Below are 922,746 nucleotides of genomic sequence, written 5' to 3'. Positions count from 1 at the left end.
CAGGGCATATTATACATACTCTTTTGTTGGACATTAATCCCTTCCATATTAGCCTTTTTTGAATTTTTCGGATTGTTATTCATGTCTGACAATTCATTTAATATGAAATATAATAATGTTTTTTAAAAGAACTTAAGATATGGAAATCAATACACAACTAAAATCTTTAGGTGATAAAATTAATTTATTAAAAAACAAAATAGAAACCGAGGAGTCGACTAAACATGCATTTGTTTTACCTTTTATAAATATATTAGGCTATGACGCATTTAATCCTCTAGAAGTAGTCCCTGAATTTACTGCAGATATAGGAATGAAAAAAGGCGAAAAAGTAGATTATGCAATTTATCAAAATGATGAACCTATATTAATTGTAGAGTACAAAAGTTGGAAACAGGACTTAACGACTCATAGTTCTCAACTATTTAGATATTTTCATGTTACCAAAACACGTTTTGCTCTTTTAACAAATGGAATTCAATATCAATTTTTTACTGATCTTGATGAAAAAAATAAAATGGATCAAAAACCATTTTTTGAATTTGACATTACTAATCTTAAAGAAAATACAATTCTAGAAATTTCAAAATTTCATAAATCAAATTTCAATGTCGAAAATATTGTAATTAACGCTAGTGGATTAAAATATACAAAAGAGATTAAAAGACAAATAAATGATGAGCTAGGAAATCCTTCAAATGAATTCGTGAAACTTTTTGCAAATAAAGTATATACTGGCAGACTTACTGAGAAAGTTATGGAGGAGTTTAAAGATTTGGTCCAAAAAGCTTTTAGCCAATTCGTAAGTGAAAAGATTAATGACAGATTAAACGCTGCTCTTAACAAAGAAACAATCAAACAAAAAGAAGAACAAAACGAAATCATTGAAGATAGTAAAATTGTTACTAGTGAAGAAGAATTAGAAGGTCACAAAATTGTAGTCGCCATCTTAAGGCGCATACTACCTACAAATAGAATTATTTTTCGAGATACTCAATCTTACTTTGGGATTTTATTAGACGATAATAATAGAAAACCTTTATGTAGGCTCCATTTAAATAATGGAAAAAAATACATCGGTCTTTTTAATGAGAACAAGAACGAAATAAAACAACCTATAGAGTCCATTGATGACATTTATCTATTTGAAAAAGAATTATTGGAAACTGTTGGATTGTACGAGAAAGAAAATAACTAATCTGAAAAAATTATGAAGACGAAACATTTTATATTAATAGGAATCTCAATCCTTTTATTAGTTGCTATTATTACAAATCCTGACACAAATCATCATAAAGAAGAAGTTAAATTAAAAATACATGAGTATTTGCAAAAATCATTAGCTGGTAATATTAATGAAACGGATGATCAATGGTCTAAAGCAGGGAAACTATTTGGTAACTTATTTGGTGAGGCTATGATTAACAATATGGTAAATACAATGATTACCTCTAATAATTATATCCTTTTTTCTACTACTAGCGCTACATTTGAAGGTAAGTCAAAAATAATTGGGCTGGGTATTTTCGGGAATGTCTATTTATCAGAAAAAGTAAATGAAGCATTTAAAAATCCATCCAAACAAGACAATGCAGCTATTTAAAATTATAATTTGCAGTCTTTCTTTAGCGTTTTTGGGATGTAAAAATGGACATTCTAATGGGCAACCTAGGGTAGAAAAAAACGAACCTCAAGCGTTTTACAAAGAAGTAATTACTCCTGATGATGTAAAATCCATCACTCCCGAAGAGGCCAAAACGTACCATAAAGATATGAATTACCAGTACGAATATCGTACTGGTATATCTGGTAATTATGAATATACTTATGACGTAAATGGTTATGACCAAGATGGTAATTTAGTCACTGGAATTATAAATATTGAAAATAAATATGGGGCTGGGATAATCATAAATAATAATGACGAAGAAATTGATATAAAAGCAGAATGGATTGGCTATGGAAGATTAAAAGCTACTGACAAAAACGGAAATGAATACAATCTGGTTGCAGATTAATTTGAGATAATACTAAACAAAAAAATATGAAGGTCATTACATTAATCTTATTTATTACTCTTACCTCTTTTAGTCTGGTACAAACCAGTGTATATGTATGTGGTGCGAGTGGTGCTAAAAAATATCACTACAAAGAATCTTGTCGTGGTTTAAGTTCTTGTAAACAAGAAATCACAAAGCTTACTTTAAAGCAAGCACAAGGATATGGTTTAACACTTTGCGGTTGGGAAGACTAGATAACTCTAGGATAATCTTTATATTTGAAAATTAATCCTTACGAATGAAAATCCCATTTACTGCCCTATTTATTCTATTCACAACATTACTTTTTTCTCAAACCAAAATACTTTCCTGGAACATCCAAAACTTTGGTAAATCAAAATCTGACCAAGAAATTAGTTTTATCGCCAATACAATCAAGAATCACGATATCATTGCAATTCAAGAAGTTGTTGCTGGTTATGGAGGTTCTCAAGCTGTGGCGAGATTAGCCGATGAACTTAATCGAAAAGGTGCTAAATGGGATTACTCTATTAGTGATCCAACAAGCAGTAGTGCATACAAAACAGAACGGTATGCTTTTATTTGGAAAACAAGTAAAGTAAAATTAAAAGGAAAACCTTGGCTTGAAAAGCAATACGAGCGACAAATTGACCGTGAACCTTATTATGCTACTTTTGAAAAAGATGGCAAAAGTTTTACTCTAGTTAGCTTTCACGCTATTACAAAAAGCAAACAACCTGAAACGGAAATTAAATATTTCAAGTTTTTACCTCAACAATATCCAAATCTAAACTTGATTTTTGTGGGTGATTTTAATTGTCCACAATCACATACTGTTTTTAATCCTTTGAAAAAAATGGATTATCAACCAATTTTAGAAAACCAAAAAACATCCTTGAAACAAAAATGTTTTAATACCCAATGTTTAGCTTCTGAGTTTGATAATATATTCTATCAAACATCAAAGATTATAGTAAAAAGCAAAGGAATAATTCATTTTTACAAAGATTTTAATTCCATGAAAGAAGCTCGAAAAATATCCGATCATATCCCAATATGGATGGAATTTTCTTTAAATTAAAATTATGTTTTTAACTTTTTCTTTTTGGCAGCTGGAAATAATACGTTGTTAAGAATTAAACGGTACCCTGGGGAGTTTGGATGTAAATCTAAAACAGTTGGTGGATCACCTACTTTATGTTGGAAATCTTCTGGGTCATGTCCCCCAAAAAAAGTAAACATACCTTTTCCTTTTTCGCCATGTAAATATCGTACTTCACCATTAATCTCACATGTCCCCATAACTAAAGCACTTGATTTTACAAATTCTGCATCAAATGAAGTTGTTTGTCCCATAAATCCTTTTACTAATTGTGTATGATTTTGACATAACATACTTGGTATTGGATCCCATTTTGCAGAAAACTCCATTAAAGTAAAATAATCCTTCTCCATAGGCACTCTTCTTTTTGGTGTCATATCAATATCCGAGAATTCATATATCTCTGGTTTACGTTCTAAAGTAAAGTCTCTAAAAGCAAATGAATTAGCATAATTTAACTTAGATTGATAATTTGGTTCGCTCGCATCTCCATCAAACATTGCTTCACAAATATCTACTCCATCTGCAGCTAGAGCTATATCAAAACTATCTGTTGCCGAACACATTGCAAACATAAACCCTCCTCCTATTACAAAATCTCTAATTTTTTTTGCGACTGCTCCTTTTTCTTTAGATACTTTATCATATCCTAATTTAGTTGCTAATGCTTCGGCATCTTTCTTTTGTTCTATATACCAAGGTGCATTTTTATAGGCTGAATAAAACTTTCCATATTGTCCTGTAAAATCCTCATGATGCAAATGCAACCAATCGTACAATAATAATTGATCGCTTAGAACCTCTTCATCATATATTGGGGTAAAAGGAATTTCAGCATATGTTAATACTAAGGTAACTGCATCATCCCAAGGCTGTTTTCCTTTGGGTGTATAAACTGCTATTTTTGGAGCTTTCTCAAGAATTACTGTTTCCATATTCTGAGAAGGACTTGAAATTTCATTTAAAATAGAATTCTCTTCGCTATCTGAAAGTACTTCAAAACTAACTCCTCTAATTTTACATTCTTTACGAATTTCTTCTGTATCGGGTAGCAAGAAGGAACCTCCACGATAATTAAGCAGCCAGCTCGCTTTATAATTTTTGTTTAAACACCAATACGTTATTCCATACGCTTTTAGATGGTTTTGCTGTGTTGTTTCGTCCATCGGAAGTAAAATAAACGAAGCTCTTCCATTAAATGATAATAAAAAGAAGAGAACATAAGCAATATAATATTTCATTTTAAATCTATTTTTATTTTAGTCTATTCTAATACAAGACTAAACAATTATTGGTTTTCTATAAAAACACGTATAAACACGCATAAATGTAAGGATAACTCTAGCTAAATTTGTTTTTATTAAATTATTAACAATTGACCATGAAAACCCACACAATGAAACTTAATGAAGCAAATAACAAACCTAGGTTTACAAATTTAATTCGAAAAATAGGAGCTTGTTTATTGATACTAACCATTATTTTATATTATGTTTTATCTATCCAGTTCTTAGCTAGTAGCGGAAGTAATTAAAAAAGTTAATTTGTAAGTACTGCAATGTCATTTTGAATAGCATAAACTACTAATCCAGCTGTATTTCTAGACTCTGTTTTAAGTAATAAATTATTTCGATGCCCTTCTACCGTTCTGGGACTAATAAAAAGTTCTTCTGCAATTTCGGCTGTACTTTTTTGCAAACAGATTAATCGTAGCACTTCTATTTCGCGAGAAGAAAGAAAATTTGTATCTAAATTACATCTGGTACTTTTAGCTGCTTTTCCTATTTCATGTATAATTTTAAGTACTTTATCATTATAATAGTACCCTATTTTACTCACTTCATTAATTGTAAAAATTAAATCCTTTGGAGTAGCATTCTTTATTAAATAAGATACTGCTCCAACTTGTATCATATTTGCAACAAAAGATTTAGTATCATAACTCGTTAAAGCAATGACTTTAATTTCCGGAAATTTTCTATGAATAATTTTAGTAGACTCAACTCCATTTAAAATAGGCATTTTTAAGTCTATAATGACAATGTCGGGTTGGTCACTTGATCTTTCTAAAAATGAAATTAGTTCGGTTCCATCTGAAGCCTCAAAAATGACTTCTAAATTTTCTTCTCTCTCCAATAAAAATACTATTCCTTTGCGAAATAAAATTTCGTCATCAACTAATATTATTTTTACTGTAGTTTTCATTTTGTTTATCAGGAATATCAATAATTAGCTTACTACTTTAATGAATTAAAAACAGACAATTGCAAAACAAGTAATTTATCTTACGAAAATACAAAAAATGTAAACTTAAATAGCCATTAATCTGGTTTAAAAAGTAAAAACTACTGAAATTCCTCTATTAATAGCTGATTCTACATTCAAATTTCCATTTAGAAAAGAAACTCTACTTTCGATATTCTTCATCCCAAGTCCTTTTTGATTTTCTGAATTTTTAGAATCAAATCCAATTCCATTATCAGAATATATTCCTTTTTTGATTCCGTTTTCTTCTTCAAAAGCAATCGAAATCTTGGTAGCCTTACCGTGTCGTAATGAATTATTCATGAGTTCTTGCAAAATTCTAAAAATATGCAAGTGCCTATCTTTATCATTTTCATCAAACTCAATATCATTTTGATAATCTATTGATATGGTCTTGCTACTTTCAAACTCCAGACATAATTCTTCTATACCAGCATGCAATCCAAATTTTTCTAATACGGGTGGAAATAATCCATGGGCAATTTTTCTGGAACTATCTAAAGCTTTAGCAGTTAGATTAATAATATTTCCTGTAATTTCGGCTATCTCGTTTTCTGTTAAATTTGGTGTATTTAATAAGTGGCTATTTAATGAAACAACATTCAGTTTCGAACTAATATCATCATGTAAGTCTTGTGCTATTCGCTTGCGCTCTTCTTCTTGAATAATAATTACTGCCTGTACTTGCTCTTTTTGGTACTGAATTTCTAAATCCTTTTTTTCTAATTTCTCTTTTATTATTTTTTTTCTCGAAAAATAAAAAAACATAACAAGAACAACTCCCATTAGTACAAAAGCCAAACAACTAAATATAATTGTAGCAACAATTTCACTTTCAGAAATCGGATTAGAATTCATAGGTATTTTTGGGGTTTTTGCTTATTAAATATATACAAATTTAACAATTCAAATATATCTTATTTTATCTGGATAATTTTAAAGAGTAATTAAATATGTTGTAAAATAAAAAATCTTCATCAAAACTTAAGTCCTGACGAAGATCATTTATTTATAATGGCTATCCCTTATAATAAGAATCACACTTATCTAAATGTAAAATCTTGTATAATTTACAAAGTTAGTTTACAAGATTATTTTTTTTAGAAAAACTCTTCTTCCATTCAATTAAAATAAATAATTGAAAGATAATGTACAATATATAATTTATACGCGAAGGTAATTTATAATATTTTGAACTTAGCGTTATTGATAAATTGCCCACTAAAAATAAAATAGTACTCCCTAACAAATAAAACAAAATCCCTACGTTGATATAATAAAATACTCTTTTATCATTCAACATATTATATAAATGAAATGTTGCATAAATTATTAATAAAAAAGAAGTGATAAATATTTCATATAAATTGAATTTAAAAAACAAATCGGGTCTTACGCTATATTGTATAGCCAAACTTAATAGTGTCAAAACACAAGTAATTCTGATTATTCTTTTTTGAAAACTGTCTTTTATTAGATTATAATAAAAAAGAGCCAGCATTAGAAATTGTCCGATAAAATAAAAATGTGATAAAAACAGATTATTCATACCTAATTTACTTAAAACTAACGTACTAATCTGAACGCATACAATAAAGAAAAGATAAGATGTAAATATCACATACGTTTTTTGTTGCTTAGAAAGACCTATTGCGAATACAATAAAATTAATCAGCAAAAGAAGATATCCAAAGTTAACAAGAAATGAATACATAAATCATATTAAGATTAAAGAGGACTAGATGGATCTCCTCCTGGAGGACAAGGCTGGCTAAAATCGTATATTGCTGGTGCTATAGCATTTACATGATTTTCAGTATCTCCCTCTTTATGGTTGCTTTCAGGTAGCATATCTACATAAATACCCGTTTTTTCGTCATATCTGGTTCCTACAATCAGTAAAGTTTGCTCTCCATCATCGTTGATTCCCATGTAAGCTCTTACTGCATCTATTTCTTGCTTTAAAACTAATTCTAAATTTATTTTTGGAATTAAAAAGGCACGAACTTTATTTTTAAGGTCGATTTCAGTTTTTGGATCGCTCCATTTTTTTGTCCATTTTTCAGCAGTCGCCAATGGAATTTCCGTGTCTTTTTCTCTTAATCTGTAGTTTTCTTTCATAATTCAGGTTTATAATTAATTTAAAATTTAACTCAGGTTTATTAATAGTTGTGCTAAACTACTGTTTTTTATTTTCTTAACAAAAAAATAAAATCAGTAAAAGACTAGTAAAAAAATAAAAAGCTTTATTTTTTATTTAGTAAATTTTTAACAATAATAATCCTAAAACAATAATTATAATTAAAAAATAACAACCCAAAAACCTCACATAACCCCTATTTATTAAGTAAAAACCTATTCAAATTTAAAATGTAAAAACAGGTATAAATACGCTTATCCAGAATTCCTTTATGATTTAATTTTGATTGTAAACTATTTAAACCTAAAAACTATGTCTACAGAACCATTTATTGGAGAAATTAAAATCCTAGCATTCAATTTTGCTCCTAGAGGATACATGACCTGCCAAGGTCAAACTTTAAGCATCGCACAAAACACCGCATTGTTCTCTCTTATAGGCACTTATTATGGAGGAAATGGGCAAACAACATTTCAGCTTCCTAATTTACAAGGTCGTATGCCAATAGGACAAGGGCAGAGTTCTTTAGGAGCTGGCTTTGTGATGGGACAAGCTGGAGGAGTAACAGCTGTTTCAATATTGACTTCAAATATGCCTGCACACGTTCACTCTCTGAATAGTGTATCGGTAAAAATTAAGGCATCGACTGCAAATGCAGACGAAACATCTCCAAATGGTAATTTCCCTGCTGTTTCTCAATCACCTAGCTATTCAGGAAATGGAGCAACAAATAACGTTTTTAGTGGTGGAACTGCAATTTCTGGTAATACTGATATAGCTGGTTCAAGTATACCAATTGACATAACAAATCCATACTTAACAATAAATTATTCTATTGCTACTGAAGGGATATTTCCAAGTAGAAATTAATTATAAATAAAATCAAAGGAGAGCTTCATATATAAAGCTCTCCTTTTTATTACATAAAATATATGCAAGTAATCGGAATTCTATTGTCGCGCTCTACATATTATCAAACAATTGGTTTTGATTTATATGAAGGTCTCCGTTCGGGGTTAAAACAACTAGGGAGAAGCGATATCAAAATAGTCACAGAAAACATAGGTTTTGGTACCGATAAGCAACAATGTTATCGCAGCGCCGAAAAACTTCTGCTCGAAGAAAATGCATCTATCGTAATTGCCTACATAGGACATCGTACTGCTCAATTACTTCGACCACTTTTTCTGGCGGCAAATAAAATACTGATTGTTTTAGATGCAGGTGCAAATATGCCTCATGAATGGCCAACCTGTCCAAATATTTTTTATCATTCTCTTCATAACTCTTTAGGTGCTTCACTCGCCGCTAAAGAAGCAACAAAAGATGGATATAAGAATGCTGGCATGGTAACAGGTTATTATGATGCTGGCTACCTACATACATATAGTATATCTAAAACATTTCAAGATAATGGAGGGACGATAGCTTTTAATCATGCTACTGGTTATAAAACAGATGATTTTACGATGGAACCTTTAAAAGAACACTTAACAAATTTTCCTGAGAGTGCTCTATTAAGCATTTTTAGTGGTGATTATGTTGAATGGTATTTTGAACAAATTAAAAACACATTCGAAGGAAAAAATTTACCGATTTATCTACCTCCATTTGGCTTAGAAGAAACAATGTTAGGTAATTCAATTTATCCAGGTAAAAATATAAAAGGGATTGCTGCTTGGTCTAAAAAAATCAAATCAACAGAGAATCAAATTTTTATTGAAACAATAACCGAATTAGGTAAAATACCTAATCTTTTTTCTTTACTAAGCTGGGAAAGCGCAACTATTGCGTTAAGAGCATTAGAACTTTCTGATGAGCATAAAAATAATGTATCAAATATTGCCCAAGATCTCCAATCGCTTTCATTCATAAGCCCAAGAGGTGAGATTTATTTTGATCCAAAAACGAATACATCAATTTCCCCATTATATAAAGTAGCCGTCATTTCTGATAATGAAGGCAAATGTGAATTACAATTAGAAGGCGAGGCAACAGAAGTAAACGAACAGTATAAAAAACTAACTAACCAAGACTTAGATCAAACGACATCAGCTTGGTTTAATAGTTACGTATGCATCTAATTTATGGAAGAACAGAAAAAAATAATGATCCTATGTGGCGGAAAGTTCGCCTTTAAAACATTGCAATTATTAGCATATGAAAAATTCATGTGTGCAATTGGTATCGGGAAAAGTAATGATACAATAATAGATGCTTTAGAAAGAGAAGCTGAAGACAATAACTTAGGATTCAAATCATTCCCTTCTAAAAAAAGTATGGAAGAAATGAGAGGCTGGATTGATACTATTAAACCCGATTATATATTTAGTATCTCTTTTCCATTTCTCCTTCCTGAATCTGTTCTGTCTTATGGAAATAATAAATTCATCAATTTCCATCCAGGACCATTACCACAATATCGTGGCGTAATGCCAATTTTCGAAGTGCTCAAAAATCAAGAGAAAGAGACTGCTATTTGCGCGCATTTTATGAATAAAAAATTTGATCAGGGGAATATTATTTTCAATGACCCTATAAGAATACAAGAAAATGACACTTACGGAAAATTAACAGTAAAGTTAAGTGATCGTATGTCACAAGTTGCTTTAAACATGGCAAATATGCTACAATATGCTAGTAACATTCCTAATCAATCTCAAGATGAATCATTAGCGTATTATTATGAAAAACCGGAACTAACGGATACTTACATTAATTGGAAACGTATGAGTGCCGATGAAATCATTGCACTAATAAACGCCTGTAATCCTTGGAATTCTGGTGCCGATGCAACTTTAATGAACGAACAGGTTAAGATAATAGTAGCAACACTATTAGATGAACCTCATGAAGACAAACCAGGAACAATTATTTCTATAAACAATACGGTAAATGTAGCTTGTGAGGACAACAAACAAATTGCAATCGAAATACTTAGTACAGACGAAGGTATAATGACGGCTAAGAAATACGCCTTATTAAAGCCATTAATGGCAAACCCCATATCTAACTAATATACTTAACTATCAATTTAAAACTATCAGATTATGAAAAAGAACTTTACTATTATTTTTGCGATGTTGCTATGCCTCTTTTACACAAGAGGTAATGCTCAAACGCAATTTTGGTCCGATACATTTGAAGATACTGGAGCACCAAGTTCCGGTCTCAGAGTACCTTCAGTTCCAGAATTTACTTTTGGAGGGCCACCTCCAACTGCCTATTTTTTTAGAACGATCCCAACTGGAATAGCCCTTCAAAGCGGGACTTATACAGCTTTTCAAGGCGCAAAAATATGGGCTGCTGAAGACATTGACAAAGGGTCAGCAGGGGTCAATGGTACATTAAGCCCTAATCAGCAAGTTACTTGGTCAGCAATTAGTATTGCGGGAAAAAGTGGTTTGTCCTTTAAGGGTACTTTTGCAGCAAATAATTTAAATGCTGGCTGGAATGGTTCAAACTTTGCTCCACTTCAAGATTTTATTGCTATTGAATATCGAATTGATGGAGGTTCTTGGACAAAAATCATTGCATTCTATGCTGGTGCTATAACAACTACCAATGCTTTATCTCTTGATACAAATGGAGATTTAATAGGAGATGGAGCTGCTTTAGGATATGCTTTTAGTGAATTTACTGCTAACATTCCTGGTACTGGAACACTATTGGAAATTAGATTAAATTGTTCTGCAAATGGTTCAGATTCGCAAGAATTTGCAGTAGATAATTTCCGTCTTTTCGAAACACCTGCGTGTACAGCACCCGTTATTACAGCCAATCCACCTAATAGAAGTCTGTGTCCAGGAAGCAATACTACATTTTCTGCTGGTGCAACTGGAGCTACAACTTACAAATGGCAAGTTGACCAAACAGGCGCAGGAACTTATACAGACCTGGCAAATGCCGCTCCATATTCTGGAGTTACAACTAACACATTAACTATAACTGGTGTAACCACAGCAATGAGTACTTATAGATATAGAGCTGTTGCAATTAATGGAGTCGCTACTTGTTTTGCAAATACTAATTACGGCACATTATCAGTTTCTAACATAACCCTTGCGGGCGCGCAAGATAATATCGTTTGTGTAGGTACCGCTACAGGTAGTGCATCCGTTATTCCAAGTGGAGGTATTGGTACTTATACATATTCATGGTTCCCATCTGGTGGTTCTGGAAGTATAGCTACAGGCTTAAGTGCAGGAACCTATACAGTAACTGTAACAGATGGTATACTATGCCAAGCAACTAAAACTTTTACTATTATCGAAACAGGTACACCAATAAACATAGTACCTACACAAACTAATGTAAGCTGTAACGGTGGTTCTAATGGATCTGCAACTGCAACCGCAACAGGTGGATCTGGTACTCTTACTTATTCTTGGTCGCCATCTGGTGGAACTGCAGCAACAGCCTCTGGTCTTACTGCAGGAGCATATACTGTGACTGTAACAGATGCTAACGGATGTAGTAAACCACAAGCCTTCAATATCATACAACCTAGTCTAATTGTAACATCTGGTACTCAGGTTAATGTAAGCTGTAATGGTGGTTCTAACGGTTCGGCAACTGTAATTGCAACTGGTGGAGCTGGTTCATATACTTACTCTTGGTCGCCTTCTGGTGGAACTGCAGCAACAGCCTCTGGTCTTACTGCAGGAGCATATACAGTGACTGTAACAGATGCTAACGGATGTAGTAAACCACAAGCCTTCAATATCATACAACCTAGTCTAATTGTAACATCTGGTACTCAGATTAATGTAAGCTGTAATGGTGGATCTAATGGATCTGCAACTGTAACTGCAACTGGTGGAGCTGGTTCATATACTTACTCTTGGTCACCTTCAGGTGGAACAGCAGCAACTGCATCTGGGCTAACTGCTGGAGCATATACTGTGACTGTAACGGATGCTAACGGATGTACCAAACCTCAAGCCTTCAATATCATACAGCCAAGTCTAATTGTAACATCTGGTACCCAGGTTAATGTAAGCTGTAATGGTGGATCTAACGCTTCTGCAACTGTAACTGCAACTGGTGGAGCTGGTTCATATACTTATTCTTGGTCACCTTCTGGTGGAACTGCAGCAACTGCATCTGGACTTACTGCTGGAGCATATACTGTGACTGTAACGGATGCTAACGGATGTACTAAACCACAAGCTTTCAATATTATAGAACCTAGTCTAATTGTAACATCTGGCACTCAGGTTAATGTAAGTTGTAATGGTGGATCTAACGCTTCGGCAACTGTAACTGCAACTGGTGGAGCTGGATCGTATACTTATTCTTGGTCGCCTTCTGGTGGAACTGCAGCAACTGCATCTGGACTTACTGCTGGAGCATATACTGTGACTGTAACGGATGCTAACGGATGTACAACTACCGAAGACTTCGATATTATAGAACCTAGTCTAATTGTAACATCTGGCACTCAAGTTAATGTAAGCTGTAATGGTGGAGCTAACGCTTCGGCAACAGTAACTGCAACTGGTGGAGCTGGTTCATATACTTATTCTTGGTCACCTTCTGGTGGAACTGCAGCTACTGCTTCTGGACTTACTGCTGGAGCATATACTGTGACTGTAACGGATGCTAACGGATGTACAACTACCGAAGACTTTGATATTACTGAGCCTGTCGCACATAATTTAGCGGTAACTTTTGGCGGAAATAATGTCTTAAGTGCTAGCCAATCTGGTGCAACTTATCAATGGTATCAGTGTTCAGATAATTCACCAATAGTTGGAGAAGTAGGTCAATCGTTTACTCCAACAGCAAATGGGTCTTATAAAGTTGCTATAACATTAAATGGATGTACTGTTTCTTCGCAATGTGTCGTTGTAAGTACTTTGGCAACCCCTGAATTTGAGAAAAAAGCTCAATTTATCATGTATCCAAATCCGAGCAAAGGTGTAGTAAACATCAATACAGATCATGATAGCGATTTAAACATTGTTAATCAATGGGGACAAACAATTAAAAAGGTTAAAGTTTCTGCTGATACTACTAACTCAATTAACATCGAAAGTCTGACGGATGGAATTTATTTTATTTGCGAAGTAAACGGAAATAAAGTAATTACCCATAAATTAATTCTAAAAAAATAAACATAAATGGGAGATATTAAAAAAACATCTCCCATTTTTTTTTTAGTTTAATAAACATCCTTATAAATTTTATACGATAACCGCCTCCAAAATATACAACTTATGGAAAGAAGATCCTTTGTAAAAAAAACAAGCTTATTAACTTCAGGTCTTTTCTTTTTCTCTACAAAAAATCTATTCGCAATACCTGAGAAAAGCAACATCAATATTAATAATCTAGATTTAACACCAATACTTATCAGTAGTAAAAAAATTATGATAAAAGGTAAAATTTTAGATTCTAAAACACATTTTCCCATAAATGCTGATATGTATGTAAAAACTAAAAGAAATAGATTTTTTTCAAAAAAACATTCTGTTAATGCACTAAATGGATCCTATTCAATTTTTTCGGGATTTGCAAATTCAGAAAAAATATCCGAAAAATTAGTTATCGAAATTAAAGTAGATGGATACAAACCTTATGAAGGAAATCTATATTTAACTCCAAAAGGCTGCAATATCCATAGTGATCAATGGCAATATAATCCTGACTTTAAACCAGAATATTGTCCAGTTAATTATGAAGAATCTAATTTATTGTTTTCTAACTTTAATTTTTATTTAGTAAAAGCATAGGTTTAAAATAAATTAAAAAAAAGGGGAAATTGTAAAAACAATTTCCCCTTTTTTAGTTATCAATACTACTTTAGCAATATCGCAAATAGTAATTTAAACATTAAAATGGAACATCACTATCATCATCATCGTCATCATTAAAGTTACTTCCAAAAGCTTCGTTTGCAGAAGGAAGATTTTTAGTAACAAACGGATTATCGTCATGATTCATTTTAGATGGTAAATCATCGTAACTACCTGAAAAATCATCCAGGTTATCAAATTTTCCAAGGTGTCCTATAAATTTCAATCGAACGTTTTCGATACCACCATTACGGTGTTTAGCAATCATTATTTCTGCCTGACCTGCGGTTGGTGAAGCCTCATCATCATCCCATTCTTCAATTTTGTAATATTCTGGTCTATATAAAAACGAAACGATATCGGCATCCTGCTCAATCGCTCCAGATTCACGAAGATCCGATAGTAACGGACGCTTACTTGATCCACGCGTTTCAACAGCACGCGATAACTGCGACAGTGCAATTACCGGAACGTTTAGCTCTTTTGCCAAAGCCTTTAAGTTTCGGGAAATTGTAGAAATTTCCTGCTCACGATTTCCTCCACCTTTACTATTTCCTCCAGCAGTCATCAATTGCAAATAATCAACAATAATAATTTTAATACCATGCTGTGAAACTAAACGACGACATTTTGCTCTTAAATCAAAAATAGAAAGTGATGGTGTATCATCAATAAACAAAGGAGCTTTTTCTAAGTTCTTCACTTTTGTACTCAACATTTCCCATTCATGAGGTTCTAACTTACCAGTACGTAATTTCTCAGATGACAATCCAGTTTCCGATGAAATTAACCTCGTAATTAACTGTACTGATGCCATCTCCAGTGAAAACAAAGCTACAGGATGCCCAAACTGAATAGAAATATTTCTAGCCATCGAAAGTACGAACGCCGTTTTTCCCATCGCTGGCCTAGCCGCAATAATAATTAAATCACTCGGTTGCCATCCAGAAGTCAGTTTGTCCAAATTAGTAAAACCAGTTTCAACACCACTTAAACCTTCTTGCTTAGCAATTTCTTCAATACGCTTTTTTGCCTGAAGTACTAAACTCTGAGCAGTTTCAGAACTTCGTTTAATATTTCCTTGCGTTACTTCGTATAGTTTAGATTCTGCCTGATCAAGCAAATTAAACACGTCTGTTGTTTCATCATAAGACGCTTCGATAATTTCCGAAGAAATTCGAATCAAACTTCTTTGAATGAATTTTTGAAGAATGATACGAGAGTGAAATTCGATGTGCGCAGAAGAAGCTACTTTTTGCGTAAGCTGAATTAAATAAAAATCACCACCTGATATATCTAATTTTCCATTCTTTTTTAGTTGTGCCGAAACTGTCAGTAAATCGATTGGTTGAGTTTCAGTAAAAAGCTGAACAATCGCTTCAAAAATATACTTATGTGCATCCTTATAAAAAGCATCAGGCTGCAAAATATCAATCACATCATCTACACCTTTTTTATCAATCATCATCGCACCTAGTACAGCCTCTTCTAAGTCCAGTACTTGCGGGGGAAGTTTCCCTTTTTCTAAATTAATAATTGCGGTTTTATCGACCTTAATTGGGTTTATATTTTTGAAGTTTTCCATATAGCGAATGTAACAAAATTTAGAAGAGATATAACTATCTAGTTGTTACGAATAATTGTTTATAAGTTAATGTATATTGTTTAAAACCAAAAAAAAATCCGAAACGATAAGGCTTCGGATTTTTTATAAATTTGTAAGAATTTATTCTTTGTATTCGCCCATTTTACTGTATTTGTCCATTCTCTGGGCAACTAAATCGGCTGTTGATAAGTCTTTCAATTCATTATATCCTTTAGTGATATATTGTATAACTGTTGTAAAAGTAGTTTCTCTGTCATAATGAGCTCCACCTAATGGTTCTGGAATAACATCATCAACTAATTTTTGCTTTTTCATGTCAGAAGAAGTCAATTTTAATGCTTCAGCTGCTTTCTCTTTATACTCCCAGCTTTTCCATAAAATAGAAGAACAAGATTCAGGAGAAATCACAGAATACCAAGTATTCTCAAGCATATATACTTTATCTCCTACACCTATTCCTAAAGCTCCACCTGAAGCACCTTCACCAACAATAATCGTGATAATTGGCACTTTTAAACGTACCATTTCAAAGATGTTTCTTGCAATAGCTTCACCTTGTCCTCTTTCTTCAGCTTCAAGCCCTGGATATGCACCTGGAGTATCTACTAAAGTTAAAACAGGAATACCAAACTTCTCCGCCATTTTCATCAATCGTAATGCTTTACGATATCCTTCTGGATTTGCCATACCAAAATTTCGGTATTGACGTGTCTTAGTATTGTATCCTTTTTGTTGACCAACAATCATGTACGACTGCCCATCAATTTTTCCTAAACCACCAACCATTGCTTTGTCATCTTTAAAACCTCTGTCTCCATGAAGTTCTAAGAAAGTATCTCCGCACATAGCCTTAATATAATCTAAGGTATAAGGTCTGTTTGGGTGTCTTGACAATTGTACACGTTGCCAAGCTGTTAGATTTTTATATATACTCCTTTTAGTTTCTTCTAATTTCTTATTAATTTGCTTGCACGTTGGCGTTACATCAACATCTGATTCTTTTCCAATGATAACACACTTTTCTAACTGCTCTTCTAATTCTTTGATAGGAAGTTCAAAATCTAAATATTCCATAGGATCTTTTGAATTTTTGTTTTTAAATCGAACCGCAAATATAAAAATATTATATTGTTTGGCGTGTTTATTTAGTATTAAAGTATAAAAAAATAAAGTCAAAAAGAGTTAAAACATTATACTTTATCATCTTTTTTATAGTGTTTAAAAACACCATTTAATATAACTGTAATTACAATTATAATAGCACCAATATAAAATTCGGTACTCATTTTCTCTTTTCCTCCTAATATAAAATACGCTAAAATAATTCCATAAACAGGCTCTAAATTAGTCGTAAGCATAACAGTATAAGGAGTAAGTTTTCTCATTACTTTTACCGAAGCAGTAAATGCATAAGCAGTACATACCGAAGCCAAAAGCATCAATAACAACCAGTTGTTTACAGAAAGCACAAAGAAATCGGCAGTAAACTTACCTTGAAATAAAAAGTAAATAGTAATAAAAAAAACACCTGCTCCAAATTCATAAAAAGTAATAACCGAAGGCTCATGATCAGCAATTAATTTACCATTCATTAAAGTAAATAAAACTCCTAGAATTATAGAAGCTAAGGCATAATACATTCCGTTTAAGTACTGAATTTCAACCTGCATTATCAGAGCCAAACCAGCAATGATAATAAGCCCGAAAAAAACTTCATACCATAGCACTTTTCTTCCAAAAAAAATTGGTTCCAATAAAGACGCAAAAAAAGCACCTAAAGAGAATATAGAAAGTGTTATCGAAACATTAGAAACATGAATTGCTCTGAAAAAAAATATCCAGTGCAAGGCAATTAGCAATCCCACAAAAATTAACTTAAAAAAAGCTTTTACAGGAACATGAAATGATTCTTTCTTAAAAATAATAAAGCCCCCTAAAAAAATCCCTGCCAAAAGCATTCTGTACCAAACCAAAGCTTCTGCATTTATAGTAATTAATGCGCCCAGAATAGCAGTAAATCCCCAAATAAAAACAATTAAATGAAGACTTAGGTAACTTTTTAGTTTATCGTTTTGCATTGCGTAATAAGAAAACTGCCAAAATTCCAAAAGCAATATTAGGGAACCAAACGGCAAATAAAGGTGAGAAAGTTGATTTTTCGGCTAGTGTACCAAATATTTTGTCAAAAAATACAAAAGCAAAAGCAAGTGCAATTCCTATTGCCAAATTGGTACCCATTCCCCCACGTCTTTTCATCGAGGAAACAGCAACAGCAATAATCGTTAAAATAAATGCCGAGATAGGAACACTTATTTTTTTATACAAAACAACAAGATATACATTGATATCACCAGAGCCTCGTTTTTTTTCTTTTTCTATAAAATCGTATAACTTACCAATACTCAAGGTTTCGGCAATATAAACCACAGGAGTCAAATCTTCTAAATCAAAAGTAAATACAGCTTTCTTCTCAGCAGCTTTCTCAATTTTATCGTCTAATTCTCCCAAAGTCCTTTTAGTGTAATCATACATAGTATAAGTACTATCTTTTGGATTCCACTGGATACGACTTGCAGTAATTTTAGAAACAAGTTCTTCTCCTTTAAACTTTTCTAAAGTAAAATTAAAAGCAGTTTTAGAAACATCATTAAAGCTATTTACATAAATAAACTCATTGTCATTTATTTGTCTATATACATTTGTATTATTCCCATGCATAGCTTCCTTTCCACCACCTTTAAGATATGTGTACCTAAAATTATTAAAGCCTTCACTTGCTGCAGGAACAATATAAAACCCCATCAACAATACAAAAACCGAAACAATCGAAGCACCTATAATATAAGGTCGTAAAAAACGTGAAAAAGATATTCCCGAACTTAATATAGCAATAACCTCAGTATTATTCGCCAATTTAGATGTAAACCAAATCACCGATAAAAATAAAAATATCGGAAATAAAGAGTTGGCAAAATAAATAGTAAAATTATAGTAGTAAATAACAATATCCAAAAACGGAATCTTGTTCTCTAACATCTTGTTAATCTTCTCCGAAACATCAATTACAATCCCAATCGGTATAAATAGCAACAACATCACTGTAAAAGTGGCTAAATATCTCTTTAAGATGTATTTGTCTATTATTGTCAGCATAGATAAGTATAATCGTTTTTTTGCTAATATTTAACCGAATAAACGATTAAACAGTAAATACATTTACAGTCTTTGGCTCATATTCTTAACCATCATTTCTTTCCATGGCATAAAATCTCCTGCTAAGATATGTTTTCTAGCCTCACGAACCAACCACATATAAAAGCCAAGATTATGAATCGTAGCGATTTGTTTTCCTAAATACTCATTAGCAGCAAATAAATGTCTTAAATACGCTTTAGTATATTCAGTATCTACAAATGTAATTCCCATCTCATCAATTGGAGAGAAATCAGCTTCCCATTTTTTATTTTTAATATTGATTGACCCATTTGCAGTAAACAACATTCCGTTTCTTGCATTACGAGTAGGCATTACACAATCAAACATATCAACACCCAAAGCAATATTTTCCAAGATATTAATTGGTGTACCAACACCCATTAAATAACGAGGTTTATCTTCTGGCAAAATTTCGCAAACAATTTCAGTCATAGCATACATTTCTTCAGCTGGTTCACCAACCGATAATCCACCTATAGCATTACCTTGTTGACCTGCATTAGCAATATATTCAGCCGACTGACGACGTAAATCCTTATAAGTACTACCTTGAACAATAGGAAAAAACGTTTGCTCATATCCATATTTAAAAGGCACTTTATCCAGATGATTAATACAACGATCCAACCAACGGTGAGTCATATGCATCGAACGTTGTGCATAACGGTAATCACAAGGATACGGCGTACACTCATCAAAAGCCATAATAATATCAGCCCCAATAGTACGCTGAATTTCCATTACATTCTCAGGAGTAAAGAAATGATAAGATCCATCAATATGCGATTTAAACTTTACACCTTCCTCTTTAATTTTTCTGTTTGCAGACAATGAATACACTTGGTATCCACCAGAATCTGTCAATATATTTCTATCCCAGTTCATAAACTTATGCAAACCACCTGCTTTCTCAAGAATTTCTGTTTGCGGACGCAAATACAAATGGTATGTATTTCCAAGAATAATATCAGGGTTTATATCGTTTTTCAACTCCCTTTGGTGCACACCTTTAACCGATGCAACAGTACCAACAGGCATAAAAATTGGAGTTTCAATAACTCCATGATCAGTAGTAATACTTCCCGCTCTCGCTTTCGATTGCAGATCTTTTTGTAATAAATCAAACTTCATATACACGTTTTTCAGTCGGCAAAGATAGGCTAATTTGAAAATTAGATAATTAGATAAATCAAAAAATTAAAGATGTTTTATGAATTAATTTGGGCATGTCCCTTCGGGTCGGGCTATTCGCTATATCTTTTGTTCCATTTCATTACACAAAAGGATGCCGCTATTATCCCTCATGCAAAAAAAATCCACTAAATTTGGATATAAAATATCGAATATAACATTGACCTAATGAATTTATCACAAAAACTAGGATACCCCGAAGACAGCAAACTATTAATCATCCACGCCGATGATGCAGGATTATCCCATTCAGAAAACAGAGCAACAATACAAGCACTACAAAACGGAATGATTAATTCTTATAGTATTATGGTACCTTGTCCATGGTTTTATGAGATGGCAAACTTCGCAAAAGACAATCCACAATTTGATAACGGAATTCATTTAACACTTACCTGCGAGTGGGAGAACTATAAATTTGGTCCAATATTACCCATTAATGAAGTACCATCATTAGTAGATAAAAATGGCTATTTCCATAAAACCAGAGTAGACTTTATAAATAATGCAAAACCAGAAGAAGTAAAAAAAGAACTTCGAACTCAAATTGAGAAAGCATTACATTTCGGATTAAAACCCACCCATCTCGATTCCCATATGTGCAGTATTGGTGTATGCCCTGAATTCTTAGAAATATACAAAGCTCTAGGAAAAGAATATAACCTACCCGTTTTCATCAATAAACAATTTGTAGAATCGATAAGCTTATCCAACGAAAAGTATAACTACGAGAACACTCTTGTAGCCGACAATCTCCTAATTGGAAATTTTACAGACTTCGAAAAAGGTGAACTTAAAAAATCTTACGAGAAAGCTTTAGATAATATAAACCCAGGTTTCAACGTTTTCTTGCTTCACCCATCATTCGATGATAATGAAATGCAAGGCATTACAAAAAACCATCCTAACTTTGGTTCTGAGTGGAGACAAATAGACTTTGACTATTTCACAAGTAACGAATGCAAACAAAAATTAAAAGAGAACAACATACGATTAATCACCTGGAGAGAAATTCAGAAAATTAGATAAATATGCCAATTAAAAATAAAGAGACAAAAGATTAACACTTCTTAGTAGCTACAATTTTAGATAATTATAGATTTCAGAGCCTTAAATTAAATTATCTAATCGTCAAATTATCCAATAATCTAAATGCTACATTTCCTTTAAAATCATTTGTCTTACGGCAAAATAAAAATTACTTTTGCAACAGTTTAACTTTTACACATAAAATGAAGCCTAACACACAACAATTAAGCGATTTAACTATCCAAGTAAGAAGAGATATTCTTCGAATGGTACATGCTGTCAACTCAGGTCACCCAGGTGGCTCACTAGGTTGTACTGAATTTTTGGTGTCTTTATACCAAAATATTATGGACCGCAAAGAAGGTTTTGATATGGACGGAATCGGAGAAGATCTTTTCTTCCTTTCAAATGGTCATATTTCTCCAGTATTTTATAGCGTTCTAGCAAGAAGCGGTTATTTTCCAGTTTCAGAATTAGCAACTTTTAGATTGCTTAACTCTCGTTTACAAGGACACCCTACAACTCATGAAGGATTGCCAGGAGTTCGTATTGCTTCAGGTTCATTAGGACAAGGATTATCTGTAGGAATTGGAGCTGCACAAGCTAAAAAACTAAACAAAGACAACCATATTGTATACACATTACATGGAGATGGAGAATTACAAGAAGGACAAAACTGGGAAGCTATCATGTATGCTTCTGCTAAAAAAGTAGACAACCTAATTGCAACTATCGATCTTAACGGAAAACAAATTGACGGAACTACAGACGAAGTTTTAGCAATGGGAAGCATTCGTGCTAAATTTGAAGCTTTTGATTGGGATGTTATAGATATCAAAGAAGGAAACAATATCGATGCTATATTAGCAGGTATGGCAGATGCAAAATCAAGAACTGGAAAAGGAAAACCAGTTTGTATTTTACTACATACTGAAATGGGTAACGGTGTAGATTTTATGATGCATACACATGCTTGGCATGGTAAAGCACCAAACAACGACCAATTAGCTAATGCATTAGCTCAAAACATTTCAACTTTAGCAGATTATTAAAAAAGCATTATACTTTTCATAATAAGCTTTATGCCTATTATTTACAAAGTATACTACTTATAGCAACAAAAAAATGAAAAAATATACAAATACAGGAAGTAAAGATACTCGTTCAGGTTTCGGAGCGGGAATGACTGAATTAGGTCAGAAAAACGAAAATGTTGTTGCATTATGCGCTGATTTAATTGGTTCATTAAAATTTGATGATTTCAAAAAAAATCACCCAGAGCGTTTTTTCCAAATCGGAATTGCTGAAGCAAACATGATTGGAATCGCAGCAGGTTTAACAATTGGAGGTAAAATTCCTTTTACAGGAACTTTTGCTAACTTTTCTACAGGAAGAGTTTATGACCAAATTCGTCAATCTGTAGCTTACTCAGATAAAAACGTAAAAATTTGTGCATCTCACGCAGGTTTAACACTTGGAGAAGATGGAGCAACACACCAAATATTAGAAGATATTGGTTTAATGAAAATGCTGCCGGGAATGACCGTAATCAATACTTGCGATTACAATCAAACTAAAGCAGCTACACTAGCATTAGCAGATCACCATGGACCAGCTTATTTACGTTTCGGACGTCCCGTTGTACCTAACTTTACACCTGCAGATGAGCCATTCGTAATTGGAAAAGCAATTTTATTAAACGAAGGTACAGATGTAACTATTGTTGCTACAGGACATTTAGTTTGGGAGGCACTTATTGCTGCTGAAGCATTAGAAGCAAAAGGAATCTCTGCCGAAGTAATCAATATCCATACAATCAAACCACTTGACGAAGAAGCTATATTAAAATCTTTAGCAAAAACAAAATGTATTGTTACTGCCGAAGAGCACAATATACTTGGAGGTCTTGGAGAAAGTGTTTCTAGAGTATTAGCATTAAACAATCCAGCTCCACAAGAGTTTGTAGCTGTTAATGATAGTTTCGGAGAATCTGGTACTCCAGAACAATTAATGGAAAAATATAAGCTAAACAATCAAGCAATTGTTGAAGCTGTAGAAAGAGTTATCAAAAGAAAATAATTCTTTTCATACTATAAAATTAAAAACCTGCTCAATCGAGCAGGTTTTTTTATGTCTGGACACAAAATAATACTTCATTATATACATTATAACACATTTTTATCGCTTGGAACTGTTAGACACTATTCACAAACGATTTCGCTCCATAAACATGCTGAAATTATACCGCAAAGCTTCTCAAAGTTTACACAGAGTCTCGCAAAGAATTTTTACTTGTAAAGCTTAAGATAGTTTATTGCGAAGGTGCTAGACACTAAGCTCTTTTTAGCATAAATAATACTTCCTGTTTTAACCGCAGAGGGAGGAAAGAAAAAAAAACACAAAGGTTCGCAAAGCTATTGATTAAACTTTACGAACCTCTGTGTAATCCTTTATGCTCTTTTAGTATCGGATCAATACAAAAAGTTGTGGAGAAATATTAAAATGCAGATTTTTGTATTTTAATATTATATCGCAATGCAAGATTCTTTTCTCGAACTTCTTAAGTTGTTATTACCAGAGATCATAGTTGATTATTTTGAACTTACTTCTTATGAGAAGGGAGATGAGATACTTCATCTATATCTCAAAGAAATCAATTCAATTCCTAAAGAATACGGAAGCTTTAAATTAAGTTCAAAAGGATTTTTCGAGCAGATAACTGTTCAGGATTTCCCCATTCGTGGACATCAGGTATATCTTCACATTACTCGCAGAAGATGGCTTAATGAGGATACTGGAAAAATAGTTTTCAGGGATTGGAATTTAGTAGCAGACGGAACTCGTGTAACTCAGGAGTTTGCGTCTTTTTTAAAAGAGATCAATAGATTCCAGTCCAAGTGATTGTACTACCATTGCTTCTTTTTACGGAGTTTCCGGCAGGAATTTGCAATGTCAATACAAAGATTTCTTAAGTGATTTCAAAGTTTGGGATCAAATCTCACATGCAAAAAAATGGCTTCTTTTTCCAAAAAATATTGGGAAGCGCTTATCAATAGATGAAACTTCTCTTTCTAATGGTGAGCTCTATACTATTTTAACCAACAAATCCGGTAAAGGGAGAAAAGGAACTATAGTAGCAATAGTGGCAGGAACTAAAGCGGAAACAGTTATTTCGGTTATTGAAAAAATCCCGCTTAAAGAACGAAATCTAGTCAAAGAAATTACTTTGGATATGGCTGGTAATATGGGATTAATTGCAAAGAAATGTTTTACTAATGCAACCCGCGTCACAGATCGCTTTCATGTTCAAAAGTTAGCGACAGAAGCACTGCAGGAAATCAGAATCAAATACCGATGGAAAGCTATAGATCTGGAAAATGAAGCAACGGAAAAAGCCAAAAAGTCAAATGTGAATTTTGAACCTAAAACACTCTCTAACGGAGACACCCTTAAACAGTTACTAGCCAGAAGTCGATACTTCTTATACAAAACCAAGTCAAAATGGACTAAAAACCAATTAGAACGTGCTACGTTATTATTTGAATTGTATCCTGATATTCAAAAAGGATACAGTCTAACTCAAGAGCTTCGCGAAATCTTCGACAATACAAAAGATAAAATCATAGGCTTTGCCAAACTAGCCAAATGGCACGAAAAAGTAAATCAATCTGGATTTAAATCTTTTGGTACAATATCCCGAACAATTATAAATCACTATCAAACGATATTAAATTATTTTGATAATAGAAGTACTAATGCTTCGGCTGAATCTTTTAATGCAAAAATTAAAGCATTTAGATCAAAATTCAGAGGTGTTAGAAATGTAGAATTGGATCAGGTTCAAAAGTTGGGGATTAAGCAAAAAGATTAGATAATCTGAACAAGAAGAAATCTATATTTCTTACACCTCTGAATTTTGATCTAAATGCTTTAATTTTTGCATTAAAAGATTCAGCCGAAGCATTTGTACTTCTATTATCAAAATAGTTTAAGATTGACTGGTAATTAAAAGTTATGGTATTGAGCAGAATATTGAAGTTTTTAAAACCTGATTCCTCTACATTTCTATACCAATGTGCTAGTTTGGTCATAGCAATATGTTTATCGTTGTGATTATTGTAAATCCCTCGAAGTTGTTGATTTAGATTATAGGCTGTTTTTATATCTGGATATAGATCAAAGAGCATTTGAGCTCTTTCTTTTTGGCTCTGTGTCCATTTTTCTCGAGATTTATAAAGTAAATATCTGCTTCTGGCCAATAACTGTTTTACAGAATCTCCATTAGGCAATAGCTCGGGAATATATGCTCTGTTTTCTCTTTTTGCCTGTAATATCAATTGATTTTCAAAATCCATAGCTTCCCATCGATGTTTGATTCTGATTTCTTGTAATGCTTCCAATGCCAATTTTTGAACATGGAACCTATCGGTTACTTGTATGGCTTTTGGAAAGGCTCTCTTTGATATTAATTTCATGGAATTAGCCATATCAAGTGTTATTTCTTTTACACAAGATCTCTTTTTGTAATCAATTTTACAGAGGTGTTCTATGACCTGATCAGCTTTGGTTCCTGCAATAATAGCCACTAAGCAGCCTTTTTTGCCTTTGAATTTCTTGTTGGTCACAATTGTATATAGTTCACCCTGAGATAAAGCTACTTCATCAATGGATAAATGAGTACCCATATTTTCGGGGTAAACAATCCACTGGTGTGCATGTTCGCGCGGAGTCCATGTACTAAAAGAGCTTAGATGTTTTTTATATTGTCTTTGAAGTTTTTTTCCATTGACTCCGAAGAAGCCTCCAATAGTATGACAATCGGTAGCACTTTTATCGATTAATTTCTTTTAAAAAAGCTGCAAACTCCTGCGTCATGCGAGTTCCTTTAGTTACTAATGCCCAATCTCTTTTTATAATTTGACCATTGGTTTTATTGGTCCAGCGGCGTCTTTTGATATGTAAATACACAAATTTGCCTCTTAATGGAAAATCCTGAATGGTAATCTCATCTTGAAAACCCTTTGATACTAATTCAAACATATCAAACTCTTGTGGAGGCTTAGCGCTCTCTTCAAAATAAAGGTGTAGTACTTCTTCTGTGTTAGTGCTAGAAATTATTTCAAAGTGTTCTACTAAAAAATCAGGCAGCATAAATTTTAAAAGGTCTATAGGAGTCATCTCAAATTCTTAAGATTGCAAATTTCTCATTTTATTTTGACATTCCTCCCCAGGTTTTGTTCTTGATCCGTAGAATTCTTCCTCTTTAGACTAACCAATATTTATGCTTAATTTTTACTACTCCACAGGTTTTCGTGTTGATCCCAATTACTCTGATCCCTACAAATCCCAAAAAGTAAAGCACAAAAAAAAATCCCCATCAATTACTTGATGAGGATTTAAAAGAAAGGCGACGACATACTCTCCCACATAACTGCAGTACCATCTGCGCAGGCGGGCTTAACTACTCTGTTCGGGATGGGAAGAGGTGAGCCCCGCCGCAATAACCACCTTAAGGTCGTTGTTACTTGAGGTAACTTTTTTAATTAATAATTAACAATTGATAATTCATAATTAAAAATAATATCTTAACACACTGAGATAAAGAAAAAAGTATTTTTTAGAAAGTTTCTCCCAGCCCCTTTGTTCCCCCTTTGGGGGTTAGGGGGCTGGAAAAGCGTACATAAGCTTACGGATTATTAGTACTACTCGACTATGACATTACTGCCTTTACATCTATAGCCTATCAACGTGGTCATCTCCCACGATCCTTAAAAGAAATCTCATCTTGTGGTGGGTTTCGCGCTTATATGCTTTCAGCGCTTATCCCTTCCAAACGTAGCTACTCTGCGGTGCTCCTGGCGGAACAACAGATACACTAGAGGTTTGTCCAATTCGGTCCTCTCGTACTAGAATCAGATCCACTCAAATTTCTTGCGCCCACAGTAGATAGAGACCGAACTGTCTCACGACGTTCTGAACCCAGCTCGCGTGCCACTTTAATGGGCGAACAGCCCAACCCTTGGGACCTTCTCCAGCCCCAGGATGTGACGAGCCGACATCGAGGTGCCAAACCCCCCCGTCGATATGAGCTCTTGGGGGAGATCAGCCTGTTATCCCCGGCGTACCTTTTATCCTTTGAGCGATGGCCCTTCCATGCGGAACCACCGGATCACTATGCTCTACTTTCGTACCTGATCGACCTGTATGTCTCTCAGTCAAGCTCCCTTATGCCATTGCACTCTACGCACGGTTACCAAGCGTACTGAGGGAACCTTTAGAAGCCTCCGTTACTCTTTTGGAGGCGACCACCCCAGTCAAACTACCCACCAAGCAATGTCCCCCGCTTGAGCGGGGTTAGGCCTCAGATAAACAAAGGGTTGTATTTCAACAATGACTCCACAACGCCTAGCGACGCCACTTCACAGTCTCCAACCTATCCTACACATCATTTATCCAAGGTCAATACTAAGCTATAGTAAAGGTGCACAGGGTCTTTTCGTCCCACTGCGGGTAAGCGGCATCTTCACCGCTACTACAATTTCACCGAGCTCATGGCTGAGACAGTGTCCAGATCGTTACACCATTCGTGCAGGTCGGAACTTACCCGACAAGGAATTTCGCTACCTTAGGACCGTTATAGTTACGGCCGCCGTTTACTGGGGCTTCAATTCAATGCTTCTCCGAAGATAACATCTCCTCTTAACCTTCCAGCACCGGGCAGGTGTCAGGCCCTATACTTCATCTTACGATTTTGCAGAGCCCTGTGTTTTTGATAAACAGTCGCCTGGACCTCTTCACTGCGGCCAGCATTGCTGCTGGCGACCTTTCTCCCGAAGTTACAGGTCTATTTTGCCTAATTCCTTAGCCATGAATCTCTCGAGCACCTTAGGATTCTCTCCTCGACTACCTGTGTCGGTTTGCGGTACGGGTACTTATTACCTGAAGTTTAGAGGTTTTTCTTGGAAGCCCTTAGGCGCACTATCTCTTTGACCGAAGTCTCCGAGTACTATCGTATTTCCCCAAGCCGCGTGGATTTGCCTGCGCAGCTTATAGGTAGGTACTTCAACGAACTATTCCGTCAGTTCGCGGCGCTTTCATCACTCCGTCACCCCATCACAGTAATAAGTAGTACGGGAATATTAACCCGTGGTCCATCGACTGTCCCTTTCGGGTTCGCCTTAGGTCCCGACTAACCCACAGCTGATTAGCATAGCTGTGGAAACCTTAGTCTTTCGGTGTGCGGGTTTCTCGCCCGCATTATCGTTACTTATGCCTACATTTTCTTTTCTAACCAGTCCAGCATGCCTTACGACACACCTTCAACCCTGTTAGAATGCTCCCCTACCACTTTGACCTAAGTCAAAATCCATAGCTTCGGTAATATGTTTATGCCCGATTATTATCCATGCTCGTCCGCTCGACTAGTGAGCTGTTACGCACTCTTTAAATGAATGGCTGCTTCCAAGCCAACATCCTAGCTGTCTGGGCAGACAAACCTCGTTCTTTCAACTTAACATATATTTGGGGACCTTAGCTGATGGTCTGGGTTCTTTCCCTCTCGGACTTGGACCTTAGCACCCAAGCCCTCACTGTTGTGAAACATTATATAGCATTCGGAGTTTGTCAGGAATTGGTAGGCGGTGAAGCCCCCGCATCCAATCAGTAGCTCTACCTCTATATAACTTTATGCACAACGCTGCACCTAAATGCATTTCGGGGAGTACGAGCTATTTCCGAGTTTGATTGGCCTTTCACCCCTACCCACAGGTCATCCGAAGACTTTTCAACGTCAACCGGTTCGGTCCTCCACTGTGTGTTACCACAGCTTCAACCTGCCCATGGGTAGATCACACGGTTTCGCGTCTAACACTACTGACTAAAGCGCCCTATTCAGACTCGCTTTCGCTACGGATCCGTGGCTTAACCACTTATCCTTGCCAGCAACGTTAACTCGTAGGCTCATTATGCAAAAGGCACGCCGTCACCCCACGAAAGGGCTCCGACCGCTTGTAAGCGTATGGTTTCAGGATCTATTTCACTCCGTTATTCACGGTTCTTTTCACCTTTCCCTCACGGTACTGGTTCACTATCGGTCTCTCAGGAGTATTTAGCCTTAGCGGATGGTCCCGCCAAATTCAGACAGGGTTTCACGTGCCCCGCCCTACTCAGGATACCACTATCCTTTACACTCATTACCTATACGGGACTATCACCCTCTATGGTTCTACTTTCCAGTAGATTCTAATTCTTTGTGCAAGAAATGTCGTGGTCCTACAACCCCAATCTTGCCGTAACAACATTGGTTTGGGCTAATCCGCGTTCGCTCGCCACTACTTACGGAATCACTTTTGTTTTCTTCTCCTCCGCCTACTTAGATGTTTCAGTTCAGCGGGTTTGCCCACCTATCGGTGTACTATGTCTTCAACATAGTGGGTTGCCCCATTCAGGTATTTACGGATCAATTCGTGTGTGCCGATCCCCGTAACTTTTCGCAGCTTATCACGCCTTTCATCGCCTCTGAGAGCCAAGGCATCCCCCATACGCCCTTATTTTGCTTATTGTACCAGTCTTGATAAATCAAGACCGTTTTCTTTATCGTCTGTATCACTACTTTCAATAAAAAATGCTTTCTACTTTTTATTATTTTCTTATCTCAATATGTCAATGAACTTTATTATGCTTTAGGCTTTACGCTTTAGGCATTAAGCTTTTAGCCGATGGCTTATAGCTTTTTGTGGAGAATAACGGAGTCGAACCGTTGACCTCCTGCGTGCAAGGCAGGCGCTCTAGCCAGCTGAGCTAATCCCCCATTTTTCAATCTTAGATTGTAGAATTCAGATTTTAGACTTCTTAATTCTTATCTAATTTCTTTTGGTGAATTCCAACTTCTAGAATTTCCTTTTTTAAGCTTACAGTCTTTCTAATTAGAAATTGTCAATTATTAATTGTCAATTACTTTTTAAAAAGTAGTCCCGGGCAGACTCGAACTGCCGACCCCTACATTATCAGTGTAGTACTCTAACCAGCTGAGCTACGAGACTCTGTTTTACTTAATTGTATTATTTGAACTAACAGCAGAGTAATATAATCTTCAATTTAACCTATAGGTCAATTCGTCTTCTTTCCCTAACGTGCATTGCTGCTAACATATAGGGCTCTAGAAAGGAGGTGTTCCAGCCGCACCTTCCGGTACGGCTACCTTGTTACGACTTAGCCCTAGTTACCAGTTTTACCCTAGGCAGCTCCTTGCGGTCACCGACTTCAGGCACCCCCAGCTTCCATGGCTTGACGGGCGGTGTGTACAAGGCCCGGGAACGTATTCACCGGATCATGGCTGATATCCGATTACTAGCGATTCCAGCTTCACGGAGTCGAGTTGCAGACTCCGATCCGAACTGTGACCGGTTTTATAGATTCGCTCCTGGTCGCCCAGTGGCTGCTCTCTGTACCGGCCATTGTAGCACGTGTGTAGCCCAAGGCGTAAGGGCCGTGATGATTTGACGTCATCCCCACCTTCCTCACAGTTTGCACTGGCAGTCTTGTTAGAGTTCCCGACATGACTCGCTGGCAACTAACAACAGGGGTTGCGCTCGTTATAGGACTTAACCTGACACCTCACGGCACGAGCTGACGACAACCATGCAGCACCTTGTAAATTGTCTTGCGAAAGATCTGTTTCCAAATCGGTCAATCTACATTTAAGCCTTGGTAAGGTTCCTCGCGTATCATCGAATTAAACCACATGCTCCACCGCTTGTGCGGGCCCCCGTCAATTCCTTTGAGTTTCATTCTTGCGAACGTACTCCCCAGGTGGGATACTTATCACTTTCGCTTAGCCACTGAAATTGCTCCCAACAGCTAGTATCCATCGTTTACGGCGTGGACTACCAGGGTATCTAATCCTGTTCGCTACCCACGCTTTCGTCCATCAGCGTCAATCAATTAGTAGTAACCTGCCTTCGCAATTGGTATTCCATGTAATCTCTAAGCATTTCACCGCTACACTACATATTCTAGTTACTTCCTAATAATTCAAGTTTAACAGTATCAATGGCCGTTCCACCGTTGAGCGATGGGCTTTCACCACTGACTTATTAAACCGCCTACGGACCCTTTAAACCCAATGATTCCGGATAACGCTTGGATCCTCCGTATTACCGCGGCTGCTGGCACGGAGTTAGCCGATCCTTATTCTTACAGTACCGTCAAGGCTCTACACGTAGAACTGTTTCTTCCTGTACAAAAGCAGTTTACAATCCATAGGACCGTCATCCTGCACGCGGCATGGCTGGATCAGGCTTGCGCCCATTGTCCAATATTCCTCACTGCTGCCTCCCGTAGGAGTCTGGTCCGTGTCTCAGTACCAGTGTGGGGGATCTCCCTCTCAGGACCCCTACCCATCGTAGCCTTGGTAAGCCGTTACCTTACCAACTAGCTAATGGGACGCATGCTCATCTTTTACCGTTGTGACTTTAATAATTGCTCGATGCCGAGCTATTATACTATGAGGTATTAATCCAAATTTCTCTGGGCTATCCCTCTGTAAAAGGTAGATTGCATACGCGTTACGCACCCGTGCGCCGGTCTCTGCTCCCGAAGAAGCATACCCCTCGACTTGCATGTGTTAAGCCTGCCGCTAGCGTTCATCCTGAGCCAGGATCAAACTCTTCATCGTATATTTTAATATTATATTGCGACTAATGATTCTATCGGTTTTTTCAAATCTCTCGATTCTATTACTCTTATTTTGTTGTTCTAAGATCTCTCTTAAAACGGCTGTCAATTCAATATGTCTAGGAACGTATTCTTCTTTTTTAATGTCGCTTGTTTCTCAAAGCGGGTGCAAAAGTAGAAAAGTCTTTTCTAACTGGCAAGAAATTTGTGAAGTTTTTTTTTGGAAAATTTTCGTTTCCGTTTTCTTCTTTCTTATCAATCTTTCAAGGAACTTTCCGTTGTTTTGCGGGGTGCAAATGTAACATCCGATTTCCATTCTCACAAGCTTTTCTAAATCTTTTTTTTTAGAATTTTATTTCTATTTTGATTCGTCTTGCTTGCCAGTATTTAAAGGAACGTTTGTCGTTGTTGCGGGTGCAAAACTACCACCTTTATATAGATAATCAATACTTTTTATGGAGTATTTTTGGTTTATTTTTTATTCTTTTCTTAATACTCTGATAACACACCCCTTACGGGCTGTTATTTTTTCTTTATCTCTGGCTTTTTTGGGATTTTTTCCTGTTTTTGCTGGGTTTTACTGGGTTTCGCGCAAAGGCGCTAAGGCGCAAAGTCTCTATTATTGCCTTTCCTAAGCAGCTTTTGTTATGTTTTATCTCCCCTAGCCCTGATAGTAGCGAAAATCCTTGGCCTTTTTTCTTTAAAAAGGTCAAGATTGTAGCGGATAGCAGGAAATAGCTCCTATATATTATAGTACAATCTTACTCCTATATATAAGGCCATAAAAAAAACGGCTACTATATATAGCAGCCGCTTAAGGATAACTTGATTTTATAATCTATTTATTCTACAATAAGTTTTTGAGTTGATGTATTACCATCTTGCTCTACTTTTATAATATAAACTCCTGTAGGTAGATTATGAATATTTAATTCTTTGTTTTCGGTTTGTACTGTGAAAACAATTTTTCCAGACATATCGGATATTCTGATATTCTTTTTACTTGTAGATGCTGTTTGTACATATACTTTCCCGTCTTTAACCGGATTTGGATAAATAACAAATCCTTCGATTGTATTTGTAGGTACTCCTAGAGTACAAACTGTACTTGATACATTTATTGTACGTGTTACAACAAATTCATTTAGCAATGCATCTTTTACAGTATAAGTCAGTATATATTGCCCTGGTGTGTTTACATCGACAGTTCCTGTAACTATTACTCCTGGAGTAAGGTCTACATCTAGATTATCTTTGGCAGTGAAACCAGCTTCTACATATGGACAACCTTTATCTAGAGAAACTATTACATTTCCTAAAAGTGTAATTATTGGTTTAGCTCTTTCAATTGTTATTGTCCAATTCTCGATAGTTCCGTCTTGAGCTGTTACATTATATACAATAGGTAAAGTATAATTTAATGTTGTTACTCCGCTATTTTGGAAATAAGTTCCAATACGTAATGTAGCAAAATCGGATATTTGGAAAACAGGAACTAATACACTTAAATTGGCATTATTATTAACCAGAACTTTTACCGTTTTTAAAACTGGATCTATTACACTTGCTCCTATTTGGTTTGCTACTGAATATGCAATTATACTTGCTTCTGAATTCTTTGCATTTAAAGTAACGGTGTAGTTTGTTTGTGAAAGCTTATTCTCTGAAACTACTGAAACCAAAAAGCTGTTTGTATAGTCTGAAACAACCGCTTTGGAATTTAATTGTTTTACTCCGTCTATATATAACTCTGCTCCTGATGAAACTGTAAAATCTGCAATTAAATTAGACACATCAATTCCATAAGTCAATGTTTTAGTAGCATTGCTTCCTACGATATCTGTATTGATTTCCTGTGCTAATCCTGGATTGGATGCTGTTTTAAAGTCGTACGAAAGTAATTTGCTTTCATTGCTTAAACCTGTTAACACTTTAATAGTATATGTTTCTATAATTCCTGTGTTAAAACCTACTCCTTCTACATTTAAAGTAACTGGATTTGTATAGTCATTTGTAGTAACTCCACTTACTTGTGTTACCCCATTTATTTTTGCAATACTTTTCATTGCCAATGAATAATTAGCTACTGCCGTTGTTATATCTGTTCCATCGTTTAATAACACCGAATAAGTTTTAGTAGCTGCATCATAAGAAGCTGAAAGTTGATTTACAAAATCTACTTTTTGTAATAAAACCGGAACATTCCAGAATTTACCTTCGCCCTGTCCATTTGTATCGGCATTTGTTACTACAGCTGTATTATCATTTAGAGTACTATCAAAAACAAATTGTTTATTTCCCTCTGAAAATGAATAATACGCTATTAATCCTGGTTCATTACCAAAATACTTTGTCATCGTGTTTGCAGCTATTGTTGCCTGATTACGTACTCCTGACCAAATACGAACCTCATCTATATTCCCGTTTATACCACGAGCCAAGCCTGCATTATTACCTATGTAGACTGCAGAAGATGCATTTGAAGATGCAGCCGCCGCAGTACCTGTACTAGTAAATGGAACTGAAACCCCATCTATATAAACCGTATACACATTGGCAGCACTTACAGTAAAAGCAATATGTTGCCAAGTGTTTTGTTTAATAGTATTTAATCCTGTATTTACAACATAAGAGCCTCCTGGTGTAGTTATAGAAAGTACTAAACTGTTTTCTTTATAAAGAGTTAGATTAGCTGTATTGTGTATAAAGGCTAATACTGAACTTTTATCTAAAAGTCTTCCGAAAACTGATGGTTGTTTTTGGTTAAGCCAAGCTTCGAATGTATAGTTATTAGTAAGATTTAAAGCTGGAGTAATATCTGTTTTTACAAAATCATTTATCCCATCAAAAGTTCCTGTAACATTCGTAGCATAATTTGCAACATGCGAAAGTGTTACTGATTTTGAATTATTTGTAGCATCTGTATCTCCTACTAATTGAGTATAAACTTCAATTGTATAATCTCCAGGAGCGCCTAAATTAGCTTTTGTTGTAAATGTAAAGTTAGCTGTTCCGGCTGCTGGAATTATCCCTGTAAAATTCTGAATAACTTCACCTCCTCCATTAATTTTGTATGCTACTGGAAAATTCGTAATAGGTGTATTTGAATAATTACCTATAACAGCAGTAACTGAAACTGGTGCATTACCAGGTTTAACCGGAGCAACAATTTTTTCTACACTTGCATCGGCAGCTGTAAATGGCAATACATTAATGGTATATTCTTCTACCTCAAAATCTGATCTTGAACTTGTAAGTCCATCAATTGTTGGTCCTAGATTTACATTATAATATTCATTAGGAGCACGGAACATGTGAATAACTCGCATTAATTTTTCGCCTGCTGTTGTTCCCGCAGGAATGGTTATGCCCCCTATAGTAACTTGTCTGTTCGTAAAATAATGCTTACTTATTGTAGATGCAATGGCTGGTGCAGTCACAGGACTTGTCGTGTTTACCCAATAATTACCAGCATAAAATTCATCGGTTAAATTGCCATCTCCGTTTAAATCAATAACAATCATCGTAAATACCCCTACAGCCGATCCGGTTTGGTTCCCTATAAGTGGTACTTCTGTTTTGGTTATTGTAACTTCTGGCTGATAGTTAAATCCTGCGTATACAGGGATTTTTATATTCTTAAAATCTGAATAAGCTGTAGTTCCTGAAGTATTTACAACATCATTCCATTTTAATCTAGAAATTGCATATCCATCTGTATTGGTATGAGCTGGCAAATCGTTTTTATTAAATACAATTTTTTCAATTACATCATTAGCAGCATTATCATCTGCTACATCAACACCACTTATAATTTTATATTCAGCATTAACAGTAGACAAATCTGCTTTGGTAGCAAACGTAAAACTAACTGTTGAATATGGTGCAATAGCAGGAACAGCTTCGATCACTTTCGCTCCTGTTGTACCTATCTGATAAAACACAGGATAATTTGTTACTGCAACAGGTCCTAAATTACTAACTCTAATAGTTATGTCATGTGTACTTGTTTTTTTTCCCAGAACTTCTGGTGTTACTATAGAAACGATACTTACATCATTTACAAGTGGTTTAGTTACACAAGTAATATCTGCAATCCATCCACTTCCGTTTTCAATTTCATCTGAAATAAATCTGAAAGTTAATTCTCCTCCAACGGCTGTAGAAGTTAATGATGAAGGTAAAGTATTACCAGTAAATCTGCCTAATAAAGTAGCTGCAGTGGTTGGCCCATTGTAAACGTATAAAAAATCATACCCCAATTCTAAATCAAAGTCAGTAAAATTTACATTAATACTACTTCCTACGTTTTCTGGTATAAAAGTAATTGTTTGCGTAAGCTTATCTGCATAATTTCCGTAACGCGTCCCACTATCTGTAAATGTCGCTGCACAGGTCGTCTTATTAGCAACTGATCCCATTGTTATATCAGACCCTATATTATTAACATTTTTTGTTATTGTATTATTCTCTGAAACTGCATCGCCCGGATAATTTACATTACCTACTACAGTATATACTCCTGGCGCAGAAAAATCAGCTTTTTGAGTAAAATCATAAGTCACCTCACTCAATGGGTTAACCGGCCCAGGAATTGTTTCTGCAATTACTGCTCCATTATTAATTTTATATGAAACTGGAATATTGCTAATTGCTACTGGAGAGTTATTAAAAACTTTTACTTGTACAGTTTCTGTAGCAGTAACTCCTGCGTTAGGCTTAAATGAGCTTAAAGCTAAATCGGTTGCAGTAGCTTCAAAAATTTCAACATTATCAATATAAGTCGCACTATATATATTTACGTTGTTTACTGTAACAAAATCATTATCGCTTACTGTTTCAAAAGCTATACTAAACGTAGTCCCTGCATAAGCCGATAAATCATAGGTTAATTCTTTATCACTGTAAGAAGGAGTTTCACCATATACATCCAGACCTTCATGACTCATTAATGGAACTCCATTTACCGAAACTCTAAAAAGGTTTTTATCCATCCCAACCGGAGTAACATTAGCCCATTCTAAAAAGAACTTCAGTCTTAATACTTTCCCTGCCAGACTAGTTGCATCTATATCGCAAAAAGTTACTTTTTTTATATAATCTGGATTATTAGTAAATGCCAGATTGTTTTTTGGGCTGACTACCCAAGGGGCCGAAGCTGTACCTGCTGATCCAGCCATTTTTACTCCATCTAAAAACTCAGAATTCACATACTCATATTTCACCTCTCCTGTTCTTCCTTTAGAAAAAACATAATTTGTTGCTTTTCTATTGGTAAATTCTTCAACAAATGGCAAACTAGCTGCATTTAAAACCGGTTGAGAAACAGGTTCTACATTTACCGCACGAACTCTTTCTGAAACAATTTGGGTTGCAATATCTACAGTACGAACTGAAAACCAGTTGTCCTCTCCTACTGTTACATTTGCAAATGTATATGTAGGATCTGTAACGGTTGCTACAACATCAAACTTATAACCATTCATTTTCAATACCTCATATTTTGCTCCTGCAATAGGATCCCAATCCATTTTATAGGACGAAACTCCACATGCTGCTGGTGCAATAACTAGATTTTTAGGTTCGGCTATAATATTAAAAACTTCTTTGGAAGCATCAGTTTTTGTACCTGCACTAATTCTTATTTTAGCATTAGCAACTATTCCTGCAGGAACTTTCCAAGCAAAATTTCTTGCTGCCGATGGAACATCTGCTGCAATTATTGAATAATTTACTCCTCCATCAACGGAATATTCTATTGTAAAGTTTTTTGGCTCTCCTTCATAATCCCAACGAATATATTCTGTAGATTCAGTATTGAATTTTTCGCCACCTATCGGATAAGTCAAAATCAATTCTGGAGCTACATAATCATATACTACAGAAAACTCCTGAGCAGCAATAAGAGGAATTTTTGTACCAGTAATAATAATTTTATAGATTCCTGGAGCTGGGTTATCTAATGTTACCTGTTCGATATTATTCATATTATCGACTCCTCGTGTTGCATTTACATTAGGCGTTGTTGCATTTAAAATCCATGGCAAAGTAGTAACACCATCTTTAACGATTTTAATATCTAAATCATTAACCTGAGTAGAACTAGAACCTGGTTCAGCACCAATATCTGAATATGCTAGCATTACTTTTAATGTAACCAATCCTGCCGGAACTACAATATCCTTTTCATAAGTTGCTCCATTGGCTACAGTTGCCGTATAGAACATCCCTTTATCAATAACTTTAACAGCCCTTAATCCGTTAAGATTACCAAATCCGTATTTATAATCTGGACCAGGATTACCTACATCTTTAGCCGTGTTTGCCACCAAAGCTTTCATTAAGGATGCCAATGGTCTTGCTCCATAAATATTTTTATATCTCTCATAAAGTAAAGCTACTGTACCTGTTGTTCCTGGTGTTGCCATTGAGGTTCCACTCATAACCTGATACGAGTTACTATAATCTAATGAATACACATCGGTACCAACCGCAGCAATTTGTGGCACTAAACGCCCATCGAGTGTAGGTCCAAAGCTACTATAACTACTAATTAAATCATTAGGGTCGTTTGCAGCTACATGTAATGCATTTTTTGAATTTTTTGTTGATGTATTAAATCCTCCTGGATATGCTGTTTGCGCATTTCCATTAGAATAAATATTTAAAAGATAAGGATATGCCACTGTTACATTATCATCTCCTCTATCTCCAGCATTATATCTGAACGTATTGAACCCTGAACTAAGATTAATTCCATAAGAATTTGATGTAATCTCTATATCATCTTGCTGAACAGACAATACTCTTTCTTGGTAAACTGCTAATCCGTTAGACTGAGTATTAAAATTCCAGCCATACATTAGCACTTCTGGAGCCATTCCTTTTGCTCTTGGGTCTAATAAACCTGCACCTCCAATAGTTCCTGAAACATGCTCTCCGTGAGATGAATTCGATTCATATTCTTTACGGGTTACTCTGCCTGTATGATCTTTGTGTTCTTCGAGATTTCCATCCCAAACACCAACTTTTACTCCTTTTCCAGTTAATCCGTATCCTAAGCCAGCAATGCCTGAGCTTAAAACATTTGCTTTATGCGAAGTAACTCCAGGAAGATTATCACTTTCTACTGGTGCTGGAACTAACTCAATATTTTGAACCCAATTTAATTTTGCAATTTCTTCTAATTTATCTTTAGAAGCTTCTAGATAAACTGTGTTAAATACCTCATCAATTTTACTGCTTTTTACAAACAAGCTTGATAAATCTTGTGAAATAACTTTAGCATCAACTCCTTTAAAATAACTCACCACTACTTTAATAGTACTTCCTTGCTGTGCATAATCAGGAATAACCTCATTTACAATCTCCTGATCTAATTTATACTTAGAATCTATTGTAATAACTGTTCTTATATTATCAGGAACAGTTCCTTTACTATAAAATTCTGGGCTGATTGCTACATAATAAGCATTATTAGATAAATAACTAAGTAAAGTTATCCCCTGCCTTTTTAATTTTTGTTGCTCATCTGCTGATGGAATTTTTGTAAACTGTAACAAAGTATATTCCGTCTTCGGACTTTGCTTACTTGTTGTTCTCTTAAGTTCTTTAACCTGCTGTTTAAAATTAGCAGAAGTACTTATTTTATTCCCATTTACGGAAATAGAATAATCATTTTCAGAAATGCTTTGCGACCATGATGTAATAACGAAAAACATCATAATCAGGCTGAGTAATTTTTTCTTCATTTCACTAAATTAATTGATTAATAAACGGTTAACAAATAGTCACTAAAGAGTAAACCTACAAATAAAATCATAAATAACAAATTATAACTAAATCTAATTTGTTAAATAAAAAAAGAAAGAACAGCTTGCAAGGAAGAATTATAACAAAACTGCATGTTCAAGCCTTGATTAAAAAAATAACCAATTACTTCCGGAAGAAAATTAAAATAAATAAATTCTTAAAAAAAAGAACTTCACGTTACTAATAAAAATAACAGCTACAAAAAAAAAAGACTTACCATACTAATATGATAAGTCTTGTATAATTTTTAATTAAATATTCGGTCTATTTTGCAGCCTTCAACTCTTTGGCTTTTTCTTGCCATCGATTACTAAGGTCGTCATAATCGACTGGTTTTGCAGGTGTCTGATATTGTAATCTACCAGATTCAAAAGCCCGTACTAAGATTGTTTCTATGAGATAATCTTCGTTAACCTCATAAGGTGCATATTCTGTCTTTAAACTTATATCAAAAACATTCGCCGTAGTATTTGCCCAAAATGCTTTCCATCCACTTTTCAATGTCTTTACTAACTCGTATGTAGTAGTTCCTGTTTGACGATGAATTAATTTTACTAATATTTGGCCTTGTTTTCGAGATAATTTTTTAAGCTTCCCTTCGAATTCATTGTTAAGATAATCTTCAACGATTTTAAAATATTTCTTCTTTTCTCTGTTTGAAGATAATCGAGCCATCCCTTTATTAAGTGCCACTAACCTATCAGATGCTAATCTTGCAAATGGATACGTTTTGTAAACTCTATTCTGGAGAATTAAAAATTGTTTTTGAGCCTCGGGATCAAGCTTTTCCTTTGATATAATAATTTCGGGTAATTCAATCGTATCATTTAATATTGAATCCTTTTCAGTTAAAATATATCCCATTTGTTCGGGATCTTTTTTATCGACTTGCGCATGACCAACAAATGACATGAATAGAAAGCAGAATAAGTAGGTTATAAACTTCATTGAGTTATTAATTTAAGTGTAAAATTATACATTATATATACAACTGTAATACCAAATTTATAATTTAGCAAAAAAATAATTTTATGAGTACAAAATCAATCTTAAACGATACTTCAATTGCTTTTTTAGAAAGCTATCTAAATAACGCTTCTCCTACTGGATACGAAAGCAGCGGACAAAAAATCTGGATGGATTATTTAAAACCATACGTTGATACTTTTATTACCGATACCTACGGAACTGCTGTAGGAGTTATAAATCCTGATGCTCCTTATAAAGTAGTGATCGAAGGTCATGCTGATGAAATCTCATGGTATGTAAATTATATTACTGATGACGGATTAATATATGTAATAAGAAATGGTGGTTCTGATCACCAGATTGCTCCATCAAAAAGAGTTAACATTCATACTAAAAAAGGAATTGTTAAAGGTGTTTTTGGATGGCCAGCAATTCATACCCGAAATAGAGATAAAGAAGAGAACCCGAAAATTAGTAATATCTTCATCGATTTAGGTTGCGAGACTAAAGAGCAAGTAGAGAAAATGGGGGTTCATGTAGGTTGTGTCATTACATATCCTGATGAATTTATGATTTTAAACGAAAACAAATTTGTTTGTCGTGCACTTGATAATCGTATGGGAGGTTTTATGATTGCCGAAGTAGCTCGTTTATTACACGAAAACAAAGTAAAACTTCCGTTTGGATTATACATTACAAATTCTGTTCAAGAAGAAGTTGGGTTACGTGGTGCCGAAATGATTACCAAAACAATCAAACCAAACGTAGCGATTGTTACCGATGTTTGCCACGACTCGACAACTCCTATGATTGAAAAGAAAATAGAAGGTGATACTAAAATTGGTTTAGGACCAGTTATTACGTATGCACCTGCTGTACAAAATAATCTACGTGAGTTAATTATTAATACTGCCGAAGCTAATAAAATTCCATTTCAGCGTTTAGCATCATCAAGAGTTACAGGAACAGATACTGATGCTTTTGCTTATAGTAATGGTGGTGTAGCTTCAGCATTAATTTCTCTTCCTTTACGATATATGCATACAACTGTAGAAATGGTTCATCGTGATGATGTCGAGAATGTAATAAAATTGATTTACGAATCTTTATTAAAAATTGAAAACGAAGAAACTTTTTCTTATTTCAAATAAAATTTAAATAGATTTAAAAAAAAAGACCGCAAATCTAAAATTTAGATTTGCGGTCTTTCTATTAATAAAACTAAACAACAGTTAATGTTATTATGTTATGCGTGTTTTAAAATTGCTACAGCATCTTTAGCATTAGATAATTCTGCATATTTTAAAGCTGTATACCCTTTTTCATCTTTAGCATCAACATTAGCTCCTTTTTCGATTAAAATTTTTAAAATTTCAACTTTATTGTAACGAGCTGCTGTCATTAACGGAGACATTCCATCTGCCGTTTCATTTACATTTGCACCGTATTCTATAAACTTTTTAACAGTTTCGATGTCACCTTTGCTGATAGCAACATTTAATGGTGTAGAATCGTAAGTTGAAACGATAATTTTGTCATTAGCAAATGAATGCTGAACTGAATTTGAAGCTAAAGAAACATTAACAAAAGCTACTAAAGCTACTCCTAAATAAACGATTGACTTTTTCATGATGATTGATTTTTTGATTGATTGTGATTGATAATTAATTTTGATTGATGATTTTAAATGCTTTGTAATTCTTATACAAATATATATTTATTTTTGGTATTATGCTTTGCAAGGTACTTTGTTTTAACTAACAATTAACATTCTCTTAAAATTAGAACCTCAACATTAAATTATTGTTTTTAAAAAGAACCTACTTATTATAAAGACGCATAAACAAACTAAATGTTACACAATTATTTAAAAAAATAAATATCTATATATCAACACCTTAAAAACAAACAAATTAAAAAAAAGAATTTAAAGAAACCTGCTACCTAAACTCAGGCTTAAAGGTTTTACTTACTAAAACGTATAAGGCTAATATTGCTTTAAAAAGGCTACTGCATCTACAGCTTTAGAGACTTCGGCAAATTTTAAAGCATTATATCCATTTTCGGCAGTGGTATAAGGATTAGCCCCTTTTTCAAGTAAAAGTTTAATAATTTCAACTTTATTATAACGAGCTGCTGTCATTAGCGGAGTTAATCCTCCCGATACTTTATTTACATTAGCTCCGTATTCTATAAGTCTTTTAACAGTTTCAATATCTCCCTTACAAATTGCAACATTTAAAGGACTAATATCATAATTGATATGTGTAGCACTTGTAAATATTTTGTAGTTAGAGTTTGAAGCTTGTACACCATTGGTTAAAGCTAATAAAGCTACTCCTAAATAAACGATTGATTTTTTCATGATGATTGATTTGATTGATGATTGATTTGATTGATGATTTTAGAATTCTTCCAAATTCTAAGATAAATACTAATTATTAAGACATCCAAAAAATCTAAATGTTACAGAACTAAATAGTTTTTTTTGCATTTGTTTTTATTTTTAAATGAATCAATAAAAGCCTAAATCCTTTCTAAACAAAAAAGACCGCAAATTTAAATTTGTGTCTTTTATAGTAGGATAGGATTCCAATAACAGTTATTTTTTTATGATAGTTTTTAAAAAAGCTGCAGCATCTTTTGCTTTAGAAACTTCTGCGTATTTTAAAGCAGTATAGCCATTCTCATTTTCCGTATCAAGTTCAGCTCCTTTAGATACAAGAAATTTCATAATTTCAACTCGATTATAACGAGCTGCGGCCATTAATGGAGACATTTTGTCTATTACTTTATTTACATCAGCACCATATTCAATGAATTTCTTCACAGTATCGATATCACCCTTGCTAATAGCAACATTAAGAGGGCTTCTATCATATCCCTGAACGATATGTTTCTCATTACTGAATACTTTGATAGTTGAACTAGTGCTTGATGCTGACGCTGAATTTGCAAAAGCGACTAAAGCAACTCCTAAATAAACGATTGACTTTTTCATGATTGATTGATTGATTGATTGATTATTATTCTCTTCAGTAAAATATACAGTTAATAAATGATACACAAATAAGCAAAATGTTACACTACTTAGATAAATTGCATAAAAACTTATCTCATATATTAGTAAGACGACAAAAAGAGTCAAAAGGTTGCATTATATTTAAAAACAAATAAAACTTACTGATTTTATTTTATAAACAATTAAAATTCAGAATACTAAAATTTATTTAACTTTACATTAAAAACTTAAAATGCAATCATCAGCAACAACAATAGAAGAATATTTAACATCACTTCCTGAAAAAAGAAAAGCTACTTTTCTTAAACTTCGAGAAACTATACTTAATAATCTTCCTAAAGGTTTTACTGAAGAATTGAGCTACGGAATGTTAGGCTATCTTGTACCACATTCTATTTATCCTGCAGGTTATCATTGCAATCCAAAATTGCCTTTGCCATTTATAAACATTGCTTCTCAAAAAAACTTTGTGGCATTATACCATATGGGAATTTATGCAAAACCAGAATTACTAGAATGGTTTGTTTCAGAATATCCTAAATATAGCAAACAAAAACTGGACATGGGAAAAAGCTGCATTCGGTTTAAAAAAATGGATGGCATCCCGTTTGAACTAATAGCGCAACTGGTACAAAAAATGTCTGTAGAAGATTGGATTAATTGTTATGAATCAGAGTTTAAGTATAAACAATCAAAATAATTATAAACCACTTAATTTTAAATTTATGAAAGTTATAAAAAAAATTCTTCTCGCAATTTTAAGTATTGTAATACTAGCATTAATAGTCGCTCTATTTTTACCAAATGAATATCATGTAGAAAGAGAAGTCACTATAAATAAGCCAAAAGATAGTATCTTTAATTATGTGAAGTATTTAAAAAATCAAGATAATTTTAGTGTTTGGGCCAAGTTAGATCCTGCAATGAAGAAAACTTTTACTGGAACCGATGGTACCGTTGGCGCAATAGCTGGTTGGGAAAGCAAGGATAAAAACGTAGGTAAAGGAGAACAAGAAATAAAAAAAATTATTCCAGGTGAACGATTGGAATTTGAACTTCGTTTTAAAATTCCATTTGAATCTACTGATATGGCTTATATGACAACAGAAGCCATTTCTCCAACACAAACTAAAGTAAAGTGGGGATTTGATGGTAGATCTCCGTATCCTATGAATTTAATGTTAGCATTTATGAATATGGATCAGATGCTTGGAGAACAACTCGAAACTGGCCTTCAAAATTTAAAAGTAATTCAAGAAGGCAAACAGTAGCGCAAAAAACAACCCCGCAACTTTAAATTGCGGGGTTTCTTTTAATATATTTTAAAGTAAAATATTATTTACTCAAATAAGCTATTACGTTTTTCTCAATACGTTCGTCGATATTATTAATATCGGCTTTAACGAATTTTTCTCCAAGAATGTTTTCATATAATTCGATATAACGCTCAGATACAGATTCTATATAAGCATCAGTCATATCAGGAATTTGTTGTCCTTCTTGTCCTTGAAACCCATTTTCGATTAACCAACGACGAACAAACTCTTTAGATAATTGTTTTTGTTCTTCGTCTTTATCTTGTCTTTCCTGATATCCTTCTGCATAAAAATAACGAGAAGAATCTGGAGTATGAATTTCATCTATTAAAACAATTACACCATCTTTAGTTTTTCCAAACTCATATTTAGTATCTACCAAAATTAATCCGCGACTTGCAGCAATCTCTGTTCCTCTCTGGAATAAAGCTCTCGTATATTTTTCTAAAACCAAATAATCTTCTTCAGAAACAATTCCTTTAGCCAAAATATCTTCGCGAGAAATATCTTCGTCATGCGATCCATTATCAGCTTTTGTAGTTGGTGTAATAATAGGCTCAGGAAATTTATCATTTTCCTTTAAGCCTTCCGCCATTGTTACTCCACATATTTGTCTTTTTCCAGCAGCATATTCACGAGCAGCATGACCAGAAACATAACCACGAATAACCATTTCTACTTTAAATGGATCACATAAATGACCTACAGCTACGTTTGGATCTGGTGTTGCAATTAACCAATTAGGAACAATATCTTGAGTAAGTTCCATAAATTTAGTCGCAATCTGGTTTAAGATTTGTCCCTTATAAGGAATCCCTTTTGGTAAAACTACATCAAAAGCCGAAAGCCTGTCTGTAGCAACCATAACCAAAAGTTCATCGTTGATATTATAAACTTCTCTAACTTTTCCGCGGTAAACCGATTTCTGATTTGGAAAATTAAAATTAGTAGTTGTAATTGTATTGCTCATTATTATTTGTTGTGTTGTGTTGTTTCGTGTTTTATGAATGCAAATTTAAAACTATTTAAAAGAGCAAGCAAGAAAGTATTCAGTTTTCAGTCACAGTTTACATACTGCAACTGAATACTGGAACTGCGACTGAATAACTAGAACTCTAAACTTATTTTTTTAAAAGTGTTGTATTAAATAAATTCAAGATTCTATCGTATTCATCAATCCAGGAATAGGTTTCTTTAAATCCATGTGCTTCTACAGGAAATGACGAAAGACTCCAATTCTTTTTACCTAATTCTATAAAACGTTGAGACATACGTACAATATCTTTATATTCTACATTATCATCAACCATACCATGTAGCATCAATAAATTTCCTTTTAAGTTATCTGCAAAATAAATCGGTGAGCTTTTTTTGTAAGCATCAGGATCAGTTTCAGGAAAATTAAGGATATTACCTGTATAACCATGATTGTAATGAGCCCAATCGGTAACAGATCGCAATGCAGCTCCCGAAGCAAATTCTCCTGGCGTTGTAAGCATTCCCATCAAAGTGATAAAACCTCCATAAGAACCACCATATATTCCAACTCTATTCGCATCGATTCCGTAATTATCAACTAGATATTTCTTTCCATCTATTTGATCAGATAAATCTTTTCCACCCATAAAACGGTATATACCAGTTCTTACATCACGACCATAACCATCACTACCTCTATAATCAATATCCAAAACAGTATAACCCAAATCCGTCAGCATATTATGAAACATATATTCTCTGTGGTAGTTGCTCCAATAGTTGTGGGCATTTTGCAAATACCCCGCTCCATGAACAAATAATACAGCTGCTTTATTAGACTTCTCTGCTTTTGGAGTATATATTCTCGCATAAACAGTGGTACCATCTTGAGCCTTAAACGTAATTACCTCAGGTTCTCTCCACGGGTATTTTTTAAACTCCTCAGTAGTCGAAGACGTTATTTGCTGTAATGTTGCGTTCTTCTTATTCTCGGCAATGTATAAATCCCAAGGCTTGTTTTTATAAGAATAACGTACTAATAATGTTTTTTCATCTGGAGATAAACTTACTTCATGAGCACCATCTTTGGTTAAAATCGGTTCAAGAACACCATTGGCAGCAGCCAGTTTATAGAAGTTTCTATTACCTGGATGAGTTGTGTTTGTGGTTAAATAAAAAGTCTTTTTATCTTTTGATAAACTCACATCTCTTACTTCCCAATTACCATTAGTAAGTTGTGTTTTCTTTTTAGTTTTTAAATTATAAGTATATAAATGCGAATATCCTGTAACTTCTGATTGAAAGTAAATAGTTTCATTATCTGAAAGGAATCCCAAAGTTCCCGAATCGAAAGCATAAGAAGGAATTCCAGGTCCACCAATCCAAGCTTCGTCATGCTGATGCTCTATTTCCTGAAAAGTTCCTTTGTCTAAATCAAGACTAATTAGCCATCTGTCTTTATTATCCTGACTTCTTATTTCGGCTATAGCCAATGAACCACTGGCATTATAAACTGGAGCCTGAACAGTAATTAGCTTATCTGATTTTTCTTTGTTCTTAAGCTTTTCATACGAATCATAATATTTAGGAACGTCCTGAATATGACTTAAAGTAGAAAAATTGACAAAATAAACGGAATCTTTAGTAACTGAATAAATTCCGAATTTGGTCTTTACAAAATTATCTACCGAAACTTTTTCTTTCGTTTCTGGCGATTGATTATAACCATCGGCTGTTATAAAAACTTCCATTGTTTCTTTTTTAACATCCAATTTTTCTATTAAACTAAATGTTGCAAAATTTCCATTTGGATTTACTTTAAGACTTTGTAATTCATCTTTTTTTCCATAGTAATATCCTTTAGGGAAATCAGATTTAACGCTATTCTTTTTAGCTTTATTCCATTCTTTCTTAGCTTCTTTGTCTCTAATAAATTGGAATAATTCTTTTTGTTGTGTTTTCAGAAAAGAATCTTTATTTGATTCCTTCTCCGCTTTGTCTCCGCTATTAAAATTTGAAATTTGTACAATCGTACCTTCCTTGGTATTGTACTTAAACAAATTATCATTTTGCTGAAAAAACAAAATTCCAGCTTCAAAGCCTAGTTCTAAATTAGAAATCGGATTCGATTGCTGGAATATTTTTTTTGAAATTTTATTATTTATAGAGTAAGAATATAAACCGCCATTATCGATGTAATAAACTATATCGGATGTTCCATTTCTTTTAAAATCCAATTGCGAAAAAGCTGCCTCTTTTGGCTGAGCCAATGCAGGTTTGGTCATTCCTTTTTCCCAATAGTAAGTACTTAAACCTAAATCATTATTTGGATTCCAATCGAAGTAAATCTTTTTTCCATCCAAACTCCAATGCTGATTGGTCGGTTGGACACCTGTAAAAGAATCCCCTTTCATGATTTCTTCAAGCTTCAGGCTTTGACTTTTCCCAGATATTGAAAAAGCTAAGAAAGCAAGTACAAAGATATTTTTAGTCATTTTTATGTTATTTGATTAACACAAAAATACACTTTGAAAGCAATTAAAAAAATCTTTCTAATTTGTAATAAAAAAATTAACCGCAAAGTTCGCAAAGAGTTACGCAAAGGTTAGGAATCCTTTTAATCTTGATAATCTGTGGCTAAAAAATAACCGCAGAGATCGCAAAGGATTACGCAAAGTTTGCAAAGTTCCTCCAATCTTGTCACCCTGAGGAACGAAGGGTCTCCACAAGAAACTAACATAAACTTATCCTAAATTGTCGAGTTACTCGCTGAGATTCTTCCTACGTCAGAAAGACAAGTTTGTGGTTACTTTGTGAATAAACCTATATTACGTAGACGCACTGCGATGCGTCTCTACAGAACAAACTTAAATCTATTTAATCCTTTTAATCTGTGGCAGAAAAAAAAGAGACATACCCTTTTAAGAAAAAATATGTCTCTAAATTATATTTTAAATCGTAACCGAAACTTTACCCAAAACATTCTCTGTTAAATATTTTGCTACACCATCTTCTCTATTTGTTTCAATAACTTCAATATGTGGTAACTCATTTTTTAAATTCTGAGGGGCATTACCCATAATCAAAGCTTTTCCTGTAGAAGACAACATTTTTAAATCGTTAAAACCGTCACCAAAAGAAATAGCCTCATCAAAAGTAACATTCTCTAATTCTAGAACTTTTGCAATTGCTACACTTTTATCTACAGATTTATCCATAAACTCAAGACAGTTTGGTAAACTAAAAGCATGATGCAAAACATCAGAATTTTTACTTAAAATAACATCTTTTAATGCAACCAATTTTTCATGGTTATCATGTGTGAAAAATATTTTTATGGCTTTGAAGTCTTCTAACTTTGAGTAATCGACTAATTCCGGGTGATAAACTAAATCAGCCTGAAAAGCATTCAGTTTTTCGCTCATTCTATTGGTGAGCCAAACGTTTTCTTTAAATAAAACTGTTGTGATTTCTGGGTCAATATCTACGTTTAAAGCTGATTTTACAACATCGCTTGCAATATCAAAAGCAAAAAGTTCTTTCTTTTCTGGCGAGTGTATACGTGCTCCATTAGAACTTACCAGATAAACAGGTATTCCTAAGCTATCAATAATTCCCATTGCATCAAGATGATGGCGCCCTGTAGCAACTATAATAAGATATTTTTGGTTGTAAAGTTCTTGAAAAACTGATTTTGTATAAGGAGAAATCTTGTGATCTGGATTAAGTAATGTACCATCTAAATCGGTAATGATTACTTTTATTTTTTTAGATTCTGAATTCATATTGAGTATCAAATATTTATTAATTACAAATTTATCGCTTTGTAAAATGGGAAGCAAAGAAAACCGATAAATACGGAAGAAATAAGTTAAACTTTACTATTTCCTTAACATAAATTAACTAAGTCATTCAAAAAAAATATTCGTTTTATGCATTTCTATAAATAGAGATGTATAAAACGAATATCATTAAATATCAAAACACATTTTACGATTTACATTTGACATTTTTCAAGAACCATTCCATGGGATTAATCGTTGTTTTCGATTTGTTTGTAAGCATCAATTACTTTTTTCACCAATCGATGGCGTACAATATCTTTATCATCAAGATAGATAATACCAATGCCTTCTACATCTTTAAGAACCAATATAGCTTCTTTAAGTCCAGAAATAGTTCGGCGTGGTAAATCGACCTGACCAGGATCTCCTGTAATCATGAATTTAGCATTTTTCCCCATACGGGTCAGGAACATTTTCATTTGAGAATGTGTTGTGTTTTGTGCTTCATCCAAAATTACAAATGCATTATCTAGTGTACGACCACGCATAAAGGCAAGTGGAGCAATCTGGATAATTCCTTTTAAAATGTAATCCTCTAGTTTTTCATTTGGCAACATATCGCGCAAAGCATCATAAAGAGGTTGCATGTATGGATCTAGTTTTTCTTTCATATCGCCAGGTAAAAATCCGAGGTTCTCCCCTGCTTCTACTGCTGGTCGCGTAAGTATGATCCTTTTCACTTCTTTATCTTTAAGTGCTTTAACAGCCATTGCAACACCCGTATACGTTTTTCCTGTTCCAGCTGGTCCAACTGCAAATACCATATCATTTTTTTTAATGGTATCGACCAATAATTGTTGGTTAGGCGTCATGGCCTTGATAATTTTACCAGCAACTCCATGAACTAATATTTTGTCATGATCGTATGCCTTTTTTTCATCCTGACCATCGCTCATAATCACACGTTCAATTACATTATCATCAATGTTGTTGTATCGGGTAAAATGAAGCATCAATCTTTGAAATCTTTTCTCGAATTCATCTAAGACTTCTTTTTCGCCAAACGCCTTTAAAGTCGTCCCTCTCGCTACTATTTTAAGCTTTGGGTAGTACTTTTTAATTATTTCAAGATGAGTGTCTTGAGCGCCCCAAAAGTCTTTTGGAGCGATGTCTATTAGCTCGATTATTCTTTCGTTCAAATGAGGTAGTTTTAAATTAAAATTAATTTTTTATAAATCAAATGGCTGTCGGGTTCTTTTTTAGTTTTCAGTCCCAGTGTTCAGTTTCAGTTACCATTTATATTTTCAACGAAATCTCACTTCTTTAAAAAAATGCTATTTCGTTTATAAACTGAATACTGTAACTGTAAACTAAGACTACTATAATTTTACTTATTTTTAAAATACAATTTATCTTTTCTTTCCTTCCATTTTGCGTTTACTATTATTAGCTTTGCATTTCTCAAATTTAATGAAAATTAGATTTAAATACTATCAATAGTTATAAACAAAATGATGTCAATAATTACCCTTACTACCGATTACGGCTTAAAAGACCACTTTGTAGGCGCGCTGAAAGGGAAAATATTATCCGAATATTCCGAAGCTACAATTGTAGACATTTCACATGACATCGATCCATTTAATACAACCGAAGCAAGTTATATTATTGGTGCATCTTATTTTAGTTTTCCTAAAGGAACCGTACACCTTATTGGTGTCGATATAGAGCGCAATAAAGAGAACCAACATATAGCCATGCAATGGAACGATCATTACTTTATTTGTGCCGATAATGGTATCTTAAGTATGCTTACGCAAAAGATTGTTCCGCAAAAAATAGTTTTCATTAATATACACGACCGATTACCAGGCGATGCCAGCGACTTAGATGTTTTTATAAAAGTTGCCTGTCATATCGCCAAAGGTGGTTTGCTAAATGTTATTGGTAAAGAAACACAAAACATCAAGCAAATAACCGAACTACAGTCGATAGTAGGAAACGATGGAAATTCGCTAAAAGGATATGTATCCTATATTGACCATTTTGGTAACGTAGTAACTAATATTTCCAAAAGACAATTTCTGGAAGTCGCACGAGGACGTCCTTATGAGATTGTGATGAAACCCAAAAGCATCAAAACTATTTTACCAAATTACTCGGCAATAGCCAGTTCTGAAAAATATCCTATCAAAACCTATGAAGGAGAAAAACTAGCTATTTTTAACGAAGCTGGTTTTCTCGAAATTGCTATTTTCAGAAGTAATCCATCAAAAGTTGGTTCAGCAAATAGTTTACTAGGTCTTAATTATCGTGATACAATTTTAATTCAGTTTAAGAATTAACCAACAAAATTTAGAGTTTAATCCCAATAACTTTTAGATTCTTAAAAATAGTTTCTCATAACAAGAAAAATATTAATAGAAAGAATAATCTATTTTGGTATTTTTGCGCGCATATAAGCCATTTCTCAATCTAAAATTATAAAAATGTTTGTTCGAATAGTAAAAATGAGTTTTCACGAAGAGAAAATTCCTGCTTTCATGGAAAATTTTAATAGTGTAAAAGACAAAATACGAAATGCTCCCGGAAATCGTTTTTTAGAATTGTATCAAGACAAAGACAATAAAAATATATTTTTCACATATAGTTATTGGGAAACCGAAGCCGACTTGGAAAATTACAGACAATCGGAACTTTTTAATACGGTTTGGACATTTACCAAAACCTTATTCAATGCAAAACCCGAAGCCTGGAGTGTAGACAAATTAGTTTCATTGGCTTAAGATATAGACAACATTAAAATAAAAAATTGAACCATTAAGAGATTAAGGAAAATGAAGAGTTTATAAGTTTTTATGCCACATATTATCAAGATTAAAAAGATTTCATCCCGAAGCATTAGGATTGCAACCTTTGCGAAATCTTTGCGGCCTTTACGGTTAATTTTTCTACCACAGATTAGAAAACTTTAAACATTAAACTTTTAAACAAAATATAACGAATACCCGAATAAACAAATTAACGTTAAAATATGAAATCAATCGTTTTACGAGAAATAAAATCCTTTTTTGGATCTCCCATTGGCTATTTGGTCATTGCAATCTTCCTGATTAGTAATGGCTTATTTTTATGGGTTTTTCAAGGAGAATACAACATCCTTAATACTGGTTTTGCCGACCTTACTCCTTTCTTTACTTTGGCACCATGGATTTTAACATTCCTGATTCCGGCAGTAACCATGCGTAGTTTTTCTGATGAGAAAAAACAAGGCACAATCGAATTATTACTTACAAAACCATTGAGCATTTGGCAAATTGTAAACGGAAAATTTATTGGTTCACTACTTTTAATCATAATGGCTATAATTCCAACATTTATATATGTAAAAGTAGTTTCTAGTTTAGGATTACCAGAAGGAAACATAGATATGGGAAGTACAATTGGTTCGTATTTTGGATTATTATTCCTGATTGCAGCTTATACCGCTATCGGAATTTTTACTTCTACATTATCCGAAAATCAAATCGTAGCTTTTATTATAGCAGTATTTTTATGCTTCTTCTTTTATTTTGGTTTCGAAGGTCTATCGACTATAGTTCCTGGATTCATGAATGTGATTTCATCATTAGGAATGCAAAATCATTTTAAGAGTATGAGCCGAGGCGTTATCGATACACGCGATGTAATTTATTTTTTAAGTATAACGGTGCTTTTCCTTTCGTTTACTGTATATCAACTAAAATCTTTTAAATCGTAATGAAAATTTCTTCTCAAAAAAATATTAAAACGTTACTCATTACGGTTATAATTTTAATTGTCTTAAATATTGCGGGTACATTTGTATTTCACCGTTTTGATTTAACAAAAGACAAAAGATATACTTTATCACCAACTTCATTAAGTATTATCAAACAGGTTCATAATCCGTTGTCTATAAAAATTTATATGCAAGGCGATTTACCTGCCGAGTTTAAACGTTTGGAACAAGAAACTCAGCAATTATTAGAAGAGTTTCAGGCTTATAATAAAAATATTGTTTTTGAATTCGTTAATCCTCTGGAAAACGAAGACGAAAGCATGGATATGGTTAAAGAGTTATATCGCAAAGGACTTACTCCTATAAACATAACTGTAGATGATAAAGGAAAACAATCGCAAGCAATGGTTTTTCCTTGGGCAATTGCAGTCTATAATAACAAAGAGGTAAATATCCCTTTATTAAAAAACCAAATGGGAGCTTCGACTACTCAAAAAGTAATTGGTTCTGTACAGCATTTGGAATATTCTATTGCCGATGCATTGAATAAAATTACCAAAGAGAAACAAAAAAAGGTTGCAATAATAAGAGGAAATGGCGAAATGAAAGAGATTTTCATGGCAAAATTCCTGATGCAAATTCGCGAAAGCTATCACATTGGTCCATTTACTTTAGATTCTGTTGCAAAAAATCCAATTGGAACTTTAGATGCTTTACAAAAATATGATTTGGCTATTATTGCTAAACCTACAGAAGCATTTACAGATGGCGAAAAACAAGTTCTTGATCAGTTTATCATAAACGGAGGAAAAACTTTATGGCTTGTAGATCAGGTAAACGCCGAAATGGATAGTTTATACAATCAATCTGGAGCTACGCTGGCTTATCCGAGAGATTTAAATCTTAATGATATGTTCTTTAAATACGGATTCAGAATTAACCCTGATTTGGTAAAAGACGAACAAGGAAGTCCAATTAAACTGGCTACGGGCGAACAAGGAAGCGCAACTCAATATCAGGATTTCATTTGGAAATTTGCTCCTCAAGTTAAACCTGAAAGCAGACATCCGATTGTAAAAAATCTTGGCGGGATAAAATTTGATTTTGCCAACCCAATTGATACCCTAAAAAATGGTATTAAAAAAACGGTTCTTTTGCAATCATCACCTTATTCTAAAAAAATTGGAACTCCTGCCGAAATCAATTTGAATATAGTAACCGAAGAAGCTTCGCCAAAAGATTATATAAACAAAGGAAATATCCCACTATCAGTTTTATTAGAAGGTGATTTCCATTCGATGTACGAAAATCGTGTTTTACCATTTGAACAAAAAACATTTCAAACAAAAGGAAAAGCAACCAAAATGATTGTAATTTCTGATGGAGATTTAGTGCGCAATCAGCTGGATAAAAATTTAACTCCTGTAGAATTAGGTTACGACCAACGTTCAGGAAATTTATACGACAACAAAGATTTCTTAATGAATTGTGTTAATTATTTGCTAGACGACACAGGACTTATTAACATTAGAAGCAAGGATCTTAATTTACCTTTATTAGACAAAGAAAAGGTTTATCAAGAGTATACCATTACGCAATTCATAACTATCGGACTACCAATTCTAATATTATTGGTCTTTGGGCTTGTATTTACTTTCCTTCGTAAAAGAAAATACAGCAAATAGATGTTAATAAAAAATTTGGGATACTAGGATTGTTTACGATATATTTGTAAAAATGTATTCTAGTCATTTTCCAAGCTAAAATATATACCAAAAAATAAAACAAAAGAGATGAAATTTATAGTATCGAGTTCGTACTTATTAAAGCAATTACAAGTTTTAGGTAGTGTAATCAATAGTAACAATACGTTACCTATTTTAGACAACTTTCTATTTGAATTAGACAATAATGAATTAACAGTTTCTTCATCGGATCTTGAAACGACGATGTCTGCAACTTTAGCGATTGATTCTACGAGCAAAGGAAGTGTTGCAATACCTGCAAAATTATTACTAGAAATTCTTAAAACATTTCCAGAACAACCTTTAACATTTACTGTTGAAGATAATAATACTGTAGAAATTAGTTCTAACTCAGGAAAATATGCATTAGCATATGCAGCTGGAGAAGAATTTCCTAAATCAGTAAACCTAGAAGAGCCTTCGGTTACTCTAGTTCCATCAGATGTTTTGGCTACAGCTATTAGCAAAACAATATTTGCTGCTGGTAATGACGATTTACGTCCGGTAATGTCTGGAGTTTTCTTCCAGTTTTCGCCAGAAGGATTAATATTTGTTGCTACAGATGCTCACAAATTAGTAAAGTATGCTCGTACAGATGTAAAAGCATCACAAGTTGCTGATTTTATTATGCCAAAGAAACCTTTAAATATCTTAAAAAGTATCTTAGGAGCTTCTGATGCTGAAGTAAAAATCGAATACAACGATTCTAATGCTACTTTCTCATTCGATAACTACATTTTGATGTGTCGTTTAATCGATGGAAAATATCCAAACTACGAAGCAGTAATTCCAAAAGAGAATCCAAATAAATTAATGATTGACCGTTCTTTATTTTTAAGTTCAGTACGTCGTGTGGCTATTTTCTCTAATAAAACTACACACCAAATTCGTTTGAAAATCGCTGGAGCAGAATTAAATGTTTCTGCCGAAGATATTGATTACTCAAACAAAGCCGAAGAAAGATTGACTTGTGATTACCAAGGTGATGACTTACAAATCGGATTCAACTCACGTTTCCTTACAGAAATGTTGACAAACTTACAATCAGATATGATTATGTTGGAAATGTCTTTACCAAACAGAGCAGGAATCCTAACTCCTGTAGATGGTTTAGAAGATGGAGAAACAGTAACCATGTTGGTTATGCCGGTAATGCTAAATAGTTAACATTTAATTATGTTTTTGTTATATTAGATTTTTGATATTCAAATATAATACTTATTATTGCATAACAATTACGCTATTAACCAACCATTTTTATACTTAAAAAACCGCAACTTCTTTTAGAAATTGCGGTTTTTTTATTTTGTTGAAGTTCCTTTCCTTCGTTAAGTATAGCTAAGAAAAATAAAGCTCCCAAAACAGTTCAACAAAGATTATGGAGTTACTCGTGGGGATTCCTCCTGCATCGGAAGGACAAGTTTGCGTAAAAAAAATGCGTTATTCAAGTCTGTTCAGGATAATAAAACAAATATAGCCTTTACTCTACATGTAGTCTTTACTCTATTATTTAATATCTTTTTTCTTAACTCTACTCTCTTGCATCTATCATCTTTCTTCTCACATCTTTCCTCTCACATCTCACATCCCTATATCACGCCCATTTTTTGCATCAAGAAAGTAGCGCTTTTATTTTTGCAGATACCTTCACGGAGTTTATAATCAAAATGCAGATCATTGTTTTTTATCTCAACCTCAAAACATTGATTCGTTAAGATATCAGGATACTCATTTGTAGTTAAGCAAACTTCGATATCGTGAGTTGCGATTGCACCAATTGCTTTTTTTGCAATTACCTTTTTTACAACCTCGATAGTTCCGTTACGTTTATCATCAGAATTTGTCCCTCTTAAAATCTCATCTAAGAGTACAAAAGCAGGTTTATCCTCCAGTGCATCCATAATTTGTTTTAAACGCTTAATTTCGGCAAAAAAGTACGATTCACTATCAGATAAGGAATCTGATAGACGCATCGAAACCAAAACTGGTAACGGATGCATTGTAGCTTTATTTGCGCATACTACAGAACCTATTCCTCCCAAAACCATATTAATACCCAAGCTACGCAAAAAGGTGCTTTTTCCAGACATATTCGACCCCGTAAGTATCATAAACGATTCTGGGAAAAATTGCACTTCATTCCCTACTCTAGTTTCTGGATTTAATAATGGATGATTTAGATTAGAAAAACCAATTTTAAAATCTGTATTCAGTTCAGGAAACACAAAATCTTGATTGTTATGAGAAAAATTGGCTAAGCTATTTAGCATTTCAAATTCACCAATTACATTTAGCCATTCTTCCAGAACAGATGCGTGATTTGTTTTCCAATTTAAAAGATTTTTTAAAACATGAAGATTGAACAAAAAAGTACCATTAAACAACAAAGCAGATACAAAATTATTGATTGTATCCATGTTAGAAAACAACTCCGACAATTGTTTTAAATGAATACTTGCTTTAGCATTCTTATAAACTAACTTATTTTGTAGTTTAATTAATTTATCTGATTTAAAAGTTTCGTTTTCAATCTCCTTAACCAATAAACCATATTGTTTAATAATTGTATCAATATTCTCGGCTTTGGCAATTTCAGTTTGAATTCTTTTAAAGAACATACCTAAAATTGTCGTGTTCAGAATAAATGCAAAAGTAATGTAAGATAAAAAAGTAACATTTGAAGTTACAAAATAAGCAATTAATAACGCTCCAAAAGTAGCTGGCAGAACATACATTAATATAGACATCATTTTTGAAATAGGAACACTTTTACCATTCTTCCAATTCAGTAATGCCTGATAAGCTTCTTTAGTATCTCGTCCTAATATTGCAAGCGCTAAAAACTTCTGACGCCAATCTAGCTTAGATTCAAGTTCATGTATCGCATCTTGGTTTTTGGTAATTTCGTCATTAGTTAAATTATGTAATAACTGATTTGCCAATGTTTTCTTTCCAACAAAAGTTCCTGTTCTATTAAGACTTTGAAATAAAGAATGTTCTCCAAAAATATCTAAATCATAAGCATATGGATGATGAAAATCGATAAACTCTTGTCCGTTTTCAAAAGGAAGTTTTTCTCTTTTTAAGAAAGTAATTTCATTTTTATTAATCTTTAAAAGCGTTACTGTAAGTTTCTTTTTAAAAGACAACTTCGCATGAATACGCATTAAAACAATAAAACCAATGAATAATAAAGCTGCAGAAACAAGATATACTGTAGCATCTGTTTTGATATAATAATAACCTAAAACCAAACAGAAAACAATACTCAAAAGTCGTAATAAACTAATGCTGTTGTATTTTTTATTAATCGCACTTAAAGCATCTGAATAACTGCCAACATTCTTTTTATATTCTTCCATTGATTTAAAGTAATTATCCCTTTTTTAGAAATTATATTGAAATACAAATATAAGTTTACAGTGACGAAATAACTACTTTAAACACTAGGAAATAATTAATAATTTCTCATCGCAATGAAAGCTTTGTACTTATTTATGCAAAGTAGCAGAGACGCAAAGGAAATTATTTTCTTTGCGTCTCTGCTATAGAATTTAGAAATCAACTCAAAACTATTGTTCGTGCATAATCAAAACCGGAATCGCTATATCCTTTGTTAATTTCTTAGTAAAACTAGGATGAAACAAACTTTCGAAAAAATTACGTTTATAAGCAATCATCGCTAAAACATCAATGTCTTTATATAAAACAAAATCCAGAATCGTTTCTTTAACCTCTTCACATGGAAGTACCAAAAACTGAATAGGCTCATCTTTAAAGTCAGCTTCCCATTCTTTAATCGTAGCATCAGACACATCAGTACTCTGAGTTCTTACATACAGACATTTAACTTTGGCATTCATTTTTTTGGCTATGGTCAAAACTTTATGAAGTTCTTTTTTATCTTTCTCACGGTAACGTGTAGTAAATCCGATAGTTTTTACTTTCTTAAATTCAGACTCTCCAGGAACACATAAAATAGGCACTTCTACCCCAGATATTACAGCATCTGTATTAGTCCCTAAGAAAAAGTTTTCCCAGCCCGAAATACCAGAAGTTCCCATTACCACAAAATCTATACTATCCTCTTTAATGGCTTTTTTCATGTTGTAAACCAAATCACCATCCATCAAGCGGTGATTCATTACAATATCATCCAGATTACGTCCTTCGGCAATTTCGCGAAGTTTTGGAATCTGATCTTTAAACATTTCGAATTTAGACAACTCTAATGAATTATATATTATTGCAAAATTTTCTGGAAAAAACTGACTGTCGTAAACCGGAATCTCAAAAGTGTGCAACAAAACGAGTTCTCCTTTAACTTGTTTTGCAAATTCTAAAGCATGTACAAAAGCATTTGTAGCTACTTCAGAAAAATCGGTGGGGAATAATATTCTTTTCATCGTACAGTTGGATTATATGTTAGTTTCTCAAATTTAACCATAAAACAGCCTCGTCGATATGACAATTATCAGTTATTTAACATTTTACAATTTCTTAATATAAGTGTTCAGTTGCAGTGCTCAGTCTCAGTTGAAGCTCTCATCTTACCTCTCACTATTCAACTTTCACCGCTTTACAAGCTTTGTGCAAACGTTAACACTCTTTGCGGTTAATTTAAAAAACCAAGTATAATATTCTATATAGAAGAATCCATTTTACACAATCCTTCTCTTTCGGAACTTCAAGCCTTTTTTCATACCTTTGCACCATGATAAATCAAGATTCTATAGTAGCTCTAGCAACACCTTCTGGAGCTGGAGCAATAGCCATAATCCGTATTTCGGGTAGCGACGCCATTACAATTGGTAGCGGTGTTTTTCAATCTATTAAAAATAAAGATTTAACTAAACAGAAAACACATACCTTACATTTAGGTCATATCATAGATGGTTCAAAAACCCTTGATGAAGTTTTGGTTTCTGTATTTAAAGGACCAAATTCCTATACAGGAGAGAATACTATCGAAATATCATGTCACGGATCTACTTATATCCAACAACAAATAATTCAACTATTACTTCGTAAAGGTTGTCGAATGGCAGATCCTGGAGAATTTACACTTCGTGCATTCTTAAACGGAAAACTGGATTTATCACAAGCCGAAGCTGTAGCCGATTTAATCACATCTGATAATGAAGCATCACATCAAATCGCTATGCAACAAATGCGCGGTGGTTTTAGTAACGAAATAGCCAAACTACGTGAGGAATTATTAAATTTTGCTTCGCTTATAGAACTAGAATTAGACTTTGCCGAAGAAGATGTAGAATTTGCTGACAGAACACAATTTCATGAATTACTAAATCGTATCGAGTTTGTATTAAAACGTTTAATCGATTCATTTGCCGTTGGAAATGTAATTAAAAACGGAATTCCCGTTGCTATTGTTGGTGAACCAAATGTTGGAAAATCGACTTTATTAAATGCTTTACTAAACGAAGAACGCGCCATAGTTTCAGAAATTGCCGGAACAACTCGTGATACTATCGAAGATGAACTAGTTATTGGCGGAATCGGTTTCCGTTTTATAGACACAGCAGGAATTCGTGAAACTGTCGATTATGTAGAAAGCATCGGAATCAAGAAAACCTTCGAAAAAATAGAACAGGCACAAGTTGTTCTTTATTTATTTGATAGCTTAAAATTTAAAGCTCAAAGTTCTGAGTACATCATCGAAATAGAAAAAGTAAAAAACAAATATCCTTTAAAACCTCTACTTGTTGTAATTAACAAAGTAGATTTACTTACTAAAGAGGAAATTCAAAACATTCATAATCAACTTGAACCGTTAAACGTTACTCTTGAAACTATCTCGGCAAAAGAAAATATAGGTCTAGATGAATTAAAAAATCGCTTGCTTTCCTTTGTAAATACTGGAGCATTACGAAATAACGAAACTATTGTAACCAACACCAGACATTACGATTCTTTACTTAAAGCACTAGACGAAATACAAAAGGTAAAATACGGTCTCGAAACTAATCTCTCTAGCGACCTAATGGCTTTAGATATTCGTGAAGCTTTATACCAATTTGGGCTCATAACTGGTCAAGTATCAAATGATGAATTGCTTGGAAATATCTTTGCTAATTTTTGCATTGGGAAGTAATTTCTTACAAAAAAACATTTAATTAAGCCTCAATATCATGTATTGAGGCTTAACTATTTTTGATACATCCCCTTAACCTGTATCCAATGAAAGTAAATCATTTAAGTAAGAGAGGCAAAAAGTACAAAATTTCGATAAGTCTAAAAAAGAACAACAAAGCAAAATAAATCACAACATCGAATAATACAATTAGCTTAAGCTCTAATTAGGTTTTATAATCTTAGTGATACGTTTAATCCCCTTACATAGCCACCTAAACATTACCTAATTAAAAAAATAAGTAATTACTATAGGTATATAGTACTACATTTATCTATTTCTAAATCTATCTATAGCTTTTTGTTTTATACTACTCCAAAAACATATGAGTAATATGTGCTCACTAATTACTGTTTTGCTAATTTATAATGTATATACCCTAGAAGAGTACATGATTCCAAAAAATGGACACAGAGCCAAAAAGAAAGAGCTCAAATGCTCTTTGAGCTATATCCAGATATAAAAACAGCCTATAATCTAAATCAACAACTTCGAGGGATTTACAATAATCACAACGATAAACATATTGCTATGACCAAACTAGCACATTGGTATAGAAATGTAGAGGAATCAGGTTTTAAAAACTTCAATATTCTGCTCAATACCATAACTTCTAATTACCAGTCAATCTTAAACTATTTTGACAATAGAAGTACCAATGCTTCTGCCGAATCTTTTAATGCAAAAATAAAAGCATTTAGAAGCCAATTTAGAGGTGTAAGAAATATTGATTTCTTCTTATTCAGATTATCTAATCTTTTTGCTTAATCCCCAACTTTTGCACCTGATCCAGAAAAACGCAAAGGTTCGCAAAGCTATTGATTAAACTTTGTGAACCTTTGTGTAAGCCTTTGCGCTCTTTGCGGTATTTATTTTACCTAATTACTCTGATCTCTACAAATCCCAAAAAAATAAGCACAAAAAAAAATCCTCATCAAATAAATGATGAGGATTCTAAAGAAAGGCGACGACATACTCTCCCACATAACTGCAGTACCATCTGCGCAGGCGGGCTTAACTACTCTGTTCGGGATGGGAAGAGGTGAGCCCCGCCGCAATAACCACCTTAAGGTCGTTGTTACTTGAGGTAACTTTTTTAATTAATAATTAACAATTGATAATTCATAATTAAAAATAATATCTTAACACACTGAGATAAAGAAAAAAGTATTTTTTAGAAAGTTTCTCCCAGCCCCTTTGTTCCCCCTTCGGGGGTTAGGGGCTGGGAAAGCGTACATAAGCTTACGGATTATTAGTACTACTCGACTATGACATTACTGCCTTTACATCTATAGCCTATCAACGTGGTCATCTCCCACGATCCTTAAAAGAAATCTCATCTTGTGGTGGGTTTCGCGCTTATATGCTTTCAGCGCTTATCCCTTCCAAACGTAGCTACTCTGCGGTGCTCCTGGCGGAACAACAGATACACTAGAGGTTTGTCCAATTCGGTCCTCTCGTACTAGAATCAGATCCACTCAAATTTCTTGCGCCCACAGTAGATAGAGACCGAACTGTCTCACGACGTTCTGAACCCAGCTCGCGTGCCACTTTAATGGGCGAACAGCCCAACCCTTGGGACCTTCTCCAGCCCCAGGATGTGACGAGCCGACATCGAGGTGCCAAACCCCCCCGTCGATATGAGCTCTTGGGGGAGATCAGCCTGTTATCCCCGGCGTACCTTTTATCCTTTGAGCGATGGCCCTTCCATGCGGAACCACCGGATCACTATGCTCTACTTTCGTACCTGATCGACCTGTATGTCTCTCAGTCAAGCTCCCTTATGCCATTGCACTCTACGCACGGTTACCAAGCGTACTGAGGGAACCTTTAGAAGCCTCCGTTACTCTTTTGGAGGCGACCACCCCAGTCAAACTACCCACCAAGCAATGTCCCCCGCTTGAGCGGGGTTAGGCCTCAGATAAACAAAGGGTTGTATTTCAACAATGACTCCACAACGCCTAGCGACGCCACTTCACAGTCTCCAACCTATCCTACACATCATTTATCCAAGGTCAATACTAAGCTATAGTAAAGGTGCACAGGGTCTTTTCGTCCCACTGCGGGTAAGCGGCATCTTCACCGCTACTACAATTTCACCGAGCTCATGGCTGAGACAGTGTCCAGATCGTTACACCATTCGTGCAGGTCGGAACTTACCCGACAAGGAATTTCGCTACCTTAGGACCGTTATAGTTACGGCCGCCGTTTACTGGGGCTTCAATTCAATGCTTCTCCGAAGATAACATCTCCTCTTAACCTTCCAGCACCGGGCAGGTGTCAGGCCCTATACTTCATCTTACGATTTTGCAGAGCCCTGTGTTTTTGATAAACAGTCGCCTGGACCTCTTCACTGCGGCCAGCATTGCTGCTGGCGACCTTTCTCCCGAAGTTACAGGTCTATTTTGCCTAATTCCTTAGCCATGAATCTCTCGAGCACCTTAGGATTCTCTCCTCGACTACCTGTGTCGGTTTGCGGTACGGGTACTTATTACCTGAAGTTTAGAGGTTTTTCTTGGAAGCCCTTAGGCGCACTATCTCTTTGACCGAAGTCTCCGAGTACTATCGTATTTCCCCAAGCCGCGTGGATTTGCCTGCGCAGCTTATAGGTAGGTACTTCAACGAACTATTCCGTCAGTTCGCGGCGCTTTCATCACTCCGTCACCCCATCACAGTAATAAGTAGTACGGGAATATTAACCCGTGGTCCATCGACTGTCCCTTTCGGGTTCGCCTTAGGTCCCGACTAACCCACAGCTGATTAGCATAGCTGTGGAAACCTTAGTCTTTCGGTGTGCGGGTTTCTCGCCCGCATTATCGTTACTTATGCCTACATTTTCTTTTCTAACCAGTCCAGCATGCCTTACGACACACCTTCAACCCTGTTAGAATGCTCCCCTACCACTTTGACCTAAGTCAAAATCCATAGCTTCGGTAATATGTTTATGCCCGATTATTATCCATGCTCGTCCGCTCGACTAGTGAGCTGTTACGCACTCTTTAAATGAATGGCTGCTTCCAAGCCAACATCCTAGCTGTCTGGGCAGACAAACCTCGTTCTTTCAACTTAACATATATTTGGGGACCTTAGCTGATGGTCTGGGTTCTTTCCCTCTCGGACTTGGACCTTAGCACCCAAGCCCTCACTGTTGTGAAACATTATATAGCATTCGGAGTTTGTCAGGAATTGGTAGGCGGTGAAGCCCCCGCATCCAATCAGTAGCTCTACCTCTATATAACTTTATGCACAACGCTGCACCTAAATGCATTTCGGGGAGTACGAGCTATTTCCGAGTTTGATTGGCCTTTCACCCCTACCCACAGGTCATCCGAAGACTTTTCAACGTCAACCGGTTCGGTCCTCCACTGTGTGTTACCACAGCTTCAACCTGCCCATGGGTAGATCACACGGTTTCGCGTCTAACACTACTGACTAAAGCGCCCTATTCAGACTCGCTTTCGCTACGGATCCGTGGCTTAACCACTTATCCTTGCCAGCAACGTTAACTCGTAGGCTCATTATGCAAAAGGCACGCCGTCACCCCACGAAAGGGCTCCGACCGCTTGTAAGCGTATGGTTTCAGGATCTATTTCACTCCGTTATTCACGGTTCTTTTCACCTTTCCCTCACGGTACTGGTTCACTATCGGTCTCTCAGGAGTATTTAGCCTTAGCGGATGGTCCCGCCAAATTCAGACAGGGTTTCACGTGCCCCGCCCTACTCAGGATACCACTATCCTTTACACTCATTACCTATACGGGACTATCACCCTCTATGGTTCTACTTTCCAGTAGATTCTAATTCTTTGTGCAAGAAATGTCGTGGTCCTACAACCCCAATCTTGCCGTAACAACATTGGTTTGGGCTAATCCGCGTTCGCTCGCCACTACTTACGGAATCACTTTTGTTTTCTTCTCCTCCGCCTACTTAGATGTTTCAGTTCAGCGGGTTTGCCCACCTATCGGTGTACTATGTCTTCAACATAGTGGGTTGCCCCATTCAGGTATTTACGGATCAATTCGTGTGTGCCGATCCCCGTAACTTTTCGCAGCTTATCACGCCTTTCATCGCCTCTGAGAGCCAAGGCATCCCCCATACGCCCTTATTTTGCTTATTGTACCAGTCTTGATAAATCAAGACCGTTTTCTTTATCGTCTGTATCACTACTTTCAATAAAAAATGCTTTCTACTTTTTATTATTTTCTTATCTCAATATGTCAATGAACTTTATTATGCTTTAGGCTTTACGCTTTAGGCATTAAGCTTTTAGCCGATGGCTTATAGCTTTTTGTGGAGAATAACGGAGTCGAACCGTTGACCTCCTGCGTGCAAGGCAGGCGCTCTAGCCAGCTGAGCTAATCCCCCATTTTTCAATCTTAGATTGTAGAATTCAGATTTTAGACTTCTTAATTCTTATCTAATTTCTTTTGGTGAATTCCAACTTCTAGAATTTCCTTTTTTAAGCTTACAGTCTTTCTAATTAGAAATTGTCAATTATTAATTGTCAATTACTTTTTAAAAAGTAGTCCCGGGCAGACTCGAACTGCCGACCCCTACATTATCAGTGTAGTACTCTAACCAGCTGAGCTACGAGACTCTGTTTTACTTAATTGTATTATTTGAACTAACAGCAGAGTAATATAATCTTCAATTTAACCTATAGGTCAATTCGTCTTCTTTCCCTAACGTGCATTGCTGCTAACATATAGGGCTCTAGAAAGGAGGTGTTCCAGCCGCACCTTCCGGTACGGCTACCTTGTTACGACTTAGCCCTAGTTACCAGTTTTACCCTAGGCAGCTCCTTGCGGTCACCGACTTCAGGCACCCCCAGCTTCCATGGCTTGACGGGCGGTGTGTACAAGGCCCGGGAACGTATTCACCGGATCATGGCTGATATCCGATTACTAGCGATTCCAGCTTCACGGAGTCGAGTTGCAGACTCCGATCCGAACTGTGACCGGTTTTATAGATTCGCTCCTGGTCGCCCAGTGGCTGCTCTCTGTACCGGCCATTGTAGCACGTGTGTAGCCCAAGGCGTAAGGGCCGTGATGATTTGACGTCATCCCCACCTTCCTCACAGTTTGCACTGGCAGTCTTGTTAGAGTTCCCGACATGACTCGCTGGCAACTAACAACAGGGGTTGCGCTCGTTATAGGACTTAACCTGACACCTCACGGCACGAGCTGACGACAACCATGCAGCACCTTGTAAATTGTCTTGCGAAAGATCTGTTTCCAAATCGGTCAATCTACATTTAAGCCTTGGTAAGGTTCCTCGCGTATCATCGAATTAAACCACATGCTCCACCGCTTGTGCGGGCCCCCGTCAATTCCTTTGAGTTTCATTCTTGCGAACGTACTCCCCAGGTGGGATACTTATCACTTTCGCTTAGCCACTGAAATTGCTCCCAACAGCTAGTATCCATCGTTTACGGCGTGGACTACCAGGGTATCTAATCCTGTTCGCTACCCACGCTTTCGTCCATCAGCGTCAATCAATTAGTAGTAACCTGCCTTCGCAATTGGTATTCCATGTAATCTCTAAGCATTTCACCGCTACACTACATATTCTAGTTACTTCCTAATAATTCAAGTTTAACAGTATCAATGGCCGTTCCACCGTTGAGCGATGGGCTTTCACCACTGACTTATTAAACCGCCTACGGACCCTTTAAACCCAATGATTCCGGATAACGCTTGGATCCTCCGTATTACCGCGGCTGCTGGCACGGAGTTAGCCGATCCTTATTCTTACAGTACCGTCAAGGCTCTACACGTAGAACTGTTTCTTCCTGTACAAAAGCAGTTTACAATCCATAGGACCGTCATCCTGCACGCGGCATGGCTGGATCAGGCTTGCGCCCATTGTCCAATATTCCTCACTGCTGCCTCCCGTAGGAGTCTGGTCCGTGTCTCAGTACCAGTGTGGGGGATCTCCCTCTCAGGACCCCTACCCATCGTAGCCTTGGTAAGCCGTTACCTTACCAACTAGCTAATGGGACGCATGCTCATCTTTTACCGTTGTGACTTTAATAATTGCTCGATGCCGAGCTATTATACTATGAGGTATTAATCCAAATTTCTCTGGGCTATCCCTCTGTAAAAGGTAGATTGCATACGCGTTACGCACCCGTGCGCCGGTCTCTGCTCCCGAAGAAGCATACCCCTCGACTTGCATGTGTTAAGCCTGCCGCTAGCGTTCATCCTGAGCCAGGATCAAACTCTTCATCGTATATTTTAATATTATATTCGACTAATGATTCTATCGGTTTTATTCAAATCTCTCGATTCTATTACTCTTATTTTGTTGTTTTAAGATCTCTCTTAAAACGGCTGTCAATTCAATATGTCTAGGAACGTGTTCTTCTTTTTTTAATGTCGCTTGTTTCTCAAAGCGGGTGCAAAAGTAGAAAAGTCTTTTCTAACTGGCAAGAAATTTGTGAAGTTTTTTTTTAGAAAATTTTCGTTTCCGTTTTCTTCTTTCTTATCAATCTTTCAAGGAACTTTCCGTTGTTTTGCGGGGTGCAAATGTAACATCCGTTTTCCATTCTCACAAGCTTTTCGAAATCTTTTTTTTTTAGAATTTTATTTCTAATTCGATTCGTAATGCTTGCCAGTATTTAAAGGAACGTTTGTCGTTGTTGCGGGTGCAAAACTACCACCTTTATTCAGTTAAACAATACTTTTTATAGAGTATTTTTTGTTTATTTTTTAACACTCTGATAACAGTGTGTTTACAGGTGTTCTTTTTTCTTTATCTCTGTCTTTTTAAGACTCTCCCTCTAGGTTTTCCTTGTTTTTGCTGGGTTTTGCTAGGTTTCGCGCAAAGTCGCCAAGGCGCAAAGTCTCTTTCATTTTCTTTCTTATGGGGTTTTTGTTGTGTTCTGTATCTCCTAGCCCTGATAATAGCGGAAATCCTTAGCCTTTTTTCTTTAAAAAGGACAAGATTGAAGCGGATAGCAGGAAATAGCTCCTATATATTATAGCACAATCTTACTCCTATATATAAGGCCATAAAAAAACGGCTACTATATATAGTAGCCGCTTAAATATTTAAAACCCGAATTAACGAATCCTTTTTTTTTACTTCTTTAAAGGATAAGTATTATCAAGATGCACTCTTATTCTAGTTGGCGAAGTATAATCAAATGTTTTCGTAGCCGGTATATATGCTGGTATACCATGCGTTTCATTAATAAATTCCGTAGCAGGATCATCTACAGCCGCACCATTAAATGGATAATATCCATTACTTATAGTTTTATCCCCTATAACAGTATCTGGTCTTTTAGTTTCAAATTTAGTTGTATAACCATCCCCATCATCATCAACATCTAAGAAATCAGGAATCCCGTCTTTATCTGTATCATCTGGATTATCCCCTAGTTTCTGATTAGGATATTCTGTCGCATTACGCATATCTCTCATATACCCATCACCATCATCTTCTAGATATGACAAAATTCCATCCCCATCATGATCCAAACGCTGTAATGCATATAGCTTAAAGCTAAAAACTAAAGGAGAATAAGAAGGAATAGAACCACTACCACCAGCATAATACCCCAATCCTGAAGGCAAAAACATTACTCCTGCTCCAAAATCATTATACACTATAGCACCATTATTACCTGACCCCGAAGTACCAACTTTAAATTCTGGAAAAGTTTCCCCCCAGCCTTTAATCATTTGATACAAGTCATAAAAAGTTTGAGGAAACACTACTTCTTCAAACTGAGTAGCCGTAACAACCGAAGGATCTGTCGCTGTCGCACCAGCTTTTCTAAACAAATAAGTACCATTATAAGATGTCAAAACTCCATCTACATTACTTGGCGACTCACCAGTTCCTTCACGTAACACCAAATAATATAATTTATAATCTACATTATGCAAATTTACTGTCTTAACTTTTAAAGTCGGAAATGTTGGACTATTCAAATAAGACTTGATAGATTTTTGCTCATTTGGCTTTGTAATTAACTCAATTTTCACGTTTTGATCATCTGTCTGACCAGGATTATTGGTTACCGTAATAGTATTAGCTTCTAAATAATCCTCAATAACAGCAATGTCCGCATCATACTGTACTTGAAAATCTCTTAAGGGCTCTACGTCTGCAGAATCACTTTTTGAACATGAGAATATAACCAGTGTTGCAAATGTTAAAATAAAATAATACTTAAATTTATTCATTAATGTTGATTTTTAGGTGCGCAAGATACAATATTGATTTATTTTTGTAAAGAATTTAACTCTGAATTTAGAAAATTTATGCGAATAGATAAATACTTATGGTGTGTGCGTTACTACAAGACCCGAAATATGGTTACTGAGGCATGCAAGAAGAACCATATTACAGTGAACGGCCAAGTTGCAAAACCCTCTAAGGAAGTTTTTCCGACTGACAAAATTACGTTTCGTAAAGACCAGATTACTCAAATTATAACCGTCCTTGATATTCCTGAGAATAGAGTTGGCGCAAAACTTGTCGATATATATAGAAAAAACGAAACTCCCGCTGAAGCATATGCTCATTTGGAACTATTAAAACTATCCAAAGAACATTATCGAAAAAACGGAACTGGTAGACCTACTAAAAAGGATCGTAGGGATATTGACGAATTTGGAAATGACATTTCAGATGACGAGGGCGAGACCGAATAACATTCTAACCAGATTTCATATCTTACACACTTTACATTATTTTAAAAAACAACTACAATGAGCAAAAACATCATCTTAACAAATCAAGAGATTGAACATAAAATAAAACGAATTGCCTACCAGATATACGAAACCTTTGTAGACGATGAAGAAATCGTAATTGCAGGTATTACAGCCAACGGCTTCATCTTTGCTAAAAAAGTAGCAGTAGCCCTTGAAGCCATCTCCCCTATTAAAGTATCTCTTTGTGAAGTACAGATAAACAAACAGAAACCTGAATCTCCTATAAGCACTTCTCTAACCAAAGAACAATACGCCAACAAAGGCTTAGTACTTGTAGATGATGTATTGAATTCTGGCACTACTTTAATATATGCCGTTCGTCATTTTCTAGATGTTCCTTTAAAGAAATTCAAAACTGCCGTTCTAGTCGATAGAAATCACAAGAAATATCCCGTAAAAGCAGATTTTAAAGGAATATCTCTTTCGACTTCTTTATTAGAGCACGTACAAGTTGTATTTGATGACAATAATAATGATTATGCTTTCTTAAGCTAGAATCTCAAGTATATCCGAAACCGTTTCATCAATGGTCTTCTCATCTACACTTACTTTATACCTTGCCTGGTTGTAGTAAAAACTTCTTTCGAAAAGATGTGTAGCTATAAACTCCCTCATCTCTTCCTCATTTTTATCAGCAATAAGTGGGCGTTTACTTTTATTATGAAGTAAACGTCCATATAATGTATCGATAGACGCTTTTAAATAAATAGAATCTACCCCTTCTTTATTCAATAATTCATGGTTATTAGCATAACACGGAGTCCCTCCTCCTAAACCTATGATCATTTCTTCGGGTGATTGAAGCAATTCCTTGAATGTTTCATGCTCTAATTTTCTAAAATATATCTCTCCATTCTTATCAAAAATCTCATTTATGGTTAAATTAACCTTATTTTCGATGCATTTATCTAAATCTAGAAAAGGAATTTCTGTGGTTTTTGACAATTTTTGAGCAATTGTTGACTTGCCGCAACCCATATACCCTAATAACACTATTTTTTTCATACTAATAAAAGCTTATAAACTAAGACGTTGTAAATTTTTCTAAAAAAAAGACAAATTTATAATAAAAATGCTTGGAAACTTCAATAATAACTCCTTATATTTGCACCCGCATTCAAGGAAAGAATATGACTCGATAGCTCAGTTGGTAGAGCACATCACTTTTAATGATGGGGTCCTGGGTTCGAGCCCCAGTCGGGTCACAAAATTTGTGATTAAAAAAAATACTTTCCTTGATAGCAAGACTCGATAGCTCAGTTGGTAGAGCACATCACTTTTAATGATGGGGTCCTGGGTTCGAGCCCCAGTCGGGTCACAAATGGTCGAGTATTAACTTACTTGACCTTTTTTTTTGGCCACGTGGAGAAACGGTAGACTTGCCATCTTGAGGGGGTGGTGCTCGAAAGGGCGTGTGGGTTCAAATCCCACCGTGGTCACGACACAGTAAAGAAATTATAGACTCGATAGCTCAGTTGGTAGAGCACATCACTTTTAATGATGGGGTCCTGGGTTCGAGCCCCAGTCGGGTCACAAAAAGTCAGGTAATTATTTACTTAACTTTATTTACCACGTAGAGAGATGATAGACTAGTCATCTTGAGGAGTAATACTCAGAAAAGCGTGTGGGCGCAAATCCCACGATAGTCAGAATAAAAAAGAATGACTCGATAGCTCAGTTGGTAGAGCACATCACTTTTAATGATGGGGTCCTGGGTTCGAGCCCCAGTCGGGTCACAAAAGGTTAAGTAATTATTTTACTTATTTTTTACCACGCAGAGAGATGACAGACTAATCATCTTGAGGAGTAATACTCAGAAAAGCGTGTGGGTGCAAATCCCACGATAGTCAGAATAGGAAAAGAATGACTCGATAGCTCAGTTGGTAGAGCACATCACTTTTAATGATGGGGTCCTGGGTTCGAGCCCCAGTCGGGTCACAAAAGGTCGAGTAATTAATTTACTTGACCTTTTTTTTAGCCACGTAGAGAATTATTGACTTTTCATATTGAAAAGATGATGCTCGCAAGAGCATACAGGTTTAAATCTTACCGTGGTTACAATGAAAAGCGAAATATTATTTTTTTAGTATTTCGCTTTTTCTTTATAAAGTTATATACTAAAAGTCAAAATACAATAATCCTACTATTGTCATAAAATAAACAATCCCAAAACACGTTAAACATTTTAAAACCTACTAATTTATTTTTATATGAAACGATTATTACTTATTCTGTTATTTACTACTACAACTGCAAGCTGGTGTCAATCTGGAACTGATTACTTTGATCAGGCATTACGAAAAGCCGAAAGCGGTAATACTAAAGGCGCAATAGCCGATTACACTAAAGCAATTAAGCTGAGAGCCAACTTTGCCGAGGCTTACCAAAACAGAGGTGTTGCAAAACTAAAACTCAACGACACTAAAGGTGCTCTAGCCGATTTTAATAAAACAATCGAAATAGACAATATGAATGCAGATGCTTTTACTGGCAGAGCAAACGTAAACTACAAGTTAAACAACTTTAAAGCCGCTATTGAGGATTGTACTTCTGCTATTAATTTGAATCCTAAAGACTATGTTGCCTACAACCTCAGAGGCACCTTATACACACAGATTCAAGATAAAAAAAGTGCATGCAAGGATTTCTCTAAAGCAATAGAATTAGGAAGTAAAAGCGCCATTAAAAACAAAGCTACTTTCTGTAAATAAAAAACATTAAAAAAAGCCCCAACTATTCTTCCTTATAAAGTAATAGTTGGGGCTTTTTTGTATTCTAACTTATACTTACATTTGAGAAAATATCCGTCTAATCAATTTAATTTAATCTAAAACTTATTCGATATAACACCTATGTCAATTCTCAAAAAAATAAACGCACAGGCAGAAACCGACAAAAACTCAGGTTTTGGAACCAACTCTAATAGTTACGGAGGACGCTTTGTAAATAAAAATGGAACTCCTAATGTTGAAAAAACAGGAATGCACTTATTACGTCGCATTAGCTGGTATCACACAATGATTGATATGCCTACCTGGAAATTCATGCTTGTTCTATTCTCCTTTTATATCGCCATCAATTTCATTTTTGCCATTCTTTATTTCGGTATTGGTATTGAGCATCTAGATGGAATAGTAGCTTCTCAAAGCGAATGGTCAAAATTTGGTCAGGCTTATTTCTTTAGCGCTCAAACTTTCACAACCGTAGGTTACGGACATATTAGCCCCACCGGTTTCCTAACAAGTGCTTTATCTGCAGCCGAAGCTTTAATAGGATTACTAAGTTTTGCTATTGCAACTGGTTTATTCTTCGGGAGATTTAGCCGTCCAACGGCATTTCTTAAATTCTCTCATAATGCATTAATTAGTCCTTACCAAAATGACAAGGCTTTAATGATTCGTCTTGTTCCTTTTAAAAACACAAATTTCACCGATGCTGAAGCAAAAATCACTTTAGGAATGAGTATTGAAGAAAATGGTGTAATGACAAATAAGTTCTATTCGTTAGACTTAGAGCTACACAAAATTAATGCACTTACATTAAGCTGGACATTAGTACATCCTATAACCGACAAAAGTCCGCTGTATAAATTCACTAAAGAAGACTTCGCCTCTATTCATGGAGAAATTCTGGTATTCATTAAAACCTTTGATGATATGTACAGTAATACTGTTGCAGCAAGAACTTCTTACACCTTCAAAGAGGTATTATACGGTGCGAAATTTGAACCAATGTACAACAGAAGTAAAGATGCCTCTAAAACTGTACTACATTTAGATAAGCTAAACTCTCATCAAGCTGTCAATTTTAAACAAAGCTAAATCGATAAATTCCTTGTTTTTACAATTTTTCTAGAAATTAAGTTACATTTGTTTATCAAATATTAATAAATGATAAACAATATAAAAAGTGTTTTTAGCATAAAAGACCTTGAAAATCTTTCTGGCATTAAAGCACACACCATTCGTATTTGGGAAAAGAGATACAATATCCTTGAGCCAATGCGTACTGACACCAACATTCGAACCTATGATTTAGCTAGTTTACAAAAACTATTAAACATTACGCTACTACATGAATATGGTTATAAGATTTCGAAAATAGCTACTTATCCACAAGAAAAGATTCCACAATTAGTCAGGGAAATCATTTCTAGTAAAAACGCAAAAAATCACGCCATCAGTTCTTTTAAAATGGCAATGATGAATTTTGATCAGGAATTATTCTTCAACACTTTTAATTGGCTTACCGCCGAAAAGTCTTTTAAGGAAGTCTTTCACCAAGTGTTTATTCCTTTATTGAATGAATTGGGTTTATTATGGCAATCTGAAACCATAACTCCTGCCCACGAACATTTTGTAAGTTATCTAATTAAGCAGAAACTTTACATTAATACGGAGAAGCTTCAGGTTCTGAAACCAACAAAAACAGATAAAATTTTTGTTCTTTCTTTACCAATGAATGAAATTCATGAACTTGGATTAATGTACATTCAATACGAAATATTACTGCAAGGTTATAAAACTATTTATTTAGGCGAAAGCATGCCTATTGAAAACCTAAAAGAACTCAACAATCATTTTGACAATATTACTTATGTTTCTTATCTCACTATTCAGCCGGACCGCAGTATAGTTAATCAATATGTAGCCAATATGAGTTCTGAGCTTTTAAACAATTCTAATGAAATATGGCTAATTGGAAAATTGGTTGAGCACATTGAAACTGAAAATCTAGACCCAAAAGTACACATTTTTAACTCCATCGAAGAATTAGTGAGTCAGATATAATTATTTTGTTTAATTATTTTGTAGTTTTGTTAAACAAATGAAAAAAACAATCTCAATTATAGGTTCTGGCTTTTCGGCTTTATCAGCTTCATGCTATTTAGCCAAGGAAGGTCATGACGTAACTATCTACGAAAAAAATGCAACTATTGGTGGCAGAGCCAGACAATTAAAAAGTAATGGTTTTACATTCGATATGGGACCGAGCTGGTATTGGATGCCTGATGTATTCGAAAATTTCTTCAAGGATTTTGATAAAAAGACTACGGATTACTATGAGTTAATTAAACTTAATCCTGCTTATCGTGTGTATTTTGGGATTAATGAATTCATAACCATCACCGATAATCTAGAAGAAATTGCCAAAACTTTTGACGCTATCGAAAAAGGTAGCGGTAAAAAACTTGTTGATTATATCTCTCAAGCTAAAAGCAATTATGATATTGCCATAAAAAAATTAGTATATCGTCCAGGGGTTTCTGCTTTAGAATTGATTACTCTTGAAACTACTCAAAAATTAAATCAGTTTTTTGGAACGGTAAGTAAAGATATACGCAAGAAGTTTAAAGACGAAAGGTTAATTCAGATTCTAGAATTTCCTGTTTTGTTCCTTGGTGCAAAACCATCTAAAACGCCTTCTTTTTATAATTTCATGAATTATGCCGATTTCGGAATGGGAACTTGGCATCCTAAAACAGGGATGTTTGATGTTGTTCGTGGCATCGAAAGTCTAGCAAAAGAACTTGGTGTTACTTTTAAAACCAACTCTAGTATTGATAAAATCATTGTTCAAAACAATATTGCCACTTCATTAATCATAAATGATGAAATTATTACTTCGGATATAGTTTTAAGTGGTGCCGATTATCAACATACCGAAACCTTATTATCTAAAGAATATCGGGTTTACTCTGACGAATATTGGGAAAGTCGCATTTTTGCTCCTTCCTCTCTCCTTTTTTATGTGGGGTTCGACAAAAAAATACAATCCATTTCTCATCATGCTTTATTCTTTGATGTAGATTTCGAACAACATGCAATGGATATTTATGATGACCCTAAGTGGCCTGAAGCTCCTTTGTTCTATGCAAACTTTCCATCGGTAACTGATAAAACAACTGCTCCTGAAGGAATGGAAACTGGTTTTTTCCTAATTCCTCTAGCTCCGGGAATAGAAGATACTGAAGTTCTTCGCGAAGAATATTTTGATAAGATAATTTCCCGTTTTGAAAGTGTCACGCAACAATCGATTAAAAATAATATTATATTTAAGAAGTCTTTTTGCAAAAATGACTTTATAGAAGATTACAATGCGTATAAAGGTAATGCATACGGAATGGCAAATACTTTATTACAAACTGCATTTTTAAGGCCTAAATTAAAAAGTAAGAAAGTAAAAAACTTATACTTCACGGGACAGTTAACTGTTCCTGGTCCTGGCGTTCCTCCTGCTTTAATTTCAGGAAAATTAGTATCTGAATTAATAAACAAATCCTTTTCATAATAAAAAACATGAAACAGTTATTTGATAATGTCTCGTTTAAATGTAGTAAGCTTGTTACTCAAAGCTATAGTACTTCTTTTTCTTTGGCTGTATATATGCTTGCCCCAAGTATAAGGGATGCAATTTATAGTATCTATGGTTTTGTACGTTTTGCCGATGAAATTGTAGATTCTTTTCATGGTTTTGATAAAAACTATCTAATTGATGATTTTGAAAAAGAATATTATAAAGCTATAGAAGCTGGCATAAGCCTTAATCCTATTATAAACTCTTTTCAGCAAACTGTAAAACAATACAACATTACAGATGATTTAGTCCAGTCTTTTTTAAAAAGTATGAAACTAGATTTAATCAAATCCGACTATCATAATAAGGAAGAAATTGAGGATTACATCTATGGTTCTGCAGATGTTGTGGGTTTAATGTGTCTTAAAGTTTTTGTTGCAGGTAATGATTCTAAATACGAAAAGCTAAAAATGGAAGCAATGCGATTGGGCTCTGCTTTCCAAAAGGTGAATTTTTTACGTGATTTAAAAGATGATAATCTAATCTTAAACCGAAACTATTTTCCTGGAATTGATTTAAGCTCTTTTGATGAAAATGCTAAAAACAAAATCATCAAAGAAATCGAAGATGATTTTAAAGTTGCGTATCAAGGAATTATAAAACTTCCTGTCGAAGCTAAGTTTGGGGTTTATACCGCCTACATCTATTATAAAAAACTTTTAAAGAAACTAGAAAATACTCCTTGTCATGAAATAGGCAACGAAAGAATTCGGGTTTCTAATTATTCTAAAGCTGGATTACTGGCCAAATCTTTTGTTTCTTATAAACTGAGAATCGTCTAATTTTTAATAAAAACAAAACAATGATTTTCTTTTTAATTTTTATAGGTACGTTTCTTTTTATGGAATGTGTTACTTGGTGTACTCATAAATTTGTCATGCACGGCTTTATGTGGTATTTTCACTCTGATCATCACCAGCCTAAATACACTAATGTGTTTGAACGAAATGATATTTTCTTTGTGATTTTTGCAATTCCAAGTATTCTACTTTTCTATTTTGGAACAATCGACGGCATAAATTACTTATTTTTTATCGGGTCGGGATTAACTTTTTATGGCTTTTGCTACTTCATGGTTCACGATGTATTAATTCATCAACGTTTTAAATGGTTTAAAAACACCAAAAACAAATATCTTATCGGGTTAAGAAAAGCCCATAAAGTACATCATAAACATTTAGGCAAAGAACATGGTGAATGCTTCGGAATGTTGTTTGTTCCTTTTAAGTACTACAAAATATAATAAGTCACTTATGAAAGTATATAAAAAAGAATCAGTTCAGCACATCAATGCAAGTCTGGAAGAATGCTGGACTTTTTTTTCTAATCCTAATAACCTGCAAATAATTACTCCTACAAACATGGGGTTTAAGGTTACCGATTATGATAATAAATTGGTTTATGCGGGACAAATCATTCAATATAAAATAGCTCCGCTTTTGGGAATTAAGCTAAACTGGATGACTGAAATTACTGTAGTAAAAGATAATAGCTATTTTGTAGATGAGCAACGCTTTGGTCCTTATGCATTATGGCATCATAAACATTTTTTTGAAGCTACTGCAAATGGCACTCAAATGACCGACATTGTACATTATGCTCTTCCGTTTGGTTTTATTGGGCGTATTGTAAATGCTCTTATTGTAAAGAACGAACTGAAAACAATTTTCGAATACCGCCATAAAAAGGTCGAAGAAATTTTTAATACTAAATAATGAGTAAACAAAAAGTTAGTCTTTTTTGGTTTCGACGTGATTTACGTTTAGATGATAATCGCGGATTATTTCATGCACTAGAATCTGATTTTCCAGTTATTCCTTTGTTTATTTTTGATGAGGCTATTCTGGATAGTTTACCAAAAGACGATTCCAGAGTTAGTTTTATATATGATTCTCTGGAGAAAATCAATACTGAATTAAATACTATAGGAACTTCTCTCTTGATAAAAAAGGGCAAAACTACTGAAATTTGGAAATCGCTTATCGAAGAATTCGATATTCAGGAAGTATTTTTCAATAAAGATTATGAACCATTTGCTATAAAAAGAGATTCTTCTATCTCTGATTTATTAACCCAAAATAACATTACGACACTTTCTTATAAAGACCATGTTATATTTGAAGAAAAAGAAATCACAAAATCTGATGGTTTACCTTATACTATATATACTCCTTATAAAAATAAATGGTTAGAAAAATATAAAATTTTAGGTCAAGCCAAAGAATATAATACCGCTGATCTTTTTTCTAATTTTTATAAAAGTCAATTTCTATTCCCAACAATAAACCAGATTGGGTTTGAAAAAAGCACTATAAAAGTTCAACCACATAATTTAAAAAGCATTTCTAATTATCAAGAAACAAGAGATTTCCCTGCTTTAGATTCAACTTCTTATCTTTCGCCTCATTTACGTTTTGGCACTGTTAGTATTCGTAAATTAGTAAATTGGGCGGCACATACAAATCAAGTTTTCTTGAGTGAATTAATATGGAGGGAGTTTTTTATCCAGATCTTATTTAGTTTTCCGAATGTTGTTAATCACAATTTTAAATCGGCTTATGATGGGATTCAATGGTTAAATAACGAGAAAGATTTCCAACGTTGGTGTTCTGGAACTACTGGTTACCCTATGGTCGATGCCGGAATGCGCCAACTTAATGAAACTGGATATATGCATAATCGGGTTCGAATGGTTGTTGCTAGTTTTTTATGCAAGCATTTATTAATTAGCTGGCAATGGGGTGAAGCTTATTTTGCAGAGAAATTACTTGATTACGAGTTGGCATCAAATGTTGGCAATTGGCAATGGGCTGCAGGAACGGGCTGTGATGCTGCTCCGTATTTTAGAGTTTTTAATCCCGAAATTCAACTTAAGAAGTTTGATGAGAAAGGTGTTTATATCCGAAAATGGATTCCTGAATTTGATTTGGGCTACAATGAACCTATGATTGAGCATGCTTTTGCCAGAGATCGTGCTATCGCAACTTATAAAGCGGGGATTCTGAGATAGATAAAAAAAAATATAAGTATCTACTAAAAAGAGCTTTGTCAAAGTTTAAACTTTGACAAAGCTCTTTTTCTTTTGCATCTTCTAGCCCAGATAGGAACGGCATCCTCTTGTGGTGGTGTTCACCACAAGAGATATAGTGTCCCGATAGCTATCGGGAAGCGGGATTAAGCTCCTAATATTTCTGATAATTATTTACTTGAATCTTAGCTTTTAAATCGAACATTAAATTATATAATCCGAAGAATGTTCTATTCATATATATAAAATGTTTCGAACCGCGATTTCCATTCATCTTTTTGAGATTTGTATCTTTTGAGAAACGTTCGCCAAGCTTGCCTATATTATCAAAAAAGGCTTCATCGGAAAAATCAAATGTATCTGACTGGAATGGTTTTGTGAATAATGATAACAAATCATGAAACATTCCTGTAAAATATTCTATTTCTTCTTTAGTATCATCTGTTCTAAGAATTTCTAATTCGAATAATTTTTGATTAAAAAGCTCTTTATCGGTTATAACTTCTTTGTTGATTAACTCAAAATAGGGAACGTAAAAGTCATTTGGAATTTGCTTCATACATCCAAAATCTAAAGCTACTAACTGGTTTTTATCATTTACTAAGAAATTTCCAGGATGTGGATCGGCATGAACTTTACGCAAAATATGAATTTGGTACATATAAAAATCCCAAAGTGCTTGCCCTATAAGATTAGATTCTTCCTGATTAGGTTTCTTGGCTGTATATTCTGAAAGGTGAATTCCAGTCATCCAATTCATTGTAATGATTTTCTCAGAAGAGAACTCTGGATAATAGTTAGGAAAAACCAGATTATCAATCTTTTTACAAGCTTCAACAACTTCTTGGCTTTGCTGTAATTCTAATAAATAGTTAGTTTCTTCAATTAATTTATCTTCTACCTCTTTAAAATATTTATCAGAATCTTTTCCTTGCAGGTTAAACATTCGTATCGCCATGGGTTTTACCAATGCTAAGTCTGACGAAATACTGTTGGCAACTCCTGGATACTGAATTTTTACGGCTAGTTTTTTTCCATCTTTTACAGCTAGATGTACCTGACCAATACTTGCTGCATTTACAGAATTAGGATTAAACTCATCAAAAATTTCGTAAGGTGTTTTACCAAAATTTGTTTTAAACGTTTTTAATACTAAAGGTGCAGATAGTGGCGGAACAGAAAATTGTGATAAAGAAAATTTTTCGACATAGGCTTGTGGCAAGAAATTCTTGTCCATGCTTAGCATTTGTGCAACTTTAAGCGCACTTCCTTTTAAGCTTTTGAGTCCGTCGTAAATATCCTCGGCATTATTCTCGTTGAGTTTATCACGAGTTACATCTGGATTTACAATTTTTTCTCCGTAGTACTTTAAATAATTTACTCCAATTTTTGCTCCAGTTTGAACAAGTTTGCTCGCCCTTTCTATTTTGGAAGTTGGGATATAGTCGATGGTTTTCATTGTTTGCTATATATTTTTTCTTTAAAAAGGAATTTACCAAAATCAAGCAAATGATTCATCGGTGCTACATTCATTAATTCGAAAGATACATTTACAGCTTTTTCGATAAAAATATCTGTTTTCTCAAATGCTGGTGATGCATCATCTATCCAAAACTTAAGCGTAAGCAATAATTGCATCCATGCTGTTTCCTGAATTGCTTTTTCCTGAAAATTCTGAAGCTTTTCTTGTTGGATTCGATGGTCATCGGTTATAATTAAACTAATATATTTTTTAAAACTATCTCGAAGTTTTGTTAGTTTCACCAAGTTTTTAATCGGGTTGGAATCCGTTTTTAATGCCTGAACAACATAACTACGATTTGCAGTTAATAATTCGAAGAATGTAAAGTAAAAACCAAGCATTTTGTTTTTCATATCATACTCTTGGTACTCTGGATTTTTATCTAATAATTCGAGTGTGTTTTCGAAAAATAGATTAAATATTTCTTTTTCTAGTCCTTCAAATGTTCCAAAAAAAGTATAAAACTCGGCCTCTTCAAAATCATTTGATTTTGCAAAATGAAAAACTGTTTTGGGATTTTGTCCGTGTTCCAAAACGTAATCCATATACAGAGAAACAATTTTATCTTTTGTCAATATTTCTTTTTTAGTTTCCATACAACCTACTTTTTAATTTAGCATAAAGGTAAGCAACGTTTAACTATATTTACGTAATGCTAAACAATACAAGGTGTTAAATATATTATAAACTATCATGACTAAAAACATTTTACTAACTGGTGGCTCAGGTTTTATAGGAACAAAACTTACTGCTTTATTGATTGCCAATGGGTATTCGGTTTCTATATTAACTCGTAGTGATAGAAAAGTGAGCATGGGCGTAACCTATTACAAATGGAATTTAGAGAATAATTATATAGATGAAGATGCTGTTTTAAAAGCAGACTATATTATTCATCTTGCGGGAGAAGGTATTGCTGCAAAAAAATGGACTGATAAACGAAAAAAAGAAATTTTAGATAGTAGGGAAAAACCTATTGAACTCATTTTTTCTGTTTTAAAAAACAACAATAAAACCTTAGATGCATTTATATCGGCTTCGGCAGTTGGAATTTATGGTGCCTTTACAAGTGAAACTATTTGTACTGAAGAAACTCCTGCTGCAAATGATTTTCTTGGAGAAACTTGCCAGAAATGGGAAGCTGCTACAAATTGTATCGAATCGTTAGGCATTAGAACGGTTAAAATACGAACTGGATTGGTTCTGGGTAAAAATGAAGGTTTTCTAAAAAAACTGGTTCCAATTTTTAAATATGGTTTCGGTTCTATTGTAGGCACAGGAAAGCAATACATGCCTTGGATTCATATTGATGATTTATGCGCTATTTATTTACAGGCAATCATTAATCCTAATATAAAAGGTTCTTATAATGCTGCTGTTAGTGATGATACAACCAATGCTATTTTCTCTAAAACTATGGCAAATGTGTATGGGTATTCTATCTGGTTGCCTAAAATACCAACTTTTGTAGTACGATTAATCACGGGAGAAATGGGTGAAATTATATTAACTGGACAACGTGTTTCTTCTAATAAAATAGAAAATGCTGGTTTTAAATTTAAATATTCAAATTTAAAACCAGCACTCTTAGTCTGTTTAAAATAATTTTTATTTCATCACTCCTACCAAACTTGTGTTTACAGTTTTGGATATTTTGTTTTCTATCATAGATGGTATTTTAATATTAAAATCGTCTGTATTAAGCGGAAAAAACGAAGTTATTTCAATGCCTTGGGGTACTTTTTTAAGTATAGCACTTACGACTATTTCTTTTGTTTTACCGTGAATTTGAAGTTTCCCTTTAATGGTATATTCTTTTGGGGTTTCATCAATATCTTTCATGTCGAATTTTCCAATTTTGCCTTTAAAAACAGCTTTCGGATATCGATCACTTTCGATATAATTTTCATTAAAATGGGTTTCCATTAAATCCATTTTAAATCGAAAATCTTTCATCACAGCCACGCAAACAAAACTACTTGTTTCTGGCTCTATAACCACAATTACCGATTTATTGACTGCGTTTACCTCTTCAAAAAAAGGAACTGAAGCTTCAAAATTAAGAACACCAATTGCAGTTCTTATTCTATTTTGTGCTACAATAAAGTTAACGGTAAGTAATAGAATTAAAAAAGTACTTTTTTTCATAATCTTCAGCAATTAGGATTAAACATATTGCAAGATATTTTTTTGAAAAAAGCCTATTGACAAAAACAAACCAACAACAGACATGAATCAAAAAGGAACTGTTCAGGAAAGGCATTCGAGCATAAAAAATACTTAAATCCTCTTTCTTAAAGTTACGTATTTTAATTCTTTTTGGTTCTTAAAACATTCCCAAAAATTGCATAAAGAACTACTTTAATTTAACTCTAGTAAAACATTGTATTTGTTTAAAGATGCTAATGTTTCTATAGAACTATAATTGTATTCTTCTGCGTGGTTTTCTACTTCTTTTTTAACCTCAATGTGTTTCAGAGCTTTACAAAAACGTCTTACTTCTTCAAGATTTGATAATATAAGTCCTGGTACCAGAACGCTCTTTCCTTCTTTGTCTTTAGCAACCATTGTAAAATAAGAGGAGTTACAATGTTTTATTGCTCCTGTTTGTATATTTTCGGCCTCAACACGAATACCAACAATCATAGAACTTTTACCTACATAATTTACTGAGGCTTTCATGGTTACCAATTCCCCTACTTCAATAGGTTTTAAAAAATTTACTGTGTCAACTGAAGCTGTTACACAATAATGTCCTGAAAACTTAGAGGCGCAAGCAAAAGCTATCTGATCTAGCAATGATAATATATATCCTCCGTGTATTTTACCACTAAAATTAGTGTGCGAAGGAAGCATTAATTCGGATATGCTTATTCTTGAACAGGCTACTGTTTTAAAGTTTGTATTTGTACTCATATTCTATATTATTTTACATTAAATGGAGAATTTTCTTTTTCTACAGCTTTTACAAAAAAACGCGTTTCTCCCCACCAAGGAAATGTTTTATATTTTTCGACATACTCCAGTTTTACATAACCTCCCTGAAGTACTTTTAAATCTTCGATAACTTTTTTATCACCATCTAAAACAGAGAAAGAGAATATTTGTGCTCCCGAGATTCCTTGACTTAGTTCTCCTTCCCAAGTTTTCATCATAACTCCTTTATGACTCAGTCTTATTAATTCGCCTGAACGGATTCCTGTACTATAAGGTACATAATAAATAAAACTAAAATACCCAATTAGAGCTATAGCTGCAATACCAATGATAATTCCCAGAAATCGTTTCATCTAAATATTTATTAAAATTTTAATTTTCGTTATTATTTGCTCTTGTCAATATATTCTCTGGAAGTGACTTCTTGGCCTTTGCTCCCATTTTCTTTAACTTCTCTACACTTGTAATTAAATTTCCTCGACCATCAACTAGTTTGCTCATTGCATTTTCGTATTCCGTTTTAGAGTCATTTATTTTATTTCCAATTTTAATTAAATCTGCAATAAAACCTTCAAACTTATCGTATAATGCTCCGGCTTGTCGGGCAATTTCAAAAGCATTTTCTTGTTGTTTTTGGTTTGTCCACATACTATCGATTGTTCGCAAAGTAGCTAATAGTGTAGTTGGCGTAACAATTACAATATTTTTTTCGAAAGCTTTATTATATAAGGTAGTATCTTCATTTAATGCTATCGCAAAAGCGGGCTCTATCGGAATAAAAAGCAAAACAAAATCCGGACTTTCTATTTGATATAAATCATGGTAGTTTTTATTCCCAAGTTGCTCAACATGTCTTTTTATCGACTGGACATGCTCTTTTAAGTAATCTGATTTTAAATTATCATTTTCTTCATTAATCCATCTTTCATAAGCCGTTAAGGAAACTTTAGAATCTACAATCATTTTTTTACCATCGGGCAAATGAATCACAACGTCGGGAAGCACGCGAAGACCAATCTCATTGGTAAAACTTTGTTGCACTTCATATTCTCTTCCTTTTTCTAAACCTGATTTTTCGAGAACTCGTTCTAATACTAATTCTCCCCAATTCCCTTGCATCTTGCTATCTCCTTTTAGGGCTTTGGTTAAGTTGAGTGTTTCTTTACTCATTTGAGCATTCATCTCACTTAATCCTAATATTTGTTGACGCAATGCTGCATGATAATCAATACTTTCTTTGTGTGTATCCTCTACTTTCTTTTCAAAACCAATGATTTTATCTTGTAGTGGCAACAAGATATTTTTCATGTTCTCATTATTCTGAGCAGTAAATTTTGTCGATTTTTCTTCGAGTATTTTATTGGCTAGATTTTCAAATTCTTTTGTGAATTTTTCCTGAAGTTGTTCTACTTCATTTTTTTGTTCTTTATGACGTTCCCATAAGTTTTCGAAATCTACTTCTTTTTTAGAAAGCTGAATCGCCAGACTATCTTTTTCGGTACGGATAACTTCTTTATCAGAATTTGTTATTTGAAGTTGTTTCTCTAAGCTATTTTTTTCTGATAAAAAATGTTCTTTTTGCTGCTGAAACTGGTTTGTTAAAGCAATTAATTTTTCATTTAAACTTACTTTTTCTGATTGAAATCTAGCCGAGAAAATAAGTTTCCCTACAAAAATCCCAATAACCAAAGCAACAATAAAAATCAATAAAAAGGGAACCAGATTCGACATAAAGGATTTTTAAAAAAGTAAAAGTACACAATAATATGTAGTTCTAGAGAGGAGAAAATATTTTTTTGTCTTTAAAATGAGCACCTATTTTATACTATTTATCACTAGAAATTGGAATCCAAAAATTATTTTTAAAAATAATGATATTATTGACGCAACCTTTTTGTCATTATATCATCTATAAGGTATAATCTTTTAAAATATAAAAAATGAAAAAAATTATTTTAGGTCTAATTGTCGCTTTAGGCATTAGTTCTTGTTCTATGAATAATGACAATGATTATCAAAACTGCGGTGATTTTAGTAACGTTGCTTTTTCAGGTTTCCCGATAGAATGTAACTATACAATAAAAGAAATCCCTACAAAGCCAACAGCTATAGCAATAAGATCACAAGAAAAAATGGATTCTTTTTTTACTAAAAATCCTAATCCTTGCCCAACTCCTATAAATCCTAATATCGATTTTACTAAAAATAATTTAATTGGAATTTTTGCTGGACCGAAACCAAGTGGTGGATATGAAATAAAAATTACTTCTATAGTTGAGAATTCTTGTGAAGTAATTGTACAATATTATGAGAAAGAACCTCTAGCAAATGAAGTAGTTACTAGTGAAGTAACAAATCCTTATGATTTGGTTTTAATCCCGAAAACAGACAAGCCTGTTTATTTAAATAAAATAAGCCAGAATAAAAACTTTGCAATTATAGGAAGTTATAGTGGTCAATGTACTGGCGCTAGCTGTCAATTGTTTTTCAATATTAACAATTTAAACGTACTGCATTATCTTAATGTTACTTCTGGGAATTATGATTTTACCAAATATAATTATGAAGCATTAACTAAAAAAGGTGATTATACTGAATTTGTAAAATTAGTTCCTGCTGAAATTTTAAACTTAGCTGGAGGTACTACGAAGACCTATGGCACCCCAGATTCAGCTAATCAAGGCGGGATTTATTTTGAACTAAACCAAGGGGATAAAGTAATTAAAGTATTCATAGACAATAATAACACTTCAGACCAAGGATCTGAAATAATTGCATTTAAGAAAGTAATAAAGGATAAAATTGCAGTATTGAGAAAGTAAAGTAACTTTGCAGCAAAAAAATTAACAAAAATTTATTATTTCCTTAAAATGAAAAAAACAATTTTAGCTCTTCTAGTTATTATTTCTGTTTCAACTTATTCATCAAATGTAATTTTCAAGTCAGATAAAGCCACTATACTTGCTGGAAGTTGGGTTTGGCAAAAATCAACTGGAGGCCAAAATGGTAGTTATACCTCAACTCCTAAAACTCTTGGGAGTACAAAAAAGCTTGTTTTTACAACCGATGGTAAAGTTATTACATATAAGAACAATGTTGAGATAAGAAATAGCAACTATCAACTTACTAAGGGTATTAGTGTATTTGATAATTTAGAACATGATTTAATCACTTTTGAAGGAATAACATATGTTATCGAAAAATTAGATTCCCGTAATCTAGTTATTGTAAACAATTTCCCTGACGGCTACAGTTCTACTTTCAAAAAGTAGCATCCTGAAACACAAACACTATTGCAATCTAATATACTTTAAAATTATTTTTTGGAAGACAATTTAGACTTACTTATAAAAAAGTGCATTGACAATGACAGAGGAGGGCAATTGAGAATTTATCAATTGTTCTCGCCTGTATTGTATGGAATTTGTCTAAAATACATGAAGAATGAAGATGATGCTAAAGATGTTTTTCAGGAATCTTTTATAATCGTTTTTCAAAAAATAAAACAATATAAATTTGAGGGTAGTTTTGAGGGATGGATGAAACGAATTTTTATCAATAAACTCATCGAAACCTTAAAGAAGAAAAAAAGAGATTACCATTTTCTCGATGTCTTTGATCCAGAAACAGAAATTATCGAAGAAGAAGAGCTTGAAACTATTCCGATAACACAAGAAAAACTAATCGAATATATTCAGGATTTACCCGATCAATACCGAATGGTTTTTAATCTTTTTGTTTTTGAAAAGATGAAACACAAAGAAATTGCAGAAATGCTCCAGATTACAGAAGGAACTTCTAAATCAAACTTAAATAGGGCTAAGAAAATATTACAAACAAAAATTTTGGCCGTATTAAATTTTAAAACAGCATGAAAAAGAAAAAAATAGAAGATATTTTTTCTTCAATAGAAAATTTTTCTAGTGTACCACCACCAGAATTATGGGCTAAAATTGAAGAAGAACTAGATAAACCTAAAAAGAAAAAGGTAGTAGCCATTTGGTGGTCGCTAGCGGCTAGTCTTTTAATAGGTTTAGCTATCACGTCTGGTCTATATTTTAACTCGAATGAAAATGATATTTTATTAAAGGATAACAATGTTGTCATAGATTCTCAAGAAAGTAATTCAAAATCGAATCCTACTACTCCATCTACAATTAATACTACTCCTTTAAATAATAAAGCTACAATAACAGTTGCTGAATCTGATAATTCGGTAGCTAATGAAACATCAAACAACAATCAAGAATCGACTAAAACTGTAACAAGTTCAATCAACAAAAAAGATAAGCCTTCATTACAATTAACCAATGAAACTATCTCAATAGCTGAATCATCATCTAAAAACAAAGCTAAAACCTCATCACCTAAAGTAAATGGTAACGAAATTAATAGCATTTTTAATGAGGCTAAAAACGAAGAAATTGTTTTAAATAACAATACTCAATCATCATCAAAAAACGACACAAATACTTCTTCAGCTAAACAGAATAATACTGAAGTTAATAACACTCTAAGCAAGAATAAAACTGAAGCAATTGCTTTAAACAACAATGTTCAATCATCAAAAAACGACACAAACACTTCTTCAGCTAAACAGAATAATACTGAAGTTAATCACACTATAAGCAAGAATAAAACTGATGCAATTGCTTTAAACAACAATGTTCAATCATCAAAAAACGACACAAACACTTCTTCAGCTAAACAAAATAATACTGAAGTTGATAATACTATAAACAAAAATAAAACTGAAGCAATTGTTTTAAATAATAGTTCTGAAAAAAGTCTAGTATCTTATAACGATTCATTGAATAAAGTTCAAATTGCACTTGAACTACAACAATTAGAGAACCGATTAAATAATAAAGAAGACAACGAAGGGGTAAAAACTGAAAAAGAAATTCTGAAAGAAAAATGGTCTGTTGGTCTTTATGCTGGTTTAGTAAATTCTGAGAATTATGGCAATAAGAAAGCGTTGGGTAATGATATTGAGTCTAAACAGAATACTGGATATGGCGTAAAAACAAATTACAAGCTTAATAAAAAATGGGCTGTAAGTTCTGGTTTAAAAATTAATGAATTAGGACAATCTGTAGCCAATGTATCTTATTATAACAAACAACAAAATGTATTATCTGCAGGAATTATAAATGATTTTTTCATTTCAAATCCTAGTGTTGAATATATTTCGACAAATAGAAATTATGTTTTTTCATCAGACAATAGCAGTCAAAAAATTCAAAGTAGTAATGCGGGGAATCAAACGGGGAATCTTGATCAACAATTGCAATACCTAGAAATGCCTCTTGAAGTTTCTTACTCTGTCTTAAATACAGGCAAGGCCGATATTAGACTTAATACTGGTGGTTTTATAGGAAAGTTAATTTCCAACGAAGTTTTTTTAGATGGTAACTCGATAGGAGGAAATCTAGATGTAAACAACTTTGTATATGGCTCTAAATTTAGCAGTACTTTACAGTATGAAGTCTTCAAAAAAACTCATTTTTTTGTAGAACCTGGTGTGAATTATTATATCAATCCGTTAAAAACACAATCGTTTAACCAATTTCAGTGGGGTCTGAATTTTGGGGTTAATTTTGGGTTTTAATTAGTTTGTTTTAATTCTCTCTTTATTATAATACGTTTACACCAATCATATTATACTGTAAAAAAAATGCTAGATTCTTAAAGTAGAATCTAGCATTTTTAATTTATAAAACCTTTCGCTTATTTTTTTATGATCTTATCTTTAAAAACAACTTTATTATTTTCTGTTAAGGTATAAATATAAATTCCGGTTTTTAAATCACTTATCTGGATTACCGAAGTACTATTTTCCTGTCCTCCATTTACATCAATAGGTTTTCCTATCATACGACCCGTAATATCATAAAGTCTTAATTTAAGCTTCTTGTCTTCATTAGTTTTCACAAGAACATTAACAACATCTGTTGCTGGATTAGGATATGCTTTAACTGCAAAACCATTCTTAGTTTCAAAATCTATTGTACCTAAAGTAGATCCTTTTAATTCAAAACGAGCAATTACTGGTCCGTGATCAGATGTTGTATTTACATAATTATTTATATCAGAACGTGGATCATAAACTGCAATTGAATTAGGAATATATTCACTATTTAATTCATTTGATATCATAATGTGATCTAAAAATCCACCTGAACTTAGGAAACTAAAAGCTCCTGCTTTACTAATTTCTAAAGTAAGTGCAGTATAATTTGCTGTATCATCTACAAACATTTTATATGAAGAAGGATTTGGCGCAACAACAGATGCTTTTACGTCATCATTATAATCTCCTAAAATAATTAAATTAGATTTTGAATAATAACGATCTAAACTATCCTTTAATACTTGAGCATCATATTTACGCATATTGTATTTAGTAATATCTGTTCCACTATTGGCACGTGCATGAAGATCTACTAAATTAATTAATTTTTTTACTCCTCCGATATTTGTTTCTATTTGTACCATATAAGGTAAACGCCCCGATGAGAAAAAGTTGGCATTGGTACCTGGATAATTTACCAAAGTTTCAGTTCCATTACGAAGTCCATCGTAAAAATCCTTAAACATTACACGTTCATCTGTAACCGTTGCTGTTTTAGTATTATAAATCACAACTAATTTTTGTGGAGGAAAATTTGGATCTGCAGGATTAAATGAATAAGACCAACTAGGCGAAGTTACTTTACTAAATGTTTTATCTCCTACACTTATTTGTCTAATTAATTCATCCATTGCTGCGTCATCAGACACTTCTTGTACAGCGTAAACATCTGCATCTAATTTAATCATTGCTTTTGCAACATTAGCAATTTGTAATACATTATCTGTTGGACCAAATTCTTTCCCAGAAGTATCTTTTACAGCAGTACCAAAAAATTCAAGATTATATGTTACAACATCAAATGTATCTTCTTTTGGTAAAGAAGAACCTTTTAATGTACCAATATTTTTATTCAATGAAGTTCCTGTTAATGTCAATGTACCTGTTATAGACAATTCTTTTGTAGAAGGTGTAAATCTTGCATAAATTGTTTTCCCAAGCAATGCATCAACTTCGCTTACAGTAACACTTGATAAAAAGTTAGAATCATTAAGAGATAATTGATAATCTAATGGAGCAGCGATAGTAACATCACCGTAACCACCGGCTTTAAAAATAAAAGACTTACTGGTAGAAACTGTGTTAGGGCTCACATCTCCAAAATCCAAATTAGGATTTGAAGCTACAAATCCCAGCTCATTTGTTATAGCTACATCATCAATTGTCCATTCAGCAGCATTACCAGTTCCTCCACCTATTGTAGTTTCGTAAACCCAAGCAACATAAGTGTGATCTGTTTTATATGCTCCTAAATCAATATATTGTGACTGTACATAAGCTCCCGTAGTTACAGGAAAGTTACCATCTATTTCTGTCCAACTAGCACTGTTAGGGCTACTTTTACCATCATAATTTGTAGAAACCATTAATTTTAAACTTGGTCCAGCAAAATATTTACGAGCGTAAAATGATAATAAAGGATATTTATTAAAGCTATTTAAGCGTAATTTTGGCGAAATCAACCAATCTTCACTTGCTCCTCTATCTGTGTATCCATTCATCACTACAGCCCTTGGAGCTGAATTAGCATTTGTAACTGTACTTATCCATTTATTAGTAGAACCAGCTACATTATAAGATGTCCAACCACTATTGGTAAAAACATTAGCATCATTAAAATCCTGAATGTACGGATTAACTCCAAAACCTGATACAGTCACTATTTTAGTAGCTGCACCTGCAGATTGATGAGTAATTTGCCCTGTAAAACTGCCAAGTGCATTTGGTGTAAAACGTACATAAACTGTTGGCGTAGCATTTCCTGCAAAATCCACTAAATCATATACAACAGAAGATCCAAAAATAACATTGTCCTTAGATACTGCAAAATTAGTTGGTGCCGTAACTGTTACTGGATTATTAAGATTATCTCCTCCTATTTGGTAACTCAGAACCGATGAAGTAAAATTTGGTTCTTCGACACCCAAATTAATTACTGTAGTTGTTGTAGTTATTTTTGGTGACACAACTGCCGGAGTGGTCGCGTCTATTTTGTTTACACTTGCTTGTATATTTCCAAATGAATCTTCAGAAATAGAGTAAACACTATATGCTGTATTTAGTGTTAAACCAGTAATTGTTTTTGAATAAACCAATGATTTATCTGTGATATCTAATACACCAGATTGTAAAGCGGCTGTTCCACTTGCGTTGAAACCACTTTTTACTTGCGCGCCTGTAGGTGCTGCATCAGTAGCTAGTACTAATACATAATATGTTTTCCCTACCTCATCAATTTTATTATGGAAATCAAATTCATCTGATAATACATTATCTATTTTTGGATAACCTACTGCGTTTACTGGAGCATATATATCTTTTCTGACATCTATATTATCTATCGCAAAAGAAGGACGTGAACCACCACCAGATACTAATCTAGATATCCATCTAATCTGAACTAGAGGTTGATTATCACACTCAGCTGGCAAAATCACTTTTATTTTCTGCGAATTTTGCGGATCAGTAACTGACCCTGTTTGTTTTACAGTATTATTAGCGTAAACAGTTGATAATAAAGAAACGAAAGGAGTGTTATTACCAACACGATATTGCAAAACCATTTCATTAATACGTGTATTACTTGTCGCTGGTGGAATATCATAAGGGTTACGAATTGTCATTGCATCGTATTGAACCTGAATTCCCGTTACATTACTAGTATTAAGAGCTAAACCAATTGCTTGATCCAAACTTCCTGTATTAAGGAAACCAATTTTTTGATCATAGTTATAAATAGCACCTGTTCCTATACTTGCTGTACCAACAACTAAAGGTTTATCTGAAGCTATAACAGCAGTAGTATTAAAAGCTCCTCCTGGTGTAGTACTTACATTCCATCCCTGTAATCCTAATGGATATGTATTAGGCTTAGCCGTTAACTCAAAAAAATCTTGTGTATAAGGAAGATCTTGAGGTGCAAGATTACTTCCTACTTGCGCAAAAAGATTTGCTGAAAAGCAATAAAAAAAACTTAAAAAAGCCATTAAATGGCGGAAAGAGTAGTGGTTTTTCATACGTTAAAAATTAGTGTTTTTAGAGTTCAAATTTATTGTCTTTAAAGTTAAGCGAATATTATAAAACTTTAAAGTTATTGTTTAAACCTTTATAAATATTTAGCACCAAACTACATAATAAATATTAATTATTTCAGATATCCATAAAAATTATGCAGCTTAAACGAATAATTCTTATTGAATTACACTTTAAGCTTTAGACACAAACTACTCAATAAACCCAGTAATCATAAGGCTTTTCAATCAAAAACAACACTAAATTAAATCTTCTAAAACAAACCTTTTACATTCATAAAATAATAAACACAAAAGTAATTTTCAAAAATTGTATTTTTATTAATAATTCCTAAAACAACATATCATGAACTTCTTCAAAATCAAAACTTGTTGGTCTAATGCCGAATTTATAGTATTAAAACTTTGTATCGCCTCGGCATATATTTTAATCGGTAGTTATTTTCATGATTTTTTTAGCAACTATTATGTTCCGCTAATCCTCTTATTTAGTATTACTGTAATCTGGTCTGTTTATTTATGGCTGAATAAAATGAAAAACAATAAACAGTAATATCTATAAATTGGAATTACTTGTGAAACAAAACTATCTTTGCACAAAAATTCCAGCATGTCGCATCAACATTTTATTCTTTTTAAACCATACGGTTATTTAAGTCAGTTTATATATGAGCTAAAAAGAAAGAAGAAACTTCTGGGTGAATTACATAATTTCCCAGAAGGTACCATGGCTATTGGCAGACTTGATGAAGATTCAGAAGGTTTGCTTTTACTAACTACAGATGGAAAAGTAAGTGAACAGGTAAGAAGCAAGAAAGTCGACAAAGAATACTATGTTCAAGTAGATGGAATTATTACTCCTGAAGCAATCGAAGAATTACAAAAAGGAGTTGAAATTGGTTTTGATGGTGGAAAATATAAAACCAAACCTTGTTCTGCTTTCATCGTTACCGAAATTCCTGATTTTGGCCCGAGAGCAAAAAAAATCAGAGACGAACGACATGGACCAACTTCATGGGCCTCGATAACTGTAAATGAAGGTAAGTTTCGTCAAGTGCGAAAAATGACTGCTGCTGTTGGTTTTCCTACTTTACGATTGGTACGTGTTCGTATAGGAAATGTATATTTGCAGGGCTTAAAAGCTGGAGAAGTTTTAGAAGTGCCCGATTTTAAATTAGAAAATTAATTAGAGAATATGCCAATATAAAAATTAGGTAATTCCCAAATTAACGATTAACCGAATAAACAAATTAAATAATGCTGAATATAGTTCTCGTAGAACCCGAAATACCTAATAATACTGGAAACATTGGTCGCTTGTGCGTTGGTACAGAAAGCCGATTACATTTAGTGCATCCTTTTGGATTTGTTATAAATGATAAAAACTTAAAACGTTCCGGATTGGATTATTGGGTTCATCTTGATGTAACCGAATATCAAAATGTAGCCGAATGGAAATCTCAAATTCCAGATTTATCTCGTGTTTTCCTCATGAGTTCTAATGCCGAAAAATCATATCTTGAAACTGATTTCCAAGATGGAGATTGGTTGGTTTTTGGTAAAGAAAGCGTAGGATTGAGCAAAGAAGTTTTAGAACAATTCGAAAATCATCTTACGATTCCGATGTCATCCCTAATCAGAAGTTTTAATATCGCAAATTCGGTTGCGTTTGTGGTGGGTGAAGCTAAGAGACAGATTGGGCTGAAGGTTTAAGCGATTATTTGTTTAATCGTTTAATCGGATCTGACATCGATTTCCTTCCTGCAAATAGGTGTTAAATTATTTTAACTATAGATTAAAAGATTGCAATGATTATTTTAAATACGGTATTTATATTTATACCTACAAGGTTGAAAAAAACCTTGCATGATAGTTCTCATGATTTCTAGCCCTGATAGTAGCGGCATCCTTTTATTTTTTTCCTTTAAAAAAATAAAAGATATAGCAGATAGCAGGATTAGCTCCAGAAAAAAACATGAATTCTAGGTAATCACAAACTTCCCTTTTTCGGCATCAAATTTAATATGGTCGTCTTTAAATAAAGTTGCAAAACTTCCTGTTGCAATTAAGTTACAAGGTTCGTCTTGTATAAAGGCTTCGGGTGTCATAATAATCATTTCGTCGCTTAATTGTATTGCTAAATCAATATCATGTGTAGAGAACAAAATGCATTTCCCTGTTTCGTGAGTTAGTTTCTTAAGCAACTTAAACAAAGCTACTTTATGCAATAAATCGAGATGTGTAGTTGGTTCATCTAGAATAATAAGTGGCGTGTCTTGCGCTAAAGCTCGTGCAATTAATACTTTTTGCAATTGCCCGTCGCTTATTTCGTAATGTTTTTTGTGTGATAAATGACTTATTTGCGTGAGCTCTAATGCCTCGTTTACTTTAGTAATATCATACTGCGTCAAAGTCCCAATCCAGTTGGTGTAAGGTTGGCGCCCTAAAGCCACTAATTCGAAAACGGATAGATTGCTGGGTGGTAATTTTTCGGTTAAAACAATGCTTAAGTTCTGAGCTAAATCAAGTGGTTTATATTCGAATACGTTCTTATCATTTAGCAAAACTATTCCTGATAATGGATGTTGAATTCCTGTTATTGTTCGTAACAATGTCGATTTACCGATTCCGTTTGCACCAATTAAAGCAATAAGTTTTCCAGGTTCTAAATTCAGATTTAAATTTTGAGCAATAGTCACAGTTGCTTTCTTGGACTTATAGCCAATATTTAAGTTTGAAGTTGATAGGATGCTTTTCATTTTCTTTAAGGTGCTAAGGTGCAAAGTAACTAAGGTTTAAAAATCTTTTTAATTCTATCTAACTCTTTGCGAAAGGAACGCGGATTATGCGGATTCGCTAAGGCGAAAACACGGATTAAAACGGATTTTATTTTTGATTGTTTTAAATCAGTATTAATCCGCGGCTTTACTTTTTGTAAATCCGTATCATCCGCGTTCCTTTATAGGCAATTTAAGTTCGCAAAGCTGTTGCAAAAACGTTTACTCAAAATTTCTCTTTCGAATTAATAACCAAATTACTACTGGCGCTCCAATTATAGATGTTATCGCATTAATAGGCAATGTAGTTTCTAATCCTGGTAATTGTGATGCGATGTCGCAAAACAACATAATTATTCCTCCATAAAAAAGGGTACTCCAATATAAAACAGCATGATTACTGGTTCTAAATGTAAGCTTTGCTATATGTGGAACGGCTAGTCCTATAAAAGCAATTGGCCCAGCAAAAGCAGTAACACTTCCTGCCAAAATACTTGTGGCAAAAATAATTACAAGTCTTGTTCTCTTAAAATTAAGTCCCATGCTTTTGGCATAATTCTCTCCAAGTAACAATGCATTTAATGGTTTAATACTACTCGCACTTAAAAGTAAACCAATACTAACACTCACTGTTAAAACTATAATCGATGACCAGGAAAGATTTCCTAGACTTCCTAGTGACCAAAAAGTGAATTTCTGTAATTGTTCAGCTGAACTAAAATAGGTTAAAACCCCAACAATGGCACTGGTAAAACTACCAAACATAAGCCCGACTATTAAAATAGCCATTGTATTTCGTAATCGTTGTGATACTAATAAAACCAGTAATAAAACCGAAATACTCCCTAATGTCGATGCAATTACAATCCCGTAGCTTGATAGCAAAATTGTATTTAAGAATGAAGGCAGTAAACCTGCTCCCAAAATCACAATTGCTACTGCTAATATCGCTCCGGAGCTTAATCCTAAAACATCGGGACCAGCCAATGGATTTCTGAATAATGTTTGCATCAACAAACCACTTATCGATAATCCTACACCAACTAATACTGCGGTAATTGCTTTAGGCAAACGATAATTAATTATGATATATTCCCATGTCGATTTACTTGCTTCTCCTCCTGTTAAACTGGTATAAACTTCTTTAAAAGGAATTGTGATAGACCCGAAACTAATGTCCAGAAAGAATAATAACAAAAGTGCTAAACCGAGTATAAAGAACAAGATTGTATTTCGCTTTTGATTCGCCAATTGGATTTAGTTTAATTTAGATGCAAAAGTAAATTCATAACTTGGCAATAACTCAGGATGAAATATCTTAATGTAATCTTTCAGCACTAAATCTGGTCGGCTTGGTGCTAATTCATAATAAATTGTTCCTCCAGTTGCTCCAAATTTATTCTCGAAAGTATATATGTTTTTTGTTTTAAAAGCATCAAACTGGCTGTAATGTGGATTACTTTTTTCTAATTCTGTTAATGATTTAAAAGAACCTGTCGCAATCCAGACTGAAGCTGTTTTGGCTTTGTCTAATATTTTTTCGAATGATAATCCCAGACTTCCTGTTCCTTCTAGATTTGCCCATAAATAATCGGCTTTGGCATCGGCCATAAATTGTGCTACCCAACTATTTCCTTTGGCAACATACCATTGATCCATGTACATAGAACCATATAAAACAGTTGAAGTTGCTTTCTTAGAGGCTACTAATTTCTTAGCTTCGTTATAACTGGTTACAATTTTATCAAAAAGCTCTTTGGCTTGTGCTTCTTTTCCAAATAATGCACCGTAAAGTTTTATCCATTCGGCTTTTCCTAGTGGAGATTGCTCCATCCAATCGGCCTGAATTAGTACTTTTAAACCGCTTTTTTGTAAGTTATCTAACATTGGATTGTTATTATCAACTCCGAAAGTGACAATTAAATTTGGTGCTAATTCGATAAGTTGCTCGATATTTAATTTTTCGTTTTGACCAACATTCTTAACAGAACCTTTATCTATTAATTTTCTTGTTTTCTCTGAAGAAACATAATCGGTATGCGGGAAACCTACCAAATTATTCTCGACATCAAGCATTTCTAAAAACGGAATATTGGTTGTTGATGTTACTACAATTGTTTGTAACGGGATCTGGATTGTAGTATAACTTTTTAAACTATCTGGCACAACTCCATCCTTTTCTTTTAATACATAAGTATAATCCTTTCCTGCATCTGGCCAAGGATTTGTAACTTTTACAACTGAATATCCAGTGAATTTTTTTATAGAAAGTCCCGAAGCATATTCTATACTGTTTTGTCCTATTTCGGATTTTATTTCTGGTGTACTTTCGTTTTTCTTACATCCTATTAATACTAAAAATGAGAAAAGAAAAACAGCTTTATGTAATGATGACTTCATAGGTAGTTACTATTTGTTTTTAAAGAAATTATGGAATTGTTATTCTATATCATATCTGATTTTGAATCATACAATTTCATATTTTACAATTTGGATAGCGACAAAGGTAGCGCAATTTCTAAATTTCTTGTTTACTTTTAAACGTAAAAAATTGAACAAATAGTATCTTTGCAGTATGAATGGTCTTAAAGTAAAAAACTGCTCAAGCTGCGGAACTGCATTTAATTGCGGTGATTCTCCCGACGGAAATAAATGTTGGTGCAACAACTTCCCTCCTATTTTTGTACCTTCGGATGTTGTGGATTGTTTGTGCCCGAATTGTTTTAAAAATGCCTGTGCGGTAAAAATAGATGATTTTGTAAATACAATCACTCCCGAAATTGCAACTGACAATAAAGCTTCGGCTTTGCCAAAAAACAATACACTTATTGAAGGAATCGATTATTATCTGGAAAACGGAAATTATGTTTTTAAGGAATGGTTTCATCTGAAAAGAGGAAGCTGTTGCGGAAACAAATGTCGACATTGCCCTTACTGATTTAAAATAATAAACACGAATTTCACCAATTAACACGAAAGAAATAGTTGGTGCAATTGCGTTAGGGATAGTAGTGGTATCCTTTTATTTTTTTCTTTAAAAAATAAAAGATATAGCGAATAGCCCGCCCGAAGGGAACGCCCTTCTAAAATTTACAATTAACAACTAACAATTAAAAAAAGATGGTTTACTTGATTACTGGTGGTGAGCGTTCGGGGAAAAGTGGTTATGCACAAGAACTGGCTTTGCAACTTACAAATGCACCAATGTATGTGGCAACGGCTCGAAAATGGGATGAAGATTTCCAGAATCGAATAGATCGTCACCAACAAGAACGCGACGAACGCTGGACAAATATTGAGGAGGAAAAACATTTGAGCGAAATTGATTTTTCGGGTAAAGTAGCTTTGATTGATTGTGTAACGCTTTGGTTAACTAACTTTTTTGTAGATACAAAAAATGATGTTGCATTATCTCTTGAAGAAGCTAAAGCTGAGTTTCTAAAAATAGTCAATCAGCCAGATTCTACTTTGATAATTGTTACCAACGAAATAGGAATGGGACTTCATGCTGATACGCACGTAGGAAGAAAATTCACGGAATTACAAGGTTGGATGAATCAGTTTTTGGCTAAAAATGCCGATACTGTTGTACTTATGGTTTCGGGAATTCCCGTTACAATAAAAGGAAAGTAAAAGCCGAGAGCTTTCGGCTTTGGGCTATCAGCCTAGACCTTTGTTCCTTTTGAACCTCTTAAAAAGAAAAAACATGAGCTATTTAGATGATATATTAAAATCACGCCGCGATACACGCCACTTTACTAATGACGAAGTTCCTGATGAAGTTATTCAAAATGCTTTACAAGCTGGACATTGGGCGCCTTCGGTGGGTTTAACAGATGCAACTAAGTATTACATCATAAAATCGGATGAAGTTAAAAAAGCTATCAAAGATTTATTTTTGGATTATAATAAAAAAGCGGAGTTATTAACCGATGACGAGGAGCAAAAAGAACGCTATAAATCCTTGAAGCTGGAAGCTATAGAAGAGGCTCCTATCGGGATGATAATTGCTTATGACCGCTCGGTGCTAAACAATTTTACTATAGGAACTGTTGGTAGTAATGAAGCTGTAAAATTTAGTTCGGTTTGTGCTGCCCAAAATATCTGGTTATCACTTACGGAGCAAGGTTATGGTATGGGTTGGGTTTCTATTTTAAATTATTATCAGTTTAAGAAAATAATTGATTTACCTGAAAATATTGAACCGCTTGGTTATTTCTGTATTGGTAAACCTGCGACAAACTACAACAATCAGCCGATGTTGCAGCAATTAAACTGGAAGCAAAAATCGGAAACCTTTGATTGTACCGAAATCAAAACTATAAATGAGAGTCTTATTCCGAAATTAGATTTTGATAATAAACCTAAAGTCGAAGTTAAAAGCTCTTTTAAAGAAGCACTACAGCATAAAATCGATTCAAAAACTAAGCCTATTGGAGCTTTAGGTATTTTAGAAAAGCTGGCATTCCAAATAGGAACAGTTTTTCAAACTCTGGAGCCTGAGATTATAAAACCAAACATTGTTGTTTTTGCAGCAGACCACGGTATTGCCAATCATGGTGTGAGCGCTTATCCGCAAGATGTTACCCGCCAAATGGTTGGTAATTTCCTTGAAGGTGGTGCGGCAATAAATGTTTTTTGTAAACAAAATAAAATTGAACTTTCTATCGTAGATGCTGGTGTAAATTATGATTTCCCTACAAATGCGAATTTAATTAATGCCAAAATTGCCAAAGGAACTCAATCCTTTTTACACGCTCCCGCAATGAGCGAAACTGAATTACAATTGTGTTTCTTGAAAGGTTCAGAAATTGTAGATTCTGTTGCAAAAACAGGAAGTAATTGCATTGGTTTTGGCGAAATGGGTATTGGTAACACATCTACAGCTTCGGTTTTAATGAGTGTTTTAACAGGTTTTTCTATAGAAGAATGTGTTGGAAAAGGAACTGGAGTTGATGAAGAAAAATTATTTCAGAAGCAGGAAATTCTAAAAAAAGCTATTGAAAATTATTCCGGTCAAGCCGAATTAAAAGTACAACTCGCCTATTTTGGTGGTTTTGAAATCATGCAAATGGCTGGCGGAATGTTAGCCGCTTATAAAAACAATATGCTAATTCTGGTAGATGGTTTTATTTGTACTGTAGCATTTTTAATTGCTTATAAAATAAATCCTGAAATCAAGAAAAATGCTATTTTCTGTCATTCTTCAGCCGAACAAGCACATCAGAAATTATTAGATTATCTAGAAGCACAATCGGTTTTACAACTAGATTTACGCTTAGGCGAAGGAACGGGCTGTGCAATTGCTTTACCTATATTACAATCGGCAATTACTTTCCTGAACGAAATGGCTACTTTTGAAAATGCTGGAGTTAGTAAGAAGTAAAACAGTATTCAGTCGCAGTTTTTAGTTTCAGTAACAGTTCTTAAATAAATAGAAATGGCATTTATAAAAGTATACATACATTTAGTTTGGAGTACTAAAAATAGAATTCCTTACTTGAATTCCATCGAATTGCGTCAAAAAGTATGGCAACATATAAGAGATAATGCAAAGGAGAAGGGAATTTATATTGATTTTATAAATGGATATTCAGATCATTGTCATTGTCTTATTTCATTAGGCGTTGATCAAAACATCCAAAAAATAATACAACTACTAAAAGGAGAATCATCATTTTGGATTAATAAAAATCAATTGACTAAAGAAAAGTTTGAATGGCAAGATGAGTATTTTGCTGTTTCCGTTTCTGAATCAATTGTTGATAAAGTAAGAGATTATATTAAAAATCAAGAAATTCATCATACCAAAAAAACATTTCAGGAAGAATATGATGATTTTATTCTCAAGTATGGATTCCAGAAAATAAATAATAAATAAGAATTTGGCTAAAGCCAATAACATAACAAATTTCATATCCTCCAGATAAATCTGGAGGCAATTCAACTTCTAAGATTGTCTACAAAATAAAGTATATCGACAATCTAAATTTTGAATTGCCAACATCTTTAGATGTTGGTTAATAATTATGATAATCAAATTGGCTTTAGCCGAATACTAAACAATTAATATTTAAATGAAAAAACAACTCCATATTTTTTTTACTGCATTAATGTTCTACACAAGGATTCCTTGTCCCAAAAATATTGACCACAATCCTGAGTATCTGAATAAAGCTAGTCGCTATTTCCCTTTGATCGGGTGGATTGTTGGAGGTATATCTTTTCTTGCATTTTATGGTGCTTCATTTCTAGTTTCAACATCCGCAGCAGTAATTATAGGAATGATTGCTGGGATTTTAACTACTGGAGCCTTTCATGAAGATGGTTTTGCCGATGTTTGTGACGGTTTTGGTGGGGGTTGGACCAAAGAAAAAATCTTACTCATCATGAAAGATAGTGCCATTGGCGCTTATGGAGCTATTGGTGTTGTATTATTATTTTTATTGAAATTTCAATTGCTATCTGAATTAGTAACTATAGAAACAATTACAACTCAGCAATCAATGCTTACTGTTTTATTGTTGCTTATTGCAGGACACTCTATTAGTCGTTTAGCGGCTATAAGCATCGTATTTACACATGAATATTCTCGTGAAGATGCTACAAGCAAAAGCAAACCAATTGCAAAAAGCTTTAGTTGGAAAGAAGTTTTAGGTTCTTTCTTTTTTGGTTTATTACCTCTCTTGGTTCTTTCTTATTTTCAATATCAATTACTTTTAGTATTAATTCCAGTTTTCCTAACACGTTATTTTTTGGCACGTTATTTCCAAAAATGGATTGATGGTTATACTGGAGATTGTTTGGGCGCAACACAACAAGTTTGCGAAGTTATTTTTTACTTAAGTGTTATAGCAATATGGAAATTTATTTAGTTCGTCATACTGAAACTGTTTGCGAAAAAGGAATTTGCTACGGTCAAACTGATGTAAATATTGCCGAACCTTATGATTTGATTTTTGAAAACATTGTAAAGCAATTACCTCAAAATGCATTGTTATATTCGAGTCCATTAAAACGTTGTGTGTTACTTGCCAAACATATCCAACAAGAAGCCAAAATTTTAAATTACCACGAAGACAAACGTTTGATGGAAATGGATTTTGGTGATTGGGAAATGAAAAATTGGAATGAAATTTCTTCAAATGATTTAAATCCGTGGATGGAAGATTTCGTAAACATTCGAGTTCCAAACGGAGAATCTTTCATCGATTTACATGAAAGAGTCACTCATTTTATAGAAAACGAAATACTTGCTAAAAAACCGTCAAAGGCAATTATTGTTGCACATGCCGGAGTAATAAGAAGCATATTATGTCTTTTAAACTCTCTTCCTCTTAAAGATGCTTTCCAAAACAAAGTCGATTTTGGACAAGTAATTAAAGTCGAAATCTAAATAAAATCAACTTTTGTTTTGTTCATGAATAGTATTAAATAATCAAACAGAATTGATTTATAAGCTTTTTTAACTTTATATTTGCACTTTCATTAAGGTTGTGCTATATTTTTTGAGACACATTAAAAGGGAATCAAGTAATTGAAGATTGAAAATATCAAAATCAACATTCGAAAATCTTGAGCTGTACCCGCAACTGTAAGCTTAGTCCTGTAAGGGATGCTCGTTGTTAACTACAAAACCACTGTTTTAGAACGGGAAGGGAAACAACAAGACGCGAAGCCAGGAGACCTGCCTTTGTTAACAAATATCGAACTCTCGGGAAAAAGAGTTTAGAAATTATGACATTACAAAAGTTTTACATCTGTTTTTCGCTCTTAGTTTGCCAATTCATTTTGGCACAAAATGATTCTATAACAAAATTAAAAGAAGTTATAGTTTCCGACACTAACCTCAAAAAATACTCAGACTCACAATCGGTTCAGGTACTTAATGACTCTATTATTAATAAAAATGAAGCATTACTTACCGATTTATTAAACTTTAACTCTACTATTTATTTTAAAGAATACGGTCGTGGTATGCTTTCGACAGTTGCTTTTAGAGGAACAACGGCTTCCCAAGCTGCTGTAATATGGAACGGTATCAATATCAATTCTCAGATGAACGGAAGTACCGATTTTAATACTATAGCCGGATCTGACTACAATTCGGTAAGTGTAAAAGCTGGTGGAGGAAGTGTTATTTACGGAAGTGGTGCTGTGGGAGGAACAGTACATTTAAACAATGATTTAAGTTTTTACAAAAGGTTTGAAAATAATTTAAAGCTAGATTACGGAAGCTTTAATACCATTGGAATCAACTACAAAACAAATATTTCAAACGAAAAGTGGAGCGCACAAATTGGATTTTCTAAAAATAGCTCAGCCAATGATTACAAATACTTAAACCGATACAACTGGAAAGGAGAACAACGCTGGAACCAAAACGGGCAATATGATATCATTACGATGAACGCAAATCTAGGTTATAAATTTGACGCAAAGAACAGCCTTAAATTATACAGCCAAACATCTAATACTGACCGAAATACTTCAATTATTTCTGAATCGGAAACCAAGTCAAAATACATTAATAGTTTCAGTCGTAATTTAATAGAATATGATGGTGATTTTGGCAGATTCACAACCAACTTTAAAACTGCTTTTATTACTGAGAAATATCAATATTTTGAAGATAATTCAAAAAACAACTATAGCCACGGAAAAACAGAAAGCCTAATTACTAAAGCTGATTTAGGATACACTCTTTTTAAATCAACTCAAGTAAACGCCATCCTAGATTATAATAGAACCAAAGGTTACGGAACTGGTTTTGGAGATCATGTGAGAGAAATTAGCTCAGCTGCCTTAATGATAAAACAAGATTTTTTTGCAAATTGGAAAAACGAGTTAGGCATCCGAAAAGAATTTACAAATAATTACAAATCTCCTGTTTTATTCTCTTTAGGGTCATCTTATCAATTTAGTAAATTATATAATCTGAAATTAAATTTATCTCGAAATTTCAGAATTCCAACGTTTAATGATTTGTATTGGGAAGAAGGAGGGAATCCTGATTTAAAACCAGAGAACTCCTATCAAGCCGAAATTGGAAATGTTTTTACATACAAAAATATCTCACTGACCCAAACTTTTTATTACATGAAAATAAAAGACTTATTACGATGGGTGCCTAGTGATAATGGCATCTGGATGCCTCAGAACACCGACAAAGTAAATAGTTACGGAGCTGAAACCTTATTAAGTTGGAAAAAACATTTTGGTAAAAATTATTTTAATGTCAATGCGACTTATGCTTATACCGTTTCAGAAAATGACGAAACCAAAAAGCAATTGTTCTTTGTTCCTTTTAATAAAATTACAGGAGCAATTTCATATTACAGAAATAAGTTCTCAGCCAATTATCAATTTTTATACAATGATTTTGTTTATACACAATCCGATAATGACCCAAAAAACATTATTCCTGCTTACACCGTTTCAAACATAGGTATAGACTATGACTTCAAACTTTTATCCTCTTTTAAAATAGGTTTTCAAATTTTAAACGTTTGGAATAAAGAATATGAAAGTCTAGAATTCAGACCAATGCCTGGGAGAAATTATAATTTGTACATAAACCTTAAATTTTAATATAATGAAACTAACTAGATTATTTTTATTAGCATTAAGCATTTCGCTTCTTGCTTCTTGCTCTAATGATGATAATGACAACAATGACGATGGTCCAAAAGGAGCTTATGAGGATGGTATTTTTATCTTAAATGAAGGAAATGATATCAGTGGTGGTTCTGTGTCTTTTATCAATGAAGACTTAAATACAAACACTTTTGTTAAAGATGTTTACGGACCAACAAATGGAAATGACTATATCGGAAAATATCTTCAAAATATCTTTTTTGATAATGACAAAGCCTACATTATTTCTGGAGGTACAAATGTGATTAACGTAGTAAATCGTTACACTTTTAAATTAGTAGCTAAAATTGAGACTGGACTTATCAAACCTAGATATGGTGTTGTAAAAGATGGGAAAGCATATGTTACTAATGCAAACACATACTGGAGCAAAACAAACCCAGTAGGAAATACTGATGATTTTGTCGCTGTAATTAATTTATCTACAAATAAGGTAGAAAGTACAATTCCTTTAGACGGAACTGCCAACCGTATTGAACTTACAAACAATAAACTTTACATAACTGAGCCTTATAACAGTGATAAATTAGTTATCATTAATCCAAGTACAAACAAAATAGAAACTAAAGTGACTATTGGCTTAGGTGGAGATTCAATGGAAACCAAAGATGGTACATTATATATTATCAGAACTCCATATGGAGATAGAAGCGAAATTGCAAAAGTAAAATTGTCAGATAATACCATCACTAAAATTACTTTTCCAGAATCACTTGATGGAGCTAAAAACTTAGACATTTACAATAACAAAATATATTATACAGCAAATACAGCTGTTTACGCAATAGATTACACTGCTACAACAGCATCTACTACACCTGTTTTTGAATATTCTTCAACTTCAGAATATGGAAAAATGTATGGTTTTGCTGTAAAGAATGACAAAATTTATGTTTCAGACGGAGGTGATTTTGCTTCAAATAGTAAGGCTTATATCTATAATTTAAATGGTACTCTTATAAAGGAATTAACAGTTGGCTTAGGACCAAACGGATTTTACTTCAATGACTAATTAAAATCATTTATTTACATTTTACTTTATTAAAAAAGGCTTTCTAACGAAAGCCTTTTTTATTTCTCTATCTAATCTTGTAATGCTCTCAAAAGTCCTTCAGGAGCTTTATCTACATACATTTGGTTTCGAATACCATCTATTGATTTAGAATCGGTAAAGTATTCAAACTCTTTACCATCTTTAGGAAAAATTACTTTACCTGTACCTGTAATTTTAGAAATTGCAGTACTTAATAATGGTTCCGTTTCATCTCCTAAAACTCCCAACGAATTTATACTTTCTATTACGCTATAAGTAGGCGTTAATCCATTAGTATATTCTCCAAAACCTATTGAGTTAACAATCTTTAAAACAATTGGCTGCATAGCATATTTATGACTTGGATTTCGATTAGTTTTACCAAAAGTAGGTGAATCATACAAAGTAACCGAACCTACATTTTTACCTATAGTTACATCACCTATTTGTATTACATCAATGTATGGTTTTAATCCATTAATAACCAATTCACTTGCCGAAGCTGTACTTTTAGAAGTTAATATATATACTTTGGTCAAGTTCAAACTATTTAAAGCAACTCCATTAAATTTATCTATAAAATTATTATTAAGCAATTCTGAGTCTTCGCTTTCAAAGTATTTATTGAGTTTACTATTCCATTTTTGTTTAGAAAAAACCTTATCTGTAAACTGTCCAGTAATCATACTTGCTAATCGGGTTGCCGTTTGCACAGAACCTCCCCCATTATATCTCAAATCAAGAACTAAATCTGTAATACCTTTCCCTTTTAATTCTCCAAATGCAGCATTTAATTGATCATCATAGTTACCATAAAAACCATTATACATTAAGTAACCTATTTTACGACCATTCTTCTCTATCACTTTATTTATGAAAATTGGATTTTCATCCAAAACTGATTTAGTAAGTGTAACCGATTTGCCATTTGGCACAAATGTCGTTCCATCATAATCAGTTAAATTTAGCGTATAACTATCAGGTGCGAGCAAGGTTTTATAATTATCATAAGTAATTTGCGTACCATTAATACCATAAAATAAATCTCCACGCTTCACTCCTTTGCTTGCAGCATCCGAGTTAGGAAGAATATAACGCACAAAACCAATCAAATCATTAGAACCTTTAGATTTTGGGCTTAATTTAAAATCAATTCCATTATTTTTAGATGTTCCTTGAAGTTCTTGTTCCAATACAGTATAATCATCTACAATCCAACTAAATCTGTCTATTGAAGAATCAACACGTAAAGAATTAAATAATGTTTCAGGATCTGAATACCCTCTTAAAAAAGAATTTAGTTGTTCTTGGTTTCCAAAACGATCATCAGCTAAATTAGGAACATCAGCTTGCCATAAGTAATATTGATTTAATCCTTTCCAAATAAAATCCTGAACCTGTAAGCTTCTAGGAGCAGCCACATCATCTTGATCCTGACAGGCTTGAAAGCAGAATACTGCTAAAAATAATAATATTGCCGTTCTTAATATTGTCTTCATATAGTAGGTATCAATATAGTATTAACGTAAAAATACTATCTTTAGTTTTATTTCACACACTTTTGTAACAAAAATAATTCTGTTTCGTCTTGATACTATAAGCGAACCTATAATTTGTAATTTTTATGAACCAAATCGTTTTCCTTCAGTTAGTAAATCCTTTTAAAGACAAAGTATTTCGTCTGGCAAAACGATTACTCATAAGTACAGAAGAAGCAGAAGATGCCTCGCAAGAGATTTTAGTTAAACTATGGAGTAAGAAAGAAACATTAAACACTTATAATAATGTTGAAGCTCTTGCCATGACAATGACAAAAAATTATTGTCTGGATCAATTAAAATCAAAACGAGCCAGTAATCTTACCCTTGTACATTCTAATTACACCGATAGAGAGCCGCGATTAGATCAAAAAGTAGAAGATAATAATAGTTTAGAATGGGTAGAAAAAATAATGAGTCAATTGCCAGAGCAGCAACAAATTTTAATTCAGTTACGAGATGTCGAACAATATGAGTTTGACGAAATCTCCAAAATAGTTAATATGAATGAAACCGCTATTCGCGTGGCGCTTTCAAGAGCTAGAAAAAAAATAAGAGAATCTATGCTTAATACACATCAATATGGAATCAGATAAAATAGAAATAATACTAGAAAAATACTTTCAGGGAGAAAGCACTATTGCCGAAGAAAATGAATTAAAAAATTACTTTTCTTCTCCGAATGTTGCGCAGCATTTAGAGCAATACAAACCACTTTTTGGTTATTTCTCTCAAGTAAAAGAACAACGTTTAACGCAAGAAATTCCACTACAAACTAAGAAACGTAATGTGGCGTGGTTATCAATTGCTGCTTCGGCTGTCCTTTTACTAGGAATAGGTTCTTATTTTTACCTCAACAACACAAATAACACAACTCCTGTTGTTGCAAAATCAGACTTAGGAACTTATGACTCCCCAGAAGAAGCTTTGGCGGCGACGCAAAAAGCCTTGGCTATGGTGTCACACAATGTTAATACTGGTATAGAAAGTGTCCAGTATATTAAAGAATACGAACAATCAAAAAACTTAATTTTCAAACAAAATAAAACTCGATAAAATGAAATCAACGATTCACGAAAACAGAAAAAACAATAGAAGAAGCTTGAGTAAAAATTTCATAATAACACTAGTTTTCGCATTTGTAAGCCATGCATTTTATGCACAAGGAGCTTTTGACAAATATGATGGTCAGGATGATGTAACATCTGTAATCGTAAACAAAAAAATGTTCGATTTAATGAGTAAGGTAAAAGTTGATGCTTCTGATAAAGAAACACAACAATACTTAAGCCTTATCAAAAAACTAGACAACCTAAAGGTGTTTACAACACAAAGTACCAGAGTTGAAGCCGACATGAAACTTACCGCAGATAAATACATAAAATCTGCAGGTTTAGAAGAGTTAATGCGAGTAAATGATAACGGCAGAAATGTGAAAATTTATGTAAAATCTGGAGCAAGCGACACTCAAATAAAAGAGTTATTCATGTTTATTGATTCAGGTAAAAATGAAGATACTGTTTTACTATCACTTACTGGTAATTTTGATTTAAACGAAATCTCGGTACTTACTGATAAAATGAAATTACCTGGAGGTTCTGATTTGAAAAAAGCATCTAAAGGAAAAAAATAACATGAAACGAATCACCAACATTTTCGCCTTTTTAGGATTATTACTTCTAGTAAGTTGCAATTCTGAACCTTCATTACAGAAATATTTTGTAGAAAATACCGAAAATAAAAACTTCATTGCTCTCGATGTTTCACCAAGTATTCTCAATGTAAACAAAGAAAAACTATCTGCTGAACAAAGCGAAGCATTAAACTCTTTCGACAAAATGAACATCTTGGCTTTTAAACGAAATGATAAAAACCAAACTGAATATGAAGCTGAGAGAACTAAGCTAAATACTATTTTAAAGAACCCAAAATACCAACAATTAATGAAATTTGGTTCTGGAAAAGATGGCGCTTCTGTAAGCTATGTAGGAACAGACGAGAATATTGAAGAATTCATAATTTATGCCAACAGAAATGAAAATGGTTTTGCAGTAGTTCGTGTTTTAGGAAAAAATATGAACCCAAACAATATCATGACATTAATGACCGTTCTTAAAGAATCTAATATAGATATGGAACAACTTAAACCGCTACAACAACTGATTAAATAATTCTTACTTTAAAAACAAAAAAAGCCTCTTAATTTGAACATGCCCCAAAAAGTTAGACACTATTTGGGGCATTTTTTATGGAAAGAAAAGCAAGGTATGACTATGCATTTAAGTTAGAATGTGTAGAATTGGTTTTAAAGAAGCATTATTCAGATGGATATGTTTCAAAATTAAAAAAGACTGCAAGATGGAATATTCGTAAGTGGGTCAGTTTTTATAAGGCATATGGTAAAATTGGTTTATTGTCACGAATGAATCAAAGCTATTCAGCCGAATTTAAGCTAAAAGTGCTCAATATCATAGAAAAGGAATCCCTTACCTTAATGCAGACTGGTATAAGATTTAATATTCCCGATATTTCCATAGTTTTAAAATGGAAAAAAGATTTTGCTAACTTTGGACTAGTAGGATTACAACCAAAACAAAGAGGCAGACCCGTATCGATGAGTAATAATAAAGGCAAAAAAAGTAAATCAGAGAAACCCCTGACAAGAGAGCAAGAACTGCTAAAAGAAAACGAAAGACTTCGCTGTGAGAATGAATTGCTAAAAAAGCTGCAAGCCTTAATTCAAGCCAGGAAAAATCCAAAGCCATAAACGAATTAAGGCATAAATTTGGTTTGGAATTACTTTTGAACCTTGCAAATATGGCACGCAGCAGTTTTTATTATCATCAAAAACAAAGTAAGTCACCTGATAAATATAAAGAAATTAAAGAGTTGATTAAAGTCATTTATCACAGACATAAAGGGCGTTATGGTTACAGAAGAATAACCGATGAATTACAAAACAGAGGACTGGTTATCAATCATAAAACAGTTCTTAGATTGATGAATCTATTAGGGTTAAAAAGTGTTATTAGAGTAAAAAAGTATAAGTCTTATAAAGGTGAAAATGGTAAAATAGCTCCAAATATACTAGAACGAAATTTTAAAGCAAAAGCTCCAAATCAAAAATGGGCAACTGATATAACAGAGTTCAATGTAGCTGGAAACAAATTATATTTATCACCAATAATTGACTTATTTAATCAGGAAATAATCAGCTATGAACTCACAGAGAGACCAGTGTTTAATCAAGTGGTTATGATGCTGAAAAAGGCCTTTAGAAAAATACCAGATAATACAAATTTAATACTTCATTCAGACCAAGGCTGGCAATATCAAATGAATCATTACCAACTTTTATTAAAACAAAAAGGAATCAAACAAAGCATGTCAAGAAAAGGAAACTGCCTAGATAATGCAATTATTGAAAACTTCTTTGGAATATTAAAATCTGAAATGTTTTATACCCAAAAATTCAAATCAATAGAACAATTAAAAAAAGAAATTAATAAGTATATAATATATTACAATAACGAAAGAATTAAATCAAATTTAAACAAAATGAGCCCGATAAAATATCGAGCTCATTATTATCAAACTTAATTATAAATTTGTCCAAACTTTTGGGTGCAGTCTAATTGAGGCTTTTTTTATATCAGGACTTGAGTTTATTTAACTTAATCTTTCATACTTATACTAAAGAAAGAATTTTCTTTATTTTTCCACACTACAAAGTGTAACTTAATCAGAAAAAAACATACTAATTAAGTAAAAAAGCCATGAAAAATAAAAATAAATCAAGTCTTTTAAAAAAAATGTGGAGAAATTTAGACTTTACAAATATAAATATTGAGCGTTCAGAATTGTTTAATATAATACACCTACGCTCTTATTCTATTGTAAAAAAGATTCTAATAATAAGTATTTTAGAATTTTTAGCCTCATTATTAGCGTCTTATATTGCAAATCAACTAGAGTATTCAAAAGAAATATTAGCAGTAGAACAGAATAATATAATCATATTTTTAGACTATTTGTATTATTTCATATTTATCTATTTTTTTGTGCAATTTTTTATCAATTACAAAAGAATTGACACAAGTTCAAACTTAAACGAATTATCCAAAAGCATCATAAAAACAAGAAAATCAGTATATTACTACATATTTTCAAGCTTAATATTGTTTAATCTAAATGCAATTATTTTCTCCTCTATATATCTTAAAAACAATGATATATCTCTAATTTTCTTGAATCCAAATCAATCAAATAACAATATACTTATTCCTCAAATTTGTTTTTATTTCATACTTGCATTGTTCTTAATAATTCTTTCCTCATTTATTTGGTTCATTTATAAAACCCTTTATTTAAAACTAATAAATAAATTAAATAAAAATTTTGAAGAATTAAATAATACAGACGTTTAAAAAATCACAATCACCTTTTTATTACAAAATATTCAAACAAAAAAAGCCTCTCTTTGTGAGGCTTCTTTATTTATTTTTATTCTTTTTTAACTGCTCTATAATTTCATCTTTATCTTTCAATCGCTCCTCAAATAAAATTTCTACTTTTTTTACTTTTTTCTTATATTCCGTAAAAAAATATTCAAAAGAAGCACTATCCCCAAAAGAATCTTTCTTATATCTAATATTATTCTTCATCCCTATTCCTTTAAAAAAGCACTCAGGTGAAAGATCAAAAAATATTAAAATATCTTCCAAATATTTTCCCCAAGTAAATGTTCTTCCTGACTCTAAACGAGAATATGCAGAAAGGTCAATATTTAACTTTTCTGCCATTTCATTTGGTGAAAAACCTTTTTCAATACGAATTTTCTTTATTTTAACTACAATCTCCGCTTGCATAAAATGTATGATTTTAAACAAATATAGCATATAAAATCATATTATCCAGATAAATCAAAGGTTTTTTACTACAAATTTAGCTTTAATTTTTGCGATTTTTATTACAAAATAACATAAATATCTCATCAAATTTACTAATATCAAAAGGGTATTTAACGACTTTTTGAAATTCATTATAAATGATAAAATATCTACATTATGAACCACGGAATCGCAAAATTTGTAATTTGGTTATTAGAGCAACTATAAATTTAGATGCTGACCTAACCAACAATCAATACTATTTTTAACTAAATAATATTGATTGTTGGTTTTTATCTATTATGTTACTTATTAGATATAAAAAAAGCTCCATAATTGGAGCTTTTTTTATATCAGGATTTGAGATTATTTACTCAAATACATTTTTCTTCTTGAGTACAATTCATAGAACTGATCATCTTTTAAGTCGTCGATAAACAAGATACTTTCACCTGTTGATTTCATCTCTGGTCCTAATGCTTTGTTTACATTATGGAATTTACTAAAAGAGAATACAGGTTGTTTAATTGCAAATCCTTTTAATTGCGGGTTGAATTTAAAGTCAGTTACTTTATTATGTCCCAACATTACTTTTGTAGCATAGTTCACATAAGGTTCTCCATAAGCTTTTGCTATAAATGGTACTGTTCTCGATGCTCTAGGATTAGCTTCGATAATGTAAACTGTATCATCTTTTATCGCAAACTGTATATTTATTAAACCAACTGTTTTAAGAGCTCTCGCAATTTTTATAGTATGATCTTTTATTTGTTGCATTACAAACTCTCCCAAGTTAAAAGGAGGCAATGTTGCATTACTATCACCCGAGTGAACCCCACAAGGCTCGATGTGCTCCATTATTCCTATGATATAAACATTTCCATCGGCATCACAAATTGCATCCGCTTCAGCTTCGATTGCTCCAGCTAAGTAATGATCCAGAAGTAATTTATTCCCAGGAATTGTTTTCAATAAATTAATAACGTGCTCTTCAAGTTCTTTCTTGTTGATTACAATTTTCATTCCCTGACCACCTAATACATAAGAAGGACGAATCAATAATGGAAAATCTAGAGTATCTGCAAGAGCAGAAGCTTCATCCGCAGTTTCAGCGATTCCAAATTGAGGGAAAGGAATATGTAGTTCCGTTAATAACTCAGAGAAACGTCCTCTATCTTCGGCTAAATCTAAGGCATCAAAACTTGTTCCTATAATTTTTACACCGTATTTAGATAATTTATCTGCTAGTTTTAATGCTGTCTGACCACCTAACTGTACAATTACACCTTCAGGTTTTTCATGCTGAATGATATCGTAGATATGCTCCCAGAAAACTGGCTCAAAATACAATTTATCAGCAGTATCAAAATCTGTCGAAACAGTTTCTGGATTACAGTTAATCATGATAGTTTCATAACCACACTCTTTAGCTGCAAGTACACCGTGAACGCAAGAATAATCAAATTCAATTCCTTGTCCAATTCGGTTTGGTCCAGAACCTAAAACTATTATTTTCTTTTTATCGGTAACAATACTTTCGTTATCTACATAACGTTCCCCATTTGCTTTTTCTATTTCAGCTTCAAAAGTTGAATAGTAATAAGGAGTTTTCGCCTTAAATTCGGCAGCACAAGTATCTACTAATTTAAACACACGGTTAATATTCTTATCCATACGCAAAGTATGCACTTCACTTTCCAGACAATTCATCATGTGAGCAATTTGTCTGTCGGCAAAACCTTTTTGTTTCGCTTCAAGCAAAAGTTCTTTTGGCAAAGTAGCTACTTTATAGTTTGAAATTTCTTTCTCAAGAGTATAAAGTTCTTCATATTGTTTCAAGAACCACATATCTATTTTAGTAATCTCATGAATACGGCTCAACGGAATTCCCATTGCAATTGCATCATAAATTACAAAAACACGATCCCAACTTGCAAAAGTTAGTTTCTCGATAATTTGTTCGTAATTTTTATATCCTTTTCCATCAGCACCTAAACCATTACGTTTAATTTCTAATGATTGTGTTGCTTTATGTAAAGCTTCTTGAAATGAACGTCCGATACCCATAACCTCACCTACAGATTTCATCTGAAGACCAAGAGTTCTGTCAGCACCTTCAAATTTATCAAAGTTCCAACGAGGTATTTTTACAATCACATAATCTAAAGTCGGTTCAAAAAGAGCCGAAGTCGATTTTGTAATTTGGTTTTGCAATTCATCAAGATTGTATCCTAAAGCTAGTTTAGAAGCAATTTTTGCAATTGGATAACCAGTTGCTTTCGATGCCAATGCAGATGAACGAGATACACGAGGGTTGATTTCAATCGCAACGATATCTTCTTTTTCGTCTGGCGAAACCGCAAATTGTACATTACAACCTCCTGCAAAGTTTCCGATACTACGCATCATTAATATAGCGTAATCACGTAATTTTTGGAATGTTGTATCCGATAAAGTCATTGCTGGTGCAACTGTAATCGAATCTCCAGTATGAATTCCCATTGGATCCATATTTTCGATAGAACAAATAATTACAACATTATCATTCTTATCTCTTAAAAGTTCCAACTCATATTCTTTCCAACCCATTAAAGCTTTATCAATTAAAACCTCATGTATTGGCGAAGCTTCAAGACCTCTTGTTAAAAGCTCATCAAAATCTTCTTTTTTATAAACAATCGCAGCTCCAGTTCCTCCAAGTGTAAATGAAGGACGAATTACAAGTGGGAAACCAAATTCCTGTGCAATTTCTTTTCCTTCTAAGTACGAAGTAGCCGTTTTTGCAGGTGCAGTTGGTACATTAATTTTTTCAAGAAGTTGTTTAAACTGCTCTCTATCTTCAGTAATATTAATGGCGTTCACATCAACACCAATTAATTTTACTCCAAAATCAGCCCAAATTCCCTTTTCATCAGCTTCCAAACATAAATTTAATGCAGTTTGTCCTCCCATTGTAGGTAAAACAGCATCAATTTGTGGATGAGCTTTCAGAATTTCAATAATCGATTTTGTAGTTAGTGGTTTTAAATATACATGATCCGCCATTGATGGGTCGGTCATAATAGTCGCTGGATTTGAGTTTATCAAGATAACTTCAATTCCTTCTTCACGAATAGAACGTGCTGATTGTGATCCTGCATAATCAAATTCGCAAGCTTGACCAATAACAATAGGCCCCGAACCTATTATTAAAACTGATTTTATTGATGTGTCTTTTGGCATTTTAATTGTATTGTGTAGTTATATTTTCTTTTAATGTTTAATCCTACTGCATTAGAAATTAAAACATTACTCATTTTTTAATGACAAGGTATAAAAAAAGGCGATACTAAAAAAAGTAACGCCTTATTTATGTTTATAGAAACATTATTTTTTGTGTCTAGGTTCGCTAGAAACAGTCAGTTTATGTCTTCCTTTAGCTCTTCTACGTGCAAGAACTTTTCTTCCATTCGCAGAAGCCATTCTGTCCATAAATCCGTGCTTATTTCTTCTTTTTCTTTTCGATGGTTGAAACGTTCTTTTGCTCATTGCTTTGTATCTTTAAATATGGTGTCTAATATCTTCTTTTTGTTCTTCGAATATTGTTACTCTAAAACCGAGTGCAAATATACAAAGACTTTTTTTCCTTGCAAGTAGTTTTATAAAAATATTTTTAATTCATTTTACTATCTTTGCAATCACAAAAATACACCTATTATGTTTCACAGAAATATTAAAATTATTTTAGCCGGACTATTAGTAGTTGCTGGCGTTTGGCAATTTACAGAAAGTAATATCGGAAACGGAATCTTTCTTATATTATTAGCTGGAATACCTATTTTCCTTTACTTTAAAAATGAATTCATCTTATTAGCCTTCCTGAAATTAAGAAAACAAGATTTTGAAGGTGCTAAAAAATGGCTGGCATACATCAAAAATCCTGAAACTGCTTTAGTAAGAAAACAACAAGGTTACTTTAATTACCTACATGGTATTATGGTTTCTCAAACTAATATTAATCAAGCTGAGAAATATTTCAAAAAAGCAATTGAACTTGGTTTATCTATGGATATGGATTTAGCTGTTGCAAAATTAAACCTTGCTGGTGTTGCTATGTCACGCCGAAGAAAGCTTGAAGCGACTAATTTATTGAATGAAGCTAAGAAATTAGACAAACAAGGAATGCTGAAAGAGCAAATCACAATGATGAAAGATCAAATGAAGAAAATCTAAATTTCTTTAAATTACAATATCTAAAATCCCAAATTCTAAAAAGAGTTTGGGATTTTTTTTTGACTAGCGCCGATACCTTTGTCAAAGTTTTAAAAACTTTGACAAAGGTATCGAACCATAAAACAATTGGAATTTTAGATATTGAAATTTTAATTAGAAGCTATTTCCTGCTATCCGCTTGTATCTTTTCCTGCCTAAAGAAGCCAGAAAAAGGATACCGCTTCTATCAGGGCTAGGCTCTAGATTTCATAAGAACATTTTCTCTTTAGTTAGTCTTAACGTTTCGTTTGTCATCCCGAGGAACGAGGGATCTCCACTAGTAGCTCGCCAAACTAAATAAACTTTGTGTTAGTCTCTTGTGAAGATCCCTCGTTCCTCAGGATGACAAGATTGTATGAAATAACTTTGCGACAAAAATTGCACGTAAAACTTTGACAAAGATCCCATCCGTAAAGCATTTCAAATTTGGGCCCGAGCGTTAGGAACAGGCGAAGCAATTTCAAAAATTGGAATTTTAAGATTTCTAATCTTCCAAAATTATCGAAGGTAAATTTTCATTCAACCATTTAAATTTATTCAAAATCATAATATGCGTTCCGCCTTTTACCACTTTACAGTTGGCAATATATTTTATCGGGAAAACCTCATCTTCATCACCATGAATATGAATTACACTTTCGTCGATTTTAGTTCTATCCCAAAGAATTACCTGCTCGATAGCCCAATCTAAATAACGAATATCACGCACAGATAAGAATTTCTCATATAGCTTTAACCTCTTGTTTATCTTTTCTCCAAAAGAAAACTTAGCCAAATTCTCTACATTTAATATCAGTCGCATTGGTATCAGCTTATATGCTTTGGTAGTTTTGGCAATTTTCATTCTTCGAGGAAATTCCGCATTACACTTTACGCTCGAAATAATAATTACTTTTCTAGCCTCAATATGCTTTGCCATTTCCTGAACCAGGATTCCTCCAAAAGATACTCCTACTAAAACAGGATTCGAATGTTTTATGTTTTGCGCTATCCTTTTAGCATAATCTTGCAAAGACTCATGCTCAAGCGGAATTTCCCATTCTAATAAATGTATCTCAAAAGTATTTTCGGGCAATGCGATTCGTTCAAAAATAGTAGTACTTGCCGCAAGACCCGGCATAAAGTAAACAGGAATTTTATTCATAATTGTATTTCAGGCATTAACAACAAACTAAATATCATTATCGACATAAAATTATCGCTTTTTAACGACTCTGCTCTATTTTTTAGATAATATTATTATTAAAAAACACAGCAAATACGAGTGCTAACAACATTTTTAAAAACGTAAAGCATATCTCACTCACAAAATCATTTGATATTGAATATCAAATGATTACCTTTGTTATAGAAATAATTTGTTTCTGATAATATATTACAAGAAGTTTTCTGAACCTCTTAATATGGTTCATTTCTTCTATTTTTTTTTAAATACCACATAAAAAACAAATAATATGGAACCCATTTCATTAATGGAGATCAAAGACAATGCCTTTGCAAGACAATTTGAAACCTCAACCCCTACAGGATTAGTTACAATCGAATACTCTTTTCAAGAAAAAAAGATATTTCTAACAAAAATCAACACTCCAGATTCATTCGAAGATCAAGAATTTCTATATAGCATGCTTAGAAGCATCATGGAAATTTCGATTGAACGAAAATTAAAAGTAGTCCCTATTCACCCTAAAATTGTAGTTTTCTTTAAGAAAAACCCAACTTATAAAGAACTACTTCCTCCTGGTATCCGAATTTAATAGTACCCTATTACATTCATCCACAATCCTCCTATCACCATATATATGAGTAATAGGACAAGACCTGTTACAAGTCCTTTTACCCACCAGCTCTTTAAATCAACATAACCACTACCAAAAAATACAGGAGCTGGTCCATGACCGTAATGCGTTAATGTTCCATAAAGCGAACCTACAAATCCAAGCATAAACGCTAATAACAATCCCGGAATACCAAGAGAAACTCCTACTCCTAATAACGCAGCATACATTGCTGCAACGTGAGCTGTTGCACTTGCAAAAAGATAGTGACTAAAAAAGTATACCAAAATTATTATAGGAAAAGCCATTTGCCAGCTCAATCCTCCTATTTGTTGCTTAACTAAATCGCTAAACCAACCAATAAATCCTAATTCATTGAGCGAACTCGCCATCATTACCAAAACCGAAAACCAAACAATAGTATCCCAAGCTCCTTTTTCGGATTTTACATCTTCCCATGTTAATACTGAAGTTAACAATAAAATCACCAATCCTATAAAAGCCGTTGTAGTAGCATCGATAGAAAATAAATCGCCTGTCATCCAAAGAAACAATAAAATAAAAAATGTTAACAACATCAACCATTCATTTCTAGAGATTGGTCCCATTTCTTTTAGCTTTTGCTTAGCAATTCCCGGAGCGTCTTTTGTCGATTTTAATTCAGGCGGATAAATTTTATATAAAACAAAAGGAATTACAAAAAAAGCAACTAATCCTGGTACAATTGCAGCAAGAGCCCAAGACATCCAGGTAATTTTAATTCCTAAATTTAGAGCAAACTTCTGGCACATCGGGTTACTTGCCGTTCCTGTTAAAAACATCGAGGATGAAATAAGATTCATATTATAACTATTTAAAGTTAAAAAAGAACCTAATTTTCTATGTGTTTCAGGCTTATCTGGCTCAGAGCCAAAGCTTATTGCCATCGATTTCATAATAGGATAAATAATACCTCCACCTCTTGCCGTATTACTAGGAACTGCAGGAGCAAGACATAAATCAGCAAGTCCTAATCCGTAGGCTAATCCTAACGAACTTTTCCCAAATATCCTTATGAATATAAAAGCAATTCTATTTCCTAATCCTGTTTTAATAAATCCACGTGCTATAAAAAAGGATATTCCGATAAGCCATATTACTTTATCCCCAAAACCTCTTAATGCAAGCGTAATTGATTTTCCTGCTTCACCCGGAGCTAAAACTTGTGAAAATGCGGTTACTGCAATTGCAATCATACACATTGTACCCATTGGAGCAGCCTTTAAAATAATCCCAAGAATGGTAGCTACAAAAATGGCAAATAAATGCCACGCTTCTTGTTTCACTCCTTCGGGAGCTGGAATAATCCAAAGAACAATACCTACTGCAAGCGTAATTAATGTTTGAGGAATTTTTACTTCTTTCATAAAAAATAGAGATTAATTTAAACTAAAGCCTGCATTGAAATTGTATAATAAATAGTTCTTTATCATAATAGCTTGTATTAGGAATATTCTTGGTGTACCTATCAATTTCAACTCCCATTTCGATTCGTCCTGTATAGGCTTTTCCAAATTCTAAACTTAACATTGGCGTAAGTGTTTGCCTTACGTTTGAATCTACTTTAAAACTCGAATCAAAATATTCATATCTGGCAGAAAATTCCAGAGATGTAAGTTTCTTATAATTGATTACATATCTAAAATTAGGTAAAAAATAAAAACCTCGCATTTGGTAATCATTCACATTGGCAGTACGGGCATCCACAGGAAGTGAATAATATAAATTATGATTGGTTCCTTGCTTGATTTCGAATTGAGTATCCAGAGAAAGTTTATCTGTTAATTTAAAGTCGGCAGCAATATCTGCTCCTAAAGCAAATACATCACTGGTATAAACCTTTCCGGTTCCTCCATTAAGTCCCAAATTAAGATGGTGTTTTTTCGATAATCCAAAAACAACACGGGTAGAATATTGCTTCCCACTGTCTTTATCCATATTTTGATTTCTCCCATTTCCATTTAAAACCGAAACAGCATAATTTACAGGGATATTCCCAAGATCTGCAGATCCTGTCATCGAAGCTCCAATCTGAAAACTTGTCCATCCATTCTTTCCAAACTCATAATATTGATTCGAGAAATCAAATGACTTTATGATATCTACAGGAACACTTTCTTCTATACCAAAACCTGGTCGAAACTGACCACCTGTAAAAGCAATATATTTATTAAAAGTATATTTTGCGTAAGCATTCTCTAACACTTTGTTCTGGGGATCCGATTTAAAATCGGCTAAATTCACCAATACAACAACTTCGGTATGCTCACTTAAATTTGCAGCAACACTTACACGCATTCTTTTTATATCAAAAGAACTCCTTGTTACTTCTCCGGTAGTATGCTGAACTCCTAAAACATCAACATTATCTGTAATCGACCCCAGAAAACGTACTTGCAAAAGCCCTTTAAATTTAAATTTTGGGTATACCACTTCTTTTTCTTTCTCCTTTTCTTTCAGTTCAACCTTCACTGTATCCTTCACAGATTGAGCTATCAAAAAAAATGGCATTATCAGAAATATAAAAACAACTCTAGCTAGCATAGTTTTCCCCATAAGCTTCTTAAATATAAAATTAGGCGTGTATATATTATCTGAGTTTAAAACTCAGTCTCGTTTTTTTAGATCTATCTTCGATTTGTACCATTATTTGCAGGTCTCGGTGTCGCTGGCCTTGGTGTCGTCGTTGGTCTTGTTACAGGACGCGTTGTTGGTCTAGTCGTTGGAGTTACAGGACGGGTTGTTGGTCGCGTAGTTCCTGGATTAGTTGGCCTAACAACTGGTCTTGTAGTTGGGTTTGTAGGAGTAACAGGACGTGTGACTGGTCTTGTTGTACCTGTTCCCGGTCTAGTCGATGGATTTGTAGGACGTGTTACTGGCCTAGTTGTACCTCCTGGTCTAGTAGTTGGATTTGTAGGTCGAGTAGTACCTGGTCTGGTTGTTCCTCCCGGTCTATTTGGTCTAGTAGTTGTAACTGGCGCTGGTCTTTTATAATCCCTACCATTATAGGTCGTATTATATCGTCCGTTAACTCGGTTGTCTCTAACAACTACAGATGTATTTCTTCTAGAAACATAATTATTATAGTATCTAGGGTTTCTTATAACGGCTGTTCTACGATAATAAGGATTTCTGTAATAATGTCCGTGATATCCCCAATAATCATGATAATAAACTGGACGCCAAGGACGCCAGTACGGAGGATAATACCCCCAATGCCAAGGAGATCTATACGCTACATATATAGGAGAAAACAAAAACAAAATTACTGGCCATGCACTTACACTTGTACTTACATAACTTGGGCTAGTTGTAGTATTGTAATTATTGGTTGTGTTATTATTTACAATTACCGTAGGTTCTCCTTTATAACCAGGGTTAGGTGTTCCCGAAGCTGTATCTGCAGGCTCAACTATATAGTTTTTACCATATAAATCTTCGTCTCCAATAGCCTGAACATGTATATTTCCTTTCTTATCTTTATCAACCTCAATAACAGCAATATCTTGTGTTTCTTTGCTACTTACCGCAACCTGAAGCACAATAACATGGGTATTCCCTTCTTTATGTCCTTCTACCTCGAGGTAGTCGATTTCTCCATCATTATTTAAATCTAAATTATTAACCTTATTATCAGGATCATTCAATGCTTTTTCAAAATCTTCCAAAGTTTTAGACTTTTGAAAAATATCTAATACTGCATATAAATTAAGGTTATCTCCTGGCAAACCTAAAGCAACAGGCTCATTATCTGTTTGAGATAATATAGGAAGACTAAAAAAACTAGTCAACACAATAGCTAGATATAATATACTTTTTTTCATGTTAATAATTAGTTAATTTATAAATACGCTTACTAAGGTATAAAAAAACAGACAAAGTTTAGCAACATCCTACAACTTTCTATTTTCAATAAAACTTACGGAAAAGTTTTCAATTAAGCTCCCTATTTTACTATAGATAAAACATAAAATGTAAGACTTATATCCTTAACTTTGTAAATAACCGTATTTCGCATACGCTTATTCTACTTGTAATACCTTACAAAAATCCGTTTACAATTTATCATATAATTATAGAAACAAAATTATGATGAGAAAACATTTACCTATTTTCTTTTTTTTCCTTTCCCTAACTTATGGATATGCCCAGATAGAAGTTTCACCAACTCTTGAAGATGCTATTTATAAAGCCATAGAAAAAAGCACCTCTTTAAAAAATAAAGATTTAGATATTGAAAAATTGAATCTTCAGGAAAAAGGAGTCTGGAATAAATACATCCCTACAGTCGAAGCAAGTGCTTTATATACTTATTTTGATAACAAACTAACCGTAGATCTTCCTACAGCTACTGTACCTATTGTAAACTATCCGCTTTTTGATGGTAAAACGGCTTTTAAAAATTACGGAAACATTTTTAATGGGAGCGTTATGGCAAAAACGGTATTGTTTAGCGGTATGCAAATTCCTAATGGCGCAAAAGCCATACAAGAAAAATCCAAAGGAACAGTATTCTTAAAAGAATCCGAGAAAGACGGAATCATCAAAGATGTCATTAACACCTTTGATCAATTAGAACTATTAAAGGAAATAGACAAACTGATAAAAGAGAGCGAAAAACGATTAGATACCGAAACTAAACGCGTTACAAAAGCAATAGAACAAGGTCTGGCAATTCCATACGACAGAGATAAAATTAAATTAGCTTCACTAGAATTGGCATCCAAAAAAATTGAGCTGGATGGAAAACGAAGATTAATTTATAAAAAAATTCAGTACTTAACTGGCTATTCTATTACCGAAATAGACAATGTTCAATACAATTTAGTTCCTTATTTAATTACCGATGAAAAATTAAGCACTCAAAACAAACAGGAAATTAAAGCCTTAGAATCGTTTAAAACAGCTTACGAGTATTTATTAAAAAAAGAAAAAGGCACCTATTTACCAACTTTAGGAGCGTTTGGAGGAGTTTCTTACTCCAGTTTATTTAATGCCAATGCAACAACCCCAATAGTTACAGGAATAAATCAAGCTTTATATTTAGGGCTAAACGAAGCCACCATAAGTAACAACTGGGTTGTCGGAGCTGCAATGAAATGGGAAGTTTTTTCGGGTTTTGAAAGAAAACACAAAGTACATGAGGCCAAAATAAACATCGAGCAGATGCAAAATCAAATTGATGACACTAAAGAAAAACTAGAATTACTCCTCGAAAAAAACTTTGTTGATTACAGCGTTCTAACACAAAAAATTGATATTACCCAACAACAAGAAAAAGTAGCAGGCAATAATTTAAATCTAGCTATAAAACAATACAAGGAAGGTCTTATCAATATATCGGAACGTCTTGAAGCCGAAAACGATTCTTATAAAGCATCTGTAAATAAAACTACTACTTTAATCGAGCAACGATTATCGGCTATTGAAACAATAATTGCCACTGGCGATTTATCAAAAAAATTATCTAAATAAAAGTTCTATTCTATGAAAAAAGCAATTATAATAGTCATTTTAATCTTCATTTTTACAAGTTGTGAAAAAGCAAAAAAAGAAGATTTAATTCAAGGGAAAATAGAAAAAGAACAAATTGCAGTTGTAAGCAAAATCCCTGGTAAGATTTTAAAAATCTATGTCAAAGAAGGAGATATTGTCCAAAAAGGAGATACGCTGGCTATACTTGATATCCCAGAAGTAGATGCTAAAAAAAATCAAGCTGAAGGAGCTGTGATATCTGCGAAAGCGCAATATAAAATGGCTGTAAAAGGCGCAACAGAAAATCAGATTAAGCAGCTTGAAGCTAAAAAAATGGGATTAAAGGAACAATATGAGTTTGCACAAAAATCGATTAAACGATTAACAAACATGCTCAAAGACTCCTTAATATCACAACAAACTTATGACGAAACTTTTGCTAAATATCAAGGAGCTCAAGCGCAATACAATGCTGTTATTGCCGAACTAGATGATGCAAAAAAAGGAGCTCGCATAGAACAACAAACCATGGCGCTGGGACAACAAGACAGAGCGCTGGGTGCATTGCAAGAAGTAGAAACTGCCGACCAGGAACGTTATATTATTGCGCCACAAAATATGAGCATTGAAACCATTACATTAACTATTGGTGAACTGGCTTTACCTGGCTACACTTTATTTAATGGTTATGTTGCCAACAGTACTTACTTTCGTTTTACAATACCCGAAAATCAATTAGGAAAACTCAAAAAAGGACAAGAAGTAACTGTACATGTTCCTTATAAAAAAACAGATATAAAAGGAAGCATTAGTACTATAAAACAACTGGGAGCATACGGAAACATAGCAACTGCATACCCAGATTATGAAATGCAGGAAAGTTTATTCGAAATAAAAATAACGCCTTCCAATCATGACGAAACAAAAGATTTAATTACAAAAACAACCGTTACTTTATCTCTTTAACTATGCAAAATTTCTTTTCATTGCTTAAACGGGAATTCCGATTATTTTGGAGCAATAAAGTGCTTCGATTGCTCTTTATTGGTGCGCCAATACTTTATGGAGTCTTGCTGGGTTATGTTTACGGCAAAGGTAAAGTAACCGATTTACCCATACTTGTTGTTGATCAGGACAGAACGGAATTAAGTTCAAAAGCAATTCAGATGTTTCAGGATAATGAGGTTTTATCTATAGCTTCCGTTCTATACGACCAGAATAATCTTTCCAAGATTGCTATCGAAAAAGGCGCGACTTGTGTTGTTATTATTCCGAAAGATTTCGAGAAAATGACTCTCACAAAAAAGTATCCTGAAATTACTACTATAGTAAATGCATCTAATGTTCTAACCGCCAATTATGCATCGACGGCCATACAAATTTGCCTTGGAACATTAAAAGCCGGTATTCAAATTGAAACTTTAAGAAAACAAGGTGTTCCCGAAAATTTACTGATGTCGCAATATGAACCGTTCAAAACTACTTTTATCAAAAAATATAATCGAAGCACCAACTATATGTATTTTCTTTGGCCAGGAGTTTTAGCAACTGTTTTACAGCAAGTTTTATTATTAGGATTAGCCCTTTCTTTTGCTTCCGAATTTGAAAATGGAACATTTAAAGATCTTGTAAAAAGATGTCCTTCAATTTTAAATTTACTAGCTGTAAAAATCATTCCTTATATGCTAATGAGTTTTGGTATTTGGTTTATATATTGGCTTTTTACATTATGGTTCAGATTACCTTTTTACGACAACCTGCTTCCTCTCACATTTATAGCAGGAATATTTGTACTCTCCGTTTCCTTTATTGGGATTCTCGTGAGTATTTTAGTTCCGAATCAATTAAAAGCTACTGAGATTTTAATGGTAATTGCAACACCCAGTTTTATCCTAAGCGGTTTTACTTGGCCTTTAAGCCAAATGCCACAAGCAGTTCAGGCAATTGCCAATGTAATTCCGTTAACACATTTCTTAAAAGCTTTTAGAATATTAATTATTGAGGACGGAACTTTTTCTCAAACTACAAGACCTATCTGGAACATGATAATTATAGGTGTAGTATGTTCTATTGCTGCCTATATTGCTTTATACTTTAAAAAGAAAAATGTTTTAAAAGAAGCTTAAACTCTTTTATTTACTCTATAAAAAACGGCATAAGAATTAATTCTTATGCCGTTTTAAGTTCCGACTCATATCCTATTAATTTATCCAAGACAAATAGATTACAACATTGCAATTACTCATTAAAAAAATCGCCCTTGAAACTGTATGACAAACAAGTTATTATCATATGTCGTAGTATTAGGCACATTGCGTTTATAATTATCAAATTGAATTCCCATTTCTATACGTCCTATATATCCTTTCCCAAATTCTAAACCTGCCATTGGTGTATACGTTTGTCTTGCGTTTGAATTAATTTTAAAACTTCTGTCAAAATACTCATATCGACAAGAAAATTCTATAGCCGTTAGTTTTTGATATTGAATTTCATATCGCAAATTTGGTAAAAAATATCCTCCTCGCATTTCATAATCATTAACATTTCCTGTTCTCGAATCTTCCGCTAGCGAATAATACAAATAATGATTTGTTCCTTGTTTTGCTTCAAGCTGAGTTTCTAATTTTAATTTATCCGTTAATTTAAAATCAATCGTGAAATCTAATCCTACAGCAAAGATTTTGGTATTAAAAACTTCTCCAATACCTCCATTAATTCCAAAATTGATATTATGCTTTTTATTTAATTCTAAGGCAAGACGAGAAGAATATTGCTTACCATCATCTTTATCCGATACTTGATCTCTACCATTACCATTTACAGCAGAAAAAGTATAACTAATAGGGATTTTCCCCAAATCAAACCCTCCAAACACAGAAGCTCCGATTTGAAAACTTGTCCAACCATTGTTTCCAAATTCGGTATATTGGTTAGAATAATCAAATGATTTTAGAATATCGGCAGGATTTAATTCCTCGATTCCGAAAGCTGGCCTAAACTGCCCCAAAATAAAACCTATTTCATTATTAAAGATATACCTTGCAAAAGCATTCTCTAAAACTTTTCCTTTAGGATCCGATTTAAAGTCTGCAAAATTAGCCAGAACAACAATATCAAACCCTTCTCCCAATTTAGTGGTTAACCCTAAACGCATCCTTTTAATGTCGAATGTGTTTTCTACTGCATTACCATCTGCATGTTGTAAACCAGTTGTCGCGTCTATACCTTGAGTTAAATCACTTAAATAACGCCCCTGAAAAAGTCCTTGAAATTTAAATTGTGGATACTTAACTTCATTTTGAGAACCAGGTTCTGCAATTTGTCCATTCGAGAAAAAAGGCAATAAAAAGATTAGAAACATAACCTTTTTTGAAAAAAAATTATTTAAAAAATCCATGAATAAAAATTTAGATATATTTTTCTTTAATAAAACTAAAGCCATAAAACAGCTTTTTTCTTACAACAAAATTATCTAATCTAAGTAGTCTTTAATCTGACTTATATCATGTACTTATATTTATTTAACAATTATTTTCTTAAAAATATCAAACAAAAAAAAGCGCTAGAATTAACTTGCGCTCTTTTTATTATTATGTTATAACTAGATTATTTTTCGATTTCTCTCATAGAGTCCATCTTTTTATGTGCCAGGAATCCAGCAACATCTTCAAAATGCTCTTTAACACGTTTGTTTCCAAATTCGAAAACTTTAGTCGCTAATCCGTCAAGGAAATCACGATCGTGAGATACTAAGATTAAAGTACCATCAAAATCACGTAATGCATCTTTAATAATATCTTTAGTTTTCATATCTAAGTGATTCGAAGGCTCATCCAGAATTAATAAGTTAACTGGTTCCAGCAATAATTTTATCATTGCCAAACGTGTTTTCTCTCCTCCTGAAAGCACTTTTACCTTCTTAGTAATATCATCTCCCTGAAACATAAAAGCTCCAAGAATATTCTTAATTTGTGTACGAACATCTCCAACTGCAATAGCATCGATAGTTTCAAAAATTGTTGCATTTTCATCTAATAAAGAAGCTTGGTTTTGTGCAAAATACCCAATTTGTGAGTTATGTCCAATATCAACACTTCCTTCATCAATACCAATTTCTTTCATGATGGCTTTAATCATAGTCGATTTTCCTTCACCATTTTTACCTACGAAAGCTACTTTCTGTCCTCTTTCGATAACAATATTAGCATCTTTAAAAACCACGTGATCACCATAAGATTTTGATAAATCTTTCACCACTACAGGATATTGCCCTGATCGTGCTGCTGGCGGGAATTTTAATTTTAATGCCGAATTATCAACTTCATCAACTTGTACGATAACTAATTTCTCTAACATTTTAACACGAGATTGAACCGCATCTGTTTTAGAAAATGTTCCTTTAAAACGATCAATAAATGCTCTATTATCAGCAATCATTCTTTGTTGCTCATCGTAAGCTTTTTGTTGGTGTATACGACGATCTTTTCTTAACTCTAAATAATGAGAATACTTTGCTTTATAATCATAGATTCTTCCCATTGTAACCTCAATAGTACGATTGGTAATATTATCTACAAACGCTCTATCGTGTGAAATTACCACAACTGCTTTTGCTGAATTTATCAAAAACTCCTCTAACCATTGAATACTCTCAATATCCATGTGGTTGGTAGGCTCATCTAGCAAAATTAAGTCTGGCTTACGCAAAAGAATTTTAGCCAACTCTATTCGCATTCTCCATCCTCCAGAAAACTCTGAAGTCTGGCGTGTAAAATCTTCACGTTCGAAACCTAAACCAACTAAAATTTTCTCCACTTCAGCCTCATAATTTACTTCTTCAATAGCATAAAACTTCTCGCTTAAGTCCGAAACTCTTTCGATTAATTTCATGTAAGCATCACTTTCGTAATCAGTACGAACGGTTAATTGCTCATTGATTTCATCAATTTCAGCTTTCATTTGAAAAATCTCGCCAAAAGCTTTTGAAGCTTCTTCCATTACAGTTGATCCATCTTTGGTCAATAAATGCTGAGGCAAATAAGCCACAACAGCATCTTTTGGAGCCGAGATACTTCCAGTAGAAGGCTTGCTTTGTCCTGCTATTATTTTTAAAAGTGTCGATTTTCCCGCACCATTTTTACCCATAAGGGCAATTTTATCATTTTCATTTATAGCAAAAGAAACATCGCTAAAAAGTGTAGTTCCACCAAACTGAACTGAGATATCATTAACTGTAATCATTTTGACTTGTAGATTTTTAGACTGCTTAGATTTTTAACTTCTTAGCAAGTATTTTTTTAAAAGCGCAAAGATAGATTAATTAGAGTATTAGACAATACAATTACATCTCCGACATCTTCGTTTTTTTTAAGTTTTACAATTATTCCTACATCTTTTAAAATTTTAGTTATATCTTGTATAAGAATTTAAAAATCAGAAAATTATGAGAACGAAATTAAACTTGGCAGCTTGCCTAATTGCAGGATTAATATTTGGACTTTCTGCAAATGCTCAAAAAACGGTAATTAAAAAAGCTGCATTACCGGCAAATGCACAAACTTTTTTGAAAACTCACTTCGCTGGACAAGAACCAACTTATATTCTTGAGGATAAAGAAATCTTATCTAAAGAGTACAAAGTTCAATTTGCAAATAATCTTCAAATTGAATTTGATGGAAAAGGAAACTGGAAAGAAGTTGATGGAAAAAACACAGCTATTCCCACAGCTATTGTTCCTGCAAAGATTACTACTTACGTAAAAACTAATTTTGCTAAAGACAAAATAACAAAAATAGAGAAAGAAACTTTGGGCTATGAAGCAAAACTGAGCAGTGGTTTAGAATTAAAATTTAATCCGAAAGGGGAATTTATCAAGATTGCTAATTAGTGAAATTTGAAAAGTATTATTCTTGTACAACTGACAAATTATATTTGTCTAAAAAAGTGATACAAAAATTAAAAGCACAGTGAGAACTGTGCTTTTAATTTTTAACAAACTCTGTTTTTTCATCTCTCTTAATCCTCACTTTCAGCTACAACAGCAATATGCGTTACAATATAATCAGCAAATTTTTGTGCATCATTTGGTGTCCAATTCAATTCAGTACCTTTAGCCCTCTCATCCCAATTCCAAGGAATGTATTCTTTTACAAAAACTAAAAGTGTCACACGGTCTACAATAGCCCCTTCATTTTTTCTTTGTTGAGCTAAAGTTGTAAATTTAAAACCAAAAAGAGATGAAGCCTCCTTATTAAATACAGTAGCAGTCTTTATTTCTGGTTTTATTTCCTTGAGTAAATCTTTCAAAGGTTTATTAATAAACCGTTCTTTATTTTGTTCTAATAAATAAACCTGACTAGTATTGTGTACTAATTGTTGTGCAATACTACTATTACAGAATAGTAGTATTGCGAAAAATATTAAGCTTTTTTTCATCTCTCTTAATCTTGACTAAAGGGAACAACTTCAATATCAAATATAATATAATCAGCAAATTTTTGTGCGTCGTTTGGTGTCCAATTCAATTCAGCTCCTTTAGGCCTTTCTTTCCAATTCCAATTTACAATCTCATTTACAAATACGATAAGTGATAATCGGTCTTCAATAGCACCTTCTCTTTTTCTTTGCTTATCTAAAGTTGTAAACTTAAAAATAAAAAGAGAAGAATTTTCGTTATTGAATACTGTAGCAGTCTTTATTTCTGGTTTTATCTCTTTTAGCAAATTTTTTAACGATTTATTAATAAACTGTTCTTCATTTTGTTCTAATAAATAAACCTGACTGGTATTGTATACCAATTGTTGTGCAATACTATTATTATAGAATAGTAGTATTGCAAAAAAAATTAAAATATTTTTCATGTTTTTACATTAATGATAATAATCCTGAGGGAAATTTAATTTTGTAGCTAATTTTTAAGTTAGCTGCAAAAAAATCATTTTTATCTGTTATTCATGAAGTAAGAATTAATCCTCAGTTTCAGGTACAACACCAATGCGGACAACAATATAATCAGCAAATTTATTTGCGTCATTTGTTGTCCAATTCAATTCAGTTCCTTTAGTCCTTTCATCCCAATTCCAGGGAATAAATTCCTTAACTTGTACAATCAACGAAACACGATCTTCAATAGCTCCTTCATTTTTTCTTTGCTGTTCTAAAGTTGCAAAAGAAAAGACAAAAACAAAAGAATTCTCACTATTAAATACAACAGCTGTTTTTATTTCTGGTTTTATTTCCTTCAGTAAATCTTTTAACGGTTTATTGATAAACAATTCTTCATTTTGTTCTAATCTGTAAACCTGACTAGTACTAGATATAAATTGTTGTGCATAACTATTGTTTTGCAATAAGAAACATACTATTACGAAAATCTTTAAAATATTTTTCATTTTTTTTTATTTTAGTATTAAGTACAAGGGATTAAAGTATATTTTTTAGACCCGTTTGCTTGTTTAACTTCTTTTGTAGTGAGCGGATAGAATACCCCTTTATTATCCTGTTTGAAAAAGGTAATTCCTCCATTGTATTTATTAACAACAAAAGCTTTGGCCTTTGCTTGTGCTTCAAAATTATATGAATCCATATTATAGAAAAATTTACTCATTTCCTTCAACATAAAATCAGGATATTCACCATCAATACCAGGTCTCAAATTAGCCAGATATTTAGCAGAAAAAATTTGGGCTGCCTCTAAATTAGTTACTGCTATAACATACATTTCCTTTTGTGTAATGGCATAAATCGTGTTAAAATTGTTATTTTTAATATTGTATTCAGTGAGCGTTAATATATCACCACTAGATGGTGCAGTATCACTTGGGTGATTGTGCAGTACGGTAAAAGATCGCTCCCAAGTATCATTTACTTTTACACTATTGGCTGTGCCATTATTCATAGGTGCGGCTGTAACTTCTCCAGCTGCATTTTTTCCTAACGTAATACTGTGTTCTAATTTATCAGCAGCAGCTAGTTTAATATCTTGTACCGCTTTTTTATACGTTTGATTATTTGATAAAGCAGTCAGTTCTTTGGCAACTACACAAGGATCTTTAGTTTCTGAATGTCTGTTTGTAGATGTTGTTCCTGTAATAACTAAATCTTCATCTTCATTAAAAGGAACATAAAACTCAACTACTCCTATATCTTTAAAATTACTTAAATCTGCCATTACAACCTGGTTAACATTAGATGTGTTGCCTTTTGAGATTTTATCATAATCTCTATTACCATCATTTTGTATAGATGTTATACTAGTGACACCTATTGGCGAATTAGAATAAATTTCGACAGTTAATCTAGTATAGAGATGTGCTCCATTCTCTACTTGCGGATTAGAAAAAGTTACCGTTCCTATTACTACACCATTTATTACTATTTGCGAAACAAAAACTTCAATTTTGCTTTGTGAATCTCTTAAAACTTTTATTTTTTGAGTATGATTTTCTCCCGGCTGAACCTTTTTTGTCAAAACAATTTCTGAAGTTGTTACCCTGTTTGAGCCACCACCACTAGAGCCACCAGAACCCTTATCATTATTCCCACTATTAGAATTGCTTCCACCAGAATCAAAATCATTATGACCATTACCAGTATATCCATTATAGTCTCCCCAATTACCAAAATCAGCAAATGCGTAATAATCAGAATCTCCTGGATTATAGCCAGGGACACCTAGTTCATCTAACTCATTAAGTCCATTAAAATCAAAGTTATCGTCAAACTCGCTCCCTTGTGCGTTCCCAGCAATACTACCCAATAATAGTAAAAATAGTACAACCCATTTACTATTTATTTTTATTAAAATATTTCTCATAGCTTATTGTTTTATTACGATTCGAGTGTGTGTTTTTTCATTTTCCTGCACCTGTACCACATAAAATCCATTGGGTAAATTGGTCGTATTTACAGTATAAGATTGTCTTCCTGAGCCTAAGCTTGTTGCAGCCACTTGCATTGTTTGCGCATTAGCCACACTTATAAGTTTTACTTGTACTTTGGCTGGTTCTTGTAGCTCAAAACCAACATACAATTGCTCGTTAAACGGTACAGGATACACTTTTATAAATTCGTTTTTTTGTGAAGCCAATGCCAGTAACAATGCTTCATCTTCTGCCAATACTATATTATTTTTTGGTCGTAACACTAATGATATTGGTGGTCCAGGTTCTTTCCAATACTCAATAAAACTATCTACATTTACTAATAAATAAGGAATATCATTATAGTTTTTTTGACTTAAATTCATTCCTAAAACAGCATATTCTAGTTTATCATTTTTAAAATTATGAAGGTATAATTGGTCTAGTGTAAATTTAAAATCATTAACAAAAAGATTATTATCCTTAAATAAAGCTAAGTCTTCAAAAGTTTTGCCTTCAAAATTTATTTTAGTCTGCAAATCTCCTTGCTTACTTTTACTAAAACTTACGGCTATTGGCAAAACTCGTAAAGGTGTAGTTCCAGACCAGTCATATTCTATCAATCGCCCTGTCCACTCCCCAAGAATATTTTTTATTTTTATGTTTTGGTTTTCTGCTTCATCAGAACTTATTATTTCCCTACTTTCAGCGATTATATCAGGATTAATTCTTTTATCTCCCTTATTGGCTTCGTTTATAGCATTGTCTGCCTGATTTAAAACCTGATTCCTTTTTTCAATTTTTAAATTACTCAAAAAAGCTCTGCTGTTAAGCGTTGTATTACCATACAAATATTCCAGCGCTTTATCTGTATCCTGCGGTACACCATAACCTAAATAGTAACACACACCCAACCAGTGTTTTGCCATAGCATAATCACTTTTTTTAAACCATGAAATGGCTTCGTCATAATCCTGATGTACACCAAAACCTTTTAAATGCATATAACCCAGTATATAAGTTGCTCTAGCGTATTTTTGGTCGGCTGATTTTTGATACCACTCTACCGCTTTATCCATATCAAGCGCACAACCTTGCCCTTTTCTATACAATTCCCCAAGATTATACTGCCCAATAGCATTACCACTTTTGGCTGCTTGCTCTATATAAGCAAATCCTTTGGATTCATCTTTTTCAATGCCTAATCCATTTGCATACATGAGTCCTATATTATTTTGAGTAACTGGGTCTCCTAATTCAGCACAGGGCAATATCTCATAAAAAATAGAGCCGTAATCTTTATAAAGATTCTTGCTATTTAAAATCTCTGTGGCTTGTTGCGTCCTAACTTTGCAATCAACTTGTGCAATAGCTCCCAGAGCTACAAACAAAAGAATAAGTGTGTACTTCTTTTTCATAATTACATTGATTATTAATTAATATTCATTCAATACTGGAACCATTTTAATTCCACTCAAAACCGTTATTTTTAGTAGTATTAATTTCTGATGTTTTGATATTATACTCTTTGCAAAATTTCGCGAATTCTTTTTCAAAATTGAATCTTAGCATTCCTAACTTGGGTTTTTGTATCGTTTTATCAAAACTATAATAAGCAGTCGTTAAATAATGATTTAGATGATAATCGTAAATTAAACTGTATAATTTGGTTTGCTGATCCTTAGTTAAATTAGGATTTCCATTAAACAATCGCGTGTATTCTAAATCAACTTTTTCTTTTGTTTCAACTTTATAATCAGACATTGCAAAATAGCAGTATTGCTTATAAGTAAGTGAACCATTAATTTTTTTGGCATAATAGTTTCTAGCTTCATTAATTTTAAAATTGTAAAGTGTCCCTGGATCCTGAATACTGAATGGAGCATACGCTTGTTTCTTTTTTGCATCCAAATCTTTTAAGACCTGATTTCTTTCATCTATTATTTTGAGCAATTCCTTTGTTTTTTCTTCGTTAAGACCAGCTTGTTTAGCATTTTGATAAAAATTCTGTTTAATGGCAGACTCCGTTAAACTTTCTTTTTCATTTGGCATATAAACTTCTTTATTGGTAACGCTCGTTTTTTCAGATTCTTTAATATTTTGCGCACGAATTCCCATTGTAAACAAGAGAATTACTAAAACTAGATGTGTGTGTTTATTCATATTATAGTTTTTAAATTGGTTAGAAATTAGTACCATTCTATTTGCTTTGTCTTGCTATTAATTCGAAAAATGCGTTCATAACCATTACTTTTTGGGCATAACACTAAAAACAACCCATTATCAGGCATTTTAGAAAAACTAATAAAATCACTTTGAGCCTTAGCCTCTTCTATTTTTTTCCAGCCTTTGTCCCATACATAAAGGCTAAAAATTTCATTTTCGAATACTTCAAATGAATTAAAATCAAGTGTTGGTCCTTTTTTAGTCTTATCTCGGCTTATATTGTATGAAAAAGTTTTAGAATAATCAGGTTGCAACAATTGTTGGTTTTTATCAGTATCTAAAAGAATTGGATAAGGGGCATAATTCATTTTTTTTGTATCTGGATTATATAAACTTGGCAAATAGACAATATCAGTTCCTAAATTTTGATATTCAATACCGCTACCCAATCTCTTCCCCCAATCGGTAGTACTCCATTTTCCTAGATTAAAAACATTGAGATAACCAATTTTTTCCTTGTTAGTAGCAGCAATTGGATAAATTATCGTTCCAGTAGTTACGTATTCTGAAGTCACATCCAGAATATTTTTCTCTCTCAAAAATCCATTTGGTATTAAAAGACTATCCCGTACTGTAGCCAAAGCATTTTTCTGAATAGAATAGGTTTTTCTGAAAACTTTACCAAGACGTTTTTCTGTCGCATTGTAAGCATAAGGTAGACCTTGAGGATTACCAAAACAGTTTCCATTAAATGGAATATGTTTCCCGCTTTCATCAATAATAGTATCCCAAAAATGCCTTTTGGAAGAAGCTGCATAATAAGGAGTAAAATCAAAAGTCACTGCCAATCCCATTGCTCTACAAGCTAACAAAGTTAGATTAGCGAGATCTGCACAGGCACCCTCACGTCTAAAAAGTAATTGTTTTGGACTTAAATAAGGAATCGGATCATGTCGCTTATCCAAAAACCTAAAATCCTTAAGGGCTAAAATCGTTTGAGTAGCAACATCAACCGGATCTTGCTTATTCTCAACTGTATTAATAGCACCAGATACCAAAAGAGTATAGTCTACTCGCCAGTCTTCCAGTGGCTCTATTAAACTTCGATAAGGCAAAATATATTCACAAAATGTATTAAAATCATATGATTTTGACCAAGGATTATTTCTCCATACATTAAAAGCTAAATCAATATTCTTAATCAGGAACTCTGGAGTTATCACTTCTATGTCTTTTAATTTATAAGACTTTGGCGTGATTTTGATACTGTCTTTTAATTTTTCGAATGCTTTAACTGCAATTTCAATATTAGGATAATCAAGCTCGTTAAAAGGTACTTTGTTATAATTTTCGTCTATCCAATTATAATCCTGCCCATACTGAATATCCATATTTGATATTAAAAATCGTGTAGCTTCTTGTTTTTGAGAATCGAATTGATAATGATCAGTGACAATTTCCTCTAACTTATTTTTAGTCAAAATATTTTTCGCAATCGATTGCGAAAAAATTGTTTTAGAAAACAATAAACAACTAAATACAATTACCCTTACCATAATAGATAAGTTATAGGCTACAATTCTATAGCTTATAAGTAAGAAAAACAATAATAAATTGTTAAATTTGCTTTTATATGTTGTAAATAGAATAAATCTTCAATTATTTTAAAATGAGAACTCAAAAAATTAATTTATACTTGACTGTTATTCTAATTCTATCATTCATTAGATGTGGACTCGATTGTTTGCCTTTCTCAAAAGGAAAATATATTTACTGGTTAATTACAGCTATTATAGGAGGTCTATTCTTTATAAAAAAATCAAAACATAAATACATACTAAACTACTTTGATCTATATATACTAATTCTATCCTGTATATTTTTTTGGAATTTCATTTATATGTCAAAATCAACATTTTATAATCTAAATATCTGGTACTATTTAGGCTATTTAATTCTATATGTAATATTAAGGCAGGAATTGAATACTAAAAATATCATTAATAAAAATCTGAACTTCATTCTGTATTTTATAAGTATAACAGCTATTTTAAATACTGTTATAGCTATTTTACAAAACATGAATATTCTTCAATCGGCAAATGAATATTTTAAATCAACCGGATTATTTTTTTCACCAAATCACTTAGGCATCTATCTTGCTCTTGGCTTTTTGACTAACATAGAAATACTCAGAAAATCCAAGATAATGAGTATAAAAACAATCTTTTATATTGGACTTGTTATTTTACTTTATGGTTTATATTTATCCGAATGTCGGGGCGCTTATCTAGGATTAAGTATTGCACTTTTATTTCGTCTGTATAATTTAAATCAAAAATTTAAAGCCTATCCAAAATGGAAAATACTTCTTTGTAGTTTAACTATGTTAACGGGATTGTTCTTAATAGTTAAGGGTAATAACTCCGTAAAATCAGAATCAGCCTTGGGTAGACTATTCATTATAAAACAATCTCTTGAACAAATTAAGGAACATCCTTTATCTGGTCATGGTATCAATTCATTTTCACTAAAATATAATTCAGCCAAAGCTCAATATTTTGCAATCGAAAGATCTTGGGAAGATATCAAGAATGCGAGTTACATCTATAGTGCTAACAATGACTTTTTAGAATTGACTTTTGAATTAGGTATTACATGGATATTGATATTTATTTTTTTTGTCATGAAACTAAGGACATATTCAACTCAAAACACAGAAACACAAATCTGCAGTTCTATCTTAATATGCCTTCTCATTTTTACACTAACAAATAGTATATTATCAACACCTCTTTTTACAATTATAGCATGTTATTGTGTTGTTATTATTATTAATTCAAGCGAAATAAAACCTATTTACACCTTCAATAATAATATTTTTTTGCAAATAAGCTTTGCAATCATAGGGTTTATATTTTTAGTAATTATATTTTTAAGACTAAATGCCGAATACAGGTTATTGAGTTACTATAACGAAACTAAACACCTTACCAGTTTAAAAAATATTGAAAATTATGTCTCCAAAATTGATGCAAATGGTGAAGCATTATTTATGGCTGGTGGAGTTTTATTAAAAAATAAATACGCTCAAGAGGGAACAAGCTATTTAGCCCAAGGTTTTAAACATTCTGGTAAACCGAGTTTAGGAAGGATTTTAGCTGGATTATATCAAAAACAAGGTAAATACAGTGAGGCTGAACAAATCTATAAATATAATATAAATATTGAACCTTTTAGATATGAAGCACGAATGGATTTATTTAGATTGTATATTACAACAAATGAAATGAGAAAAGCTAAAGAAGAAGCTCGCAAAATCATTAATTTACCAATTAAAATCTCATCAGAAAAAATAACTAAATATAAAAATGAAGCTGAAAAATACATAAATGAAAACTAGATATTTTGAATTGCCCCTCTAAAAACTCATTTTTATTAACTTGTTTTAATGTTGATTCAACCGAATTCATTTAAAAAAACAGGTTACTAAAAACAAAAAACCTCGATTTCTAGAAATCGAGGTTTTTTGTTTTTAGTCTTTACGCCATTTTTTTGTTTCTTCAAAAATGTGCTCCAAAATTGCAGCCTCAGTTTCATCAAAATCAATATTTCTGCGCCCCATAACCAATTTTGCAGTTTCAAAAGCTTTCTTAGTTACATAGGTAGTAAAACCTGCTGCTCCACCCCAAGAAAAACTTGGTACAAAGTTGCGAGGAAAACCCGAACCAAAAATATTAGCACTTACTCCCACTACAGTTCCTGTATTAAACATGGTGTTGATTCCGCATTTACTATGATCTCCCATCATTAAACCACAAAACTGAAGTCCGGTTTTAGCAAATCCTTCGGTTTCATAACTCCATAATTTCACTTCTTCGTAATTATTTTTTAGATTCGAATTATTGGTATCTGCGCCAATATTACACCATTCTCCTAAAACTGAATCTCCTAAAAATCCGTCATGTCCTTTGTTTGAGTTAGCAAAAAGAACTGAATTCTTAACCTCACCACCTATTCTAGATCCTACACCTACTGTTGTAGCTCCATAAACTTTGGCATTCATTTTTACTTGTGCATTTTCGCATAAAGCAAAAGGCCCACGAATTACAGAACCTTCCATAATCTCGGCATTCTTACCTATATATATAGGTCCTGTAGAAGCATTTAAAGTAACAAACTCTAATTTTGCTCCTTCTTCTATAAATATATCGTCGGGATTAATCGTATTTACGCTTTTTGGTATTGGCTGTGATTTTCTGTCTTCGGTCAAAAAGTCAAAATCTTCACGAATTGCTGCAGCATTTTTAGAAAAAATATCCCAAGTATTCTCTACTGTTATACAATCACCTGTATACTGTATGATTTCATAAGAGTCAAAATCGACTTCTTCCTGATTTTCATTTGTATAAAAAGCAATAACTTCTTCTCCTTTAAAAATAGCCTGGTTCGTTTTTAAATCCGAAACAAGTTCTGCTAAATCATTATTAGGCAAAAAAGAAGCATTGATCATTACGTTTTCCTCCAACTCGACCATTGGATATTTTTCCGATAAATATTCTTCGGTTATTGTAGTTGTAGTTGAACCTAAATGCATTTCCCATTTTTGACGTATAGTCATAATTCCGATTAAGATATCGGCAACAGGTCGGGTAAATGTAAAAGGCAATAAGGCATTCCGGACGGGCCCGTCAAATAGAATGTAATTCATAAATTAATTTAATTTGGCAATATATTAAAATCCTGATTTGGTTATCGAGACCAAAGTTACAAATATTTTATTTCTTACAATTATAACGATAAGACTTCTTAGTCAAGCGTTAAGACAAAATAATCATACAAAAAAAGCCTTCCAAAAAGGAAGGCTTTGATTTATTTAAAAACAAACTAAAATTATTTAGCGTGTTTAGCGTATTTAGTTTTGAATTTATCAATACGTCCTGCAGTATCGATAAGTTTAGATTTACCTGTGTAAAAAGGGTGAGATGTTCTAGAGATCTCCATTTTTACAACTGGATATTCAACTCCATCAACTGTTATTGTTTCTTTTGTATCTGCAGTAGATTTAGTGATAAACACATCTTCATTTGACATGTCTTTGAATGCAACTAATCTGTAATTTTCTGGGTGAATTCCTTTTTTCATCTTTACTTTTTATTTATTGTTTGGAGCGTTTTAATTTTGAAGCTTCTTCGTGGTTAGAAAAAGGTGTAAATACAACTACTCTTTTTGTTTTAAAACTTTTAATTATTTCAGTTTGCAAATTTACATTTATTTTTTAATAAACAAACATTTACTCTCTGTTTTTTTATATAAAATCGAAAAGCATTTTTTATCCACGAATATATTGGGAATTGCTATATTTGTGGATTAATTTTAAAACATATAAATTATGATTAATGAAGTTATAAAAAAGAACGGAATTACTTACGGCGTAATAATTGGAATTGTTTTAGCTCTAATTACTGCAATAATGTATTCAATAGACCTTAAACTATTTGTTTCTGGGTGGATTGGAGGCTTAACATTTGTTATTTTCCTAGCTATAACTATTGCATTATTAGTAAAAACTAAAAAGGATTTAAACAATATTTTTTCTTTTAAAGACGCTTTTACTACCTATTTTGTAGCTATACTTATAGGTATATTAATTTCTACTTTTTTCAACATTATCTTATTTAACTTCATTGATCCTAGCGCAAAAGAGACTTTGGGTGAATTAATTAGAAAATATATGGCCGAAACATTGCAAAAATTCGGAACTCCGGCATCGGTAATAAATGAAACTCTGGCAAAAATGAAAGAAAGCAATCCTTACGCTACTGCTGAGCTATTAAAAGCTCTAGTGTTTAGTATTGTTGGCTACTCTATATTAGGATTAATTTTGGCAGCCTTTTTTAAAAGCAAAACTACATATCAAGAATAAAATAAATGAATTTATCTATACTTATACCGCTTCTTAACGAAGAGGAATCACTTAAAGAGCTATACACATGGGTCATTAAAGTGATGCAATCTAACAATTACTCATATGAAATCATTTTTGTGGATGATGGAAGTACAGATAATTCTTGGAATATTATTGAAGGGTTTTCATTAGAAAATCCAAATGTAAAAGGTATTCGGTTCATGAAGAACTTTGGTAAATCACAGGCTTTACACGCTGGTTTTGCCAAGGCTAATGGTGATGTTATTATTACTATGGATGCCGACTTACAAGATAGTCCAGACGAGATTCCTGGATTATACGAAATGATTACCAAAGAGAAATTTGATTTAGTTTCTGGCTGGAAAAAGAAACGTTATGACTCTGTTGTAGCAAAAAATTTACCATCAAAATTATTTAATTGGGCTGCCAGAAAAACTTCTGGTGTTGAATTAAATGATTTTAATTGTGGATTAAAAGCATATAAAAACACTGTTGTTAAGAACATTGAAGTTTCGGGCGAGATGCATCGATATATTCCTGTTTTGGCAAAAAATGCAGGTTTTAATAAAATTGGAGAGAAAGTAGTAATACACCAGGCACGTAAATATGGCGAAACCAAATTTGGTATGGATCGCTTTATTAATGGTTTCCTGGATTTGATTACAATTTGGTTTTTATCAAGATTCGGAAAAAGACCTATGCACTTATTTGGTTTATTAGGTTCTATTATGTTTATAATTGGTTTTTTACTGGCTTTATACTTAGGAATCGACAAATTATTTATTCATAAAACTAGTAGATTAATTACTGAAAGACCTCATTTTTATTTATCAATAACATCAATGATAATAGGAACTCAGTTATTTTTAGCAGGATTTTTGGGAGAGATTATTTTACGAACTAAAAACAATGAAGCGCGTTATAAAATAGCAAATCAGGTTAATTTTTAGTATATACCTAGCCCTGATGGCAGCGGCATCCTTTATGTTTTTTCTTTAAAAACATAAAGATATAGCGAACAGCAGGAGATTGCTTCGAGAAATCGAAATATTAACTCCTGAAATCGCATTAATTTTTTTGACTTACAATTTAAATAATATACAAATGAATATAGCACCTAACATTTTAACTGCTGTAAACGAATGGCTGACGCCAGCATTTGACAATGAAACACAATCGGCGATTAAAGAGATGATGACAACATCGCCAAAAGACCTTGAAGAAAGTTTTTATAAAAATTTAGAATTCGGAACTGGAGGAATGCGTGGCGTAATGGGTGTGGGAAGCAACCGCATTAACAAATATACGCTTGGAAAAAACACGCAAGGACTTTCTGATTACATGCACAAAGTTTTCCCTAACCAAACTCTAAAAGTGGCAATTGCTTACGATTGTCGCCACAACAGTAATACACTTGCAAAAGTTGTTGCTGATGTTTTCTCGGCAAATGGAATACATGTGTATTTATTTTCGGATATGCGTCCTACTCCTGAGTTATCTTTTGCTCTTAAGTATTTAGGTTGTCAATGTGGTATTGTACTTACTGCATCGCATAACCCACCAGAATATAATGGTTACAAAGTATACTGGGAAGATGGCGGACAAATTGTTCCTCCGCAAGATGCAGAAATCATTGCTACGATTGAAAGCTTAGAATATGATAAAATTAAATTTCACCCTAACGAGAAATTAATTGAATATATAGATACTGAGATTGATAATGCTTTTATCAATTCATCTATCGAAAATGCTAGTTTTAATACTCCAGCTAAAACTAAAGAGGATTTACAAATCGTATTTACTTCTTTACACGGAACTTCGATAAAATCGATCCCTCCTACTTTATCACAAGCAGGTTATACTAATGTGCATATTGTACCAGAGCAAGCTGTCCCTAATGGGGATTTCCCAACTGTAAAATCTCCAAATCCTGAGGAACCTGAGGCTTTAACAATGGCTCTTGCTCTAGCAGTTAAAACAAACTCAGATATTGTTGTTGGTACAGATCCTGACTGTGATCGTCTTGGAGTTGCTGTTCGTAACAACGAAGGAAAAATGATTTTACTAAATGGTAACCAAACCATGATCTTAATGACTTCTTTCTTATTGAAAGAATGGAAAAAAGCGGGCAAAATTAACGGAAAACAATTTATAGGTTCTACTATTGTTTCAACTCCTATGATGATGGAACTTGCGACAAGTTATGATGTAGAGTGCAAAATAGGCTTGACAGGTTTTAAATGGATTGCCAAAATGATTAAAGATTTTCCTGAGCTTGAATTTATTGGTGGTGGAGAAGAAAGTTTTGGTTTTATGGTTGGTGATGCTGTACGTGATAAAGATGCCGTTGCTGCAACTTTATTAATTTGCGAAATGGCAGCTCAGGCAAAAGCTAGTGGAAGCTCTGTTTATAAAGAACTTTTAAAACTTTATGTTGAGCACGGATTTTATAAAGAACATCTAGTTGCATTGACCAAAAAAGGGATAGAGGGATTACAGGAAATCAATCAGATGATGATTAATTTACGTGAGAATCCCGTAAAAGAAATAGACGGACAACGCGTAATAATGGTAGAGGATTACCAATCATCGACTGCGTTAAACTTATTGACTGATGAAGTTTCTGAAATGAGTATTCCAAAATCGAATGTATTAATTTATTATACTGAAGATGGCTCTAAAATTTGCGCAAGACCAAGTGGAACTGAGCCAAAAATTAAATTCTACATTAGTGTAAATGCTCAACTTGACTCAGTAGAAGATTTTGATGCAACTGAAGCTGTTCTAGACAATAAAATAAAAAACATTATTGCAGCAATGCAATTAACTTAGTTTAAGGATGAATGTGCTTGCAACAAATGATGCTCCGCAACTATTAAATTCGATTATCGATTTAATAGACAAGACACGTCATGTTGTTGCCAAAACCGTTAATCAGGAACTTACCTTATTGTATTGGAATATTGGAAAAAGTATAAATGATGAAATTCTAAACAACGACAGAGCCGATTACGGGAAAAAACTTATTCTGAATTTAAGTACAGACCTTTCCAATAGATACGGAAGTGGGTTTAACAAAAGAAACCTTCATAGTTTTATAAAACTTAACACTGTATTACAGGATATTACAATTGTGCACACAGTGTGTGCACAATTGAGTTGGTCACATATTAGAACTCTAATTTACATTGAAAACACTATAAAACGAGAATTCTACATTCAGATGGCTATTCATGAAAGATGGAGTGTAAGAACTTTACAAGAACGAATAGACAGTATGCTTTTTGAACGAACAGCTATCAGTAAAAAACCAGAACAAACCATTATCAATGAACTTGAGCAATTAAAAACGGATAAAAAAATAAGTCCTGATTTAGCTTTTCGAGATCCTTACTTTTTGGATTTTCTAGGATTACATGATAGTTACTCAGAGAAAGATTTAGAGAGTTCTATTTTGGCGCAGCTTCAATATTTTATCACCGAAATGGGAAGTGAATTTGCTTTTTTGGCGCGTCAGAAAAGAATAACAATTGATAATGAAGATTTCTATATCGACTTGCTTTTTTATCATAGAGGCTTACGAAGTTTAGTAGCAATAGACTTGAAACTCGGAAAGTTCAAAGCTGGTTACAAAGGTCAAATGGAGTTATATCTTCGTTGGCTAGAGAAAAACGAGCAAAAAGAAGGAGAAAACAAACCTATTGGATTAATTCTTTGTAGTGAGAAATCTCCCGAACAAATTAACTATTTGATGCTCGACAATGATGAACACATTAAAGTAGCAGAATATTTAACTCTATTACCTGAAAAAAAATTATTACTAGAAAAACTGGAAAGAGCCATAGCTATAGCAGAAAATAACACCCAAAAATAAATGAACAATTTTAAAAAAATATTTCCTTTTATATTTCCGTATAAAAGATATGCTTACATGAATATTTTATTCAATATTCTGTATGCTTTATTCAGTACACTTTCTTTTATGGCGTTGATACCTATGATGCAAGTATTATTTGACCAAACGAAACGTAATACCACAATACCTGTTTATGAAGGCATTTGGGAACTGAAAAGTTACGCAGAAAACTACCTAAGCTACTACATTACCCAAGCAACAGATAATTATGGTGTAGGCTATACGCTATCGGTAATGGTATCAATCATTATTTCTATATTTTTATTGAAAAACCTATGCGATTATCTTGCTATGTTTTTTATTAACTTTTTAAGAAATGGTGTTTTAAGAGACATGCGAAATGCCATGTATAAAAAAACTCTTGAATTACCTCTATCCTTTTTCTCCGAAAAAAGAAAAGGGGATGTTATCGCTCGTATTGCAGGTGATGTAAATGAGGTTCAAACTTCATTTCTGGCAATTCTTGAACTTATTGTAAAAGAACCTCTTACTATTGTATTTACAATTATTGCAATGCTTGCTATAAGCCCGCAATTAACTCTTTTTGTTTTTATTTTCATCCCTGTTTCTGGATATATCATATCATTGATAGGAAAACAATTAAAGAAACAATCGACTAAGGCGCAACAAGAACAAGGAACATTTTTATCTACTATCGAAGAAACTTTAGGCGGATTAAAAGTGGTAAAAGGGTATAACTCTGAAAATTATTTCAATGGAGTTTTTCAAAACTCAACTCAACGTTTCTTTAAATTATCAAACAGTATTGGTAACCGTCAGAACTTAGCTTCGCCTGCGAGTGAGTTTATGGGGATTATGGTTATCGCTATATTACTTTGGTACGGTGGCCAGATGGTTCTAATAGAAAAAACATTAAACGGGGCTTCGTTCATCGCTTATATGGGATTGGCCTATAACATCCTTACTCCTGCAAAAGCCATCTCTAAAGCTTCTTATGGTGTAAAAAGAGGTAATGCTGCTGCTGAACGTGTATTGGAAATTCTTGACCAGGAAAACCCTATCACAAGTAAAGTTGACGCTATCGAAAAAACAACTTTTGATTCGAATATAAGCATCCAAAACATCAACTTTAAATATGAAAATGAAAATGTATTAAAAGACTTTTCTCTTGATATTAAAAAAGGACAAACTGTTGCTCTTGTTGGGCAATCTGGTAGCGGAAAAAGTACTATTGCTAATCTTCTTACTCGTTTTTATGATGTAAACGAAGGTTCTATCTCAATTGATAATATCAACATTAAAGATATGTCTTTACATTCTCTTCGTGGTTTGATGGGATTAGTAACTCAAGACAGTATCTTATTTAATGATACTATAAAAGCTAATATTTCATTAGGAAAACTAGACGCTACTGACGAAGAAATCATTGCAGCACTAAAAATTGCTAATGCTTTTGAATTTGTAAATGAATTACCTCTTGGTATTTATACTAATATTGGTGATAGCGGAAACAAACTTTCTGGCGGACAAAAACAACGTTTATCGATTGCTCGTGCTGTCTTAAAGAATCCTCCAATTATGATTCTTGATGAGGCAACTTCTGCTCTTGATACCGAAAGTGAAAAATTTGTACAAGTAGCTCTTGAAAACATGATGCAAAACCGTACTTCGATTGTTATTGCTCACCGTTTATCTACTATACAAAAAGCTGACCTAATTGTTGTTATGCAAAAAGGTGAAATTGTTGAGCAAGGTACTCACGAAAAATTGATTGCTTTAAACGGAACCTATAATAAATTGGTTACCATGCAGTCGTTTGAATAATTTTTCATAAATTAGAGATACATTAAGAAAATACTTATGTATCGCCACAATTCAAACATAACTCTTCCCGAAGACCCAAATACAATAGTCTGGAAATACTTGGATTTATCCAAGTTTCTAGACTTATTGATGTCTAAAAAACTATTCATGTCTCGTTCTGATAAATTTGAAGATCAGTACGAGGGCACGTTTAGCGAACCTACTTACGAAGAGATTAAAAAACTCGCTATAGACAATCCCGAGTTTATAGATTATTACAAAACACATCGCGAGAAAGTAGCCATAAGTAGTTGGCACATTAATGAATATGAATCGTTTGCTATGTGGCAAATTTTCACTCAAAACAACGAAGGATTAGCGCTTCAATCGACCATTGGGAGATTACAAAAAGCCCTGAAACCTGAGAATAATTTTGACCAATATATCGGTGAAGTAAATTATATTGATTACAAGAAAGAATACATTCCGTTTGATGATTTGTTTTTCCCTTTTTTATTCAAAAGAAAAAGTTTTCAATATGAACGTGAAGTGCGCATAATCACTGATTCTTCTAAAAGTGACATCAAAATCAACGACGGATTAAGAGTTGATGTTGACCTAAAATATCTTATCGAAAAAATATACATTCATCCAAAATCAGAGAACTGGTATAAAAAACTTGTGATTGATTTAGTTCATAAACTAGGTTACGATTTTGATATCGAAAAATCAGATCTTGAAAGTGATATTTTAATCTAATTTTTTTTCCACAGATTAAAATGATTCTTACTCTAATCTAAAAAAAAAAAAAGCCATTAAAATTTAAATTTTAATGGCTTTTTTTTTTACGAAATTTTTAAGTCTAAACGCTTAAATAGGTTTATAGCTGATTACTTTCCAATCTTTAACCGCTAGATTAATGTAGTTATAATGTAAAACGTCATTTTTATCAAACTGACCATTTTTGTTGGTGTCTTCGATTGTTCTAAAATACAAACGATTTTTAGACTCTATAATATTCCAATCTATCAGTTCCTGGAAATCATCAGAAACCTTAGTAAATCTTTCTCCGCTGATATCACTTAAATACAATGCTTTTATATCACTTGTATCTAATTTCCCATCTTTATTAGTATCCATATCTACCATGGTATATACCATAACATGATTGTGCGTTTTATCGGCAATTGCTTTTAAGTAAGTAGCCGTCTGAATTAATACCGCTTTATCTGTTAATGGTCTTATAGAATCTGAATCTATTTTCTGAAATTTTAAATTTTGCAAATATCCCGTAATTTCATATTCTCCAATATTCGAAATTGTAAAACTTATATCATTCACACTCGATGAACCATAACGTGCTTTAGCTCCTCTTTCATATACTCTTACGTCTCCAACTGGGTGAATCAAATAATTTGTTCCTTCCATCTGGATTGGCAAATCGGCAATTGCAACTTGAGTAGAATCTACCTTGGCAATTACTTTTGAACCTGTAGATGCATCGTAAGTAACCTTTGGTTTTTCGACTTCATTCTTGCAACTCACTAAAAGTAAAACAGAAAGACTTATGATGGATATATGTAATTTTCTCATGTTGTTTTATTAAAAAATAATTTCAAATGTAATCAATTTTAAAAATGGTTAGCCTATTTACAGTCAATTTATACGTTCTAAACTAGCTTTTCCATTGGTTTTTATAACCTTGCGGTTAATTTTATATTAAAAACTCTCGATGTCATATAATTAGGAATTGCATATTGATTTTTAGAATACACATCACGAACCCAAGTATTTGTTATCGCATTTTGATTGTCAAAAAGATTGAAAATTTCGAACCCTAATGACAATTCTTTAAACTCTTTAAAAAACTTACTTTTTGCAACTTTATTATTATCAATAAAAACTTTAGAGAACCCAACATCTACTCGGCGGTAATCTTTTAACCTGTTTTGATATAAATACGGATCTGAATACGAAGGCGAACCTCCAGGCAATCCTGTATTGTAAACTAGATTTAAATATATTTTTACACTCGGAATATTAGGCATATAATCCTGAAACAAAAGAGCAAATTTTAATCGTTGATCTGTTGGTCTGGCTATATATCCTTTATCTTCATAATTCTCTTGTGTTTTTAAATATCCAAAACTAAACCACGATTCAGTTCCCGGCACAAACTCTCCATTTAATCTAAGATCTAGACCTTGAGCATAAGCCGTAGCATTATTATTGGCAATATATCTAATTCGAACATTATCGATAGTATAAATATTTACATCTGTTAATGATTTATAATACAACTCCGAAATAAGTTTAAATGGTCGATTCCACATTTTAAAATTATAGTCATTACTCAAAACTACATGTACAGATTGTTGTGCCTTTGTATTTGGTAATACTTCCCCACTTGCATCACGCAATTCTCTATAGAAAGGTGGCTGATGATATAACCCTCCCGAAAGTCTAAAAACCATATCCATGTTCCAATCTGGTTTTATAGAAAATTGAGCACGCGGACTAAATACTATCTGATTTTTTCCTTCGACAATTCCTCCTGAAACTTTCCAATCCTGAAAACGAACTCCTGCATTGTACCAAACTTCACTAGAACCTAAAGCTCCTTTTCGGCTCCATTGTGCATAACCCGAAAATCTATTTATAGTATTAAAATTTGTTGCTCTAACATTTTGATACGGTAACAATGGCCCAGTATAAGGTTCGTATGGCTGATCGTTTTTAGGCAAAACCACAAGAGGTGGATTTACCGAAAAACCTGCAGAATCAATCATCTCCCACTCTGCTACACGATCACGTATAGATTCACGAGTATATTTTACTCCAAATTCGATAAGGTTTTCTTCCCAATTATAAATTCCTTTTAATTCGGCATTTACTATTAAAGCATCTAAATCATTACGGGCATGATTTAATTGCGTACCAATTCCCTTAGTATAATCTACCTCTTGCAAAACAACCGAACCTTCACTATCTACTTCTCCTAAACGATATTGCGCCAAGATATCATAATGTTCTTGTTCTTGTGTATGAAATATAGAACCTATAAATTTTAACGTAAAATCTGAAGAAACATTATATGTTGATTTGATTGCCCCAAAATACGTATCATATTTATCTCTTTCTTGCCCTTCATAATATACCGCAAGCGCCATTGGTTTATCGATAGTTCCAAATTTGGTTTCACGAGTTAATGGCTGGTACAAATATTTATTTTGAGAAAGAGCTCCCAGAAAACTCCATTGCCATTTTGCCGAAGCGATGTAATTTACATTCGTCTGGATATCTGTATACGAAGGCGTATAATTAGTTTGAGTATCCTGGCTATTTACAAGCATACTATTATTACGATAACGAACTCCTGTAATTGCCGACCATTTTTTGTTTTTAGAAACCGCATCGACTGCAATACTTCCGCCAAGAAAACTAGCTTCAAAAGCTGCCGCAAATTTTGTTGGTTTTCTATAAGTAATATCTAGTACTGACGAAAGTTTATCTCCAAACTTAGATTGAAATCCTCCTGCCGAAAAATCTACATTCTGAACTAAATCTGTATTCGTAAAACTTAAACCTTCCTGTTGTCCTGAACGAATTAAGAAAGGACGATATACTTCGATCTCGTTTACATAAACCAGATTTTCATCATAATTTCCTCCACGAACAGCATATTGTGTACTAAGTTCATTATTACTATTTACACCTGGTAATGTTTTTAATATATTCTCAATTCCAGGATTAGCACCCGGAATTTTCTTTATCGTTACTGGATCTACAACTGTAATTCCCTGAACACGTTTTTTATTTGCCATAACAACAATTTCTCCCATTTGTTCGGCATAACTATTCATTACAGGATTAAAAACAAAAATTTCATTCGGTTTTAAATTCACTGTTATCGTCATCATTTTCTGTGAAACGTGAGTAAAAACAATAATCACTTTTTTATTAGACGGAACCAAAATATCAAAAAATCCATCCGAGTCGGATTGTGTAACATTTCCCGAATGGGAAACATTTACATCAACAACTGGAAGGTTACTTTCGTCCAAAATCACTCCTTTTACTCTAGCATTTTGAGCAAGTGAAACAAAACCAATACCTAAAAAAAGGAAAACAAATAGCAGATTCTTATTCAAAAGTTATATTTTTATTTTGTTTGACTTCTAAAAAAACGAGTCTCAAAGATAGCAGAATTCCCCACATTATCAACAACTTCTATTTTTAAATCATTCGCTCCTTCGGCTACAATACCATCATTAAAATCATGAGTTATCTTTTTGGTTTTATTATCATACTCAAACAAAATCCAATTTCCGTTTAAATACCCGTTGTAAGATTTAATCCCCGACATACTATCACTAATAGTAAACTGAATTTTCTTTACATCGCTAATCCATTTATCCTGAATTGTTTTTGCAATACTAATTGTTGGCTTAATTGTATCAAGAACTAACCCAAATTGCCCTAAGGTTTTTGACTTAGCTGTATAAACATTGTCTTTACGAGATGTAGCATTATAACTACCACTCTTTCCAGTAATTCTGCCTATATAAACTTTATCCTTAAGATTTTCGGGATATTTACCATCTTCTATAGTAATTGTAAAATTAGAATGAACCGGAACTGTATCGTCATGAATATAAATGCGATCATTTTTTACATCAAAATTCAAATTAAAATCATCATAAAATGTTCCCGCAGGAAAAAACACCGACATATTGTTCTTAGAGAAATTAGCATCCTTATTGTATTTTACCGAATAATTTGAAGCTTCAGGTGTCGGATTTACAATTGCAGGCAAAGAATCATACTGAACAGGAATATTAACTGTATTTATATTTCCATAAAAATCCGAAACTTCTACACGATACGCCGAAGCTAAATTTGGCACAACCGGAAGCACTCCGTTCAGAGCATCCGTTTTTATAATGCTCAAGGCAAAAGGCGTTTTCATAAACAATTTTTGCACTCTCTGCCCTGTTTTTTTATATCTAGGATAATCAATTAATGCGTTTATGTATCGCATTTCATCAAATGAATAAGTATTAAATTGATATCCGAAATTAGAATTTCCATTATAAAAAGACTCTACTTTATAAACTCCATTTTTATTAAACGAAACATCGTCATAATCTACAGCAGTAATTCCAAAACCAATTTTTCCGTTTGTAGCAACCCTATCAGACAAATAAGTTCCATCTTTTTGCAATGTCAAATTAAGCATTAAAGGTACTTTCGATTGATTGACAGTTGTATTATCGTCAAGCGGATAAACATATAAATTAGAAATTACTGGCTTTTTTGTATCTCTAACATATTTATCAAAACCAAAAAGCATTGGATTAATAACAAACTCCGTTTTAGAATCACGGAATTCAAAATGCAAATGCGGTCCCTCTGAAGAACCTGTATTTCCAGACAATCCTATCAATTGTCCTTTGGTAACAACCATTTCCCCAGGTTTCAAGAACATTTCGATTTCAAATGATTTCTCCTGATAATGCGTTTTCTTGATGTATTCCTGAATTGTCCCAACCATACTTTGCAAATGTCCATATACAGATGTGTAACCATTTGGATGTGTTACATACAAAGTTTTACCATTTCCGAAAGTCGAAATTTTAATTCTCGAGATATATCCATCGGCAACAGCATACACATTCAGCCCTTCTCTTTGATTTGTTTTTAAGTCAAAACCAGCATGAAAATGGTTTGGTCTTAACTCTCCAAAGTTCCCAGAAAGCTGCATTGGTATATCAAGAGGCGGTCTAAAATAGTCTTTCGGATAATCTGTCTGAGCAGAAATAAGATTACAAAATAGCAGAAAAAGTACAGAATATCTCATGATTTACATTTTTGCTAAGATAAAAAAAAGTTAGTAAAATAATTACTAAAATCACAAAATACAATACCTTGAATTCCATTAATTTGCTATTTTTAATGCAAAAAAATCGATAAAATATTGCATTAATAAAAAGGAATACTAACTTTGTATGATTAAGTAATGAATAGGATTTATAATGAGTGTAATTGCCGAAATAATTGATACTCTTGAATATAAAGTAGAAAAACTTTTTGCGAAGCTAAAAGGTTTAGAAAAAAACAATCAAGAACTAAAGTCAGAATTAACAGAGGCTAAGCACACCATACACAAACAATCGGAAGAGATTGAGGCCCTGAAAAAGCAGTATGAAACACTCAAAATCGCCAATTCTTTACTTGGCAGTAACGATAATAAGAGAGATACAAAGCTTAAAATAAATTCATTAATTCGCGAAATAGACCACTGTATAGCACAACTATCAGACTAGTAACAACATGGACGAAAAGCTTAAAATAAAAATATCAATCGCTGACAGAGTTTACCCACTAACGGTCGAACTATCACAGGAAGAAGGACTTAGAAGTGCTTCTAAAAAAATTGATGTTATGATTAAGCAATTTGAAGAAAACTATGCTGTTCGCGACAAACAAGACGTTTTAGCCATGTGTGCATTACAATTTGCATCGCAAGTAGAGCAAAAACAAATTGACAAAGCAACTGATAGTGATGAAACTATCGAAAGAATTAAAAGATTAAATACCCTTTTAGATCAATATCTCGAAAATTAAACGTTCTTTACAGAAACTAAGATACTGCCTACATTAGTTCATATTTGGTAAACTCAACACTAACAAATTAGAATGAGCAAATCATCACTACTAAAGCATGCCACGCTCCGGCGAGGAAACTTGAACAGTGAGTTAGCTCAAAACTTGTCTTTTCGAGTTTATACAAGCAACCTAATGTAGGCTTTTTTATATATAAATTTTAACAAACATGGACAGCATAATAACGATCATTATTTCAGGAATTATAGGTGTTGCTGGGGGTTTTGGGATAGCCAAAATCATAGAAAAAAGCAATATTTCCAATTTAATCAAGAACTCAAAAAAAGAAGCTGCATCGATTTTAAAAGATGCTAATCTGGAAGCCGAAAACATTAAGAAAGATAAAATTCTTCAAGCAAAAGAAAAGTTTATTGAATTAAAATCAGAGCACGAACAAGTAATTCTTGCAAGAGATAAAAAAGTAGCAGAAGTAGAAAAAAGAGTACGCGACAAAGAATCTCAAGTTTCTAATGAATTATCAAAAGCCAAAAAGACTAATGATGATTACGAAGCTAAAACTCAGGAATACACTAATAAAATTGAAGTTTTAGATAAAAAACAAGCTGAAGTTGATAAATTACACAAAAGTCAATTACAACAATTAGAAGTAATTTCAGGTCTTTCTGCAGAAGAAGCTAAAAACCAATTAATGGAAGGCTTAAAAGCAGAAGCAAGAAGCAATGCAATGTCTCATATTCAAGATACTATTGAAGAGGCAAAACTTACTGCACAACAAGAAGCCAAGAAAATCATCATTAACACAATCCAAAGAGTTGGAACAGAAGAAGCAGTAGAAAACTGTGTATCTGTATTCAATATCGAATCGGATGATGTAAAAGGAAGAATCATTGGTCGTGAAGGTAGAAACATCCGTGCGCTAGAAGCTGCTACAGGTGTTGAGATTATTGTAGATGATACTCCAGAAGCAATTATCCTTTCTTGTTTTGACCCTGTACGTAGAGAAATTGCTCGTTTAGCATTACACAAATTAGTTACAGACGGTCGTATTCACCCAGCACGTATCGAAGAAGTTGTTGCTAAAACTGCAAAACAAATTGATGACGAAATCATTGAAGTTGGAAAACGTACAGTAATAGATTTAGGAATTCACGGTTTACACCCAGAATTAATAAAAGTTGTTGGACGTATGAAATACCGTTCTTCTTACGGTCAGAACTTATTACAACACTCTAGAGAAGTATCTAAATTGTGTGGTATTATGGCTGCCGAATTAGGACTGAACGTAAAATTAGCCAAAAGAGCTGGTTTACTTCACGATATTGGTAAAGTTCCAGATACTGAAAGTGATTTACCTCACGCATTATTAGGAATGCAATGGGCTGAGAAATACGGTGAGAAAGAAGAAGTTTGTAATGCAATTGGAGCGCATCACGATGAAATCGAAATGAAATCACTATTATCGCCAATCGTTCAGGTTTGTGATGCTATTTCTGGTGCAAGACCTGGTGCAAGAAGACAAGTACTAGATTCTTATATCCAACGTTTAAAAGATCTTGAAGAAGTAGCTTACGGATTTAATGGAGTTAAAAACGCCTACGCTATTCAAGCTGGTAGAGAACTTCGTGTAATTGTAGAAAGCGAAAAAGTATCTGATGATAATGCTGCAAGTTTATCATTTGATATCTCACAAAAAATACAAACCGAGATGACTTACCCAGGTCAGGTTAAAGTAACAGTAATACGAGAAACAAGAGCAGTAAATATTGCAAAATAAGCTCTCTTTATATCATAAAAAAACTCCTCAATTGAGGAGTTTTTTTATTTATAATACTTTTCCTTTTTTTTACCATTAAAGGGTTAAGAAAAATTAATCTATGTATCTTATTTAACCGCAAAGGACGCAAGGATTTACGCAAAGTTCGCAAAGTTTTTGTTAGAGTAAATTCAAAGTTAATAGAGTATATACTCAATCTATTATATTTTACAATTGCACTAGCTAAAACCTTTGAATATTTTCTCTGTCTTGTCCCCTTTTCAGAAACCAACCCAAACTTACTCTAAAACTGTCAAGTTATTGATGGAGATTCTTCTATTCCGCTCAGAAAGGCAAGTTTGCGGGTATTACGCACGTTTTGAATCTTAGCACCTTAGAGCCTTTGCAACTCTGAACCTTTGCAACTCTGGACCTCAGAACCTACAAATCATCATTAAAAATAATCTTAAAAACGGTTCCTTCACCAACGACACTTTCTACAGAAACCTCCCCTTTCATAGATTCTATTTGGTTTTTTGTAATATACAATCCAATACCGCGAGCTTCTTTATGTTTATGAAAGGTTTTATACATCCCGAATATCAAATCACCATAGCGCTCTAAATCAATTCCGATACCGTTATCTTTAATTTTTAAAGCTTTGCGACCATCTGGCTCAATTGCAAAAATAAACTCGACTACAGGCGCTCTATCAGGATGAGCATATTTAATTGCATTCGTAGTAAAATTCAACAAAACACTTTCCAGATAGGCAGGATTAAAATTAATCGTTACATAATCTGGTACATTATTATGTATTATTATTTTGGTTTTTGCGCTAAATGCCTTGATTATAGAAACTGTCTTATCAATACTATACCCCAACTTAAGAGGTTTTATAACAATATTGAGATTACTCTGTATTTGAACAATCTGAGTTAAATTAGAAATAGTATCATTTAAATCATTAGAAACCGTCCTCAAATGCACCAACATCTCATCAATCGTTTCTTTACTATGATCTTCATCGATAAAATCAAGAATACTCTTAATATTACCTGCTTGAGTATTTAAATTATGAGAAACGATATGAGAAAAATTAAGCAATCGACTATTTTGATCACTAAATAGTTTCATCGTTTTAATGAGTTCCAACTCTTTCTCTTTTTGATAAGAAACATCTGTATGCGTACCCAAAACACGCAATGGCTTTCCGTTTGAATCTCTTTCGATAACTTTTCCCCGATCGAGAATCCATTTGTATTTACCACTAGAAGTTAATACACGATGATAATTTTCATAATAAGGTATTTTATTATCAAAATGCTCTTGAATATCCGAATAATACTTAGGTAAATCATCTGGATGCACGATTTTATCCCAACGTTCTGGATCATCAAAAATATCATTAGATTCTAATTCTAAAATTTTCAAGGATAAAGACGAATAAAATACTCTGTTTGTTACCATATCCCAATCCCAAACACCGACTGTAGAGGCGTCTAAAGCAAACTGAAACCTTTCTTCTGAAATTTTAAGTTTAAGCTCCTGATCTTTTATATCCGTTACATCCGAAATCCGTCCGTAGAAACTAACCTGACCACCTGGAGAACCTTCGGATTTTGCGCAAACTTTTAGCCACCGAATCCCTTTTTTTGGCAAAACTACCCTAAACTCAACTTCCCAGGGCGTTAGTGTTTTTCGGGCTTTAGATAGTGAAGTAATAAACATATGTCGATCTTCGGGATGCACTCTTTCATACATCGCAAATTTACTTCGATTTGTAAATTCTGTTGTTGGTAACTCAAAAATCTCTTCCATGGCTTTACTAACCAAAGGAAAAGAATAAGTATTATCGACATCGATAATAAATTGAAAGATTAAATCGGGAATTTCGGCAAATAGTTTTTTGTAAAAGTTATTCAACTTCTGACAATTTTCATCTTCATATAAATCAAAAACCATAATTGTGTCTGTGTAAGTTGACCATTTTATCCAGAATAAGACAAAATTGATACTATTATTTAAGGCTTAAAAAAACATAAAAGTTTCGTTTTTTATTGCTTATTATAAGTATGAGAACAAATTCTCTTTTTTACAAACAATACACCTCCAAGATATTAATTTTTTTTAAGATAAAAATAATATCATCTAAAATATTTTTGCCAAAAGTTTACTTTCTTGGATGAAAACTATGAATTACCTGTGTTAAATATGTTCTGTCTAAATGAACATATATTTCGGTTGTAGTGATAGATTCATGTCCTAGCATTAATTGTATTGATCGCAAATCGGCTCCATTCTCAAGCAAATGAGTAGCAAAAGAATGTCTTAAAGTATGTGGACTTATATTTTTATTTAAACCAATCTTAAAAGCCAGATCTTTGGTAATTGTAAAAATCATAGCTCTGGTTAGCTGACTTCCTCTTCGATTTAAAAACAAAGTATCTTCAAAACCTTTCTTAATGTTTAAATGCGACCGTACTAAATTAACATATAGCAAAATATATTTTTGAGTCGATTCTCCGATAGGAACAAAACGTTCTTTATTTCCTTTTCCAGTAATTTTAATAAATCCTTCTTCAAAAAATAAATCAGATATTTTTAATGCAACTAATTCTGAAACCCGAAGTCCACAGCCATATAAGGTTTCTAACATGGCACGATTTCTTTCTCCTTCATTAGAGCTTAAATCGATAGCAGCAATGAGTCTATCAATATCATCTACCGATAAAGTGTCTGGCAATTTTCTTCCTGTCTTAGGAGATTCTATAAGTTCTAAAGGGCTATTATTGCGATAATCTTCGAATATCAAATAATTGAAAAAACTTTTTAAACCCGAAATAATTCGAGCCTGAGAACGAGGGTTAACTTCTTTGGAAACTGAATAAATAAAATCCTGAACTGTTTCTTCATTAATTTGCACTGGAGAAACTTCAATTTCATTTTGAGTAAGAAAAAGACATAATCGCTCAATATCAAAAACATAGTTCTCGATTGTATTTTTAGATAAACCACGTTCTATCTTAAGATAGGATTGATATTCTTTTATATAACGAGTCCAGTTCATAAAACAAAGGAAAGCATTTTTTAATCATAAAAAAACCTTCTACTATCGCAGAAGGTTTTAACGTATATTTTAAAAAATAAAATTAGAATTTATATCCTAGAGATAAAGCCAAAACACTGTTTTTAGCACTATCATAATAATCATCTAAATCTTCATAATCTCCTCTATCAGCAACACCAGATAAACCAATAGTATAACGAATACCCACTGATAAATTTTCAGTAAAATTATATCCAGCTCCTAAATTAAAACCTATATCTGTAGATTTATAGAAATCTTTAGCATCTTCGCCATCAGCTTTAGCCGACAATAAGAAACCTATTTGTGGACCAGCCTCAACTGAGAATTCTTTTGTTACATAATATTTAGCTAGAACAGGGATATTCAAATAATTTAATTTAGTATCAAAATCGCCATCAAAAAAATCAAATTTCGCTCCTTGCGCAGAATACAAAAGTTCTGGCTGAATAAAAAATTTGTCCATAACTTTAATTTCTGCAAAACCTCCAACATGGAAACCAACTAAAGATTTAGTATCATAACCACCAGTGAAATTTGTGAGGTTAAGACCTCCTTTTACTCCAAATCTTGTTTCTTGAGCATTTGCAAATCCAAATGCTAAAATCGCAACCATAGATAAAATAATTTTTTTCATTTTTTATGTTTTGTTAAAATTTAGGAGACAAACCTAGAAAACAGCGCTTTAAATTCCAAAATTTCAGATTAAAAAAAAATATCTTATAAAACCAATCCTCATACCTTTCCAACTTCACAACACTGACTTAGAGCTTATTATTACTGTTTTTCTCACTAAATTTAGTGAGAGCAAATTTCTTTTAAACACAATAATAATTAACCATAAAAAACCTATAAATTAGATTTAAAGTCTTAAAAACTAAATCTAAAACTCTATTTAAATCATACATAAAAAAAACAACCCGTAAATATTTCTACTTAAGGGTTGCTAAATTGTAAAAAGTCAAACTAAGAATATCTTAAAAATAATATTCTAAAAGTTATTAAAATTTATATCCCACTGATAAAGAGAATACACTGTTATGAATTTTATTAGTAGAATCTTTTTCATTATTAATATCAGAAAGACCTACATTATATCTAAGCCCAGCAGAAAAATTTTCAGTAAAGTCGTAACCTGCCCCAAAATTTAGACCAAAATCAATAGACTTTACAGCATCTTCCATGTCAACTTCTTTTGAAAAACCTAAAATCTTAGCTTCAACTTTTGAACTAGTAAGAAATCCTATCTGAGGTCCTGCTTCTAAACTAAATTTTGGAGCTACATAATATTTTGCCATGATAGGCACATTTATATATCCTAATTTATAAATCACCTCAGCAGATTGCATATCACCATTTACATCAACGCCCCCTTTTTCTTTAGCTCCTTGTGCAGAATATAAAAGCTCAGGTTGAACAGAAAATTTATCTGTTACTTTAATTTCTGCAAAACCACCCACCTGAAAACCAACTCTGGTAGATGTGGATCCAACATCACCTGTGAAAGTAGAAAGGTTAATCCCTCCTTTTAAACCAAATTTAACTTCTTGTGCATTTGCGAATCCAAATGCTAAAACAGCAACAATTGATAAAGTAATTTTTTTCATTTTTTTGTATTTTAATAATTATGCAGTAAACGTAAATAAATATAGTTAAAATTCCTGCAAAAATAGAATGACAATAAACTAAAATTGATATTAGATTATACATAAAAAACAACCCTTAAATATTTCTACTTAAGGGTTGCTAAATTGTAAAAAGTCAAACTAAGAATATCTTAAAAATAATATTCTAAAAGTTATTAGAATTTATATCCTACTGATAAAGAGAATACGCTATTTTTAATTTTAGTATTGTCACCTTCTTCGAAATCAGCGATATTAGATAAACCTAAATTATATCTGATACCTGCAGAAAGATTTTCTGTGAAGTCATATCCAGCACCAAAATTTACTCCAAAGTCAATTGATTTGTAAGAATCTTTAACATCTTCATCACCAGAAGTAGTTCCAAAAAAGTCATCAGTTTCTGTAAAATCAGATTTAGCACTTAATAAAAATCCAATTTGAGGACCTGCTTCTAAACTAAATTTCTCAGCAACATAATATTTTGCCATTACTGGAATATTCAAATACGAAAATTTATTAGTGCTTTCATATCTATATCCTTCTTCTGATTGATCAATTTTTGCTCCTTGTAAAGAGTATAAAAGCTCAGGTTGAATAGAGAATTTCTCAGTTAATTTAATTTCTGCAAAACCACCAACTTGGAAACCAACTTTTGAAGAAACGTTTTCAACATCTCCTGTAAAAGTAGAAAGGTTAATCCCTCCTTTTACACCAAATTTAACTTCTTGTGCATTTGCGAATCCAAATGCTAAAACAGCAACAATTGATAAAGTAATTTTTTTCATTTTTTTGTATTATGTTAAGGTTTAAGCGGCAAACGTAAAAAAGTGCAAACGAAATTCCAATAAAATCATAAAAAAAACAAAAAATTAATAAAAACACGAAACCCTATTTTTATTCTTTATCTCTCTGAAAAGAAGAATGTTATTACTGTTTTTCTCACTAAATTTAGTGATGCCAAATTTGTTTTAAGTCTATTAAAAATTATTACTAAAAAACTTATAAATAAAAAAAAGCCTCTCATAAATTGATTATGAGAGGCTTTTAAAACGTAATTAAAATAGTTTAGAATTTATATCCTACTGATAAAGAAAATACGCTATTTTTAAATTTAGTATTATCTCCATCTCCGAAGTCAGTAATGTTAGATAAACCTAAATTATATCTAACTCCAGCAGAAATGTTTTCAGTAAAATCATATCCAGCACCAAAGTTTACTCCAAAATCAATTGATTTAAATTGATCTTTAACATCTACCTTTTCAGACTCATCTTCTCCAAATCCAGTAGATGAATACTCAGATTTAGCGCTTACTAAAAATCCGATTTGAGGTCCTGCTTCTAAACTAAGTTTTTCAATAACATAATACTTAGCCATTACTGGTACATTTAAGTATCCAAATTTTAATTTATTTTCTTCAGAATATCCAAACCCAGATACTTTATTCTTCGCTCCCTGAGTTGAATATAAAAGTTCAGGTTGAACAAAGAATTTATCTGATAATTTTATCTCTGCGAAACCTCCAACCTGGAAACCAACTTTTGAAGAGGCATCATAAATATCTCCTGTTAAAGTAGAAAGATTAATTCCTCCTTTTACACCAAATTTAACTTCTTGTGCATTTGAAAATCCAAATGCTAAAACTGCAATGATTGATAAAGTAATCTTTTTCATGATTTTATATTTTATAATATTAATACTACAAATATATAATAATATTAACATAAAATACTATTAATTAAAAAATGGGATGTAAATTCTATAAAACAATCTTTTATAAGTATAATTGAGTACCAGCCAATAGCAAGTATTTTTGCCCTTGAACAATCAAATTTGCTAGTAATTATTTAATGTAGAAAATTGGAATCTTTCTAATATTTAAACAATATTTGCAAATTATAAGAGTTTTAACTTACAGAAAAATCAATCAAACTTTTAAAAAGAATTTTATGAAAAGAATAATTTTAGTAGCTGTACTGTTCATAGCAACATCAGCAACAATGCAAGCACAATTATTACGTTTTGGTGTAAAGGCAGGGGTTAACTTTGCAAATCAAACTGGGGATAGTGCTTTTGACGGAATTGAAGTAGACAAAGAAGGAATCACTAGTTACCATGCGGGTGTAGTAGCGGAAATTAAATTACTTGAAAAATTCTCTATTCAACCTGAGCTTTTATACTCTACTCAAGGAGCAACTTATAAAACTGCTGTTGATGAATTTAAAAATGAATTAGGATATTTATCTATTCCTGTAATGGCTAAGTTTTATTTAACTAAATCATTTAGTTTAGAATTAGGACCTCAAGCATCTTTCTTATTAAGTGAGAAAAATGATTTTGATGTGAAAAATGGTGAAACTTTTGAGTTCGGTCTTAATGCAGGATTAGGATTTAAACTTACTGAAAACATTTTTGTTCAAGGTCGTTACGGAATAGGATTAACTGAAGCTTCAAAAAATGCAGATGTTAAAAACTCTGTTTTCCAACTTTCAGCTGGATTCATGTTCTAAGAAATAATATCACATACTTTTATAAAAACCGTTCTATTTATTGGAACGGTTTTTTTATTTTTACACCGCTACTAATGAAATGTTTTGAGTGAAATGTAAAATGGATTCAAAAACAAATCAGAATTGCTTAAAATTATAATACATGAAAATTATCATTATAAACGGACCAAATTTGAATCTTTTAGGAAAAAGAGAACCTGAAGTTTACGGATCTCAAACTTTTGAAGATTACTTTGAAACATTACAAACATCTTTCTCATCTATTGAACTAAGCTATTATCAAAGTAATATCGAAGGCGAATTAATTGGAAAAATACAAGAATTTGGTTTTAACTATGATGGTATTATTCTAAATGCGGGTGCTTATACACATACCTCAATAGGTATTGGCGATGCTATAAAAGCCGTTACGACTCCAGTTATCGAAGTACACATTTCTAATACTTATGCACGCGAAAGTTTCCGCCACCAATCGTATGTTTCTGGAAATGCCAAAGGCGTTATTCTAGGTTTTGGTCTAAAAAGTTACGAGCTTGCCATACGCTCTTTTTTATAGTTAAAGCGCTATAAATCATTTAACATAGTTTTAATAGGTTCATTTCTAACTTCTTTTATTTTTGAAATAAGAAATATACCTATATGAAAAACTTTATTTTATTTGCCTTTTTACTACTTTCATTTTCAAATTACGCACAGATTAAAGGAACAATTTCGGATGAAAAAGGAAATCCTCTACCGTTTGTTTCTATCTTCGAAGAGAATACTTATAACAGTACTACATCCAACGAACAAGGAAAATACCAGCTCAATATAAAAGAGATTGGAAAGAACAAAATCATATTTCAATATTTAGGGTTTAAAGCTCAAAAACTAACTGTTCCCTCTTCTGCATCACTATACACACTGGACGTAAAACTACTGGAAGAAAACTTCACTCTTAACGAAGTAATAATTAATCCTAAGGATAATCCCGCCAATGACATTATAAGAAGTGCGATTGCCAATAAAAAAGACAATTCGGAAAAAACAGGACGATACACAGCCGATTTTTATTCTAAAGGAATGTTCAAAATTAAAGATTTACCTAAAAAGATAATGGGTCTTAAAGTAGATATTGGTGATGAAATGGCCTCTAATCTCGACTCTACAGGAACAGGCGTTTTGTATCTATCGGAAACTATTTCTAAAATTACATTTGAGAAACCTGATAATCTTAAGGAGAAAATTATAGCTTCTAAAATTTCGGGTAACAATAAAGGGTATAGCTATAATACGGCAAGTTTATCTACTTATGATTTTTATAATAACACATTAAAGTTTGGTGTAAGAATGATTTCTCCTATTGCCGATAATGCCTTTAATTACTACAAATACAAACTAGAAGGAACTTTCTTTGATGAGAACAACCAGCAAATAAATAAAATAAAGGTTATCCCTAAACGTGATAAAGAACCAGTTTTTGAAGGATATATCTATATTATCGATGATAGTTTTGCCATTTATGCCATTGATCTCGATATAAAAGGGTATCGAATCAAGAATGAGCTAACGCAAATAATGAATCTTAAACAAAGCTTTAGTTATAATTCTAAAAATAAATTGTGGGCAAAAAATGCTCAAAGTTTATCTTTTACTGCTGGAGCATTTGGGGTTCAATTTACAGGAAAGTTTAATTATGTATATACCAATTATGAATTTCCTGATTCTTTTGAAAAGAAAACTTTCACTAATGAAATCGTAAGTTTTGAAACTAATGCTAATAAAAAAGATGATTCTTATTGGAATTCTATCCGCCCAATTCCTTTAACCATAGAAGAAAGTACAGATTATATCAAGAAAGATAGTTTACAAACTATTCGAACATCAAGAAAATACACCGATTCTATTGATGCCAAGAATAACAAGTTTAATTTTTTTGACATATTACTCGGTCATGAACACAAAAATACTTTCGAGAAATATTCATTTAAGTATAACGGACTATTAGATTTAAGCGCTCTTAGTTTTAATACTGTTCAGGGTGTTAATATTGGAACTGGTTTTTCTTATAAAAATTGGAATGAGGAAAAAGGGAAAGAAACCTCAATAAGTACCGCAATAAATTATGGGTTCTCGGATGAGCGCCTGCGTGTTACTGGCGAATTTAAGCATACCTTTAATCATCAAAATTATGCTACAATCTTTGCTTCTGGAGGTACAAAAGTAAGCCAGTTTAATAATAGTGAACCTATAAATAATTTTATTAATTCGGTAAGTTCTTTATTCTTTAAGGATAACTATATGAAAGTTTACAATCTGGAATTTGCTCAACTAGCCTATACTCAAAATGTAGCCAACGGCATTATTATAGGTGCAAAAGTTGCGTATGAGCAACGTAAACCTCTTTTTAATACTACCGATTACTCTTTCTTTAATAAGGATGATTTTTACTCTTCTAACAATCCGCTTGCGCCAAATGACTTTGTAAATTCACCTTTTGAGAAACATCATTTGGTAAAAGCTAATTTGAACACTAGAATTAGTTTTGGTAACAAATATATTTCCAGACCAGACGGAAAATATAATATTAAGAATGAGAAATACCCAACCTTATCTTTAGGCTATGAAAAAGGTTTAGCTGCCAGCGAGAAAAAATATGAATTTGATCTTATAAGTGCAGCAGTACGATATGATTTAACTTTAGGAAATAAAGGGCTTTTGGGAATAAATCTAAAAGCAGGTAAATTTTTTAATGCCGAGAACATCGCTTTTATGGATTACAAACATTTTAACGGAAACCAAACTCATATTGGTCAAGCCGATAGATATCTGAATGTATTTAATCTGTTACCATATTACACAAATAGTACAAACGATAGCTATTTTGAGGTTCATATGGAGCATAATGACAATGGATATATTATGAACAAGATTCCTTTATTGAATAAATTAAAATCAACTTTAAATATAGGATTCCATTCTCTTGAAATTCCAAATACTAAGCCCTATTCTGAATTTACAGTTGGATTAGACAATCTTGGTTTCGGAAAATTCAGAATGTTTCGTGTAGATTATGTTCACTCTTACCAAAACGGAATACAACAAAACGGAGTAGTTTTTGGATTGAAGTTTCTTAATATTCTGGAGTAGTTTAGTGATGATTTCACGCAGATTCCTTCCAAACTTGTCACTTCGACAAAGGAGAAATCACATTAGTAAGTAGAAATTTGAGAATGAATCTTTGTCAAAGTAAAAAAACTTTGACAAAGTTACCTTAGTCCTCAGAACCTTTGTTCCTTTGTTCCTTTGTTCCTTTGAACCTTAAAAAAAACTTTAAACCTTAAAAAAAAATCCGTTTACTCTATATAAAAGAATAAACGGATTTCGTTTTTTGTCTTGCTAAAAGAAATCTTAGCTCCTCAGAACCTTTGTTCCTTTGAACCTTTAAAAAAAACCTTTGAACCTTAAAAATCAATGATAATCATCTGGCTCAATATGAATTAAAACATTCCCTAATTGGGGTATTTTTTCTTTTAGTGTATCTTGTAATTTATGTGAAAGTTCATGTCCTTCTTTTACCGAAATTTTAGCAGATACGATGGCATGAAGATCTACATGATACTTCATTCCTGCTTTACGAATAAAACATTTCTCGGTTCCCAGAATACCTACTACGGTTAAAGATTTTATTCTGATTTCTTCGACTAAATCATCATTCAAATTTTCGTCCATTATTTCGCCAAGCGCTGGTCTGAAAATTTTATAACTGTTGTATAAAATAAAGAAAGCTGCAAAAAGTGCTGCCCAATCATCAGCCGATTCGTAACCTTTCCCCATGATTAGCGCAATCGAAATTCCGATAAAAGCTGCTACAGATGTAATTGCATCACTACGATGGTGCCAGGCATCTGCTGCTAATGATGAACTATTGGTTTGTTTGCTACGTTTCATTACCAATCGAAAAGAATATTCTTTCCAAACAATAATTGCTCCTAATACATACAAAGTCCAGGATTTTGGCAAATCATGCGAGGTTTGGATATTGGCAATACTTTCGTAACCAATAATTGTTGCTGAAGTAATTAAAAATCCAACGACCAAAAATGTGATTAAAGGTTCTGCACGACCATGTCCGTAAGGATGATTTTCATCTGCTGGTTTGTTAGAATATTTAATTCCAAATAGTACCAAACAGGACGAAAATATATCGGTAGTCGATTCAATCGCGTCTGCAATTAAGGCATAAGAATTGCCAAAAAAACCTGCCAAGCCTTTTATAACGGCTAAGCAGGTGTTTCCAACTATACTAAAGTATGTAGCTTTTATAGCTTTTTGTTCATTCGTCATTTGAGGATTTTATCTACGCTCTCACGATTTTTGCTCCAATTGCTCTTAAACGCTCGTCGATACGTTCGTATCCACGGTCGATTTGTTCTATATTTTGTATTGTACTTGTTCCTTTTGCTGATAGAGCTGCAATTAATAATGAAATTCCAGCACGAATATCTGGAGATGACATTGTCGTTGCTTTTAATTGTGACTCGAAGTTATGTCCCATAACAACGGCTCTATGCGGATCACATAACATAATTTTTGCTCCCATGTCGATTAGTTTGTCTACGAAAAACAAACGGCTTTCGAACATTTTTTGGTGAATTAAAACATCTCCTTTTGCTTGTGTTGCCACAACCAAAACGATACTTAATAAATCTGGTGTAAATCCTGGCCATGGCGCATCGGCAATGGTTAAGATTGATCCATCGATATCTGTTTTAACTTCATATCCATTTACGTGAGCAGGGATATAAATATCATCACCACGTTTTTCTATTGTGATTCCTAATTTTCTGAATGTATTAGGGATAAGCCCTAGGTTTTCCCAACTTACATTCTTGATTGTGATTTCGCTTTTTGTCATTGCTGCCAACCCTATCCAAGATCCGATTTCGATCATATCTGGAAGAATTCTGTGCTCGCAACCACCTAAACTTTCTACTCCTTCGATTGTTAATAAGTTTGAACCTACTCCTGAGATTTTTGCTCCCATAGAGTTCAACATCTTACACAATTGTTGTAAGTAAGGCTCGCAAGCTGCGTTGTAAACTGTTGTTTGTCCTTTGGCTAAAACTGCTGCCATTACAATATTTGCAGTTCCTGTTACTGATGCTTCGTCAAGCAACATATCGGTTCCGATTAATCCTTCTGGAGCTTCAACACCATAAAAGTGATCTTCTCTATTATATCTAAATTTCGCTCCTAGATTAATGAATCCCTCAAAGTGAGTATCTAATCTACGACGACCTATTTTATCTCCTCCTGGTTTAGGAATATATCCTTTTCCGAAACGTGCCAAAAGCGGCCCAACAATCATGATTGAACCACGAAGTGCTCCACCTTCTTTCTTGAAAGCTTCAGTTTCCAGGTAGTTTACATTTACCTCATCGGCTTGAAATGTAATTGAACCTGGTTCGTTTTTTTGAATTTTTACGCCTAAATTTCCTAAAAGCGTAATTAATTTATTGATATCAATAATATCAGGAATGTTATTAATCTTTACTTTTTCTGAGGTTAAAAGTACCGCGCATAAAATTTGTAACGCTTCATTTTTTGCACCTTGTGGAGTGATTTCTCCTTTTAAAGGAATTCCACCTTCGATTTTAAAAATTCCCATATTCTTTTTTGATAAGTTGCTAAGGTTCTGAGATTCTGAGGTTCTGAGCTAAGAAATCTTAGCAACTTAGTCCCTTAGGATCTTAGTAACTTTATTAAACATTTTTTTGATTATTATTCTCTTTGTAAGTTTCTAAGGTTCTGAAATTCTAAGGTACTGAGCTAAAAATCTTAGCGCCTTAGTCACTTAGCATCTTAGCGACTTTTTTATTTTTGATTATTATTCTTTTGAAACGGCTTTGATTTCCCTGGTCCTTTTATATTCTTATTGTTCTGAATTTTAGGCTGTCCAGCTGGTGTGATTTTATTAGATATACGTTTGTTAGTACGTAATAAATCTGTTGTGTTTAGGAGTTCTTCTGTGCTTTGTAGAAGATTTATTTTACCATCTGACAGTTCGTACAAATGTTCAAAAATAACATCATCTTTTACGGTATCCTTGTTCCAGCTCAGGTAAGATTTTTTCATGTGATTGGCAATTACCAATACTAATGCATTTTTCATCTCACCATCTTCCCATTTGTTGGCAACATCTATCATGTATTTGATGTTGTTACCATAATACCTGTATTTTGGGTAATTTTGAGGGTATTTTAATACATCTGGTTTTAGCTGTAATACTTCGCGAGAAGGGATTGGGTAAGGAGATTCAACATCTAATTTAAAATCAGACATGATAAAAAGCTGATCCCAAAGTTTGTGTTGAAAATCGGGTACATCACGCAAATGCGGATTCAAGCTTCCCATTACCTGAATAATATATTTGGCTGCTTTGTTACGTTGTTCAACGTCTTCAATAGCAGTAGCCTGATCTATCAATTTTTGCAAATGACGACCATACTCTGGAATGATTAAATGTTGTCTTTCAGAATTGTATTCTAAATTAAAAACAACATCATTCGCATTTTCTTTTTTATATTTTTCGATCATATTTATAGTGAAACTATACCTTCAATTGTAGAAACTTCTTGGTATTTACTGATTACTTCATCTGAGCTTTTCATAGTAACATCTACCGAAACACTGGTAAACTTACCCGTTTTGGATTTTGTAGTTTTAATTACTGCTCCCATACTATCAAAAGCTTTCTCTACGCGCTCAACATTATCTGCTACTGAAGGCACAATAAATTTATACAAATATTCTGCTGGCCAAGTGTTACTGTTGTCTAACTCAACCTTTAATCTTTCGTAAAATTCGGCGGTGGTTTTTTCTTTATCTTCGTCCATTCTTTCATTAAAATAGACGCAAATATACGGTTTTGATTTGAGATTTTATATTTAGCATTTATGATTTTTTTATAATGCGAAACATTAGCCCAAATTAACCTTATTTTACTCTTTTACAAGACCAAACACACTTCTTAAAATTTGTTAAAACTCGGGATTTTAGCCTATCCTGTTTTATTATTTTATCTTTGGGTAATTGAACACGCATTATAATAAAAATACCACCACAATGAGAATGCCTTTTTTACATTTATTACTTTTTATCTTTTTTACTTCATTTTCTATTACCGCACAAGAAATCAAAACGTTAACTTATTTCGAGAATGATTCCATTAAACTAGATCTTGATTTATACTTGCCCCTAAAAAAATCAGACAAGAAAATACCGCTTGTGATTTTTGCTCACGGTGGCGGCTTTTCGGGTGGAGATCGTTTTGGTGAAAAAAATTTCGCCATGAGTCTTGCTCAAAACGGAACCGCAGTTGCTAGTATTTCGTACACTTTATATATGAAGAATAAAGATTTTGGATGCAACTCAACTTTACCTGAAAAAATTAAAACCATTCAAATTGGTGTTAGCGATATGTGGCAAGCAACTTCTTTTATGATTAAAAATAAAGACTCCTATAATATCGATACTTCAAAGATTTTTATTGCCGGAATTAGCGCTGGTGCTGAAATTGCATTTCATGCTACTTTTTGGGATTACTCTATAATGAATTTATACTCGAATAACTTGCCAAGTGATTTTAAATATGCAGGTCTTATCGGCGGATCTGGCGCGATTATGAATGTAGATTTTATTAATGCTAAAAATGCAATTCCAATGTTACTTTCTCACGGCAGTGAAGACTCCACCGTTCCTTACGCAACTGGCTCGCATCGTTCCTGCCCAAATGATTCTATGGGATTCATGACTCTTTCGGGTTCTTATTCGGTTTACAATAAAATGACTTCTCTTAAAAAAAATATCGTACTTATTACCTCTTGCGGTGGCGGACATGAATTTTGCGGTTATCTATTTGGCAAAGAACCTGATTATGTTCTTGACTTTATAAACAATATAATCGCAAAAAGGAAATTTGAATCGCATATTATTATTCCGAATACGAAGAAATCGGAAGGTTTATCGGAATACTCTTTTTGCAATTAAAAAAAAACTTTACGCTTAAAGCTTTACGCCTTATGCTTTTTACCAAATTAATCCTAGTACAAAAAATTATAACCTCAATAGCCCTGATGGAAGTGCAAATCCTTTTTCTTTTTTTCTTTAAAAAAGGAAAAGATTGAAGCGAACAGCAGGAACTTTACCTACAAAAAAACTCTAAATCATTCGCTTCAAGAAAATAATCTTGTATTATACCAATAAGTTTAGGTAAATTTGCACTTTATTTTTAGAAAGTGCAGAAAGAAATTATTGTTATTATTGGTGGCCCGGGTACGGGAAAGTCTACTATTATTGATGGTTTGGTAGCCGATGGATATTGCTGTTATCCCGAAATTTCGAGACAAGTAACGCTGGAGGCCCAAAAAGAAGGAATCGAACAATTGTTTCTTGAAAAGCCCTTGTTGTTTAGTGAAAAGTTACTCGAAGGACGGATTAAACAATTCGAGAATGCACAACAAGAACCTTCGGAAGTTGTGTTTATTGACCGCGGAATTCCTGATGTTGTAGCCTATATGGATTATATAGGTGATGATTATCCGGAACATTTTAAAGCTGCGTGCGAGGACTGCAAATATTCTAAAATTTTTCTGCTTCCACCCTGGGAAGAAATTTACATGAGTGACGGTGAACGTTACGAAAATTTTGAACAAGCCAAAACTATTTACAGCCATCTGGTAGAAACGTATAAAAAATACGGTTACGAACTTATTGAGGTTCCTAAAGATACTGTATCTAACCGAATTCTTTATATCTTAGATAAAATTTAGTCGGAGTTTTTAAGGTTGGTAAAACTAGAAACTGTTTTCTAAATTGTTAACTTTAATCCTGACAAATGCAAGAAGCATTATCGATTCTTCAAAAATACTGGAAACATGATAGTTTCCGACCTTTGCAAAACGAAATCATTGATTCGGTTTTAAATGGTCAGGATACTTTTGCCTTATTGCCAACTGGCGGCGGAAAATCTATTTGTTTTCAGGTTCCATCGATGATGAAGGAAGGAATCTGCCTGGTAGTTTCACCTTTGGTAGCATTAATGAAGGATCAGGTTGCTAATTTGCAAAAAAGAAACATAAAGGCAATTGCTCTTACTGGCGGAATCGCTACTGAAGAAATTATTAATCTTCTTGACAATTGCCAATTTGGGAATTATAAATTTTTATACCTGTCACCAGAACGATTACAATCGGACTGGATTCTTGACCGCATAAAAAACTTACCTATAAATTTTATTGCCATAGATGAGGCACATTGTGTCTCGCAATGGGGACACGATTTCCGTCCTGCATATTTAAAGATTTCGGAATTAAAGAAACATTTCCCTAAGATTCCGTTTCTTGCTCTGACTGCAACGGCGACTCCAAGGGTTATTGAAGACATCAAAACTGAATTAGGATTAAAAGACCCAAAACTTTTCCAGCAATCTTTTGCCAGAGAAAATATCGCCTACATGGTTTTTGAGGTCGAAGATAAATTATACAGAACGGAGCAGATTCTTAAAAAAAATCCGCAACCATCTATTATATATGTACGTAATAGAAAATCCTGTTTGAGTATTTCGGCTCAATTACAATCTTTAGGTTTTAAAGCTACCTATTATCATGGTGGTCTTACTACTAAAGAAAAAGACAAGAACATGCAATTATGGATGAGCGAAGAAGCTCAGGTTATTGTTGCCACAAATGCTTTTGGGATGGGGATTGATAAACCCAATGTAAAAACTGTAATTCATACCCAATTACCCGAAAACATCGAAAACTATTATCAGGAATCTGGACGTGCGGGACGTAATGGCGAAAAATCTTTTTCGGTTTTACTCACTAGCGCATCAGACACTGCTAATGCCGAAAATCAGTTTATTCAAAATTTAGCCGATAAAAGTTTCCTTAAAAAGATGTACGTTAAGCTTTGTAATTATTTTCAGATTGCCTACGGCGAAGGAATTAATGAAGAGTTTGCTTTTAATCTGAATCGGTTTTGCCATAAATACGACTTCCCTACTTTAAAAACATACAATGCTTTACAGTTTTTAGACCGTCAAGGAATTATTACTTTATCTCAAAGTTTTTCGGAAAAAATCACAATGCAATTTCTTATCGAATCGAGAGAAGTAATACGTTATACGAGTTTAAACTCTAATGACGAGGAAATTATTCTGGCAATTTTACGTACTTACCCTGGTATTTACGAAATGAAAACTCCGTTTAACCTGCAATTGATTGCTAAAAAATCAAATAGCTCTGAAGCTGAAGTTCATACCGTTTTAGAAAAATTAAAAGAAAAAGAAATCATTGAGTATAATAGCAAAAACAATGATGCCTCTATATTATTTAATGAAGTACGAGAAGATGACCTTACTATTAATAGGGTCTCAAAATATCTTGAAAAACAGAATAATTTAAAGAAAGACCAATTACAATCGGTTCTAGACTATGTAAACGAGAAAAAAACTTGCAAAAGCAAATTGATTCTGGATTATTTTGGAGAAAAAACAACTACCGATTGTGGTATTTGTTCTTATTGTATTACCAAAAAAGTCAAAAAGACAAACAACTCTGTCGCACAAACTATTCTTGATTTATTAAAAACTGAAGATTTGAGCTCTAGAGATATCCAAACACGCACTAACAATAGTGCCGATGATGTTGTTCATACTTTACAAGAATTACTAGAGGACAATCGCATCATAATAAAACCGAATAATAAATATACATTAAAATCATAATGGAAAAATTAAGAATCATATTTATGGGAACTCCTGAATTTGCAGTAGGAATTCTAGATACCATAATAAAGAACAATTATAATGTTGTAGGTGTTATTACCGCAGCAGACAAACCAGCAGGACGTGGTCAGAAAATAAAATATTCGGCTGTAAAAGAATACGCGTTAGCAAATAACCTTCCTTTATTACAACCTACCAATTTAAAAGACGAAGATTTTTTATCGGAGTTAAAATCTTTAAATGCTAATTTGCAAATTGTTGTTGCTTTTAGAATGTTACCTAAAGTTGTTTGGGAAATGCCTTTGTTAGGAACATTTAATCTTCATGCTTCTCTCCTTCCTAATTATCGCGGTGCTGCTCCTATAAACTGGGCTATAATAAATGGTGAAACCAAAACTGGTGTTACTACCTTTTTTATAGATGATAAAATTGATACCGGAGCAATGATTCTTAGTTCTGAAACAGAAATAGAACCAACAGAAAATGCAGGTCAATTACATGATCGCTTAATGCAGTTAGGAAGCGAAACAGTTATTGAGACTTTACAAGCTATTGAATCAGGTAACTCAACCACTATAATTCAAGAAGACAATGCCGATATTAAAACGGCATACAAACTAAATAAAGAAAACTGCAAAATCGACTGGACAAAACCTGCAGCTGTAATTAATGATTTAATAAGAGGTTTAAGCCCTTATCCTGCAGCCTGGACTTTTCTTAAAGATAAAGAGGAAGAATTAAGCGTAAAAATCTATGAAGCTAAACCTATTTTGGAAGCGCATAATCTAGAAATAGGCACTTTAATTAGCACCAAAAAAGAGATTAAAATTGCAGTTACTGATGGCTATATTCAATTATTAAGCTTACAATTGCCCGGAAAAAAACGAATGGCGGTTGCAGAATTACTAAATGGGATTACTTTTTCTGACAACACAAAGGTCTACTAACATCAACAAAATAAGGCTACTCACTAAATTTAGTGATGCTTTTAGGTTGCTTTATGAACAAAAAAAGCAAGTTATTAACAATTCAAACTAAAATTAAACAAAACGCTTGCAAGGAACGTATTTCCTATTAAATTTGTGTATTGACAATTTTTTTTAACCAACAATTAATAACTAATTATTATGAACAAATCAGAATTAATCGATGCTATTGCTGCTGATGCAGGAATTACAAAAGCTGCGGCAAAATTAGCTTTAGAATCATTTTTAGGAAACGTAGGTGCTACTTTGAAAAAAGGTGGGAGAGTATCATTGGTAGGTTTTGGATCTTGGTCAGTATCAGCAAGAGCTGCGAGAGACGGTAGAAACCCTCAAACTGGAAAAACTATTCAAATCGCTGCTAAAAATGTTGTGAAATTCAAAGCAGGTGCTGAATTAGAAGGTGCAGTTAACTAAGAACAAGTTACATACGCTTTTAATATAATTAAAACCTTCCATATGGAAGGTTTTTTTTTGCTGTTTAACGATTTTATTTACGATTTTAAAAATTTTATTCTTAAATTTAATAAAAATTGTAACGATATGATTTCAGAAAAATTAAAAAAAGGACACCTGCTTATTGCCGAGCCTTCTATAATTGGAGACTTATCATTTAACAGGTCAGTGATTCTATTAGCAGATCACAATGAACAAGGTTCAATAGGTTTCATCATAAATAAGCCACTTAAATATACTATTAATGACTTAATTCCCGAAATCCAAGCCACGTTCAAGATTTATAATGGAGGTCCAGTTGAGCAGGATAATCTCTACTTTATCCATAATATACCCGATTTGATTCCGAATAGTGTCGAAATTTCAAATGGTATATATTGGGGAGGAGATTTTGAGTCTACAAAAGACTTAATTAATAGTGGAGCAATCAATAAGAACAACATACGTTTCTTTTTGGGCTACACTGGTTGGGACGAAAACCAACTCGAAACAGAAATGCAGGGCAACTCCTGGATTATAGCCGATAATAATTATAAAAATAAAATTATCGGAAAATCACCTACCCATTTCTGGAAAGAACAAATTATCGAACTGGGAGGCGATTATCTTATTTGGTCTAATGCACCAGAGAATCCGTATCTCAATTAATTAAGCAATACTTTCATTAAGTTTTTGCGTTAAGATAACTGATATCTTAGTAGTAAAACCTTTCTTTCTGTATTTGGTTATTGGTTGAATCCCTTTTATAACATTAGTAAGAAACAATTCGTCGGCTTTTTGAAGATCAAACGGCGATATTGGTTCTTCTACAACCTCTATGTCAGTTAGTTTTTTTGCTAAAGCCAAAATTTGTTTACGCATTACACCATTCAGACATCCCTCAGAAACTGGTGGTGTAATCAACTTATTCCCCAACAACATAAACAAGTTTCCTTGTAATGCTTCGATTGCATTCTTACTATCATTTAATAAGATACAATTATCCAGTCCGTTTTCATTTGCAAAAATACTTCCTGTGATATTTATTACTTTATTTGTCGTTTTTATTGATGACAATAATTGCTTGGTAACATAAAAATCCTTGTACAAATCGACTTCGTATGGATTCTCATTTACTTCGTATGCTTTATTATCCAAAGCTGTCGCATGGATTAAAAAAGATACTGTGTTGTTTTGAGGTAAATAATATCCGCCGTCATTACGATATACTGTAATTCTTGCTCTTGCCGAATCGGCAATAGAATTATGATTAAGTAATGAAAGGATTTGCTCCTCTAGATATTCCATTGTAAAGTTCATAGGAATCTCCATTCGAACTACACGCATTGAAGCCATTAGCCTAAAATAGTGATCCTCAAGAAAGAGGATTTTATTATTTACTATTTTAAGTGTTTCAAAAACACCATCTCCATACAAAAAAGCGCGATTTTGAATCAATAAATTATCGTCCTGCGCTACTATGTTCCCGTTAAAATTAATCATAAAAAAACCCTGAATTTTTGTTCAGGGCAAATATAAGTTATAAAATAGACTTTTACTAAACTGATCCGATAAGATGTTTTAGATCTGATATTTGATTTTCCCATAATTGTTTCGCTTCTCCAAGCTCATCTTTTTCGGCAAAATCGACTACCATAAGCGAAACATCTTTCGTTATTTCGTCTACGAGAATATGCAGTTCAAAGAAATACTCTGTGTCTTTGCTGCTTTCGTCAACCCATTTAAACTTAACTTTTTCGCCCGTTTTTTTGGATGCTAAACGTGCTTTTTCCTGAGAATCATTCCAGATGAATGTAAAAAACTCTCCACGTGAATTTACATTATCAGCAAACCATTCAGACAATCCTGATGGTGTAGATATATACTGATACAACAACTGCGGAGATGAATTTATAGGAAACTCGATTTCGTAACGTACTTTTAGATCCATGTGCCAGATTTAATTTTTTGGAAATATAAGAATATATCTCTGAAAAAAAGAGTTTTTTAAAAATATTTTTTTTTCTTTCATTTCTGCTTGCTAACTCTAAATTTATTTCTATATTTGCACCCGCAATGAGGGACATACTCTTACTGCAAATATGGCGAGATAGCTCAGTTGGTTAGAGCGCAGGATTCATAACCCTGAGGTCCCGAGTTCAAATCTCGGTCTCGCTACCAAAACAAACCCTTAAACAACAATTGTTTAAGGGTTTTTTATTGAAATTATGCTTAGAAAATACTGCCCTAATCCTTTAGGACTGACGATAAAATCATAAATTTGAAGTGATAAAATTAACCTTAACTAAATATTTTAGCCGCAAAGATGCTACTTCAATCTCGCCTAATATCGCTGAATCTACATGAAGCCTCTCTTAAACTTCATGTTCAGAAGGTAAATTAAAGCTCCTCATCTTTTGCATGACTGCAAAAAAACCAAGAAAAACAGCATTTTGCAAACTAAGTAATTTACAAACAACATGGATATAGTTAAATTTAAAATCACGTCTAAGACGATAAAAGTAGAAGTACGCAACTCTAATAATTATATTTTTAATTTCAATACTGCTTTAGAGATTGAAAAAGAAGACAAAGAAGTTTTATTAAGACTTTACAATGCATTAGATCTTCTTTTTAAGAAAGAAATCGCTAGCGAGACAAAAAATTACATTGCACCCAATCAAACTAATATACTTGATCAGATTTCTGCCGCTGCTAATTTAGAACAGGAGAAATAAAATAGTATCGAATAAAGCTTAGCAGAAAGAATTATCAAAATACTCCTTAAACAATTATTGTTTAAGGTTCTTTTTCTTTTGATAATGCTTCAAAAGCTACAATCATACCTACATACCTTAAATACTATATATCTACTTACCAAAAATTTTAAGAGATACAATCAGGGATATAATTATTACTTTTGTAGTAACAAAATTAATCCCACCCAATGATTATAAAGAAAAAAGGCAATTGGTTTAAAATGTTGTTCGAATGGAATGGTTCCGTTTTACCTCAACTTATGCCGAGATTAATACTATTGTTATTGTTTTCGATATTGGTGGTGTATTTCAAACCTTTTTTATTAGAACATAATCTACATATTAATCCTGCTATATTTACTTTATTTGGAATTGCGCTGGCTATCTTTTTAGGTTTTCGTAATAACGTTAGCTACGACAGATTCTGGGAAGGCAGAAAACTTTGGGGAGCATTACTTAACGACACCAGATCATTGGCTCGTCAAAGTCATTCATTAATAGACAATGACTATAATGAGAAACGTGACCAATTTATCAATTTACTTATTGCTTTCGTTTACGCATTAAAACACCAACTCAGACATACTGATTCTAGCGACGACATGAGTCGTCTTCTTTCTAAAGAATTTGCAAATACCTTAAAAGAAGTTCATTTTAAACCCATCATTATTTTAAGGGAATTAGGGAACTGGGTTAAGGATGCAAAAAAAGAAGGCAAACTAAATAGTATAACCCAATTGGCATTTGAAGAAAACCTGAACAAACTTTCGGATATCGTAGGTGGTTGCGAAAGAATTGCCAGTACTCCTATTCCTTATACTTATAGTGTATTACTACATCGAACAGTTTATATATACTGCTTTATATTGCCTTTTGGCTTTGTAGAAACATTAGGCTGGATTACTCCATTTGCAATCGTGTTTATTGCCTATACTTTTGTAGCCCTAGAAGCAATCGCAGATGAACTAGAAGATCCTTTTGGTCTACAACCTAACGATTTGGCTCTGGATACCATGTCGCAAATGATAGAAAACACGCTTTTGGAATTAAATAACAAAAAGATAACTCCACCAAATAATTCCAACGATTATTACATTACCTAAAAACTGGTATCTATCCCTCAATTAAAAAAAAATTCCGATTAGTAATCTAGGATGTAGCAAAATCCTATCAGGCATCATACTACCTTGTGTTTTCTGTATATTTTTACCACAAAAAATACGAATCACTTTAAAAAACAACCAATATATTAACACCTAAACATATTTTTTAACATTAAACCAGATAATATACCATTATTTAATGTTAATATAATATAAATGTGCCACAACTCACTACTGTACTTTTATCAAAAAAAATATTTAGCTCAAGATTAAGACCACGACATTAGATCAATTTTTAATTTAAAAAATAGAAATTGACACTACAGGATCTAAGCTAATTACAAATTAACCTAAATTTTTATGAAAAAAAATTACTTAGTATTTGTGTTTTTACTGCTCTTCGCATTAAACACTTCTGCACAAACAATTATGGGATGCGGAACCAATTTATCTCAAAAAGAGCAAGATCTATTTAGACAATCTTTGCCAAAAATTGAAACTGCAAAAAAAGCTGGATTAACCAAGAAAAAGGACGCTGCTCCTTATATTATACCAGTAGTATTTCATATCCTAAATGACGGATCTAATATTGGGAAAACATTTACCAAAGCCCAAATGCAAAGCCGAATTAATGATGCAATCGATGTTTGCAACAAAGATTTTAATGGTTTATACCCTGCTTACAATACTGTAGACCCACGTTTTGAAGCTATAAAAAGCAAAATGAACATCCAATTTGTTCTTGCTACAGTTGACCCAGATGGTAATTTATTAGAAACTCCCGGAATGAACTGGCATCCTGAAGCACATATTGTTGATGGATACGATTCGAAGATTTATAATTATATGTACTACGGTAAAAACGGAAAGTATTACTTAGACATAGTTGTTGTAGATGAACCTAACCCAGCTGATGGGGTTTATGGTTCTGGACATGCTTTTTTGCCTGTACAAGATGTTGTTCCTCACGTAACTTATAATCATAGATATATAGGTACTACGGGTGGATCTGATGCTAATTTCCAATTTGCTAAAGAAATGTCTCATGAGTTTGGACATTATTTTGGTTTGCAACATACTTTTCAGAATGGTTGTGATCCAATTAACGATGGTATGGCAGATACTCCACCAACAACGCAGGGATTTGGTTGTAATTTATCGGCTGTAAATAGCTGCGGAGTTATTGCAAACTATCAAAATTTAATGGATTATAATGTAGATTGTCAATCTATGTTTACCAAAGACCAGACTAATGCAATGACTTATTGGCTAGATGATATGACTGTAGCCAAATATCCCAGAGGCTTTTTATGGCAAAATAGTAATTTAGCTTCTGTCGGAGTTATTAGTACAGCGCCAATAGCACAACTTACAGCAAGTACAACTGCTATTTGTTCCAACAAAAGTATAACTTTTAAAGATGTTTCTCTTGGATTACCTACTTCCAGATCCTGGACTTTTATCGGAGGGTCACCAGCTACATCTACAGCGGTTAACCCAACAGTTACTTATACAACACCAGGAATTTATCCTGTTTCACTTACTGCTACTAACGCATTAGGAAACGATACCAAAACAATTACCAGCTATATAAAAGTTGATCAAAGATCTACAGTAAACTTAACTGAGAATTTTTCGGGAGCTTTTCCTCCAGACGGATGGGCTATTACAAATCCAGATGCAGGTTTAGCGTGGGAAAAACGTAAAGATGTTGGCAATGGAGATTCAGCATGTATGATTATGAATAATGCTGATAATGCTGTCGTTGGCGAACTAGATTACATACAACTTCCTTATTATAATTTTACAAATGGAGTAAATAGTCAACTCTATTTTGATGTTGCTTACACAAAATTTGATGATATAAGTCCAGACGTTCTTGAGGTAGAAGTTTCTACCGATTGTGGCACAAATTGGACATCTGTATATTCTAAAACTCATACCGATCTTCAAACTACAACTACTCCTATAACGCTTCCGAATAACTGGATTCCGAGTACACCTGAAAACTGGAGAAAAGAAATCGTTAATCTTAGTGCTTATATAGGAAATCCAAATGTTACAATTCGTTTTAAAAACAAATCAGGTTATGGAACCCGCATTTGGATAGACAATGTAAATGTAGCTATTACTCAAAGTCTTACTCCTATATCTGATTTTTCTGCTGCTGTTACCAAAACAAATTGCGCAAGTTTAGTTGTTCCATTTAAAGATACCTCAACAGGAAACCCTACAAGTTGGTCATGGTCTTTCCCAGGTGGGATTCCTGCAACCTCAACAGCACAAAATCCAATAGTAACATATACTACAAATGGTTCTTATAATGTTACTTTAACAACTACAAATCCATCTGGTACAGGAACTTCAGTTACCAAATTAAACTTTATTACAGTAACTACTCCTGTAAGCGCTTCGTTTACAGAAACCTTCGAAGGAACTTTTCCTCCAGCTGGATGGGAAGTCACTAACCTAAATAACAATCTAACATGGGAAAAAAGTACTACTGCTGGCAGAAATTCTTCCTCTTGTATGATTATAAACAATGCCGATAATGCTGCAGGAGATGTAGATGAAATTACATTGAAACCATTAAACTTAGCAGTTGGTGCAACTGATTTCTCTTTTGACGTTGCTTATGCAAAATTTGATGCAGATAGTCCTGATCTTCTAAATATTTTAATTTCCAAAGATTGTGGAACCACTTGGACACCTTTATACTCTAAAACTCATACGGTATTAGAAACTGCCACAAGTACAAATCCGAATAATTGGGTTCCAACATCCGATTCTGATTGGAGAACTGAAAGAATTTCATTAACAGCTTTTAAAGGAAACCCTAACGTTCTGATTAAATTTGTGAACACATCTGGTTATGGTGCGAGAATTTGGATTGATAATTTGAAATTTACTTTTGATAGTAAAGAAAAACCATATACTGATTTTAAAATTACAAGTTCAATGATTTGTAGTGATTTACCAGTTCAATTTTCAGATACTTCTTTTGGTGAGCCAACTTCATGGTTATGGTCTTTTCCAGGAGGAACACCAGCAACTTCTACAAGCAAGAATCCAGCTGTAGTATATAATACTCCAGGTGATTATAATGTTACTTTAGTTGCTACTAATACTTACGGACAAGGTACAACCATGCTAAAAACAAGCGCAGTAACAATAAAAGGTAAAAATACTTTACCTGTTACTGAGAATTTTAATGATGCTTTCCCTCAGCAAGACTGGCAAGTTCTAAATTTAAATGCAGATCCTATTACTTGGGAACAACGCACCGATGTAGGTAAAGGAGATTTGACTTGTTTAGTTATCAATAATGCTGATGCTCCAACAGGAATGGTCGATGAGTTAATTTTAAAATCAATGGATTTCACCACGGCTGATAAACCTCATTTACATTTTGATCTTGGATACACACAATATTTAAGTGTTTTTGACCCTGCTCCTGCCCCAGATCAGATCGATATTTTAGTTTCATCAGATTGTGGCGTTAATTGGACAAATGTATATTCTAAGAATCAATTGCAATTGCAAACAGTATTGCCTCCTATTCAGGATGACCCTGCTACTACACAAGCAAATGAAACTAATGACTGGAAGCCAACCCAAGATTCTGATTGGAGAAGCGAAACTGTAGATTTAAGTGTTGTAAAAAACCAATCGAGTGTTCTAGTTAAAATAAGAAACACATCGGGTTATGGTACCAGAGTTTGGTTTGACAATTTCAAAATCAACAACAGTCCAACATTAAATGTAAAAGAAAATAAAATCGAGGGAGTTGTGGTATATCCTAATCCATCAAAAGATTTATTTACTGTATATATTCCTTCATTAGATCAAGAAGAATACGAAGCTTCTGTTTATAGCGTTACGGGACAATTAATCTTAAGTACAACATCGTCAAAAATTAAATCAAATGATATAACAATTGATTTATCTGGAAAAGTAAATGGTGTTTACATTTTAAAAATTAAATCGTCAAGCGGAAAAACAATAATCCGTAAATTAATAAAGGAATAGCAAAAATGTGAATCAAGGGGTCAAACAACACAACTACAAATTAAGATTAAACCTAACAGATTTAAAAACCCGTTAGGTTTATATAAAAATTCAACTCTTGATTCGCATTAATCATTAATTTTATAGCGCTATAACCATAGCGCTATTATTAATCTAAAATTACATAAGTATAATGAAAAAGCATTTTCTACTATTATTATTAATCTGCTCGAGTGTTTTTGCTCAGGAAAGTATTGATATTAATCAGTTAAATTGGTTGCCAAACTCCCATTCTTTTTGGGTTAACTCCCAAGGAAACGTAGTTGTTTACGATGTTGATAAACTAAACCAAAACACTACTATTTTAACTCAGGATCAGTTACAAAAATCTGGCTTTACGGGTGAAATAGAACAATTGGTTTGGAACCAAAACAAAACAAAAGTATTGGTTTATACTAATTCTAAGAAAGTTTGGAGAGCTAATACCAAAGGAGATTATTGGTTTTTTGATCTTGCAACTGGTAAAGGGAAGCAACTTGGTACTAGCTTAGAAAAGTCATCCTTAATGTTTGCTAAGTTTTCTAATGATAATGAGAACGTAGCCTATGTTTCGCAACATAACATTTATTTGGAAAATCTAGTTACTGGAAAAATAACTCCGCTAACAACCGATGGAACTGATAAAATCATCAACGGAACTTTTGATTGGGTTTATGAAGAAGAACTTGCTGCTCGAGATGGTTTTAGATGGAGTCCTGATGGAAAAAGCATTTCGTTTTGGCGTGTAGATGCATCCCAAACAAAATTCCATTTAATGATAAACAATACCGATGCCTTATACCCTTTTACAGTGCCGGTAGAATATCCTAAAGCTGGTGAAAAACCATCATCTGTAAAAATTGGGGTAATCGATATTACTTCATTAAAAACAAATTGGTTAAATATTCCTGGCGAACCAGACAACAACTATTTGGTTAGAATGGAATGGATCAACAATCAAAATGTGATGGTTGTACAATTAAACAGACTTCAAAACCAAGCTTCTATCTATACTTGTGATGCAAAGTCTGGAACAGCTAATTTAATCTATCAAGAAAAATCAGAATCATGGATTGATGTTTTTGACATCTCTTCCGGAGAATACGATGTTTTTCCTTGTCAGTTTGTAGATAACGGAAAAGCTTTTTTATGGAGCTCAGATGCTGATGGTTGGATGCATATTTATAAAATTAGTGCCGATGGTAAAAAGAAAGAATTAATTACCACCGAAAATTTCGACGCTTATTATAAAGCATATAATCAGGAAACAAAATCTATCTATTATATTGCCAGTCCTACAGATGCAACACAACGCTATTTGTATGAAACCAATTTGAATACCAAGAAAACAAAACGCATTACTCCTAAAGAATTTGAAGGAACAAATGAATACCGTTTTTCTACTGATGGTAAATATGCCAAACATACCAATTCTAACATTAATCGTGATTACAACACACGCTTAGTCGCTTTACCTAGTCACAAAAAAATATTACCACAAACAGCTGATTCTTTTGTAGCTCCGGATCGTAATTATTCTTTAGAAAAATTTAAAGTTACTACTGTAGATGGTATCGAAATGGACGGAATAATGGCTAAACCATTAAACTTTGATCCTAATAAAAAATACCCTGTGTTCTTTTATGTTTATGGAGAACCAATGGCTTCTGTAGCAAATGACGAACCATATTTTTATCCGTACATCGCCTATTTAATTCCAGAAGGATATATAGGAATTGCTATGGATAACCGAGGAACTCCTGTAATGAAAGGTACAAAATGGAGAAAATCGATTTATAAAAACATCGGAATCGTAAATACTCGTGATCAAGCCATGGCTGCCAAAGAGGTTTTAAAATGGAAATTCATTGATACCGATAGAGTTGCTATTCACGGATGGAGCGGCGGTGGAGCTGTAACATTAAATTTAATGTTTCAATATCCTGAAATTTACAAAACAGGAATTGCAGTTGCTGCTGTAACCGATCAGCATTTTTATGACAACATTTATACGGAAAGATATATGGGATTGCCAAGCGAAAACGAAGCAACTTATGTTAAAGCATCACCTGTAACTCACGCCAAAAACCTAAAAGGAAACTTATTATACATTCATGGAACAGGCGATGATAACGTACATTATAAAAACGCCGAAGTTTTAATTAACGAATTAGTCAAATACGATAAAATGTTCGACTTGATGATTTATCCTAATCGTTCGCACAGTATATCCGAAGGTGAAGGAACAAGAAAACATCTTTTAGATACCTTTATGAAATACATAAGAGAAAATTCTCCTCCAGGAGCAAAATAATTCAAAGACATTTTAACTTGTCATCTTTCTCAGTCTTGTCATTCTTAGGAATGGTGAGGCTGAGTTTTTTTTTAGAAAAGGTTCAAAGGTTCAGAGAAGCAAAGGTACAAAGGTTTTAAGCCACAGAGGTGCTACGATTCTATCGTATTTTGCATAGCCCACGGTTTCAACCGTGGGATACGGATTGTGATAATGCATTGCGCTCCAACGGTTGAAACCGTTGGCAATGTTTATATTCGCCAGTTCGCTATCGCTCGTGTATTCCTGTGTCAGATAGACACATTTGAAGAAATTCTTGATAAATATTTATATATTAGCTGAAGAAATAGATTCCTCGAATATAAGACTATTATCATGATCAAAAGAGAAAAAGCAATTCAGAATTACATTGACGGTTATAACCAATTTGATATTGACAAAATGGTTTCAGATTTTGACGAAGCTATAATCTTTGAGAATATTCAAGGTAGCGAAACAAATATGTCTTTAACTGGCTTAACCTCTTTTAAACAGCAAGCGGAACAGGCAAAAGCTTATTTCTCGAGCCGAACACAAACCATAACATCTTTTAAACATTTAGAAAACGAAACCGAAATAGAGATTAACTACTTTGCTATTTTAGGAATGGACTTTCCTAATGGACTCAAAAAAGGACAAGAATTGAATTTAAAAGGGAAATCAATCTTTGAATTTTCAGGTGACAAAATTTCTAAATTAACCGATATAAGCTAACATTCTATAAACAACAAAAAGTAATCAACTCATGAGTATTTACAAAAAAATAGGAATTGGTTTTATTATAAATGGTATAATAATGTTTCTTATAACTGGAGCATTGTTTAGCTATATGGGAACAATAACTCCATTAATAAAACTGATTGCCGAAATATCTTTTATATGTTGGGTTCCTTCAATAATTTTAGGAATATCTATGATAGTAATAAAAAGAAATAAATAAAATAATACTTCACCCCATCAATCATGACCATAAACATAGACCAAAACCTAAAACTCGAGTTAATTCACGAGAATCATGCGCAACCAATCTTTGATCTTGTTGATGCTAACAGAACTCATTTAAGAGAATGGTTGCCTTTTGTTGATAGAATGCAAACTGTAGATTTCGCAGATAATTTTGTAAAAGGTACGATGCAACGAAACAAAGACGAAAATGAATATGCTTTTGTTATTGTTGATAATGAAAAAGTCATAGGAAGAATTGGCGTTTATAAAATTGATGGTCAGAACAAAATTGGAGAAATCGGATATTGGCTTGCCGAAAACCTACAAGGAAAAGGGATTATAACTAAATCTTGCAAAGCGATTATTGACTTTGGTTTTTCGGGTCTGCAATTAAACCGAATCGAAATAAAATGCGGAACCGAGAACTTTAAAAGCAAAACAATCCCAGAAAAACTTAACTTTACCAAGGAAGGCATTATTCGCCAAGGAGAATTGCTTTACGATAAATTTATCGACTTGAATTTATATTCACTTCTTAAATCTGATGTCGAGTAAAAGATCTTAGTCCATCCAAAAACTAAACTCATAAAATGAAAAATATAAAATTCACAAAACTCATCCTTCTTTTTAGCCTCATCACATTAGTTTCATGTAGTGAACCGGTAACTATTGATGAATTTGCCATAGAAATTACAAATAGCATTAAAGATAAAGATGCAGAAGACTTGTATTCTTTGTTTATATCTCCCAAAGAAAATGCTGCCTATGGTTTTGTAAATGGTACAATAACTCCTGAGGAATCTTCTAGACTAAAATCTAATGAGGATTTGATAAAGTTAATTGTTAGAAAAGGAAAACAAAGAAAACCGGAAGATATCAAACGTATAAATCAGTTTATTTCGGAGGCGCATTCTTTATTTAATTGGGAAAACATCAAATTGGTAAAAACAGAATCTACTTTAGTAGAAACTAAAAAAGTTAATACCATAAGAAATAAAGTAACTATTGAGGCCGCTACTTATGACTTAAAAATCATAATCGAATTAAATGATAATAAAGTATATCGTCTAAAAGTAAACAAAGCAATGAAAGTAAATGATCGTTGGGTAATCTTCCCTACGAATGGTTTTGGGATTGAAATTGAGAAATAAGTAAACAAGAAACCTATTTTTAATTCCTATTTTCGCTGAGTAAATTTTACTACGAATACCAAACAGGAAAATGAAAGCGAAAAAAGAGGAAGATATAAAAACCTATGGTGCAAAAGATTTTCGAGATAAGTTCCTTGAATCTGAAAATACTGTAGAACATCTTTTTAAATCAAACTCCGAACATTTTTTTTGCTTGAGGATTGAAGATGTAAATCAACTAAAATATCCTGTACCTCCATCCAAACACATTTGTCATACGCTGCTTTTTATCACTTCTGGAATTCATAAACTAAAAGTTGGGTTCGAAGAATATACAACCAAGGCAAATGAAATGATACTAGTTCCTGCTGGACAGATTTACTCGATAGATTTTATGAGTAAAAAGATAACAGGTATCATATGTCAGTTTCATCAGGATATTCTAATAGGGAAATATGGCAATCGAGAAATGCTAAATGATTTTAATTTTTTGAAAGTCTGGGGAAATCCTAATGTAAATTTTCAAAAACAAGAAGCTGGATTTATTTCGAATCTATTAAATCGTCTGCTCATAGAATATACCGAAACTGGCGGTACAAATCTGGATATTATACAGCCTTACCTTATTGCGTTACTTTTTGAAATAAACAAGAATGCTGTAAAAACCAATAAAACCCTCACGGCAGCAACTACACTCACAACAAAGTTTAAAGAGCTTATATATTTGCATATAAAAACCCAACATCAGGTGAGTTATTATGCTTCGGTACTTAATGTCACTCCAAATCATTTAAACAAATCGGTTAAATCAGTCACAGGAAAATCGCCTACAAAATGGATAGACGAAACAATCCTACTAGAAGCCAAATACTTATTATACCAAACCAATCTTACCATTAACGAAATTGCAATACAGGTAGGGCATTATGATCAATCGTACTTTAGTCGTATCTTCAAAAAACACGAAGGCGTCACTCCTATTGAGTACCGGAAAATGATTGATAAATCCTAACTCCTGCTTATTGAATCCTAATAGAATTGTCTCTTTATTATTGACATTTGCAAACTAAAAAAAGCAAATAATGATTTACGTTTTCAAAACTTCGGTAAACACAGAATCGAAATTAGAATCGGCAACAACAATCCTTAACGAATTATTACCAAACGCAAAGTGGAATTTTGACCTTGAAGATTGGGACAATATTTTAAGAATTGATAGTGAAGCCGATATAGTCGAAATGATACTAAATAACCATGTTTTTGATTGTATCGAACTAGAATAAATATCGCATTTGCAACAATTAACTTTCATCATCAATTTATTATGGACACATTACTTCAACAAGGCAAGACATTTGAAAACATCGATTACTCAGAAAAGAAATTAGTTGATTTCGAATTTTTCAATTGCGATTTTATAAACTGTAACTTTTCAAAAAGCGATTTAAGTAATAACGACTTTATAGACTGCAACTTTAAGAACTGTAATTTCTCTTTGGCAACGCTAAGAAACACAGGATTGAAAAACATTAAATTTACTGATTGCAAATTAATGGGATTAGACTTTAGTGACAGTAATGCCTTTTTATTCTCCATGAACTTTCAGGGTTGTATCCTGGACTACTCTACTTTTTTACAAAGAAAATTAAAGAAAACAAACTTCTTCGATTGTTCTCTAAAAGATGTAGATTTCTCCGAAGCCGATTTGACTCAAGCGGTATTTAAAAACTGCGACCTTTCGAACGCAACATTTGTACGAAGTATTCTTGAGAAAGCAGATTTTCGTACTGCAAAAAACTATTCTTTCGACCCAGAAGAAAACAGAGTCAAAAAGGCTAAATTCTCCCGTTTGGAACTTGCGGGATTATTAGAGAAATTTAATCTTGATATTGAGTAAATCTAAGAGAAAGACTGGATTATGGTAGAATTTTTATTTGTATTTTCGTTCTATTAAAACAATAAAACGCTAATATGAAGAAATACTACTTATTACTAATCTTAACAATTATAAGCTGCAACAATTCAACGAAAGTTATTCCAAAAGAAGATATTGCTTCAAAAAAAGAATTGAAAAAATTCTATGACTCTGATAAAATTGATCATTACTATTTGGACATTTCAGAGAATGTTTTTTTTACCCTCATGAGAATAGAAAATAAAACTGAAGACGAAAAAAATCTAGCTCAAATATTAGCAAGCCATTATCCAAATTCTATTTCAGAACCTAACTTTGAATCAAACTTAAAAAAGTATCATTTTGTAAAGCATGAATTAAACGGAGAAAAGAAAAAAGAAGTCGAAAATATTTTTAGTCAAAAAGATTCATTACGATATGAATATTCTTCCTGTATTCCTGAATATCGCGATATCTTTATTTTCAAAAGAAAAGATTCTATAATCGGAATAGCAAAAGTTTGTTTTGGATGTGGTATTTCTCAATTCATAGGAACTAAAGTAGATACCGAAGGATTCGGATTAAATACTGAATTAGATAAACTCGAGAAAATCATTCGAAATTAGAAGTAAATAAAAAATGATTTTTATAATTAATTCTCAAACCACAAATCTTATAACACGTGAAGAACTTTCCGTTACCGAATGGGCTGAAAAATTGGATAAATTTGTTAAATATACAGCTTTTATAGATGACAACGAACTCATAAAACAGCTTACTTATGAGTACAATCTTAATCATACCCAGATTGAAGAAATTGAGAAATATCTTGAAAACGAAAAGATAAAATCTCATCGTTATTCATGTACCAAATACGAGCATTTTAAAATTGAGCCTGTTTATTTGGAGATTAAAAAGGTAAAAGGAAAACTAATTTATTGGAAAGATTGGGATTATATTTTTGAGAAACGAGATAACGATTACTTTCTTTGGTGTTTTCTAGGAGGATTTGCCGATGCACAACGAGAAATAAAACTGAGTGAAGAACACATCAAAAAGTACAAAGAAATAGGTCTTGCGCAAATAGATTATTTAATAGACAATCTAAGAAAGCTACACAACTCCGAAGAATATGAACTTGCAATAACCGAGAATAGAAAGATAATGTAAATCGTTCTTTCTGATATTTTCCTTATATTTCAAGTTCTATTTTACAACTTCATGAAACAATTACTTTTAACTCTTTATTTACTTGTCGGAATGTCTAACTCTCAATATGCTCAAAATGTTATCCCTTTATATAATGGAAAAGTCCCTAACGCAAAAGAAATTGCTGACTTAACAGATTCCGTTATGGTTTATGACACTGGTGCAAAAAAAATTACTGTAATTACAAGAGTCGCTACTCCAGACCTCACTGTTTTTCTTCCCGAAAAAAATAAAGCTACAGGAATTGCTGTTATTATTTGTCCTGGTGGTGGCTATTCGGGCGTGGCAATTGATCATGAAGGTTATGCTATTGCAAAAAAACTAAACGAAAGCGGAATTGCAGCATTTGTACTAAAATACCGTTTACCAATTGCAAAATATGTCGAAAACAAAGAAATAGTTCCTTTGCAAGATGCACAACGTGCTATTGAGTTGGTAAGAGAAAATGCCAAAAAATGGGGAATAAATCCAAACAAAATTGGAATTCAGGGTAGTTCTGCCGGAGGACATTTGGCAGCAACTGCGGGAACACATTATACCAAATCATATATCGACAATCCGTTAAAAACCAATTTGCGTCCCGACTTTATGATTCTTACTTATCCTGTTATTAGTATGACAGATAGTTTAACACATATGGGATCCAGAAATAATTTGCTTGGCAAAGACGCATCTCCCGAGGAAATTAAAGAATACTCGAATGAATTGCATGTAACACCAAATACTCCTCCCTCATTTATTACTCATGCCATAGATGATCCTGATGTTATAGTACAAAACTCGCTTGTATTTATTGCTGCTTTGCAAAAAAACAAAGTCCCAGTAGAATCTTTCTTTTATGCCAAAGGAGGTCATGGTTTCGGGATGGATAATCCTACCAGCGATGTACAATGGATTGATAACTGTATTGATTGGATTTTGAAAACCAATAAAAAATAACCCCTCCAATAATTTAAACGAAAATAAAAACTAAACGGCTTAGGTAGTTTAAATTTTATATAATCCTCAGAAATCTAATAACAAAGCATGGAAACCTCAACCATTTGGTCTACAAATACCATTCATAAAGATTTGCTTGAAGCAAAAGAACAACTATACGATACGTGTAACTTAGAATGTACGCAACCAATTGCAGAAGCCGAAAGTGCCGATTATGGCGCTTATACTTTTAAAATAAACAATCAGGCTGTTACATACCGTGTAGCAAAAATTACCCCAACAAAAGTGGGACAATTTGTTACGTTATGGAAAAGAAGCCTAAAAGGTCCTATTGCCCCTTTTGAGATTACAGATGATATCGATTTATTTATTGTAAGCACTAGAAATGGTTCTCACTTTGGACAATTTATTTTTCCGAAATCGATACTACACCAAAAAGGAATTTTATCTGATGATAAGAAAGAAGGCAAACGTGCCATTCGTGTATATCCGCCTTGGGACAGTACAACAAGTAAACAAGCACAGAAAACACAACAATGGCAATTAGATTATTTTGTTGCCCTACCGAGCGATAAACCTGTAGATTTGGATTTAATAAAAAAATTAATTTCGTGATAAATAAATTCATATTTTAGCTAATGCTTAAAACTTAAGCAGATAACAAAACCAATTATTAATACTAAAAACGATAGCCATGACAGGAATAGAAAGCTTAGGAACATTTATAATAGCAGCAACAATTGTAGTTATTACTCCAGGAATTGACACTATCATGGTATTAACAAGAAGTATTTCTCTAGGCAAAAAAGCAGGATTATATTCGGCATTAGGAGTTAGCTTAGGACTAATCGTTCATACACTTGCAGCTACATTTGGGCTTTCGCTCATTCTGGCACAATCGGCACTGGCATTTAGCATAGTTAAATATTTAGGAGCTGCCTATTTATTTTATCTAGGCTATAAATCGCTTACCGCAAAAGCAGATCAAACGGAAATAAAATCTATTGAAGTTAAAAATACCGCTAACAGAAAGTTATTTTTCACAGCACTTTTAAGCGATGTTCTAAATCCTAAAATTGCAATTTTCTTCTTAGCATTTTTACCACAATTTGTAAAAAGTTCAGAGATAAACAATCCTGTTCCATACTTATTACTAGGATTCATCATCTTTATCATAACCATAATATGGTGTTCATTTTTGGCATTAATGGGAAGTAACGTTGCAACACTTTTTAATAAAAACAAAAATGCCGAAAGTCGATTAAACAAAATGACTGGAATTGTTTTTATCTTACTTGGCCTAAAAGTCGCACTTACAAAAAGATGATTTTAACGAATAATTACCTTTCTAAGTAAAATCATTTAAAATCAATTTAAAGAACACGTTATGAAAAAGTTTTCCAGATTACTCTTGTTTTTAGCAGCTGTAGGTTTAGTTACCGGAGCAGTGATTAAGCTTCAAGGTTTTAAAAACATTGGAGATGCATTTCTTGGTGTATCAACTCTTATTTGGTTCTATATTATTGGTTCTTTTATTTATGAAAGAGCAAAGAAAGATAAACTAAAGACAAACTAAATATTCAGAAACATCTATTCAATCTTTAGGCAAAAGCATACAATAATAAACGCTCGAAGTAATTCTGGCAATACCAAACATATGAATACCGATTATACAAAATTAGACAATCCCGCTTGGTATTCTTTATCTGAAACGCACCAGGAATTTTCAATAAATTACAATAACATCAAATTTTATAATCCTGATTATTGCCCTTTTGGAGGATTTATAATCCTTGAAAACATTTCAGAATCTATTGATGAATATTCGGAATTAACAAATGGCTTTTTTATAGTTGGTGAGAAACCTCAACTTTCAGATCAACTTGAATTGAAAAAAGAATTGGTTTGTTTGCAAATGATTACCCATGACCGAATAGATGTTGAAATAAAAGAAAACATCGTTGCTCTTACAACCAGCGAACATATTGAAGCTTTATTTGAATTGGTTAGTTTGGTTCAACCTGGTTATTTTAAAAGAAAAACTGCTTTACTAGGCAATTATTTCGGAATATTTAAACACGATAAACTTATTGCAGTTACAGGCGAACGCATGAAAATGGATGATTTCACTGAGGTAAGCGCTATCGTTACGCATCCCGAATATACAGGTCAAGGGTATGCTAAACAACTAATTGCCCACGCTGTAAACAATATTTTTGACCAGAATAAAACACCATATTTACATGTAGTCGAAAGTAATATTGGCGCTATAAAACTATACGAAAAATTAGGATTCTCAACCAGACGAAAAATGAGCCTTTGGCATATTTCAAAATAAATAATTTATAATATGACAAAAACTTATAGACAAGGGGCTAGTGGCGCATTACTTGATGAATATGAACGGACAATCATAGATTTGCAAAATACAATTTCGGACATTTCAGATGCTGAACTTATAACTATTGTAGACAACCAAACAACAGACGATAGCTGCAAATCAATCCAGACGATTTTATCTCACGTTGTTTGCTCAGGTTATGCTTATGCTATTTATATTCGAAGATTTAAAGGTGAATCGATAGATTTTCGAGATGAAATATTTCATACTTCTATACATGATTATACCAATCATTTAAATGATTCCTTTGTTTTTATGGTGGATTCCTTTAAAGACATAAACGACAATCAGCTTGAAGAATCAGATAACGCTAAAAAACTAAAAACTTCTTGGGGGCAAATTTACGATATCGAACAAATCATGGAACATGCCATTGTGCATGTCTTGAGACACCGCCGCCAAATCGAAAAATATAAAATAATCGTACGCCAATAATCCACCCTTTCATGAAAAAAATATTCTACCTCTTTACCTTCCTTATAGTATCAAGTCAGAATTTTGCTCAAACTAAAAACAAACAAGATACAGACGAAAGTCAGCCGATAGTTCTTGGAATTACAGATAAATTAAAATCGGCAGAGCTTGGCGAGACAAGAACAATAAACATATACTTACCCGAAGGATACGATAAAAAAGACAACACAAAATATCCTGTTATATACATTCTGGATGGTGGTGTCGAGGAAGATTTTATTCATATTACAGGAATCGTACGATTTAATACCCAATCATGGATTGCCAGATTCCCTAAATCTATTGTTGTAGGTATCGAGAATTCAAACCGAAGACGCGATTTTACATTTGCCGTTCCCAATTTGGACTTTGTTGAAAAAATGGGATTCAAGAAAAAAAGCTTCCCTCAATATGGTGGTTCTGATAAATACATTGCTTTTCTAGAAAAAGAACTCCAACCTTATATCGATAAAAAGTTCAATACAAGTAATCACAAAACTATTATCGGAGAATCATTGGCAGGACTTCTGGCAACAGAAATTTTATTAAAACACCGAAATTTATTTGACAACTATATAATCATCGCTCCAAGTTTATGGTGGGGAGATCAATCATTATTAGCAGAAGCTCCTAAATTGCTTAAAGCAAAAGATAACAAACCTGTACTAGTATATATTGCAGCTTGTAATAAAGAAGAAGATAAAACAATGTATGATGATGCCGTTTCATTAAGCGAAATGCTAAAGCAAAATGACGAAAAGAATACTAAAGTCTATTATGATTATATCCAAAACGAAATTCACTCGACAGTAATACATCAAGGTGTTTACAATGCTTTTAAAGCTTTTTATCCTAAAACTATTTACGAGAAATAAAACCAAAAGATATTAATTGCACAGAATACACTAACAACCTTATATGAATATTAATAAAAAAAGGACTCTAAGTAAGAAGAATATCTTTCTTATTATTCTGTTTGCGTTCCCTACTGTTTTATTCTTCACGCCTCTTTTAGGAAATATATTTTCTTTAGTTATCGAGAAAGAATACTTTATCCCGAAGCAATCTTCTATTTTCACTTTTAATGAAACTGTGCATAATGATGGTTCTAGTGACGTGTGGAGGTATGGAGAAGATTCTAATAATTATTACTTTAACTTAAGTGATACTAATAATAATGTGCTTGTTTTCCCAAAAGCCAATATCAGTAACTGCCCAGGATTTAATCCTGAAGATGTAACTACTTGGTGTGGATTGAAAGGGCCAAAGACTGAGCTTTAATATTAGCTCCATAACACATAGACTATTTACAAGAAATAAAACTAATTAATCCAATCCTACAATTAATCCTAAAGACCTAAATGAAACATATTACTCTTTTCTTTTTATTATTTCTAAGCTCAAATGTATTTTCACAATCAACCGAAGACTTATTAAAATTTAGCTATGAAATGTACAAAGACTATAAAAAACCTAGTCTCGAAAAAGTAAAATCAGTTACATATAATCCTGACATAACTTTCATTAAATCAAAATACAGTAAAGATAACTTGGTTACTTATATCGATTTTTTTATTACAAACGCAAAAATCGCATTAGAACAAAAAGATAAAAACCATCTCAATGTTTTATTAAATTCTGATTTCCCAACCTATTATCAGGAAGAATTGTTTGGCATCGTTAGCTTAAAGAGCACGAATAGTGAACTAAAAGACTCCAAAAACAAAGAAATTAAAATGGGAAATTCCAATGCTAATAGCATGGGAGGAAAAATAAAAGAAAATTCTAATTCTGAATTTGAATATAGAAGTATCGAAAACCAAACTGTTGCTTTTACTAATAATGTAAATCTAAAAGGTACTATTACTTATGAGTTATCAATTCTTACTGATTATTCTACTCAGAAATTAACGAAACAAGATACTGGAAAAACTATCGTCTTAAACCATCTAAAATATGAAGTCGTAGAAATAATTGGCAACAAGGTTATTCTAAAAAAACTTTATGATTTTAAATATGATGGAAATATTAAAATACTATTATTTGACAAAAATAAAAACCTAATAGTATCTGATGATGGGAACAGAGCTCAGAATTCACTTCTTTGGACAGGAAAGATAGATAGTACTTATTATAATTTTATATCAAAAAACCCAAATGCTACTTTTGATGAATTTAAGAAACATATCAAACTTGAAAATATGATGTCCAAAAATCCAGAATACATTATAATTACAGCAGTTTCAAACTTAGATAATGAATTTGTTATTTACGAGCCTGAATATAATGCCTCTAAAGAATTTAAAGTAAAATTATAATTTACTCCATCATAAAATAAATTATCCCAAACGATAAATTAAAAATCATGACCGAAGATCAAGAATACATATACGATTCATTAGTGAGCCAAATAAAAATGGGATTTTTTCCTGTTGATGAGATTAAAGAAATGACTTGGGAACAAGTTGAAGATGAAGAGATGGAAGATGACGTCTCAGAAAAATGGGTTAATACAACTATTGATGCCGAATTTAAAAAACATCTAGAAGCGAGTAAAACGTGGAAATCACCAACTGATACCGAAAGACTTGTAAAAGCTTTTAATGAACTGAGTGAGGCAAATATCATTGCGCTACATAATGCAGGTTACACCACCAGCGAAGGCGAATACGAAGTTGTTGAGGTAGAAATAGAATTAAGAAAACAACAAGTACAATCGGATGGGTATTGTTTTTATCACGGACAGGATTTAGAAAGAGCTATTGACCCTGATACTAGAAACTTGATGATTGCTTTTCAGAAAATAGATAATTCGGATGATACGGTTACAATAGAAGTGGGTAAAAAAGTAGCCGAAAAACTAAAAGATAATGGCTTCGAAATAATTTGGGACGGAACTGCTCTGACCAAAATAGAGATTCCAAATTTTGATTGGCAAAAAGTTTATAATGACTCTGAAGAGGATTTGTTGAATCATAATAGGGTATTACAGTTTATGGTAAAGTAGTGATTTAGGTTTATTATGGGGTTGTGAGATTATGGAGTGCTTTTATTCAATCTTTCGTTTCTCGCAAACTTGTCTTTCTGAGGAACGAAGACACGAGCGATAGTGAACTGGCGAAGCAATCTTCACAAGAAACTCCATAATCTTTGTCGAGCTACTAGCGGAGATTCTTCGTTCCTCAGAAAGACAAGTTTGTGGTTAGTTTATGTCTAAACCTATATTATGTAGACGCACTGCTGTGCGTCTCTACAGAAAACCTTTGAACCTTTGTTCCTCTGAACCTTTTAAACCTTTACTAAGAACCTTTGCTTCTTAGAACCTCAGAACCTTAAAAGATTTTATAAAAACATTAACGTTACTCTTATTCTTACAAAGAGTAAATCATATTATATTTGATTCATATTTTTAGAACTATCTAAAAATGAAATCATCAACATTCAAAAAAACCTAACAAAATGACAAAAGTAATCACTGTTCTAACTATTGCCTTATTCTCTATGGGTGTTAGCGCTCAAGAAGCTAAACCAACTGCTAAAAAAGAAACTTGTTCGAAAACAATGAGCAAAGCTGATATCGAAAAATGTAAAGCTAAATGCAAAGCTGAAGGAAAAAAATGTGATAAAGATATGGCTGGTAAAGATGCCAAAAAATGTTGCGCTAAGAAATAATACTTCTTTGTATTCCATAAAAAATGCCTCAATTACTTGAGGCATTTTTTTTTAAGTTTATGTGCTTAGTACGCGGATGAAACGGATTCGCTATCGCGAAAACGCAGATGAAAACAGATTTTCTTTCCCAAACTTTAAATCTGTTTGATGATTCTTTTAAAAGATCCGTTTCATCAGCGTTCCTTTCCTTATATAGACAATTGTAACTCTTTATCTATGGCTAAATAGTTATTTTACACGTACGCTCCACTCAAAATCCATTTCGGATACTTGAATTCCTTTTTCATCGGTTCCTATAGATTTCATCCAGAAGGTTTGCCCCTCTCCTGTTTCGATTGTTCTTTGGATGGCTTCGGCTATTAAATGACCGTCATTACAAACAAATGTAATACGACCTGTTGCTTTCTTGGTAAAGTTTCCTTTGTTATTTGCCACTAGCATTGAAATCTTGCGTCCGCTTTTTTGGATTTCGGATATTACTAATGCTCCTGTTGTAAGTTCGGCTGCCATGGCTTGTACTGCAAAGTACATTGAATTGAAAGGATTCTGGTTTATCCAACGGTGTTTTACCGTTACAACACATTTATTATCGTTGATTTCTTTTACTCGTACTCCACAAATGAAGGCCGATGGTAATTTGAATAATACAAATTTATTGAGTTTAGAAACTGAAACTGCCATACCGTTTTGATTTTTATGTAAAAATACAAAAAAACTATGCACGCACAATAAATTGCTATTTTTTTCCTAAAACCTCAATAAAACAATACTTAGCACTGGTTTTCAGTGCCTTTTTTATAGAAAATAAATTTCAACTTTGTTAAAATTTTGTTAATAATTAGTACTATGCAAAACAAGATACTGTCTTTTAGCCATATATTTGTATAAGAAATTACTATATACTTTTAATCATGGAAACATCAACACCACTAATCATGGAAACATCATCAGAAAGAAACATGGCAACGTTTACTCATTTGAGTACATTAACTCAATATTTTATCCCTTTTGGGAATTACATCTTCCCGATATTATTATGGTCGAGTAAAAAAGACAAGTCAGAATTTGTGAATCATCATGGTAAACAAGCTTTAAATTTTCAGTTAAGCTTATTATTATACACTTTGATTCTTGCATTAATTGCTATTCCAATTTTTGTTTTTGTAATCTTCAAGAACATTCCGATGGATGTAATTATTAATGACAACGATTTTACAATGAATAATTTTAATCTTGGGGACAATATCGGAATCTTAAGTATTGGAGTTTTAGCAATCTTAATTTTTGGAATGCTTAAAGTAGTTGAGTTCTTCTTGGTTATTTATGCTTCGATAAAAGCTTCGAACGGAGAATTATACAAATACCCGCTTACGATTCCTTTTATTAAGTAATTGTAAAAATTAAAAGTTATATACAATATATGAGCCTAGCCCTGATAGAAGCGGCATCCTTTTTCTGGCTCTTTTTGCCAGAAAAAGATATAGCGGAGAGCAGGAGATTGCTTCTAAAAATCGCAATGACGGCTTCAAAAAAAATCATCAATCAATCACCAATCATCGATCAAAAAACGAAACGTCAATCTAAACAAAACAAAATGAAATTATGAACATTGAAAACACAAAAGCACAGATGCGCAAAGGTGTTCTTGAGTTTTGTATCTTATCTGTACTGAAAGAAAAAGATGCTTATACATCGGAAATATTAGACACTTTGAAAAACGCAAAATTACTGGTTGTAGAGGGAACTATTTATCCATTATTAACCAGATTAAAAAACGACGGTTTACTTAATTATCGCTGGGAAGAATCGACTTCTGGACCACCACGAAAATATTATGGATTAACTGAAATAGGTCAGACATTTTTAAACGAACTAAATGGCACCTGGAATGAACTTTCGGATGCTGTAACACTAATCACCAATCAAAAACAATAGTCATGAACAAAACTGTAAATATTAACTTAGGAGGCATGTTCTTTCATATAGATGAAGATGCATACTTGAAACTGACGCGCTATTTTGACGCTATAAAACGTTCTTTAGGTAACTCTTCTGGTAAAGATGAAATCATTAAAGACATTGAAATGCGTGTATCGGAATTATTAACCGAGAAACAAAAAAGTGAAAAACATGTTGTGGGATTAAAAGATGTGGATGAGGTTATTGCAGTAATGGGACAACCTGAGGACTACATTATCGAGGAAGAATCTAATGCATCTCATCAATCATTTAGCAATTCTGGAACTCGTAAATCTAAAAAATTATACCGTGATAAAGAAAAAGGTATGATTGGTGGTGTAGCAACTGGTTTGGGTCACTATTTTGGAATAGATTCTGTTTGGTTAAAAATCATGTTCTTGATATTTGTTTTTGCTGGATTTGGAACTGGAATACTTGCTTATATCGTATTATGGATTGTAACTCCCGAAGCTGTAACAACTTCGGAAAAACTAGAAATGACTGGTGAACCGGTTACAATTTCGAATATCGAAAAAAAGGTACGTGAGGAAATTGAGTCTTTTTCGGATAAATTTAAAAATGCCGATTATGATAAAATGGGAAACCAGGTAAAATCGGGTGCTGAAAGACTAGGAAGTGGTTTTAGTGATTTTATCATGACTGTTTTTAAAATCTTTGCTAAGTTTTTAGGGATTATTTTAATCATGTCGGGTATCTCTACCTTAATCTTATTACTTATTGGGGTTTTTACTCTAGGAACTAATCTTTTTGTTGAGTTCCCTTGGCAAAACTTTGTAGATGCTGGAAACTTTACTGATTATCCTATCTGGATGTTTGGTTTATTAATGTTCTTTGCGGTTGGAATTCCGTTCTTCTTCTTGACGCTTTTAGGATTTAAATTATTAGCGCCAAACATGAAATCTATAGGAAACATAGCAAAATATACGCTTCTTGCTGTATGGATTATCGCAATGGCATTGGCAATAAGTATTGGAATAAAACAAGCTACAGAGATTTCATATGACAATAAAACGGTACAAAAGCAACCTATAAACATTAAAACTACTGATACTCTTTTTGTAAAGTTTAAATACAATGATTATTTCTCTAAAGATTTTGATCATCACAGAGATTTTGAATTTGTACAGGATTCGGCAAACCATCAATTAATCTATTCAACTAATGTTAACCTGCGAGTATTGCACACTGATGAAAAAACAGCTTACATTCAGATAGAAAAGACTGCAAGAGGAAAATCATACATTGATGCTAAGGAAAGAGCTGAAAAAATAAACTATAAATTTGAAATAAAAGGAAACCAGCTTATACTAGACAATTACCTTCTTACTGATATTAAAAATAAATTTAGAGACCAAGAAGTAAAAATATATTTATACTTACCAGAAGGTCAATTACTAAAACCAGATGCTTCGGTAGAAGATTATGATGAGTCTGATGACAATTTCTTTAATTTGCATTTCAGTTCTGATAATTACGTTTATAAAGTAGAAAGTTCTAAAGTTAAATGTTTGAACTGCCCTATCTCTGAAAATGAATTTGATGATGTTGAAGATATTGAAGATATCGATTCAAATGATACTATAAATGAAGTATCGGTTAAAATAAACGGAAAAGAAGTCTTGAACGGAAAGAAAACTTCAGGACACTTAACAACAGACAAAAACGGAGTTATAATTAAAATTAATTAATCATGATCAAGATAATTATGTGGATTACCAAGTTTATAGTTGTTGCCTTAACAGCTTTATTATTTGCTTCTTGTAACTACTCGAATAATTTTAAATCGATAGTAGGAAGCGGAAAAGTTATTACTGAAAAAAGAACGGTTCAGGGAGATTTTAGAAATGTATCTGTTAGCAATGCTATAGATCTTGTAATTGAACAATCAGACAAAACTGAAATTACTGTAGAAGCTGATGATAATTTAATAAACGGAATTACCACAAGAGTGGAAGGAAATACTTTGGTTATTAAATCTGACTACAACTCTTTTAAAAATATAAAATCTAAAAGGGTTATCGTAAAAATGCCTTTCATTGATAAGATTAAAGCTTCGAGTGGATCATCTGTAAAAAGTCAGAATGTTTTAAGAGGCGAAGATATTAGTCTGGATGCCTCAAGCTCTGGAAACATGAGTCTAAACATAGAATCGGATGCTATTACTTGCGAGACAAGTAGCGGTAGCTCAATAGTTATTGAGGGAAAAGCATTAAAACTAAATGTGTCTGCATCTAGCGGAAGTGATATTAGTGCAAAAAGATTGCTAGCAAACGAAATTGAAGCACAAGCTTCTAGTGGAGCTACTGTATATGTACACCCAATAGTAAGTTTAAAAGCTGATGCTAGCAGCGGAGGAAATATTAATTACAACTCTGTCCCAAAATCTATCGAGAAAAAATCTAGTTCTGGCGGAAGCATCGATCAGGACTAATACTTAAATAGTACTTAAAATTATATTAATCATCCACCGCAAGTGGATGATTTTTTTATATTTGTAAAAAACAAAATTTAATGAAAAATTACACACTAGCGCTCCTGCTTTTAGTTGTTACTACAGCAACTTTTGCACAAAAAAGAGAAAAGATAAAAGGTTCAAAAACAGTAACTATAGCAACCAAAGAAGTAGGTGAATTTAATAGTCTTGAAGTTAATGACAACCTTGAAGTTTACTTAGAACGTGGAGAAAAAAACGAAATAAAGATTGAAGCCGACGATAATCTTCATGAAATTATTGGCATGGATTTAAACGGACAATTGCTTCGTCTTTACACATCTAAAGATGCTAGTATCTTTAAAAAGCTAATTGTAAGAGTAACTTATACTAAAGATTTAATTAAAGTTATTGCAAAAAATGCGACTGTAGTAAATGCTATTCAGGAAGTTCAACTTGATGATATCACTTTTAACTCTGTAGATTACTCGAAATTATTTTTGAATGTAAATTCTAAGAAATTTGCTTTGATTGCTGATGATAAATCGAAAACAGAACTAAATTTAAAATCAGAAAATGGAAGTGTGCAATTAAGTAAAAATGCTGGTTTAAAAGCATTGGTTGTTGCAACAGATTTTAAATGTGATTTATATCAAAAAGCCAATGCAGCTATTGAAGGTTCTGCTACTAATGGAACTTTTAGACTGGATAACAACTCTGTACTAACAGGAAATAAATTTACTGTAAAAAATGCTAATCTTACTGCTGAGAGTTATTCTACTTGTAGCTTACTTGCAGAAACTACCATTACTATTGCAGCTGGAGATAAAGCCGAAGTTCAGCTTTTGGGAACACCTAAAATTGAACTTACCCGTTTTTCTGAGGAAGCTAAACTGATAAAAAGATTGAAATAAATAAATCTCGTCTTAAGTTAATTTGACAATATAAGATAACATAGCATTGTCAGGTTGAGCGGAGTCGAAACCTTATCTATAAGTATAAAAACAAAAAAGTCCCATTCGCCTCGGCGAGGGCACTGAAAAAGTCCTTTTCACGAATAAATTGTTAATTAAAAGGAGTAGAAGCTAAAAGTTTCTGCTCCTTTTTTTTGTATCTTTTGAGTGTAATCATAAGGCTTTTTAGATGTTAATTCAACAGCAACAAATTCAGTTTAGTCCCTATTCCTCATTATATGATTTAATTGTTCCTCAGGATAATCTCCTTAGAAAAATCAACGAACTCATAGACTTCTCATTCATCTACGATGAGTTGCTAAATAAATATTGCATCACTAATGGTCGCACAGCAGAAAGCCCAGTGCGTATGTTTAAGTATTTACTTCTAAAAACAATTTATGATGTCTCGGATGTTGATGTAGTAGAACGTTCACGTTTTGATATGTCTTTTAAGTATTTCTTAGAAATGACACCAGAGGAGAGTGTTATTAATCCAAGTTCTTTAACGAAATTTCGTAAACTTCGCCTGAAGGATACGGACTTATTAAATCTACTCATTGGTAAAACAGTATCTATAGCCGTCGAAAAGGGAATCATCAGATCCAGGTCTATTATAGTTGATGCTACACACACTTTATCAAGATCAAATCCATTTGCAGCAATTGATGTATTAAGAGAGCGCTCTAAACTTCTACGAAGAACAGTATATTTATTTGATGACCAATTCAAAGAGCATATGCCCGAGAAGAACAATACCAATGAATTGGAAAAAGAATTAGCCTATTGTAAAGAACTGGAGCAGCGCATAGAAAAAGAAGAATCTTTGAGTTCTATACCTGCTGTAAAAGAAAAGCTAAATCTGCTTAAAGAAACTATAGAAGATACTCAGGAAAATTTTATCTTATCAAAAGATATAGATGCTAAAACAGGTCATAAATCCGCAGATAGCTCTTTCTTTGGATACAAGACTCATTTAGCGATGACCGAAGAGCGAATCATCACAGCGGCTGTAGTTACCTCAGGAGAGAAAGCAGATGGTCCAGAGTTACCAAAACTCTTAGAGATTAGTCAGCAAAACGGAATTGATGTAAATACCATTATTGGTGATGGAGCTTATTCAGGAACAGAAAATCTCAAGCGAGCAAACGGGAAAAATATTAGAGTTGTAGCTAAGTTAAATGTTTCAGTAGCAAATGGGACAAGAAAAGAGGAAGATAAATTTCAATATAATAAAGATGCCGATAGAATGGTTTGTCCTGCAGGACATATGGCTATACGAAAAGCTAGACAGGGCAAAAAAAATGTTGGGAAAAATCAAACATATACCTACTATTTCGATGTCGAAAAATGCAAATCTTGTTCTTTAAAACAGGGGTGTTATAAAGGGGCAAAAACAAAAACCTACTGTGTAAGGATAAAATCAGACTTACACCAAGAACAAATCGCCTTTCAAGAAACGGATTATTTCAAAGAAAAAGCAAAACATCGATACAAAATAGAGGCTAAAAATAGTGAGTTAAAAAACGTACATGGCTATGATAGAGCAATATCGTACGGCATTGCCAATATGCAAATGCAAGGAGCAATGGCTATTTTTACAGTCAACTTAAAAAGAATACTGAAATTAATGTAAGAAATTTATAAAATAAGTATGCCTACACAAAATGCCCCCTATAAATCAAAAATCGATTCATATAGCTGCAAATAAAAAACAGATATAAAACGAAAAACGCTTACAACGGATATTTTTAAATCCTGTTATAAGCGTTTTTTCATTGTCTAAAAACAATCCCAATCAAAATAAGGGATGTTTTTCAGTGCCCTCGCCTCGGCGAATGGGACTTTTTTTATAGATTGTAAAGAACTAATTAGTCTTTTGAAGCCAAATATCTTTCAGCATCTAATGCGGCCATACATCCTGTACCTGCAGCAGTAATTGCCTGACGATATACATGATCAGCAGCATCTCCAGCTACAAAAACACCTGGTACATTTGTTAATGATGTTCCTGGAGTATTAATGATATATCCTGTCTCGTCTAGAGTCAAGAAATCTTTAAATATATCTGTGTTTGGTTTATGACCAATTGCAACGAAGAATCCTGTTGCTGGAATATCAAAAATTTCACCAGTAGTTTTATTTTTTGCTTTTACAGCAGTAACTACTTGTTCGTCTCCAACTACCTCTACAGTATCGTGATTCATTAATATCTCGATATTTTCGGTTTTACGAACACGATCTTCCATAATTTTTGAAGCTCTAAATTTTTCGCTTCTTACCAACATCGTCACTTTTTTACAAAGTTTAGATAAGTAATGTGCTTCTTCGCAAGCTGAATCTCCTGCTCCTACGATTACAACTTCTTGGTTTCTGTAAAAGAATCCGTCGCAAACAGCACAAGCTGAAACTCCACCACCCATTTTTAAATAATGTTGCTCAGATGGCAATCCAAGGTATTTAGCAGATGCTCCGGTAGAAATAATTACCGTTTCGCAATGTAATTCGATAGTATCGTTGATCCAAACTTTATGGATATCTCCAGAAAAGTCAACTTTGGTAGCCCAACCATCTCTTATATCAGCACCAAAACGTTGTGCTTGGCTTTGTAATTGTATCATCATTTCTGGTCCAGTAACTCCATCAACATAACCAGGGAAATTTTCAACTTCGTTTGTAGTTGTTAATTGTCCTCCAGGTTGCATTCCTTGATATAAAACTGGATTCATATTAGCTCTGGCAGCATAAATAGCCGCAGTATAACCTGCTGGTCCAGAACCTATAATTAGGCATTTAATTTTTTCGATTGTATCTGACATAATTTTAATTTTACTGAGATGCAAATGTAATCTATATTATAAAAATTAGAGCCTTAAATAAATCCTAAATAACTATATAGAAATAAATAAAATTTATTTTCAAAAAATGTTTTGACAACTGAAATAAATGTCTATCTTTGCAGCCGCTTTCGGGGTGTAGCGTAGCTCGGTTATCGCGCCTGCTTTGGGAGCAGGAGGCCGCAGGTTCGAATCCTGCCACCCCGACAAAAGTCTTTTCATTTATTTGAAAAGACTTTTTTTTTGCAATAAACTAAAGTAAAAGCTATTTCTACTTTAAGCTAAAATATAGACAAACAGAGAAGAGAATGGTTATCGCGTCCCGATTTAAAATCGGGAAGACAGCAGGTTCGAATCCTGCCACCCCGACAAAAGTCTTTTCATTTATTTGAAAAGACTTTTTTTTTGCAATAAATCCAATATTAAATCCATTATAACATCCCGAAGGAAAAGCAGAAACTTGGCAGGTCATATTAGCTCAAATGAAACAAGGGCTCCTCAAAAAATTTGAAGAACCCTCGTTCAGTTTAAAATCAATTATTTATTCTTTATACTTTGCATCAACATCGGCTGTCAACGTTTTCAGGAAGGCAACCATATCATCGGCTTCTTTATCCGTAATATCTTTATCCAGCTGCAATTTCCCCATCATCTTTACAGCTTCTTTCAGTGAAGCAACTGAACCATCGTGAAAATAAGGTCCTGTTTTTTCAACGTTTCTCAAACTCGGAACCTTAAATAAGAACTGATCACCTTCTTTTTTAGTTAAATCATAAAGTCCTTTATCCATTTTTTTGCTACGAGTCAGTTTAGCGTAATCTCCATAAACTCCAAATTTCTGGAACATCTGTCCACCAAGAGCTACACCACCATGACACGTTATACAACCATTGTCTATAAAAGAATTTAGTCCTTTTTTTTCCTGATCATTTAATGCAGATTCATTTCCGTCTAAATAATCATCAAATTTACTTTTAGGAATCAATTTACGTTCAAAAGCACCTATTGCATTAGCAAGATTATCAAAAGTAATAGGTTCTTTATCATTTGGGAATACTTTCTTAAAAAGAGCTTGATACTCTAGAATCCCTCTTAATTTTTTCTCCAAAAATTCCGCATTCGGGATTCCGTGTTCAACAGGATTTAGCAAAGGTCCTTTGGCTTGCTCTTCTACATCTTTAGCTCGGCCATCCCAAAACTGCATAGAATGAAGTGAGGAATAAATTACCGTAGGAGAGTTACGTCCTCCTAATTCCTTCGTATCTCCTACTGAAAGGGATTTATTATCTACACCAAAAGTGGCAAGATTATGACAGGAATTACAACTAATGGTTCCGTTTTTAGACAATGCTTTATCATAGAATAACTTCTTACCCAGATCGATTTTCTCTTGTGGAATATCTTCTCCTGTTATTGTTGAAACAGATTTAAAGAAATTAGATGCTTTGGTTAATAATTCAGATTTCTCGACTACTGGAGCTTTTGAGAAATCATATTCACTCGATTCTTTCTTGCAGGCTACAAAAGCAAGTCCCGCCATAATTAAGACAACTTTTTTCATTTGAGTATTGATTTAGTTTTGCAAAAGTCAATGTAGAACTCAAGGTGAAATAATTACTAATCCTTTTTATGTTTCTCCTCTTAATTAATAAAGTAGTCTTTACTAAATTTTAAATTCTATTTTCATTAAACTGTTGCATTAAATTAATCCTCGAATTTAAAAAAACATTATCGCGATAAAGCTGATTATTATCATAAAGTAGGTTTTATTTTACAATACATGCAGTTGTAATAAAAATCAAAAGCAGTAATTCATTCAAAAGTGAATAAAGAATCTCTAAACCAAAAAAATGATGAAAGCCATTTATTTTAAAATTAATTCTAGATTTTTTATTTATATCACAAAACACTTTATACAGATAAAAACTACCAAAATACTTTAACACTATTAAAATGTTATTATATTTACCGCTTACAATATTTTATTTATTTGTTTATGGAGATATTTCTGTTTTTACTAATATTTGTTTTTCTGATCTATATACTCAACACTCTTAATAAGCGATTTGACCAAATTGAGAATGATATTTCATCTCTTAATAAAAAATTAGATCAGCAAAAAACGATAGAGAAACCAGCAGAAACTATTTCTGTTGCTCCCATTCCTGTTATAAAGAAAGAAGAAATCAATATAACTCCCGAGGAAATAAAACCTCCTACTCTTGAAATAGCCAAGGAAGAAATCATCGAAGAAAAGATTCAAGAAAAAGAGTTGGAAAAAATTGCTCTTTCATACAATTCCGAAAACACACCTAAGCCAGTAGAGCCTAAAGAAGCTCCTAAACCTTATGTTCCGCTTCCGCCAAAGAAATCTTTCTGGGAGAACTTTAAAGAACAAAATCCTGATTTAGAAAAATTCATTGGTGAAAACTTAATCAACAAAATCGGAATTCTGATTCTTGTTTTAGGAATTAGCTATTTTGTAAAATATGCCATTGATAAAGATTGGATAAATGAACCTGCTCGAGTAGGAATTGGAATCCTTGCTGGTGCATTGGTAATGGGAGTTGCTCATAAATTGCGTAAAAACTACGCCGCCTTTAGTTCGGTTATCGTAGCTGGTGCAATTGCAATATTTTATTTTACGATTGGAATCGCTTTTCATAGCTATCATTTATTTAGCCAGAGCGTTGCATTTGGTATAATGGTCGTAATTACAGCTTTTAGTGCACTTATATCCTTATCTTATAATAGGATTGAACTTGCCGTGCTCTCCTTAATAGGTGGATTTGCCGTTCCTTTTATGGTAAGTACTGGCGAAGGAAATTATGTTGTATTATTTACTTATATCATTATCCTGAATATCGGAATTTTAGCTTTGGCTTATCATAAAAAGTGGAATCTGGTAAATATTCTTGCCTATGTATTCACCATTATATTATACGGTGGCTGGTTGGTTAATGACTTAACTAGCGAGAAACCTCATTATCTAGGTGCATTCGCATTTGGGTTTGCTTTCTATTCTATTTTTATTTTAATGAATATCATTAACAACATAAGAACAAAAGGAGAATTCTCTACCCCACAATTAGTCATTTTAGCCAGTAACACTTTCTTATTCTATGCTGCAGGAATGGCAATCCTAACAGATTATCATCCTGAATTAAGAGGATTATTTACAACCATAATTGCATTACTTAATTTAGTTTACGCTTGGTTTTTATACAAAAAATTCGGACTGGATAAAAAAGCTGTTTATTTACTCATCGGCTTAACATTAACCTTTGTTACACTAGCAATCCCAATTCAGTTTAAAGGCAACTACATCACTTTATTTTGGGCAGCCGAGGCGGTTTTATTATTATGGCTTTCGCAAAAATCAAAAATTGTCAGTTATCGATTTGGTTCAGTAATTATTCATGCCTTAATGATAATAAGTTTGATAATGGATTGGGCTAAATTCTACGAGTACACAGCCGTTTTAAACATAATTATCAATCCTATATTCATTACAGGATTAGTCGCAATAGCATCATTATTCACTGTTTCTTATCTATTAAAACCTGAAACCAACAATACCGAAATGCTTGGCTTTAGTTTTAATCCAGAAAAATATGGAAAATTCATTTTTGGATTAGGACTTGTAATCAGTTATTTTGTTGGATTACTCGAAGTGATTTATCAATCTAATTATTATTTCGAAAACACATATTCTGCTGCAGCATTTACTGTAGTATATCATTTATTATTCTTTGCAATTGTAGCTGGTTATTTAGCACGAAAGAAAACAGATTCCGGTTATCAAGGTGCAACATTAATTGCGCTTATCAATATTATCTTATTTACTTTTTGGTTCTCGAATTACGCCTTTGGAGAACACGAAGAAATCATAAGTTCAGGAACTGGAAGTCCTTATGCATTTTACCTGCATTACATTTCTTTATTAATAATTATCTATTTCGGTTATCTATTATATCAAATCAATTCTAAGAAACTTGTTTTCTCAATATTGAGTAATAAAATTTATATCTGGGCAGCAGCATTTATTTTAATCTACATTGCAAGCACTGAGCTAATGCTTCATGGTTTAATATTGATGAATTCCCCAATAACAACAGACCAAATTCAGGCAAGCAACTTGTATGCAACTTACAAAACTGATTTAGGATATATAAGAGAGATGCTGACCGAAGACGCAATAGATTTGGCCAGAACCAAAATAATCAAAACTGGTTTTCCTATCCTTTGGGGAATCTTAGCTTTTGTTTTCCTTATCGTAGGGATAAAAAAACAAACCAAAACCATTCGTATTATTGCTTTGGCATTATTAGGATTAACAATCGTAAAATTATTTTTATACGATATTAGCAACATTTCCGAAACAGGAAAAATTATATCGTTTATACTATTAGGTATCTTAATTTTGATAATCTCATTTGTCTATCAAAAAATTAAAGTACTAGTAATAGATGAAAACAAACCCAATGAAACTGATGAAACCAAATAATTTTTTATTTCTATTATTCTTAGTAAACTTTTCGTTTGCACAATATAATACTACTGCAAAAATAAAAGCAGTAACATCAACTGGATTAAACAAGATCGTTTTGCCACCAGCAATTCGTTCCGCGTCTAAAGAAGATTTAAGTGATTTCAGGATATTTGATTCAAAAGGAATTGAAGTTCCTTACTTTGTTGTGCGAAATGAAAAAGAGACACTTTCTAATTCTTTTGAAGAATACAGCATTGTGTCCAAAACTGTTGTTCCAAACAAGAGCAGTTCTATTATTATTGCCAATCCATCAACGCAAAGTATCAATCAAATTTCGCTTTTTATTGCCAACTCCGATGTGGTAAAAACATATAATATTTCAGGAAGTAACGACCAAAAAGAATGGTTTGGTTTATCTAATGCACAAAAACTATACGACCTAAATAGCACTGATAAAACAAATGTTATTAAGACTATATCATTTCCTCTATCTTCTTATCAATTTTTGAAAATAGATTTTGATGATAAAAAAACATTACCAATAAATATCCTAAAGGCAGGAAATTATAACCATCAGGTAAAAACCAATTCGCTACAAGAAATAGTTCCAAAGAGTAGTTCGGTAACTCAACTTACATCTGAGAAGAAAACAAAAATTCATATAGTTTTTGATGCACCACAGATTATAGATCAAATTGCATTCGATATTTCGAAACCAGCATTCTACAAACGAGATGCAACTATTTATAAAAATGCTACTCGAAAAGTAAAACGTAAAACAGAAACGTATGAAGAAAACATTACCTATTTCGAATTAAATTCGGATACAAAAAACACGTTCAATGTTCCACAAATATTCGAGAAAGAAATTTATATCTCTATCGACAATCAGGATAATCCTGCATTAAATATTGCTGAAATAAAATTTTACCAAATCCCCGTTTCAATAGTTACCAGTTTAAATGCAAATGAAAACTATACTATCAAAACAGGAAACAATAATTTGAACGAACCTCAATATGACCTTTCCAATTTCAAGAATAGCATTTCGGCTAATTTACCCGAGGCTTCTATTTCCGAAATAAAACAAATTGCTTCTACAGATACTACAATTCAAAACAAATCTTTTTGGCAACAATCATGGTTTATGTGGATGTGTATAATAATTGGCGGAATTGCAATTTTATATTTTACTGCGAGTTTAGTAAAAGACATGAAAAAAGAGTAATTAATTAATCCGAATCTTTATTTAAACAACATTATTTAGTTTGTACCCGAAATACTAATTTTCAGACTATTAGCCAACAATCAGTTGATATTCAATAGTCTCTAAGAAAGTTATTATTCTAAATCGCACATAAATAGAAAAAGCTAAGCCTGATACAAACAAATTGAAATCGTCTTTAGAAATAATACCTATTTTAAAAACAGCAGGCTGTCAAACGACGATTAATCAAGGTTTAACAAATGTTAACAAAATAGATTTTCAAAAACCATAAATAATCGTATTTTTACGGTTCAAAATTCAGAAAATAAATGGGCAAAATCATTGCGATTGCTAATCAAAAAGGAGGCGTTGGAAAGACTACAACATCTGTAAATCTTGCGGCCTCATTAGGTGTTTTAGAAAAAAAAGTATTACTAATAGATGCTGACCCTCAAGCAAATGCTACTTCAGGACTTGGTATTGATGTAGAAGTTGTTGAAATTGGTACCTATCAAATACTAGAACACAGTCATACGCCAAAAGAAGCTATTATTCAATGTACAGCTCCAAACGTAGATGTGATTCCGGCTCACATTGACCTTGTTGCTATCGAAATCGAATTGGTCGATAAAGAAAACAGAGAATACATGCTAAAAAAAGCATTAGAAAGTGTTAAAGATGAGTACGATTATATCATTATCGATTGTGCGCCTTCATTAGGACTTTTAACTTTGAATGCTTTAACAGCGGCCGACTCTGTAGTTATCCCTATTCAATGCGAATATTTTGCACTTGAAGGTTTAGGAAAATTACTAAACACGATTAAAAGCATCCAAAAAATTCATAACCCAGACTTGGATATTGAAGGATTGTTACTAACCATGTACGATTCTAGATTACGTTTATCAAATCAAGTTGTTGAAGAAGTTCAAAAACACTTTAATGACATGGTTTTTGATACCGTTATCCAACGAAATGTAAAATTAAGTGAAGCTCCTAGTTTTGGCGAAAGCATTATAAACTATGACGCTACAAGTAAAGGAGCTGTTAATTACATAAACTTGGCTCAAGAAATTATAAAGAAAAACAGTAAATAGTTTTTATGACAAAAGCGATTAAAAAACAAGCCTTAGGAAGAGGATTATCTGCATTATTAAAAGATCCGGAAAATGATATAAAATCCGTTGACGATAAAAATGCTGATAAGGTTGTAGGAAGTATTATAGAGCTTGAAATTAGTGCTATCGAAATAAATCCGTTTCAACCCCGAAGCAATTTTAACGAAGAATCATTACGTGAACTAGCCACTTCTATCAAGGAACTTGGTGTGATTCAGCCTATAACTGTTCGAAAATTAGACTTCAATAAATACCAATTAATTTCTGGAGAGCGTCGTTTACGTGCTTCAACATTAATCGGCTTAACACATGTTCCTGCATACATCAGAATTGCAAATGACAACGAATCATTGGTTATGGCATTGGTTGAAAATATTCAACGTCATGATTTAGATCCGATAGAGATTGCACTTTCTTACCAACGTTTGATTGATGAAATCCAGTTAACTCAAGAACAAATGAGTGACCGTGTTGGTAAAAAACGTTCTACAATTGCAAACTACTTACGTCTTTTAAAACTAGATCCAATTATCCAAACTGGTATTCGTGATGGTTTTATAAGTATGGGTCATGGTCGTGCAATTATAAACGTTGACGATTTAGATGTTCAAACCGATATTTACCAAAAAATTGTTAGCCGTAATTTATCTGTACGTGAAACAGAAGCTTTGGTAAAAAACTACCACGAAAGTTTAAAACCTAAACCTGCTGGAAAACCAAAAGCCTCTTCATTTGACATCGAAGAAGATCAAAAAAGCACATTTACAAATTATTTTGGCGCAAAAGTTGACATAAAAGTAGCTGGAAATGGAAAAGGAAAAATTACAATTCCGTTCCATTCAGAAGAAGACTTTGCCAGAATTATCAAATTAATAAACGGGTAGTGAATAAAATAGTTCCCATAGGTCTATTCTTTTTTCTATTAGGAAGTACTGCTGTTTTTGCTCAGTCAAAAAAAGGAGATGCTGCCTTGGTAGCAAAAGACACCCTAAAATCGACTGAGATAGACCCACTTACTCCTGCAAAAGCAGCTTTTTACTCTGCTATTTTACCAGGATTAGGACAGGCATACAATAAAAAGTATTGGAAAATCCCTCTAGTTTACGGAGCCATAGGTACAAGTTTGTATTTCTATATTGATAATAATAAAAAATACCATCAATATAGAGATGCATACAAACGTAGACTTGAAGGCTACAACAATGACGAACTTCAATATCTGGACGATAGCAGACTTATTGCAGGTCAAAAATTTTATCAACGTAATCGAGATTTATCTGCCCTAGTAACCTTGGGCTTTTATGTTTTAAATATAATAGATGCAAATGTTGATGCTGCATTGATTCAGTTTAACGTAAATGAAAGATTATCTTTACGTCCAGAAATATACCCCGACGATGTAACATTAAGACCCAACGTTGGACTAACATTTAATTACCACTTTTAAATTGCAGTGATAAACTGCAATTTTTGAATTTAAAATAAACATACAAATGAAAATTGCGCTTTTAGGATACGGAAAAATGGGGCAAGTAATCGAAAGAATTGCTTTAGAAAGAGGTCATGAAATTGTCTTAAAAAAAGACGAATTCAATACTTATGAAGGACTTGAGACTGCTAATGTAGCCATCGATTTTAGCGTTCCATCTGCTGCAGTTGCAAATATTTCTAATGCTTTTAACGCTAATGTTCCTGTAGTTTCCGGAACAACAGGCTGGTTAGAACATTATGACGAAATGGTTGCTCTTTGCAATGAAAAAAAGGGAGGATTTATCTCTAGCTCAAATTTTAGTTTGGGTGTAAATATCTTCTTTGAGCTTAACGAACACTTAGCTAAAATAATGGCTAAATTCGATAACTACAAAGTTGATATGGAAGAGATTCACCATACTCAAAAACTAGATGCTCCAAGTGGTACAGCTATTTCATTGGCCAAAGGCGTAATCGAAAATAGCGCTTACAAAAACTGGACTCTTGACGAAGCCAAACCTACAGAAATTCATATCGAAGCCAAAAGAATTGGAGATGTCCCAGGTACACATACTGTAACGTACAATTCTGGAATTGATAGTATCGAAATAAAACATACAGCACATAATCGTGAAGGTTTTGCTCTTGGAGCTGTAATAGCTGCTGAGTGGCTTGCAGGAAAGCAAGGTATCTTTACAATGAAAGATGTTCTGGAATTTTAAATAAAAAACAATTTAAAAATATAAAAATTCGTTTACCGAAAGACTATATTTTAAACTTTAAAACAAATTAGTATGACACTATATTTATGGTTTGTATTCTTTTTAGCAGTGCAAGTTATTCACTTTATAGGAACTTGGAAATTATATGAAGCTGCAGGAAGAAAAAGTTGGGAAGCAGCAATTCCTGTATATAATGCTATTGTACTAATGAAAATTATTGGTCGACCAACTTGGTGGACAATATTGCTTTTTATTCCAATCATTAACTTGATTATGTTTCCAGTAATCTGGATTGAAACCTTAAGAACTTTCGGAAAAAAATCTACATTAGATACTATTCTTAGTCTTGTAACTTTAGGTTTTTATATCTATTACGTTAATTACACTCAAAAATTAGTTTACAATGCTAATAGAAGTCTAACTCCAGAAAGCAAAACTGCCGATACTGTTAGTTCTCTTCTTTTTGCTATAATTGTAGCTACTTTGGTTCATACTTACATCGTTCAGCCATACACAATTCCTACTTCTTCATTAGAAAAATCATTACTTATTGGTGACTTTTTATTTGTAAGTAAAGTTAACTATGGTCCTAGAGTTCCTATGACAACTATTGCCTTGCCAATGGTACATGACTCTATCCCGATGACTAAACAAAAATCATATCTAAAATGGCCTCAATTACCTTATTTTAGACTTCCTGCTTATGAACAAATAAAACGAACAGATATTGTCGTTTTTAACTGGCCAATGGATACCGTATATAAGTTTTTTGACACTTCTAAAAGAAGAGCCGACAAACCAATTGATAAAAAATCAAATTACGTAAAAAGATGTGTTGGTGTTCCAGGTGATAGTTTAGCGATAAAAGACGGAATCGTTTACATTAATAACAAAGTTTTAGTTTTACCAGAAAGAGCTAAGCCTCAATACTCTTATGCAGTAGCTTTAGACGGGAAAACTCCTATTGATTTTGAAGTATTACTAAGAGAATTAGATATTACAGACGGTGCCGGATTTAAAGATGATGTAAAAAAAGACACTTTATATTTTAGAGCTCTAACAGAAGCTAGTGCTGCAAGATTAAGAAATGTTCCTGGAATAACTAATGTAAGAAGAGAAATTGCAAAAGGATCAGATCCAGGTATTTTTCCACAGTTAGACAAATGGAATGCCGATAATTTTGGTCCAATTTATATTCCTCAAAAAGGAAAAACAGTTGCATTAACAACCGAATCTTTACCATTTTACAAAGCAATTATAAAAGAATACGAAGGGAATGATTTACAAGTAAATGGTTCAGAAATTCGTATTAACGGTAAAGTCGCTACAACATATACTTTCAAGCAAGATTATTATTGGATGATGGGAGACAACCGTCACAACTCCGAAGATAGTCGTTATTGGGGATACGTTCCAGAAAATCATATTGTTGGAAAACCAGTATTCATCTGGATGAGCTGGGACACAAATGGTAAAGGAATGAGCAAAGTTCGTTGGGACAGAGTTTTCACTACTGTAAATGGTGAAGGTCAACCACAATCGTACTTTAAATATTTCTTATTTGCTCTTGCAGCGTTTTTTATCGGTGAATATTTCTGGAAAAAAAGAAAAGAGAAAAAGAATATCTAATCACAAATTCTTAGTTTAATAATCTTAACTTAAAAAAACTGATATGTCATTTTATTCATGGTTTGTATTCTTCTTAGTAATTCAAGTAGTTCATTTTATAGGAACATGGAAATTATATGAGGCAGCTGGAAGAAAAAAATGGGAAGCTGCAATCCCTATTTACAATGCCATTGTATTAATGAAAATTATCAGTCGACCAACTTGGTGGACATTATTACTTTTTATTCCGATTATCAACTTGATTATGTTCCCAATAGTTTGGATTGAAACCCTACGAACTTTTGGAAAAAAATCTACATTAGATACCGTTCTCGGACTTGTTACTTTCGGTTTTTACATCTATTATGTAAACTATACTCAAAAATTAGAGTACAATGCAAACAGAAGTTTAAGACCCGAAAACAAAACCGCAGATACACTTAGCTCGCTTCTTTTTGCAATAATTGTTGCAACTATAGTTCATACCTATTTTATCCAGCCATTTACAATACCAAGTTCATCACTAGAAAAAACATTACTAGTTGGTGATTTTCTATTTGTAAGCAAGGTAAATTACGGCGCAAGAATACCAATGACTACAGTGGCCTTGCCTATGGTGCATGACACTATTCCTGGGTTAAAAAAGAAATCGTACTTATTTAATGATGATGTAAATCAAAAAAAGACTTCCCTTTTAAACAAACTACAATTACCTTATCTAAGATTACCTGGTTTTGAAGAAATAAAACGCAATGATATTGTTGTTTTTAATCAGCCTGCTGATACCCTTTTGGACATGAATAATTTTTCGCCAGATAGAAATTATTACAAACCAATAGATAAAAAAACTAACCTAGTTAAAAGATGCGTTGGTGTTCCTGGAGATTCCCTAGAGATAAGAAACGGACTTGTCTTTATTAACGGAAAAGAAATGAAACAAACTGAAAGAGTAAGACTTCAGTTTTCTTATAACATTAAATTTAAGGTTAAGTTCTCTTCTTATGAAGAAATTTCAAATCTTTTAAGACAATATGATATTACCGATGATTTAGGTTACGATCCTACAACTGAGACTTATTATGTACAAGCTACTCCAGAAGCAGCTAATAAGGCTAAAAGCAATCCTTATGTAGAGAGCCTTGAACTAAGGAAAGCAAACAAAGGAGACAGAGATCCTAAAATATTCCCTCACAACAAAGATTACAACTGGAACAATGATTTTTTTGGCCCAATTTATATTCCTCAAAAAGGAAAGACAATCAACATTAACCTAAAAGTTCTTCCTATTTACAAACGTCTAATATCAGAATACGAACGTAATGATTTAGAAATAAAAGGAAATCAAATTTTTATTAACGGTAAAGTTGCTAGTACTTACACATTTAAACAAGATTACTACTGGATGATGGGTGACAATAGAGACAACTCTATCGATGCCAGATATTGGGGATTTGTACCTTTTGATCACGTAATTGGGAAACCTGTATTTATATGGATGAGCTGGGATACTCATGGCAAAGGACTAAATAAAGTTCGCTGGGACAGAGTTTTCTCAACTGTAGATGGAGAAGGGCAACCGCAATCATACTTTAAACATTTCTTATTTCTATTGGCAGCCTACTTTATTGGCGAATATTTCTGGAGAAAAAGAAAAGAGAAAAAAGCATAACACGTTTATTCGTTGAACTGTTTAATCGTTTACTTGTGCTTTCAACAAGTAAACGATTAAACAATCAAACAAAAATAGCACATGAATTCATTATTACTTCCAACCTACTTTCCTTCAATTAGTCATTGTGCTGTAATGGCGCAATCTGAAAGTATTACGTTTGAGATAGAAGATAATTTCCAGAAACAAACCAACAGGAACCGTACGTATATTTATAGCCCAAATGGACTACAATTATTAAACATCCCTGTTAAGCACTCTAAAAATGCACATCAGAAAACCAAAGAAATTCAGGTAGAAAATGAATTTGACTGGCAAAAACAACATTTTAAATCGCTAGAAGCTGCTTATAGAAGTTCCCCTTTTTTCGAGTTTTTTGAAGATGATATACGTCCATTTTTCGAAAAGAAACATCAATTCTTAATGGATTTGAATTTTGAAGCTTTAGATATCGTTTCTAAATGTCTACGAATGAAATTAGAGTACACTAAGACCTCAGAATACTTTCATGAGGTTGATGCTAGCATTTCGGATTTTAGAGTCTTAGCAAACGGAAAAAAAGATACTAATGCATTCGAAACCTACACGCAAGTCTTTGATGACAAACATGGCTTTATAAATAACCTAAGTGTATTGGATTTGCTTTTTAATGAAGGGAAATATGCTATGGACTATTTAAAGAATCAAAAGCTGTTATAATACTTTTATTATTCCATCGAAAGAGTAGCCAAAATAGGAAAATGGTCAGAGTTTTCAAAATCTGAGAAGCTTTCAAATTTCTTTACTTTCATCTTACTATCGGCAAAAATATAATCGATTCTTGCAGGATAGTAGCGGAACTTATAAGTAGCCCCAAATCCTACTCCAGCTTCTTCAAAACTATCTTTTAGTTTTCCTTTTATATTACGATATACGTATGAAAAAGGGCTATTATTCATATCCCCACAGATTATAAGTGGATATGTGCATTCTTTTTTATTTTCTCTAAATATCTCAGCTTGTTCTTGCTGCTGCTTAAATGCTTTACTAATTCTGGAAAGAATAAGTTGCGACTTTTCCTGATTCATCACATCGATATTATCAGAAATCTCATTTACATCGGGCGAAATCTTAATTGACTGCAAGTGCATGTTATAAACTCTAATAATATCTTTACCACGCTTTATATCAGCATAAATTACATTATTATTAGAATTAGGAAAAACAATATTACCCTGATATAATATAGGAAACTTAGAAAAAATTGCCTGACCTGTTTTAATCTTATTTCCTTCCATAAATATATACCGATGCGGATAAACCTTTAAATCGATATTAGCAGAATTTGAGAACTCCTGAATACATAAAATATCCGGATTTTTTTCGTTTATAAACGTTTCTATATCAAGCGGAACATCTTCCCTATCTATCCATTTAAATACATTAAACAAACGTACGTTATAACTCATTACTGTAAAATCCTTACTACTCTCAACATATTCTTTAGTCGAAAATTTATAGAATTTATTTATAAAAGTAATCCCCATCAAGAGCACTAATCCTGATAAAATCATTCGTTTTTTAAACTGAATTGCCCAATAGAAAAAGAACAATCCATTGAACACAAAAAACAACGGCATAAACAAAGTAAATACCGATAAAAGAGGGAAAATTTTAGGTGCTAAAAATGGCAAAACATAAGCGCTAAATGTCAATACAGTGAGCACTATATTCAGAAAAAACATTATCTTATTAAACCATGAAAGGTTTTTCATTTTCTTTTAATTAATGATTTTACTTTCCCGCTTTAAACAAAAATTCTTTTTCTTCTTTTGTCAAACAATCGTAACCCGACTGACTAATTTTATCTAAGATTTCATCAATTTGTTGTTGCGTTTTGTCTTTGGTAACAATTTTAGAAGTTGTAGTTCTTTGCGTTGGTTTATTGTTGTAATTTTTATGCACTTTCTTAAAAGGCGTAGATGGTGATTTCTTAAATAAATTAGTAAAGAAATCCAAAACGCGAGTAACAATCTTACTCAAATCTACTCCACTTTGCAATAGTTTTATAAACACAAATCCGAAAACAGCACCTGCAAGATGAGAGATATGCCCTCCCATATTACCAGATTTAAACTGCATAAGATCCAAAACCAAAATAACAAGTGTAATATGCCACAACTTAACACTACCGATAAGCAACAAACGAACTGGCATTAATGGTTGATATGTAGTCGTAGCAACCAAAATAGCCATAATTGCAGCCGAAGCACCAACAACCGAAGCACTAAGATTTAAAAAATAAAAACTAAGCGCAAATGCTACTCCAGCAAAAATCGCGCTTAATATATACAAACCCAAATACTGCTTTTCGGTAAAAAAAGTCAAGAACAAAGAACTTGCAAAATTTAAAACCAACATATTAAATAACAAATGCAGAAATCCATCATGAAAAAAAGCATAGGTTAAAAATGTCCACGGTTTAAACAAAAAATCAGATGGTTCTGATGATAATGCCAGCCAACTTGGTAAAGCAAATTGTCCTGTTGAAAATTGATAAAAAAACACCAATGAAATTAAAAAACAAGCAATATTCCAATAGATTACTCGCTGAGCAATTCCGCCCATTTTATATTGCAACTTTAAATCGTCTAAAATATTCATATGTGTTTTTTGTGTTTAAAATTTAGATAATAAAGCTAAAAAATTAATTCCAACGATTATTATTAAACTGCGTCTTTTTCCAATACCACATCATTAAATATCCTACGAGTGCTCCACCAACGTGAGCAAAATGAGCAATTCCCGTACCACCACCACCAAACAATGAATTTCCTTGGAAACCTAAAAACAAATCGACAGCAATAATTCCTGGTACAAAATACTTCGCTTTTATAGGCACCGGAATAAACATAAGAGCCAACTCAGCATTAGGAAACATGAAAGCAAAAGCTACCAAAAGTCCATAAATTGCTCCAGATGCTCCAACCATAGGGGTCTGATTAATTATAGATGCATCAAATAAACTTTTAAAACTAACCTCGTTTAATAGATTAATTTTTCCAGCTTCAGCTAAAATTGGCTTAATACCATCCATAAACAAATCTCCTCGATAACTTGTTCCATCAGTAAAATTAACATTCATTATATGGTGCAATGAAGCATCTGATAAACCTAAACTAGACGCTCCTTCTAAAGCACTCTGTATTTCATAATAATTAAAACCTAATTGTAGTAAAGCAGCACCTAATCCGCATGAAATATAAAAGAATATAAACTTTTTACCTCCCCAAAAATGTTCTAATGCCGAACCAAAAGAAACTAATGCAAACATATTAAATGCAATATGCATAAATCCTCCATGCATAAACATATGCGTGATAGGCTGCCAAAGTTTAAAATGGTAGTTCTCAGGAAAGTATAATGAAAAGTATTCATAAGAAACCGGCACTAATTGTGAGCCAAGGAAAAAGATAATATTAATTATCAATAATTGTTTTACAACAGGAGTCATGTTCATCATAATGCAAATTTTTTATCTATATCTTCCACACGCATGGTGATGAAAGTTGGTTTTTGAAATGGAGAAATATTTGGATCTTTACAAGCAAAGAGTCCATTTACCAAATTATCTTGTTCTTTTTCTGTTAAGTATGTCCCTGTTTTTACAGCCATACTCTTTGCCATCGATTTGGCAATCGTATCATTTTGCGAAAAGCTACTTTCTGGAATTCCATCCTGCAAATCACTTAACAATTGTTCTATAACCAGCGAGACTTCACTTTCGGTACTGTTTATTGGTATTCCCGAAATAACAATATGTTCTTCGGTTGTAGATTCAAAAACGAAACCAGTATTTACAAGCGATAATTGCAATTCTCTTATAATTTCCATATCCGTAGAGGAATAAAACAAATTAAGAGGGAACAATAATTGCTGGCTTGAAGCCTGATTAACCGTCATATTATGTAAAAATTGCTCATATAAAATACGTTGGTGTGCTCGTTGCTGATCAACAATCACCATTCCGGATTTTATAGGCGAAACAATATATTTTTTATGTATTTGATATGTTTTATGAACCGTTTGTTCAACCTCGTCATCATTAAATAAAGACGAAGTTACTTCTTCATTCTCAAAAGACATCATCCCTACTTCTTCCGTATCCTGCTTTAAACCTACATACAAACTTTCCCAACTAGCTGTTGTCTCAGGTTTTTTGTAACTAGAATAAGAGTTAGAACCTGATGAACTGGCACCAGAACTATAACTAGATCCCGAATTTGTATTTGCATAATGTTTATTTGGTGTATCATCTGCAAATGGGTTAAAGTTACTATTAACCTGAATCGTTGGAGTTTCTCCTTCTAAATCTTTATAATGATAAGGCGTATCAAGATTAGCATCACGATCAAAATCTAAAACAGGCGCCACATTAAATTGTCCTAAACTATGTTTTATAGACGCTCTTAAAATTGCATATAAAGCCTGTTCATCATCAAACTTAATTTCTGTTTTTGTAGGATGAATATTGATATCGATTGTATTTGGCGGCACAGATAAATACAAGAAATAACTTGGTTGCGCACCATCTTTTAAAATTCCATCATAAGCAGCCATAACAGCATGATGCAAATAGCTACTTTTAATAAAACGATCATTAACAAAGAAAAACTGTTCTCCCCTGCTCTTTTTAGCAAACTCAGGTTTACTAACAAATCCTTTTATAGCAACTATTTCTGTTTCTTCATTTACCGGAACCAACTTTTCATTGGTTTTACCAGCAAAAATTCCAACGATACGTTGTCTAAAACTAGAAGGAGGTAAATTATACATCTCACTTCCGTTATGATAAAAAGTAAAATGAATATTGGCATGCGCCAAAGCTACACGCTGAAACTCATCCATAACATGGCGAAATTCAACTATATCCGACTTTAAAAAGTTTCTACGGGCAGGAATATTAAAAAATAAGTTTTTAACCGCAAATGAAGTCCCTTTAGGTAAAACAGCTACTTCTTGCGAAACAAATTTACTTCCTTCAATAATAATATGAGTTCCTAACTCTTCCTGATCCTGTTTGGTCTTCATTTCCATATGAGCAATCGCAGCGATAGAAGCAAGTGCTTCTCCACGAAAACCTTTTGTATGCAATGAAAATAAATCTTCGGCTTGGCGAATTTTAGAAGTCGCATGACGCTCAAAACATAAACGCGAATCGGTAACACTCATTCCAGAACCATTATCGATTACTTGTACCAATGACTTTCCTGCATCTTTGATGATTAATTTAATATCCGTTGCTTTAGCATCAACTGCGTTTTCTAAAAGCTCTTTCACCACCGAAGCAGGTCTTTGAACGACTTCTCCAGCAGCAATTTGATTGGCAACGTGATCAGGAAGTAATTGTATAATACTCGACATTAAGAAAAAATAGATTAAAGGTTAAGGTTTAAAGTTTCAAAACCAAGAAGCACAAATTTAATGAATTTTAGCTGGTTTTTTTGACTTGGGGACTCATAAAAAAAACAAAAAACCTATACTATTTTTACACAGTATAGGTTTAAGTATTCTTACAAATGTGTTTTTATTTTTCTAGTTCCAATGGTTTGTCTTCTATTTGAAGCGCACCAGCTGATAACAACTGTTGGTTTTGAAACTGATTTAAAGAAGCTTGCTGACGGATGTATGCCATTTTTATTGCAGCAATAGCAGCCTCGGTACCTTTGTTACCGTGAATACCACCACTTCTATCAATAGATTGTTGCATATTATTATCTGTTAACACACAGAAAATAACTGGAATATCAGTTTGAACATTCAAATCTTTAATTCCTTGAGTTACACCCTCGCATACAAAATCAAAATGCTTTGTTTGTCCCTGGATTACACATCCAATTACAATTACAGCATCAACATTTTGAGTTTGTAACATTTTTTTTGCTCCATATATCAACTCAAAACTCCCAGGTACATTCCATCGGATAATTTGTTGTGCAGGAACTTGATTTTCAATAAGTGTTTCAAAAGCGCCATTATAAAGCCCTTCTGTTATAGTGTCATTCCACTCAGAAACAACAATCCCAAATCGAAAATCTTTCGCATTTGGGACTGTGTTTTTATCGTAATCGGATAAATTTTTATTTTCGGTAGCCATCTTTATATTTAAGATTTTAAAATTTGAGATTGTAAGTTACGAATCTAAAATTAAAAAAAGGAAATCTAACTATTAATTATTGTGCTAAACCAATCAAAACATCAACAGAAGCTGCTTCTGGAGTTGCCTCGAAGTTCTCTTTAACATTTGTAAAATACTTAAGAGCATCTGCTTTTTGACCTAAAGCCAAAGCAGTTTTACCAGCTTTTAGTAAGAAACGTGGCGTAGTAAAATCATTTTTATTTAATTCAGCAGCTTTTACATAATAGTCTAAAGCTTCTTTTTGTTGATTTTTTTGAGAATAAGCATCACCAATTGCTCCTTTAGCTAAAGCTCCTAAAATTAAATCTTTAGAGCTAAATTTACCTAAGTAAGAAATTGCCTCATCATATTTACCAATGTTTAAGTATGCAACACCAGCATAATAGTTTGCTAAATTTCCAGCATCAGTTCCTGAATACTCATCAGCGATTTTTACAAATCCAAATTTACCTTCAGAACCATTTAATGATAGTTTATACAAAGAATCACTAGCTACACCATTAGTTGCTTTTTCAAAGTTTTGTTGAGCAACAAACATTTCATTAGCAGCTTCATCTTGTTTAGGAGCAGTAATAAATTTTTGGTAAGCCAAATAACCTACAGTTCCCAGAGCAATTGCAGCAACTAATCCAATAATGATTTTCTGGTTTCTAGCAACCCAATCCTCTGTCTTAGAAGCAGTTTCATCTAATTTAGAAAAAACTCCAGCAGTAGTACTGTTTTTTCCATCAAGAATTACTTGTTGTTCTTCATTGACAACTTCATCTTTAACTTCCTTTTCTTTAGGTGCTTTATATCCTCTTTTATTGTAAGTAGCCATTTAAAATTAATTTAGTGAACGGCAAAAATAAAATTTTTATTGAAACTTACATGAAAAAAATCAATTTTATATTTATTTTTAAAAAAAATCCTTCAAAAATGGACTTTTATACGCCGTAAAATCAAAAAAAAACACACTCAACGTCCCAAAAAACGGTTTATATCGATATTTTTCAATAATTTGCACACGCTTAAAAATTGTCATCTAAAAACAATAAAAAGCTTTATTTCAGCAACTTACAAATGTATCTAAAAAAGATTTCTTTATTCAACTATAAAAACTTTTCCGAAGCCAATTTCGAATTTGACAAAAAAATAAATTGTTTTGTTGGAAAAAACGGTATTGGAAAAACCAATGTACTCGATGCTATTTATCATTTAGCCTACGGAAAAAGCTATTTCAATCCTTTGGCAGTGCAAAATATCAAGCACGGAGAAGAGTTTTTTGTAATAGATGCCGAGATAGAAAAAAATGAACGAAACGAACAAATAGTTTGTAGTTTAAAAAAAGGACAGAAAAAAATTCTAAAAAGAAACGGCAAAGCCTACGATAAATTCTCAGACCATATTGGTTTTATTCCTTTAGTAATAATTTCTCCTGCCGACAGGGATTTAATTGTGGAAGGAAGTGAAACCCGTCGTAAATTTATGGACACTGTGATTTCGCAACTAGACTCCCATTACCTGCAACAACTTATTCAATACCAAAAAGTAATTAGCCAGCGTAACGCGCTACTTAAATATTTTGCATTGAATCATGTTTTTGATAACGACACCTTATCTATATATAATGAACAATTGGATAGCTACGGAAAAACCATTTTCGATAAAAGAAAACAATTCATCGAAGCTTTTATTCCAATTTTCAATACACATCATCAGGCGATAACTGGCTCCGAAGAAACTGTTCAGTTAGTCTACGAAAGTCATTTGTTCGAAAAAGACCTATTAACTCTTTTACGAGAAAACATTAATAAAGACCGCGCCTTGCATTATACAAGCGTCGGAATACATAAGGATGATTTGTCTTTTGAAATCGACCATCATCCTATTAAAAAATTCGGATCACAAGGACAGCAAAAATCTTTCTTGATCGCACTAAAACTGGCTCAATTTGAATTCTTAAAAAAACAAAGCGGTGTAAAACCCCTGCTTCTTTTTGATGATATCTTTGATAAATTAGACGAAAGTCGGGTTGCCAAAATTATCGAAATGGTAAATAAAGATACTTTCGGGCAACTTTTTATTTCAGACACGCATCCTGAACGAACTGAAACTATCGTAAAATCGACACATCAGACTTATAAAATATTTAATTTATGATTTTGTGCTGTTTCCAAAATTAAAAAAACCCTTAAATTAGCCTACACATTTAAATTCAAGATTATGAAATTCCCACAAACATTCCTTATTATAATTACATTCGTACTAGCATCTTGCAACGGACAATCTAGCAAAAATGTATCAGTTATTGAGCCAGCCGCTTTCGCAGAAAAAATAAAATCTACTGAAAACCCTCAGATTTTAGACGTAAGAACTCCTGATGAATTTGCATCTGAACATATTGACAATGCCGTAAACGTAAACTGGAACGGCGATGATTTTGCTACAAAAGCGGCAACCTACGACAAATCAAAACCTGTTTTTGTTTATTGTTTAAGTGGTGGAAGAAGCAAAAAAGCATCTCAAAAATTACAAGAATTAGGTTTTACAACTATATATGAGCTTGATGGCGGAATCATGAAATGGAACGCCGAAGGACATTCTAAACCAAGTACCAAAACTACAGGAATGACAAGCGACGAATATGCTGCTTTATTAAATACTGATAAAAAAGTCCTGATTGATTTTTATGCTGAATGGTGTGGTCCTTGCAAACAAATGACTCCGTACCTTACGAAGATGCAAAAAGAATTAGCCGATAAAGTGGTTATTATTCGTATCGACGTTGACCAAAATAAAACCTTGGTAAAAGACATGAAAATCGACCAACTTCCTACTCTATTATTATATGAGAACAAAGAAGTAAAATGGAAAAATACAGGATTTATCAGTGAAGCCGATTTAAAAAAACAACTATAATAAAACTAAAAATATGCTTACCAAAGAAAGTTTACAATTTTTAGATGATTTAAAAGCCAACAACAATAGAGATTGGTTTTTGGAAAATAAAAAACGTTATGAAATCTTCAAAAAAGATTATCACCAACTAGTTGCCGATTTCCTGGACGCCATGAAACCTATGGATCCTTCATTAGAGTTATTGGAAGTTAAGAATTGTACATTCCGAATTAATCGTGATATCCGTTTCTCTAAAGATAAATCTCCTTATAAAGCACATCTTGGCGTTTGGCTTTCTACTGGTGTAAAAGGACAAAACCGTGCTGGATATTATGTACACATCGAGAAAGGCGCTAGTTTTATAGCTGGAGGTTTTTATTCGCCAGAAGCCGAAGATTTAAAAAAGGTACGTAAAGAAATTGCATTCTTCCATGATGATTTAGAAGCTATCATTGCCGATAAAAATTTCAAGAAAGAATTCGGAAGTCTTGACGTAACCGAAACTAATTCGCTTAAAAACCCACCACGCGGATACGAGAAAGATCATCCTGCAATTGAGTTTTTAAAATTAAAAAGTTTTACTGCTACGCAAAAATACGACATCAAAGAAGTTACTCAGAAAGATTTTGTTGCTAAAATGAGTCAGAAACTTATTGCGTTAAAACCATTAAATGAATTCATTAATCGTGCTTTAACGACTGACGAATTTTAAAAAATCAGATATTTTTTTTTGCCACAGATTAAAAGGCTCCCTTATCTGTGGCAAAAAAACAAAAGACAAATCACTGAATGAAAAAAAGAAAAATACTTTTTCTTGGCGAATCCTACCGAGCCGATGCTATTACATGGATTAAAGGCTTACAGGAATTTGGTGATTTTGACATTTGCACTTGGGAACTCAAAACTCCAAACAATACTAAACTTAATCGTTTCAAGCGAATAACCGAATATCTCTTTGCTCCTTTCACGATAAAAAAAATCATTCGATTAGAAAAACCAGATATGGTTATTGCCGAAAGAACGACCAGTTATGGTTTTCTTGCTGCGATATCAGGCGCAAATACAATTGCAATTGCACAACAAGGCCGAACCGATTTATGGCCTGAAGGCTCTGTATTATTACCTCTTAAAAAAATCATTCAGAAACACGCATTCAAAAAAGCGCATTTAATACATGCTTGGGGACCTGTTATGACAATCTCTATGAAAGATATTGGTGTGGATATGAATAAAGTTTTGGTCTTGCCAAAAGGAATAGATTTATCACTTTTTGAAGCATCCCAAAACAAATCAAATAGAATTGATGCAATCGTAACACGCTCCTTGCAACCCGAATACAGACACGATTGCATCCTGAAAGCTTTTGCAATTTTAGACAAACAAAACATTGATTTCTATTTGACAATTGTTGGCGACGGAACCAGATTAGAATATCTTAAAAACCTAGCTATAGAATTAGGTATTCAAAACAAAGTAATCTTTACTGGAAGAATCCCAAATACCGAACTTCCTAAACTATTACAACAAGCCAATTTTTATATTAGCATGCCAAGTACCGAAGGGGTTTCTGCCTCATTATTTGAAGCTATGGCGTGTAATTGTTACCCTGTTGTATCTGATATTCCTGGAAATCAAAGCTGGATAAACCATCGTGAAAACGGACAATTAATCCCGATTGATGATTATACAAATCTTGCCGAAGAACTAATCTGGTCATATAAAAATCCTGATTCACGAAATAAAGCGATTATACAAAACAGCAAGTTTGTAGAGGAAAATGCAAACTATAAAATCAACATGAAAGTTATTGCCGATAAATATCATGACTTACTGGATTTTCGTAAAAAGTAACCGCAAAGCACGCAAGGTTTTTATATAGATGGCTCTACAAAAACACAAAGTTCGCAAAGCTGGATCAACACCTAGCTTTGCGAACTTTGTGTTTTCTATACATAGTGAGATAATAATCTTTGCGCACTTTGCGGTAAAAAATCTTATTTTATTCAACGCGTAACATTTCTTCAATCCTAACGTCATACTGTTTTACAGAATAGTTTAATTTAATTCTTAAATAAATATGAATAACAGAAGAAACTGGCTGAAACAAATAGGATTAGGCACAATAGGATTAGGCTTTTGCCAATTTGATGGATTTGCAAATACTCCATCAGATTACATCTTACCCAATTTAGATAACTCTCCTATACTATTAAGATCAAATGAAAATCCTTACGGCCCTTCTCCGCTTGCTCGTGCTGCAATGACAAAAAGCGTAAACAGCAGTAATAGATATAACTGGAAGCTTTGGTCAGAATTAATTTCTCTTATCGCAAAAAAGAATAACGTTTCAGATAACAATATTTTATTAGGTGCAGGTTCGACCGAAATTTTAGATTTAGTCCTTCAATACGCAGCTTTAAACAAAGGTAATTTTATAATTGCTGGAACTACATTCGATTACTGGATAGCGCCTTCTGATAAATTAGGCTTAAAAAAAATCACCATTCCATTAACTGATGACAAAAAACATGATTTAACAGCGATGTTAAAAGCTATTGATTCAGACACAAAAATGGTCTACATCTGCAATCCCAACAATCCGACGGGGACAATTTGTGACAGAGAAAAATTGGTATCCTTTATTAACGAAGCAACCAAAAAAACAATGGTTTTTGTAGACGAGGCTTATATCAATTTTACTACAGAACAATCATTAAGCAGCCTTGTTACTGAAAACAAAAACCTGATAATAACCAAGACTTTTTCAAAACTTTACGGATTAGCTGGTGCTCGTATCGGCTATGCAATTGCACATTCTGCCATTATTGAGCAATTAGGCAATTTAAAATCATCAACAAATATGTCAGTTAGCGTTATCTCAGCTTCTGCTGCCATAGCATCTCTAAATGATGAGAATTTTACTAAACAAGTATATTCCTCAAACGAAGAAGCAAAAAAATATACTATTGATCAGCTTACTCAATTAAACATAACTTGTATTCCGTCCTATTCAAATTTTATTTATTTCTCTTTAGCCAATTATAAAAAAGATTATTTCAAGCAATTAGAAGATCATAATATATTAGGAACGAAAATTTATGAAGAAAATGGAAAATGGACGAGAATCACGATAGGCACCATGAAAGAGATGCAACAATTTATTGAAGCTTTAAAATAAATCTTTATCAAAAAAAGCTATCTAAAGCTTTTGCAAGATATTATAACATCAATTTATTTTTTAACGAATTTAATCGTCTGTTATTTTATAGAAACTCAACTCAAAATAGATTAAAATCCTTACTTTTGAGCTCTCGATTAATTCTACAAAAAAGTTTCGCATTTATGGAAATTCTATCTCAATTTTCTTTAAAAAATCATAATACTTTTGGCATTGAAGCCAAAGCAAAACAATTTATTGCCGTACATTCAATTGATGAATTGAGAAAGGTTTTAGAAGAAAATAAAAGCCAAGCAAAATTTATTTTAGGTGGCGGAAGTAATATGCTTTTAACTAAAGATATTGATGCCTTGGTAATTCATATTGATTTAAAAGGAAAAAAGATAGTTGACGAAAATGATGATTTTGTTTGGGTTGAAAGTCAAGCTGGAGAAACATGGCATGATTTTGTGCTCTGGACAATCGAGCAAGATTTTGGCGGATTAGAAAACATGTCGCTTATTCCTGGTAATGTAGGAACTACTCCTGTACAAAACATTGGTGCTTATGGAACCGAAATAAAAGATACGTTTGTTTCTTGCCAGGCAATGAATATCGAAACTCAGGAAATAAAAACTTTTACTCATGCGGAATGTAATTTCGGATATCGCGAAAGCATTTTTAAACACGAAGTAAAAGACCAATATATTATTACGTCTGTAACTTACAAACTAACGAAGCGCAATCATAAAATCAACACTTCGTATGGGGATATTACTGCCGAACTAGCCAAAAACAACATTACAAACCCTAATTTAAAAGACGTTAGTAATGCTGTAATTGCGATTAGACAAAGTAAATTACCAGACCCAAAAGAACTAGGAAATAGCGGAAGCTTCTTTAAAAATCCTATTCTATTAAAATCAGACTTCGAAAAGATACATCAGAAATTCCCAGAAATGAAATATTATGATGTTTCCGAAACTGAAGTTAAAGTTCCTGCTGGCTGGCTTATAGAACAAGCTGGTTTTAAAGGAAAACGTTTTGGCGATGCCGGAATTCACAAGAATCAAGCTTTGGTTCTGGTTAATTACGGAAATGCTACTGGACAAGAAATTCTGGCAATCTCTAAAGACATCCAAAAAACAGTTTTCGAAAAATTCGGAATACATATAGAAGCAGAAGTAAATGTAATCTAAATCTAAAAAATATGAGTATAACTCTATCTATCAAAACAATAAACCCTGATAACAAAAATATAGCTCCTATTATTAATGAGTTATGCAGGAACCTTCAGGAACGTTTTGGCAGCGACGGGAAAAACTCATTTACAGATTGGAACAACAATAACTCTAAATATTTATTTATTGCCGCCGAACTCGATAACGAAATCGTAGGTTGTGGCGCAATACGACCTATTACAGAAACTACAGGCGAAGTAAAACGGATGTATGCCAAATATCCTCGAAAGAGAATCGGTCAATCTATTTTATCTTTCTTAGAAACGAAAGCTAAAGAGATTGGTTACAATGAATTAATTCTGGAAACTCGGGTTAAAAATCTGGAAGCAACACAATTCTATCAAAAATCAGGTTATAAAATCATTCCAAACTACGGCAAATATGTAAATAACTCCGAAGCAATTTGTTTTGGAAAAAACTTAATATAATATGCACACACCAAGTATATTCAAAAATGAAGATCCTGAAGCAATTAGAGCTTTTCTTAAAGAAAATAGCTTCGGTATATTAATCAATCAGACGAATGGAAAATTGTGGGCAACACATATTCCGCTAGAAATAGAGACCAATGCCGATGGCAAAGAAATATTGTGCGGTCACATCTCTAAACTAAATCCGCAAGGAGAAGGCTTTACACAGAATGATCAAATTCTTGCTGTTTTTTCTGGTCCGCATAGTTATATTTCGTCTTCATGGTATGATCATGAAAATGTACCTACCTGGAACTATATTGCAGTACATATCTATGGTAGAATAAAAATTGTAGATCACGAAGCTGCAGTAGAATCGCTAAAAAAACTAGTCGATAAATATGAAGCCAGTTCAGAAAAACCTGTTCGAGTAGAAGATTTATCTGCAAAAACAATGCGACAAGCACACGGAATAATCGCTTTCGAGATTGAAATAGATGAAATTCAGGCTACTAAAAAAATGTCTCAAAACAGAGACGATGTTAATTACAAAAACATAATCACAGCCTTAGAAAAAACAGAAAACCCTCAGTCTATTGCGGTTGCAAAAGAAATGGAAAAATGCAGAAAGTAATTACAAATTAAGGGTTGAAAATCGGGAATTCATAATTACATTTGCACTCGCAAGATTTAAAATTAAAAGACATTAAAATCAGATGCTTACAATTATTTTATACTTTTTTATTGCTATCGTTGTTGTACAACTTTCTTACTATCTGGGTATATTTAGTAAATTTTCTTTTGCTAAAACACAGAATATCACTCCAAAAAGAATTCCAATTTCAGTTATTGTCTGTGCAAAAAACGAAGCCGAAAATGCAGTTAAGTATATTCCGCTTTTAATAGAGCAAGATTATCCTGATTTTGAAATTGTTTTAATAGACGATGCTTCAAGTGATGAAACTTTAGAAATTTTTGAACTTTTCGAAAGCCAATACCCAAATTTAGTACGTTTAGTTAAAGTAAAAAATAACGAAGCCTTTTGGGGAAATAAAAAGTATGCTCTAACTTTAGGGATTAAAGCTGCCAAAAAAGAGTACCTATTATTTACTGATGCTGATTGTTATCCTACTTCTAAAAATTGGATTACTGCAATGAGTTCACAGTTTACAATGAACAAAACAATCGTTTTAGGATATGGCGCTTACGAAAGAATAGAAAAATCATTCCTAAATAAAATCATTCGTTACGAAACCTTACTCACTGCCTTACAATATTTTTCTTGGGCAAAAGCAGGTCACCCATATATGGGAGTTGGTCGTAATTTAGCCTATAAAAAAGAAGAGTTTTTTAACGTAAACGGATTCATCGGACATATTCAGGTTCGTTCTGGCGATGATGATTTATTTATTAATGAAGCTGCAAATAGCAACAACACAACTCTATCATACTCTCCTGAGAGTTTTACTTATTCTAAACCTAAGGAAACTTATAGAGACTGGTTTATTCAAAAAAGAAGACATATAGCTACAGCTAATTATTATAAGTTTTTTGATAAAATTCAATTGGGTGTTTTTTATAGCTCACAATTATTATTCTTTATACTTGCCATTATTTTACTTGCATTTCAATTTCAATGGATAATTGTATTAAGCTTATTCTTGGTACGTTATATTGCTGCGTGGCTTGTTGTAGGTTTCTCAGCAGGGAAATTAAAAGAAAATGATTTAAAATTTTGGTTTCCTATTGTAGAAATTGTGCTTATATTCACTCAAATTAATATCTTTATAACTAATATCTTTTCAAAACCGGTACATTGGAAATAAATTCTAAAATAGAGAAAGCAAAAAATGGAGATCAAATTGCCTTCACTTTTTTGTTGGACCATTATTGGAACGAAGTTTATGGCTTCATGCTTAAACGCACCGAAAACGAAACCATTGCTGAAGATATTACCATCGAAACTTTCTCTAAAGCTTTTGATAAAATAAAAACGTACAATTCCGAATTTCAATTCAACACATGGCTTATTGCTATTGCAAAGAATGTACATATAGATTTATTACGTAAAAAGAGAACTAATCTTTTTATAGAAATCACCGATCAGGAAAACCAACAAGCTTATAATATTGCCGACACTACTCCGTCGGTAGAGGATGAATTAATCACTGAACAGAATTTATCCCGATTATTACATTGCATTAAAGAATTAAAGCCACATTATCAGGAAGTAATTCAGCTACGCTATTTTCAGGAAATGAGTTACCAAGAAATTGCACTCAAAATAAACGAGCCTTTAAGCAATGTAAAAATAAAATTACTTCGCGCTAAAAAATTATTAGCAGAAGTGATTAAAAACAAAAGATAATTTATTATCTTTAAGCAAAGGATAAAACATCTACACCTTTATTCTTAAATAAACAATAATCCCGCATACCAAAGTTCTTATTATTAACGTTATCAGGTAAAACAATTTTTTGCTTATGATTTAACCACTACTTAACCTTAAAAAACCGTGAATTATGTCAACATCAAGCATCTACGAAAACAAATGGATTGACCTTGTATTCGAAAACAGAAACAAAGAGTATGGCGCGTACCAGTTACGCCATGAAAGTTCAAAAAACTCAATTAAGGCACTTTTCATGGGATTGTTTTTTACCACAGCCATTGTGTGCGCTTCAATGTTTATTACTAAACTGAACAAAGTCGATGTAATAACCACTATCCCCGATAGTTTACCGACAATTGTACAAGTGAGTGAAGTTCACATTAATGAGAAATCTGCAGAAATGCCTGCTGTAAAATCTCAGCCTGTTGAAACTGCTATTGAAAAAAGCCAACTTGTAAACCCTACAATTGTAGAAGCAAGCCAAGTTACACAAGAAGTAGCAAAGGCTACCGAGAACGTTGTGGCGGTAAAAGCAACAGGTGGCGAAAGTAACGGAATACTAACAAATGCCATACAAAGTGGAGGTGGTGGACCAGAAGTTGTAACAGCACCAATTATTAATGATCCAATGCCTACTGGTTCTCTAGACAAATTACCAGAATTCCCTGGAGGGATGAATAAGTTTTATACTTATGTAGGTAACAATTTTAATCGTCCGGAATTAGATAGTGAAAGAACGATTCGTATTTATGTATCATTTGTAATTGAGAGAGACGGAAGCATGACCGATATCCTTGTAAGAAATGATCCAGGATACGGCTTAGGCAAAGAAGCTATTAGAGTTTTAAAATCTTTAAGAACTAAATGGAGCCCAGGAATGGTTGATTCTAAACCAGTTCGTACTGCATACAACCTACCTATTACAATAAAAACTGAATAAATATAAAATTAAAAAGCAGAATTTAGGTTCTGCTTTTTTTATGCCCTTTTGTTTTAAAAAAGCAATTCTTATCTAATTATCTAAAGTAAGTTTTTTATAAAAAAATGTATCTTTACTGATGAAAATTGCTTTTTTAAAATCATCAAAACAAACAATAAATTATGGGAATATTTTCGGCAATGCTTGGTAATGCAGGTACAGTAAGTCAGGACGAATTAATTAAAAAATACGGTTTACTTTTAACCGATAATGAAGAAATAGAATTAGGCTTTAAACTTATTCGCGATACTTTTATTTTTACTACAAAACGATTAATTCTGGTTGATAAACAAGGATTAACTGGTAGTAAAACCGAATACAAATCGATTTCATACAAAAGCATCACAAGATTTAGTGTAGAAACTGCAGGAACTTTTGACCTTGACGCTGAATTAAAAATTTGGGTTTCGAGCGAATTGCATCCGAGTATTATTAAACAATTTAATAAATCGGTAAATGTATATGAAGTTCAAAAAGTATTAGCACACCACGTATTAAAATAAAAAAAAGCAGAACCTAGGTTCTGCTTTTTTTATCTTCAATTCTAAAAATAGACTTAATTATTTTTTAGTCGTTTTTTTAACTGTTTTTTTAGTTGTCGTTTTCTTTGCAGCTACTGGCACAGTGTTAACAATTTTTTGCTGAACATATGGTTTGTATACTCCGTCTTTTTCAGCTCTTTTTTTAGCATTATCTGCTCTTTCCTTAGAATCAGGATGTGAACTCATCATTTTATCCAAGAAAGATCCTTCGGCACCTTCGCTCATTTTAGCAAGAATTCTAAATGCAGATTCTTCGGCATTTACATTATAGCCATTCTTTTTCATGAAGTTATAAGAAAACAAATCAGCCTCTGATTCCTGAGTTCTGCTGTGTTTACTATCTATCATTGCATTTCCAATTTTTACCAATTGCGTATCTGTAAGAGCAGAAATTTTTGCTGATTGTGAAGCCGCAGCATCAATTAAAGCTTCTTTTTTGTAAGCAGCTTTCATCGCATCTCTTGAATCATGATTGGCAACGTGACCAATTTCGTGACCAATAACTGCAAGTAATTCGTTATCATCCATAATATCCATTAAACCAGAATATACACGTACGCTACCATCGGCAGTTGCAAAAGCATTCACTTCTTTTAGCATATATACTTTGTAGTTTAATGTATATCCTTCTCCAGCAGTATGTTTTCCAAACAATCTGTTTAGCCTAATTGCATAACCATCTGTAGCTGGAGCAATCTGATTTTTAGCATCCATTTCTGCAACTGCTTCTTTTGATAAAGCTGCTGCATCGGCATCGCTAAATGTAAATCCCGCAACTCCTTTTTGAACAGCTCCTAAAGCTTTTTCTCCTAAATTTATTTGCGCATTGGCTTGTGTAAAACCAAAAGTTGCAAGCAAAACAACTAACGCTATAGTTTTTCTTTTCATCTTTTTAATTATTAAATTAACTGTAGCAAATATACTACATCTTTAAAATACCCGTATCTCGGAAACCAATTAATTTTAGAAGAAAAAATTATCTTGTAATTTCATAAATTCCGACTATTTATTGCGATTTTCATCAAAAAAACTTTCATTCATCTTGAATTATTAATAATTCGCAAAAAAGAATTTAACACTCATTTTGTTATCCTTTTATAAATTAAAGCATAAACAAATAAACAAATAAACAACATTGCTTATCTTTGTACTTTGAATAATGAATATGGAAAGCGTTATAGATAATAATTTACCTATCGGAAAACCAAAATGGTTGAAGGTAAAACTCCCAATCGGACAAAAATATACTGAACTACGTGGTTTAGTAGATAAATATAGTTTAAATACAATTTGTACTTCCGGAAGCTGCCCAAATATGGGTGAATGCTGGGGAGAAGGAACAGCTACTTTTATGATCTTAGGTAACGTTTGTACACGTTCTTGTGGTTTTTGTGGTGTAAAAACTGGAAGGCCTGAGACTGTAGATTGGGACGAACCTGAAAAAGTAGCCCGTTCTATTAAAATCATGAATATCAAACACGCCGTTATAACGAGTGTAGATAGAGATGATTTAAAAGATGGTGGTTCGATTATTTGGATTGAAACCGTGAAAGCAATTCGACGTATGAATCCAAATACGACTTTAGAGACATTAATTCCTGATTTTCAAGGAATCGAAAGAAACATTGACAGAATTGTAGAAGCTAATCCAGAAGTTGTTTCTCATAACGTAGAAACTGTTCGTCGATTAACTCGTGAAGTACGTATACAAGCCAAATACGATCGTAGCTTAGAAGTTTTACGCTACCTAAAAGAAAAAGGAATCAACAGAACTAAGTCTGGAATCATGCTTGGGCTTGGAGAAACTGAGGAAGAAGTATTTCAAACTATGACTGATTTGCGCAATGCAAATGTAGATGTAGTAACGATTGGTCAATATTTACAACCGAGTAAAAAACATTTACCTGTAAAAGAATTTATCACTCCAGATCAATTTGCTAAGTATGAAAAATTCGGACTAGAATTAGGCTTCCGCCACGTCGAAAGCGGTCCGTTAGTGCGTTCTTCCTACAAAGCGCAAAAACATATTCTTTAGTTTTAAATGTTTGAATATTTTATCTTAAATGAATAAAAAAATACGAATTGCTATTAATGGTTTCGGAAGAATTGGTCGAAACTTGTTTCGATTACTTTTAAATCATCCCGAAATTGAAGTTGTTGCCATAAATGATATTGCCGACACAAAAACTATGGCTCACCTTATTAAATACGACAGTATTCATGGTGTGCTACCGTTTGTGGTAAGCAGTGATGAAGATGGAATAATCGTTGATGGAAAACATTATTTGTTTTTTCATGAAAAAAACATTTCAAACCTAAATTGGAAAGACTGTAACATAGACTATGTTATAGAATCGACCGGTAAATATAAAACGCATGAAGAAATAAATGCACATATTATTGCCGGAGCAAAAAAAGTTATTCTATCTGCACCTTCTGAAGTTGATACTATCAAAACAGTAGTTTTAGGTGTAAACGAAGGAATACTGGACGGAACTGAAACAATAATTTCTAATGCGAGTTGCACCACAAACAATGCAGCTCCTATGATTAAGATAATCGATGATCTTTGTGGTATTGAGCAAGCCTACATTACAACAATACATTCATTCACAACAGATCAGAGTCTGCATGATCAACCCCATAAAGATTTGCGCAGAGCCAGAGGTGCAAGCCAATCTATTGTTCCTACAACAACGGGTGCAGCAAAGGCATTAACTAAAATTTTCCCCAAATTACAAAACAAAATTGGTGGTTGCGGTATACGCGTTCCTGTTCCTGATGGATCATTAACCGATATTACATTTAATGTAAAACGTGCCGTTACTATTGAAGAGATTAATGAAGCATTTCAGAATGCAGCGAAAACTAGTTTAAAAGGAATTTTAGATTATACCGAAGACCCTATTGTATCTGTTGATATTATTGGAAATCCGAATTCGTGTTTATTTGATGCACAGCTTACATCTGTAATCGATAAAATGGTAAAAGTTGTAGGTTGGTACGATAATGAAGTTGGGTATTCATCAAGATTAATTGATTTGATATTGCTAACGAAGGAAGTATAAACTACTAATAAAAAGTATTACAATACATGAAATATCTTTTTATCCTAATCAGTTTTTTCAGTTCATTTTTGTATTCCCAATTCAATCGGAATACAGATAGTGCTGTCTATTATGACCAAAAAGCAAATTCTAGCCTTAAAGAAAATAAGTATAGCCAAGCGCAATTTTTTACCGAAAAATCAATTCTATTTTGCCAAGCAACTCATAAAATAGAAAACCAAGCCAGCCAAACTTTTAAGCTTGGTAAAATTTACTACAATCAAAAAAAATATGATGAGGCTTTAATCAACTTCAATAAAAGTGTTGATTTATTAAAAGACAAACCTTTATCTATCACCAAAGCGCTTGCACTACATTATATTGGAATAACCAATACCGAAAGAGGAAAGCATAATCTTGCTCAGGCGTATTTCGACAAATCAAAATCGGTATTTAAGCAGTTAAATATCGTTGACTCAACTCAGGCGTTAAATCTTCAGAAAGGAATTGCTTTAAAAACCAATCGTGAATATAATTTAGCCATTTCTACTTTCAAAAAAATAATTGAATTACCTGACAGCCAAAATACTATAAAGACAAAAACTGATGCTTATTATCAACTTGGTCTTATAGAGAGTGATTTAAAAAGAAATGATTCTGCCATATACTATCTGGATAAAGCATTAGAATTAACTACAAAAAGTAATGACCTTAACCAGAAGGCAACTATTTTATTAGCCATTAGTAAATATTATAAAAATCATCAGGATTATGACAGAGCTTATACTTATCTAGATGAACATTATCAATTAAAAAACTATATTTATAAATTAAAAAATTCAAAATCTGATTTTGATGATTTTAAAAAATTCAAGACTAAAGAGGTAATAAACAGCGCTATCCAAAAAGAGAAGAAAGACCTTGAAGATAAAAAAACATACAAATACTCTAAATTAATAAGTATTCTTGCTATTGCTTTAATCTCTATTTTATCTCTTTTGAGTTTATCTCTTTACAAAAACAATATTATTCGAAATCAGAATAATATGCTTTTGAGAGAAAAAAATAATGAGTTAATTATTGCAAAGAATAAGGCAGAAAAAGCATCAAAGGCCAGATCTGAGTTTTTATCGACGGTGAGTCATGAATTGCGAACTCCTCTTAATGCAATTAACGGTATTACGCATTTATTAATAGAGGATAACCCAAAAAAATCACAGAAAAAATACTTAGAATCATTAAAGTTTTCCGGGAATTATTTGACTACATTTATTAATGAAATCCTAGAAATCAATAAAATAGATTCTAATAAACTTGAAACAGAGAATATAAGTTTTAATCTAAAGGAATTATTAATAAACATACAAAGCTCTTTGAAGGAATTGGCTACTGCCAATAAAAATTATTTTAATCTAGACATTGACAAAAGCATTCCAGACAATTTAATTGGTGACCCAACAAAATTGTCTCAGATTATAATGAACCTGATTAATAACGCCTTAAAGTTTACAGCAAACGGACGTGTAAATGTAATTGTAAAACTACATTCATTAAAAGAAGAAGCAGCAACTGTTTATTTTGAAATAGTTGATACTGGAATAGGAATTCCAGAGGACAAACTACAAACTGTTTTCGAAAGTTTTTCGCAAGGCTCTATAGAAGTCAACCGAAAATATGGAGGAACTGGTTTGGGACTTACGATTGTAAAAAAATTAACCGAAATGCTAGGTGGAGAAATCAATCTTAAAAGCGAAGTTGGTAAAGGTTCTACCTTTACTTTTAAACTTAAGTTTTTAATAGACAGCGAACCATTAGCTATTAAAGAAGAAACCAAATTGTACAACGACTACGAACTAAAAGACAAAAATATTCTATTGATAGAAGACAATAGAATTAATCAAATGATTACTCGTAAAATGCTCGAGAATAAAGGCATTACTTGCGAGGTAATCGATAATGGAGAAGATGCGATTGAGTTATTAAAAATCAAACGATTTGATATGATTTTAATGGATGTACATTTACCTGGAATAAATGGAACCACAGCTACTAAATATATTAGAGAATTTGACAAAATAACGCCAATTATAGCTTTGACTGCTATTTCGCTAGATGAGAACAGGGAAATGTTATTATCATTCGGGATGAACGACGTAATAACAAAACCCTTTGTTCCTGATGAATTTTACAGCATTATCGCTAAATGTTTTAACGTAAGCGCTTAATACTCTAAAATCAAGTTTTTTATCAAAGCTCTTACTTTAGGCTCGGCCATTTTTGCCGCCTCAAGAACTTCATCATGCGAGATTGTATCTATACTTTCTTCGTTACCCATATCGGTAATTACAGAGATTCCAAAAGTTTCTACATCCATATGGCGTGCTACAATAACTTCTGGTACTGTTGACATTCCTACGCAATCTGCTCCAAGAATTTTAACCATTTTATATTCAGCCAAAGTTTCAAAAGTTGGCCCTTGTAAACCAAAATAAATCCCATCATGAATTTCAACATTCAATCTTGATGCAATTTCTTTGGCTTTAATGATCATCTTTCTAGAATATGGTTCACTCATATTTACAAATCGAGGTCCAAAACGCTCATCATTTTTACCACGCAAAGGATGTTCGGGTGCAAAATTAATATGGTCCTTAATAATTACTATCGAACCTACTTTGTAAGCTGCATTAACTCCTCCTGAAGCATTAGAAACCATTAATTTAGTAACTCCTAAAAACTTCATTACTCTAACCGGAAAAGTAACTTCTTCCATAGAATATCCTTCATAAAAGTGAAAACGACCTTGCATCGCAACCACTTTTTTATCTCCAATAGTTCCAAAAACTAAAGCTCCTTTATGACCTTGAACTGTAGATACCGGAAAATTAGGGATTTCATTATAAGGTAATGTGTACTCTATTTCGATATCATTTGTAAAACCTCCTAAACCTGAACCTAAAATCACTCCATATTCTGGTGTGAACTGTGTTTTTGATTTTATATAACTAACTGTTTCCTGAACTTTTTCCCACATAATTTAAAATTGTTGTATCAAAATTGCTTTGATAATTAATAAAAGTGCTTTTAATAGGCAAATAAAATAATTGCGGCGCAATATTAGTGCCTTTTAAGCGAACATAATCCTTTTCGGTTGTAATAATTTTATGTTTTTTTGCTTTATTCGCAATCGTTGTAATATCCGTTTCTGTAAAGTGATGATGATCAGGGAATGTAAGACATTCATCATCGTTAGATTTTAAAAACTCAAAAAATGGTGTTGGCTTTGCAATTCCAGCTAAAAGCAATTTTCGCTCATTTTTAATTTCTTCGATTGCTAATTTCCCCGTTTGAGAATAAATACAATCATCATAATCGATATAAGTAAAGTATAATTCTTGTGTTGGCTCTAGTTTTAGCTTTCTACGAATATTTTCCTGTTCGGATTCCTGAAGTCCAGAAGGACATTTGGTTACAATAACAATATTCGCTCTTTTTGCTCCACTCCTGCTCTCTCGTAAATTTCCAGTTGGCAACATCCAATCATCCGCATATAAATCGCCATACGAAGTAAGTAAAATATAAAACCCAGCTTTTACTTTTCGGTGCTGAAATGCATCATCGAGCAAAATAACCTGAGGCTTTTTAGGTTGAGAAAGTAATTTTTGAATTCCGTTTGTTCGGTTAGCATCTACTGCAACCTGAATATTTTTGAATTTTTGAAAAAACTGAAAAGGTTCATCTCCTAATATAACAGCATTAGAAGTTTCATCGGCAAGCACAAAACCCTCAGATTGTCGCTTATATCCACGACTAAGTGTTGCAACCTGATATTTATCTGATAACAATCGGATTAAATATTCTATTTGTGGCGTTTTGCCAGTTCCCCCAACACTAAGATTACCAACGGCTATAATCGGAATATCAAATGATGTTGATTTTAAAACTCCCTTATCAAAAAGGAAATTCCGTATACTAGTGATGATTCCATATAAAATGGCAAATGGGAAGAGTAATTTTCGAAGTAAATTCATAATTTATTTATCAGAATAATGTCCCATGGCTGAAACTATAATAACAGTTACAATTTCATCTTCTACCCGATAAATCATACGATCTTTTTGATTAATACGTCTAGACCAATATCCTTTAAGATTATACTTCAATTCTTCAGGGTTTCCTTCACCTGAAAAAGGGTCTTCAGTTAACTCTAAAAGTATTTTTTCAATCTTTTTTATAGTTGCTTTATTTCCTGATTTATAGTGATTTTTGAAATCTTTACGAGCAATGTCGTCAAATTCTACAAAATACTTCCCCATATATCATCAGGATTTAATCTTGTAGTTTTTCCTTTTTTAATATTTGCTTCTGCTTTTTTAATTTTAGCAATAAACTCAGGACTATATATACTTTCTGTTTTTTTAATTTTTTTTGAATCTGTTTCAATAATTTCGATTCCTTCGACATCTTTAAAAAAGGATTCAGACATAGCGATAAAAGCTTTCCCCGCTTTAGTGCGTTCGTTAATTTTTATTGTTATTGTAGTCATGACTATAAATTTTGAATAAACAAAGATACAACATTCGTAATTATTTAGTGCGAATTAGTATTACCATTAGTATGAATAAGTATTACCAGATATAATTATTATTCGTTAATTTGTTTCAGGTTTCCTGCTACTTTATAAAACATGAAACCTGAATCAAAAAAATAAAAAATGAAAATCAAAGAAATATTAGCAGTCCTCGAAGAAATGGCTCCTTTGGCTTACGCCGAAGATTTTGATAATGTCGGGCTTTTAGTTGGTGATTCATCTACAGAAGCTACAGGGGTTTTAGTTTGTCACGATGCGCTTGAAAACGTGATTAACGAAGCTATTACCAAAAATTGTAATCTGGTTGTTTGTTTTCATCCGATTCTATTTTCTGGGATAAAAAAAATAACGGGTAAGAACTATGTAGAACGTACTATCCTTAAAGCTATAAAAAATGATATTGCTATTTATGCCGTTCACACTGCATTAGACAATCACTCGCAAGGAGTAAACAAAATATTCTGTGATGCTTTGGGCTTGATAAATACAAGTGTTTTGATTCCGAAACAAAATTACATTCAAAAATTAATCACTTATACTACTCCTGATAATGCTGACAAGGTTCGAAATGCAATGTTTGCCGCTGGCGCAGGAACTATTGGTAATTATGATAATTGCAGTTTTAATACCGAAGGTTTTTTTACTTTTCAGGGAAATGAAGACAGTAATCCTGTAATTGGCGAAAGAGGAAAACTACATACGGGAACTGAAATAAAAATTGAAGTTATCTTTGAAAAACATTTGCAATCAAAAATTCTGAAAACACTGTTTGCCAATCATATTTATGAAGAGGTAGCTTATGAAATTTACGATTTACAAAATGCACATCAAAACATTGGTTTAGGTATGATTGGAGAATTTGAAACTCCGATGAACGAAACTGATTTTTTACCTTATGTAAAAGAAAAAATGTTAGCAGATGGTATTAGACATTCTGCTTTAATTGGCAAAAAAATTCATAAAGTAGCTGTTCTTGGCGGATCTGGAAGTTTTGCTATAAAAAACGCAATTCAGGCTGGAGCCGATGCTTTTTTGACAGCCGATTTAAAATACCATCAGTTTTATGAAGCCGAAAATCGATTACTATTAGCCGATATTGGACATTTTGAAAGCGAACGCTATACAAAAAATTATATTGTTGATTATCTTCGGAAAAAAATCCTTAATTTTGCAATCATTTTATCAGAAGAAAATACAAATCCAGTTAAGTACTTATAGAATATGGCGAATACGAAAGAATTAAGTGTTGAGGACAAGTTAAGAGCAATTTACGATTTACAGCTAATTGACTCTAGAATTGACGAAATCAGAAACGTAAGAGGAGAACTTCCATTAGAAGTGGAAGATTTAGAAGATGAAGTTGCAGGTTTAGGCACACGTTCAGAAAAATTGAAAAGCGAACTAGAAATAGTTGAAGAGCAAATCAAGACTAGAAAAAATGCTATTGATGATCACAAAGAAGCCATCAAAAAGTACACAAAACAACAAGAATCAGTTCGTAACAATAGAGAATTTAACTCTTTGACTAAAGAAGTTGAATTTCAAGAATTAGAAATTCAATTAGCTGAAAAGCAAATCAAAGAAATGAAAGTTTCTATTGAGCATAAAAAAGAAGTAATCTCTGGTTTAAAAGAAAGACTAGAGTCTAAATCTTCTCATCTAAAACACAAAAAATCTGAATTGGATGCGATTATGGCCGAAACTCAAAAAGAAGAAATCTTCTTATCTGAGAAATCAGCTGAGTACGAAGTTTTAATCGAAGACCGTTTATTAGCGGCTTACAAACGAATCAGAACTAGTGTTCGTAATGGTTTGGCTGTAGTATCTATTGAAAGAGGTGCATCTGCAGGTTCTTTCTTTACTATTCCACCACAAACACAAGTAGAGATTGCCTCTAGAAAAAAAATCATCACTGATGAGCATTCTGGAAGAATCTTAGTTGATAGTGCATTAGCAGAAGAAGAAAAAGAGAAAATGGATTTATTATTTTCTAAATTCTAAAGAATATAAAGCCTCGAAGTTCGGGGCTTTTTTTATATTAAAAATTACAATTTTGGGACTTAAAGAAGGTATTCGTTTCATAACATTAAAATCCGTTGGGCAATATATTAACTTTTTAAGTTATGTACGTCCAGAAAAAGCTGCGCAGATTTCATACGCCCTTTTTAGCCAACCAAGAGAAGGAAGATTAAGCAAAGAAAACTTACCAGAAATATTACAAGACACCAAAACTGAAACGTTTCATCATAACGAGCACCATTTTCAGACTTATACTTGGGAAGGAAATGACACCAAAATATTACTCGTTCACGGATGGGAAAGTAACGCTTCGCGCTGGCAAAAAACACTCCCACACTTACAACAATCAGGAAGTACCATTATTGCGATAGATGCGCCTGCGCACGGACAAAGTAGCGGTAAAGAATTCAACGTACCTCTTTATGCAGAGTTCATTAACAAAGCTGTACAAAAATACCAGCCTACAATTATAATTGGTCATTCTATAGGCGGAGCCGCTTGTGTATATCACCAGCATTTATATCCAGAAACCAGTATTCAAAAAATGGTTATTCTAGGTGCTCCATCAGATTTACAAACTCTTATCAATAATTATATTTCCATGTTAAGCCTAAACGAGAAAATGGTTCCGCTTTTAGAGAATCGTTTTGTAAATCGTTTCAACTTAAAACTGGAAGACTTCTCTGGAAAAAAATTCGCTTCAAATTTCACTGTCAAAGGATTAATTGCACACGATATCGAAGATAACGTAGTCGCTTTTGAAGAAGGAGAAAAAATAGCCAGCACTTGGAAAAATAGCCAATTTATAGCTACAAATGGTTTAGGCCACGGCATGCATGATGATGAGCTGTACCAAAAAGTAGTTGCTTTTTTATTTCCTTAAAAGAGGTTTTCTAAGGTTCTAAGGTTCTAAGGTTCTAAGGTTCTAAGGTTCTAAGGTTCTAAGGTTCTAAGGTTCTAAGGTTCTAAAAAAAAGCATTCTGCTTTTTTTTAATTCACTAAAAATCTAAGAAGTCTAAACTACTATTTTAAATTGTTTGTATAATTCTTTTTCTCCTTTTCCTGTAATAATTATTGCTCTTGAATTTTCAGTTTTTCGCAACCAATCATTGACTATCATTTTATTCAATAATGACGTAGCTAGAGATCCTGCCATGTGATTTTTTCTTTCGCTCCAATCAAGACAAGGCTTCAAGAATAAACGTCTTTGTTTCCTGACCTCATCTACATTTATTCCAAAATCCGAAAACCATTTTATCCCTTCAGGACTAATTTCAAAATCATTATTAGTATCAATAATTATATTTTGCTCTAATAAACTATTCGTTAAAGCCACACCTATTTTCCCTGCTAAATGATCATAACATGTTCTGCAATGTTTTATTGGCGGAAGCTTTTCTGTATTCATTTTTTGAGAAATTTCTTGTGGCGGAATAAGGCTTGCCATCCCTTCGATAGCATAAGCAATTTCTTTACTTGAAAATCGATAATATTTATGACGTCCTTGTTTTTCTACACAAAGCAAATCTGCATCTAACAACTTTCCTAAATGCATGCTTATATTTTGCGGCGATGTATTCCCCACAATTGCCAGTTCTGTAGCTGTAAACGCTTTTCCGTCGAGCAACGCCCACATAATTGATGCTCGGGTTGGATCACCGATTAATGTTGCGATTTTTATAAACTGTTCTTCCATTTTATACAATCATAGTTAAATCTAAACTGAAGTATCTACGTGTAAAGTTAAATAACTTTGTTAAAAATCATAATCTATGTCACCTACTTTATTCTTTCAATCGGATATTAAAGACCCGTATGCTATATATAAAACAATGCTTAATGAGCATCCTATTTTTTGGGATGAGGCAAACCAAATTTGGGCAATTTATTCTCATGAATACTGCACAGAAATTCTAAATAGTCTCAACGTAAATATCCCAACTATTAATCCTAATAACGAACAGAAACTTAATGAATATGCTTTAAAAATCATCAATCATTTATCCCGATTATCAAACGGAACCCAACATGTCATTGCAAAAGAAACTGCAATGCTTTTATTTGCTAACATGAAATCAATTGACATTAATCAAATCATTGCCGAATTATTAGATAATGATTTAATCGAAAACAAAATAGATTGGGTTGATTCTGTTTGCAAAAAACTTCCTGTTTTGGTTATTTTAAAAAGCTTTGGCTTTGGGCAAAATGATTGCAAATTCATTTCTGAAAAAATAGACCTTCTTGTAAAAATAATGCTGCCAAATAAATCTGCAGAACAGGTTCAGGCAATTAATGAAATTTCAGAAAATAGTTATTCAATGGTAAAAAAGCACTTATCAAGTCTTAGTTTTTATAAGCCTTTACTAGATAAAATATCCGAATCGCATACTATTTCTTTGGAGGAAACGATAACAATATCTGTAAGCAATTTAATTGGATTGTTGATTCAAAGTTACGATGCTTGCAGAGGTCTTTTAAGTAACTCTTTATTACAAATTATTAATACTCATAATCTAATACCCAAAAACAATATTAATAAAACACAGATACAAAAATTAGTTATTGAAACCCTGCGCTTTGATCCACCAATTCATAATACAAGAAGAGTTGCAATTACGGGTATTGTATTAGATAAAACTATAATTAAAAAAAATGAAACCCTATTATTGGTTCTTGCTGCTGCAAATCGTGACCAAAAAAAATTCGACAATCCTTTAAGTTTTGATATCGAAAGAATCAATAATGATGAGAATCTTACCTTTGGGATTGGAGGGCATATGTGTCTGGCTAAATACTTTTCGATTCATCTTACAACTGAGACTTTATTTCATTTATTTAATAATTATAATACAATTGCAATTCTAGAAAGTAACATTCTGTATGAACCTATGATAAATGCCAGATTACCTAAAAACATCTGGATTTCGATTCAATAATTTAAATTAAACAACATGATAGCAGTAATTTTTGAAGTAATTCCTAACGAAGAAAAAAAACAAGAATACCTTGACATCGCCGCAAGCTTACGTCCTGAGTTAGATAAAATCTCTGGTTTTATATCTATAGAACGATTTCAGAGTTTTAATGACCCTGGAAAAGTTTTGTCTTTGTCATTTTGGAAAGATGAAGAAAGCATCCAACAATGGAGAAATCTCGAAATGCATCGTAATGCTCAGTCTAAAGGGCGACAAGAAATTTTTAAAGATTATCATTTAAGAATTGCCGATGTAAAAAGAGATTACGGAATGTTTGACAGAAAAGAAACGCCAAAGGATAGTCCTTTTTAGGAGGTTCAAAGGGACAAAGTTGCAAAGGAACAAAGGTTCTGATCCCGAGGCTTCGGGACTGAGGTTCTGAGGTTCTGAGGTTAAAAAAAAAGCAAAATGCTTTTTTTAAAGATTTCGAAAAATCTAAAATCTAAAATCTAAAATCTAAGAAGTCTAAAAGGTCTAACAATCTAAGATGTCTAAAATTAAAGATGTCTATTTTTTGACTACTTTTGCACTATGGAAGAAAATCTAAAACGCCTCAACAAATTCATTGGAGAAACTGGATATTGTTCTCGTCGTGAAGCTGATAAACTAATCGAAGAAGGACGTGTAACCATAAACGGAATTGTACCTGAAATGGGAACGAAAGTTTCACCTGATGACGAAGTACGCATAGACGGAAAGTTAATCGTAGAAAAACACGAAAAACCAGTTTATTTAGCTTTTAATAAACCTGCTGGAATCGAATGTACCACTAATCTGGAGGTTCGTAACAATATTGTAGATTACATTAATTATCCTAAACGTATTTTCCCAATTGGTAGATTGGATAAAGCCAGTGAAGGTTTAATTTTTATGACCAATGATGGTGATATTGTAAACAAAATTCTGCGCGCAAGAAATAATCACGAAAAGGAATATACTGTAACTGTAAGTAAACCTATAACGGATCGCTTTATTGAGCGAATGGGAAATGGTGTCCCTATTCTTGATACGGTAACCAAAAAATGTAAAGTAGAGCAAATAAGCAAATATATCTTTAAGATTATCCTGACTCAGGGTTTAAACCGTCAGATTCGAAGAATGGCGGAATATTTAGGTTATGAAGTTACTGCCTTAAAGCGTATTCGTATTATTAATATTTCTCTTGATGTTCCCGTAGGTCGCTACCGTGATTTAACAGATGCTGAAATTAAAGAATTGAATGAGCTTATTGAACCTTCGAGTAAAACTGAGGAAGCAAGTTTACCTAAGATTGAAACTCCAAGAAGAAAAACTGAATTTATAAAAAGAGACGATCCTCGATTTAAGAAAAGAGGAGACTATTAAACTCTTGTACTTACAAATCTATATAACAAAGAAAGCCTGGAACTGAAATTCCAGGCTTTTCTTTTTCTACAATCTTATTTTTTACCAACAAGTAATGCTATTTTATGATAATTGAATATTTAATTCCAATTACCTTAATAAACATTTTTAAAAATTATTTATTTACTTTTCAGATCCGCTTCTTTTTAAATAGTTTCAAAATTTCACTTTTCCAAAAAAATATTAAATTGGTGTTATTCCTGTAAGAACAGGATTTCCAGACAATGGGTCATAAATCTCAACGAGAGCTTCATAAGGAAGTCCGGATGAAACAACTGTTGCATTACATTTAAGACGATAATTTGTTCCTGCCACAACCTGCGTTGAAACTGCAGTTGGATTATATTTCACTCCAAGCAAACCATTCATTGCTTTTCTGAATATTTGTAAATCTTCTGGGGTTGGAGTATGATAAAGTGTCCATCCTCCCAGTAGTGTCTCCGTATTATTTATTAGGGCATTATTTGACATAATTTCTATAGTTTAAATTACTTTAATTACTCTTAGAATCTTCAGAAATCACTTTTTAAAAAATTGATACTGAACTTTTTTTGAGTATTAAATCCTTGTTATTTTCACAACATGCGGGTCACCAACTAGTGGTTTAAAAATCTTCACTATAGCTTCATAAGCAATCTCTGAAGGCGGAATTGACGCAGTACATCTAAAACGATAGTTTATTCCTGCTACCACCTGTGTCGCAACTGCCGTAGGGATATATTTTACTCCAACATAACCTTCTAAGGCTTGTTTAAATAATAATAAATCTGCAGCTGTAGGTTTGCGAAAATCTGTCCATCCACCTAATATAGGCTCATGGTTTTCTAAGACTTGGGTTTGACTTGACATAATGTTATAATTTAATTGTTCTTGGTCCTACTCATAAGGCTTTTCGGAAACGCCACGTTTCTAAATAGAGCACGAAAACCCTATTTAATGAATTACTTGCCAGATAAATTATCAGGCAAATAAAAAGTCATGGAGAATTAAATTATGCTAGCTTTAATCAATTCCCTATAGTAAAACTATAGCACAATTAAATCTGTAAATAAGAAAATGTCATGAGAACGGAAATCATTGTCATGAAAAGTAAAAAAAGTAGTATGGGATTTTTCCCTAAAGTAAATAAGCAAAAAAACCTCCTTCATATAATATGAATGAGGTTTTAGTTGTAGAGAATTATATAAAGTAAGATTATCTCAATACGCGAAACTTTTTAACGAAATCTCTGTATTTCTCGCTTAGGACAACTTTGTGGTTTCCTTTTAAAACAACGAGATTATCATTGACAATTATCTCTTCTATCTTGCTTAAATTTACAATATAGTTACGGTGTGTTTGACTAAATTTAGCCGGGTCCAAAAACTGAATGATTTTGGTAAGAGATATTAAGATTACAAATTTTTCGACGTCTGTTATTATATTGCAATATCTGTCTTCAACTTCTATATAGACTATATCCTCAATTCTAACTTTTTTTAAAGCTTTATTTTTTTTGATAAAAAGATAGTCGTCACTTATAACGGTATCTTGTTCTTCGCCAACAAAAACATTGGTCTGACCATAAAACTTCTCGACTGCCATTTCTAAGGCATACAAGATTTCTAGTTCGTTAAATGGTTTTAATAAAAAACTAAATGGTTTGGTAAGTTTAGCTCTTTCAAAAATCTGACGATCTTTGGAACTTGTCAGGAAAACAAAAGGTTTTAAGCCATTAGGAACAATATTAATTGTTTCTGCAAAAGTAACTCCGTCTGGTTTTCCGTCTAAAAAAACATCTATTACTACAACATCTATCGCATTGTTATAAAACAACGCTAACGCTTCGTTATAAGTAGGTGCAATGCCCACAATATTATAATTATTAGCGGTAAGCACTTTTACAAGCGCATCGCTTTCTGCTGGAGTATCTTCGATAATAAGTACATTTATATTATCCATGATTTTTAAACTTTTGTAATACGATAATTATTTTAGTTCCAACATTTTCTTCACTCTCAATTTCTAATCTACCACCATTTTTATAGATCATACTTTTGCATAATTGCATTCCTAATCCAGTTCCTATTGTATCATCATTTTTCTTTTTAGAAAGTAATGCTGTTTTTTTCAATAGCTCTTCTTGTGTAGAAGCACTCATCCCTAATCCGGTATCTTCGACAACTAGATAACAAAAATCATCATCTGAATCTCGGGTGTAAATCGAAATATTGCCATTGTCTTTCGTAAACTTAATCGCATTATCTAATATATTACGGATAATTATTTTAAGTGAATCCATATCGGCAAATACATAATCTGTAGTAGAAACTCTATTTTCAAAACTGATGTTTCTATTTATCATTAATGGCTTATAATTATATTCTACATGTTGTACAATTGTCGCCAAATGCAGCGATTCCTGAAAAAAATAGGTTTGTTTCGTTTGCAACAAAGCCCAATTGAGTAAATTATCTAACAAATTATAAGCTCCGTTAGCAATTGCACTATTATTATGTAACTGTGTATCTAGCTCGGTATAATTCTTGGTCTCCAGATTCTCAATTAACTTGCTATTACTTGTTTTTAAAGCATTAACCGAAGATCGTAAATCATGACTTACTATAGAGAATAACTTATCTTTTGTAGCATTTAATTTGTCTAACTCTTCTTTTTGAGCCAGGATAATTTTATTATTTTTTATTTTTTGTCTGTAAAAATATACCCCTGTCCCAAACAAGATTAGCAATAAGACTGAAGAAAACAACAAGCTGTTTCTTTCAGCAATTTTTATTTTATTCTCGGCTTCAAGTATATTTACTTCTTTTTGCTTTTGCTTTACTGCAAATTTCTTTTCTAAATCAGCAATTGCCCAAACTTTATTCTGATCGTTTAAAGAATCTTTCCAAGTCTCGTATTCTTTACGATAAGCTAGAGCAAGCGGGAAATTTTTTCTATTCTCCTCAACTACTGCCATATTTAATGTCGCAGTTTTTTTAAATGCAAAAGATTTTACTTTTTTAGAAAGGTGATACCCCTTTTCAAAATAAGGAATTGCCTGATTGTCCTTATATTGTTCATAATATAAAGTAGCAATATCCATATAGGATCCAATTAAGGATAAAGTATCTTTTTCAACCTCATGTAATTTCGCACCTTTAAACAAATACTCTTCTGCTTTATCAAATTCTTTAAGATGTAAATAACACAATCCTATATTATGTAAAACATTGCTCCTTTTATAATCATAACTAACAGTATTAGGAAATTTCTCTATTTCTTGAAAATACTGCAAAGCATTTTTAAATTCATTTTGCCCTAATGCAATTTCACCCAATTTCATTTTTACTTTATAAAAAAACTGAAAATCATTAGAAATTTCATTAAACTCTTTTTTGGATTCATTAAGTAATTTTTTTTCCTTAAAACTAATCCCTCTAAAATAATGACAATAATCTGTAAGCTCCTTATTTGTTGTATTACTTATTTCTTTCATAGAATAAACAAGGGTCGAATCCCAATTACCTTGTTTAAAAAACATTTGAGCTTTATTAAAATTGACATTCTCTTTAAACTTTTTGACTTTTGCTTTAATTGCTAAATCCATTAAACTACCAACATCTTGTCGCTCCTGTGAAAAAAGAAGGAAGGAAAGAAAAAACAATATTGAAGTAGCAAATAATTTAATTTTAGTCATTATACTCTTATACTTTATATTTTACATATTGATATTTATATAAAAGCGTTATAGAAATTTATTTATCTATCCCGCTTTTATTATAGACTTAACAATAATTTTTATCCAGGTAGAACAGTAGTTTCTGTTCCTCTAGAAGCTATTGGATCTATATCCCAAAGAAAAGTCTGAATTGTTTTTATTTTTGAAAAATCACCTATGAATGCATATGGATTTGCCTTAAATTTAAGCTCATGAACAGAGAATGTGCACGCATCCTGTTCAGGCATATTATAGGCTATAAAAAATTGCAATTGAGGATTTCCATCAATATCTATATAAGTATTTTGGAAAATATCATATTGAAAAACCTCATTCCTTCTATCTAAATCAACATAAGCAACAATATTTATAGAGAGCGTATCATTCTCTGCATTATAATATGCTTCTACAAGTGGAGACAAAAGCCCTTTAGATTTTCTTTCAGGAAAAGTTACTTTTCCTATCTCAGGATTATTATTTTCAGAGAAAATTTTGGTTCCTGGAGGCATGGTAATTACTTCATTACCTTCAACATTTAAATTTGTTGTACTCATAATTTTTAAAGTTAGTTAGTTTATAGGTTTGGGACCTATCAATGGTTAATAAATAAGGTTCACAGAAATAAAATATTTGCCTAAAAATGCGGGATGAGCAACACTTTATTTCTATTTCAAATATAACAAACATTTTCTTAATAACTTTTAATCATTAACAAATAACTAGTTAAAAACCTGCAGTTTATCTGATTTATTTACCTTTAATCAAAAAAGGTACGCTACTATCAATTAATTCTTACAAATTATATAACCAAAAGCAAAGCATAAAAAAAGCCTTAAACAAAAGTTTAAGGCTTACTCATATCAATGAGTGAAATATATTATTTTTCAGCTCTCATTTTTCTTGCTAATAATGTATTTTTAAGCAACATAGCAATTGTCATAGGTCCTACTCCACCAGGAACTGGAGTTATAAAAGATGATTTCTTACTTACTTCAGCAAAATCAACATCTCCAGTAATTACATATCCTTTTGGGTTTGTAGCATCTTCAACTCTAGTAATTCCTACGTCGATTACCACAACGCCATCTTTTACCATATGAGCTTTTAGGTAATTTGGAACTCCTAAAGCTGTAATAATGATATCAGCATTTTTAGTATATTCTTCGATATTCTTTGTTCTGCTGTGTGTTAATGTCACTGTCGAATCTCCCGGATTTCCTTTACGACTCATTAAGATACTCATTGGTCGCCCTACAATATGGCTACGCCCGATAACAACAGTATGTTTCCCTGCAGTTTCTACTTTGTAACGCTCTAATAATTGCATAATCCCGAATGGTGTCGCTGGAATAAAAGTATCCATCTCTAAAGCCATTTTTCCGAAGTTGGTAGGATGGAAACCATCTACATCCTTATCTGGATCTATTGCCATTAAAATCTTTTGTTCGCTGATATGTTTTGGCAAAGGCAACTGAACAATATATCCGTCTAGATTATCATCTTCGTTTAGTTCTTTAATTTTTGCCAATAACTCTACCTCTGTAATTGTTTCTGGTAAACTTACCAAAGTAGAATCAAAACCTATTTGCTGGCAAGATCTTACTTTACTACCTACGTAAGTTAAACTAGCCCCATCGTTACCCACAATCACAGCTGCCAAATGAGGTACTTTTCCTCCTGCATCTTTAATTGCTTGCACTTCTATTGCAATTTCGTTTTTAATATCCTCAGCTGTTTTTTTACCGTCTAGTAGTTGCATTTTTTTTAAAGGGTTTTTAAAGTTTAAGATTTAAAGTTTTTTCGGTTCTAAAACCTTAAATCAATTTAGTTGTGTTTATATTAAAAAGTTTAAGGTTTAAAATTTCAATTATCTTGAAACTTTAAACCTTACTTATTTTTTTTATTATCTCGGCATTCCGCCTGGCATTCCTTTCATGCCTCCCATCATTTTCATTAAATTCTTTCCGCCTGGGCCTTGCATCATTTTCATCATTTTGCTCATTTGGTCGAACTGCTTCATCAGTTGATTTACTTGCTCGATTTTTGTTCCCGAACCTTTTGCGATTCTGGCTTTCCTTTTTACATCGATAACTGCTGGCTTGCTTCTTTCAAGTGGAGTCATCGAGTGTATGATTGCTTCAATATGCTTGAAGGCATCATCTTCGATCTCTACATCTTTCATAGCTTTAGAAGCACCTGGTATCATTCCTACCAAGTCTTTCATATTACCCATTTTCTTTACTTGCTGAATTTGTGACAAGAAATCATCAAAACCAAACTCGTTTTTAGCAATTTTCTTTTGGATTTTTCTTGCTTCTTCTTCATCAAATTGCTCTTGCGCTCTTTCTACCAACGACACAACATCACCCATACCAAGTATACGCTCTGCCATACGAATAGGATAGAACACATCGATTGCATCCATTTTCTCTCCTGTACCTACAAACTTAATTGGTTTGTTTACTACCGATTTAATAGAAATCGCAGCTCCTCCACGTGTATCACCATCTAATTTAGTAAGGATAACTCCGTCGAAGTTTAATATATCATTAAATGCTTTTGCAGTATTTACAGCATCCTGACCTGTCATGGCATCCACAACAAATAAAGTTTCTTGTGGTTGGATTGCTTTGTGAACACGTGCAATCTCATCCATCATTTCCTGATCTACGGCTAAACGTCCTGCTGTATCGACAATAACAACATTAAACCCATTAGCTTTAGCATGTTTAATTGCATTTTGTGCAATCTCTACAGGATTTTTATTTTCTGGTTCTGAGTAAACCTCAACACCTATTTGGTCTCCTACAACATGTAATTGGTTTATCGCCGCTGGACGGTAAATATCACACGCTACTAAAAGTGGTTTTTTATTCTTTTTTGTTTTTAAATAATTAGCAAGTTTACCAGAGAATGTAGTTTTCCCTGAACCTTGTAATCCCGACATTAAAATAACGCTTGGAGTACCAGACAAGTTTATCCCTGCTACATCACCACCCATTAATTCAGTAAGTTCATCTTTTACTAACTTCACCAATAATTGTCCTGGCTGAAGTGTAGTTAAAACGTCTTGTCCAATTGCTTTTTCTTTTACTTTAGTTGTAAAATCTTTAGCAATTTTAAAGTTAACATCGGCATCAAGTAAGGCACGACGAACTTCTTTTAAGGTTTCGGCAACGTTTACTTCTGTAATCTTACCGTGTCCTTTTAATATATGGAAGGCTTTATCTAACTTATCACTTAAATTATCAAACATACTATTTTCTTTATTTGAAGTGCAAAGATAATCTAATTAGACATTTCAGGCAATTTTTATTTAACTGCATTTAACCCCAAAGTTCGCAAGGTTTTACGCAAAGATCGCAAGGCTTTTTTTTTCGCACAATCCGGATAGTTATCAGGAGCGAAACAGCAAAGTTTTTTGTTTCACGCAGATTAAAAAAGATTTAAGCCGATTTTTATAAACGTTTTAATCTTTGGCTTTAAATATTAACCGCAATGTGCGCAAAGTTTTTCGCAAAGTCCGCGAATTTTTTTGTTTGCAATGTCGCAAAATCGTAAGGTTCATTGTTTCTCGCAGATTCCGCAGATTAGGCAGATTATTTTTTACATTAAGTAGAAGAAAAATCTGCAAAATGTGCGTGAAAGAAAAAAGCGCAAAAGAATAAACCTTTGCGCCTTTTTAACTTTGCTTCTTTGAACCTTAAAAACTAAAACTGGAAATAAATAAAAGGTTGTGAACCTGCAACTGCTGTTGCATAAACAATCCAGTACACAAATCCTAAAACAATTGCTTTACCGATTAATGGTGTTTTATCAAAAACTAATTTCATTTTGGCTGTAACCACTTCTGGTAAAAAGTGCCATACATAACCAAAAAGCATTAATAAAAAGACATTCTTATATCCTAATACAATCGTTTGCCAATGGTCTGGTTCGAATGTTAATTGTCCAATATTGTTGATTACTTGTATTGCTGTATCAAAATCTTTTGCACGGAAGAATATCCAACAGAAAACCACAAAATGGAATGTTAGTACAATTGAGAAGAATTTCCAGATTGCACTAAATCCGTTACTTTCTTTTTTTGAAGGGAAAAGTTCTACAAATATTTTGTGAACTGCTAATGCCAACCCGTGTAATGCTCCCCAAATAATAAACTGTGCTCCCGCTCCATGCCACAATCCTCCTAAAAGCATTGTTGTAAACAGGTTAAAATTAGTTACCATGGTTTGCTTTAATTTGTTTGAAAGCAAAAATGACAAACAAAAAACAGCGATTCCTCCAACAGCAATTACTAACGGAATTATACTTTCGGAAGAATTTGTGATTCCCCAAAGCAACAATCCGAAAAAGAATAAACTCGGGAATAAAAATCCTGCGAATGTTCCCTCTCTATTCCCTCCGATAGATATATACAAAAAGTCTTTTAACCAAGTTGATAATGAAATATGCCATCTTCTCCAGAAATCAGTAATCGATACCGATTTATATGGTGTTCTAAAGTTGGCTGGTAATTTAAACCCAAGCAATAATGCAATACCAATTGCCATATCTGAGTATCCTGAGAAATCGCAATAAATTTGGATTGCATATCCATAAGATGCCATTAAATTCTCAAATGAGGTATAACTCATCGGTGAATCGAAAACACGATCTACAAAGTTTACCGAGATATAATTAGAGATTACCGTTTTCTTAATTAAACCACCAATGATAAGAAACAACGCATTATTTACGTCTGCCTTTGTAAGGTTTAATTTTTGATAAATCTGTGGTAAGAAATCCTTAGCTCTTACAATCGGCCCAGCAACTAATTGTGGGAAGAATGAAACGAAGAATAAATATTCGATATAATTTTTTGTTGGTTTAATCTCTTCACGATATATCTCGATAATATAACTCATCGATTGAAACGTGTAAAATGAAATCCCGACTGGAAGGAAAATATCATGAAGCTCAAAATTACCATGAAACATATCATTGTAGGTAACTATCATAAAGTTCATGTACTTAAAATACCCAAGTAATCCTAGGTTTAGGATAACACTTATTATCAAGTATATTTTCTTTCGGCTTTTTACACTTTCATTATATATTATCTGACTCAAGCCATAGTCTACAACCGAAGAAAGTAGTAATAACAAGAAATATATTCCGCTTGACTTGTAATAAAAGAAAAGCGAGAATAGAATAACGTATGTTAATCTTAGATAAAATGTCTTGCGCAAAAAGGCATACACAAAATAAAAAACCAGAAATAATCCTAAGAATAATCCTGTGTTGAATAATAATTTTTCTTCTGGGTTATATATAAACCAACCCTTAACCTGTTCTAATGTAAGTGCACCAAAATTTTGAACGAACCAATCATTAATGCTATCAACTGTTATCAACTTATTTTTTTAATTTAAAATTATCGTATTCGTTTAATAATGCTTTCGAAAACAAGCTTCCTTGTTTTTCATATCCGTTTTTAGAATAATGTACCCAATCTGGACCAATTAATCCTTGAGCTTTTAATTTCCCAATACCACTCATTCCTCCAAACTCGTTATACAAATCCCAAACTGCCAGACCATCTGTTTGAGCCGCTTCATAAATATGTTTTGTATAATCGGCTACAAACGTATTTGGTTTTCTTCCTTTTAACAGCGATGGCGGTGGCGTCATAACCAGTACAGGAACATGAATATTTTGTTCTTTTAACTTACTTATAAACTCGCGTAGTTGCTTTATGTAACCTGAAGCTTCTAATCGGTCATAACTTTCGTTTGTTCCTAATGACAACACTATCATATCTGGATGTAACGATTTTACTTGCTCAAAGAAAACAGGGTATTTATTATAATCCGAAAATTTAGCTCCGTTTACCCCAATACTGCTATAAATTACTCCTGGAGAATTCTTCTCAAGAATTAACCCATTAAGCTCATATTTCTTAGCATCCTTATTTGGAATAAGATAGATTTTATCTAATGCTTTTTCGGTATTGTAATAATGAGTAAACGTATCTGATTCTATATCCAAAGGAACATACTCTGATTGTGAGATTGTTTTAGGACGTGTTTCATTTGTTACAATCTTAAGGGTTCTACCCGCTCTAATTGCATTCGATTTTAAATGATTTGCTCTTTTAATTTCTGCAATCGAAACATTGTATTTATCTGCAATAACCGAGATTGCCTCTCCTTTTTTTATTTTATGTGTAATTACTTTTTTCTCCGAAGATTGAATCATATTAGTTTGAATGCGAGTTGCTAAATCAAACATATGCTGGTTTTGCGGTGTAATTATCTTTATTGTATTAAAGTTGTACGCAGGATCTTTTACGTTAACCTCAATTACAAAACCATCTGTATTTCTCCAAAGTGCGATTCCGCTTAACCCCATTGGGCAGTTTTTCTCCGGAAGTATGTTTCGGTAACTTTCCCAACTTTTATTAGAACGAAAGCGTTCATTATAAGAACCGTTGGTTTTTGCTAATGAATACGGAAAAATAAAACCTCTTCCTGCATTTCCTAATTCTTTCTGGAGATCTTTACGAATCTCGTTTGTCATCAAATCACTCTGAATGTGTGAATCTCCGATATGAACAATGTTTATTTTATGATTCCCTTGATTCTCATTGCTTTTTAATTTCTTAAAGAAATCCTCTAAAACCTTTGCATTATAAATTTGACTCCCAGATATAGGCTCAACAGTTGTTGTATCGATTTTGTCAGTCATCTTTTTAGTTATTAAAATTGGCTCGGTTTTTTGCGCTTTGTTATTAGACGCAAAAAGAAGACAACAAAAGAAAATAATAAGTTTATTCATCTACACTATCGTTTATTACAGATACGGAATCTGTATTCGTTTTCCTGACTGTTTTGCCTTTTCTTATGTCCGCTTCCCTTTTTTCGCGCAAAACTTTATATTGTTCGTAACCTTGATTCAATTGCTCATAAAGTAACCCGCCAATTGCTTTGGCTCCACGCTGATTAAAATGTGTATAATCTTTATTGGCTTTTGCTGGTGCTTCATCTACCCATTTTACCATAGAACCATCTCCACCCATCAACGTATATAAATTAACAAATCCAGATTCAGTTTCTAAAGCATAACGCTTTTGAGCTTTCATTAAAGGAACAACTGCCGAATCGGTTTTCATTTGCATATCATATTTTGTCGATTTATCTGCAGTAGAAATAATCAAAATAGAAACTCCTGGAAAAGATGCTTTTATTTTATTAACAGCTTTAGTCATTCCTTTTCCATACCAAGAATAATTTTTTGTACCATAATTTAAAACGTTGGTTCCGTAATGAAGAATGATTAAATCATATTTTAAATTGGCATTGAAACTTTGCATTACATTGGCATCAAAAATAGAAATTGGCATTCCCGAATTTCCTCTTTGCGAAAAGTTATCTACATGAACTCCGCTACCATTATCAAAATTGAAGCCATAAATAGGAATAGAATCTGCGTGGACAAAATTAGCTTTAAATGCTTTAATGCTTTTAGAAGTTACTTTTATAGTGTTGACCAAATTATTTGGAGCAAGACTTTTGGATATAGTGTCTTTTCCGATTATAAAATTCACTTTTCCAGTTTTTGATGATCTTCCGTAATATAAGGTTGGATTATCTAGACTAGTCGCAAATTTATTTAAACCTGCCTCATAAGAAACCCATGTAGAATTTGACTTATCATTTGCAAAAAACACATGTCCGTTTACACCAAAAGGACTTGTTGGTCTCTTTACATTAAGATACGATTGCATTTTCCAGTTTTTGGAATATAGCGCTTTTACTGAAGCTCTTGATGCAGCTGACTCTGAAGTTATAGAAACAAATCCAACTCCTGTACCTCCAAATCTTTCTTGATATTTGTTTCGAACATCTTGTACAATTAAATCACCATCGGTCATAGAATCGCCATAATACGCAATCCTTACTTTTGCCTCAGGATGTTTTTCTAATTGATATAATTTATCGTAAAAAGATATCAGGTATTGATATCCTTTATAATTATCGAAAGTTTCAGAAGGGAATTCGATTCCTTCATTAGCATTAAAAACGATATTCTCCCCTGCTTCATCATCAGCATCGGTGCTATCATTTTTTTTAGATACGCCTTCTTTTTCAAACGATTCCAGAAGCATACTATCTACAAGTACGTTTTTGGAGTCGACTTTACTTTCAGGAAAAATTTTATCTGGTAATATTTGTTTAAAACCAATGAAAGCTACAAATGCTAATGCTACAATTGCAAAAGACTGAAAAAAATAAGATTTTGTATTCACTTGTAATTATAAATTTTGAAGAATAAAATCAATAAGAGCTCCATTATCCAAATTTCCTATTAATTTAATTAAAACGTTTGCAAAGATAGAATAAACAATAAATCTATTATTCCTTTTTTACGATTAAATAAAAATAAAAAAGAGGCTAGATAAATCCAGCCTCTTTCCAAAAAAAAATAAAAAAAAAACAAGTTACTATCTAAATTGAATTTAAACATAGTCTTATTATTAAGATTGATAAGTTATAACCCTACCACATGAAATAACTTACCAATCTTTTTATTTCCATAAAAACGGAATCGTTTTTTGTTTGATTATTTTAATAATGCATATTCAAATGATACATTACCTCTTTCTCCCGCTGCATTTGTCATAGTAAGGAATTTTACTTTATAGTAATTTCCTTCAGAGTCTTTAACTACATAAAAACGGTCTGTTTTGATACTTGGTAACATACCCGGTCCTCCACCGACTCTCCAACTAGCACCAATAATTCTTTGATCAGTTACTGATATTGTAAAATTAGTTTCAACAACTTTTGCTTTAGTAAAATCAGCATAAGCTCCTCCATCTGCAACTAAGACCTGATATACTTGAGCTCCACCTTTCATATTAGAAACGATAAAATCTGAAAACCCATAAGTTACTTCAATTGGTTTCTCATCTGCATCTTTACCTTGTGTATAATTTGTGAAAGTTGTAAAACCTAAATCCCATTTAGCTTTTTGCGGCTCTACAGATACTGGATTTCCTGAAGTCAAACTAAAAAATGTAAAATTAAAAGCTGCATCTTTAGAAATTATCTTTTCTGTGAAAGTTGCAGAAGCTAAATCTGCGTATTGAATTTTATAGCCGTTTCCACTTCTTAAAATTCTAATTTTTTTCCATCCTCTAGCTGCTCCATCAACCTCAACACTACCTACATTTGGTTTTACCGCACTCACAGCAAATCCAAGATTCACTAAATACACTTTGTTATCAGTATCTGTTGCCGAAATTTCAGCAATAGCTGTCCCTACTCCAGCTCCAGCTCCAGCTAATACTCCTGTTGGATTATCCGCAAACCCTTTAGTTGCGGGTATAGAATTCATTCCTGCACTAATAATTACACCAATATCACTTTGTTGTGGCAAAGTAATATCTGAAGTTTCTAACTTTTTCACTGCCATTTTAAGAGATCCATTAATAACAACTCTAAAATCTGAGCCGCTAGAAAATCCTAAGTCCCATGTTGCTCTGTTTACAGACTCTATCTTTCCTGTACTTAAATCTACAAAAACCTGATTAGGTTGATTTGGTCCACCAACGCTTGGCTGTAAAACTTGCCCAACAGAAGGACCTACTGGTGTAGTTGTATCGTTGTTGTCATCGCTTGAACAAGACCCAAGTGTCAATAATGCGAATGATAGTAATAAAAATGTCTTTTTCATTGTATTTGATTTTATATTAAAGATTAAGGTTATATGTAAGTTTTATAAAATAAGAGCGACCATAAGCCAACATTATTTGTGATGGTCCTGCATGAGCAACTCCTTGACTTGTATTTGTTTGATTTATATTAAGTACATTTAGTATGTTTCTTGCTCCTATTGTAGCTTCTAGTTTATCACCAAAGAAATTTTTTCTAATTGAAGCATCAAGCCAATTACTTGGATCAACTTCTGATATCACGTAGGCTGAAGTCGTTTCTATAAATTGTTGTGATTTCCCATTGTATTTGTAATATGCTGAAATTGTAGTTTGCCAACTTGGAATAACATATGAAACACTACTATTAAGATTAAAAGAATAAAGAAACTTATCATCTGAAGAAAAAATCTGATTTTCTATTTTTTGAGAAATTCCAACTAAAGAAGCCCCTAAATTAAATGTCCAATTATCTTTTTTAAATTGGTTGGTAGTCGAGAAATTCCACATTTTATATTTACTAATATTAATGTATTCATACTCTGGATTTCCAGTATCCGGATTGAATCTTGCAAGTGCCATATCAATTCGGTCATCTACATTTAAATAACTTCCTGCTAGAGTGTTCGAGATTTGTAATCCTGAAACAAGAGTTGACATTTTTTTAAGACTGGCTTCGTAAGATGTACTTGTTTCTGGAATAAGATTTTCGTTACCAGTAAAAAAATGTCCATCAAAAATTTGTTTTGAATATAACTCTTCAAAGGTTGGTGTACGGAAAGAATTACCGTAAGAACCTCTAAGCTCAACTCCTTTATCAAATAAATATCTTAAACCAAGTGATGAGGCGTATTGATTTTCAAATTTCGATTGAGCAGAAAAACGTAACCCTGGACGAATAGAGAATTTTTCGGTTGCTCTGATTTCTGAGGAAGCGAAAAAATCATAATTTTCAAGTCTTTTTCTAACTGGAGATAACTTATTGCTTGCTTCCTGAACCAATGAATATCCTTGATTGTTTACGAACTCATAACCTAATTGTAAATCAACTCGACTATCAGAGAAAAAATTACTTAATGTACCTGTAGAGTAAAGTGCTTCCATAGACTGATCTTTTACAGTAACATTATTTGCTTCGCTTTTAGTAAATAAATAATATCTAAAATCCTCAACATCGCGTTGTTGTTTTTGATGCGAAAATGAAACATTATAATTTAACTTTGAAAACATCTTACCAGTCGCATTTAAATTATGAAAATATCTATTGGTAAAATATCGTTTATCTTCTGCGTATCGGTACGACCCTAATTCTGAAGTGTAACCAGATTGCACTGTACTATTGTAATAGTCTACATCTTCATCTAAATATTCGAATTTATAGAAAAAACGAAAACTACCTTTATGATATGCTATTAATGCTGTTGCATTTAATTGGTCTTTTGGAAGCCATTTAAATCCGCGAGACTGATCATTTTCTATATAATCTATTCCGTTTTTATCATCCAGAAAACCTTGAAAAGCGTTACGATTTGCACCAATACTCACAAACCAGTTTTCATTAAAAGTATGCGATCCCTTTATTGACTGAATATGTCGTCCTTGATCAAAAAGCGCAAATTCATTCTTAACAGTTTCTTCTTGTCCTGAGACAGAGAAACTCCATTTATATTTTGATGTTTTTTTAGTAATAATATTCAAAACTCCACTTACGGCATTTGCTCCATAACTAACTCCCATTGAACCCTCAACTATTTCTATTTGCTCAACATCATTCAGGTTTATTTGAGATAAATCGGTATTATTTCCTAAACCTGCTTCATTAATCAAAGGCACATTATCAACCAAAATTTTAAAGTACTGAGCATCTAATCCAAATAAAGATACAGTTGAACGTCCGCTTGTCCCGCTTGGTCTAACTGTAATATTTAAGTACTGATTTAATACATCCGATAAATTTGTTGCTGCTAAATTCTGAATATCCTTACTTGTTATTACACGCACATTAAACACTGACTTCTTTATAGATTGTGGTTCAAATTGTCCAGTAACTACAACTTCTGATAATTCATTTGCACGAATACTGTCTTTCTGTTTTTCCTGTGCAGAAAGTGTTTCACAAAATACAAGGGCAATAAATAGGATAATTTTAATTTTCATTATTTTTAATTGGTCTTAATAATCTTGGCAAATATATAATTATTTTAATTCATTCTAAATAAAATTTATATATTTGCTAAAAATTTTAAATCAAAAAAAACAAGTTATGATTACAAAAAGCCTCTGTTTATCAGCCGTTATGGTGTTATCTGTAAATTTTGGATTTAGCCAGGAATCTAAAAAACAACAAGATATTAAATCGATAAAATCGATGTGTGGTTGTTATGAAGTGAAATTTAATTTTACTGAAACATTTAAGTATTCTAAAGATTCAATTAATTACAAGCCTTCACCAACTAAACATGAATCTGCTTTAGAGTGGGTAGAATTATTAGAAGACACCCCTAACAAAATTGTAATGCAACACTTATTGATAGTAAGTGATGATATGATTATTAAACACTGGAGACAAGATTGGTTGTATGAGAACACTGACTTGTATTTATTTGATAAAGGAACTTCTTGGAAATATAAAAAGTTAGACAAAAAAAACGTAAAAGGTCAATGGAGTCAAAAAGTATATCAGGTAGATGATAGTCCAAGATATGAAGGATCTTCAACATGGGTACATGTAGATGGGCAAGATTACTGGGCAAATGTTACAGATGCTCCACTACCTCGTAGAGAACATACAATACGTAATGATTATAATGTTTTAAAAAGAAGAAACATTCATGAAATTACTGCTACAGGATGGAATCATGAGCAAGATAATGACAAATTAGTTCGCGATGATAGCGGAAAAGATGTTTTGTTAGCTCAAGAAAAAGGAATGGATGTGTACACTAAAGTTGCAGACATTAAATGTATCGCTGGTCAAAAATGGTGGAAGGAAAACAACGCACTTTGGAAAAATGTTCGTGATAAATGGCAAACTCTTTTTGACAGACATCAAGATTTAAATCTAGAAGCCAAAGTAGATAGAAAAGCACTTTATTCTCTTTTGTTTGATTTAAAACCTACTGCTACAAAAGCAGAAACGGATGCAATCATCAACAAATTTGTAAAATAAATATTTTTAGTTAGTTATAAAAAGAGCCGTTAGTATTAAACTAACGGCTCTTTTTTATTTTACATTCTTTCAGGAACTTCTATTCCTAATAAGCTGAAACTAGATTTTATAATCTCTCCTACTTTTTGAGAGAATTGAACTCTGAATATTTTTTTGGTCAAATCCTCTTCTCCTAATATATGTACTGATTGATAAAATGAGTTGTATTCTTTTACCAAATCATACGTATAATTAGCAATTAATGCCGGACTATGATTATGAGCTGCATTTTGGATTACTTCTGGGAAAAGTTCGATTTGTTTTACCAATTCTTTTTCTTTCTCATGAAGCTCTTCGATTCCAGTTAATGTAACAGAAAAATCAAAATCGGCTTTACGAATAATCGATTGTATCCTTGCATAAGTATATTGAATAAACGGCCCTGTGTTTCCAGCAAAATCTACAGACTCTTCTGGATTAAATAAGATACGTTTTTTAGGATCTACTTTTAAAATGTAATATTTAAGAGCACCAAGTCCTATTGTACTATATAGTTTTGCTTTTTCATCGACAGAGAAACTATCTAATTTCCCTAAACCTTCTGAAATTTCCTGAGCTGTATCGGTCATCTCCTGCATTAAATCATCGGCATCAACAACAGTTCCTTCACGACTTTTCATTTTACCAGAAGGTAAATCTACCATTCCATATGATAAATGATATAAACTTGAAGCCCAATCAAAACCTAATTTTTGAAGAATTAAGAACAACACTTTAAAATGGTAATCTTGCTCATTCCCTACAGTATAAACCATTCCTCCTACATCTGGATGATCTTTTACTCGCTGGATTGCTGTACCAATATCTTGTGTCATATAAACTGCTGTCCCATCTGAACGAAGTACAATTTTACGATCTAAACCTTCATCGGTTAAATCAATCCAAACAGAACCATCTGGATCTTTTTCAAAAATTCCTTTATCCAAACCGATCTGTACAACATCTTTTCCTAATAAATAAGTATTGCTTTCATAGTAGTAACTATCAAAATTAACACCTAAGTTTTTATATGTAATAGCAAAACCATCATAAACCCATTGGTTCATTTTTGCCCAAAGTTCTTTGACAGCTTTATCTCCTGCTTCCCATTTTAAAAGCATTTCTTGTGCTTCTAATATTATCGGCGCTTGCTTTTTAGCTTCATCTTCGGTTTTACCAGCTTGCATTAATTCGTTAATCTGCTCTTTATAAACCTTGTCAAATTTTACATAATAGTTTCCTACCAGTTTATCGCCTTTTAAACCTGTACTTTGGGGAGTTTCTCCATTTCCAAATTTTTCCCAAGCCAACATCGATTTACAAATATGGATTCCTCTATCATTTATAATTTGAGTTTTATATACTTTTTTACCTGCAGCTTTAATAATCTCGGCAACTGAGTATCCTAACAAATTGTTACGAACGTGACCTAAGTGCAATGGTTTATTTGTATTTGGCGAAGAATATTCTACGATAATTGCTTTATCAGAAGGATTCGGTTCTACAAAACCATATTTTTTTCCATCTTTTATACCATTAAAGAAATTTACATAATAGGTATCGGCAATTACAATATTTAAGAAACCAGAAACCACATTAAAACGGGCAACCTCTGGAAGATTTTCTACAAGATAATTCCCTATTTTATTTCCTAACTCAACAGGATTACTTTTAATCACTTTTAGTAAAGGAAAAATAACCATTGTAATATCGCCTTCAAACTCTTTTCGGGTAGTTTGATATTCGATTTTATCTACGGTTACTTCAAATAAGGCTTGTATTGCTTTTTGTATAGAAGGCGTAAGAATTTGTGATAATGACATGTAAACTTAGTTTTAAAGTGTGCAAATATACTGCTTATTCATCAATTACAGAAAATGTGAAAGGTTTAAAATCTATGATAAGAAGTTCTCTTATTTTAAAAAATAATTAAGACTCATTACAAATAACAGTCTTAAATACCTGAAAAACAAAGAAAAAACAATAATTCAACTATTTTTTTTCGCAAATCCTGTAACATAAAATTAATATAATAGTCTTAATAGAGTCTTTAAATAAATTTTCAGCAAGAATAATCAACTTGTATTTTAAAGACAAAATCATCAATCAAATAATCAATTAATCAACCTTAACTAAATCAAATCTTATGAAACTTAAAATTATCATGTTATTACTTATTGGAGTGATAACATCGGTACAAGCTCAAAATTCCGGAAGTGTTTCTGGAAAAGTACTAGAAAAAGCCACTAATTCTCCAATCTCTTATGCAACAGTTGCCGTAAAAGAAGAAGGAAAAACAATCGCAAGTGGTGTGACAGATGATAAAGGAGACTTTATTTTAAAAAATATTCCTTTAAAAAATTATATCTTAGAAATACAATACATCGGATTTAGACCATACAAAACCAACTTATACTTTAGTGATTCAAAAAAAGAATACACTTTTAAAGTAGCTCTTGAAGAAGAAGCTACTCAACTTAAAGGTGTAAACATTGTTAGTGAACGCTCGACTATTGAACAAAAAATTGACCGAAAAGTAATTACTGTTGGTAAGGATCTTACAACTGCTGGAGCTTCTGCATCAGACATCATGAATAACATTCCTTCGGTAAATGTTGATCAGGACGGAAAACTTTCTCTTCGTGGAAACGATAATGTACGTGTGTTAATTGACGGAAGACCATCAAATATTGACCCTGCACAATTACTGAAACAAATTCCATCAACTTCTATCAAAAAAATTGAGTTGATTACAAACCCAAGTGCTAAGTATAATCCAGAAGGAATGTCTGGAATCATCAACATTATTCTGCACAAAAACTCCAACGCTGGTTTCAACGGAAGTTATAGTGCTGGTATTACTTTTGGGGAAACAGCTAAATACAATCAATCATTAGATTTGAATTATAAAACTGGAAAAGTAAATTTATTTGGAAACGTAGGTCAGAATTTTGGAACTTATCACAACAGTGGTTTCATCAAAAGAATTGATCCGGAAATCATTCAGGATATTAATGTCCTAAACGATAATGATTCTTACTTGTATAAAATTGGAATGGATTATTTAATTGACGATCATAACACATTGTCTGTCTATACCAACCAAAATAAATCAAACGGAAAAGGATTTGTAGACACAAACATTGATTATAATAATCTAACAGATTCTGATGTTTCTAATATTTTTCAGAAATCAAAATACTCAGGTCCAAACAAAATTGGTACTTATAATTTAGCCTACAAACATATCTTTAAAAAAGAAGGCCATACTTTAGATTTTGAAGGAAACTATAGTGATAATGAAGGAACACAATATGCTGCTTTTGATACTCAATCTACAAAAACGGATAATACTGTAGAAAGCGTAATTTACGATGATCAAATTAAAGCTACTCGTAAATTAAGCACTTTTAATATTGATTATGTGAATCCTTTAAACGAGAAAACTACCCTTGAAGCTGGTGCCGAAGCTAGAATTACTAAAACAAATAATGATTATATTACCGGAAATCCGCTTGCTGAATTTCCAGTTACTAATTATACTTACGACACTAATATCTATTCAGCTTATGTAACATTTGGTCAGAAATACAAAAAATTCAGTTACCAATTAGGAGCTCGTTTTGAAAGTTATAAAGTAGTAGCTAATTTAAATCATGGTCTTGAAAAATTTAATGATGACTATATCACTTTATATCCATCAGCTTATCTTACATATAAACTGGATGAGAAAAATACTTTGCAATTAAGCTATAGCCGTCGTGTAGACCGTCCGAGTTTAGAACAAACAAAACCTATTCGTGAGTTTTCTACTCCGTTAGTAACCTCTTTAGGAAATCCTGAATTAACACCACAGTTTACTAATTCGGTAGAAATAAATTATACTAAAACTCTTGAAAAAGGAAGTTTTACAACTAGTGTTTTCTACAGAAGTATTAATGACCAAATTAGCAGAATTTTATATCCTGATGAGACAGACCCAAGCGGTAACAAACAAATTATGACTTACACTAACTATGATCATAATACTTCTTACGGTTTTGAAGTTTCGTTAAATTACAAAATCACAAAGTGGTGGGATATCCAACCTTCTATTGATTTTTCTAGTATCAACCAACAAGGTGTTGTGTTTTTATACGATCCTGTAACAAAAATGAGTAATCCAATTGAAAGGAAAGTTACTGTTGCTGCATTTAATGGTCGTATGAACTCAAACTTTAAAGTAAACAAACGTATCAGTTTCTTATTATTCGGTTTTTACAGAGGCGGTGTAGACGGACTTCAAAATAATAGTCATGAAATGTACAAAATGGACATAGGTACACGTTATACATTATTAGACAACAAGATGAATATTAGTGTACGTTTTAATGACGTATTTGACACCATGAAATATGCTTTTGATTCTAATTATCCTTACCCGCATACAGGAGAATTTACATGGGAAAGTCAAACAGTTTATTTAGGTTTAACCTATAATTTTGGTGGAGCAAAAATTAAAAACTTGCAACGTAAACAAAGAGAAGATAACACGAGTAAAGGCGGTGGAGGAATGTTTTAATCCATCACACTTATTCGAATTTTATTGTCAGGTTGAGTCGTTCGTCTCCGTTTAGGATAAACTTAAGTCGAAACCTTTTTGAATATTTTTTGTAGTAAAGAAAGCCCAGAGTATGCCACTCTGGGCTTTTTTGATATATCTAAATTACATAGATTGTCTAAAGATGGAACGCGGATGACGCAGATTCACCAAGGCGAAAACGCTGATAAAAACGGATTTTAAAAAATAAAGGAATCGGGCTCTATCTCTGTCATATAAGCACAAATATTATAAAAAAATTGAACACGAATTTCACGAATTGACACGAATTAGTTTGTGAAATTAATTTCACAAACTAAGTTAGCCATATAAATTCGTGTCAATTCGTGAAATTCGTGTTTGTTTTTTACCACATCATACTAAAACTACAACTTAGCTTTTAGAGCATTAATCTCTGCTGCGCTCGCAGTTTCGCCAGAGTCGGTAATTGCTGATGAATGGAAAAAAGTATTTCCTAGTTTTTCCTTTAGCAATCCAATATTCGTAGATCTAAGTCCTCCACCGGGCATAATTACTATTCTGTTATTTGCTTTTTGGACAACATCGATAAGTACATCAATTCCTTCTTCTACATTTTTTCCTTGTCCCGATGTCAGGATTGTTTTAAAACCACAATTAATTACATCTTCGAGAGATTTAGATACATCCGAAACAACATCAAAAGCACGATGAAAAGTACAAGGTAGCGGATTTGCTAAATTAACTAACTCCTTATTTTGTTTCATATTTAGGCTTCCATCAGGATTAAGATTTCCAAATACAAACCCATCAACATTATATTTTTTGTATTCGATTATATTCTCTTTCATTTCCTCAAACTCAGCTTCTGTATAAACAAAATCTCCTCCTCGAGGTCGGATAATAACATTTAAATCTATTGTAGCTTTTTCTCTCGCTGCCCGAACTAAATTTAAATCCGGAGTTGTTCCTCCTTCTTTCATATTTACACACAACTCAATTCTGTTTACTCCATTTGCCTGAGCAATCTCGACAGAATCAAGATTAAAACATGCAATCTCTAATTGACTTTTTTCCATTTCTTATTATACTTAAACAATTGCAACAGACTTCAATTCCATTGAATCTGGCAATAAAATTTTATAAAATTATCCTGATCCGAAATTAAACAAAAAAACCTGCTCCAAAAGGAACAGGTTTTAAAATATAATGTAAAAATTAAATTACCATTTGATAATTGCACTTCCCCATGTAAATCCACTACCAAATGCAGCTAAAACAACTGTATCTCCAGATTTGATTTTTCCTTTTTCCCAAGCTTCTGTCAATGCAATCGGAATAGATGCTGCGGTTGTATTACCATATTTTTGAATATTGTTATATACCTGATCATCATTCAAGCCAAATTTCTTTTGGATAAATTGTGATATTCTCAAGTTTGCTTGGTGTGGTATCAACATATCGATATCCGAAACCTGTAGATTATTAGCTACCAAACCTTCATTAATTACTTCGGCAAAACGTACTACTGCATTTTTAAATACAAATTGTCCGTTCATATAAGGAAAATAACTTTCGTCGTTCGGGTCATTATCTGCTAAGATATCAGTTACCCAACGAGCTCCCATTCCTGGTGCTGTTAGAGATAATTCTTCAGCATGTTGCCCTTCTGAGTGTAAGTGTGTAGAAAGAATTCCTTTTGTAGTATCTTCTTCTCTACTCAAAACTGCTGCTCCAGCTCCATCTCCAAAAATTACCGAAACCCCTCTTCCTCTGGTTGTCATATCCAAACCTGTAGAGTGAACCTCAGAACCAATCACCAAAACATTCTTATACATTCCTGTTTTAATATATTGATCTGCTACAGAAATAGCGTAAATAAAACCAGAACATTGGTTTCTTACGTCTAATGCTCCAACAGTTTTTAATCCTAAATCACGTTGTACCAAAACTCCTGGACCTGGAAAATAGTAATCTGGGCTTAATGTTGCAAAAACAACAAAATCGATATCTTCTTTTGCTACACCAGAACGTTGGATAGCTATTTCGGCAGCTTTTACACCCATCGAAGTTGTAGTATCTTCTCCTCTTATAATGTGTCTGCGTTCCTCAATCCCTGTTCGTTCTTGTATCCACTCGTCGTTGGTATCCATTATTTTTGACAAATCGTCATTGGTTACCACATTTGAAGGGACATAATATCCTAATCCCGCTATTTTTGAATGATACATATTTTTTTATTATTCGTTAAAAAATTGGACTGCAAATCTAAACATCTTTTAAAAATCATGTACACAATTTAGTGATTTTTTAGTAATTAACAATTCTATATATTATTCCCATTAATTACTTTTCACAAGCACATTCTGATTTGTAAGAAAAACATATTAAATTTAAAGCTTTTTTTTATAACAATCACTTTTCATTATTAAAATGTAACAAGATTGGACTACTTTAGACAAATCATAACAATCTTTAATCATAAAAGTTTCAACTATGAAATTAAAAGTTACCTTATTTCTGTTTTTAAATCTTGGCTTAGTGGCTTTTGCTCAAGAAAACCTGACGTACCAGAAACCTTCAAAATCTATTTTGGATTTAGCCGATTACGAAAGAGCTCCTTCAGTATCAATGGATACAAAAAAAGAGTTCATGTTATTAACTTACAGAAATACCTATAAAACATTAGAAGATTTAAATCAGGAAGAACTTCGTTTAGCAGGTTTAAGAATCAATCCTGTAACAAATATTTCGAGCACGGTTACGTATGTAAAAAATCTTAAATTAAGAAAAATCAGCGATACCAAAGAAGTTCAAGTATCAGGTTTACCAACAGCTCCTCAAATCAGTAATATTGTATGGTCGCCTAACGATAAGAAAATCTTATTTACTCATACTACAAAAACCGGAGTAGAACTTTGGATTGTAGATGTTACATCTGCAAAAGCAACAAAACTTACCGAAGCAAATTTAAATGCTAATCTGGGAACTCCATTTAGTTGGTTCAACGACAACGAAACAATTCTTGTAAAGATGTTGCCTAAAAACAGACCTGCATTATTAGATTCTAAAAAAGATTTACCAACAGGTCCAATTGTTTCTACTGCCGATGGATCTAAATCGCAAAATAGAACCTATGCAGACATGTTGAAAAACAAAAATGATGAAGCTAATTTTGAAAACATCATCACATCTGAAATCTACAAAGTAAACATTAACGGTACAGCTACTTTATTTAAAAATGCTGATATGTACTCTTCTGAGAGAATTTCACCAGATGGTAATTATGTGATGTTAACTACAATCCAAAAACCATTCTCCTATATTGTTCCGTTAGGAAGATTTCCATCAAAAGCGATAGTTTATGATAAAAACGGTACAGAAGTAAAAACCGTAAACGAAGTTCCTCTTTATGAAATTATGCCAAAAGGTTTTATGGCTGTTCGTAAAGGAAAAAGAGAAATGTCATGGAGAAACGACAAACCAGCAACGCTTTCTTATGTTGTAGCTTTAGATGGTGGAGATCCTGCAAATAAAGTTGATTTTAGAGACGAAGTATTTCTTTGGAATGCTCCATTTAATACCGAAGCAACTGCATTGGTAAAAACACCTCAACGTTTTAATGAAATTATTTGGGGGAATGACAATACTGCAATCCTTATGGACGAATGGTATGATACACGTAACATTAAAACCTATTTAATTAATCCATCTGACGCAACTCAGAAACCAAAAGTAATCTTCGATAGAAACTCACAAGATATCTATGCAGATCCAGGTGCTTTTGAATTTAAAAAGAACCAATACAATAAATATGTTCTTGCTATAGAAAACGACAATGCTTTTCTTCTTGGCGAAGGTTTTACCAAAGATGGTCAATTCCCTTTTATTAGCGAACTTAATCTTAAAACATTAAAAACAAAACGTCTGTATACTTCTACATTTAAAGATAAAAAAGAAGATATAGTAGAGATTGAAGATTTTAAAACTGGAAAAGTTTTGGTACAAATTCAATCTAAAAATGACTATCCTAATTATTATTTCAGAAACATAAAAAAACAAAATAGCTTAACTCAGGTTACTTTTTTCAAAAACCCATTTGAAAGTATTAAGAATGTAAGCAAAGAGGTTATTAAGTACAAAAGAAAAGATGGTGTAGAATTATCTGGAACTTTATACTTACCTGAAGGATATGACAAAGTCAAAAAAGAAAAATTACCATTGTTAATCTGGGCATATCCAGCAGAATACAAGGATAAAAATAGTGCAGGACAAAGTAGCCAAAACCCAAATGAATTTACGTTTCCATACTATGGTTCATTTATATATTGGGTAACCAAAGGATATGTAGTTCTAGATGATGCTTCGTTCCCAATTATTGGTGAAGGAACTACAGAACCTAATGATAATTTTATTACACAATTAGTAGATGATGCCGAAGCTGCAATAGACGCTGTAGATGCACTAGGATATATAAACAGAAAGAAAGTTGCTGTAGGAGGACATTCATACGGAGCGTTTATGACTGCTAACTTATTAACACATTCTAATCTTTTTGCTTGCGGTATTGCCAGAAGTGGTGCTTACAACAGAACCTTAACTCCTTTTGGTTTCCAAACAGAACAACGTAATTACTGGGAAGTTCCAGATGTTTACAACACAATGTCACCATTTATGCATGCCGACAAAATGAAAACGCCACTACTATTAGTACATGGTGAAGCCGATAATAACCCTGGGACTTTTACATTACAAACAGAGCGTTATTTCCAAGCTTTAAAAGGATTGGGCGCTCCTGCAAGAATGGTAATTTTACCTAAAGAATCTCATGGATATGTAGCTAAAGAAAATATCTTGCATTTGCTTTGGGAACAAGATCAGTTCTTAGAGAAATATTTGAAAAATTAATTACTGAGAAACTTCTCAATTAATACACCAAGAATCCCCTAAACTCATCATTTAGGGGATTTTTTCGTTTCATACTATACTTAATTTATTAAGGAGCTAATCCTGCTGTACACTATATCTTTTATGGCAAACCCCGCCATAAAAGGATGCCGTTCCCATCAGGGCTAGAAAACCAGAAACTCACACGTATTTAAATCCCCTTTTAAGTATTCGGTTCACGCTTTTATCTTATAAAAAAAGTCTTATTCTAGCGCTTATATAACTTATTTCTCCCAATAAAATAGTCTCATCACGCTTACTTTACGAAAGCACTTTTTGTAAAACATAAATAATAATTACACCTACAACAAAAAAGGTATAGCATTAATTAAGTAAAAACCAATTTAAAAAAAACAAGCAGATGAGTTTTTTAGCAAAATTAGAATTAGACAACGAGATATTTAATGTTTTAGAATTTGACATAAACCTAGATCAAAACACCGACAACAATGGCAAACCATCCAATAAAACCAAAGGAGGTCAAATAAGGCTAGTTGTAGAAAGTACTCAAACCGATTTATTTTCGGATTGGATGGTATCACACACAAGCAACAAAGACGGCAAAATTATTTTTTATCGCAGAGACGCAATGAGCACTATGAAAAATGTGACTTTCAAGAAAGCGTTCTGTATTTCTTTCCGCAAAAGCTTTCGTAGTGAAGGTAATGTTCCTATGACAACCGAAATACTTATTAGTTCCAACGAAGTAAAAATTGGCAATACTCTATTTGAGAATAACTGGAAAAATTCTTAATAACCAAAACTAGCTATAAAACAATTTAACCATCTACAACTATGGCATTACAAACACATACCACAATAAAAATAGGAGAAAAAACAATCCGGAATTTCAGCGGTTTAAAAATTGTGCAGAAAATCCATGACCATCATACTTTTAGCCTACAAATAAGACAAGACTCATTGGTAGATGAGTTTAAAAGTGTTATGCCTGTTTCGCAACAATTAATAGGCGAAAGAATAAGCATAGAGATAAAACCGATCCCAGATCTCGATGACCTCATGATTATAACTAACCCAAAGGACTATATCATGCAGTTTTATGGGATAGTTACTAAGGTAAAATTGCAAAAATCTACTAGTAAAGATATGGAAGAAACCATATTGATAAAAGGATATAGTACATCAATAATTCTAGATAATGGACCAGACTCAAACTCATTTACAAGAATGCCACTAAGCGATATTGTAAACAAGATTAAATCGGGTTATGAAATCGATATGAATGTATCCCCTTATTATAAAGACAATCTAGCTTACACGGTTCAATACAACGAGAGCGATTTTAATTTCCTTAACCGCGTAGCAATGCGTCACGGGCAATGGTTTTACGACACAGGACGCACGATAGTTTTTGGTAGTCCCGGAAGCTCAGGAACAGAACCTAATCTGGTTTATGGAGTTAATATGCAAGATTTCAGCTATGAGATAAAATTAGCCCCAACTTTGTTTAAGACCATCGAGAATGATAATCGCCAAGGCAACCATTTTGCTACAAATACTGCTACATACAGAAAAGAAGCTGATGGATTTCATCAAAACTTCATCAACAAATCTAATACCGTATTTAATAAAGAAACAATAATACAAGTTAACCAAAATGCCGTAGGAGGAAATGGACGAAATGCTTCTGAAGAATATGCCAAGAATAAAATGCGAGCTATAACAAGTGGACTAATGCATATAAAAGCCACGAGCGAAGTCCCAGGAGTTACCTTAGGGAATACAGTTAGAATAACAGGCGTCGATGTGCAACTAGAAAGTACCTATAGAGTAACCCAAATTACCCATACGTGTGATGATGGCGGAGGGTACGAAAACCATTTTAAAGCAGTAAATTTTAATGGAGCCGTATTCTCGCCAAAAACTAATCCCGATTTAGTACCACGTTGCGAGAGCCAGTCGGCAATAGTAATGGCTAATAATGACCCCGACGGACTTAGTGCCATAACCATACAAATGCCGTGGCAAGAAGCCAAAGGCGAAACCACTCCATATATCCCAGTGACACAACAACACGGCGGAGATGGCAGAGGAACACATTGGGTTCCTGAAATAGGCGATAAAGTATTTGTAGATTTTCAAGGAGGCAATGCCGAAATGCCAATAGTAACAGGAACAATATCCAGCACAAAAGAAAAAAGCGGCTACGCCACACCCAATAATGATCTAAAAGTAATGCGTACCCGTTCTGGAATCATGATTGTGTATAACGATGCCGAAGGTAGCATTTTAATAGAAGACCCAAGCGGGAACACATATTTTATGGATGGAAAAGGAAGCATAAAACTTCTCGCTCCAAAAAATATAGAAATTGAAGCTGGGGAAGATATCATCATGAACGCAGGAAAGAATATTAAAGAAAGTGCCGGAGGCCATAAAGAAACCAAGATTAATTTACACCATAACCTATCCGTAGGTACCGATTACATCTTAAATGTTATAGGGAATATGCTCGAATGGGTAAGTGGGAAAAAAGAAACTGAAAGCGATGATATTAAAGAAATGGCTCAGGAAGTACTTTTAAACAGCACCGAGAAAAGCATAAATGTGCGAGGAGCAAAAAATGTGAATAACCACAGTGCAGAAACTTCTAAAAACGCATAATTATGGGAATTACAAGAATTATAGGCAGCACACTAACCAAAACGGCTAAGGGCAATATAGATATACGAGCAACTAAAGGAGATGTGAATTTTATTGCAGCAGAACAGAATAACTGGCATGGCGAAGAAGAAGGTATTATGTACCATGATTATGAACCATTACACCCTGACGACTCTATGAACAACAGACTTGATCTTACTCTGAATCTTTTCTTTGATGGTACAACCAATAATAAAACCAATACCGCAGCCAGAGAAAAAAACAAAGAGGAATACCTAGAGAATTCGAATAAAATAGATGATAGCTACGAAAATGATTACACCAACATTGCAAGAGCTTATGAGGCAATATCTGTGGAAGAGTCAACACATAAATCAGTTTATGTTGAAGGTGTGGGTACTACCGATAAAGAAACAGACGATATGCTCCCTGTGGGTATTGCGCAAAGTGCCGGTTTCTGGAATACAGGCATAAAAGACAAGGTAAAAAAGGGGTGCGAATTGGGCGCGATAGAAGTTCAAAAAGCAGCTGACGGAAAACCAATTGATTCGTTAACAATAAATGTATTTGGTTTTAGTCGTGGGGCGGCTACGGCAAGGCATTTTTTGGATATTACCAATGTTTCCTATACTGTAAAAGTTTCTAAAGAAGGAAATTTTATTCTTCCTGGAGATATGATTTCAGAAAAATACCCGAAAAATGAAGATAAAACAAAGCCTCCTTATCCCGAAAGTTTTGAAATTAAATTAGGATATTTTGGCAGATGTCTTATTAATGAGGGCGTTTTTGAGCTGAGGGAGGTTATTTTTAACTTTGTTGGTTTATATGATACTGTTTCTTCCCACGGTTTGATTCATAATAACGACGTAAAAGATTTAGGTCTTAAGGCGATAAAAAAAGCCAAAATGATTTTCCAAATTTCAGCTGCCGATGAATATCGGGAAAATTTTGACTTAACCAATATTCGCAGCGCCGGTTTAAAAGGGTTGGAATTAACCCTACCCGGAGTGCATTCGGATATTGGAGGGTCTTATTTAGAAAAAGATAAAGAACGCTCTGTTGTACATACAGAACCCATTCATTTCGGGACTCGTGATGAGAATTATAAGTTTATTCCAAATACAAAAAAAGCGAATGCTTTTAAAGAAATATTAGAAAACGAAGGTTGGTACAAAGACAGTGAGCTTATGCTTGAATTTCATGATGATAAAAGAGTTGCCTATTTGGTAGGAACGCGCACGCTCGAAAACACCTATGATAAAATAGCGCTGAATAAAATGATTATGGTTTCGAAACAATTTAAAGTTCTTTATAATGAAATTATCGAAGAACAAAAAACTAATATTTCTGATCCTTTTATTGCCAAAGTGTTTAAACAGCTAACAATTTATTGTCAAGCAGTTATGATGCACAGAAATACAGCTATAAGGGAAAAAAAACCTGTATTACAATACTGGGAAGAATCGGAAAAAATAAGTTATCTCGACTATATAAATCCAACAGATTTAAAAGAATTGCGCAACAAATACTTACATTGGTCGGTAAAAGCAGATAAATTTGGGCTAGAGCCCCGATTTACAGAAATTTTACCTATAGAAAAACGTAAAAGAAAAATACACAATGGCTAAAATTAATAAACTTTCGATTTTATTATTAATACTCACTTTAAATGTCAGTTGTCAAATGAAAAATAAATATGAATGGCAGAGTTATACTTGCCAACCACAACAACAACAAGGAAGGAATAAAAACATATACCGGGTAGAATTTGTACAAGGTGATATCTTAACACTTGAAGGAAATAATGCCACTCTACCTTTTGGCGGATCCTCTGGACGCTGGGGAGAATCTGGAAAAAGCTGGACTTCACAACATGGTACGCCTATAGGGGCTGATGTAATTTATTATGCGGGTTACGAAGATAAGTTTTACCATCTTAAAGTTGATTTCTCTGTAGAGGAAATGAAAAAAGCAGTAGATACTACCTATCGCTATAATGATTATAGAAACGAAAAATTTTCGGGTTTGATATTCGGTTTTGCGCCACAAGGTATGGTGGTGGTTTGGAAAGAATATCGAGTTATGAGAATTGAACTCGGGCGATATCAGGCTCTGGTAATACCTGACGATAAAGAACTCGAGCAAAAACTCTTTAAAGGCTGGTCGATGAACAGGCAAGAAGTAGCAGAAAGAGATTTTCTGCCTGATGCTTCATGCGAAAAATGGGATATGTACCGCAAGCGTTATACCTTTAGGATAAAGATGGAGAATGAAAATCCTGCTTTACGCTTATTTAGGTACTGCTTTACCAATTACAATGGCGAAAAGAATATCATTTTTACACCTCCACTCCCCGTGACAAGTTATGCCAATCATGCTTTACCACAAATCCTTGAACTCGACTGGGAAACTAGTCCTGATGAGCGCTTTCGAGGGAATATTTTTCTAAATGAAAAAGTTATATTCGAAAAATTTAAAAATTTTAAAACAGAGGACAAACAGGAGTTTGAAGTAAAAATAAGTAAAGACAATCAAAAACTAGAACTTTTTTTAAATCATGAACCTGTAGAAGTTGATAGTGTACGCATTTATAAAGGTTCAGTGATGTATGAGGGATCTTATTAATCATTTTTAAGGCAATTGTGGGTGGTAATTAAAAAGCAAAAGAGAAATACACAATGGATAAAATTAATAAACTTTCGATTTTATTATTAATACTCACTTTAAACGTCAGTTGTCAAATGAAAAATAAATACGAATGGCAGAGTTATGCGTGTCAGCCAATATTATCTGTTAGCCAAAATGAAAATGCATACGGTGTCGAATTTGTACAAGGTGATATCTTAACGCTCGAGGGAGCTTCTGCCAGTTTACCCTTTGGTGGTTCGTCGGGACGCTGGGGAGAATCTGGAAAAAGCTGGACTTCACAACATGGTACGCCTATAGGGGCTGATGTAATTTATTATGCTGGTTACGAAGATAAGTTTTACCATCTTAAAGTTGATTTCTCTGTAGAGGAAATGAAAAAAGCAGTAGATACCACCCGTCGCTATAATGATTATGTTACCGAAAAGTTTTCGGGCTTGATATTTGGTTTTGCTCCACAGGGCATGGTTGTGGTCTGGAAAGAATACGGAGTTATGAGAATCGAACTCGGGCGTTATCAGGCTCAGGTAATTCCTGACGATAAAGAGCTCGAACAAAGACTTTTTAAGGGATGGTCTATGAACAGACAAGAAGTAAAAGAAAGAGATTTTTTACCCAATACCTCTTCCGAAAAATGGGATATGTACCGCAAGCGCTACACCTTTAGGGTAAAAATGGAGAACGAAAACCCAGCTTTGCGTTTGTTTAGATACTGCTTTACTAATTATAATGGTGAAAAAGACATCATTTTTATGCCACAACTTCCCGCCACCAGTTACGATAATCGTGCCTTACCGCAAATACTGGAACTTGATTGGGAAACTGCTGCTGGCGAAAGCTTTAGAGGTAATATTTTCCTCAATGAGAAAGTAATATTCGAAAAATTTAAAAAATTTAAAACCGAGGATCAACAAGAATTTGAGGTAAAAATAAGCAAAGACAATCGGAAATTGGAATTGTTTTTAAATCACAAACCTATAGAAGTCGATAGCGTACGTATTTATGAAGGGTCGGTGAGTTATAAAGGGTCATACCATTTTTAATTGGCATTTTAAGGTAATTAGTTAAAACATAAAAGAGAAATACACAATGGATAAAACAACTAAAACCACTTTTCTATTGATATTAATAGCAATATCAATACAGACCTACTTATTAAATGGTGAAAGGCATTCTGATGAATTTATATTTTTTGCAGTTCCTATAACTATTAATATACTATTAGTAGCGATTTATGCTAGCCCCCAAGAGAATAAATCATACAAAGACTCTATAAAGAATATATTAAGGTTTTCCCTAATTATTTCAGTAATCTATTTTGTGATTTTTGGATATATATTTCAATTGGGCAAAAATTTTAAAAACTAATTATGGAAAAGGAAAGTAAACATAATGATCTAACGAATAGGTTACTTACAATAATACTGATAGTAACCTTAATTGCAAATGGCATCCAGTTTTATTTTTTCAAAGGAAGCAGCCGATTTGATTGGACCACCGGTGTAATTAGCAGTAAAGGAAATATAGTACAGGTTTCAAATTATAATTTTGATAGAAGGAGCTTTTATGATCTAGGTAAAAATAAGATACTTGATAGTGGTTGGGATGAAATAAATGTCTCTGAACATGATGTGAAGGATACTTTTTTTCCTGACAGTTTATATATAGGATGGTTTTCTTATAATGAGCGAAAATTTTATGATGGCAGTTTTGTCTTACCCACAGAAATAATTGAGACAAAAGCAATTCAATTGGGTATGTACCCCAGCTATAACGGTTTCAATTCAGTTCTTCAAATTATTTCTGAAGTTAAACCAAAAGGGAAGGTTGTAGTATGGATACGAAAGTTTGACAAAAACGTTATTGGTGAAAAATTTAAAATTGGAGAATATCAAGCAAAAGAAACGAAAGCAACCTGGCATGTTTTTGATGATCGTTCAGAAACCGACAAAACTTCAGATATCGATATCTCTAGAAAAGTGGCCTTGGTAATGGAGGAACACCCTTATAAATTAGAAATTAAATTACCGAGCGGATTTACTTTAGACGATTCTTATTTTAAATTATTTAATCAAAAGATTTGGCATTTTAATGGAAGAGAGTCAAAAACAGATTCTATTCTTAATTTCCTCCCAAAAAAGTTTAGTTTAGCATGGGGAAATGGGCGTAAAAATTTCAGGATGCAATTTTGTTTTGATGAAGATGAAGTACTAGATGCTTTTAGAAAAGAAAGTAATACATTAGAACCACTCGTTCTTGAATTAATTTTAAGTGATCGTTATGATGTTGTAAAAGCCATCCTAAGAAATACAAAAACAAACTCAAAATTTGTATTTAAAGACAAATATTAATTTAAAAATGAAAACAGCATAATCGAACTAAGGTAACCATGAACCAATAGAAGTAGACAGCGTGCGTATTTATAAAGGTTCGGTGGGTTATAAAGGATCATATCATTTTTAACAACAATTGTAGGTGCTAATTAAAACGCAAAAGAGAAATACACAATGGAAAAAAAAACAATATAGTAGTTCTTTTAATCATCGCATTAAATACAAACTATCAAAATAGTTACGTGCTTATGTAGTCCAATAAACATCTTGCATTTGCTTTGGGAACAAGATCAGTTTTTAGAGAAATATTTAAAAAACTAAATTTTTCATTAGACTATTTATTAAAACAAACCCCGACAGATTTTAAAAAACCTGTAGGGGTTGCTATTTTTTAGCATCAAAAAGAATTATCTAATTTACAGATAATTTAAACTTAAAAATATTTCCTGCTCAACAGGTAAATCTATTTCACTTTCAAAGAAGATTAACTGTCTTTTATGAACCGTTTCTATCAGATAATGATTTCCTCTAAAATAGGTTCTTCTAATTTTTACTAATAAGTTAGATTCTGGAACCATTTTAAATTGATGTGGATATACCAGCGTTTTATGTGTTTCATCTTCGTAAGGAAGTAATAAATGAGTAGCAATTTCATTTACTTCTCCAAAAAGTGAAGCCACATATTTCGTTTCTGGATCTTCGTATATTTTTGTTGGGTTATCCTTAGCAAGAACTTCTCCATTTCGCATTACAATTACTTCATCTGCAAACGACAAAGCATCCGTGCTATCATGTGTTGCTATAATGCAAGTAATCCCTTTTTGTTTTAAATATCTAAATAAATTTCGGCGCAAAGCATTTTTACGAAAAGCATCTATTTGGCTAAAAGGTTCGTCTAGTAAAATTACTTCTGGCTCTAAAGCCAAAACTCTTACTAAAGCTACTCTTTGCTGTTGCCCTCCACTTAATAATTTTGCTTTTACATTCGAGAATTGTTCCATTTCGACCATTTCCAGTAATTCCTGAACACGAAGTTTTTTCATGTTAGCAAAACCATTCGAAAGAAACTTTCCGACATTTTCGGCAACGGTTTCAAAAGGAGACAAATCAAAATCCTGCGCCAGATATTTCATATAAGGCATTCCGGGAACCAAATTGTATTTAGGTCCTAAAACAGGTTTTTCATTATAAGAAATAGTACCTCCATTTAAATCGTATAAACCGTACATTAGTTTAAGTAATGTACTTTTTCCGCAGCCGCTTTCGCCAATAATAGCAATATTTTCGCCTTTATTTATGGTAAAAGAAACATTTTTTATAACAGGTTTTTCGGTATACGAAAAAGAAATATCTTGAACTTGAAGCATTAGTTGGCATTGAAAAATTGAGGATACAAAGATAGTTGCTTTGATAAAAATAACTTAGAGAAAGTTATTAAATTATCTACAAAAAAAAGCTGCTTCAAAAGAAACAGCTTTTAATTTATTCGCTAAGAAGCAATGCCTTATTTACCAGCTTTTGCATCGTTTACCATTTTGTCATTTGCAGTAATAGCAAACTCTACACGACGGTTTTGCGCTCTTCCTTCTGGAGAATCATTTGTAGCAATTGGATCAGCAATTCCTAAACCTGAAGTTTTGAAACGAGTAGATTTTAATCCTTTAGAAACTAAATATGCTTGCACAGAAGCAGCTCTTTGTCCTGAAAGTGTTAAGTTATATTCTGGTTTACCAGTATTATCTGTATAACCAAAAATTTGAATATCAGTATCTCCGTACTCATTAAATACGGGAACTAATTTATCTAAATTTGCTTTTGCTTGAGTCGTTAATGTTGATTTATTAGTATCAAAACGAACAGAATTTTCATTTAAAGTTAAATGAATTCCTTCTCCTACTCTTTCTACAGTAGCACCTGGTAAAGCCTGATCAATTTCACGAGCTTGTTTATCCATTTTGTTTCCAATAAGAGCACCAGTTCCACCACCTACAGCAGCACCAATAGCAGCACCTAAAGCAGCGTTTCCACCACGTCCTAAATTGTTTCCAAGAATACCCCCGATAAGAGCACCTGCAGCAACACCTATTCCTGCACCTTTTTGAGTATTATTTGCATTCTTAACTGAATCGCAACTTGTAAAAAAACTTGTCAATACAAGTAAAGTACTCAAACCTAAAACTGTTATCTTTTTCATATATTTATCTTTTTATGTATTCTTTAATATTAATTAGCTCTCTGAAATTGGTATACTACATCTTTAACTTGTCCTCCAACATTGATATTATCAATTAATTGAAATGAATTTTCAGTTAAACCTCCAATTTTCAATAAATATCCGTCTCTCACTTTTTTTGCTTTTATACCAGCATCAAGAATCTTAAGAACAAACATACCCTGACTATTAATACTCCATACAATTGGAGAAGAAAAATCAGTACAACCAGATGATGCTAAAGCCATCGACCCTTTGTTGTTGTTTGAAATAAAGTTCCAAGTACTACCAATAAAACACTTAGAATCAGCAAGATCAAATGAATTTACTTTAATATACTCTGAACCCGGATAAGAAACATTGGTTAAAACCCAATTCCCTTTAATTGCTACTTGAGTCGACTTATCAAGTTTTGTAGAAAGCGGTTCAGCTCCATTAGAAGATGTCGTTGCTGTAGAAGCTGATTTGCATGCAAAAACCGTTACGGCTAATATGCATATTAAAATAATTTTTCTCATCGTTTTAGCAAATTTAAAATTAATACTCCTACAAAGATACAATGCAAAAAAATTAAATTTGTTTAAAAATTATTTTTTTTTCTTTCACAATTAACACCTGCGCCAATTTGTCACCCTATTAGCAATTGGTATCTTATTTGAAGAATCTGAAAAGCATAACGTTAAACTTAAATTTTAAAAAATATGACAACAGGTAAAATTAATGTTTCGGTAGAAAACATATTTCCCTTAATCAAGAAATTCTTATACAGCGATCACGAAATTTTCTTGCGTGAGTTGATTTCTAACGGAACCGATGCTACTCTAAAATTAAAACACCTAACAAGTATTGGTGAAGCCAAAGTAGAATATGGCAATCCAATTATTGAAATTAAAATTGACAAAGAAGGTAAAAAAATCCACATTATTGACCAAGGTCTAGGAATGACTGCCGACGAAGTTGAAAAATACATCAACCAAGTCGCTTTTTCTGGAGCTGAGGAATTTTTGGATAAATATAAAGACTCTGCAAAAGATTCAGGAATTATAGGTCATTTTGGTCTAGGTTTTTACTCAGCCTTTATGGTTGCTGAGAAAGTAGAGATCTTTACTAAATCATATAAAGACGAACCAGCTGCACATTGGACATGTGATGGTAGCCCAGAATTTACTTTGGAGCCAACTGACAAAACTACACGTGGAACTGAAATCGTATTACATATTGCCGAAGATTCTCTTGAGTTTTTAGAAGATTCTAAAATTTACGAGTTATTGAATAAGTATAACAAGTTTATGCCTATTCCTATTAAATTCGGAACTAGAACAGAAACTCTTCCTAAGCCAGAAGATGCTCCTGAAGATTATGTAAACGAAACTATTGAAGTTGACAATATCATCAATAATCCAAATCCAGCTTGGACTAAACAACCAACTGAATTATCTGATGAAGATTATAAGAGTTTCTACAGAGAGTTGTATCCAATGCAATTCGAAGATCCGTTATTCAACATTCACTTAAATGTGGATTATCCGTTTAACCTAACAGGAATTTTATATTTCCCTAAATTAGGTTCGGATATGCAAATTCAGAAAGACAAAATTCAATTGTACCAAAATCAGGTTTATGTAACTGATAACGTAGAAGGAATTGTTCCTGAATTTTTAACAATGTTAAAAGGAGTTATCGATTCTCCAGACATTCCGTTAAACGTTTCTCGTTCAGGTTTACAAGCTGATGGCGCTGTTAAGAAAATATCAAACTACATTACTCGTAAAGTAGCTGATAAATTAAAAGCATTATTCACTGAAAACCGTGCTGATTTTGAAGCAAAATGGAACGACATTAAAATCGTTTTAGAGTACGGAATGCTTTCTGAAGATAAATTCTATGAAAAAGCTGGTGCATTTGTATTATATCCAACAGTAGATGGTACTTACTTTACTCTTGAAGAATTAAAAGAGAAATTAAAAGATAACCAAACCGATAAAGACGGAAAATTGGTAGTTCTTTATGCTGGAAATAAAGACGCACAACATTCTTATATTGAAACAGCAAAAGAAAAAGGATACGAAGTATTACTTTTAGATTCTCCTATTATCTCACATTTAATTCAGAAAATAGAAGGTGACAATAAAGATGTAACTTTCGTACGTGTCGATTCTGATCATATTGATAACTTAATCAAGAAAGACGAAAACACGATTTCTAAATTATCTGAAGAAGAAAAAGAAGCTTTAAAAACATCTTTAGAATCTTATATTCCAAAAGCATATAGTGTACAACTAGAAGCTATGGATAGCCAAGCTGCTCCATTTATCATTACGCAACCAGAATTTATGCGTAGAATGAAAGAAATGAGTCAATCAGGTGGTTCTGGAATGTTTGGTATGGGTAATATGCCAGAGATGTACAACTTGGTAGTAAACACAAATTCTGATTTAGCTACTAACATCTTGAATACCGAAGATAAAACACATCAAGAACATTTGGTTAAACAAGCATTAGATTTAGCCAAATTATCTCAAAACTTATTAAAAGGAGAAGCATTAACTGCTTTTGTAAAAAGAAGTTTTGAAATGATAAAATAATATTTGGCTATAAAAGCCATACTATTACTAAGCCTCTCAAGTTATACTTGAGAGGCTTTTTGTTTAAAAAACATAATATTCTTAACTATCCAATCTAATAATCTTAAAAAAAAGTACTTATTCCTGTTTTTTAACATAAGCTATTTACATAACTTTAACCCACTTTTAAAAAAAGTTATTTATAAAAAACAGAACTCTATGAGAAAAATTTACCGTTATGAAAAATTGTCATTCTCGGCTCCAGTCGATGAAGATATTAATTTTGAAATCAAGTTTATATCCGACGGTAATATAGGGCATACCGTGATCAATATACCCGGAGATAATGATTCTGAAATTGCTAATTCTGGTAAATCTTCCTTAGGAAAAATACAAACGCTCACAGCCGAAAAAACAATTTGCGTTTCGGATATTGCAAATCCAATACCTCACGAAGACACAATTGCTATTGAATACTATATCAATAAAAAGCTACTTGCAAAACATTCTAATCTAAAAAGCGATACTGATCGTCCTTATGTAATTTTAACCATCAAATTTTCAGTAAAATGAAAAACTGGATTATAATTAGCACGGTTTTTTATTTCGGAACAATTCAAGCCCAAAAAAAAATAGATATCCTTACAACGCCTACTTCTCCCGCTGCAGCTGTTTTAGGTATGCAACCAAGTGCTATATTACAACCCAAATCTTATCGTGCCCTAGAAACTGCTCTTTATTCAAACTTTAGTGATGAAAATGGAAATAGTATAATCCCAAATGATTTTGGTCTCGAATTTATGCCCTATTGGGCAAACGATCATGGCATGAGTCTGGAGGAATATCTTTATCCAAAGGCCAACCTTGATCAACTTTTGCGAAACTCATCATTTTCTTTGGCTTCTACTCAAAATTTCATGCTACAAGACAGCACAAATACAAGAAGTCTTTCTTTTGGCTATCGCACCTCTATCTATTTTGGAAATAAAAGAGATAAAGAAATCATCCAGAAACATATAGAAACTTTAAGCAATAACCAACGTATCGGTTCTAAAATCTTAGCAGAACTTAGTGAGCTTGCAGAGAAATTTAAATTTAAAACAAAAAGAGAATACCTAACAGCCGTACGAGATAAACTTACCAATCGGATTTACGAAGTACTCGATAAAAAATCGATGAATGAAGCCGAAGAAATAACCAAAAATATTTACGACGCTACTGATGCACTCCCTTTTGATGAAAATGATATCGATTCGTTTTTCATTTCATTTTCTGAATTGATAGAAGACAAAACAATGGGAAGTTATGACGAATTCAAATCTTATATTCTGTCGCGTCAAGGATTAAGTATAGACTTGGCTTATGCATTAGCATTAAATTTTCCTACTAATGATTTTAAATACTCCAATGTACCCAGACAATCATTTTGGATTACTCCTTCTTATAAATTCTCAGATAAAATAAGTTTTCTAAAAGCTACTGGTGTATTACGATATGAATGGTACAATAAGGAGTATTTTGAGAATTATTTTCCTGATACCAAAGTATATAAAAACAATTTCGATTACGGATTAGCATTACAAAGCCAGTTCAAGAAATTTTCGTTAGAATTTGAAGCTACCGGCCGACAGAGCAGTTCTCTTTTAGTTGCTGGCACAGATGCTTCGGGAAACACATTATACACCAAAGAAAACGCATCCGATTTTCAATACATAGGAACTTTTAGTTATAGACTTACAGAACAAATTGCCCTATCCTATCAAATCGGAAGTGCTTTTAAACCCGTTTTTAACCACAACGGAACATTGATTTCGATGCTGTCATTAAACTTTGGTTTTGGCGGACCCAATATAACAGATTTAACTTCAAAATAAACCTCAAAAATCATACTCAAACCTACATTCGATGATTTTAAATCATCATAAATAATATGGCAACTAAAATAGGAATTTATATTACCGGACTCGGACAATCTATACACAACGAAACTGTAGAGAAATATACTGAAAGACTTAGAAACGAATTGAACTTTACCACAACAGGTTTTAATTACTTTATTAAAACAGAAAAAATTTCTTATCAACCCGAGAAAAATAGCACTGTTGTAAGTCTCTTTAAAAAAGACAAAAATGACATCGAAGAATTAATTTATAAAATATATGATTTTCAGTACCACAAAATCTTAACCGAAAAATTTGAGCATTACAATATCTTCATAAAAAATCTAATCCTATTTAGTTTAATAATAAAAAAGACACCCCAAATTACTTTAAGGTTTTTCAGAAAAAAAGAATTTAGCAGCCCTTATCAAACAACTTATGCTTTTTCTATTCTTCTGATAATCTCTTTATGTGTTCTTTTTTTAATTCCGGCTTGTATCGATTTAATGACTAATGAAAGTATTATAAAAAATATCTCAAAACTACTTTACCACATCGGTTATGACATTGACGTAGAAAGGATACATAATTATGGAAAATATGTTCTTTCGATAACGACATTAATTTTAATTTTTGCACCTCAATCTAAAACTATTATCACATCGCTGGCAACCGAATTCTCTTGTGTTGACAGTTATATAGCCAATGGGGAACAAAGCCAAATTGTATTAGGAAATCTTGATTCGCTTGTAGAATATATCGCCGAGAATGAACCAGATCCTGAAATTCATTTTCATTGTTACAGTTTTGGAAGCATCTTAGCAGTTGACCTTCTTTTTCCGGTAGCAGAAATTCCACCATCAGATAACGTTCAGAAATTAACCAAACTTCTTATTACAACTGGAAATCCTTATGAATTTATAAATGCTTATTATCCTTCTTTTTACAAAAGAAGAAGTCCGATAATGGAAAACACTATAAAATGGATGAATGTTTATTCTGTTTCTGATGTTTTTGCTACAAATTACAGAAAAGATGATTCCCGTGGTGAAGCCGAGTTTGGAATAAAAAATATAGCGATTCTACCAGAAAACATTAACTATGAAATCACATCTGACAAATCTGGTATAATTGCCTTTTTCTCGTTAAATAGTATTAAAATGCATAAATGTTACTGGGATCCATCTACTATAGGTCAGAGTTGTATGAAAGTATTACTACCAAAATTAACGAGCAAAGGTTTCATATAAAAACATGTATCTCAATTAATTACCAAAATAAGTATTAATTTAGATAACAAAAACAGCCCCATGAAACCTATCATCTTTATTCCCGGAATTCAAGCCACGAGTCTTGTTAATAGTAATACTTTCGATTTTAATTATATCTGGAACGCCTACGACACATTGGGTTCATCTATCGGTTCATCAATTTTTGGAGCTTATATTAACGAAAACTTACAATTTAATCCTTTATACGACCAAGGAATTGAAACGATAATAGAACGCAATCATATTGCTAAATTTCCATATGAGAATTCTATTTCTAAATTAAAAAACAAACTAAACGAGACCAGAGCATACAAAAATACTCCTGTATTTTTATTTGGTTACGATTGGCGAATGTCGAATATGGAAAGCGCCAAACGTTTAAAAATTTATATCGAATACCTCAAGCACAAACTTCAGGATCAAAACATCGAAGGATTCCGGTTTATTACTCATAGCATGGGAGGATTGGTTTTAAACTGCTACCTAAGTTTATTAAAAGATGATTTTTCCGGAATCGATAAAATAGTCATGAATGCTCCTCCATTTTTAGGATCTCCTTATGCATTAGTACATATGGTAAAAGGAGACGGTGGTTTAAGAAGTATCCTAAACTGGGTTATAGGAAGAAATGAAGATATGCGTAAAGTTATTCGAACTTATCCTGGAGTCTATGAGTTATTACCCATTTACAAAGACGCTTTAACCTATGCAGATAATAATGAACCACTGGATCTTTTGAAAAAAGAATATTGGCAAGACAACTTATATAGAGATATCGAACCACTTTTTGATTCTAGATTAGCACTTTTAAAAGAATTTCGTTCTCCTACGGGTTTAAAAAACTTATCCGATTTACCTCAGGCTCTAAAAGACAGAATGATAATTATTGTAGGTGAAGATGATAAAACATTTACAAAGGTAAAAGTCCTAAAAAAAGGAAATAACAACATTCAAAATTTAGTCGACTTAGGCTCTCTTAATGACGGAAGAGAATCTGGCGATGGAACTGTTCCTTTTAAAAGTTCTTCTATTTATGCAAAAGACATTAAAACATTTGCTGTAAAGAAAGAAAACTTCTTTGATGAAATAAGTAACAATCTTGATTTTCATGGTTTATTCTTAAATGATAGTCGAGTACAGAATATTATACAGCGCTATTTTTTAACCGAAAGCGCCAACCCAAAACTCAGTGGGCTTAAAAATTGGTGGGACACTCCTAACGGAAGTGTTAGAAAAGTGGATTGATTAAACTATTATGAATAATCTATAAATAAAACGATTTCGAGAGGTTTTCTGTAAAATCATCTATAGAAACAATCCTCTAAATACAATATCCAAATTAAATGCATTTTTTTAATTACTTACTAAAGCCTATCTTTGCAGGCTTTATTTTTAAAAACAAAAAGCAGTAAATTATATAAAATGACAAAAAATAACGTTTTAAAAGGAGTATTTCTAGTAGCATTTGGCGCAACAAGTTATGGTATGTTGGCCACTTTTGTAAAAATGGCATACGACGAAGGATTCACAACAGCAGAAGTAACTACTTCTCAATTTATATTAGGAATCATTGGAATCCTAATCATCAATGCTTTTCAAAAAGCAAAGCATAAAAATACAGTTGTTAACGCAACACCAAAAAACATTGCTCAATTAATGACGGCTGGAACTTCATTAGGAATGACAAGTTTATTTTATTATCTGGCTGTAAAATATATTCCAGTTTCTATCGGAATCGTTTTATTGATGCAAACCGTATGGATGGGAGTTTTATTAGAAATGATTTTAGAGAAAAAACTTCCTTCTAAACAAAAAATAGTTGCTGTAATTATTGTTTTAGGAGGTACTGTATTAGCCACTAATATTACTCAAAACGAGATTCAATTAGATTGGCGTGGTCTAGCGTGGGGTTGCCTAGCTGCTGCATCATTTACTACAACTATGTTTACTGCAAACCGAGTTGCTACCGAAATTTCGTCAGCACAACGTAGTTTATATATGCTTTTAGGAGGAGCAGTTATTGTCTTTTCATTTGGAATAGCGACACAAGTAACACCTTTTAACTTCGAAATTTTTACAAAATGGGGTATCATTCTTGCACTTTTTGGTACAATTATACCTCCTATGCTTATGAACGCAGGTTTCCCTCTTACAGGAATTGGGCTAGGAAGTATCGTTTCGGCACTAGAACTTCCTGTGTCTGTAATGATGGCTTACGTATTGTTAAATGAGCAAGTTATATTCCTACAATGGGTCGGAATAATTTTAATCATATTAGCTATCATTATCATGAACTTAAACTTCCAAAAGGAAAAATAAGTATTAAAAAATACTTGTTAAAAAATAATTAAGATATTGTCCTAAAATCCCAATTATTTTTATAAATTCGTAATAAAATTACTATTATGAATTTACCTTGGCATCTTTACGTAATGGCTTTGCTCTACATTCTGGCTGGGATAAATCATTTTAGAACCCCAGGAATGTACCTAAAAATCATTCCTTCTTACTTTTCAAATCCAAAATTATTAAATATTTTAAGCGGTGTCGCTGAGATTATATTAGGGTCGCTCCTATTAATCTCAGCGACATCTCATTTTGCTGCATGGGGAATTATTGCGTTATTGGTCGCAGTTTTCCCAGCTAACGTATACATGTATCAAAACAAAAAAGCAAGTTTTGGGTTACCTCGATGGGTTTTAATATTACGCATGCCTCTTCAACTCGTTTTGATTTTGTGGGCATATCAATATACTTTTTAACATTTATACATTAATTAAACACTTTTTATTATGAAAAAACTTTTTGCTGAATTTTTTGGAACGTACTGGCTTGTATTTGGAGGTTGTGGAAGTGCTATTTTCGCAGCAGGAATCCCAGAATTAGGAATTGGATTTGCTGGTGTAGCACTAGCTTTTGGTTTAACCGTTTTAACGATGGCTTATGCCGTAGGACATATATCAGGAGGTCACTTTAATCCCGCAGTTTCTTTTGGTCTTTGGGCTGGTGGAAGATTCCCTACAAAAGACTTAGTACCATACATTATTGCACAATGTGTTGGAGCAATTGCTGCTGCCGGAACTTTATATACAATTGCATCTGGTAAAGCTGGATTTGTGATTGATAATACTAAAGCCGGAGCTTTTGCATCAAATGGTTTTGGAGCTTTTTCTCCAGAAGGATATTCCTTACAATCGGCTTTTATAGCTGAATTTGTTCTGACTTTGTTTTTCTTATTAATCATCCTTGGAGCAACAGATAAATTTGCCAATGGAAGATTTGCTGGAATAGCAATTGGTTTAGGGTTAACATTAATTCACTTAATAAGTATTCCTATCACAAACACATCAGTAAACCCTGCGAGATCATTATCTCAAGCAGTATTCGTTGGTGGAGAACCATTATCTCAAGTTTGGTTGTTTTGGGTTGCACCAATTCTAGGAGCAATTGTAGCAGGTTTTATATATAAATCATTGTTGCAAAATCATGATGCTGCATAAATTATCATTTTCTAAAATCGATTATTAATCCTTAAAACTTTAAAATATGGAATTTTTATATTTCTTACTTATTGGAGCCGTTTCAGGTTGGCTAGCAGGTCAAATATGGAAAGGTGCAGGTTTTGGAATCCTTGGCAACATCGTTGTTGGAATAATAGGTGGTCTTGTAGGCGGATGGATTGCTGGAAAACTAGGTATTGGCGGCGGCGGTTTGCTTTGGCAAATTATAATTGCTGTTGGTGGCGCCTGGGTACTTTTATTTATCATTAGCTTGATAAAAAAAGCATAACCACTCTTATACACTTGCTATAAATTAGACAAGCAATAATCATTTTATACTAAGAGAAGAAAGAAGTTTAATAACTTTATTTCTTCTCTTTTTTTTTATTAAATAGTTACACAAAAACAACATTCAATCTAAAAATCAGACCTTTAAGAAAATCGTATTACTAAAATTATTAAATTTGAGTAAATACTTCTGCCATGAATGAAATTATTTCTTACTTCGGTACCATTCCATCTTTACACAGAAGTCTGATTCTTGTTGGCGGAATAACCATCTTCTGGATGATAGAAAATACTTTTCCACTTTTTAAATTCAATTATAAAAAATGGAATCACGCTGGAATTAACTTCTTTCTGACATTCACCACAATTTTAATCAATTTTGTATTAGCATTTATCCTATTGCAAACTGCAGATTGGACTATTAAAAACAATTTCGGTATCTTACAGTGGATTCCAGTAATCCCTTTATGGTTATACACAGTTATTGGATTATTGTTATTAGATTTAATTGGTGCATATCTAGCCCATTTTACCGAACATAAAGTAAAATTTTTATGGCGTTTTCATCTTATTCACCATACCGACACTTGGATCGATACAACAAGTGGCAACCGTCATCATCCTGGAGAAAGTATAATCCGGTTTATTTTTACAACTTTCGGCGTTTTAATTGTAGGAAGTCCGATGTGGATGGTTTTCTTATACCAAACGCTCTCCGTAATATCTACTCAATTTACTCATGCAAATATTTCGTTACCAGACAAAGTTGATTCTTTTTTAAGCTACTTTATTGTTTCTCCAAATATGCACAAAGTACATCATCATTATATATTACCTTATACAGATAGTAATTATGGAAATATTTTTTCAATCTGGGATCGTCTTTTTGGAACTTTTATGACACTACCAAAAGAAAAAATCATCTACGGCGTAGATACGCACATGAACCCAAATGAACATAACAATTTGAAAAATTTACTGCAAATTCCGTTTCAAAAACATCGTTCACCAAAAAACCGTTAAAATCCACAAAAAAAAAGCGACCATAAGCGACGAAGTAATTATTTTTTTTACTAATATTGATATGTAAATTGAATATCAATATATTATTAATCATTAACCCCTATTTGAATTAATTTTCACGTGATGAAAAAGAGTAACCGTAAAGAATTGAACTGGGAACAAACAGAAAAACTTGTTACATTAGCCCTAGAAGAAAAGAATCCTTTTGAAATTATCAAAAAAGAATTTGGATTGGCTGAAAAAGAGGTTTTAGAGATAATGAAAAAGAAAATGCCCGCTGAGAAATTTGAAATGTGGAAAAAGAAAGCTATTGCTAATAAGCCTAAGCCAAAACCTGTTAAGATAGATGATTTTGATGAAGACCTAGATGGAAAATATTACATAAAGAATAAATTAGACTAATCATAAAACTCCTGAAACAGGAGTTTTTTTTTACTCCAATAAATAAAACTGGAATGTTTTTGTAACTTTTTTCAGCTTATAAAGACCAATAATAAAACTAACTCAATAGAATAATGAAAAAAATAATAGTTACACTAGCATTAGCAGCTGTTTTTTTGGGATGTAAAACAGGTAGTTCTACTACTGCATCTGCAAAACCAGAAGTTGCAGTTAACATCAATCTTAACGATGTAAAAGACGACAAAGTTCTCGTTACAGTTACTGCTCCAAAAATAAATACAGATGAAGTAACCTATAGTATTCCTAAAACTGTTCCTGGAACATACTCTGAGGATAACTACGGTAAGTATATCGATGATTTAAAAGCTTATGATTCTAAAGGAGCACTCCTTACCGTAAAAAAGCTAGACGACAATACTTGGTCAATAGCAAATGCAAAAACACTAAAGACGATTACTTATTTAGTAAACGATACTTTTGATACCGAAAAAGGAACAGGTTTTGGCAATGACGATGTTTTCTCACCTGCAGGAACAAATATCGATGCCGGAGTTAACTTCATGATAAACACACATGGTTTTGTTGGTTATTTTCAAGACAAGCTAGACATTCCTTATAAAGTCACAATTGCACATCCTGCAACACTTTGGGGAGCAACATCTATGACTGATGAAGATGCAAGCAATACAAGCGATGTATTCACAACGTCTCACTATGCAGTTTTGGTAGAAAACCCAATTATGTACTCTAAACCAGATTACACATCATTTGATGTAAACGGAATGGAAATACAAATAGCAGTATATTCTCCAACTGGAAAATTCACAGCCGAAAGTATCACGCCAGAAATGAAAACGATAATGACTGCTCAGAAAAACTTTTTGGGTAAAATAAATTCGACTAAAAAATATACTGTTTTATTGTATTTATCGTCTATGAAGCCAACCGATGCTCATGGATTTGGAGCATTAGAACATCCTACAGCAACAACGGTTGTTTTGCCTGAAATGATGCCAAAAGAAGAATTGGTAAAATCAATGAAAGATGTAGTATCTCACGAATTCTTTCATATCGTAACTCCATTGACAATTCACTCAAAAGAAATTCAATACTTTGACTACAATGCACCAAAAATGTCTGAACATTTATGGATGTACGAAGGTGTTACCGAATATTTTGCAAACCTTTTCCAAATTAATCAAGGTTTAATCGATGAATCTGAATTCTACTCTCGTATTGCTGAGAAAATAGAACACGCAAAAGCATTGAATGATACAATGTCATTTACAAAAATGAGTGCCAATGTATTAGAACAACCATACAAAGACCAGTACTTAAACGTATACGAAAAAGGAGCGCTTATTGGTATGTGTATCGATATCATCATTAGAGAAAAAAGCAATGGCGAAAGAGGAATCTTGGACTTAATGCATAAATTATCAGATGAATATGGTGTTACAAAACCATTTAATGATAATGAGCTTTTCGCAAAAATCACTCAATTAACTTATCCAGAAGTTGGAGCTTTCCTAAACACTTATGTTGCAGGAACAACACCAATTCCTTATGATACTTATTTAGCAAAAGTTGGCGTAACAAACGCTGCCGAAAAAGTTCCCGGAACAATTTTCCTAAAAGGCCAAACTCCATATATCACTATAAATCCTGAAACTAAGCAAATCATGGTTATACCTGAAATGGAATTGAACACTTTTTTCAAAAGTCTAGACTTAAGAGGAGGAGATTACATCCTTTCTATAAATGAAAAACCATATTCATTGGTAAACATATACGAATTGATCACAGAAAGTCAGACATGGAAAGAAGATGCACCAATAACTGTTAAGATAAAACGCGATGGTAAAGAATTAACTTTAAAAGGCGCTGTTAAACTTCCATACGAAGAAAAGAACACTTTTAAAGCGACAGACAATTCTAAACAAGCACTTAGAAATGCTTGGTTAAAAGGATAATAAGAAATTAAAACAAGAAAATCCCAATTTAGAAATAGATTGGGATTTTTTTATAAATTAAAAGTTGAGCATCGTTTTTTTAAAACTATTTTCTTTATTTTGCAGCAAAATCTATAAACAATGAAAAAAACTATTATTGCATTCGTTACACTTGTTCTTTTAGCTTCATGTAACAAAAACGAATCAAAAACCAACTTGCATATTACCGGAAATATAAAAGGATTAAAAAACGGAACCTTATACATACAAAGAGTAGTCGATACTTCTCTAGTAGCTATAGATAGTATTAAAATCGATGGTAATTCTGCTTTTGAAGCTAACATCGAATTAAAATCGCCAGAGATGTTATATCTATCTGTAGATCGTGGCGTAACCAACTCTTTAGATAATAATATATTATTTTTTGCCGAACCAGGCAGCATTAATATTGATACAAATCTAGATAATTACCTTTCTAGCGCTAAAATTACAGGATCGAAAAACCAAGAATTATACGAAGATTACCGTAAAATAAATTCTCGTTTTAATGATGAAAATCTTAGCCTAATCGAATTACGATTTAAAGCAATAAAAAACAATAACCAGAAAACATTAGACAGCATAGACGAGAAACAAGAGTCTAATATTAAGAGAAAATATTTATACGCTACAAACTTTGCCATCAACAATAAAGATTACGAAATAGCTCCTTACATCGCCTTATCAGAGATATACGATATCAATATTAAATATTTAGATACAATACAAAAATCGATGACTCCAAAAGTAGCACAATCCCTTTATGGAAAAAAATTAACGGAGTACATTGCTAAAATCAAAAAGCAACAATAAAAACAAATTTAAAACATTAAAAATCAATACTTTAGCACTTAAAACATTTTTTTATTACATCCATACTAATCCTGTTTTTTATAAGAACAGGATTTTTTTGTGCCTTTTTTTAAATTATTATCCTTTAAATCTTAAACACTTGATAATTAGATAATTCCACGAAAATAAATCGCGTTTTGCGACTTCATATTACTGATTTATAATAACTTAGCTTCATAATTTTAAAAAACAATCTTATGAAAAATCCCCCAAGTAACATCAGTCGCGCAAAGTATGATTTTATTGATTCATCGGTTATTGAAAAACTAGAATCTTATAATCCTCATCTAAGCCAGGAATTAGAAAAAGTACCTACTCAAGATCCCTACACCTTAAATGGTCAAAAATTACGCTTAAATTTTATCCGTAAGCAACTAAATACAAATGTTGACTATCTATCTGGAGAAAAAGTATTCAATGATAATGAAAGCCTAAAAGGCAACATCGAAAACTACATAGGAATGAGCCAAATTCCCACTGGACTTATTGGTCCATTAGTAATAAATGGAAGTTCAGCTCAAGGAAGTTTTTATGTTCCCCTTGCTACTACCGAAGGAACGCTACTTGCATCCTATAACAGAGGCGCAAAGGCCTGTAGAGAATCTGGAGCAATTACAGCCATTACATTACAAGAAGGAGTACAAAGAACACCGACTTTTAAATTTAAAAATTTAATTGATTTAGGAAAATTTGTAGAATGGATATTAGAACACAAAGAAACATTTTCTGTATTAACCCGAGAAACCAGTAATTACGCCATTCTAAATGACATAGGAATTACCATAGAAGGAAATATTCTAATTCTTAGATTCGAATATACATCTGACGACGCATCGGGTCAAAATATGGTTACTATATGCACAGATAAAATCTGTAGGTACATCTTAAAAAATTGCCCAATACCTCCTGTTTATTGGACAATCGAAGGCAATACCTCTGGAGATAAAAAAGCGACCTCGCTACTCACTAGAGTTCGTGGAAAGAAAATAACCGCTGAAATCATATTAAAAAGAGATATTATAGAAGCCACACTAAAGACTACTCCTGAAAAAATGTATCAACAATGGAAAACATGTCTTTTAGGAAGTGTAAAAACAGGTACTATCGGCATTGGCATGCATACCTCTAACGCTCTTACTGCATTGTTTATTGCTTGCGGACAAGATGTGGCTTGCTCCGGTGAAGCTTCAACAGCAATTACAAGAATGGAAATCGAAGAAAATGGAGATTTATATTACTCCATTACAATGCCCAACATAATCGTAGGAACTGTAGGTGGCGGAACTTCTTTTCCCACTCAAAAAGAATGTCTAGAATTAATAGGCTGTTATGGTGCTGGAAAAAGTAGAAAACTTGCCGAAATTGCTATTGCTTTATGTTTAACAGGAGAAATTTCTATTACAGCTGCTATGTCAGCAGGTCAATTTGCGGCGGCTCATCAAAAATTTGGAAGATAATTTTACTCCACAATTGAGTATGGCATAAAAAAAACCATCATATTTCTATGATGGTTTTAACTCTGAGCCGGCGGAGGGACTCGAACCCACGACCTGCTGATTACAAATCAGCTGCTCTAGCCAACTGAGCTACGCTGGCGACTCATTACGGGTGCAAATATATAACTGTTTTTTGATTTCACAAAATAAATTTACACAATTATTAAAAATTTTTTTTAAATAAAAAAACCATCCTTAAAAGGATGGTTTTATGTTGAGCCGGCGGAGGGACTCGAACCCACGACCTGCTGATTACAAATCAGCTGCTCTAGCCAACTGAGCTACGCTGGCGACTCATTACGGGTGCAAATATAAAGCGGTTTTTCGTTTTACCAAAATAAATTTGCACTTTTTTATCGTTTTTTTTACTACAATTCGTTGATTTTAGCAATCAATTGATTAGCAGTTTCTTCCAATTCAACATTGATTTGTTTGAAGTGTGCTTTTTTATTTTCTACGTTCTTTGCGTTCACTTTTGTGATCAAAGTATCAAAAGCAGCAATAGCTTCATCGATTAAATTGTTAGTTTCTGTAGTTGGTTTTCCTGTAGTAGAAATTTCAAATAAGTAAACTGCTTCAATAATATCTCCTAAAACGTAGTTGATGTCTTTCTTTAAATTCTTAACGTTTGCCATTTTATTTTAATTTTAATTTGCGTTTGCAAAAGTACACATAATCTTTCTATTACCTGCTATGAAATGTAAATTTCTAAAATAGAAGCTTTTCCGTTAAGGATGAACTCATTCAAAGCAGCTGGAACTAATACTGTATCTCCTTTTTTGTATGTCAATTTATTTCCGTCGTATTCTATTTCAAAAGAACCTTCAATACACATATAGACTGTAAAAGTTTCTCCGCTTTTACTTACCTCAACCTGACCATCTAACGGAATAAAATTTGTGGTGAAATAAGGACAATCAACCACTACATTAGATTCATTTGTTTTTTTCTGATACTCTTTATAAGTATCTACCTTATTATAATTAATAGCATCTAGCGCTAAATCTACATGCAATTCTCTTTTATTTCCTTGCGCATCTACCCTATCAAAATCATACAAACGATACGTAATATCTGATGTTTGCTGAATTTCTGCAACAACTAATCCTGCTCCTATTGCATGAACCGTCCCAGTTTCAAGAAAGAAAACATCTCCTGGTTTAGCTTTTACATCGTCAAGAATAGAAACTAGCGTATTATTATTTAAATTCTCCAGATACTCTTCTTTACTAGAATCTTCTTTAAAGCCTACAATAATCCTGGCATTTTCATCTGCTTGCATAACATACCACATTTCGGTCTTACCAAAAGAGTTATGACGTTCTTTAGCCAATTTATCATTAGGATGTACTTGTATCGAAAGATCTTCCCGAGCATCAAGATATTTAAAAAGCAACGGAAACTGTTTCCCAAATTGCTCATGTACTTTTGTTCCCAAAATTTCGTTTGGAAATTCTTCTATAATATCGGTAAGTGATTTTCCTTTCAAACTTCCGTTTGCAACAATACTTACATCACCTTCAACAGTAGATAACTCCCAGCTTTCGCCAGTAATCTTAGAAGTGATTGGTTTATTTAATACAGTTTTTAATTTTTCGCCTCCCCATATTCTGTCTTTCAAGATTGGTTCGAACTGTAATGGATATAATTTTGGGGTCATCTGTATTATATATTTCTACACAAGTTTCATTTCCATGAATACTGTATACTATTGTTCTTTTAATTTATGATACTAATTCTTTAATCGCTTCCAACGCCTTAGGAATATGTTTGGCTGCTACCATACTATCAAATATCAGGATTATAACTCCATTTTTATCTACAACGTAAGTTACTCTTCCTGGTAATAATCCAAGTAATCCAGATGGAACACCAAAAAGTGTTCTTATCCTTTTATCTTCATCTGAAAGAAGAACAAAAGGCAAATGATGTTTATGAGAAAATTTTTGATGAGAATCGACACTATCACTACTAATACCAATTACCTCTGCTCCTAAAGCTACAAAATCTTCATATTGATCCCTAAAACTACAAGCCTCTGTAGTACAACCTGGTGTATTATCTTTAGGATAAAAATAAATAACCAAAGGTTTACGACCTAGTACATCCTTACTCTCAAACACCTCTCCATTAGCATCTTTAGCTGTAAAATTCGGGATAACATCCCCTACTTTTAATGACATTTTACTCTCCTTTATAGGTTACAAAATTACGTGCAGTTTCATATAACACGATTTCTAAATCAAAATCGGGATTTATCTTTTTTCTAATTTTATTCCAAATCACTACTGCAATATGTTCTGCAGTTGGATTTAAATCTTTAAATTCTGGTACGTCAAGATTAAGATTTTTATGATCAAATGGTAATTCTACTTCTTGATATATAATATCCGCCAATATTTTTACATCTATCACAAAACCTGTTTCAGGGTCAACTTCTCCAGTAACACTTACTGTTAAGTCATAATTATGTCCATGAAAATTGGGATTATTACATTTCCCAAAAACGGCATCATTTTTCTCCAACGTCCAATCTTTTCTGTACAGCCGATGGGCAGCATTAAAATGTGCTTTTCTTGATATCGTTACTCTCATGTAGGTTTTGGTTTAAATTTTATGGTCTTCTAGAAAATGATAAAACTCGTCAAAAATTATTTTGAACCAAACGGTGTAAATCTCTGGATGTAATTGCATATCAGTTTTTACATCTTCTATTTTCATCCATTTCCAGGCTTCAGCCTCTTCTGTATTTATAATAGGTTCGTCATTATAACGCCCAATCATAACGTGATCCAGTTCATGTTCTGTTAATCCGTTATCAAAAGGAGCTTTGTATATAAAATGAAAAAGTTCTTTAAGTGGCGTTTTAAAACCCATTTCTTCAAACAATCTTCGACTTCCCGCCTCGATATTAGTTTCTCCTTCTCGCTGATGACTACAACAAGTATTGGTCCAAAGTAACGGAGAATGATATTTATGATGCGCACGTTGCTGTAACATGATTTCATTATTATCATTTAAAACAAAAACTGAAAATGCACGATGTAAAACAGCTTTTTCATGCGCTTCCATTTTAGGCATTAGCCCTATTTGCTCATCATTTAGATTAACTAATATTACGTTTTCTTCTATCATAATTGGTATTAAACACACAAAAATACGAAAAAAGAAATTGCTTTAAAGCCTAGAAAAAGTTTGTGAAAAGTTTAACGAGCCCTGCATTCGCTAAAATTTTAATTTTATATCGTGATTATGAGTGTATTAAAGACATGAAAGCAATAATCTCTTATTTTAAATCTGAAACTGCATTTTTTTCGTAAATAGTAATAGTTAAAACTCACTTAAATAAGCATCTATTTGTAAAGTGCACGACAGTTTACTAACAAGAACCATCTTAACTTTACAACACAAAATCAATTAATTATGAAAACAAAAGCCCGTTTTTTAAGCTTATTATTTTTGCTCCCACTATTTATATTTCAAGCCTGTGGACAAAACACTAAAGAACAATACACCGATACAAAAAACAATCCTATGGAAAATAAAATTAGCAAACCCGATAATCCATATTACTCTAATACCGATACAAAAAAACTAAATCTTACAGATGCGCAATGGAAAAAAGTATTACCTGAAGATGTATATGAGGTAATGAGACATGCTGATACCGAAAGACCTTTTACTGGAAAATACTGGAATACCGACGAAAAAGGGACTTATTATTGCGCAGCATGCGGAAACAAACTCTTTAGATCCGGAGCAAAATTTGCAAGTAGTTGTGGCTGGCCAAGCTTTTTTGAGCAAGAAAATAAAAACAGCGTAACGTACAAACAAGATAACTCTCTGGGCATGGAAAGAACCGAAGTTCTTTGTGGTAGATGCGACGGACATTTAGGTCACTTATTTGATGATGGCCCTGCACCAACTGGAAAAAGATATTGCATGAACTCTATCGCTCTTGATTTTATACCCGATAATAAATAATAGTATGAAAAACACCATTTTAATCTGTCTTTTAATCCTATCAATTAATGGATTTGGACAAGCAAAAAAACAACCCAATTACGATACCATCACTCTTGGCGGAGGCTGTTATTGGTGTGTAGAAGCAGTTTACGAAAATTTAAACGGAGTAAAATCTGTAGTATCGGGTTTCTCTGGAGGAAAAACCATTAATCCGAGTTACGAAGAAGTATCAACCGGAAAAACTGGTTTTGCCGAAGTAGTTCAGATTACATACGACAAAAACGTAACAAACCTAGACGAGATATTTAAAGTATTTTTTACCGTACACGACCCAACAACCTTAAACAGACAAGGTGCCGATGTAGGAACACAATATCGTTCGGTTATTTTTTATAAAAATGAAGAACAAAAAAATGCAGCTAATAACATTATAAATGCATTAAAAAAAGCAAAAGTATATAACGACCCGATAGTAACCGCCGTAGAACCATTTACAAAATTCTACAAAGCCGAGGATTATCATCAAAATTATTATGACAATAACAAAAACCAACCCTATTGTAAAATGGTAATACAACCAAAAATAGAAAAGTTTGAAAAGGTATTTAAAGACAAATTAAAAAAGAAATAATTATTAATTCACTAACCCGCTTATGAAAATGAGCGGTTTTTTTATTTTAATAATCAATGTCAAAATTTCGTAATTTGCATCAATCTATTAAGAACCAGAACCCTTTAACCAAACCACAAAAAAATGAAGCGTATAATCTTATCCCTTTTATTCCTACTGCTTTTTAATTACAATCATGCTCAGGAAAACTTACCTACAGATTATCTTTCTAAAGAATTTCATAAAGGGCGAAGAGAAGCTTTTAGGAGCTTAATGCCTGCAAATTCTGTAGCAGTAATCTTTTCTTATCCCGAAAGAAAATTCTCTAGAGATATAAACTATAATTTCCATCAAAATCCTGATTTGTATTATTTAAGCGGTTATAAAGAACCCGATGCTGTTTTATTACTATTTAAAGAACCTCAGGGAACTGGTGAAACAGCTTATAACGAAATCCTTTTTGTTAGAGAAAGAAATGCAGCTCATGAAATGTGGACAGGTAGACGCTTAGGTACCGATGGAGCAAAATCGAAATTAGGTTTTGCAACAGTTTATAACGGAAAAGATTTCAAGGACTTTCCTATAGACTTTAAAAAATTCGACAAAATAATTTACGATAAAATCCCAACTGACATTGGTAAAGACACAAGCGGTTTTGATCTTTTTGGATTACTACAAACATTTAAAACAAAAGCAGCAATTACAAATGACGATACAGCTTCTTTACTATTATTCGAAAATATTACAGCAACGCTTCGAGAAATAAAAACCCCAGAAGAAATTGATTTAATGCGCAAATCAGTTAAACTTTCTTGCATTGCCCATAACGAAGTCATGAAAGCAATTAATATTGATATGAGCGAAAATGAAGCCGATGGAATTCATGCTTATATTCACCGAAAATATGGAGCTGAAGGAGAAGGTTATCCTCCAATTGTTGGCGCAGGAGCTAATGGTTGTATTTTGCATTATGGCGAAAACAATAGCACTAAAATAGACAACCAATTATTATTAATGGATGTAGGATCTGAATATCATGGCTATTCTGCCGATGTTACCCGAACTATTCCTGCAAACGGAAAATTTACCGAAGAACAAAAAGCTATCTATCAACTAGTTTACGATGCTCAAGAAGAAATTTTTAAAATTTGCAAAGAAGGAACTCCTCTCGCAGACCTAAACATCAAAGCCAGAGAAGTTCTAGCCAAAGGATTACTGAAATTAGGAATCATTAAAGACTTAAAAGAAGTAAACATTTATTACCCACACGGATGTTCACATTTTCTTGGTTTAGATGTTCACGACAAAGGAAATTACAGCGGCCCGAAAAGCTTACTAAAAGAGAACATGATTATTACTGTCGAACCAGGAATTTATATTCCAGCAAATAGTAAATGTGATAAAAAATGGTGGAATATCGGCGTTCGTATCGAAGATGATATTCTCATAAAAAAAGATTCATACGAAAACCTATCTGTTGATTCTCCTAGAAAATGGCAAGATATTGAGAAACTAGCTTCCCAAAAAAGCAAGTTCAATGAATTTAACTTACCCAAAATTTAACCTATAATTATTTCCTTTATAAATATTTCACTGTTATAATTAGACAAAATGAAAGCATTAACTTTTTCTACTTTTGGAAACTCAGATGTACTTGAATACATCGACATTCCAAATCCACAATTAAAATCCGACGAAATCTTGGTCGAAATGAAAGCCATCGGATTAAATTTCGCCGACGTATATCGCCGAAAAGGAAACTATCATCTTAAAGGAAATCCGCCTTTTATCGCTGGTTATGAAGGTTCAGGAATCGTAGTAAACACAAATAACCACTCAGAGTTTAAAATTGGAGACAGAGTTGCATTTGCCGATGTTCCTTTTGCAAATGCCGAACTCGTTGCCGTTAATATAAATCATGTAATTCCGTTACCAGAAGCAATCGATTTTGAAACTGGAGCTTCGATTTTATTACAAGGATTAACAGCCCATTACCTCGCCACCGATAGTCACAAAACACTAAAAGGAGAAACAGTTATTATTCATGCTGTTGCTGGAGGTGTTGGACAATTCCTTACACAAATAAGCAAACTTCTAGGCGCAACCGTAATTGGCTTAACCTCCTCTTCCGACAAAGCAAAAATCGCTATCGAGCAAGGAGCCGACCATGTATTCTTATACAATGACAATTGGAAGGCTGAAGTTTTTAAAGTAGTTCCAAACGGTGCCGATGTCGTTTATGATAGTATTGGTAGCACCTTAAATGATAGCTTCGAAGTAACCAAAGATTGTGGACAGGTTGTGTTTTTCGGAATGGCGGGCGGAGATCCTGCTTTAGTTGACCCAAGAATGCTCATGGATACTTCCAAAACATTAACTGGTGGAGATTTATGGAGTTACTTAACAACCAGGGAAGAAAGAATAAAAAGAGCTAATCAGTTATTCACATGGATTATCGAAGGGAAAGTTTCACTTGCAACACCTACTTCTTTTAAACTATCAGAAGGAAAACAAGCTCACGATTACTTAGAAAGTCGAAAAAGCACAGGGAAAATAATTTTGATTCCTTAAAAATAGTCTATAAGTAAAAAAAACAAACACGAATTTCACAAATTACCACTAATTCATAGTTGGGTTAGTTTCGCTATAAAAATTTGTGGTAATTTGTGAAATTCGTGTTTAAATTTATTTATAATGCTTGTAACCAAATAGTAGTTATAATAAAAGGTTTTCTTTTATATCAACTTATCAATTCCTATTTCGGTTATTTCTGCTAATTCTAATATTCTGTTTACATCATTTTTATTTGCTACAAAAAACAAATAACTATCTCCCATTGTATCATAACTCATTAATTCCAGATCTAGTTTTCCTAATGCAGTCTGAATATACGGAAACAAGTCATGACTATATGTTTCTTCTGGATATTCAAAATTAAACTCCTGATCAATCATTTCAGATATAAAATACTCTGCATCCTCAGGATCAAATTTCCAGTCGCTATGCCATGTATTTATTCCGTCGAAAAAATCAAATTCATAATCATAATCTTCATCTCCCTCATTTTTTCCAAAATTATCATAAAGAATCTGTGATTGCTCTTCCAGCAATTCTTCTTCAATATCTCCTCTCGAAATTAATTGCAAAAATTCTTTAAAATGTGCTATCGAAACTTCATCTGCCAGTAAACTTTCAGCAGAAGGAAGAATGACTGTTGATGGTATTTCGATTTCCATATACTCACAAATTCCTTGTAAAACCCTTTCAAATTCTTTGAATCCTATTTTCTGAATTTCATTTTTAGGATTATTGATGTCGATATATTCGGTATCTAAAATCCCTTTTACATAATCAAAAAAATAACTGTTATTGTACAGAATCCTAAAATCATTTGTTTCTAAACTATTCGTACAACAAAAGAAAATGACAAAATTATGCAAGACATGTTTTAGATGTTTTTTTGATTCTGGAGTTGGCTCAGAATAAAACTGAATATGAACATAATCGTATTCTAATTCTGTTTGTATAACCTCTTCAGAAAGTACTCCGATATCAATCTTTTTATACAATTCGTTTAAAACCTCGTACGCATTCTTGAATCCGTTTCCCTCAATCTCTTTTCTTCCCTCCTCATGATTTAATGAACTTGGAAATGAATAAAAATTTACAGAAACAGTATCATGAACTCCTTTCATTTTAAAATCAACACTACTTACCTCATTATACAAATAAGAGTAAATTGAATATATAACATCAAAAGAAACAATTGATTTTGGATCATTATTTCGTCCAAAGAAATTAGAAAAAAAATCTTTCATAGAGTTTATTTAGTGATTTATTTTATTAGACTCGTATAATTATGATTCGCTTGAATATTCAAAACTAGAATCCATTTTATCAAATGGGATAACTTCTGTTAATGTCTTTTTTAACTCAACATCAGTTAGCAACCCTCGCTTTGCTTCTTTCATTTTAGGCAATAGAATTTCATAATCTATGATTTCCCTATTAAACACCGTTTGCAAAACATCATTTTGTTTATCTGTTAGATATTTTTTATGAGTTTTAAGAACCCTCTCTAGATTATCCTTAAATTCTTCGTCACTTACATCATTGTAAACATCTTGATCAGACATATCAGTTAACAGCATTCTAAAAACAAAATCCTGCATATTCTTCGCTAGATAATTTACTTCATTCATATCATGCCAAACAAAAACTATAGGATTCTCTCCATTATTTTCTTCACTTACAAAAAAACAATAATGATCTCCAGCTCCGCTTTGCCCGAATGGTATAAATTTTAATTCTTCTTTTATTTCACGGTAACCTTCAGGATCCGAAAGTTCGTCTATTGCTTCATTTACACCCTTAAGATTAAGCAATTCAAAATCATAAGAATGTAAAAGCAATGTAGGGTTTTCTTTTAATTTAGGATAAACTGTAGTGTACCAATCAGGTCCATATTCTCCAACATTAAGCATTCCGTCTAGAAAGAATTCCTTATAAATAATTGGATATGTAAATCCGTTTTTAGTTTCAATATCTAATAATGGCATAAAATATATTTAAAAAAGTTCATTAAGATTTAATCACATTCTAAATTTTAGAATTGTAACCAATCTCTTAAAGCAACTAAAATAATATTATTTTTACTCCAAACTAAATAATTTAGCAGATTATTTTAAAGCTTCTGCAATCATCAAGGCGCATTTTTCTCCATCTATAGCCGCAGATATAATTCCACCAGCATAACCTGCTCCTTCTCCGCAAGGATACAATCCTTTTATTTGCAAATGCTCATACGTATCTGCATTTCTAGGGATACGAACTGGCGATGATGTTCTACTTTCTGGTGCATGAAGAATAGCTTCATTGGTCAAATACCCACGCATTGATTTTCCAAATTCCGAAAAACCTTCACGTAATATTTGAGATAAGAAACCAGGAAATACCTGTCCCATTTCTACCGAAGTCGTTCCGGGAACATAAGATGTTTTAGGAATATCCGATGAAACTTTATTTTGAGTAAAATCTACCATTCGTTGTGCTGGAACTTTTTGAGTTTCTCCTGCCAAATGCCATGCTTTTTGTTCGATACTTTTCTGAAATTCCATTCCAGCCAAAGCTCCGAATTTAGCAAACGGTTTAAAATCTTCTAATTTTAATTCGATTACTATTCCAGAATTGGCTGTAGCCTGATCTCTTTTAGATGGAGACCAACCATTAGTAACTACTTCGCCAGGACTTGTTGCACATGGCGCAATTACACCACCAGGACACATACAAAAAGAATACATTCCTCTTCCTCCTACTTGTTTCACTATAGAATATGGCGCTGGAGGCAAATGCTCCCCACGATAATCACAACTATATTGAATACTATCTATTAAAGATTGTGGATGTTCGGCTCTTACGCCCAAGGCAAAAGGCTTGGCTTCGATAAAAATTTTCTTTCTATCTAATAATTCAAAGATATCACGAGCTGAATGTCCCGTTGCCAATATTAATTTATTAGCATTAATTGTATCTCCTTTTTGAGTTACAATTCCTTCAACTTCATTATTTTTTACAAGAATATCAGTTACTCGGGTTTCAAACAAAACCTGTCCCCCGCATTCAATAATTTTTTCTCGAATATCCTGAATAATCTTTGGTAATTTATTAGTCCCGATATGAGGATGCGCTTCTATCAAAATATCATCTGAAGCTCCAAAAGCAACCAATAGTTCGAGAATTCTGGTTACATCCCCACGTTTTTTAGATCGTGTATATAATTTTCCGTCAGAATAAGTTCCTGCTCCGCCTTCTCCAAAACAATAATTAGAATCTTCGTTTACGAAATGTTCTGTATTTATCGCTTTTAAATCTCGTCGGCGACCTCTTACATCTTTTCCTCTCTCGAGGACTATTGGTTTTAAACCTAACTCTATTAACTGTAAAGCTGCAAAAAGTCCTGCTGGACCAGCTCCAACAACAATTACTTCTTGTGCTCCAGATACGTTTTTATATTCTGGAAGCTCAATTTTAGTTGGCTGAAAAACTTCATTTTGCAAATAAATATTCACCTTCAAGTTGATTTTTATCGCTTTTTGGCGTGCATCAATGGAGCGTTTTAAAATAGATATATGCTGAATTTCATTTGGTGAAACTTTTATTTGTTTCGACAAATGTTCTTTTAGCAATAACTCATTTGCTGCTATTTCGGGTGATACTTGAAGTAAAAGTTCTCTTGGCATTTTGTTTTATTTATTCAATTAGCTTTTCTATTTATGAAAAGAACGTGCAAAAATAACATTTTGAACTGACTTTATATAATTAACCGCAAAGTGCGCTAAGTTTTTTTTAAAGTTATGCTTTTACAAAAACACAAAGTTCGCAAAGCTAGATCAACACAAAGCTTTGCGAACTTTGTGTTTTCTATACATAAAATAAAATTAGATCTTTGCGCACTTTGCGGTTAATTCTACAATAAGTTTTTTAATCTTCATAAGAAAGACTTTGTACCTTTGCCTCACTGAAACTTTGTACCTATAAATAATGTCAAGAAAAATAAAATTAATATGGGATTTCCGTGGCCCAGCTTCAGCAAAAACCGCAGAACATCATGAAATTCATTTAAAAGAATTTATTGCTATCGAAAAGCTTCCTTTAAATATAACTGGATTTACAGTCCTAAACGATATGTATGCTATTGCTTATATGGTTGTAACCGATGAAAACATGATTCAGGTTCGCGACGCTTTAAAACCGCACCGCGGGGAAGTGTATCCGGAAGAGTAAAATTCCATTTTTTTTAAATTCCAAATTCCAATCAATTAAGGAGGAAATTCCAATTAATTTGAATAATCTTAAATAAAAAATTCCAAACTCCAAACTATCGCTAGTACTTAGAATTTGGAATTTAAATATTTATCACTTCCTGAAATCGGAATTTATTCTCCTTTTTTGGAATTTGGAATTTAATTTTTGGAATTTAATCTTAACGTTAGTTCGCTACTTCGCTAATAAATTTTATTCGCATTAAGCGTAACTCATCGATATCATATTCGCCATCGAATTCTTTTAGAGCATCTTCTATTTTATCAGATTCTGACTCCATAAAGTATTCATGGATCTCTTCTTGCTGATCTTCATCAAGCATATCATCTACCCAATAGTTTATATTAAGCTTTGTTCCCGAATATACAATTTGCTCCATTTCTTTAATCAAAGCATCCATCGAAAGTCCTTTTGCAGAAGCAATATCATTAAGAGACAATTTACGATCAATATTCTGGATGATATATAATTTATTTACAGAGTTAACCCCTGTAGATTTTACAACTAAATCGTCTGGACGAATAATATCGTTTTCCTCAACATACCTATTTATTAAGGCAACAAAATCTCCTCCGTATTTTTTTGCTTTTCCTTCTCCTACTCCATGTATATTATACAACTCAGCAATAGAAATTGGGTATTTTAAAGCCATATCCTCTAATGAAGGATCCTGAAAAACTACAAATGGAGGAACGCCTAATTTCTTAGCAACCTTTTTTCGCAGTTCTCGCAACATTCCCATCAAAACTTCATCGGCTGTACCGCCAGATTTTGATGCTGTTACTATAGCTTCATCTTCAGTTTCATTATATTCATGATCTTCAGACATCATAAACGAAACTGGCTTTTTAATAAAGTCCAATCCTGCTTTGGTAATTTTTATGACTCCGTAAGTTTCAATATCTTTTGATAAGTAACCCGCAACTAATACTTGGCGAAGTAATGCCATCCAGTATTTCTCGTCATGGTCTGAACCTGACCCGAAGAACGATTGCGAATCGGTTCTATGTGCTTTAATAACTGCATTTACGCGACCTATTAATGTAAATACAATTTCTTTGGATTTGTAAATATGTTTTGTATCCCGTACAATTTCCAATAATTTCACCACTTGATCTTTGGCTTCAATTTTGGTTTTCGGATTACGAACGTTATCATCCATATCGGCACCTTCTCCAGTTTCGCTGTCGAATTCTTCTCCGAAATAATGAAGCAAGAACTTTCTACGTGACATTGATGTTTCGGCGTAAGCCACAACTTCCTGCAATAAAGCAAAACCAATTTCTTGCTCTGCAACTGGTTTACCAGACATAAATTTCTCTAATTTCTCTACATCTTTATAAGAGTAATAAGCTAAACAGTGTCCTTCGCCGCCATCACGTCCTGCACGACCCGTTTCTTGGTAATAACTCTCGAGTGATTTTGGAATATCATGATGTATTACAAATCGAACATCGGGTTTATCTATTCCCATCCCAAAAGCAATAGTAGCTACAACAACATCTACATCTTCCATCAAGAACATATCCTGATGTTTTGCTCGCGTTTTCGCATCCAATCCTGCATGATAAGGAACAGCGCTAATACCGTTTACTTGTAAAACCTCAGCTATTGCTTCTACTTTTTTACGGCTTAAACAATATATAATTCCAGATTTCCCTTTATGTTGTTTTATGAAACGAATAATATCCGATTCTATATTTTTTGTTTTTGTACGAACTTCGTAATATAAATTTGGTCTGTTAAACGACGCCTTGAAAGTATTAGCGTCAGACATGTCAAGATTTTTTAAGATATCTTCTTGAACCTTTGGAGTAGCAGTTGCGGTAAGACCAATAATTGGCACATCGCCCAACTGTTTAATAATATGTTTTAGATTTCTGTATTCAGGTCTAAAATCATGTCCCCACTCTGAAATGCAATGCGCTTCGTCGATAGCGACAAATGAAATGGTTACATTTTGAAGAAACTGAACATATTCATCTTTGGTTAACGATTCGGGAGCAACATATAATAATTTTGTCAAACCAGAAGTAATGTCTTTTTTTACTTGAGCAATTTCTGTTTTGGTAAGTGAAGAATTCAGAACGTGAGCAATTCCGTTTTCTGAGGAGAGACTCCGAATGGCGTCTACCTGGTTTTTCATCAAAGCAATCAAAGGAGATACAACTATCGCTGTTCCTTCCTGAATTAAAGCGGGTAATTGGTAACAGAGTGATTTCCCTCCACCGGTGGGCATTATTACAAAAGTATTTTTTTTATCGAGTATACTTTTTATAACCTCCTCTTGCAATCCCTTAAATTGGCTAAAGCCGAAATACTTCTTTAATTCTTTATGTATTTCAATTTCGTTTGAATTCATTCTTTATTTTATGGTATTTTGTATAAATTTGCATCAATAAAGATACAACTTTCTTTTACACATACAAATTTTAACTATCCTGTTTTGATAACAAAAGAAAATATATTAGCTATCGCTAAAAAAACGATACTCTCTGAAAGCGAAGCAGTTGCAAAATTAATTAATTTTTTAGATGAAAATTTCACTCTAGCTGTTCAACAGATATACGAATCGAAAGGTCGATTAGTAGTCACAGGAATAGGAAAAAGTGCAATTATTGCGCAAAAAATGGTTGCAACTTTCAACTCTACAGGAACACCTTCATTATTCCTTCATGCATCTGAAGCAATTCATGGAGATTTAGGAATGATTCAAAACGAAGATGTTATTATTTGCATTTCAAAAAGCGGCAACAGCCCTGAAATCAAAGTTTTAGTTCCATTATTAAAACGTTTTGGCAATACATTAATTGCTATTACAGGAAACATGACTTCATTCTTAGCCAAAGGCAGTGATCATGTTTTAAATACAACTGTTGACATGGAAGCTTGCCCAATAAACCTGGCACCAACCAACAGCACTACGGCACAACTTGTAATGGGAGACGCTCTTGCGGTTTGTTTAATGGAAATGCGCGATTTTAAACCTGAAGATTTTGCTGTATATCATCCTGGAGGTGCATTAGGAAAAAAACTTTTACTTCGTGTGAAAGACATGATTGAACATTCGTTAAAACCAACTGTTAGCCCAGATTCTTCAATCAAAAAAGTTATATTTGAAATATCAGAAAAACGACTAGGTGTAACTGCTGTTGTAGAAAATGATAAAATTATCGGAATTATCACTGATGGAGATATCCGACGAATGCTAAACGACAGAGATACTTTTGCCGATTTAACCGCAATAGACATTATGACTAAAAATCCAAAAATGGTATCATCAGACACAATGGCTGTAGATGCTTTGAATATATTAGAAGACTTTTCGATTACCCAATTAATTGTTTCCGACAATGGAGAATATAAAGGGGTATTACATTTACATGACATTTTAAAAGAAGGAATCGTATAATGGCAAATAAAAAGAACCTAGGCGAAATGTCGTTTTTAGATCATCTTGAAGAACTAAGATGGTTATTAGTAAGAAGTACAACTGCCATAATCATAATGGCTTTTTTAACCTACTTTATAAGTGATTACCTGTTTGATGTAATCATTTTTGGTCCTACAAGACCAACTTTTTTTACGTATCAGTTTTTTTGTGAATTATCTCATAAATTAGGTTTTGCCGAAAACATCTGTATTACCGAGATGCCATTTATCATCCAGAATACACAAATGGAAGGACAGGTAAATGTTTTTGTGTGGATGTGTATCTTAGCCGGATTCATCTTGAGTTTTCCTTATATTTTATGGGAAATATGGAAATTTATTAGCCCTGCATTATATGTAAAAGAACGTAAAAATGCTAAAGTATTCATCTTTGTTTCCTCTTTACTTTTCTTCTTAGGAGTAACATTCGGGTACTTTGTAGTAATCCCCATGTCTGTAAACTTCGTAGCTACTTTTACAGTAAGTGATATTGTAAAAAATCAATTTACTCTAGAGTCTTATATGGGAATGGTAAAAACTAGTATTTTGGCTGGCGGACTATTCTTTGAACTACCAATCGTTATTTATTTCCTTACCAAATTAGGATTAGTAACTCCACGTTTTTTACGAAAATACTGGAAATATGCTGTAATTATAATCCTAATCGTAGCGGCAATTGTAACTCCTCCTGATGTTGTGAGTCAAACAATTGTAGCAATACCAATGTTACTGATTTATGAGTTGAGTATCTTTATTTCGGTACTTGTATATAAAAAACAAAACAAAGAATTAAATGTCTGATATCATACAAGAATTTAACGACTATCGTTCTAAAATGAACGAAAAGTTATTAGCAGATAACAACAAAATTGTAAAGCGAATTTTTAACCTGGATACCAATGCTTATGCAGCAGGTGCTCTTGATGTAAAAACAAAAGAGCTTTTAGGCTTAGTTGCCTCGGCAGTTTTACGTTGTGATGATTGCGTAAAATACCATCTTGAAACTTCTTTTAAAGAAGGGGTTACCAAAGAAGAAATGATGGAAGCAATGGGAATTGCAACCTTAGTTGGCGGTACAATCGTAGTTCCTCATTTGCGCAGAGCATATGAATTTTGGGAAGCTTTAGAAGAAACTGAAACTAAATAATTGTTAAATAGGTTTATTTGTTGAATCGTTTATTCGTTAATTTGTACCGAATAAACGATTCGAACGTTTAAACGATTAAACTTAAAAAATGAAATTAAGAGCCGATAATTTAATCAAAACCTACAAAGGCCGTAGTGTAGTAAAAGGTATTTCTGTTGAGGTAAACCAAGGAGAAATAGTTGGTCTTTTAGGTCCAAATGGAGCAGGTAAAACCACTTCATTTTACATGATTGTAGGATTGGTAAAACCAAATTCGGGCAATATTTATCTTGATGATTTAAATATTACCGATTTCCCTATGTACAAAAGAGCTCAACACGGAATTGGATATTTAGCTCAAGAAGCATCTGTTTTTAGAAAACTAAGCATCGAAGACAATATCTTAAGTGTACTACAACTAACCACTTTATCTAAAGCGGAGCAGGAAGCTAAAATGGAAAGTTTAATCGAAGAATTTAGCTTGGAGCATATTCGTACCAACCGAGGAGATTTACTTTCGGGAGGTGAGCGCCGTCGTACCGAAATTGCACGTGCTCTTGCTACCGATCCTAAGTTTATCTTACTAGATGAACCTTTTGCAGGAGTTGACCCTGTTGCAGTAGAAGACATCCAACGAATCGTAGCGCAATTAAAAAATAAAAATATCGGAATTTTAATCACCGACCATAACGTACAAGAAACTCTTGCTATTACTGATAAAACGTATCTTATGTTTGAAGGAGGAATCCTAAAAGCTGGCGTACCTGAAGAATTGGTAGAAGACGAAATGGTGCGTCGTGTATATCTAGGTCAGAATTTTGAACTTCGTAAAAAGAAACTGGAATTCTAAAAAGAGTATTCAGTCACGGCTTTAAGTATTCAATCGCAGTATTCAGTTCCAAAAAACCGAGTACTGCGATTTTTTTTTACTAAGACTGTAAACTGCGACTATAAACTTAATCGACTGTTATAAATTGTAATTGCTGTAAATCGCCGTTATAAATATTCACATCGACAGTATGCTTTATTCCTGGCATTGTTGCTTTCTCTGTAAATTGCCAAAACAACCAATCATCCTCAATCTTTTCTCGATAAAAATTATAATTGGCTATCCAAAAAAGATAATCACTAAATTCTTCTTTCAGGAAATCATCATAATATCTTTCTCCGCTATATATAATTGGTCGTACTTTATAGTGTTCTTCCACTTTATTCAACCATCTTTTTAATCCTTTTTTCAAACTATCTAAAGACTGGTTTTTAGGTAATTTTTCAATATCCAGAACAGGAGGTAAATCACCTTTATGTAATTTAACCGTTTTAATAAAAAGATTGGCTTGCTCTATCGAGTTTTCGTTCGGACGATAATAATGGTATGCTCCACGGATAATCTTTTGCTCTTTGGCCCCTAGCCAATTATTCAAAAATTGATTATCAACACGATCATTTCCAGCTGTAGCACGTATAAAAACAAATGAAATTGGGAATTTCTGCTCCAGACTATCTACTTTACTCCAACGAATTTTTCCTTGAAATTCGGATACATCCAAACCAATTGCCATTCCTTGGTGATTAGCCAAAACCTGGTAATTCCTAACATCCGAAAGACGTTTATCTTCGGCTTCTTTTTCTGAAACTTTATCTGTTTTAAAACTAAAGTAATACGCTAAACCATTTCGGTAATGATAAACGACTCCTAGAAAAAGAGCAATAAAAGCCGAAAAAACAATGAAACGAAAAAACTTCCCTATAGAACTGGTTGATTTAGATTTCCGATTTGAGGTCTGCTTTCTTTTGGTAACTTTTCTTTTCATTCAATAAAAAAACTACTTTTTCAGAAACTTATTGTTTATAACTGACAATATTATATAAGTAATGATTACCAATGGAATCCCTAGATATTGGAAGAAGACCAATAACAAAACCGACAATGATAAAAAACCAACTTGTAGTCCGTTATCCTTTAAATTGAATTTTTTAAATTTTAATGAAAATAAAGGAATTTCGGCATTTAGAATATAAGCACTAAATAATGCTATCACTAACAAAATCCATTGATTTGTTAAGATTTCAAGTATCACCAACGAATCTGAATATTTTAAAACCAAGGGTAAACTCAAAATAAACAGTGCGTTTGCAGGCGTTGGTAATCCAATAAATGAATCTGTCTGGCGCGTATCTATATTAAAATTTGCTAAACGATAACAAGAACCTAGAGTTACAATGAATCCTAAAAACGGAGTAAACTCAGAACCAATAATATTGTGAGCATTTGAGCTACTAACAAATAAGCTATACATTACATAACCTGGTACTACACCACTAGTTACCATATCTGCCAATGAATCTAACTGTAAACCTAATGGACTGGATACTTTAAATAATCGAGCAAAAAAACCATCGAAAAAATCAAAAAAGATTCCTAAACAAACAAAATAGAAAGCCATTTCATAATCTAATTTAGAAACAAAAACAACAGCTATGCATCCACAAAAAAGATTGATTAATGTAATAGCATTAGGTACATGTTTTTTAATATTCATTGCAAATAAAATTTAAGTATGATAAGCAACAAATTTACTATAATAACTGAATGGAATGTACGTTTTTATTAGAGTTTTTTACACAAAAGTTAGACTTTAGCATTATTTACAAAAAGGAATAAATAAGCTCAGTAAAAAATTATATTTTTGGTAAAAATTAAACAGACTTCGGTTTATAAAAATTAGCTCTTGAAGAAAATTTTATTGTTTTTACTATTTTGTGTTCAAACGGCAAATTACAGCCAAACGGTTCGTAAATACTCTAACGAGTTTATGAACATTGGTGTCGATGCTGCAGCTCTTGCCATGTCGAGTGCAGTGGTTGCATCTACGACAGATGTAAACTCAGTTTACTGGAATCCAGCAGGTTTAACCAATCTTCAAGACCATCAAGTTGCTTTGATGCATGCTAATTATTTTGCCAATATCGCACAATATGATTATATTGGCTACGCAAGTCCGATAGATGACCGAAGTGCTTGGGGAATTTCATTAATTCGTTTTGGAGTAGATGACATTTTAGATACTACAGAATTAATAGACAATCAAGGAAATATTGATTATAATCGAATCAGTCTTTTCTCGACTGCTGATTATGGTTTTACGTTTTCATATGCTAGAAAATTACCCGTTCCTGGATTTCAATATGGTGTTAATGCCAAAGTCATCCGACGTATTATTGGTAAATTTGCTAATTCTTGGGGCTTTGGATTTGATTTAGGATTACAATTTGAGAAAAATGACTGGCGTTTTGGTTTGATGGTGCGTGATATTACAACCACTTATAATGTTTGGAATATAGATGAGAAGGAATACAAAAAAATCTCTGATGCCATTCCGGGAGAAAATCAGGAGTTACCCGAAAGCACAGAAATTACATTGCCAAAAGCGCAATTAGGTATTGCGAAAAAATTTATAATCAGATATGATTATAGTGTTTTAGTAGCTACAAATATGAATATGCGTTTTGAAAGAACGAAAGATATAATCTCTAGTAATGTGGTAAGTATTGATCCTGCATTAGGATTAGAGTTTGGATATACCGATTTAGTTTTCTTGAGAGCTGGAGTTGGAAATTTTCAGAACGTAACACAATTAGATAATTCTGAGAAAGTAGGTTTTCAACCTAATATCGGTCTCGGTTTTAAATATAAAGGTATCCAGGTTGATTATGCTTTAACAGATTTAGGAAATCAAAGCGTTGCTTTATATTCTAATATTTTCTCTCTTAAAGTAGACTTAGGTCTCTTTAGAAAATAAATAATTACATCCCAAAGAAACATTGATAATTCATTTAAAAAAATATCTATGAAAACATATTCATCAAAAAAAATATTCTTTTTACTATTGTTTTTTGTGTTTATCAACAACAGTTTTGGGCAAAGCATTTTATTATCCAAAGATTCTAAAGTTAGCGTATTAACTTGCGGAACCGGAAATGAACCTTATTCTCTTTTTGGCCACACAGCTATTAGAATAAAGGATTCTATTAACGCTCTTGATATAGTATATAATTATGGTACTTTCGATTTCAGAACTCCTAATTTTGTTGCTAAATTCACAAAAGGTGACTTACAATATTACGCTACAGCAAATTCCTATCTCGATTTTATTAATGAATACAACTATACAAAACGTAGTGTTTACGAACAAGAATTAAATATTTCTGATAATCTTAAACAAAAACTATTTGATAATTTAAACACAACGCTACTTTCTGAAGATAGATTTTACACCTATAAATTTATTGACAAAAATTGTACTTCTATGGTTGTTGATATCATCAATAAATCTTTAAACGGTACTGTAATTACAAAAAAAGGAGATACTGATAAAACATACAGAACTATACTATACCCTTATTTTGACGGACACTTTTATGAAAAACTAGGTATCAGTATTATTTTTGGAAAGAAAGTAGATGAACTTGGAACAAAAATATTCTTGCCTTTTGAATTAAAAAATAGTCTGGACAAAACAACTTTTCAAAATCATCCTTTAGTAAAAGAGAATAAAACAATTCTATCTTTTGATAAAGAACCAACTCATTCTTGGTGGAACAACTGGTATACTTACATTATTATACTGGCATTTATCATCTTTATAAGTAAAAGGAGTATTGATAAAGCCTATCTTTTAATAATGGGGTTGTTGGGGTTATTTTTTGTTTTTATAGGCTTTTATTCCTTACACAAGGAACTAGAATTCAACTATAACATTTTGTTGTTTAGCCCTTTTTTACTTATTCTTTTGATTTTTAATCTTATGAAAAACAAAAAATGGACTTATAGATTATCACTTATCCATATCGTTTTACTAATTGTATATGGATTGTTTATGATTAATAAGGCTTCATTCCTGATTGTTTTACCTCTAATTATAACTAGTGGAGTTGTGCTTGTGCGTGTGGCAATTAAGAATAAAAAACCAATTCCTATTATTATATAATTATTGTCCTCTATAAAATAAAACTGTAGTAATGGTTTTAAAAGTAATACTTAGATCCAGAAAAATACTTCTGTGTTTTATGTAATACAAGTCATATTGTAGTTTTATTAAACTTTCTTCTATCGATTCTCCGTAAGAATAATTTACTTGTGCCCAACCAGTAAGTCCTGGCTTAATAATGTGTCTTGTTTCATAAAATGGCATAACCTGAGCAATTTCTTTTACAAAGAAAGGACGCTCTGGTCTAGGACCAATAACAGCCATATCACCTTTTATAACGTTAATAAATTGCGGTAATTCATCTATTCTGGATTTACGCATCATCTTCCCAAAAGGTGTAACCCGTACATCATTTGCAGCAGCAAAAGCAACTCCTTTAGATTCAGAGTTTTTTACCATTGTACGGAATTTATATATTTTAAAAACCGCTCCATCTTTTCCTATTCTGTCCTGGGTATAGAAAAGACTGCCTCGATTACCGATACAATTTCCTATAACTATAAATGGTATTAAAATAATGCCAATTAATAATCCGAACAAAGAAAAAACGAATTCAAAAAAACGTACTACCAACAAATATAACTTGTTACTATTACTACGACTAAAAGGAAAAAAACGATAAAAATCCCTTGCTATATATTGTACAGGAATACGTTGTGTTTTGCTCTCGTATACTTGAGTATATTCTCTAATTATTTTACCAGACTCTAGTAAATGTAATAATTGCTGGTATAAATCGGCAGTAATCCCATCTGTCTTTTGGGAAGCTATAACAATCTCGGATACATTATTATTTTTTACAAATTCTTCTAACTCATCTTTTTTAATCTCTTTTGCATAATGGTATTCTGAAGAACTATTATTTAAAGAATCTGAATTTACAAAACCAATGATTTTATAATGTGGGTCAACATTTTCCAATCCTAAGACTAATTCTTCTACTTGATCTTGATCACAGATTAAAACTACATTTTGAAAAAAACGATGTGACGCGAGAAAATAAACATAAAATAAGCGCCAAAATAGAATGGCAAAAAGTACCGCAAAATAAAATATAACTATTGAAATTCTCTGTTTAGGTAATTCTGGTGATAAAATTGGAGTTAACAAATACACTAAAACTGTTGTCGAAACTGCAATAACTGTACTTTTAATAATTTGAAATTGATTACTGGCTACTTGCAGGTTATACATTTCAAAAATAGATCCAAAAAGGTTAAAATATATCACCAATACTAATACTCCATAATAATTAGTACTTGTAATATTAAAATAACGATAATCAAATATCTGGCTTAATAAATATAATGTAGCTAAGATAAAAAAAGAATCAAAAAACCTAAGAATGACTTTACGTTCTGATATTTCAAAATGAATCTTATTTTTTTGTGGCATTTTGGTTATAGTGGTTAAGTTGCATAATTAAATTTGGGGAAATTTAAAATTATGGAAGCAAATGTATCATAAAATTAGTAATCAATCATTATTAATATCAATAGTATTTTCATTTGTATTATTACCTGATTTAACTTTAATTATGTTAATCAAAGTTAGTGCATATACAAAAGCGGGAGCAGCTGTTCGCATAGCAGCATGATTTATGGTAAGGAGCCAAAAAGCATAAAATGACAGAAAATAGAAATGTCCACGATTCGTATAGTACAATACAAAAGGCATTATAAAAAGTATCAAAAGTCCTGACACACCAAAGATACCATGTTCGCTCAACATACGTGTAATTTCGTTATGTGAAGCTACCTCTACTCCAAAAACCTTTTTCCTATACTCTTTACCAGCCCCAGCCCCAATTCCTAATATTGGATTATCAAAAAAAACTTTAAGTTCGATATCTATAATAGCTTCTCTCCCTCCTAATCTATCTTTTTTTATTCTTCCCGCTGCATCTTGATTAGCATAACGTTTACCAATTAATCCTGAAGTCTGTACAGAGCTATATGTCCAAATTCCTAAACCCATAACAATTGTAATGATAAACACCAAAGCCAGTTTTCCTTTTACTTTGGCACTAGAATAGCAATACAACACTAATAATAATAAAGCAATCATAACCACTCCTGTTATAACTCCTCCTCTCGAAAAAGTTACTATGGCTCTATAACTAATAACTAATAACAGTATTCCGTTTAGAATCAGTAGTTTTTTTGATTTGGAAAAAAGAATCAATTGCGTAAAAAACACAAACATCCCTAATCCTAAAACTGTAGAAACCTGATTAGGCCCAAATCCTCCGGAAGTTTCAAAATTAGATTGCGTACCTGTAACAACACTCTGTACACTAGGATTATATAAAAACAAATATGCGGTTGTTGTTAGTATTGGCAATCCCATTGCTAAAACAATATTTTGCAACTCAGGAAAAGAGATTTTTCGATTAAAAGTATATATAGCACAAATCCCCAAACATAAGGCTCCTGATAAATTAAAAACCAAAACTTTTTTTATATCTGTCGAAAAATCATCTGAAATCGAGGTTACTAAAACACCAGGAACCAGCAATAATATAAAAAGACCATATACTAATGCATTAGTAGAAAAACTACTATACAGCATTCCTATAAATATAAAAAAGATGACACTCAGTTTAATATATTCATTATTTAGATTTCCTCCTGTCATTCTTAAAAAGACCTCAACACCAACCATATATGCAGCAACTAAGAGTACTTCATTATTTCTGTTTTTTGTTTTCAGAACAAAAAGCAATCCAACAATTGGAATAATAAGCGCATAAATCTTAGACAAAAAAGGCATCAAAAAAACAACCAATGCAATTACCAGATGCATTAAAACTAAGTAAGTATAAGACAAATATTTTGTTTTCATGGTTATTATGCTTTATAAGCTAAAATTAGTTTCTGTATAACAACATCCTTTACATAATTTTCTGAAACAACTTTATTCAAAGACATTCCTAATTCGTTTCTCAATTCAATATTTGAAATTAATTTAATAATCTGATTTTCAAAATCTGACATTTTCAAAGGATTAAACAATAAACCCGTGTTATTATCTTTAATAACCGAAGAGCAATAACCAACGTTTGTTGAAACTACTGGTAAAGCTGCAAGTCCATATTCTAATAATGTTACAGGAAAACCTTCATCTGTAGAAGCTAAAACTCCTATTGTAGCTTGAGATAAAATGTGCGCTATGTCATTTCTTGAATTATACAAATAAATATTATCCTCTAAGTGATTTTCTTTTATGAATACCTTAATCAAATCTGAATACTCATCAAAATAATCCTTTCCTATTAGATGTAAACTCCATTCTAAATCACTTAATTTTAAATTTTCAAAAGCTTTTACTATCATCAGATGATTTTTGGGATTTTTCAGGTTTGCGAGAAACACAATTCTTTTATCCTTAGTACCTCTTAAAAAAGTAGAACTTTGTGTCTTTTCTATCAATATTGCAAAATTTGGAATAAAAAACACTTTTGAACATAACATATTTTTTTTATTCCATTTCTCCAATAGAGGATTAACAGTAAGAATCGATGAGAAGAAAATTGAAGAAAAGACTAAAATACTATTTTTAACTTTTGATTCATGTATTCTTTTCCCATAGTGATCATGGCAAATTACTTTAATTTTCGGTAAAGTAAATTTTAATAGGACAGCCAAAAAGAAAGAAGAACTATGTGCATGAATAATCGTTATCTTATTTTTTACAGTATAATTTCTTAGCTTGAAAATAGCTTGAAAATCAATAGCTGTCTTTTTGTTTAAAAACAAATAGGAAACTTTAGAATCAATCTGTTCTTTGAGAGCACCTTCTTTACGTGTTACAACCAATCCAGAAAATTCGATTGTTTGACTAAGGGCGTTTGCAAAATTTACTGTCATTCGTTCTGCACCTCCAGCCTCAAGCGAATCTATCATTTGCAAAACTCTCATGATTGCAGTAATTTTTTAATTTCAACTTCAAAGACATCTGTTGTAAATTTCTGTGACCATTCAGATGCTTTCATACTTTTATCAGCCAAACATTTTTTGTCTTTCAAGATTATTTCTAACTGACGTAAATCATCTAATAAACTCATTTTAAGCAAAACTCCTCGATTGCCATAATCCAACATAAAAGGAACACATGAAACAGATGTTGCTACTGGAATACACCCCCAAAACATTCCCTCAGCAATAGCTTTTGGCCATCCTTCACTTTTAGATGGTAAAATTACGAATCCACTATTCAGATATGCTTTTTTAATTATTTCCTGGTTTTGATTTCCATGCAAAAAAATATAATTTTTCAAATCATTTTCTGAAATATATTTTTCCAGAACTATACGCCCAACACCTTCTCCGTATAAATTTAATGATACATCATAACCTTTTTTATACAAACTTTCTATTAATTGAATCGCATATAAAGGATTTTTTCCCGAAACTAAAGTACCTACAAAAACGAAATTCATTTGTTTTTTCGTCACTAATGCTTTAAAATCCAGCTTCTCACTTTCAGCATATGTGGCAGTAAAAAAGTGTTTTATATTTTTAGTACTCTTCTCCCATTCTCCATAAACTAGAACCTGCATGTTTCTAGTTAAAAATGTATTACTTAAAATCCATTTTTGTAATTTATAACTTAATGGTTGCTTTGCTTGATGATCCCAATTACCTGCATATTTTGCTGTTTTCTGTTTATTCGGAAAAAATATCTGAACCAGACAGCCTAATAAACCAATGTTACCTGGACAACGCAAGTGAATATGATCAGCTGTCTTCATTGCTTTAAACAAAACAATCACATTATAAATATTATAAAAAACAGACAGAAAAGCATTTTTAAGAGTATTTAAATTTGAATCAATTAATTCAAAATTCTTAGTAAAATCAAATGGGATTTTTGATATTAAAAGCCCACGGTCATTTTCCCATACAGGACAACAAAAAAATAGTTCATCACTAAATTTTCTCAAAATAATTAATTCGTTTACATAAGGTCCATAAGCATAACTGTACTTATCCTTATAAATCAATGGTGCATTTGAAACAATTAGTAATTTCATTAAATATATCCTTCTGAGCCTCTATCAGAGATTATTACTGCTGGCACTCCTGAGACAACTACATTATCAGGAAAAGAATCATTTACCATTGAGCAGGCTCCAATTAAAACCTTATTTCCTATATTAATTTTACCTGCAATAATTGCATTAGCACCTATATATACCTCATCTCCTAAAACAGGTGTCCCTCTTTTTTCATCAATACCAGAAACGCCGATGGTGACTCCTTGTGATATGTTACAATTATTACCAATTATACTATTTGAATTTACAATTATTCCTCCAAAATGTCCTACATAAAAGGAATGTCCAATTTTTGCTGAATATGGGATTGAAATCCCTGTGATTATTTCAATCCATTTTTGCCATAATAAAGCTAGAAATAATAAAGGAAACCTGAAAATTTTCCATTTAATTCTGATATGAATATAATGTGCTACCCTATATTGAAAAGTTGCCCAAAAACCTTGCGTAAAAAATACGATACCAAAAAAATTACCTCCGTATTTTTGATATTTCTTGTAATCTGATTTTATGAGTTGAAATAAATTCATTGGAATTATATTTTTTTCTTCATCAACATCGTTACATGCATACAACTAAATAAAACTGAATCTGAAGTTGTTGAATTATCCCAGTCTTCTTTGTGCCATTTTTGCCCAATTGTTTTCTTTTTTTCATCTGAAATTGGCAACATATTTATCATCACAATCCATTTAGATTTCCCTAAAACCCCTCTTCTTTCGATTATATTAAAAGAGTTTTGAAATTTATAAAAAACTTTTCTTGTGAATGGCCATTCCCAAGCAGCATCAGATTGAAATGGTCTATATAATGTTCTCAATATTTTTATTGGCAAACTTGTTTCAAGCGGATCATAACTTATAATTTCCCCTCCTGAACTTAATTTTTCATTTAACCTATCAATTAAAATTGTGGTGTTTTCAAAATGATGTAAAACTCCATAAGCATAAATCAAATCAAAATTATCAGTCGCAAATTCATCGGAAAGAAAGTCAACTGTTTTGGCTTCGGCATTAGGAAATTGCTTGAGTTTCTCATTTAGCTTCTCAATAGCAACATCACTTAAATCAATTCCTAAATACTCTTTTGCATTTTCGGCTAAATGCATCGACCAATAATTACCCGAAAAACATCCTAAATCTAAAACCTTTTTATCCGACAAATCTCCAAACCATTGTTTGTGTAAAACATAAGCCTGATCCTGAACACCAACATTTTTTTTAATTTTATTTAAAATCCCATTTCTAAATTTTGACCATAGCCTAGTTGCGGAATTCTTTTTCTTGGTATTATAAAATTCTTTTTGTTTTATGTTAATCTCTAAAATTGTATGTTTTGATTTCATTTTTATAATTTAGGTTTATTCAATAATAGACTCCACCAACCAATCGTTCTTCCAATTGCTTCTGTCAAAGCTTCTTTTTTCTTATTAGAAGTAAGAACATTACTAAATCTAATTAATGTCAAAAGTATAGTAATTGAGTGCCATTTTAAATAATCTTTCAAATTAGGCTTCGAATTTTTCACGTGCCACACATACCAACCATTTCGCACTACCATTTTACCGTATTGATATTGATTTGGTCGTCCTGAATCGGCATGAAAATGTTGTAATTTAGCTGCCGTATTTAAATACAGCTTTCCTATTTTCGCCACTCTTAATGTAAAATCAGCATCCTCATACAAACCATATCCTTCAAAATAAGTAGAAAATGAAAGCTTATCAAAAACTGATTTTCTAAAAGAAGAAACTCCTCCCATTAATTGTTCTACTTGATATGTTTTATCACTTGGCGGCAAAAAACCAACACTTCTTCCATGCGAAAATAAAGGAGAAAAACCAGGAGGACAATTACTATCCAGATGCAATTTTTTTCGTAAAACAAAACGACTTCCATCTTTACGTTTCCATCCGTCAAAATAAAACTCATTTATAGAAGCTTTATAATTCTTATTTACTTTTTCCCATTTTGTTTCGTTTATAATATACCCTCCAACACCTAATGCATCTGGATAATCTTTATAAGTATTAATTAACTCCTCAAAATAGTTTTCTTCTAAAACAGTATCATCATCTAAAAAGCAAACAATCTCAATAGCATCATTTACTTTATTAATTCCAAAATTTCTTTGTTTGGTAAGCCCACGGTTTTTATCATCAACTAAGAAATATTTTAAATTTTTAAACTGATTTTCATTTAAAATATCCTCTGTTTTATTATTTGTAGATCCATCAATAATTAAAATTTCATCTGGATACAAAGTTTGTCTCTGAACCGATTGCAATAATATCAACAATGGTTCTGGTCGCATATAAGTACAAATAATTAATGATATCTTCATGACTTACTTATTAATTCATTAGCCCAATACATGCTTTGTTTCCATTCTTTTTTAAATTTCGCAAAATATTTTAATGGATTTTTGACATTTTGAAACTTATAATATTTAAAGAATAAAATGGTCTTAAAACCATTAATTTGCTCTAAATTCTGATTTTTAAGTTTTAAAACCATAATTGTAGGTGAAGGTTTTGGCTGTATAGCTTCTCCATCCCAAGGAAATGTTGGCTTTATCCTAAACCCTCCCATAGGGGCTTTAAGGTGTAGTATTGAAATTTTAGGAAAATACAAAACATCTGCACCTATATTACGTAACTGTAAACCAAAATCGATATCCTCACCATAACCGAATTCTAAACTTTTGCTAAAGCTTACTTCCTTTAACAATTCTGACTTTAAAAAACTATTCCCTGAACCAAAATTCCCAGATTGGCTAATTATCTTATTTACTAATTTCTCGTTAGGCTGTAAATACGAAGCAGACAAAACTAAAATGCCATACTGCTCAATATTCTTAAATACATTTTCTATTAAATTAATATCAAATCGATTGTCATCATCATTCAGAAATACCCACTCACTCTCTACCTGATTAAGAGCAATATTTCTGGCATTGCAAGCTCCTGCCTGATGTGTAAAAGTATGCTTTATAATAAATGGCCAATCTTCTGAAGTTAAATAATCTAACTCTGAAATACTCCCTATTAAAGGATTTTGCTCTACAATTATTACATTTTTAGGTAAATGTGTTTGTTGGGATAAATCCTTTAGAACATCATACAAATATTCTTTCCTTCCAATAGTTGGGATAATAACATCAATAGTCCCTGTATTAATTACCTTTAATGAAGAACTAACTTTGATAGGATCTAGATTAATGCTATTAATATTTCTATTCTTAAAAGTTAAGCTATATAGAAAAGCTAATAAAGGGAATTTAAATTCATAAATCATTAAATTCAGGAATAACAAAAATATCCATCTGGTTCTATAATGCTGTTTCACAAATCTGAAAAGAATCAGACTAGAAGGCTTTGAAATCAAACGAATTTTATTTTCTAACAATAATTTCGGCTCCGAATAACACAATAACCCTAAAGGCATACATACCTTAGCTATTGAACTCAAATAGTAGTCAAAATTAGAATCTAATTTTATTTTTTTATTAATTTCCAAAAGTACAGCTGCATGAATCACTCCTACCAAACTACTCATTTGCCAAGTTGGATAACTTACCTTTTTATTGATTTTAATAAAAGGAGATTCGTCAACATAACCAATTTTCCGATCTAAAAAATCAACTTCATTAGGATTATAAGACATCATCACTTTATCATGATGAAAAAAATTATCTATAAATTCTAAATTAAGATATTGCTCGTAATTTTCATTACACCAAACTATTTTTGAAAACGGAAATTGAAAAGCCAATTCTATTAAACTGGATGCAATAGTATTGTTTTTATTAAAAGATAAAGTCTCGTTTTTTTCAGAAACAACTCTTGTAATCTTATTGTCTGAATGATATACTATTATCAAGATTTAAGAATTAATGATTTATAAAACTCAATATTATCTTTCGCTACTTTATCTATATCAAAAAACTTTTTAACTCTATTTCTTGCTTTTTTCCCCATTTCTCTTCCTAGACTTGAATCATCCAAAAGTTGCGTTATTCTTGATGCAAACAAATCATGATTTTTTGGACTTACTAAAAAACCACTTTCCCCATCAATAATCATTTCATTTGCCCAACCAATATCTGATGCAACAATAGATTTTTGCATAGCCATGGCTTCTAACCAAGATACAGGGAGTGCCTCTGCAAAAGAAGGAAATACGCATACAGTTGCTTCTTCAATTTTTGCTTTTATTTTAGAATAAGGTACACTTCCTAAATAATCCACATTCTTTTTAGCATCTTCTGAAAATAGTTCTTGCATCATTTGCCAGGTAGAAGAATTTCCAGAAATAATGTCTGAAACGTCTTTACCTATTAAAATTAATTTAGCATTAGGACTATTTTCTATTACTTTATTAAAAATTAATGGCAATTCGAGAAGTCCTTTTTTACGAATTAAACTTCCAAAATACAATATGGTTTTTTCTTTCTGAGGGTTTTCATTATCAGTCTTAAATAAATTAGCCTCAATAGGATTTGGAATAATTATAAATTCTTTATTTAAACCAAAAATGGCATTTGTTTTATCTGCAGTAAATTGACTTACCGATAACAGTTTATCTGCATTTTGCAAAGCTCTTTTTTCATGAAACTTATTAATCCATTTTACTGGACGATTGTCCAAATGGCAAAAATAAGTATCTGATCCATTTAAACGTATTATTAGTGGGCAGGATTTTGGCTTTATAAAAGATGAAATACCTGTCCAATCTGGAGCTTCTACTAAATCAATTTCTTTATCTAAAAATAATTGATCTATTATCCTTTCTAACTTTTTTCTTGTCAAAAACCATGATAATCCTTTTAACTTGATATTTTTTATTTGTTGTACAAGAATTCCATTATCATAAAAAGTAGTATCTTCTTTCTGACCATAAACAAGAATTCTAACAGAAACATCTTGTTCTAAAAGCCCTATTGCTAAATTTTTAATACTTGTACCAATACCTCCAGAATTACCTGTTTTAGGATGTGGGTATTCTGGAGTCAAAAATGCTATCTTCATTTTTATTTATTAAAAAAATCTTTTAAAATTCTAGCTGTAAACATTCTTGCACCAGTATCATTCATATGCCCGCAAGATGAGAAATATTTATCTTCCTTCACAACATTTTCGTAATTATGAATTTCTGGATAAGCTTTTTTTACTTTCTCGAAATAATTCATACCCACAACATTTTCGCACATTGGTGTCATTACAGTTATCAAATTAATATTATTGGCTTTGCAGATATTCTTGATTTCTTCGTAATATTTATTGTGTGGCAAAGGATTTAAATTGACAATATTATTCTTCATATTTCCGTTTTTATGTTTTACTAACGGATAATATCCTAAATTATCTAAGACATTTGTCTTTTTATGAACAGCTGCATAAAAAACCTCTCTGAAACCAATTTTAGTTTCATATTTTGCATATCTATAAAATGGAATATAATACATTTCTTTAAAATTTTTAAAAACTTTAAAATGCTCTTTTATAATATCTGAGTGATGAATATAAGGCAGAAATTTGGCAGCGATTCCTTCCGATTCAGAATCATTTGCAAGACTCAGATCTGCTTCAAGGATAACATTTTTAATCACATATTTCCTCTCTATCATTAACTTCAATAATAATGAAGTTTCGAATAAATGCCCCCCACTCATTCCATAATTGAAAGTTTTTAGGCCTTTGTCTTCAAACATTTGGGCTACGAAATGGTTATTAGCGCGAGATGTTCCTAAAATAACAACATCATATTTTTGATTCTCTGAATTAAAAATTGTTTCTATTTTCCCTCTATTTTGGGATTGCAAATACACACAAGTATAAATACCATCCAGAACAACAGCAATTAAAATAGTTACAACTAAAACTATACCTATATAAATTAAAAACTTCTTCATTAAAACTGAAAATATATAAATTCTTTATAATCTGAAAAAGTACCTAATGCCATAATAGCTGCTATTGCTAAAGCTAATTTCAATAAGCTTCTTTTTCCCGAAATAGGTTCTATTTTATTACGATTATTCCATTCAACTAAAACAAACAAACCAATCATAATTATCAATTCATAATTACTTCGATCATTTGCTAAAAATTGAATTTTAAATTCCCCATTAGAAATCATCCTTTTCAAATACTCAATTGCATCGGTTATTGTTCTGGCTCTAAAAAATACCCAAGCAACGCAGGTCAATAAAAAAGTATAGAGAATACTCATTATTACTTTTACAGAGCCAAAATTCCATTTTAGTACAATCACATCCATATTGTTTCTGTTGCTATTTGATAAAAGTAGAGGCAGAAAGTAAACTGCATTTATAAATCCCCAAACAATATATGTCCAATTCGCACCATGCCAAAATCCGCTAACTACAAAAATGATAAAGGTATTTCTGATTTTCATCCAAATACCACCTTTGCTCCCGCCTAACGGAATGTAAAGGTAATCACGGAACCAAGACGACAGCGAAATGTGCCAACGGCGCCAGAACTCAGCTATGTCTCGTGAGAAATATGGATAATTAAAATTTCGTAATAAATCTAAACCAAATAACTTAGAAACTCCTAGTGCAATATCTGAATATCCTGAAAAGTCCCCATAAATTTGGAATGCAAAATATATTGCGCCCAAAATAAGAGAGAAAGAATTCATTGAAGTATAATTATCAAAAATAGCATTGGCATAAGTAGCACAAGTATCTGCAATGACAACTTTTTTAACTAATCCCCAAATAATTTGGTAAATACCTTCTTTCGCCATTTGAAAATTAAACTCACGTTTAACTTTTACCTGTGGCAATAAATGTGTAGCTCTTTCGATTGGTCCTGCAACCAAAAGTGGAAAGTAGCTAACAAACAGAGAATAATCTACAAAGTTATATTCGGCTTTTATTCGTTTAAGATAGATATCAATTACATATGATAATCCATGAAAAGTGTAGAATGAAATCCCAACTGGAAGTATAACGCTTAATAAAATAGGGCTAGCCTGAATTCCAACAGAATTTAATAGTTCTGCAAAAGATGCTGCAAAAAAGTTATAGTATTTAAAAACTCCTAAGAATCCTAAATTGACTAAAATACTAAGCCAAAACCAAAATTTCCGACTTCTTTCTGATTTCCCTTTTTCAATTTGAATTCCTGTATAATAATCCAGAAATGTTGAGAAAACCAATAAAAATAAAAATCTCCAATCCCAGCAAGAATAAAAATAGTAGCTAGCAACAATCAATAAAGCATTTTGAGTGCTTTTTGTTTTATTAAAGACAAACCAATACAGAAAAAAAACGATTGGTAAAAAGATGGCAAAAGCCAAGGAATTAAAAAACATGTAAGTATTTATGAAATTTTAATGAACTTATTTTCAGATACTAATCCTAAATAATTATCGACCATTTGTGTTAAAGAAAAAGCTCGCAAATTATCATTAATATTTGAGTTATTTTCTAAAATATAATTTTGATTTAAAATGTTTTCTAGAATTTTTTTTAATTGACTGGTTTTAGTTGCCTCAAATAAAAACCCATTCTTATTTTCTTCTATTAAACCAAGTACATTCCCCTCTTTCTTGGTCGTTATTACAGGCAAACCAGATATTAAACTCTCTAAGACAACATAACAGAATGTTTCTCCATGAGAAGGGTGAATTAGGTAATCATAATTGCAATAGATTTCATTTAGATTTGACACACTACCCTTAAAATTAAAAATGTTTTGAAGGGAGAAATCTTCAATCATTTTATTTAATTCTTCTTTATAATATCCTTTTCCATAAATATCAATTGAAATATCATTTTTTTTATTCTCTTCAATTTCTTTAACTGCTACAATTAAGTCCTGAATTCCTTTTTCTTTCCTTAGATGAGAAACAACAATAAATTTTTTATTCAATGAAAAATTAGTTTTCTGTTTGAATTTTGAAAAATCTAATCCATTTGGAACAACTCTAATCTTATTTTTAATCAGTTGTCCAAAATCTGTTACTAACTCTTTTTTAGTACTGTCTGAAACACTAACAAAAACATCAATATATCTCGAAAATAAAATTCCCTTTAGCCTTTTATTTATTTTTTTCTTGAATGGATATCCCTTTAATGGCCTCGGGTTATGATCTACCGCAATTATTTTAGCTTTTGATATTTTTTTTATTTTATAAAATATAGGAGTACATAACTCTACAAAATGGGTAATTATGTGTGTGTACTCTTCTTTATTTTGGTTATAAAAAGAGAGAAAATAATTTTCGATATTTTCTGTTTTACTACTGTAAATAGTCAAATCCGAATAACTTCCGTGACTAGATTTGTTAGGAAAAAACCAATCAACTTCAATATTATCCTCTTTACACTTTTTATCAAACTCCCAGAAAAAATAATCCATACCTCCAACTCTTTCAGGAAGTAATTCATAATTGCAGAGAACTGCTATTTTTGTCTTAATCATTGAATGATAATAACGTTGTGGCAATGCGTTTACTAGTATTTTTTAATTCTCCTCCTATTTGTAGTCGAAGAAAGCTTACTCTTTGTTCTTGTTTATTATCTTTTCCTTCAAGAATAAAATTAACTGCATCTAAATATTCATTTTCATTTTTGACAATATTAGTTGAATCGGAATCAACTAATTTTGATAAATGTTTATATTTCAAAAATTTTTGATCATCAAACCAACCGTTTTTATCCGTTCCAAAAACAGGATTTATAACTGGTTTATCAAAAATAAAAGCATCTAAAGTGATTGTTGACAGGACATTTATACACAAATCACAATATTTTAATAACGTTTTTAAATCATTCAAATCCTCAACAGTTGGCACTCTTTGCGTCCAAGCTTCCTGATGTCCTTCTCTGCTGATATTCCAGTCAGGAAAGTTCCAAATAATAAAAGGGAACTTTTTAATTAAATTCTCAAATCTTATAGGTTCTTCAGCTGGGGATGTTCTAACTATTAGATTAACTTTTTTCACAAGTCTTTCTTCTGAAATAAATTTTGCTAGTAACTCTAAATAGATTGGGTCATTTTCACTACTTGCATCATTACAAGTAAAAAATATAATTGGATAATTATTATCAATTTTAAACTTCTGCAAAAAGTCCTCTTTATCGTATCCAAATTCATTACTTGAATAAGGCTCAAATTGTGGAGTTCCTACCACTTTTATTTGTTTTTCTTTTACAGATTGATAAAACGTAAGTAATTCTTGTTTCATCAAATGACTCCAAACCAAATAAAAATCAAAAACACCTGCCATTCTACCTTTCGAAGCTAAATTATCCCAACTAAAAATAAAAGCTGAAGTCTTAATTTTTAATTTTTCTGCGGCATAAATAAGCGGGGCGATAAATGGTGGACGCTGATGTGTAAAAAATAACGTAGAAATGTTATCCTCTTTTAAAAGATTTAAATACTCTTTGGTTATTAAATCGTTTTTAAACGTTTGTTGTTGTAAACGATTATAGATCCAAATCAATTTCTCTGAATAAAATAATTTGGAACATTTATGAATAATTCTTGTTGCAAATCCTCTCGGATTTTTTGCTTTCGATTTAGTGCTGCTTAAATTATCTTCGATACCAAAATTGCCTTTTGCATGTAATTGCAAATGGGTAACTTCTTTGGCTTTTCTAAAAAACCACGTATAAAAAGATTCCTCAAAAACCCTTAATTCTATAATTTTACACTCTAAATTGAAATCACTATAAACTGTTTTTGGCAAACATGAATAAATAATTACTTCATCAAAATTAACTTTTGCTTCCTTAATAAAATCGGTTAATATAAAATTACGAAATCCAACACCATCTGTAATAACAACCCCTAAATTCTTCATAAAAAACTCTTATTTTAGACTTCCAACTCTTCCATGATCAGAATAGGATCTATGCACTACAAAATTATTATCTAAAGGCTTTTCTGAAAGAAATGTAATATCACAAAATCTATCTTTCTCTACAGGATTCAATCGCCATGGAATAGTACTTTTATAATCCAAAACCCAACCATTTTTTTCTAAATCTTTAGATTTTAAGTCATTCCACGAAGAAATATAATCCATCCATATATAACCTAATTGCCATGCTTGCTCTTCTAACAGTTGCAGATTTTGGATATCTACAATCCTCAATCCTCCTACATTTTCCTGACTTACCGCCCTAGAACCATCATTTAAAACAATCCCTTTTATGGATGGTTGACAAAAATAATGAGTATCTTTTTTTATCAAAGATTCTATTTCAACATCTACAGGAACACAAACATTGGTAAAATCTTTATTCTCAATATTTGGATTAACTTTTACATAACGTACCAAATCATAATAACGAATCCAACGCATATTTTTATAAAGTCCTAATCCCGCTTCATTTGCTGCTGTTGCGGCCAACGGATAATAATTACGGGCCAATTCATACAGTTTTCCTAGAATACCTTTTCCTCTGCATTCTTCATTAAGATATACATTAATAATCCAAGCAAGACCACCGCCAAAATTTGCTCCTACATGACCAACAACTTCACCTTTTTCGTTTAAACATATAAATGAACGACCATGTTTTGAATCTCCATATTGCCATTCCCAAAAAAAATTATCGTGCAGCGGATGATTTTCTCTATATATAATTTTGAAAAAAGATTCTAAAATTCCCCAATCGTTTATAGTTGCTTCTCTAGTAATCATAACTTTTCTTTATAATTTTTACCTCCTACCAAATCATTACAATCAAATCTATTTAATAACAAATGATTACTAGTTGCTGCATTTACTCCTCTATTTGTTGTAAAACCTAATTTATATCCTACTTTTTTAGCTATCTCGGCAACTTCATCTGTACAAGTTTCAGGGGTTCCGTAAGGATATGAAACTAAATCTAATTTTGAACCTGTTAGTCCTTCAAAAAATGTTTTAGTATTTTCAAGTTCAAATTTAATTTTTTCAGTATTTAATAAACCTAATGGATAATGACTGTGTGTATGGCTTCCCAAATACCCCAATTTCGCAAGTTCTTTTAAATTTTCTTCACTCATATAAAGTGATTCTAGAACACTACTTTCTTCAAAATGCAAATCAAACATTTTTTTTACAATTCCTTCTTGCTGTTTGAAATTTAGTTTAAAATTTAAAATATACTTTAAAACTGCACTATTTTCATCGTCATATCTATAAATTTCTTTCGCTTTCATTTTTTCTAGATCTGAAAAATCAACTTTTTCAATTTTTAAAATTTTCTCTAAAAATTCAGTTGTAGAGATTATCGATCTTAATAAATGAATTTTATGAACTGTACTTACTTTTTTATCTTCAAAATTTAATGAATTAGCAAAAAAAATGGCTGGAATATTAAGTTCATCCAAAATTGGCAAGGCCAAGTCAAATTGTTCTTTTAAACCATCATCAAAAGTTATTAATAAAATATTTTCTTTAGATTTTAATACCTCATCAATATTACTTGCCAAATTGTTTGGGCTCATAAAATCTCCTTGTTTTTTTAGCAACATTAATTGTTGTTGAAACTCTTTAGGAGTAAGTCCAAATATACTTGGATAATTTGCCTTAAACTTATTTCGTATATAATGATAATTACTAACTGTAAGCATTATTTAATATCTCTGAATTGTTTTTGATGATTGAGTTGCCAAATATCATCTTTTTTAAGACATTCTAGAAATAATTGATTACTATTTCCTTGTCCAAAATCATCCTCTATATTTTGTATTTTATGTGAATCAATAATCGAAAGCGCTCCTTTAATTTCATTTTCAGAATAATCAACATTAATTATATCCGCATGAACAGCTCTATTCTGCTGACGTGTTCCGATATTAATAATCGGAATTCCATAATATGGAGCTTCTCTAATCCCTGCACTACTATTGCCTATGATAAATTGGCTGTTTTTTAATAATGTCAAAAAATACTCAAATCTTAGTGATGGAAAAATTCTGAATCTTTCGCTTCCTTTCAATCTTTCATATTCTTCAAGAATAAATTGGCTTCCTAAATCATTGTTCGGAAAAATCACGACATAATTATGATTGTCTTGCAGTAATGAAGTCACAAAGTTTTTTACATATTGCTGCATTTCCTTAATTTCGGTCGTGACTGGATGAAACATAACTATTGCATATTTTTTAAAATCAATTTTATAATATGCTTTAGCTATCTTCAAATCTGGTAACTGATCTGAAAACATAATATCAACATCTGGAGAACCAATTGTAAATATTGATTCTTTTATTTCTCCCATTTGTATCAATCTTTTCTGCGCTTGTTTGTTAGATACAAAATGTATATGACTTAATTTACTTACGCTATGGCGAATTAATTCGTCAACAGTACCAGAAACTTCCCCACCTTCTATGTGTGCAACTAAAATATTATTGAGAGATCCTACGATAGCACCTGCCAATGTTTCGACTCTATCTCCATGCACGACAATCATATCTGGATTTAGATCTTTACAATAAGTAGATAATCCTTCAATGGTTTTAGCAAGAGTTAAATCCATTGTGGTTTCATGAGTATGATTCTTGAAAGTATGGATGTTTTTAAAATCACATCTCTCTATTTCAATTAGTGTGTAACCATAAACTTCTTGTAAATGCATTCCAGTCACAAAAATATATACTTCGAAATTTTGTTGCTTTTCAAGGGCTTGAATTAGTGATTTTATTTTACTAAAATCGGCACGAGTTCCTGTAAGAAATAGAATTTTTTTTATTGAATTACTCAAAATCTGAAAAATCTAATTGTTCATCGTTTTCAATTTCTCTTAAAGCAATTTTCCCTATCAAGTCATTAAAATGTTCTGCTAAGATCTTTCCCGTTCCTGGGCGCTTTACCCAAATATTTTGTTTAGATAATATCTCTCCTTTTTTAATTGGGGTAATTGCGCAAACAGTTGCAAATGCAAAATCGATTGTTACTTGTTCTTCAAATGCTGGCTTTTTAGTTCCACCACGCATTAAAGCGATTTCTGACGATGAAATAATTAATTCCTGACATGCTTTTTCGTCCATACTGCAAACAATATCTGGACCTGTACGTTGCATATGGTCTGTAAAATGACGTTCTAAAATACTTGCACCAAGGGCAACGGCTCCCAAACAGGCATTATTATTTAAGGTGTGATCGCTTAATCCAAAAACTTTATCAGGAAAAGCTTCATGCAATTCTACCATTGCTCCAAAACGTACCAAATGAATTGGAGTTGGGTATAGATTTGTAGTATGCAAAAGCGCTACTGGAATATTGTGCTTATCAAATATAGCAACAGCTTTTTGAACACTTTCTATCGTGTTCATACCTGTACTCAGAATAACTGGTTTACCAAAAGATGCAACATGCTCTAGCAATGGATAATTATTACATTCTCCTGAACCAATTTTATAAGCAGGAATATCAAATTTCTGCAATCTGTTAGCCGCAGCACGAGAAAATGGGGTTGAAATAAAAATCATCCCTTTACTTTCTACATACTTTTTAAGTTCTAATTCATCTTCTTCATTCAGCGAGCATCGCTCCATGATTTCATAAATAGAAACATCTGCATTACCAGGAATTACTTTTTTAGCAGCTCCACTCATTTCGTCTTCAACAATATGAGTCTGATGTTTTACAACTTCCACTCCAGCTCTTTGCGCTGCGTCAACCATTTCTTTGGCTACCTGCAATGAGCCTTCGTGATTAATTCCGATTTCAGCAATGACCAAAGGCGGGAAATCTAACCCAATTTTACGTCCTGCAATTTCTATGTATGGATTCATTAATAAGTTATGAATTATAATTTTATATGTTTATTGTATAAGTATTCGGCATAATCAAAATCTTCTTGAGTATCGATATCAACATTAGCAAAAATATGATCTATTTCAAATGGGAATGCATTTTCAGAAATAATTATATTCTCTATAATCAATCTTGCCTTTGTAATGTAAAGCAATCCATTTTCAAAAAAAAGAGGCTCCATATCTTGGCTACGTTGTCCGATTTTATAATTAAAAGGTATGAATTTGTTGTCTGTTATCTTTCCTAATTTATTATGATTTCTTGAAACAGTAAACAAACTATCGCAATTTTGTTTTCCATAAATTTCAAATGTTTTTTTTAATAAATCTTCCGGACGAAGTGGATTCGTAGGTTGAAGTAAAATTACATTTTCAACATCCGCGGAATCAATATTTTCCAAAACATGCTTTAATGCCGTAATAGTAGGCTCAAGATCTCCAGAAATAACTTCGGGTCTATCTATTACTCTAGCTCCAAATTCTAAAGCAACTTGTTTAATTTCTACATCATTTGTAGAAACATAAACTTCATCGATAATTTCGCTATTTGCTTTAGCATACAAAATACTATGTGCTAACAAAGGAATTCCACCTATTAATTTTGTATTTTTTTGTGGTAATCGTTTGGATCCTCCACGTGCTGGAATTATAGCAATGCTTTTCATCTTAAAATTTTAAACTTGATAGCTTTCTCATTTTTACAATCACATTCTTATCAACAGGATTTCGGTATTTTAAAATTTTTGGAATGCTAGTTAACACCACAAAAATAGTTTTTAAATATATTTTACAATACTCAAAATCACTTAAAGCATATTTTTTTAAATTATGCCTATATAATTTTAAAACACTCATTAAAGGGCGAGGATAATAGACCAAAAAATAATACGTTGCATTTTTTAATTGTCTTCCAAATCTAAAATAATTCTGCTTTACTAATTTTCTTTGTTCTTTATTAACTCTGTGATTTACTTTAATTTCATTAGAATATAGTATATCAAATCCTTTTGCTAAAACTTCAATAGATAGACAAGACTCTTCGCCATAAATATCAACCCATACCGGAAAACCATTAGTTTGATTATAAACAGACTTTCGAATAGCAAATCCACAGCCAATAAACTCAGAAGAAAGGAATTCTTTTTTCTCTTTTTCAGCTTGCTTTAATGCTTCAATATCGGACGGATAAATTCCTTTTATTTCTTCAAATGCTAGAATCCCTGCGTTTGGATATTTATTAAATAAAGTTTCAATTTTAAATAAAAAATCTTGGTTTAATGGATGTGCATCATCATCTAAACCAATCAAGATTTCAGAAATTGCTAATGGATAAATTTGATGTCTGGCTGCCGAAGCTCCTATCGATTTTGGAGAGATAAACCATCTCACCCAAGTTAATTCATTCTGTAAACCTGCTGAATCATCTGTACATCCATCCAGAAAAACTAAGACCTCAACTTGAGTCTGATCAATTAATGAGTCTAGAATATGTAGCGTTTTGAATAAATCTGCTCTTCGATTTTTTGACACTATGAGTATTGAAGCTTGCATCTAATATTTTTCAACCATGTTATATGGTAATTTTTTCCATTTCAAAAATAGTTTTGCAGTCCATTTTATTGAAATAAATTTTATGAAAATTCTGTTTTTAATAAAATACGACATACTATTTAATCTCGTTTTTTCTACAAAATCAAATTGAGGAATTTCATACTCTATTTCTATCTGATTTGATTCTTCTAGCATCCAATCTTCAATAACGTTTCCCATATGATAGGCATAATTATCTTGAGTAGTCAAACGCCAATAATCTTTTTTTAATGGTAATTTATCCAAATATCCCTCACTATCTCCTCCCATTTTATAACTAATAAAAGATATTAATTCTCCGAATATATCTTTTTTATAAGTAGCAACAAAATGTCCCGAACCAACCAAAACATTCAGATCAAATTTAATTTCTATTCCTAGATTAAATTTTAAATAATCCTGATTATAACTTCTGTCCCAACCAATACTATCATAAAACCGAATTAGGCCTTCTTTATTTTTTACAGGAATAAATTTTAATTTCTTATTAGATAAATTATCAAAAATGACGTTACCACAATAATGTTCATACATTTTAAACTGAGGCACAATACCTACTACTCCAGCATCTGGTACAGCAGTAAAAACTCTCGATGTTTCGACTTGCCAGTTATGTAAGAACATTACATCTGAATCTGAAATAGTAACTAATTCTATATTGTTACCCACTAAACCTTTTAGTATTGCATTGAGTTTTCCGATATTTTCTGTATGAATAATTTCTTGTATCTTATCTTGTTTAAAGAGTAAATCTAAATATTCAGCAATAACGATATCACTCCCATTATTAATAATCGTAATAAATGTTTTTTTATGTACTGTACAAAAAAGTGATTTAAGACATAATTTTAAAATTTCAAAACTATCTTTAAAATATCCTTCTTGATTTGGGATATAAACTGGAATTATTACCTGATGAAGATACTCTGATTTAGGCAAAACCTGGTCTTTATGTGGATTAAATCCTATTCGCATTTTATTAAAAGATTAATCTAAATTTTTATTAGCATGATCAATATCAATACAATCTTTGATATTTTTTCTTGCATTTTCTCCCTTTAAAAACACATAATCGGCGCTACCATTAAAATCATTTACTCTGTATAAACTATTATCATCAATTATTTTATAGAGCTCATCGAAATTATTTTTTTGTAAATTACTTATAATTTCATTGCAAGTAGAAAGTCCATTGTTCTCTTCTAAAAGTTCAATTATTAATATACAATTTTCCGTCTGACTAAAAACTTCTTTTGCGCCATCAATTACTTCCTTCTCATAACCTTCAACATCTATTTTTATAATCAAGTTATCACACTTAATATTATCTTTAAAAACATCTAAAGTTGATATCGGAATAGTTATTTTTTTATGACTCCCTTCAAAATTATTTTTTAAGGAATGCTTTCCTTTATTCCATCCCTCATTAATATTTAAAGTTTTATTTTCTGAAAGATTTCCTAGTCCCATTTTAAACGCTCTTATATTGATAAAATCATTCAAAATAATATTTTTAACAAACTGCTGGTAATTAAAATACTCTGGCTCGAATGAATAAATCTCAATATCAGAATTTGAGCTTGCTGCTGTTAATGAATGTAATCCGATATTTGCACCAATATCAATGAAGTCGTATCCCTTGAAAGCATAAGTTTTTATCAATCTCAAAACCATTACCTCATTATAATCATCAAAAATAACCCCTGATTCTATAGATGTTTTTATTCCTGCCTGAACAATAAAGCCATTGAAAAAGATTTTAATCTTATCTTTCCCAACTATTCTTTTAATTAAATTTCTTAAGAAGTTACTTCTTTTAAAATTCTTGTATACATAAATCAGTAATCGTGCAATATTTTCTTTCATATAAAATATTAAGTTAAAACATTATTCAACATTTTCTCAAAGTTTTCGTCACTAAAATAATCTCCAAATGGCTCAACTAATTGTGTATTTGAATAATTTTCAACAATCTTAAGTAATTTCTCTTTTATCTCAATTAAGTTATTAGAACTCGCAATGTAATCTTCTTTTTTTATTATCTTCCTTAATTCGCACTCTGATGGCAACAAAGCTAAAATAGGTTTGTTTAAAGAAGCAACAAAGGGTGCTTTTCCTAACAGAATATTACTATAGTCTAGATAACTTTCTACAATAATGATTATATCTGATTGATAAATTTGTTCATTTGCGGAATTAGAAAAACTCAATCCGTCTAATATGTGAATATTTTCATGATTGTGATACTTGTCGTTTAAACGATTATTTTCAGAGCTTTTCAATCGGAAAACTATCTCTACATTTTCTTTAAAACTCTCATTCTCCTCAGATAATTCTGCAAAAGCATCCAACAAAATATCGACATTCCTTCCAAATTGTAGCCCTCCATGATAGGAGATTGATATTGCTTTTTCTTTTTTCCTAACCAAAGAATTATCTGCTAAATCAAAAGCCTTTACATCGTATTGATGTGGTAAAGTATAAAACTTTTTATGGTTACCATAAATAATTTGTAAATCTTTAGAGAGCAAAGATGACGGTGTCATACAAGCCTTAGCTTGTTGGGCAATTCCATACATTTCTTGAAAATTTAAAAGTTCTCGTGTACTTAATGTTTTATTTGAACTTGTATCAAAGAAAAATGGATACGGATCATGAAAATTAATAATCGCTTTCTTTAATATTGGTAAATCTTTTGAAGCTAAAATCGTTTCATATTCTAATCCTGAACTTCTTATAAAAATAAAATCATATTCTTTATATTTAATATTCTCAATAACTCTTCTAAATTGATTTAAATAAAAAGTTTTATAAATTGATTTAACAAATACTCTTCTATATAAAGCATTCATTAATTTAATATAATAAGGTGGTTTTCTTTTTATTATATATTCTGATATAGAATTTGCACTCAGTAGTTCTTTATCATATTGATGCTCATATCCCATCAAATAAGAAATATCAATCACTGCTTCAGGATATAATTTCCTTAATTTTAAAATAAAAGATCGCGATACAACTCCTTCACTTGTACCCGAAATTCTTAAATCTTGTACAATAATTAAAATTTTCATTTTATACTCTTTTTAATTTTGTAACCTAGAGATAAAAATCGTTTTATCTGAAAAAATTTCAAATATAAATAAAACAATTTCACCCAATAAATAGCGTGTTTTTTATTGTCTAAAATTGTCTTTTCAAATCTATCAAAAAGAATATCAATAAGTTCTTTAGACAATTTATTGGTTTGCTCATGTAATAAATAGAAATAGAATTGAAAAGTTGCATTGTTTTTTATAATCAAATTATCCTTTTTACTTGTAATATTCATCCCACTTAATCTAAAACATACTATTGCTTCATTAATCGTAAATATGTTATTCCATCTAGAAAACTCCAGAACCGCCAAAAGATCACTATTCCATGCCAATGGAAAATCCTTGAATTTAATCTGTTCAATAATTTCCTTCTCGAAGATATATTCACTCAAAGAACTTCTTGTTCCTCCATTCAATTTTCGCATTAAAAAATCACCTGTGCTTTCTATTTTGGGATGTGAATAATTTTCTGAAATTGATTCTCCTTTACTATTTATCACTCTGGTTGAAAATCTTATGGCGCTAATTTTTAAAGCTTCTATTTCTTCTAAGTTTTTATAGAAAGATGCTACACAATTATTCTCTAAAACATCGTCATCGCCTAAAATCATTAGCCACTTTTCGTCATTAATCATTATCATACAACGTTCCCATTGCTTCACCAAAGATATACCTCCTAGGTTATCCTCAAAACGATAATACTCAAAATTGAAATGATTCTTATAAAGCTCTAATAAATAGGATGGACTCTCTGGACTCGCATCGTCTCCGATATATACTTTAAATCTTTGGTCAGTCTGATTTGCCAAAGATTGTAGCGTTTCCTGGAAAAATTTGAGTTTATAATAAGGAATTACAATTGCTAGCATAAATTTTAAAAACGTGTAATTATCTAGCTTTTAATTTTAGGACAATAGCAACTAAATACTTTGATACTCCTACCATTCCTATCATTTTCAAACCTTTCTTAAATAATAAACTTATTTGATAACTATTAGAATTTTTAGTGTCATTATATTTTTTTACAAAATGACTACTTTTTTTATAGAATCTCGAAATTAAAACAACTGATAGTTTATGGTATTCTTCTTCTGTCAAATAGATTTTAAAATATTCATAAGCTCTTATAAAATCAGGAAGTAAATCTTTTGTCATTGTCATACTATCAGGATTTCTTCTATAAAGAGACAAGGGCTCATCTATAAAGACAGCTTTGCAATCCCTATAAAATATTCTTACCCACATAATCCAATCCTCTTTAGCTTTTAAGTTCTCAGGAAATCTAAAATTTTCGAACAAAGATGCTTTAAAAAAACCACAATGAATCGGAATCGTAAACGACTCTTCCCATTGGTATAATAAACTTTCGAAATTAAATAATTCCACATTCAAATTACAATACGGGACTGAAGACTCATTAACATTATCTATAAACATCCGAAAGTTAGAAACTACAACTTTTACATCCTTATTTTCAACAACATTCAGATGATGTAATGACAACTCCAATTTTGTTTTAGTTAAATAATCATCCGAATCAAGAAATTGAATATAATTACCTTTTGCATTTTCCAATCCAAAATTTCTCGCACTGCTTAATCCTCCATTCTCTTTTTTAAAATAAACAAAACGCGAGTCTTTTTCAGTCCATTTTTCGGCAATTTCTTCTGTATGATCTAATGAACCATCATTTATAATAATACACTCCCAATTAGTATATGTTTGATCAAATATTGATTGAAGAGCTTCATCTAAATATTGAGCTTGGTTATAACAAGGGATAATTACGGAAACTAATGAATTCATTATTTCGATTTTGTTAACGATTCTTTGACACAAGAAAGTATCTTTCTAAGATAAGTTGCATTTAATACTTTTTGAAAAGAAAAATTTTTGAAAAGAACTTTAAATCCTTTTAAGTATTGTCCCTTTCTTAAATAATGGAATTCACTGTATTCTATCCATGAGCTACTCCACAAATGAATCGCAAATGTATCTTTATCTATATAGCTTTTATAATTATTAATATCCGTTTTTTTCTCAAAAGGAAGTGGATAAAAAAAGGAAGCCGGATAAATTATTAATTTATCGACAGCAACAATCTTGTCAAAATCAGATTCATAATTAAATAAAGTTCTATACTTTTTTGTTATCAGCCTAGGAATGGTAATTTCTCCAAAGTTCATATTTTCTTCTATTTCAAGAGAATCATAAATTTCTTTACACTCTTTTATAAATTCATTTTTACTATTTGCACCAATGACTCCAACACTAATAAAATTAGAATCTTCGGCTCCTAAAAAACAATCATTGTTTAGAAGTTCTTCAAACTCTTTAATTATCATTACATCTGTATCAAGATAGATTCCTCCAAATTCATAAATTTTTTGCAATCTGATATAATCTGATACAAAAGCCCATTTTTTTTTCTTATAAACTTTTGCAACGAAAGGGTGTGTCAAATCTGAGTTCTTTTCATTCCATTCGATTATCTGATAATCCGGAAAATATTTTTTCCATGATAGAATACACTCTTTTACTAATTTTGGTTTTCTATTTCCTCCAAACCAACAATAATGAATAATTTTCGGAATCGACTTTGTGTTTACTAACTCCATAACGAATAAATACAATTAAAAATCATTTAATTAAAACATATCCTTTATTGAAAAAATAGTAAATGGGAAACCCAATACAGATTTTAAACAATCCTCTAAAATCTTTGAATCGTAATTGCGTTAAAAATAATATTCTAAAAAAATAAAAACTACTCTTATTCCTGTTAATTAATGTATCTCTCATAATTACTTTATATCTACTTAATACAAAATGCTCTATTTGGCTATTTTTAATATTATGTTTTAAAAGTAGATCTAAATGTTTGTTTCTAGCTATACATTCAGATTTAAGTTCTTCTATATTTAGATATTCTACTTGTTTAGATAATGAAAATGGGTGAGATCTATATCTAAAAGAAGCTCCTTCTAAAAACTTAATTTTCGGTTTTTGATAAATCATCCTTAAATTAAAATCCCAATCATCAAGATATCTTATTCTTTCATCAAACAATTCTAATTGCTTTTCAAGAAATGTTCTTCTCCACATTGGGCCAGAAACATAATATGTTATCCTCCCTATAAAATAATCTTCAATTATATTATTTGATAAAATTTTATTTTCAAAAATTTTATCTCCTGTATCTGTATCAAAAAAATCAGCCCTAGCAACAACAGCATCAAACTCTTCTTCAAAGTTTTCTACTCTATTTGTAATAGAATTTTCAAAAAGCAAATCGTCACTATCAAACCAATAGATATAATATCCTTTACTTTTTTCAAAACCAAAATTTCTGCATGAATTTGGACCTTTTATTAAATATTGAGGGCGATTGTATAACGTAAAACGATTATCTGTCTCTATATATGCTCCAACTATTTCGATAGTATTATCATTTGAACCATCATCTACAATTATGCATTCCCAATTTGTGTAAGACTGCGCAGTAATGCTAGCAAGCGTTTCAATTATTAAATGTGCCCGATTATAGGTTGGAATGATTATGGAAATTAAGTGTGTCATTATTCTAAACAAATTTTTTCCCTTTATAAAATAAGCTTCCCTTTTTAAAAATCATATATGCCAATAAAGCCATTAGCAGTTTTAATTTATAATACAGTTTTATAGTTCTATTTTTAAGAATGTTTTTAAGAAAAATACTCATTGCATCTTTATAATGTCTTGTAAGTAGTGCATTTTCATAGGCAATTAAAACATAATCTGACAAATATTCCTTTAGATTCTTTTTATTCTCCTTGTCCCTAATTAAAGTATAAATTTTAGTCCTTGCTAATGCATAACTTAAGTTTCGAATATTTGCTCCGGGTCCATATGATATACTTTCTGAATGTTTCCTAACGTAAACCAATTTTTCTTGGATCATAGCATAATTTGGAAAATCTAATAAAATTCTTGAATGAAATTCCCATTCTTGAGCTGCTTGTAATTCTTCATCAAATGAAAAATTATTATCTTTTAAGAATTTCCTCTCCCATAATGGAATTGAAGTAAGGAATTTAACCTTTTCATAAACATAATCTTCAAATGGCCTTTTAGAATCTATATTATCATAAGCAAATAATTCGTTTTCGACAGTATCCTCAAATGCTAAAATCCTACATACAGAAAAAAAATAATTTGAATTTTCTAAACTATTTAATTGAACCCTAATTTTATCAGAACGCATAATATCATCACTATCAAACCAATTGACAAATTCCCCACTTGATATTTCGAAACCATAATTCCTTGCAGCATTTCCTCCTTTATGACGATTTTTTGGGCGATGATGAAATTGAAAACGATTGTCCTTCTTTACATACTCACTCACAACTTTTTCAGTATCATCTATAGAACCATCATCTACAATAATACATTCCCAATTTTCATGGGTCTGTCCTTGAATACTATCAAGTGTTTCTCCTATAAGATTTGCTCTATTATAGGTGGGTATAATAATGGAAACAAGCGGATTACTTTGCATTAATCTTAAAATTTTGTTCTTGTAATTTGAATGCTTGTTTTTCTTTTTTTACTTTCCAAGTAATATCAAATAATTCTACTATTTTCTTTTTAACTGCTTCCTCAGAATATAAATCAAATAGTTTTTTTTTATTTAGTTCATGCTCTTTATTATTTAATGGGGCCAAGTCAGTTGTTTTCAGATTATTAAAATCAAAAATTTTAATTCCATAACTTTTATATGATTTATAAACTGGACTTTTTGAATTTACGAAAATTCTTGCGCCAAAATATCCCATTGTAACGATATTACCAACTCCCTGCTGACGAACATGATTAAAAACAACTACTCCGCAACTCAATAAAATATCATTATATTCTTGCAAAGTCATAAAATCAGTTATTGGAACAAAATTTGTTCCAAGTAGTTCTTTTCCTTTTCGAATTATAAATTCTTTGTAATCTTCACTTCCACTATAACTTAGAGGAACATAAACTTTTTTATCTTCTAAATTTATTTGTGATAGCTTAAGAAAAATATCCAAATGATTATTCGAAGGATCTGCTGAATTGCCAACTAAAATATTACTGCTTTTTAAAACATTTTTAGATATTTTATTCCCTAATGCTCCTTGTATACTTCCATAAGCAAATGGTGCATAAATAGCTTTAAGACCCATTTTTTTTATAATTTTAAACTCCTCAAAAATAACGGGGACAACAATATCAATTCTTTTAGTAGCATTATAAAAAACTGTATTAAAATTCTTGTTTAAGACATTTACAATCTTTGATGGCAGAACGTATTTAAAAAATCTTAAATTTTTAAATAACCAAAAACTAGGATTACTAAAAATTAATTTATTCTTTATTTTTTGCTTTTCAGCTTGATTAATGTAGGATTTCGTATTTTTTTCAAATATTGTATTCTTTAATAATGGCCAATTGCCATATAAATCATATCCCCAAATAAACCATACTTTAATAACCTTGCAAGAAAGTTCAAGTACAATATTTTGTTTTGTTTGATCTAAAGCGTGAAAAAAAATGATTGGGCATGAATCTTCAATTTCATTTATTCTTACAACAAATCTTTTAAGACTCTCTTTATCAAAAGCATCAAAAGTATTAACTATTGTAGAAGTAACATATCGAAACGTTTCACCTTGCTTCTTAATAATCCAATATTCTGAAATGCCAGGGTACACTGATTCAAATAAATTTATTGCTGGATCAATAAATTTATCATCATCAAAAACATGAATTATTTTATTGTTATTCTTCAAGTTCATTTAAAAATTAATTAACTTAATTATTTTTGGTAAATAATTTTCCGCGATTTGTAAGCCATTGATTGTTTCAAAATATTTATAATACTCCCAATAATTAGGTCAAAAAAATTTTGTTATGTTAATCATAATTTCAGGTTTTATTCTTCCAATCAAAGACCGGTCTAATATAACCAGGTTCTCTACCCATATAAACCCCCAACTCTCGACCTCCATCGATTATTGTGAAATGAATAATATCACTTTCTTTAAATATTGATTGCCTTTTATCTTCAACGATAAAAAGCGTTAAACTAAAATTACCTGATTGAAAGAAATTTACAGGAAAAGTACAGCTCAAAATATTTTCACCCTTCCTTAATATCTCTCCAGAATTATTATTAGAGAAAGAGAATAAAGATTCCCCCATGTCATTATAAAGATGATATGTTATATGATATCTTCCAGCATCATCACCTTTTAAAAATATGTTAGTTGCTAACTCAATTACTTTATTTTCTATTAATGGATTATCTGAGCTTTCACCAAGATTTTGAAGGCTTATTTCATTTAACCTAAATATTTCATTATCAAAACAATCAAATTTTTTATTATTTAACCTTTCAGAATCAGAGCCTCCTAAATAGTAAGAAACAGCTATATCAATATCTTCATCTAAAACTAATCTTCCATGCTCCAAAACAATTCCTCTCGTGCATAAACTCTTTACTGCTGCCATATTGTGACTTACAAATAAAACGGTACGTCCCTCTCCTTTAGAAATATCTTGCATTTTACCTATAGCTTTTTTCTGAAACTCAGCATCTCCAACTGCCAAGACCTCATCAATAACTAAAATTTCGGGTTCTAAAAAAGCTGCAACAGCAAATGCCAATCTTACTGTCATACCACTACTATAACGTTTTACAGGGGTATCGATGTAACGCTCACAGCCCGAAAACTCAATAATTTCATCAAGTTTTGTGGCAATTTCTTTTTTAGTCATTCCTAAAATTGCACCGTTCAGAAATATATTTTCACGACCAGTCATTTCACCATTAAATCCTGTACCTACTTCTAACAATGAAGCTATGCGTCCTCGAGATTTAATACTTCCTGTAGTTGGTGCGGTAACCTTTGATAATATTTTTAATAAAGTAGATTTCCCTGCACCATTTTTGCCAATGATACCTAAAACCTCACCACGCCTCAACTCAAAGTTAATATCTTCTAAAGCCCAGACATAATCACTAGTTCCTTTAGTACTACGATCATTAGCATCACCAATTTTTAAATATGGATTTTCTTTACCACGTATACTATGCCACCAACGGTTTAAATCATGACTTAAAGTTCCAGTACCAACCTGTCCCAAACGATATTGTTTGGAAATATTTTCAGCTTTTAATATAATATCTTTTTCCAATTAGTAAATTATAATATATGAGTAATGCATATCTAAAGAATCTCGTTTTATTAAAACATCGTAAATTAAACTGTATCAATAAAACTCTTTTCTGTTTTATTGAAGACCAATAATCCAGTAAAAAATATAATTAATGTTACTATGAAAGTATAAAAAAGACCATAAAATGAAATATTACCAACACTCAAAAGCATATACCTCGATGTTTCAATTATATAAGCTAATGGGTTATATTGTACTAACCAAGCATAATTAGGTATTTTGTCTTTAATTAATGCCATTGGATATACAACCGCAGAAAGATACATAAGCAACTGAACTCCAAAAGTAATTAGATAAGTAAAATCTCGATATTTAGTTACTAAAGACGATATTATCATTCCCATGCCAAGTCCTAAAATCCCCATAAGAATAATTAGCAATGGAAAAAATATTGTTGTTCCATTTAGACCAATAATAGCTCCTTGGCTGTAATAATAAATATAAAAGACAATAAAGATAAAGAGTTGAATTCCAAACTTGATTAAGTTGGAGATCACTATAGAGAGAGGTGTGATTATTCTAGGAAAATATACTTTCCCGAATATATTTGCATTGGCTCTGAAAGTATCTGAAGTTCCAGTAAGGCAAGCTGTAAAATAATTCCAAACCGTAATCCCTCCTAGGTTAAATAAAAAAGGAGGAACAGATCCTGTATCAATTCCTGCTACATTATTAAATATTATTGTAAAGGTTATCGAAGTAAACAATGGTTGAATTAAGTACCAAAGCGGTCCTAAAACTGTTTGCTTATAAACTGTTACGATATCTCTTTTTACAAAAAGAAACAATAAATCGCGATATTGCCAAACTTCTTTTAAATTCAGCGAAAAAAAATTATTCTTAGGTGTTATTTCAAACAACCAAGAGGTTGAAACATTTTCTGGTTTATTCATCGACATTTTAAAAATTCTGCTTTAAAACAAGTTGCTATTACTTCATTTTAAATACTAAAAAAGTATGGTATTATTAAGAGCAAATGTAACAATTAAAATAAATTATCTTCATCATACACACATTTCTATTCTAAATAATAGAAACAAAAAAGGTGCTTTTATAAAAAAACACCTTATTATAAGAAATTAAAGCGTGAATATCTTCACGCTCATTACATCTATTTATCAAGAATCTCAAAACTAGAATTCATGCTCTTAAATTCTGGTACAATTTTTTTCATTTTTGCAACAATATCGTCATTGTCAAAAAATTTAGATATTCCTATCAACTCATCAATTTCTATATGTAAACTTTCATATTCATCTTGAATTTCTTCAGCAATCATAATTTTATTATGATAAGTAGGCAATGTTTTCGAAGTATCATTTAATAATTCTTCAAATAGCTTTTCACCTGGTCTAAGTCCAACTATCTGAATTTTAATTTCTTTTTCAGGAATAAACCCTGCTAGTTTTATCATTTTTCTAGCCAAATCAATGATTCGAACAGGTTTCCCCATATCAAAAATATAAATCTCACCACCATTACCCATTGCACCAGCTTCTAGAACTAATTGACATGCCTCTGGAATAGTCATAAAGTATCTAATAATATCTGGGTGTGTAATAGTTAGTGGTCCACCCTCAGCAATTTGCTTAGTAAATAAAGGAACAACTGATCCATTAGAACCTAATACATTTCCAAAACGAGTTGTGATGAACTTTGTTGTATCATTCCCTTTTTCTTTTTGATTTTTTAAATGTAAAGACTGCACATATTTTTCAGCAATACGCTTACTGGCTCCCATAACATTACTAGGATTAACGGCCTTATCTGTAGAAACCATTACAAATTTCTTTACTTTATATTTACAGGCTAAATCAGCTAGATTTTTAGTTCCCTCAATATTTGTTAAAATAGCTTGGGATGGATTCCCCTCCATCAATGGTACATGCTTGTATGCAGCAGCATGAAAAACAACTTGAGGTCCGTAAACTTTAAAAACCCTCTCCATAGCTTCTTTACTTTTTACATCTGCAATTACAGCATGAATTTTTGAATCAGAAACGATATTTTGAGTTTCTAAACAAAGACTATGTAGCGGTGTTTCTGCCTGATCTAGTAAAATTACATTTTTAGGATTAAATCCTATTACCTGTCTTACTATTTCACTACCAATTGACCCTGCAGCTCCTGTGATTAAAATAGTTTTATCTTTTAATTGCTTAGATATCGATTTACTATCCAGTACTATTGGTTTTCTTTCCAGCAAATCTTCAATTTGGATATTTTTTACTTTTTGAGAAATTTCCTTTTGGTTTTCCCAATCCGAAATTAATGGTACAGTATATACTCTATAATTAAACTCTAAACATTGATCAACAATAATTAATTGTTCATCTTTTGATAAACTTTTATCTGCAATAATAACTCCTTCGGCCGCAACGGAGCGCATTAATGCAGGTAATCTTTTCTTTTGAATCAATATTGGTAAATCCAACATTCTCTTAGAAGCATTTTGATTATTTTTATCTACAAATCCTACAATTTTAAAACGAGAAGGTGTCTCAAATTTTAATGCATTGGCTACAGATATTGCATTGGCATCAGTACCATAGATAATAGTCCTAATTAATTTACTATTATTTTTTTCAGCAAAATAAAGTTCAAATGTTTGCTTAACAACTACCCGATATAAAAACAATCCACAGAATGAAAGCACAATATTTATAAAAAGAGCTGTATTCAAAAATGCTTTGTCACCATGATATAATTCAAAAACAAAATTGAAGAACAAGAAAACAACCAACACTGACATTTGCGAAAACAGTAATTTGATTGCGTCAATATACGATGAATGCCTAATTATGCCTGAATATGTCCTAAATAACCAAAAGAAAAAAATGTTAACTCCCAGAAGTGACCCAACAAAATAAAACTCATGGTGCGTTATAATATATCCTAAACCAGTACCCTTAAATAATAAATAAGTAAAAGTAAAAGAGAAAATCAATACCATAACATCCATTAAAACTATAATCCACCTAGGTAAATAACTTAGGTTATGAATATTAAGTCTCAGGTTAGCTATCGAAAAATACTTAGCAAATAAAATTGCTAGAGTGGTTGGTTTATTATTCAAATTAGTTAGTCTTAGAATTATAGAGTCCGATAATAATTACAAAAATACGAAATAATAGATTTAAAAAATTAAATTTTAACGCCTACCCTTTTTTGTTTCAAAAAATCTAGTAAATATGCCCCATAACCAGATTTAACTAATGGCAGTGCTAATTCCTCAAGTTGATTATCACTTATAAATCCTTGCCTCCAAGCAATTTCTTCTATACAACCTACTTTTAGTCCTTGACGTTCCTCTAACACCTGTACAAATTGACCAGCTTGCATCAAACTATTAAAAGTTCCAGTATCAAGCCAAGCTGTACCTCTACTTAGGATTCCTACTTTTAAAGCTTCTTTAGAAAGATATACTTTATTTACATCTGTAATTTCGTATTCTCCACGCGCACTTGGTTCGATATTTTTGGCTATTTCAACAACTGAATTATCATAAAAATACAATCCAGGAACAGCATAATGAGATTTTGGATTCTTTGGTTTTTCTTCTATTGAAATGGCTTTCAAATCTTGGTCAAATTCTACCACGCCATAACGTTCTGGATCCGAAACATGGTAAGCAAAAACCACTCCTCCATCTGGTTTTGTATTCGAACGCAAGAGTTCTTGCATATTGGCTCCAAAAAATATATTGTCTCCTAAAATCAAAGCGACATCATCATCTCCTATGAACTCTTCTCCAATTACAAATGCTTGTGCCAATCCATTTGGAATAGCTTGTTCTGCATAGCTAAATTTGCAACCTAAATTTTCACCATCTCCCAGTAGTTTTTTAAAGTTTGGCAAGTCATGTGGAGTAGAAATAATTAAAATCTCATTTATCCCAGCCATCATCAAAGTTGATAATGGATAATAAATCATTGGTTTATCATAAACTGGCATCATTTGCTTGCTCATTGCAAGTGTTAATGGGTGCAATCTTGTACCTGAACCTCCTGCTAAAATAATTCCTTTCATTTGTCTAGATTATATCTATTTATACTAATAAAAATTCAGCAACTATAATTGTGCCATCATTTTTTTTAAACTCTCTTTATAATTTGGAACGTCCGCTCCATAGATTCTCTTAACCTTACTTTTATCTAATAAAGAAAAGGAAGGACGTTTTGCTGGGGTTGGATATGCCGAGGAAGGAATACCTTCAATTTCACACTCATATCCACCGACATCTTTTATAGTCAATGCAAATTCATACCAACTAATTTCTCCTTCATTCGAAAAATTATAAATTCCTGAAGTCCATTTATCTGATAAAATAATTTCAATCATAATCAGTGCTAAATCGGCAGCATAAGTAGGTGACCCTATTTGGTCATTGACTACACTAATCAAATCCCTCTCCAACATTAATCTTTGCATTGTTTTTACAAAATTATTACCAAATTTACTATAAACCCATGATGTTCTGATAATAATTGAATTTGGATTCCCTTGCAAACAAGCTAATTCTCCTAATCTTTTAGTTTCTCCATACACATTGATCGGATTTGTTAAAGCATCTTCATCCAAAGCTACTGATGATGACCCATCAAAAACATAGTCCGTAGATATATGAATTAATTTCACTCCATTTTTAATTGAATATTTTGCTATTATGTCTACTGCTAAGTGATTAACAATATTTGCCAATTCTTTTTCAGTTTCTGCTTTATCAACTGCAGTATAAGCAGCACAATTTAAAATAATAGTCGGTTGCAATTCTTCTAATTGCGTTTGTAATAAATTTAAATCATCGAGAGTTATCTGACTTCTGTCTGCAAAAATCCATTTATTTTGAGGATAATTTGAAGATAAAATAAATAATTCTGACCCTAATTGTCCGTTTGCCCCTGTTACAAGAATCTTCTCCATTAAAATAAACTGTTACAATTCTCGATAAAAGAAAGAACCTGATCTTTTTCAGAAACTATCGCTTCCTCTAAATTCATTCCCCAATCAATATTTAAGGATGGGTCATCAAATTTAATACCTCCTTCTGAGTCTTTATTATAAAATTGATCGCATTTATACATAACTGACGCTGTCTCACTAATAACCGAAAAACCATGTGCAAAACCTTGAGGAACTAATAATTGTTTTTTATTTTCCGCAGATAATAAAATACTAAATGACTTACCATAAGTGGACGAATCTTTTCTTAAATCTACAGCAACATCAATAATCTCACCTTCTAAAACACGTATAAGTTTAGTTTGTGCAAATGGTGGGTTTTGATAATGTAAACCTCTTAAAGTACCTTTTTTTGAAAAAGATTGATTATCTTGAACAAATTCAATATTTATCCCTAAATCTTCAAATTTAGTTTTGCTATATGATTCAAAAAAATAACCTCTCTCATCTCCAAATACAGTTGGTTCTATAATTACTAAATCTTTTATAAATGTTTCTTCAATTTTCATATTAAAATATAATTCTTGTTTCTTTTAATTAAAAAAAGTCTTAATTACTTTTTCAATTCTATTTTTATCTTCATCTGTAAAATTTGAACCAGACGGTAAACACAAACCTTTTTCGAATAAATCTTCTGCAATTTTTTTTCCATAATATGGGTAATTACAAAACAAAGGCTGCAAATGCATTGGTTTCCATAAAGGACGAGATTCTATATTTGCTTGTTCTAAAACTAATCGTAAAGTTTCTCTATTAATTTTATTGTCACTATCATTTTTAAATAAAATGGTACTTAACCAAAAATTTGAAAAATAATCCTCATTAGGCTCTTCAAAAACTGTCACTGCATTTATATTTTGAAATATATTTACATAAAAATCATGTATAGCCCTGCGCGAAGCAATATTTTCTTCTAATATTTTCATTTGTCCACATCCAATTCCTGCGCAAATATTACTCATTCTATAATTATAACCGACCTCACTGTGCTCATAATGTTGAGCATTATCTCTTGATTGAGTAGCGTAAAAAATAGCTTTTTCTTTTAATCCATTTGAATAGCTAACCAGGGCACCTCCTGCTGAAGTTGTAATTATTTTATTACCATTAAATGACAAGACTCCAAAATCACCAAACATCCCACACTTCTTCCCTTTATAGCTACTACCCAATGCTTCTGCACTGTCTTCAATTATTGGAATCCCATAATGATTAGCAATAGCATGGATTTCATCTATTTTATAAGGCATTCCATATAAGTGAACTGTGATTATAGCTTTAGGTTTCTTTCCGTTTGCAATTCTATCCTTAATTGCTATTTCTAGAAATTCTGGAGAAATATTCCATGTATCTATTTCACTATCGACAAAAATAGGAGTTGCACCTTGATACATAATTGGATTTGCAGATGCAGAAAATGTCATACTTTGGCAAATTACCTCATCACCCGATTTTACACCCAATAAAATTAATGCTAAATGAATTGCAGCTGTTCCAGAATTTAAAGCTGCTATAGAAACTTTGTTACCAAAATAATCTTCTAACTTATTTTCAAAATCATCAACATTAGGTCCTCCAGATGTAATCCAAGAATTCTTAAACGCATCTTGAACATACTTTTCTTCAAATCCACTTTGTTGCGATAATGATAAAAAAATCCTTTTATTTTTCATCAATTTTCCAATAATCAGAATCATAACGAACATCATCATCGCTTACATTTGCTAATGGCAATGTAGAAAATGATATCAGTTTAGAACCTTTTTCTAAACATTGGATTGCATTAGCATAACCCGCAGGAATATAAACAATTTTACCATCTTCAGCTGATACAGATATCGTCTCCACAGGCAAATACTTTGAAGGACTCTCCCAATTATCAATTTTTACAAAATGGATTTTAAAGGCCCCACTCAGACAATAAAAATTTTTAGAATCTAATTTATGTCCTTGCCAAGCACGAATAGGATTTTCATCTGAATTACTAATGATATAAAATCTCTCAATAGTCTCAAAACTAAAATCATTTACATACGAAATAGTCCCACGATGGTCAGAAAAATTTCCTCCTTGAATTATTTTTGGAATCATGTATTTAATTTTAAATTACTTTTCTTCATAAAATAAAACTTCAAAGTATAAATCAAAAGTAATGGTATAATAATTACTATAAATAATAACATATCTTGAACTTTTTGATATAAGAAAATAACTAGAGCAGAAATTACTATCTGAGCAATTGCAAAATACAAAGCAACCAATCTGTGCTGTATTTTATATTCATTAGTTAAAATTTGATAAAAATGTAAGCGATGCGCTTCAAAAATATTTTGTTTTAAATATAATCGATGTATAATAGTAAGTATTGCATCAACACCATAAATTGCCAAAAACAAAAGCCAAATTACTGAACTTGTCACTAAAATAATTTTCAAAATCAAATAAATCACCCAAAACGCAATAGCGATACTACCAATATCACCTGCGAAGCATTTTGCTCTTTTTCTATAATTGAAAAATAGAAAGACTAAACAAGCTATCATCGCATACTTTATAAAAGCTGCATCGATAAATAATTGAATCTTCGTATTTACATATAACAACGACCCCATTACCACTAAAGTATACAAGCCCGTTATACCATTTATCCCATCCATAAAATTATAAGCATTAATTAATCCTATGGCTAAAATATAGGTAATAATGACTCCATGTAATGGCATCAAATTAAAAACGTTTAGATTATAAAAAATTAAAGTAATAGCTAAAAAGTGAATTGAAATTCTTATTTTATTTGATAGACTTTGAATATCATCCCAAAAACTGACTAAACTGACTAAAGTAATTCCTGTAAAAAAAAAGTAATTATCTTGAATATTCTGTATAAAGTATAATAACGCAGAGAACCAAAAAATAATCCCACCACCTCTTAAAGTAATTTCAATATGTGAACTTCTTTCATTCGGTTTGTCAATAATATTAAATCGATTAGCTACTTTAAAATAAAGTAACATTATAATCATTAAAAGAATTCCTAAGATTGTGTATTGCATTATTATTATTTTAAATTCCTTTTCTAGAAAGTTATATAGGTTAATTATTATTTATAAACAGTAATGACTTATAAGGAACTAATTTTAATTCGTCTTGAGTCTGTTCTCTACCGTCAATTTTTATAGCTCTAAAAAATGGAAAAATATAAAAACAGCAAACAAAACTTATTAGCCAAAGTTTTTTATTTACTAATGCTGACCGAATTATTTCTGAAACTAAAAGGATTTCAAAAATTCTAAAATAAATATAAATCCTAGTCAGTTCTGAAGATTCTGAAAAGATATTTACAAAGATGATTGAACAAATGTATACCAGCAATAAATGTTTTTGATGTAATAATTGAAATCCATATTTATCATAATACCATAAAACAATTAAACTCATAACATTTAACAACAATAACTTCATCAACGGAACTGGAACAGCAAACTTACTGGAAACATAAAACAGGTAGTGAGAATCTCTTAAAAAGAGACTCAACAAATGAATAATCCCAATTTGTGATATAATAAATGAAAGTCCCATTACTACATATAAATAACGGATTTTTATATATTGTCCCCATTTAAACAATATAAAAAAAACTACTAAAGGAATTAAACAACTGTAGTGAATTGAGATGGCTAATCCCATTAATAAAAAATATTTTATATACTTTTTATCTAATAAAAAACTAAAAGCATAAAAAGAAATTGTAACCGACAAAAATTGTCTAACATACGTAAAGGAGTAGAGAAACAAAACGGGTATTAAGAAATATAGAACTAGAGGAAGGCTACTTTTTTTTGTATATTTTCTGACGCCTAAATAAGCAAAAAGATATGTGAAAAAAGAAAAAAAGAAGAAAAGAATTTTATGATCTAGATTTAGATATCGGAAGACTTTCATTATAGCCAAAAAACCGAACTCTAATCCATTATCCCTAGTCCCATTAAGATACCAATTAGTATAATTATCATAATCCCAACCAATTCTATCTCTGAATCCCCCAATTAGAACAAAGATCACCAACAGTATTAAACTAATATTTTTTTCTTTATTGGGGTACTTATAACTAAAAAAAAATAGAACTAAAACTATCAATAATAATATTATATAAAAAATCATACTGTTAATTTATTTACCTTCTTAAGTTTCAATAATAATACAGCAATTAAAAAATTAAAATTGTTTTTTTTTAATTAATTAACTCCAATGAATATCTTTTATTTCATCATAAACTTTTTGAATACCTTCTTCTAAAGTTATTGAAGCTTTCCAACCTAAATCCTTTAATTTCGAAACATCCATCAATTTACGAGGAGTACCATCAGGTTTAGTTGTGTCTGTTAAAATATCACCTTCAAATCCTACAATTTTTTTTATCAAAATTGCCAAATCTAAAATTGAAATATCATCTCCTATCCCGATATTAACTAATCCAGAATCATTATAATTTTCCATTAAAAACACACATGCCTCAGCAAGATTATCAGCATGCAAAAATTCTCTTTTAGGGCTTCCTGTACCCCATATTGTCACTGAGTTATCTTTATTACGCTTTGCAGTAATAAATTTTCTAAGCATCGCAGGCAATACATGTGAGTTTTTTAAATCATAATTATCATTTGGTCCATAAAGATTTGTTGGCATTACAGAAATAAAATTACACCCAAACTGATCTCTATATGCATCGCACATTTTGATACCGGCAATTTTTGCAATTGCATATGGCTCGTTTGTAGGCTCAAGTTCTCCTGTAAGCATATACTCCTCTTTTAACGGCTGTGGAGCCATCTTAGGATAAATGCAGGAAGACCCTAAAAACATTAATTTTTTCACATTATTCACATAAGCCTGATGAATAACATTATTTTGTATCATCAAATTTTCATAAATAAAATCAGCTTTATAAGTGTTGTTGGCAATAATACCCCCCACTTTTGCAGCCGCTAAAAAAACATAGTCCGGTTTTTCTTCTAAAAAAAAATCAGCTACTGCTTGTTGATTTCTTAAATCTAATTCAGAAGACGTGCGTAAAACAAAATTACTATATCCTTCCTTTTTTAGTTCTCGTAAGATAGCTGAACCTACCATTCCACGGTGTCCAGCTATGTATATTTTATCATTTAAATTCATATGCCAATTTATTTCTAAGTCAAGAATAAAGTTATTCTAAATTTTCTAATTTAATATTTAATAGCAGATCTTACTTCTTTTAACATTTTTTCTTTTAAAACATATTGAAGATCAGACGCCATCATTTCTTTCACTAGTCCTGCTAAATCATATTTCGGTACCCACCCTAATTGTGTTTTCGATTTTGTAGGATCTCCAATAAGTAAGTCTACTTCTGTAGGACGAAAATATTGCGGATCAACAGAAATAACTTGTTTACCGATTTCAATTTGGTAAGCCGGATTGCTACAAGAAGTAACATATCCTTTTTCATTTACTCCCTCTCCTCTAAATTCGACATCTATTCCTACTTCTGCAAATGACATTTTAACAAAATCACGCACGTAAGTAGTTTCCCCCATAGCAATAACATAATCTTCTGCAATGTCTTGTTGTAAAATACGCCACATGGCCTCTACATAATCTTTAGCATGTCCCCAATCACGTTGCGCATCTAAATTCCCTAAATATAAACAATCTTGTTCGCCTAAAGCAATAGCAGCAGTAGCCATCGTTATTTTACGAGTAACAAAAGTTTCTCCTCGACGTGGTGATTCATGATTAAATAAAATTCCGTTACAAGCAAACATATTATAAGCTTCACGGTAATTTTTAGTTATCCAGAAACCATAAATTTTTGCTACCCCATAAGGCGAACGGGGATAAAAAGGAGAGTGCTCATCATAAAAGCCCTTTTGGTTTTTATTCTCGGCCAAACCACCATATAATTCTGATGTTGATGCTTGATAAATACGCGTTTTCTTTTCTAAACCTAAAATACGTACAGCCTCTAAAATTCTTAATGTACCAATACCGTCAACATTTGCAACATACTCTGGCGAATCAAACGAAACCTTAACATGACTCATTGCTCCTAAATTATAGATTTCATCAGGCTGCACTTCTTGAATGATTCTAATAATATTAGTAGAATCTGTTAAATCTCCATAATGCAACTTAAAATTTACATGGATTTCGTGTTGATCTTGATAGATGTGGTCTATACGTTGCGTATTAAAAGAAGAAGCTCTTCTTTTAACACCATGAACCATATAACCCTTTTCTAATAATAATTCTGCCAAGTAGGAACCATCTTGTCCTGTAATACCTGTTATAAGTGCAATTTTCATTTTCATTTATTTTAATTTCTTTTTTATCCAGAATACTATATATCATTATTTCGTAAGTACTCAACTACAGAATTTGGCTCCCAATTTAAAGAAACTTTTGCATTTGTATCATCAAAAGTTAAATCAGAAATTATTTTGTCTACCATCAAAGAATTAATTGGTGATTTATTTCCTACGAAATCTCCTAATTTACCTAAAATTTTAGCTAAACCTACTGGCAAACTTAATGGTTTTCTATTACCCATTTTACTCGAAATAACATAACTTAACTCACCAAAACTTGGATGGTTGCAATCCGTAAGATTATAAGTTCCGCCAACAGGAGCTGCTTTTATTATAAAAGAAGCCACGTCACTTATTAAAACCATACTTTTTCTTGCTTTTCCTCCTTGAATATTAAAATAGTATCCTTTTCTTATGCCTTTCAACATAGCTCCTAAATTACCTGGTGGATTTTTCCCTACTAATAATGGCAAGCGTAAAATAGTACAAATAATATTATTCTCTGCACACCATTTTATTACTATTTTTTCAGCCTCAATTTTACTTAATCCATAGGCATCCTTCGCATTTAAAGGCGACGATTCGTTTATATTTATTCCCGAATCTATTCCATAAACAGAAACTGAGCTTATAAAAACAAATTGATTAGGAACTCCAAATTTTGCAAGTCCTTTAAGTAAATTCTGAGTACCAATAACATTTACATCATGGAAATTCTTTTTTTCTTCTTCAGTTTTCGGAACACTATGTGCCTTTCCTGCCGCATGTATAACTAAATCAAATTTTTGTTTAAAGCTTGGAACTTCATTTTCTAACGAAATTTTAAAATCTCCACTAGTTCTGGACAATGTATTTATTGTATTATCATTTACTAATGCTTTAACAATATCTCTTCCTAAAAAACCATTTGCCCCTGTTATTAATATTTCCATTTATAAGTAACTTTATTGACTATACAAATTGAGCTAAACGTTTTAATATTCTTAAAGGCATTAAATAAAACGGAGATCGTAAACCATTATTTTTCCAAGCTTTAAGTATTTCTTTATTTTGATTAATTACATTTGAAATACTTTGATTTGTAGCTCCTCCAAGTCTCATTTTAATTATTAATCTATTAATGTATTTAGATTTAAAATTATGTTTTTTAAACATTCGCAACATCAATTCATAATCTGCCGCCAACTTATATTGCAAATCAAACAATCCTGCTTCTTTATATACATTACTCTTAACAAATAAAGCCGGATGTGGGGGAACATTAGCATTTTCGAAAAAATTATTATAATATTCTTTTGATTTCCAATTTCTGACAACTTTATTAGTATTATCGCTTTTTACGTATACTAAGTCACCATATAATATATCTAGCTCGGAATCATTATTAAATTGTTCCATAACAGATTCAATTACATTTAAATCTTGATATAAATCATCAGAATTAAGAATACCAATCACATCTCCGGTACAATTTTGTATACCTTTATTCATTGCATCATAAAGTCCATTGTCTTTTTCTGAAACAAAAAAACCAATTTTTTCTTTATATTCATTAATAATATTAACTGTATTATCTTTTGAATTACCATCTATAATAACATATTCTATATTTTTATAAGATTGCCCAATAACGGACTGTATAGCATCCCTAATTGTTCTTTCGTTGTTATAAACAACTGTGATTATGGAAATTTTCATGATTTGTATAATTCGTTATAGACATTTAATGTTTCTTGATAACATTTTTCCCAAGAAAATTTTTTTACTTGATTAAAACCTTTATTTATTATCTCTTCTCTATTTTTTTCAATTTTTAATACGGCTTCATTAAAAAGAGATATTTCTAATTTATCTATTAAAACACCTGCATCACCAGCAACTTCAGGAATTGATGAACTGTTAAAGGCAATAAACGGGCAACCTGCCTTCATTGCTTCCAATAAAGGAATACCAAAACCTTCATAAGAAGAGGGATAGATTAATGCGTAAGCATCATTATAGAATTCGTTTAATGTTGTATTCTCAATATTATTAAATAATTTCCAACGTCCTGGAATAAATTTATCTAAAAAAGATATTTCTTCTATTCTTAAGGCAGAACCAATGATAGTCAAATTAAAATTATCGGTTTGAGCAATAGCTTTAACAGCAAAATCAAAATTCTTATAAAATTCTCTAGATCCTATGAACAAGAAGTCATTAGATATGTTTTGCTTCTTTATAAAAAAGAAATCACTGGAAACACCATTATAGATAACATGAACTTTACTTCTATTTAAATTAGGAAAAAATGATAACAAATCATTCCTTGTGTTTTCTGATATAACAATTATTGCATCAGCCTTTTTAATAGCTTTCCCTTTTTGATAACTATGTAAAACCTTCCTTACTCCCTTATAAAACTTTTCATGAACAAAATCATGAACTGTAATTACTTGTTTAGCATTTTTATTGGTTGTCATACGATTATAACTAGAATGAAAAATAAACTTTTCCTTTATTAATTTCAGACGAATATTCATAAATCGATCTAATAATAAATCCCTAATATTTGTATTTATAATTGATTGTTCATTTATAATTAGTCGCTTACTAACGATATTATCATTTTCTCTTTCAACAAACAAAATATCAATATTATCACGCAAAATCCTTGAATATAATTCATACCAATAGGTAGAAATCCCCCCCACTCTTTGTAAGGAAAAAACAATATTATCAAATACTAATTTCATTACTAACTTAAATTTAATTATTTTATAAATACTTTTCTAAAAAGTCTTATAAGAGAAGGAATTATTAAAAAAGAAGAAATAAATATTTTAATTGGAATTCCAATTGGGTCTCGAAAGAAACAAAATGGCAGAACTGCACAGAAGCAATAATAAATATTTTTATTAATATTCCCTGTATTGTATGCTTTATATAAAAACCCAAAAAAACCTCCCAAAATGAACATAAAAATTCCTCCAAGTATAATTCCAAAATTCGCAAAAATTGAAACAAAAACACTTAACGCACCTAAAGGATTATCATAAACGGCCCATTCCCCCACCATATTTGTTAAAACCTCAGCTTTATTTTGCCAAAATAATGATGGAATAAAATTTAAAAAAGAAACAAAAAAAGAATATGGAACTGCAAATAATGGGATTACATTTTGATTAACATATGAAAATGATGAATATGAAGTAAATATTGGCTCTGCAAAAATAAAATACATCACTTTATCAAGGTCATTTCCTATCCTTATTGCACCAATTATACTTGCGGATAAAGCCCCAATAATAGGAATAAAAACATAAGGCATTAACGATTTACCACTTGTTGAAACTCTATTAAAAGCCCTGACATAATATGCAACTGCAGGAATTATAACATACATCCTTCCTCCTAAGCCTAAAAGGAAAACACTGTTTAATAAAAAAACTGCTAAAAACATATTCTTTATTTTCTTTGGCTGTTCATAAACAAAATGTATATAAAACAATAGTAGATTTGCCGTTGATAAAACACCCTGAAGGTTATCATCTTCACTATATACTGCAGAACCTTGAAAAGCAGAACCTCTTAATTTAAATATGAACACACCAACAAATAATGTTGTTACAAAAAATAAAATTCTTGAAGTTATATTTCCTAAAACTCTATTTGTTGAAAATTTAGCCGCTGGAAATTTATAGGACAAATATGACCCCGAGATAAAAGCAACGAGAACCTCTAACACTAATATTATATAAGTATAAAAATGAGAAGAATCAAGCCTATTGATTTTCCAAAGATCAATACCTGGTAATCCATCAAACATGTCTGTTTGAAGTATTATTAATGGTGAAATAAAGTAAAATAAAACTCCAAATAAGAAGAGACTATTGTGGTTTATAGTAAAAGCCTTTTTTTTAAACGTCATTAAGATTACATTTTCAAGCCATCTTGAACAGCTTTATAGATATTATTTCTTTGCTTTTTGTAAATTATGATTTTAATTAATCTACTAATCAAAGTTGTACTCATTGCCGTAAGGTACATAACTCCTTTAAAATTTTTTCTTATGAAATATATTCTATTTCTGTTTGCGTAAAATATTGAAAACGGAGAATCATTTCCTCCTGTCGAAGAACTCACTTTATGTAAAACAACTAAATTTGGCAAATACTTAATTCGATATCCTGCAACATATGCTCTGTATAAAAAATCGGTATCATCATAATACACAAAATATTTTTCATCCATAATACCAATATTTTTAAAAACATTGTTTTTTATCAGCATAAAACATGTTGGAGAATAACTACAATATATCTCTTTATCAAATTGATCACTTTCTGCACCATCACCAAAATGTTCTATAATTCCTTTATAGAGAATAAATTTACCTCCTGCAACCCATATTTTTCGGGTATTATAGTATAGGATTTTAGGTATAACAAAGTTTTCTTCTTTTGATTGTAGAAGCAAATTGCTTAATAAGTCTGAATCATCAAATTCAATATCATTATTTAACAATAAAGTATATTTAGTTCCAGCATCTAAACTAAGTTGGATACCTTGGTTATTACCTTTTGCTACACCTTCATTGTTTTCATTTTTTATATGGGTATATTCAGAAAAACCATATTTAAGGGATAAATCTTTTAATAATTGATCTGTTTCTACTGAAGGACTGTTATCAATAATAAAAAGATGGTAATCTGAGTAATTCTGTATTGAAAGACTTTTAATAAATCCATCTAATACATCATTACTATTAAATAAAACTGTAACTAAACCTGTTTCTTTCATTTCTATTATTTTAACAACCCCTTTTCTTTCATTTCGATAATAGAATCTTCAAATTTACTTTTCTGAATTTCTTGTGTAGTTACCCAATCTGTAAATATTTTTATACCAGCTTCAAAATTTAATTTTGGTTCAAAATTTAATTTTTGTTTTATTTTTGTAATATCCGCATAATTATGTCTAATATCTCCTAATCTGTAATTTCCTGAAATTGAAATTGAAACCTTAGAATTATAATTTTTCTTTAGAGTTTCAGCTACAGTAATGACATCAATTGCGTCTCCAGTTCCAACATTAAAAACTTCACCATTTGCCTCTTCTTTTTCTAGCCCTAATATTGTTGCATTAACAACGTCGTCTATAAAAACAAAATCACGGCTTTCTTTACCATCTTCAAAAACAGTAATTCCTTTTTCATTTTTAATTAGCGTTGAAAAAATAGATAAAATTCCAGTATAAGGATTACTTAAAGATTGTCCCGGTCCATAAACATTCTGATATCTAAATGCCACAGGTGCAATTCCAATTGTTGGGCACACGGTCATTACCATTTGTTCTTGATTTTGCTTAGTAATACCATATACAGAAGAAGGATGTATTTTAGATTCTTCATCAGTAGCGACTAGTTCAAGAACATCATCTTCTCCAGAATATTTTACATCAAAATCTCCTTTACTCATGAAATCATCAGTACGATGTTTTGGATAAACGAATCCTAATTTCTTCGATTTATATTTTCCTTCACCATAGATAGACCTTGAAGAAGCTATAATAACTTTTTTGACACTATGTTTTGTATTGGTTAGAATATCTAACATTATAGCTGTTCCTCCAATATTAACTTCAGTATATTTTTCTATTTGATACATAGATTGGCCTGTACCTGTTTCCGCTGCCAAATGGATAATTGCATCTTGACCTACGATAGCTTCTTGCCAATCATTTTTAGAACTTACGTCCCCTTTGATGAATTTTACTTTACCTTTTACAGATAGAAACAAAAACGATTTTCCCTCAGCATTCTCACCATGAATTTGTGGAGATAGATTATCTAAAATAGTGACATTATATCCTTTATTTATTAATTTCAAAGAAAGGTTAGATCCAATAAAACCTGCTCCTCCAGTTATAAGTATATTTTTCATTTATTTGATTTATATAAAATTTCCATTTTTATCTGTTTTCAACCACTCTTTTTTTTCAACAGAGTATCTTTTAACTATTCTTGAGGGAGAACCAACAATGACACAATAATCGTCGTAATTTTTTCCCGTGACTACTGTATTTGCTCCTACAATACAATGTTTTCCAAGTTTTGTCCCTGGCAGAATAACTGCATTATTATAAATTTTGCAGTCTTCTCCTATAATAACCGCCTCAACATCAATTCCTTGTTTATCAGGTGCTTTTGTAATATCTAAATACTGATGATTTATATCTGATATTGTTACATTAGCTGCAATAGCTGTATTTTTCATTATAACAATATTTATTGCAGAAGTTAAATGCAAATTCTGTTCAATAGTTACTCCATCATGAATTTCAATGACAGGGTCGTATGATATTCCATCATAATTTTTAATTCCTTCTATCCTGCTAAAATCTCTAATAAATACATTATTTCCAAACTTTAAATATTGACAAGAAATTAATATTGGATTACAAATAACAACTTTACTTCCCATAGATAATGTGAATGGTTTGTAAAAAACTATTGTTTTTAAAAAATGATAAATTAATTTTATTTTACTCATGCTAATGTAAGAAATTACCTTTTTTATCCGTTTTCTCCCATACTTTAGATTCAGTATTGTATCTTTTAAGGATAATAGCGGGAATTCCTCCTACAACACAAAAATCAGGTATATCACTAGTAACAACACTATTAGCCGCAACTACACAGTTTTTACCAACTGATGCTCCAATAATACATGCATTAATACCTATCCAACTTCCTTCTCCAATTTTCATTTGTCCTTTTGAAGTAATATTTTGGCACATAATTGGAGTTGAAATATCTACGAAATTATGTACTCCATCTGAAATAAACACCCTATCTGCAGTTAGCACTGCTTTTTCAATGACTATTGTTGTTGTACTATAAATTTGATTATATCGCCCTAAATTTACATTATCTTCTATTACAAGTTTGGGGTTTTCAATAACATGAGGACTTGCTGCGAGCCAAGAGCCTTCTCCAACCGCAACTCTATTACCAATATAAATGTTTTTTGGATGTTCTAGCCGTAGACCTGAAATTTTAATTCTGGATCGATATCCTAATTTACCAAATAATACTTTATAATACCAATATATCGAAACATAGTAAACAGCATTTAAAACTCGCTTTATTATCTGCCCCATAATCTAATATTTAAAAATACTTAAGAATTTTATCTCTTTCGTTATTATTATTATTCTCTATATTTTCAGTATTAAGTCCCTTAGATTTTTCATATAATTTTATATTCTTAACAAAAACATAAGTAAGCATGAGTTGACTCAATGCGATATTAGAAAATCCTGCTTTATATCTTTTACTATTTAATAGATCTTTTATAACTATCTTACTTGCAGTATAAATAAACTTGAAAAATGAAATATCAAAAGAATATTTATTTTCTAGTTCAGATTCAGTATATCGATTTATTACATTTAAATAGGAAGAAGCGGTATTAGAAATGAAGTGATGTATAAAATATTTATCTGGTAAATCATAAATTCGATCTTTTGGAACGGTTGGCTTTCCCATGCTATGAATTGGATTATCAATAAAATCAATAGCATGCTTTTTAAACATTTTAAATGTTCTAGCATGGTATAAATTATAACAAAAATCACCATAAAAATAGTTCTTTCTGTCCATACTGATAATATCGTAATTATTCGTTTCTACAACTTTTGTAATTTCTTCCAATGTCTGTTTTTCCAACATTTCATCAGCAAAAGCCCAATAAATCCAATCAGTATCAATAACATTATACAATTGATCAACTAATTTTTGATTTTCAACATAGATGTAATCTTCTTTTCTTAAAAAAATATTACAATTATATCTACGCGCTATTTCAAGGGTACCATCTGTACTGTTATTATCTGCAATTAAAATTTTACCATAGTTTTGTAAATTTCGAATTACTCTCTCAATTCTTTTTTCTTCATTATATGTAAAAACAACAAATGTTATCATAATATTTTTTTTCTATTAATTTTATATATAATCAATCCCAAATAAAATGTAATTACAAACTGAGTAAGGACAATCGGTATACCAATGGTATAAACATTTATTCTCTTTAAAATGTATAAAATCATAAATGACAAAAAGAAAACAATTAGTCCGGTTATAGAAGCAATCATTGATACTTTTGTTAAATTTTGAAGTGTCAAGTAAATTGTTAATCCTGCTATGAGAAAATTTCCTCCTTCAGACAAAATTCCAAATACAATTAAATAGGAATATTTAACAAATTCAGACTTGGTTAAAATATCAATAATGATGTCAGACAAAAAATATCCAACACACAATACTAAGAGTATGGATAATAAAGCGTATTTTAAATATATCTTAATATATGCTCCTTCAGATTTATACAAATTTGGTACAAATAACTGAGAATACACTGTCGACAAAGCACTCATTCCGCTTGTTCCTACATTTGCAACAGTTCCATAAATACCAACAACTTCTACCAGTCCTAAAGGAACAAGTATCATTCTGTATCCTTGCAATTGTATCCAGTTAACCACTGCCCCTACAGAGATAGGATATGAAAAATGTAAAATTTCTTTAGGAGAAAAAATTTTTCTTTTTTCATTTTTAAACTCTTCAAGACTTTTTATAACTAAAAATAGCATTAGTAAAGTTCCTAAGGAAGCTAATAAGATTGACACTAGAATAACTATAGCATTTGGATGAAAATAAGATTTTGCAATATAAAAAAAAACTATTTTTAAAATACTTTCTGCCAACAAAGTATAAATGGCAAATCTTCTTTTTTCAAGATTATTTATAATTCCCCTCAATAAATTTACCATGTAAGTACTTAGAGCTAAAATCATAATAACTGGTAAGACAATAATGTATTGATTATTTATCAACACACATGCTATCAATCCAATTAAAAGTGTAATAAAAGTAAATTTTCCAACCAAAATATTAATTTTAAAAAATGACCTTATAGAGTAATTATCTTTTTTTAAAGTATATAATTGTGATTGTTGAAAGTAATCTAACGGCACTAACAAAAAGGCATTCAAAGAATAAGATAAGGTAAATAAAAAGTAATAAATACCTAATTCGTATACAGAAGTGTAGTTTGTATAAATTTTCAAGAATACTAGTTGCAAAATAACAACTAATATTCTTATACTACTAACTTCAATTATTTCGGTTTTTTTCAAAAGTTTTTTTTTAAAGAATTATTGCTCCAAATATTCTCTAATTACTTTTGCTATATAATCATAATGATTTTCATTTAAACCAGGCCATACACCTAACCAAAACGATTGATTCATAATTGTATCAGTATTAGACAAATCGCCAACTACACGATGCTCAATATTAGCATAAGCAGGCTGTCTTAATAAATTACCGCCAAATAGTAAACGAGTTCCAATTTTATTTTTCTCTAAATGCTGTACCAACATGTGACGATCATTAGCATCTCCTTCTCTAAGAGTTAATAAAAAACCGAACCATGACGGTTCTGAATTTGGAGTTGGTTCAGGAAGTATGAAAACTTCTTCAAATTCCTTCATACGGTCATATAATGCTGCATAATTTTCTTTACGACGTTGTACAAATTGATCTATCTTTTTAATTTGAGAAACACCAAATGCAGCTTGCATATCGGTTACTTTCAGATTAAAACCAATATGAGAATAAGTATATTTATGATCATACCCGTAAGGTAATGTTCCTAATTGTTGACCAAAACGACATCCACAAGTATCATCTTTTCCAGGTTCACAATAGCAGTCACGTCCCCAATCACGAAAACTCTCCGCTAATTTTGATAATACTGGATTATTAATTAAAACTGCTCCCCCTTCTCCCATTGTAATATGATGTGCCGGATAAAATGAGAATGTTGAAATATCTCCAAAAGTCCCAGTTTTTTTTCCGTTATAAGTTGCACCTAGTGAGTCGCAATCATCTTCTACTACCCAAAGATTGTATTTTTTAGCGACACGCATTACTTCATCTAAGTCAAAAGGATTACCTAATGAATGAGCAATCATAATTGCTTTTGTTTTCGGACTTACTGCAGCCTCAATCATATCAGCTTTCACATTATGTGTTGCAATATCAACATCAATAAAAACTGGAATAGCTCCAAACTGAATTATTGGATTTATTGTTGTTGGAAAACCTGCGGCCACAGTAATAACTTCGTCGCCAGGCTTAATTGCTCTTTCTCCTAATTTTGGAGAAGTTAAAGCATAAAATGCCACCAAATTTGCAGAAGAACCAGAATTTACCAAGAGTGATCTATGAGCTCCAAAATAAGCTGCAAAATCTGCCTCAAATTTATTAGCAAAACGGCCAGCTGTTAACCAACCATCAAGAGCTGCATCAACTCCCATTAAAATATCTTCTTCATCTAATACTTTTCCTGTAACAGGAATGTAGTTTTCTCCAGCAATAATAACTTGCGTTGATTTCTTTTTTGCAATTTCTCTTAAACTATTTAATAGAGACTCTTCTTTTAAATTTTGCAACATATTAGTTTATCTTTAACAGTAATTTTTAATAATTTTATGTAGCTTCCATAGCTATTGGTTTTGCAAACGGTTCCATTTCAGTAATTGGCCTACCAAAAGCAATTTTTGGATAAGTATTTGTGTGAGGATCAATCATTACCTGCAATAATTGTGGCTTTTCTTCATTTTCATTACTCCAAAACCAATCTACTGCGTTTTCTATTTCATTTGAATTTTCAATTGTTTTTGCTTCTATTCCATAAGCAATTGCAACTTTAGCAAAATCAGGAGCATCATAACCCCAATAAGTAGACTGATAGCGAGATTCGAAATAACTATCCTGAAATTGTCTGATCATGCCTAAAGTCTTATTATTCAAAACTACAATTTTCAAAGGAAGTTTATTTCTAACAATTGTTTGCAATTCTTGAATATTAATCTGCATGCAACCGTCGCCTATTAAAATAACAACTGGTTGCTTGTTCAGTGCAACACTAGCCCCTATTCCTGCTGGCAATGAAAACCCCATCGCCCCCATTCCTCCTGAAGTCAAAAAACATTGGTCCTTATAAAGTTCTAAAGATTGCGCTGCCCACATTTGGTGACTACCGACATCTGCTAAATAAGCTTTTGCTTTTTTAGATTTACTAGAAAGAGAATGCATAAAAACATTAGGATTTATACCTTTTGGATCCAACTCTTTTGTATCTGGCCAAGTTTTCTTCAAGTCATTGATTTGATTGAACCATTCTTGTTTTAGAATAAAAGAATCATTAACTGCATTTTCTTTAAATTCATTAAAAAATGATTTTAAATCTGTTACAATAGGCTCACAACCTTTTACACGATTGTTAATTTCTCCTTTTTCACAATCAATGTGATAAATTTTTCGATTCTCAATAAATTTAGTGTCAGCTCCAGTTTGCCTAATATCTAAACGACTACCCAAAACAATTAATAAATCACATTCTCCAAACGTAATATTTGCCCATCTATTGCCATAACTACCAATAAAACCAGCACGTAGAGAATTATCATATTGTATTGTGTCTAATCCCAAAAGTGTCGTTATTACAGGTATTTTAGTTTTTATAATAAATTCGTCAAATGATTCCTGGCTTTTGCTCGCTTTAATACCCCTGCCTGATAATATAAGTGGTTTTTTTGCCTTTTTTATATCTTCAATTAAGCTTTTCAAAATATTAGAATCTATTTTGGAGGAGACTATAGGATTTGATTCAAAATAATTATTCTCAATTTGAACGCGTTGAACATCCATTGGAATATCAATAAGAACCGGCCCCGGTCTTCCTTCTAAAGCAATTCTAAAGGCACCTTCAAAAATACTTGGGATTTCATTAGGATCATTAACATGGAAACAAGCTTTGGTAATAGGTTTAGCCATAGAAACAATATCAGTTTCTTGAAAACCCAATTGTCTAATCTCTCTATCTCCTTTTAGTTCATGTCTGTTTACTTGACCAGTTATAAATATAGCAGGTGTTGAATCGAAGAAGCAACTTCCAATACCCGTTAGCAAATTAGTTGCTCCAGGTCCTGAAGTAGCAAGAGCTATGCCTGGCAGGCCAGTAATTCTAGCATAACCTTCAGCAGCAAATGCAGCCGCTTGTTCGTGATGCATTGTAATGATATTAATGCTCGTTTTTTGATTTAAAGAGTCTAGAATATGAGTTATCATGCCACCTGATAATTCAAAAACACTTTTAATTCCTTTTTTTTCTAAAAACTCTGCAATAAAGTCAGATGCTTTCATAATTTATCTTTTTAAATAATAATTTAAAGTATTTTGCAAAGCAATATCATAATTAGAAAATTGAATTTTTCCAATTTGAGCACTTAATTTTAGCATATCACCTTCCATATGCATTGATTGCCCGGATCTATAACCTAAAGCTCCAAAATTTAAAACAAATTCTGGATTGACAATGTTCTTTATATTTTCAATTAGAGATCTTATAGTTCTAATTTCAGTAGAAGAAATATTATAAATTCCAGACTCAATGTCTTTTACAACAATTCGCTTCATTATTTCAGCATAATCTTTAACATATAAGTAAGCGTATTTCTGCTCTCCTAAAGTAAACTCCATCTCATTTTTATTTAGCATTGAATTTATCAAAGATGGAATTAACCAATTCGAATTTTCTTTTTCGCCAAAAACCGAAAACAACCTCAACCAAATCCAATTTATATTATTTATAGAGGAAAAACTTTTTAAAATTTCCAAACAAGCCAATTTAGTAGCGGCATATGCATTTAAGGCATTTGTTTCAAAATCTTCAGATATCTTACTATTAATTGTTCCGTATTCTGCTTGTGAACCTAAAAATATTATTTTTTTAACTTCTAAAATTTTAGCTACCTCTAATAACTCGACAAAAAAAGCAACATTCTTAATTTGTTCTGTCCAATTACCCCTATCATTTGACTCAACACCAATCCAGGCAGCATGTATAATTGTATCAAAAGAATAATTTGCTAGCGATTGTAAAGATCCGTTATCGGGAATATCTACCCAAATTATTTTATCTTTAAATTCTTCGCATCTCCATAAATCAGATTTTTCACGTTTTAAACCAATTACATTAATATTATTAGAAATTAAATTTTCGGCTATATGAGAGCCTAAAAAACCAGTAATTCCAGTAATTAAAACGTTACGCATTTAAAAATAATTTAACCTGAGATTCTGTAAATAAGTTAATTTCCTCTTTATTAGAAGCAAATTGATTATACCAATCCATTGTCATACTAACAGCTTTTGCTGCATTCAGTTTTGGTTCCCAATTTAATTCATTTATAACTTTACTAATATCAAGTTTTAATAATCCTGCCTCATGAGGATTATTTTCGTTCATTTCTACTATAAACTCTCCTTTTCCCCAACTTTGAATCGCTAATTTAAGCATGTCTTCTACCGGAAGTGCATCAGATAGATAAGGACCAAAATTATAAGCCTGATTAAATTGCAATGGCGCTGCAGCTAAATTTGCCCCCAACAATAAATAACCCATTACTGGTTCTAATACATGTTGCCAAGGTCTAACTGATTTAGGATTTCTTATTATTACCTCTTTATTGGCAGTAAAGGCCTTTGCAATATCAGGAATTAAGCGATCCTTTGACCAATCTCCTCCTCCAATAACGTTACCTGCTCTTGCAACAGCAATCGCTTTTTGGTGCAGATTATGTGTTTCGCTATTAAAAAATGAATTTCTATAAGAGTCTATTACTAATTCAGCACATGCTTTACTCGCACTATATGGATCGTATCCTCCTAATCTATCATTCTCTCGATAAGGATAAAGCCATTCATTATTATGGTAAACCTTATCAGTAGTAATTAGTATTACATCACATTTTTTTTCTAAAAGCCTAACCGCATCTAAAACATTAGCTGTACCTATAACATTTACTTCAAAAGTTTCTGCTGGTATTTCGTAAGAAAGACGAACTAATGGTTGTGCAGCCAAATGGAAAACAAAATCAGGTTGAAAATCTAGAACCTCTTTCTCTAACCGTTTTTTATCTCTTAAATCTGCAATTACTGAATGACATATCTCATTTCCTTCAATAAGATAAAATAAATCATCCTCAGTCTGAGGTTCTAATGCATATCCTTTAACATCAGCACCTAATAAAAATAATGTTTTTAGCATCCAGGATCCCTTAAAACCAGTATGGCCAGTTAAAAAAACTTTTTTCCCACTATAAGTTTCTTTTAATTTTTGAAATAATGAACTTACCATGTCTTCCATTTTGCGTTTCCTGAAGTCCACATATCTTCTAATTCAACCCTATCTCTCAAAGCATCCATACACTTCCAAAATCCATTATGCTTATATGCTGACAATTGCTGATCTTTGGCAATTGCTCCCAAGGGTTCTTTCTCCCATTGAATATCTTCAACATCTCCTTCAAGATATTTAAAGATACCAGGATCTAAAACAAAAAAACCACCATTTATCCACATACCATCTCCAGCTGGTTTCTCTACAAAACTATCAACTTCTCCTAGCGGATTAATTTCTAAATTACCAAAACGTCCCGGAACTTGTACACTTGTTAAAGTAGCTAATCTTCCATGTGATTTATGGAATTGAAGTAATGCCGACAAATCAATATCAGCAACACCATCTCCATAGGTAAGCATAAAAGTCTCATCTTTAACATATTTCTGAATACGTTTTAACCTTCCTGCTGTATTTGTATGCAAACCTGTATCAATCAAAGTTACTTTAAATGATTCTGTTTCTGAGTAGTGAACATTAATATTATTGTTTGCCAATTCAATTGTTACATCTGAATTATGTAAATAATAATTATAAAAATATTCTTTGATAAAAGTAGCTTTATAACCCAGACAAATTATGAACTCATTATAGCCGTGTTGCTCAAACATTTTCAGAATATGCCATAGAATAGGTTTTCCTCCAATTTCGACCATTGGCTTAGGCCTAGCCTCAGTCTCTTCCATAAGACGAGTTCCAAAACCACCTGCAAAAATTACTACTTTCATTATATTATATCGTTTATATTTTTTTTTATATTTCTATGCAAACATCATCTGTCAAAGGGTAGCTACAGCAAAGTAAAAATTCATTATCTTTCAAGTCATGTCTAGGTTTATCTAATCCAATCATTTTTAACTTTCCAGATGTTACAGTTGCTTTACAGGTACTACAATTTCCTGTTTGGCAGGAATATGGTAATTCCATTCCTATTTCTAGAGCTTCCTCTAAAATAGAATTACCACTTGTTACAATAATCTTGTTTTTAGCTCCCTGAAAATTTAAAAATATTTCTTGATTCTTAATATCTTTAAAATCTTCCGGATTTTTAACTATCTCAAAATCTTCAGAGAAAACATTTTCTAAATTTTCTCCTAGATCTATCAATGATTGCTTTACAATATTTTTAAGTCCAATAGGCCCACATATATAATGTTGAGCTTGACCTTTGATGTTTTTCATTAAATTCTTTACAAAATCAAAATCAATTCTCCCTACAAAATTATGTGAGTCTTCATCAAAAAATTCTTCCCGAGAATAAAAACTATAGATCTTAAAACGTTCAGAATATTTTTTTTTTAATTGATGTAATTGATCTTTAAAAATTACTGATGCAGTAGTTTTATTACCATAAACCAAATAAATATGAACAGAAGGTCGATTAATTAACAGATCTTTAATTATAGAAAAAAGAGGCGTTATCCCACTCCCTACACCCCAAAAAATAATTGATTCGCGCCCCTCAGATGATTCAAATATAAAATTGCCCAAAGGTTCCTGAACCTCAATCACATCATCTACTTTTACATAATCATTAATGTAGTTTGATACAATTCCTCCAGGAACTCTCTTAACTGTTACGTCAAGGGTATTATCTATTAAAGGAGCTGAAGAAAATGAATACGGTCTAATGTACCTTCTACCATTAATTCTAAATTGGAGTGTTAAATACTGACCTGCTAAATATTTAATCTTTTTTAGACCAGGCTGTTTAAAACATAAAGTGACAGAGTCTTCTGTCTCCTTTCTAATCTCTTGAACTTTTAAAGTATAACTTTTCATTTAAACTATATAAAATAAAATACTCTCATTATTATTTCATTATCTGATTGATGACTCGTCTAACAACGATTATTAGAACTGCTAAAAAGCCAGCTAAAAAACCTCCAATTAAGACTCCTTTTGCTTTGCCGAAACGTTCTTTAGAAAGTGGCAAAATTGGTCTATCAATCACTTGAATCAATGGTGTTTCTTTTCGTAAGGTAACCTTTGCTAATTCAGATTGCTTTACTAATTCTGTTAAAATAGCTGTATTAGCCTGAACATCAACTTGCCTTCTAACTGACGGCGCTCTTCGTACATTTAAAGCAGGATTTAAATTAAAAGTATTATCATTTGCAACTGCCACGCCTGTAATAGCTCCATTAAGTTCACTTCTAATAGAATCCGTTTGTCTTTCTAAGATATTCATATTATCACGTGCTTTTTTACTTTTTGTAGCCACGTAAAAATCTGAAACTTCTTTCACTAATGCCTCACAAAAAAATTTAGCAAATAACTCATTACTAGAAGACATATCAATCGTGATAATCGCTATTTTTTTATCTTTTTGACCAACCAATAGACCTTCTTTAGACAATCTTTGATAAATTGAACCTAAAATGCTATCATGAACTCTTGTAAAATATCTACGCTTTACATTAGGCAAAAACTGAATATTAGTGAACTTATTATTAGTTCCCCAGCTATCTCTTAATTTATTAATTTCTATATACATTTCTGCCAAAGAAATACTTTTGCCATTATAGTTAACAGGAGTCAATAAGGTTTCCTCTACCATCCTACGAGATTTAAATAACTCTGTCAAATTAGAACCTGTAAAAATACTTCCTCCTCCACCTCCGAGGTCTAATCCGAATGAACTTGCTAAACCTAATGCACTTCCTAACCCTCCACCACCAGATTTTTCATCTTCTAAAGCGAATGATAAAGTTGCAGTGTAAATTGGCTTTTTAATAAATGAATAGGTTACCCCCAAAACAGCACCAATTATCCCAGCCATTAAAATAATTTTCCATTGTGACAGTAAGTATTTAACCCATTTCGTTACTTTTTCTACTAATTCTTTTAACGAAATTTCGTCATTTTCAATTGATGTATTATCCATTCTTAAAACTTATTTTTATTTAAAAGCAGTTACTATCAATAATGCTAAACTCGAAATAACACTACCAATACCAACCCACTCTCCTGCACTCATCTTTTTAGTTATTGGTTTTTCTGGAACAACAATTTGAGAGTCTGGTGTAACTTTAGGATACGATCTAAAGAACAAAAAGGAACTAGCTACAGCTGCTTTACCATTTGGATATATGATATAAGCTTTCTTCTTCCAACCCATATTATCGACACCTCCAACTGCATTTAAATAATATTTAAAACTTTTTCCACTTCTATATGGAATTTCTGAAGTCAACAACACATTCCCTGTTACTTTTACACCTTCATTATAAGTAGCTACTTCTATTTCGTCACCAGGAAACAAAGTAACATTTGAGTAATGATTTTTATCCTTTACAATTTTTTCCCAATCCACTGGAATCGTTGCGTATTTTAATTCTTCTTTTAATCTCTTAGCCAATTTTTTCTCTCTTAAAGTATCTTCTTTTGTTAAATTTAAATCGATACTTTTTAATTTTTCTAGTTGTTCCTCTTTAATTGGTCTTTTAATTTTCATCCCATCCAAATTAGCAATTGACGTCAATCCCCCTGCGCGCATGACCACATTATAAACTGTTTCTTTTTTATTAGCCAAAACATACTTACCTGGATATGATACAGCGCCACTAATTTTAACCATTTCTGGCTTTTCATAAACTGCCATTCTTCGTACATTAATAACATCAAAAGGCATTAATGCAAAGTTTTTTATCTGCTCATTGTTTCCTTCATTTATTTCAAGTTCAAATACGTTAACTCGTTTGGGATCTGTGTCGTTTATTGCATCCGACTTTATCATTCTTGCAACTTCAACTCTTTTTGATGCAGAACCAGTTAATCCACCAACTTGAACAACCAAATCATTCAGAGTTAAATTTTCGTAATATTCATATTCACCAGGATTTTTAACTTCCCCATCAATCGTAATTTTATATTCTTCTCTAAAATCCAAAATGGAGTATACTGTTACAATGTCTTCTCTTTTCAAAAGTATATCAGCATTCAAATCTCCGGACAAAGCATTTGCTAAATCAATATTAACAATCTCTGTCGTCAAATCAGGTTTTAAACGAATAATTCGTGCTCGTTTTGTGTAAGCATCTTCTTTTAGACCTTCTGCTCTTGTTATTAACTCAGACACACGCATTCCTTCTGTAAAAGAATAGAAATCTGGTCTAAAAACTGCACCTTCTATTTGAATACGATTTGCAAATCGATTCAGAATTTTTGCAACTTTAACCACATCTCCTGACTGTGGTTGATATGAATTAAATTCACTTTCATTTACATCATGAACCTTAAATTCTTTCCCTGTCTTTTGTAATATATTTACTGATGCTGTATACGCAAATTCATTAAATCCTGAAGCGAATGATAATAAATTAGTGAATGTTTCGCCTTTTTTCATTTCAAAAATCCCTGGGCGCTTCACTTCACCTTCTACTGTAACTCTCTGGCTATAAGCTGGAATTCGAATCACATCATTTTCTTTCAAACTAACATTATCAGATTGATCTCCTTTTACTAAAAATTTATAAATATCTATATTTTTATAAATTTTGCTATTACGAATCAATTCAATGTTTCTATAACTTCCATTCTTACCAGGTCCTCCAGCAAGATGTAGCGCATTATAAACAGTTGCCAAAGAAGAAACAGAATAATTACCTGGTTGTTTCCCTCCAACAATTGTTACCTTAATAGTACGTATCTGTGCTAGACTCACACTTACTTGTGATTGGCCAGAACGAACCGTACTATAAACTTTTGCTATTGCAGTTTTTATTTTTTGAGTAGCAGCTTCAATTGTCATTCCTGAAACAGCAATTTGGCCAATATATTGTATCGTAATCTTTCCTTCAACACTCACTGGAATATTGTCATCAAATTCCTGAACTCCATAAACACTAATCTGTAATTCATCACCAGGGCCAAGAATATAATTCATTGGTGTTGCTAATTTCAAATCAGGTTCAAAATTCAGAGTTGGATTATCAAATAACTCAGAACCAAAAATTAAAGCATTAATAGAATCTTTTATCTTATTATTATTAATCTCTTGTTGTTTTCTTCCAAACTCAGTTTTTTTATTCTTGTCCTTATCTTTTAGATTCTTATCATCTGAATCCTTATCATTTGAACTCTTCTTTTTTGGCTCTTTTCTAGAGATTTCGTCCACTCTTGTTTTTAACTTCGAAAATTCAGATTTACTCATCCCTTTGGTTAAAATTGCTTCCTCTGCATCATCTATAGTAAGGTCTTTAGCATCTAATTGATTTTTAATTTTATTAATATCACTATCTGATAAATAATCAACCTTAACAGTACTTAAGTCTTTAGATTGCAGTACATCCTGGGCTGACATATTTAATGACACAAAAAAAGTAAATAATAATACTAATACTGCCGTTATCTTTTTCATAGTTAATTTTAAATAAAATTCTTTTAAATAGTCTCTAATCTAATAATTTGGATTAAAAATCACAATATTTTAAGAATATTGTTTTTTATAATAATCTTTATAAGTACCAGAAGTTACATTTTGTAACCATTCTTCATTACTCAGGTACCAATTGATTGTCTTCTCTAACCCGTCCTCAAAAGTAACAGAAGGCTTCCATCCCAATTCTTTATTAATTTTAGAGGCATCAATAGCATAGCGCAAATCATGACCCGGTCTATCTTTGACATAGGTTATCAATTCTTGAGAAGCACCTTCAGATCTTCCTAATTTCTGATCCATAATTTGGCATAATAATTTTACCAAATCAATATTTTTCCATTCGTTAAAACCACCAATGTTGTAGGTTTCATGATTTTTCCCTTCATGGAAAACTAAATCAATTGCTATAGCATGATCTTCGACAAATAGCCAATCACGTGTATAATTTCCATCACCATAAACAGGTAATGGTTTATTATATATAATATTATTTATAAAAAGTGGAATCAATTTTTCAGGAAAGTGATAAGATCCATAATTATTAGAACAATTAGTTAAAACATATGGCAAACCATATGTTTCTCCATAGGCTCTTACAAAATGATCTGAACTTGCCTTTGAAGCAGAATAAGGTGAATTTGGATCGTATGCTGTTTTTTCTGTAAACAATCCTTCTACTCCTAATGAACCATATACTTCATCAGTACTAATATGATAGAATCTTTTTCCTTCAGAGTTTTTTTTCCATTGATTTTTAGCTGCGTTCAATAAATTCATTGTACCAATAACATTTGTTCTAACAAATGCTAAAGGATCTTCTATTGAACGATCAACATGAGACTCAGCTGCTAAATGTAAGATTCCCTCAAACTCGTTCTCAGAAAAAAGTTCATTTATAAAAGATTCATTTACAATATCGCCTTTAATAAAAGTATAATTTGGTTCATTCTCAATATCTTTAATATTTTCTAAATTACCTGCATATGTCAATGCATCTAAATTAAATATTTGATATTCTGGATATTTTTTCACGAAACGTCTTACTACATGTGACCCAATAAATCCAGCACCTCCAGTTATAAGTATTTTTTTCATTTTATTTTATTAATTCAATAAATCTGATTTTTGATTTTCTAATTCACAATATAAATCTTTTACATCTTGTGAACTATCTTTATGTAATATCAAATTAGCCGTATCTGTATATACAAAAATAGTGTTTTTTAATCCTAAAAAAGTAGTATGCTTATCTGAGCCTATAACCATGTTTCCGTATTTATCTACAAGATGTCCTTTCGTAATTAGATAATCATAAACAGACTCAAAAGATCCCAAATCAGACCATGCAAAAGCAGCTGGTACAACTTTTATTTTCTTACTTCGTTCCATAACCGCATAATCAATACTTATAGAAGGAATATCTAAAGATAATTCTAAATCTAAATTACCATTTTGATTAAGTTCCCACGTTTTTTTAGATTTTTCATACACTTCTGGTTGATAAGCTTTCAATTCATCTAATAAAACACCTGCTTTAAAACAAAACATCCCACTATTCCATAAAAAATTTCCTTGCGCAATAAAACTTTTTGCAGTTACACTATTAGGTTTTTCCCGAAACGAAATGACATCGTCTCCTTTTGATTCTATATAACCATATCCTGTTTCAGGCTTAGTAGGTAAGATTCCAAAAGTCACAATATATCCTTCTTTTGCTTTTTCTATTGCTTTTTCTATTGCTTTATTATACTCCTCCATTACATCAATAATATGATCTGAAGGCGTTACAATCAGAATATCATCCGGTTGCGAGGCAAGGGCTGCAAATGCAATAGCCGCCGCTGTATTTCTTGGAGTTGACTCAACAATGTTTATATAAGGCTTTCCTAATTTATTCATTACTTTTTCACTCAAATGACAGTTATCTATATTTCCAACAACCATTACTTTATCAGCTAAACCAGTATTTCGCTCTACTGTCATTTCAAACAATGATTTTCCTTCGAAAATTTCTAAATATTGCTTAGGCTGACTTTTACGAGAAAGAGGCCATAATCTACTTCCTACTCCTCCTGTTAAAATAACATGTATAATTGAATTCTTTGTATTCATATTTTTATTACTAAACTGAATTATTTCTTTTATAATCTACTATCAGCTATAATTCCCAACACTCCTTTTACATCGTACAACAAACTATTTGTTTTTTGTAATTCTGCAAAGTTCAAATTTAAAAAATCTGTATGCGCTACTCCTAAGACAACAGCATCAAACTTTTCATTAGGAACTGTATTTCTTATATCTAATTTATATTCTTTATGTACTTCTTCTAAACTTGCTAATGGATCAAATATTGTAATTGCAATACCATATTCTTTCAAAGCCTGAATTAAATCTACAATTTTTGTATTACGAACATCAGGACAATTCTCTTTAAATGTAATTCCGAGCATTAAAAGATTAGCTCCATTTACATAAATTCCTTTTTTAAGCATTAACTTCACTACTTGCGAAGCAATGTACTCTCCCATACTATCGTTTAAACGCCGTCCAGCTAAAATAATTTCAGGATGATATCCAAATTCCTGAGCTCTTTGTGCCAAATAATATGGATCTACACCTATACAATGACCTCCAACTAATCCTGGTTTAAATGGCAAAAAATTCCATTTTGTTCCTGCGGCTTTTAAAACAGCTTGAGTATCAATTTGCATCAAATTGAATATTTTAGCTAATTCATTTACAAATGCGATATTAATATCTCTTTGTGAATTTTCAATAACCTTTGCCGCTTCAGCAACTTTTATTGTTGGTGCTAAATGTGTTCCAGCAGTAATGACAGTTTTATACAAGTCATCAACTTTTTTTCCTATTTCTGGAGTCGAACCCGATGTTACTTTTAATATTTTTTCGACAGTATGTTCTTTATCCCCTGGATTAATTCGTTCTGGCGAATATCCTGCATAAAAATCAACATTATATTTTAATCCTGATATTCTTTCTAAAACTGGAACGCATTCCTCTTCTGTTACTCCTGGATAAACAGTAGATTCGTAAATAACAATATCTCCTTTTTTTAAGACAGAACCAACCGTTTCACTTGATTTGTATAGAGGTGTTAAATCTGGTCTATTATTTTTATCAACTGGAGTAGGAACTGTTACTATATAATAATTACAGTCCTTTATATCTTCAATATTAGAAGTACAATACAAACCAATAGTATCCCCAACTTTACCAAGCAATACTTTCTGTAATGTCTCATCATCAACTTCTAATGTTGTGTCAGTGCCAGATTGTAAAGAAGCAATTCTGGACTGATTGATATCGAAACCAACAACCGGATATTTTGTAGCAAATAACCTAGCCAATGGCAAACCAACATAACCTAAGCCTATAACTGCTATTTTTATGTTTTTCTCCATTATTACTAGTCTTTTTTAGTTATTTTAATCATTTATTTACACAGCTTCGCTTATCCAAGTCACATTTTGACTTAGATAAGCGAACATACAATTTCGGCAAATATACCATAATAAGGCTATTAATTCAATATCAAAAACCATGGAAAAATCAAAAAATATATCATTCAACATAAAAAAAACACAACCAACTAAAAATCAACACTAAAAAAATACCAAATAAAAGTATTAAACATAAAAAAATCACTAAAATTAGTGATTCTTTTTTATCATAAACTCTTACAAGTAACCTTCGTTCATCTTGTTAATTTATTTATATTTTATCTTTAACACACACCCTAATGATTCCAAAACCAAAATATAATGAGTATTCGATATTTCTTGAACAATTGCATCCTGATTACTAAAAACTCCAGAATCTAACTTTATTTTATCTCCTATTTTAAATGGAACTAATGAAACTTCACTAATGATTGGAGAACTCAAACTATTTTTAATAACATTTATTTCTTCATCTCTTACAATTGCTGGCTTTCCTAACCAAAACAAATAACGAATTACCCCAGGTGTTTGAAACACTAAATTTCTATCCAAATCTTTTAATTGAACAAAAACATAAGAATTAAATAAAGGTACTTCTATCTTTTTTTTCCTATCTGACCATTGTCGAATTTGAGTAATTAATGGACAATAACACGTTATCCCAATTTTATTTAATTGGTCCGCTACTTTTTTTTCCCATTTGGGCTTCGTATAAACTACGTACCAATTCATTATTATCTACTTATTATGAAATTCACTTATAAACATTAATGCAGTAATTCTCAATTAACCACAATCAAGATTTCAAGAACCAATTCCTAAATATACGAATCCTATTTTCTCTAATTCTTCTCTATTTAATATATTTCTTCCATCAAAAACGAAAGCTGGTTTTTGCATAGAGTCATATATTTTTTCCCAATCATAACCTACAAACTCATCCCATTCTGTTAGCACGGCAATTGCATGAGCTCCTAAGCAAGCATCATAAGCATTATCAAAAGTCGCAACCATTTTAGCATTTTCATCTAAACTTCTAGTCTCTAAATAATTTAAATCATTCAGCATTTTTACTCTAGAAACCTTAGGATCATAAACCGCAATCTTAGCTTGTTCATTTATTAAATCATCTGCTACATAAATTGCAGCTGACTCACGAGTATCGTTTGTGTCTTTCTTAAAGGCCCAGCCTAAAAATGCTATTTTTTTTCCTGAAACAGTATTATATAGTGTCTGAACTATTTTATTAGAAAACCTTCTTTTCTGGTGGTCATTCATAATAATTACCTGTTCCCAATAATCAGCTACTTCATGTAATCCATATGTCTTAGCAATATAAACTAAATTTAGGATATCTTTTTGAAAACATGACCCTCCGAATCCAACTGAAGCTTTAAGAAATTTAGAACCAATTCTGGTATCCATACCAATTGCTCTAGCTACTTCATTTACATCTGCCCCAGTTTTCTCACACAATTCAGACATTGCATTAATTGATGATATTCTTTGAGCTAAAAATGCATTTGCTGTCAACTTTGATAATTCTGATGACCATACATTTGTAGTAAGTATTTTATCTGATGCTACCCAATTAGAATACACCTCTACCAAAGCATCTATTGCAACTTTACCATCTGGTGTAGTATCACCACCAATTAAGATTCTATCTGGATTTAATAAATCTGTTACTGCTGTTCCTTCGGCTAAAAATTCTGGATTTGATAGTATTTGAAACTGAACTCCATTTCCTGTATTATCCAAAATACTCTTGATTGCCTCTGCAGTTCGCACAGGTAATGTCGATTTTTCGACTACAATCTTATTATCTTTTGCAATTTTTGCAATTTGTCTTGCGCATAACTCGATATACTTTAAATCTGCTGCCATACCTTTTCCTTTTCCATAGGTTTTGGTAGGTGTATTTACAGATATGAAAATAATTTGGGCTTCGTCTATAGCTTTTTCAACATTAGTAGAAAAGAATAAGTTTCGCCCTCTAGCTTCTGCTACAATTTTATCAAGACCTGGTTCATAAATCGGAATGTTATTAGTATCCTCATCATTCCATGCATTGATTCTTTCTTCATTTAAATCAACTACTGTAACTTGTATATGCGGACATTTTTGCGCTATAACTGCCATTGTTGGCCCTCCAACATAACCCGCACCAATACAACAAATCTTTGTGATTTTCATCTAATTAAATTTATAAATGTTTTATTTTATATTTTTCATTCTATATTAAAGAATGTTATTATTTCAAATTATTCCAATACCAACTTACAGCTTCTTTCAAGCCTTCTTGCAATGAGTATTCAGGATTGTAATCCAGTAGTCTTTTCGCCTTTTCAATACTTGCCAAAGAATGCGGAATGTCCCCTGCTCTATTAGGTCCATATGTTATTTCTACTGAAGCAATTTTAGGTTCATACTCAGATAAATATTTTTTCAAATAGCCTACTAGGTCATTTAATGTATTTCTATCACCATATGCCGTATTATAAACTGTATTTATAGCCCCTGGATTCTTTGTTGCAATTGCCAAAGCATTCATCTGAATCACATTATCAATATAAGTGAAATCTCTTGAGAAATTTCCATCTCCATTAATCAAAGGACTTTCTAAAGCCATCAATTGCATGACAAATTTAGGAATCACAGCAGCATATGCTCCTTTCGGATCTTGCTTTCTTCCAAAAACATTAAAGTAACGCAATCCAATCGTTTCTAAGTCATACGTTCTACTGAAAATTTCAGCATACAATTCATTTACATATTTTGTAATTGCATAAGGCGATAATGGTTTCCCGATAACATCTTCTACCTTTGGCAATCCTTCAGAATCTCCATAAGTAGATGAACTTGCAGCATATACAAACCTTTTCACTTTAGCATCACGTGAAGCCACTAACATATTTAAAAATCCAGAAACATTAACATCATTAGTTGTTATCGGATCATTTATAGACCTCGGAACAGAACCTAAAGCAGCTTCATGCAAAACATAATCAACACCTTGTACTGAATTAACACAATCAGCAATATTACGAATATCTCCTTCTATCAATTTAAAATTAGCATTCGAGATAAAATCTTTTAAATTATGTCGATGTCCTGTTGAAAAATTATCTAAACAAACAACTTTATGACCTTGCCCTAAAAAATACTCGCAAAGATTTGAACCAATAAACCCAGCTCCTCCTGTAATTAATATCGTGTTTTGTGATTCCATAATTAATACTTTAAAGTTACTCGATATTATTTTTTATTCAATTTATTGAAAATAGCTCGCAAAAAACTTGGCTTTTCAGACTCTTCATGATATCCGTTAGAATAATTACCATACCCATAAGTTGTTCCGTATTTGGCTTTATTCTCAAAACCATTCAAAACTATACTTGCATTTGTTAGCTCACCTCTTTTTACTCTATTATTCAACAACGTAATCATATCCTTTTTGGTATAATTCTGTCTTACAATATATAATGTTACATCACTATATTGTGCCAATTCCAAAGAATCGGAAACAAGACCAACTGGAGGTGTATCTAAGATTATATAATCATATTTTTTCTTCAACTCATCAATAAACTCTTTCATCGTTTCTCCCAAAATCAATTCTGAAGGATTTGGAGGAATTGGTCCTGAAAGGATAACATCTAAATATGGGATTTTGGTTGCATTCGTGATTTCAGCTAAGCTTTTTTTCTTAATCAAATAATTCACTACTCCAACTTCATTAGTCAAATTAAATTCTTCTGCCAATCTTGGCTTCCTTAAATCCAATCCAACAATAACTGTTCTTTTTTCGCTCAAGGCAAAAACTGTAGCAATATTAATAGAACAAAATGTTTTTCCTTCACCACTTACTGATGAAGTTATCATTAATGTTTTTGCACCATCAACTTGTTGTTTCTTATATAAAAATTGCAAGGAAGACCGTATTGCTCTAAACGATTCTGACAATGCCGATTTTGGTTTGTCAAATACAGCTAAACTTGAAGATTCGCCACTTACGCCGATTACTCCTATTAACGGAATCTGTGTTTGTTTACTAACATCCTCTATATTCTGGATTGAATTATTAATAAAGAAAAGAGCCAAAATCACCACTAGCGGAATTAATAATCCTAAGAATAATGCCAAAACATAATTAACAGATGTTTTAGGCCCTATCAATCCTCCTCCAACATCTTTGGCAGGATCTATGAAATGAATATCTGATAGATTAGCCGCTTTTACAATATCGGCTTCGCTTCTTTTTTGAAGAAATGTGCTATAAATATTATCGCTTAAATCATACTTTCTTTTAATCTTCAATAACTCTTGCTGCTCTTCTGGTAATTTTTTAATTGTACTTTCGGTCTGTCCAATTTTACTATTAACCATTGCTAAATCATACTGTAATGAAGCTTTTGCTGAAGCAATATTTTCTAACAAAACATTTTTAACAGCCATCATTTGATTGTCAAAATCTTTAAAAATCTTATCACTTTTTACTGCATAAGCCATTTCTGATCTTTGCGTAGAAAGCGAAATTAATTTAGAAACATTTACAACAATATTTGGATCTTCAATTCCTGCAACAGATGGCGCCGGCAATTTAGAATAATCAACACTATTTTTTAAATATGCTTTTAATGAATTATAATAAGCTACTTTACGGGTAATTTCATCTCTTTCGATATCAAAATCCATAATTTTATTCGAAAACTTAGCCCCTCCTTCTTCTATATTATAAACATTTTTGCCCTTTCTAAATGACTTTAACTCATCTCCTGTTTCCTTTAACTGAGTTTCCATTGCCACAAGTGTACTGTCAATAAAACTAATCGTATTTGTAGCAAACTGATTCTTACTGTCAAGTTGGATTTTCATTAACATTTTTACGGTAGAATTTAAATACTCTACCATTCTTGCTTTATTGGTACCTTGCATTCCTAAAGTAAGTATAGAACCACCTCTTTCGTCTGATTGCACATTAACTCCTCTATATCTCGCTACAGTTCCATCAAAATCGTTAAATCTTATAAAATATTCTTTTCCTTTATAAAAACCTGGATTATCATTAATTTGCAATTTCCAATTCAGAAAAGGCAACGAGACTTGCTCACCAACTTTATACTTCTTTACAAATTCTCCAATTTCTACTGCTGTATTACTACGTGAATTATTGGTATAAGTAATTAATGAAACTGAATTACCCTCAAAAGGAATTCTGATTTCGTATTCATTGTCACTTAAAAACTTAACACTAATTAATGAACCAGCAAGTTGTCCTTTAGATTTATCGATAGCTATATAAAAAGGAACTGCTCCGTAAGCATCTACCAAATTATATTCTCCTTGTTCTAAATAGTCTATATAATATTGTAGTTTATCTACAACTAGCTCGTTATGGGATCTTGATTGCAACACTGTAGTCGTGCTACTCATTTGATCTGAAGTTCCGCCCCAATTAAAAACTAAACTTGTGTTTGAGGTAAAAAAAGGATTATTTTCTTCTTTTATGGAAATCAAAGTTTCCATTCCATAAATTTTTTCTTTACGAATATTTACTTGATAGGCAATTGCAAAGGCAATAATCAAACTCACTAAAAACCATTTCCAATACCCTCCGATTTTTAATAAAAATCCTTTCAAATCAAAACTTGATTGATTATCAAAAATCGAAAAATCTTTTATATCTAACATTTTATTAGTAGGTTTTTAAAGTTTTAAAAGTAAAAATGTAGTTGTTGCCAAAGATATTATCGTAATTATTGTTCCTATAGACTCAATTCCTGTTTTACCTGTTCCCCAAGTTTTTTGCTTGAGTGGTTTTACATATATATAGTCATTTGGCTGTAAATAGTAGTAAGGAGATTTCATTACGTTAAGATCCGTAAGATCTATATCATGCATTTCTACTCCTGTAGGAGATTGACGAATAATGGTAACTGCTTTTCTATTTCCTGTAATTGTAATATCACCAGAGTTAGCAATAGCTTCCATTACATTTACATGTTGCTGAAAAAGTGTTTTGGTACCTGGGGATCCCACTTCTCCATTTATTGTATATCTAAAACCAGCAAGTTTTACTGTAACAAAAATATTCGCTTCAGATTTAAAATGCTCGTCTAATAATTGCTTCTCGATTTTAATACGCACTTCTTCAAGTGTATATCCCATAACATTTATTTCTCCCAGAATTGGCATTCTAATATTCCCATGGTCATCTACCGTAAAACCATCAAAATACAGACCTGCCTCTGAACGCACAGAAGTTTGTCCGCTTGCTTTTTCTGTAGTATTAAAAATTGCTACTAATTTAGGATCAATAGCTTTTATATCAATGCTTAAAACATCATTTGTTTGTAACCGATATGGTTTTGATTCTACAGCGGCAATATTACTTTCTGTTCCAGTTGCTCCTTTATCTTGTAAATAAACTAAGTCATTTAATGGTATGCAAGATGTAAAAAGTGCTCCAATAAGCAGCAACAGATAAAAAGAGTTTTTGTTCATTTGTAGAATTTTAACAGCAAATATAGCTTTTCATTTACTATTTAGAAAATATCGATTTTGATTAAAGAATCATTAATGATTTTTGAAGGTTTTTTCGAACGGAACTCTTTGTAATATACTTCGTCCAAGGGTAACTTCGTCTGCATATTCTAGTTCATCTCCCACTGCAATTCCTCTTGCAATTGTAGAAATTATAATATCGACATCGGCAATTTGTTTGTAGATATAAAAATTGGTAGTATCTCCTTCCATAGTCGAGCTTAAAGCAAATATAATTTCGGCTACTCCGCCAAGTTTTACTTTTTCGACTAAACTCGTTATATTCAACTGACTTGGCCCAACTCCTTCTATAGGCGAAATTTTCCCTCCTAAAACATGATAAATCCCTTTATATTGTCCCGTATTTTCTATTGCCATTACATCGCGAATATCTTCGACTATACAAATAGTTTGATGATTCCTGGATGTATTGGCACAAATTTCGCAAACTGCAACATCGGAAATATTATGACAGCTTTCGCAAAATTTAATATCGGCACGCATTGTTGTAAGTGCTTCGGCCAAAAATCCGGTTTGCTCTTTGGGTTGTTTTAATAAATGTAAAACCAATCGCAAAGCCGTACGCTTACCAATACCTGGTAATTGCGACATTTCGTTGACTGCTTTTTCTATTAATTTTGAAGAAAATTCCATGAGGGCAAAAATAGTAAATTTGCGGGTTTACCCGACTTGAGTTTATAAAAATCAGAAGTTTTAAATGCTTTAAATATCACATTTTAAAACTAATTATTACTATTGCTTATTTTGGGTCTAGCCCAGATAAAAGCGACATCCTTTTTCTGGCTTTTTCTGCCAGAAAAAGATATAGCGAATAGCTGGAAATAGCTCCTAAAAACAATAATTATTTATTTTATAGAACTAATATTGATTTGTAGTAAGTAAAACCAATGTACATGCAACTTCGGCTTTGATATTATTAAGTTCTAACAATTGATATAATTCTGGATTTTCGGTTCCTGGATTAAAAATCACTCGTTTAGGTTTAGCTTCTACAATGTAATTGTAATAATCACGCTGACGCGCAGGATTTAAATATAAAGTAATTGTATCTATATTTTTAAGCGGAATCGCTTTTGTATAAATTTTCACTCCAGCAACTTCTCCAGTATTTTGACCAATAGCCAATACTGTGTGTCCTTTCTCTACTAATTTATTTATGGCTAAAAAAGCGTATCTATCAGGTTTTGTAGTTGCTCCAAGCACTACTGTTTTTTTATTTTTCATTGTCTTTATTGTATTCTACAAAAGTAATCAAAAAGGTTAAGCTCTTGGATGATTTAAAAAGTTTAGTTATTTTTCAATAAAAACAAGAATCTACTGATTAATCTATAATCATATCTTTTAAAAAGACTATTTTTACAATACTAAACAAGACTTTATGGATCTATTTATTTACTTATTTGCAGCTCTTTTCTCGGTACTAAACCCAATTGGAACTGTTCCAATCTTTGTAGGATTAACACAACATGACTCCAAAAAAGAGCGTTCCAGAATTTCTTTATGGACTGCGATAAACGTTTTCTTAATTTTAATTGTTTCTTTTTTTGTAGGTCAATATATGCTAACATTCTTCGGAATTAGCATTGATGCTCTTCGTATTGCCGGAGGAATTATAATTGTAAGTTCTGGTTTCTCACTACTTTCAGGTAAATTCAATAAGAAAAGAGGTATAAATAAAAAGATAGAAACCGATGCTCAACAAAGAAATGACATTGCTCTTACCCCATTAGCAATCCCAATGCTTGCGGGCCCTGGCTCAATTTCTTTATTAATTGCTTTTTATCAGGAACATCATCAAACAATGGAAATTATAATAGGATCACTCGCAATCTTAGCTATTGCTATTGTAATTTTTATTATTCTTAGAAGCGCACATTATCTGGCTAAAATTCTTGGAGCTTCTGGGATTGTTGCTATTTCTAGAATTGTTGGTTTCATTGTAATTGCTATCGGAATACAATATATAGTAAGTGCTATTATCAATATAATAAAAGGGAATTTGATGTAAATCTGAATTTCTTAAAAATAAAAAAGGGGATAAATACTGAATTTATCCCTTTTTTGTATAATCATATTTTAGCTTATGCTCTTGGCAAAAACACTTCTGCCATCATACATCTTGCACTTCCTCCACCACAAGCTTCGATAGTATCTAAACTTGAACTTAAAATTTCTGCATGATTTTCTAGTTGCGAAATTTGTTTTGGCGTTAAGCTTTGATGTGCTGAAGCACTCATTACAATATATTTCTTATCATTTGCTCCACGAACTTCAAGCATATTTCCTGCGAAATTATTCACTTGAGCCTCTGTGATTAAGATAACTTCTTTTTTATCTGCTTTTAGATTTTCAAGAACCATTTTTCGTTCTTTTTTATCATCGATACAATCAGCACAGATCACTGCAAATGTTTCTCCTAAGCACATCATAACATTGGTATGGTAAATTAGCTTTCGCTCTCCATTAACAGTTTGAAATGCTTCAAAAATAACTGGTGCATAATCGAAATCTTCGCAGAATTCTATAAACAGTTCTTCATCTGCTCTTGGAGACAAGGCGCAATATGCTTTTCCATTTGCTCTATCTAAAAGTAAACTTCCTGTTCCTTCTAGGAAGAAACCATCTTCTTCTGCCGATGTATAATCGACTATATTATTTATTTCGAATCCTTTTTCTTCTAGAGTATCTAAGATGTCTTCGCGACGTTCCTGACGACGATTCTCTGCAAACATAGGATACAATGCTACATCTCCATTTTCATGAAAAGAAACCCAGTTATTTGGGAATATGCTATCTGGCGTATCTGGATTTAGAGTATCTTCTACAACGGTTACATCTACTCCAACTGCTCTTAACTTCTCAACAAAAGCATCAAACTCTTGTTGCGCTTTGGCATTTACTGTAGCTGGCAAAAGTCCGTCTAACACTTTTTGATAATAATTATTTACTGCCGTTTGTTCATTCATACGGAATGCCACTGGGCGAATCATTACTATTGCGTTTGTAGTTTGTTTCATTTTTTTGATATTAAATTAATCTCGAATTAAAGGCAATGTTGAACATCTCAATAACCCTTCTTGTTTGGCTATTTCGGCATATGGAATTTCTTCTACAACAAACCCATTACTTCTTAACCAATTATTTAATCTAGTAAAGTTCTTCTCTGACACAACAACATTTGTATCTATCGAAAAAACATTCGAGTTCATATAATACATTTCTTCTCTCTCGATATGAAATAAATTTTCTTTCCCGAAAAGATTCACTAAATATCTATAATCTGCCTCTTCACGAAATCCTCTTCTATAAATAATCCCTTTATCTCTCCCTACTGGTTGAAAACAGCAATCTAGGTGCAAAGCATTATCACGAGCTTCGATTTTAGATTTAACCAAATCAAACTCTTTAACTATTTTATTAGGAAACAAATTTCTAATGAATTCAACTCCTTGCATATTTGTTCTTGCAGTAATATAATCTTTATAATCGCTTCCTTTATAAGTCCCTATAAATATATGATCATTCCAGAGCATAACATCTCCCCCTTCTATATGTACTTCTTCTGGCGGGCGAACTACATTGTTAGGATTCATCTGATCTATTACATACTGAATCGCATCTAACTCACGTTCTCTATCAGGTAAAATATTTGATTTTACGAAAATATCATCTATTACGAAACCAATATCTCTAGTGAAAATCTGGTTGTAATTTTCAATCATTTCTGGACGAAAAACTGTCACATTGTATTTTTGAAGTACTGCATTAAAAGCATCCATTTCGGCAACCATATCAGACTCTACTGGATATGTTCCTGCCTTAATATGCTCCAATGATTTCGGGTCATACGCTTCCTCAATAGTTGGCGTAGGTCCGTTATGAACTGCAGATCCCAAAACTACTGCCCGTAATCTTGATGTTTCGTTCTTTACATTTAATTGTAACATACTCTATTATTTGATTTCGACAAAGATAAAAAAAAGCTTCACAGTTAAGTGAAGCTTTAAATTGAATTTTATTTATTCGATTTGAATTCTCTTAAAGGATGACCTGTATATATTTGTCTAGGTCGACCGATTGGTTCTTTATTTTCACGCATTTCTTTCCATTGCGCGATCCAACCTGGTAATCTTCCGATAGCAAACATAACAGTAAACATATCTGTAGGAATTCCTAATGCTCTGTAAATGATTCCTGAGTAAAAATCTACGTTAGGATATAAGCTTCTTGATTTAAAGTATTCATCTTCAAGAGCAGCTGCTTCAAGTTTTTTAGCTATAGATAAAATTGGATCATCAACACCTAATGTATTTAAAACTTCATCTGCTGCTTTCTTAATAATTCTAGCTCTTGGATCAAAGTTTTTATAAACTCTATGACCAAATCCCATTAAACGGAAAGGATCATTTTTATCTTTGGCTTTCGCCATAAATTTATCTGTATCTCCACCATCTTTATTAATTTCTTCCAGCATCTCAAGAACAGCTTGATTTGCACCTCCGTGAAGTGGTCCCCAAAGTGCAGAAACTCCTGCAGAGATTGAAGCAAATAAACCAGCGTGAGAAGAACCTACCATTCTTACAGTAGATGTAGAACAGTTTTGCTCATGATCTCCGTGTAAGATGAATAATTTATCTAATGCGTTAACAACAATTGGATTTGCTGCATAAGGTCCTGTAGGCAATTTAAACATTAATTGCATAAAGTTCTCTACATACCCTATTGTATTATCATAGTAGTTTAATGGGTAACCCATTGTTTTTCTATAAGTCCATGTAGCAATAACAAGAAACTTAGCTATCGTTTTACAAATAGCCTCATACATTTCTTTTTCATTTTCTACATTCACAGCTTTTGGATTAAAAGCTGTTAAAGCACTTGTCAAAGCAGACAAAACACCCATAGGATGAGCCGTTTTTGGAAAACCGTCAATGATGTTTTTCATTTCTTCGTTTACCAAAGTATGCTTTTTAATATCAGCATCAAATTGTGTTAATTGTTGAGTTGTTGGTAACTCACCAAAAATCAAAAGATAAGATACTTCAGGAAAACTTGCTTGCTCAGCTAAATCTTCAATTGAGTATCCTCTGTAACGCAAAATTCCTAATTCTCCATCTAAGAAAGTAATCTCACTTGTACAAGAACCTGAATTTTTATATCCTGGATCAAGTGTAATGAAACCAGTTAAATCACGTAATTTGTTAATATCGACAGCAGATTCATTTTCGCTTCCAGTTATAACAGGAAGTTCTATCTTCTTACCATCTACTTCTAGGGTAGCTATTTTTGACATAATATAATCGGAAATAAATCTTTTAAATAATAATTTATCAAATCTAAGGAATTTAAGACTAACTAAAAAAGGAATCTTGCTATGAATTTGTTAAAACTCAAAAAAAAAGCCATTCGTTTTCACGAATGGCTCAAAGTAATATATAATCTTACAATTATTTTATTTTGAAAGCTTTTAATCCAGGGAAATAAGCAGTAGTACCTAATTCTTCTTCAATTCTTAACAACTGATTGTATTTAGCCATACGATCAGAACGAGAAGCAGAACCTGTTTTAATTTGACCACAGTTTAATGCAACTGCTAAATCTGCAATTGTGTTATCTTCAGTTTCTCCAGAACGGTGAGACATTACTGAAGTATAACCTGCATTTTTAGCCATATTAACAGCAGCAATAGTTTCTGTTAAAGTACCAATTTGGTTTACTTTAATAAGAATAGAATTTGCAATTCCTTTTTCGATTCCTGTAGATAAACGCTCAACATTAGTTACAAACAAATCATCACCTACTAATTGTACTTTATGTCCAATTTTTTCAGTAAGCAATTTCCATCCGTCCCAGTCATTTTCATCCATACCATCTTCGATAGATATAATTGGGTATTTAGCTACTAATTCAGCTAAATAATCAACTTGCTCAGCAGAAGTTCTTACTTTACCTGTTTCTCCTTCAAATTTAGAGTAATCGTATTTACCGTTTACATAAAATTCTGCAGCAGCACAGTCTAGAGCAATCATAATTTCGTCACCGAAAGTATATCCTGCATTTTCAACCGCTTTTTTGATAGTATCCAAAGCATCTTCTGTTCCACCTGGTAAATTTGGAGCAAAACCTCCTTCGTCACCAACAGCAGTACTTAATCCTCTGTCATGTAATACTTTTTTCAAGCTATGGAAAATTTCAGTCCCCATTTGCATAGAGTGTGAAAATGAAGTTGCTTTTACAGGAAAAATCATAAATTCTTGAAAAGCAATCGGAGCATCAGAGTGCGAACCTCCGTTGATGATATTCATCATTGGAACTGGCAACGTATTTGCAGAAACTCCTCCTACATATCTATACAAAGGCAATCCTAATTCATTAGCGGCAGCTTTTGCTGCTGCAAGAGAAACACCTAAAATAGCATTTGCTCCTAATTTAGATTTATTTGGAGTTCCATCTAAATCAATCATTGTTTGATCAATTACATTTTGTTCAAAGACAGAAATACCAATTAACTCTTCAGCAATAATAGTATTTACATTTTTCACTGCATTCAAAACTCCTTTACCTAGAAAAGCTTTTCCACCATCACGTAACTCAACCGCTTCATGCTCTCCAGTAGAAGCTCCAGATGGAACTGCCGCTCTTCCTAAAACTCCGTTTTCTGTAACTACATCAACTTCAATAGTAGGATTACCTCTAGAATCAAAAATTTGTCTTGCGTGAATTTTTATTATAATACTCATTATTTCTATTTTTTATTATTAAATTATAAATATTTTTCGAAATTATAAAAATATTTGACACTAATTAAGTTCCTTAGTAATAAAATACTTTTAGTTATTAACTCAATCGTTTTAGTTTAATTCCCTTTTATATTCTCAATAAATTGATCGAATAAATAAGATGAATCATGAGGACCAGGACTAGCTTCTGGATGATATTGTACAGAGAAACAGTTTTTGTTTTTCATACGCATACCAGCAACAGTCTCGTCATTAAGATGCAAATGAGTGATCTCTAAATCTGGATGATTATCAAGTTGTTCTTTATTAACAGCAAAACCATGATTTTGAGACGTAATCTCACCTTTCCCTGTAATGATATTTTTAACCGGGTGGTTAATTCCACGATGTCCATTAAACATCTTATAAGTAGAAACTCCGTTTGCTAAAGCAATAACTTGATGCCCTAAACAAATACCAAATAATGGCTTATCATTTGCTAATATATCTTTTGCAACTTCTATTGCACCAAATAAAGGATCCGGATCTCCAGGACCATTTGACAAGAAGTATCCATCTGGGTTAAATGCTGCTAAATCTTTAAAAGTAGAGTCGTATGGAAAAACCTTAATATAACAATCTCTTTTAGCAAGATTACGCAAGATATTCTTTTTAATTCCTAAATCTAAAGCAGAAATTTTATAAGTAGCATTTTCATCTCCATAAAAATAAGGCTCTTTTGTCGAAACTTTAGAGGCTAATTCCAAACCTTCCATATTAGGAACATTTGCCAAAGCTATTTTTAAATCTTCTATAGAAGTTCCGTCTGTACATATAACAGCATTCATTGCTCCGTTATCTCTTATATAACTCACCAATGCTCTTGTATCAACATCAGAGATACAAATAAGGTTTTCTTTTATAAAATAAGACTCCAAACTCTCTGAAGCATCTTCGCGAGAATAATTGAAGCTAAAATTTTTACAAACCAATCCCGAAATTTTAATGCTGTCTGATTCTATTTCAGAATCATTTACACCATAATTTCCAATATGTGCATTGGTTGCAACCATAATCTGACCAAAATAAGAAGGATCGGTAAAAATCTCCTGATATCCTGTCATTCCTGTATTAAAGCAAACTTCACCAAAAGTAGTACCACTAATCCCGATTGATTTTCCGTGAAAAATTGTTCCGTCACTTAGTAAAAGAATGGCGCTTTGTCGTGTTGTGTATTTCATTTGTAATTAGATATTTTGCAAATTTAATTTTTTAAAAGAGCGAGTGCAAGGTTTTTTAAAAAATTCATCTCTAAAAATAAAACCTCAAGAAGCTAAAGTGTTAGATTCTTGCATTTTTAGATTAGAAAAAACAAAAAAAAAGGATAAACTAGTTACTAGTTTATCCTTAATTCTTATTGAATGATTATTTTCATAATTATTCAGAAGCTTCAGTTGTCGTTTCTGTATCAGCAGCAGGAGCTTCAGAAGTCTCTTCAGCTTTCTTTGCTTTTCCACCACGACGGCTTTTAGCTTTTTTAACTTCTTTTTTACCTCCATTGTAAAGTTCATTGAAATCTACAAGTTCGATCATCGCCATATCAGCGTTATCTCCCAAACGATTTCCAACTTTAATGATACGAGTGTATCCACCTGGACGGTCTCCTACTTTAGCAGCTACATCTCTGAACAAGTCAGTTACAGCATATTTGCTACGTAAGTATGCAAAAACAATACGACGGTTGTGAGTCGTATCTTCTTTTGATTTTGTGATTAAAGGCTCAACGAATTGTTTAAGCGCTTTAGCTTTAGCAACAGTAGTGTTAATACGTTTGTGCTCAATAAGAGAACAAGCCATATTAGCTAACATAGCTTTTCTATGTCCAGTCTGTCTGCTTAAGTGATTGAATTTTTTTCCGTGTCTCATTGCTATGTTAAATTTAACTCGCCAAGGCGAATTAGATTATTCTTTATCTAGTTTGTATTTAGCTAAATCCATTCCGAAAGTTAAATTCTTAACTGCAACAAGTTCATCAAGTTCAGTTAAAGATTTTTTACCAAAATTACGGAATTTCATTAGGTCATTTTTATTGAACGATACTAAATCACCAAGTGTATCAACTTCAGCCGCTTTCAAGCAATTTAATGCTCTCACAGATAAATCCATATCAACAAGCTTAGTTTTAAGCAATTGTCTCATATGTAATGACTCTTCATCATACGATTCTGTTTGTGCAATTTCGTCAGCCTCGAGTGTAATCCTTTCGTCAGAGAATAACATGAAGTGGTGAATTAAAACTTTAGCAGCTTCAGTAAGAGCATCTTTAGGATTAATAGATCCATCAGTTTTAATTTCAAAAACTAATTTCTCATAATCGGTCTTTTGCTCAACACGGAAGTTTTCAATTGCATATTTTACATTTTTTACCGGAGTAAAAATTGAGTCTGTAAAAATAGTTCCAATTGCAGCGTTCTGTTTTTTGTTCTCCTCAGCAGGAACATATCCTCTACCTTTTTCGATAGTTAAATCGAAATTCAGTTTAATTTTACTATCTAAATTACAGATAACAAGGTCTGGATTCAGTACTTGAAAACCTGAAATAAATTTTTGAAAATCACCTGCTGTTAATTGATCTTTACCAGAAACAGAAATAGTAACTGCTTCATTATCGATATCTTCAATTTGACGTTTGAAACGAACTTGTTTAAGATTAAGGATAATTTCGGTAACATCTTCAACAACACCTGAGATAGTAGAAAACTCATGATCTACACCTTCAATGCGAACAGATGTAATTGCATAACCTTCTAATGCTGAAAGCAAAACTCTTCTAAGTGCATTACCAACAGTCAATCCATAACCAGGTTCTAAAGGTCTAAATTCGAATTTACCTTCAAAATCGGTTGAATCGATCATGATAACTTTATCGGGCTTTTGAAAATTAAATATTGCCATAAATTTCGACTAAGTCAATTATTATTTGTTGTACAACTCTACGATTAATTGTTCTTTAATGTTTTCTGGAATTTGAAGTCTCGCAGGTACAGAAACAAAAGTTCCTTCTTTAAGATCATTGTTCCAAGTAATCCATTCATAAACATGACTTGAATTTGATAAAGAACGTTCGATAGCTTCTAAAGATTTAGATTTTTCACGAACAGCAACTTTATCACCAGGCTTAAGGTGGTAAGAAGGAATATTAACAACTTCACCATTTACAGTAACGTGTCTGTGAGATACAATCTGACGTGCACCTCTTCTAGAAGGAGCGATACCCATTCTAAAAACAACATTATCTAATCTTGCTTCACATAATTGTAATAAAACTTCACCAGTAACTCCTTTAGTAGCTGATGCTTTTTCGAATAAATTTCTGAATTGTTTTTCTAAAATTCCGTAAGAATATTTAGCTTTTTGCTTTTCCATTAACTGAACAGCATACTCAGATTTTTTTCCTCTTTTTTTAGCCATCCCGTGTTGTCCAGGTGGGTAATTTCTTTTTTCGAAAGACTTATCATCTCCGAAGATTGCTTCGCCAAATTTACGAGCGATTCTTGTACTAGGACCAGTATATCTTGCCATTTTAAATTGTTTAAGATTGAGATTATGAATTCAGGTCTTATCCTTCGATAATCTATATTCAATCTAGGTTATACTATATTTGTTTTGAGTATTAAACTCTACGTCTCTTAGGAGGACGACATCCGTTGTGAGGCATTGGAGTAACATCGATAATCTCAGTAACTTCAATTCCACCGTTATGAATAGAACGGATAGCAGACTCACGTCCGTTTCCTGGTCCTTTTACATAAACCTTAACTTTTTTAAGTCCTGCCTCAAGAGCTACTTTACTACAATCTTCTGCTGCCATTTGAGCTGCGTACGGAGTGTTCTTTTTAGAACCTCTGAAACCCATCTTACCAGCTGAAGACCAAGAAATAACTTCACCTTTCTTATTAGTCAAAGAAATGATAATGTTGTTGAAAGTGGCAGAAATATGAGCTTCACCCGTTGATTCAACGATAACTTTACGTTTTTTTGCAGTTGCTTTAGCCATATTACTTATTATTTAGTTGCTTTTTTCTTGTTAGCAACAGTTTTTCTTTTACCTTTTCTTGTTCTAGAGTTGTTTTTAGTTCTTTGCCCTCTTAATGGAAGACCAGTTCTATGACGGATACCTCTGTAACAACCAATATCCATTAAACGTTTGATGTTCAAAGAAACTTCAGAACGTAATTCTCCTTCAATTTTAAAAGCTGATACTGCCTCACGAATTGCTCCGATCTCATCATCATTCCAATCTTGAACTTTTTTATCTTGGCTTACTTGAGCTTTCTCTAAAATCTCAATAGCTCTACTTCTTCCTAATCCAAAGATATAGGTAAGTGCTATAACACCTCTCTTATTTTTTGGGATATCTACCCCTGCTATTCTTGCCATAATTATCCTTGTCTTTGTTTAAATCTAGGATTCTTTTTGTTTATTACGTACAATCTCCCTTTTCTACGCACAATGATGCACTCGGGACTTCTCTTTTTTACTGATGCTCTAACTTTCATAGTGAATATCCTTTAATATCTATAAGTAATTCTTGCTTTTGACAAGTCGTAAGGGCTCATTTCTAGTTTCACTTTATCACCGGGTAATAATTTGATGTAATGCATACGCATTTTACCAGAAATATGAGCAATTACAATATGTCCATTTTCTAATTCTACACGGAACATCGCATTTGATAATGCTTCAATGATTGATCCGTCTTGTTCTATTGCTGATTGTTTTGCCATATAAAAATTAAGCTACTGCTTTTCTATTTTTACCAGTCTTCATTAAACCATCATAATGTTTGTTTAATAAATATGAGTTAATTTGTTGAATAGTATCTATCGCAACTCCAACCATAATTATTAACGAGGTACCTCCAAAAAACATTGCCCAAGATTGTTGTACATCCATAAAACTTACAACAATAGCTGGGAACACAGCAATCAAAGCAAGGAATAAAGATCCTGGGAAAGTTATTAAAGACATCACTTTATCAAGATAATCAGAAGTTTCAACTCCTGGTCTAACACCTGGAATAAAACCACCGCTTCTCTTTAAATCATCAGACATCTTGTTAGTAGGAACTGTAATTGCAGTATAAAAGAAAGTAAATACAACTATTAAAGTTGCAAATACAAAGTTATACCAGAATCCAAACATATTACTAAAAGCACCAACAATTGATTGTGATGTATCTGATTTTGATAATCCAGCTACAGCAGCAGGAATAAACATAATTGCTTGCGCAAAAATGATTGGCATAACCCCAGAAGCATTAAGCTTAAGTGGAATCCATTGCCTATTTCCGCCCATCAAGTCTTGCTCATAATCTCCTGAAGTTGTACGACGAGCGTATTGAACTGGGATTTTACGTACTGCCATAATCAACAATACACAAGAAATAATAACTAATAACCAAATAATAATTTCGATAACTAATAACATTGGTCCTCCATTGTTATTGGTAACTCTGGTTGTAAATTCTTGAATAAAAGCTTGTGGAAAACGAGCTAATATACCAACCATAATCAACAATGAAATTCCATTTCCAATACCCTTATCTGTAATTTTTTCTCCTAACCACATGGCAAAAATTGTACCTGTAACTAAGATTATCACAGAAGAAAATAAAAACTCAAAAGAATTAAAACCTAGTAAGAATGCACTACTAGGTAATGTTCTATATAAATTATAGATGTAAGTTGGTCCTTGAACTAGTGTAATAACAATAGTTAACCAACGTGTTATCTGATTAATTTTTTTTCTACCGCTCTCTCCATCATTTTGAAGTTTTTGTAAATACGGAATCGCAATTCCCATTAACTGTACAACAATAGACGCAGAAATATAAGGCATAATACCTAAAGCAAAAACTGAAGCTTTAGAGAATGCACCTCCGGTGAACATGTCTAGAATAGATCCTAAACCATTTTTTGTTTGTCCCGCTAAACCAGTCAATTGCGTTGCATCAATTCCAGGAAGCGTAACGTGTGCTCCAAAACGATATACTAAAAGAAGTCCTAAAGTAATTAAGATTCTATTTTTTAGTTCTTCGATTTTCCAAACATTACTTATTGATTCAATAAATTTCTTCATACAATAGAAAAATTATATTGTTACAGCTTCTCCACCAGCAGCTTCAATAGCAGCTTTTGCAGTAGCAGTAAATTTGTGAGCAGTTACTTTTAATTTTGCTTTCAATTCTCCTCTACCTAAAATCTTAACGATCTCATTTTTGGTAGCTAGACGATTAGCTACATAAACTGTCATATCAACAGAATCTGTAATAATACCATTGTCTACTAATAATTGAAGCGTATCCAAATTTACACCTTCGTATTCTTTACGGTTGATGTTTGTGAAACCGAACTTAGGTACACGTCTTTGAAGTGGCATTTGCCCTCCTTCAAAACCAATCTTTTTAGAATAACCAGAACGAGATTTTGCTCCTTTGTGACCTCTTGCAGAAGTACCACCTTTTCCTGAACCTTCTCCTCTACCTAATCTTTTATTTTGATTGTGTGTTGACCCTTCAGCTGGTTGTAAGTTACTTAAATTCATAACAGTATTTGTTATTTAGCTTCTTCAACAGAAACTAAGTGTTTAACTTTGTTTATCATCCCAAGGATAGCAGGATTTGAATCATGCTCTACAACTTGTCCCATTTTACGTAGACCTAAAGCTTCCAAACCTCTCTTTTGAGAAAGAGGACAGTTGATTTTGCTTCTTACTTGTTTTACTAATAATTTAGCCATAATTTCCTTGAATTAACCTTTAAAAACTTTTTCTAAAGAAACACCTCTTTGTTTTGCAACAGTATAAGCGCTTCTCATTTGTAATAAAGCATCAAAAGTTGCTTTCACTACGTTATGAGGATTTGATGATCCTTGAGATTTAGATAATACATCGTGAATACCTACTGATTCAAGAACTGAACGAACAGCTCCACCAGCAATAACTCCTGTACCATGAGACGCAGGAATTAAGAATACACGTGCACCACCAAATTTACCTTTTTGTTCGTGAGGAACTGATTGTCCATTCAAAGGAATTTTTACTAAATTTTTCTTAGCATCTTCTACTGCTTTCGCAATTGCTTCAGAAACGTCTTTAGATTTTCCTAATCCGTGACCAACTACTCCATTTTCATCACCTACAACTACAATAGCAGAAAAACCGAAAGCTCTACCACCTTTTGTAACTTTAGTAACACGATTAACACTTACCAGACGATCTTTAAGTTCAAGACCACTTGGTTTTACCAATTCTACATTTTTGTATTTAGACATAATATATTAGAATTTAAGTCCAGCCGCTCTTGCGCCTTCTGCTAATGATTTAATACGACCGTGATACAAATATCCACCTCTATCAAAAGTGATGGTATCAATCCCAGCTTTTAACGCTTTCTCTGCAACTAGTTTTCCAACAGCAGCAGCGATTTCAACGTTAGTACCTTTTCCTATTTCTTTTTCTCTTGAAGAGGCAGCTAATAAAGTAACTCCATTTACATCATCAATAATTTGAGCGTAAATTTCTTTGTTACTTCTAAATACAGATAGTCTTGGGTTAGTAGCAGTACCACTAATCGATTTTCTAATTCTGAATCTAATTCTCTGTCTTCTATCAGATTTTGTTAATGACATAATCTTATTTTTTAAGCTGATTTACCTGCTTTTCTTCTTAATACTTCACCTACAAATTTAACACCTTTTCCTTTATATGGCTCTGGCTTACGGAAACCTCTGATTTTCGCAGCAACCTGACCTAAAAGTTGTTTATCAATTGATGTTAATTTTACGATAGGGTTCTTACCTTTTTCAGATATTGTTTCTAAAACTACTTCAGGAGCAACTTCTAAAACAATATTGTGAGAATATCCAAGAGCTAAATCTAACTTTTGTCCTTGGTTTGAAGCTCTATAACCAACTCCAACTAATTCTAAAGATTTAGTAAACCCTTCATTTACTCCAATAATCATATTATTGATTAATGATCTGTAAAGTCCGTGTTTTGCTCTGTGATCTTTGTGATCAGACGATCTATCTACTTGAACTTGATCGCCTTCAACCGTTACAGTTACATCCGAAAACTCCTGTGTAAGTTGACCATTTTTTCCTTTTACTGTAATAATACCGTCTTTAACTTCTACAGTTGTACCAGCAGGGATTACAATTGGATTTTTACCTATTCTTGACATCTTATATAGTCTTTATAATTAGTATACGTAACAAATTACTTCACCACCTACATTTAATTGCTTAGCTTGTTTTCCTGTCATCAAACCTTTTGACGTAGAAACAATAGCAATTCCTAATCCGTTAAGGATTCTAGGTAAATTAGAAGCACCTGCATATTTACGTAAACCTGGTTTACTAATTCTTTGGATATCTTTAATTACTGACTCTTTAGTATCTTTATCATACTTCAAAGCGATTTTGATTGAACCCTGAACAGCGTTGTCCTCAAATTTGTAACTCAAGATATAACCTTGATCGAATAAGATCTTAGTTATTTCTTTTTTTAGATTAGATGCTGGAATTTCAACAACTTTGTGGTTTGCAGCCACAGCGTTACGAACTCTAGTCAAATAATCTGCAATAGGATCTGTATACATATGTATTTGATTGCGATTATGGTTTTCGGGAGGCACTCGCCTCCCGAACCTTTAATCAATTAAAATTATTTTTTGGTTTGCAAAAGTAATAACTTATTGCGAGATTACCAAGACGCCTTTTTAACTCCAGGAATTAATCCATTATTAGCCATCTCACGGAAAGTTACACGTGAAATACCAAATTGACGAATATAACCTCTTGGTCTACCTGTTAATTTACAACGATTATGCAAACGAACTGGTGAAGCATTTTTAGGTAATTTTTGTAAACCTTCAAAATCTCCAGCTTCTTTCAAAGCTTTTCTTTTCTCAGCATACTTAGCTACCGTTTTCTCTCTTTTCACCTCACGGGCTTTCATTGATTCTTTAGCCATGTCTTAATTCTTTTTAAAAGGTAATCCTAATTCAGCCAATAATGACTTTGCTTCCTTGTCTGTTTGAGCAGTAGTAACAAATGTAATATCCATTCCTGAAATTTTGTTTACTTTATCAATATCAATTTCAGGGAAAATGATTTGCTCTAAAACTCCAAGATTGTAATTACCTCTTCCGTCGAAACCAGTAGCTTTGATACCACTAAAATCTCTAACGCGCGGTAAAGCAGAAGTAATAAGTCTATCTAAAAACTCATACATTCTCTCACCACGTAAAGTAACTTTTGCTCCAATAGGCATCCCTTTTCTCAATTTGAAAGACGCAACGTCTTTCTTTGAAATTGTAGATACTGCTTTTTGTCCAGTGATCTTTGTTAACTCATCAACTGCATAGTCAATAAGTTTTTTATCAGATACAGCTGCACCAACTCCACGGCTCAAAACGATTTTTTCAAGTTTAGGAACTTGCATTACGTTTGTATATCCGAATTCTTCTTTAAGAGCAGAGATTACTCTACTCTTATATTCTTCTTTTAGTCTAGGTGTATATGCCATTACTATAGTACTTGATTAGATTTTTTTGAAAATCTTACTTTCTTATCTCCTTCTACTCTAATACCAACTCTAGTTGCTTCCTTAGTTTTAGGATCAATAAGAGAAATGTTAGATATTTGTATAGAAGCTTCTTTCTTAACGATACCACCTTGAGGGTTTTTAGCACTTGGTTTTGTATGTTTCGAAACCATGTTTACACCTTCAACTATCGCTTTATTTTTTTCACGGTATACTCGTAAAACTTTACCTTCTGATCCTTTATGGTCACCAGCAATTACTCTTACGATGTCTCCTGATTTTATTTTTAGCTTTATCATCTTAAAACGAATTAAAGCACTTCTGGTGCTAATGATACAATTTTCATGAATTGTTTTTCACGAAGTTCTCTTGCTACCGGACCAAAAACACGAGTTCCTCTCATTTCCCCTGCAGCGTTCAAAAGAACACATGCATTGTCATCGAAACGGATATAAGAACCATCAGCTCTTCTCACTTCTTTTTTGGTACGTACAACAACTGCAGTTGAAACAGCTCCTTTTTTCACGTTTCCGTTTGGAGTTGCATCTTTGATAGAAACTACAATCTTGTCACCAACAGAGGCATACCTTCTTTTGGTACCTCCTAAAACACGGATAGTTAAAACTTCTTTAGCTCCTGTGTTATCTGCTACTTTTAGTCTTGATTCTTGTTGTACCATAATTATTTAGCTCTTTCAATGATTTCAACTAATCTCCAACATTTTGATTTACTTAAAGGACGCGTTTCGCTAATTCTTACAGTATCTCCAATGTTACAGTCGTTTGTTTCGTCGTGTGCAACGTATTTCTTTGTTTTCAACACGAACTTACCGTATAATGGGTGTTTTACTTTTCTTACTTCAGCAACAACGATAGATTTCTCCATTTTGTTAGAAGTAACAACACCAATTCTTTCTTTTCTTAAATTTCTTTTTTCTTCCATCTTTCAGCAGAATACAATTATTGTAACTCTCTTTTAGTTAGCTCTGTAGCCAATCTTGCAACTGTTCTTCTTACACTTCTAATTTGAAGTGGGTTCTCAATTGGAGAAATAGCGTGGGCCATTTTTAGGTCAGCATATATCTTCTTAGTTTGACTAAGTTTTTCTTGCAACTCCGCTGCAGAAAGATCTTTTATTTCTGATTGTTTCATAATATAATATAAATTATGCTTCGAAATCTCTAGCAACGACGAATTTAGTTTTTACTGGAAGCTTTTGAGCTGCAAGACGTAACGCCTCTTTTGCAACTGACAAAGGAACTCCTCCAACTTCAAACATAATTCTTCCGGGTTTAACAACGGCAGCCCAATATTCAACGGCACCTTTACCTTTACCCATACGTACCTCAAGAGGCTTCTTAGTAATTGGTTTGTCTGGAAATATTTTGATCCATAATTGTCCTTCTCTCTTCATGAAACGAGTTGCAGCAATACGCGCAGCTTCGATTTGACGAGAAGTTAAGAACATTCCATCTTCATGTACAGATTTAATACCAAACATTCCATTAGAAAGTTCAAATCCTCTTTGAGAATTCCCTTTCATTTTACCTTTTTGTACCTTACGGTATTTTGTTCTTTTAGGCTGTAACATTTTTCTTTAGTTTAAAAATTTACTTTCTTTTACGAGCGTCTGGTTTTGAACCTTTATTAAAGTTAGATTTGCCACGAGGAGCATCTCCACCTTTACCACCACCAGCTTGTTTTTTATCCATTCCAGCAAGCGGAGAAAGATCTCTCTTTCCATAAACTTCACCTTTCATGATCCACACTTTGATCCCCATTCTACCGTAAGTAGTATGAGCTTCTGCAAGTGCATAATCAATATCAGCTCTGAAAGTTGATAGAGGAATTCTACCTTCTTTGAAACCTTCTGAACGTGCCATTTCAGCACCATTCAAACGACCAGAAATCAAAACTTTGATACCTTCAGCGTTCATACGCATAGAAGCAGCAATAGCCATTTTGATTGCACGTCTGTAAGAAATACGACTTTCTATTTGACGAGCGATGCTTGTCGCCACAAGATAAGCATCTAATTCAGGTCTTTTGATTTCAAAGATGTTAATTTGAACCTCTTTGTCAGTAATTTTCTTAAGTTCTTCTTTTAACTTGTCTACCTCTTGTCCACCTTTCCCAATAATAATACCAGGTCTTGCAGTAGTGATAGTAACGGTTACAAGTTTCAAAGTTCTCTCGATGATTACTTTTGATACACTAGCTTTTGATAAACGAGCGTGGATATACTTTCTGATTTTGTGATCTTCGGCAAGTTTATCACCGTAATCATTTCCACCATACCAGTTTGAGTCCCACCCTCTGATGATACCAAGTCTATTTCCAATTGGATTTGTCTTTTGTCCCATGCTGTTTAAGAATTGCTTTGTGTGTTATTGATAGCTCCAAGCACGATTGTTACGTGGTTAGAACGTTTTCTTATTCTGTGTGCACGACCTTGAGGTGCCGGACGAAGTCTTTTCAACATCATTCCACCATCTACTCTGATCTCTTTAACAAATAATCCAGCTTCTTCTAAATTACCTTCACTATTTTTTTGCTCCCAGTTATTGATTGCAGATAATAATAGTTTTTCTAATTTTCTTGAAGCTTCTTTAGAACTAAATCTTAAGATGTTAAGTGCTCTTTCTACCTTCTGACCTCTTACCAAGTCCGCTACTAAGCGCATTTTTCTAGGTGAAGTAGGGCAGTTATTCAATTTTGCGAAAGCAATAGACTTATTAGCCTCTTTTCTCGCATCTGCTGTTTCTCTTTTACGAACTCCCATTGCTTCTTATTTTTTACCTTTATTTTTTGCTCCAGCATGACCTCTAAAAGATCTAGTTGGTGAAAATTCTCCTAATTTGTGACCTACCATGTTTTCTGTTACGTAAACTGGTACAAATTGACGACCGTTATGAACTGCGATAGTTTGTCCAACGAAATCTGGAGTAATCATTGAAGCTCTAGACCAAGTCTTTACAACTGCATTTTTACCACTTTCTACGTTTTCCTGAACTTTCTTGTCTAACTTATAATGAACGAAAGGTCCTTTTTTTAATGAACGTGCCATATCTTATTATTTCTTTCTACGTTCTACGATATACTTGTTACTCGGGTTTTTCTTAGAACGAGTTCTATAACCTTTAGCTGGTATTCCATTTCTTGAACGTGGATGTCCACCAGAAGAACGTCCTTCTCCACCACCCATTGGGTGATCAACAGGGTTCATTGCAACAGGTCTTGTTCTAGGTCTTCTTCCTAACCATCTTGTTCTACCTGCTTTACCAGATACAACTAATTGGTGGTCTGAATTAGAAACTGCTCCAATTGTAGCTGCACAAGTTAACAAAATTAATCTTGTTTCACCTGATGGCATTTTAATTGTAGCATATTTTCCATCTCTTGCCATTAATTGAGCAAATGTTCCAGCAGAACGAGCGATTACAGCCCCTTGTCCTGGTCTCAATTCGATACAAGAAATAACAGTTCCTAAAGGAATTCTGCTTAAAGGCAATGTGTTACCAATTTCTGGTTGAGATTCTGGACCTGAAACTAATTTCTGACCAACTTTCAATCCATTTTGAGCGATAACATAAGTTTTCTCTCCATCAGCATAAGCTAATAAAGCGATAAATGCAGTACGATTTGGATCATATTCGATTGATTTCACTGTAGCTGGAATTCCTTCTTTTGTACGTTTGAAATCAATAATACGATATCTCTGCTTGTGACCACCACCCGTATAACGCATGGTCATCTTTCCTTGACTATTTCTACCTCCAGAGTTTTTTATCGGCGCTATCAAAGAGCGTTCCGGCTTATCAGTTGTAATGGCGTCATAACCATTCACAACTCTAAATCGCTGACCTGGGGTAATAGGTTTTAATTTTCTTACTGACATTTTTCTATCTTAGATATTGTTGTAAAAATCAATTGTTTCTCCTTCTTGTACTTGAACAATTGCTTTTTTGATTGCATTTGTCTTTCCGCTGATCAAACCACTTTTTGTGTATTTTGTAGTTCTATCCGGTCTTACATTCATTGTGTTAACACTCAAAATAGTTACTCCATAAGCAGCTTCAACAGCTTTCTTAATCTGAACTTTATTTGCTTTTTTGTCAACAACAAAACCGAAGCGATTCAAAACTTCACTTTCCTTGGTTACTTTTTCAGTTACTATAGGTCTAATTATGATACTCATATTCCTATTATTTGCTTAAATTTTCTTCAATTACCTCTAAAGAGCTCTCTAAAAGCACTAAATTATTAGCGTTCAAAATAGCGTAAGTACTTAATTCATAACTACTTACAACACTAGAAGCCTTTAAATTGCGTGACGACAAATATACATTTTTATTCGACTCTCCCAACACAAATAAAGATTTTTTATTTTCTAACCCTAAAGCTTTCAAAACATTAATGAAATTTTTAGTGTTTGGTGTTTCAAAATTAAAGTCTTCTAAAACAACAATACTTGCTTCTTTTGCTTTAATTGAGAAAGCAGATTTTCTTGCCAATCTCTTTAAGTTTTTATTCAATTTGAATGAATAACTTCTTGGTCTTGGTCCGAAAACTGTCCCACCACCTTTAAACAAAGGGTTTTTAATACTACCCGCACGAGCAGTACCAGTTCCTTTTTGTTTTTTAATCTTACGTGTACTTCCCGCTACTTCAGCTCTTTCTTTAGCTTTGTGAGTACCTTGTCTTTGATTAGCTAAATATTGCTTAACATCAAGATATACAGCGTGATTATTTGGTTCAATTGCGAATACTGAATCAGAAAGTTGAACTTTTCTACCAGTATCTTTTCCGTTGAAATCTAATACTTTTACTTCCATTACTTCTGAATGATTACATAAGAGTTGTTATGACCAGGAACACATCCTTTAATAACTAGTAAGTTCTTTTCAGCAACTACTTTTAAAACTCTAAGGTTTTGAACTTTTACATTGTCTCCTCCCATTCTTCCAGCCATACGCATTCCTTTGAATACTCTAGATGGATAAGAAGAAGCTCCCACAGAACCTGGCGCTCTTAAACGGTTGTGTTGACCGTGAGTTGCTTGACCAACACCACCAAAACCGTGACGTTTTACAACCCCTTGAAAACCTTTACCTTTAGACACACCTTGTACATCTACAAATTCTCCTTCAGAAAAAATAGAAACATCAATAAGATCTCCTAATTTTTGCTCTGTTGCGAAATCTTGGAATTCAACGACTTTTTTCTTAGCTACAGTTCCAGCTTTCTTAAAGTGACCTAAAGCCGCTTTTGTGGAATGTTTCTCGTTTTTGTCATCGAAACCTAGTTGCAACGCTTCATACCCGTCAACACCTTTGGTTCTGACTTGGGTAACAACACATGGACCAGCTTCGATTACTGTACAAGGAATATTTTTCCCGTTTTCATCAAAAATACTTGTCATGCCGATTTTTCTACCAATTAACCCAGACATAAATATTAATTATTAATTATTAAATATAAATATAGAACGCAGCTTTTAAACCGAATCCTATTTTTTAAGAGGTGCAAAAGTATAACTTATTTACACACAAACCAAAAAAAATATTTTTCGCCTAAAAGCAGCGTCCTTTTTTACTCTTGAACTACTTAAACTTTGATCTCAACCTCTACTCCACTTGGCAATTCAAGTTTCATTAGAGCATCAATAGTTTTAGATGAAGATGAATAAATGTCAATTAATCTCTTATATGACATTACTTCGAATTGCTCTCTTGCTTTTTTGTTAACGTGCGGAGAACGTAGTACAGTGAAAAGTTTTTTATGTGTTGGCAACGGAATTGGACCTGTTACAACAGCACCGGTACTCTTAACTGTTTTTACAATCTTTTCAGCAGATTTATCTACCAACATGTGATCGTAAGATTTTAGTTTTATTCTGATTTTTTGACTCATTTTCTTAAAGATTAAGCGTTTCCTTTTGCTTTTTTGATAACTGCTTCTGAAATATTAGAAGGTGTTTCAGCGTAGTGTGAAAATTCCATTGTAGATGTTGCTCTACCAGATGAAAGTGTTCTCAATGTTGTTACATAACCAAACATCTCTGATAAAGGCACATCAGCCTTGATAGTTTTAGCACCATTTCTATCACCCATGTCATTAACCTGACCTCTACGACGGTTGATATCACCTACGATATCCCCCATGTTTTCTTCAGGTGTAATAACTTCCATTTTCATGATTGGCTCAAGAATGATTGCCCCAGCAGCTTTAGCCACTTCTCTATACCCCATTCTAGCTGCTAACTCAAAAGAAAGCGCATCTGAATCGACAGGGTGGAAAGATCCGTCAGTTAAAGTCACTTTTAAACTATCTACTTGGTATCCTGCTAAAGGACCAGTTTTCATAGCTTCACGGAAACCTTTTTCTACAGATGGAATATATTCCTTAGGAACGTTACCACCTTTTACAGCATTAATAAATTGCAATCCTACAGGAACTTTACCATCAACTTCGTCAGCTGGCTCAAGTGTAAATACGATATCACCGAATTTACCACGACCTCCTGATTGTTTTTTGTAAGTCTCTCTATGTGTTGCACTTCTTGTAAACGCTTCTTTATACTCAACTTGAGGCTCACCTTGGTTCACTTCAACTTTAAATTCACGTTTCATACGATCTACCAAGATATCTAAGTGAAGCTCACCCATACCAGATATAATAGTTTGCCCTGAAGCCTCATCTGTTCTAACCGTAAATGTCGGATCCTCTTCAGCTAATTTCGCCAAAGCCATACCCATTTTATCTACGTCAGCCTTAGTTTTAGGCTCAATAGCAATACCAATTACCGGCGCAGGGAATTTCATTGACTCAAGAATAATTGGGTGTTTTTCATCACACATAGTATCCCCAGTCTTAATATCTTTAAATCCAACTGCCGCCCCAATATCCCCAGCTTCGATATATTCGATAGGATTTTGCTTATTAGCATGCATTTGATAGATACGAGAAATTCTTTCTTTGTTCCCAGAACGCGTATTCAAAATATATGAACCCGCATCCAAACGACCTGAATAAGCACGGAAGAAAGCTAAACGTCCCACGAATGGATCTGTAGCAATTTTAAATGCCAAAGCAGCGAATGGCTCTTTTACATCTGGACGACGAAGAATTTTTGTTTGATCCTCCTCTAATAAATCAACATCATCAGGATGAATCCCTTCGATACCTTCTTTATCCATTGGAGATGGCAAGTACTTACATACAGCATCTAACATAAACTGAACTCCTTTATTTTTGAAAGAAGAACCAGCAAGCATAGGAATGATTGCCATATCTATAGTAGCTGCTCTTAAAGCTTTGTTGATTTCTTCCTCAGTAATTGAGTCTTCATCTTCCATAAACTTCTCCAACAAATTCTCATCGTAGTCAGCAACAGCTTCAATAAGTATAGATCTAAATTCTTTTACTTCTGCAAGCATATCCTCAGGGATAGGCACAATATCAAAAGTAGCTCCAAGAGTTTCATCATGCCATATAATAGCCTGATTTTTCACTAAATCAACTACACCTTTGAAATCATTCTCTTCACCAATTGGCAAAGTAATCGCAACTGCATTAGATTTTAACATATCTCTAACTTGCTGACATACATTCAAAAAGTTAGAACCTTGTCTATCCATTTTATTAACGAACCCCATACGAGGAACTCTATATTGATCAGCAAGTCTCCAGTTAGTTTCTGATTGAGGCTCAACACCATCAACAGCACTAAACAAGAAAACCAACCCATCAAGCACACGCAAAGAACGATTTACCTCTACAGTAAAATCAACGTGTCCCGGAGTATCAATAATATTAAAGTGGTAAGGCAATGTTTCAGGCAAAACCTTTCCTTGTTGAGTTGGAAAATTCCACTCACAAGTAGTAGCAGCAGAAGTAATTGTGATACCTCTTTCCGCTTCTTGCTCCATCCAGTCCATTGTAGAAGCACCATTATGCACCTCACCAATTTTATGTGTTTTACCAGTATAAAAAAGAATACGCTCTGTTGTTGTTGTTTTACCAGCATCAATATGAGCAGCAATCCCTATATTTCTTGTATATTTTAAATCTCTAGCCATTTCTTATGAATTAAAATCTAAAGTGAGAGAATGCTTTATTTGCTTCAGCCATTTTATGAGTATCCATTCTCTTTTTAACAGCAGCTCCTTCTTCTTTAGCCGCAGCTAAACATTCTGAAGCTAACCTTTGAGCCATAGATTTTTCATTTCTTCTTCTAGAATAAAGTATTAACCACTTCATTGCCATAGAAATCTTACGATCTGGTCTGATTTGCATTGGAATTTGGAATGTAGCTCCACCAACTCTACGACTACGTACTTCTACGTGAGGCATAACATTAGTTAAAGCATCTTTCCAGATTTCTAATGATGATTTTTCTGAATCTTGCTTTTTAGATTCGATGATGTCAATTGCATCATAAAATACTTTAAAAGCTGTAGATTTCTTACCGTCCCACATTAAGTTATTCACAAAACGCGTTACCAATTGGTCATTAAACCTCGGATCTGGTAAAAGTGGTCTTTTCTTTGCCGCTCTTTTTCTCATGTCTTTTTTTTAAAAGTTTAAATTACTTTTTTGCTTCTTTTGGGCGTTTAGCACCGTACTTAGATCTTCTTTGCGTTCTTCCTGCAACCCCTGACGTGTCAAGCGCTCCACGAACGATATGATATCTAACACCTGGTAAATCTTTTACCCTTCCGCCTCTAACTAATACTATCGAGTGCTCTTGTAAATTGTGTCCTTCTCCAGGGATGTAAGCATTTACTTCATTACCATTTGTCAAACGTACACGCGCAACTTTACGCATTGCAGAGTTTGGTTTTTTTGGTGTAGTAGTGTAAACACGCGTACAAACCCCTCTTCTTTGAGGACAAGAATCTAAAGCAACCGATTTACTCTTCTTAGTTATCTGAGTTCTTCCTGTTCTTACTAATTGTTGAATTGTTGGCATAATTAATACTAAAAATTTATTATGTATATTAAATTCCCGCTTTTTACGGGGTTGCAAATGTATAAAATATTTTTCACTATACAAACGTTAATGCATTAATTTTCAATAACATTATTTAACCTTATGATTTTTATCCCAAAGATTAGATATTTGCATTACTTTTAATAAAACACTTTTAAAATTGAAAACACTCTTGTCTTTATTACTAATAACCTCTCTAAGTTTACAATGCTATGCACAGCATTTTGAATTAAAAATAAACGGAGCCAACAATTTTGAAAACAAAACTATCGACTCCATCCCCTATCTAAAAAAACACAAAACAACAAAGTCACTAACTGATGAAATAGAATTATTCTCAAAAAAACTAACATCAAAAGGTTTTATTGACAATCAAATAATCACAAATAACCGTATAAACGACAGCACCTTTATAGTAAAATTTAACCTAAAAGAAAAAATAAACTCCATACATATATATGTAGACAAAGAAAACCCCATTCTTAACAATATATTTCCAAACACCATAAACAACATAATAACCATTCGGTACGAAGAGATTGAATCTCTTTTAAACAAAAAAATAAATCAACTTGAACATTTAGGGTACGCATTTACAAAACTAAAACTCACAAATATTCAACGAAAGAAAAATACCCTTTACGCAGACATTTCTATTAAGAATGAAAAGAAGAGAGAAATAAACTCGATTGTACTAAACTACACACAAAGCAACCAATCAAACATTTTTCCAAAAGGACACTTAAAACAGATTAAAAAAAAATATACTGGAAAAACATTCAACCAAGAAACTACTACAGAAATCTACAATGATTTTGAAAAATTCACTTTTGTAAAACAAAGCAAATTTCCTGAAATTTTATTCTCAAACGACTCAACCAAAATCTATATATATATCGAAAAAAGAAAATCCAACACTTTTGATGGCTACATAGGTTTTTCTAATGATGAAAACAAAAAAATAACTCTTAATGGATATCTTGACATAAACCTTGAAAACACCCTACATAGTGGAGAACAATTTTCTCTATACTGGAAAAGCGATGGAAACAAACAAACAACTTTCAAAAGCAAAATCGAAATACCTTACCTATTCAAAACACCAACAAGCTTAAAAGCTGAATTAGAGATTTTCAAACAAGACAGTATTTTTCAGAACACAAAAACCGCTATCGCCTTAGGATATTACATAAAATACAATTCCCACCTATATATAGGGTACCAATCAACCGAATCGAGCGACATTCAAAATACAAACAGCGCACTAATTCAAGACTACAAAAACCACTTTACAACGGCTACATTTGAATACAAAAAAACAACTCCTGAAAATTTCATCTTCCCAACCAAAACCAATATTAACATAACTGCAGGTCTCGGAAAAAGAACAAACACAAACAACACAACTGAAGATTCAGAAGAGAACAAACAACATTATGCCAATATTGACTTAATTAACATTTTTTATATAAATATTAAAAATAGTTTTTACATAAGAAGTAAAAATTACTACCTCTGGAGCAACACATATCTAACAAATGAACTATATCGATTTGGTGGAATTAACTCTATAAGAGGTTTTGCTGAAAACAGCCTACAAGCCAATAATACCAATTTACTAATAACCGAATATCGCTACCAACCAACACCAAACTTGTACCTACACACCATTGCAGACTACGGTCTTTACCAAGACAAAACTACACCCGAGAACAAAAAAAAATTAAATAACTTAATCGGCATCGGAATAGGCCTAGGTATTTTAACAAGAAACGGACTGCTACAAATAACTCTTGCAAACGGAAGCACTAGTGAAGATCGAATAAAATTTTACAATAGCATACTTAACATCCAATATAATGTTAAATTCTAAAAATAACCCCGCATTAATTGCAAATAACGAAAACCAGCCTGTAATAACATCACTAAAATTACACATATCTCAGCATTATAACATTTTTAATGAAATATACAATAATGTTAAATTTTAACTGAAACCAAAAAAAAAGTTTTATTTATTAGGAAAGTTAACAAATTATTAAGATTTTTGGCAGACTAATTCAAAATATTTTAAAATGAAACTAAAGTTCAATGGATTCTTAGTACTACTATTAGTACTAATGGCGCAACTAACTTTTGCGCAAGAGAGAGTTGTTTCAGGTATTGTTTCGGATAATACAGGCATGCCCTTACCAGGTGTTAGTGTATTAGTTAAAGGAACAAAAAGCGGAACACAAACTGATTTTGACGGTAAATACTCCATCAAAGCATCACCAACCCAAGTATTAGTATTTAGCTATATTGGGATGAAAACCCAAGAAATAGCTGCAAGTTCCACATCTGTGAGTGCAAAACTATCAAGTTCATCAGTAGAACTTGAGGGTGTAGTAGTTACTGCATTAGGGATCAAAAGAGAGAAAAAATCTCTTGGTTATTCTGCACAAACAGTAACAGCAGAGCAGGTAAGCACAGTACCTACTGGAAACTTTGTAAACAACTTATCAGGAAAAGTTGCAGGTCTTAGCGTAACACAAGGAACAAACTTTGGAGGATCTACAAACGTAGTTCTTAGAGGGTTCAAATCTATGCTAGGAGACAATCAAGCTTTATTCGTAGTAGATGGAGTACCTATTCTAAACAACAACGTAAATAGCTTAGACCAAAAACAAGGTAGAGGTGGTGTTGATTACGGAAATGCTGCATCAGACATTAACCCAAATAATATTGCAGAGATTAACGTACTAAAAGGTGCGGCAGCTACTGCCCTTTATGGATCTAGAGCTCAAAATGGTGCGATCATCATTACGACTAAAAAAGGAAAAGCAAGAAATGACCTATCTGTAGAGTTTTCTTCTTCTTACGTTATGTCTACTGTAGACAAAAAAACATTCCCTAAATACCAAACTGAATATGGTCAAGGTTACAACGGGGAAGATAGCTGGGGTAGTTACCAAGGATCTAAACTTGTTTCAACAGGTGATGACGCTTCTTACGGACCTAAATATACTGGCGAAGATGTTTGGCAATATGGCGCCTTCACTCCTGGATCTGCTTCTTTTGGCAAAAAAACACCATGGGTTGCTGCCAAAAATGGACCAATTGAATTCTTTGAAACTGGTACTACAACTGTAAATAATATCGCTTTAAGTGGAGGTTCAGACAAAGCCACTTATAGATTAACTTATGCCAATACAAATAGTTCTGACGTATTACCAAATTCTTTATTAAGCAAGAATAACTTCAATTTTGCAGGAACTTATAAATTTAGCGATAAATTAAGCTCTACATTCAATGCAACTTATGTATCTCAGAACACAACAAACAGAAACTCTACTGGATACGGCGGAAACGCAATAGCTGGATTTAGACAATGGTGGCCAACTAATGTTGACATCAAAGAACAAAAAGAGCTTTACGGAATGAGCAATCAAAACTATACTTGGAATATAAAAGGCCCAAATAATGCAACCCCACTAGCTCCTGCTTTTTGGGACAATCCATACTTCCAAAGAGATCAAAATTACAACAATGATAGCAGAAGAAGATTTGCAGCAAACGCAAGCATAAGTTATGATGTATCTAAAAGCATCAACTTAATGGGTAGAATGGGTACTGATGGATTTAACTTAAAAACAGAAGACAGAATTGCTGTAGGTTCATATGCAAATGCATTAGGACTAAACACAGTGAACCAACCATCTGGTTACGCTTTAAATTTGTTTGATTATAGTGAACAAAATTATGATTTCTTAGCTACTTACAAAAAAGACTTAGCAGAAGATTTAAACCTTAATTTTATCTTAGGCACAAACTTTAACGTTCAAAGCAAATTTTCTGAGGAACAATCAACATCTGGAGGATTGTACATTCCTGGAATATATACAATCTCAAACTCAGTATCTGCTATAACACTACCAAGAACAATCAAAACAAGAAAAGAAGTTCTAGGTATGTTCGCACAAGCAACTTTAGGTTATAAAGGAACATACTATCTTGAAGGGTCTGTGAGAAGAGATGAATCATCTGCCTTACCTACTGATAATAATACCTATTGGTATTCAGCAATATCTGGAAGTGTGGTGTTTTCAAATTGGTTAAAAGATATTGAATTCATCAACTTTGGTAAATTTAGAGCTGCTTATGCTCAAGTAGGTTCTGACACTGATCCTAACTTACTTATAAACAGCTATACTGCCAGAAATCCTTTCGGCACACCTGCTTATTCTTACAATACTACTGCAAAAAACCCTAATTTAAAACCACAACAATTAGATAATGTTGAGTTAGGTTTAAACATGCAATTTGCAGATAATAGATTTGGATTTGACGTTGCTTGGTTCCAAAACAAAGCTTACAACCAAATTTTACCTTTACCTGTATCAACAGCTACCGGATCACCGTTTAATAATATGAATGCTGGTACCTTAACAACAAAAGGATTTGAGGTATCTCTTAATGTTACTCCTGTTAAAACTGCAAACTTTTCTTGGGATATTAATGTTAACTGGGCTAACCCTAACACTAAAGTTACTGAGTTAGCACCAGGTATTGAAAATATTCAGATCAACTCTTTACAAGGTGGAATCAGCATCAATGCCCCTCTTAACAGAGATTATGGTACAATCTGGGGAACAACATACGTATTAGATAATGCTGGTAATAAAGTCATTGGAGATAATGGTGCTTATTTAGTATCTACTACTACTGACAATGAATTAGGAACATACCAAGCAGACTGGACTGGTGGTTTAAACAACAGATTCACTTACAAAAACGTTTCTTTCAGCTTCTTAATTGATGTAAAAAAAGGAGGAAGTCTTTTCTCTCTTGATCAATACTACGGATACGGAACAGGTATTTATGAAAATTCAGTTGGAAACAACGACTTAGGAAATCCTATAAGAAACACACTTGCTAATGGTGGTGGTCAACTTTTACAAGGTGTTATGGCAAACCCTGCTTATGTGCCTGGAAATGGACAACCACAATATGTAACGAACACAACGAGATTAGACAGATCTCAATCAAGTCAAGTTTTAAGTACAGATCCTCCTACTGCACATTTTGTTTACGATGCTGGTTTTGTAAAATTAAGAGAGGTAGCGTTTACATACAATTTCCCAACAAGTTTATTAGGGAATTCTGTAAAAGGAGCTTCATTTAGCATAATCGGAAATAATCTATGGATAATAGACAAAAGCGTTCCTTATTCTGATCCAGAAGCAGGATTATCTTCTGGTAATACACAAGGATACCAATCAGGTCCTATGCCGTCAACAAGAAATATTTCTTTTAACGTCAAACTTAATTTTTAAAAAAAATGGAAATGAAAAAAATCATAGCAATACTAACAATTGGTCTGTCGATGACAGCTTGTGTTAGTGAAGATATAAACACAGACCCAAATAGCGCCTATACTACCGTTCCTGGATCCCTTATAAATTATGCTCAAAAGGAATTAAGTGATTACGTAAACACTCCTAGTGTTAACGAAAACAACTTCAGATTAACGATGCAGTACTGGCAAGAAGCAATCTATGTAAACGAAAGTAATTATGACTTTGTTAACAGAAATGTTTCTAACAACATTTATACTGATAATTATGTAAATGTATTGAACAACTTAGGTAAAGCAAAAGAACTGGTTAATGCGTATGTACCAACTATCGCTGAAGCTCCAGCATGGCCAAAAAACAAAAAAAACCAATTGGCTATTATTGATATCATGCAAGTTTACACATTTCAAATGCTTGTAGATACTTTCGGAAATATACCTTATACTCAAGCTGCAAACCTTACTGCTTACCCATTACCAGCATATGATGATGCATCTAAGATTTATGAAGATTTAATCGTAAGAATAAATACTGATATAACTAATTTAGACATTACAGGAACTGGCTTTAAGACTTTTAGTGATGGTGACAAATATTACAATGGAGCTATTGCAAAATGGATTGTACTTGCTAACTCTTTAAAATTAAAACTAGCAATCGGAATTGCCGATGCAAATCCAACTTTAGCACAGACTACAGCACTTTCTGCTATAGCTGCGGGGGTTATGACTTCTCCTGCTAATAATTGTCAATTTCAATACTTATCTCCATCTCCAAATTTCAACCCTTTGTTTGAAAACTTGGCTGCAAGTGGTAGAGATGATTTCTTCGCTGCTAAACCATTAGTTGATTACATGAATGCATCTAATGACCCAAGAATAAGTCATTATTACGAACCAAAAGTAGATGAGACTCCAGATGATCCTTCAGATGATATTTTTGTAGGTCAAGAAGTTGGAAAAAGTGGAAAATTCAGTGATTTTTCTAGCATTGGTGCATTTGCATACACTCGTACAACTCCAGGTATCTTATTAAACTATACTGAAGTTGCTTTTTATATTGCTGAAGCAAATGCTAGATGGGTTTCACCAGCAGCTGCCGCACCTTTTTATGATGCAGCAGTTAAAGCTTCGATCTTAGAATGGGGTGGTAACGCAGCAGATGTAACAGCATATCTTGCTACAAAACCTTATGATGCTACTAATTGGAAAAAATCAATTGGAGAACAAGCTTGGGTAGCTATGTTTAATCAAGGTTTAACTTCATGGAATTTCTGGAGAAGATTAGATTTCCCTGTTTTAGTTGCACCTCCTACTGCTATTACTAATGCTGGTGGTAAAGTTCCAGTAAGAATGACATATCCAGTTCTTGAACAACAAGTAAATAATTCAAACTGGAAAGCAGCTTCTGATGCTATCGGTGGAGATTTATTAACAACAAAACTATTCTGGGATAAATTCTAATTTTTTATCTTAGTAATCATAATTAAGCCACTCTGTTCGTTCAGAGTGGCTTTTTTTTATATGAACATTATAACTATATTTGCCGTATGGAAAAAGAACATCAAATATTCGGAATTAGAGCCATCATAGAGGCAATACAATCAGGAAAAGAAGTAGACAAGGTCTTCATACAAAAAGAGATATCAGGTGAACTGATGAAAGATTTAATGAAAGTGATGAAACGCGCCAACATAAATTTTTCTTATGTTCCAGTTGAAAAACTAAACAGATTAACCCCAAATAATCACCAAGGTGCAGTTGCAACAATATCACCAATTGGCTTTATTGAATTAGAACATTTAGTGGACTCAACTATTGCATCAGGATGCACTCCCCTATTTTTAATTTTAGACCAAATATCTGACGCTCGTAATTTTGGTGCCATTATCAGAACTGCAGAGTGCACTGGCGTAAACGGAATCATCGTTCAAAAATCAGGTTCAGCTCCAGTTAACGGAGATACTGTTAAAACATCAGCTGGAGCAGTATTTAATGTACCTATTTGTAAAGTAGAACACATAAAAGATGCTATATTTTACCTACAAGGTTCAGGTATAAAAACTGTAGCCGCAACCGAGAAAACCGATCAAAACATTTATGATGTTTCATTAAATGAAGCTGTCGCTATAATAATGGGATCTGAGGATAGAGGTATCAATCCATCGGTATTAAAAATAGTTGATGAAAAAGCAAAACTTCCAATGTTTGGAACAATAGGATCTCTAAACGTTTCTGTTGCTTGTGGAGCTTTTTTATATGAGGCTGTCCGCCAAAGAAAATAAAACCAACACATAAGATTAGAGGGTAAATAAATGATTATAAATAATTTTTTATGCATTCCAATTCTATTCGTAGCATTCCAACAAAAAAAGTCATATTTATACTTGTAATATTTCTAATTACAAGTATAAGTCATGGACAAACTTCTACATATAATCAATTCTGGAGCGAGATTCAATTCAACAGAACTATAAATGAAAAATGGTCCCTTGAACTAAATTTTGACAATACCTACAGCAGCACAGAATCTTCTGCTCAAATTTTCCACACAAACACCCAGAAAGCTTTTAGAACTTGGGGACACTACTACTTAAGTCCTCGGTGGAAACTATCTAGCTTCTTAGCCTATTATGACAACAAAGATGTTCCTGAAATAGGACAATTTAAATCTCCCGAATGGAGGTTTGCATTACAAGGCACTTACTATTTTCATAAGATAGGATATACTCTCAGCACAAGAATGAGAATAGAACTCCGATATATAAGAGATGAAAACGGTAAATATCAAGACATATATAGATATCGTCAACAAATTAAATATCTAAAACCAGTAAACAGTAAAGTACTCCGTGAAGGTGTAGTTTACGCTATAGTTTCTGATGAATTATTCTTTAAATCTGATGCAAAAATTACTGGGCTAAGCTTTTTTGACCGCAATAGATTAAACCTTGGAGCAGGATATTTATTTACAGATGACATACAAATAGAATTGACCTATACCAATGAGTATCTTCCAAGAGATACAGATTCGCAAATAATAAATGCCGCTTCAGTAACATTAACTTTTAATAATATTTTCAAAAATAAAAGTAAAAAAACACTTCAAAAATCAAATCAATAACGCTCCTGTTACAGACAAAACAATTTAATAACATTGCTTTTATAGAATACCAAAACACATGTATTCTAGGTTAAATTTCACAATTTAAAGTCAAAAAAACTATATCGTAAAAGGTCTACAGCCCCTATTATCTATGCTTTTTTCGAATGTTTCAAGAAAAAAAAGCTTTTATTAACCCATAATTTAACAACAAAAATTACTTTTATTTTTTTCTTTTATTCTGCTCAAAAAAAACAAAAAACAAAAAAAAACCAACCAAAAAAATTAAATATTTTCAAAAATTTAACGATATCACCTATAATAAACAGATAAAAAAACAATGAAAAATTGATTTTTTAACAAGAAATGTTTTGTTTATTTACATATTTCGGATAAAAGCAGGCAAATCCATTAGGAAGATTAACAAATTATTAAGATTTTTGTCAAACTAATTCAAAATATTTAAAAATGAAACTAAAATTCAATGGATTCTTAGTACTGCTATTGGTACTGGTTGCGCAATTAAATTTTGCGCAAGAAAGAGTTGTTTCAGGAATTGTTTCTGATGATACTGGAATGCCTATACCTGGTGTAACAGTAACTGTAAAGGGAACAAAAAATGCAACACAAACTGATTTCGACGGAAAATACTCAATTAAAGCGTCGCCTAATCAAATAATTCTTTTCACTTACATTGGGATGAAAAGTAAAGAACAGCCAGCTACATCTTCTGTTGTTAACGCAAAGTTAGTGGGAGATGCAATGGAACTTGAAGGCGTGGTGGTTGTAGCTTTTGGAACACAAAAGAAAGAAGCTATAACAGGAGCTGTTGCAAAAATTGATGCAAAAGCATTAGAAAACACTCAAGCATCTAACGCAATTCAATCTTTAACAGGTAAAGTTGCGGGTGTACAAATTCAAGCAAATTCAGGACAACCAGGAGATGCGCCTCAAGTACGTTTTAGAGGTATCGGATCTATCTCGTCTTCGAATGCGCCTTTGTATGTTGTAGACGGTTTCCCTTATAACGGAGATATAAACGCTATAGCAACTCAGGATATCGAGTCTATCAGTTTCTTGAAAGATGCATCATCTAATGCATTATACGGAAGTAGAGGAGCAAACGGTGTAATCATTGTTACAACCAAAAAAGGTAAAAAAGGTCAACTAAAAGTTACTTACGAAGGAAAAATAGGAGTTAACTCTAGAGCTGTTCCGGAGTATGATATGATTACAGATCCAGGAGATTATTACAAAGCAGCATACAACAGAATCAGAAATGGTTTAATAAAAGGTGGTGATTCAGCTGCTGACGCTTCATTAACTGCATCTCAAAATTTAATAAGTGGAGACCCATCTTACTCACTAGGGTATAATAATTACAACGTACCGAATAATCAAGTAATAGATCCAAATACAGGACAACTAAATCCTAATGCAAAACTATTATATCATGATAATTGGGAAAAAGCATTATTTAATGATAATACAAGAATTGAGCACTTTTTAAGTTTAGCTGGTAGTTCAGAAAAACTTAATTCTTACTTATCTGTAGGTTACCTATCTGATAATGGATACACAATTAACTCAAATTTTAAACGTGTAACTCTAAGATCAAATGTTGACTATACGATTACTGATAAAATTAAAGTAGGTGCTAACCTTAACTATGCAAACTCTAATCAGAATGCACCAATCTCACAAGTAACTTCTAGTACATATAGTAATTTATTTAGCTGGGCAAGAAATATAGCTCCAATTTATCCAGTTTATCTTAGAAACGCTGGTGGAAATATTGTAACCAACAAAGTAGGAGAAAAAGTATATGACTTTAACCAGTCAGGAGATCGTCCTTATGGTTTCAACTTAAATCCATACGGAACTACATTATTAAATACAAATTTAAATCAAGAAAACAAATTTGGAGCTAGAGGTTACGTATCTATCGATTTCTTAAAAGACTTCAACTTCAGATATAATCTTGGTTATGACTTAATGTCTGGGTATTATGTAAATAGTACAACAGGAATTGGTGGAGATGACATGGGAGTAAATGGTAGTATAGGAACAGCATCGCAAGATGACTATACTATTACAAACCAACAATTATTATCTTGGAAGAAATCTTTTGGAGAACATTCACTTGACATTCTTGTTGGACATGAGTCTTCAGATTTTACATCAAAAATGTTGACTGGACAAAAAACAGGTGTTGTAATACCAGGTTTACCAGTAGTTAGTAATGCTACTAGATATTCTTATTTAGATGGCTACAATGATTTATACAAAGTAGAAGGATTCTTCTCTAGATTAAATTATAGCTACAAAAACAAATATTTTGTAAATGCTAGTTTCAGAAGAGATGGATCATCAGTATTCGCACCAGAAAACAGATGGGGTAATTTCTACGGATTTGGTGGAGCATGGTCTGTTACCAAAGAATCTTTCTTCCCGCAAACAAAATGGATTACTGACTTAAGAATTAAAGGAAGTTACGGAGAACAAGGAAATGATAATATCTATTACCCTTCTTCTACAAGAATTAGCAGCCGTAGTTACTTTGGAAGTGAAAGAAACTACTATGCATACCAAACACAATATGAGATTTTACCTGATGCAGAAGGAAATGCGAGTGTAGTTACTGTATCTGAAGGAAACAGAAACATCAAATGGGAAAAATCTAAAAATTTAAATATTGGATTCGAAATTGAATTATTCAATAGAGTAAATCTTGAAGCTGAATATTTCGAAAGAAATGTAAGTGATTTAATATACAACCGTCCTTATGCACCATCAACTGGAATTCCGTTTGTTACTGAAAACATTGGTGACATGTCTAACAAAGGAATTGAAGTTAACTTAGGTGTTGATGTAATTAAAACACAAGATATCGATTTTAACATTTGGGCTAATGCAACACATTACAAGAACAAGGTAACATCTTTACCAAGTCCTTTTACAAGTGGTATTTTTAGATTTGAAGTTGGCGCTCCTGCGTATGCTTACTACCTAAGAGAATTTGCAGGTGTAGACAAAACTAATGGAGATGCATTATGGTATACGAATGAAAAAGATGCATCTGGGAATTTAACTGGAAATAAGATTACAACTAATGAATATACACTTGCAACTCAATACTTAAGTGATAAAGATGCAAATCCAGATGTATATGGAGGTTTCGGAACTATGTTCAGATTTAAAAACATCACATTCCAAGCAAGTTTTGCATACCAAGTTGGAGGATATATGTATGATGGTGTTTATCAAAGCGCTATGTATTCAGGAGATGACAACGTAGGACAAAACTATCACAAAGATATAACCAAATCATGGTCTGTAGATAATCCAGATTCTAATATACCTAGAATTGATAATATATCTAATAACCAAATGTCATCTTCAGATCTTTTCTTAGCAAAATCAGATTACATCAGTTTACAAGATGTTTCTATATCTTATGATTTCAAAAATAGCAAATTACAAGATCTTGGAATTTCATCTACTAAATTCAGCTTAATGGGAACTAATTTAGCATTATGGTCTGACAGAAAAGGTATGGATCCAAGATTAAGCAATTTAGGATCAAGAACAAATAATGGCCAATCACTGAATGTGTATGGAGTTATGAAAACTATCTCATTTGGTTTAACAGTAAATTTTTAAGAATATGAAAAAAATATTAACTATAGCATTATCATTGTTGATGTTAACAAGTTGTGATAAAGAATTTCTAAACACAACACCTGAATCAACAATTAATGACGAGCAACTTGCAACATCCGAAGAAGGGTATGCGGCAATTATAAATGGAGTACACTCTGCATTAAGATCATACGGATTATCTATCGGGGCTAACCACGAAGATTATGGACACAAATCTATACTTGCAGCAACAGATATAATGTCAAATGATGTTGTGCAAACAAAATCAAGCTGGTATGGATCTTTCTACAACTATTTGGGGAGAACTCAAACAAGTATTAGATCTAAACTTGCTTGGAGTACATACTACCCACAAATTAAGACTCTAAATATCGTTCTTAATGCTCTTCCGCCAGAAGCAGTAATAACTCCTAAACTAAAAGGTATTAGAGCTGAAGCTCTAGCTTTAAGAGGGTACTTTTACTTTATGCTAGCACGTATGTACGGACCTACTTATGTAGGTCATGAAACTGAGCTATCTGTACCGATTTACACTACAGTAACACTAATTCCACATGCTAGATCAACTGTTAACGAAGTTTACACGCTAATAGAAAAAGATCTAAAAGAATCACTTGAGTTATATAAAGTTAGTGGCAGTGCAAGTGTACTTAAACAATCTCTAGCTCAAGCATTTTTAGCTGATGTTTATCTTGAAATGGGTAAATATGCAGAGGCTGCTCCTCTTGCACGTACTGCAAGACAAAGCTATCCTTTATTAACTGAAGCTGAATGGTCTAATGGTTTTTACGATGTAAGTAACAAAGACACTATGTGGGGAATAGCATTAACATCAGCTCAAAGTAGCTTTGTAGCTAGTTTCTTTGGCCATTTTGACAATACTAATAAATCTGCTTATGCTGGTGGAGGTGGAATTTACAAGAATATAGACAAAAGACTATATGATGCTATCTCTCCTACTGATTACAGAAAAAATGCATTTGTAGCTCCAGGAGGAAACCCAAAATATCCTGCATTACCAGCATATGCTAACATAAAATTTAGAGACCCTACGGTTAATGGTGGTGACTACATTTACTTAAGAGCAGCTGCAATGTACTACATCGAAGCTGAAGCTTATGCAAAATCAGGAAACGAAGCGCAAGCAATTCAAACTTTATATGATATTACTATAACTAGAGATCCTAAATACGTAAAATCAACAAACACAGGGGCTGCCTTAATCAATGAAATCATTCTTCAAAAAAGAATCGAACTTTGGGGTGAAGGATTTGCATGGTTTGACATGAAACGCTTAGGCACTCCTTTAGTAAGAGATTATGCTGGATCTAATCATGCAACTTTTGGAAAATTAAATATCCCTGCTGGTGATAATAAATTTACCTTTCAGGTTCCACAAGCAGAAATAGATGCAAATACACTTATTGTACAAAATCCACTATAATTCTTGGTGTTCTTTTAAACATAAAAACCATCCCAAATTTGGGATGGTTTTTTTATACAAGCTATTCAAAAAAACAATCAGTTTATTAGCTATTTTTCCTCTTCTTTAAGAAAACAATTTAACTGCTCTATGATTGCACTTTTATGTAGCTTAAAGTCATAATCCCTGACAAACTCTGTTCCTTCCATATTAATACTAGCAGTAACGGCTTCGTAAGTCGAAAATGCTTTCAAATCATTTTTATCAATTATATACAACACTTGCAAAATAGAATCTTGTTTTAAATATTGTGTATCGTAATGCTTTAATTTATATTTTATCTTGTTTGATAATTCCAACGATAAGTCATCTTTTATATTTTTCCCCACTTCTTTTGACGGAAATGGAGTTGGTTGCAAAGCAATAAAATAATTCTCTTTATCGGTTACAATATTTATTTTTAAAGATTTTGATTCTGTGGTATAAAATGGTGTTGGTTTAATATAATAAAACATAGAACCATCTGCCTGGATTCGATTATGAATTTCGCATTGCGCAAAAACCATTGGCATCGACAATAAACATCCTACTAATAAACTTATCTTTTTCATATCCAGAGTTTTTGAAAGAATTAAATTATTCTAACAAAAATACTCATTAAAGAAATATGTTTTTGCAATGAACTAATAATTAGAGATTATCATCTAATTCTTCTTGTTTTACAACGGTGTACTCTACTAAAGTATCCGAATAGAAATATGGTGTTTCCTCTGGAATTTCGGTATTGACGAAATTACCATTTTCATCAAAATGTTTCATAAAAGCATCATCTTCCGGATTAAAATCTGGTTTTTGCCAATCGTACAAAATAGGCTTTTGATATTCGGGAGTTTTAAATTGTATCGACATTACAAAACCTGTTATAAAACCTGCCAGATGTCCCTCCCAAGAGATTGAGTTATCTACTTCGGGGAAAACATACCAAATCATCCCACCGTAAAACATAATTACCGATAATGACAAAGCAACCAATCGGTAATATTTTGTTTGAATCCCTTTGAAAAAGATAAAACTTACCAAAACATAAATTAATCCGCTTGCTCCAATATGGTAATTAGACCTTGCAATAACCCAAGTAATTAATCCTGAAAATAATATTCCGTAAACAATCACCGGAATGGTTTGCTTGGGATAAAAAAACTGAAGTGCAGCTAGCAAAACCAATAATGGTATTGAGTTATTATACAAATGACTAATATCTGCATGAATAAAAGGACTAAAAATTATGCCTTGCAATCCAGAAAATGTTCTTGGGTAAATTCCGTGTTCGTAAAAATCAAAATCATAACGGATTTGTAACCAATATACAATCCATAAAAGAAGCACAGAAAATAATGGTAGCGCAATAACCGAATTGGTAAACTTGAAATCTTTTTCCACTATTGTATATGATTATGATTAACAACTAAATTCAAGTCAAAAATTTATCCAAAATAAATATAGTGCTATTTTGTCAGACACCGATGTATTGATTAAATACCTTTTTTAGCCCAGATCGCAACGGCATCCTTTATTATTACTTCTTTAGTAATAATAAAGATATAGTGAAGAGCTGGAAAAGCTCCTAAAAAAACTAATTGTGGCAATAAATTAAAATTGAAAATAGTAATTTTACAAAATGGAAGCACCATTAGCAGAACGTATAAGACCTCAGAAATTAGAAGACTATGTTAGCCAAAGTCATTTGGTTGGACCAAATGGTTCACTAACTCAACAAATCGCAAAAGGAATCATCCCTTCTTTGCTGTTTTGGGGACCTCCTGGAACTGGAAAAACTACTTTAGCTCAAATCATAGCACAAGAGTCTAAGCGTCCTTTTTATATCTTAAGCGCTATAAATTCGGGGGTAAAAGACATTCGTGATGTTATCGAAAAAGCAAAACAAAGTGGTGGCTTATTCACAGCCAAAAATCCGATTTTGTTTATTGATGAGATTCATCGTTTTAGCAAATCGCAACAAGATTCACTTTTGGCAGCTGTCGAAAAAGGTTGGATAACGCTTATTGGTGCAACTACCGAAAATCCAAGTTTTGAAGTAATCCCCGCTTTACTTTCGCGATGTCAAGTTTATATTTTGAATGCTTTTACAAAAAGTGATTTAGAATTATTATTACATCGCGCCATGAAAACTGATGTTATCTTGGCTTCTAAAAAAATTGATTTAAAAGAAACCGAAGCTTTATTGAGGCTTTCTGGTGGTGATGGAAGAAAGCTATTAAATATTTTTGAATTGGTCGTAAACGCATCGCCAGATGACAATATAACGATAACTAACGATCGCGTATTTGAACTTGTACAACAAAATACTGTTTTGTATGACAAAAGTGGCGAACAACATTATGATATCGTTTCGGCATTTATAAAATCAATACGCGGAAGTGATCCTAACGGCGCTGTTTACTGGTTAGCCCGAATGATTGAAGGTGGAGAAGATGTGAAATTTATCGCAAGAAGAATGCTTATTCTTTCTAGCGAAGATATAGGAAATGCAAACCCTACAGCATTTATAATGGCAAACAATACTTTTCAGGCTGTTACTACAATAGGTTATCCTGAAAGCAGAATAATATTAAGTCAGTGCGCAATTTATTTGGCTACTTCTCCAAAAAGCAACGCATCTTATATGGCAATTGGTAACGCGCAACAGTTAGTAAAACAAACTGGAGATTTGCCTGTTCCAATTCATTTGCGCAACGCTCCAACAAAATTAATGAAGGAGTTAGGTTATGGTGATGATTATAAATATTCGCATGACTATGCAAATAATTTTGCAGAACAAGAGTTTCTGCCAGACGCATTATCTAAGACTGTAATATATAATCCCGGCAACAATTCTAGAGAGAATAGCAACCGGGAATTTTTGAGAAATCGTTGGAAAGATAAATACGGGTATTAACCGCGTATAAAATTAGTTTAGAATTTTACAATTACTTTTTCTGAAACCAATTTATCATTTTTATAGTATTCAAAATACCATTCATTGTCTTTTGCATTTAATGAACCTTGAATATCTCCTTTTATAGCTATGAAAGAATCTGGACGAGACGTTTTCATCAATTTCATAACTACTTTTGGTGTTTTATCGATTAATTGATATCCTGTTTCTGTAGGTTGTGCATACAATAAATTAGGATCATTATTATTTACAACTGAGTTAACAACAGCAGCACTTGTTGTTACCGCAACAGGAGCAACTGCAACTTGATTATTTACTGAAGTTTGGTTATTCATAGCTCCTGATGCTTTTTTGCCATTATACTTATAATGTAAAGCATTTATTGATAAAAAGGCTTGATTTAAAGCTTCGGCATAAGCTCCATCAAAATCTTTTATTTTACTTTTTCCTATCTCTGATGTAAAAACTATTTTGCCGTAACAATCTTTAAATGTTACATATAGTTTTGTTACCAGAAAACCATTATCTCTAATTACATCTACATTTAACAATTCACAACGATTGTAATCTTGCGGAATTGCATCATTTGCATAAAATGCTTCGAAACCAGCTTTATTTAAATTAAACTTGGTGAGCGTAGCTAATCTGTATTGATTATCTGTCTTCATAAAATCATATTTCAAAGGAATAATTACTGCTTTGTAATCATTCACTGACTGAGAAAAGCCATAGCTAGAAATAAATATAAGTAATAATAAGATTTTTGTTTTCATAATTTTATAAGTAATTTTTAAGTTCTAATAAATGGTTTATTTGTTTAATGTTATGTTGTGCTTCTACTTTTTTATCATTGAAGAAAATTGCATCAAGTCCAGCGTTTAAAGCTCCTTGAACATCGGCATCTAAACAATCTCCAATCATGATACTGTTTTCCTTTTTAGAATTAGCAGAATTCAAGGCATATTCAAAAATAATAGGATTAGGCTTCTTTACCCCTGCCTTTTCAGAATTTGTTATTGTCTGAAAGTATGTTTCAATGTTTGAATTTGTAATTTTCTTATACTGAACTTCTGCAAACCCGTTAGTAATGATATGCAATCTGTATTTACCTTTTAAATATTCTAGAATTTCAATTGCTCCATCAAAAAGATAATTATTTAATGGTAATAACTGAATATACTCTTCGGCCATTTCATCTATTGAAGCATCTGAAACAACATAATCTAAAGCATCAAAAGTATGTTTTAGTCTATTATAACGTAGTTCTACATGCGAAATTTTATCGTTTTGATATAATTTCCAACAAGCCTGATTTATCGGAATATACTTTTCTATAAAAGCATTAATTTCAATTGTTGGGTGATTCTTTTTCAAGATTGTTTCGAACGCTAGTTCTGAGTTTTTATCAAAATCCCAAAGCGTATGGTCTAAATCAAAAAAGACATCTGTAATTATGGTATTGTTTTTCATTCTTAAAAAATTCCTTCGTCTAAAAAACTGTAATATCCAGTTTCGATAATTATAATATGATCTAACACTTTAATATCTAAGCTTTCGCCTGCCAATTTAAGCTTTTTTGTAATTTGTTTATCAGCTTCGCTAGGATTTAATCCGCCCGAAGGATGATTATGACATAAAATCAGTGAGGTTGCCCCTATCTCTAGTGCCATCTTAAAGACTAAACGAACATCTACCAGCGTGCCGGTAATCCCTCCTTTACTCAATTGAGATTTTGAAATAACTTTATTTGAGTTGTTTAAAAATATAATCCAAAACTCTTCATGCGGCAATTCTCCAATGACAGGCTGCATGATTTCAAAAACTACTTTACTCGATGTAATCTTGATTAAATCAACAACGTCCTCTGCCCTTCTGCGTCGTCCTAATTCTGTTGCTGCAATTATCGAAATAGCTTTTGCCTCACCTATTCCTTTAAAACCTGTTAATTGCGTGATAGATAATTTGCCTAAAGCATTTAGATTATTATCTACACTAGAAAGAATTCTTTTACTCAAATCAACAGCCGATTCGTTTTTGCTTCCTGAACCAATCAAAATAGCGATTAGCTCGGCATCACTTAAAATATCTTTGCCTTTAAGCATCAATTTTTCACGTGGTTTATCGTCTTCGGACCAATTGGATATAGATAAAAAAGAACTTTCTTCCATTAACATTATAGTATTGTAATTAATCCCTTTACATCATCAAAGTTCAAACCACCGTAGTTTCCAGAACTCATTAATAACAATGCTGAATTTTCTAAATCTAAATTGAATAAGTAATCTTTAAAATCTTTTGGATTCGTATAAATAATCAAATCTTTGCGATTAAAAGCAGTAGCAATTTGCTCATAAGTAACTTCTTCTAATTGTTTTATTTTTACTGCATCTGGCGAATAAAAAACAACTGCAACATCTGCGTACTCTAATGCCCCTTCATATTCTTTTAAGAAATCGGCATTTAAACTACTATAGGTGTGCAACTCTAAACAAGCTATTAAAGTACGATTTGGATATTGTTCTTTTACCGCTTTAGTAGTTGCAGCAACTTTACTTGGCGAATGTGCAAAATCTTTATAAGCTACTTTATTCTTTGTTTCTGCAATTTTCTCTAAACGTTTAGAAGCTCCTTTAAAACTAGCAATTGCTTCGTAAAAATCGGCTTCGTCTACACCCATATTTTGGCAAATCCATTTTGCACCAGCTAGATTATTTAAGTTATGAGCTCCAAAAACTTCTATTGGCATATTACCCTCTGGAGTTTCAAGAAGTGTTACTCCGTCGCTTACTGTATAATTTGGCGTATGGTATGGTAATTTTCTAATTGGGTTCGTAGCAGCTTCTGCCACACGTTTCACTTCAGAATCGTCTTCGTTATAAACCAATATCCCTCCGTTTGTAATTTTTTCGATAAAAATTTCAAACTGTTCTACATAATTCTCATAAGTAGGAAAAACATTGATATGATCCCAGGCAATTCCAGAAATCAAAGCAATGTTTGGTTGGTATAAATGAAACTTAGGCCTCCTGTCTATTGGTGAAGATAAATACTCATCTCCTTCCAGAACCATAAAATCATTCTCTTCAGTAAGATGCACCATCGTATCAAATCCTTCTAATTGTGCTCCAACCATATAATCAACCTCGATATTATGATAATGCATTACGTGCAAAATCATCGAAGTAATTGTCGTTTTTCCGTGAGAACCACCAATAACAACACGTGTTTTATTCTTAGATTGTTCGTATAAAAACTCTGGATAAGAATAAATTTTCAATCCTAATTCTTGAGCTTTTAGTAATTCTGGATTATCTGCCTTAGCGTGCATTCCCAAAATTACTGCCTCGATATCTGAAGTAATTTTTTCAGGAAACCAACCCATTTCTAGAGGTAAGATTCCTTTTTTCTCCAAGCGCGATTTCGAAGGTTCAAAAATTGCATCATCACTTCCTGTAACTTGATATCCTTTATTGTGTAATGCTAATGCCAGATTGTGCATTGCACTCCCACCTATGGCGATAAAATGTGTTCTCATTTTAGTTTGTTCGGTTATTCGTTTATTTATTATTTGGTCAATTAGTTAATGTTGATTCTGTTTGTATTCTTCCAAAATTGTTTTGGCCTTTTCAGGTTGATTCATTTTTTTCTGATACAAATTGGCAAGCATTAGATAACTGGCTTTTGATTTACTTACAATAATGGCATGTTTATATTGTCGTTCTGCATCCGAATATCTTTTAAAATATTCATCAATATGTCCTCTTGACAAATAGCCATCTATCGGTGAAAGCTTTAACAATTCTTCCGAATATTTTATAGCTTTAGTTTGACTTCCTCCAGCAATTCCTGGCAGTTGCAAATTTAATTCTATTAATGCCCAACGTGCTTCTATATGTTTAGGATTAAGTACAATTGCTTTTTCAAATGAACCTCTTACTTCATCTATCATTCCAAAAGCCTTAAATTTACTTACACCAAGTGCTTTCATCCCTAAAGCCGCTCCATATTTATAAAAATAGTTAGCTCCGGATGGATTAAGCTGTTTTAACTTTTTATAATACCCAACAGCCTGATCCCATTCTTTAGTATGAGTAGCTATATCCCCTAGATATTCAATTGTTTTTAAATCAGATGGTTTTTCCTTTAAAACTGATTCAAAAAGTGTTTTAGCTTTATCAAATTTTTGCGCTTCAAATAACTTTTGTGCTTTCTCAAAACTAGATTGCGACCATATTAAGGTCGGAAGCAAAAGAAAGACAATTATTATTTGTTTCATTCTTCAAAAATAGTGGAAATATAAAACGTATCATTTCTTTTTAAGTATAAATTAGTAATTTGTACGAGATTTATTTTCAATACTACATCAATTTTTTAAAATAATACTAAACCCGTTTTTATGAAGAATATCTATTTTGTCTTATTACTAATTTCTACCTCACTATTTGGGCAACAATATGAAAAAAACTGGAATAAAGTAATTGAAAATGAAAAACTCGGCAAAATAAAAACCGCCAATCAAATTGTTTCAAAAATTTACAAAAAGGCTGTAGCCAATAAAGACGAAGTACAAATTATAAAATGCTTTTTTTATAACTCAAAATACCTGCAAGTTGTTGACGAAAATGCTAAATCAAAAATTTTTAATAACTTAAAATCTGAAATAAATCGAGCTTCAATCCCATCAAAAGCAATTCTGAATTTAGTTTATGCTAAATGTTTGAATGATTATTCTAATTACGGTTATGATGTTGTAGAAGACACCTCTATAGTTACGGCAGTAGACACCATAGCTGTAATCGATATGCCAGAATCGATTGATTCTAATGTCATTCTATCTTCTGAAAAAGAAATCGATGCTCTTTATGAAAAAACGTTAGAAAACGAAGCAATTTTAAAAGCAACTCCTTTAAAAAATTATCAGGCTATTTTTAATTTTTTAACCTCAGAAAAACTAGAAACCGAGAACTTATATAATTACCTACTTAAAGAAAACATTGCATTTTATGCGCAACAAATAGAGATATGGGCAATTGAAGAGAATGAAATTAGTAAATACAAAAACGAACTTTTAGGAAACTCAGAAGCTTTTTTAAAACTTGATTTAACTTCTATAAAAGATGAAGAGCTCAGAAAAGTGCTCTCTTTATATCAGAAACTAGAATTAAATAGCCCATCCCCAGAAAATCAATTTGATCGCATTATATACTACAGTAAATTTCTGCCAGAATCTAACGATGATCTAGCAAAGTCATTAAATGAGCTTCTACAACATTCGAACGACATAATTCTTACTCAAAAAATTTCATTAAGAAAAGGTGAAATTCTAATTAACCAAGCTTCAAAAGAACGACATCCAGATAATAACATTCAAGCAATAAAAATATTTGACGAGATAATAAAAACTAATGATCAAACTAATACAGCAAAAGAAGCTTTATACCTAAAACAAAGAGTTTCATCAAAATCATTAACTGTTGAACTTCTAAAATACAGCTATAAAGATGAAAATACCAGAGCTTTTATTACTTACAAGAATATTGACAATTTAAATGTGTCCTTTTATAAAATAGACCAACAAAAGACAAAAGAACTTACGAATTCATATTTTCAGCGAGATAGTTTGGCCAACGCTATCATAAAAAAACAAAATAAAATTGCAACAAGAAATTATCAACTTCAAAACAAACACGATTATTTTGAATACACAACCGAAGTACTTTTACCTAAATTAGAAACAGGGAAATATTTAGTCTATTTTGAAAGTGACTCTAATTTAAAAGATAAAAAAGCATTTGCGTTTGAAACCATAACTATTTCAAACCTTAGTATTCTAGCAAACCAAGAAGACGATAAAGAGAACTTTCAAGTTTTTGACCGAAAAACAGGTAAACCTTTAGAGAATGTAACTATAAAATCTTCTCACTATACTATTAAAACAAACTCTAACGGAGCAGCTTCTTATACCAGAACAAGTAGCTACAATTACGATGAGAGCATTGAATTTTCTTTAGATAATGATACTCTTGTAACTGAGAAAGAATACTTACAACTCATACAGCAATACTCAGAGAACAAAGATAATAGCCTTAAAGGTAAAGTTGAGTTTTACTTAGACAGAGCTATTTATCGTCCAGGACAAACCGTTTACTATAAAGGAATTGCGATTAAGAAACAAGATAACAAAACAAGTATCGTAGCTAATACTTCCTTCAATATCACTATTAAAGATCCCAATTATCAAACTTTCAAAGAGTTTCAAATAACTACAAATGAGTTTGGTTCATTTTCTGGGGAATTTACTGTACCTAAAAATGGATTAACTGGTAATTTTAACATTTATGCAGATAAGCCTGAAGATTATACCAAAGGAGATATTTATTTTAACAACAAACCGAATGCTTCTTTTTGGGACAATGTGAAAATTGAAAATTCAAGAGCCACTTTTAGTGTTGAAGAATACAAACGTCCAAAATTCAAAGTAGATTTTGAGCCTAAAAAAGGAAGCTTCCAAGTTAATCAGTCTATCAAAATTAACGGAAGTGCCAAAGCATTTGCTGGGAGTAACATTTCTGATGCTAAAGTGAGTTATACCGTTAATAGATTCACGAATTATTTTAGAAATTATTACGGACAAGAACAGAATGAAACTATTACTAGCGGAGAAACCAAAACTGATGCTTCAGGAAATTTTATAATTGAATTTATTGCACAGCCTTCTAAAAATGCAATAAAAGAACAACTCCCTGTTTTTAATTACGAAATAACTGCTAATGTTACAGATATTAATGGCGAAACACATACATCTGAGACAACTATAAAAGTAGGTTATCATGATTTAATTATCAATGCAATTATTGCTAATCAAATTGAAACAAAAAACAAAAATAAAATTACACTTACAAGTACAAACTTAAACGGGGAATTTTTAGCGGCTAAAGGAGAAATTAAAATGTATTTCGTAAGTCCTTTTTCAAACAAATTCAAAAAAGCAGTATGGCCAGAACCTGAAATTGAAACCATTTCAGCATCAGATTTTGAGAAGTTATTCCCATTTGAAATCCGCGAAATTAAGACTAGCGATAAACCAAATGAAATTTTAGTGTTCTCAAAAAAAATAGACACTCAAAAAGACAAAGAAGTAGTACTTGATTTTATGACAAATTATAAATCAGGAAACTACAAAATTGTTTTTTCTGCAAAAGATACTTTTAATAATCCCATAGAATCTGTTTCAACTTTTGAAGTCAAACAAAGCAAAGACAGATTCAATCCGAGTAAATTATTTACAGCTGAACAAATTAATACCGACCCTAAAAAAGATGGTTTTGTAGATGTCAAATTTACTTCTGTAATTCCTGATTTATATATCACTACAAATGGTAACTATGAAGATCAAAAATATTTTGAAAATACTTTTCATTTACAAAACAACGAAGTAATAATCAGAATTCCATTAAAGAAAGAATTCAGAAAATCTATTCGTTTACTTTTTGAAAGTATTTTTGAAAACGAAACTTTCAAGGATGACATAGATGTAGCACTAAAAGAAGATGAATCTAAATTAGAGTGGATTGTCGAAAGTTTTAGAAACAAAATCGAACCTGGAAGCAATGAAAAGTGGTCTTTTAAACTAAAATCCATTAATACTAAAAATGAAGCAGAAGTACTGGCTTCTATGTACGACAGTTCATTAGATCAATTTACGAAAAGAGATTGGAATACTTTAAAATTAAACACGTACTATTATAACCGATCTAATTTTAAATCTCGTTTAGGTTTTGAAAAAACAAATTCTACATTAGAAGATTTGAATGAATCCCAGCCCTTTGAAAACTCTCGCAATGAAGAAACAGAATTAAACTGGTTTGGTTTTAACATTAATACTAGTAGTTATTATGATTCTATTGGCGGGTATTTTGTAGATATTAAAGATAAAAAGGTTGGCAGTGAAAATATCAAAGGAGATCCTGACGCAGTACTAGCTGTAGAATCCAATAACAACATATCAACCATAGAAATTCCAAGAGTCGATAAAGTAAAATTTGTAAAACCTGTTAGTGCAAAAGCAGAAGAATCAGTTAACGAAGAATACTATTTTCAAACTAATAAAGTTAAATTTATTCCAGGGAAAAAAATTATAAGTGGTCTAACTTCTATGGTAGTCGATGCATCCACGTTATACATAATTGATGGGGAAATATCATCTGAAAATAATTTCAAAAAAATAAATCCAGATAACCTTCTAGATATAGAGTTCTTAACTGCAAACAAAGCAATTGCTCTTTACGGAAACAAAGGAGCAAATGGTGCAATAATCATTACAACAAAAAATGCTCTGGAAGAACTAACCCAAGTAAAAGCAAGAAAGAACCTTTCGGAAACAGCTTTCTTTTACCCTAATTTAAAAACTGATGCTAGCGGAAAAGTAAGCTTCAATTTTACTTCTCCCGAAGCTTTAACTGCTTGGAAACTTCGATTATTGGCACATAACAAAGATGCTGTTTCAGGTTATTTAGAGAAAAGTGTTATTACTCAAAAAGAACTGATGGTTTTACCGAATTTCCCACGTTTCTTAAGAGAAAAAGACACTATTGTTATCAGTACAAAAATATCAAATGTTACCGCAGAAGCTAAAACCGGAATCGCAATCCTACAGTTTTATGATGTTACAACTATGCAACCAATAGATGCAAAAATGCTAAATGCAAAAAACGTTAAAAACTTTACTGTTGGTGCATTTGGAAATACAACGGCAAGTTGGACAATTTCGATTCCAGAAGGTTTACAAGGTGTACAATATAAAATTCTGGCTAAATCAGGCAACTTCTCTGATGGAGAAGAAAACATCCTTCCTGTTTTAACAAATAATATGTTGGTTACTGAAAGCATCCCAATTTGGGTTCGAGAAAATTCAACCAAAGAGTATACGCTTGAGAATTTAAAAAACAATATTTCTACAACTTTAAAAAATCACCAACTTACATTAGAATATACATCAAATCCTGCATGGATTGCCATACAGTCTTTGCCTTATTTAATGGAATATGAACACGAATGCGCCGAGCAAACTTTTGCACGTTTTTATGCGAATTCTTTGGCCTCAAAAATCATATCGAGTAATCCGAAGATAGCAACTGTTTTTGAAAATTGGAGGAAGAACGGAAAACTGAATTCGAAATTAGAAGAAAACGAAGAGCTAAAATCAATTATTCTAGCAGAAACTCCTTGGTTAAATGATGCACAAAGCGAAGACGAAAAGAAAAAAAATATGGCACTTTTATTTGATTTAGAAAAAATGAAAGCTTCTCAAGAAGCTACTTTTGATAAATTAAAACAAAAACAAGGAGCATCTGGAGGATTCTCATGGTTTGACGGAAGTGACGAAAGCGAGTATATTACAAGACACATTTTGGCAGGTTTAGGTCATCTATCTAAATTGAACAAAACAGAAGATAATGATGATAAAATTGATGCTATTGCCAAAACTGGAATTCCGTTTTTAGACAACAAATTTTTCCAGTATTATAAAATCCAGGCTAAAAACTTAAAAGCATCCAATAAACTAATCTGGATTAATCCTTATTCTGATTTGCATTATCTCTATACCAGAAGTTTTTATTTGGATAATTACCCACTATCTGACACTTTGAAAAAAGCAACTAAATTGTACTTGGAAACAACCAAAAAAGATTGGCTAAAATATTCTCTTTACGAAAAAGGATTAGCAGCTTTAACCCTAAATCGTTTCGGAGAAAGTGAAACGGCTAAAAAGATTATTGAGAGTTTAAAAGAATCAGCTTCTAACAATGAAGATTGGGGAATGTATTGGATCTCTAACAAAGCGGGATGGTATTGGTACCAAGCACCTATAGAAACTCAGGCATTATTAATTGAGGCTTTCGCCGAAGTAAATCACGATACCAAATCTGTTGATGCAATGAAAGTCTGGCTATTAAAAAATAAGCAAACCAAAAACTGGCCATCAACAAAATCGACTACTGAAGCTATTTATGCTTTATTAATGCAAGGCAATGATTGGTTAAGTGTAAAAGATAATACCGTTATAAAAATTGGAGATGAAAAAATCCTAACAAAAAAACTAACAGAAAACGAAAAAGAAGCTGCAACTGGTTATATCAAACTCAACTGGAAAGCAGATGAAATAAAAAAAGAAATGGCTTCTATAAAAATCGAGAACAAATCTAAAGTTCCAGGTTTTGGAGGCGCGTACTGGCAATATTTTGAAGATTTAGACAAAATTAAAACCAACCCAAATACAGCTTTATCGGTTTCTAAAGAATTATATATAAGAACAAAGGCTGTTGACGGAGATCAATTACAGAAAATCACAACAAAATCTCCTTTAAAAATAGGTGATTTAATTACGGTAAGATTAATCATTTCGTCCAAAGAAGATATGGAATTTGTTCATTTAAAAGACATGAGAGCTTCTTGTTTTGAACCTGTAAATGTACTTTCAGAGTATAAATACAAAGATCGATTAGGTTATTATATGAGTACAAAAGATGCCGCAACACACTTTTTCTTTGATAGGGTAAATAAAGGAACTTATGTATTGGAATATGATATTAGAGTAAACAATGGCGGTAACTTCTCTAATGGAATTTCTACAATCGAAAGTATGTATGCTCCAGAATTTTCAAGTCATACCAAAGGAATTCGTGTAAAGGTTAATTAACAAGAGTTTTAAAATTCCAATATAAAAATTCCAAATTCCAAAATAAGACACCATATTTTTTTGTCAGACTGAGCGAAGTCGAAGCCCATTTTTAAACATAAAAAAACCCGACAAGCTTCAAAACTTGTCGGGTTTACTTTTAGAAATAAATCAAACTATTTCACAATTGTCATTTCATCAACAATGTGTTTTGCTCCTGCATATTTATCGATAATCCAAAGTACATAACGAATATCAACATTAATAGTTCTTTGTAATTTAGGATCAAAAATAACATCTCCAGCCATAGCTTCAATATTACCGTCAAAAGCAATTCCGATTAATTCTCCTTTTCCGTTAAGAACTGGTGAACCTGAATTTCCTCCTGTAATATCATTATCTGTTAAGAAGTTTACTGGCATATATCCAGCTTTATCTGCATATTGACCAAAGTCTTTTGCTTTGTTTAATTCTAATAATCTAGCTGGTAAATCAAATTCCTGATCTCCTGCTTTATACTTTTTAACCATTCCGGCCATTGTAGTATAATTATTAACTTTAGCATCATTTCTCTTATCTTCTGGTAAAGCACGAACTTTTCCGTAAGTTAATCTTAAAGTAGAGTTAGCATCTGGATATTTAATTGTGTTTAATTTAGACACTCTTAAACCTTCTACCAATTCACGGTAAGCAATTGCAAAACTATCATCAGCTTTTAATTGTCCGTCTGTTTTTGTACGGTATTTAGTTAACAAATCATTAGAGATAATATACAATGGATCGTGTACAATCGCTAATGGTTTTGGATCTGCCATAAATGCTAATACTTTTTCTTTAGATGTAAAATAACTTATTTCAGTTGCTTTAGTAACATCTGCAGTAAAATCACCATTATTCTCAGATTTCATTTTAGCTATTTGTGGAGCTAAACCATACTCAGTTGCTTTAGAAGCGTATAAATTTAATTGAGCAGCTAACACGTCTTTTTCAAGTGGCGCATAAAATTCACCATAAATACTTTCGATTAAAGCATTAATCTTAGGTAACATTTCTGCCTTTTTAGCATCATTCTCTTTATAGTAAGCAATCAATGCATTTCCTAAATTTGATGGTCCCGTTGCATAGCTAGAAGTACGCAAAAGTTGAGTTAAGTAATTATCGTGAGTCGCTTTTAAATTCGTTTCTCTATAATAACCATTAATAGTCGGAATTACATTTTCGTATTTTTCTTTATTTTCTGGTTTAGTAGCCCATTCGTAGAACTTATCTTCTTGTTCTGTTTTAGTAGCTACTGTTCCTGCTTTTGTTAAAGCATCAATCATACCTTGACGGTTTTTCCAGTAGTTTGCTGTCGAAGCATATTTAGACGCATATTGCAAACGAACTGTTGCATCTTTGTCCATATACTTTTTCATTTGGTCCATTCCCGTTTTTGCACCTTCAACCCAAGCAGGATAAGCATACTTAATGTTTTGCTCGATTCCACCAGCTGGCATCCAACGGTTTGTTCTTCCTGGATAACCTAAAATCATAGCAAAATCATTCTCTTTAACTCCTTTTAAACTTACTGGTAAGTAATGTTTTGGTTGTAAAGGCACATTGTCTTTAGAATATTCGGCAGGATTCCCGTCTTTATCAGCATATACTCTAAACATAGAGAAATCTCCCGTATGACGTGGCCATTCCCAGTTATCAGTATCTCCTCCAAATTTTCCAACACTTTCAGGTGGTGTTCCTACTAAACGTACATCTTTGTAATCTTGGTATACAAAATAGTAGTATTCATTTCCTTGAAAGAATGGACGAACTGAAACAGTATATTTTCCTCCTTCATTATTTTCTTTCTCAATTAAAGCAATTTCTTGTTGAATAACTTTGTTTCTTTCTGCTTCAGTCATTTTATCATCTACTTTAGATAAAATTCTTTTAGAAACATCATCCATACGAACGAAGAAACGAACATATAATGATTTAGGTTTCATTTCGGCACTTTTATCTTTTGCCCAAAAACCATTTTTTAAGTAATTCTGTTCTTCAGTAGAAAGTTCTGCAATAGCATCATATCCACAGTGGTGGTTTGTTAACACTAAACCGTTTTTAGAAACGATTTCGGCAGTACATCCTCCGTTAAACTGAACTATAGCATCTTTCAAACTATGGTTATTGATACTGTAGATTTCTTCGGATGTAAGTTGTAAGCCCATCTTCTGCATATCTCTATGGTTTAATCTCTCGATAAACATCAAGAACCACATTCCTTCATCTGCTCTCACAGGAAAAGCCATAAGGCACATTGTCAAAAATAAAATTATTTTTTTCATACGTATTAAATATTTTTAGTTCTGCGAATATAGTGCATTTTCACAATTAAACATCTAACCACAATCCTTAAAATAAACATATCAATCAAATCCTACCTAATATTTATGAATTTCGCAGAATCAAAAACAATTCTATCTTCATATATTCAATTTATTTCATAATTAAATATGTAATAAATAATTTATTAAAAATAAATTACTCATAATCAATTTCTTATAAAAAAATCTATACTTTTGCATAAATTAAATTTATATTAGAGATGAAAAAATTACTATTATGTGTTGCTTTAGTTGTTTCTGCAATGGCTACTGCACAAAAAGGGTCAGTACTTGTAGGAGGAAACGTAGGATATTCTTCTGAAAAAATTGGCGATGCAAAGGCTGAATCATTTGAATTTTCTCCAAGATTTGGTTACCAATTTTCAGAAAACTGGACTGCAGGAGTTGACGCTACTATCGGTAGTATCCACAATGACCTTGCTGACAATTCTAACAATCAAAAGATTGGAGCATTTGTTCGTTACTCTAGACCATTAAACGAAACGTTTGCAATTTTTGCTGACATAGGATCTGGTTACCAACAAAACTCTATAAATGATGCAAAAGGAATGTACGCTTACATTACTCCAGCTTTATTCATAAACATGAAAAGAGGTTTTGGTTTAAATTTCTCTATAGGAGGTCTTAACTATGACAACATTGATGGAAAAAATGACCCAAGACAAGAACGTATTGGATTCAATTTTGGAAAAACATTAAACATTGGTATTTCTAAAAACTTCAGTTTGTAAAAACACCTTGCCCCATAAAATAAAAAACCACCAATTGGTGGTTTTTTTATTTTATGATATTTCCATTACAGATATTAATCATTCAACATTTTCCACAATTTATCTTTCAATTCCGATAGTCCCTGCTGCGCAACAGAAGATATAAACATATATGGTATATCTTTAAAAGCAACATCAAGCTCAACCTTTAGTTCAGCTTTAAGCTCATCATCTAGCATATCGCATTTAGATATTACTAACAAACGCTCTTTATCTAGCATTTCAGGATTATACTTTGTTAATTCATTAACCAAGATATCGTACTCTGCTTTAATATCTGGTGTATCTACAGGAACAAGAAACAATAAAGTCGAATTACGTTCTATATGACGCAGGAAATAATGCCCTAAACCTTTTCCTTCTGCAGCACCTTCTATAATTCCAGGAATATCAGCAATTACAAAAGACTGAAAATCTCTATAAGCTACAATTCCTAAATTTGGTTTTAATGTAGTAAACGGATAATCTGCAATTTTAGGTTTTGCAGATGTTAATACTGATAATAAAGTAGATTTTCCAGCATTAGGAAAACCAACTAATCCTACATCAGCAAGAACTTTAAGCTCCAGGATTACATCCATTTCTACACCTGGTAAACCTGGTTGTGCATATCTAGGCGTTTGGTTTGTTGAACTTCTAAAATGCCAGTTCCCTAAACCACCTTTTCCTCCTCTTGAAAGGATTTGTTTTTCTCCGTGTTCCGTAATTTCAAACAAGGTTTCGCCTGTTTCTTTATCTTTTACAACCGTTCCTAACGGTACTTCAATAAATTTATCATCACCATCTGCTCCAGTACTTCTGTCACCTCCACCGTCTCCACCGTGTCCAGCTTTAATATGACGAGCAAACTTTAAATGAAACAAAGTCCAAAGTCCTTTATTCCCAACTAAAAAAACATGACCTCCACGACCACCATCTCCACCATCTGGACCACCTTTTTCAATAAACTTCTCTCTATGTAAATGCGTAGAACCTTTTCCTCCTTTACCGGAAGAAACAAATATTTTAACGTAATCTACAAAATTTCCCTCTGTCATATTTCTTAGTATTCAGTCGCAGTTACAGTTTTCAGCGCAAACTACGACTGAAAACTGTAACTGAAAACTATTTTAATGTTAACCTTTTAATGCTTTTATTAATACTTTATCAATCTTTACGCCATCCATATCGATGACTTCCAACTCAAACTTTTGCCAAATTAATTTCTCTCCTTCTTTAGGGATACGAGATAATTCAGTCATTATTAAACCACTTACTGTTGTAACTTCATAATCATTAATTAATTCATCTAACTCGAAATAAGTTAGGAAATCATGCAATGAATAATGTCCATCGACCAACCAAGTTCCATCTTCTCTTTCTATTAACTGAAATTCGTCTTTATAAAAATCGGCAGCGTCTCCTACAAGAGCTTCCAGAATATCATTTAATGTTATAATCCCTTGGAAAATTCCATATTCATCAGAAACGAAAGCATAATGTATTCCCGTTTTCTTAAAATTCTCTAATGCTTTATAAGCCGTCGTCTGCTCCATTATAAAAGGAGCTTCGGTCATTATAGAAGCTAAACTGAAATCTTCTTTTTCAATATTGGCAAAAATTGTTTTCAAGTTAACAACTCCCGAAATATCATCATAGTTCTCTGTATAAACAGGATAAATGGAGTGTAAATCTTCTAGAATTAATTCTTTTACACGCTGTTTATCTGAATTTAATGGTAAGAAAACAACTGATTTTCTATGTGTCATTAACGAGTTAACTTTTCTATCACCGATATGAAAAACACGTTCCACAATATCTTGTTCTATCTCCTGTACTTCACCACCCTCTGTACCTTCTTTAATAATAGCTTTTATTTCTTCTTCGGTGACTTTACCATCGGCAGTAGGTTTTATTTGCAAAACATTCAATAAAAAATCTGTCGAGTTGGTCAACAACCAAATAAACGGAGCCGTAATAATCGAAATAATCTTCATTGGCAAAGCCACCGCTTTAGCAATAGCTTCAGGATGATTCAATCCAATTCTTTTAGGCAACAACTCACCCAAAACAAGAGAAAAGAAAGTTAAAACTACAACTACAATCCCTACAGCAACAGAATGCGCATAAGGTTGAAAAACTTCAAATTTGCTAACAAAAGCCTCAACATCCATCGTAATTTTATCACCACTATAAATACCGGTCAAAATCCCTATTAAAGTAATTCCGATTTGTACAGTAGATAAAAACTTATTTGGGGAATTAGCTAAATCAAGAGCAATTTTGGCACTTTTATTTCCTTTTTTGGCAGCTGTCTCTAATCTATTCTTCCTTGCCGAAATCAATGCGATCTCCGACATTGAGAAAACCCCATTTAAAATTATTAGAAAAAATATTATTAGTATCTCCATTTTTATATTTAAACATTTAAAGTTTAAAGCCTAAAATTTGCCCAAATAAATATTACTTAGGCAAATTTCAAACCTTAAACTTTAAACTATTTTCTTTTATTACAAATTATCAATTACACTTGTCAAACGCTCAGTTATTTCTTCAATAGATCCGATACCGTTTACAGCGTGGAATTTATTTTGTTCTTTATAATACCCTATTAATGGAGCAGTTTTTTCATTATATTCCTGATATCTTACACGAATTTTTTCTTCGTCCTGATCATCAGCTCTACCACTAGTTTTTCCTCTTTCTAATAAACGAGCTACCAGAATTTCATCATCAGCCTCTAAAGCGATTGTTGCAGTTACACTAGATCCAATTGTTGGCAAAAATTTATCCAAAGCTCTTGCTTGATCTAATGTTCTTGGATAACCGTCAAACAAAAATCCTTCAGTATCTGGATGTTTATTCACTTCATCTATTAACATTGCAGTAGTAACTTCGCAAGGAACTAATTCACCATTGTCCATAAAAACTCTTGCTTTCTTACCTAAATCTGTATCATTTTTTAAATTAAAGCGAAAAATATCTCCTGTTGAAAGATGCGTTAATTTATATTTTTCTTTTAAAAATTCTGCCTGAGTACCTTTTCCTGCTCCAGGTTTTCCAAATAAAACAATATTAATCATAGTTTGTGTGTTGTGTCGTACTTCCTTTTTATTTTTAAAGAAGCTTAAAGTGAATAGTTAATTTATAATTCTTTGGTTTTTGGTTCTAGTTTACTCTGCTAATTTATATACCTCTCCCAAATTTCTTCCCAAACCATCGTAGTCTAAACCGTAACCAACAATAAATTTGTTTGGAATTCGAATTCCGATATAATCAATCTTAATATCTTTTTTATAGGCTTCTGGTTTAAAGAACAAAGTAGCAATTTTTAAATGCTTCACATTTTGTTTTTTAAACATCTCTTTAAGTTCAACTAAGGTATTCCCAGTATCAACAATATCCTCAATGATAATTACTGTTCTCCCTGTTAAATCTTGATTTAAACCTATTAATTGCTTTACATCATGAGTAGTTTCTGTTCCTTCATAAGAAGCCATTTTTATAAAAGTAACCTCGCAGTGTTTTTTATATTTTTTCAAAAAATCGGCAACAACCATAAAAGAGCCATTTAGCACACCAATAAAAATTGGAATTTCATCTCCAAAATCATCTTGTACCTGAGCTACCATTTTAGTAATTGCAAAATCAATTTCTTTAGCCGAAATAAACGGAACAAATTGTTTATCGTGAAGTTGTATCATTATTTTTTACATTTAAAATAATGCGCAAAGATACAGAATTACAACCAAAATGTAAGTAACAAATATACAGTGTATACATTTTTTTTCTGAATGTTAAATATTTACAAATCATTCTTTAAAAACACGCATTAATTCGGTAAATTGTTACCCCATAACATCTTAACCATAAACTATAATGAAAACTACCTCCCAAATACTCTCAATATCATTATTAATGTTAGTGACAGCTTGTATTGGACAAGCAAAACAAGAAGAAAAAAAAGCGACAACAAATCAACCTGGAAACATTGTAAAAACGGCAGTTGGAGAAATTACATTACCTCTTCCCTACGCCACCGAATCTAAAACAAATAGTAGTAAAGTTATCAAATGGCCTGAAGGAAAAACTCCAATAGCACCTCAGGGTTTTACGGTAACAAAATTTGCCGACGGTTTCGATAATCCCCGTTGGACCTATATTGCACCAAACAATGATATTTTTGTAGTAGAAAGCGGAACGAGAACTAGCAAAAATCAAATTACAATTTTTAGAGATTCTGATAAAGACGGAAAATTTGAAACCCGCAAAGTTTTTCTTAAAAACCTCAACAAACCATTTGGAATGTTAGTGCTTAAAGACTTTTTTTATGTAGCCAATACAGATGGATTATACCGTTATCCTTATAAAAACAATCCTTTAAAATTAGAATCCCAAGGAGAAAAAATCCTTGAACTCCCTGCTGGCGGTTACAACAATCACTGGACAAGAAATTTAATTGCAAATGCCGATGGAACAAAAATCTACATTTCTGTAGGTTCAGGAAGTAACAATGGAGAAAACGGAATGGATAAAGAAATACGCCGAGCAAATATCCTAGAAATTAATCCTGATGGAACTGGCGAAAAAATTTATGCAGCTGGACTAAGAAATCCAGTAGGAATGGATTGGAATCCCGTGAATAATGAACTTTGGACTGCTGTTAATGAACGTGATGATTTAGGCGACGATTTAGTTCCTGACTATATTACAAGCGTCAAACTAAACGGATTTTATGGCTGGCCTTATTCTTATTATGGCAACATTCCAGACCCTAGAATGAAAGGCGCAGGTAAAGATTTAGCCGCCAAAGCAATTGTACCTGATGTTTCTGTTGGTGCACACACCGCTTCTTTAGGATTGGCATTTTACAATAAAGATAGTTTTCCTGCAAAATACAAAAACGGAATTTTCGTAGGTCAACATGGCTCTTGGAACCGAGCAAAAATAGCAGGTTATAAAGTTGTTTTTGTTCCTTTCGTTAACGGAAAGCCTTCTGGAAAACCTGAAGATTTTTTAACTGGTTTTATAGCCAACGAAGACAAAGCAGAAGTTTACGGACGTCCCGTGGGTGTTACTGTCATGAAAGACGGATCACTTCTTGTAAATGATGATAGCGGAAATACGATATGGAAAGTAACTGCAAATAAATAAGATTTCATAATAGGCAGTGTTGCTTAAAAATTAAATTACCTATTTTTAGATGCTCAATTCCAAATAAAAAATAAAATCAATGTCCTCTGAATTACAAAAAAACCTTGATTACGTAAATGCTTACAGAGAAAATAGACTTAAAGGAGCGCAAACCATTTTGGAAAATCCTGACTATTTTCCGGAATTAATTTCAATTTGCTTCGATATTAATGACAAAAATACACACAAAGCCTGCTGGATTTTAGAATTTGTATCTTATGAAAAGCTCGAATGGCTACAACCTCATCTTGATTTTTTTTGTTCGAATCTAAAAAAATTAAAAGACGAAAGTAGCATTCGCCCTATTGCCAAAATCTGTCAACTTTTGATTATTTCTCATTATAAAGAAACAGATATTACACTTTCTGAAACTCAACTTCAGGATATTATCGAAACTAGTTTTGATTGGTTAATTACCGATACCAAAGTAGCAGCAAAAGCCTACTCTATGCGAACTTTACACATATTAGGAAAGTATTACGACTGGATTCATCCCGAATTGCAAATTATCTTAACTAAGGATTATGCAAATCATACCGCTGCATATAAAGCAGTTGCAAGAGAGGTTCTTAAGAAAATAAAATAGCATTTTCCTATTCAATCATTATAAAGTATCTTTGCGCATCACAAACACACAACAATGAATTATTTTTCTTCTGATTTTAAATTAGGAATCTTAGGCGGTGGACAATTAGGCAAAATGCTACTTTTTGACACTCGCAAATTTGACATACTAACCTATGTTTTAGACCCAAGCGATGAAGCTCCTAGTAAAATTGCCTGTAATAAATTCTTTCAAGGGGATTTAATGGATTTTGAAACTGTTTACAATTTTGGAAAACAAGTAGATGTCTTGACTTTCGAAATCGAACTTGTAAACCTCGAAGCGCTAGAAAAACTAGAAAATGAAGGCGTAAAAGTTTACCCTTCACCAAAAACCTTAAAAGGAATTCAGAATAAAGGAATCCAAAAAGATTTTTACATTAAAAATAATATTTCTACTGCTCCATTTGAAAGATTTGAAAATCTGGAAAGTTTAAAAGCTAAAATTCAAGATTTAAAATTGCCTTTTGTATGGAAATGTACTGAGTTTGGATATGATGGAAATGGCGTAAAAGTTATTCGTCAAACATCAGATTTAGATAATCTACCAAATGTAGAATGTATTGCCGAGACTATGGTTCCGTTCAAGAATGAACTTGCTGTTATCGTTTGTCGCAATCCATCGGGAGAAATAAAAACATATCCTGTTGTTGAAATGGAATTTCATCCAGAAGCAAATCAGGTTGAATATGTAATATGTCCTGCACGAATCGACGAAAAAGTAGCTCAAAAAGCAAGAGCTATTGCACTTAATGTTTCAGAGAAATTTAACCACGTTGGACTTTTGGCTGTTGAGATGTTCCAAACTCAAGATGATGAAATCTTAGTAAACGAAGTTGCTCCTCGCCCACACAATTCTGGTCATTATTCTATCGAAGCAAGTTATACTTCACAATTTGAAAACCACTTACGTGCGATATTGAATCTTCCGTTAGGAAATACTGATAGTAAAGTAGCAGGAGTTATGGTAAACTTAGTTGGAGCCGAAGGGTTTTCTGGAGATGTAGTTTATCAAAACATCGAAACCATTTTAGGATGGAATGGTGTTACACCACATATATATGGTAAAAAACAAACTCGTCCTTTCAGAAAAATGGGACATGTTACCATTGTAAACGGAGATATGAACGAAGCAAGACGAATTGCAGAGGATGTTAAGAATACTATTAAAGTAATTTCATAATTAAAAAATTGAATGATTGAATAATTGAATGATTACTTTGTGAATCTTTAAATTTTTCAATCTTTAAATCTTTAAACAAAAAATAAAATGAGTAAAGTAGCCATTATAATGGGAAGCATCTCAGACATGCCAGTTATGCAAGATGCAATCGACATATTAAAACAATTTAATATAGAAGTTGAAGTAGATATCGTTTCGGCACACAGAACGCCAGAAAAACTATTCGATTTCAGTAAAAATGCCCATACTCGCGGAATCTCGGTAATTATTGCTGGAGCTGGAGGAGCAGCACATTTACCTGGAATGGTTGCATCGATGTCACCACTTCCTGTAATTGGAGTTCCTGTAAAATCAAGCAATTCTATAGATGGTTGGGATTCGGTTTTATCGATTCTACAAATGCCGGGCGGAGTTCCAGTTGCAACTGTAGCTTTGAACGGAGCAAAAAACGCCGGAATCTTAGCTGCACAAATCATCGGAAGTCACGATAAAAAAGTACTTGATACAATTATTGCTTACAAAGAAGAATTGAAAGCTGCAGTTAATAAAGCGGCTGAAGGTTTAAAAAAGTAAGATTATTCCGCAGAGATACACAAAAAAAAGACGCAGAGATTTACCGAGCTTTTTCACATTTTAGTGAAGAAAAACTTTGTGAATCTCTGCGTCTTTTCTTTAGCGAGTCTTTGTGAAACAAAAACTTATTTATAATCTAAAATTACGCTTCGTCTTCGATTTCTTCCAGAACAGACTCAAATTCAGATGCTGCTATATCATCGTTATTTATCCAGTTTTCTGAAGTAACGAGATTATAATTTACATTATCTTCTGTTATCAATTCCCAAACAATAGCTGCTGCTTCTGGAAATGGAATATTTTGAGACATTTGATCTTCAAACAATCTTTTAATAAGATTTCTATCAGACAAACCTCCGTTCAATAATTTCAGTACGTTTTCGGCTGTCAACTTTTGTGCTTCACCATCAGTTGGTGTCATAGAGAAGTGAACAACAGAAGCTTTTGCGTTTGGAAATTTTCCGTTGTATGCTTTAAAAAGCAATTGATTGATGTAAAACAAAGTTCCTTGCATATCTATTTCTGGATATTCTTCACAAACCTTATCAATTAACATATTGTGGGCTATTTGCTCTATTTGCCCATCACCTAATCTATCAGCAAATTTATATTTCAATACTATTTCAGCAGCTTCATTAGGCTCGTAATCGGAGATAGCCATTTCTAATAATTCTGGCAAACTACTTTTCTCTGCCGCTGCACCATCTGGATAGTTGAATTTTTCTAATAACTGAATAAAATCTTCATCAGTCCAATATCCTTCTACTTCATTAACCGTATCTATTCTCTTTATTGCAATTTGATAATTCATCGTTTTTCTATGTTTACAATTTCTAATTAGTATTTTATAATTCTAATCGTATTTTTTCAATTTACGCTTTTAAAAACGTGCACAGAAATAAATAACATATCTATAACACAATTTAAGAGGATTTTATGCCGAGAATCGATTCTGTTTAGATGATTAGATTTTTATAAATTGCTATCTTTGAGATTCAAAAATATCGACTTCAATTAATAAAATAATTATATCATAATGAGCGTTTTACTTTCAACATTTATTACTAAACACAATACTGCCCCTTTTTCGCAAATTAAAATCGAAGACTATGTTCCTGCTTTTCAGGAAGGGATTTCTTTGGCGAAAGCCGAAATTGATGCAATTGTAAATAATCATGAAGCACCAACATTCGAGAATACTATCGTAGCAATGGATTATACAGGAGATATTCTGGATCGTGTTTCGAGTATCTTTTTCAACTTAAATTCTGCTGAGACAAGTGACGAAATGCAAAAAATCGCTCAGGATGTTTCTCCGTTATTATCTGAATTTGGAAATGATGTTCGCTTAAATGCCGCTTTATTTGCAAAAGTAAAAGCCGTTTACGATCAGAAAGAAAGTTTGAATCTTAATCCAGAACAAACGACTCTTTTGGACAAACAATACAAAAGCTTTTCAAGAAACGGAGCTAATTTACCTGAAGAAAAGAAAAACCAATTACGCGAAATCGACAAAGAGTTATCCAAGTTAAGTTTGCAATTTGGCGAAAATGTTTTGGCCGAAACGAATGCTTTCGAATTACATCTTACCGATTACAACCATTTAGCTGGATTACCAGAAGGAACTATCGAAGCAGCTCGTTCATTGGCCAAAAGCCAAGAAAAAGAAGGTTGGATTTTTACATTAGATCATCCGAGTTATATTCCATTCATGACGTATGCTGATAATCGTGAATTGCGTAAGAAGCTTGCGATCGCTTTTGGAGCAAGATCTTTCCAAAATAACGAATTCGACAATCAGGAAATTGTGCTTAAAATCGTAAAACTACGTTTTGAAAGAGCCAATTTATTAGGATATAAGACCCACGCTCATTTTGTTCTGGAGGAACGTATGGCTGAAAACCCTGAGAAAGTTTTTTCTTTCTCAAATGATTTATTGGCTAAAGCCAAACCTGCAGCCAAAAAAGAGTTTGATCAACTTACTGCTTTTGCAAAAGAGTTGGACGGAATCGAGCAATTAGAGAAATGGGATAGTGCTTATTATTCAGAGAAATTAAAACAACAGCTTTTTAATCTGGATGACGAGAAACTAAAACCATATTTTCAATTAGAAAAAGTACTAAATGGTGCTTTTACAATTGCAGGAAAACTATACGGACTTACTTTTACCGAAGTATTTGATATCGATAAATACCATGAAGAAGTAATGACTTATGAAGTTACGAATGATAAAAACGAATTGGTTTCTGTTTTCTACGCTGACTTTTTTCCAAGAAAAGGAAAACGAAATGGTGCTTGGATGACTTCATTTAAATCGCAATACAGAAAAGACGGAATAAACGAAAGACCACATATCTCAAACGTATGTAACTTTACAAAACCAACCGAAACGAAACCTTCATTACTTACATTTAATGAAGTAACAACTTTGTTCCATGAATTTGGTCACGGATTACACGGAATGTTAGCCGATACAACTTACCCTAGTTTATCTGGAACATCGGTATATTGGGATTTTGTAGAATTACCAAGTCAGATTATGGAAAACTGGTGTTACGAACCTGAAGCTTTGGCTTTGTTTGCTAATCATTATGAAACTGGCGAAGTAATTCCGATGGAATATGTTACTAAAATCAAAGAAAGTGCAAGTTTTCAGGAAGGTTTAGCAACATTGCGTCAGTTAAGTTTTGGATTATTAGATATGGCTTGGCACGGACAAGATCCAACAAGTATTACTGATTTAAAAGCATTCGAAACAGAACAATTCAAAGACACTCAATTATATCCTGAGGTGAAAGAAAATGCAATGAGTACTGCTTTTTCACATATTTTTCAGGGTGGATATTCTTCTGGATATTACAGTTACAAATGGGCTGAAGTTCTGGATGCCGATGCATTTGAATACTTTCAGGAAAAAGGAATCTTTAATCATGAAGTAGCTACAAAATTTAAAGACAATGTACTTTCTAAAGGAGGAACTGAACATCCTATGATTTTATACAAACGTTTTAGAGGTCAGGAACCAAAACCAGAAGCTTTATTAAAAAGAGCGGGATTGATATAATTTATGTCGGTGGGATTTTTGAAATAAATAATGGTTAAATCTAAAAGCATGAAAAACTTATTATGGTTCCTATCTATATCTATTATTTTACTTTCAAGTTGTAATAAAAAAAACGAGATTAATAAATCAAGTTCAGAAATACAACAGAAGAAAAATAGCAACAGTAATTTGACAAATAATTTTGATGAAATTTTATACTTTACCGTCTCAGATGAAATTGAAAAAAAGAATGAAAATAATCAGAAATTTCAAGATGTTTACAGCAATTTAGATGATAAAAATATTAACATCAATAAATTTGAAAATCAACTTATAGATTTAGGCTTCACAAGTAAAAATATTCCAAAAAATAAAATTAAAAATATATTAGAAACAGTAACAAATGATATAAATTTAAAATATCATGAAGTAGCATGTGTCCCTTTGTATAATGACATTTTCATTTTCAAAAAAAACAAAAAGCCTGTTGCAGCATTAAAAATATGTTTCCATTGTGGAATGAATGAAGCGATTGGAAAAATAAACAGCAATTTTGATTTTCAAAACTCAAATTCCTACAGCAATTATGCAATTCTATATAAACTTTTATATAATGAAGAATATAATCAACATTAGAATTTTAAACAATAAAAAACCGAAGCATCTGTTTCGGTTTTTTATTGTTTAATTTCGATTAAAATACTAATCTTAATTTTACTTATCTTCAATACTTTAAAAAAAACCTTAATCTTACAAATTAGACCTTGAAAAAACATTTCAAAAAACTCATATATCTTTCAATTATTGGATTAATTATAATTATTTACATCAATGTAGATATAAAATCAAAAACCAATGATTTAATTTATCATTCCTTAAATGACATTCCAAAAACCGATGTTGGGATTGTTTTTGGTGCTGGAATCAATGGTGACAAGCCCAGCACTTATTTAAAAGACAGACTCGATGCTGGTATTTTATTGTACAAATCGAAGAAAATAAATAAAATTTTACTTTCTGGAGATAATGGCAGCGATGAACACGATGAGTTAACTGTAATGAAAAATTATTGTTTTGAAAACGGGGTTGACACTACTAAAATATATGTTGATTATGCCGGTTTTGATACCTATTCGACAATGTTTAGAGCTAAATCTATCTTCAAAATAAAAAGCGCTGTTTTAATTTCTCAAGAATATCATCTAAACAGGGCCATCTATATTGGTGATAAACTCGGAATAAAATCTGTTGGATTTTCTGCTAATGCAAGAGAATATCAAAACTACAAATATGTATGTTTTAGAGAATACTTTTCGAGATTGAAATCGGTTATTGATGTTGCACGAAATCGAGAGCCATATTTTCTAGGAAATGAAATTGATATAAATGGTATTTCCAATTATTCTAAAGAAGACAAAAGATAAGTAAAAAAGCCGAAGTAAATAACTGAACATGCCCCAAAAAGTTAGACACTATTTGGGGCATTTTTTATGGAAAGAAAAGCAAGGTATGACTATGCATTTAAGTTAGAATGTGTAGAATTGGTTTTAAAGAAGCATTATTCAGATGGATATGTTTCAAAATTAAAAAAGACTGCAAGATGGAATATTCGTAAGTGGGTCAGTTTTTATAAGGCATATGGTAAAATTGGTTTATTGTCACGAATGAATCAAAGCTATTCAGCCGAATTTAAGCTAAAAGTGCTCAATATCATAGAAAAGGAATCCCTTACCTTAATGCAGACTGGTATAAGATTTAATATTCCCGATATTTCCATAGTTTTAAAATGGAAAAAAGATTTTGCTAACTTTGGACTAGTAGGATTACAACCAAAACAAAGAGGCAGACCCGTATCGATGAGTAATAATAAAGGCAAAAAAAGTAAATCAGAGAAACCCCTGACAAGAGAGCAAGAACTGCTAAAAGAAAACGAAAGACTTCGCTGTGAGAATGAATTGCTAAAAAAGCTGCAAGCCTTAATTCAAGCCAGGAAAAATCCAAAGCCATAAACGAATTAAGGCATAAATTTGGTTTGGAATTACTTTTGAACCTTGCAAATATGGCACGCAGCAGTTTTTATTATCATCAAAAACAAAGTAAGTCACCTGATAAATATAAAGAAATTAAAGAGTTGATTAAAGTCATTTATCACAGACATAAAGGGCGTTATGGTTACAGAAGAATAACCGATGAATTACAAAACAGAGGACTGGTTATCAATCATAAAACAGTTCTTAGATTGATGAATCTATTAGGGTTAAAAAGTGTTATTAGAGTAAAAAAGTATAAGTCTTATAAAGGTGAAAATGGTAAAATAGCTCCAAATATACTAGAACGAAATTTTAAAGCAAAAGCTCCAAATCAAAAATGGGCAACTGATATAACAGAGTTCAATGTAGCTGGAAACAAATTATATTTATCACCAATAATTGACTTATTTAATCAGGAAATAATCAGCTATGAACTCACAGAGAGACCAGTGTTTAATCAAGTGGTTATGATGCTGAAAAAGGCCTTTAGAAAAATACCAGATAATACAAATTTAATACTTCATTCAGACCAAGGCTGGCAATATCAAATGAATCATTACCAACTTTTATTAAAACAAAAAGGAATCAAACAAAGCATGTCAAGAAAAGGAAACTGCCTAGATAATGCAATTATTGAAAACTTCTTTGGAATATTAAAATCTGAAATGTTTTATACCCAAAAATTCAAATCAATAGAACAATTAAAAAAAGAAATTAATAAGTATATAATATATTACAATAACGAAAGAATTAAATCAAATTTAAACAAAATGAGCCCGATAAAATATCGAGCTCATTATTATCAAACTTAATTATAAATTTGTCCAAACTTTTGGGTGCAGTCTAAACTTCGGCTTTCTTTTTTAAAATCTAATCCTTTTTATAGCGTCTAAAAGTTTTCTTACTAATGCGATATAATTATTTATATTTGTTTATAAATCTTTTTAAACATCATTTAAATATTTATTAATGACCGAAAAATACTCTGCAACACAAAAAAGAGCTTTAAACTCCATTTGGATATTAATTTCACTTATTGCATTCTTTTACTGTAGTAACTACTTTGTTTCGTTTTACGGACCAGAAACAACCATATATGATACTATCTGGAAAGCTCAGAGTTGGTTCTTACACAGTCTTATTTTTGCTTGGTACTTTTATAAAAATGACCTTATAAAAAAGGGAATTATTATTCAGTTATTATTCATCCCCTATTTTACGTTAAGAAATGATTTGTACCTAACAGCCGATTATTATCTTCCTATCGCCAATAGCGCCTATATTCATTCAGTCGTTCAGTTTTTTACATTTATCATTCCGATGCTTTACTTTTCGGTTTCGTATTTTAAAAATGAAAAACATGCTACCACTTTTTCAAAATATAAAACATTCCTGATTCAGTTGGTCATAACAATTGTTTTATCGTACATAATAGAGAGTGACGTCGATGAGTTTTATAAATACTTTGCCTCTGTAAGCGATTCTCCATATACTCAGGATATAATTGTTTGTTTTATTTTTCTGTTAATTTCAATAAAAACGGCACTTGTTTTAGCTGGCTTTTTTTACCTATCAAACCGAATTTATTCTAGAAAAGAAATAATCAACCCAGTAGATATTCAACCTATTTCTAATTCATTTTTTAAATGGGGATTCATTATTAGTTATACGGTTTTAATAATGTGCATTATCGATTTAGGTAGTAATGCTCTTCGCGTTTCTTTTTATGCATTTGATAAGATTGAATATACTCGTGTTCTATTTTTCTTATCAAGTTTCTTTGTCCTCTTTGTAAGTGGTCGTTTTCTAGGAAACTTGCTTCAATACAGGAATTATTCACTTAAAAAATATTTTGGTGTAATCAACGCTCTTTCATTGCTTCCAATATTAAATCTTATTTCGTTTTTTATTCTATTATTTTCAAAAAAAGGCAACCAATCTATCCCAGAATATATAACTAAACTAAAAACTAAAAGGAATATCCACCTGGCTATTTACTGCGTTCTCGCTGTTGTGTTAATTTGTCATGGGTATTTTTCTACTGAAGCTGAATATAGAGATCCTAATGTTTTTTATAAAATTCCAATGTTAATCATTGCAGTAATTTTATTAACGAGATTCAGGGTTACTACTAAAATTGTTCCTTTTGCCATAGCGATCATAACTTATTACGAGGACATCAAAGAGGTATTTGATTTTACAAAAGGATACCTATTTTTTATTCAGGATAAAATTTTCTCTTTCCTTTGGCTTGCAATAATTTCAGTGTTTATGGTGTATTACGTTTTTTATTATATAATCCATAAATCATTTTATACCGAGTATTTTCAAAACCAAGATGAAATAGAATTTGAAGAAAACATCAAACAATTCCAATAAAAAAAAGCTGTCGATTGACAGCTTTTTTTTTATTTCTTTCTAATTATAACCGAAGTAGCACTACTGTTCTTTGCAAAAAAATCCAGTTCGGGAGCCTCCAATTTAAAGTCAAAATTATACTTTCCGTCTTGAGGAATTTTAAACGATTTATTTTCTATTTCGAATTCCCAATTTTCGACATGTTCTATCGAATCTTTTTCTGTTGAAGAGGAATGAACAATTTCATCTTTTATTACTTTTGAATTTATGGTATGTTTTCCTTCTTCTACATAAGTACTGTCAAAATGAATAATTTTACCATTAAGACTAATACTGTATTTTATCTTATATTTTGAAAACAACGAGTCTTTGCGCGTTGTTACTTTGGACCAAAATACAATTTCTTCTCCTTTTTTTAAATCTAAACTATCTATTGATGAAATGGCATTTTGGAACAACGGTATTTCTCCCAAATTTTCTCCAACTGGATTGCAGGAAGTCAAAGCTAAAACTAATAAACTAACGATACTTTTTTTCATAATTATTTTTTATTAGCTAAATCTAAAGTGAAGTTTTCTGAATAATAATTAAACATCTTGACGAAAAAATCAGTTGTTTTTTCATTTAAATTATTTTCGGTTTTCAGTAAAAAAGCTTTCTTGTCATAATTGATTATCGAAAAAACCATAAATTCTTTTTCATAAACCTCTCCTGCATAATTTAAGCTGGTAATCTCTACGATAGAAGAATTACCTTTTGGGATTACCTTACATTTATCATCTGTATAAAATAACTCACTAGCCCATTTTGTATCTTGAGCCCCATAGGATTGTCCAGTTTCTAGTTTATTTAAATATTCGTAAAACAAAGCATCTCCATTTGGAGCTAATCGATACAACTTAACCAATGAATGACCATCATATTCTGGACTTGAGATTTCATTAACATTCAGAAAAGCCCCCATTTCTTTTTTGAAATTTTTGAAATAGAACTTCATCAAATTTATTTCTATTTTTGGTCTGTTATCTACATAATCTTTCCATGTAAATTCTTGCTTTGTAAAATTAGTACTCAAAAGGTTCTTAGCATTTCGTAGAAAGTAAAAAGCCAAATCGAGTTTATCCTCATTAGGAAAAGCTTTGCTCCAACTAATGCTTCCTCTGTAAATCAAATAACTTTTGGTTGTTGGATCGTATTGAAAATGTATTGTTGTAAACGTTTTATCTTCGCTAAATACGATACTGTTTTCATCCTCAAAATAGATAGTTTCTATTTCATAGTCTTCTTTCAAATCATCGATTGTAAGTAAGCTTGGGTTATCATCTTTTACAATGACTACACTTTCTTCACCTACTTTACTATTAACAAACAAGGAATTTATGATTTCGACATAATCATAACTATCTTTTGTAGCCAATGCCAGTTTCCCAAATTTAGAATCTGCATCGATTTCATCTTTTTTTATAGAACTTGTTCGAAAATAATAGTTCTCTGGAATACTCAATTTCATTTCATCTGAAACTTGTGTGTTTTCTAGATTCGCTTTTGTACTCAAAATCCTTTGTATTTCTTTGGAAGAAATTTCAAGTTTTTTTTCCACGCTTAAACTACTATCATCATTTGTCTTTTCTATACGTTTACAACCTACTAGAATTGTAACAAAAGCAAAAAGGATTAAGCTGTTTTTTCCTAATTTTAATCTGAAATTATTTTCCATACGTATTTTATTCATTCACAAATATAGAAATTTAGAAATTTTAACAAACCCTTTATTATAAAATATATAAAAGCAAAAAGCCAGTAACTAAATTTAGTACTGGCTTTTTTATTGAATTAGTAACTTATTTTAATTTCGGTAAATTCTTCATATTTGTAGGCAATGCACGAATATCACTAAATATATGACTTATCCCATTCTTAGTTCTTGGATCTAGTGAATAACCATGACAATATAAACAAGAAGTAACTGCGTTAGTACCACTGCTCGCAACTGCATTTGAACTTGGTGCCTGAAAAAAGGTTTCCATAGTAGTGTTTGCTAATCGTCCGGTACCAATCGCATTTCCTGGAGTTGGTGGAGTCCCATTATAAGGATATGAATAACCATTTGGTACAACACCTCCAGAAGTCCAGGTTGCCCCTATTAGTAAATAATTTTTCCTGATATCGTTACCAACCAACATTTTGCGTACTGCATTATTAATAGAGATGATTTCACTATTAGAATTTGCAGGCGTTTTATCTTCAGCATTTGGTATCGTATCAGAAGCTACACCCCAAGCCATAATTCTTCTGACTTTAGAACTATTAAGCGCAGGATTTACAATTTTAATTACATCCGTATTAAGTGTATCATTAACTACTGTCATATTCTGGATATTTTGTCCTCCTACAGTATCATTTGCATTATCATTAAAAAGCCATCCTTTACCAGTATCTCCTTTTACTTGCTTTACTTTACCATTAACATCTGTGTATGAATATGCTGTATTAGGTGCATTTTTTAGATGTTCGAAAGTTGCCCAAATCATTTCAGGATGTCCTGCAACACTTCCTACCACATGCATTCCAACTAATGCCAATGTTGTTACTGTTGTTTTATCTGTTAATTTCCAAAGTTTAGGATCTGTCTTGTCATATACTGGAATTTTAGCTTTAATTGTGATATAAGTCTCTGCATTTGGTAAATCCTTAGCTTCAACCCAAGATGTTTTTAACTCCATTGCCAAAGCATCTGGATCTGGTGGTGGTGCAAAACCTTTCAATTTTGCATAAGCAAGAATACTGTCACGTGCAGCCGCAGTCGTTGGAAATTCTTTTGCTTTTAATGTCTTATCTTTTATACCAGTTAAAAAGTAAGCATAAACATCATTTACCATTGTTATATAATAAACTAATGAATTATTACTCGCAACTAATGCTCCGCTAGAACCTGCCTGTCCTTGCTCAGTATCAATTATATTTCCTTTTGAATCAAGAAGAATCGTTTTATTTCCCTGTTTAAATTCTTGCACAATATTTTCAGGATGAACTTTACCCGCAATTATTGCTTTAGGGCCTGAAATAGCTTTACCCTTTGTGTCTACAAAAGAATGCAATCCATTGGCATTGGCAATTATTTTACCTACAACAACAGATTTATTTGCAGCATCTTTAACGGCTTCATTTTTCTCTTGAGGCTCTACCTCAAACATTTTCCCGCTTTTATCAAACACAATCGGTAATCTATTTGGTCCTGTTTGCTCAATATTACCTACTGCACTCATTATAGTATTTGGAGCATGAGGAGTCAATACTCGGTTTCCGTTTTTATCTGCCGCCGAAACATTATAAAACACAGGAGATTCCATTACAGTTCCTCCGCTTTTATATGAACCGCTAGAAGTGGGTGAGGTAATCCATAAAAACATTTGCTCCGACCATTTATAGAAATCACAGTTGTTATTATGAGGGAATGTTACACTATTTGCAGGCTCAACTAATCCGTTTTCAGTAACTGTTCCTCCCTTAAACCAAGTTTTAAATTCGGCATCTGTAACAACACAAGACTGTTCTACATCTTGTGGTAAATATTCATAATCTTTATCAGTATTAGATAGCAAATCTGTTTTCTTGCATCCTAAAAAAAGGAGCATCCCAATTGCAATAAATACAATGCTGGTTTTTATATTCAATTTTCTCATGATTGCTTAGTTTTAAACAACACTTATTTATCTTGACAAATTGGTGTTATTATTGGTTTTATTTTTTTTTGAATTTTTAGTAGAAGTATCACACTACTTCCATTCGAAAGTTACTGATGGTTTTCTTGTAGATTTAAACATAGTGTTTCCATTATACTACTCTCGTTACGTAAACTGTCTCTACCTACAATTGTTGCAAAGGCCGAAATCGAGAAAGAACCTCTTATTGGGACTTGATTAATTCTTGGCACTTTAATAACCTCAGCAACCTTTCTCTCTTTTAAAAATTTTTCGTCAAGAGATTGGTCTGAATGATAATACAGGTTTCGATAAATCCATGTATCAGAATCTAAATTTGGGGGATCGTGTGACATATTTATTTTTTTACAGGTTAAGGATTAAAAATCATTGGGGCTGATTTTTATTTTATTAAAACCATTTGATTATTCAAGAATAAAGAAACAATAATCCCATAAACTCGAATAACGTATAAATACCTGATTTTCAAATGAAATAAATATATTTTAAATAAAATCATGCCCTTGTACCTATACCGAAAAACAGTAAGCAAAAAAGACTGTCTGAATTGACAATCTTTTTCTATTTTCATCATTAAAATTACAATGCACATAAAGTCATGAATAAAAAAATGTCATAAAACAGGTTTTTTTATCCATGAAGTAAATAATAATCGGAATGAAACTTTTTTTGGGTATCTAATTAAAGACAATTACTTTATAAAAAAATATTATCTCTGATTGAGCAACATCTTTAAAAAGAACTCATCGGTGGATAATTGAATCCGAATACATCGTTCTATTTTTGTTTACTTCTTTTTTTTAAGTAATAGTCGTTTTTAATTAAGATCTCTAAATGATTTAAAATAAATAACGCTTTTTGTTGCCAGGACGGCAATCGCTCCATTGCATGTTTTAGCCATCGCTGTGATAACATTCCCATTAACTGTTGATCGTATCGATTAGAGCTCCCCATATATCGTTTTATTGAGATAGGAATTTCTAATGCTGCCCAATTAGCATAACTGCTTCGAGATAAACTTCCTTCTACCTCTCTTACTTCAATACAAGCTTTATTGAGTAATCCAACCCGAGCAGATTGAGGCAGGTTTTTTAAAACATGATACCAGAAATCAATTCCTTCGTTTAAGGAATCATTAATCTCATAACAAATCTCTTTCAAATATTGTTTTCGGATAACAACATTACTGCCAACTCCCATAATAAAATCTGGCGAACTAATAGTGTGCAATGCATTTGGTACTAAAAACCATTCATCGGAAAGGGGAATTAATTCTCTTTCGAATGATTTAATATTGGGCAAATAATCATCGGATGGAACCAATACAATCCCAAGTACCAAAACATCTATATTCTCTTGTGCTATAATCAAATTGACATCGCTTAAACAAGAAGAAGTATAACAATCTTCTGCATCCAAAAAACTTACAAAATCTCCTGTTGCAAGTTCTATCCCAATATTCCTTGCATTACCAGACCCTTTATTTTCCTCTAATTCGATAATTTGAATATCGGTTTGCAAAAATTGTGGTGCAAAAAACGATAGCGAATCTTTTAAATAAATTAAGCTTCTATCTGTGCTAAAATTATCTATAACAATAATTTGCGATGCCTTTTTATCCTGAAAAGCCAAGGAACGAATCGTATCATATATGTAAGCTTCCTTATTGTAAAGAAGTATAATAACTGTATGTTCCATGATCTTTCATGATTTTCATTACTCTAATATCGAATAAATCAATACTCTGACTTGATTTACATTTACAACCAATTCATCTTAACCTCGAAATAAACCAGATAGATGCAAGATGTCACAAACTCATTAGTATTAGATAGAAAAGATTAAAGCTTGATTATTAAAAAACGTCCCGCCTTTCTTAAACAGTTCTGCATTATTTCATCATTAATAATTCTAATTTTTCTAGTGTCTGTTTTGCTCTTTCCATTTTAAGTGCATATTCATCATTTACTTTTTGAACGTCGGCGTTACAAAAGCTGCAAATTGTTTCTTCTTCATAAACATAATTATCACATCCGTTGCATAACTTAAGTGCTTTGGGAATTCTGGGAACCCTGTCTGCAATCTCTGTAACTGGAACAGAAATAGGAGTTTCACTATTTGGTGATTGTATTTCTACTATTACTCCATTTTCATCTTCAACTATAATTTCAAAAAGTCCCATATCAAAAGAATCGCCTGGAGCTTCTTGTATTTTTCTTATTCGTTCCTTAAGTCCTTTCTTTTTTAATTCTAAAGCACGATGATGACAAAAAGGATTATTACCTCTCTTACCAAACAACACATGGCTTGTCCATGTACAGCCAGCCAAGCAAGAAGATTCATAGTAACAGCCTTTGCAACCGCCCCATAATTCTTCTTTATTTCTATATCTGGAAAAAACCATTTCTTCGCTATATTTCCAAATGTCCTCCAGATCCATATCTTTTACATTACCTCCTGTATAAGCACTTGTGGGTAATGACGGACACCCTTTAATTTTACCATCTGCCTCAATCCCTATTCCTGTATGTCCTGCTGAACATCCTGTATAATATTTTTCATTTCCCTGTCTCCAAATATGTTCATACGGTCCAAAATAACCAATATTATTTCCTGCCTGAATTAAGATATTATGTGCTAAGGCTTTTCTGTATATTACGATAAGATCGTCGTAAAAATCTATTAATTCATAAGGCTGAACTATTAATTCTTCTGAGTTATCTACGGCATTTCCCATAGCAACAGCAAGTTGTATTTGCCAGTTCTTTACATCATTTTCTATTAGAACATCCAAAAGTTCATTCAATTCATTTTTGCTTCTTTTTGTAATTACTGTATTTACGCTAGAAGTTATATTGTGTTTTTTAAGTAGTTGCAAGCAATTAACGGCATGCTCAAAAGAATCTCTTCTTCCTCTTATTTTATTATGAGTATCCGGCATTCCATCGATGGAAACTCCAATATTATTTATTCCTGCTTTTTTTGCATCAATGATTCGCTCTTCGTTTAAGTTATATGCACCAGACTGCATAGAACATTCAATTCCACTTTGATGTATTCTTTCGATAATTTCAAGCCAGTCTTTTCTTAAAAAAGCTTCTCCACCAATAATGGAAATTTCTCTTGTACCAAGACGTTTAAGACTATCAATAACACCAAAACATTGTTCAGTAGTTAATTCGCCAGGCCTAACTTTTCCAGCTCTGGATCCGCAATGTGAGCATTTCAAATTACAAGCTAAAGTAATTTCCCATACTACATGAACCGGAGTAGCTGTTTCATAATCATCTCTTACTCTGTATCGTGTCGAAGTCTTATCCATCTTAATTTTATTTATGGTTTGATAATTAGTTAAAAAACGGTTTAAAAAGTAAAACTTAATAAACCGTCTTTTTTAGATTACTTTTTCTTTTTCAAAGCATCAATTGCATCAAGCAATTCTACCAATGCTACATGCAAATCTTTTTGATCTCTTATAGTTTTCTTAGCTTGTTCAGCTACTGCAACCATTTTTTCTAAATCATTTGAAGCAATCGCTTCTCTGATTCCTACTCCGTAAAGCACTGTTGCCATAATGTCTTGTATTTATAGTTATTCCTACTCTTTAGGTTTTTCAGATTCACCCTTGTTTTTCTGTACAAGTCAGTTTATTTTTTCTTCTTTAAAGAATCTATCGCGTCTAGCAAGTCTAGTAAAGCTACAGTTAGATCTCCTTGGTCTTTTATGGTTTGCTTTGCTTGTTTAGCGACAGCTTCCATCTTAGCCAAATCATTTGAGACTAAGGCTTCTCTAATAGCAACACCATATGGCATAATTATTCCCATTGTTATAGTTTTTAATAATTAATTATCGTTTTACTTCATGACAAATAACTTTTGTACATTATGAATCATGCAAAAAATCATTGTAGTAGCTTATTCACCCAATGTTATAGTTCTTCCAAATTGTGGATCATTACTAACATTTGTGCAAAACATCCACTCAGTTGTAAAACGAGAACCATCTTCTTTCTCTCCCGTTGCTACATATTTATGATGGATATTAAGTTTTGGTTTTGGGCTTTCTAAATTAAGATTATAGAATAAAGATCTCCCAAGTGTACCAAAACCATAGGTTCCACTAGCTCCTTCAATAATAGGAAGAATAACAGGTCCAACGCCTCCACCATTCCATTCAACATAAGGATACACATTCACATTTTTTACTTTTACAGGTATTGCTTGCATAATAATAGTTTTGTCCTACTCATAAGGCTTTTCAGATCCGCCCCCGCTTTGTACTGTGCGAAACAGTCCGTTTATTTTAGTGGGTTCTGCTCCACTTATTTGATTTGAAACTAAAGCTTCTCTAATAGTGACTCAATATGGAATAATCATTTCCACTGTTATTGCATCTATCTATTATTCAGTAGGTCCAAAATGATGCAAAAAAAGTGCTGGTTCATTTGCATCCAAACAAGTCAGATGCCCCATTGTCACAGTTTTACCTTCTTTGTTTTTTCCAGTAATCATGATATCTTTCAATCCTGGTCTTAATCTGCCTAAGCGATTTCCTTTAATAACTTCAATTCCCATTTCATGAGGAGTACCAGTTTTGGTAGCAATAATATTACCCGAACCATTTTCTATTAGTATTGCCTCTCCAATAGCTGGTGCAGGAAATATCTGAGTTACTGTAATATCTGTAAGTGGACCTAGTACAATATAAGGAGGTACATTTCCAACATTAACAGTTTCAGATTCTTTAATCCCCAATCTTATGGTTCTCCCAAACTCTATATCATTGGTTGTATTTGTGCTATACATCCACGGAGTTGTAAAAGGAGTACCATCTTCATTCTCTCCAGTAGCAAAATATCTCTGATGTATACCGATACTAGATTTCTCAGGTTTTAAATCAAGATTGTAAAATACAGATCTTCCAAGTGTTCCAACAGCGTAGGTTCCGCTAGCTCCATCGATAACAGGAAGAATTACAGGTCCAATCCCTCCACCATTCCAATCAATGTAAGGGTACACTTTCACATTTTTTACTTTTACAGGTATTGCTTGCATAATAATAGTTTTGTCCTACTCATAAGGCTTTTCAGATCCGCCTCCGCTTTTTACTGTGCGAAACAGTTCGTTTTTTTAAGTGGGTTCTGCTCCACTTATTTGGTATGCTAAAAAGCATTTTAGAATTTTCAAAAACATCTTAATGGTACGTTTTTGGGGCTATTTCTATTTCAAAGCTAGAACAAACAAATACCCCTTTTGGACAAAATGTTATCAAACAGAAATTCTTTGCTATGAATCAAACAAAGAAATGACACGAAACCGAAAACCACGTATAAACACCTGATTTCAAACATATTGAACAACAAACTACACTTTTACGTAATAAACTTTCATTTATTTTTGAAAGTTTAAAAACTTTTACTTACTTTTGATCTATGGAATTCAAAGAAGCAAAAAATAAATTCGTTCAAACATGGGGAGCATTAGGTTCTCAATGGGGTATTAATAAAACCATGGCACAAATCCATGCTTTATTAATGGTTTCAAACGAACCTGTTTCAATGGAAGATATTATGGACGAATTGCAAATTTCGCGTGGTAATACCAGCATGAACCTAAAAGCTTTGATGGATTGGGGAATTGTCTATAAAGAATACAAAACCGGAGAAAGAAGAGAATTCTTTACTGCCGAAAAAGATTTAGATGAACTTGCTGTGAAAATTGCAAGAGAAAGAAGTAAACGTGAAATTAAACCTGCTCTTAAAATTTTAAAAGAAGTTTCCTCGATTGACTCGAAGAATTCTGCAGAAGAAAAACACTTTGTTGAGCAAACCACCAAGTTGTATGATTTTGTTTTAAAAGCAGATAATATGTTAGATAAAATGACCGAATTCAATGAAAACTGGTTGGGACGTTTGGTCCTGAAAATTATGAAGTAAAACATCAAACTAAAAAAATTTAATTAAAACTTTCATTTTTTTCTGAAAGTTTAAAACAATCAATAACCATGAAAACTATAAAAAACATTAACACATTTGCCATTTGCCTTCCCTTTGTCCTTCTACTTACCTATCCCATATTTAAAGAAGTGGCATTTATACTAGCCTTATACTCAACTATGCTAACCGGGTTCCTACAATTTTCAATTGGTGTAAAAATGTTAATCGATAATCCGCATGATAGAGCCCTCCAAACTTATATGGCAGTAGTAGCTTCATTCTTTATTCTTTGGTTAATTAATCACCGTCTAAATTATAATCACTTTTTAACCTATATATTATTTCCTACTCCTCTACTATTAGCAATTTATCTTTCAGTAATAATCTATAAAAAACCAAACCAATGAGTTTCTTAACCGCCGAATGGAAAAACTTAGCATTATTAAATTACGAAGTTGATGCTAAAACATTAGAAAAATATATTCCTCCAGGAACCGAAATAGATATATGGAACAACAAATGTTGTGTGAGTTTAGTTGGTTTTATGTTTAAGAATACAAAAGTATTAGGTCTTAAAGTTCCTTTTCATATTGATTTTGAAGAAGTCAATCTAAGATTTTATGTAAAACGATTTGAAAATGGAGAATGGAAACGTGGTGTTGTATTTATAAAAGAGATAGTCCCGAAAACTGCCATTACTTTTATTGCAAACACATTATACAATGAACATTACCAAACTAATAAAATGAAGCATTCTGTTACCGATAATGAAGAATCAAAAACATTTGTTTACCAATGGAAAAATCATAACAAGTGGAATTCAATTGAAATTGAAACAGGAAAAAAGGAATTAGAAATAGAATTAAACTCCGAAGCCGAATTTATTACTGAGCATTATTTTGGATATACCAAATATGATAATAATACCACTTTCGAATATGAAGTAACGCACCCAAGATGGCAACAACTACCAATAATCGATTATAAAATAGATGTCGATTTTGAAGATAACTACGGGAAAGATTTTGCTTTCCTGAATAAATCAAAACCAGTTTCAGCTTTTCTAGCAATTGGCTCTAAGATTACTGTCGAGAACAAGAAAAAAATAAAGTCATGAATGCAAATCTTAATATTATTGGGTATTTCATCTACCTAATGATTACCATCTTCATAATTGTACGGGTTGGAAAAACTTGTTATAAAAATGGCAATGTATTCGTTTCTGAACTTATTCCCAATCACGAAGATTTATGCCAACGAATAAATCAAATGTTACTTCTAGGCTATTATCTATTAAATATTGGCTATTGTGCAATGACATTAATTTCGTGGGAAACAATAATAACTACCAATCAACTCATAGAAGTAATAGCAACCAAAACAGCAATTATCATATTTATAATCTCAGGATTACATTACATAAACATCATTATAATAACTAAATACATTCAAAAATTAATTAATAACTAGTAAATTAAACATCATGGAAACTACAAAAATTTTAGTCGGTTATGCAATCTATTTACCAATAGCACTTTTTCTAACATACTATGTTTCTAAAACTTTATTCGCAAACGGAAAAATATACATGCTAGACATATTTAGAGGAAGAGAAGAAATTGCTGATGCAACCAACAAACTTTTCGAAACAGGTTTTTATCTTCTTAATCTTGGTTTTGCATTAATGATATTAAGAATAAGTGAAGACATTAATAATTATCAAATCTTAATCGAAGCTTTAAGTTATAAAATAGGAAGTTATTCTATTTACCTTGGATTAATGTTATTCCTTAATTTGTATTTCTTCTTTAGAGGAAAAAGAAAAACTAGAGAAGCACAACAAGAAGACAGATTAGTTTTAAAAATTTAATTAATAACCAAATCCTAACAATCCTGATCTCGAAATGTCGAGACGGGATTGTTAGGGTTAATACTTTACAAAATGAGTAAACTTATTATCGCAGCTGGAACAGGCTTTTTAGGACAGGTCTTAGTCAACCATTTTAAAAATAAATTTGAAGAAATTGTAATTCTAACTCGAGGAAAATCAAAAGCTATTGACGGAATTAAATATATAAACTGGGATTCAAAAACTTTTTCTGGTTGGGAAAGCGAACTTGAAAATGCTACAGTTTTAATAAATCTGGCAGGAAAATCTGTAGATTGTCGTTATACAAAAGAAAACAAAAGAGAAATATTATTATCTCGAATCGAGAGTACCAAAGTTTTAAACAAAGCCGTTTTAAATTGTGTAAATCCACCTAGACATTGGCTAAATTCATCTACAGCCACAATTTATCGATTTTCATTAGATAAAGAAATGGATGAAGCTACTGGCGAAATCGGAAATGACTTTTCAATAAACGTGGCTTTATCTTGGGAAAAAGCTTTTTTTAGTACTGAAACTCCAAATACCTTAAAAACCGCTTTAAGAACTTCGATCGTTTTAGGGAAGAAAGGCGGCGCTTTAATTCCGCTTAAAACCTTAGCCAAAATTGGTTTCGGAGGAAAACAAGGAAAAGGAAATCAATTTATTAGTTGGATTCACGAAGACGATTTTGCCAATGCAATAGACTTTATACTCCAAAAAGAAATGATTGGGATTATTAATGTTGTTTCTCCTAAACCGATTTGCAATGCAGACTTTATGAAGAAACTTCAAAAAGCTGTTGGTTTTCCATTCGGAATTCCACTCAATACATTTTTGCTTAAAATAGGAGCTTTCTTTATTCGAACACAACCCGAATTAGTTTTAAAAAGTCGAAATGTAATTCCGAAAAAGCTTTTAGAGAATGGATTTGAATTTAAGTTCGATAATGTAGACGATGCTTTTAAAAATTTATTGAAGTAAAATCTTTGACAAAGTTTAGAATCAAGTCTCTAAAGAACTTCATTTTATCTCAAGTGATTATAATTTATTAAGTTCTATCACATTTTGATCATAGCTCACGGTTTCAACCGTGTGATACAGATTGTGATAATATTGCGCTACAACGGTTGAAACCGTTGGCAATGTTATAACATGCATTTATTATTGCTATTCGTTGTAAAGCCATTAGTTTGATTTGTATAATCTGAATTTCTCTCACATCAAAAAGAAAAAGATTCTGTCTATTTCTATAAAAAAATTTGGTAAAATTCAAAGGAAGTTCCTTACAGCAGTAATTTAAAACTTTGACAAAGATAACACCAACTAATTATGACAACAATTCATCTCACAACAAAAATAAAAGCAACGAAACAGATCGTCTTTGATAATTCCAGAGATATTGATATTCACCAACAATCTGCAAGTAAATCAAACGAAAAAGCAATTACAGGCATAACAACTGGATTGATAAATTATAACGAAACAGTAACGTGGCGAGGCAAACACTTCGGATTGTACTTAACACACAAAAGCCGAATTACTGCAATGAATTTTTACGACTACTTTGTAGATGAAATGGAAAGTGGTAAATTTAAATCATTTAAACACGAGCATTTTTTTGAAGAGGAAAATGAGCAAACAATCATGACTGATAAATTACAATATGAAACTCCTTTTGGCATCTTAGGACAATTATTTGATGTTTTGTTTTTAAAGAAACATTTATTTCAATTCCTTTTAGAGAGAAACAAAATCCTAAAAGAAGTATCCGAAAAAGACAATTAAAACAAATTCCTTACTTTCACTTTTACAACATATAAAACTTTAAAAATCAAATACATTAGCAACGCTTATCAAAGTTTCAACCTAAAAAAAGGAGAGAATGGCACACTTTATGATAAACAACTTGCGAGATAATCCTTTCAAATCTGATAGGTTTATCTCTAAAACAATCTGATTTTATAGTAACAATTGAAAAAACTAGAAATCATTAATTTTAAAAAAAATAATATGTCAGTAAAAACAAAAATTTTATCTGTAGCCTTTTTTGCAATTTCTTCTATCGGGTTTGCACAAAGTAATTGTAAAGACTTAACTGGATGCGAAAGAAAATTATGTGAATTGAACACAAAATTAGAGTATGCCAAACAGTACGGAAATCAAAATAAGATTAGAGGGATTGAAAATGCTATAGCACAAACCAAAAATAACTGTACATCCAAAACAGTAAATAATGATCTTGACAAAAAGGTAAAAGATAAAGAACAAAAAGTTAAGGAAAGAACTGATGATCTAAATAAAGCAATTAAAAATCAGGAAGGAAAAGAAAAAATCGATAAGAAAAAGAAGAAATTGGATGAAGCCAAAGCAGAATTAAATAAAGCTGTTACGGCGCAAAAAACGAAATAAAGCTTTACTTGCACTTATACAAAACCGATGTTGATACATCGGTTTTTTTGTTTTTATATCTTTTATCCATAAAATGCAACCATCAACCACCAAAAAATCGGAATACTTTCGACCCAGAAAGAAGTATAATATTTAGATCTTTTTTCATTTGCAAAAACAATAAAAAGCGACAACACAAGAACCATAATTAAATTAATCACCAATTGATTATTATCAAGAGTAGATTTAAAAAACTCAAGAAGGTAAAATGGAATTAGAAGTAATAATCCTAAAATTTTGGTACGCTTTACTCCTATTTGTTGCGGAACAGTTTGCAAATGCGGATCATCATTGGCAAGATCAATAATTTCAAAAATTAATATTAGCACGAAAACCAAAATAAAACGCTGTACACATTTTAAATAAAAATCGGAAGTAAACGCAATTTCAGCATTTATTAATGGCAAAACCAAAGTAGCTCCAACCCAACAAAGTGCCACAATATATATTTTGACCCCAGCCCAGTTTCGGGCATTTTTTCTATTCGGGAAGAATGGAAGTGTATAAAGTGCCGTAATTGCAAATATTCCTACCGAGACAATTTGAGTGATTCGCTTTAATTGAAAAAAATAATACCCTACTAATAAAAGAGAACAAAAACTAAAAACTGCAATAATTTTTAATTGATTCCCTATTGGCACTCTATTAACCCGAACCAAAGCATCGTATTTCACAAAATTATATCCTACAATAGTTCCGAAAAACACAAACAAAGCCATCGATTCATCATACTCAATACCAAACATATGGAACGTTAATCGTACCAAAGCATAACATGACAAAGCAACGTGAATGCTACTAATGATATAAAAATTAAATAACTGCGTAACTACCTTCATATAACAAAACTAATCAATTAATAAGAAATCAACCCTTTAGTTGTAAATTTGACAAAAAATGCGATTAAAAATAGCAATTAGATTATTATTAATACTTAATTTTGCACCACTAAAAAACAACACTTTTACTACTATATGAAAACAGATGCTTTTGCTTTAAGACACATTGGCCCGAGAGAAACCGACCATCAACAAATGTTGAAAACAATTGGAGTTGAATCTATTGAACAACTCGTTTATGAAACGCTTCCAGATGACATTCGTTTAAAAGCACCGTTAAACTTAGATCCTGCAATGACAGAATATGAGTTTTCAAATCACATACACCAACTAGGAAATAAAAATAAGGTTTTTAAATCATATATTGGTTTAGGATACAACCAAGCTATTGTTCCAGCTGTAATTCAAAGAAATGTTTTTGAAAACCCAGGATGGTACACAGCGTATACACCTTACCAAGCTGAAATAGCTCAAGGTCGTTTAGAGGCAATTCTTAATTTCCAAACTACAGTTATTGAATTAACTGGAATGGAAATTGCCAATGCATCATTATTAGATGAGGCAACTGCTGCTGCTGAGGCAATGGCACTTTTATTTGATGTAAGATCAAGAGATCAAAAGAAAAATGAAATCAATAAGTTTTTCGTTTCCGAAGAAATTTTACCACAAACATTATCGGTTTTACAAACTCGTGCAACACCTATCGGGGTTGAACTAGTTATAGGAAATCACGAAACATTCGATTTTTCAACAGCATATTTTGGAGCAATTCTTCAATATCCTGGAAAATACGGACAAGTTCATGATTATGCTGCATTTATCGCTAAAGCAAAAGAAAACGAAATTAAAGTAGCTGTTGCTGCCGATATTTTAAGCTTAGCAAAATTAACTCCTCCGGGAGAAATGGGTGCTGCAGTTGTTGTAGGAACTACACAACGTTTTGGTATTCCGTTAGGATACGGTGGACCACACGCTGCTTATTTTGCTACAAAAGACGAATACAAACGAAGCATGCCAGGACGTATCATTGGAGTTACAATCGATACTAACGGAAACCGTGCTTTACGTATGGCATTACAAACACGTGAGCAACACATAAAACGTGATAAAGCAACTTCAAACATTTGTACTGCACAGGTTTTATTATCTGTAATGGCGGGAATGTATGCAGTATATCACGGACCAAAAGGATTGCAATACATCGCAGACAAAGTTCACGCTGCATCTGCAACACTTGCTAATGAGTTGAAAAAATTAGGCGTAGAACAAACTAATACTGCATTCTTTGATACTATCGTTGTAAAAGCCGATGCCAAAAAAGTACGCACAATTGCAGAACAAAACGAAATTAACTTTTACTACATCGACGATAACACAATTTCTATTTCATTAAACGAAACAGTAAGTGTTGCCGAAGTAAACGAAATCATTTCAGTTTTTGCTACAGCTACAAATAAACAAGCTGCAACAATCGATAGCTTAACAAATACAAATCATTTCCCAGAGCATTTAAAAAGAACATCATCATTTTTAGAGCATGATGTTTTCAATAAATATCATTCAGAAACAGCTTTGATGCGTTACATCAAAATGCTAGAACGTAAAGATTTAGCTTTAAATCACTCGATGATTTCTCTAGGTTCATGTACAATGAAACTGAATGCAGCTTCTGAAATGTTGCCATTAAGCAGCCCACAATGGAACAACATTCACCCTTTTGCTCCGCTAGATCAAGCACAAGGATATCAGGAAATGTTGAAAAAACTTGAAGAACAATTAAATGTTATCACAGGATTTGCAGGAACAACTTTGCAACCAAACTCTGGTGCACAAGGAGAGTACGCAGGACTTATGGTTATTCGTGCATATCACCAATCAAAAGGAGATCACCACAGAAACATTGCTTTAATTCCATCATCGGCACACGGAACAAATCCTGCTTCGGCTGCAATGGCTGGAATGAAAGTTATCGTTACAAAAACATTAGAAAACGGAAACATCGACGTAGAAGATTTACGTGAAAAAGCAATTCTACATAAAGACAACCTTTCTTGTTTAATGGTAACTTACCCATCTACTCATGGAGTTTATGAAAGTGCTATTAAAGAAATCACACAATTAATCCACGATAACGGAGGTCAGGTTTATATGGATGGTGCAAACATGAACGCTCAGGTTGGATTAACAAATCCTGCTACAATTGGAGCCGACGTTTGTCACTTAAACTTACACAAAACATTTGCAATCCCTCACGGTGGTGGTGGACCAGGAGTTGGACCAATTTGCGTTGCTCCACAATTAGTTCCATTTTTACCAGGAAACCCAGTTATTGCAACTGGAGGAGATCATGCCATTACAGCTATTTCTGCAGCTCCTTGGGGATCAGCATTAGTTTGTTTAATCTCTTACGGATACATCTCGATGTTAGGAGCTGAAGGTTTAAAGAGCGCTACGCAACATGCAATTTTAAATGCTAACTACATCAAAGAAAAATTAAGTGGTCATTACGACACTTTATATTCTGGAGAAATGGGTCGTGCAGCTCACGAGATGATCTTAGAATGTCGTCCTTTTAAACAAAAAGGAATTGAAGTAACTGATATCGCAAAACGTTTAATGGATTATGGTTTCCACGCACCAACAGTTTCTTTCCCAGTTGCAGGAACTTTAATGATTGAACCTACAGAAAGTGAAAACTTAGAAGAATTAGACCGTTTTTGTGAAGCTATGATCTCTATTCGTAAAGAAATCGAAGCTTCGACTATCGAAGATAAAAACAATGTCTTAAAAAATTCTCCACATACATTAGCAATGCTTACTACCGATGTTTGGGATTTCCCATACACAAGAGAGCAAGCAGCTTTCCCATTAGATTATATAGCCGAAAACAAATTCTGGCCAACTGTACGCAGAGCCGATGATGCTTTTGGAGATAGAAATCTAGTTTGTAGTTGTGCTCCTATTGAAGCCTACATGGAAGAGTAAAATAATATAATTTACGCATTGTAACCCTTTTAGTTTCTATACTAAAAGGGTTATTTTTTTTTAGTCAATCGCTACATCTTCAGCTCTATTGCTATTTTACAATCAGAAGGCATTGCAAAAATACACCTACATTATTTTTTAACATATTCAAAAAATAATATACCTTTATTAACTCATTTAAACCAAAAAAAATAACATGAAGAAAACTTTACTTACATTATGTTCATTCATAATTTTATCATCAATTAGTTGCTCATCAGATAAAGATGAGGAAACTATTAAAAAAGATGAAAATGTTACTCAGCCACAAACTCAAAAAATTGTCTTAAACATTTCGGATGCCAAAAGTCTGGTTATACTAGAAAATTCTCCATCTGGTAAGAACCTCGCTACAGGGACAAATTTATTTAAAGTCACTGCTGATGGCGCATATCTACCAGTGAATTTTACCAATAAAGATGGTTCAGCTACAAGTACTAACCCAATAGTAACCAGTGCAAAAAACTTAAATTCAACTTACGTTTTACTTACAGGAGATTTTAATTATCCTAACGAAAAAGGAGAATTAGTACACTACTCAAGTATATTAGTTAGAAAAACTGATGGGGCAATTTATAATTTCGGAACTGATAGTGTTTTAGCTACTAACGGACTAGGCGACAATTCAGTAAAAAGTGATGCCCAAGGCAATATATATTACCGTTATGGTGGTAAAATTAATAAGCTTTCCTTAAGTAATCCCGAAAACATTCAGAGAATTGATTACTTACCAAGCGGTCAAACTCCTTCTGCTTTTGAGGTTGACGCAAATGGAAATTGTATCTATAGATACGGACAAAGTAAGGGAGTTACAAGCTCAAACGGCACAAATGACATTCGCATAAGAAAAGCAAATGGCGGAATCTATGAAGTTAAAATAGAGGGAAGAGATAACAAAGAATTTTGGTTAGGTAATAATGGTAAATTTTATTTTATTACTTACACATGGGATAATAACTATTTGCCAAAAATTCATCAAATAGACATAGATGGCGACAATATTAGCACCAAAATTGTATGGTCACCTAGTGGACCTGAAAGTTTCGACGGAGTTGGACATATGTTTCTACAATCTGGTCAAGGTTCCTATATAATCAAAAAAGAAAAATCAGTTGTTTTTATAGATACGTATTACAATTGGGGTAATATGGATTGGGAATTCTACGAAGACGATAATTCAGTTGAAAACATACAATTACCACGTATTGAACAAGGTGCAAAAATCGTATATTCAAAAGAATACTATTATATAGCCACAAAAACAGATTTATACAAGGTAAATTTAAACACTCATGATTACACAAAGCTAACCACTTCAGGAGAATTTGAAGTTTATACTATTAGTGTTGATGCCAATGATAAAGTACAATTTAGCGCTTTAAGGTTAAAAGATGGCAAAAAGATTTTTGCAGAAATTAGCAAAGAAGGAACTTTAAAAACAATCGATGAAGAAATCAACAGAAAAGCTATTGTTCTTGAAAGAATTAATTAATAAAATCGTATTCAACGAGAGCTTATAAAACAAAATATATTCCTACAAATGCCTCGATTAATCGAGGCATTTTTTTTGAAGTAATAAAATATTTTTAAAATAAATTTTCAAATAGTCCCAATTTACTCAATAAAAAATTCAAAAATTCACAGCAATAATTAACAAATAACCAATTATTCCCATAAAATAGAAATTATTCTATAATTATATGCATGCATAGTAAATATTATAGTTGTAATTATTATTTTATTTCTAAATTAGCCTAAATTATTTTGGAAAACTGTATAATGAAAATAAAAATAACAGGAATAGGTAGCTATATTCCGCAGAAAGAAATAAAGAATACGGATTTTGATAAACATGTATTTTTAAACGAAGATGGAACTCCTTTTGGCTACCCAAACGAGGTTGTCATTAATAAATTCAAAGGTATAACAGGAATTGAGAACAGACGTTATGCCGAAGATCAATATACTTCATCTGATTTAGCATTCTTCGCTTCTCAAAAAGCAATCGAAAATGCCAAAATCGACCCAGAAACTCTTGATTATATTATTTTCGCACACAATTTTGGTGATGTAAAATACGGGACAACCCAATCTGATATTTTACCGAGTTTAGCAACGCGTGTAAAAAACAAATTAGGCATAAAAAACCCAAAATGTGTTGCTTACGATATCTTATTTGGATGTCCAGGATGGATAGAAGGCGTGCTACAAGCAAATGCTTTTATCAAATCTGGCATGGCAAAACGTTGTTTAGTTATTGGAGCTGAAACTCTTTCCAGAGTTGTAGATGATCACGATAGAGATTCTATGATTTATTCAGATGGAGCTGGAGCATCAGTAATCGAAGCTTCAGATGATGAAACTGGATTATTATCATACGAAAGTGCTACTTATGCAAATGAAGAAGCTGGATATTTATACTTCGGAAAATCGTACAATCCCGATTTAGATCCTGACACGAAATACATTAAAATGTATGGTCGCAAAATATACGAATTTGCATTAAGCCAAGTTCCTGCAGCTATGAAAAGTTGTTTAGACAAAAGCGGAATTGCTATCGATGATGTGAAGAAAATCCTAATTCATCAGGCAAACGAAAAAATGGATGAAGCAATTATCAATCGTTTTTACAAATTACACGGCACAACTCCACCAGAAAACATCATGCCTATGTGCATTCATGATTTAGGAAATAGCAGTGTAGCAACCGTTCCAACGCTTTATGACCTTTTAATACAAGGGAAATTAGAAAATCATGAAATCAACAAAGGCGACGTTGTTATTTTTGCTTCAGTTGGAGCTGGAATGAACGTAAATGCATTTGTATACAGATATTAGTTAATTTTCAGTTACAATATTTAGTCGCAGTTTACAGTATGTTAAACTGATCACTGCGACTGAAAACTAAAAAAGTCCGCATTTTAAAATGCGGACTTTTTAGTATATTTGCACCCTAATTAAAACTAAGAACGACAGATTGCTTCGTTCCTCGCAATAACTATGTACGAAAAAACATTTCCGAATAAAAGATTCAAACATACTTTAGAATTTTTAAAAAAGCACATCACAACATCCGAAACCGTTTTGGATTTAGGAGTTGAAAATCCGTTTTCAAAGATCATGAAAGCTGAAGGTTTTAAAGTAAGAAATACTACAGGAGAAGATTTAGATATCGACCAAACCGTATTTGCTACCGAAAAACAAGATGTGGTTACTGCTTTCGAAATCTTCGAACATTTGCTAAATCCATTCACCATCTTAAACGAAATAAAATCAGATAAGCTATTCATCTCGATTCCTATGCGTTTATGGTTCTCACCAGCATATCGTAGTAAAACGGATATGTGGGACAGACACTATCATGAATTTGAAGATTGGCAATTAGACTGGCTTCTTGAAAAAACAGGTTGGAAAATCATCGATAGACAAAAATGGACTAATCCGGTAAAAAAATTCGGAATTCGTCCTTTGTTACGAAGCTTTACCAATAGATATTATATTGTTTACGCAGAAAAAAGCCCCCTAACCCCCAAAGGGGGAATAAAATAGTTTTGAACAAATTTCACAAAATGAACAACTCTAACTCACAAAATTCGTCAAGCTCCCCCTTTGGGGGCTGGGGGGCTTACTACATTGTCATACCGGCACATAACGAGCAAGAATTAATTGGCTTAACGTTGCAATCTTTGATATCGCAAACTGTTTTACCCAAAAAAATTGTTGTAGTCAATGATAATTCGACCGATAAAACGGAAGAAATTGTACTGGATTATGCCAAAGAAAACCCATATATCTCATTGGTAAACAAAACCTCGAGTGCTATACATTTGCCAGGAAGCAAAGTAATCCAAGCATTTCATAAAGGATTTGAAACTCTCGATGATGATTATGATATCATTGTAAAAATAGATGGAGATTTAATTTTTCCTCCCAACTATTTCGAAACCATTATTTCTCACTTTCAATCCGACCCAAAAATTGGAATGGCAGGAGGATTTTGCTACATAGAAAAGAATGGAGATTGGATATTAGAAAATCTAACAGATAAAGATCATATTCGTGGTGCGCTAAAAGCCTACCGAAAAGAAACTTTTCAGCAAATTGGCGGTTTAAGAGCGGCAATGGGTTGGGACACGGTAGACGAATTACTTTGTAAATATTACGATTGGAAAATAGTTACCGATTCTTCTCTACACGTAAAACACCTTAAACCAACAGGTGCAAACTACAACAAAACTGCCCGTTATAAACAAGGCGAAGCTTTTTATACTTTAGGATATGGTTTTTGGATCACAGCAATTGCTTCTGCAAAGTTGGCAATGATGAAGAAAAAACCACTACTATTCTTTGATTACATTAAAGGATTCCTAAAAGCAAAAAAAGCAAAAACACCATTATTGGTAACCGATGCACAAGCAAAATTCATTCGAAATTATCGTTTGAAAAAAATGAAAGAAAAGCTTTTTTAGTTCAAGCAATCAAAAAAACTATAAAATCTAAACCGTAAACTGGCAACTATTTTCGTAATTTAGCCCATATTCGTAAAAACTATGATGCTCATTCGTTATTTATCCCAAATAGGAAGATACTTCTTGATGCTTAAAGAAATTTTCAACAAACAAACCAAATGGTCTGTGATGAAAAAACTAATCTTTAAAGAAATTGATGACTTAATTATTGATTCCCTTGGTATTGTTTGTTTCATTTCATTCTTCGTAGGAGGAGTTGTTGCAATACAAACTGCATTAAACTTAACAAACCCATTAATTCCTAAATACTTAATTGGTTTTGCAACCAGACAATCTGTAATTTTAGAATTTGCCCCAACATTTATTTCTGTTATTATGGCGGGAAAAATGGGATCTTTCATTACATCAAGTATAGGAACTATGCGTGTTACAGAGCAAATCGATGCACTGGAAGTTATGGGAGTAAACTCATTAAACTATCTTGTTTTTCCTAAAATTATCGCTTTACTATTGTATCCTTTTGTAATCGGAATCAGTATGTTCCTAGGTATTTTTGGTGGCTGGCTAGCTGGAGTTTACGGCGGGTTTACAACGAGTGATGATTTTATAATGGGAGCACAAATGGAATTTATTCCGTTTCATATTACCTATGCATTTATTAAAACCATAATTTTTGCCATGTTATTGGCAACTATACCGTCTTTTCATGGTTATTATATGAAGGGTGGCGCATTAGAAGTAGGAAAAGCAAGTACAGTAGCTTTCGTTTGGACATCTGTATCGATTATCCTTTTTAATTATATACTAACACAATTGTTATTAGGCTCATGATAGAAGTAAAAAACATAGAAAAATCATTTGGCGACAGCAAAGTACTTAAAGGTGTTTCGACCGTGTTTGAAACTGGAAAAACAAACCTAATCATTGGGCAAAGTGGATCTGGAAAAACGGTATTATTAAAAAGCTTATTAGGTATTCATACTCCAGATTCTGGAACAATTGAGTTTGATGGTAGAGTTTATTCAGAACTAGAACCAGATGAAAAAAGAGAATTACGTACTGAAATCGGAATGGTATTTCAGGGAAGTGCTTTATTTGACTCCATGACAGTTGCCGAAAATGTAGCTTTCCCACTTAGAATGTTTACCAAAGACACTGGTTCTAAAATTCAAGATCGTGTTGATTTCGTTTTAAAAAGAGTAAACCTAATTGATGCACATAAAAAATTACCTTCAGAAATTTCTGGAGGGATGCAAAAACGTGTGGCTATTGCCCGCGCCATTGTAAACAACCCTAAATATTTATTTTGTGATGAACCAAACTCTGGTTTAGATCCAAATACTTCGACTTTGATTGATAATTTAATTAAAGAAATTACCGAAGAATATAATATTACCACTGTAATTAACACGCACGATATGAACTCTGTGATGGAAATTGGTGAGAATATTTTATTCTTAAAAAATGGAGTAAAAGAATGGCAGGGAACAAAAGAAGAAATTTTCGTAACCGATAATAAAGCTATTGTCGAATTTGTTTATTCTTCAAATTTATTCAAGAAAGTCAGAGAAGCTTATTTAAAAGGATAAGATCTTTTAAAGTACAATATAAAAAATCCCAAATTTCAATCTTAATAAAATTGGAATTTGGGATTTTTTATATTCGATGGTTTTAATCAATAATATCAGTCCTTAGTTAGCAACAACTCAACTTCGGCATTTGGATTAAAAAGATAGGTCCTTCCTGAGCTTATTTCTAAACATTCAAAGCGTTTAGTTCTTACAGCAATTTTCTTAAAGATTTTTCCGTTATGAATTCTGAAAACACTGCCGTATGGAATTTCAAAAATATAATTCTTATCGTTCTGCTTGTCGTATTGTTTCAAAGCCAATGACAAAGTAGTATCAGTATCACTACTTGCCGTAGGGTTCTTAAAATGCCTCGCCAGCAATGGTAATAAGTGACTAGGAAATATCTCTGGACGAATGAAAGGAACCATCAATCGCTGAAAAGAATATTTCCATTCGTTCCCATGAGGTTTAATTTTTCTTCCGAACTTTTCGAACGCAACCAAATGCGAAATCTCATGAATTAACGTTATCAAAAACTTGTATTGATTCAAGCTTGAGTTTACAGTAATTTCATGTTTACCACTTGGCCCTTTTCTATAATCTCCATGTCGAGTTTGTCTTTCGTTTACAATTTTAAGATGTACACGATTATCAACAATGAGTTCAAAGACAGGCTTTACGGCATGTTCGGGGATGTATCTTGCTAAAGTTTCGCTCAAAACAGTTTTAATTATAAATTATGAATTATTAGTTATAAGTTTCTCTTTGAGGTAATAATTATGCTTCTTATAATTTTTAAAACCTCATTACATTGTTGATGCATTGATTCGAATTCAATTCCAGAAACATAATCCGTTTCTTTTAATATCTCTAACCAATACATTGATTCGTCGCACTCTTTTTGAGCGATAGATAATTTATGAATAAAATCGGGCTTACTTTGGGCATTAACAGCTTCACGAACATTTGCACCAACAGAAGTAATTGAACGTAAAAATTGTTTACTCATTATGAATTCCTTCTTTTCAGAAACCATCCATTTATAAAAATTAACACCTCTTATTGCTAATTCAAAACTTTTGGTTTTCACAATACTTTCACTCATAATTCATAACTTATAATTCATAATTATTTTTTACGGATTAGTAGAAGAAACTTCTAATACTTTTCCGTTAAAATATTTATTGCCATTTAATGTAAAATCATAAATATAAGTTGCCATTCCGTTAGCCGAAATTGGCGCTTGATATCCTGGAAAAGCTTCTTGCAACATTTCTGTCTGAACAGAACCTAATGCCAAAACATTAAATGAGATTCCTTTTTCTTTATATTCTTCTGCCAATAATTCCGATAACGTAATTACTGCACCTTTACTAGAACTATAAGCAGCAAGTCCAGCAAATTTAAGACTTCCACGAACTCCTCCTATAGAACTTATTGTTACCACATGACTTCCTTTTTGAAGATACGGTAAACAAACTCTTGTAAGATTTGCTACTGCAAAAACATTCACTTTATAAATGCTTTCAAAATCAGCCTGAGTAGTTTCAGTAAAAGGCTTTAAAAGCAAACTTCCTGCATTATGCACTAAAGCATCTACTTTTTTCCAAGTCGAAGAAAGAAAATCTTCTACTTTATATAATTCAGATTCGTTAGATAAATCAATAGAAAGACAAGTAACATTAGAATGTTCCAAAAGCAATTGAGGAATTTTTCTGGAAATAGCTAATACCTGATCTCCAGCATTTGCAAATTGCAAAGCAAGTTCATACCCTATCCCTCTACTCGTTCCTGTTATAATAATATTTTTCATGTAGCAAAAATAAGGAAAACCGATAAAAAAGCATAGTTTATTTAGTCATCAAAATTTCTTTTGTTGGAGAACTTGCCATATGAGTCACTGCAGGCAACAATTCCTGAATAAATGAAGTCATATGAGGAATATCCATTACTTTGAATTCATCTGAAACATGATGATAAAATTCAAAATTTTCAAAATCGAATGTGCTTATCGACTGACAAGGAACTTTGAATGCTTCGAAAAAGGGAAAATTATCTGATCTAAAAAACAACTGATATTCGGCTTCTTTAGGCAAGAATCCAATAGTTTTATCTCCTGTATATTCATTGATTTTAGTCGCCATATTCGATTTATCAAAACCAGTAATATAGGCTAAGAAGTCACGTTTCATTGGCACACCAATCATTTCTATATTTAACTGCGTGTATAAATTGAAATTTTTAGCTTTAAGTTTTTTTGCTAAATGTTTAGAACCTAAAAGCCCTTTTTCTTCACCTGCAAAAAACACAAAAAGTACGCTTCGTTTATTCGATTTGGTCTCACTAAAATACTTAGCCATTTCAGCAACAGCAGTAACTCCAGAAGCATCATCGTTTGCTCCGTTATTTATAAAATCGCCATTAAGTCCTTTTTTATCAATCCCAATATGATCATAATGCGCGCTCAAAATTACAAATTCGTTTTTTAGTTTTGCATCAGTACCTTCCAGATATCCAACTATGTTATATGCTGGAGTTTTAAACGTAGATAAAGTATCACGATAAGAAGAAAAATAAGGTTTAACCTTATTCGTTTTAAAGAAATCTTCCAAATAAATAGCCGCTGTTTCTATTCCCTTCGTTCCGGTTTCTCTACCCTCTAATTCATCCGAAGAAAGATATTTTAAAACCGATGCAACATCATTCTCTTTTACTTTATAAGTAATTTCTAACTTAGAAGCTGTTTGCGTAGTTTCGGTTTTAACTGTTGTATTAGATTTACATCCAAAAAAAATAAAAGGAAATAAAAGTATTAGTTTTTTCATTATTCAAGATTTTGGTTCGTTGAGATTATAAAGTTTTCAATTACAATTCTAAAAAATGAGTAACTTCTAAAACATAGTTACCCTCTTAGTTGTAAATATAATTATTTTTTTATTGCAAAAAGAAAACCCTTTCAAAGCCGAAAGCCGAAAGGGTTTTTAATATAATTTAAGGATACAATTATCCTGCAATAACTGCTCTAGAAATCACTATTTTTTGGATTTCAGAAGTTCCTTCATAAATCTGTGTAATTTTTGCATCACGCATAAAACGCTCAACATGGTATTCTTTTACATATCCGTTTCCACCATGAATTTGTACTGCCTCAACAGCCGTATCCATTGCAACTTGCGAAGCAAATAATTTTGCCATAGCACCACTTACATCGTAATTATTATGTTGGTCTTTATCCCAAGCTGCTTTCATACAAAGATGACGCGCTGCTTCGATATTTACTGCCATATCTGCCAATTTAAAAGCAATAGCTTGGTGATTGCAAATTTCAGTTCCAAAAGCTTTACGTTCTTTCGAATATTTTAATGCAAGTTCATAAGCACCAGAAGCAATTCCTAAAGCTTGAGAAGCAATACCAATTCTTCCTCCTGCCAATGTTTTCATGGCAAATTTAAATCCAAATCCGTCTTCACCAATTCGGTTTTCTTTAGGTACTTTAACATCACTAAACATTAATGAGTGTGTATCTGAACCACGAATTCCCATTTTTTGCTCCTTAGGACCAACAGAAAAACCTGGCATGTCTTTGGTCATGATCAAAGCATTGATTCCTTTATGTTTTTTCTCAGCATGAGTTTGTACAATTACAATATAAACCGATGCAGTATTACCATTAGTAATCCAGTTTTTAGTACCATTTACTAAATAATGGTCACCCATATCTATTCCAGAAGTTTTTTGCGATGTAGCATCACTACCAGCTTCAGGCTCACTTAAACAAAATGCACCGTGAATTTCTCCAGAAGCTAATCCTGGTAAGTATTTTTGTTTTTGTTCTTCGGTACCAAAAGCCTGAAGTCCCCAACAAACTAGTGAATTATTTACCGACATTACTACAGAAGCCGAAGCATCAACTTTCGAAATTTCTTCCATAGCAATTACGTATGAAATCGTGTCTAAACCACTTCCTCCGTATTTAGGATCAACCATCATTCCCATGAATCCGAGTTGTCCCATTTTTTTTATTTGTTCCGTAGGGAAAATTTGCTTTTCGTCTCTTTCTATCACACCTGGTAACAATTCGTTTTGAGCAAAATCTCTAGCAGCTTGTTGAATCATTAAGTGCTCTTCGGTAAGATTAAAATCCATAGTATTATAAAATAAAAGTTGCTTTTTGTTAAAAAAATATATCCAAAGGTACTTTTTTATACTGAAATTTTCAATTTTGACTTGCATTTTTGATTAAAGAAAAAACATCACTATATCGTTATCGTAATGATATCAAGAACTTCGCTCAATCTCACTAGTTTAGCAACTCTTAAATTTTTATTAAAGAACTCAGAAATAGCTATCAAAATTTCTAGAAACAGGGACAATTAAAAATAAGATTTAATTTAAAAAACGCCATTCAAAAGCATTAAACTTTTAAAGCAAGTATATATAATTACAACTCACAATAATTTCAGATTTCAGCTTAAGAGATAAAGTAAAAATCATGAGTAAGGTTAACAAACTGTAACCAGAAAATTTCGAAAATATGTTTTTCGAAGAAAAAAACGAGTCGATTACTCCAATTTCCTTCCACAAAAAGTCATTTTTAATCAAATTATAAACATCAAAAAATAAGATAATTCAGCAAATATTTTCATTTCATAAACAACTAGTTGCCAAAACAATAACTTTCAAATAGACATTTTCTTACATAAGTGGTTTTCGTAAAAAATACATCGCTTTTCATATAAAAATATAGAAATTAAAAGTATTTTTGTCAAAATCACATAAATTACAAGAATATGAAAAACTTATTACTATTACTTACTGTAATTTTAACTTTGCAATTCACAGATGCAACTGCTCAAAAAGCTTTCGACATTGATGGCGTTATAGTTCCCAGAACAATGCAATTTCAAAGCAAAACTTTATCCTTAAATGGTGCTGGCGGAAGATCAAAAATGTGGTTAGAGGTATATGTTCAAGCATTATATTTATCACAACTAAGCCAGGATCCGAAATTTATTATCGATAGTGATACCGAAATGGCTATTCGTATTGAAATTACCTCTTCGATGGTATCATCAAACAAATTAACAAAAGCCATGAATAGTGGTTTCGAAAAATCTGCTGGAGATAATCTGGAAGCATTACGCCCAAGAATCGAACAATTTAAAAGTTTCTTAAGTGATGAAATCACACAAAAAGATGTTTTTAAACTTATCTACTCTCCTATCGACTCTTCTGTTTGGGTATATAAGAATGATGTCCTTAAAGGAAAAGTTCAAGGTTTTGACTTCAAAAAAGCACTTTTCGGAATTTGGTTATCTGATAAACCTGCAGATGAAAAATTAAAAAATCAACTATTAGGTAAATAATTATCTTCATTTCTTAGATTAAAAAAGCACCAGTAAACAAATTATTTGGAGCAATATTTTCATGCCTACTAAATAAGCCCCACAAAAAAGCATTCCTAAAACAAGTAATTAGTTTTTACAATAAATTGCATACTTTGCATTTCTCCCCCATGAAACCTCACTAATCTTAGGATTTGCTCTTGCAAAAAATAAAACTATTTAAAAAACTGACATACAAACTTTACCCCATAAAAAAGTCTACAGAACTATGCTAGAGAAATAGAAAATTAAAAGTAATTTTGCGAAAAATTAAAATTCAATAAAATGAAAAACTTTTTACTATCACTTACAGTAATTCTGACTTTACAATTCTCAACTGTTACAGCTCAGAAATCATTCGATGTTGAAGGTGTTATAGTTCCAAGAACAATTCAATTTCAAAACAAACCTTTATCATTAAATGGTGCTGGTGCAAGATCAGCAATGTGGTCTGGACTATATGTACAAGCACTATACTTATCTCAATTGAGTCAAGATCCAAAATTTATTATTGATAGTGATACCGAAATGGCTATCCGAATTGAAATCACTTCTTCGTTGGTATCTGCAAAGAAACTAACCAAATCGATGGACGAAAATTTCCAGAAAACAGCTGGTGATAACATTGGAGCATTACGAACAAGAATCGAAGAATTAAAAGGCTACTTAAGCGATGAAATCACCAAAGACGATGTTTACAAACTTATTTATTCTCCTATCGACTCCTCTGTTTGGGTTTATAAAAATGAACATTTAAAAGGAAAAATTTCAGGGTTTGATTTCAAAAAAGCGCTATTCGGAATCTGGTTGTCTGAAAAACCTGCCGATGAAAAACTAAAGAATCAATTATTAGGCAAATAATCTACAAAAACAAATACAGCTTCTCTTGGAAAAGAAAACTAGAGAAGCTGCATTAAATAAAATTACCTCTTCCGAATTTCCATCAGAATACACCCTGACTTGATAATGAAATTTAGATTTTCAATAGAATTTTCACTACTAGCAATCAAATAACATAGTATTTAAACTACAAATAAATTGCTAACTTTTACAAATTACACCTTCCTGAAAAACATATGTACTTTTTACCCTATAAAAACAAACCTGTTTTTATAATTTGTATTACTGTTTACATTCTTTATTTTGGTTAGATAAAATCAAATTATTTAGCCAAAAACAAACCTCCTAATTCCTGACAACAAGACACTTAAACTTAAATAAACTTTTGTCTTTCTATTTCTTGCCATAATAAAATCAAGAAGCAAAATAGTTTTTTTAACTGATGGAACTACCTACCAAAACACTCCAAGATTATGGATTATTTCATTCTTATAACACCCTGATTTACAAATTCATAAAGTTTATTAAAATCCTTAAACATAAGGCATTTCCTGAAAAACGGGACGTAAATTACTTTAAAAACATAGAAATTAGGCGTATTTTAGCAAAAATCATAAAATACCATACAATGAAAAATTTATTACTTTTATTTACATTAATTCTTACTTTCCAAATCTCAACCGTAACAGCACAAAAAACCTTTACTATAGATGGTGTTACAATTCCGAGAACAATCCAATTTCAAAGTAAAGCTTTATCGTTAAATGGCGGTGGTGGAAAATCGACAATGTGGCCAGGAACATATCTGCAAGCATTATACTTATCACAATTAAGCCAAGATTCTAAATATATTCTTGATAGTGATAGCGCAATGGCAATGCGTATTGAAGTTACTTCTTCAACAGTATCTACACCAAAATTATTAAAAGCTATAGATGATAATTTCAAAAAAACATACCCAGGTAACATAGAAACATTGCGACCTAAAATAGAAGAATTCAAAAGCTACTTTATGGGTGAAATAAGTAAAAGAAACACTTTTAAACTTGTATATTCTCCTTCTGATGCCTCTGTTTGGATCTACAAAAACAATCAGTTAAAAGGTAAAATTCCTGGATTTGAATTCAAAAAAGCTCTCTTCGGAATCTGGTTATCCAAGAAGCCTGCTGACCAAAAACTAAAAGATCAATTATTAGGCAAATAATTATTTCTGAAGGTTTTTAGTTAAAAAATTAGCATAAAATAAGGCATCCGAAATATTTTACTAAATACACATTTCGCATTATCCATTTTTTTATATTTGTGAAAATTAAACATATCGCAGAAAATGAAAGATTTATTAAAGAAATTCGAAAATAAAGAACCTGAAATCGTATTCAATTGGAAAGATTCTGAAACTGAAGCCGAAGGATGGACAGTAATTAATTCTCTTCGAGGTGGGGCTGCCGGTGGTGGTACTCGTATGCGAAAAGGTTTGGATATGAACGAAGTTTTATCATTGGCAAAAACAATGGAAGTAAAATTTTCAGTTTCTGGACCTGCGATTGGTGGGGCTAAATCTGGTATTAATTTTGATCCAAATGACCCAAGAAAGAAAGGTGTTTTACAACGTTGGTACAAAGCAGTTTCTCCATTACTAAAAAGTTATTACGGAACTGGTGGAGATTTAAACGTTGATGAAATTCACGAAGTAATTCCAATGACCGAAGAATGCGGTGTTTGGCATCCACAAGAAGGAGTTTTCAACGGACACTTTAAACCTACCGAAGCTGACAAAATTAACCGAATTGGGCAATTACGTCAAGGTGTTATTAAAGTAATCGAAAACCCAAAGTTCTCTCCAGATGTAACCAGAAAATATACTGTAGCCGATATGATTACAGGTTTTGGTGTTGCTGAAGCTGTTCGTCATTTTTACACTACTTATGGTGGAGATGTAAAAGGTAAGAAAGCAATCGTACAAGGTTTTGGAAATGTGGGTTCTGCAGCTGCTTTTTACTTAGCAGATATGGGAGCCAAAGTAATTGGAATCATCGACAGAGATGGTGGCTTGATAAACGAAGAAGGTTTTTCTTTTGAAGAAATCAAAGCATTATTTTTAGCAAAAGACGGTAACAAACTTGTTGCTCAAAACATGATTCCGTTTGAAGAAATTAACGAAAAGATATGGACAATTGGAGCCGAAATTTTCACTCCATGTGCAGCATCTAGATTAGTAACTCAAAATCAAATCGACGCATTAATTGCTAATGGACTTGAAGTTATCTCTTGTGGTGCAAATGTACCTTTTGCAGATAAAGAAATTTTCTTTGGTTCGATAATGGAACAAGTAGATAGCAAAGTGAGTTTAATTCCTGACTTTATTTCTAACTGCGGAATGGCTCGTGTTTTTGCTTATTTCATGGAAAAGAAAGTACAAATGACCGATGAGGCTATTTTTAATGACACTTCAGACACTATAAAAAATGCGATACAAAAAGCGCATGCTTTAAGTGCATCAAAAACAAATATCAGCGCAACAGCTTTTGAAATTGCACTGAAACAATTAGTATAAATTATTTTATACCATATTTTAAAACGAACCGAATCAGATTAAATCTATTTGGTTCGTTTTTTTTGTTTATAAAAAAGGTTAGCCACAGATTTAACCACAAACTCGTCTTTCTGAGGAAAAACTTTGCGCACTTTGCGTAAACCTTAGCGCACTTTGCGGTTAATTTTTTATGCCACAGATTTAAAAGATTAAAAGGATTTATAAAACTTTGCGCCTTTTGCGGTTAAATCACCAACTACAGATTTAAAAACTTTACGGTTAAATCCCTTACCCTCTTTGATTGTAAACAATTTTCAGTAATTTTATACGTTTTACTAATACACTTATAAAAATTCAGCATAAAAATGAGTTCACCCATTTCTTCAGACAAAAAGAAATCATTACTACTCTCTACCCTTATATACGCAACAATACTATTATTGTTGTTCTTCATTCGTTTTTGGCCACCAGCAAATGGTATGACTGAACTCGCTGGAGGTGGCGGAGGTGGTGGCGTTACCGTAAACTTTGGCGATAGCGATTTAGGCTCTGGTGCAAATTACAAAAGTGAAGTTCTGGAGGTTAAAAATCATGCAAAACAAACGCCTGTAAAATCGACTCCTGAAGAAGCAACATTATCACAAGAAAATTCTACAGAAGAAAGTGTTCTTATTCCGCAGAAAGAAAAAACTAAAAAACCGATAACTGTTACAAAACCTGACCCAAAACCTGTAGTTGTAAAACCTAAAGTTTCGAATACGACTAATGATGCTTTATCGAGCATTTTAAAAGGTTCTAACAAAGGTGGTGATGGCGATGATAAAGTTGCAGGAAACAAAGGAAAATCAAACGGAAACTTAAGCTCTAATGGCTATTACGGAACTGGAGGTTCTGGAGGTGGAACTGGCGGAGGAAACGGAACTGGTACCGGCATAGGAACAGGTAGCGGATATGGTTCTGGAAGTGGCGGAGGATCAGGAAGTGGTTCTGGTGGTGGTTCAGGTTACTCTCTTGGAAACAGAAAAGCATTATCTAAACCAGCTCCAAATTATACTTGTAATGAAACAGGAAGAGTCGTTGTAGAAGTTTCTGTAGATAGAAACGGAAAAACCATAAGTGCTATTGCAGGAATTAAAGGAACTACAAACACAGCGAAATGTTTATTGGATCAAGCCAAAATAGCTGCCATGAATACCAAATGGGACAAAAGTAGTGATGCTCCCGAAAAACAAGTTGGTAAGATTATTTATAATTTCAATTTGAATTAAAAAACATAAGAACAACAAAAAAGGCTTTCTGAAATTATTCAGAAAGCCTTTTTTAGTTTTATTTATCTTACTTTCTAAAAAATTGTAATTGTTTTAATCTGATTCTAGCTCCTTCTAAATCGTAATTACTTCTTGGCAATTGCTCTGCTAATTCATAATCCCCAAATCGCAATTCTTTAACGTTTGCTTTATTCTCTATTAAATTGAATTCTTTACAAAATTTACACCTAACAATTAAAAAGTCTGTCTCTAAAACACTACTATCTATAGCAAGAATAAAAGTCTTCAAATCAGCATTACACTTAGTACAATTTTGAGATAATATTTCAATAACTTTTTCTTTTCCTTTTAAAAATTCTGAAATTCTAAAAATATAAGCAAGCAAACTTCCATAAAGCCATTTATTCATTTCACTTTTAAAATCAACTTGAATATCTTTCGAAATTCCATAGAAGATATCACAAATAAATTCTTTTTCCTCCGTATCAAAATTGGATTTATTAAAACTTCTCAAACCTTTACCCAACTCTTTTTTCAATATTTTATTGGAAGATTGTTTTTCTACCAAAACTATTAATGAGCTTAGACACAAATTAAAATTAGCTTCCAAACACTCACATAATTCAGAACTCGAAGGATTCAAACCCCTATTTTCCCATTCTGAATCTGCAAACTTTTTCTTATCTAACAAAAATTTTAATCTATCTAATTTTTGATCACTCATTCCTTAATACTATAAACTTACTTAGGACTTGTCGCAATAACAAACTTAAGATTGTTTTTAACCCCTATTTGTAACACATCGACCAAATCTTGTACTTGTAGATTAAACGGAATCCTTACGATTACAGTTTGTTCTTTATCGGTACCTAATTTAGACATTAATGTAGTTTCTAACTCTTCAAAATCTACTGGCTGTTTATCGATGTAGAATTTTTTATCTTCTGTAACCGATAAGCTTATAAATTGTTTGTTTGTTTTTTCATTTGCTTTGGCTTTAGGCAATGTCATTTTAATAACATTAGGATTTGCCAATGTAGATATAATCAAGAAAAACAACAGCAAGAAAAACATAATGTCACTTAGTGATGAAGTTGCCACCTCGGCATGAAATCTTCTTTTTCTTTTAATAGACATAACTTATGATCTTTGAATTATGTTTACAAATTCAAGTATTTGTTTCTGAATTTTTAAGGCAAAATCATCAATTTTTCCATTCAAAAGATGATACGCACTATATGCGATAATACCAACAATTAAACCTGAACCACTACTAATCATTTTCTCATATAAACCTCCCGAAATATTACCGATACTAATATTCTCTGTAACCGAGATACTATAAAAGATCTTAATAACTCCCGAAATAGTACCAATAAAACCTAATGTTGGTGCAATACCTGCAATAAGTCCTAAATGACCTAGACGTCTTTCCATCTCTCCTATTTCAATATCGGCAGCACGATCCATATTCGATTCGATTTCCGCAATTGGTCTTCCTATAACTAGAACACCTTCTTTAAGAATCTTTCCTGCAGCAGTTTCATTTCTTTCTACAATACTTCTAGCCATATCCAGATTACCTGAATTAAGATTAACCCCCACATCCATCATTAATCTAGGGTCAATTTTTGAAGCTTTGCTTATGTATAAATAACGCTCGATGATAACGTAAAAAGTGTAGAACAATAAGATGGCAATTGGAATCAGGAAAAATCCTCCTTTTAAAATAAATCCTAAAACAGAAATCTCTGTATTTGGTGCAATTTTTTCGATAACTACGTTAGATGCGGCATTTGCAATAGTATCCGCTTGTAATTGAATGAAGCTAAACATATATTAATTCTTGTATTTGATAATTAATTCTAAAAAATATTCCAATTTTGCAATAAAGATACTTTTCGCTGTTATATTAAACTAAAAAAAACGAAAAATATTTCAATCAACAACTATTTTACTCGAAAAAAATGAACTATCAAGAAACTACCGAATGGATGTTCAACCAACTCCCAATGTACCAACTACAAGGGGCTTCGGCATATAAAAAAGACTTAACCAATACATTACATTTGGTTGACCATTTAAACAATCCACAAAATTCATTAAAATGTATTCATGTGGCAGGAACAAACGGAAAAGGATCTACCTCTCACATGCTCGCTTCGGCATTACAAGAAGCTGGATATAAAGTAGGACTTTATACATCGCCACATTTAAAAGACTTTCGCGAGCGTATTAAAATTAACGGTAAAGAAATTTCAGAAGATTTTGTTTGCGAATTTATAAGCAAGCACAAAGATTTTTTTGAATCTAATGATATGAGTTTTTTCGAAATGTCTGTAGGTTTAGCATTTGATTATTTTGCTACAGCAAAAGTAGATATTGCTATTATAGAAGTTGGCTTAGGCGGAAGATTAGACGCAACCAATGTCATTACTCCATTGGTTTCTGTTATTACCAATATCGACTTAGATCATACGCAGTTTCTGGGAACTACACCAGCAGCAATTGCAGGCGAAAAAGCGGGGATTATAAAACAAAATGTACCAGTTGTAATTGGAGAATATACTCCAGAAACAAAACCTGTTTTTTTAGCTAAAGCAAAAGAAACTCATTCTGATATATATTTTGCTTCTGATATAATTACCGAAGTTTACCCTTCTGATTTAATTGGCGATTACCAACAACATAATAAAAAGACTGTTCAAGAAACTATACACATCTTGAATACTCAAAATGAATTTAAAGTATCCGACGAAAATCTTAAAACTGGATTATTAAATGTGGTTACAAATACAGGCTTACAAGGAAGATGGCAACAGCTTGGCAAAAATCCTAAAATTATATGCGACACGGCACATAACAAAAATGGTCTGGCTATAGTAATGAACCAAATCCAGAAAGAGACTTTCGATAACTTACATATTGTATTGGGAGTTGTAAATGATAAAGATTTAGATTCTGTTTTGCCCCTATTTCCTAAAAAGGCACAATACTATTTCTGTAGTCCAAATTCTTCTCGTGGTTTGAGTGCTTCTATTTTACAAGAAAATGCTAAGAAATATGATTTAATAGGTAAAACTTACGACTCTGTTTCGGATGCTTTTACGGCTACAAAAGAAAATGCAACCAAAAAGGACTTTATTTTTGTGGGAGGAAGCACATTTGTAGTAGCCGAATTGCCTTTGGATAAAGAGAAACAATAACAAGACTCCTTTATAAATATAGTAAAAAGGCTATAAAAATAAATTCACTCAAAAAAACTACATATTCAAATAACTAAATATCAATCGCATAAAAACTAACTGCAAATTATTATTATATTTTATTTAAAAAAGTTTTGGTAATACAGAAAACAGTCTTATATTTGCACTCGCAATCACATAACGATAGCAACCTAGTAAAATAGGGCGATTAGCTCAGCTGGTTCAGAGCACCTCGTTTACACCGAGGGGGTCGGGGGTTCGAACCCCTCATCGCCCACAAAGAACTCCATTAGAAATAATGGAGTTTTTTTATAGCTTACCGAGTGTCGCGGATTTTAAATCCCCACTATCGGGTTCGGGGAGATACTCAAGCGGCCAACGAGGGCAGACTGTAAATCTGCTGTGTAAACTTCGCAGGTTCGAATCCTGCTCTCCCCACAAAAGGGAAAAAGAAGTGAAAAAAGGCAACTTTATCAATCTTTTCAAAACCCGAAACATTAAAAAACCTGTAAATCGAAAGATTCACAGGTTTTTTGTTTTTAAAGCACTTTACTATTGCAGGCATAGATTACAAATCCCCGCTATCTGAATTTGAGCGATTGCCCGAAAATATTTTTTTGTTTTTATCGATGTATTACAAATTCAAATAATGGTTTAATTTAGCCCTAAACTCACCGCATAGGCTAAACATTAATAATAATATTATTAAATCCAAATAGTACATTGATTTTCAACAACCTAGACATCTCCGACCAAAATTCATCTAATTTCGTTGAAGATTTCAATAAATTAATGACTTTTCAGGAGCTACCTGTCAAGCACTTATTACATTCAGAAGGAACTATTTGTGATCATTTTTTCATCATACATAAAGGATTAGCAAGAGCTTATTATTACAAAGACACTAAAGACATTACCGCTCATTTTGCCATTGAGAATACTACTATAACAGCAATTGATAGTTTCATTCAAAGAAAAAAAAGCCGTTACAACATTGAACTACTGGAAGACACTTCCTTGTCTTATATTAAATATGATGATTGGAAGAAACTACTGGAAGATAAACCTCACTACGAAAAATATGCTCGTATCTTTCTCGAAAATATATACATAGATATTGCAGAACGTATCGAAGATTTACTTTTCTATTCGGCAAAAGAACGATATGCAAGGCTAATTAAGAAATTCCCTGCTTTTCAGCAAAGGGTAAATCTAGGACATATTGCTTCTTACATAGGTATTACACAAGAAACATTGAGCAGAATTAGATCTGAAAAATAAAATACGATTTTGATATTTGTCAAAAAGACATCAGATTACTTAACTGTAACTTTGTCAAAAAACAATGGATAATATCGTATTTGAAAGTGCAACAGCACTCGTTAAAAAAATAAAAACGAAAGAATTAACCGTAGTAGAGATTGTAAGCTTTTTTTTGAATCAGATCGAAAAGCACAACTCTAAGATTAATGCTATCTGTGATTTAAGAGCTAAAGATGATATTTTAAATGAAGCCAGACAAAAAGATTTAGATATTGAACAAGGTAAAAATCTCGGACTACTTCACGGATTACCCTTAACAATCAAAGATAGCTTTTTAGTAAAAGGATTAAAAAATTCAAATGGAGATCCTTTTTTGAGAAACTATGTAGCGACAGAAGACGCTGAATTAGTTAAGAGACTTAAAGAAGCAGGTGCAATCATTATCGGAAAAACAAATACTGCTTTATATTGCATCGATTGGCAAAGTACAAATTTTTGGAATGGTCAAACCAATAACCCCTATGACATCTCAAGAGTTGCAGGCGGAAGTTCAGGTGGCTCAGCCGCATCAATAGCTTCTGGGTTTAGTACTTTAGAATTAGGAGCCGATGCTGGTGGTTCGGTGAGAATTCCTGCTCATTTTAACGGCATTTGCGGTTTGCGCCCAACAGAAAATTTTCTTTCTAATAGAGGTCACTTAAAAGCTAAAAATAAGCCACAGGGCAGACGTCATATTATTACTCCCGGTCCTATGGCAAAAAACATAACTGATTTACTATTAATGATGGAAGTTCTAGGAAACAACACTAAATACGAACTTCCTGAATTAACTCCAATTAACTTTAATAATAGTGAATGGGATGAAAAAACTTTAAATATCGCTTACTCTGAAACTATAAACGATACGGAGGTTGATATGGAATATTTAGAATTATTCAGAGATTTTATAAACAAGGTTAAAAGCAAAGCTCATAATTTAACCGTTGATCATCCTGTTTATGACGAGCAGAAAGCATATTTAGAATGTAGCAAAATTATTGGATTTGAAATTGGCATTAACAATCCTAAATCACCACTATTGGCTAGTTTTTTGTATACGTTTATCCGTCTAAAATACAGAGACCCTTTATGGGCAAAAGGAATGGCTTTGGGACAACACCTGTCAAATATCAATTATGCAAAAGCAATTGATTGTAAAGATACTTTTTCAGAAATTTATAATGATTTTTTGACAACTTATGATGTTTGGATTACACCTGTTTGTTCATTTGAAGCCTATAAACATCAAAGCGCAGGAAAACCATTCAAAGTCAATAATAAAAAAATAGGCTACACTAAAGCCATAGCTTCATTTAATTTTACATCTGCATTTTCGGGGCATCCAATTGTTGTTATACCTATTGGAAAAAAGAAAAACGGAATGCCAATTGGAATTCAAATTCATTCCAAAAAATGGACAGATAAAAAATTATTACAAATAGCCAGATCTTTTGAGCAATTTACAAACGGATTTGAAAAACCAATATTATAATAAAAAACAACTATATACTTGAATATAACGCCTATAAAACACGTATAACCTTCATCGGCTAAGTATTCAATCAAACTAAATAACAATTTGCTTGTTACTGATTAAATCAATTAAAAATTTAATTAGAACATTTAAAGTACAAACTTTTTTTTATGATGAAAGGAATACCTTTTTTGCCACAAAAAGTTAAGACCGTTCATTTTCAGATTTTATTAAAAAATAATTACTATTTTGGATTTTAAAAAGAAACATAACACTCATTTAAAACAAGTTAACTCATAAAAAATAGATTAAAAATTGGCATAAAAAGTTTCGTGGCAACATCGTGGCATATTTGGGCGTGGAGTTACCCTCTAATTCGTTACAAAAACTTAAGACACTCGATCTTGACAATATTTAAAAAATCATATTCCAATATTTAAGTCATTTAATTTCACTTTTTCGTTATCGGCAAACTAAATCTGTTTTATGTTTAGTTTTTTACATACATTTGCCGATAACGGAACTTTATTTAAAAGCATGAAATATCTTTCAGTAGTAGAATTTGCAAAAAAACTGGAACTGTCCGAGAGGACGGTTCGTAATTATTGCGCTTTAGGTAAATTAAAAGGAGCTTTCCTAACGGGTAAAACCTGGAGCATTCCTGAAGATGCAGTAATACCTCGAAAAGGAAATAAAAAAGTAAGTAAGAATGTTTTACTGAACAGTTTGAAAGAGCAAAAGGATATGAAATTGAAAGGTGGTATCTACCACCGAACGCAGATTGATTTAACCTATAATTCAAATAAAATTGAAGGAAGCAGACTTACACACGATCAAACAAGATATATTTTTGAAACCAATACAATTGGTGCTTCTAAAGAAAGTGTAAACGTAGATGACATTATTGAAACCTCTAATCATTTTCGCTGTATAGATTTTATTATTGAAAAAGCGAATACTAAGCTCAACGAAACCATTATTAAAGAACTTCATTTTTTATTAAAATCTGGTACTTCTGATAGTGGAAAAGGCTGGTTTAATGTTGGCGAATACAAAAAAATGCCAAATGAAGTTGGAGGCAATGAGACTTGTCCTCCTAATCAAGTTGCTCAAAAAATAAAAGAACTTCTTGCTACTTATCATACCATTAAAAATAAAACTATCGAAGACATCGTTGATTTTCACTATAAATTCGAAATTATACACCCTTTTCAAGATGGGAATGGTCGTGTTGGTCGATTGATTATTTTCAAGGAATGTCTTGCAAACAATATCGTACCATTCATTATTGATGAACAGCTAAAGCTTTTTTATTACAGAGGTTTACAAGAATGGAATAATGTAAAGGAATATTTGATGGATACCTGTCTTACGGCTCAAGATAATTACAAATCTATCCTCAATTATTTCGAGATTGAATACAAGTAAAATATAAAATCAAAATATTTCGATTTATCTTGAAAAAAATATTTAATTTGACCTGAAAAAACAAAATATAATATTAATTCAAAACAAGTTAAACCACAGAAGAGTATCTTAGAAATGTTAAAAAATTGATATTTTAATTTTCGTGGCAAAATCGTGGCACAGTACTTTATAAATAATTGAAAATGCAGTATATGTAAGGGGTTAGACGGTTAAGTTCGAATCCTGCTCTCCCCACAAAAGGGGAAAAGAAGTGAAAAAGGCAACTTTATCAATCTTTTCAAAACCCGAAACATTAAAAAAACCTGTAAATCGAAAGAGAGGGCACTGAAAAACATCCCTTATTTTGATTGGGATTGTTTTTAGACAATGAAAAAACGCTTATAACAGGATTTAAAAATATCCGTTGTAAGCGTTTTTCGTTTTATATCTGTTTTTTATTTGCAGCTATATGAATCGATTTTTGATTTATAGGGGGCATTTTGTGTAGGCATACTTATTTTATAAATTTCTTACATTAATTTCAGTATTCTTTTTAAGTTGACTGTAAAAATAGCCATTGCTCCTTGCATTTGCATATTGGCAATGCCGTACGATATTGCTCTATCATAGCCATGTACGTTTTTTAACTCACTATTTTTAGCCTCTATTTTGTATCGATGTTTTGCTTTTTCTTTGAAATAATCCGTTTCTTGAAAGGCGATTTGTTCTTGGTGTAAGTCTGATTTTATCCTTACACAGTAGGTTTTTGTTTTTGCCCCTTTATAACACCCCTGTTTTAAAGAACAAGATTTGCATTTTTCGACATCGAAATAGTAGGTATATGTTTGATTTTTCCCAACATTTTTTTTGCCCTGTCTAGCTTTTCGTATAGCCATATGTCCTGCAGGACAAACCATTCTATCGGCATCTTTATTATATTGAAATTTATCTTCCTCTTTTCTTGTCCCATTTGCTACTGAAACATTTAACTTAGCTACAACTCTAATATTTTTCCCGTTTGCTCGCTTGAGATTTTCTGTTCCTGAATAAGCTCCATCACCAATAATGGTATTTACATCAATTCCGTTTTGCTGACTAATCTCTAAGAGTTTTGGTAACTCTGGACCATCTGCTTTCTCTCCTGAGGTAACTACAGCCGCTGTGATGATTCGCTCTTCGGTCATCGCTAAATGAGTCTTGTATCCAAAGAAAGAGCTATCTGCGGATTTATGACCTGTTTTAGCATCTATATCTTTTGATAAGATAAAATTTTCCTGAGTATCTTCTATAGTTTCTTTAAGCAGATTTAGCTTTTCTTTTACAGCAGGTATAGAACTCAAAGATTCTTCTTTTTCTATGCGCTGCTCCAGTTCTTTACAATAGGCTAATTCTTTTTCCAATTCATTGGTATTGTTCTTCTCGGGCATATGCTCTTTGAATTGGTCATCAAATAAATATACTGTTCTTCGTAGAAGTTTAGAGCGCTCTCTTAATACATCAATTGCTGCAAATGGATTTGATCTTGATAAAGTGTGTGTAGCATCAACTATAATAGACCTGGATCTGATGATTCCCTTTTCGACGGCTATAGATACTGTTTTACCAATGAGTAGATTTAATAAGTCCGTATCCTTCAGGCGAAGTTTACGAAATTTCGTTAAAGAACTTGGATTAATAACACTCTCCTCTGGTGTCATTTCTAAGAAATACTTAAAAGACATATCAAAACGTGAACGTTCTACTACATCAACATCCGAGACATCATAAATTGTTTTTAGAAGTAAATACTTAAACATACGCACTGGGCTTTCTGCTGTGCGACCATTAGTGATGCAATATTTATTTAGCAACTCATCGTAGATGAATGAGAAGTCTATGAGTTCGTTGATTTTTCTAAGGAGATTATCCTGAGGAACAATTAAATCATATAATGAGGAATAGGGACTAAACTGAATTTGTTGCTGTTGAATTAACATCTAAAAAGCCTTATGATTACACTCAAAAGATACAAAAAAAAGGAGCAGAAACTTTTAGCTTCTACTCCTTTTAATTAACAATTTATTCGTGAAAAGGACTTTTTCAGTGCCCTCTCGAAAGATTCACAGGTTTTTTGTTTTAAAGCACTTTACTGTTGCGGACACAGATTACAAATCCCCGCTATTGGGAGAACAAAAACATAAAGTCAATTTTTTCTTTGTTGCATTTCCTTTTATTATTTTACAGTCTTATCTTTAAGTCTTGCCTTCCATATTTCGTCCCATTCATTTTTCAAAATACTCAAAATTATTGAGTCAATTCTGTTTCCATTTTGGTCAAAACTACGGCTTCTTAATATCCCCTCTTCTGTACAACCAACGCCTTTCATCGCATTTATACTTCGCATGTTTTTACTGTTTGCTCCAAGCCCAATCCTTACAATTCCTAATTTATCAAATGCAAAGTCGAACATTAAGTATTTGCAATTTTTGTTTATTCCTGTTCCTTGATATTTTTTCCCATACCAAGTATAACCAATTTCAATAGTGTTCATTTCCAAGACAATATTGTAAAATCTCGTACTCCCAACATATTCATTGGTTCTTTTATCAAAAATAATGAATGGATATTCTTTTTCCTTTTCTCTTTGACTGATAGCATTATCGATATATTTCAATAAATTTTCTTCTCCGTTTGCACCGCCCATGTTAAACTCCCAAATTTCGGGTTCGTTAATTGAAAAGTCTAAAAGATATTTAAAATCGTCTGCTTTCAAAGGTCTCAAAAGTACCGTTTCGTCTTCTAAAATATAGTCCGCTTTGTAGTCAAATTTTATTTCGTTCATTTAAATTTTATGTTTTTTTGGTTGTCTTTAGTTATTTTTTAGCATTACCACCAACTCATTTATACCAGCCACAAAATAATTTGGCTTTTCCTGATGTAAATAATTAAGAATATTTTGAAAAACCACGAAGTTAACCATCTTAATAATTAAAATTGTGATCCAGTTTAGCTATTATTAAGTAGACCAGAATAGTACAGTTCCAAGTTAAACTATCAGCATTTTGTTTAATAATACATTATTTAATTACTACAAGTTTTTCAAATTAAAAAGAATAGATTTCTTGGAGCTGTGTTATTTACAAATCCTTAAATCCTGCGTAAAAACGGTTCGCAAACAGACTCGCAAAGACAACTACAAAACTCCATTATTTCTAATGGAGTTTGTTTTCACAGAATATACTACAATCAAATTTAAGACTAAATCATTATTTCCCTTTATAAATCTTTTCGACCTTAGTATTCATATTACCTCTTATTAAGGTCACAGAACTTAGTTTTCCGTCACTGAAATCTAATTTTAACAAGTTAGGATAATCTATAATTTTAAATAGTCCATTTTTAAGATAAACCAACTCATTATCATTTTTTCCTTTAAAATGATCCAATAGCATAGATTCAACATAAAGGCGGTTATTCTTTTCTACAATTTTAGTTTCCACTCCCTGAGCATAAAGAAAATCATCATAAGTTCCGATTAGCTTCTCTTTTAGACTTGCAGGCATTTCCTGAATTTCCTCATTAGATGTTTTTCCATTCCAATTCATCAGGGTAAGAAGCTTTCTTTGAGTTTGTCCCATCACAGGAAAACGATTCTTTTTCTCGCCATTGGTTAGAAATACAAAGCCGTTTCCATCTGTCATCGTAGCAAAAACACTACCTCCTACTCCTGTATTAGAACCATTACATATAAACCAATCATAGTTATTATAACCAAAAGACTTTTGCCATCCGTAACTCCAGCCGCCAACAGCATCTTTTAAAGCAGTCACTTCTGTTACTTTTTTTGCAACATTATGAGAAATCACTTTATTGTTTTTATTTCGCAACGCATTTTGTATCTCAATAGCTAGTTTAGCCAAATCTGTTGGTGTAGACCACATTCCTGATGCTCCAACCTGTGGAGTGATTGGCAAACCTGTTCTAATAACCTTTTCATTTTCATCATGAACGAGTGCTACATTTGCTGGGAATCCTTTTTCATCAGGCTGTATCATTGTAGTATTTTTTAGCCCAAGAGGAGAGAATATATATGTTGCAGCAAGTTCTGCAATAGGCTTATTAAAAGTATCCTCTAATGCCATCTGAACAATTACATAACCGCCACCACTATATGACCAACCTGTCCCTGGCGTAAACAAGAAATCAATTTCTTTATCATATCGCGGAATCTTTCCTAAAAGACTTTGTTTTATTGTTGGGATTGTATCACCTTCATAGTAATCTGCAAATCCACTTTGGGTAGTACCAGCCGTATGATTAAGAAATTGTCTCCAGGTTGGACTGTTATTCTCAGTAAACTTACTTTTTGGCAAATGCCAGCGTTTTAAATAACCATCTATTGGATCATCTAGCTTAATCAATCCTTTTTCTTCAAGTATAAAACAAAGAAGCGCTGTAATTGGTTTTGAAATCGAAGCGTTAGAAAAAGCGGTGTTTTTATCTATTTTCTCCTGAGAGTTTATTGATTTAACACCAAATTCATTTGTATATACAATCTCGTAGTTCTCAAAAACAACAAGACTAAATCCCGCAAGTTTATATTTTTCCAGTTGCGGATTAATATTCAAACTATCTGTCAGAAAACTATAATCTTTTTGTTTTGATAATACTTTCTTGTTTGTTTGACAGTTACTTATTTGACAATTTAAAATTGTTACTATAAGAATTAGGAAGTAAATAGTAGTTTTCATTGTATCGTGATTTTTGGTTAAAAATTTATTTCGATACAAAGATGTGGTGGAAATTAACGCTATGCGACCGAATAAAAATAGTCGGACACATTAGTTTCTAAAAACAAGTACGAATAATTAAAACTACGCGTACGAATAATTACAAAGCACTAATTTACACCGCTTTACGATAATCTGTAGGCGTAAAACCTGTATGTTTTTTAAAAGCCGTATTAAAAGAAGATTTAGAATTAAAACCTACATCATATAGAATTTCCAAAACCGTTACTTTACTTTTTGTAGCATCTTTTAAAATTCCCATAGCACTCTCTATCCGATACGTATTAACGAAATCGTAAAAATGCTGCTCTAATTTATGATTAATTAAAAGAGATAAATCTCTAACTGGAATTTTAATATCAGATGAAATATCCTGAATTGTTAAGGAGGGATTTAGAAATGGCTTTTCTACAATCATATACTCCTGCAATTTCAATAACTCTTCATCATATTCTTTTTCGCTTACTGCTAATTGTGCATTATTTTTCTCTTCTAAAACAATATCCGAAACCAGTTTTAATTTTGAATCAATACTCCTGAATAAACCAGGATTATTTAATGCTTTAAATAAGTACCAACAAACAACAAATAAGTGAAGTACAAGAAGACCACTTTTTATCCAGTCAGAGATATAGAAATAATCAGAGAACTTGAAGATGTTTTTTAAAAGAGCAACCGAATACAAAATAGTCAGTACAACTGTAAACTGAAATAGCCAATTATAGGAACTAATACTTGTACCTGCACAATTTTCGAGATATAGTTTTTTTGCTTTTCTTAAAACCATAAAAACAGCAATAATATATACAATTAACTGAACATGAATAAGAACATGATTGAACTGTATTTCAACCATACTTCTATAATTTTGAATAAAATTAATTTTAGAAGCAACATCTACTGTATAAAAGCGAGGTATCAAAATTGCATTTGCAATTACAAATGGAAGCGTATGCAATAAGTGTTTAGGCTTAAGCCTAAAATCTGAATAACAAACAGATAACACATATAGATAAAAAACAGGAATTTGCAAGAAAACAAATAAACTTCTTAACATTCCAAAATTTGAAGGTCTATCAATTATTAAGTTAAATAAAGTTTGACTGGTATCTATCGCTGATAATATTAAAAAAGTAGCAAAAAGATAATTACTTATCTTATGATTTGTCTTAACTGCAAACAAAAAAAATGCAAGAAATAATGAAATAAACAAGGAAACTATCGTTACAATAATTAATAAATCAATCTTACCCATTTATATTATTAAGGTTTAAATATATATTCTTATAATTAACACACAAAACAGCCAAACTATCCCGATCTAAATATGTCTTTACGCAATAATTTAACTTATTTTGAGCGAATATAAGAAATATTATCACTCCAATTCATCCCTTTTTTCTAAATAGAAATAGAAATATTTTCTTCGTGTTATTTCAATATTTCATTCTCTAAACCTCTAAAAAAGTGGTTCACAAACAATCACTTAAAAAATTAATAACGTTTTACGATCTTAATTTTTTATTTTAATACCCACATTTCACTCCCTCCAGTCGGAAAATAAATCTTATTATCTTCTACAATTGGTGTTGAAATTCCGTAATAAAATTGTTGAACAAAATTTATTTTCCCTGTTTTAATATTTAAAGAATATAAATTCCGATTCATAGTTCCAAAATAAATATTCCCTTTAAAGCTTATAATCTTACTTTCAACTTGATCATTTTTTAAATCTAATACCCAATTTGTTTTTCCGTTTTCAATATTCACAGAAACAACTTTGCTATCATACGTACTTAAAATTATACTTTTGCTTGCAACGCAAGGTTCATAAAACACATCGCAGTTAAAAGATTCTGACCAAATTTCGTTTCCAGTCTCATAATCCAACATCAAAATTTCCCCTTGTTTGAAATCTTTATTAAGACAAACTAAAAGTCCTTTTTCTGTTTTAATCTGGTTTAAGTTTGAATATTTTTTATATTTGTTTTCCCAAATATTTTTTCCGCTTTTGTTATCGATTGCTAAAAGTTTAGCGTCATGTTCTGACAAACCTAAATATACCCTATTTTCAAAAAATTCAGGTTCGTTTGTTTCGGTAATATTTGAATCTTTAGGCAAATACCAAACCACTTTACCATCTTTTTTATTTAGTTTACTAAATCCGTTTCCTTGAACTGAGCCATAAATATAGTTGCCATTCTCAGCCAAATCCTTTCTTAAATTCATCTCGCCATTAACTTTCCATTTTAACTTTCCTAAAGAATCAAAGCAACTTAATTCAGCGTTATAATCCGCTAAAAACAAATCTTGACCATCTATTAATGGTTTATAAAACGGATTATAGTCCGATTTAAATTTCAATTTTACTTTAGCATTTTCTAAATTTACAGCATAGAAATTCCTATGTAAATCTCCGAAATACAACATTTTATTTTTTACTACTAATGTTGTCGGAGTCCAATCAAACGGCTTGTTTCGCCATAACAATTTTACATATTTCTTATTATCGTCAACTACAGTCTCCCTATCTTTTTTACAAGCAAAAAGACAAATTAAAAAAACAAATATTACAACATTTCTTATTTTCATTCTTATTGTGTTTTTTAACAAAAACCTCATTAACTTATACATCAACAACATTAAAAAAGAATTTTATCATTTCGGCTTTTAGACCACTAAAAACCATAAACAAAACTCTACTATCAGCGAATATATGAAATATCTTTATCACAAGTATTTCAAATAACCACATACAACCTAGAAGAATTTTTACAACAATTAATTAAACCACTATGGACTAAAAGTTCATAGATTTAGTTAGCAGACTGAAAGCCTGCAAGGCTACAATACTTATTTATTAACCGCAAATTACACAAATTAGCGCTAATTAATTTGTGGAAATTTGTGCAATTTGTGGCTAAAATATTTTTTAGAAGCTAAAACAAAATGCACTAAAGCACATAGTGTTAAACTATATTAGAGACCAAATAAATTAAAATGAACAAATCAATCCATTTATTTGCCATTACTGGAGGTCCCGGATGCGGCAAAACAACAATTATCGAAGAATTAAAAAGAAAAACCTATAATTGTGTAGACGAAGTAGCTCGTGAAATAATTAAGGAACAAGTACAATCAAATGGAAATGCTTTGCCTTGGGCAGACAAAGAAAAATTTACATTATTAATGCTGGAACACTCGATTGAAACCTATATAAAAAACAAAAACAATGCTTTAATCACCTTTTTTGACCGAGGAATTCCAGACACTTTAGCGTACGCAAATTTAATTGGTTTAAAACCTCCTCCAGAACTCACAGAGGCTGTTAAAAAATACCAGTATAATCCGATTGTATTTATCCTGCCTCCTTGGGAAGAAATTTACCTAACAGATACCGAACGCAAACAATCTTTTCAAGAAGCAATTGACACCTATAAAGCAATAAAAAACACCTATAATGGTTGTGGTTACCAATTAATAGAAGTCCCAAAATTAGGAACAAAAGATAGAGTCGATTTTATCTTATCGGTTATAGAAAATAAATAGTCTTCTTTCAATCAATATCTATTTTACCAATAAAAGAACTTTATCATCATAATTAGAATTACACCAGGTATGTTTTTCTATAACTGCTTTAGGAACTTCTATATTTTTTATGTTATTATCTTCAAATCCGAATTTATTATAGAAATTGCTTAGCTTTTCAAATGGCAAACACCAAATATTTTTATCTTTCTTTTGATTCTTATCAATAAGAAATTCAATGATTTTTTCTGCGATTTTAAGTCCTCTAAACTCTTCAAAAACAAACATTCCTCCAAGTTCACAATTAGCATCATCAACATTTACAATTCTTCCCAGACCGCATTTTGTATCACCCATTTCTGCTATAGCAATGATTTCATTTTCAAAATTCGAATGCACAAAATCAATTTCAGAATATTTAGAATTTATCCAATCTATTTCATCTTTGTTTGCTAATCTAATCACAATCTTATCCATCACTTAAATTATATTATTTTTAATTTATAACATCTCAAAATCAAAGCAGTATTTTATCTGGTCAAAAATTCTTCAGTCTGTCCAAACTTATGCATACAACACTTTCGAAACATACAAAATCCCTTTAGCCAACAACCATAACAAAGCAGCCATCCCGAGAAATCCCCATGCCCATGATCCGTTTCTTCTTTTCCAACTAAAATAAAATGTTGGAATCTCCCAATATTTAATAACTATAAAAATGCATGTTCCAACTAATGATACCCAAATTATTTCGCCCGATTTAATACTAAAACCATAAAACAAAACAGACAAAAAGAAAAGAACTGTGACAAATTGCAAGTAAAAATAATTTTTATAATTATGGCTATAATTAACCTTTACAGATAAAATTAAAAACGACAGAACCAACAGCGAAGTCAATGCAGTTATAATATACGATAACGCAGCGTTTGATTGCCACAAAAACACGACATCTATAAACAAAGCCAAAACCGTACAAGTTGCAAGAGAATAAATACTTCTTTCTATATAAACATCTTTATAAGGTATTAAAACAGGATACATATATTTTTCCAGCAATCTCCAAACAGGAAAAGCATAAATTGCAGCAAGACCAGACACAACAACTTCATAATTATAAAACACATCCTCGGGTACTTTATACAATACATACAAAATAGCAACCGTAACAATAATAGCAGGAAGGCAAATTGTTTTTACCACTTCCCACCTATCTTGTTCCCAAAAGTTACTTTTTATTTTGTAGATGTACCCACGAACAAGATACTTTTTAGTAAACAATGCTGTAGATTGACTCCACAATAAAAAGAATCCAACATGAATAATAACCGTACGCAGTACCATATCTTCTACACTACATCCCAGAACAACACAAACTGCACCAATCAACAGCAATTCATACGTTAGCAAAACTTCCGAAAACAATACTTTAAACAAAGGTTCAAATTGCTTTATAAGCATTCTGATAATAGCTCCCCAATAATTACGCAACAAACCTATTACTGCACACACCGCAATAAATGCCGCTAAGTACAACATCCAATTCGTAAATGATTGTGCTTGCATCCATAATTCGATAGCAGAGTTTTTTATTGGAGTATATAAAACATGAGAATTAACAAATATTTCATGAGCCAGCTCATCTCTTATACTATCATTTATGGCAGGAAACTGACTTTTATATTTTTCCCAATACACATTGGCATCAGAACCATTTTTTTGCAAAACTGCAAATTCATATAAAATTCTTTTTTGCGATTCATCAAGTGATACAATTTGATTTGCAATATGACCAGATACAGTTTTCGCATACACAGTAACACAAAAAAATAATAGAAGTAATAATATTCTTTTCAAAACTAAAATAGATTTATCTAATCAAAAGTAGTAATAATAAAACTATCCAGAGCCAGGACAAAAAACTTTAAGAATGCAATTTCTTAGATTTTTGCATTAATTTAGTAAATCTTAAAACCTAAATTAAGGAGACACAAACCACAAATTGGTTATAACCAACATCCTAAAAACGAAAAACCCGTTTGCCTTGGCAAACGGGTTTTATAATAATATAGAATCTTAGTTATTATGCTTCGAATGGAAGTATAGAAACGTATGATTTATTATCTCTTTTCTTTTGGAACTTTACAACTCCATCTACTCTTGCGTGTAGAGTGTGATCTTTACTAATGTAAACGTTTTCACCTGGATTATGTTTTGAACCTCTTTGTCTAACGATAATGTTCCCAGCAATAGCAGCTTGACCTCCAAAAATCTTAACGCCTAAACGTTTTGATTCTGATTCTCTACCATTCTTCGAACTACCGACACCTTTCTTGTGAGCCATGACGTATGAGTTTAAATATTGTTATTATTCTTTAGTAGCTTCTTTTTTTGCTTTTGGAGCTGCTTTTTTCGCTTTAGGAGCTTCTACTTCTTCAGTAGCTACTTCTTCTGCTACAACCGCTTTTTTAGCCGCTGCTTTTTTAGTTCCTCCTGCTGCAGTAATACCTTCAATTACAATTTGAGTAAGATATTGTCTGTGACCATTTCTCTTTTTGTAACCTTTTCTTCTTTTCTTTTTGAAAACGATTACTTTGTCTCCTTTTAAGTGTTGTAACACTTTAGCTTCTACTGAAGCACCTTCTATAGCTGGGGCGCCTAAAGTTACATTCCCATTATCATCTAATAAAAGAACTTTGTCAAAAGAAACTTTTGAACCTTCTTCATTAGCTAATCTGTGAACGAAAACCTTTAAGTCTTTGCTTACTTTAAATTGTTGCCCTGCTATCTCTACGATTGCATACATACCAAATTGATTTATTGATTTTTAAGGTTGCAAATATACAATTAATAATTTACTGTGCAATTTCTTAAAGTAAAATTATTCTATGTTCTTTAATTCCTGTTTTTCAATGCCTCTTAAGTAGCTCATAATCTTAAATGTAGTAAAACACTGTTAATAGTTTATCAAAAGACATACGGCTTTCTAATTCCTAATGAAAAAAAGTTATTTTTGATGTAACTATTTTAATTAATCTTTACTTATTAATTGTAATTGAAAAAATTATTAACCTCTATGAAAAAACCATTAATTATGCTAAGCGCAGCACTTATGTTAGGTGGAGTAGCTTCGGCTCAAAAAGTAGCTTTTGAAGAATACGATTTAGATAACGGCATGCACGTTATTCTACACAATGATCCTTCTGCACCAGTTGTCATAACCTCAGTAATGTATCATGTAGGATCAAAAGATGAAACTCCGGACAGAACAGGTTTTGCACACTTTTTTGAACACCTATTATTTGAAGGAACCGAAAATATAAAACGCGGTGAATGGATGAAAATTGTAACTGCCAATGGTGGAACCAATAATGCCAACACTTCAGACGACAGAACGTATTATTATGAAGTTTTCCCTTCTAACAATCTTGAATTAGCAATATGGATGGAATCTGAAAGATTAATGCATCCTGTAATAAACAAAATTGGGGTTGATACCCAAAATGAAGTTGTTAAAGAAGAAAAAAGAACCCGTTATGACAACCAACCTTACGGAAATATTCTTCCAGAGGTAAAGAAAAACATGTTCAAAAATCATCCTTATCGCTGGACGACAATTGGATCCATGAAAGATTTAGATGCCGCAACTCTTGAAGAATTTAAAGCTTTCAACAAAAAATTCTATACTCCAAACAATGCCGTTTTAGTAATTGCTGGAGATTTTGATAAAGCCAAAACAAAAGAGTGGGTTCAGAAATATTTTGGACCAATCCCAAAAGGACAATCATTACAAAAACAAACTTACACAGAAGAGCCAATAACTCAACCTATCAAAGCAACTTACGAAGATCCTAACATCCAAATTCCGATGTTGATTGCGTCTTACAGAACCCCATCTATGAAAACCAGAGATGCAAGAGTTCTAGATTTAATATCTTCTTATTTAAGTGATGGGAAAAGTTCAAAACTATACAAGAAAATAGTTGACGACAAAAAAATGGCTTTACAAATTGGAGCAGTTGGTTTTAGCCAGGAAGATTATGGTATGTACATTTTATATGGATTACCTATGAATCCTTACACATCTGCTGATTTATTAAAAGAAATTGATGAAGAAATTATAAAACTTCAAACCAATTTAATTTCTGAGAAAGATTACGAAAAACTACAAAACAAGTTCGACAATAATTATGTTAACTCTAACTCAAGCGTAGAAGGAATTGCCGAAAATTTGGCTAGTTATTACCTACTTTATGGCGATGTAAATCTTATAAATACCGAAATCGACCTCTACCACTCTATCACTAGAGAAGAAATTAGAGATGTTGCAAAAAAATATCTGAATCCTAATCAACGTTTAATTTTAGACTACGTTCCTAGCACAAAGGCACAAAATTAAGACTCTTAGAATCATGAAAAAAAGACAAATTATTTTAATCCTTTTATTCGTAACAGGAATTATGCAAGCACAAGATCGCCCGCAACCAAAACCAGGAAACTCACCCGTAGTAAACATAAAAAAACCACAAACCTTTGTTTTAGCAAATGGTATGAAAGTTTTAGTTGTCGAAAATCACAAACTACCAAGAGTGAGTTTTAATTTAACACTAGACAACGCTCCATTTGTAGAAGGAAACAAAAAAGGAGTAGATGAACTAACAAGTAGCTTAATTGGTAACGGAACCAAAAAAACAACCAAAGAAGCTTTTAACGAAGAAATAGATTTTTACGGAGCAAGCATCAACTTTAGTTCACAAGGTGCTTTTGCTAGTTCGCTTTCTAAATATTCAGGGAGAATCCTTGAGCTTTTAGCCGAAGGCGCATTACAACCTAATTTTACCCAAGCGGAATTTGATAAGGAAAAAGCAAAAATACTAGAAGGCCTTAAAGCCGATGAAAAAAGCGTTCCCGCAATCGAAGGCAGAGTTGTTGATGCATTAGCATTTGGAAAAAATCATCCTTCGGGAGAATTTATTACCGAGCAAACTATAAAAAATGTAACTCTTGCTGACGTTGAAACTAATTACAGAAATCACTTTGTTCCCGAAAACGCTTATTTGGTAGTTATTGGAGATATAAAATTCAAAGAAACTAAAGCCGCTGTAGAAAAGCTTTTTGGAAAATGGGAGAAAAGAACACAACCAAAAGAAACCTATCCTAATCCTGTAAACGTTTCTAATCTTCAAATTAATTTTGTTGATGTTCCAAATGCGGTACAATCAGAGATAGCATTAGTGAATACTGTAAATTTAAAAATGGGTGATCCTGACTTTTTCCCAGCAGTAATAGCAAATCAAATTTTAGGAGGTGATTTTAACAGCTACTTAAACATGAATTTACGTGAAGCTCACGGATGGACTTATGGCGCTAGCTCAGGCTTAGGCAGCGGAAAATACACTACTAAATTTAAAGCTGCTTCTGCTGTTAGAAACGCCGTAACTGATAGTGCCGTAACTGAATTTGTAAAAGAGATAAAAAGAATCCGAGCTGAAAAAGTTTCTGATGAAATCTTAAAAACAGTTAAAGCTGGATACATTGGTAGATTTGTAATGCAAGTTGAGAAACCTCAAGCTGTTGCCAGATACGCATTGAATATCGAAACAGAAAATCTTCCTGCAGATTTTTATGAGAAATACATCCAAAACATAAATAATGTAACCGCTGATGAAGTACTTCGAGTAGCCAACAAATATTTCTTAATTGACAATATGAGAATTGTAATTACAGGAAAAGGCTCTGAGGTTATTCCTGGCTTAAAAAAACTAAATATTCCTATCAGCTATTTTGATAAATATGCTAATCCAGTAGAAAAACCAATATTAAAAAAAGAAGTTCCTGCCGGAGTAACTGCTAAAACTGTTTTTAGTGATTACATAAAAGCTATTGGTGGAGAAAAAGCCGTTGCCTCTGTAAAAACAATTGCAATGCTAGGATCAACTACAATCCCTCAGGCTCCTTCTCCTTTAAGCTTCACTTCTAAGATGGATGCAAAAGGAAAAATGATGGTTTCGCTTGCTATGGGACCTATGAATTTAATGAAACAAGTTGTTAACGAAAAAGGAGCTTACATCGAGCAACAAGGACAACGAAAAAATCTTGAAGGAAAAGACCTTACAGACATGAAAGCTAGTGCAGTTCCGTTTGAAGAATTACAACTTTCTAAAAAAGAAGGATTAACAATAGATCATATCGAGCCTATTAATAACAGCGATGCTTATGCGATAAAAGACGGTAAAACAACTTATTTCTATGATACAAAATCAGGATTAAAAGTTGCTGAATCTAAAATAGCAGAACAAGCTGGGCAGACCGTTACACAAACCACTAATTTTGGCGATTATAAAGAAGTAAAAGGAGTTAAAGTTCCTTTTAATATCGTTCAAAATGTAGGTTTTGAATTAAACATCAAAATGTCTGAAGTAAAAATCAACGAAGGAGTTTCTGATGCTGATTTTCTTTAGAAGGTTCAAAGTACAGAGGCTCAAAGTGACAAAGGTTCTGATCCCGAAGCGTCGGGACTGAGATTCTGAGTTGCTAAGGCTCTAAGATTCTAAAGGCTTTGTCAAAGTTTACACTTTGACAAAGCTTTTTTTTATGCAGTTTTTTTGTGAGACTGAGCATAACTGAAGCCCGCAATCTTGTCATAGCCCCGATAGAAGTGGAAATCCTTTTGTGGCGGTCCCGAGGCTTCGGGAGCCATAAAAGATTGCAACGGATTGCTTCACCAGTTCGCACTTTCAGGCTCGGGTGCGGGATTAGCTTCTAAAAATAACAGAAACCTAAATAACATTTCACAAACAAATTTTACTTCTTCGCCGACAGATAAACCCCTATTAAAACAATAAACGCGCCCAAAAGCTGAATTGGTGTAAGTAGTTCATTATCCAAAAAACCCCAAAAGAAAGCTACTATAGGAATTAAATACGTTACTGAAGTTGCAAATACTGGCGATGACATTTGTATCAATTTAAAAAACAAAACATTCGCAATTCCTGTTCCTACTACTCCAAGGATAATTATATACAAAATTGAATTCTGTACTTTATCATCATACATTACTTCACCAAAGCCTGTAAAACTCAAAATTACAATTGCAGGAATCAATAATACTGCAAAGTTTCCTGTAGTAATACTCAGCGAACTTAAATCAGACAAATACCTCTTAATCAAGTTTACATTTATTGCATAACAAAGGGAAGCTATCACAACTAAAATAGCATAGTAATAATTTTGCTCCGGATGACTCATTGCTCCATTAAAAACCAAAAGCAAACATCCTATTAAACCAATAAAAACACCAAAGATTTGTCGCCTCTGAAACTGAATTCCAAAAATAACAGCTCCAATTACCAATGTATTTAATGGTGTAAGCGAATTTAATATTGCCGTAATCGAGCTATCAATTTCAGTTTCGGCAATAGCAAAAAGATAAGCAGGTGTAAAAGTTCCAAAAACAGAAGTCAATGCAATATACTTCCATTGCCCTAACGGAATTTTAGCCAGACTCTTAAAACCAACCAAAAACAAAAATAAGGATGCAAAAATAATTCGCAATGAACCCAATTGAATTGCGGTTAAACCAACAAGTCCCTTTTTTATCAATATAAAAGAACTTCCCCAAACCAAGGCCAATACCGTTAAGTAAACCCACTTCAATTGTCTTGAATCCATAATAGTTGTTTTACTGCAAAATTGTAATAAATTTATGAATTCCTCACTCGTTTTTTATTAATTTTGCAAACAAATCCTGTTGTAAACTATTAAAACAAAACAATATGAAAATCGTAAAATCAATCGCAGCTTTAGCAATTGCAAGCCTTTTGTTTATAAGCTGTAAAAAGAATGAAACAGAAGAAATTAAGCCAGTAGCTACAACTGAAGCAGCTGCTCCAAAAGTACATAAAGAAATTGCTGCTCAAAACGTGCAAACTGCAAGTTTTAATATCGAAGGAATGACTTGTGCAATGGGATGCGCTAAAACTATCGAAAGCGAATTATCTGACTTAGATGGCGTACAAGAAGCAAAAGTAGATTTTGACAAAAAAACTGCTACTGTAACTTTTGACAAAACTATTCAGAACCCAGAAAACTTAACTAAAATAGTTCAGGCTACTGGAGACGGAAAAACATATAAAGTTTCGAATATGAAATCGTAATTCCAACGATTTTTACCACAAAAAAAGAAGAGCATTCATAACGAATGCTCTTTTTTTATAGTTCTATTTTTCTCTACTTCCACTTAATAGTTTCCATTAAATGCTGCATATCGTTTTTAATATAACTCGCAGCTGGCATTATCGAATCAAAATTAGGCTTAGCATAAAAGTAAACTGAACCTGTTACAAAGTGCTTAATACTATCTGTGATGTAAAATTGAGAGTTTGTAGCCGCGTTTCCATCAACTTGATAAAACATACCGTATAATTTTTTATCAGGGTTTAAATAAGGCTGTTCTAATATATCATCCGCTTTTATAACATGCTCATACGTTAACTTTTGAGCATCTTTCAATAATTTATTAATATCACCATTTACTGGTTTATACGTAAGATAAATAGTTGCTTTCATTTTTGGATACGAAATCGTGAATCCACAATCCTTTTCCCCTTTTATAACTGCTTCTGCATTCATTTCAAAAGCAAACGGACATTGGTTTTCAAAATTCACATATTTAGCTTCCGCGTAGTCCAACCTTAAATAACTCGCTGGTTTAGGCACAACATCGTCTTTACAACTAAATACAGTTATCGTCATTATAAAAAGTACGATTATGGCAATTGATTTTTTAAGCATTTTATTATTCTATTGTTACTTTTATTTGTTTTATTCTTTTGCTGTCCACAGCTTCTATTGTAAAAGTACAGTTCTGGAAAGTGATTTTTTGATTCTTCTTAGGAAAGTTCCCTATAATCTCCAAAATAAAACCACCTAATGTTTCAGCTTCTCCTTTTTGTATCTCAAACAAATCCTCATTAACATCAATGATTCTGTAAAAATCTTTTAAATTTATTTTCCCTTCAAACAAGTAATTCTTATCATCTATCTGAGAGAAATTAATATGTTCATCATCAAATTCATCACTAATATCTCCTACTATTTCTTCGATTACATCTTCTAAAGAAACTAATCCCGAAGTTCCGCCATACTCATCAACAACAATTGCTAAATGGCTTTTCATACTCTGAAAATCTTTTAATAAGTTATCTAACTTTTTATTTTCTGGCACAAAAAACGGTTCTCGTATAAGCGTAACCCAATCAAAATCTTTTTGATCTATATAAGGAAGCAAATCCTTAACAAACAAAACTCCTTCGATCTGATCAATATTATCACGATAAACCGGAATTCTAGAATATCCTTTTTCAATTATTTTAGGATAGATAGCCGCAAAAGACTCTGAAATTTCTAATGCAAAAATATCAATTCTAGGGCTCATTACTTGTTTTGTGTCGGTATTTCCGAAAGAAACAATTCCTTCTAATATTTTTTGTTCTTCTGTTGATGTATCATCAGAGTCCGTAAGCTCTAATGCCTGCGACAACTGACCTACCGAAAAACTAGTTTTTTGTTTCCCTAATTTGTTATGCAAATAAATAGTTGCAGAACGCATTGGTAAACTTACCGGAGATAGCAACTTGTCTAATATAGCTATTGGGTACGCAACTCGCTGTGCAAATTTAAGATTATTGCGACTCGCATATACCTTAGGCAAAATCTCACCAAACAATAATATTAAAGATGTAACCAGGATTACCTCTAGAATAAATTTTAAAACCGGAGAAATAACTGCGTCAAAAATATCTCTACCTACAAAAGAGAATAAAATAACAACTCCAATGTTAATGAAGTTATTGGCCACGAGCAATGTCGCTAAAAGTTTTTTGGGTTTATCCAAAAGATTAGAAATGATTCTTCCTTTGGACACGTTTTCTTGTAATGCTTCGTCTATCTCTTTTTGAGACAGCGAAAAAAGTGCTACTTCGGCACCAGAAACAATGGCCGAACAAAAAAGTAAAATAAAAATTCCAACAAAACCAACAATCAGATTGGTATCTAAGGCGCTTGCAACGTATAAACTGGGCTCTGGGTCCAAATTAAAAAGAATTAGTTAAACAATCAAAATGGCAAATCATTTATAGGCAAGCCATCATTTGAAGCATCAAAGTTAGTGTTTTTTGATGATTCTGAAGGAGGATTTTGTTTCTGATTCTCTGTCTCTTTTTTAGTTGTTAAGAAAGTGAACTCAGTTACCTGAATCTCGGTTGTATGCTTTGTCGAACCATCTTCGGCTTGCCATTGACGGGATTTTATTCGACCTTCGATATAAATTTTATCTCCTTTAGATAAATATTTTTCACAGATTTCTGCGGCTTTATTCCGAACCACCAAGTTATGCCACTCTGTAGAAGTGATTTTCTCATTGGTTGTTTTATTTATATAAACCTCATTAGTTGCTAATTGAAATCGTCCAATGCAATTTCCGCCATCAAAATAATGCATTTTTACATCGTCACCTAAATGACCTATTAACATCACTTTATTTAATGTTCCGTTCATGGTTTATTATAGTATTTCTATCAAAGATACATTTTTTTAGAAACTTATTTATTCTGATTCGATAAAATTATGAATCACAATAGGAAATGGATATGTTTTTAAATCCTGAGCATTAATCCCATTTACAATCGTCTCTTTTAACTTTATCTTCCAAAATTTGATATACAAATGCTGGTGCGACAACTTATGAATTATACTTTTCGGATTACACTCTTCTATACCTATAATAGAATACTCCCTGAAAAAGTCCTCCTGAACACGCATCGAAACAAAATCGAAATCTTTTTCGACATCCGTTTCTAACAGCGGGAACTCATACAGATTATGCCAAATTCCTTTAGCAATTCGTTTCTGCAAAACCGTATTACCCAATTCATCCTCTACAACCAGATAATTAAAATATCTATTAGTTACTTTTAGTTTTTTAGATTTTACCGGCAACTCACTTACTTTCTTCTTTTGCAAAGCCACACAACTATCATCAAAGATACAAATGGAGCAATCCGGACTTTTAGGCACACATTGTAATGCTCCAAACTCCATTATAGCCTGATTAAAAATTGCGGGATTATCTTTTGGCATTAGCTCATAAGCCAGAGCTGCAAATTCTTTTCTAGCCGAAGCTGCTGCAATATCAGTTTCTATATCGAAGTAACGTGATAAAACTCGAAATACATTTCCGTCGACAACAGGAACAGCTTCATTATAAGAAAATGATGCAATTGCCGCTGCCGTATATTCCCCTACTCCTTTTAGTTTTAATAAATCATTATAGCTCCCAGGGAAGACTCCATTTAATTCATTAGCGATAAATTGTGCTGTTTGATGTAAATTTCTTGCACGAGAATAGTACCCTAATCCCTGCCAAAGTTTCAAAACTTGCTCTTCATCGGCTTTAGCCAAATCAAAAACAGTAGGAAATGCTTTTGTAAAAGACAAAAAATAAGGCATTCCTTGGGCTACTCTTGTCTGTTGAAGCATTATTTCTGATAGCCAAATGGGGTAAGAATCAGTGGTATTACGCCATGGTAAATCGCGTTTATTTTGTAAATACCATTTTATCAATTGTTTAGAAAAACTCATCATTAAATATTAGACAACAAAAGTAAAAGTTTATGTAATTAAAATTTAACGAATTAGCTTGAATATTTGTTTTTTTAATTCCTATATTTGCAAACTCAAAAAATAGTATACCATTATAAATAGGAAAGAAAATGACGAAAGCAGATATCGTAGCGAAAATTTCAGAAAAATTAGGTCTTGAAAAAGGTGACGTTCAAGCAACTGTAGAGACTTTTATGAATGAAGTAAAAACTTCATTAGAAACTGGAGACAATGTTTATTTAAGAGGGTTTGGTAGTTTTATTGTAAAAACCAGAGCTGAAAAAACTGGAAGAAACATTTCTAAAAACACCACTATTAAAATTCCAGCACACAACATTCCTGCGTTTAAACCTGCAAAAGTTTTTGTAGAAGGAGTAAAAATCAATAACGAAGCAAAATAATACTATTAATTAATCATAAAATCGATAAGATATGCCAAGTGGTAAAAAAAGAAAGAGACATAAGGTAGCAACGCACAAACGTAAAAAAAGAGCGAGAGCTAACCGCCACAAAAAGAAAAAGTAGTTTTAAACTACTTTTTTCTTTTTAAACGTTCATTGAAATTTGGGAAATTTCAAAAATTCCAAAAATTAAAATCCAAAATCCAAAAATTGAGAAATTAATCTTGATTCTATTGGAATTTGGAGTTTTAAAATTGAGATTTAAGTTTCCCTCCCGGGTTCAATACCTGTTAAAAAATATTGTTTAATCCATCCTAACAATTCAGTTATGAGTTATACGTTATGAGTTTAAGAGTTGCAAAAACTATGAACTGAAAACTGTTAATTGAAAACTAAAAAGTTCGGATAAAAATTTACAAATGAATAAAGAATTAATCATTAGATCAAGTTCTGATTTCGTAGATTTTGCCTTATTAAAAGATGGAAAACTAATTGAATTACACAAGGAAGAAGAGAAAAGCAATTTTCAAGTTGGTGATATTTTTATAGCCAAAATACGAAAACCCGTTGCTGGACTTAATGCTGCTTTTGTAAATGTAGGCTTCGAAAAAGATGCCTTTTTACATTATCACGATTTAGGACCTAACTTAGCTTCCCAACTGAAATTCATAAAACTTGTAAGCGCAGGTAAATTAAAAGATTTCTCCCTAAAAACCTTTCAGTTTGAAAAAGAGATTGATAAAGACGGCACCATTACTGATATTTTAAGTGCTAATCAATCTGTTTTAGTACAAGTCGTAAAAGAACCAATATCTACTAAAGGTCCAAGAATTAGTGCAGAACTATCTTTGGCTGGACGTTTTATTGTTTTAGTTCCTTTTTCTGACCGTGTTTCTATTTCACAAAAAATAGAAGACAAAAAAGAAAAGGATCGCTTAAAAAAACTTGTATTATCGATCAAACCTAAAGGATTTGGTGTTATTGTTCGTACAGTAGCCGAAGGCAAAAACGTAGCCGAATTAGAAAAAGATTTGCAGAACCTGCTTAGCAGATGGACTGCAATGTGTAAAAAATTACCAACTGCTCATCATCCATCCAAGGTATTAGGAGAACTCAATAGAGCTTCTTCAATATTAAGAGATGTATTTAATGATACCTTTAGTGGTATTCAAATTGATGATGAAGAGTTGTACCATCAAACGAAGGATTATCTGCAAGAAATTGCACCTTCAAAACAATCGATTGTTAAGTTTTATCAATCAAATGATACTCCAATTTTCGAGAAATATAATATAGAGAGACAAATCAAAACTTCATTTGGCAGAACCGTTTCCATGAGTAAAGGGGCTTATCTTATTATCGAACATACTGAAGCTTTACACGTTATAGACGTAAATAGCGGAAACCGTTCTAATAAGGCCACTAATCAAGAAGACACCGCCATGGAAGTTAATATGATTGCCGCCGCTGAAATTGCCAGACAATTACGTTTGCGCGATATGGGTGGAATAATCGTAGTTGATTTTATTGATATGTCTAATCCTGAAAATAGGAAAGTCTTGTTCGACTTCTTGCGAGAAGAAATGAGCGACGATAAAGCAAAACATAAAATCTTACCGCCTAGCAAATTTGGATTAGTCCAGATTACAAGACAAAGAGTAAGACCCGAAGTAAACATTAAAACTAGAGAAGAAGATCCTAACAATGAAAATGGCGAAATTGAAGCGCCAATTTTAATCATTGATAAAATTTCATCTGATTTAGACAGACTTTTAAAAACCCACAAAAAAGTTGTGCTTAACACACATCCATTTGTGGCTGCATACCTCAGTAAAGGTTTTCCATCAATACGTTCAAAATGGTTTTTTGAACATAAAAAATGGGTGAAAATCATACCTCGTGACGCTTACACGTATTTAGAATACCATTTCTATGATAAAGATGGAAATGTTATTAAAGAATAAAACAAGAAACCGCCTTTCGTCCCGATAACTATCGGGAGACTGGCGGTTTTTTTGTGCTTATAAATTAGCAACCAAATCATTTATAAATATTTCAAAAATACTTATAAATTAAAGTATTTTTCCTACATTTGTTTTAAATTTAAAGTAATAAAATCAACTGAAAATTGCATCCAATGGAACACTTAAATGCTATTATAAAGAAGATTACCACGTATTGTTCTTTAATCGTTTTTATATTATTCGTATCCAAAACATCTGCTAAAAACGACACTATTAATGATAACTATTTAAAAACCAATAAATTACAACTAAAAGAGTATCCAGAAGACAAAGATGGTGAATTGTTAACAGGAGAAGCAAAATGGTATAACACCAACAATACTCTCCTGAACTCAAGAGATTTCAATTACGATAACAATTCTCCTAAATCTAAAATTCTACAGTGGCCTATCATTTATTTAGGATATTCTATTGCAACCAAAAGTCAAGTTACTGGCGGGCTGGAGCTTTGTTTAGATTGTAAAGAAGGGAATAAGTTCTTTATTGGTTTAGGATATGGTGTTACGAGTTACGATCGCGAGTATTATAGCTTGCCAGATATCCATTTATCCTATAATATCCAGAATTCCTTTTTCTTAAAAGCTGGTGGATCAGATAAAAATGCATATGCCCTTGCTGGACTTTCATTTTTAAACATGATGGATTTAGGTTTGGGCTATTCTATACCTTTTAACCGAGAAAAATCTCCAGTTATTAAAGGCTTAACTTTAGGTGTCACTTTTAGATACTCACATAACAAAAATGTATATGGTAAACTAAAGATGTTTTAATTTTTACTCCCTCACAACCTCAACTCTTCGTCTAATTTCATTTCCTAATTCATCTACAACTGTAACATAATGGAATCCGGCTGTCATTACAATGGGTTTTTCATGAAAGACTTTAGTAACGCCTTTATACACATTATCTACATACCAAAACAACTGACTTTCTCTTTGTGAATATGCCACTTTAAAAATCACTGGCTGTATTTCGCTATTAAAATTTTTGGTTAAATAGATTTTACTATTGGCTTTAGGATAAATAAAATCCATTGCAGCCGTTTGTGTTCCAACGCAATTATCTCTAAATGGCGGTAATGGCATGTATTCTATATGCTTGCTTTTGTAATACCAAGCCATAACTGGCGGTAAAACAAACCAATTTTTTACAACCATATTCTCAATACTCTCGCAACTACTATTTACCTGAAATTTTTCTGTTTGATCCAAATGTACAATTTTATGATACGGACAAATAGAAGTCGTTTTTCCTTTTCGGGCAACCCATTGTTTTATTTTAGGACAACCATCTTTGGCCAAGTGTCCGCTTAAACGACAAACCTCAACCTCATCTAAATCTCCATAAGGTGTTGTAAACCATTTTTGCCTTGGTAATAAATTAAATACATCAAACAAAATTGGGGCTGCGCTTGTAACCCCTGTTAACGTTGGTCTCCCCTCGCCAGTTGCATTTCCTACCCAAACACCGACCACATATCTGGAATTTGTTCCTATTGCCCAAGCATCGCGATTACCAAAACTTGTGCCCGTTTTCCAAGCTATTTTAAGCGAACTATCATAAAATTTCCAAGCTTCATCTCCTTCAGGTCTGTTTACCTCTTCCATGGCGTTATACGTTAACCAAATTGAGCCCGCGCCCAAGATGTTCTTCTGCGTACTTTCGTCGCCAAAATCAGGCTCAAAATCGTTTTCATAATTTAGTTCAGTAAATTCGTTTGTTCGATACTTACCATTGCTTTTATTAAAATAATTTATTGTCGAGGACATACTCGCATAACTACGACATAAATCCCATAAATTACTTTCGGCTCCACCAAGAATAAGCGACAATCCGTAATGATCTGGCGGTTTGGAAATATTTCTTAATTTGAATTTTTGCAGTTCCTCATAAAACTTATTTACTCCAAAATCCTGCAACATAAGCACCGAAGGAATATTAAGCGAACGTGATAAAGCACGGTGTGCTGGTACAGCTCCATCGAATGTTAAATTAAAATTTTGAGGTGTATAGCCAGCAATTTGCGTCGGTACATCGGCAACCAGAGTATTGGGTAATATCTCACCATCATCGAGCATTGCTGCATATAATAAAGGTTTCAAAATACTTCCTGTACTTCTTGGCGCATCTATAATATCAACATCTTTTTGATGATCTCCATCTGTTGGAGAATTCCCTACATAACTTATCACATTTCTGTTAGAAACATCAATTACTAAAATTGCCAGATTATTAACTTCGTTCTGTTTGTATTGATTGTAATAATATTTTGCGATTTGGTTTACTCTATTTTGCAAAGCAAACTCAACAGTAGTTTTTACTCTCGTTCCTTCTTGATTTTTAGCCACGCGCTGTAATAAATGTGGTGCTATTTGTGGCAAATCATAAGGCTTTTTAGGCAAAGGTTCTTCTATCGAAAGTTCATAGGTTTGCTTATCAATAATACCTTCCTGATTAAGCTTACGCAAAAGACGATTCCGTTTCTCTAATAATTTTATCTGATTCTTTCCCGGATAAATTAAACTCGGCGCATTTGGCAAAACCGCCAAAGTTGCATTTTCTGCCCATGATAATTGATTGGATTTTACTCCAAAATATCTCCATGAAGCCATTTCTAATCCAACAACATTTCCTCCAAAAGGAGCATGTGCTGCATATAATTCCAAAATTTCATCTTTAGAATATCCTAACTCCAATCTTGTTGCAAGAATAACCTCGACTAGTTTTTCAAAATAAGTTCTACCTTTTCCTTTTCTTGATAATCGAATTACTTGTTGTGTAAGTGTACTTCCTCCTCTTACAACTTTTCCTGCTTTCCTGTTTTGCTTAATAGCATTGACCATTGCAACAGGATTAAATCCAGGATGCTTATAGAAATATTCGTCTTCAAAATATACTATACACTTCTTGAATTTATCAGGAACACTATCTTGCGCAGGAAAACGCCATTGTCCGTCACGTGCAATCTTCGCCCCTAATAATTCTCCTTCCTTACTCTCAATAACTGTAGAATAGGGTTCTTGAAATAATGTTCGTGGCAACGAAAAATAATAAATCACCACTAACAAAAATGCTAGTAGTGATTTTATTTTATTCTGTTTAATCCAATTTATAATGCGTTGAAGGAACGCTTTTAATTTATTTTTCAAAGTAATCTTTTAGTATCCTAACAGGTTTTTAAAACCTGTTAGGTATATATTTTTCAGTTCTTATTTTTAATACTTTTTCTTCTATTTCTAGAATACCTTGCAAGCTTCCAATACCTTTTAGATATATTCTTTAGTTCTACTTTTAATCTCTCCCATAGCTAACAGATACCTAACAGGTTTTAAAAACCTGTTAGGAGAACTCAACGGATTTTTCTATTCATCACTTAAATTTACATCATTGATTACTCCCTCATAAACAATCCTTCTTTCATTATGACAAATTTTAAAATTATCTAAACCATCAAATAATTCGAGAATAGATTCTCTATCAATACTTGTTAGCTTTTCGGACAAATAAGAACGATATGATGAATGCAAATAAGAGTCGAAATATTCTGTAAATTTATGCTTAAGAGGATTCAAATGAACATATATAATTAATTGTCTCAAATACTCTTCATCTTCTATTCTGTTCCTTTGTAAATGTTCTTGAAATAAACTTCCTGTTCTATTATAAGCTTTATTAATACTTTTAGAATAAGCATTAAACAAATTTGAAAATGGCAGATGAATCTTCTCTTTTGATTTTTCAGATAAATTACTTTCATCTTTTATCCTTAAAACAATATGAAAATGGTTTTTCAGCAAACAATAGGCATAAATATCCGCTATTGGTAAAATATACTTTTTTACTTTTTCCAGAAAATAATTATAATTCTTTTCTTCTATAAAAATATCTTCTTTATTATTTCCTCTGTTATAAATATGATAATATTGTCCTGCTTCAAAAATATCCTTCTTCACCTTCTTCAATTTTATTATCCTAACAGGTTTTAAAAACCTGTTAGGTATACTTTAATATTTAATTATCTGTCTTTCCTAACTAATTTTAGAAACTTGTTAGGCATACTTTAACGGCTCTTGATTCTAATATTCGTTCTCTCATTCCTATATACCTAATAATACCTAACAGGTTTTAGAAACCTGTTAGGATATGAAATCGAACAGAAATTTACTTCACAACCTCAACCCAAAATCCTTTTGTTCTCGCTAAGAACGTATTATCATACATTGCTTCGCATTGCAATCCTGGTAAATAATAATTCCCAAGATAAGATGCGTTCAATAGGATTTTAAATACTTTGGTTTCACCAGCTTTTAATCCGAAATAGAAATTTGTTCTATCATCACGAATATCAGTATAATCGGCTACATTATTAGTTGCATCTCCATAATCGGTAAAACGAGTATTTACAATTTCGAATCCTGAAGGTAAAATTTGTGATAATGCTACATTTTCTACACGTTCATTTCTTTGGTTTCTAACGGTTACCTCAGCAATAAACTCAGTCCCTTGAGTAATCTTTGAAACATTAATTACTCCACCTTTTCTGTTTTTAAACACTATACCAGCAGATACATCACTCTGAACTACATTTTCCTGACCTATTGGTAAAATTCCTGTATTTAATACTCGAACATAAATCGTATTCTTTTTATTATTTTTTAAAGTAATACTGTTTGTACCAGTTTTAACTACTAAGCTTCTATCCGCAACAGTTTTTGAAGTTTTTATAACCTGGCTTTTTCCGTCTTTACTAAACTGTACATCTATTCCTTTAACACCATTGTTTAATGAGAATTGAGACATTGCATACAACGAATAAGCCGTTGTTTGCGTGCTCATCCATCGATCACTTGCCATACTTTTAGCCAGTTTTGTAGCCATCGTAAATGCTTTTTGTTTCTGCCCTAATAATAACATTGTTTCCAGAGCCATCGCACGATTTCTATCGCTTGAACCATAGTAGTAATAATTATAACTAGACGATTCGTCATCGATTGCACTACTTAATAACAAACTCGAAGCGGCACTTTTTTGTCCTGCTAAAACATACGCTGCTGCCAATCGTAATTTACTTTCGTTAGAGATTCCCTTGGTTTCACGTAATCTGTTCATCGAAGACAAATCTGACGAACCCGCCAAAGCCAATGTATACAAACGATATGCTTGCGCCATATCATTCCCGTAACGTGGTTCAAATCGCCATTGTTTTGCTTCTCTTTGTTGATAAGAAAGCCATTTTGATTTAAAATTAATCGGCAAGACATATCCTTTCTTCTCTGCTTCTATCATAAAATGTCCTGCGTATGAACTTCCCCAATCATCGGCAATTGAGTTTCCTTGCCAGTATGAAAGTCCACCGTTTGGTAATTGGAAACTTCCTAATCTTGTAATTCCTGCCGTAACATTCTTCTGAATAAGTTGCTGGCGTGTTGCATCAATATCGGCAACATCATTTAAAAATAACTGTGGAAATACCGATGAAGTTGTTTGCTCTACACATCCATGTGGATACTGAATAAGAAACTGTAAACGACCGTTTAAGTTAATCGTTGGCATTGATGATACTTCCAGTTTCGCTTTATTACTTCCCGAAACTCCGAATGTTTTCCATACAATTGTCTTAGAACTATTAGGCTCTAAAATAACATCTGTAAAAGTATTCGTAACAGGATTTGGATTCGTCATATCTATTTCGACATCATAAACAGATTTCTCAGTACCTGATGTAGCAATAACTTGCACTTTGGCAATTCCGGTTGCACCTCCAACTTCCAGATTAAAATAAGCCATTTTTTCGTCTGGCTGAGCAAATGTCAATCTTTGCGCTGGACTTCCTACAACTCTTAAACCATTGCTTGTTTTTATTTGTACAGTAACGTTTTTGATGTGTTTTTCCATAGCAAAAATTGTAACCGGAAGTGTTACTTTTTCTGATGGAGAAATTTTTCTAGGCAATGAAGCCAATACCATTAACGGACTACGTACTGGAGTTGCTTTCTCGACACTTCCGTAAGCACTTGTATTCGCATCTCCAGCTACAATCATTGTTCGCACTGAACCAATGTATTTAGGCAATTTTACCTGATGTGTTTTCGTTTCACCTTTTCCTAATTTAAATGGTCCAAGATAAATAACAACTGGTTTAAAACGATTTGCTTTCTTCGCTTTTCCACCACCTAAATCCTGATCTCCACCAATACTGAAAATCTGATTTACTTTTCCGCCATATGCTCCAATAACATCATCATATACATCCCATGTTTTTACGCCCAAAGCTTCACGTACATAAAAACTATCCCAAGCGTTTGGCGTTTTAAAACGGGTTAAATCAAGTAAACCTTCATCGACAACTGCAATCGTATAGGTCATTTCTTTTCCTGATTTCTCGCTTACTTTTATAGGAAACGTTTGCTCCGGTTTTAGTACATCCGGCATAGCAATGCTTGGAGCAAGAATCGTAGTTTTATCAATTACTTCGATAGGAACGATTCCGTACATACGAATTGGCGAATCATTCTTAGTCGATGCATGCGGTTGTAAAAGTGTAATATTAAAATACACATTTGGCGCCATTGCTCCAGTAATCGGAACTTCGACTTTAGTTTCTCCTTTTTGGGTTTTCACCCAAAGTGTCTGTACTACTTTCGATCCATTTTCTATAGATACCAAAGCGCGTCCTCCTTCGCTTGACGGGAAAGATATTTGTGCTTTTTCGCCTACTGCATAATTCTTTTTATCTGTAGAAAAAACAAGCATATTAGCTGTAGAAGCATCCGTGTTTCTTGTTTTTCCAGACCATATTGGCCAGTCTATATTTACGGTTATTGCCGATGCGTGTCCGCCAATCTCATCCGAAACACGAATTAAGTAACGTCCCCATTCTTCATCTGTCAAAGCAAACTGAAAACTTCCTTTTCCGCTTGAATCTGTATTTACAGTAAATGTTTTATATGATGTTGTCGCATTCGACGAATTATAATTGGATAAATTATCACTCGAAGCATCCCACCACCAACGCCATTCTGTTTTATACACTTTTACCTCAAGATTTCTTACGGATTTTGGTCTTCCGTTTTCATCAACAGTAACAATATCAAATCGGTTTTGCTTACGGGTTTCCAGCATTCCGTACTTAGTAGGTTCTGGCGATTTAACTCCTACATAAGTATTATATGGAGAATAAGTTGTCGAGATAACATCGGTACTAAAATCTCCACCTTCTTCATATACTTTGGTTATAAAAGCTGCTTTTAGCATTCCCGGTGCCTGACCTTGTAATTTAGGTTCAATGCTTACCGACGCTCTTCCGTTAGCATCTAGTTTACCTGAAAATATATTAATTTCCTCGGTACTAAACTGGCGTACTAAATCATCAAAAACAAATTTGTCATAGCCTTTAAAAGTCGTGCTTTGTTGCGAGAATTTTGCCTGCATCTCTACATTCAGATTTTTAGCAATAGCACCATGAAGCCATGTAACTTCCAGACTACTTGTATTTGGATATGATGAAGATAATATTGCTCTCCTGAAAGTATTTTTAATTTTTAAACGATTCGGTTTAATCGTTTCAATTTTTATGCTCTTATAATATTTGGCTCCACCAACGCTTACCATTGCTTCCCAATTTCCTGTAGGCGCTTCTGTATCTGTAGGAACTGTAAACGCATAATGGTTTAAGTCATTGGATTTTTGAACGGTTTGATACGTAACTTTTCCGTTAGGATCGGTTAATCTAAATTTTATCGGATGGGCTTTTGGTAGTTTATTTGCAGCATCATTAAGTATAAATGACAAATACAAATTATCTCCCGGACGCCAAACGCCACGTTCGCCGTAAATAAATCCTTTTAATCCTTTTTGCAAAGTCTCGCCTGCAACATCAAAATTACTTACTGACAATGAATTTCCATCGTCAAGTTTCACGTAAGTAGATTGTGTTCCTAAAGTAACAATAGCAAAATAAGCAAATTTGTCTAACTGAAAAGAAGCAATTCCTTCACTGCTTGTTGCCGCTGTTGCTAGTTTTTGTTGTTGAAAACTGTACAAATCTACTCTTGCATTCGAAACTGGCTCTGTCGTGATTATATTATTTACAACAAATAAATACGATTTATTTTCTCCTCGTTTAGCAATCACACCTAAATCTGAAGCTAAAATATTTGTTCCTATTTTGGCATTGTAATAATACGAACCTGTACAAGGATCCTGGCTTTCTCTCCATTCGTAATCATCGTAATAATAGTCGTCATACGAATTACCGCTGTAGTTCACATCATTTTCATCTACATCTTCTTCCTCTTCGGTTTGATCTGTATCTGGTTCAGAAGTTTCGCATTTATATAAAGAATATGCTCTCTTGTACGAGAACTCTACTCTATAAATTGCACCTGGTTCTGGAGTTATAATTTTAGATAAATCTAATGCATAAGTATTCCACTTCGTCGGATTAACTAATGTATTATCTTTAAGATTAAGCGTTGTTTTAGCAACAGGCTGTGCAACTCGTTTTAGGTTCTGAGCTCCGTTTAATTCGTTATTTTGAAGAAATTGTAATATGTTATTTTTATAAATCTTATAAACTTTTACATCCACCGCTCCAAGGTTTACTGCTTCAAAATTCAGTTTTAAGTTATTAGAACTTGGCAAAATTGTTCCGTTTTTAATAAAACGAATGTTTGGTTTTATTTGGTCAAAGGAAATCTTCTCTGAATAATTCTCTGCCATTTTTCGACCATACTGACTTTCTATCCCTTGAAAAACTTCTAATAATAACTCGCCTGTTACTGTTTGATCAGATACTGGTTCTGGTTCTGCCGCTACTTCTTCAACAGCATCTTCAACAGCTACCGCAGCACTATCTACACTTACACTCGTTGAGTCTACAGCTACACTTGCTGTATCAACAACTGCAACAGCAACGTCATGTACCACTTCTTCAACTGGCTTTTCGTTACTAAAATAAACTTTTAACGTATTTCCTTGTGTTGAGAATTTTAAATTATTTGTATTTTGTATGGCAACCAATCCTTTAAAATCCTGCCCTTTCTCTAATGGTTCTGAGAAATTAATTAATACAGATTGATTGTTTTCATCTGGAATTTCGACTTTAATAATTTTAAACTCATTTATTGATGTTATCGGGAAATCCATTTTTCCTTTTTGATCAATGTCAAAATCACTTCCATCATAAGAAATTTCAAGATTACTTACGTCAGATAAACGCTGAATACTATCTATGATAAACTTAAATTCTTTTCCTGAACTTGCTGCTTTATCAAATTTAACAGTAAGATCTTTTCCGTTATGACTCGCCATAACCAACTTCTTTGCTGTCTCTAAATCTATAACATCGGCTGTTTTTAATACACAATTTAGATACTGATATTCTTTACTATAGGATTGGACATCTAGTGTATTTACGATAAAATCCTGCTTAACCGTTTTAACAGTAAAGTTGAATTTAGAAAGATCCTTATCATCATCTCCTTTTTTAGGAAGCGTGATTAGTTTATCTAAATTTAGTGTTACCTGATATTCGGTTCCGGGTTTTAACTTTTTTTCGGGAATAAAAGCAATTGTATTACTCGAGAGCGCTACAACTTTACCATCGACACTTGGAGAAATATCGAATAAGTCATTATCTAAAACTTCATTTACTTTCCACTCCTTTTTTTCAAAAGCCAGAACAACGCGTATATCCGATTGAGATGAAACTATCCCACCTGTAAAACTCGTTATATATTCTTTGAACAATGAAAAATCAGAATTGAAATCGGCAGCAGATTTCCTGCCACAACCCTGAAAAATAAAAAACACAAACAACACGTAAACTAATCCTCTTGTTTTCAATTGAGTATCTAATTAATGGTTACAAAATAATAGTACTTATAAAGTTTAAGCCATTTAACAATCAAAACTATATTGATTAAATTAACTTTATATGTAATAAAAGTACTGTAATTTTTAATAACTTTTAAGAAGAAAATTCAGTAACGTTAATTATTTTAACTTTTATTGAAGATCATAAAAAATCAATTACTAAATATGCTATATTTCGTTCTTTATTAAAATATCAAATAGCTTGTATAAAGATTCTACAGAAAATAAATTTATTATAAAAAATAAATCAGTTATCACATACCTTCTAATGGTAGTAACTTTTATTATTTTGTTATGTTTTGCGGATTACTATGTTTTACCTTCCACAAAAACAACAGATGTAATAACACACTATGCAGTGAGAACTACAGGAGGTAAAAATGGATCTAAACCAGAAAAAGTTTCTTTTCACTATTATACACAGAAAGGTTTTACTTTCTCAACTGTCGAAAATGACATTGAAGAAAATGATATAGAACTTGAGTATTCTTTATTATTTAAATCTGTAACGAAAGTAAAATCAAATAAGAATGATTACACTAATCTTCTTTGCAATGATTTAAGCATTAACGGAATTCAATTTTATTCTTGTAGCATACTACTTTTTTCAATAGTCATAAGTTTGAAAATACTTCTCTCGAAAAAGAGTTTTTCTGAAAACACATTTTACAATATAATTTGTTTTAATTCATTTATGATATTCGTATGTGTCTACATGACTTATATATATTAAACTAAAACAATGTTATTTATATAATCATTATTTACAACCTTTAAAGCTCTACTCCGAGCTTAGACAATACATTATCTAATTCCGTAAAATGTTCTTCTGTATTTGCAGCATAAAATAATTGATTATTATCCATAATTACAATTACATCATCCTCATAATTCCCATAAAATTTTATTCCTTCAAGCCATTGTCTAAATGAAACTTCTTTATTTCGGTAATTTTCAACAACAAAATCTAGCTCATGTTGCTCTAATTCATAAAATGTATTGCATGGAAATTCTAATGCAAAACCAGCCTGAAGAAAAGCCATCGCAGTAAAAAATTCCGTTAAGGTTTCTGTTTCCAAGTTCCATTCTTTTCCATCGGTACTCATAAAAACAGGCGGATTCGATTTTGACAAATCATTTTTATGAATTCCCCAAACACATGCTCTTTGGTTTTCAGAATAAAATATCAAATAATCATTCTGTTTATAATATTGAAATCGCTCTGGTATAATTAGCAAATCTTGCGTTTGATTTAAGCTCTGAATCTTACCTAATTCACTATAGTAATCAACAAATACCTCAGGAAGTTGCCCGAAGATATTTTTAACAATTTGAATTTCATCATTAGTAAAACCATCAGGTTCTGTAATATGAAATAGTTTTTTTATTATTGAAAAATCAGTCATAATAACTTTTTAATAAGAATGAAACGGCGACAAAATTATCTTCGCCTTTTAGCAAAGAAACGTTTCATTAAATCCGAAGCTTCATTTGCCATAACACCACGAACAACAACAGTTTTAGGATGTAGTTGTGTTCCCATTTTTTCGTAACCTCGATGTTCATCACTTGCTCCAAAAACAATTTTCGAAATCTGACTCCAATATAAAGCACCTGCACACATCTGGCAAGGTTCTAATGTTACATAAAGCGTGCAGTCTTTTAGATATTTCCCGCCTAAAAAATTAGCGGCAGCTGTTATCGCTTGCATTTCGGCATGAGCCGTAACATCATTTAATAATTCGGTTAAATTATGGCTTCTTGCAATGACTTTATTATCAATTACAATAATGGCTCCAACAGGAATTTCATCTTTATCAAATGCCATTTCTGCTTCTTGCAAAGCCTTTTTCATAAAATACTCGTCGGTAAAAATATCTATCATAAAACAAAAATACATTTTTAAGAAGTAATTTTTATTACATTTATTTTTTGATATTCAAATTATGCAAACAAAACATAAAATAAGTATTCCTGAGCCTTGCCACGAAAACTGGGATAAAATGACGCCTGCCGAAAATGGTCGTTTTTGCATTAGCTGCTCTAAAACTGTAGTTGATTTCACAAGAATGCTACCTGATGAAGTGCAGCATTTTTTTATTGCAAATAAAAACAAAAGTGTTTGCGGAAGATTCAAAAACTCTCAATTAGAGACTATTATAGTTCAAATTCCAACTGAAGTTTTATACAAGCAGACTCAATATCATAAAATGTTTTTATTGGCTTTGTTTATTGCTATGGGAACTACATTGTTTAGTTGCCAAGATAAGAACGGAGACAAACAAAAAATTGACAAAATAGAAATTGTTAAGGATTCCTCAACTGACCAAAGAGTTATGGTTGGCGATATTAAAGTTAGTGGAAATGAATCAACTCAGATTCCGCCTCCGCCTCCGCCAAAAATTAATCAGGTTAAATTTGTAAAACCAGATAAAAAAAAGCTAATCTGGGGAGCTAAAAAATCAATTACAACAACTGGATTCATTGTTGCTGTTGATAAAACCACTAAAGACAAAACTCAATCTTCAAAACAAAATAAAGAAGATGATTCCGTATTTACTACAGGTGCAGTAATGCATATAAATGCAGAATTTCCTGGGGGTATTGACCCATTTTATACTTTTTTTGAAAATGAATTTAAAATGCCAGAAAATACAGATACCAAAAATCTTAAAATTAGAATATCTTTTGCAGTAGAAGAAAACGGAACTTTATCATATCTTCAATCTCTACCACCTATTGATAAAACAATAGAGAACGAAATCATTAGGGTTTTAAGTTTATCTCCAAAATGGGAACCGGGAGAATCTAACGGAAAAAAAATAAGAATGCAATATTCCTTACCAATTGTATTGGAATGAGATCTCAGATAAAATTTAAATTTAAAACCGTAAATTTGCTTTTTACCTTACAATGAAAAGCAATTTACTTCCCAACATATACAATCCCGCCGATTTACGCTTACTTCCCGAAGCGCAACTACCTCAAGTGGCTCAGGAATTACGTGATTTTATTATTGATATTGTTTCTGTAAAAGAAGGGCATTTGGGCGCAAGTCTAGGTGTTACCGAACTTACTATTGCTTTGCATTATGTATTTAACACTCCCGATGATTTATTGGTTTGGGATGTAGGACATCAGGCTTACGGACATAAAATCCTGACCCAAAGAAGAGAAAATTTCCATACCAATCGTCAGCTTAACGGGATTTCTGGTTTCCCAAAAAGAGCCGAAAGTAACTATGACACTTTTGGCGTAGGCCATTCTTCTACTTCTATTTCGGCAGCATTAGGAATGGCAATTGCTTCTAACTTAAAAGGTGATTTCGACAAACATCATATAGCTGTAATTGGCGATGCTTCGATTGCATCGGGAATGGCTTTTGAAGGTTTAAATCATGCCGGAGTGACCGATGCTAATTTATTGGTAATCTTAAACGACAACGCAATCGGGATTGACCCAAGTGTAGGTGCGCTTAAAAAATATCTCACTGCTGTAAAAGAAGGAAAAAATCCGAAGAAGAATAACATGATTAAATCATTGAATTTTGATTATTCGGGTCCTATCGATGGTCATGATATCTTTGCTTTAATAAAAGAATTAAAACGATTAAAAAATATAAAAGGTCCTAAATTCCTGCATATTGTTACTACCAAAGGAAAAGGATTACAACAAGCCGAAGAAAATCAGGTTCAATATCACGCTCCTGGAAAATTTAATGCTTCAACTGGAGAAATCATTCCTAAGATAGAAGACAACCTTCCGCCAAAATATCAGGATGTATTTGGTTTAACCATTTTGGATTTAGCCCAAAAGAACGAAAAAATTGTTGGTATTACTCCTGCAATGCCATCTGGAAGTTCGCTTAAATTTATGATGGATGCTTTCCCAAAACGCGCCTTTGATGTAGGTATTGCCGAGCAACATGCGGTAACACTTGCTGCTGGAATGGCAACTCAGGGAATGATTGTTTTTTGCAATATATATTCAACTTTTTTGCAACGTGCATACGACCAAGTGATACATGATGTCGCATTACAAGATTTACCAGTTATCTTTTGTCTGGACAGAGCTGGCTTGGTTGGAGAAGATGGCGCTACACATCATGGCGTTTTTGATATTGCTTATTTGCGTTGTATTCCTAACCTAATAATTTACGCTCCACTTAACGAGATAGCCTTACAGAATATTTTATATACTGCTCAACTGGGATTAAATCATCCTATCGCAATTCGATATCCTAGAGGTCGCGGCGTTATTACCGATTGGCAAAAGAATTATTTTAAGAATTATGCTACAATCGAAATTGGAGCGGCAACTTGCCTTAAAGATGGTAGTAAAACCGCAGTTTTATCTACTGGAACTATTGGAAACAACGTAATAACTGCACTAGCAAATATTGGCAATCCAAATACTATTGCTCATTACGACTTTCCTTTCATTAAACCATTAGATAACAAACTACTACATTCTATTTTCAGTAAATACTCATCCATAATTACTATCGAAGATGGTGCTATAAATGGTGGTTTTGGAACTGCTATTTTAGAATTTTCGGCATTACATAATTACAACACTAAAATACAAATACTAGGAATTCCAGACACATTTATTGAGCATGGAACTGTTACCGAATTGCAACAATTATGCAATATTGACGTTAAAAGTTTAGAAAATCTTTTTTCTGTTGGTTAAAAATAATTATTTTGCGGACCCAAACAAAAAATGCCATAATGAAATTATTCCGTTTATCTATTTTAGTACTTCTTATATTTTGTTCTTCTAAAAATTTCGCTCAGAATTCTAAAATTCAGACGCAATTGGTACCTGAAATTCAAACTCAATTAGAAGACACTACATCTAATTGGACTAAAAAAAATAAATTGGGTTTTGATCTTACTCAAATTGCATTTGTTAACTGGAGTGCCGGGGGTACTAGTTCTATTTCTGGACTTTTTAAAGGAGAATTTTCGAGAGTATATACTAATGGTAATCATAAGTGGGCAAATGAACTTCTTTTAAAATATGGTTTAAACAAACAAGACGGTATTGAATTAAGAAAAACCGATGATGCTTTCCTGTTTAACTCTACTTATGGTTTCAGAAAAGATACACTTTCAAACTGGTATTATTCAGCTAAATTTAATTTCAATTCTCAATTTACAAATGGTTATTCTTATCCAAATACAGATAACCCGATTTCGAAACCTTTTGCCCCTGCATATGTATTCTTAGGAGCTGGAGCTGAAAACGCAAATAAAGAAAAGAATCGTACTTTTTATTTCTCACCTGTTACGCTAAAGACCACTTTGGTTCTAGATCAGGTCTTAGCAAATCAAGGAGCTTTTGGTGTTAAAAAGGCAGTTTATGCACCAGACCCACTAGATCCTAATACACAAATTCTGATTGAAAAGGGAGAAAAAATAAAAGCGGAGTTTGGTATTTTATTAACTGGTTATACTAAAAACGAAATCTTCAAAAATATGTTTTTTGAAAACCGTCTTAGCCTTTATACCGATTACCTGAACAGATTTGGAAATATCGACATCGATTATGCTACTCGTTTAGACTTAGTTGTAAATGAGTATGTAAAAGCAAATGTGGGGTTGCATTTTGTGTACGATGATGACATCAAATCAAAAAAAGAAGTTAATGGGGAACAAGTCACAGAAGGACCAAAGGCACAACTAAAACAAGTTCTGGGAGTTGGTGTAGTATATGCCTTTTAGATAATTAATTTGTTACGTTGTTTTTCTTCCGTTTATAGTATCATATAATTCCAATGCATTTCCATCGGTTAGTAATGAAACGTAATGGCATATGTGCAGCAATCTTTCATACAGACCTTCTTTTTCTAAATGATGCTTTTCTGGCAACATTTTTAAAATCAATGCATCATAGTTAGATGCTTTTCCGTCGTATTTATTATTAAAAGCTGTTATAAATTTATCTAGTAGTGTTTGGATAATCTGATACCCTACTATTTCTTTTTCGATTACTTCACGACTCTGGTAGATATTCTGAACACTAAGATTTATAATATCATCCATTTGTGCTTTGTACTGGCTTTTATCCATTAATGCAAACGGAAATTTACCTGCAAGAATAGCTTCTTCGTTATCAACAAAAACCTTAACGGCATCGTTTATTAAACTTCCAATTGCTAGTGCACGCAAATAACTAATACGATCTTCTTTGGTAGTAAGTGTTTTATATTTGGCAACACCTATATTATCTTTCACCAATTTAATCAGGTATTCTAAAGCATAATCCTCAGAAACAAGCCCAAGATTTATTCCATCTTCAAAGTCAATAATAGTATAGCAAATATCATCTGCTGCTTCGACTAAATAAGCTAAAGGATGTCTTTCAAAACCAATATCATCTCCCGATTTATTAGGTAACATTCCCATATCGACAGCTACTTTATTAAAAAAGTCTTTATCGGTCTGGAAGAAACCATATTTTTTATCGGCTATATTCTTGGTTGGCTTTTTAGGTAAACTCTCTTTCGGATATTTCATAAAAGCTCCTAATGTAGCGTACGAAATACGAAGTCCTCCTTCTATTCCTGGACGACTTGCTGTAAGAACCGAAAATCCATTAGCATTACCTTCAAAATCTATTAGATCCTGCCATTCTTTATCAGTCAAATGCTCTTTATACTGTTGCCCGTTTCCTATAGAGAAATATTCTCCAATGGCCTTTTCTCCTGAATGCCCAAATGGGGGATTCCCGATATCGTGTGCCAATGATGCCGCCGCAACAATAGCTCCAAAATCATTCATATGATATCCGTGAACTTCTTTTAAATATGGATATTTTTCGATGATTTTTTTTCCTACCAAACGTCCTAACGAACGTCCTACTACCGAAACTTCTAAACTATGCGTTAATCGGGTATGTACAAAATCTGTTTTAGAAAGCGGAATTACCTGTGTTTTATCTTGTAAACTTCTAAAAGCTGCTGAAAATATAATTCGGTCATAATCTACTTCAAATCCCAATCGCGTATCATCTTGTTCTACACGTAATCTTTTGCTAGTATCGCCTTGGCGTTTTAGTGATAAGAGTTGTTCCCAGTTCATTATTCAATTTTAGATTTGTGATTTTAGATTTTAGATTGGCATCTAAAACGTCAAAATTACATTTTATTTTAGGATAATATTCAATAAAACATGCCACAGATTAATTTAATTTAAAAGATTAAATGTTTTGTTTGCTTCGAATTTTCATGAATTAATTTAAGCACAATGATTTGTGTTAATTTGTGAAATTTGCGGCAAAAAAATCCAGACATCAATCATAAAAAAATCATTCTAATCTGTTTAATCTGTGGCAAAATAGTATTAAAACTCTAATGCTGTACTGTGTTTAATCTCTCCCATTACAAAAATACTGTTTGTATTACCTATGTTTTCTATGGTAGATAATTTATTCATTACAAAATCCTGATAACTAGTCATATCCTGAACAAGGATTTTTAGCATAAAATCATAATCACCTGCAATGTTATAACATTCTATAATTTCTGGAAGCGCCACAATATCTTTTACAAAATTGCTTCCTACGTTTTTTGCATGTTCTTTTAACCGAACGTTACAGAAAACTGTCATTCCACAATTCATTTTTTTCTTGTCTAGCAGCGCTACATATTTAGTAATATATCCATCTCGTTCTAATCTTTTTATGCGTTCGTAAACAGGTGTAACAGTCAGGAATAATTTGCTTGCCAGGTCTTTTGTATTGATATTTGAGTTCTCCTGAAGGTGTCTTAAGATCTCTAAATCGGTTTTATCTAAATTTTCCATAGTAATTTTTACGGCTAGAGTTCGTTTAAGAAGAATTAATCAGTATTATAATCTTCAAAAACGAACTAATTAAAGTTTATTTACTTAAATAAAAGCCAAATATAAGTTATAAAATCTAATACAATAAATTTGTTCAGTAAAAAATACTGAAACAAAATGAAAACAAATAATTTAGGTTATCCTCGAATTGGCAGCAACAGAGAATTAAAAAAAGCTAGTGAATTATACTGGGCAGATAAAATTTCGGCAGAAGAACTTCTGGCTGTCGGTAAAAACATCCGTAAAGAAAACTGGCAATTACAAGCCGCATCTGGCATTGATTTAATTCCGTCGAATGATTTCTCATTTTACGATCAGGTTCTGGATTTAACATTGACTTTAGGAGCAATTCCTGAACGTTATAATAATTTTGCAAGAACTAATTCTTCAATCGATTTGTATTTTGCAATGGCTAGAGGTTCGCAAAAAAACGGACAAGATGTTGTTGCTATGGAAATGACAAAATGGTTTGATACCAATTATCATTACATTGTTCCTGAATTTACAAAAAACCAAAAATTTACTCTGTTTTCAGAAAAAATAATCAATGAATTTAAAGAAGCAAATGATTTAGGTATTGCTACAAAACCTGTACTTATCGGACCTATCTCCTACTTACTTTTAGGAAAAGAAAAAGAAGAAGGTTTTCACCGAATTGATCTTATCGAAGCATTGCTTCCTGTATATTTTGAAATATTTGCAAAGCTTGAAGCCGAAAATGTAACTTATATTCAATTAGACGAGCCTTTCCTAGCGCTGAACTTAACCGATAAAGAAAGAAATACTTTTATGAAAGTATATACTGAAATCAACAACCGTTTCCCGAATATCAAAATCATTCTGGCTAATTACTTCGACTGTTTTGGCGAAAACTTAACTACAGCATTGGCCTTGCCAGTTGATACTTTACATTTAGATTTAGTTCGTTGTCCGTTACAATTAGATGATATTTTAGAATCAAATCAGTTATCTCCAAACGTAAATCTTTCTCTTGGTTTAGTCGACGGAAGAAACATCTGGAAAAATGATTTTAAAAATTCATTGGCAATTATCGAAAAAGCGACTAAAGCTCTTGGCGAAAACAGAATATTAATTGCTCCATCGTGTTCATTAATTCACAGTCCTTGCGATTTAGAATTAGAAACTAACAACGAAACGCTTACTCCCGAAATTAAGCAATGGTTGGCTTTTGCGAAACAAAAAATACAAGAAGTTGTTTTATTAAAACAGTTTGCTTCAAAAGAAATAGATACAAAAAACTCTATTCAATTTGCAGAAAATGCTTTAGCAAACGAAAACAGAAAAACATCAAAATTAATCCATAACGAATCGGTTAAAAATCGCGTGGCAAGTATTACTACTGGTGATGATAAACGCAAAAATACTTTTGCTATCCGACGTAAAAAACAAATTGATGCTTTAAATCTTCCTTTGTTCCCTACCACAACAATAGGTTCTTTCCCTCAAACTCCTGAAGTAAGAAGCTGGAGAGCAAAATTTAAAAAAGGCGAATTAACCCAACAACAATACGACGATTTAATCAAGAAAGAAACCGAAGATACTATTCGTTTTCAGGAAGAAACTGGCATTGATGTTCTCGTGCATGGTGAGTTTGAACGTAATGATATGGTGGAATATTTTGGTGAGCAATTAGCTGGATTTACTTTTACCAAAAATGGTTGGGTACAAAGTTATGGTAGCCGTTGTGTAAAACCTCCTGTAATTTATGGTGATGTTTCGAGACCTAAACCTATGACTGTAAAATGGTCGGAATATGCGCAATCGCTAACTCCTAAATGGGTAAAAGGAATGTTAACTGGTCCAGTAACTATTCTGCAATGGTCATTTGTTCGTAACGATCAGCCGCGCTCTCAAACCTGTACTCAAATTGCATTGGCAATACGTGATGAGGTTGTAGATCTTGAAAATGCAGGAATTAAAATTATCCAAATTGATGAACCTGCTATTCGCGAAGGATTGCCATTGCGTAAAGAAGAATGGGCAACTTACTTAGATTGGGCTGTAAAAGCATTTCGCATTTCAGCAAGTGGCGTTAAAGACGATACTCAAATTCATACACATATGTGTTATAGCGAATTCAATGACATTATCCAGAATATTGCCGATATGGATGCTGACGTTATCACGATTGAATGTTCGCGTTCGCAAATGGAATTACTAGATGCTTTTGCCGATTTTAAATATCCTAATGAAATTGGACCTGGAGTTTACGATATCCACTCGCCTCGCGTTCCATCTAGTCAGGAAATGGTTAAACTATTAGAAAAAGCTTCGGCTGTTATTCCTATAGATCAATTATGGGTAAATCCTGATTGTGGTTTAAAAACCCGTCATTGGGATGAAACAAAAAAAGCCCTGATTGAGATGGTTGCTGCAGCTCAGGAAATGAGAGCAGCTGTTGAAAACCCAGTGAGTTAATAATTTTTATTTAAATCTATTTTTTGTTATTTATGTCAACTAGTGAAGTCGAAATTCTTGTAGTTATGATTATTTTCGATTTCACTTTAGTTGACTCTATTTTTTTGAAGCAGATAATTTAAGTTTTCAAAACATCTTTTGTCCCGCTATCCACTATATCTATTGTGGCAAAAAACGCCACAACAGGATATCGTTTCTATCGGGGCTAAATAAGAAATTTCATTTTCAAAACACTTTAATCTAAAGCATAAAAAAAAGCATCCGCCAATGACGGATGCTTTTTAAAATTTTAATCTATTTAAGACTAGAAGTTTTTAGAAATTCCAATACCAACTTCTTTACCGAAATTAAAGAAGAATTTACTGTTATCACCAATATAATAAGATAAACCTAGATAAGTGCGCTTACGATATTCCTCTATACTATCAAATTTACCAATTGATATTTTACCCTTTTCTCTTAATTCTTCATCAACACTATGACTCCATATATATGCAAAAAGAAAAACTATAGCTCCAAGGATTAATATCGCTTTTTTTTTGACTTTCATAGCTATTCTTTTATTGTTTGTGGAACAGAATTCTTTTATTTTTTGTCGATTAGCCTTGCCTCACGAGGACATTTGCGCAGCGTTTCATTAGAACTCTTCGAACAGCGTTTTTTTTGTCTTTCTATTTATTCTCTATCTCTTCCCTTGAAAATCCAGCTTTTAAAATTGCCGTTGTATCGGTGATTTGTTTTGAATAATTCGCTCTAATTATTTCAGGAGAATCTTGTAAATATCTAACTTCATAGAACTTTCCAATATCATTTTTCGTGATTTCTGCATCTAAATCATTCTCATGATAATCATATCTTTTATTATCTATATAATATGTTATATAGATATTAGACCACTTTGGCAATCGTATAATACTATCAATCTTACCAATTGTTATTTTGCCTCCTTTGCTTAATTTCTCCTCGTATCTATGGCTTCTTATATATGCAAATAAAAAAATAAAAGACATAGCTCCAAGAATTAATATTGCTTTTGTTTTGACTTTCATAACTATTCTACTTCTTGTGGAACAGAATTAGCACCTACTAATATAACTCCTTTAAAATATTCCTTTTAACCATCGTTTCTCAAAAACCTGAATTTGGAAGATAATTATCGGTCGCTTTTCCAAAACGATTGCTTAATACTGCCGCACCAACCTGAACTGCCCATTTATTGAATGAATCGGGGGCTTTAAAACCTTTGTTAGCTGTAGCTAATTCACATTAACGTTAAAAAAAATTGTGTCATTTATAACAGGAGTCACATTATCATTAAATTTGTATTGAACAATTGCCTTAATTGTATTTACACCTTTTTTAACTAAAATCTCCTCAACTTCAATTCCTGTTGGTGGAACTTTATTAATTGTTCTTTTAATTTTTCTATTATCAATACCAACTGATTCAATTTTAAAACTACGTTTCGTATTAGGAATATTTGCTAACAAATATTTATACTTTAAAACACCACCAACTTTTAGTACTTGTTCTGTTTTAATATTAAATTGCTTTTTGTGACTAAATTTATACTGGTAAATTTCCAACAAAGGATGACCAGTAAACTCCCGTGGACCTTTTTCGTCAAACCAAATAATAAATGATGGATTTCCTAAATCATTATATATGACATACCTTTCAATTTTACCATTTGGGCTGTAATAAATACTTTCCTCTGTTATTTCACTTGTCTTACGATACACAATTGATTCTATCTTCCCATTATCATAATAATTAGTAGTTTTCCCTTTAATATGACCATTTACAAAATTACCTTGAGCTATTTTTTTCCCCTTCTCATTATAATAAATACATTTACCTTCAAAAACAGTATCCCCTTTTTTAATAATATATTCTAAGGTGATCGTTTCTCTTGTTTTAGGGTCATATTTTTTTAAGATATGTACTTTTTCATCTTTAAAGTAAAAAAATACTATTATCAATCCAAAAATTACAGAAAGTAATATTAAAAGTATTATTTTATATTTCTTTTTCATTTTTTTCATTTTTATTTTTTCCCTTTTGATTCAATATAGCCTTGAAGAAGGTTGCTCATTACTTTTAAAGGGACACTTATAAAAGTACTCACAGTAGTAGAAGGTGATGTATCTCCTTTACCATGTGGCGTTGTAAGAGTATAAATTGTTTTTTCAGGACGATACACTTTACAGGCACGGAAAGAATTTCCACGCTAGCGTTACGCATATCCGAGCTATCGGGTTAAATTCATTTTGTTTTCAATTCCTCTCTCGAAAATCCAGCTTTTAAAATTGCTGTTGTATCAGTGATTTGTTTTAATGGATTTACTATTATTATATCGGGATATTTAGAAATAGACTTCGCTAGATAAAAAGCATTAATTTTTAAATTATCTATATTTTTTGTTTCTGTTTGAGAATTTGAAATAGAATAATTTATACCAGAATTTGCCGTATTAATTTTTTTACCGTCTATAAAATAAGTAAAGTAAAAACTTGTTATTTTAGGCAATTTATCTTTTGATGTAAATTTCACAACAATTTCTTTCCCATTCTTCTCTATTTTATTTTTAACAAAAGTATCTTTTACACAAAGATATAATATAATAAACATAACTATTAACAGGATGAAATGACCTCCATTCAGATTTATTTTTTTCTTCATGACTCTATTCTTTAAGTAAATTTTGAGTTGAATTAGCTCCTACTGCTACAACACCCTTAAAATATTCCTTAACCATCGTTTCTCCAAAACCCGAACCAGAAAGATAATTATCGGTTGCTTTTCCAAAACGATTGCTTAATACTGCTGAACCAGCTTGAACCGCCCACATTTCGGGAGATTCTGGTGCTTTAAAACCTTTATTAGCTGTATAACTAAATGTTTCCCCAAAAATTGCAGGTCCGATTCCTAGCACTATGGAGCTTGCCGATGAAATCACGTTTATATCTCTAAAACTTCTTCCATTTGCAAAATATTGAGCACTCGCATTTGATGCTGCACTTGTTGCTGCAGAGCGTAAAGTAATCTGAGAAAGTGCAGCTACTACTTCTGAAGAAGCATAACCCCATATCGCAGCTAGCGCGCCTGATGCTGCCATTACTGGTAAAGCAACTGCGCCTGCAAACATTGCAGCATGTACAGGGTCTTTATCTGGTCCGTATGCTCCTGAGGAAACACGACTTTCTGATTTATAAAAAGATTCTCCTCCAGACATTTGGCTTTCATAACGATAGTTATTTTTATTAAATTCTGCTCTTGCTTCTTGTAATGAAGTTCCTTTAAATTTTGCTAAACTTTCGGCAGTATCACCTTTATCTGCAACTAAGGTTCCTAAACCATTTCTATGCCAATCGGGTTTACCCCATTATAACTATCGTAATTATCAAAATCAAACATATTTTTAATTAAATCAGCTGGCACGGAAACAATTTCCGTGCTATCGTTACCCATACCCATATCCGAGCTATCGGGTTATCCCGCATACTTTTCTGCCATCGGGAACTACAGCATTTACTTTACTAGTGTCTTATCATCAATAACGATTACTTTTTTTATAGCCCTAAACTCATTAGTAATAATTCTCGTATCATAACTTCCATTTTTATTTTTTATATCCGAAGTTATGTATCCTTGATCATTTATAACTCCATCTATAAAAAATGTTCCTGATTTATTAAACTTAACATCATAAAAAGGGATTGTGCGATTATCTAAAGCACCAAAAGTATCTTTAGCAATTCTCCACAAATCTTTTTCCATGTAATCAATATTATCTGTTAAAGCCATGGAAAAGATAATATATCTATTTCTTTTACTTGTAGAATCATTTATCATACTCTCCGTAATAGTATCTAATAAATTCTTAAAATGAATTTTACCTTTATATACTTTTCCTTTTAAAATTGTATCAGGAAATTCTATACTGTACTCAACACCATCTCCTTTAAATGTTGTATTAACAAACTCCTCACTTTTAGTTGATTTTTCTTTACATTGAATAACGAAAAACGCAAATAGTGTAATAATTATTCTAATTGTTTCTTTCATTCTCTCTATTTGCTTTTTCTTCTGCTTTCGCTTTTCTTTGATTATTTCTATCGAAAATTTTTCTCGCCTCTGATTGATTACGCACAGTGGAATCTTTTTTAACCTTATGAACTTGAGAGGCATTTCCTCTCAATGTACCAGTAGTAGAATATTTTTCTACAATAACTTTTATCTCTTTAACAGCATCCGCAGCATTATTAGTTGCATCAAGTACATTAGTTGCTCGCGTCTCAGGAGTTCCTTTCCCTCCATTTGTACCTTTTCCATTTCTTCCTTCTTTGAATTTATTTTTATCTAAGCTAAGGAATGTTATAATATAACTAAGTGCACCATTAAAATCAAACCACTCCACACTTCTTCCTCCACTATCCAACGAACCGGGATCTTGGTTATTTCCACCATCAGATATGGCAATTCCACCAAACTCAAACTTGATGATTTTTTATTGAAGTCTGCTATAATATTTCCATTTATTTCAATAGTTTTAGTAGTTCCGTCCATAATCAAATGGTCATTTTTATTAACCCCATAACTCTGCTCACTATAATTAAAACTTAAATGTGTATAGCCTTTAATAGCTGCACTACCGTCACGCCATGCTATCTTACCAGTTTCGTTATTTTTATACCAATCCCGACCATCGGGATCAATCATATTGATTGGATTATTAGCTACATAATTATACGAAGAATAATCAGGATGTTTCTCCGCCAGCGGATCCACCGATATAAAGATTCCAAGTTTAGGATCCTGATAACGAGCCCCAAAATAATACATTCCAGTCTCTTTATCAAGCTCTTTCGAAGTAAACAAATACGGTGTATTCCATTTGGCATTCTTCTCCTCAAGGAAAACTTCTCCGAAAGGTACGTATTCGACGTGTTGATTTTCTTTGCGGGCACGGAAAGAATTTCCGCGCTAGCGTTGTCTACATATCCGCGCTATCGGGATGTACTTTGTGTTCACGAACGAAACGCTCACGCCAATTGAGAGAATCATTATCACTACCTGTTTTCTTTGGCAAAACATTCCAATTCCACATTTTAGCTTTTCTGTTGTATTTCAAATCCTTCATTATTATACTGTCATTATAAATATTTAGAACTAAAAATCTATTATCACTGATTTTTAAAATACTATCACTATTTGTAAACTTCCAATCCATATATGATCCATATTGGTTTCCATTAAAGAAAAAATTCACACATTTCCCATCGTCATAAAACTTTAAATATGTCACAAATCCCATGCTATCTTTATCAAATTTTTTAGTCGATTTATAATAAACCCATTTTTTTGTTGGATTAGTTAATCCTAACTCATCTTTATTCTCACATGAAATAAAAATAAAAATTATCATCAATAATAAGATTCTACTTTTCATATATATTAAATTTAATGTGGCCCATTTAAACTTTCCCCTATCAAAAATATACGTTCCCCCCCTTTATTGTCAAACAATTGTGTGCCTCCTGATTCTCGATACCTAATTTGATAACCTCCTAAAATATTAGAATCATTAAATTCCTTTACTATATTTTGCCAGCCTGCTTCTTTGTTTCCTGCAGCATTATCTAAGTATTTGATAAAATTAGCCATTTGACCTTCGGCAAAACCTATAGAGGTCTTTTTAAAACCGCTATGTTGGAATTGTTTTAAATAAACTTTAGCGTGTGCGGAATAAGTATAATCCGCTCCTCGACCTGATTCTTGTTGATGATAATACTCATGAAGAAGAGTGCTCTTTAAATCATATTTATTACTAAGAGTAGAAGAAATTCCTCCTTTTGAACTTGGATGCAACCATACTTTATCATCCTGATCGGTATAGGCTAAGCTTTTGTCATTCATATCATAGTTAGCTCCAATTGAACTAACCCCTACTTGACTGCCATAATAACCAGCTACATTCGCTACAATTTGTCTATTAGTATTATTCCATGTAAAAGTGCTTGCAGAAATATCCAAATCTGACAATAAAACCCCTTTTCCGCTAGGTAAAACCACTGTAATATAAGGTGAATTATTAACCACAACTTTATTAATACTTCCATCCCCATTTACATAGACAAAGTCTTTACCATTAGGGTCTACAGCATTGATTGGACTATTTAAGCAATATATGTAAGGGCTCACACTTGGATATTTCTCCGCCAGCGGGTATCGTTACGCATATCCGAGCGATCGGGATTTAATTATCTATTTTTTATTTTTTGTTGTATAATTCTAAAAAAAACATAAGAAAAACCACAATAACCACATTACTTAAAAGATTATCTATCTTCATAAAACCAGATTGTTTTTCTGTTTCCGAAATCCAAAATTGATAATATATTGCAGGGTACCCTATTACCTGACCACTGTTAAAAGGGGGTAATCCAAAAAAAATGCTATATAAAAAAGTCAAAAATAAGTACAAACCACCTATTATCACAAATTGAAAAATATTTTTTGTCATAATCCTTTTTTAAATTATCTACCAGGTACTGTTGGGTTTCCGTACACTTCTTTTTGTTTAAGAAAAGTACCATATTCATTTTTGATATAACTTCCTCTAGTGTAAAGATACATTGGTAAAATTTTATCATCTTCAAATGATCGCATAAATACATCTGAACCAAAACCTAAACCAAATTGATTTCTAAATGTTCTATCAAGGCTTCCTTTTGTGTTATAAAATCCTCCTGCTGTCCCTGTATTACCAGCGGTAGCCGCATATAAAGCAGGATTTCCGCTATCGTTGTCTACATATCCGAGCCATCGAGCTATAAAGCTATTATCCAATATAATATTGTCTTGTTACTCTCATCAACTATTGCTCCAATAGAAAATTGTTTTTTTTCTGGGACAATATTATTCATTATGTTTTTATTCCCATATTCCAAGATATAAAACTTACTGCTTTCTTTAACAAATCTATTTAATTTATTAGCTATGTCGTCTAAAGATGGAATTACGGGATAAATTTCACCTTTACATAATTTATCATAACTATCTATCATATCAGGAATAATAAAATTACATTTTTGCTTATTATCTACAATCAATCTTGATTTCGCTATTATATAGTTACGACGTTTAATAAATTCATCATCAGTATATTTATAAATTTGAAACATACTAGCGTATCCTAAATACTTATAAGAATCTGTGTAGTTAATAATTTGCACTTCACAATCTTCAACGTCTTCTTCCTTAATTGGATAAGAATTAAATATTGTGGAAACAATTGTTTTTTTAAACTTTAGAAATTGTGTTTTCTTAACGGAGTCATTTTGTCCACATGATACAATAGCAAAAAATAAAATTCCAAAAAAAATTTTCATAGCCTTAGTTGTTTAATGCTTTTTTAAATCCGTTAAGTCTTCCATCTTTTGGATAATTTTTCCAATTTACATAATGTTTGGTTTTACTACTACCTTCGGGATAAAGTGTATCGCCTAAAAAGCTCATAACTTTAGTAAATATACCTGGCGTTGAATATGATTTTTTTGAAATTTCAACTTGTAAATAACCATTTGTTAAAGTTTCATTCTGCAAAATTGTTGAACTTTCTGTTTTTGATCGACTGCCAATAGGAACATATGTAACATCTTTCCATATTTCATCTGCTGTAATATTTTTAACTGTTACAGATCCTCCTGGAGTAACAGTATTAACTAGTATTCTCGTAGTTCTTTCAGATAAAACTGTCTTGGGTGCCAATTCTTTATCATTTTTTTCCATTAATTTAACTGATTGTTCGGCTGAATACTTAACATTCCCTCCCATATCATTTTTAGGATTTGTATCTACAATTTCATTTTCTTTTGCTAGATGCTCCCAATTTCCTCCCAATTTTTTTTCATATCCTTTTGTTTCATTTTTATTATGAATCACTTCTCCAGTCTCACTATTAACAAACCAATCTGGTGGTGTAACTGACATTCCATCAGGATCAATAAATTTCAAAGGATTATTAAGAGCATATGTATAAGAAGAATAACCCGTATATTGTTCCACCAGCGGATCAACCGATATAAAGATCCCGAGTTTAGGATCCTGATATCTCGCTCCGTAATAGTAAAGCCCAGTCTCTCTGTCTAATTCCTTAGATGTAAACAAATATGGTGTATTCCACTTAGCATTCTTCTCCTCCAAGAAAACTTCCCCAAAAAGTACGTATTCGACGTGTTGAACTACCTCTCCATCTAAATTGCTAATATACGAAGAACTTCCCAAATGATCAGGGGCGAAGTCAGAGACATCCGCAAAGCACACAGCTTTATCATTAGAACTCTTTGCAGAGCTGGAACAACTTTGTCTTTACAACTCTTCGAAGAGCGGATTACCAAATAATAGCCCAATAAATAATAACACCTTTTTCTTTGCTGACTGCAATACCTTTGGAATATCCATTTTTCCAAGTTTCTGGCATTTGTTCGTCTGGTTGCAATTCAAATAAAGGAAAATGATTACCTTTTTTAGAATCCAATATATAGATAGTTAAACTATTTTCTAATTCTAAATTTAACTTATCGCTACCATTATAAATCATAAAATTTGGAACTGGATATTTATCTTTATAACAATCTTTATTTATTAACAAAGTATCTAATATTAGAACTTCCTTCCTGTTTTCATATGTGTCTATTGTCTCAAAACTATTCACTCTAAATAAACATGGAGTTTTAGGCTCGTAAATTGCAATAAATTGTTTGTTATGCAAAATTGAATCAATTCTTGAATGATCAACATTGAATTCATAAAGTATAAAACAAACATCATTCTTAGATAAATTTTTGTTATTTATAATCATGTTGGGAAACGAACTAAGTACTTTGGGAAAATGTGATGTTAAATTTGAGTCAAATTCTTGTTTGCCTGTAATATAATTATCATTTTCCCTTTTATTAAAACTTTGTCCATTACAACTCACGAACATAAATATTGTCATAATGATTATGCCTAATATTACTTTTTTCATTTTTTTCATTTTTATTTTTTCCCTTTTGATTCAATATAGCCTTGAAGAAGGTTGCTCATTACTTTTAAAGGGACACTTATAAAAGTACTCACAGTAGTAGAAGGTGATGTATCTCCTTTACCATGTGGCGTTGTAAGAGTATAAATTGTTTTTTCAGTACTGCTAAAAGAATAATTATTAATCGTAGTTGATACATCTGTTTTTTTATTTAATGCCTCTGGTTTTACATATGTAATTTTTGAGGCAAGTAATTCTTCTTTAGAAGTATTTGATTGTTTGATATTTTCTTCGGAACCAAATCCTCCTTTTGAAGTATATGTCGTTTCCTTCACCGTAACCTTATCAGCCATTTTATACCCTTGCCTTTCCATAAAAAATTCTGAATTTTCGACAACACTAGCACCTAGCCCTCTAATATTATTGGCTTTTTCGTTATTATTACCAAACATATTATCAGCTCCAAGTCTATCATATTTATCTGCATCTCCAGCTCCAATTTTATTTGCGGTAGCTTGTGTTAACTTCGATTGACCTTCTACATGTACAACTGCTCCTGTTTCTTTATTAACAAACCAATCTTTACCATCTGGATCAATAAATTTCACAGGACTGTTACCACAATAAACATACGAAGTATATTCAGGACGTTTCTCCGCCAACGGGTCAACAGATATAAAGATTCCTAATTTAGGGTCTTGGTAACGTGCCCCAAAATAATACATTCCTGTCTCTTTATCAAGCTCTTTCGAAGTAAACAAATACGGTGTATTCCATTTGGCATTCTTCTCCTCAAGGAAAACTTCTCCAAAAGGCACATACTCCACATGCTGAACCACTTCGCCGTCTAAATTACTAATATAAGACGAGCTTCCCAAATGATCCGGATGATAATAAAACTGTTGCAGCTCTGCATTGTCATTTTTACCAGCCATTAACTTACCAGTAGTACTTCCAGAACTAGAACTTTCTCCACTAGGATTACAGCAGAATCCTAAACCGTTTACATAATCATTATTATCTACTCCATAATACGGAACTTCAAACGTATCGTAGTTTGCTTTTACAACTCCTAAAGCTTTCTTATATTTCGCATCGTAATTTACCTTTACGCCAGAGAATGATTCTCCCGCTTTCTCTACTCGCCTAGGATCTGCTCCATAGCTATCAAAATCGCCTATTTTACTCACAATACGTTGCGAACCTATATAAATATGTTTCGTATAACGTCCTCCATTTTGTGCTACCAAATATGGATTTACATACAATGTAAAATCACTTGTTGAAGTTTTACCTCCTGCAAAAACAGAATTGACAAAAATTCCTTGTCCGCCACCTGAAAGTTTCGTTACACGTTCGCCTCCTGCGTCATAAGTATAATTACTCACATAACCGCTAATATCTATGGCTCTTAAACGATTCTCCTCATCCCAAAGCAGTTTCTTTTCCTGAGCTTTGTCTACTACCGTTCCGTCTATTTTAACTTCTTCAATATTTACATAAATCATATTACCGTTCTTGTCATAAACATATTTGTTTTCTTTTTGTTTATCGACTTTCGGGTCTGTATTTTTAGTTCTGTATTCTGTTTCTGTTACATTATCTAGCTGGTGTTTATTGGTACTGTTATAATTGTAATTCATTGTATAACCCGCTTTTAACGCACCTGTTTCAGTTACTTTATTCTGGGCTACATTTTGCGTTTTACTCACGATATTGTGCAAATCATCGTATTTCATTTCCAAACTGTAATTGGCCGTTTTTTGGTCGGCTCCAGTATAAACTCCGTTTGCAGATGTTAATTGGTACAAATTATCATACTGGTAATTGTGCGCCATCATTCCTCCCATTTTATTGCTCACCCCGACAGCACTATTGGTCACATTCAGCACATTACTTACTTGATCATATTGATATTTATTGTTCATGAACATTCTTGGCGTATTGGTGCCCTGATACCCTGTTCCTGAAGCTACTGTCATATTATCGAGTCTTCGTCTTAATGGCTCATAATTGTACTTGGTTTCTGTTCCGTTACAGTATTTAAGGTAACTTCTCTGCTCAAATTTGTCGTACCCTATTTTGTTTACATAATTATAACTGTAAGCTTTCTTACCTGCAACTGCCTGTAGTAACCCGCCTGAATTATACGTATAGCTTATTTTTTCCTGATCTGGGTATATCATTTCCTGCAGACGGTTCCAGCTGTCGTATTTCCAGCTCGTTACATAAGTCGCAACGGCTGAGTTGGGTACAATTACGGTTCTGCGAATGCTCTCAATCTCACCCATAATTCCATACGAGAATTCTTGTGCTCCTGTGGCATCTTCCATCAAAATCAGTCTTCCTTTACGGTTCTGACTCTCATTTTTAGATCCAAAAACGTAGCGTACATCATTCTCAGGATGTTCTGGATAATGTATATTGGTTAATCTATTATAATCGTATTCGTAGGTAATCTTTTTGTTTTTTACTTCCAGGTTTGCAGTTTGTCTTTCTAACAGATTCCCTAAAGCATCAAATTTAAACGTGCTTTTTCCTGCATCGGGCTGAATGACCTGTGTACGTCTGTCAGCCAGATCGTAAGTACTCAGCGTTTGCTGTCCTTGAGCATCTGTTACGCTTATATTTCTGCCAATTCCGTCATAACCAAACTGTGTTACCACACTATTAGCATCAAGAGTTTTCATTGTTAATCCTGAACCGTTTGCATAGCTTGAATTGGTATTATTTAAAGCATCTGTAACTTCGGTTTTCAACAAATCACCTTCAATGGTGTATGCCATTTTGGTTGCTGCACCATCAGGTAAAGTAGTCGTTATTGGTCTGTCTAGAATGTCATACGTCGTTTTGGTTGATTCAACCGCATCAAAAGTATCCATAAACTTATTCCAGTCTCCAAGTGGTGAAGTCTGAGGATAATACGCTTCTTTTACTCTGCCGAAAGCGTCAAATTTTGCTCGTCCTGAAACTACCATCACATCACTTTGCTGATCGGGAGTTTTATTATCTGTAATCGCGGCATCTTTTTTTACCTGAATGGCTCTTCCTAACCCGTCTGCAAAAGTCACTGTTTCGATAGGATCATTTGGATGTTGTGCATCAAAATGTTTCGTTCTCGCATAAGCAGTTCTACTGATGTTTCCGTTTGACACCACCGTTGTCGGAAAATAATCCATTTGTATCGTATACGGCTGTCCTGTTGCTGCCTCTTTTGGTCCCTGAACTTTTGTTAACCTTCCAAATTCGTCAATTTCTTTTTTAATTACATATCCGTTTACATCCTCTGTTTCTAATGCAAGACCATAACGGCTGTCGTAATTTCTCGCATAACTACGGTATTCAAAATTATCTGATATTTCCTCTACATACATTTTAAATTGATCATCATAACGGTACTTATAAAACGGTCGTTCTTTTTTATAATTCTCTGGCAACGTTTTTTGCGTTATATTTCCATATATATCATATTTTAAATCTGTAACAGCCCATTGGCTATCGTTTAATTTCTGACTTATTTGTGTAATATGATTCGCATACTTTGTGTCATAAACGGCTTTGACTTCATGCACGGTTACACCACCCATAGTTACCTTACTACTGGTTGGCAGTCCTACAATATAATTATATGAATCTAGATTATTAATATAAGCTATTTCGGTTTTATAATTTCCTGTGCTGTTATCTTTAAAACTATAACTTTTTAAATCTCCAAAGTCTCCTGAATTCACATAGTATTCACTATTTATTTCACTTAATTTCATTGGAGTTGCACCACCCTCATAGGCAGTTGAAATTATTTTTTTTAACGGATTAAAACTTATCCCTCTGTCAGAACACATTTTGGCTATTGGCGTAAAATCATATTTATCACCTGTTGCTTTTACAGCATAGGTATAATAATCCTGCATACTCTCCGTATATTTTGCTCCTGTATTTGTTTGCGCATTTACACCTTCATTGCTTTCTAGAACTGAACTTACTAATTGTCCGGCATTGTAATAATCAGAAACGTCGTAATTTTGGGTTAAAGTCCTGTATACTTTATTGTCGCTTTCGGTATCAATGTTTTGCATTTTTACTTCTCCAAAGCCCAAAAAACTTCTTTCGTGACGCTCGTATTTTCCTTTTGCGTATGCAAATTGTGTTTTCATATCGACACCATCACTGGCAATTCCGTCTTTTATAATCACACTTTGCATGACCCATTTCCCTCCCGGATGGTCATAAGTTGGCGTACTGCGAGTGTAGTCTACTATAAATTCTCCACCCAATGGGGTACGTACTGCTCTTAGCTTATTGGTACGGGCAATAGTAGATCGTTGTACATTTAGAATATCGTCTGTTGTCGAGGTTAGATAATCTGGAAAACCGTCTCCGTCTATATCCTGTAATTGTGTTTCTGTACGATTGCTCGAAAGTCCTACATTTACTCCTGGATTTATAGCAACTTTAACAGCTAAGATTGTCACAGGAATATTAAACGCTGTATTAAGCGATTCAGCTGTTGATGATCCCTGTCCTAAAACTCCTAAACCGTCCCAGGATATTGGATCACCATAGCGATCTCCTAAATTCAAACGCACCAGATTATTTTTAAACACCTGATCTACCAGTCCATCACCGTTTACATCCTGCAGGCTAAAATCATTCCATGTAATATTTTTTACAATACCATACCCTCCGCTAAATGACGAAGACCCCAAATCAAAACCTAATCCAAAATTAGGCGATATAGATTCTGCTTTGGTAATATCCTCTAAACCATAATCTATAGGATCTGTAAAACTGTAGCCTAGATTAAGCTGTACTTTTTTGTTGCCTAAAATTTTATCAGGCAAACCATCACCATTTACATCAGTCCAAGTTTGTACTGTTTCTTCTTTATTATAGTCAACTCCTCCACTCACAATTATTTTGCTTTTAGCGGCATCTAAGGCTGCTTTTGCATTTTGCGAGTCTGTTATTGCTTGTTGTTCAGTTTCACAGTTTGCGGCCTTGCGAATTACTTCCGCACTATTGTATGTTACTTGTGCCGTATTAATAGCATCTGCATGTTTAGCTGCTGATCCTGCTGATAAACCAAAAGATACAGAAGTACTGTTATGTAATCCACTAATAGCAATATTTTCTCCATCAAAACCGCCTCTACTATTTGTCATCTGAATGTTACCATAGGCAATAATATCAGGAAAACCATCTCCGTTCATATCTTGAAAATCAGTAAGAACCTCTGAGCTCCCTTTTGCTACATTGGCTGTAAAAGCACCAGAACTCGTTTGAGTTGATTCACTTCTAGCTTTGTTTTTTTTGTTAATTGCAACTGCACCTGAACCTTCAGTACAATAAAGATTATTGGTATTTGACGCTCCTGCTGTTAATCCTTCAAGAGGATTGACCAATACTACATTGCTCTCTCCCAAACGTGAGCTCGATACTACAGTACCGTTTACATAGGTTAAATTATTAGCTCCTGACCAATATTTTTTTGTAATTACGTCTGGGGTCATCATACTAAAAATCATTCTAAGAGGATCTGCTTGTTCTTTTGATTCCGGCAAAAATAGTCTACTCTCATCAATAGGCTGTGTAGAACGTCCGTCCATCGCATTGTAAATAAACTGTCCCCAATGGCGTTGCAGAGGTCCAAATTTTTCAGAATCGATTGCCGGAGCAAATACTGCGGCTGTTAGAGGAATTCCGTTAGCATTTACTGTGGTTATCGCTGTTTCGATTACCCCTAATGCCACACGGTTTGAAATGGTATATTCTACCCATATTTTATCACCTGCCACTGTTGCTACCATTAATGGTGTTGCTGTGGTCAGCAGTCCGTTAGTCATGATATAATTGCTTTTACCCAATAACGTTCCTCTACTGGTTTTGGCAGACAAGGTTACTTTATAAGCAATTCCGTCTGTATTTGTCCCTTTTAATGCAGGTATTAAACTAAGCGGTCCTGTAGTAGTTGCTGTATAAACACTTCCCTCTACGATATGACTGGCAAAAACACTATAGTCTTTAAAAGGATTTGTTTCAAAATCTGAGGCTCCTGTTATAGTTACCGTACTCATTCCATTGCAATTTGCATCTAAAGGAGTTGGTACAATAGCACTATAAGCACCCAAAGGATAATGCGCCAATGTGGCATCCCATCCTATTTTGTCCCAGGCTACATTGGTCTCACTTGTTATGGCGATTTTTAATTCCTGATAATCGGCAGTTATAGCAGGTAAAAGAGTATTTGCTGTTAGAACCGTGTTTACAGTTTCTGTTGCTGCATAATTTTTACACCAAACAGTAATAAATGTCCCTGAATTGTTTTTTGCCAAAAGACTAACCTGAACGGCATCACTGGTTACGGGTTTTGTAAAAATTCCAGTTACTTTAACTGCTCCTGCTTCATTGTTATTCTGGACTACAATATTGGCTGTATTATTATCTAACACAAAACCTTCTGTAGCCTTGTAACTAAAACGTTGTTGTCCATCAGGATTTGTAGGCAAACCTGTTCGGGTTGCATCAGTATAGGTAATTACCGGATTCCAGTCAACCTGATCAAAAGCACCATTGGCAAGATTTGTACGCCCTGACTGTACTCTAAAATATACTTTTTCGCCTTTGGTTACCGTTTGTGAAGTGATTGAAAGATTTGCTGAAGAAGCTATTTTTGTTAAAGGTTTTGGCGATACAATTTCTACTGCCCCTTTTTGAATTCCTACAAACACACCGTCTGCCAGAGCATATTCTGCTTGGTCATATACCCCTGTTGGTGGTATTAATGTAGCTGTACTTTCTATTTTTATAGTTCCTGCAAATGGGGCTTCCCACATTCGTACGACATCCTGCAAAGGCGAATTTGCAATAGCCTCTGCTTGTTCGGCAGGATCTACTGCTGTAAAACTAGTATCTATTATTCCGCCTCCCTGAATTGGACTTGCGGTATCTGAACTTGAGGATGTAAAGGTTGGGATTGCATTACCATTTAGATTTACAATATGGTTAAAATAAACTACCCCATCACGTACTAAATCGACTAAACCATCATTATTTACATCCTGAAAATAAGTACTATTAGTAGTATTAGTGGTCTGTATACTAAATCCTTCGGTAGCCATTATTTTTCCTAAACCTATTTTTGCACTTGCACCGTAACTAAATGCAGATGATTTAGTCAATGAAATTGTTGAGATTCCTCTAACTTCTAATCGGTCTCCAAATACACCATTCCCCAAATTCGGGCGATAATAAATATTTCCGCCGTCTTTAAAAACTTTGTCTGGCAGACCATCTCCATTAATATCTACTAGAGCCAAAAGCCCTTTTGATTCTGATGGTGAATATGATAAACTTGCTCCAGCTGTATTACTGGTAGTTGACTGTCCATCTGTAAGACCAACTCCTACATACAATGAAAAACCTCCAGAGGTAGAAACTCCACCACCTAATGCCGATATTTTATCATTGAAAAGAACTTCTCCAACTATCTTATCTGTTTTAGTTATAATTCCATTTCCTGTTACATTATCTTTTCCTGTATCCCAGTTTTCGGTATTGCTCCTAAAAGGCACATAACCTTCACTAGCTTTTACATCATCATAATATTCAAAAATATGTTCGTTAAATTTTACTCCACTCGCATCATTTTGTACTATTTTTTCCAGCAGCGTTTTCTTGAATGCACCGTCATCTTTTTTATAAATAAAGTCATAGCTTCGTATTATTTTACCTAAATGTTCTACGGTTGCCTTTGTAAGTAATTTATGTTGTGAAGTTAGAAAACCGTAACGTGCACTATTGGTTTTTACAGTTTTCTCAGCTTCATAAGTAAAAGAAACTATACTATGCGGGTTCTCCTCATACGCATAACCATATTCTATACTTGACAAATACACTGCAGATGCAAGAACATTTTCTCCTATTTTTTCGTTTATTTCTTGGTACTTATACTTAATATAATCACCATGTCGATCGACTACATATTCTAAATTCCATTCTCCAGTCTTTGTCTTGAAAATATCACTAACTCCAGATGAATATTGATATTGAGTACCATTTTTATCAATTACGATCCAGTTATATCTACCCGGACCAAAACCATGTCTTGTAATTTTGCTAAAATTCGTCGCTGTTCTAGGATAAAATTGAGTATGTACTGTTCGAGTTGTTCTTTTATCTCCGCGATGTGCTACAACCGCATTTTGGTTGTCCATTTGTACAAGCATCACACCATCTAAGTTATAAGTTTCTGTATTTTCCAATTCATTGTAACGCGGCACACCCCAGCGGCTATCTACTGTGATCTTAGATAGAGGTATATCCCAGCTTTCACCAAGTAGACCACTGCCTCCATCACTATTATAAGCCACATTTATGTGTGGTTGCATGCCATTACGTCCCGGTGGTACTTCAATAGTATAACTTAAATTTGCCGACCCTTGCTGATTGGCTGTTGGTGGCTGTATTATATTTACTGCTGCTGTTGGGTCTGCAGCTTTGATATCGTTCATCATGGTAGCAGCAAATCCTTGTGTATCTGGAGATTCTGGTGTTTTGATAACCCCATTAATCATATCGGTAAAATGAGTCGTTTTCGAGATAATAATTTGGTGTGCCACATCAAGACTATCACGTTCTAAGGCTTCCCAATGTCCAGTATTTTTATCAAAAAAGAAGGTGCGTATATCTTCTTCCGTATATCCCGGAGGAAGTAATTCTTTGTTATATCCTAATTTCACAAGTGCTCCTTCTGCAAAATGTTCTCCGTGCGGTAAAAAACGATATCCTCGCCCATTGGTTAAGTTGGTCATTAACGGGTCTAATGCAGGTAGATCTAGTGCACGCAGAGGCGTAATACTTAATGTTTTATTCTCAAGCAGGGTAGTACTGTTTACCTCGATACTGGCAGCTCCGGCAGAGAGCATCATTTTTTGTCCTTTAACAAATGCTTTTGAGCTTCCTGATAAAACGCTCAGCAAAGGTTCTTGATGTGAGACTGTGATAGGCTTTACAGTTGCATTTTCTTGCAAAACCTGTCCGTTTGAACTAATTGTTATGATTGCTTCTTTATGAGCATCTAAGGGTAAAATGGTCTCAAAAAATCCGTTTTGGTGTGCAACTGATTTTCCTTCAATCGTGATTTTACTACCTGCTGTTAATCCGTCAACAAATCCACTTATGTAGCCTTCTCCTTTATAACTTAAGGCTGTTAAATTGTCTAATCGAAGTTTTTTTGTTTTTGCTTTTTCAATTACAAAAGCCAAGTTACGTACCTGATAGCCGTAAGTAGCTTTTTCTGGCAATGAAAACAATACGGTATTATCACCTTTCTGTAAGCTTGTTGTATTAATGTATTGTTCTTGCTTACTCCATTGATCGCTTTTTTGGACCCAGGTTCCTCCTGTCGAGAATTCGTCGTTGATACTAATGGCTACTCCATGACTGTCTGAAACACCTTGTAATTCATAGACTAATTTAACTCGGTCTTCGGGTTTAAGGCTTTCTGTTAAATTAAAATGGAATAAGTTATCTGCTGGATTGTCTAATAGTTTACCTGCATACACTCCTATAATTCCTCCATTTTCTGTGGCGAGAATAATTTGCTGATTCTTTTTGTCGGAAACAATATCAGATGACTCTGCTGCCGAGCGTGCAGCAGGCTGATGGTATACAGGAATTGCCTCAGCATATTTTTGATTGTTGCTATTATTGTCGCTGTTACTATAACCTTGTCCTGAAGGGATTTTAAAAAATACTTCTTTGGCATATCCTAAATCATACGCAAAAGCGCTTTGACTAAATAGTATAACTGCCAGAACACTTGCCGTGATTCTTTGTATCGTTGCTTTTAAATTTTCTTTCTTTTCCATTTTTACTGGTTTTCCTAAATTCGTATAGGGATAATTACTCGGTTTAGCTGCTTACTTTTTTATTTTTGGTAAGTCTCTAACATCTAATTGATAATAATTGATTTTGAGAATTCGCCTTCTATTGTCAATACCTTTATGATATAGATTCCTGCTAGAGGAATACTGGTGGTGAACGTGTTTAATTTTTGCAACTCGGCATTACGTAATTGCTGTATTAAAATTCCCGCTGTATTAAAGATTAAAACGGTTACCTCTGATGGGCTATCTAGTTTAACATTGATATTAAAATTAGATCCTGGTTTTGATGGTACCGGAGCAACAACTAAATTATCTGTTGTTAGGGGTGTTGGCGGCAAGATAATCTCTTTACATTCTGGGGCAACAAGCTCTATTTTTTGAACTACTTTGCTCAGGATAGCATCTCCTTCTGTTATGGTTAAATAGGAGGCTGATCCCCAAACAAGTTTTGCAGGACTGGTTACAAAACCATTATGAACTAAATTGTATAATCCGTTTGAAGAACCATTTAAAGCTACAAACCCAAAATAAGATGCTGCAGCATCTGCTGTAGAGAGATTTTGTGTGCCTACTATCGCATCATCAACTTTGCATTGCAAAATACCGTTCTGGATTTCTAATTTTATTTTGCTTTCTTTTTTAAGGTGGCCAAGGAAGTGGTGGCGGCTCCTTTATTCCAGAAATACAATTGGTCTTGTTTTATTTGTACACCATAATTAAGTAATGCTACTGTTGGGCTCGATCTTTGACTAATAAAACCAATATATTTATCTGAAATAAAATTGGTTACTGAAAACTCAAAGGATCCATTTGCTGTTGAAGCTGTTGTGGCTACGGCAGCCAGATTGGTCCCTCCTGTTTTATCAAAATTGGTTCCTACCATTTCTAATATCAAATCATAATTCCCTGCTGCTATTTCCGTTATGGTTTTCTTTGATTCATAAAAAGTTCCTGTTTGCAAAACTGCTGTGGTTCCAGTTTTGGTAAGGGTATATTTATAGGCCGGTAAACCTTCTTTTACCTCTATATTAATTTTTCCGTCTTCCTGAAGTATTCCATCTACGCAAGTAGGATTTACTGCGTCTTCCAAAGCGATGAGTTTTACTGATGCATTTCTATATCCAAAAGAAAAAACATCTTTACCATTGCCATCAGCATCCCAAATTACATTATTGAAGATGATTTTTTTTCGGCTAATATCAATGTCACTAACTGGATAATACTCGGTATTATCTACTGTAAAATCACCTGTACCGGAACGGTCAATAATCAAATAGCTTTTGTCTGCATTATTAGCAAATTCAGCGGCTCTATTGCTATCAAAAGACAGTTCAACTCTTGAACCTGTTGCAACAAATCCTCCATGTAATACTGTTAAAGAAACATCGGTGTTTTTTTTCTGCAACGAAACAACTCCATAAAAGGCCTTATTGCTGTCTGCCGGCAGAATGGTTAATTTTTTTGTGGTGATGTGTTTGTCTCCATTTGTATTATAAATATTGATAAAGATTTCATTTTCTTTTTTCTCAATGGTTATGGTATGCATATTGTCTGACATGGCATGCAAATATTCCGGTTTCTTGGTGTTCTCTATTGTATAAGCACCACCACTGGCATCAATTCTCACCCCATAATCGGCAGTGCCTGTACCACCGTTTTGATCTCCAAATTTTACTTGTATTTCGCTTCCTACGGCTAACGTTTTAAATTCTAAATAACCATTTTTGCCCTGCAATGGAATTGTTGTAACACTTGTCCCGGTGCTTGAAACTGTTTTATTGGTGAATGTACTTTGTCCAAAAGCAGCATCTACATCAAGTCCTGTACTGTTAAAAAGAAGTGTTTTTTGTTCTGTTGTGGGTGGTGGTGTATTAGTAACGAGTTTCCAAGTACGAGTCATTCGTTTTATTCCAGCGACACCTCCTGAATTTTGAGTGCTCAAAACTCCATTGTCATCTCCCCATAGGGTGGCATTTTTATCGGCTAGGTCATTGCCCGGAGATTGCCCCATGACCAATAAACGATAATACGATGACTGGTCTCTGTAAGTTTGCTCTACATAGGAATCATAAGCATCTGAAAAATAAGGCTCTTCTTCGTAACTTGTGGTAGAATAAGGCTGATTTAAACCACTCGCATCATCACGCATAATACCTGTTATACGATTATTATAGTTGGTATTGGCGCTCCAGTCCCAAATTAATTTATCATCACTTCCTATATAAGAATTACTTAAACTAACTCCGTATTTTACTGCCAGATAAGTCTCTGCTTTTCTACGTTCAAGAGGTGTTAATACACGACTATAAACCAATAATTCCGGAATATATCCGTAAAAATTATTAGCGAAATTTTTCATGGCGTAAGTTGATAAACCATTGGCATTATTAAGATATCCATAACCTAAAGTCAAAGAAGATTGCTGATCTTCGCCCCAAACAGAAATATTGGGTTGTTGATATTGGTAGTAAGAAACAACTTTTAACGAACGTTCCCTGAATTTAGCATCTGTACCTTCGCTCTTATCTTTTCTGAATAAATCCTCACCTGTTGTACTGCCATAATCCAAGGTCTCACCATCTCTTTCTGTACTATTTACTACTTTATCATTCGTAACTAGTACTCCTTCATTGGCACGTCCCTTAATTCCAAATAAAGTATTTTCGTAATTAAAATAAGTTGCTGTATGACCAAAAAGACCAATTATTGTTCCTTGCTGTAAGTTAGTCTGATTTAAGAAAAACTGGCGACTGCCTCCATCAAAATAAAGACCTTCATTGAAATTAAAATAGCGACCACCATTAGAATATTCGGTAGTAGTATTCCAGTTGTTTAATTTTGTTCCATCTCCACTGAAATCTTTCCAGTTAAAACTCCCATTAGGCAATCTACTGGTTTTAAACCACGCTTGTGATCCAGTAACTCCACCAGGAGCTTGGCTGAAGGCTGAAACATTAATAATTAAAAATAAACTCCAAATTATAATACCTCTAACTTTTTTCATACTGCTGTCATTTATAGGTCGGCAAGAACATTTACTTTTATTTGTAATTTTTATTTAACATAATTTCTTGTCTTTTAAATTTAATTATCAAATAATTTGCAAAGGAACCCTGGTTTTGTTAAAAAATTAACTATAATAAGGTATTAGAGTATCTTAATAAGACAAAATTATTGAGCTCTGTATACAATCAATTTTATTTGTTCCTAAGTAGGGAGCAAGCAGGCAAAAACTATTAGTTAGGAAAGTTTTAATAGACTGAAGTATCAATTTAAGATTGATTTTAGAAAATTAAAAGCATAAAAAAAGCACCCCAGTTGGAGTGCTTTTCGAAATTGAAATATATTCTAAATCCTGGAAGGACGGCTATATTAATAGAAATTCATAAAACCATTTTGTAAAACCACATTTAAGGTAACATATATAGCAATCTGAAGAAAAACCAAAGTATCGTTACGCTGTAGCGCTATCCCAAAATCTATAAAATTATGTTTCGCTAGAGCAATTATCAATCATATTTTTTAAAACTTTAAAGAAGTAGCTATTCAGCCTACATTAAATCAACCAAGATTTTAAAGAAATGCAGACACCAATTTACACGAAAAAGCAGCTGTTTTAATTCTATCCTATTTTATTCATAGCTCACGGTTTCAACCGTGTGATACAGATTACGATAATACATTGCGCTCCAACGGTTGAACCGTTGGCAATGTTTATAACATGTTATTTTTACTTGTACTAATTTGTGACCAGAGACTGAAAGTCGAACAGACTAAATAAATTTGTTTCAAATTTTTGTTAACTGAATAGTTATCCAAAAAAAAGGCTGTCTGAAAATTACTTTTCAGACAGCCTCTTTTCGAAACTGATATATTCTAAAGACTAGAAGTTTTTAGAAATTCCAATACCAACTTCTTTACCGAAATTAAAGAAGAATTTACTAACATCTGGACCGTTGTTATCGTAGCTTAATGTTTCATAACCTAAACCTCCAATATTAAAGTTTAAACCAAAACCATTTTTCATGTTAATGAAAAGAGCTGGAGTTACACCTACATACATACCATCTGCTTTAGATTTTGAATAAGCATTTCCAGGACCATATACTTTATTTTTAGCATTTTGGAAACCTGCACCCATATCAGCAAATACAGAAAAAGTTTGGCTTAATGGCACAGAATAACGTACAAATGCTCCAATTTTGAAAGCATTGTTTTTTTCTTCTACAATTCCATTATCGTCATTAGATGATGCTACAGTAAATTCACCCCCAACTGTCCAGTTATCGTTAAATTGGTAACCTACTTTAGGAGAAAAGCTAAAAGTATTTGTTTTTTCTTCACTAAATTTGAATTCTGATTTTTCAGAAGTGTACGAGATGTTTCCACCAACTAAGATTGTTCCTTTTTGAGCATTTGCAAAGCTAACTACAGCTAATGCAATAACAACTAACATTTTTTTCATTTGTAATATTTTAAATTTAATACTCTTTTAACAATAACAGTGCCGTTACTGCTCGCCTTTAAGTTTTTTTTATGATTTCTTTAAAGACCAAAAATTTAGCAATCAAGCAGATTTCTGTTTACTTTTGCATCAAATAAAAAAGTCATGTCGATAGAAGTAAACAGCATATCAAAAAGTTACGGTTCTCAAAAAGCATTAGATAAAATTTCATTTTCGATTGAAAAAGGTGAAATCGTTGGATTTCTTGGCCCAAACGGTGCAGGAAAATCAACTTTGATGAAAATCTTAACTACTTATTTGCTAGCCGATTCGGGTACAGCACTTGTAAACGGTCATGATGTCATGACTGATACCAAGGCTGTACAGCTGTCTATTGGGTATTTGCCAGAACACAATCCGTTATATTTAGATTTGTACGTTCGTGAATATCTGGCTTTTAATGCTGATGTTTATAAGGTTCCAAAATCAAGAATTGAAGAAGTCATAAAACTGACAGGACTGTCAGCCGAAAGTCATAAAAAAATAGGACAATTATCTAAAGGATATCGTCAGCGTGTAGGTTTGGCAAATGCTTTATTACACAATCCTGATGTTTTAATTCTAGACGAGCCAACAACTGGTCTGGATCCTAATCAGTTAATAGAAATCAGAAACGTAATTAAGAATGTAGGTAAAAATAAGACTGTTTTTTTATCGACACATATTATGCAAGAAGTTGAGGCAATTTGTGACAGAGTTATTATCATTAATAACGGAAAAATTGTTACTGACAAAAAACTTGACAAATTAATCGCGGAGAATAAAGAACAAGTTATCGAAGTAGAATTTGATTATAGAATTGAAGAACAATTAATTGCAAAATTAGAAAACATTTCTTCTTATATAAATACACATGACATGACTTGGGAACTGACATTTGTCACAGAAAAAGATATGCGTCCAGCTATTTTTGACTTTGCAACTGCCAACGGTTTAAAAACATTACAACTTAATCAAAAAAATAAAAATCTGGAAGCTGTGTTTAGAGAAATTACTAAATAGCATTCCGTTTTCAGTAACAAAATTGGTTACTTATAAAAAATCCAATTCATTCTATTTTATTATAGCGTGAATTGGATTTTTCATGAAGCCTTATTTCTATTCAACACCTAGCGAAATCAATACTTTCTTGCAGATTATAGCTTTTAGAAATTCTCAACATTTAAGTGAATAAACAAGTCATATCTTACAATATAAAACCGTCTCTTATCTTGCTAACAACTAACTATCAGTAAGTTATCATTTCTGAACAAATTTAAATTTATTTTTATTTAGACTTGTTATAAATAGTTATATATTTGAAGTTTAAAAACTTCAAATAACAGGCAATCATGTTTTTACTTTACCCCACAAAAACGCTACTTTCTACGCTTATAAACAGCATATTTTATCTCCCAAAAAAGCATTCGAATAAAATAATTTTCTTACCTATTAAAGATTCTATTTTATTATCCAAAATTTCTATTTCTTAAAACACAATCATCATAGATAAACTATACTCTTAAGGCTTAATCAACTTTTAAAGCCGTTTTATTATTCTTCAAAAATTAAAAATAAATAATATGAAAAATATTATAACATCAATTATGCTTGCATTTTCTGTTTATGCCTATTCGCAAACTGAAAAAGGAAAAGACAGCATTATCGAAACATCAATAAACGCATTAGATGAAATTATAATCGTAAAAAAGAAAGTTCTATATACTCAAAAATCAGACAGAATGGTTTTTAATGTAGAAAATAGCATTGTGTCTGAAGGCGGAACTGCGCTGGATGTTTTAATGCGTGCTCCAGGTGTTGTAGTCTCTCAGGACGGAGAATTATCTATTAGAGGACAACAAGGCGTTGGCGTTATGATTAATGGTAAATTAACGCAGCTTTCGCAAAAGGAACTTGCTAATTATTTAAAATCAACAACCTCATCTAATATCAAACAAATTGAGGTTATTACTAATCCTTCTTCTAAATATGATGCCACTGGTAAAGCTGGAATGATTAATATTATTTTGAAGAAACCAAGTAGTGCTGGAATAAAAGGAACTGTATTTTCTAGTTATGGAAGAGGAAGAAAAAACAGAACCAATACAGGAATGAATTTAAGTTACAACAAAGATAAGTTTGGAGTCTTTGGTAATTACAGCTACACTTATAGAGGTGAAGAGGAACGCAAGAATTTTGAACAAATTCAATTTACTGATATTACAAGACAAGAAATTGCAACAAAGAATTATCAAAATTCAACAACTAATGAACCTCTTACGTCTAACAACTTCAAAGTAGGAACAACATATGAGGTTTCTTCTAAAACAAATTTAGAAGTTTCGCTTGACGCAAAAATCGGTCGCTATGAAAATATTGCTAATGGAGGGAATACACTATATAATAATTTAAATCAGTTGCAATTTGACGCTTTGACTTACAATGACAGCAAAGAAAAGTGGTATGACTATACCTATGCTTTTTCTGGCGTACATAAGTTTAATACAGAAGGGAAAAACATGTCTTTTGATTTTGAATATGAAACTTCAAAATTCAGATCTAATCAATTTCAAAGTGCGCAAAATCAAATTCCAGGCACTGCAATTAATGACAGAAGAGGTTATATTCCATCTCAATTGAGAGTCTTTACTGGAAAAGTTGATTTTACAAATCCAATTAAAGAAAAACAGACTTTGGAATGGGGTTTTAAAGGTAGCATCAAAAACAATGACAATCCATCGGTGTATGAATACAACGATAACAATCAGTGGATTGTTGATCTTAATTCTACTAATCATTTTGAATATGATGAGCAAATTTATGCTGCTTATGCTAATTACAAATATCGTTTAGAGAAACTAAGTATTCAGGGAGGTTTAAGAACTGAATATACTGCAATTGACATTAACCAAAAGACATTAAACGAGAAACATAAAGATGATTATTTAAAATGGTTTCCTAGTCTTTCGCTTAAATATGAATTGAGTAGTAACCATTCTATGCATGCTTCTTACAGTAAGAGAATAAACAGACCGAGTCAGTTTGATTTGAATCCGTTCCGTTTTTATGACGATTCGTTCAATTATTCTCAAGGTAATCCTAATCTGGTTCCTGAAATTACACATACATCAGAAATAGGATATTCTTGGAAAAGCGCTTTTATGGCTTCGGTATATTTTAACCAAACCAAAGATGTTTTTACAGAAATATATGTTTACAATCCTGACAATAACACAACGGTTACCTCACAAATCAATGCCAATAAATCATACAATTATGGTGTAAATATTACCAATACAACCGATATTTATAAATGGTGGTCGGTGAACACGCTCTTTAATGTTTTTGAGAATAAATTTGAAGGAAAGATTATCAATACCAATACAATCGACCCAATTGTAACCTTAAATTTAAGTGTTCAAAACTCATTTACAATTACAGATACCTGGAAAGCGGAAGCAAATGCACAATATCAATCAAAATCGAATGTTGGGATTTACGAAAGAGATAGTTTCTTTGATTTTAGCATCGGATTATCAAAACAAGTTCTTGCTAACAAAGGCAGCATAAAATTTAATGTTACCGATATTTTTAATACTAATAAATACAATATCAATTCGGTTATCGGACAAACCAGCATTGACAAAAGATATAATCTTGATAGCCGTGTAGCAACAATTTCCTTTACTTACAGAATTTAAAAAAGCTACATTTTATAACAAAGAAAGCCCATGAAATTTCATGGGCTTTCTTTGTTATATATGGTTTTGTAATCATCATAGTCTTTATATTAAAATAGAATGCAGATAATACAAATTAAATGGATTTCTAAATTGCTTCAAGCTAAATCCAAAGCAATGGAACAATACTAAAACCTACGGAATAGTTATCACATACTTGTCTTTCTGAGGAACGAAGAATCTCCATTAGTAGCTCGACAAACTTGAAATAAATACATTGTGTTAGTTTCTTTCGGAGATTCTTCGTTCCTCAGAAAGACAATATTGTGGTTGTTTCGTGATAAAATAATTCAATATTTTACTTAAGTTAAAACATAAAAAAAGTCTTTTGAAGAGTACGAATACTTTCAAAAGACTTTAACTAACTAAAAATATGTAAATGGGTAATATTAAATTTTAACTGTAGGTTTTTGCTTTTTCTTTCTTCCCCACCAAATATAAAAACCTGTAACTGGTAAACTTGCACATATCAAACTACCTACGAAATACAAAATCTTAGTTGGTATTCCTCCAATAGCACCTATATGTAAACTATAATTAGATCGCATAAGCCATTTAGAGAAACGTTCGTTATCAATATATTTCTGCGAATTTGGCTTTAATTCCAATGTTTGCTGATCAAAGTACAAATCCCTCCAAACTCCTTTATTCATTTCTGTACAAGCGTAGAAATCATCTTCTGGCTCATGTGGAAGATCAATGATAACTGCTTCTTTATTTTCTTTGGCAATTTCCTTACGTACTTTATTCCAGATAAAATCGGCTGCAGCCAGTTTGTCTAATTGCTTTTTAGATAAAGTATCTTTTTTAGCAGTAACAACTTGTTCCTTTTTTTCTTTTTCATCAGCCCAACCACCACTTATCCAATAGGTGCTTTCTCTTAGCCAATGAAAACTCATTAATAATCCAGTAAACGAAATAAGTAATGCTAATATAATAGTGTAGAATCCCACTACATTATGCAAATCATAATTTAAGCGCTTGAGCTTAGCATTCCACTTTATCTTAAAACTACTATTTCTAGTTGTTTTGTTCCATTTTTTTGGAAACCAAAGAATAAGTCCGCTTATAAGAAGAAAGAAAAAAATTAGCGTTCCCCAAGCTGTTACTTGCGAACCAATATCCCGGCCTAACCATAAGTAACGATGTCCTTCGTCCATGATATGAAAAAAATCTTCGTGATCTACAATTCCGGTAATCTTACCATTATAAGGATTTACATAAATTAAAGAATCCGATTCGATGTCTACTTTTATAGTTTTATCTAAACCATTGTACCAGAAACCATGAATCTCTTTATTAGGCAAAGCTTTACTTACTGCTTGATATATCTTAGAGGGCGGTAATACTTTCTCTGATTCTTGTGCTTCTACATTAAGCCAAGAAGATGTTGCATGTTTGATTTCTTGCTCAAAAACCAAAATACAACCTGTAATTCCCATTATAAATACAACGAGTCCCGAAGCGAGTCCTAACCATAAATGCAACCATGCATTAATTTTACTAAAACGTGATTTTCCTTTATTTGGTGGTTTATTCGAACGGTTTTTAATAGTACTCATTGATATTATAATTTTAATAGGTAATAGTTTTTATGGGCAAAAAAGATGTATTAGTAAAAATGGCTTGAGGAATATTTATAGTTAAGTAATTCCTCAAGCCATTAAAATTGTATTAGCTTAAAGTGTAAGCTTAGCAATTGCAATCAATTAATGAAAATAGCGAAATGAAAATAAAATTTCAAGTGCTCTTAAAGTTTTTACTTAGATGATTTCAAATTATCTAAACGTAAAATATAATCATAACCTCCAACAATTTCTACTCCAGAAGTTACAGCACCTGTTGTGGTATTAACTTCCCAGATATAATCTTTAGTAGTTTCAGCATTAACCTGAATAAATACTTTACCATCCGATGTAATTACATTTTGTAATTGGCTTCCTTTATCTGCAGGTAAATCTAATTTTTTAATTACCGAGCTAGTAGCTATATCGATTAAAGCAAATTTAGTATTAAACAATCCAGAAGGATTTTCTGCTACTATTTTTGAATCTATGTATTTAGCAATAGCCTTCCCGTTACCAACATACCAAAGTCCACTAGCAGTTTCTCCTCCTAAAGCAGTACCAAGGTTAAAATTATAAGAAGAGTCTAATGTAGTTTCACCCTTTTTGATTCTAAATATTTTTGTTGGACTATCTTTAGAAGTCATCCAGTCAGCAAAAAACATCATATAAACATCACCAGACTCATCAGTACAAGAAGTTGGCATCCACATATTAGATCCTCCATTACCATCCGCTTCCGAGCTTTTAATAACCTTTTCAACAGCAAAACTTGGATAATCAACTACGGCAATATTCATACCTGCCTCAGCAAGTGATGGCCAAATAGCCATATTAGAAAATGCTACATATAATTTTCCGTTTGAATATTGAATATTCCCTTGATTATAAGAAGTATATCCCGCTGGAATCGCAGGCAATGCCAATTCTCCATTTTTTATCCAAAGTGTTGTGGCATTTACAACGGTATATAATACTTTGCTTCCATCTCCATTCGTTCCAAACAATACTAGCGTGTTGTCATCAACCCATGCATAACAACTTATAGATTTTTGATACGTAAAAGGCACTTCATATACAACAGATAATCGATTGTTCTTAAATTCGAATTTAGTCATTTTACCAAAATTAGAACTTGTACTTGGATAGTAATAAAACCCATTTTTGGCAATAATTCCGTAATCTGCCTTGCTTGTAACTTCGGCACCATTACCTACCAAACTAACACTCCCTTTAGTCAAATCATCAACTCCTACAATGTACTGAGTTGTATTTGGCCAACTCCCTAATTGCAACCATAGCGCATAATCAGCTTTTGCACCAGCTGAATCACTTCCAGAATCATCATTACTAGAACAAGAAATAGTTGTACCCATTATCAATGTACTAATAAATAGAAAATAAAAAGAGGGTTTAATAAATCGTTTCATGTTTAAAATATTTTTTATATAATTATTAAAAATAAAAGTTCGTTTCAGGCTATTTTAAGAAATAGTGAAATTTAATTGAAAAGGAGCGTCCTTGCTTTTGTAGCTTAAAATTATCATAAGCCAAATCATTTGTTAGATTGTTGCACTCTAAAGAAATATTATACATTCCAGAATTCATAGAATAAGAAATAGATGCATTTTGGATATACTGATTAGGAATTATACTTTTCCCTTCTTTTGTACCATAGTTTTCCCATGTAAGGTAATACCAGTGTGTATATTGCAAATCCCAATTAAGCTGTAGATTATTTCCTTTTTTAATGAAGTCCGCCTTTCTATATCCTAAATTGGCATTACCAAACATCCAAGGTCTATTAGGCAAGTCATCTTTGTATGTAGCTGATATTGTTCCTGAATTTGATCCATTAGGATATTTCGTGTTGTCAAGCGTGCTTTGATAAGTAAAATTTATCCCAACGTTTATTTTATCCTGATAATTGTACTTAATATCGGCCTCAAGTCCTTTAATAAGAACATTTGATGTATTTTCAAATCTACTTATCTGACTATTCGATTGATAAACAACTGGGGAAATAAAGCCTTTCGCATTTCTTAAATACCCTCCTGTTTCAATAAAAAAATGGTGATTTTCCGCTGCATTCTTCCAATAACCACCTAGATTGTAATTGTCGCTATTCTCTGGTTTAAGATTAGGATTAGCTACAACCGAGTACCCATTACCAAACACCTCATCTACTCTTTGCAAACGATATGCTTTTTCATAAGAAGCTTTTATACCTATAGACGAAGTTATTTTATAGCGTGATGCAATTCCATATCCGGTGTAACCATTGTTATCTCTAACAGTTTCGCCCGCTCCAGTTCCAGAATTAGTAATAGCAAAAGGTTGTTCTAACAACATACTATAATATTTTCCAAAAAACGTGTTGGTCAGTTTTTCTTCCAATAAATTCTGTTGATAGGATAGCCCAATAATATGCTTTGTAATTTTCCCAGGATTATAATCTTTGTCAGTAAGCAACTCGTCATAAGTCTTGTTTTCGACCTTGTCCAGAGTATAGTTAAGACTTAACGAGTTATTATGGTCTATTTTGTAGCTAAGATTCGATCCGATAAAATATTTTGGACGTCGAATATTCCATTTAGTTGCAGGCCCTCCCATTTCGGAAGAAGTAGCTGCCACATAACTTCCATCCCAATAATATTTTCTAAGTGCAGTATCTGTAATAGTATATTGATCGTCTGAATAGGAAGAAAAAAAACTTAAATCAAGATCTTTTGTAAACAAATTCTTTTTTAAATATCTTAGTGAGAATGAATAAGCATCTCCTCCTCTATGTACTTGACCGTATACTACGTCTTGGTTAGTTCCTGTTTGTATTCCTTTTTCTGTAGCTGAATAACTTCCTCCAATAAAAAACATATCAGCCCAAGATTTATCAACGAAACCTAGTTCTGCCTGCCCCATAGCAGACTTATATTGATCATTGAATCTTTTAAAATCACCAGTAACAAATCGAGAATTATCTTTATCAATCACTTCTATTACTTGCACATCTCGCATTGTGTAATCGTTATCAGAATAATTTAAAAAACCAGAAGCTTTAAAAGTTAATCCTGATTTTTTGTCACGCAGCTGTCCTGTTAATGATGCACTATGCGTATTAAATGATCCTAAACTATATGACATATCAAAATAATTTGATATTTGATGATTTGTAATAATATTTACAGCACCGCCAAGAGCATCAGAACCTAAGTTCACTGGTACTACACCTTTATATACTTCAATTCTTTCAGATAAATTAACTGGTATATTGTTTAACGACATAGAGCTCCCCATAATATCCAAAGGCACACCATCTATAAAAAACTTTACGGCACTACCAGAAAGACCATTGATAGAAAAATCAAAATCAGAACCCATACCTCCTTGCTCCCTAACTTTTACTCCAGTAGTTTTATTCAATATTTGACTCAAATTAGATGTAATGTTAGCCATTGACTTAGTATCGACCGCATTAACCTGAAAAGCAGATTCTTTTACTCTAGTTACTTTAGATATTCCTTTAACCTGAACTTCATCTAACGCAGCCATATCTTCTTCAATAGTAAGAGTTGGAACTGTTTGATTTACCTCTTTTAAATTAATCTTTACTTGCTTTGGTTTATATCCAACATAAGTAATAGATAAAATATAGTTTCGTGGTTCTGCTATAATTTCATATTCCCCTTTCTCATTGGTTAATGTTGAATAAGCAGTACCTTTTAGTTCTACAGAAACACCTTCGACAGGTTCCCCGTTATTACCTAAAATGGCCCCATTTAATTTTACTTTGTTATTTTGTGAGAAACCTTGAATCGAAGTTAAGAGCACCAGGATTAAGATAAATATTCTATTTATTTTCATTACTTAAAGTTGAAATTAATTTGGCACAAAATTAACATCAATAAACACCATTTCCAAGTTATTTTTAATTATTCTAAATAAAAACGATGATTAACTTTCAAGTAGCCAATTCAATAAAAAATTAATATATTTATTAGTGAATAATTAAGATTAACTTAAGATTAAATTAAAATTTAACATCTTAAAAGTTAAAACTCAAAGCTTCAATTCGTCAAGAAATAAAAAAGTAGCCCGTTTAACAAATTAAACGGGCTACTTTCAAAAAAAATCTATTGTATGTTTTACTTATATTTTCAACTCTAGAATTGTATTTCTCATTTCTTCTACGATTATTTCAATATCCTTTTCACTTGTTCTCCAGTTCACAAATGAAGCACGAATTCCTTTACGATTTTGATAAACAGTAGGCGTCATAAATACTTTTCCTGTATCATTAAGACGACTCAAGAATGAATTTACTTTCTCCTGATTATGATCTCCCGATAATGTAAAGCAAACATTATTTAGTCTTGTTGGCGCTAATAACTCAAAGTTTTCATTCTCTGTAATAAATGCATCAAATCGCAATGCAAGAGCTACACTATTTTCGACTATATCCTGATATCCTTCTTTTCCGTAAGCTAATAAAGAAAACCAAACTGGCAATGCTTTTAATCTTCTTGAGTTTTCGGGTAAGAAATTTAAGAAACTAAAATTCTCTAACGGATCTCCCAAATAGGGTGCATTAGAATTTTGGAATGTTTCTATCTGTAATATTTTATGTTCTTCTTTTATCAAATAAAAAGCACTTTCGTAAGGGACATTAAGCCATTTATGACAATCTATTGTAATACTATCTGCATTTTCCCAACCATTTACCAAATGTTTATATTTAGGCGAACAAGCTGCAAATCCTCCAAAAGCGGCATCAATATGCCACCAGAATTTATACTTCTTTTTTAATTCATTTATTGCTACAAAATCATCAAAATCGGCTGTATTTACTGTTGCAGCACTTGAAATTACAATAAATGGTTTTCCGTTTAGAGTTTCGATATTTTCTTCTAAATCGGCTACATCTATTGCTTCACGGTTTCCTTCGATTGTTTTTATTTTAGTGAAGTTCTGACTTCCAATACCTAACATTGACAGACATTTTATAGAAGATGAATGTGGTGTAGATGCAAAAATCGTAATAGGTTCTGAAACTCCGTTCTTAGCAAAGTCTTTTCCTAGTTGTTTTCCAATCCATTGTCTTGCAACTGCCAATGAAGTAAAATTAGACATTGTTGCTCCAGTTACAAATCCGCCAAGAAACGATTTTGGCAAATCCAGCAATTGTAATAATAAATTAATAGTTTCGATTTCTATTAAAGCCGAAACTCCTCCTTGTGCTTTTACCGCTTGCGTATTCTGGTCATAGATTGTCGTTAACCAATCACCAACTATAGAAGCTGGTGTACTCCCACCAGTTACAAAACCTAAATATCTTGGTCCTGGCGATGCAATCATTAATGGTGCTAATCGCTGATTAAATTCTTCCAAAGCCGATAATGCGCCTAATCCTTCCTGATTAAGATTTCGGTTGGTTGTTATACTGTTGGAATTGGATGTTGGAATTGAATCGAGAGAATTTAAAAACGCTATTCCTTGTTGTTTTACTTGTTCAAGTATATTTTCAATATCGTTTAAATCTTGTTGAAGTGCTGTATTCATTTTAGATATTATAGTTTAAAATAAAATTAATGCATTATATGGTATCAATGCCTAATCTGTTTAAGAATAAGATTTTATTGTAAAAAAAATAACCATATAAGTAATGTAAGTTCATTTAAGTTTTGCGTTGATTATTCTCTCTTATATTTACTTACATTACTTATATGGTTAAAATAATTTTATTGAATAAATGTTACGACAATTTCATTATGTTAAATCCCTACCATTTCGTTTTTTCCGAAAATCGGGAGACCATCATCGACGAGATCACATCACCATTGGCATTAAGTAAAGTAGCAATTGGGTCTACAAGTGTTCCCAAAATCATAGCTACAGGTAAGGCTTCTGCCATTGGCAAACCATAAACTGTTATTGCCAATACTTCTCCAATATATCCTCCGTTTGGGATTCCGCCCTCAACAATCGAAACGATTACCGTAATTCCCAATGCTAAAAGTATTGTACTTGGTTCAGTAAAATCTTTTCCGAACATGGTAAATAATACGGTGATTTTTAAAATAGATGACATACTCGAACCGTCTTTATGCAATGGCGCTCCTAGCGGAATAACCACGTTCCGGACATGTGCAGGAATTTTCATTTTCTCGGCTGCCAAAAGATTAGCAGGTATTGTTGCAATACTACTACAAGTTCCTATAGCTGTAAGTGCGGGTGTAACATTATTACTCCAAAATACTACAAAGGCTCTTTTCCCTCCTGCTATTAAAGCATACAAACTAAAGAATACGAAGAAATAAAAAATACAGGCTCCATAATAAATCCCTAGGGGTTTAGCATAAACTCCAAACAATTGTGGCCCATAAAAACTAACCTGATATGCAAAATAAGCTCCCAAACCTATTGGAGCTAATTTCATAATCATATTTAAAAGCTGTTTCATCACTTCGTTTCCTGAGTCTAGAAAACTCCTGAAAGCATTTCCTTTTTCTCCTGATTGCAAGGTTGCAAATCCTATTAAAAATGAAAAGATAATAAGTGCAAGCATGCTTTTTCGAGACAATAATTCGTAGAAATCATTGGTGGTAAGTAATTGTGCAATTTGGTCGCCAACATTACCTGTTGCAATATTCTCTAATGGAACTTTAGAAACTATAATATTCTGATGAATAGGAAAAAGATAAACGGCAATAATCATTACAATAGCCGAAATAAGAAGTGTTCCTAAGAAAACGGCAATCATAACAACAAATAATCTTCCTAGCTTTTCTGTTTTCTCTAAATTGGCAATAGAGGAAGTTATCGTAAAAAAGATTAACGGAATAATTGCTGTAAAAAGTAAATTCAAGAAGATATCTCCAAGTGGTTTTATGATCTCAATATCTTTACCAAAGACTAATCCTAAAATACTTCCCGCAACTATACCTCCCAGAAGCAAAAGAATACTACTGTAATTTTTTATAAAATTGATTTTTTTAGTCTCCATAGTTTAAAAAGCATTAGTATTTTAAAAATCAATTAAATTACACCAAAAAAGGATTCTAAATTGTTAACTCTAATTTTTATTCTTTTTGTAAAACAAGTGTAGTAAATTCTCTATCGACAAGTTCTCCTGTTTTGCTTTTTACTTTTTCGGTCAACGTTTCTGAATCGATGATTTTAAAAGGGGTTTGACTGATTAGTTTTTCAGCTTTTTCAGTATCATAAAGCTTGAATTCAAATTCGGTAAACGGAAGTTTCTTCATAAAACTTTCCTGTGCAAATGTTAGGCTAAAGATTCCTTTATTATTGAGCACTCTATATATTTCTAAAAGAAATTTTACAGGCTCTTGCCAAAAGTATAACGTATTTACAGTAAATATTTTATCGAAGGTGGCATCTGGAAACGGAATGGTGTTTCCATCATAAACGGAAAAGAAAGCTTGTTTTTGAGAGACATAGTTTCTGTTTATCTGTCGCGCTTCTCCATACATTAATTCAGACATTTCGAGTCCGTAATATTTTAAATCGGTACTCTGCTGCATTACGTATTCTAAATGCGCTGCGTTACCATGACCAAGTTCTAGTATTTTATCACCTTGAGAGATCTTTAAATTTCGGATTGAACTTAGCGTCATATTGATGTTTGTTTCATGCATCATATTTGCCATTTCTATTCCTTTTTCTCCTTCTGGTTTTTTTAATTGAGATGCGATTGCTTGTAATTCTTCTTTTTCCATAATGTTTAAATTTATAAAATTCCAAACTTTAAATTCCAAATTCCAATTGTTCACAAAGACGAGAGTCATTGCGAGGCACGAAGCAATCACACTAATAATAAGCACTAAAGATATGCTGTATGAGATTGCTTCGTTCCTCGCAATGACATTAAAAAACTTTACTCGCTATTTGACGAATATTTTCGGATTTTCCCATGGAGTAATAATGTAAAACCGGAACTCCTGCAGCTTTAAGCTCTAATGATTGCTGAATTGCCCATTCGATTCCTACTTGTCGTATCTCGACATTATTTTTACATTTATCAACTTCGTTAATTAAGTCTTCGGGTAAATCGATACGGAAAATTTGTGGTAAAACCTGCAAATGTCTTTGTACAGCAATTGGCTTAATTCCTGGAATAATAGGAATTGTAATCCCCATTTCGCGTGCTCTTTTTACAAACTCGAAGTATTTTGAATTGTCAAAAAACATTTGTGTTACCACATAATCAGCACCAGCATCAACTTTTTCTTTTAGTCTTTTTAAGTCAGAAGTTAATGATGGAGATTCTAAATGCTTCTCTGGATATCCTGCAACACCAATACAAAAATCGGCTTTATTATCAACATCCATTACTTCGTGCAAATACTTTCCACAATTTAGTTCATTAATTTGTTTAACTAAATCTATCGCAAAACTGTTTCCTCCAATTTTAGGTACGAAAGATTGTTCGTCTTTCATAGCGTCACCACGAAGCGCCATTACATTATTGATTCCTAGATAGTGACAATCTACCAACATATACTCGGTTTCTTCTTGAGTAAACCCACCGCAAAGTAAGTGCGGTACTGTATCTACATTATATTTATGTTTTATAGAAGCACAAATTCCCAGTGTTCCCGGACGCATACGAGTTAATTTTTTATCTAAAAGTCCGTTGCCTTTATCAATATAAATATACTCCTCGCGAGAAGTTGTTACATCTATAAATGGCGGTTTAAACTCCATTAACGGATCAATATTATCGTATAATTCCTGAATACTTTTCCCTTTTTGAGGCGGAATAATCTCAAATGAGAATAATGTATTTCCGCTGGCGTTTTCTATATGTTGTGTTACTTTCATAATCAGCCCCCTAACCCCCGAAGGGGGAATTCCTGAAAGGGGTCATCAGGTTTGTGTTATTTTTTTCTGCCTTACTTCCCCCTTTGGGGGCTAGGGGGCTAATCTGCTATATTAGGATTTAACCATTTCATAGCTTTATCTGTCGAAATACTTCGGCGTTTGGCGTAATCTACAACTTGGTCTTCTTTTATTTTTCCGAGTCCAAAATATTTACTTTTCGGATTACCAAAATAATATCCTGAAACCGAAGATGCTGGCCACATTGCCATACTTTCAGTAAGCGTTACTCCTATTTCTTCTTCTACATTTAGTAATTTCCAAATTGTTGGTTTTTCTAAATGGTCTGGACAAGCAGGATATCCTGGCGCTGGACGAATTCCTTTATAATTTTCTTCAATTAAATCTTCTGTCGATAATGATTCGTCTACATCATAACCCCAAAAATCTTTACGTACTTCTTCGTGTAGATATTCGGCGAAAGCCTCAGCAAAACGGTCAGCTAATGCTTTTACCATGATCGAATTGTAATCGTCTAAATCTTTTTCAAATTCGGCTGCCCATTCGTCTACACCAAAACCTGTTGTTACACAAAATGCACCCATATAATCGGTAATTCCGCTATCTTTTGGCAATATAAAATCAGACAAAGCGATGTTTGGTGCACCTTTTGTTTTTTGGGATTGCTGACGAAGCGTTAAGAATTTCTCCAGAACCTTTCCGTTTTCATCACGCAATTCGATATCGTCATCATCTACCTGATTCGCAGGGAAAATTCCGTAAATACCTTTTGCAGTTAGCTTTTTCTCAGCCAAAATTACTTTCAACATGTCCTGTGCATCCGCAAAAACCGAAGTTGCTTGTTCTCCAACTACCTCATCGGTTAAAATCGCTGGGTATTTCCCAAACAATTCCCATGTTCTAAAAAACGGTGTCCAGTCGATATACGGTACCAGAACGTCCAACTCTACTTCGATTACTTTTGCTCCAATAAATTTTGGTTTGGTTGGCGTGTATTCTGCCCAATCCAATTGTAATTTATTTTTACGCGCTTGCTCAATCGTCAGGAAGTTTTTATCTCTCGAACGATTTAAAAATGTTTCTCTAAACGCATCATAATCTGCACGAATATCGCTTGCATATATTTTGCGATTATGGTCTAAAAGATTTCCTGCAACGGTAACGGCTCTCGAAGCATCGTTTACGTGAATTACAGTTTCTCTATATTGTGGTGCAATTTTCACGGCTGTATGCGCCCGCGAAGTCGTTGCTCCACCAATCATAATCGGGATTTTAATTCCTTGTTTGTCTAGTTCTTTTGCCAAATACACCATTTCGTCAAGCGAAGGTGTAATCAATCCGCTTAGACCAATAATGTCTACATTATGTTCTATAGCGGCAGCAATAATTTTTTCTGGAGGCACCATAACACCAAGATCTACAATCTCGTAATTGTTACAAGCTAATACCACCGAAACGATATTTTTACCAATATCGTGAACGTCACCTTTTACAGTTGCAATTAGTATCTTTCCTGCCCCCCCCGCCCCCGAAGGGGGAGCCTCTAATGCATCTTTAATAGTAGCTAAAACTTTTTCTAATCCAGTTAAAACTTCTGTGTTTGTAAATCTTAATACTTGAAATCCTTGCTCATTCAACCATTTAGTTCTTTCTAAATCGCTTGCTACATTTTCAGGCAGTTGATGAATTAACCCATCAACTTCAATTATAATACGTTCTTTTAAACACACAAAATCCGCAATATAATCGCCTATAATATGTTGTCTCCTAAATTTATACCCTTCTAATTGTTTTCCACTTAATTGGTCCCATAAAATCTTTTCAGTTTCAGTAGGTTTATTTCTCATATCCAAAGAAAACTGCTTCAACAATCCATAATTCATCGGATTTGCAGTTTCCCAATGTTGTGAGGTTTTAACTCCCCCTTCGGGGGCTGGGGGGCGTTTTTGCGCATCTATGAAAGGCAATAAATAAGCAACAGCTTTTTTCATTACACGTGCTGATTTTACTACTTGTGGCAAGAACATTTTTCCGCTTCCGAATAAATCTCCTACGACATTCATTCCTGTCATCAAATTGATTTCGATAACTTCAATAGGTTTTACAGCTGCTAAACGCGCTTCTTCGACATCTATTTCTATAAAAGCATCAATACCTTTTACCAATGAATGTGTAATACGTTCCTGAACCGTTCCTAAACGCCATTCCTGAATCGCTTTTTCATCTGATTTTACTTCGCCTTTTACATTCTCTGCAAAATCTAAAAGTCTTTCAGTTGCATCGTCACGTCTGTTAAGGATTACATCTTCTACGTGTTCTAATAAATCTTTAGGGATATCATCATAAATCGAAAGCATCTCTGGATTTACGATTCCCATTGTCATTCCGTTCTGAATTGCGTGGTATAAAAACACCGAGTGCATTGCTTCACGAACGTGATCATTTCCTCTAAAAGAGAATGAAACGTTACTTACTCCACCACTAATATGCGCGTGTGGCAAGTTCTCACGAACCCATTTTGTACCTCTAAAAAAGTCCAAAGCATTTAAGCGATGTTCTTCCATTCCGGTTGCAACTGGAAAAATATTTAAATCGAAAATAATATCCTGTGGAGGAAAATTGACTTTATTAACCAAAATATCATACGAACGCTGACAAATTTCGACTCTACGTTCAAAATTATCTGCCTGACCTACTTCATCAAAAGCCATGATAATAGCCGCAGCTCCATAACGTTTGATTAGTTTGGCGTGGTGAATAAAGGCTTCTTCTCCTTCTTTTAACGAAATCGAGTTTACAACGCTTTTTCCTTGTACTACTTTAAGACCCGCTTCGATGATTTCCCATTTCGAACTGTCGATCATAATCGGCACTCTCGAAATATCGGGTTCTGATGCTATTAAATTCAGGAATTTTGTCATTGCCTGAACACCATCAAGCATTCCTTCATCCATATTTATATCGATGATCTGCGCTCCACCTTCTACTTGTTGTCTTGCAATATCAAGTGCCTCGTCATACTTCTCTTCCTTGATTAGGCGAAGGAATTTTCTTGAACCCGTAACATTTGTACGTTCACCAATATTTACAAAAACACTGTTAGGCGTAATAATCAACGGTTCTAATCCTGCTAATACAAGGTCTCTTCTATTTTCTGCCATTTCTTTTTAATTTTCAACGGAATAAATTCCGTAGCTACAAATATGTCGTTCCTCTGGAACTTTTATTTTAACGTCTTGCTTGTCCTTGCGAGGAACGAAGCAATCTCATTCTATTATTTCACAATCTTACTTTGGGCGTGTTTCGCCGCAGCGAATCGGGCTATCCGTTCTTAGTCCTCGCACTTCCTTCGTCAGGCTGTGGGCTATCCTCTTCTATTCCTCACGCAAATTCGGTTTCATAAGAAATCTTTATATTTTCCAAGATCTTAATTATTCTTATATTATTTTCTTTTGTTCTATTCTCAAAAGAGAAGTCATTTGTTCGATCGCCATTTTATTCAATCGCAACACCCTTTCATCTTGAGTTAAGCCTAACTTTATTAATTCAGCATTCATGCTTTCAATATTTACCAAAATAATAAGTTGATGATATGTAGCTTCGTCTCTTATATTTCCTTTTACATCAGGATTCTGTATTCTCCATTGTTTTGCAGTAACTCCAAATAATGCAATATTTAAAACATCAGCTTCGTTTGCATATACAATCCCTTTTAATGTTTGAGCAATATCCTTAGGAATTAAATTTTCTTTTATTGCGTCCGTATGTATACGATAATTAATTTTAGACAATTCCCTACTTAAATTCCAATTTAAAGATAAGCGACTATTCTCATCCGTTTTTAACCTTTGATAATCCTTAATAATATATAACTTAAATTCTGCCGATACCCACGAGGCAAACTCAAAAGCAATATCTTTATGTGCAAAAGTCCCCCCATATCTGCCTGATTTTGAAATAATACCAATAGCATTTGTTGTATTTATCCATTTTTGGGGAGATAACGTAAAAGCGTTTGTTCCTGCTTCATTTTTAAACCTATCGAATTCGATAGGTTTAAAATTAGGATTATTTAATTGCTCCCATAATCCTACAAAAAGAATCGTATCTTTACTCCTAAGCCAATTATTTACAACAATAAAAGCATCATCTGCATTTTTAAATTTAGCAATATCCGTTAACGAAAGATAATCGTTGTCGTCACCAAAATGCAAAACAGCAACTTCAGCTCCATTAGCATTCAATATTACCTTTTGCTTAATTTTTTCCATCTATCTAATATTACCAATATTTCAATCTAATGCTTTTATTCTTCTTATTACAAACCTTGCAGGAAAACGTTACACCAACACCGGCGCAACTCTCGGTTTATAATCCTTCGCTATTTCAGCAATTAACTTAATATGTTCCGGCGTTGTTCCGCAACAACCTCCGATGATGTTGATTAAATTATCTTCTAAATATTCTTTGATGAATGCCTGTGTTTGTTCTGGTGTTTCGTCATATTGTCCGAATGCGTTTGGTAATCCTGCATTTGGGTGCGCCGAAACATTAAAACTGGTATGTTGTGCTAATGTTTTAAGGTATGGCTTTAACAAATCGGCTCCAAGAGCACAATTAAATCCTACACTTAATAGCGGAATATGTGATACCGAAATAAGGAATGCTTCAACTGTTTGTCCTGAAAGTGTTCTTCCTGAAGCATCGGTAATTGTTCCCGAAACCATGATTGGAATTTCGATATTACGCTCTTCTTTTACTTCTTCGATTGCAAAAAGTGCAGCTTTGGCATTTAATGTATCAAAGATGGTTTCTACCAACAGTAAATCGCAGCCACCATCCATTAAGGCTTCTACTTGTTGTTTGTACGCAATACGTAAATCATCAAATGTTACGGCTCTGTAACCTGGATCGTTTACATCGGGAGACATACTTGCTGTACGGTTTGTTGGTCCGATTGAACCTGCAACGAAACGCGGTTTATCCGGATTTTTGGCTGTAAATTCATCGGCTACTTCTCGTGCTAATTTAGCCGACTCGTAGTTTAATTCGTAAACGTACTCTTCCAGGAAATAATCGGCCATACCGATTGTTGTTCCCGAGAATGTGTTCGTCTCTACGATGTCTGCACCCGCTTCATAATAAGCGGCGTGGACATCGCGAATTGCTTGTGGTTGTGTTATGGATAGTAAATCGTTGTTTCCTTTTAAGGGATGTGGAAAGTCTTTGAAGCGCTCTCCACGAAAATCTTCTTCGGAAAAATTATAGCGTTGCAACATTGTTCCCATTGCTCCATCGAGAACGAGTATGTTTTTTTTAATTGCTTCTTGAATTGTTGACATGTTTTTTCTTTTCTTGCTATGACGCAAAGGCGCAAAGCTTTTATTAAATATTACCAAAAATTCACTATCATAGCTTTTTAGCCCCGAGTGCAGCGGTATCCTTTTTTTCTGGTCCCGAAGCCTCGGGATAGAAAAAAAGATATAGCGGAAAGCGGGAATGTTTTGGGCAAAAATGCGCCAATAATTCGCTTCTGATACTGAAATTTTATTCAGTTAATATCGATAAGTTTGTCAAGAAAAGTTTTGAGAAATACATTGCTGTATTATGTGTTATCTATCTTTAATACAGTAAATGTATAAAGTAGAATGTAGCACCTTCTTTATGATAAAGGGTTGCTAAGGTTTCAATGGGTCTATCCCTCCGCCTTTCGTGATAACTTTCAATAAATATATGAACAGTGCAAAGTAAACACATAGCGCTAACAATTGCAAGTGTTTTTTAAAGATTCTGAGGAACTAAGTTACTAAGGGTTTTAGGGTTGACGTTTAGCATCAAAAAATTAAGAATAAATTCTAGTAAGTTTAAAGATAATTAACATTCTTATACACCTGAAATTCTATTATTATCAATTTATAGCCCGCGGTTTCAACCGTGGGATACGGATCGTGATTATATATTGTGTTCCAGTGGTTGAAACCACTGGCTATGTTTTTAAATTATTCCCAAATGTTCTGAAAGATATGAACGTGTAATAAAACGAAATTGCCCTATATTATTAAAAAAAATAAAGCTCAAACTTGATAACAAGTTTGAGCTTTATATATAAAAATCTTAGTCCCTCAGAAACTTAGCTTCTTAGAGGCTTAAAAAACTAAACTATTGCTTTAACAACAGCTTTTGGAGCTTCTTTACGAGTTCCGTCAAATCCGTCTACTCCTGAAACGGTAGTATATTTAAGCACGTATTTTTTTCCTGGATTGATAATTTGGTATGCTGCCTGACACATAAGTGTTGCTTCGTGGAATCCGCAAAGAATCAATTTTAATTTTCCTGGGTAAGTATTAACGTCTCCAATAGCAAAGATTCCCGGAATATTAGTTTGATAATCTAATGCGTTATTTACTTTAATCGCATTTTTCTCGATTTCTAATCCCCAGTCTCCGATTGGTCCTAATTTTGGTGTTAATCCGAAAAGTGGAATAAAATAATCGGTTTCGATTTTACGGTGTGCTCCGTTTTCTTCGATATCTAATGATTCAATATGCTCTGCACCATTGATTCCGATAACTTCTGCTGGTGTAATTAATTTAATTTTTCCAGCTGTTTTTAATTCTTGTACTTTTTCTACAGAATCTAAAGCTCCTCTAAATTCGTTTCTACGGTGAATTAAAGTTACTTCTGAAGCTACATTAGAAAGGAATATACTCCAGTCTAAAGCTGAATCTCCTCCTCCTGCAATTACAACTCTTTTATCTCTGAACTTTTCTGGATTCTTGATGAAGTATTTTACTCCTTTATTTTCATAAAACTCGATATCTTCAATAAGTGGCTTACGTGGCTCAAAACTTCCTAAACCTCCTGCAATAGCTACAACTGCTGCATGAATTTTTGTTCCTTTATTTGAGGTTACAATAAAACTTCCGTCTTCTTGCTTGTCTATTGTTTCAGCACGCTCTCCTAATGTAAAACCAGGTTCGAATTGCTTTATTTGCTCCATTAAGTTATCTACCAAATCTCCTGCTAATACTTCTGGAAATCCAGGGATATCATAGATAGGTTTCTTAGGATATAATTCTGAAAGTTGCCCTCCTACTTGAGGTAAAGCATCTAGTATATGGCATTTTAATTTTAGCAATCCTGCCTCAAAAACGGCAAATAAACCAGTTGGACCAGCTCCTATTATAAGTATGTCTGTTTTAATCATTTTATTATTGTTTATAATCATTCTTAATAAATACAAAGAAACAAATAATTTACACTATTTTCAATGATTTTTATCATTCATTTCTTCCTTTGTCCAAAAAAAATTACTGTGTATTTTTTAGTGAAGCAGTAATCTCATTCATTTTTTTAACCTTATCTTCAAAATTCCCCTTTAAGGTTTTTCGATATTCGTTAAGGTTTTCTACCATCTGGTTGATATCTTCGGGAATTATTTCTTCGAAAAATTCTCGTAGCCTTTTGGCAGTGGTCGGTGATTTACCATTTGTCGAAATGGCAATTTTTACATTTCCTTTGGTTACGATTCCACCTAAGTAATAATCACATAATTCGGGGGTATCGGCAATATTACATATGAGATATCTTTCTGTAGATAAATCGTATATTCTTTTGTTAACCGATAAATCGTCGGTACAGGCAATAACCATATGCCTCCTTTTAAGCATTTTCTTTTTGAACTTTGCCTTTGTTAGCGTTAGATTATACTTCTCTGCCAAGATTTCTATCTCTGGCAAAAAAGTGGTTGCAACAACCTCAACATTGGCATTAGGGCTTGATTTTAATAAAAAGGAAAGCTTCTCTAATCCAACATTTCCACCGCCTACAATAAGTACATTAAGCTTATGCAGTTTTAAAAAAATGGGATACAATTCGTTTCTTTCCATTATAATCGTATTTGGCTTGATACAAATTCTTCGTAAAATCCTTTTAATTTGGTACTTTCTCTAACTACTTCTCCAATGATAATAATAGCTGGTGAACCTAGTTTGTTTCCTGCAGCGATTTCTTGGATTGTATTTATCGTTCCTACTCCTACTTTTTCCTCTGGAGTTGTTCCGTTTTGAATAATCGCTATCGGTGTTTCTCCCTTTGATTCTTTTTGGAATAAAGCTACTATTTGCGATAATTTACTCATCCCCATCAGGATAACTACTGTTGCAGAAGATTGTGCTGCAAGAGCAACATCTGATGATAATTTTCTATCAGAAGTTGTTCCTGTAATTGCCCAAAAACTCTCTGAAACTCCTCTTTTGGTTATCGAAATTCCCTGATAAGCAGGAACTGCAATTACCGATGAGATTCCGGGTACTACAAAAGTAGGGATTCCAAAACTCTCTACGTATTCTATTTCTTCGCTTCCACGACCAAATACAAATGGGTCTCCACCTTTTAGTCGCACTACATTTCCATAAGTTAATGCGTTATCAACTATCAATTGATTTATCTGATCTTGTGTGTAAGCATGATTCCCTACTCGCTTGCCAACAAAAATTCGGATTGCATTTTTAGGTGCATATTCTAAAATTTCTTCATTTGCCAAAGCATCGTACAAAACCACATTTGCCTCAGCAAGTGCTTTTACACCTTTTAAAGTCATCAAATCTGGATCGCCCGGACCTGCTCCGACTAAAGTTACTTTGGGTTTTACTGTATTAAGCATTAGCTAAATCTTTGGCTCTATATTTTTCTATTGTATCAAAAAAAGCAATTCCTTCTTGTATATATTGTTTTGCAAATGCTTCTGAAGGTTCTACTTTATTAATTTGGTATACCAATTCTTTAAAAGTTGTTGGCAATTCAATTTTAGAAGTTGCTACAAAAACAGTATCAAACAAATCAACAATTCCTGCGTGATTATTTGTTTTTTCATCTTCTGAAAGTAATAATGCTTTTGCTCCATTTACAAATCCTGCATAGGCATGGTAAATAGCATCAGACCATTTATTTTCGTCGAATGATTCTTGTGCAAACGTTAATTTGTCTTTAGCTTCTAATAATAAAGTAGCAACTAAATCGATAACAACACCGGCACATTCTCCTACTCCAACTGCTTTTACATAGTTGTCGGCATTACCCCAATCTACAAAATCAGCTTCGGTTAAATTAGTCACATCTGCGAAAGGCTTTAAGATTTCGTAGAAATATTTTTCTCCTTTTAAGTCGTAATAATTCAGGAATTTTTCTCCGTTTGCATTGGCATCAAAGTCATTTAAGATAGTACGCAAAGCATCTGGTCCTCTACGGCTTGGAATCTTAATTACTTTATCGGCAAAACGTCCTGCTCCATTTCCTAATTTTCCTCCTCCCAATAAAACTTGTAACGCTGGCGCTACTAATTTTCCTGAGTTAATTGACATTCCCTGAAACCCGATTGCTGACATATTGTGTTGCCCACAAGCATTCATACAACCACTAATTTTTATTTCGATTTCATGGTTATTGCTATACTGAGGATATTCAGCATTTAATACTTTTTCTAGTTCTTCGGCAATTCCGGTACTACTTGCAATCCCAAGATTACAAGTATCTGTACCCGGACAAGCTGTAATATCGGCAGTAGAATTATACCCTAGATTTACAAAACCTAATTTGGCTAATTCCTGATAAAAGAAGGGCAGATTCTCTTCTTTTACATGACGTATTACAATATTTTGACGCAATGAAAAACGTAATTCATTTGCTGCATAATTCTTAATCAAATCAGCTAATAATCTAGCTTTATCAGTATAAAAATCTCCTAATAAAACTTTGATTCCGATAGCATAATATCCTTCTTGTTTTTGAGCAATTACGTTTGATTTTTTCCAAGCTTCATACCCTTTACTATCTTCAATAGTAACCGCTGGAACTGGTAATAATGTTTCTGGAATTGGTGCTTCAAAAGCTGTTGTATCTATTTCATAAGTTTCAAAAGCAATTGCTTTTTTCTCTTGTTCAACCAAATCCATAAAAGTATCTCTACCTATTTCTTTGATTAAAAACTTCAAACGTGCTTTCATTCTTTTTGCACGTTCTCCGTATCTGTCAAAAATACGAATTACACCTTCTGCTGTTGGAATGATTTGGTTTGCAGGTACAAATTCCGAAAGTAATTCGGCATGTGCTGGTTGTGAACCTAATCCTCCTCCTAACATTATTTTAAAACCACGAACGCCATCTACAACTTTTGGAATAAATCCTAAATCGTGTAAGTAACTCAAAGCAGTATCTTCATCTGATGATGAGAACGAAATTTTAAATTTACGTCCCATTTCCTGACAAATAGGATTTCTTAACAAGTACTGAAACAAAGCGTGTGCGTAAGGCGAAACATCAAATGGTTCGTTTACATCTACACCCGCCAATTCGCTTGCTGTAATATTACGAACGGTGTTTCCACAAGCTTCACGCAAGGTAACATCGTCTTTGGCTAAATTTGCCCAAAGCTCTGGAGTTCTGTCTAAACTTACATAGTGAATCTGAATGTCCTGACGTGTTGTAATATGTAAACGTCCTGTAGAATATTCATCAGAAACTTTAGTAATACGCACTAATTGCTCGCTGGTAACTTTACCAAAAGGCAATTTAATACGAATCATTTGAACGCCTTCCTGACGTTGCCCGTAGATTCCACGTGCTAAACGAAGACTACGAAAACGTTCATCATCAATTTTTCCTCCACGGAATAAATGAATCTTTTTTTCTAAATCGATAATCTCTTTCTGAACTATCGGATTTTCTATTTCTGTTCTAAAACTTTCCATTTCTTTTTAATGCTTTAGGCTTTAGGCAATAAGCTGTAGGCTTTCTTGCGTACCTTGTTATACGTTTTTTGCTAAAAGCTTACAGCCTAAAGCTTATTGCTTACAGCAGTGAAACTATCTAATGAATCCAACTCCTGCAGTTGTATTTGTTGCGGTATCAATAAGGATAAAAGCTCCGTTTGATTTATTGTCATTGTAAGCATCAAAATATAAAGGCTTGCTTAATTTAATACTTACTTCACCAATTTCGTTTATTGCTAATTGAGTTGCTGGTGTTGTTCCTGAGTAATCGGTTGCGATTGTATTTTTGATACTTTCTACTTTTGCCAACACTCTGTTTGTATTATGCTGAACGATATATTTTGTTCCCGGAACTAACTTTTTAGAATCCATCCAACAAACTGTTGTTGTGATGTCTTTTTCTATTTTTGGAAGTTCTGTTGATTTTACAATCATATCTCCTCTGGTAACATTGATATCATTTTCTAATTCAATTGTGATTGATGAACCTGCAATTGCTTCATCAAATTGTTTATCAAAAAAGTGAATGTTCTTTACTTTAGATTCTGTTAATGAAGGTAAAACTGTTACTGCATCTCCTACTTTAATTGAGTTTCCGTATAATTTACCTGCATATCCTCTAAAATCGTGATACTCTTCGGTCTTTGGACGAATAACTGTTTGAACTGGAAAACGTGCTTGTCCTTTTTCAAAAACATCTGTTGGCTCTAAAGCTTCTAAATGCTCCAAAACAGTTTGTCCATCGTACCAAGGCATATCTTTAGATTGATCAACTACGTTTCCACCGTTGATTGCACTTAGTGGAATATAACTTACGTTTTGCTCCTTAAAAGTACTTTTGGCGTTTAATGCCTGAAAATCAGCTTTGATTTTATTATAAACTTCTTCAGAATAATCTACTAAATCCATTTTGTTAATCGCTACAATTACCTCTTTTACTCTCAATAAATTATTGATAAAAAAGTGGCGGTATGTTTGCTCGATTACTCCTTTTCGAGCATCAATCAAAATGATTGAAACTTGCGAAGTCGAAGCTCCTGTAACCATGTTACGTGTGTACTCAACGTGACCTGGAGTATCGGCAATAATGTAACTTTTCTTTGCTGTCGAAAAATAAATATGAGCTACGTCAATTGTAATTCCTTGTTCTCTTTCGGCTACTAAACCGTCAGTTGCAAGTGAAAAGTCTAAGTAATCATATCCTTTTAATTTACTGCTTTTTTCTATTGCTTCGATTTTATCTGTAGTCAATGATTTTGTATCATACAACAATCTCCCGATTAAAGTACTCTTTCCGTCATCTACACTTCCTGCTGTTGCTATTTTTAAAACTTCCATTTTAATTTTTTGTTTAAAGTTTAAAAGTTTAAGGTTCCCTAAAAAAACCTTCATATAAACTCTTAAATCTGAATATTTTATTTACTTTTCAATCCGCTTAAGTTCCCCCTTCGGGGGTTAGGGGGCTTAAAAGTATCCTTGTTGTTTTCTTTTCTCCATTGCTGCTTCAGAACGTTTATCATCGATTCTGGCACCTCTTTCAGAAATTGTCGATGTTCTGATTTCTCCAACTACTTCTTTAATTGTTGCTGCATACGATTCAACGGCTGCTGTACAACTCATATCTCCAACGGTTCTAAAACGAACGATTCTTTCCTCAATTTGTTCGTCTTCTTCCTGATATACATAAGGAGAATGTGACCAGATTAATCCATCTCTCAAGAAAACTTTACGTTTGTGTGAAAAATAAATAGATGGAATTTCAATTTTTTCTTGTTCTATATAACTCCATACATCTAGTTCTGTCCAGTTTGAAATAGGAAAAACACGTACGTTTTGTCCATTTTCTATTTTTCCGTTCAAAATATCAAATAACTCTGGGCGTTGGTTTTTCTCATCCCATTGACCGAAATCATCACGAACTGAGAAAATACGTTCTTTAGCTCTTGCTTTTTCTTCATCTCTACGCGCACCACCAATGCAAGCATCAAACTTAAATTCTTCGATTGCATCTAGAAGTGTTGTTGTTTGTAAGCTGTTTCTACTAGAATATTTTCCAGTTTCTTCTACAACTTTTCCTTCGTCGATAGCATCCTGAACATTTCTTACGATTAATTCTAATCCTAACTCTGCAACCAATTTATCTCTAAATTCTATCGTTTCAGGAAAATTGTGTCCTGTATCAACGTGCAATAGCGGAAAAGGAATTTTCGCAGGAAAGAATGCTTTTTGCGCTAAACGCACTAAAGTAATCGAATCTTTACCTCCTGAAAAAAGTAAAACCGGTTTATCAAATTGAGAAATTACCTCTCTAAAAATGTATATCGCTTCACTCTCTAAAGCATTTGTTTTTAATACTGAACTCATTGTTTTTTTGTTTCAAAGTTTAAAGTTTAAAGTTTAAGGTTTTGATCACCTCATCTAAAACTCATAACCATTATTGTTTTTTATTCTATTCTCTTGCCTCTAGGCTCTCTATTCTTTCTTAGCGCTATGCAAACCACATTCTTTATGGCTCGATTCCCACCACCATCTTCCGGCTCTAATATCTTCGTCTGGCAAAATTGCTCTCGTACATGGCGCACATCCTATACTTACAAAGCCTTTTTTATGTAATGCGTTTTGAGGTACGTTGTGTTCTTGTAAATAATCCTCAACTTCTTGTAATGACCATTTTAATAATGGATTGAATTTTATTATTTCGAAGTTTGCATCGTATTCGAACAATTGTAAATCATTTCTGTTTTCCGATTGTTCGGCTCTTAAACCTGTAATCCAAACCGAGTTTCCTGACAAGGCTTTTCTTAATGGAACTACTTTACGGATAAAACAACATTCTTTCCTATTCTCTACCGAATCATAAAAACTATTCGGTCCTTTTTCTCTCAATAAACTCTCTACTGCAGTTGCTTCTGGAAAGTAAACTTCGATATGTTTTTTATATTTTTTTAATGTTCTATGAAAAACATCGTATGTTTCCTGAAACAATCTTCCTGTATCTAATGTAAAAATGATAATTGCGATATTATTTTTAGCAATAAAATCGGTTATAACCTGATCTTCCTGACCAAATGAAGTCGAGAAAACGACTTTGTCTTTGTATTCATTAGCCAAAAATTCTAATGTTTCTTCCAGAGAAAAATCTTTTGTTTTAGCTAATAAAGATGTAATATTTGTTGTGCTCATATTCTTGATATTTCTAAAAAATTATTACAATAATTTAGATAATGTTTTTAAACTCAAAAGGATAATTAATATTCCTACTGCCACCATCATAGGTTTTCTTTTAATTTTATTTACTAAAAAAGCAGCAAGAGGAGCAGCAATTACGCCACCTAAAATCAAACCTATAATAACTTGCCATCCGTGGATTCCTCCAAAAAGCATGAATGTAACACCACTTGCAAATGAAACTGCAAACTCGGCTGCATTTACCGACCCAATTGTATAACGAGGATTTCTACCTCTTCCTAACAATGTCGAAGTTACGATTGGTCCCCAACCTCCACCTCCTACAGCATCCATAAAACCTCCAAAGGTTGCTAAGATTCCTAGTCGCTTGGTTTTCTTTTTAATTATAGTTTTATTTAATGCTTTTCTGATAATTATTACTGCCAGTACAATCATGTAAACCGCGATAAAAGGTTTTATAACATCTCCATCAATTACATCCGACAGTAAATATGCTCCTGTAATTGATCCTAAAACCCCTGGGATCAATAAATTCTTAACTAGTTTTTTATTGATATTTCCAAATCTATGGTGTGATATTGCTGATGCTCCTGTTGTAAACATTTCTGCTACGTGAACTCCTCCACTACTAATAACTGGAGAAACTCCATAAGCCAATAAAAAAGATGTTGATGTTGCTCCGTAACCCATTCCTAACGTTCCATCTACCAATTGTGCAAAAACTCCAATTAAGAAAAATACTAAAAATTCCTGATTAAATCCATCTAGAAAGCCTTCCCAAGTAAATTCTGCATGATGATTATAAATCAATACTGAAATCAAACCTAACAATAATGCGGCAGGAATTATAACCCATAATTGTTTTGAAAACGATCCACCTGATTTTATTGCTACGGTATCCAACTTCAGTTCTTTTTCCATACACCTAATTATTCTTTTTTACTTTTAAAATCCATTACCCTATCGGCTTAGTAGATTACAATGCAAAATTACTACTTATTTCTAAATATCAAAATAAATTTTAATTTTTTTACATCGCTAATTGTCTTTAAGTTACATCGTAATACGCTTTAAAGAATTCTAAGAATCATCATTGTGTATTATAAATAATGTTTTGTTATCTAATTGTGATATTTTTCTTAAAGTCTACCATATCTATAGGATTATCGTGAAATTGTTATTATTTTTACCCAAATTTTATTTATGGATTTCCAAATAGGTCTTGTAATTGCAGGTTTAGTCGTTGGTTTTATAGTGGGATTAACAGGTGTAGGAGGTGGCTCTTTAATGACTCCTATTTTATTATATTTTGGAATTCCTCCAACAACAGCAGTTGGTACCGACTTACTATACGCAGCTTTTACCAAAATGGGAGGTGTATTTGTACATCATAAAAAAAGCAATATAAATTGGTCTATAACTGGCTGGCTTACTTTAGGTAGTGTTCCTGCTGCTTTATTAACTTTATGGATATTAAACAGCATTAAAACAGATATTACAACCATAAATGCAGTTATAAAATATAGTTTAGGCTGGGCATTGCTTTTTACTTCTATTGCAATTTTATTCAAAAAGAAATTATTAGTATACTCTCAAAAACACGCTGGCGATAAATTTCACAGCGAAAGCGATACACAAAACATGTTAACCGTTGGAATTGGCGTATTACTTGGAGCAACCGTAACATTAACATCAATAGGTGCTGGAGCTTTAGGTACTGTTACTTTATTTTTCCTCTACCCACTTTTACCTACACCACGTTTGGTAGGTACTGAAATTGCTCATGCTGTGCCTTTAACTCTTGTTGCAGGAATAGGACATGCTTCAATGGGTAATTTAGATTTAACTTTATTAGCTCAGTTATTAATGGGATCACTTCCGGGAATCTTTATAGGAAGTATGTTAAGCGGAAAAGTACCAGATTCGTTACTTAGAAATGCTATTGCAGTAATGCTTTTTTTAGCTGGATATAAATTGATTTTTTAAACCAAATCTAAAAGACATAAAAAAGACCATTTCAGAATCTGAAATGGTCTTTTTTATTATAGTATATAGAACAGGATTAACTAAAACGCAATATCTGCAAGTGAATTATTCTCTAAAACTTTCAAAGTATTATCTCTTACTTCTGTCATTAAACGCCTTGCTGCACAAGTGGTTTCATCATCACAATCATCACATTTTTCATAAAAGTTATGACTCGCACACGGAAGTAATGCGATAGGTCCTTCGAGAATACGATATACCTTTGCCATGCTAATATCTTTTGGGTCTTTTATCAAGTAATATCCACCACCTTTACCTTTTTTAGCTCCAAGAAAACCAGAGTTTCTAAGTAGCAACAAAATACTTTCCAGAAATTTAATCGAAATATGCTCGCTTTTAGCAATTTCAGCAATTTGTACAGGCTCGTTATTTTCTCGCCTGGCCAAATATGTTAAAGCCTTGATTCCGTATTTAGTTTTCTTTGAAAGCATTTTTTATTTTAGATTTTAGAATGTAAATTTTAGATTTCTGCTAAAATGTACTACATATTTTTCTACAACAAAAATATACTTTTTGAGTGAACAATTACAAAAGAATAAAAAATGATGATTAACGATTCTTTTTCTGATGAAATATATCAAATAAAAAATCGTTAATCACCATTCAAAATTATTTAAGAAAGCGCTTGCTCTAAATCGGCAATTACATCTTTTACAGTTTCTAAACCAACAGATACACGCACTAATCCTTGTGTAATACCAACTGCTAATTGATCTTCTTCAGACAATTTACTGTGAGTTGTCGATGCTGGATGCGTAACAATTGTTCTTGTATCACCAATATTAGCCGATAGTGAACATAATTTTATTTTATCCAGAAACTTTCTACCAGCTTCTATTCCACCTTTTATTTCAAATGCAATAATATTACCTCCTAAAAGCATTTGCTTTTTGGCAATTTCATATTGTGGGTGCGATTTTAAGAACGGGTATTTTATGCTGTTCACATTTGGGTGTGCTTCTAGAAACTCAGCAACTTTAAGTGCATTCTCGCAATGTTTCTCTACACGCACAACTAATGTTTCTAAACTTTTAGATAAAATCCAAGCATTAAATGGTGATAAAGCAGGTCCCGTATTTCTTGAGAACAAATATATCTGTCTGATTAAATCCTCGTTTCCTACTGTTACTCCACCCAAAACACGTCCTTGACCATCGATTAACTTAGTAGCAGAATGTACTACCAAATGTGCTCCATGTTTTATAGGTTGCTGAATATATGGCGTTGCAAAACAGTTATCAATAATTAAAATCAAGTTATGTTTTTTAGCAATTGTTCCAAGCAATTCCAAATCGATTACATCTACACCAGGATTTGTAGGCGATTCAGCATACAATATCTTTGTATTAGGCTTGATAAAACCCTCAATAGTTTCAGGTTTATTGATATCAAAATATGAAGTTTCAATATTCCATTTTGGAAAATAAGTCACAAACAAGGCATGAGTTGAACCAAAAACACTGCTTGCTGAAACAATATGATCTCCCGCATTTAACAAAGCTGCAAAAGTAGAATACACAGCTGCCATTCCTGTTGCAAAAGCATAACCTGCTTCGGCACCTTCCATTTTGCAAATTTTATCTACAAATTCGGTTGTGTTTGGATTACTAAAACGGCTATAAATATTTCTATCTTTCTCTTCTGTAAAAGAAGCTCGCATATCTTCAGCATCTTCAAATACAAAACTTGATGATAGGTACAATGGCACCGAATGCTCTAAATACTGTGATCTTTCTAATTGCGTTCTTATGGCTTGGGTTTCAAAACCAAATTCTTGTTCGTTCATTTTATTTTTTGTTTTTGTAAAGAGCTATTACACAAAGATTCTCAAAGGCATTTGATACAATCTTAAACTAAACAGTTCTTTTACTATTTTATAATAGCTAGTCAAAGAATTATCTCATCCTCTAATTGACTAATTTTCTAATTCCTATAATTCCTCGTTGTTCAAAACCACTTTATATTTTATTGTGGCTGTAGGCTCGACAGTTTTACCAACTGAGCAATATTTCTCGAAAGAAAGTTGTGCTGCACGTTGCGCTTTTTCAGGATTAATATCTCCTTCCAGATAAAAAACCACAAAGATTTCTTTAAAAGGTTTTGCCTCTCCAATTTGAACACGAGTTCCTTCGACCTCAGCATTAAATGAAGTGATTTCCTGACGTTGCTTCTTCAAAATCGAAATCATATCTATAGCGCTGCATCCTGCAACTCCCATCAATACTAATTCCATTGGGCTTGCACCTAAATCGCTTCCGCCAAATTCGGCTCTGCTATCTACATCAACTACATGACCACGTTCATTTTTGAGCTTAAAATGAAACGCGTCGTTTACTCTGTTTAAGGTTACTTTCATGTTTTTTGTTTTTATTTTATTTTGCTTTCGAAAAAGCTATTTTTATTGCCATTGAAGTTAAAACTCCAGCCATAAACCATTTTTGAACTTTTAACCATGTTGGCTTTGTTGCAAAAAAGACTGCCATTCTTGATGCTGTTAATACAATTACAAAGTTTACAGTAAAACTTATGGTCGCCTGAGTGATTCCTAATTGCAAACTTTGCGTCATTATTGAGCCATGCTCAGGTTTAATAAACTGAGGAAAAAAGGATAAATAAAACATTGCTATTTTAGGATTTAGAACACTAGTTAAAAACCCAATACCAAACAGCTTACCCGGTTTATCAATTGTTAATTTATCGTTTACTTCAAACATATTTTTCCCATTTGGCTTAATTGCCTGAAAAGCCAGATACAGAAGATAAGCAACACCCAAAATTTTCAAGATTAAATACGCAAAAGGAACTGCAAATAAAAGAGCCGTTATTCCAAATGACACCAATACGATATGAAATAAAAATCCAAATACTATTCCTGTTAACGAAATTATCCCAGCCTTTTTACCTTGAGTAATCGACCTTGAAATCAAATAAAGCATATTTGGCCCCGGAGTCAATACCAGAAGAAATGCAGCTATCATAAAACCTATAAGCTCATTAAATGGTACCATTTTTTGTTTATTAAATACTGATTGCACGAATCTTCAAATGCAAATTCAGCTGATTATAATTTATTCGAATGTTCGTCTTCTTTAGAAAGATAAAAGTGATTCCCTTATTTATCTTTTTTGTCTAATTTATTCCAATATTCTAGAATTTTGGTCTTATATATTTCACTCAAAGAATCAAAATTAGAGGAGAATTTATCTGTTCCAAAATTATCCGAGACACTTGATTCTATAGTGTAAAGCTGGTCTTTTTGCGAAAAGATTAAATGAACTGATTGTTGTTTAAAATCAGCATCATAAAGTCCGTAAATAAAAAGAGCATCAATACTTTTGTCTTTATCAAAATCCCAAAATGCTTTTCTACTTCCCCAAGCCGATATGATTCCGTTATGGTTTACTTCAATAATAGATTTTACTATCCATTTGTCGCCCACTTTTGTAAACCTCTGAAAATACATTTTATCTGGATTTGCATTTTTTTCAATCTTAGAAAAAATAAATACATTATCCTCGTTTCCTGGAGAGTTAACCTCATCTATTTGTATCGCTCTAACTCCTTTGTATGGAAAAACTTCTTGTGTATAACTGTCTTTGTTTCTAACAATACTCGAAACTTGCGCAGTAATAACGTTTGTAAATAATAACAGTAAAAAAAGTTTTTTCATTTTTTAAATATGTGATTTTAATAGTTCTCGTGAATTATTCTTTATCCGACAATCTCAAAACATCTCCAAAAACACCTCTTGCTGTCACTGCCGATCCTGCTCCTGCTCCTTGTATTACGATTGGTCTGTCTCCATAAGATTCTGTGTAAATCTCGAAGAAAGAATCAGAACCTTTTAATCCACCCAAAGCTGTATCCGAAGGTACCGAAACTAATTTTACTTCCAGAACTCCTTTGTCGTTTTGCAAATCGCCAGATAATTCACCTATGTATCTTAATACGTGATTTGGTTTTTGTTCGTTTTTAATCTTGTCATAAATTGGGTCAAACTCTTTTAGTTTAGTCAAGAAATCGGTAACGTTTCCTTCACGTAAATGTTCTGGAATTAAATTCTGAATAGAGATTTCTTCAAACTCATTTTGTAAATCTAATTCTCTAGCTAAAATTAATAATTTTCTTCCAACATCATTACCACATAAATCCTCACGTGGATCTGGTTCTGTATATCCGTTATCGATAGCTTCTTTCAATATTTCACTAAACGGAGCGTCTTTGGCAGAGAAATTATTAAATAAATAACTCAACGTTCCAGAGAAAACGCCTTTTATCTTAGTGATATTCTCTCCTGAAAGGTGTAATAATTTTATTGTATCAATTAATGGTAATCCTGCACCAACATTGGTTTCATACAAATAGTTCTTTTGATTGTCTGCCAATGCTTTTCTAATTTCTTTATAAAAACCATAACTAAGTGTATTAGCTACTTTATTTGACGAAATCAAATCAAAACTACTTTCTACTAACGAGATATAATTTTCAACGAAAGTCGCGCTTGCCGTATTATCAATCGCAATTAAATTCTCTAAGTGATTCTCATTTGCGTAAGCGATAACATCCTTAATTGTATAAGCAACTCCGTCGTTTTCGATATCTTTTTTCCAATCTGCAGAAACTCCTTTTTTATTTAAAAGCACTTTTTTAGAATTGGCAATAGCAAAAACATTCAGCTTAATATGTTTACGTTTTTCGATACTTGCAGCCGAAGCTAAGATTTGATTTATCAAAGTTCCACCAACTAATCCGTGACCGAAAATAGCAATATTGATTTTCTTTGAAACTCCAAAAATCTCTCCGTGAATTACATTTAAGGCTTTATGAAGTTCTGATTTTTTAACTACCAAACTCACGTTTTTACCCGTAACGGTATTATTAAACAAAATCGGAACAATTTTATTCTTGATTAATGCAGTATATGGTTTATGGAATGTACTTAAATCTTGTCCTATTATCGAAATTACCGAAACATTATCGGTTACTGTAATCTGGTTAACATCTTTAGAATAAAAATCGTTTTCAAACTCTTTTTCCAGTTCTATCATTGCTGTTGTTGCTTTATCTGTTGCAACTACAAGTCCGATTCCTCTTTCTGATGAACCTTGCGAAATAATACTTACACTAATATCATTATCTCCCATTACTTTAAAAATACGAGCATCGACACCAGCTTTACCAAGTAATCCTCGTCCTTCAAGATTAACCAATGATAAGTTCTCTAAAACTGAAAGTGTTTTAATTCCTTCTTTAGCAGAATCTGATGTAATTAATGTTCCGCGGTTTTCGTGATTAAATGTATTTAAAATACGAAGCGGAATACTTTTTTCAATTAACGGAATAATCGTTTTTGCATGCAAAATAGTAGCACCAAAATTAGCCAACTCGTTTGCTTCGTTAAATGATAAATATTCAATCTTTTTAGCATCACTAACTAAATCAGGATTTGCTGTATAAATTCCGTCAACGTGCGTAAAATTCTGAAGTTCTTCGGCATCAAGATAATTTGCTAATAATGAAGCTGTATAATTACTCCCATTTCTGCCTAAAGTTGTTGTCTCATTACTATTATTTGAACCAATAAATCCTGTAACAATATTTACAGTTGAACCATTATATTGTTTAAAATAGTTGATTACATTTTTCTTAGACAATTGTTCTAGAAGTTGTGCATCACCAAATTTAGAATCTGTTTTAAGTAGTTCTCTAGAATCGGCAAAGTTCGCAGGAACACCTTTATCCAGCAAAATTGAAGTCAATAATTTAGCCGAAAGCAATTCTCCTTTGGAAAGAACCTGATCTTTTATCTTCTTGCTGTAATCGCCAATTAAACTAACTCCTTCAAAAAGTTTATCCAAAACACCAAACTCTTCCGAGAAATCAACGTTTGAATACTCTGATATCTGGTATGTTTTAAAACTCTCTAATAACGGCTTGTAATTTCCGTTTTTAGAAGCAATTGTTAATATATCTTCTAGTTCATCTGTTGCGTTACCACGAGCAGAAACTACTACGGCAATTTTCTCACCTTGATTTATTTTATCAATAATTATAGAAACTACTTTATTAAGTCCTTCTCCGTTTGATAAAGATTTACCTCCAAATTTTAATATTTTCATCTTATTTGTGTTGTATTTTATGTTGCTCTAAAAAATAGATGCAAGCAAATTATCTAATTGTTTGTACTCGATTAAAAAAGCATCATGTCCGTGAACAGAATCTATTTCGCTATATGAAACATTTTCTTTGAACTTTTTTAATTCCTGATAGGTTTCCTGATTTTCTTTTGCACTAAAAAACAAGTCCGAATTAATCCCTATGATATGGATATGGGCAGTTGTTTTTGATAATAATGTTTCAAAATCGGCTGTATTCCTTGTAATATCAATTGTTTTAAGCAACTGATTCATTAATTTATATGATGAAATTTGATACCTTTTTTGAAGCTTTTTCCCATGATGTCCCAGCCAGCTTTCTACATTAAAAATAGCTAGTTCATCATTTTTAGTTCTCTGAAATTTTTCTTTAAAAGATTCTGGCGAGCGATAACATAACATGGCATGAATTCGCGCATCTTCTATTGGTCTTGAAGAATTGTTTAGGATTTGCTCTTGCAAATAGCAATTTGCAATTAACCAATCGGTAGATTTCCAATCGGTTGCAATAGGTATTAAATGTTTAGTGATTTGAGGTTCTAATGCCAAAATTTCCCATGCGATACCACCACCTACAGAACCGCCTATAATTGCATATAATTGATTGATTTTAAGAAACTCAATCCCTTTTATGAAAATTCGGGCAACATCTCTGGCGGTAAAATCTGTATGGTTTTCAATCGAGATTCCGTTATGTCCATTTCCTGGAACATTAAAAGCTAGAATTGTATATTTTGCAGTATCAATGGTTTTATTATCACCAATTAAATCATTCCACCAACCATTCTCGCCCGTAACCTGAGCGTTTCCTGTTAATGCATGATTTACCAAAACTATAGGCGCAGTGTGCAACGGTAAACCAAAAAGTTCATAACTTAGGTTAATCGCATTATACGAAGCGCCACTTTCGGTGACAAAATTCTGTAATATAATCGGGATGGTTTTATTTTCCAATTTCAAATCTTTTGTAATTTTTGATTTGTACATGGAAATATTAAAAAGAAAAAACTAGAGCTATGCTAGAGAAATTCTTTGTGTTATCTTTCCACGTTGGGCGTGGTAGAATGCAGCACCTTCTTCGATTTATCGAAGGGTTGCTAAGGATTCATCGGGTCTAATCCCTCGTCCTTTCTTTATAACATTTCAATACGTTTTTGAACTTAATGGCACAAATTAACTACTATTTTCTTAAACGACCAAATTTTTTATTCATTTGATTTTAGTTCGTTTACAAAATAGTTCAAACAAAACAATCACGTACAAGCAATCGCTGGACATATATATCCAGAAAATTCATATTGCTAGCTTGTATTTTATTTAAAGTTTTAATTTAAATAAATAAAGTTTCATTCTCTTTTGAATACATCAAGAAAAGCAAAGAATTAGGTGCTTTTTTTTCCGCAGTTTCATCTGTAGCTTCCATTCCAAATCTTGGATGTGCCAATTCATTTACAGTTTGGATTGTTATTGTTTTTTTAGCTCTGAAGAATCTAAAGAATCCGAACCTTTTTGCGAAGTAGTTTTGTGTGCTCATAACATGTGTGTTTTATAATTGTTTATTTGTGTTTGTTTTTATTAAATGAACTCGATGTCCAAAAAAAAACCCTTTTGATAATTATACCAAAAGGGTTTAAGTCGTTTAAACTTATTATACTTTTGGAAATCAATAGACGCGTACGCAAATAAGCGCGACATTCTGCATCATCTTCAACTTCGAGTTATTATTCATTTTAATATTATTATTTATCATTTTAAAAAATTTCAATATTTGTATAATCTAAAAAAAAAACCTCCCAATAAATTTGGGAGGCTTTGCTATATATTTTTTTATAGATATAATTTTAAGCAATAGACTTCCCTACGGATTTCTCCGACATGACCTTATTAATTTTACAAATATTAAAATTCATTTTTGGTATCTTTTTGGTTTAACAAATATGCGACGTTTTTTCGAATTAACCAAGCCAGAATCCATATTTTAATGATAAAATCACGTTAAATTTGCATTTAAAAACAAAAAAACGACGAAATGTTACTTTTTTTCGACGAAATACTCCGAATGAGGTATAAAATTAACACTCAACTGTTTAAAAACTTCCTTCACTAAACATAAATTTCAAAGAACATCTAACTTTAAATCAAAAAAAAATTGAATATAAAATTCAATTTCAAAAATTTCTAAGCCCAAATAGCTTCTTTATTTTTTATCTTTTCGGCAACTTTTAGAATGTCTGTTATAACTCCTCTTGCTATAGCTTCTTTTCCTGCAGCGGCACTTTGAATAACTATCGGAATGTTTCCGTAAGATTGTGTGTAGATTTCAAAAATAGTATCTGATCCTTTTAATTGCCCGATTGCAGTTTTGGTAGATTCTGAAACTAATCTGACTTCTAGTTTATTTTCTAAAACATTATACTCTCCAACATATCGTAAAACATGATTATCGGATTGTGTAATTTTTGCGATTTTAAAAGACTTATCTAATAGCTCTTTATTAATCACACGTTTTGATTTGGCATTTATCTCATATTGATTATGATCTAAAAGTGGGGTTGTTTTAATATCCGAAATTTCAAAGTCTTTCCCTATTTCTCTAGTAAGAATAAGTAATTTCTCGGCCGCATCACTACCCGATAAATCTCCTTCGTAATCGGATGTTATTAACTGTAGCTTTTCGGCATCTTTTAAAATAGTAGAGAAACAAGTATCTTCTGATGAAAATCGATTAAAGACATAACTTAATGAATCTGAAAAAACACCTCTTATCTTGGTTATTTTCTCTCCCGAGTTGTATAAATCTCTAATGGTTTGTAATACTGGAAAACCAGTATCTACTGAGGTTTCGTATAAAAATTCTTTATCGTATTTCTTAAGGTTTTCTCTTAGTTCTCTATAAAAGTCTATTGGCAATGTATTTGCTTTTTTATTTACTGCTACAATATTAAACCCGTTTTGAACTAACGGAATATAATGATCTATTAATTCGTCACTTGCAGTTGCATCTACAGCAATTAAGTTTTCGAAACCATTCTCTTTTGCAAAAGCAATAATATCATCTACCTTAAAAGGAATTGCGAGATGTACAAAATTGGCTTCCCAGGCGTTCTCTGCGCCTTCTTTTTCAAAAAATGCCAATGTAGAATTGGTTATGATAGGAAACCGCAAATCAATGCTTTTATTTTCGCTAAAAAATACTTGGCTCTCAATTATCTGATTTATTAAAGTGCTGCCAATATTTCCTATTCCAAAAAGGATGATGTTTATTTTAAGCTTTGACATAATTTTTACTTTTATTTTAAAATAAATTCAAGAAATCTACCATCTGGACAATTAATTTAAACACGAATTTCACGAATTGGCACTAATTAGTTTGTGAAATTAATTTCACAAACTAAGCTAATCATTATGATTTGTGCCAATTCGTGAAATTTGTGTTTATCTTTTGCATCTATGCCAGGAAAGCAGTTCAAGAAATATTGTTTTGAACTTTTACTTAGTATTATTGTTTTTGATTATTTTTTGAAAATCACCTTTAACCCTGCTCACGTGGTTAAAGGCAATTTTTCTAACAAAAAACAAAAAAACCTAACTTTCTAATTTATGCTAACTGAGCACTCTTTATATTTTTAAATACCGCTTGTAAATCGGCAATCAAATCGTCTATATCTTCAATTCCTACCGAAAGTCGAATCAAATCTTTTGAAACTCCTGTTGCGAATTGTTCTTCTTCTGATAATTGTTGGTGAGTTGTACTTGCAGGATGAATAATCAGTGACTTTGTATCGCCTATATTTGCAAGAAGTGAGAATAATTTGGTTTCATCGGCTACTTTTTTGGCAGCTTCAAAACCACCTTTTAATCCAAAAGTTATGATTCCGCTTTGTCCTTTCGGCAAATATTCTTGTCCCAAGACATAATATTTATTCGATTTTAGACCTGGGTAATTTACCCAAACCACCTCGTCTTGTGCCTGTAACCATGATGCTAAGGCTAATGCGTTTTCGCTATGCTTCTTAATACGTATTGGTAAAGTCTCCAATCCCTGAATAATCTGAAAAGCATTAAATGGACTCAATGCTGAACCAAAATCGCGTAATCCTTCTATACGTGCTTTGGCAATAAATGCAGCATTTCCTAATGCTTCGTTATAAACTAATCCGTGATAACCTGCAGATGGTTCTGTAAACTCAGGGAATTTTCCGTTTGCCCAGTCAAAAGTTCCAGCATCGATAATTGCTCCTCCTAAAGAAGTTCCGTTTCCTGAGATATACTTGGTTAGGGAATGAATTACAATATTTGCTCCATGTTCTATTGGATTAAGCAAATATGGTGTTGGAACGGTGTTGTCAACAATAAATGGAACTTTAAATGCTTTGGCTTCTGCCGAAATTGCTTTTAAATCTAATACATCTAATTTTGGATTCCCTAATGACTCTACAAAAAAGACTCTTGTATTTTCTTTAGCCGCTTTTGTAAAATTTTCGGCATCAGATGGATCTACAAATGTGGTTGTGATTCCTAATCTTGGCAAAGTAACTTTTAATAAATTATAAGTTCCTCCGTATAAACTATTTGATGCTACAATATGATCTCCTGCTTTAAGCAATGTTAGCAAAGTTGTTGCAATTGCTGATGCGCCAGATGCTGTTACAACTGCTCCAATACCACCTTCTAGCGCTGCCAGTCGTTGTTCCAGAACATCATTTGTAGGGTTATTTAATCGTGTGTAAATAAATCCTGCTTCGGCTAGACCAAATAAATTAGCTGCATGATCTGAATTATTAAAAACATAAGATGATGTTTGGTAAATAGGCACTGCTCTTGTGTTACCGTTTTTAGTTACATCATGTCCTGCGTGTAGTGCGTTTGTTGCGAATTTTTGTGTGCTCATGGGTTCTATTTTTTTAATTAGTTAAAAGATTGTGTGTTTATATTTCTTAATTATTTTTCTATTTATATAAAAAGATCTTCATCTTCGTGGGCATACATCTGAAACAATAATGAGTTTGACTCACTCGTATACAATTTTCCTTTTACTTCGTTTGTATTTATTCTTTTGGTTTGTATTACACCAAAAATTCTTTTGGCATCTGCTTTCAATAAAGCTTGAATTGCTCTTGAAATTTTATAGAATGTTTTCATGATTTTTAAATTTTAAATTATGGAATAAAAAAAAGCCCTTTCGGATGGCTACCAAAAGGGCTTATAGCTTTAACTATAACAAAGATTTAATCTTTCACTTTTGGCAATAGCAAATTGGGATGCACATTTGCATCATCTTACAACACATTATCATATTATTTGCTATTGTATTCATTTTATAAAATTTGTTTTTATCTGTTTTTATTAGTTCTACTAATTCGATAGAGTAAATATAGTAACTATAATTTTAACCACCAAACTTAATTTCATTTTTTTACATAAAAAGATTTCCTAACTACCTAAAGCCCTATTATTGCAACTAAAGCATTATATAGTTTTTAAACCATATAAGTAATTTAAGAAGATATAAGTTTTCTAGATAGGTTACTTAAATGAACTTATATTACTTAAATGGTTACTTTTAATCGAAATCACTGGGTGCATTTTATTTTAAACATCAAAATAACACCCAGCAATTAAATTATATTTTAAAACTTAAACGAGCAAAACCAAATCTTCCGTTTAATCCAAATTGTGATACTGCTCTAGAATAAGCAAACTGATTTGCATTACTTAAATCTGTACTTGGCGCAGGAGACAATGTTGGTGTTGTATTTGTAAATGCCGGAGTTGCTGGATTATTTCTGTCAGGATAAACATCTCCTATATTATTAACTCCTAGTGTCACTCTTAAATGTTCGTTTATTTGATATCCTAAAGATAAATCGGTAACTAATTTTGCACTGTATTCTGGGTGCTCATAAACTGAAGAAAAACCATCTAAGTTTACATCTGTTGCTCCTGGATCTGTAACTTTTCCGAAATAACTATTTCTTAAATAAATATCCAGTTTCTTAATACTGAAAGTAGTCATTAAATTAGCTTTCAATTTTGGGATTGCTTCTTCCAGATAAATTCTGCTTGACTCTGGGAAAAATGAATATACATATGGATCTCCACCTGCATTAACAATAGATTGAGGAACATTTAATGCGCCAACTCTTTTTGTTGTATTATAACTTAAAGCAAAATCATTTCTAATTGTAAAATCCTCAATAACATTATATTTTTGAGAAATCACTAAGTCGATTCCTTTAGTTTCTGAGTTAATTCCATTTGTCCAGAATGAAGCTCTTTCTACACCTTTTAGATCAAATGCTTGCTGAAACAATGTTAATGCATCTTTTTGTTCTGGTGATGTTGCTCCATTTATTTGTGCATCTGTAGGTCTTGCATATTGTCCTGTTAAAACAATTCTGTCGTCGATTCTTGTAAAATAAGCATCTGTAGCAATTGTAATATTAGCTGCTGGAATCTTAAATGTAAATCCTGTACTTATACTTTTAGATGTTTCTGGTTTTAAATTCTCAACTCCAATGCTTTTTGCAGCTTCAGAATCATTTGTAAAATAACCCACTTGGTAAGGCGAACCATTGATAAATTGCGTAGAGCTACTTTCAAAATATTTTTGTTGTAATGATGGCGCTCTAAAACCTGTTTGCCCAGAAATTCTCCAGTTAATATTATCATTCAATTTTAAAAGTGAAGCTAGTTTAAAAGTAACTGTACTACCAAAATCTGAATAATTCTCATAACGAGCAGCTCCGTTGATTAACCAGTTTTTGGTTGCATTTAATTCTAGATCAATATATGCTGCACCACTTTTTCTATCTTTTTCTTTAGCATCTGATGGTTGGAATCCTGAAAAACCTTGTGCTCCTGCCCCACGTTTGTTTCCAAAAAAGTCGGTTACGATTAATGGTGAGTTACTTGGTAAAATTCCAGATACTAGATTTCCGTTTACATCGTATAAACCATAAGACTCTACATCTCCTTGTTTTATTTGATAATTTTCATATCTAAATTCTCCACCAAAAGCTACGTTTAATCCATCAAGAACATCATACTTTTTACTTAAATCTAAATTGGTTGTACTTTGTAAAAACGAAACTTTACCAGCATAAAAACTAGAATCTGAGTTTGTTCCTAAAGTAGCATTAATAGTATTGTTCACATCATACTTAAAAGAGTTTGATCCAAGGTTTGTACTAATATCAGTATCAAATCCGAATAATTGAGTTGTAAGTCCTACAGCCGATGAAGCATCAATAATATCCGATTCTATTTCTGGCAAAAATCCATTTGCATATACTTGTGTAAATGTTCCAGCTCCATTAGGCAATCTGTTAAAAGCATATGATTTTCCGTTTCTATACGAAACTCCTCCAAATGAGTACAACGAAGTAATTTCTGTCAATGGATATTTGGTATTATAATATAGTTGCCCAGATGCCAATTCTGACTGACCAACGCTCATGTTGTAATCACTTCTTTCCTGACCTCTATAATTGATTTCATTATTGGTTGCATCAAAACCTAATGCCGCTTGCATTTGTGTAATATTTGTTGCGCCAGCAATTGCTGTTTGTTGTGCTGCCGTAAAATAACTAACTTGTGGAGCGTATTGTTGTAATGTACTTATAATTTGAGCTGAGTTTGGAGTCGTATTAATATTACTAAACAATGAATTCACATTTACACCATTCTGAGCCGCTCTATATTCAACAGCATTATAAGCATTAAAAATAGCATTACTTCTAATTCCTGCTCTACTGGTTGCTTGTCTTGTAACCGCACTACCTGTAACGCTCAGGAAACTTCCTTCTTTACCCAAAGATGTTCCGTAATTTAAGTCTACTTGCAAAGCCTGACCATCAGTTCCTCCTTTAAAGTTATTAGATCCCGAAGAGATGTTTGCTCCATATTGTACATCTCCAGAAAGATAATTAGCATTCTTTTTTAATACAATGTTAATTACTCCCGCAATTGCATCAGATCCGTATTGAGCTGCTGCTCCATCTCTTAGTACTTCAATTCTTTCTATTGCAAATGATGGTATTGCATTTAAATCTGTTCCAACAGAACCTCTTCCTGGTGCTCCATTGATATTTACCAAAGAACTTGTATGTCTTCTTTTACCATTTACAAGTATTAAAACCTGATCTGGTCCTAATCCTCTTAATTGCGCAGGATCAATATGGTCGGTTCCATCTGCAGTAGAAGTTGGATTACTGGTAAACGACGGCGCAACATAATTTAATATTTGAGTTACACTGGTTTGTGGTGCTCCTTTTGTTATTTCTGAAATATTAAAAATATCGATTGGAACGGGTACATCGGTCTTAACTCTGTTTTTACTTCTTGAACCGATTATTGTTATTTCTGATAATTCATTATTTTGTAAAGTATCTTTCTCCTTTTTATTTTCCTGAGCATAAATGCCCGAAAATGTCAAAAGACCTAAAACTAATGCTACATTTTTTTTCATTACTTTTTTACTGATTTATTAATATTTTGGTTTAAAATGACATTCTGTTTTGTTTTCTTCATTAAACAAAAAAACCTCTGCAATTTGCAGAGGTTCTATGTATATTTTTGAAAATAAACTACAATAGTATCTCTGCGGAATACTCCGGCATCTTACAAGACATCATATTGTTAACAGTGAATTTCATTTTTCTTTTGTTTTGTTGGGGCAAATTTGCGAACTATTTTTTAGTCTACCAAACAAATGTCGATTTATTTTCTAAACTCTATAGAACAAGTCGAATATGTTAAATTTTTGTATATTAAATTAAAAAAACAAAAGATTAATTTGCAATTCAAAATGGTTTTATACCTTTGCAGCCGAATACAGAGGAAAAATTTGGACTGATTGCAACCTCTTCATAATGAAAACATTCATTATGGATGCTGAAAGATTTTCATTTCAGTTTTAAAAAATGCTAAAGCAGGAATCCTCCTTTAGCATTTCCAGCAATTATTTCTTTTCCTCGCTTAATTTTATAATTTTAATTTAATAAATATTATGGCTTATTTATTTACGTCAGAATCTGTTAGCGAAGGACATCCAGACAAAGTTGCGGATCAAATCTCAGATGCATTAATTGATAATTTTTTAGCATTTGATGCAGATTCTAAAGTAGCATGCGAAACTTTAGTAACAACTGGACAAGTAATATTGGCCGGTGAAGTAAAATCAAATACATATTTAGATGTACAACAGATCGCTCGCGAAGTAATCAGAAAAATTGGTTATACGAAAAGCGAATATATGTTTGAGGCAAACTCTTGCGGAATTTTATCTGCTATTCACGAACAATCTGCAGACATCAATCAAGGTGTTGACAGAGCAAATCCTGAAGAACAAGGAGCTGGTGATCAAGGTATGATGTTTGGTTATGCAACTAACGAAACTGAAAATTATATGCCTTTGGCACTTGATTTATCTCATAAATTACTACAAGAATTAGCTATTTTAAGACGTGAGAACAAAGAAATCACTTATTTACGTCCTGATGCTAAATCTCAGGTGACATTAGAATACAGTGATGACAATAAGCCAACACGTATCGATGCAATTGTAATATCTACTCAGCATGATGATTTTGATGAAGAAGCTGTAATGCTTGCTAAAATCAAAAAGGATATTATCGAAATTCTTATTCCAAGAATTATTGCTAAGAACCCAACTCACGCACATTTATTTAACGATAAAATTCAATATCACATTAACCCAACAGGAAAATTCGTAATTGGAGGTCCTCACGGAGATACTGGATTAACAGGAAGAAAAATCATTGTAGATACTTACGGTGGTAAAGGTGCTCACGGTGGTGGTGCTTTCTCTGGAAAAGACCCAAGTAAAGTAGATAGAAGTGCTGCTTACGCTACACGTCATATCGCTAAAAACTTAGTTGCTGCTGGTATTGCTGATGAAATCTTGGTGCAAGTTTCTTATGCTATTGGTGTTGCAAAACCAATGGGTATTTTTATTGATACTTACGGAACATCTAAAGTAAACTTAACTAACGGTGAAATCGCTAAAAAAGTAGAAGCTATTTTTGATATGCGTCCTTACTTTATTGAACAACGTTTAAAATTAAGAAATCCTATTTATAGCGAAACTGCTGCTTACGGGCACATGGGTCGTAAACCAGAAATTGTAACTAAAACTTTTTCTGCTCCGGGAGGAAATGAGAAAACTGTTACTGTAGAATTGTTTACTTGGGAAAAACTTGATTTTGTTGACCAGGTAAAAGCTGCTTTTGGATTGTAATTTGAAGTTCTTTTTAGAAGCTTAAAATAAATCTTAGTATATATTAAACCCCGAAATTTGCAAATGCAGACTTCGGGGTTTTTCTTTGGCAATGTGCTTCTATTTTCTTTCCTTCGTAGAACAAAACCTACCAAAAAAATATGGCAAAATTCCCTTCTTTTCAAAACGTTTTAAACTCAACACTAAAGACAGTTCTTAGATTTCCATTAGAAATTTTAATCTCGATTACAGGAACTATTCTCACCATTATTCTCAACGAAGCAAAGTATGACGATCCAAACAAAGAGCTTTATGTAAAAGCTTTAATGAGTTGCTCTTTATGCTTAGTTTTATTCCTTTCTGTTAGTTTATTTTTTATAGCTGCAAAAAAGAACAACCTTCTACGTTGCCTAACCAGTATCATACTGGGATCTTTAATCTTTCTATTTATTTTCGATTTTCATGAAGATATTACAGAAATAGAAATACAACAATTTATAGTCCTGAACATTGCTTTGCATTTGTTAGTTTCATTTGCAGGATTTTTGCCCAGAGCATACAATCAGGATGAGTTTTGGGAATTTAACAAGCAACTTTTCCTTAGGATTTTAACGGCTGGCCTATATAGTATTGTACTATATGCTGGTTTAGCTTTGGCAATATTAGCTGTTCATGAATTATTTCATGTAGAATTTTATGATCATATTTATTTTCATATCTTTTTTATCATCAGCGGAATTTTTAATACTACTTTCTTTTTAAGTGGAGTTCCAGAAACCAATAATGAACAATCTCCTTTAGTCCTTAATTACCCAAAAGGTCTTAAAAACTTTACTCAGTATGTCTTATTACCTTTAATAAGTTTATACTTGGTGATCTTGATTTGTTATGAAGCAAAAATTCTTGTAACACTATCTTTACCTGTTGGCTGGGTTTCTTATCTTGTTTTGGTATTTGCTATTTTCGGGATTCTTTCTTTTTTATTGGTTCATCCTATTGCAACCGAAAAATCTAACCTCTGGATAAGAACTTTTAATCGTTTGTTTTATTTTCTATTAATTCCGTTACTGGGATTACTGTTTTGGGCAATTTTGTACCGAATTAATCTTTACGGATTTACGCATGAGCGTTATTATGTTCTGTTATTATCAATATGGCTTACAATAGTTGTGGCCTATTTTTTAATCCAGAAACAACCAAAAATAAAGTTCATCCCGATAAGTATGTGTCTAGCAGCTTTACTTTCATTAGTTGGTCCTCAAAGTGCTAATTCAATTTCAAAATACAGTCAATTATCAAGATTTGAAATGTATATGGAAAAGGCTAAAAAAGAAAAACTAACTTTTGAGCAAGAACAGGACTTAAGCAGTATTGTTACATTTTTACAAGACAATTATGGTACCAAAATTATGGTTCCTTATGCTAAAACAAAATTAGAAGCTTTACTTAAAAAAGACAAATCTCCTAGTGATAATGAAGTAATGAATAGCCTGGGGTTTGAGTATCGATATTATTATGATCGAAAGGATGACATAGATACTTCATTCTACTATTATTTTTATGGAAATGAAGATAATCAAGTAGAAAATATTCATGGACAAGACTTTTTGTTTACAATATCTTATAACAATGATTTTGAATGCAATAATTGTACTTCGATAGATGGGAAAAATTACACTATAAAGTCTAAAAAAACTGATTATGGAATTGATTTACAAATCAATCAGGACATAGTTCCTTTAAAAATAAATGATTTTGTAAATGCAAATTCAAACTTTAGCCGAAATAACAATACAAATGAAAAAGTAATTCAAAAAGTAGATAGCCCAAAATACACTATCACTTTAACTTACATTAGTGCAAATGGAAACATTATAAAGGGAAAGAAAACCTTAACCGCTTACCAGATTAAAGTAATGGTTGGTATTAAAAAATAAAGTATAAAAAACATTCATTATATCATTTACAATTGTGTTAGACATAAGTATAATTGTATCAGATGAGCTACGAATTGTTTTTTTTTCAAAATTAATTCTTAGGTTTTTAAAACACGTAAAATCATAAAAGCTCATTAACAATAACGAAAAACTAAAAAGTTATGAATGATGAACAAAAACAAAAATCATCGTAATTGGTTAGAGCTAATAATCAATATTATAAAAGGAATTGCTTATATTTCTAAAATAATATATTATTGCATTAAAATACACCAAATGCACTTTTAAAAACCAAAAAAGCCTTTGAAGTTATCTGAGGGCACTGAAAAACATCCCTTATTTTGATTGGGATTGTTTTTAGACAATGAAAAAACGCTTATAACAGGATTTAAAAATATCCGTTGTAAGCGTTTTTCGTTTTATATCTGTTTTTTATTTGCAGCTATATGAATCGATTTTTGATTTATAGGGGGCATTTTGTGTAGGCATACTTATTTTATAAATTTCTTACATTAATTTCAGTATTCTTTTTAAGTTGACTGTAAAAATAGCCATTGCTCCTTGCATTTGCATATTGGCAATGCCGTACGATATTGCTCTATCATAGCCATGTACGTTTTTTAACTCACTATTTTTAGCCTCTATTTTGTATCGATGTTTTGCTTTTTCTTTGAAATAATCCGTTTCTTGAAAGGCGATTTGTTCTTGGTGTAAGTCTGATTTTATCCTTACACAGTAGGTTTTTGTTTTTGCCCCTCTATAACACCCCTGTTTTAAAGAACAAGATTTGCATTTTTCGACATCGAAATAGTAGGTATATGTTTGATTTTTCCCAACATTTTTTTTGCCCTGTCTAGCTTTTCGTATAGCCATATGTCCTGCAGGACAAACCATTCTATCGGCATCTTTATTATATTGAAATTTATCTTCCTCTTTTCTTGTCCCATTTGCTACTGAAACATTTAACTTAGCTACAACTCTAATATTTTTCCCGTTTGCTCGCTTGAGATTTTCTGTTCCTGAATAAGCTCCATCACCAATAATGGTATTTACATCAATTCCGTTTTGCTGACTAATCTCTAAGAGTTTTGGTAACTCTGGACCATCTGCTTTCTCTCCTGAGGTAACTACAGCCGCTGTGATGATTCGCTCTTCGGTCATCGCTAAATGAGTCTTGTATCCAAAGAAAGAGCTATCTGCGGATTTATGACCTGTTTTAGCATCTATATCTTTTGATAAGATAAAATTTTCCTGAGTATCTTCTATAGTTTCTTTAAGCAGATTTAGCTTTTCTTTTACAGCAGGTATAGAACTCAAAGATTCTTCTTTTTCTATGCGCTGCTCCAGTTCTTTACAATAGGCTAATTCTTTTTCCAATTCATTGGTATTGTTCTTCTCGGGCATATGCTCTTTGAATTGGTCATCAAATAAATATACTGTTCTTCGTAGAAGTTTAGAGCGCTCTCTTAATACATCAATTGCTGCAAATGGATTTGATCTTGATAAAGTGTGTGTAGCATCAACTATAATAGACCTGGATCTGATGATTCCCTTTTCGACGGCTATAGATACTGTTTTACCAATGAGTAGATTTAATAAGTCCGTATCCTTCAGGCGAAGTTTACGAAATTTCGTTAAAGAACTTGGATTAATAACACTCTCCTCTGGTGTCATTTCTAAGAAATACTTAAAAGACATATCAAAACGTGAACGTTCTACTACATCAACATCCGAGACATCATAAATTGTTTTTAGAAGTAAATACTTAAACATACGCACTGGGCTTTCTGCTGTGCGACCATTAGTGATGCAATATTTATTTAGCAACTCATCGTAGATGAATGAGAAGTCTATGAGTTCGTTGATTTTTCTAAGGAGATTATCCTGAGGAACAATTAAATCATATAATGAGGAATAGGGACTAAACTGAATTTGTTGCTGTTGAATTAACATCTAAAAAGCCTTATGATTACACTCAAAAGATACAAAAAAAAGGAGCAGAAACTTTTAGCTTCTACTCCTTTTAATTAACAATTTATTCGTGAAAAGGACTTTTTCAGTGCCCTCAGTTATCTTCAGAGGCTTTTTTAATCTAATAGGTTCCGTTTTGCATTTTAACTAATGTTTCCTGCATTTCTATCTTAGTTTCTTCTTCGACATCTTTAGAGAGTTCTACAGCTTGTTGTTGCATTTTAATAGCCCTTTCTTTTTGTCCGTCTTTGTAATACAATTGTGCCAATGTATCCAGATAATACGGATCGTTCTTTTTAACAACCAAACTGTATTCTGACCATATAATTGCTTTCTTTATAGAACCTGCATCGTTTGAATGTAATACTGTATACCAAGCCACATCATTACAAAGATTAGTATGGTATTCTTTAAACTCTTTCCAATCGAAATAAGACGCAGTAACATCTGTACTATATATTTCGTCTAGTCTTTGAATAACATTCTCCTGCGTTGCCAAAACCTTATTAAAATAAGCGTCAAATTCTTTTAAATAAGTATTGCCAACATCTTCATTTACGGCATGTGCAGCTAAATAATAGAAATAATTTCTATAAGAATCAAAATTACCTTTTCCGCTAGAAATTAACTTCTTGTATGTTTCCATTACTTTTTCCGAATCGGATTTTGCTTCTGTATTTTCATCTACATACAAACTTGTGTTATTCTGTAAAGCAGTCGAAATTTCTGTGTTTATATTACCAATTGCAACACGCGACTCATCTTGAGTATTATATTCTGTACGCAGCATTTCGATAGCATCATAATGTTTTATCAGGTAATCTATCGATTTAAAATCGGTATCGTTTAAAACTTTATCTACCGAAAAAACTTGTTTATTAAAACCAACACTTTTAATTTCCTGCAAGATAGCTTCGACCAAAATCATATTCGGTTTTGCGTCTTTTTGATGTGTCACAATAATCTTATCCCAAGCTTGTTGCGCTTGTTTTTTATCCAGATCGAATTTAATAAATTTAAAATCTCCTTCTTTAGGCTCTTCAGCACCATAATCATAGTCATAATCGCTAATATTCCCAAGTGCTGCAACATCATTAAATGCTTTTATCAGTTCAGCATCACTAGCTTTTTTATTGGTAATTGTTTTAGCAAAATTATTCTTTGCATAGGTTTTTTTAAATTTGTTAAATAAAGATCCATAATAAGAGAACATATCTGTTTTATCTACCAAAGTTGATTTTGCAGTTGCTAAAACAGCTCCGTTTTTATCCAATACAATTATACTTGGTGAATCTGTTATCTTGTTTTTCTTCAACCAGGCTTTATCACTTTTGGTCGCTAAATAATAATTAAATCTATCATATTGAGCATCATAAGCATCGTAAAAATTATATCCTATGCTCACTTCTTGAGCTATGACAAATGCATCAAAATCATCTTGAGCCGATTTATTATTGATATCATTATATACAATCAAAAACTTATCGCCTGTAGCTTTGGTTACTTTTATAGCATCTGCTAAAGATTTTTCTACTTTTAGTTTAAAATTTACTTTTGGGGCAACATCATAAACCGCTGTAGCTACACTATCTGTACCAACTCCCCAATCTTCTGTAAGAAGCGGTTCTTTGCCTGGATAAGTCCAATCTGTAATACTTTTATTTTCCAGAGGAAGCAACTTTGTTTTTACTGATTCCTTATTAAGTGCTTTTGCATTTTGAAAAGTCAACGGATTTTTACCCGATATTTCAAAAACCACCAACTCATTTTTCTTTTTATCAAAAAAACCTTTTAACTCAGGATTATCAGAATACGGTTGATACTGTATTGCTACGCCTGTAGCTTTGGCAGGAATCTCATATTTTAATACTTTACTTGGAGTACTACTATCGTATCCTTCATAAACGAGATATAAAAATTGAGCATGGTCAATTTCAAAATTTAATGATGAATCTGCACTTGGGTCTCCAACAACTTCTATATCAGATATTTTTTGGTACTGAACTGGATCTGATCCGTTTTGTGTACCAATATAAAAACCATAATATAATGATTCAGTAAATTTAACTTTCAGTTTTCCAGCACTCTCCGATTTATCATAAGTGTAATCAACATCAAAAACTACTCCATCTCTATTTTTACCTTTTAGCAATAATGAATCATTTTTTACTTCATAGTCACCTTCCAAAAAAACCAATTCATACTTATTATTTTCCAGTAGATTCAGTTTTATCTTTAACCCCTGATCATTATCTTTAGACAAATAAGAACCTTTCTCGAGAGTTTGGTTTTGTGCAAATGAAAATGATGTTACAAAAAAAAGCACTAAAGTGCCAGACAAAAAGTTTCGCATACAAATTGTAATTAATTATTAATAAGCTACACAAATATATCTTCTTTTTTTAGGATGAAAAAGAATTAACACACAAACAACTACAAATTATATTTCATCGAAAAGATTATATATCGAGGCTGAACTGTGTATTGCGAAACTCTGGTAGAAAACTGCGAAAAACTATCATCATTTAAATATTTTGTGTTTAACAAATTGGTAGCCGAGACTTTATACTCCCATTTACTATCCTTTTTTTGGTAAACCAAACTAGCATTTAAAAAATCGTATTCGTTATCGATTGTCTTATTCTTACTGTAATAATGGTAAAATTCATAATCGGCAACAAAAGAAAAACTTTCTAAAAAATAGTAATCCAGCTTAGCAAAAGGTTTATCTGTATAATAAGTAGAACCACTATATTCATTAACCAAGAAAGTATAACCAAATTCTAGATTAGGCAAATCTTTATAATTTGTAGCTGCTTTTACCGTATAATTTTGGCTAAAGCTTTCGGTTACTGAAGGGGAGTCGTTCTGGATATTATTAAACTTAGACCAGTTTAAACTCGCATTTACGGATGCTTTATAGTTCTTTAAAAATGAACGTCCGTAACTTCCCAATCCTGAAAAAGTTTCGTCGGCTAAATTAGAATTATAAGGCATCGAAGATTGGTTTATTCCTGCAAAATCAGACTTCGTTTTTACAGCATCTACTTTTTTAGTATAGGTTACATCGGCAAAAATATTTTCAAAATTGAACATATTGTATTTAAAATAACGCAAAGAATGTACTTGAGAAGTTGCATTCTCTAAGAATCTATTCCCTTGAAACAAATTACTATAATTAGACAAAACGTAACCAGAAGCCAACTGATTAATATCGGTGAAATTATTTGTCAATGAGAAATCATAGGTTAATGTTTCTGATTTTTTTATCTGATACAAAGCAAACAAATCGGGTAGAACTCTAAAGAAATTCTGTGAATAACCAGAACCTAATTGGTTATTTTCCATCTTATACGAATGTACACTCACACCTGGAGTAAAAGTAAATTTACCTGCCAGAATTTTATAATGTACTCCTAAAAACACATCATTAAAATTATAATTTACCTGATTATTATTTTCTGCAGCATTTAAATCATTGGTTGTGCCATCATCCAAGATTTGAAAAATATGAGAATTAAAATTTTGATGAGAATACGTGTTCCCAATCGTCACGTTAATATTACTCTTAGGAGTTACCATATAATAGTAATCAAATTTAGCATCTAGTTTATTTGTTTTCACAAACCGATTCTGATTCAAATCATTTCTGTCCTGACCTGAAATATATCCCGATAAATCAAACGGCTGACTGTGCAAATTGGCATTATAAAACGGGTTCTCATCCTGATATAAATACTGGGCTTCAAAAGCAAAAATATTTTTGTCGTTTTTGGTATAATACAAACTCAGATTTTGATTGACAGATGTTGGATCTTGCTTTTTCTTTGTAAATATATTCTCGGTTGTAGTCGTATTATCTACAATCGATTCTCGCAACAAATTACTATTCTCTTCTTGTTTGGATAGTTTTGTTAAAACATCATAATCAAACTGAAATTTTGCGTTTGGTTTATAAGTCGAACTTAATTTGAACAGTCCCAGATTATTTTTTTGATGCGTTAGTTCATCACTTTTTTGTTGATCTCCAGATTCTAGTATTGAGATTTGAGATTTAGTTTCGAGGTCGGTCGTAGCTGAAGAAATAATTCCGAAACCACTTAAACTCCAAGATTTAGTAACGTTATAAGTAAAATTAGTAGCTCCAAATTGGGTTTCGATTTCTTTTGCTCGATTATTTCGCAAAAGCGAAATTCCTAAATCATTAGAAGAAACATCAAAGCTACTTCCACCTTTTTTCATCATACTCCTAAAACCGCCCGTAAACTTAAAATAATCCTGAATTGTAAGAGGCAATTCGCCTATATTATTAAAATTGGTAATCACATTAATACTATATTTAGGGCTATAATAAAACACTTTTGGGTTAATTACATACCGACTATCGAGTTCGCCAACTCCTATTCCGGCAGTCATATCTCCAAACCAAAAATTATTCTTTCCTTTTTTAAGTTTAATATTCATGGCTACATTATCCTGATCATTCTCTAATCCTTTTAATGCGCCAACTTCATTATAATTTCTTAGCACCTGTACTTTATCAATCGCATCAGCGGGAATGTTTTTGACTCCTAGTTTTGTATCTCCATCAAAGAAATCTTTGCCTTCGACCATTAATTTAGAAACTTTTTTGCCCTCTACTTCTATTTCACCATCAGCGTTTACCTCAACTCCTGGTAGTTTTTTCAAAACATCTTCTAGTTTTTTTTCTGTTCCAGATTTAAATGAATCTGCGTTATATACAATCGTATCTCCTTTTATCGAAACTGGCATTTCGCGCACAATCTCGACTCCCTCAAGTTCTATCCCGAGGTTATCCAAAACAATATTCTGAGAAATATTTATAGATTGTGTTGTAATTATTATCTCTTTAGATTTCATTCCGAGATAACTAATTTTTATGCTGTAGGATGAATTTGGTTTTAAACTCAACTGAAACCTTCCTTTATCATTGGTTATTCCGTACGAATCCATTGCTTTGGTTCCTATATTAACAGCCATAATATTGGCCATTTCTAACGGATTTTTCTTTTCATCCAAAATAAATCCATCGTATTTAATACTTTGAGATAATGATATGGTTGTAACCAAAAGAGTAAAAAATGAGAGTATGTTTTTCATTATAATTTGAATAAATTATCTAACTATAAGAGTTGCTGCTCCGCCTGATCTGCTACGATTAGGATGCATTTCCTGAAATTCTTTCATTTTCTTTATTACAATTTCATCATATGCTTTCTGAGAAGTTATTTTACCAGTTGTTGGTGCTTTTATTGCAACTTTATCTTTTGCATTCAAAACAATTTTAGAGCATAGTATAATGGTTCTCCCATCATTAATTTCTAATATTAAACCTGGTAAACCCCAATAATTCTCAGGACCTTGGTTTATAGGTATATCTGGCGTATACCAAGCAGTTACAATTATATCTTTAGGAACGTCAAAACTCTCCATGAAATTTGTTCCTTTCTCTTCTTTCTTAGGATTCTCTACTTTTGTTGATTCTTCATTTTTAATATCAGGATTCTTGGGTCTAACATTTCTAATATCTGCTTCATTAACTGTTTTAACCATCGTGGCTTTATAACATGTGTAACCTCCTATTTGCTTGGTTTCACCCTCTAGTTTCCATTTTATATTTGGCAATGAATCCACGACTAGAAATTCTTTTCCCATAAATTCTTTATCAACGGTATACGATTTAGCTTTTACATTTTTATAAAAAGTTCCGCCGCTGCCCATCATAGAACCCATCATTCTAAAACCTCCACCTTCTTGTCCTCCCATATCTAGCTTTTCTTCTTCTTTATAAATCGAAGCTGACTGATCAAAATTAAGTATGAATGTTTTTTCGAGCATTTTTTTCATGTGCTCTTCCATGTCTTTTTGCATCTCGGGAGTAATATCTCTGTTGCCTTGCATTCCATTAAATTTTGGAGCTTGTGTTTTAGACTCATAAATTGCCATTCCCTGAAAGTCTTTTTGTGCCTGTGCCTGATAAAATCCAAACATCACAATAAGTGTAAAAAATATTTTATTCATCATAGTGCTATCTTTAAAATGTTTCTATCTAATTATTAGATTATTAACCAAAGCTATTACTAATCTTAAAGTCTAAAAAAACTAATATATCAATTGCCTGAAACGATAGACAAATGTGGCTTTAAACAAGATATTCCTAAAAAAGTAGTGCTGCATAATCATTCCTAGTCCAAATATTTATGCTAAAGCAAATAGCAATTGAGTTTTTTTGTAATTTGGCCTATTCAAAATCAGAGTTATTAAAACCAAAACAACAATGTATAAAAACTTGATACTTCTGATTCTTATTTGCTCCTTTTCAGCAGCTTTTTCTCAGGATAAGAAAATCCAAATAACTACGGTAAATAGTATAACTTTTGATGCTGATCAATTTTCAGGAACCGATACTTTTGGCTTTGTATATTTAATAAAAGACAACCGTTTTATAAAGACAAACGGTAAAGATGCCTACGAATATAAAAACATCTCTTTAGGAAAGATTACCAAAGCTGATTTAGAAAATCCGCTTAAAGTTGTTTTATTTTATGAAGATTTCAATACTGTGGTTTTACTAGATAATCAGTTTAATGAAACTAGCCGAATTAATTTTTCTAAAAATACAACCCCAATCCTCGCTTCTGGAGTTGGGATTGCTTCCCAAAACCAGCTCTGGATTTACAATACATTAAACCAGCAAATTGGTCTTTACAACTATTTAAAGGATGAGTACAAAACTGTTTCAACTCCACTTTCAGGAAATATAAAATACTATCAATCGAATTTCAACGTTTTTTATTGGGTAGACGAAAAGAACAATTGGTTTTCTTGTGACATCTTCGGCAAAGTTATTGCTTTTGGGAAAATACCCGATTTTGATGCTTTGACGATTCTTAACAACAATCAATACATTTACAAAAAAGCTAATTTGTTGTTTTTTAAAGACATCAGTACCCCCGAATCAGGAGATCCTTTGCAAATTGAAATTTCAGAAAAAACGTTTGGTAATTTCTATTACAAAGACCAAATTTTATCTATTTTTACAATTGAAGGAATTACAAATTATAAAATCATAATACCGTAATGCACATAGCAATAGCAGGAAACATAGGCGCAGGAAAAACAACTCTAACCAAATTACTGGCTAAACATTTTAAATGGGAACCCAACTTTGAAGAAGTTGTCGACAACCCATATTTAGATGATTTTTACCATCAAATGGAGCGTTGGTCATTTAACTTGCAGATCTATTTCTTAAATACCCGATTTCGCCAAGTGCAACAAATTCGCGAAAGCGGTAAAAAAGTTATTCAGGACAGAACCATTTACGAAGATGCTTATATTTTTGCTCCCAACTTATATTCTATGGGATTAATGACTAGTCGTGATTTCCAGAATTACACTTCATTGTTTGAACTAATGGAAACATTGGTAAAACCACCCGATTTATTAATTTACCTAAGAAGTTCTATTCCTAACTTAGTAGGACAAATTCATAAACGCGGTCGCGAATACGAAAACTCTATCTCTATTGATTATTTAAGTCGTTTGAACGAAAGATATGAAGCTTGGGTTCAAACATACACTAAAGGAAAAATATTGATTATAGATGTTGACAACATAAACTTTGTTGATAATCCTGAAGATTTAGGAGACATCATTAATAGAATTGATGCCGAACTAAACGGATTGTTTTAAAACATAAAAAAAATGCCTCTAAATTATTAGAGGCATTTTTTATATTTAGGACTTTGTCAAAGTGTAAGTATTTAAGATTGATAAGTCATTTTATTATTTCAAAGCATCAATTTGAGCATTAACCTCATCTGCTGTTCCTTTAAAAACCTTTTCATCTACTTTACCATTTGTTGTCGTTCTAACCGTTCCTACAACCTGACCATTCACGTTTACAATTTCTACACGAACCGCATCCGTTTTAGTGTATTTAGTTGTATCAAAACAATCCGTTTTTTTATGAAGGTATTTTCCGTTTGCATCATAGTTTGCTAAACATTTTGCTGTTTCTTCTGGACTGCATCCTTTTTCTTTACACATTTGTGCACATTCTTCTCTGGTCATTGTTGCCATTTTAGACATATCGCATTTAGAATGTCCGCCATGCATTTCTGTTTTAGCACAACAAGAACCTCCTTCTGCCATTCCCGAAGCCGAATGTCCTTCGCCTAATATCGGAGCAATTACCAACCCGATTAAGCAAGTTAGTTTTATCAAAATATTCATCGATGGTCCTGATGTATCTTTAAATGGATCTCCAACTGTATCTCCTGTTACGGCTGCTTTATGCGCATCCGAGCCTTTATAGGTCATTTCTCCATTAATAAGCACTCCTGCCTCAAAAGATTTTTTTGCATTATCCCAAGCTCCTCCTGCATTATTCTGGAAAACTGCCCAAAGAACTCCCGAAACTGTAACTCCAGCCATATAACCACCCAACATTTCGGCGATTAATTGGTTGTTGCTTCCGTAAACTAATTTCCCTAAAAGAACAATCGCAATAGGAAAACCAATCGTTAAGATTCCTGGAAGCATCATTTCGCGTAAAGCGGCTTTAGTCGAAATATCTACACATTTTGCGTATTCTGGTTTTCCAGTTCCTTCCATGATTCCTGGAATTTCTCTAAACTGGCGACGCACTTCGTACACCATATCCATCGCTGCTTTCCCTACAGAATTCATAGCCAGAGCTGAGAAAACTACAGGAATCATTCCTCCCACAAAAAGCATTGCCAAAACTGGTGCTTTAAAAATATTAATTCCGTCAATTCCTGTAAATGTTACATACGCCGCAAACAGTGCCAATGAAGTTAATGCTGCCGAAGCAATTGCAAATCCTTTTCCTGTTGCTGCTGTAGTATTTCCTACTGAATCCAGAATATCTGTTCTTGTACGAACTTCTTTTGGTAATTCGCTCATCTCAGCAATTCCACCAGCATTGTCAGATATTGGTCCAAAAGCATCAATTGCTAATTGCATTGCTGTTGTTGCCATCATTGCAGATGCTGCTAATGCCACTCCATAAAATCCTGCTAATGCATAAGATATCCAGATTGCTGCAGCAAATAAAAGTACAGTAGGAAATGTAGAGATCATTCCTGTTGCCAATCCTGCAATAACATTTGTTCCTGCGCCTGTACTTGATTTTTGTACAATTGCCAATACTGGTTTTGTACCCAATCCTGTATAATATTCGGTAACTGAAGAAATAGCTCCTCCTACGATTAATCCAACAATGGTAGCATAGAATACTCTGATTGAAGAAATATCTTTAGAACCTTCTCCAAAGAAACTCATTTGCATGGTTTCTGGTAACATATATTGTACTAAAAAATAACAAGCAATAGCAGTTAGAACAATCGAAACCCAGTTTCCTATATTCAATGCTTTTTGTACTTGTGCTTCTTTTGCATTATCATCTGTAATTTTTACTAATGTCGTTCCTATAATAGAGAACAAAATTCCGAAACCAGCAATTGCCATTGGTAATAAAATTGGTCCGATTCCTCCAAAAACATCTTGGATATTCCCACCCATATCTTTTATTACGTAATTACCCAGAACCATTGCTGCCAAAACTGTAGCAACATACGAACCAAATAAATCGGCTCCCATTCCTGCAACATCTCCCACATTATCACCCACGTTATCTGCAATTGTAGCTGGATTACGAGGATCATCTTCTGGAATTCCAGCTTCGACTTTACCAACTAAATCAGCACCTACATCGGCAGCTTTAGTATAAATACCTCCACCTACTCTTGCAAATAATGCAATCGACTCGGCTCCTAATGAAAATCCTGCTAATGTTTCCAGAACTTTTGTCATATCTTCAGATGAAGTCCAAACTCCACCCATAAATACCTGAAAAAATACTATAAAAAAACCGGTTAACCCTAAAACAGCTAATCCGGCAACTCCTAATCCCATAACGGTTCCTCCACCGAAAGATACTTTTAATGCTTGTGGCAAACTAGTTCTTGCTGCTTGTGTGGTTCTAACATTGGTTTTGGTTGCTATTTTCATTCCCATATTCCCAGCTAAAGCAGAGAAAAATGCTCCGAAAATAAAAGCTACTACTATTAATATATGTGTGGTGGGAACTATAAATGAAATTCCCGCTAAAACAATACTTGCTCCAATTACAAAAAAGGTAAGCAATCGATACTCGGCTTTCAGGAAAGCCAATGCTCCTTCATAAATATGGTCCGAAATGGCTTTCATCTTGCCATCGCCAGCATCTTGTTTTAACACCCAAGTCCTTTTTATTGCCATGAAAAGTAATCCTATAATTGCCATAACAATTGGCAAATAAATCATAAATGCATTCATAATTTTTAATGGTATTTTGGTTAGTATTAGTAATGTAACTAAACGAATTTAAACAAAAAAAGCAACACTCTTATCTAAGTGCTGCTTTTTTTATAATAGAATAGGATAAAAATTATTTAATACTAAATAATCCCTCTGGTTTATTTTCGATATCATTAAAACGTTTAGTACATTCTGCAATGATATTAAATGCTTCTGTTACATCTCCCCAACCTTCTACATCTACTTGTTTGTTTTCAAGATCTTTATAAACCTGGAAGAAGTGTTCGATTTCTTTTAATAAGTGTGGATTAATATCCGAAAGGTTTTCTAATGAATTCCAGATTGGATCAGAAACTGGTACACAAATAATTTTCTCATCTGGTCCTTTATCATCTGCCATATGGAAAACACCGATTGGTTTTACTTCCATAACACATCCAGGAAAAGTAGGCTCATTTACCAGAACTAATACATCTAGTGGATCACCATCAAGAGCCAAAGTTTCAGGAATAAATCCGTAATCGGCTGGGTACATCATTGAAGAGAATAACATTCTGTCGAAACGCATTCTTTTTATTTCAAAATCGTACTCATATTTATTTCTGCTTCCTCTTGGTATTTCGATTAATACATCGAAAGTTGTTAGTTTGTCTGCGGTCATTTTCGTTTTTTATTTTTTCTATAATTTCGATTGCAAAAGTAGTTAAAGAATCCTTTTTTACAATGAAAAAATCCATTAATCTATGCACTTTTCTTTTAAAAAACAGGCAGTTAATAGGTAATAGTTCTTTTTCTTTTCTTTAAATAATAATGCCAAAGCAAATATGTAGCATAAGAACGATATGGACTCCATTGCGAGGTAAGGTTTTCCATCTCTGTTTTGTCGTGAATATCAAGCAATTCTTTGATTGTATTTACGACAGCTATATCTCCAAGCGGAATTAAATCGGGCTCCTGAAGACAGAACATCAAATAAATATCGATGGTCCAATTCCCGATTCCTTTTAGTTTTATAAGTTCCTCACGAACTTCTTTGGCTGATTTGGCAGCAAGGCTTTCAATATTGATTTCATTATTTAATATCGCTAAAGCTAATATTTTAATATATGCTGTTTTTTGTCGGCTTACACCCAAGGTACGAAATTCTTCATCGGGTAAGATTACTAATGTTTCGGGATTACAAGTTGTATATGCTTTAATTTTTAAAAATGTAGCTTTCGCTGAATCTATAGATACTTGCTGCTCTAGAATAAGCAAAACCAATGTTTCGAATCCTTGTGGTCGCTTCGGGATTGGTGGCAAGCCATATTCTTGTATGATTGCCTGAAAAATTGGACTTTTATCTGAAAGATAATCGATTGCTTCTTGCATACCTGTGAGTTTTTTAGCCCCGATAGAAGTGGAAATCCTTTTGTTTTTTTTCTTTAAAAAACAAAAGATTGAAACGGATAGCGGGAATAGCTCCTAAAATTAATTAAAAAATCTCGCAAAGTTTTCTTTTCACGCAGATTTGGCAGATTAAAGAGATCTTTAATTAGCTCTGCAAAAAGAATAAATCTGCTTAATCTGCGTGAAACAAATTATTAATCATACAAAAACGCCAGGTCTTAAGAAATTAAACTTAGTGACTTGGCGTTTTTACGAGATTATTTTTTTAATCTAAATATTAGAAATAGAATCCGAAAGATCCTTTTACTGCAAATTTATTAGCATCTGGTGTATTTAGATAACTTCCTCTCCAAGAGAAATCGATACGGAATACTTTAAAAATATTTCCGATTCCCGCGCTGTACTCCCAATACACTTTTTCGGGTGCATTGTAAACTAAGCCCGATGCATTGATTGCTCTGTTTGCATCAGAGATTGTTCCGTAAACTGCTTTGGCACCAATAATTTCTCTCCAATTAAGTTTACGCATAAATGGAATTCGAGCAAAAAGTCGTCCGCCAAAATTATGATCCCATTGCAAAGTCGTGTATTGATCGGTTACAAACTCATAAAAATTCAGGTTACTAAATGTATTCTCGATTGTAAAGTAAGTCTGGTTACCCGGGATTACACTCATTAATCCTAACGGAATTGTTCCGAATGTTTTTCCTGTTTCTAAGATAAGATTCGTACGTCCAAGAGGCCCAATAATAATTGGTTGTTTGTAATACAACTGAACTTTTTCGTATTTAAAATCGCTATTCAGTACGCCTTTAAATCCGTGGCTGTAATTAATAAAGAATCTACTAAACGGACTGTCAACGTTATTTCTTTCAACCCCAAAACCAATTGTTTTACGATTTGGAGTGTATTCTATCTGAATATTTGCTTCGGATTGTTTTACTTCACTTTCTATAACTCCCGCAGGATTTGTAGCGGTAGGCAAAGTTGTGTAATAATCTAAACTAAAAGTTGGCGATGCTGACTCTAATGTACGATATGATAATCCTACCTGAAATGTTAGGTTCTTGATTGGTTCGATTTCGGCAGCAACATTGGTTAAATTAATGTTTGTTAATTTCCCATTGCTTCCTGTTGTGAACAATGCTGATGAAGCGAAACTTCGACCTAAAACATCATTGGTCGTAGTTAAACTAGCTCCAATTTGCTCTACATCGCGCCTGTTTCCTCCCGAGATTATAAGACGATTCTTTTTATCGACCATCCATTTTCCCGAAACTCCATATTTAAACTTATTATCTTCAAAACCATATGCGGTATATGCTTGTAATCGCCACGGATCATTTGGTCCAAAATAAGTTCTTCCTCCTACTCGTACACGAACTCCTTCGACTTCGTTATATCCAAAGGTGGAGAATATTGGTCCGTAATCAAACTTAGGAAACTCTACATATCCGCTACCAAGTATCGAAACTAAGCTATACAATTGCTTAAACTTCTTGACCGTTTGCAATGTATCGAGCATTTTATAAACACCTTGCTCGTCTTTTGTCAGTTTTTCGAATCGGTTTTCTTCCCAATATTCATCAGGCCTATTATAAACTTCATTATCTATATAGTTAACTTCTTCTTTATAAAAAGCTGCTGGTTTTGATATATTAAATTTATGATCTCTATAAGAACTCGTTCTTTTTCCATAGACACCTTTTGAACTTTCTTTTTTGTTTAATGCAAAATCCGACATCATATAATCTCTCGTAAGAAGAAAGATCGAATCACTTACTACATCAAATTCTTGCTCGATATAAATATCTTTTACCCAGTTAATATTGGCACTTTTTGTAACTGCCATATTAATTTTCTTGATTGCAAATGTGGTATCGTTTACCCAAAAATCTCCTTTAAAAGTTAATTCGTTTTTACGTCTTGGATAAAACACGATATTATAACACCATTTGTTATCGATAAATGTACTGTCTTTTAAAACGTAGTTATACACATCGATTCCTGTTGTAGATAATGGGCTTGTAAAGCTTTTATCAAAGAATGTAAGGTGATTGTCGTAAATATTGTATTCAGAATATAGGTCTTTTACAAAAGATAATATTTGCTGGTTGTTATTAAACCCAGAAGTCTTACTTCCTTTTATTATCTCTTTTACTTTCTTTATATTATTATCTCCATATACATCATACAAAGATTCATTTATAAAAATAGGTAAATATGTTTTTCCTGTAATTTTAGAAGTATCCACCTGTTTAAAGATGAATTCCATTCCTTTAAAAATCTTATTTTTCATGAAGGCACTATCAATGGTATTCATATCGAATTCCACTTTTTCGTACTTCTCCATTTGGTATTGTTTAAACTGGTATAATCCGTTTTTACGTTTTCGCTCCCAGATTTTTCTAAGGATGTCAAGCGCAGGATTATTTTTTTTAGAAGTTTTACCAGTGTAAATTACTACTTCATTTAAACTTTCGGCCTCATTCAAGACAACTTTAAAGTTGTAGTTTACTGCTTTCTCTAAAGTAATTTCTTTTTCAGAAAAACCTGCCGATGCAATAATTATTGTAGTATAAGTGTTTGCCGATTCTAAATAAAAACGTCCATCTTCATTAGAAACAATTCCTATATTGGTTCCTTTAAAAACTACGTTTGCAAACGGAATCGGTTGATTGGATTTATCTAAGACGATTCCACTCACTTTTGTTTGTGCAAAAATGCTATTCACAAATGCGAATAAGAAAAATAGACTGAGTACAATTATTCTTTTCATAATCCAAAAAAAAACTTCATCAAATAAGAAAATGATGAAGTTTTATTAGTATTGTTAATTTTCTTATTTTTTATACATTACCTTCTTAACTGCTTTTATGACATCACCTGAATTTGGCAACCAGTCTTTAAGCAATACAGGAGAGTAAGGTGCAGGTGTATCTGCAGTTGTAATACGTTGTATTGGCGCATCAAGAAAATCAAAAGCTTGTTCTTGTACGATATATGTAATCTCAGAAGATATACTTGCAAATGGCCAAGCCTCTTCAAGAATTACTAAACGGTTTGTTTTTTTAACAGAAGTTAAGATTGCATCTTTATCCATTGGACGAACTGTTCTTAAATCGATAATCTCACAAGAGATACCTTCTTTAGCTAATTCATCTGCTGCAATAAATGCTTCTTTGATAATTTTTCCAAAAGATACGATTGTTACATCAGTTCCTTCACGTTTAACATCAGCAACTCCTAGAGGAATTGTATATTCTCCGTCTGGAACTTCTCCTTTATCACCATACATTTGCTCAGACTCCATAAAGATTACAGGGTCATTATCACGAATAGCTGATTTTAAAAGTCCTTTTGCATCATAAGGAGTAGATGGAACTACAACTTTAAGTCCTGGTGTATTTGCAAACCAGTTCTCTAAAGCTTGAGAGTGTGTTGCTCCTAATTGACCTGCTGAAGCAGTTGGTCCACGAAAAACGATAGGCACATTAAATTGTCCTCCTGTCATCTGACGCATTTTAGCAGCGTTATTTATAATTTGATCAATACCAACTAAACAGAAGTTGAAAGTCATATATTCTACAATTGGACGACAACCGTTCATTGCAGATCCAACTGCAATTCCTGTAAATCCAAGTTCTGCAATTGGAGTATCAATTACTCTTTTTTCGCCAAACTCAGCAAGCATTCCTTTTGATGCTTTGTATGCACCGTTGTATTCTGCAACTTCTTCGCCCATTAAATATATGGATTCATCGTGACGCATTTCTTCACTCATCGCTTCGCAAATGGCCTCTCTAAATTGTATTGTTCTCATATTTTATATTGTATGTTGTAATTTTCTGAAAAGCAAAAATAAATATTTTAAATTACTTAAATGCATAAATTTAGTTTAAAAAACAAGAAGTACTTGCTATATGGATGTTTTACTAGAACTTTAACTTTTGACAATCAAAATTTTCCAGTTACGAAATCGATATATTACACTATAAAATAGTTATACCCTTCTTATTTATTTTTTATTTTGTTAGAAATTCCATTTTAAGGAAATAAAATTCAGCAAAAAAGACTCCAATATTTCTTTTTTTCATTTACTATTGATTCTTTTTAAGTCATAAATATTTGCTTAATAACCACCTTTTCAGGCATAAAAAGCAACATTATTCAAAATTCAAGTCCCATTTTACGAAAACGTAATAGTTTTCTAAAATATTATGCGTGCATAGTAAATTATTCGGATTATATTTCTAAATTTGTGGAAACGTATTTAGAAATAATAAAATATATACTTATGAAAATATTAGTTTGCATCAGTCATGTACCTGATACTACTTCAAAAATCAACTTTACCAATGGTGATTCAGAATTTGATACCAACGGCGTACAATATGTAATTAATCCTAACGACGAATTTGGCCTAACACGTGCAATTTGGTTTCAGGAGCAACAAGGCGCTACAGTTACTGTAGTAAATGTTGGAGGTCCTGACACTGAACCAACTTTACGTAAAGCATTAGCAATTGGAGCAAACGAAGCAATTCGTATCAATGCAAACCCAACTGATGGTTTCTTCGTTGCAAAACAACTTGCAGAAGTTATCAAAACTGGTGGTTACGATCTAGTAATTGCTGGAAAAGAATCATTAGATTATAATGGTGGAATGGTTCCTGGAATGATTTCTGGAATCTTAGGATATAACTTTTTAAACTCTTGTACAAATATAACTGTTGACGGAACTAGCGTAAAAGCGGTTCGTGAAATTGACGGTGGAAAAGAAACTGTAAGCACATCTTTACCATTAATTATTGGTGGTCAAAAAGGATTAGTTGAAGAGAAAGATTTACGTATCCCGAACATGAGAGGAATTATGACTGCAAGAACAAAAGCGTTAGCAATTCTTGAACCAGTTGATGCTCCTGTAAATACTAAAGTGGTTAAATTTGAAAAACCAGCTCCAAAATCTGCAGTAAAATTAGTTTCTCCAGACAATTTAGATGAGTTAATTAATTTATTACACAACGAGGCGAAAGTAATCTAGTAATCAGTTTTTAGTCACCGTTTTCAGTTACAATAACTTTAAACCTAAAACTTTAAACTTTTAAACAAATAAAATCATGTCAATATTAATATATGCAGAATCTGCAGAAGGAAAATTTAAAAAGGTAGCTTTTGAATTAGCTTCATACGCTAAAAAAATTGCCGAATCATTAGGAACAACTGTTACAGCATTAACTATAAACACAAGCGACGTAAGCGAATTATCGAAATACGGAGTTGATAAAGTTCTTAAAGTAACTAACGATAAATTAGCAGGTTTTACTGCTAAAGCTTATGCTGACGTTATTAAACAAGCAGCTCAAAAAGAAGGTACAAAAGTAGTTTTACTATCTTCTAGCACAGACAGTATTTATCTTTCATCATTAGTTGCAGTTGGCTTAGACGCTGGATTTGCATCAAATGTGGTAGGATTACCTGTAAGCACATCCCCTTTTCAGGTAAAAAGAAATGCTTTTTCTAACAAAGCTTTCAATATTACAGAAATCAGTACAGATGTAAAAGTATTAGCTCTTGCTAAAAACTCTTATGGTATTTACGAAAGCGCTGGTGCTGCAACTGCAGAAGATTTTAACCCAACAATTGGAGACAATGATTTTGGAGTAAAAGTAGAATCTGTAGAAAAAGTTACTGGAAAAGTATCTATTGCAGATGCTGATATCGTAGTTTCTGGAGGTCGTGGATTAAAAGGACCAGAAAACTGGGGATTGGTAGAAGATTTAGCTGCTGTACTTGGTGCTGCAACTGCATGTTCTAAACCAGTTTCTGATTTAGGATGGAGACCTCATAGCGAACACGTAGGACAAACAGGTAAACCAGTTGCAACAAACTTATATATTGCAATAGGTATTTCTGGTGCTATCCAACATATTGCTGGTATTAACTCATCAAAAGTAAAATTAGTAATCAATAATGACCCAGAAGCTCCTTTCTTTAAAGTAGCAGATTATGGTGTTGTTGGTGATGCTTTTGAAATTGTACCTAAGTTAATTGAAAAATTAAAAGCATTCAAAGCGCAACATTCATAGATTTTAAAAATTCTATACTAAAATAATGCTACCTAAAAATAAGATAATCGTATCTTTGCTTTAGGTAGCTTTTTTGTTCCATATTTTTTGATTAAAATTGCACTTTTATTTTTTACACAAAATTCTAATTAAAATGAGGTAGTAATACCTTTTACGTCTGCAACTTATGAGCTTAGTTAAATTATCTATAAAAGGAATTTCATACAGTCAAACTCAAAATGGCGCTTATGCTTTGATTTTGAATGAAGTTGATGGCGAACGAAAGTTACCAATTGTAATTGGTGCATTCGAAGCGCAATCAATTGCTATTGCTTTAGAAAAAGAGATAAAACCACCTCGCCCATTAACACATGATTTATTCAAAAACTTTGCAGAACGATTTGATATTGTTGTTAAGCAAGTTATTATCCACAAATTGGTTGATGGAGTATTCTATTCCAGCTTAATTTGCGAAAGAGATAAAATTGAAGAAATAATCGACGCAAGAACTTCTGATGCTATAGCATTGGCATTGCGTTTTAATGCTCCAATATTTACTTATAAAAACATATTGGATAAGGCAGGAATTTATTTAAAGTCAAACTCTATGGAGAGCGATAAGGATTCTCAAGAAATTGATGATGTTCTTTCTAATCCAGAAACATTTGGTCGCGAAGAAGAATCTAATCAATCTGGCGAAACTTATTCTAAACACACAACTCAAGAACTTAACGAATTATTAGAGCAAGCTGTTCTTCAGGAAGATTATGAAAAAGCAGCCAAGATTCGTGATGAAATTTCGAAGAGAGAATCATAAAGCAATACGCTTTACGCTACAAGCTTAAAGCCTATAGCATAAGGCATAAAGCCAAATAAAAAATGAAACAATACTTAGACTTGGTACAACATGTTCTTGAGAACGGTTGTCAAAAAGGAGATAGAACCGGAACTGGTACAAAAAGTGTTTTTGGATACCAAATGCGTTTTGATTTAAGTGAAGGTTTCCCAATGGTTACTACCAAAAAATTACACTTAAAATCTATCATATACGAATTACTTTGGTTTTTAAAAGGAGATACTAATATTAAGTATCTACAAGAAAACGGAGTTAAAATTTGGGATGCCTGGGCAGACAGCAATGGAGATTTAGGTCCTGTTTATGGACACCAATGGCGTAATTGGAATAGTGAAGAAATCGACCAAATTTCGGAACTGATTACCGAACTTAAAACAAACCCAAACAGTCGCCGAATGTTGGTTTCTGCTTGGAATCCATCGGTATTGCCAGACACAAAAAAATCATTTGAAGAAAATGTAGCTAACAATAAAGCTGCATTACCTCCTTGTCATGCTTTTTTTCAGTTTTACGTAGCAAGTCCTGACCTTGAAAAAGGCGAAACTAAAGGAAAATTATCTTGTCAATTATACCAACGAAGTGCCGATATCTTTTTAGGAGTTCCATTTAATATTGCATCATATGCTTTATTAACTATGATGATTGCACAAGTTTGCGACCTCGAAGCTGGAGAATTCATCCACACTTTTGGAGATGCACACATTTACAATAACCATTTTGAACAATTGGAATTACAATTAAAACGTGAACCAAAACCATTGCCAAAAATGGTTTTAAATCCAGATATAAAAAACATTTTCGATTTTGATTATGATGATTTTACCCTTGTAGGTTATGAACCACATGCAGGAATCAAAGGTAGTGTTGCCGTATAAAACATCAAAATAACAACAATCCGCTTTAACGAGCGGATTTTTTTTATCTCAAAAAGATGCAAACCATGCTCTTTCAAGAGCAAAATATCTTACAGGATAAATATTCAACTATCAAAACAGTCCTGTTTCAAAATAAATTTTATCTTTATAATCTAATATTTTACTCATGGAAAAGGAATTACACGAGCAGTATGAATACGCCAGAAGAAGAATTAAACAAAAGAAAACGCTTTATTTCCATTTTGTCTTATTCCTTTTAGGAAGTTTATTTTTATTTATTGCCAATCGGTTTTTTAATGTCTCAAATGGGCAAACTTGGTACCTATGGATAATTACCGCATGGTGTTTTATTTTTATTTTACACTTTATAAAAGTATATATCACCGACCGTTTCATGAATAAGAATTGGGAAAGAGAACAAATTGACCGACTTGTTGCATTACAACAAAAAAGAATAGCTCAGCTAGACTCAAGCATAAATGACAATACCGAAAACAAACTTTAGTTCGAAACAAAATGATTATAATGATTGCGGCAGTTGCCGAAAACAATGCGCTTGGAAAAAATAACGAAATGATTTGGCATTTATCAAATGATTTCAAAAGATTTAAAGCTCTTACCACTGGACATCATATTATAATGGGACGAAAAACATTTGAAAGTTTTCCTAAACCATTACCAAACAGAACTCATATTGTAATAACGCGTCAAGAAGATTATCAACCAGAAGGATGTATTGTTGTAAAAAGCATAGAAGAAGCAATTGCAAAATGTCCCGAAAATGATGATTCGTTTATTATTGGCGGAGGAGAAATTTACAATCTGGGAATGCCATTAGCAGATATTCTAGAAATTACAAGAGTACATCATAGCTTTGAGGCCGATGCTTTTTTTCCAGAAATTAATAAAAAGGAATGGCAACTCGTAGAGGCTGAACCCAACACTAGAGATGAAAAACATCTTTACGATTACACTTACGAGACCTACGTTAGACAATAGCACAAAAAAAAAGTCCCTCAATAATGAGGGACTTTTTTTTTGGCAAACAATGATTAGAGAAATGACCTACTCTAGAAAGAGTATTTGATAACATAAAATAAAAATTACAAATATTAAAAATACACCAGAAAAGAATATTATAATATTTGAGATTTTTTGAGAGTACATCTCAAAAAAGCCTTTAATACCAAATACCACGAAGGTACTAAAGACAAAGAAAATTAAAATTTCCAAAAACAAATTTAATCCTAAGAACGTATTTTGCGCTTTAAAAAGAATACTGCTCTCAAAAACAGTACTTTCAAAACAACTTACTAGAACAAACGAGATGATAAGCGCAAGTAGCACCCATTTGATTTGGGTCATTAATTCTCTATTAATCATTGAAAAAATATATACATTTTTACAAAGTAAATTTCCACATTAAATAAGGATCCTACAATACCCACTTTTAGTGATTTTTTACAAATCATTAAAAGTGGGTATAAGAACACAGATCCAAAAATAATTTCATATCGTAATTAAAGAAACTGAATAACAGTTAATACAGATTGTATTATATTTGTACAAATAAAAAAAATGGCAGAGAAAATAACACCTTATAAAGATTCAGCCTTAGGCAAGAAAGAACAAGTAGAACAAATGTTTGATACAATATCAGGAAATTACGATAACTTAAATCGTGTAATTTCATTTGGTATTGACATAAAATGGCGTAAGAAAGTTTTAAAAATAGTTTCGGACAAAAAACCAAAGATAATTCTAGATATTGCAACAGGAACTGGCGACTTAGCTATTTTAATGGCTCAGACAAATGCCGAAAAAATTATTGGCTTAGACATATCTTCAGGTATGCTTGAAGTAGGAAAAAAGAAAATCGCAGCAAAAAACCTTACTCAAACTATTGACATGGTTGTAGGAGATTCTGAAAATTTACCTTTTGGAGACAATCATTTTGATGCAATTACCGTTGCTTTTGGTGTTAGAAATTTCGAAAATCTAGAAAAAGGGTTATCTGAAATCTTAAGAGTTTTAAAACCTAATGGTGTTTTTGTAATTCTTGAAACCTCGGTTCCAGAAAAACCTCTATACCGTCAAGGCTACTCTTTTTACACTAAAAATATACTTCCGTTAATAGGAAAACTGTTTTCAAAAGACAATTCAGCTTATGGATATTTGTCAGAATCTGCTGCCGCATTTCCACATGGAGAAGTCTTAAACAATATTTTAAGAAAAATTGGGTTTATAAGTGTCGTGGCTATGCCACAAACATTTGGTGTAGCAACAATATATTCAGCTTCTAAAAAATAGTATGAAAAAAACTGTAATCTTAATTTTACTTGCCCTGACTACAAAAGGATATAGTCAATTTACTAAAAGTATGTTTAGTAAAGATCCTATTATCAATTTGGAAACCTGGCAAAAACAACGCCTTTATTTTGGGTATTACCTCGGATTTAATAGTTATGATTTCAAAATAGACTATAAATCGTATGAAGAAATAAACCAAGACATTCAGGTAAAAAAAACAACTGGATTTAATGTTGGGGTTGTAGCCGATTTAAGATTAATGGAATATATCAACCTTCGTTTTGAACCGGGGTTATATTATACAAAGAGAGATTTATACTTTCCTAATCCCGAATTCACTTCGAAGACAGATTATTTAAGAGAAGTAAGTAGCACTTACATCAATTTCCCTTTGTTATTAAAATTTTCATCTCTAAGAACTGGAAACGTACGTCCTTACCTACTTGGAGGAGTTTCTACAACATTAAACTTATCTAGTAACGCAAAATCTATAGACGACAACTTAGAGCAACGCTTTAGGGTAAAAGCCTGGACTATGAATTATGAATTAGGTTTTGGTATAGATTTCTTTTCAGAGTATTTTATATTCTCTCCTTCTATCAGGGGTTCATTTGGTATTAATGACGAGTTAATACGTGACAAAGACCCAAATAGTCCTTGGACAGGAAATATTGAGTCTATAAAATCAAGAGCAATTTTAATTAACTTTACTTTTCATTAAAACTATATAACTAGCTATTTCGTTTAAACTCACTAAGTATAATTGCGGTTGCAGTAGCCACATTTAAACTTTCGGTTTTTTGAAGTTCCCCAAATCTAGGAATAGTTAGTCTGTTTTTGATAGTTTTTTCGATTTCGTCGGAAATTCCGTTGGCTTCATTGCCCATTATAATTATCCCTTCTTGGGGTAAAGCTGTTTGGTAAATATTGGATCCGTCCATAAAAGTCCCAAAAACAGGAAGTGGTGTTTGAGCAAGAAAAGCTTTTAAATCAATATAATTTACATTAACCCTGGCAATTGAACCCATTGTAGCCTGAACTACTTTAGGATTATAAATATCTACTGATTCTTTAGAACAAAGCAATTGCTTAATTCCAAACCAATCACAAAGACGTAAAATAGTCCCTAAGTTTCCTGGATCACGAATGTCATCAAGAGCTAAGATTAAACCAGATTCTATTATTTTTTTATCGGTAGGGATTTTAAAAACCGCCAAACAAGAATTAGGAGTTGATAATGCACTTATTTTTTTTAATTCTTGTGCACTAATTAACGTTTTCTTAGAGACTAAAACAGTCTCAAAATCGTTTTGAGTAGTATATAGGTGTTCCAGTTCAAAGTTGGATTGCAACAATTCTTGAATTACTTTTACCCCTTCGGCAAAAAACAATTGATTAGCAAAACGCTGTTTTTTTTGAAGTAAACCCGATATAAGCTTGATTTGGTTTTTACTAACCATAAAATAATGTACTTTTGAATTAAATATTTTAGAACACTTGAGAAAGAATTCCACAAAAATAGCAGCATTTATTCTAATAGCAATATTTATTTCAGCTTGTAATTCTGTAAAAAGAGTTCCTAACGGCAAAAAGCTTCTTACAAAGAATGAAATTATAGTAAATGACAAGCCTATTAATGACGAAAGCGTGTCCAACCAATTGTACCAAAAACCTAACAGTACGCTTATTGGTGGATACAAGTTGCGCTTAAACTTATACAACTTAGCCAATCCAAATCCAGATTCAACTTTTCAGGCAAAATATAAAAGTAATCCTAAAAGATATGAAAGATTATCAAAATTATTATCTGCAAAACAAGTAGACCGATTAGGACAATCTTTTTTATACAAAGGAATAAATGAGTTTTTTAAAACAACAGGTGAGCCGCCAGTAATTATTGATACTAGTAAGGTAAAAAAATCAGCTACACGTTTAAAATATCATTATTTTCACAATGGTTATTTTAATGTAAAAACTGCTTTTACAATTGATAGTGTAGCCGCAAAAAAAGCCAAGATTCGTTACAATATTACAACAGGACAACCATTTCTCTTAGATACTATCAGTACTAACATATCATCTCCTGATGTAGATTCTTTATATAACAAAAGCATTGAAAACACAGTATTAAAATCTGGAAATCAATACAAAACAAGTGATTTAGAGGATGAAAAAAACCGTATAACAACTTACTTTAGAAATCACGGTGTATATTATTTTCAATCTAACAATGTTACCTATAATATTGACACGATAAATAAAAAGAACAAAGCTAATATCGATTTAATCATAAAAGATTATAGTTATCAAGACAAAGATTCTAGTAGAACTATGCCTTTTAAAATCTACAAAATTAGCGACGTTAACATATACACAGACTATTCTGCTGCAAATGCCAAATTAGAAATTAAAGATAGTACTACCTATAAAAACTTTAATTTATACAGTTACAAGAAATTAAAATATAGGCCTTACGCTATAACCGATGCTATCTTTATTACCAAAGGAAGCACATTTGCTGATTATAAAACAACTCTTACAACCCGATATTTAAACAATTTAAAAATATTTAATTATCCGTCTATTCATTATGAAGTCGACAAAAGAGATTCGACTGCACAATCTTTAATCGCCAAGATATACTTAACTCCTAGAAAAAAATATAGTTTCCAAACGACTTTGGATGTTACACACTCGAATATTCAGGATTTCGGAATTGGATTTAGTCTTTCTGAAACAATTCGAAATGTTTTTAATCGTGCCGAAACACTAGAAATAGCTGGTCGTGTTAATGTTGGTTCTTCACAAGATTTAGCAAATCCAAATGGAACTTTCTTTAATGCTTCTGAATATGGAATTGACATTAAACTGAATGTACCTAGGATATTAATGCCTTTTGGAACTGAGAAAATCATTCCAAAAAGCATGATTCCGTCTACGGTAATGACTGCTGGTTTTGCAAAACAACGAAACATTGGTCTTGATAAAGAAAACTTTACAGGTGCTTTTACCTATAACTGGACTCCAAAAAGAAATAACACTGCACGTGTCGATCTTTTGAACATTCAATATGTGCGAAATTTAAATCCGCAAAATTACTACAGAGTATATCGTTCCTCTTACAATGCTTTAAATGATATTTCACAAGAATACACTTATAACGACAAACCTCTATTTGTTGACGATAATAATGATTTAGTAATAGACGAGGGCACATCAGGTTTTACAAAAGAAGTATTAGACAAAACAATTCCTGTTTCAAGTGATGATTATCAATCGGTAGAAAGCATCGAAGAAAGAAGGATTAGACTTACGGAAAATGATTTTATCTTAGCATCTAATTACACATTCACAAAAACAACAAAAAAAGATTTATTAGATAATACCTTTTATCTTTTTAAAGCAAAAATCGAAACTGCCGGATCATTACTTTCTTTAATCTCTCAAGCTGCTAGTTTGCAAAAAAATGCAAATGGGAACTATGAAATTTTCAATTTAGAATATTCAGAATATTTAAAGACCGAATTTGACTACATTAAACACTGGGATTTATCTAAAGAAAAAGTAATTGCTGTACGAACATTTTTTGGAATTGCTGTTCCTTTTGGTAATTCAGATTATGTACCTTTTTCAAGAAGTTACTATTCTGGAGGTTCAAATGACAATAGAGCCTGGCAACCCTATTCATTAGGACCAGGAAGCACAGGAGCTGTTAATGATTTTAACGAAGCCAATATGAAAATCGCTATTAGCGGTGAATTTAGATATAAGATTTTAGGGAAGTTAAAAGGAGCTATTTTTGCAGATGCAGGAAATATCTGGAATGTACTAGATAATGTGACGGATGAAAAAGCAACATTTAAGAACTTAAGCGACCTTAAAGACATCGCACTAGGAACAGGAATAGGGTTTCGCTATGATTTAAGTTTTTTCGTAATCCGTTTTGACTTAGGATTTAAAACCTATAATCCTGCTTACGAAATGAACAAACGCTGGTTCAGAGATTACAATTTCGGACACTCAGTTTTAAATTTTGGAATAAATTATCCTTTCTAATGCTAATTAATTCTTATTTTTGCAACCTAAAAACTAAAAAACAACTAAAAAGAATTACAATGGCACACAATATTAAACCAGGAGTAGCAACAGGGGATCAAGTTCAAGAGATTTTTAATTATGCAAAAGAAAAAGGATTTGCACTTCCTGCAGTAAACGTTACTGGATCAAGTACAATCAATGGAGTTCTTGAAACTGCAGCAAAACTGAATGCGCCAGTTATTATTCAATTTTCTAACGGTGGAGCACAATTTAACGCTGGAAAAGGATTATCTAATGCTAACGAAAAATCAGCAATTGCTGGTGGAATCGCTGGAGCAAAACACATTCATACTTTAGCAGAAGCTTACGGTGCAACAGTAATTTTACATACTGACCACTGTGCAAAAAAATTATTACCTTGGATTGATGGTTTACTAGATGCTTCTGAAAAACATTTTGCAGAAACAGGAAAACCATTATTCAGTTCTCATATGATTGACTTATCTGAAGAGCCTATCGAAGAAAACATCGAAATTTGCAAAGGTTATTTAGCTAGAATGAGCAAAATGGGAATGACTCTTGAAATCGAGCTTGGTATTACAGGTGGTGAAGAAGACGGTGTTGACAACTCTGATGTTGATAGCTCAAAATTATATACTCAACCAGAAGAAGTAGCTTATGCTTACGAAGAATTATCTAAAGTAAGTCCTAAATTTACAATTGCAGCAGCTTTTGGAAACGTTCACGGTGTTTACAAACCAGGAAACGTAAAATTAACTCCAAAAATCTTAAAAAATTCTCAAGATTTCGTTCAAGACAAATTCAAAACTGGTCATAACCCAGTAGATTTCGTTTTCCACGGAGGTTCAGGTTCTACACTTGAAGAAATTAGAGAAGCTATTGGATATGGTGTTATCAAAATGAACATTGATACAGATTTACAATTTGCATATACTGAAGGAATTCGTGATTATATGGTTAAAAACATTGACTATTTAAAAACACAAATTGGTAACCCAGAAGGTGCTGATGTTCCTAACAAAAAATATTATGACCCAAGAAAATGGGTACGTGAAAGCGAAGTAACATTCAATACAAGACTTGAGCAAGCTTTTGCTGACTTGAATAACGTAAATACACTTTAAATTTTAGATTTCGTAATTTAGATTTCGGACTTCTAAAAAGCCTGAAATCTAAATTTTGAATCAGATTGAAAAATCTAAACTTTAAAATCTACATTCTAAATTAAAAAAAATGGCTTGGTTTAAAAGACACGAAAAAGGGATTACAACTGCTACCGAAGACAAAATGGATGTCCCAAAAGGACTTTGGTACAAATCTCCAACTGGAAAAATTATTGATGCTGATGAGTTGGCTCGTAACTTATTTGTGAGCCCAGAAGATGATTTCCATGTTAGAATTGGAAGCGCAATCTATTTTGAGATTTTATTTGATAACAACGAGTTTGTTGAATTAGATAAAAACATGACATCTAAAGATCCTTTGCATTTTGTGGATACAAAAAAATATGCAGAAAGATTAAAAGATGTAATGGAGAAAACTCACTTAAAAGACGCTGTGCGTACAGGAGTGGGAAAATCTAAAGGAAAAGAACTTGTTATTTGCTGTATGGACTTTGCCTTTATTGGTGGATCTATGGGAGCTGTAGTAGGTGAAAAAATAGCTAGAGGAATTAATCATGCTATCAAAAACAAATTACCATTTGTAATGATATCTAAATCTGGTGGAGCACGTATGATGGAAGCAGCTTACTCTTTAATGCAGTTAGCCAAAACATCTGTTAAACTTGCTCAGCTTGCCGAAGCTGGATTACCATATATTTCTTTATGTACAGACCCAACAACTGGAGGAACAACTGCTTCCTATGCTATGTTAGGAGATATTAATATTTCTGAGCCTGGTGCTTTAATTGGATTTGCAGGACCTAGAGTTGTAAGAGATACTACAGGAAAAGATTTACCTGAAGGTTTCCAAACTGCTGAATTCCTTTTAGAACATGGCTTTTTAGACTTTATAACGCCTAGAAAAGAATTGAAAGACAAGATAAACTTGTATATCGATTTGATTCAAAACAATACAATTAGATAGTTTACAAACTTCTAAAAATACCAAAATCCCATTCGCTACGGCGAGGGCACTGAAAAACATCCCTTATTTTGATTGGGATTGTTTTTAGACAATGAAAAAACGCTTATAACAGGATTTAAAAATATCCGTTGTAAGCGTTTTTCGTTTTATATCTGTTTTTTATTTGCAGCTATATGAATCGATTTTTGATTTATAGGGGGCATTTTGTGTAGGCATACTTATTTTATAAATTTCTTACATTAATTTCAGTATTCTTTTTAAGTTGACTGTAAAAATAGCCATTGCTCCTTGCATTTGCATATTGGCAATGCCGTACGATATTGCTCTATCATAGCCATGTACGTTTTTTAACTCACTATTTTTAGCCTCTATTTTGTATCGATGTTTTGCTTTTTCTTTGAAATAATCCGTTTCTTGAAAGGCGATTTGTTCTTGGTGTAAGTCTGATTTTATCCTTACACAGTAGGTTTTTGTTTTTGCCCCTTTATAACACCCCTGTTTTAAAGAACAAGATTTGCATTTTTCGACATCGAAATAGTAGGTATATGTTTGATTTTTCCCAACATTTTTTTTGCCCTGTCTAGCTTTTCGTATAGCCATATGTCCTGCAGGACAAACCATTCTATCGGCATCTTTATTATATTGAAATTTATCTTCCTCTTTTCTTGTCCCATTTGCTACTGAAACATTTAACTTAGCTACAACTCTAATATTTTTCCCGTTTGCTCGCTTGAGATTTTCTGTTCCTGAATAAGCTCCATCACCAATAATGGTATTTACATCAATTCCGTTTTGCTGACTAATCTCTAAGAGTTTTGGTAACTCTGGACCATCTGCTTTCTCTCCTGAGGTAACTACAGCCGCTGTGATGATTCGCTCTTCGGTCATCGCTAAATGAGTCTTGTATCCAAAGAAAGAGCTATCTGCGGATTTATGACCTGTTTTAGCATCTATATCTTTTGATAAGATAAAATTTTCCTGAGTATCTTCTATAGTTTCTTTAAGCAGATTTAGCTTTTCTTTTACAGCAGGTATAGAACTCAAAGATTCTTCTTTTTCTATGCGCTGCTCCAGTTCTTTACAATAGGCTAATTCTTTTTCCAATTCATTGGTATTGTTCTTCTCGGGCATATGCTCTTTGAATTGGTCATCAAATAAATATACTGTTCTTCGTAGAAGTTTAGAGCGCTCTCTTAATACATCAATTGCTGCAAATGGATTTGATCTTGATAAAGTGTGTGTAGCATCAACTATAATAGACCTGGATCTGATGATTCCCTTTTCGACGGCTATAGATACTGTTTTACCAATGAGTAGATTTAATAAGTCCGTATCCTTCAGGCGAAGTTTACGAAATTTCGTTAAAGAACTTGGATTAATAACACTCTCCTCTGGTGTCATTTCTAAGAAATACTTAAAAGACATATCAAAACGTGAACGTTCTACTACATCAACATCCGAGACATCATAAATTGTTTTTAGAAGTAAATACTTAAACATACGCACTGGGCTTTCTGCTGTGCGACCATTAGTGATGCAATATTTATTTAGCAACTCATCGTAGATGAATGAGAAGTCTATGAGTTCGTTGATTTTTCTAAGGAGATTATCCTGAGGAACAATTAAATCATATAATGAGGAATAGGGACTAAACTGAATTTGTTGCTGTTGAATTAACATCTAAAAAGCCTTATGATTACACTCAAAAGATACAAAAAAAAGGAGCAGAAACTTTTAGCTTCTACTCCTTTTAATTAACAATTTATTCGTGAAAAGGACTTTTTCAGTGCCCTCGCTACGGCAAATGGGATTTTTTTATATCTTTATTTCAAATACTAATATATGAAAAGCGCTTTTATCAGTTTTATTACTTGCTTATTCCTTTTTAATTGTACCAAGAAAGAAGAAAAGACTGTTGCAAAAAACATCCCTTATATAATTTCGAAAGAAGATATTAAACTCCAAAAATATACTGACTCATTAAAAAATAATGGAAGTAAAATAGTACTCCCAAACTCAAAAGGATTTTATTATGGAGAAAACCAACTTATCATTGACAACAAAGGGAATTTCCTCTATTACCAAAGAGAATACATTCAAATCCTATGTAACTATGGACAAGAGAATGACACACTACCCCATTTTATAAACTTAAAGACTAAGGATATTATAAAGATTCCACAAAAAAGCTTGAGTGATTTTATCTCAGAAAACATCATGACAAAAGAAAAAAGAAGACAAATTTTAATAATTGCATCCCAAAGGGACACTATTACAAATACCTACTTTTTAAATTTCATAAAAAATAGCCATTTACAAGCATATCATATCAGGAGAACAACACAAGAAGAAGACACTGTACTGAAGTACAAAAAGAATGATAAATATTATTATTCTGATTCTATAAAGTGGGACAAAACAAAAATCAAATTCCCTAATTACAAAATCAAAGACTAAAGCTATAACCATCCAACTTTTCAGCAACAACGATGATAAATAACCTATTGGTATGAGTACGAAGATGGAAGACTTCGCCTCAGCCTGACATCTGATTATATCATTACAGACCTATATTGCGTAGAGACACTACGGCATACACTTAAACTTCTACTCCTTTCTCTCCAATCTTGTCACCCTGAAGAACGAAGGGTGTCCACAAGAAACTACCACAACCCTGATCTTAAATTGTCGAGCTACTCACGAAGGTTCTTCCTACGTCAGAAAGAAAAACAAGTTTAGGATCACTATAAACAAACCAATATTGCGTAGACGCACTCCGGTGTGTCTCTACAGAAAACCTTTGTTACTATGAACCTTAGAACCTTAAAAAAACTACATTCCAGTTCTAATAGCTTCTACAGGATCTAATTTGGAAGCAGATATTGCGGGAAGAATCCCAGCAATTAATCCAATTAATGCTGCAAGCCCAGTTCCCAGAAGAATATTACCCATTCCAAGTACAAACTCAAAATCAAGTGCTTTGGTAAGAATCACAGAAATTAACCAAACCAAAATTAACCCGATTGCTCCGCCAATTACTGAAAGAATAATTGCCTCAAACAAAAACTGAAACATGATAAATCTATTTTTTGCCCCCAAAGACTTCTGAATTCCGATAAGATTCGTTCGTTCTTTTACAGAAACAAACATAATATTTGCAATCCCAAATCCTCCCACAAGAAGAGAGAATCCGCTTATTATCCAACCCATCATATTCATCTGTCCGATAATTCCATCTATAAAATCTGTAAATCCTGAAAACACATTAACAAAGAAATTATCGATTTGTCCCGCTTTCAAACCTCTAACGGCTCTTAATTTCTGAGACACTTCGGCTTTATATGCATCCATATCAATTCCTTTTTCAGGCTTCAATACAATTACCGGAGTCATCCCATCATTATTATCACCATACATACGACGTAAAAAATTTGCTGGAAAAAATACCGATGTATCATTACTATCTCCAAACAAACCTGCTCCTTGCTTTTTCACGACACCTATAACAGTGAAACGCTGTCCGTACAAACGAATATTTTTTCCGATAGGTTCTTCATCTCCAAAAAGCCCCTCGGCTATATCATGTCCTAAAACTATAACCGGTGTTCCTGAATTTGATTCTGATTCGTTATAAAAACGACCTTTCTCAAAATCCAAACCTTCGATTTCCATAAATTCATATGAAACTGGAACTACATTTACATCACTAACTGTTTTAGAATCGTATTTTAAACTTTCGCGCTTAACAAAAAGCTGATACCCTACCTGATTTGTATTTGTAAGAGAATTTTTCAGATAAGTATATTCATCATATTTTACGTTTGGAAATTGTTCTCTTTTCCATTGCGGAATATCTGATGGACCAAAAGGAAACTTCATTAAATAAATCGTATTTTTATCTAAGCTACTTAAATCCTTAGTAATTTTTCTATTCAAAGAATCTACAGCTGCGAGTACTGCGATGATTGAGAAAATACCAATGGTAACTCCCAACAAAGACAACAATGTTCTTAGTTTGTTACTACGTAAGGCATTCATCGCAAAACCAAAACTTTCTTTTAATAATCGAAGATAAAGCAGCATAGATTTTAAATTTACATTAAAGTAAAATTCAATAAATTTTAGTCAAAAACCTAATAAAAATTCACTTACTCATAGGTAGGATTTTTTAAGAGAATGTTACATAAAATGATGATTTTTATAATCAAAAAAAAACTATTTTTGCACCTTCATAATTATAACTACACAATGAGCACAACAAAAACTATTCAATCGGCATTAATTTCAGTCTTTTCCAAAGATGGGCTTGAACCAATTGTAAGAAAACTACACAAACAAAAAGTAACACTTTACTCTACTGGGGGAACGGAAGATTTTATTAAAAACTTAGGAATTCCTGTAGTTCCTGTAGAAGACATAACTTCTTTTCCTGAAATTCTTGGTGGACGAGTTAAGACTTTACACCCGAAAATTTTTGGTGGAATCTTAAACCGTCAAGATAACGAAAGTGATGTACAACAAATGAAGGAATTTGACATTCCTCAAATTGATTTAGTAATTGTTGATTTATACCCATTCGAAAAAACAGTTGCTTCTGGAGCTAGTGAAACAGATATAATCGAGAAAATTGATATTGGTGGAATTTCATTAATCCGTGCTGCTGCAAAAAACTTTAAAGACACTGTTATTGTGGCTTCAGTAAATGAGTACAGCTTATTGTTGGATTTAATTACAGAACAAAACGGAGCAACAACTCTTGAGAACAGAAGATTACTTGCTACAAAAGCATTTCATGTTTCATCTCATTATGATACTGCAATTTTCAACTATTTTAATACTGACGATACTATTTATAAAGAAAGTATTGCTGACGGACAAGTATTACGATATGGTGAAAACCCACATCAAAAAGGATTTTTCTTTGGAGATTTTGACGCAATGTTCAAAAAACTACACGGAAAAGAATTATCGTACAACAACTTACTTGATGTAGATGCTGCTGTAAACTTAATTGCAGAATTTAAAACTGACGGACCTACGTTTGCAATTTTAAAACACAATAACGCTTGTGGTTTAGCTACAAGAAAAAACATTAACGAAGCTTATTTAGCAGCTTTGGCTTGCGATCCAACATCTGCATTTGGTGGAGTTTTAATTTCTAACACAAAAATTGATTTAGCTACAGCTCAAGAAATAAATAAATTATTTTGCGAAGTAGTAATCGCTCCAAGTTATGACAATGAAGCAATTACAGTTTTAGAAGAAAAGAAAAACAGAATTATATTGGTTCAAAATGAGGTAGAATTACCTACAAGACAAGTGAGAACATGTCTAAACGGGCTTTTAGTTCAAGATAAAAATAATATTACCGACAATAAAGCGCATTTAAGAACCGTTACAATTACTGCTCCTACAGAGCAAGAAGTAGAAGATTTAATATTCGCTTCAAAGATTTGTAAGAACACAAAATCGAATACAATCGTATTTGCAAAAAACGGAACTTTAATTTCATCTGGAACGGGACAAACCTCTCGAGTAGACGCTTTGGTTCAAGCAATTGACAAAGCAAAAGCATTTGGATTTGATTTAAATGGAGCTTCGATGGCAAGTGACGCATTTTTCCCTTTTCCGGATTGTGTAGAATTAGCCAAAAAAGCAGGAATTACAGCTGTAATTCAGCCAGGTGGATCAATAAAAGACGAATTAAGCATAAATTATTGCAATGAAAATAAAGTTGCAATGGTATTTACAGGAACGCGTCATTTTAAACATTAATTTGTTTAACTTTGTGCGTTACTAATTTATAACTTTTAAACCCCTAAAAAACTTATGGGATTTTTTGATTTCATGACCGAGGATATTGCGATAGACCTTGGTACCGCAAACACTTTAATCATACATAATGATAAAGTCGTTATTGACAGTCCTTCAATCGTGGCACGTGATAGAATATCAGGCAAAATCATTGCTGTTGGTAAGGAAGCCAATATGATGCAAGGTAAAACCCATGAAAACATAAAGACCATAAGGCCACTTAAAGACGGGGTTATCGCCGACTTTGATGCTTCTGAGAAAATGATCAATATGTTCATCAAAAGTATTCCTGCATTAAAAAAGAGAATGTTTACTCCTGCATTACGTATGGTGGTATGTATTCCTTCTGGAATTACTGAAGTGGAGATGCGTGCAGTAAAAGAATCGTGCGAAAGAGTAAATGGTAAAGAAGTTTATTTGATTCACGAACCAATGGCTGCGGCAATTGGTATTGGTATCGATATTATGCAACCAAAAGGAAACATGATTGTTGATATTGGTGGTGGAACAACTGAAATTGCAGTAATTGCATTAGGTGGAATTGTATGTGACAAATCGGTGAAAATTGCTGGTGACGTATTTACAAATGATATCGTTTATTACATGCGTACACAACACAACTTATTTGTTGGAGAAAGTACTGCTGAAAAAATAAAAATTCAGATTGGAGCCGCTATCGAAGATTTAGATGGACCTCCAGAAGATATGTCTGTTCAAGGTAGAGATTTACTTACTGGTAAACCAAAACAAGTAGATGTTTCTTACCGTGAAATTGCTAAAGCATTAGACAAATCAATTCAACGAATTGAAGATGCTGTAATGGAAACATTATCTCAAACACCTCCAGAATTAGCAGCCGATATTTACAATACAGGTATTTATCTTGCAGGTGGAGGATCTATGTTAAGAGGTCTTGATAAAAGAATTTCGCAAAAAACAGATTTACCTGTTTACATTGCTGAAGATCCATTAAGAGCTGTAGTTCGTGGAACTGGAATGGCACTTAAAAACATTGCAAAATTTAAAAGTATCTTAATCAAATAAGATAAACAATTATTATATATTTCCTCAGAGCTAAAATTTATAAAACTTAGCTCTGAAGGAATTTTGAAACTTAAAGCATATCCTGAAACAAAATAACCAAGCAAGAAATGCAGCAGATATTTAATTTTATTATAAGAAACAGTAATCGGTTACTGTTTTTGCTGCTTTTAGGTATTTCGTTGGGTCTCTCCATTCAATCTCATTCTTTTCATAAAAGTAGAGTTATTAGTTCTGCTAATTTCTTGAGCGGTGGTGTTTACGAAAAAATAAACAGCGTAAATGAGTATTTGAATTTAAGAAAAGAAAACGACGAATTGGTTCTTGAAAACGCAAGACTAAAAAGTCTTTTATTTAATGCAGAAGACACTACCAAATTACCTCTTCCAGACAGCATTAAAGGCGTTAAACCTGCCGATATTATCGTTTCGAAAGTGATACATAACTCTTATAATGTACATGAAAACTACATTACCATAAACTCTGGTTCTAATGAAGGAGTTAAACCTGATATGGGAGTAATTAATAGTTTAGGAATTATTGGTATTGTAGATAACACATCTCCAAGATACGCAACTGTTATTAGCATCCTTAACATCAAATCGAGGATTAATGCCAAAATAAAAAAATCAAATCATTTCGGTTCTTTAACATGGGACGGAAAAAGCACAGGTTTTGTTCAATTAATTGACGTTCCCAGACTGGCTTCTGTTCGCAAAGGAGATACTATCGTAACTGGTGGTCAATCGGTAATTTTTCCTGAAAATATTGGAATTGGTACTATCGACAAAATATTTACGGATAAAAAAACAAATTACTACACTATCAATGTCAAATTATTTAATGACATGACAAATTTAGGACATGTATATATTATCAAGAGTAAAGATAGAGAAGAGCTTATTAAATTAGAAAAAAGAGAAAAAGATGAATAGCGCTTTGTTAATCAATGTTTCTCGATTTATCCTGCTATTAGCAGTTCAGATTATTATTTTTAATAACATGAACTTCCTTGGCTATATAAGTCCGTTTCCTTACATACTTTATATTATTTTATATCCAGTAAACGGAAACAAATCTGGCCTTATAGTATCTAGTTTTCTTCTTGGTCTTATAATGGACATGTTTTGCAATTCGGGAGGAATACACGCTACAGCTTGTTTAATTCTTGCCTATTACAGACCTTATATATTTAAATTTTCATTTGGGTTGAGTTACGAATACCAAACTATAAAATTAAACGATTCTTTAACCCCTGAACGATTCTCGTTTTTATTAGTATCAGTATTATTACATCATATAATACTGTTTACATTAGAAGCTTTCCAGTTTAACTTCATTTTAGATGTTTTACTTCGTACATTATTCAGTACCATATTTACCATTATAACCTGTATCATAATAATATATCTTATTAAGCCCAACAGAAGATGAGAAAAGTTCTGCTGCCCTCTTTAATAATCATTGCAGCATCTTTGCTAGTAATTCGCATATTCTATTTACAAATTATAGACGATTCTTTTAAACTTAAATCAGAGAATAACGCTATAAAGATAAAATACGACTATCCCGAAAGAGGTTATATATACGATAGATACGGTAAATTATTAGTTGCTAATCAGGCATCTTATGATATCATGGTTATCCCAAGAGAGATAAAAAATATCGATACTTTAGAGTTTTGTCAACTCTTGAATGTTACCAAAGAAGATTTTATAAAAAAAATCGAGAAGGCCAAAGTCTATAGTCCTCGACTACCATCTGTATTTTTAGCACAATTAAACAAAAATGAATTTGCTGCTTTTCAAGAGAAAATCAGAAAATTTGAAGGTTTCTATTTCCAAAAAAGATCATTGCGTGATTACGAAGTCGATTATGGCGCTAACATTTTTGGTTTTATCACTCAGGTAAATGAGAAATTAGTTTCCAAAAATCCTTATTACAACAGTGGTGATTTAATTGGAATGCAAGGTGTAGAACAAAGTTACGAAGAGGTTTTACGCGGTATAAAAGGTGTGAAATATATTCAAAAAGATAAATACAATAGAGAAATAGGCTCCTACAAAGACGGAAAATATGACACAATCGCCGTACAAGGAGAAGACATCAACCTAACGATTGATGCTGAACTTCAAAAATACGGAGAAGAGTTAATGATTAACAAACGTGGTGGAATTGTAGCTTTAGAACCTAAAACTGGTGAAATCTTAGCTTTAGTTACTGCCCCATCTTATGATCCAGGTATTTTAGTTGGTAGACAACGTTCTAAAAACTATACTTTATTGTATCATGATTCGATTGCAAAACCATTATACGATCGTGGATTATTAGCCGAATATCCTCCAGGTTCACCATTTAAAATCCTAACAGGTTTAATTGGTTTGCAGGAACAAGTAATAAACGAAAACACGACGTTTTTTTGTCATCATGGATTCAGTTATGGAAGAGGTCGTTTTATGAAATGCCATAATCACCCACCAAGCCAACAGTTACATAATGGTATTTACAATTCATGTAATACTTATTTTGCCCAGACTTACATGCTTACCATAAACAAATACAACAATCCTGCTTATGCAGTTGATGTATGGAGTAACCACGTAAAAAGCTTCGGTCTAGGTCAGTTTATGGGATATGATTTACCAACAGGTAAAAGAGGAAATATACCAACCTCTAAAACATATAAGAAAATTTATCCTAACGGAGGCTGGAGAAGTACAACAATTGTATCCAACTCGATAGGTCAAGGTGAAGTTTTAATGACACCAATTCAGTTAGCAAATATGATGGCCACAATAGCCAATCAAGGTCATTATTACACACCTCATATCATTAAAAAAATTGAGGGAGAAAAAATAGACCCTAAATTCACGACTAAACACGAAACTACAATAGACAAAAAATATTTTCCTCCTATAATTAGCGGATTATTTGATGTTTATAACCTAGGAACTGCTAGTAGGTTACGTGTTGAAGGGATTGATATTTGTGGAAAAACAGGTACAGCAGAGAATTATGCCAAGATTAATGGAAAAAGGACTAAACTAGAAGACCACTCTATATTTGTAGCATTTGCACCAAAAGACAATCCGAAAATTGCGATAGCAGTAATGATTGAAAATGGAGGATTTGGAGCTGCAATTGCAGGGCCTATTGCCAGTTTAATGATTGAGAAATACCTTCGTAAAAAAATCACACGAAACGATTTAGAAATACGAATTTTAAATACAAGTCTAAATTCCCGATACGCTAAATTAGGCGGAATGGCTGAAGCTAGTTTAATAGAAACTACACCTAAAGATTCTGTTATGAGAGCAAAAATGAACAAGCCTGTACCCAAAGAAGTTAAAATAACAAAAGTAGACACAACTCAAAAAAACTAATAAAGAGATTCATTCCTGATGAAAAATCAAAGTGTAAAAAATAATATTGACTGGATAAGTGTAATCATCTATATCGCATTAGTGGTAATGGGATGGTTAAACATATACTCATCTTCTCTATCCTCTACTGATGGTACTTCTGAGAAACAGCTGATTTTTATTTTGCTTACTATCCCTTTAATTTTTGTGGTACTTTTTGTAGATGGTAAATTCTATGAAAAATATGCCAGTATCATTTTTGGAGTTGCCTTATTATCACTAGTCGGATTATTCTTTTTCGGAAAAACCATAGCAGGACAGCGTTGTTGGTATGCCATAGGAAGTTTTACTTTACAACCATCAGAGTTTACTAAATCGGCAACTGCACTTGCATTAGCAAAATACTTAAGTGATACACAAATAAACCTAAAAGACGTTAACAGGCAAATACAAGCCCTTGCAATTGTTTTTTTACCTGTAATATTAATTCTTCCTCAACCCGATCCTGGAAGTGCCTTAATATACTGTATCTTTTTAATCGTATTATATCGCGAAGGACTTCCTTCCTGGTATATATGGACTGGCTTTATAGCAATACTTTTATTTGTATTAACTCTTGTTTTAGAACCAGAATACGTAATACTCATATCCATATTGGTTCTCCTTATAATGCATTTTAAAAGCAGGGCTGTAGATAGGAATTTCATTTTAAGTGGTATACTACTTGCACTTATATCTGGCTTCGTTTTATCTGTAGATTACGTTTTTGACAATGTATTTAAGCAACATCACCGAGACCGTTTTAATATCTTATTAGGAAAAACAGTCGATATGAAAGGTATTGGATACAATACCAATCAATCTGAAATTGCGATTGGATCTGGCGGATGGATAGGTAAAGGTTTCTTAGAGGGAACTCAAACCAAAGGAGGATTTGTACCTGAGCAACATACCGATTACATCTTTACTACGGTAGGTGAAGAATGGGGATTTGCAGGTTCTATAGTAGTCATCGCCTTATTTGTTGGACTATTTTTAAGAGTTATTTATTTAGCCGAAAGGCAAAAAACAAAATTTAGCCGCGTATATGGATACTGTGTTGCTAGTATTTTGTTTATTCACTTTTTTGTAAATATTGCCATGGTTATTGGTATTTTCCCAACCATTGGTGTCCCACTTCCTTTCTTCTCTTATGGAGGTTCAGGATTATGGGGATTCACCATTTTGCTATTTATCTTCCTAAAAATGGATGCTAATAAAGTAAATGAGTGGTAGCTTCACGCCAAAATAAACTAAAAAGCCCAAGCTTTATAATCTTTATTTTTCTCTAAACTATCCTCGATTTTATCATCTAGATGGGGAAAGAAATCTATGCCTGTTAATTTTTCGATACTATCTACCGAAACTACAAACTCGTACAAAGGTCTTTCACTTTTTTCATTTGGAACTAAAAATGCAATCATTTTGTATTTTCCATTAGACTCGTCTAATAGTACTTTATAGAAATATTTAGGTACCAGCACTTTTTCTTTTCCAATTGTAGTATTCGAGTCGGTAAGAACTCCGCCAGTTACCACATAAATATCATCATATTTTACAGCCCAATAACGTACTTTTTGCTCTAGCCTATTCCAAACTCCGTCATTAAATTCGTGTATTTGTGGTGAAATATTCGAGGTTAAAAAAGTATCTTCATACGCCTTTTTATCAAACTCCATGTCTCCAGCCGGACAAAGGTGTCCTTTATCATAACCTGATTTTTTGTAATTGCGCCAATCTGCAGAGCCTGTAGTTACTTTTGGATCTTCATTAAAGTAAGGTCTTTTAAAATCATTATTCTTGATATAGTTTTTCTTTAACTCGTAAGCAACCCATTCTGCTTGTTCAAACTTTTCATTATATGAAAGCGTATAATAATCGTGTTTTACGATTTGATTTGTTGTAGAAGCAGGCAAGTAATCAAACTCCGTATTATCGTCTTTATATAAAGCTGTTTCACCCTTTAAACTATCTTTTATATTAGAATCAGAACTATTGCTACCACTTCCTGAATCCTTTTTGCAAGAAGAAAGAAATACAACTGCAAAACCAACCAACAAAACTCTTTTTACAATTACCATAAAATCATTATTAAAACCTTAAATAGTGCACGCGTCATTTTACAAAAACACGAATCCAAAGTTAACTAAATGAATCCAATAAAAAATGCTCCAAAAATCATGATGATTTTTGGAGCATTTTAATTAATTAACTAAAAATTTAATGCTTTTACTAAGCGCTATAATTTAGAAGCTAGCTTGTCTTTCTTTGATTTACCAGGAATCGAAGATTGCCTTGCGCCACTTTTAGACTGTAAATCATCTAATACATTTATAGCTTCTTCTACATATATATCTTTTGCTAAAGCTTGATGCCAGCTTTCTCTTTTCTCTTTTAAAGAAGGATCTTTGGCCATCTCTGCAGTTTCGTATGGTAACGAAGTAAACTGTAAGTTATTTTTATAATCCGTAATTGGTTTATATTTTTTAGCTTCTGCCTCTACCTCTGTTTGAGTTTTCTTGAAATCATCTATATTCAAGCTATACGTATTCTCTTTACTCTTAGTATCAATCCATTTTGCATTATCCTCTATTAATTGGAATTGAGGATTTTGTGCGATACGCATTTTACTATTTGCAATAGCTTGGTTAAAATTAGAACCATTATTCCAAACACTATATTCTGCTGGATCTATTTTATCCCATGGCATAGCATTATCAATATCACGTTCACCCATTTTTAAGTAAGCATAACGATCTGGTGCAACAATATCACTACGCACACCTTCTAGTTGTGTAGATCCACCATTGATTCTATAGAACTTTTGAGTTGTAATTTTTAAAGCTCCTAAATCTCCAAAATCACTACTACGAACAAACTGATTTAAATCGATAACGTTTTGAACTGTACCTTTTCCGTACGTTTGTTTACTACCAATAATAACTCCTCTTTTGTAATCCTGAATTGCAGCAGCAAGAATTTCTGAAGCCGAAGCAGAGAAACCATTTACCATAATTACTAAAGGTCCATCCCACTCTATCTTTTTATCACGATCGTAAAGAACTTCTTTTTTTCTACCAGCAGATTTAATCTGCACTATAGGACCTTGCTCAATAAATAATCCAGCAATGTCAACAACTGTAGATAAAGATCCTCCACCGTCATCACGAACATCCAGAATAATACCGTTTACATTCTCTTTTTTAAGTCTTTCAACCTCTAAAGCAATATCTTTTCCTGCATCTCTACCATCTTTGTTTTCAAAATCGATATAAAATTTAGGCAAATAAATTACCCCATATTTCAATCCGTTTTTATCTACAATACTAGATTTAGCATACGTTTCTTCAATCTCTACAATATCTCTTATTATAGAAATTACTTTAATAGTTCCGTCTACTTTTTTAACTGTAAGACGAACTTCTGTTCCTTTATGTCCTTTGATTTTCTTAACTACATCGTCAAGACGCATACCCACAACATCTACAGGTTCATCAGTCCCTTGTCCTACTTTTATAATTAAATCACCTGCTTCTAATTCTTTACCTCTCCAAGCTGGTCCACCTGAAATAAGTTCCGAAATTTCGGTAAAGTCGTTTTTCTTTTGCAGCTTAGCACCAATACCTTCAAGTTTACCACTGATATTAACGTCAAAACGCTCTTTTTCTTCTGGTGCAAAATAACTTGTATGAGGATCAAAACGAGCCATGATAGAGTTTACATAAACTGAAAACCAATCACTTCTATCTAAATCTTTAATAAAACCAAAATATTCATCTAATGATTTTAATGAATTATCTCTAGTTTCTTTTTCTAAAGCCTCAAATGTTTTTGCTTTATAAGCTGGGTCTTTTACTTTCTTTTCGTCTTCGATATTCTCTTTGGTTACAAGAGAAGATAGTGTAGATAACTTAATTTGTTTTCTCCACTTCTCTACCAATTCAGCAGGAGTTTTTGCGTAAGGCGAATGCTCGTAATCTGTACTAAAAGTTTCGTTTACTTTATAGTTAAACGGATGAGCTAAAATAAGTTTGTATCTCTTTTTTCCCTCTTCCATTCTTTTCATCAAACGCGCATAAGTAAGATTAAAGAAAGTTAAATCTTTATTTACAAATTGATCATCTAATTGCAACTCATATCTAGAAAATTCATCGATATCTGCTTGCAAGAAAAATCTTTTGGATGGATCCAATGCTTCGATATAATCCTTATAAACTCCTTTAGAAAACTCATCGTTCATAACAGGAGGATTATAATGTCCTTTCTCGATTACAAAGGCAAGTAATTCCAAAAGCATCTTATCTTTATTCGGGTCTGGGTCTATACCTTTATCGCTATTAATTTTAAATGCAAACAATGTAGCAGATAAACAAATAACGGCTAGGATAATTTTATAATTTCGTTTCATAAATTTAATAATAGCATTCATCAATTTTTTAATCTAATTTACGGTAAAAACTATGCCAACAAAGTACGAGTCGTATAATTTTTTGTTAAAGATATAAATATAGTTTTTCTTTCAATTAATTAAAAGCTCGAAGTTCGCAAATTTAAGATATTTTGTTACTATTTTAAGAAAACCAGTTACTACATTTGCTAATAAAAACCCTACATACCTAATTTTTCCTTTATATTTTACAAAATGAATTCAAAAAAACCTTTGATCTTAGTAACTAATGACGATGGCGTTTCGGCTCCCGGAATTAGAGCTTTAATTAGTGTGATGTCTCAAATTGGTGAAGTTGTAGTTGTAGCGCCAGACAAACCACAAAGCGCAATGGGTCATGCCATCACTATAAACAGTACTTTATACCTAAATAAATTATCTAAAGAAGGAGATTTAGTTACAGAATACAGTTGTTCTGGAACTCCAGTAGATTGTGTAAAACTTGCAGTAAACGAAATTCTAAAACGCAAACCAGATTTATGTGTTTCGGGAGTAAACCACGGATCAAACTCCTCTATAAATGTAATATATTCAGGAACTATGAGTGCAGCTGTTGAAGCTGGTATCGAAGGAATTCCCGCAATAGGCTTCTCCTTATTAGATTATGACTGGAATGCAGATTTTGAAAGCATAAAATCTTTTATCAAAAAAATCACTCTTGAAGCACTGGAAAACAAATTACCTGAAGGAGTTGTTTTAAACGTGAACTTTCCGAAATTAAAAGAGAACGAAATCAAGGGAATTAAAATTTGTCGTCAAGCGAAAGCGCAATGGATGGAAAAATTCGATAAAAGAAAAACTCCATCTGGCAAGGATTACTATTGGCTTTCGGGCGAATTTGTAAATCAGGATAAAGGCGAAGATACTGATGAATGGGCACTTGAAAACGGTTACATATCTGTAGTACCTGTACAATTTGATTTAACGGCTCATCATACAATGCAACAACTTAATACCTGGAAATGGAATGAATAACTCAAGAAATAAAAAAGATTTACTTATAGGTTTTATCATAGGATTGATGGCTTCACTATTAGGAAGTTTTCTCTTTCTAACTTTACTTACTGATTTTGATGTTTCGAACGGAATGGAAAGCATCCGAATCATTAAAAATTACGGATATCTAGGCAAAGTAATTACTCTGGGGTCTATTTTATCCTTAGTAGCATTTGGTGTATTTTTAAAACAAAACAAAGAATTTAGAGCAAGAGGTGTTGTTTTGGCTGTTATCATATTAGCTCTTCTCACTTTATTAATTTAATTTATCTTTGCAATTATAAAGAAATTGTCATTCTCAATTTAATGACAACTTAGATAACTACCATTCGCAAAAACAAAAACATGAAATACTACATTATTGCAGGAGAAGCCTCAGGCGATTTACATGGTTCAAATTTGATGAAAGCCTTATATAAAGAAGACCCAAACGCCGATATTCGTTTTTGGGGAGGTGACTTAATGCAAAAAACTGGCGGAACATTGGTAAAACATTACCGTGAGCTCGCTTTTATGGGTTTTATTGAAGTTATCTTTAATTTAAAAACAATACTAAGTAATATTTCTTTTTGCAAAAAAGACATCTCACAATTTAAACCAGATGTATTAATTTTTATCGATTATCCTGGTTTTAATATGCGTATTGCAAAATGGGCAAAAGCGCTGAATTATAAAACTCATTATTATATTTCGCCACAAATTTGGGCTTGGAAAGAAAGCCGTATTACAAGTATTAAACACGATATCGATAAGATGTTTGTAATCTTACCTTTCGAAAAAAGTTTTTACGAAGACAAACATCATTTTCCAGTAGAATTTGTTGGACATCCACTAATTGATGCTATTCATAACCAGCCTTCATTTGACGAAACGACATTCCGAAAAGAAAACAATTTAAGCGATAAACCTATTATTGCCATATTACCAGGAAGTCGCAAACAGGAAATTACCAAAATGCTTTCGGTTATGCTAAGTGTTGTAAATGATTTTAAAGAATATCAGTTTGTTATTGCTGGCGCCCCTAGTCAGGATTATTCTTTCTACCAACATTTTATTACTAACGAGAACATAAAGTTTGTATCAAATAAAACATATGCTTTATTGCAATCTTCTACAGCTGCTTTAGTTACATCCGGAACAGCAACTCTGGAAACGGCACTTTTTAAGGTTCCCGAAGTAGTTTGCTACAAAGGTAGTTGGGCATCTTACCAAATCGCAAAGCGCATTATTACGCTTAAATATATTTCGTTGGTAAATTTAATTATGGATAAAGAAGTAGTTACCGAACTTATTCAAGATGATTGCACTCCTAAACGAATTAATGAAGAATTAAATAAAATACTTGAACCTAATTACCGCAAAGCACTTTTGCTTAATTATGATTTATTAGAAGAGAAACTTGGAGGAATTGGTGCCAGTGAAAAAACGGCAAAATTAATCGTAGCCGATTTACAAAAATAGTCCATCGGCTTAAAAAACATTGTCTTGAAAAACATATTATCCATACTAGCCTTATTACTGTTATTTGCATCTTGTAAATCGACATCGTCTGTTACTACCGCTAAAAAAGAAGACAATCCCAAAGCAGTTGTTAAAGATTTAATTTATACAGCTTCCGAAAATATTGGTGTGCGCTACAAAGCTGGCGGAACAACAAATAAAGGTTACGATTGTTCTGGTTTGGTATTTACAACATTCAATTCTGAAAACATTAAATTACCCAGATCTTCATACGAACAGTCTAAAGTTGGAGAAGTTATTAATCGAAATAAAGCTAAAAAAGGAGATTTAATATTTTTTAAAACCAATAGAAGTTCTCAAATAAATCATGTCGGGTTAATTGTCGAAATTAATAATGACGAAATTAAATTCATACATTCCTCTACTTCCAAAGGCGTAATTATTTCGTCTACAAAAGAACCTTATTATCGAGATTCCTATGCGCAAGTAAATCGCGTTATCGAATAACCAAGAAGTAAATTAAAATCTATATTTTTTCCCTAACACAAACCTAACAGGTTTTAAAACCCGTTAGGTTACTTCACGCAATTACCTTTGTCAAAGTTTTTTGAACTTTGACAAAGGTTTATAAACAAAACTGCTCAAATTAAGAAGCAGGATGACAATTAACTTAGTCAAAGTTCAAAACTTTGACTAAGTTTTATAATCATTAATTTAAATTTTCATATTTTTTAATTAGAGTTATTTCTTACAAAATTATTGTATTTTAGCTACATGAAAGTACTACAATTTCCATTGGTAAGAATTACAATTAGTTTTATAATAGGCATTTTGCTGGCTTATTATTTAAGTCTTTCCTTAACTTTTACGTTTGTATCCCTTAGTACAGTAACACTACTTTTTTGTGGCTTTTATTATTTCTCAACTACAAAACCAAAGAGAACAGCTTACTTTGGCATTGCAGCCTATTTATTAGCATGTTGCATTGGTATAACAACTCAAACTCTTCATACCGAATCACTCCAAAAAAACAATTACTCTAATTATGAAGGCATCTATGATAAACCGCATTTAATAGATTGTATAATTAGTGAAAAATTAAAAAGCAACAATTACAGCGGCAGATATATTGCCAGCATAAACCAAATTGATCAAAAACCTACTTCTGGCAAAATAATACTTAACATAAAAAAGGACAGCACAGGATTAAGTCTAGAAATCGGAAATTGCATTCGTGCAAAAGGCCTTTTATCTAAAAATAGCGCTCCCAAAAACCCCAACCAGTTTGATTATAGTAAATATTTAAATAACAAACATATCTATGCGCAACTGCATGTACAAAACAATGATATTGCTATTAGTTCTAAAATCGAGAAAAGCATTTGGTATTATGCAGCTCGAATGCGAACAAACATCATAAAGAATCTAGAGAAAAACAATTTTAATAAAACCGAAATGAATGTTGCTCTGGCTTTAATTTTAGGCCAGCAACAAGATATTACGCCCGAAATTATCAAAGACTATCAATATGCAGGAGTAACTCATATTTTGTCCGTTTCTGGTCTTCATGTTGGCTATATATTAATCTTTATAACTTATCTCTTAAAACCGATTCCTAATACTAAAAAAGGCTCGCTGATAAAGCTTATAGCACTAATAGTTTCTTTATTCTCTTTTGCTGTTATTTCAGGGTTTTCACCTTCAGTATTACGATCTGTGGTAATGTTTTCATTTGTGGCCTTAGGAAATCATTTAAGGAGAAGTGTAAACATTTATCATACACTATTAGTTTCTATATTATTGTTACTGCTTTTTGAGCCCGCTTTTTTATTTGATGTTGGTTTCCAATTAAGCTACTTGGCTTTATTTTTCATTATTTGGCTGCAGCCAATATTAAAAACAATCTGGAAACCAAAGCATAAATTCACAACTGCAATATGGAATGCTTTGACAGTATCTTTTGCTGCTCAAATAGGTACTTTACCACTATGCCTATATTACTTCCACCAATTTCCAGGATTATTCTTTGTTGCTAATATTGTAATCATACCATTTTTAAGTGTTATAATGATATTGGGAATTATAGTAATGGTTTTAGCAGCATTTGATGTTACTCCGTTAATTCTTGTCCAATTACTGGAGAAAAGTATATTCTATTTAAACAAAATCATAAATGGTATTGCTTCATTCGAAAGCTTTATTATTCGAGATATCTCGTTTAACACTTATCTATTAATTAGTTCTTTTTTATTAATCATTACCGCAACTATTTGGTTCAAGAAACCAACTTTTACAAAGTTAGCATTCACTTTGATTTCAATAATTTTATTACAAATTACTTTTATAGTAAACAGAAAAGATACAGAAATTCAAGAAGAATGGATCGTTTATAATGTATCCAGAAATTCGCAGATTACAGAACGAAAAGGCAACAATGTACAATTATTTACTACAGACACTTCCTCTAATAGTATCACTAACAATTACTCATTGACATCTTATTTGGTAGGTAATTTTGGAAAGTTAGCAAAAAGAGAAAAGCTTCAAAACATTGCTTACTTCAATAAAAATAAAATTCTGATTATAGATAGCACAGGCATATATCCTAAAGGAATAAAACCAGATATTATAATGATTACACAATCATCAAAAATAAATCTAGAAAGGCTATTAAAATACACACAACCCAAAATGGTTATTGCTGATGGTACAAACTATAAATCGATTCAGCACTATTGGAAGAAAACGTGCCTAAAAGAAAAAATCCCTTTTCATTCTACTAATGAAAAAGGATTCTATAAATTGAATTAATATAGTAACATTATTGTTTTAACCATATAAGAATTTAAGAAAATATAAGATTCAAATGGCACTCTTAAATGAACTCACATAACTTATATGGTTGGCTTTTTTTAATCTTTATCAGGATTATAACTTCTTTTAAAGTAATATTTAAAATTCACTAGGATGTAAAAGCGCATTCGACTCCGAAATCCAAGCTTTTACTCCACCTCCACTATAAGCCATTTTACCCAGTGCCTGAAAAGTAGTTTTATTTTTTCTGATCACAGCATTAGCAAAACAAATCTCTGGTAGATCCTGAACTCCAAAAGCATTTTTGAGCTTAATATTTTGTTCCTTGTCACTATCTGAAATTTGACTATCGGATAAATCTAATTTTACTAAAACAACATTATCTCTAGACCAAAGTGCGAAGTCCAGCGTTCTCATTATTTCGTTTTGTAAGTTATCGGCTAAATTATTTGCAGTAAACAAAATCAACATTGGTTTTTTCAATTGGTTACTTAATTCAATAGCGTCATTAATATTTGTTTTCCAAACTAAATTCTGCGATTGCATTGTAATAAATCCTAAAAAAAACAGGGATACAAGTAGTTTTTTCATCATATTAAATTTGGTTTTTGGTTAGTTAAGGTAAACGAAATTAACATTTAATTTTAATTATCCAAATTATTTTATAACTAAAAATATATTTTATGTTTTTTTATAACTAATATTTTAAACATCCAATAAAAAACCAATATTCAGAATCGAAAAACCAAATAAATTACCTTATAAACAGCAAAAAGCTCTTTCCGTATAAAACGAAAAGAGCTTCTTTTATTTATTGATAGTTACTAGAAACTATCTAAATCATTTAATTATTTCTTAACCGGATTAACTATCCCGTCTGCAACAGCAAGCCAAGCCGTAGGTCCGCCAGCTACATATCCTGTAGTACCAAGCCCTTGAAAATTAACTTTTCCGTCTTTGTTCTCCGCTTTAGTAAAATAAACGGTTGGAAAACCCTGAATTCCAAAAACCTGTTGCAATTCACTATTTTGCGCCTTAACTTCTGGAGTTTGCGCTGTTCTTCTAGGAAAATCTAATTCAACCAAAACAACATTATCCTTTGCCCATTTGTTAAACTCAGGTGTTTTTAAAACTTCACTTTGCAAACGAATACACCATCCACACCAATCGCTACCAGTAAAGAACAACAACATTGGTTTTTTCTCTTTGTTACTTACAGCAATTGCTTCTTTTACATCTGTATACCATTTTAATTCTTGTGCTTCAACAGCAAAAGAACCTAACATAAGTAACAATGCAATAAATATCTTTTTCATCTTGTTTTTATTTTTTTTCAAATTTAAGGAAAAAATGAACTAGAAAATATTTTCTATTTTACTTCTTGCATTAATTTTTTAATCAATGGAGTACTTACGATCAAAACAATACCTGCTATAAGCGAATAAATTGCTAAATGATAATATCCATCTGTGTAAGCAAGTAACTTAGACATTAATGTAGTTCCTGTATTTGCATTCGACATTTCTGAACCCAATTTTCCAGCTGCAAACTGTCCAAATGCACTTGATAAAAACCATAATCCCATCATCATTCCAAAAAGTCTTTTAGGAGATAATTTAGTAATAACCGACATTCCAATTGGTCCAATACATAATTCCCCAAGTGTATACACTAAATACCCTAAAGCAAATACGTTAAGCGAACTCAATCCATTTGGATCAACAAAGAAACGAGCACTATAAAATATGAAGAATCCAGCCGCAAGAAGAATGAATGAGAATCCAAATTTCACAACTGTATTTGGCTCAATTTTTCTCTTATAAAGGAATATCCATAATAACCCGATTAGCGGACTAAAAATAATAACATATAAAGAGTTAATACTATTATTAACTACGTTTGGATCAATATTAAAGAACAATAACTGACTAGACAGGTTATCTTTTGCAAACAATGACAATGATCCACCCGATTGCTCAGAGATAGCCATAAACATAAAATACCCGAAGATAAAGACAAATGCTGCAAGCAATTTATATTGTTGGTTACGGTCTTTAATTCTTAGTAATTCATACAAGAAATACAAAAGAGCAACAGCTCCAATAGTGTACATGAAATATTCTGTAAAATCAGAATTTATCACCATTATATAAATAAGCGGAATTGCCAATAACGAACCTACATACACTCCAATTTCATACGTATTACGTTTTTTTGGAGTAAATTTCTCTAATGGAGAATTACCAATAGGCGCTAAGTGTTTCTTTGTTAATAGAAAAGTGATTACACCAATAATCATAACGATAGCAGCAGAAAGGAAACATAAACTCCAAGAGTAATTTTTTCCTAAATAAATAGGAATTGCTCCACCTAACATACCACCAATGTTAATACCTGCATAGAACATTCCGTATCCAGCATCTCTACGCCCATCATTTTCATGATACAACTCTCCTACCATAGAAGAAACGTTTGGCTTAAAAAACCCTGTTCCGATAATCGACAGCGTAATACCGTAGTAGAAAAAATCATGTGGCGAAGCTGCAATAATCAAGTTTCCTATGATCATAACGATTCCACCAAAAAGCAATGATTTTTTAAATCCCAAAATTTTATCGGCAAAAATACCTCCAATAAAAGTAAAAGCATATACAAATGCCTGTATGGCACCATATTGCAAATTTGCTTTTCCTTCTAATAATCCTAATTGGTCGACCATGAAAAATGCCAAAACACCTCTCATACCGTAAAAGCAAAAACGCTCCCACATTTCGACTAAAAACAAATACCATAATTGCTTTGGGTACTTGCCTTTAAAATTTTGTATTTCATCTAAAGTAATACTATGTTCCATTTATTTATAAATAATTAATTGATTCCTTTTTCTTTCATCACCTTGTTGAGTTGCTTTACCAAAGCAAACATCAATATAGTTGCAAACATCAACAATGCAAAATTCACCCAAAAAAAGTTGGCTTTATTATCGTATGTATCCCACATACTCGCTAAAACTCCACTTAGTTTATTCCCTATAGAAGTTGATAAAAACCAACCTCCCATCATTAAGGAAGTAATATTAACGGGGCTTAATTTAGACACCACCGATAATCCCATAGGACTCAAAAATAGTTCCCCGATTGTTATGATTCCGTAATTTGCTACCAACCACCAAGCACTAACCTTCTCTGCTCCATCATTTCCAATTTCTACGGCAGCAATCATAACTAAAACTGACAGCGCCGAAATTAATAAACCAAAAGCAATTTTCGTAGGTGTTGATGGTTCTTTTTTTCTTGCTCGCAAAAAAGAGAAAAAAGCAACAATCAATGGCGTTAATATAATTACCCAGGCTGGGTTAATAGACTGACTTAAATTTGTTGCCCAAAGATGCACTTTGGCTCCTTCTTCGGGTAATTTTTCTGGAGCAACATTTCTAAAATACAACGGATAATCCTCTACTTTTTCAACAACTCCATTAACTTTTTGCAAACGGAACTGATCATCATAAAGCTCTGTAGATACTTTTTTATACTCGACTTCTTTTGCTAATTTTACATTACCTACAATCTGTCCAGCTGTTCCAGTAACTTCCCTATCTGTATAACGGTCAGCCCAAGTTGTAAGTGCAGAACCATTAAGTTTAAATACTGCCCAAAATAAAATCACCACTGCAAAAATTGCCAACAAGGCACCAATCGGACGTTTGTCTTCTACTTTAGCCTTAAAATAAAGCGACCCATAAAAGAAGATTATCGGAATACAAGCAAAAATAAATGCGTCTGTACTATCTGATCCAAAGATATAACTATCCGGATTAGCTTCTGAAGTAACTCCTTTTAACAACCAACCTATTGCACCAAAAACAAATGAAGGCAATAAAATAAATAAGACAATTTTATAAAACGGCATATCCCCTTCTTGCACTCCTTTTTTCTGATCGTGTCCTACATAATGTTTTGTACCTAATAAAAATACAATAACACCTATAAACATTCCTACACCTGCAGCCATAAAAGCCCAATGCCATCCTAAAAGAATTTGCAAGGCAGCACCAAAGAAATTACAAATAAAAGCCCCAACATTAATTCCCATATAGAAAATATTGTAACCTTCATCTTTTTTATCTTTATACTCTTCATCATTATAAAAACTCCCTAATAAGGTAGAAATATTTGGCTTAAAAAAACCATTCCCTACAATTACCAAAGTCATAGCAATATAAAGCACCGTGACATCATGTACCCCCATAAGGAAGTAACCAATCCCCATTAAAATTCCACCAATAACAATAGATTTTTTATACCCTAAATATCTATCAGCAATAAGACCTCCAATAAAAGGCGTTAAAAAAACCAATGCAATAAAAGTCCCATACAAATCAGAAGCTTCTTTTTCAGTCATTGCAAAACCTTCTTTTACATCTTTAAGATATAAAGTAAAAATTCCAATCATTAAATAATAACCAAAACGCTCCCACATTTCAGATAAGAACAAATAAGGCAATGCTTTAGGATGTTTTTTCCACATAACTATAAACTCTTTAAAATTAAAATTACCTACAAGTCTAAACCTGTAGGTAATTTTTATATATTATTATTATTTTTTATCTAACACCGTGCATCATTTTCTTTAAAACCGGAGACAGTGCAAACAAAATTATAGCCGCCAATCCCGTTAAAATAACAAACACCATGAAGAACTCGAATAAGTTATGAATTTCGAAACCTGCAAAAACAGGGTTATGATCATTGATATGATGCTCTGCCAATAACTTTAATTGAGCCGCAGTTGGCGTAATAGTTTTATCCAGAACAGCCTGTAAATCTATACCTAATTCTTTAGCTTTTACAAATTTATCTCCTGTTGCAGGCAAGATAGAACCTAAAGTACCACCTAAAGCATAACCAGAAGCATTAGATAAGAAGAATACTCCGTATAATAATGAAGAGAAACGTTTTGGCGAAAGCTTACCAACCAAAGACAATCCGATTGGAGACAAACAAAGCTCAGCACAAGTATTTAATAAATATAATAAAATCAACCATTTGATAGCTAACAATCCTGAAGTTCCAATTACTTTAACCTGAGTAGCAATCATGAAGAAACTTATTGTAATAATCAATAAACCAAAAGCAAGTTTTACTGGCGAGATTGGTTCTTTACCACCAGCTCTTAATTTATCCCATAAAATACTAAAAGGAACTGCAAGAACTACAACAAATAAACCATTAAAGATTTGTACCATCGAAGCAGGCATTGCCCATCCAAAGAAGTTTCTGTCTGTTTGGTTATCTGCAATAAAAGTTAAAGATGAACCAGCTTGCTCAAACGCAGCCCAGAAGAAGATAATAAAGAAAGAAACGATGTAAATTACAAAAATACGATCTCTTTCTATTTTTGTTAAAGAAGAATCAGAAACGATTAATCCTGCTAATGTCAAACCACTTGAATAAATCAAAGTATAAATTAAGTTTTGACCAAAACCAAAATGAACAATTGCACCTATAACGAAAAATGCTACACCAGCAACTGTCAATGCAGTTTGAGAAAAGTTAGCTTTTTGAGATTCACCTTCTTCAAAATCAGCAGCAACATTTTTAGATGGTAATCCACCTAAAGGTCTTCCTTCTGGAGTAACCACATATTTATTCTTTAAGAAAAAGAAAAGCATTGTTCCTAAAAACATTGCTATCGAAGCAGCAAGGAATCCCCATTTAAAAGCGTGAATATCTCTAACTCCACCTGTATCTCTTACATCTCCTAATAAAGGACAAATAGATTGCCCAAGAAAAGCACCTAAATTAATACCCATATAAAAAATAGTAAAAGCAGTATCAAGCTTACTTTTTTCTTGTTTAGGATATAAACTTCCTACCATACTAGAAATATTTGGCTTAAAGAAACCGTTACCAAAAACGATAACTCCCAATCCGCAATACATTATAATAGTAGCAAAATTTAAATCAGAACCAAAAACACTGGCACTAGTAAACAATAATAATTGTCCAATCGCCATCATTAAACCACCAAGAAGAATACAGTTTCTGTTTCCGAAAAAACGATCTGCAATAAACCCTCCAAGCATTGGTGTAAGGTAACAAAGACCAAGAAAACCTCCATAAATTAATGAAGCATCTTCTTCTTTCATCAATAATGAATTTACAAGAAATAAAGTCAATAAGGCTCGCATGCCATAAAAATTGAATCTCTCCCACATCTCGGTTCCAAACAATACCCAAAGCCCTTTTGGATGCGCCGTTTTTACTTCTGTTTCTTTCATATTATTCATTATTATTTAGGTTTATTAGTTTTATGTTATAGGTTCTCCTTGATAAAGTTAGTCATTTTATCATAAAGCTGAATTCTTGTTTTTCCGCCATAAATACCGTGATCTTTGTCTGGATAAATTTGCGAATCAAATTGTTTGTTAGCTTGTATTAAAGCCTCCATCATTTGCATTGAGTTTTGTACGTGTACATTATCATCTGCAGACCCATGAATTAAAAGAAACTTCCCTTTTAATTTATCTACATGGTTAATAGGAGAGTTATTATCATAACCACTTGCATTCTCCTGAGGAGTTTGCATATATCTTTCAGTATAAACCGTATCATAAAATCTCCAGTTAGTAACAGGAGCAACAGCAATTGCCATTTTAAACACATCGTTTCCTTGGAAAATACAGTTCGAAGCCATAAAACCTCCGTAACTCCATCCAAAAATTCCAATTCTAGAAGCATCAACATAAGGATACGCACCAATTACTTTAGCAGCATCAATTTGATCTTCAACTTCATATTTTCCTAATTCTAATTGAGTTACTTTCTTAAAGTCAGCTCCTTTAAAACCTGTTCCTCTACTATCAACACAAGCCACGATATATCCTTGTTGCGTTAACATTTCAAACCAGTAATCATTAGAGTTATTCCATTGGTTAGCCACTTGCTGAGAACCTGGTCCTGAATATTGAAACATAAAAACAGGATATTTTTTCGCAGGGTCAAAATCTTTAGGTTTTAAAATCCAAGTATTTAATTCGTTTCCTTTAGCCGTTTTTAATACAAAAAACTCTTTAGTAGCAAGATTATATCCTTTAAGTTTAGAAGTCAATGCTTCATTATTCTCTATAACCTGTAATTCTTTTCCAGCTTTAGCCTCATTAAGAGTATAAGTTGTAGGCTGAGAAGCGCTTGAGAATGTATTAATGTAGTATTCAAAATTCGGGCTGAAGGTTGCCTTACTAGTACCTACGTTTTTAGATAAACGTATTTTATTTTTTCCGTCAAGTGCAATTCGGTAGATATCACGATTGATTGACCCATTTTCTGTAGATTGATAAAAAACAGTTTTAGTTTTTTCATCAAATCCGTAATATGAAGTTACTTCCCAGTTTCCTTTAGTAACCTGATTTTTAAGTTTTCCAGTTTTATCGTATAAATAAATATGATTAAAACCATCTTTTTCGCTAGTCCAGATAAAACTATTATCTTTTAAGAATGTTAAGTTATCAGTAACATCTACATAAGCTTTATCTTTTTCATTAAGAACCACTTTCGAAGTTCCCGAAGTACCATCTACAAATAATAAATCCAAATTATTCTGGTGACGGTTTAACACCTGTGCAGATAAGGTATTATTATCATTTGTCCATTGCATTCTTGCAATATAAAAGTCGTTGTAATTACCAAGCTTAACTTCTTTAGTTGCATTTGCAGCCGCATCATATATATGTAACGAAACTACTGCATTTTTCTCTCCAGCTTTAGGATATTTAAATGTTTCGATTGAAGGATATAGATCTGTCTTGAAAATTGACATCGAAAATTCTGGAACCATACTTTCGTCAAAACGAATATAAGCTACTTTCTTGCTGTCTTTACTCCAATCAAAAGCCCGCACAAAAGCGAATTCTTCTTCATAAACCCAATCCGTAATACCATTAATTACCGAATTTTTCTTTCCATCAGTTGTAATCTGAGTCGATTTCTTCGAAACTACATCATAAACATAAAGGTTATTCTCTTTTGCGTAAGCGATTTTTTGTCCATCAGGCGAGAAAGTCGGCTCCTGAACCTGAAAATCAAAAAGCTTAGTTAGCTCTTTAGTACCTATATTATATAAATAATAATCTGCTGTAAACGAGTGACGGAATATTTTTTTAGAATTACAAGCCAACAAAATCATTTTTTCTGATGCATCAAAAGTATAACTATCAATCATCGGTAAACTTCTATGATCTTTAGTATCGATTAAAGTTGCTCCTTTTTTTAATGTAGCATAATCATACAAATCGATCTGCATGCTTCTACCAGCTCTATCAAAATTCAGTACAGTATATTGATTTGTATTGTGTAGTGACTGTAGTTTAAACATTTCTTTAGCTCGAAATGTTCCATTAAAAATATCATCTACAGTAATTTTTTGTTGACCAAAAAGTGTCACACAAAAAAATAAAAACAATGCGGTAAGTTTGTTAGTATTCATACAATTGAGTTAAATATAAAAAAGAGCCCAATTTTAGTGAAAAAAATACACATAATATACTTTTTGTATGTTAAATGTTAAGAAATTGGTTTTTCATATTATTTAATGTCCATAATTACATTATAAACAAATCCGTTAAAGTGGTATCTTTGCAGCAATACTACCATTTAATCTACTGAGAATGAACAACGCGGTTTCTGGATTTTCTAAATTATCCAAAGAAGAAAAAATAAACTGGATTGCAAAAAAGTACTTTTCGACACCCGAAGAAGCAGTTTTTTTACTTAAAAATTACTGGAATGCTGACGAAAAAATACAGAAATTACATGATGAATTCATCGAAAACACCATAACCAATTTTTATATTCCACTTGGTGTAGCTCCAAATTTCCTCATCAACGACAAATATTCCACAATTCCAATGGCAATTGAGGAAAGTTCTGTTGTTGCAGCAGCTTCAAAAGCAGCTAAGTTTTGGTCGACAAGAGGTGGGTTTAAAGCTACAGTAATTAACACCGAAAAAATTGGTCAGGTACATTTTACTTTTAATGGAGATGTATCAAAACTGAATCTATTTTTCGCACAAACCAAAAGCAAGTTTTTTAGCGATACCGAAAGTATCACTAAAAATATGCAACAACGCGGTGGCGGAATTCTGGATATTGTTCTAAAAGACAAAACCAATTTATTACCGAATTACTTTCAGCTTCATGCAACTTTTGAAACCAAAGATAGCATGGGAGCCAATTTTATAAATTCATGTTTAGAGCAATTTGCCAAAACACTAAAAGAAGCTTCTCAAGAATATGAATTATTCACCGAAGCCAATGAAGAAGTAAAAGTTATCATGAGCATCCTTTCTAACTATGTCCCAAATTGCATAGTAAGAGCCGAAGTTTCTTGTCCTGTCGAAGAACTAGCAGAAAAACACATCCCGAATCCTCAAGAATTTGCAGAGCGATTTGTACAGGCAGTTCAGATTGCCGAAGTAGAACCATTTCGTGCAGTAACACACAACAAAGGAATCATGAATGGTGTCGATGCAGTAATACTCGCCACAGGAAATGATTTCCGTGCAGTCGAAGCCGGAGTTCATGCATACGCATCCCGAAACGGACAATATTCAAGTTTATCTCATGCTAAAATCGAAAATGGAATTTTCACCTTTTGGCTAGACATTCCCCTTGCCATAGGAACCGTTGGCGGACTTACATCTTTACATCCGTTAGTTAAATTTTCATTACAAATGCTCGAGAATCCATCGGCACCAGAGTTAATGCAAATCGTTGCCGTTGCAGGATTAGCGCAAAACTTTGCCGCATTGCGTTCCTTAACAACAACAGGAATCCAGGAAGGACACATGAAAATGCACATCAATAATATCATCAATCAATTTGCTGCCAATGACGAAGAACGTCATTTAATCAAAAATCACTTTAAAAACAACACCATCTCACATAGTGCCGTGGTAGATTTTATCGAGAACTTAAGAAAATAATTTAATTGTCAACCTGAGCGGAGTCGAAAAACAACTAAAGGAGAATTAAAGTGAGGCCTTTTTTTCCAGAAGCTATTTCCCGCTGTACGCTATATCTTTATGTTTTTAAAGGAAAAACATAAAGGATACCGCTGCCATCAGGGCTAAAAACAAATGCATGAAAACAACTTTTTACAGTAACGGAAAACTTTTAATAACAGGAGAATATTTAGTATTAGATGGCGCTAAAGCCTTTGCATTACCTACTAAATTCGGACAAAATTTAATTGTTGCCAAAGGAGAAAATCAAGAAATACAATGGAAAAGTTACGATGCCGATAGCCACGTTTGGTTCGAAGACAACATAACATTTGCCGAAATAATAGACAATCCCGAAACCGAAACCGAAACTGTAAAAACTACATTAATAAATATTCTTCACGAAGCCTATTTATTAAATCCAGAATTTATAACCCAATCCGAAGGATATCAAATAAGCACACAACTTACATTTCCTAAAAATTGGGGCTTAGGCACATCATCAACATTATTAAACAATATTGCCCAATGGACAAAGATCGATGCTTTTACATTGCTTAAAAATAGTTTTGGAGGTAGCGGATATGATATTGCCTGTGCGCAAAACAACACTCCTATATTATATCATTTACAACAAGACTTACCAATTGTCGAAAAAATAGCATTTAAGCCAGAGTTTAGCCAGAATCTACACTTTGTGTACTTAAACAAGAAACAAAGTAGCAAAGCAGCTATTTCTGCTTATTACAACAACAAGAATAACAACCTTGCCAAGATAATTACCAATAACGACAAAATCACGCAAACAGTTATACAAGCCAAAACCGGAAAAGAATTTGCAAAGGCACTAGCAATACACGAAGCCGAAATGAGTAATGTATTAGAAATGCAAACTATTAAAGAAAGACTCTTTCCTGATTTTGATGGTGTAATAAAAAGTCTTGGTGCTTGGGGAGGCGATTTTGTAATGGCAATATCCAAAGAAGACCCAACTGAATATTTCACAACTAAAGGATACGAAACAATAATCCCTTATAACGAAATGATATTAGCATAAACCAAATTACAAATATTTGATTACTAAATACAAACCTTGCTAGAATATAGCAAGGTTTTTTTATTTTTTAGTTATTATAATCAATACAAAATACCTAAAAGGATTTTAACAATAGACAAGTCTTTAACTCATAATCTTGTTTTATCCACAAACTTGTCTTTCTGACGAAGGAAGACACGAGCGATAGCGAACTGGCGAAGCAATCTCCGCAAGAAACTAACACAAAGCTTCCAAAAAATACCGAGCTACTATCGGAAATTCTTCCTTCGTAAGAAAGACAAAATTGAAGAGTTTCTTTGCAAAACTAATAGTACTCTTGCTGGCGCGAGCGCAATCTCATTAAGTTAAGGAAAAACAGAGAAAAATGATTGATGATTTTTGATTAACGATTTTTGATTTCAGATGTATGCAACCACTTGCTAGCGCGAGCGCAATGTCATTAAGGTTAAGGAAAAATAGAGAAAAATGATTGGTGATTTTTGACTAACGATTTTTGATTTCAGATGAATGAACCTCAGAAAAATCGACAATAGACATTTACAAACACTAAATCTTCAATCTCTTAACTTAATGATATTGAGCGTCGGAATGGAAGAAAATCCGTGTTTAATCAGTGTTTTCGCTATAGCGAATCCGCATCATCCGCGTTCCCTTATAGACAATCTTTGTCGAAGATACAATTTAACTATAATAGCTTAATCTTAATAACATTGGGCGCGAGCGTCTCGCACGTGAACACAATCAAAATAAGACTAAACAGACTCGAAGCCCATAACTTCTAATACAAACAAACCTACAAGGTTTTAAAAGCCTTGCAGGTTAAAACAAAAAAATCCCGAAATAAACATTTCGGGATTTTTTAATTTAATCTTTTATTTAAGTCGTAATAAACTAGTAGCTAAAGTTAGCTCTGTTATCAACAATTTTAGCATTGTCTTTTAATGCAGGAAGAATTCTGCTTACATCTTGTGCACTTTGAGCTTTTACCTGAGCAACATAAGCTGCATGGTCTTTTAAAGCTGGTGCTTTTACAGTACTAACGTTTTTAACAACATATACTCCTGTATTACCTTCAATTGGAGCAGAAAGTTTACCTACTGCCAAAGCAAATGCATTACCAACAACTTTTGGCTCTTGACCAACACCACCAGGTAAAATTGGGTTATTCATCGTTACATCTGTAGCTTGTTGTACAGCTACTCCAGCATTTTTAGCTACTGCTTCGATAGTTGTACCTGTCATTTTAGCTTTTAATATTTCAGCTTTTTTCTTGTTTTTAAGAATTGGCTCAACATAAGGTCTTGCAACATCTACAGATACTAAACCTGTTTTGTTAACACTCTTAAGTTGTGCAATAACGTGACCAACATTTGATACTTCAAAACGTTTTACATCACCTTTGCTTGTTTCTTTATCAAAAGCCCATCTTACGATTGTTCTTTGGTTTCCTAATGGACCAAAGTTTTCATCCATAGCTTTTACAGTAGCAGGAGCTGCAACCGTTAATTTCATTTCTTTTGCAACTTGATTAAAGTCTTTATCAGCAGCATCCATTTCAAATTTAGTTGCCTGAGTAAATGCTTTATCAGATGTAGCTTCAGAAGCTTCGATTTTTTGAGCAATAGTTGCTAAACGAATACCGTCTTGTTTATCTGTAATTTTGATGATATGAAATCCGAAAGGAGTTTCTACCAATCCAACTTTTCCAATTGGGTTACTGAAAACAAAATCATTAAATGGTTTCACCATTTGGTTTTGACCGAAATATCCTAAATCACCACCTTGTTGCGCAGATGAATCATCAGAAGCTGTAAAAGCTAACATTAAGAAACTATCTGGATTTGCATTTACTTGAGCCAAAATTTCTTCTGCTCTAGCTTTAGCTTGTTCTTTAGTTCTTCTTTCTTTTTGGTTTGGAACTTGAGTTCCTTCATAGCTAATTAAGATATGACTTGCTTTTGCATTAACTCCAGCTTTAAAACCTAAAGATTTAGAAATACAGTAGTATTTACCAAAAACATAAGGACCGTAGATTTCACCTGGAGCAAGACTGAATAATTTATCAGCATCAACAGCTGGCAAATCTTTCTTAGCTACATAAGTAGAATCGTAAGGTACATCTGAATTTGAGTTTACAAAGTCAGCAACATTTTTAGCCGATTTAAATCCTGGCAAAGTATCGTTTTTACCTGTTTTTTGGTTGTAAACAACACTTCCAGATAATAGAGCAGTTATTTTAGCTTTAATATCAGCTTCATCTTCTTTAGACGCTTTATCTTCAATTAAAACATATTGAACCTCACGAGTTTCATCTGCTTTAAATTTCTTTTCGTCTTTTTTCATGAAATCTACAATCTCAGAATCAGTTACTTTTACATCACTGTCTTTGATAGAAGAATATAAACCCGCAGCAAAAGCAAAGTTAACTTTGTTTGCTTCCATTTCATATTTCAATTTACCTTCAGCTACAGTTGTATAAAGACCTGCTTTAATCAACGTATTGTATATTTGGTATTTTGCATTCAAATCTGCATCTTTCTCTCTATCTTTTAAGAATTGAGCTTGCTCAGGATTTGCTTTAAAATATTCTTTAAATTTTGCTACGTCAAACATCCCTGCTGCATTTAAGAACATTGGATTTTTTCCGATATTTTGGTCAGCTTTTAAAACCTCAAGTAAATGTTTTTCACCTACTCTTAATCCTAGTTTATCAAATTCAGATGATAACAAAGCAATAGAAACTTCTTGATCCCAAACTCTGTTTGCAGCTTCAGTGGAAGTTATTCCTTGCCCACTTTTCTCAACACTACTTACTTTGATTCTAAAATCCTCAAATGAGATATCTTTCCCATTGATGCTTCCCACGTCTTTTGAACTTTCGCCCATCCCTCCTTTACTGAAAAGATCTTGAATGATAAATGCGAATAATGCAAGTGCAATAGCGCCTATCAATAAAGCGGAACGTTGTCTAATTTTTGCTAAAACTGCCATTTTTATTGTTGTTAATTTTATATTCAGTTTGCGAAAATACAATTATCTAGTTAATAATAATACTACTAGCAATTTATTTTGCAAGAATTTTTACTTTTCTAAAAAAATATCACTCTCTAATAGTCATTTTTACTAATTCTATTTTCTTATTTGTCGCCTCTTCTATCACAAAATGATAGTTTTCGATGGTAATTTCTTCCCCAACCTGAGGAATTTCTTTCGTATGATCTACAATAAAACCACCTAATGTTCCATAAGAATCACTTTCGGGAATATCTAGTTTATAAGTCTCATTAAGATACTCAACATCAAATCGAGTCGAAAAAAGATACTTACCCTCACCCAATTCTTTTTCTATTAATTCCTCGTCCAGGTCGTGCTCATCTTCAATCTCTCCAAACAACTCCTCTACAATATCTTCAACAGTTATTATACCCGAAGTTCCTCCATATTCATCTAAAACCACAGCAACACTTTTTCGTTTTTTTGTAAGCAAATTCAAAACGTCTTTTATATAAACTGTTTCCGGAACAAATTCTACAGGAATCAATACTGACTTTATAGTCTTAGGCTTTTTAAACAAATCGAAAGAATGGACATATCCCAAAATATCATCCAAAGAATTCTGATATACCAAAATCTTAGAATATCCAGTTTCTACAAATAATGCTTTAAGTTCTGCAACTGTATCAAAAAGTCCTACTGCATCAATCTCTGTACGAGGCGTCATGATATCTCTTGCTTTTACACCCGAAAACTCTAATGCATTCTGAAATATTTGTATCTCTGAATCCACTTCTTCATCATCTTCTACCGCACTCATTTGCTCGGTAATATAATTCCCAAGTTCAACTTTACTAAAAAAAAGCTGCACTTGATCCCCTTCAGTTTTAAAAAATCTTCGGAGTATAAAATCTGAAATCCAGATAAAAAATGTAGAGATATAATAAAAAAGCCAGTAGAAAAAATACGCTGGGATTGCAAAAAACTTAATTAAAGAGTTTGCATAAATCTGAAAAAAAACTTTTGGAAAAAACTCTGCCGTAATTAAAACCAAAAAGGTAGAGATCACAGTTTGAACAATTAAGCTAGTAACATCCGAGAAATGATACCCGAATTTAATTATAACCTTTAAAAGCAAATCCCCCATAAAAAAACCATAAACAACCAATGCAATATTATTACCAATAAGCATTGCAGCTATAAATTTTGATGGTTTTTCGGTAAGTTTAGTAAGGATTTTGGATAAAAAATTATCTTGTTTTTTCTCAATCTCAAGATAAATTTTATTCGAGGATATGAATGCTATTTCCATACCCGAAAAAAAGGCCGATAGTATTAAGCAAACTATTATAATACTAATCTCCATTTTTTATTATTTTTTATTAGGATTCTGATTATCAAACTTCTTAGAAAATTTCCTTCTGAAGAAAAACATAAAAATTCCCATTCCCGCAATTAAAAAACTTAACCAAGGAGTCTCTCCACCCGCGTTTATTTTCATTACTGCATCATAAATAAACAGAATTGCAATTACTAGATAAGCGTATTGTGTATATTTTAAGTAACCCATAATTATCGTTTTTTATTCTTCGGTTTGTATCTCTCCGTTTATTCGTTGAGAGTTTATTATTTTAAAGTCTTTACTGAAATCGATTCCCTGACCATAAGAAACTCCTTTTACATCTGTAAATTTAAACTTTCTTTCAGTATAAAACCATTCATTTTTTTGATCAAAATACAACTGTTCAGTCTCTAACATCTGACCGTCATCTGTTGTAATCTTCACTTTTCCTTGCAAATCGATGATAGAAGTTTGCTTGTACGAAATAGCATAATTTGCTTTTACGTAAGTACGTTTGCGCTTTTTATCATACAAAGTAACATCTATACCTTTTGGAAAATCGGTAAATGGAAAAGCAACATTGGAATAATCCAACATCTTAGGACTTATTAAAATTCCTGAAATAAGTCCAGAGTCGGTATATTTTATATTAACATTATCAGCATCACTAGCAGGAACAAACTCAGTAAAATTACTTCTTTGTACCTCTTTAAAATTGCTTTCGCATCCTAGAAAAAACATCGCAATAAAAATTACAAGCCCAGGAATGACGCTATATGTTCTAAGTAAATTCATTCGCTAAATAAGGTAAATTAAACTCTAAACCAGAATTTGTAATCTATAATCCGGATTAATTAAACTTGCTTCTCTCGAACCATTTATCGTTTAATGAGAAACCAAGACTAAAATTAGCATAATTTTCTTGAATTAAACCTGCAGATGTAGTTCCTCTTTTTCCGAACTCCATTCCGAAATTAATATTAGAAAATGTTCCTGAAATAGGGAATCCAGCTCCTAGAGTAAGCCCAATATCATTTATGCGTTCTCCATTGATAATCAAACCTGTTTTCTCGTATTTAAGACCAGCTCTATAAGTAACTCTATTAAAGTAACCTGCAAAAGAACTATAGTTAGGAATATAGTAACCTCCTAAACTTGCGCTAGCGTATTTTCCGTATCCTACATTTGATGCAGCATTATAAGTACTTGATTGATCAACTGAATTTTGATAAGAAACCTTTCCTCCAATTAACCATTTTCTTGCCTGTCCAACACCTGCACTTAAAGCAAGCTTAAATGGCATATTTACATCTACCTCAGATTTTTGATCCGTTCCAGGGTCAATAACACTAAAGTTAAGTCCAGAACCTAACATTCCTGTAGATATATTTCTTGTATTTTCAGAATTTAACTTACTCTGTAATGTATATGTTGCACTAGTAAAAAGAGATAATTTTTTATTAATTTTATATTGGTACATTGCTCCCAAATTAAAATTAACCCCAGATAAATGAGTCGTATTCAACTCTCTTGTTCCAACTGGAACATCAGTAATAAACTCTAAACTAGTAGTTTCTACCTTACCAAAATTATAATGCATATCAGCACCAATGCTAAAGTTAGGTTTGATTTTATAAGCAAATCCTAAATAAACTTTATTTAATCCTCCTGAACCATCAAATCTTTTATTGTTATCTCCTGTGTTTATAGCAAGTGACTCAATTTGATATCCTACAGATGAATATGGAATTAATCCAAAACCTAATCCGAATTTACTTCCTAAAGGCATACCCACAGCTAAATAATCTAAAGCTGTTCTTTGTGCTTTTGCCGATTCAGTATCTGTTTTTAATGTACTTGAATTGTATGTTCCTCCTATCGTAAAAGCTGTAAGTTTAAGATTTGCGTAACTCGCAGGGTTCTCTAAATTCATATGAATACTATCTTGCTCAACTGCAACACCCGACATAGAGCGATTTTCGATAGTTCCTTTAAATCTTACATCTCCAATTCCGTAAAAAGAATAAGGAGAAGCTGTTCCTTGCTGAGCAAAAGATACGAATGACAAAAGTAAGCAAGCGCTTATTATAATTTTTTTAATCATTGTTGATTTTATATTGAAATGTTTGATTCAAACTTTCTAATAAGAAATTTGAATTGGCAAATATGGTATTTTTTAATCGTTTAGCCAAAAAAAGTGCATCACCACCCGTTAAAATTATTATAAAGTTTGAGTAGTCTGCTTTGTATTGATCGATAAAACCGTCTATTTCATAGACGAATCCGTTTACAACCCCCGAATGCATTGATTCGGGCGTTGAATTCCCTACGTATGATTTAGGCTCTTCAAAAGTTAATAACGGAAGTTTTGCTGTATAATTATGAAGCGCTTCGTATCGTAATCGCAACCCTGGAGAAATAGCTCCTCCCAAATAGTTATCATTTTCGTCGACAAAATCGTATGTAATGCAAGTTCCAGCATCGATAACCAATCTATTTTGATTAGGATATTGCAATGTTGCTCCACTAGCAAGTATAATTCTATCGATTCCTAAAGTTTTTGGCGTTGCGTAATTATTTTTAAATGGAAAATGACCTTCATTTGTCAAAAAACAGACATTTACATCATTTTCAAAATTCAAAAACGACTCTTTTTCGACATTTCCGACAGACGCAACGACCAAATCGGTCACTTTTTCAAATTTTTTTAAAATTTTTTTAATTTTTATTTGGAGCTCATTTTTATCAAAAACAAACAATTCCAAAACAGTATCATTCTCAAAAACAGCACCCTTAATACGAGTATTCCCAACATCGATTGTTAAAACCATAGCTTCTTACTTTACGAATGCGAAGATACGAATTGATTTTTTTTTAAAATTGTTTTGGAGAAACTAAAAAACATTCTATATTTGCACCCGCAACAAGCACGGTACCTTAGCTCAGATGGTAGAGCAATGGACTGAAAATCCATGTGTCCCTGGTTCGATCCCTGGAGGTACCACGAAACCCGAATAGAAATATTCGGGTTTTTTGTTTTTAACACTTCTCCACAAATGCATTATTTATAGGATCAGGTTCAAAAGTTGGGGATTAAGCAAAAAGATTAGATAATCTGAACAAGAAGAAATCAATATTTCTTACACCTCTGAATTGTGATCTAAATGCTTTAATTTTTGCATTAAAAGATTCAGCCGAAGCATTTGTACTTCTATTATCAAAATAGTTTAAGATTGACTGGTAATTAAAAGTTATGGTATTGAGCAGAATATTGAAGTTTTTAAAACCTGATTCCTCTACATTTCTATACCAATGTGCTAGTTTGGTCATAGCAATATGTTTATCGTTGTGATTATTGTAAATCCCTCGAAGTTGTTGATTTAGATTATAGGCTGTTTCTATATCTGGATATAGATCAAAGAGCATTTGAGCTCTTTCTTTTTGGCTCTTTGTCCATTTTTCGCGAGATTTATAAAGTAGATATCTGCTTCTGGCTAATAGCTGTTTTACAGAATCTCCGTTTGATAAAAGCTGTGAGATATATGTTTTATTTTCTTTTTTTGCCTGTAATATCAATTGATTTTCAAAATCCATAGCTTCCCATCGATGTTTGATTCTGATTTCTTATAATGCTTCCAATGCCAATTTTTGAACATGGAACCTATCGGTTACTTGTATGGCTTTTGGAAAGGCTCTCTTTGATATTAATTTCATGGAATTAGCCATATCAAGTGTTATTTCTTTTACACAAGATCTCTTTTTGTAATCAATTTTACAGAGGTGTTCTATGACCTGATCAGCTTTGGTTCCTGCAATAATAGCCACTAAGCAGCCTTTTTTGCCTTTGAATTTCTTGTTGGTCACAATAGTATATAGTTCACCCTGAGATAAAGCTACTTCATCAATGGATAAATGAGTACCCATATTTTCGGGGTAAACAATCCACTGGTGCGCATGTTCGCGCGGAGCCCATATACTAAAAGAGCTTAGATGTTTTTTATATTGTCTTTGAAGTTTTTTTCCATTGACTTCGAAAAAACCTCCAATAGTATGACAATCGGTAGCACTTTTATCGATTAATTTCTTTTAAAAAAGCCGCAAACTCCTGCGTCATGCGAGTTCCTTTGGCAACTAATGCCCAATCTCTTTTTATAATTTGACCATTGGTTTTATTGGTCCAGCGGCGTCTTTTGATATGTAAATACACAAATTTGCCTCTTAATGGAAAATCCTGAATGGTAATCTCATCTTGAAAACCCTTTGATACTAATTCAAACATATCAAACTCTTGTGGAGGCTTGGCGCTCTCTTCGAAATAAAGGTGTAGTACTTCTTCTGTGTTAGTGCTAGAAACTATTTCAAAGTGTTCTACTAAAAAATCAGGCAGCATAAATTTTAAAAGGTCTATAGGAGTCATCTCAAATTCTTAGATTACAAAGTTCTTATTTTATTTTGACATTCCTCCCCAGGTTTTGTTCTTGATCCTATTTATATATCATTTACTCAGATTCTTGTCAAAAATTCTATATTGGAGAAACTAACAATATAGATAATAGAGTTTCAAAACATCAGAAACATTTTTATTCAAATTCTTTTACTAAAATAGCAGATGACTGGGAAATTGTTTTAATATTTAATTGCGTTGATAAAGAAGAAGCTATCTATTTAGAAAAGTTTATAAAAAGAATGAAAAGTAAAGTATTTAACAATAAAATAATCGCTGACCCATCTATTTTAAAAGATATCCTTTTTAAAAGAAAATCATAATTTGTCCCTGGTTCTCCCGAAGCCTCGGGACTGGAGGTACCACGAAACCCGAATAGAAGTATTCGGGTTTTTTGTTTTTAACACTTTCCTGTTTTTCAACCGCAAATAAATTTTACCGCAAAGGTCGCTAAGATTTTTTACTTAAGAATATGTTCAAAAACGCAAAGTTCGCAAAGCTTAATGATAAAGCTTTGCGAACTTTGCGTTTTTACTTCGCGATCTTTGCGGTAAACAACCTAATAAATCTTACCAATATTAAATTCCAACGGTTAAAACCGTTAGCTATGCTTATAATATAAAGCTAACACTGCTTTTAATTTCTGTTCTTTTTCAAATACAGCCAGAGATTTCAACCTTCGGATAGGTAAAAATATACAAAAAAGTTCGCAAAGCTTAATGATAAAACTTTGCGAACTTTGCCTTTTTACTTCGCGATCTTTGCGGTAATTTTTTTTGCGGTTAAAAAACAAAAAAATTATTGATGAAATACAGAAACTGCAGGAAAATAATATCCTGAAAAATTTACCGATGCTGTTTTTTCTCCTGAATCAGCGTTAAATATATAAAGATTGTTTATAGAGAAATTCACACCAAAACCTGAATTTAAGGTATTTACCACCAAAGTATTTATCTTTCGGTCATAACCAATTCCTGCACCATATAAGATATTTGAATTTGTTAATGTAATAAAAGGCGCAGTCAATGAATCTGGAGTACCTGCATATTTATAAATTTCTTTACCACCACTAAAACTTCCGTTTTTAGCAATAAAAACATCATTTTTAGCAGCCGTAATAGATCCCGGATGCCAAGCTCCCCAGCTTCCGTAAGCCTGAAAACCTAATGCAATTTCTTTTACTTCAAGAGTATTCGAATCTATACTTATAAGATTTTTTCCTCCTGCTGCCCATACTTTTTTATCATCGGTAACAGCAAATCCTAAAACTATACCCGGAATCGTTTTTTCGACTGCCAATGTTGAAGCATTTATTACAATAACACCTTTTGAAGCAGACAATGCAAAAATATAACCATTGGCCTTAACAACATCTCCAACCTGACCTGTAACACCTTCGATTTGCCCATTCACTTCCATCGTATTAAGATTAAGCTTAAATATCCCTTTACCAGAAGTCAAAAGGGCTTGATTTTCATCAATACCCACAACTGCACGCCAGTCGTTTCCGCCTTTAGCAGGGACTCTTTTTTCTTCTTTTAATGAATAAGCATCGGCTACTACAACAGGTCCGCCAACTTTAGAAACTAAAAATAGTTTTTTATTAATGATGGTCCCAAATTCTAATGTAGATGATGCCGGTTTTAAATCTTTATCTGGATTTACTTTTACAAAAACACTATCTTCTATAGCTCTTGTATCGTATCTATAAAACCCTACCGTTCCTGTTCCGTGACCAAACCATCCTTCGTTGATCATAAAGAAACCGTTTTCATATGCTCCCCATGCATGGATATCATAAGTAAGAGAAACTTTTCCGCCATCATTTTTGGCTATCATTGTAATTTTAAAATCTCCCCTCGTTTCTGGTTTAAAGATATAGGTAGAATCAGATCCTACTACTTTTCCGTCTATCGCCCATTCAAAAGAAACGTTCTTTCTATCTGCTAATTTTGAGCTTAATTGAAGTGTTTTCCCAACAGTTAAAGTATCTTTTAATTGCTGTTCGCCTTTTATTACTGGAGGTTCTGTAAAATCATCATCATTATTACACGAAACTGTTAGCATCATCAAAGAAGCAATTGCAATTAATTGCTTGGAAAAAAATCGGTTTTTCATTATTCAATATTTAAAAATTATATTACTTAATTCTTTAAATCGAAATACAATTCACCCTTACAAAAGTTGTATAAATAAACTTTTGTAAAAGCACAGCATATTGTAAAGCGATACGTTTTAATGATTTTTTTAGTGGAGAAAAAGAAAATATCGAAAAGAGAAGCTTCCAAAAAAGGATTGCTTTTGCGATATCATATTTGCAGAAAAAAAATCTCATAAATTCCATTTTTGGCTTACGAGAATAGAATAGATAAACAATACCATTATCACACAAGGTGAAAAGTATTATTCTTAATTCAAGCTTCAATCCCCGAAAGCTATTTATTACTATAAAAACGGCAGGTCTTCTGACTTACTCCCTACACCCAGCCTTCCCTTTCTAAATGAAAAGTGACGTATTAAAGGGTTTCGGTTAATGAGCTTACAGCTGCGGGACAGTTTTGGATTTACACCAAATTCCCTTTTAATGTCAATATCATATCGATATGACAACCATTTTCTGTTTCAAAATTTGAGTTGCAAAACTAGTGTTTTCTTTCGTAACAAAGCAATAGTTATTTATTTTAAAGGCCTTGAACATCTCTGCAAACTATAATTTATTTTGAATTATGAAGCTTTGATTTACTGATCAAATGTTAAATCAACAAACAAACCCTATTTGTTAAAAAACCATCAACTAAATATAAAAATATCTTATATATTCGTAAAATGATACCTTATACTTTTATCTACTATTAAAAACACAACCATTTTATGAGTAACACATCTACAAAAGGAATTTGGAAAGTTATTTCGGCCTCTTCTATGGGGACAATGATAGAATGGTATGATTTTTATATTTTTGGGAGTTTGGCTGTAGTTATTTCGACCAAATTTTTCCCCTCCGATAATCCAGCAGCATCTTTCTTGGCAACATTAGCCACTTTTGCAGCAGGATTTGTCGTTAGACCTTTTGGCGCTTTATTCTTTGGACGTCTTGGAGATTTAATTGGGAGAAAATACACTTTTATGGCGACCCTATTATTAATGGGATGTTCTACTTTTTTAATTGGTTGTATTCCGAGCTATGAGAATATTGGTTTCTTAGCACCATTATTAGTCTTGATTTTACGATTATTACAAGGTCTTGCACTTGGCGGAGAATATGGAGGCGCTGCAACCTATGTTGCCGAACATGCTCCTGTGGGTCAACGCGGGTATTGGACTTCATGGATTCAGACTACTGCAACTGTTGGACTTTTTATTTCTTTGATGGTCATTTTAATCACAAAAAATTCTCTCTCGGCGGAATCATTTGATTCTTGGGGATGGCGTGTTCCGTTTTGGGTTTCGATTGTAATGGTAGGAGTTTCTTATTTGATACGAAAAAACATGGATGAATCTCCTGTTTTTGCTAAAGCAAAAAAGGAAGGAAGCATAAGCATAAACCCTTTAAAAGAAAGTTTTGGAAATAGATACAACCTGAAGTTTGTATTACTTGCTTTATTTGGAGCAACAATGGGACAAGGTGTAGTTTGGTACACTGGACAGTTTTACGCCATGAGTTTTATGAAAACGGTAATGAATATCGAATCTTCACAAGTAGATGGATTACTAGGAATTGCATTATTGTTAGGCACTCCGTTTTTTATAGTCTTTGGGTGGCTAAGTGATAAGATAGGTCGAAAATATATTATGATGGGTGGCATGTTACTCGCTATCCTACTCTACAGACCTATATACAAACAAATGTATGAAACTGTGAATCTGGATAACAAGGTTATTTCGAATACATATACAACTGAAGCCGATAACAATGATAAAAAAGAACATTACGTTATTACAAACAATGAATATTCAGACGGGACAACTGCAGCGATTAAACAAATAAATCATGCTGAAAAAATTAACCCCGAAAGACAAACTACAATCACTATTAATTCTCAAGATAAATGGGCATTGATTTTTCTGGTTTTTGTTCAAGTTCTTTTCGTTACGATGGTTTATGGCCCTATTGCAGCTTTTTTGGTAGAAATGTTTCCTGCAAAAATAAGATACACATCGATGTCTTTGCCATACCATGTCGGGAACGGAATATTTGGTGGTTTGCTTCCTGCAATTTCAACCTATTTTGTAACCCACTCTAAAGAAGTTGGCAAATCCGACTTTTATCTCGATGGGCTTTGGTATCCTATTATTATAGCTTCGATATGTTTTGTTATCGGAATGATTTATATTGACAATAAAGATAAAAATACTCACATCTAATCCTATCACAATGAATGTACTAAAACGAATATTGGGAATACTATGGATAATACTATCTATTGCTGCTGCTTACTTTTGCATTTTTGAATTTGGATTACCGAAACTTGTTTCCGACAAACAGGATGATTTAGTTTTCGGAATTATAATTCTATTTATCCTTACTCCTCTTATCGTTTTAGGACTTGGTACTTTTGGGTATTTTTCATTGATTGGAGAATATGACAAAAGAAAATAAATTACATTTTTCTGTTTTCTAAAACTACTTAAAACAAAAAAGCTGCCTATAACAATCTATAGACAGCTTTTTAACTAACTAACCAAATAAAATTATTTTTTCAAGAATTTCATTACTTGAGTCTTGTTGTTTTCATCTATTGCTTTCACGATATATAATCCTGTATTTAATTCACTCACTGAGAACTGAGAAGTTATCTTTTCGCTTCCGCTAAAGCTTTTCACTAATTGTCCAGACAAAGAATAAATCTCTACCCTTGAAACTGCAGTATTTAAAGTAAAATAATCTGAAACCGGATTAGGATGTAAAGTAATCGCATTTGGTTTCTCAAAGTTTTCTATAGCCAACAGCGCTTGCTTATTACCATAAATCCTAAACTCTCCTGCTGGAATTGCAATTGTAGTTGCTACATTAGTAACATTGATAGAGGTATTATCCATTAAATTATACCAAACTCCTGTGTACGGAAAACCAGTAGCGACACTTTGAGTAGTTACATCAAAATTTGCCAGAATCAACACATCTTTTAACTGTGTTGATGCCAATGCTGCATTCGTAATTTTTATATTAGGAGATAAAGAATTTGTATTTGACACGGTAGCTATTCCTGAAAAAACAGGCTCTACGGTTTTCATGGTAATCATTTTTGCCCAATCATTATAAATTTTGCTTCGGCTTGAATTTCCTAACCAATTACCTGTCCATTGTGGTTGCTGCTTTGTATCAAGTTTACAATCGCCAGGAATTGTTCCACTTTCATCATTAACGATTCCGTTATTACATGCAAATATAGAAGCATCCCAACCTAAATCGCCAAAATGCCAAATCATCTTTGGACCAGGAATCAATAAGGACACTGCTCCAATAGCCGACATTCTGGACAAAGCAATATTTAAATTTTTCACATCATGGCTTGCATTATTACTATTACCATATTGTACATTCTTATACATTAGTCGTTCTTCATCGTGACTCTCTGCATAACCCATTAATCGATTTGCATCAAAACCATGGCTAGCGCTTGTCATCCTGGAGATATTACTATCGGTATCATACCCCATTGATAATTGATTGTATGCATTTGTCATTTTCCCCCACATCATGATTCCTTTGCTAGGTGTTTCATTAATTTTATAATTAGCCCATAGTTTCTCTTCAGCATCACTACCTAAATGCTCAAAAATGGTATAATGTGTAGGATCAAGACTCCAAGAATAATCAGCATAAGATTTTAATACATCTACCCTATCTTGTTGCAAACTATTTGTACACGATTCATCGCCTGCAGTACAATTTTGCGTAAAGCCTTTAGTTAAATCCCAACGTAAACCATCAATTTTATATTCTTCAACCCAATGTTGGATTACTCTTTTTACATAGTTTTGAGTTCTCGCTTGCTGATGATTAAAATCCTCCCCAACACTATAACTATGTTTTGCAACAGTATTAAAATATGGGTTATCAGCCGATGGCGAACCCCAACCATCATTATCTGGATCATTCATCCACATTCTCACCATTGGATTTCGACCAAATGCGTGATTTAACGCAACATCCAGAATAACAGCTATTCCGTTTTGATGGCATAAATCAATAAATTCTTTAAGCTTATCTGAAGTGCCATAAAATTTATCTAAAGCCATATGAAATGAAGTATTATAACCCCAACTTTCATTGCCTTCAAACTCCATAACAGGCATTAATTCTATTGCATTTATTTTTAGATTCTTGAAATAATCAATCTTATCTATTAAACTTTGATAGTTTCTGTTTGCATCAAAATCGCGAACCAAAACTTCGTAAACCACTAATTTCTCTTTTTCGGGTTTAGCGAAATTTGTTACTTGCCAAGGATATGCTGTTTGTCCTGTTTTTAAAACGGTAACTTCTCGTTCTTGTCCTACTGGATAAACTGGCATATTTGGATAACTTGTTGCTGGAATTCCTGCATCGTCAAAAGGGGATAATACCAATGTAGAATAAGGATCAGCCGTTTTTACTAATGAAGGTGAATTAGCTATTGGCGAATTAGCAACAACCCAATATTGATAGGTATTATTTACTCCCGAAACTAATCCTGTTAACTCTAACCAGAACTTACCCGAAGTTGGGTCTTTTTTCATTGCATAAGAACTAGTAGGAACCCAATTATTAAAACTTCCTGCTACATATACAAAATCTTTTAGTGGAGCATCCAGAACTAGTGTTGCTTTTGTAGCATCTGTAGCATTATAATTTATTCCATCTACTAAGCCAGCTGGCATAGCTGCCGATACAGTTCCAGGATTAACTATTGCCGTAAATTTTTTAACAATAGTTGTTCCGCTTTGGGTTATGCTTAATTCATAACTCTGATTTTCAGTAATATTCGCATGATTAAACACATAACTCGAAGTACTAGGATTAGTATCTATAACTACTCCGTTTGATTTTAGACTATAACTTGCAACTCCATTTGTATTTGTAGCTGTAATATTTAAGTTTCCTCCACTTGCTACAATAGTATTACTATTTTCCGCTGGAGAAGTTAGAGTTGCCTGAAAAGCACCAACCTTAATAAAGAAATCAGAACAAGACGGAGCAAGTTTTAGTGTTTGAGAACCAGCAGCATTTCTAAACACCATTCCCATTTTTACAGCAGCGGCTTGTTGTATTGTTGTTAATCCGAAATAAACACTTGGCGTAATAACAATACTCCATGTACCATTTGGATTTTTGGTCATTAATCCAATTCCGTCATCAGCACCCCAATTTCCTTTTGCAGTTGCCCATGGGTTAGCCTCTGTCCCTATTCCTGCGTGCATATATACCTTTGTGGGATTTGCTCCCATCTCATTACAAGTTGGCGATGCAAAAGACGCAGTAATCGTTATAGGCTCGTTAACCTGAAATATAGCAGGCGAAACTGTTATTTGCTGTGCATGAGTAACAATACCCCACAACAAAAAAAAAGATAATAGTAACGTTTTTTTCATAGTTTTTTGGTTGATTGGTTAGTTTGTATAAAAAAGGCTACCCATAGGGATAGCCTCTAAATTATTTATATTAAAAAATTAATCTAATGTTATAGTTTTTGCAACATTATCAATTTTAAGAACTCTAGGTCCAGTTGGTCCAGTATATTTGAAGTTTTTATCGCCATCTTCTGCATTAACTAATTCTGCATCAATAGTGTATCCATTACCAGAATAATATGGGTAGTTACGACTATTGCCTGCGCCCCAATTTCCTCCACTTGTAAAGTCATTAGATAAAAATTCTCTAAATGCTTGTCCGCTTTTAAGAACAACAGTTACTTGATAAATATCAGTTTGACCTGCAACTAAAGGGAATTCAGTTTCAGCATCACCATCCCATGACCATCCTCCTGGAGTCGCTTCTCCAACTAACCAATGAGAACTTGCCAACGGCACATGATAAGGAGTTGCTTTAAATGTATAGAAATTAGAATACTGTGCTTCAGCACCAATTCCTACAGTAGCTTTAATACGAATATCAACACTATTTTCTTCTTTCTCAACAAAACCTCCGTTAACTAAAGCTGAGTTTAATTCAGCAACTGTCAAAGCTTTGAAACGAGCTGTAGTTGTAGTTACTGCAATAGGAGTTGCAAATTTAGTTCCAGCTTTTGCGATTTCAATAGTATAATTTACAACAGTTGCTGTACCATCGTACTTAGCATCATTCCAAATTACAGTTGTAGCAATCTCTTTTTCTTTATCTTTTGTAAGAACAATATTAAAATCGTTCTGAGGACTTAATAGAACCGGAGCTGTAACTGGTTGTATTACTGGTCTGTTTTCTACATCATCTCCATTACAAGACACTGTTAAAACACCAATGAATGCGATTAAAATTTTATATATATTTTTCATTTTATTTATTTTTTTATAAGATTAGTTAGTATCCTGGATTTTGTTTTAAAGTTGGGTTAGCCTGAATTGTTTTTGAAGGGATAGGCATCAAGTCTCTAAATTCTTCTGTTCCACTACCATTTTTAACGCCACCTTTCCATTGCCAGATTTTAGATCCTCCTGTAAATTTTCCAAAACGAATCAAATCTGTTCTTCTATGACACTCCCAAAACAATTCTCTTCCTCTCTCATCTAAAATAAAGTCTAGTGTTAAATCTGAAGTTGTAATAACACCTGCTTTAGCTCTAAGTCTAATTTTATTTACATACTCTAAAGATGTTGCAATATTTCCAGATGCTGCTCCTCTAAGTGTTGCCTCAGCATACATTAAATACACATCAGACAATCTGTACATTGGAAAATCCGTGTCTGGCATATCATTTCTTTGAGCTGCTGTACCATCAGAATTAACATTGGTGAATTTTGTAACAGCATAACCATTAGTAAAAACTCCATAATCAGCAATATCTAAAGTTTGTCCGCTAGTATAAAAAGTACCTCTCTGATCAGCTGTTGCTGTTGCATCAGGAAATAATTTAACAAATTCAGGTCTTGCTCTTGTTCCTGACCAGCCTCCGTCCATTCCTTGATTGGCTGCCACCATGTTTCCACCAATAGATGCATGAATAATAAAACTGATACCTCCTCCTATTGCTCTAATAGCATTACCATCTCCAATAATTGGAAAGATCACTTCCCTTTGGGCTCCGTTTCTGTCATTATTAGCCGAAAACAAATAACGATATGGAACATCTGCAAAACTATAAGCAGAACCTGTTATAATTTCGTTACAAATAATTGCTGCATCATTATTTCTTTCAGTTCCTGTATATACTTTAGAATTTAAATAAATCTGTGCTAATAAAAATTTAGCCGCTGTTTTATCTACTCTTCCATATTCATTGGTGCCAGAAGCTGCTAAAGTATTGTCCATATCTTTTAATTCTGACTCTACAAAAGCAAAAACTTGCGCTCTTGATTTTTGTTCTGGATAAAAGAATCCTACAGGATCATTCTCAGTAGTAATTGGTACATTTCCAAACAAATCCATTAAATTAACATAAGAGAACGCTCTTAAAAAACGAGCCTCTGCTCTTAATTTAACAATTTCAGCTTTCAAATTAGCGTCAACACCTCTTTCTGCTAATTTCTCCTCTGACGTTTGTCTTAAAAACTCATTGGCAATACTAATTTCGTAAAAAGCTCTTGAGAAAATCCCATACAAGAACTGATTACTAGGACTCCATTTTTGTCCGTTTATCGCTGGCAAACCGTCATCAGACCAAGCTACAATAGCTTCGTCTGTAGGGAGTTCCTGTGTAACAAATAACAATCGTAAATAACTACTGAAATCACCTCCAAGGCCTGAAATATCGCCAAATGAACTATTAGGATTTGAATCACCATCATTTCCTCCTACATACAAACCGGCATATAACTTTGCCATTACTTGTTTGTATGATGCCGGATCTTTAAAAAAGTCATCAGAAAGAAACTCATCATCATCTGTTGGCTTCACATCTAAGTCACTCGTACACGAAGTAAGTGTCATATTCAATCCTAAAATGAATAGGAGAAAATAAGATATATATTTAAATGATATTTTCATTTTGTTTATTTTTAAAATTTTATTTTTCAACGTACTATTAGAAATTTGCATTTACTCCAAACAAGAATGTTCTGGCTCTTGGATAAACATTATTGTCTATTCCGTTGAATTTTTCAGGATCTAAGCCATCATATTTTGTTAAAACGAAAACATTTTGAACTCCAGCTGTAAACCTCAATGAAGCTGCTTTCAGTAAAGTTTTATTAAAAGTGTATCCAAGTACAACATTATCTAACTTAATAAAAGAAGCATCTTTTACATAATAATCAGAGTAGTTACGCTGTGTACCATTAGAATTACTTTCAGTAGTAAAACCAGTATTATAATAATCAGAACTAATATTAGACAAATCAGAATCTCTTCTTAAACCTGCTTGTAAATACCCTTTATCAGAACTTACGTTATCAAAAATATAGTTCCCAACACTAGCTCTCCAGTTCATTGTAAAATCGAACTGCTTATAATTCAAAGTAGAGAATAATCCGAAAGTATAGTCAGCAGCTGGTTTATGAAATTTATAACGGTCAGCATCTGTTATAACACCGTCTCCATTTCTGTCTGCATATGCACCCTGAATAGGTCGTTTGTTTTCATCATATAATTGTTCAAATACAAAAAATGAATTTGGAGCAAATCCTTCTGAATGTATTAACACTTGATTTCCTGTACCCCCAGCGATAACATCTCCAGTAATATATCCTTGAAATCCTGGAACAGTAGTTCCTAAATTCGAGATTTTTTGATCAATATAAGTTGCATTAGCAGCAACATTCCAAGTTAATTTATCATTTTTGATAATGTCTGATTGAAGATTAAACTCAACCCCTTTTGTTCTTACACTACCAATATTGCTATAGCCTTGGTTTCTGATATTTGCACCATCTGGAACTGGAATCTCTGCTAAAAGGTCACTAGATTTTTTATCAAAATAATTAAGTGTTCCTGTTATTCTATCGTTAAGAAATCCGAAATCAACTCCTACGTTCATCTCCGCTAAATCTTCCCATTTTATATCTTTGTTATATCCTTCAGGTCTTGCAGCCCTGTAAATAACACCGTTAAAAAGATATTGTGTATTAATCGTTCCTAATGTTACACGTTGCAAATAATCGTATGCAGGCGGAATATCTTGCTGTCCAGTAGTTCCGTATCCAACTCTTAATTTTAAGCTAGATAGTGTTTCATTTCCTTTTAAGAAGTCTTCTTCTGCAACGTTCCATGCAAAAGCAACCCCTCCAAAATTACCCCATCTGTTTTCTTTAGAAAAACGAGAAGTACCGTCTCTTCTATAATTTAATGTCAATAAATAACGGCTATCATATCCTAAATTCAAACGTCCAAAATAGGATTGTAAGTTGATATCTGCATCTGTAGTAACATCCGATGGTGGATTTGGTCGCATGATATCACCTGAGTTATACCCCTCACGTTGAAACAACTGATAGTTGTATCCAGCAGTAGCATCAATTTTAAATTTGCCTAAATCTTTAGTATAGTTAAAATAAGTATTTAAGTTTTTATTCTGACGACTATCTGTATATCCTGTATACCCTCCTAAATTAGTCCAGTTCCCTTTATCAAATGTAGTAGGTTGGTATCCTAAAATACTCTCCGTACTTACTCGGGTATAACCATTAGTATCAAATTTATCGATACCTGCCTCAGCAACAACTCTTAAATCTTCAAAGAAATGAAGTTTATAATCTATCCTAATGTTACCCCATTTTCTTGTAGAAGTTGCTCTACGCTCATCTTGATTTAATCTTGCAACTGGATTTCTCGCTGGCAACAACGGCACATTTCCATTTGCTTCCAACCATTCAAAATAACCTCCATAACGTGAACCTTCTTGATAAACAGGTTGTGTTGGATCAAACATAATCGCACTACTAATTACCGGACCTTCATCTTGAAATTGATTTTTTCCAAAAGCTAAATTTCCAGTAATATCAATTTTTAAATGATTATCAAATAAAACAGGGTTTAGCGATATCGATGTCGTAGTTCTTTCAAAAGAAGTATTTCTTAAGATTCCAGGATTATCAACATTTCCAACAGATAAACGTACTGGCAATTTATTAAATAAAGCACCACTAACCGAAATGTTATTGTTTGTTGTTAAAGCAGTATGAAAAATTTCATCTTGCCAATTTGTATTTGCTGTACCTAGTAAAGCTTTTTGGGCAGCGTTACCTTTTTCATTTACAAGAGTACGAAACTGGTCTGCACTTAAAACATCTACTGTATTAGCCACAGTATTGATACCAACCTGAGAGCTAAAATTAACTTTTACTCCACCTTTTGTTCCTTTTTTAGTAGTAATAACAATTACACCATTTGCTGCTCTAGAACCGTAAATCGCAGCTGCCGAAGCATCTTTCAAAACAGTAAAAGACTCAATATCGTTAGGATCAATTGTAGATAAAATACTTGTTGCTCCTTCTGTTTTAGCATTACTCATAGGAAGACCATCTACTACAATTAAAGGCTCGTTTGAAGCACTTAATGAAGATCCTCCACGAATTCTAATATCAGCTTTTGCTCCAGGAGCACCACCTCCAACAACATTTACACCAGCAATTCGTCCGCTGATTAAACTTTCTGGAGTTACGTTAATTCCTTTATTAAATTCTTTAGCAGAAATTTGAGATACTGAACCTGTTGCGTCTTTTTTCTTAACAGTTCCATAACCTACTTGTACTACAACTTCCCTAAGTTGATTTGCATCTTCTTCTAAAGAAATACTTATGTTTTTTTGTCCGTTAAAACTAACAGTTGCACTAACATAACCTATGAAAGAAGCGACAAGTTTATCCCCACTTTTTACATTTGACAGTTTAAATTTTCCGTCAAAATCAGTCGAAGTACCATTGGTACCCCCTTGTACATTTACATTTACTCCTGGAATCGGTTGCCCTGTTGCTTTATCAAGAACAACACCGTCTAATGTGCTCTGAGCAAACACACTAAAAGGAAGGAGTAAGAATAAAAATAACAACTTTTTATAAATTGTTTTCATACTTTTTGTTTAAATTAAAATTGAGTTTTGGTTGAATATTTAACTTTTATTTTTACTTCGAATTTCAAAATTAAGGATTTATTAACATGCCCGACATGACCTAAATCATATCAGCTTACGAAAACGTGATAGTGTTGAAAACTTTCTATATTATATAAGTTTTTAAGCATAATACTGTCATTTTTAAAAATAAACCATATCTTTATTAACAAAACAATTTTTTCCATATCAACAGTATGAAACGCAAAATAACCCTTAAACAAATTGCGAAGGAGCTTGATGTATCTATTTCTACCGTCTCAAAATCACTTCGAAACAGCCTCGAAATCGGAGAAGATACCCGATTAAAAGTTCAGGCTTTCGCCAAATTCTATAACTACAAACCCAACAATATTGCCCTTAGCCTTAAGAATCGTAAAACCAAAACAATAGGTATTATTATTCCCGAAATTGTACATCATTTTTTCTCAACAGTCATTAACGGAGTCGAGGAAGTTGCTAACGAAAATGGCTATAGTGTTATCATATGTTTATCTGATGATTCATTTGATAAAGAAGTGCTTAATATGGAAATGCTTGCCAACGGAAGTATCGATGGTTTTATCATATCATTATCTAAAGAAACACAATTTAAAGGCGATTTTCATCATATAACCGAAGTCATAAATCAAGGAATGCCAGTCGTTATGTTTGACAGGGTTACCAATGAAATTTTATGCGACAAGGTAATTATCGATGATAAATCGGCAGCTTATGAAGCAGTTCAGAGTTTGATTGATAAAGGGCGAAAAAAAATAGCTTTAGTTACAACTGTTGATTATGTAAGCGTTGGAAAACTACGAACAGACGGATACACAAAAGCATTACTAGACAACGACATACCTTTTAATGAAGACCTTATTATTAAGATTGAAGATGTAGACACTTGCGAAATAATTATTAGTCAATTATTAGAAGATCGAGCTATAGATGCAGTTTTTGCTGTTAACGAACTTTTTGCCGTTACTATAATTAAAACTGCCAGCAAAATGGGACTTAGAGTTCCCGAGGATGTAGCCGTTATTGCGTTTACAGATGGAATTATATCTAAATATTCGACTCCAACTATTACTACCGTAAGCCAGAGCGGTAACAAAATGGGGAATAAAGCTGCGAAAATGCTTATAGATCGCCTGGAATCAGAAACCGAAGAAGGCGAGGAAGAAGAAGAAAATTATAAAACTGAAGTCATTGAAACTCATCTTATAGAAAGAGAATCTACAGATTAACTCCCTTAATAATCACATACAAAAACCCATTAAAATTTTTTAATGGGTTTTTATTTGTTTCTTTAGAAAAATAATTTATAAATTTACGCCAGCTCAAAACTTTTACTTTTACTTCGAAAAATAAGTTAAGTTTTGATAAGCAAAGCGCTTATCGTACATTCATTAAATTACGATAATGGAAAAGCGTAAATTAAGTTTTTGGGAAATCTGGAACATGAGTTTCGGTTTCTTAGGAATACAAATGGGGTTTGCTTTACAAAATGCAAATGCCAGCAGAATTCTTCAAATTTTTGGTGCTGACGTACACGAACTTTCATGGTTTTGGATAATTGCTCCTTTAATGGGATTAATTGTTCAACCTATCATTGGACATTATAGTGATAAAACCTGGGGAAAATTTGGTCGAAGAAAACCATTTTTTCTAGTAGGTGCTATTCTAGCTTCGGTTGGATTAATATTAATGCCACAAGCAAACATATTTATTTCTGTTTTACCTGCATTATGGGTTGGAGCCGGAATGCTTATGATTATGGATGCTTCGTTTAATATTGCTATGGAACCATTCCGTGCTTTAGTTGGAGACAACCTAAGAACAGACCAGCGCACAGCAGGATTCAGTATCCAAACAGCACTTATTGGTTTCGGAGCCGTAATTGGTTCGGCATTACCTTATGTATTAACCAAATGGTTTGGAGTTTCTAACAGTACCGTTCCTGGTAGTGTCCCTTTAAATCTTACTCTTTCTTTTGTTTTAGGAGCTGTTGTTTTAATTGGATCTATCCTGGTAACTTTATTTACAACCAAAGAATATTCTCCTGAAGAATTAGCCAATTTTGAAGATCCTCAAAGTGAAGTTGATATTCCTTCTGAAGAAAAATCAAAACTTACAGACATTTTTACGGATTTTGCAAAAATGCCAACTACTATGCGTCAGCTTAGTTGGGTGCAATTTTTCTCTTGGTTCGGACTTTTCGGTATGTGGGTATTTAGTACTCCAGCAATTGCACATCATATTTACGGATTACCATTAAACGATAATTCAAGTCAAACCTATCAAGATGCTGGGGATTGGGTTGGAATTCTTTTTGGAGTTTACAATCTTGTTTCGGCAATTATAGCCTTGTTTTTTCTTCCGATGATTGCAAAAAAAATTGGACGAAAATCAACTCACGCCCTTTCATTAGTTATTGGAGGAATAGGTTTAATTTCTATTTACTTCATGCCAGATGAAAATTGGGTTATTCTCTCTATGGTATTAATTGGTGTGGCTTGGGCTAGTATCCTCGCAATGCCGTATGCTATTCTGGCTGGATCTATTGCTCCTAAAAAAATGGGGGTTTACATGGGGATTTTCAATTTCTTCATCGTAATTCCTCAAATAATTAATGCAATAATCGGAGGGCCAATCGTAAAATACCTTTATAACGGTGATGCTATGTACGCTTTAATCACGAGTGGAGTCAGCTTTTTGATAGCCGCAGTTTTAGTTTACAAAGTGAAAGATGTAGATGACATTAAAATCTAAAACTCACATCTAAAAAATTCTCTTTCTGATGAAATGAGAAATGGTTTCCTTACAATCAAAATTTAAATACTTTTTCGAAAAGAAATACAAAATAAGCATATTATTAAATGAATACAAAAGCGTTTATATTCGACCTGGACGGCGTAATTGTTGACACAGCTAAATATCATTATTTAGCATGGCAAAAAATTGCAAATGCATTAAACATTGACTTTACACACGAACACAACGAACTCTTAAAAGGAGTAAGTCGTGTACGTTCTCTAGATATTATCCTGGAATTAGGAAACATTCAGGCTTCGCAAGAAGACAAAGCTAAATGGCTCATCCAAAAAAATGAAGACTATCTGACTTATTTAGTAGATATGGATGAAAGCGAAATCCTTCCTGGAGTTTTACCTGTTCTACAATTTTTAAAAGAGAATAAACAAGCCATTGCATTAGGTTCAGCTAGCAAAAATGCGCGTCCGATTCTCGAAAAAACAGGAATCATCTCCTACTTCGATGTTATCGTAGATGGTAATGATGTTACAAATGCTAAACCAGACCCAGAAGTTTTCCTGAAAGCGGCTCAATTATTAAACATAAGCCCTACAGATTCTATCGTTTTTGAAGATTCAGTTGCAGGAGTTCAAGCAGCTAATATTGCAAAAATGACTAGTGTAGGAATTGGTTCCAAAACAGTCTTGCACGAAGCAAAATACATCTTTGAGGATTTTACCTTAATAGATCAAAATTTCATCAAATCATTAATCACAAAATAAATCAATCAATCAAAAACAATTAATCAATTAGATACTCCATTAGATAATTCTCAAACTGCTTAATTATCTCATTTTCTAATTCACGGATTGTCAAATTTTAAAAACAATGAATCAAGATTATATAAAACCAGACAATTGGTCAATAATAGAAGAAGGCTTTGATGTTGAAAGAGTCAAATCATCTGAAAGTCTTTTTAGTATCGGAAACGGTGCCATGGGACAGCGTGCCAATTTTGAAGAAAAATACTCAGGAGAAACTTTCCAGGGAAGTTATATTGCCGGAATCTATTATCCAGATAAAACAAAAGTGGGTTGGTGGAAAAATGGATATCCAAAATACTTCGCCAAAGTACTTAATGCTCCAAACTGGATTGGTATCAACGTTGAAATTAACGAAGAAGCTTTCGATTTAAATTCTTGTACCGAAGTAAAAAACTTTCGTAGAGAATTAAACATGAAAGAAGGCTGGTATAATCGTTCCTTTGAAGCAACATTAAAAAACGGAACCGAAATTGCAGTTAACGTACGTCGTTTTCTGTCTTTGAATCTGGATGAAGTTGGTATTATCAAATACGAAATAACTCCATTAAATAAAGATGCAAAAATTCTTTACAAACCATATTTGGATGCTGGTGTTACCAATGAAGATGCAAACTGGGAAGAAAAATTCTGGGAACCTCTTGAAGTAAAAAAAGCTACAAATGAAGCTTATGTAACTGCTCAAACCTATAAAACACATTTTAAGGTTACGACTTTTATGCATAATAGTATTTTTGCTAATAACGAGAATATTAATATTTCGCCTTCTACAATCGATTCTTCAACAGATAAAGTAGAATATACTTATGGTGTAATCATTGCCAAAGGTCAAACCTCATCTATACAAAAAATTGGTGGTTATACCGTTTCATTAAACCATACCAACACACTTGCTGCTGCCGAAAAAGCAATTAAGGAAGCATTAAGCAAAGGATATGACCAATTATTACAAGAGCAAATGGAAGCTTGGGCTAAAGTTTGGGAAATGTCAGACATTACTATCGATGGCGATGTAAAAGCACAACAAGGAATTCGTTTCAATATTTTTCAGTTAAACCAAACCTATTCAGGAAAAGACAACCGATTAAACATTGGACCAAAAGGATTCACTGGAGAAAAATATGGCGGATCAACCTATTGGGATACCGAAGCCTATTGTATTCCATTTTATATGGCGACCAAAGACCAGCAAGTAACTCGTAATTTATTGACCTATCGTTATAACCAATTGGATAAAGCTATTGAAAATGCCAAAGACAATTTGGGTTTCAAAGATGGAGCAGCTTTATACCCAATGGTAACTATGAATGGGGAAGAATGCCATAACGAATGGGAAATCACACACGAAGAAATCCACAGAAATGGAGCGATAGCTTTTGCTATTTTCAATTACAACCGTTACACAGGAGATTACTCCTATATTCCAGAAAAAGGATTAGAAGTATTAATTGGTATTGCACGTTTTTGGCATCAAAGAGCTTCATTCTCTACAGATAAAAATCAGTATGTAATATTAGGAGTTACAGGCCCTAACGAATACGAAAACAACATCAACAATAATTTCTATACCAATTATATTGCAAAATGGTGTATTGATTATGCCGAAGAACAAATTATAAAAGTTGCTACCGAATACCCTTCTGACCACAAAAGAATTATCGAAAAAGTAAATCTTACTGCAACTGAAATTCAGGAATGGAAAAAAGTAGCCAATAATATGTACTTCCCATTTTCGAAAGAACTTGATGTTTATTTGCAACAAGACGGATTCCTGGATAAAGATTTAGTTCCAGTAAAAGATTTAGACCGTTCGCAACGTCCTATAAACCAAAAATGGTCTTGGGATCGCGTATTACGTTCGCCATATATCAAGCAAGCTGATGTTTTGCAATGCTTTTACTTTTTTGAGGCCCATTTTACAAAAGAAGAACTATTGCGTAATTTTGAGTTTTACGAATCTTTTACCGTGCACGAAAGTTCACTTTCTCCTTGCGTACACTCCATTCAGGCAGCAGCTCTGGACAAAATGGATATGGCATATACATTCTACCTAAGAACTTCTCGTTTAGACTTAGACGATTACAATAAAGAAGTTGAAGAAGGTTGCCATATTACATCGATGGCTGGAACATGGATGAGTATTGTAGAAGGTTTTGGAGGAATGCGTGTGAAAAATGATACACTACATTTCTCTCCAAAAATTCCAAAAGAATGGACAGGATATTCATTTAAAATCAATTTTAGAAATCAAATTCTAAAAGTGTCAATAAACCATAACGAAACTACGTTTTCTGTAGATGGAGATACCGACTTAGCCATTGTCGTTAATGGCCAAACCGTAGTCGCTACAAAATATGCAATTGCATAAATAGTAGCTTCTATATATTTTTATAACATTTTTTAATTTATCAACATGAAGAATTTCATTTTCACAGCCTTCATTCTAGTTGCATTTTGTAACATTACAAAAGCACAACAACTAAAATCGCCTGAAGGAAAATTTGTCATGGAGTTTTCGCTACAAAGCGACGGAACTCCAACTTACAATCTTAAATACAAAAACAAAGAGGTTGTAAAATCCAGTAAGTTGGGACTTGAGCTTAAAGACGATAAAAAATCGTTACTAAATGATTTTACGGTTATTGATACAAAAACTGCAACTTTTGACGAAAACTGGAAACCAGTTTGGGGAGAAGTAGCTTCTATTCGCAATCATTATAATGAACTTGCGGTAACATTAAACCAAAAAGGAACAGACAGACAATTGTTAATCCGTTTTCGTTTATTTGATGATGGACTAGGATTTCGTTATGAATTCCCAACTCAAAAGAACCTTACGTATTTTGTAATCAAAGAAGAAAAAACACAATTTGCAATGACGGGCGACCATACTGCATTTTGGATTCCTGGTGATTACGACACACAAGAATACGATTATACAAAATCAAAATTATCAGAAATCCGTGGATTAGCTGAAAAAGCATATACTGCAAACGTATCACAAAAGTCTTTTTCTCCAACAGGAGTTCAGACTTCACTTATGCTAAAAACTGCCGAAGGAGTATATATCAATCTTCATGAAGCAGCATTAATCAATTATTCATGTATGCACTTAAACCTGGATGATAAAAACATGATTTTCGAATCTTGGTTAACTCCAGATGCAAAAGGTGATAAAGGATACATGCAAGCACCAAGTCATTCTCCTTGGAGAACAATTATTGTTAGCGATGATGCAAGAGAAATTCTTAATTCAAAAATGACATTAAATCTAAATGATCCTTGCAAAATTGAAGATACCTCTTGGATAAAACCAGTTAAGTACGTAGGTGTTTGGTGGGAAATGATTACAGGAAAAAGTTCTTGGTCATACACTAACGATTTCCCAACGGTACAACTTGGAGTTTCTGATTTCTCTAAAGCAAAACCAAACGGAACACACGGAGCAACTAATGCTAACGTAAAAAAATACATTGACTTTGCAGCTCAAAATGGTTTTGATGCCGTACTTGTTGAAGGTTGGAATGAAGGTTGGGAAGACTGGTTTGGACACTCAAAAGATTATGTTTTTGATTTCGTAACTCCTTACCCAGATTTTGATGTAAAAGGATTGCACGCATATGCAAAATCTAAAGGTGTAAAAATCATTATGCACCACGAAACTTCAGGTTCAGTTCGTAACTACGAGCGTCATATGGACAAAGCATACCAATTCATGAAAGACAATGGATACGATGCTGTAAAAAGTGGTTACGTAGGTGATATTTTACCTAGAGGAGAAAATCATTATGACCAATGGATTGTAAACCATTACCAATATGCATTGGAAAAGGCTGCCGAATATAAAATTATGGTTAATGCACACGAAGCAGTTCGCCCAACAGGAATTAGCAGAACATATCCTAACTTAATCGGAAACGAATCGGCAAGAGGAACAGAATACCAAGCATTTGGTGGATCTAAACCAAATCACGTAACGGTTTTACCATTTACAAGATTAATTGGTGGACCAATGGATTATACTCCTGGTATTTTCGAAATGGATATCAGCAAACTTAATCCTGATAACAAATCGCATGTAAACAGTACAATTGCTAATCAATTAGCACTATACGTTACTATGTACAGCCCATTACAAATGGCTGCCGATCTTCCTGAGCACTACAACAAATTTGCAGATGCTTTCCAATTCATCAAAGATGTTGCTATCGATTGGGATGAAAGTAAATATATTGAAGCAGAACCAGGTGATTATATTACTGTAGCTCGTAAAGCAAAAGGTACTAACAACTGGTTTGTAGGTAATGTAAACGGAGATGTTAGTCGTACATCAAACATCAACTTTGATTTCCTTGAAAAAGGAAAGAAATACACAGCAACAATTTATGCTGATGCAAAAGATGCACACTACAAAACAAATCCTCAAGCTTACACTATCAAGAAAATAGCTGTAACAAATAAATCAAAATTATCACAGTTATCTGTTCCAGGTGGTGGTTATGCAATTAGCATAATCGAAATTAAATAAAACTTAAAAAAGACAAGTGATAAATCTCAAATTATTACTTGTCTTTTTTTCATTTCTTTATCCTGCAAGGTCTTTTTCTGACCTTGTAGGTATAATTGAAACTATTCATACCTACAAGGTTTTTGAAACCTTGCAGGAAGTCGATATTACTTTAATCGAAATAAAATATAAATTATGAATGTAACAACCCTCAACCATTCAATCTATAAAATAATACTTCTTATTTTATTGTTTTCTACTTCCGCGAAAGCGCAAATTCAGAAAACAGAACCTCCTTTTTGGTATGCTGGCATGAACAATCCAGAATTACAGATTATGTTCTACGGAAAAGGCATTGCCCAATACGAAGCTTCTGTTTCTAATAATGTAACTATTAAAGACATTAAAAAAACCGAAAATCCTAACTACATTTTCGTAACAATCGACACTAAAGACATTCCTGCATCTGAGTTAGTTTTTTCATTTAAAAACAAAAATAAAGTTGCATTTACACAAAAATATTCTTTAAAAAAGAGAAGAGAAAATTCTGCTCAACGCAAAAGTTTTGATGCATCGGATGTGATGTATTTAATCATGCCAGATCGTTTTGCAAATGGTAATCCTAAAAACGATAGCGATGCTGCTTCAACAGAAAAAGGAAACCGACAAGACCCAAGCGGCCGTCATGGTGGTGATATAGAAGGAATCATCAAAAACCTAGATTATATTTCGTCATTAGGAGCAACAACCATTTGGAATACACCTTTAGGAGAAGACAATGACAAACAACACTCGTATCATGGCTACGCACAATCGGATGTTTACAAAATAGATCCTCGCTACGGAACAAACGAAGATTACGTGCGCTTGGCTGCAGAAATGCATAAAAAAGACATGAAACTAGTTATGGATTATGTAACCAATCACTGGGGAATCACGCATTGGATGATAAAAGATATGCCAACAAAAACTTGGTTCAATCAATTTGAAACTTTCACACAGACACATCACCGCCGTGAAGTAATTACGGATATCCACGCCTCAAAATTAGATCAGGAAGTTTGTATTGATGGTTGGTTTGTACCTTCAATGCCAGATTTAAATTTAAAAAATCCTTTGGTAGCAAAATACCTAACTCAAAATGCAATTTGGTGGATTGAATATGCAGATCTTGATGGATTTAGAGTAGACACTTACAACTATTCAGATCCTGCTGCGATGGCAAATTGGGCAAAAGCAATTACTAATGAATATCCAAACTTTAATATTGTTGGAGAAATCTGGATGCACAATCAGGCAAATTTAGCCTTTTGGCAAAAAGACAGTAAAATAGGTGCGATTGAAAATTACAATTCTAATTTACCAAGTGTAATGGATTTTACATTACATAATCAAATTGGATCTGCTTTTAACGAAAGTGAAGCAACTTGGGATAACGGAATGATTAAATTCTACAACAATTTTGCATTAGATTATCTATATCCAAACCCAGACAATATTTTGGTTTTTGCCGAAAATCACGATACAAACAGAATCAATGATGTTTATAAATATGATTTTGTAAAATACAAATTGGCAATGACTTTATTGGCAACTGTTCGTGGAATTCCGCAATTGTATTATGGTTCAGAAATCGGAATGGGTGGTGATAAAAGCAAAGGCGATGCCGATATTCGTCAAGATTTCCCTGGTGGATGGAATGGCGATAAAAACAATGCTTTTACCCCAGCAGGAAGAACAACAGAACAAGCTAAATATTTCGATTTTACTTCAAAATTATTTAAATGGAGAAAATCAAATGAAGCCGTTCATTTCGGAAAAATGACACATTATATCCCTGAGAATAACACCTATGTTTATTTTAGATATACTGATGCTAAAACTGTAATGGTAGTTTTTAATAACAATGCTACAGCGCAATCTCTTAAAACAAATCGTTTCAAAGAAAACATCAAAAACTTTAAATCAGGAAAAGACATCCTTACAGGAAAAACGTTCGATTTAACATCTGAAATTACTTTAGAACCAAAATCAGCAATCGTATTAGAACTAGAATAAAAGTTAAAATCTAAACACAAAGTTTTAGCCATAGATTATAATGATAAAATGGATTTTTGAAATCTGTATGAATCATTATAATCTGTGGCTTTTTTTTAGTTATGAGCAAAATAAGTCCCAGCGGGGCGTTATATTTATAGAAATTTATTTATCCCCAAAGAAACCCCATCGGGGTGATATTTTAGTAATCAAAGGATAAATGATAGATGTCGCTCCGCTGGAGCTTTAACTAAAAAGACGCATATATTGGCTATAAATATTGCGCTCCGCTGGAGCTTTTAATAAAAAAATATGTGGCTCTTTTTTAGCTAAAGCTTTACTCCCTTTGTGTATCCCGTCCCGAAACTTCGGGATAGGGATTGCTCCCTTTGCGGTTAAATCACAAAACAAATCTTGTTTACAAGTGAGGAAAGCGTTTTTTAGTTTCTTCCATAACATCTTCATGAGAATGTACTTTATTATTTGCAACATCCTCTAAAGCTTGATCTATAGCAACTTTTTGTTTATTGCTTAACAAACACTCGTCATCTTCATCCTCTAAAGGTATAACCACAAAAGATCTACCTTTACTTCTATGTATTACTAGTTTTTCAGTTTCAGCAATATCAAGATATTTTTTAATGTTCCCTCTAAATTCTGTTACGCTAACTGTCTTCATGATTAGTATTTTTACAAATGTACGTAAAAATGTACAGAGCTCTTTATCGTTCATTTTTAAAATCGACGCCATTTTGTTTACTTTTGTAGCACTATGAGTGAAATTCTTAAAATAGCACATCGTGGAGCAAGAGGTTACGAACCCGAAAACACCTTAAAGGCCTTTCAAAAAGCATTAGACTTACATGCTGACGGAATAGAACTAGACGTTCACCTGAGCGCCGATAGTCATATTATCGTAATTCATGATGAAACGATTGATAGAACTACCAACGGAAAAGGTTTTGTAAATAACTTATCTTTGCCGGAATTAAAAGCGTTTCGCACAGAAAAGGAGCAGCAAATTCCAACATTACCAGAGGTTTTTGATTTAGTAAACCAACAATGTTTTATTAATATAGAATTAAAAGGTCAAGGAACTGCCAATGCTGTAGCTGCATTAATCGAATTATACGTTTCGGAAAAAAACTGGAATTACAATTCTATTATTGTTTCAAGTTTCGAATGGGATTTTTTACAAGAAATAATTTTACTAAATCCGAAAATACCCGTTGGCGTTTTAACCGAAACTGATATTGACTCGGCTATTACTTTTGCAGAAGCAATAAAAGCAAAAGCAATTAATCCCGATTTTAATTTGCTAAGCAAGGAGAATACAACACAAATGCAAGAAAAAGGTTTTCAGGTTTTCCCTTGGACAGTTAATGAGGCAGCAGACATTACTAGAATAAAAACATATAACATAAACGGAATCATTAGTGATTTTCCAGATAGAATATAAAAACCAACTTCCAATTAATCTTTGTCAAAGTTCAAAACTTTGACAAAGATACTTAGAGGTTAAAACAAAAATATGACTCAAAATTTTGATATAATAATAGTAGGTGGCGGTGCAGCAGGATTTTTTACAGCAATTAATATTGTAGAGAAAAACTCAAAATTAAAAGTCGCTATTTTAGAACGTGGTTCCGAAGTACTAACGAAAGTTCGCGTTTCTGGTGGTGGTCGTTGTAATGTAACTCATGCTTGTTTTGAGCCAAATGAATTGGTTAAGTTTTATCCGCGTGGCGAAAAAGAACTACGAGGACCATTCCATCAGTTTTGTTCCGGAGATACCATCGAATGGTTTGAGAAACATGGTGTAGAACTAAAGATTGAAGATGATGGGAGAATGTTCCCTGTTTCTAATTCTTCACAAACTATCATTGATTGCTTTTTAAAAGCTACAGCAAAATTAGGAATTACAGTTCTTACAGGTCAAAGCGTACAATCTATCTTTAAGAAAGAGAATTTCTGGAAAGTCGAAACGCAAAACCAGAATTATATAGCCGAAAAATTGATTTTAGCTACAGGAAGCAATCCTAAAATATGGGAAATGTTACAAACTTTTGGTCATGCCATAGTAAGCCCTGTCCCTTCCCTATTTACCTTTAATATAAAAGACCCAAGAATAAAAGAATTACCTGGTGTTGCAGCTCAAGTAACTGTAAAAGTAAAAGATACCAAACTAGAATCAACAGGTCCATTATTAATTACCCATTGGGGAATGAGTGGTCCTGCAATATTAAAGCTTTCGGCATGGGGTGCACGCATTTTGTATGATAAAAATTATCAGTTTACGATTTTTGTAAATTGGTTAAATGATGTTGACACCGAAGATGCCGAAAAAATTCTAAAAGATTTAAAACAGGAACACGCCAAAAAAGCCGTTTCCAAAAAATCCCCTTTCGATTTCCCGAATCGATTATGGGAAAGTTTAGTTTTGGCTTCTAATATAGAAATAGAAACCAAATGGGCAGATTTATCTAAAATTCAACTTCAGAATTTAGCTAATCAGTTAACAAATGGAACTTTCCAGGTAAACGGAAAAAGTACTTTTAAAGAAGAATTTGTAACCGCTGGCGGAATTGATTTAAAAGAAATCAACTTTAAAACGATGGAAAGCAAACTCCATGAAAACTTATATTTCGCTGGAGAAATTGTAAACATCGATGCAATTACTGGCGGTTTTAATTTCCAGAATGCATGGACGAGTGGTTTTATTGTAGCAAATCGTATTTAGTTTTCAGTATTCAGTCGCAGTTTTCAATTCTGAGCACTGCGACTAAAAACCGAATTAACAAGACTTTAGACATTCTATAAGTTTTAGTTAAGACAATTCTAATAATTTTACTTCAACCAATTAACCATATATGAAAGTAAAATTACTTACAACAATTTCCCTACTTACCTATCAACTTAGCATTTCTCAAACAGAAAAATTACTTCACGGAAAAGTTTTTTCCAACAACAATCCTCTTAAAGAAGTAGAAGTTATTAATAAAACAGCGAAAACCAGCACCAGAACAAATGCTTTGGGAGAGTTTTCCATTCCGGTAAAAGTAAAAGATAGTCTGTTATTTTTCTCTAAAGATTACTTTTTCACAAGACTAAAAATAACTCAGGCCAATATTGATAAAAATAATATTATTGTCAATATGGCTATCAAAGCCGAAGAATTAGATGAAGTAGTCGTAACTACTATGAAATTTAATCCTGTAAAAATTTCTCAAAAAGATCTAGACAACGTAAAACTCTATAAAGAAGCTGGATCTTTACAAAAATATACTGGCGTTTACGACGGAACTATTCCAAATGGTATGGACTTCACCCGAATGGGAACAGGCCTTTTTAATTTATTTAAAAAAGATAAAGAAGAACTCAAAAAGAAAACTTCAGAAACTGATTTCAAAAAACTTATAGCAAAATCAATACCTTCAGATTTTTTTACCAAAAATTTAAAATTAAAACCCGAGGAAAAAGACCTTTTTATTGAATTTTGCGATGCTGATCCAAGGTCTAAGACCCTTTTAGAAAACAATAATGTATTAGCTACAATGGATTTTTTGTATGCAAAAAACGAAATGTTTAAGAAACTGTAAAAAAAGTTTTAAGTATTCAGTAACAGTCTCAGTTTCTTGATTGAGACTGAATATCGCAACTGTAAACTAAAAACTGAATTAACAAGACTTTAGAAATTCCATAAGTTTTATTTAAGATAACTCTAATAATTTTACTTACAACTTAATACTTATAGATGAAAGCAAAATTACTTACTACAATTTCTTTATTTACCTACCAACTTGGTGTTTCACAAACAGAAAAACTCTTAAAAGGAAAAGTTACATCAGAAACTACCCTCTTAAAAAATGTAGAAGTAATCAATAAAACGTCTAAAACTAGTACTACTACAAATGAACAGGGAGAATTCTTGATTTTAGTAAATGTAAAAGACAGTTTAATATTTTTCTCCAATGATTATCTTTTTAAAAGACTAAAAATAACTCAGGAAAATATTGAAATGAATAATCTTACTGTAAAGATGCTTCCAAAACCAGAAGAATTAAAAGAAGTGCTCATTTTATCTAAAAACCCAAAATCGATATTCATAACCAAAGAAGAAATCAAAGAAATTAAATTAAACAAATCCAGAGCCAAACTAGGGATGAAAATTGATGGTTACAAAGATGGAACAGCTCCGATTGATCTCGGAACTGATTTTGTTCGACTTGGTAAACAAATCTATAACATATTTAAAAAAGAAAAAGAAAGAAAAATCGAAACACCAGAAATAGATTTTATTCAACTTGTAAAGACAACATTGAATCCAGATTTTTTCACAAAGGATTTAAAATTAAAACCCGAAGAAAAAGAATTGTTTCTAACTTTTTGTGATGCTGACCCAACATCTAAGAACCTTTTAGAACACAATAACATATTAACCACAATGGATTTTTTGTATGCAAAGAATGAAAGCTTTAAAAAAATGAAAGCTGAATCTAAAAACTAAATATAATCAAACTCTAGTTAGTGAGATTCTTTAAATTTTTCCATTTAAAATAAAAAATCACAAGACCAATCAACAAGCTTACAGAGACTATTGACAAAACAATTACAATTGTATTCATTTGATTCATTTCATCAATATCAACAACTTGTTTGCTCTTTTTTACTTTTTCAATTACTCCATACATTTTTTGATTCAGCTCTTCTAACTTTTTAATTTGGCTTTGATGACAATAAACCAATCTACTATTTATTAGTTCATCCTGAAACCCATATTCTTTGGAAAGATTATAAATTCTTATGGCATTTTCATTTTCTCCGATTATCTTAACCGCATTCCCAAGCTCAAAAAGTAAAACAGAAATAACTTTGTCTTTTGGTTTTATAAAACTAATCCGCTCATTAACCTGAAAATAAATTGACTGAGCCAATTCCTCCAATTCCTTTTTAGACAAATCAGTTTTTGGACTTGCTTCTTCTCCAAAACTCTCATCTATCAAAAACTGTCCTGTAACATTTTCAATATGCTTAACTTTAGCTTCTAATATCTTTAAATGTAACCATTCAGATCCTTTATGGGATTCTGGATTAATCTGTATAGATTTTTTAATCCATTGATATGCCTTTTCATTTTCCCCTATTAACTCATAAAGTGTCCCTAAATTAGATGCAGTCGAATATCTGTTAGGTTTTATTTTTTCAATCCCTAAATATAATTTTAAAGCCTCTTGATATTTCCCTAAAACGATTAAAAGATATCCTTTATCTGACAAATAATCTATATCATTCGTTTTTTTATATAATTTATCCAGATCTATTATCAACTCAGGAAAGTCTTTAGGGAAAAGGTTATGGCCATGCGGAACAAGTCCTCTATAATCGACATACACTACAGCACCATTTTTCAAATACTTAGTATCCCCGTTCAAACAAGCAAAAGTCTTAAACGAAATTAGAGATAACGCGATAACAAAAATCTTGAATATATTCATAAAATAAAACGTATCAATTAAACTAAAACTATTTATTCAACCACCAAATACTAGCATTCAGAACCGTGGCGTAACTTACCCAAAGCAAGTAAGGAGCTAATAAATAACCAGCGATTTTATTGATTTTTATAAATTTTAAAAGTGTTTCATAAATCATCAGCCAAAGAACAAAAACTTCAAGAAGCGCTAATAACGGATTCATTAATCCGAAGAACAAATACGACCACAAAGCATTTAGAGCCAATTGAATTGCAAAGAAAATCAATGCATTTTTAACTGCTTCTTTTTCATATTCTATTCGATCCCAAACCAATCCAGCTGCAACACCCATCAAAAGATAAAGCAAACTCCAAGCTGGTGCAAAAACCCAATTAGGCGGATTAAAGCTTGGCTTGATTAAAGTCGGATACCAAGTATCAACACTAGTTCTGGTAACAATTCCCGAAAAATATCCAATAGCAAGACAAGTAACAACAACAGCTAAAATTCGAGTGATTTTATTCATTTTATATTCTTTTTTTGAGTTAATAAAGGTAAACATTTTTATAGGCTATCAAAAAGTGCAAAAGGTATAATTCAAAAAAAGTATCTTTGCGTAAATTTTATATTTTTATGTTTACAGCAAACGATTTTATTCCAAAAAAATATACTTCGACTATAGATCAAGGCAATTTTGAATGGAGCGCTCCAAGTAACATTGCTTTGGTTAAATATTGGGGAAAAAAAGACAATCAAATTCCGGCAAATCCTTCAGTAAGTTTTACTTTAAACAATTGTAAAACAATTACTAAACTAGCTTTCGCTAAAAAAGACATTTCAACTGATAATTTCTCATTCGATTTACTTTTTGAGGGAAAACCAAAAGAAGATTTCAAACCGAAAATACAGAAATTTTTGGAACGCGTTTTCGTTTATCTCCCTTTCCTAAAAGAGTATCATTTTACAATTGACACTCAAAATACTTTTCCACATAGTTCAGGAATAGCCTCATCGGCATCTGGAATGGCAGCTTTGGCAATGAATTTTATGAGTTTAGAAAAAACTTTAAACCCAGAAATGACCGATGATTATTTCTTTCAGAAAGCTTCTTTCTTAGCCCGTTTAGGTTCAGGGAGTGCTTGCCGAAGTGTAAAAGGAAGCGTAGTTGTTTGGGGAAATCAAGCAAATATAAAAGGAAGTTCTGATTTATTTGGAGTAGAATTTCCAAATACAATTCATGAAAACTTTAAAAATTACCAAGACACTATTTTATTAGTTGATAAAGGCGAAAAACAAGTTTCGAGTACTGTAGGTCATGATTTAATGCACAATCACCCTTATGCCGAAAGACGTTTTGCACAAGCGCATGAAAACTTAGATAAACTAATTTCTATTTTTGAAAGTGGAGATTTGGACGAATTCATTAAAGTCGTTGAGAGCGAAGCATTGACATTACATGCTATGATGATGACATCAATGCCGTATTTTATCTTAATGAAACCAAATACACTTCAGATTATTAATGCTATTTGGAAATTTAGAACAGAAACAAAAATCCCTGTTTGTTTTACACTAGATGCAGGAGCAAATGTTCATGTTTTGTACCCCGAAAACGTTAGAGAAGAAATCTTACAATTTATTCAGGACGATTTAGTTGTATTTTGTCAGAATGGTCAGTACCTTTGCGACGAAATTGGATTGGGTTCAATTGCATTATAATTTTCGTATCTTTAATTAAAATTTAGATCATGGACATTCAATTAGAAAAACGTGAAGTGATAGATATTCTGGAAGGTACAGATGACCTTTCAATCATTTTGGCGGTCAAAAAATTGTTAACCAAAAAGAAAAAAGATTGGTGGGATGATTTAACTGATGAACAAAAAGAAGAAATTAAAGAAGGGGAAAGACAAATTGAACGAGGTGAATTTGTTTTGTATGAAGATATGATGAAAAAGCATCGTTAATGAAAAGAACAATAATCTTTTCAAAAAATGCAGAAAAAAGTTTATTTGAATTATTTGAGTACTTAGAAATTAAATGGTCAAAAAAAGTAAAAAATAAATTTATATCAAATCTAGACAAAGTAATTTATCTAATACAAATAGAACCTGAAATTTTTCCTAAATCGGAACTAAATAAAAACTATCACAAATGTGTCTTGTCTAAACAAACAACGATATATTATAAATTCAACACAAAAAGAGTCGAAATAATTACATTTTTCGACACACGACAAGACCCAAACAGAATTAAGAAAGACATTAAATAAATATATGAAAGGACCATTATTTTACTCGAAAATATTACTTTTTGGAGAATACGGAATTATTCGTGACTCTAAAGGTTTGTCTATTCCTTATAATTTTTACAATGGCGCACTGAAGAGAACCGAAAATCCTTCGGCAGAAGCCATTTCTTCAAATGCAAGTTTAAGCAGATTTACATCATACCTTGAAACATTACAAGCAGAACAACCAGAATTGGTTACTTTTGATTTGGTTACTTTAAAGAATGATGTTGAAACAGGAATGTATTTTGACTCAAGTATCCCACAAGGATACGGAGTTGGAAGCAGCGGTGCACTTGTAGCTGCCATTTATGATAAATATGCTCAAAATAAAATCACGGTTCTAGAAAATTTAACTCGTGAGAAATTATTACAATTAAAAACTATTTTTTCTCAAATGGAAAGTTTTTTCCACGGAAAAAGTTCTGGTTTAGATCCATTAAATAGTTACTTAAGTATCCCGATTTTAATAAACTCTAAAGATAATATTGAGGCAACTGGAATTCCTAATCAAAGTTTTGACGGAAAAGGTGCTGTATTTTTATTAGACTCAGGAATTGTTGGTGAAACTGCTCCAATGGTAAATATTTTTATGGAAAACCTAAAAGACAAAGGTTTCCGTACCATGCTAAAAAACCAGTTTGTAAAATATACTGATGCTTGTGTAGAGAATTTTTTACATGGAGATATGAAGTCTTTATTTAGTAATACCAAAAAATTATCAAAAGTAGTTTTGAATAATTTCAAACCTATGATTCCAGAACAGTTTCATGGTATTTGGCAAAATGGTATTGACACAAATGATTATTACCTAAAATTATGTGGTTCTGGCGGTGGAGGTTATATTCTTGGTTTTACTCAAGATTTAGAACGCGCTAAGCAATCATTAAAAGACTACAAACTAGAAGTAGTTTACCAATTTTAAATACAGAATACAAATTCTAAGATTTTAGAATATTAAATAGTTACAATTTTTAGAGTCGATATATTCGACTCTAAAAATTCAATGCCACTAACGTGCCTTTTTTTCCTAAAAAATTATCACAATCTAGCAAGTTATTTAATATGAAAAGTATTTTAAGCATCCTCAAGTCAACTTTTGTAGGCGGAATTCTTTTTCTGATTCCATTAGCCATAATCCTGGTCCTTTTTGAAAAAGGCTATCACATTTTACAAAAGATTACCATTCCGTTAGTTAGTAATTTACCCAAAGTAAGAGTATTAGGAATGGCGCTAGAAGAATTAATAGGCCTACTAATTATTATATTAATTTGTTTTTTGGCAGGATTATTAGCTCGAACCAAACAAGCAAAAATCTTAATTATTAAATTAGAAACTAGCATTTTAAGTCTTGTCCCTGGATATTCGTTTATGAAGAACATGAATGAAAACATCATAGGGCTTGAAAATTCTAAAGACTTAAAAGTTGTTTTGGCTCGTGTAGATGATGGATGGCAATTTGCTTTTTTAATAGAACAAATCGACGAAGAACATTGCACGGTTTTTATCCCGAATGCCCCAAGTCCGTGGAGTGGTTCTATCTATTTTATGGAAAAAGAAAGAATAAAAGAAACCACAATATCGCAAAAAGAGGCTCTGGTATGCATAAGAAAATTGGGATATGGCTCTTCAAAATTATTAAAAGATGTACTTTAGTAATTTTAAAACCAATATATAATCTGTATCCTACAAAGAACACTAACCTCTAACAAAAGAAATGTTAAGCCGACAGAATAAAATCTTAGCGATGAAAATAATAAGTTTGTTCTCTGTAATAAGAGGCTACAACATTCCTATTATCGTTTTAGCACAATACTTATCGGCAATATTTATTTTGGCTCCCGAAAAAAGAGCGCTAGACATACTACTTGACTTCAATTTATTTTTAATTGTTTTTGCTTCGGCAATTACTATTGCAGCAGGCTATATTATCAATAATTTTTATGACAGTCAGAAAGATTTAATAAATCGTCCCAACAAATCAATGTTGGATCGATTAGTAAGTCAGAAAACAAAACTGAGCGTATATTTCACACTAAACTTCATTGGCTCATTAATGGCGCTGATTGTGTCCTGGAGGGCATTTTTATTCTTTTCGGCATATATATTTTTAATCTGGTTTTATTCTCATAAGATAAAAAAGTATCCATTAATCGGTAACTTAACGGCTGCCTTACTTGCAGTTTTACCATTCTTTGCCATATTAGTATATTTTTACAATCAAATTTCTTTTGATGATTTAGAAAACCAAAGAGGCCATTTTGCAGTAATTTCTGCTCATGCTGTTTTTCTATTCTTATTATTGCTTATTCGTGAGATGATAAAAGACTTAGAAAATCTAAAAGGAGACTTGGTTAATAATTACAAAACCATCCCAATTCTTTATGGCGAGAGAACTTCAAAAAAGATAATTACCTTTTTAACTTTTCTTACTATTGTTCCCGTTTACATTCTAATCGAAATATATGATGTAGGTTATATGGACATTTATTTCTACATCTGCTTTATTGTTTTAATATTTTTCTTACTTTACCTTTGGAAATCAAATTCTAAGACACAATTTTTACTTCTGCACAATGTTTTAAAATTTCTTATCGTTTCGGGAGTGTTTTGTATTGTACTTATTAATCCAAGTGTTTTGTGGCATGGAAAAACTTTACTTTTAAAAATATAATTGATTTAAAATTTTCAGCTTTTTTAGATTATTTTCAATTAAAAGGCTGGTAATAGTATTAAAAGCTAGTAATCTAACAACAATCAAGTTACTGCTATTAACCAATAATAAACTATCTTTGCACAAATTACAGGATTTATGAATAATAAGGAAGGCAATAATAAAGGAAAAGGACCAAGAGCAAATAGCTCAAGACCTAACTCAAATAAGCCAAAACCTGCCATGCAAAAGCGTGCACAAGGGCCAAAAAAAGCGAAACCGATTACTAAAGTAGAGGAAGAAGCTGCTGCAAAAGCTGCCAAAAAACCGAATCAAGCACCTAAAAGACAAAAGGCTGCTGATGAGATTCGTTTAAACAAATATATTGCTAATTCTGGGGCATGTTCTCGTCGTGATGCAGATATCTACATCCAATCTGGGAATGTAAAAGTAAACGGAGTACCTGTTACAGAAATGGGATACTTAGTAAAACCAGGAGATACAGTAAATTTTGACGGAGCAACTTTAACTCCAGAAAAGAAAGAATACATCTTATTAAACAAACCAAAAAACTTTACGACTGCTTTTGACGAAGGTCAGGAATACCGTAACGTATTAGAATTGGTTCGTGGTTCGACTAATGCAAAGATTGCTGCAGTTGGTAGAATGGATAAAAACACTACAGGTTTATTATTGTTTACAAATGATACTGATATGCTTCGTAAATTTACTTTACCAAGCCAGAAATCATCTAAAATATACCAGGTTTCATTAGATAAAAACTTGAAATTTGAAGATTTAGAAAAAATAAACAAAGGACTTGTTCTTGATGGACACCGTGTTTTTGTTGAAGACATTAGCTATATCGACAATGAGCCAAAAAGTGAAATTGGGTTAAAGTTACGTTCATCAAATGTAAAAGTAGTTCGTGCTATCTTCGAACACTTTGAATATGATGTTTTACGTATCGACCGTGTATCTTTTGCTGGTTTAACCAAAAAGAATTTACCAAGAGGTAACTGGCGTTTTTTAACAGAACAAGAAGTTATCAATTTGAAGAACGTATAAATCTTCAAATTATACATAAACGAGAGAATCCTATTTTACAAAATGTAAAATGGGATTTTTTTTTAACTTAAAAACTAAAGACGGTTCTTAAGAATTACTATTTGAAAAAATGTGATTGAAAATTGAGTTTGAAAATCTGGTTTTCCTTTTTTCTTCGACAACTTCGTAAGATGAAAAACCTAAGATAATTTTGATTCCGAGAGGAATACTATTTAAAACACCTCTTTTTTGCTCTTCTAGCAATAATTGGAGGTCTTCTTGCACTTGCTTTTTATAGCTAAAATAAGAAAGAACTAATAGTGCTGAAAAATTTAATACTTCGCGAGCAGTTTCGCTTTTAATACCTACTTCATTAGAGACCATTTCGGTAATTCGCCCCTTTTTGTTATCAAAAATTCGTTTTAATAACTTATTGCCTTCGTCTTTATAACATTCATCGACTGATAATAGTCTTCCGGATTCAAAATCTATTTCTTTATAAAAGTCTGTATTCCCAACAATCTCTACCAACTCATTATACAAACTGACTTCGTGTATTTTATTATAAACTCCTATTAAGATAGTTCCGATAGAAGCATCAATAGCTTTAATTAATAAGGCGTCATTTTCAAAATAAAATTTATTCAGTTTTGAAACAACATTTGAAGAAATAAAACGTCTAAGTTCAATTTGTAAATTTGGATTCATTAATCTGGATTTTTAATTAAAAATAATTTATATCAATTATAAATAATCGACAAAGTGTGGCATTTTATCGTTTATGTGATAAATGTATGTAAAATAATAACATATCCAAAAAAAACGTTAAAAATTTTTCTTCTCAATTTCTCATTAATTCCATCCCTTTTCTTAAAACCCAATAAAACCGCTAATACTCTAAATATCAATACAAACTAAAACTCGAAAAAAAGTTAAGAAATTACATAATAATATATTCAATTCCCAGTTGATTTTATGCTTTTTGATAAAACTCATACACTATCAATAAATCATTCACCTGGTTGATAATACCCACATAAAAAAAACATTTCGACAACAAATCCTTCACGAATTTTCCAAAAGGAACAACAAAAGAATTAAATTTTAAGATTAATAAAATTGGTACTAATTACATTAAGCAAGCCATAGAAACTGCTTAATTTTGCTATCATAAATTATAATACAAATAAACCTACAAAATAGTGTTAATGTGTAAAAAAGTTATGAAAACAACAGAAATAAAAACCTGTTTTTAGCATATTTAAATAGTTTTATGCAAAATTAAATTTTAATTTTAACCCTTTAAAATAGGTTTCACTTTATACCACACTATGGCAATTAACTTACAGAAAGGGCAAAAAATAAATATTGGCTTATTAAATATAACAATTGGTTTAGGTTGGGATCCAAATGAAGGCACAGGAAGCAATTTTGATCTAGACGCTTCAGCAATTATGATTAATTCTGAAAGAAAACTTTTAGATGAAGATTATTTTGTATTCTACAACAATCTCAAATCTCCCGACGGATCTCTAGAACATTCAGGAGATGATCCCGACGGAAAAAGTAGTGATGGAGATGATGATGAAGCTATAAAAATTGACTTGACAAAAGTCGACCCAAGGGTAAAAGAAATTTTATTTGTGGTTACAATTGAGGATTACGAGAGAAGAAAACAAAACTTTGGTCAAGTTAGAAACTCATACATAAGAATCGTTGACAATTCGACTCGTGAAGAAATTGCAAAATATGAGTTAGACGAAGACTTTTCGATAGAAACAGGAATAGAATTTGGAAGGCTTTATAAAAGAAATGAACAATGGAGATTTGAAGCTTCGGGAATAGGTTACAGAGCCGATTTAGGTTACTTTTTAGAAAAATATTATTCTGGCGAAATCATCAAATAATTTCTAATACCTAGTCAAGATCCATTCGTTTCATTAATAATTACAGAAAACAAACTCTTTTACTATTCAAAGAAACTCCATTGAAGTTGTTTGAAACATTAAAATAAATTTGTTTTAATTAAAATCACAAGCTTGAAAATAAATTACAAAAATCACAGTCACCTTTCTTTTGATTTATGGCTAACCCTAATAAAATCAAATCCCGAATTTAAAAGCAAAAGAAATTTATTATTCAAAGATTTTTTCGATGTAGATGCTACAATCGAGAAGGTTAATGATGTTGTGCGCTATTATGATGTTTTATGCAATAATATAAACGAAAGAACTGGGTTAAATATTGACACTTACGAAATATATTACCTAATTCTTAGTGCGCTAAATGTCAATATAAATGATATCGACACCACTAAATTAGAATTATTTTATAACGAGACAGAGTTGTTATTTTTAAAATACAAACCTGAACTTCTTTATGCTAATATCCCGCAACTGTTTAAAGAGATTACTCAACAAGATAAGACTATTAACTTATTAAGTAATACAGCATTCATTAAAGGAAACACATTAAGAAAGATACTTTCTCATTATGAATTAGAATCTTACTTTAAATTTCAGATTTACTCGGATGAAGTGGGGCTTTCAAAACCTAATAACGAAATTTTTCAATTGGTATTTAACCAAGCAAATGAAATTAAACCCATAACAAAAAAAGAAATACTGCATATAGGAGACAATATTATCGCTGATTACAACGGAGCTATTAATTTTGGATTTGATGCACATCTATTAAAATTATAAAAGTGAATAGAAACTATAGTTTACATAAAATTCTTGAGAAAGATAATTGTCCGTTTCAGGAAAAAGAATACAGTCGATTTAAGTTTGGAGATAAATTTTATGCAGAGAAATTTGCAAAAGAATTATTTGATGGCTTTGTAGATCAATATCATGATTTAATTTTATCAAATCAGGAAATTGTCATTCTGCCAAGTCCATTTTTATCGATTCCTACTGCTTCTAACTTTTTATGTTATTATTTTAAGAAACAACTGAACAGTTTCCTATTTAAAAACAACAAGAAAGCATCTATTGAATCTAAAATATTCAGAAATCAAACCTACGTTACCGATTATGGAAACCTAGATTTTGAAGAAAGAGTAAAATTAATATCGAATGATACTTATTATATCGACAGAAACTTTATTGATGGAAAACTTTGTATTTTCGTAGATGACATTAAGATAACTGGAAGTCATGAACATACGGTAAATAAAATACTAAATCAATATAATGTAAATGGAGATTTTATATTTGTGTATTTTGCTGAATTAATAAACAAAGAGATACATCCAAACATAGAGAACCATTATAATTATTACTCGGTTAAGAATGTCGAGGATATAGCGAATATTATAAACAGTGATCATTTTCAGTACAACACTCGTATAGTGAAGTTTATATTAAGTCTCAGCGAAGATGAGTTTGCCTATTTAGTAAATAATATATCTACTGAAAAAAGCAACGATTTATTTCATCTTGCGATAAGTAATAATTATCATCAGATTATAGAATACAAGAACAATATTAACGTAATAAAAATAGATTAAACTATGGCTATCAATTTACAAAAAGGGCAAAGAGAAAACATAAATGCCCCAAAATTCACAATTGGTTTAGGATGGGATACAAACAACAGTTCAACAGGATCTGGATTTGATCTTGATGCTTCTGTGTTTATATTGGGTGAAAACAAAAAAATAATTTCTGACTCACATTTTATCTTTTATAACAATTTAAAATCACCAGACGAAGCTGTAATACATACAGGAGATAACTTAACTGGAGATGGAGATGGAGATGATGAGCAAATAAAAATAGACTTAACTAAAATTGATGCTTCAGTAAAAGAAGTTTGCATTGTAGTTACGATTCACGATGCTATAACAAGAAAACAAAATTTTGGACAAGTTCGTAATTCTTTCATCCGAATTGTAGATGATAGCAATAATACCGAAATGCTGAAATACGAATTAGAAGAAGATTTCTCTATAGAAACAGCTGTTGAATTTGGAAGAATATACAATAAAGACGGACAATGGAAATTTGAAGCTATTGGCGCAGGAATGAAAGGCGGATTAGAAGATTACTTAAATAAATATAACTAAGATTATGGCAATTAATTTAGAAAAAGGACAACGTATCAATCTTGAAAAAAGTAACGGTACAAAATTACAAAACATTTGTGTAGGAGTAAATTGGGGTGCAATCGAAAAAAAGGGACTTTTTGGAACAAAGAAAGAACCTGTTGATCTAGATGCAAGTTGCGCAGTTTACGATGACAAAAAAAATCATATTGACTCTGTTAATTTCAGAAAATTACAATCAAACGACCAAGCTATCAAACATAGTGGTGATGATTTAACTGGAGACATTAATGGTGATGACGGATTAGATAATGAAGTTATTACTCTGGATTTTTCTAGATTATCTCCTTCTGCAAATCACGTTGCTTTTTTTATCAATAGTTTTAGAGGTCAGGATTTTAAAGATATTCCTTTTGCATCTATTCGTATCTACGAAGGAACACCAACAAAAGTTAGCCAGGAATTTGCTCGTTACGACGTTGCAAACGATTCTTCTTTTGCTGGTAATGTATCGATGGTTCTTGGTGTTTTTTACAAAAGAAACGATGAGTGGAAATTTAGTGCAATTGGTGCTCCAACAAAAGACAAAAAACTAGAAGAAACAATTCTTACTATTCAACAAAATCATTTATAAAATAAGATGATAGATAATCAATTAGTTACACAGGAAAATCTTGCGTTAATTGACAAAGATGGAAATGTAAACTTGGCTACAATTACCGAAGCTGAAGTAAATAGTTACAAATCGATTTCAAATCAGTTAAATGAAAACGACGCCAATTCTATCTTGAATTATGGTGCCGAAATTCAAAACTCTATCGCCAAACAAAGTGATACTTTCTTAACCAACGTTAGAACATATAACTCTGGTGAAGTAGGAACTTTGATAAACGATTTATTGACAGAATTAAATTATGTAGATATTGATCAATTAGATCAGGGTCCGTTTAAAAGATTTCTTTCAAAAATTCCAGTTCTTAATAAATTAGTTACTGATGTAAAAAAATTATTTCAGCAATACGATAAAATTACTGTAAACATTGACAAAATCAGTAATAAAGTAAAAGCTGGAATGATCAATTCGGTAAAAGACAATAGTGCACTTCAAACTATGTTTGATGGTAATGTTGGACTTATCAAAGAGATGGAAAAACACGTTATTGCAGGACAAATTCGTTTTAAAGAACTAAACGAAGAACTTGCAGTAATGGAAGCTAATACTGCACAATATCAAGATTATCAGATTTCTGACAAAAGAAATTTCATCAATCGTCTGGATAAGCGTTTAGCCGACATGAAAATTGTTCGTTTTATAATGTTGCAATCTCTTGCGCAAATACGTGTGGTTCAAAACAACAACACCTCTATTGCCGAAAAAGCGCAATCTATCTTAACGACAACAATGCCAGTTTGGAAAAACCAGCTTACATTAGCCGTTGCTTTACAAAGACAAAAACAGAATATCGAGATTCAGCGTAAAGTATCTGAGACAACAAATACCATTTTACAAAAGAATGCCGAAATGCTAAAACAAAACAGCATAGAAGTTGCCAGAGAAAATGAAAATACAATTGTTTCTTTAGAGACATTGAAAATGACAACAAAATCTTTAATAGACACGTTGACAGAAGTAAAACAAATTCACGACCAAGGTACAGAAACCAGAAGACAACTTGACGCTGGTTTACAAAGTCTTGAAACTGAATTAAAAAAAGGTGTTATAAGCTAATTGAAAATAAGAAATCAATTAAATGCAAGAGGAAGAGGAACGGTTCGTTCAAATAATAAAAGATAGTAACAGAAGACTTGTGATTTTAGAATTGTTAACCAATTTCTTTAATCACAAGGACCTTGTTAATACCTTGATCAAAACAAAAATAATCCACTCTCTTTTTCAAAACAACCGAACATTAGACATTAATAAATTAGAATTATTTCACATTCAGTTTACAAATAGTCTTATTGATTTGTTTCAAAAAATCAAGAAATCAAAAGAGCAACAGTATCTTTTAATGACTGATGAAATATATATTAATGATGACATTGTTTCTAAATTAAAAGTCGAAATCGGAGAAGCCAAATTTGCTAAGCAAACACAAGTGCATGCTCAAAATATGTCTAAAAAAATTGAACAGCTCTATCAATTATTTGCAACAGAAAAAGAAGATTTTTTTAACTGGAATGAGATTACGATTTTTTCAGATAGTGTTCAATCCGAATATTATCGAGAAATAAATACCGAACAATACGAGCAACTCACACAAGCCAGCAATAGTTTGTACGAAAACTCGTTTGTTAAGTTCGAAAGAAAACTTTTAGGAAGATTAAACATTCTTAAATTTAAAATTAAATTCATGTGCGGTCTCGTTTACAATAATGAAGTTGTCGAAGCTTATGAATTTAGAGATTCTAACGACAAATTTATTTTTATTGCAAAAGACAAATCGTTCTATTTTCTAGACCACGAAAGAGCAAAAGGAATTGATTTCTCAAAAAACAGCTCATCAAAAGAGCAAATCGTAATGGAGTTAACAGCTAAAAATGCTGATTTAAAATTAGAGCTTAGTACAATAAAAACAATACTACCAGATACAGTTCAAGAAGTATTAAAAGAGTATCTGGACAAAATTTCATCTGTAGATTTTCTTGATGAGTTACAAAATGTAGATGAACAGACCAATATTTTAAAAACAATGTTAAATATTAATATTAATTAAGAACATAGAATGGCAATTAATTTAGAAAAAGGACAAAGACAAAGCATCGACGCTCCAAAGTTTACAGTAGGATTAGGATGGGATAGTAATTCTAGCAGCACTGGAGAAAGTTTTGACTTAGATGCATCAATATTTTTAATTGGAGCAAATGGAAAAATTCCAAGCGACAATCATTTTGTTTATTACAATAACCTTAAATCACCAGATCAGGCAGTAATTCATACTGGAGACAATTTAACTGGTGCTGGCGACGGAGACGATGAAAAAATACAAGTAGATTTATCTAAAATAGCTCCTGAGGTTAACGAAATCTCATTTGTAGTTACGATACATCACGCAGATACAAGAAGACAAAATTTTGGACAAATACGTAATTCGTTTATCAGAATTTTAGATCAATCGAATGTAGAATTAGTAAAATACGAATTAGACGAAGATTTCTCTATAGAAACTGCCGTAGAATTTGGAAGAATTTACAAAAGAAACGAAGAGTGGAAATTTGAAGCCGTAGGAATCGGGATGAAAGGTGGTCTTCAGGATTATATAAACAAATACAATTAAAAGCACATGGCAATTAATTTAACCAAAGGACAAAAAATTGATTTAAGAAAATCAAGCGGAGAATCATTAACCAGCTTTTGTGTTGGTGTAAACTGGGGAGCGATAGAAACCAAAGGATTCTTAGGTTTATCAAAAAACGTAACAGATGTAGACCTTGATTTAAGCTGCATATTAATAGATGATCAAAACAAACTTTATGATCATTTATATTCTCCATTATACCGTCTTGAGGCTTTACAGCAATTTGGTTTATCCAAAGGTAAATTATTAAGCAACGATGGAGCATTAAAACATACTGGCGATGATCTTGCGGGTGATAAAGGTGGCGATGATGGTTTGGATAATGAAATCATAACCGTAGATTTGTCGAAAATTGACGCAAAAGTTACTCAGATATTTTTCTTTTTGAATAATGCCGGAAAAGAAGACTTCTCGCAAATACCATATGCCAAAATAAGAATGTATGAGGGAACACCAACAAAAGTAATTTCGGAATTTGCATCCTATAACGTTTCTGCAGATAGACAATACATAAACAAACGTTCTATCATCATGGGAAAATTATACAAACGCGATAACGAATGGAGATTTAGCGCCATTGGAGACCCAACCGAAGATAGTTTCTTAGGACAAACAGCCCAAAGAATACTTCAATCATATTTATAAATAAAGAAACAAATAAATCTAAATAAATAATAAATTTCAACTTAATAAACAATAATGAACGAACATCCCATTTTCTCAGAACATCCTGGATTAATAGCAATATTTGCAATCGCAGTAGTTATAATGCTATTACTAGATTTAGGTATTTTCAACAAAAAAAGTCATGTCGTAACCAATAAAGAAGCTATTTCATGGTCATTAGTATGGATCAGTTTAGCAATGGGTTTTAGTGGTTTAGTATACTATTATGCAGGTTCAGCTAAATTTTACGAATTTCAATCGGCGTATTGGATCGAGAAAGCACTTTCTGTAGATAACCTTTTTGTGTTTATCCTTGTATTCAAGTTTTTTGATGTACCAAATACCAACAAACACAAAGTCTTATTTTGGGGTATTATAGGAGCATTAGTCCTTAGAGCTATATTTATATTCTCTGGAGCTTTTTTAATCGAATTAACCTATTTAAACAAGCTTTTAAGCCTAGTTGGTGTCGAAGGATTTAAATACGATATTAACCTTATCATGACAGCCTTTGGATTATTCTTAGTTTATGCAGGAATAAAATCATGGTCATCAGGAAATGAGGACGAAGATGAAGATTACAACAATACCAGAGGAGCTAGATTAATTAGAAAATTCTTTAGCGTAAGCGATAAGTATGATGGAGATAAATTCTTTACATACGAAAACGGGAAAAAACTAGCAACACCACTTTTAGTAGTTGTAGCTGTAATAGAATTTACCGATTTACTTTTTGCAGTAGATTCAATTCCTGCGATTTTTGCAATCTCTAATGATCCGTTTATTCTTTATACATCAAACATTTTTGCAATTTTAGGTCTAAGAGCATTATTCTTCTTACTAGATAATTTCATTCATTTGTTTAGCAAATTACAATATGGTTTAGCAATAATCCTTGCTTTTATCGGGGTAAAAATGATTATTTCGCCATTCTACCATATCGAATCAATGTATTCGTTAATAGTTATTGCAGGTGTTTTAGTAATATCAGTTGTACTTTCGGTTATGTTTCCAGAACCAAAAGAAGCATAAACCCAATATATTTAAACATAAAAAAAGACCTCAATGAGGTCTTTTTTTATGCGTTATAATTTCTTGATTAAACATTTATCCTTTATCAATCTTTTGCTTAAGGAAATATAAAATAGACTTGAACCCATATATGCGTTCAATTACAAAATAAATCTTATGATTTTTGCTGTTATGATATTTTCATAGTCCTTACTAAACTTTAAAATCATGAGCGAAAATAGACTTTCAAAAGAAACAGAATTAAGGTTAACAGATTTTTTAAATAAATCAATCGACCCTAAAAGCATGGCAAAAACAATACGCCAAGTAAACTATATTCTTTCATTATGTCTAATAAGAGGATGTGAAACCGCAGCATCAGAAATAAAAAACATCGAAGACAATTTTTATTGGCTCAACAAATTAGCCGAAACCTTAGATCCTTATTTAGATGTGGAGTGAAGAAAGTTTATTTTTGCGTCCTGTTTGTCATTTCGAGGTACGAGAAATCTCCGCGAGTAACTCGACAATCAGGAAAAACTTTGCGTTAAATTCTTGCGGAGACCCTTCCTGCGTCAGGGTGACAAGATTGCGAGAAACAAAAAATATCTACATACAAGTTTACACACAAAACAACCACAAACTTTGCCAGGCTGAGCGGAGTCGAAGCCCCGCAAGCAACTCGACAATCAGAAAAAAATTTATTACTAAAGATTTTTTCAGGAGCTATTTCCTGCTATCATTCCAAATCTTTTTTATTGAGAAAAACAATAAAAAAGGATTTTCCCTTCTATCAGGGCTAGAAATTTGACTTTGCGAAAACACACAACAAATTAGCGGAAACCCTAGATCCTTATTTAGACGCGGAGTGAAGTTCTCAGTTTACACATAATACAACCACAAACTTGTCTTTCTGAGGAACGAAGAATCTCCGCTAGTAACTCGACAATCAAGAAAAGCTTTGTGTTAATTTCTTATGGGGTAGCCATTTATCCATAAATAAATTTAAATAAGAAATTAACTAAATTTTAAATCAGCAATTCTTTATTTGTATGAAAAACATTACTACATTTGAATACATAGGTTCTGTCACAAATGCTTTTTGACTTTAATAAATAATAGTTACGAATAAGAATATGGCTGCTTTAGGGACATTAAGATTAGACAATATAGAATAGAATACAAGCTAATCTCATTTAATTATACATCGACACAACCATTGGATAACATAGGTAAACCTTGCGGAAGGCCTACAGGCTGGATGATAGATTTAACGATTGAATCAGATAGTAATACTGCTCTTTTACAATGAGCGCTTAGCAATGAGGCAAAAGATGGCGTTATTACTTTTTACAAAGCCGATGGAATGAGTAAATTTAAAAAGGTCAAATTTGAAAAAGCATATTGTATTTCTCATCATGAAAAATTTGAAGCAAACGGAACTTTACCAATGCGCCAGATTATAAGGATATCTGAACCTAGACAAGAAATAACTAAAGAAGTGATTGTACCACCTAAAAAAGTAATACAACAAGAACCAGAGAAAAAAATTACTGATATAAAGTGGATGTGTGCAAAAATGATAAATTCTATTAATGAAGCAGGCATAGGCGAAAAAGCAAGTTTATTGGTAAAAACCATAAATTACAAGGAAGGCGAAACAATAACTATACTACTTTATGAAGTAAACGGAAATGACCTAGAAATTGACATTAAAGAGATTACTTATAGCGGAGAAGTAAATGCCGAAGGTATTGCTAAACTAAAAGAAGAAGTAAAAATACAAACCTTGTAAAATACAAAATGGAAAGAATTTTTAGAATTAAATCAGTTAACGGTGACACAAGATTTCAACACGTAACATTAAAAATTACCCCAAATGTCGATGGGGATTATTTTGACATACAAGGAAATTATTTAGGCTCAACAATAAACAGCCAGAAAAAATTTTATATTATTGGTCGTGATCCTTTAGGAAATCCATATTCTATGAATAACATTCCCGAAGATTTTTTCGACAAACAAGTTTCTTTTACAGGAACAGGAAATATTGTAAATTTAAGAGCTGGAACAAAGTACGGCATTATAATAACTGATTTATCTCTTCAAACAAGAACTAATATTGCTAAAAACGTTTATAACCATTATTATACTGAGGCAGGCTACAACTTAAACGAGTTAAAGTACAAAACCATTACTGATGCGACAAATGACCCCTCTAACACTGGATATGCAGTTACTAAATTTGGAGGAGTCACTTCGGATTCTGAATACTTGAAAGATAAAGAAGCAGATATCAGGATAGTTTATGGACACATAGGCTTGAATTTTGACACTGGGTATGACATAATGAGTGTTTGCGCTCATGAACATAAACACCTAGAAGAATTAAGACGATTAGGGGTGAAATTTTATGATGATGAATATTTCGAAGATGTCGCATATAGACATCAGGCATTTGTTGATAAAAACTGGAAATATGTTTCTATTGGTTTTAGAAATGCAATGGTAACAATGATGAATTTGAAAATGAAATATGAATCAGATTACATAAAAGCAAAAGGGGATATTGAACAATATAAAAATTTCAAAGGATGGAAAGCTGGAAAAAATATAACCTTATAACAAAGTTGATTATTATACTTTTGTTAGTAATGTCTTGTAATAATAAGACAGTAGAGAAGACTAAACCAATCGTTTGTGTTAATCAAATTTGGTATCATGAAGATAAACATTCATTAGGCTCGCCAACTGTAAATTTCACAATTAGAATTGAAGACACTATAATATCTAAAAAAATTAAATCGGGAAAATTAAATGATATTGTCATGTATAATTTAGATAAGCAATATAGTGATTTTGTTCATTTAGAACCATTTGAAATAGGAAGACAATTTACAGAGAAAGAAAATATATTTTCATTCAAAATATTAACTGCCCTTTTTGCAGATAGCCCTAACAAGAATAGACATCGATGGACGCCCGAAGAAATTAAAAAAACAATACAAGGTGATGTGGGCTTAGTTTTTGAAAAAGATACTATTAGGGTAAAAATGTGTGAAAAATAGAAAGAAAAATTTACAAACCCTCATCATTTTTAGACCCGATAGCGCTAAAATTCTTTCAGTGCCCAACATAATAACACACAATACAGATATTATCTATAAAACCAAAGAAATTTATCATTAAATCCACATTCCTTTTTTAATACCCTCAGAATTCCTATTTTTAAATAATAATATTTAATCAAACAAAAAATGAAAAAGGAAATTCTGGAGCAAATAAAAAGATTAGGCGGAAATATCGACAATGTAAAAGGCAAATCACTTCAGGAAGATTTACAATCCATAACTTTTGATACCGTTTTGTATCAGCGACCAACAGATACACCTTGGGCAACCGCCGAAGAAGAAGAACCCATTTACGGAATAAGCGATTTTATCAACGAAAACGAAGCTCTTTTTAGAGAAAACAAAGAAGATTTTTACGATGCAATAATTCAAAAATATTTCAGATTAACAGATGAAGGATTCGGTCAGATGTTTTGGCAAGTTTCTCCTTTTACCCCTTTTAAAGAAGACACAGAAGATTTCGCCGAATGGAACGAAGATTTTAAAGATGAAGATACCGATTTAAGCGAAATCATTAAAGTAACAAATGACACAACACCCGATTTTATTCTGCTTATTTCAAGTTATGGTTTTCCAGACCACTATTATATATGTTTATCCGATCCAAATCCTGAAAACCCAACATTATTTGGTACAGATCACGAAGTTTTTTTCAGAGAAGTTTCTAACCAAGGAAACTTAGAAGATTTCCTAAACACTTTTATGACAAAAGAAGAATTGCTGGAGATTATAAAGAAAAGGATTGAACATGCTTAAATGAAAACAAAGCCTTTGTTTGGTTACGCATAAAATAGAACGCTGATAAAACGGATTTACTACCGCGAAAACGCAGCCCGTGCAAATTGTTACGCATAAAATAGAATGCTGATAAAACGGATTCGCTATCGCGAAGACGCAGAAAAAGACGGATTTAATAATGTTAAATAAAAAATCCGTGGTTAATCCGCGTCTTTACAGAGTAAATCCGTTTCATCAGCGTTACTTTTTTAAGGACAAACTAAGTTGAAGCTATTGATTAAACTTTGCGAACCTTTCTTTTATACTTTGCGCACTTTGCGGTAAATTTTTTTACTCAATCACCATCTTTTGAATATTGACCTATAAAAACCAATAATTCAGCAAAGTAAAGACATAAAAAAAACCCTTAAAACTATATTTTAAGGGTTTTTAAAGTAAGTAGTGCGGATAATAGGACTCGAACCTACACGCCTTGCGGCACCAGATCCTAAGTCTGGCATGTCTACCAATTTCACCATATCCGCTCAATTGTGGGTGCAAAGATAATCATAACTTCTAATTTTCAAAGCTTTTTTGAAAAAAAATATTAATTCTATTTTTCGTATTTTTGAAATTCTATAAAAATCAATTTAAATGGACACTATAAAAGCATACGTTCAAGAACACAAAGAACGCTTTATCAATGAGTTAATCGAATTATTAAAAATTCCATCTGTAAGTGCAGATACTGCATATTCTCAAGATGTAATTGACACTTCCGAGGCTGTAAAAGCAAGTTTAGAGAAAGCCGGATGCGATTTTGTCGAAATTTGCGACACTCCGGGGTACCCAATTGTCTATGGAGAGAAAATAATCGACCCAAATTTACCTACCGTATTAGTTTACGGACATTATGATGTTCAGCCACCAGATCCAATGGAATTATGGACATCTCCCCCATTTGAACCAGTTATCAAAAAAACCGAAATTCATCCAGAAGGAGCAATATTTGCTCGTGGTGCTTGCGACGACAAAGGGCAAATGTACATGCACGTAAAAGCATTAGAATATATGGTACAAAGCAACACTTTGCCTTGTAACGTAAAATTCATGATAGAAGGTGAAGAAGAAGTAGGATCTAAAAGTTTAGGTTGGTTTGTAGAGCGCAATCAGGAAAAACTTAAAAACGATGTGATATTAATTTCAGACACTGGAATGATTTCAAATCAGCAACCATCTATCACAACAGGATTACGTGGTTTAAGTTATGTAGAGGTAGAAGTTACAGGACCAAACCGCGATTTACATTCAGGTTTATATGGTGGTGCAGTTGCAAACCCTATTAACGTACTTGCCAAAATGATTGCTTCATTACACGACGAAGACAACCATATTACAATTCCAGGATTCTACGACAATGTCGAAGAATTAACGCTAGAAGAAAGAGCCGAAATGGCAAAAGCACCATTTAGCTTAGAGAAATACAAAAAAGCCTTAGACTTAAACGATGTTTATGGAGAAAAAGGATATGTAACCAACGAACGCAACTCTATCCGACCTACACTTGATGTAAACGGAATTTGGGGCGGATATACAGGCGAAGGAGCTAAAACGGTTATTGCAAGCAAAGCTTTCGCAAAAATATCTATGCGTTTAGTTCCAAACCAAGATTGGGAGCACATTACCGAGTTATTCTCAAAACACTTTACAAGCATTGCACCAGCAGGCGTTACTGTAAAAGTTACTCCACATCACGGTGGTCAGGGATATGTAACCCCAATAGATAGTATTGGTTACAAAGCGGCAAATATGGCTTACACCGAAACTTTTGGAGTTCCTGCAATTCCTGTTCGTTCAGGCGGAAGTATTCCGATTGTAGCATTATTCGAAAAAGAACTAAAAAGCAAAACAATCCTTATGGGCTTTGGTCTTGATAGCGATGCGATTCACTCACCAAACGAACATTTCGGAATTTTCAATTACCTAAAAGGAATCGAAACTATTCCGTTGTTTTACAAATATTTTGTAGAGCTTTCTAAAAAATAAGCTAATCGTAAGATCTAAATAATGCAGAAATCTTTGTCAAAGTTTTGAACTTTGACAAAGATAAAACTCCAAAATCCGTTCAGCAATGAGCGGATTTTTTTATGGGCGTTCCCTACGGTCGGGCTATACGCTATATCTTTTTATTTTGAAAGAAAAATAAAAAGGATATCACTTCTATCCCTAACGCTTAAAAAAAGGTTCAAAGGTTCTGACGTGCAAAGGGACAAAGGTTTTTAGCTTCTTACGCTGGCGTCTCGCTCATGACTATTTTGTAAATCAACACAAGTTTTAGACACACATTAAAAAAATTCTGTTTCTGCTCATGAGCGAGACGCTCGCGTCAGCAAGAGCGTCTCTACTGCTAACGCGAGCGTCCCGCTCGTGACCGTTCCATAAATCAACATCTAGTTTCCGACATACAGTAAAAAGATTCTGTTTGTGTTCACGAGCGAGACGCTCGCGCCAGCAAGTGGATTTTTTTATGGGGGTTCTCTCCGATCGTCCCAAAGGTTCGGAACTGAATAGCTGGATTTAAAATTTCTACCATTTTTGGTACTCACAATACCTTTGCCTCTTAGCTCCTTTGAACCTCTATTCCTTTTACCTTTGTCCCTTTGCACCTCTAAACCTTTGACCCTCAAAAAAATAATTTTGGAAATTAAAAAATTAACTCTACATTTGTAGAGCAAGATGTTGTCTTGTAGAGCAAAATAAGTTTTATGAGTAGATATATCCTATTATTAATTTACATAACACTGCTTTCTGGATGCAAGAGCAATCCAATTAATCAGAAGATTAACAAAAAGAAAGAAGGCGTTTGGATAGACAGTTACACACAAGATAGTATTACATACAAAACATTTGAATACTATCGGAAAGACGAACCCGTAAAAAAATGGAAATCTTACGTAAACAATACGCTATATAAAACAGAAAAATATCAAGGCAACAGTTGTAAAGTCAAATATTATTATCCGAATCGAAAATTACAATCAAAAGGAAAAACCAAATTAGAAAAGAGTCAAGAACAAATACATTGGTTTTATTATAACGATTGGAAATATTACGACACAGCAGGCAAACTAATCGAAATAAAAAAATACAACAACGGAGAATTAACGTCTACTACAAAAAACAAATAACCAAAATTTCTATTTTAAAAATTATGAAAAAAATAAGTGCCATTTTTTTATTCCTGTTGGGTATTACTTCCTTACAAGCACAATCCTACAAAGAATATATCCAAAAAGCTGACTCCTGTTACAAAGGAAAAGATTACAAATCATCTGTTACATATTATGAAAAGGCATTTAAACTAGAACACAAAAATTCGACACAATTATACAATGGAGCATGCTCAGCAGCAAGGTCATTAGAAACTAAAAAAGCATTCGAATGGTTAAACTTAGCAATCGATAATGATTATGAAAATTTATACCATCTAAAAAAAGATAATGACTTAACAATATTGCATCCCGAGAAGGAATGGCAAAAAATAATAACCAAACTTCAAAAGAAACTTAACATCATCGAAGCAAATTATGACAAACCTCTGCAAGAAGAATTACTCTCTATTTTTGAAGAGGATCAAAACATAAGAAAGGTATTCATGACAATATATAGAAGCCCAAATTATGATAAGAAAAAAATAGATAGCATTGGTAAAATCATAAATTATAAAGACAGCCTGAACCTAATTAAAATATCCAAGATACTTGATGAAAAAGGATGGATCGGTGAAAACGTTGTGGGCAGTCAGGCAAATCAAACTTTGTTTCTGGTAATACAGCATTCAGACTTAGAAACGCAACAAAAATATTTACCCATGATGAGAGACGCTGTCAAAAAAGGAAATGCAAAAGCAAGTTCTTTAGCATCACTAGAAGACCGCATCGCACTAAGAGAAGGGAGAAAACAAATTTACGGAAGCCAACTTGCCAAAAATCCAGCAACAAACAAGCAATACATTTCACCATTAGAAGACCCCGATAATGTAGACAAAAGACGCGCAGAAGTTGGTTTAGGAACCATAGCCGAATATGCTCAAAAATGGGGAATTGTTTGGGATGTAGAAGCCTATAAAAAGGAATTACCAGAGTTAGAAAAATTAGAAAAAATTAAAAAATAACCCACAATGCAACTAACCAACTCCGAAGAACAATTAATGCAACACCTTTGGCAACTAAAAAAGGCGTTCATGAAGGATTTACTCGAAGCATATCCTGACCCAAAACCGGCTACAACAACCGTTGCCACTTTATTAAAAAGAATGATCGACAAAAAATTTGTTGCTTACAACGAATTTGGAAACTCAAGAGAATACTATCCATTGGTCAAGAAGACCGATTATTTCTCTAAACACGTAAACGGATTGATTAGTAATTTCTTTAACAATTCGGCATCGCAATTTGCTTCTTTCTTTACTACCGAAACCAATTTATCGACTTCGGAACTGGAAGAACTCAAAAAAATCATTGATAGTCAAATTCAAAAAAAGAAAAAATGATAGCTTATATCCTAAAATCGTCATTACTACTTATAATCCTGTTTATAATATATAAACTTTGGTTAGAAAACGAAAAAATGCATGGTTTCAACAGATTCTATTTGTTGGGTAGTTTAGTTTTTGGCTTAACCATTCCGTTACAGCTATTTTCATTCGATACAAAAATATCAAAAGCAATAAACGCTATTCGATTACCCGAAATAGTAATAAACAACAATACACAAAACCTAAATTCACTAACCAATAATCAGACAATTACTTATAGCTTACTTGCTCTATATCTAATTATTGCGTTATCACTAACCATCCGCTTTGTATTGAATCTGTATTCCTTTCATAAAAAAATAAAACACAACAAATCACAAATTATCAATGACCAAAAAGTGGTTTTGATTGAAGATTCCATATTACCACATTCATTTTTAAACACCATATTTTTAAACGAAAGTGATTTAAAAAACAATCTAATCGACACACAACTTATTGCTCACGAAACAGCACATATAAAGCAAAAACATTCGTTGGATATTATTCTTATTGAAGCAATACAAATCCTATTCTGGTTTAATCCAATCTTTATACTTTACAAAAGAGCTATCAAATTAAATCATGAATTTCTAGCCGATGAAGCAGTAATAACCCAATCAGAATCAGTTTCTCACTATCAAAACTTACTATTAAAAATGGCTTCCAACCAAAGCCAGATTGCGCTTGCAAGTTCTATTAATTTTCAAATAACCAAAAAACGTTTACTTATGATGACAAAAAAAGAATCCCGATTGAGAGCAATAGTAAAAACCTCGGTAGTAGGTTTTGTATTTGCTACATTATTTTTTGCTTTTAACACGACAACAATTGCTCAAGGAAGCAATCGAAAAGCACTGAACGAACCACCAACTTTCCTTACAGACACAACCGAAAACATTCAACAGCCAGAATTTCCAGGCGGAATGACAGAATTTTACAAATTCATTGGTAAAAACTTCAAAATTCCTAAAGATGCTTCTAAAAATAAAGTATCAGGAAAAGTAATCATCGATTTCTATGTCGAAAAAGACGGTTCATTATCTGATTATAAAATAGCTCATGACTTAGGTTACGGATTAGGCGATGAAGTTATACGCGTATTAAAACTATCTCCAAAATGGAAACCAGGCACATTAAACAATGAACCAGCGAGAGTAATGTACAAATTACCAATAACGGTACAAGAAAATAAATAAAAAAAGTAATTTAGCTAGAAAAAAAAAACATGAAATTAATAACAAAGCTAGATTACAAAGTTATTGTTCTTTTTACCGTACTGCTTGCTTTTAGTACAGAAGGTATCGCCCAAACAATTGAAAACGATGAACAAAATGAGACTCTTGTTCATCCTAGTAAATTTGAAAGACAAGCTCAATTTCATACAGGTATGAAAGGCTTTTACAAGATTTTCTACACCCACTTCAATGTAACTGATGCAGCATACGAAAACAAAGTTAAAGGAACACTTGTGCTTACATTTAACATAGAAACAGATGGTTCTTTATCAGATATTAAAGTCAGCAAAGATTTAGGCTACGGATTGGGAGAAGAAGCCGTTCGCGTTTTAAAAAAATTGCCTAACTGGGTTCCAGCTTTATATAAAGGTAAACCAATAAGTCAAATATTTGCGTTACCAATAGCCATTGACTGTACTGATTAAAAAACGCTCTTTTTATTAGAAAATAATATTTAGATACAATCATGAAATCTACTTTACAACTAAACCATAGGATCGTTTTCTTGTTTTATCTGTAAATAATAAGAAATAAAAAAATCCGCTTCTTTTTCAAGAAGCGGATCAAATAAAAAACTAAAAAAAATTCTAAAAAAAATTTTCAAAAACTACTAATTAAGAAGTTTATCGGGATTATATCCAAAATAAGGCATAACCTGCTCATGAAATACTACTCCGTATTCTTCTAATTCTTTTAAAATCGGTAAATACACCTCTTTATTTATTGGTAACTGAACTCCAGGAGTTGTAATCTTACCATTTAATATCAATAAAGTGGCCATTGCAACAGGCAATCCAACTGTTTTTGCCATTGCAGTATACGTTTGATCATCTCCAATGCAAACCATTTTGGAGTCTATTTGTGTGTCTACACCATTTAATTTGTATCCAAATTTATGGTACATCACTATCATATCTTTATCGTGTGGCTCTAAAGTCCAACTATCCGAAAGTATTTTTTCTAGTATCTGAGCTGGAGTAGCATCTTTTAATCCAACAATTTTATTCGCGTTAAACAAGTCAAGCTCAACAAGTTTGTCCCACATTATATCATCCTGATCTATTTTAAGAATCAAACGCATTTTTATTTCTACAGAATCAGTTGGATGATAAGGCAAAAAAGAATTCACAAACTGACGATAACTCATGTTTTCGGAATCCTCCATTACATAACTATCATCTGTCATTCCTAATTGTACAAACATATTCCAAGCTTTCGAAAATCCAACTCTTCTTATTGTACCACGATACAAAGTAAGAATATCTTCAAGACCATAAATAGATCTGTATTTTAAAGAATCACGATTAGAATACGCTTCAAACTTTCCGTATCCTTCTACTTCAAGAAATTCGGTTCTGCGAAATAAATTGCAATACGGGATATATTTATAAGTTCCTTCCTGTATAAATTTGGCTGCTCCTCCCTGCCCTGCTAAAACCACATTACGCGGTAACCAACTAAATTTATAATTCCATAAATTATTATCAGATTCAGGAGCTACAAGTCCGCCACAAAAAGATTCGAACAATAACATATTACCACCTTTCTCCCTAATTTCATCGATTACCTTCATGGCACTCATATGATCGATACCAGGATCAAGCCCAATTTCATTCATAAAAATCAAATTATTAGCTTTTGCTTCCTTGTCCAATGCCTGCATCGCATCACTTATATAAGATGCAGTAACCATATGTTTTTGGTAAAGCAAACAATCTTTGGCAACTTCTACATGTAAATGAGCCGGCAACATCGATATTACAATGTCTGCCTTTTGTATCGCAAGCTTTCGCTGTTCTTCATCAAAAATATCCAATGCAATAGGAGTTGCATTAGGATGTTTATTCGTTTTCTTTTCGGCAAGAGCCAAAGACAAATCACCTATAATAAGATGCAGGTTCTCCTTTTCGGACTTATCCAATAAATATCGTATCAATGACGACGCTGATCTGCCTGCTCCAATGACTAAAACTACTCTCATATTTTACATATATAACACAAACATACAATAATGTTATATTCATAACAATTAAAAAATGTTAAAAAAATGAACTATACATTATTTTAAACCAAAAATAAGCAGAATTTATTTATCCTGAAGAAAGCTAAATATTTCCAAAAGTTCTCTTAATTTTTTTCCATGATGAAAGTTTTAAACCTATTTTTGTAACAACTAAAATAATATTGTAATGGATAAAAAAATAATTGCAACAGGTGCTTTTTTAGGAATGTTAGCTATCATTTTAGGAGCTTTTGGAGCTCATGCTCTAAAAAAAGTTTTATCAATAGAAGAACTTGTAACTTTTGAAACTGGTGTACGTTACCAAATGTACCATGCACTATTTTTATTCTTTGTAGCCACAAGAAAAGAACTTTCACAAAAGACATTAAAGGTTATTTACAATCTTGCTGTAGCTGGTGTTATATTATTTTCGGGTTCAATATACTTACTTGCTGCGAATAACCTTACAACTTTTGACTTCAAAATTATCGGATTCGTAACGCCAATAGGCGGACTCCTATTAATTCTTGCTTGGACTGTACTATTTGTTAAAATTATTAAACAAAAGTCATAAAATTCGTTATATAAAATTTTATCTGAAATATAATATCTAATTTTACAGTCTATAAAGTAAAACATACACAACTTATAAATTTATGGACAATCAAACGTTATCTACGCAATCGATTTCGCTAAATGAGTTAGGGATTAAAAATGCAACAATTCATTATCAGTTATCAGCTGACGAATTACACAACATTACGATACAATCAGGTCAAGGTGTGGAGGACTCAACAGGTGCATTAGCAATTAATACTGGTACATTTACAGGACGTTCGCCTCAAGATCGTTTTATTGTAAAGGATAGTATTACAGAAGACCAAGTTTGGTGGGGAAAAGTAAACATTCCTTTTGAACCAGCTGCCTTTGAAAAATTATACAACAAGGTAACTCAATATTTATCTAACAAAGAAGTATTTGTTAGAGATTCTTACGTTTGTTCAGACCCTAATTACAGATTAAATGTACGTGTTGTTACTGAGACAGCATGGTCTAACTTGTTTTGTTACAATATGTTTTTGAGACCAGAAGCAGAAGAATTAGCAAACTTTACTCCAGAATGGACAGTAATTTGTGCTCCTAGCTTCATGGCAGATCCTGCTGTAGATGGAACAAGACAAAGCAATTTTGCAATTTTGGATTTTACAAAAAAAATTGCTCTTATTGGCGGAACAGGATATACAGGAGAGATGAAAAAAGGAATTTTTTCGGCTTTAAACTTCATCTTGCCAGTATTTAAGAACACATTACCAATGCACTGTAGTGCTAATGTTGGTAAAGAAGGTGATACAGCTATTTTCTTTGGTTTATCAGGAACAGGAAAAACAACTTTATCTGCAGATCCAGACCGTAAATTAATCGGTGATGATGAACACGGATGGACAAACGAAAACACAGTATTTAATTTTGAAGGTGGTTGTTATGCTAAAGTAATTAACCTTACTGAAGAAAATGAACCAGACATTTTTAGAGCAATTAAAAGAGGTGCTTTATTAGAGAATGTTGTTTTTAAACCAGGTACAAACGAGGTAGATTATGATGATATCTCAATTACACCAAATACTAGAGTTAGTTACCCTATTACCCACATTGATAATATTCAGCCAGGTTCTATAGGTAAAAACCCTAAAAACATTTTCTTCTTAACAGCCGATTCTTTTGGTATTTTGCCTCCTATCTCGAGACTTACACCTGGACAAGCTGCATACCACTTTATTTCTGGTTATACTGCTAAAGTTGCTGGAACAGAAGCTGGTGTAGACGAACCTCAACCTAATTTCTCTGCTTGTTTTGGAGCGCCATTTATGCCGTTACACCCAACTCGTTATGCAGAAATGTTGAGCAAAAAAATGAAAGATGCCGATGTAAAAGTTTGGCTTATTAATACTGGATGGACTGGTGGAGCATACGGAACAGGAACTCGTATGAAACTAAAATATACTCGTGCTATGATTACTGCCGCTTTAAACGGAGAATTAGACGACGTAGCATACGAAAACCACGTTGTTTTTGGAATTGCAAAACCACAAAGTTGTCCTAATGTACCTAGCGAAATATTAAATCCTAGAAACACTTGGGCAAATCCAGAATTATACGATGTAAAAGCAAAAGAACTAGCAGAGAAATTCAAAGCTAACTTTGCAAAATTTGAAGAGTTTGCCAATGCCGAAATTATGGCAGGAGCACCATTAGCATAATATAAGGTCTTTACTAATTCAAACAAAAAGAGCTGTTCAATCGAACAGCTCTTTTTTATTTATACTTGTTTTTTAGTATCAGTTTTTAGTATCAGTACGCAGTGTCAGTATTCACTCTCAGTTTACTTACTGTATTCATAAAGGAAACCGTAACTTATGACAGCAACTGAGACTGAAAACTAAATACTGAACACTTATTTTTTCACTTGCGCATCAATACGTTTTTGTACTGAATCCCAGCTATAATAATGAAACGTCATTCCGTTGCTCATTGCCACAAAAAGACCATTTTTAAAAGCTCCTCCTAAATTTACATTCGTAACATCGGCACCATCGCACTCAATTGTCGACGTAGGAATCTCGGCAAGCAAAGGATACTTATTCGGATCTCCTTTAGCCCCTTCTCTAGGATAAACCATAAACGTATTAGCTTGTTGGTTAGAAACTAAAATATAACCCGTTGTTGCTGTTTTTTTATAAATTGCAATTCCTTCATTATCTGCTTTAAACTCTCCTTTTCCAAAAATAGCTAGCTCAACATCTTTTTGCTTACTCTCAGGATCAGCAACATATTTCCTGATACCAAATTGCTCATCGCAGTAATAAACCATTCCTAACTCATTATCTACAGCAATAGCTTCAATCTCTTTTTTCCCACTATATGCACCAAACTTGCGAACTACTTTACCACCAACTGTTCCGTTGCCAACATCAGTTAACTGATATTGCCACAAATAACTACCCGAAGTTCCTGATTTTCTACCTACAATAGCAAATATTGCGTTATCACTTGGTCGGGTGTACAAAGCAACTCCCATAGGATCACGCAATGTCTCTCCATCAAAAACAGAAATTCCACCATTATCTATAGGTTTTAAATCTGGTAAACTAAAAACCCTTATTTTATTAGTTTCTCTTTCGGTAGTAACCGCAACATCTATTTTTTTTCCATTAACAATTAAGCCATAAGCAATATCTACATTGTTAGGCCTTTTTAATGTTTCCGACTTGGTTATGATTTTACCTTTTAAATCAAAAGCATACAATCCTCCATCGGTATCTTTATCTGTACCTACAATAACACTTTTAGATGGATCTGTAGGATGTATCCAAATAGATGGATCATCGGTATCATGCGGAAGTGGTTCTGTTACCGCTGTTGGTTTAATAGCATCTTTACGAACTGGCGCTAACTTGCTATCGCAAGAAACTAAAATGGCACTCACTAAGAGTAATATAAATTTATTTTTCATGTTCTATTTTTATAAAAAATTGACAGGAACATTGCATTCCTGCCAATTTTAACTAATTCATTCTATATTAAAAATCAAATTTCAATCCTAAATTATAACGCGCTTGGTAATACTCAACCTGTTTAGTATGCGACTCTACACCTTGATAATAACGTAACGGCTGATTGGTTAAATTATTTGCTTCTGCAAAAACACGAATCTTAGGTGTAATTTTAAATGCTGCATTAGCATCTACAAAAAGTTGTTTATCATAATAACTATCATTGTATTCATTAGAACCTAATTCATCTAAATAATCTGAAGTGAAATTAGTCGAAACCCTAGCCGAAAAACGTTTGTTTTCCCATGACAATGACCCATTAAACATATGTGGAGATGTTCCCGGAAGGCTTATATTACGTCTTTCATTTCCTTCTGCATCAGCAATACCTTTGGCTGTAGATTTTGTGTAAGTATAGTTTAAATAAATCCCGAATCCTTTTAAAAATGGACTTGTAAAGAAATCTAACTGACGCTGAAATGCTACTTCAAATCCAAATACATCTACATTATCACCATTTCTTTGTTGTATAAGTGTCCAATTATCTCCCGCTGGAATTGGATTTTGTTGGTTAGGAAAATCCGCAGCAAACTTTGCAGTTGTATATTGATTATCACTATAAGTATAAATAAAATCATTTAGGTTTTTATAGAAAACACCTGCAGAAATTAAACCAACCGATTTAAAATAATTCTCGGCCATGAAATCATAGTTATAAGAATAAGTCGCTTTAAGATCTGGATTACCAGCTAATATCTGAGAATCGGCAGCAATATTATTGATATAAGGAGCCAAAGCATAATAATTTGGTCTTGCTAAAGCTGTTGTAGCAGCAGCTCTCAACACTAAATCTTTGGTCGCATTATACTTAAACGAAATCCCAGGCATTACGTTTGTATAAGAATTTGTCGTGTTTATCTTTCCTTCTAACTCTTCTTCGTCCAGAACACGATTACCTGTATAATCAATATGCGTATTCTCTACACGGAAACCTAAAATCATAGATAATTTATCATTAAAATCTTGATCCCATCTTACATAAGCAGCATAAATATTTTCTTTGGCTTGGTAATTTACAGTCAAAAACTCAGCTGGATTTAATTCTTTATTAAACAAAGCAGGATTATTTAAATCCAAACCTCCCAAATACGAATTAGAAACAAACGTTCCCGGTACGTATTTACTCCCTGGATTAAATCCGTTTCCGTCATAATAACTAGTTTGAACATCAGCCAAAGTTTCCATTCCGCTTATTGGCTCATAAGAGTAGAAAATATTATCTCTCGATTTCTCTTTCATTCTTAATCTAAGTCCTGTTCTTAATCTTCCTTTTTCCGAAGGGATAATTGTAAAAGGAAACCTGATATTTACTTTAGCTCCAAATTCACTTTCCTTAGTTTCATCTGTATTTTCGGTAGTCGAATCAAATTTAAATTTATCTAAAGCTTCGCCAGTTGTTGTAACCAAAGGGAACTCTAAATCAGATAAATCTTGTGCAGTATTCAAACCTTTCTGACGGTATTCGATATAACGTTCTTGAGGACGATATTCTCTTGCTGTCGAATAATTTGCTGACCAATCAAGATCTAAACTAGAATTTATTAAATGTTCTCCACGCAATGCATAGTTCTGCACACGCTGATCTTCGAGTCTTCTGTTTTTATTGCGATTATTATCAACACCACCTTTTGTCTGACGCTTTACTCTCCCTGTAAAACCAGTAATTTGTTCGCCATTATAAATAGGTTTCATATCATCATAAGTAGTTCTATAACGATTCTCTCTATCATCTCTCCAGTTATAAATTCCGTTAAAAAAGATGGTATTGTTTTCATCGAATTTATAATCTAAAGCTAGAGCTGCACTTCTTCGAATACGTTGCACATCATATTTTCTAATTTCAGATTTACTCAAAAATTCATTCCCAAATTTGTCTTTAGTCCAGGCTGCTTCAACATTATCCGAACCATAATCTACATTATTATAAGAACCACTTACAACTGCTCCAAGTTTATCATCAAAAAAGCGATTTCCATAAACTAATCCTGCCGTATAAATAGGTTTATCTCGTATTGGTGCATAACCTCCCGCTACTGTTGCCGAGATTCTTTCGCCATTAGGAGTTGCTCTGGTAATCAGGTTTACAGAACCCCCGATAGCATCTGCATCCATATCTGGCGTAAGTGTTTTATTAACCTCGATTGTCGTAATCATATCCGATGGGATAAGATCCATCTGTACATTTCTGTTATCGCCTTCGGCAGATGGAATACGATCTCCGTTTAAAGTCACAGAATTTAATGAAGGAGCTAAACCTCTAATAATGATATTTCTTGCTTCTCCTTGATCATTCTGCATAGTAATACCTGGTACTCGCTTTAAGGCATCTCCAACATTGGCATCAGGAAAACGCCCCATTTGATCAGCCGAAATAACATTTCCGATATTCTTATTCGTTTTTTGTTGATTTAAAGCTTTTGCTTGTCCCTTTAGGATATCACCTACAACAACTTCATTTAATTCTGTCCCCGAAGATTTAAGAGCAAAATCTATCACAGCATTTTTCCCATCGGCAATAACTACATCTTGGATATTCTCTGTATATCCCATGTATTTTACTTTTACCTGATAAGATCCCGACATTACATTAAGTAATTCGTATCTTCCGTTATAATCAGAAATAGTATATTTATTCTGACCTACAATTTCAATCATTGCTCCTGGTAAAGGCAGTTTGTCGTCTGCATCCAATACTTTCCCAGAAACAATTCCTTTTTGAGCATAACCTACTAAAGTTATTAAAAAGAGAACTAATACTAAACAATTTTTTTTCATTTTGGTTTTGGTTGTTTTTCTATAATGCGAAACTAGTTGCTGCATATTAACTATACCTCCTGAAAAATTTAACATATCGTTATGCTTCTGCTTTTTAAGCCTATTTTTTTTACTTAAAAATAACATAGCCCCTTGAAAATATTGATTAAAATTAACATTACCAACGGGTGAAAGTGCTATCAAAACCACATTTGAAAAACTAAAATAGTGACATAACCAAAAACATATCAACTATTTACCTCAATATTAATTTTTTGGCGTTAAATTTGCCTTATCAATCAATCAAAAACAATCAATCATGTTGAAACAATTTTTTATCCTTTGCTCAGGAGCAGATAAAAATCTCCTCGAGGACTGTTCAGAAAGTGAACAAACCAAATATGTTGGTATTGGAGCTACCGTTTTCTTTACCGCAGTAATGGCATTTATTGCAAGTGCATATGCCTTATTTACCGTTTTTGACTCTGTATATCCAGCCATGCTTTTTGGATTTGTGTGGAGTTTACTTATTTTTAACCTTGACCGCTTTATTGTATCTACAATAAAAAAAAGAGACCGTGTTTGGGATGAATTCCTGCAAGCGACACCTCGAATTATTCTGGCGGTTATTATCGCAATCGTAATTTCGAAACCATTAGAAATTAAAATTTTCGAAAAAGAAATCAACACCGTTTTATTAAAAGAGAAAAATGCAATGGCTCTTGCCAATAAAAAAGAAGTTGGTAATTATTATAAATCCGATTTAGACAAGAACAAAGCCGAAATCGCTGGATTAAAAGCCGATATCCTAAAAAAGGAAAAAGAGGTAAATGACTTATATTCAACTTACATTACTGAAGCCGAAGGAACTGCGGGCTCAAAACGATTAGGAAAAGGTCCTGTTTATAAAGAGAAACGCGATAAGCACGATGCTGCTTTAAAAGAATTTGCTACGCTAAAAACTGAAAATGAGGCAAAAATAGCCGAAAAAGAAAAAGTTGCAAAAACACTCCAAGCCGATGTAGACAAAAAAGTAACCGAAACACAACCTATCATTGATGGTTTTGATGGTTTAATGGCGCGAATAAACGCATTAAACAAGTTACCTTGGATTCCATCTTTCTTTATTATGCTTTTGTTCCTTGCCATAGAAACATCTCCTATAATAGCCAAATTATTATCTCCGAGAGGAGAATACGATTTTAAACAGGAAGAGCTGGAAACAGCATTAAAAGCTACTCTGGAACAAAATAAATACCAACGTAGTTTATTAGTAAAAACCAGCGCTGCAATGCACGACAAAGTTTATGAGGATATAGCACAAGATAAACAGTTATACGACCTACAGCGAAAGAAAGCTACCGAACTCTTGGAACTACAAGCACATAGTTTTGTAGAAAAACAAAAAGCTACTTTATAGGAGTTTAACCGCAAAGATCGCAAGACTTTAAAACCCAAGGTTCGCAAAATTTCATAAAAAAACCAACATTATAAATGTTGGTTTTTTTTATGCTTTTTTTCTTTGCACCCGTTGCGTGGGACTTTCTGAACTTCGCGGTTAAATGCTACATATAACTCAAAATCTCTTTTTTGAATGCATCATATTCTCCTTGCATAATCAATCCGTTGTCTAATAACTTCTTGTAATTCTGTAATTTTTCAAAAAGCTCATCTTGCGACATATCACTTAATCTTCTCTCGCCTGTTGCGAATGAAGTTTCTTGAATTGGTTCGTTATAAATCGGTGCTGCTGGCATAATCTCAGCATAGTTCGTTACTTCTTCAGTTTCGATTTCTTCTACTGCTTCCTCTTCCTCTACTGGCTCAACTTCTTCTGGTTCTGCAACCTCAGCAACTGGAGTTGAAGCAGCCACAACCGGGTTTTTAAGTATATCCAATTGTTCTTTTGCGTAAGTGAAAATTTTTCTTGCCTGAATTTTAGGAATATAATCTATAGAAAACTGAATATCTGTTTTTGTAGAAAAAGAAAACTCTGATCCAAGAATATTTTCTTTTACAAAAGTCCCTACGATATCATCCCAGGTATAATCTGTAAAATCCATTGATAGTCCTAAATTTTTAGGCTTACATACAATGATTCGTTTGTTTGTTACTACAATGCTATCAGGAAAAACAGTAATTGCCGGTTTTTTTTGAACTGCAATGTATCCAATCTCTTCACCTCTCATTAATAAATCATTGAGTTTAGAAGTGATTTTTTCAATCGCTTTTGGGTCTTGTTCTTCGTTTAAAAACTTTTTAAATTGTTCTTTCATATTTTATAAGTTGCTAAGTTACAAAGTAACTGAGTTGCTAGTTTTTTCTCTTATGTTGCAAATGTAATGCCTAATTTTCTAATTCAATAATTTCATTCTGAATTTTCTTTGTCAAACTTTTGAAAACCAAATCATACGAATGGTCTATAAGTTCTTTTATAAAAGCCGTAGGCAAATCTCCATTCATAGTAATAGTATTCCAGTGTACTTTACTCATATGATACCCTGGTTTTATATCATCATATTCGGCACGTAATTCCTGAGCACGCTCTGGATCACATTTTAAATTTACCGAAGGAATGTTTTTTTCCCATTGGCTCAAAGAGGACAATGCAAACATTTTTCCGCCAACTTTAAACACCAATGTTTCTTCATCAAAAGGAAAATGTTCTGTAGTTCCTTTTTTAGAAAGACAATATTTATAATACGTTTCTAAATTCATATCATTTCTTATTTACCAATTTCTTCCGAAAAATATTTAAATTTTGGTTGTCAGTAACCCACTTTTTTACCTCATCAGAAGAAAGCTCTTTTTTGTTGTGGGTTTCACCTAAATGTGTGTACTTAAAACCTGTTTCATACTTTAATCCATAACCAAAAATACGATCCATCGAAGCATGAGAAAATAAAATAACTCCAATAAGCTGTACTGCTTCTAACTTTAAATAGCAGCCTAAAATATAAACCAAAACAGCAATTCCTCTATGATGGAATACATTATATAAAAAAGCACCAACTTTAGCATTTATGACATAACCTAGCATAGAAAAATCGGGCACTAAAATCCACACCAGAAACCACCACCACTGATAATCTAATAGGCTAAACAAATATATTCCGAGAACAAATACCCCTAACTCTTCTAGTTTTATAACTGTTTTCATAATACCACTTTTTCCATCATCTTCTCAGGGCTTTTTAATGCTGTAAACCCAAATTTGCTATATAAGAAATGAGCATCTGTCGTTGCCAATCTCCATATTTTAACCTCTTTTAATGCAGGTTCATTTATCATTCGTTCTATCAAAACAGACGAATACCCTTTTCCTCGATGTTCTTCGGTAATAAAAACATCCATTACATAAGCAAAAACTACATAATCGGTGATAACACGGGCAAAGCCAATTTGTTTATCATCCAGAAAAATCCCAAAACAAAACGAATTGTCAATCGTAGTCTGAACTTCTTCCATTGTACGACCCGCGGCCCAATAAATATCTTTTAAGAAATGCTGAATAAACGGAACGTCTAATTTGTTTTTATCAGTGCTAACTGTAATCATATTTTATATAAAATAGGTTTGGATGGACTTGCATCATTTTCAAACGATGCAATTTGCAAATTCAATATATAACTTCCGTCCTTTATTTCGTCATCAACATAAATCATTTCGGTAATTGTTGCATTCAATCTTGCATCTGCATTAAGTTTATTCACATCTTTTACATTCCAGAACGCTTTGTGTGCCAATAATTTCCCTTCATCATGTTCTTTATCTACACTTGGCAAATCAATTAACAAATGTTGTATTCCGCTTTCGCGAATGAAAATCGCTGCGTCTTCCGACAAATAAGGAGGATTCGTATTCGAATATTTTGCAGCTTTTTTAGACTTTGAATTTGGTTTCGTCCTGATAATTATTGCTTCCGGAGCTGTCCCATTGAGCGAATCCCGATAGCTATCGGGAGAAATCATCATGGCTTTTCGAACTTGCTCTTTAGTAATCACCAAATCTTCCCCTTGAACTTCTGGTTCAACCGAAACTAATTCGGCCAAAAAGAAAAACGTTTTTAGAGATTGATTAATACTATAAAATTCTCGTGTAATATGTCCCAGGCATTCGGTATGAGTACCATGTCCGTGCGGATTAAAGAAAATATTATTAAAGTTGGTAGATGATTTCCCTTCCGAAACCTTCCCTATCCAATCGCCAAAAACTACTGGCTCGATTACTGGTTTTTCGATATACCACGCAATCGGGTTTTCATCTGTATTTGTAAGCGGAATCGAAATATCGATAGGTTTTGATAAATCGATTTGATATTTATTGTCAATGAGTGCTAGCATAATTGAACGCGGATTTTAATTCAAATTTAAATAAAACAAATCACTAGCGATTCTATCTATCAAGTATTTTCCGAATGATTTAACTAAATCTTATTATAAAACTTCGGGATTTGCAATGTTTGTTGGATTGTTATTGATATAATTAATTACATTCTCAAAAGCTTTCTCAAAATAAAGTTCGTAGCTGTTTTTCTCGACATAACCTATATGAGGCGTACAAACAACATTTGGCATTTTTAGCAATTCAAAATCTACATCATAAATAGGTTCTTCTTCATAAACATCTATTCCTGCAAATCCTGGTTTTCCGTTTTTAAGCGATTTTAATAAAGCTCCTTTTTCTATTAATTCGGCTCTAGCAGTATTAATTAAAGCTGCGCTTGATTTCATTAAACTTAAATCGGTTTCCTTAACAATCCCGAAGGTACTTTCATTAAGCCTAAGATGTAATGTGATGATGTCACTTTGCGAGAAAAATTCTGCTTTAGAATCTGTTTTCTGAAATCCATCAGCAACAGCTTGGCTTCTTGAACTTTCACTTCCCCACACCAAAACCGTTGCTCCAAATACATTTGCATATTTAGCTATTTGTTGGCCTATTTTTCCATAACCCCAAATACCAATTGTTTTGCCTCTAATAGTCGAACCAATATTAGTCTGCCATTTTCCTTCTTTCATTCCCCGAATAGCCTGCGGAATCTGACGAACTGTATTCATTATTAATGCCCACGCAAGTTCAGATGGAGCTACAGGCGAACCAATACCTTCTGCAACTGCGACTCTATATTTTGTACACGCAGCAATATCAAGATGATTGGACTTTTTTCCTGTCTGACTTATGAATTTCAATTTAGGTAATCTCGAAAGCAAGTCGGCTGAAATTTCTGTTCTTTCCCTAATTAAAACAATAATTTCGGAGTCCTTTAATAACTCCGCCAACTTTGAATTGTCTTTTTCGGTATGGTTAAGAATTGTAACATCCAATCCTTTCAACATTTTGAAAGATTCTAGTTTTGCAACTGCATTTTGATAATCATCTAATATGGTAATTCTCATAATACTTTCGTTTTTAACCGCAATGATATATATTCTTTGTAGATTTTTGCAAATATAATTGGACGCGGATTTTACGGATATTCTAACGCGGATTTCTACAGATTTTTTTAAATCAGTGTTGCTTGCATCCGTTTTATCAGCGTACTAAAATTTATTCTAAATTTAAATAAAATAAATCACTAGCAATTCCATCAGTCAGGAATTTTCCTTTTGGTGTTGGTTTTAGAATATTATTTTCAATTGAAACCAATTCATCATTTAGAAACTTCTCAACTTGTTTATTTAGGTAAACTAGATAATTAGTCCCGAATTCTTTTTCGATTCTGTCTAATGAAACGCCCCAGATTGTTCGCAATCCAGTCATAATATATTCATTATAACGATCCGAAACCGAAAGAATTTCTACCTCATTTGGCAATTGATTATCCTGAATTGATTTAAGATAAAGTGAATTATTCGAGATATTCCAACTTCTGGAAACACCATCATAACTGTGTGCCGAAGGCCCGACTCCAATATATTTTTTACCCAGCCAATAAGCCGAATTGTTTTTAGAAAAGTAATTCTCTTTTCCGAAATTTGATAATTCGTAATGAATAAAACCGTTTGCTTCAAGCGTTTCTACCAAAATCATAAAATGAGCCGAAGCCAATTCGTCATTTGGTTTAGCAACTTTTCCTGTTTGTATTAATTTACTCAAAGCTGTTTTGGGCTCTACAGTCAAAGCATAACTCGAAATATGCGGGATTCCGAAACTCAATGCCGTTTCGATGTTATGTTTCCATTTTTCGTTGCTCATTCCCGGAACGCCATATATTAAATCCAAAGAAATATTATCAAAGTATTTAGTTGCTTCTTCCAGACATTTTTTGGCTTCCACCGAATTATGGGCACGGTTCATCATCTTCAAATCATCTTCAAAGAAAGACTGAATCCCTATACTCAAGCGGTTTATCGGACTTATAGACAATTCTATTATTCTGTCTTTCGATAAATCATCTGGATTTGCTTCGAGTGTAATCTCAGGATTATCGACAACTTTATAATTTTTATAAACTTCTGAAATTAAAAAATTTATTTCGTCATTACTCAGAACAGAAGGAGTTCCGCCACCGAAATAAATAGTTTCAATTTGGTTTTCATTTCCTGTGGAGTCGAGAAGTTCAAACTCATTTTTGCGCATGGCTATTTCTTTGGCAATAGCCAAAACCATGTCATCTTTCTTCTTCATCGAAGTCGAAAAATGAAAGTCACAATAATTACAAGCCTGCTTGCAAAAAGGAATATGAATGTAGATACCGGACATATATTAGATAATTAGGATAATGTGTCAATTAGATAATGTGATAGTTAATCACTAATAGGTTAATAAACTAGAAAATTAAATATTCGTAATGCAAGAATTATCTAATTTTCTAATTAACACATTATCTCATTTTTTTACTCGTTCCTCATTTTGTTTTACAAATGCATCCCAACCTGTATAACTCTTTGTTCCGATTACTTTTCCTGAGTTGAAAAAATGACAAACGGCAGCTGCCAAACCATCGGTACTATCTAGATTTTTGGGTAATTCTTTTAATCCTAAAAGCTGTTGAAGCATTTTGGCAACTTGTTCTTTACTAGCATTTCCGTTCCCTGTAATTGCCATTTTTATTTTTTTAGGTTCATATTCCGTTATCGGAATATCTCTCGAAAGTCCTGCTGCCATTGCAACTCCTTGTGCTCTTCCTAACTTAAGCATCGACTGAACGTTTTTACCAAAGAAAGGAGCTTCAATTGCGATTTCGTCTGGATGATGTGTTTCGATTAATTCGATGGTACGTTCAAAAATGATTTTTAGTTTCTGATAATGATTGTCATATTTGGACAATTGCAATTCGTTAAGCTGCAAAAATTCCATTTTTTTATTGACGATTTTTATCAATCCAAAACCCATTATCGTTGTTCCTGGGTCGATTCCTAATATGATGCGTTCTTTTGTCATTATTTATTTTGGTTACACAAAGTTTCGCTAAGTTTGTTTTTTATCTCTCTGTGTAACTTTTGAGATTACTTTGTGAATCTTTGTGAAATAGCTTTTTTACAATAGTTTCCTTTACTTTGCAGCATGATTTCAATTCCTCACAAAGCTAAACAATTCCTTGTTCTTGTAATCAAACTTTTGATTGTAGGTGGCGCATTTTACTTTATTTATAATCAACTTGCACAGAATGACAAACTAGATTGGCAAAAGTTCCTAATTTTATTCAAAAAGAACCAATCGGTTTCGGGGATTGCTTTCATTTTATTGTTTAGCGTTTTAAATCGGTATTTCGAAATCCTAAAATGGCAAAACCTGGCTCAGGTAATCCATAAAATATCGGTATCTGAAGCGACAAAACAAGTTCTTGGGGCTTTAACAGCGGGGCTTTTTACACCAAACGGAATTGGGGAGTATGCTGGAAAAGCATTGTTTTTTGATAAAAAAGACACTAAAAAAGTCGTATTCTTAAACCTGATTTGTAACGGAATACAAATGGTTCTTACGGTTATATTTGGTATTTTTGGCTTAATGTATTTTAACTCAAAATACAATGTGATTACGCCAACAACGGTTGCTTTACTTTTCGGACTTCTATTTATTCTATTTCTTGTGGTTTTTCTATTAAAAAAGATAACAATCAAAGGATATTCTATCGAAAGGCTAATTCATAAGATTAACGAAATTCCAAAACCGATTCATCAAAGAAATATCCTTTTAGGAATCTGTCGCTATCTTGTTTTCTCACATCAATATTATTTTTTGTTTCTGGCTTTTGATGTCGACTTACCTTACTTTACAATGATAGCTACAATCTCGACTGTTTATTTCTTAGCTTCATCTTTACCTACCTTTCAGTTTTTGGATTTTGCTGTAAAAGGAAGTGTTGCTGTATATTTCTTCGGAATTCTTGGCGTAAACGAATGGATCGTGATTTTTATATCCACCTTAATGTGGTTCTTAAATGTGGTTTTACCTGTAGTTATCGGAAGTTATTATGTCTTGAATTTTAAAACTAAAACCACTAAATAATGGTAATTCTGTATTCCATAATACTAATCTATTGTCTTGTTATAGCTTGGCTTAGTTATGGTTTTACTAAAATTAAGAAATATCAATCTGCCGAATTACCTCCTAAAACACGTTTTACGATTGTTGTTCCTTTTAGAAACGAAACAGAAAACTTACCGACTCTTTTAAATAGTATTTCGAGATTAAATTACCCTATCGAACTCTTTGAAGTAATTTTAGTTGATGATGATTCTGAAGAAGCATTTTGTATTCTGTCTCAGAAATTTAGTATTCGAATAATTGAGAATATTCGTGTTTCAAATTCTCCTAAAAAAGATGCCATTACTACAGCTATGCAACATGCATCGACCGAATGGATTATTACAACCGATGCCGATTGCATTGTTCCTAAAAACTGGTTACAAACTCTAGACAATTACATCCAGCTTCATGATGTTTCGATGATTGCTGGCGCGGTTACATACGAATGTGATAATTCATTTTTGGATCATTTCCAGCAGTTGGATTTAACGAGTTTACAAGGCGCAACAATTGGAAGTTTTGGTTTGAATAAAGGTTTTATGTGCAATGGTGCTAATTTTGCTTATACAAAATCCTTATTTGTAAAACTAAATGGTTTTGATGGCAATAACAAAATTGCCAGTGGTGATGATGTTTTTTTATTACAAAAGGCAATCGCAGCGTTTCCTGAACAAGTACATTATTTAAAATCTGAAGCTAATATTATAATTACAAAGCCAACTCCCGATTGGGAAAGCTTGTTTTATCAGCGGGTTCGTTGGGCAGCTAAAACGAGTTCGTACCAAAGTACGTTCGGGAAATTATTGGGTATTATTGTTTTCCTTGCCAATTTAAGCGTTATTATAACTTGGATTATATTTCTAGCACTTCAAATAAACTACATTCATCTTCTGAGTATATTAATTCTGAAGTTTATATTAGACTGGATTTTGCTTTATCAAACCAATTCTTTTTTGACCGGAAAGCAAATGCGTTTCTTTATTCTCTCGAACTTATGGTATCCGTTTTTTAGTACTAGTGTTGCTTTATATAGTTTATTAGGGAGTTATGAATGGAAAGGAAGACAGTTCTCTAAGTAATATTCTAATGAAAATGACAGCTCTAGCCCTGATGGAAGCGGCATCCTTTTTATTTTTTCTTTAAAAATAAAAAGATATAGCGGACAGCAGGAATAGCTTCTAAATAATTTTTCTGTTTCTGAAAATCAATCCGGCAAAAATTAGCGCCAAAAACATGGAGGAAATTGCACTTACAACTACACTCCCTATTTGTTTAAATGTCATTCCTAATGCAAATCGTATACTCAGGATTATTACCGCAATACCTAGTACTGAAAACCAATATTTAAGATTGACTTTATTAGGTTCTTCAATTCGTACAGGTAATTTATAGATATAAAAAAGGATTAATATCATCCCAATTAAAGAACTTAAATGCTGAGCGATTTTATAAATAGGAATTGAATATAAGTCTCCTCCCAAAAAGTGTATTCTTTGTACAAAATACCCATTTATATGTGTGAATGAGTCCCAAAATATATGAGAAAAAATTCCTAATATAAATGAGACTATAACAATCCAGATATTAGATTTAAAGTAATTTAACCAGTTACTTTCTTTAAGAACATATAATCTTTCTTTAATAAAATCAGGCAAATTGTCTATTAATTGTCTTTTTATTATTTGATGAAATAAAAATGCTACTAAAACGCCTAAAGGAATATCTACGAGAAACACACCTAAAAAAGTATGTCCGATATCGCCTTGCATTTTCATTCTGAAAAAATATTCTAAATCGGGAGACATAGACCCAATTACCAAAGCTGTTGCTGAGAGTTTTTTATTCTTTAAAAATGGCAGAACAATAGCTGGGTGCGAAAAAGTAAATGGCACTACTTACTCTACTTTTAGAATTACAGGTAATATAAATTGTGTTTTTACAGGAATTCCGCGTTTAATAGCTGGATTGACTTTTGGGAAATCGACTAAACGGGCACGGAGAATGCTATCAATTTTTACTGTATCGTAAGCCACTGAATCTTTTGGGAACTGAGGTTCGAATTTCATTGTGGCATTTGGAAAAATTGTCACTTTTACTTCGATAGTATCTAGTTCTGGATAAAGTATTGCAAGGGTGTCACTGCTTAGTTTTTGCTGGATAAGTTGTGTCATTATCTCGAAGAAACATTGTTGACGTTGCTTTTTATTTTCAATTTTCTCGCAATCGACCACAGATGGAAACTCATCGACTTCTTTCCAGTTAATCGATTTTAACTCTTTTTGCAATAATTCTTTTTCAGAAGGAACCTGCTTCTCAAAATATTGACAAGAGTTAAATGAAAGGATTATTAATAAAAGGGAAAACTGCTTCAAGGATTTGATTTTGAATTAAACTATTAATTTATAAAAATACAATTATTTTTTTTGAGAAGCTTTGTATAATAAATAATCTTCATAGCTTTCTGATAGCCACTCTTCTTTATTTTTTGCCGCAATCTCCTTTTGAGCAGGATATAAACTAGCCAATCGGTCAGAGAAAGTAGCAATTTGTACTGTATAATTATAAAACTGTGTTTTAGTTAAAACTACATCTGGATTGCTTTTAGTTTTAAAAAAATCAAAAAAAAGTGCATCAAAATCTTTCATTGAAAAATTTAATACTTTTTTCTTATTACTTTTATAGATGCTATCCTGAAGTAATCTATCGTCTATTGAAAGTTTTTTAGTTTGTGCATACGTACTTGTATTGATTGAAAAAATCAAGGAACAAAACAATACAAATTGCAAAAATCTAAACATGGACGAATCTAACTAAAGGATTGTAGGCGCAAAATTACAAAAAAATTATATGGATTCACTATTATTGTTACTCGGCTTTATATGCATGATTGTTGGTATTTTAGGTAGTTTTTTACCTGTTTTACCCGGAATAAGCCTTAGTTGGATTGGTTTATTATTGCTTTATATGACAAAAGTTGTCCCAATGAATTATTGGGTTTTAGGCATTACACTTGCTGTAACAATCATCATTTCTGTCCTAAACTATATCATTCCCGCCAAAGGAACTAAGAAATTTGGCGGAAGTACTTATGGAGTCTGGGGGACTAATATCGGTTTGGTCGTTGGTATTTTTGCCCCAATTCCGTTTGGTTTTATTATTGGCCCATTTGCAGGAGCGTTTATCGGAGAATTAATCTACGATTCTAAAGATCATAATCGCGCGCTAAAAGCTGCAACAGGTTCTTTTATTGGCTTTCTGGCATCGAGTTTTATAAACTTTATGCTTTGCATTATATTCTTCGGACTTTTTCTTACGATTGTATGGCAAAATCGCGCTGGACTGTTCTGAATTTAGAAACTATTCCAAACTCTATTTTTAAAAACATCAAATGTTTGTTTTAAATGCTGATTGATTCCTAACAAGACTACAACAATTAATAATCCGTAACCAACAGCAGTAAAAATCTCCATATTTGATAACAGAATAGATTGCTTGGTTACTGAACCTAAAATTTGTTTCATCGCCAGAAGATTAGCCTCGTCTGGATTAAAACCTTTACTCACGAAGCTTTGTGCTGTTTGTGCGATTCTGCTTTGCGTTTCGGGGTTTTCGGGCGCAATAAACTGTGTCAATTTTGTAAAGTGTGATTTCTGAAAAAACTTCTCTGCATTTTGCATAATACAAAACCCAATTGTACTTCCCCAAAAACGCCCTGAAACTCCGATTGCTCCAGAATATGGCGCTAAACCTGTTGGAACAGATGACATTGTAAACAAAACCAACGGCACAAATAAAACCCCTACTGCAACTCCTTGCAGAATATATGGTATTGCCATTGCCGATAATGAAATATCGGGCACAAAAAGAAACGTAAACCATAAGTGGAACACCGCAAGAATAAAAAATCCTAGCATAAAGATATATCTCGAAGCTACTGTTTTTGCAAGAAATACTGCCGCAAGAACCATTCCGATTACATTACCTATTACATTAAGAAACTGAATATGCGCTACGCGCGATGGCTCCCAGTTCCAGACACTAAACATTGTACTATGACAAATATTAAGTGTTGCTCTACCGATATAAAAAAGAAAAAACAACAAGAAACCGATTCTTAGATTGGCATATCTAAAAACATTTAAGTCAAAACAAGGTCGTTTTACGTGCAATTGTCTAAAAATAAATAAACCGGTCGAAATTAATGATGCAATTAATGCAAATCGGATTTCGAAAGATTCAAACCAATATTTTTTCTCGGCATATACAAAGAAATACGCTCCGCATAATATGGCAATCAACAATAAAACAAAACTTGTCCAATCTATCTGATACAGAGGAATTTTTCGATGGAGACGACTATCATTAAACGTTATCATTATTAATAAAACACAAATAATCTGGAATAATGCCGAACCATACGCCATGTATCTCCAATCGTAATTTTCTAAAAGCCAAACAGCAATATTCATTATAAAAGGTGATGATAATAGTAGCGCCCCATAATTAAAGGTGAAGCCAATTATAATTGCATTTTTAGATTTAAATCTGGTAATTAATAACTGCCTTAACGGAACTCCTGGTAATGCCATTAGGAAACCTTCGGCCATTCTTATCATTATAAACAATGAAAAGTTCTTTACATAAGCCGACAACATTATAGTAATGGCTACCAAACAAAATACCGCAATTAGATATTTTTTAGTGGGAAAAAATTTAGAAAATCGGCTTTCTATTAATATCGTGGCAAGCAAAGTCCCGTAAGTAACGCACATAGAGAATTGCAAGTCCTCTGGTTCTATATCTAGAAAACTTGATGCATAAGTAACATTTGATGAGTAAACTCCCAACAAAATCATGGAATGCAACATGCAAAAAAACAAGATTACAATGATTGCCCAATTAGGAACCCATGATTTAAAAACGCTTGTATTGTCTAACATTATGTTATTTGTGTTCGGCTACTACAGTTATATTCATTCCGGCACGAAGGAAATCAGTTTGTTCGCTTGTGTCTTTTAATTTTATTCTTACTGGGATTCTTTGTTCTATCTTGATAAAATTTCCCGTGGCATTATCTGGTGGCAATAACGAAAATCGTGCGCCACTGGCTGGAGATAATGAAGTAACTACTCCTACAAATTCTTTATCATTAATCGCATCTGCGTGTATCTCTACTTCTTGACCGATAGTTAAGAACTGAACTTGAGTTTCTTTAAAGTTTGCTGTAATCCATTTTTCTTTACTCACCATCGACAACAAAGTTTGTCCTTCTTTTATCATTTGCCCTGGCTGAATTGTTTTTTTAGCAACCCATCCGTCATAAGGCGCAGTGATTACTGTGTACGAAAGAAACAAAGCAGCATTATCTGCCAATGCTTGTTTGGACTGAATTACTGTTTGTGCAGTAGGTATATTTGCTGCAGCTTGTGATGTATTTAAAGTCGATGATTCGATTCGGTTACTCATTTCCTGATACTGCGCCTGAGCCGATTCGTAATCTGCTTTTACCTTCTCTAATTGTTGTTCGGTTGCAGCTTCTTCTTTTACCAAAGCTTTGTATCGTTGGTACTCTAATTGTGTTTTCCAAAGATTGGTTTTGGCTGCAGCCAATTGCGACTTCCCAATTGTAGTTGCACTTGCGGTTGTAGCCACATTTTTCTCAACAACAACGCTATTTCTTTTAGCACTTTCTACATCTGCCAAAGCCACATCTAGTCTTGATTTATACTCGCGATTGTCTATAACTAATAAAGTATCTCCTTTATGTACAAACTGATTTTCTTCGTAACGAACTTCCTGAACGTACCCAGTAATCCTGGACATAATAGGTGTAACATATTGCTCAACCTGAGCATCATTGGTTTCTTCGTGATTTTTATTAAAAACATAAAACCAAATTCCCAAAACGATTCCGCTTAAAACAAGCACGCATGCAATAACAGTTATCAATGTATGAAACGACTTATTAGCTCTTGTTTCATTTTTTATCTTTACCATAAAATTCTATTCTCTTTTTAAAATTCAATTATTTTAATAATCCTGCAGTATGAAGCAATTCATAATGTTTCATTTCGGCATCAATTCGCGTTGCTATTTTATTATATTTTGCTTGCAGCAACGCATTATCAGCATCGACCATTTCGGTGATCAGAACCAATTGGTTCAGGTATTTTAACTTAACAATACGATAATTCTCGGTTGCTAATTTTAATGCTTTATCGACAACTTTAATCTTCTCGGTGATTTCTTCATATTGCGTATGATTTCTAAATAATTCATCCTGAACTTTATTCTTTACAATTTCCGATTGGGTCTTCTGTAATTCAATTCTAGAATTTGCAATATGTACTTTGGTTTTATTTTTATATAATCCCGACAAACTAAATGTAGCTTCGATACCAACTTGCCCTAGACTATACAAATAAGGATTTGGTGGAAAGAACATATAATTGGGATATTTTAAATTATAATCTCCAAAGAAGTTTATGGTTGGATAATAATTTCCTTTTGCCAATTTCAATTCTGTCTTCTTGATTTCGATTTCCTGATTTGCAATTCGCATCTCTTCATTTTGAAGTGTATTATTTAAATAGAAATTATAGTTATCCATCTTTACATCTTCATTAAAACTTGCAGTTGTATCAATCGCTATTTCTTGTTCTTCGGGTAACTGAAGAATTGTTTTTAATTCATGAAGTGCTATTTTGATATTTTTAGAGTTTGTCAAAGCATTCAGTTCACGATCCGAAAGTTGAAGCTCTGCTCTTAAAACTTCATTCTTGGTAATCGTACCGTGATTCTTTAAGGATTGAACTTCTTTGAGTCGGCTTTGTTCTTCTTTAATATTTTCATCAATGATTTTTTGAAGTTCCATCATTTTCTGAATTCCCAAATAAGTAGCAATTACTTCTAACTGAATATCATTTTCAGCTTTTTCGCTTTTTACCTGAGCAATCTTACTCTCTTGGTTGGCAATTGCGATAGCATTGTTTATCTTATTCCCAGCATATAGTGGCACTTTAATAGCCGTTCCTATATTATACATCTCTGGAATAGTATGGGTTACATCCTTATCTTTTAGAAACCCTCCTTTAAACTCTGTTAAGTTTGTAACACGAGAATAACCTCCATTAAAATCAATTTCAGGTAAACGAAGTTCTTTGGTTTCTTTGATATTCTCTTTAGAAATATCGACTTCGATGCGAGATTTAAGTATGTTTTTGTTGTTTTCTTTTGCAATTTTAATCGCTTCTTGTAATGAAATCGGATTTATTTGCTGAGCTTGTAGTGTAGTTATCCCAAATAAAATCAGGATTAAAGCTATTTTTTTTGGACGATAACACTGTATCGAAAACCATTTTTTAAGGAACATGAAAGTAGTGTGATTTATTCACTGCAAAGTTCTTTCATTTTATAATTGCCTGATAATTCTAAAAAGTCAATAACGTATTCATTTCGGACAAATTTTAACAATTGAGTTTTTCATGCAGATTTCGCAAAAAAAACACCAATAATCATACTATCAATTATAATCCGCAATGCTTTTACTCCCGCAGATTCGGCAGATTTAGCAGATAAAAAAATTGCTAAATTTTTTAGGAACATAGAATTCGTATTAAAAACAACAAACAAAATCCTTTTATAGATTCAAAAAAAATCTGCAGAATCTGCTAAATCTGCGTGAAAACATTTTACTCACTCAAATTCAACAGCTTTTAGAAGATAAAAAAAATGATAAATTATTCAGAAATATAAAACTGTATTAAAGACAACAAACAAAATCCTTTTATAGATTCAAAAAAATCTGCAGAATCTGCGTGAAAACATTTTACTCATACTGATTTCGCTAAAAAAAATTAACACCCAATAACTAGATTACTTTTCACAACTTACCTTTTTTCAGAATGTTTTCTCCATTAAGATAATCAGAAGGCCTCTGTCCTAATATCTTAAAAAAAGTATTGCTAAATGTTGGTACACTACTGTATCCTACTTCTTGAGCCACTTCTTTTACAGATAATTTTCGATCAAGCAGCAATTCAATTGCTTTTAATACTCTTCTGATTGTATAATATTGAATAAAAGACATTCCTAAATCTTTCTGAAACAAACGATATAAAGACTTCTCGCTATATCCAAATTGATGCGCAACTTCTCCAAACAGAATCGTTTCTCCTAAATTATTTTCAACATAACGCAAGATTTTACTCAAGCGAGCATCTTTTGGCAAAGGCAATTCTAGTGGTAAATTGGTTAAACAAATTTGAGGTAATATTGCTTTGATAGCTTTAGCAATCACAAAATTCGGGCTTCCCTTTTTAAGATCACCATTCCATTGATTCGTAAAAAGCATCATCTGAAGCAGTAAGTTATTAACTGGATAGATACCTTCTTTTTGATAAAAAACATCTTCGTCTTTCTCTACAGGAAAGTATAAATTTCGCATCATCACGTTTTCAGACTTTGGATGAATGCTGTGTTCAATTCCGCTTGGAATCCATATAAAATGTCTTGCTGGTAAAAAATACGTTTTGGTTTCAGTCGTTACAAATACAACATCGCCTTCCGTATAAAGAAATTGTGCTTTATTATGTTTATGTGTAGGAACATATAATTCCCCCATCAAATCATGATAACAATAAATACTTTTTTTATCAGTATCTACCGTTTTAATATAGTACTTATGTTCTTTATGAATTGAATGTTCCATTGTAGTACGTGTATATCGACAGACTTTTTGCGATATATAAATATAAGGAAGATAATTAAGCGGAGTGGAATTACTATAAAATAAAAAAAGCCTTTCTGTTAAGAAAGACTTTTCCAATATTGCGGTCTGGACGGGACTCGAACCCGCGACCCCATGCGTGACAGGCATGTATTCTAACCAACTGAACTACCAAACCAACTCGCTTTATTGTGGGGCAAAAGTACAACAGAAGTTGTGATTCTACAAGCTTTTTTTGTGTTTTTTAAACAAAAAAAATCGTTATTTTTTTAATCCATTGATTTCTATTAAACTAGAAAATACTATTTTCCCATCATATAAATAATATCAGGGCAGATATCCTCTTTTTAACGCATAACTGGAATAAACGTATTTGAAATTTGGACTTCATTACCTATTTAACCGCAAAGATTACAAAGTTAAAAAACGCAAAGTCCGCAAAGCTTAATTAAAACTTTGCAGACTTTGCGTAAATCTTAATGTTCTTTGCGGTAATCTTTTTTCCTAACCTCCAACTTTTGCACTCGATTCCTAATATAACCGCAAAGACTGCAAAGTTAAAAAACGCAAAGTCCGCAAAGCTTAATTAAAACTTTGCGGACTTTGCGTAAATCTTAATCTTCTTTGTGGTTAAATTATTGCCACAGATTATAAGGATTAAAAGGATTTCAAAAACTTTGCGGACTTCGCGTAAATCTTAGCGCTCTTTGCGGTTAATTTCCCAAACCAAAAAGGTCTTAAATCAAAAAAGCCATCCACAAAAGTGGAAAGCTTTTCATTGGTCTAACTACTAAACCCGGTCAGCTTACAAGGCCGACCAAACAACACAACTAATCTTAGATACCGTATTTGGGCAAAAAAGCCTTTCTATAAAGAAAGGCTTTTCCCAATATTGCGGTCTGGACGGGACTCGAACCCGCGACCCCATGCGTGACAGGCATGTATTCTAACCAACTGAACTACCAAACCTCTGCGTTATTGCGGTTGCAAAGATAGTATAGAATTTCGTTTCTGCAAGCCTTTTTGTAAAAAATTTTAATTTATTTTTTTACTCATTATCCAAAGTTTTGTTTTTCAACCAAGTAAGTAGTTAATATTTTTTCGAAATTATCACCCACTGCGACCGGAACATACTTAATTCTGTTCTGAGCACAAGTTAAAGCCAGTCTCTTAAAATAACTTTCTACCTCTTTTTCGTATTCTATTTTCACATTATCGGCAAAAACAGCTACTTCTTCACCAGTTTCCAGGTCAATAAATTTGCGTGGCGCATTATCAAAGTCAAATTTCACTTCTGTTTCCTTATCTATTACATGAAACAAAACCACTTTATGCTTATTATGTTTAAGATGTTGCAATGCATTAAACAATAATTCCTCTCCCGACGCATCGCCACTGGACTGAAACATATCTGTAAATAGGACAATCATCGAACGTCTGTGGATTTTCTCCGCAATTTGATGCAAATACGTAACCGTATCTGTTTTTTTACTCGTCTTAGGTTTTTCCAGAAGTTCTTCCAGTTTATTAAGCAACATTCTATGATGACGATCACTCCCTTTTTCGGGTGCGTAATACTCATAACTATCCGAAAACACACTCAAGCCTACTGCATCACGTTGTTTCTTTAAAATATTCATTAAAACAGCCGATGCCAAAACCGAGAAACCTATTTTATTCTCATAAAAAGACTGATTTGCTTTTAAATCAGGATAATGCATCGATGCCGAGTTATCTATTATTAAATGACAACGCAAGTTTGTTTCTTCTTCAAATCGCTTTGCATACAAACGGTCTGTCTTGGCATACAATTTCCAGTCGATATGCTTTGTGCTTTCGCCAACATTATACACTTTATGCTCAGCAAATTCTGCCGAGAAACCGTGAAACGGACTTTTATGCATTCCCGAAATAAAACCTTCCACAACCTGATTAGCCAACATCTCAAGATGCTGAAAACTAGAAATTTTCTCTATTTGCGATTCAATCTTCATTCGATTTCTTATTTTATTTTTTGCGCTCGATACAAACCATCTGTCGATTGCAGCAACTTTCTCTTTAATATTGGACTAAAATTAGGATTTTCTTTTAAAAATCGCTGCACTTCATCAAAAGCATATTTCGACGAATATTTCCCAATAGTATTATTCAACCAGTCTTTTGGAAAGAAAATATCTCCTGTTCGCTGAATCTCACTCACTAAATCCAATGAAAATCTAATATATTTCTGAGCACTTTCCTGACGTAACGGATGATGCACATTTGCCAAAGCAACCGAAACCCAAGATTCCTTCTCTCTGTTCTTCTCGTCTTTTAAAGACATCATAAAAGCTCCTCTAACAGAATCCTCTTTTGATAATGAAGGAAGCAAGAAATCAAATCGCTTTTGCTTATCTGGATTACTAATCTCTGCTCTTGTTTTACTTAAAATCTCATCCGCCTTTTGATGTTTAAATATAGCCAAATTCATAGCCATACTTGTATAATCATCTTCATTTAATTTTAAATTAGCAATTACCTCTTCCTTACTCCATATTCGGTATAATTTTTCCTTTCCCGAATCAGAATAAGCAATAGAACTAAACAAACCAAACAACGTCTTTTTTATATTTTTTGGCAAATCCGTTTGTAAACGACTATAAACAACTTCCTCAAGTTTTTGCTGATTTATACTTTGTTGCTTATCTCCAAGAAATTTCCAAAAAATAGTATTTAATTGACTTGATAATATCTTAATAACCAATTCATTTTGCTCCACTTTAATTCCTTCCAAACAAGCATCAAAAGTCTTTGCAGGAGCAACCGTACCCGTTAGCATATTTTCATAAAGGTTAATATAACTATAAGCTCTTGCTACCTCATCGTTTATTGTTATATAATCCAGATTATTTACATCTACTGGAAAAACACCATAACCCAACCCATTATAATTGTATATAATTGTCATTGGCTTAGCCAAACCTAAAATACCATCTACCTTTGTTATTTTATCCTTTACAGCTACTTTAATCACCTTAACACCATCAGGATAAACCAATCCTATATCAAAAAGCTGCGGCCAAAGATTATTCGATTTATCCTCTGCTTGTTGATTAATTTCAAAGCGTTGTATACGATTTCCAGAATCATACTCAATATGCGCTGTAAGAATAGGTCTTCCCGATTTATTAACCCAAACATCACTCCATTTCTTAATGTCCAATGGAGATTCAGCATCCAGAATTTCAACTAAATTCTCCCAATTTGCATTATCATTAGCATATTTCTCAATATACTTCTGAATACCTTTCTTAAAAGCCTCTTCTCCCATCGAAGCTTCTAATTGACGCATCATAATTGGCGCTTTATTATAAATGATACTTCCATAAAGCGATCCTGCGTTTTTAAGATTTGCTAATTTTTGCTTAATCGGATGTGTTCCCGCAGACCTATCTTCGTCATACGCACTAGGATAATGAGCTGTTAAAAACTGTAAACCATGATTTACCTTCGGAAAAATTGGATTCATGATTTTGTCTGCCATAAAATTTGCAAAAACCTCTTTCATCCATACATCATCAAACCATTTCATAGTCACCAAATCACCAAACCACATATGAGCAGTTTCGTGAGCAATAAGCTTAGCTCTATTCAATTTCTCGCTATCAGTAGCGCTGTTATCCAAAAACAAAGAAGACTCTTTATACTGAATAGCTCCCACATGCTCCATTCCTCCATATTGAAATACAGGAATCGAGGCAAAATCCAACTTCTGAAAAGGAAACGGATATTGTGTATATTGCTCCAAGAAACCTAATGATTGCTGATGTAAATTAAAAATAGTATCTGTACTTGCTTTTATTTTATCGGGATTATTTTCCCTGTATAACATTGTCATCGACCTATTACCACGAGGGTTTTCGGTGACTTTTTTAAATTGACCAGCCACAAACGAAAACAAATAAGTACTCATTTTGTCTGATTTCCCAAACTTATAAGTAACCGTTTCTTCCTTATCAAACTTCTCTTCTACACTCGCACCAGCAAGAACAGCCCAATCCTTTGGCACAGTAAGACTAAGCACATAAGTTGCTTTAATATCTGGCTGGTCAAAACAAGGAAACAACGTACTAGCTCTATCAGGAACTAACAGCGTATAAAGAAAATCATCATTCCTGTTCAACGATAAATCTCCAGCTATAAATGAAATTTCGACTTTATTATTACCTTTCACTAAGCTCTTTTCAGAAATAACGATATGTTCTTTCTCATGCACAATAGCAACATTTTTGCCGTTTACAAGAATCGATTTTAGATTCTGCGATTTTTCATTAAAATCTAAATACACAGGGCGACTTAAATCCAACAATTTAAACTCTACAGCAAGACCCGAAACAATCTGCTGGTCTTTTTTATCAGGAATTGCAAACGCTAATTCATACGTTACATCCGAGATTTGCTGTTTTCGGAAGATCGCCAATTCCTCAGAAACTCCTTTTTCCAATATAAACTCTTTCTTTTTTACAGATTGAGACCAACAAATACTAGTTAGGACAAAGAAACTAAGGAAGCAGTAAATAATTTTCATTTTAGGAATAGGTATTGATATTCGTTAAAAATAAAAAAAGGTTTGACTTTCGCCAAACCTTTCTATATAAATTATAATCGGATTCGATTACAACAATGCGTCTAAACTATCTGCGTAAGTTTGTTTCGGAGCAACTCCTACTTGTTTACCTACTACTTCACCATTATGAAAAACCAAAACAGTTGGAATATTACGTACACCGTATTTTGCAGCAAATTCTTGGTTTGCATCTACGTCTACTTTTCCTACTACTACTTTTCCAGCATATTCAGTGCTTAATTCGTCAATGATTGGTCCAACCATTCTACAAGGCCCACACCATGCTGCCCAAAAGTCAACCATAACTGGTTTATCTGATTTCAAAACTACTTCATCAAAAGTAGCGTCTGTTATTGCTAATGCCATTTTCTTTTTTGTTTAAAGTTTAACCCTCAGACTTCGCTTCGGGGGACAATTTTTAATGAGTTTCAAACTCGAGTACAAATTTAGAAATTTAAAATCAATTCACCTCAATTTACAAATTAGTTTTCATTATAAACGCATTACAAATTTCTATACTTCTATCGTTATTTAAGCAATTTCAGGAGCTTAATCCTGCTATCAGCTATATCTTTTACGGCTTAAAGAAAGCCTTAAAAGGATACCGCTTCTATCAGGGCTAGAACATTAGCAATCCACAAGAGTCTTTTCTACTTTATCACACTTTAACTCAATACCAAAAAGCTAAAAAACACAATAGATTCCTAATTAGAATTAAAACAAAAAAGAGGATATTCTTTCGAACATCCTCTTTTCTAAAACTATTAAAGTAATTATATTACAAACTATATTTAAGACCTAAAGTAAGACCTAAACCTGAAATACCAACGTAAGAGCTTAATTCATCCATTGCTTGTGTTTTATCAACACCATTAGGATTTGTCAAAGCATTATTAGAAGTTGTATTTAAAGAACTTCTGTAATTTGTATGTATTTGAGAAGTTGATCTAGTTGCTAAAGCATCTTTTCCATTAACAGTAAATTCAGTAGTTTCTTTAGTTTTTCCGTGTACAGTAAAGTTACGGTATTCTAATTCAGCAAAAACCGAAATGTTTTTTCCTAATTTATATGATGTTCCTAAAGCAGCAACAAACCCAATAGTAGGATTTGGTTTTACTTTATCAACGCTACGAACATCTCCAAAAGCAATTGGAGCTCCCGTTGGTGCAAAAGCGATCGGTGCGTATGCATCAGTAGTGATTTCTAAATCTCCATGAATAGGAACTAAAACCCCAACTTTAGTATACGGCTCAAAACCTTTGTGCTCTCCTAAAAATAATACTAATGCAGGCGCTAAATCAAAAGCAGTAATTTGACCTACTGATTTAAAACTATACACTCCAGCTGGCGTAATAGGCACATCTGATCTGGTTTGCGCCATTGTTTTATCATTACTAGTGTAATAATTAACCCCTAACTCAACCCCTAAACGAGCATTAAATCTATAACCCGCAGTAACGCCAGTTCTAAAACCTTCACCAAAAGAACCTGTAACACTTTCTTCAGAAACTAACTTACCCCCAACGTAAGTTCTATCCAAAGGAAGATTTCCTCCTACTGTAGGAAACTCAGTTGCGGCAGTTTGCAAGAAATATGACCCGCCTAATTTAAAATACCAGCTTTCTGGTTTTTGTGTTTCAGTTTGAGCTACCATAGTCATAGAACAAACCATTAATCCTAATAAAAAAAGGTTCTTTTTCATAATTTTTTTCTTAAATAATTTATACAAACATAAAATAATTTAACAGAATGTTCTCTTTATGCATTGGGGCAATAGGAGCGCAATCGTTGTAATTCAACACAATGATACTAAAAAAATAGTATGCATGCATAATTTTAACGTAAAAAAAACACATTATTTAAAATTTTAACTGTTAAAATTTAATTCAGCTTAAAATTTATCTGCATTTTCTCTAATTCTTGCAATAACTCAGTCGAAATCTTAATTTTTAACCTTCTACTCGGCATAGTCAACTTAGTAACCACACTTATTTCTTCCACCTCAGTAACCTCAGGTGTTTTTGTAGCAGCAACTTCATCAGTATCATTTTCGTCATTTTCATCGACAAAAACAGCATCTTCAGTTTCTTCAAACTCATTATTTGTTTCAACCTGAACCAAGCGCTTTACTTTTTCTAATTCCATGATTTCAAAAGTCACCTGATTATCGCCTTTATTCTCACTAAACAAATGACTCAACCTATGAATAAAATCTTCATGTAAATCTTTTATGTTCAACAATAAAATCAACTTTTTAGCAAAAGCTTCCAGAATATCCTGCAATTGTCTTATTTCGACAAATTGCATTCTTGGATCAGATTTTTTACCTGTATCATGATTTACCCATCCGTCTTTTATTAATATTTTCAGGAAAGCAAAATTATTCTGAATCAGGAAATGGCGGAATTTCAGGTATTCTTCACCAAAAATCTTAAACTCATAACTTTCATCATATCCTTCTAAATTAAATACCGCCCAGCCTTTTCCGTTTTTCGCCACACGGTGTTGCACGTTATTTATAATTCCTGCAAAATTTAGATTTTTACCCACATATTCATTCATACTTTTCAGCGATTCTAATCTCGCATTACAAAAGTATTTCATCTCAAATCTAAAATCGTCAAGAGGATGTCCAGAGATATAAATCCCAACAACTTCTTTCTCCTTAGCCAGTTTTTCCATCGTACTCCAGTCTTCACACGGAGGCACAACAGGCTCGGCAATTTGCACTTCGCTTGTTTCTCCAAACAAACTCACTTGCGATGAATTTTCATTTTCCTGAAACTTGGATCCATAACGAATTGCCTTTTCATAAAAAGTAATTCCGTCTCCATCATCATGAAAATATTGTGCTCTTGTAGTTCCTTCAAACGAATCAAAACCACCAGCCAAAGCCAGATTTTCGATTGCTTTTTTATTCGCAGCACGCAAATCTATTCGTTTAGCTAAATCAAAAATCGATTTATATCTACCGTCTTTTCTACTTTCTACAATTGTTGCCACTGCTCCAGAACCTACTCCTTTGATAGCTCCCATTCCAAAACGCACAGCATATTCATCATTTACAGTAAACTTATAAAACGACTCGTTTACATCTGGTCCTAAAACCTGTAATCCCATTCGTTTACATTCTTCCATAAAAAACGAAACCTGCTTAATGTCGTTCATATTATTAGAAAGTACCGCAGCCATATATTCAGCAGGATAATGCGCTTTTAAGTATGCCGTTTGGTAAGCAATCCAGGCATAACAAGTCGAGTGCGATTTATTAAAGGCGTAACTCGCAAATGCTTCCCAGTCTTTCCAAATTTTCTCCAGAACTTTTGCATCATGACCTTTCTTAGCCGCTTGTTCTACGAACTTAGGCTTCATTTTATCCAGTACATCTTTTTGTTTCTTACCCATCGCCTTACGCAAAACGTCGGCCTCACCTTTTGTAAAGTCAGCCAGCGATTGCGACAAAAGCATTACCTGCTCTTGGTAAACCGTAATTCCGTAGGTTTCTCCCAAATATTCCTCACAGGCATCTAAATCGTATTTGATTTCTTCTTCGCCATTTTTTCTTCTTACGAAAGATGGAATATACTCTAATGGTCCCGGACGATACAAGGCATTCATGGCAATTAAATCTCCAAAAACCGTAGGCTTCAGATCCTTCATGTATTTCTGCATTCCGGGTGACTCATATTGGAAGATTCCAACTGTTTCTCCTCTCTGGAAAAGAGCATACGTCTCAACATCATCAATCGGAAAAGTATCGGGATCTAAGTCGATTCCGTTTCTATATTTTACTAGTTTAACAGTATCTTTTATCAAGGTAAGGGTCTTCAGACCCAAGAAGTCCATCTTTAGCAATCCTGCACTTTCGGCAACTGAGTTATCAAACTGTGTTACATATAAATCAGAATCTTTTGCTGTAGTAACAGGAACGAAATTCGTAATATCCGATGGCGTAATAATTACACCACAGGCATGAATTCCGGTATTTCGCATCGACCCTTCAAGGATTTTTGCTTGTTGAATTGTTTCACCAGCCAAATCATCTTCATTGGCAATGGCAATTAACTCTTTTACATTCTCAAATTCATCCGAACGAAGTGCTTTTTTAACTTCCTCCTCACTTTCAGAAATAAAACGCGCTAAATTCCATTTAGACGGCATCATTCCCGGAATCAGTTTTGCAATTCTATCGGCCTCAAACAATGGCAAATCTAGTACACGAGCCGTATCACGAATCGCCGATTTGGTTGCCATTTTACCATACGTAATAATTTGCGCAACCTGATTCTGCCCGTATTTATTAATTACATAATCCATAACACGACCACGACCCTCATCATCAAAATCGATATCAATATCGGGCATGGATACACGATCCGGATTAAGGAAACGCTCAAAAAGCAAATCATACTTAATTGGGTCAATATTCGTAATTCCTAAACAATATGCTACCGCAGATCCAGCAGCCGATCCACGACCAGGTCCTACCGAAACGTCCATATTTCTGGCTTCAGCGATAAAATCCTGAACAATCAAGAAATAACCCGGATAACCAGAATTCGAAATCGTTAATAACTCAAAGTCTAAACGTTCCTGAATAGATTCTGTAATTTCTCCATATCTCTTTTTTGCACCAACCATAGTAAGGTGACGCAAATATTTATTTTCACCTCTAACTCCACCATCAGCTTCATCCTCGACAACTACAAACTCCTCAGGAATATCAAATTTAGGAAGCAATACATCACGATAAAGCGAATAAATCTCGACCTTATCTACAATTTCCTGAATATTGATAATCGCTTCTGGTAAATCAGCAAAGAGTTTTTTCATCTCATCAGGCGACTTATAATAGTACTCCTGATTTGGTAATCCGTAACGATATCCACGACCACGACCAATTGGCGTAGCTTGTTTTTCACCATCTTTTACACACAATAAAATATCGTGTGCATTGGCATCTTCTTTATTTAAATAATAAGTATTATTAGTCGCAATTAATTTGACATTGTGTTTTTTAGAAAACTCAATCAGCGTTTTATTCACACGATTTTCATCTTCCTGATTGTGGCGCATAACTTCAAGATAAAAGTCATCTCCAAATTGTTCTTTCCACCAAATCAAAGCTTCTTCAGCTTGGTTTTCACCAACATTCAGAATTTTACTCTGGATCTCTCCGTATAAATTCCCGGATAAAACCATGATATCTTCTTTGTATTTTTCAACAATAGCACGGTCAATTCTGGGAACATAATAAAACCCATTCGTAAAGGCAATCGATGACATTTTTGCCAAATTGTGATACCCTTTTTTATTTTTGGCTAATAATACAACCTGATTTCCGTTGTCTTTCTTGGTTTTATCTAAATGGTTATCACAAACATTAAACTCACAACCCACGATTGGTTTTATCTCAGTTTCTGTTGGTTCTTCACCACCCTCAACTAAAGCTTTATTTTTTCCAGAAGCAGCTTTGTTATGATTCATAACAGCGCTCACAAAATGAAAAGCTCCCATCATGTTTCCTGTATCAGTCATAGCAACGGCTGGCATTCCGTTTTTGGCTGTAGCCGAAACAATATTACCAATCCCAATAGTGGATTGCAAAACCGAAAACTGCGTATGGTTGTGTAAATGCGAATATTTTGCCGCTTTAAAATCTTCTCTGTCAGAATGAGAAACCGTAGTTTCATTACCAACAGATTCCAGAGCTTTTAATTGCTCTCTGATTTTATCAGAAGCTGCTTTTAAATTGATGTGTTTTAAACCAATTAACGGAAATTCCTGAGGATTTCTATTCTGAAATTCCTTGAAATAATCCTTCGGAACATCCAATTCTTCTTTGGTAAAAACCTCTCTTCTTATTAACTCCAAAAAACAACGCGTAGTTGCCTCAACATCGGCAGTTGCGTTGTGCGCTTCTGCGAAAGGTTTTTCAAAAAGATAACTATGTAATTCTGTTAACGTTGGCAACTTAAATCTTCCACCACGACCTCCCGGAAGCTTTAATAATGAAGCAGTAACCTCAGTACAAGTATCCAAAACTGGCATAGAACTCATTGGAGATTCCACGCCCATTCTATGAAACTCGGCTCCCATAATATTAACGTCAAAACCTAAATTCTGACCTACAATAAATTTAGTCTTGCTTAATGCAATATTAAATTTCTCCAGAACTTCTGCCAATGTGATTCCATCGGCTTCAGCCAACTCTGTAGAAATTCCGTGAATACGCTCGGCATCATACGGAATATTAAATCCTTCAGGTTTTACCAAGTAATCCTGATGTTCGATTAATTGCCCCATTTCGTCATGAAGCTGCCAAGCGATCTGAATACAGCGAGGCCAGTTATCAGAATCGGTTATTGGAGCATCCCAACGTTTTGGTAATCCAGTAGTTTCGGTATCGAATATTAAATACATAAGCTTAAAAAGACAAAATTAAAATTCCAAAATCTAAACTTCACCGCACATAACCTACTGATTTAATGCATTATACAAAACCGTGAAATATAAAATAGAGGAAGTTCAAAATTACGCTTTTTTTCTGCTTAAATAAATAAAGAATTACAAAACATAGTTGTTAAAAAATTTGATTTATTTTCTTATAAAAAAGATATCTTTGGCGGTATAAATCAAAAATCATTTTATTTTTATGAAAAAAATCTACTTTTTTACATTTATTTTATTAAATCTACTTAATTCCTGTAGCAGTAATGATGACTCAGAAAAAAACAAACTTACAGCATCATTTAAATTATCCGCAACTAAAGTTAATATTGGTGATGAGATCAAAGTAACAAACTTATCCACATCTAGTGCTGAAATCGCTTCTTATACATTTGTTTTCGGGAACAATGTAAAATCTACAGAAAAAGAACCTACATTTTATTATTCAGAATCTGGAGAATATACCGTTAGCCTAACTATTATAGATGTAAATGGAGCTGCTTCCAGCACCTCTATTAAGGTAAGTGTAACTAATGAAAATTCTCTTTTAGTTGAAAATAAAAATCCTGGTGGCTCAGACACCTACCCTCTCGAAATAGGTATTCATGACAATAAAATATTCTATACGGAAGCCATTAGATCAGTATTAACATCAAACTCAAGTTTTTACAGGCATTTAGAATATGATGATGTAACTAGAACTTTCACCACTAAAGTTATAGCTCAGAAAGGAATTAATTCCGGACATGCACAAACGATTTTTCTAAATAACGAAAACAAAATTGTAACATTTGTTGAGTCTATTAATTACATCGGACATAAAGAAGTAGAATTAAACTCTGACTGGAATTCAATTCGAGCGGATAGTTACAGTTACAGAACCATTTATGGCTCACTACAAAACAATGACCAATACTATTTTTACGGATCCTACAGCCAAAATCCTGCAATAGAAATCAGAAATAGTGCAGGTCAGTTTGTAAGTAGAAAAACATATGAAAACACTCTTAAAAATGCTTTTATTGGAAATTTAATTAAAACAGGAAATACATATATTGCTTTTGGAGGTAAATACGACACATCTCAAACAGAAGCATTTACGAATTACAAACCAATATTATTATTTCTTAATGAAAATCTTGAAATAACAAATCAAAAAATATTTGAAACTGGTAATTTAAAGAAGGTTGGACAAAGTTGGAATAACTTAAACGGCTCTTTTATAGTGAGAAAACTAACCAATGGAAACTTAGTACTATACAGTCATAATGAATTAAGAATAACAACGGATCAGGGTGAACAGCTAAACGTAATTACTTTTCAAAATAGTGATTCCTACATTCAAGGTCTTATAGAAGTTGAGAATGGCTTTATAGTATCTAGTGCTTATAAGTTAGAAAAATATGATAATAATGGCACATTAATCAAGTCAGTTCGATATCAAGGATCCGGCAATTCAGGTTTTGTAAAGAAAGGAGATTTAATTTATTTTGCAGCTGGATACGGAGCATCTTATGAAAACTATTCGCTAAATAAAGCAGCACTTGGAGCAATGGATTTTAATCTTAATTTTAAGAAGATATAAATTAAACATGAAAAACTTAGTAATTGCCATGATTTTGAGTATTTCCTTTGCGGGAAATGCTCAAGATATAACTGATTGGCAAGTTGGAATAAATTTGAATCCTTTCTTTTTCACTAGAATAAATTCAAACTTCCTTTATAATAAAGACAAACAAGATTTGCCAAATGGTTTTGGTTTTGGACTCACAATCGAAAAAAACTGGAATGACAGTTGGGGTGTAAAAACTGGGTTTGAATATTCGAAACAAAACGAAAAATACTTTTTTGATGTCGTTGGAGACAATACAAGTATAAAATCAAGTTTTGAGTATTATAAAACTCCCATAACTGTTCAATATTATTATCACTTAAAAGAGAAATTATTTTTAACATTTAATCAAGGAATACAGTTTTCTTTTCTGAAATATTATAAAACAATTGCAGAAGATGAATATGAAATAAGAACACATACTTCAGATTATGGTGAATATATTTCTTATCAACATCCAGAAAGAAATCAATATTATAGTGACGAAGGAAAAATGCACAAAAAAACTTTATTTGGTATAATTGGTTCAATTGGTTTAAAAGGTTTTCTGTCAGATAAAATTTCCTATTCTACAAATTTAAGATATGAATATGATTTCACTTCTGCAGATAATTTCCCTTACTATTCAGATACACCTGATTGGAATGATTCTAAAAAAACTACACATAATTTACGAATTGGGTTAGAATTGGGTCTGCAATATCATTTTTCAATAAATGATCGCTTTGATAAAAGCCCACATCGATTGTAAGGATTAGTAGCTATAATAATCAATCTAAATTATTAAAACTCGTTATGTTTTTGATAATTTGGATTGATTATTTTCTTTTATATTGAATGGGTAAAATTTCTTTTATTTACTCCTTGCTTTTCGCATACACCATCAAAGAAATTGCCAAATATGGAATGTCTTTTAAAATAAAAAAGTCTGTTACAGGAAAACCTTCAACCATTTTAAAAACGCCTGGAGTTGTAATTAGGAAACTTAAAGTTGTAATAAATATAACAGCCGAAGCTGCTCCTGCGTAGATTCCGATTTTTCTATAAAATAAAGAAAACAATAGTCCAACCCCAGTAAAGACTTCAAAAACTCCAATAACATTAGAAACAACTTGCACCGACATTACTTTGTACATCCAACTCATTGCAAAATGATTTTCGACTAAGCCTTTTATTGCTCCAGCTTCGGCAGCTGTAAACTTAAAAAGTCCAACCCAAACTAAAATAATTACGGTTCCAATAACTCCAATTCTGTAAGCAATTTGATTTAAATTCATGACATTATTTTTTTAAAATTAGAATTTTCAATATTAGTAATCCTTTTAAAAAGTAATTGTCAGCTACCCGTCATAATCACTCAAATTGATTTTAACTTCATTCTAAAAAACAAAAAATACATTTCTTGGATGTCGTAAAATGCAATTAAAAAAACAGCTTTATATAGAATAGTTTTAACCGAATAAAACATCCAATTACTTCATTTTTAAACTGCTTTAATCAAAAGAAAGAATTATTATTTACTACTATTTTTCCACATTTTGTTATATTATTTATTCTAAAACTGCTTTAAACACAGCTAAATAGCAATAAATCCACAAATTAGCAACCTCTACAACAATCAAAAGCAACCTAATTAAAAAGAGAAAGAGAAAAGCAAAGAAAAATTTAACACCTTAACGAATATCAAACAAAGCGAACGAGTTTATAATTTGTAGAATGGTTTGGGTATCGTATATAATCGAATATGCCAATTTTCGCTTTTGATTCTTTTTCTAATTTTGTTATCCTCTTATGATTACATGCAAATTACAATTAAAAAATAGTTAAAAATGAGTACTACATTATTCGACAAAGTATGGGATTCGCACGTTGTGCGTAAAATTGAAGATGGACCCGATGTGTTTTTCATTGACCGTCATTTTATTCATGAAGTTACAAGTCCTGTTGCTTTTTTAGGATTAAAATCCAGAGGCATTTCGGTTTTATACCCAGAACGCACTTTTGCAACTGCCGATCACAACACACCAACTATAAATCAGCATTTACCTGTTGAAGATGCTTTATCTGCTAATCAGCTAAAAGCATTAGAAGATAACGCAGCCGAATACGGAATTTCTCACTGGGGTTTAGGTCACAAAAAAAACGGAATCGTTCACGTTGTAGGTCCTGAAAACGGAATCACACTTCCTGGTGCAACTATTGTTTGTGGAGATTCACATACTTCTACTCACGGTGCTTTTGGAGCGATTGCATTTGGTATTGGAACTTCTGAAGTTGAAATGGTTTTATCTACTCAATGTATCATGCAACCAAAGCCAAAGAAAATGCGTATCAACGTAAATGGCGAATTAAGTAAAGGTGTAGGACCAAAAGATGTTGCTCTTTATATTATTGCTCAATTAACTACTTCTGGAGGTACTGGATATTTTGTTGAATATGCCGGAAATGTTTTTGAAAACATGACCATGGAAGGTCGTATGACTGTTTGTAATTTAAGTATCGAAATGGGAGCTCGCGGAGGAATGATTGCTCCAGACCAAAAAACATTCGATTTCCTTGAAGGAAGATTATATGCGCCAAAAGGTGAAGCTTGGGATAAAGCAGTTGCTTATTGGAAAACTTTAAAAACTGATGCTGATGCAGTTTTTGATGCTGAATTAAACATTAACGCAGCAGATATCGAACCGATGATTACTTACGGTACTAATCCAGGAATGGGAATTGGTATCTCTAAAAATATTCCGAACGCCAACCAAGTTGAAGGCGGCGAGGAAACTTATAAAAAATCTTTGGCCTACATGGGCTTTCAAGAAAATGATGTAATGATTGGAAAACCAATCGACTTTGTATTCTTAGGAAGTTGTACTAATGGACGTATTGAAGATTTTAGAGCTTTTACAGAAATTGTAAAAGGACGCAAAAAAGCTGATAATGTAACTGCTTGGTTAGTTCCAGGATCTCATGTTGTTGAAGCACAAATTAAAGAAGAAGGTCTTTTAGAAATCTTAACCGAAGCAGGTTTTGTATTACGTCAGCCTGGTTGTTCTGCTTGTTTAGCTATGAACGATGATAAAGTTCCTGCTGGAAAATACGCAGTAAGTACATCTAATAGAAACTTTGAAGGTCGTCAAGGTCCTGGCTCAAGAACACTTTTGGCTAGTCCGATTATGGCAGCAGCAGCAGCCGTGACAGGAAAACTGACAGATCCGAGAGAGTTATTTTAATTCTCGCTATAAGCTTTAAGCAATAGGCTTCAAGCAAAAAACACAATAACATAATACACCCTGTAGGAAAAGCCTAAAGCTTATAGCCTACAGCCTAAAGCAGATATCAAAATGGCATACGATAAATTTAATATACTTACTAGTAGTGCAGTGCCGCTACCGATAGAAAACGTAGATACAGATCAAATCATCCCGGCTCGTTTCTTAAAAGCTACAAAACGTGAAGGTTTTGGAGACAATCTTTTTAGAGATTGGAGATATAATGGTGATGATTCTCCAAAAGCTGATTTCGTTTTAAATGACTCTACTTATAGCGGAAAAATCTTAGTTGGAGGAAAAAACTTTGGTTCAGGATCTTCTAGAGAACATGCTGCTTGGGCAGTTTACGATTATGGATTTAGAGCTGTAGTATCTAGTTTCTTTGCAGATATCTTTAAGGGAAACTGCTTAAATATTGGAGTTCTTCCTGTACAAGTTAGCCCTGAATTTGCTGATACTATTTTTAAAGCAATTGAAGCTGATCCAAAAACGGAATTAGAAATCAACTTACCAAATCAAACTATTACATTATTAGCAACTGGTCAATCAGAATCTTTTGCAATTAATGGATACAAAAAGAATAATATGATTAATGGCTTTGATGACATTGATTATTTACAAAACATCAAAGAAGATATTGTGACTTTTGCCGATAAACTTCCTTATTAATAAAATCTCGTTCGATCTACTAGACCCGACAGGTTTTCGAAACCTGTCGGGTCTTTCTAAATTAAATCGACCGAAAAAATATTTCAGAAAATAATCCAACATCGAAATAAGTTTTAAAAATAATCCTATTGTAAATGAAAGGCAATAAACATATTAAAAGGGACGAAAACGCGACAAAAATATTTGACGATAGAAGTTTATCAAAAGATTATCGAAATCTGATTCAGATTTTAAAACCCGGAATGACAATTTTAGATATTGGGTGCGGAACAGGTTCAATTTCAAAAGACATTGCAAATACTATTGGCCCTAACGGAAAGGTTATTGCAATTGACAATACAGAAATTTTCATAAAAAGCGGCAAAGAATCTTATCAATCAGTCTCTAATCTAGAATTAATTGCGGTTGATTTATTTGAATACAATCCAGACACAAAATTTGATTTAATCGTTTCTGCCAGAACATTACAATGGTTAAGCAATCCTAAAGAAGCTTTAATAAAAATGAAATCATTATTAAAGCCAAACGGTCAAATATCAATTCTGGATTATGATCACACTAATTTAATCTGGAATCCATTACCACCGGAAAGCATTCAGGAATTTTATAAAACTTTTTTGAAATGGCGGGCAGATGCCGGAATGAATAATAAGATAGGCGAAGATCTACCTCAATTATTAAAAGAAGCAGGTTTTCATTCTATCGAGAAAATAAATTCAGACGAAGCTTATCATAATGAAGATTCTGATTTTAAATCAAAAATAGGGATTTGGTCTAAAGTTGCAGGTTCCAGTCAAATGGTTGAGGAAGATTATTTAGATAACGAATTAAGATTAAAAACAATCGAAGAATACAATAACTGGATCGAAAATTCAGCTATTTCAATGACAATGAAGTTAAATGAAGTGAGAGGAAAATTATAACAACAACTATAATTTCACTTTAAAAGAAATACAGAAATCAATATGGAAAAAAGAAAAATTGAAATAATGGACACGACGCTCCGGGATGGCGAACAAACATCGGGAGTATCTTTTTCTGCAGCAGAAAAACTAACCATTGCACAATTACTATTAGAAGAATTAAATATTGATCGAATAGAAATTGCCTCTGCTCGCGTAAGCGAAGGAGAATTTCAGGCAGTAAAAAGTATAACATCTTGGGCAGAAGAAAGAGGTTACATTAAAAGAATTGAAGTATTATCTTTTGTAGATGGTGGCGTTTCTATCGAATGGATGAAAAAAGCTGGAGCTAAAGTTCAGAACTTATTAACCAAAGGTTCGATGAACCATCTTATACATCAGTTAAAAAAAACACCAGAACAACATTTTGCCGAAATTGCAACAAGTATTGCTTTAGCAAAAGAAAACGACATCGAAACAAATGTATATTTGGAAGATTGGAGCAACGGAATGCGAAATTCTCCCGAATATGTTTTTGATTTTCTGGCTTTTTTAGCAACACAACCCATCAAAAGAATTTTGCTTCCTGATACTTTAGGTGTATTGATTCCTGCTCAAACTTTCGAATTTATTTCAAAAATCACTGCAAAATATCCAAGTATCCATTTTGATTTTCATGCACATAATGATTACGATTTAAGTGTAGCCAATGTTATGGAAGCAGTAAAAGCAGGCATTAAAGGTCTTCATGTTACTGTAAACGGAATGGGGGAACGTGCAGGAAATGCACCTCTCGAAAGTACTGTTGCCGTAATCAATGATTATTTACCAGAAGTAAGTATTAATATCAAGGAAACTTCTTTATACTCGGTGAGTAAATTGGTAGAAACCTTTACTGGCTACAGAATTCCTGCCAACAAACCAATTGTTGGAGATAATGTTTTCACCCAAACTGCAGGAATTCATGCCGATGGTGACAATAAAAACAACTTATATTTTAGTGATTTACTTCCAGAACGTTTTGGAAGAAAACGCAAATACGCTCTCGGGAAAACCTCTGGAAAAGCCAACATTGAAAAGAATCTTCAGGAATTAGGATTAAAACTAAATCAAGAGGATTTAAAATTGGTTACTCAACGTATTATCGAATTAGGCGACAAAAAAGAAACCGTTACCAAAGAAGATTTACCATACATCATTTCTGACGTTTTAAACAGTCATACATATCAAGATAAAATTACAATACAGTCTTACGTATTAATGCATTCAAAAGGGACACGTCCATCATCAACATTAAGCTTAAATCTTGACGGAGAAATCATAGAAGAACATGCACAAGGAGATGGTCAGTTTGATGCTTTTATGAATGCATTGACCAAAATCTACAAAAGCAAAAAAATGACTTTACCAAAGTTAATTGATTATGCAGTTCGAATCCCTCCAGGAAGTAGTTCTGACGCTTTATGCGAGACTATTATTACTTGGATTAATAACGGAAAAGAATTTAAAACAAGAGGACTAGATTCTGATCAGACAGTTGCCGCAATTATTGCCACACAAAAAATGTTGAATGTGATTCCTTAATATAGGTACAAAGGCTCAGAGCAACAAAGGTGCAAAGGTTTTTTCTTTGTTGCTTTAAACTTTGAGCCTTTGAATCTTGGCCACTTTAAACCTAACAAACAATTATAAATTAAAATTCTGATCAGTTAAGAAAAAAAACTTAGAAACTCAAGAACTTAGAAACTTAAAAAAAATGAAATTTAACATCGCCCTTTTAGCAGGAGACGGAATTGGTCCTGAGGTAATTAATGAAGCCGTAAAAGTATCTGATGCTATTGCAAAAAAATTCAATCACGAAATTAACTGGACACCTGCTCTTACAGGAGCTTGCGCTATTGATGCAGTTGGAGTTCCTTATCCTGATGAAACTCATGAAATTTGTATGGCTGCCGATGCCGTTTTATTTGGCGCAATCGGTCATCCAAAATACGATAATGATCCAAGTGCGCCTGTTCGACCTGAACAAGGTTTATTATTAATGCGTAAAAAATTAGGCTTATTTGCAAACGTACGCCCTACATTTACTTTCCCTTCATTAATAGATAATTCTCCTTTAAAAAGAGAAAGAATCGAAGGAACTGATTTGGTTTTCTTAAGAGAATTAACCGGTGGAATTTACTTTGGAGAAAAAGGAAGAAGAGACAATGGAGAAACTGCTTTTGACAATTGTGTTTACACAAGAGCTGAAGTACAACGTTTAGCTAAAAAAGGTTTTGAACTCGCAATGACACGTAGCAAAAAATTATGTTGCGTTGATAAAGCAAACGTTTTGGAAACTTCACGTTTATGGAGAGAAACGGTTCAGGCAATGGAAAAAGATTATCCTGAAGTAACTGTTTCTTATGAGTTTGTAGATGCTGTTGCGATGCGATTGGTACAATGGCCAAACTCTTACGATGTATTGATCACTGAAAATCTATTTGGAGATATCTTAACCGATGAAGCTTCGGTAATTTCTGGCTCAATGGGATTAATGCCTTCTGCATCTGTTGGAGAACACACTTCATTATATGAACCTATTCACGGGTCTTATCCGCAAGCAACAGGATTAAATATTGCAAATCCATTAGCAACTATTTTATCTGCTGCAATGATGTTTGAAGATGCTTTTGGACTAAAAGAGGAAGCCGAAGCAATTAGAGCTGTTGTAAACAAATCATTAGAGCAAGGAATTGTCACTGAAGATTTAGCTCCAAAAGGAACCAAAGCATACAAAACCAGCGAAGTTGGTGATTGGTTGGTTGCTAATTTATAAAAAATATTAGACGCACTGCGGTGCGTCTCTACAATATGCGTCTCCGCAACAAAACATATACAAACAAAAAAGGTGTCAATAAATTGACACCTTTTTTTATATTGTAGAAAAAAATATTAATATCCTCCTCTGTTTCCACCTCCACGGTTGTCTCCACCACGGCTGTTTCCACCACCATAACCACCACGAGAATCATTTCCTCCACGGTTGTTATTAAAACTTCTTCTTTCGCCTTCTGGTTTTGGCTCAGATTTGTTTACAACAATTGCACGTCCTTGAACAGTAGCTCCGTTCAATTCGTCAATCGCTTTTTGAGCCTCATCATCATTTGTCATTTCAACAAAACCGAAACCTTTACTTCTTCCAGTAAATTTATCAGTAATGATTTTAACTGAATCAACTGCTCCGTAAGCCTCGAAAGACTCTCTTAAATCTGCTTCCTCAATACTGAATGGAAGGCTTCCAACAAAAATATTCATATGTACTTATTTTAATATGCAACAAATGTAATCTTATTTTTTTCTAATCTACTATAAATTAGCTTATTTATGTTTTTATTATCAATAAAAAAAAGTAAGAAGAGTCGCAAATAGATTTTTTTTTCTTTCTCTAAAATTTTCTATTCCGATGTGTTAACCAACGTAATTGGCACTTTATAAAAAACTCCTTCTTTAAAGCGGACAGCTTTTTCGACCGACGCAACATCTTCATTATCTGGAGCAATAAATGCAAATGTGCCCGAAACTGTATTTGTATCCTTATTATACTCTGTTATAATAATCTGACCACTTCCTATTCCTTTACCTGTTTTATACAAAGTTTCTTGCCTTGGTAATGAATTAATATATATAGCAGTAGAAACATCATCGACTCCCAAAACATATGTTTTAACATTTACCGAAGCTGTTTGTAATACGACTTTTTCATCATTCAAACCTCCAGTAATTACAAGTTTTCCGTCCTTATCAATAGTAGCACTATAAGTTGTAGTTCTCCAAAAAACATCATTTTTCAAGAACTGAAAGGCAGGACTACTCGACACCACTTCTTCTTTGTCACAAGCAAAAACCAATAAAAGTAGAGGCAATAGAAAAAACCACTTTTTCATATTCAAATTAAATTTTGGCAAAATTATCAATTAAAAAACAAAATAATTAGATCTATCTCTTAAAAGAACCATAAAAAACTAGCAAATAAGGGCTTAAACATTAAATTGAAAAATAGAAATTGTAATTCAGAATAAAATTATATCTTTGCACCCTTAATTAATAGAGGTCGAGTACCTCAAAATTTAATCAAACGATTATGTCAGTAAAAATTAGATTACAAAGACACGGTAAAAAAGGAAAACCTTTTTACTGGGTTGTAGCTGCAGATGCACGCTCAAAAAGAGACGGTAAATACTTAGAGAAAATCGGTACTTACAATCCAAACACAAACCCAGCAACTATCGACTTAAACCTTGATAGTGCAGTTAAATGGTTACACAATGGTGCACAACCAACTGATACTGCTAAAGCAATTCTTTCTTACAAAGGAGCTTTGTTGAAACATCACCTTGAAGGTGGTATTCGCAAAGGTGCTTTAACTCAAGAACAAGCTGATGCAAAATTAGCTGCTTGGTTAGAAGCAAAAGCTGGAAAAGTTGACGCTAAGAAAGATGGTTTAACTAAAGCGCAAGCTGATGCTAAATCTAAAGCTTTTAAAGCTGAACAAGAAGTAAACGCAAAACGTTTAGCTGCTGCTGCAAAAGCTGAAGCTGACGCTATCGCTGCTGCTACTCCTGCTGTAGAAGAAGTTGCTGAAGTTGAAGCATCAACTGAAGAAGCTCCAGCTGTTGAAGAAAATAACGAAACAACTGAAGCATAATTATATTAAGCGAGAATGCGTAAAGAAGAATGTTTTTATTTAGGTAAAATCGCGAAAAAATTTAGTTTCAAAGGTGAAGTTCTGGCTTATTTAGACACGGACGAACCTGAGTTATACGAAAACTTGGAATCAGTGTTTGTCGAATGCGACAAACACTTGGTTCCTTTTTTTATTGAAAGTAGCTCAATACACAAAAACGATTTCTTAAGAATTCGTTTTGAAGATATGACTACTGAGGAAGATGCCGATGCCATTATGGGTAACGCCATTTATCTTCCTTTAAGCATGTTACCTAAACTTACTGGTAACAAATTTTATTTTCACGAAGTTATCGGTTTCGAAATAGAAGACCAACGCTTAGGCGTTTTCGGAAAAATAGTTTCTGTAAATGACTCTACTGCCCAACCTCTTTTTGAAGTTATTAATGGCGAAGTAGAAATGTTAATCCCTATGATTGACCATTTCTTAGTAAAAATTGACCGTGATAACAAAAAAGTTATCATGAATTTACCTGAAGGCTTGGTTGAAATGTACCTTTAGATTAGAAATTCCAATACTGAAAAGGAAAATTCCAAATCTGAAATTCCAAATTCCAAACTAGGAAGAAAAATTCCAAATTCCAATACTGGAAAGGAAAATTCCAAATCTGAAATTCCAAATTCCAAACTAGGAAGGGAAATTCCAATTTTTCAAATCCCAAATCCCAATACTGGAAAGGAAAATTCCAAAACTGAAATTCCAAATCTCACCTTTTGAAGAATATTTTTTCTAAATTTTAAATTTGAAAGAAAAAACTTATTTTTATAAAATAATTGTGCCATCTTTATTAGAATTTAAAAATTGGAGTATTATGATAAACAAACCTTACGATTTAGAAGAACGAACTTTTTTGTTTGCAAATGAATGTAGAACATATGTTAGAACTTTACCTAAAACAACATCAAACATAGAAGACGGAAAACAATTAGTTAGATCTTCTGGTTCTGTAGGAGCAAATTATATTGAAGCAAATGAAAAACTTGGGGATAAAGATTTAATATTTAGACTTAAAATCTCTCGAAAAGAAGCTAAAGAATCTAAATTCTGGTTACGCCTATTACATGAATCAAATCCCGATCAAAGAACACTTTCAAATTCTTTATTATTCGAAGTAGAAGAATTACGAAAAATTTTATCTGCAATAATCACCAAAACTTCAAAATAATTATTGAGATTTTAATCTTACTTTTGCAACTCAAAACTCGTATAGTTTTACTCCTTTTTGCAATTGGAATTTGGAATTTCTTTTTTTAGAATTCCCTCCTTTCTAATTGAAATTTGGAATTTAAAAAAATTGGAATTTCTTTTTTATGTTTAAATTCAAACAATTCTCTATTCTACAAGATAAAACTGCTATGAAAGTTGGTACTGATGGTGTTTTATTAGGCGCATGGACTCCTATAACCAATAATCCTTTTAGCATTTTAGATGTTGGAGCTGGAACTGGACTTATTGCCTTGATGCTAGCACAAAGAACCTCAGCAGAACAAATCGACGCTTTAGAGATAGATGAAGCTGCGTATGAACAAGCTGTAGATAATTTTGAAAACGCTCCTTGGAATGACCGTTTATTTTGTTATCATGCAGGATTAGACGAGTTCATGGAAGAACCAGAAGACGAATATGACATCATTGTATCAAACCCTCCTTTTTACAGCGAAGATTACAAAACTGATAACGATCAAAGAGATTTAGCACGTTTTCAAGACGCAATGCCTTTTGAAGATTTAGTTGAAGCGGCTGATCTATTGCTTTCGGAAAACGGAATCTTCTCAGTAATTATTCCATTTAAAGAAGAAGAGAAATTTATTACTCTAGCCAAAGAATTTGAGTTATATCCTTTTAAAATCACTCGAGTAAAAGGAACACCTGTAAGCGATATTAAACGCAGTTTATTAGCCTTTAATCGCACTGAAAACACAGACATTTCTATCGATGAATTAATTATCGAAACTGAAAGACATGTTTATACTCCCGAATATATCGAATTGACCAAGGATTTCTATTTAAAAATGTAGGTTTTAAAAAACTTACAAAGAGAGAAAGCGAACTTTCTCTCTAACTTGTTTTAAGATATTATTTTTGGCAACACCAGTTTCCAGGATATCTTTTTGGATAAACTCCAAAGCCGCAAGCTTCTACAGAATAAACGCAATAACCTGTTTGTTCGGAATATGTCCAATCTCCTACTGCTCCACCGTTAATTAGTTTTTGTTCGCTTTTTGTTAATTTTTGAGCACCTTCTACGTTTAAAATGTTTTTTAACATGATTTGTTTTTTTATGGTTTCGTTAATAGCTCAATCTTTTAAAGACATTTGAACTTTCTGTCTAATCTCACGCAAGAATATTTTTAAGTCTATTAAAGAATCTAGCATATAACTAGTATTTTAATAGAAATTTGTCGATGATAAAATAGCTTAAAAACTACATGTGAATTTTTAAGCACAATATTAAAGATAAGAACTCAACTAATTAAACAATAGATATATACACAAAAACAACAAACATTGAGAACCTATTTTGTTACATTTATAACCCAAGATTAAACTGACACAATAGAAGCAAAAACGCATGAAAATTTCAACAGTCCTTTTAAAAGAAATGTCATCGATTTGAATCTAGTTAAAAATGAATAATCGTTATTGAAGAAGTAATTAAAAGAAGTAATTATGAGGTCTCGTCATCGGATATATCGAGTTGATGAAAGATCTCTATCTAAAAAATATAAACTTTAAAACCGGCTAAAAGAAGTAACTCAATTATAAAAATACACAGAGAGAAAGCGGACTTTCTCTCTGGTATGTTTTAAAAATTATTTTTCGCAACACCAGTTACCCGGATATTGTTTTGAATAAAGCGCACCGCTACAAACAGGAAGTGGATAAACACAATAACCCGTTGCTTCAGAATATCTCCATTCTCCTGCACTAATTAATTTTTGTTCGCTTTTGGTTAGTTTTCTGGCACCCTCTAAATTTAAAATGTTCTTTAACATGATTTGTTTTTTATGGTTTTGTTAATAGCTCAATCGTTTAAAGACAGTTGAACTTTCTGTCTAATCTCGCGTAAGAATATTTTAATTCTATTACAAAACCAGCTGATGCCTTTGTTTTTTAATAGAAAATCACATTTGATGAAATAGTTTAAAAACCACATAGTAATTTTTAAGCAGAACATTAAAGATAAAACATAACCAATTAAAATACAGATAGATAATAAAAAACAATAAACATTGAGCGTCTATTTTGTTAAATTTATAACCAGAAACTTAACTGGTTTATAAGAGGGAGAAACATAATATATTTAAAGTAAATACCATTGGCTTTTAATTCAAATTAAAAGCTAATGGTATCTCTATTGAGGAATAAATTATAGGAAGTAACTACACCTTTTTATTCTCGAATATAACGAGCTAACGAAAGATTGCTATGTTAAAAAGTGTAGAAAAGAATTATCTTAATTGTAAAATAACACAGAGAGAAAGCGAACTTCCTCTCTAATATATTTTAAAAACTATCTTTCACAACACCAACCACCGGCATAGCTTTTCGGATAAGTATCATCGCAAGAACTATAATTACTAAAACACCATCCTGTTTCCGGACTAAATTTAGCCCCACCTCCGTTAATTGATTTTTGTTCGTTTTTGGTTAATTTTTTGGCACCTCCCAAGTTTAAAATGTTTTTTAACATAATTTAAAATTTTATAGTTTCGTTAATAACCCAATCGTTTAAAGACATTTGAGTCTTATGTCTAATCTCACGCAAGAATATTTTGAATCTATTATAAAACCAGCAAACACCTCGTTTTTAATAGAAAATCATCTTTGATAAAATAGTTTAAAAACTACATCGTAATTTCTAAGCATAACATTAAAGATAAAAACATAGGCTATTAAAAAACAAACAGATAATCAAAAACAATAAACATTAAAGATCAATTTTGTTAAATTTATAACCTAGGATTTGACTGATTCAAAAATATAGCGAGAATACACAACGATTGTAAGACATAAAATCTTAATTCTGTCTAAAAAGGCTCTTAAACTGATATAGTATTCTTTCGAGTAATCGTAAATCTTCGGTAACAATTTCTGCACTACCTTTCATCTCTTGTTGAAAAGGAATTTTCTTTTTATACGATGTTTCCAATCCTTTAGGTAGCGATATATCTAGCAATAGATTCCCATCTTTATCTGGAATAAGCGAAATATTTTCGACCTTGCCTCTAATTACACCAAACTCTCTGTCTGGGAAATTAAACAATCGAATATTAACTTGTTGTCCTAGTTTAATTTTTCCTGAATTCTGAGCCTTTGCTTTGGCTTTGCCAATATATCCTTTTTCAGTATCTGGAATAATCGAAAAAACATTCTCTCCCGAAGTAATTGTTTGGCTCTCTGTCCATACTTGCAAAAAAGTAACTATACCCGGAATTGAGGATCTTAATGTGTAAGCTAATTCCCAATCTTTAATCCCTTTTTTTAACTGATAAAAAGATTGCATTAAGTTGCGCTCTAAATTCACTTCTTCTTTCGTTCCGCTTATTTTAGTACCTTGACTAGATCTGGAGTTTTCTATAAGGGATGATTTTAACTGCGATATTGATGAAAGCAATCCTTTATAATTCTTATCAGCCTGAAGATAACTCAACTTTTTATTTTCTAAGTCTTGTGTAGAAATAACCCCTTTTGCATATAAAGCTTCGAAACGATTAACATCATTTTTTTGAAGTTGTAATTCGCTTTCGTTGATGCTTTTTTGCTGCTGCAAAATAGCCAATCGCTCTTTTATCTGGGTATGTTCTGATTTTTGAGCATTATTTTCTACCTGAAAAGGTTGTAGGTTTTCATTAAGTTTCCATGCTGCATAGTCCTTCTGAAATACTCCATAAGCATTTTCCATCTCTCCAAACTGCATATTGTTTAGGGAAGCAAATGGAAATTCTTTATTTCTGTCATTTATATTAAAATTGTCTACTGTGTTTTTTAAAACAAAGACATCTTTATAATTAGCTGAATTTTCGATAATTGCAAGCGGTGTATTTTTTGATACTTTTGCTTTATCTTTTACCAAAATTGCTTCGATTCTTCCAGTAGTTTTTGCTACTAATTTCTCAGGAGGAATAGACGTTGTAATACTTATTTCTGTACTCACAACATCTGGATATTTAAGAAACCAGGAAACAAAAAACAGCATGCATATTATTGCAAAGATTAAAACCGTTCCCCATCGTATCATCCAATGTGGCACTCTTGTAAGGATATCTTGTACTTCTTCGCTTCTTAATTCAAATTTTGTATTGTCTTCTGCCATGTTTTAATTTCCTAATTGCAATTGATTACGAACCAATTCAAAATAATTCCCTTTTTGTTCTACTAATGCTGAGTGACTTCCTATTTCGATAATCTTTCCTTTGTCTAAAACAACTATTTGATCTGCGTTCATCACTGTACTTAATCGGTGTGCAATTACTACAACTGTTTTATCCTTAAAGAAGATATCTAATTTCCCCATAATTGATTTTTCATTATTTGCATCTAATGCTGAAGTTGCTTCATCAAAAAATAACATTTCGGGATTTTTATAAACTGCTCTCGCAATTAATAATCGTTGTTTTTGTCCTGTACTCATACCAACTCCTTCTGATCCTATCTTGGTATTATAACCAAGTGGCAAACTAGAGATATATTCTTTTATGTTGGCCACATCTGCAGCGTAAACCAATCGTTCTTTATCTATTTTATCGACCCCAATAGCTATATTATTAGCAATTGTATCACTAAAAATAAATCCTTCTTGCATAACTGCTCCGATGTTATTACGCCATGCTTTTTGCGAAATATTTTTAAGTTGTGTATTTCCTAAATTAATTTCTCCATTATTTGGCTCATAGAATTTTAGTAATAACTTCATTAAAGTGGTTTTTCCGCTTCCGCTAACGCCTACAATGGCAGTTACTTTGTGTGCAGGAATTATCAAATTTAAATCATCTAAAACAGGAATATCCGAACCTAAATAACGATACGATAAATCTTTGATGATTATATCGCTATCCTGAGGAATATCTTGGGTTTGATGTACTTCTTGCTGTACCTCATCTTCTTTATCATGAATTTCGGATAGTCTTGCCAACGATATTTTGGCATCTTGTACTTCTCTTACAAACTCTATAAGTTGTGTAATTGGTCCATTTAAACTCCCAACGATAGAACTTATAGCAAGCATCATCCCAAGTGTGATCTGACCATCGATTACCAATTTTGCCGAAAGGAAAATTATAAAAATATTCTTTAATTCATTAATTACAGATGAACCTATTGTTTGGGTTTGCTCTAAGACTAATCCTTTTATAGAAACCCTGAATAATCTTGCCTGAACATACTCCCAACCCCATCTTTTTTGCTTTTCGGCATTGTGCAGTTTTATTTCCTGCATTCCGTTTATAAGCTCCATAACCTTGCTTTGCTCCTGACTAACTTCCGAAAATCGCTTATAATCGAGTTCTTCTCTTCGTTTTAAGAATAAGGTTATCCATCCGAAGTACAGAATACTTCCTGCAAAAAACACTAAAAATATCTGAAGATTATAATAGGCTAGAACACCTCCCATAATTATCATATTAATGACCGAAAACAATACATTTAATGATGATGTAGTAAGGATTCTCTCTATACGACGATGGTCGTTTATACGTTGCATAATATCTCCCGTCATTCGGACATCAAAAAATGAAATTGGTAAATTCATTAATTTGATGAAGAAATCTGAAATTAAAGAGATATTAATTCTGGTAGATAAATGCAATAATATCCAACTCCTGATAAGTTCTAACCCTGTTCTTCCTGCAAAAAGAAATAATTGCGCAAACAGAATTAAATAAATAAAATGAATGTTTTGATTTTGTATCCCTACATCGACAATACTCTGGGTAAGAAACGGAAAGATAAGCTGTAGTAAACTACTCGCCAGTAAACTTATACTTAACTGGATTAGGAATGATTTATATCGCAAGACATATTGCGATAATAGCCCAAATCCTAAGCCTTTTTTATCTTCTTTATCAAACTCGGACTGAAAGAATCTTGGAGTGGCTTCTAACAATAATGCAATTCCTTCCTGAGTAGAATCATCGGCATTATTTCCTATCCAAAACTTAATAAAGTCTTTCTGATTATATTCTATCAATCCAAAAGCTGGATCAGAAATATAATAGATACCTCTCTTAATTTTATAAAGCACAACATAGTGTTCTTTATTCCAATGTAAGACACAAGGCAAAGGAGCTTCTTCCAGACTCTGTACATTAAGTTTAACTCCTAAGGTTCGAAAACCTATTTTTTCCGCAGCATCACTTAAGAACAACAAATTACTTCCTTCACGTGTGGTCTCACTGTAATCACGTAGTTCTTGAATATTTATGGACTTACCATAATGCTTTGCAATAATCTTTAAGCAGGTAGGACCGCAGTCCTTAAAATCTGCTTGTTTATAATTGGGGAATTTTTTCAATTTTAAATCTTGTTTTACAAGGACAATATACTCTAATTATTTCATATTCGAATATAAAATAATAAAGAGGAACCACCTCCTCTTTATCATCTTAATGAACAACCTTACTAACACTTAACAAATTATAATTTTATTTAAAACCTACGGCTGTACATTACATGGACTAGCGCAGGTTATCTTATAGTACTTACAGAGACCCGTATTCCAATCACGACAATACTCCAAACCACCTTTGATGCTTTTTTGTTGGTTCTTTGTTAATTGTTCAGCACCTTCTAAATTTAAAATCTTTTTTAACATGATATTTAGTTTTATTAGTTACACAAAAAACAATTAAAACATTAAATTCTTGTTAGTCGTTTTACGGACTAACAAAAACTTAATTAATATTACATTATTAAGGCTCTATCCCTGGACGACATGGACTAGCACATGATAAGCTATAATACTTACATTGATTTGTGTTAGGATCAATACAATCTCTTAAACCACCTTTAATACTTTTTTGCTCATTTTTAGTTAATTTTTGAGCACCTTCTAAATTTGAAATGTTTTTTAACATGATATAAAGTTTTAAAAATTAATTAATTAAGCTCCACCTCCAGGAAATGTACAATTCCCAGTACTTCCTTCTTCTAATCCTGGTATTGTACCATCAGCACAATAAGAAAAGCAAGAAGAACTTATTTTTACAGGACCTCCATTATAGCAAAAACATTTACAGTTTCCTGGCGGGATTTTACCTCCTCCAACAAGCATTTTTTGTTCGCTTTTGCTTAAATTTTGAGCACCTTCAATATTTAATATATTCTTTAACATAAGTATTGTTTTTAAAAATTAATTTTCATTAAGGCTCACAACGAACACAAACACCGAAAATATTTAAACAAAAATCTACAGCACATCCCTCTTTAGGTTTCTCTGTACCACCTTTGATTATTTTCTGCTCTGTTATGTTCAATTCTTGAACTCCTTCTAATTTTAAAATATTCTTTAACATAAGTATCGTTTTTTTAATGTTGAATAAATATTTACTAATTTTTTCTACAAAGTCCCTCAAATTCGCCTGAGACAACACAATATGTTCCTGTTGGACATATTCTTCCTTTAGTACAGGCTATACCTCCATGAATACTCTTTTGCTCATTTTTGGTTAATTGATGAGCCCCTTCTAAGTTTAAAATATTTTTTAACATAATTAGTTTTTATTAATTCGTTAATACTTCACTTTTTTAAGAACTAGGGTTTATGCCTAAAACTCATAAACCCTAGTATAAAAATTATCTAGAACACTCAATAAATCTACAATCTGGATAGGCAATATTATTATCTTCAGGACAACAAACGATAAAATCGCCAGGTCCGTTTCCTTTAATTACTTTTTGCTCATTTTCTGTTAACTCCTGAGCTCCGTCTATTTTTGATATATTTTTTAACATCATTATATTTTTTAAATTGTTGAACAAATACCTCTGATACTTTCTACAAATCTCTTCAAATAGCTAAACTGAAATTAACTTCAGGACTCGAAGTTCAAATGTAATATAGAGAAAACTAAACCTGACACTCAATATATCTGCAATCTGGATATGCAATACCGTCTTCTGGGCAACAAACTTCCCAATTTTTTTGTCCTCCTTTAATTGATTTTTGCTCATTTTCTGTTAATTCCTGAGCTCCATCTATTTTCGAAATATTTTTTAACATATTATTTTTAATTAAAATGATTAAATAAATTTAATTAGCAAGGCATACAACGCCATACCCATTTTCCATTTTCTAATAAACGTTCTGCACAGAAACCCTCGTCACAAAGTGGCGCACCACCTCCTGTAATTACTTTTTGCTCATTTTTAGTTATTTTTTGAGCGCCTTCCAAGTTTAAAATGTTTTTTAACATGATATTATATTTTAAATTAAAGTGATTAAATAAACTTAATTAGCATGGTAAACAATCCCATACCCATTTTCCATCTTCCAATGAACGTCTTGCACAAAAACCTGCTTCACAATATGGAGCACTACCAGCACTAATCTTTTTTTGCTCATTTTTTTCAATTTTATGAGCACCTTCTAGATTTAAAATGTTTTTTAACATGATATATGGATTAAAAATTAAAAAAATACCCCAGTCATCTTATGATTCTCGGGGCTCAATACTACTAATTTGTCAATTGAGCAAAATCAATTAACTATAACATTTAAGAGGAATCTTTGATACAGGAACACAATAACATCCTGTTTCTGGACAACAAAGAATAACACATTCTCCTCCTCCATTGATACTTTTTTGCTCGCTATTAGTTAGTTTTTGAGCACCTTCTAATTTTAAAATGTTCTTTAACATAATTTGGTTTTTTGAATTTGTTAATATTATTAATTGATAGAAATCAATTAACTATAGCATACAAGCTGTTCCTTTAGGAACACATGAGCATCCTGTATCTGGACAACAAAGGATAACACATGCACCACCATTAATACTTTTTTGCTCGCTATTAGTTAATTTTTGAGCTCCTTCTAATTTTAAAATTGATTTTAACATAATATGGTTTTTTGAATTTGTTAATACCCCAATCATTTAAAGACACTTGGGATTTATGTCTAAACCATGAAATTGTAATATAAAACTTGAGCTAAGAATCCTTCTGATATCAATATAAATGAAGGATCTTTATATACAATTTTGATTAAAAAAATGGTTATTACATGAGTACAGTCCCAAATCTTATTAAGCTGGTCTGCAATCACCATCATCACCATTTGCAACATCTCTACCAACACATACTGTATTACCAGGACAATACCCATCTGCACTACAACGCAATCCGCCCTTAACAACTTTTTGCTCGTTTCTAGACAATTCTTGAGCACCTTCCAGGTTTAAAATCTTCTTTAACATAATATGGTTTTTTGAATTTGTTACTACTTCAAAATTTTTAAGACACTCGAAGTTTTATGTCCAAACTATTATCTAAGTCAGCATACATGGTGTTCCTGCTGGAGCACATGCACATATACCATCTGGACAACAAATAAGAATATCTGGACGTTGACATACTGGTACAGATGCTGCACCACTAATTGATTTTTGTTCTTTATTTGTAAGTTGCTGAGCGCCTTCTAATTTTAAAATATTCTTTAACATAATATGGTTTTTTGATTTTGTTACTACTTCAAAATTTTTAAGACACTTGAAGTTTGTGTCTATATTTTAGAGCATTTCTACTTCTTAATCCTATTAAGCCATTAGCACATTAGCACTCTACATAACTAGATGGTCTGCACATACCTGAAAACCTACAATCTGTCACGCATTTACTAGTACCTGGACAATATCCATCAACACCACAGGCTAATCCGCCTTTAATGATTTTTTGCTCACTTCTGGTTAATTGCTGAGCACCTTCAAGTTTTAAAATTTTCTTTAACATAATTGGGGATTTTTAATTTTGTTAATACTTCAATCATTTTAAGACACTCGAAGTTTTATGTCTAATTACTTAACAGAATTAAATACATTGATCAGATACTTTTCTGCAAGGTCCACCTTCATAATATTGACATGTTCCATTCGGGCAAAATCTACCTTCAGGTGGAATCCAAGATCCTTTAATTTCTTTTTGCTGTTTTTTTGTCAACTCTTCTGCGCCTTTTAGGCTTAAAATGCTTTTTAACATAATACGGTTTTTTGAATTTGTTAATACTTCAATCATTTTAAGACACTTGAAGCTTATGTCTATTCATACTAAAAATCGATTTTAAACTTGAGCTTCGATTTTTATATACTTTTATTTTATTAATTAGGTAAAGTCCTAAATGAGTTTACGGTTTTGTTTTAATCTGCAAAACAACAACCACCTCCGGCTAAAGGATATTGTGGAGGGCACGGAGCCGATCCTTTTAATATTGCGTATCCAGCAGCCAATGCTTTAGCACAAACTTCGGTAACACCACCATTAATACTTTTTTGCTCTTTTTGCGTTAACACTTGAGCACCTTCTAATTTTAAAATTTTACTTAACATAATATGGTTTTTTGGTTTTATTAATCTTAAATTGAGCTATTAGTAAACTAACACTCAATGTAACTGTTTGGCCTACAAATCTCATCAAACCTACAATCAGATACACATTTACTTCCTGTTGGACACCATCCACCTTGATCACAAGCTCTTCCACCTTGGATAGTTTTTTGCTCACTTCTTGTTAATTCCTGAGCACCTTCTAGCTTTAAAATTTTCTTTAACATAATTGGGAAATTTTAATTTGGTTATTACTCCAATCATTTTAAGACACTTGAAGCTTATGTCTATAGATTTAAAGACAACAAAATCTTGCTATTCTCAAATTAATATATTAGCAAAGCTTCTCAACGTAACTATTCGGTCTACACACGCCTACTGGCTTACAATCGAACACACATTTAGTGCTACCTGAACATACGCCAGTAGGACTACATTCAATATTAATTCCTCCATCAATAGTTTTTTGCTCACTTCTTGTTAATTCCTGAGCACCTTCAAGCTTTAAAATTTTCTTTAACATAATTGGGAAATTTTAATTTGGTTATCACTCCAATCATTTTAAGACACTTGAAGCTTATGTCTACTCTTGCAAGAATTTTATAAATGCTTTACATATAGACAAGAGAGTCTCTCTCTAACGTTTCATTACTTTCTAAAATATCATTAATAAAATATTTTAGTTCACTTAATTCGTATTCGGTAGGATACAACTTATTGTTAACAATTTTAACTGGAGTGTAATTAAATCCGTTTTGTGAGCACCAATCATATTGCTGCTGGATTTGTAAATTAACTTTCATAGAAATAGAATCAACTTTCCATTTTTCCTGCCATACTTCTAATGTCATTTTTTTAATATGCCAGTCAGATATTGCTTCTACAATGTTTTCAGGATTAGTATCATTAATCATCAACATTCTTTCTACGACAATTTTATAAGGGTTTTGATTATTATCCGGATTGATATTGAACAATACATTCAAGGATATTTTTTCAGGAAATTTCCAAACTAACTCAAATGCTTCCTCAAATGCTTTATGGCAATGTCCACAACTTGGGCTTATGATAATAGAAAGCTTGACAGCAGCAGTAGTATTTCCAAAATGCAATCCTGCCAATTTATCAAACCCTTCTTGTGCAGTAACATCCTTAGATAAGAATTCAAAAAGAGTATAGTTTCTTCTGAACTTGGTTAAGTTCTTCACAGAACTTTCTGCTTTTAATTTATCCTCAATAACTGGTTTTATAGTAAACCATAACGAAGAAATAAGAATCAAAGAGAATAAATACTGAAAAAGGCTAGCCAACGTAATGCTTAACTTTAATTCAGATTCAAAAGCCCAACCTATTCCTTGTACTATCATTAAAAAAGAAATAACCAAACACAATACGCACCATTTTTTTATCTGGAATTTCTGAACCCAAATAGAATAGACAATGATTGGTATAGCTGCCAGACTAAGCAATCCTACAAGATTAGAATTTGCTGGCCCTATTAACATTGCAAGAACTGCTGTAACGAAGAAAATTAATGGTAAATCCGAAAAACCAAACCACTTATTAACATCTACATTATCTGATTTAATAACTGATTCGCATGAAGTATTTGGATTGATATTACAAAACTTAGACACCATTTGGTTATCTATACCTAACTTTTCCTGAATTATGAAAACACTTACTATTAATCCCAATAAAGAGGTGGTTAAAAAAGCATAATCGAATATCTTATAATCGTTATAAAAACTAGATAAGACAATTAGCGCCAAAAACAAAATACCATACTTAAGCCATTTTGGATTTTCACTTAAAACTTCTTCTTCCTGAGCTTCATTAGGCTCTATTGCAAGTACAACCCCACTCCAGTCTTTGGAGAAATCATCAACTGATAAAGTAATCTTTTTACTTTTTTCAGTCTCAATTGTAATTGAAGATTCTGTTTTTTGAACCAAAACTAAATCCTGATTATAAATTGCCAGGAAAGATTCAGGCAATTCAGGCAATTGTTCTTTTGGGACTTTTATTACAATATTCTCTATTGATAATGTATTCAATGAATCTGTAATAGCAAATAGACTTGGATAATTAGGATGAGAAAGGAATAACTCTTCGAACTCCTTTTTAGCATTTAAATAATTGTTTAAGTCAAGGTACTTGTTAACTAATTTAATCATAGGGACAATCTTAATTATTATGGAAAGGATTATCACAAATATTGACAATCTTTCACATAAAAAAAGTTAATTTTTTGGATTTTTAAAAAAAATGAATATATAATTTATAAATAGTTTAGCTCTTTTTTACATCACAAATCACTATTTATCAGGTAATTAAAAAAAACAACCAGTAAAAATATATTTCAAAATCACAATCCAAATTATCGGTATTCCTTTTCTATAATTTTGGCATTCTAACAAATACAACTTATGAAAAAGACCTCGTTAACGCTCGAAGATTTTAAAAAAAATGAGCTCCCGAAAAAACATTACAAAATGATTATGGGAGGAGATGAACCAATAATAGATCCTAATACAGATCCTAAAATTATAGCAAATATTATCCCGCCAGGAACCGTGAGGCCACCTGGTCAGACTTAGTAGAGAAATAAATTAGAAACTACAGCTTTACCCTCAGAATTCTGTAGTTTCTAATTTTTTAGTAAACTGAGTTGGAGTTACTCCTGTTCTTTTGCTAAAGGATTTTGTAAAAGAAACAGCATTTTTAAAGCCCACACTCTCGGCAAGCGCCTGAGTTGAGTACTTACGATATTTTGAATTCGTTATTAATTCGTTAATCACGTAATTAATCTTTAATTCATTAGAGTATTCGCTAAAAGTTTTACCAAATCTCTTATTTACAACATATGACAAATAACTGGTATTTGTTTTAATTTTCTTAGCTACAGATTGTTGAGTGAAATCTGAATTTAGATAGTAATGCTTCTTTTCTAATTGCTTTAATTTTTCGAATATTTCTTCTTCCTTCTCTAAATCTAAATTCATTTTAACAGCCATTTTAGGCACACTGTCTACTACAACCACTTCTTCATTTACTGTTTCTGGAATTGCATTGTTTAACGCTAATCTTTGTTTATACTCTTCAATTAAAGTATTCACTTTCTTATCCGTTTCTCTTTTTTTCTTAATGCTTTTTACATACAAAACAACCAAAACCACAACCAGCCCAACAAGAATAAAAATCATCAAATTCCAAAATCTAATTTTATTCTGATTTTTAGACTGAAGATCTTCCATCTCTTTTTTGACATTCACATTACCCAATCGAAAATTAACTTCTAAAGCTTCATTATCAATTTTTGACTGAATTGTCTCGAACTTATCAAAGTATTTTTCAGAATATTTTAATGCCTCTTGAGGTTCATTTTTGATGGTATAAATCTTGGCTAAATAATAATTAGAGTTAATATAATACAGATCATCAACCTTGGTAATGCTATATATAGAATCTACTTTTTTAAAAAAATACAATGACTTATCATATTCTTTCGTTTTAAAGAACAAACTTCCCAAATTATAACTAGCAGAAAATAACTCGGGAAGCAATTTATTCTCTTCACTAAACAACAAAACATCATAATATATTTTTTCGGCATTAGCCAAATCATTCTTCATATAATAAATATTCCCTAGACTCATTTTAGAATTTAGTTTTGTATTTAAGTAATTATTAGAATATAAAATTGCTTTTGTATAGTAGTGTTTTGCAGAATCTAAAAGTTTAGGATTAGAATAGTTTTTCCCATAAGCTTTCTCAAAGGCTCGTCCTAAATTAAAATTAATATTACTCTTATAATTGGTAAATTTCTCTTCAGAAAACGAGTATTTTATTCTATCCGTTATTTTATTTGACTCTTGCAGAGATAAGATTGCCGATTTATAATTACCTACTTCTATATTAATTAAAGAAATATTCATATAGAATTTTACCATTCTAATCTGGTCATTCTCCTTCTTAACAATGGTTAATCCTTTTTCGAATTTATCGAAAGCTGCAGTTAGATTGTTTTTTCTCCAATCGATAAGTCCACCATAATTTAACAGATCAGCATGTAGTATTCTTTTTTCTTTTGAATTTTTTACTTTCTCTAAAAAACTAAAAGCCTGATCATAAAACATTTTTGCTTTAATACTATCATCTTTAAGCTGATATAAATATGCTTTTGCACCACAAGCAAACGTCTTATGCAAATAATCTCTCGATTGCTCCATTTTGTTTACAAAAATAAAAGCGCTATCTACATTAGAATTTGTACACACTCTTATTTTATCTTGTAATAGAACATACTCTTTATCGCTTAATTGCGAATTTTTCTGAGAGAAAACAGTACTTGCAATAAAAAAAAATAGGAGGCATTTAACAAATTTCATTAACGATATAGTTTTGAATTATCCCAAATTTAGTTCATTAATACCAATAAGCAAACAATAATTTGCAATAGAAATCTTAACATTATCACAATTTAATTCTGATTATTATTTTTAAATCAATAAAAATTATAACAATTTACTTTTGTTTTGTTATATCTATATTGTGTAAATTTGTTCTAGAAAAAAAACATAAATTATGAAACCAGACCTATTTCAAGCACCAGATTATTATAACCTAGACGACTTATTAAGCGACGAGCACAAACTCGTTAGAGATTCTGCCCGAGCATGGGTAAAAAGAGAAGTTTCTCCTATTATTGAAGAGTATGCTCAAAAAGCAGAATTCCCAAAACAAATCATAAAAGGCTTAGGAGAAATAGGTGGTTTTGGCCCTTATATACCTGTTGAATACGGCGGAGCTGGATTAGATCAAATTTCTTACGGTTTAATCATGCAAGAAATCGAACGTGGAGATTCAGGAGTTCGCTCTACATCATCTGTTCAATCTTCATTAGTAATGTACCCGATATGGAAATACGGAAATGAAGAACAAAGAATGAAATATTTACCTAAGCTTGCTACTGGTGAGTTTATTGGATGTTTTGGTTTAACTGAACCAAATCATGGTTCTGACCCAGGCAGTATGATTACCAACTTTAAAGACATGGGAGATCATTACTTATTGAATGGAGCAAAAATGTGGATTTCGAATGCGCCATTTGCTGACATTGCAGTAGTTTGGGCTAAAAATGAAGAAGGAAGAATACACGGTTTAATCGTAGAGCGCGGTATGGAAGGCTTTACAACTCCAGAAACTCATAATAAATGGTCGCTTCGTGCATCATCTACAGGAGAATTGATTTTTGATAATGTAAAAATTCCTAAAGAAAATTTATTACCTAACAAATCTGGATTAGGAGCACCACTTGGTTGCTTAGATTCTGCTCGTTACGGAATCGCTTGGGGTGCAATTGGCGCTGCAATGGATTGTTACGATACAGCTTTAAGATACGCCAAAGAGAGAATTCAGTTTGACAAACCTATTGCAGGAACTCAATTACAACAAAAAAAATTGGCCGAAATGATTACCGAAATCACAAAAGCACAATTATTAACTTGGCGTTTAGGAGTTTTAAGAAACGAAGGAAGAGCAACAACTGCTCAAATTTCGATGGCAAAAAGAAACAATGTCGATATGGCTATTAACATTGCTCGTGAAGCCAGACAAATATTAGGCGGAATGGGAATTACTGGTGAATACTCTATCATGCGCCACATGATGAACCTTGAAAGTGTAATCACTTACGAAGGAACTCACGATATTCATTTACTAATTACAGGAATGGATATTACTGGAATTCCAGCTTTTAAATAGAAATCATCTATTAAAATATTTATAAAAACGATTTAAAAGCTTCTTGTTACCAAGAAGCTTTTTTATATTTGCAAAAAAAATACCACCATGAATATTGAAACTATAAACAATAGCATTCAACCTCAGAAAGATCTTTTATTACAACACCCCCTATATAAAAAAATCCAAAACATCGATGATTTACATTGCTTCCTGGAAAGCCATGTTTACGCCGTTTGGGATTTTATGTCTTTACTAAAAGCTTTACAAGCAAAACTTACCTGTACAACTACACCGTGGTTTGCTAGTAAAAACCCAGAGACTAGATATTTAATTAACGAAATTGTACTAGCCGAAGAAACGGATTTAAGTATTGATGGTCGTCGCCAAAGTCATTACGAAATGTATCTTGAGGCAATGGAAGATTGTGGAGCAAGCACAAAAAACATTCAAGGTTTTTTAAACGAAGTAAACTCTTTACAAAACATTTTTGTTGCAATAAAACAAAGTCAATTACACCCAAACATTAAAGCTTTTCTGGATTTTACTTTTAGAGTAATCGAAGAAGGAAAACCACATGAAATTGCAGCAGCTTTTACTTTTGGAAGAGAAGATTTGATTCCGAATATGTTTACTGCGATATTGAAAAATTTTCAAGAAAACTTACCTGATACAGATTTAAGAAAACTGATATATTATTTTGAACGTCATATCGAACTTGATGCAGATGAACATGGTCCTATGGCAATGAAAATGATTACAGATTTATGTGAAGACGACGCACAAAAATGGTCTGATGTTCAAGAAATTTCCATTCTGGCATTAGAAAAAAGAATTGGATTATGGGATGCTATCGAAGAAGAAATCAGCATAAAAATAGAAATGGTATAAAAACCAAAATTCTATTTTTAACGTAAGTATTATTGGGGAGATTACTAATGCCTTAATTATATATTATGAAAAGTAAATTCAAAATAATACTTACATTTTTATTCGCAATTTCTACGATTAGTTGTAGTTCGGAAAATGAAACAAATCCACCAACTAAAACTATTGTTCCCCCAGTTACAATTACTCCTCCTCTTACTGCAAAAACGATAAACTACCTAGCTCTTGGCGATAGTTACACTATTGGACAAAGTGTATGCGAAACTTGCCGTTTTCCAGAGCAATTAAGACGCAACTTATCTAGCACCTATCCTGCAACCTCATTTTCGTTAAAAATCATCGCAAAAACAGGCTGGACAACTTCTAACTTATTATCAGCGATAAAAGCCGAAAATCCAGAATCTAATTATGACTTAGTGACATTGCTAATAGGAGTCAACAATCAATTTCAGAACGCACCTTTCACCTTATACGAAAATGAATTCCCGCAATTGGTAAACAATGCAATTTCTTTAGCAAAAGGAAAAAAATCAAATGTTATTGTAGTTTCCATACCAGATTATGCTTATACTCCTTTTGGACAATCGGCTGTATACAATAGCAAAACAATTTCATCAGAGATAGATAAATACAATGCTTTTGTAGAAAACTATTGCAAAGCAAATAATATCGAATTTATTACAATAACCGATATCACGCGACAAGGATTATCGAATCCGAGTTTGGTTGCACAAGACGGATTACATCCGTCTGAATCAGCATATTCTTTATTTGTACAGCGAATTTTACCAAAAGTGAAGTTTCAAGAATAAAAAAAAAGCGAGAAAAATTTCTCGCTTTATACTTTATATTAATATTCTGGAGCTAATTCCAGTTCCAAACCTTCTAAACCTTCTGTGATAGGAATCTGACATCCTAAACGACTATTAGACTTAACATAAAACGCCTCCGAAAGCATTGCTTCTTCTTCGTCTCCCATTTCTGGTAACTCAACATCATTTAGCACGTAACACTGACAAGAAGCACACATTGCCATTCCGCCACAAGTTCCTTCTACAGGAAGCTCATAAGCTTTACACAACTCCATTACATTCATTGCCATATCAGTTGGAGCTTGTAGTTCATGAACAACTCCCTCTCTATCTTTAATCTTTATTAATACATCCATTTTTAACTTATCGGAATTTTGATTATTAACGCATTTTCAGATAGCAAAAATACATTATCTTTTACAAAATACTAATTGCTAGGTTTAAAACTAAATGCATATTCTTTTAAATTATCCTTTAAGTGCATTTTTAAGCCTATAATATTTCCTTTATCTAATATAGTAACTACAGCAATAACTGAATAATAATCATTCCCATTCTGAAAGATTAATGTTCCTTCATAAGTTGAATTCACAATACCTTGCTTATCTGTAGTGGTTTTAATTTTTCTTGGATGGGAAAACTCAGCTGTTGCGTAACTTTGTCTGTTTGAGAATTTGGCTCTTCCTTCTGAAAAATCATACAAAAAATCATAATTTGCAATTCTCAGACTTCCCTCTTCAGGTGTCGGTGAAATAATAATCTGACCTGTAAATTTAAAATCTGACCATTCTTCGAATTCATTCACCCATGCTTTATCAACATATAGATTATCTGTAGCCTGCTGACCATAGGTGGCAGAAGTAAAAAGCAACAAAACAATTAGCTTGTAAAAATTATTCATAAATGTAAGGTTTGAGGTTATATGGCAAATTTAAGTTAAATTTATATTAAATACCATTGCAAAACCCCTAATTCTTAACACTTTTTTTTGTCAAAATTACTTTATTAAGTTATTTTTCTGAATATTTACTAATTTTAACACTATTTTCTTATTAATAAATTTAAATTCAAAAACAAAACAAGCGCATTTTTAACAATACAACATTCAGCATCCAAATTATCTAAACAAATACTAAAAAATTTTAATTAGCATTAGTAATAATTTCGTTTAATTCACAAAAAACAAATATTTTTCACCATAGCAAATCGCTATAATTACATAATGTTTACCACAGTTTCGATCTGCGGTGCAAACTTTTTAATTGTAGTTTCAACTCCTGCTTTAAGCGTCATTTGATTTACACTACAACTTGTACACGCTCCTTCAAGGCGAACCTTAACGTGTTTATCATCTTCTATAGAAACTAATGTTATGTCACCTCCGTCTGAATTCAGAAACGGTCTGATTTCATCTAGCGCTTTTAAAACATTGCTTGTTAATTCTTCTGTTGTCATAATTTTTATATTCAATTAGAGAATGTGTCGATTAGAGAATGTGTCAATTAGATAATTAGATAATTAAAGACTGTACAGATTGAAGCATAAATGCTTTGTTTTTACACAAACTACAATTATCTAATTATCTAATTTCCTAATTATCTAATTTGAATCATTATCTCAATTATCTAATTTATTTTTTCTTTACTGCAGAACATCCTGCCATTGTTGTAATTTTTATTGCTTCGGTAGCAGGTAAACTTTCGTTACGACTTACTACTTCCTGTACTACGTTTCTAGTAATTTCTTCAAAAACAGTTTCGATTGCCGATGCTGTTTGCAAAGCTGCCGGACGACCATAATCTCCTGCTTCACGAATAGACTGTACAATTGGAACTTCTCCTAAAAACGGAACTCCTAAATCTTCGGCTAAGTTCTTAGCACCTTCTTTTCCAAAGATATAATATTTATTATCAGGCAATTCTTCAGGTGTAAAGTACGCCATATTTTCTATAATTCCTAAAACTGGTACATTGATGTTATCTTGCATAAACATCGAAACCCCTTTTTTAGCATCAGCCAAAGCTACTGCTTGTGGAGTACTTACTACAACTGCTCCAGTTATAGGAAGTGACTGCATTATTGAAAGATGAATATCTCCTGTTCCTGGAGGTAAATCAATTAACATGAAATCTAATTCTCCCCAGTCAGCATCAAAAATCATTTGATTCAAAGCTTTAGAAGCCATTGGTCCTCTCCAGATTACTGCCTGACTTGGCGCTGTAAAAAATCCTATAGAAAGTATTTTAACTTCATAACTTTCAATAGGTTTCATTTTTGACTTGCCGTCAACTAATATCGAAACAGGTTTTTCTGCTTCTACATCAAACATAATTGGCATAGATGGTCCATAAATATCAGCATCTAAAACTCCAACTGCAAAACCCATTTTAGCTAATGTAACAGCTAAGTTTGCTGTAACAGTCGATTTACCAACTCCTCCTTTTCCAGAGGCTACAGCAATAATATTTTTAATTCCTGGAATTGCACGACCTTTAATTTCGTTTTTCTCCGGAGTTTCAACTTTAATGTTTACTTTAATTTTAGCTTCAGGAGAAACTAACTCAAGTATTGTTTTTTTAATATCGTCTTCAGCACGTTTTTTTATGTGCATTGCAGGAGTATGTAAAACTAAATCTACAACAACTTCATCACCAAAAGTAATAACGTTTGCTACTGCTCCACTTTCAACCATATTCTTACCTTCACCAGCTATAGTAATCGTTTCTAAAGCTTTAAGGATTTCTTTTCTGTCTAATTTCATTTTAACTTTACTATTTTCTATTGACAATAATCGCTTCAAAAACTATATTAATTTAAACCGATTTTAGATTACAAAGATAACTGATTAAGTTAAGATTCAAACTCTTTTAAATTGTATTTATTGATATTGAGATTACTCAAAATGATTCTAACTGTTAACATTCGCTTTTTAGACACAAAAACACAAACAATATTTTTATCCCAATTACAATCTTAAAATACTTTTTCAATCAAAATATACGAATTTTGAGATGTTTTTTTTAGGATAATACACCATAAGTATCAATAATACTAACTATATTTGAGTACCTCAAACTTATACTTCCTACTACGCAAATAGAACTTAAAAACTTGGTTTTAAGAAAATTATAAATATTTTTTATATGTTTTTGAATCGAATTCTATTTTTAAATTTAAATCTAAAAATATGCGGAATTTTACTTTATCATCTGTAATCATTGTTATTAGTTTTTTATTGGTTTCTTTTAAATCTTCATCTAAAGAAATCAATACAAAAAACAAAACAATCGCTTTAGAGAACATTTTTGTATCCAAAACCTCTATTGCCCCTGAGTTAATTAATGAGTTTTACAAGAAATATCCAAAATTAAAAAAATACCAAAGTGACGTTTTAGATCTTTATAAAAAGAAAGAATATAACTCAATTTGGTATGATGACAAGAGCATTACCGAATTTGGGTTTTTATTGTATCATAAAGTACAATTATTAAATGACCGTGATGGCATCAAAGCTACGATGCCTTATATGGACTTGGTAAATGATGTTTTTAATGAAAATGTATCCAATAAACTACCTCAGATAGACACAGAACTTTTATTATCTAATATGTATGTGTTTTATGCAAGCAATGTCTATTCTGGTGTTGACCCTGCAACTTTAAAAAAGATTGGTTGGTTCTTACCTGCCAAAAGTGTTTCGTACACAAAAATACTAGATTCTCTAATGGTAGATCCCGCCCGATTAAACAAAGACGAGAACCTTTTATTTGCTCAATATTACAAGCTAAAGGCGGTTTTAAAAAAATACCGAACAATCGAAAAAAATAATTTATGGACAAAAATAGATATCGATAGCGCCAATTTCAAAGATATAAGACCTTTAGATAGCGGTCTAGTTATAAAACAGATCAGAGAGCGTTTATTTGTAGTTGGAGATTTAGTGCAAAATTCTAATAGAGAAGTCTATGATCAAGAGATGATGGACGCTGTTTTAAAGTATAAAAAAAGATATGGCCTTAAATTAAATTACGCATTGACTCTAAAGCACATCAATCAAATGAATGAGCCTATTGCTAAAAGAATCAAAACCATAATGCTAAACATGGAACGTTGTCGATGGATCCCTACAGATTTAGTACAAGCGAGTGAATACATAATGGTGAATATCCCGTCTTTCAAGCTAGTTTATGTTAAAAATGGTAAATACGAATTAGTATCAGATGTTTTTGTGGGAACACGTATGACCGAAACAGTAATTTTTAGTGGTAATATGGACAGAATTGTATTTAGCCCATACTGGTATGTTCCGCAGAGCATCATTAAAAACGAATTAAAATCTGAAATAGCCAGGGATAAAAACTATTTGGCTGATCATAATATGGAATGGAACGGAGGCAATGTAAGACAAAAACCCGGACCTCAAAACTCTCTAGGATTAGTTAAGTTCATGTTTCCAAACCCCAATGATATCTATTTACATGATACTCCAGCCAAAAGTTTGTTTGAATTTGAAAAACGCACTTTTAGTCACGGCTGTATAAACGTAAAAGAAGCTAAAGGGCTGGCACTTGCAATTTTAAAAGACGATCCTGACTGGCCAGTTGATAAAATAGACAAAGCAATGAGTGGTGAAAAAGAAACGCCTTGTAAATTAAAAACCAAAATCCCAATCTATATTGGCTATTTTACTGCTTGGGTAAACGAAGATGGAGAGATTGGTTTTTATCCAGATGTATATGACAGAGATCAAAAACTAGATAAATTACTTTATTCAGATGCTATAGCTGAGCAATAAAAAAAAAGGTTCTATATAAAAAAGACCCGACTAGCTAATCGCTTGTCGGGTCTGGAACCAAAACTCAATTTTAATTAATTGCTCAGATTAATTATTCGTATTTAAGATATTTAAGAATATCGATTTTTGTTACTTGATATGCTTTTGCCAAAACAATTACCAAAGTTAAGAAAAGTAACACAAACAATGCAACAATAAATGGCAAGACTGGTACATCTATCCTAAAGGCAAAATTCTCCAGCCATTTGTTAAGCAAAATATAAGCTGGAAATATTCCGATTACAAAGCCTAGCAAACAAAATCCAACATATTGTTTCGACAATTCTTTAAGCAAAGCGTCTGTTTCTGCACCAAGTGTTTTTCTAATAGCAATTTCTTTTAATCTTCTTTCCATCGAAAATGATGCTAATGCAAACAATCCAAAAATAGCAATTACAATCACAACAATATTAAGTACAAAAAACAAATTCTTCTGTTTTACCTGTTCGCTATATGTTTTTGCAAAACTTTTATCTACAAATTCATAAGAAAAAGGAAAATCAGCATTGATGTTCTTTTTCCAATATGCTTCTAACTTCGGAATAGTTGTGGCAAGATCTTTCGGGTTTACCTTTACAAACACATTATTAAAATTATTCCATTTCAATGTTTTAATACTAATAAAAATCATTGGCGGAACCTTGTTTTGTAATCCTGTAATATGAAAATCTTTTACTACACCTACAATTTTAAATTTCATATTCCCTTTTTCATTCCCCCAACCTGAACTGATTATTGTATTTATCGGATTTTTAAGATTTAACATCTTAGCACAAGTTTCATTTATCAACCAGTTACTTACCGTATCCGATGCATATTTAGGCGATAAATCACGTCCTTGAACAATTTTAATTTTCATCATTTCAAGAAAACCAAAATCCATATCAACATTACGAGGCTGTACAAAAACTCCTTTGTGTGTAAAGCCTGAACTAGAATTAGTTCCGTTACCAAAAGACCCCGCAAAAGTCGAAACATTCTGAACGCCTTCTATTTTTAGTAATTCTTGTTTTGTTGTAAAATACTTTTCTAATCTTTTTTCACGATTTTTATGATTAAAAGAAATCTTAAGAACCTGATCTCCACTAAAACCTAAGTCTTTATTCATCATGTAATTCACTTGAGAATACACAATCAGCGCACCAATAATAAAAAATGCCGCAATGGTGAACTGAAAAATCAACATCGAATTTCGTATCCAGATTCCGCTTTTACTTCTCGAAAAATTCCCCTTTAAAACCTTCAGCGTTTCAAAATTGGCGATATAAACTGCAGGAAATATTCCGGCAAGAACAATTACAATAACAAAAATAATAATGATTTGTAGGTAAAACTCAGTCCCATTCATAGTTAAGTTTTTATCTAAAAACTCATTATAAAAAGGTAAAGAAAGCTCTACAATTGCCAATGCAAAAAGAATAGCCAGAATAACAATTATTGCTGTTTCTAATATAAACTGCGATACAATTTGCGATTTATTAGCTCCTACAATTTTTCGTACACCAACTTCTTTAGCTCTCTTAATTGCCGATGCTGTTGCCAGATTAATGTAGTTTACCAAAGACAAAGCAAGAATAAGAATAGATAATCCTACCATAATGTACAACAACTGTAAATTTCCTTTTCCTTCAGGATAACTACTTCCTGCGGTGGATTTTGTACCATGAAGTCTTCCTAATTTTAACTGATCTAAGATAACTTCCGTTTCTCCATTTTCTTTAATGTACTCTTCAACAGTTTGCCCACTTCCTTTAGCATCTTTCAGCGTTCTATTTACAAAATTCACATTTTGCATTTTCTTTAAAACACTTGCTGCGTCTGCTCCTTTTTTTAGTTTTACAAACAATCCATAATTAAAGTTCCCCCAACTACCCTCATCATTTTCCTTTAAAAGTCCGCCAAAAACATAATTAGGCTCAATAGACGATGGCTTGATAACTTTATAAACCGCTTTAATGATATACGATTTATCATCATTTGTAATGGTTTTACCAATAGGATCTTCATTTTTAAAAATCTTTTTAGCCTCATCTTCAGATATGGCTGCACTATTTTTCTCTTTCAGAATATCTTTTTTAGCTCCTTTAACAATTGGAAATGGAAAGGATTCAAAAAAATCACCATCGGCAACTAATATTTTTTTACCAATCCATTTTTGACCGTCAGACTTAATCACATCATCATAATACCAACTATCAATATAACAGATAGATTCTATTTCAGGAATTGTAGCTTTACATGTCTTTGCAAAAGGAATAGAACTCGAAGCCCAGATATCTCCTGTTGCACCTATTTTATTAAGAACCTGATATACATTCTCTTTTTCGGGATTCCACTGATCATAAGAGTTCTCATTGTTCCAATATAAAATCGCAAAAATAACTCCTGCAATTCCTATGCTCAATCCTAAAACATTTAAAAACGAAAACAGTTTGTTTTGTTTTAAATGGTAAATAAATATTTTTATCCAGTTAAGTATCATTATCTTAATTTTTTAATTTTGGTTTGGTTAGTTTGTACTTTACTTTATAAAAACAGTGTTTTACAAAACTCTACTATCTCTATAATTACTATTGTTATCAAATTTATCATGATTCCTATACTTTAAAAACATCTACATTTCTTTGATTTAATCTTTCCGAAAAAATAACCCCATCTTTCATATGGATTGTTTTTTGCGAAAAAGAAGCGTCGTAATCCGAATGCGTTACCATAAGTATCGTTGCACCTTTGGCATGCAAATCGGTTAAAAGTTCCATAACCTCATTTCCGTTTTTACTATCTAAATTTCCAGTTGGCTCATCCGCCAAAATAATTTTTGGATCATTAACTAAAGCTCTTGCTACGGCAACACGTTGTTGTTGTCCTCCTGAAAGCTGTTGCGGAAAATGTTTTAATCGATGAGAAATATTAAGCTTTTCGGCAATTGCCTCCACTTTCTGCTTTCTATCAGATGTCTTTACATTATTATAAATTAATGGTAACTCTATATTATCATAAACAGAAAGCTCATCGATAAGATTAAAATTCTGAAAAATAAAACCGATATTTTCTTTACGAACATTAGCTCTGCCTTTTTCCTTAAGACCAATCATTTCGTTATCCAGTAATTTATAACTCCCACCACTGGCGCTATCTAAAAGTCCGATTATATTAAGCAAAGTAGATTTACCACAACCAGAAGGCCCCATTATAGTTAAAAAATCTCCTTTTTTTATTTTCAAATTAATACCACTTAATGCTGCAGTTTCTACTTCTTCTGTTCTAAAAACTCTAGTTAAATCTTGTATTGTTATCATATTTTTAAATATTAATTGTGTTGTTGATTGTGATTTTTTGATTGATGATTGAAACATTATTCTTTTGTGAAATGTGAATTGTAAAACGTAAACTAAAAACTGTTACTGAACACTATTGCTTACTACTAATAGATAATTCCTCTACATCTTTATAATCTAAATAAGAAGATGTTATTACCGATTCTCCTTCTTTTAATCCTCCTAAAACTTCATAATAAGCTGGATTTTCTCTTCCTAATTTAATTACTCTTTTCTCTGCTTTATTTCCGTTTACGACAAAAATCCATTTTCCTGCTGTTTCCTGATTAAAGGCTCCTTTAGATAAAACAAGAATTTTATTTCTTTCGGATAAAATTAATTTCACACCAAAACTTAATCCGTCTTGCAAAACTATTTTTTCTTTTGGATCAAAATTCAATTCAATAGAAAAACGACCACCTTTTACCTCAGGAATTACTTTGGTTACAAGCACATTTAGGATTTTTCCCTGATATTCGATTTCTCCTTTTAAACCTTCGCGCATTTTCTCCAAATAAAACTCATCTACTTCGGCCATTAATTTATAACCTTGTTTAGAATCTATTCTCCCTATGCTTTCTCCCGCCTGAAAAGTCTTTCCTAAAACGGGTTGAAAAGAAGTAAGTCTCCCCGATTCTGGAGCAGTAATCAAAAAGTTTTTCTTGTTGTTTCTCAAAATATCCAAACTCATTTCCATGGTCTGAATCGAACGATTAATTTGTGAAATTTGTAATTGATTCGTTTGCTTCTCCTTCTGAATACTTTGTTGAATTGTTTTTCTTCGCTCATCCTGAAAACGCAAACTCTCCTTAAATGTATTCCAATCATTTCTTGAGATTACATCTTTTTCATATAATTTAGAGTTCATATCATACAATCTTTTTGCATCATTATAATCGTGTTCTATTGCAACTAAATCTTTAGTCAAATTCAACTCTTGATTTCTAATGTTTAACTTACCCGTATTTAGATTATTTATCTGTTCGATAATTGCTGTTTCCTGTGTAAGATAATTAAGTTCCGTATTCGGATTGTACAATCTTGCCAAAGGTTGCCCTTTTACAACTGTAGCTCCGTTCTCAACAAAAATCTCTTTAACCGAACCTCCTTCGGTTACGTTAACCAACATCACATTAAGAGGTTCTACTTTAGCCTGAAAAACCATAAAATCTTCAAAGAAAGCCATCTCGACTTTCTTTACGATTAATTCGTCTCCCTTTACATTCAGACTTCTTTTTTTATTGAAAGAAAAAAATACTACAATTGCCAAAGCTAAAAAAGCTACTATTCCTATTGTCAGATACCTAATTTTTTTACTTTTACGAGGAATTACTTTATCCATGAGTTCTAATAATTTACTGATAACCAATAGGTAAATATTGTGCCAAAAGAATTATAATTCATAAAGCATTGATTTATATAGCAGTTTCAAAACCACCAAAAAAAAGTAGTGTTCGATAATGAACAGTTGACCGTTCACAATCGAACAAAAAAATAGCTCATGCGAAAAAAACAAGCCAATATACTAGTTGTTGATGATCAGGAAGAAATTCTTTTTTCGGTAAAAATGATTCTGAAAAAGCATTTCGAATCCATTTTTACCACAAACGATCCAAAAAAAATCATCTCTCTTTTGTCCGAAAGTCCGATTGATGTTGTTTTATTAGACATGAATTATCGCATTGGTTTTGAAGATGGACGCGAAGGAATACATTGGCTCAAAGAAATCAAAACGTTATCTCCACAAACAATTGTTATTTTAATGACTGCTTTTGGTAAAATAGAAACTGCTGTAGAAGGCATAAAAATTGGCGCTTTTGATTACGTTCTGAAACCTTGGAACAATGAAAAATTACTAGCAACAATAGACAATGCTGTTGAAGAAAGCCGAAAAAAATCTAAAAAAGTAATTGCAAAACCCGAAGAAAAGAAATATTTCACTGGAACTTCAGCCAAAATAAAACAAGCTTATTCTATTGCCGAAAAGGTTGCCAAAACTGATGCTAACGTACTTATTTTAGGAGAAAACGGAACTGGTAAATTTGTCTTCGCACAACATATTCATCAAAACTCACAACGAAAAGACAAACCTTTTGTACATGTTGATTTAGGTTCATTAAGTGATAATTTATTCGAAAGTGAATTATTTGGCTATGCCAAAGGTGCATTTACCGATGCTAAAACGGATACTCCGGGACGTTTTGAAGCTGCTGCCAGCGGAACTATTTTCCTGGACGAAATTGGGAATATTCCGTTGCATTTACAAGCAAAACTATTACATGTTTTACAAACAAAATCGGTAACACGCTTAGGCGAAAGCAAAGCAAGACCGCTAAACGTAAGGATAATTTCCGCCACAAATAGTGACATAAAAGCCGAAGTAAAAAACAAAACATTCCGCGAAGATTTGCTATACCGAATCAACACTATGGAAATCACTTTGCCATCTTTACGAGAACGAAAAGACGATATTGTGCCAATGGCTGAGTTCCTCCTTAACGAAATTGGAGAAAAATACAATCAAACCGATTTAACTTTCGATAGCAATGTTGCCAAACATCTGGAAAAATATCCTTGGAAAGGTAACGTTCGCGAAATGGAAAACAAGATCGAAAGAGCTTTAATCCTATCCGAAAACAACACCATTACTATAACCGATCTCGATATCCTGGATTTTGAAGATTTTCAGATTAATGACGAAAATCCTTTATCAGAGATAGAAAAGAGTGCCGTAGAGAAATCTTTACTTAAAAACAACGGAAACATTAGTAAAACAGCCGAAGAACTAGGATTATCAAGAGCTTCTTTATACAGAAGAATTGAAAAATACGGTTTAAAAAATATCGAATAATGAAAAACTGGAAATTTTATAACGCCTTATTTTTACGTGTTTTTATTGTCATAATAATTCTTTTTTCTTCATTATATCTTGCACAAAAGGGATTATACTATAATAGCATTTTAGTAGCTGCTGTAGTTATTATTGCTTTGGCTGAAATGTATTTTTTCATCAAAAGTAAAATGAGTTTTTACGACAAAACCATTCTTTCTATTCTTCAAAATGATTACTCAACCAACTTTCCTGAAGAACAAAGAAAAGGCAGTTTTAAAAATCTCTCGCTTTTGTATGATACATTAAAAGAAAAGCAACAAGAACAAACATCCAAAGAGTTAATTTATCGCTCTATTTTAAACAATATCGACACTGCTATTTTAATTCTGGAAAAAGACAATGACAATTGGAATATATTCCTAATGAACAATTGTTTCTCTAGCACATTTGCGGTTCCTAAAGTAAGCCATTGGAATTATCTTAAAAACTACCTTCCGTCACTTTGCAAAGAAATCGAGAACACCCAATTTAGCGAATTAAAAACGGCTATTGATGTCAAAATCGAGCAACAGGATTTACAAACTTTCATGCTTCAGACTTCATTAACAAAATCATTAAACAAAGAATATTTCATCATTTTATTAGATAGTATTCAGCGTGTAATTGATAAAAAAGAAAAAGAAGCCTGGATTACTTTAATGAAAATAATTTCGCATGAGCTGATGAATTCGTTGACGCCAATTCGTTCGCTTTCGCAAAATTTACTTCAAATAATAGATCAGGAAAAATTGGAAGAAGACGATTTTGATGATATAAAAAGTAGCATTTCGACTATTATAAACCGAAGCGACCATTTGCAGATTTTTGTAGAAAACTACCGAAAACTAGCCATGCTTCCTACACCAGACAAAAAACCGGTATCGATTAATGCTCTTTTTGAAGATTGCTTAAAGATTATGGCACCAATCTTAAAAGAACAAGGTATTGAACTGATAAACAACATTAATAGTTCGCGTTCTATCCTAATTGATAAAAGCCAAATAGAACAGGTTATCATTAACTTGATTACCAATAGTATTTTTGCATTGAAAGAAAAACAGGAAAAGAGAATATACTTATCGGCTCTGACCGAAAACAATCGTTTTTTTATCACAATTTCTGACACAGGAAAAGGAATTGAACCTGAAATAAGAGATAAAATATTCCTTCCTTTTTTCACAACCCGAAAAGAAGGTGCGGGAATCGGGCTTACGCTTTCTAAGAATATTATCGAGGCTCACGGAGGTTATTTAAGCTACCAAACCGATGAAAACAGAACTAATTTTGTTATTTGCCTGATTTAAAAATCTTAAAACATATAAGTTATATAAGCACATATAACTTAACGCTTAAATGAACTAATATTACTTATATGGTTAACTTTTTTTTCAGCATCTACAACTCAATTTCGGGTTGCCAAAAATGCTTTTCGAAATCTACAACCTGATTATCTTTAACCTCTATTCCTTCGTTTTCGAGTAATTGTTGCATTAAGTTTGTACCGTCAAAATGATGCTTACCACTAAGTAAACCTTTTCTGTTTACCACACGATGCGCAGGAACATCATCCATATTATGGCACCCATTCATTGCCCAACCAACCATTCTTGCCGAACGTGCCGTACCCAATGCTTTTGCAATAGCGCCATACGAGGTAACTTTCCCGTACGGAATCTGTCTTGCAATCACATAAACCCTTTCGAAAAAATTATCTTCTGCCATGGCTTTATTTTCAAGTAAAAATTAAGCGAAATAATATCGTATGATATTAAAAAGTGTAATTATCGAAATTACTCCTGTAATGCTCCCGATAATGATATTCATGTTCTTAAGTATGTAATCTGTTTTCTGTTCTATCTTTTCGAAAAAAGCGATATAACAGTAAAAAACTGTAAACGATCCCAAAACTGATCCTGTTACAAACACGGATATAAAATGGTTTTCGAATAAAAATAATTTATAGGAAGCCAGCGTAACACTGACAAAAACGTAATATGGGATTGGAAAAAAATTAAGTGCAGAAAGTAGCATTCCTAAAAAGAAACGGCTTTTCTTGCTCTGATTTTTAATCTTATTTTTTTTCTTTTTTGGCTCTTTTGCAATCCACAGAAAGTAAATCGTTAAGACTGCAAAAATTCCAAAACCAATTTCTCGCAATAAAATCACAACATCTGGTCGCTGATCAATAATCCTAGCCGATAAAATCGCCAAATATACCTGACAGAATATAATAAGTACTGCTCCGGCAACAAACCATAACGCATTCTTTTTCCCTTCTTTTAAGTTCACTTTGGCTGCCGTCATGTTGATTAATCCTGGCGGAATAATACCAATAAAAGCCGTAATAAAGCCTAAAAGCAAAGGAATAATAAATGTCATGCGTTACGAATCATGTATTAAAAAATGGGCATTATAAAATTAAAAAAGAAATATTACGCTTTAATTTTGAAACGAATATACGTAATTGCCTTATTAATTTCTAAATATTGTTTCTCGTAAAATGTCTGAAAAGCAGTAACCTCTTCTGGGCTTCCTTCATTTACATACACATTATGGTTAGCATATAAAACTTCATGGCCTTCACCATGCAACAATCCTAATGTATAACCGTGCATAAATTCGCTATCAGTCTTTAAATTTACAACACCATCTTTCTTAAGGATTTTTTTATACAATTGTAAAAATTCCGAATTGGTCATACGGTGTTTAGTACGTTTGTATTTTATTTGCGGATCTGGAAAAGTAATCCAGATTTCATCTACTTCATTCTCAGCAAAAATATGGTTGATTAATTCGATTTGAGTACGAATAAAAGCAACATTATGTAATCCTGTTTCAACAGCAGTTTTGGCACCTCGCCAAAAACGAGCCCCTTTAATATCGATTCCAATAAAGTTTTTATTTGGATATCTTTCAGCCAATCCTACAGAATACTCTCCTTTTCCACAACCTAGTTCAAGTACCAACGGATTATCATTCTTAAAGAAGTCTTTGTTCCATTTCCCTTTATGCGGAAATAAATCGCCTACAACTTCTTCTCTCGTTGGTTGAAAAACGTTATCAAATGTTTCGTTTTCCTTGAATCTCTTTAGTTTATTTTTACTTCCCACTTTTTTACAAATATTTCGGCAAAATTAAGGAATATATACGAATGAATGGCATCGGATTTCAAAAATGAAAAAATCCATCTCTAATAGCTTTTTTCTACCAAAATATTGAGTGTGGTTTTCTGTATAAAAGAGAACTAAACTTTGCGTTCTTTGCGTATCCCGAAGCCTCGGGATTGCGAACTTTGCGGTTAATTTTTCAGCCACAAATTACTCAAATTAACACAAATTTTAAAAGCTTCGTGCCCTTTGCGTATCCCGTCCCGATGCTTCGGGATTGGGATTTCGACCTTTGCGGTTAAATCCGTGTTTATTTATAGCCAATTTTAATTAGCACTTCTTATTTTAGGTTCTAGAGTTTCGTCATGTTGAGATAAATCCAATCCGATATGTTCAGACTCCTCTGACACTCGCATTGGGATAATTACATTGGTAAGTTTAAATAAAAGATAAGCTCCGAAAAAAGTAAATATCGAAACCAAAACCAAAGCCATCATATGGTGTGCAAAAACCATCCATCCGCCATGAAGCAAACTCGCTTTATCGCCATGTGCAAATATTGCAGTAAGAATCATTCCCATAATTCCGCCAACTCCATGGCAGGCAAAAACATCTAATGTATCATCGATTTTCTTTAGGAAATTAGCATTTACAACCATGTTCGAAACCAAAGCAGCACTAAATCCAAAGAACATACTTTCTGGTACAGACACAAATCCCGCAGCTGGCGTAATCGAAACCAATCCTACGACGGCACCGATACAAGCTCCTAAAGCAGAAACCTTACGTCCGTTGATTCTATCATAAAACACCCAAGTTAACATCGCTGCCGCAGATGCTGTTGTTGTCGTAGCAAAAGCCATTGCCGCAACACCATTGGCTGCTAAAGCCGAACCTGCGTTAAATCCGAACCACCCAAACCATAACATTCCTGTTCCTAATAATACAAACGGGATATTGGTTGGTATGTGTCGGCTATTTTTTCTTTTTCCTAAAACTAGTACTCCTGCCAGTGCTGCAAAACCTGCACTCATATGTACTACTGTTCCTCCTGCAAAATCCTTAACGCCAAAATAAGTTCCTAAAATTCCTGTAGGATACCAAACCGCGTGGCATAAAGGCGCGTAGATAAATATCGTGAACAAACATATAAAAAGCAGATAGGAAATAAATCGAACTCGTTCGGCAAATGAACCTGTAATTATCGCTGGCGCTATAACTGCAAACTTCATCTGGAATAATGCAAACAACATAAACGGAACTGTATTTGCTAATTGTTTGTGAGGCAAAACACCCACATAATCCATAAAGGCAAACGTAGTTGGATTACCTACGAAACTATAAAAATTCCCTCCCGAATGAATTCCTATTGGTTCCCCAAAAGCAAGACTAAAACCAAGTACAACCCATAAAAGTGTTACTACACCAAGGCAGATAAAACTTTGGAGCATGGTCGAAATCACATTCTTTTTCCCAACCATTCCACCATAAAAAAAGGAAAGACCTGGCGTCATAATCAGAACCAAGCAACAAGAAGTAAGCATCCAGGCAACATCCGCAGGAACAATTTGTTCTGTAGTTCCAAATTCCGAAAGAATATAATCTGTACTGTTAACAGCTGGCCAAAATGCACCAGTTATACACACAATACTTATAACAATAAAGGATATAATCCAGCGCTTTTCTATTTTCATTTTTAAAATACTTTACTTTAACCCTGTTTTTATAGGGGTCAAAGTTATAAAAAAATGAATCTTTTAATTTTCAAGGGTCAAAAAAATAGTACTTAACATTAAACTATCATCGATATTGCATTTTTCAGCACTCTTTTTTGAGAGTATACCATTTTGAGGTTCCAATTAAGTTATGAATTTGCCAATTATATTATAACGAAATTGAAACCTCAACTTTTAAAAGACTAAAAACAAAGTCTTTACTTACTTTTTCTTAAGTTTAGTAATTATAACATCCTCTAATGGTGCTTTTATTTTAACAACTTCATCTACATTGTGGTTTGGAACAGTCATAGACAAAACATAGTGCTTTACTTTCCATTCTTTTCCTACTTTTACCATAACTCCAGATCCACGACAAATTTTCATTTGTGTATCAAGTAATTCATCAAACCAAGCTGTTTTTCCAGTTGCATCAAAAAAGATATGACGTTCTAATGCAGTAAAGCTCCAAGCTTTCCCTTTATCAAAAAATGGCTTCGACCAAACTTTAAAATCGGCTTTGTTCCAGTTTTCTGTTGCGTCTGTTCCGATAAAAATAGCGTCATCGGCCATTAAGGCGAAATATGGCTCAAAACTAGCATCGGCTGCAGCTTTATGCCAAGCGTCAAGTGTTTTATTAATTTTATCTTTATCAGATGTTTGTGCTTGCGCAAAAGAGGCAATGAATAATAGCAGTAAGATTGATTTTTTCATGGTATATGGTTATTTGTTTTTTAAAGCAGAAATATAGAGAATTTACCGCAAAGTTCACAAAGAGCTACGCTAAGTCCGCAAAGTTTTAAAATCTGTCTAATCCTTTTAATCTGTGGCTGAAAATTAACCGCAAAGAGTGCAAAGATTTACGCAAAGAACGCAAAGTTTTGAAATCTGTCTAATCCTTTTATCCCGATCCCGAAACGTCGGGACTGGAGTGGCGATAATTTAACCGCAAAGTTTCTCCAACTCTATGCCGAAGGAACGCGGATTAAACAGATTCGCTAAAGCGAAAACACAGATTAAACGGATTTTCTCCCCTTTCCGACGGTTTGAGGTTTGAATTATTTTTTAAAATCCGTTTTCAATCCGCGTCTTTACTTTTGTAAATCCGTATCATCCGCGTCCCATTGCGGTAAAAAGGCAAGCTAAAAACCCCTTTTAACAAATATGGACTACAAAAATCAATCAAAAACGAGTATATTTGAGAACTTTAAAATTATGCAACCATGAATCCGAAAATCCTTATAAGTTCGTTAGTTATTTCCTCAATCCTTTTTATTTCTTGCAAAAAAGAATTAGAGCCTCAGGAAAGTACACCAGCCTCAGAATTGGTAAAATTAGGATTAGCACAAGATACTACCAAAGCAAATTCGACAGTTCAAGCACCAGCTGCAAACCCAAATACAGTAATGGGCGCTACAGGAGGAGTTAATCCTGCGCACGGGCAACCTGGTCACCGTTGCGATGTTGCAGTAGGAGCACCTTTAAATTCGCCTTCTTCTCAGCCTGTACAACAAGTTACAACACAAACACAAGCCGCACCTACAACTGCCATAGTTACAAATACTACACCACAGCCAACAACTACTAAAACTCCTAAAGGAATGAATCCTCCTCACGGACAAGCAGGACATCGTTGTGATATTGCTGTTGGAGCACCATTAAATTCTGCAGCTGCAAAAACAACTACAACACAAACTACTACTGCACAACCTGCATCGGGCACCGTTAGTCAGCAAGTAACTGTACCTCCTCCTCCAGCAGGTTCAACTAATTATGCTGTAACTGCTCCTGGAATGAATCCACCACACGGACAAGAAGGGCACCGTTGCGATATTGCTGTTGGTGCAGCATTACCAAAATCATAAAACCAACGAATTCGTTCGATTAACATAAAATAAAAACCCGAATACATTCAGAATGTATTCGGGTTTTTGTTTTTTTAGTATAGGAGATACTTTATTCTATTTCAAAAATAGCCTGAATTTCCACAACCGAATTTATTGGTAACGAAGCCGCTCCAATTGTTGCTCTTGCATGTTTTCCTTTTTCTCCAAAAACCAATGCCGTTAAATTTGAAGCTGAGTTCATAATCCCTGCGTGTTGTGTATAATCTGGAGTTGTATTAAAATATCCTGTTAACTGAACGCATTGCTTTACTTTATTCAAATCACCACCACAAGCTTCTTTTAAAACTGCAATAACATTAAGCATCGTCTGATAAGTTGCTTCTTTAGCTTGCTCCTCTGTAACCGTTGCGCCAACTTTACCTGGATTTAATATTTTACCATCTTTTAAAGCTACCTGATTAATGTATACTTTATTGTTCGAAATTGTATAAGGCACATAGTTCCCAACTGGTTTAGGAGCTTCTGGAAGCACAATATTATTATCTTTTAATGTTTTATTGACATCGATATTCCCTTTGCTTTCTACCGAAGTTGTTTTTACTTCTTTTGCACTTTCTGTATTTTTTAATCCCGAAGCCACTCTTGCCAAAGCTTTTCCTTGTTCTTTTGCCAAATTCAATTCGCTGGCAGATGGTCGTGTACCAACAGAACCTGCTAAAGAAGTTGCTCCAAAAGGAGTATTCCCTTGAGGAACTGATTTATCCAACGTAGCTGTACCCATAATTCCCGTAGGTACAATTACCATTCCGTGGGAAGCTAGTATATTCCAAAAAGATAATATTGCTGCTTCTTTTCCTGCACCTGATCCTGCTGACATAAAAACTGTTGCCGGTTTTCCATCTAAAGCTCTTGAAGTCCAAAGCGGAATACTCTTGCTGAAAAAGTAATTCATATCGGCACTTATATTAGCAAAATGAACTGGACTCCCGAATGCGATTCCGTCATAATTTGCTAATTCCTCAATAGTTGCTATTGGTAATTTCTCAACCTCAGCATTTAATTTTTCTTTCGGATTAATAGAAGTAACACGTTTTATTGTCGCTTTTGTATTTGGATATTCCTGGATTCCTTCAGCCATAGCTTTCGCCATTTTATATGTTCCTCCATTTTGAGAATAAATAAGAACCAGAACATTTTTTTCTGATGATTTTACTTGCGCATTTACACCAAAACCTATAAGAACTGCGGTTAAGAATGCGAGTAGTTGATTTTTCATGAATTTATTTTAAATGATTTATTATTTGATAACCCAAATCAAGTTTCTTTTCTTTTCATAAAGAACAAGTTTTTTGGGACTGCAAAATTACTTTTTACAACAGCGAAAAGCGTTATTATTATCTTAATTTTATTTTTTGGAGTTTCACAGAGATTCACAAAGAATCTGCAGAGTTACACAAAGATTCATGCAGAAAAAAAATCAAACACACACCAACAGAACCTCCATCGAGCTGACATATCGAATCGTGGTAAAAATCATATGTCGCTTCGCTGGAGCTTTAGATTAGAAAAAAAATCGGCTCAATCTGCAAAATCTGCGTGAAACAAAAATACAAACCCTTATAAACATATAGTTATGTTGCTGGAGCTTTAGATAAAAGCTAGAGAGTTATTTTTTTGCCACAGATTAAGGGATTAAAAAAGATTAATCATTCTAATCTGTGAAATCTGTGGCAAAAATTTCTAACTTACACAAAACAAATCACTCAATGTTATGAAAAAAGCAATTGTTTATGGAGCAAGTGGCTTAGTTGGTTCTTATATTCTCGAAAATTTATTGAGTAATACTAATTACGAACAGATAATAATCGTTGTTAGGAAAGAGTTAGACATTAAACATCCAAAACTAAAAACTCTTATTGGTGATTTTCAATCTTTACCCAATGTAGTTAAAGATATCGCCATAGACGAAGTTTATATCGCTCTTGGAACTACACAAAAGAAAACACCCGATAAAAAAATCTATTACCAAATAGACCATGATTATCCTGTATTGGCAGCAAAACTAGCTAAAGAAAATGGAGCAAAATCTGTCTTTTTAGTTTCTGCTGTTGGAGCAAGCTCAAGTTCATCGGTTTTTTACGTTAAAACAAAAGGAGAAACGGAACAAGATATTATTAACTTGAATTTTGACCATACTTATATCGTTCGCCCTTCGATGATTTTAGGAAACAGAAAAGAAAGCCGACCTCTGGAAAAAATATTCATAGGAATATTTAAATTAATCAATCCGTTATTCATAGGAAACCTAAGTAAATACAAAGGCATTGAAGCAAGTGATATAGCCAAGGCAATGGTTAACGCTGCTAATAACAGCAGCGACAAAATCAAAATATTGCATTGGAAAGAAATGACAACTTTACTAAAATAAAAAAAGGCATTATCTATTTTGAGATAATGCCTTTTACATTTATTAGTATTTAGATTAATACTCTTTCATTTTTTCGAAAGTAGTAGTAAGTGATTTTTTAATTTTACCTAAAGCACCTTGGAAAGCTTTTTCAAGCGTATCGGCGTGGTCTGTAACTGTAATAGGTTGTAGTTTTACTGGACGAACTTCAATCACACATTTCTTATCGTTTACGCTGAATTTCTCTCCGTTTTCATCTCCAAAATGCACTTCGATACGAGTAATTTTGTTATCAAAACGTGCTAAAGACTTTTCTAATTCTCCAGAGAAATAAGCTTCTAATCTTTCGTGTCCATCAATGTTTTTGTCGGTGTTGATTTGAATTTTCATCTTACTATATGTTTAATGTTTGTTTCTCAAAGCTATCGAAAATTGAATAAAAAAACGAATAAGTTAATAAAACATTATGAAAATAAATGGAGTTTTATTTCATGCTTTTCTGTCATTTGATGCAAAGAGAAATCTTCACAATATTGTAAGACTGAACGCAGTGGAAGTCCCACAATAATAAGCAAATTATACATCTAGAAATAATTACCTCTAGCTTTTTAGATTGATAAAGAAACTGTACTAATCGCAAGTGTTTTTTGGTATCTTTGCAGTCCTAAACTTTAAGATTATGTACACAAAAAAACTTCTTGCCCGTGTGGTATGCTGGTGGTATTGGAAACAACCGCAACGCGTTCTTGAAGGCGTAGGACAGCTAACCCATACGGGTTTTATATTTCCTAAACTTCAAGATTATGAGTACAAACACCCTTACAAAAGAAACCCAATTGCGGTTAACCGATTTCTTCAACAAATCTATCGACCCGATAAGTATGGCAAAAACAATTAGACAAGTAAACTATATACTTGCTTTAAGCCTAATGCGAGAATCCGAAACACTGAAATTTGACAAAATAAGCCTTGAAAATGGTTTTTATTGGTTGAATGAATTAGCTGAAACTTTAAATCCTTATTTGGATGCTGAATAATTTAGAATTGAAAAAGCCACTTTGTAGTGGCTTTTCCTATTTTAGATATTAAAATTATTACTTTAGCAATCTAAAGCAGCAAAAATGGAGCAAATAACAGAAGAAGAATTATTACTTAAAGTAGTTAAATATTTCGAAATTAATATTTTTGAAAATCATATTAACGCTTCTTTAAAGAAACATTCAAAAATTAAAAACTACAATATAAATCCAATAGTTGTTAAATATTTATCTAAAGTTTTAGAAGGCAACTATACTCCTGAAGGCGTTGCAAAAGCATTGTTTTACCCTAGAGTTTTAGGAACCTCAATAAATACTTCATTTGGAACCAATATTCAAAAGATGTTTATAAAACTTAATTTAGCTGAAGGTTCAGCAATTAAAGGAATTGATATTGAATTTCTTGATAAAGTTGATGGTAGAAAAAAATGGTGTCAATTAAAATCGGGACCAAATACTATAAATTCAGAGGATGTAAATCCTTTAATTAAAAAATTCACCAACACTATTAGATTAGCTAGAACTAATGATGCATTACTTGGAAGTAATAATAATGATTTCATTGTAGGGGTTCTATATGGAGAACAAGCTCAATTAAGTATGCACTATAGAAAAATTGACGAAATTCATCCAGTAATAATTGGTCGCGATTTTTGGCATAGAGTTACAGGATTTCCAAATTTTTATGATGGATTGGTAGCTGATTTACATCAAATAATAAACAATTTAGATACTAAAGAATACATAACAAAAGGATGCGAAGAATTAGCCTACGAAATTAGAACTTCCAATTTATTTAGCTTCTAATATTTGAGTAATATTGATTTAAAAAATTTATTATAGAGTACCCAACTTCCTTTCCTAAATTAACAGGAACTGCATTTCCAATCTGTTTATATTGCTGCGCAATCGAGCCTGAAAATTGCCAATCATCTGGAAAGGTTTGAATCCTTGCATACTCACGAACTGTAAATGGTCTAGTCTCTTCTGGATGACATCTTTCTGTTTGCTTTTGTGCTGGACTACATGTTAATGTAAGGCAAGGTTCATCCCAGCCAATTCTTCTTGCGATTCCGGTTTTTCCTCCACCAAGATAAAAACTCCCCCCCATAAATTCTTTTTGAATATCGATAGGTAAATCTCTCCAATACCCCTTTTGTGGAACTAATTTTAAAACATCAACTTTACTTTGTGGATATTTTGAACCTCCTGAATACGGAACATCACAATCAAACAAATCACTTTTTTTTAAAGCATCTTTTAGATTATAAATTTTCTTATATGGTTTTGGATATTCATATTTCAAATCAATATCTTTTCTAATTCCAACTAAAATTAGTCTTTCTCTTTTCTGAGGAACGTTATAATTAATTGCTTTTAAGACTTGAACAGGTACAACATTATAACCAATTTCATCTAATATTGAGATCATGCCTTGAAGAGTCTTACCATTCTCATGACTTAACAAACCACGTACATTCTCTCCAATACAAATTGGTGGATTTACTTCTTTTACAGCTCTAGCAAATTCATAAAACAATGTCCCTCTAGCATCAGCTAAACCTAATTTTTTTCCTGCGTAGCTAAATGCTTGGCATGGGAATCCGCCAGTTACAATATCTACTTTATTGTGATATTCTGAAAAATTAAAATTCTTAATATCTCCTTCCAAAACATTCCAATCAGGCCTGTTAGTTCTTAATGTTTCACATGCCCATTTGTCAATTTCATTTAGAGCAACACATTTCAATCCAGCCTTTTCCATTCCAACAGCCAATCCACCAGCTCCAGCAAAAAGTTCTAGAACAGTATAAGTATTTTCGGGCTCTACATGATTTGAAACTGTTTCTTGTATAGTGCCATCTATAAAACTTGAAAACAAGGTAGTGATGTCAGATTTTTTATACATCCTATAATTACTCATAGGTTCTCGCACAGCACTTAATTTACCTTCATTATCCCAGCGCCTTAAAGTTTCTTTGCTTTTCCCTATTAATTCTGAAGCTTCAGACAATGAAAGATATTCATTCATAACCAAGTTGTTTAACATTACACATATGGTTACAAATTTAAAAGAAAAAATGGCATAATCAAATACATTTTCAAAATATAAACTTTATTTTTTTTCCATTTTCTAAGTATCAGTTTTAAACAACTATAAACCATTTGAATAGATAAAAACTAATTTCATACATTTTGAGATTTTTTTTCTCTTGTAAACAAAAACTCCATATCCTAAGATTTAAATTTGAAGTTTTTTAAATATTTCATTCGTTTTTTTAATTAAGAATCTAATAAATTAAGAAAAAATCGATTGGTATACCTACCCTTTAAAAATTAAGATTTTCAGGATAAGCAATATTAAAATAATTTTCAAAAGCCTTACAAAGTAATTCTTTATCTATTTCAAATAACTCATTTCTAATATCCCAATCTTTAATATACTCTTCGTCACTTTCAGAAATTTCTTCTCCATCAAGTTTTCTAGTTAAAATATCACTTAATAAAACGCTGTTGCATTGATGGTATTTTGGGTAATACCTATAAATAAATGCCCAATAATCAAACTTATCTTCATCCTCCTTTTCTTCTTTAAAGTCTTTCTCTTCGAATTCTTTAATAATTTTAAAATCTAACCAGCCCATTGCTTCTCCGATTCCTTTGTAAAAAGCATTTCTTTCTGTTCGAGTTTCGAAAGTGTACTTTTTTAAGTTGATTATTTTTTCAAAATCATCTAAAGGCTTATCATTGTTAAATTTACTTACTTGATCTTTTCCGAAAATTATTTCTGCTAAATATTTCATTTTTTGATAATGGGTTTTAATTACTATTCTAAAATTATTTTCAACTATGATAAATTCAAATGTAGCTTTGTAATACTAATTGACTTGTGTACAATTAACCTCGTTAAATAATAGTTTTCAGCATAATATTAATCTTTTACCTGTTTCTACTTTTGTCATATAAGTTCTATCCACTTCAGCCAGGTTAGCTAATGCCTCTTGTGAGATTTTTTTTTCTTTTCTTAATTCTCGTATCCGGTCGCCAATTTTAATATTGATATCCATTAATTTGTATTATTGAAGTGAAACAAAACTATCTAAATGTTGCTTTTTGTACAACGGTATAAGAGTCACTTTTTATCAATAACTGGCATTAATAATTCTGATTTTTTGGACAAAAAAAACGCCAATCTCTCGATTGGCGTTTAAGTCATTTTACAAGAATGACAATATTATACTGGTACTAAAACCCTACTTATTCTTATCCTCCTTCTTCCCCCATTTAATTTTGATTTTTCCGCCATCATCGACGGCTAATAAATGTAAAACGATTCCGCGGTTACGAACGGCATCTCGCTCGGCTTTGGAAGCTAATTTCACATCGTTTTTAGAGTTTCGGAGTGGAATTGTCAGGGCTAAATTGGTTTCATGACCTAGGGAATAGATTCCGGCAACGTCAAAATTAAGAACGCTTGAACTTACTCTTAAACTATTCACATCTATATTCTGCCCTCTCAAGATAACATCGCCAGATAAATTACTAAACGTAATATTCTTTACATCACGAAACGGAAAGGCAAATTTCCCGATTTTTACAATTGGTTCAAAGTTTATCAGAGCGCCATTATTGACTTTAAAATTGACATTGCCTGTCACAGAATTTTTAATTAAGTCTCCTTTGGAATCCATTATTCCGGCAACGCTTGCTTTGGATGTTAGCTTTCCTTTTATATCTTTTGCATCAAATGATTTAATATCAAAATTATTGAATGAGGTTAAAAACTTTGTAATATCTACATTGGTAACCTCTGCATCTGATTTAAAATTATACTTATTCCCATTTGGGTTTAATACTGCCGAAAAAGCAATTGTTCCTCCTGCGGTTTGCAAGAATCCGTTTTGTACCGTTACATTAGAATTTGCTAACCTAATAGTTGCTTTTGCATTTGTCGCCGCTAGTTTGGCATAAACAAGCTTATCCATATTAAGCTGCAAAACTACTTGACATTTATTTATTACGGTATGAAGCTGATCTGAAAAGCTCTGATGATTTGCTGGTTTTTTACTGACTTGCTTATTTTTTTGGGTTGCAGCAATAACTCCCAGAAATTGTTTTATATCGATACTTGGACTATAAATTTTCCAATCTACAAGCATTTTTTCTGGTGCATCATAGTACAGATTCAGGAAATTATCGACTCTTCCTTCTACAAAAACAGTATTGCGACGATCCTTGAATGCAAATTTTTTAATTACCAATGCCTGTTCGGTAAAATCCAGCTGAATGTCTGTTTTTTCGAAAGTAAGCCCTTTGGGAATATACTTTAAACTGGTGTTTGCAACCCGAACGCTTCCTATGAATTTTGGTTTTCGGAAGTATAAATCGACTATATCACACTCGAACTTAAAATTGACTTTGGCTTGACCGTTGGAAAAGCGCATTAAGTCGGCATTGATTATATTATTGAGTTTTGTAACATCAAAATCGGCATTTAGGATTCCTGTTGCAACTGGTTTATCAAAATTATGAATCATTGCATCTGGAATTACAAAAGGAATTGTGTTATATGCTCCTTTAAATCCATGTATTATTACCGCTGAATTGGAATCATAACAACCTAACTCTTCCTTGAGTATATTTGTGAATTTCCCATTGAAAGTACAATCTGAAATTAATCCGTCGGGAATACGTAGTTCATTGTCTTTAACTTCGGCTACTACATTTATTTTTGGATCGCCTTCGGAATTTAAATCTCCATCGATTGTACAGGTTACACCGATTGGGTCTTTTAAATCATACCATTTTAGTTTGGAACTAATATTATTGGCAAGCAAATAAGTGGCATTTTTCCAGAGGATTCTGGTTTTGATTTCTATCCCGAAATTAGAACTGGTTTTACCTACATCAAAATAGGATTTAACATCAAATTTATCTCCACCTATTTCGAGTCCGTCGACATTGGCTGTGATTTTATTTTTATCTGCTTTATAAGCAACAGCAATAATTCCTCTGATTCGTTTGTCTTTGGCAAAACTTCCTTTTTCGGTATTAAATGCCATACTTTTTACATTGGTATCGACAAAAAGATTGGTCTTAAAATCGCTTCCATCGTAATCGATTTTGGCTTTTAAGGCTGCAACTTCAAAATCAAAGAGTTTATTTCGGGGTTTGTTTTCGGAAATAAAATGCACGTTGGTCATACTTATTTCGTCTACCAATGTAGTTTTCCCGCTTTCTTTTGTGTCTTTCTTAGGCTTTTTTCTGAAGATGTCTGAATTTGTAATTCCGTTTGGACCTTTGTACAGATCGAGTGTGGCATCGTTGATTTCGATTTTATGAAAGTCGATTTTATCGGATATTAAACTCAGAATATTCAATCGTACTTCTATTTCTTTTGCGGTAAGAAATGTTCGTTTATGCATTGCCCACAAACTATCTTTTAGCTCGACATCTTTTAATGCCAATGTAAGATTAGGAAATCCTGTTAAGAATTTATACTGAATATCACCAATGTGTATCGTTCCGCTAATATTGTCGTTTATCTTATCATTTATCCTGACAACAATTTTATCTTTATTGTGATTAAAATAATAGGCTAATCCTCCCGATGCAAGTAGTAATAATGCGATAAGACCAAGGAAGAAAAACCCAATGCGCTTGGCATATTTTTTAAAATGACTTGTTTGTACAAAGTATTTTATTTTATCAATAATTTGTTTCATGCTAAGTAATTTTAAGATGGGAGTATTAAAGGTAGTCTAAAACTGTATAAATAGCAGTATTTTTCTACACAAAAATGCCTTTACAGAAAACAAGTCCTATAAAGGCATTTTATTATTATGAATTTCTATGGCTCTAGCCCTGATGCCCCGAAGTCTCGGGAGGCATCCTTTTTATAAGGTTTTTTCACCTTATAAAAAGATATAGCGAACAGCAGGAAATTGCTCCTAAAAACTATTTTACTTAACTAGATGTGCTTGTCTGAATTCTTTTAGAACTTCATCGATAACCCAAGTGGTTCTAGCTGCCGAAACACCGTGAGACGGACAACCCGGAGTACCAAGTAATTCCTGCACGATGGTTTCGATAAGCGGTTGCTGGATGTGCAACGGATTATCTATTGGGAAACTTTCTATTTTTCCGTCTTTATCCTCAAGTTGTACGGGATCGTTGCCAAAGGTCGAAAAGGAAATTTTGCCTTTATCGCCTACTATCTCGACAATATCATGGCGCTTGTGACTTGCAAAGTTCCACAATCCTGTGCCGTGAATTCCGTTTTCGAACAAGAATGACATCGAAACGCTATCTTCGGCTGGATATGCCATAAGTTGGGAAGTGGCGTGACCTCGAACGGACTTAATTGGCCCGAAAACAAAATCTAGAAAATCTAACGTATGACATGCTAAATCGACAAATATTCCGCCACCTGAAAGATGCGGTAAAACTGTCCATGGTAAATTAATTTCGTCGTCGTATCTTTTTTCAAACGAATGGTATAAAACACAGTTTACGTGTCTTGGCGTTCCGATGATTCCGCTATCGATTAGTTCTTTTATTTTTAGGAAACGTGGTAAACATCTTCTGTAATAAGCCACAAATAATGGCACATTGTGTTCTTTGCAAGCGCTTATCATTTCGTTGCATTCTTCGAAATTTAGCGCCATTGGTTTTTCGACATAAACAGGTTTTCCTGCTTTGGCACATAACAGCGTATATTCTTTATGAGATGATGGCGGCGTTGCAATATACACGGCATCGACATCGGGATCATTTATTAAATCGGCAGCATTCGAATACCATTTAGGTACATTATGGCGTTTGGCATAATCTTCTGCCAAAGCAGCATCTCTACGCATTACAGCAACTAATGCTGAGTTTTTTGCTTTCTGAAATGCAGGTCCGCTTTTAACTTCGGTTACATTACCGCAGCCTATAATTCCCCATCTAACAATTTCCATGTTTTTTGTTTTTTAGTTGTTCCAAATTTAAGAGAAAAGAATTGCTTAAAAAAGTTAGCTACGAATTCGTAAATTATTTTTTCACGCAGATTTAAAAGGATTTGAGCAGATGCACACAGATTTTTCTCTAATTAAATCGGCTTAGATCAGCCTAAATCTGCTGAATCTGTGTGAAACAATAAAAATAAGCCATGAATTCACGAATTATTTTTTCATGCAGATCTAAAAGGATTTGAGCAAATGCACACAGATTTTTCTCTAATTAAATCGGCTTAGATTTGCCTAAATCTGCTGAATCTGCGTGAAATAAAAAAATAAGCCACGAATTTGCGAATTAGCACGGATTTAAATCTTTGCGTAAATCCTTGCGAACTTTGCGGTAAAAAACCTTTATAGTTAAATTTAATCCCATAAAAAAACAGGCTTCTCTAAGTTAGAAAAGCCTGCTTTTAAATATTTTAATTCTTATGTATTACTTTTTTGGTAATGCTTTAAAACCCATATTGTACAATGTAAATGCCTGAATATCGACATTTTCCTGAATTGTAGCTGCTACAGATTTTCCTGCTCCGTGTCCTGCTTTTACATCGATACGAATTAAAACTGGATTGTCTCCTGTTTGTTTTTCTTGTAATTCGGCTGCAAATTTAAAACTATGTGCTGGTACTACTCTATCATCATGATCTCCTGTAGTTACCATAGTTGCTGGGTAATGAACTCCATTTTTTACATTATGAACTGGTGAATATCCTTTGATGTATTCAAACATTTCTTTGCTATCCTGAGCTGTTCCGTAATCGTATGCCCAACCTGCTCCTGCTGTAAATGTATGGTAACGCAACATATCCATAACTCCTACTGCTGGTAAAGCTACTTTCATTAATTCTGGACGTTGTGTCATTGTTGCTCCAACTAATAATCCTCCGTTTGATCCTCCGCGAATCGCTAAGAAATCTGAAGATGTATATTTTTGAGCAATAAGATATTCGGCTGCTGCAATGAAATCATCAAATACATTTTGTTTTTGCATTTTTGTTCCTGCATCATGCCATTTTTTTCCGTACTCTCCTCCTCCACGAAGATTTGGAACTGCAAATACTCCACCGTTTTCCATCCAAACTGCATTTGCAATACTAAATGATGGTGTTAAGCTTGCATTAAATCCTCCGTAACCATATAAAATAGTTGGGTTTTTACCGTCTAATTTTAATCCTTTTTTATAAGTGATCATCATTGGTACCTTTGTTCCATCTTTTGAAGTATAGAATACTTGTTTTGATTCGTAATCGGCACTTTTGAAATCAACTTTAGGTTGCTGATAAATTTCTGATTTTCCAGATTTAACATCAAATGAGTAAATTGTTCCTGGAGTTGTGTAATTTGTAAATGAATAATACACTACTTTATCTGCTTTTTCTCCGCTAAATCCACCTGCTGTTCCTAACGCTGGAAGTTTTATTTCGCGAACTAATTTCCCTGTATAATCATATTGTTTTACTGCAGAAACAGCATCTTTCATATAATTTGCAAAGAAATATCCTCCTCCTGTTGATGGCGAAAGTACATTCTCTGTTTCAGCGATGAAATTTTTCCAGTTTTCTGGTTTCGGATTACTTACATCAACTGTTACAATACGCTTGTTTGGTGCATTTAAATCTGTTTCGATAAATAATTTAGTTCCTTCATTTTCGATAACATTATTATCGCTATTAAAGTTATCTACGATAGTAATAATTGGACTATTTTCTTTAGATAAATCTTTAATGTATAACTCATTTCCGTAAGTTGAGTTTGCTGCCGTAATCACCAAATACTTCATATCATCGGTTACTGAACCTCCAACATATCTTCTTTTTTGGTCAAGTCCAAAAACAACTTTATCGTCTTTTTGTGGAGTTCCTAACTTATGGAAATACAATTTATGCTGATCTGTTTTAGCAGATAATTCGCTTCCTTTTGGTTTCTCATAACTAGAATAGTAAAATCCTTCTTTTCCTTTCCAGGAAATTCCGCTAAATTTCACGTCTACTAATGTATCTTCTAATACTTTGCGAGTTTGAGCATCTATGATAATTACTTTTCTCCAATCACTTCCTCCTTCAGAAATAGAATAAGCAGCTAGAGAACCGTCTTTACTAAAATCTAATCCTCCTAAAGATGTTGTTCCGTCTTTTGAAAATGTATTTGGGTCAAGAAAAACTTCATCTTTTCCGTTTACTCCTTTTTTATAAATTACAGATTGATTTTGTAATCCGTTGTTTTTAGAATAATATGTTGATTTTCCTTTTACAAAAGGAGCTCCAATTTTTTCATAGTTCCATAATTTCTCCATGCGTTTTTTCAACTCATCACGAAAAGGAATTTGGTCTAAATAGGCATATGTAACTTTATTTTCTGCTTTTACCCAAGCAGCAGTTTCAGCAGATTTGTCATCTTCAAGCCAACGATATGGATCGTTTACTTTAGTGTCAAAATAGGTGTCAACTGTTTCTCCTTTTTTAGTATCAGGATACTTTATTGCATTTGATTTTTGACTTTGTCCAAACGCAACAGTTGTAGCGGTTATAGCCATTAGAATACTAATTTTTTTCATTGTTATAATATTACTGTTTAAAACAAAAATAGTTATTTTTTCATTGGTATTGTTATAAAAAGCGCCAACTACATCGTTGGCGCTTTTAGAGATATTTTTAAAACTTATTCTCTTACAAATTAAAGTTTACTCCTAAAACTACGTTGCGTCCTATGTTAGGAATTCCATCAGTTTTTAATCGGGATAAATGCGCGATGTACTTTTTATCGAATAGGTTGTTTCCGTTTATATTTACATCAAAAGCCGTTTTACCCAACTTTACTGTTCCTCCAAATCCTAAGTTAAGTAGCGAATATCCTTTAGAAGCTGTTTCGAAACCACTTACATTGTCTTGGTTAAAAGTTGAACTTACATTTAAAGTAGCAAACCCATCTTGGAACCAGTTATTAATTTTAAACTCTGTTCTTATCGTATTGTTCCAGTTGTTTGCAGGAATTAATGGCAAGTAATCTCCATTTTGTTTTTTACCTGTAACGGTTTCAAAACTAGTTTCGAAATGCAACCAATCTAAAGGATGTGGATGAAAGTGTAATCCGATTTCTCCACCATATAATTTGGCATTATCCTGAACATAAGCAAATACATCATTCTCATCTAAAACATCTCCCGTAGGCGAAGTATAAATGTAGTTGTTTACGTGATTATAAAACCCATTTACGAAGAACTCAAAATGACTGTTTTTATATTCTAAGTTTAAATCCGTTTGAACATTTTGTTCTGTTTTTAAAGTGCTATTTCCTATTTCGTAACGGTTTGTTCCTTCATGAACTCCGTTTGATGTTAGTTCTGCCAAGTTTGGCGCTCTAAATCCCGAAGCAACATTTAAACGCATGGTTAGGTTATCGGCAAGGTTGGTTTTGTAACCCAACGATGCATTAAAACTATCAAACGATCTGTCTAATGCCTGGAAATATCCTTCTTCTCCCTCAACTCCGTGCGCGATTGAAGTTACATTACGGTTATCAAAACGCAAACCTGCTTGCAATACATTGCTTTTCCACTCATAATTTGCCGTTCCAAAAACACCAAAATCATTTGTTGTAGCATCTGGAATTAAATATTCTTCTCCCGAATTTGCATTGGTTTGGTGCATTCCCTGAACTCCAACAATAGTTTCAATTTTACCCATTTTAGGCAAATGGTATTTAGCATTATAATTAAATGTTTTCAGTTTCATGTGTAATGAAGCTTCATTACTATCCTCAAACTCACTTCTGTCATTTGTGATGTATCCTAAATCAACATCTAGTTTTGAATTCTGAAAAAAGAAAACATTGTTTAAACTCAACAAATGATTAAAAACTCCTTGTCTTGGAAACTCCGTATTTTTACTTGTGGTTTGTTCTCCAAATCCTTCTTCTGGCATTCCTAAATCTAGCTTGTTATAGTTGTAACGTAAAACACTTGAGAAACTAGAATTACTATATCCGATTCCGGTTTTAAAATCGGTTTCGTTATAACGGGTATTTGTTACACGGTCACTATCTCCTGCTTGGTAATCAGAATGTGAATTGAAACTTCCTCGAGCCAAGAATTTCCAATTTTCTGTAGATGTTTTTAATCCGATAGAAGAATTACTTCCTTGTGTATTGGTGAAATATTTCTGACTGAAATTAGCCTTAAAATCTCCTGCATCGGCAAATTTTTCTGGATTAAAATATAAAACTCCTCCTAAAGCATCTGAACCATATAATAAAGATGCTGGTCCTTTTATAACCTCAACACTTTCTACTCCTGCATCATTTAATCCTAAACCATGCTCATCTCCAAATTGTTGGTTTTCTAATCGTACTCCTTGCGAATATACCAAAACACGGTTTCCGCTTAATCCTCGAATTACTGGTTTCCCTATAGAAGTTCCTGTAGAAATTTGAGAAACTCCTGGTATTGTTGCCAATCCTTCTATTAATGTCGAAGTTCCTTTTTGTTGCAATGTTTTAATCGTTTCATGTTCCACTTTCATTACATTTTGCGATTGCAATTTGCTAAAAGCCGTAGATACAATTACCTCATCCATTTCAAAAGCTGCTTGCGAAAGCAAGATATCGAGTGTATTCTCTTTTAGTAATTTTTCGATATTTTTATTTTGAGTTGTAAAACCTACAAACGTAAATGCGATACGCAATCCTCCATTCGGAAGATTATTCAACGTATATTTTCCGTTTTCGTCAGTTGTAGTTCCTTTATGCAATTCGGGAGCATAAACCGAAACTCCCGGAACTGGTTGATTTTGTAAATCGGTTACGGTTCCAGAAACTGTATTTTGGGCATTAATCAAGCCCGAAAACCCTAAAATTAGGGCAATTATTATTTTTTTCATTGAAAATGATGCTATAGTTAGATTATTTCTTCCTTTAAAAACAATCAAAAACCAAAGTATAAATACGCTCAATAACTCCGATAACTATCAGAATTAGTAAACCATTTTTACTATTTTGAATTGTATAAATAAAGATTGTTTTTGATTTTAAAGAAAACCAAAACAGGGTAAAACGTTGTATTCCGAAACTATTCGGATACTAAAAATCTAAACTATGGGCGGACCTCGGAGTGAGTACAGACTTCCGGAAAATGAAATTGCTGTTTCCGAAAAGGTAAAGGAATAAGGGATTTCATCATGAAAAACAGGCAACTGAAAAGTAAATTTTTCAGGTGTAATATAACTGCTTATCGCAAAATGACATACATAGCAATAATCGAAATTATGGTGCTGATGCGTTATTTCGGTATTTGTTACGTTATACTCGTGATGACATTGTTTTTTTGAAAACTCTTGTACAATATGCTCATAACTATGGAATGACTGAAACAGCATTGAGAACAATACCGTCATCGTCAAAGAAATACTTATTATGAGTTGTTTTCTTTTCATGCCCTGCAAAGGTATAAAAAACATATAAGCGAAATGAAATAAGCAGGAGAAGAATTATTTAACCGCAAAGGTCGCAGTTCCGAAATTTCGAGATGAAATTGCTTCGCCTGTTCGCACTTTCAGGCTCGGGTCGTAGCTTATTTTCATTGTTTCACGCAGATTTTACAGATTTAGGCAAATCTAAGCCGATTTAATTAGTGAAAAATCTGTGCAGATCTGCTCAAATCTTTTTAGATCTGCGTGAAACAAGAATTTGCGAATTCGCGACAACATTTTTAAAATCCATTTAATCCCTAAAATCTGTGGCAAAAAAATTAACCACAGTCAAACCACAACTGAAACACTCAATATCTTATATTTGTAAAGTGAATATCAAAATGCAAAAACTACCTATACTCTTGGAACAATCATTAAAACCAAAATCCAAAATGCGATTATTTTTTAGTTGTTTATTTTTAGTATCGTTTCTGAATGTCTTTTCTCAGGAAGAGAAAGCTCCTGCTCCAGAAACTCCAAAAGTAAAAATTGATTCTCTGTATCGAGAAGATCAGTTTTATTTTGCAATTACCTATAATGCATTAGCAAATGCTCCAGAAGGATTGTCGCAAAAGAAATTTTCGGCAGGACTTAATTTTGGTTTTTTAAGAGATATGCCTATTAATAAAAATCGTAACGTATCTATCGCCACAGGTTTAGGATTTAGCTATAAAAATTACTTTCAAAATCTTGCCATAACTGGTACAAACGACGCTCCTGTTTATAATGTTGTGAATTATTCTGATGTTAACACAAACAAATTCACTCAGTATTTAATTGATTTACCGATTGAGTTTAGATGGCGAACTTCTACTTTTGAGAGTTATAAATTTTGGAGAATTTACGGTGGTGTAAAATTTAGTTATCTTTTATTCGATCGCTCTGTTTACAAAGATTCTGAGCAAAAAGTGGTCATTAAAAACAATAAAGATTTCGAAAAAATACAATACGGAGTTTATATTTCATCTGGTTTTAATACCTGGAATATATATGCTTATTATGGTTTAAACTCTTTATTTAAATCGGCAAAAACTCCTACGGAAGATATCGATATGCGAACAATGAATATTGGTGTAATTTTCTATATTCTATAACCAGAAAAACGCAAACATCAATTGTGGAATTATCCCAATAAGTAATCCTATAACAAGTTCTTTATTGGTATGCGCATTCATTTCCAGTCGGGATGATGCCACAAAACCATTCATTAAAATAAAGAAAGCAACCCAATACATCATATTTGGCACTTGAAGGTGTCGGTACAAACCAATTGCAAAAACGGTTAATCCGCTTATGGCTATCATGTGCAAACTGGCTTTTATTTTGCAAAAAGATAAAATCAACGCAATTATTGTACTAAATAATGCGCCTAGAAAAAAGAAATGCAACTCTGGATAACGCATAATTACCACACTGCGTTTTACTAGCAAAATGATTAAAAAACAATGAAGCACCAACGGAATCTTACGTTGGGAGGTTTCATTAATCATAATCGAATCGACATTTCCTGTAGAACGAAGCAACAAGAAAAACAACATAGGAACAAAAACCGTTATAATTAATATCTGAAAAAGAATAAAGATTTTTTCCTCATTTACAAATATATCTCCTTTAAAGAAAAGGTAAAACATACTCGCATATATCGAAATAAATAATGGATGAAATACATAAGAAAATATCGGAAGAATCTTTTTCAACGGCTTGGATTTATTGTCTTGAACAAATATAAAAAAATATATGACTTTGTATAAAATGCTCAAAATTTTAACAGCAACTAAAAAGGGAACGCGGATGACGCGGATTCGCCAAGGCGAAAACACGGATTAAAACGGATTTTTTTCAATTGTTTTAAAAAATCCGTTTTTATCAGCGTCTTTACTTTAGTAAATCCGCGTCATCCGCGTTCCCTTTTCCAGACAATCTTTTACAATTTTAAGAAAATATTAAAAACTCTTTTTTACCTTTAATGTTTCAAACAACAATATGTTTTTCTAACTCATCACAATTGCTATTTCACATTTTGCATAAAACATTTTACACAAAAACATCCAACATAAAATACCTCACAATATAATGCCTGTAAATCTTAAAAGTCTAATTCAAATACTCCATGCCAAATGGATTGGAGGAAATTCAGATATCAATATCGATCATATTTCTATCGATAGTCGCTCTTTACAAAACGGACCTAAAACTTTATTTTTCGCTTTAAGCGGACCTAACAATAATGCTCACGATTACATTCCTGACTTAATAGAGAAAGGCGTTCATAATTTTGTAGTAACACAAATTCCAGAAAACTATACACAAAGAGCCAATTATATAGTTGTCGAAAATTCATTGTCGGCTTTGCAGGCAGTTGCAGGTTATTATCGTGGCCTTTTCCATTTCCCTATTATCGGATTGACCGGAAGCAACGGTAAAACGATAGTAAAGGAATGGCTAAATTTCTTGCTAAGTCCTGATCACAACATTATAAGAAGTCCAAAAAGTTACAACTCACAGGTTGGCGTTCCGCTTTCGGTTATTGCAATAAATGAGAAACACAATCTGGGGATTTTTGAAGCAGGGATTTCAACGGTTTCTGAAATGGACAAACTAGAAAAAATCATCAAACCTACTATCGGGCTTCTTACCAATATAGGTTCGGCACATGATGAAGGTTTCTTAAATCTTGTACAAAAGATAGATGAGAAACTACTTTTGTTTAAAGAAACTCCTGTAATTATTTATCAGAAAACTGAGGTTGTTCATTCTTGTTTAACACAATTTGCTGCCGAATATCTGCTCGATTCCAGGAAGTTATTTTCTTGGAGTTTTACCGATAAAAATGCCGATGTTTTAGTTTCTACAAAAGAAACTCATGACGGGAATACACGAATTCGATATGAATACAAGGATGAATTAAACGAATTTACCATTCCGTTTCAGGATGATGCTTCGATAGAAAATGCTATTTCTTGCCTAATGGTTTTGTTGTATTTAAAATACGATTCGGCTACAATCCAGAACCGCATGCATTTATTGTATCCAGTAGAAATGCGTTTGGAAGTAAAAAACGGAATCAACAACTGTAGCATAATCGATGATAGTTATAGTTCTGATTTTCAATCGTTAAAAATCGCATTAGACTTTTTAGAAAGTCAAAATAAATTCAAAAAGAAAACCGTGATTTTGTCGGATATTCTTCAGAGCGGATTTACTAATGATGAATTATATTCGAAAGTGGCTCAACTTATCGAGTCTAATAAAATAAGTCGTGTTATTGGTATTGGCTCGACCATTTCGGCTTATAAAGATAAATTTACCAATTGTATTACATTCCCTAATACAGCCGAATTTATTGCACATTATGAATCTTTGGATTTTGAAAATGAAACCATTCTTATAAAAGGAGCACGATCGTTTCAATTTGAAGAAATTGTCGCATTACTCGAAGAGAAAACTCATGAAACGATTCTTGAAATTAACCTCAACGCTATTGGTCATAATCTTAATTTCTTTAAATCTAAAATAAATCCAAACACCAAAATGATGGTGATGGTAAAAGCATATAGTTATGGTAATGGCGGACTAGAAATAGCCAAATTGCTTGAACATCATAAGGTAGATTATTTGGGTGTGGCTTTCGCCGATGAAGGAATCTCGCTTAAAAACGGCGGTATCAAACTACCAATTATGGTGCTTAATCCCGAAACAACCACTTTTTCGGCTATTATTCAGCATCAATTAGAACCTGAAATTTATAGTTTAAAAGGATTGAATGCTTTTTTGAAAATTGCAAAGGAGAAGAAACTACACCATTTTCCGATTCATATAAAACTAGATACCGGCATGCATCGATTGGGTTTTGAAGACAATACCCTCGATGAATTAATCGCTACTCTAAAAGGAAATACAAACGTTGAGGTAAAAAGTGTTTTATCTCATTTGGCAACTAGCGACGAACAAAAACATTTTGGCTTTGTTCTTTCTCAAATTGATTTATTCGAAAAACTATCTTCTAAATTAGTAAAGGAATTAGACATTAACCCAATTCGTCATATCCTGAATACTTCCGGAATTAGTAATTTTCCGCAAGCACAATACAATATGGTGCGTTTAGGGATTGGCTTATATGGAGTTTCTAATGATCCTGCAGAACAAAAATACCTGGAAAACGTAAGCACATTAAAATCAATAATTTCGCAAGTAAGGACTATTCCTGCTGATGACAGCGTAGGTTACGGACGTCGTTTTATGGCCGAAAAAGAAACTCGAATCGCTACAATACCAATTGGCTATGCTGATGGTATTGCCAGACTTTGGGGTAACGGAGTAGGATTTGTAACTATCAAAAATCAAAAGGCTCGAATAGTAGGAAACATTTGTATGGATATGCTTATGGTCGATGTAAGTACTATTGACTGTAAGGAAGGTGATGATGTAATTATCTTTGGCGAAAGCCCAACTGTTATAGAAATGGCACAAGAATTACGTACGATTCCGTATGAAATCCTAACCAGTATTTCGCAACGGGTTAAACGTGTGTTTTTCCGTCAGTAAATTAGTACTATTTATTTTATAGAATTATTATTATCTTTGAATACTTAAATTAATAACAAATAAAAAAGAACGAGTATGGGATTTTTTGCAGATTTTAAAGCTTCTTTATTGAAAGGTGATGTACTGAGTTTAGCTACTGCTGTAGTTATTGGTGGTGCATTTGGAAAAATTGTTGGTTCTGCTGTAGATGATATTATTATGCCAATTGTTGGTCTACTTACTGGTGGGATAGATTTTACTCAAAAATTTATTACTCTGGATGGAAATTCATATACAACTTTAGCTGCTGCTAAAACCGCTGGTGCTGCTGTAATTACTTACGGAAATCTGGTTCAAGCAATAATTAATTTTGTAATTATATCATTTTTTGTTTTTATAGTTTTAAGAGCTGCTGAAAAAGCAAAGAAAAAAGATGTTGCTCCTGCTGCACCAGCTGGACCAACTCAAGAAGAATTACTTACACAAATTAGAGATTTATTAAAAAAATAATCCGCTACACTATTGTCTAACTAAACCGTTCAAAATCTGAACGGTTTTTCTTTTTTGTTGCAAATGTAACATTTTGTTATTTTTTGTGAACCCGCTTGTTTTCAACTTCATTATACCTATTTTTGCACTTCAAATAACAAACATTCACAATAAAAAATATAAAAATGAGAATAGCGATTGTAGGCGCTACCGGTATGGTTGGCGAAGTAATGCTAAAAGTGTTGGCAGAAAGAAATTTCCCTGTTACAGAATTAATTTTGGTTGCATCTGAGAAATCAGTTGGAAAGCAAATCGAATATAAAGGAACTAATTATACGGTAGTTGGATTACAAACTGCTGTAGATCTTAAAGCAGATATTGCTATTTTCTCTGCAGGAGGTGAAACTTCATTAGAGTGGGCTCCAAAATTTGCAGCAGCAGGAACTACAGTTATCGATAACTCATCGGCATGGAGAATGGACCCTACAAAAAAATTGATAGTTCCAGAAATCAATGCTTCTACTTTAACTAAAGAAGATAAAATTATAGCAAACCCAAACTGTTCGACTATACAAATGGTCTTAACATTGGCTCCTTTGCACAAAAAATACGACATTAAAAGAATCGTTGTTTCTACTTACCAATCTATCACTGGAACTGGAGTAAAAGCTGTGAAACAATTAGAGAATGAATACGCTGGAGTAAAAGGCGAAATGGTTTATAAATATCCTATTCACAGAAATGCGATTCCACATTGTGATAGCTTTGAAGAAAATGGATACACCAAAGAAGAAATGAAATTGGTTCGTGAAACACAAAAAATTCTAGGTGATAACACTATCGCTGTAACAGCAACTGCCGTTCGTGTTCCTGTTGTTGGTGGTCATAGCGAAGCGGTAAACGTTGAGTTTACAAATGATTTTGATGTAAATGAAGTACGCGAAATTTTACATCATACTGATGGTGTTGTAGTTCAGGATAACCTAGACACATTTACATACCCAATGCCACTTTATGCCGAAGGTAAAAATGATGTTTTTGTAGGTCGTATTCGTCGTGACGAAAGCCAACCAAATACTCTAAATATGTGGATTGTTGCCGATAACCTAAGAAAAGGTGCTGCAACTAATACAATCCAGATTGCTGAATATCTTGTTGCTGCAAAACTGGTTTAAAACCTAAAATTATATTTTAACAGAAAGCCGTAATCACGATTTGTGACTGCGGCTTTTTCTATTATAAAACATTATTCTCAACAATAAAAAAGCCATATCTTAGCTATAATAAATAAAAAACACATGAACTTCGAGAATTATAAAATAATCCCAAACTATAACACAAACAAAACCGACTTGTTTCTTGCCGAAGAAGAAGATATTGAAGCTTGTGAGCAAACACTAAACGTCAGTTTTGATGATGATTATAAAGAATATGTTCTAACGTACGGAAGCGGAATCCTTGGCGGAACTTACGTAAGGATATATCTTCCTGAAACAATTGTCATGACTATGGCTGAGTGGAAAAGTCGAATTACCGAATATTGGTTTTGGGATGAAGGAAAAGATGTCCTGACGAAAGAGGAAGTTTTATCCCGAGACTTCGGTACCGTAAGAATTGGAGATACATTTGATGGAGATGAAATTATTCTGTATAAAAGTGAATATTACATTTTGCCAAGAAATAGTGAAATGATATACAAAGCAGGAAAAACGCTCGAAGAAACTATAACTTGGTTGTGCTCCTCAGGGATTTTGACCGAAGCATTTACCGAAAGAGAATTTGAACCTTTTGACCCAAGCGAATGGGGAGATAAATTATAATAAAACAATAGCATTTAAATAAAATGGCAGAAGAACAAGACAAATATGTCAAAATACTTTTTAGATTTTTCAGTGAAATCCTTAACGAATCAGCTGTAGAAACTATATGGGCAACAATTATCAATGCCGAAAAAGGATTATATAAGCTAGATAACATTCCGTTTTACGCACCTGTTTCTTGCGAAGATGTAGTACTTGCAGAGTTTGATGAGAATGAGCAAAAATTAACCTATAGACAAACAATAGAACATTCAGGAAATTCGACTATTCAGGTTGTTGTATTGGATAAAACTATTTCTACAGATGATATTCGTATGATATTTGACCATTTAGGATGCGAATCTGAAAAGTTCAATGAAGGATATTTTGTAATGGAAGTTTTATCAACCGTAAAATATGAGCCAATCCGAGAGAAACTAAATGAGTTACAAAATGATGGTATTATAGATTACGCCGAACCGAATTTATCTAATAATCATTGGTATTAAGATTAGTAAAATGAGAAACGTCGAAGAATTAATAAATAAAGAAGATCCAGGTTGGCCAATTGTAACGGAATGGATTAATGATGCCAAAAACAAGATAGAAATCCTAGCCGTTGATAGTGCAAAAGCAGAAGAAGCATTGTATAAAACACAGGTTTCTACACGTTCGCCAATGGGCGCTATTATTTTCAGCACTGGTGGAATATTAGTTGATAATGGCTGGATTAGAATCCTTGGCTCAGGAAGTGAGAAACTAAATCGTTCATTACCCGATTGGAATGTTGGAAAATTCACAGAAGAGTTTGGAGAAAATCCGAGATTATTATTAATTGCTGATGATGCTATTGGAGGTTTTTTCATTTTGAATGGAGGTGATTTAGGAAGTGATTTGGGGAATATATATTATTTCGCTCCAGACACTCTTGAATACGAACCACTAGAAATAACATACAGTGAGTTTTTATCCTTTTGCTTTAATAATGATTTGGATGAATTTTATAGAAATCAAAGGTGGGAAAACTGGAAAACTGAAGTTTCTAAATTAGATGGGAATAAGGTTTTTAATTTCGTCCCATTTCTTTGGAGTAAAGAAGGCAAAGACATAAACAAGAATAGCCGTAAAGAAATTCCAGTTGAAGAACAATTCCGTTTTAATATTGAAATGAAAAAGCAATTGACGGAATAAAAAATAGAATTGCAACTATAATCAAATTTAATCATAGCTGTATATCTTCTAAACAATAGAGAATCATGTCAAAGGTTATACTAATTATCTGTTTATTTGTTTCCGTTTCTATTTGGGGACAAAACCAAGATACTATCTATAATAAAGCAACTGAATATTTAAAAGCGAATGAAATTCAGAAAGCAATTAGACTCTACCAGTTTGCAAATGATATTCATCCTAGAACGGAATTGGGCCTATGCGCATTAGAAAAAGTAGACTCATTAAGACCCATCGTAAGAAAAAGGGTAACAGATAAACTCATTGGTAATTGGAAGATGGCAGATTCCGAATCTAATTGGATAATAAGAGAAGATAACTTAGTTGCTAAAATGATGACTATAGATTCAGAAGAAATTAAATTTCTTGAATTATATAAAAATTCAAAAGAATGGACTCTAATCAAAACTGAAAAACTAAGATTTCTAGACAAAGCAGGAATCGATTTAATGTATACAGAAGTAGTATACTCAAACAAGGAAATATGGGATTATACCATAGATGACGATTCCGGACTATTATCCATTAGTTATACAGGTGAAGAGACAGATACAGGAAGAACTGAAATGGTATGTGGAATTACTCGTACAAATTACTTCCGACTCCAATAATTCGATTAAATAAACATTAACAATTATTTATTTTGACCTGATTCTAAAAGGAATTAATTTAGTAAAAACTTATTTATTACCAATCCATGGAATCTATTATACTCGAAAAAGTAACAATCGCAGATATTGAAAAACTGCAAAATATCGGAAGGCAAACTTTTTTAGAAACTTTTTCATTGCCTAATACTGAGGAAAACATGAACAATTATTTGTCCAGTAGTTTTGCCTTTGATAAACTTAAAAAAGAAATTGAAAATCCAGATTCCAAATTCTTCTTTGCAGTATTGAATAATGAAGTTATTGGATATTTAAAGGTGAATTCTGGAAAAGCACAAACAGAATTAGGAGATAATAATGCCTTAGAAATAGAACGCATTTATGTTTCAAAAGAATTCTTAGGCAAAAAAGTTGGGCAACTTTTATATGACAAAGCGTTACAAATTGCCAAAGAAAAAAACGTAGGTTATGTATGGCTTGGCGTTTGGGAAGAAAACCATAGAGCATTAGCTTTTTATAAAAAAAATGGCTTTGTCGAATTTGACAAACACATTTTTAAATTAGGAAATGACCCTCAAACGGATATAATGATGAAACTGAATATTGATTTTTCTGCCACAGATTAAATGTATTAAAAGGATTTTAAAAAGCTTTGTGACCTTTGCGTAAACCCTTGTGTCCTTTGCGGTTATTTTTTTTACGGATAAAACAAACACACAAAATGAGTTTAGAACTTGATAATTTCTACATAAAACAAGAAGAACCTAATAAAGGTTGTTTACTTGCTTTACGACAAATTATTCTTTCGCAAGATTCTGAAATCACTCATACATTAAAATATAGTATGCCTTTTTTCTGTTACAAAGGAAAGATGTTTTGCTATTTGTGGGTTCATAAAACAAATAACAAACCCTATCTAGGCATCGTCGAGGGAAAACACTTTGATAATCCCGAGTTAATAGCCGAAAAACGCTCACGGATGAAAACAATGTTATTTGACCCAAATGAAGATTTACCTATTGATATCATAAAAGCAATAATTGAGAAAGCAATTGGCCTTTACAAAAGTGGAGAAATCAAAATAAAATAAATTAGATTGAAATGATACATATTGATGATTATATAAACGATTTTTCTTTACTTTTCTCTAACCTAACCAACTTACAACCTTGGAATATTACCGATAATCTTAAAGGAATTATTGAAAAAGCAATTCTAACTCTTGACGATAATTACACCATAAAAGACAACGTTGCTATTCATAAAACCGCAAAAATCGAAAATGGTGTTACAATAAAATCGCCAGCAATTATTGGTGAAAATTGTTATGTTGGCGCACATGCCTATTTTAGAGAAGGCGTTTATCTTGGGAATTCAGTAAAAATAGGTCCCGGTTGCGAGATTAAAAATAGCATTATATGCTCGTTGACAGCTATTGCACATTTTAATTATATAGGAAATAGTATCATTGGTAGCAATATCAATTTTGAAGCTGGTTCTATCGCTGCCAATCATTATAACGAAAGAGTTATAAAGAAGATTTCGATTTTGCATAATGATGAAATTATCGAAACGGGAAGCGAAAAGTTTGGTTCATTGGTTGGAGATAATTCCAAAATTGGAGCAAATGCTGTATTATCGCCCGGAACGATATTAAAAAGAAACACAATCGTAAAAAGACTCGAATTAATTGAACAAGTAAAAGGATAATTATGCCGTTTGTTAGAATAAGTTTACCCAAAAAATTATCGCAAGAAACCAAAGAGAACATTTCAATCTCGATACATGAATCTTTAATTCAGGAATTCAATATTCCGCAAGATGATTATTTTCATGTAATTGAAGAACTGGAATCTACCCAAATTAAATTTCCTAAAAGTTATCTTGGAATTACCCATTCTGAAAACATTATTTATGCTCAAATAACCGCTGGACAAGGAAGAACAAAAGAGCAAAAAACAAAATTATATGCCCAGATTGCAACTAGAATTTCGAGTACAACCGAAATTCTAAAAAGTGATATTATTATAATTTTACTGGAGAATAATGGAAGTGAGAACTGGTCGTTTGGAAACGGGGAAATTCAAGAACAAAAACATTTAAAACAATTAAGCAACAATCAATAAAATGGACAATCACCTAAGACAATTAATTTCAATCGAATTTGAAGACAGAAAAGAAATATTTACTGGTTTTCTTATCGATTATACCGACGATTGGATTTTATTAAAAAATAATCCCGTTGACTTTATAATTGATGGTTATGTAATTTTAAAGAACAAAAACATACAATCTATTACTCGAGATAGCGATAATGTATTTACAGAAAGTGTAATTAGACTGAAAGGCTTAAAAACCAACTCAGACGAAATAATTCCGCTAAGAGATTTATCTTCTATTCTTACCTTTATAACAAACAAATATGAGATTTTCCAGATTGCAAAAAAATCGGAGAAAGCCGTTTATCTTGGTAAGTTAATAAAACTGGATGAGGAAGAACTGGTTATCGATTTTCTTGAAACAAGAGGTAAATTTGGTGGTGAACTAAGTTTTAATCCAAATAAAATAAGAGTGATCGAATTTGATACTGATTATATCAATTCGTTAAAACTTCTTGTTAATGAAGGAAGAAAGTAATTTGTTATAGACCTAAAACAAAATCAATCATGGCAATTATAAGACCTATTTTTAGAATTTTTGATTATAAAAAAGCAGTCGAATTTTATGTTAATTGGCTTGGTTTTGAAATTCTTGACGAACATACTTTTGAGGAAAATTCGCCATTGTATATTCGAGTTTCACTCGGAGATATAGAAATTCATTTGAGCGAACATCACGGAGATTGTTCGCCAGGAGCAAAAATAGTTATTGAAGATTTTGTTGGTTTAAAAGACTATCATCAAAAACTGATTCAGAAAAACTATAAATACAACAAACCAGGAATTGAAAAAGCTTTTTGGGATAAAACTATTTACTATGTAGAAGTTGTTGACCCTTTTGGTAACAAAATAATATTTACTGGAAAATAATTTCAACACATAGAAACATAGTTTTTTAATGTATTATAAAGTTTCACTCTTACATTAAAACACAATAGAGTAACTATGAGAAAAAGCATAGCTTTCTTATTTATCTCTTTTTAGAAAATTCATTCTATGTTTCTATGTGTTAAATAAAAAACATAAAACTAACTTACAATGAAATTAAACTTATATCAAATAGACGCATTCACAGATAAAATATTCGGAGGAAATCCAGCTTGCGTTGTTCCATTAGAAAGTTGGTTGCCAGATGAAATCCTTTTAAAAATTGCACAAGAAAATGCCGTTCCCGAAACTGCTTTTTATGTTGTTAATGATAAAAGAGTTCACTTGCGCTGGTTTACACCCGAAATTGAAATGGATTTATGTGGTCATGCAACTTTGGCTACTGCACACACTTTAAAATCGATTCTTAATTATCCCGAAAACACCATCGTATTTGATACTTTAAGCGGTGAACTAATTGTAACCGTTGATAAAGATGTATATACTTTGAATTTTCCGTCTAGAAAACCTGTTCCAGCTGAACTTCCAGAAATTATAAGAGATTCATTAAACATTCAGCCTAAAATGGTTTTAAAATCCAGAGATTATGTCTTAGTCTATGAAACCGAACAAGAAATCAAAGACATCGTAATCGACAGACAAACTTTTGATAAAATAAATCTTGATCCAGGTGGTGTTATAGTAACGGCAAAAGGAACTCATTGCGATTTTGTTTCGCGATTTTTCACCTCACAATCTTCAATTTTAGAAGACCCCGTTACAGGTTCAGCCCATTGCTCGTTAATACCATATTGGAGTGAACAACTTAGCAAAAAAGAAATGCATGCCAAACAATTATCAGAAAGAGAAGGCACATTGTATTGTGTCGATAATGGAGATAGAGTTTTAATAAGCGGAAAAGCTAAAACCTATTCTACAGGAACATGCTGGATAGAACAATAAAACAATTATGGAAATTATAATACGACAAGAAAATAAAAATGACTACCCAAAGGTTTTCGAAATCATTGAGGAAGCATTTAAAAATGAAGAATATAGCGACCATAAAGAACAGTTTCTAGTCGAAAAACTAAGAAACTCGGATGCGTTTATTCCTGAATTATCACTTGTTGCCGAAGTTGATAATGAAATAGTCGGTCATATTTTGCTAACCAAATTACAAATCGAGAATGAAGATCAAACATTTGATTCTCTTGCTTTGGCTCCAGTTTCGGTTAAACCAGAATTTCAAGGAAAAGGAATTGGCGCAAAATTGATTATGGAAAGTCATGCAATAGCAAAAAAGCTAGGCTACAAATCGATAATCCTTTTGGGACACGAAAACTATTATCCAAGATTTGGATATGAACTAACAAACAAATACAATATCGAAATGCCATTTGATGTTCCAGCAGAAAACTGTATGGTAATTTCGTTAACCGAAAACGGATTAGATGGCGTAAGCGGAAAAGTGAAATATCCCGCAGCTTTCATGGAATAATTTTAAACGCTATAAAACTATAAAACCAAATGAAATGAAAGATTTAAATTTAAAATACATTTCAGAAAATTATATTGAACTCGAAGAGATATCAAGAACAACACGTCTTTCCGTAGATAAATTACATCAGCTTATTGATGCTAAACTTATACCCGAACCTTCGTACACGATAAATTCAGAAATAACAATAAGTTCTTCTTTAAATGACAGCTATAAAACTACTATCATTAGAAAATACTTTCCTAATAATATTTTGGAACTTATAAAAGCAAATGCTGAAAAAACAAATGCTGATGAATTCAAAACAAAATTCAAGAAAAATCTATTATCACATTTAAAAAACCACGACCATAAAACGTTTGCTTATGGGAATGTTTTTGATGAAAATCAAAAAATAGACAGCAATAAAGTCAAAGAAGCTCTGGAAGAAGAATGGGATTATTACTGCAAAGGTGTTTATGGAATTTGTACTATAGACAATAACGAAAATGCCATAATCGAAAAAGAAATTGCTGTAAAAAGAATTCTCGATTTTATCGAAAATAAATCTCCATTATTAACTCCTGAAGAAAAGATAAAACTAGAAGAACTAAATGCTGAATTTAATAACACGGCAAGTTCCTTTGCTCCATATCAACGAGAATCAAGTAGTAGAGGTAAATATCTAGACAAGCTCCTAAAAGAATTTTCTCTGGACGAATTAATTAAAAAATACGATTAATTAAAACTTATAACGAGATGACAAAACACGCAAAATCAAACCCGATAGATTCAGATAATTTTGTTTTACAAGATTATTTGGACAGAATTCATTTTGTTGGCGATGTTAAATCAAATATCAAAAGCATAAGTAAATTAATGCAATGTCAGTTATTCAGTATTCCTTTTGAGGACTTAGATGTTCAGGCGGGAAAAACTATTTCTCTGGCAGGAAACGATATTGTCGATAAACTCATTAATCGTAAACGTGGTGGGTATTGTTATGAACTTAATGGTTTGTTTGCTCTGGTGCTCCAAAAAATGGATATTTCGTATCGTTTTGTTGCTGCTCGTCCATTGGTAAATCCTGGCGAGAATCCTAAAACGCATATGGCAATTATTGTTACGCTTGAAGGAGAAGAATATCTGGTCGATTTAGGCTTTGGTGGCAACGGAATAAGAGAACCTCTAAAACTAAATGATACTACAGCTGCACAACAAGGCACAGAAACATTTGCTTTAGCAAAAGCAGAAAACGGCGATTACCTATTGCAAACTTTATTGCGTGATGAATGGAAAAACCTCTATTCCTTTGATTTATCTCATCAAGACTGGATTGATTTTAAACCCGCCAATCATTATAACTCAACACATCCGGATTCTTTTTTTACACAAAATCTTGTTGTTGTTTTACAAAATCCTTTGGGCAAGAAAATACTATTTAGAAACACATTCAAATCTATAGAAAACGGAGAAACTAAAAGTTATACTTTCGAACCAGAAAAACTAAAAGATATTTTGGCAACTGAGTTTAATTTGGAGAAGTTATAGTGATTTAAAAAAAACAGAAACCATATGAAAATTTGCGTAGCACAAACAAAACCAGTTAAAGGTGATATTTCGCTAAATATTAAAAACCACAAAACGCTAATAGATTTTGCTATTTCTCATAAAGCTAATGCAATATTCTTTCCAGAACTGTCTATAACAAGCTATGAGCCTGAGCTGGTACAAAACTTAGCAACCAATCTAGACGATGAAAGATTTGATGATTTTCAGGAAATAAGTAATGCAAATAATCTAACTATTGGTATTGGCGTTCCAACAAAATCAAACGAGGGAATTTTGATCAGTATGATTGTTTTTCAGCCTAATAAATCCAGACAAATATATTCAAAACAACAATTACATACAGATGAACTTCCTTATTTTGTCTGTGGCAATAATCAACTTATTTTAACCATTGACGGAATCAGAATTGCTCCTGCCATTTGTTATGAATCTTTACAATCCAGCCATTCTGAAGAAGTTAATAGACTTGGTGCAGACATCTATATTGCAAGCGTTGCTAAATCTCAAAATGGTGTCAACAAAGCTGCTGTACATTATCCTGATATTGCAAAAAAATATAATATGACCGTTTTAATGTCTAACTCCGTTGGTCCTTGTGATGATTTTGAATGCGTTGGGAATTCAGCTATTTGGAACACTAAAGGGGAATTACTCGCTCAACTTAATGCTACACAAGAAGGAATACTCGTTTTTGATACCGAAACACAGGAAGTTATAGAACATGTGGTATAACACGATTAAGATTTCTTAGACTTCCATATAAATCCATCGAGTAAGTAATGTGTAAACTGAGGCACAGTTAACAACGGAACAATTACAAATTGCCAACTAGAAAAATCATAAGTCTTGAGTGAGAAGTTGTCATTCCATACCAAAATCTCCCATAAAAATTCTTCTGTAAATGCTATTACTAATAGAATCAAGATATAAACAAGGATTGCATTATAGCTTTTTAAATAATTGAAAACTCCCGAGTTTGAGCCTGTCTTGTTTTCGATTTCTCTAAAGTAAACCAGTGCCATATAAGGAATTCCGTGAGAAACTACATTTAATAAAGTAAAAATAAGATAATCATTAAAATAAACAACCCCAAAATACCATGAAAGTGCCGTTCCTAGAATAATTGCGTTTTTAGGAACATTAAAAAATCTATTCGTTATACTTTTATAAACCGTATAGATTACGTAAATCGTTATAATAATGACATAAACCCAGAATAATACTTCTAATAAGAATGTGTTATGGAAACGAAAAAACTCATTTTCGACAAACCAATTAAATTTTCTTTCTGAAGAAAAGAACCAATACAACATCGGATAACCTGTTGAAGCATAAATAGCACAATTATCTATACAAACCGAAAGTCTTGTTTTCTCTTCAGTCCTAGCATATAATCGCATAAAACCATATTGTTGCCTTATAAAATGAAAAACTGCCACATAAGCTAAAAAGGACCAAAATACTAGACTTCCAAAAGAGAAAAGAATTATACCAATAGCAAAACAAATTGCGGGTAAAAGCAATAATCTTTTCTTGTTTTTCCTGAATTCATCGGCTACAAAATAAGTTTTAAATAAAGTTGCATAAACATGAGCCACATCGATAAAAACGATTAAAAAAAGCCACGTATAAAATGAGTACTCATTTTCAATTTGTGTAATATAATCTTGAAATAAGAAAATAATAGCCAACACAAAAAAAGACGGGCCAATGATAAAAATCAGATCTGTTTTGGCTTTATGAATCCAAGGTTGTTTCATCTAAAATTTGGTTTACGACATTAATTCCGTGATGGAAAGCTTCTTCAAAAATTGATATTCCAGATAAATCTGTATGAGCAAAATAGATTGAATTCTTAATACTTCTTGAAGCTTCTTTTTTAGCCTTTCCAAAAATAAACTCAGGTACAGGACTAATCATCCCATGCCCCAATAAAAAAACTTCCATTTCTTCGGTACAATCTTCGATATCAGGATGTGCAATTTTTAAATCATCAAAAACAAATTGTTTCCAATGTTCTTTATTTTTTTTATAGAGTTCTTTTCGCGATTTTCTTAAATCGGAAGAAGAAAAACTATAATAATATGTAATTACTTTTTTGGTCTGAATCTGGTTTAAGGATTGATGCTGATCATAAATATACCCTAATCCATTTGCACCATAAATAACATTGTCCCAAGAGAGAGGAAAACTAAAATTATCGGATAAATTAGTCAAAGTTAAAGTCGCTAAAAGCCACGGTGTGTAATGAAAATCTTTTGTATATTCTTTGCGATCTTTAATAAGATATTGATTTACAAACTGTGGTGTTGCCATAATCACTTTATCAGCAATAATTTCTACCGATACTTTTTTAATGTCGTCAAATGCTTTGGTGATAACCTTATTGTTTTCGACTTTTACTTCATAAACCAAATGATTTTTCAGCCTTTTTTCATTGGTATACTTTTTTAAATGTGATGTTAATCTGGCATTTCCTTCTGGCCAGGTTAAAACACTTTCTTTTTTATCAGGACTGGCATCTTGTTTTCTTCCTGCAAAGTAGTGAATTCCGGCCCAGGCAGAAACATAATCTATTCCTAGTCCGAAATCATCTTTACAACAATAATCAATATAATTAAAGAGCGGTTCTGTTTTAAAATTATTCGCTTTAAACCATTCTTTCATAGTGATTTTATCCAAGCTTCTGGTTTCAATATCTTCAGAAGAAAATTGTAACGGAATATCAAATAGGTATTTCCCGTCTTTTCCTTTTCCTTCACGAAAAGCATCCATTAATTTAAAAAATTGTTGAAATTCCAAATCCTGATCTTTAGAATTCCCTTCTTTAGGAACGACTCCATCTTGCCAGTTATTCTTATAAAACAAACGTTCATCAGGAGCAAAAGACAATTGTAACTCATCAAAAACAGGAAATCCTTTCTGATCGTATCCTACTATAATTTTCTCTTCTTCTAAAAATTGTAATAATTCTTTATCCTTAAAATTAGGCAATGGCAAATAATGTGCTCCTAAGGGAAATTTAGAATATTGATTTTCCCCATTGGAAGAATTCCCTCCCAAATGTCCTTCTAATTCAACCAGAAGAAAATCTGAAATTCCTTTTTTCTCAAATTGTCTAGCAGCACTTAAACCCGAAATCCCTCCTCCCACAATAAGATATGGAATATGAATTTGACTGGTTGGTTCCGGAAAGTCTTTAATCCAAAGTCGATGTCCTAAAAGATGATTAGTTCCCGACAGCCGAATTAATAAGTGGATTATTTTATCTGAACAAAATTGTAAAAAAGGGATTAACAACAAAGAAGCACCAATTCCTTTTACAAAATTCCGCCTTGATTTACTGTAGTTTTCCCCATTCTTCATCAAAATAACGTACTAAAATTTGGTTGTCTAAACGATTGATTTCAATTTCATTTGAGATCATATCTTTGGTAAAATAATTAAATCTATCAAATTGATAATTATAGAATTTTAACCCCGGAGCTTTTCTATTTACCTGATTAAAAGTAGTGCCAAATCCATTAATTGCGATTGTATAACCCCATTCTCCAAACGAAGGCACATAAGCATGATACGCATCGACCTGAGGAAAAACCTGCATCACGGTTTTGTTGATACACCAAAATGATTTTGGAGCAAAATAAGGGGATGTAGTCTGGATGACAATAGCTGCATCGGGTTGCGAAATACTTTTTATCGTTTGATAAAAATTAAGAGAGTATAACTTTCCTAAACTATAATTAGACGGGTCTGGAAAGTCGATAATCACTACATCAAATTTTTCCTGACAACTTTTTGCCCAAATGTATGCATCTGTATTAATGATTGTTACTTTTGGATTATTAAGCGAGCCTTGATTAAAACCTGTTAATATTTTATTGACTTTAAACAACTTTGTCATTCCCTCATCCAAATCAACTAAAGTAACTTTTTCTACTTCTTTGTATTTTAAAATTTCGCGTACTGCCAAACCATCACCGCCACCTAAAACTAAAACATGCTTTACACTTTTGGCAATAGACATTACAGGGTGAACTAAAGCTTCGTGATAGCGATATTCATCGGTAGAACTAAATTGTAGGTTGTTATTTAAATACAACCGGTAATCGCTCTTATTATGCGTGAGAACGATACGCTGATATTGGGTTGAATTAGTGTAAATGATATTCTCGCCATAAAGCTTTCCTTCTGAATAAGACAAAATGGAATCCGAAAAAACAAAAACACCTAATAAAATTAGAAATGAAGTAACTGCTTTTGCTTTTAAGAAATAACCGTTCTTTAATTCTTTTTTTAGAAGAAAACACAAGACAATTGCAATACTTACATTAATCATTCCGAAGAATAATGATGTCCCCATAATTCCTAACTTCGGAACTAAAACTAACGGAAAGAGTATCGATGCCAATAAAGCTCCGATATAATCAAAAGTAAACACATTAGAAACCAAGTCCTTAAACTCTACTTTATCTTTCAAAATATTCATTAGTAACGGTATTTCTAATCCGACTAAAAAACCTGTTACAAAAACAAGGAGATATAAAACGAATTGAAAATACTCGACACTTTCGAACAATAAAAACAAAACAACAGAACTCAATCCTCCAATTAGTCCAACTAATATCTCGATTTCAACAAAAGTATTGAGTAAGTTTTTATGAAAAAACTTTGAAAAGAAAGAGCCTATACCCATTGAAAACAGGTACACTCCAATAATAAATGAAAATTGTTTTACTGAATCTCCTAATAAATAACTAGCCAGAGTACCCGCAACAAGCTCATAAACAAGCCCACAGGTAGCAATAATAAATACTGCAAACAGCAATAAAAATTCAAATTTAAGAAACTTTTTACCCATGAATTGCGGCACTTATAATCATTGAGATACCAATGATAAATGCTGCAAACACAATTGCAACAGCAATATTATTCTTCTGAGTTACTTCTTTCCATGTATTCTCAGGAGTAATTTTTTCGATTATAAAATAGGCAACCAATAAGATTACGATTCCTACAAGAGAAAAAATGATTGAGTTAACGATAGGTTGTAAATGTATTAAATCCATACTTTATAAGTTTATTTATGATAAAAACGGTTAACGGAACTACGATTTCCTGATGTACTATATTTTTCTGTTATTTCGCAATCGCAGATTCTATTTCCTGAATAAGCGAAATACAAATAAGTTGCAAAGCAAAATAGTCCTATTGCTAATGCGGCTAAATTATTCTTTATAAAATCTAAAAATTCTTTCATATTACTCGTCTTGATAAGGTGAATAATCGCTATACTCCCATCTTTTCTTTTCAAAATTTATTTTACAATATCTAATAACAATAAAAACAACTATCATAAACCCAATAACTATCCATACGTTGTAAAAGGATGGTTTGTTCCAAACTGCGTTTACTTTTATTACATTATTGCTTATATCCTCAGGAGCTTTTTGTGGAGTAATTACAAAATGGTATTTTCCTGCTTTAACTCCGCATATATTAAACTCTACCGATTGGTCTCCTTCGGTCCAATTTTCGCCATCTGTATAGCCATGATAATACTCTACGTCTTTATTAGCATGTAATTCCTCATTTGTATTTTCATCGACCAAGGCAATATCTACGTTTGCCCAAGAATTATCTACATCAGAAGATACACGAATTGTCATAGGAGCAGATCCGCCTTTTAAAACAAACGAAGAACCAAAGATTTCTTTGTTATTAAATTCATTAAATGTGGCTTCCTTATAAAACACACTTTGTTCTGATTGATCTTTATATATAAGCCAGTTAACACATACAATTATTAAGACAACGAAACAAAAAATTATTGCTGTATTCCGTAAATCAAAATAATATGGTCTCGTAATATTTACACCCGTCTGGTATGGTAAATTAACCGTAGGAAATCCTTTTCTGATTTCACTTTTACTTATATACTCTCCAAGAAAGGCAGTTTCAATACCATTAATTTTTTCAACAGAAATCATTAACGGAGGGTTAATATATTCTACCATATGAATTTTATAGACAGGCAACGAGAAATCAAAATATCCCTGAGCATTTTCTATATCCACATCGCAATATTCATAAATATCAAATACAATCCCGTTATGAGTTACTATTTCAGGATGTTGTTTTGCATTAAATTGATCTTCTATTTCGGTTAAAAAGATCCAGTTTCCATCAGATTCAGAAAGATAAACCAAATCTCCTTTTGGACTTTCCAAAATGTATTCTGTCCAATTATAGCTTTGAGATACTTTCTTAACTATTGCGGCAATAACGGTATATTCTATTCCTTTAAGAATTCCTTTATCTCCAATTTTAAAAGCAAAATCATTTACTTCAGGTTTAAACTTTGATTTTAAACGAAGTTGTCCATCGCCATCAGATGAATATAAACTATGACAATTAGGGCAAACAAAATTTACGACTTCAAAACCAACTTCTAAATCGGTAACGGTATTACAACTGAAACATGGAACTTTCATATACTAACGATTAATTTCAAAATCTTTTATAATTGTTCCTTCAAAATAATTGATATAATCGGCCATAACGTCTCTTACTTTTTTAGAATTATCTTGCTGATAATTACACAAATAAACATCTAAAGTTAACTGATTATATTCTGGCCAAGTATGTATACAGATATGAGATTCTTTTAAACAAAATGAAATAGTAAAGCTATCATTATCGAAATCATGAACAATAACACCTACTTTTTCTAATTGATAAGCCTCCAAAATTGAATTGGTAACAGTAACAAAACCATTGCTATCCTTTAATTTTTGAACTTTATCTACATGTAGGGTTACCAGTTTATGCAAACCTGGTGAATAAGGGGGTAAATCCATTAAAATATTTATATACGCCCCAAATGTATAATAATTTTTGGATAATTTTAACAAGAAGGATATGATTTGAATTCTCCATACAATTACCTAAAAGACCCCAGATTCTACAAGCTATTTCAAAACCAGTTAAAGCTTTATGTTTAAATTATAAAGTAAAAAAGAGTTTAAGGAAATAAGATTTTTTAAATTTGCATCTAAACTTTTTTGAATTTAATAAACAAATAGGTTTTTATGCAAGTTTTACCTCCAAAGGAATTATCACCTTATATCAAACACTATCTTTTTTTAGAAAATAAAGGTAATGATACTCAGAAACTACGTTTGTTTTCTGATGGTAATACTGGTGTTGTGTTCTCTTTAAAAAGCAAACTTATTTCAGGTTTCAACAATTATGAAGCGCAAAACTACTTACCAAGCTCATTTATATATGGGCAACTAAATGGTTTTAAAGACATTTATTCGGGTAGCGAAATGTCTATTGTAATTGTCGTTTTCCAACCAAACGGAATCAACCAATTATTAGGAATTACAAGTAGCGAACTCCGTGATACTATAATCACTATCGATGATATTTTTGGTTTGGAAGGAATTGAACTTCAGGAAAAATTATCCGAACAATCGACTATTCAGGAGAAGTTAAGTCTTTTAAATCTTTTTTTTAAAACGCTTGAAGCGAAAAAACCAATGTCAAACCAATTGATTGCTGCAGCATCATTAGATTTTATTTTTAAAAGCAAAGGGCAGTTTTCACTCAAACAATTGGTTGATTATACTGGTTATACCGAAAGGCATATCGAAAGAAAATTTACAGAATGTGTGGGATTAAATCCAAAGAAGTTTGGGAATATTGTAAAGATTCATGGCTTTTTAAAACTTCTCAAGAATAAATCAGAAGATACAAATCTCACCACGATTTCGTATGACGCAGGATTTTCGGATCAATCCCATCTTATAAGAGAATTTAAAAAACATACTGGAATGACTCCCAGAGAATATTTGTATAATGCAGGGAAACTAACCAATAACTTTATAGAAACTGTTACTGCTAAAAATTCATAGACCACTTTGCGATTAATTTCTTAGCCACAGATTAAAGGATTAAATGAATTTAAAAAAGTTAACCACAGCCCGAGCCTGAAAGTGCGAACAGGCGAAGCAATTACTCAAATTAGCACAAATTAAAAACTTTGCGACCTTTGCGTAAATCCTTGCGCCCTTTGCGGTTAATTTTTTCGTCACGATTAAAATGTCGGTTTTATACAATTTGCAAATTCTCGGCAACGCTATTTTTGTCTAAAATTAATAGCGTACCATATGAAAAATCTAAAAATAGCCACAGCTCAGTTTGAGAATAAAAGCGGCGACAAAAACTATAATTTATCTGTAATTGATAAGCTTTCGCAAAAAGCATCCAGCGAGGGTTGTGATGTAATTGCGTTTCACGAATGCTCTATAACCGGATATACATTTGCAAGGCATTTATCGAAAGAACAAATGCTGAATCTGGCAGAAGTTGTCCCAAACGGAGAAAGCGTCTTAAAACTTACAGAAATAGCCAAAAAGAATGATATCGTAATATTAGCAGGACTTTTTGAAAAAGACGAGAATGATAATTTATTCAAAGCCTATGTTTGTGTAGATAAAAATGGTTTGGTTGCAAAATACCGAAAACTACATCCGTTTATAAATCCTTACCTAACGCCCGGAGATAGCTATTGCATCTTTGAAATTAAAGGCTGGAAATGCGGAATCTTAATTTGCTACGACAATAACATAATCGAAAACGTACGTGCAACAACTCTTTTGGGTGCCGATATTATTTTTATGCCACACGTAACGATGTGTACTCCTTCTACCCGACCTGGCGCTGGTTTTGTAGCACCTCAACTTTGGGAGAACCGTGAAGCCGACCCAACTTCGCTACGATTGGAATTTGACGGAATGAAAGGACGCGATTGGTTAATGAAATGGTTGCCTGCAAGAGCATATGACAATGCTATTTATGCTGTTTTCTCCAACCCAATAGGAATGGATGATGACCAGTTAAAAAATGGTTGTTCCATGATTATTGACCCGTTTGGTGATGTAATTGCCGAATGCCGTTCTTTTAATGACTCTTTTGCAACAGCAATAATTACTCCCGAAAAATGCATTCAGGCAGGAGGAAATCGTTACATAAAAGCTAGAAGACCAGAATTATACCGAGATATTATTGGACAAGAACATAAATCGGAACAGAATGTGGTTTGGTTAAACACCGACGAAAAAAGTAAAAACTAATAATTTTACAGGTTTAAAACTATTGAAAGATTTATCTTTGGGAAATTGATTAATCTACAGAATAAAACACTACAATGGAATTTTTTAAAACTACAAATGAAGATATTGATGCCGTTTTCGATATCTATAATGAGGCTACGTCTTATCAAAAAACAGTAAATAATAAAAGCTGGAGAGGTTTTGAAAAAGCATTAATAGAGAAAGAAATCGCCGAAGACCGCCATTTTATAATCAAAGACGAAGGGGAAGTTGCCTGTACATTTGTACTAACTTTTAATGATTTAATTATCTGGAAAGAAGCCAGTGCAGATCCTGCTGTATATCTTCATCGTATTGCTACAAACCCAAAATTCAGAGGTCGTTCTTATGTTACAAAAATCATAGAATGGGTAAAAGTATATGCCAAAGAAAATGGTAAATCTTACATAAGACTAGACACACATAGCGGAAACGAAAGAATAAACAAATACTACATGAGTTGCGGTTTTGATTTCAAAGGCGTTAGCGTTATCGAGTGGACAAACGAATTACCAGAACATTACAAAGAAGGTTCTTTTAGCTTGTTTGAGATTAAATTATAGTTTTAAAATTATATCAATTCAGATTATGAATGCACATAAAGATTTTGAGGTTGGACAATGGGTTAAATCCTATGCAAAAGGAATACACAGAATTGAGAAATTTGTTCCTATTGAGTTCGAAGAATATCATTCATTTGTTGGAGCCATCAAAAAAGATAAGATTGGCACTTTAGATGAACCTTTGGTAATACTCAAACGTCTTTTTAATTCAAAATTCAAAAAACAAGTAGGAACAGACTTTTGCTCAAGCACATTCTTGAAACCAATATCTGCCGAAGAAAAAACCAATATTGAGGAACAATTAAAGCTAAATCCAAAATTCATAACAGATTTGGACAAGTATAGCATTTCAAAATTTGAATCGAGATATGGATTAAACATCCATATTTCTGAAGAAACAAAATCTATTCTTCCAGAACTGGCTTCGTTCATAAGACAAGAAGGTAAAACGTTTACAGAAATTTTTGGATGGCTAGACAATAAAAACTGTAAAGGCCTTTTGGACAACAGAAGTACTTTAGGAAATAATGATCGTTCCCATTATTTACAATTCATAAACTGGAGTTACGAAACTAGAGATAACAAACTATTGTTTACAGATTTACTAGCATTTACTCCTAACTTTGAGAAAATTGAGTTAGGATAAATTCTTATTTCGCATTAAAAAAACTTACTAATACTTCGAGATTTATCAAGAATCTCGAAGTATTTACTTGTTTTTACTTTCCACAAATCATCTTGAAGTAGCTCTTTTTCAAACTTCCTCAAAAACGTGCACAAAAAAAATGCAACTCCATGATTAATGAAATTGCATTTTATTTTTTTGCAGAGAGGATGGGATTCGAACCCACGATACAGTTACCCATATACTAGCTTTCCAGGCTAGCTCCTTCAACCACTCGGACACCTCTCTAAATTAGGTTTGCAAATAACACGAAAAAAAACGAGTTAATAAAATAAAATCGAGTAATCCTTACATACTTTTTTTAAATTCTTCTATAAATAATTTTACTGCCTTTTTTTGGTACGCCCCTTCTATCGTTAACATAAACGAATCTCGTTTAGTCACGACTCCCGTAATCTTAATTGCTTTTATATTGTCCCAGCCTTTTAGGGCTTTCTCGGTTACAATTGTTGCCCAATAGCCATCGCCAACCAATCGTAATAATGCCTGAACTGCATTTAACTCAATAGAAACTTTAGGTTTCATATTATTTTTCAAAAACAATTCATCAAGAAATTCTCTAGAATTAAATCCTTTTACGGGTAAAATAAGTGGAAGATCTTCTATATCCTTAAAGGGAATTTTGTCTAAAACGGCTAATGAATGCGTTTTTGAAACTGCCAACACCAACTTTGATGTAAACAATGGGAATTTTTGAAAAGGAAGCTTTATTTCGTTAGAAGAAATAACCAAAACCAAATCTAATTCATTATTCAAAAGTTTTTGTTCTAAAGGCTCAGTTGTACCGTATTCGACAACAATTTTTAAATTCGGATATGTTTTAGCAAACAAATCGACAATTGGTAAAACCAAAAGCCCAAAAATATAAGTTACTCCTATTCGGAGTTCTCCACCAATCATTTGGTTCAAATCATCAATCGCCTGCTTTCCGCTCTCAACATTTTCTATAACTTGTTTAGCATGAATCAGAAATACGGAACCTGCTTCTGTAAGCTGCACTTTTTTTCCAATCCTAACAAACAAAGGCATTCCGAGTTCTTCTTCTAGTTTTTTTATTTGTTGCGATAATCCAGATTGCGTTACAAAACACAATTCGGCAGCTTTTGTAAAGTGAAGTGTTTTGGCGGTTTTAATAAAATATTCAAGTTGAAAAATTTCCATATCGATTAGAAAAAGTAATTATTATCAGTAAAATTATTAATTTTTCTAATGAAAACATAATTCCGAACTTTGTAAAAAAGTTTCACAATCATGTTTAAAGCGTTAAAATCAAAGAACTTCAAATTATTCTTTTACGGACAATCGGTCTCCGTAATTGGTACATGGCTACAAAAAACTGCCGTAAGCTGGATGGTTTATAGTGTTACAGGTTCCGTTTTCCTTTTAGGATTAACGACGTTTTTAAGCATGATTCCGTCTTTATTTCTAGCTCCGCTTGCCGGAAGTATTATTGGGCGTTATGACAGACATCGTAGTATGATTGTATTACAATCTTTGGCAATGCTGCAAGCGGGCGCATTGGCTTTACTTATTTATTTAAAAATATACAACATCAACTATATCTTAGGGCTGAGTTTATTACAAGGAATCATAAATGCGTTCGACATGACTTGCAGACAAACTATGATGGTTGAGATTGTCGACAATAAAGAAGATTTACCAAATGCCGTTGCTTTAAACTCTACTCTAAACAATTTTGCCCGAATTGCTGGTCCTGCTTTGGCTGGAATTATTTTGCACAATTATGGCGAAGACATCTGTTTTATTGGAAATTTCTTAAGTTATATTCCAGTTTTAATTTCTTTATTAATGATGAAAATCACACCTCACATTAAAGCCACCGACAAACTTAAAATGCTCGAAGACTTTATAGAAGGTTGGGATTACGTTAAAAAAGAAAGCGAAATGGCAAAAATGCTCTTGATGTTAATGTGCAGTAGTTTATTTGTAATTTCTTTCAATACCCTTATGCCTGTTTTTGCTAAGGATATTTTTAGCGGAAACGCGCAAACCTTTAGTTGGTTTGAAAGTGCCGCCGGAATTGGCTCTATCCTATCAGCTATTTATCTGGCTAACTTAAAAACATCACAAAACATGAATAAAATAATGATTGCAGCCAGTTTATTATTAGGCTTTAGTATTATTATTTTAGCTTATTCAAGTAACTTAACTGTAGCACTTATTTGCATGGCTTTAAGCGGTGTGGGAATGATGGCGCAAACCTCATCGATAAACATATACATCCAAACTCAAAGTACTACGCATATGCGTTCAAGAAGTATTAGTTATTATCTTATGGCATACCAAGGAATGATTCCTGTGGGAAGTTTGATAATTGGGTATCTATCACATTTTATAGGAACTAGAAATACAGTAGCCATTCAAGGTGTAATATGTATTCTTTCGGTAATAGTCTACGTGTATTATAAAAACCGAAGTACTGAAGAAGATTTAGAAACTTGCCCTGTTCGATATAAAAATTAAAAAAAAACCAATATAAAAAATTCCAAATTCCAATCGTCTATCCTTTATCTTGTCATTTACAGAAATGACAATATTGGGGAAGAACTTCACTAAAATGAACTTAAATCACTTATATGTTTGATTGAATTTAAAGAGAAATCTCTCCGCGTAAAGCAGTTTCAAAAACAGTCTTAAAATTTTCGGCTTCGATTCCGTGACCTAATAAATACATTAGTTTTGTAATTGCAGCTTCGGTTGTGATGTCTTTTCCAGAGATTACGCCAAGTTCTTTAAGAACTGTACTTGTCTCGTATTGTCCCATATTCACACTTCCGCCTGAACATTGTGTTACGTTTATGATGTGTAAACCCGACTGAATAGCTTTTTTAATAGCATTAAGAAACCAATCTTCTGTTGGCGCATTTCCAGAACCATACGTTTCCAAAACAATTCCTTTTAGGTCTGGAATTGCCAATATTGCCGCCAAAACTGGTTCGCTCATTCCCGGAAACATTTTTATTATAGCAACGCGATTGTCTAATTTTTTGTGAACGATTAATTTCGAAGACGTTTTTATAGGCAAAAACAAATGCAAATTTAATTTTAAATGTACTCCAGATTCTACCAATTCAGGATAATTTGGAGCAGTAAAAGCTTTAAAATGTTCAGCATTTACTTTAGAAGTTCTGTTACCACGGTATAATTTGTATTCAAAATACAAACAAACTTCATTGATTACAGGTTTTCCGTCTTGCTGAAGTGAAGCTATCTGAATCGCTGTTATAAGATTTTCTTTGGCATCCGTTCGCAAATCCCCGATTGGCAATTGCGATCCTGTAAAAATCACAGGTTTAGATAAATTCTCCAGCATAAAACTCAATGCCGATGCCGAATATGACATGGTATCCGAACCATGAAGAACCACAAAACCATCAAAAGACTCATAATTATCTTCGACAATCAAGGCAATTTTAGTCCATTCTTCAGGATTCATATTTGATGAATCAATTGGAGTATCAAACGAAACCGTTTCGATTTCGCAATCCAATTGTTTCAACTCAGGAATTTTTTGTAATAATTTACTAAAGTTGAAGGCTTTGAGCGCTCCAGTCTCAAAATCTTTACTCATACCGATAGTTCCTCCGGTATAGATTAAAAGTATTTTGGCTTTAGATGACATCTTGATATTTTAATTTATTAACTACAGGATTAGCATACATAGATAAAAACCCTTGTCTTGTAACTGGATTATCGCTACCAATACGCATTTCTAAACGTCGCTCAAAAAGTAATTTCTCATTTTCTTTATACAAATGAGCAAACTTATCGGTTTTGTTTAAAATGTCGTAGGCAATAAAATTGGTTGGCCATAATTTATAATTCTTCAATACAGAATCGTCTATAGCTTGTGCCAATGCTTGGATTTGTTTATTCGAATTGTCATTTTCGGCAGCAATCTGGTCAATTTCTTTATCCAGAACATCTCCTACCGAAATGTGTATTCTTTTTTTAGTTCCCATGATACCACTTAAAATGGTCATGAAATCTTCATTTTTTTCTTTAATATAAATCTCGTTATTCGCTTCTGCCATTAATTGTGGCATTTTTAAAGCATCGGTTGGATCATATTCGTATGAAATCGAAACTGGAACAATTTTCATTTTCTTGAAATAATCCATTAGGTTCGCTTCATCCGATCCCATTCCTAACATTTTTAAAACACCAGGATTTGTAGCGTCATTTCCGTCTTTGGTTCTTCCTTCACGTTGTGCAATCCAAACCGAACGATTCTCACGAAACAATAAATGTCCGATATACTCTGCTAACAATTTAGAACTTTGTAACATCTCACGAGGCGAAAGTCCACGTAAAACCAAGAAATTACGATTTAATTTAGCCAAAATGTTCAAGAAGGCTTTTTTAACCAAATTATCTCCAATTGCCGAAGCGGTCATTACCAAACCATGCTCAAACAAGCAAACATTTAATAATGTGGTATCTAAAAGAATGTCTCTATGATTAGAAACAAATAAATAAGAAGTGTTTTTTTCTAGTTTCTCGAATCCTGAAGTTGTTAATCCTTCTGAACTTCTTTCGAGAACTTTTTGAATTGTCTGATAAATAAAATTGCATTGAAAATCACGAATAGAGTGAGTTCTCTTCAATTGTTCCTTCCAAACTTCGTCGTCTAACTCTGGAAATGAAAAGTTCATCATGGCTTTCATCATAGGATGATTTGCTACACCATGAAGGGCTTCATTTACTTCTGAATCATAAAACGGTCGAATTGCATCAAATTTCTGCATTATAAATATCTATTTTTAAGTGGACAAATGAACAAAAAAAAAATTAAAGTATCATACGTTCTAAGTTAAATCCCAAAAACGTCTTTTGAATTTTGGGTAGTTACCGCTGCTATTTCTTCTTCAGAAACATCATATATATCGGCTAATTTTGATACAACGTTCAGTAAATAACTACTTTCGTTTCGCTTTCCGCGAAAAGGAATTGGTGCTAAATATGGCGAATCGGTTTCGAGAACAATATGTTTTAAATCGATTTGATTTAAGAATTGATCAATTTTTCCGTTCTTAAAAGTCACCACTCCGCCGATTCCAAGTTTCATATTATAAGAAATCGCCTGTAATGCTTGCTCATGAGTACCCGTAAAGCAATGAAAAATACCAAATAAATCATCTGATTTTTCTTCTTCCAGGATTTCAAAAATTTCATCAAAAGCGTCACGACAATGAATTACAATTGGCAATTTATATTGTTTTGCCCATTGAATCTGAGTTCTAAAAGCAATTTGCTGTTCTTTTAAATGGGTTTTATCCCAGTATAAATCAATTCCGATTTCTCCGACTGCGTAGAATTTTCGTTTTGCTAATTCCGTTTCTACATGTTTTAGCTCATCGAGATAATTATCTTTCACGTAAGTGGGATGCAAACCCATCATTAAGAATACATTATCTGGATATTTTTGCTCTAAATCATACATTGATTGTGTGCAAGCTGCATCGATAGCAGGAATAAAAAAACGAGAAACACCTGCATCAATTGCTCTCTGAATCATCTCACCTCGATCTTGGTCAAATTCTTCTGAATATAAATGTGTATGTGTATCGGTAATAATTGTTGTTGGGTTCAATTCTATAATTTTAAAAGCCCAAAATTACGACAATATTAAAAACTTTCCCAATTTGATTACAATAAGCGAATTTTACGATGAATGGAACGCGGATAAAACGGATTCGCTAAAGCGAAGACACGGACAAAAACGGATTTTTCTATTCGCAATCTTGTCAGACTGAGCGGAGTCGAAGTCTCGCAACACGAATAATCACTGCAATTACAATCCTCAAGTATTGCGGTGAATGGAACGCAGATGAAACGGATTCGCTTAAGCGAAGACACGAACAAAAACAGATTTTTCTATTCATAATATTGTCAGACTGAGCGGAGTCGAAGTCCCGCAACACGAATAACCACAGGAATTACGATCCTCAAGTATTACGGTGAATGGAACGCGGATAAAACAGATTTTTTATTCTATAAATACTATTTCCCAGTTTCTATAAATACTAAAGCTCTATCTAAAACCTCATCTTTCCCTTTCTGAATCCCTTCAATCGTAGGTTTAACTTCGATATCGGGAACAATGCCTATTCTTTGTGTTTCACGTTTATCAGGATAATAAACACCAACTCCTGAATATCTTGTATGAAATTCTTTAAAATCAAGTTCTGTTACATTTCCATCAGCACCAGCGGTTTGACTTCCTATAATTGTAGTGTTGCCAGCCGTCTGAAAACACATCGCTGTCCATTCAGCCTGACTCATAGAATCTTCGTTAAGCAATACAATAATTTTCCCCTTATAATTATCTTTGTTTTCAGTCCCACAATTTGTTCCTTCTGTCCATTTAAATCTTCCCGGATAACTAAAATCAGGATAGGTATAAATTGCAAAATTTTCTTCGTGAGCATTTAAAAAATTAGCGATTTCTTCATAGGTTCCGTTCGGATAATTTCTCATATCAAAAACAATTGCTTTGGTAGATTTTAATGCTTCAATCATATCCGGAACATGTTTAACTTTTATAACTCCCATATTCACATAACCAATATTATTATCCAAGAGCTTAAACTTATCCTTCTTTTTCGTTGCTCCCTTCATAAACTCATTTCTATGAGAATCATGATAATTAAACCATGTCATTGATTTAGTTATGTATTTTCCTTCTTTAAAAAATTCAACATTCACATTATCTGAATAGCCTGATAAAATTTTTCTAACTACCTTATCCAAAAGTACTGGTTCATTTGAAGCTGAATATAAATCTCTATATTCTGTGATAAGTTCCTTAATTGTTTTATCATTCACTTTCGTAATTACACTTCCTATTTTTATGCCATCTGCCTGAGCCAGACTATCACCTAAAATTTCCATAACAACCATTTTGTTACCAATTATTTTGCAGCTAGCAGGAAAATATCTTTTGTCATCTTCAAACCTACCCTGTTTATAAATCGCAAATTCAACATGGCTATCATCAAGCTTAACTGCCATTTTTCTTATTACTGTATAAAAATCATCTTCATTTTTAGATTCAAGAACAAGCGGAATTGTTTTTTCTAAAGTCATATCCCATTTCTGATCCATTAAATACTTGTAAGGAAAAAAATACTCTACTAAATTCCAATACATACACATCCATAAAATTTTTGAATTTTTATTATCGTACTTAAGATCAAAATAATTTCCATTTTTAAAAGGATTATATCCTGGTCCTATTTCCTCATTGGTCTGAAATCTATTATCCTCAATAAACTTCAATTTCTTCGAAAGCTTTTTAGAAAACAGTTTGTTACTGTCAATCCAGCTTAAATCAAAATTCTTATCAAAATATTCAACATCTTTTGGCGGTGTAATTGGTGCAATTTCTTTTATGGCACCAAGATTATCAATCCAGTTTTCCAAAACCAATGAAAATTCTTTTTTAGTTTCTGCCTGTTGAATTTTTGGTAAGACTTCCAAAAGTTGATTATCCCAGTTAAAATCCCCATTGGCTACTTTTGGGTGGTAATACTTTAAAAATCCCCAAACTTTACAAGTTCCAACTAGTTTTTCGGTTTCGGTAAGTTTAGTCTGTGCATATATGATTTGTGAAATTACTAAGAGAATTAATAGGGTAATTTTTTGCATTCAGTAAATAAGTTTAAAATTATAAATTGGTTAAGGTTAGGGTATTTGTAAAATCGAATTTAGAACTTAAAATTTAAATTTGATTACAATCATAAAAAAAGCGACAAAAAATGTCGCTTTAAATTTGTTTATCATTGTTTTACAGGCAAAATTATCAGATTAAACGTAAGACAAGATTGCGAATAGAAAAATCCGTTTTTATCCGCGTCTTCGCTTTTGCGAATCCGTATAATCCGCGTACCTTTTATGATGAAGCTTGTGGGACTTCGGCTCCGCCTGACATATAATTACATTATGAATAAACCTGTATTGAGTAGACCCACTGCGGTGCGTCTCTACAGAAAATCTTTGCGAATCTTTGTGTAACCTCTTTGTGTATTTAGCTAAATATCGCTCTAATCCAATTCGTTCAAGAGATCTTGTACATCATCATAACCTTCATAATCTTGAGAAATCGTTTCTAGGATATCTTTACACGATTTATAATCTTTCTGTTTTAATTTGCTCAAAGCAAGATTCCATAATGCTTTGTCTTTATATACAGATGTTCCAGTTTTTAATTCGTTAAAAATAGCTTCGGCTTTCTCAAACTCATTTTCTTGTAATAATGCAACACCATAAAAATATTGAATTTCAGGTGTTTTATTTTCTTTTAGAGTTTCCTCAAAAAGCGGAATCGCATCTTTATATTTTCTGGCATTAAATGCTACTTCGGCTTGTTTTAGAGCAATATTTGTATCTCCTCTTTCGGTAAAAGTAGCTTGATCGGGATGATTAAAATCCTCAAAAACTGGATTCGAATCATAATTAAAAAAGAACAAACCAATTAAAACCGCTACAGAAGCTGCAACTGCATAATACCAAGGTTTTAAAGATACTGCTTTGTTTTTCTTCTTCTTTTTATCAAAATGGGTATTAGAAATTCGAGTTAGATTTTCTTTGAACTCTTCTCTTTCTTCTTCATATCCAAATTTAGTCTCCAATTGAAGATTTACTGTTTTAAAAGTTTCAAATGCCGAAGCAAATTCTGGATTTTCGGCTAATTGTTTTTCAAAACTATTTTTTTCTTCAACAGTCATTTCTCCCTGAAGATATTGATCGAATAATATATAGCGTTCTTCGTTCATGACTACTTATTTTTTAGAGATTTAAAGTTTTTACTTTCCTGAATCCATACTGTTAACTGACCAATACAAAGCGATTTCTTTTTGCGAACATAGCCATAAGTCACATTTAGTTTCTCGGCCACTTCTTCCATCGATTTTATTGTAAAACTCAGTTTTAGTAATTCTTGACACTTGTCTCCTAATTTCTGGAACATAGCGTCAAACAATTGCTGTTTCTCTTCAAATTCTTCGGCTTGATCAACCAATTCGTGTGCAGATTCATTTATAGATGCTGCGTCTTCGTTAATTGTTACCCCTTTATTTGATGTTTTTTTTAATTCATTAAGCCACTTCCTTTTGCATAGCAAGAAAAAATAAGCATCAAAAGGGCAAGTCAATTGTAAGGCATTGGCTTTAGCCTGATTAAAAAGCAAAATCATTATTTCCTGAACCACATCTTGCGCTTGATCCTTATCGCCAGAATTGTTCATTATGTATGAAACCACTTTAGGAACAAACTTTTTATAGATAGATTGAATAACCGCCGAATCATTTGCAGCAAGCCCTTCAATATACATTTGATCAGGATGAATGTTAGTTTGGCTCATAAAATGACTTTTTAATTAGCTAATGTAAAAAAAATCTGAAAATAAATCTCAAATAAAGAGGTAACAATTATATAATCAAGTTGATATACCAAAACAAGAGTCTTTTAAAACAATTAAAAAATTAAGAGAAATGGAAAGTTATCAATTTATAAACGAGAAAAATTTAGACCAATTTCATAAGATGCTTTCTACCAAAATCCGAAATGGTTTTGTAATTGTTGAGCATAACGAAAAATTACCTTATGTAGTTTTATCCAAACAAAAAAAGGAAATAAATCATTCCCTACATCTATTCTTTACCTGTACCACTCTGGGCTTATGGTCGATTGTTTGGATTTATCTAATCATAACCCTTTCTAAGAAAAAAAATATTCTTGTTGCCTTAGACGAAGATGGAAATCTATTTGAAGAAAAATGTCTTGATAAATAAACCAAAAACAAGGGTAACAATTATTCACTCTAAAACATCTATTACTATAAAAACCTTTAAAAATTAGAAATCATGAAAACAATACCAACATTAATATTATGTATCACTGCTTTTACAATCTTGAGTTGTGATAATGACAATGACCCAACAAATAATGTTTGCGACTCAACCTATGTCTCTACACTTATTACAACAGCTTTTACAACCGCAAACGGATATGATGATGTTACAACAATGGATCTGGAAACACACGAATATACAATCCAGATTAATGCCAATGGAGAAATTTGCACCGTAGGATATCAAAATCCAACCACTTACACAGGTGGTTATACTATGGAAGTTACAAACACAACCACTAGTGTTACCTATACAGGCATTCATACTTTTTCTCAAACCACATTAGATTATCAATCTATAACTCCAGTACCAGTAAGTTCAGGTGATATTATTACCGTAAAAAGAACAATTCTGCCTGGTTACACAGTACTTAATCAAACAGTAGGACGTATTTTAAGAAAAAACCCTTTTACAACAGTGCCCTATCCTATAACTCAAGGTAATGTCGTTTTCTTAAGTTCCAATTTTCATGGTGCCGGAGGTCCAGTCCCTAATTATGCACAACCTTATATTGCCCTTGGTTTTAAAGTAATTTAAAAAAAACCAAAAACAGGGGTAACAAATTTTTAACCCAAAACATCTATAACTATAACAACCATTAAAACTAGAAATCATGAACACAAATTTTAAAACAATCGGACTTTTATTCTTAGCAATAATCACTTTCGTAAGTTGCGACAATAGCGATGACAACAGCGACAGCGGTAATCTTGTTTTCCCACCATCTGCCGCAGCATTTAAAAGCATAAGCTCAAAAGGAGTTAAAAAAAATACACAAAATTTTACCCTCACAGCAGGAACAGGTGTTGTAACCCTAACATCTGCCAAAGGAGTTAAACTGTCCATTAATGGAGATTGCCTTACCAAAAACGGAAATCCTGTAACTGGAGTAGTCGATATCGAATACGTTGAACTTTTTGACAAAGGCAACATGCTTATCTCAAACAAACCTACAATGGGAATTATGCCCGACGGAAAGAAAAACTTACTGATCTCAGGCGGTGAATTCTTTATTAAAGCCACACAAGGCGGAGTCGAGCTTAAAACAACTTGTAGTATGAACATGATTGTTCCTGCAAGCTTAACCAATGGTGTAGATAATGCTATGACTTTGTGGAAAGGAGTAATCGATGATAACGGAGAATTAGCATGGGAACAGCCTAAACCAGATGCAGGAGGAAATGGAGGCAAAGATGGAGTTCAAGCCGAAGGAGGTAATTATTATGTTCATTTCGGAAGCTTTGGCTGGACAAACGTAGACCGTTTTTATTACGACCCAAGACCTAAAACAACTCTTCTTGTCGATGCTCCCCAAGGATACGATAACAACAATAGCGCTGTTTACTTATCATACGATGGCGAAGGAACAAATGCACTCGCAAAACTAGACACTTATACACCAGCAGGATTATTCAGCGAACACTACGGACAAATCCCAATTGGACTTGCTTGCCACGTAATATTTGTTACCGAAGATAATGGCCAATGGCGTTACGCTATCAAAGCAGTTACAGTTGCTGCCAATGATGTTTACACTTTTACAATTGCCGAAACAACAGTCGGCACCGAAGCTCAACTGATAGCGGCAATCAATGCTATTCAGTAACTTACAAAATTCTTTTTAAGAAAAAGTGATGATTTGCTCATCACTTTTTTTTACATTTAATCCAGTTTAAAACGTATTCTGATAATTTCAAGAAGCTAATCCTGCTGTCCGACTCTATCTTTTTCTTGTTAAAGAAACAAGAAAAAGGATGCCGCTCCCATCAGGGCTAAAAAACTCTAGTTATGAAACCACTATCCTCTATCTTCTTTCTTCTTTTATCTATATACTCTTTCTCACAAACCAAAGTAAAAGATACTATAACCCGAAGAGCCACTATTGGTTACACTCAAAACGGAAATCTGGTAAGTTTCAAACCCGAAACCCCACCATTAATTCCTATTGCCGGAGCACCAAAGCCTAGCTATTCTTATTTATGGGAACTTGGTGATGGACATTACTCTAAAGCTGCCGAACCCAAACACGTTTACAAAAACAAAGGAACATATACCACAAAACTTGCGGTAACCAACAATTACGATAACGGAAAACCACCCGCAACACGACCTAAAAAAGTTGCCATAAATGATATTACCGATACTAACTACAAAGACATTGCCTCGATAGCAGACCAAAACGGATTTGCAATCCTAAAAAATTGTGACCCAATACCCGATCAGGAAATGGTAGTTGTAGTAAGTTATCAAAATCTGGAAAACTATGTTTCCAGCGGAAAACTCTATCTTTTTTATAACGAGAAACAATTTAAAGACAACAATTTCCAACTGGTCGATTTTAGAACTTATGCAAACGAACGCGAAGTAAAAGAAAACACAGTCGCTTCCGTCAATGATCTTGATGATACAAAAACCTATTTGGCTTCGACCGAAAATAGCATTAGAACTAAAAAATACCGAAATACAACCACCGAAGAAGATCTCGACGCATCATTATTAGAAGCAAATAAAACCTATCATAATGTTTCGGTTCTGGAATTTGACGATGCCAACCCGAGTGAAACCCGAAATGTCTTTTATACTTTTAAGACCACACCCGAAATGATTAAAGATACCAGCGCAACCGTAACCATGCGAGGGATATTTGTACCAAACCGAAGCTATAAAAATCATAAAATAAAAAATCTGGAAATGGAAATCGTAACTTCTCACGATCCAAACAAAATGGGCTCTAACGGAAGTTTTATGAATTACAGATTAGTGCGTTTTAAGAGAGTCAATTTTAAGACCCGCTTCCAAAACAACGGCGAAGGTCCAGCCAGAATGATTCGACTCGAAACTGATATTCCGGATATGTTCGACAAAAAAACATTTCAGATAGAAGATATGTACCCAAAATGCCCGATTTGTCCCAAAGACGAAATCCCTACAACAAGCTGTCTCGATACAATTATTAAACAAAAGCAAATCTTCTTTACCTTCAAGAATATCTATTTACCCGGAAGCGAACAAAAAAATGTAAAAGAAAAAGATAGTACCAAAGGTTTTGTAAAATATTCTATGAAGTTTGGCGATGACTTTCATAAAGTAAAAACCCGAAGTCGAACCGCCATAATATTCGATAAAAACGAACCTATTATTACCAATTACGCCACTACCCGATTCTTACCCGGAATATCTATTGGCGCAAAAGCAGGTTATAATTTATATCCCGATTTAGATAAATCGACAAGTTACTTTGTAGGTGCAACCATTTCGCCTTTTAAATCCTATCGCTTTTACTGGCAAGCCGAATGGCTCAATGCGATAAACAAATACGAAAGCGGTGTCACAACTAGAGAAGGAATTGGGATAAATCCGAACGGCGTAAAACAATTTCAGCGTATGACAACCAGTACCGAAAATAAAAACGTCAACTGGGAAGTTCCCGTTCTTATTCGTTATAACATTAATAATTACATTGGGATTGGTGCGGGTTTACAAGCCAATATTAATGTTTCCGAAGAACAGACTCAAACCATAAAAATAGAAACTTTTGAAGGTGGAACAGATCAGTACTTATTGGACACCAAAACAGAATCAAACACAGTAAAAAACTCATTCGCCGATTTTAAAACTGGTCTTTTATTCGACTTAACAGCTGGTTTCGCCCGAATTGGTCCGAGTTTAGGTGTACGTTATGTAATAAACTTTGAACAGAATTTTAATTATTTCCAGTTTTATGGGATTTGGAGGTTTTAATTATTAGCTATTACGCAAAGTTACACAGAGAATTTTCGCAGAGATGCGCGAAGTTATTAAAAAAATTTACCGCAAATTCCGCAAATCCATGACTTAAAGCAAGAATGCATGACTGAAAAAGAAATTTGTAAAAATTTGTGACTCGAGACTGAAAGTCGAACAGACGAAGTAAATTTGCGGTAACCTTTCTTCGTGAATCTCTGCGAAAAAGCTTAGCGAATCTTTGCGAAACAACATTTTCACACAAACCTTTAAATTCCTTTTCGAAACAACATTTTATGAAAAAACTATATTGCTATATACTATTCTTCTCAACGATAATTCTATTCGGGCAGCGTCAAGAAGACAAAATATATCTTGCAATTGATTCTTTTATAGCACATCCATCTGCGAAAGCATTACAAAATCTTACGAATACCGAAATTACTTTTTGGAAAAGCACAAATCCTAAATCCAAAGACGAATTATTGGCAATAGTAGTTTTAAACTGCAACAAAGCCTATTATGAAAACCAGTTCGGGCAAGCAGAAAAAGCGATTACTAGTTACGAAAAAGCCTGGCAGATTTACGAGAAAAACAAACTGAAAGATTATGACATTATCGAATATTGTCTGAAACCTTTAGGCAATTTATATACCATTTTGGGCGATTATGACAGTGCCGAAAATATCATAAAACAATACTTTTTCATTGTAAATACATCCAAAAATTATCCCGAAGCACAGAAACAAAAATTTGCAGCGATTCTTAATTTATCCAATGTTTACCTCAGTTCTGGCAAAAGTGCATCGGCAATAGATTTACTCGAAAGTACCTTAAAAACCGAGAAATTATCGAATGTTCAAAGAGGAATTTTATACAATAATCTAGGGAATAGTTATTTATTGAGTTCAGTAGGAAATTTGATGCGACCTGAAATTTATGATAAGGCCGAAAATGCTTTTAAATTGGTTGAAAATTATCTCAAAAATGAGAAAGGTCAATCAGAAACTTTATCCAATTCTTATCGAAATCTGGCAACGCTCAATCGTCAAAGATACCAATTTGGAGTTGCGGATTCCTATTTAGAAAAGGCTGAAAAGCTGTTTTTTAAAACTCCAAATCAACAGCCACAAAAAGTAGCAAAACTCTATTATGAAAAAGCTTTATTGCTTTTTGACGAAGGAAGATATGATGAAAATTCAAAACAGATTTTGGCAATTTTCAAAATCTTAATTCCTAATTACAATTCAAAAAATACTCTTCCAAAACAAAATCAATTGTATGCCGAAACAGTTTTAATCGATGTTTTAGATTTGCAGGCGGAACTATTTCTTAAACAAAACCATCCTAAAGAAGCACTTGAAGCATTCCGGCTTTCTTCTCATATCGAAGATTTATTAATGAATGGCCTGATTTATGAAAATTCGAAGATTATTACCCAAATCAGAGCCCGAAATCGTACCGAAAAATGTCTTTTGATTTATGATCGATTGTATAAAGAAGAAAGCAAAATACAGTATTTAAACGAAGCTTTTCAATTGGCCGAAAAAACCAAGTCTGGAATTTTAAAAAATTATCGTTCGAATATTGAAAGCGCTTCTGCGAAAGAAAAACAAATCATACAACAATTTCAAAATGCAAATAACACTATTATAAAAGAGCAGCAAAAAGGAGATTTAGCTAATATTTCAAAAATAAATCAGCTTATAAAAGAACAAAATGAACTGATGCTTTCGCTAAAAAAAATACAATCTGAAAACCCACATTATATTCCTGAAAATTGTGATTTAAAAGAGTTGCTTTCAAAATTAGAGAAAGACAAAACTGTAATGGTTTATTATTTTACAGGAAATGAAAATTTGTTTTATTTCACTTTACAAAACAAGAGAATCAGTTTTAGTCATATTTATACCGCACATAAAGCTATGCTTGAAATTGTTAAATTTGTTGATTATTTCAGCACTGCTGAAGCCATTACAAATGACATTTCGGGATATAATTATTATGGGGGAAAAGTTTATAATTTATTGAAATTACCTTCAAATGTAATCTATAAAAATCTCATTATTGTTCCTGACGGAATCTTGAATTTTCTACCATTTGAAGCTTTGATTACACAAGAATCGAATACAACCAATTTTGCCAAAATGCATTATTTGCTAAATGATTTTAAGATTGCCTATACTACTTCGGCTAATTTTTATATCAATGCAAAGCCTATTTCAAATTCAGCAAAAACAGTTTTGGGTGTTTTCCCTGTTTTCGAAAAAACGGCTTACGAATTGAGTTATTCCAAGAAAGAGTTACAATCCATACAAAGTAATTTTCAAGGGAGGTTTCTTGAGAATGCTGATGCTACTTTTGCCAACTTTAAAAACAATGCTTCTCAATACTCCATTTTGCATTTAAGCACACATGCTTCTTCTGGTGATGTCGAAACTCCGGCAAGTATCAAATTCTACGATCAGGAAATTCTGTATTCAGAATTGTATAATCTTACCCTAAATCCTGATTTAGTAGTTTTAAGTGCCTGCGAAACAGGAATCGGAAAATTATATAAAGGCGAAGGTGCCATGAGCATCGCAAGAGGTTTTCAGTTTGCGGGCGCACAAAACTTGTTGTTTTCGTTATGGAAAGTAAATGATTATACCACATCCGTTTTCATGGCTGACTTTTATAAAAACATCAAAAACGATATTCCTTATTTTGAAGCCAATACCAATGCCAAACTTGATTTTTTAAATAATAAATCGATTCCTAATGCCAAGAAATCTCCTTATTACTGGAGTTCTTTTGTATATTATGGTTCAATTTCGCCCGAAGAAAAATCAACAAATTATATACTTTACATCATTAGTTTATTGGCTGTAATTGGTTTATTTTTGATATTCAATCAGTACCAAAAATGGAAAACCTTCACGAAGTTCTCAAAAAAGAGAAATACAAAAAAATAAAATTCAAAGTTACCAAAACACAACACCTCTTAATAAAAGCCAAAATCAATGGTATTTCTGGGAATTTTATATTAGATACTGGAGCTTCTAATACTTGTGTAGGTTTTGAGAGCATAGAACGTTTTACATTGGGTGCCGAAGCTTCAAAAACTAAAGCTGCCGGAGCTGGAGCTACAGGAATGCTTACCCAAACTGCGTCTAACAATATATTACAAATTGGTTCTTGGAAAGATTCGGATTTTGCTTTGGTAATTTTTGATCTTTCGCACGTAAACGAAGCTTTACGACAATACAAAGCAAGACCTGTTCATGGCATTATTGGAGCCGATGTTTTATTACAAGGCAAAGCAATTATTGACTATTACAATCATTATGTATATCTGCAATAAAAAAACGAACACGAATTTCACTAATTGTCACTAATTTGTTCGTGAAATTAATTTCACAAACTAAGTTAACCATTTAAGATTTGTGTGAATTCGTGAAATTCGTGTTCAAGATTATTTATAAAACAGTAGTATTAAAGTTTAAGAATTTGCTGATGGATTAGGAATAATACATCCTGCCCAATTAAAGGCTCCATTGGCAATATTATTATAAGTTACATAAAAGAAACCGCTGCGTCCCCAACCTGCACCCCAGGAATTTTGTACTTTAAAAAGTTGGGTAGCATCATCATATCCTACAATACATACGCAGTGTCCACCTTGTCTGCTTCCGTAAAGATTAGACCAAACGTGGTTGTTATTACGGATATCATAAAAACTCTGATTTACATCAAAACATACTGCAACGGCATAATTCTGATTAAGATAATATTTAATATCTGCAGCACTTCTCGGGTTTACATTAAACCATCCGCCTGATTTTCTCGCCGATGCCCAATTTCTTTGTTGGGTTGATGGCACTGTATAACAACCTCCCGCTACATAAGGCATCTGAAACTCGGCACATTCTCCTTGGTTTTTTATCAAATTCATTGCATCATTAGGATAAGAACCTGCGCCACAATTACCCAATTTTATTTGGTTATAAACATAAGCTGCACTTCTCGATGCGTTATACCAATTACTCTGATGCACGGTGTTATTAAGATATCTTGCAATACTATGTGCAGCATAACCCACTCCCCAACCTACGCAAGATCCTTCACTCCCCTGATCTCCAACTGGTGGAGTTGGTAAATTTTTGCTAGCAGCAATTTTAGCCGTTAAAGTCGATTTTTGAGTTTCTGAAACTAAATCTGGTCGTAACTGAGCAATTTTTAAACGATAATCGTTTGGTGTTAAAAACTGAATATTCTTTAAATATTCATCAGGCATTGGAGCAAGTCCGTATCTTCCTTTATCAAGAAGATTGACATCTCCGTCCATTAATTTTTCCTGAACGTCGCTCTCTGCTTGATCATTACCTTTTTCGCAAGAATAAAAAGCTAGCAAGGCAAAAGACAAAAGAGCCATTTTTTTAATCGAAAATTTAATAAGTGTTTTTTTCATGGTTTTGTTGTTTTAGTTATTAATTATTTCGCACAGCAATTATTTACGAATTTATCAGTATTTTTAGCACAACATTAACATTAACAGACTCATAACTCCAACTTATCTTACGCATAACTATACCTTGAGTATTCCTACTAACATGAATTGAATTTAATTATCGAAGAAAAAATGTCAATTATTAAACAACATTCGCATATGGAAATCATAATAGACAAATTAGTAGAAGGCATAAAATCCCATCCTATTATACAAAACAGTACTTTATCTGGCGTTAAAGAATGGAAAAGGGCTCATTATATTATTCTATCGGAAATAATATCTGATTGCTTAGAAAAATCTGAATTCATGCAAGGCTCTAAGAGAAATGAACTTGGATGCTCTATCTCGAGTGCCACATTGCAAAGAATTTTCACAAACGACTCATCACAAACTAAAAAATCTGATTTGCGTTTCTTAAAAAGTTTAGATAAACTGGCTATTTTTATTGGCCATCCTTCTTTAAATAGTTTCCTGAATTGTGAAGCCACAGAATATAATAAATCATCGGAACCTGAAAACAAAAACGAACCTATCTCTTTTTTCGAATCATTGATTGCTAATTATTGTCGGGAAGAGTTTAATTGTTTGAAAGAATTACCCAAAATTAATATTTCGAATTTATCAAATTACGTCTTTGCAGAAAGCCCTTTTGCAAAAAGAATTAAGGATCTTTTCGAAAATTATTCGAGATTAAATTATCATTTAAACTGTATAGATAATCGATCTAATTTTGAAATTTTCGATTTTAAAGTCTCTAGTATTACTGAAGATATTGCCATTTTAACCGTAAAAGAGTTTTGGAATTTAGAGTGGAAAGACGAAAACGATGCCATATCGATTGTTCTTAATAAGGTAAACAGGCAGACTTATTTTATAAAAAAAAGGGAGGACGTTTGGAAAATATGGGACAACTACAATCCTGATTATAATGAACTATCTACTAGGATACATTCGGCTATAGAAAACCAACATATAAAAAAAGCTATCCTTTAACAAAGTAAGCTCATTGCTTTTCACAAATCACATCATTATAAATACATATTTTATTAAATTTCAGTTTTTTAAGTATATTTGTTGGCAATTTTAACAAACCGATACTTATGAAAAAAACTTTACTTTATCTATTCTTTTTACTTACATCGTTTAATTTCTATGCCCAAAGTGTAGTTAGTCCTATTGTGCGCTGTAATGGAGATTCATTCTTTGATTTAACTATTAAAAAAGATGAATTACTTGGAGACTTCAATTCTGCCGAAACTACAATTAGCTATCATCTTAGTAAAGATGATGCTGCAAACGACATTAATGCGATTCTAAATCCGACTTCGTTTGTAAGTACAGTACAATCTTATAGTATTTATGCCCGAATTAATAATAAAGGAAATATTATTTTAAAACTTTTCCGTTTAAATGTTAGCCCCCGTCTATCCGTAGATGCTACGATTAGGTATTCGGGATGTTACACGCCAATAGTCCTTATAAATGCTACAGGAGGCATACCTCCATTTCAATATTCAATGGACGGAACTAATTACCAAAAAGAGAACTTTTTTTATGGTAAAAAACCAGGAACTCATACAATATATACCAAAGACTCTTATGACTGCACCGCTTCAGCGCCTATAACGATACAAGATATATCTATTCCCCCTTTGCAGGCGCAATCTGTAGCTACAACAACAAGATGCAATGGTGAAAGCAACGCAGAAATAACCACACTTGCAAGAGGTGGAACCCCACCATATAGTTATTCTCTTCTAGAGAATCCTGATATTATAATAACTTTAAATGAAGGTCTTTTTACTTTTCGTAATATGCCTGCAGGTAGCTATACAGTACTCATTAGAGATGTAATGGGGTGTAACGAAATCAATCATATACAAGTTCAGGAATCTAAATTACTTACGGCTACTGCTACAATTACAGATCAAACCATAACAATTAATGCTACGGGTGGATCTAATCAATACACTTATGCCATCTCGCCTACTTTATATAAATTCACAGAAAACAATACCTTTACAAACCTGGAGCCTGGCACTTACGAAATACTTGTAAGAGATTCTTATAATTGTACTTTTAGCTTTGCCTCTACGATTAACCCACCTGCACCTCTATTTGAGGGCAAAAAAGTAATTACCTTAAATCTTACTGCTGGACAAACTCTTGCTGATATTAATGTTTCTGGTAGCAGTATTAAATGGTACAGTAATGCAACTTCGCCATCAGGAAAGACTAAAAGGGTAAACGAAGCTTTTTTACCGTTATCGACTGTGTTAGTAGATAACACTACTTATTATGCGTCTCAAACCATTAATGGTCTTGAAAGTAAAGAAAGACTAGCGGTAACTGTAAAACTAAATACGTTATCAAACCCTGACTTTGTACTTGGCAATTTTAAGTATCATCCTAATCCTGTAAAGAACGTATTAAGCATCGAAAACTCTTCGGTAATTGATGAAGTAACTCTTTTTTCTGTTGGTGGAATCATCATCTTGGATAAAAAAATAAACAGTTTACATTCTGATCTTGATTTATCAAATGTAGCAACAGGAATTTATTTCCTTAAAGTGAAGTCTGAAGGTCGCGAAAAAACGATAAAGATTGTAAAAGAATAAAGATATCAATCAGCATAAAAAAAGCCGTCATTTAATAAAAAATGACGGCTTTTCAATTGAAAATTATTATAAACTATAACTCTAATGCTTTCTTAGGATTGTTATCCATCAATAATTCAAGTGGGTTTTCTAATGCTTCTTTAATAGCAACTAAGAATCCTACTGACTCACGACCATCGATGATTCTGTGGTCATAAGAAAGTGCCACGTACATCATTGGGTGAATTTCTACTTTACCATTTACAGCAATCGGACGCTCAATAATGTTGTGCATTCCTAAGATTCCTGATTGTGGTGGATTGATGATTGGTGTACTTAACATACTTCCGAAAACTCCTCCGTTTGTAATTGTAAATGTACCACCTGTCATATCATCAACTGTAATCTGTCCGTCACGCGCTTTAATAGCCAATCTTTTGATTTCTGCTTCTACACCACGGAAAGTCAAATTCTCTGCGTTACGAACTACAGGAACCATTAATCCTTTTGGTCCAGATACTGCGATTGAAATATCACAGAAATCATAAGCTACTTTATAGTCACCATCCATCATAGAGTTTACATCTGGATATAATGCTAAAGCTCTTGTTACTGCTTTTGTAAAGAATGACATGTATCCTAAACCTACACCTGCGTGTTTAGCTTTGAATGCATCTTTGTATTCATTACGTAAGTTGTTTATTGGTGTCATATTAACTTCATTGAATGTAGTTAACATAGCTGTTTCGTTTTTAGCTGCTACTAATCTTTCTGCTACTTTACGACGTAACATTGAAAGTTTTGTACGCTCTGAACCACGGTTTCCTCCTGTTGGAGTTCCCATAGAAGGTACTGCATTTAAAGCATCTTCTTTAGTGATTCTTCCATCTTTACCTGTTCCTGAAACTGTAGATGGTGTTATGTTTTTTTCGTCTAATATTTTTCTTGCTGCTGGAGATGGTGTTCCAGATGCATAAGTTGCAGTTGGTGCCGGAGCTGCTTTTGGCGCTTCTGCTTTAACTTCAGCTTTCGGTGCTTCTGCCTTTGGTACCGAGGCTTCGGTACTAGCTGCTGCTGGTGCTGCTCCAGATGGTTTTGCTGCGCTAGTATCAATTAAGCAAACTACTGCTCCTACTGCTACTGCGTCTCCTTCTTCTGCTTTTAGTGTGATTGTTCCACTAGCTTCTGCCGGTAATTCAAGAGTTGCTTTATCAGAATCAACTTCAGCAATAGCTTGATCTTTTTCTACATAATCTCCGTCTTTTACTAACCAAGTTGCAATTTCAACTTCTTTTATTGATTCCCCTGGTGATGGGACTTTCATTTCTAAAATCATCTTTTTATAATTTTATATATTAACTAATTATTGTAGTACATTTCTGGAAGCACTTGAACAAACTCTTCCCCTTTTACTTTTAACTTATTGTATTTTTCTGTCGACTTCTTAATTATACTTTCATACTCTTTTTTGGCCTCTTCCAAATCTTCATTACTGATAGTATATTCTTTATTTTTCAGTATCGATTCAAGTATATTTTTTTTCTTTCTTTCAAATTTCTTAGGAGTTTTATAATGCTCCGGATTTGTATCAAAAGGAACCAGTCTGACAGCTGCTTTAATTGCCCCCATTTTCGGTTCTGAATCAACTATATATACTTTACCTGATTCAAGTTCTGCTTCAATAAAACTTGTATTTTCTGACCTTGCCCAAAATACATGCTTTCCTGGATCACACTCATATATTAAATAACTTCCATGATTAAACTTACCCAAAAACTTATCTCCGTCAAAATATTTAAAATTAATTAAAAACCCAACAGAAGATGATCTTACGAAATAAACCAAAGCTTTTCCTTCACTTGGTTTTTTAAGCTCTTGTGAATAATTAACTACCGAAAATAAAAGAACTACAAACAGAAATATTTTTTTCATAAAGTTTACTCCTTATTATCTGAATAGATTTTTATCAAAAACCATTCTGATTGCATCTGCATGACGACGTTTTGCTCGTGTGTAACTTCCTGATGCTGGTGCAGCGTATGCTTTTAATGATGCTAATCTCCATTTTACAAGGTCAAAGTTCATTAACATAAAGCTATAAGCTCCCATGTTTTTAGGCTCTTCTTGTGCCCAAACATAATCATCGGCGTTAGGATATTGTGCAATAATCGCTTTTATTTGCTCTACCGGGAACGGGAACAATTGCTCGATTCTTACTACTGCAACATCATTGCGTCCGTTATTTTCTCTTTCGGCAACTATATCATAGTAGAATTTACCTGTAACAAAAACTAATGTTTTTACTTCTTTTTTGTTAACTGTAGTATCATCTATTGTTTCTTGGAAACTTCCGCTTGCTAAATCTTCAACAGTCGATACACATCTTGGGTCACGCAATAAACTTTTTGGAGAGAAAACTACCAAAGGTTTACGGAATGTTGTTTTCATTTGTCTTCTCAATAAGTGGAAGAAGTTAGCTGGCGTTGTACAATCGGCAACATACATGTTTTGTCTTGCACAAAGTTGTAGGTAACGCTCCATTCTTGCTGAAGAGTGCTCTGCTCCTTGTCCTTCGTATCCGTGTGGTAATAATAAAACGATACCATTTTGGTTGTTCCATTTATCTTCTCCACAAGAGATATACTGATCAATCATGATTTGTGCTCCATTTGAGAAATCTCCAAATTGTGCTTCCCAAATTGTCAATGCATTAGGATTGGCCAAAGCATATCCGTAATCAAATCCTAAAACTCCGTATTCTGATAATAGGGAATTGAAAACTCCGAATTTTCCTTTTTTGTTTTCGATAGCATTCAATAGAATTACTTCTTCTTCTGAATCTTCTACTTTTACTACTGCGTGACGGTGTGAGAATGTACCACGCTCTACGTCTTGCCCAGAAATACGAACATCAAATCCTTCTGTTAAAAGTGAACCATAAGCTAATGCTTCTGCTGTTCCCCAATCGATAGTATTGTTGTCGTAACCTGTTTTTCTATCAGTAACAATTTTAGTTATCTTGTTGATGAACTTCTTGTCTGATGGTAGAGTTGAAATTGTTTTTATGATAGAATCTAAACCTGCTTTAGCAAAAGAGGTATCAAATTTATTCAACATCACAACATCTGTAACTTGCTCAAATCCTTTCCATTCATTTTGCATAAATGGTGTAATGATTGTCAAATCTTTTTTACGAGATGCTTCAAGATTCACCTCCATTGTCGATTTGTATTCTTTCTCTAACCCATTTACATAAGTAGCATCGATAATACCTTCTGACAATAATTTTTGTGCATAAATATCTCTTGGATTTTCATGCTTTGCAATAATTTTATATAAAACCGGTTGTGTAAAACGAGGTTCGTCACCTTCGTTATGACCGTATTTTCTGTATCCTAATAAATCGATAAATACATCACGACCAAATTCCATTCTGTAATCTAATGCAAATGAAACGGCATGAACTACTGCTTCTGCATCGTCTGCATTTACATGTAATACTGGCGAAAGTGTAACTTTGGCAACATCTGTACAATAAGTAGATGAACGTGCATCAAGGTAATTTGTTGTAAAACCAACTTGGTTGTTAATTACGATGTGTATTGTTCCTCCGGTTTTGTAACCGTCTAATTGTGCCATTTGTATAATCTCGTACAAGATACCTTGTCCTGCAATTGCAGCATCACCGTGAACGGCAATAGGTAATACTTTTGAGAAATCGTCAGCGTAATATTTATCTTGTTTTGCTCTGGTAATCCCTTCAATAACTGCTCCAACAGTCTCTAAGTGAGATGGATTTGGCGCTAGGTTGATATTGATATTTTTTCCAGTTCTTGTTTTTTTATCGGCAGTAAGTCCTAAGTGGTATTTTACGTCACCATCAAAGTATTCTTGATCGTAATCTTTACCATCAAATTCTCCGAAGATATCTTGTGTTGATTTGCCAAAGATATTTGCCAAAACGTTAAGACGTCCACGGTGAGCCATACCCATTACAAATTGCTCTACACCTTTTTCGGCTGCTTTTTCGATCAAAGCATCTAGAGCCGGGATGATTGACTCTCCTCCTTCTAGCGAGAATCTTTTTTGCCCAACATATTTCGTATGCAAGAAGTTCTCGAAAGAAACTGCTTGGTTTAATTTATTTAAGATTACCTTTTTCTCATCTGTAGAGAAATTAGGCTGGTTGTCATTTACTCCAAGTTTGTCCTGAATCCATTTTACAACATTTGGGTTACGAATATACATATACTCTACCCCAATATGCTGACAATAAATTGCCTGAAGACGTTTCACAATATCTTGCAATGAGCAAGGTGGAACACCAATTACTTTGGCAGCATCAAAAACAGTCGAAAGATCTGCTGATGTAAGTCCAAAATTTTCGATGTCTAAAGTTGGTGATGATGTTCTACGATCTCTTACTGGGTTTGTTTTAGTAAACAAATGACCACGAGAACGGTATCCGTCAATCAATTTTAATACGTTGAATTCTTTTTGTAATTTTTCAGATACCAAACTACAATCGGTGTTGTTAGCTGCGAATTCAACAATTTGCTGAACTGGTGCCTCGTCGTTGTAAGTTGTCATTCCAAAATCGAAACCTTGGAAAAAACTTCTCCAGCTTGGCTCTACGCTATCTGGGTTTTGTGTATATTGGTCGTACAATTGTGCGAAAAACTCTGTATGCGCAGCATTTAAAAATGAAAACCTATCCATAATATTTGTGAATATACTTTTTGTTAAATAGAATGGCAAAAGTACAATAATCGAATTTATTTAAATCTTTTTTTTACGTACTTTTACGTAAAAATTTGTTAAAATCCGCTTAACTATGAAGAAAAATCATTTTTCAATCGTTTTCAAATCATTTTTTATGATTTTGGCCCTAATATTTTCAAGTGGCATGATGGCGCAACAAAAATATTATATTCCTCAAAAGCAAAATGATTTCTGGAGCAATGTACAATTTGGAGGTGGAGTCGGATTAAGTTTTGGATCTGGATATACCGACATTTCGTTATTACCGAGTATGATTTACAATGTTAATCCAATTGTATCAGTTGGTGTAGGTCTACAATTTGGTTATGTGGCTTCTAAAAATGAATATTCTTCTTTTCTTTATGGTGGAAGCCTTATTGGATTAATAAATCCAATTCCCGAAATACAACTTTCGGCAGAACTAGAGCAGATTAATGTAAATACTGATTATAAATATATTGGCGGGCCAAGTTTTAGTGATAACTTCTGGAACACTGCCCTATTTCTTGGTGCTGGTTACCGAACTGGAAACGTGACCATAGGAATACGTTATGATGTATTGCATGACGACAACAAGAGCATTTACGGAGAAGCTTTTATGCCGTTTGTGAGAGTTTACTTTTAGAAGAAGGTGCAAAGGTTTTATCCAATGAAGCGCAATTCATTATCACGATACGTACACGGTTAAAACCGTGGGCTATGATTCAAATATGATAGAATTTAAGAACTCGACACAGATTACAAACATAAACAACATGCTATAAGCATTGCCAACGGTTTCAACCGTTGGAGCTCAATTCATTATCACGATACGTACCACACGGTTAAAACCGTGGGCTATGATTTAAATATGATAGAATTTAAGAACTCGACACAGATTACAAACATAAACAACATGTTATAAGCATTACCAATGGTTTCAACCAATGGAGCGCAATTCATTATCACGATACGTACACGGTTAAAATAGGATAGAATAAAAAAACGAAAGGAATAACAAACTTTGTTTCTTCGTTACTTTCCCCCTTTGAACCTTTGTCGCTTTGAACCTCTGTCCCTCTGTTCCTTTGAACCTTCCCTTTACCCTTTTTAAACCTTAATAAATATTACTGCATTGTTTACACAATGGCAGCAAATTCACTTTTTTCATACGTTGCAAAATACCTTTTATTCTTTTTTACTAAATACTCAAAATCGAAAGTAAAAAATGTAAATCTGAAAGTACAAATTAGGATTAAAATTTATGTTTGTGCATAATGATTGTATAAAAAACGATTATTTACACAAAAATATTTTTAACGCAACATTTCTTATTATGAAAAAAAAATTACTCTTTTTAATGGTTACTGCATTATACTCAGTAACTTATGTTAATGCCCAAAAAGTTTGGGATTTTGCTAATGTCACACCAATTTGGCCAACTAGCACAGCAGGCTATACGACAAACACGATCAAGGATAATTTAGGAATATATCCAGGAGTCACTATTACAGCTACACCAATAGGCGGAATTATTCCTTCGAATTTGACTTTTACAGATGGATTTAGCGGATTACGTTACTTTAGAATGGGTCAGGCATCGGTTTTTTCTAATAATCGACCAACTGAACGTTATTTATATTTTGCTACTACTGGTGCAGGAACTATAAAAATATGGTTTGCGAGCGGTGGTGGTGGTAGCCGTACTATTAAGGTTACTGATGGTACTACTGAAATAGGCAGCGCAAGTTCAGCCAACTCAACAACTCCTTCAATACTTGAAGCTCAGTACACTCAGACAAGTGGAAATATTTACATTTATACTGGTACAGGCACGGGTGTTAATATCTACAAAATTGAAATTACTGGTACAACTGGTACGACACAATTAATGAGCTCTCTTGCAATAAATGATTTTGAAGCAAACTCATCTACAAATATTTATTCTGACGGAAAAGAAGTTTTTATATCTAATGTAACATCAAGCACAAAAGTTGACATTTATAGTATAACGGGCGCTTTGATTAAATCATTAAAAACAGAAACTAATACTTCTTTTGCGCTAGATTCAGGCATCTATATTGCAAAAGTAAAAACGGCTGAAGGTGAAAAATCAGTTAAAATAGCGGTAAAATAAATTCATCTCAATATAAAAAAAAAGCGTAATCATAATTTGATTACGCTCTTTTTTTATCTTTTACTATACAAGAAATCAAACTTGTTATAGCTAGAAATCTATTTATAAAAATTCCTAAACCAGACCTTCTGCCATTCTCTTTTTAAGATTAGAAAAGAAACTTGTTCGGCAAGAATTACTAAATCTGACCCATCTAGTTTTTTTATTTCAGCTTCAGAAACATCAATTATATAAAGTAGGTTCAAATACTCGGCAAACTTATACTGAATCATTCGGTATATTTTTTCGTGCATTTGAATTTTAAGTTCATCTGGAGAAATACTCAGAGGAAAATCAATTCCTTCATTTGCTAAATTGAAGTCTTTATTAATTTGTTCGATTAAATTAAGATACAAAGCTTCTTTCTCTGCTTCCTGAAGTAGTAAATCTGCATTTTGTGGGGCTACAAACATTTGATTTAGGATTGTTGATTTATGATTAGTGATTTCAGAATTGAAAGATTTAATGATTGAAAAATTCAAAAATCTAAACCAGAATCTGAATTAAAATAAAAAACCTGATTACTAAAAACTAAAACTGGTTACTGTACACTGCAACTGATTACAGAATACTAAACCTTTCTTCCCATTAAGTTTTCGCCAAAAGTGCGTAATGACAATTTCTTTTCGTCGCTAATATCCATTTTATCTAATGTCTTAAAAGCTTCGAGTGTGTACATTTCGATTGCATCCTGAGTCTCTTTTGAAGCACCAGAATTATTAAAGATATTCTTTACTATTTCGATTTTATCTGTACTATCTTCAGGTTGTGTAGTAAATAAATCTTTTAGCTGGTTTGCTTTTTCATCATCTGAATGAGCCAATGCTTTTAGATATAAATAGGTTTTCTTGTTTTCGATAATATCTCCCCCAACTTGTTTTCCAAAAGTTTCCGGATCTCCAAATGCATCTAAATAATCGTCTTGTAACTGGAAAGCCAATCCTAATTGCAATCCGAAGTCATATATTAAATTAGCATTTTCATCAGACGTTTTTGCTACAATTGCACCCATTTTCATAGCTGCTGCAACTAAAACTGCTGTTTTATACTCAATCATTTTTAGATACTCAGGAATTGTAACGTCGTTTCTTTGCTCAAAATCAACATCCCATTGTTGCCCTTCGCAAACTTCTAAAGCTGTTTTACTAAAAAGCTTCGCTAGTTCTCTAAAAGTATTTGGTTCATATCTTTCAAAGTACTGATATGCCAAAATAAGCATAGCATCTCCAGAAAGGATTCCCGTATTAAGATCCCATTTTTCATGAACAGTTTCTTGCCCTCTTCGTAAAGGAGCATCATCCATGATATCATCATGTACTAATGAAAAATTATGAAAAATCTCAACTGCCATAGCAGCCGGAAGTGCTTCATTGTAAGAAACATCAAAAACTTCGGCAGTCATTAAAGTCAATACTGGACGCATTCTTTTTCCTCCAAGACTAACAATATATTCAATTGGCTCGTATAGGTTTTTAGGCTCTTTGCTTATGGTTTGTTTCTCCAGATAATCGACAAAGAATTCCTGGTATTGATATATGGCATGCATAAAAGTAATTTTCGGCTAATTTACGGCATTAAGCCTGCAATGCAAACTCCATTTCTTAATGAAATGTTAAATAATCAAAAATACTTTGGAAACTATTTTGGTGTTTAGAGTTTCCAATATACATTTGCATCGAAATTTAACAATAATTACAATGATCAATTTCCGCGTAATCCTGTTAGATACTAATTATTAATAAAACAATATTTAACATTATGAGAACACACTGGACAATTGATTCTAGCCAATCTGATGTTTTAATCAAAATGAGACATTCAATTCTGGCTTACTTAGGCGGTTCTATTAATCAGTTTCAAGGTCATGTTGATCTGAAGAATGATGAGATAGAAGATGCAACTATAGAATTTTCTTTGGATGTAAATAATAGGGAAGCTAAACTAGAGCAAATAAATACGTACTTAAAACTTAATGATTTTTTTGATGTAAATAAGTACCCTACAATAAGTTTTAAATCGACTTCTTTTCAGAAAGTAAACAAAAACATCAATTTCCTTAAAGGTGATTTAACAATAAAAGATGTTACGAAAACAGTAGAACTTGATGTAGAACTAGTGGAAACTGACTATTACGATGGCAACAAAAAAGTTTCTTTTGAACTTACTGGCGACATAAACCGTAAAGATTTTGGATTAGCTTATAATTCATTCAATCAAAGTAGCGGCTTAACAACTGGACAGGACATTAAACTTGTAGCCAATTTAGAATTTACCATCTAAGACTTACATCAAAATAGAAGTTTTTAAAAATTACAGATTAGAAGAAACAAAATGAGAGATAAAATTATATCAAAAGCGAGTGACTTATTCTTAAAATTAGGTTTTAAAAGTGTCACTATGGATGATATCGCAGGCGAAATGTGTATTTCTAAAAAAACAATTTATAAATATTTTTGCAATAAGGAGGTATTGATTAAAGAAAGTACTTCGTCTGTTCACCAGAAAGTTCATGAAATCATAGATTCTATTGTTGTTAAAAATCATAATGCCATTCAGGAGAATTTTGAAATACGAGAAATGTTTAAAAACATGTTTCAGTCTTCTATTGATACTTCTCCTATATATCAACTAAAGAAACACTATCCCGAAATTTACACCAACTTGATGAGACATGAGATAGACCAGTGCAGTCAATATTTTAGAGATAATATCACTAAGGGGATAGAACAAAAATTATATCGAGAGGATATTAACGTAGACATTTATGTGAAGTTTTATTACACTTTAATTTTTCATATAAACGAAACTACTAGTTCTGAGAAAGAAGCCCAGCTTGCAGAATTACAAGCTTTAGAATACCACACGAGAGCCATGGCTACTCTCGCAGGAATTATAGAGTTAGAAAAACAATTACAAAGAGTAACCCACTAATCATCAATCCATAATCTATAATCCATGAAAAGAATAATGATTCTCTTCGTCTTGGCTTTTGCAATAACCGCAAACGCGCAAGACAAAAACAATAGCAATCTGGCTAAGCAAGGCGGACAGACCTTGACCTTAAAAGATGCTATTTCTTATGCGCTACAAAATAAAGCCGATGCAAAAAAAGCTAAATTACAGGTAGAAAACAGTGAATACAAAATACAAGAAGTAAGATCTAGAGCATTGCCTCAAATTTCGGCAAACGGAAATTTAACTTACAATCCTGTAATACAAACTACAGTTATTGATGGTGCCGGTTTTGGGCAGCCAGGGACTTCTATTCAAGCAGCTTTTGGTCAAAAATGGACTTCGACTGCCGGAATTTCTTTAACTCAAAACATATTTGATCAAGCTGTATTTACAGGTTTAAGAGCTGCAAAAAGCACTCGCGAATTTTATCAAATCAATGAGCAACTAACGGAAGAGGATGTAATCGAAAAGGTTGCAAATAATTACTACGAAGTATATGTACAACGTTTAAACTTAACCGTTTTAGATAGTAATTACGTAAATACGGAGAAAGTAAAAAACATTATTCAAGGACAATTTGACAATGGTTTAGCTAAAAAAATTGACCTTAATCGAGTTCTTGTAAAACTATCAAACATTAGTACGCAACGCCAACAAGTTATTAATAGAGTAGCATTACAGGAAAACGCATTAAAATTTTACATGGGAATGCCTGTAGAAACTCAAATTGTAATTCCTAATACTGAATTTGAAATCACTCTTCAACCATTATCTGAAGCTCCAAATGTTGAGAATTTAAGTCAATATTTACTTTTGAAAAAACAAGAGCAATTATTGGTTTTCCAAAAGAAAGCGGTTCAAGCTGAGTTTTACCCAACTCTTTCTTTAAGTGCAGGATACAATTATATCGGTCAGGGTCCAGAAGTGCCTTGGTTCAATAAACCATCTTCTGGTGTGTACTGGTCAGATTTCTCGGCTATTGGTTTAAACTTAAGAGTGCCAATCTTTACTGGTTTTGGTACACGTGCCAAAGTTCGTCAGGCTGATGTTGCTATTCGTTCTTTACAGGAAGATATTAAAGACACAAAACTTTCGCTAGATATTGCTTATAGCAATGCAACGATCCAAATGGAAAACAGTCTTGTAACGATTAAAAACCAAAAGGAAAACAGAGAGCTTGCTCAACAAGTGTTGCAAAATACCAAAAACAATTATCTACAAGGTTTGGCTTCACTAAACGATTTATTAGATGTTGAAAATGCGTATATCGAAGCAGAAAACAATTACTCTTCGGCAATACTAGGATATAAAATAGCAGAAATTCAAGTAATCAAATCAAAAGGCCAACTAAAATCACTTATAAATAACTAAAAACAAATGAAAAAAATAATAATAACAATAGTAGTCATAATTGGTGCATTAGCATTAATTGGTTTCATATTAACGAAGAACGAGACTGAGAATAAAGCCAAAACAGATATTGTTGCAGAAAAAAATGCTGCAGTTTCAGTTAAAGTATCTTCTGTAAAAACACAAGAGGTTTCATTAGATTTCGTTGCAAACGGAAACTTTCAACCGATTCAGGAATTGACTTTCTCTGCAGAAAAATCAGGAAAAGTAATTAGTGTTTTAGCTAAAGAAGGTGATTATGTAAAAGTTGGTCAAACACTATTAACAGTAAGAGGTGATGTTATTAATGTAAATGCTCAGGCTGCACAAGCTGCATACCAAAATGCAAAATCTGATTACATTAGATACGAAAATGCTTTTAAAACTGATGGTGTTACTAAACAACAATTAGATCAGGCAAGATTAGCATTGACTAACGCTGAAGCTAACTTAAAACAAGCAAACATAAATGTTGGAGATACTAAAGTAAAAGCACCAATAAGCGGATTTATTAATAAAAAATATATCGAGCCAGGATCAATCTTAGCTGGAATGCCTGCAACTGCCTTGTTTGATATTGTAAATGTTTCTAAACTAAAACTAGTTGTAACTGTAAATGAAAACCAAGTTGCAAGCTTAAAACTAGGAAACACAATTAACGTAACTGCTAGTGTTTATCCTGATAAAACTTTCACTGGAAAAATTACTTTTATTGCTGCAAAAGCTGACGAATCTTTAAACTTCCCTGTAGAGATTGAAATCACAAATAACCCAAACAACGACCTAAAAGCGGGTATGTACGGAACTGCACATTTTGCATCAAGCCAACAAAAACAAAACTTGATGGTTGTACCTAGAAATGCTTTCGTAGGAAGTGTAAGTAGTAATGAAATATTTGTAGTTCAAAACGGAATTGCAAAACTAAAAAAAGTAACTGCTGGAAGAATTTTAGGAGATCAAGTAGAAATCATTAATGGATTGTCTGATGGGGAAACTGTAATTACTACAGGTCAAATTAACTTACAAGACGGTAATACTGTAGAAATTATTAAATAATTGTAGGCTATAAGCCGTAAGCAATAGGCTTTAAGCGCAATTTTTAAAAGCGTAAAGCCTACAGCTTACAGCCTAAGGCATAAAAAAAAATATATGAAATTAGCCGAAATATCCATAAAACGTCCGTCGTTAGTAATTGTATTGTTTACAATTCTAACCCTTGGTGGATTGTTCAGCTACAGCCAGTTAGGTTATGAGCTGATCCCTAAATTTGAACAAAACGTTATTACTATATCTACCGTTTATCCTGGAGCTTCTCCTAGTGAGGTAGAAAATACGGTGACAAAGAAAATTGAAGATGCGATTGCATCCTTAGAGAATGTTAAGAAAATTGACTCAAAATCATACGAAAGTTTATCTATCGTTTCGATTACATTAACATCAAATGCAAAAGTCGATTTCTCATTGAATGATGCACAGCGTAAAATTAACGCTATCATTAGTGATTTGCCTGATGATGTTAAAACACCAGCTTTAACCAAATTCTCGCTGAGTGATTTACCTATCATGACGCTTGGTGCCAACGGAAAAATGGACGAAGCAGCATTTTATGACTTAATTGATAAAAAAGTTGCTCCTATATTATCTCGTGTACAAGGTGTGGCTCAGGTAAATATTATTGGTGGTTCTGAACGTGAAATCCAGGTAAATCTTGATGCATTAAAAATGCAGGGTTACGGACTTTCTATACCTCAGGTACAACAAAACATCCTGACTTCAAACTTAGATTTCCCTACAGGAAACATTCAAACTCGTGATCAAAAAATATTAATTCGTTTAGCGGGTAAATATAAAAGTGTTGATGAGTTAAGAAACTTAGTAGTATCTTCTCAAAACGGAATTCAAGTACGATTAAGTGATATTGCCGATGTTCAGGATACTCAAAAAATAGCTGAGAAAATATCACGTGTAGACCAAAAAAGTGCGATTATTTTACAAATCGTAAAACAATCAGATGCAAATGCAGTTGCGGTAAGTGAGCAATTATTAAAAACAATTACTGTTCTTGAAAACGACTATAAAGCAAATCAGTTAAAATTAGAAGTTGCAAAAGACAGTACTGTCTTTACATTAGAAGCTGCTGACTCTGTAGTTCACGATTTATTGATTGCAGTAGTTCTGGTTGCATTTGTAATGTTGTTCTTCTTGCATAGTATTAGAAACTCATTGATTGTAATGGTTTCGATTCCTGCATCGTTAATTGCTACGTTTATTGGTATTTACTTTATGGGATACACATTAAACTTAATGAGTTTATTAGGATTATCTCTTGTTGTAGGTATTCTTGTGGATGATGCCATTGTGGTATTAGAAAATATTTACCGACACATGGAAATGGGTAAAAGCCGAATCCGTGCTTCGTATGATGGAACTGCAGAAATTGGTGGAACCGTAACATCAATCACATTAGTAATCGTGGTAGTGTTCTTGCCTATCGCAATGAGTTCTGGATTGGTATCTAATATCATTACTCAATTTTGTGTAACTGTAATTATTTCGACATTATTCTCGCTTTTAGCATCTTTCACGATTATTCCATGGTTATCATCTCGTTATGGAAAATTAGAACACATTGAAGGAAAGAACCTATTTGGAAGAATCATTCTTGGTTTCGAAAGTTACCTAACACGTTTTACGGATTGGGTTTCTCATTTGTTAACTTGGTGTTTGGATAACTATGGTAAGACTGTTATTCTTGTATTGATATTGTTCTTTGGGTCAATATTTGGTTTAAAACCTTTTATTGGTGGTGAGTTTTTCGCAGCATCAGATAGTGGTGAGTTCTTAGTTCAAATCGAAATGCCAAAAGACGCTTCGCTAGAACAAACTAACTTTATGACTCAAAGAGCTGAAGCTTTCTTAAAAAATGAAGAATATGTTCATAGCCAGATTACAACTGTAGGACAAACCAGTGAAGGTTTTGGAGCATCACAAGCTACTGCTTATAAAGCGGAGATTGATGTAAAAATGATCGAACAAAAAGACCGTAAAGATGATGCATCTGTTTATGCTGCAAAAATCAAACGTAAATTAGAGAAAGTATTAGTTGGAGCAAAAGTTAAAACTGTTCCCGTTGGTATTTTGGGAACTGCTGAAGATGCTACATTAGGATTAATCGTAACTGGACCATCTACAGAAAGTGCTATGGCATTTGCTAAATTAGCTGAAGCAGAATTACGTACTATTCCTGGAACAACTGAGATTAAATTAACGGTTGAAGACGGAAACCCTGAGGTTAATGTTAAGGTAGATCGTGATAAAATGGCTGCATTAGGATTGACACTTCAAACTGTTGGTTTAACCATGCAAACTGCTTTTAGTGGAAACACAGATGGTAAATACAGAGCTGGAGAATACGAGTACGATATCAATATTAGATACAACGCATTCGACAGAAAAAGTATTACTGACGTAAGTAACCTGATTTTCATTAACTCAGCTGGACAACAAATAAAATTGTCTCAATTTGCAGATATTACAGAAGGTTCCGGACCTAGCCAGTTAGAGCGTAGAGACAAATCGGCTTCGGTAACAGTAAAAGGACAAAACGTTGGGGTTCCTTCAGGAACAATTGTTGGAATATGGCAGGAAAAATTAGATAAGCTTAAAAAACCAACTGGAGTAAATTATATTTGGGGTGGTGACATGGAGAATCAATCTGAAGGATTTGGTACTTTAGGAATTGCTTTATTAGCCGCTATTATCTTAGTTTACCTTGTAATGGTGAGTTTGTATGACAGTTTCGTTCACCCATTTGTAGTATTATTTGCTATTCCACTTTCGTTTATTGGAGCTTTATTAGCATTAGCATTAACAAATAACTCATTAAACATCTTTACGATTCTGGGTATTATCATGTTAATTGGTCTGGTGTGTAAGAACGCGATCATGCTTGTCGATTATACCAACCAGCGAAGAGCTGCCGGAGAATCTATCAGAGCGGCATTAATTCAGGCAAATCACGCACGTTTACGTCCTATCTTAATGACAACAATTGCGATGGTATTTGGTATGTTCCCAATTGCATTGGCATCTGGAGCTGGAGCTGAATGGAAAAACGGTTTGGCTTGGGTAATTATCGGAGGATTAATTTCGTCTTTATTCCTGACCTTGATTGTAGTTCCTGTAATCTACCAAATAATGGAAGGTATCGTTAGAAGATTATCTAAAGGAGAAAAAATCGATTATGAAACTGAAATGTTTGCAGATTATACGCCAACAGAAGTTAGTGAAGACGGTTTTAACCCAAAACACACACATTAAGACATATAACAATATTATATTTAAAAAAACCTGTTCATTCATTTGAACAGGTTTTTTTATATCTTTTTAACAAATACAATCGTTTTTTGTTAAAAAACTGCAGAAGAAATAAATTGAAAGTACGTTTTTTGCTTTATTTAGAATAGATAAAAATAATTTGGTTTGTTTGCATTCAACAACTAAATTTGCCCTATCAAAAACAATTCTAAATAATTATGAAATCCAAACTTACAATATCTTTTTTAAGTTTCTGTTTTGCGATGCTACTGAGTACCACGACTTGGGCACAACAAAAAGCTACTATTAAAGGTCAGGTTATTTTAACAAATAACGATACAGCCGACAATGTTTCGGTAGTTTTAAAAGGAACCAGAGTAGGAACAGTAACAGATGCTGAAGGGAAATATATCCTAAAGAACATTAAACCTGGAACCTATATTATAAAAGTATCAGTAATAGGTCAAACTACAAAAGAAAAGAAAATAATCGTTAATAGTGGTGACGAATTAATGGAAAACTTTACCATTAGTTCAAGTTCCGAAGAGCTAAGCGAAGTACTTATCAATACTAGGAAAAAAAATCATTACGCTCGTAAAGAAAACCAACAAGTATCAAGATTGCCACTGAAAAATCTTGAAAATCCGCAAGTATACACAACTATAACTGGTGAAGTTCTAAAAGAACAAGTCATAACTACTTTTGATGACGCCTTAAAAAATGCCTCTGGAATCACACAATTGTGGGCTTCAACAGGTCGTGCCGGAGACGGAGCTGGTTATTATTCTTTGAGAGGATTTGCTGTTCAGCCAACAATGGTTAACGGATTACCTGGTTTAACAAACGGAAGCTTGGATCCAGCAAATATTGATAGAATCGAGATAATCAAAGGACCTTCAGGAACATTATTCGGAAGCAGTTTAATTTCATACGGTGGATTAATCAACACAACTACAAAGAAACCTTACAGAACTTTTGGTGGTGAAGTAAATTATACTGTTGGCAGTTATGGTCTAAATCGTGCTACTGTAGATCTTAACACGCCATTAAATGACAAAAAAACACTAAACTTTAGAATTAATTCAGCTTACAACAAACAAAATAGTTTTCAAGATGCTGGATTTAGAGAATCGTTTTTTATTGCGCCTTCGTTATCATATGAGGTAAACGATAGATTGTCGTTTTTAGTAAACACTGAGTTTATGACTAATGAAAGTACTAATCCTACTATGCTATTTTTAGATAGAACAAGTCCATTAAGAGTTCATAACATTGCTGAATTAAAATATGACAACAACCGTTCCTATACAAGTAATGAACTTACAATGAAAACACCTTCGTATAACTTACAAGGTCAAATGAATTATAAAATTTCTAATCAATGGACATCACAGACTGTTTTTTCAACGAGTTCAGCGAAATCAATAGGAAACTATACTTATTTGTATGAATCAACGAGCAGAAAAGCTTTTGAATCTATCAAAGAAGGAATTGTTCTTGCCAGATCTTTTACTGATCAAGATGCCAGAGATGTCTCTACTGATATTCAACAAAACTTTATTGGTGACTTTAAAATTGGGAAATTAAGAAACAGACTTGTAGTAGGTTTTGATTATTTCAACAGAACAGCCACAGATCATAACTCAGGTTGGTTCGGCAATGGTTTAGTATATATTGGAGATGACTTACAATCTTTCAATAACGTTATTGGTCGCCCTACAAATGGAGATACTGGCGACTTAACAAAAGCCGGATCTGATGCAATTATAGCAAATACTCCAAGAAATGATAACAAAACAAGACAAGAAGTTTATAGTGCTTATTTCTCTGATGTAATTAATTTCACACCTGCTTTATCAGCAATGATTAGTTTACGAGCAGACCGTTTTATAAATGGTGGTGATGTTACTACTAAAGATGACAACTACAATCAAACGGCTTTTTCTCCTAAATTTGGTATCGTTTACCAGCCAATTATAGACAAAGTTTCTGTTTTTGCTAATTATATGGATGGATTTTCTAATGTAGCACCAGGACAAAATCGTAATGCTGGTGTTGTTACTCCTTTAACATTCAATCCAGAACATGCTAATCAATTTGAAGTAGGAACTAAATTAAATCTTTTTAGAGATAAACTATACGCTACTTTTAGCTACTATGACATAAAAGTTACAGATAAAGTTTATGTAATAGAAACTCCATATGTTGACCCAACCGACCCAACTGCTGTAATACCTAATAATCAAGTTTCATATCAAGACGGTGGGCAACGTAATAAAGGTTTTGAAGCAGAACTTATTGCTAACCCAATTACAGGTTTAAACATTCTTTTAGGCTATAGCTACAATGATGCTGTTTTAACCGCAGGTGATCCTGATTTTGTAGGGTTTAGACCAGAAAGTGCAGGACCACAAAACTTAGCAAACCTTTGGGCTACTTATAAATTTTCTCAGGGATTCTTAAGAGGTCTCGGAGTAGGTTTTGGAGGGAATTACGTTGGAGATAACAAAATCATGAACAGAGCTACTGCAGGAACATTTACAATTCCTGAATACACAGTAATCAACTCATCTATATTTTATACTACGGAGAAATTCAGTGTAACATTAAAATTAAATAACATCACAAACGAAGAAATTTACGATGGTTGGTCTACAATTCATCCAAAAGACCCAAGGACTTTTGCAGCAAGTTTCACTTATAAATTCTAAAAACTCACCAAAAGCATCTTCCTGAAATTTACTTAGGAAGATGCTTTTTTAAATATAAAATCATGATAACAATAGCCAGTCTTTTCGTTTTTATCTCTTTTTATACTTTATACTACACATCAAAAAGAGCCGTACTATCTTATAATTTTGGTTATCAAAAATGGATGCAGAGAAATCCAAAACAAACCAAAATTACGGGATTATGTTTGCTTCTCGTAGCCTATTCATTATGGTTATTAACCGCTGCATTGGGTTCGGCAACATTATTCTTTTTTATACAATTAATGACTATTGGTAGTTTGGTAATCATATTAACTCCCTTAAAAGTTATTAATAACATCGGAATCATAATTCTATTTGCTGCCGCTGGACTATTAGAGTTTTACTATTACTAAATCAACCATTTGCTTATCTTAAAAATATGCCTGCAAACCCTAAATATTTAACCCAATCCGGATGGCAACGTTTTGCCAAAATAACAGCAGCAATACTTGGTGGTTATTTCGTTTCTGTAAGTTTTCATCTTGCACTAGCTTCATGGGTTAGCCATGTTAATGTTATCATGACAATGGCTTTTAGCGGATTCATTCTTTGGGTTGTTTTAATGGTTGTTGCTTTTTTAGCAAAAAACGGTTGGAAAATCTGGGGTATTTATCTTTTACTAACCTTAATTTTTTGCGGTATTATATATCTCGGACAAACCTATAACCCTATCACTGGATAATTTATGAATAACAGGAACTACAATATCTATTTCCATACACATACAGTAAGTGGCATCGTAATAAGTGTCGTGTTATTTGTTATTTTCTTTGCTGGATCTTTTTCGTTTTTTAGAGATGAAATCATCAATTGGGAACGAAGTGAATCTGTAGCAATTACAAAGGAAATTCAATTAGACTACGATAAAGCGTTAAAGAACTTAGATAAAGAATATACCTTACACGGAAGAAATATTTCAATATCAAAAAACAGTGCCGAAAGAAGAGTTAACATTTACCTTGAAGGCACTAAAGACACTTTGGCTGCAGCCAAATTAAAAGAAGGCTCATTTTTTTATTTAGATACCAAAAACTTCAAAACTCATACTTATGAAGACTCCTATTCATTAGGAGAATTTTTATACCGACTTCATTTTCTTGCGCAAGTTCGTTACCCAATAGGATATTATCTATCGGGATTTGTAGCATTATTTTTTCTATTTGCAATTATAACTGGTGTTTTATTACATTGGAATAAAATCGTTTCTAACTTTTTTATTTTTAGACCAAAGGAAAAATTAAAAACGTTATGGACCGATGCACACACATCGTTAGGAATGCTAGGTCTACCGTTTCAGTTTGTATATGCAGTTACTGGTGCATTCTTCATGATTAAGTTATTAATCGTTGCCCCAAGTGTAATGGCACTTTATAAAGGAGATCAGGATAAATTATATAAAGATTTAGAATATACAGATCCAGAATACAAATTTGACAATAAAAAATTGGCAACCCCATTTAGCATTGATGAGTTGGTGGCTAAAGCCAAAAGTAACTGGAATGATTTTGAAATCACTCGTGTTTATATCCAAAATTACGGCGATGCTAATATGCATGTTTTGGTAGAAGGCGAAATGAAGTATGACAAAAAATTTACCGGAATCGGGAAAGTAGTCTATAAGGTTGCCGATGGTAAAGTCGTTGCCAAAAAAGACCCAATCACTCAAACCACCTACCTCGATGTGGTAAAGAATGTTTTATACAGAATTCACTTTGGTGATTATGGAGGATATGCGCTCAAAATAATAAGTTTTGTTCTTGGTATTATTACTTGCTTTGTAATTATATCTGGTGTTATGATTTGGCTTGTTGCAAGAGATAAGAAAAACATGCCCGAGAAGAAACGTCGTTTTAACGAAGGTGTTGTACGAATCTATTTAGCAATATGTCTGAGCATGTATCCTATTACAGCTTTAGCTTTTATAACAACCAAAGTTTTTTACCCATTGGGTCAATCAAACATTTATAGCATCTATTTTATAGGCTGGTTGTTATTAGCCATCTTTTTTATTCTAAAAAAGAACAATGCATTTACAAATAAGTTCTCCTTATTATCCGGAAGCATTTTAGGATTCCTTATTCCTGTTGCAAACGGAATTTGTACTGGAAATTGGTTCTGGAAAACATTTGCTCAAAATGAAATTCAGATATTCTTTATCGATGTGTTCTGGATAGTTCTTGCTTCGATTACACTTTACATTTCATTACGTTTAAAGAAAAAAGAAAACAATTAGATTTACTTAAATTCTTACTGATTGTCTAAAAAAATGGAACACGGATTAAACGGATTCGCTTAGGCGAAAACACGGATAAACACGGATTTTTTATATTGCTTTTAAAAATCAGTTTTTATCCGCGTCTTTACTTTAGTAAATCCGTTTAATCCGCGTTCCATTTTTTAGACAATGCTTATTTCAGGACAAAACAAAGACAGCCATCCAAAATAAATCGATATAATTTGTGGGTTATACATTTAGAATCTACTTTTGCCTATTGCTAACAATTCTAAATAAAAGATACAATGCTATCTTTTCGCAAATTGAAATATGGGTTTTAAGAAAAAAATACGCTCTATACACAAATGGCTCGGATTAACTTCTGGACTTATTGTTTTTATTGTAAGTATTACAGGTTGTATCTTTTGTTTTCACGATGAGATAAAAGATATTACTCGTAAAGAATGGCGTTTGGTTGAGCCACAAAACAAACCCTTTATGTTACCTTCGGTTTTACAAGAAAAAGCCAAAGAGATACTTCCTAACTATAAATCGAGCATGGTTTCCTTTTACGGAAAAGACCGCTCAGCGATTGTTTATACCTATTCCGACACCGAGAACTTATACCTTTATTTTAATCCTTATACAGGAGAATACCTAAAAACTGAAAATCCCGAAACTGACTTTTTTATAATCGTCGAATACATTCATTTGTACTTACTCCTACCCGATTATATAGGTAAACATATCATTGGCGGTGCGACTATTATTTTTATACTGCTATTAATTACAGGAATAATCCAATGGTGGCCTAAACGCAAAAACGACATCAAACGTAGCTTAAGTGTAAAATGGTCGGCCAAATGGCGCCGTGTGAATTATGACTGGCATAATACGTCTGGTTTTTACATTTCTATAATCATTGCAATAATTGCGATAACAGGTTTAACCTTTACTTACGAATGGGTTGGCGACGGAATTTACAAAACCTTCAACTTTGGTGGCGATAAAGCTTTAGAAACTAAAGCTCCAGTTGTCGACACCACAAAGTTTGATTATAATACATCTGCTGCCATAGATCGTGCTTTAGTACAGACTATGATAAAAAACCCAGAAGCCGAAATGTTCTATGTAATGATTCCACAACAAAAAGGAGATGTTATAAATACTGGTGCCTATCCTCATTCTTTACGATATGACCATCAAAGCAATTATTACTTCCATCCTTATGATGGCGAATTGATACAGAGCGACCCTTTTGAGAAAAAGAGTTTAGGTTTGCAAGTGGTCGAAATGAATTATGGTATCCATACAGGACAGATTCTGGATTTACCAGGAAAGATAATCGCTTTTATCGCTAGTTTAATTGCAGCATCATTACCCGTAACAGGATTTATCATCTGGTACGGAAGGAATAAGAAAAGTAAATCATCAAAAAAATAAGCACAAAAAAAAGGTTGTTCAAAATTTGAACAACCTTTCTTGGTTTTATAATTAGTCTTAGTTTCTGTTTGCAAGTGCGTCTTGTTTCCAGTTTTTAACTGATGCTACACGACTATCAGAATAATCTACTTCACTAAGATTAGATCCATTCCAGAAAAACCATTTACCTGTTTTTTCACCGTTCGCGTACAATCCTGTAGATTTTTTATTTCCATTTTCATCAAATGCAACCCAGACACCATCTAATTTACCGTCTTTAAAAAAACCTTCTTGTTGAACTTTACCATTCTCATAGTAATAAGTAGCTTTTACTTTTTGTCCAACAGCTTCTAATACTGGCTTAGTTTCTTGTGCAACTAAAATTCCAGAGAACAATATTGCAACTAAAATCACACACTTTTTCATATCTTTAGTTATTAATGTTTTAAAATCTATAAACAAATATAACTAATACTTTACATTAAAAAAACTTTTACTTAACAATTTGGTAACATTGAGTAAAAACTTAACATTAGAAATTAAAAGTGTGTTTAAAAGCAATACTTATCAATGTATCAATACATTACGAATTAATAAGATTTTTAATTCAATAATTTATCTAGCTCAACATAAAGATCAGGGGAAGAAGGCCTTTGCGCATCAGCATTTATAACATTTCCTTTTGGATCAAGCAAGATAAATCTAGGAATTCCATTTACACCATAATTTACCACAAATTCAGATTCCCAATCTTTATCTGCAAATAATTGTGTCCCTCTTAATTTTTTATCATTTACAAACTTTTTCCATTTTTCGTGATCTTTAACCTTATCAATAGAAATACTTACGAATTCAATATTCTTACCATGATATTTTTCTTCTGCTTTTTGCAAGAAAGGAATTTCTGCTCTACAAGGTCCACACCAAGTTGCCCAAAGATCGATATAAACATATTTTCCTTTTAAGTCAGAAAGCTTTGTTTTACCACCTTTATAATTTTCATAATCAAAAAGAGGAGAAGGTTTCCCATTCAGCTTTTTAGTCTTAGCAGCATTTTCATAAGCTTCCTGTGCATAAGCATGTGATTTTTCTAATGATTTTTTTACCGATTCTTTAAATTCAGGATCAAAATCACCTTTCTCAATATTTGCTAAATCAGCTTTCTTCTTTGCTTCCAAAAGATTTGCAAACTCTAAAGCTTCTTTTGCGAAAGCTTCTTCCTGAAATTTTTCATCTGCCAATGCCGATTGAGCTAAAAAGTTGCTTTCGTTTGTTCCTTTACCTTTATAAACAATCGTCTCGTCAAATTGCTTAGCATCCATTGTCAAGTTAATATCCGAGCCCGGTTTTAAATAAAGACTTGATGCCTCAGTTCCATCGCTAAATTGATAAAATCCTTTAGGAGCATCAAATGTTGCTGCAAAAACTTCTTTCTTATCTATCGGTATAACTTGCTTAAAGTTATTTTTTCCTCTAATAACAAGCGTATCGCTATTTCTGTTAGAGATTTTTGCTGTAAATTTTATCTTGCTTTCACTGTTCTGTGCAAAGGTTACCCCAACAGAAAACAGCAACAAAAAGGTCATTTTTTTCATAATATAATTAATAAGTTCAGGTAAAAATAATCATTTCTATAATTCAAATTACCATGGTCAAAACGTTTGGCAAAAAAATGCACTTATATAATTCAGCACTTTTACTATAACAGCATTCTTATTATTATAGCAAAATCGCCTCCCCTTAAATAGAATGAATATAAAATAGCGCTTATTTTATTTATTTAACAAAATGATAATATTCTTACACAATATTTTATAAATTAGACAATTGTAAGTTATTAATTATAATTTAATAAAATAAATATGAGAAAATTCATTGTTATTATGATTTTAGGTGTTTCGATAACAGCAAAGGCACAACAAAAACTCACATTTAGTTATGATAATGCTGGTAATCAAACAAGTCGTGTATTGTGCATTAATTGCCAATCTAAACCTTCTAATGAAATAAAAGAAATTGAAGCCTTGGTCGAAGATGATTTATTAAAATTCTCTTCAGAAGACTTTATTTCCTACTACCCTAATCCGGTGAGAGAAGAATTATATCTCAAATGGGAGCTCTCAAATGACAATACCGTTTCGTCAATTCAGGTTTATGCCATGAGCGGACAACTCCTAAAAACCTTTTTCAAGACAGAAAATATAAACACTCAAAATATAGCATTCCAGGATTACCCTGCCGGAGTATATATGGTAGCATTGATTTATACCAGTGGAGAACAAAAAACAATTAAGATAATTAAACAATAGTAGCTATGAAGAAATTATACTTTACTCTTGCGTTTCTCGGATTTGCTCTGTTTACAATAGCACAAACCCCAACAGACAATTCTACTGAAGTTGGAATCACCGAAGGTGAATTAGCAGTTTCATTATCTGGAGGGGCTACTTATGCAATTCCTATTGCAGTACCGCCTGGTATTAATGGTGTTGTACCACAAATAAGCTTAGTTTATAATAGTCAGGGAGGTAACGGAATGGCTGGTAATGGCTGGAATATCTCGGGAGTATCTTCTATAACAAGAATTCCTGCAACTAAATTTCATGATGACAGAGTTGGTGCAGTATCTCTTAATGCCCAAGATCGTTTTGCTCTGGACGGACAACGTCTTGTTGTTAAAACTGGAATCTATGGAGCAAATGAAACTGTCTATGAAACCGAAAATTTCTCCAATATAAAAATAACCTCTTATGGAGTACATCCTAATGGAGCCAATTATGGACCTGCTTATTTTAGAATAGAATATCCAGATGGTTCAAAGGCTTCTTATGGCATCTCGACCGATTCACGTTCCATAACGGAGTGGTCTATTACTTATTGGGAGAATGCTCAAGGTGTCAGGATAAATTATATATATGTGCTAACCAATAATACATTGAATATTGCTTCAATAAAATACGGATCAAGAACAACAGAAGCATCTATAAACGAAATTCAGTTTATATATAAACCAAGAAAAATACATGAAGAAAGTTATGTAGGAGGACATAAACTTCTAAATAACACGATATTGAGCGAAATTAAGGTATTTGGTAATGGTGTTGGGTATAGACAGTACAAGCTGGAACATCCCGAGACTTCATCTATCAGATACGAACAATTAGAACGTATTACCGAAAAAAGTGGTGATGGGCTTATAAATTATAATCCTACTGTTTTTACTTACGATAACACAAGTAACTCTATAAGATATTCGTCAAATCCTGCAACCCTAAGTCTTGGAGCAATTACGTCATTAAATTCCGCAACAGTATCGGGAGATTTTGATGGAGATGGTAATATGGATTTTTTACTTTATCCAACTAAAACGGCAGAAGCAAAAACTAAATACTGGCTTTTTTCAGGTATAAATCCAAGTCAAACCAATCAAACCATTTATAATTTTGGAGTGGAGCATCCTATTGGAAATTTTGAAGAGATTTTTGCCGTTTCTTTTTTAAATCAGGATTATAAATTATCACCACAACAAGGCTGGACAGTGATAAAAACCGATGCCTCTACAAATGTTACTAAATTTAGCACTTATACTACTAGTTTATATACCCAAATTACTACTCCTTACGAAAAGCAATATACATTTCCTAAATTCACTTATTATAATGCGCATCCAATGAGTTGTGTACAAAGCAGACCTAAACTTGAAGTTAAGGTAGACATCCCTAAAACATATATAAGCGGAGATTTTAATGGAGACGGATTAACAGATATAGTTGTACTGGAACAAAATTACTACTATACTACTCAAGTTTGTAATGGTGATAGGCTTATGAGTTATCCCGATACTCGTGAAGGAACTGCTTATTTTATGAATTTAGACAGGAGATTAACCAGTGATTTTGTAGTCAATGCAGGTAAAATCCCTATAGCAAAAGGCAGTATAGTACAAACCGGCGATTTTAACGGCGATGGCAAAACGGATATTTACGTTTTTAACGCGGGAATAGTAAGTGTCTATGGCATGGATGACAAGAATAAATTTGTTTTGTTGTTCAAAACCACCACAACCGATATTAATATCATGATTAATATGCCTATATTAATGGGAGATTACAATGGTGATGGTAAAACCGATTTTATGATTCCTAGAGGTGTTGCGTATCGAGAATGGTATAGATACTCAGCTACTGGAACCGGTTTTAATAAAGAAACAAAAACGTATCCCGATTCGTTTCAAGCAAATGATCCTTATAATTCTTTTAATTACATAACAACTGATTTTGACAAAGATGGAAAAACCGATTTAGTAGTAGTAAGAAGTTCTAGCAACTCTGCTACATTGGGGGCTTTAGCAGTTAAATGTTATGTACAAGACGATACTAATTCATTTTATCCATTAGAATGGATCCAACAATTAATACCTAATGTTGATCAGTATGCGCTACCTATTTATTTGCCTATGGTAGATAGTAAAAAACCAAAATTTGAAATTGCATTTATTAATAACAATAAACTTCATTTTTTTGATTCATCAAAAGATTCAGGTAGAGACCGTTTGCTAAAAACAATTACTACAGGCAATGGTGTCAAAGAAACAATATCATATCAATCACTAGATCCTACCTATAGAACAAATTACAATCAAGTTTATTCCTCTAGTATGTTAACAGAGAAATATCCTAATTTTGATATTGTAGCTTCTCCCAATTTTCAAATTGTAACACAAGTAGAAAAAGAAAGTGCATCTGTCAGGAAAAAGAAATTGTTCCTTTATTATGGAGCAGTTACTAACTATGAAGGACAGGGATTTATGGGATTTCGCTCAACAGTGCGTACCAATTGGCATGATGATTCGCAACCTATTATATCAAGCATGTCAAAATTTGATATCGATTTAAGAAGCGCTAATACTGAAAATTATACTGTATTGGGCATAGCCTCTCCTTTATTATTACCTACCGGTACTCTAACTGCTAAATCAATTGTAAAAGAAGGCGATTATACCGTAACAGATGCAGACAATCTGATTGCTACCCAGCAAATTATTCTTAAACCCGATACAACGATAAAACAAGGAAGCACCTTTACTGCCAAAGTAAACCCAGAGGCAAATGCATCTAGTAATACGCCGATTAATTATATTACAAAATCGATAATGACTTACGAAAGTAATTTATTAGCGAATAAAGTCTTTAAACTCCAAAATATAAATACTAAAGAGTACAATGGTTTAGAGAATACTAATAGCGAAACAAATACTAATTATGATGTTTATGATAACCCAACAAAATCGACAACTATACTAAAAGAGGGAAATACTGTTGTGCAAACGAATATTCAAGAGGTAACATATGAATCTTCTCCAACCCCTTATATTGTAGGCAGGCCAAAAACTAAAAATCAAAGCATAACCGTTACGGGAGATGTTATGACAAGTCAAGAAGTATATTATTATAATGGAGCTCAATTACTTGAGAAAATTGAGAAAACAGGAACAGCCACCAATACCATAACCGAAGCTAATAGTTATGATATTTTTGGGAATGTTACCAAGAAGACGATATCTGCCCCAGGACATCCGGCTCGTGTTACCGATTATCAATATGATCCATCGGGACGATTTTTAACGAAAGTTATCGATACAGAACGACTGGAAACCAAATTTGTAAACAACCCAAACAACGGAACATTAGAAAATGTCACCGATGCTTATGGCATAACTACTTCGTACACCTATGATAAATGGTTTAAAAAACTAACTGCCAAAAATGAGAAATTAAATAAAACAGTTTCCTATTCGTATACTAAAAATGAAAAAGAAACCATTTTCAGAACTATTGGCGACCTCTCCGATGGCAGTTATACAGAAGAAATTATGGATGATTTGGGCAGAACTATAAAAACAGGTATAAAAGATGTAAACGGAAAAATGTCTTATGTCTCTTATTTATATGATATTTATGATCGCAGTTATAAAGTAAGCGAGCCTTATTTTGGTAGCTCTCCTACACAATGGAACGAGACTAAGTTTGACAGTTATGGCAGAGCTGTAGAGGGAATACTATTTACAGGAAGATCTACGACTACCAGTTATCCTGGATTAACAACCACCTTTAACGATGGATTAAAAAACAAAACAGCCATAAGAGATGCAGCAGGCAACATCCTCTCTGTACAGGAAAACACAGGAGGAATCATCAATTACAAATATTTCGCCAATGGGAATTTAAAAGAAACCAGTTATAATAGTACAACTATTAAAATGGAACAAGATGGATGGGGACGTAAAACCAAATTAATCGATCCTACAGCTGGAACTTTTGTTTATGAGAACAATGACTTTGGAGAGTTAAGATCTGAGACTACTCAAAACGGCTCGATAGTAACCACCATTGAGCGCGATGCTACAGGAAAACCAATTAAAAAAACGATTACTGGGCCATTTACTAATAGTGAGACGAACTATGTTTATGATCAAGCAACAAAATTACCAACCGTAATTACATTTACAGACAAACTGGAAGCTCCAGGATTCAATACAATAATTACCACACTTACTTATGATCCCGATTATAAAAGAGTAGTAACAATTGTGGAAGACAAAGTAGGCTATGCCAAATTCACAAAAACATTTATCTATGATGGACTAGGAAGAATAGATATAGAAACCAAGAAAGCCGAAATAGGAACTAAATCGAGCACTGTAGCTACAAAGTATAAATACCAGAATGGCGCTTTGTACCAAATACTCGACAATGCCACATCGCAGGTATTGTGGCAAACCAATGCATTAAATGCCAAAGGACAAATATTAGAGAATACTATTGGCAACGGCATAAAGATGACCAATGAATATGATAGTAATGGATATCTAAAAAAAATACAGCATGACAAAACAACCAACCCTGCAGGTAATATCATAACACTTACCACAGCGTTTGATAAAAACACTGATAACCTGGACAGTCGTACCAATAGTACTTTTGGCAATTGGACCGAATCGTTTAAATACGATGATCTGGAACGATTAACCGAATTTACCAATAGCTATGGCAAGCAGGAAACTCAAAATTATGAAGTATCAGGAAAGATAAAAGATAATAACTTAGGAACATATCTTTATGAGGAAAGCAGCAAGCCCTATCAAAATACGGCTATCGATTTAACACCAGAGGCTCTAAAATATTATGCTGATAGAGCAATCGTATTTTATGACGGGATGGAAGACAGAACTGGATGGACTACAGATGCCTATGATCCGCAAAAAATTACATTTACACAATCTGGTTGTGTCGGGAATTCTACATTACAATTAGCTACATCAGGTCCCAATATCACAAATACGGTAACATCCGATAAAATAATTCAGATAAACAATGCAATCGATACCAAATACACATTTTCGGCAAGGATATATACTACCAGACCCAAGGCAGAAGTACGTTTACTGCAATACGAAAATAATGAAACAGTTCCTTTAAAAAGCGAATTCCTTACTACAAAAAATACAATTGGCTGCACATATGTAACAAAAACGTTTATAATACCAGCCAATATCAAGCAATTAAGAATACGCTTAGATGTATTAGGTACACAAATGGGTACAGGCGAAGCTTTTTTTGATGAGATAACCTTACATAGAGCCGATGATGTTTTTAGAAGTAAAGATCCAAAACTCATTGTAGATTATAATGCTTTTAAAAGCCCGGTAAAAATAGAAGAAACAGGAGTCGACAAAATAAACTTTACTTATAACGACGACAACCAGCGCAGCTCTATGTTTTATGGCAGCCTCGACAGCGATAAAGCATCAAAACCATTAAGGAAACATTATGCTGCCGATGGCAGTATGGAGATAAAGGAGAACAGAGTAACCGGAGCACTAGAATTTATAACCTACGTAGGAGGAGATGGATATTCGGCACCAATAATAGCAAAAAGCGACGGTACCAATACTCCAAATTATTTATATTTACATCGCGATTACCAAGGCAGTATTATGGCAATTAGCGATGCTAATGATACAGTAATTGAGAAGCGACTATATGATGCATGGGGTAAAATAAGCAAAGTACAGGATGGAGCAGGAAATAACCTTCCTGGATTAACAGTGCTAGATCGAGGGTATACAGGACATGAACACCTACAAAGTGTAGGGCTTATTAATATGAATGCCCGATTATACGACCCGATGTTGCATCGATTCTTATCTGTCGATAATTATGTACAGGATCCAACAAATACCCAAAACTATAACCAGTATGGGTATGTAATGAACAACCCATTAAAATACACCGATCCAAGTGGGAATAAAGCATCTGGAAACGGAAAAGATTGTGTAGATTGTGGGCTCACTCCTACCGAACAAACAGGTATAGGAAACGGGATTAAGTTTATAGTAGACAATTGGGATAGTTGGGGCATTAAAGATTGGGTAAAGGAAAAAATAAGCCTTAAGAATTTGTTTGGCAAAAAGAATCGTGATTCAGGACCACCACCTCCTCCACCTAATCTGAGCCATTATATTGATCTTGGAGATTCTACAACAAATAACAATTTAGCTACAACAGCTAGTTTATTGGGAGGAGCTAGTGGGCTTATGAATGAATTATCTGTTGTAAAGTTTTATAATGATGCCCCAAAAGGATTTTTTGCAGTAAATTACAAAGGTATGTACACCTCATGGACTGACAGTTTTAAAGGAGGTACAAGAGGTAATATATCCTATTCATTTGTTCAAACTGCTAAAGCTAAAGCTAGTGGTGTAAAACTAGCCTCCAAATTTGGTGGATATGCAAATATTTTAGGCGGCTATGTTGGCTATTATGGAGCTGTAGATAATTATTTCAAAGGTGATTATTATGGAGCGGTTAGAGAAGGCACGGGTAACTATGTTGGTCTTGAGTTAGCCGCAGCAAAAGGGAACGTTGTTGGAATTGGTTGGACAATCGGTTGGAATATTTTAGGACCATGGGTGACAAATTCAGAAGCATATAATAATTTCTTTTTTGGAAAGAATTCTACAATTTATAAGAATCGAGAAAGAGAAAATGACTGGTATGAGAGTAAAATATTAAAAGAATAAAGTTATGAAAATTTACAAATTAATTTATTATCATTTTTTTCTAAAAAGTTTTAAAAAAAATGCTGTGCCTGAAATACCAGTATATGCAATGTTATCTTTTACACAAACTAGTAATTTAATAACATTAACTAATATAATAATGATTATTACCAGAATGGATATTGATTATGATGTTAGAAAAATAGCACTTATAGCACCTATTTTATTTTATTTTAGTAATTATTATTATTTTACTAAAAAAGGAAATGGTGCAATCATAATCAAGGATAACTCCTATTCTTTAGGCAAATATTCTTTTTTACTTAGTATTTATAATCTTTCATCATTTTTCGCAATGGTTTTAACATATTATTTTTACAAGGAGTACTAAAATTAAGAATACTGTTTTTTTATAAAGGCTATCATTCTTTGATAGTCAGGACCGCCACCTCCTCCGCCTAATAGGAGTACTTATGTGAGTATAAATACTATTAATCAGGAGGAGGTTGGGTAAGATTAGATTAAGAAAGATTATTCCAGAATCTTGGTTATTAAAATTCTCTAAACGGATATTAGTTATATAAAAAAACATAAATACAATGAAGCTTTACAAATATTTATATTATAATTTATACTTATCTAGTACCAGACATAATGCTTTCCCTGAGGCACCAGTGATTGGTTTTATTTCTTTTTCTCAAACAAATAATTTACTTAGCTTGCTAAATGTTTTTCTTTTTTTTACAAAAATGATTAACAACTATAATCTTCCAGTTTATTATTTAACAACTCAAATAGGTTTATTTGTTATAAATTACTATTATTATGTAACTACGAAGAAAGGGGAATCGATTCTTCAAAATAAAAAATATTCATTAGGTAAATTATCATTTCTTACGGATATATATTTATTTTCATCCGTTGTAATAATGGGACTCACATATTATTTATATAAGGAGTTTTAAAATGATAAATCTTTGGTTAGGTGCTGCAAAAAAATGGGCGTTATTGGAATTAGTAGCGCAACGATAGCACGGAAATTCTTTCCGTGCCAACTGCAATAGGGTATACGAAAAACCTAAACTTTAAAAGCTGGGGCAGAAGTTGGAATAAATTTTGGAGCAAAAACCGTGATTCAGGACCACCACCTAATAGGAGTACTTATGTGAATATGAATGCTGTTAATCATTCAGGTGGCAATTGTGAATGAGTAATTTAAACTCAGGAATTTGGTACGAGCCAAGTGGTCAAGTAAAAAGTATACTCGTTTCCCACATATAAATAATATTAGATGAACTTAGATAATTATATAATGAAATTAAATTTGGTACTTTTTGATTTAGATGTCCAAATAGGGCATTTAGCTACAAATTTTAAAAATTCTGCAGTAATTAATCTTAATGTAGAAAAAGCAATTAAAGTAAAAGAGTTTTTTAAAAAAAATAAATTAAGATGTGTTCCGAGTTCAATCTCTTCACATTCTGAATTTCCACATGAGTTTTTGGCGACTATTTTTGCTTTTTTAAAAGAAAAAAATGTAATATTTATTGGGACATATGGGCTCTCATATGAGTCTATTGAAGAGATTTATAGAGAATTAAATGAATTACATAAAGATCAGGAA

The 922,746-nt window shown here is 32.6% G+C and carries 827 protein-coding genes, 21 tRNA genes, 6 rRNA genes, 4 pseudogenes and 4 riboswitches (2 of these 862 cut by a window edge); of the genes and pseudogenes, 394 read left to right on the top strand and 464 right to left on the bottom strand.

Annotation, left to right across the window (positions count from 1 at the left end; genetic code table 11):
• The 6 genes in view from AC3IPI_RS10925 to AC3IPI_RS10900 are tightly spaced (at most 44 nt apart) and all read left to right on the top strand, a layout consistent with a single transcriptional unit that may run on beyond the window.
• Nucleotides 1-126, top strand: the 3' portion of a protein-coding gene (locus AC3IPI_RS10925) for a TM2 domain-containing protein (protein WP_086895576.1). Its footprint begins 84 nt before the window's first position; 126 of the gene's 210 nt are visible here — the last part of the coding sequence; its start codon lies off the left edge, out of view; the stop codon is at nt 124-126.
• A 13-nt stretch (nt 127-139) separates the two neighbouring features.
• Nucleotides 140-1,198: a type I restriction endonuclease gene (locus AC3IPI_RS10920; RefSeq protein WP_489159004.1), complete on the top strand. Its 1,059-nt coding sequence runs from the start codon at nt 140-142 to the stop codon at nt 1,196-1,198.
• 12 nt (nt 1,199-1,210) lie between these two features.
• Nucleotides 1,211-1,603, top strand: coding sequence for a hypothetical protein (locus AC3IPI_RS10915; protein WP_489159002.1), 393 nt, complete (start codon nt 1,211-1,213; stop codon nt 1,601-1,603).
• Nucleotides 1,590-2,018 carry a hypothetical protein gene (locus tag AC3IPI_RS10910; protein WP_489159000.1) on the top strand — a complete coding sequence of 143 codons (429 nt, stop codon included), beginning with the start codon at nt 1,590-1,592 and terminating at the stop codon, nt 2,016-2,018. The genes AC3IPI_RS10915 and AC3IPI_RS10910 overlap by 14 nt, the downstream gene beginning before the upstream one ends.
• A 26-nt stretch (nt 2,019-2,044) precedes the next feature.
• A complete protein-coding gene (locus AC3IPI_RS10905) occupies nt 2,045-2,254 on the top strand; it encodes a hypothetical protein (RefSeq protein ID WP_086895578.1) in 210 nt (69 codons plus the stop codon).
• 44 nt (nt 2,255-2,298) lie between these two features.
• Complete coding sequence (locus AC3IPI_RS10900; RefSeq protein WP_489158997.1) at nt 2,299-3,102, top strand: endonuclease/exonuclease/phosphatase family protein; 804 nt, start codon at nt 2,299-2,301, stop codon at nt 3,100-3,102.
• Nucleotides 3,103-3,104: 2 nt separating this feature from the next.
• Here the strand turns inward: AC3IPI_RS10900 and AC3IPI_RS10895 are convergent, their stop codons facing one another.
• The 4 genes from AC3IPI_RS10895 to AC3IPI_RS10880 all read right to left on the bottom strand — a co-directional run bounded on the left by AC3IPI_RS10895 (nt 3,105) and on the right by AC3IPI_RS10880 (nt 7,509).
• Nucleotides 3,105-4,364 (bottom strand): hypothetical protein, encoded by a 1,260-nt coding sequence (locus AC3IPI_RS10895; protein ID WP_039116456.1) that lies wholly within the window; start codon nt 4,362-4,364, stop codon nt 3,105-3,107.
• A 298-nt stretch (nt 4,365-4,662) separates the two neighbouring features.
• Nucleotides 4,663-5,328: a response regulator transcription factor gene (locus AC3IPI_RS10890; RefSeq protein ID WP_039120432.1), complete on the bottom strand. Its 666-nt coding sequence runs from the start codon at nt 5,326-5,328 to the stop codon at nt 4,663-4,665.
• A gap of 126 nt (nt 5,329-5,454) precedes the next feature.
• Nucleotides 5,455-6,246, bottom strand: coding sequence for a sensor histidine kinase (locus tag AC3IPI_RS10885; protein WP_489158995.1), 792 nt, complete (start codon nt 6,244-6,246; stop codon nt 5,455-5,457).
• A gap of 870 nt (nt 6,247-7,116) precedes the next feature.
• Nucleotides 7,117-7,509 (bottom strand): hypothetical protein, encoded by a 393-nt coding sequence (locus tag AC3IPI_RS10880; protein WP_052259580.1) that lies wholly within the window; start codon nt 7,507-7,509, stop codon nt 7,117-7,119.
• 331 nt (nt 7,510-7,840) lie between these two features.
• Between AC3IPI_RS10880 and AC3IPI_RS10875 the strand changes: the two genes are divergently transcribed.
• The 5 genes from AC3IPI_RS10875 to AC3IPI_RS10855 all read left to right on the top strand — a co-directional run bounded on the left by AC3IPI_RS10875 (nt 7,841) and on the right by AC3IPI_RS10855 (nt 14,265).
• A complete protein-coding gene (locus AC3IPI_RS10875) occupies nt 7,841-8,398 on the top strand; it encodes a phage tail protein (protein WP_039120434.1) in 558 nt (185 codons plus the stop codon).
• A 62-nt stretch (nt 8,399-8,460) separates the two neighbouring features.
• Nucleotides 8,461-9,612: an ABC transporter substrate-binding protein gene (locus AC3IPI_RS10870; RefSeq protein ID WP_489158992.1), complete on the top strand. Its 1,152-nt coding sequence runs from the start codon at nt 8,461-8,463 to the stop codon at nt 9,610-9,612.
• Nucleotides 9,613-9,615: 3 nt separating this feature from the next.
• Complete coding sequence (locus AC3IPI_RS10865) at nt 9,616-10,545, top strand: methionyl-tRNA formyltransferase (protein WP_489158990.1); 930 nt, start codon at nt 9,616-9,618, stop codon at nt 10,543-10,545.
• Nucleotides 10,546-10,578: 33 nt separating this feature from the next.
• Nucleotides 10,579-13,647: a T9SS type A sorting domain-containing protein gene (locus tag AC3IPI_RS10860; protein ID WP_489158988.1), complete on the top strand. Its 3,069-nt coding sequence runs from the start codon at nt 10,579-10,581 to the stop codon at nt 13,645-13,647.
• 102 nt (nt 13,648-13,749) lie between these two features.
• Nucleotides 13,750-14,265 (top strand): hypothetical protein, encoded by a 516-nt coding sequence (locus tag AC3IPI_RS10855; RefSeq protein ID WP_039116468.1) that lies wholly within the window; start codon nt 13,750-13,752, stop codon nt 14,263-14,265.
• A gap of 100 nt (nt 14,266-14,365) precedes the next feature.
• On the opposite strand, the gene dnaB is transcribed toward AC3IPI_RS10855, so the two are convergent.
• The 5 genes from dnaB to tgt form a co-directional block, all read right to left on the bottom strand.
• A complete protein-coding gene (gene dnaB / locus AC3IPI_RS10850) occupies nt 14,366-15,913 on the bottom strand; it encodes a replicative DNA helicase (RefSeq protein ID WP_323491565.1) in 1,548 nt (515 codons plus the stop codon).
• A gap of 141 nt (nt 15,914-16,054) precedes the next feature.
• Nucleotides 16,055-17,008, bottom strand: coding sequence for an acetyl-CoA carboxylase carboxyltransferase subunit alpha (locus tag AC3IPI_RS10845; protein WP_039116471.1), 954 nt, complete (start codon nt 17,006-17,008; stop codon nt 16,055-16,057).
• 116 nt (nt 17,009-17,124) lie between these two features.
• Nucleotides 17,125-18,012 (bottom strand): DMT family transporter, encoded by an 888-nt coding sequence (locus AC3IPI_RS10840; protein WP_489158985.1) that lies wholly within the window; start codon nt 18,010-18,012, stop codon nt 17,125-17,127.
• On the bottom strand, nt 17,999-19,087 hold the full coding sequence (locus AC3IPI_RS10835) for an LptF/LptG family permease (RefSeq protein WP_489158983.1): 1,089 nt from the start codon (nt 19,085-19,087) through the stop codon (nt 17,999-18,001). Before AC3IPI_RS10835 ends, AC3IPI_RS10840 begins: the two co-directional genes overlap by 14 nt.
• Before the next feature lie 63 nt (nt 19,088-19,150).
• Nucleotides 19,151-20,281, bottom strand: coding sequence for a tRNA guanosine(34) transglycosylase Tgt (gene tgt / locus AC3IPI_RS10830; RefSeq protein ID WP_039116475.1), 1,131 nt, complete (start codon nt 20,279-20,281; stop codon nt 19,151-19,153).
• 228 nt (nt 20,282-20,509) lie between these two features.
• Between tgt and AC3IPI_RS10825 the strand changes: the two genes are divergently transcribed.
• From AC3IPI_RS10825 to AC3IPI_RS10805, 5 genes are all read left to right on the top strand, one after another.
• A complete protein-coding gene (locus tag AC3IPI_RS10825; protein ID WP_489158981.1) occupies nt 20,510-21,370 on the top strand; it encodes a polysaccharide deacetylase family protein in 861 nt (286 codons plus the stop codon).
• Nucleotides 21,371-21,573: 203 nt separating this feature from the next.
• Nucleotides 21,574-22,422 carry a transketolase gene (locus tag AC3IPI_RS10820; protein WP_039120505.1) on the top strand — a complete coding sequence of 283 codons (849 nt, stop codon included), beginning with the start codon at nt 21,574-21,576 and terminating at the stop codon, nt 22,420-22,422.
• A 73-nt stretch (nt 22,423-22,495) separates the two neighbouring features.
• Complete coding sequence (locus AC3IPI_RS10815; RefSeq protein WP_039120506.1) at nt 22,496-23,449, top strand: transketolase family protein; 954 nt, start codon at nt 22,496-22,498, stop codon at nt 23,447-23,449.
• 486 nt (nt 23,450-23,935) lie between these two features.
• Nucleotides 23,936-24,271 carry an ISAon1 family transposase N-terminal region protein gene (locus tag AC3IPI_RS10810; RefSeq protein ID WP_489158978.1) on the top strand — a complete coding sequence of 112 codons (336 nt, stop codon included), beginning with the start codon at nt 23,936-23,938 and terminating at the stop codon, nt 24,269-24,271.
• Nucleotides 24,252-25,241 carry an ISAon1 family transposase gene (locus AC3IPI_RS10805; protein WP_489159225.1) on the top strand — a complete coding sequence of 330 codons (990 nt, stop codon included), beginning with the start codon at nt 24,252-24,254 and terminating at the stop codon, nt 25,239-25,241. The genes AC3IPI_RS10810 and AC3IPI_RS10805 overlap by 20 nt, the downstream gene beginning before the upstream one ends.
• Here the strand turns inward: AC3IPI_RS10805 and AC3IPI_RS10800 are convergent.
• The 9 genes from AC3IPI_RS10800 to AC3IPI_RS10760 all read right to left on the bottom strand — a co-directional run bounded on the left by AC3IPI_RS10800 (nt 25,225) and on the right by AC3IPI_RS10760 (nt 40,804).
• On the bottom strand, nt 25,225-26,178 hold the full coding sequence (locus AC3IPI_RS10800) for an ISAon1 family transposase (protein ID WP_489159224.1): 954 nt from the start codon (nt 26,176-26,178) through the stop codon (nt 25,225-25,227). The two genes, AC3IPI_RS10805 and AC3IPI_RS10800, sit on opposite strands and share 17 nt — an antisense overlap.
• 22 nt (nt 26,179-26,200) lie before the next feature.
• A complete protein-coding gene (locus AC3IPI_RS10795) occupies nt 26,201-26,548 on the bottom strand; it encodes an ISAon1 family transposase N-terminal region protein (protein WP_489158976.1) in 348 nt (115 codons plus the stop codon).
• A 224-nt stretch (nt 26,549-26,772) separates the two neighbouring features.
• Nucleotides 26,773-26,882 (bottom strand): 5S ribosomal RNA (gene rrf, locus AC3IPI_RS10790).
• A 164-nt stretch (nt 26,883-27,046) separates the two neighbouring features.
• Nucleotides 27,047-29,931 (bottom strand): 23S ribosomal RNA (locus AC3IPI_RS10785).
• A 174-nt stretch (nt 29,932-30,105) separates the two neighbouring features.
• A tRNA-Ala gene (locus tag AC3IPI_RS10780) sits at nt 30,106-30,179 on the bottom strand.
• Between the two features lie 158 nt (nt 30,180-30,337).
• Nucleotides 30,338-30,411, bottom strand: a tRNA-Ile gene (locus tag AC3IPI_RS10775).
• A 120-nt stretch (nt 30,412-30,531) separates the two neighbouring features.
• Nucleotides 30,532-32,045: ribosomal RNA gene (locus tag AC3IPI_RS10770) — 16S ribosomal RNA — on the bottom strand.
• The 16S, 23S and 5S rRNA genes sit together here with 2 tRNA genes alongside, the layout of an rRNA operon.
• A gap of 841 nt (nt 32,046-32,886) precedes the next feature.
• Nucleotides 32,887-39,795, bottom strand: a complete 6,909-nt coding sequence (locus AC3IPI_RS10765) for a S8 family serine peptidase (protein WP_489158974.1) — start codon at nt 39,793-39,795, stop codon at nt 32,887-32,889.
• 325 nt (nt 39,796-40,120) lie between these two features.
• On the bottom strand, nt 40,121-40,804 hold the full coding sequence (locus AC3IPI_RS10760; protein WP_489158972.1) for a DUF4294 domain-containing protein: 684 nt from the start codon (nt 40,802-40,804) through the stop codon (nt 40,121-40,123).
• Nucleotides 40,805-40,887: 83 nt separating this feature from the next.
• Between AC3IPI_RS10760 and AC3IPI_RS10755 the strand changes: the two genes are divergently transcribed.
• The gene (locus AC3IPI_RS10755; protein WP_039114911.1) at nt 40,888-41,976 is read left to right on the top strand and encodes a M42 family metallopeptidase; all 1,089 of its coding nucleotides are present in this window, start codon (nt 40,888-40,890) and stop codon (nt 41,974-41,976) included.
• Between the two features lie 95 nt (nt 41,977-42,071).
• Here AC3IPI_RS10755 and AC3IPI_RS10750 read toward each other — a convergent pair whose 3' ends face one another.
• From AC3IPI_RS10750 to AC3IPI_RS10740, 3 genes are all read right to left on the bottom strand, one after another.
• The gene (locus AC3IPI_RS10750) at nt 42,072-42,455 is read right to left on the bottom strand and encodes an ankyrin repeat domain-containing protein (protein WP_035627414.1); all 384 of its coding nucleotides are present in this window, start codon (nt 42,453-42,455) and stop codon (nt 42,072-42,074) included.
• 357 nt (nt 42,456-42,812) lie between these two features.
• Nucleotides 42,813-43,190 (bottom strand): ankyrin repeat domain-containing protein, encoded by a 378-nt coding sequence (locus AC3IPI_RS10745; protein ID WP_489158970.1) that lies wholly within the window; start codon nt 43,188-43,190, stop codon nt 42,813-42,815.
• A gap of 237 nt (nt 43,191-43,427) precedes the next feature.
• Complete coding sequence (locus tag AC3IPI_RS10740; protein WP_489158968.1) at nt 43,428-43,826, bottom strand: ankyrin repeat domain-containing protein; 399 nt, start codon at nt 43,824-43,826, stop codon at nt 43,428-43,430.
• A 253-nt stretch (nt 43,827-44,079) separates the two neighbouring features.
• Here AC3IPI_RS10740 and AC3IPI_RS10735 point away from each other — a divergent pair, with 253 nt between their 5' ends.
• Together AC3IPI_RS10735 and AC3IPI_RS10730 are read left to right on the top strand one after the other, a co-directional pair.
• On the top strand, nt 44,080-44,547 hold the full coding sequence (locus AC3IPI_RS10735) for a DUF1801 domain-containing protein (RefSeq protein WP_489158966.1): 468 nt from the start codon (nt 44,080-44,082) through the stop codon (nt 44,545-44,547).
• A 25-nt stretch (nt 44,548-44,572) separates the two neighbouring features.
• Nucleotides 44,573-45,118: an SRPBCC family protein gene (locus tag AC3IPI_RS10730; RefSeq protein ID WP_409415831.1), complete on the top strand. Its 546-nt coding sequence runs from the start codon at nt 44,573-44,575 to the stop codon at nt 45,116-45,118.
• Between the two features lie 64 nt (nt 45,119-45,182).
• Here AC3IPI_RS10730 and AC3IPI_RS10725 read toward each other — a convergent pair whose 3' ends face one another.
• The 4 genes from AC3IPI_RS10725 to AC3IPI_RS10710 form a co-directional block, all read right to left on the bottom strand.
• Nucleotides 45,183-46,133 carry a phosphoribosylaminoimidazolesuccinocarboxamide synthase gene (locus AC3IPI_RS10725; RefSeq protein WP_039114916.1) on the bottom strand — a complete coding sequence of 317 codons (951 nt, stop codon included), beginning with the start codon at nt 46,131-46,133 and terminating at the stop codon, nt 45,183-45,185.
• A gap of 151 nt (nt 46,134-46,284) precedes the next feature.
• Complete coding sequence (locus AC3IPI_RS10720; protein WP_489158963.1) at nt 46,285-48,636, bottom strand: alpha/beta hydrolase family protein; 2,352 nt, start codon at nt 48,634-48,636, stop codon at nt 46,285-46,287.
• Between the two features lie 456 nt (nt 48,637-49,092).
• Entirely contained in the window at nt 49,093-49,926 is an 834-nt protein-coding gene (locus AC3IPI_RS10715) for a Cof-type HAD-IIB family hydrolase (RefSeq protein ID WP_489158961.1), read from the bottom strand.
• 248 nt (nt 49,927-50,174) lie between these two features.
• Nucleotides 50,175-51,125, bottom strand: a complete 951-nt coding sequence (locus AC3IPI_RS10710) for a PhoH family protein (protein ID WP_035627373.1) — start codon at nt 51,123-51,125, stop codon at nt 50,175-50,177.
• A 315-nt stretch (nt 51,126-51,440) separates the two neighbouring features.
• On the opposite strand from AC3IPI_RS10710, the gene AC3IPI_RS10705 reads away from it, so the two are divergent.
• From AC3IPI_RS10705 to dnaN, 5 genes are all read left to right on the top strand, one after another.
• Nucleotides 51,441-52,271, top strand: a complete 831-nt coding sequence (locus tag AC3IPI_RS10705; RefSeq protein ID WP_409417934.1) for an SAM hydrolase/SAM-dependent halogenase family protein — start codon at nt 51,441-51,443, stop codon at nt 52,269-52,271.
• A gap of 144 nt (nt 52,272-52,415) precedes the next feature.
• Complete coding sequence (locus tag AC3IPI_RS10700; RefSeq protein ID WP_489158958.1) at nt 52,416-52,712, top strand: putative quinol monooxygenase; 297 nt, start codon at nt 52,416-52,418, stop codon at nt 52,710-52,712.
• A gap of 248 nt (nt 52,713-52,960) precedes the next feature.
• On the top strand, nt 52,961-53,686 hold the full coding sequence (gene gldF / locus AC3IPI_RS10695) for a gliding motility-associated ABC transporter permease subunit GldF (RefSeq protein ID WP_039114924.1): 726 nt from the start codon (nt 52,961-52,963) through the stop codon (nt 53,684-53,686).
• Nucleotides 53,686-55,371 carry a gliding motility-associated ABC transporter substrate-binding protein GldG gene (gene gldG / locus AC3IPI_RS10690; protein ID WP_086894676.1) on the top strand — a complete coding sequence of 562 codons (1,686 nt, stop codon included), beginning with the start codon at nt 53,686-53,688 and terminating at the stop codon, nt 55,369-55,371. The genes gldF and gldG overlap by 1 nt, the downstream gene beginning before the upstream one ends.
• 108 nt (nt 55,372-55,479) lie before the next feature.
• Nucleotides 55,480-56,598, top strand: coding sequence for a DNA polymerase III subunit beta (dnaN, locus tag AC3IPI_RS10685; protein WP_039114927.1), 1,119 nt, complete (start codon nt 55,480-55,482; stop codon nt 56,596-56,598).
• Nucleotides 56,599-57,020: 422 nt separating this feature from the next.
• Here dnaN and AC3IPI_RS10680 read toward each other — a convergent pair whose 3' ends face one another.
• Entirely contained in the window at nt 57,021-58,793 is a 1,773-nt protein-coding gene (locus AC3IPI_RS10680) for a MutS-related protein (protein WP_489158955.1), read from the bottom strand.
• A gap of 210 nt (nt 58,794-59,003) precedes the next feature.
• The gene (locus AC3IPI_RS10675) at nt 59,004-59,837 is read right to left on the bottom strand and encodes a universal stress protein (protein WP_489158953.1); all 834 of its coding nucleotides are present in this window, start codon (nt 59,835-59,837) and stop codon (nt 59,004-59,006) included.
• A 308-nt stretch (nt 59,838-60,145) separates the two neighbouring features.
• Here AC3IPI_RS10675 and mnmE point away from each other — a divergent pair, with 308 nt between their 5' ends.
• Together mnmE and AC3IPI_RS10665 are read left to right on the top strand one after the other, a co-directional pair.
• Nucleotides 60,146-61,546, top strand: a complete 1,401-nt coding sequence (gene mnmE, locus AC3IPI_RS10670) for a tRNA uridine-5-carboxymethylaminomethyl(34) synthesis GTPase MnmE (RefSeq protein ID WP_489158951.1) — start codon at nt 60,146-60,148, stop codon at nt 61,544-61,546.
• Between the two features lie 444 nt (nt 61,547-61,990).
• Nucleotides 61,991-62,353 (top strand): annotated as a pseudogene (locus AC3IPI_RS10665) (ISL3 family transposase); the annotation flags it as partial.
• Nucleotides 62,354-62,544: 191 nt separating this feature from the next.
• On the opposite strand, the gene rrf (AC3IPI_RS10660) reads toward AC3IPI_RS10665, so the two are convergent.
• From rrf (AC3IPI_RS10660) to bamM, 6 genes are all read right to left on the bottom strand, one after another.
• Nucleotides 62,545-62,654, bottom strand: a 5S ribosomal RNA gene (gene rrf / locus AC3IPI_RS10660).
• Nucleotides 62,655-62,817: 163 nt separating this feature from the next.
• Nucleotides 62,818-65,702, bottom strand: a 23S ribosomal RNA gene (locus AC3IPI_RS10655).
• 174 nt (nt 65,703-65,876) lie between these two features.
• A tRNA-Ala gene (locus tag AC3IPI_RS10650) sits at nt 65,877-65,950 on the bottom strand.
• A 158-nt stretch (nt 65,951-66,108) separates the two neighbouring features.
• Nucleotides 66,109-66,182: transfer RNA gene (locus AC3IPI_RS10645), tRNA-Ile, on the bottom strand.
• A 120-nt stretch (nt 66,183-66,302) separates the two neighbouring features.
• Nucleotides 66,303-67,816: ribosomal RNA gene (locus AC3IPI_RS10640) — 16S ribosomal RNA — on the bottom strand.
• A gap of 851 nt (nt 67,817-68,667) precedes the next feature.
• The gene (gene bamM / locus AC3IPI_RS10635) at nt 68,668-69,780 is read right to left on the bottom strand and encodes a BamM family beta-barrel-assembly machinery protein (protein WP_489158949.1); all 1,113 of its coding nucleotides are present in this window, start codon (nt 69,778-69,780) and stop codon (nt 68,668-68,670) included.
• 78 nt (nt 69,781-69,858) lie between these two features.
• Here bamM and AC3IPI_RS10630 point away from each other — a divergent pair, with 78 nt between their 5' ends.
• Nucleotides 69,859-70,251 (top strand): RNA-binding S4 domain-containing protein, encoded by a 393-nt coding sequence (locus AC3IPI_RS10630; protein WP_489158947.1) that lies wholly within the window; start codon nt 69,859-69,861, stop codon nt 70,249-70,251.
• 57 nt (nt 70,252-70,308) lie between these two features.
• Nucleotides 70,309-70,809 carry a phosphoribosyltransferase domain-containing protein gene (locus AC3IPI_RS10625; RefSeq protein WP_323489637.1) on the top strand — a complete coding sequence of 167 codons (501 nt, stop codon included), beginning with the start codon at nt 70,309-70,311 and terminating at the stop codon, nt 70,807-70,809.
• On the opposite strand, the gene AC3IPI_RS10620 is transcribed toward AC3IPI_RS10625, so the two are convergent.
• Nucleotides 70,801-71,319, bottom strand: a complete 519-nt coding sequence (locus tag AC3IPI_RS10620) for a shikimate kinase (RefSeq protein ID WP_489158945.1) — start codon at nt 71,317-71,319, stop codon at nt 70,801-70,803. The genes AC3IPI_RS10625 and AC3IPI_RS10620 overlap by 9 nt on opposite strands.
• A 127-nt stretch (nt 71,320-71,446) precedes the next feature.
• On the opposite strand from AC3IPI_RS10620, the gene AC3IPI_RS10615 reads away from it, so the two are divergent.
• From AC3IPI_RS10615 to AC3IPI_RS10550, 14 genes are all read left to right on the top strand, one after another.
• Nucleotides 71,447-71,519 (top strand) — tRNA-Lys (locus AC3IPI_RS10615).
• A gap of 40 nt (nt 71,520-71,559) precedes the next feature.
• Nucleotides 71,560-71,632: transfer RNA gene (locus AC3IPI_RS10610), tRNA-Lys, on the top strand.
• Between the two features lie 38 nt (nt 71,633-71,670).
• Nucleotides 71,671-71,753 (top strand) — tRNA-Leu (locus AC3IPI_RS10605).
• Between the two features lie 21 nt (nt 71,754-71,774).
• Nucleotides 71,775-71,847 (top strand) — tRNA-Lys (locus AC3IPI_RS10600).
• 130 nt (nt 71,848-71,977) lie between these two features.
• Nucleotides 71,978-72,050: transfer RNA gene (locus AC3IPI_RS10595), tRNA-Lys, on the top strand.
• Nucleotides 72,051-72,179: 129 nt separating this feature from the next.
• A tRNA-Lys gene (locus AC3IPI_RS10590) sits at nt 72,180-72,252 on the top strand.
• A 272-nt stretch (nt 72,253-72,524) separates the two neighbouring features.
• Entirely contained in the window at nt 72,525-73,025 is a 501-nt protein-coding gene (locus AC3IPI_RS10585) for a tetratricopeptide repeat protein (protein ID WP_039112190.1), read from the top strand.
• Between the two features lie 141 nt (nt 73,026-73,166).
• Nucleotides 73,167-74,135, top strand: a complete 969-nt coding sequence (locus tag AC3IPI_RS10580; RefSeq protein ID WP_489158942.1) for an ion channel — start codon at nt 73,167-73,169, stop codon at nt 74,133-74,135.
• A gap of 69 nt (nt 74,136-74,204) precedes the next feature.
• Entirely contained in the window at nt 74,205-75,104 is a 900-nt protein-coding gene (locus AC3IPI_RS10575; RefSeq protein WP_489158940.1) for a MerR family transcriptional regulator, read from the top strand.
• A gap of 37 nt (nt 75,105-75,141) precedes the next feature.
• Complete coding sequence (locus tag AC3IPI_RS10570) at nt 75,142-76,605, top strand: phytoene desaturase family protein (RefSeq protein WP_489158938.1); 1,464 nt, start codon at nt 75,142-75,144, stop codon at nt 76,603-76,605.
• Nucleotides 76,606-76,613: 8 nt separating this feature from the next.
• Nucleotides 76,614-77,453, top strand: coding sequence for a phytoene/squalene synthase family protein (locus tag AC3IPI_RS10565; protein WP_489158936.1), 840 nt, complete (start codon nt 76,614-76,616; stop codon nt 77,451-77,453).
• Between the two features lie 20 nt (nt 77,454-77,473).
• Nucleotides 77,474-77,914 (top strand): sterol desaturase family protein, encoded by a 441-nt coding sequence (locus tag AC3IPI_RS10560; RefSeq protein ID WP_489158934.1) that lies wholly within the window; start codon nt 77,474-77,476, stop codon nt 77,912-77,914.
• 10 nt (nt 77,915-77,924) lie between these two features.
• Nucleotides 77,925-78,386: an SRPBCC family protein gene (locus AC3IPI_RS10555; protein WP_489158932.1), complete on the top strand. Its 462-nt coding sequence runs from the start codon at nt 77,925-77,927 to the stop codon at nt 78,384-78,386.
• Nucleotides 78,386-79,681, top strand: a complete 1,296-nt coding sequence (locus AC3IPI_RS10550) for a cryptochrome/photolyase family protein (RefSeq protein WP_489158930.1) — start codon at nt 78,386-78,388, stop codon at nt 79,679-79,681. Before AC3IPI_RS10555 ends, AC3IPI_RS10550 begins: the two co-directional genes overlap by 1 nt.
• A gap of 172 nt (nt 79,682-79,853) precedes the next feature.
• Here the strand turns inward: AC3IPI_RS10550 and AC3IPI_RS10545 are convergent, their stop codons facing one another.
• Together AC3IPI_RS10545 and AC3IPI_RS10540 are read right to left on the bottom strand one after the other, a co-directional pair.
• Nucleotides 79,854-81,158, bottom strand: a complete 1,305-nt coding sequence (locus tag AC3IPI_RS10545; RefSeq protein ID WP_489158928.1) for an ABC1 kinase family protein — start codon at nt 81,156-81,158, stop codon at nt 79,854-79,856.
• Nucleotides 81,155-81,817 (bottom strand): TetR family transcriptional regulator C-terminal domain-containing protein, encoded by a 663-nt coding sequence (locus AC3IPI_RS10540; protein ID WP_039112199.1) that lies wholly within the window; start codon nt 81,815-81,817, stop codon nt 81,155-81,157. The genes AC3IPI_RS10545 and AC3IPI_RS10540 overlap by 4 nt, the downstream gene beginning before the upstream one ends.
• Nucleotides 81,818-81,914: 97 nt before the next feature.
• Here AC3IPI_RS10540 and AC3IPI_RS10535 point away from each other — a divergent pair, with 97 nt between their 5' ends.
• Nucleotides 81,915-82,826 (top strand): TIGR01777 family oxidoreductase, encoded by a 912-nt coding sequence (locus tag AC3IPI_RS10535; RefSeq protein ID WP_489158926.1) that lies wholly within the window; start codon nt 81,915-81,917, stop codon nt 82,824-82,826.
• A gap of 3 nt (nt 82,827-82,829) precedes the next feature.
• On the opposite strand, the gene AC3IPI_RS10530 is transcribed toward AC3IPI_RS10535, so the two are convergent.
• The 4 genes from AC3IPI_RS10530 to AC3IPI_RS10515 all read right to left on the bottom strand — a co-directional run bounded on the left by AC3IPI_RS10530 (nt 82,830) and on the right by AC3IPI_RS10515 (nt 85,889).
• A complete protein-coding gene (locus AC3IPI_RS10530; protein WP_039112201.1) occupies nt 82,830-83,369 on the bottom strand; it encodes a YceI family protein in 540 nt (179 codons plus the stop codon).
• Between the two features lie 213 nt (nt 83,370-83,582).
• Nucleotides 83,583-84,137 (bottom strand): acyl-CoA thioesterase, encoded by a 555-nt coding sequence (locus tag AC3IPI_RS10525; RefSeq protein WP_039112202.1) that lies wholly within the window; start codon nt 84,135-84,137, stop codon nt 83,583-83,585.
• Between the two features lie 8 nt (nt 84,138-84,145).
• The gene (locus tag AC3IPI_RS10520; RefSeq protein WP_489158923.1) at nt 84,146-84,511 is read right to left on the bottom strand and encodes a 6-phosphogluconate dehydrogenase; all 366 of its coding nucleotides are present in this window, start codon (nt 84,509-84,511) and stop codon (nt 84,146-84,148) included.
• A gap of 19 nt (nt 84,512-84,530) precedes the next feature.
• Nucleotides 84,531-85,889 (bottom strand): DNA recombination protein RmuC, encoded by a 1,359-nt coding sequence (locus AC3IPI_RS10515; protein WP_489158921.1) that lies wholly within the window; start codon nt 85,887-85,889, stop codon nt 84,531-84,533.
• A 209-nt stretch (nt 85,890-86,098) separates the two neighbouring features.
• Here AC3IPI_RS10515 and AC3IPI_RS10510 point away from each other — a divergent pair, with 209 nt between their 5' ends.
• From AC3IPI_RS10510 to AC3IPI_RS10495, 4 genes are read left to right on the top strand one after another with little or no spacing between them, the layout of a single operon-like run.
• The gene (locus tag AC3IPI_RS10510; protein ID WP_039119356.1) at nt 86,099-86,980 is read left to right on the top strand and encodes a protease complex subunit PrcB family protein; all 882 of its coding nucleotides are present in this window, start codon (nt 86,099-86,101) and stop codon (nt 86,978-86,980) included.
• 48 nt (nt 86,981-87,028) lie between these two features.
• On the top strand, nt 87,029-87,430 hold the full coding sequence (locus AC3IPI_RS10505) for a hypothetical protein (RefSeq protein ID WP_039112206.1): 402 nt from the start codon (nt 87,029-87,031) through the stop codon (nt 87,428-87,430).
• A 51-nt stretch (nt 87,431-87,481) separates the two neighbouring features.
• Entirely contained in the window at nt 87,482-88,033 is a 552-nt protein-coding gene (locus tag AC3IPI_RS10500; RefSeq protein ID WP_039112207.1) for an RNA polymerase sigma factor, read from the top strand.
• A complete protein-coding gene (locus tag AC3IPI_RS10495; RefSeq protein WP_489158918.1) occupies nt 88,030-89,769 on the top strand; it encodes a hypothetical protein in 1,740 nt (579 codons plus the stop codon). Before AC3IPI_RS10500 ends, AC3IPI_RS10495 begins: the two co-directional genes overlap by 4 nt.
• Nucleotides 89,770-89,888: 119 nt before the next feature.
• Here the strand turns inward: AC3IPI_RS10495 and AC3IPI_RS10490 are convergent, their stop codons facing one another.
• Complete coding sequence (locus AC3IPI_RS10490) at nt 89,889-93,308, bottom strand: choice-of-anchor J domain-containing protein (protein WP_489158916.1); 3,420 nt, start codon at nt 93,306-93,308, stop codon at nt 89,889-89,891.
• A gap of 361 nt (nt 93,309-93,669) precedes the next feature.
• On the opposite strand from AC3IPI_RS10490, the gene AC3IPI_RS10485 reads away from it, so the two are divergent.
• The 3 genes from AC3IPI_RS10485 (at nt 93,670) to AC3IPI_RS10475 (ending at nt 95,036) form a co-directional block, all read left to right on the top strand.
• Entirely contained in the window at nt 93,670-93,876 is a 207-nt protein-coding gene (locus tag AC3IPI_RS10485; RefSeq protein ID WP_323489651.1) for a hypothetical protein, read from the top strand.
• Nucleotides 93,877-93,933: 57 nt separating this feature from the next.
• A complete protein-coding gene (locus AC3IPI_RS10480; protein WP_039119360.1) occupies nt 93,934-94,509 on the top strand; it encodes a pseudouridine synthase in 576 nt (191 codons plus the stop codon).
• Between the two features lie 71 nt (nt 94,510-94,580).
• The gene (locus AC3IPI_RS10475; protein ID WP_489158913.1) at nt 94,581-95,036 is read left to right on the top strand and encodes a tRNA (cytidine(34)-2'-O)-methyltransferase; all 456 of its coding nucleotides are present in this window, start codon (nt 94,581-94,583) and stop codon (nt 95,034-95,036) included.
• Between the two features lie 269 nt (nt 95,037-95,305).
• Here the strand turns inward: AC3IPI_RS10475 and AC3IPI_RS10470 are convergent, their stop codons facing one another.
• The 3 genes from AC3IPI_RS10470 to AC3IPI_RS10460 form a co-directional block, all read right to left on the bottom strand.
• On the bottom strand, nt 95,306-96,082 hold the full coding sequence (locus tag AC3IPI_RS10470) for an ABC transporter ATP-binding protein (protein WP_489158911.1): 777 nt from the start codon (nt 96,080-96,082) through the stop codon (nt 95,306-95,308).
• Nucleotides 96,083-96,322: 240 nt separating this feature from the next.
• Complete coding sequence (locus tag AC3IPI_RS10465; RefSeq protein WP_489158909.1) at nt 96,323-97,351, bottom strand: iron chelate uptake ABC transporter family permease subunit; 1,029 nt, start codon at nt 97,349-97,351, stop codon at nt 96,323-96,325.
• 6 nt (nt 97,352-97,357) lie between these two features.
• The gene (locus AC3IPI_RS10460; RefSeq protein ID WP_489158907.1) at nt 97,358-98,500 is read right to left on the bottom strand and encodes an ABC transporter substrate-binding protein; all 1,143 of its coding nucleotides are present in this window, start codon (nt 98,498-98,500) and stop codon (nt 97,358-97,360) included.
• Between the two features lie 175 nt (nt 98,501-98,675).
• On the opposite strand from AC3IPI_RS10460, the gene AC3IPI_RS10455 reads away from it, so the two are divergent.
• The 8 genes from AC3IPI_RS10455 (at nt 98,676) to AC3IPI_RS10420 (ending at nt 106,769) form a co-directional block, all read left to right on the top strand.
• A complete protein-coding gene (locus tag AC3IPI_RS10455) occupies nt 98,676-99,038 on the top strand; it encodes a C1orf53 family protein (RefSeq protein WP_409415673.1) in 363 nt (120 codons plus the stop codon).
• A gap of 182 nt (nt 99,039-99,220) precedes the next feature.
• Complete coding sequence (cobU, locus tag AC3IPI_RS10450) at nt 99,221-99,733, top strand: bifunctional adenosylcobinamide kinase/adenosylcobinamide-phosphate guanylyltransferase (RefSeq protein WP_489158904.1); 513 nt, start codon at nt 99,221-99,223, stop codon at nt 99,731-99,733.
• Between the two features lie 73 nt (nt 99,734-99,806).
• Nucleotides 99,807-101,486 (top strand): nicotinate-nucleotide--dimethylbenzimidazole phosphoribosyltransferase, encoded by a 1,680-nt coding sequence (gene cobT, locus AC3IPI_RS10445; RefSeq protein ID WP_489158902.1) that lies wholly within the window; start codon nt 99,807-99,809, stop codon nt 101,484-101,486.
• Between the two features lie 54 nt (nt 101,487-101,540).
• Nucleotides 101,541-101,981 (top strand): IS200/IS605 family transposase, encoded by a 441-nt coding sequence (gene tnpA / locus AC3IPI_RS10440; protein WP_489158900.1) that lies wholly within the window; start codon nt 101,541-101,543, stop codon nt 101,979-101,981.
• Nucleotides 101,982-102,177: 196 nt separating this feature from the next.
• Nucleotides 102,178-102,975, top strand: a complete 798-nt coding sequence (locus tag AC3IPI_RS10435) for an adenosylcobinamide-GDP ribazoletransferase (RefSeq protein ID WP_489158899.1) — start codon at nt 102,178-102,180, stop codon at nt 102,973-102,975.
• Entirely contained in the window at nt 102,960-103,496 is a 537-nt protein-coding gene (gene cobC, locus AC3IPI_RS10430; protein ID WP_489158897.1) for an alpha-ribazole phosphatase, read from the top strand. Before AC3IPI_RS10435 ends, cobC begins: the two co-directional genes overlap by 16 nt.
• A gap of 78 nt (nt 103,497-103,574) precedes the next feature.
• Nucleotides 103,575-103,809: riboswitch (cobalamin riboswitch) on the top strand.
• A gap of 28 nt (nt 103,810-103,837) precedes the next feature.
• On the top strand, nt 103,838-105,691 hold the full coding sequence (locus AC3IPI_RS10425) for a TonB-dependent receptor plug domain-containing protein (RefSeq protein ID WP_489158895.1): 1,854 nt from the start codon (nt 103,838-103,840) through the stop codon (nt 105,689-105,691).
• Nucleotides 105,692-105,695: 4 nt separating this feature from the next.
• Nucleotides 105,696-106,769: a DUF5074 domain-containing protein gene (locus AC3IPI_RS10420; RefSeq protein ID WP_489158893.1), complete on the top strand. Its 1,074-nt coding sequence runs from the start codon at nt 105,696-105,698 to the stop codon at nt 106,767-106,769.
• 71 nt (nt 106,770-106,840) lie between these two features.
• Here AC3IPI_RS10420 and AC3IPI_RS10415 read toward each other — a convergent pair whose 3' ends face one another.
• On the bottom strand, nt 106,841-108,289 hold the full coding sequence (locus AC3IPI_RS10415; protein WP_489158891.1) for a S41 family peptidase: 1,449 nt from the start codon (nt 108,287-108,289) through the stop codon (nt 106,841-106,843).
• Between the two features lie 125 nt (nt 108,290-108,414).
• Here AC3IPI_RS10415 and AC3IPI_RS10410 point away from each other — a divergent pair, with 125 nt between their 5' ends.
• The 7 genes from AC3IPI_RS10410 (at nt 108,415) to AC3IPI_RS10380 (ending at nt 112,755) form a co-directional block, all read left to right on the top strand.
• Nucleotides 108,415-108,924 carry an RNA polymerase sigma factor gene (locus AC3IPI_RS10410; protein ID WP_035624389.1) on the top strand — a complete coding sequence of 170 codons (510 nt, stop codon included), beginning with the start codon at nt 108,415-108,417 and terminating at the stop codon, nt 108,922-108,924.
• A complete protein-coding gene (locus AC3IPI_RS10405; protein WP_323489664.1) occupies nt 108,911-109,384 on the top strand; it encodes a hypothetical protein in 474 nt (157 codons plus the stop codon). The genes AC3IPI_RS10410 and AC3IPI_RS10405 overlap by 14 nt, the downstream gene beginning before the upstream one ends.
• 1 nt (nt 109,385) lies before the next feature.
• Nucleotides 109,386-109,961, top strand: a complete 576-nt coding sequence (locus tag AC3IPI_RS10400) for a DUF4252 domain-containing protein (protein WP_052250110.1) — start codon at nt 109,386-109,388, stop codon at nt 109,959-109,961.
• 1 nt (nt 109,962) lies between these two features.
• Nucleotides 109,963-110,499, top strand: a complete 537-nt coding sequence (locus AC3IPI_RS10395) for a DUF4252 domain-containing protein (protein WP_039119373.1) — start codon at nt 109,963-109,965, stop codon at nt 110,497-110,499.
• A gap of 77 nt (nt 110,500-110,576) precedes the next feature.
• Nucleotides 110,577-111,095: a transposase gene (locus AC3IPI_RS10390; protein ID WP_489153903.1), complete on the top strand. Its 519-nt coding sequence runs from the start codon at nt 110,577-110,579 to the stop codon at nt 111,093-111,095.
• On the top strand, nt 111,041-111,928 hold the full coding sequence (locus AC3IPI_RS10385) for an IS3 family transposase (protein ID WP_489159222.1): 888 nt from the start codon (nt 111,041-111,043) through the stop codon (nt 111,926-111,928). The genes AC3IPI_RS10390 and AC3IPI_RS10385 overlap by 55 nt, the downstream gene beginning before the upstream one ends.
• Nucleotides 111,929-112,104: 176 nt before the next feature.
• Nucleotides 112,105-112,755, top strand: coding sequence for a DUF8845 family protein (locus tag AC3IPI_RS10380; protein WP_039119374.1), 651 nt, complete (start codon nt 112,105-112,107; stop codon nt 112,753-112,755).
• A 66-nt stretch (nt 112,756-112,821) separates the two neighbouring features.
• Here AC3IPI_RS10380 and AC3IPI_RS10375 read toward each other — a convergent pair whose 3' ends face one another.
• The 3 genes from AC3IPI_RS10375 to rpmH all read right to left on the bottom strand — a co-directional run bounded on the left by AC3IPI_RS10375 (nt 112,822) and on the right by rpmH (nt 116,745).
• Nucleotides 112,822-113,196 (bottom strand): helix-turn-helix domain-containing protein, encoded by a 375-nt coding sequence (locus AC3IPI_RS10375; RefSeq protein ID WP_489158887.1) that lies wholly within the window; start codon nt 113,194-113,196, stop codon nt 112,822-112,824.
• A gap of 387 nt (nt 113,197-113,583) precedes the next feature.
• Entirely contained in the window at nt 113,584-116,439 is a 2,856-nt protein-coding gene (carB, locus tag AC3IPI_RS10370; RefSeq protein ID WP_039112228.1) for a carbamoyl-phosphate synthase large subunit, read from the bottom strand.
• Nucleotides 116,440-116,583: 144 nt separating this feature from the next.
• Entirely contained in the window at nt 116,584-116,745 is a 162-nt protein-coding gene (gene rpmH, locus AC3IPI_RS10365) for a 50S ribosomal protein L34 (protein ID WP_008464848.1), read from the bottom strand.
• A gap of 168 nt (nt 116,746-116,913) precedes the next feature.
• On the opposite strand from rpmH, the gene AC3IPI_RS10360 reads away from it, so the two are divergent.
• Entirely contained in the window at nt 116,914-117,429 is a 516-nt protein-coding gene (locus tag AC3IPI_RS10360; RefSeq protein ID WP_039112229.1) for a membrane protein, read from the top strand.
• A gap of 523 nt (nt 117,430-117,952) precedes the next feature.
• On the opposite strand, the gene AC3IPI_RS10355 is transcribed toward AC3IPI_RS10360, so the two are convergent.
• Nucleotides 117,953-118,612: an alpha/beta hydrolase family protein gene (locus AC3IPI_RS10355; RefSeq protein WP_489158883.1), complete on the bottom strand. Its 660-nt coding sequence runs from the start codon at nt 118,610-118,612 to the stop codon at nt 117,953-117,955.
• 328 nt (nt 118,613-118,940) lie between these two features.
• On the opposite strand from AC3IPI_RS10355, the gene AC3IPI_RS10350 reads away from it, so the two are divergent.
• Nucleotides 118,941-119,225, top strand: a complete 285-nt coding sequence (locus AC3IPI_RS10350; RefSeq protein WP_039112392.1) for a GNAT family N-acetyltransferase — start codon at nt 118,941-118,943, stop codon at nt 119,223-119,225.
• Here AC3IPI_RS10350 and AC3IPI_RS10345 read toward each other — a convergent pair.
• From AC3IPI_RS10345 to AC3IPI_RS10335, 3 genes are all read right to left on the bottom strand, one after another.
• Nucleotides 119,222-120,652 carry an anion permease gene (locus AC3IPI_RS10345; protein ID WP_039112231.1) on the bottom strand — a complete coding sequence of 477 codons (1,431 nt, stop codon included), beginning with the start codon at nt 120,650-120,652 and terminating at the stop codon, nt 119,222-119,224. The genes AC3IPI_RS10350 and AC3IPI_RS10345 overlap by 4 nt on opposite strands.
• Nucleotides 120,653-120,674: 22 nt before the next feature.
• Nucleotides 120,675-121,796 (bottom strand): porin, encoded by a 1,122-nt coding sequence (locus AC3IPI_RS10340; protein WP_240474685.1) that lies wholly within the window; start codon nt 121,794-121,796, stop codon nt 120,675-120,677.
• Nucleotides 121,797-121,912: 116 nt separating this feature from the next.
• Complete coding sequence (locus AC3IPI_RS10335; protein WP_489158880.1) at nt 121,913-123,109, bottom strand: hypothetical protein; 1,197 nt, start codon at nt 123,107-123,109, stop codon at nt 121,913-121,915.
• Between the two features lie 265 nt (nt 123,110-123,374).
• Between AC3IPI_RS10335 and AC3IPI_RS10330 the strand changes: the two genes are divergently transcribed.
• The 3 genes from AC3IPI_RS10330 to AC3IPI_RS10320 are packed head-to-tail and all read left to right on the top strand — an operon-like array spanning nt 123,375 to nt 126,886.
• Nucleotides 123,375-124,760, top strand: a complete 1,386-nt coding sequence (locus AC3IPI_RS10330) for a TolC family protein (RefSeq protein WP_489158878.1) — start codon at nt 123,375-123,377, stop codon at nt 124,758-124,760.
• A gap of 12 nt (nt 124,761-124,772) precedes the next feature.
• Nucleotides 124,773-125,726 (top strand): HlyD family secretion protein, encoded by a 954-nt coding sequence (locus AC3IPI_RS10325; RefSeq protein ID WP_323489670.1) that lies wholly within the window; start codon nt 124,773-124,775, stop codon nt 125,724-125,726.
• A gap of 2 nt (nt 125,727-125,728) precedes the next feature.
• Entirely contained in the window at nt 125,729-126,886 is a 1,158-nt protein-coding gene (locus AC3IPI_RS10320; protein WP_489158876.1) for an ABC transporter permease, read from the top strand.
• A gap of 119 nt (nt 126,887-127,005) precedes the next feature.
• Here the strand turns inward: AC3IPI_RS10320 and AC3IPI_RS10315 are convergent, their stop codons facing one another.
• Nucleotides 127,006-128,124, bottom strand: a complete 1,119-nt coding sequence (locus tag AC3IPI_RS10315; protein WP_489158874.1) for a porin — start codon at nt 128,122-128,124, stop codon at nt 127,006-127,008.
• A 245-nt stretch (nt 128,125-128,369) separates the two neighbouring features.
• A complete protein-coding gene (locus AC3IPI_RS10310; RefSeq protein WP_039112395.1) occupies nt 128,370-130,004 on the bottom strand; it encodes an ABC-F family ATP-binding cassette domain-containing protein in 1,635 nt (544 codons plus the stop codon).
• 202 nt (nt 130,005-130,206) lie between these two features.
• On the opposite strand from AC3IPI_RS10310, the gene AC3IPI_RS10305 reads away from it, so the two are divergent.
• Entirely contained in the window at nt 130,207-130,650 is a 444-nt protein-coding gene (locus tag AC3IPI_RS10305; protein WP_039112236.1) for a PepSY-like domain-containing protein, read from the top strand.
• 128 nt (nt 130,651-130,778) lie between these two features.
• Here the strand turns inward: AC3IPI_RS10305 and AC3IPI_RS10300 are convergent, their stop codons facing one another.
• The 7 genes from AC3IPI_RS10300 to AC3IPI_RS10270 all read right to left on the bottom strand — a co-directional run bounded on the left by AC3IPI_RS10300 (nt 130,779) and on the right by AC3IPI_RS10270 (nt 137,346).
• A complete protein-coding gene (locus tag AC3IPI_RS10300) occupies nt 130,779-131,198 on the bottom strand; it encodes a hypothetical protein (RefSeq protein WP_489158871.1) in 420 nt (139 codons plus the stop codon).
• A gap of 5 nt (nt 131,199-131,203) precedes the next feature.
• Nucleotides 131,204-131,623, bottom strand: coding sequence for a hypothetical protein (locus AC3IPI_RS10295; RefSeq protein WP_489158869.1), 420 nt, complete (start codon nt 131,621-131,623; stop codon nt 131,204-131,206).
• 105 nt (nt 131,624-131,728) lie between these two features.
• Entirely contained in the window at nt 131,729-132,154 is a 426-nt protein-coding gene (locus AC3IPI_RS10290) for a hypothetical protein (protein ID WP_039112244.1), read from the bottom strand.
• Between the two features lie 17 nt (nt 132,155-132,171).
• Complete coding sequence (locus tag AC3IPI_RS10285) at nt 132,172-133,578, bottom strand: hypothetical protein (RefSeq protein ID WP_489158867.1); 1,407 nt, start codon at nt 133,576-133,578, stop codon at nt 132,172-132,174.
• 3 nt (nt 133,579-133,581) lie between these two features.
• Nucleotides 133,582-135,042, bottom strand: coding sequence for a T9SS type A sorting domain-containing protein (locus tag AC3IPI_RS10280; RefSeq protein ID WP_489158865.1), 1,461 nt, complete (start codon nt 135,040-135,042; stop codon nt 133,582-133,584).
• A gap of 46 nt (nt 135,043-135,088) precedes the next feature.
• Entirely contained in the window at nt 135,089-135,787 is a 699-nt protein-coding gene (locus AC3IPI_RS10275) for a hypothetical protein (RefSeq protein WP_489158863.1), read from the bottom strand.
• A gap of 26 nt (nt 135,788-135,813) precedes the next feature.
• Nucleotides 135,814-137,346, bottom strand: coding sequence for a transglutaminase domain-containing protein (locus tag AC3IPI_RS10270; RefSeq protein ID WP_489158861.1), 1,533 nt, complete (start codon nt 137,344-137,346; stop codon nt 135,814-135,816).
• Nucleotides 137,347-137,690: 344 nt separating this feature from the next.
• Between AC3IPI_RS10270 and AC3IPI_RS10265 the strand changes: the two genes are divergently transcribed.
• The gene (locus AC3IPI_RS10265) at nt 137,691-139,193 is read left to right on the top strand and encodes an O-antigen ligase family protein (RefSeq protein WP_489158859.1); all 1,503 of its coding nucleotides are present in this window, start codon (nt 137,691-137,693) and stop codon (nt 139,191-139,193) included.
• 132 nt (nt 139,194-139,325) lie between these two features.
• Here the strand turns inward: AC3IPI_RS10265 and AC3IPI_RS10260 are convergent, their stop codons facing one another.
• Nucleotides 139,326-140,501 (bottom strand): GlmU family protein, encoded by a 1,176-nt coding sequence (locus AC3IPI_RS10260; RefSeq protein ID WP_489158857.1) that lies wholly within the window; start codon nt 140,499-140,501, stop codon nt 139,326-139,328.
• A 182-nt stretch (nt 140,502-140,683) separates the two neighbouring features.
• Nucleotides 140,684-140,935, bottom strand: a complete 252-nt coding sequence (locus AC3IPI_RS10255) for a type B 50S ribosomal protein L31 (RefSeq protein WP_039112250.1) — start codon at nt 140,933-140,935, stop codon at nt 140,684-140,686.
• A 247-nt stretch (nt 140,936-141,182) separates the two neighbouring features.
• On the opposite strand from AC3IPI_RS10255, the gene AC3IPI_RS10250 reads away from it, so the two are divergent.
• The 6 genes from AC3IPI_RS10250 (at nt 141,183) to AC3IPI_RS10225 (ending at nt 148,158) form a co-directional block, all read left to right on the top strand.
• The gene (locus tag AC3IPI_RS10250) at nt 141,183-141,716 is read left to right on the top strand and encodes a DUF4199 domain-containing protein (protein ID WP_039119384.1); all 534 of its coding nucleotides are present in this window, start codon (nt 141,183-141,185) and stop codon (nt 141,714-141,716) included.
• Nucleotides 141,717-141,721: 5 nt separating this feature from the next.
• Nucleotides 141,722-142,669, top strand: a complete 948-nt coding sequence (locus tag AC3IPI_RS10245) for a glycosyltransferase family 2 protein (RefSeq protein WP_086894991.1) — start codon at nt 141,722-141,724, stop codon at nt 142,667-142,669.
• Nucleotides 142,670-142,823: 154 nt separating this feature from the next.
• Nucleotides 142,824-144,551, top strand: coding sequence for a phospho-sugar mutase (locus tag AC3IPI_RS10240; protein WP_489158854.1), 1,728 nt, complete (start codon nt 142,824-142,826; stop codon nt 144,549-144,551).
• A gap of 7 nt (nt 144,552-144,558) precedes the next feature.
• Complete coding sequence (locus AC3IPI_RS10235; RefSeq protein ID WP_086894989.1) at nt 144,559-145,593, top strand: PDDEXK nuclease domain-containing protein; 1,035 nt, start codon at nt 144,559-144,561, stop codon at nt 145,591-145,593.
• The gene (locus AC3IPI_RS10230; RefSeq protein WP_489158852.1) at nt 145,594-147,420 is read left to right on the top strand and encodes an ABC transporter ATP-binding protein; all 1,827 of its coding nucleotides are present in this window, start codon (nt 145,594-145,596) and stop codon (nt 147,418-147,420) included. It begins immediately after the preceding gene.
• Between the two features lie 36 nt (nt 147,421-147,456).
• Nucleotides 147,457-148,158, top strand: a complete 702-nt coding sequence (locus AC3IPI_RS10225; RefSeq protein ID WP_039112257.1) for a hypothetical protein — start codon at nt 147,457-147,459, stop codon at nt 148,156-148,158.
• Between the two features lie 111 nt (nt 148,159-148,269).
• On the opposite strand, the gene AC3IPI_RS10220 is transcribed toward AC3IPI_RS10225, so the two are convergent.
• The 3 genes from AC3IPI_RS10220 to AC3IPI_RS10210 all read right to left on the bottom strand — a co-directional run bounded on the left by AC3IPI_RS10220 (nt 148,270) and on the right by AC3IPI_RS10210 (nt 153,259).
• Entirely contained in the window at nt 148,270-148,992 is a 723-nt protein-coding gene (locus AC3IPI_RS10220; RefSeq protein WP_489158850.1) for a hypothetical protein, read from the bottom strand.
• A 101-nt stretch (nt 148,993-149,093) separates the two neighbouring features.
• The gene (locus AC3IPI_RS10215; protein ID WP_489158848.1) at nt 149,094-151,550 is read right to left on the bottom strand and encodes a TonB-dependent receptor; all 2,457 of its coding nucleotides are present in this window, start codon (nt 151,548-151,550) and stop codon (nt 149,094-149,096) included.
• Nucleotides 151,551-151,561: 11 nt separating this feature from the next.
• A complete protein-coding gene (locus AC3IPI_RS10210) occupies nt 151,562-153,259 on the bottom strand; it encodes a M23 family metallopeptidase (RefSeq protein ID WP_489158846.1) in 1,698 nt (565 codons plus the stop codon).
• 175 nt (nt 153,260-153,434) lie between these two features.
• Here AC3IPI_RS10210 and AC3IPI_RS10205 point away from each other — a divergent pair, with 175 nt between their 5' ends.
• From AC3IPI_RS10205 to rny, 3 genes are all read left to right on the top strand, one after another.
• Nucleotides 153,435-153,725 (top strand): hypothetical protein, encoded by a 291-nt coding sequence (locus tag AC3IPI_RS10205; protein WP_039119394.1) that lies wholly within the window; start codon nt 153,435-153,437, stop codon nt 153,723-153,725.
• A gap of 7 nt (nt 153,726-153,732) precedes the next feature.
• A complete protein-coding gene (locus AC3IPI_RS10200; protein WP_039112262.1) occupies nt 153,733-154,026 on the top strand; it encodes a cell division protein ZapA in 294 nt (97 codons plus the stop codon).
• A gap of 208 nt (nt 154,027-154,234) precedes the next feature.
• Entirely contained in the window at nt 154,235-155,800 is a 1,566-nt protein-coding gene (gene rny / locus AC3IPI_RS10195; protein WP_039112263.1) for a ribonuclease Y, read from the top strand.
• Between the two features lie 420 nt (nt 155,801-156,220).
• Here the strand turns inward: rny and AC3IPI_RS10190 are convergent, their stop codons facing one another.
• From AC3IPI_RS10190 to AC3IPI_RS10165, 6 genes are all read right to left on the bottom strand, one after another.
• Complete coding sequence (locus AC3IPI_RS10190) at nt 156,221-157,744, bottom strand: sensor histidine kinase (protein ID WP_489158843.1); 1,524 nt, start codon at nt 157,742-157,744, stop codon at nt 156,221-156,223.
• 208 nt (nt 157,745-157,952) lie between these two features.
• Entirely contained in the window at nt 157,953-158,849 is an 897-nt protein-coding gene (gene xerD / locus AC3IPI_RS10185) for a site-specific tyrosine recombinase XerD (protein ID WP_489158841.1), read from the bottom strand.
• A gap of 82 nt (nt 158,850-158,931) precedes the next feature.
• Nucleotides 158,932-159,504, bottom strand: a complete 573-nt coding sequence (locus AC3IPI_RS10180) for a porin family protein (RefSeq protein WP_489158839.1) — start codon at nt 159,502-159,504, stop codon at nt 158,932-158,934.
• A gap of 364 nt (nt 159,505-159,868) precedes the next feature.
• Nucleotides 159,869-160,474, bottom strand: coding sequence for a porin family protein (locus AC3IPI_RS10175; protein WP_489158837.1), 606 nt, complete (start codon nt 160,472-160,474; stop codon nt 159,869-159,871).
• A 194-nt stretch (nt 160,475-160,668) separates the two neighbouring features.
• Complete coding sequence (locus AC3IPI_RS10170; protein ID WP_489158835.1) at nt 160,669-161,280, bottom strand: porin family protein; 612 nt, start codon at nt 161,278-161,280, stop codon at nt 160,669-160,671.
• A 280-nt stretch (nt 161,281-161,560) separates the two neighbouring features.
• Nucleotides 161,561-162,169 carry a porin family protein gene (locus AC3IPI_RS10165; RefSeq protein WP_489158833.1) on the bottom strand — a complete coding sequence of 203 codons (609 nt, stop codon included), beginning with the start codon at nt 162,167-162,169 and terminating at the stop codon, nt 161,561-161,563.
• 275 nt (nt 162,170-162,444) lie between these two features.
• On the opposite strand from AC3IPI_RS10165, the gene AC3IPI_RS10160 reads away from it, so the two are divergent.
• The 3 genes from AC3IPI_RS10160 (at nt 162,445) to AC3IPI_RS10150 (ending at nt 166,134) form a co-directional block, all read left to right on the top strand.
• Nucleotides 162,445-163,005 carry a porin family protein gene (locus AC3IPI_RS10160; RefSeq protein WP_409415648.1) on the top strand — a complete coding sequence of 187 codons (561 nt, stop codon included), beginning with the start codon at nt 162,445-162,447 and terminating at the stop codon, nt 163,003-163,005.
• 142 nt (nt 163,006-163,147) lie between these two features.
• Nucleotides 163,148-163,561: a type II 3-dehydroquinate dehydratase gene (aroQ, locus tag AC3IPI_RS10155; protein WP_489158831.1), complete on the top strand. Its 414-nt coding sequence runs from the start codon at nt 163,148-163,150 to the stop codon at nt 163,559-163,561.
• A gap of 83 nt (nt 163,562-163,644) precedes the next feature.
• Nucleotides 163,645-166,134 carry a DUF5686 and carboxypeptidase regulatory-like domain-containing protein gene (locus AC3IPI_RS10150; RefSeq protein WP_489158829.1) on the top strand — a complete coding sequence of 830 codons (2,490 nt, stop codon included), beginning with the start codon at nt 163,645-163,647 and terminating at the stop codon, nt 166,132-166,134.
• Nucleotides 166,135-166,455: 321 nt separating this feature from the next.
• Here the strand turns inward: AC3IPI_RS10150 and AC3IPI_RS10145 are convergent, their stop codons facing one another.
• The 4 genes from AC3IPI_RS10145 to AC3IPI_RS10130 all read right to left on the bottom strand — a co-directional run bounded on the left by AC3IPI_RS10145 (nt 166,456) and on the right by AC3IPI_RS10130 (nt 169,883).
• Nucleotides 166,456-167,331, bottom strand: a complete 876-nt coding sequence (locus tag AC3IPI_RS10145; protein WP_039112272.1) for a cation diffusion facilitator family transporter — start codon at nt 167,329-167,331, stop codon at nt 166,456-166,458.
• Between the two features lie 13 nt (nt 167,332-167,344).
• Nucleotides 167,345-168,655 carry a UDP-N-acetylglucosamine 1-carboxyvinyltransferase gene (murA, locus tag AC3IPI_RS10140; protein WP_039118053.1) on the bottom strand — a complete coding sequence of 437 codons (1,311 nt, stop codon included), beginning with the start codon at nt 168,653-168,655 and terminating at the stop codon, nt 167,345-167,347.
• Nucleotides 168,656-168,861: 206 nt separating this feature from the next.
• Complete coding sequence (locus AC3IPI_RS10135) at nt 168,862-169,584, bottom strand: DUF4290 domain-containing protein (RefSeq protein WP_039112274.1); 723 nt, start codon at nt 169,582-169,584, stop codon at nt 168,862-168,864.
• A 2-nt stretch (nt 169,585-169,586) separates the two neighbouring features.
• Nucleotides 169,587-169,883, bottom strand: a complete 297-nt coding sequence (locus tag AC3IPI_RS10130; RefSeq protein WP_039112275.1) for a DUF493 family protein — start codon at nt 169,881-169,883, stop codon at nt 169,587-169,589.
• Between the two features lie 229 nt (nt 169,884-170,112).
• Between AC3IPI_RS10130 and AC3IPI_RS10125 the strand changes: the two genes are divergently transcribed.
• From AC3IPI_RS10125 to AC3IPI_RS10100, 6 genes are all read left to right on the top strand, one after another.
• Entirely contained in the window at nt 170,113-171,036 is a 924-nt protein-coding gene (locus AC3IPI_RS10125; RefSeq protein ID WP_489158825.1) for an alpha/beta hydrolase fold domain-containing protein, read from the top strand.
• A gap of 248 nt (nt 171,037-171,284) precedes the next feature.
• Entirely contained in the window at nt 171,285-171,818 is a 534-nt protein-coding gene (locus tag AC3IPI_RS10120) for an AAA family ATPase (protein ID WP_039112277.1), read from the top strand.
• 65 nt (nt 171,819-171,883) lie between these two features.
• A complete protein-coding gene (locus tag AC3IPI_RS10115; RefSeq protein WP_489158823.1) occupies nt 171,884-173,776 on the top strand; it encodes a RecQ family ATP-dependent DNA helicase in 1,893 nt (630 codons plus the stop codon).
• Complete coding sequence (gene fmt / locus AC3IPI_RS10110; protein ID WP_489158821.1) at nt 173,776-174,723, top strand: methionyl-tRNA formyltransferase; 948 nt, start codon at nt 173,776-173,778, stop codon at nt 174,721-174,723. The genes AC3IPI_RS10115 and fmt overlap by 1 nt, the downstream gene beginning before the upstream one ends.
• Nucleotides 174,724-174,903: 180 nt before the next feature.
• Nucleotides 174,904-175,176 carry an HU family DNA-binding protein gene (locus AC3IPI_RS10105; RefSeq protein WP_017498096.1) on the top strand — a complete coding sequence of 91 codons (273 nt, stop codon included), beginning with the start codon at nt 174,904-174,906 and terminating at the stop codon, nt 175,174-175,176.
• Between the two features lie 126 nt (nt 175,177-175,302).
• Nucleotides 175,303-175,863, top strand: a complete 561-nt coding sequence (locus tag AC3IPI_RS10100; protein WP_039112398.1) for a YqgE/AlgH family protein — start codon at nt 175,303-175,305, stop codon at nt 175,861-175,863.
• Here AC3IPI_RS10100 and AC3IPI_RS10095 read toward each other — a convergent pair whose 3' ends face one another.
• Both AC3IPI_RS10095 and AC3IPI_RS10090 read right to left on the bottom strand, forming a co-directional pair.
• Nucleotides 175,864-176,697, bottom strand: a complete 834-nt coding sequence (locus tag AC3IPI_RS10095) for an aminotransferase class IV (RefSeq protein ID WP_489158818.1) — start codon at nt 176,695-176,697, stop codon at nt 175,864-175,866.
• Between the two features lie 55 nt (nt 176,698-176,752).
• Entirely contained in the window at nt 176,753-177,145 is a 393-nt protein-coding gene (locus AC3IPI_RS10090) for an START-like domain-containing protein (protein WP_035620801.1), read from the bottom strand.
• 153 nt (nt 177,146-177,298) lie between these two features.
• Here AC3IPI_RS10090 and AC3IPI_RS10085 point away from each other — a divergent pair.
• The 25 genes from AC3IPI_RS10085 (at nt 177,299) to AC3IPI_RS09965 (ending at nt 198,078) form a co-directional block, all read left to right on the top strand.
• Nucleotides 177,299-177,375, top strand: a tRNA-Met gene (locus AC3IPI_RS10085).
• Between the two features lie 299 nt (nt 177,376-177,674).
• Complete coding sequence (locus AC3IPI_RS10080) at nt 177,675-177,932, top strand: hypothetical protein (protein WP_489158816.1); 258 nt, start codon at nt 177,675-177,677, stop codon at nt 177,930-177,932.
• A gap of 209 nt (nt 177,933-178,141) precedes the next feature.
• Entirely contained in the window at nt 178,142-179,056 is a 915-nt protein-coding gene (locus AC3IPI_RS10075) for a bestrophin family protein (RefSeq protein ID WP_489158814.1), read from the top strand.
• Between the two features lie 360 nt (nt 179,057-179,416).
• Nucleotides 179,417-183,085, top strand: a complete 3,669-nt coding sequence (locus tag AC3IPI_RS10070) for a PKD domain-containing protein (RefSeq protein ID WP_489158812.1) — start codon at nt 179,417-179,419, stop codon at nt 183,083-183,085.
• 172 nt (nt 183,086-183,257) lie between these two features.
• The gene (locus AC3IPI_RS10065; RefSeq protein ID WP_489158810.1) at nt 183,258-185,417 is read left to right on the top strand and encodes a S9 family peptidase; all 2,160 of its coding nucleotides are present in this window, start codon (nt 183,258-183,260) and stop codon (nt 185,415-185,417) included.
• 354 nt (nt 185,418-185,771) lie between these two features.
• The gene (locus tag AC3IPI_RS10060; protein WP_489158808.1) at nt 185,772-186,149 is read left to right on the top strand and encodes a nuclear transport factor 2-like protein; all 378 of its coding nucleotides are present in this window, start codon (nt 185,772-185,774) and stop codon (nt 186,147-186,149) included.
• 31 nt (nt 186,150-186,180) lie between these two features.
• Nucleotides 186,181-186,375 (top strand): hypothetical protein, encoded by a 195-nt coding sequence (locus tag AC3IPI_RS10055; RefSeq protein WP_086895146.1) that lies wholly within the window; start codon nt 186,181-186,183, stop codon nt 186,373-186,375.
• A gap of 23 nt (nt 186,376-186,398) precedes the next feature.
• Nucleotides 186,399-186,935 (top strand): GNAT family N-acetyltransferase, encoded by a 537-nt coding sequence (locus tag AC3IPI_RS10050; RefSeq protein WP_489158806.1) that lies wholly within the window; start codon nt 186,399-186,401, stop codon nt 186,933-186,935.
• A gap of 35 nt (nt 186,936-186,970) precedes the next feature.
• Complete coding sequence (locus AC3IPI_RS10045) at nt 186,971-187,531, top strand: hypothetical protein (RefSeq protein WP_489158804.1); 561 nt, start codon at nt 186,971-186,973, stop codon at nt 187,529-187,531.
• Nucleotides 187,532-187,601: 70 nt separating this feature from the next.
• Entirely contained in the window at nt 187,602-188,522 is a 921-nt protein-coding gene (locus AC3IPI_RS10040) for a helix-turn-helix domain-containing protein (RefSeq protein WP_489158802.1), read from the top strand.
• A 70-nt stretch (nt 188,523-188,592) separates the two neighbouring features.
• A complete protein-coding gene (locus tag AC3IPI_RS10035) occupies nt 188,593-188,793 on the top strand; it encodes a hypothetical protein (protein WP_489158800.1) in 201 nt (66 codons plus the stop codon).
• A gap of 41 nt (nt 188,794-188,834) precedes the next feature.
• Entirely contained in the window at nt 188,835-189,407 is a 573-nt protein-coding gene (locus AC3IPI_RS10030; RefSeq protein ID WP_489158798.1) for a pentapeptide repeat-containing protein, read from the top strand.
• A gap of 74 nt (nt 189,408-189,481) precedes the next feature.
• Complete coding sequence (locus AC3IPI_RS10025; RefSeq protein ID WP_489158796.1) at nt 189,482-190,030, top strand: hypothetical protein; 549 nt, start codon at nt 189,482-189,484, stop codon at nt 190,028-190,030.
• 13 nt (nt 190,031-190,043) lie between these two features.
• A complete protein-coding gene (locus AC3IPI_RS10020) occupies nt 190,044-190,574 on the top strand; it encodes a hypothetical protein (RefSeq protein WP_489158794.1) in 531 nt (176 codons plus the stop codon).
• A gap of 51 nt (nt 190,575-190,625) precedes the next feature.
• Nucleotides 190,626-191,552: an alpha/beta hydrolase gene (locus AC3IPI_RS10015; RefSeq protein WP_489158792.1), complete on the top strand. Its 927-nt coding sequence runs from the start codon at nt 190,626-190,628 to the stop codon at nt 191,550-191,552.
• Between the two features lie 87 nt (nt 191,553-191,639).
• Nucleotides 191,640-192,167 (top strand): MepB family protein, encoded by a 528-nt coding sequence (locus AC3IPI_RS10010; RefSeq protein ID WP_489158790.1) that lies wholly within the window; start codon nt 191,640-191,642, stop codon nt 192,165-192,167.
• 79 nt (nt 192,168-192,246) lie between these two features.
• Nucleotides 192,247-192,879, top strand: a complete 633-nt coding sequence (locus tag AC3IPI_RS10005) for a LysE family translocator (protein WP_489158788.1) — start codon at nt 192,247-192,249, stop codon at nt 192,877-192,879.
• 60 nt (nt 192,880-192,939) lie between these two features.
• The gene (locus AC3IPI_RS10000; protein WP_489158786.1) at nt 192,940-193,128 is read left to right on the top strand and encodes a hypothetical protein; all 189 of its coding nucleotides are present in this window, start codon (nt 192,940-192,942) and stop codon (nt 193,126-193,128) included.
• An 81-nt stretch (nt 193,129-193,209) separates the two neighbouring features.
• The gene (locus AC3IPI_RS09995) at nt 193,210-193,890 is read left to right on the top strand and encodes a GNAT family N-acetyltransferase (RefSeq protein ID WP_489158784.1); all 681 of its coding nucleotides are present in this window, start codon (nt 193,210-193,212) and stop codon (nt 193,888-193,890) included.
• Between the two features lie 12 nt (nt 193,891-193,902).
• Nucleotides 193,903-194,388: a DinB family protein gene (locus AC3IPI_RS09990; RefSeq protein ID WP_039112337.1), complete on the top strand. Its 486-nt coding sequence runs from the start codon at nt 193,903-193,905 to the stop codon at nt 194,386-194,388.
• Between the two features lie 11 nt (nt 194,389-194,399).
• Nucleotides 194,400-195,281, top strand: a complete 882-nt coding sequence (locus tag AC3IPI_RS09985) for an alpha/beta hydrolase (RefSeq protein WP_489158782.1) — start codon at nt 194,400-194,402, stop codon at nt 195,279-195,281.
• Between the two features lie 43 nt (nt 195,282-195,324).
• Nucleotides 195,325-195,687 carry a hypothetical protein gene (locus AC3IPI_RS09980; protein ID WP_489158780.1) on the top strand — a complete coding sequence of 121 codons (363 nt, stop codon included), beginning with the start codon at nt 195,325-195,327 and terminating at the stop codon, nt 195,685-195,687.
• An 80-nt stretch (nt 195,688-195,767) separates the two neighbouring features.
• Nucleotides 195,768-196,724, top strand: coding sequence for a hypothetical protein (locus AC3IPI_RS09975; protein WP_489158778.1), 957 nt, complete (start codon nt 195,768-195,770; stop codon nt 196,722-196,724).
• 47 nt (nt 196,725-196,771) lie between these two features.
• Nucleotides 196,772-197,413 (top strand): DUF6891 domain-containing protein, encoded by a 642-nt coding sequence (locus AC3IPI_RS09970; RefSeq protein WP_489158776.1) that lies wholly within the window; start codon nt 196,772-196,774, stop codon nt 197,411-197,413.
• Nucleotides 197,414-197,865: 452 nt separating this feature from the next.
• Entirely contained in the window at nt 197,866-198,078 is a 213-nt protein-coding gene (locus AC3IPI_RS09965) for a hypothetical protein (RefSeq protein WP_039118079.1), read from the top strand.
• Between the two features lie 228 nt (nt 198,079-198,306).
• On the opposite strand, the gene AC3IPI_RS09960 is transcribed toward AC3IPI_RS09965, so the two are convergent.
• Nucleotides 198,307-198,759 carry a DUF4442 domain-containing protein gene (locus tag AC3IPI_RS09960; protein WP_039112342.1) on the bottom strand — a complete coding sequence of 151 codons (453 nt, stop codon included), beginning with the start codon at nt 198,757-198,759 and terminating at the stop codon, nt 198,307-198,309.
• Between the two features lie 230 nt (nt 198,760-198,989).
• On the opposite strand from AC3IPI_RS09960, the gene AC3IPI_RS09955 reads away from it, so the two are divergent.
• From AC3IPI_RS09955 to AC3IPI_RS09930, 6 genes are all read left to right on the top strand, one after another.
• Nucleotides 198,990-199,469 carry a DUF4870 domain-containing protein gene (locus tag AC3IPI_RS09955; RefSeq protein WP_240474690.1) on the top strand — a complete coding sequence of 160 codons (480 nt, stop codon included), beginning with the start codon at nt 198,990-198,992 and terminating at the stop codon, nt 199,467-199,469.
• Between the two features lie 211 nt (nt 199,470-199,680).
• Nucleotides 199,681-200,013 (top strand): PadR family transcriptional regulator, encoded by a 333-nt coding sequence (locus AC3IPI_RS09950; protein WP_039112343.1) that lies wholly within the window; start codon nt 199,681-199,683, stop codon nt 200,011-200,013.
• A gap of 2 nt (nt 200,014-200,015) precedes the next feature.
• Nucleotides 200,016-201,746: a PspC domain-containing protein gene (locus AC3IPI_RS09945; protein WP_489158772.1), complete on the top strand. Its 1,731-nt coding sequence runs from the start codon at nt 200,016-200,018 to the stop codon at nt 201,744-201,746.
• Between the two features lie 2 nt (nt 201,747-201,748).
• Nucleotides 201,749-202,489: a head GIN domain-containing protein gene (locus AC3IPI_RS09940; protein ID WP_039118081.1), complete on the top strand. Its 741-nt coding sequence runs from the start codon at nt 201,749-201,751 to the stop codon at nt 202,487-202,489.
• Nucleotides 202,490-202,569: 80 nt separating this feature from the next.
• Entirely contained in the window at nt 202,570-203,403 is an 834-nt protein-coding gene (locus AC3IPI_RS09935) for a GIN domain-containing protein (RefSeq protein ID WP_039118082.1), read from the top strand.
• Nucleotides 203,404-203,632: 229 nt separating this feature from the next.
• Nucleotides 203,633-205,078 (top strand): IS1182 family transposase, encoded by a 1,446-nt coding sequence (locus AC3IPI_RS09930; protein WP_489153512.1) that lies wholly within the window; start codon nt 203,633-203,635, stop codon nt 205,076-205,078.
• A 235-nt stretch (nt 205,079-205,313) separates the two neighbouring features.
• On the opposite strand, the gene trxB is transcribed toward AC3IPI_RS09930, so the two are convergent.
• On the bottom strand, nt 205,314-206,261 hold the full coding sequence (trxB, locus tag AC3IPI_RS09925) for a thioredoxin-disulfide reductase (protein WP_039112347.1): 948 nt from the start codon (nt 206,259-206,261) through the stop codon (nt 205,314-205,316).
• 150 nt (nt 206,262-206,411) lie between these two features.
• On the opposite strand from trxB, the gene AC3IPI_RS09920 reads away from it, so the two are divergent.
• A tRNA-Pro gene (locus tag AC3IPI_RS09920) sits at nt 206,412-206,486 on the top strand.
• Nucleotides 206,487-206,820: 334 nt separating this feature from the next.
• Here the strand turns inward: AC3IPI_RS09920 and AC3IPI_RS09915 are convergent.
• A complete protein-coding gene (locus AC3IPI_RS09915) occupies nt 206,821-207,840 on the bottom strand; it encodes a cytochrome-c peroxidase (RefSeq protein ID WP_489158769.1) in 1,020 nt (339 codons plus the stop codon).
• 435 nt (nt 207,841-208,275) lie between these two features.
• On the opposite strand from AC3IPI_RS09915, the gene AC3IPI_RS09910 reads away from it, so the two are divergent.
• From AC3IPI_RS09910 to AC3IPI_RS09870, 9 genes are all read left to right on the top strand, one after another.
• Nucleotides 208,276-210,786: a DUF2339 domain-containing protein gene (locus AC3IPI_RS09910; RefSeq protein ID WP_489158767.1), complete on the top strand. Its 2,511-nt coding sequence runs from the start codon at nt 208,276-208,278 to the stop codon at nt 210,784-210,786.
• The gene (locus AC3IPI_RS09905) at nt 210,749-211,999 is read left to right on the top strand and encodes a hypothetical protein (protein ID WP_489158765.1); all 1,251 of its coding nucleotides are present in this window, start codon (nt 210,749-210,751) and stop codon (nt 211,997-211,999) included. The genes AC3IPI_RS09910 and AC3IPI_RS09905 overlap by 38 nt, the downstream gene beginning before the upstream one ends.
• Before the next feature lie 308 nt (nt 212,000-212,307).
• Nucleotides 212,308-213,075 carry a ParA family protein gene (locus AC3IPI_RS09900; protein WP_035627818.1) on the top strand — a complete coding sequence of 256 codons (768 nt, stop codon included), beginning with the start codon at nt 212,308-212,310 and terminating at the stop codon, nt 213,073-213,075.
• A gap of 5 nt (nt 213,076-213,080) precedes the next feature.
• Nucleotides 213,081-213,980 (top strand): ParB/RepB/Spo0J family partition protein, encoded by a 900-nt coding sequence (locus tag AC3IPI_RS09895; protein WP_039112350.1) that lies wholly within the window; start codon nt 213,081-213,083, stop codon nt 213,978-213,980.
• A complete protein-coding gene (locus AC3IPI_RS09890) occupies nt 213,980-214,543 on the top strand; it encodes a DUF5683 domain-containing protein (RefSeq protein ID WP_039112351.1) in 564 nt (187 codons plus the stop codon). Before AC3IPI_RS09895 ends, AC3IPI_RS09890 begins: the two co-directional genes overlap by 1 nt.
• A 46-nt stretch (nt 214,544-214,589) precedes the next feature.
• Entirely contained in the window at nt 214,590-215,288 is a 699-nt protein-coding gene (dapB, locus tag AC3IPI_RS09885) for a 4-hydroxy-tetrahydrodipicolinate reductase (RefSeq protein ID WP_086895486.1), read from the top strand.
• Between the two features lie 72 nt (nt 215,289-215,360).
• Nucleotides 215,361-216,917, top strand: a complete 1,557-nt coding sequence (gene lepB / locus AC3IPI_RS09880; protein ID WP_489158762.1) for a signal peptidase I — start codon at nt 215,361-215,363, stop codon at nt 216,915-216,917.
• A gap of 43 nt (nt 216,918-216,960) precedes the next feature.
• Nucleotides 216,961-218,565, top strand: coding sequence for a signal peptidase I (gene lepB / locus AC3IPI_RS09875; protein ID WP_489158760.1), 1,605 nt, complete (start codon nt 216,961-216,963; stop codon nt 218,563-218,565).
• Nucleotides 218,566-218,646: 81 nt separating this feature from the next.
• Nucleotides 218,647-219,264, top strand: coding sequence for a WbqC family protein (locus AC3IPI_RS09870; RefSeq protein ID WP_489158758.1), 618 nt, complete (start codon nt 218,647-218,649; stop codon nt 219,262-219,264).
• An 8-nt stretch (nt 219,265-219,272) separates the two neighbouring features.
• Here AC3IPI_RS09870 and AC3IPI_RS09865 read toward each other — a convergent pair whose 3' ends face one another.
• The 6 genes from AC3IPI_RS09865 to AC3IPI_RS09840 form a co-directional block, all read right to left on the bottom strand.
• On the bottom strand, nt 219,273-220,319 hold the full coding sequence (locus AC3IPI_RS09865) for an endonuclease/exonuclease/phosphatase family protein (RefSeq protein WP_039112356.1): 1,047 nt from the start codon (nt 220,317-220,319) through the stop codon (nt 219,273-219,275).
• Between the two features lie 19 nt (nt 220,320-220,338).
• Nucleotides 220,339-221,208 (bottom strand): rhomboid family protein, encoded by an 870-nt coding sequence (locus AC3IPI_RS09860; protein WP_086895483.1) that lies wholly within the window; start codon nt 221,206-221,208, stop codon nt 220,339-220,341.
• A 43-nt stretch (nt 221,209-221,251) separates the two neighbouring features.
• Nucleotides 221,252-222,067, bottom strand: a complete 816-nt coding sequence (locus tag AC3IPI_RS09855; RefSeq protein WP_082001785.1) for a rhomboid family intramembrane serine protease — start codon at nt 222,065-222,067, stop codon at nt 221,252-221,254.
• Nucleotides 222,064-223,968, bottom strand: coding sequence for a DNA mismatch repair endonuclease MutL (gene mutL / locus AC3IPI_RS09850; RefSeq protein WP_489158754.1), 1,905 nt, complete (start codon nt 223,966-223,968; stop codon nt 222,064-222,066). The genes AC3IPI_RS09855 and mutL overlap by 4 nt, the downstream gene beginning before the upstream one ends.
• A 163-nt stretch (nt 223,969-224,131) precedes the next feature.
• Nucleotides 224,132-224,701: a 6,7-dimethyl-8-ribityllumazine synthase gene (gene ribH / locus AC3IPI_RS09845; RefSeq protein WP_039112359.1), complete on the bottom strand. Its 570-nt coding sequence runs from the start codon at nt 224,699-224,701 to the stop codon at nt 224,132-224,134.
• Between the two features lie 76 nt (nt 224,702-224,777).
• Nucleotides 224,778-225,563, bottom strand: coding sequence for a tetratricopeptide repeat protein (locus tag AC3IPI_RS09840; RefSeq protein WP_039112360.1), 786 nt, complete (start codon nt 225,561-225,563; stop codon nt 224,778-224,780).
• A 242-nt stretch (nt 225,564-225,805) separates the two neighbouring features.
• Between AC3IPI_RS09840 and recF the strand changes: the two genes are divergently transcribed.
• The 12 genes from recF (at nt 225,806) to AC3IPI_RS09780 (ending at nt 236,305) form a co-directional block, all read left to right on the top strand.
• Nucleotides 225,806-226,885 (top strand): DNA replication/repair protein RecF, encoded by a 1,080-nt coding sequence (recF, locus tag AC3IPI_RS09835; protein WP_035627786.1) that lies wholly within the window; start codon nt 225,806-225,808, stop codon nt 226,883-226,885.
• A gap of 63 nt (nt 226,886-226,948) precedes the next feature.
• Nucleotides 226,949-227,644, top strand: a complete 696-nt coding sequence (locus tag AC3IPI_RS09830; RefSeq protein WP_489158750.1) for a thioredoxin domain-containing protein — start codon at nt 226,949-226,951, stop codon at nt 227,642-227,644.
• Between the two features lie 13 nt (nt 227,645-227,657).
• Nucleotides 227,658-228,335, top strand: coding sequence for a DUF2461 domain-containing protein (locus tag AC3IPI_RS09825; RefSeq protein ID WP_039118092.1), 678 nt, complete (start codon nt 227,658-227,660; stop codon nt 228,333-228,335).
• Nucleotides 228,336-228,412: 77 nt separating this feature from the next.
• Nucleotides 228,413-229,474: a glycosyltransferase gene (locus tag AC3IPI_RS09820; protein ID WP_489158748.1), complete on the top strand. Its 1,062-nt coding sequence runs from the start codon at nt 228,413-228,415 to the stop codon at nt 229,472-229,474.
• Nucleotides 229,475-229,700: 226 nt separating this feature from the next.
• On the top strand, nt 229,701-230,801 hold the full coding sequence (gene hisC, locus AC3IPI_RS09815) for a histidinol-phosphate transaminase (RefSeq protein ID WP_489158746.1): 1,101 nt from the start codon (nt 229,701-229,703) through the stop codon (nt 230,799-230,801).
• A gap of 164 nt (nt 230,802-230,965) precedes the next feature.
• Complete coding sequence (gene murB / locus AC3IPI_RS09810; RefSeq protein WP_489158744.1) at nt 230,966-231,979, top strand: UDP-N-acetylmuramate dehydrogenase; 1,014 nt, start codon at nt 230,966-230,968, stop codon at nt 231,977-231,979.
• Nucleotides 231,980-231,990: 11 nt separating this feature from the next.
• Nucleotides 231,991-232,449, top strand: a complete 459-nt coding sequence (locus tag AC3IPI_RS09805; RefSeq protein WP_489158742.1) for a GNAT family N-acetyltransferase — start codon at nt 231,991-231,993, stop codon at nt 232,447-232,449.
• A 1-nt stretch (nt 232,450) separates the two neighbouring features.
• Complete coding sequence (locus tag AC3IPI_RS09800; protein WP_489158740.1) at nt 232,451-233,065, top strand: FMN-binding negative transcriptional regulator; 615 nt, start codon at nt 232,451-232,453, stop codon at nt 233,063-233,065.
• An 82-nt stretch (nt 233,066-233,147) separates the two neighbouring features.
• Complete coding sequence (locus AC3IPI_RS09795; RefSeq protein WP_039112367.1) at nt 233,148-234,257, top strand: glycosyltransferase; 1,110 nt, start codon at nt 233,148-233,150, stop codon at nt 234,255-234,257.
• Nucleotides 234,248-234,799: an RNA polymerase sigma factor gene (locus AC3IPI_RS09790; protein ID WP_039112368.1), complete on the top strand. Its 552-nt coding sequence runs from the start codon at nt 234,248-234,250 to the stop codon at nt 234,797-234,799. Before AC3IPI_RS09795 ends, AC3IPI_RS09790 begins: the two co-directional genes overlap by 10 nt.
• A gap of 154 nt (nt 234,800-234,953) precedes the next feature.
• On the top strand, nt 234,954-235,763 hold the full coding sequence (locus tag AC3IPI_RS09785; RefSeq protein WP_489158738.1) for an energy transducer TonB: 810 nt from the start codon (nt 234,954-234,956) through the stop codon (nt 235,761-235,763).
• 161 nt (nt 235,764-235,924) lie between these two features.
• Nucleotides 235,925-236,305 carry a PH domain-containing protein gene (locus tag AC3IPI_RS09780; protein ID WP_035627768.1) on the top strand — a complete coding sequence of 127 codons (381 nt, stop codon included), beginning with the start codon at nt 235,925-235,927 and terminating at the stop codon, nt 236,303-236,305.
• A gap of 57 nt (nt 236,306-236,362) precedes the next feature.
• On the opposite strand, the gene AC3IPI_RS09775 is transcribed toward AC3IPI_RS09780, so the two are convergent.
• The gene (locus AC3IPI_RS09775) at nt 236,363-237,232 is read right to left on the bottom strand and encodes a M48 family metalloprotease (protein ID WP_489158735.1); all 870 of its coding nucleotides are present in this window, start codon (nt 237,230-237,232) and stop codon (nt 236,363-236,365) included.
• A gap of 277 nt (nt 237,233-237,509) precedes the next feature.
• Between AC3IPI_RS09775 and lipA the strand changes: the two genes are divergently transcribed.
• The 3 genes from lipA to AC3IPI_RS09760 are packed head-to-tail and all read left to right on the top strand — an operon-like array spanning nt 237,510 to nt 241,616.
• Nucleotides 237,510-238,379, top strand: coding sequence for a lipoyl synthase (lipA, locus tag AC3IPI_RS09770; RefSeq protein ID WP_195735449.1), 870 nt, complete (start codon nt 237,510-237,512; stop codon nt 238,377-238,379).
• A gap of 28 nt (nt 238,380-238,407) precedes the next feature.
• On the top strand, nt 238,408-239,412 hold the full coding sequence (gene gap / locus AC3IPI_RS09765) for a type I glyceraldehyde-3-phosphate dehydrogenase (RefSeq protein WP_489158733.1): 1,005 nt from the start codon (nt 238,408-238,410) through the stop codon (nt 239,410-239,412).
• A 26-nt stretch (nt 239,413-239,438) separates the two neighbouring features.
• Nucleotides 239,439-241,616, top strand: a complete 2,178-nt coding sequence (locus AC3IPI_RS09760; protein WP_489158731.1) for a tetratricopeptide repeat-containing hybrid sensor histidine kinase/response regulator — start codon at nt 239,439-239,441, stop codon at nt 241,614-241,616.
• On the opposite strand, the gene AC3IPI_RS09755 is transcribed toward AC3IPI_RS09760, so the two are convergent.
• From AC3IPI_RS09755 to AC3IPI_RS09740, 4 genes are read right to left on the bottom strand one after another with little or no spacing between them, the layout of a single operon-like run.
• Nucleotides 241,613-242,425 (bottom strand): purine-nucleoside phosphorylase, encoded by an 813-nt coding sequence (locus tag AC3IPI_RS09755; protein ID WP_039118100.1) that lies wholly within the window; start codon nt 242,423-242,425, stop codon nt 241,613-241,615. The genes AC3IPI_RS09760 and AC3IPI_RS09755 overlap by 4 nt on opposite strands.
• On the bottom strand, nt 242,397-243,422 hold the full coding sequence (gene lpxK, locus AC3IPI_RS09750) for a tetraacyldisaccharide 4'-kinase (protein WP_039118101.1): 1,026 nt from the start codon (nt 243,420-243,422) through the stop codon (nt 242,397-242,399). Before lpxK ends, AC3IPI_RS09755 begins: the two co-directional genes overlap by 29 nt.
• A 3-nt stretch (nt 243,423-243,425) precedes the next feature.
• Nucleotides 243,426-243,707, bottom strand: a complete 282-nt coding sequence (locus tag AC3IPI_RS09745; protein ID WP_039118102.1) for a Txe/YoeB family addiction module toxin — start codon at nt 243,705-243,707, stop codon at nt 243,426-243,428.
• Entirely contained in the window at nt 243,689-243,937 is a 249-nt protein-coding gene (locus AC3IPI_RS09740) for a DUF2683 family protein (RefSeq protein ID WP_264208392.1), read from the bottom strand. The genes AC3IPI_RS09745 and AC3IPI_RS09740 overlap by 19 nt, the downstream gene beginning before the upstream one ends.
• A gap of 168 nt (nt 243,938-244,105) precedes the next feature.
• Between AC3IPI_RS09740 and AC3IPI_RS09735 the strand changes: the two genes are divergently transcribed.
• From AC3IPI_RS09735 to AC3IPI_RS09725, 3 genes are read left to right on the top strand one after another with little or no spacing between them, the layout of a single operon-like run.
• Entirely contained in the window at nt 244,106-245,200 is a 1,095-nt protein-coding gene (locus AC3IPI_RS09735; protein WP_489158727.1) for a Nif3-like dinuclear metal center hexameric protein, read from the top strand.
• Between the two features lie 3 nt (nt 245,201-245,203).
• Complete coding sequence (locus tag AC3IPI_RS09730; protein WP_039112380.1) at nt 245,204-245,983, top strand: zinc ribbon domain-containing protein; 780 nt, start codon at nt 245,204-245,206, stop codon at nt 245,981-245,983.
• 52 nt (nt 245,984-246,035) lie between these two features.
• Nucleotides 246,036-246,884, top strand: a complete 849-nt coding sequence (locus tag AC3IPI_RS09725; protein ID WP_039118105.1) for an alpha/beta fold hydrolase — start codon at nt 246,036-246,038, stop codon at nt 246,882-246,884.
• 132 nt (nt 246,885-247,016) lie between these two features.
• On the opposite strand, the gene AC3IPI_RS09720 is transcribed toward AC3IPI_RS09725, so the two are convergent.
• Nucleotides 247,017-247,697, bottom strand: a complete 681-nt coding sequence (locus tag AC3IPI_RS09720) for an ArsR/SmtB family transcription factor (protein WP_489158724.1) — start codon at nt 247,695-247,697, stop codon at nt 247,017-247,019.
• A 76-nt stretch (nt 247,698-247,773) separates the two neighbouring features.
• Between AC3IPI_RS09720 and AC3IPI_RS09715 the strand changes: the two genes are divergently transcribed.
• The 3 genes from AC3IPI_RS09715 (at nt 247,774) to rluF (ending at nt 250,323) form a co-directional block, all read left to right on the top strand.
• Nucleotides 247,774-248,940 carry a cytochrome P450 gene (locus tag AC3IPI_RS09715; RefSeq protein ID WP_489158722.1) on the top strand — a complete coding sequence of 389 codons (1,167 nt, stop codon included), beginning with the start codon at nt 247,774-247,776 and terminating at the stop codon, nt 248,938-248,940.
• 15 nt (nt 248,941-248,955) lie between these two features.
• The gene (locus AC3IPI_RS09710) at nt 248,956-249,291 is read left to right on the top strand and encodes an antibiotic biosynthesis monooxygenase family protein (protein ID WP_039112384.1); all 336 of its coding nucleotides are present in this window, start codon (nt 248,956-248,958) and stop codon (nt 249,289-249,291) included.
• A gap of 219 nt (nt 249,292-249,510) precedes the next feature.
• Complete coding sequence (gene rluF, locus AC3IPI_RS09705) at nt 249,511-250,323, top strand: 23S rRNA pseudouridine(2604) synthase RluF (RefSeq protein ID WP_039119850.1); 813 nt, start codon at nt 249,511-249,513, stop codon at nt 250,321-250,323.
• Between the two features lie 222 nt (nt 250,324-250,545).
• On the opposite strand, the gene AC3IPI_RS09700 is transcribed toward rluF, so the two are convergent.
• From AC3IPI_RS09700 to AC3IPI_RS09645, 12 genes are all read right to left on the bottom strand, one after another.
• Nucleotides 250,546-250,833, bottom strand: coding sequence for a hypothetical protein (locus AC3IPI_RS09700; RefSeq protein ID WP_489158719.1), 288 nt, complete (start codon nt 250,831-250,833; stop codon nt 250,546-250,548).
• Between the two features lie 87 nt (nt 250,834-250,920).
• Nucleotides 250,921-251,211 carry a hypothetical protein gene (locus AC3IPI_RS09695; protein ID WP_052250156.1) on the bottom strand — a complete coding sequence of 97 codons (291 nt, stop codon included), beginning with the start codon at nt 251,209-251,211 and terminating at the stop codon, nt 250,921-250,923.
• Nucleotides 251,212-251,556: 345 nt separating this feature from the next.
• Nucleotides 251,557-252,303, bottom strand: a complete 747-nt coding sequence (locus tag AC3IPI_RS09690) for a LytR/AlgR family response regulator transcription factor (RefSeq protein WP_039119852.1) — start codon at nt 252,301-252,303, stop codon at nt 251,557-251,559.
• The gene (locus tag AC3IPI_RS09685; RefSeq protein WP_489158716.1) at nt 252,296-254,038 is read right to left on the bottom strand and encodes a tetratricopeptide repeat-containing sensor histidine kinase; all 1,743 of its coding nucleotides are present in this window, start codon (nt 254,036-254,038) and stop codon (nt 252,296-252,298) included. The genes AC3IPI_RS09690 and AC3IPI_RS09685 overlap by 8 nt, the downstream gene beginning before the upstream one ends.
• 101 nt (nt 254,039-254,139) lie before the next feature.
• Entirely contained in the window at nt 254,140-254,613 is a 474-nt protein-coding gene (locus tag AC3IPI_RS09680) for a hypothetical protein (protein WP_323489736.1), read from the bottom strand.
• A gap of 323 nt (nt 254,614-254,936) precedes the next feature.
• Entirely contained in the window at nt 254,937-255,818 is an 882-nt protein-coding gene (locus tag AC3IPI_RS09675; RefSeq protein WP_039119855.1) for a bifunctional 5,10-methylenetetrahydrofolate dehydrogenase/5,10-methenyltetrahydrofolate cyclohydrolase, read from the bottom strand.
• A gap of 144 nt (nt 255,819-255,962) precedes the next feature.
• Nucleotides 255,963-257,315, bottom strand: a complete 1,353-nt coding sequence (ffh, locus tag AC3IPI_RS09670; RefSeq protein WP_039112390.1) for a signal recognition particle protein — start codon at nt 257,313-257,315, stop codon at nt 255,963-255,965.
• Nucleotides 257,316-257,769: 454 nt separating this feature from the next.
• Nucleotides 257,770-259,455: an MBOAT family O-acyltransferase gene (locus AC3IPI_RS09665; RefSeq protein WP_489158713.1), complete on the bottom strand. Its 1,686-nt coding sequence runs from the start codon at nt 259,453-259,455 to the stop codon at nt 257,770-257,772.
• 1 nt (nt 259,456) lies between these two features.
• A complete protein-coding gene (locus AC3IPI_RS09660; RefSeq protein WP_489158711.1) occupies nt 259,457-260,788 on the bottom strand; it encodes a GDSL-type esterase/lipase family protein in 1,332 nt (443 codons plus the stop codon).
• Between the two features lie 82 nt (nt 260,789-260,870).
• Nucleotides 260,871-262,349: an SGNH/GDSL hydrolase family protein gene (locus tag AC3IPI_RS09655; RefSeq protein WP_489158709.1), complete on the bottom strand. Its 1,479-nt coding sequence runs from the start codon at nt 262,347-262,349 to the stop codon at nt 260,871-260,873.
• 314 nt (nt 262,350-262,663) lie between these two features.
• Nucleotides 262,664-263,779 carry an HmuY family protein gene (locus tag AC3IPI_RS09650; protein WP_489158707.1) on the bottom strand — a complete coding sequence of 372 codons (1,116 nt, stop codon included), beginning with the start codon at nt 263,777-263,779 and terminating at the stop codon, nt 262,664-262,666.
• Between the two features lie 16 nt (nt 263,780-263,795).
• Nucleotides 263,796-265,913: a TonB-dependent receptor plug domain-containing protein gene (locus tag AC3IPI_RS09645; protein WP_489158705.1), complete on the bottom strand. Its 2,118-nt coding sequence runs from the start codon at nt 265,911-265,913 to the stop codon at nt 263,796-263,798.
• Between the two features lie 106 nt (nt 265,914-266,019).
• On the opposite strand from AC3IPI_RS09645, the gene AC3IPI_RS09640 reads away from it, so the two are divergent.
• On the top strand, nt 266,020-266,925 hold the full coding sequence (locus tag AC3IPI_RS09640) for a DUF6607 family protein (RefSeq protein WP_489158703.1): 906 nt from the start codon (nt 266,020-266,022) through the stop codon (nt 266,923-266,925).
• Between the two features lie 59 nt (nt 266,926-266,984).
• On the opposite strand, the gene argS is transcribed toward AC3IPI_RS09640, so the two are convergent.
• Complete coding sequence (gene argS, locus AC3IPI_RS09635) at nt 266,985-268,766, bottom strand: arginine--tRNA ligase (protein WP_489158701.1); 1,782 nt, start codon at nt 268,764-268,766, stop codon at nt 266,985-266,987.
• Between the two features lie 323 nt (nt 268,767-269,089).
• Between argS and AC3IPI_RS09630 the strand changes: the two genes are divergently transcribed.
• A complete protein-coding gene (locus tag AC3IPI_RS09630; protein WP_489158699.1) occupies nt 269,090-271,504 on the top strand; it encodes a TonB-dependent receptor in 2,415 nt (804 codons plus the stop codon).
• A gap of 404 nt (nt 271,505-271,908) precedes the next feature.
• On the opposite strand, the gene AC3IPI_RS09625 is transcribed toward AC3IPI_RS09630, so the two are convergent.
• Together AC3IPI_RS09625 and AC3IPI_RS09620 are read right to left on the bottom strand one after the other, a co-directional pair.
• On the bottom strand, nt 271,909-272,580 hold the full coding sequence (locus AC3IPI_RS09625; protein ID WP_489158697.1) for a copper homeostasis protein CutC: 672 nt from the start codon (nt 272,578-272,580) through the stop codon (nt 271,909-271,911).
• A gap of 144 nt (nt 272,581-272,724) precedes the next feature.
• The gene (locus AC3IPI_RS09620) at nt 272,725-273,732 is read right to left on the bottom strand and encodes a 3-oxoacyl-ACP synthase III family protein (protein ID WP_039111628.1); all 1,008 of its coding nucleotides are present in this window, start codon (nt 273,730-273,732) and stop codon (nt 272,725-272,727) included.
• Between the two features lie 265 nt (nt 273,733-273,997).
• Between AC3IPI_RS09620 and AC3IPI_RS09615 the strand changes: the two genes are divergently transcribed.
• The 7 genes from AC3IPI_RS09615 (at nt 273,998) to AC3IPI_RS09585 (ending at nt 284,070) form a co-directional block, all read left to right on the top strand.
• The gene (locus tag AC3IPI_RS09615) at nt 273,998-276,409 is read left to right on the top strand and encodes an alpha/beta hydrolase family protein (RefSeq protein ID WP_489158695.1); all 2,412 of its coding nucleotides are present in this window, start codon (nt 273,998-274,000) and stop codon (nt 276,407-276,409) included.
• A 400-nt stretch (nt 276,410-276,809) separates the two neighbouring features.
• Nucleotides 276,810-277,202, top strand: a complete 393-nt coding sequence (tssD, locus tag AC3IPI_RS09610) for a type VI secretion system tube protein TssD (protein WP_039119866.1) — start codon at nt 276,810-276,812, stop codon at nt 277,200-277,202.
• A gap of 41 nt (nt 277,203-277,243) precedes the next feature.
• Complete coding sequence (locus AC3IPI_RS09605; RefSeq protein WP_489158692.1) at nt 277,244-279,073, top strand: phage baseplate assembly protein V; 1,830 nt, start codon at nt 277,244-277,246, stop codon at nt 279,071-279,073.
• A gap of 2 nt (nt 279,074-279,075) precedes the next feature.
• Nucleotides 279,076-280,701, top strand: coding sequence for a phospholipase effector Tle1 domain-containing protein (locus tag AC3IPI_RS09600; RefSeq protein ID WP_489158690.1), 1,626 nt, complete (start codon nt 279,076-279,078; stop codon nt 280,699-280,701).
• A gap of 55 nt (nt 280,702-280,756) precedes the next feature.
• Nucleotides 280,757-281,698 (top strand): DUF2931 family protein, encoded by a 942-nt coding sequence (locus AC3IPI_RS09595; RefSeq protein WP_489158688.1) that lies wholly within the window; start codon nt 280,757-280,759, stop codon nt 281,696-281,698.
• 116 nt (nt 281,699-281,814) lie between these two features.
• Nucleotides 281,815-282,762, top strand: coding sequence for a DUF2931 family protein (locus AC3IPI_RS09590; protein WP_489158686.1), 948 nt, complete (start codon nt 281,815-281,817; stop codon nt 282,760-282,762).
• A 327-nt stretch (nt 282,763-283,089) separates the two neighbouring features.
• The gene (locus AC3IPI_RS09585; protein ID WP_489158684.1) at nt 283,090-284,070 is read left to right on the top strand and encodes a DUF2931 family protein; all 981 of its coding nucleotides are present in this window, start codon (nt 283,090-283,092) and stop codon (nt 284,068-284,070) included.
• Between the two features lie 398 nt (nt 284,071-284,468).
• On the opposite strand, the gene AC3IPI_RS09580 is transcribed toward AC3IPI_RS09585, so the two are convergent.
• The 3 genes from AC3IPI_RS09580 to AC3IPI_RS09570 form a co-directional block, all read right to left on the bottom strand.
• A complete protein-coding gene (locus AC3IPI_RS09580) occupies nt 284,469-285,419 on the bottom strand; it encodes an ABC transporter ATP-binding protein (protein WP_039111637.1) in 951 nt (316 codons plus the stop codon).
• A gap of 137 nt (nt 285,420-285,556) precedes the next feature.
• Nucleotides 285,557-286,246, bottom strand: coding sequence for a YiaD family glycine zipper/OmpA-like lipoprotein (locus AC3IPI_RS09575; protein ID WP_039111638.1), 690 nt, complete (start codon nt 286,244-286,246; stop codon nt 285,557-285,559).
• Nucleotides 286,247-286,275: 29 nt separating this feature from the next.
• A complete protein-coding gene (locus tag AC3IPI_RS09570) occupies nt 286,276-286,782 on the bottom strand; it encodes a lipocalin family protein (RefSeq protein ID WP_039111639.1) in 507 nt (168 codons plus the stop codon).
• A gap of 183 nt (nt 286,783-286,965) precedes the next feature.
• Between AC3IPI_RS09570 and htpG the strand changes: the two genes are divergently transcribed.
• The 14 genes from htpG to AC3IPI_RS09500 all read left to right on the top strand — a co-directional run bounded on the left by htpG (nt 286,966) and on the right by AC3IPI_RS09500 (nt 301,492).
• A complete protein-coding gene (gene htpG / locus AC3IPI_RS09565) occupies nt 286,966-288,849 on the top strand; it encodes a molecular chaperone HtpG (RefSeq protein WP_039111640.1) in 1,884 nt (627 codons plus the stop codon).
• A gap of 198 nt (nt 288,850-289,047) precedes the next feature.
• Nucleotides 289,048-289,401, top strand: a complete 354-nt coding sequence (locus tag AC3IPI_RS09560) for a hypothetical protein (RefSeq protein ID WP_039111641.1) — start codon at nt 289,048-289,050, stop codon at nt 289,399-289,401.
• Nucleotides 289,398-290,702, top strand: a complete 1,305-nt coding sequence (locus AC3IPI_RS09555) for a hypothetical protein (RefSeq protein ID WP_489158680.1) — start codon at nt 289,398-289,400, stop codon at nt 290,700-290,702. Before AC3IPI_RS09560 ends, AC3IPI_RS09555 begins: the two co-directional genes overlap by 4 nt.
• A gap of 56 nt (nt 290,703-290,758) precedes the next feature.
• Nucleotides 290,759-291,958, top strand: a complete 1,200-nt coding sequence (locus AC3IPI_RS09550) for a hypothetical protein (RefSeq protein ID WP_489158678.1) — start codon at nt 290,759-290,761, stop codon at nt 291,956-291,958.
• Nucleotides 291,959-292,018: 60 nt separating this feature from the next.
• The gene (locus AC3IPI_RS09545) at nt 292,019-293,224 is read left to right on the top strand and encodes a lipase/acyltransferase domain-containing protein (protein WP_039120263.1); all 1,206 of its coding nucleotides are present in this window, start codon (nt 292,019-292,021) and stop codon (nt 293,222-293,224) included.
• 177 nt (nt 293,225-293,401) lie between these two features.
• The gene (locus AC3IPI_RS09540) at nt 293,402-294,298 is read left to right on the top strand and encodes an EamA family transporter (protein ID WP_489158676.1); all 897 of its coding nucleotides are present in this window, start codon (nt 293,402-293,404) and stop codon (nt 294,296-294,298) included.
• A gap of 86 nt (nt 294,299-294,384) precedes the next feature.
• Nucleotides 294,385-294,741, top strand: coding sequence for a DoxX family protein (locus tag AC3IPI_RS09535; protein WP_039111645.1), 357 nt, complete (start codon nt 294,385-294,387; stop codon nt 294,739-294,741).
• Nucleotides 294,742-294,771: 30 nt separating this feature from the next.
• Nucleotides 294,772-295,479: an aquaporin Z gene (gene aqpZ, locus AC3IPI_RS09530; RefSeq protein WP_489158673.1), complete on the top strand. Its 708-nt coding sequence runs from the start codon at nt 294,772-294,774 to the stop codon at nt 295,477-295,479.
• A 46-nt stretch (nt 295,480-295,525) separates the two neighbouring features.
• Nucleotides 295,526-295,768 carry a GlsB/YeaQ/YmgE family stress response membrane protein gene (locus AC3IPI_RS09525; protein ID WP_039111646.1) on the top strand — a complete coding sequence of 81 codons (243 nt, stop codon included), beginning with the start codon at nt 295,526-295,528 and terminating at the stop codon, nt 295,766-295,768.
• Nucleotides 295,769-295,962: 194 nt separating this feature from the next.
• Entirely contained in the window at nt 295,963-296,790 is an 828-nt protein-coding gene (locus AC3IPI_RS09520) for a sterol desaturase family protein (protein ID WP_489158671.1), read from the top strand.
• 123 nt (nt 296,791-296,913) lie between these two features.
• Entirely contained in the window at nt 296,914-297,192 is a 279-nt protein-coding gene (locus AC3IPI_RS09515; protein WP_039111648.1) for a DUF2805 domain-containing protein, read from the top strand.
• Between the two features lie 113 nt (nt 297,193-297,305).
• Nucleotides 297,306-299,165: a M61 family metallopeptidase gene (locus tag AC3IPI_RS09510; RefSeq protein WP_489158669.1), complete on the top strand. Its 1,860-nt coding sequence runs from the start codon at nt 297,306-297,308 to the stop codon at nt 299,163-299,165.
• A 120-nt stretch (nt 299,166-299,285) separates the two neighbouring features.
• On the top strand, nt 299,286-299,996 hold the full coding sequence (locus AC3IPI_RS09505) for a DUF4369 domain-containing protein (protein ID WP_409415576.1): 711 nt from the start codon (nt 299,286-299,288) through the stop codon (nt 299,994-299,996).
• A 236-nt stretch (nt 299,997-300,232) separates the two neighbouring features.
• On the top strand, nt 300,233-301,492 hold the full coding sequence (locus AC3IPI_RS09500) for a hydroxymethylglutaryl-CoA reductase (protein WP_489158667.1): 1,260 nt from the start codon (nt 300,233-300,235) through the stop codon (nt 301,490-301,492).
• 65 nt (nt 301,493-301,557) lie between these two features.
• Here the strand turns inward: AC3IPI_RS09500 and AC3IPI_RS09495 are convergent.
• The 7 genes from AC3IPI_RS09495 to idi all read right to left on the bottom strand — a co-directional run bounded on the left by AC3IPI_RS09495 (nt 301,558) and on the right by idi (nt 304,666).
• A tRNA-Thr gene (locus AC3IPI_RS09495) sits at nt 301,558-301,631 on the bottom strand.
• Between the two features lie 117 nt (nt 301,632-301,748).
• Nucleotides 301,749-301,822 (bottom strand) — tRNA-Thr (locus AC3IPI_RS09490).
• Between the two features lie 77 nt (nt 301,823-301,899).
• Nucleotides 301,900-302,166: a hypothetical protein gene (locus AC3IPI_RS09485; RefSeq protein ID WP_035619450.1), complete on the bottom strand. Its 267-nt coding sequence runs from the start codon at nt 302,164-302,166 to the stop codon at nt 301,900-301,902.
• A 56-nt stretch (nt 302,167-302,222) separates the two neighbouring features.
• On the bottom strand, nt 302,223-303,191 hold the full coding sequence (locus AC3IPI_RS09480; RefSeq protein WP_489158665.1) for a type I phosphomannose isomerase catalytic subunit: 969 nt from the start codon (nt 303,189-303,191) through the stop codon (nt 302,223-302,225).
• Between the two features lie 64 nt (nt 303,192-303,255).
• Nucleotides 303,256-303,714 (bottom strand): peroxiredoxin, encoded by a 459-nt coding sequence (locus AC3IPI_RS09475; protein ID WP_039111652.1) that lies wholly within the window; start codon nt 303,712-303,714, stop codon nt 303,256-303,258.
• Nucleotide 303,715: 1 nt separating this feature from the next.
• The gene (locus AC3IPI_RS09470; protein WP_489158662.1) at nt 303,716-304,126 is read right to left on the bottom strand and encodes a 6-pyruvoyl trahydropterin synthase family protein; all 411 of its coding nucleotides are present in this window, start codon (nt 304,124-304,126) and stop codon (nt 303,716-303,718) included.
• Nucleotides 304,127-304,138: 12 nt separating this feature from the next.
• Nucleotides 304,139-304,666 carry an isopentenyl-diphosphate Delta-isomerase gene (gene idi / locus AC3IPI_RS09465; RefSeq protein WP_323489759.1) on the bottom strand — a complete coding sequence of 176 codons (528 nt, stop codon included), beginning with the start codon at nt 304,664-304,666 and terminating at the stop codon, nt 304,139-304,141.
• A 288-nt stretch (nt 304,667-304,954) separates the two neighbouring features.
• Between idi and msrB the strand changes: the two genes are divergently transcribed.
• The 4 genes from msrB to AC3IPI_RS09445 all read left to right on the top strand — a co-directional run bounded on the left by msrB (nt 304,955) and on the right by AC3IPI_RS09445 (nt 308,678).
• Entirely contained in the window at nt 304,955-305,515 is a 561-nt protein-coding gene (gene msrB / locus AC3IPI_RS09460) for a peptide-methionine (R)-S-oxide reductase MsrB (RefSeq protein WP_086894458.1), read from the top strand.
• 4 nt (nt 305,516-305,519) lie between these two features.
• The gene (gene msrA, locus AC3IPI_RS09455) at nt 305,520-306,128 is read left to right on the top strand and encodes a peptide-methionine (S)-S-oxide reductase MsrA (RefSeq protein WP_039111656.1); all 609 of its coding nucleotides are present in this window, start codon (nt 305,520-305,522) and stop codon (nt 306,126-306,128) included.
• A gap of 123 nt (nt 306,129-306,251) precedes the next feature.
• The gene (locus tag AC3IPI_RS09450) at nt 306,252-307,670 is read left to right on the top strand and encodes an aminopeptidase P family protein (RefSeq protein WP_489158659.1); all 1,419 of its coding nucleotides are present in this window, start codon (nt 306,252-306,254) and stop codon (nt 307,668-307,670) included.
• Between the two features lie 48 nt (nt 307,671-307,718).
• The gene (locus AC3IPI_RS09445; RefSeq protein WP_489158657.1) at nt 307,719-308,678 is read left to right on the top strand and encodes a quinone oxidoreductase family protein; all 960 of its coding nucleotides are present in this window, start codon (nt 307,719-307,721) and stop codon (nt 308,676-308,678) included.
• A 164-nt stretch (nt 308,679-308,842) separates the two neighbouring features.
• Here the strand turns inward: AC3IPI_RS09445 and AC3IPI_RS09440 are convergent, their stop codons facing one another.
• The 3 genes from AC3IPI_RS09440 to AC3IPI_RS09430 form a co-directional block, all read right to left on the bottom strand.
• Nucleotides 308,843-309,925, bottom strand: a complete 1,083-nt coding sequence (locus AC3IPI_RS09440) for a DUF6630 family protein (protein WP_489158655.1) — start codon at nt 309,923-309,925, stop codon at nt 308,843-308,845.
• A 39-nt stretch (nt 309,926-309,964) separates the two neighbouring features.
• On the bottom strand, nt 309,965-310,666 hold the full coding sequence (locus tag AC3IPI_RS09435; protein ID WP_489158653.1) for an SMI1/KNR4 family protein: 702 nt from the start codon (nt 310,664-310,666) through the stop codon (nt 309,965-309,967).
• A gap of 120 nt (nt 310,667-310,786) precedes the next feature.
• A complete protein-coding gene (locus AC3IPI_RS09430; RefSeq protein ID WP_039111661.1) occupies nt 310,787-312,346 on the bottom strand; it encodes an NAD(P)/FAD-dependent oxidoreductase in 1,560 nt (519 codons plus the stop codon).
• Nucleotides 312,347-312,647: 301 nt separating this feature from the next.
• Here AC3IPI_RS09430 and AC3IPI_RS09425 point away from each other — a divergent pair, with 301 nt between their 5' ends.
• Nucleotides 312,648-312,890 (top strand): hypothetical protein, encoded by a 243-nt coding sequence (locus AC3IPI_RS09425; RefSeq protein WP_086894452.1) that lies wholly within the window; start codon nt 312,648-312,650, stop codon nt 312,888-312,890.
• A gap of 205 nt (nt 312,891-313,095) precedes the next feature.
• Here AC3IPI_RS09425 and recQ read toward each other — a convergent pair whose 3' ends face one another.
• Nucleotides 313,096-315,291, bottom strand: coding sequence for a DNA helicase RecQ (gene recQ, locus AC3IPI_RS09420; protein ID WP_489158651.1), 2,196 nt, complete (start codon nt 315,289-315,291; stop codon nt 313,096-313,098).
• An 84-nt stretch (nt 315,292-315,375) separates the two neighbouring features.
• Between recQ and AC3IPI_RS09415 the strand changes: the two genes are divergently transcribed.
• The 4 genes from AC3IPI_RS09415 to lptB all read left to right on the top strand — a co-directional run bounded on the left by AC3IPI_RS09415 (nt 315,376) and on the right by lptB (nt 318,337).
• Nucleotides 315,376-316,341 carry a KpsF/GutQ family sugar-phosphate isomerase gene (locus AC3IPI_RS09415; RefSeq protein ID WP_489158649.1) on the top strand — a complete coding sequence of 322 codons (966 nt, stop codon included), beginning with the start codon at nt 315,376-315,378 and terminating at the stop codon, nt 316,339-316,341.
• Nucleotides 316,341-317,162 (top strand): twin-arginine translocase subunit TatC, encoded by an 822-nt coding sequence (gene tatC, locus AC3IPI_RS09410; RefSeq protein ID WP_323489768.1) that lies wholly within the window; start codon nt 316,341-316,343, stop codon nt 317,160-317,162. Before AC3IPI_RS09415 ends, tatC begins: the two co-directional genes overlap by 1 nt.
• Nucleotides 317,155-317,508: a carboxymuconolactone decarboxylase family protein gene (locus AC3IPI_RS09405; protein ID WP_039111665.1), complete on the top strand. Its 354-nt coding sequence runs from the start codon at nt 317,155-317,157 to the stop codon at nt 317,506-317,508. The genes tatC and AC3IPI_RS09405 overlap by 8 nt, the downstream gene beginning before the upstream one ends.
• A gap of 88 nt (nt 317,509-317,596) precedes the next feature.
• A complete protein-coding gene (gene lptB / locus AC3IPI_RS09400) occupies nt 317,597-318,337 on the top strand; it encodes an LPS export ABC transporter ATP-binding protein (RefSeq protein WP_039111666.1) in 741 nt (246 codons plus the stop codon).
• Nucleotides 318,338-318,443: 106 nt separating this feature from the next.
• Here the strand turns inward: lptB and AC3IPI_RS09395 are convergent, their stop codons facing one another.
• Both AC3IPI_RS09395 and AC3IPI_RS09390 read right to left on the bottom strand, forming a co-directional pair.
• On the bottom strand, nt 318,444-319,301 hold the full coding sequence (locus AC3IPI_RS09395) for a glycoside hydrolase family 25 protein (RefSeq protein ID WP_323489769.1): 858 nt from the start codon (nt 319,299-319,301) through the stop codon (nt 318,444-318,446).
• 12 nt (nt 319,302-319,313) lie between these two features.
• The gene (locus AC3IPI_RS09390) at nt 319,314-320,030 is read right to left on the bottom strand and encodes a CDP-alcohol phosphatidyltransferase family protein (protein ID WP_489158645.1); all 717 of its coding nucleotides are present in this window, start codon (nt 320,028-320,030) and stop codon (nt 319,314-319,316) included.
• Nucleotides 320,031-320,219: 189 nt separating this feature from the next.
• Here AC3IPI_RS09390 and AC3IPI_RS09385 point away from each other — a divergent pair, with 189 nt between their 5' ends.
• Complete coding sequence (locus tag AC3IPI_RS09385; RefSeq protein WP_489158643.1) at nt 320,220-321,290, top strand: putative type IX sorting system protein PorV2; 1,071 nt, start codon at nt 320,220-320,222, stop codon at nt 321,288-321,290.
• Nucleotides 321,291-321,338: 48 nt separating this feature from the next.
• Nucleotides 321,339-322,478: a lipoprotein N-acyltransferase Lnb domain-containing protein gene (locus AC3IPI_RS09380; RefSeq protein WP_489158641.1), complete on the top strand. Its 1,140-nt coding sequence runs from the start codon at nt 321,339-321,341 to the stop codon at nt 322,476-322,478.
• On the opposite strand, the gene AC3IPI_RS09375 is transcribed toward AC3IPI_RS09380, so the two are convergent.
• From AC3IPI_RS09375 to AC3IPI_RS09040, 68 genes are all read right to left on the bottom strand, one after another.
• A complete protein-coding gene (locus AC3IPI_RS09375; protein WP_489158639.1) occupies nt 322,479-323,873 on the bottom strand; it encodes an exopolysaccharide biosynthesis polyprenyl glycosylphosphotransferase in 1,395 nt (464 codons plus the stop codon).
• Nucleotides 323,874-323,954: 81 nt separating this feature from the next.
• A complete protein-coding gene (locus AC3IPI_RS09370) occupies nt 323,955-325,322 on the bottom strand; it encodes an O-antigen ligase family protein (protein ID WP_489158637.1) in 1,368 nt (455 codons plus the stop codon).
• A gap of 5 nt (nt 325,323-325,327) precedes the next feature.
• Nucleotides 325,328-326,398: a glycosyltransferase gene (locus tag AC3IPI_RS09365; protein ID WP_489158635.1), complete on the bottom strand. Its 1,071-nt coding sequence runs from the start codon at nt 326,396-326,398 to the stop codon at nt 325,328-325,330.
• Nucleotides 326,395-327,513, bottom strand: coding sequence for a glycosyltransferase (locus AC3IPI_RS09360; protein ID WP_489158633.1), 1,119 nt, complete (start codon nt 327,511-327,513; stop codon nt 326,395-326,397). Before AC3IPI_RS09360 ends, AC3IPI_RS09365 begins: the two co-directional genes overlap by 4 nt.
• A complete protein-coding gene (locus AC3IPI_RS09355; RefSeq protein WP_489158631.1) occupies nt 327,513-328,067 on the bottom strand; it encodes a serine O-acetyltransferase in 555 nt (184 codons plus the stop codon). Before AC3IPI_RS09355 ends, AC3IPI_RS09360 begins: the two co-directional genes overlap by 1 nt.
• Before the next feature lie 5 nt (nt 328,068-328,072).
• Nucleotides 328,073-328,882 (bottom strand): class I SAM-dependent methyltransferase, encoded by an 810-nt coding sequence (locus AC3IPI_RS09350; RefSeq protein ID WP_489158629.1) that lies wholly within the window; start codon nt 328,880-328,882, stop codon nt 328,073-328,075.
• Between the two features lie 2 nt (nt 328,883-328,884).
• Nucleotides 328,885-329,880 (bottom strand): glycosyltransferase family 2 protein, encoded by a 996-nt coding sequence (locus AC3IPI_RS09345; protein WP_489158627.1) that lies wholly within the window; start codon nt 329,878-329,880, stop codon nt 328,885-328,887.
• Nucleotides 329,877-331,418, bottom strand: a complete 1,542-nt coding sequence (locus AC3IPI_RS09340; protein WP_489158625.1) for a glycosyltransferase family 2 protein — start codon at nt 331,416-331,418, stop codon at nt 329,877-329,879. Before AC3IPI_RS09340 ends, AC3IPI_RS09345 begins: the two co-directional genes overlap by 4 nt.
• Nucleotides 331,415-332,566 carry a glycosyltransferase family 4 protein gene (locus tag AC3IPI_RS09335; protein WP_489158623.1) on the bottom strand — a complete coding sequence of 384 codons (1,152 nt, stop codon included), beginning with the start codon at nt 332,564-332,566 and terminating at the stop codon, nt 331,415-331,417. The genes AC3IPI_RS09340 and AC3IPI_RS09335 overlap by 4 nt, the downstream gene beginning before the upstream one ends.
• 2 nt (nt 332,567-332,568) lie before the next feature.
• Nucleotides 332,569-333,450 carry a hypothetical protein gene (locus tag AC3IPI_RS09330; protein WP_489158621.1) on the bottom strand — a complete coding sequence of 294 codons (882 nt, stop codon included), beginning with the start codon at nt 333,448-333,450 and terminating at the stop codon, nt 332,569-332,571.
• The gene (locus AC3IPI_RS09325; RefSeq protein WP_039117246.1) at nt 333,450-334,883 is read right to left on the bottom strand and encodes an MBOAT family O-acyltransferase; all 1,434 of its coding nucleotides are present in this window, start codon (nt 334,881-334,883) and stop codon (nt 333,450-333,452) included. Before AC3IPI_RS09325 ends, AC3IPI_RS09330 begins: the two co-directional genes overlap by 1 nt.
• An 8-nt stretch (nt 334,884-334,891) precedes the next feature.
• Nucleotides 334,892-335,995, bottom strand: coding sequence for a glycosyltransferase family 4 protein (locus AC3IPI_RS09320; RefSeq protein WP_489158619.1), 1,104 nt, complete (start codon nt 335,993-335,995; stop codon nt 334,892-334,894).
• Nucleotides 335,988-337,382, bottom strand: coding sequence for a hypothetical protein (locus tag AC3IPI_RS09315; RefSeq protein ID WP_489158617.1), 1,395 nt, complete (start codon nt 337,380-337,382; stop codon nt 335,988-335,990). Before AC3IPI_RS09315 ends, AC3IPI_RS09320 begins: the two co-directional genes overlap by 8 nt.
• Nucleotides 337,383-337,391: 9 nt before the next feature.
• Entirely contained in the window at nt 337,392-338,228 is an 837-nt protein-coding gene (locus tag AC3IPI_RS09310; protein WP_489158615.1) for a GNAT family N-acetyltransferase, read from the bottom strand.
• Entirely contained in the window at nt 338,225-339,004 is a 780-nt protein-coding gene (locus AC3IPI_RS09305; protein WP_489158613.1) for a polysaccharide deacetylase family protein, read from the bottom strand. Before AC3IPI_RS09305 ends, AC3IPI_RS09310 begins: the two co-directional genes overlap by 4 nt.
• 140 nt (nt 339,005-339,144) lie before the next feature.
• A complete protein-coding gene (neuC, locus tag AC3IPI_RS09300) occupies nt 339,145-340,281 on the bottom strand; it encodes a UDP-N-acetylglucosamine 2-epimerase (RefSeq protein ID WP_489158611.1) in 1,137 nt (378 codons plus the stop codon).
• The gene (gene neuB, locus AC3IPI_RS09295; RefSeq protein ID WP_489158609.1) at nt 340,274-341,314 is read right to left on the bottom strand and encodes an N-acetylneuraminate synthase; all 1,041 of its coding nucleotides are present in this window, start codon (nt 341,312-341,314) and stop codon (nt 340,274-340,276) included. Before neuB ends, neuC begins: the two co-directional genes overlap by 8 nt.
• 14 nt (nt 341,315-341,328) lie before the next feature.
• Nucleotides 341,329-342,000 carry an acylneuraminate cytidylyltransferase family protein gene (locus AC3IPI_RS09290; protein ID WP_489158607.1) on the bottom strand — a complete coding sequence of 224 codons (672 nt, stop codon included), beginning with the start codon at nt 341,998-342,000 and terminating at the stop codon, nt 341,329-341,331.
• A gap of 1 nt (nt 342,001) precedes the next feature.
• A complete protein-coding gene (locus AC3IPI_RS09285) occupies nt 342,002-342,886 on the bottom strand; it encodes a glycosyltransferase family 2 protein (RefSeq protein ID WP_489158605.1) in 885 nt (294 codons plus the stop codon).
• Nucleotides 342,887-343,900 (bottom strand): glycosyltransferase family A protein, encoded by a 1,014-nt coding sequence (locus AC3IPI_RS09280; RefSeq protein ID WP_489158603.1) that lies wholly within the window; start codon nt 343,898-343,900, stop codon nt 342,887-342,889. It lies immediately after the preceding gene.
• Nucleotides 343,901-343,912: 12 nt separating this feature from the next.
• The gene (locus tag AC3IPI_RS09275) at nt 343,913-344,791 is read right to left on the bottom strand and encodes an FkbM family methyltransferase (RefSeq protein ID WP_489158601.1); all 879 of its coding nucleotides are present in this window, start codon (nt 344,789-344,791) and stop codon (nt 343,913-343,915) included.
• 8 nt (nt 344,792-344,799) lie between these two features.
• Nucleotides 344,800-345,999 (bottom strand): glycosyltransferase family protein, encoded by a 1,200-nt coding sequence (locus AC3IPI_RS09270; RefSeq protein WP_489158599.1) that lies wholly within the window; start codon nt 345,997-345,999, stop codon nt 344,800-344,802.
• The gene (locus AC3IPI_RS09265) at nt 345,996-346,892 is read right to left on the bottom strand and encodes a glycosyltransferase family 2 protein (RefSeq protein ID WP_489158597.1); all 897 of its coding nucleotides are present in this window, start codon (nt 346,890-346,892) and stop codon (nt 345,996-345,998) included. Before AC3IPI_RS09265 ends, AC3IPI_RS09270 begins: the two co-directional genes overlap by 4 nt.
• A 19-nt stretch (nt 346,893-346,911) precedes the next feature.
• Nucleotides 346,912-347,829 carry a glycosyltransferase family 2 protein gene (locus AC3IPI_RS09260; RefSeq protein ID WP_489158595.1) on the bottom strand — a complete coding sequence of 306 codons (918 nt, stop codon included), beginning with the start codon at nt 347,827-347,829 and terminating at the stop codon, nt 346,912-346,914.
• Entirely contained in the window at nt 347,829-348,641 is an 813-nt protein-coding gene (locus tag AC3IPI_RS09255; RefSeq protein WP_489158593.1) for a glycosyltransferase family 32 protein, read from the bottom strand. The genes AC3IPI_RS09260 and AC3IPI_RS09255 overlap by 1 nt, the downstream gene beginning before the upstream one ends.
• Nucleotides 348,642-348,663: 22 nt before the next feature.
• The gene (locus AC3IPI_RS09250; protein WP_489158591.1) at nt 348,664-349,602 is read right to left on the bottom strand and encodes a glycosyltransferase family 2 protein; all 939 of its coding nucleotides are present in this window, start codon (nt 349,600-349,602) and stop codon (nt 348,664-348,666) included.
• Nucleotides 349,603-349,606: 4 nt separating this feature from the next.
• On the bottom strand, nt 349,607-350,563 hold the full coding sequence (locus AC3IPI_RS09245; protein ID WP_489158589.1) for a glycosyltransferase family 2 protein: 957 nt from the start codon (nt 350,561-350,563) through the stop codon (nt 349,607-349,609).
• Entirely contained in the window at nt 350,553-351,833 is a 1,281-nt protein-coding gene (locus AC3IPI_RS09240; RefSeq protein ID WP_489158587.1) for a TDP-N-acetylfucosamine:lipid II N-acetylfucosaminyltransferase family protein, read from the bottom strand. Before AC3IPI_RS09240 ends, AC3IPI_RS09245 begins: the two co-directional genes overlap by 11 nt.
• A gap of 130 nt (nt 351,834-351,963) precedes the next feature.
• On the bottom strand, nt 351,964-353,235 hold the full coding sequence (locus AC3IPI_RS09235) for an ABC transporter ATP-binding protein (RefSeq protein WP_489158585.1): 1,272 nt from the start codon (nt 353,233-353,235) through the stop codon (nt 351,964-351,966).
• Between the two features lie 65 nt (nt 353,236-353,300).
• Nucleotides 353,301-354,170, bottom strand: a complete 870-nt coding sequence (locus tag AC3IPI_RS09230) for an ABC transporter permease (RefSeq protein ID WP_489158583.1) — start codon at nt 354,168-354,170, stop codon at nt 353,301-353,303.
• A 218-nt stretch (nt 354,171-354,388) separates the two neighbouring features.
• Nucleotides 354,389-356,029: a polysaccharide biosynthesis protein gene (locus tag AC3IPI_RS09225; protein WP_489158581.1), complete on the bottom strand. Its 1,641-nt coding sequence runs from the start codon at nt 356,027-356,029 to the stop codon at nt 354,389-354,391.
• Between the two features lie 392 nt (nt 356,030-356,421).
• Nucleotides 356,422-357,306 carry a glucose-1-phosphate thymidylyltransferase RfbA gene (rfbA, locus tag AC3IPI_RS09220; RefSeq protein WP_489158579.1) on the bottom strand — a complete coding sequence of 295 codons (885 nt, stop codon included), beginning with the start codon at nt 357,304-357,306 and terminating at the stop codon, nt 356,422-356,424.
• A 42-nt stretch (nt 357,307-357,348) separates the two neighbouring features.
• Nucleotides 357,349-358,200 (bottom strand): dTDP-4-dehydrorhamnose reductase, encoded by an 852-nt coding sequence (rfbD, locus tag AC3IPI_RS09215; protein WP_489158577.1) that lies wholly within the window; start codon nt 358,198-358,200, stop codon nt 357,349-357,351.
• Nucleotides 358,200-358,748: a dTDP-4-dehydrorhamnose 3,5-epimerase gene (gene rfbC, locus AC3IPI_RS09210; protein ID WP_409415541.1), complete on the bottom strand. Its 549-nt coding sequence runs from the start codon at nt 358,746-358,748 to the stop codon at nt 358,200-358,202. Before rfbC ends, rfbD begins: the two co-directional genes overlap by 1 nt.
• Before the next feature lie 24 nt (nt 358,749-358,772).
• Complete coding sequence (locus AC3IPI_RS09205) at nt 358,773-359,912, bottom strand: DegT/DnrJ/EryC1/StrS family aminotransferase (RefSeq protein WP_489159223.1); 1,140 nt, start codon at nt 359,910-359,912, stop codon at nt 358,773-358,775.
• On the bottom strand, nt 359,902-360,330 hold the full coding sequence (locus AC3IPI_RS09200) for a cupin domain-containing protein (RefSeq protein WP_409415539.1): 429 nt from the start codon (nt 360,328-360,330) through the stop codon (nt 359,902-359,904). Before AC3IPI_RS09200 ends, AC3IPI_RS09205 begins: the two co-directional genes overlap by 11 nt.
• Entirely contained in the window at nt 360,327-361,292 is a 966-nt protein-coding gene (locus AC3IPI_RS09195) for an MraY family glycosyltransferase (RefSeq protein ID WP_489158574.1), read from the bottom strand. Before AC3IPI_RS09195 ends, AC3IPI_RS09200 begins: the two co-directional genes overlap by 4 nt.
• Nucleotides 361,293-361,332: 40 nt before the next feature.
• Nucleotides 361,333-362,400, bottom strand: coding sequence for an EpsG family protein (locus AC3IPI_RS09190; RefSeq protein WP_489158572.1), 1,068 nt, complete (start codon nt 362,398-362,400; stop codon nt 361,333-361,335).
• Between the two features lie 78 nt (nt 362,401-362,478).
• Entirely contained in the window at nt 362,479-363,411 is a 933-nt protein-coding gene (locus tag AC3IPI_RS09185) for a GDP-L-fucose synthase family protein (RefSeq protein WP_489158570.1), read from the bottom strand.
• Nucleotides 363,412-363,461: 50 nt separating this feature from the next.
• Entirely contained in the window at nt 363,462-364,580 is a 1,119-nt protein-coding gene (gene gmd, locus AC3IPI_RS09180) for a GDP-mannose 4,6-dehydratase (protein WP_489158568.1), read from the bottom strand.
• Between the two features lie 35 nt (nt 364,581-364,615).
• Nucleotides 364,616-365,515, bottom strand: a complete 900-nt coding sequence (locus tag AC3IPI_RS09175) for an NAD-dependent epimerase/dehydratase family protein (protein ID WP_489158566.1) — start codon at nt 365,513-365,515, stop codon at nt 364,616-364,618.
• 19 nt (nt 365,516-365,534) lie between these two features.
• A complete protein-coding gene (locus AC3IPI_RS09170; RefSeq protein WP_489158565.1) occupies nt 365,535-366,281 on the bottom strand; it encodes a glycosyltransferase family 2 protein in 747 nt (248 codons plus the stop codon).
• The gene (locus tag AC3IPI_RS09165) at nt 366,278-367,318 is read right to left on the bottom strand and encodes a glycosyltransferase family 4 protein (protein WP_489158563.1); all 1,041 of its coding nucleotides are present in this window, start codon (nt 367,316-367,318) and stop codon (nt 366,278-366,280) included. Before AC3IPI_RS09165 ends, AC3IPI_RS09170 begins: the two co-directional genes overlap by 4 nt.
• Nucleotides 367,319-367,335: 17 nt before the next feature.
• Nucleotides 367,336-368,493, bottom strand: coding sequence for an O-antigen polymerase (locus AC3IPI_RS09160; RefSeq protein ID WP_489158561.1), 1,158 nt, complete (start codon nt 368,491-368,493; stop codon nt 367,336-367,338).
• Between the two features lie 5 nt (nt 368,494-368,498).
• Nucleotides 368,499-369,365: a glycosyltransferase family 2 protein gene (locus tag AC3IPI_RS09155; RefSeq protein WP_489158559.1), complete on the bottom strand. Its 867-nt coding sequence runs from the start codon at nt 369,363-369,365 to the stop codon at nt 368,499-368,501.
• Between the two features lie 5 nt (nt 369,366-369,370).
• Nucleotides 369,371-370,507, bottom strand: coding sequence for an NAD-dependent epimerase/dehydratase family protein (locus AC3IPI_RS09150; RefSeq protein WP_489158557.1), 1,137 nt, complete (start codon nt 370,505-370,507; stop codon nt 369,371-369,373).
• 9 nt (nt 370,508-370,516) lie between these two features.
• Complete coding sequence (locus AC3IPI_RS09145; protein ID WP_489158555.1) at nt 370,517-371,116, bottom strand: DapH/DapD/GlmU-related protein; 600 nt, start codon at nt 371,114-371,116, stop codon at nt 370,517-370,519.
• A gap of 1 nt (nt 371,117) precedes the next feature.
• Nucleotides 371,118-371,726, bottom strand: coding sequence for an acyltransferase (locus AC3IPI_RS09140; RefSeq protein ID WP_489158553.1), 609 nt, complete (start codon nt 371,724-371,726; stop codon nt 371,118-371,120).
• A gap of 10 nt (nt 371,727-371,736) precedes the next feature.
• The gene (locus AC3IPI_RS09135) at nt 371,737-372,552 is read right to left on the bottom strand and encodes a glycosyltransferase (RefSeq protein ID WP_489158551.1); all 816 of its coding nucleotides are present in this window, start codon (nt 372,550-372,552) and stop codon (nt 371,737-371,739) included.
• Complete coding sequence (locus AC3IPI_RS09130; protein ID WP_489158549.1) at nt 372,549-373,766, bottom strand: polysaccharide biosynthesis protein; 1,218 nt, start codon at nt 373,764-373,766, stop codon at nt 372,549-372,551. Before AC3IPI_RS09130 ends, AC3IPI_RS09135 begins: the two co-directional genes overlap by 4 nt.
• Nucleotides 373,767-373,784: 18 nt before the next feature.
• Nucleotides 373,785-375,089: a lipopolysaccharide biosynthesis protein RfbH gene (gene rfbH / locus AC3IPI_RS09125; RefSeq protein ID WP_489158547.1), complete on the bottom strand. Its 1,305-nt coding sequence runs from the start codon at nt 375,087-375,089 to the stop codon at nt 373,785-373,787.
• Between the two features lie 34 nt (nt 375,090-375,123).
• Nucleotides 375,124-376,842: a thiamine pyrophosphate-binding protein gene (locus AC3IPI_RS09120; protein ID WP_489158545.1), complete on the bottom strand. Its 1,719-nt coding sequence runs from the start codon at nt 376,840-376,842 to the stop codon at nt 375,124-375,126.
• Nucleotides 376,843-376,845: 3 nt separating this feature from the next.
• Entirely contained in the window at nt 376,846-377,754 is a 909-nt protein-coding gene (locus AC3IPI_RS09115; protein WP_489158543.1) for an SDR family oxidoreductase, read from the bottom strand.
• Nucleotides 377,747-378,838 (bottom strand): CDP-glucose 4,6-dehydratase, encoded by a 1,092-nt coding sequence (gene rfbG / locus AC3IPI_RS09110; RefSeq protein WP_489158541.1) that lies wholly within the window; start codon nt 378,836-378,838, stop codon nt 377,747-377,749. The genes AC3IPI_RS09115 and rfbG overlap by 8 nt, the downstream gene beginning before the upstream one ends.
• The gene (gene rfbF / locus AC3IPI_RS09105; RefSeq protein ID WP_489158539.1) at nt 378,832-379,608 is read right to left on the bottom strand and encodes a glucose-1-phosphate cytidylyltransferase; all 777 of its coding nucleotides are present in this window, start codon (nt 379,606-379,608) and stop codon (nt 378,832-378,834) included. Before rfbF ends, rfbG begins: the two co-directional genes overlap by 7 nt.
• A gap of 25 nt (nt 379,609-379,633) precedes the next feature.
• Nucleotides 379,634-380,662 carry an FAD-binding oxidoreductase gene (locus AC3IPI_RS09100; RefSeq protein WP_489158537.1) on the bottom strand — a complete coding sequence of 343 codons (1,029 nt, stop codon included), beginning with the start codon at nt 380,660-380,662 and terminating at the stop codon, nt 379,634-379,636.
• Between the two features lie 31 nt (nt 380,663-380,693).
• Nucleotides 380,694-381,767, bottom strand: a complete 1,074-nt coding sequence (locus AC3IPI_RS09095) for a Wzz/FepE/Etk N-terminal domain-containing protein (RefSeq protein WP_489158535.1) — start codon at nt 381,765-381,767, stop codon at nt 380,694-380,696.
• A 15-nt stretch (nt 381,768-381,782) separates the two neighbouring features.
• Nucleotides 381,783-384,242, bottom strand: a complete 2,460-nt coding sequence (locus AC3IPI_RS09090) for an SLBB domain-containing protein (RefSeq protein WP_489158533.1) — start codon at nt 384,240-384,242, stop codon at nt 381,783-381,785.
• Nucleotides 384,243-384,311: 69 nt separating this feature from the next.
• Nucleotides 384,312-385,358 carry a dTDP-glucose 4,6-dehydratase gene (gene rfbB / locus AC3IPI_RS09085; protein ID WP_489158531.1) on the bottom strand — a complete coding sequence of 349 codons (1,047 nt, stop codon included), beginning with the start codon at nt 385,356-385,358 and terminating at the stop codon, nt 384,312-384,314.
• 9 nt (nt 385,359-385,367) lie between these two features.
• Nucleotides 385,368-386,375: a mannose-1-phosphate guanylyltransferase gene (locus tag AC3IPI_RS09080; protein ID WP_489158529.1), complete on the bottom strand. Its 1,008-nt coding sequence runs from the start codon at nt 386,373-386,375 to the stop codon at nt 385,368-385,370.
• A gap of 29 nt (nt 386,376-386,404) precedes the next feature.
• Nucleotides 386,405-387,688, bottom strand: a complete 1,284-nt coding sequence (locus AC3IPI_RS09075; RefSeq protein WP_489158527.1) for a nucleotide sugar dehydrogenase — start codon at nt 387,686-387,688, stop codon at nt 386,405-386,407.
• A 306-nt stretch (nt 387,689-387,994) separates the two neighbouring features.
• Nucleotides 387,995-388,459 carry a UpxY family transcription antiterminator gene (locus AC3IPI_RS09070; protein WP_039111721.1) on the bottom strand — a complete coding sequence of 155 codons (465 nt, stop codon included), beginning with the start codon at nt 388,457-388,459 and terminating at the stop codon, nt 387,995-387,997.
• A 72-nt stretch (nt 388,460-388,531) separates the two neighbouring features.
• A complete protein-coding gene (locus AC3IPI_RS09065) occupies nt 388,532-389,923 on the bottom strand; it encodes a UDP-glucose 6-dehydrogenase (protein WP_489158525.1) in 1,392 nt (463 codons plus the stop codon).
• A gap of 58 nt (nt 389,924-389,981) precedes the next feature.
• Nucleotides 389,982-390,959 carry an SDR family oxidoreductase gene (locus AC3IPI_RS09060; RefSeq protein WP_489158523.1) on the bottom strand — a complete coding sequence of 326 codons (978 nt, stop codon included), beginning with the start codon at nt 390,957-390,959 and terminating at the stop codon, nt 389,982-389,984.
• A gap of 26 nt (nt 390,960-390,985) precedes the next feature.
• Nucleotides 390,986-393,421, bottom strand: a complete 2,436-nt coding sequence (locus AC3IPI_RS09055) for an exopolysaccharide transport family protein (RefSeq protein ID WP_489158521.1) — start codon at nt 393,419-393,421, stop codon at nt 390,986-390,988.
• A 15-nt stretch (nt 393,422-393,436) separates the two neighbouring features.
• Nucleotides 393,437-394,234, bottom strand: coding sequence for a polysaccharide biosynthesis/export family protein (locus AC3IPI_RS09050; protein WP_039111725.1), 798 nt, complete (start codon nt 394,232-394,234; stop codon nt 393,437-393,439).
• A 72-nt stretch (nt 394,235-394,306) separates the two neighbouring features.
• Nucleotides 394,307-394,927 (bottom strand): recombination mediator RecR, encoded by a 621-nt coding sequence (recR, locus tag AC3IPI_RS09045; protein ID WP_039111726.1) that lies wholly within the window; start codon nt 394,925-394,927, stop codon nt 394,307-394,309.
• A 225-nt stretch (nt 394,928-395,152) separates the two neighbouring features.
• Nucleotides 395,153-395,518 (bottom strand): CoA-binding protein, encoded by a 366-nt coding sequence (locus AC3IPI_RS09040; RefSeq protein ID WP_039111727.1) that lies wholly within the window; start codon nt 395,516-395,518, stop codon nt 395,153-395,155.
• 154 nt (nt 395,519-395,672) lie between these two features.
• Between AC3IPI_RS09040 and AC3IPI_RS09035 the strand changes: the two genes are divergently transcribed.
• Nucleotides 395,673-396,302, top strand: coding sequence for a MarC family NAAT transporter (locus tag AC3IPI_RS09035; RefSeq protein ID WP_039111728.1), 630 nt, complete (start codon nt 395,673-395,675; stop codon nt 396,300-396,302).
• 73 nt (nt 396,303-396,375) lie between these two features.
• Here the strand turns inward: AC3IPI_RS09035 and ctlX are convergent, their stop codons facing one another.
• The 37 genes from ctlX to rpsL form a co-directional block, all read right to left on the bottom strand.
• Nucleotides 396,376-397,311: a citrulline utilization hydrolase CtlX gene (ctlX, locus tag AC3IPI_RS09030; RefSeq protein ID WP_039117291.1), complete on the bottom strand. Its 936-nt coding sequence runs from the start codon at nt 397,309-397,311 to the stop codon at nt 396,376-396,378.
• 15 nt (nt 397,312-397,326) lie between these two features.
• On the bottom strand, nt 397,327-398,241 hold the full coding sequence (locus AC3IPI_RS09025) for a dimethylarginine dimethylaminohydrolase family protein (RefSeq protein ID WP_489158517.1): 915 nt from the start codon (nt 398,239-398,241) through the stop codon (nt 397,327-397,329).
• A 68-nt stretch (nt 398,242-398,309) separates the two neighbouring features.
• Complete coding sequence (locus tag AC3IPI_RS09020) at nt 398,310-399,587, bottom strand: citrate synthase (RefSeq protein WP_489158515.1); 1,278 nt, start codon at nt 399,585-399,587, stop codon at nt 398,310-398,312.
• A gap of 154 nt (nt 399,588-399,741) precedes the next feature.
• Nucleotides 399,742-401,034, bottom strand: a complete 1,293-nt coding sequence (gene eno, locus AC3IPI_RS09015; protein ID WP_039111732.1) for a phosphopyruvate hydratase — start codon at nt 401,032-401,034, stop codon at nt 399,742-399,744.
• A gap of 116 nt (nt 401,035-401,150) precedes the next feature.
• Complete coding sequence (gene carA / locus AC3IPI_RS09010; RefSeq protein ID WP_039117293.1) at nt 401,151-402,254, bottom strand: glutamine-hydrolyzing carbamoyl-phosphate synthase small subunit; 1,104 nt, start codon at nt 402,252-402,254, stop codon at nt 401,151-401,153.
• A gap of 196 nt (nt 402,255-402,450) precedes the next feature.
• The gene (gene rplQ, locus AC3IPI_RS09005) at nt 402,451-402,939 is read right to left on the bottom strand and encodes a 50S ribosomal protein L17 (protein ID WP_035619618.1); all 489 of its coding nucleotides are present in this window, start codon (nt 402,937-402,939) and stop codon (nt 402,451-402,453) included.
• A 36-nt stretch (nt 402,940-402,975) separates the two neighbouring features.
• Nucleotides 402,976-403,968, bottom strand: coding sequence for a DNA-directed RNA polymerase subunit alpha (locus AC3IPI_RS09000; protein WP_026109818.1), 993 nt, complete (start codon nt 403,966-403,968; stop codon nt 402,976-402,978).
• 21 nt (nt 403,969-403,989) lie between these two features.
• The gene (rpsD, locus tag AC3IPI_RS08995) at nt 403,990-404,595 is read right to left on the bottom strand and encodes a 30S ribosomal protein S4 (protein ID WP_035619621.1); all 606 of its coding nucleotides are present in this window, start codon (nt 404,593-404,595) and stop codon (nt 403,990-403,992) included.
• 91 nt (nt 404,596-404,686) lie between these two features.
• Nucleotides 404,687-405,070 (bottom strand): 30S ribosomal protein S11, encoded by a 384-nt coding sequence (gene rpsK / locus AC3IPI_RS08990; protein WP_007803677.1) that lies wholly within the window; start codon nt 405,068-405,070, stop codon nt 404,687-404,689.
• Between the two features lie 8 nt (nt 405,071-405,078).
• Entirely contained in the window at nt 405,079-405,453 is a 375-nt protein-coding gene (gene rpsM, locus AC3IPI_RS08985; RefSeq protein ID WP_039111734.1) for a 30S ribosomal protein S13, read from the bottom strand.
• Nucleotides 405,454-405,455: 2 nt separating this feature from the next.
• Nucleotides 405,456-405,572, bottom strand: a complete 117-nt coding sequence (gene ykgO / locus AC3IPI_RS08980) for a type B 50S ribosomal protein L36 (RefSeq protein ID WP_072945378.1) — start codon at nt 405,570-405,572, stop codon at nt 405,456-405,458.
• Nucleotides 405,573-405,584: 12 nt separating this feature from the next.
• Complete coding sequence (infA, locus tag AC3IPI_RS08975) at nt 405,585-405,800, bottom strand: translation initiation factor IF-1 (RefSeq protein WP_007136545.1); 216 nt, start codon at nt 405,798-405,800, stop codon at nt 405,585-405,587.
• Between the two features lie 7 nt (nt 405,801-405,807).
• On the bottom strand, nt 405,808-407,154 hold the full coding sequence (gene secY, locus AC3IPI_RS08970) for a preprotein translocase subunit SecY (protein WP_035619626.1): 1,347 nt from the start codon (nt 407,152-407,154) through the stop codon (nt 405,808-405,810).
• A 12-nt stretch (nt 407,155-407,166) separates the two neighbouring features.
• Nucleotides 407,167-407,619, bottom strand: coding sequence for a 50S ribosomal protein L15 (gene rplO / locus AC3IPI_RS08965; RefSeq protein ID WP_039111735.1), 453 nt, complete (start codon nt 407,617-407,619; stop codon nt 407,167-407,169).
• An 11-nt stretch (nt 407,620-407,630) separates the two neighbouring features.
• Nucleotides 407,631-407,813 carry a 50S ribosomal protein L30 gene (gene rpmD, locus AC3IPI_RS08960; RefSeq protein ID WP_017495010.1) on the bottom strand — a complete coding sequence of 61 codons (183 nt, stop codon included), beginning with the start codon at nt 407,811-407,813 and terminating at the stop codon, nt 407,631-407,633.
• A 12-nt stretch (nt 407,814-407,825) separates the two neighbouring features.
• On the bottom strand, nt 407,826-408,350 hold the full coding sequence (rpsE, locus tag AC3IPI_RS08955) for a 30S ribosomal protein S5 (RefSeq protein WP_085950271.1): 525 nt from the start codon (nt 408,348-408,350) through the stop codon (nt 407,826-407,828).
• A 3-nt stretch (nt 408,351-408,353) separates the two neighbouring features.
• On the bottom strand, nt 408,354-408,704 hold the full coding sequence (gene rplR / locus AC3IPI_RS08950) for a 50S ribosomal protein L18 (protein ID WP_039111736.1): 351 nt from the start codon (nt 408,702-408,704) through the stop codon (nt 408,354-408,356).
• Between the two features lie 11 nt (nt 408,705-408,715).
• Nucleotides 408,716-409,258 carry a 50S ribosomal protein L6 gene (rplF, locus tag AC3IPI_RS08945; RefSeq protein WP_039111737.1) on the bottom strand — a complete coding sequence of 181 codons (543 nt, stop codon included), beginning with the start codon at nt 409,256-409,258 and terminating at the stop codon, nt 408,716-408,718.
• Nucleotides 409,259-409,276: 18 nt separating this feature from the next.
• Nucleotides 409,277-409,675 carry a 30S ribosomal protein S8 gene (rpsH, locus tag AC3IPI_RS08940; RefSeq protein WP_035619634.1) on the bottom strand — a complete coding sequence of 133 codons (399 nt, stop codon included), beginning with the start codon at nt 409,673-409,675 and terminating at the stop codon, nt 409,277-409,279.
• Between the two features lie 104 nt (nt 409,676-409,779).
• On the bottom strand, nt 409,780-410,049 hold the full coding sequence (rpsN, locus tag AC3IPI_RS08935; protein WP_007803655.1) for a 30S ribosomal protein S14: 270 nt from the start codon (nt 410,047-410,049) through the stop codon (nt 409,780-409,782).
• 3 nt (nt 410,050-410,052) lie between these two features.
• A complete protein-coding gene (gene rplE, locus AC3IPI_RS08930; RefSeq protein WP_035619635.1) occupies nt 410,053-410,604 on the bottom strand; it encodes a 50S ribosomal protein L5 in 552 nt (183 codons plus the stop codon).
• A 2-nt stretch (nt 410,605-410,606) separates the two neighbouring features.
• Entirely contained in the window at nt 410,607-410,921 is a 315-nt protein-coding gene (rplX, locus tag AC3IPI_RS08925) for a 50S ribosomal protein L24 (RefSeq protein ID WP_035619636.1), read from the bottom strand.
• An 11-nt stretch (nt 410,922-410,932) separates the two neighbouring features.
• Nucleotides 410,933-411,301 (bottom strand): 50S ribosomal protein L14, encoded by a 369-nt coding sequence (rplN, locus tag AC3IPI_RS08920; protein ID WP_007803649.1) that lies wholly within the window; start codon nt 411,299-411,301, stop codon nt 410,933-410,935.
• Between the two features lie 2 nt (nt 411,302-411,303).
• Nucleotides 411,304-411,564, bottom strand: coding sequence for a 30S ribosomal protein S17 (gene rpsQ / locus AC3IPI_RS08915; RefSeq protein ID WP_035619637.1), 261 nt, complete (start codon nt 411,562-411,564; stop codon nt 411,304-411,306).
• A gap of 17 nt (nt 411,565-411,581) precedes the next feature.
• On the bottom strand, nt 411,582-411,773 hold the full coding sequence (gene rpmC / locus AC3IPI_RS08910) for a 50S ribosomal protein L29 (protein ID WP_007803639.1): 192 nt from the start codon (nt 411,771-411,773) through the stop codon (nt 411,582-411,584).
• 13 nt (nt 411,774-411,786) lie between these two features.
• Nucleotides 411,787-412,212, bottom strand: coding sequence for a 50S ribosomal protein L16 (gene rplP, locus AC3IPI_RS08905; protein WP_039111738.1), 426 nt, complete (start codon nt 412,210-412,212; stop codon nt 411,787-411,789).
• Between the two features lie 19 nt (nt 412,213-412,231).
• On the bottom strand, nt 412,232-412,984 hold the full coding sequence (rpsC, locus tag AC3IPI_RS08900) for a 30S ribosomal protein S3 (RefSeq protein WP_035619639.1): 753 nt from the start codon (nt 412,982-412,984) through the stop codon (nt 412,232-412,234).
• A gap of 5 nt (nt 412,985-412,989) precedes the next feature.
• On the bottom strand, nt 412,990-413,403 hold the full coding sequence (gene rplV / locus AC3IPI_RS08895) for a 50S ribosomal protein L22 (RefSeq protein ID WP_007803631.1): 414 nt from the start codon (nt 413,401-413,403) through the stop codon (nt 412,990-412,992).
• Between the two features lie 6 nt (nt 413,404-413,409).
• Nucleotides 413,410-413,688, bottom strand: a complete 279-nt coding sequence (gene rpsS, locus AC3IPI_RS08890) for a 30S ribosomal protein S19 (RefSeq protein WP_008464288.1) — start codon at nt 413,686-413,688, stop codon at nt 413,410-413,412.
• A gap of 6 nt (nt 413,689-413,694) precedes the next feature.
• Complete coding sequence (gene rplB, locus AC3IPI_RS08885) at nt 413,695-414,519, bottom strand: 50S ribosomal protein L2 (protein ID WP_035619640.1); 825 nt, start codon at nt 414,517-414,519, stop codon at nt 413,695-413,697.
• Between the two features lie 9 nt (nt 414,520-414,528).
• The gene (rplW, locus tag AC3IPI_RS08880) at nt 414,529-414,819 is read right to left on the bottom strand and encodes a 50S ribosomal protein L23 (protein ID WP_039111739.1); all 291 of its coding nucleotides are present in this window, start codon (nt 414,817-414,819) and stop codon (nt 414,529-414,531) included.
• A 7-nt stretch (nt 414,820-414,826) separates the two neighbouring features.
• Nucleotides 414,827-415,456 carry a 50S ribosomal protein L4 gene (gene rplD / locus AC3IPI_RS08875; RefSeq protein WP_039111740.1) on the bottom strand — a complete coding sequence of 210 codons (630 nt, stop codon included), beginning with the start codon at nt 415,454-415,456 and terminating at the stop codon, nt 414,827-414,829.
• Entirely contained in the window at nt 415,456-416,073 is a 618-nt protein-coding gene (rplC, locus tag AC3IPI_RS08870; RefSeq protein WP_035619642.1) for a 50S ribosomal protein L3, read from the bottom strand. The genes rplD and rplC overlap by 1 nt, the downstream gene beginning before the upstream one ends.
• Nucleotides 416,074-416,228: 155 nt before the next feature.
• Nucleotides 416,229-416,534: a 30S ribosomal protein S10 gene (gene rpsJ, locus AC3IPI_RS08865; protein ID WP_011963470.1), complete on the bottom strand. Its 306-nt coding sequence runs from the start codon at nt 416,532-416,534 to the stop codon at nt 416,229-416,231.
• Between the two features lie 11 nt (nt 416,535-416,545).
• Nucleotides 416,546-418,702 (bottom strand): elongation factor G, encoded by a 2,157-nt coding sequence (gene fusA / locus AC3IPI_RS08860; RefSeq protein ID WP_039111741.1) that lies wholly within the window; start codon nt 418,700-418,702, stop codon nt 416,546-416,548.
• Nucleotides 418,703-418,712: 10 nt separating this feature from the next.
• On the bottom strand, nt 418,713-419,189 hold the full coding sequence (gene rpsG, locus AC3IPI_RS08855) for a 30S ribosomal protein S7 (protein ID WP_007803600.1): 477 nt from the start codon (nt 419,187-419,189) through the stop codon (nt 418,713-418,715).
• A 22-nt stretch (nt 419,190-419,211) separates the two neighbouring features.
• Entirely contained in the window at nt 419,212-419,595 is a 384-nt protein-coding gene (rpsL, locus tag AC3IPI_RS08850) for a 30S ribosomal protein S12 (RefSeq protein WP_007136570.1), read from the bottom strand.
• A gap of 181 nt (nt 419,596-419,776) precedes the next feature.
• Between rpsL and AC3IPI_RS08845 the strand changes: the two genes are divergently transcribed.
• The 7 genes from AC3IPI_RS08845 (at nt 419,777) to AC3IPI_RS08815 (ending at nt 433,161) form a co-directional block, all read left to right on the top strand.
• Nucleotides 419,777-421,489 carry a BamA/TamA family outer membrane protein gene (locus AC3IPI_RS08845; protein WP_489158498.1) on the top strand — a complete coding sequence of 571 codons (1,713 nt, stop codon included), beginning with the start codon at nt 419,777-419,779 and terminating at the stop codon, nt 421,487-421,489.
• Nucleotides 421,490-421,691: 202 nt separating this feature from the next.
• Nucleotides 421,692-424,931 carry a SusC/RagA family TonB-linked outer membrane protein gene (locus AC3IPI_RS08840; RefSeq protein ID WP_489158496.1) on the top strand — a complete coding sequence of 1,080 codons (3,240 nt, stop codon included), beginning with the start codon at nt 421,692-421,694 and terminating at the stop codon, nt 424,929-424,931.
• Nucleotides 424,932-424,942: 11 nt separating this feature from the next.
• Nucleotides 424,943-426,415: a SusD/RagB family nutrient-binding outer membrane lipoprotein gene (locus AC3IPI_RS08835; RefSeq protein WP_489158494.1), complete on the top strand. Its 1,473-nt coding sequence runs from the start codon at nt 424,943-424,945 to the stop codon at nt 426,413-426,415.
• An 86-nt stretch (nt 426,416-426,501) separates the two neighbouring features.
• Nucleotides 426,502-427,236, top strand: coding sequence for a 23S rRNA (guanosine(2251)-2'-O)-methyltransferase RlmB (gene rlmB / locus AC3IPI_RS08830; RefSeq protein WP_039117296.1), 735 nt, complete (start codon nt 426,502-426,504; stop codon nt 427,234-427,236).
• A 50-nt stretch (nt 427,237-427,286) separates the two neighbouring features.
• Nucleotides 427,287-428,075, top strand: a complete 789-nt coding sequence (locus AC3IPI_RS08825; protein WP_489158491.1) for a DUF2490 domain-containing protein — start codon at nt 427,287-427,289, stop codon at nt 428,073-428,075.
• A 447-nt stretch (nt 428,076-428,522) separates the two neighbouring features.
• Nucleotides 428,523-431,717 carry a SusC/RagA family TonB-linked outer membrane protein gene (locus AC3IPI_RS08820; protein ID WP_489158489.1) on the top strand — a complete coding sequence of 1,065 codons (3,195 nt, stop codon included), beginning with the start codon at nt 428,523-428,525 and terminating at the stop codon, nt 431,715-431,717.
• A gap of 4 nt (nt 431,718-431,721) precedes the next feature.
• On the top strand, nt 431,722-433,161 hold the full coding sequence (locus AC3IPI_RS08815) for a RagB/SusD family nutrient uptake outer membrane protein (RefSeq protein ID WP_489158487.1): 1,440 nt from the start codon (nt 431,722-431,724) through the stop codon (nt 433,159-433,161).
• An 89-nt stretch (nt 433,162-433,250) separates the two neighbouring features.
• Here AC3IPI_RS08815 and AC3IPI_RS08810 read toward each other — a convergent pair whose 3' ends face one another.
• Both AC3IPI_RS08810 and AC3IPI_RS08805 read right to left on the bottom strand, forming a co-directional pair.
• On the bottom strand, nt 433,251-433,751 hold the full coding sequence (locus AC3IPI_RS08810) for a hypothetical protein (protein ID WP_489158485.1): 501 nt from the start codon (nt 433,749-433,751) through the stop codon (nt 433,251-433,253).
• A 79-nt stretch (nt 433,752-433,830) separates the two neighbouring features.
• The gene (locus AC3IPI_RS08805; RefSeq protein ID WP_489158483.1) at nt 433,831-434,580 is read right to left on the bottom strand and encodes a rhomboid family intramembrane serine protease; all 750 of its coding nucleotides are present in this window, start codon (nt 434,578-434,580) and stop codon (nt 433,831-433,833) included.
• Between the two features lie 238 nt (nt 434,581-434,818).
• On the opposite strand from AC3IPI_RS08805, the gene AC3IPI_RS08800 reads away from it, so the two are divergent.
• Nucleotides 434,819-436,096: a replication-associated recombination protein A gene (locus AC3IPI_RS08800; protein WP_489158481.1), complete on the top strand. Its 1,278-nt coding sequence runs from the start codon at nt 434,819-434,821 to the stop codon at nt 436,094-436,096.
• A gap of 17 nt (nt 436,097-436,113) precedes the next feature.
• On the opposite strand, the gene AC3IPI_RS08795 is transcribed toward AC3IPI_RS08800, so the two are convergent.
• From AC3IPI_RS08795 to AC3IPI_RS08775, 5 genes are read right to left on the bottom strand one after another with little or no spacing between them, the layout of a single operon-like run.
• Entirely contained in the window at nt 436,114-436,869 is a 756-nt protein-coding gene (locus AC3IPI_RS08795) for a hypothetical protein (RefSeq protein WP_489158479.1), read from the bottom strand.
• 4 nt (nt 436,870-436,873) lie between these two features.
• Nucleotides 436,874-437,566, bottom strand: coding sequence for a YjjG family noncanonical pyrimidine nucleotidase (locus AC3IPI_RS08790; protein ID WP_489158477.1), 693 nt, complete (start codon nt 437,564-437,566; stop codon nt 436,874-436,876).
• Between the two features lie 2 nt (nt 437,567-437,568).
• On the bottom strand, nt 437,569-438,264 hold the full coding sequence (radC, locus tag AC3IPI_RS08785) for a RadC family protein (protein WP_489158475.1): 696 nt from the start codon (nt 438,262-438,264) through the stop codon (nt 437,569-437,571).
• 5 nt (nt 438,265-438,269) lie between these two features.
• Nucleotides 438,270-439,631, bottom strand: coding sequence for a UDP-N-acetylmuramate--L-alanine ligase (locus AC3IPI_RS08780; RefSeq protein ID WP_489158473.1), 1,362 nt, complete (start codon nt 439,629-439,631; stop codon nt 438,270-438,272).
• Between the two features lie 45 nt (nt 439,632-439,676).
• Nucleotides 439,677-440,372: a tetratricopeptide repeat protein gene (locus tag AC3IPI_RS08775; protein WP_039111753.1), complete on the bottom strand. Its 696-nt coding sequence runs from the start codon at nt 440,370-440,372 to the stop codon at nt 439,677-439,679.
• A 120-nt stretch (nt 440,373-440,492) separates the two neighbouring features.
• On the opposite strand from AC3IPI_RS08775, the gene AC3IPI_RS08770 reads away from it, so the two are divergent.
• Entirely contained in the window at nt 440,493-446,795 is a 6,303-nt protein-coding gene (locus AC3IPI_RS08770; RefSeq protein ID WP_489158470.1) for an alpha-2-macroglobulin family protein, read from the top strand.
• Between the two features lie 155 nt (nt 446,796-446,950).
• Here AC3IPI_RS08770 and AC3IPI_RS08765 read toward each other — a convergent pair whose 3' ends face one another.
• Nucleotides 446,951-449,095, bottom strand: coding sequence for a S46 family peptidase (locus tag AC3IPI_RS08765; RefSeq protein ID WP_489158468.1), 2,145 nt, complete (start codon nt 449,093-449,095; stop codon nt 446,951-446,953).
• Between the two features lie 260 nt (nt 449,096-449,355).
• On the opposite strand from AC3IPI_RS08765, the gene AC3IPI_RS08760 reads away from it, so the two are divergent.
• Complete coding sequence (locus AC3IPI_RS08760) at nt 449,356-449,886, top strand: outer membrane beta-barrel protein (protein ID WP_039117307.1); 531 nt, start codon at nt 449,356-449,358, stop codon at nt 449,884-449,886.
• 74 nt (nt 449,887-449,960) lie between these two features.
• On the opposite strand, the gene obgE is transcribed toward AC3IPI_RS08760, so the two are convergent.
• From obgE to hpt, 4 genes are all read right to left on the bottom strand, one after another.
• Nucleotides 449,961-450,962 (bottom strand): GTPase ObgE, encoded by a 1,002-nt coding sequence (gene obgE / locus AC3IPI_RS08755; protein ID WP_039111756.1) that lies wholly within the window; start codon nt 450,960-450,962, stop codon nt 449,961-449,963.
• Nucleotides 450,963-451,040: 78 nt separating this feature from the next.
• The gene (locus AC3IPI_RS08750) at nt 451,041-452,315 is read right to left on the bottom strand and encodes a hemolysin family protein (RefSeq protein WP_082001760.1); all 1,275 of its coding nucleotides are present in this window, start codon (nt 452,313-452,315) and stop codon (nt 451,041-451,043) included.
• Between the two features lie 99 nt (nt 452,316-452,414).
• The gene (locus AC3IPI_RS08745) at nt 452,415-452,987 is read right to left on the bottom strand and encodes an adenylate kinase (protein ID WP_039111758.1); all 573 of its coding nucleotides are present in this window, start codon (nt 452,985-452,987) and stop codon (nt 452,415-452,417) included.
• 90 nt (nt 452,988-453,077) lie between these two features.
• On the bottom strand, nt 453,078-453,608 hold the full coding sequence (gene hpt, locus AC3IPI_RS08740; RefSeq protein ID WP_039111759.1) for a hypoxanthine phosphoribosyltransferase: 531 nt from the start codon (nt 453,606-453,608) through the stop codon (nt 453,078-453,080).
• A gap of 175 nt (nt 453,609-453,783) precedes the next feature.
• Here hpt and AC3IPI_RS08735 point away from each other — a divergent pair, with 175 nt between their 5' ends.
• The 4 genes from AC3IPI_RS08735 (at nt 453,784) to purE (ending at nt 457,456) form a co-directional block, all read left to right on the top strand.
• Nucleotides 453,784-455,058, top strand: coding sequence for a PQQ-dependent sugar dehydrogenase (locus AC3IPI_RS08735; protein WP_489158464.1), 1,275 nt, complete (start codon nt 453,784-453,786; stop codon nt 455,056-455,058).
• 79 nt (nt 455,059-455,137) lie between these two features.
• Nucleotides 455,138-455,683, top strand: coding sequence for a hypothetical protein (locus AC3IPI_RS08730; protein ID WP_489158462.1), 546 nt, complete (start codon nt 455,138-455,140; stop codon nt 455,681-455,683).
• 54 nt (nt 455,684-455,737) lie between these two features.
• Nucleotides 455,738-456,883: a 5-(carboxyamino)imidazole ribonucleotide synthase gene (locus AC3IPI_RS08725; protein ID WP_489158460.1), complete on the top strand. Its 1,146-nt coding sequence runs from the start codon at nt 455,738-455,740 to the stop codon at nt 456,881-456,883.
• Nucleotides 456,884-456,970: 87 nt separating this feature from the next.
• Entirely contained in the window at nt 456,971-457,456 is a 486-nt protein-coding gene (gene purE, locus AC3IPI_RS08720) for a 5-(carboxyamino)imidazole ribonucleotide mutase (protein ID WP_039117314.1), read from the top strand.
• 142 nt (nt 457,457-457,598) lie between these two features.
• Here purE and AC3IPI_RS08715 read toward each other — a convergent pair whose 3' ends face one another.
• Entirely contained in the window at nt 457,599-458,267 is a 669-nt protein-coding gene (locus AC3IPI_RS08715; RefSeq protein ID WP_489158457.1) for a hypothetical protein, read from the bottom strand.
• Between the two features lie 225 nt (nt 458,268-458,492).
• Here AC3IPI_RS08715 and AC3IPI_RS08710 point away from each other — a divergent pair, with 225 nt between their 5' ends.
• The 6 genes from AC3IPI_RS08710 (at nt 458,493) to AC3IPI_RS08685 (ending at nt 464,908) form a co-directional block, all read left to right on the top strand.
• Entirely contained in the window at nt 458,493-460,520 is a 2,028-nt protein-coding gene (locus AC3IPI_RS08710; RefSeq protein ID WP_489158455.1) for a M3 family metallopeptidase, read from the top strand.
• 48 nt (nt 460,521-460,568) lie between these two features.
• Nucleotides 460,569-461,135, top strand: a complete 567-nt coding sequence (locus AC3IPI_RS08705; protein WP_086893610.1) for a hypothetical protein — start codon at nt 460,569-460,571, stop codon at nt 461,133-461,135.
• Between the two features lie 128 nt (nt 461,136-461,263).
• On the top strand, nt 461,264-461,923 hold the full coding sequence (locus AC3IPI_RS08700; RefSeq protein ID WP_489158453.1) for a SanA/YdcF family protein: 660 nt from the start codon (nt 461,264-461,266) through the stop codon (nt 461,921-461,923).
• Nucleotides 461,924-461,989: 66 nt separating this feature from the next.
• Complete coding sequence (locus AC3IPI_RS08695; RefSeq protein ID WP_489153903.1) at nt 461,990-462,508, top strand: transposase; 519 nt, start codon at nt 461,990-461,992, stop codon at nt 462,506-462,508.
• Entirely contained in the window at nt 462,454-463,341 is an 888-nt protein-coding gene (locus tag AC3IPI_RS08690; RefSeq protein ID WP_489159222.1) for an IS3 family transposase, read from the top strand. The genes AC3IPI_RS08695 and AC3IPI_RS08690 overlap by 55 nt, the downstream gene beginning before the upstream one ends.
• 157 nt (nt 463,342-463,498) lie before the next feature.
• Nucleotides 463,499-464,908, top strand: a complete 1,410-nt coding sequence (locus AC3IPI_RS08685; RefSeq protein ID WP_489158451.1) for a hypothetical protein — start codon at nt 463,499-463,501, stop codon at nt 464,906-464,908.
• Between the two features lie 29 nt (nt 464,909-464,937).
• Here AC3IPI_RS08685 and AC3IPI_RS08680 read toward each other — a convergent pair whose 3' ends face one another.
• The 10 genes from AC3IPI_RS08680 to AC3IPI_RS08635 all read right to left on the bottom strand — a co-directional run bounded on the left by AC3IPI_RS08680 (nt 464,938) and on the right by AC3IPI_RS08635 (nt 473,663).
• Nucleotides 464,938-465,426: a hypothetical protein gene (locus AC3IPI_RS08680; protein ID WP_489158449.1), complete on the bottom strand. Its 489-nt coding sequence runs from the start codon at nt 465,424-465,426 to the stop codon at nt 464,938-464,940.
• Between the two features lie 2 nt (nt 465,427-465,428).
• Nucleotides 465,429-466,619, bottom strand: a complete 1,191-nt coding sequence (locus tag AC3IPI_RS08675) for a hypothetical protein (RefSeq protein ID WP_489158447.1) — start codon at nt 466,617-466,619, stop codon at nt 465,429-465,431.
• A 109-nt stretch (nt 466,620-466,728) separates the two neighbouring features.
• Complete coding sequence (locus AC3IPI_RS08670; protein WP_086893605.1) at nt 466,729-468,570, bottom strand: hypothetical protein; 1,842 nt, start codon at nt 468,568-468,570, stop codon at nt 466,729-466,731.
• Nucleotides 468,571-468,680: 110 nt separating this feature from the next.
• The gene (locus AC3IPI_RS08665; protein WP_489158445.1) at nt 468,681-468,944 is read right to left on the bottom strand and encodes a hypothetical protein; all 264 of its coding nucleotides are present in this window, start codon (nt 468,942-468,944) and stop codon (nt 468,681-468,683) included.
• A gap of 442 nt (nt 468,945-469,386) precedes the next feature.
• Nucleotides 469,387-470,307, bottom strand: a complete 921-nt coding sequence (locus tag AC3IPI_RS08660) for a glycosyltransferase family 2 protein (protein WP_489158443.1) — start codon at nt 470,305-470,307, stop codon at nt 469,387-469,389.
• Nucleotides 470,308-470,500: 193 nt separating this feature from the next.
• On the bottom strand, nt 470,501-471,931 hold the full coding sequence (locus AC3IPI_RS08655) for a radical SAM protein (protein WP_489158441.1): 1,431 nt from the start codon (nt 471,929-471,931) through the stop codon (nt 470,501-470,503).
• 77 nt (nt 471,932-472,008) lie between these two features.
• Nucleotides 472,009-472,182: a DUF1843 domain-containing protein gene (locus AC3IPI_RS08650; RefSeq protein WP_082001761.1), complete on the bottom strand. Its 174-nt coding sequence runs from the start codon at nt 472,180-472,182 to the stop codon at nt 472,009-472,011.
• A 74-nt stretch (nt 472,183-472,256) separates the two neighbouring features.
• On the bottom strand, nt 472,257-472,433 hold the full coding sequence (locus AC3IPI_RS08645; RefSeq protein ID WP_081912437.1) for a DUF1843 domain-containing protein: 177 nt from the start codon (nt 472,431-472,433) through the stop codon (nt 472,257-472,259).
• Between the two features lie 90 nt (nt 472,434-472,523).
• Entirely contained in the window at nt 472,524-472,835 is a 312-nt protein-coding gene (locus AC3IPI_RS08640) for a hypothetical protein (protein WP_323489851.1), read from the bottom strand.
• A 174-nt stretch (nt 472,836-473,009) separates the two neighbouring features.
• Nucleotides 473,010-473,663, bottom strand: a complete 654-nt coding sequence (locus AC3IPI_RS08635) for a hypothetical protein (RefSeq protein ID WP_489158438.1) — start codon at nt 473,661-473,663, stop codon at nt 473,010-473,012.
• A gap of 377 nt (nt 473,664-474,040) precedes the next feature.
• Here AC3IPI_RS08635 and AC3IPI_RS08630 point away from each other — a divergent pair, with 377 nt between their 5' ends.
• The 7 genes from AC3IPI_RS08630 to AC3IPI_RS08600 all read left to right on the top strand — a co-directional run bounded on the left by AC3IPI_RS08630 (nt 474,041) and on the right by AC3IPI_RS08600 (nt 478,823).
• Nucleotides 474,041-474,544, top strand: a complete 504-nt coding sequence (locus tag AC3IPI_RS08630) for a GbsR/MarR family transcriptional regulator (protein ID WP_039111775.1) — start codon at nt 474,041-474,043, stop codon at nt 474,542-474,544.
• A gap of 403 nt (nt 474,545-474,947) precedes the next feature.
• A complete protein-coding gene (locus tag AC3IPI_RS08625) occupies nt 474,948-475,661 on the top strand; it encodes a YqjF family protein (protein ID WP_489158436.1) in 714 nt (237 codons plus the stop codon).
• Complete coding sequence (locus AC3IPI_RS08620) at nt 475,658-476,014, top strand: hypothetical protein (protein WP_039117328.1); 357 nt, start codon at nt 475,658-475,660, stop codon at nt 476,012-476,014. The genes AC3IPI_RS08625 and AC3IPI_RS08620 overlap by 4 nt, the downstream gene beginning before the upstream one ends.
• Before the next feature lie 13 nt (nt 476,015-476,027).
• On the top strand, nt 476,028-476,414 hold the full coding sequence (locus AC3IPI_RS08615) for a hypothetical protein (RefSeq protein ID WP_489158434.1): 387 nt from the start codon (nt 476,028-476,030) through the stop codon (nt 476,412-476,414).
• A gap of 72 nt (nt 476,415-476,486) precedes the next feature.
• Entirely contained in the window at nt 476,487-477,395 is a 909-nt protein-coding gene (locus tag AC3IPI_RS08610; RefSeq protein WP_489158432.1) for a TIGR01777 family oxidoreductase, read from the top strand.
• 348 nt (nt 477,396-477,743) lie between these two features.
• Nucleotides 477,744-478,199: an SRPBCC family protein gene (locus tag AC3IPI_RS08605; RefSeq protein ID WP_489158430.1), complete on the top strand. Its 456-nt coding sequence runs from the start codon at nt 477,744-477,746 to the stop codon at nt 478,197-478,199.
• A gap of 225 nt (nt 478,200-478,424) precedes the next feature.
• Nucleotides 478,425-478,823: a DUF1090 domain-containing protein gene (locus AC3IPI_RS08600; RefSeq protein WP_489158428.1), complete on the top strand. Its 399-nt coding sequence runs from the start codon at nt 478,425-478,427 to the stop codon at nt 478,821-478,823.
• A gap of 62 nt (nt 478,824-478,885) precedes the next feature.
• On the opposite strand, the gene AC3IPI_RS08595 is transcribed toward AC3IPI_RS08600, so the two are convergent.
• A complete protein-coding gene (locus AC3IPI_RS08595; RefSeq protein ID WP_039111783.1) occupies nt 478,886-479,701 on the bottom strand; it encodes a hypothetical protein in 816 nt (271 codons plus the stop codon).
• 135 nt (nt 479,702-479,836) lie between these two features.
• Here AC3IPI_RS08595 and gcvP point away from each other — a divergent pair, with 135 nt between their 5' ends.
• From gcvP to AC3IPI_RS08560, 7 genes are all read left to right on the top strand, one after another.
• Complete coding sequence (gcvP, locus tag AC3IPI_RS08590) at nt 479,837-482,686, top strand: aminomethyl-transferring glycine dehydrogenase (protein WP_489158426.1); 2,850 nt, start codon at nt 479,837-479,839, stop codon at nt 482,684-482,686.
• 196 nt (nt 482,687-482,882) lie between these two features.
• Nucleotides 482,883-484,217: a hypothetical protein gene (locus AC3IPI_RS08585; RefSeq protein ID WP_489158424.1), complete on the top strand. Its 1,335-nt coding sequence runs from the start codon at nt 482,883-482,885 to the stop codon at nt 484,215-484,217.
• Between the two features lie 287 nt (nt 484,218-484,504).
• Entirely contained in the window at nt 484,505-485,563 is a 1,059-nt protein-coding gene (locus AC3IPI_RS08580; protein ID WP_489158422.1) for a 3-oxoacyl-ACP synthase III family protein, read from the top strand.
• 162 nt (nt 485,564-485,725) lie between these two features.
• Nucleotides 485,726-486,274, top strand: a complete 549-nt coding sequence (locus tag AC3IPI_RS08575) for a class I SAM-dependent methyltransferase (RefSeq protein WP_489158420.1) — start codon at nt 485,726-485,728, stop codon at nt 486,272-486,274.
• A gap of 20 nt (nt 486,275-486,294) precedes the next feature.
• Complete coding sequence (locus tag AC3IPI_RS08570) at nt 486,295-487,194, top strand: glycosyltransferase family 2 protein (protein ID WP_489158418.1); 900 nt, start codon at nt 486,295-486,297, stop codon at nt 487,192-487,194.
• An 81-nt stretch (nt 487,195-487,275) separates the two neighbouring features.
• Nucleotides 487,276-488,025: an MlaE family ABC transporter permease gene (locus tag AC3IPI_RS08565; RefSeq protein ID WP_035619715.1), complete on the top strand. Its 750-nt coding sequence runs from the start codon at nt 487,276-487,278 to the stop codon at nt 488,023-488,025.
• Complete coding sequence (locus AC3IPI_RS08560; protein ID WP_039111788.1) at nt 488,022-488,783, top strand: ABC transporter ATP-binding protein; 762 nt, start codon at nt 488,022-488,024, stop codon at nt 488,781-488,783. Before AC3IPI_RS08565 ends, AC3IPI_RS08560 begins: the two co-directional genes overlap by 4 nt.
• 95 nt (nt 488,784-488,878) lie before the next feature.
• Here the strand turns inward: AC3IPI_RS08560 and AC3IPI_RS08555 are convergent, their stop codons facing one another.
• The 5 genes from AC3IPI_RS08555 to AC3IPI_RS08535 form a co-directional block, all read right to left on the bottom strand.
• Nucleotides 488,879-489,484 carry a SprT-like domain-containing protein gene (locus AC3IPI_RS08555; RefSeq protein WP_039111789.1) on the bottom strand — a complete coding sequence of 202 codons (606 nt, stop codon included), beginning with the start codon at nt 489,482-489,484 and terminating at the stop codon, nt 488,879-488,881.
• Between the two features lie 32 nt (nt 489,485-489,516).
• Nucleotides 489,517-489,870 carry a four helix bundle protein gene (locus AC3IPI_RS08550; RefSeq protein ID WP_409415480.1) on the bottom strand — a complete coding sequence of 118 codons (354 nt, stop codon included), beginning with the start codon at nt 489,868-489,870 and terminating at the stop codon, nt 489,517-489,519.
• Between the two features lie 30 nt (nt 489,871-489,900).
• Nucleotides 489,901-490,578: an SDR family NAD(P)-dependent oxidoreductase gene (locus AC3IPI_RS08545; RefSeq protein ID WP_489158414.1), complete on the bottom strand. Its 678-nt coding sequence runs from the start codon at nt 490,576-490,578 to the stop codon at nt 489,901-489,903.
• A gap of 37 nt (nt 490,579-490,615) precedes the next feature.
• Entirely contained in the window at nt 490,616-491,590 is a 975-nt protein-coding gene (locus tag AC3IPI_RS08540) for a M20/M25/M40 family metallo-hydrolase (RefSeq protein ID WP_489158412.1), read from the bottom strand.
• A gap of 178 nt (nt 491,591-491,768) precedes the next feature.
• Nucleotides 491,769-492,911: an acyl-CoA dehydrogenase family protein gene (locus tag AC3IPI_RS08535; protein ID WP_039111925.1), complete on the bottom strand. Its 1,143-nt coding sequence runs from the start codon at nt 492,909-492,911 to the stop codon at nt 491,769-491,771.
• 644 nt (nt 492,912-493,555) lie between these two features.
• Between AC3IPI_RS08535 and AC3IPI_RS08530 the strand changes: the two genes are divergently transcribed.
• The 5 genes from AC3IPI_RS08530 (at nt 493,556) to AC3IPI_RS08510 (ending at nt 498,790) form a co-directional block, all read left to right on the top strand.
• Nucleotides 493,556-494,131, top strand: a complete 576-nt coding sequence (locus tag AC3IPI_RS08530; RefSeq protein WP_039111792.1) for a chalcone isomerase family protein — start codon at nt 493,556-493,558, stop codon at nt 494,129-494,131.
• A gap of 303 nt (nt 494,132-494,434) precedes the next feature.
• Nucleotides 494,435-495,010, top strand: a complete 576-nt coding sequence (locus tag AC3IPI_RS08525) for a chalcone isomerase family protein (protein WP_039111793.1) — start codon at nt 494,435-494,437, stop codon at nt 495,008-495,010.
• A 607-nt stretch (nt 495,011-495,617) separates the two neighbouring features.
• Nucleotides 495,618-496,193: a chalcone isomerase family protein gene (locus AC3IPI_RS08520; protein WP_039111926.1), complete on the top strand. Its 576-nt coding sequence runs from the start codon at nt 495,618-495,620 to the stop codon at nt 496,191-496,193.
• Nucleotides 496,194-496,316: 123 nt separating this feature from the next.
• The gene (locus AC3IPI_RS08515) at nt 496,317-497,543 is read left to right on the top strand and encodes a Glu/Leu/Phe/Val dehydrogenase dimerization domain-containing protein (protein WP_039111794.1); all 1,227 of its coding nucleotides are present in this window, start codon (nt 496,317-496,319) and stop codon (nt 497,541-497,543) included.
• A gap of 344 nt (nt 497,544-497,887) precedes the next feature.
• The gene (locus tag AC3IPI_RS08510) at nt 497,888-498,790 is read left to right on the top strand and encodes an energy transducer TonB (RefSeq protein WP_489158409.1); all 903 of its coding nucleotides are present in this window, start codon (nt 497,888-497,890) and stop codon (nt 498,788-498,790) included.
• Between the two features lie 67 nt (nt 498,791-498,857).
• Here AC3IPI_RS08510 and AC3IPI_RS08505 read toward each other — a convergent pair whose 3' ends face one another.
• Genes AC3IPI_RS08505 through AC3IPI_RS08495 form a run of 3 tightly spaced genes read right to left on the bottom strand, consistent with a single transcriptional unit; the run spans nt 498,858 to nt 500,626 of the window.
• Nucleotides 498,858-499,514 carry a DUF4844 domain-containing protein gene (locus AC3IPI_RS08505; RefSeq protein WP_489158407.1) on the bottom strand — a complete coding sequence of 219 codons (657 nt, stop codon included), beginning with the start codon at nt 499,512-499,514 and terminating at the stop codon, nt 498,858-498,860.
• 17 nt (nt 499,515-499,531) lie between these two features.
• Nucleotides 499,532-499,927 (bottom strand): ExbD/TolR family protein, encoded by a 396-nt coding sequence (locus AC3IPI_RS08500; protein WP_035619731.1) that lies wholly within the window; start codon nt 499,925-499,927, stop codon nt 499,532-499,534.
• A gap of 3 nt (nt 499,928-499,930) precedes the next feature.
• Complete coding sequence (locus AC3IPI_RS08495) at nt 499,931-500,626, bottom strand: MotA/TolQ/ExbB proton channel family protein (protein ID WP_039111796.1); 696 nt, start codon at nt 500,624-500,626, stop codon at nt 499,931-499,933.
• Between the two features lie 131 nt (nt 500,627-500,757).
• Between AC3IPI_RS08495 and AC3IPI_RS08490 the strand changes: the two genes are divergently transcribed.
• The 6 genes from AC3IPI_RS08490 (at nt 500,758) to AC3IPI_RS08465 (ending at nt 506,200) form a co-directional block, all read left to right on the top strand.
• Nucleotides 500,758-501,996 carry a bifunctional folylpolyglutamate synthase/dihydrofolate synthase gene (locus tag AC3IPI_RS08490; protein ID WP_489158404.1) on the top strand — a complete coding sequence of 413 codons (1,239 nt, stop codon included), beginning with the start codon at nt 500,758-500,760 and terminating at the stop codon, nt 501,994-501,996.
• Nucleotides 501,997-502,198: 202 nt separating this feature from the next.
• Nucleotides 502,199-502,273: transfer RNA gene (locus AC3IPI_RS08485), tRNA-Val, on the top strand.
• A gap of 80 nt (nt 502,274-502,353) precedes the next feature.
• Nucleotides 502,354-502,434: transfer RNA gene (locus tag AC3IPI_RS08480), tRNA-Tyr, on the top strand.
• Nucleotides 502,435-502,719: 285 nt separating this feature from the next.
• Nucleotides 502,720-503,277: a Crp/Fnr family transcriptional regulator gene (locus AC3IPI_RS08475; protein ID WP_489158402.1), complete on the top strand. Its 558-nt coding sequence runs from the start codon at nt 502,720-502,722 to the stop codon at nt 503,275-503,277.
• 64 nt (nt 503,278-503,341) lie between these two features.
• On the top strand, nt 503,342-504,790 hold the full coding sequence (locus AC3IPI_RS08470) for an amidase (protein WP_489158400.1): 1,449 nt from the start codon (nt 503,342-503,344) through the stop codon (nt 504,788-504,790).
• A gap of 468 nt (nt 504,791-505,258) precedes the next feature.
• Nucleotides 505,259-506,200, top strand: a complete 942-nt coding sequence (locus AC3IPI_RS08465; RefSeq protein WP_489158398.1) for a Fic family protein — start codon at nt 505,259-505,261, stop codon at nt 506,198-506,200.
• A 509-nt stretch (nt 506,201-506,709) separates the two neighbouring features.
• On the opposite strand, the gene AC3IPI_RS08460 is transcribed toward AC3IPI_RS08465, so the two are convergent.
• From AC3IPI_RS08460 to AC3IPI_RS08440, 5 genes are all read right to left on the bottom strand, one after another.
• Nucleotides 506,710-508,155, bottom strand: a complete 1,446-nt coding sequence (locus AC3IPI_RS08460; protein WP_489153512.1) for an IS1182 family transposase — start codon at nt 508,153-508,155, stop codon at nt 506,710-506,712.
• A 236-nt stretch (nt 508,156-508,391) separates the two neighbouring features.
• Nucleotides 508,392-509,000, bottom strand: a complete 609-nt coding sequence (locus AC3IPI_RS08455; protein ID WP_489158396.1) for a GNAT family N-acetyltransferase — start codon at nt 508,998-509,000, stop codon at nt 508,392-508,394.
• A gap of 424 nt (nt 509,001-509,424) precedes the next feature.
• Nucleotides 509,425-510,909, bottom strand: coding sequence for a serine hydrolase domain-containing protein (locus AC3IPI_RS08450; RefSeq protein ID WP_489158394.1), 1,485 nt, complete (start codon nt 510,907-510,909; stop codon nt 509,425-509,427).
• A 154-nt stretch (nt 510,910-511,063) separates the two neighbouring features.
• Nucleotides 511,064-512,203 carry a helix-turn-helix domain-containing protein gene (locus AC3IPI_RS08445; RefSeq protein WP_489158392.1) on the bottom strand — a complete coding sequence of 380 codons (1,140 nt, stop codon included), beginning with the start codon at nt 512,201-512,203 and terminating at the stop codon, nt 511,064-511,066.
• A 266-nt stretch (nt 512,204-512,469) separates the two neighbouring features.
• Nucleotides 512,470-513,540: an outer membrane protein assembly factor BamB family protein gene (locus AC3IPI_RS08440; protein ID WP_489158390.1), complete on the bottom strand. Its 1,071-nt coding sequence runs from the start codon at nt 513,538-513,540 to the stop codon at nt 512,470-512,472.
• Between the two features lie 408 nt (nt 513,541-513,948).
• Here AC3IPI_RS08440 and AC3IPI_RS08435 point away from each other — a divergent pair, with 408 nt between their 5' ends.
• Nucleotides 513,949-514,497 carry an AAA family ATPase gene (locus tag AC3IPI_RS08435; RefSeq protein ID WP_489158388.1) on the top strand — a complete coding sequence of 183 codons (549 nt, stop codon included), beginning with the start codon at nt 513,949-513,951 and terminating at the stop codon, nt 514,495-514,497.
• Nucleotides 514,498-514,515: 18 nt separating this feature from the next.
• Here AC3IPI_RS08435 and AC3IPI_RS08430 read toward each other — a convergent pair whose 3' ends face one another.
• The 4 genes from AC3IPI_RS08430 to rplU all read right to left on the bottom strand — a co-directional run bounded on the left by AC3IPI_RS08430 (nt 514,516) and on the right by rplU (nt 517,282).
• Nucleotides 514,516-514,953 carry a GNAT family N-acetyltransferase gene (locus AC3IPI_RS08430; protein WP_489158386.1) on the bottom strand — a complete coding sequence of 146 codons (438 nt, stop codon included), beginning with the start codon at nt 514,951-514,953 and terminating at the stop codon, nt 514,516-514,518.
• An 87-nt stretch (nt 514,954-515,040) separates the two neighbouring features.
• Entirely contained in the window at nt 515,041-516,333 is a 1,293-nt protein-coding gene (locus tag AC3IPI_RS08425; protein WP_489158384.1) for a hypothetical protein, read from the bottom strand.
• Nucleotides 516,334-516,559: 226 nt separating this feature from the next.
• Nucleotides 516,560-516,820, bottom strand: coding sequence for a 50S ribosomal protein L27 (gene rpmA, locus AC3IPI_RS08420; protein ID WP_007805051.1), 261 nt, complete (start codon nt 516,818-516,820; stop codon nt 516,560-516,562).
• Between the two features lie 24 nt (nt 516,821-516,844).
• The gene (gene rplU, locus AC3IPI_RS08415) at nt 516,845-517,282 is read right to left on the bottom strand and encodes a 50S ribosomal protein L21 (RefSeq protein ID WP_035619759.1); all 438 of its coding nucleotides are present in this window, start codon (nt 517,280-517,282) and stop codon (nt 516,845-516,847) included.
• A gap of 270 nt (nt 517,283-517,552) precedes the next feature.
• Between rplU and AC3IPI_RS08410 the strand changes: the two genes are divergently transcribed.
• Nucleotides 517,553-518,875 carry a M16 family metallopeptidase gene (locus AC3IPI_RS08410; RefSeq protein WP_039112421.1) on the top strand — a complete coding sequence of 441 codons (1,323 nt, stop codon included), beginning with the start codon at nt 517,553-517,555 and terminating at the stop codon, nt 518,873-518,875.
• 13 nt (nt 518,876-518,888) lie between these two features.
• Nucleotides 518,889-520,937: a M16 family metallopeptidase gene (locus AC3IPI_RS08405; protein WP_489158381.1), complete on the top strand. Its 2,049-nt coding sequence runs from the start codon at nt 518,889-518,891 to the stop codon at nt 520,935-520,937.
• 343 nt (nt 520,938-521,280) lie between these two features.
• On the opposite strand, the gene AC3IPI_RS08400 is transcribed toward AC3IPI_RS08405, so the two are convergent.
• Nucleotides 521,281-522,147: a DMT family transporter gene (locus AC3IPI_RS08400; RefSeq protein ID WP_039116941.1), complete on the bottom strand. Its 867-nt coding sequence runs from the start codon at nt 522,145-522,147 to the stop codon at nt 521,281-521,283.
• Nucleotides 522,148-522,251: 104 nt separating this feature from the next.
• On the opposite strand from AC3IPI_RS08400, the gene AC3IPI_RS08395 reads away from it, so the two are divergent.
• The gene (locus AC3IPI_RS08395; protein WP_039112424.1) at nt 522,252-522,632 is read left to right on the top strand and encodes a heavy-metal-associated domain-containing protein; all 381 of its coding nucleotides are present in this window, start codon (nt 522,252-522,254) and stop codon (nt 522,630-522,632) included.
• A 73-nt stretch (nt 522,633-522,705) separates the two neighbouring features.
• On the opposite strand, the gene gldD is transcribed toward AC3IPI_RS08395, so the two are convergent.
• From gldD to mutY, 4 genes are read right to left on the bottom strand one after another with little or no spacing between them, the layout of a single operon-like run.
• Nucleotides 522,706-523,269, bottom strand: coding sequence for a gliding motility lipoprotein GldD (gene gldD, locus AC3IPI_RS08390; protein WP_039112425.1), 564 nt, complete (start codon nt 523,267-523,269; stop codon nt 522,706-522,708).
• A 4-nt stretch (nt 523,270-523,273) separates the two neighbouring features.
• On the bottom strand, nt 523,274-524,569 hold the full coding sequence (locus tag AC3IPI_RS08385; protein ID WP_489158378.1) for a gliding motility-associated protein GldE: 1,296 nt from the start codon (nt 524,567-524,569) through the stop codon (nt 523,274-523,276).
• A gap of 23 nt (nt 524,570-524,592) precedes the next feature.
• Entirely contained in the window at nt 524,593-525,033 is a 441-nt protein-coding gene (locus AC3IPI_RS08380; RefSeq protein WP_039112427.1) for a single-stranded DNA-binding protein, read from the bottom strand.
• Nucleotides 525,034-525,081: 48 nt separating this feature from the next.
• Complete coding sequence (gene mutY / locus AC3IPI_RS08375) at nt 525,082-526,116, bottom strand: A/G-specific adenine glycosylase (RefSeq protein ID WP_489159221.1); 1,035 nt, start codon at nt 526,114-526,116, stop codon at nt 525,082-525,084.
• 131 nt (nt 526,117-526,247) lie between these two features.
• On the opposite strand from mutY, the gene AC3IPI_RS08370 reads away from it, so the two are divergent.
• The 3 genes from AC3IPI_RS08370 to AC3IPI_RS08360 all read left to right on the top strand — a co-directional run bounded on the left by AC3IPI_RS08370 (nt 526,248) and on the right by AC3IPI_RS08360 (nt 529,332).
• Complete coding sequence (locus AC3IPI_RS08370) at nt 526,248-526,538, top strand: HU family DNA-binding protein (protein WP_039112429.1); 291 nt, start codon at nt 526,248-526,250, stop codon at nt 526,536-526,538.
• 419 nt (nt 526,539-526,957) lie between these two features.
• Nucleotides 526,958-528,502: an Rne/Rng family ribonuclease gene (locus AC3IPI_RS08365; protein ID WP_039116937.1), complete on the top strand. Its 1,545-nt coding sequence runs from the start codon at nt 526,958-526,960 to the stop codon at nt 528,500-528,502.
• A 173-nt stretch (nt 528,503-528,675) separates the two neighbouring features.
• Nucleotides 528,676-529,332, top strand: coding sequence for a hypothetical protein (locus AC3IPI_RS08360; protein ID WP_489158375.1), 657 nt, complete (start codon nt 528,676-528,678; stop codon nt 529,330-529,332).
• 3 nt (nt 529,333-529,335) lie between these two features.
• Here AC3IPI_RS08360 and pbpC read toward each other — a convergent pair whose 3' ends face one another.
• From pbpC to AC3IPI_RS08345, 3 genes are all read right to left on the bottom strand, one after another.
• Nucleotides 529,336-531,711, bottom strand: a complete 2,376-nt coding sequence (gene pbpC / locus AC3IPI_RS08355) for a penicillin-binding protein 1C (protein WP_489158373.1) — start codon at nt 531,709-531,711, stop codon at nt 529,336-529,338.
• Between the two features lie 213 nt (nt 531,712-531,924).
• Complete coding sequence (locus tag AC3IPI_RS08350) at nt 531,925-532,515, bottom strand: transposase (protein ID WP_489158371.1); 591 nt, start codon at nt 532,513-532,515, stop codon at nt 531,925-531,927.
• 208 nt (nt 532,516-532,723) lie between these two features.
• On the bottom strand, nt 532,724-538,408 hold the full coding sequence (locus AC3IPI_RS08345; RefSeq protein ID WP_489158369.1) for an alpha-2-macroglobulin family protein: 5,685 nt from the start codon (nt 538,406-538,408) through the stop codon (nt 532,724-532,726).
• Nucleotides 538,409-538,706: 298 nt separating this feature from the next.
• Here AC3IPI_RS08345 and AC3IPI_RS08340 point away from each other — a divergent pair, with 298 nt between their 5' ends.
• Nucleotides 538,707-539,171, top strand: a complete 465-nt coding sequence (locus AC3IPI_RS08340) for a hypothetical protein (protein WP_489158367.1) — start codon at nt 538,707-538,709, stop codon at nt 539,169-539,171.
• A gap of 40 nt (nt 539,172-539,211) precedes the next feature.
• On the opposite strand, the gene AC3IPI_RS08335 is transcribed toward AC3IPI_RS08340, so the two are convergent.
• Complete coding sequence (locus AC3IPI_RS08335) at nt 539,212-539,844, bottom strand: hypothetical protein (RefSeq protein WP_489158365.1); 633 nt, start codon at nt 539,842-539,844, stop codon at nt 539,212-539,214.
• A 35-nt stretch (nt 539,845-539,879) separates the two neighbouring features.
• Complete coding sequence (locus tag AC3IPI_RS08330) at nt 539,880-540,323, bottom strand: nucleoside deaminase (protein ID WP_039112436.1); 444 nt, start codon at nt 540,321-540,323, stop codon at nt 539,880-539,882.
• Between the two features lie 61 nt (nt 540,324-540,384).
• On the opposite strand from AC3IPI_RS08330, the gene AC3IPI_RS08325 reads away from it, so the two are divergent.
• Genes AC3IPI_RS08325 through AC3IPI_RS08315 form a run of 3 tightly spaced genes read left to right on the top strand, consistent with a single transcriptional unit; the run spans nt 540,385 to nt 544,167 of the window.
• Nucleotides 540,385-541,299 (top strand): hypothetical protein, encoded by a 915-nt coding sequence (locus tag AC3IPI_RS08325; RefSeq protein ID WP_489158363.1) that lies wholly within the window; start codon nt 540,385-540,387, stop codon nt 541,297-541,299.
• A 52-nt stretch (nt 541,300-541,351) separates the two neighbouring features.
• Nucleotides 541,352-543,133 (top strand): 1-deoxy-D-xylulose-5-phosphate synthase, encoded by a 1,782-nt coding sequence (locus AC3IPI_RS08320; protein ID WP_489158361.1) that lies wholly within the window; start codon nt 541,352-541,354, stop codon nt 543,131-543,133.
• Between the two features lie 38 nt (nt 543,134-543,171).
• Nucleotides 543,172-544,167, top strand: coding sequence for a DUF3078 domain-containing protein (locus tag AC3IPI_RS08315; RefSeq protein WP_489158359.1), 996 nt, complete (start codon nt 543,172-543,174; stop codon nt 544,165-544,167).
• A gap of 12 nt (nt 544,168-544,179) precedes the next feature.
• On the opposite strand, the gene AC3IPI_RS08310 is transcribed toward AC3IPI_RS08315, so the two are convergent.
• Nucleotides 544,180-545,526 (bottom strand): deoxyguanosinetriphosphate triphosphohydrolase, encoded by a 1,347-nt coding sequence (locus AC3IPI_RS08310; RefSeq protein WP_086893563.1) that lies wholly within the window; start codon nt 545,524-545,526, stop codon nt 544,180-544,182.
• A gap of 261 nt (nt 545,527-545,787) precedes the next feature.
• A complete protein-coding gene (locus AC3IPI_RS08305; RefSeq protein WP_035619782.1) occupies nt 545,788-546,249 on the bottom strand; it encodes an Lrp/AsnC family transcriptional regulator in 462 nt (153 codons plus the stop codon).
• A 156-nt stretch (nt 546,250-546,405) separates the two neighbouring features.
• Between AC3IPI_RS08305 and metE the strand changes: the two genes are divergently transcribed.
• Nucleotides 546,406-548,727, top strand: a complete 2,322-nt coding sequence (gene metE / locus AC3IPI_RS08300; protein ID WP_489158356.1) for a 5-methyltetrahydropteroyltriglutamate--homocysteine S-methyltransferase — start codon at nt 546,406-546,408, stop codon at nt 548,725-548,727.
• Nucleotides 548,728-549,031: 304 nt separating this feature from the next.
• Here the strand turns inward: metE and AC3IPI_RS08295 are convergent, their stop codons facing one another.
• From AC3IPI_RS08295 to AC3IPI_RS08205, 19 genes and pseudogenes are all read right to left on the bottom strand, one after another.
• Nucleotides 549,032-549,277, bottom strand: a complete 246-nt coding sequence (locus AC3IPI_RS08295) for a hypothetical protein (RefSeq protein ID WP_489158354.1) — start codon at nt 549,275-549,277, stop codon at nt 549,032-549,034.
• A 121-nt stretch (nt 549,278-549,398) separates the two neighbouring features.
• Nucleotides 549,399-549,776 carry a hypothetical protein gene (locus AC3IPI_RS08290; protein ID WP_489158352.1) on the bottom strand — a complete coding sequence of 126 codons (378 nt, stop codon included), beginning with the start codon at nt 549,774-549,776 and terminating at the stop codon, nt 549,399-549,401.
• 207 nt (nt 549,777-549,983) lie between these two features.
• A complete protein-coding gene (locus AC3IPI_RS08285; protein ID WP_489158350.1) occupies nt 549,984-550,763 on the bottom strand; it encodes a toxin-antitoxin system YwqK family antitoxin in 780 nt (259 codons plus the stop codon).
• A gap of 229 nt (nt 550,764-550,992) precedes the next feature.
• A complete protein-coding gene (locus AC3IPI_RS08280) occupies nt 550,993-551,409 on the bottom strand; it encodes a hypothetical protein (RefSeq protein ID WP_489158348.1) in 417 nt (138 codons plus the stop codon).
• 4 nt (nt 551,410-551,413) lie between these two features.
• Entirely contained in the window at nt 551,414-551,962 is a 549-nt protein-coding gene (locus tag AC3IPI_RS08275) for a hypothetical protein (protein ID WP_489158346.1), read from the bottom strand.
• Nucleotides 551,963-552,258: 296 nt separating this feature from the next.
• Nucleotides 552,259-552,795 carry a hypothetical protein gene (locus AC3IPI_RS08270; RefSeq protein ID WP_489158344.1) on the bottom strand — a complete coding sequence of 179 codons (537 nt, stop codon included), beginning with the start codon at nt 552,793-552,795 and terminating at the stop codon, nt 552,259-552,261.
• Nucleotides 552,779-553,168 carry a hypothetical protein gene (locus tag AC3IPI_RS08265; protein WP_489158342.1) on the bottom strand — a complete coding sequence of 130 codons (390 nt, stop codon included), beginning with the start codon at nt 553,166-553,168 and terminating at the stop codon, nt 552,779-552,781. The genes AC3IPI_RS08270 and AC3IPI_RS08265 overlap by 17 nt, the downstream gene beginning before the upstream one ends.
• Nucleotides 553,105-553,656, bottom strand: a pseudogene (locus AC3IPI_RS08260) (RHS repeat domain-containing protein); the annotation flags it as partial. The pseudogene AC3IPI_RS08260 and the gene AC3IPI_RS08265, both read right to left, overlap by 64 nt.
• Before the next feature lie 67 nt (nt 553,657-553,723).
• Nucleotides 553,724-554,179: a hypothetical protein gene (locus AC3IPI_RS08255; RefSeq protein WP_489158340.1), complete on the bottom strand. Its 456-nt coding sequence runs from the start codon at nt 554,177-554,179 to the stop codon at nt 553,724-553,726.
• 11 nt (nt 554,180-554,190) lie between these two features.
• The gene (locus AC3IPI_RS08250; protein ID WP_489158338.1) at nt 554,191-554,931 is read right to left on the bottom strand and encodes a hypothetical protein; all 741 of its coding nucleotides are present in this window, start codon (nt 554,929-554,931) and stop codon (nt 554,191-554,193) included.
• Nucleotides 554,932-555,001: 70 nt separating this feature from the next.
• Nucleotides 555,002-555,253, bottom strand: coding sequence for a hypothetical protein (locus tag AC3IPI_RS08245; RefSeq protein ID WP_489158336.1), 252 nt, complete (start codon nt 555,251-555,253; stop codon nt 555,002-555,004).
• A gap of 14 nt (nt 555,254-555,267) precedes the next feature.
• On the bottom strand, nt 555,268-555,579 hold the full coding sequence (locus tag AC3IPI_RS08240) for a hypothetical protein (protein ID WP_489158334.1): 312 nt from the start codon (nt 555,577-555,579) through the stop codon (nt 555,268-555,270).
• Nucleotides 555,561-556,121, bottom strand: a complete 561-nt coding sequence (locus AC3IPI_RS08235; RefSeq protein WP_489158332.1) for a hypothetical protein — start codon at nt 556,119-556,121, stop codon at nt 555,561-555,563. Before AC3IPI_RS08235 ends, AC3IPI_RS08240 begins: the two co-directional genes overlap by 19 nt.
• Nucleotides 556,122-556,125: 4 nt before the next feature.
• On the bottom strand, nt 556,126-557,016 hold the full coding sequence (locus tag AC3IPI_RS08230; RefSeq protein ID WP_489158330.1) for an RHS repeat domain-containing protein: 891 nt from the start codon (nt 557,014-557,016) through the stop codon (nt 556,126-556,128).
• Nucleotides 557,017-557,122: 106 nt separating this feature from the next.
• Nucleotides 557,123-557,761, bottom strand: coding sequence for a hypothetical protein (locus AC3IPI_RS08225; RefSeq protein WP_489158328.1), 639 nt, complete (start codon nt 557,759-557,761; stop codon nt 557,123-557,125).
• Nucleotides 557,762-557,772: 11 nt separating this feature from the next.
• Entirely contained in the window at nt 557,773-567,627 is a 9,855-nt protein-coding gene (locus AC3IPI_RS08220; protein WP_489158326.1) for an RHS repeat-associated core domain-containing protein, read from the bottom strand.
• 83 nt (nt 567,628-567,710) lie between these two features.
• The gene (locus AC3IPI_RS08215; protein ID WP_489158324.1) at nt 567,711-568,244 is read right to left on the bottom strand and encodes a T9SS type A sorting domain-containing protein; all 534 of its coding nucleotides are present in this window, start codon (nt 568,242-568,244) and stop codon (nt 567,711-567,713) included.
• A 23-nt stretch (nt 568,245-568,267) separates the two neighbouring features.
• Entirely contained in the window at nt 568,268-570,649 is a 2,382-nt protein-coding gene (locus AC3IPI_RS08210; protein ID WP_489158322.1) for a DUF8202 domain-containing protein, read from the bottom strand.
• 879 nt (nt 570,650-571,528) lie between these two features.
• Complete coding sequence (locus tag AC3IPI_RS08205; RefSeq protein WP_489158320.1) at nt 571,529-572,110, bottom strand: outer membrane beta-barrel protein; 582 nt, start codon at nt 572,108-572,110, stop codon at nt 571,529-571,531.
• Nucleotides 572,111-572,254: 144 nt separating this feature from the next.
• Here AC3IPI_RS08205 and gldA point away from each other — a divergent pair, with 144 nt between their 5' ends.
• Entirely contained in the window at nt 572,255-573,151 is an 897-nt protein-coding gene (gene gldA / locus AC3IPI_RS08200; protein ID WP_489158318.1) for a gliding motility-associated ABC transporter ATP-binding subunit GldA, read from the top strand.
• 560 nt (nt 573,152-573,711) lie between these two features.
• Complete coding sequence (locus AC3IPI_RS08195) at nt 573,712-575,829, top strand: TonB-dependent receptor domain-containing protein (RefSeq protein WP_489158316.1); 2,118 nt, start codon at nt 573,712-573,714, stop codon at nt 575,827-575,829.
• Nucleotides 575,830-576,257: 428 nt separating this feature from the next.
• Here AC3IPI_RS08195 and AC3IPI_RS08190 read toward each other — a convergent pair whose 3' ends face one another.
• The 18 genes from AC3IPI_RS08190 to AC3IPI_RS08105 form a co-directional block, all read right to left on the bottom strand.
• Entirely contained in the window at nt 576,258-577,430 is a 1,173-nt protein-coding gene (locus AC3IPI_RS08190) for a PepSY-associated TM helix domain-containing protein (RefSeq protein ID WP_489158314.1), read from the bottom strand.
• A gap of 197 nt (nt 577,431-577,627) precedes the next feature.
• Nucleotides 577,628-578,863 carry a DUF4374 domain-containing protein gene (locus AC3IPI_RS08185; RefSeq protein WP_117590090.1) on the bottom strand — a complete coding sequence of 412 codons (1,236 nt, stop codon included), beginning with the start codon at nt 578,861-578,863 and terminating at the stop codon, nt 577,628-577,630.
• Nucleotides 578,864-578,912: 49 nt separating this feature from the next.
• Nucleotides 578,913-581,294 carry a TonB-dependent receptor gene (locus tag AC3IPI_RS08180; RefSeq protein WP_489158312.1) on the bottom strand — a complete coding sequence of 794 codons (2,382 nt, stop codon included), beginning with the start codon at nt 581,292-581,294 and terminating at the stop codon, nt 578,913-578,915.
• A gap of 285 nt (nt 581,295-581,579) precedes the next feature.
• Entirely contained in the window at nt 581,580-582,989 is a 1,410-nt protein-coding gene (locus AC3IPI_RS08175; protein WP_489158310.1) for a pyridoxal phosphate-dependent decarboxylase family protein, read from the bottom strand.
• Between the two features lie 220 nt (nt 582,990-583,209).
• Nucleotides 583,210-584,433, bottom strand: a complete 1,224-nt coding sequence (locus AC3IPI_RS08170; RefSeq protein WP_489158308.1) for a dicarboxylate/amino acid:cation symporter — start codon at nt 584,431-584,433, stop codon at nt 583,210-583,212.
• Between the two features lie 76 nt (nt 584,434-584,509).
• Nucleotides 584,510-585,166, bottom strand: a complete 657-nt coding sequence (locus tag AC3IPI_RS08165) for a class I SAM-dependent methyltransferase (RefSeq protein WP_489158306.1) — start codon at nt 585,164-585,166, stop codon at nt 584,510-584,512.
• 148 nt (nt 585,167-585,314) lie between these two features.
• Nucleotides 585,315-586,271, bottom strand: coding sequence for a methylenetetrahydrofolate reductase [NAD(P)H] (metF, locus tag AC3IPI_RS08160; protein WP_039116918.1), 957 nt, complete (start codon nt 586,269-586,271; stop codon nt 585,315-585,317).
• A gap of 98 nt (nt 586,272-586,369) precedes the next feature.
• On the bottom strand, nt 586,370-589,450 hold the full coding sequence (locus AC3IPI_RS08155; protein WP_489158304.1) for a vitamin B12 dependent-methionine synthase activation domain-containing protein: 3,081 nt from the start codon (nt 589,448-589,450) through the stop codon (nt 586,370-586,372).
• A gap of 276 nt (nt 589,451-589,726) precedes the next feature.
• Nucleotides 589,727-590,560 carry a KilA-N domain-containing protein gene (locus AC3IPI_RS08150; RefSeq protein WP_489158302.1) on the bottom strand — a complete coding sequence of 278 codons (834 nt, stop codon included), beginning with the start codon at nt 590,558-590,560 and terminating at the stop codon, nt 589,727-589,729.
• Nucleotides 590,561-590,629: 69 nt separating this feature from the next.
• Nucleotides 590,630-591,631: a homocysteine S-methyltransferase family protein gene (locus tag AC3IPI_RS08145; protein ID WP_489158300.1), complete on the bottom strand. Its 1,002-nt coding sequence runs from the start codon at nt 591,629-591,631 to the stop codon at nt 590,630-590,632.
• Nucleotides 591,632-591,898: 267 nt separating this feature from the next.
• Nucleotides 591,899-592,011, bottom strand: a riboswitch (SAM riboswitch).
• Between the two features lie 432 nt (nt 592,012-592,443).
• Nucleotides 592,444-593,496 (bottom strand): NAD(P)/FAD-dependent oxidoreductase, encoded by a 1,053-nt coding sequence (locus AC3IPI_RS08140; protein WP_039112562.1) that lies wholly within the window; start codon nt 593,494-593,496, stop codon nt 592,444-592,446.
• A gap of 103 nt (nt 593,497-593,599) precedes the next feature.
• Nucleotides 593,600-594,178, bottom strand: a complete 579-nt coding sequence (locus AC3IPI_RS08135; protein WP_489158298.1) for a precorrin-2 dehydrogenase/sirohydrochlorin ferrochelatase family protein — start codon at nt 594,176-594,178, stop codon at nt 593,600-593,602.
• Nucleotides 594,178-594,954: a uroporphyrinogen-III C-methyltransferase gene (gene cobA, locus AC3IPI_RS08130; RefSeq protein ID WP_489158296.1), complete on the bottom strand. Its 777-nt coding sequence runs from the start codon at nt 594,952-594,954 to the stop codon at nt 594,178-594,180. The genes AC3IPI_RS08135 and cobA overlap by 1 nt, the downstream gene beginning before the upstream one ends.
• Nucleotides 594,947-597,037, bottom strand: a complete 2,091-nt coding sequence (locus AC3IPI_RS08125) for a nitrite reductase (RefSeq protein WP_489158294.1) — start codon at nt 597,035-597,037, stop codon at nt 594,947-594,949. The genes cobA and AC3IPI_RS08125 overlap by 8 nt, the downstream gene beginning before the upstream one ends.
• A 114-nt stretch (nt 597,038-597,151) precedes the next feature.
• Nucleotides 597,152-598,396 (bottom strand): sulfate adenylyltransferase subunit 1, encoded by a 1,245-nt coding sequence (locus tag AC3IPI_RS08120; RefSeq protein WP_039112457.1) that lies wholly within the window; start codon nt 598,394-598,396, stop codon nt 597,152-597,154.
• A gap of 126 nt (nt 598,397-598,522) precedes the next feature.
• Nucleotides 598,523-599,422, bottom strand: coding sequence for a sulfate adenylyltransferase subunit CysD (cysD, locus tag AC3IPI_RS08115; protein WP_035619812.1), 900 nt, complete (start codon nt 599,420-599,422; stop codon nt 598,523-598,525).
• 108 nt (nt 599,423-599,530) lie between these two features.
• A complete protein-coding gene (locus AC3IPI_RS08110; protein ID WP_489158292.1) occupies nt 599,531-600,241 on the bottom strand; it encodes a phosphoadenylyl-sulfate reductase in 711 nt (236 codons plus the stop codon).
• A gap of 24 nt (nt 600,242-600,265) precedes the next feature.
• Nucleotides 600,266-601,168 (bottom strand): sulfite exporter TauE/SafE family protein, encoded by a 903-nt coding sequence (locus AC3IPI_RS08105; RefSeq protein ID WP_039112459.1) that lies wholly within the window; start codon nt 601,166-601,168, stop codon nt 600,266-600,268.
• Nucleotides 601,169-601,450: 282 nt separating this feature from the next.
• Here AC3IPI_RS08105 and AC3IPI_RS08100 point away from each other — a divergent pair, with 282 nt between their 5' ends.
• Nucleotides 601,451-602,233: a sulfite exporter TauE/SafE family protein gene (locus tag AC3IPI_RS08100; RefSeq protein WP_489158290.1), complete on the top strand. Its 783-nt coding sequence runs from the start codon at nt 601,451-601,453 to the stop codon at nt 602,231-602,233.
• 80 nt (nt 602,234-602,313) lie between these two features.
• Here AC3IPI_RS08100 and AC3IPI_RS08095 read toward each other — a convergent pair whose 3' ends face one another.
• From AC3IPI_RS08095 to AC3IPI_RS08040, 12 genes are all read right to left on the bottom strand, one after another.
• Complete coding sequence (locus AC3IPI_RS08095) at nt 602,314-602,724, bottom strand: RrF2 family transcriptional regulator (protein ID WP_035619819.1); 411 nt, start codon at nt 602,722-602,724, stop codon at nt 602,314-602,316.
• 182 nt (nt 602,725-602,906) lie between these two features.
• Complete coding sequence (locus AC3IPI_RS08090; RefSeq protein ID WP_489158288.1) at nt 602,907-604,079, bottom strand: trans-sulfuration enzyme family protein; 1,173 nt, start codon at nt 604,077-604,079, stop codon at nt 602,907-602,909.
• 144 nt (nt 604,080-604,223) lie between these two features.
• Nucleotides 604,224-604,649: an OsmC family protein gene (locus AC3IPI_RS08085; RefSeq protein WP_039112462.1), complete on the bottom strand. Its 426-nt coding sequence runs from the start codon at nt 604,647-604,649 to the stop codon at nt 604,224-604,226.
• 16 nt (nt 604,650-604,665) lie between these two features.
• Entirely contained in the window at nt 604,666-605,301 is a 636-nt protein-coding gene (locus AC3IPI_RS08080; protein ID WP_039116907.1) for a LysE family translocator, read from the bottom strand.
• Nucleotides 605,302-605,405: 104 nt separating this feature from the next.
• The gene (locus tag AC3IPI_RS08075) at nt 605,406-605,963 is read right to left on the bottom strand and encodes a hypothetical protein (RefSeq protein ID WP_489158285.1); all 558 of its coding nucleotides are present in this window, start codon (nt 605,961-605,963) and stop codon (nt 605,406-605,408) included.
• A gap of 34 nt (nt 605,964-605,997) precedes the next feature.
• Nucleotides 605,998-608,412, bottom strand: coding sequence for a bifunctional aspartate kinase/homoserine dehydrogenase I (thrA, locus tag AC3IPI_RS08070; protein WP_489158283.1), 2,415 nt, complete (start codon nt 608,410-608,412; stop codon nt 605,998-606,000).
• Between the two features lie 27 nt (nt 608,413-608,439).
• The gene (locus AC3IPI_RS08065; protein ID WP_240474695.1) at nt 608,440-609,402 is read right to left on the bottom strand and encodes an alpha/beta fold hydrolase; all 963 of its coding nucleotides are present in this window, start codon (nt 609,400-609,402) and stop codon (nt 608,440-608,442) included.
• Nucleotides 609,403-609,482: 80 nt separating this feature from the next.
• A riboswitch (SAM riboswitch) is annotated at nt 609,483-609,590 on the bottom strand.
• Nucleotides 609,591-609,778: 188 nt separating this feature from the next.
• Nucleotides 609,779-609,982, bottom strand: coding sequence for a hypothetical protein (locus AC3IPI_RS08060; protein ID WP_039112466.1), 204 nt, complete (start codon nt 609,980-609,982; stop codon nt 609,779-609,781).
• A 644-nt stretch (nt 609,983-610,626) separates the two neighbouring features.
• Nucleotides 610,627-611,727: a homoserine dehydrogenase family protein gene (locus tag AC3IPI_RS08055; RefSeq protein ID WP_489158280.1), complete on the bottom strand. Its 1,101-nt coding sequence runs from the start codon at nt 611,725-611,727 to the stop codon at nt 610,627-610,629.
• Between the two features lie 319 nt (nt 611,728-612,046).
• Complete coding sequence (locus AC3IPI_RS08050; protein ID WP_086893547.1) at nt 612,047-613,339, bottom strand: O-acetylhomoserine aminocarboxypropyltransferase/cysteine synthase family protein; 1,293 nt, start codon at nt 613,337-613,339, stop codon at nt 612,047-612,049.
• Nucleotides 613,340-613,401: 62 nt separating this feature from the next.
• A complete protein-coding gene (locus AC3IPI_RS08045; protein WP_039112469.1) occupies nt 613,402-613,590 on the bottom strand; it encodes a hypothetical protein in 189 nt (62 codons plus the stop codon).
• A 481-nt stretch (nt 613,591-614,071) separates the two neighbouring features.
• A complete protein-coding gene (locus AC3IPI_RS08040) occupies nt 614,072-616,918 on the bottom strand; it encodes a TonB-dependent receptor plug domain-containing protein (protein ID WP_489158277.1) in 2,847 nt (948 codons plus the stop codon).
• Between the two features lie 540 nt (nt 616,919-617,458).
• On the opposite strand from AC3IPI_RS08040, the gene metK reads away from it, so the two are divergent.
• Complete coding sequence (metK, locus tag AC3IPI_RS08035; RefSeq protein ID WP_039112471.1) at nt 617,459-618,709, top strand: methionine adenosyltransferase; 1,251 nt, start codon at nt 617,459-617,461, stop codon at nt 618,707-618,709.
• A 140-nt stretch (nt 618,710-618,849) separates the two neighbouring features.
• Entirely contained in the window at nt 618,850-620,625 is a 1,776-nt protein-coding gene (locus tag AC3IPI_RS08030; protein ID WP_489158275.1) for a DUF4153 domain-containing protein, read from the top strand.
• Nucleotides 620,626-621,132: 507 nt separating this feature from the next.
• Here the strand turns inward: AC3IPI_RS08030 and AC3IPI_RS08025 are convergent.
• From AC3IPI_RS08025 to AC3IPI_RS08010, 4 genes are all read right to left on the bottom strand, one after another.
• On the bottom strand, nt 621,133-622,578 hold the full coding sequence (locus AC3IPI_RS08025) for an IS1182 family transposase (protein ID WP_489158273.1): 1,446 nt from the start codon (nt 622,576-622,578) through the stop codon (nt 621,133-621,135).
• 139 nt (nt 622,579-622,717) lie between these two features.
• Complete coding sequence (locus tag AC3IPI_RS08020; protein ID WP_489158271.1) at nt 622,718-624,949, bottom strand: hypothetical protein; 2,232 nt, start codon at nt 624,947-624,949, stop codon at nt 622,718-622,720.
• An 80-nt stretch (nt 624,950-625,029) separates the two neighbouring features.
• The gene (locus AC3IPI_RS08015) at nt 625,030-627,717 is read right to left on the bottom strand and encodes a carboxypeptidase-like regulatory domain-containing protein (RefSeq protein ID WP_489158269.1); all 2,688 of its coding nucleotides are present in this window, start codon (nt 627,715-627,717) and stop codon (nt 625,030-625,032) included.
• A gap of 15 nt (nt 627,718-627,732) precedes the next feature.
• Nucleotides 627,733-628,641, bottom strand: coding sequence for a GLPGLI family protein (locus AC3IPI_RS08010; RefSeq protein WP_489158267.1), 909 nt, complete (start codon nt 628,639-628,641; stop codon nt 627,733-627,735).
• Between the two features lie 253 nt (nt 628,642-628,894).
• Here AC3IPI_RS08010 and AC3IPI_RS08005 point away from each other — a divergent pair, with 253 nt between their 5' ends.
• Both AC3IPI_RS08005 and AC3IPI_RS08000 read left to right on the top strand, forming a co-directional pair.
• Nucleotides 628,895-629,698, top strand: a complete 804-nt coding sequence (locus AC3IPI_RS08005) for a hypothetical protein (protein ID WP_489158265.1) — start codon at nt 628,895-628,897, stop codon at nt 629,696-629,698.
• On the top strand, nt 629,698-630,312 hold the full coding sequence (locus AC3IPI_RS08000) for a deoxynucleoside kinase (RefSeq protein ID WP_039112480.1): 615 nt from the start codon (nt 629,698-629,700) through the stop codon (nt 630,310-630,312). The genes AC3IPI_RS08005 and AC3IPI_RS08000 overlap by 1 nt, the downstream gene beginning before the upstream one ends.
• Nucleotides 630,313-630,405: 93 nt before the next feature.
• On the opposite strand, the gene AC3IPI_RS07995 is transcribed toward AC3IPI_RS08000, so the two are convergent.
• The 5 genes from AC3IPI_RS07995 to AC3IPI_RS07975 all read right to left on the bottom strand — a co-directional run bounded on the left by AC3IPI_RS07995 (nt 630,406) and on the right by AC3IPI_RS07975 (nt 638,155).
• Nucleotides 630,406-632,961 (bottom strand): sodium-translocating pyrophosphatase, encoded by a 2,556-nt coding sequence (locus AC3IPI_RS07995; RefSeq protein ID WP_039112481.1) that lies wholly within the window; start codon nt 632,959-632,961, stop codon nt 630,406-630,408.
• Nucleotides 632,962-633,073: 112 nt separating this feature from the next.
• Complete coding sequence (locus tag AC3IPI_RS07990) at nt 633,074-633,604, bottom strand: inorganic diphosphatase (RefSeq protein ID WP_035619852.1); 531 nt, start codon at nt 633,602-633,604, stop codon at nt 633,074-633,076.
• A gap of 110 nt (nt 633,605-633,714) precedes the next feature.
• A complete protein-coding gene (locus tag AC3IPI_RS07985) occupies nt 633,715-634,314 on the bottom strand; it encodes a DNA-3-methyladenine glycosylase family protein (protein ID WP_489158262.1) in 600 nt (199 codons plus the stop codon).
• 295 nt (nt 634,315-634,609) lie between these two features.
• Nucleotides 634,610-637,111: a DUF5686 and carboxypeptidase-like regulatory domain-containing protein gene (locus tag AC3IPI_RS07980; RefSeq protein ID WP_489158260.1), complete on the bottom strand. Its 2,502-nt coding sequence runs from the start codon at nt 637,109-637,111 to the stop codon at nt 634,610-634,612.
• Between the two features lie 63 nt (nt 637,112-637,174).
• The gene (locus AC3IPI_RS07975; protein WP_039112484.1) at nt 637,175-638,155 is read right to left on the bottom strand and encodes a pyruvate dehydrogenase complex E1 component subunit beta; all 981 of its coding nucleotides are present in this window, start codon (nt 638,153-638,155) and stop codon (nt 637,175-637,177) included.
• 474 nt (nt 638,156-638,629) lie between these two features.
• On the opposite strand from AC3IPI_RS07975, the gene AC3IPI_RS07970 reads away from it, so the two are divergent.
• From AC3IPI_RS07970 to porT, 8 genes are all read left to right on the top strand, one after another.
• Nucleotides 638,630-639,376 carry an electron transfer flavoprotein subunit beta/FixA family protein gene (locus tag AC3IPI_RS07970; protein ID WP_489158258.1) on the top strand — a complete coding sequence of 249 codons (747 nt, stop codon included), beginning with the start codon at nt 638,630-638,632 and terminating at the stop codon, nt 639,374-639,376.
• A gap of 76 nt (nt 639,377-639,452) precedes the next feature.
• Entirely contained in the window at nt 639,453-640,421 is a 969-nt protein-coding gene (locus AC3IPI_RS07965; RefSeq protein ID WP_039112486.1) for an electron transfer flavoprotein subunit alpha/FixB family protein, read from the top strand.
• A 166-nt stretch (nt 640,422-640,587) separates the two neighbouring features.
• Nucleotides 640,588-641,217, top strand: coding sequence for a bifunctional nuclease family protein (locus tag AC3IPI_RS07960; protein ID WP_039112487.1), 630 nt, complete (start codon nt 640,588-640,590; stop codon nt 641,215-641,217).
• A 62-nt stretch (nt 641,218-641,279) separates the two neighbouring features.
• Nucleotides 641,280-642,131, top strand: coding sequence for a thymidylate synthase (locus AC3IPI_RS07955; RefSeq protein ID WP_039112488.1), 852 nt, complete (start codon nt 641,280-641,282; stop codon nt 642,129-642,131).
• Nucleotides 642,132-642,297: 166 nt separating this feature from the next.
• Complete coding sequence (locus AC3IPI_RS07950) at nt 642,298-642,636, top strand: 2TM domain-containing protein (protein WP_039112489.1); 339 nt, start codon at nt 642,298-642,300, stop codon at nt 642,634-642,636.
• 11 nt (nt 642,637-642,647) lie between these two features.
• Nucleotides 642,648-643,130 carry a dihydrofolate reductase gene (locus AC3IPI_RS07945; RefSeq protein WP_086894178.1) on the top strand — a complete coding sequence of 161 codons (483 nt, stop codon included), beginning with the start codon at nt 642,648-642,650 and terminating at the stop codon, nt 643,128-643,130.
• Nucleotides 643,131-643,709: 579 nt separating this feature from the next.
• Nucleotides 643,710-644,441, top strand: a complete 732-nt coding sequence (gene ubiE, locus AC3IPI_RS07940; protein WP_039112491.1) for a bifunctional demethylmenaquinone methyltransferase/2-methoxy-6-polyprenyl-1,4-benzoquinol methylase UbiE — start codon at nt 643,710-643,712, stop codon at nt 644,439-644,441.
• Nucleotide 644,442: 1 nt separating this feature from the next.
• The gene (gene porT, locus AC3IPI_RS07935; protein ID WP_489158254.1) at nt 644,443-645,162 is read left to right on the top strand and encodes a type IX secretion/gliding motility protein PorT/SprT; all 720 of its coding nucleotides are present in this window, start codon (nt 644,443-644,445) and stop codon (nt 645,160-645,162) included.
• Nucleotides 645,163-645,172: 10 nt separating this feature from the next.
• On the opposite strand, the gene AC3IPI_RS07930 is transcribed toward porT, so the two are convergent.
• On the bottom strand, nt 645,173-645,901 hold the full coding sequence (locus tag AC3IPI_RS07930) for an RNA methyltransferase (protein ID WP_489158252.1): 729 nt from the start codon (nt 645,899-645,901) through the stop codon (nt 645,173-645,175).
• 37 nt (nt 645,902-645,938) lie between these two features.
• Here AC3IPI_RS07930 and tamL point away from each other — a divergent pair, with 37 nt between their 5' ends.
• The 3 genes from tamL (at nt 645,939) to accD (ending at nt 650,588) form a co-directional block, all read left to right on the top strand.
• Nucleotides 645,939-648,497 (top strand): translocation and assembly module lipoprotein TamL, encoded by a 2,559-nt coding sequence (gene tamL / locus AC3IPI_RS07925; RefSeq protein ID WP_489158250.1) that lies wholly within the window; start codon nt 645,939-645,941, stop codon nt 648,495-648,497.
• A gap of 59 nt (nt 648,498-648,556) precedes the next feature.
• Nucleotides 648,557-649,624 carry a class II fructose-bisphosphate aldolase gene (gene fbaA / locus AC3IPI_RS07920; RefSeq protein WP_039116962.1) on the top strand — a complete coding sequence of 356 codons (1,068 nt, stop codon included), beginning with the start codon at nt 648,557-648,559 and terminating at the stop codon, nt 649,622-649,624.
• A gap of 109 nt (nt 649,625-649,733) precedes the next feature.
• Nucleotides 649,734-650,588 (top strand): acetyl-CoA carboxylase, carboxyltransferase subunit beta, encoded by an 855-nt coding sequence (gene accD / locus AC3IPI_RS07915; protein WP_035621709.1) that lies wholly within the window; start codon nt 649,734-649,736, stop codon nt 650,586-650,588.
• A gap of 234 nt (nt 650,589-650,822) precedes the next feature.
• Here the strand turns inward: accD and AC3IPI_RS07910 are convergent, their stop codons facing one another.
• The gene (locus AC3IPI_RS07910) at nt 650,823-652,268 is read right to left on the bottom strand and encodes an IS1182 family transposase (protein ID WP_489153512.1); all 1,446 of its coding nucleotides are present in this window, start codon (nt 652,266-652,268) and stop codon (nt 650,823-650,825) included.
• A gap of 162 nt (nt 652,269-652,430) precedes the next feature.
• Between AC3IPI_RS07910 and AC3IPI_RS07905 the strand changes: the two genes are divergently transcribed.
• Complete coding sequence (locus AC3IPI_RS07905) at nt 652,431-653,045, top strand: hypothetical protein (RefSeq protein ID WP_489158248.1); 615 nt, start codon at nt 652,431-652,433, stop codon at nt 653,043-653,045.
• A gap of 375 nt (nt 653,046-653,420) precedes the next feature.
• On the opposite strand, the gene AC3IPI_RS07900 is transcribed toward AC3IPI_RS07905, so the two are convergent.
• Complete coding sequence (locus AC3IPI_RS07900; RefSeq protein ID WP_039112495.1) at nt 653,421-654,671, bottom strand: ABC transporter permease; 1,251 nt, start codon at nt 654,669-654,671, stop codon at nt 653,421-653,423.
• Nucleotides 654,672-654,836: 165 nt separating this feature from the next.
• Between AC3IPI_RS07900 and purH the strand changes: the two genes are divergently transcribed.
• The 6 genes from purH to rodA all read left to right on the top strand — a co-directional run bounded on the left by purH (nt 654,837) and on the right by rodA (nt 662,080).
• Nucleotides 654,837-656,363, top strand: a complete 1,527-nt coding sequence (gene purH, locus AC3IPI_RS07895) for a bifunctional phosphoribosylaminoimidazolecarboxamide formyltransferase/IMP cyclohydrolase (protein ID WP_489158246.1) — start codon at nt 654,837-654,839, stop codon at nt 656,361-656,363.
• 54 nt (nt 656,364-656,417) lie between these two features.
• Nucleotides 656,418-657,446 (top strand): rod shape-determining protein, encoded by a 1,029-nt coding sequence (locus AC3IPI_RS07890; protein ID WP_007804822.1) that lies wholly within the window; start codon nt 656,418-656,420, stop codon nt 657,444-657,446.
• A gap of 107 nt (nt 657,447-657,553) precedes the next feature.
• Complete coding sequence (mreC, locus tag AC3IPI_RS07885) at nt 657,554-658,378, top strand: rod shape-determining protein MreC (RefSeq protein WP_039116885.1); 825 nt, start codon at nt 657,554-657,556, stop codon at nt 658,376-658,378.
• Entirely contained in the window at nt 658,371-658,877 is a 507-nt protein-coding gene (locus tag AC3IPI_RS07880; protein ID WP_323489919.1) for a rod shape-determining protein MreD, read from the top strand. The genes mreC and AC3IPI_RS07880 overlap by 8 nt, the downstream gene beginning before the upstream one ends.
• Nucleotides 658,874-660,826: a penicillin-binding protein 2 gene (gene mrdA / locus AC3IPI_RS07875; RefSeq protein WP_039116883.1), complete on the top strand. Its 1,953-nt coding sequence runs from the start codon at nt 658,874-658,876 to the stop codon at nt 660,824-660,826. Before AC3IPI_RS07880 ends, mrdA begins: the two co-directional genes overlap by 4 nt.
• An 18-nt stretch (nt 660,827-660,844) precedes the next feature.
• Nucleotides 660,845-662,080 (top strand): rod shape-determining protein RodA, encoded by a 1,236-nt coding sequence (rodA, locus tag AC3IPI_RS07870; RefSeq protein ID WP_039112499.1) that lies wholly within the window; start codon nt 660,845-660,847, stop codon nt 662,078-662,080.
• Between the two features lie 17 nt (nt 662,081-662,097).
• On the opposite strand, the gene AC3IPI_RS07865 is transcribed toward rodA, so the two are convergent.
• Nucleotides 662,098-662,925: a DNA/RNA non-specific endonuclease gene (locus AC3IPI_RS07865; RefSeq protein ID WP_489158242.1), complete on the bottom strand. Its 828-nt coding sequence runs from the start codon at nt 662,923-662,925 to the stop codon at nt 662,098-662,100.
• Between the two features lie 158 nt (nt 662,926-663,083).
• Nucleotides 663,084-665,273 (bottom strand): carboxy terminal-processing peptidase, encoded by a 2,190-nt coding sequence (locus AC3IPI_RS07860; RefSeq protein ID WP_039112501.1) that lies wholly within the window; start codon nt 665,271-665,273, stop codon nt 663,084-663,086.
• 213 nt (nt 665,274-665,486) lie between these two features.
• Here AC3IPI_RS07860 and surE point away from each other — a divergent pair, with 213 nt between their 5' ends.
• From surE to AC3IPI_RS07835, 5 genes are all read left to right on the top strand, one after another.
• Entirely contained in the window at nt 665,487-666,266 is a 780-nt protein-coding gene (gene surE, locus AC3IPI_RS07855) for a 5'/3'-nucleotidase SurE (protein ID WP_039116881.1), read from the top strand.
• Complete coding sequence (locus AC3IPI_RS07850) at nt 666,259-666,552, top strand: hypothetical protein (RefSeq protein ID WP_039112503.1); 294 nt, start codon at nt 666,259-666,261, stop codon at nt 666,550-666,552. Before surE ends, AC3IPI_RS07850 begins: the two co-directional genes overlap by 8 nt.
• Nucleotides 666,553-666,632: 80 nt before the next feature.
• Entirely contained in the window at nt 666,633-667,748 is a 1,116-nt protein-coding gene (gene lpxB, locus AC3IPI_RS07845) for a lipid-A-disaccharide synthase (RefSeq protein ID WP_039116880.1), read from the top strand.
• Between the two features lie 24 nt (nt 667,749-667,772).
• Nucleotides 667,773-668,255, top strand: coding sequence for a C40 family peptidase (locus AC3IPI_RS07840; RefSeq protein ID WP_489158239.1), 483 nt, complete (start codon nt 667,773-667,775; stop codon nt 668,253-668,255).
• A 267-nt stretch (nt 668,256-668,522) separates the two neighbouring features.
• Nucleotides 668,523-670,559, top strand: a complete 2,037-nt coding sequence (locus AC3IPI_RS07835; RefSeq protein ID WP_489158237.1) for a ComEC/Rec2 family competence protein — start codon at nt 668,523-668,525, stop codon at nt 670,557-670,559.
• A gap of 141 nt (nt 670,560-670,700) precedes the next feature.
• Here AC3IPI_RS07835 and AC3IPI_RS07830 read toward each other — a convergent pair whose 3' ends face one another.
• From AC3IPI_RS07830 to AC3IPI_RS07805, 6 genes are all read right to left on the bottom strand, one after another.
• Nucleotides 670,701-671,156 carry a hypothetical protein gene (locus AC3IPI_RS07830; RefSeq protein WP_039116878.1) on the bottom strand — a complete coding sequence of 152 codons (456 nt, stop codon included), beginning with the start codon at nt 671,154-671,156 and terminating at the stop codon, nt 670,701-670,703.
• A gap of 254 nt (nt 671,157-671,410) precedes the next feature.
• Nucleotides 671,411-671,878 (bottom strand): thioredoxin family protein, encoded by a 468-nt coding sequence (locus tag AC3IPI_RS07825; protein WP_039116877.1) that lies wholly within the window; start codon nt 671,876-671,878, stop codon nt 671,411-671,413.
• A gap of 53 nt (nt 671,879-671,931) precedes the next feature.
• On the bottom strand, nt 671,932-673,416 hold the full coding sequence (locus AC3IPI_RS07820; RefSeq protein ID WP_489158234.1) for a peptide MFS transporter: 1,485 nt from the start codon (nt 673,414-673,416) through the stop codon (nt 671,932-671,934).
• Between the two features lie 14 nt (nt 673,417-673,430).
• Nucleotides 673,431-675,089: a peptide MFS transporter gene (locus tag AC3IPI_RS07815; RefSeq protein ID WP_489158232.1), complete on the bottom strand. Its 1,659-nt coding sequence runs from the start codon at nt 675,087-675,089 to the stop codon at nt 673,431-673,433.
• 76 nt (nt 675,090-675,165) lie between these two features.
• The gene (locus tag AC3IPI_RS07810; RefSeq protein WP_039116961.1) at nt 675,166-676,842 is read right to left on the bottom strand and encodes a peptide MFS transporter; all 1,677 of its coding nucleotides are present in this window, start codon (nt 676,840-676,842) and stop codon (nt 675,166-675,168) included.
• Between the two features lie 35 nt (nt 676,843-676,877).
• On the bottom strand, nt 676,878-679,046 hold the full coding sequence (locus tag AC3IPI_RS07805) for a S9 family peptidase (RefSeq protein WP_489158230.1): 2,169 nt from the start codon (nt 679,044-679,046) through the stop codon (nt 676,878-676,880).
• Nucleotides 679,047-679,227: 181 nt separating this feature from the next.
• On the opposite strand from AC3IPI_RS07805, the gene AC3IPI_RS07800 reads away from it, so the two are divergent.
• Both AC3IPI_RS07800 and AC3IPI_RS07795 read left to right on the top strand, forming a co-directional pair.
• On the top strand, nt 679,228-680,544 hold the full coding sequence (locus tag AC3IPI_RS07800; RefSeq protein WP_489158228.1) for a hydroxymethylglutaryl-CoA reductase, degradative: 1,317 nt from the start codon (nt 679,228-679,230) through the stop codon (nt 680,542-680,544).
• A 157-nt stretch (nt 680,545-680,701) separates the two neighbouring features.
• Nucleotides 680,702-681,619 (top strand): GYDIA family GHMP kinase, encoded by a 918-nt coding sequence (locus AC3IPI_RS07795; RefSeq protein WP_489158226.1) that lies wholly within the window; start codon nt 680,702-680,704, stop codon nt 681,617-681,619.
• A gap of 891 nt (nt 681,620-682,510) precedes the next feature.
• On the opposite strand, the gene AC3IPI_RS07790 is transcribed toward AC3IPI_RS07795, so the two are convergent.
• The 6 genes from AC3IPI_RS07790 to AC3IPI_RS07765 all read right to left on the bottom strand — a co-directional run bounded on the left by AC3IPI_RS07790 (nt 682,511) and on the right by AC3IPI_RS07765 (nt 688,786).
• Entirely contained in the window at nt 682,511-684,610 is a 2,100-nt protein-coding gene (locus tag AC3IPI_RS07790; protein ID WP_489158224.1) for a peptidylprolyl isomerase, read from the bottom strand.
• A 109-nt stretch (nt 684,611-684,719) separates the two neighbouring features.
• Nucleotides 684,720-685,979, bottom strand: a complete 1,260-nt coding sequence (locus AC3IPI_RS07785; RefSeq protein WP_489158222.1) for a hemolysin family protein — start codon at nt 685,977-685,979, stop codon at nt 684,720-684,722.
• 6 nt (nt 685,980-685,985) lie between these two features.
• Entirely contained in the window at nt 685,986-686,183 is a 198-nt protein-coding gene (locus AC3IPI_RS07780; RefSeq protein ID WP_039112517.1) for a hypothetical protein, read from the bottom strand.
• A gap of 12 nt (nt 686,184-686,195) precedes the next feature.
• Nucleotides 686,196-686,750 carry an LPS export ABC transporter periplasmic protein LptC gene (lptC, locus tag AC3IPI_RS07775; protein WP_039112518.1) on the bottom strand — a complete coding sequence of 185 codons (555 nt, stop codon included), beginning with the start codon at nt 686,748-686,750 and terminating at the stop codon, nt 686,196-686,198.
• Nucleotides 686,751-686,805: 55 nt separating this feature from the next.
• Nucleotides 686,806-688,059 (bottom strand): BamG family beta-barrel-assembly machinery protein, encoded by a 1,254-nt coding sequence (bamG, locus tag AC3IPI_RS07770; RefSeq protein WP_039112519.1) that lies wholly within the window; start codon nt 688,057-688,059, stop codon nt 686,806-686,808.
• Nucleotides 688,052-688,786: a type III pantothenate kinase gene (locus tag AC3IPI_RS07765; RefSeq protein WP_039112520.1), complete on the bottom strand. Its 735-nt coding sequence runs from the start codon at nt 688,784-688,786 to the stop codon at nt 688,052-688,054. The genes bamG and AC3IPI_RS07765 overlap by 8 nt, the downstream gene beginning before the upstream one ends.
• Before the next feature lie 100 nt (nt 688,787-688,886).
• Here AC3IPI_RS07765 and AC3IPI_RS07760 point away from each other — a divergent pair.
• Nucleotides 688,887-688,959: transfer RNA gene (locus AC3IPI_RS07760), tRNA-Phe, on the top strand.
• Between the two features lie 89 nt (nt 688,960-689,048).
• Here AC3IPI_RS07760 and AC3IPI_RS07755 read toward each other — a convergent pair.
• Together AC3IPI_RS07755 and AC3IPI_RS07750 are read right to left on the bottom strand one after the other, a co-directional pair.
• Nucleotides 689,049-689,879: pseudogene (locus AC3IPI_RS07755) on the bottom strand (ISAon1 family transposase).
• A 145-nt stretch (nt 689,880-690,024) separates the two neighbouring features.
• Entirely contained in the window at nt 690,025-690,372 is a 348-nt protein-coding gene (locus tag AC3IPI_RS07750) for an ISAon1 family transposase N-terminal region protein (RefSeq protein ID WP_039111800.1), read from the bottom strand.
• A gap of 77 nt (nt 690,373-690,449) precedes the next feature.
• Here AC3IPI_RS07750 and AC3IPI_RS07745 point away from each other — a divergent pair, with 77 nt between their 5' ends.
• A complete protein-coding gene (locus AC3IPI_RS07745) occupies nt 690,450-690,722 on the top strand; it encodes a GIY-YIG nuclease family protein (protein ID WP_489159220.1) in 273 nt (90 codons plus the stop codon).
• A 475-nt stretch (nt 690,723-691,197) separates the two neighbouring features.
• On the opposite strand, the gene AC3IPI_RS07740 is transcribed toward AC3IPI_RS07745, so the two are convergent.
• The gene (locus tag AC3IPI_RS07740; RefSeq protein ID WP_489158218.1) at nt 691,198-692,517 is read right to left on the bottom strand and encodes a DUF5074 domain-containing protein; all 1,320 of its coding nucleotides are present in this window, start codon (nt 692,515-692,517) and stop codon (nt 691,198-691,200) included.
• A 320-nt stretch (nt 692,518-692,837) separates the two neighbouring features.
• A riboswitch (cobalamin riboswitch) is annotated at nt 692,838-693,029 on the bottom strand.
• 241 nt (nt 693,030-693,270) lie between these two features.
• Between AC3IPI_RS07740 and AC3IPI_RS07735 the strand changes: the two genes are divergently transcribed.
• Complete coding sequence (locus AC3IPI_RS07735) at nt 693,271-694,764, top strand: MFS transporter (protein WP_489158216.1); 1,494 nt, start codon at nt 693,271-693,273, stop codon at nt 694,762-694,764.
• A 10-nt stretch (nt 694,765-694,774) separates the two neighbouring features.
• Nucleotides 694,775-694,999 carry a DUF6814 family protein gene (locus AC3IPI_RS07730; protein WP_086895745.1) on the top strand — a complete coding sequence of 75 codons (225 nt, stop codon included), beginning with the start codon at nt 694,775-694,777 and terminating at the stop codon, nt 694,997-694,999.
• Nucleotides 695,000-695,091: 92 nt separating this feature from the next.
• Here the strand turns inward: AC3IPI_RS07730 and AC3IPI_RS07725 are convergent, their stop codons facing one another.
• From AC3IPI_RS07725 to AC3IPI_RS07710, 4 genes are all read right to left on the bottom strand, one after another.
• On the bottom strand, nt 695,092-697,974 hold the full coding sequence (locus tag AC3IPI_RS07725) for an alpha-amylase family glycosyl hydrolase (RefSeq protein WP_489158214.1): 2,883 nt from the start codon (nt 697,972-697,974) through the stop codon (nt 695,092-695,094).
• 78 nt (nt 697,975-698,052) lie between these two features.
• The gene (locus AC3IPI_RS07720; protein ID WP_489158212.1) at nt 698,053-698,874 is read right to left on the bottom strand and encodes a SusE domain-containing protein; all 822 of its coding nucleotides are present in this window, start codon (nt 698,872-698,874) and stop codon (nt 698,053-698,055) included.
• A 25-nt stretch (nt 698,875-698,899) separates the two neighbouring features.
• Nucleotides 698,900-700,522, bottom strand: a complete 1,623-nt coding sequence (locus tag AC3IPI_RS07715; RefSeq protein ID WP_489158210.1) for a RagB/SusD family nutrient uptake outer membrane protein — start codon at nt 700,520-700,522, stop codon at nt 698,900-698,902.
• Nucleotides 700,523-700,559: 37 nt separating this feature from the next.
• On the bottom strand, nt 700,560-703,541 hold the full coding sequence (locus AC3IPI_RS07710) for a SusC/RagA family TonB-linked outer membrane protein (protein WP_489158208.1): 2,982 nt from the start codon (nt 703,539-703,541) through the stop codon (nt 700,560-700,562).
• 236 nt (nt 703,542-703,777) lie between these two features.
• Between AC3IPI_RS07710 and AC3IPI_RS07705 the strand changes: the two genes are divergently transcribed.
• The 6 genes from AC3IPI_RS07705 to AC3IPI_RS07680 all read left to right on the top strand — a co-directional run bounded on the left by AC3IPI_RS07705 (nt 703,778) and on the right by AC3IPI_RS07680 (nt 713,702).
• The gene (locus AC3IPI_RS07705; protein ID WP_039112527.1) at nt 703,778-704,809 is read left to right on the top strand and encodes a LacI family DNA-binding transcriptional regulator; all 1,032 of its coding nucleotides are present in this window, start codon (nt 703,778-703,780) and stop codon (nt 704,807-704,809) included.
• Nucleotides 704,810-704,984: 175 nt separating this feature from the next.
• A complete protein-coding gene (locus AC3IPI_RS07700) occupies nt 704,985-706,334 on the top strand; it encodes an MFS transporter (protein WP_489158205.1) in 1,350 nt (449 codons plus the stop codon).
• A 107-nt stretch (nt 706,335-706,441) separates the two neighbouring features.
• Nucleotides 706,442-707,098, top strand: a complete 657-nt coding sequence (gene pgmB / locus AC3IPI_RS07695; protein ID WP_489158203.1) for a beta-phosphoglucomutase — start codon at nt 706,442-706,444, stop codon at nt 707,096-707,098.
• A gap of 106 nt (nt 707,099-707,204) precedes the next feature.
• Nucleotides 707,205-709,505 carry a glycoside hydrolase family 65 protein gene (locus AC3IPI_RS07690; RefSeq protein WP_489158201.1) on the top strand — a complete coding sequence of 767 codons (2,301 nt, stop codon included), beginning with the start codon at nt 707,205-707,207 and terminating at the stop codon, nt 709,503-709,505.
• Nucleotides 709,506-709,550: 45 nt separating this feature from the next.
• On the top strand, nt 709,551-711,665 hold the full coding sequence (locus AC3IPI_RS07685) for a glycoside hydrolase family 97 protein (RefSeq protein WP_489158199.1): 2,115 nt from the start codon (nt 709,551-709,553) through the stop codon (nt 711,663-711,665).
• A gap of 174 nt (nt 711,666-711,839) precedes the next feature.
• Entirely contained in the window at nt 711,840-713,702 is a 1,863-nt protein-coding gene (locus tag AC3IPI_RS07680; protein ID WP_489158197.1) for a glycoside hydrolase family 13 protein, read from the top strand.
• A 397-nt stretch (nt 713,703-714,099) separates the two neighbouring features.
• Here AC3IPI_RS07680 and AC3IPI_RS07675 read toward each other — a convergent pair whose 3' ends face one another.
• Nucleotides 714,100-714,414 carry a type II toxin-antitoxin system Phd/YefM family antitoxin gene (locus AC3IPI_RS07675; RefSeq protein ID WP_489158195.1) on the bottom strand — a complete coding sequence of 105 codons (315 nt, stop codon included), beginning with the start codon at nt 714,412-714,414 and terminating at the stop codon, nt 714,100-714,102.
• Between the two features lie 39 nt (nt 714,415-714,453).
• On the opposite strand from AC3IPI_RS07675, the gene AC3IPI_RS07670 reads away from it, so the two are divergent.
• The 4 genes from AC3IPI_RS07670 (at nt 714,454) to AC3IPI_RS07655 (ending at nt 718,188) form a co-directional block, all read left to right on the top strand.
• Entirely contained in the window at nt 714,454-715,140 is a 687-nt protein-coding gene (locus AC3IPI_RS07670; protein WP_489158193.1) for a glycerophosphodiester phosphodiesterase, read from the top strand.
• Nucleotides 715,141-715,212: 72 nt separating this feature from the next.
• Nucleotides 715,213-716,421 carry a BaiN/RdsA family NAD(P)/FAD-dependent oxidoreductase gene (locus AC3IPI_RS07665; protein WP_489158191.1) on the top strand — a complete coding sequence of 403 codons (1,209 nt, stop codon included), beginning with the start codon at nt 715,213-715,215 and terminating at the stop codon, nt 716,419-716,421.
• Nucleotides 716,422-716,551: 130 nt separating this feature from the next.
• Entirely contained in the window at nt 716,552-717,280 is a 729-nt protein-coding gene (locus AC3IPI_RS07660; protein WP_489158190.1) for a hypothetical protein, read from the top strand.
• A gap of 155 nt (nt 717,281-717,435) precedes the next feature.
• A complete protein-coding gene (locus AC3IPI_RS07655; protein ID WP_489158188.1) occupies nt 717,436-718,188 on the top strand; it encodes a hypothetical protein in 753 nt (250 codons plus the stop codon).
• Between the two features lie 13 nt (nt 718,189-718,201).
• On the opposite strand, the gene AC3IPI_RS07650 is transcribed toward AC3IPI_RS07655, so the two are convergent.
• Both AC3IPI_RS07650 and AC3IPI_RS07645 read right to left on the bottom strand, forming a co-directional pair.
• The gene (locus tag AC3IPI_RS07650) at nt 718,202-719,092 is read right to left on the bottom strand and encodes a tetratricopeptide repeat protein (protein ID WP_489158186.1); all 891 of its coding nucleotides are present in this window, start codon (nt 719,090-719,092) and stop codon (nt 718,202-718,204) included.
• A gap of 112 nt (nt 719,093-719,204) precedes the next feature.
• Nucleotides 719,205-719,681 carry a TspO/MBR family protein gene (locus AC3IPI_RS07645; protein ID WP_489158184.1) on the bottom strand — a complete coding sequence of 159 codons (477 nt, stop codon included), beginning with the start codon at nt 719,679-719,681 and terminating at the stop codon, nt 719,205-719,207.
• 107 nt (nt 719,682-719,788) lie between these two features.
• Here AC3IPI_RS07645 and AC3IPI_RS07640 point away from each other — a divergent pair, with 107 nt between their 5' ends.
• The 7 genes from AC3IPI_RS07640 to AC3IPI_RS07610 all read left to right on the top strand — a co-directional run bounded on the left by AC3IPI_RS07640 (nt 719,789) and on the right by AC3IPI_RS07610 (nt 725,166).
• Nucleotides 719,789-720,874, top strand: coding sequence for a diphosphomevalonate decarboxylase (locus AC3IPI_RS07640; protein ID WP_489158182.1), 1,086 nt, complete (start codon nt 719,789-719,791; stop codon nt 720,872-720,874).
• Between the two features lie 29 nt (nt 720,875-720,903).
• Nucleotides 720,904-721,122: a hypothetical protein gene (locus tag AC3IPI_RS07635; protein WP_086895716.1), complete on the top strand. Its 219-nt coding sequence runs from the start codon at nt 720,904-720,906 to the stop codon at nt 721,120-721,122.
• Entirely contained in the window at nt 721,122-721,427 is a 306-nt protein-coding gene (locus AC3IPI_RS07630) for a type II toxin-antitoxin system RelE/ParE family toxin (RefSeq protein ID WP_323489949.1), read from the top strand. Before AC3IPI_RS07635 ends, AC3IPI_RS07630 begins: the two co-directional genes overlap by 1 nt.
• Nucleotides 721,428-721,431: 4 nt before the next feature.
• A complete protein-coding gene (locus AC3IPI_RS07625; protein ID WP_086895714.1) occupies nt 721,432-722,370 on the top strand; it encodes a mevalonate kinase family protein in 939 nt (312 codons plus the stop codon).
• Nucleotides 722,371-722,510: 140 nt separating this feature from the next.
• Entirely contained in the window at nt 722,511-723,101 is a 591-nt protein-coding gene (locus tag AC3IPI_RS07620) for a DUF502 domain-containing protein (protein WP_489158179.1), read from the top strand.
• Nucleotides 723,102-723,162: 61 nt separating this feature from the next.
• The gene (locus AC3IPI_RS07615) at nt 723,163-724,119 is read left to right on the top strand and encodes a geranylgeranylglycerol-phosphate geranylgeranyltransferase (RefSeq protein ID WP_039112543.1); all 957 of its coding nucleotides are present in this window, start codon (nt 723,163-723,165) and stop codon (nt 724,117-724,119) included.
• A 138-nt stretch (nt 724,120-724,257) separates the two neighbouring features.
• Nucleotides 724,258-725,166 carry a pseudouridine synthase gene (locus AC3IPI_RS07610; protein WP_039112544.1) on the top strand — a complete coding sequence of 303 codons (909 nt, stop codon included), beginning with the start codon at nt 724,258-724,260 and terminating at the stop codon, nt 725,164-725,166.
• A gap of 87 nt (nt 725,167-725,253) precedes the next feature.
• Here AC3IPI_RS07610 and AC3IPI_RS07605 read toward each other — a convergent pair whose 3' ends face one another.
• Nucleotides 725,254-725,853, bottom strand: coding sequence for a DUF937 domain-containing protein (locus tag AC3IPI_RS07605; protein ID WP_039112545.1), 600 nt, complete (start codon nt 725,851-725,853; stop codon nt 725,254-725,256).
• A 623-nt stretch (nt 725,854-726,476) separates the two neighbouring features.
• On the opposite strand from AC3IPI_RS07605, the gene AC3IPI_RS07600 reads away from it, so the two are divergent.
• The 15 genes and pseudogenes from AC3IPI_RS07600 (at nt 726,477) to AC3IPI_RS07530 (ending at nt 738,059) form a co-directional block, all read left to right on the top strand.
• The gene (locus tag AC3IPI_RS07600) at nt 726,477-727,052 is read left to right on the top strand and encodes a TerD family protein (RefSeq protein ID WP_039112546.1); all 576 of its coding nucleotides are present in this window, start codon (nt 726,477-726,479) and stop codon (nt 727,050-727,052) included.
• Between the two features lie 132 nt (nt 727,053-727,184).
• Complete coding sequence (locus AC3IPI_RS07595; protein WP_489158175.1) at nt 727,185-727,850, top strand: HAD family hydrolase; 666 nt, start codon at nt 727,185-727,187, stop codon at nt 727,848-727,850.
• Between the two features lie 2 nt (nt 727,851-727,852).
• A complete protein-coding gene (locus tag AC3IPI_RS07590) occupies nt 727,853-728,659 on the top strand; it encodes a phosphoribosyltransferase family protein (protein WP_039112548.1) in 807 nt (268 codons plus the stop codon).
• 3 nt (nt 728,660-728,662) lie between these two features.
• On the top strand, nt 728,663-729,217 hold the full coding sequence (locus AC3IPI_RS07585) for a TerD family protein (RefSeq protein WP_039112549.1): 555 nt from the start codon (nt 728,663-728,665) through the stop codon (nt 729,215-729,217).
• A gap of 4 nt (nt 729,218-729,221) precedes the next feature.
• A complete protein-coding gene (locus AC3IPI_RS07580; protein WP_039112550.1) occupies nt 729,222-729,830 on the top strand; it encodes a TerD family protein in 609 nt (202 codons plus the stop codon).
• A gap of 6 nt (nt 729,831-729,836) precedes the next feature.
• Complete coding sequence (locus AC3IPI_RS07575) at nt 729,837-730,925, top strand: toxic anion resistance protein (RefSeq protein ID WP_039112551.1); 1,089 nt, start codon at nt 729,837-729,839, stop codon at nt 730,923-730,925.
• 22 nt (nt 730,926-730,947) lie between these two features.
• A complete protein-coding gene (locus tag AC3IPI_RS07570) occupies nt 730,948-731,913 on the top strand; it encodes a hypothetical protein (protein ID WP_489158172.1) in 966 nt (321 codons plus the stop codon).
• Between the two features lie 9 nt (nt 731,914-731,922).
• Entirely contained in the window at nt 731,923-732,474 is a 552-nt protein-coding gene (locus AC3IPI_RS07565; protein WP_039112553.1) for a TerD family protein, read from the top strand.
• A gap of 6 nt (nt 732,475-732,480) precedes the next feature.
• The gene (locus AC3IPI_RS07560; protein ID WP_039112554.1) at nt 732,481-733,140 is read left to right on the top strand and encodes a TerD family protein; all 660 of its coding nucleotides are present in this window, start codon (nt 732,481-732,483) and stop codon (nt 733,138-733,140) included.
• A gap of 54 nt (nt 733,141-733,194) precedes the next feature.
• On the top strand, nt 733,195-734,193 hold the full coding sequence (locus tag AC3IPI_RS07555; protein ID WP_039112555.1) for a TerC/Alx family metal homeostasis membrane protein: 999 nt from the start codon (nt 733,195-733,197) through the stop codon (nt 734,191-734,193).
• Nucleotides 734,194-734,400: 207 nt separating this feature from the next.
• Entirely contained in the window at nt 734,401-734,634 is a 234-nt protein-coding gene (locus AC3IPI_RS07550; RefSeq protein WP_489158169.1) for a hypothetical protein, read from the top strand.
• A 691-nt stretch (nt 734,635-735,325) separates the two neighbouring features.
• Nucleotides 735,326-735,967 (top strand): annotated as a pseudogene (tssD, locus tag AC3IPI_RS07545) (type VI secretion system tube protein TssD).
• 8 nt (nt 735,968-735,975) lie between these two features.
• The gene (locus AC3IPI_RS07540; RefSeq protein ID WP_489158167.1) at nt 735,976-736,797 is read left to right on the top strand and encodes a hypothetical protein; all 822 of its coding nucleotides are present in this window, start codon (nt 735,976-735,978) and stop codon (nt 736,795-736,797) included.
• The gene (locus AC3IPI_RS07535) at nt 736,767-737,240 is read left to right on the top strand and encodes a hypothetical protein (protein ID WP_489158165.1); all 474 of its coding nucleotides are present in this window, start codon (nt 736,767-736,769) and stop codon (nt 737,238-737,240) included. Before AC3IPI_RS07540 ends, AC3IPI_RS07535 begins: the two co-directional genes overlap by 31 nt.
• A 189-nt stretch (nt 737,241-737,429) precedes the next feature.
• Complete coding sequence (locus tag AC3IPI_RS07530; RefSeq protein WP_489158163.1) at nt 737,430-738,059, top strand: hypothetical protein; 630 nt, start codon at nt 737,430-737,432, stop codon at nt 738,057-738,059.
• 424 nt (nt 738,060-738,483) lie between these two features.
• On the opposite strand, the gene AC3IPI_RS07525 is transcribed toward AC3IPI_RS07530, so the two are convergent.
• Nucleotides 738,484-738,565, bottom strand: a tRNA-Leu gene (locus tag AC3IPI_RS07525).
• Nucleotides 738,566-738,674: 109 nt separating this feature from the next.
• Between AC3IPI_RS07525 and AC3IPI_RS07520 the strand changes: the two genes are divergently transcribed.
• The 6 genes from AC3IPI_RS07520 to AC3IPI_RS07495 all read left to right on the top strand — a co-directional run bounded on the left by AC3IPI_RS07520 (nt 738,675) and on the right by AC3IPI_RS07495 (nt 744,259).
• Nucleotides 738,675-740,066: a dipeptidase gene (locus AC3IPI_RS07520; protein ID WP_039116313.1), complete on the top strand. Its 1,392-nt coding sequence runs from the start codon at nt 738,675-738,677 to the stop codon at nt 740,064-740,066.
• 719 nt (nt 740,067-740,785) lie between these two features.
• On the top strand, nt 740,786-741,208 hold the full coding sequence (locus tag AC3IPI_RS07515) for a hypothetical protein (RefSeq protein ID WP_489158161.1): 423 nt from the start codon (nt 740,786-740,788) through the stop codon (nt 741,206-741,208).
• A 23-nt stretch (nt 741,209-741,231) separates the two neighbouring features.
• Complete coding sequence (locus tag AC3IPI_RS07510) at nt 741,232-742,194, top strand: DUF6624 domain-containing protein (protein ID WP_489158159.1); 963 nt, start codon at nt 741,232-741,234, stop codon at nt 742,192-742,194.
• A gap of 6 nt (nt 742,195-742,200) precedes the next feature.
• Complete coding sequence (locus AC3IPI_RS07505) at nt 742,201-742,572, top strand: BlaI/MecI/CopY family transcriptional regulator (protein WP_039116310.1); 372 nt, start codon at nt 742,201-742,203, stop codon at nt 742,570-742,572.
• Complete coding sequence (locus AC3IPI_RS07500; RefSeq protein ID WP_489158156.1) at nt 742,569-743,795, top strand: M56 family metallopeptidase; 1,227 nt, start codon at nt 742,569-742,571, stop codon at nt 743,793-743,795. Before AC3IPI_RS07505 ends, AC3IPI_RS07500 begins: the two co-directional genes overlap by 4 nt.
• Before the next feature lie 29 nt (nt 743,796-743,824).
• Nucleotides 743,825-744,259 (top strand): energy transducer TonB, encoded by a 435-nt coding sequence (locus AC3IPI_RS07495; RefSeq protein WP_489158154.1) that lies wholly within the window; start codon nt 743,825-743,827, stop codon nt 744,257-744,259.
• 185 nt (nt 744,260-744,444) lie between these two features.
• Here AC3IPI_RS07495 and AC3IPI_RS07490 read toward each other — a convergent pair whose 3' ends face one another.
• The gene (locus tag AC3IPI_RS07490; RefSeq protein ID WP_489158152.1) at nt 744,445-745,815 is read right to left on the bottom strand and encodes a saccharopine dehydrogenase family protein; all 1,371 of its coding nucleotides are present in this window, start codon (nt 745,813-745,815) and stop codon (nt 744,445-744,447) included.
• A 208-nt stretch (nt 745,816-746,023) separates the two neighbouring features.
• Here AC3IPI_RS07490 and AC3IPI_RS07485 point away from each other — a divergent pair, with 208 nt between their 5' ends.
• A complete protein-coding gene (locus AC3IPI_RS07485; protein WP_489158150.1) occupies nt 746,024-746,410 on the top strand; it encodes a DUF423 domain-containing protein in 387 nt (128 codons plus the stop codon).
• Nucleotides 746,411-746,492: 82 nt separating this feature from the next.
• Complete coding sequence (pckA, locus tag AC3IPI_RS07480) at nt 746,493-748,094, top strand: phosphoenolpyruvate carboxykinase (ATP) (RefSeq protein ID WP_489158148.1); 1,602 nt, start codon at nt 746,493-746,495, stop codon at nt 748,092-748,094.
• A 194-nt stretch (nt 748,095-748,288) separates the two neighbouring features.
• Here the strand turns inward: pckA and AC3IPI_RS07475 are convergent, their stop codons facing one another.
• Complete coding sequence (locus AC3IPI_RS07475; protein ID WP_489158146.1) at nt 748,289-749,347, bottom strand: phytase; 1,059 nt, start codon at nt 749,345-749,347, stop codon at nt 748,289-748,291.
• 67 nt (nt 749,348-749,414) lie between these two features.
• Nucleotides 749,415-752,222: a TonB-dependent receptor gene (locus AC3IPI_RS07470; RefSeq protein ID WP_489158144.1), complete on the bottom strand. Its 2,808-nt coding sequence runs from the start codon at nt 752,220-752,222 to the stop codon at nt 749,415-749,417.
• Nucleotides 752,223-752,520: 298 nt separating this feature from the next.
• Between AC3IPI_RS07470 and AC3IPI_RS07465 the strand changes: the two genes are divergently transcribed.
• Nucleotides 752,521-753,621, top strand: a complete 1,101-nt coding sequence (locus AC3IPI_RS07465; protein ID WP_039116304.1) for a DUF4407 domain-containing protein — start codon at nt 752,521-752,523, stop codon at nt 753,619-753,621.
• A 145-nt stretch (nt 753,622-753,766) separates the two neighbouring features.
• Here AC3IPI_RS07465 and AC3IPI_RS07460 read toward each other — a convergent pair whose 3' ends face one another.
• The 8 genes from AC3IPI_RS07460 to ruvC form a co-directional block, all read right to left on the bottom strand.
• Entirely contained in the window at nt 753,767-754,477 is a 711-nt protein-coding gene (locus AC3IPI_RS07460; RefSeq protein ID WP_489158142.1) for a PH domain-containing protein, read from the bottom strand.
• A gap of 70 nt (nt 754,478-754,547) precedes the next feature.
• On the bottom strand, nt 754,548-754,919 hold the full coding sequence (locus AC3IPI_RS07455) for an MmcQ/YjbR family DNA-binding protein (RefSeq protein WP_489158140.1): 372 nt from the start codon (nt 754,917-754,919) through the stop codon (nt 754,548-754,550).
• Nucleotide 754,920: 1 nt separating this feature from the next.
• Nucleotides 754,921-755,361, bottom strand: coding sequence for a DUF4260 domain-containing protein (locus AC3IPI_RS07450; RefSeq protein WP_489158138.1), 441 nt, complete (start codon nt 755,359-755,361; stop codon nt 754,921-754,923).
• Entirely contained in the window at nt 755,358-755,759 is a 402-nt protein-coding gene (locus AC3IPI_RS07445) for a GNAT family N-acetyltransferase (RefSeq protein WP_039116301.1), read from the bottom strand. The genes AC3IPI_RS07450 and AC3IPI_RS07445 overlap by 4 nt, the downstream gene beginning before the upstream one ends.
• A complete protein-coding gene (locus AC3IPI_RS07440; protein WP_489158136.1) occupies nt 755,756-756,544 on the bottom strand; it encodes a cyclase family protein in 789 nt (262 codons plus the stop codon). Before AC3IPI_RS07440 ends, AC3IPI_RS07445 begins: the two co-directional genes overlap by 4 nt.
• Before the next feature lie 93 nt (nt 756,545-756,637).
• Nucleotides 756,638-757,600: a D-2-hydroxyacid dehydrogenase family protein gene (locus AC3IPI_RS07435; protein WP_489158134.1), complete on the bottom strand. Its 963-nt coding sequence runs from the start codon at nt 757,598-757,600 to the stop codon at nt 756,638-756,640.
• A gap of 151 nt (nt 757,601-757,751) precedes the next feature.
• Nucleotides 757,752-758,906, bottom strand: a complete 1,155-nt coding sequence (gene hemW / locus AC3IPI_RS07430) for a radical SAM family heme chaperone HemW (protein ID WP_489158132.1) — start codon at nt 758,904-758,906, stop codon at nt 757,752-757,754.
• Nucleotides 758,907-759,032: 126 nt separating this feature from the next.
• Nucleotides 759,033-759,587 (bottom strand): crossover junction endodeoxyribonuclease RuvC, encoded by a 555-nt coding sequence (gene ruvC, locus AC3IPI_RS07425; RefSeq protein ID WP_039116297.1) that lies wholly within the window; start codon nt 759,585-759,587, stop codon nt 759,033-759,035.
• A 123-nt stretch (nt 759,588-759,710) separates the two neighbouring features.
• Between ruvC and AC3IPI_RS07420 the strand changes: the two genes are divergently transcribed.
• The gene (locus AC3IPI_RS07420; protein ID WP_489158130.1) at nt 759,711-760,655 is read left to right on the top strand and encodes a hypothetical protein; all 945 of its coding nucleotides are present in this window, start codon (nt 759,711-759,713) and stop codon (nt 760,653-760,655) included.
• Complete coding sequence (locus AC3IPI_RS07415; protein WP_489159219.1) at nt 760,652-761,755, top strand: glycosyltransferase family 2 protein; 1,104 nt, start codon at nt 760,652-760,654, stop codon at nt 761,753-761,755. The genes AC3IPI_RS07420 and AC3IPI_RS07415 overlap by 4 nt, the downstream gene beginning before the upstream one ends.
• A gap of 99 nt (nt 761,756-761,854) precedes the next feature.
• On the opposite strand, the gene AC3IPI_RS07410 is transcribed toward AC3IPI_RS07415, so the two are convergent.
• The 3 genes from AC3IPI_RS07410 to AC3IPI_RS07400 are packed head-to-tail and all read right to left on the bottom strand — an operon-like array spanning nt 761,855 to nt 763,321.
• Nucleotides 761,855-762,568, bottom strand: coding sequence for a DUF4184 family protein (locus tag AC3IPI_RS07410; RefSeq protein WP_489158128.1), 714 nt, complete (start codon nt 762,566-762,568; stop codon nt 761,855-761,857).
• A gap of 3 nt (nt 762,569-762,571) precedes the next feature.
• On the bottom strand, nt 762,572-763,048 hold the full coding sequence (locus AC3IPI_RS07405) for a hypothetical protein (protein WP_409415384.1): 477 nt from the start codon (nt 763,046-763,048) through the stop codon (nt 762,572-762,574).
• Between the two features lie 42 nt (nt 763,049-763,090).
• Nucleotides 763,091-763,321 carry a hypothetical protein gene (locus AC3IPI_RS07400; RefSeq protein ID WP_123869438.1) on the bottom strand — a complete coding sequence of 77 codons (231 nt, stop codon included), beginning with the start codon at nt 763,319-763,321 and terminating at the stop codon, nt 763,091-763,093.
• A gap of 202 nt (nt 763,322-763,523) precedes the next feature.
• Between AC3IPI_RS07400 and AC3IPI_RS07395 the strand changes: the two genes are divergently transcribed.
• The gene (locus AC3IPI_RS07395; RefSeq protein WP_039116291.1) at nt 763,524-764,024 is read left to right on the top strand and encodes a DUF456 domain-containing protein; all 501 of its coding nucleotides are present in this window, start codon (nt 763,524-763,526) and stop codon (nt 764,022-764,024) included.
• Between the two features lie 2 nt (nt 764,025-764,026).
• On the opposite strand, the gene AC3IPI_RS07390 is transcribed toward AC3IPI_RS07395, so the two are convergent.
• The 11 genes from AC3IPI_RS07390 to dnaE form a co-directional block, all read right to left on the bottom strand.
• A complete protein-coding gene (locus AC3IPI_RS07390; protein WP_489158125.1) occupies nt 764,027-765,616 on the bottom strand; it encodes an MFS transporter in 1,590 nt (529 codons plus the stop codon).
• A gap of 4 nt (nt 765,617-765,620) precedes the next feature.
• Nucleotides 765,621-766,673, bottom strand: coding sequence for an HlyD family secretion protein (locus tag AC3IPI_RS07385; RefSeq protein WP_409415383.1), 1,053 nt, complete (start codon nt 766,671-766,673; stop codon nt 765,621-765,623).
• A 28-nt stretch (nt 766,674-766,701) separates the two neighbouring features.
• The gene (locus AC3IPI_RS07380) at nt 766,702-768,048 is read right to left on the bottom strand and encodes a TolC family protein (RefSeq protein ID WP_039116826.1); all 1,347 of its coding nucleotides are present in this window, start codon (nt 768,046-768,048) and stop codon (nt 766,702-766,704) included.
• 510 nt (nt 768,049-768,558) lie between these two features.
• Nucleotides 768,559-769,386, bottom strand: a complete 828-nt coding sequence (locus AC3IPI_RS07375; RefSeq protein WP_039116287.1) for a helix-turn-helix domain-containing protein — start codon at nt 769,384-769,386, stop codon at nt 768,559-768,561.
• 122 nt (nt 769,387-769,508) lie between these two features.
• Nucleotides 769,509-769,582 (bottom strand) — tRNA-Asp (locus tag AC3IPI_RS07370).
• Between the two features lie 717 nt (nt 769,583-770,299).
• Nucleotides 770,300-770,373: transfer RNA gene (locus AC3IPI_RS07365), tRNA-Asp, on the bottom strand.
• Nucleotides 770,374-770,459: 86 nt separating this feature from the next.
• Entirely contained in the window at nt 770,460-771,398 is a 939-nt protein-coding gene (locus tag AC3IPI_RS07360; RefSeq protein WP_039116824.1) for a DUF58 domain-containing protein, read from the bottom strand.
• 8 nt (nt 771,399-771,406) lie between these two features.
• Nucleotides 771,407-773,971, bottom strand: a complete 2,565-nt coding sequence (locus AC3IPI_RS07355) for a M1 family metallopeptidase (RefSeq protein WP_489158122.1) — start codon at nt 773,969-773,971, stop codon at nt 771,407-771,409.
• Between the two features lie 87 nt (nt 773,972-774,058).
• Nucleotides 774,059-774,376 carry a thioredoxin gene (gene trxA / locus AC3IPI_RS07350; protein ID WP_039113817.1) on the bottom strand — a complete coding sequence of 106 codons (318 nt, stop codon included), beginning with the start codon at nt 774,374-774,376 and terminating at the stop codon, nt 774,059-774,061.
• Nucleotides 774,377-774,788: 412 nt separating this feature from the next.
• Nucleotides 774,789-775,712, bottom strand: a complete 924-nt coding sequence (locus AC3IPI_RS07345) for an outer membrane beta-barrel protein (protein ID WP_039113816.1) — start codon at nt 775,710-775,712, stop codon at nt 774,789-774,791.
• Between the two features lie 179 nt (nt 775,713-775,891).
• On the bottom strand, nt 775,892-780,433 hold the full coding sequence (dnaE, locus tag AC3IPI_RS07340; protein ID WP_489158119.1) for a DNA polymerase III subunit alpha: 4,542 nt from the start codon (nt 780,431-780,433) through the stop codon (nt 775,892-775,894).
• Between the two features lie 232 nt (nt 780,434-780,665).
• On the opposite strand from dnaE, the gene AC3IPI_RS07335 reads away from it, so the two are divergent.
• Nucleotides 780,666-782,045: a PKD domain-containing protein gene (locus tag AC3IPI_RS07335; protein ID WP_489158117.1), complete on the top strand. Its 1,380-nt coding sequence runs from the start codon at nt 780,666-780,668 to the stop codon at nt 782,043-782,045.
• A gap of 7 nt (nt 782,046-782,052) precedes the next feature.
• Nucleotides 782,053-782,823, top strand: a complete 771-nt coding sequence (locus tag AC3IPI_RS07330) for an outer membrane beta-barrel protein (protein ID WP_086895377.1) — start codon at nt 782,053-782,055, stop codon at nt 782,821-782,823.
• 106 nt (nt 782,824-782,929) lie between these two features.
• Here the strand turns inward: AC3IPI_RS07330 and AC3IPI_RS07325 are convergent, their stop codons facing one another.
• Nucleotides 782,930-783,349, bottom strand: coding sequence for a DUF417 family protein (locus tag AC3IPI_RS07325; protein ID WP_489158115.1), 420 nt, complete (start codon nt 783,347-783,349; stop codon nt 782,930-782,932).
• Nucleotides 783,350-783,901: 552 nt separating this feature from the next.
• On the opposite strand from AC3IPI_RS07325, the gene leuC reads away from it, so the two are divergent.
• From leuC to leuB, 5 genes are all read left to right on the top strand, one after another.
• The gene (gene leuC / locus AC3IPI_RS07320; RefSeq protein WP_039113811.1) at nt 783,902-785,296 is read left to right on the top strand and encodes a 3-isopropylmalate dehydratase large subunit; all 1,395 of its coding nucleotides are present in this window, start codon (nt 783,902-783,904) and stop codon (nt 785,294-785,296) included.
• 111 nt (nt 785,297-785,407) lie between these two features.
• Nucleotides 785,408-786,004: a 3-isopropylmalate dehydratase small subunit gene (gene leuD / locus AC3IPI_RS07315; RefSeq protein ID WP_073394664.1), complete on the top strand. Its 597-nt coding sequence runs from the start codon at nt 785,408-785,410 to the stop codon at nt 786,002-786,004.
• Nucleotides 786,005-786,138: 134 nt separating this feature from the next.
• On the top strand, nt 786,139-786,927 hold the full coding sequence (locus tag AC3IPI_RS07310; protein ID WP_489158112.1) for a methyltransferase domain-containing protein: 789 nt from the start codon (nt 786,139-786,141) through the stop codon (nt 786,925-786,927).
• Between the two features lie 42 nt (nt 786,928-786,969).
• A complete protein-coding gene (locus AC3IPI_RS07305; protein ID WP_039116817.1) occupies nt 786,970-788,490 on the top strand; it encodes an alpha-isopropylmalate synthase regulatory domain-containing protein in 1,521 nt (506 codons plus the stop codon).
• A gap of 172 nt (nt 788,491-788,662) precedes the next feature.
• Nucleotides 788,663-789,724 (top strand): 3-isopropylmalate dehydrogenase, encoded by a 1,062-nt coding sequence (leuB, locus tag AC3IPI_RS07300; RefSeq protein ID WP_039113805.1) that lies wholly within the window; start codon nt 788,663-788,665, stop codon nt 789,722-789,724.
• Nucleotides 789,725-789,840: 116 nt separating this feature from the next.
• Here the strand turns inward: leuB and rbp are convergent, their stop codons facing one another.
• The gene (gene rbp, locus AC3IPI_RS07295; RefSeq protein ID WP_039113804.1) at nt 789,841-790,203 is read right to left on the bottom strand and encodes an RNA-binding regulator; all 363 of its coding nucleotides are present in this window, start codon (nt 790,201-790,203) and stop codon (nt 789,841-789,843) included.
• 140 nt (nt 790,204-790,343) lie between these two features.
• A complete protein-coding gene (locus AC3IPI_RS07290) occupies nt 790,344-790,832 on the bottom strand; it encodes a DUF6252 domain-containing protein (RefSeq protein WP_489158109.1) in 489 nt (162 codons plus the stop codon).
• Between the two features lie 197 nt (nt 790,833-791,029).
• On the opposite strand from AC3IPI_RS07290, the gene AC3IPI_RS07285 reads away from it, so the two are divergent.
• The 4 genes from AC3IPI_RS07285 to AC3IPI_RS07270 all read left to right on the top strand — a co-directional run bounded on the left by AC3IPI_RS07285 (nt 791,030) and on the right by AC3IPI_RS07270 (nt 793,650).
• Complete coding sequence (locus AC3IPI_RS07285; RefSeq protein ID WP_489158107.1) at nt 791,030-791,593, top strand: 30S ribosomal protein S16; 564 nt, start codon at nt 791,030-791,032, stop codon at nt 791,591-791,593.
• Nucleotides 791,594-791,608: 15 nt separating this feature from the next.
• The gene (gene rimM / locus AC3IPI_RS07280) at nt 791,609-792,133 is read left to right on the top strand and encodes a ribosome maturation factor RimM (protein WP_039113800.1); all 525 of its coding nucleotides are present in this window, start codon (nt 791,609-791,611) and stop codon (nt 792,131-792,133) included.
• Nucleotides 792,134-792,374: 241 nt separating this feature from the next.
• Entirely contained in the window at nt 792,375-792,797 is a 423-nt protein-coding gene (locus AC3IPI_RS07275) for a four helix bundle protein (protein ID WP_489158104.1), read from the top strand.
• A 145-nt stretch (nt 792,798-792,942) separates the two neighbouring features.
• A complete protein-coding gene (locus AC3IPI_RS07270) occupies nt 792,943-793,650 on the top strand; it encodes a tRNA1(Val) (adenine(37)-N6)-methyltransferase (protein ID WP_039113799.1) in 708 nt (235 codons plus the stop codon).
• Between the two features lie 58 nt (nt 793,651-793,708).
• On the opposite strand, the gene AC3IPI_RS07265 is transcribed toward AC3IPI_RS07270, so the two are convergent.
• From AC3IPI_RS07265 to AC3IPI_RS07165, 21 genes are all read right to left on the bottom strand, one after another.
• A complete protein-coding gene (locus AC3IPI_RS07265) occupies nt 793,709-793,900 on the bottom strand; it encodes a hypothetical protein (protein ID WP_039116971.1) in 192 nt (63 codons plus the stop codon).
• Between the two features lie 545 nt (nt 793,901-794,445).
• Nucleotides 794,446-794,628, bottom strand: a complete 183-nt coding sequence (locus tag AC3IPI_RS07260) for a hypothetical protein (protein WP_035621975.1) — start codon at nt 794,626-794,628, stop codon at nt 794,446-794,448.
• 518 nt (nt 794,629-795,146) lie between these two features.
• The gene (locus AC3IPI_RS07255) at nt 795,147-795,326 is read right to left on the bottom strand and encodes a hypothetical protein (protein WP_039113796.1); all 180 of its coding nucleotides are present in this window, start codon (nt 795,324-795,326) and stop codon (nt 795,147-795,149) included.
• 327 nt (nt 795,327-795,653) lie between these two features.
• Complete coding sequence (locus AC3IPI_RS07250; protein WP_039116972.1) at nt 795,654-796,949, bottom strand: HlyD family secretion protein; 1,296 nt, start codon at nt 796,947-796,949, stop codon at nt 795,654-795,656.
• Between the two features lie 3 nt (nt 796,950-796,952).
• On the bottom strand, nt 796,953-799,145 hold the full coding sequence (locus AC3IPI_RS07245; protein ID WP_039116973.1) for a peptidase domain-containing ABC transporter: 2,193 nt from the start codon (nt 799,143-799,145) through the stop codon (nt 796,953-796,955).
• A gap of 397 nt (nt 799,146-799,542) precedes the next feature.
• Complete coding sequence (locus tag AC3IPI_RS07240) at nt 799,543-799,707, bottom strand: hypothetical protein (protein WP_323490247.1); 165 nt, start codon at nt 799,705-799,707, stop codon at nt 799,543-799,545.
• 26 nt (nt 799,708-799,733) lie between these two features.
• Nucleotides 799,734-799,964, bottom strand: coding sequence for a hypothetical protein (locus AC3IPI_RS07235; protein WP_489158099.1), 231 nt, complete (start codon nt 799,962-799,964; stop codon nt 799,734-799,736).
• Between the two features lie 28 nt (nt 799,965-799,992).
• The gene (locus AC3IPI_RS07230; protein ID WP_165572108.1) at nt 799,993-800,145 is read right to left on the bottom strand and encodes a hypothetical protein; all 153 of its coding nucleotides are present in this window, start codon (nt 800,143-800,145) and stop codon (nt 799,993-799,995) included.
• Between the two features lie 34 nt (nt 800,146-800,179).
• Nucleotides 800,180-800,341: a hypothetical protein gene (locus AC3IPI_RS07225; protein WP_489158097.1), complete on the bottom strand. Its 162-nt coding sequence runs from the start codon at nt 800,339-800,341 to the stop codon at nt 800,180-800,182.
• Between the two features lie 84 nt (nt 800,342-800,425).
• On the bottom strand, nt 800,426-800,587 hold the full coding sequence (locus AC3IPI_RS07220; RefSeq protein WP_207621538.1) for a hypothetical protein: 162 nt from the start codon (nt 800,585-800,587) through the stop codon (nt 800,426-800,428).
• 112 nt (nt 800,588-800,699) lie between these two features.
• Nucleotides 800,700-800,852 (bottom strand): hypothetical protein, encoded by a 153-nt coding sequence (locus AC3IPI_RS07215; protein ID WP_165572281.1) that lies wholly within the window; start codon nt 800,850-800,852, stop codon nt 800,700-800,702.
• A gap of 34 nt (nt 800,853-800,886) precedes the next feature.
• Complete coding sequence (locus tag AC3IPI_RS07210) at nt 800,887-801,045, bottom strand: hypothetical protein (protein WP_165572106.1); 159 nt, start codon at nt 801,043-801,045, stop codon at nt 800,887-800,889.
• Nucleotides 801,046-801,084: 39 nt separating this feature from the next.
• The gene (locus AC3IPI_RS07205) at nt 801,085-801,243 is read right to left on the bottom strand and encodes a hypothetical protein (protein WP_165763217.1); all 159 of its coding nucleotides are present in this window, start codon (nt 801,241-801,243) and stop codon (nt 801,085-801,087) included.
• 90 nt (nt 801,244-801,333) lie between these two features.
• Nucleotides 801,334-801,492 (bottom strand): hypothetical protein, encoded by a 159-nt coding sequence (locus tag AC3IPI_RS07200; protein ID WP_165572283.1) that lies wholly within the window; start codon nt 801,490-801,492, stop codon nt 801,334-801,336.
• A gap of 51 nt (nt 801,493-801,543) precedes the next feature.
• Complete coding sequence (locus tag AC3IPI_RS07195; RefSeq protein ID WP_165572284.1) at nt 801,544-801,690, bottom strand: hypothetical protein; 147 nt, start codon at nt 801,688-801,690, stop codon at nt 801,544-801,546.
• A 186-nt stretch (nt 801,691-801,876) separates the two neighbouring features.
• Entirely contained in the window at nt 801,877-802,047 is a 171-nt protein-coding gene (locus tag AC3IPI_RS07190; protein WP_489158093.1) for a hypothetical protein, read from the bottom strand.
• A gap of 72 nt (nt 802,048-802,119) precedes the next feature.
• A complete protein-coding gene (locus AC3IPI_RS07185; protein ID WP_489158091.1) occupies nt 802,120-802,293 on the bottom strand; it encodes a hypothetical protein in 174 nt (57 codons plus the stop codon).
• A gap of 109 nt (nt 802,294-802,402) precedes the next feature.
• Nucleotides 802,403-802,579, bottom strand: coding sequence for a hypothetical protein (locus tag AC3IPI_RS07180; RefSeq protein WP_165572101.1), 177 nt, complete (start codon nt 802,577-802,579; stop codon nt 802,403-802,405).
• A 78-nt stretch (nt 802,580-802,657) separates the two neighbouring features.
• On the bottom strand, nt 802,658-802,861 hold the full coding sequence (locus AC3IPI_RS07175) for a hypothetical protein (RefSeq protein WP_035621991.1): 204 nt from the start codon (nt 802,859-802,861) through the stop codon (nt 802,658-802,660).
• A gap of 122 nt (nt 802,862-802,983) precedes the next feature.
• On the bottom strand, nt 802,984-803,172 hold the full coding sequence (locus AC3IPI_RS07170; RefSeq protein ID WP_086895272.1) for a hypothetical protein: 189 nt from the start codon (nt 803,170-803,172) through the stop codon (nt 802,984-802,986).
• A 608-nt stretch (nt 803,173-803,780) separates the two neighbouring features.
• The gene (locus AC3IPI_RS07165; protein WP_489158088.1) at nt 803,781-805,346 is read right to left on the bottom strand and encodes a vitamin K epoxide reductase family protein; all 1,566 of its coding nucleotides are present in this window, start codon (nt 805,344-805,346) and stop codon (nt 803,781-803,783) included.
• A gap of 252 nt (nt 805,347-805,598) precedes the next feature.
• Between AC3IPI_RS07165 and AC3IPI_RS07160 the strand changes: the two genes are divergently transcribed.
• Complete coding sequence (locus AC3IPI_RS07160; protein WP_165572099.1) at nt 805,599-805,769, top strand: hypothetical protein; 171 nt, start codon at nt 805,599-805,601, stop codon at nt 805,767-805,769.
• A gap of 33 nt (nt 805,770-805,802) precedes the next feature.
• On the opposite strand, the gene AC3IPI_RS07155 is transcribed toward AC3IPI_RS07160, so the two are convergent.
• On the bottom strand, nt 805,803-807,560 hold the full coding sequence (locus tag AC3IPI_RS07155; RefSeq protein ID WP_489158086.1) for a helix-turn-helix domain-containing protein: 1,758 nt from the start codon (nt 807,558-807,560) through the stop codon (nt 805,803-805,805).
• Between the two features lie 196 nt (nt 807,561-807,756).
• Here AC3IPI_RS07155 and AC3IPI_RS07150 point away from each other — a divergent pair, with 196 nt between their 5' ends.
• The 3 genes from AC3IPI_RS07150 (at nt 807,757) to AC3IPI_RS07140 (ending at nt 810,614) form a co-directional block, all read left to right on the top strand.
• Entirely contained in the window at nt 807,757-808,935 is a 1,179-nt protein-coding gene (locus AC3IPI_RS07150; RefSeq protein ID WP_039113784.1) for an acyl-CoA dehydrogenase family protein, read from the top strand.
• A gap of 87 nt (nt 808,936-809,022) precedes the next feature.
• Nucleotides 809,023-809,805 carry a DUF3050 domain-containing protein gene (locus AC3IPI_RS07145; protein WP_039113783.1) on the top strand — a complete coding sequence of 261 codons (783 nt, stop codon included), beginning with the start codon at nt 809,023-809,025 and terminating at the stop codon, nt 809,803-809,805.
• 65 nt (nt 809,806-809,870) lie between these two features.
• On the top strand, nt 809,871-810,614 hold the full coding sequence (locus AC3IPI_RS07140; RefSeq protein WP_489158084.1) for an SGNH/GDSL hydrolase family protein: 744 nt from the start codon (nt 809,871-809,873) through the stop codon (nt 810,612-810,614).
• Nucleotides 810,615-810,652: 38 nt separating this feature from the next.
• On the opposite strand, the gene AC3IPI_RS07135 is transcribed toward AC3IPI_RS07140, so the two are convergent.
• From AC3IPI_RS07135 to AC3IPI_RS07120, 4 genes are all read right to left on the bottom strand, one after another.
• Nucleotides 810,653-810,970 carry a 2Fe-2S iron-sulfur cluster-binding family protein gene (locus AC3IPI_RS07135; RefSeq protein ID WP_039116982.1) on the bottom strand — a complete coding sequence of 106 codons (318 nt, stop codon included), beginning with the start codon at nt 810,968-810,970 and terminating at the stop codon, nt 810,653-810,655.
• A 71-nt stretch (nt 810,971-811,041) separates the two neighbouring features.
• Nucleotides 811,042-811,515, bottom strand: coding sequence for a hypothetical protein (locus AC3IPI_RS07130; protein WP_039113778.1), 474 nt, complete (start codon nt 811,513-811,515; stop codon nt 811,042-811,044).
• Nucleotides 811,516-811,829: 314 nt separating this feature from the next.
• Nucleotides 811,830-812,069, bottom strand: a complete 240-nt coding sequence (locus tag AC3IPI_RS07125; RefSeq protein WP_039113776.1) for a NifU family protein — start codon at nt 812,067-812,069, stop codon at nt 811,830-811,832.
• A gap of 175 nt (nt 812,070-812,244) precedes the next feature.
• On the bottom strand, nt 812,245-813,375 hold the full coding sequence (locus tag AC3IPI_RS07120) for an Mrp/NBP35 family ATP-binding protein (protein WP_039113774.1): 1,131 nt from the start codon (nt 813,373-813,375) through the stop codon (nt 812,245-812,247).
• A gap of 426 nt (nt 813,376-813,801) precedes the next feature.
• Here AC3IPI_RS07120 and AC3IPI_RS07115 point away from each other — a divergent pair, with 426 nt between their 5' ends.
• Nucleotides 813,802-815,409: a L,D-transpeptidase family protein gene (locus AC3IPI_RS07115; RefSeq protein WP_489158080.1), complete on the top strand. Its 1,608-nt coding sequence runs from the start codon at nt 813,802-813,804 to the stop codon at nt 815,407-815,409.
• A 91-nt stretch (nt 815,410-815,500) separates the two neighbouring features.
• Here the strand turns inward: AC3IPI_RS07115 and AC3IPI_RS07110 are convergent, their stop codons facing one another.
• The 3 genes from AC3IPI_RS07110 to AC3IPI_RS07100 all read right to left on the bottom strand — a co-directional run bounded on the left by AC3IPI_RS07110 (nt 815,501) and on the right by AC3IPI_RS07100 (nt 820,107).
• Entirely contained in the window at nt 815,501-817,930 is a 2,430-nt protein-coding gene (locus tag AC3IPI_RS07110; protein WP_489158078.1) for an ABC transporter permease, read from the bottom strand.
• A gap of 115 nt (nt 817,931-818,045) precedes the next feature.
• Nucleotides 818,046-818,747 carry an ABC transporter ATP-binding protein gene (locus AC3IPI_RS07105; RefSeq protein ID WP_489158076.1) on the bottom strand — a complete coding sequence of 234 codons (702 nt, stop codon included), beginning with the start codon at nt 818,745-818,747 and terminating at the stop codon, nt 818,046-818,048.
• A gap of 112 nt (nt 818,748-818,859) precedes the next feature.
• Nucleotides 818,860-820,107: an efflux RND transporter periplasmic adaptor subunit gene (locus AC3IPI_RS07100; RefSeq protein ID WP_039113770.1), complete on the bottom strand. Its 1,248-nt coding sequence runs from the start codon at nt 820,105-820,107 to the stop codon at nt 818,860-818,862.
• A gap of 159 nt (nt 820,108-820,266) precedes the next feature.
• Here AC3IPI_RS07100 and AC3IPI_RS07095 point away from each other — a divergent pair, with 159 nt between their 5' ends.
• Entirely contained in the window at nt 820,267-821,616 is a 1,350-nt protein-coding gene (locus tag AC3IPI_RS07095) for a sigma-54-dependent transcriptional regulator (protein WP_489158074.1), read from the top strand.
• On the top strand, nt 821,616-822,941 hold the full coding sequence (locus AC3IPI_RS07090) for a sensor histidine kinase (protein WP_489158072.1): 1,326 nt from the start codon (nt 821,616-821,618) through the stop codon (nt 822,939-822,941). Before AC3IPI_RS07095 ends, AC3IPI_RS07090 begins: the two co-directional genes overlap by 1 nt.
• A gap of 91 nt (nt 822,942-823,032) precedes the next feature.
• Here the strand turns inward: AC3IPI_RS07090 and AC3IPI_RS07085 are convergent, their stop codons facing one another.
• The 5 genes from AC3IPI_RS07085 to AC3IPI_RS07065 form a co-directional block, all read right to left on the bottom strand.
• Nucleotides 823,033-823,359, bottom strand: a complete 327-nt coding sequence (locus AC3IPI_RS07085) for an MGMT family protein (protein ID WP_489158070.1) — start codon at nt 823,357-823,359, stop codon at nt 823,033-823,035.
• Nucleotides 823,360-823,380: 21 nt separating this feature from the next.
• Nucleotides 823,381-824,016, bottom strand: coding sequence for a LysE family transporter (locus tag AC3IPI_RS07080; protein WP_489158068.1), 636 nt, complete (start codon nt 824,014-824,016; stop codon nt 823,381-823,383).
• A 53-nt stretch (nt 824,017-824,069) separates the two neighbouring features.
• On the bottom strand, nt 824,070-824,747 hold the full coding sequence (trmB, locus tag AC3IPI_RS07075; RefSeq protein ID WP_039113764.1) for a tRNA (guanosine(46)-N7)-methyltransferase TrmB: 678 nt from the start codon (nt 824,745-824,747) through the stop codon (nt 824,070-824,072).
• Nucleotides 824,748-825,070: 323 nt separating this feature from the next.
• Nucleotides 825,071-826,438, bottom strand: coding sequence for an ammonium transporter (locus tag AC3IPI_RS07070; RefSeq protein ID WP_039116989.1), 1,368 nt, complete (start codon nt 826,436-826,438; stop codon nt 825,071-825,073).
• 243 nt (nt 826,439-826,681) lie between these two features.
• Nucleotides 826,682-827,173: a nuclear transport factor 2 family protein gene (locus AC3IPI_RS07065; protein WP_489158065.1), complete on the bottom strand. Its 492-nt coding sequence runs from the start codon at nt 827,171-827,173 to the stop codon at nt 826,682-826,684.
• A gap of 509 nt (nt 827,174-827,682) precedes the next feature.
• Between AC3IPI_RS07065 and AC3IPI_RS07060 the strand changes: the two genes are divergently transcribed.
• On the top strand, nt 827,683-828,324 hold the full coding sequence (locus AC3IPI_RS07060; RefSeq protein ID WP_489158063.1) for a hypothetical protein: 642 nt from the start codon (nt 827,683-827,685) through the stop codon (nt 828,322-828,324).
• Nucleotides 828,325-828,415: 91 nt separating this feature from the next.
• Here AC3IPI_RS07060 and wrbA read toward each other — a convergent pair whose 3' ends face one another.
• The gene (gene wrbA / locus AC3IPI_RS07055) at nt 828,416-829,582 is read right to left on the bottom strand and encodes an NAD(P)H:quinone oxidoreductase (RefSeq protein WP_489158061.1); all 1,167 of its coding nucleotides are present in this window, start codon (nt 829,580-829,582) and stop codon (nt 828,416-828,418) included.
• A 495-nt stretch (nt 829,583-830,077) separates the two neighbouring features.
• Between wrbA and AC3IPI_RS07050 the strand changes: the two genes are divergently transcribed.
• Nucleotides 830,078-830,734 (top strand): NAD(P)H-binding protein, encoded by a 657-nt coding sequence (locus AC3IPI_RS07050; RefSeq protein WP_489158059.1) that lies wholly within the window; start codon nt 830,078-830,080, stop codon nt 830,732-830,734.
• 54 nt (nt 830,735-830,788) lie between these two features.
• Here the strand turns inward: AC3IPI_RS07050 and AC3IPI_RS07045 are convergent, their stop codons facing one another.
• Entirely contained in the window at nt 830,789-831,103 is a 315-nt protein-coding gene (locus AC3IPI_RS07045; protein WP_035622048.1) for an HPF/RaiA family ribosome-associated protein, read from the bottom strand.
• Between the two features lie 413 nt (nt 831,104-831,516).
• On the opposite strand from AC3IPI_RS07045, the gene AC3IPI_RS07040 reads away from it, so the two are divergent.
• Both AC3IPI_RS07040 and AC3IPI_RS07035 read left to right on the top strand, forming a co-directional pair.
• Nucleotides 831,517-831,750 (top strand): hypothetical protein, encoded by a 234-nt coding sequence (locus AC3IPI_RS07040; protein ID WP_489158057.1) that lies wholly within the window; start codon nt 831,517-831,519, stop codon nt 831,748-831,750.
• A gap of 84 nt (nt 831,751-831,834) precedes the next feature.
• On the top strand, nt 831,835-832,557 hold the full coding sequence (locus tag AC3IPI_RS07035; RefSeq protein WP_323490228.1) for a PmeII family type II restriction endonuclease: 723 nt from the start codon (nt 831,835-831,837) through the stop codon (nt 832,555-832,557).
• On the opposite strand, the gene dcm is transcribed toward AC3IPI_RS07035, so the two are convergent.
• The 7 genes from dcm to AC3IPI_RS07000 all read right to left on the bottom strand — a co-directional run bounded on the left by dcm (nt 832,547) and on the right by AC3IPI_RS07000 (nt 843,625).
• Nucleotides 832,547-833,782: a DNA (cytosine-5-)-methyltransferase gene (gene dcm, locus AC3IPI_RS07030; protein ID WP_416348475.1), complete on the bottom strand. Its 1,236-nt coding sequence runs from the start codon at nt 833,780-833,782 to the stop codon at nt 832,547-832,549. The two genes, AC3IPI_RS07035 and dcm, sit on opposite strands and share 11 nt — an antisense overlap.
• Nucleotides 833,783-834,080: 298 nt before the next feature.
• The gene (locus AC3IPI_RS07025) at nt 834,081-834,554 is read right to left on the bottom strand and encodes a hypothetical protein (RefSeq protein ID WP_489158054.1); all 474 of its coding nucleotides are present in this window, start codon (nt 834,552-834,554) and stop codon (nt 834,081-834,083) included.
• A gap of 117 nt (nt 834,555-834,671) precedes the next feature.
• On the bottom strand, nt 834,672-834,818 hold the full coding sequence (locus tag AC3IPI_RS07020; protein ID WP_489158052.1) for a helix-turn-helix domain-containing protein: 147 nt from the start codon (nt 834,816-834,818) through the stop codon (nt 834,672-834,674).
• A gap of 186 nt (nt 834,819-835,004) precedes the next feature.
• Nucleotides 835,005-837,476 (bottom strand): AsmA family protein, encoded by a 2,472-nt coding sequence (locus AC3IPI_RS07015; protein WP_489158050.1) that lies wholly within the window; start codon nt 837,474-837,476, stop codon nt 835,005-835,007.
• A 237-nt stretch (nt 837,477-837,713) separates the two neighbouring features.
• Nucleotides 837,714-838,712 carry a Gfo/Idh/MocA family protein gene (locus AC3IPI_RS07010; RefSeq protein ID WP_489158048.1) on the bottom strand — a complete coding sequence of 333 codons (999 nt, stop codon included), beginning with the start codon at nt 838,710-838,712 and terminating at the stop codon, nt 837,714-837,716.
• 472 nt (nt 838,713-839,184) lie between these two features.
• Nucleotides 839,185-841,284, bottom strand: a complete 2,100-nt coding sequence (locus AC3IPI_RS07005; RefSeq protein ID WP_489159218.1) for a prolyl oligopeptidase family serine peptidase — start codon at nt 841,282-841,284, stop codon at nt 839,185-839,187.
• Between the two features lie 133 nt (nt 841,285-841,417).
• A complete protein-coding gene (locus tag AC3IPI_RS07000) occupies nt 841,418-843,625 on the bottom strand; it encodes a TonB-dependent receptor (RefSeq protein WP_489158046.1) in 2,208 nt (735 codons plus the stop codon).
• A gap of 929 nt (nt 843,626-844,554) precedes the next feature.
• Between AC3IPI_RS07000 and AC3IPI_RS06995 the strand changes: the two genes are divergently transcribed.
• Nucleotides 844,555-845,307, top strand: a complete 753-nt coding sequence (locus tag AC3IPI_RS06995; protein ID WP_489158044.1) for a porin family protein — start codon at nt 844,555-844,557, stop codon at nt 845,305-845,307.
• Here AC3IPI_RS06995 and AC3IPI_RS06990 read toward each other — a convergent pair.
• Nucleotides 845,302-845,910, bottom strand: a complete 609-nt coding sequence (locus AC3IPI_RS06990) for a hypothetical protein (protein WP_039113749.1) — start codon at nt 845,908-845,910, stop codon at nt 845,302-845,304. The two genes, AC3IPI_RS06995 and AC3IPI_RS06990, sit on opposite strands and share 6 nt — an antisense overlap.
• Nucleotides 845,911-846,286: 376 nt before the next feature.
• Between AC3IPI_RS06990 and AC3IPI_RS06985 the strand changes: the two genes are divergently transcribed.
• From AC3IPI_RS06985 to AC3IPI_RS06900, 18 genes are all read left to right on the top strand, one after another.
• Complete coding sequence (locus AC3IPI_RS06985; RefSeq protein ID WP_489158041.1) at nt 846,287-848,758, top strand: bifunctional UDP-N-acetylmuramoyl-tripeptide:D-alanyl-D-alanine ligase/alanine racemase; 2,472 nt, start codon at nt 846,287-846,289, stop codon at nt 848,756-848,758.
• 75 nt (nt 848,759-848,833) lie between these two features.
• Nucleotides 848,834-849,247, top strand: a complete 414-nt coding sequence (gene mscL / locus AC3IPI_RS06980) for a large conductance mechanosensitive channel protein MscL (protein ID WP_039113747.1) — start codon at nt 848,834-848,836, stop codon at nt 849,245-849,247.
• A 164-nt stretch (nt 849,248-849,411) separates the two neighbouring features.
• Nucleotides 849,412-850,401 (top strand): aspartate-semialdehyde dehydrogenase, encoded by a 990-nt coding sequence (locus tag AC3IPI_RS06975; RefSeq protein WP_039113746.1) that lies wholly within the window; start codon nt 849,412-849,414, stop codon nt 850,399-850,401.
• A 123-nt stretch (nt 850,402-850,524) separates the two neighbouring features.
• Nucleotides 850,525-851,046, top strand: coding sequence for an SMI1/KNR4 family protein (locus tag AC3IPI_RS06970; protein WP_039117003.1), 522 nt, complete (start codon nt 850,525-850,527; stop codon nt 851,044-851,046).
• 23 nt (nt 851,047-851,069) lie between these two features.
• On the top strand, nt 851,070-851,534 hold the full coding sequence (locus tag AC3IPI_RS06965; RefSeq protein ID WP_489158038.1) for a DUF4265 domain-containing protein: 465 nt from the start codon (nt 851,070-851,072) through the stop codon (nt 851,532-851,534).
• Nucleotides 851,535-851,544: 10 nt separating this feature from the next.
• On the top strand, nt 851,545-852,216 hold the full coding sequence (locus AC3IPI_RS06960) for a DUF2625 domain-containing protein (protein WP_489158036.1): 672 nt from the start codon (nt 851,545-851,547) through the stop codon (nt 852,214-852,216).
• Between the two features lie 65 nt (nt 852,217-852,281).
• On the top strand, nt 852,282-852,866 hold the full coding sequence (locus AC3IPI_RS06955; RefSeq protein ID WP_489158034.1) for a hypothetical protein: 585 nt from the start codon (nt 852,282-852,284) through the stop codon (nt 852,864-852,866).
• Nucleotides 852,867-852,952: 86 nt separating this feature from the next.
• Nucleotides 852,953-853,489, top strand: coding sequence for a GNAT family N-acetyltransferase (locus tag AC3IPI_RS06950; RefSeq protein ID WP_409417899.1), 537 nt, complete (start codon nt 852,953-852,955; stop codon nt 853,487-853,489).
• Between the two features lie 95 nt (nt 853,490-853,584).
• Entirely contained in the window at nt 853,585-853,953 is a 369-nt protein-coding gene (locus AC3IPI_RS06945; RefSeq protein ID WP_489158032.1) for a DUF1801 domain-containing protein, read from the top strand.
• An 11-nt stretch (nt 853,954-853,964) separates the two neighbouring features.
• A complete protein-coding gene (locus tag AC3IPI_RS06940; protein WP_489158030.1) occupies nt 853,965-854,573 on the top strand; it encodes a DapH/DapD/GlmU-related protein in 609 nt (202 codons plus the stop codon).
• A 2-nt stretch (nt 854,574-854,575) separates the two neighbouring features.
• Nucleotides 854,576-854,989, top strand: coding sequence for a tautomerase family protein (locus tag AC3IPI_RS06935; protein WP_489158028.1), 414 nt, complete (start codon nt 854,576-854,578; stop codon nt 854,987-854,989).
• A gap of 1 nt (nt 854,990) precedes the next feature.
• Nucleotides 854,991-855,500, top strand: coding sequence for a hypothetical protein (locus tag AC3IPI_RS06930; RefSeq protein ID WP_086893695.1), 510 nt, complete (start codon nt 854,991-854,993; stop codon nt 855,498-855,500).
• A gap of 29 nt (nt 855,501-855,529) precedes the next feature.
• On the top strand, nt 855,530-855,892 hold the full coding sequence (locus tag AC3IPI_RS06925) for a glyoxalase superfamily protein (protein WP_489158026.1): 363 nt from the start codon (nt 855,530-855,532) through the stop codon (nt 855,890-855,892).
• A 168-nt stretch (nt 855,893-856,060) separates the two neighbouring features.
• A complete protein-coding gene (locus AC3IPI_RS06920; protein ID WP_489158024.1) occupies nt 856,061-856,852 on the top strand; it encodes a PhzF family phenazine biosynthesis protein in 792 nt (263 codons plus the stop codon).
• Nucleotides 856,853-856,859: 7 nt separating this feature from the next.
• Nucleotides 856,860-857,390 (top strand): GNAT family N-acetyltransferase, encoded by a 531-nt coding sequence (locus tag AC3IPI_RS06915; protein ID WP_489158022.1) that lies wholly within the window; start codon nt 856,860-856,862, stop codon nt 857,388-857,390.
• A gap of 34 nt (nt 857,391-857,424) precedes the next feature.
• Entirely contained in the window at nt 857,425-858,111 is a 687-nt protein-coding gene (locus AC3IPI_RS06910) for a DUF6058 family natural product biosynthesis protein (protein ID WP_489158020.1), read from the top strand.
• A 17-nt stretch (nt 858,112-858,128) separates the two neighbouring features.
• Complete coding sequence (locus tag AC3IPI_RS06905) at nt 858,129-858,920, top strand: arylamine N-acetyltransferase family protein (RefSeq protein WP_489158018.1); 792 nt, start codon at nt 858,129-858,131, stop codon at nt 858,918-858,920.
• 24 nt (nt 858,921-858,944) lie between these two features.
• Nucleotides 858,945-859,673, top strand: coding sequence for a carbon-nitrogen hydrolase family protein (locus AC3IPI_RS06900; protein WP_489158016.1), 729 nt, complete (start codon nt 858,945-858,947; stop codon nt 859,671-859,673).
• A 5-nt stretch (nt 859,674-859,678) separates the two neighbouring features.
• Here AC3IPI_RS06900 and AC3IPI_RS06895 read toward each other — a convergent pair whose 3' ends face one another.
• From AC3IPI_RS06895 to AC3IPI_RS06865, 7 genes are read right to left on the bottom strand one after another with little or no spacing between them, the layout of a single operon-like run.
• Nucleotides 859,679-860,701, bottom strand: a complete 1,023-nt coding sequence (locus tag AC3IPI_RS06895; protein WP_489158014.1) for a hypothetical protein — start codon at nt 860,699-860,701, stop codon at nt 859,679-859,681.
• Nucleotides 860,679-862,307 (bottom strand): NAD(P)/FAD-dependent oxidoreductase, encoded by a 1,629-nt coding sequence (locus AC3IPI_RS06890; RefSeq protein ID WP_489158012.1) that lies wholly within the window; start codon nt 862,305-862,307, stop codon nt 860,679-860,681. Before AC3IPI_RS06890 ends, AC3IPI_RS06895 begins: the two co-directional genes overlap by 23 nt.
• On the bottom strand, nt 862,282-863,802 hold the full coding sequence (locus AC3IPI_RS06885; protein ID WP_086893688.1) for a polyamine aminopropyltransferase: 1,521 nt from the start codon (nt 863,800-863,802) through the stop codon (nt 862,282-862,284). Before AC3IPI_RS06885 ends, AC3IPI_RS06890 begins: the two co-directional genes overlap by 26 nt.
• Nucleotides 863,795-864,010 carry a DUF350 domain-containing protein gene (locus tag AC3IPI_RS06880; RefSeq protein ID WP_086893687.1) on the bottom strand — a complete coding sequence of 72 codons (216 nt, stop codon included), beginning with the start codon at nt 864,008-864,010 and terminating at the stop codon, nt 863,795-863,797. The genes AC3IPI_RS06885 and AC3IPI_RS06880 overlap by 8 nt, the downstream gene beginning before the upstream one ends.
• Nucleotides 864,011-864,021: 11 nt before the next feature.
• On the bottom strand, nt 864,022-864,201 hold the full coding sequence (locus AC3IPI_RS06875) for a hypothetical protein (RefSeq protein ID WP_489158009.1): 180 nt from the start codon (nt 864,199-864,201) through the stop codon (nt 864,022-864,024).
• Between the two features lies 1 nt (nt 864,202).
• Nucleotides 864,203-865,435, bottom strand: coding sequence for a DUF4178 domain-containing protein (locus AC3IPI_RS06870; RefSeq protein ID WP_489158007.1), 1,233 nt, complete (start codon nt 865,433-865,435; stop codon nt 864,203-864,205).
• Nucleotides 865,436-865,438: 3 nt separating this feature from the next.
• Nucleotides 865,439-865,801, bottom strand: coding sequence for an S-adenosylmethionine decarboxylase family protein (locus AC3IPI_RS06865; protein ID WP_489158005.1), 363 nt, complete (start codon nt 865,799-865,801; stop codon nt 865,439-865,441).
• Between the two features lie 231 nt (nt 865,802-866,032).
• Here AC3IPI_RS06865 and AC3IPI_RS06860 point away from each other — a divergent pair, with 231 nt between their 5' ends.
• The 4 genes from AC3IPI_RS06860 (at nt 866,033) to AC3IPI_RS06845 (ending at nt 869,308) form a co-directional block, all read left to right on the top strand.
• Nucleotides 866,033-866,860 carry a DUF6597 domain-containing transcriptional factor gene (locus AC3IPI_RS06860; RefSeq protein WP_489158004.1) on the top strand — a complete coding sequence of 276 codons (828 nt, stop codon included), beginning with the start codon at nt 866,033-866,035 and terminating at the stop codon, nt 866,858-866,860.
• Nucleotides 866,861-867,115: 255 nt separating this feature from the next.
• Nucleotides 867,116-868,081, top strand: coding sequence for a nitrilase family protein (locus tag AC3IPI_RS06855; protein ID WP_489158002.1), 966 nt, complete (start codon nt 867,116-867,118; stop codon nt 868,079-868,081).
• Nucleotides 868,082-868,155: 74 nt separating this feature from the next.
• Nucleotides 868,156-868,662, top strand: a complete 507-nt coding sequence (locus tag AC3IPI_RS06850) for a GNAT family N-acetyltransferase (RefSeq protein ID WP_489158000.1) — start codon at nt 868,156-868,158, stop codon at nt 868,660-868,662.
• Between the two features lie 25 nt (nt 868,663-868,687).
• Nucleotides 868,688-869,308 (top strand): hypothetical protein, encoded by a 621-nt coding sequence (locus tag AC3IPI_RS06845; RefSeq protein WP_489157998.1) that lies wholly within the window; start codon nt 868,688-868,690, stop codon nt 869,306-869,308.
• Between the two features lie 180 nt (nt 869,309-869,488).
• On the opposite strand, the gene AC3IPI_RS06840 is transcribed toward AC3IPI_RS06845, so the two are convergent.
• Together AC3IPI_RS06840 and AC3IPI_RS06835 are read right to left on the bottom strand one after the other, a co-directional pair.
• A tRNA-Ser gene (locus AC3IPI_RS06840) sits at nt 869,489-869,575 on the bottom strand.
• Nucleotides 869,576-869,635: 60 nt separating this feature from the next.
• Nucleotides 869,636-870,508, bottom strand: a complete 873-nt coding sequence (locus tag AC3IPI_RS06835) for a LysR substrate-binding domain-containing protein (RefSeq protein ID WP_489157996.1) — start codon at nt 870,506-870,508, stop codon at nt 869,636-869,638.
• A 90-nt stretch (nt 870,509-870,598) separates the two neighbouring features.
• On the opposite strand from AC3IPI_RS06835, the gene AC3IPI_RS06830 reads away from it, so the two are divergent.
• Nucleotides 870,599-871,831: an MFS transporter gene (locus AC3IPI_RS06830; RefSeq protein ID WP_489157994.1), complete on the top strand. Its 1,233-nt coding sequence runs from the start codon at nt 870,599-870,601 to the stop codon at nt 871,829-871,831.
• Between the two features lie 127 nt (nt 871,832-871,958).
• Here AC3IPI_RS06830 and AC3IPI_RS06825 read toward each other — a convergent pair whose 3' ends face one another.
• From AC3IPI_RS06825 to AC3IPI_RS06800, 6 genes are all read right to left on the bottom strand, one after another.
• Entirely contained in the window at nt 871,959-872,990 is a 1,032-nt protein-coding gene (locus AC3IPI_RS06825; protein ID WP_489157992.1) for an asparaginase, read from the bottom strand.
• Entirely contained in the window at nt 872,980-874,116 is a 1,137-nt protein-coding gene (locus tag AC3IPI_RS06820; protein ID WP_039113716.1) for a 1-acyl-sn-glycerol-3-phosphate acyltransferase, read from the bottom strand. The genes AC3IPI_RS06825 and AC3IPI_RS06820 overlap by 11 nt, the downstream gene beginning before the upstream one ends.
• Before the next feature lie 65 nt (nt 874,117-874,181).
• Nucleotides 874,182-874,961, bottom strand: coding sequence for a TatD family hydrolase (locus tag AC3IPI_RS06815; protein WP_489157989.1), 780 nt, complete (start codon nt 874,959-874,961; stop codon nt 874,182-874,184).
• Nucleotides 874,962-875,371: 410 nt separating this feature from the next.
• Entirely contained in the window at nt 875,372-877,018 is a 1,647-nt protein-coding gene (locus AC3IPI_RS06810; RefSeq protein ID WP_489157987.1) for a S41 family peptidase, read from the bottom strand.
• A 395-nt stretch (nt 877,019-877,413) separates the two neighbouring features.
• Nucleotides 877,414-878,145: a tetratricopeptide repeat protein gene (locus tag AC3IPI_RS06805; protein ID WP_489157985.1), complete on the bottom strand. Its 732-nt coding sequence runs from the start codon at nt 878,143-878,145 to the stop codon at nt 877,414-877,416.
• Between the two features lie 2 nt (nt 878,146-878,147).
• The gene (locus tag AC3IPI_RS06800; RefSeq protein WP_489157983.1) at nt 878,148-878,732 is read right to left on the bottom strand and encodes an RNA polymerase sigma factor; all 585 of its coding nucleotides are present in this window, start codon (nt 878,730-878,732) and stop codon (nt 878,148-878,150) included.
• 130 nt (nt 878,733-878,862) lie between these two features.
• Between AC3IPI_RS06800 and AC3IPI_RS06795 the strand changes: the two genes are divergently transcribed.
• The 6 genes from AC3IPI_RS06795 (at nt 878,863) to AC3IPI_RS06770 (ending at nt 886,348) form a co-directional block, all read left to right on the top strand.
• A complete protein-coding gene (locus AC3IPI_RS06795) occupies nt 878,863-879,162 on the top strand; it encodes a hypothetical protein (RefSeq protein WP_323490193.1) in 300 nt (99 codons plus the stop codon).
• A gap of 72 nt (nt 879,163-879,234) precedes the next feature.
• Entirely contained in the window at nt 879,235-879,819 is a 585-nt protein-coding gene (locus AC3IPI_RS06790; protein ID WP_489157981.1) for a hypothetical protein, read from the top strand.
• 76 nt (nt 879,820-879,895) lie between these two features.
• Nucleotides 879,896-880,888 carry a hypothetical protein gene (locus AC3IPI_RS06785; protein WP_489157979.1) on the top strand — a complete coding sequence of 331 codons (993 nt, stop codon included), beginning with the start codon at nt 879,896-879,898 and terminating at the stop codon, nt 880,886-880,888.
• 182 nt (nt 880,889-881,070) lie between these two features.
• A complete protein-coding gene (locus tag AC3IPI_RS06780) occupies nt 881,071-883,023 on the top strand; it encodes a DUF7849 domain-containing protein (RefSeq protein ID WP_489157977.1) in 1,953 nt (650 codons plus the stop codon).
• Between the two features lie 278 nt (nt 883,024-883,301).
• Nucleotides 883,302-885,959, top strand: a complete 2,658-nt coding sequence (locus AC3IPI_RS06775) for a CHAT domain-containing protein (RefSeq protein WP_489157975.1) — start codon at nt 883,302-883,304, stop codon at nt 885,957-885,959.
• The gene (locus AC3IPI_RS06770) at nt 885,911-886,348 is read left to right on the top strand and encodes a retropepsin-like aspartic protease (RefSeq protein WP_489157973.1); all 438 of its coding nucleotides are present in this window, start codon (nt 885,911-885,913) and stop codon (nt 886,346-886,348) included. Before AC3IPI_RS06775 ends, AC3IPI_RS06770 begins: the two co-directional genes overlap by 49 nt.
• A gap of 138 nt (nt 886,349-886,486) precedes the next feature.
• On the opposite strand, the gene AC3IPI_RS06765 is transcribed toward AC3IPI_RS06770, so the two are convergent.
• Nucleotides 886,487-887,455 (bottom strand): C1 family peptidase, encoded by a 969-nt coding sequence (locus AC3IPI_RS06765; protein ID WP_489157971.1) that lies wholly within the window; start codon nt 887,453-887,455, stop codon nt 886,487-886,489.
• Nucleotides 887,456-887,653: 198 nt separating this feature from the next.
• Here AC3IPI_RS06765 and AC3IPI_RS06760 point away from each other — a divergent pair, with 198 nt between their 5' ends.
• Both AC3IPI_RS06760 and AC3IPI_RS06755 read left to right on the top strand, forming a co-directional pair.
• On the top strand, nt 887,654-888,490 hold the full coding sequence (locus AC3IPI_RS06760; protein WP_489157969.1) for a hypothetical protein: 837 nt from the start codon (nt 887,654-887,656) through the stop codon (nt 888,488-888,490).
• A gap of 107 nt (nt 888,491-888,597) precedes the next feature.
• Complete coding sequence (locus tag AC3IPI_RS06755; protein ID WP_489157967.1) at nt 888,598-890,115, top strand: T9SS type A sorting domain-containing protein; 1,518 nt, start codon at nt 888,598-888,600, stop codon at nt 890,113-890,115.
• A gap of 73 nt (nt 890,116-890,188) precedes the next feature.
• Here AC3IPI_RS06755 and odhB read toward each other — a convergent pair whose 3' ends face one another.
• From odhB to AC3IPI_RS06740, 3 genes are read right to left on the bottom strand one after another with little or no spacing between them, the layout of a single operon-like run.
• Entirely contained in the window at nt 890,189-891,430 is a 1,242-nt protein-coding gene (odhB, locus tag AC3IPI_RS06750) for a 2-oxoglutarate dehydrogenase complex dihydrolipoyllysine-residue succinyltransferase (protein ID WP_039117026.1), read from the bottom strand.
• Between the two features lie 23 nt (nt 891,431-891,453).
• Nucleotides 891,454-892,026, bottom strand: a complete 573-nt coding sequence (locus AC3IPI_RS06745) for a hypothetical protein (RefSeq protein WP_052249924.1) — start codon at nt 892,024-892,026, stop codon at nt 891,454-891,456.
• A gap of 15 nt (nt 892,027-892,041) precedes the next feature.
• On the bottom strand, nt 892,042-894,813 hold the full coding sequence (locus AC3IPI_RS06740; RefSeq protein WP_039113696.1) for a 2-oxoglutarate dehydrogenase E1 component: 2,772 nt from the start codon (nt 894,811-894,813) through the stop codon (nt 892,042-892,044).
• 115 nt (nt 894,814-894,928) lie between these two features.
• Here AC3IPI_RS06740 and AC3IPI_RS06735 point away from each other — a divergent pair, with 115 nt between their 5' ends.
• Both AC3IPI_RS06735 and AC3IPI_RS06730 read left to right on the top strand, forming a co-directional pair.
• Nucleotides 894,929-895,480: a hypothetical protein gene (locus AC3IPI_RS06735; RefSeq protein WP_039113694.1), complete on the top strand. Its 552-nt coding sequence runs from the start codon at nt 894,929-894,931 to the stop codon at nt 895,478-895,480.
• A gap of 690 nt (nt 895,481-896,170) precedes the next feature.
• Nucleotides 896,171-896,971 carry a T9SS type A sorting domain-containing protein gene (locus AC3IPI_RS06730; RefSeq protein WP_489157963.1) on the top strand — a complete coding sequence of 267 codons (801 nt, stop codon included), beginning with the start codon at nt 896,171-896,173 and terminating at the stop codon, nt 896,969-896,971.
• Between the two features lie 98 nt (nt 896,972-897,069).
• On the opposite strand, the gene AC3IPI_RS06725 is transcribed toward AC3IPI_RS06730, so the two are convergent.
• A complete protein-coding gene (locus AC3IPI_RS06725) occupies nt 897,070-897,423 on the bottom strand; it encodes a hypothetical protein (protein ID WP_489157961.1) in 354 nt (117 codons plus the stop codon).
• Nucleotides 897,424-897,581: 158 nt separating this feature from the next.
• Nucleotides 897,582-898,556, bottom strand: a complete 975-nt coding sequence (locus tag AC3IPI_RS06720; protein WP_039117029.1) for a polyprenyl synthetase family protein — start codon at nt 898,554-898,556, stop codon at nt 897,582-897,584.
• 212 nt (nt 898,557-898,768) lie between these two features.
• Between AC3IPI_RS06720 and AC3IPI_RS06715 the strand changes: the two genes are divergently transcribed.
• From AC3IPI_RS06715 to AC3IPI_RS06670, 10 genes are all read left to right on the top strand, one after another.
• Complete coding sequence (locus tag AC3IPI_RS06715) at nt 898,769-899,290, top strand: YceI family protein (protein WP_489157959.1); 522 nt, start codon at nt 898,769-898,771, stop codon at nt 899,288-899,290.
• Nucleotides 899,291-899,341: 51 nt separating this feature from the next.
• Nucleotides 899,342-899,941: a TetR/AcrR family transcriptional regulator gene (locus tag AC3IPI_RS06710; protein WP_039113688.1), complete on the top strand. Its 600-nt coding sequence runs from the start codon at nt 899,342-899,344 to the stop codon at nt 899,939-899,941.
• A gap of 24 nt (nt 899,942-899,965) precedes the next feature.
• Complete coding sequence (locus AC3IPI_RS06705) at nt 899,966-901,336, top strand: TolC family protein (protein ID WP_039113687.1); 1,371 nt, start codon at nt 899,966-899,968, stop codon at nt 901,334-901,336.
• A 6-nt stretch (nt 901,337-901,342) separates the two neighbouring features.
• Nucleotides 901,343-902,410 (top strand): efflux RND transporter periplasmic adaptor subunit, encoded by a 1,068-nt coding sequence (locus AC3IPI_RS06700; protein WP_039113686.1) that lies wholly within the window; start codon nt 901,343-901,345, stop codon nt 902,408-902,410.
• Nucleotides 902,411-902,503: 93 nt separating this feature from the next.
• Nucleotides 902,504-905,674, top strand: a complete 3,171-nt coding sequence (locus AC3IPI_RS06695) for an efflux RND transporter permease subunit (protein WP_039113684.1) — start codon at nt 902,504-902,506, stop codon at nt 905,672-905,674.
• 215 nt (nt 905,675-905,889) lie between these two features.
• Nucleotides 905,890-908,382 carry a TonB-dependent siderophore receptor gene (locus AC3IPI_RS06690; protein WP_489157956.1) on the top strand — a complete coding sequence of 831 codons (2,493 nt, stop codon included), beginning with the start codon at nt 905,890-905,892 and terminating at the stop codon, nt 908,380-908,382.
• Nucleotides 908,383-908,444: 62 nt separating this feature from the next.
• A complete protein-coding gene (locus tag AC3IPI_RS06685; RefSeq protein WP_039117032.1) occupies nt 908,445-908,777 on the top strand; it encodes a hypothetical protein in 333 nt (110 codons plus the stop codon).
• A 26-nt stretch (nt 908,778-908,803) separates the two neighbouring features.
• Nucleotides 908,804-909,106 (top strand): hypothetical protein, encoded by a 303-nt coding sequence (locus tag AC3IPI_RS06680; protein WP_489157954.1) that lies wholly within the window; start codon nt 908,804-908,806, stop codon nt 909,104-909,106.
• Nucleotides 909,107-909,109: 3 nt separating this feature from the next.
• Complete coding sequence (locus tag AC3IPI_RS06675; RefSeq protein WP_489157952.1) at nt 909,110-910,657, top strand: PepSY-associated TM helix domain-containing protein; 1,548 nt, start codon at nt 909,110-909,112, stop codon at nt 910,655-910,657.
• A 312-nt stretch (nt 910,658-910,969) separates the two neighbouring features.
• Nucleotides 910,970-912,082: a PepSY-associated TM helix domain-containing protein gene (locus tag AC3IPI_RS06670; protein ID WP_489157950.1), complete on the top strand. Its 1,113-nt coding sequence runs from the start codon at nt 910,970-910,972 to the stop codon at nt 912,080-912,082.
• Between the two features lie 57 nt (nt 912,083-912,139).
• On the opposite strand, the gene AC3IPI_RS06665 is transcribed toward AC3IPI_RS06670, so the two are convergent.
• Nucleotides 912,140-912,487 (bottom strand): toxin-antitoxin system YwqK family antitoxin, encoded by a 348-nt coding sequence (locus tag AC3IPI_RS06665; RefSeq protein ID WP_035618195.1) that lies wholly within the window; start codon nt 912,485-912,487, stop codon nt 912,140-912,142.
• A gap of 176 nt (nt 912,488-912,663) precedes the next feature.
• Complete coding sequence (locus AC3IPI_RS06660; protein WP_489157948.1) at nt 912,664-913,656, bottom strand: TlpA family protein disulfide reductase; 993 nt, start codon at nt 913,654-913,656, stop codon at nt 912,664-912,666.
• A 267-nt stretch (nt 913,657-913,923) separates the two neighbouring features.
• On the opposite strand from AC3IPI_RS06660, the gene AC3IPI_RS06655 reads away from it, so the two are divergent.
• The 4 genes from AC3IPI_RS06655 to AC3IPI_RS06640 all read left to right on the top strand — a co-directional run.
• Nucleotides 913,924-914,370: a T9SS type A sorting domain-containing protein gene (locus tag AC3IPI_RS06655; RefSeq protein WP_489157946.1), complete on the top strand. Its 447-nt coding sequence runs from the start codon at nt 913,924-913,926 to the stop codon at nt 914,368-914,370.
• Nucleotides 914,371-914,375: 5 nt separating this feature from the next.
• Nucleotides 914,376-921,143, top strand: a complete 6,768-nt coding sequence (locus AC3IPI_RS06650; protein ID WP_489157944.1) for an RHS repeat-associated core domain-containing protein — start codon at nt 914,376-914,378, stop codon at nt 921,141-921,143.
• A gap of 4 nt (nt 921,144-921,147) precedes the next feature.
• Nucleotides 921,148-921,513, top strand: a complete 366-nt coding sequence (locus tag AC3IPI_RS06645; RefSeq protein ID WP_489157942.1) for a hypothetical protein — start codon at nt 921,148-921,150, stop codon at nt 921,511-921,513.
• A gap of 900 nt (nt 921,514-922,413) precedes the next feature.
• Nucleotides 922,414-922,746 carry the 5' portion of a hypothetical protein gene (locus AC3IPI_RS06640; protein ID WP_323490168.1) on the top strand. The gene runs 111 nt beyond the window's last position, so 333 of the gene's 444 nt are visible here — the first part of the coding sequence; the start codon lies at nt 922,414-922,416; its stop codon lies beyond the right edge, outside the window.

Source organism: Flavobacterium sp. GL_143, from assembly GCF_057834355.1.
The sequence above is the reverse complement of the archived record's forward strand: the minus strand, read 5'-3'. Positions and strand labels throughout refer to the sequence as shown.

Coding starts and splice junctions, on each gene's coding strand:
- AC3IPI_RS08705 (WP_086893610.1), top strand. CDS start 460,569: ATGAAAAACTTATTATGGTTCCTATCTATATCTATTATTTTACTTTCA.
- AC3IPI_RS10920 (WP_489159004.1), top strand. CDS start 140: ATGGAAATCAATACACAACTAAAATCTTTAGGTGATAAAATTAATTTA.
- AC3IPI_RS08315 (WP_489158359.1), top strand. CDS start 543,172: ATGAAATTATTCCGTTTATCTATTTTAGTACTTCTTATATTTTGTTCT.
- AC3IPI_RS08655 (WP_489158441.1), bottom strand. CDS start 471,931: ATGGATAAGACTTCGACACGATACAGAGTAAGAGATGATTATGAAACA.
- AC3IPI_RS07255 (WP_039113796.1), bottom strand. CDS start 795,326: ATGTTAAAAAACATTTTAAACTTGGGAGGTGCCAAAAAATTAACCAAA.
- AC3IPI_RS08280 (WP_489158348.1), bottom strand. CDS start 551,409: ATGAAGAAAAAAATAAATCTGAATGGAGGTCATTTCATCCTGTTAATA.
- AC3IPI_RS06875 (WP_489158009.1), bottom strand. CDS start 864,201: ATGAAAGAATTTTTAGATTTTATAAAGAATAATTTAGCCGCATTAGCA.
- AC3IPI_RS08750 (WP_082001760.1), bottom strand. CDS start 452,315: ATGGAGATACTAATAATATTTTTTCTAATAATTTTAAATGGGGTTTTC.
- AC3IPI_RS10025 (WP_489158796.1), top strand. CDS start 189,482: ATGAAGAAATACTACTTATTACTAATCTTAACAATTATAAGCTGCAAC.
- AC3IPI_RS07195 (WP_165572284.1), bottom strand. CDS start 801,690: ATGTTAAAATCAATTTTAAAATTAGAAGGAGCTCAAAAATTAACTAAT.
- AC3IPI_RS09855 (WP_082001785.1), bottom strand. CDS start 222,067: ATGATGAACATGACTCCTGTTGTAAAACAATTATTGATAATTAATATT.
- AC3IPI_RS07645 (WP_489158184.1), bottom strand. CDS start 719,681: ATGAATAAAATCACTCGAATTTTAGCTGTTGTTGTTACTTGTCTTGCT.
- AC3IPI_RS07090 (WP_489158072.1), top strand. CDS start 821,616: ATGAAAAACTGGAAATTTTATAACGCCTTATTTTTACGTGTTTTTATT.
- AC3IPI_RS07810 (WP_039116961.1), bottom strand. CDS start 676,842: ATGAAAGAAACAGAAGTAAAAACGGCGCATCCAAAAGGGCTTTGGGTA.
- AC3IPI_RS08530 (WP_039111792.1), top strand. CDS start 493,556: ATGAAAAACTTATTACTATTACTTACTGTAATTTTAACTTTGCAATTC.
- AC3IPI_RS09525 (WP_039111646.1), top strand. CDS start 295,526: ATGGAATTTTTATATTTCTTACTTATTGGAGCCGTTTCAGGTTGGCTA.
- AC3IPI_RS09550 (WP_489158678.1), top strand. CDS start 290,759: ATGGCAACTAAAATAGGAATTTATATTACCGGACTCGGACAATCTATA.
- AC3IPI_RS07710 (WP_489158208.1), bottom strand. CDS start 703,541: ATGAAAACAATTTATAAAAAGTTGTTATTTTTATTCTTACTCCTTCCT.
- AC3IPI_RS07905 (WP_489158248.1), top strand. CDS start 652,431: ATGAAAAGCGCTTTTATCAGTTTTATTACTTGCTTATTCCTTTTTAAT.
- AC3IPI_RS09575 (WP_039111638.1), bottom strand. CDS start 286,246: ATGAAAAAGATAACAGTTTTAGGTTTGAGTACTTTACTTGTATTGACA.
- AC3IPI_RS09060 (WP_489158523.1), bottom strand. CDS start 390,959: ATGGAATCACAAAACACGATATTAATTACAGGAGGAGCTGGGTTTATT.
- AC3IPI_RS08665 (WP_489158445.1), bottom strand. CDS start 468,944: ATGTCACACGATCCCCCAAATTTAGATTCTGATACATGGATTTATCGA.
- AC3IPI_RS09475 (WP_039111652.1), bottom strand. CDS start 303,714: ATGTCATTAAAAGTAGGGGATGTTATCCCGAATTTTACAGCTAAAGAT.
- AC3IPI_RS08120 (WP_039112457.1), bottom strand. CDS start 598,396: ATGGAAGTTTTAAAAATAGCAACAGCAGGAAGTGTAGATGACGGAAAG.
- rbp (WP_039113804.1), bottom strand. CDS start 790,203: ATGAATATTTTTGTTGGAAGCCTTCCATTCAGTATTGAGGAAGCAGAT.
- AC3IPI_RS08245 (WP_489158336.1), bottom strand. CDS start 555,253: ATGACAAAAAATATTTTTCAATTTGTGATAATAGGTGGTTTGTACTTA.
- AC3IPI_RS08175 (WP_489158310.1), bottom strand. CDS start 582,989: ATGAATACAGCACTTCAACAAGATTTAAACGATATTGAAAATATACTT.
- AC3IPI_RS10585 (WP_039112190.1), top strand. CDS start 72,525: ATGAAACGATTATTACTTATTCTGTTATTTACTACTACAACTGCAAGC.
- AC3IPI_RS08080 (WP_039116907.1), bottom strand. CDS start 605,301: ATGGTACCATTTAATGAGCTTATAGGTTTTATGATAGCTGCATTTCTT.
- AC3IPI_RS07675 (WP_489158195.1), bottom strand. CDS start 714,414: ATGAACGATAAAGAGCTCTGTACATTTTTACGTACATTTGTAAAAATA.
- AC3IPI_RS07045 (WP_035622048.1), bottom strand. CDS start 831,103: ATGAAAATTCAAATCAACACCGACAAAAACATTGATGGACACGAAAGA.
- AC3IPI_RS08660 (WP_489158443.1), bottom strand. CDS start 470,307: ATGGAACATACAGTTATTATACTTCTTTACAATAAGGAAGCTTACATA.
- AC3IPI_RS09230 (WP_489158583.1), bottom strand. CDS start 354,170: ATGAATAAACCAGAAAATGTTTCAACCTCTTGGTTGTTTGAAATAACA.
- AC3IPI_RS10075 (WP_489158814.1), top strand. CDS start 178,142: ATGATTATAAAGAAAAAAGGCAATTGGTTTAAAATGTTGTTCGAATGG.
- AC3IPI_RS08825 (WP_489158491.1), top strand. CDS start 427,287: ATGCATTCCAATTCTATTCGTAGCATTCCAACAAAAAAAGTCATATTT.
- AC3IPI_RS10520 (WP_489158923.1), bottom strand. CDS start 84,511: ATGAAACGATTTCTGGGAATTATCATTGGTATTGCAGCTATAGCTCTA.
- AC3IPI_RS09470 (WP_489158662.1), bottom strand. CDS start 304,126: ATGAGAGTAACGATATCAAGAAAAGCACATTTTAATGCTGCCCATCGG.
- rny (WP_039112263.1), top strand. CDS start 154,235: ATGGACAGCATAATAACGATCATTATTTCAGGAATTATAGGTGTTGCT.
- AC3IPI_RS10350 (WP_039112392.1), top strand. CDS start 118,941: ATGGAGATCAAAGACAATGCCTTTGCAAGACAATTTGAAACCTCAACC.
- AC3IPI_RS08465 (WP_489158398.1), top strand. CDS start 505,259: ATGTTTAGTTTTTTACATACATTTGCCGATAACGGAACTTTATTTAAA.
- AC3IPI_RS09995 (WP_489158784.1), top strand. CDS start 193,210: ATGAATACCGATTATACAAAATTAGACAATCCCGCTTGGTATTCTTTA.
- AC3IPI_RS06995 (WP_489158044.1), top strand. CDS start 844,555: ATGCAAAAACTACCTATACTCTTGGAACAATCATTAAAACCAAAATCC.
- AC3IPI_RS07170 (WP_086895272.1), bottom strand. CDS start 803,172: ATGTTAAGTAAAATTTTAAAATTAGAAGGTGCTCAAGTGTTAACGCAA.
- AC3IPI_RS07830 (WP_039116878.1), bottom strand. CDS start 671,156: ATGATGAAAAAACTACTTGTATCCCTGTTTTTTTTAGGATTTATTACA.
- AC3IPI_RS10795 (WP_489158976.1), bottom strand. CDS start 26,548: ATGACTCCTATAGACCTTTTAAAATTTATGCTGCCTGATTTTTTAGTA.
- AC3IPI_RS06660 (WP_489157948.1), bottom strand. CDS start 913,656: ATGAAAAAAATGACCTTTTTGTTGCTGTTTTCTGTTGGGGTAACCTTT.
- AC3IPI_RS09520 (WP_489158671.1), top strand. CDS start 295,963: ATGAATGAAATTATTTCTTACTTCGGTACCATTCCATCTTTACACAGA.
- AC3IPI_RS09285 (WP_489158605.1), bottom strand. CDS start 342,886: ATGCAAGCTTCAATACTCATAGTGTCAAAAAATCGAAGAGCAGATTTA.
- AC3IPI_RS07720 (WP_489158212.1), bottom strand. CDS start 698,874: ATGAAAAATATATATAAAATTTTAATCGCATTCATTGGTGTTTTAACA.
- AC3IPI_RS10015 (WP_489158792.1), top strand. CDS start 190,626: ATGAAACAATTACTTTTAACTCTTTATTTACTTGTCGGAATGTCTAAC.
- trxB (WP_039112347.1), bottom strand. CDS start 206,261: ATGTCAGATACAATCGAAAAAATTAAATGCCTAATTATAGGTTCTGGA.
- AC3IPI_RS10860 (WP_489158988.1), top strand. CDS start 10,579: ATGAAAAAGAACTTTACTATTATTTTTGCGATGTTGCTATGCCTCTTT.
- AC3IPI_RS10910 (WP_489159000.1), top strand. CDS start 1,590: ATGCAGCTATTTAAAATTATAATTTGCAGTCTTTCTTTAGCGTTTTTG.
- AC3IPI_RS10300 (WP_489158871.1), bottom strand. CDS start 131,198: ATGAAAAAAAGCTTAATATTTTTCGCAATACTACTATTCTGTAATAGT.
- AC3IPI_RS10170 (WP_489158835.1), bottom strand. CDS start 161,280: ATGAAAAAAATTACTTTATCAATTGTTGCTGTTTTAGCATTTGGATTC.
- AC3IPI_RS06645 (WP_489157942.1), top strand. CDS start 921,148: ATGAAAATTTACAAATTAATTTATTATCATTTTTTTCTAAAAAGTTTT.
- AC3IPI_RS09535 (WP_039111645.1), top strand. CDS start 294,385: ATGAATTTACCTTGGCATCTTTACGTAATGGCTTTGCTCTACATTCTG.
- AC3IPI_RS10100 (WP_039112398.1), top strand. CDS start 175,303: ATGATTTCAGAAAAATTAAAAAAAGGACACCTGCTTATTGCCGAGCCT.
- rpmC (WP_007803639.1), bottom strand. CDS start 411,773: ATGAAACAATCAGAAATAAAAGATCTTTCTGCAGCGGAGTTGCAAGAA.
- dnaN (WP_039114927.1), top strand. CDS start 55,480: ATGAAATTTATAGTATCGAGTTCGTACTTATTAAAGCAATTACAAGTT.
- AC3IPI_RS10320 (WP_489158876.1), top strand. CDS start 125,729: ATGCAAAATTTCTTTTCATTGCTTAAACGGGAATTCCGATTATTTTGG.
- AC3IPI_RS07800 (WP_489158228.1), top strand. CDS start 679,228: ATGAACAACGCGGTTTCTGGATTTTCTAAATTATCCAAAGAAGAAAAA.
- AC3IPI_RS08140 (WP_039112562.1), bottom strand. CDS start 593,496: ATGATTAAAACAGACATACTTATAATAGGAGCTGGTCCAACTGGTTTA.
- AC3IPI_RS09200 (WP_409415539.1), bottom strand. CDS start 360,330: ATGATTCCAAAAATAATTCAAGGAGGAAATTTTTCTGACCATCGTGGG.
- AC3IPI_RS09440 (WP_489158655.1), bottom strand. CDS start 309,925: ATGAAAGATTTTTTTTCTAATTTCTTTGGACGAAATAATGATCCAAAA.
- dnaE (WP_489158119.1), bottom strand. CDS start 780,433: ATGTATTTAATATTCGATACCGAAACTACTGGATTACCAAAACGTTGG.
- AC3IPI_RS10125 (WP_489158825.1), top strand. CDS start 170,113: ATGAGAATGCCTTTTTTACATTTATTACTTTTTATCTTTTTTACTTCA.
- AC3IPI_RS10545 (WP_489158928.1), bottom strand. CDS start 81,158: ATGAAAACCATCGACTATATCCCAACTTCCAAAATAGAAAGGGCGAGC.
- AC3IPI_RS08405 (WP_489158381.1), top strand. CDS start 518,889: ATGAAAAAAAGACAAATTATTTTAATCCTTTTATTCGTAACAGGAATT.
- AC3IPI_RS07985 (WP_489158262.1), bottom strand. CDS start 634,314: ATGCAAGAAGCAATCGATTATCTTTCAGATAAAAGTCCAATTTTTCAG.
- AC3IPI_RS10330 (WP_489158878.1), top strand. CDS start 123,375: ATGATGAGAAAACATTTACCTATTTTCTTTTTTTTCCTTTCCCTAACT.
- AC3IPI_RS07265 (WP_039116971.1), bottom strand. CDS start 793,900: ATGTTAAAAAACATTTTAAACGTAGAAGGTGCTCAAAAATTAACAAAA.
- AC3IPI_RS07565 (WP_039112553.1), top strand. CDS start 731,923: ATGGCAATTAATTTAGAAAAAGGACAAAGACAAAGCATCGACGCTCCA.
- AC3IPI_RS07125 (WP_039113776.1), bottom strand. CDS start 812,069: ATGACAACAGAAGAATTAACAAGCAATGTTTTAAAAGCGCTAGATGAA.
- AC3IPI_RS08135 (WP_489158298.1), bottom strand. CDS start 594,178: ATGGAAAGAAACGAATTGTATCCCATTTTTTTAAAACTGCATAAGCTT.
- AC3IPI_RS07625 (WP_086895714.1), top strand. CDS start 721,432: ATGAAAGGACCATTATTTTACTCGAAAATATTACTTTTTGGAGAATAC.
- AC3IPI_RS10750 (WP_035627414.1), bottom strand. CDS start 42,455: ATGAAAAAGTCAATCGTTTATTTAGGAGTAGCTTTAGTAGCTTTTGTT.
- AC3IPI_RS08030 (WP_489158275.1), top strand. CDS start 618,850: ATGGCAAAATTCCCTTCTTTTCAAAACGTTTTAAACTCAACACTAAAG.
- AC3IPI_RS09545 (WP_039120263.1), top strand. CDS start 292,019: ATGAAACCTATCATCTTTATTCCCGGAATTCAAGCCACGAGTCTTGTT.
- AC3IPI_RS10820 (WP_039120505.1), top strand. CDS start 21,574: ATGAAGCCTAACACACAACAATTAAGCGATTTAACTATCCAAGTAAGA.
- AC3IPI_RS06680 (WP_489157954.1), top strand. CDS start 908,804: ATGCCTGCAAACCCTAAATATTTAACCCAATCCGGATGGCAACGTTTT.
- mscL (WP_039113747.1), top strand. CDS start 848,834: ATGGGATTTTTTGCAGATTTTAAAGCTTCTTTATTGAAAGGTGATGTA.
- AC3IPI_RS07145 (WP_039113783.1), top strand. CDS start 809,023: ATGAATATTGAAACTATAAACAATAGCATTCAACCTCAGAAAGATCTT.
- AC3IPI_RS09485 (WP_035619450.1), bottom strand. CDS start 302,166: ATGGCAAACGTTAAGAATTTAAAGAAAGACATCAACTACGTTTTAGGA.
- AC3IPI_RS06890 (WP_489158012.1), bottom strand. CDS start 862,307: ATGAAGAATGGGGAAAACTACAGTAAATCAAGGCGGAATTTTGTAAAA.
- AC3IPI_RS10730 (WP_409415831.1), top strand. CDS start 44,573: ATGAAAGTTATAAAAAAAATTCTTCTCGCAATTTTAAGTATTGTAATA.
- AC3IPI_RS10020 (WP_489158794.1), top strand. CDS start 190,044: ATGATTTTTATAATTAATTCTCAAACCACAAATCTTATAACACGTGAA.
- accD (WP_035621709.1), top strand. CDS start 649,734: ATGGCTTGGTTTAAAAGACACGAAAAAGGGATTACAACTGCTACCGAA.
- AC3IPI_RS07580 (WP_039112550.1), top strand. CDS start 729,222: ATGGCAATTAATTTAGAAAAAGGACAACGTATCAATCTTGAAAAAAGT.
- AC3IPI_RS09555 (WP_489158680.1), top strand. CDS start 289,398: ATGAAAAACTGGATTATAATTAGCACGGTTTTTTATTTCGGAACAATT.
- AC3IPI_RS07345 (WP_039113816.1), bottom strand. CDS start 775,712: ATGAAAAAGAACCTTTTTTTATTAGGATTAATGGTTTGTTCTATGACT.
- AC3IPI_RS08075 (WP_489158285.1), bottom strand. CDS start 605,963: ATGAAAAAACTTTTTTTACTGTTATTATTTACAAACGTTATTACTGCG.
- rluF (WP_039119850.1), top strand. CDS start 249,511: ATGGAAGAAAATCTAAAACGCCTCAACAAATTCATTGGAGAAACTGGA.
- AC3IPI_RS10045 (WP_489158804.1), top strand. CDS start 186,971: ATGAAAAATATAAAATTCACAAAACTCATCCTTCTTTTTAGCCTCATC.
- mutL (WP_489158754.1), bottom strand. CDS start 223,968: ATGTCGAGTATTATACAATTACTTCCTGATCACGTTGCCAATCAAATT.
- AC3IPI_RS09860 (WP_086895483.1), bottom strand. CDS start 221,208: ATGAATATTTTAGACGATTTAAAGTTGCAATATAAAATGGGCGGAATT.
- AC3IPI_RS08185 (WP_117590090.1), bottom strand. CDS start 578,863: ATGAAACGATTTATTAAACCCTCTTTTTATTTTCTATTTATTAGTACA.
- AC3IPI_RS07990 (WP_035619852.1), bottom strand. CDS start 633,604: ATGACCGCAGACAAACTAACAACTTTCGATGTATTAATCGAAATACCA.
- AC3IPI_RS08745 (WP_039111758.1), bottom strand. CDS start 452,987: ATGATTAATATTGTTTTATTTGGAAAACCTGGAGCAGGAAAAGGTACT.
- AC3IPI_RS07015 (WP_489158050.1), bottom strand. CDS start 837,476: ATGAAACAAATTATTGATAAAATAAAATACTTTGTACAAACAAGTCAT.
- AC3IPI_RS07635 (WP_086895716.1), top strand. CDS start 720,904: ATGGACATTCAATTAGAAAAACGTGAAGTGATAGATATTCTGGAAGGT.
- AC3IPI_RS10560 (WP_489158934.1), top strand. CDS start 77,474: ATGATTTTCTTTTTAATTTTTATAGGTACGTTTCTTTTTATGGAATGT.
- AC3IPI_RS09395 (WP_323489769.1), bottom strand. CDS start 319,301: ATGAAAAGAAAAGTTACCAAAAGAAAGCAGACCTCAAATCGGAAATCT.
- rplO (WP_039111735.1), bottom strand. CDS start 407,619: ATGAATTTAAGTAACTTACAACCAGCTGAAGGGTCAACACACAATCAA.
- AC3IPI_RS09050 (WP_039111725.1), bottom strand. CDS start 394,234: ATGAACAAAAACTCTTTTTATCTGTTGCTGCTTATTGGAGCACTTTTT.
- AC3IPI_RS09825 (WP_039118092.1), top strand. CDS start 227,658: ATGCTTACCAAAGAAAGTTTACAATTTTTAGATGATTTAAAAGCCAAC.
- odhB (WP_039117026.1), bottom strand. CDS start 891,430: ATGATTTTAGAAATGAAAGTCCCATCACCAGGGGAATCAATAAAAGAA.
- AC3IPI_RS10510 (WP_039119356.1), top strand. CDS start 86,099: ATGAAAAAAATTATTTTAGGTCTAATTGTCGCTTTAGGCATTAGTTCT.
- AC3IPI_RS07815 (WP_489158232.1), bottom strand. CDS start 675,089: ATGTGGAAAAAACATCCTAAAGCATTGCCTTATTTGTTCTTATCTGAA.
- AC3IPI_RS07155 (WP_489158086.1), bottom strand. CDS start 807,560: ATGAAATTTGTTAAATGCCTCCTATTTTTTTTTATTGCAAGTACTGTT.
- AC3IPI_RS07475 (WP_489158146.1), bottom strand. CDS start 749,347: ATGAAAAATAAATTTATATTACTCTTAGTGAGTGCCATTTTAGTTTCT.
- AC3IPI_RS08790 (WP_489158477.1), bottom strand. CDS start 437,566: ATGAAAAACAATACCATAATTACAGATGTCTTTTTTGATTTAGACCAT.
- AC3IPI_RS10895 (WP_039116456.1), bottom strand. CDS start 4,364: ATGAAATATTATATTGCTTATGTTCTCTTCTTTTTATTATCATTTAAT.
- AC3IPI_RS07095 (WP_489158074.1), top strand. CDS start 820,267: ATGCGAAAAAAACAAGCCAATATACTAGTTGTTGATGATCAGGAAGAA.
- metE (WP_489158356.1), top strand. CDS start 546,406: ATGAAAACAAATAATTTAGGTTATCCTCGAATTGGCAGCAACAGAGAA.
- aqpZ (WP_489158673.1), top strand. CDS start 294,772: ATGAAAAAACTTTTTGCTGAATTTTTTGGAACGTACTGGCTTGTATTT.
- AC3IPI_RS09870 (WP_489158758.1), top strand. CDS start 218,647: ATGAATTCATTATTACTTCCAACCTACTTTCCTTCAATTAGTCATTGT.
- AC3IPI_RS10880 (WP_052259580.1), bottom strand. CDS start 7,509: ATGAAAGAAAACTACAGATTAAGAGAAAAAGACACGGAAATTCCATTG.
- AC3IPI_RS10245 (WP_086894991.1), top strand. CDS start 141,722: ATGAATTTATCTATACTTATACCGCTTCTTAACGAAGAGGAATCACTT.
- AC3IPI_RS06705 (WP_039113687.1), top strand. CDS start 899,966: ATGAAAAGAATAATGATTCTCTTCGTCTTGGCTTTTGCAATAACCGCA.
- AC3IPI_RS10740 (WP_489158968.1), bottom strand. CDS start 43,826: ATGAAAAAGTCAATCGTTTATTTAGGAGTTGCTTTAGTCGCTTTTGCA.
- AC3IPI_RS08645 (WP_081912437.1), bottom strand. CDS start 472,433: ATGGGAATAATTATGCCATATGGTGTTGCTATTAGAGAAGCCTTAGTC.
- hisC (WP_489158746.1), top strand. CDS start 229,701: ATGAATAACAGAAGAAACTGGCTGAAACAAATAGGATTAGGCACAATA.
- AC3IPI_RS06725 (WP_489157961.1), bottom strand. CDS start 897,423: ATGTTTGTAGCCCCACAAAATGCAGATTTACTACTTCAGGAAGCAGAG.
- rlmB (WP_039117296.1), top strand. CDS start 426,502: ATGGAAAAAGAACATCAAATATTCGGAATTAGAGCCATCATAGAGGCA.
- AC3IPI_RS07725 (WP_489158214.1), bottom strand. CDS start 697,974: ATGAAAAAAACGTTACTATTATCTTTTTTTTTGTTGTGGGGTATTGTT.
- AC3IPI_RS08490 (WP_489158404.1), top strand. CDS start 500,758: ATGAACTATCAAGAAACTACCGAATGGATGTTCAACCAACTCCCAATG.
- AC3IPI_RS09065 (WP_489158525.1), bottom strand. CDS start 389,923: ATGAAAATCACAAAGATTTGTTGTATTGGTGCGGGTTATGTTGGAGGG.
- AC3IPI_RS09805 (WP_489158742.1), top strand. CDS start 231,991: ATGAGTATAACTCTATCTATCAAAACAATAAACCCTGATAACAAAAAT.
- AC3IPI_RS09205 (WP_489159223.1), bottom strand. CDS start 359,912: ATGAAAAATAAAAGGATTTTTTTATCATTATCGCAACAAAGTGGATTT.
- AC3IPI_RS08010 (WP_489158267.1), bottom strand. CDS start 628,641: ATGATGAATAAAATATTTTTTACACTTATTGTGATGTTTGGATTTTAT.
- AC3IPI_RS06775 (WP_489157975.1), top strand. CDS start 883,302: ATGAAAAAACTATATTGCTATATACTATTCTTCTCAACGATAATTCTA.
- AC3IPI_RS08770 (WP_489158470.1), top strand. CDS start 440,493: ATGAAGAATATCTATTTTGTCTTATTACTAATTTCTACCTCACTATTT.
- AC3IPI_RS09800 (WP_489158740.1), top strand. CDS start 232,451: ATGCACACACCAAGTATATTCAAAAATGAAGATCCTGAAGCAATTAGA.
- AC3IPI_RS07360 (WP_039116824.1), bottom strand. CDS start 771,398: ATGAAGATTGAATCGCAAATAGAGAAAATTTCTAGTTTTCAGCATCTT.
- AC3IPI_RS07085 (WP_489158070.1), bottom strand. CDS start 823,359: ATGGCAGAAGATAATTTTTTCGAAAGGGTTTATGTGATTGCAAGACAG.
- AC3IPI_RS09895 (WP_039112350.1), top strand. CDS start 213,081: ATGACAAAAGCGATTAAAAAACAAGCCTTAGGAAGAGGATTATCTGCA.
- AC3IPI_RS08775 (WP_039111753.1), bottom strand. CDS start 440,372: ATGAAACAAATAATAATTGTCTTTCTTTTGCTTCCGACCTTAATATGG.
- AC3IPI_RS07555 (WP_039112555.1), top strand. CDS start 733,195: ATGAACGAACATCCCATTTTCTCAGAACATCCTGGATTAATAGCAATA.
- AC3IPI_RS08305 (WP_035619782.1), bottom strand. CDS start 546,249: ATGGAAAATTTAGATAAAACCGATTTAGAGATCTTAAGACACCTTCAG.
- AC3IPI_RS10145 (WP_039112272.1), bottom strand. CDS start 167,331: ATGACGAATGAACAAAAAGCTATAAAAGCTACATACTTTAGTATAGTT.
- AC3IPI_RS07395 (WP_039116291.1), top strand. CDS start 763,524: ATGGATTCACTATTATTGTTACTCGGCTTTATATGCATGATTGTTGGT.
- metF (WP_039116918.1), bottom strand. CDS start 586,271: ATGAAAGTAACACAACATATAGAAAACGCCAGCGGAAATACATTATTC.
- AC3IPI_RS08430 (WP_489158386.1), bottom strand. CDS start 514,953: ATGGATAAGATTGTGATTAGATTAGCAAACAAAGATGAAATAGATTGG.
- AC3IPI_RS10580 (WP_489158942.1), top strand. CDS start 73,167: ATGTCAATTCTCAAAAAAATAAACGCACAGGCAGAAACCGACAAAAAC.
- AC3IPI_RS09265 (WP_489158597.1), bottom strand. CDS start 346,892: ATGCTAGCAATTGTAATTCCTTATTATAAACTCAAATTTTTCCAGGAA.
- AC3IPI_RS07335 (WP_489158117.1), top strand. CDS start 780,666: ATGAAAAAAATCTACTTTTTTACATTTATTTTATTAAATCTACTTAAT.
- AC3IPI_RS10325 (WP_323489670.1), top strand. CDS start 124,773: ATGAAAAAAGCAATTATAATAGTCATTTTAATCTTCATTTTTACAAGT.
- AC3IPI_RS07680 (WP_489158197.1), top strand. CDS start 711,840: ATGAATGTAACAACCCTCAACCATTCAATCTATAAAATAATACTTCTT.
- AC3IPI_RS09240 (WP_489158587.1), bottom strand. CDS start 351,833: ATGAACTTGAAGAATAACAATAAAATAATTCATGTTTTTGATGATGAT.
- AC3IPI_RS09695 (WP_052250156.1), bottom strand. CDS start 251,211: ATGTCAAGTCAAACCCAAGTCTTAGAAAACCATGAGCCTATATTAGGT.
- AC3IPI_RS09625 (WP_489158697.1), bottom strand. CDS start 272,580: ATGGAAAAAAGTCAATTAGAGATTGCATGTTTTAATCTTGATTCTGTC.
- AC3IPI_RS08295 (WP_489158354.1), bottom strand. CDS start 549,277: ATGAAAGTCAAAAAAAAAGCGATATTAATCCTTGGAGCTATAGTTTTT.
- rpsJ (WP_011963470.1), bottom strand. CDS start 416,534: ATGAGTCAAAAAATCAGAATAAAACTAAAATCTTACGATCACATGTTG.
- AC3IPI_RS10265 (WP_489158859.1), top strand. CDS start 137,691: ATGTCAAAATCAACATTTTATAATCTAAATATCTGGTACTATTTAGGC.
- AC3IPI_RS07005 (WP_489159218.1), bottom strand. CDS start 841,284: ATGGCTATAACCGCTACAACTGTTGCGTTTGGACAAAGTCAAAAATCA.
- eno (WP_039111732.1), bottom strand. CDS start 401,034: ATGAGTATTATAATAAAAATTCACGCAAGACAAATTTTTGATTCTAGA.
- AC3IPI_RS06670 (WP_489157950.1), top strand. CDS start 910,970: ATGGGTTTTAAGAAAAAAATACGCTCTATACACAAATGGCTCGGATTA.
- AC3IPI_RS10180 (WP_489158839.1), bottom strand. CDS start 159,504: ATGAAAAAAATTATTTTATCTATGGTTGCGATTTTAGCATTTGGATTT.
- AC3IPI_RS10835 (WP_489158983.1), bottom strand. CDS start 19,087: ATGCTGACAATAATAGACAAATACATCTTAAAGAGATATTTAGCCACT.
- AC3IPI_RS10715 (WP_489158961.1), bottom strand. CDS start 49,926: ATGAATTCAGAATCTAAAAAAATAAAAGTAATCATTACCGATTTAGAT.
- AC3IPI_RS06930 (WP_086893695.1), top strand. CDS start 854,991: ATGGACAATCACCTAAGACAATTAATTTCAATCGAATTTGAAGACAGA.
- AC3IPI_RS08820 (WP_489158489.1), top strand. CDS start 428,523: ATGAAACTAAAATTCAATGGATTCTTAGTACTGCTATTGGTACTGGTT.
- AC3IPI_RS06945 (WP_489158032.1), top strand. CDS start 853,585: ATGAGTTTAGAACTTGATAATTTCTACATAAAACAAGAAGAACCTAAT.
- AC3IPI_RS07020 (WP_489158052.1), bottom strand. CDS start 834,818: ATGGATATCAATATTAAAATTGGCGACCGGATACGAGAATTAAGAAAA.
- AC3IPI_RS07865 (WP_489158242.1), bottom strand. CDS start 662,925: ATGGTAATTGTAAAAAGAGTTTTGTTGGTTGGTTTTGCAGTTGTATTT.
- AC3IPI_RS10475 (WP_489158913.1), top strand. CDS start 94,581: ATGCTGAATATAGTTCTCGTAGAACCCGAAATACCTAATAATACTGGA.
- AC3IPI_RS09745 (WP_039118102.1), bottom strand. CDS start 243,707: ATGGGGAAGTATTTTGTAGAATTTGACGACATTGCTCGTAAAGATTTC.
- AC3IPI_RS10395 (WP_039119373.1), top strand. CDS start 109,963: ATGAAACGAATCACCAACATTTTCGCCTTTTTAGGATTATTACTTCTA.
- AC3IPI_RS06730 (WP_489157963.1), top strand. CDS start 896,171: ATGAAAAAAAAATTACTCTTTTTAATGGTTACTGCATTATACTCAGTA.
- AC3IPI_RS08270 (WP_489158344.1), bottom strand. CDS start 552,795: ATGAAAGAAACAATTAGAATAATTATTACACTATTTGCGTTTTTCGTT.
- AC3IPI_RS08155 (WP_489158304.1), bottom strand. CDS start 589,450: ATGGCAGAAAATAGAAGAGACCTTGTATTAGCAGGATTAGAACCGTTG.
- ykgO (WP_072945378.1), bottom strand. CDS start 405,572: ATGAAAGTTAGAGCATCAGTAAAAAAGAGAAGTCCCGAGTGCATCATT.
- AC3IPI_RS07610 (WP_039112544.1), top strand. CDS start 724,258: ATGAATAATAAGGAAGGCAATAATAAAGGAAAAGGACCAAGAGCAAAT.
- AC3IPI_RS09090 (WP_489158533.1), bottom strand. CDS start 384,242: ATGAAAAAGATAACGGCAGTATTAGTATTATTATTTACTTTTTTTGTG.
- AC3IPI_RS08205 (WP_489158320.1), bottom strand. CDS start 572,110: ATGAAAAAAATGTTAGTTGTTATTGCATTAGCTGTAGTTAGCTTTGCA.
- AC3IPI_RS08680 (WP_489158449.1), bottom strand. CDS start 465,426: ATGAAAAAAAGTATCGTTAGTTTATTAGTTTTAGCTTTGACTTCCTGC.
- rpsL (WP_007136570.1), bottom strand. CDS start 419,595: ATGCCAACAATTCAACAATTAGTAAGAACAGGAAGAACTCAGATAACT.
- AC3IPI_RS09615 (WP_489158695.1), top strand. CDS start 273,998: ATGAAATTAAAAGTTACCTTATTTCTGTTTTTAAATCTTGGCTTAGTG.
- AC3IPI_RS07250 (WP_039116972.1), bottom strand. CDS start 796,949: ATGGCAGAAGACAATACAAAATTTGAATTAAGAAGCGAAGAAGTACAA.
- leuD (WP_073394664.1), top strand. CDS start 785,408: ATGGCATACGATAAATTTAATATACTTACTAGTAGTGCAGTGCCGCTA.
- AC3IPI_RS07520 (WP_039116313.1), top strand. CDS start 738,675: ATGGACACTATAAAAGCATACGTTCAAGAACACAAAGAACGCTTTATC.
- rpsS (WP_008464288.1), bottom strand. CDS start 413,688: ATGGCACGTTCATTAAAAAAAGGACCTTTCGTTCATTATAAGTTAGAC.
- AC3IPI_RS10705 (WP_409417934.1), top strand. CDS start 51,441: ATGTCAATAATTACCCTTACTACCGATTACGGCTTAAAAGACCACTTT.
- AC3IPI_RS09585 (WP_489158684.1), top strand. CDS start 283,090: ATGGAAAAGGAAAGTAAACATAATGATCTAACGAATAGGTTACTTACA.
- AC3IPI_RS08360 (WP_489158375.1), top strand. CDS start 528,676: ATGGAACACTTAAATGCTATTATAAAGAAGATTACCACGTATTGTTCT.
- AC3IPI_RS07205 (WP_165763217.1), bottom strand. CDS start 801,243: ATGTTAAAAAACATTTTAAATCTAGAAGGTGCTCATAAAATTGAAAAA.
- rimM (WP_039113800.1), top strand. CDS start 791,609: ATGCGTAAAGAAGAATGTTTTTATTTAGGTAAAATCGCGAAAAAATTT.
- AC3IPI_RS09965 (WP_039118079.1), top strand. CDS start 197,866: ATGACAAAAGTAATCACTGTTCTAACTATTGCCTTATTCTCTATGGGT.
- AC3IPI_RS10235 (WP_086894989.1), top strand. CDS start 144,559: ATGAATGTGCTTGCAACAAATGATGCTCCGCAACTATTAAATTCGATT.
- AC3IPI_RS09360 (WP_489158633.1), bottom strand. CDS start 327,513: ATGAAATTACTAATTGTTTCAAATGCACCATTGATTTATAAGGATAAG.
- AC3IPI_RS07285 (WP_489158107.1), top strand. CDS start 791,030: ATGTCAGTAAAAATTAGATTACAAAGACACGGTAAAAAAGGAAAACCT.
- rplP (WP_039111738.1), bottom strand. CDS start 412,212: ATGTTACAGCCTAAAAGAACAAAATACCGTAAGGTACAAAAAGGTAAA.
- AC3IPI_RS08050 (WP_086893547.1), bottom strand. CDS start 613,339: ATGAGCACACAAAAATTCGCAACAAACGCACTACACGCAGGACATGAT.
- AC3IPI_RS06845 (WP_489157998.1), top strand. CDS start 868,688: ATGAATGCACATAAAGATTTTGAGGTTGGACAATGGGTTAAATCCTAT.
- AC3IPI_RS10250 (WP_039119384.1), top strand. CDS start 141,183: ATGATTAATGAAGTTATAAAAAAGAACGGAATTACTTACGGCGTAATA.
- fmt (WP_489158821.1), top strand. CDS start 173,776: ATGGAAAAATTAAGAATCATATTTATGGGAACTCCTGAATTTGCAGTA.
- AC3IPI_RS06795 (WP_323490193.1), top strand. CDS start 878,863: ATGGAAAGTTATCAATTTATAAACGAGAAAAATTTAGACCAATTTCAT.
- AC3IPI_RS08535 (WP_039111925.1), bottom strand. CDS start 492,911: ATGGATTTTAATCTTACCGAAGAGCACTTAATGATTCAACAAGCTGCT.
- AC3IPI_RS07750 (WP_039111800.1), bottom strand. CDS start 690,372: ATGACTCCTATAGACCTTTTAAAATTTATGCTGCCTGATTTTTTAGTA.
- AC3IPI_RS09980 (WP_489158780.1), top strand. CDS start 195,325: ATGAATATTAATAAAAAAAGGACTCTAAGTAAGAAGAATATCTTTCTT.
- AC3IPI_RS09930 (WP_489153512.1), top strand. CDS start 203,633: ATGTTAATTCAACAGCAACAAATTCAGTTTAGTCCCTATTCCTCATTA.
- AC3IPI_RS09955 (WP_240474690.1), top strand. CDS start 198,990: ATGGAAACATCAACACCACTAATCATGGAAACATCATCAGAAAGAAAC.
- AC3IPI_RS08670 (WP_086893605.1), bottom strand. CDS start 468,570: ATGAGAAAATTGAATATAAAAACCAGCATTGTATTTATTGCAATTGGG.
- AC3IPI_RS08600 (WP_489158428.1), top strand. CDS start 478,425: ATGTCAGTAAAAACAAAAATTTTATCTGTAGCCTTTTTTGCAATTTCT.
- AC3IPI_RS10315 (WP_489158874.1), bottom strand. CDS start 128,124: ATGTTTCTAATCTTTTTATTGCCTTTTTTCTCGAATGGACAAATTGCA.
- AC3IPI_RS07400 (WP_123869438.1), bottom strand. CDS start 763,321: ATGAAAGATTTTGATGCACTTTTTTTTGATTTTTTTAAAACTAAAAGC.
- AC3IPI_RS10380 (WP_039119374.1), top strand. CDS start 112,105: ATGAAAAATAAAAATAAATCAAGTCTTTTAAAAAAAATGTGGAGAAAT.
- AC3IPI_RS08640 (WP_323489851.1), bottom strand. CDS start 472,835: ATGCAAGCAATACCTGTAAAAGTAAAAAATGTGAATGTGTATCCTTAT.
- AC3IPI_RS08495 (WP_039111796.1), bottom strand. CDS start 500,626: ATGTTTAGCTTCATTCAATTACAAGCGGATACTATTGCAAATGCCGCA.
- AC3IPI_RS08435 (WP_489158388.1), top strand. CDS start 513,949: ATGAACAAATCAATCCATTTATTTGCCATTACTGGAGGTCCCGGATGC.
- AC3IPI_RS08285 (WP_489158350.1), bottom strand. CDS start 550,763: ATGAAAAAGAAATATAAAATAATACTTTTAATATTACTTTCTGTAATT.
- AC3IPI_RS10135 (WP_039112274.1), bottom strand. CDS start 169,584: ATGATCGAAAAATATAAAAAAGAAAATGCGAATGATGTTGTTTTTAAT.
- AC3IPI_RS07140 (WP_489158084.1), top strand. CDS start 809,871: ATGAAAAGTAAATTCAAAATAATACTTACATTTTTATTCGCAATTTCT.
- AC3IPI_RS06950 (WP_409417899.1), top strand. CDS start 852,953: ATGGAATCTATTATACTCGAAAAAGTAACAATCGCAGATATTGAAAAA.
- trxA (WP_039113817.1), bottom strand. CDS start 774,376: ATGGCATTAGCAATAACAGACGCTACTTTTGATGAAGTAGTTTTGAAA.
- AC3IPI_RS07120 (WP_039113774.1), bottom strand. CDS start 813,375: ATGAAATTAGACAGAAAAGAAATCCTTAAAGCTTTAGAAACGATTACT.
- AC3IPI_RS09900 (WP_035627818.1), top strand. CDS start 212,308: ATGGGCAAAATCATTGCGATTGCTAATCAAAAAGGAGGCGTTGGAAAG.
- AC3IPI_RS08275 (WP_489158346.1), bottom strand. CDS start 551,962: ATGTCTGGAGGAGAATCTTTTTATAAATCAGAAAGTCGTGTTTCCTCA.
- AC3IPI_RS10285 (WP_489158867.1), bottom strand. CDS start 133,578: ATGAGAAATATTTTAATAAAAATAAATAGTAAATGGGTTGTACTATTT.
- AC3IPI_RS08225 (WP_489158328.1), bottom strand. CDS start 557,761: ATGAAAAAAGTAATATTAGGCATAATCATTATGACAATATTTATGTTC.
- AC3IPI_RS10375 (WP_489158887.1), bottom strand. CDS start 113,196: ATGCAAGCGGAGATTGTAGTTAAAATAAAGAAAATTCGTATTGAAAAA.
- AC3IPI_RS07970 (WP_489158258.1), top strand. CDS start 638,630: ATGAAAATATTAGTTTGCATCAGTCATGTACCTGATACTACTTCAAAA.
- AC3IPI_RS10220 (WP_489158850.1), bottom strand. CDS start 148,992: ATGAGAAAATTACATATATCCATCATAAGTCTTTCTGTTTTACTTTTA.
- AC3IPI_RS08620 (WP_039117328.1), top strand. CDS start 475,658: ATGAATGCAAATCTTAATATTATTGGGTATTTCATCTACCTAATGATT.
- rpmD (WP_017495010.1), bottom strand. CDS start 407,813: ATGGCTAAATTATTAGTAAAACAAGTAAGAAGCAAAATCAACTGTCCT.
- AC3IPI_RS10890 (WP_039120432.1), bottom strand. CDS start 5,328: ATGAAAACTACAGTAAAAATAATATTAGTTGATGACGAAATTTTATTT.
- AC3IPI_RS08730 (WP_489158462.1), top strand. CDS start 455,138: ATGTCCTCTGAATTACAAAAAAACCTTGATTACGTAAATGCTTACAGA.
- AC3IPI_RS10070 (WP_489158812.1), top strand. CDS start 179,417: ATGAAAAAAAATTACTTAGTATTTGTGTTTTTACTGCTCTTCGCATTA.
- AC3IPI_RS08505 (WP_489158407.1), bottom strand. CDS start 499,514: ATGAGTGATCAAAAATTAGATAGATTAAAATTTTTGTTAGATAAGAAA.
- AC3IPI_RS09170 (WP_489158565.1), bottom strand. CDS start 366,281: ATGAAAATTTCCATAATCACAGTTGTTTATAACAACGAAAGAACAATT.
- AC3IPI_RS08800 (WP_489158481.1), top strand. CDS start 434,819: ATGGAAGCACCATTAGCAGAACGTATAAGACCTCAGAAATTAGAAGAC.
- rpsK (WP_007803677.1), bottom strand. CDS start 405,070: ATGGCTAAAGCAACTGCAAAAAAACGTAAAGTTATCGTTGAATCAACG.
- AC3IPI_RS09640 (WP_489158703.1), top strand. CDS start 266,020: ATGATTACAAAAAGCCTCTGTTTATCAGCCGTTATGGTGTTATCTGTA.
- AC3IPI_RS06805 (WP_489157985.1), bottom strand. CDS start 878,145: ATGAACGAAGAACGCTATATATTATTCGATCAATATCTTCAGGGAGAA.
- AC3IPI_RS08125 (WP_489158294.1), bottom strand. CDS start 597,037: ATGGAAAGTTTTAGAACAGAAATAGAAAATCCGATAGTTCAGAAAGAG.
- AC3IPI_RS07730 (WP_086895745.1), top strand. CDS start 694,775: ATGAATGTACTAAAACGAATATTGGGAATACTATGGATAATACTATCT.
- AC3IPI_RS09595 (WP_489158688.1), top strand. CDS start 280,757: ATGAAAAATAAATATGAATGGCAGAGTTATACTTGCCAACCACAACAA.
- AC3IPI_RS07490 (WP_489158152.1), bottom strand. CDS start 745,815: ATGAGAGTAGTTTTAGTCATTGGAGCAGGCAGATCAGCGTCGTCATTG.
- AC3IPI_RS06735 (WP_039113694.1), top strand. CDS start 894,929: ATGAAGAAAAATCATTTTTCAATCGTTTTCAAATCATTTTTTATGATT.
- AC3IPI_RS08570 (WP_489158418.1), top strand. CDS start 486,295: ATGAACAACTCTAACTCACAAAATTCGTCAAGCTCCCCCTTTGGGGGC.
- AC3IPI_RS10290 (WP_039112244.1), bottom strand. CDS start 132,154: ATGAAAAATATTTTAAAGATTTTCGTAATAGTATGTTTCTTATTGCAA.
- AC3IPI_RS09600 (WP_489158690.1), top strand. CDS start 279,076: ATGGGAATTACAAGAATTATAGGCAGCACACTAACCAAAACGGCTAAG.
- AC3IPI_RS09040 (WP_039111727.1), bottom strand. CDS start 395,518: ATGAAAAATAAAAAAACAGTAGTGCTTGGAGCAACTACAAAACCTGAT.
- AC3IPI_RS09700 (WP_489158719.1), bottom strand. CDS start 250,833: ATGTCAAATAATGCCCTAATAAATAATACGGAGACACTACTGGGAGGA.
- gldF (WP_039114924.1), top strand. CDS start 52,961: ATGAAATCAATCGTTTTACGAGAAATAAAATCCTTTTTTGGATCTCCC.
- AC3IPI_RS07445 (WP_039116301.1), bottom strand. CDS start 755,759: ATGATTACAGTTAGCACTGATAAAAACAAATTAGACGTTCCGTTTATT.
- ffh (WP_039112390.1), bottom strand. CDS start 257,315: ATGTTTGATAATTTAAGTGATAAGTTAGATAAAGCCTTCCATATATTA.
- AC3IPI_RS08520 (WP_039111926.1), top strand. CDS start 495,618: ATGAAAAATTTATTACTTTTATTTACATTAATTCTTACTTTCCAAATC.
- AC3IPI_RS09515 (WP_039111648.1), top strand. CDS start 296,914: ATGAAAAAGAGTAACCGTAAAGAATTGAACTGGGAACAAACAGAAAAA.
- AC3IPI_RS08290 (WP_489158352.1), bottom strand. CDS start 549,776: ATGAAAGTCAAAACAAAAGCAATATTAATTCTTGGAGCTATGTCTTTT.
- AC3IPI_RS07550 (WP_489158169.1), top strand. CDS start 734,401: ATGAGCGAAAATAGACTTTCAAAAGAAACAGAATTAAGGTTAACAGAT.
- AC3IPI_RS09840 (WP_039112360.1), bottom strand. CDS start 225,563: ATGGCTACTTACAATAAAAGAGGATATAAAGCACCTAAAGAAAAGGAA.
- AC3IPI_RS09250 (WP_489158591.1), bottom strand. CDS start 349,602: ATGACACACTTAATTTCCATAATCATTCCAACCTATAATCGGGCACAT.
- AC3IPI_RS07215 (WP_165572281.1), bottom strand. CDS start 800,852: ATGTTAAAAAATATTTCGAAAATAGATGGAGCTCAGGAATTAACAGAA.
- AC3IPI_RS07225 (WP_489158097.1), bottom strand. CDS start 800,341: ATGTTAAAAAATATTTTAAACTTAGAAGGGGCTCATCAATTAACCAAA.
- AC3IPI_RS10845 (WP_039116471.1), bottom strand. CDS start 17,008: ATGGAATATTTAGATTTTGAACTTCCTATCAAAGAATTAGAAGAGCAG.
- AC3IPI_RS07330 (WP_086895377.1), top strand. CDS start 782,053: ATGAAAAACTTAGTAATTGCCATGATTTTGAGTATTTCCTTTGCGGGA.
- AC3IPI_RS09355 (WP_489158631.1), bottom strand. CDS start 328,067: ATGAATTTATTTCAACTCATAAAATCAGATTACAAGAAATATCAAAAA.
- AC3IPI_RS10270 (WP_489158861.1), bottom strand. CDS start 137,346: ATGGTAAGGGTAATTGTATTTAGTTGTTTATTGTTTTCTAAAACAATT.
- AC3IPI_RS08380 (WP_039112427.1), bottom strand. CDS start 525,033: ATGAACGGAACATTAAATAAAGTGATGTTAATAGGTCATTTAGGTGAC.
- AC3IPI_RS10150 (WP_489158829.1), top strand. CDS start 163,645: ATGAAAAACTTTATTTTATTTGCCTTTTTACTACTTTCATTTTCAAAT.
- AC3IPI_RS08325 (WP_489158363.1), top strand. CDS start 540,385: ATGCAAACAAAACATAAAATAAGTATTCCTGAGCCTTGCCACGAAAAC.
- AC3IPI_RS09430 (WP_039111661.1), bottom strand. CDS start 312,346: ATGCCAAGAGAACTTTTACTTCAAGTATCACCCGAAATAGCAGCAAAT.
- AC3IPI_RS09505 (WP_409415576.1), top strand. CDS start 299,286: ATGAAAAAAACTATTATTGCATTCGTTACACTTGTTCTTTTAGCTTCA.
- AC3IPI_RS09775 (WP_489158735.1), bottom strand. CDS start 237,232: ATGAAAAGAAAAACTATAGCGTTAGTTGTTTTGCTTGCAACTTTTGGT.
- AC3IPI_RS07785 (WP_489158222.1), bottom strand. CDS start 685,979: ATGGAGATTAGTATTATAATAGTTTGCTTAATACTATCGGCCTTTTTT.
- AC3IPI_RS06940 (WP_489158030.1), top strand. CDS start 853,965: ATGATACATATTGATGATTATATAAACGATTTTTCTTTACTTTTCTCT.
- AC3IPI_RS08540 (WP_489158412.1), bottom strand. CDS start 491,590: ATGAAAAAACTAATACTTTTATTTCCTTTTATTTTTTTTGGATGTAAA.
- AC3IPI_RS09055 (WP_489158521.1), bottom strand. CDS start 393,421: ATGTTAGATATAAAAGATTTTTCGATTTTTGATAATCAATCAAGTTTT.
- AC3IPI_RS06755 (WP_489157967.1), top strand. CDS start 888,598: ATGAAAAAAACTTTACTTTATCTATTCTTTTTACTTACATCGTTTAAT.
- radC (WP_489158475.1), bottom strand. CDS start 438,264: ATGGAAGAAAGTTCTTTTTTATCTATATCCAATTGGTCCGAAGACGAT.
- AC3IPI_RS07950 (WP_039112489.1), top strand. CDS start 642,298: ATGGAAAAGGAATTACACGAGCAGTATGAATACGCCAGAAGAAGAATT.
- AC3IPI_RS10905 (WP_086895578.1), top strand. CDS start 2,045: ATGAAGGTCATTACATTAATCTTATTTATTACTCTTACCTCTTTTAGT.
- AC3IPI_RS10555 (WP_489158932.1), top strand. CDS start 77,925: ATGAAAGTATATAAAAAAGAATCAGTTCAGCACATCAATGCAAGTCTG.
- carA (WP_039117293.1), bottom strand. CDS start 402,254: ATGAAATACACAACACGACAAAGCGCCATTCTTTTACTAAGTGACGGA.
- AC3IPI_RS06835 (WP_489157996.1), bottom strand. CDS start 870,508: ATGGAAATTTTTCAACTTGAATATTTTATTAAAACCGCCAAAACACTT.
- AC3IPI_RS08365 (WP_039116937.1), top strand. CDS start 526,958: ATGAATAAAGAATTAATCATTAGATCAAGTTCTGATTTCGTAGATTTT.
- rpsH (WP_035619634.1), bottom strand. CDS start 409,675: ATGTATACAGATCCTATTGCAGATTATTTGACTAGAGTTCGTAACGCT.
- AC3IPI_RS10295 (WP_489158869.1), bottom strand. CDS start 131,623: ATGAAAAATATTTTAATTTTTTTTGCAATACTACTATTCTATAATAAT.
- AC3IPI_RS07825 (WP_039116877.1), bottom strand. CDS start 671,878: ATGAAAAAGATATTTATTGCATTGTTACTTATGTTAGGTTCTTTTGCT.
- AC3IPI_RS07190 (WP_489158093.1), bottom strand. CDS start 802,047: ATGTTAAAGAAGATTTTAAACCTGGAAGGTGCTCAAGAATTGTCTAGA.
- AC3IPI_RS09080 (WP_489158529.1), bottom strand. CDS start 386,375: ATGAATACAAAGAATTCAATTATACATGTTATTTTAACAGGAGGAGTA.
- murB (WP_489158744.1), top strand. CDS start 230,966: ATGGAAATTCTATCTCAATTTTCTTTAAAAAATCATAATACTTTTGGC.
- AC3IPI_RS09175 (WP_489158566.1), bottom strand. CDS start 365,515: ATGGAAATATTAATAACAGGGGCAAATGGTTTTTTAGGAAGAGATATT.
- AC3IPI_RS07630 (WP_323489949.1), top strand. CDS start 721,122: ATGAAAAGAACAATAATCTTTTCAAAAAATGCAGAAAAAAGTTTATTT.
- AC3IPI_RS09315 (WP_489158617.1), bottom strand. CDS start 337,382: ATGAAGAATTTAGGGGTTGTTATTACAGATGGTGTTGGATTTCGTAAT.
- AC3IPI_RS09735 (WP_489158727.1), top strand. CDS start 244,106: ATGAAAATCAAAGAAATATTAGCAGTCCTCGAAGAAATGGCTCCTTTG.
- AC3IPI_RS08630 (WP_039111775.1), top strand. CDS start 474,041: ATGGAATTCAAAGAAGCAAAAAATAAATTCGTTCAAACATGGGGAGCA.
- AC3IPI_RS06685 (WP_039117032.1), top strand. CDS start 908,445: ATGATAACAATAGCCAGTCTTTTCGTTTTTATCTCTTTTTATACTTTA.
- rplQ (WP_035619618.1), bottom strand. CDS start 402,939: ATGAGACACGGAAAAAAATTCAATCACTTAAGCAGACAGACTGGACAT.
- rpsC (WP_035619639.1), bottom strand. CDS start 412,984: ATGGGACAAAAGACAAATCCAATTGGAAATAGACTTGGTATCATCAGA.
- gcvP (WP_489158426.1), top strand. CDS start 479,837: ATGAAAACAGATGCTTTTGCTTTAAGACACATTGGCCCGAGAGAAACC.
- mrdA (WP_039116883.1), top strand. CDS start 658,874: ATGAGAAAAGTTCTGCTGCCCTCTTTAATAATCATTGCAGCATCTTTG.
- AC3IPI_RS10210 (WP_489158846.1), bottom strand. CDS start 153,259: ATGAGATATTCTGTACTTTTTCTGCTATTTTGTAATCTTATTTCTGCT.
- rplX (WP_035619636.1), bottom strand. CDS start 410,921: ATGATAAAGCTAAAAATAAAATCAGGAGACATCGTAAGAGTAATTGCT.
- AC3IPI_RS06655 (WP_489157946.1), top strand. CDS start 913,924: ATGAGAAAATTCATTGTTATTATGATTTTAGGTGTTTCGATAACAGCA.
- AC3IPI_RS06955 (WP_489158034.1), top strand. CDS start 852,282: ATGTCAAAGGTTATACTAATTATCTGTTTATTTGTTTCCGTTTCTATT.
- rpsM (WP_039111734.1), bottom strand. CDS start 405,453: ATGGCAAGAATAGCAGGGGTAGATATCCCAAAAAATAAGAGAGGTGTT.
- AC3IPI_RS10900 (WP_489158997.1), top strand. CDS start 2,299: ATGAAAATCCCATTTACTGCCCTATTTATTCTATTCACAACATTACTT.
- AC3IPI_RS09075 (WP_489158527.1), bottom strand. CDS start 387,688: ATGGAGAAAAACATAAAAATAGCAGTTATAGGCTTAGGTTATGTTGGT.
- AC3IPI_RS08565 (WP_035619715.1), top strand. CDS start 487,276: ATGATGCTCATTCGTTATTTATCCCAAATAGGAAGATACTTCTTGATG.
- AC3IPI_RS08255 (WP_489158340.1), bottom strand. CDS start 554,179: ATGAAAAGTAGAATCTTATTATTGATGATAATTTTTATTTTTATTTCA.
- AC3IPI_RS09115 (WP_489158543.1), bottom strand. CDS start 377,754: ATGCGTAACGTTTTAATTACTGGAATTACTGGTTTTTTAGGCTCTCAT.
- AC3IPI_RS09260 (WP_489158595.1), bottom strand. CDS start 347,829: ATGAATTCATTAGTTTCCGTAATTATCCCTTGTTATAACCAAGCTCAA.
- AC3IPI_RS10720 (WP_489158963.1), bottom strand. CDS start 48,636: ATGACTAAAAATATCTTTGTACTTGCTTTCTTAGCTTTTTCAATATCT.
- AC3IPI_RS08395 (WP_039112424.1), top strand. CDS start 522,252: ATGAAAATCGTAAAATCAATCGCAGCTTTAGCAATTGCAAGCCTTTTG.
- AC3IPI_RS09195 (WP_489158574.1), bottom strand. CDS start 361,292: ATGCAATACACAATCTTAGGAATTCTTTTAATGATTATAATGTTACTT.
- AC3IPI_RS10255 (WP_039112250.1), bottom strand. CDS start 140,935: ATGAAAAAAGGAATTCACCCAGAAAATTACAGATTAGTTGCATTCAAA.
- AC3IPI_RS07135 (WP_039116982.1), bottom strand. CDS start 810,970: ATGGATGTATTAATAAAGATTAAAGATAGAGAGGGAGTTGTTCATGAA.
- AC3IPI_RS10000 (WP_489158786.1), top strand. CDS start 192,940: ATGAAAAAGTTTTCCAGATTACTCTTGTTTTTAGCAGCTGTAGGTTTA.
- AC3IPI_RS06720 (WP_039117029.1), bottom strand. CDS start 898,556: ATGCATGCCATATATCAATACCAGGAATTCTTTGTCGATTATCTGGAG.
- AC3IPI_RS08100 (WP_489158290.1), top strand. CDS start 601,451: ATGGATTTCCAAATAGGTCTTGTAATTGCAGGTTTAGTCGTTGGTTTT.
- lptC (WP_039112518.1), bottom strand. CDS start 686,750: ATGAATTTACTTAGAACATATAGCGTCATTCCTGGGCTTGTAATTTTT.
- AC3IPI_RS06780 (WP_489157977.1), top strand. CDS start 881,071: ATGAAACCACTATCCTCTATCTTCTTTCTTCTTTTATCTATATACTCT.
- AC3IPI_RS07805 (WP_489158230.1), bottom strand. CDS start 679,046: ATGAATACTAACAAACTTACCGCATTGTTTTTATTTTTTTGTGTGACA.
- AC3IPI_RS10305 (WP_039112236.1), top strand. CDS start 130,207: ATGAGAACGAAATTAAACTTGGCAGCTTGCCTAATTGCAGGATTAATA.
- lptB (WP_039111666.1), top strand. CDS start 317,597: ATGAAATTAAGAGCCGATAATTTAATCAAAACCTACAAAGGCCGTAGT.
- AC3IPI_RS07585 (WP_039112549.1), top strand. CDS start 728,663: ATGGCTATCAATTTACAAAAAGGGCAAAGAGAAAACATAAATGCCCCA.
- dnaB (WP_323491565.1), bottom strand. CDS start 15,913: ATGGAAAACTTCAAAAATATAAACCCAATTAAGGTCGATAAAACCGCA.
- AC3IPI_RS07455 (WP_489158140.1), bottom strand. CDS start 754,919: ATGAATTTAGAAACGTATTATAAATATTGTCTTTCTAAAAAAGGAACT.
- AC3IPI_RS08040 (WP_489158277.1), bottom strand. CDS start 616,918: ATGAAAAAAAATGTAGCATTAGTTTTAGGTCTTTTGACATTTTCGGGC.
- AC3IPI_RS09120 (WP_489158545.1), bottom strand. CDS start 376,842: ATGAAAGCATCTGACTTTATTGCAGAGTTTTTAGAAAAAAAAGGAATT.
- AC3IPI_RS09620 (WP_039111628.1), bottom strand. CDS start 273,732: ATGTATCATTCAAAAATAGCGGGATTAGGATATTATGTCCCTTCAAAT.
- AC3IPI_RS10340 (WP_240474685.1), bottom strand. CDS start 121,796: ATGCCATTTTTTTTGATAGCTCAATCTGTGAAGGATACAGTGAAGGTT.
- AC3IPI_RS08085 (WP_039112462.1), bottom strand. CDS start 604,649: ATGAAAGTAACCTTAAACAGAGTAAACGACGCGTTTCATTTTAAGCTC.
- AC3IPI_RS10420 (WP_489158893.1), top strand. CDS start 105,696: ATGAAACTAACTAGATTATTTTTATTAGCATTAAGCATTTCGCTTCTT.
- AC3IPI_RS09950 (WP_039112343.1), top strand. CDS start 199,681: ATGAACATTGAAAACACAAAAGCACAGATGCGCAAAGGTGTTCTTGAG.
- AC3IPI_RS08320 (WP_489158361.1), top strand. CDS start 541,352: ATGAAAAGCAATTTACTTCCCAACATATACAATCCCGCCGATTTACGC.
- ruvC (WP_039116297.1), bottom strand. CDS start 759,587: ATGACAAAAGAACGCATCATATTAGGAATCGACCCAGGAACAACGATA.
- AC3IPI_RS08370 (WP_039112429.1), top strand. CDS start 526,248: ATGACGAAAGCAGATATCGTAGCGAAAATTTCAGAAAAATTAGGTCTT.
- AC3IPI_RS07305 (WP_039116817.1), top strand. CDS start 786,970: ATGGAAAAAAGAAAAATTGAAATAATGGACACGACGCTCCGGGATGGC.
- rplU (WP_035619759.1), bottom strand. CDS start 517,282: ATGTATGCAATCGTAGAGATAGCAGGGCAACAATTTAAAGTAAGCAAA.
- AC3IPI_RS06700 (WP_039113686.1), top strand. CDS start 901,343: ATGAAAAAAATAATAATAACAATAGTAGTCATAATTGGTGCATTAGCA.
- AC3IPI_RS06850 (WP_489158000.1), top strand. CDS start 868,156: ATGGAATTTTTTAAAACTACAAATGAAGATATTGATGCCGTTTTCGAT.
- AC3IPI_RS06970 (WP_039117003.1), top strand. CDS start 850,525: ATGAACTTCGAGAATTATAAAATAATCCCAAACTATAACACAAACAAA.
- AC3IPI_RS08310 (WP_086893563.1), bottom strand. CDS start 545,526: ATGAACTGGGAACAACTCTTATCACTAAAACGCCAAGGCGATACTAGC.
- AC3IPI_RS09190 (WP_489158572.1), bottom strand. CDS start 362,400: ATGATTTTTTATATAATATTATTATTGATAGTTTTAGTTCTATTTTTT.
- AC3IPI_RS08195 (WP_489158316.1), top strand. CDS start 573,712: ATGAAAAATATTATAACATCAATTATGCTTGCATTTTCTGTTTATGCC.
- AC3IPI_RS09710 (WP_039112384.1), top strand. CDS start 248,956: ATGATAGCAGTAATTTTTGAAGTAATTCCTAACGAAGAAAAAAAACAA.
- AC3IPI_RS10825 (WP_489158981.1), top strand. CDS start 20,510: ATGAATTTATCACAAAAACTAGGATACCCCGAAGACAGCAAACTATTA.
- AC3IPI_RS09000 (WP_026109818.1), bottom strand. CDS start 403,968: ATGGCAATATTTAATTTTCAAAAGCCCGATAAAGTTATCATGATCGAT.
- AC3IPI_RS09740 (WP_264208392.1), bottom strand. CDS start 243,937: ATGACTACAATAACAATAAAAATTAACGAACGCACTAAAGCGGGGAAA.
- ctlX (WP_039117291.1), bottom strand. CDS start 397,311: ATGAAACAAACTACAAACGCAATAGTAATGATTCGCCCAGTGGCATTC.
- AC3IPI_RS08545 (WP_489158414.1), bottom strand. CDS start 490,578: ATGAAAAATATTATTATAACAGGAACGAGTAGAGGGATAGGGTATGAA.
- AC3IPI_RS06965 (WP_489158038.1), top strand. CDS start 851,070: ATGGCAGAAGAACAAGACAAATATGTCAAAATACTTTTTAGATTTTTC.
- AC3IPI_RS06935 (WP_489158028.1), top strand. CDS start 854,576: ATGCCGTTTGTTAGAATAAGTTTACCCAAAAAATTATCGCAAGAAACC.
- AC3IPI_RS08440 (WP_489158390.1), bottom strand. CDS start 513,540: ATGAAAATAAGAAATGTTGTAATATTTGTTTTTTTAATTTGTCTTTTT.
- AC3IPI_RS08235 (WP_489158332.1), bottom strand. CDS start 556,121: ATGAAAATTTTTTTTGGAATTTTATTTTTTGCTATTGTATCATGTGGA.
- AC3IPI_RS07615 (WP_039112543.1), top strand. CDS start 723,163: ATGTTAAGCCGACAGAATAAAATCTTAGCGATGAAAATAATAAGTTTG.
- cysD (WP_035619812.1), bottom strand. CDS start 599,422: ATGAGTTCAGTATTAAAAACAAATGCTTTAGAGAGTGAAGCGATATAC.
- AC3IPI_RS07460 (WP_489158142.1), bottom strand. CDS start 754,477: ATGAAAGAACAATTTAAAAAGTTTTTAAACGAAGAACAAGACCCAAAA.
- AC3IPI_RS10130 (WP_039112275.1), bottom strand. CDS start 169,883: ATGGACGAAGATAAAGAAAAAACCACCGCCGAATTTTACGAAAGATTA.
- AC3IPI_RS09820 (WP_489158748.1), top strand. CDS start 228,413: ATGAAAAAAAGAAAAATACTTTTTCTTGGCGAATCCTACCGAGCCGAT.
- rfbF (WP_489158539.1), bottom strand. CDS start 379,608: ATGAAAGTAGTAATTTTTGCAGGTGGTTTTGGAACTCGTCTTATGGAA.
- AC3IPI_RS09605 (WP_489158692.1), top strand. CDS start 277,244: ATGGCATTACAAACACATACCACAATAAAAATAGGAGAAAAAACAATC.
- AC3IPI_RS08835 (WP_489158494.1), top strand. CDS start 424,943: ATGAAAAAAATCATAGCAATACTAACAATTGGTCTGTCGATGACAGCT.
- AC3IPI_RS07765 (WP_039112520.1), bottom strand. CDS start 688,786: ATGGTTTTAACAATCGATGTTGGGAATACTCGTATTAAGGGTGCTGTT.
- AC3IPI_RS09070 (WP_039111721.1), bottom strand. CDS start 388,459: ATGAATTGGTACGTAGTTTATACGAAGCCCAAATGGGAAAAAAAAGTA.
- AC3IPI_RS09280 (WP_489158603.1), bottom strand. CDS start 343,900: ATGCGAATAGGATTTAATCCACATAAAGACCAGGTTTTGCCTAAATCA.
- AC3IPI_RS07880 (WP_323489919.1), top strand. CDS start 658,371: ATGAATAGCGCTTTGTTAATCAATGTTTCTCGATTTATCCTGCTATTA.
- AC3IPI_RS06885 (WP_086893688.1), bottom strand. CDS start 863,802: ATGGGTAAAAAGTTTCTTAAATTTGAATTTTTATTGCTGTTTGCAGTA.
- rplN (WP_007803649.1), bottom strand. CDS start 411,301: ATGGTACAACAAGAATCAAGACTAAAAGTAGCAGATAACACAGGAGCT.
- AC3IPI_RS07570 (WP_489158172.1), top strand. CDS start 730,948: ATGCAAGAGGAAGAGGAACGGTTCGTTCAAATAATAAAAGATAGTAAC.
- hpt (WP_039111759.1), bottom strand. CDS start 453,608: ATGATACAACTTCACGATAAACAATTTGTTCCGTTTATTTCGGCTAAA.
- AC3IPI_RS06675 (WP_489157952.1), top strand. CDS start 909,110: ATGAATAACAGGAACTACAATATCTATTTCCATACACATACAGTAAGT.
- hemW (WP_489158132.1), bottom strand. CDS start 758,906: ATGTCCGGTATCTACATTCATATTCCTTTTTGCAAGCAGGCTTGTAAT.
- AC3IPI_RS10725 (WP_039114916.1), bottom strand. CDS start 46,133: ATGAGCAATACAATTACAACTACTAATTTTAATTTTCCAAATCAGAAA.
- AC3IPI_RS10400 (WP_052250110.1), top strand. CDS start 109,386: ATGAAATCAACGATTCACGAAAACAGAAAAAACAATAGAAGAAGCTTG.
- AC3IPI_RS07715 (WP_489158210.1), bottom strand. CDS start 700,522: ATGAAAATATCATTTAAATATATATCTTATTTTCTCCTATTCATTTTA.
- gmd (WP_489158568.1), bottom strand. CDS start 364,580: ATGAAAATTGCACTTATAACAGGTATTACAGGACAAGATGGTTCCTAC.
- lpxK (WP_039118101.1), bottom strand. CDS start 243,422: ATGAATTTACTTCGAAAATTACTCTTCCCATTTGCCATTTTATATGGA.
- AC3IPI_RS09270 (WP_489158599.1), bottom strand. CDS start 345,999: ATGAAAATTTTAATTATTGTACAAGATTTAAGAATTTCGGGTACAAGT.
- AC3IPI_RS07385 (WP_409415383.1), bottom strand. CDS start 766,673: ATGGTAAAGATAAAAAATGAAACAAGAGCTAATAAGTCGTTTCATACA.
- AC3IPI_RS08580 (WP_489158422.1), top strand. CDS start 484,505: ATGAAAATAAAAATAACAGGAATAGGTAGCTATATTCCGCAGAAAGAA.
- AC3IPI_RS07975 (WP_039112484.1), bottom strand. CDS start 638,155: ATGAGAACAATACAATTTAGAGAGGCCATTTGCGAAGCGATGAGTGAA.
- AC3IPI_RS10505 (WP_039112206.1), top strand. CDS start 87,029: ATGAAAAAAACAATTTTAGCTCTTCTAGTTATTATTTCTGTTTCAACT.
- AC3IPI_RS10010 (WP_489158790.1), top strand. CDS start 191,640: ATGGAAACCTCAACCATTTGGTCTACAAATACCATTCATAAAGATTTG.
- AC3IPI_RS10570 (WP_489158938.1), top strand. CDS start 75,142: ATGAAAAAAACAATCTCAATTATAGGTTCTGGCTTTTCGGCTTTATCA.
- AC3IPI_RS07560 (WP_039112554.1), top strand. CDS start 732,481: ATGGCAATTAATTTAACCAAAGGACAAAAAATTGATTTAAGAAAATCA.
- cobC (WP_489158897.1), top strand. CDS start 102,960: ATGGAAATTTATTTAGTTCGTCATACTGAAACTGTTTGCGAAAAAGGA.
- AC3IPI_RS10870 (WP_489158992.1), top strand. CDS start 8,461: ATGCAAGTAATCGGAATTCTATTGTCGCGCTCTACATATTATCAAACA.
- AC3IPI_RS07505 (WP_039116310.1), top strand. CDS start 742,201: ATGCAACTAACCAACTCCGAAGAACAATTAATGCAACACCTTTGGCAA.
- AC3IPI_RS09660 (WP_489158711.1), bottom strand. CDS start 260,788: ATGACTGACAAAATCGATACAACAACTGTTGAGCCTATATCTGGGAGT.
- AC3IPI_RS08335 (WP_489158365.1), bottom strand. CDS start 539,844: ATGACTGATTTTTCAATAATAAAAAAACTATTTCATATTACAGAACCT.
- AC3IPI_RS09715 (WP_489158722.1), top strand. CDS start 247,774: ATGTCACCTACTTTATTCTTTCAATCGGATATTAAAGACCCGTATGCT.
- AC3IPI_RS10755 (WP_039114911.1), top strand. CDS start 40,888: ATGAGTACAAAATCAATCTTAAACGATACTTCAATTGCTTTTTTAGAA.
- AC3IPI_RS09025 (WP_489158517.1), bottom strand. CDS start 398,241: ATGTTACAATTAAATGTAAAGAACGAAACATCAAGATTACGGGCAGTA.
- AC3IPI_RS08455 (WP_489158396.1), bottom strand. CDS start 509,000: ATGAACGAAATAAAATTTGACTACAAAGCGGACTATATTTTAGAAGAC.
- AC3IPI_RS06765 (WP_489157971.1), bottom strand. CDS start 887,455: ATGAAAAAAACACTTATTAAATTTTCGATTAAAAAAATGGCTCTTTTG.
- AC3IPI_RS08450 (WP_489158394.1), bottom strand. CDS start 510,909: ATGAAAACTACTATTTACTTCCTAATTCTTATAGTAACAATTTTAAAT.
- AC3IPI_RS10280 (WP_489158865.1), bottom strand. CDS start 135,042: ATGAAAAAGAAGTACACACTTATTCTTTTGTTTGTAGCTCTGGGAGCT.
- AC3IPI_RS06710 (WP_039113688.1), top strand. CDS start 899,342: ATGAGAGATAAAATTATATCAAAAGCGAGTGACTTATTCTTAAAATTA.
- AC3IPI_RS09500 (WP_489158667.1), top strand. CDS start 300,233: ATGAAAAATCCCCCAAGTAACATCAGTCGCGCAAAGTATGATTTTATT.
- AC3IPI_RS07165 (WP_489158088.1), bottom strand. CDS start 805,346: ATGATTAAATTAGTTAACAAGTACCTTGACTTAAACAATTATTTAAAT.
- AC3IPI_RS10105 (WP_017498096.1), top strand. CDS start 174,904: ATGAACAAATCAGAATTAATCGATGCTATTGCTGCTGATGCAGGAATT.
- AC3IPI_RS07000 (WP_489158046.1), bottom strand. CDS start 843,625: ATGAAAAAAATAATAATTGCCCTAATTTTAGGGTTTTCGGGCTTGATT.
- AC3IPI_RS09435 (WP_489158653.1), bottom strand. CDS start 310,666: ATGCCATTATTAGATATTGAAACTAAAAACGGATTTACATATCCAATT.
- AC3IPI_RS08810 (WP_489158485.1), bottom strand. CDS start 433,751: ATGAAAAAGATAAGTTTATTAGTAGGATGTTTATTGTCGATGCCAATG.
- rfbG (WP_489158541.1), bottom strand. CDS start 378,838: ATGGTAAGTTCATTATTTCAAAAATTAAAAGAAACTTATAGTGGGAAA.
- AC3IPI_RS08340 (WP_489158367.1), top strand. CDS start 538,707: ATGGTAGTAACTTTTATTATTTTGTTATGTTTTGCGGATTACTATGTT.
- AC3IPI_RS10630 (WP_489158947.1), top strand. CDS start 69,859: ATGCGAATAGATAAATACTTATGGTGTGTGCGTTACTACAAGACCCGA.
- AC3IPI_RS06860 (WP_489158004.1), top strand. CDS start 866,033: ATGCAAGTTTTACCTCCAAAGGAATTATCACCTTATATCAAACACTAT.
- rfbA (WP_489158579.1), bottom strand. CDS start 357,306: ATGAAAGGAATTATTTTAGCAGGAGGTTCAGGTACAAGATTGCACCCA.
- AC3IPI_RS07025 (WP_489158054.1), bottom strand. CDS start 834,554: ATGAAATATTTAGCAGAAATAATTTTCGGAAAAGATCAAGTAAGTAAA.
- rplF (WP_039111737.1), bottom strand. CDS start 409,258: ATGTCAAGAATAGGTAAAAATCCAATTGTAATCCCTGCTGGTACAACT.
- AC3IPI_RS09990 (WP_039112337.1), top strand. CDS start 193,903: ATGACAAAAACTTATAGACAAGGGGCTAGTGGCGCATTACTTGATGAA.
- AC3IPI_RS07060 (WP_489158063.1), top strand. CDS start 827,683: ATGAATCCGAAAATCCTTATAAGTTCGTTAGTTATTTCCTCAATCCTT.
- AC3IPI_RS09255 (WP_489158593.1), bottom strand. CDS start 348,641: ATGGAGTTAGTAAACACAAAGTCGATTCCGAAAATTATTCATTATTGT.
- AC3IPI_RS06715 (WP_489157959.1), top strand. CDS start 898,769: ATGAGAACACACTGGACAATTGATTCTAGCCAATCTGATGTTTTAATC.
- AC3IPI_RS07685 (WP_489158199.1), top strand. CDS start 709,551: ATGAAGAATTTCATTTTCACAGCCTTCATTCTAGTTGCATTTTGTAAC.
- AC3IPI_RS07115 (WP_489158080.1), top strand. CDS start 813,802: ATGCGGAATTTTACTTTATCATCTGTAATCATTGTTATTAGTTTTTTA.
- cobA (WP_489158296.1), bottom strand. CDS start 594,954: ATGCTTAATACAGTAAAACCCAAAGTAACTTTAGTCGGAGCAGGTCCG.
- AC3IPI_RS08460 (WP_489153512.1), bottom strand. CDS start 508,155: ATGTTAATTCAACAGCAACAAATTCAGTTTAGTCCCTATTCCTCATTA.
- AC3IPI_RS09310 (WP_489158615.1), bottom strand. CDS start 338,228: ATGATTACTAGAGAAGCAACTATAAACGATTGGGGAATTTTAGAATCT.
- AC3IPI_RS10240 (WP_489158854.1), top strand. CDS start 142,824: ATGAATATAGCACCTAACATTTTAACTGCTGTAAACGAATGGCTGACG.
- AC3IPI_RS09675 (WP_039119855.1), bottom strand. CDS start 255,818: ATGCAACTACTAGACGGTAAAAAAACAGCTGAGGATATTAAAAACGAA.
- AC3IPI_RS10535 (WP_489158926.1), top strand. CDS start 81,915: ATGACTAAAAACATTTTACTAACTGGTGGCTCAGGTTTTATAGGAACA.
- AC3IPI_RS08090 (WP_489158288.1), bottom strand. CDS start 604,079: ATGAACGAACAAGAATTTGGTTTTGAAACCCAAGCCATAAGAACGCAA.
- AC3IPI_RS10355 (WP_489158883.1), bottom strand. CDS start 118,612: ATGAATAAAATTCCTGTTTACTTTATGCCGGGTCTTGCGGCAAGTACT.
- AC3IPI_RS08715 (WP_489158457.1), bottom strand. CDS start 458,267: ATGAATTATCAAATTGCAATAAAGAGAATAGATACGGTTAATGAAGTA.
- AC3IPI_RS09320 (WP_489158619.1), bottom strand. CDS start 335,995: ATGATTAAGACAAAAATAGCAGTTCTCTGCAATTATGAATTACTTCCT.
- AC3IPI_RS10760 (WP_489158972.1), bottom strand. CDS start 40,804: ATGAAGTTTATAACCTACTTATTCTGCTTTCTATTCATGTCATTTGTT.
- AC3IPI_RS07510 (WP_489158159.1), top strand. CDS start 741,232: ATGAAAAAAATAAGTGCCATTTTTTTATTCCTGTTGGGTATTACTTCC.
- AC3IPI_RS10200 (WP_039112262.1), top strand. CDS start 153,733: ATGGACGAAAAGCTTAAAATAAAAATATCAATCGCTGACAGAGTTTAC.
- AC3IPI_RS10310 (WP_039112395.1), bottom strand. CDS start 130,004: ATGATTACAGTTAATGATATCTCAGTTCAGTTTGGTGGAACTACACTT.
- dcm (WP_416348475.1), bottom strand. CDS start 833,782: ATGAATGAATATCTTTCATTGTCTGAAGCTTCAGAATTAATAGGGAAA.
- AC3IPI_RS09590 (WP_489158686.1), top strand. CDS start 281,815: ATGAAAAATAAATACGAATGGCAGAGTTATGCGTGTCAGCCAATATTA.
- AC3IPI_RS09245 (WP_489158589.1), bottom strand. CDS start 350,563: ATGCAAAGTAATCCGCTTGTTTCCATTATTATACCCACCTATAATAGA.
- rfbD (WP_489158577.1), bottom strand. CDS start 358,200: ATGGAGAAGATTCTTGTAACAGGGGCAAACGGACAATTAGGGTCAGAA.
- AC3IPI_RS09830 (WP_489158750.1), top strand. CDS start 226,949: ATGAAATTCCCACAAACATTCCTTATTATAATTACATTCGTACTAGCA.
- AC3IPI_RS08815 (WP_489158487.1), top strand. CDS start 431,722: ATGAAAAAAATATTAACTATAGCATTATCATTGTTGATGTTAACAAGT.
- rplV (WP_007803631.1), bottom strand. CDS start 413,403: ATGGGAGTTCGTAAAAGAGAAACAGCAGATGCGAGAAAAGAGGCTAAT.
- AC3IPI_RS07355 (WP_489158122.1), bottom strand. CDS start 773,971: ATGAAAATTATTTACTGCTTCCTTAGTTTCTTTGTCCTAACTAGTATT.
- AC3IPI_RS06920 (WP_489158024.1), top strand. CDS start 856,061: ATGAAATTAAACTTATATCAAATAGACGCATTCACAGATAAAATATTC.
- AC3IPI_RS10390 (WP_489153903.1), top strand. CDS start 110,577: ATGGAAAGAAAAGCAAGGTATGACTATGCATTTAAGTTAGAATGTGTA.
- AC3IPI_RS10885 (WP_489158995.1), bottom strand. CDS start 6,246: ATGAATTCTAATCCGATTTCTGAAAGTGAAATTGTTGCTACAATTATA.
- AC3IPI_RS09760 (WP_489158731.1), top strand. CDS start 239,439: ATGAAATATCTTTTTATCCTAATCAGTTTTTTCAGTTCATTTTTGTAT.
- gap (WP_489158733.1), top strand. CDS start 238,408: ATGAATAAAAAAATACGAATTGCTATTAATGGTTTCGGAAGAATTGGT.
- AC3IPI_RS08180 (WP_489158312.1), bottom strand. CDS start 581,294: ATGAAAATAAATAGAATATTTATCTTAATCCTGGTGCTCTTAACTTCG.
- AC3IPI_RS10410 (WP_035624389.1), top strand. CDS start 108,415: ATGAACCAAATCGTTTTCCTTCAGTTAGTAAATCCTTTTAAAGACAAA.
- AC3IPI_RS09390 (WP_489158645.1), bottom strand. CDS start 320,030: ATGAATATTAAAAAACATGTACCTAATGCTATTACATTAATCAATCTT.
- AC3IPI_RS10035 (WP_489158800.1), top strand. CDS start 188,593: ATGATTTACGTTTTCAAAACTTCGGTAAACACAGAATCGAAATTAGAA.
- AC3IPI_RS06770 (WP_489157973.1), top strand. CDS start 885,911: ATGGAAAACCTTCACGAAGTTCTCAAAAAAGAGAAATACAAAAAAATA.
- AC3IPI_RS07740 (WP_489158218.1), bottom strand. CDS start 692,517: ATGAAAAACCGATTTTTTTCCAAGCAATTAATTGCAATTGCTTCTTTG.
- AC3IPI_RS10065 (WP_489158810.1), top strand. CDS start 183,258: ATGAAAAAGCATTTTCTACTATTATTATTAATCTGCTCGAGTGTTTTT.
- AC3IPI_RS09580 (WP_039111637.1), bottom strand. CDS start 285,419: ATGCTTCAAGTTCAAGATATTTCTTTTTCGTATACCGAAAAACCTGTT.
- AC3IPI_RS08060 (WP_039112466.1), bottom strand. CDS start 609,982: ATGAGCACACAAAACTACTTCGCAAAAAGGTTCGGATTCTTTAGATTC.
- lepB (WP_489158760.1), top strand. CDS start 216,961: ATGTCATTTTATTCATGGTTTGTATTCTTCTTAGTAATTCAAGTAGTT.
- metK (WP_039112471.1), top strand. CDS start 617,459: ATGGCTTATTTATTTACGTCAGAATCTGTTAGCGAAGGACATCCAGAC.
- AC3IPI_RS09945 (WP_489158772.1), top strand. CDS start 200,016: ATGAACAAAACTGTAAATATTAACTTAGGAGGCATGTTCTTTCATATA.
- AC3IPI_RS08025 (WP_489158273.1), bottom strand. CDS start 622,578: ATGTTAATTCAACAGCAACAAATTCAGTTTAGTCCCTATTCCTCATTA.
- tgt (WP_039116475.1), bottom strand. CDS start 20,281: ATGAAGTTTGATTTATTACAAAAAGATCTGCAATCGAAAGCGAGAGCG.
- AC3IPI_RS07100 (WP_039113770.1), bottom strand. CDS start 820,107: ATGGATAAAGTAATTCCTCGTAAAAGTAAAAAAATTAGGTATCTGACA.
- AC3IPI_RS07390 (WP_489158125.1), bottom strand. CDS start 765,616: ATGTTAGACAATACAAGCGTTTTTAAATCATGGGTTCCTAATTGGGCA.
- AC3IPI_RS09405 (WP_039111665.1), top strand. CDS start 317,155: ATGTCTGATATCATACAAGAATTTAACGACTATCGTTCTAAAATGAAC.
- AC3IPI_RS06745 (WP_052249924.1), bottom strand. CDS start 892,026: ATGAAAAAAATATTTCTGTTTGTAGTTCTTTTATTTTCGGTAGTTAAT.
- AC3IPI_RS07960 (WP_039112487.1), top strand. CDS start 640,588: ATGAGCTTAGTTAAATTATCTATAAAAGGAATTTCATACAGTCAAACT.
- AC3IPI_RS08560 (WP_039111788.1), top strand. CDS start 488,022: ATGATAGAAGTAAAAAACATAGAAAAATCATTTGGCGACAGCAAAGTA.
- AC3IPI_RS08510 (WP_489158409.1), top strand. CDS start 497,888: ATGAGTTCACCCATTTCTTCAGACAAAAAGAAATCATTACTACTCTCT.
- AC3IPI_RS07665 (WP_489158191.1), top strand. CDS start 715,213: ATGACTCAAAATTTTGATATAATAATAGTAGGTGGCGGTGCAGCAGGA.
- AC3IPI_RS07850 (WP_039112503.1), top strand. CDS start 666,259: ATGAATAACTCAAGAAATAAAAAAGATTTACTTATAGGTTTTATCATA.
- neuB (WP_489158609.1), bottom strand. CDS start 341,314: ATGAATCCATACATAGAAATTGCAGGACGTAAAATTGGGTTAGATTTC.
- rodA (WP_039112499.1), top strand. CDS start 660,845: ATGAAAAATCAAAGTGTAAAAAATAATATTGACTGGATAAGTGTAATC.
- AC3IPI_RS07700 (WP_489158205.1), top strand. CDS start 704,985: ATGGAAAAGCGTAAATTAAGTTTTTGGGAAATCTGGAACATGAGTTTC.
- AC3IPI_RS09330 (WP_489158621.1), bottom strand. CDS start 333,450: ATGAAGAAGTTTTTAATTTATATAGGTATAGTTTTAGTTGTAACTATT.
- AC3IPI_RS07515 (WP_489158161.1), top strand. CDS start 740,786: ATGAGTAGATATATCCTATTATTAATTTACATAACACTGCTTTCTGGA.
- tssD (WP_039119866.1), top strand. CDS start 276,810: ATGAGTTTTTTAGCAAAATTAGAATTAGACAACGAGATATTTAATGTT.
- AC3IPI_RS07150 (WP_039113784.1), top strand. CDS start 807,757: ATGAAACCAGACCTATTTCAAGCACCAGATTATTATAACCTAGACGAC.
- lepB (WP_489158762.1), top strand. CDS start 215,361: ATGACACTATATTTATGGTTTGTATTCTTTTTAGCAGTGCAAGTTATT.
- aroQ (WP_489158831.1), top strand. CDS start 163,148: ATGAAAATTATCATTATAAACGGACCAAATTTGAATCTTTTAGGAAAA.
- msrA (WP_039111656.1), top strand. CDS start 305,520: ATGAAAAACACCATTTTAATCTGTCTTTTAATCCTATCAATTAATGGA.
- cobT (WP_489158902.1), top strand. CDS start 99,807: ATGAGCTATTTAGATGATATATTAAAATCACGCCGCGATACACGCCAC.
- AC3IPI_RS08410 (WP_039112421.1), top strand. CDS start 517,553: ATGAAAAAACCATTAATTATGCTAAGCGCAGCACTTATGTTAGGTGGA.
- bamM (WP_489158949.1), bottom strand. CDS start 69,780: ATGAATAAATTTAAGTATTATTTTATTTTAACATTTGCAACACTGGTT.
- AC3IPI_RS08000 (WP_039112480.1), top strand. CDS start 629,698: ATGCACATAGCAATAGCAGGAAACATAGGCGCAGGAAAAACAACTCTA.
- AC3IPI_RS10470 (WP_489158911.1), bottom strand. CDS start 96,082: ATGAAAAGCATCCTATCAACTTCAAACTTAAATATTGGCTATAAGTCC.
- AC3IPI_RS07485 (WP_489158150.1), top strand. CDS start 746,024: ATGGATAAAAAAATAATTGCAACAGGTGCTTTTTTAGGAATGTTAGCT.
- AC3IPI_RS06880 (WP_086893687.1), bottom strand. CDS start 864,010: ATGGATTTAATACATTTACAACCTATCGTTAACTCAATCATTTTTTCT.
- AC3IPI_RS07375 (WP_039116287.1), bottom strand. CDS start 769,386: ATGGAACATTCAATTCATAAAGAACATAAGTACTATATTAAAACGGTA.
- AC3IPI_RS07210 (WP_165572106.1), bottom strand. CDS start 801,045: ATGTTAAAAAACATTTTAAACTTGGAAGGCGCTCAAAAAATAACTAAA.
- AC3IPI_RS10435 (WP_489158899.1), top strand. CDS start 102,178: ATGAAAAAACAACTCCATATTTTTTTTACTGCATTAATGTTCTACACA.
- AC3IPI_RS07980 (WP_489158260.1), bottom strand. CDS start 637,111: ATGAAAAGAATAATTGTACTCAGTCTATTTTTCTTATTCGCATTTGTG.
- gldG (WP_086894676.1), top strand. CDS start 53,686: ATGAAAATTTCTTCTCAAAAAAATATTAAAACGTTACTCATTACGGTT.
- AC3IPI_RS06800 (WP_489157983.1), bottom strand. CDS start 878,732: ATGAGCCAAACTAACATTCATCCTGATCAAATGTATATTGAAGGGCTT.
- AC3IPI_RS07930 (WP_489158252.1), bottom strand. CDS start 645,901: ATGGTTAGTAAAAACCAAATCAAGCTTATATCGGGTTTACTTCAAAAA.
- AC3IPI_RS08605 (WP_489158430.1), top strand. CDS start 477,744: ATGACAACAATTCATCTCACAACAAAAATAAAAGCAACGAAACAGATC.
- AC3IPI_RS08005 (WP_489158265.1), top strand. CDS start 628,895: ATGTATAAAAACTTGATACTTCTGATTCTTATTTGCTCCTTTTCAGCA.
- cobU (WP_489158904.1), top strand. CDS start 99,221: ATGGTTTACTTGATTACTGGTGGTGAGCGTTCGGGGAAAAGTGGTTAT.
- mnmE (WP_489158951.1), top strand. CDS start 60,146: ATGATAAATCAAGATTCTATAGTAGCTCTAGCAACACCTTCTGGAGCT.
- AC3IPI_RS10055 (WP_086895146.1), top strand. CDS start 186,181: ATGAGTATTTACAAAAAAATAGGAATTGGTTTTATTATAAATGGTATA.
- AC3IPI_RS07200 (WP_165572283.1), bottom strand. CDS start 801,492: ATGTTAAAGAACATTTTAAAATTAGAAGGTGCTCAAAAACTAACTAAT.
- AC3IPI_RS07780 (WP_039112517.1), bottom strand. CDS start 686,183: ATGGGTTACTTAAAATATACACAATACGCTTATCTAGTAATTGCAATT.
- AC3IPI_RS09290 (WP_489158607.1), bottom strand. CDS start 342,000: ATGAAAAGCATTGCTATAATTCCAGCACGTGGAGGATCCAAACGATTA.
- AC3IPI_RS09510 (WP_489158669.1), top strand. CDS start 297,306: ATGAAAAAAATAATAGTTACACTAGCATTAGCAGCTGTTTTTTTGGGA.
- AC3IPI_RS08585 (WP_489158424.1), top strand. CDS start 482,883: ATGAAGAAAACTTTACTTACATTATGTTCATTCATAATTTTATCATCA.
- AC3IPI_RS09035 (WP_039111728.1), top strand. CDS start 395,673: ATGGATCTATTTATTTACTTATTTGCAGCTCTTTTCTCGGTACTAAAC.
- AC3IPI_RS10875 (WP_039120434.1), top strand. CDS start 7,841: ATGTCTACAGAACCATTTATTGGAGAAATTAAAATCCTAGCATTCAAT.
- AC3IPI_RS07655 (WP_489158188.1), top strand. CDS start 717,436: ATGAAAGCAAAATTACTTACTACAATTTCTTTATTTACCTACCAACTT.
- fusA (WP_039111741.1), bottom strand. CDS start 418,702: ATGGCTAGAGATTTAAAATATACAAGAAATATAGGGATTGCTGCTCAT.
- AC3IPI_RS09780 (WP_035627768.1), top strand. CDS start 235,925: ATGGGAATATTTTCGGCAATGCTTGGTAATGCAGGTACAGTAAGTCAG.
- AC3IPI_RS07010 (WP_489158048.1), bottom strand. CDS start 838,712: ATGGAAATTGTTAGATGGGGAATTATAGGCTGCGGTAATGTAACCGAA.
- AC3IPI_RS09560 (WP_039111641.1), top strand. CDS start 289,048: ATGAGAAAAATTTACCGTTATGAAAAATTGTCATTCTCGGCTCCAGTC.
- AC3IPI_RS10095 (WP_489158818.1), bottom strand. CDS start 176,697: ATGATTAATTTTAACGGGAACATAGTAGCGCAGGACGATAATTTATTG.
- AC3IPI_RS10115 (WP_489158823.1), top strand. CDS start 171,884: ATGCAAGAAGCATTATCGATTCTTCAAAAATACTGGAAACATGATAGT.
- AC3IPI_RS08675 (WP_489158447.1), bottom strand. CDS start 466,619: ATGAATAAAATACGTATGGAAAATAATTTCAGATTAAAATTAGGAAAA.
- AC3IPI_RS06905 (WP_489158018.1), top strand. CDS start 858,129: ATGACAAAACACGCAAAATCAAACCCGATAGATTCAGATAATTTTGTT.
- AC3IPI_RS09680 (WP_323489736.1), bottom strand. CDS start 254,613: ATGAGTACAACAAATTTAAATGTTGAAGGTAATGAAGTAATTACCATG.
- AC3IPI_RS06870 (WP_489158007.1), bottom strand. CDS start 865,435: ATGAAAGTTCCATGTTTCAGTTGTAATACCGTTACCGATTTAGAAGTT.
- AC3IPI_RS09645 (WP_489158705.1), bottom strand. CDS start 265,913: ATGAAAATTAAAATTATCCTATTTATTGCCCTTGTATTTTGTGAAACA.
- AC3IPI_RS07495 (WP_489158154.1), top strand. CDS start 743,825: ATGAAATTAATAACAAAGCTAGATTACAAAGTTATTGTTCTTTTTACC.
- AC3IPI_RS07070 (WP_039116989.1), bottom strand. CDS start 826,438: ATGAAAATAGAAAAGCGCTGGATTATATCCTTTATTGTTATAAGTATT.
- rplE (WP_035619635.1), bottom strand. CDS start 410,604: ATGGCATATACACCTAGACTAAAAGAAGAATATAAGAGTAGAGTAATC.
- AC3IPI_RS07290 (WP_489158109.1), bottom strand. CDS start 790,832: ATGAAAAAGTGGTTTTTTCTATTGCCTCTACTTTTATTGGTTTTTGCT.
- AC3IPI_RS10345 (WP_039112231.1), bottom strand. CDS start 120,652: ATGAAAGAAGTAAAAATTCCTCAAACATTAATTACGCTTGCAGTAGGT.
- AC3IPI_RS07995 (WP_039112481.1), bottom strand. CDS start 632,961: ATGAATGCATTTATGATTTATTTGCCAATTGTTATGGCAATTATAGGA.
- AC3IPI_RS10030 (WP_489158798.1), top strand. CDS start 188,835: ATGGACACATTACTTCAACAAGGCAAGACATTTGAAAACATCGATTAC.
- AC3IPI_RS10005 (WP_489158788.1), top strand. CDS start 192,247: ATGACAGGAATAGAAAGCTTAGGAACATTTATAATAGCAGCAACAATT.
- AC3IPI_RS08170 (WP_489158308.1), bottom strand. CDS start 584,433: ATGGAGACTAAAAAAATCAATTTTATAAAAAATTACAGTAGTATTCTT.
- bamG (WP_039112519.1), bottom strand. CDS start 688,059: ATGATTAAAAAAATTATAATAAGCGCTTGCTTACTTTTGTCATTCGTA.
- AC3IPI_RS08735 (WP_489158464.1), top strand. CDS start 453,784: ATGAAAACTACCTCCCAAATACTCTCAATATCATTATTAATGTTAGTG.
- AC3IPI_RS06790 (WP_489157981.1), top strand. CDS start 879,235: ATGAAAACAATACCAACATTAATATTATGTATCACTGCTTTTACAATC.
- secY (WP_035619626.1), bottom strand. CDS start 407,154: ATGAAGAAATTTATTGAATCAATAAGTAATGTTTGGAAAATCGAAGAA.
- AC3IPI_RS09910 (WP_489158767.1), top strand. CDS start 208,276: ATGGAGATATTTCTGTTTTTACTAATATTTGTTTTTCTGATCTATATA.
- AC3IPI_RS07450 (WP_489158138.1), bottom strand. CDS start 755,361: ATGAAAACAGTTATAAAACTAGAAGAGTTAGGGGTATTTGTTCTCGGA.
- rplR (WP_039111736.1), bottom strand. CDS start 408,704: ATGTCATTAACAAAATCTGATAGAAGACAGAGAATTAGATTCAGAATT.
- AC3IPI_RS07835 (WP_489158237.1), top strand. CDS start 668,523: ATGAAAGTACTACAATTTCCATTGGTAAGAATTACAATTAGTTTTATA.
- recR (WP_039111726.1), bottom strand. CDS start 394,927: ATGGAATTTTCTTCAAAATTAATAGAAAAAGCAGTCAACGAAATGTCG.
- argS (WP_489158701.1), bottom strand. CDS start 268,766: ATGTCATTATCACAAATTCTTACGCCTTCTATACAAAAAGCAATACAA.
- AC3IPI_RS06895 (WP_489158014.1), bottom strand. CDS start 860,701: ATGAAACAACCTTGGATTCATAAAGCCAAAACAGATCTGATTTTTATC.
- xerD (WP_489158841.1), bottom strand. CDS start 158,849: ATGAACTGGACTCGTTATATAAAAGAATATCAATCCTATCTTAAGATA.
- rfbH (WP_489158547.1), bottom strand. CDS start 375,089: ATGTTGCAAAATTTAAAAGAAGAGTCTCTATTAAATAGTTTAAGAGAA.
- AC3IPI_RS10275 (WP_489158863.1), bottom strand. CDS start 135,787: ATGAATAAACACACACATCTAGTTTTAGTAATTCTCTTGTTTACAATG.
- infA (WP_007136545.1), bottom strand. CDS start 405,800: ATGGCAAAACAATCAGCAATAGAACAAGACGGATCAATCATTGAAGCA.
- AC3IPI_RS10415 (WP_489158891.1), bottom strand. CDS start 108,289: ATGAAGACAATATTAAGAACGGCAATATTATTATTTTTAGCAGTATTC.
- AC3IPI_RS10225 (WP_039112257.1), top strand. CDS start 147,457: ATGTATCGCCACAATTCAAACATAACTCTTCCCGAAGACCCAAATACA.
- AC3IPI_RS07065 (WP_489158065.1), bottom strand. CDS start 827,173: ATGAAAAAATCAATCTTACTGCTATTATTCATTGCCTCTTTTGCGCAA.
- rfbB (WP_489158531.1), bottom strand. CDS start 385,358: ATGAAAAAAATACTTATAACTGGAGGTGCTGGATTTATTGGGTCACAT.
- AC3IPI_RS09540 (WP_489158676.1), top strand. CDS start 293,402: ATGACAAAAAATAACGTTTTAAAAGGAGTATTTCTAGTAGCATTTGGC.
- AC3IPI_RS07435 (WP_489158134.1), bottom strand. CDS start 757,600: ATGAGAATTACCATATTAGATGATTATCAAAATGCAGTTGCAAAACTA.
- AC3IPI_RS08500 (WP_035619731.1), bottom strand. CDS start 499,927: ATGTCTATTAAAAGAAAAAGAAGATTTCATGCCGAGGTGGCAACTTCA.
- AC3IPI_RS10455 (WP_409415673.1), top strand. CDS start 98,676: ATGAATGGTCTTAAAGTAAAAAACTGCTCAAGCTGCGGAACTGCATTT.
- AC3IPI_RS09755 (WP_039118100.1), bottom strand. CDS start 242,425: ATGTGGGAAAAAGTTCAGGAAACAGTTAGTTATATAAAATCAAAAACA.
- AC3IPI_RS09275 (WP_489158601.1), bottom strand. CDS start 344,791: ATGAAAGAAAATATTGCACGATTACTGATTTATGTATACAAGAATTTT.
- AC3IPI_RS08710 (WP_489158455.1), top strand. CDS start 458,493: ATGAGCGTTTTACTTTCAACATTTATTACTAAACACAATACTGCCCCT.
- AC3IPI_RS08330 (WP_039112436.1), bottom strand. CDS start 540,323: ATGATAGATATTTTTACCGACGAGTATTTTATGAAAAAGGCTTTGCAA.
- thrA (WP_489158283.1), bottom strand. CDS start 608,412: ATGAAAATATTAAAATTTGGAGGTAAATCTTTATCAAACGGAGAAGGA.
- murA (WP_039118053.1), bottom strand. CDS start 168,655: ATGGGAATTTTTAAAATCGAAGGTGGAATTCCTTTAAAAGGAGAAATC.
- AC3IPI_RS08470 (WP_489158400.1), top strand. CDS start 503,342: ATGGATAATATCGTATTTGAAAGTGCAACAGCACTCGTTAAAAAAATA.
- AC3IPI_RS08145 (WP_489158300.1), bottom strand. CDS start 591,631: ATGTCAACAATTCAAGAAGCAATTAAAAAAAACATACTCGTTCTCGAT.
- AC3IPI_RS07605 (WP_039112545.1), bottom strand. CDS start 725,853: ATGAATCCAAATTTACAAATTGAACTTAGACGTTTTATTTCTTCAAAT.
- AC3IPI_RS10165 (WP_489158833.1), bottom strand. CDS start 162,169: ATGAAAAAGATTACTTTATCAATCATTGCAGTTTTAGCATTTGGATTT.
- AC3IPI_RS10335 (WP_489158880.1), bottom strand. CDS start 123,109: ATGAAAAAAAGTATATTATATCTAGCTATTGTGTTGACTAGTTTTTTT.
- AC3IPI_RS08635 (WP_489158438.1), bottom strand. CDS start 473,663: ATGCAAGCAATACCTGTAAAAGTAAAAAATGTGAAAGTGTACCCTTAC.
- obgE (WP_039111756.1), bottom strand. CDS start 450,962: ATGACAGAGGGAAATTTTGTAGATTACGTTAAAATATTTGTTTCTTCC.
- AC3IPI_RS07220 (WP_207621538.1), bottom strand. CDS start 800,587: ATGATGTTAAAAAATATATCAAAAATAGACGGAGCTCAGGAGTTAACA.
- AC3IPI_RS08695 (WP_489153903.1), top strand. CDS start 461,990: ATGGAAAGAAAAGCAAGGTATGACTATGCATTTAAGTTAGAATGTGTA.
- AC3IPI_RS07735 (WP_489158216.1), top strand. CDS start 693,271: ATGAGTAACACATCTACAAAAGGAATTTGGAAAGTTATTTCGGCCTCT.
- AC3IPI_RS09915 (WP_489158769.1), bottom strand. CDS start 207,840: ATGAAAAAAGTTGTCTTAATTATGGCGGGACTTGCTTTTGTAGCCTGC.
- AC3IPI_RS07040 (WP_489158057.1), top strand. CDS start 831,517: ATGAGTACAAACACCCTTACAAAAGAAACCCAATTGCGGTTAACCGAT.
- AC3IPI_RS10495 (WP_489158918.1), top strand. CDS start 88,030: ATGAAAAAGAAAAAAATAGAAGATATTTTTTCTTCAATAGAAAATTTT.
- AC3IPI_RS08055 (WP_489158280.1), bottom strand. CDS start 611,727: ATGTCAAAGCTTAAAATAAACATCATCCTTTTTGGAATAGGAAATATT.
- AC3IPI_RS10855 (WP_039116468.1), top strand. CDS start 13,750: ATGGAAAGAAGATCCTTTGTAAAAAAAACAAGCTTATTAACTTCAGGT.
- AC3IPI_RS10540 (WP_039112199.1), bottom strand. CDS start 81,817: ATGGAAACTAAAAAAGAAATATTGACAAAAGATAAAATTGTTTCTCTG.
- rfbC (WP_409415541.1), bottom strand. CDS start 358,748: ATGAAAATTGAAGAAACATTTATAAAAGATTTAGTAATTATAGAACCA.
- AC3IPI_RS07900 (WP_039112495.1), bottom strand. CDS start 654,671: ATGCTGCTTTATCTTCGATTATTAAAAGAAAGTTTTGGTTTTGCGATG.
- rpmH (WP_008464848.1), bottom strand. CDS start 116,745: ATGAGCAAAAGAACGTTTCAACCATCGAAAAGAAAAAGAAGAAATAAG.
- lipA (WP_195735449.1), top strand. CDS start 237,510: ATGGAAAGCGTTATAGATAATAATTTACCTATCGGAAAACCAAAATGG.
- AC3IPI_RS07185 (WP_489158091.1), bottom strand. CDS start 802,293: ATGTTAAAGAATATTTTAAAATTAGAAGGCGCTCAGCAACTTACAAAT.
- AC3IPI_RS07240 (WP_323490247.1), bottom strand. CDS start 799,707: ATGTTAAAAAACATTTCAAATTTAGAAGGTGCTCAAAAATTAACTAAA.
- AC3IPI_RS06985 (WP_489158041.1), top strand. CDS start 846,287: ATGCCTGTAAATCTTAAAAGTCTAATTCAAATACTCCATGCCAAATGG.
- AC3IPI_RS10480 (WP_039119360.1), top strand. CDS start 93,934: ATGTCGCATCAACATTTTATTCTTTTTAAACCATACGGTTATTTAAGT.
- AC3IPI_RS10530 (WP_039112201.1), bottom strand. CDS start 83,369: ATGAAAAAAAGTACTTTTTTAATTCTATTACTTACCGTTAACTTTATT.
- ribH (WP_039112359.1), bottom strand. CDS start 224,701: ATGGCTACCGAAAATAAAAATTTATCCGATTACGATAAAAACACAGTC.
- AC3IPI_RS10360 (WP_039112229.1), top strand. CDS start 116,914: ATGTTTCACAGAAATATTAAAATTATTTTAGCCGGACTATTAGTAGTT.
- rplW (WP_039111739.1), bottom strand. CDS start 414,819: ATGAGTATCATAATTAGACCTATAGTAACTGAAAAAGTAACCAAGGAA.
- gldD (WP_039112425.1), bottom strand. CDS start 523,269: ATGCTTAAAAAATCAATTGCCATAATCGTACTTTTTATAATGACGATA.
- AC3IPI_RS06825 (WP_489157992.1), bottom strand. CDS start 872,990: ATGTCATCTAAAGCCAAAATACTTTTAATCTATACCGGAGGAACTATC.
- AC3IPI_RS07945 (WP_086894178.1), top strand. CDS start 642,648: ATGATTATAATGATTGCGGCAGTTGCCGAAAACAATGCGCTTGGAAAA.
- AC3IPI_RS08780 (WP_489158473.1), bottom strand. CDS start 439,631: ATGAGAACACATTTTATCGCCATAGGTGGGAGTGCAATGCACAATCTG.
- AC3IPI_RS07310 (WP_489158112.1), top strand. CDS start 786,139: ATGAAAGGCAATAAACATATTAAAAGGGACGAAAACGCGACAAAAATA.
- AC3IPI_RS06865 (WP_489158005.1), bottom strand. CDS start 865,801: ATGGATTTACCCCCTTATTCACCAGGTTTGCATAAACTGGTAACCCTA.
- AC3IPI_RS07955 (WP_039112488.1), top strand. CDS start 641,280: ATGAAACAATACTTAGACTTGGTACAACATGTTCTTGAGAACGGTTGT.
- AC3IPI_RS06830 (WP_489157994.1), top strand. CDS start 870,599: ATGTTTAAAGCGTTAAAATCAAAGAACTTCAAATTATTCTTTTACGGA.
- AC3IPI_RS10205 (WP_039119394.1), top strand. CDS start 153,435: ATGAGTGTAATTGCCGAAATAATTGATACTCTTGAATATAAAGTAGAA.
- AC3IPI_RS07130 (WP_039113778.1), bottom strand. CDS start 811,515: ATGAATAATTTTTACAAGCTAATTGTTTTGTTGCTTTTTACTTCTGCC.
- AC3IPI_RS09370 (WP_489158637.1), bottom strand. CDS start 325,322: ATGAAAACAAAATATTTGTCTTATACTTACTTAGTTTTAATGCATCTG.
- recF (WP_035627786.1), top strand. CDS start 225,806: ATGTATCTAAAAAAGATTTCTTTATTCAACTATAAAAACTTTTCCGAA.
- AC3IPI_RS10735 (WP_489158966.1), top strand. CDS start 44,080: ATGCAATCATCAGCAACAACAATAGAAGAATATTTAACATCACTTCCT.
- AC3IPI_RS09960 (WP_039112342.1), bottom strand. CDS start 198,759: ATGGCAGTTTCAGTTTCTAAACTCAATAAATTTGTATTATTCAAATTA.
- AC3IPI_RS07575 (WP_039112551.1), top strand. CDS start 729,837: ATGATAGATAATCAATTAGTTACACAGGAAAATCTTGCGTTAATTGAC.
- AC3IPI_RS10515 (WP_489158921.1), bottom strand. CDS start 85,889: ATGTCGAATCTGGTTCCCTTTTTATTGATTTTTATTGTTGCTTTGGTT.
- AC3IPI_RS10620 (WP_489158945.1), bottom strand. CDS start 71,319: ATGAAAAAAATAGTGTTATTAGGGTATATGGGTTGCGGCAAGTCAACA.
- ubiE (WP_039112491.1), top strand. CDS start 643,710: ATGGCAGAGAAAATAACACCTTATAAAGATTCAGCCTTAGGCAAGAAA.
- AC3IPI_RS07235 (WP_489158099.1), bottom strand. CDS start 799,964: ATGTTAAAGAATATATTAAATATTGAAGGTGCTCAAAATTTAAGCAAA.
- AC3IPI_RS10405 (WP_323489664.1), top strand. CDS start 108,911: ATGGAATCAGATAAAATAGAAATAATACTAGAAAAATACTTTCAGGGA.
- tnpA (WP_489158900.1), top strand. CDS start 101,541: ATGGCATTTATAAAAGTATACATACATTTAGTTTGGAGTACTAAAAAT.
- AC3IPI_RS10565 (WP_489158936.1), top strand. CDS start 76,614: ATGAAACAGTTATTTGATAATGTCTCGTTTAAATGTAGTAAGCTTGTT.
- AC3IPI_RS09905 (WP_489158765.1), top strand. CDS start 210,749: ATGAAAACAAACCCAATGAAACTGATGAAACCAAATAATTTTTTATTT.
- AC3IPI_RS07110 (WP_489158078.1), bottom strand. CDS start 817,930: ATGATACTTAACTGGATAAAAATATTTATTTACCATTTAAAACAAAAC.
- AC3IPI_RS08840 (WP_489158496.1), top strand. CDS start 421,692: ATGAAACTAAAGTTCAATGGATTCTTAGTACTACTATTAGTACTAATG.
- pgmB (WP_489158203.1), top strand. CDS start 706,442: ATGAATACAAAAGCGTTTATATTCGACCTGGACGGCGTAATTGTTGAC.
- AC3IPI_RS10815 (WP_039120506.1), top strand. CDS start 22,496: ATGAAAAAATATACAAATACAGGAAGTAAAGATACTCGTTCAGGTTTC.
- AC3IPI_RS08095 (WP_035619819.1), bottom strand. CDS start 602,724: ATGCTTTCAAAGAAAACTAAATACGGAATCAAGGCTTTAACATATTTG.
- AC3IPI_RS09685 (WP_489158716.1), bottom strand. CDS start 254,038: ATGACTAAAATTAAATTATTTGCTACTTCAATATTGTTTTTTCTTTCC.
- leuC (WP_039113811.1), top strand. CDS start 783,902: ATGAGTACTACATTATTCGACAAAGTATGGGATTCGCACGTTGTGCGT.
- AC3IPI_RS09100 (WP_489158537.1), bottom strand. CDS start 380,662: ATGAAAAGTTATACTTTAAAAGTTCAAGAGATTAGAAAGGAGACAGAA.
- AC3IPI_RS09940 (WP_039118081.1), top strand. CDS start 201,749: ATGATCAAGATAATTATGTGGATTACCAAGTTTATAGTTGTTGCCTTA.
- AC3IPI_RS06910 (WP_489158020.1), top strand. CDS start 857,425: ATGAAAGATTTAAATTTAAAATACATTTCAGAAAATTATATTGAACTC.
- recQ (WP_489158651.1), bottom strand. CDS start 315,291: ATGAATTCAAACGAAATTGAAATACATAAAGAATTAAAGAAGTATTTC.
- AC3IPI_RS10060 (WP_489158808.1), top strand. CDS start 185,772: ATGATCAAAAGAGAAAAAGCAATTCAGAATTACATTGACGGTTATAAC.
- AC3IPI_RS08795 (WP_489158479.1), bottom strand. CDS start 436,869: ATGAAAACAAAAATCTTATTATTACTTATATTTATTTCTAGCTATGGC.
- AC3IPI_RS09155 (WP_489158559.1), bottom strand. CDS start 369,365: ATGAAAGAAACAGGTTTAGTTACAGTTTTATTTAATAGTAATGATGTA.
- rpsQ (WP_035619637.1), bottom strand. CDS start 411,564: ATGGAAGAAAAAAGAAATTTAAGAAAAGAAAGAATTGGTGTTGTTACT.
- AC3IPI_RS07325 (WP_489158115.1), bottom strand. CDS start 783,349: ATGAATTTAAATCAAATTGCTTACAGAATTGGAGTTATTGGAACCGTA.
- AC3IPI_RS10575 (WP_489158940.1), top strand. CDS start 74,205: ATGATAAACAATATAAAAAGTGTTTTTAGCATAAAAGACCTTGAAAAT.
- AC3IPI_RS07965 (WP_039112486.1), top strand. CDS start 639,453: ATGTCAATATTAATATATGCAGAATCTGCAGAAGGAAAATTTAAAAAG.
- surE (WP_039116881.1), top strand. CDS start 665,487: ATGAATTCAAAAAAACCTTTGATCTTAGTAACTAATGACGATGGCGTT.
- AC3IPI_RS10485 (WP_323489651.1), top strand. CDS start 93,670: ATGAACTTCTTCAAAATCAAAACTTGTTGGTCTAATGCCGAATTTATA.
- rplC (WP_035619642.1), bottom strand. CDS start 416,073: ATGTCTGGGTTAATTGGTAGAAAAATCGGCATGACAAGTATTTTTGAT.
- AC3IPI_RS06820 (WP_039113716.1), bottom strand. CDS start 874,116: ATGCAGAAATTTGATGCAATTCGACCGTTTTATGATTCAGAAGTAAAT.
- AC3IPI_RS08165 (WP_489158306.1), bottom strand. CDS start 585,166: ATGGAAAAAGAAGAATTACAAGCAATCGCATCTCAATTAAAAAAACCA.
- AC3IPI_RS07080 (WP_489158068.1), bottom strand. CDS start 824,016: ATGACATTTATTATTCCTTTGCTTTTAGGCTTTATTACGGCTTTTATT.
- AC3IPI_RS07470 (WP_489158144.1), bottom strand. CDS start 752,222: ATGAAAAAAAATTGTTTAGTATTAGTTCTCTTTTTAATAACTTTAGTA.
- wrbA (WP_489158061.1), bottom strand. CDS start 829,582: ATGAAAAATCAACTACTCGCATTCTTAACCGCAGTTCTTATAGGTTTT.
- AC3IPI_RS07530 (WP_489158163.1), top strand. CDS start 737,430: ATGAAAAAGGAAATTCTGGAGCAAATAAAAAGATTAGGCGGAAATATC.
- tatC (WP_323489768.1), top strand. CDS start 316,341: ATGGCAAATAAAAAGAACCTAGGCGAAATGTCGTTTTTAGATCATCTT.
- AC3IPI_RS10460 (WP_489158907.1), bottom strand. CDS start 98,500: ATGAAGTCATCATTACATAAAGCTGTTTTTCTTTTCTCATTTTTAGTA.
- AC3IPI_RS08765 (WP_489158468.1), bottom strand. CDS start 449,095: ATGAAAAAAATAATTTTATTTTTGACAATGTGCCTTATGGCTTTTCCT.
- AC3IPI_RS09185 (WP_489158570.1), bottom strand. CDS start 363,411: ATGAATTTAAATGATAAAATATACATAGCTGGACACCGTGGAATGGTA.
- AC3IPI_RS08045 (WP_039112469.1), bottom strand. CDS start 613,590: ATGAAAACATTCTATAAAATTTCAAGAGCAATTCAAGCTTTATTGAAA.
- AC3IPI_RS08615 (WP_489158434.1), top strand. CDS start 476,028: ATGGAAACTACAAAAATTTTAGTCGGTTATGCAATCTATTTACCAATA.
- AC3IPI_RS08725 (WP_489158460.1), top strand. CDS start 455,738: ATGAATTATTTTTCTTCTGATTTTAAATTAGGAATCTTAGGCGGTGGA.
- AC3IPI_RS06925 (WP_489158026.1), top strand. CDS start 855,530: ATGGCAATTATAAGACCTATTTTTAGAATTTTTGATTATAAAAAAGCA.
- purE (WP_039117314.1), top strand. CDS start 456,971: ATGAGTAAAGTAGCCATTATAATGGGAAGCATCTCAGACATGCCAGTT.
- AC3IPI_RS07260 (WP_035621975.1), bottom strand. CDS start 794,628: ATGTTAAAGAACATTTTAAATTTAGAGGGTGCCAGAAAACTAACCAAA.
- AC3IPI_RS07860 (WP_039112501.1), bottom strand. CDS start 665,273: ATGAATGCTATTATTAAATTTATGAAACGAAATTATAAAATTATCCTA.
- AC3IPI_RS09335 (WP_489158623.1), bottom strand. CDS start 332,566: ATGAAGATAGCATTTTTGACTCCAGAATACCCACATCCTAAAACAGGT.
- AC3IPI_RS09865 (WP_039112356.1), bottom strand. CDS start 220,319: ATGAAAAACCTTTCATGGTTTAATAAGATAATGTTTTTTCTGAATATA.
- AC3IPI_RS08210 (WP_489158322.1), bottom strand. CDS start 570,649: ATGAAAAAAGTTAGAGGTATTATAATTTGGAGTTTATTTTTAATTATT.
- AC3IPI_RS09570 (WP_039111639.1), bottom strand. CDS start 286,782: ATGAGAAAAATTATTTTAATATGCATATTAGCCGTAACGGTTTTTGCA.
- AC3IPI_RS09985 (WP_489158782.1), top strand. CDS start 194,400: ATGAAAAAAATATTCTACCTCTTTACCTTCCTTATAGTATCAAGTCAG.
- AC3IPI_RS06785 (WP_489157979.1), top strand. CDS start 879,896: ATGAACACAAATTTTAAAACAATCGGACTTTTATTCTTAGCAATAATC.
- AC3IPI_RS07380 (WP_039116826.1), bottom strand. CDS start 768,048: ATGTTCCTTAAAAAATGGTTTTCGATACAGTGTTATCGTCCAAAAAAA.
- AC3IPI_RS07910 (WP_489153512.1), bottom strand. CDS start 652,268: ATGTTAATTCAACAGCAACAAATTCAGTTTAGTCCCTATTCCTCATTA.
- msrB (WP_086894458.1), top strand. CDS start 304,955: ATGAAAACAAAAGCCCGTTTTTTAAGCTTATTATTTTTGCTCCCACTA.
- pckA (WP_489158148.1), top strand. CDS start 746,493: ATGGACAATCAAACGTTATCTACGCAATCGATTTCGCTAAATGAGTTA.
- AC3IPI_RS07620 (WP_489158179.1), top strand. CDS start 722,511: ATGAAAAGTATTTTAAGCATCCTCAAGTCAACTTTTGTAGGCGGAATT.
- porT (WP_489158254.1), top strand. CDS start 644,443: ATGAAAAAAACTGTAATCTTAATTTTACTTGCCCTGACTACAAAAGGA.
- AC3IPI_RS09225 (WP_489158581.1), bottom strand. CDS start 356,029: ATGTCAGTGTTGGTTGTTTTCTTGTTCTTCAATTTTGTTTTTGAATTA.
- mreC (WP_039116885.1), top strand. CDS start 657,554: ATGCAGCAGATATTTAATTTTATTATAAGAAACAGTAATCGGTTACTG.
- AC3IPI_RS10160 (WP_409415648.1), top strand. CDS start 162,445: ATGAAAAGAATAATTTTAGTAGCTGTACTGTTCATAGCAACATCAGCA.
- AC3IPI_RS06665 (WP_035618195.1), bottom strand. CDS start 912,487: ATGAAAAAGTGTGTGATTTTAGTTGCAATATTGTTCTCTGGAATTTTA.
- AC3IPI_RS09350 (WP_489158629.1), bottom strand. CDS start 328,882: ATGAAATCAAAACATACAATTTTAGAGATTAACATAAAACAAAAAGAA.
- AC3IPI_RS09380 (WP_489158641.1), top strand. CDS start 321,339: ATGAAAACATATTCATCAAAAAAAATATTCTTTTTACTATTGTTTTTT.
- AC3IPI_RS09630 (WP_489158699.1), top strand. CDS start 269,090: ATGAAACTTAAAATTATCATGTTATTACTTATTGGAGTGATAACATCG.
- dapB (WP_086895486.1), top strand. CDS start 214,590: ATGAAAATTGCGCTTTTAGGATACGGAAAAATGGGGCAAGTAATCGAA.
- AC3IPI_RS08150 (WP_489158302.1), bottom strand. CDS start 590,560: ATGGAAAAAATTAAGCAAAAGGTAATATTGAATGCTAATGGAGCTGAA.
- AC3IPI_RS09480 (WP_489158665.1), bottom strand. CDS start 303,191: ATGACCCCAAAATTATATCCATTACAGTTCGAACCAATCTTGAAAGAC.
- purH (WP_489158246.1), top strand. CDS start 654,837: ATGAGCACAACAAAAACTATTCAATCGGCATTAATTTCAGTCTTTTCC.
- AC3IPI_RS07790 (WP_489158224.1), bottom strand. CDS start 684,610: ATGGCAGTTTTAGCAAAAATTAGACAACGTTCCGCTTTATTGATAGGC.
- AC3IPI_RS10230 (WP_489158852.1), top strand. CDS start 145,594: ATGAACAATTTTAAAAAAATATTTCCTTTTATATTTCCGTATAAAAGA.
- AC3IPI_RS08015 (WP_489158269.1), bottom strand. CDS start 627,717: ATGAAAAACATACTCTCATTTTTTACTCTTTTGGTTACAACCATATCA.
- AC3IPI_RS08105 (WP_039112459.1), bottom strand. CDS start 601,168: ATGGAAAAAGAACTGAAGTTGGATACCGTAGCAATAAAATCAGGTGGA.
- AC3IPI_RS07420 (WP_489158130.1), top strand. CDS start 759,711: ATGATTTCAATTCCTCACAAAGCTAAACAATTCCTTGTTCTTGTAATC.
- AC3IPI_RS09720 (WP_489158724.1), bottom strand. CDS start 247,697: ATGGAAGAACAGTTTATAAAAATCGCAACATTAATCGGTGATCCAACC.
- AC3IPI_RS09140 (WP_489158553.1), bottom strand. CDS start 371,726: ATGGGGCAGATAATAAAGCGAGTTTTAAATGCTGTTTACTATGTTTCG.
- AC3IPI_RS09450 (WP_489158659.1), top strand. CDS start 306,252: ATGAAGCGTATAATCTTATCCCTTTTATTCCTACTGCTTTTTAATTAC.
- AC3IPI_RS07500 (WP_489158156.1), top strand. CDS start 742,569: ATGATAGCTTATATCCTAAAATCGTCATTACTACTTATAATCCTGTTT.
- AC3IPI_RS09160 (WP_489158561.1), bottom strand. CDS start 368,493: ATGACGTTTAAAAAAAAGGCTTTTACTATAAACCACAATAGTCTCTTC.
- AC3IPI_RS09795 (WP_039112367.1), top strand. CDS start 233,148: ATGCTTACAATTATTTTATACTTTTTTATTGCTATCGTTGTTGTACAA.
- AC3IPI_RS09095 (WP_489158535.1), bottom strand. CDS start 381,767: ATGGATAATACATCAATTGAAAATGACGAAATTTCGTTAAAAGAATTA.
- AC3IPI_RS09935 (WP_039118082.1), top strand. CDS start 202,570: ATGAAAAATTACACACTAGCGCTCCTGCTTTTAGTTGTTACTACAGCA.
- AC3IPI_RS07230 (WP_165572108.1), bottom strand. CDS start 800,145: ATGTTAAAGAATATTTTAAAATTAGAAGGAGTTCAAGAATTGAACATA.
- AC3IPI_RS09345 (WP_489158627.1), bottom strand. CDS start 329,880: ATGAAGATATCATTAATTATTTGTACTTATATGCGACCAGAACCATTG.
- AC3IPI_RS06740 (WP_039113696.1), bottom strand. CDS start 894,813: ATGGATAGGTTTTCATTTTTAAATGCTGCGCATACAGAGTTTTTCGCA.
- AC3IPI_RS09145 (WP_489158555.1), bottom strand. CDS start 371,116: ATGAGTAAAATAAAATTAATTTATCATTTTTTAAAAACAATAGTTTTT.
- AC3IPI_RS06855 (WP_489158002.1), top strand. CDS start 867,116: ATGAAAAATCTAAAAATAGCCACAGCTCAGTTTGAGAATAAAAGCGGC.
- AC3IPI_RS07035 (WP_323490228.1), top strand. CDS start 831,835: ATGGAGCAAATAACAGAAGAAGAATTATTACTTAAAGTAGTTAAATAT.
- AC3IPI_RS08760 (WP_039117307.1), top strand. CDS start 449,356: ATGAAAAAATTACTATTATGTGTTGCTTTAGTTGTTTCTGCAATGGCT.
- AC3IPI_RS07465 (WP_039116304.1), top strand. CDS start 752,521: ATGTTGAAACAATTTTTTATCCTTTGCTCAGGAGCAGATAAAAATCTC.
- AC3IPI_RS07640 (WP_489158182.1), top strand. CDS start 719,789: ATGTTTACAGCAAACGATTTTATTCCAAAAAAATATACTTCGACTATA.
- AC3IPI_RS08515 (WP_039111794.1), top strand. CDS start 496,317: ATGAAAGATTTATTAAAGAAATTCGAAAATAAAGAACCTGAAATCGTA.
- rpsN (WP_007803655.1), bottom strand. CDS start 410,049: ATGGCTAAAGAATCAATGAAAGCCCGTGAGGTGAAAAGAGAGAAAACG.
- AC3IPI_RS10175 (WP_489158837.1), bottom strand. CDS start 160,474: ATGAAAAAAATTACTTTATCAATTGTTGCTGTTTTAGCATTTGGATTC.
- AC3IPI_RS09365 (WP_489158635.1), bottom strand. CDS start 326,398: ATGAGAGTTTTGCAAATGATAGATTCGCTTGAGGCTGGAGGTGCAGAA.
- AC3IPI_RS06690 (WP_489157956.1), top strand. CDS start 905,890: ATGAAATCCAAACTTACAATATCTTTTTTAAGTTTCTGTTTTGCGATG.
- AC3IPI_RS09970 (WP_489158776.1), top strand. CDS start 196,772: ATGACCGAAGATCAAGAATACATATACGATTCATTAGTGAGCCAAATA.
- AC3IPI_RS08575 (WP_489158420.1), top strand. CDS start 485,726: ATGTACGAAAAAACATTTCCGAATAAAAGATTCAAACATACTTTAGAA.
- AC3IPI_RS09425 (WP_086894452.1), top strand. CDS start 312,648: ATGTCAAGAAAAATAAAATTAATATGGGATTTCCGTGGCCCAGCTTCA.
- AC3IPI_RS09975 (WP_489158778.1), top strand. CDS start 195,768: ATGAAACATATTACTCTTTTCTTTTTATTATTTCTAAGCTCAAATGTA.
- rplB (WP_035619640.1), bottom strand. CDS start 414,519: ATGTCAGTAAGAAAATTAAAACCTATTACCCCAGGTCAGCGATTTAGA.
- AC3IPI_RS07600 (WP_039112546.1), top strand. CDS start 726,477: ATGGCAATTAACTTACAGAAAGGGCAAAAAATAAATATTGGCTTATTA.
- AC3IPI_RS09135 (WP_489158551.1), bottom strand. CDS start 372,552: ATGATAACATTTGTTGTTTTTACATATAATGAAGAAAAAAGAATTGAG.
- AC3IPI_RS09785 (WP_489158738.1), top strand. CDS start 234,954: ATGTCAACATCAAGCATCTACGAAAACAAATGGATTGACCTTGTATTC.
- AC3IPI_RS08625 (WP_489158436.1), top strand. CDS start 474,948: ATGAGTTTCTTAACCGCCGAATGGAAAAACTTAGCATTATTAAATTAC.
- AC3IPI_RS10090 (WP_035620801.1), bottom strand. CDS start 177,145: ATGGATCTAAAAGTACGTTACGAAATCGAGTTTCCTATAAATTCATCT.
- AC3IPI_RS10865 (WP_489158990.1), top strand. CDS start 9,616: ATGGAAGAACAGAAAAAAATAATGATCCTATGTGGCGGAAAGTTCGCC.
- AC3IPI_RS07050 (WP_489158059.1), top strand. CDS start 830,078: ATGAAAAAAGCAATTGTTTATGGAGCAAGTGGCTTAGTTGGTTCTTAT.
- AC3IPI_RS10550 (WP_489158930.1), top strand. CDS start 78,386: ATGAGTAAACAAAAAGTTAGTCTTTTTTGGTTTCGACGTGATTTACGT.
- rplD (WP_039111740.1), bottom strand. CDS start 415,456: ATGGAAGTAAAAGTATTAGATTTCAACGGAAAAGATACTGGTAGAAAA.
- AC3IPI_RS08110 (WP_489158292.1), bottom strand. CDS start 600,241: ATGAGCACAACAAATATTACATCTTTATTAGCTAAAACAAAAGATTTT.
- rpmA (WP_007805051.1), bottom strand. CDS start 516,820: ATGGCTCACAAGAAAGGTGTCGGTAGTTCGAAGAATGGTAGAGAATCA.
- idi (WP_323489759.1), bottom strand. CDS start 304,666: ATGATAGAAGAAAACGTAATATTAGTTAATCTAAATGATGAGCAAATA.
- AC3IPI_RS07820 (WP_489158234.1), bottom strand. CDS start 673,416: ATGGAACATAGTATTACTTTAGATGAAATACAAAATTTTAAAGGCAAG.
- AC3IPI_RS06975 (WP_039113746.1), top strand. CDS start 849,412: ATGAGAATAGCGATTGTAGGCGCTACCGGTATGGTTGGCGAAGTAATG.
- AC3IPI_RS08220 (WP_489158326.1), bottom strand. CDS start 567,627: ATGGAAAAGAAAGAAAATTTAAAAGCAACGATACAAAGAATCACGGCA.
- AC3IPI_RS10625 (WP_323489637.1), top strand. CDS start 70,309: ATGAGCAAAAACATCATCTTAACAAATCAAGAGATTGAACATAAAATA.
- AC3IPI_RS10745 (WP_489158970.1), bottom strand. CDS start 43,190: ATGAAAAAATCAATCGTTTATTTAGGAGTAGCTTTATTAGCTTTAACC.
- mutY (WP_489159221.1), bottom strand. CDS start 526,116: ATGAGTTTTTCTAAACAATTGATAAAATGGTATTTACAAAATAAACGC.
- AC3IPI_RS07180 (WP_165572101.1), bottom strand. CDS start 802,579: ATGTTAAAGAAAATTTTAAAACTTGAAGGTGCTCAGCAATTAACCAGA.
- AC3IPI_RS09690 (WP_039119852.1), bottom strand. CDS start 252,303: ATGGATAATATAAATGTACTTATTATCGAAGATACTCCAGCAGAAAGC.
- AC3IPI_RS10260 (WP_489158857.1), bottom strand. CDS start 140,501: ATGAATTACATTCTATTTGACGGGCCCGTCCGGAATGCCTTATTGCCT.
- AC3IPI_RS06810 (WP_489157987.1), bottom strand. CDS start 877,018: ATGCAAAAAATTACCCTATTAATTCTCTTAGTAATTTCACAAATCATA.
- AC3IPI_RS10040 (WP_489158802.1), top strand. CDS start 187,602: ATGAAAGCGAAAAAAGAGGAAGATATAAAAACCTATGGTGCAAAAGAT.
- AC3IPI_RS07105 (WP_489158076.1), bottom strand. CDS start 818,747: ATGATAACAATACAAGATTTAACTAGAGTTTTTAGAACAGAAGAAGTA.
- AC3IPI_RS09375 (WP_489158639.1), bottom strand. CDS start 323,873: ATGCCACAAAAAAATAAGATTCATTTTGAAATATCAGAACGTAAAGTC.
- AC3IPI_RS10840 (WP_489158985.1), bottom strand. CDS start 18,012: ATGCAAAACGATAAACTAAAAAGTTACCTAAGTCTTCATTTAATTGTT.
- AC3IPI_RS08610 (WP_489158432.1), top strand. CDS start 476,487: ATGAGTAAACTTATTATCGCAGCTGGAACAGGCTTTTTAGGACAGGTC.
- AC3IPI_RS10080 (WP_489158816.1), top strand. CDS start 177,675: ATGGATATAGTTAAATTTAAAATCACGTCTAAGACGATAAAAGTAGAA.
- AC3IPI_RS07535 (WP_489158165.1), top strand. CDS start 736,767: ATGGAAAGCTGGAAAAAATATAACCTTATAACAAAGTTGATTATTATA.
- lpxB (WP_039116880.1), top strand. CDS start 666,633: ATGAAATACTACATTATTGCAGGAGAAGCCTCAGGCGATTTACATGGT.
- AC3IPI_RS09445 (WP_489158657.1), top strand. CDS start 307,719: ATGAAAGCATTAACTTTTTCTACTTTTGGAAACTCAGATGTACTTGAA.
- AC3IPI_RS08445 (WP_489158392.1), bottom strand. CDS start 512,203: ATGGGTAAGATTGATTTATTAATTATTGTAACGATAGTTTCCTTGTTT.
- AC3IPI_RS08020 (WP_489158271.1), bottom strand. CDS start 624,949: ATGCGAAACTTTTTGTCTGGCACTTTAGTGCTTTTTTTTGTAACATCA.
- AC3IPI_RS06650 (WP_489157944.1), top strand. CDS start 914,376: ATGAAGAAATTATACTTTACTCTTGCGTTTCTCGGATTTGCTCTGTTT.
- fbaA (WP_039116962.1), top strand. CDS start 648,557: ATGGCACACAATATTAAACCAGGAGTAGCAACAGGGGATCAAGTTCAA.
- AC3IPI_RS10915 (WP_489159002.1), top strand. CDS start 1,211: ATGAAGACGAAACATTTTATATTAATAGGAATCTCAATCCTTTTATTA.
- AC3IPI_RS08550 (WP_409415480.1), bottom strand. CDS start 489,870: ATGAGTGAAAGTATTGTGAAAACCAAAAGTTTTGAATTAGCAATAAGA.
- AC3IPI_RS08650 (WP_082001761.1), bottom strand. CDS start 472,182: ATGGCAACAGTGCTTTACGGAGTAGGAATCAGAGAAGCGATTGCTTCA.
- AC3IPI_RS07540 (WP_489158167.1), top strand. CDS start 735,976: ATGGAAAGAATTTTTAGAATTAAATCAGTTAACGGTGACACAAGATTT.
- AC3IPI_RS07890 (WP_007804822.1), top strand. CDS start 656,418: ATGGGATTTTTTGATTTCATGACCGAGGATATTGCGATAGACCTTGGT.
- AC3IPI_RS08685 (WP_489158451.1), top strand. CDS start 463,499: ATGACCGAAAAATACTCTGCAACACAAAAAAGAGCTTTAAACTCCATT.
- gldA (WP_489158318.1), top strand. CDS start 572,255: ATGTCGATAGAAGTAAACAGCATATCAAAAAGTTACGGTTCTCAAAAA.
- AC3IPI_RS07270 (WP_039113799.1), top strand. CDS start 792,943: ATGTTTAAATTCAAACAATTCTCTATTCTACAAGATAAAACTGCTATG.
- AC3IPI_RS09020 (WP_489158515.1), bottom strand. CDS start 399,587: ATGTCAAAAATAGCTACCCTAGAAGTAGATGGTAAGAAGATAGAACTT.
- AC3IPI_RS06760 (WP_489157969.1), top strand. CDS start 887,654: ATGGAAATCATAATAGACAAATTAGTAGAAGGCATAAAATCCCATCCT.
- AC3IPI_RS06695 (WP_039113684.1), top strand. CDS start 902,504: ATGAAATTAGCCGAAATATCCATAAAACGTCCGTCGTTAGTAATTGTA.
- AC3IPI_RS09165 (WP_489158563.1), bottom strand. CDS start 367,318: ATGAAATTAGTATTTGATAATATTGTTTTTTCCTTACAAAGAGTGGGG.
- AC3IPI_RS07175 (WP_035621991.1), bottom strand. CDS start 802,861: ATGATTGAAGTATTAACAAATTCAAAAAACCGTATTATGTTAAAAAGC.
- htpG (WP_039111640.1), top strand. CDS start 286,966: ATGACAACAGGTAAAATTAATGTTTCGGTAGAAAACATATTTCCCTTA.
- AC3IPI_RS07670 (WP_489158193.1), top strand. CDS start 714,454: ATGAGTGAAATTCTTAAAATAGCACATCGTGGAGCAAGAGGTTACGAA.
- AC3IPI_RS08525 (WP_039111793.1), top strand. CDS start 494,435: ATGAAAAACTTTTTACTATCACTTACAGTAATTCTGACTTTACAATTC.
- AC3IPI_RS10680 (WP_489158955.1), bottom strand. CDS start 58,793: ATGGAAGAATATAAAAAGAATGTTGGCAGTTATTCAGATGCTTTAAGT.
- AC3IPI_RS09730 (WP_039112380.1), top strand. CDS start 245,204: ATGGCGAATACGAAAGAATTAAGTGTTGAGGACAAGTTAAGAGCAATT.
- AC3IPI_RS07660 (WP_489158190.1), top strand. CDS start 716,552: ATGAAAGTAAAATTACTTACAACAATTTCCCTACTTACCTATCAACTT.
- AC3IPI_RS10425 (WP_489158895.1), top strand. CDS start 103,838: ATGACATTACAAAAGTTTTACATCTGTTTTTCGCTCTTAGTTTGCCAA.
- AC3IPI_RS10190 (WP_489158843.1), bottom strand. CDS start 157,744: ATGGTTTTTGATTTATATGAAGATGAAAATTGTCAGAAGTTGAATAAC.
- AC3IPI_RS07160 (WP_165572099.1), top strand. CDS start 805,599: ATGAAAAAGACCTCGTTAACGCTCGAAGATTTTAAAAAAAATGAGCTC.
- AC3IPI_RS09650 (WP_489158707.1), bottom strand. CDS start 263,779: ATGAAAAAGACATTTTTATTACTATCATTCGCATTATTGACACTTGGG.
- AC3IPI_RS07795 (WP_489158226.1), top strand. CDS start 680,702: ATGAAAACAACTTTTTACAGTAACGGAAAACTTTTAATAACAGGAGAA.
- AC3IPI_RS07440 (WP_489158136.1), bottom strand. CDS start 756,544: ATGCTAGCACTCATTGACAATAAATATCAAATCGATTTATCAAAACCT.
- AC3IPI_RS09150 (WP_489158557.1), bottom strand. CDS start 370,507: ATGAAAAATATACTTATAACTGGAGGAGCAGGTTTTATTGGATCTAAC.
- rpsG (WP_007803600.1), bottom strand. CDS start 419,189: ATGAGAAAAAGAGCGGCAAAGAAAAGACCACTTTTACCAGATCCGAGG.
- AC3IPI_RS10700 (WP_489158958.1), top strand. CDS start 52,416: ATGTTTGTTCGAATAGTAAAAATGAGTTTTCACGAAGAGAAAATTCCT.
- AC3IPI_RS06915 (WP_489158022.1), top strand. CDS start 856,860: ATGGAAATTATAATACGACAAGAAAATAAAAATGACTACCCAAAGGTT.
- AC3IPI_RS10525 (WP_039112202.1), bottom strand. CDS start 84,137: ATGAGTACAAATACAAACTTTAAAACAGTAGCCTGTTCAAGAATAAGC.
- leuB (WP_039113805.1), top strand. CDS start 788,663: ATGAAATTTAACATCGCCCTTTTAGCAGGAGACGGAATTGGTCCTGAG.
- AC3IPI_RS08595 (WP_039111783.1), bottom strand. CDS start 479,701: ATGAAGGTAGTTACGCAGTTATTTAATTTTTATATCATTAGTAGCATT.
- rpsD (WP_035619621.1), bottom strand. CDS start 404,595: ATGGCAAGATATACTGGTCCTAGTACAAGAATCGCTCGTAAATTTGGC.
- AC3IPI_RS08400 (WP_039116941.1), bottom strand. CDS start 522,147: ATGGATTCAAGACAATTGAAGTGGGTTTACTTAACGGTATTGGCCTTG.
- AC3IPI_RS08190 (WP_489158314.1), bottom strand. CDS start 577,430: ATGAGTACTATTAAAAACCGTTCGAATAAACCACCAAATAAAGGAAAA.
- AC3IPI_RS07690 (WP_489158201.1), top strand. CDS start 707,205: ATGAATCAAGATTATATAAAACCAGACAATTGGTCAATAATAGAAGAA.
- carB (WP_039112228.1), bottom strand. CDS start 116,439: ATGCCAAAAGACACATCAATAAAATCAGTTTTAATAATAGGTTCGGGG.
- AC3IPI_RS10050 (WP_489158806.1), top strand. CDS start 186,399: ATGACCATAAACATAGACCAAAACCTAAAACTCGAGTTAATTCACGAG.
- AC3IPI_RS10765 (WP_489158974.1), bottom strand. CDS start 39,795: ATGAAGAAAAAATTACTCAGCCTGATTATGATGTTTTTCGTTATTACA.
- AC3IPI_RS06900 (WP_489158016.1), top strand. CDS start 858,945: ATGAAAATTTGCGTAGCACAAACAAAACCAGTTAAAGGTGATATTTCG.
- AC3IPI_RS10675 (WP_489158953.1), bottom strand. CDS start 59,837: ATGAAAAGAATATTATTCCCCACCGATTTTTCTGAAGTAGCTACAAAT.
- AC3IPI_RS06960 (WP_489158036.1), top strand. CDS start 851,545: ATGAGAAACGTCGAAGAATTAATAAATAAAGAAGATCCAGGTTGGCCA.
- AC3IPI_RS07705 (WP_039112527.1), top strand. CDS start 703,778: ATGAAACGCAAAATAACCCTTAAACAAATTGCGAAGGAGCTTGATGTA.
- AC3IPI_RS10490 (WP_489158916.1), bottom strand. CDS start 93,308: ATGAAAAACCACTACTCTTTCCGCCATTTAATGGCTTTTTTAAGTTTT.
- AC3IPI_RS09325 (WP_039117246.1), bottom strand. CDS start 334,883: ATGTTTTTTAATTCCTTGGCTTTTGCCATCTTTTTACCAATCGTTTTT.